This is a genomic window from Bradyrhizobium sp. CCGUVB1N3 (assembly GCF_024199925.1).
GTDB lineage: Bacteria > Pseudomonadota > Alphaproteobacteria > Rhizobiales > Xanthobacteraceae > Bradyrhizobium.
Genome location: NZ_JANADR010000001.1, coordinates 5,396,658 through 6,304,917 on the forward strand (window position 1 = coordinate 5,396,658; position 908,260 = coordinate 6,304,917).

General features: G+C 64.3%; 845 protein-coding genes, 9 tRNA genes, 2 other RNA genes and 7 pseudogenes (2 of these 863 only partly in view). 420 read left to right on the top strand and 443 right to left on the bottom strand.

The window, feature by feature from the left end; translation table 11 throughout:
• The 6 genes in view from NLM33_RS25735 to NLM33_RS25760 are tightly spaced (at most 40 nt apart) and all read right to left on the bottom strand, a layout consistent with a single transcriptional unit that may run on beyond the window.
• On the bottom strand, positions 1-830 hold the 5' portion of the coding sequence (locus NLM33_RS25735) for a polysaccharide deacetylase (RefSeq protein WP_254099991.1). 55 nt of this gene lie to the left of the window's left edge; the window shows 830 of its 885 coding nt (coding positions 1-830); its start codon is at positions 828-830; its stop codon lies beyond the left edge, outside the window.
• Positions 817-1,632: an ABC transporter substrate-binding protein gene (locus NLM33_RS25740; protein WP_254099993.1), complete on the bottom strand. Its 816-nt coding sequence runs from the start codon at positions 1,630-1,632 to the stop codon at positions 817-819. The genes NLM33_RS25735 and NLM33_RS25740 overlap by 14 nt, the downstream gene beginning before the upstream one ends.
• 14 nt (positions 1,633-1,646) lie before the next feature.
• Positions 1,647-2,411, bottom strand: a complete 765-nt coding sequence (locus NLM33_RS25745) for an amino acid ABC transporter ATP-binding protein (RefSeq protein ID WP_254099995.1) — start codon at positions 2,409-2,411, stop codon at positions 1,647-1,649.
• Positions 2,408-3,265, bottom strand: coding sequence for an amino acid ABC transporter permease (locus NLM33_RS25750; protein ID WP_254099997.1), 858 nt, complete (start codon positions 3,263-3,265; stop codon positions 2,408-2,410). The genes NLM33_RS25745 and NLM33_RS25750 overlap by 4 nt, the downstream gene beginning before the upstream one ends.
• The gene (locus NLM33_RS25755; RefSeq protein WP_254099999.1) at positions 3,262-4,089 is read right to left on the bottom strand and encodes an ABC transporter substrate-binding protein; all 828 of its coding nucleotides are present in this window, start codon (positions 4,087-4,089) and stop codon (positions 3,262-3,264) included. Before NLM33_RS25755 ends, NLM33_RS25750 begins: the two co-directional genes overlap by 4 nt.
• A 40-nt stretch (positions 4,090-4,129) precedes the next feature.
• Entirely contained in the window at positions 4,130-5,086 is a 957-nt protein-coding gene (locus NLM33_RS25760) for an N-carbamoyl-D-amino-acid hydrolase (RefSeq protein ID WP_256570553.1), read from the bottom strand.
• A 151-nt stretch (positions 5,087-5,237) separates the two neighbouring features.
• Between NLM33_RS25760 and NLM33_RS25765 the strand changes: the two genes are divergently transcribed.
• Both NLM33_RS25765 and NLM33_RS25770 read left to right on the top strand, forming a co-directional pair.
• Positions 5,238-6,158, top strand: coding sequence for a LysR family transcriptional regulator (locus NLM33_RS25765; protein WP_254100002.1), 921 nt, complete (start codon positions 5,238-5,240; stop codon positions 6,156-6,158).
• A gap of 73 nt (positions 6,159-6,231) precedes the next feature.
• Positions 6,232-6,945 (top strand): type 1 glutamine amidotransferase, encoded by a 714-nt coding sequence (locus tag NLM33_RS25770; RefSeq protein ID WP_254100004.1) that lies wholly within the window; start codon positions 6,232-6,234, stop codon positions 6,943-6,945.
• 211 nt (positions 6,946-7,156) lie between these two features.
• On the opposite strand, the gene NLM33_RS25775 is transcribed toward NLM33_RS25770, so the two are convergent.
• From NLM33_RS25775 to NLM33_RS25815, 9 genes are all read right to left on the bottom strand, one after another.
• The gene (locus NLM33_RS25775) at positions 7,157-7,624 is read right to left on the bottom strand and encodes a nuclear transport factor 2 family protein (RefSeq protein WP_254100006.1); all 468 of its coding nucleotides are present in this window, start codon (positions 7,622-7,624) and stop codon (positions 7,157-7,159) included.
• 76 nt (positions 7,625-7,700) lie between these two features.
• On the bottom strand, positions 7,701-8,108 hold the full coding sequence (gene ybgC, locus NLM33_RS25780; protein WP_254105883.1) for a tol-pal system-associated acyl-CoA thioesterase: 408 nt from the start codon (positions 8,106-8,108) through the stop codon (positions 7,701-7,703).
• 113 nt (positions 8,109-8,221) lie between these two features.
• Positions 8,222-9,133, bottom strand: a complete 912-nt coding sequence (locus NLM33_RS25785) for a metallophosphoesterase (RefSeq protein ID WP_254100008.1) — start codon at positions 9,131-9,133, stop codon at positions 8,222-8,224.
• 86 nt (positions 9,134-9,219) lie between these two features.
• The gene (locus tag NLM33_RS25790) at positions 9,220-10,089 is read right to left on the bottom strand and encodes a DUF6869 domain-containing protein (RefSeq protein ID WP_254100010.1); all 870 of its coding nucleotides are present in this window, start codon (positions 10,087-10,089) and stop codon (positions 9,220-9,222) included.
• Positions 10,090-10,372: 283 nt separating this feature from the next.
• Positions 10,373-11,422 (bottom strand): Holliday junction branch migration DNA helicase RuvB, encoded by a 1,050-nt coding sequence (ruvB, locus tag NLM33_RS25795; RefSeq protein ID WP_254100012.1) that lies wholly within the window; start codon positions 11,420-11,422, stop codon positions 10,373-10,375.
• A complete protein-coding gene (locus tag NLM33_RS25800; RefSeq protein ID WP_254100014.1) occupies positions 11,419-11,838 on the bottom strand; it encodes a cytidine deaminase in 420 nt (139 codons plus the stop codon). Before NLM33_RS25800 ends, ruvB begins: the two co-directional genes overlap by 4 nt.
• A 46-nt stretch (positions 11,839-11,884) precedes the next feature.
• Entirely contained in the window at positions 11,885-12,502 is a 618-nt protein-coding gene (gene ruvA, locus NLM33_RS25805) for a Holliday junction branch migration protein RuvA (protein WP_254100016.1), read from the bottom strand.
• Positions 12,499-13,026, bottom strand: a complete 528-nt coding sequence (ruvC, locus tag NLM33_RS25810; protein ID WP_254100018.1) for a crossover junction endodeoxyribonuclease RuvC — start codon at positions 13,024-13,026, stop codon at positions 12,499-12,501. Before ruvC ends, ruvA begins: the two co-directional genes overlap by 4 nt.
• A gap of 217 nt (positions 13,027-13,243) precedes the next feature.
• Positions 13,244-13,990, bottom strand: a complete 747-nt coding sequence (locus tag NLM33_RS25815; protein ID WP_254100020.1) for a YebC/PmpR family DNA-binding transcriptional regulator — start codon at positions 13,988-13,990, stop codon at positions 13,244-13,246.
• 210 nt (positions 13,991-14,200) lie between these two features.
• Here NLM33_RS25815 and NLM33_RS25820 point away from each other — a divergent pair, with 210 nt between their 5' ends.
• Complete coding sequence (locus NLM33_RS25820) at positions 14,201-15,943, top strand: methyl-accepting chemotaxis protein (RefSeq protein ID WP_254100022.1); 1,743 nt, start codon at positions 14,201-14,203, stop codon at positions 15,941-15,943.
• Between the two features lie 218 nt (positions 15,944-16,161).
• Positions 16,162-17,574 carry a methyl-accepting chemotaxis protein gene (locus tag NLM33_RS25825; RefSeq protein ID WP_254100023.1) on the top strand — a complete coding sequence of 471 codons (1,413 nt, stop codon included), beginning with the start codon at positions 16,162-16,164 and terminating at the stop codon, positions 17,572-17,574.
• A gap of 68 nt (positions 17,575-17,642) precedes the next feature.
• Here the strand turns inward: NLM33_RS25825 and NLM33_RS25830 are convergent, their stop codons facing one another.
• The 5 genes from NLM33_RS25830 to NLM33_RS25850 form a co-directional block, all read right to left on the bottom strand.
• A complete protein-coding gene (locus NLM33_RS25830; protein ID WP_254100025.1) occupies positions 17,643-18,467 on the bottom strand; it encodes a TIGR00282 family metallophosphoesterase in 825 nt (274 codons plus the stop codon).
• The gene (locus tag NLM33_RS25835) at positions 18,445-19,041 is read right to left on the bottom strand and encodes a 5-formyltetrahydrofolate cyclo-ligase (RefSeq protein WP_254100028.1); all 597 of its coding nucleotides are present in this window, start codon (positions 19,039-19,041) and stop codon (positions 18,445-18,447) included. Before NLM33_RS25835 ends, NLM33_RS25830 begins: the two co-directional genes overlap by 23 nt.
• Positions 19,042-19,226: 185 nt before the next feature.
• A non-coding RNA gene (gene ssrS / locus NLM33_RS25840) (6S RNA) lies at positions 19,227-19,387 on the bottom strand.
• 49 nt (positions 19,388-19,436) lie between these two features.
• Complete coding sequence (locus NLM33_RS25845; RefSeq protein WP_254100030.1) at positions 19,437-19,820, bottom strand: cell division protein ZapA; 384 nt, start codon at positions 19,818-19,820, stop codon at positions 19,437-19,439.
• On the bottom strand, positions 19,817-20,107 hold the full coding sequence (locus NLM33_RS25850; protein ID WP_254100032.1) for a DUF4164 domain-containing protein: 291 nt from the start codon (positions 20,105-20,107) through the stop codon (positions 19,817-19,819). Before NLM33_RS25850 ends, NLM33_RS25845 begins: the two co-directional genes overlap by 4 nt.
• A gap of 388 nt (positions 20,108-20,495) precedes the next feature.
• Here NLM33_RS25850 and tkt point away from each other — a divergent pair, with 388 nt between their 5' ends.
• From tkt to NLM33_RS25895, 9 genes are all read left to right on the top strand, one after another.
• The gene (tkt, locus tag NLM33_RS25855; RefSeq protein ID WP_254100034.1) at positions 20,496-22,478 is read left to right on the top strand and encodes a transketolase; all 1,983 of its coding nucleotides are present in this window, start codon (positions 20,496-20,498) and stop codon (positions 22,476-22,478) included.
• Between the two features lie 147 nt (positions 22,479-22,625).
• Entirely contained in the window at positions 22,626-23,633 is a 1,008-nt protein-coding gene (gene gap, locus NLM33_RS25860) for a type I glyceraldehyde-3-phosphate dehydrogenase (protein WP_254100036.1), read from the top strand.
• Between the two features lie 10 nt (positions 23,634-23,643).
• The gene (locus tag NLM33_RS25865; protein WP_254100038.1) at positions 23,644-23,787 is read left to right on the top strand and encodes a hypothetical protein; all 144 of its coding nucleotides are present in this window, start codon (positions 23,644-23,646) and stop codon (positions 23,785-23,787) included.
• Between the two features lie 24 nt (positions 23,788-23,811).
• Positions 23,812-25,005: a phosphoglycerate kinase gene (gene pgk / locus NLM33_RS25870; protein WP_254100040.1), complete on the top strand. Its 1,194-nt coding sequence runs from the start codon at positions 23,812-23,814 to the stop codon at positions 25,003-25,005.
• Positions 25,006-25,044: 39 nt separating this feature from the next.
• Positions 25,045-26,112, top strand: coding sequence for a class II fructose-bisphosphate aldolase (gene fba, locus NLM33_RS25875; RefSeq protein WP_254100042.1), 1,068 nt, complete (start codon positions 25,045-25,047; stop codon positions 26,110-26,112).
• 289 nt (positions 26,113-26,401) lie between these two features.
• Positions 26,402-27,442, top strand: coding sequence for a class I fructose-bisphosphate aldolase (locus tag NLM33_RS25880; RefSeq protein ID WP_254100044.1), 1,041 nt, complete (start codon positions 26,402-26,404; stop codon positions 27,440-27,442).
• A gap of 2 nt (positions 27,443-27,444) precedes the next feature.
• Entirely contained in the window at positions 27,445-28,119 is a 675-nt protein-coding gene (locus tag NLM33_RS25885; RefSeq protein WP_254100046.1) for a thiamine phosphate synthase, read from the top strand.
• Positions 28,120-28,128: 9 nt separating this feature from the next.
• Positions 28,129-29,232, top strand: a complete 1,104-nt coding sequence (locus NLM33_RS25890) for a tetratricopeptide repeat protein (RefSeq protein ID WP_254100048.1) — start codon at positions 28,129-28,131, stop codon at positions 29,230-29,232.
• Between the two features lie 183 nt (positions 29,233-29,415).
• On the top strand, positions 29,416-30,201 hold the full coding sequence (locus NLM33_RS25895; RefSeq protein WP_254100050.1) for an inositol monophosphatase family protein: 786 nt from the start codon (positions 29,416-29,418) through the stop codon (positions 30,199-30,201).
• A gap of 100 nt (positions 30,202-30,301) precedes the next feature.
• Here NLM33_RS25895 and NLM33_RS25900 read toward each other — a convergent pair whose 3' ends face one another.
• The 5 genes from NLM33_RS25900 to NLM33_RS25920 form a co-directional block, all read right to left on the bottom strand.
• Entirely contained in the window at positions 30,302-30,553 is a 252-nt protein-coding gene (locus NLM33_RS25900) for a hypothetical protein (RefSeq protein WP_254100052.1), read from the bottom strand.
• Positions 30,554-30,682: 129 nt separating this feature from the next.
• Positions 30,683-31,810 carry an AAA family ATPase gene (locus tag NLM33_RS25905; protein WP_254100054.1) on the bottom strand — a complete coding sequence of 376 codons (1,128 nt, stop codon included), beginning with the start codon at positions 31,808-31,810 and terminating at the stop codon, positions 30,683-30,685.
• A gap of 248 nt (positions 31,811-32,058) precedes the next feature.
• Positions 32,059-35,217, bottom strand: coding sequence for a multidrug efflux RND transporter permease subunit (locus NLM33_RS25910; protein WP_254100056.1), 3,159 nt, complete (start codon positions 35,215-35,217; stop codon positions 32,059-32,061).
• A 163-nt stretch (positions 35,218-35,380) separates the two neighbouring features.
• Positions 35,381-36,571: an efflux RND transporter periplasmic adaptor subunit gene (locus NLM33_RS25915; protein WP_254100058.1), complete on the bottom strand. Its 1,191-nt coding sequence runs from the start codon at positions 36,569-36,571 to the stop codon at positions 35,381-35,383.
• A gap of 328 nt (positions 36,572-36,899) precedes the next feature.
• A complete protein-coding gene (locus NLM33_RS25920) occupies positions 36,900-37,781 on the bottom strand; it encodes a hypothetical protein (RefSeq protein WP_254100061.1) in 882 nt (293 codons plus the stop codon).
• 373 nt (positions 37,782-38,154) lie between these two features.
• On the opposite strand from NLM33_RS25920, the gene NLM33_RS25925 reads away from it, so the two are divergent.
• From NLM33_RS25925 to NLM33_RS25940, 4 genes are all read left to right on the top strand, one after another.
• Positions 38,155-38,523, top strand: coding sequence for a hypothetical protein (locus NLM33_RS25925; protein ID WP_254100063.1), 369 nt, complete (start codon positions 38,155-38,157; stop codon positions 38,521-38,523).
• A 51-nt stretch (positions 38,524-38,574) separates the two neighbouring features.
• Positions 38,575-39,861 carry a cell division protein FtsZ gene (gene ftsZ / locus NLM33_RS25930; RefSeq protein WP_254100065.1) on the top strand — a complete coding sequence of 429 codons (1,287 nt, stop codon included), beginning with the start codon at positions 38,575-38,577 and terminating at the stop codon, positions 39,859-39,861.
• Between the two features lie 609 nt (positions 39,862-40,470).
• The gene (locus NLM33_RS25935; RefSeq protein WP_254100067.1) at positions 40,471-41,466 is read left to right on the top strand and encodes an ABC transporter substrate-binding protein; all 996 of its coding nucleotides are present in this window, start codon (positions 40,471-40,473) and stop codon (positions 41,464-41,466) included.
• Between the two features lie 514 nt (positions 41,467-41,980).
• A complete protein-coding gene (locus tag NLM33_RS25940; RefSeq protein WP_254100069.1) occupies positions 41,981-43,447 on the top strand; it encodes a DUF1254 domain-containing protein in 1,467 nt (488 codons plus the stop codon).
• A gap of 246 nt (positions 43,448-43,693) precedes the next feature.
• On the opposite strand, the gene NLM33_RS25945 is transcribed toward NLM33_RS25940, so the two are convergent.
• Together NLM33_RS25945 and NLM33_RS25950 are read right to left on the bottom strand one after the other, a co-directional pair.
• The gene (locus tag NLM33_RS25945; RefSeq protein WP_254100071.1) at positions 43,694-44,737 is read right to left on the bottom strand and encodes a cyclopropane-fatty-acyl-phospholipid synthase family protein; all 1,044 of its coding nucleotides are present in this window, start codon (positions 44,735-44,737) and stop codon (positions 43,694-43,696) included.
• Positions 44,734-45,552 carry a DUF1295 domain-containing protein gene (locus NLM33_RS25950; protein WP_254100073.1) on the bottom strand — a complete coding sequence of 273 codons (819 nt, stop codon included), beginning with the start codon at positions 45,550-45,552 and terminating at the stop codon, positions 44,734-44,736. Before NLM33_RS25950 ends, NLM33_RS25945 begins: the two co-directional genes overlap by 4 nt.
• A 185-nt stretch (positions 45,553-45,737) precedes the next feature.
• Here NLM33_RS25950 and NLM33_RS25955 point away from each other — a divergent pair, with 185 nt between their 5' ends.
• From NLM33_RS25955 to NLM33_RS25965, 3 genes are all read left to right on the top strand, one after another.
• A complete protein-coding gene (locus tag NLM33_RS25955) occupies positions 45,738-46,757 on the top strand; it encodes a flagellar motor protein MotA (protein ID WP_254100075.1) in 1,020 nt (339 codons plus the stop codon).
• Between the two features lie 141 nt (positions 46,758-46,898).
• Positions 46,899-47,927: a peptidoglycan -binding protein gene (locus NLM33_RS25960; protein WP_254100077.1), complete on the top strand. Its 1,029-nt coding sequence runs from the start codon at positions 46,899-46,901 to the stop codon at positions 47,925-47,927.
• Positions 47,927-48,373 carry a GNAT family N-acetyltransferase gene (locus NLM33_RS25965; RefSeq protein ID WP_254100079.1) on the top strand — a complete coding sequence of 149 codons (447 nt, stop codon included), beginning with the start codon at positions 47,927-47,929 and terminating at the stop codon, positions 48,371-48,373. Before NLM33_RS25960 ends, NLM33_RS25965 begins: the two co-directional genes overlap by 1 nt.
• Before the next feature lie 275 nt (positions 48,374-48,648).
• On the opposite strand, the gene NLM33_RS25970 is transcribed toward NLM33_RS25965, so the two are convergent.
• Positions 48,649-50,499 (bottom strand): ABC transporter ATP-binding protein/permease, encoded by a 1,851-nt coding sequence (locus NLM33_RS25970; protein ID WP_254100081.1) that lies wholly within the window; start codon positions 50,497-50,499, stop codon positions 48,649-48,651.
• Positions 50,500-50,697: 198 nt separating this feature from the next.
• Here NLM33_RS25970 and rpmE point away from each other — a divergent pair, with 198 nt between their 5' ends.
• A complete protein-coding gene (gene rpmE, locus NLM33_RS25975) occupies positions 50,698-50,925 on the top strand; it encodes a 50S ribosomal protein L31 (RefSeq protein WP_254100083.1) in 228 nt (75 codons plus the stop codon).
• Between the two features lie 220 nt (positions 50,926-51,145).
• Here the strand turns inward: rpmE and NLM33_RS25980 are convergent, their stop codons facing one another.
• Both NLM33_RS25980 and NLM33_RS25985 read right to left on the bottom strand, forming a co-directional pair.
• On the bottom strand, positions 51,146-51,658 hold the full coding sequence (locus NLM33_RS25980; protein WP_254100085.1) for a DUF1465 family protein: 513 nt from the start codon (positions 51,656-51,658) through the stop codon (positions 51,146-51,148).
• A 496-nt stretch (positions 51,659-52,154) separates the two neighbouring features.
• Positions 52,155-52,346 (bottom strand): DUF1192 domain-containing protein, encoded by a 192-nt coding sequence (locus NLM33_RS25985; protein WP_254100087.1) that lies wholly within the window; start codon positions 52,344-52,346, stop codon positions 52,155-52,157.
• 106 nt (positions 52,347-52,452) lie between these two features.
• Between NLM33_RS25985 and NLM33_RS25990 the strand changes: the two genes are divergently transcribed.
• On the top strand, positions 52,453-53,451 hold the full coding sequence (locus NLM33_RS25990; RefSeq protein ID WP_254100089.1) for an NAD(P)H-quinone oxidoreductase: 999 nt from the start codon (positions 52,453-52,455) through the stop codon (positions 53,449-53,451).
• A 141-nt stretch (positions 53,452-53,592) separates the two neighbouring features.
• Positions 53,593-56,469 (top strand): EAL domain-containing protein, encoded by a 2,877-nt coding sequence (locus NLM33_RS25995; RefSeq protein WP_254100091.1) that lies wholly within the window; start codon positions 53,593-53,595, stop codon positions 56,467-56,469.
• Here the strand turns inward: NLM33_RS25995 and NLM33_RS26000 are convergent.
• Positions 56,466-56,732: a hypothetical protein gene (locus NLM33_RS26000; RefSeq protein ID WP_027521811.1), complete on the bottom strand. Its 267-nt coding sequence runs from the start codon at positions 56,730-56,732 to the stop codon at positions 56,466-56,468. The genes NLM33_RS25995 and NLM33_RS26000 overlap by 4 nt on opposite strands.
• 145 nt (positions 56,733-56,877) lie before the next feature.
• On the opposite strand from NLM33_RS26000, the gene NLM33_RS26005 reads away from it, so the two are divergent.
• Positions 56,878-58,377 carry a diguanylate cyclase gene (locus NLM33_RS26005; RefSeq protein ID WP_254100093.1) on the top strand — a complete coding sequence of 500 codons (1,500 nt, stop codon included), beginning with the start codon at positions 56,878-56,880 and terminating at the stop codon, positions 58,375-58,377.
• A gap of 122 nt (positions 58,378-58,499) precedes the next feature.
• Here the strand turns inward: NLM33_RS26005 and NLM33_RS26010 are convergent, their stop codons facing one another.
• Positions 58,500-59,375 carry a UTP--glucose-1-phosphate uridylyltransferase gene (locus tag NLM33_RS26010; protein ID WP_254100095.1) on the bottom strand — a complete coding sequence of 292 codons (876 nt, stop codon included), beginning with the start codon at positions 59,373-59,375 and terminating at the stop codon, positions 58,500-58,502.
• A gap of 234 nt (positions 59,376-59,609) precedes the next feature.
• On the opposite strand from NLM33_RS26010, the gene NLM33_RS26015 reads away from it, so the two are divergent.
• A complete protein-coding gene (locus NLM33_RS26015) occupies positions 59,610-60,965 on the top strand; it encodes a lytic murein transglycosylase (protein ID WP_254100096.1) in 1,356 nt (451 codons plus the stop codon).
• Between the two features lie 160 nt (positions 60,966-61,125).
• Positions 61,126-62,823, top strand: a complete 1,698-nt coding sequence (locus NLM33_RS26020) for a DUF459 domain-containing protein (protein WP_254100098.1) — start codon at positions 61,126-61,128, stop codon at positions 62,821-62,823.
• Positions 62,824-62,837: 14 nt separating this feature from the next.
• On the opposite strand, the gene NLM33_RS26025 is transcribed toward NLM33_RS26020, so the two are convergent.
• Both NLM33_RS26025 and NLM33_RS26030 read right to left on the bottom strand, forming a co-directional pair.
• The gene (locus NLM33_RS26025; protein ID WP_254100100.1) at positions 62,838-63,212 is read right to left on the bottom strand and encodes a CsbD family protein; all 375 of its coding nucleotides are present in this window, start codon (positions 63,210-63,212) and stop codon (positions 62,838-62,840) included.
• Between the two features lie 63 nt (positions 63,213-63,275).
• Positions 63,276-64,010, bottom strand: coding sequence for an SDR family NAD(P)-dependent oxidoreductase (locus tag NLM33_RS26030; protein ID WP_254100102.1), 735 nt, complete (start codon positions 64,008-64,010; stop codon positions 63,276-63,278).
• A gap of 99 nt (positions 64,011-64,109) precedes the next feature.
• Between NLM33_RS26030 and NLM33_RS26035 the strand changes: the two genes are divergently transcribed.
• The 3 genes from NLM33_RS26035 to NLM33_RS26045 all read left to right on the top strand — a co-directional run bounded on the left by NLM33_RS26035 (position 64,110) and on the right by NLM33_RS26045 (position 66,976).
• Positions 64,110-64,889 (top strand): SDR family NAD(P)-dependent oxidoreductase, encoded by a 780-nt coding sequence (locus NLM33_RS26035; RefSeq protein WP_254100104.1) that lies wholly within the window; start codon positions 64,110-64,112, stop codon positions 64,887-64,889.
• A gap of 107 nt (positions 64,890-64,996) precedes the next feature.
• Positions 64,997-65,884 (top strand): TauD/TfdA family dioxygenase, encoded by an 888-nt coding sequence (locus tag NLM33_RS26040; protein ID WP_254100106.1) that lies wholly within the window; start codon positions 64,997-64,999, stop codon positions 65,882-65,884.
• 183 nt (positions 65,885-66,067) lie between these two features.
• Positions 66,068-66,976, top strand: a complete 909-nt coding sequence (locus tag NLM33_RS26045; RefSeq protein WP_254100108.1) for an ABC transporter substrate-binding protein — start codon at positions 66,068-66,070, stop codon at positions 66,974-66,976.
• A gap of 84 nt (positions 66,977-67,060) precedes the next feature.
• Here the strand turns inward: NLM33_RS26045 and NLM33_RS26050 are convergent, their stop codons facing one another.
• Together NLM33_RS26050 and NLM33_RS49315 are read right to left on the bottom strand one after the other, a co-directional pair.
• Entirely contained in the window at positions 67,061-67,705 is a 645-nt protein-coding gene (locus NLM33_RS26050) for a YqgE/AlgH family protein (RefSeq protein WP_254100110.1), read from the bottom strand.
• A gap of 89 nt (positions 67,706-67,794) precedes the next feature.
• On the bottom strand, positions 67,795-67,920 hold the full coding sequence (locus tag NLM33_RS49315; RefSeq protein ID WP_256570554.1) for a hypothetical protein: 126 nt from the start codon (positions 67,918-67,920) through the stop codon (positions 67,795-67,797).
• Here NLM33_RS49315 and NLM33_RS26055 point away from each other — a divergent pair.
• The 3 genes from NLM33_RS26055 (at position 67,919) to NLM33_RS26065 (ending at position 71,443) form a co-directional block, all read left to right on the top strand.
• On the top strand, positions 67,919-68,758 hold the full coding sequence (locus NLM33_RS26055; RefSeq protein WP_254100112.1) for a protein-disulfide reductase DsbD domain-containing protein: 840 nt from the start codon (positions 67,919-67,921) through the stop codon (positions 68,756-68,758). The genes NLM33_RS49315 and NLM33_RS26055 overlap by 2 nt on opposite strands.
• A 249-nt stretch (positions 68,759-69,007) precedes the next feature.
• Entirely contained in the window at positions 69,008-70,384 is a 1,377-nt protein-coding gene (locus NLM33_RS26060; RefSeq protein ID WP_254100114.1) for an oligosaccharide flippase family protein, read from the top strand.
• A gap of 234 nt (positions 70,385-70,618) precedes the next feature.
• The gene (locus NLM33_RS26065) at positions 70,619-71,443 is read left to right on the top strand and encodes a sulfite exporter TauE/SafE family protein (RefSeq protein WP_254100116.1); all 825 of its coding nucleotides are present in this window, start codon (positions 70,619-70,621) and stop codon (positions 71,441-71,443) included.
• Positions 71,444-71,583: 140 nt separating this feature from the next.
• Here the strand turns inward: NLM33_RS26065 and NLM33_RS26070 are convergent, their stop codons facing one another.
• The 12 genes from NLM33_RS26070 to cysG form a co-directional block, all read right to left on the bottom strand.
• On the bottom strand, positions 71,584-72,372 hold the full coding sequence (locus NLM33_RS26070; protein WP_254100118.1) for a 3-hydroxybutyrate dehydrogenase: 789 nt from the start codon (positions 72,370-72,372) through the stop codon (positions 71,584-71,586).
• Between the two features lies 1 nt (position 72,373).
• Positions 72,374-73,555 (bottom strand): patatin-like phospholipase family protein, encoded by a 1,182-nt coding sequence (locus tag NLM33_RS26075; protein WP_254100120.1) that lies wholly within the window; start codon positions 73,553-73,555, stop codon positions 72,374-72,376.
• A 79-nt stretch (positions 73,556-73,634) separates the two neighbouring features.
• Positions 73,635-74,138, bottom strand: coding sequence for a CAP domain-containing protein (locus NLM33_RS26080; protein ID WP_254100122.1), 504 nt, complete (start codon positions 74,136-74,138; stop codon positions 73,635-73,637).
• A 178-nt stretch (positions 74,139-74,316) separates the two neighbouring features.
• Complete coding sequence (locus NLM33_RS26085) at positions 74,317-75,351, bottom strand: sulfate/molybdate ABC transporter ATP-binding protein (protein ID WP_254100124.1); 1,035 nt, start codon at positions 75,349-75,351, stop codon at positions 74,317-74,319.
• Positions 75,341-76,252 (bottom strand): sulfate ABC transporter permease subunit CysW, encoded by a 912-nt coding sequence (gene cysW, locus NLM33_RS26090; protein ID WP_254100126.1) that lies wholly within the window; start codon positions 76,250-76,252, stop codon positions 75,341-75,343. The genes NLM33_RS26085 and cysW overlap by 11 nt, the downstream gene beginning before the upstream one ends.
• Before the next feature lie 10 nt (positions 76,253-76,262).
• The gene (gene cysT, locus NLM33_RS26095; protein WP_256570555.1) at positions 76,263-77,099 is read right to left on the bottom strand and encodes a sulfate ABC transporter permease subunit CysT; all 837 of its coding nucleotides are present in this window, start codon (positions 77,097-77,099) and stop codon (positions 76,263-76,265) included.
• Positions 77,100-77,137: 38 nt separating this feature from the next.
• A complete protein-coding gene (locus tag NLM33_RS26100) occupies positions 77,138-78,139 on the bottom strand; it encodes a sulfate ABC transporter substrate-binding protein (RefSeq protein ID WP_371930134.1) in 1,002 nt (333 codons plus the stop codon).
• A gap of 112 nt (positions 78,140-78,251) precedes the next feature.
• A complete protein-coding gene (locus NLM33_RS26105) occupies positions 78,252-78,983 on the bottom strand; it encodes a phosphoadenylyl-sulfate reductase (protein WP_254100130.1) in 732 nt (243 codons plus the stop codon).
• Positions 78,980-79,495: a DUF934 domain-containing protein gene (locus NLM33_RS26110; protein WP_254100132.1), complete on the bottom strand. Its 516-nt coding sequence runs from the start codon at positions 79,493-79,495 to the stop codon at positions 78,980-78,982. The genes NLM33_RS26105 and NLM33_RS26110 overlap by 4 nt, the downstream gene beginning before the upstream one ends.
• Positions 79,482-81,137: a nitrite/sulfite reductase gene (locus tag NLM33_RS26115; protein WP_254100134.1), complete on the bottom strand. Its 1,656-nt coding sequence runs from the start codon at positions 81,135-81,137 to the stop codon at positions 79,482-79,484. The genes NLM33_RS26110 and NLM33_RS26115 overlap by 14 nt, the downstream gene beginning before the upstream one ends.
• A gap of 10 nt (positions 81,138-81,147) precedes the next feature.
• Positions 81,148-81,465 (bottom strand): DUF2849 domain-containing protein, encoded by a 318-nt coding sequence (locus NLM33_RS26120; RefSeq protein ID WP_254100136.1) that lies wholly within the window; start codon positions 81,463-81,465, stop codon positions 81,148-81,150.
• Positions 81,462-82,889: a siroheme synthase CysG gene (gene cysG, locus NLM33_RS26125; RefSeq protein ID WP_254100138.1), complete on the bottom strand. Its 1,428-nt coding sequence runs from the start codon at positions 82,887-82,889 to the stop codon at positions 81,462-81,464. The genes NLM33_RS26120 and cysG overlap by 4 nt, the downstream gene beginning before the upstream one ends.
• A gap of 244 nt (positions 82,890-83,133) precedes the next feature.
• On the opposite strand from cysG, the gene cysD reads away from it, so the two are divergent.
• The 3 genes from cysD to NLM33_RS26140 all read left to right on the top strand — a co-directional run bounded on the left by cysD (position 83,134) and on the right by NLM33_RS26140 (position 88,367).
• A complete protein-coding gene (gene cysD, locus NLM33_RS26130) occupies positions 83,134-83,928 on the top strand; it encodes a sulfate adenylyltransferase subunit CysD (RefSeq protein WP_254100140.1) in 795 nt (264 codons plus the stop codon).
• Positions 83,929-83,950: 22 nt separating this feature from the next.
• Complete coding sequence (cysC, locus tag NLM33_RS26135) at positions 83,951-85,888, top strand: adenylyl-sulfate kinase (protein WP_254100142.1); 1,938 nt, start codon at positions 83,951-83,953, stop codon at positions 85,886-85,888.
• Positions 85,889-86,201: 313 nt separating this feature from the next.
• Entirely contained in the window at positions 86,202-88,367 is a 2,166-nt protein-coding gene (locus NLM33_RS26140; RefSeq protein ID WP_254100144.1) for a malate synthase G, read from the top strand.
• 92 nt (positions 88,368-88,459) lie between these two features.
• Here the strand turns inward: NLM33_RS26140 and NLM33_RS26145 are convergent, their stop codons facing one another.
• A complete protein-coding gene (locus tag NLM33_RS26145) occupies positions 88,460-88,615 on the bottom strand; it encodes a Thivi_2564 family membrane protein (protein WP_100235107.1) in 156 nt (51 codons plus the stop codon).
• Between the two features lie 271 nt (positions 88,616-88,886).
• On the opposite strand from NLM33_RS26145, the gene NLM33_RS26150 reads away from it, so the two are divergent.
• Complete coding sequence (locus NLM33_RS26150; RefSeq protein ID WP_254100146.1) at positions 88,887-90,980, top strand: methyl-accepting chemotaxis protein; 2,094 nt, start codon at positions 88,887-88,889, stop codon at positions 90,978-90,980.
• Positions 90,981-91,291: 311 nt separating this feature from the next.
• Here NLM33_RS26150 and NLM33_RS26155 read toward each other — a convergent pair whose 3' ends face one another.
• Together NLM33_RS26155 and NLM33_RS26160 are read right to left on the bottom strand one after the other, a co-directional pair.
• The gene (locus tag NLM33_RS26155; protein ID WP_254100148.1) at positions 91,292-91,939 is read right to left on the bottom strand and encodes a DUF2865 domain-containing protein; all 648 of its coding nucleotides are present in this window, start codon (positions 91,937-91,939) and stop codon (positions 91,292-91,294) included.
• 1 nt (position 91,940) lies between these two features.
• On the bottom strand, positions 91,941-92,762 hold the full coding sequence (locus NLM33_RS26160) for a L,D-transpeptidase (protein ID WP_254100150.1): 822 nt from the start codon (positions 92,760-92,762) through the stop codon (positions 91,941-91,943).
• Positions 92,763-92,974: 212 nt separating this feature from the next.
• Between NLM33_RS26160 and NLM33_RS26165 the strand changes: the two genes are divergently transcribed.
• The 3 genes from NLM33_RS26165 (at position 92,975) to NLM33_RS26175 (ending at position 95,146) form a co-directional block, all read left to right on the top strand.
• A complete protein-coding gene (locus NLM33_RS26165) occupies positions 92,975-94,102 on the top strand; it encodes an AI-2E family transporter (protein WP_254100152.1) in 1,128 nt (375 codons plus the stop codon).
• A gap of 179 nt (positions 94,103-94,281) precedes the next feature.
• Entirely contained in the window at positions 94,282-94,653 is a 372-nt protein-coding gene (locus NLM33_RS26170; RefSeq protein ID WP_254100154.1) for a YqjD family protein, read from the top strand.
• A gap of 34 nt (positions 94,654-94,687) precedes the next feature.
• Entirely contained in the window at positions 94,688-95,146 is a 459-nt protein-coding gene (locus tag NLM33_RS26175) for a hypothetical protein (protein ID WP_254100156.1), read from the top strand.
• A gap of 23 nt (positions 95,147-95,169) precedes the next feature.
• Here the strand turns inward: NLM33_RS26175 and NLM33_RS26180 are convergent, their stop codons facing one another.
• Together NLM33_RS26180 and NLM33_RS49715 are read right to left on the bottom strand one after the other, a co-directional pair.
• Positions 95,170-95,562 (bottom strand): hypothetical protein, encoded by a 393-nt coding sequence (locus tag NLM33_RS26180; RefSeq protein WP_254100158.1) that lies wholly within the window; start codon positions 95,560-95,562, stop codon positions 95,170-95,172.
• Positions 95,563-96,081: 519 nt separating this feature from the next.
• On the bottom strand, positions 96,082-96,354 hold the full coding sequence (locus NLM33_RS49715; RefSeq protein WP_371929988.1) for a helix-turn-helix domain-containing protein: 273 nt from the start codon (positions 96,352-96,354) through the stop codon (positions 96,082-96,084).
• A 387-nt stretch (positions 96,355-96,741) separates the two neighbouring features.
• On the opposite strand from NLM33_RS49715, the gene NLM33_RS26185 reads away from it, so the two are divergent.
• From NLM33_RS26185 to NLM33_RS26200, 4 genes are all read left to right on the top strand, one after another.
• Positions 96,742-96,817, top strand: a tRNA-Ile gene (locus NLM33_RS26185).
• A 259-nt stretch (positions 96,818-97,076) separates the two neighbouring features.
• Positions 97,077-97,364 carry a hypothetical protein gene (locus tag NLM33_RS26190; protein ID WP_254100159.1) on the top strand — a complete coding sequence of 96 codons (288 nt, stop codon included), beginning with the start codon at positions 97,077-97,079 and terminating at the stop codon, positions 97,362-97,364.
• Positions 97,365-97,656: 292 nt separating this feature from the next.
• Positions 97,657-98,427, top strand: coding sequence for a hypothetical protein (locus NLM33_RS26195; protein ID WP_254100161.1), 771 nt, complete (start codon positions 97,657-97,659; stop codon positions 98,425-98,427).
• A gap of 66 nt (positions 98,428-98,493) precedes the next feature.
• Positions 98,494-99,417 (top strand): hypothetical protein, encoded by a 924-nt coding sequence (locus NLM33_RS26200; protein WP_254100163.1) that lies wholly within the window; start codon positions 98,494-98,496, stop codon positions 99,415-99,417.
• A gap of 669 nt (positions 99,418-100,086) precedes the next feature.
• Here NLM33_RS26200 and NLM33_RS26205 read toward each other — a convergent pair.
• Complete coding sequence (locus NLM33_RS26205; protein ID WP_254100166.1) at positions 100,087-100,593, bottom strand: recombinase family protein; 507 nt, start codon at positions 100,591-100,593, stop codon at positions 100,087-100,089.
• Here NLM33_RS26205 and NLM33_RS26210 point away from each other — a divergent pair.
• Positions 100,523-101,050 carry a DNA sulfur modification protein DndB gene (locus tag NLM33_RS26210; protein WP_254106211.1) on the top strand — a complete coding sequence of 176 codons (528 nt, stop codon included), beginning with the start codon at positions 100,523-100,525 and terminating at the stop codon, positions 101,048-101,050. The genes NLM33_RS26205 and NLM33_RS26210 overlap by 71 nt on opposite strands.
• A gap of 81 nt (positions 101,051-101,131) precedes the next feature.
• On the opposite strand, the gene NLM33_RS26215 is transcribed toward NLM33_RS26210, so the two are convergent.
• From NLM33_RS26215 to NLM33_RS26275, 13 genes are all read right to left on the bottom strand, one after another.
• The gene (locus NLM33_RS26215) at positions 101,132-101,536 is read right to left on the bottom strand and encodes a hypothetical protein (protein WP_254100168.1); all 405 of its coding nucleotides are present in this window, start codon (positions 101,534-101,536) and stop codon (positions 101,132-101,134) included.
• The gene (locus tag NLM33_RS26220) at positions 101,518-102,075 is read right to left on the bottom strand and encodes a hypothetical protein (RefSeq protein WP_254100170.1); all 558 of its coding nucleotides are present in this window, start codon (positions 102,073-102,075) and stop codon (positions 101,518-101,520) included. Before NLM33_RS26220 ends, NLM33_RS26215 begins: the two co-directional genes overlap by 19 nt.
• Entirely contained in the window at positions 102,065-102,499 is a 435-nt protein-coding gene (locus NLM33_RS26225) for a hypothetical protein (protein WP_254100171.1), read from the bottom strand. Before NLM33_RS26225 ends, NLM33_RS26220 begins: the two co-directional genes overlap by 11 nt.
• Positions 102,500-102,503: 4 nt before the next feature.
• Positions 102,504-103,187 carry a helix-turn-helix domain-containing protein gene (locus NLM33_RS26230; RefSeq protein WP_254100173.1) on the bottom strand — a complete coding sequence of 228 codons (684 nt, stop codon included), beginning with the start codon at positions 103,185-103,187 and terminating at the stop codon, positions 102,504-102,506.
• Complete coding sequence (locus NLM33_RS26235; protein WP_254100175.1) at positions 103,174-103,323, bottom strand: hypothetical protein; 150 nt, start codon at positions 103,321-103,323, stop codon at positions 103,174-103,176. The genes NLM33_RS26230 and NLM33_RS26235 overlap by 14 nt, the downstream gene beginning before the upstream one ends.
• 446 nt (positions 103,324-103,769) lie before the next feature.
• Positions 103,770-104,492, bottom strand: a complete 723-nt coding sequence (locus tag NLM33_RS26240) for a hypothetical protein (protein ID WP_254100177.1) — start codon at positions 104,490-104,492, stop codon at positions 103,770-103,772.
• Positions 104,493-104,555: 63 nt separating this feature from the next.
• Entirely contained in the window at positions 104,556-104,747 is a 192-nt protein-coding gene (locus tag NLM33_RS26245; protein WP_371929989.1) for an SAVED domain-containing protein, read from the bottom strand.
• Entirely contained in the window at positions 104,741-105,955 is a 1,215-nt protein-coding gene (locus NLM33_RS26250; protein WP_254100179.1) for an SAVED domain-containing protein, read from the bottom strand. The genes NLM33_RS26245 and NLM33_RS26250 overlap by 7 nt, the downstream gene beginning before the upstream one ends.
• A gap of 77 nt (positions 105,956-106,032) precedes the next feature.
• The gene (locus tag NLM33_RS26255; RefSeq protein ID WP_254100181.1) at positions 106,033-106,905 is read right to left on the bottom strand and encodes a hypothetical protein; all 873 of its coding nucleotides are present in this window, start codon (positions 106,903-106,905) and stop codon (positions 106,033-106,035) included.
• A 3-nt stretch (positions 106,906-106,908) separates the two neighbouring features.
• Positions 106,909-108,354 carry a ThiF family adenylyltransferase gene (locus NLM33_RS26260; protein WP_254100183.1) on the bottom strand — a complete coding sequence of 482 codons (1,446 nt, stop codon included), beginning with the start codon at positions 108,352-108,354 and terminating at the stop codon, positions 106,909-106,911.
• Positions 108,351-108,818, bottom strand: coding sequence for a hypothetical protein (locus NLM33_RS26265; protein WP_254100185.1), 468 nt, complete (start codon positions 108,816-108,818; stop codon positions 108,351-108,353). The genes NLM33_RS26260 and NLM33_RS26265 overlap by 4 nt, the downstream gene beginning before the upstream one ends.
• Positions 108,815-109,609, bottom strand: coding sequence for a hypothetical protein (locus NLM33_RS26270; RefSeq protein WP_254100187.1), 795 nt, complete (start codon positions 109,607-109,609; stop codon positions 108,815-108,817). Before NLM33_RS26270 ends, NLM33_RS26265 begins: the two co-directional genes overlap by 4 nt.
• 1,017 nt (positions 109,610-110,626) lie before the next feature.
• On the bottom strand, positions 110,627-110,869 hold the full coding sequence (locus NLM33_RS26275; protein ID WP_254100189.1) for a hypothetical protein: 243 nt from the start codon (positions 110,867-110,869) through the stop codon (positions 110,627-110,629).
• A gap of 584 nt (positions 110,870-111,453) precedes the next feature.
• Between NLM33_RS26275 and NLM33_RS26280 the strand changes: the two genes are divergently transcribed.
• Positions 111,454-111,687 carry a hypothetical protein gene (locus tag NLM33_RS26280; RefSeq protein ID WP_254100191.1) on the top strand — a complete coding sequence of 78 codons (234 nt, stop codon included), beginning with the start codon at positions 111,454-111,456 and terminating at the stop codon, positions 111,685-111,687.
• Positions 111,688-111,711: 24 nt separating this feature from the next.
• Here NLM33_RS26280 and NLM33_RS26285 read toward each other — a convergent pair whose 3' ends face one another.
• Positions 111,712-112,650: a helix-turn-helix transcriptional regulator gene (locus NLM33_RS26285; RefSeq protein ID WP_254100193.1), complete on the bottom strand. Its 939-nt coding sequence runs from the start codon at positions 112,648-112,650 to the stop codon at positions 111,712-111,714.
• A gap of 333 nt (positions 112,651-112,983) precedes the next feature.
• Between NLM33_RS26285 and NLM33_RS26290 the strand changes: the two genes are divergently transcribed.
• Together NLM33_RS26290 and NLM33_RS26295 are read left to right on the top strand one after the other, a co-directional pair.
• Positions 112,984-113,226: a hypothetical protein gene (locus NLM33_RS26290; RefSeq protein ID WP_254100195.1), complete on the top strand. Its 243-nt coding sequence runs from the start codon at positions 112,984-112,986 to the stop codon at positions 113,224-113,226.
• A gap of 22 nt (positions 113,227-113,248) precedes the next feature.
• Complete coding sequence (locus tag NLM33_RS26295) at positions 113,249-113,500, top strand: GCG_CRPN prefix-to-repeats domain-containing protein (RefSeq protein WP_371929990.1); 252 nt, start codon at positions 113,249-113,251, stop codon at positions 113,498-113,500.
• 65 nt (positions 113,501-113,565) lie between these two features.
• Here NLM33_RS26295 and NLM33_RS26300 read toward each other — a convergent pair whose 3' ends face one another.
• Positions 113,566-114,531 carry an alpha/beta hydrolase gene (locus tag NLM33_RS26300; RefSeq protein WP_254100197.1) on the bottom strand — a complete coding sequence of 322 codons (966 nt, stop codon included), beginning with the start codon at positions 114,529-114,531 and terminating at the stop codon, positions 113,566-113,568.
• A 320-nt stretch (positions 114,532-114,851) separates the two neighbouring features.
• Here NLM33_RS26300 and NLM33_RS26305 point away from each other — a divergent pair, with 320 nt between their 5' ends.
• Together NLM33_RS26305 and NLM33_RS26310 are read left to right on the top strand one after the other, a co-directional pair.
• Entirely contained in the window at positions 114,852-115,523 is a 672-nt protein-coding gene (locus NLM33_RS26305; protein WP_254100199.1) for a response regulator transcription factor, read from the top strand.
• On the top strand, positions 115,520-117,463 hold the full coding sequence (locus tag NLM33_RS26310) for an ATP-binding protein (RefSeq protein WP_254100201.1): 1,944 nt from the start codon (positions 115,520-115,522) through the stop codon (positions 117,461-117,463). Before NLM33_RS26305 ends, NLM33_RS26310 begins: the two co-directional genes overlap by 4 nt.
• A 151-nt stretch (positions 117,464-117,614) precedes the next feature.
• Here NLM33_RS26310 and NLM33_RS26315 read toward each other — a convergent pair whose 3' ends face one another.
• Complete coding sequence (locus NLM33_RS26315; protein ID WP_254100203.1) at positions 117,615-117,905, bottom strand: hypothetical protein; 291 nt, start codon at positions 117,903-117,905, stop codon at positions 117,615-117,617.
• Between the two features lie 190 nt (positions 117,906-118,095).
• On the opposite strand from NLM33_RS26315, the gene NLM33_RS26320 reads away from it, so the two are divergent.
• Complete coding sequence (locus NLM33_RS26320; RefSeq protein ID WP_254100205.1) at positions 118,096-118,338, top strand: cysteine rich repeat-containing protein; 243 nt, start codon at positions 118,096-118,098, stop codon at positions 118,336-118,338.
• Between the two features lie 26 nt (positions 118,339-118,364).
• On the opposite strand, the gene NLM33_RS26325 is transcribed toward NLM33_RS26320, so the two are convergent.
• The 14 genes from NLM33_RS26325 to NLM33_RS26390 all read right to left on the bottom strand — a co-directional run bounded on the left by NLM33_RS26325 (position 118,365) and on the right by NLM33_RS26390 (position 131,419).
• The gene (locus NLM33_RS26325; protein WP_254100207.1) at positions 118,365-120,470 is read right to left on the bottom strand and encodes a hypothetical protein; all 2,106 of its coding nucleotides are present in this window, start codon (positions 120,468-120,470) and stop codon (positions 118,365-118,367) included.
• Between the two features lie 262 nt (positions 120,471-120,732).
• Complete coding sequence (gene ltrA, locus NLM33_RS26330) at positions 120,733-121,986, bottom strand: group II intron reverse transcriptase/maturase (protein WP_254096825.1); 1,254 nt, start codon at positions 121,984-121,986, stop codon at positions 120,733-120,735.
• A 208-nt stretch (positions 121,987-122,194) separates the two neighbouring features.
• A complete protein-coding gene (locus tag NLM33_RS26335; protein WP_254100209.1) occupies positions 122,195-122,788 on the bottom strand; it encodes a hypothetical protein in 594 nt (197 codons plus the stop codon).
• A gap of 51 nt (positions 122,789-122,839) precedes the next feature.
• Positions 122,840-123,703, bottom strand: a complete 864-nt coding sequence (locus NLM33_RS26340; RefSeq protein ID WP_254100211.1) for a hypothetical protein — start codon at positions 123,701-123,703, stop codon at positions 122,840-122,842.
• 260 nt (positions 123,704-123,963) lie between these two features.
• The gene (locus NLM33_RS26345; protein WP_254100213.1) at positions 123,964-124,635 is read right to left on the bottom strand and encodes a hypothetical protein; all 672 of its coding nucleotides are present in this window, start codon (positions 124,633-124,635) and stop codon (positions 123,964-123,966) included.
• A 121-nt stretch (positions 124,636-124,756) separates the two neighbouring features.
• A complete protein-coding gene (locus NLM33_RS26350) occupies positions 124,757-125,428 on the bottom strand; it encodes a hypothetical protein (RefSeq protein ID WP_254100215.1) in 672 nt (223 codons plus the stop codon).
• Between the two features lie 127 nt (positions 125,429-125,555).
• On the bottom strand, positions 125,556-125,804 hold the full coding sequence (locus tag NLM33_RS26355) for a hypothetical protein (RefSeq protein ID WP_254100217.1): 249 nt from the start codon (positions 125,802-125,804) through the stop codon (positions 125,556-125,558).
• 133 nt (positions 125,805-125,937) lie between these two features.
• Positions 125,938-126,711 (bottom strand): thioesterase family protein, encoded by a 774-nt coding sequence (locus tag NLM33_RS26360; protein WP_254100219.1) that lies wholly within the window; start codon positions 126,709-126,711, stop codon positions 125,938-125,940.
• 11 nt (positions 126,712-126,722) lie between these two features.
• Positions 126,723-127,691, bottom strand: a complete 969-nt coding sequence (locus NLM33_RS26365; RefSeq protein ID WP_254100221.1) for a nitronate monooxygenase family protein — start codon at positions 127,689-127,691, stop codon at positions 126,723-126,725.
• 156 nt (positions 127,692-127,847) lie between these two features.
• Positions 127,848-129,248: an aspartate ammonia-lyase gene (locus NLM33_RS26370; protein WP_254100223.1), complete on the bottom strand. Its 1,401-nt coding sequence runs from the start codon at positions 129,246-129,248 to the stop codon at positions 127,848-127,850.
• A 39-nt stretch (positions 129,249-129,287) separates the two neighbouring features.
• The gene (locus NLM33_RS26375) at positions 129,288-129,833 is read right to left on the bottom strand and encodes a hypothetical protein (RefSeq protein WP_254100225.1); all 546 of its coding nucleotides are present in this window, start codon (positions 129,831-129,833) and stop codon (positions 129,288-129,290) included.
• A 64-nt stretch (positions 129,834-129,897) separates the two neighbouring features.
• Positions 129,898-130,500 carry a YqaA family protein gene (locus tag NLM33_RS26380; protein ID WP_254100227.1) on the bottom strand — a complete coding sequence of 201 codons (603 nt, stop codon included), beginning with the start codon at positions 130,498-130,500 and terminating at the stop codon, positions 129,898-129,900.
• A 45-nt stretch (positions 130,501-130,545) separates the two neighbouring features.
• Positions 130,546-130,950, bottom strand: a complete 405-nt coding sequence (hisE, locus tag NLM33_RS26385; RefSeq protein ID WP_254100229.1) for a phosphoribosyl-ATP diphosphatase — start codon at positions 130,948-130,950, stop codon at positions 130,546-130,548.
• 106 nt (positions 130,951-131,056) lie between these two features.
• The gene (locus NLM33_RS26390; protein ID WP_254100231.1) at positions 131,057-131,419 is read right to left on the bottom strand and encodes a hypothetical protein; all 363 of its coding nucleotides are present in this window, start codon (positions 131,417-131,419) and stop codon (positions 131,057-131,059) included.
• Positions 131,420-131,646: 227 nt separating this feature from the next.
• On the opposite strand from NLM33_RS26390, the gene NLM33_RS26395 reads away from it, so the two are divergent.
• The 6 genes from NLM33_RS26395 to NLM33_RS26420 all read left to right on the top strand — a co-directional run bounded on the left by NLM33_RS26395 (position 131,647) and on the right by NLM33_RS26420 (position 139,288).
• On the top strand, positions 131,647-132,705 hold the full coding sequence (locus NLM33_RS26395; protein ID WP_254100233.1) for an ABC transporter substrate-binding protein: 1,059 nt from the start codon (positions 131,647-131,649) through the stop codon (positions 132,703-132,705).
• A gap of 91 nt (positions 132,706-132,796) precedes the next feature.
• Positions 132,797-134,593, top strand: coding sequence for a glucan ABC transporter ATP-binding protein/ permease (locus tag NLM33_RS26400; RefSeq protein ID WP_254100235.1), 1,797 nt, complete (start codon positions 132,797-132,799; stop codon positions 134,591-134,593).
• 181 nt (positions 134,594-134,774) lie between these two features.
• Positions 134,775-136,247: a serine hydrolase gene (locus tag NLM33_RS26405; RefSeq protein WP_254100237.1), complete on the top strand. Its 1,473-nt coding sequence runs from the start codon at positions 134,775-134,777 to the stop codon at positions 136,245-136,247.
• 189 nt (positions 136,248-136,436) lie between these two features.
• Entirely contained in the window at positions 136,437-138,122 is a 1,686-nt protein-coding gene (locus tag NLM33_RS26410) for a long-chain fatty acid--CoA ligase (protein ID WP_254100239.1), read from the top strand.
• 16 nt (positions 138,123-138,138) lie between these two features.
• Positions 138,139-138,693 (top strand): DUF924 family protein, encoded by a 555-nt coding sequence (locus NLM33_RS26415; RefSeq protein ID WP_254100241.1) that lies wholly within the window; start codon positions 138,139-138,141, stop codon positions 138,691-138,693.
• Positions 138,694-138,802: 109 nt separating this feature from the next.
• Positions 138,803-139,288, top strand: a complete 486-nt coding sequence (locus tag NLM33_RS26420; protein ID WP_254100243.1) for a peroxiredoxin — start codon at positions 138,803-138,805, stop codon at positions 139,286-139,288.
• A gap of 155 nt (positions 139,289-139,443) precedes the next feature.
• Here NLM33_RS26420 and rnhA read toward each other — a convergent pair whose 3' ends face one another.
• Genes rnhA through ispH form a run of 3 tightly spaced genes read right to left on the bottom strand, consistent with a single transcriptional unit; the run spans position 139,444 to position 141,863 of the window.
• Positions 139,444-139,908, bottom strand: a complete 465-nt coding sequence (gene rnhA, locus NLM33_RS26425) for a ribonuclease HI (protein WP_254100245.1) — start codon at positions 139,906-139,908, stop codon at positions 139,444-139,446.
• Positions 139,905-140,888: a homoserine kinase gene (locus NLM33_RS26430; RefSeq protein ID WP_254100247.1), complete on the bottom strand. Its 984-nt coding sequence runs from the start codon at positions 140,886-140,888 to the stop codon at positions 139,905-139,907. Before NLM33_RS26430 ends, rnhA begins: the two co-directional genes overlap by 4 nt.
• A 6-nt stretch (positions 140,889-140,894) precedes the next feature.
• The gene (gene ispH / locus NLM33_RS26435) at positions 140,895-141,863 is read right to left on the bottom strand and encodes a 4-hydroxy-3-methylbut-2-enyl diphosphate reductase (protein ID WP_254100249.1); all 969 of its coding nucleotides are present in this window, start codon (positions 141,861-141,863) and stop codon (positions 140,895-140,897) included.
• A gap of 255 nt (positions 141,864-142,118) precedes the next feature.
• Between ispH and NLM33_RS26440 the strand changes: the two genes are divergently transcribed.
• Positions 142,119-142,811 carry a DUF1013 domain-containing protein gene (locus NLM33_RS26440; protein WP_254100251.1) on the top strand — a complete coding sequence of 231 codons (693 nt, stop codon included), beginning with the start codon at positions 142,119-142,121 and terminating at the stop codon, positions 142,809-142,811.
• A 163-nt stretch (positions 142,812-142,974) separates the two neighbouring features.
• Here NLM33_RS26440 and NLM33_RS26445 read toward each other — a convergent pair whose 3' ends face one another.
• Positions 142,975-143,625, bottom strand: a complete 651-nt coding sequence (locus tag NLM33_RS26445; RefSeq protein WP_254100253.1) for a hypothetical protein — start codon at positions 143,623-143,625, stop codon at positions 142,975-142,977.
• A gap of 31 nt (positions 143,626-143,656) precedes the next feature.
• On the opposite strand from NLM33_RS26445, the gene NLM33_RS26450 reads away from it, so the two are divergent.
• Positions 143,657-144,274: a DUF2306 domain-containing protein gene (locus NLM33_RS26450; protein ID WP_254100255.1), complete on the top strand. Its 618-nt coding sequence runs from the start codon at positions 143,657-143,659 to the stop codon at positions 144,272-144,274.
• A 19-nt stretch (positions 144,275-144,293) separates the two neighbouring features.
• On the opposite strand, the gene NLM33_RS26455 is transcribed toward NLM33_RS26450, so the two are convergent.
• The 5 genes from NLM33_RS26455 to NLM33_RS26475 all read right to left on the bottom strand — a co-directional run bounded on the left by NLM33_RS26455 (position 144,294) and on the right by NLM33_RS26475 (position 149,471).
• A complete protein-coding gene (locus tag NLM33_RS26455) occupies positions 144,294-144,500 on the bottom strand; it encodes a DUF6494 family protein (RefSeq protein WP_254100257.1) in 207 nt (68 codons plus the stop codon).
• 24 nt (positions 144,501-144,524) lie between these two features.
• Positions 144,525-144,794, bottom strand: a complete 270-nt coding sequence (locus NLM33_RS26460; RefSeq protein ID WP_254100259.1) for a hypothetical protein — start codon at positions 144,792-144,794, stop codon at positions 144,525-144,527.
• A gap of 155 nt (positions 144,795-144,949) precedes the next feature.
• Positions 144,950-146,872: a propionyl-CoA synthetase gene (locus NLM33_RS26465; RefSeq protein ID WP_254100261.1), complete on the bottom strand. Its 1,923-nt coding sequence runs from the start codon at positions 146,870-146,872 to the stop codon at positions 144,950-144,952.
• A gap of 341 nt (positions 146,873-147,213) precedes the next feature.
• Positions 147,214-148,605, bottom strand: a complete 1,392-nt coding sequence (locus tag NLM33_RS26470) for a tetratricopeptide repeat protein (RefSeq protein WP_254100263.1) — start codon at positions 148,603-148,605, stop codon at positions 147,214-147,216.
• A 98-nt stretch (positions 148,606-148,703) separates the two neighbouring features.
• Positions 148,704-149,471 (bottom strand): hypothetical protein, encoded by a 768-nt coding sequence (locus NLM33_RS26475; RefSeq protein ID WP_254100265.1) that lies wholly within the window; start codon positions 149,469-149,471, stop codon positions 148,704-148,706.
• 107 nt (positions 149,472-149,578) lie between these two features.
• Here NLM33_RS26475 and NLM33_RS26480 point away from each other — a divergent pair, with 107 nt between their 5' ends.
• Positions 149,579-151,123, top strand: coding sequence for a sodium:proton antiporter (locus tag NLM33_RS26480; RefSeq protein ID WP_254100267.1), 1,545 nt, complete (start codon positions 149,579-149,581; stop codon positions 151,121-151,123).
• 51 nt (positions 151,124-151,174) lie between these two features.
• On the opposite strand, the gene NLM33_RS26485 is transcribed toward NLM33_RS26480, so the two are convergent.
• The 5 genes from NLM33_RS26485 to NLM33_RS26505 form a co-directional block, all read right to left on the bottom strand.
• Positions 151,175-151,981: an SDR family NAD(P)-dependent oxidoreductase gene (locus NLM33_RS26485; RefSeq protein ID WP_254100269.1), complete on the bottom strand. Its 807-nt coding sequence runs from the start codon at positions 151,979-151,981 to the stop codon at positions 151,175-151,177.
• A 14-nt stretch (positions 151,982-151,995) separates the two neighbouring features.
• Entirely contained in the window at positions 151,996-152,415 is a 420-nt protein-coding gene (locus NLM33_RS26490; protein WP_254100271.1) for a DUF1850 domain-containing protein, read from the bottom strand.
• Positions 152,376-154,484, bottom strand: coding sequence for a TRAP transporter permease (locus NLM33_RS26495; protein ID WP_254100273.1), 2,109 nt, complete (start codon positions 154,482-154,484; stop codon positions 152,376-152,378). Before NLM33_RS26495 ends, NLM33_RS26490 begins: the two co-directional genes overlap by 40 nt.
• A 204-nt stretch (positions 154,485-154,688) precedes the next feature.
• The gene (locus NLM33_RS26500) at positions 154,689-155,636 is read right to left on the bottom strand and encodes a TAXI family TRAP transporter solute-binding subunit (protein ID WP_254100275.1); all 948 of its coding nucleotides are present in this window, start codon (positions 155,634-155,636) and stop codon (positions 154,689-154,691) included.
• A gap of 409 nt (positions 155,637-156,045) precedes the next feature.
• Positions 156,046-156,522, bottom strand: a complete 477-nt coding sequence (locus NLM33_RS26505; protein WP_254100277.1) for a hypothetical protein — start codon at positions 156,520-156,522, stop codon at positions 156,046-156,048.
• A 228-nt stretch (positions 156,523-156,750) separates the two neighbouring features.
• On the opposite strand from NLM33_RS26505, the gene NLM33_RS26510 reads away from it, so the two are divergent.
• Positions 156,751-157,071 (top strand): hypothetical protein, encoded by a 321-nt coding sequence (locus NLM33_RS26510; protein ID WP_254100279.1) that lies wholly within the window; start codon positions 156,751-156,753, stop codon positions 157,069-157,071.
• Between the two features lie 140 nt (positions 157,072-157,211).
• Here the strand turns inward: NLM33_RS26510 and NLM33_RS26515 are convergent, their stop codons facing one another.
• Entirely contained in the window at positions 157,212-158,402 is a 1,191-nt protein-coding gene (locus NLM33_RS26515; RefSeq protein ID WP_254100281.1) for a hypothetical protein, read from the bottom strand.
• 59 nt (positions 158,403-158,461) lie between these two features.
• Positions 158,462-159,088 carry a CoA pyrophosphatase gene (locus NLM33_RS26520; protein ID WP_254100283.1) on the bottom strand — a complete coding sequence of 209 codons (627 nt, stop codon included), beginning with the start codon at positions 159,086-159,088 and terminating at the stop codon, positions 158,462-158,464.
• Positions 159,089-159,162: 74 nt separating this feature from the next.
• On the opposite strand from NLM33_RS26520, the gene NLM33_RS26525 reads away from it, so the two are divergent.
• From NLM33_RS26525 to NLM33_RS26535, 3 genes are all read left to right on the top strand, one after another.
• The gene (locus NLM33_RS26525; protein WP_254100285.1) at positions 159,163-159,588 is read left to right on the top strand and encodes a PaaI family thioesterase; all 426 of its coding nucleotides are present in this window, start codon (positions 159,163-159,165) and stop codon (positions 159,586-159,588) included.
• 276 nt (positions 159,589-159,864) lie between these two features.
• Positions 159,865-160,875: an aldo/keto reductase gene (locus tag NLM33_RS26530; protein WP_254100287.1), complete on the top strand. Its 1,011-nt coding sequence runs from the start codon at positions 159,865-159,867 to the stop codon at positions 160,873-160,875.
• 11 nt (positions 160,876-160,886) lie between these two features.
• Positions 160,887-162,200, top strand: a complete 1,314-nt coding sequence (locus NLM33_RS26535; RefSeq protein ID WP_254100289.1) for a tetratricopeptide repeat protein — start codon at positions 160,887-160,889, stop codon at positions 162,198-162,200.
• A 10-nt stretch (positions 162,201-162,210) separates the two neighbouring features.
• Here NLM33_RS26535 and NLM33_RS26540 read toward each other — a convergent pair whose 3' ends face one another.
• A complete protein-coding gene (locus NLM33_RS26540) occupies positions 162,211-162,684 on the bottom strand; it encodes a DUF4188 domain-containing protein (RefSeq protein WP_254100291.1) in 474 nt (157 codons plus the stop codon).
• 266 nt (positions 162,685-162,950) lie between these two features.
• On the opposite strand from NLM33_RS26540, the gene NLM33_RS26545 reads away from it, so the two are divergent.
• Positions 162,951-163,529: a hypothetical protein gene (locus NLM33_RS26545; protein WP_254105887.1), complete on the top strand. Its 579-nt coding sequence runs from the start codon at positions 162,951-162,953 to the stop codon at positions 163,527-163,529.
• Positions 163,530-163,660: 131 nt separating this feature from the next.
• Here NLM33_RS26545 and NLM33_RS26550 read toward each other — a convergent pair whose 3' ends face one another.
• The 3 genes from NLM33_RS26550 to NLM33_RS26560 form a co-directional block, all read right to left on the bottom strand.
• Positions 163,661-164,455 (bottom strand): outer membrane protein, encoded by a 795-nt coding sequence (locus NLM33_RS26550; protein ID WP_254100293.1) that lies wholly within the window; start codon positions 164,453-164,455, stop codon positions 163,661-163,663.
• 189 nt (positions 164,456-164,644) lie between these two features.
• Complete coding sequence (locus tag NLM33_RS26555; RefSeq protein WP_254100295.1) at positions 164,645-165,202, bottom strand: NYN domain-containing protein; 558 nt, start codon at positions 165,200-165,202, stop codon at positions 164,645-164,647.
• A gap of 1 nt (position 165,203) precedes the next feature.
• The gene (locus tag NLM33_RS26560) at positions 165,204-168,395 is read right to left on the bottom strand and encodes an autotransporter domain-containing protein (protein ID WP_254100297.1); all 3,192 of its coding nucleotides are present in this window, start codon (positions 168,393-168,395) and stop codon (positions 165,204-165,206) included.
• A gap of 232 nt (positions 168,396-168,627) precedes the next feature.
• On the opposite strand from NLM33_RS26560, the gene NLM33_RS26565 reads away from it, so the two are divergent.
• Entirely contained in the window at positions 168,628-168,825 is a 198-nt protein-coding gene (locus NLM33_RS26565; RefSeq protein ID WP_254100299.1) for a hypothetical protein, read from the top strand.
• A 205-nt stretch (positions 168,826-169,030) separates the two neighbouring features.
• Here the strand turns inward: NLM33_RS26565 and NLM33_RS26570 are convergent, their stop codons facing one another.
• A complete protein-coding gene (locus NLM33_RS26570) occupies positions 169,031-169,801 on the bottom strand; it encodes an outer membrane protein (protein WP_371930135.1) in 771 nt (256 codons plus the stop codon).
• A 397-nt stretch (positions 169,802-170,198) separates the two neighbouring features.
• Here NLM33_RS26570 and NLM33_RS26575 point away from each other — a divergent pair, with 397 nt between their 5' ends.
• Positions 170,199-171,161 (top strand): AraC family transcriptional regulator, encoded by a 963-nt coding sequence (locus NLM33_RS26575; RefSeq protein ID WP_254100301.1) that lies wholly within the window; start codon positions 170,199-170,201, stop codon positions 171,159-171,161.
• 43 nt (positions 171,162-171,204) lie between these two features.
• Here the strand turns inward: NLM33_RS26575 and NLM33_RS26580 are convergent, their stop codons facing one another.
• From NLM33_RS26580 to NLM33_RS26590, 3 genes are all read right to left on the bottom strand, one after another.
• Complete coding sequence (locus tag NLM33_RS26580; RefSeq protein WP_254100303.1) at positions 171,205-171,714, bottom strand: hypothetical protein; 510 nt, start codon at positions 171,712-171,714, stop codon at positions 171,205-171,207.
• A 365-nt stretch (positions 171,715-172,079) separates the two neighbouring features.
• Positions 172,080-173,939, bottom strand: coding sequence for a long-chain fatty acid--CoA ligase (locus NLM33_RS26585; RefSeq protein WP_254100305.1), 1,860 nt, complete (start codon positions 173,937-173,939; stop codon positions 172,080-172,082).
• Positions 173,940-174,026: 87 nt separating this feature from the next.
• The gene (locus tag NLM33_RS26590; protein WP_254100307.1) at positions 174,027-174,392 is read right to left on the bottom strand and encodes a hypothetical protein; all 366 of its coding nucleotides are present in this window, start codon (positions 174,390-174,392) and stop codon (positions 174,027-174,029) included.
• A 133-nt stretch (positions 174,393-174,525) separates the two neighbouring features.
• Between NLM33_RS26590 and NLM33_RS26595 the strand changes: the two genes are divergently transcribed.
• Both NLM33_RS26595 and NLM33_RS26600 read left to right on the top strand, forming a co-directional pair.
• Complete coding sequence (locus NLM33_RS26595; protein ID WP_254100309.1) at positions 174,526-174,873, top strand: DUF3088 domain-containing protein; 348 nt, start codon at positions 174,526-174,528, stop codon at positions 174,871-174,873.
• Between the two features lie 125 nt (positions 174,874-174,998).
• Positions 174,999-175,292, top strand: coding sequence for a hypothetical protein (locus NLM33_RS26600; protein ID WP_254100311.1), 294 nt, complete (start codon positions 174,999-175,001; stop codon positions 175,290-175,292).
• A 49-nt stretch (positions 175,293-175,341) separates the two neighbouring features.
• On the opposite strand, the gene NLM33_RS26605 is transcribed toward NLM33_RS26600, so the two are convergent.
• Positions 175,342-175,776 carry an EVE domain-containing protein gene (locus NLM33_RS26605; RefSeq protein ID WP_254100313.1) on the bottom strand — a complete coding sequence of 145 codons (435 nt, stop codon included), beginning with the start codon at positions 175,774-175,776 and terminating at the stop codon, positions 175,342-175,344.
• A 294-nt stretch (positions 175,777-176,070) separates the two neighbouring features.
• On the opposite strand from NLM33_RS26605, the gene NLM33_RS26610 reads away from it, so the two are divergent.
• The gene (locus tag NLM33_RS26610; RefSeq protein WP_254100315.1) at positions 176,071-178,197 is read left to right on the top strand and encodes a methyl-accepting chemotaxis protein; all 2,127 of its coding nucleotides are present in this window, start codon (positions 176,071-176,073) and stop codon (positions 178,195-178,197) included.
• A gap of 8 nt (positions 178,198-178,205) precedes the next feature.
• Here NLM33_RS26610 and NLM33_RS26615 read toward each other — a convergent pair whose 3' ends face one another.
• The 3 genes from NLM33_RS26615 to NLM33_RS26625 are packed head-to-tail and all read right to left on the bottom strand — an operon-like array spanning position 178,206 to position 180,910.
• Positions 178,206-179,507 carry an NAD(P)/FAD-dependent oxidoreductase gene (locus NLM33_RS26615; RefSeq protein WP_254100317.1) on the bottom strand — a complete coding sequence of 434 codons (1,302 nt, stop codon included), beginning with the start codon at positions 179,505-179,507 and terminating at the stop codon, positions 178,206-178,208.
• 8 nt (positions 179,508-179,515) lie between these two features.
• The gene (locus tag NLM33_RS26620; protein ID WP_254100319.1) at positions 179,516-180,226 is read right to left on the bottom strand and encodes a dihydrofolate reductase family protein; all 711 of its coding nucleotides are present in this window, start codon (positions 180,224-180,226) and stop codon (positions 179,516-179,518) included.
• Between the two features lie 21 nt (positions 180,227-180,247).
• Positions 180,248-180,910, bottom strand: coding sequence for an FABP family protein (locus tag NLM33_RS26625; RefSeq protein ID WP_254100321.1), 663 nt, complete (start codon positions 180,908-180,910; stop codon positions 180,248-180,250).
• A gap of 327 nt (positions 180,911-181,237) precedes the next feature.
• On the opposite strand from NLM33_RS26625, the gene NLM33_RS26630 reads away from it, so the two are divergent.
• Complete coding sequence (locus NLM33_RS26630; protein WP_254105889.1) at positions 181,238-181,801, top strand: PaaI family thioesterase; 564 nt, start codon at positions 181,238-181,240, stop codon at positions 181,799-181,801.
• On the opposite strand, the gene NLM33_RS26635 is transcribed toward NLM33_RS26630, so the two are convergent.
• Positions 181,714-182,820 carry a LamG domain-containing protein gene (locus tag NLM33_RS26635; protein ID WP_254100323.1) on the bottom strand — a complete coding sequence of 369 codons (1,107 nt, stop codon included), beginning with the start codon at positions 182,818-182,820 and terminating at the stop codon, positions 181,714-181,716. The two genes, NLM33_RS26630 and NLM33_RS26635, sit on opposite strands and share 88 nt — an antisense overlap.
• 789 nt (positions 182,821-183,609) lie before the next feature.
• Here NLM33_RS26635 and NLM33_RS26640 point away from each other — a divergent pair.
• Both NLM33_RS26640 and NLM33_RS26645 read left to right on the top strand, forming a co-directional pair.
• Entirely contained in the window at positions 183,610-186,258 is a 2,649-nt protein-coding gene (locus NLM33_RS26640) for an EAL domain-containing protein (protein WP_254100325.1), read from the top strand.
• A gap of 65 nt (positions 186,259-186,323) precedes the next feature.
• Positions 186,324-187,247: an amino acid ABC transporter substrate-binding protein gene (locus tag NLM33_RS26645; protein ID WP_254100327.1), complete on the top strand. Its 924-nt coding sequence runs from the start codon at positions 186,324-186,326 to the stop codon at positions 187,245-187,247.
• A 26-nt stretch (positions 187,248-187,273) separates the two neighbouring features.
• Here the strand turns inward: NLM33_RS26645 and NLM33_RS26650 are convergent, their stop codons facing one another.
• A complete protein-coding gene (locus tag NLM33_RS26650) occupies positions 187,274-188,152 on the bottom strand; it encodes a lysozyme inhibitor LprI family protein (protein WP_371930136.1) in 879 nt (292 codons plus the stop codon).
• Here NLM33_RS26650 and NLM33_RS26655 point away from each other — a divergent pair.
• Positions 188,036-188,335: a hypothetical protein gene (locus NLM33_RS26655; RefSeq protein ID WP_254100331.1), complete on the top strand. Its 300-nt coding sequence runs from the start codon at positions 188,036-188,038 to the stop codon at positions 188,333-188,335. The two genes, NLM33_RS26650 and NLM33_RS26655, sit on opposite strands and share 117 nt — an antisense overlap.
• Here the strand turns inward: NLM33_RS26655 and NLM33_RS26660 are convergent.
• Positions 188,314-188,910, bottom strand: a complete 597-nt coding sequence (locus NLM33_RS26660; RefSeq protein ID WP_254100333.1) for an SH3 domain-containing protein — start codon at positions 188,908-188,910, stop codon at positions 188,314-188,316. The two genes, NLM33_RS26655 and NLM33_RS26660, sit on opposite strands and share 22 nt — an antisense overlap.
• A gap of 337 nt (positions 188,911-189,247) precedes the next feature.
• Between NLM33_RS26660 and NLM33_RS26665 the strand changes: the two genes are divergently transcribed.
• Positions 189,248-189,538, top strand: coding sequence for a helix-turn-helix domain-containing protein (locus NLM33_RS26665; RefSeq protein WP_254100335.1), 291 nt, complete (start codon positions 189,248-189,250; stop codon positions 189,536-189,538).
• 596 nt (positions 189,539-190,134) lie between these two features.
• On the opposite strand, the gene NLM33_RS26670 is transcribed toward NLM33_RS26665, so the two are convergent.
• Complete coding sequence (locus NLM33_RS26670) at positions 190,135-193,758, bottom strand: autotransporter domain-containing protein (protein WP_254100337.1); 3,624 nt, start codon at positions 193,756-193,758, stop codon at positions 190,135-190,137.
• 262 nt (positions 193,759-194,020) lie between these two features.
• A complete protein-coding gene (locus tag NLM33_RS26675; RefSeq protein ID WP_254100339.1) occupies positions 194,021-195,169 on the bottom strand; it encodes an AraC family transcriptional regulator in 1,149 nt (382 codons plus the stop codon).
• A gap of 295 nt (positions 195,170-195,464) precedes the next feature.
• Here NLM33_RS26675 and NLM33_RS26680 point away from each other — a divergent pair, with 295 nt between their 5' ends.
• From NLM33_RS26680 to NLM33_RS26695, 4 genes are all read left to right on the top strand, one after another.
• On the top strand, positions 195,465-196,565 hold the full coding sequence (locus tag NLM33_RS26680) for a LuxR C-terminal-related transcriptional regulator (RefSeq protein WP_254100341.1): 1,101 nt from the start codon (positions 195,465-195,467) through the stop codon (positions 196,563-196,565).
• A gap of 13 nt (positions 196,566-196,578) precedes the next feature.
• Entirely contained in the window at positions 196,579-196,956 is a 378-nt protein-coding gene (locus NLM33_RS26685; protein WP_254100342.1) for a hypothetical protein, read from the top strand.
• 207 nt (positions 196,957-197,163) lie between these two features.
• Positions 197,164-197,532 (top strand): hypothetical protein, encoded by a 369-nt coding sequence (locus NLM33_RS26690; protein ID WP_254100344.1) that lies wholly within the window; start codon positions 197,164-197,166, stop codon positions 197,530-197,532.
• A gap of 454 nt (positions 197,533-197,986) precedes the next feature.
• The gene (locus NLM33_RS26695; protein WP_254100346.1) at positions 197,987-198,976 is read left to right on the top strand and encodes a helix-turn-helix domain-containing protein; all 990 of its coding nucleotides are present in this window, start codon (positions 197,987-197,989) and stop codon (positions 198,974-198,976) included.
• Between the two features lie 205 nt (positions 198,977-199,181).
• On the opposite strand, the gene NLM33_RS26700 is transcribed toward NLM33_RS26695, so the two are convergent.
• Positions 199,182-199,352 carry a hypothetical protein gene (locus NLM33_RS26700; RefSeq protein WP_254100348.1) on the bottom strand — a complete coding sequence of 57 codons (171 nt, stop codon included), beginning with the start codon at positions 199,350-199,352 and terminating at the stop codon, positions 199,182-199,184.
• A gap of 157 nt (positions 199,353-199,509) precedes the next feature.
• On the bottom strand, positions 199,510-200,262 hold the full coding sequence (locus NLM33_RS49720) for an outer membrane protein (protein ID WP_371929991.1): 753 nt from the start codon (positions 200,260-200,262) through the stop codon (positions 199,510-199,512).
• Here NLM33_RS49720 and NLM33_RS26705 point away from each other — a divergent pair.
• Positions 200,222-201,351 (top strand): IS3 family transposase gene (locus tag NLM33_RS26705; RefSeq protein WP_254095161.1). Its coding sequence is split into 2 segments (ribosomal slippage): positions 200,222-200,474 and positions 200,474-201,351, totalling 1,131 coding nucleotides; the frame shifts between segments, so codons are not numbered across the junction. The genes NLM33_RS49720 and NLM33_RS26705 overlap by 41 nt on opposite strands.
• Before the next feature lie 36 nt (positions 201,352-201,387).
• Here NLM33_RS26705 and NLM33_RS26710 read toward each other — a convergent pair.
• From NLM33_RS26710 to NLM33_RS26750, 9 genes and pseudogenes are all read right to left on the bottom strand, one after another.
• Positions 201,388-201,696 (bottom strand): hypothetical protein, encoded by a 309-nt coding sequence (locus tag NLM33_RS26710; protein ID WP_254100350.1) that lies wholly within the window; start codon positions 201,694-201,696, stop codon positions 201,388-201,390.
• Between the two features lie 260 nt (positions 201,697-201,956).
• Positions 201,957-204,419, bottom strand: coding sequence for an autotransporter domain-containing protein (locus tag NLM33_RS26715; RefSeq protein ID WP_254100352.1), 2,463 nt, complete (start codon positions 204,417-204,419; stop codon positions 201,957-201,959).
• Positions 204,420-204,765: 346 nt separating this feature from the next.
• Positions 204,766-206,133, bottom strand: a complete 1,368-nt coding sequence (locus tag NLM33_RS26720; RefSeq protein WP_254105890.1) for an autotransporter outer membrane beta-barrel domain-containing protein — start codon at positions 206,131-206,133, stop codon at positions 204,766-204,768.
• A gap of 36 nt (positions 206,134-206,169) precedes the next feature.
• Complete coding sequence (locus NLM33_RS26725) at positions 206,170-207,240, bottom strand: hypothetical protein (RefSeq protein ID WP_254100354.1); 1,071 nt, start codon at positions 207,238-207,240, stop codon at positions 206,170-206,172.
• Positions 207,241-207,784: 544 nt separating this feature from the next.
• Positions 207,785-208,939: pseudogene (locus tag NLM33_RS49725) on the bottom strand (autotransporter outer membrane beta-barrel domain-containing protein); the annotation flags it as partial.
• Positions 208,940-213,756: 4,817 nt separating this feature from the next.
• Positions 213,757-213,829 (bottom strand) — tRNA-Phe (locus tag NLM33_RS26735).
• 52 nt (positions 213,830-213,881) lie between these two features.
• Positions 213,882-214,721, bottom strand: coding sequence for a bifunctional allantoicase/(S)-ureidoglycine aminohydrolase (locus tag NLM33_RS26740; protein WP_254100356.1), 840 nt, complete (start codon positions 214,719-214,721; stop codon positions 213,882-213,884).
• Between the two features lie 56 nt (positions 214,722-214,777).
• Complete coding sequence (locus NLM33_RS26745; RefSeq protein ID WP_254100358.1) at positions 214,778-215,287, bottom strand: ureidoglycolate lyase; 510 nt, start codon at positions 215,285-215,287, stop codon at positions 214,778-214,780.
• Between the two features lie 23 nt (positions 215,288-215,310).
• Positions 215,311-216,645 carry a C4-dicarboxylate transporter DctA gene (locus NLM33_RS26750; RefSeq protein WP_254105891.1) on the bottom strand — a complete coding sequence of 445 codons (1,335 nt, stop codon included), beginning with the start codon at positions 216,643-216,645 and terminating at the stop codon, positions 215,311-215,313.
• A 220-nt stretch (positions 216,646-216,865) separates the two neighbouring features.
• Here NLM33_RS26750 and NLM33_RS26755 point away from each other — a divergent pair, with 220 nt between their 5' ends.
• A complete protein-coding gene (locus NLM33_RS26755) occupies positions 216,866-217,765 on the top strand; it encodes a LysR substrate-binding domain-containing protein (protein ID WP_254100360.1) in 900 nt (299 codons plus the stop codon).
• Between the two features lie 53 nt (positions 217,766-217,818).
• Here NLM33_RS26755 and NLM33_RS26760 read toward each other — a convergent pair.
• The 12 genes from NLM33_RS26760 to NLM33_RS26815 form a co-directional block, all read right to left on the bottom strand.
• Positions 217,819-217,894: transfer RNA gene (locus NLM33_RS26760), tRNA-Phe, on the bottom strand.
• A gap of 186 nt (positions 217,895-218,080) precedes the next feature.
• Entirely contained in the window at positions 218,081-218,263 is a 183-nt protein-coding gene (gene yacG, locus NLM33_RS26765; protein WP_254100362.1) for a DNA gyrase inhibitor YacG, read from the bottom strand.
• A 157-nt stretch (positions 218,264-218,420) separates the two neighbouring features.
• Positions 218,421-219,050 carry a Maf-like protein gene (locus NLM33_RS26770; RefSeq protein WP_254100364.1) on the bottom strand — a complete coding sequence of 210 codons (630 nt, stop codon included), beginning with the start codon at positions 219,048-219,050 and terminating at the stop codon, positions 218,421-218,423.
• Positions 219,051-219,206: 156 nt separating this feature from the next.
• Complete coding sequence (locus NLM33_RS26775) at positions 219,207-219,677, bottom strand: low molecular weight phosphatase family protein (protein WP_254100366.1); 471 nt, start codon at positions 219,675-219,677, stop codon at positions 219,207-219,209.
• 69 nt (positions 219,678-219,746) lie between these two features.
• Positions 219,747-220,241 (bottom strand): UPF0262 family protein, encoded by a 495-nt coding sequence (locus NLM33_RS26780; protein ID WP_254100368.1) that lies wholly within the window; start codon positions 220,239-220,241, stop codon positions 219,747-219,749.
• Positions 220,238-221,533, bottom strand: coding sequence for a histidinol dehydrogenase (hisD, locus tag NLM33_RS26785; protein WP_254100370.1), 1,296 nt, complete (start codon positions 221,531-221,533; stop codon positions 220,238-220,240). The genes NLM33_RS26780 and hisD overlap by 4 nt, the downstream gene beginning before the upstream one ends.
• Before the next feature lie 269 nt (positions 221,534-221,802).
• Positions 221,803-222,237, bottom strand: a complete 435-nt coding sequence (locus NLM33_RS26790; protein WP_254100372.1) for a DUF2948 family protein — start codon at positions 222,235-222,237, stop codon at positions 221,803-221,805.
• Between the two features lie 71 nt (positions 222,238-222,308).
• Positions 222,309-223,142, bottom strand: a complete 834-nt coding sequence (locus tag NLM33_RS26795; RefSeq protein WP_254100374.1) for an alpha/beta fold hydrolase — start codon at positions 223,140-223,142, stop codon at positions 222,309-222,311.
• Between the two features lie 127 nt (positions 223,143-223,269).
• A complete protein-coding gene (locus NLM33_RS26800) occupies positions 223,270-223,779 on the bottom strand; it encodes a hypothetical protein (protein WP_254100376.1) in 510 nt (169 codons plus the stop codon).
• Between the two features lie 215 nt (positions 223,780-223,994).
• Positions 223,995-224,306, bottom strand: a complete 312-nt coding sequence (locus tag NLM33_RS26805; protein WP_254100378.1) for an EthD family reductase — start codon at positions 224,304-224,306, stop codon at positions 223,995-223,997.
• A 107-nt stretch (positions 224,307-224,413) separates the two neighbouring features.
• On the bottom strand, positions 224,414-226,120 hold the full coding sequence (locus tag NLM33_RS26810; RefSeq protein ID WP_254100380.1) for an FAD-dependent oxidoreductase: 1,707 nt from the start codon (positions 226,118-226,120) through the stop codon (positions 224,414-224,416).
• 26 nt (positions 226,121-226,146) lie between these two features.
• A complete protein-coding gene (locus NLM33_RS26815; RefSeq protein WP_254100382.1) occupies positions 226,147-226,329 on the bottom strand; it encodes a hypothetical protein in 183 nt (60 codons plus the stop codon).
• A 320-nt stretch (positions 226,330-226,649) separates the two neighbouring features.
• Between NLM33_RS26815 and NLM33_RS26820 the strand changes: the two genes are divergently transcribed.
• Positions 226,650-226,724: transfer RNA gene (locus NLM33_RS26820), tRNA-Thr, on the top strand.
• Positions 226,725-226,788: 64 nt separating this feature from the next.
• The gene (locus NLM33_RS26825; protein ID WP_254100384.1) at positions 226,789-227,139 is read left to right on the top strand and encodes a RidA family protein; all 351 of its coding nucleotides are present in this window, start codon (positions 226,789-226,791) and stop codon (positions 227,137-227,139) included.
• Between the two features lie 221 nt (positions 227,140-227,360).
• On the opposite strand, the gene NLM33_RS26830 is transcribed toward NLM33_RS26825, so the two are convergent.
• Positions 227,361-227,573 carry a hypothetical protein gene (locus NLM33_RS26830; protein ID WP_254100386.1) on the bottom strand — a complete coding sequence of 71 codons (213 nt, stop codon included), beginning with the start codon at positions 227,571-227,573 and terminating at the stop codon, positions 227,361-227,363.
• A gap of 375 nt (positions 227,574-227,948) precedes the next feature.
• Between NLM33_RS26830 and NLM33_RS26835 the strand changes: the two genes are divergently transcribed.
• On the top strand, positions 227,949-228,590 hold the full coding sequence (locus NLM33_RS26835) for a response regulator transcription factor (protein WP_254100388.1): 642 nt from the start codon (positions 227,949-227,951) through the stop codon (positions 228,588-228,590).
• Positions 228,591-228,642: 52 nt separating this feature from the next.
• On the opposite strand, the gene NLM33_RS26840 is transcribed toward NLM33_RS26835, so the two are convergent.
• Positions 228,643-229,530 (bottom strand): dienelactone hydrolase family protein, encoded by an 888-nt coding sequence (locus NLM33_RS26840; RefSeq protein ID WP_254100390.1) that lies wholly within the window; start codon positions 229,528-229,530, stop codon positions 228,643-228,645.
• A gap of 211 nt (positions 229,531-229,741) precedes the next feature.
• Between NLM33_RS26840 and NLM33_RS26845 the strand changes: the two genes are divergently transcribed.
• Both NLM33_RS26845 and NLM33_RS26850 read left to right on the top strand, forming a co-directional pair.
• On the top strand, positions 229,742-231,037 hold the full coding sequence (locus NLM33_RS26845) for an O-acetylhomoserine aminocarboxypropyltransferase (protein ID WP_254100392.1): 1,296 nt from the start codon (positions 229,742-229,744) through the stop codon (positions 231,035-231,037).
• A gap of 4 nt (positions 231,038-231,041) precedes the next feature.
• The gene (locus NLM33_RS26850) at positions 231,042-231,824 is read left to right on the top strand and encodes an alpha/beta fold hydrolase (protein ID WP_254100394.1); all 783 of its coding nucleotides are present in this window, start codon (positions 231,042-231,044) and stop codon (positions 231,822-231,824) included.
• A gap of 30 nt (positions 231,825-231,854) precedes the next feature.
• Here the strand turns inward: NLM33_RS26850 and NLM33_RS26855 are convergent, their stop codons facing one another.
• From NLM33_RS26855 to phnG, 11 genes are all read right to left on the bottom strand, one after another.
• The gene (locus tag NLM33_RS26855; protein WP_254100396.1) at positions 231,855-232,808 is read right to left on the bottom strand and encodes an aliphatic sulfonate ABC transporter substrate-binding protein; all 954 of its coding nucleotides are present in this window, start codon (positions 232,806-232,808) and stop codon (positions 231,855-231,857) included.
• Positions 232,809-232,835: 27 nt separating this feature from the next.
• A complete protein-coding gene (locus NLM33_RS26860; protein WP_254100398.1) occupies positions 232,836-233,045 on the bottom strand; it encodes a hypothetical protein in 210 nt (69 codons plus the stop codon).
• Positions 233,046-233,599: 554 nt separating this feature from the next.
• Positions 233,600-234,211 carry a pyridoxamine 5'-phosphate oxidase family protein gene (locus tag NLM33_RS26865; RefSeq protein ID WP_254100400.1) on the bottom strand — a complete coding sequence of 204 codons (612 nt, stop codon included), beginning with the start codon at positions 234,209-234,211 and terminating at the stop codon, positions 233,600-233,602.
• A gap of 16 nt (positions 234,212-234,227) precedes the next feature.
• On the bottom strand, positions 234,228-234,824 hold the full coding sequence (gene phnN / locus NLM33_RS26870) for a phosphonate metabolism protein/1,5-bisphosphokinase (PRPP-forming) PhnN (RefSeq protein WP_254100402.1): 597 nt from the start codon (positions 234,822-234,824) through the stop codon (positions 234,228-234,230).
• The gene (locus NLM33_RS26875) at positions 234,821-235,978 is read right to left on the bottom strand and encodes an alpha-D-ribose 1-methylphosphonate 5-triphosphate diphosphatase (protein ID WP_254100404.1); all 1,158 of its coding nucleotides are present in this window, start codon (positions 235,976-235,978) and stop codon (positions 234,821-234,823) included. The genes phnN and NLM33_RS26875 overlap by 4 nt, the downstream gene beginning before the upstream one ends.
• Before the next feature lie 11 nt (positions 235,979-235,989).
• A complete protein-coding gene (gene phnL / locus NLM33_RS26880) occupies positions 235,990-236,688 on the bottom strand; it encodes a phosphonate C-P lyase system protein PhnL (RefSeq protein ID WP_254100406.1) in 699 nt (232 codons plus the stop codon).
• Positions 236,689-236,696: 8 nt separating this feature from the next.
• Positions 236,697-237,491 (bottom strand): phosphonate C-P lyase system protein PhnK, encoded by a 795-nt coding sequence (phnK, locus tag NLM33_RS26885; RefSeq protein WP_254100409.1) that lies wholly within the window; start codon positions 237,489-237,491, stop codon positions 236,697-236,699.
• A complete protein-coding gene (locus NLM33_RS26890) occupies positions 237,484-238,368 on the bottom strand; it encodes an alpha-D-ribose 1-methylphosphonate 5-phosphate C-P-lyase PhnJ (RefSeq protein WP_254100411.1) in 885 nt (294 codons plus the stop codon). The genes phnK and NLM33_RS26890 overlap by 8 nt, the downstream gene beginning before the upstream one ends.
• On the bottom strand, positions 238,365-239,468 hold the full coding sequence (locus tag NLM33_RS26895) for a carbon-phosphorus lyase complex subunit PhnI (RefSeq protein ID WP_254100413.1): 1,104 nt from the start codon (positions 239,466-239,468) through the stop codon (positions 238,365-238,367). The genes NLM33_RS26890 and NLM33_RS26895 overlap by 4 nt, the downstream gene beginning before the upstream one ends.
• A 1-nt stretch (position 239,469) precedes the next feature.
• Positions 239,470-240,081: a phosphonate C-P lyase system protein PhnH gene (phnH, locus tag NLM33_RS26900; RefSeq protein WP_254100415.1), complete on the bottom strand. Its 612-nt coding sequence runs from the start codon at positions 240,079-240,081 to the stop codon at positions 239,470-239,472.
• 4 nt (positions 240,082-240,085) lie between these two features.
• A complete protein-coding gene (phnG, locus tag NLM33_RS26905; RefSeq protein ID WP_371930137.1) occupies positions 240,086-240,499 on the bottom strand; it encodes a phosphonate C-P lyase system protein PhnG in 414 nt (137 codons plus the stop codon).
• Between the two features lie 158 nt (positions 240,500-240,657).
• Between phnG and phnF the strand changes: the two genes are divergently transcribed.
• Positions 240,658-241,386, top strand: coding sequence for a phosphonate metabolism transcriptional regulator PhnF (gene phnF / locus NLM33_RS26910; RefSeq protein WP_254100419.1), 729 nt, complete (start codon positions 240,658-240,660; stop codon positions 241,384-241,386).
• Between the two features lie 127 nt (positions 241,387-241,513).
• Here phnF and phnE (NLM33_RS26915) read toward each other — a convergent pair whose 3' ends face one another.
• The 4 genes from phnE (NLM33_RS26915) to phnC all read right to left on the bottom strand — a co-directional run bounded on the left by phnE (NLM33_RS26915) (position 241,514) and on the right by phnC (position 245,101).
• Positions 241,514-242,362 carry a phosphonate ABC transporter, permease protein PhnE gene (gene phnE, locus NLM33_RS26915; RefSeq protein WP_254100421.1) on the bottom strand — a complete coding sequence of 283 codons (849 nt, stop codon included), beginning with the start codon at positions 242,360-242,362 and terminating at the stop codon, positions 241,514-241,516.
• Positions 242,359-243,243 carry a phosphonate ABC transporter, permease protein PhnE gene (gene phnE / locus NLM33_RS26920; protein WP_254100423.1) on the bottom strand — a complete coding sequence of 295 codons (885 nt, stop codon included), beginning with the start codon at positions 243,241-243,243 and terminating at the stop codon, positions 242,359-242,361. The genes phnE (NLM33_RS26915) and phnE (NLM33_RS26920) overlap by 4 nt, the downstream gene beginning before the upstream one ends.
• A gap of 77 nt (positions 243,244-243,320) precedes the next feature.
• On the bottom strand, positions 243,321-244,250 hold the full coding sequence (gene phnD, locus NLM33_RS26925; RefSeq protein ID WP_254100425.1) for a phosphonate ABC transporter substrate-binding protein: 930 nt from the start codon (positions 244,248-244,250) through the stop codon (positions 243,321-243,323).
• A 41-nt stretch (positions 244,251-244,291) separates the two neighbouring features.
• Positions 244,292-245,101 (bottom strand): phosphonate ABC transporter ATP-binding protein, encoded by an 810-nt coding sequence (phnC, locus tag NLM33_RS26930; RefSeq protein ID WP_254100427.1) that lies wholly within the window; start codon positions 245,099-245,101, stop codon positions 244,292-244,294.
• Between the two features lie 171 nt (positions 245,102-245,272).
• Here phnC and NLM33_RS26935 point away from each other — a divergent pair, with 171 nt between their 5' ends.
• Genes NLM33_RS26935 through NLM33_RS26945 form a run of 3 tightly spaced genes read left to right on the top strand, consistent with a single transcriptional unit; the run spans position 245,273 to position 247,846 of the window.
• Positions 245,273-245,941 (top strand): DapH/DapD/GlmU-related protein, encoded by a 669-nt coding sequence (locus NLM33_RS26935; RefSeq protein WP_254100429.1) that lies wholly within the window; start codon positions 245,273-245,275, stop codon positions 245,939-245,941.
• On the top strand, positions 245,938-247,128 hold the full coding sequence (locus tag NLM33_RS26940) for an alpha-D-ribose 1-methylphosphonate 5-triphosphate diphosphatase (protein WP_254100431.1): 1,191 nt from the start codon (positions 245,938-245,940) through the stop codon (positions 247,126-247,128). The genes NLM33_RS26935 and NLM33_RS26940 overlap by 4 nt, the downstream gene beginning before the upstream one ends.
• Positions 247,129-247,147: 19 nt before the next feature.
• Complete coding sequence (locus NLM33_RS26945) at positions 247,148-247,846, top strand: DUF1045 domain-containing protein (protein ID WP_254100433.1); 699 nt, start codon at positions 247,148-247,150, stop codon at positions 247,844-247,846.
• A gap of 146 nt (positions 247,847-247,992) precedes the next feature.
• Here NLM33_RS26945 and NLM33_RS26950 read toward each other — a convergent pair whose 3' ends face one another.
• The 7 genes from NLM33_RS26950 to NLM33_RS26980 all read right to left on the bottom strand — a co-directional run bounded on the left by NLM33_RS26950 (position 247,993) and on the right by NLM33_RS26980 (position 255,725).
• Positions 247,993-248,586, bottom strand: a complete 594-nt coding sequence (locus NLM33_RS26950; RefSeq protein ID WP_254105892.1) for a hypothetical protein — start codon at positions 248,584-248,586, stop codon at positions 247,993-247,995.
• 83 nt (positions 248,587-248,669) lie between these two features.
• Entirely contained in the window at positions 248,670-250,070 is a 1,401-nt protein-coding gene (locus NLM33_RS26955) for a selenium-binding family protein (protein ID WP_254100435.1), read from the bottom strand.
• A gap of 378 nt (positions 250,071-250,448) precedes the next feature.
• A complete protein-coding gene (locus tag NLM33_RS26960; RefSeq protein WP_254100437.1) occupies positions 250,449-251,390 on the bottom strand; it encodes a dihydrodipicolinate synthase family protein in 942 nt (313 codons plus the stop codon).
• 141 nt (positions 251,391-251,531) lie between these two features.
• Positions 251,532-253,613 carry a methyl-accepting chemotaxis protein gene (locus NLM33_RS26965; protein ID WP_254100439.1) on the bottom strand — a complete coding sequence of 694 codons (2,082 nt, stop codon included), beginning with the start codon at positions 253,611-253,613 and terminating at the stop codon, positions 251,532-251,534.
• A 158-nt stretch (positions 253,614-253,771) separates the two neighbouring features.
• Positions 253,772-254,542: an enoyl-CoA hydratase gene (locus NLM33_RS26970; RefSeq protein WP_254100441.1), complete on the bottom strand. Its 771-nt coding sequence runs from the start codon at positions 254,540-254,542 to the stop codon at positions 253,772-253,774.
• 13 nt (positions 254,543-254,555) lie between these two features.
• Entirely contained in the window at positions 254,556-254,924 is a 369-nt protein-coding gene (locus tag NLM33_RS26975; RefSeq protein WP_254105893.1) for a MarR family winged helix-turn-helix transcriptional regulator, read from the bottom strand.
• 141 nt (positions 254,925-255,065) lie between these two features.
• Positions 255,066-255,725, bottom strand: a complete 660-nt coding sequence (locus NLM33_RS26980) for a TetR/AcrR family transcriptional regulator (protein WP_254100443.1) — start codon at positions 255,723-255,725, stop codon at positions 255,066-255,068.
• Positions 255,726-255,815: 90 nt separating this feature from the next.
• Between NLM33_RS26980 and NLM33_RS26985 the strand changes: the two genes are divergently transcribed.
• The 3 genes from NLM33_RS26985 to NLM33_RS26995 all read left to right on the top strand — a co-directional run bounded on the left by NLM33_RS26985 (position 255,816) and on the right by NLM33_RS26995 (position 260,477).
• The gene (locus NLM33_RS26985; protein WP_254100445.1) at positions 255,816-257,084 is read left to right on the top strand and encodes an HlyD family secretion protein; all 1,269 of its coding nucleotides are present in this window, start codon (positions 255,816-255,818) and stop codon (positions 257,082-257,084) included.
• A complete protein-coding gene (locus tag NLM33_RS26990) occupies positions 257,026-258,645 on the top strand; it encodes a DHA2 family efflux MFS transporter permease subunit (RefSeq protein ID WP_256570556.1) in 1,620 nt (539 codons plus the stop codon). Before NLM33_RS26985 ends, NLM33_RS26990 begins: the two co-directional genes overlap by 59 nt.
• A gap of 107 nt (positions 258,646-258,752) precedes the next feature.
• A complete protein-coding gene (locus NLM33_RS26995; protein ID WP_254100447.1) occupies positions 258,753-260,477 on the top strand; it encodes an ATP-dependent Clp protease adaptor ClpS in 1,725 nt (574 codons plus the stop codon).
• Between the two features lie 165 nt (positions 260,478-260,642).
• Here NLM33_RS26995 and NLM33_RS27000 read toward each other — a convergent pair whose 3' ends face one another.
• The 7 genes from NLM33_RS27000 to NLM33_RS27030 form a co-directional block, all read right to left on the bottom strand.
• A complete protein-coding gene (locus NLM33_RS27000) occupies positions 260,643-262,307 on the bottom strand; it encodes a tannase/feruloyl esterase family alpha/beta hydrolase (RefSeq protein ID WP_254100449.1) in 1,665 nt (554 codons plus the stop codon).
• 96 nt (positions 262,308-262,403) lie between these two features.
• A complete protein-coding gene (locus NLM33_RS27005) occupies positions 262,404-263,855 on the bottom strand; it encodes a GntP family permease (RefSeq protein WP_254100451.1) in 1,452 nt (483 codons plus the stop codon).
• A 3-nt stretch (positions 263,856-263,858) separates the two neighbouring features.
• The gene (locus tag NLM33_RS27010) at positions 263,859-264,875 is read right to left on the bottom strand and encodes a patatin-like phospholipase family protein (RefSeq protein WP_254100453.1); all 1,017 of its coding nucleotides are present in this window, start codon (positions 264,873-264,875) and stop codon (positions 263,859-263,861) included.
• A gap of 193 nt (positions 264,876-265,068) precedes the next feature.
• On the bottom strand, positions 265,069-266,313 hold the full coding sequence (serA, locus tag NLM33_RS27015) for a phosphoglycerate dehydrogenase (RefSeq protein ID WP_254100455.1): 1,245 nt from the start codon (positions 266,311-266,313) through the stop codon (positions 265,069-265,071).
• A 126-nt stretch (positions 266,314-266,439) separates the two neighbouring features.
• Positions 266,440-267,672 (bottom strand): rhodanese-like domain-containing protein, encoded by a 1,233-nt coding sequence (locus tag NLM33_RS27020; RefSeq protein ID WP_254100457.1) that lies wholly within the window; start codon positions 267,670-267,672, stop codon positions 266,440-266,442.
• Positions 267,673-267,749: 77 nt separating this feature from the next.
• A complete protein-coding gene (locus NLM33_RS27025; protein WP_254100459.1) occupies positions 267,750-268,106 on the bottom strand; it encodes a hypothetical protein in 357 nt (118 codons plus the stop codon).
• A gap of 70 nt (positions 268,107-268,176) precedes the next feature.
• Positions 268,177-269,076: an alpha/beta fold hydrolase gene (locus NLM33_RS27030; RefSeq protein ID WP_254100461.1), complete on the bottom strand. Its 900-nt coding sequence runs from the start codon at positions 269,074-269,076 to the stop codon at positions 268,177-268,179.
• 164 nt (positions 269,077-269,240) lie between these two features.
• On the opposite strand from NLM33_RS27030, the gene NLM33_RS27035 reads away from it, so the two are divergent.
• Positions 269,241-270,107 carry a LysR family transcriptional regulator gene (locus NLM33_RS27035; protein ID WP_254100463.1) on the top strand — a complete coding sequence of 289 codons (867 nt, stop codon included), beginning with the start codon at positions 269,241-269,243 and terminating at the stop codon, positions 270,105-270,107.
• Positions 270,108-270,122: 15 nt separating this feature from the next.
• Here the strand turns inward: NLM33_RS27035 and NLM33_RS27040 are convergent, their stop codons facing one another.
• Positions 270,123-271,007 (bottom strand): dihydrodipicolinate synthase family protein, encoded by an 885-nt coding sequence (locus NLM33_RS27040; RefSeq protein ID WP_254100465.1) that lies wholly within the window; start codon positions 271,005-271,007, stop codon positions 270,123-270,125.
• A gap of 194 nt (positions 271,008-271,201) precedes the next feature.
• On the opposite strand from NLM33_RS27040, the gene NLM33_RS27045 reads away from it, so the two are divergent.
• From NLM33_RS27045 to NLM33_RS27065, 5 genes and pseudogenes are all read left to right on the top strand, one after another.
• On the top strand, positions 271,202-272,608 hold the full coding sequence (locus tag NLM33_RS27045) for an FAD-binding oxidoreductase (protein ID WP_254100467.1): 1,407 nt from the start codon (positions 271,202-271,204) through the stop codon (positions 272,606-272,608).
• A 6-nt stretch (positions 272,609-272,614) separates the two neighbouring features.
• On the top strand, positions 272,615-273,280 hold the full coding sequence (locus tag NLM33_RS27050; protein WP_254100469.1) for a GntR family transcriptional regulator: 666 nt from the start codon (positions 272,615-272,617) through the stop codon (positions 273,278-273,280).
• A gap of 103 nt (positions 273,281-273,383) precedes the next feature.
• Positions 273,384-274,733: an ABC transporter substrate-binding protein gene (locus tag NLM33_RS27055; RefSeq protein ID WP_254105895.1), complete on the top strand. Its 1,350-nt coding sequence runs from the start codon at positions 273,384-273,386 to the stop codon at positions 274,731-274,733.
• A gap of 163 nt (positions 274,734-274,896) precedes the next feature.
• A pseudogene (locus NLM33_RS27060) lies at positions 274,897-276,691 on the top strand (YgiQ family radical SAM protein).
• An 83-nt stretch (positions 276,692-276,774) separates the two neighbouring features.
• Positions 276,775-277,536 carry a pentapeptide repeat-containing protein gene (locus NLM33_RS27065; protein ID WP_254100471.1) on the top strand — a complete coding sequence of 254 codons (762 nt, stop codon included), beginning with the start codon at positions 276,775-276,777 and terminating at the stop codon, positions 277,534-277,536.
• 13 nt (positions 277,537-277,549) lie between these two features.
• Here the strand turns inward: NLM33_RS27065 and NLM33_RS27070 are convergent, their stop codons facing one another.
• Both NLM33_RS27070 and NLM33_RS49730 read right to left on the bottom strand, forming a co-directional pair.
• Positions 277,550-278,086, bottom strand: a complete 537-nt coding sequence (locus NLM33_RS27070; protein WP_254100472.1) for an autotransporter outer membrane beta-barrel domain-containing protein — start codon at positions 278,084-278,086, stop codon at positions 277,550-277,552.
• 644 nt (positions 278,087-278,730) lie between these two features.
• Positions 278,731-280,329: pseudogene (locus tag NLM33_RS49730) on the bottom strand (hypothetical protein); the annotation flags it as partial.
• Positions 280,330-280,600: 271 nt separating this feature from the next.
• Between NLM33_RS49730 and NLM33_RS27080 the strand changes: the two are divergent.
• From NLM33_RS27080 to NLM33_RS27125, 10 genes are all read left to right on the top strand, one after another.
• A complete protein-coding gene (locus NLM33_RS27080; protein ID WP_254100474.1) occupies positions 280,601-281,296 on the top strand; it encodes a DUF2270 domain-containing protein in 696 nt (231 codons plus the stop codon).
• A 201-nt stretch (positions 281,297-281,497) separates the two neighbouring features.
• Complete coding sequence (locus NLM33_RS27085) at positions 281,498-281,968, top strand: aminoacyl-tRNA deacylase (RefSeq protein ID WP_254100476.1); 471 nt, start codon at positions 281,498-281,500, stop codon at positions 281,966-281,968.
• A gap of 117 nt (positions 281,969-282,085) precedes the next feature.
• A complete protein-coding gene (locus tag NLM33_RS27090; protein ID WP_254100478.1) occupies positions 282,086-282,508 on the top strand; it encodes a CBS domain-containing protein in 423 nt (140 codons plus the stop codon).
• A gap of 69 nt (positions 282,509-282,577) precedes the next feature.
• The gene (locus tag NLM33_RS27095) at positions 282,578-287,392 is read left to right on the top strand and encodes an NAD-glutamate dehydrogenase (protein ID WP_254100480.1); all 4,815 of its coding nucleotides are present in this window, start codon (positions 282,578-282,580) and stop codon (positions 287,390-287,392) included.
• A gap of 25 nt (positions 287,393-287,417) precedes the next feature.
• Positions 287,418-287,759, top strand: a complete 342-nt coding sequence (locus NLM33_RS27100; protein ID WP_254100482.1) for a hypothetical protein — start codon at positions 287,418-287,420, stop codon at positions 287,757-287,759.
• 150 nt (positions 287,760-287,909) lie between these two features.
• Positions 287,910-288,893: an alpha/beta hydrolase gene (locus tag NLM33_RS27105; protein ID WP_254100484.1), complete on the top strand. Its 984-nt coding sequence runs from the start codon at positions 287,910-287,912 to the stop codon at positions 288,891-288,893.
• Between the two features lie 158 nt (positions 288,894-289,051).
• Positions 289,052-289,615, top strand: a complete 564-nt coding sequence (locus NLM33_RS27110; protein ID WP_254100487.1) for a hypothetical protein — start codon at positions 289,052-289,054, stop codon at positions 289,613-289,615.
• A complete protein-coding gene (locus NLM33_RS27115) occupies positions 289,612-290,439 on the top strand; it encodes a TIGR04222 domain-containing membrane protein (RefSeq protein ID WP_254100489.1) in 828 nt (275 codons plus the stop codon). The genes NLM33_RS27110 and NLM33_RS27115 overlap by 4 nt, the downstream gene beginning before the upstream one ends.
• Positions 290,440-290,653: 214 nt before the next feature.
• Positions 290,654-291,868, top strand: coding sequence for an MFS transporter (locus tag NLM33_RS27120; RefSeq protein ID WP_254100491.1), 1,215 nt, complete (start codon positions 290,654-290,656; stop codon positions 291,866-291,868).
• A gap of 444 nt (positions 291,869-292,312) precedes the next feature.
• The gene (locus NLM33_RS27125; protein ID WP_254100493.1) at positions 292,313-293,551 is read left to right on the top strand and encodes an OmpA family protein; all 1,239 of its coding nucleotides are present in this window, start codon (positions 292,313-292,315) and stop codon (positions 293,549-293,551) included.
• 394 nt (positions 293,552-293,945) lie between these two features.
• On the opposite strand, the gene NLM33_RS27130 is transcribed toward NLM33_RS27125, so the two are convergent.
• Entirely contained in the window at positions 293,946-294,185 is a 240-nt protein-coding gene (locus tag NLM33_RS27130) for a hypothetical protein (RefSeq protein WP_254100495.1), read from the bottom strand.
• A 239-nt stretch (positions 294,186-294,424) separates the two neighbouring features.
• Here NLM33_RS27130 and NLM33_RS27135 point away from each other — a divergent pair, with 239 nt between their 5' ends.
• A complete protein-coding gene (locus NLM33_RS27135; protein WP_254100497.1) occupies positions 294,425-294,754 on the top strand; it encodes a hypothetical protein in 330 nt (109 codons plus the stop codon).
• A gap of 154 nt (positions 294,755-294,908) precedes the next feature.
• On the opposite strand, the gene NLM33_RS27140 is transcribed toward NLM33_RS27135, so the two are convergent.
• Complete coding sequence (locus NLM33_RS27140) at positions 294,909-295,283, bottom strand: hypothetical protein (RefSeq protein WP_254100499.1); 375 nt, start codon at positions 295,281-295,283, stop codon at positions 294,909-294,911.
• Positions 295,284-295,854: 571 nt separating this feature from the next.
• Here NLM33_RS27140 and NLM33_RS27145 point away from each other — a divergent pair.
• Entirely contained in the window at positions 295,855-297,168 is a 1,314-nt protein-coding gene (locus tag NLM33_RS27145; protein ID WP_254100501.1) for a cation:dicarboxylate symporter family transporter, read from the top strand.
• 14 nt (positions 297,169-297,182) lie between these two features.
• On the opposite strand, the gene NLM33_RS27150 is transcribed toward NLM33_RS27145, so the two are convergent.
• Positions 297,183-298,175 carry a LysR family transcriptional regulator gene (locus tag NLM33_RS27150; protein ID WP_254100503.1) on the bottom strand — a complete coding sequence of 331 codons (993 nt, stop codon included), beginning with the start codon at positions 298,173-298,175 and terminating at the stop codon, positions 297,183-297,185.
• 65 nt (positions 298,176-298,240) lie between these two features.
• Between NLM33_RS27150 and NLM33_RS27155 the strand changes: the two genes are divergently transcribed.
• The 5 genes from NLM33_RS27155 (at position 298,241) to NLM33_RS27175 (ending at position 301,624) form a co-directional block, all read left to right on the top strand.
• Complete coding sequence (locus tag NLM33_RS27155; protein WP_254100505.1) at positions 298,241-299,056, top strand: alpha/beta fold hydrolase; 816 nt, start codon at positions 298,241-298,243, stop codon at positions 299,054-299,056.
• 13 nt (positions 299,057-299,069) lie between these two features.
• The gene (locus tag NLM33_RS27160; protein WP_254100507.1) at positions 299,070-299,618 is read left to right on the top strand and encodes a carboxymuconolactone decarboxylase family protein; all 549 of its coding nucleotides are present in this window, start codon (positions 299,070-299,072) and stop codon (positions 299,616-299,618) included.
• Positions 299,619-299,628: 10 nt separating this feature from the next.
• Positions 299,629-300,429 carry an SDR family NAD(P)-dependent oxidoreductase gene (locus NLM33_RS27165; RefSeq protein WP_254100509.1) on the top strand — a complete coding sequence of 267 codons (801 nt, stop codon included), beginning with the start codon at positions 299,629-299,631 and terminating at the stop codon, positions 300,427-300,429.
• 6 nt (positions 300,430-300,435) lie between these two features.
• Positions 300,436-301,368, top strand: coding sequence for an amidohydrolase (locus NLM33_RS27170; RefSeq protein ID WP_254100511.1), 933 nt, complete (start codon positions 300,436-300,438; stop codon positions 301,366-301,368).
• 76 nt (positions 301,369-301,444) lie between these two features.
• Positions 301,445-301,624 (top strand): hypothetical protein, encoded by a 180-nt coding sequence (locus tag NLM33_RS27175; protein WP_254100513.1) that lies wholly within the window; start codon positions 301,445-301,447, stop codon positions 301,622-301,624.
• An 82-nt stretch (positions 301,625-301,706) separates the two neighbouring features.
• Here the strand turns inward: NLM33_RS27175 and NLM33_RS27180 are convergent.
• Both NLM33_RS27180 and NLM33_RS27185 read right to left on the bottom strand, forming a co-directional pair.
• Positions 301,707-301,783, bottom strand: a tRNA-Arg gene (locus NLM33_RS27180).
• A 304-nt stretch (positions 301,784-302,087) separates the two neighbouring features.
• Positions 302,088-303,626, bottom strand: coding sequence for an ATP-binding protein (locus NLM33_RS27185; protein WP_371929992.1), 1,539 nt, complete (start codon positions 303,624-303,626; stop codon positions 302,088-302,090).
• Positions 303,627-303,975: 349 nt separating this feature from the next.
• Here NLM33_RS27185 and rpmH point away from each other — a divergent pair, with 349 nt between their 5' ends.
• From rpmH to dapE, 11 genes are all read left to right on the top strand, one after another.
• The gene (gene rpmH, locus NLM33_RS27190; protein WP_008542748.1) at positions 303,976-304,110 is read left to right on the top strand and encodes a 50S ribosomal protein L34; all 135 of its coding nucleotides are present in this window, start codon (positions 303,976-303,978) and stop codon (positions 304,108-304,110) included.
• A 29-nt stretch (positions 304,111-304,139) separates the two neighbouring features.
• Positions 304,140-304,517: a ribonuclease P protein component gene (rnpA, locus tag NLM33_RS27195; protein WP_254100517.1), complete on the top strand. Its 378-nt coding sequence runs from the start codon at positions 304,140-304,142 to the stop codon at positions 304,515-304,517.
• Positions 304,518-304,533: 16 nt separating this feature from the next.
• Positions 304,534-306,402 carry a membrane protein insertase YidC gene (gene yidC, locus NLM33_RS27200; RefSeq protein ID WP_254100519.1) on the top strand — a complete coding sequence of 623 codons (1,869 nt, stop codon included), beginning with the start codon at positions 304,534-304,536 and terminating at the stop codon, positions 306,400-306,402.
• 137 nt (positions 306,403-306,539) lie between these two features.
• Complete coding sequence (yihA, locus tag NLM33_RS27205; protein WP_254100521.1) at positions 306,540-307,190, top strand: ribosome biogenesis GTP-binding protein YihA/YsxC; 651 nt, start codon at positions 306,540-306,542, stop codon at positions 307,188-307,190.
• A complete protein-coding gene (locus NLM33_RS27210; RefSeq protein WP_254100523.1) occupies positions 307,190-307,561 on the top strand; it encodes a DUF423 domain-containing protein in 372 nt (123 codons plus the stop codon). Before yihA ends, NLM33_RS27210 begins: the two co-directional genes overlap by 1 nt.
• A 215-nt stretch (positions 307,562-307,776) precedes the next feature.
• Positions 307,777-308,664, top strand: a complete 888-nt coding sequence (gene argB, locus NLM33_RS27215) for an acetylglutamate kinase (RefSeq protein WP_254100525.1) — start codon at positions 307,777-307,779, stop codon at positions 308,662-308,664.
• Between the two features lie 68 nt (positions 308,665-308,732).
• The gene (locus NLM33_RS27220; protein WP_371930138.1) at positions 308,733-309,719 is read left to right on the top strand and encodes a DUF1036 domain-containing protein; all 987 of its coding nucleotides are present in this window, start codon (positions 308,733-308,735) and stop codon (positions 309,717-309,719) included.
• Positions 309,720-309,967: 248 nt separating this feature from the next.
• Complete coding sequence (locus NLM33_RS27225) at positions 309,968-310,660, top strand: pyrimidine 5'-nucleotidase (RefSeq protein ID WP_254100529.1); 693 nt, start codon at positions 309,968-309,970, stop codon at positions 310,658-310,660.
• Positions 310,661-310,881: 221 nt separating this feature from the next.
• The gene (gene dapD, locus NLM33_RS27230) at positions 310,882-311,727 is read left to right on the top strand and encodes a 2,3,4,5-tetrahydropyridine-2,6-dicarboxylate N-succinyltransferase (RefSeq protein WP_254100531.1); all 846 of its coding nucleotides are present in this window, start codon (positions 310,882-310,884) and stop codon (positions 311,725-311,727) included.
• Positions 311,728-311,800: 73 nt separating this feature from the next.
• Positions 311,801-312,394 carry a DUF805 domain-containing protein gene (locus NLM33_RS27235; RefSeq protein WP_254100533.1) on the top strand — a complete coding sequence of 198 codons (594 nt, stop codon included), beginning with the start codon at positions 311,801-311,803 and terminating at the stop codon, positions 312,392-312,394.
• Positions 312,391-313,557, top strand: a complete 1,167-nt coding sequence (gene dapE / locus NLM33_RS27240; RefSeq protein ID WP_254100535.1) for a succinyl-diaminopimelate desuccinylase — start codon at positions 312,391-312,393, stop codon at positions 313,555-313,557. Before NLM33_RS27235 ends, dapE begins: the two co-directional genes overlap by 4 nt.
• A 140-nt stretch (positions 313,558-313,697) precedes the next feature.
• Here dapE and truA read toward each other — a convergent pair whose 3' ends face one another.
• From truA to def, 3 genes are all read right to left on the bottom strand, one after another.
• Positions 313,698-314,435, bottom strand: coding sequence for a tRNA pseudouridine(38-40) synthase TruA (gene truA, locus NLM33_RS27245; protein WP_254100538.1), 738 nt, complete (start codon positions 314,433-314,435; stop codon positions 313,698-313,700).
• A gap of 122 nt (positions 314,436-314,557) precedes the next feature.
• Complete coding sequence (gene fmt, locus NLM33_RS27250; protein WP_254100541.1) at positions 314,558-315,493, bottom strand: methionyl-tRNA formyltransferase; 936 nt, start codon at positions 315,491-315,493, stop codon at positions 314,558-314,560.
• 210 nt (positions 315,494-315,703) lie between these two features.
• A complete protein-coding gene (def, locus tag NLM33_RS27255) occupies positions 315,704-316,231 on the bottom strand; it encodes a peptide deformylase (RefSeq protein ID WP_254100545.1) in 528 nt (175 codons plus the stop codon).
• Between the two features lie 171 nt (positions 316,232-316,402).
• On the opposite strand from def, the gene NLM33_RS27260 reads away from it, so the two are divergent.
• Both NLM33_RS27260 and NLM33_RS27265 read left to right on the top strand, forming a co-directional pair.
• Positions 316,403-317,599, top strand: a complete 1,197-nt coding sequence (locus NLM33_RS27260) for a DNA recombination protein RmuC (RefSeq protein ID WP_254100548.1) — start codon at positions 316,403-316,405, stop codon at positions 317,597-317,599.
• A 193-nt stretch (positions 317,600-317,792) separates the two neighbouring features.
• Positions 317,793-319,166, top strand: coding sequence for an MFS transporter (locus NLM33_RS27265; RefSeq protein ID WP_254100551.1), 1,374 nt, complete (start codon positions 317,793-317,795; stop codon positions 319,164-319,166).
• A 160-nt stretch (positions 319,167-319,326) separates the two neighbouring features.
• Here the strand turns inward: NLM33_RS27265 and NLM33_RS27270 are convergent, their stop codons facing one another.
• The 5 genes from NLM33_RS27270 to ffs all read right to left on the bottom strand — a co-directional run bounded on the left by NLM33_RS27270 (position 319,327) and on the right by ffs (position 322,772).
• Positions 319,327-319,761: a hypothetical protein gene (locus NLM33_RS27270; protein ID WP_254100554.1), complete on the bottom strand. Its 435-nt coding sequence runs from the start codon at positions 319,759-319,761 to the stop codon at positions 319,327-319,329.
• Positions 319,762-319,791: 30 nt separating this feature from the next.
• Positions 319,792-320,394: a recombination mediator RecR gene (recR, locus tag NLM33_RS27275; protein ID WP_254100557.1), complete on the bottom strand. Its 603-nt coding sequence runs from the start codon at positions 320,392-320,394 to the stop codon at positions 319,792-319,794.
• 1 nt (position 320,395) lies between these two features.
• Positions 320,396-320,716, bottom strand: coding sequence for a YbaB/EbfC family nucleoid-associated protein (locus tag NLM33_RS27280; RefSeq protein ID WP_254100560.1), 321 nt, complete (start codon positions 320,714-320,716; stop codon positions 320,396-320,398).
• Positions 320,717-320,742: 26 nt separating this feature from the next.
• The gene (locus NLM33_RS27285; RefSeq protein ID WP_254100563.1) at positions 320,743-322,581 is read right to left on the bottom strand and encodes a DNA polymerase III subunit gamma/tau; all 1,839 of its coding nucleotides are present in this window, start codon (positions 322,579-322,581) and stop codon (positions 320,743-320,745) included.
• A gap of 94 nt (positions 322,582-322,675) precedes the next feature.
• Positions 322,676-322,772, bottom strand: an RNA gene (ffs, locus tag NLM33_RS27290) — signal recognition particle sRNA small type.
• Positions 322,773-322,950: 178 nt separating this feature from the next.
• Here ffs and NLM33_RS27295 point away from each other — a divergent pair.
• The 9 genes from NLM33_RS27295 to NLM33_RS27335 all read left to right on the top strand — a co-directional run bounded on the left by NLM33_RS27295 (position 322,951) and on the right by NLM33_RS27335 (position 330,581).
• Positions 322,951-323,811: a transporter substrate-binding domain-containing protein gene (locus NLM33_RS27295; protein WP_254100566.1), complete on the top strand. Its 861-nt coding sequence runs from the start codon at positions 322,951-322,953 to the stop codon at positions 323,809-323,811.
• Positions 323,812-324,031: 220 nt separating this feature from the next.
• Positions 324,032-324,694, top strand: coding sequence for an amino acid ABC transporter permease (locus NLM33_RS27300; RefSeq protein ID WP_254100569.1), 663 nt, complete (start codon positions 324,032-324,034; stop codon positions 324,692-324,694).
• Positions 324,691-325,497, top strand: a complete 807-nt coding sequence (locus NLM33_RS27305) for an amino acid ABC transporter ATP-binding protein (RefSeq protein WP_254100572.1) — start codon at positions 324,691-324,693, stop codon at positions 325,495-325,497. Before NLM33_RS27300 ends, NLM33_RS27305 begins: the two co-directional genes overlap by 4 nt.
• Positions 325,497-326,252, top strand: coding sequence for an SDR family NAD(P)-dependent oxidoreductase (locus tag NLM33_RS27310; RefSeq protein WP_254100575.1), 756 nt, complete (start codon positions 325,497-325,499; stop codon positions 326,250-326,252). The genes NLM33_RS27305 and NLM33_RS27310 overlap by 1 nt, the downstream gene beginning before the upstream one ends.
• Positions 326,249-327,376, top strand: coding sequence for a muconate cycloisomerase family protein (locus NLM33_RS27315; RefSeq protein ID WP_254100578.1), 1,128 nt, complete (start codon positions 326,249-326,251; stop codon positions 327,374-327,376). The genes NLM33_RS27310 and NLM33_RS27315 overlap by 4 nt, the downstream gene beginning before the upstream one ends.
• 271 nt (positions 327,377-327,647) lie before the next feature.
• Positions 327,648-328,067 carry an HIT domain-containing protein gene (locus NLM33_RS27320; protein ID WP_027520822.1) on the top strand — a complete coding sequence of 140 codons (420 nt, stop codon included), beginning with the start codon at positions 327,648-327,650 and terminating at the stop codon, positions 328,065-328,067.
• A 27-nt stretch (positions 328,068-328,094) separates the two neighbouring features.
• Positions 328,095-329,039, top strand: a complete 945-nt coding sequence (gene nudC / locus NLM33_RS27325; RefSeq protein ID WP_254100581.1) for an NAD(+) diphosphatase — start codon at positions 328,095-328,097, stop codon at positions 329,037-329,039.
• A 12-nt stretch (positions 329,040-329,051) separates the two neighbouring features.
• The gene (locus NLM33_RS27330; protein WP_254100584.1) at positions 329,052-329,972 is read left to right on the top strand and encodes a PfkB family carbohydrate kinase; all 921 of its coding nucleotides are present in this window, start codon (positions 329,052-329,054) and stop codon (positions 329,970-329,972) included.
• 99 nt (positions 329,973-330,071) lie between these two features.
• Positions 330,072-330,581, top strand: a complete 510-nt coding sequence (locus NLM33_RS27335; RefSeq protein WP_027520825.1) for an Lrp/AsnC family transcriptional regulator — start codon at positions 330,072-330,074, stop codon at positions 330,579-330,581.
• A 95-nt stretch (positions 330,582-330,676) separates the two neighbouring features.
• Here NLM33_RS27335 and NLM33_RS27340 read toward each other — a convergent pair whose 3' ends face one another.
• On the bottom strand, positions 330,677-332,176 hold the full coding sequence (locus NLM33_RS27340) for a phosphomannomutase/phosphoglucomutase (RefSeq protein WP_254100586.1): 1,500 nt from the start codon (positions 332,174-332,176) through the stop codon (positions 330,677-330,679).
• 459 nt (positions 332,177-332,635) lie between these two features.
• Between NLM33_RS27340 and NLM33_RS27345 the strand changes: the two genes are divergently transcribed.
• Entirely contained in the window at positions 332,636-333,202 is a 567-nt protein-coding gene (locus NLM33_RS27345; protein ID WP_254100589.1) for a transglutaminase-like cysteine peptidase, read from the top strand.
• 36 nt (positions 333,203-333,238) lie between these two features.
• On the opposite strand, the gene NLM33_RS27350 is transcribed toward NLM33_RS27345, so the two are convergent.
• The 3 genes from NLM33_RS27350 to NLM33_RS27360 form a co-directional block, all read right to left on the bottom strand.
• Positions 333,239-333,754, bottom strand: a complete 516-nt coding sequence (locus tag NLM33_RS27350; protein WP_254100593.1) for a TIGR02281 family clan AA aspartic protease — start codon at positions 333,752-333,754, stop codon at positions 333,239-333,241.
• Between the two features lie 125 nt (positions 333,755-333,879).
• A complete protein-coding gene (gene hrpB / locus NLM33_RS27355) occupies positions 333,880-336,357 on the bottom strand; it encodes an ATP-dependent helicase HrpB (protein ID WP_254100596.1) in 2,478 nt (825 codons plus the stop codon).
• Positions 336,358-336,498: 141 nt separating this feature from the next.
• Positions 336,499-337,815 carry a UDP-glucose/GDP-mannose dehydrogenase family protein gene (locus NLM33_RS27360; RefSeq protein WP_254100598.1) on the bottom strand — a complete coding sequence of 439 codons (1,317 nt, stop codon included), beginning with the start codon at positions 337,813-337,815 and terminating at the stop codon, positions 336,499-336,501.
• Between the two features lie 197 nt (positions 337,816-338,012).
• Between NLM33_RS27360 and NLM33_RS27365 the strand changes: the two genes are divergently transcribed.
• The 4 genes from NLM33_RS27365 (at position 338,013) to NLM33_RS27380 (ending at position 343,649) form a co-directional block, all read left to right on the top strand.
• A complete protein-coding gene (locus NLM33_RS27365) occupies positions 338,013-339,077 on the top strand; it encodes an acyltransferase family protein (RefSeq protein WP_254100601.1) in 1,065 nt (354 codons plus the stop codon).
• Between the two features lie 224 nt (positions 339,078-339,301).
• Positions 339,302-342,358: a DNA polymerase I gene (gene polA / locus NLM33_RS27370; RefSeq protein WP_254100603.1), complete on the top strand. Its 3,057-nt coding sequence runs from the start codon at positions 339,302-339,304 to the stop codon at positions 342,356-342,358.
• A 13-nt stretch (positions 342,359-342,371) separates the two neighbouring features.
• A complete protein-coding gene (locus NLM33_RS27375; RefSeq protein ID WP_254100606.1) occupies positions 342,372-342,914 on the top strand; it encodes an NADPH-dependent FMN reductase in 543 nt (180 codons plus the stop codon).
• A gap of 99 nt (positions 342,915-343,013) precedes the next feature.
• Positions 343,014-343,649, top strand: a complete 636-nt coding sequence (locus NLM33_RS27380; RefSeq protein ID WP_254100609.1) for a LysE family translocator — start codon at positions 343,014-343,016, stop codon at positions 343,647-343,649.
• A gap of 152 nt (positions 343,650-343,801) precedes the next feature.
• Here NLM33_RS27380 and NLM33_RS27385 read toward each other — a convergent pair whose 3' ends face one another.
• Entirely contained in the window at positions 343,802-344,428 is a 627-nt protein-coding gene (locus NLM33_RS27385; RefSeq protein WP_254100612.1) for a glutathione S-transferase family protein, read from the bottom strand.
• 203 nt (positions 344,429-344,631) lie between these two features.
• Between NLM33_RS27385 and pyrE the strand changes: the two genes are divergently transcribed.
• Positions 344,632-345,195, top strand: a complete 564-nt coding sequence (gene pyrE / locus NLM33_RS27390) for an orotate phosphoribosyltransferase (protein WP_254100614.1) — start codon at positions 344,632-344,634, stop codon at positions 345,193-345,195.
• Positions 345,196-345,377: 182 nt separating this feature from the next.
• Positions 345,378-346,148, top strand: coding sequence for a DUF2865 domain-containing protein (locus tag NLM33_RS27395; RefSeq protein ID WP_254105896.1), 771 nt, complete (start codon positions 345,378-345,380; stop codon positions 346,146-346,148).
• A gap of 139 nt (positions 346,149-346,287) precedes the next feature.
• Here the strand turns inward: NLM33_RS27395 and NLM33_RS27400 are convergent, their stop codons facing one another.
• Both NLM33_RS27400 and NLM33_RS27405 read right to left on the bottom strand, forming a co-directional pair.
• On the bottom strand, positions 346,288-346,719 hold the full coding sequence (locus NLM33_RS27400; protein ID WP_254100617.1) for a hypothetical protein: 432 nt from the start codon (positions 346,717-346,719) through the stop codon (positions 346,288-346,290).
• A 141-nt stretch (positions 346,720-346,860) separates the two neighbouring features.
• Positions 346,861-347,802, bottom strand: coding sequence for a transposase (locus NLM33_RS27405; protein WP_254098909.1), 942 nt, complete (start codon positions 347,800-347,802; stop codon positions 346,861-346,863).
• A gap of 208 nt (positions 347,803-348,010) precedes the next feature.
• Here NLM33_RS27405 and NLM33_RS27410 point away from each other — a divergent pair.
• Positions 348,011-348,303, top strand: a pseudogene (locus tag NLM33_RS27410) (GIY-YIG nuclease family protein).
• Positions 348,304-348,365: 62 nt separating this feature from the next.
• Here NLM33_RS27410 and NLM33_RS27415 read toward each other — a convergent pair.
• Positions 348,366-348,599, bottom strand: coding sequence for a hypothetical protein (locus NLM33_RS27415; protein WP_254100620.1), 234 nt, complete (start codon positions 348,597-348,599; stop codon positions 348,366-348,368).
• A 231-nt stretch (positions 348,600-348,830) separates the two neighbouring features.
• On the opposite strand from NLM33_RS27415, the gene NLM33_RS27420 reads away from it, so the two are divergent.
• Positions 348,831-351,356: a glycogen/starch/alpha-glucan phosphorylase gene (locus NLM33_RS27420; protein WP_254105897.1), complete on the top strand. Its 2,526-nt coding sequence runs from the start codon at positions 348,831-348,833 to the stop codon at positions 351,354-351,356.
• 169 nt (positions 351,357-351,525) lie between these two features.
• The gene (locus NLM33_RS27425) at positions 351,526-352,341 is read left to right on the top strand and encodes an acyl-CoA thioesterase II (protein ID WP_254100623.1); all 816 of its coding nucleotides are present in this window, start codon (positions 351,526-351,528) and stop codon (positions 352,339-352,341) included.
• A gap of 265 nt (positions 352,342-352,606) precedes the next feature.
• Here NLM33_RS27425 and NLM33_RS27430 read toward each other — a convergent pair whose 3' ends face one another.
• From NLM33_RS27430 to NLM33_RS27440, 3 genes are all read right to left on the bottom strand, one after another.
• Positions 352,607-354,223: a phosphoenolpyruvate carboxykinase gene (locus tag NLM33_RS27430; RefSeq protein WP_254100625.1), complete on the bottom strand. Its 1,617-nt coding sequence runs from the start codon at positions 354,221-354,223 to the stop codon at positions 352,607-352,609.
• A 297-nt stretch (positions 354,224-354,520) separates the two neighbouring features.
• Entirely contained in the window at positions 354,521-356,980 is a 2,460-nt protein-coding gene (locus NLM33_RS27435) for a tetratricopeptide repeat protein (protein ID WP_254100628.1), read from the bottom strand.
• 81 nt (positions 356,981-357,061) lie between these two features.
• Complete coding sequence (locus NLM33_RS27440; protein ID WP_254100631.1) at positions 357,062-357,799, bottom strand: HugZ family protein; 738 nt, start codon at positions 357,797-357,799, stop codon at positions 357,062-357,064.
• Between the two features lie 244 nt (positions 357,800-358,043).
• Between NLM33_RS27440 and NLM33_RS27445 the strand changes: the two genes are divergently transcribed.
• The 5 genes from NLM33_RS27445 (at position 358,044) to NLM33_RS27465 (ending at position 362,047) form a co-directional block, all read left to right on the top strand.
• On the top strand, positions 358,044-358,745 hold the full coding sequence (locus tag NLM33_RS27445) for a response regulator transcription factor (protein WP_254100633.1): 702 nt from the start codon (positions 358,044-358,046) through the stop codon (positions 358,743-358,745).
• A gap of 105 nt (positions 358,746-358,850) precedes the next feature.
• Positions 358,851-360,653: a sensor histidine kinase gene (locus NLM33_RS27450; RefSeq protein ID WP_254100636.1), complete on the top strand. Its 1,803-nt coding sequence runs from the start codon at positions 358,851-358,853 to the stop codon at positions 360,651-360,653.
• Positions 360,650-361,174 carry an HPr kinase/phosphorylase gene (locus NLM33_RS27455; protein ID WP_254100639.1) on the top strand — a complete coding sequence of 175 codons (525 nt, stop codon included), beginning with the start codon at positions 360,650-360,652 and terminating at the stop codon, positions 361,172-361,174. The genes NLM33_RS27450 and NLM33_RS27455 overlap by 4 nt, the downstream gene beginning before the upstream one ends.
• 133 nt (positions 361,175-361,307) lie before the next feature.
• On the top strand, positions 361,308-361,709 hold the full coding sequence (locus NLM33_RS27460) for a PTS sugar transporter subunit IIA (protein ID WP_011090868.1): 402 nt from the start codon (positions 361,308-361,310) through the stop codon (positions 361,707-361,709).
• Positions 361,706-362,047, top strand: coding sequence for an HPr family phosphocarrier protein (locus NLM33_RS27465; protein WP_254100642.1), 342 nt, complete (start codon positions 361,706-361,708; stop codon positions 362,045-362,047). The genes NLM33_RS27460 and NLM33_RS27465 overlap by 4 nt, the downstream gene beginning before the upstream one ends.
• A gap of 124 nt (positions 362,048-362,171) precedes the next feature.
• Here the strand turns inward: NLM33_RS27465 and NLM33_RS27470 are convergent, their stop codons facing one another.
• Entirely contained in the window at positions 362,172-363,797 is a 1,626-nt protein-coding gene (locus NLM33_RS27470) for a glycosyltransferase family 39 protein (RefSeq protein WP_254100645.1), read from the bottom strand.
• Between the two features lie 113 nt (positions 363,798-363,910).
• Here NLM33_RS27470 and lepA point away from each other — a divergent pair, with 113 nt between their 5' ends.
• Positions 363,911-365,722: a translation elongation factor 4 gene (gene lepA, locus NLM33_RS27475; RefSeq protein WP_254100648.1), complete on the top strand. Its 1,812-nt coding sequence runs from the start codon at positions 363,911-363,913 to the stop codon at positions 365,720-365,722.
• 350 nt (positions 365,723-366,072) lie between these two features.
• On the top strand, positions 366,073-366,594 hold the full coding sequence (locus tag NLM33_RS27480; RefSeq protein ID WP_254100651.1) for a hypothetical protein: 522 nt from the start codon (positions 366,073-366,075) through the stop codon (positions 366,592-366,594).
• A 164-nt stretch (positions 366,595-366,758) separates the two neighbouring features.
• On the opposite strand, the gene NLM33_RS27485 is transcribed toward NLM33_RS27480, so the two are convergent.
• The 3 genes from NLM33_RS27485 to NLM33_RS27495 all read right to left on the bottom strand — a co-directional run bounded on the left by NLM33_RS27485 (position 366,759) and on the right by NLM33_RS27495 (position 370,272).
• Positions 366,759-368,819, bottom strand: coding sequence for a hypothetical protein (locus NLM33_RS27485; RefSeq protein ID WP_254100654.1), 2,061 nt, complete (start codon positions 368,817-368,819; stop codon positions 366,759-366,761).
• A 182-nt stretch (positions 368,820-369,001) separates the two neighbouring features.
• Complete coding sequence (locus tag NLM33_RS27490) at positions 369,002-369,370, bottom strand: hypothetical protein (RefSeq protein ID WP_254100657.1); 369 nt, start codon at positions 369,368-369,370, stop codon at positions 369,002-369,004.
• 164 nt (positions 369,371-369,534) lie between these two features.
• Complete coding sequence (locus tag NLM33_RS27495) at positions 369,535-370,272, bottom strand: hypothetical protein (RefSeq protein WP_254100660.1); 738 nt, start codon at positions 370,270-370,272, stop codon at positions 369,535-369,537.
• A gap of 362 nt (positions 370,273-370,634) precedes the next feature.
• Here NLM33_RS27495 and NLM33_RS27500 point away from each other — a divergent pair, with 362 nt between their 5' ends.
• The 5 genes from NLM33_RS27500 to NLM33_RS27520 all read left to right on the top strand — a co-directional run bounded on the left by NLM33_RS27500 (position 370,635) and on the right by NLM33_RS27520 (position 374,840).
• Positions 370,635-370,982: a hypothetical protein gene (locus NLM33_RS27500; protein WP_254100663.1), complete on the top strand. Its 348-nt coding sequence runs from the start codon at positions 370,635-370,637 to the stop codon at positions 370,980-370,982.
• Positions 370,982-371,353 carry a hypothetical protein gene (locus tag NLM33_RS27505; RefSeq protein WP_254100665.1) on the top strand — a complete coding sequence of 124 codons (372 nt, stop codon included), beginning with the start codon at positions 370,982-370,984 and terminating at the stop codon, positions 371,351-371,353. The genes NLM33_RS27500 and NLM33_RS27505 overlap by 1 nt, the downstream gene beginning before the upstream one ends.
• Before the next feature lie 261 nt (positions 371,354-371,614).
• Complete coding sequence (locus NLM33_RS27510) at positions 371,615-373,531, top strand: AI-2E family transporter (RefSeq protein ID WP_254100667.1); 1,917 nt, start codon at positions 371,615-371,617, stop codon at positions 373,529-373,531.
• A 437-nt stretch (positions 373,532-373,968) separates the two neighbouring features.
• Complete coding sequence (locus tag NLM33_RS27515) at positions 373,969-374,415, top strand: hypothetical protein (protein WP_254100669.1); 447 nt, start codon at positions 373,969-373,971, stop codon at positions 374,413-374,415.
• Positions 374,416-374,627: 212 nt separating this feature from the next.
• Positions 374,628-374,840, top strand: coding sequence for a hypothetical protein (locus tag NLM33_RS27520; RefSeq protein ID WP_254100671.1), 213 nt, complete (start codon positions 374,628-374,630; stop codon positions 374,838-374,840).
• 124 nt (positions 374,841-374,964) lie between these two features.
• On the opposite strand, the gene NLM33_RS27525 is transcribed toward NLM33_RS27520, so the two are convergent.
• A complete protein-coding gene (locus tag NLM33_RS27525) occupies positions 374,965-375,423 on the bottom strand; it encodes a cupin domain-containing protein (RefSeq protein ID WP_254100673.1) in 459 nt (152 codons plus the stop codon).
• Positions 375,424-375,666: 243 nt separating this feature from the next.
• On the opposite strand from NLM33_RS27525, the gene ampH reads away from it, so the two are divergent.
• Positions 375,667-376,860: a D-alanyl-D-alanine-carboxypeptidase/endopeptidase AmpH gene (gene ampH / locus NLM33_RS27530; RefSeq protein ID WP_254100675.1), complete on the top strand. Its 1,194-nt coding sequence runs from the start codon at positions 375,667-375,669 to the stop codon at positions 376,858-376,860.
• A gap of 68 nt (positions 376,861-376,928) precedes the next feature.
• Positions 376,929-378,080 carry an acyl-CoA dehydrogenase family protein gene (locus tag NLM33_RS27535; protein WP_254100677.1) on the top strand — a complete coding sequence of 384 codons (1,152 nt, stop codon included), beginning with the start codon at positions 376,929-376,931 and terminating at the stop codon, positions 378,078-378,080.
• Positions 378,081-378,098: 18 nt separating this feature from the next.
• On the opposite strand, the gene NLM33_RS27540 is transcribed toward NLM33_RS27535, so the two are convergent.
• From NLM33_RS27540 to NLM33_RS27565, 6 genes are all read right to left on the bottom strand, one after another.
• Entirely contained in the window at positions 378,099-378,824 is a 726-nt protein-coding gene (locus tag NLM33_RS27540) for an RDD family protein (RefSeq protein WP_254100679.1), read from the bottom strand.
• 57 nt (positions 378,825-378,881) lie between these two features.
• Positions 378,882-380,984, bottom strand: coding sequence for an EAL domain-containing protein (locus tag NLM33_RS27545; protein ID WP_371930139.1), 2,103 nt, complete (start codon positions 380,982-380,984; stop codon positions 378,882-378,884).
• A gap of 1,171 nt (positions 380,985-382,155) precedes the next feature.
• Complete coding sequence (locus tag NLM33_RS27550; RefSeq protein WP_254100684.1) at positions 382,156-383,595, bottom strand: IS1182 family transposase; 1,440 nt, start codon at positions 383,593-383,595, stop codon at positions 382,156-382,158.
• A 251-nt stretch (positions 383,596-383,846) separates the two neighbouring features.
• Entirely contained in the window at positions 383,847-385,556 is a 1,710-nt protein-coding gene (locus tag NLM33_RS27555) for an arylsulfatase (protein WP_254100686.1), read from the bottom strand.
• Positions 385,557-385,816: 260 nt separating this feature from the next.
• Positions 385,817-386,539, bottom strand: coding sequence for a hypothetical protein (locus tag NLM33_RS27560; RefSeq protein ID WP_254100688.1), 723 nt, complete (start codon positions 386,537-386,539; stop codon positions 385,817-385,819).
• Between the two features lie 58 nt (positions 386,540-386,597).
• On the bottom strand, positions 386,598-388,139 hold the full coding sequence (locus NLM33_RS27565) for a tetratricopeptide repeat protein (protein ID WP_254100690.1): 1,542 nt from the start codon (positions 388,137-388,139) through the stop codon (positions 386,598-386,600).
• A gap of 193 nt (positions 388,140-388,332) precedes the next feature.
• On the opposite strand from NLM33_RS27565, the gene mepA reads away from it, so the two are divergent.
• From mepA to modC, 5 genes are all read left to right on the top strand, one after another.
• Positions 388,333-389,277: a penicillin-insensitive murein endopeptidase gene (gene mepA / locus NLM33_RS27570; protein WP_254100692.1), complete on the top strand. Its 945-nt coding sequence runs from the start codon at positions 388,333-388,335 to the stop codon at positions 389,275-389,277.
• 369 nt (positions 389,278-389,646) lie between these two features.
• On the top strand, positions 389,647-390,150 hold the full coding sequence (locus NLM33_RS27575; protein ID WP_254100695.1) for a hypothetical protein: 504 nt from the start codon (positions 389,647-389,649) through the stop codon (positions 390,148-390,150).
• Between the two features lie 192 nt (positions 390,151-390,342).
• Positions 390,343-391,128: a molybdate ABC transporter substrate-binding protein gene (gene modA / locus NLM33_RS27580; protein WP_254100697.1), complete on the top strand. Its 786-nt coding sequence runs from the start codon at positions 390,343-390,345 to the stop codon at positions 391,126-391,128.
• Positions 391,129-391,141: 13 nt separating this feature from the next.
• Complete coding sequence (gene modB / locus NLM33_RS27585) at positions 391,142-391,837, top strand: molybdate ABC transporter permease subunit (protein ID WP_254100699.1); 696 nt, start codon at positions 391,142-391,144, stop codon at positions 391,835-391,837.
• A 2-nt stretch (positions 391,838-391,839) separates the two neighbouring features.
• Positions 391,840-392,502, top strand: a complete 663-nt coding sequence (modC, locus tag NLM33_RS27590; RefSeq protein ID WP_254100701.1) for a molybdenum ABC transporter ATP-binding protein — start codon at positions 391,840-391,842, stop codon at positions 392,500-392,502.
• A 183-nt stretch (positions 392,503-392,685) separates the two neighbouring features.
• Here modC and NLM33_RS27595 read toward each other — a convergent pair whose 3' ends face one another.
• Positions 392,686-394,479: a potassium/proton antiporter gene (locus NLM33_RS27595; RefSeq protein ID WP_254100703.1), complete on the bottom strand. Its 1,794-nt coding sequence runs from the start codon at positions 394,477-394,479 to the stop codon at positions 392,686-392,688.
• A 276-nt stretch (positions 394,480-394,755) separates the two neighbouring features.
• Here NLM33_RS27595 and NLM33_RS27600 point away from each other — a divergent pair, with 276 nt between their 5' ends.
• Together NLM33_RS27600 and map are read left to right on the top strand one after the other, a co-directional pair.
• A complete protein-coding gene (locus NLM33_RS27600; protein ID WP_254100705.1) occupies positions 394,756-396,066 on the top strand; it encodes a mechanosensitive ion channel family protein in 1,311 nt (436 codons plus the stop codon).
• 106 nt (positions 396,067-396,172) lie between these two features.
• The gene (gene map / locus NLM33_RS27605; RefSeq protein WP_254100708.1) at positions 396,173-396,991 is read left to right on the top strand and encodes a type I methionyl aminopeptidase; all 819 of its coding nucleotides are present in this window, start codon (positions 396,173-396,175) and stop codon (positions 396,989-396,991) included.
• 140 nt (positions 396,992-397,131) lie between these two features.
• On the opposite strand, the gene NLM33_RS27610 is transcribed toward map, so the two are convergent.
• Positions 397,132-397,728 (bottom strand): bifunctional transcriptional activator/DNA repair enzyme AdaA, encoded by a 597-nt coding sequence (locus tag NLM33_RS27610; RefSeq protein WP_254100710.1) that lies wholly within the window; start codon positions 397,726-397,728, stop codon positions 397,132-397,134.
• 178 nt (positions 397,729-397,906) lie between these two features.
• Between NLM33_RS27610 and NLM33_RS27615 the strand changes: the two genes are divergently transcribed.
• The 3 genes from NLM33_RS27615 (at position 397,907) to radC (ending at position 400,522) form a co-directional block, all read left to right on the top strand.
• Positions 397,907-398,806: a DMT family transporter gene (locus NLM33_RS27615; RefSeq protein WP_254100712.1), complete on the top strand. Its 900-nt coding sequence runs from the start codon at positions 397,907-397,909 to the stop codon at positions 398,804-398,806.
• Positions 398,807-398,885: 79 nt separating this feature from the next.
• Positions 398,886-399,737: an intradiol ring-cleavage dioxygenase gene (locus tag NLM33_RS27620; RefSeq protein WP_254100714.1), complete on the top strand. Its 852-nt coding sequence runs from the start codon at positions 398,886-398,888 to the stop codon at positions 399,735-399,737.
• A gap of 56 nt (positions 399,738-399,793) precedes the next feature.
• Complete coding sequence (gene radC / locus NLM33_RS27625; protein WP_254100716.1) at positions 399,794-400,522, top strand: DNA repair protein RadC; 729 nt, start codon at positions 399,794-399,796, stop codon at positions 400,520-400,522.
• A gap of 165 nt (positions 400,523-400,687) precedes the next feature.
• Here the strand turns inward: radC and NLM33_RS27630 are convergent, their stop codons facing one another.
• Positions 400,688-401,347 (bottom strand): GntR family transcriptional regulator, encoded by a 660-nt coding sequence (locus NLM33_RS27630; RefSeq protein ID WP_254100718.1) that lies wholly within the window; start codon positions 401,345-401,347, stop codon positions 400,688-400,690.
• Positions 401,348-401,482: 135 nt separating this feature from the next.
• The gene (locus NLM33_RS27635) at positions 401,483-402,520 is read right to left on the bottom strand and encodes a PotD/PotF family extracellular solute-binding protein (RefSeq protein ID WP_254100720.1); all 1,038 of its coding nucleotides are present in this window, start codon (positions 402,518-402,520) and stop codon (positions 401,483-401,485) included.
• A gap of 172 nt (positions 402,521-402,692) precedes the next feature.
• On the opposite strand from NLM33_RS27635, the gene NLM33_RS27640 reads away from it, so the two are divergent.
• The 7 genes from NLM33_RS27640 to NLM33_RS27670 all read left to right on the top strand — a co-directional run bounded on the left by NLM33_RS27640 (position 402,693) and on the right by NLM33_RS27670 (position 408,581).
• Entirely contained in the window at positions 402,693-403,745 is a 1,053-nt protein-coding gene (locus NLM33_RS27640; protein ID WP_254105898.1) for an ABC transporter ATP-binding protein, read from the top strand.
• Positions 403,742-404,617 carry an ABC transporter permease gene (locus NLM33_RS27645; protein ID WP_254100722.1) on the top strand — a complete coding sequence of 292 codons (876 nt, stop codon included), beginning with the start codon at positions 403,742-403,744 and terminating at the stop codon, positions 404,615-404,617. The genes NLM33_RS27640 and NLM33_RS27645 overlap by 4 nt, the downstream gene beginning before the upstream one ends.
• A 2-nt stretch (positions 404,618-404,619) precedes the next feature.
• Positions 404,620-405,408 (top strand): ABC transporter permease, encoded by a 789-nt coding sequence (locus NLM33_RS27650; protein ID WP_254100724.1) that lies wholly within the window; start codon positions 404,620-404,622, stop codon positions 405,406-405,408.
• 113 nt (positions 405,409-405,521) lie between these two features.
• Positions 405,522-406,451: a tripartite tricarboxylate transporter substrate binding protein gene (locus NLM33_RS27655; RefSeq protein WP_254100726.1), complete on the top strand. Its 930-nt coding sequence runs from the start codon at positions 405,522-405,524 to the stop codon at positions 406,449-406,451.
• Positions 406,452-406,502: 51 nt separating this feature from the next.
• A complete protein-coding gene (locus tag NLM33_RS27660) occupies positions 406,503-406,910 on the top strand; it encodes a cupin domain-containing protein (protein WP_254100728.1) in 408 nt (135 codons plus the stop codon).
• A 45-nt stretch (positions 406,911-406,955) separates the two neighbouring features.
• Positions 406,956-407,363: a RidA family protein gene (locus NLM33_RS27665; protein ID WP_254100730.1), complete on the top strand. Its 408-nt coding sequence runs from the start codon at positions 406,956-406,958 to the stop codon at positions 407,361-407,363.
• Between the two features lie 285 nt (positions 407,364-407,648).
• Entirely contained in the window at positions 407,649-408,581 is a 933-nt protein-coding gene (locus NLM33_RS27670) for an ABC transporter substrate-binding protein (protein ID WP_254100732.1), read from the top strand.
• Between the two features lie 204 nt (positions 408,582-408,785).
• On the opposite strand, the gene NLM33_RS27675 is transcribed toward NLM33_RS27670, so the two are convergent.
• Positions 408,786-409,562, bottom strand: coding sequence for an alpha/beta fold hydrolase (locus NLM33_RS27675; protein WP_254100734.1), 777 nt, complete (start codon positions 409,560-409,562; stop codon positions 408,786-408,788).
• 66 nt (positions 409,563-409,628) lie between these two features.
• Here NLM33_RS27675 and NLM33_RS27680 point away from each other — a divergent pair, with 66 nt between their 5' ends.
• Together NLM33_RS27680 and NLM33_RS27685 are read left to right on the top strand one after the other, a co-directional pair.
• Entirely contained in the window at positions 409,629-410,048 is a 420-nt protein-coding gene (locus tag NLM33_RS27680) for a MarR family winged helix-turn-helix transcriptional regulator (protein ID WP_254100736.1), read from the top strand.
• A gap of 105 nt (positions 410,049-410,153) precedes the next feature.
• Positions 410,154-410,936 (top strand): DUF4239 domain-containing protein, encoded by a 783-nt coding sequence (locus NLM33_RS27685; protein WP_254100738.1) that lies wholly within the window; start codon positions 410,154-410,156, stop codon positions 410,934-410,936.
• A gap of 134 nt (positions 410,937-411,070) precedes the next feature.
• Here the strand turns inward: NLM33_RS27685 and NLM33_RS27690 are convergent, their stop codons facing one another.
• Together NLM33_RS27690 and NLM33_RS27695 are read right to left on the bottom strand one after the other, a co-directional pair.
• Complete coding sequence (locus NLM33_RS27690) at positions 411,071-411,832, bottom strand: inositol monophosphatase family protein (protein WP_254100740.1); 762 nt, start codon at positions 411,830-411,832, stop codon at positions 411,071-411,073.
• 17 nt (positions 411,833-411,849) lie between these two features.
• Positions 411,850-412,050: a hypothetical protein gene (locus NLM33_RS27695; RefSeq protein ID WP_254100742.1), complete on the bottom strand. Its 201-nt coding sequence runs from the start codon at positions 412,048-412,050 to the stop codon at positions 411,850-411,852.
• 92 nt (positions 412,051-412,142) lie between these two features.
• Here NLM33_RS27695 and NLM33_RS27700 point away from each other — a divergent pair, with 92 nt between their 5' ends.
• Genes NLM33_RS27700 through NLM33_RS27715 form a run of 4 tightly spaced genes read left to right on the top strand, consistent with a single transcriptional unit; the run spans position 412,143 to position 416,094 of the window.
• On the top strand, positions 412,143-413,255 hold the full coding sequence (locus NLM33_RS27700) for an ABC transporter ATP-binding protein (RefSeq protein ID WP_254100744.1): 1,113 nt from the start codon (positions 412,143-412,145) through the stop codon (positions 413,253-413,255).
• A gap of 15 nt (positions 413,256-413,270) precedes the next feature.
• On the top strand, positions 413,271-414,401 hold the full coding sequence (locus NLM33_RS27705; protein WP_254100747.1) for an extracellular solute-binding protein: 1,131 nt from the start codon (positions 413,271-413,273) through the stop codon (positions 414,399-414,401).
• A gap of 50 nt (positions 414,402-414,451) precedes the next feature.
• Positions 414,452-415,282: an ABC transporter permease gene (locus NLM33_RS27710; RefSeq protein WP_371930140.1), complete on the top strand. Its 831-nt coding sequence runs from the start codon at positions 414,452-414,454 to the stop codon at positions 415,280-415,282.
• Positions 415,279-416,094, top strand: a complete 816-nt coding sequence (locus NLM33_RS27715) for an ABC transporter permease (protein ID WP_254100751.1) — start codon at positions 415,279-415,281, stop codon at positions 416,092-416,094. The genes NLM33_RS27710 and NLM33_RS27715 overlap by 4 nt, the downstream gene beginning before the upstream one ends.
• 160 nt (positions 416,095-416,254) lie before the next feature.
• Here NLM33_RS27715 and NLM33_RS27720 read toward each other — a convergent pair whose 3' ends face one another.
• Complete coding sequence (locus tag NLM33_RS27720; protein WP_254100753.1) at positions 416,255-416,560, bottom strand: glycine zipper domain-containing protein; 306 nt, start codon at positions 416,558-416,560, stop codon at positions 416,255-416,257.
• Positions 416,561-416,771: 211 nt separating this feature from the next.
• Between NLM33_RS27720 and NLM33_RS27725 the strand changes: the two genes are divergently transcribed.
• On the top strand, positions 416,772-417,197 hold the full coding sequence (locus tag NLM33_RS27725; RefSeq protein WP_254100755.1) for an SgcJ/EcaC family oxidoreductase: 426 nt from the start codon (positions 416,772-416,774) through the stop codon (positions 417,195-417,197).
• Positions 417,198-417,223: 26 nt separating this feature from the next.
• On the opposite strand, the gene NLM33_RS27730 is transcribed toward NLM33_RS27725, so the two are convergent.
• Together NLM33_RS27730 and NLM33_RS27735 are read right to left on the bottom strand one after the other, a co-directional pair.
• Positions 417,224-418,186, bottom strand: a complete 963-nt coding sequence (locus tag NLM33_RS27730) for a hypothetical protein (protein WP_254100757.1) — start codon at positions 418,184-418,186, stop codon at positions 417,224-417,226.
• A gap of 223 nt (positions 418,187-418,409) precedes the next feature.
• A complete protein-coding gene (locus NLM33_RS27735; RefSeq protein ID WP_254100759.1) occupies positions 418,410-418,784 on the bottom strand; it encodes a hypothetical protein in 375 nt (124 codons plus the stop codon).
• 195 nt (positions 418,785-418,979) lie between these two features.
• Here NLM33_RS27735 and NLM33_RS27740 point away from each other — a divergent pair, with 195 nt between their 5' ends.
• Entirely contained in the window at positions 418,980-419,714 is a 735-nt protein-coding gene (locus NLM33_RS27740; RefSeq protein WP_254100761.1) for a hypothetical protein, read from the top strand.
• Positions 419,715-419,780: 66 nt separating this feature from the next.
• On the opposite strand, the gene NLM33_RS27745 is transcribed toward NLM33_RS27740, so the two are convergent.
• From NLM33_RS27745 to NLM33_RS27775, 7 genes are all read right to left on the bottom strand, one after another.
• Complete coding sequence (locus tag NLM33_RS27745; RefSeq protein WP_254100763.1) at positions 419,781-421,091, bottom strand: RNA polymerase sigma factor; 1,311 nt, start codon at positions 421,089-421,091, stop codon at positions 419,781-419,783.
• A gap of 31 nt (positions 421,092-421,122) precedes the next feature.
• Entirely contained in the window at positions 421,123-421,521 is a 399-nt protein-coding gene (locus tag NLM33_RS27750) for a YciI family protein (RefSeq protein ID WP_254100764.1), read from the bottom strand.
• 114 nt (positions 421,522-421,635) lie between these two features.
• Positions 421,636-422,331, bottom strand: a complete 696-nt coding sequence (locus NLM33_RS27755) for an AprI/Inh family metalloprotease inhibitor (RefSeq protein WP_254100766.1) — start codon at positions 422,329-422,331, stop codon at positions 421,636-421,638.
• Positions 422,328-423,320 carry a 2-hydroxyacid dehydrogenase gene (locus NLM33_RS27760; protein ID WP_254100768.1) on the bottom strand — a complete coding sequence of 331 codons (993 nt, stop codon included), beginning with the start codon at positions 423,318-423,320 and terminating at the stop codon, positions 422,328-422,330. Before NLM33_RS27760 ends, NLM33_RS27755 begins: the two co-directional genes overlap by 4 nt.
• The gene (locus NLM33_RS27765) at positions 423,320-424,141 is read right to left on the bottom strand and encodes an ABC transporter permease (protein ID WP_254100771.1); all 822 of its coding nucleotides are present in this window, start codon (positions 424,139-424,141) and stop codon (positions 423,320-423,322) included. Before NLM33_RS27765 ends, NLM33_RS27760 begins: the two co-directional genes overlap by 1 nt.
• A complete protein-coding gene (locus tag NLM33_RS27770; RefSeq protein WP_254100773.1) occupies positions 424,138-424,953 on the bottom strand; it encodes an ABC transporter ATP-binding protein in 816 nt (271 codons plus the stop codon). The genes NLM33_RS27765 and NLM33_RS27770 overlap by 4 nt, the downstream gene beginning before the upstream one ends.
• A 10-nt stretch (positions 424,954-424,963) precedes the next feature.
• On the bottom strand, positions 424,964-425,989 hold the full coding sequence (locus tag NLM33_RS27775) for an ABC transporter substrate-binding protein (RefSeq protein WP_254100775.1): 1,026 nt from the start codon (positions 425,987-425,989) through the stop codon (positions 424,964-424,966).
• A gap of 126 nt (positions 425,990-426,115) precedes the next feature.
• On the opposite strand from NLM33_RS27775, the gene NLM33_RS27780 reads away from it, so the two are divergent.
• The 3 genes from NLM33_RS27780 (at position 426,116) to NLM33_RS27790 (ending at position 429,701) form a co-directional block, all read left to right on the top strand.
• Positions 426,116-426,922, top strand: coding sequence for a creatininase family protein (locus tag NLM33_RS27780; RefSeq protein WP_254100777.1), 807 nt, complete (start codon positions 426,116-426,118; stop codon positions 426,920-426,922).
• A 139-nt stretch (positions 426,923-427,061) separates the two neighbouring features.
• A complete protein-coding gene (locus tag NLM33_RS27785; RefSeq protein WP_254100779.1) occupies positions 427,062-427,325 on the top strand; it encodes a hypothetical protein in 264 nt (87 codons plus the stop codon).
• A 408-nt stretch (positions 427,326-427,733) separates the two neighbouring features.
• The gene (locus NLM33_RS27790; RefSeq protein WP_254100780.1) at positions 427,734-429,701 is read left to right on the top strand and encodes a carbohydrate porin; all 1,968 of its coding nucleotides are present in this window, start codon (positions 427,734-427,736) and stop codon (positions 429,699-429,701) included.
• A 78-nt stretch (positions 429,702-429,779) separates the two neighbouring features.
• On the opposite strand, the gene NLM33_RS27795 is transcribed toward NLM33_RS27790, so the two are convergent.
• Genes NLM33_RS27795 through NLM33_RS27805 form a run of 3 tightly spaced genes read right to left on the bottom strand, consistent with a single transcriptional unit; the run spans position 429,780 to position 432,503 of the window.
• Positions 429,780-430,469, bottom strand: a complete 690-nt coding sequence (locus tag NLM33_RS27795) for a TadE/TadG family type IV pilus assembly protein (RefSeq protein WP_254100782.1) — start codon at positions 430,467-430,469, stop codon at positions 429,780-429,782.
• Between the two features lie 12 nt (positions 430,470-430,481).
• Entirely contained in the window at positions 430,482-431,069 is a 588-nt protein-coding gene (locus tag NLM33_RS27800) for a TadE/TadG family type IV pilus assembly protein (protein WP_254100784.1), read from the bottom strand.
• A gap of 9 nt (positions 431,070-431,078) precedes the next feature.
• On the bottom strand, positions 431,079-432,503 hold the full coding sequence (locus NLM33_RS27805; RefSeq protein ID WP_254100786.1) for a TadE/TadG family type IV pilus assembly protein: 1,425 nt from the start codon (positions 432,501-432,503) through the stop codon (positions 431,079-431,081).
• Here NLM33_RS27805 and NLM33_RS27810 point away from each other — a divergent pair.
• Complete coding sequence (locus tag NLM33_RS27810) at positions 432,502-432,762, top strand: hypothetical protein (protein ID WP_254100789.1); 261 nt, start codon at positions 432,502-432,504, stop codon at positions 432,760-432,762. The two genes, NLM33_RS27805 and NLM33_RS27810, sit on opposite strands and share 2 nt — an antisense overlap.
• 185 nt (positions 432,763-432,947) lie before the next feature.
• Complete coding sequence (locus NLM33_RS27815) at positions 432,948-434,246, top strand: hemolysin family protein (protein ID WP_254100791.1); 1,299 nt, start codon at positions 432,948-432,950, stop codon at positions 434,244-434,246.
• A gap of 23 nt (positions 434,247-434,269) precedes the next feature.
• Here the strand turns inward: NLM33_RS27815 and NLM33_RS27820 are convergent, their stop codons facing one another.
• Together NLM33_RS27820 and NLM33_RS27825 are read right to left on the bottom strand one after the other, a co-directional pair.
• A complete protein-coding gene (locus NLM33_RS27820; RefSeq protein WP_254105899.1) occupies positions 434,270-435,895 on the bottom strand; it encodes an FMN-binding glutamate synthase family protein in 1,626 nt (541 codons plus the stop codon).
• A gap of 310 nt (positions 435,896-436,205) precedes the next feature.
• On the bottom strand, positions 436,206-436,979 hold the full coding sequence (locus tag NLM33_RS27825) for a ferredoxin--NADP reductase (RefSeq protein ID WP_254100795.1): 774 nt from the start codon (positions 436,977-436,979) through the stop codon (positions 436,206-436,208).
• A 367-nt stretch (positions 436,980-437,346) separates the two neighbouring features.
• Between NLM33_RS27825 and NLM33_RS27830 the strand changes: the two genes are divergently transcribed.
• Entirely contained in the window at positions 437,347-438,264 is a 918-nt protein-coding gene (locus NLM33_RS27830; RefSeq protein ID WP_254100797.1) for a RimK family alpha-L-glutamate ligase, read from the top strand.
• A gap of 156 nt (positions 438,265-438,420) precedes the next feature.
• Positions 438,421-438,690 carry a hypothetical protein gene (locus NLM33_RS27835; protein WP_254100799.1) on the top strand — a complete coding sequence of 90 codons (270 nt, stop codon included), beginning with the start codon at positions 438,421-438,423 and terminating at the stop codon, positions 438,688-438,690.
• Between the two features lie 124 nt (positions 438,691-438,814).
• On the opposite strand, the gene NLM33_RS27840 is transcribed toward NLM33_RS27835, so the two are convergent.
• Together NLM33_RS27840 and NLM33_RS27845 are read right to left on the bottom strand one after the other, a co-directional pair.
• Positions 438,815-439,732, bottom strand: coding sequence for an amino acid ABC transporter substrate-binding protein (locus tag NLM33_RS27840; protein WP_254100801.1), 918 nt, complete (start codon positions 439,730-439,732; stop codon positions 438,815-438,817).
• A gap of 12 nt (positions 439,733-439,744) precedes the next feature.
• Positions 439,745-441,040 carry a dicarboxylate/amino acid:cation symporter gene (locus NLM33_RS27845; RefSeq protein ID WP_254100803.1) on the bottom strand — a complete coding sequence of 432 codons (1,296 nt, stop codon included), beginning with the start codon at positions 441,038-441,040 and terminating at the stop codon, positions 439,745-439,747.
• A gap of 211 nt (positions 441,041-441,251) precedes the next feature.
• Between NLM33_RS27845 and NLM33_RS27850 the strand changes: the two genes are divergently transcribed.
• From NLM33_RS27850 to NLM33_RS27860, 3 genes are all read left to right on the top strand, one after another.
• On the top strand, positions 441,252-442,253 hold the full coding sequence (locus NLM33_RS27850; RefSeq protein WP_254105900.1) for an NADP-dependent oxidoreductase: 1,002 nt from the start codon (positions 441,252-441,254) through the stop codon (positions 442,251-442,253).
• Positions 442,254-442,418: 165 nt separating this feature from the next.
• Positions 442,419-443,240: a cysteine rich repeat-containing protein gene (locus NLM33_RS27855; RefSeq protein ID WP_254100806.1), complete on the top strand. Its 822-nt coding sequence runs from the start codon at positions 442,419-442,421 to the stop codon at positions 443,238-443,240.
• Between the two features lie 131 nt (positions 443,241-443,371).
• On the top strand, positions 443,372-444,529 hold the full coding sequence (locus NLM33_RS27860; protein WP_254100808.1) for an FAD-dependent monooxygenase: 1,158 nt from the start codon (positions 443,372-443,374) through the stop codon (positions 444,527-444,529).
• Positions 444,530-444,558: 29 nt separating this feature from the next.
• On the opposite strand, the gene NLM33_RS27865 is transcribed toward NLM33_RS27860, so the two are convergent.
• Entirely contained in the window at positions 444,559-445,071 is a 513-nt protein-coding gene (locus tag NLM33_RS27865) for a MarR family winged helix-turn-helix transcriptional regulator (RefSeq protein WP_254100810.1), read from the bottom strand.
• Entirely contained in the window at positions 445,061-445,693 is a 633-nt protein-coding gene (gene maiA / locus NLM33_RS27870) for a maleylacetoacetate isomerase (protein ID WP_254100812.1), read from the bottom strand. The genes NLM33_RS27865 and maiA overlap by 11 nt, the downstream gene beginning before the upstream one ends.
• A 197-nt stretch (positions 445,694-445,890) precedes the next feature.
• On the opposite strand from maiA, the gene gtdA reads away from it, so the two are divergent.
• The gene (gene gtdA, locus NLM33_RS27875) at positions 445,891-446,931 is read left to right on the top strand and encodes a gentisate 1,2-dioxygenase (protein WP_254100814.1); all 1,041 of its coding nucleotides are present in this window, start codon (positions 445,891-445,893) and stop codon (positions 446,929-446,931) included.
• 120 nt (positions 446,932-447,051) lie between these two features.
• On the opposite strand, the gene NLM33_RS27880 is transcribed toward gtdA, so the two are convergent.
• From NLM33_RS27880 to NLM33_RS27895, 4 genes are all read right to left on the bottom strand, one after another.
• Positions 447,052-447,879, bottom strand: a complete 828-nt coding sequence (locus NLM33_RS27880) for an ABC transporter permease (RefSeq protein WP_254100816.1) — start codon at positions 447,877-447,879, stop codon at positions 447,052-447,054.
• Complete coding sequence (locus tag NLM33_RS27885) at positions 447,872-448,645, bottom strand: ABC transporter ATP-binding protein (protein ID WP_254100817.1); 774 nt, start codon at positions 448,643-448,645, stop codon at positions 447,872-447,874. Before NLM33_RS27885 ends, NLM33_RS27880 begins: the two co-directional genes overlap by 8 nt.
• Positions 448,646-448,796: 151 nt before the next feature.
• Positions 448,797-449,801 (bottom strand): ABC transporter substrate-binding protein, encoded by a 1,005-nt coding sequence (locus tag NLM33_RS27890; protein ID WP_254100819.1) that lies wholly within the window; start codon positions 449,799-449,801, stop codon positions 448,797-448,799.
• A 21-nt stretch (positions 449,802-449,822) separates the two neighbouring features.
• Entirely contained in the window at positions 449,823-451,187 is a 1,365-nt protein-coding gene (locus tag NLM33_RS27895; protein WP_254100821.1) for an FAD-dependent oxidoreductase, read from the bottom strand.
• Positions 451,188-451,329: 142 nt separating this feature from the next.
• Between NLM33_RS27895 and NLM33_RS27900 the strand changes: the two genes are divergently transcribed.
• Positions 451,330-451,590 carry a hypothetical protein gene (locus NLM33_RS27900; RefSeq protein ID WP_254100823.1) on the top strand — a complete coding sequence of 87 codons (261 nt, stop codon included), beginning with the start codon at positions 451,330-451,332 and terminating at the stop codon, positions 451,588-451,590.
• 16 nt (positions 451,591-451,606) lie between these two features.
• Here NLM33_RS27900 and NLM33_RS27905 read toward each other — a convergent pair whose 3' ends face one another.
• Positions 451,607-452,407 (bottom strand): enoyl-CoA hydratase-related protein, encoded by an 801-nt coding sequence (locus NLM33_RS27905; protein WP_254100825.1) that lies wholly within the window; start codon positions 452,405-452,407, stop codon positions 451,607-451,609.
• Positions 452,408-452,569: 162 nt separating this feature from the next.
• On the opposite strand from NLM33_RS27905, the gene NLM33_RS27910 reads away from it, so the two are divergent.
• Positions 452,570-453,544 carry a ketopantoate reductase family protein gene (locus NLM33_RS27910; protein WP_254100827.1) on the top strand — a complete coding sequence of 325 codons (975 nt, stop codon included), beginning with the start codon at positions 452,570-452,572 and terminating at the stop codon, positions 453,542-453,544.
• A 12-nt stretch (positions 453,545-453,556) separates the two neighbouring features.
• Here the strand turns inward: NLM33_RS27910 and NLM33_RS27915 are convergent, their stop codons facing one another.
• Positions 453,557-454,225, bottom strand: a complete 669-nt coding sequence (locus tag NLM33_RS27915; RefSeq protein WP_254100829.1) for an alpha/beta family hydrolase — start codon at positions 454,223-454,225, stop codon at positions 453,557-453,559.
• Positions 454,226-454,375: 150 nt separating this feature from the next.
• Here NLM33_RS27915 and NLM33_RS27920 point away from each other — a divergent pair, with 150 nt between their 5' ends.
• Entirely contained in the window at positions 454,376-455,521 is a 1,146-nt protein-coding gene (locus tag NLM33_RS27920; RefSeq protein WP_254100831.1) for an acyl-CoA dehydrogenase family protein, read from the top strand.
• Positions 455,522-455,540: 19 nt separating this feature from the next.
• Here the strand turns inward: NLM33_RS27920 and NLM33_RS27925 are convergent, their stop codons facing one another.
• Positions 455,541-456,425 (bottom strand): LysR family transcriptional regulator, encoded by an 885-nt coding sequence (locus tag NLM33_RS27925; RefSeq protein WP_254100833.1) that lies wholly within the window; start codon positions 456,423-456,425, stop codon positions 455,541-455,543.
• A 100-nt stretch (positions 456,426-456,525) separates the two neighbouring features.
• Between NLM33_RS27925 and NLM33_RS27930 the strand changes: the two genes are divergently transcribed.
• The 3 genes from NLM33_RS27930 to NLM33_RS27940 are packed head-to-tail and all read left to right on the top strand — an operon-like array spanning position 456,526 to position 458,048.
• Entirely contained in the window at positions 456,526-456,954 is a 429-nt protein-coding gene (locus NLM33_RS27930; protein ID WP_254100835.1) for a DoxX family protein, read from the top strand.
• Positions 456,955-456,976: 22 nt separating this feature from the next.
• Positions 456,977-457,444, top strand: a complete 468-nt coding sequence (locus NLM33_RS27935) for a DsrE family protein (RefSeq protein WP_254100837.1) — start codon at positions 456,977-456,979, stop codon at positions 457,442-457,444.
• Positions 457,437-458,048 carry a TlpA disulfide reductase family protein gene (locus NLM33_RS27940; protein WP_254100839.1) on the top strand — a complete coding sequence of 204 codons (612 nt, stop codon included), beginning with the start codon at positions 457,437-457,439 and terminating at the stop codon, positions 458,046-458,048. Before NLM33_RS27935 ends, NLM33_RS27940 begins: the two co-directional genes overlap by 8 nt.
• Before the next feature lie 110 nt (positions 458,049-458,158).
• Here the strand turns inward: NLM33_RS27940 and NLM33_RS27945 are convergent, their stop codons facing one another.
• A complete protein-coding gene (locus NLM33_RS27945) occupies positions 458,159-459,139 on the bottom strand; it encodes a helix-turn-helix domain-containing protein (RefSeq protein WP_254100841.1) in 981 nt (326 codons plus the stop codon).
• A 164-nt stretch (positions 459,140-459,303) separates the two neighbouring features.
• Between NLM33_RS27945 and NLM33_RS27950 the strand changes: the two genes are divergently transcribed.
• Both NLM33_RS27950 and NLM33_RS27955 read left to right on the top strand, forming a co-directional pair.
• A complete protein-coding gene (locus NLM33_RS27950; protein WP_254100843.1) occupies positions 459,304-460,029 on the top strand; it encodes an alpha/beta hydrolase in 726 nt (241 codons plus the stop codon).
• Positions 460,030-460,228: 199 nt separating this feature from the next.
• Entirely contained in the window at positions 460,229-461,839 is a 1,611-nt protein-coding gene (locus NLM33_RS27955) for an ABC transporter substrate-binding protein (RefSeq protein WP_254100844.1), read from the top strand.
• Positions 461,840-461,962: 123 nt separating this feature from the next.
• Here NLM33_RS27955 and NLM33_RS27960 read toward each other — a convergent pair whose 3' ends face one another.
• From NLM33_RS27960 to NLM33_RS27975, 4 genes are all read right to left on the bottom strand, one after another.
• Positions 461,963-463,102, bottom strand: coding sequence for an amidohydrolase/deacetylase family metallohydrolase (locus NLM33_RS27960; protein WP_254100846.1), 1,140 nt, complete (start codon positions 463,100-463,102; stop codon positions 461,963-461,965).
• A gap of 129 nt (positions 463,103-463,231) precedes the next feature.
• Positions 463,232-465,238 carry an SPFH domain-containing protein gene (locus tag NLM33_RS27965; RefSeq protein ID WP_254100848.1) on the bottom strand — a complete coding sequence of 669 codons (2,007 nt, stop codon included), beginning with the start codon at positions 465,236-465,238 and terminating at the stop codon, positions 463,232-463,234.
• A gap of 201 nt (positions 465,239-465,439) precedes the next feature.
• Positions 465,440-465,516 (bottom strand) — tRNA-Arg (locus tag NLM33_RS27970).
• A gap of 101 nt (positions 465,517-465,617) precedes the next feature.
• On the bottom strand, positions 465,618-465,812 hold the full coding sequence (locus NLM33_RS27975) for a hypothetical protein (RefSeq protein WP_254100850.1): 195 nt from the start codon (positions 465,810-465,812) through the stop codon (positions 465,618-465,620).
• 114 nt (positions 465,813-465,926) lie between these two features.
• On the opposite strand from NLM33_RS27975, the gene NLM33_RS27980 reads away from it, so the two are divergent.
• Both NLM33_RS27980 and NLM33_RS27985 read left to right on the top strand, forming a co-directional pair.
• Positions 465,927-466,280 (top strand): VOC family protein, encoded by a 354-nt coding sequence (locus tag NLM33_RS27980; RefSeq protein WP_254100851.1) that lies wholly within the window; start codon positions 465,927-465,929, stop codon positions 466,278-466,280.
• 125 nt (positions 466,281-466,405) lie between these two features.
• A complete protein-coding gene (locus NLM33_RS27985) occupies positions 466,406-466,699 on the top strand; it encodes a GYD domain-containing protein (RefSeq protein WP_254100853.1) in 294 nt (97 codons plus the stop codon).
• A 120-nt stretch (positions 466,700-466,819) separates the two neighbouring features.
• Here the strand turns inward: NLM33_RS27985 and NLM33_RS27990 are convergent, their stop codons facing one another.
• The gene (locus tag NLM33_RS27990; protein WP_254100855.1) at positions 466,820-467,425 is read right to left on the bottom strand and encodes a hypothetical protein; all 606 of its coding nucleotides are present in this window, start codon (positions 467,423-467,425) and stop codon (positions 466,820-466,822) included.
• Positions 467,426-467,937: 512 nt separating this feature from the next.
• A complete protein-coding gene (locus tag NLM33_RS27995; protein WP_254100857.1) occupies positions 467,938-468,966 on the bottom strand; it encodes an alpha/beta hydrolase in 1,029 nt (342 codons plus the stop codon).
• A 243-nt stretch (positions 468,967-469,209) separates the two neighbouring features.
• Between NLM33_RS27995 and NLM33_RS28000 the strand changes: the two genes are divergently transcribed.
• Entirely contained in the window at positions 469,210-469,800 is a 591-nt protein-coding gene (locus NLM33_RS28000) for a hypothetical protein (RefSeq protein WP_254100859.1), read from the top strand.
• A 155-nt stretch (positions 469,801-469,955) separates the two neighbouring features.
• On the opposite strand, the gene NLM33_RS28005 is transcribed toward NLM33_RS28000, so the two are convergent.
• Both NLM33_RS28005 and NLM33_RS28010 read right to left on the bottom strand, forming a co-directional pair.
• Positions 469,956-470,201 carry a hypothetical protein gene (locus tag NLM33_RS28005; protein ID WP_371929994.1) on the bottom strand — a complete coding sequence of 82 codons (246 nt, stop codon included), beginning with the start codon at positions 470,199-470,201 and terminating at the stop codon, positions 469,956-469,958.
• The gene (locus tag NLM33_RS28010; RefSeq protein WP_254100861.1) at positions 470,198-471,205 is read right to left on the bottom strand and encodes a 2-dehydropantoate 2-reductase; all 1,008 of its coding nucleotides are present in this window, start codon (positions 471,203-471,205) and stop codon (positions 470,198-470,200) included. The genes NLM33_RS28005 and NLM33_RS28010 overlap by 4 nt, the downstream gene beginning before the upstream one ends.
• 161 nt (positions 471,206-471,366) lie before the next feature.
• On the opposite strand from NLM33_RS28010, the gene NLM33_RS28015 reads away from it, so the two are divergent.
• Positions 471,367-471,963 carry a YidB family protein gene (locus NLM33_RS28015; RefSeq protein WP_254100863.1) on the top strand — a complete coding sequence of 199 codons (597 nt, stop codon included), beginning with the start codon at positions 471,367-471,369 and terminating at the stop codon, positions 471,961-471,963.
• A 47-nt stretch (positions 471,964-472,010) separates the two neighbouring features.
• Positions 472,011-472,277 carry a GlsB/YeaQ/YmgE family stress response membrane protein gene (locus tag NLM33_RS28020; RefSeq protein WP_254100865.1) on the top strand — a complete coding sequence of 89 codons (267 nt, stop codon included), beginning with the start codon at positions 472,011-472,013 and terminating at the stop codon, positions 472,275-472,277.
• A 95-nt stretch (positions 472,278-472,372) separates the two neighbouring features.
• On the opposite strand, the gene NLM33_RS28025 is transcribed toward NLM33_RS28020, so the two are convergent.
• Positions 472,373-473,158, bottom strand: a complete 786-nt coding sequence (locus NLM33_RS28025) for an SDR family NAD(P)-dependent oxidoreductase (protein WP_254100867.1) — start codon at positions 473,156-473,158, stop codon at positions 472,373-472,375.
• 249 nt (positions 473,159-473,407) lie between these two features.
• On the opposite strand from NLM33_RS28025, the gene NLM33_RS28030 reads away from it, so the two are divergent.
• The 3 genes from NLM33_RS28030 to NLM33_RS28040 are packed head-to-tail and all read left to right on the top strand — an operon-like array spanning position 473,408 to position 476,469.
• Complete coding sequence (locus NLM33_RS28030; protein WP_254100869.1) at positions 473,408-474,472, top strand: acyl-CoA dehydrogenase family protein; 1,065 nt, start codon at positions 473,408-473,410, stop codon at positions 474,470-474,472.
• A gap of 18 nt (positions 474,473-474,490) precedes the next feature.
• Positions 474,491-475,651: an acyl-CoA dehydrogenase family protein gene (locus NLM33_RS28035; RefSeq protein ID WP_254100871.1), complete on the top strand. Its 1,161-nt coding sequence runs from the start codon at positions 474,491-474,493 to the stop codon at positions 475,649-475,651.
• Positions 475,652-475,662: 11 nt separating this feature from the next.
• Positions 475,663-476,469: an enoyl-CoA hydratase/isomerase family protein gene (locus NLM33_RS28040; RefSeq protein WP_254100873.1), complete on the top strand. Its 807-nt coding sequence runs from the start codon at positions 475,663-475,665 to the stop codon at positions 476,467-476,469.
• 223 nt (positions 476,470-476,692) lie between these two features.
• Here NLM33_RS28040 and NLM33_RS28045 read toward each other — a convergent pair whose 3' ends face one another.
• The 4 genes from NLM33_RS28045 to NLM33_RS28060 form a co-directional block, all read right to left on the bottom strand.
• Positions 476,693-478,807: an acetate--CoA ligase family protein gene (locus tag NLM33_RS28045; protein WP_254100874.1), complete on the bottom strand. Its 2,115-nt coding sequence runs from the start codon at positions 478,805-478,807 to the stop codon at positions 476,693-476,695.
• Between the two features lie 217 nt (positions 478,808-479,024).
• The gene (locus NLM33_RS28050; protein ID WP_254100876.1) at positions 479,025-479,786 is read right to left on the bottom strand and encodes a hypothetical protein; all 762 of its coding nucleotides are present in this window, start codon (positions 479,784-479,786) and stop codon (positions 479,025-479,027) included.
• A 2-nt stretch (positions 479,787-479,788) separates the two neighbouring features.
• Positions 479,789-480,580: an enoyl-CoA hydratase gene (locus NLM33_RS28055; protein WP_254100878.1), complete on the bottom strand. Its 792-nt coding sequence runs from the start codon at positions 480,578-480,580 to the stop codon at positions 479,789-479,791.
• 129 nt (positions 480,581-480,709) lie between these two features.
• Positions 480,710-481,921: an ABC transporter substrate-binding protein gene (locus NLM33_RS28060; RefSeq protein ID WP_254100880.1), complete on the bottom strand. Its 1,212-nt coding sequence runs from the start codon at positions 481,919-481,921 to the stop codon at positions 480,710-480,712.
• Positions 481,922-482,114: 193 nt separating this feature from the next.
• Here NLM33_RS28060 and NLM33_RS28065 point away from each other — a divergent pair, with 193 nt between their 5' ends.
• Together NLM33_RS28065 and NLM33_RS28070 are read left to right on the top strand one after the other, a co-directional pair.
• Positions 482,115-482,852, top strand: coding sequence for a thermonuclease family protein (locus NLM33_RS28065; protein WP_254105902.1), 738 nt, complete (start codon positions 482,115-482,117; stop codon positions 482,850-482,852).
• A 155-nt stretch (positions 482,853-483,007) separates the two neighbouring features.
• Positions 483,008-484,399: a M48 family metalloprotease gene (locus NLM33_RS28070; protein ID WP_254100882.1), complete on the top strand. Its 1,392-nt coding sequence runs from the start codon at positions 483,008-483,010 to the stop codon at positions 484,397-484,399.
• A 220-nt stretch (positions 484,400-484,619) separates the two neighbouring features.
• On the opposite strand, the gene NLM33_RS28075 is transcribed toward NLM33_RS28070, so the two are convergent.
• Positions 484,620-485,948 (bottom strand): MFS transporter, encoded by a 1,329-nt coding sequence (locus NLM33_RS28075; RefSeq protein WP_254100884.1) that lies wholly within the window; start codon positions 485,946-485,948, stop codon positions 484,620-484,622.
• 179 nt (positions 485,949-486,127) lie between these two features.
• On the opposite strand from NLM33_RS28075, the gene cyoA reads away from it, so the two are divergent.
• The 8 genes from cyoA to NLM33_RS28115 all read left to right on the top strand — a co-directional run bounded on the left by cyoA (position 486,128) and on the right by NLM33_RS28115 (position 494,617).
• Entirely contained in the window at positions 486,128-487,288 is a 1,161-nt protein-coding gene (cyoA, locus tag NLM33_RS28080) for a ubiquinol oxidase subunit II (RefSeq protein WP_254100886.1), read from the top strand.
• Between the two features lie 10 nt (positions 487,289-487,298).
• Positions 487,299-489,302, top strand: coding sequence for a cytochrome o ubiquinol oxidase subunit I (gene cyoB / locus NLM33_RS28085; protein WP_254100888.1), 2,004 nt, complete (start codon positions 487,299-487,301; stop codon positions 489,300-489,302).
• Positions 489,303-489,932, top strand: coding sequence for a cytochrome o ubiquinol oxidase subunit III (gene cyoC / locus NLM33_RS28090; protein WP_254100890.1), 630 nt, complete (start codon positions 489,303-489,305; stop codon positions 489,930-489,932).
• Positions 489,929-490,306, top strand: coding sequence for a cytochrome o ubiquinol oxidase subunit IV (cyoD, locus tag NLM33_RS28095; protein WP_254100892.1), 378 nt, complete (start codon positions 489,929-489,931; stop codon positions 490,304-490,306). The genes cyoC and cyoD overlap by 4 nt, the downstream gene beginning before the upstream one ends.
• Positions 490,303-491,145: an SURF1 family protein gene (locus tag NLM33_RS28100; RefSeq protein WP_254100894.1), complete on the top strand. Its 843-nt coding sequence runs from the start codon at positions 490,303-490,305 to the stop codon at positions 491,143-491,145. The genes cyoD and NLM33_RS28100 overlap by 4 nt, the downstream gene beginning before the upstream one ends.
• The gene (locus tag NLM33_RS28105; protein WP_254100896.1) at positions 491,117-492,517 is read left to right on the top strand and encodes an ATP-binding protein; all 1,401 of its coding nucleotides are present in this window, start codon (positions 491,117-491,119) and stop codon (positions 492,515-492,517) included. Before NLM33_RS28100 ends, NLM33_RS28105 begins: the two co-directional genes overlap by 29 nt.
• Entirely contained in the window at positions 492,507-493,040 is a 534-nt protein-coding gene (locus tag NLM33_RS28110; RefSeq protein WP_254100898.1) for a response regulator transcription factor, read from the top strand. The genes NLM33_RS28105 and NLM33_RS28110 overlap by 11 nt, the downstream gene beginning before the upstream one ends.
• 161 nt (positions 493,041-493,201) lie before the next feature.
• Positions 493,202-494,617: an adenylate/guanylate cyclase domain-containing protein gene (locus NLM33_RS28115; RefSeq protein WP_254100900.1), complete on the top strand. Its 1,416-nt coding sequence runs from the start codon at positions 493,202-493,204 to the stop codon at positions 494,615-494,617.
• A gap of 24 nt (positions 494,618-494,641) precedes the next feature.
• Here NLM33_RS28115 and NLM33_RS28120 read toward each other — a convergent pair whose 3' ends face one another.
• Positions 494,642-495,541 carry an AraC family transcriptional regulator gene (locus NLM33_RS28120; protein ID WP_254100902.1) on the bottom strand — a complete coding sequence of 300 codons (900 nt, stop codon included), beginning with the start codon at positions 495,539-495,541 and terminating at the stop codon, positions 494,642-494,644.
• 497 nt (positions 495,542-496,038) lie between these two features.
• Between NLM33_RS28120 and NLM33_RS28125 the strand changes: the two genes are divergently transcribed.
• On the top strand, positions 496,039-496,326 hold the full coding sequence (locus NLM33_RS28125; protein WP_254100904.1) for a hypothetical protein: 288 nt from the start codon (positions 496,039-496,041) through the stop codon (positions 496,324-496,326).
• 240 nt (positions 496,327-496,566) lie between these two features.
• Positions 496,567-497,406, top strand: coding sequence for a DUF1194 domain-containing protein (locus NLM33_RS28130; RefSeq protein WP_254100906.1), 840 nt, complete (start codon positions 496,567-496,569; stop codon positions 497,404-497,406).
• Between the two features lie 98 nt (positions 497,407-497,504).
• Here NLM33_RS28130 and NLM33_RS28135 read toward each other — a convergent pair whose 3' ends face one another.
• The 9 genes from NLM33_RS28135 to NLM33_RS28175 all read right to left on the bottom strand — a co-directional run bounded on the left by NLM33_RS28135 (position 497,505) and on the right by NLM33_RS28175 (position 508,572).
• Entirely contained in the window at positions 497,505-497,978 is a 474-nt protein-coding gene (locus NLM33_RS28135; protein ID WP_254100908.1) for a cytochrome c family protein, read from the bottom strand.
• 170 nt (positions 497,979-498,148) lie between these two features.
• Positions 498,149-498,778: a uracil phosphoribosyltransferase gene (gene upp, locus NLM33_RS28140; RefSeq protein WP_254100910.1), complete on the bottom strand. Its 630-nt coding sequence runs from the start codon at positions 498,776-498,778 to the stop codon at positions 498,149-498,151.
• A 54-nt stretch (positions 498,779-498,832) separates the two neighbouring features.
• On the bottom strand, positions 498,833-500,071 hold the full coding sequence (locus NLM33_RS28145; RefSeq protein WP_254100912.1) for a URC4/urg3 family protein: 1,239 nt from the start codon (positions 500,069-500,071) through the stop codon (positions 498,833-498,835).
• An 8-nt stretch (positions 500,072-500,079) separates the two neighbouring features.
• Positions 500,080-501,342 (bottom strand): GTP cyclohydrolase II, encoded by a 1,263-nt coding sequence (locus NLM33_RS28150; protein WP_254100914.1) that lies wholly within the window; start codon positions 501,340-501,342, stop codon positions 500,080-500,082.
• Positions 501,343-501,614: 272 nt separating this feature from the next.
• Positions 501,615-502,442 (bottom strand): CarD family transcriptional regulator, encoded by an 828-nt coding sequence (locus NLM33_RS28155; protein WP_254100916.1) that lies wholly within the window; start codon positions 502,440-502,442, stop codon positions 501,615-501,617.
• A 346-nt stretch (positions 502,443-502,788) separates the two neighbouring features.
• Positions 502,789-503,127 carry a ferredoxin FdxA gene (fdxA, locus tag NLM33_RS28160; protein WP_254100918.1) on the bottom strand — a complete coding sequence of 113 codons (339 nt, stop codon included), beginning with the start codon at positions 503,125-503,127 and terminating at the stop codon, positions 502,789-502,791.
• A 135-nt stretch (positions 503,128-503,262) separates the two neighbouring features.
• Positions 503,263-503,517 (bottom strand): RNA-binding S4 domain-containing protein, encoded by a 255-nt coding sequence (locus NLM33_RS28165; protein ID WP_256570610.1) that lies wholly within the window; start codon positions 503,515-503,517, stop codon positions 503,263-503,265.
• Positions 503,518-503,538: 21 nt separating this feature from the next.
• Complete coding sequence (locus NLM33_RS28170) at positions 503,539-506,919, bottom strand: helicase-related protein (protein ID WP_254100922.1); 3,381 nt, start codon at positions 506,917-506,919, stop codon at positions 503,539-503,541.
• Positions 506,920-507,771: 852 nt separating this feature from the next.
• The gene (locus tag NLM33_RS28175; RefSeq protein ID WP_254105903.1) at positions 507,772-508,572 is read right to left on the bottom strand and encodes a DUF3108 domain-containing protein; all 801 of its coding nucleotides are present in this window, start codon (positions 508,570-508,572) and stop codon (positions 507,772-507,774) included.
• A 558-nt stretch (positions 508,573-509,130) separates the two neighbouring features.
• On the opposite strand from NLM33_RS28175, the gene rpmB reads away from it, so the two are divergent.
• The gene (gene rpmB / locus NLM33_RS28180; RefSeq protein ID WP_254100924.1) at positions 509,131-509,439 is read left to right on the top strand and encodes a 50S ribosomal protein L28; all 309 of its coding nucleotides are present in this window, start codon (positions 509,131-509,133) and stop codon (positions 509,437-509,439) included.
• A 224-nt stretch (positions 509,440-509,663) separates the two neighbouring features.
• A complete protein-coding gene (locus NLM33_RS28185) occupies positions 509,664-511,337 on the top strand; it encodes an HTH domain-containing protein (protein ID WP_254100926.1) in 1,674 nt (557 codons plus the stop codon).
• On the opposite strand, the gene NLM33_RS28190 is transcribed toward NLM33_RS28185, so the two are convergent.
• The 3 genes from NLM33_RS28190 to NLM33_RS28200 form a co-directional block, all read right to left on the bottom strand.
• Positions 511,332-511,979, bottom strand: coding sequence for a non-canonical purine NTP pyrophosphatase (locus NLM33_RS28190; protein ID WP_254100928.1), 648 nt, complete (start codon positions 511,977-511,979; stop codon positions 511,332-511,334). The two genes, NLM33_RS28185 and NLM33_RS28190, sit on opposite strands and share 6 nt — an antisense overlap.
• A 2-nt stretch (positions 511,980-511,981) precedes the next feature.
• Positions 511,982-512,683 carry an SIR2 family protein gene (locus NLM33_RS28195; protein ID WP_254100930.1) on the bottom strand — a complete coding sequence of 234 codons (702 nt, stop codon included), beginning with the start codon at positions 512,681-512,683 and terminating at the stop codon, positions 511,982-511,984.
• A gap of 122 nt (positions 512,684-512,805) precedes the next feature.
• Positions 512,806-513,495, bottom strand: coding sequence for a bifunctional 2-polyprenyl-6-hydroxyphenol methylase/3-demethylubiquinol 3-O-methyltransferase UbiG (locus NLM33_RS28200; protein WP_254100933.1), 690 nt, complete (start codon positions 513,493-513,495; stop codon positions 512,806-512,808).
• Between the two features lie 82 nt (positions 513,496-513,577).
• Here NLM33_RS28200 and NLM33_RS28205 point away from each other — a divergent pair.
• The 3 genes and pseudogenes from NLM33_RS28205 to ftsZ (NLM33_RS28215) form a co-directional block, all read left to right on the top strand.
• A pseudogene (locus NLM33_RS28205) lies at positions 513,578-513,841 on the top strand (phospholipase effector Tle1 domain-containing protein); the annotation flags it as partial.
• Positions 513,842-514,069: 228 nt separating this feature from the next.
• Complete coding sequence (locus NLM33_RS28210) at positions 514,070-514,459, top strand: hypothetical protein (protein ID WP_254100935.1); 390 nt, start codon at positions 514,070-514,072, stop codon at positions 514,457-514,459.
• A gap of 52 nt (positions 514,460-514,511) precedes the next feature.
• Entirely contained in the window at positions 514,512-515,768 is a 1,257-nt protein-coding gene (gene ftsZ, locus NLM33_RS28215; protein WP_254100937.1) for a cell division protein FtsZ, read from the top strand.
• A gap of 137 nt (positions 515,769-515,905) precedes the next feature.
• Here ftsZ (NLM33_RS28215) and NLM33_RS28220 read toward each other — a convergent pair whose 3' ends face one another.
• From NLM33_RS28220 to NLM33_RS28230, 3 genes are all read right to left on the bottom strand, one after another.
• Positions 515,906-516,442: a hypothetical protein gene (locus NLM33_RS28220; RefSeq protein ID WP_254100939.1), complete on the bottom strand. Its 537-nt coding sequence runs from the start codon at positions 516,440-516,442 to the stop codon at positions 515,906-515,908.
• A gap of 278 nt (positions 516,443-516,720) precedes the next feature.
• Positions 516,721-516,999, bottom strand: coding sequence for a DUF1488 domain-containing protein (locus tag NLM33_RS28225; protein WP_254100941.1), 279 nt, complete (start codon positions 516,997-516,999; stop codon positions 516,721-516,723).
• 47 nt (positions 517,000-517,046) lie between these two features.
• Positions 517,047-517,343 carry a hypothetical protein gene (locus NLM33_RS28230; protein WP_254100942.1) on the bottom strand — a complete coding sequence of 99 codons (297 nt, stop codon included), beginning with the start codon at positions 517,341-517,343 and terminating at the stop codon, positions 517,047-517,049.
• Positions 517,344-517,857: 514 nt separating this feature from the next.
• Between NLM33_RS28230 and NLM33_RS28235 the strand changes: the two genes are divergently transcribed.
• From NLM33_RS28235 to NLM33_RS28245, 3 genes are all read left to right on the top strand, one after another.
• Positions 517,858-518,187 carry a hypothetical protein gene (locus tag NLM33_RS28235; protein WP_254100944.1) on the top strand — a complete coding sequence of 110 codons (330 nt, stop codon included), beginning with the start codon at positions 517,858-517,860 and terminating at the stop codon, positions 518,185-518,187.
• A 221-nt stretch (positions 518,188-518,408) separates the two neighbouring features.
• The gene (locus NLM33_RS28240; RefSeq protein WP_254100946.1) at positions 518,409-519,758 is read left to right on the top strand and encodes a DUF2235 domain-containing protein; all 1,350 of its coding nucleotides are present in this window, start codon (positions 518,409-518,411) and stop codon (positions 519,756-519,758) included.
• A 369-nt stretch (positions 519,759-520,127) separates the two neighbouring features.
• Positions 520,128-520,376, top strand: coding sequence for a PilZ domain-containing protein (locus NLM33_RS28245; protein WP_254100948.1), 249 nt, complete (start codon positions 520,128-520,130; stop codon positions 520,374-520,376).
• Between the two features lie 14 nt (positions 520,377-520,390).
• On the opposite strand, the gene NLM33_RS28250 is transcribed toward NLM33_RS28245, so the two are convergent.
• The 8 genes from NLM33_RS28250 to cobS form a co-directional block, all read right to left on the bottom strand.
• Positions 520,391-520,798: a hypothetical protein gene (locus tag NLM33_RS28250; RefSeq protein WP_254100950.1), complete on the bottom strand. Its 408-nt coding sequence runs from the start codon at positions 520,796-520,798 to the stop codon at positions 520,391-520,393.
• Positions 520,799-520,964: 166 nt separating this feature from the next.
• Positions 520,965-521,906, bottom strand: coding sequence for a transposase (locus tag NLM33_RS28255; RefSeq protein WP_254098909.1), 942 nt, complete (start codon positions 521,904-521,906; stop codon positions 520,965-520,967).
• Positions 521,907-522,217: 311 nt separating this feature from the next.
• The gene (locus NLM33_RS28260; protein ID WP_254100952.1) at positions 522,218-523,330 is read right to left on the bottom strand and encodes an NADH:flavin oxidoreductase/NADH oxidase; all 1,113 of its coding nucleotides are present in this window, start codon (positions 523,328-523,330) and stop codon (positions 522,218-522,220) included.
• Positions 523,331-523,507: 177 nt separating this feature from the next.
• Positions 523,508-524,200, bottom strand: coding sequence for a hypothetical protein (locus NLM33_RS28265; protein ID WP_254100954.1), 693 nt, complete (start codon positions 524,198-524,200; stop codon positions 523,508-523,510).
• Between the two features lie 85 nt (positions 524,201-524,285).
• Entirely contained in the window at positions 524,286-525,389 is a 1,104-nt protein-coding gene (locus tag NLM33_RS28270; RefSeq protein WP_254100956.1) for an esterase-like activity of phytase family protein, read from the bottom strand.
• Positions 525,386-527,290, bottom strand: a complete 1,905-nt coding sequence (gene cobT / locus NLM33_RS28275) for a cobaltochelatase subunit CobT (protein WP_254100958.1) — start codon at positions 527,288-527,290, stop codon at positions 525,386-525,388. Before cobT ends, NLM33_RS28270 begins: the two co-directional genes overlap by 4 nt.
• Positions 527,287-527,697, bottom strand: a complete 411-nt coding sequence (locus tag NLM33_RS28280) for a GNAT family N-acetyltransferase (protein WP_254100960.1) — start codon at positions 527,695-527,697, stop codon at positions 527,287-527,289. The genes cobT and NLM33_RS28280 overlap by 4 nt, the downstream gene beginning before the upstream one ends.
• Positions 527,698-527,714: 17 nt before the next feature.
• Positions 527,715-528,671 carry a cobaltochelatase subunit CobS gene (cobS, locus tag NLM33_RS28285; RefSeq protein ID WP_371930141.1) on the bottom strand — a complete coding sequence of 319 codons (957 nt, stop codon included), beginning with the start codon at positions 528,669-528,671 and terminating at the stop codon, positions 527,715-527,717.
• A gap of 337 nt (positions 528,672-529,008) precedes the next feature.
• On the opposite strand from cobS, the gene NLM33_RS28290 reads away from it, so the two are divergent.
• The gene (locus NLM33_RS28290) at positions 529,009-529,668 is read left to right on the top strand and encodes a DedA family protein (RefSeq protein WP_254100964.1); all 660 of its coding nucleotides are present in this window, start codon (positions 529,009-529,011) and stop codon (positions 529,666-529,668) included.
• A gap of 149 nt (positions 529,669-529,817) precedes the next feature.
• On the opposite strand, the gene NLM33_RS28295 is transcribed toward NLM33_RS28290, so the two are convergent.
• Complete coding sequence (locus NLM33_RS28295) at positions 529,818-531,047, bottom strand: citrate synthase family protein (RefSeq protein WP_254100966.1); 1,230 nt, start codon at positions 531,045-531,047, stop codon at positions 529,818-529,820.
• A gap of 73 nt (positions 531,048-531,120) precedes the next feature.
• On the opposite strand from NLM33_RS28295, the gene NLM33_RS28300 reads away from it, so the two are divergent.
• On the top strand, positions 531,121-532,215 hold the full coding sequence (locus tag NLM33_RS28300) for a citrate synthase/methylcitrate synthase (RefSeq protein WP_254100969.1): 1,095 nt from the start codon (positions 531,121-531,123) through the stop codon (positions 532,213-532,215).
• Between the two features lie 218 nt (positions 532,216-532,433).
• Here the strand turns inward: NLM33_RS28300 and NLM33_RS28305 are convergent, their stop codons facing one another.
• The gene (locus NLM33_RS28305; RefSeq protein ID WP_254100971.1) at positions 532,434-533,069 is read right to left on the bottom strand and encodes a J domain-containing protein; all 636 of its coding nucleotides are present in this window, start codon (positions 533,067-533,069) and stop codon (positions 532,434-532,436) included.
• A gap of 120 nt (positions 533,070-533,189) precedes the next feature.
• On the opposite strand from NLM33_RS28305, the gene NLM33_RS28310 reads away from it, so the two are divergent.
• Positions 533,190-533,459 carry a BolA family transcriptional regulator gene (locus NLM33_RS28310; protein WP_254100973.1) on the top strand — a complete coding sequence of 90 codons (270 nt, stop codon included), beginning with the start codon at positions 533,190-533,192 and terminating at the stop codon, positions 533,457-533,459.
• A 198-nt stretch (positions 533,460-533,657) separates the two neighbouring features.
• Here NLM33_RS28310 and NLM33_RS28315 read toward each other — a convergent pair whose 3' ends face one another.
• The 3 genes from NLM33_RS28315 to NLM33_RS28325 are packed head-to-tail and all read right to left on the bottom strand — an operon-like array spanning position 533,658 to position 536,758.
• On the bottom strand, positions 533,658-534,962 hold the full coding sequence (locus tag NLM33_RS28315; RefSeq protein WP_254100975.1) for an HlyC/CorC family transporter: 1,305 nt from the start codon (positions 534,960-534,962) through the stop codon (positions 533,658-533,660).
• Positions 534,963-534,989: 27 nt separating this feature from the next.
• Positions 534,990-536,150: a 3-dehydroquinate synthase gene (aroB, locus tag NLM33_RS28320; RefSeq protein WP_254100977.1), complete on the bottom strand. Its 1,161-nt coding sequence runs from the start codon at positions 536,148-536,150 to the stop codon at positions 534,990-534,992.
• The gene (locus NLM33_RS28325) at positions 536,147-536,758 is read right to left on the bottom strand and encodes a shikimate kinase (RefSeq protein WP_254100979.1); all 612 of its coding nucleotides are present in this window, start codon (positions 536,756-536,758) and stop codon (positions 536,147-536,149) included. The genes aroB and NLM33_RS28325 overlap by 4 nt, the downstream gene beginning before the upstream one ends.
• 157 nt (positions 536,759-536,915) lie before the next feature.
• On the opposite strand from NLM33_RS28325, the gene NLM33_RS28330 reads away from it, so the two are divergent.
• From NLM33_RS28330 to NLM33_RS28345, 4 genes are all read left to right on the top strand, one after another.
• Positions 536,916-537,062, top strand: a complete 147-nt coding sequence (locus NLM33_RS28330; RefSeq protein WP_254100981.1) for a histidine kinase — start codon at positions 536,916-536,918, stop codon at positions 537,060-537,062.
• A gap of 17 nt (positions 537,063-537,079) precedes the next feature.
• Entirely contained in the window at positions 537,080-538,072 is a 993-nt protein-coding gene (xerD, locus tag NLM33_RS28335) for a site-specific tyrosine recombinase XerD (RefSeq protein ID WP_254100983.1), read from the top strand.
• 337 nt (positions 538,073-538,409) lie between these two features.
• Positions 538,410-539,372: an acetyl-CoA carboxylase carboxyltransferase subunit alpha gene (locus NLM33_RS28340; RefSeq protein WP_254100985.1), complete on the top strand. Its 963-nt coding sequence runs from the start codon at positions 538,410-538,412 to the stop codon at positions 539,370-539,372.
• Positions 539,373-539,828: 456 nt separating this feature from the next.
• Positions 539,829-541,418 (top strand): L,D-transpeptidase family protein, encoded by a 1,590-nt coding sequence (locus tag NLM33_RS28345; RefSeq protein WP_254105904.1) that lies wholly within the window; start codon positions 539,829-539,831, stop codon positions 541,416-541,418.
• Positions 541,419-541,641: 223 nt separating this feature from the next.
• Here NLM33_RS28345 and NLM33_RS28350 read toward each other — a convergent pair whose 3' ends face one another.
• From NLM33_RS28350 to NLM33_RS28380, 7 genes are all read right to left on the bottom strand, one after another.
• A complete protein-coding gene (locus NLM33_RS28350) occupies positions 541,642-542,343 on the bottom strand; it encodes an ABC transporter ATP-binding protein (RefSeq protein ID WP_254100987.1) in 702 nt (233 codons plus the stop codon).
• A complete protein-coding gene (locus tag NLM33_RS28355; protein WP_254100990.1) occupies positions 542,336-543,070 on the bottom strand; it encodes an ABC transporter ATP-binding protein in 735 nt (244 codons plus the stop codon). The genes NLM33_RS28350 and NLM33_RS28355 overlap by 8 nt, the downstream gene beginning before the upstream one ends.
• Positions 543,057-544,148, bottom strand: coding sequence for a branched-chain amino acid ABC transporter permease (locus tag NLM33_RS28360; protein WP_254100991.1), 1,092 nt, complete (start codon positions 544,146-544,148; stop codon positions 543,057-543,059). Before NLM33_RS28360 ends, NLM33_RS28355 begins: the two co-directional genes overlap by 14 nt.
• A gap of 6 nt (positions 544,149-544,154) precedes the next feature.
• Positions 544,155-545,372: a substrate-binding protein gene (locus tag NLM33_RS28365; RefSeq protein WP_254100993.1), complete on the bottom strand. Its 1,218-nt coding sequence runs from the start codon at positions 545,370-545,372 to the stop codon at positions 544,155-544,157.
• A gap of 2 nt (positions 545,373-545,374) precedes the next feature.
• Positions 545,375-546,232 carry a branched-chain amino acid ABC transporter permease gene (locus NLM33_RS28370; protein ID WP_254100995.1) on the bottom strand — a complete coding sequence of 286 codons (858 nt, stop codon included), beginning with the start codon at positions 546,230-546,232 and terminating at the stop codon, positions 545,375-545,377.
• Positions 546,233-546,268: 36 nt separating this feature from the next.
• Positions 546,269-547,783 carry an amidase gene (locus NLM33_RS28375; RefSeq protein WP_254100997.1) on the bottom strand — a complete coding sequence of 505 codons (1,515 nt, stop codon included), beginning with the start codon at positions 547,781-547,783 and terminating at the stop codon, positions 546,269-546,271.
• A gap of 159 nt (positions 547,784-547,942) precedes the next feature.
• Entirely contained in the window at positions 547,943-549,130 is a 1,188-nt protein-coding gene (locus tag NLM33_RS28380; RefSeq protein ID WP_254101000.1) for a substrate-binding domain-containing protein, read from the bottom strand.
• Between the two features lie 174 nt (positions 549,131-549,304).
• Here NLM33_RS28380 and NLM33_RS28385 point away from each other — a divergent pair, with 174 nt between their 5' ends.
• Complete coding sequence (locus NLM33_RS28385; RefSeq protein ID WP_254101002.1) at positions 549,305-549,748, top strand: MarR family winged helix-turn-helix transcriptional regulator; 444 nt, start codon at positions 549,305-549,307, stop codon at positions 549,746-549,748.
• A 341-nt stretch (positions 549,749-550,089) separates the two neighbouring features.
• On the opposite strand, the gene secA is transcribed toward NLM33_RS28385, so the two are convergent.
• A complete protein-coding gene (gene secA / locus NLM33_RS28390; protein ID WP_254101004.1) occupies positions 550,090-552,930 on the bottom strand; it encodes a preprotein translocase subunit SecA in 2,841 nt (946 codons plus the stop codon).
• 341 nt (positions 552,931-553,271) lie between these two features.
• Here secA and NLM33_RS28395 point away from each other — a divergent pair, with 341 nt between their 5' ends.
• From NLM33_RS28395 to NLM33_RS28405, 3 genes are all read left to right on the top strand, one after another.
• Entirely contained in the window at positions 553,272-554,177 is a 906-nt protein-coding gene (locus tag NLM33_RS28395; protein WP_254101006.1) for a peptidylprolyl isomerase, read from the top strand.
• Between the two features lie 102 nt (positions 554,178-554,279).
• Positions 554,280-555,521, top strand: coding sequence for a bifunctional glutamate N-acetyltransferase/amino-acid acetyltransferase ArgJ (argJ, locus tag NLM33_RS28400; protein ID WP_254101008.1), 1,242 nt, complete (start codon positions 554,280-554,282; stop codon positions 555,519-555,521).
• An 8-nt stretch (positions 555,522-555,529) separates the two neighbouring features.
• The gene (locus NLM33_RS28405; RefSeq protein ID WP_027524062.1) at positions 555,530-555,940 is read left to right on the top strand and encodes a (deoxy)nucleoside triphosphate pyrophosphohydrolase; all 411 of its coding nucleotides are present in this window, start codon (positions 555,530-555,532) and stop codon (positions 555,938-555,940) included.
• Positions 555,941-556,067: 127 nt separating this feature from the next.
• On the opposite strand, the gene NLM33_RS28410 is transcribed toward NLM33_RS28405, so the two are convergent.
• Positions 556,068-556,916 (bottom strand): methyltransferase domain-containing protein, encoded by an 849-nt coding sequence (locus NLM33_RS28410; RefSeq protein WP_254105905.1) that lies wholly within the window; start codon positions 556,914-556,916, stop codon positions 556,068-556,070.
• Positions 556,917-557,134: 218 nt separating this feature from the next.
• On the opposite strand from NLM33_RS28410, the gene NLM33_RS28415 reads away from it, so the two are divergent.
• The 4 genes from NLM33_RS28415 to NLM33_RS28430 are packed head-to-tail and all read left to right on the top strand — an operon-like array spanning position 557,135 to position 559,624.
• Positions 557,135-557,944 (top strand): ComF family protein, encoded by an 810-nt coding sequence (locus tag NLM33_RS28415; protein WP_254101010.1) that lies wholly within the window; start codon positions 557,135-557,137, stop codon positions 557,942-557,944.
• 35 nt (positions 557,945-557,979) lie between these two features.
• Positions 557,980-558,255: a glutaredoxin 3 gene (gene grxC / locus NLM33_RS28420; protein ID WP_254101012.1), complete on the top strand. Its 276-nt coding sequence runs from the start codon at positions 557,980-557,982 to the stop codon at positions 558,253-558,255.
• The gene (locus tag NLM33_RS28425) at positions 558,252-559,148 is read left to right on the top strand and encodes a carbon-nitrogen hydrolase family protein (protein WP_254101014.1); all 897 of its coding nucleotides are present in this window, start codon (positions 558,252-558,254) and stop codon (positions 559,146-559,148) included. Before grxC ends, NLM33_RS28425 begins: the two co-directional genes overlap by 4 nt.
• Entirely contained in the window at positions 559,145-559,624 is a 480-nt protein-coding gene (locus tag NLM33_RS28430; RefSeq protein ID WP_254101016.1) for a DUF1178 family protein, read from the top strand. The genes NLM33_RS28425 and NLM33_RS28430 overlap by 4 nt, the downstream gene beginning before the upstream one ends.
• On the opposite strand, the gene NLM33_RS28435 is transcribed toward NLM33_RS28430, so the two are convergent.
• The 3 genes from NLM33_RS28435 to NLM33_RS28445 form a co-directional block, all read right to left on the bottom strand.
• On the bottom strand, positions 559,621-560,520 hold the full coding sequence (locus tag NLM33_RS28435; protein WP_254101018.1) for a DMT family transporter: 900 nt from the start codon (positions 560,518-560,520) through the stop codon (positions 559,621-559,623). The genes NLM33_RS28430 and NLM33_RS28435 overlap by 4 nt on opposite strands.
• Positions 560,521-560,835: 315 nt before the next feature.
• The gene (ubiG, locus tag NLM33_RS28440) at positions 560,836-561,609 is read right to left on the bottom strand and encodes a bifunctional 2-polyprenyl-6-hydroxyphenol methylase/3-demethylubiquinol 3-O-methyltransferase UbiG (RefSeq protein ID WP_254101020.1); all 774 of its coding nucleotides are present in this window, start codon (positions 561,607-561,609) and stop codon (positions 560,836-560,838) included.
• Between the two features lie 14 nt (positions 561,610-561,623).
• A complete protein-coding gene (locus tag NLM33_RS28445; protein ID WP_254105907.1) occupies positions 561,624-562,091 on the bottom strand; it encodes a PH domain-containing protein in 468 nt (155 codons plus the stop codon).
• A gap of 148 nt (positions 562,092-562,239) precedes the next feature.
• On the opposite strand from NLM33_RS28445, the gene NLM33_RS28450 reads away from it, so the two are divergent.
• From NLM33_RS28450 to NLM33_RS28470, 5 genes are all read left to right on the top strand, one after another.
• Positions 562,240-563,496, top strand: a complete 1,257-nt coding sequence (locus NLM33_RS28450; protein WP_254101022.1) for an aspartate kinase — start codon at positions 562,240-562,242, stop codon at positions 563,494-563,496.
• Between the two features lie 286 nt (positions 563,497-563,782).
• Positions 563,783-566,050, top strand: a complete 2,268-nt coding sequence (gene ptsP, locus NLM33_RS28455; protein ID WP_254101024.1) for a phosphoenolpyruvate--protein phosphotransferase — start codon at positions 563,783-563,785, stop codon at positions 566,048-566,050.
• A 52-nt stretch (positions 566,051-566,102) separates the two neighbouring features.
• On the top strand, positions 566,103-567,188 hold the full coding sequence (gene prfA, locus NLM33_RS28460; RefSeq protein ID WP_254101026.1) for a peptide chain release factor 1: 1,086 nt from the start codon (positions 566,103-566,105) through the stop codon (positions 567,186-567,188).
• A 3-nt stretch (positions 567,189-567,191) separates the two neighbouring features.
• Positions 567,192-568,076 (top strand): peptide chain release factor N(5)-glutamine methyltransferase, encoded by an 885-nt coding sequence (prmC, locus tag NLM33_RS28465; protein ID WP_254101028.1) that lies wholly within the window; start codon positions 567,192-567,194, stop codon positions 568,074-568,076.
• 483 nt (positions 568,077-568,559) lie between these two features.
• Positions 568,560-569,324, top strand: a complete 765-nt coding sequence (locus NLM33_RS28470) for a DUF4167 domain-containing protein (RefSeq protein WP_254101030.1) — start codon at positions 568,560-568,562, stop codon at positions 569,322-569,324.
• Between the two features lie 65 nt (positions 569,325-569,389).
• On the opposite strand, the gene NLM33_RS28475 is transcribed toward NLM33_RS28470, so the two are convergent.
• Positions 569,390-570,133: a methyltransferase domain-containing protein gene (locus NLM33_RS28475; RefSeq protein ID WP_254101032.1), complete on the bottom strand. Its 744-nt coding sequence runs from the start codon at positions 570,131-570,133 to the stop codon at positions 569,390-569,392.
• Positions 570,134-570,241: 108 nt separating this feature from the next.
• Here NLM33_RS28475 and gloB point away from each other — a divergent pair, with 108 nt between their 5' ends.
• From gloB to NLM33_RS28490, 3 genes are all read left to right on the top strand, one after another.
• Positions 570,242-571,009: a hydroxyacylglutathione hydrolase gene (gloB, locus tag NLM33_RS28480; RefSeq protein WP_254101034.1), complete on the top strand. Its 768-nt coding sequence runs from the start codon at positions 570,242-570,244 to the stop codon at positions 571,007-571,009.
• Positions 571,010-571,019: 10 nt separating this feature from the next.
• Positions 571,020-571,442, top strand: a complete 423-nt coding sequence (locus NLM33_RS28485) for a cupin domain-containing protein (RefSeq protein ID WP_254101036.1) — start codon at positions 571,020-571,022, stop codon at positions 571,440-571,442.
• Between the two features lie 73 nt (positions 571,443-571,515).
• The gene (locus tag NLM33_RS28490; protein ID WP_254101038.1) at positions 571,516-572,202 is read left to right on the top strand and encodes a flavin reductase family protein; all 687 of its coding nucleotides are present in this window, start codon (positions 571,516-571,518) and stop codon (positions 572,200-572,202) included.
• On the opposite strand, the gene NLM33_RS28495 is transcribed toward NLM33_RS28490, so the two are convergent.
• From NLM33_RS28495 to NLM33_RS28505, 3 genes are all read right to left on the bottom strand, one after another.
• A complete protein-coding gene (locus NLM33_RS28495; RefSeq protein WP_254101040.1) occupies positions 572,189-573,070 on the bottom strand; it encodes a DMT family transporter in 882 nt (293 codons plus the stop codon). The two genes, NLM33_RS28490 and NLM33_RS28495, sit on opposite strands and share 14 nt — an antisense overlap.
• A gap of 171 nt (positions 573,071-573,241) precedes the next feature.
• Positions 573,242-573,967 (bottom strand): acetoacetyl-CoA reductase, encoded by a 726-nt coding sequence (gene phbB / locus NLM33_RS28500; protein ID WP_027524036.1) that lies wholly within the window; start codon positions 573,965-573,967, stop codon positions 573,242-573,244.
• Positions 573,968-574,153: 186 nt separating this feature from the next.
• Positions 574,154-575,332, bottom strand: coding sequence for an acetyl-CoA C-acetyltransferase (locus NLM33_RS28505; protein WP_254101042.1), 1,179 nt, complete (start codon positions 575,330-575,332; stop codon positions 574,154-574,156).
• A 316-nt stretch (positions 575,333-575,648) separates the two neighbouring features.
• Here NLM33_RS28505 and phaR point away from each other — a divergent pair, with 316 nt between their 5' ends.
• Together phaR and NLM33_RS28515 are read left to right on the top strand one after the other, a co-directional pair.
• On the top strand, positions 575,649-576,239 hold the full coding sequence (phaR, locus tag NLM33_RS28510) for a polyhydroxyalkanoate synthesis repressor PhaR (RefSeq protein WP_254101044.1): 591 nt from the start codon (positions 575,649-575,651) through the stop codon (positions 576,237-576,239).
• Positions 576,240-576,685: 446 nt separating this feature from the next.
• A complete protein-coding gene (locus NLM33_RS28515; protein ID WP_254101046.1) occupies positions 576,686-579,553 on the top strand; it encodes a PAS-domain containing protein in 2,868 nt (955 codons plus the stop codon).
• A gap of 199 nt (positions 579,554-579,752) precedes the next feature.
• Here NLM33_RS28515 and NLM33_RS28520 read toward each other — a convergent pair whose 3' ends face one another.
• Positions 579,753-581,447, bottom strand: a complete 1,695-nt coding sequence (locus NLM33_RS28520; protein WP_254101048.1) for a bifunctional diguanylate cyclase/phosphodiesterase — start codon at positions 581,445-581,447, stop codon at positions 579,753-579,755.
• 234 nt (positions 581,448-581,681) lie between these two features.
• Between NLM33_RS28520 and NLM33_RS28525 the strand changes: the two genes are divergently transcribed.
• Complete coding sequence (locus NLM33_RS28525; RefSeq protein WP_254101050.1) at positions 581,682-581,945, top strand: hypothetical protein; 264 nt, start codon at positions 581,682-581,684, stop codon at positions 581,943-581,945.
• Positions 581,946-582,018: 73 nt separating this feature from the next.
• Here NLM33_RS28525 and NLM33_RS28530 read toward each other — a convergent pair whose 3' ends face one another.
• The 4 genes from NLM33_RS28530 to NLM33_RS28545 form a co-directional block, all read right to left on the bottom strand.
• Positions 582,019-582,666, bottom strand: coding sequence for a hypothetical protein (locus NLM33_RS28530; protein WP_254105909.1), 648 nt, complete (start codon positions 582,664-582,666; stop codon positions 582,019-582,021).
• Between the two features lie 143 nt (positions 582,667-582,809).
• Positions 582,810-582,992 carry a 50S ribosomal protein L32 gene (gene rpmF, locus NLM33_RS28535; RefSeq protein ID WP_024509484.1) on the bottom strand — a complete coding sequence of 61 codons (183 nt, stop codon included), beginning with the start codon at positions 582,990-582,992 and terminating at the stop codon, positions 582,810-582,812.
• 164 nt (positions 582,993-583,156) lie between these two features.
• On the bottom strand, positions 583,157-583,834 hold the full coding sequence (mtgA, locus tag NLM33_RS28540) for a monofunctional biosynthetic peptidoglycan transglycosylase (RefSeq protein ID WP_254105911.1): 678 nt from the start codon (positions 583,832-583,834) through the stop codon (positions 583,157-583,159).
• Positions 583,798-584,007 (bottom strand): hypothetical protein, encoded by a 210-nt coding sequence (locus NLM33_RS28545; protein ID WP_254106215.1) that lies wholly within the window; start codon positions 584,005-584,007, stop codon positions 583,798-583,800. The genes mtgA and NLM33_RS28545 overlap by 37 nt, the downstream gene beginning before the upstream one ends.
• On the opposite strand from NLM33_RS28545, the gene NLM33_RS28550 reads away from it, so the two are divergent.
• Both NLM33_RS28550 and NLM33_RS28555 read left to right on the top strand, forming a co-directional pair.
• Positions 583,997-584,920: a polyprenyl synthetase family protein gene (locus NLM33_RS28550; protein WP_254101052.1), complete on the top strand. Its 924-nt coding sequence runs from the start codon at positions 583,997-583,999 to the stop codon at positions 584,918-584,920. The two genes, NLM33_RS28545 and NLM33_RS28550, sit on opposite strands and share 11 nt — an antisense overlap.
• 7 nt (positions 584,921-584,927) lie before the next feature.
• Positions 584,928-585,617 (top strand): DUF1345 domain-containing protein, encoded by a 690-nt coding sequence (locus tag NLM33_RS28555; RefSeq protein ID WP_254101054.1) that lies wholly within the window; start codon positions 584,928-584,930, stop codon positions 585,615-585,617.
• Between the two features lie 23 nt (positions 585,618-585,640).
• Here the strand turns inward: NLM33_RS28555 and NLM33_RS28560 are convergent, their stop codons facing one another.
• On the bottom strand, positions 585,641-586,090 hold the full coding sequence (locus tag NLM33_RS28560) for a GFA family protein (protein WP_371929995.1): 450 nt from the start codon (positions 586,088-586,090) through the stop codon (positions 585,641-585,643).
• Positions 586,091-586,211: 121 nt separating this feature from the next.
• Here NLM33_RS28560 and NLM33_RS28565 point away from each other — a divergent pair, with 121 nt between their 5' ends.
• The 3 genes from NLM33_RS28565 (at position 586,212) to NLM33_RS28575 (ending at position 589,484) form a co-directional block, all read left to right on the top strand.
• Positions 586,212-586,586 (top strand): nuclear transport factor 2 family protein, encoded by a 375-nt coding sequence (locus NLM33_RS28565; protein ID WP_254101058.1) that lies wholly within the window; start codon positions 586,212-586,214, stop codon positions 586,584-586,586.
• Between the two features lie 384 nt (positions 586,587-586,970).
• Positions 586,971-587,828, top strand: coding sequence for a class A beta-lactamase (bla, locus tag NLM33_RS28570; RefSeq protein WP_254101060.1), 858 nt, complete (start codon positions 586,971-586,973; stop codon positions 587,826-587,828).
• Between the two features lie 48 nt (positions 587,829-587,876).
• On the top strand, positions 587,877-589,484 hold the full coding sequence (locus tag NLM33_RS28575; protein ID WP_254101062.1) for a Na+/H+ antiporter: 1,608 nt from the start codon (positions 587,877-587,879) through the stop codon (positions 589,482-589,484).
• 178 nt (positions 589,485-589,662) lie between these two features.
• Here NLM33_RS28575 and NLM33_RS28580 read toward each other — a convergent pair whose 3' ends face one another.
• The 5 genes from NLM33_RS28580 to NLM33_RS28600 all read right to left on the bottom strand — a co-directional run bounded on the left by NLM33_RS28580 (position 589,663) and on the right by NLM33_RS28600 (position 594,306).
• Positions 589,663-590,430 (bottom strand): N-acetylmuramoyl-L-alanine amidase, encoded by a 768-nt coding sequence (locus NLM33_RS28580; RefSeq protein WP_371930142.1) that lies wholly within the window; start codon positions 590,428-590,430, stop codon positions 589,663-589,665.
• A gap of 55 nt (positions 590,431-590,485) precedes the next feature.
• Entirely contained in the window at positions 590,486-591,382 is an 897-nt protein-coding gene (locus NLM33_RS28585; protein ID WP_254101064.1) for a TauD/TfdA family dioxygenase, read from the bottom strand.
• 150 nt (positions 591,383-591,532) lie between these two features.
• On the bottom strand, positions 591,533-592,816 hold the full coding sequence (gene ispG, locus NLM33_RS28590; RefSeq protein ID WP_254101066.1) for a flavodoxin-dependent (E)-4-hydroxy-3-methylbut-2-enyl-diphosphate synthase: 1,284 nt from the start codon (positions 592,814-592,816) through the stop codon (positions 591,533-591,535).
• Positions 592,817-592,828: 12 nt separating this feature from the next.
• Positions 592,829-593,782, bottom strand: coding sequence for a DMT family transporter (locus tag NLM33_RS28595; protein ID WP_371929996.1), 954 nt, complete (start codon positions 593,780-593,782; stop codon positions 592,829-592,831).
• A 32-nt stretch (positions 593,783-593,814) separates the two neighbouring features.
• Complete coding sequence (locus NLM33_RS28600; RefSeq protein ID WP_254101068.1) at positions 593,815-594,306, bottom strand: Fur family transcriptional regulator; 492 nt, start codon at positions 594,304-594,306, stop codon at positions 593,815-593,817.
• Positions 594,307-594,463: 157 nt separating this feature from the next.
• On the opposite strand from NLM33_RS28600, the gene NLM33_RS28605 reads away from it, so the two are divergent.
• Genes NLM33_RS28605 through NLM33_RS28615 form a run of 3 tightly spaced genes read left to right on the top strand, consistent with a single transcriptional unit; the run spans position 594,464 to position 597,667 of the window.
• Positions 594,464-594,946 (top strand): MarR family winged helix-turn-helix transcriptional regulator, encoded by a 483-nt coding sequence (locus NLM33_RS28605; protein ID WP_254101070.1) that lies wholly within the window; start codon positions 594,464-594,466, stop codon positions 594,944-594,946.
• Positions 594,939-596,105 (top strand): HlyD family secretion protein, encoded by a 1,167-nt coding sequence (locus NLM33_RS28610; protein WP_254101072.1) that lies wholly within the window; start codon positions 594,939-594,941, stop codon positions 596,103-596,105. The genes NLM33_RS28605 and NLM33_RS28610 overlap by 8 nt, the downstream gene beginning before the upstream one ends.
• A gap of 5 nt (positions 596,106-596,110) precedes the next feature.
• Entirely contained in the window at positions 596,111-597,667 is a 1,557-nt protein-coding gene (locus NLM33_RS28615; protein ID WP_254101074.1) for an MDR family MFS transporter, read from the top strand.
• A gap of 169 nt (positions 597,668-597,836) precedes the next feature.
• Here NLM33_RS28615 and NLM33_RS28620 read toward each other — a convergent pair whose 3' ends face one another.
• From NLM33_RS28620 to pcaF, 6 genes are all read right to left on the bottom strand, one after another.
• Positions 597,837-598,901, bottom strand: coding sequence for an ecdysteroid 22-kinase family protein (locus NLM33_RS28620; protein ID WP_254101076.1), 1,065 nt, complete (start codon positions 598,899-598,901; stop codon positions 597,837-597,839).
• 73 nt (positions 598,902-598,974) lie between these two features.
• On the bottom strand, positions 598,975-600,666 hold the full coding sequence (locus tag NLM33_RS28625; protein WP_254101078.1) for a methyl-accepting chemotaxis protein: 1,692 nt from the start codon (positions 600,664-600,666) through the stop codon (positions 598,975-598,977).
• Between the two features lie 243 nt (positions 600,667-600,909).
• On the bottom strand, positions 600,910-601,512 hold the full coding sequence (gene pcaG, locus NLM33_RS28630; RefSeq protein ID WP_254101080.1) for a protocatechuate 3,4-dioxygenase subunit alpha: 603 nt from the start codon (positions 601,510-601,512) through the stop codon (positions 600,910-600,912).
• Complete coding sequence (gene pcaH / locus NLM33_RS28635; RefSeq protein WP_254101082.1) at positions 601,513-602,214, bottom strand: protocatechuate 3,4-dioxygenase subunit beta; 702 nt, start codon at positions 602,212-602,214, stop codon at positions 601,513-601,515.
• 138 nt (positions 602,215-602,352) lie between these two features.
• Complete coding sequence (locus NLM33_RS28640) at positions 602,353-603,246, bottom strand: dioxygenase (RefSeq protein ID WP_254101084.1); 894 nt, start codon at positions 603,244-603,246, stop codon at positions 602,353-602,355.
• Between the two features lie 116 nt (positions 603,247-603,362).
• Positions 603,363-604,571, bottom strand: coding sequence for a 3-oxoadipyl-CoA thiolase (gene pcaF, locus NLM33_RS28645; RefSeq protein ID WP_254101086.1), 1,209 nt, complete (start codon positions 604,569-604,571; stop codon positions 603,363-603,365).
• 285 nt (positions 604,572-604,856) lie between these two features.
• Here pcaF and mutS point away from each other — a divergent pair, with 285 nt between their 5' ends.
• Entirely contained in the window at positions 604,857-607,595 is a 2,739-nt protein-coding gene (mutS, locus tag NLM33_RS28650) for a DNA mismatch repair protein MutS (RefSeq protein ID WP_254101088.1), read from the top strand.
• Positions 607,596-607,703: 108 nt separating this feature from the next.
• On the opposite strand, the gene NLM33_RS28655 is transcribed toward mutS, so the two are convergent.
• From NLM33_RS28655 to NLM33_RS28680, 6 genes are all read right to left on the bottom strand, one after another.
• Positions 607,704-609,380: a PAS domain-containing methyl-accepting chemotaxis protein gene (locus NLM33_RS28655; protein ID WP_254101090.1), complete on the bottom strand. Its 1,677-nt coding sequence runs from the start codon at positions 609,378-609,380 to the stop codon at positions 607,704-607,706.
• Between the two features lie 232 nt (positions 609,381-609,612).
• Positions 609,613-610,419 (bottom strand): hypothetical protein, encoded by an 807-nt coding sequence (locus NLM33_RS28660; RefSeq protein WP_254101092.1) that lies wholly within the window; start codon positions 610,417-610,419, stop codon positions 609,613-609,615.
• A gap of 197 nt (positions 610,420-610,616) precedes the next feature.
• Positions 610,617-611,126, bottom strand: coding sequence for an OsmC family protein (locus NLM33_RS28665; RefSeq protein WP_254101094.1), 510 nt, complete (start codon positions 611,124-611,126; stop codon positions 610,617-610,619).
• 54 nt (positions 611,127-611,180) lie between these two features.
• The gene (locus NLM33_RS28670) at positions 611,181-611,966 is read right to left on the bottom strand and encodes an ABC transporter ATP-binding protein (protein ID WP_254101096.1); all 786 of its coding nucleotides are present in this window, start codon (positions 611,964-611,966) and stop codon (positions 611,181-611,183) included.
• Positions 611,966-612,808 (bottom strand): ABC transporter permease, encoded by an 843-nt coding sequence (locus NLM33_RS28675; protein WP_254105917.1) that lies wholly within the window; start codon positions 612,806-612,808, stop codon positions 611,966-611,968. Before NLM33_RS28675 ends, NLM33_RS28670 begins: the two co-directional genes overlap by 1 nt.
• A gap of 225 nt (positions 612,809-613,033) precedes the next feature.
• On the bottom strand, positions 613,034-614,008 hold the full coding sequence (locus NLM33_RS28680) for an aliphatic sulfonate ABC transporter substrate-binding protein (protein ID WP_254101098.1): 975 nt from the start codon (positions 614,006-614,008) through the stop codon (positions 613,034-613,036).
• A 188-nt stretch (positions 614,009-614,196) separates the two neighbouring features.
• Between NLM33_RS28680 and NLM33_RS28685 the strand changes: the two genes are divergently transcribed.
• Complete coding sequence (locus tag NLM33_RS28685; RefSeq protein ID WP_254101100.1) at positions 614,197-616,986, top strand: [protein-PII] uridylyltransferase; 2,790 nt, start codon at positions 614,197-614,199, stop codon at positions 616,984-616,986.
• A gap of 92 nt (positions 616,987-617,078) precedes the next feature.
• On the opposite strand, the gene NLM33_RS28690 is transcribed toward NLM33_RS28685, so the two are convergent.
• Positions 617,079-617,609 (bottom strand): methylated-DNA--[protein]-cysteine S-methyltransferase, encoded by a 531-nt coding sequence (locus tag NLM33_RS28690; RefSeq protein WP_254101102.1) that lies wholly within the window; start codon positions 617,607-617,609, stop codon positions 617,079-617,081.
• A 90-nt stretch (positions 617,610-617,699) separates the two neighbouring features.
• Here NLM33_RS28690 and NLM33_RS28695 point away from each other — a divergent pair, with 90 nt between their 5' ends.
• Positions 617,700-618,062 (top strand): DUF1304 domain-containing protein, encoded by a 363-nt coding sequence (locus NLM33_RS28695; protein WP_254101104.1) that lies wholly within the window; start codon positions 617,700-617,702, stop codon positions 618,060-618,062.
• Between the two features lie 134 nt (positions 618,063-618,196).
• The gene (locus tag NLM33_RS28700) at positions 618,197-619,423 is read left to right on the top strand and encodes an ABC transporter substrate-binding protein (protein ID WP_254101106.1); all 1,227 of its coding nucleotides are present in this window, start codon (positions 618,197-618,199) and stop codon (positions 619,421-619,423) included.
• 107 nt (positions 619,424-619,530) lie between these two features.
• On the opposite strand, the gene NLM33_RS28705 is transcribed toward NLM33_RS28700, so the two are convergent.
• Positions 619,531-619,956, bottom strand: a complete 426-nt coding sequence (locus NLM33_RS28705) for a DUF1330 domain-containing protein (protein WP_254101108.1) — start codon at positions 619,954-619,956, stop codon at positions 619,531-619,533.
• A gap of 167 nt (positions 619,957-620,123) precedes the next feature.
• Here NLM33_RS28705 and NLM33_RS28710 point away from each other — a divergent pair, with 167 nt between their 5' ends.
• Positions 620,124-622,322, top strand: a complete 2,199-nt coding sequence (locus NLM33_RS28710; protein ID WP_254101110.1) for a transglycosylase domain-containing protein — start codon at positions 620,124-620,126, stop codon at positions 622,320-622,322.
• A gap of 335 nt (positions 622,323-622,657) precedes the next feature.
• Here the strand turns inward: NLM33_RS28710 and NLM33_RS28715 are convergent, their stop codons facing one another.
• From NLM33_RS28715 to NLM33_RS28730, 4 genes are all read right to left on the bottom strand, one after another.
• Positions 622,658-623,497: a M48 family metallopeptidase gene (locus NLM33_RS28715; RefSeq protein WP_254101112.1), complete on the bottom strand. Its 840-nt coding sequence runs from the start codon at positions 623,495-623,497 to the stop codon at positions 622,658-622,660.
• Between the two features lie 206 nt (positions 623,498-623,703).
• Entirely contained in the window at positions 623,704-625,032 is a 1,329-nt protein-coding gene (locus NLM33_RS28720; RefSeq protein WP_254101114.1) for a polyhydroxyalkanoate depolymerase, read from the bottom strand.
• Between the two features lie 122 nt (positions 625,033-625,154).
• Entirely contained in the window at positions 625,155-625,973 is an 819-nt protein-coding gene (locus NLM33_RS28725; protein WP_254101116.1) for an ABC transporter permease, read from the bottom strand.
• The gene (locus NLM33_RS28730; protein WP_254101118.1) at positions 625,970-626,776 is read right to left on the bottom strand and encodes an ABC transporter ATP-binding protein; all 807 of its coding nucleotides are present in this window, start codon (positions 626,774-626,776) and stop codon (positions 625,970-625,972) included. The genes NLM33_RS28725 and NLM33_RS28730 overlap by 4 nt, the downstream gene beginning before the upstream one ends.
• A 109-nt stretch (positions 626,777-626,885) precedes the next feature.
• On the opposite strand from NLM33_RS28730, the gene NLM33_RS28735 reads away from it, so the two are divergent.
• Together NLM33_RS28735 and NLM33_RS28740 are read left to right on the top strand one after the other, a co-directional pair.
• Positions 626,886-628,208 (top strand): ActS/PrrB/RegB family redox-sensitive histidine kinase, encoded by a 1,323-nt coding sequence (locus NLM33_RS28735; protein WP_254101120.1) that lies wholly within the window; start codon positions 626,886-626,888, stop codon positions 628,206-628,208.
• A gap of 103 nt (positions 628,209-628,311) precedes the next feature.
• The gene (locus NLM33_RS28740) at positions 628,312-628,866 is read left to right on the top strand and encodes an ActR/PrrA/RegA family redox response regulator transcription factor (protein WP_254101122.1); all 555 of its coding nucleotides are present in this window, start codon (positions 628,312-628,314) and stop codon (positions 628,864-628,866) included.
• 117 nt (positions 628,867-628,983) lie between these two features.
• Here the strand turns inward: NLM33_RS28740 and NLM33_RS28745 are convergent, their stop codons facing one another.
• Both NLM33_RS28745 and NLM33_RS28750 read right to left on the bottom strand, forming a co-directional pair.
• Positions 628,984-629,475, bottom strand: coding sequence for an MmcB family DNA repair protein (locus NLM33_RS28745; RefSeq protein WP_254101124.1), 492 nt, complete (start codon positions 629,473-629,475; stop codon positions 628,984-628,986).
• A gap of 205 nt (positions 629,476-629,680) precedes the next feature.
• Positions 629,681-631,282, bottom strand: coding sequence for an alpha-amylase family glycosyl hydrolase (locus tag NLM33_RS28750; protein ID WP_254101126.1), 1,602 nt, complete (start codon positions 631,280-631,282; stop codon positions 629,681-629,683).
• Positions 631,283-631,512: 230 nt separating this feature from the next.
• On the opposite strand from NLM33_RS28750, the gene NLM33_RS28755 reads away from it, so the two are divergent.
• The gene (locus NLM33_RS28755) at positions 631,513-632,631 is read left to right on the top strand and encodes a VWA domain-containing protein (RefSeq protein WP_254101128.1); all 1,119 of its coding nucleotides are present in this window, start codon (positions 631,513-631,515) and stop codon (positions 632,629-632,631) included.
• Between the two features lie 164 nt (positions 632,632-632,795).
• Positions 632,796-633,470, top strand: a complete 675-nt coding sequence (locus NLM33_RS28760; RefSeq protein ID WP_254101130.1) for an MBL fold metallo-hydrolase — start codon at positions 632,796-632,798, stop codon at positions 633,468-633,470.
• A gap of 187 nt (positions 633,471-633,657) precedes the next feature.
• Here the strand turns inward: NLM33_RS28760 and NLM33_RS28765 are convergent, their stop codons facing one another.
• Positions 633,658-634,029 (bottom strand): helix-turn-helix domain-containing protein, encoded by a 372-nt coding sequence (locus tag NLM33_RS28765; RefSeq protein WP_254101132.1) that lies wholly within the window; start codon positions 634,027-634,029, stop codon positions 633,658-633,660.
• Positions 634,030-634,164: 135 nt separating this feature from the next.
• Between NLM33_RS28765 and NLM33_RS28770 the strand changes: the two genes are divergently transcribed.
• Positions 634,165-634,467: a hypothetical protein gene (locus NLM33_RS28770; protein WP_254101134.1), complete on the top strand. Its 303-nt coding sequence runs from the start codon at positions 634,165-634,167 to the stop codon at positions 634,465-634,467.
• Between the two features lie 86 nt (positions 634,468-634,553).
• Here NLM33_RS28770 and NLM33_RS28775 read toward each other — a convergent pair whose 3' ends face one another.
• Both NLM33_RS28775 and NLM33_RS28780 read right to left on the bottom strand, forming a co-directional pair.
• Positions 634,554-635,750 carry a PHB depolymerase family esterase gene (locus NLM33_RS28775; RefSeq protein ID WP_254101136.1) on the bottom strand — a complete coding sequence of 399 codons (1,197 nt, stop codon included), beginning with the start codon at positions 635,748-635,750 and terminating at the stop codon, positions 634,554-634,556.
• A gap of 122 nt (positions 635,751-635,872) precedes the next feature.
• A pseudogene (locus NLM33_RS28780) lies at positions 635,873-636,307 on the bottom strand (MFS transporter); the annotation flags it as partial.
• Positions 636,308-636,479: 172 nt separating this feature from the next.
• Here NLM33_RS28780 and NLM33_RS28785 point away from each other — a divergent pair.
• The 14 genes from NLM33_RS28785 to NLM33_RS28850 all read left to right on the top strand — a co-directional run bounded on the left by NLM33_RS28785 (position 636,480) and on the right by NLM33_RS28850 (position 656,628).
• Positions 636,480-637,721 carry an LLM class flavin-dependent oxidoreductase gene (locus NLM33_RS28785; protein ID WP_254101138.1) on the top strand — a complete coding sequence of 414 codons (1,242 nt, stop codon included), beginning with the start codon at positions 636,480-636,482 and terminating at the stop codon, positions 637,719-637,721.
• A 126-nt stretch (positions 637,722-637,847) separates the two neighbouring features.
• Positions 637,848-639,224 (top strand): cytochrome P450, encoded by a 1,377-nt coding sequence (locus NLM33_RS28790; protein ID WP_254101140.1) that lies wholly within the window; start codon positions 637,848-637,850, stop codon positions 639,222-639,224.
• Between the two features lie 436 nt (positions 639,225-639,660).
• Positions 639,661-640,623 (top strand): sensor histidine kinase, encoded by a 963-nt coding sequence (locus NLM33_RS28795; RefSeq protein WP_254101142.1) that lies wholly within the window; start codon positions 639,661-639,663, stop codon positions 640,621-640,623.
• 215 nt (positions 640,624-640,838) lie between these two features.
• Positions 640,839-642,575, top strand: a complete 1,737-nt coding sequence (locus NLM33_RS28800; protein ID WP_254101144.1) for a bifunctional diguanylate cyclase/phosphodiesterase — start codon at positions 640,839-640,841, stop codon at positions 642,573-642,575.
• 348 nt (positions 642,576-642,923) lie between these two features.
• The gene (locus tag NLM33_RS28805; RefSeq protein ID WP_254101146.1) at positions 642,924-644,366 is read left to right on the top strand and encodes a sigma-54-dependent Fis family transcriptional regulator; all 1,443 of its coding nucleotides are present in this window, start codon (positions 642,924-642,926) and stop codon (positions 644,364-644,366) included.
• A gap of 198 nt (positions 644,367-644,564) precedes the next feature.
• Entirely contained in the window at positions 644,565-645,875 is a 1,311-nt protein-coding gene (locus tag NLM33_RS28810) for an MFS transporter (RefSeq protein WP_254101148.1), read from the top strand.
• 116 nt (positions 645,876-645,991) lie between these two features.
• Positions 645,992-648,043 carry an acyl CoA:acetate/3-ketoacid CoA transferase gene (locus tag NLM33_RS28815; RefSeq protein ID WP_256570562.1) on the top strand — a complete coding sequence of 684 codons (2,052 nt, stop codon included), beginning with the start codon at positions 645,992-645,994 and terminating at the stop codon, positions 648,041-648,043.
• Between the two features lie 118 nt (positions 648,044-648,161).
• On the top strand, positions 648,162-649,343 hold the full coding sequence (locus NLM33_RS28820; protein ID WP_254105920.1) for a substrate-binding domain-containing protein: 1,182 nt from the start codon (positions 648,162-648,164) through the stop codon (positions 649,341-649,343).
• Positions 649,344-649,513: 170 nt separating this feature from the next.
• Entirely contained in the window at positions 649,514-650,290 is a 777-nt protein-coding gene (locus NLM33_RS28825) for an ABC transporter ATP-binding protein (RefSeq protein WP_254101150.1), read from the top strand.
• A complete protein-coding gene (locus NLM33_RS28830) occupies positions 650,287-651,009 on the top strand; it encodes an ABC transporter ATP-binding protein (RefSeq protein ID WP_254101152.1) in 723 nt (240 codons plus the stop codon). Before NLM33_RS28825 ends, NLM33_RS28830 begins: the two co-directional genes overlap by 4 nt.
• Positions 651,006-652,016: a branched-chain amino acid ABC transporter permease gene (locus NLM33_RS28835; RefSeq protein ID WP_254101154.1), complete on the top strand. Its 1,011-nt coding sequence runs from the start codon at positions 651,006-651,008 to the stop codon at positions 652,014-652,016. Before NLM33_RS28830 ends, NLM33_RS28835 begins: the two co-directional genes overlap by 4 nt.
• Complete coding sequence (locus NLM33_RS28840; protein WP_254101156.1) at positions 652,013-653,098, top strand: branched-chain amino acid ABC transporter permease; 1,086 nt, start codon at positions 652,013-652,015, stop codon at positions 653,096-653,098. The genes NLM33_RS28835 and NLM33_RS28840 overlap by 4 nt, the downstream gene beginning before the upstream one ends.
• Positions 653,099-653,291: 193 nt before the next feature.
• A complete protein-coding gene (locus tag NLM33_RS28845) occupies positions 653,292-656,393 on the top strand; it encodes an EAL domain-containing protein (RefSeq protein ID WP_371929997.1) in 3,102 nt (1,033 codons plus the stop codon).
• A 158-nt stretch (positions 656,394-656,551) separates the two neighbouring features.
• Positions 656,552-656,628: transfer RNA gene (locus tag NLM33_RS28850), tRNA-Arg, on the top strand.
• A 40-nt stretch (positions 656,629-656,668) separates the two neighbouring features.
• Here the strand turns inward: NLM33_RS28850 and NLM33_RS28855 are convergent.
• The 3 genes from NLM33_RS28855 to NLM33_RS28865 all read right to left on the bottom strand — a co-directional run bounded on the left by NLM33_RS28855 (position 656,669) and on the right by NLM33_RS28865 (position 658,669).
• A complete protein-coding gene (locus NLM33_RS28855; RefSeq protein WP_254101160.1) occupies positions 656,669-656,962 on the bottom strand; it encodes a hypothetical protein in 294 nt (97 codons plus the stop codon).
• A 225-nt stretch (positions 656,963-657,187) separates the two neighbouring features.
• Positions 657,188-657,928, bottom strand: a complete 741-nt coding sequence (locus NLM33_RS28860; RefSeq protein ID WP_254101162.1) for an SDR family oxidoreductase — start codon at positions 657,926-657,928, stop codon at positions 657,188-657,190.
• 54 nt (positions 657,929-657,982) lie between these two features.
• A complete protein-coding gene (locus NLM33_RS28865; RefSeq protein WP_254101164.1) occupies positions 657,983-658,669 on the bottom strand; it encodes a DNA-3-methyladenine glycosylase I in 687 nt (228 codons plus the stop codon).
• A 240-nt stretch (positions 658,670-658,909) separates the two neighbouring features.
• Between NLM33_RS28865 and NLM33_RS28870 the strand changes: the two genes are divergently transcribed.
• Positions 658,910-659,737, top strand: a complete 828-nt coding sequence (locus tag NLM33_RS28870; RefSeq protein ID WP_254101166.1) for a metallophosphoesterase — start codon at positions 658,910-658,912, stop codon at positions 659,735-659,737.
• Here the strand turns inward: NLM33_RS28870 and NLM33_RS28875 are convergent.
• From NLM33_RS28875 to NLM33_RS28890, 4 genes are all read right to left on the bottom strand, one after another.
• Positions 659,676-660,161: a cyclic nucleotide-binding domain-containing protein gene (locus NLM33_RS28875; RefSeq protein WP_254101168.1), complete on the bottom strand. Its 486-nt coding sequence runs from the start codon at positions 660,159-660,161 to the stop codon at positions 659,676-659,678. The genes NLM33_RS28870 and NLM33_RS28875 overlap by 62 nt on opposite strands.
• Before the next feature lie 109 nt (positions 660,162-660,270).
• Positions 660,271-661,002, bottom strand: coding sequence for a di-trans,poly-cis-decaprenylcistransferase (locus NLM33_RS28880; protein WP_254101170.1), 732 nt, complete (start codon positions 661,000-661,002; stop codon positions 660,271-660,273).
• Positions 661,003-661,030: 28 nt separating this feature from the next.
• Positions 661,031-661,405: a transcriptional regulator gene (locus NLM33_RS28885; protein ID WP_254101172.1), complete on the bottom strand. Its 375-nt coding sequence runs from the start codon at positions 661,403-661,405 to the stop codon at positions 661,031-661,033.
• The gene (locus NLM33_RS28890; RefSeq protein WP_254101174.1) at positions 661,392-662,009 is read right to left on the bottom strand and encodes a hypothetical protein; all 618 of its coding nucleotides are present in this window, start codon (positions 662,007-662,009) and stop codon (positions 661,392-661,394) included. Before NLM33_RS28890 ends, NLM33_RS28885 begins: the two co-directional genes overlap by 14 nt.
• A 202-nt stretch (positions 662,010-662,211) precedes the next feature.
• On the opposite strand from NLM33_RS28890, the gene NLM33_RS28895 reads away from it, so the two are divergent.
• On the top strand, positions 662,212-663,453 hold the full coding sequence (locus NLM33_RS28895) for a S1C family serine protease (protein ID WP_254101176.1): 1,242 nt from the start codon (positions 662,212-662,214) through the stop codon (positions 663,451-663,453).
• A gap of 181 nt (positions 663,454-663,634) precedes the next feature.
• Here NLM33_RS28895 and NLM33_RS28900 read toward each other — a convergent pair whose 3' ends face one another.
• The 4 genes and pseudogenes from NLM33_RS28900 to NLM33_RS28915 all read right to left on the bottom strand — a co-directional run bounded on the left by NLM33_RS28900 (position 663,635) and on the right by NLM33_RS28915 (position 666,325).
• Positions 663,635-664,372 (bottom strand): DUF899 domain-containing protein, encoded by a 738-nt coding sequence (locus tag NLM33_RS28900; RefSeq protein ID WP_254101178.1) that lies wholly within the window; start codon positions 664,370-664,372, stop codon positions 663,635-663,637.
• A 15-nt stretch (positions 664,373-664,387) separates the two neighbouring features.
• Positions 664,388-664,720, bottom strand: a pseudogene (locus tag NLM33_RS28905) (SRPBCC domain-containing protein); the annotation flags it as partial.
• A gap of 11 nt (positions 664,721-664,731) precedes the next feature.
• Positions 664,732-665,181 carry a helix-turn-helix transcriptional regulator gene (locus tag NLM33_RS28910; protein ID WP_254101180.1) on the bottom strand — a complete coding sequence of 150 codons (450 nt, stop codon included), beginning with the start codon at positions 665,179-665,181 and terminating at the stop codon, positions 664,732-664,734.
• Between the two features lie 169 nt (positions 665,182-665,350).
• A complete protein-coding gene (locus tag NLM33_RS28915; protein WP_254101182.1) occupies positions 665,351-666,325 on the bottom strand; it encodes a tripartite tricarboxylate transporter substrate binding protein in 975 nt (324 codons plus the stop codon).
• A gap of 103 nt (positions 666,326-666,428) precedes the next feature.
• Between NLM33_RS28915 and NLM33_RS28920 the strand changes: the two genes are divergently transcribed.
• Complete coding sequence (locus tag NLM33_RS28920) at positions 666,429-666,839, top strand: VOC family protein (RefSeq protein ID WP_254101184.1); 411 nt, start codon at positions 666,429-666,431, stop codon at positions 666,837-666,839.
• Positions 666,840-667,023: 184 nt separating this feature from the next.
• On the opposite strand, the gene NLM33_RS28925 is transcribed toward NLM33_RS28920, so the two are convergent.
• The 3 genes from NLM33_RS28925 to NLM33_RS28935 form a co-directional block, all read right to left on the bottom strand.
• Complete coding sequence (locus tag NLM33_RS28925) at positions 667,024-668,118, bottom strand: HD-GYP domain-containing protein (RefSeq protein ID WP_254101186.1); 1,095 nt, start codon at positions 668,116-668,118, stop codon at positions 667,024-667,026.
• Positions 668,119-668,577: 459 nt separating this feature from the next.
• Positions 668,578-670,860, bottom strand: a complete 2,283-nt coding sequence (locus tag NLM33_RS28930) for a xanthine dehydrogenase family protein molybdopterin-binding subunit (protein ID WP_254101188.1) — start codon at positions 670,858-670,860, stop codon at positions 668,578-668,580.
• On the bottom strand, positions 670,857-671,348 hold the full coding sequence (locus tag NLM33_RS28935; RefSeq protein WP_254101190.1) for a (2Fe-2S)-binding protein: 492 nt from the start codon (positions 671,346-671,348) through the stop codon (positions 670,857-670,859). The genes NLM33_RS28930 and NLM33_RS28935 overlap by 4 nt, the downstream gene beginning before the upstream one ends.
• A gap of 328 nt (positions 671,349-671,676) precedes the next feature.
• Between NLM33_RS28935 and NLM33_RS28940 the strand changes: the two genes are divergently transcribed.
• From NLM33_RS28940 to NLM33_RS28955, 4 genes are all read left to right on the top strand, one after another.
• The gene (locus NLM33_RS28940) at positions 671,677-672,462 is read left to right on the top strand and encodes an alpha/beta fold hydrolase (RefSeq protein WP_254101192.1); all 786 of its coding nucleotides are present in this window, start codon (positions 671,677-671,679) and stop codon (positions 672,460-672,462) included.
• A 3-nt stretch (positions 672,463-672,465) separates the two neighbouring features.
• Positions 672,466-672,804 carry a hypothetical protein gene (locus tag NLM33_RS28945; protein WP_254101194.1) on the top strand — a complete coding sequence of 113 codons (339 nt, stop codon included), beginning with the start codon at positions 672,466-672,468 and terminating at the stop codon, positions 672,802-672,804.
• Positions 672,805-672,989: 185 nt separating this feature from the next.
• A complete protein-coding gene (locus tag NLM33_RS28950; protein ID WP_254101195.1) occupies positions 672,990-673,664 on the top strand; it encodes a dienelactone hydrolase family protein in 675 nt (224 codons plus the stop codon).
• A gap of 225 nt (positions 673,665-673,889) precedes the next feature.
• Positions 673,890-674,369 (top strand): hypothetical protein, encoded by a 480-nt coding sequence (locus tag NLM33_RS28955; RefSeq protein ID WP_254101197.1) that lies wholly within the window; start codon positions 673,890-673,892, stop codon positions 674,367-674,369.
• A gap of 78 nt (positions 674,370-674,447) precedes the next feature.
• Here the strand turns inward: NLM33_RS28955 and NLM33_RS28960 are convergent, their stop codons facing one another.
• The 5 genes from NLM33_RS28960 to NLM33_RS28980 form a co-directional block, all read right to left on the bottom strand.
• A complete protein-coding gene (locus NLM33_RS28960; RefSeq protein WP_254101199.1) occupies positions 674,448-675,197 on the bottom strand; it encodes an SGNH/GDSL hydrolase family protein in 750 nt (249 codons plus the stop codon).
• Positions 675,198-675,223: 26 nt separating this feature from the next.
• Entirely contained in the window at positions 675,224-675,478 is a 255-nt protein-coding gene (locus NLM33_RS28965) for a hypothetical protein (RefSeq protein ID WP_254101201.1), read from the bottom strand.
• A gap of 385 nt (positions 675,479-675,863) precedes the next feature.
• The gene (locus NLM33_RS28970) at positions 675,864-676,610 is read right to left on the bottom strand and encodes a polysaccharide biosynthesis/export family protein (RefSeq protein WP_254101202.1); all 747 of its coding nucleotides are present in this window, start codon (positions 676,608-676,610) and stop codon (positions 675,864-675,866) included.
• Positions 676,611-676,854: 244 nt separating this feature from the next.
• Positions 676,855-677,511: a peptide-methionine (S)-S-oxide reductase MsrA gene (gene msrA, locus NLM33_RS28975; protein WP_254101204.1), complete on the bottom strand. Its 657-nt coding sequence runs from the start codon at positions 677,509-677,511 to the stop codon at positions 676,855-676,857.
• Between the two features lie 135 nt (positions 677,512-677,646).
• Positions 677,647-677,964, bottom strand: coding sequence for a hypothetical protein (locus NLM33_RS28980; RefSeq protein ID WP_254101206.1), 318 nt, complete (start codon positions 677,962-677,964; stop codon positions 677,647-677,649).
• 388 nt (positions 677,965-678,352) lie between these two features.
• Between NLM33_RS28980 and rpsT the strand changes: the two genes are divergently transcribed.
• The gene (rpsT, locus tag NLM33_RS28985) at positions 678,353-678,619 is read left to right on the top strand and encodes a 30S ribosomal protein S20 (RefSeq protein WP_254101208.1); all 267 of its coding nucleotides are present in this window, start codon (positions 678,353-678,355) and stop codon (positions 678,617-678,619) included.
• 947 nt (positions 678,620-679,566) lie between these two features.
• Here the strand turns inward: rpsT and NLM33_RS28990 are convergent.
• The gene (locus NLM33_RS28990) at positions 679,567-679,842 is read right to left on the bottom strand and encodes a hypothetical protein (protein WP_254101210.1); all 276 of its coding nucleotides are present in this window, start codon (positions 679,840-679,842) and stop codon (positions 679,567-679,569) included.
• A gap of 88 nt (positions 679,843-679,930) precedes the next feature.
• Here NLM33_RS28990 and dnaA point away from each other — a divergent pair, with 88 nt between their 5' ends.
• The 12 genes from dnaA to NLM33_RS29050 all read left to right on the top strand — a co-directional run bounded on the left by dnaA (position 679,931) and on the right by NLM33_RS29050 (position 696,204).
• A complete protein-coding gene (gene dnaA, locus NLM33_RS28995) occupies positions 679,931-681,349 on the top strand; it encodes a chromosomal replication initiator protein DnaA (protein ID WP_254101212.1) in 1,419 nt (472 codons plus the stop codon).
• A gap of 253 nt (positions 681,350-681,602) precedes the next feature.
• On the top strand, positions 681,603-682,721 hold the full coding sequence (gene dnaN / locus NLM33_RS29000) for a DNA polymerase III subunit beta (protein WP_254101214.1): 1,119 nt from the start codon (positions 681,603-681,605) through the stop codon (positions 682,719-682,721).
• A 242-nt stretch (positions 682,722-682,963) separates the two neighbouring features.
• Positions 682,964-683,329 carry an endonuclease domain-containing protein gene (locus NLM33_RS29005; RefSeq protein ID WP_254101216.1) on the top strand — a complete coding sequence of 122 codons (366 nt, stop codon included), beginning with the start codon at positions 682,964-682,966 and terminating at the stop codon, positions 683,327-683,329.
• 90 nt (positions 683,330-683,419) lie between these two features.
• Complete coding sequence (gene recF / locus NLM33_RS29010) at positions 683,420-684,556, top strand: DNA replication/repair protein RecF (RefSeq protein ID WP_254101218.1); 1,137 nt, start codon at positions 683,420-683,422, stop codon at positions 684,554-684,556.
• A gap of 123 nt (positions 684,557-684,679) precedes the next feature.
• Positions 684,680-686,854: a hypothetical protein gene (locus NLM33_RS29015; protein WP_254101220.1), complete on the top strand. Its 2,175-nt coding sequence runs from the start codon at positions 684,680-684,682 to the stop codon at positions 686,852-686,854.
• A 139-nt stretch (positions 686,855-686,993) separates the two neighbouring features.
• Positions 686,994-687,788: a hypothetical protein gene (locus NLM33_RS29020; RefSeq protein WP_254101222.1), complete on the top strand. Its 795-nt coding sequence runs from the start codon at positions 686,994-686,996 to the stop codon at positions 687,786-687,788.
• Positions 687,789-687,929: 141 nt separating this feature from the next.
• Positions 687,930-688,682 (top strand): hypothetical protein, encoded by a 753-nt coding sequence (locus NLM33_RS29025; protein ID WP_254101224.1) that lies wholly within the window; start codon positions 687,930-687,932, stop codon positions 688,680-688,682.
• Between the two features lie 283 nt (positions 688,683-688,965).
• Complete coding sequence (gyrB, locus tag NLM33_RS29030; RefSeq protein WP_254101226.1) at positions 688,966-691,401, top strand: DNA topoisomerase (ATP-hydrolyzing) subunit B; 2,436 nt, start codon at positions 688,966-688,968, stop codon at positions 691,399-691,401.
• A gap of 18 nt (positions 691,402-691,419) precedes the next feature.
• Positions 691,420-692,715 (top strand): UDP-N-acetylglucosamine 1-carboxyvinyltransferase, encoded by a 1,296-nt coding sequence (murA, locus tag NLM33_RS29035; RefSeq protein WP_254101228.1) that lies wholly within the window; start codon positions 691,420-691,422, stop codon positions 692,713-692,715.
• Between the two features lie 183 nt (positions 692,716-692,898).
• Positions 692,899-694,287: an MATE family efflux transporter gene (locus NLM33_RS29040; RefSeq protein WP_254101230.1), complete on the top strand. Its 1,389-nt coding sequence runs from the start codon at positions 692,899-692,901 to the stop codon at positions 694,285-694,287.
• Positions 694,284-694,766: a DUF2867 domain-containing protein gene (locus tag NLM33_RS29045; RefSeq protein WP_254101232.1), complete on the top strand. Its 483-nt coding sequence runs from the start codon at positions 694,284-694,286 to the stop codon at positions 694,764-694,766. The genes NLM33_RS29040 and NLM33_RS29045 overlap by 4 nt, the downstream gene beginning before the upstream one ends.
• 118 nt (positions 694,767-694,884) lie before the next feature.
• A complete protein-coding gene (locus NLM33_RS29050; RefSeq protein WP_254101234.1) occupies positions 694,885-696,204 on the top strand; it encodes an SMI1/KNR4 family protein in 1,320 nt (439 codons plus the stop codon).
• On the opposite strand, the gene NLM33_RS29055 is transcribed toward NLM33_RS29050, so the two are convergent.
• Complete coding sequence (locus NLM33_RS29055) at positions 696,192-697,316, bottom strand: aromatic acid exporter family protein (protein ID WP_254101236.1); 1,125 nt, start codon at positions 697,314-697,316, stop codon at positions 696,192-696,194. The two genes, NLM33_RS29050 and NLM33_RS29055, sit on opposite strands and share 13 nt — an antisense overlap.
• A gap of 117 nt (positions 697,317-697,433) precedes the next feature.
• Between NLM33_RS29055 and NLM33_RS29060 the strand changes: the two genes are divergently transcribed.
• Positions 697,434-698,801 (top strand): MmgE/PrpD family protein, encoded by a 1,368-nt coding sequence (locus tag NLM33_RS29060; RefSeq protein WP_254101238.1) that lies wholly within the window; start codon positions 697,434-697,436, stop codon positions 698,799-698,801.
• A gap of 176 nt (positions 698,802-698,977) precedes the next feature.
• On the opposite strand, the gene NLM33_RS29065 is transcribed toward NLM33_RS29060, so the two are convergent.
• On the bottom strand, positions 698,978-700,405 hold the full coding sequence (locus NLM33_RS29065; protein ID WP_254101240.1) for a serine hydrolase: 1,428 nt from the start codon (positions 700,403-700,405) through the stop codon (positions 698,978-698,980).
• 209 nt (positions 700,406-700,614) lie between these two features.
• Complete coding sequence (locus tag NLM33_RS29070; RefSeq protein ID WP_254101242.1) at positions 700,615-701,676, bottom strand: helix-turn-helix domain-containing protein; 1,062 nt, start codon at positions 701,674-701,676, stop codon at positions 700,615-700,617.
• A gap of 320 nt (positions 701,677-701,996) precedes the next feature.
• Here NLM33_RS29070 and NLM33_RS29075 point away from each other — a divergent pair, with 320 nt between their 5' ends.
• From NLM33_RS29075 to NLM33_RS29085, 3 genes are all read left to right on the top strand, one after another.
• Positions 701,997-702,914: a pirin family protein gene (locus NLM33_RS29075; RefSeq protein WP_254101244.1), complete on the top strand. Its 918-nt coding sequence runs from the start codon at positions 701,997-701,999 to the stop codon at positions 702,912-702,914.
• Between the two features lie 63 nt (positions 702,915-702,977).
• Entirely contained in the window at positions 702,978-703,892 is a 915-nt protein-coding gene (locus tag NLM33_RS29080; protein WP_254101246.1) for a phosphoribosylaminoimidazolesuccinocarboxamide synthase, read from the top strand.
• Positions 703,893-704,212: 320 nt separating this feature from the next.
• The gene (locus NLM33_RS29085; RefSeq protein ID WP_254101248.1) at positions 704,213-704,665 is read left to right on the top strand and encodes a hypothetical protein; all 453 of its coding nucleotides are present in this window, start codon (positions 704,213-704,215) and stop codon (positions 704,663-704,665) included.
• Between the two features lie 166 nt (positions 704,666-704,831).
• Here NLM33_RS29085 and NLM33_RS29090 read toward each other — a convergent pair whose 3' ends face one another.
• Both NLM33_RS29090 and NLM33_RS29095 read right to left on the bottom strand, forming a co-directional pair.
• A complete protein-coding gene (locus NLM33_RS29090; RefSeq protein ID WP_254101250.1) occupies positions 704,832-706,325 on the bottom strand; it encodes an NAD-dependent succinate-semialdehyde dehydrogenase in 1,494 nt (497 codons plus the stop codon).
• Positions 706,326-706,434: 109 nt separating this feature from the next.
• Positions 706,435-706,755, bottom strand: a complete 321-nt coding sequence (locus tag NLM33_RS29095) for a hypothetical protein (protein ID WP_254101252.1) — start codon at positions 706,753-706,755, stop codon at positions 706,435-706,437.
• Positions 706,756-707,076: 321 nt separating this feature from the next.
• On the opposite strand from NLM33_RS29095, the gene NLM33_RS29100 reads away from it, so the two are divergent.
• Together NLM33_RS29100 and NLM33_RS29105 are read left to right on the top strand one after the other, a co-directional pair.
• Positions 707,077-708,267 carry a serine hydrolase gene (locus NLM33_RS29100; RefSeq protein ID WP_254101254.1) on the top strand — a complete coding sequence of 397 codons (1,191 nt, stop codon included), beginning with the start codon at positions 707,077-707,079 and terminating at the stop codon, positions 708,265-708,267.
• 112 nt (positions 708,268-708,379) lie between these two features.
• Positions 708,380-710,074: an AMP-binding protein gene (locus tag NLM33_RS29105; protein ID WP_254101256.1), complete on the top strand. Its 1,695-nt coding sequence runs from the start codon at positions 708,380-708,382 to the stop codon at positions 710,072-710,074.
• A gap of 216 nt (positions 710,075-710,290) precedes the next feature.
• On the opposite strand, the gene NLM33_RS29110 is transcribed toward NLM33_RS29105, so the two are convergent.
• Positions 710,291-711,304, bottom strand: coding sequence for an adenosine kinase (locus NLM33_RS29110; RefSeq protein ID WP_254101258.1), 1,014 nt, complete (start codon positions 711,302-711,304; stop codon positions 710,291-710,293).
• A 186-nt stretch (positions 711,305-711,490) separates the two neighbouring features.
• Here NLM33_RS29110 and murJ point away from each other — a divergent pair, with 186 nt between their 5' ends.
• The 16 genes from murJ (at position 711,491) to trmB (ending at position 726,740) form a co-directional block, all read left to right on the top strand.
• Positions 711,491-713,041 carry a murein biosynthesis integral membrane protein MurJ gene (gene murJ / locus NLM33_RS29115; RefSeq protein ID WP_254101260.1) on the top strand — a complete coding sequence of 517 codons (1,551 nt, stop codon included), beginning with the start codon at positions 711,491-711,493 and terminating at the stop codon, positions 713,039-713,041.
• 87 nt (positions 713,042-713,128) lie between these two features.
• The gene (gene trpS / locus NLM33_RS29120; RefSeq protein WP_254101262.1) at positions 713,129-714,181 is read left to right on the top strand and encodes a tryptophan--tRNA ligase; all 1,053 of its coding nucleotides are present in this window, start codon (positions 713,129-713,131) and stop codon (positions 714,179-714,181) included.
• A gap of 109 nt (positions 714,182-714,290) precedes the next feature.
• Positions 714,291-714,785 (top strand): universal stress protein, encoded by a 495-nt coding sequence (locus tag NLM33_RS29125; protein ID WP_254101264.1) that lies wholly within the window; start codon positions 714,291-714,293, stop codon positions 714,783-714,785.
• Between the two features lie 319 nt (positions 714,786-715,104).
• On the top strand, positions 715,105-715,674 hold the full coding sequence (locus NLM33_RS29130; RefSeq protein ID WP_254101266.1) for a NifU family protein: 570 nt from the start codon (positions 715,105-715,107) through the stop codon (positions 715,672-715,674).
• Between the two features lie 202 nt (positions 715,675-715,876).
• A complete protein-coding gene (gene tsaB, locus NLM33_RS29135; protein WP_254101268.1) occupies positions 715,877-716,572 on the top strand; it encodes a tRNA (adenosine(37)-N6)-threonylcarbamoyltransferase complex dimerization subunit type 1 TsaB in 696 nt (231 codons plus the stop codon).
• Entirely contained in the window at positions 716,569-717,054 is a 486-nt protein-coding gene (rimI, locus tag NLM33_RS29140) for a ribosomal protein S18-alanine N-acetyltransferase (RefSeq protein WP_254101270.1), read from the top strand. Before tsaB ends, rimI begins: the two co-directional genes overlap by 4 nt.
• A 38-nt stretch (positions 717,055-717,092) precedes the next feature.
• Entirely contained in the window at positions 717,093-717,548 is a 456-nt protein-coding gene (locus NLM33_RS29145; protein WP_254101272.1) for a Fur family transcriptional regulator, read from the top strand.
• On the top strand, positions 717,548-718,228 hold the full coding sequence (locus tag NLM33_RS29150) for an HAD family hydrolase (RefSeq protein WP_254101274.1): 681 nt from the start codon (positions 717,548-717,550) through the stop codon (positions 718,226-718,228). Before NLM33_RS29145 ends, NLM33_RS29150 begins: the two co-directional genes overlap by 1 nt.
• Positions 718,229-718,397: 169 nt before the next feature.
• Positions 718,398-719,795: a tRNA (N6-isopentenyl adenosine(37)-C2)-methylthiotransferase MiaB gene (miaB, locus tag NLM33_RS29155; protein WP_254101276.1), complete on the top strand. Its 1,398-nt coding sequence runs from the start codon at positions 718,398-718,400 to the stop codon at positions 719,793-719,795.
• Between the two features lie 64 nt (positions 719,796-719,859).
• On the top strand, positions 719,860-720,855 hold the full coding sequence (locus NLM33_RS29160; RefSeq protein WP_254101278.1) for a PhoH family protein: 996 nt from the start codon (positions 719,860-719,862) through the stop codon (positions 720,853-720,855).
• Positions 720,856-720,911: 56 nt separating this feature from the next.
• Positions 720,912-721,409 (top strand): rRNA maturation RNase YbeY, encoded by a 498-nt coding sequence (ybeY, locus tag NLM33_RS29165; RefSeq protein WP_254101280.1) that lies wholly within the window; start codon positions 720,912-720,914, stop codon positions 721,407-721,409.
• Positions 721,410-721,422: 13 nt separating this feature from the next.
• Positions 721,423-722,541 carry a hemolysin family protein gene (locus NLM33_RS29170; RefSeq protein ID WP_254101282.1) on the top strand — a complete coding sequence of 373 codons (1,119 nt, stop codon included), beginning with the start codon at positions 721,423-721,425 and terminating at the stop codon, positions 722,539-722,541.
• Positions 722,538-724,151: an apolipoprotein N-acyltransferase gene (lnt, locus tag NLM33_RS29175; RefSeq protein WP_254101284.1), complete on the top strand. Its 1,614-nt coding sequence runs from the start codon at positions 722,538-722,540 to the stop codon at positions 724,149-724,151. Before NLM33_RS29170 ends, lnt begins: the two co-directional genes overlap by 4 nt.
• 218 nt (positions 724,152-724,369) lie before the next feature.
• A complete protein-coding gene (locus NLM33_RS29180; protein ID WP_027550026.1) occupies positions 724,370-724,783 on the top strand; it encodes a helix-turn-helix domain-containing protein in 414 nt (137 codons plus the stop codon).
• Between the two features lie 119 nt (positions 724,784-724,902).
• On the top strand, positions 724,903-726,030 hold the full coding sequence (locus NLM33_RS29185) for a M20 family metallopeptidase (protein ID WP_254101286.1): 1,128 nt from the start codon (positions 724,903-724,905) through the stop codon (positions 726,028-726,030).
• On the top strand, positions 726,027-726,740 hold the full coding sequence (gene trmB / locus NLM33_RS29190; protein WP_254101288.1) for a tRNA (guanosine(46)-N7)-methyltransferase TrmB: 714 nt from the start codon (positions 726,027-726,029) through the stop codon (positions 726,738-726,740). Before NLM33_RS29185 ends, trmB begins: the two co-directional genes overlap by 4 nt.
• A 3-nt stretch (positions 726,741-726,743) precedes the next feature.
• Here trmB and NLM33_RS29195 read toward each other — a convergent pair whose 3' ends face one another.
• Positions 726,744-727,826, bottom strand: coding sequence for a DUF2336 domain-containing protein (locus tag NLM33_RS29195; RefSeq protein ID WP_254101290.1), 1,083 nt, complete (start codon positions 727,824-727,826; stop codon positions 726,744-726,746).
• Positions 727,827-728,179: 353 nt separating this feature from the next.
• Here NLM33_RS29195 and rimP point away from each other — a divergent pair, with 353 nt between their 5' ends.
• From rimP to pnp, 8 genes are all read left to right on the top strand, one after another.
• Positions 728,180-728,935: a ribosome maturation factor RimP gene (gene rimP / locus NLM33_RS29200; RefSeq protein WP_254101292.1), complete on the top strand. Its 756-nt coding sequence runs from the start codon at positions 728,180-728,182 to the stop codon at positions 728,933-728,935.
• Between the two features lie 2 nt (positions 728,936-728,937).
• Entirely contained in the window at positions 728,938-730,548 is a 1,611-nt protein-coding gene (gene nusA / locus NLM33_RS29205) for a transcription termination factor NusA (RefSeq protein ID WP_254101294.1), read from the top strand.
• Positions 730,549-730,572: 24 nt separating this feature from the next.
• Complete coding sequence (locus NLM33_RS29210; RefSeq protein WP_254101296.1) at positions 730,573-731,256, top strand: RNA-binding protein; 684 nt, start codon at positions 730,573-730,575, stop codon at positions 731,254-731,256.
• 70 nt (positions 731,257-731,326) lie between these two features.
• On the top strand, positions 731,327-734,011 hold the full coding sequence (gene infB, locus NLM33_RS29215; RefSeq protein ID WP_254101298.1) for a translation initiation factor IF-2: 2,685 nt from the start codon (positions 731,327-731,329) through the stop codon (positions 734,009-734,011).
• Positions 734,012-734,167: 156 nt separating this feature from the next.
• Complete coding sequence (rbfA, locus tag NLM33_RS29220; protein WP_254101300.1) at positions 734,168-734,599, top strand: 30S ribosome-binding factor RbfA; 432 nt, start codon at positions 734,168-734,170, stop codon at positions 734,597-734,599.
• Entirely contained in the window at positions 734,596-735,714 is a 1,119-nt protein-coding gene (gene truB, locus NLM33_RS29225; protein ID WP_254101302.1) for a tRNA pseudouridine(55) synthase TruB, read from the top strand. The genes rbfA and truB overlap by 4 nt, the downstream gene beginning before the upstream one ends.
• Before the next feature lie 2 nt (positions 735,715-735,716).
• On the top strand, positions 735,717-735,986 hold the full coding sequence (gene rpsO / locus NLM33_RS29230; protein ID WP_018644188.1) for a 30S ribosomal protein S15: 270 nt from the start codon (positions 735,717-735,719) through the stop codon (positions 735,984-735,986).
• Positions 735,987-736,365: 379 nt separating this feature from the next.
• Positions 736,366-738,528 carry a polyribonucleotide nucleotidyltransferase gene (gene pnp, locus NLM33_RS29235; protein WP_254101304.1) on the top strand — a complete coding sequence of 721 codons (2,163 nt, stop codon included), beginning with the start codon at positions 736,366-736,368 and terminating at the stop codon, positions 738,526-738,528.
• Positions 738,529-738,601: 73 nt separating this feature from the next.
• On the opposite strand, the gene katG is transcribed toward pnp, so the two are convergent.
• Positions 738,602-740,758: a catalase/peroxidase HPI gene (gene katG / locus NLM33_RS29240; RefSeq protein WP_254101306.1), complete on the bottom strand. Its 2,157-nt coding sequence runs from the start codon at positions 740,756-740,758 to the stop codon at positions 738,602-738,604.
• 113 nt (positions 740,759-740,871) lie between these two features.
• Between katG and NLM33_RS29245 the strand changes: the two genes are divergently transcribed.
• From NLM33_RS29245 to NLM33_RS29260, 4 genes are all read left to right on the top strand, one after another.
• Positions 740,872-741,810 (top strand): hydrogen peroxide-inducible genes activator, encoded by a 939-nt coding sequence (locus NLM33_RS29245; RefSeq protein WP_254101308.1) that lies wholly within the window; start codon positions 740,872-740,874, stop codon positions 741,808-741,810.
• A 23-nt stretch (positions 741,811-741,833) separates the two neighbouring features.
• Positions 741,834-742,322, top strand: coding sequence for a GNAT family N-acetyltransferase (locus tag NLM33_RS29250; protein WP_254101310.1), 489 nt, complete (start codon positions 741,834-741,836; stop codon positions 742,320-742,322).
• Between the two features lie 51 nt (positions 742,323-742,373).
• Positions 742,374-742,793: a Rid family hydrolase gene (locus NLM33_RS29255; protein ID WP_254101312.1), complete on the top strand. Its 420-nt coding sequence runs from the start codon at positions 742,374-742,376 to the stop codon at positions 742,791-742,793.
• 165 nt (positions 742,794-742,958) lie between these two features.
• Complete coding sequence (locus tag NLM33_RS29260; protein WP_254101314.1) at positions 742,959-743,555, top strand: glutathione S-transferase family protein; 597 nt, start codon at positions 742,959-742,961, stop codon at positions 743,553-743,555.
• Positions 743,556-743,576: 21 nt separating this feature from the next.
• Here the strand turns inward: NLM33_RS29260 and NLM33_RS29265 are convergent, their stop codons facing one another.
• The 4 genes from NLM33_RS29265 to fabA form a co-directional block, all read right to left on the bottom strand.
• The gene (locus NLM33_RS29265) at positions 743,577-745,562 is read right to left on the bottom strand and encodes an autotransporter outer membrane beta-barrel domain-containing protein (RefSeq protein WP_254105923.1); all 1,986 of its coding nucleotides are present in this window, start codon (positions 745,560-745,562) and stop codon (positions 743,577-743,579) included.
• 146 nt (positions 745,563-745,708) lie between these two features.
• Positions 745,709-746,506 (bottom strand): enoyl-ACP reductase FabI, encoded by a 798-nt coding sequence (fabI, locus tag NLM33_RS29270; RefSeq protein WP_254101316.1) that lies wholly within the window; start codon positions 746,504-746,506, stop codon positions 745,709-745,711.
• A 135-nt stretch (positions 746,507-746,641) separates the two neighbouring features.
• Positions 746,642-747,865, bottom strand: coding sequence for a beta-ketoacyl-ACP synthase I (gene fabB, locus NLM33_RS29275; RefSeq protein WP_254101318.1), 1,224 nt, complete (start codon positions 747,863-747,865; stop codon positions 746,642-746,644).
• A 47-nt stretch (positions 747,866-747,912) separates the two neighbouring features.
• On the bottom strand, positions 747,913-748,434 hold the full coding sequence (gene fabA, locus NLM33_RS29280) for a bifunctional 3-hydroxydecanoyl-ACP dehydratase/trans-2-decenoyl-ACP isomerase (protein WP_254101320.1): 522 nt from the start codon (positions 748,432-748,434) through the stop codon (positions 747,913-747,915).
• A gap of 352 nt (positions 748,435-748,786) precedes the next feature.
• Here fabA and irrA point away from each other — a divergent pair, with 352 nt between their 5' ends.
• The gene (gene irrA / locus NLM33_RS29285) at positions 748,787-749,278 is read left to right on the top strand and encodes an iron response transcriptional regulator IrrA (protein WP_027528314.1); all 492 of its coding nucleotides are present in this window, start codon (positions 748,787-748,789) and stop codon (positions 749,276-749,278) included.
• A gap of 144 nt (positions 749,279-749,422) precedes the next feature.
• Here the strand turns inward: irrA and NLM33_RS29290 are convergent, their stop codons facing one another.
• Positions 749,423-749,950: an SH3 domain-containing protein gene (locus NLM33_RS29290; RefSeq protein WP_254101322.1), complete on the bottom strand. Its 528-nt coding sequence runs from the start codon at positions 749,948-749,950 to the stop codon at positions 749,423-749,425.
• Between the two features lie 328 nt (positions 749,951-750,278).
• Here NLM33_RS29290 and NLM33_RS29295 point away from each other — a divergent pair, with 328 nt between their 5' ends.
• Positions 750,279-751,280, top strand: coding sequence for a D-glycerate dehydrogenase (locus NLM33_RS29295; protein ID WP_254101324.1), 1,002 nt, complete (start codon positions 750,279-750,281; stop codon positions 751,278-751,280).
• 16 nt (positions 751,281-751,296) lie between these two features.
• Here the strand turns inward: NLM33_RS29295 and NLM33_RS29300 are convergent, their stop codons facing one another.
• On the bottom strand, positions 751,297-752,100 hold the full coding sequence (locus tag NLM33_RS29300) for a molybdopterin-synthase adenylyltransferase MoeB (RefSeq protein WP_254101326.1): 804 nt from the start codon (positions 752,098-752,100) through the stop codon (positions 751,297-751,299).
• 249 nt (positions 752,101-752,349) lie between these two features.
• Here NLM33_RS29300 and NLM33_RS29305 point away from each other — a divergent pair, with 249 nt between their 5' ends.
• A complete protein-coding gene (locus NLM33_RS29305) occupies positions 752,350-753,708 on the top strand; it encodes a serine protease (RefSeq protein WP_254101328.1) in 1,359 nt (452 codons plus the stop codon).
• 376 nt (positions 753,709-754,084) lie between these two features.
• On the top strand, positions 754,085-754,825 hold the full coding sequence (locus tag NLM33_RS29310) for a ParA family protein (RefSeq protein ID WP_254101330.1): 741 nt from the start codon (positions 754,085-754,087) through the stop codon (positions 754,823-754,825).
• A gap of 117 nt (positions 754,826-754,942) precedes the next feature.
• Here NLM33_RS29310 and NLM33_RS29315 read toward each other — a convergent pair whose 3' ends face one another.
• Together NLM33_RS29315 and mutM are read right to left on the bottom strand one after the other, a co-directional pair.
• Positions 754,943-755,509, bottom strand: coding sequence for a GNAT family N-acetyltransferase (locus NLM33_RS29315; RefSeq protein ID WP_254101332.1), 567 nt, complete (start codon positions 755,507-755,509; stop codon positions 754,943-754,945).
• Positions 755,510-755,515: 6 nt separating this feature from the next.
• Complete coding sequence (gene mutM / locus NLM33_RS29320; RefSeq protein WP_254101334.1) at positions 755,516-756,397, bottom strand: bifunctional DNA-formamidopyrimidine glycosylase/DNA-(apurinic or apyrimidinic site) lyase; 882 nt, start codon at positions 756,395-756,397, stop codon at positions 755,516-755,518.
• Between the two features lie 81 nt (positions 756,398-756,478).
• Here mutM and ubiE point away from each other — a divergent pair, with 81 nt between their 5' ends.
• From ubiE to trxA, 11 genes are all read left to right on the top strand, one after another.
• Complete coding sequence (ubiE, locus tag NLM33_RS29325; protein WP_254101336.1) at positions 756,479-757,240, top strand: bifunctional demethylmenaquinone methyltransferase/2-methoxy-6-polyprenyl-1,4-benzoquinol methylase UbiE; 762 nt, start codon at positions 756,479-756,481, stop codon at positions 757,238-757,240.
• Positions 757,237-758,811 (top strand): 2-polyprenylphenol 6-hydroxylase, encoded by a 1,575-nt coding sequence (gene ubiB / locus NLM33_RS29330; protein WP_254101338.1) that lies wholly within the window; start codon positions 757,237-757,239, stop codon positions 758,809-758,811. Before ubiE ends, ubiB begins: the two co-directional genes overlap by 4 nt.
• 55 nt (positions 758,812-758,866) lie before the next feature.
• The gene (gene coaBC / locus NLM33_RS29335; protein ID WP_254101340.1) at positions 758,867-760,318 is read left to right on the top strand and encodes a bifunctional phosphopantothenoylcysteine decarboxylase/phosphopantothenate--cysteine ligase CoaBC; all 1,452 of its coding nucleotides are present in this window, start codon (positions 758,867-758,869) and stop codon (positions 760,316-760,318) included.
• Positions 760,315-760,773 (top strand): dUTP diphosphatase, encoded by a 459-nt coding sequence (gene dut, locus NLM33_RS29340; protein ID WP_254101342.1) that lies wholly within the window; start codon positions 760,315-760,317, stop codon positions 760,771-760,773. Before coaBC ends, dut begins: the two co-directional genes overlap by 4 nt.
• Before the next feature lie 195 nt (positions 760,774-760,968).
• Positions 760,969-763,473, top strand: a complete 2,505-nt coding sequence (locus NLM33_RS29345; protein WP_254101344.1) for a PAS domain-containing sensor histidine kinase — start codon at positions 760,969-760,971, stop codon at positions 763,471-763,473.
• On the top strand, positions 763,470-764,993 hold the full coding sequence (gene tsaE / locus NLM33_RS29350) for a tRNA (adenosine(37)-N6)-threonylcarbamoyltransferase complex ATPase subunit type 1 TsaE (protein WP_254101346.1): 1,524 nt from the start codon (positions 763,470-763,472) through the stop codon (positions 764,991-764,993). The genes NLM33_RS29345 and tsaE overlap by 4 nt, the downstream gene beginning before the upstream one ends.
• Before the next feature lie 90 nt (positions 764,994-765,083).
• Positions 765,084-765,401 (top strand): PilZ domain-containing protein, encoded by a 318-nt coding sequence (locus NLM33_RS29355; RefSeq protein WP_254101348.1) that lies wholly within the window; start codon positions 765,084-765,086, stop codon positions 765,399-765,401.
• Between the two features lie 112 nt (positions 765,402-765,513).
• Positions 765,514-766,236, top strand: coding sequence for a nucleotidyltransferase family protein (locus NLM33_RS29360; RefSeq protein WP_254101350.1), 723 nt, complete (start codon positions 765,514-765,516; stop codon positions 766,234-766,236).
• A gap of 166 nt (positions 766,237-766,402) precedes the next feature.
• Entirely contained in the window at positions 766,403-769,549 is a 3,147-nt protein-coding gene (gene addB / locus NLM33_RS29365) for a double-strand break repair protein AddB (RefSeq protein WP_254101352.1), read from the top strand.
• Positions 769,543-773,055, top strand: a complete 3,513-nt coding sequence (addA, locus tag NLM33_RS29370) for a double-strand break repair helicase AddA (protein ID WP_254101354.1) — start codon at positions 769,543-769,545, stop codon at positions 773,053-773,055. Before addB ends, addA begins: the two co-directional genes overlap by 7 nt.
• Positions 773,056-773,123: 68 nt before the next feature.
• Positions 773,124-773,444: a thioredoxin gene (gene trxA, locus NLM33_RS29375; RefSeq protein WP_254101356.1), complete on the top strand. Its 321-nt coding sequence runs from the start codon at positions 773,124-773,126 to the stop codon at positions 773,442-773,444.
• A 60-nt stretch (positions 773,445-773,504) separates the two neighbouring features.
• Here trxA and NLM33_RS29380 read toward each other — a convergent pair whose 3' ends face one another.
• The 12 genes from NLM33_RS29380 to aroA all read right to left on the bottom strand — a co-directional run bounded on the left by NLM33_RS29380 (position 773,505) and on the right by aroA (position 785,793).
• A complete protein-coding gene (locus NLM33_RS29380) occupies positions 773,505-774,248 on the bottom strand; it encodes a metallophosphoesterase (RefSeq protein WP_254105926.1) in 744 nt (247 codons plus the stop codon).
• A gap of 138 nt (positions 774,249-774,386) precedes the next feature.
• On the bottom strand, positions 774,387-775,730 hold the full coding sequence (locus NLM33_RS29385; protein WP_254101358.1) for a folylpolyglutamate synthase/dihydrofolate synthase family protein: 1,344 nt from the start codon (positions 775,728-775,730) through the stop codon (positions 774,387-774,389).
• On the bottom strand, positions 775,727-776,668 hold the full coding sequence (gene accD, locus NLM33_RS29390) for an acetyl-CoA carboxylase, carboxyltransferase subunit beta (protein WP_254101360.1): 942 nt from the start codon (positions 776,666-776,668) through the stop codon (positions 775,727-775,729). Before accD ends, NLM33_RS29385 begins: the two co-directional genes overlap by 4 nt.
• A 111-nt stretch (positions 776,669-776,779) precedes the next feature.
• Positions 776,780-777,616: a tryptophan synthase subunit alpha gene (trpA, locus tag NLM33_RS29395; RefSeq protein ID WP_254101362.1), complete on the bottom strand. Its 837-nt coding sequence runs from the start codon at positions 777,614-777,616 to the stop codon at positions 776,780-776,782.
• A complete protein-coding gene (gene trpB, locus NLM33_RS29400) occupies positions 777,613-778,830 on the bottom strand; it encodes a tryptophan synthase subunit beta (RefSeq protein ID WP_254101364.1) in 1,218 nt (405 codons plus the stop codon). Before trpB ends, trpA begins: the two co-directional genes overlap by 4 nt.
• Positions 778,827-779,486, bottom strand: a complete 660-nt coding sequence (locus NLM33_RS29405; RefSeq protein WP_254101366.1) for a phosphoribosylanthranilate isomerase — start codon at positions 779,484-779,486, stop codon at positions 778,827-778,829. Before NLM33_RS29405 ends, trpB begins: the two co-directional genes overlap by 4 nt.
• Positions 779,487-779,553: 67 nt before the next feature.
• The gene (locus NLM33_RS29410; RefSeq protein ID WP_254101368.1) at positions 779,554-779,946 is read right to left on the bottom strand and encodes a lipopolysaccharide assembly protein LapA domain-containing protein; all 393 of its coding nucleotides are present in this window, start codon (positions 779,944-779,946) and stop codon (positions 779,554-779,556) included.
• An 81-nt stretch (positions 779,947-780,027) separates the two neighbouring features.
• Complete coding sequence (locus tag NLM33_RS29415) at positions 780,028-780,333, bottom strand: integration host factor subunit beta (RefSeq protein ID WP_027528287.1); 306 nt, start codon at positions 780,331-780,333, stop codon at positions 780,028-780,030.
• Between the two features lie 172 nt (positions 780,334-780,505).
• Entirely contained in the window at positions 780,506-781,486 is a 981-nt protein-coding gene (sppA, locus tag NLM33_RS29420) for a signal peptide peptidase SppA (RefSeq protein ID WP_254101370.1), read from the bottom strand.
• 358 nt (positions 781,487-781,844) lie between these two features.
• Positions 781,845-783,554: a 30S ribosomal protein S1 gene (rpsA, locus tag NLM33_RS29425; protein WP_254101372.1), complete on the bottom strand. Its 1,710-nt coding sequence runs from the start codon at positions 783,552-783,554 to the stop codon at positions 781,845-781,847.
• A 266-nt stretch (positions 783,555-783,820) separates the two neighbouring features.
• Positions 783,821-784,459: a (d)CMP kinase gene (cmk, locus tag NLM33_RS29430; protein ID WP_254101374.1), complete on the bottom strand. Its 639-nt coding sequence runs from the start codon at positions 784,457-784,459 to the stop codon at positions 783,821-783,823.
• A complete protein-coding gene (gene aroA / locus NLM33_RS29435) occupies positions 784,456-785,793 on the bottom strand; it encodes a 3-phosphoshikimate 1-carboxyvinyltransferase (protein ID WP_254101376.1) in 1,338 nt (445 codons plus the stop codon). Before aroA ends, cmk begins: the two co-directional genes overlap by 4 nt.
• Positions 785,794-785,973: 180 nt before the next feature.
• Between aroA and NLM33_RS29440 the strand changes: the two genes are divergently transcribed.
• The 3 genes from NLM33_RS29440 to NLM33_RS29450 all read left to right on the top strand — a co-directional run bounded on the left by NLM33_RS29440 (position 785,974) and on the right by NLM33_RS29450 (position 786,920).
• Positions 785,974-786,378 carry a TIGR02300 family protein gene (locus tag NLM33_RS29440; protein WP_254101378.1) on the top strand — a complete coding sequence of 135 codons (405 nt, stop codon included), beginning with the start codon at positions 785,974-785,976 and terminating at the stop codon, positions 786,376-786,378.
• Positions 786,379-786,444: 66 nt separating this feature from the next.
• A tRNA-Ala gene (locus NLM33_RS29445) sits at positions 786,445-786,520 on the top strand.
• A 163-nt stretch (positions 786,521-786,683) separates the two neighbouring features.
• Complete coding sequence (locus NLM33_RS29450; protein WP_254101380.1) at positions 786,684-786,920, top strand: GIY-YIG nuclease family protein; 237 nt, start codon at positions 786,684-786,686, stop codon at positions 786,918-786,920.
• Positions 786,921-786,979: 59 nt separating this feature from the next.
• Here the strand turns inward: NLM33_RS29450 and NLM33_RS29455 are convergent, their stop codons facing one another.
• Positions 786,980-787,441, bottom strand: a complete 462-nt coding sequence (locus tag NLM33_RS29455) for a MarR family winged helix-turn-helix transcriptional regulator (RefSeq protein WP_254101382.1) — start codon at positions 787,439-787,441, stop codon at positions 786,980-786,982.
• A gap of 170 nt (positions 787,442-787,611) precedes the next feature.
• On the opposite strand from NLM33_RS29455, the gene NLM33_RS29460 reads away from it, so the two are divergent.
• The 9 genes from NLM33_RS29460 (at position 787,612) to NLM33_RS29500 (ending at position 795,985) form a co-directional block, all read left to right on the top strand.
• The gene (locus tag NLM33_RS29460) at positions 787,612-788,031 is read left to right on the top strand and encodes an organic hydroperoxide resistance protein (protein ID WP_254101383.1); all 420 of its coding nucleotides are present in this window, start codon (positions 787,612-787,614) and stop codon (positions 788,029-788,031) included.
• A gap of 188 nt (positions 788,032-788,219) precedes the next feature.
• Positions 788,220-789,425 carry a CaiB/BaiF CoA-transferase family protein gene (locus NLM33_RS29465; RefSeq protein ID WP_254101385.1) on the top strand — a complete coding sequence of 402 codons (1,206 nt, stop codon included), beginning with the start codon at positions 788,220-788,222 and terminating at the stop codon, positions 789,423-789,425.
• A gap of 75 nt (positions 789,426-789,500) precedes the next feature.
• Positions 789,501-790,261 (top strand): IS5 family transposase gene (locus tag NLM33_RS29470; protein WP_371929940.1). Its coding sequence is split into 2 segments (ribosomal slippage): positions 789,501-789,839 and positions 789,842-790,261, totalling 759 coding nucleotides; the frame shifts between segments, so codons are not numbered across the junction.
• A gap of 457 nt (positions 790,262-790,718) precedes the next feature.
• Positions 790,719-792,035: a sn-glycerol-3-phosphate ABC transporter substrate-binding protein UgpB gene (ugpB, locus tag NLM33_RS29475; protein WP_254101387.1), complete on the top strand. Its 1,317-nt coding sequence runs from the start codon at positions 790,719-790,721 to the stop codon at positions 792,033-792,035.
• Between the two features lie 48 nt (positions 792,036-792,083).
• Entirely contained in the window at positions 792,084-792,965 is an 882-nt protein-coding gene (gene ugpA / locus NLM33_RS29480) for a sn-glycerol-3-phosphate ABC transporter permease UgpA (protein WP_254101389.1), read from the top strand.
• Positions 792,965-793,813, top strand: coding sequence for a sn-glycerol-3-phosphate ABC transporter permease UgpE (ugpE, locus tag NLM33_RS29485; protein ID WP_254101391.1), 849 nt, complete (start codon positions 792,965-792,967; stop codon positions 793,811-793,813). The genes ugpA and ugpE overlap by 1 nt, the downstream gene beginning before the upstream one ends.
• Before the next feature lie 48 nt (positions 793,814-793,861).
• A complete protein-coding gene (locus NLM33_RS29490) occupies positions 793,862-794,953 on the top strand; it encodes a sn-glycerol-3-phosphate import ATP-binding protein UgpC (RefSeq protein ID WP_254101393.1) in 1,092 nt (363 codons plus the stop codon).
• Positions 794,954-795,235: 282 nt separating this feature from the next.
• Positions 795,236-795,661: an Hsp20 family protein gene (locus NLM33_RS29495; protein WP_014438749.1), complete on the top strand. Its 426-nt coding sequence runs from the start codon at positions 795,236-795,238 to the stop codon at positions 795,659-795,661.
• Between the two features lie 51 nt (positions 795,662-795,712).
• Positions 795,713-795,985 carry a DUF1150 domain-containing protein gene (locus NLM33_RS29500; RefSeq protein WP_254101395.1) on the top strand — a complete coding sequence of 91 codons (273 nt, stop codon included), beginning with the start codon at positions 795,713-795,715 and terminating at the stop codon, positions 795,983-795,985.
• Positions 795,986-796,419: 434 nt separating this feature from the next.
• On the opposite strand, the gene NLM33_RS29505 is transcribed toward NLM33_RS29500, so the two are convergent.
• From NLM33_RS29505 to NLM33_RS29515, 3 genes are read right to left on the bottom strand one after another with little or no spacing between them, the layout of a single operon-like run.
• A complete protein-coding gene (locus NLM33_RS29505; RefSeq protein WP_254101397.1) occupies positions 796,420-797,943 on the bottom strand; it encodes an AMP-binding protein in 1,524 nt (507 codons plus the stop codon).
• 52 nt (positions 797,944-797,995) lie between these two features.
• Positions 797,996-799,126 carry a DUF5938 domain-containing protein gene (locus NLM33_RS29510; protein WP_254101399.1) on the bottom strand — a complete coding sequence of 377 codons (1,131 nt, stop codon included), beginning with the start codon at positions 799,124-799,126 and terminating at the stop codon, positions 797,996-797,998.
• A gap of 36 nt (positions 799,127-799,162) precedes the next feature.
• Positions 799,163-799,966 carry an SDR family NAD(P)-dependent oxidoreductase gene (locus tag NLM33_RS29515; RefSeq protein ID WP_254101401.1) on the bottom strand — a complete coding sequence of 268 codons (804 nt, stop codon included), beginning with the start codon at positions 799,964-799,966 and terminating at the stop codon, positions 799,163-799,165.
• 326 nt (positions 799,967-800,292) lie between these two features.
• On the opposite strand from NLM33_RS29515, the gene NLM33_RS29520 reads away from it, so the two are divergent.
• Entirely contained in the window at positions 800,293-800,928 is a 636-nt protein-coding gene (locus tag NLM33_RS29520) for a TetR/AcrR family transcriptional regulator (RefSeq protein ID WP_254101403.1), read from the top strand.
• A gap of 53 nt (positions 800,929-800,981) precedes the next feature.
• On the opposite strand, the gene ptsN is transcribed toward NLM33_RS29520, so the two are convergent.
• The 7 genes from ptsN to NLM33_RS29555 all read right to left on the bottom strand — a co-directional run bounded on the left by ptsN (position 800,982) and on the right by NLM33_RS29555 (position 807,490).
• Positions 800,982-801,443: a PTS IIA-like nitrogen regulatory protein PtsN gene (gene ptsN / locus NLM33_RS29525; protein WP_008141251.1), complete on the bottom strand. Its 462-nt coding sequence runs from the start codon at positions 801,441-801,443 to the stop codon at positions 800,982-800,984.
• 231 nt (positions 801,444-801,674) lie between these two features.
• Positions 801,675-802,268, bottom strand: coding sequence for a ribosome hibernation-promoting factor, HPF/YfiA family (gene hpf / locus NLM33_RS29530; RefSeq protein WP_254101405.1), 594 nt, complete (start codon positions 802,266-802,268; stop codon positions 801,675-801,677).
• 81 nt (positions 802,269-802,349) lie between these two features.
• Positions 802,350-803,972, bottom strand: a complete 1,623-nt coding sequence (gene rpoN, locus NLM33_RS29535; RefSeq protein ID WP_254101407.1) for an RNA polymerase factor sigma-54 — start codon at positions 803,970-803,972, stop codon at positions 802,350-802,352.
• 91 nt (positions 803,973-804,063) lie between these two features.
• Complete coding sequence (lptB, locus tag NLM33_RS29540; RefSeq protein WP_254101409.1) at positions 804,064-805,062, bottom strand: LPS export ABC transporter ATP-binding protein; 999 nt, start codon at positions 805,060-805,062, stop codon at positions 804,064-804,066.
• A gap of 229 nt (positions 805,063-805,291) precedes the next feature.
• A complete protein-coding gene (locus tag NLM33_RS29545) occupies positions 805,292-806,005 on the bottom strand; it encodes an LptA/OstA family protein (protein ID WP_371929998.1) in 714 nt (237 codons plus the stop codon).
• Positions 806,002-806,736, bottom strand: a complete 735-nt coding sequence (gene lptC, locus NLM33_RS29550; protein ID WP_254101413.1) for an LPS export ABC transporter periplasmic protein LptC — start codon at positions 806,734-806,736, stop codon at positions 806,002-806,004. The genes NLM33_RS29545 and lptC overlap by 4 nt, the downstream gene beginning before the upstream one ends.
• 139 nt (positions 806,737-806,875) lie before the next feature.
• The gene (locus NLM33_RS29555; protein WP_254101415.1) at positions 806,876-807,490 is read right to left on the bottom strand and encodes a ribonuclease D; all 615 of its coding nucleotides are present in this window, start codon (positions 807,488-807,490) and stop codon (positions 806,876-806,878) included.
• A gap of 267 nt (positions 807,491-807,757) precedes the next feature.
• On the opposite strand from NLM33_RS29555, the gene NLM33_RS29560 reads away from it, so the two are divergent.
• Both NLM33_RS29560 and NLM33_RS29565 read left to right on the top strand, forming a co-directional pair.
• A complete protein-coding gene (locus tag NLM33_RS29560) occupies positions 807,758-808,861 on the top strand; it encodes an IS5 family transposase (protein ID WP_254094633.1) in 1,104 nt (367 codons plus the stop codon).
• The gene (locus tag NLM33_RS29565; RefSeq protein WP_254094631.1) at positions 808,858-809,064 is read left to right on the top strand and encodes a hypothetical protein; all 207 of its coding nucleotides are present in this window, start codon (positions 808,858-808,860) and stop codon (positions 809,062-809,064) included. The genes NLM33_RS29560 and NLM33_RS29565 overlap by 4 nt, the downstream gene beginning before the upstream one ends.
• Positions 809,065-809,230: 166 nt before the next feature.
• Here NLM33_RS29565 and NLM33_RS29570 read toward each other — a convergent pair whose 3' ends face one another.
• The 3 genes from NLM33_RS29570 to NLM33_RS29580 are packed head-to-tail and all read right to left on the bottom strand — an operon-like array spanning position 809,231 to position 813,676.
• The gene (locus tag NLM33_RS29570; RefSeq protein WP_254101417.1) at positions 809,231-810,574 is read right to left on the bottom strand and encodes a hypothetical protein; all 1,344 of its coding nucleotides are present in this window, start codon (positions 810,572-810,574) and stop codon (positions 809,231-809,233) included.
• A gap of 19 nt (positions 810,575-810,593) precedes the next feature.
• The gene (locus NLM33_RS29575) at positions 810,594-812,336 is read right to left on the bottom strand and encodes a DUF6798 domain-containing protein (protein WP_254101419.1); all 1,743 of its coding nucleotides are present in this window, start codon (positions 812,334-812,336) and stop codon (positions 810,594-810,596) included.
• Positions 812,336-813,676: a UbiA family prenyltransferase gene (locus NLM33_RS29580; protein WP_254101421.1), complete on the bottom strand. Its 1,341-nt coding sequence runs from the start codon at positions 813,674-813,676 to the stop codon at positions 812,336-812,338. Before NLM33_RS29580 ends, NLM33_RS29575 begins: the two co-directional genes overlap by 1 nt.
• Positions 813,677-814,506: 830 nt before the next feature.
• Between NLM33_RS29580 and NLM33_RS29585 the strand changes: the two genes are divergently transcribed.
• Positions 814,507-814,887: a hypothetical protein gene (locus NLM33_RS29585; RefSeq protein ID WP_254101423.1), complete on the top strand. Its 381-nt coding sequence runs from the start codon at positions 814,507-814,509 to the stop codon at positions 814,885-814,887.
• A 587-nt stretch (positions 814,888-815,474) separates the two neighbouring features.
• Here the strand turns inward: NLM33_RS29585 and NLM33_RS29590 are convergent.
• Positions 815,475-815,561 (bottom strand) — tRNA-Leu (locus tag NLM33_RS29590).
• 138 nt (positions 815,562-815,699) lie between these two features.
• Here NLM33_RS29590 and NLM33_RS29595 point away from each other — a divergent pair.
• The gene (locus tag NLM33_RS29595; RefSeq protein ID WP_254101425.1) at positions 815,700-816,671 is read left to right on the top strand and encodes a complex I NDUFA9 subunit family protein; all 972 of its coding nucleotides are present in this window, start codon (positions 815,700-815,702) and stop codon (positions 816,669-816,671) included.
• A gap of 34 nt (positions 816,672-816,705) precedes the next feature.
• On the opposite strand, the gene NLM33_RS29600 is transcribed toward NLM33_RS29595, so the two are convergent.
• The 3 genes from NLM33_RS29600 to NLM33_RS29610 form a co-directional block, all read right to left on the bottom strand.
• Complete coding sequence (locus NLM33_RS29600; protein ID WP_254101427.1) at positions 816,706-817,446, bottom strand: SDR family oxidoreductase; 741 nt, start codon at positions 817,444-817,446, stop codon at positions 816,706-816,708.
• The gene (locus tag NLM33_RS29605; protein ID WP_254101429.1) at positions 817,443-818,780 is read right to left on the bottom strand and encodes an FAD-binding oxidoreductase; all 1,338 of its coding nucleotides are present in this window, start codon (positions 818,778-818,780) and stop codon (positions 817,443-817,445) included. The genes NLM33_RS29600 and NLM33_RS29605 overlap by 4 nt, the downstream gene beginning before the upstream one ends.
• Before the next feature lie 101 nt (positions 818,781-818,881).
• Positions 818,882-819,688: an undecaprenyl-diphosphate phosphatase gene (locus NLM33_RS29610; RefSeq protein WP_254101431.1), complete on the bottom strand. Its 807-nt coding sequence runs from the start codon at positions 819,686-819,688 to the stop codon at positions 818,882-818,884.
• Between the two features lie 171 nt (positions 819,689-819,859).
• Between NLM33_RS29610 and NLM33_RS29615 the strand changes: the two genes are divergently transcribed.
• The 3 genes from NLM33_RS29615 to NLM33_RS29625 all read left to right on the top strand — a co-directional run bounded on the left by NLM33_RS29615 (position 819,860) and on the right by NLM33_RS29625 (position 822,686).
• Positions 819,860-820,552, top strand: a complete 693-nt coding sequence (locus NLM33_RS29615; protein WP_254105932.1) for a glutathione S-transferase family protein — start codon at positions 819,860-819,862, stop codon at positions 820,550-820,552.
• Positions 820,501-821,679, top strand: a complete 1,179-nt coding sequence (gene queG, locus NLM33_RS29620) for a tRNA epoxyqueuosine(34) reductase QueG (RefSeq protein ID WP_254101433.1) — start codon at positions 820,501-820,503, stop codon at positions 821,677-821,679. Before NLM33_RS29615 ends, queG begins: the two co-directional genes overlap by 52 nt.
• A gap of 209 nt (positions 821,680-821,888) precedes the next feature.
• Positions 821,889-822,686, top strand: a complete 798-nt coding sequence (locus tag NLM33_RS29625) for an acyl-CoA thioesterase domain-containing protein (RefSeq protein WP_254101435.1) — start codon at positions 821,889-821,891, stop codon at positions 822,684-822,686.
• A 190-nt stretch (positions 822,687-822,876) separates the two neighbouring features.
• On the opposite strand, the gene NLM33_RS29630 is transcribed toward NLM33_RS29625, so the two are convergent.
• On the bottom strand, positions 822,877-823,683 hold the full coding sequence (locus tag NLM33_RS29630) for a carboxylesterase (protein ID WP_254101437.1): 807 nt from the start codon (positions 823,681-823,683) through the stop codon (positions 822,877-822,879).
• A 242-nt stretch (positions 823,684-823,925) separates the two neighbouring features.
• On the opposite strand from NLM33_RS29630, the gene infC reads away from it, so the two are divergent.
• A complete protein-coding gene (gene infC / locus NLM33_RS29635; protein ID WP_254105935.1) occupies positions 823,926-824,465 on the top strand; it encodes a translation initiation factor IF-3 in 540 nt (179 codons plus the stop codon).
• A gap of 237 nt (positions 824,466-824,702) precedes the next feature.
• Here the strand turns inward: infC and NLM33_RS29640 are convergent, their stop codons facing one another.
• Positions 824,703-825,101 (bottom strand): hypothetical protein, encoded by a 399-nt coding sequence (locus NLM33_RS29640; RefSeq protein ID WP_254101439.1) that lies wholly within the window; start codon positions 825,099-825,101, stop codon positions 824,703-824,705.
• Between the two features lie 287 nt (positions 825,102-825,388).
• On the opposite strand from NLM33_RS29640, the gene rpmI reads away from it, so the two are divergent.
• The 6 genes from rpmI (at position 825,389) to NLM33_RS29670 (ending at position 831,153) form a co-directional block, all read left to right on the top strand.
• A complete protein-coding gene (gene rpmI, locus NLM33_RS29645; protein ID WP_008539890.1) occupies positions 825,389-825,589 on the top strand; it encodes a 50S ribosomal protein L35 in 201 nt (66 codons plus the stop codon).
• Positions 825,590-825,669: 80 nt separating this feature from the next.
• Positions 825,670-826,029: a 50S ribosomal protein L20 gene (gene rplT / locus NLM33_RS29650; protein ID WP_027528250.1), complete on the top strand. Its 360-nt coding sequence runs from the start codon at positions 825,670-825,672 to the stop codon at positions 826,027-826,029.
• A gap of 235 nt (positions 826,030-826,264) precedes the next feature.
• Entirely contained in the window at positions 826,265-827,362 is a 1,098-nt protein-coding gene (gene pheS, locus NLM33_RS29655) for a phenylalanine--tRNA ligase subunit alpha (RefSeq protein WP_254101441.1), read from the top strand.
• A gap of 89 nt (positions 827,363-827,451) precedes the next feature.
• Positions 827,452-827,922 (top strand): endonuclease domain-containing protein, encoded by a 471-nt coding sequence (locus tag NLM33_RS29660; protein WP_254101443.1) that lies wholly within the window; start codon positions 827,452-827,454, stop codon positions 827,920-827,922.
• On the top strand, positions 827,919-830,327 hold the full coding sequence (pheT, locus tag NLM33_RS29665) for a phenylalanine--tRNA ligase subunit beta (RefSeq protein ID WP_254101445.1): 2,409 nt from the start codon (positions 827,919-827,921) through the stop codon (positions 830,325-830,327). The genes NLM33_RS29660 and pheT overlap by 4 nt, the downstream gene beginning before the upstream one ends.
• A 55-nt stretch (positions 830,328-830,382) precedes the next feature.
• A complete protein-coding gene (locus NLM33_RS29670; RefSeq protein WP_254101447.1) occupies positions 830,383-831,153 on the top strand; it encodes a sulfite exporter TauE/SafE family protein in 771 nt (256 codons plus the stop codon).
• A gap of 168 nt (positions 831,154-831,321) precedes the next feature.
• Here the strand turns inward: NLM33_RS29670 and NLM33_RS29675 are convergent, their stop codons facing one another.
• The gene (locus tag NLM33_RS29675; RefSeq protein ID WP_254101449.1) at positions 831,322-832,704 is read right to left on the bottom strand and encodes an FAD-dependent oxidoreductase; all 1,383 of its coding nucleotides are present in this window, start codon (positions 832,702-832,704) and stop codon (positions 831,322-831,324) included.
• A gap of 190 nt (positions 832,705-832,894) precedes the next feature.
• On the opposite strand from NLM33_RS29675, the gene NLM33_RS29680 reads away from it, so the two are divergent.
• The gene (locus tag NLM33_RS29680; RefSeq protein WP_254101451.1) at positions 832,895-833,878 is read left to right on the top strand and encodes a YiiX/YebB-like N1pC/P60 family cysteine hydrolase; all 984 of its coding nucleotides are present in this window, start codon (positions 832,895-832,897) and stop codon (positions 833,876-833,878) included.
• A 203-nt stretch (positions 833,879-834,081) separates the two neighbouring features.
• Here NLM33_RS29680 and NLM33_RS29685 read toward each other — a convergent pair whose 3' ends face one another.
• Positions 834,082-834,357 carry a metal-sensitive transcriptional regulator gene (locus tag NLM33_RS29685; RefSeq protein ID WP_254101453.1) on the bottom strand — a complete coding sequence of 92 codons (276 nt, stop codon included), beginning with the start codon at positions 834,355-834,357 and terminating at the stop codon, positions 834,082-834,084.
• A gap of 61 nt (positions 834,358-834,418) precedes the next feature.
• Between NLM33_RS29685 and NLM33_RS29690 the strand changes: the two genes are divergently transcribed.
• Together NLM33_RS29690 and nikR are read left to right on the top strand one after the other, a co-directional pair.
• Positions 834,419-836,863, top strand: a complete 2,445-nt coding sequence (locus NLM33_RS29690; protein ID WP_254101455.1) for a heavy metal translocating P-type ATPase — start codon at positions 834,419-834,421, stop codon at positions 836,861-836,863.
• A gap of 187 nt (positions 836,864-837,050) precedes the next feature.
• Positions 837,051-837,497, top strand: coding sequence for a nickel-responsive transcriptional regulator NikR (nikR, locus tag NLM33_RS29695; protein ID WP_254101456.1), 447 nt, complete (start codon positions 837,051-837,053; stop codon positions 837,495-837,497).
• A gap of 192 nt (positions 837,498-837,689) precedes the next feature.
• Here nikR and NLM33_RS29700 read toward each other — a convergent pair whose 3' ends face one another.
• The 3 genes from NLM33_RS29700 to NLM33_RS29710 form a co-directional block, all read right to left on the bottom strand.
• A complete protein-coding gene (locus tag NLM33_RS29700; RefSeq protein ID WP_254105939.1) occupies positions 837,690-838,442 on the bottom strand; it encodes an outer membrane protein in 753 nt (250 codons plus the stop codon).
• Positions 838,443-838,748: 306 nt separating this feature from the next.
• Positions 838,749-839,780 (bottom strand): tryptophan--tRNA ligase, encoded by a 1,032-nt coding sequence (trpS, locus tag NLM33_RS29705; RefSeq protein ID WP_254101458.1) that lies wholly within the window; start codon positions 839,778-839,780, stop codon positions 838,749-838,751.
• A 268-nt stretch (positions 839,781-840,048) separates the two neighbouring features.
• Complete coding sequence (locus tag NLM33_RS29710) at positions 840,049-841,692, bottom strand: protease pro-enzyme activation domain-containing protein (protein WP_254101460.1); 1,644 nt, start codon at positions 841,690-841,692, stop codon at positions 840,049-840,051.
• Positions 841,693-841,962: 270 nt separating this feature from the next.
• On the opposite strand from NLM33_RS29710, the gene NLM33_RS29715 reads away from it, so the two are divergent.
• The gene (locus tag NLM33_RS29715; RefSeq protein ID WP_254101462.1) at positions 841,963-843,135 is read left to right on the top strand and encodes a hypothetical protein; all 1,173 of its coding nucleotides are present in this window, start codon (positions 841,963-841,965) and stop codon (positions 843,133-843,135) included.
• An 89-nt stretch (positions 843,136-843,224) separates the two neighbouring features.
• Entirely contained in the window at positions 843,225-843,965 is a 741-nt protein-coding gene (locus NLM33_RS29720) for a sulfate transporter family protein (RefSeq protein WP_254101464.1), read from the top strand.
• A gap of 197 nt (positions 843,966-844,162) precedes the next feature.
• Here NLM33_RS29720 and NLM33_RS29725 read toward each other — a convergent pair whose 3' ends face one another.
• The 3 genes from NLM33_RS29725 to nth form a co-directional block, all read right to left on the bottom strand.
• Positions 844,163-845,791 carry an MFS transporter gene (locus NLM33_RS29725; protein WP_254101466.1) on the bottom strand — a complete coding sequence of 543 codons (1,629 nt, stop codon included), beginning with the start codon at positions 845,789-845,791 and terminating at the stop codon, positions 844,163-844,165.
• Positions 845,778-846,917 carry an HlyD family secretion protein gene (locus NLM33_RS29730; RefSeq protein ID WP_254101468.1) on the bottom strand — a complete coding sequence of 380 codons (1,140 nt, stop codon included), beginning with the start codon at positions 846,915-846,917 and terminating at the stop codon, positions 845,778-845,780. The genes NLM33_RS29725 and NLM33_RS29730 overlap by 14 nt, the downstream gene beginning before the upstream one ends.
• 78 nt (positions 846,918-846,995) lie before the next feature.
• Positions 846,996-847,748: an endonuclease III gene (nth, locus tag NLM33_RS29735; protein WP_254101470.1), complete on the bottom strand. Its 753-nt coding sequence runs from the start codon at positions 847,746-847,748 to the stop codon at positions 846,996-846,998.
• A gap of 22 nt (positions 847,749-847,770) precedes the next feature.
• Here nth and NLM33_RS29740 point away from each other — a divergent pair, with 22 nt between their 5' ends.
• Together NLM33_RS29740 and NLM33_RS29745 are read left to right on the top strand one after the other, a co-directional pair.
• Positions 847,771-848,289 (top strand): DUF2244 domain-containing protein, encoded by a 519-nt coding sequence (locus NLM33_RS29740; RefSeq protein ID WP_254101472.1) that lies wholly within the window; start codon positions 847,771-847,773, stop codon positions 848,287-848,289.
• Positions 848,290-848,343: 54 nt separating this feature from the next.
• On the top strand, positions 848,344-849,237 hold the full coding sequence (locus NLM33_RS29745; RefSeq protein WP_254101474.1) for a bifunctional helix-turn-helix domain-containing protein/methylated-DNA--[protein]-cysteine S-methyltransferase: 894 nt from the start codon (positions 848,344-848,346) through the stop codon (positions 849,235-849,237).
• Between the two features lie 172 nt (positions 849,238-849,409).
• Here the strand turns inward: NLM33_RS29745 and NLM33_RS29750 are convergent, their stop codons facing one another.
• From NLM33_RS29750 to dnaK, 8 genes are all read right to left on the bottom strand, one after another.
• Positions 849,410-850,033 carry a 2,3-bisphosphoglycerate-dependent phosphoglycerate mutase gene (locus NLM33_RS29750; RefSeq protein ID WP_254101476.1) on the bottom strand — a complete coding sequence of 208 codons (624 nt, stop codon included), beginning with the start codon at positions 850,031-850,033 and terminating at the stop codon, positions 849,410-849,412.
• 30 nt (positions 850,034-850,063) lie between these two features.
• Positions 850,064-850,879, bottom strand: a complete 816-nt coding sequence (gene dapB / locus NLM33_RS29755; protein WP_254101478.1) for a 4-hydroxy-tetrahydrodipicolinate reductase — start codon at positions 850,877-850,879, stop codon at positions 850,064-850,066.
• 250 nt (positions 850,880-851,129) lie between these two features.
• Entirely contained in the window at positions 851,130-851,438 is a 309-nt protein-coding gene (locus tag NLM33_RS29760) for a DUF1330 domain-containing protein (RefSeq protein WP_254101480.1), read from the bottom strand.
• 20 nt (positions 851,439-851,458) lie between these two features.
• Positions 851,459-852,169 (bottom strand): orotidine-5'-phosphate decarboxylase, encoded by a 711-nt coding sequence (gene pyrF / locus NLM33_RS29765; RefSeq protein ID WP_254101482.1) that lies wholly within the window; start codon positions 852,167-852,169, stop codon positions 851,459-851,461.
• 6 nt (positions 852,170-852,175) lie between these two features.
• On the bottom strand, positions 852,176-852,754 hold the full coding sequence (locus tag NLM33_RS29770) for an NADPH-dependent FMN reductase (protein ID WP_254101484.1): 579 nt from the start codon (positions 852,752-852,754) through the stop codon (positions 852,176-852,178).
• Positions 852,755-852,812: 58 nt separating this feature from the next.
• Positions 852,813-853,412 (bottom strand): class I SAM-dependent methyltransferase, encoded by a 600-nt coding sequence (locus NLM33_RS29775; RefSeq protein ID WP_254101486.1) that lies wholly within the window; start codon positions 853,410-853,412, stop codon positions 852,813-852,815.
• 88 nt (positions 853,413-853,500) lie between these two features.
• Complete coding sequence (gene dnaJ, locus NLM33_RS29780; RefSeq protein ID WP_254101488.1) at positions 853,501-854,634, bottom strand: molecular chaperone DnaJ; 1,134 nt, start codon at positions 854,632-854,634, stop codon at positions 853,501-853,503.
• Between the two features lie 260 nt (positions 854,635-854,894).
• Complete coding sequence (gene dnaK, locus NLM33_RS29785) at positions 854,895-856,796, bottom strand: molecular chaperone DnaK (protein ID WP_254101490.1); 1,902 nt, start codon at positions 856,794-856,796, stop codon at positions 854,895-854,897.
• 464 nt (positions 856,797-857,260) lie between these two features.
• On the opposite strand from dnaK, the gene NLM33_RS29790 reads away from it, so the two are divergent.
• Positions 857,261-858,199 carry a hypothetical protein gene (locus NLM33_RS29790; protein ID WP_254101492.1) on the top strand — a complete coding sequence of 313 codons (939 nt, stop codon included), beginning with the start codon at positions 857,261-857,263 and terminating at the stop codon, positions 858,197-858,199.
• 89 nt (positions 858,200-858,288) lie between these two features.
• Positions 858,289-859,011, top strand: coding sequence for a bifunctional nicotinamidase/pyrazinamidase (pncA, locus tag NLM33_RS29795; protein ID WP_254101494.1), 723 nt, complete (start codon positions 858,289-858,291; stop codon positions 859,009-859,011).
• A gap of 166 nt (positions 859,012-859,177) precedes the next feature.
• On the opposite strand, the gene grpE is transcribed toward pncA, so the two are convergent.
• A complete protein-coding gene (gene grpE / locus NLM33_RS29800) occupies positions 859,178-859,792 on the bottom strand; it encodes a nucleotide exchange factor GrpE (protein WP_254101496.1) in 615 nt (204 codons plus the stop codon).
• A 99-nt stretch (positions 859,793-859,891) separates the two neighbouring features.
• On the bottom strand, positions 859,892-860,980 hold the full coding sequence (gene hrcA, locus NLM33_RS29805; protein WP_027525143.1) for a heat-inducible transcriptional repressor HrcA: 1,089 nt from the start codon (positions 860,978-860,980) through the stop codon (positions 859,892-859,894).
• 181 nt (positions 860,981-861,161) lie between these two features.
• Between hrcA and rph the strand changes: the two genes are divergently transcribed.
• The 3 genes from rph to hemW are packed head-to-tail and all read left to right on the top strand — an operon-like array spanning position 861,162 to position 863,665.
• Complete coding sequence (gene rph, locus NLM33_RS29810; RefSeq protein ID WP_254101498.1) at positions 861,162-861,875, top strand: ribonuclease PH; 714 nt, start codon at positions 861,162-861,164, stop codon at positions 861,873-861,875.
• A 10-nt stretch (positions 861,876-861,885) separates the two neighbouring features.
• Complete coding sequence (gene rdgB / locus NLM33_RS29815) at positions 861,886-862,521, top strand: RdgB/HAM1 family non-canonical purine NTP pyrophosphatase (RefSeq protein WP_254101500.1); 636 nt, start codon at positions 861,886-861,888, stop codon at positions 862,519-862,521.
• Positions 862,508-863,665, top strand: coding sequence for a radical SAM family heme chaperone HemW (hemW, locus tag NLM33_RS29820; protein WP_254101502.1), 1,158 nt, complete (start codon positions 862,508-862,510; stop codon positions 863,663-863,665). Before rdgB ends, hemW begins: the two co-directional genes overlap by 14 nt.
• 123 nt (positions 863,666-863,788) lie before the next feature.
• On the opposite strand, the gene NLM33_RS29825 is transcribed toward hemW, so the two are convergent.
• Positions 863,789-865,021, bottom strand: coding sequence for a penicillin-binding protein activator (locus NLM33_RS29825; RefSeq protein ID WP_254101504.1), 1,233 nt, complete (start codon positions 865,019-865,021; stop codon positions 863,789-863,791).
• A 240-nt stretch (positions 865,022-865,261) separates the two neighbouring features.
• On the opposite strand from NLM33_RS29825, the gene rsmI reads away from it, so the two are divergent.
• From rsmI to NLM33_RS29855, 6 genes are all read left to right on the top strand, one after another.
• The gene (rsmI, locus tag NLM33_RS29830) at positions 865,262-866,245 is read left to right on the top strand and encodes a 16S rRNA (cytidine(1402)-2'-O)-methyltransferase (protein ID WP_254101506.1); all 984 of its coding nucleotides are present in this window, start codon (positions 865,262-865,264) and stop codon (positions 866,243-866,245) included.
• Entirely contained in the window at positions 866,232-866,639 is a 408-nt protein-coding gene (locus NLM33_RS29835) for a YraN family protein (protein ID WP_254101508.1), read from the top strand. The genes rsmI and NLM33_RS29835 overlap by 14 nt, the downstream gene beginning before the upstream one ends.
• 10 nt (positions 866,640-866,649) lie before the next feature.
• Complete coding sequence (gene gshB / locus NLM33_RS29840) at positions 866,650-867,594, top strand: glutathione synthase (RefSeq protein ID WP_254101510.1); 945 nt, start codon at positions 866,650-866,652, stop codon at positions 867,592-867,594.
• A 548-nt stretch (positions 867,595-868,142) separates the two neighbouring features.
• Positions 868,143-869,582 (top strand): type II and III secretion system protein family protein, encoded by a 1,440-nt coding sequence (locus tag NLM33_RS29845; RefSeq protein ID WP_371929999.1) that lies wholly within the window; start codon positions 868,143-868,145, stop codon positions 869,580-869,582.
• A 35-nt stretch (positions 869,583-869,617) separates the two neighbouring features.
• Positions 869,618-870,352: a CpaD family pilus assembly protein gene (locus tag NLM33_RS29850; RefSeq protein ID WP_254101514.1), complete on the top strand. Its 735-nt coding sequence runs from the start codon at positions 869,618-869,620 to the stop codon at positions 870,350-870,352.
• A gap of 2 nt (positions 870,353-870,354) precedes the next feature.
• A complete protein-coding gene (locus NLM33_RS29855; RefSeq protein WP_254105942.1) occupies positions 870,355-871,644 on the top strand; it encodes an AAA family ATPase in 1,290 nt (429 codons plus the stop codon).
• A gap of 68 nt (positions 871,645-871,712) precedes the next feature.
• Here the strand turns inward: NLM33_RS29855 and NLM33_RS29860 are convergent, their stop codons facing one another.
• Positions 871,713-872,480 (bottom strand): tetratricopeptide repeat protein, encoded by a 768-nt coding sequence (locus NLM33_RS29860; RefSeq protein WP_254101516.1) that lies wholly within the window; start codon positions 872,478-872,480, stop codon positions 871,713-871,715.
• Positions 872,481-872,747: 267 nt separating this feature from the next.
• On the bottom strand, positions 872,748-872,993 hold the full coding sequence (locus NLM33_RS29865) for a PilZ domain-containing protein (protein ID WP_254101518.1): 246 nt from the start codon (positions 872,991-872,993) through the stop codon (positions 872,748-872,750).
• Positions 872,994-873,223: 230 nt separating this feature from the next.
• Here NLM33_RS29865 and NLM33_RS29870 point away from each other — a divergent pair, with 230 nt between their 5' ends.
• The 3 genes from NLM33_RS29870 (at position 873,224) to NLM33_RS29880 (ending at position 877,725) form a co-directional block, all read left to right on the top strand.
• Positions 873,224-874,762, top strand: coding sequence for a YifB family Mg chelatase-like AAA ATPase (locus tag NLM33_RS29870; RefSeq protein WP_254101520.1), 1,539 nt, complete (start codon positions 873,224-873,226; stop codon positions 874,760-874,762).
• A gap of 134 nt (positions 874,763-874,896) precedes the next feature.
• Entirely contained in the window at positions 874,897-875,364 is a 468-nt protein-coding gene (locus NLM33_RS29875) for a hypothetical protein (protein ID WP_254101522.1), read from the top strand.
• A gap of 126 nt (positions 875,365-875,490) precedes the next feature.
• Positions 875,491-877,725 (top strand): ATP-binding protein, encoded by a 2,235-nt coding sequence (locus NLM33_RS29880; protein ID WP_254101524.1) that lies wholly within the window; start codon positions 875,491-875,493, stop codon positions 877,723-877,725.
• A gap of 132 nt (positions 877,726-877,857) precedes the next feature.
• On the opposite strand, the gene coaA is transcribed toward NLM33_RS29880, so the two are convergent.
• From coaA to hisB, 7 genes are all read right to left on the bottom strand, one after another.
• Entirely contained in the window at positions 877,858-878,814 is a 957-nt protein-coding gene (gene coaA, locus NLM33_RS29885) for a type I pantothenate kinase (RefSeq protein WP_254101526.1), read from the bottom strand.
• Between the two features lie 25 nt (positions 878,815-878,839).
• Positions 878,840-879,163 carry a phosphoribosyl-ATP diphosphatase gene (locus NLM33_RS29890; protein ID WP_254101527.1) on the bottom strand — a complete coding sequence of 108 codons (324 nt, stop codon included), beginning with the start codon at positions 879,161-879,163 and terminating at the stop codon, positions 878,840-878,842.
• An 80-nt stretch (positions 879,164-879,243) separates the two neighbouring features.
• Entirely contained in the window at positions 879,244-880,020 is a 777-nt protein-coding gene (gene hisF / locus NLM33_RS29895) for an imidazole glycerol phosphate synthase subunit HisF (protein WP_254101528.1), read from the bottom strand.
• Between the two features lie 10 nt (positions 880,021-880,030).
• The gene (gene hisA, locus NLM33_RS29900) at positions 880,031-880,777 is read right to left on the bottom strand and encodes a 1-(5-phosphoribosyl)-5-[(5-phosphoribosylamino)methylideneamino]imidazole-4-carboxamide isomerase (RefSeq protein WP_254101529.1); all 747 of its coding nucleotides are present in this window, start codon (positions 880,775-880,777) and stop codon (positions 880,031-880,033) included.
• Positions 880,765-881,415, bottom strand: a complete 651-nt coding sequence (gene hisH, locus NLM33_RS29905) for an imidazole glycerol phosphate synthase subunit HisH (protein ID WP_254101530.1) — start codon at positions 881,413-881,415, stop codon at positions 880,765-880,767. The genes hisA and hisH overlap by 13 nt, the downstream gene beginning before the upstream one ends.
• Complete coding sequence (locus NLM33_RS29910) at positions 881,412-881,942, bottom strand: DUF2628 domain-containing protein (protein WP_254101531.1); 531 nt, start codon at positions 881,940-881,942, stop codon at positions 881,412-881,414. The genes hisH and NLM33_RS29910 overlap by 4 nt, the downstream gene beginning before the upstream one ends.
• Before the next feature lie 68 nt (positions 881,943-882,010).
• The gene (gene hisB, locus NLM33_RS29915) at positions 882,011-882,604 is read right to left on the bottom strand and encodes an imidazoleglycerol-phosphate dehydratase HisB (RefSeq protein ID WP_254101532.1); all 594 of its coding nucleotides are present in this window, start codon (positions 882,602-882,604) and stop codon (positions 882,011-882,013) included.
• Positions 882,605-882,858: 254 nt separating this feature from the next.
• On the opposite strand from hisB, the gene hslV reads away from it, so the two are divergent.
• The 4 genes from hslV (at position 882,859) to NLM33_RS29935 (ending at position 886,744) form a co-directional block, all read left to right on the top strand.
• The gene (gene hslV, locus NLM33_RS29920; RefSeq protein WP_212403250.1) at positions 882,859-883,419 is read left to right on the top strand and encodes an ATP-dependent protease subunit HslV; all 561 of its coding nucleotides are present in this window, start codon (positions 882,859-882,861) and stop codon (positions 883,417-883,419) included.
• A gap of 5 nt (positions 883,420-883,424) precedes the next feature.
• Complete coding sequence (locus tag NLM33_RS29925; RefSeq protein ID WP_254101533.1) at positions 883,425-884,060, top strand: DUF2585 domain-containing protein; 636 nt, start codon at positions 883,425-883,427, stop codon at positions 884,058-884,060.
• 53 nt (positions 884,061-884,113) lie between these two features.
• Positions 884,114-885,418, top strand: coding sequence for an ATP-dependent protease ATPase subunit HslU (gene hslU / locus NLM33_RS29930; protein ID WP_254101535.1), 1,305 nt, complete (start codon positions 884,114-884,116; stop codon positions 885,416-885,418).
• A 201-nt stretch (positions 885,419-885,619) separates the two neighbouring features.
• Positions 885,620-886,744, top strand: coding sequence for a hypothetical protein (locus tag NLM33_RS29935; RefSeq protein WP_254101537.1), 1,125 nt, complete (start codon positions 885,620-885,622; stop codon positions 886,742-886,744).
• Between the two features lie 190 nt (positions 886,745-886,934).
• On the opposite strand, the gene NLM33_RS29940 is transcribed toward NLM33_RS29935, so the two are convergent.
• Genes NLM33_RS29940 through NLM33_RS29950 form a run of 3 tightly spaced genes read right to left on the bottom strand, consistent with a single transcriptional unit; the run spans position 886,935 to position 889,811 of the window.
• Positions 886,935-887,525 carry a Smr/MutS family protein gene (locus tag NLM33_RS29940; RefSeq protein WP_254101539.1) on the bottom strand — a complete coding sequence of 197 codons (591 nt, stop codon included), beginning with the start codon at positions 887,523-887,525 and terminating at the stop codon, positions 886,935-886,937.
• Positions 887,522-889,129: a murein transglycosylase A gene (locus NLM33_RS29945; RefSeq protein WP_254101541.1), complete on the bottom strand. Its 1,608-nt coding sequence runs from the start codon at positions 889,127-889,129 to the stop codon at positions 887,522-887,524. Before NLM33_RS29945 ends, NLM33_RS29940 begins: the two co-directional genes overlap by 4 nt.
• Positions 889,107-889,811, bottom strand: a complete 705-nt coding sequence (locus tag NLM33_RS29950; protein WP_254101543.1) for a Tim44/TimA family putative adaptor protein — start codon at positions 889,809-889,811, stop codon at positions 889,107-889,109. Before NLM33_RS29950 ends, NLM33_RS29945 begins: the two co-directional genes overlap by 23 nt.
• Before the next feature lie 398 nt (positions 889,812-890,209).
• On the opposite strand from NLM33_RS29950, the gene secB reads away from it, so the two are divergent.
• The gene (secB, locus tag NLM33_RS29955; RefSeq protein WP_254101545.1) at positions 890,210-890,692 is read left to right on the top strand and encodes a protein-export chaperone SecB; all 483 of its coding nucleotides are present in this window, start codon (positions 890,210-890,212) and stop codon (positions 890,690-890,692) included.
• A gap of 93 nt (positions 890,693-890,785) precedes the next feature.
• On the opposite strand, the gene NLM33_RS29960 is transcribed toward secB, so the two are convergent.
• From NLM33_RS29960 to NLM33_RS29980, 5 genes are all read right to left on the bottom strand, one after another.
• Complete coding sequence (locus NLM33_RS29960; protein WP_254101547.1) at positions 890,786-892,552, bottom strand: serine hydrolase; 1,767 nt, start codon at positions 892,550-892,552, stop codon at positions 890,786-890,788.
• 124 nt (positions 892,553-892,676) lie between these two features.
• On the bottom strand, positions 892,677-893,399 hold the full coding sequence (gene dnaQ, locus NLM33_RS29965; protein WP_256570611.1) for a DNA polymerase III subunit epsilon: 723 nt from the start codon (positions 893,397-893,399) through the stop codon (positions 892,677-892,679).
• Positions 893,400-893,419: 20 nt separating this feature from the next.
• The gene (coaE, locus tag NLM33_RS29970; RefSeq protein WP_254105945.1) at positions 893,420-894,019 is read right to left on the bottom strand and encodes a dephospho-CoA kinase; all 600 of its coding nucleotides are present in this window, start codon (positions 894,017-894,019) and stop codon (positions 893,420-893,422) included.
• Between the two features lie 22 nt (positions 894,020-894,041).
• Positions 894,042-894,650, bottom strand: a complete 609-nt coding sequence (locus tag NLM33_RS29975; RefSeq protein ID WP_254101552.1) for a Maf family nucleotide pyrophosphatase — start codon at positions 894,648-894,650, stop codon at positions 894,042-894,044.
• 10 nt (positions 894,651-894,660) lie between these two features.
• On the bottom strand, positions 894,661-895,500 hold the full coding sequence (locus tag NLM33_RS29980; protein ID WP_254101554.1) for a pyruvate, water dikinase regulatory protein: 840 nt from the start codon (positions 895,498-895,500) through the stop codon (positions 894,661-894,663).
• A gap of 475 nt (positions 895,501-895,975) precedes the next feature.
• Here NLM33_RS29980 and hemJ point away from each other — a divergent pair, with 475 nt between their 5' ends.
• The 7 genes from hemJ to NLM33_RS30015 all read left to right on the top strand — a co-directional run bounded on the left by hemJ (position 895,976) and on the right by NLM33_RS30015 (position 904,849).
• Positions 895,976-896,398 carry a protoporphyrinogen oxidase HemJ gene (hemJ, locus tag NLM33_RS29985; protein ID WP_254101556.1) on the top strand — a complete coding sequence of 141 codons (423 nt, stop codon included), beginning with the start codon at positions 895,976-895,978 and terminating at the stop codon, positions 896,396-896,398.
• 252 nt (positions 896,399-896,650) lie between these two features.
• Positions 896,651-897,916: a transcription termination factor Rho gene (gene rho, locus NLM33_RS29990; RefSeq protein WP_254101558.1), complete on the top strand. Its 1,266-nt coding sequence runs from the start codon at positions 896,651-896,653 to the stop codon at positions 897,914-897,916.
• A gap of 319 nt (positions 897,917-898,235) precedes the next feature.
• Positions 898,236-899,624, top strand: coding sequence for a tRNA uridine-5-carboxymethylaminomethyl(34) synthesis GTPase MnmE (gene mnmE, locus NLM33_RS29995; RefSeq protein WP_254101560.1), 1,389 nt, complete (start codon positions 898,236-898,238; stop codon positions 899,622-899,624).
• A gap of 447 nt (positions 899,625-900,071) precedes the next feature.
• Positions 900,072-901,955, top strand: coding sequence for a tRNA uridine-5-carboxymethylaminomethyl(34) synthesis enzyme MnmG (mnmG, locus tag NLM33_RS30000; RefSeq protein WP_254101562.1), 1,884 nt, complete (start codon positions 900,072-900,074; stop codon positions 901,953-901,955).
• A gap of 313 nt (positions 901,956-902,268) precedes the next feature.
• Positions 902,269-902,919: a 16S rRNA (guanine(527)-N(7))-methyltransferase RsmG gene (rsmG, locus tag NLM33_RS30005; protein WP_254105948.1), complete on the top strand. Its 651-nt coding sequence runs from the start codon at positions 902,269-902,271 to the stop codon at positions 902,917-902,919.
• Between the two features lie 34 nt (positions 902,920-902,953).
• Positions 902,954-903,808 carry a ParA family protein gene (locus tag NLM33_RS30010; protein WP_254101564.1) on the top strand — a complete coding sequence of 285 codons (855 nt, stop codon included), beginning with the start codon at positions 902,954-902,956 and terminating at the stop codon, positions 903,806-903,808.
• Positions 903,809-903,964: 156 nt separating this feature from the next.
• The gene (locus NLM33_RS30015; RefSeq protein ID WP_254101565.1) at positions 903,965-904,849 is read left to right on the top strand and encodes a ParB/RepB/Spo0J family partition protein; all 885 of its coding nucleotides are present in this window, start codon (positions 903,965-903,967) and stop codon (positions 904,847-904,849) included.
• Positions 904,850-905,132: 283 nt separating this feature from the next.
• On the opposite strand, the gene holA is transcribed toward NLM33_RS30015, so the two are convergent.
• The 3 genes from holA to leuS all read right to left on the bottom strand — a co-directional run.
• On the bottom strand, positions 905,133-906,161 hold the full coding sequence (gene holA / locus NLM33_RS30020) for a DNA polymerase III subunit delta (protein ID WP_254105951.1): 1,029 nt from the start codon (positions 906,159-906,161) through the stop codon (positions 905,133-905,135).
• Between the two features lie 129 nt (positions 906,162-906,290).
• Complete coding sequence (gene lptE / locus NLM33_RS30025) at positions 906,291-906,842, bottom strand: LPS assembly lipoprotein LptE (protein ID WP_254101567.1); 552 nt, start codon at positions 906,840-906,842, stop codon at positions 906,291-906,293.
• Positions 906,829-908,260: the 3' portion of a leucine--tRNA ligase gene (gene leuS, locus NLM33_RS30030; RefSeq protein WP_254101569.1), read on the bottom strand. 1,193 nt of this gene lie beyond the right edge of the window; 1,432 of the gene's 2,625 nt are visible here — the last part of the coding sequence; its start codon lies beyond the right edge, outside the window; it ends in the stop codon at positions 906,829-906,831. Before leuS ends, lptE begins: the two co-directional genes overlap by 14 nt.

Genomic DNA, 908,260 nt, shown 5'->3' on the forward strand with positions numbered 1-908,260 from the left:
GTGATCCAGAGGTCGGGACAGGATTTTGCGTGGGTCAGGAATTCGCGCAACAGACGAAGTCGCATGGGACGGCCGCTGCATTGCGGGTGCAGCACGGTCGTCACCATCGCGCCCCAATCCCTGACCTCGTCGAGCTCGTCCTTCCAGATCGAGAGCACGTGCTCCTTGGGAAAGATGGAACGCGGGCTGAAGCGGGCGGAGAGGCCATGCATCCAGTCGTCATAGCTCGCGGTCACCGGCAGCTCGATCGTGCCCGGCTTGCCGTCGGCGAGACGATGCCGATAGGGCCGCACGTCGTCGCGGAACGAGGAAGTATAGGCGATGCCGTGACGCACGAGAGCTGCGCGCAGCTCCTCGGTGAACTCACCATAGGGCGCGCGGTAGCCGATCGGCTTGACGCCAAGCCGGCGCTTGAGCGCATCAAAACCGCGCTCCAGCTCCTCCTCGATCCAGGGATCGCCGGGATCGGGCAGGAGGTGATGATAGCCGTGATGGCCGATCTCGTGGCCAGCCTTGAGGATCGATTCGGCCATCGCCGGATGCGCATCGACCGACCATCCCGTGACGAAGAACGTCGCCTTGAGATCGAGCTGGTCGAGCAGCTCGAGCAGCTTCGGCGTGCCGACGCGCGCCTCGTAGCCGCCATAGCTCATGGTGATCAGGCGCTGCGCATGCACGGCGTCCTTGCTCGTCCACGCGCTCTCCGCGTCCACATCGAAGGAGAGGAACATCGCGGACGTGTACGGCTTCGGCCAGGGATAGTTCGGGGCGGGATCGGCCGTGTTCGCCGGGACGAGCGGGATGCTCTGGAGTGCCTTACTGTCCAGCATTGATGGTCGCCTTCTCTATTCCGTTGTCGTTAAGTTTCCATTTCGCCAGCAGCGCACGATAGGTGCCGTCCGCGATCAGCGCATCGATCGCCTCGACGATCGCCTGCTGCAACGCCTTCTCCTTGACCGGCAAGGCGATGCCCGTGAACTGCGTCGCGAAGGCGTCGCCGACCGGCGCATAGGTGCCGGGCTCAAGGTCCATGATATAGGGCAGCGTCTCGTTGCCCTGCACGGCGGCGTCGATGCGGCCCTGCCTGAGCTGCGTGCGCGCATCGGCCGAGCCATCGGTGCCGACGAACTGGATCGGGTTGCTGCCGCAATTCTTCTCGCTCCATGCCGCGATCTCGGCCGGGAACATGGTGCGGCGGCTGGCGCCGACCTTCTTGCCGCACAGCGCGGCCATGTCCTTGAACTCGGCTGCGCGGGATTGCTGCACGAAGAATTTTGGACCGCTGCGCAAATAATCGACGAAGGACGCGATCTCGTGCCGGCTCGCATAGTCGGTGAAGCCCGACAGGATGGCATCCACCCGGCCTGTCGAAATCGACGGCATGAACTCGGCGAAACTGGTCTCCTGCCATTCGATCTTGACGCCGAGCTTGCGGCCGAGCGCCTCGCCGAGGTCGACGTCGAAGCCGGAGAGCGCGTTGGTGGCGGGATCGCGGAACTCCATCGGCGGATAGTTCGGCACCACCGCGACCTTGATGCTGCCCCGTTTGGCGATTTCAGGCGGCAGTTCGATCGCCATCACTGATGCCGTTGTCGCACAAACCAATGCCGCCGCAACCAACACTCTCATCATCGAAACGCCCCCATTCATATCACCGCCGAGAGAAAAGCCTTGGTGCGCGCCTCGCGCGGCGCGCCGAGCACGTCCGACGCCGTCCCGGATTCGACGATCGCACCCTGGTCCATGTAGACGACACGATCGGCGACCTCGCGGGCAAAGCCGAGCTCGTGCGTCACCACCATCATGGTCATGCCGCTTTGCGCGAGCTCCTTCATCACCGCGAGCACCTCGCCGACGAGTTCCGGATCGAGCGCGCTGGTCGGCTCGTCGAACAGCATCAGCATCGGTTTCATGGCGAGCGATCGCGCGATCGCGACGCGTTGCTGCTGGCCGCCGGAGAGCTGTGCGGGATAAGAATCGGCCTTGGCCGCAAGCCCGACACGCCTGAGCAGCTCGATGGCTTCACCGCGCACCTCGTCGGATTTCCGGCCCTGCACCTGCACCGGGCCTTCGGTGATGTTCTCCAGCGCCGTCTTGTGCGGGAACAGGTTGAAGCGCTGGAACACCATGCCGGTCTTCAGCCGCTGCCGCGCGATCTGCCGCTCGGTCAGGCGATAGAGCCGCCCGCCCTCTTCCCGCACGCCGAGCAGCTCGCCGTCGAGCCAGATACCGCCGCTATCGATCGTCGTGAGCTGGTTGACGCAGCGGAGCAGCGTGGTCTTGCCCGAGCCGGATGCGCCGATCAGGCACATCACCTCGCCGGGCCACACGTCGAGCGAGACGCCTCTGAGAGCCTGGAACTCTCCAAAATGCTTGCTGACGGAGCGGATCGCGACGAGGGGCTTTGTCATCGGGCGAACTGCAATGTGCCGCGGGCAAAGCGCCGTTCGAGCAGCATCTGGAGCGGCGTCAGGATCGACACCACAAGGAGATACCACAGGCCGGCGACGATCAGGAGCTCGATCACGCGCGAATTGGCGTAGTAGATGTTTTCCGCGTTGTGCAGCACCTCCGGATACTGGATGACGCTGGCGAGCGAGGTCGCCTTGACGAGGCCAATGAACTCGTTGCCGATCGGCGGAATCACCACCCGCATCGCCTGCGGCAGGATGATCCGGCGCAGCGCACGCAGCCGGCCCATGCCGATCGCCTGCGCTGCCTCATACTGCCCGATATCGACCGACAGCATGCCTGCGCGCATCACCTCCGAGGTGTAGGCGCCCTGGTTGATGCCGAGCCCCAGCAGCGCCGCAAGGAACGGCGTCATGACGTCGACCGCGCGCGCACTCCACAGGCCGGGAATGCCGATGGTCGGAAACACCAGCGCGAGGTTGAACCACAACAGAAGCTGGAGGATCAGCGGCGTGCCGCGGAACAGCCAAGTATAGCCGGCGGCGACCGACTTCAGCACCGGGTTCGGCGACAGCCGCATGATCGCCACGACCACGCCGAGGACAATGCCGAGCGTCATCGCGAGCACGGCCATCACCATGGTGTTGACGATGCCCTCGAGAATCACTTTCGCCGTCAGGAAGCGGCTGACGTAGGACCATTCGATCTGGCCACCAGCAAAGGCGCGCCCAATAGCGACCAGCACCAGAACGATCAGAGCCGCGCTGAGCCAGCGAAACCAGTGCGGCTCGCGCGCGACGTGCATCCCGGACAGGTCGGGAAAGCCCTCCGCGAGTGCGGGCGCGGCCTTCATTGCGGTGCCGCGTTCATCAAGGACTTCTCGACGGCGTTCGCGCCCAATCCCCATTTGTCGAGAATAGCCTTGTAGGATCCATCGGCAATCATGGCGGCGAGCTTTTCCGTGACCACCTCGCGCAGGGCCGTATCATCCTTGCGGAACATGATGCCCTGAAAACCCTTCGCAAAGGGCTCGCCGACGACGCGATATTTGCCGGCCTCCTGCGATTGCGCATAGGGCAGGGTCTCGCTGCCCTGCACGGCGGCGTCGATGCGGCCCTGCTTGAGCTGGTTGCGGACGTCGATCGAGTTCTCGCCGGGGACATACTGGATCGCCGGCTTGCCGGCCGCCTCGCAATTCTGCTTGCTCCACTTCTCGATCTCGACCGGGAAGCTGGTGCTGCGGGTCGTGCCGACCTTCTTGCCGCAAAGATCCGTCGCAGCCTTCGCGTCGCTCTCCGCCATGACGAAGAACTGCGGGCCCGTGGTGAGATAGTCGACGAAATCGGCGGTCTCACGCCGTGAGGCGCGGTCCGAGATGCCGCTGATGATGAAATCGGCGCGCTTGGTCTGGAGCGAGGGGATCAGCTCGGCGAACGGCGTCTCGCTCCACACGATCTTGAGGCCACCAAGCCGCTTGGCGAGCTCGTTTGCAAGGTCGACGTCGAGCCCGACGAGTTCGTTGGTCGCGGGATCGCGATATTCCATCGGCGCGTAGGTCGAGTTGACCGTGAGCTTCAACGTGCCCGCCTGCTTGATCTCCGCCGGAAGCTCGGCCGCCTGCGCGGACGTCACGGCAGCCAATGCTGCGAAACCGAGGAAATGTGAGAGGCGTGTCATGTCAGCTCCCTTGGCTGGCGCCGCGACCGGCCGTTTGATGTCAATCCGCGTCGAGAACGGCCGGCTCGATGACGCCGGCGCGTTCGGTGATCACCCTGTATTGCTCCGGCCGCCGGTGGGCGGCGAAGTTGAACATCTTGTCCTTGCCCTGGCGGCAGAGATCGAGGTCGAGGTCGGCGACGATCACCTCATCGGCCAGCGTCTCGGCTTGCGCGACGATGCGGCCGTTGGGATCGACGATGCAGGAGCCGCCGATCAATCCGGAGCCGTCCTCCTCGCCCGCCTTGGCGACCGAGATGGCCCAGGTCGCGTTCATATAGGCGTTGGCCTGCGTCACCAGCGTCGAATGGAAGGTGCGAAGGCCCGCGTCTTCCGTCGTGCCGCCGTTGGGATCATAGGCCGCCGAATTGTAGCCGATGCAGACCAGCTCGACGCCTTGCAGGCCCAGCACGCGCCAGGATTCCGGCCAGCGCCGGTCGTTGCAGATCATCATGCCCATGATCGCATGGGCCCAGGCCGAGCCGGCGCGGAAGGCGGGAAAGCCGAGGTCGCCATATTCAAAGTAACGCTTCTCGAGCTGCTGATAGCGCGCGCCCGGCCGCGGCTCGACCGAGCCCGGCAGGTGCACCTTGCGATAGCGGCCGAGGATCTCGCCGTCGCGATCGACCAGGATGGAGCAGTTGTAGCGCCGACCGTCCGCCGTCAGCTCGGCATAACCGACATAGAAGCCGACGCGGAGCGCACGCGCGCGTTCGAACAGCTTTGCCACCGCCGGGTTCGGCATGCCGCGCTCGAAATAATGGTCGAGCGCTGCGCCTTCGAGCAGCCAGCGCGGAAAGAAGGTGGTGAAGGCAAGCTCGGGAAACACCACGAGGCTGGCGCCGCGGCGGGCGGCCTCGTCCAGAAGCTTGAGCATCCGGTCAAGCGTATGCGCGCGCGGATCGGCTTTTTGCGTCGGCCCCATCTGGGCGGCGGCGGCGCGAAGGACACGAACCAAGACTGCCTCCAATCTGTGCGCGCTGCTGCCTCATTGGGCGACAGAACTCTTTGATCCAGCGTGCAAATCCGCGGCCATTACGCGGAAACGGCAGTTGAAAAGCAATTCATTGTGCTATGATATTTTGGCTGAGTATATAATCAGGACTTATATGAACCTGCGCCAGCTCGAGATCCTGCGTGCCGTCATTCGCCACCGCACCACGGTCGCGGCGGCGGACGAGCTGGCGCTGTCGCAGCCGGCGGTCAGCAACGCGCTGAAGACGATGGAGGCGCAGGCCGGCTTTGCGCTGTTCGAGCGCGTCAACAACCGGCTGTTTCCCACCGCCGAGGCGATGGCGCTCTACAAGGAGAGCGAAGCGATCTTCGCGCTGCATGCCAAGCTCGAAAGCCGCGTGCGCGATCTGCGCGAGAACCGCTCGGGGCATCTGTCGCTGGTGGCGACGCCGCCGCTCGCCTACAGCATCATCCCCTCCGCTCTGTCGGGTTTCCTGCGCCGCCGTCCGGAGACGCGGGTGTTTTTCGACGTTCGCCGCTACGAAGGCATCATCGAGGGCGTCCTGAGCCATGTCGCAGAGCTCGGCTTCGCACTCGGTCTCACCCATCATCCCGGCATCGCACATGAGGTCGTGCATACCGGCGAGATGGTCTGCGTGCTGCCGCCGCAGCATCCGCTGGCCAGACAGCCGATGATCTCCGCCTCCGATCTCGTCGGCCTGCCCTTCATCGGGCTCGAGCGCGGCACCCGGCTCGGCGAAGCCGTGCGCGACAGTTTTGCCCGCGCCGGTGCGCCGTTCCAGCCGACCGTCGAGGTGCGCTATTGCAATACGGCCTGCGTGCTCGCGGCCGCCGGCGTGGGAGCTGCGGTGGTCGACCCGTTTTCGCCGCGACAAAACGGCGGCAACGGCCTCGTCGTGCGGCCGTTCGCGCCGACGACGCGCGCGGTCGCCTATATGCTGTGGTCGGAAGCAGAGCCGCTGTCGCGGCTCGCCAAGGCCTTCCTCAATGAAGTCCGCAAGGAGAGCAAGCTTCTGGAGAGCGGGACGCAACAGGAGGCAAGGCGCGACGACTGAGCTTGCGCAGGCGCGCACAATCTCTTAACCGAGGACCATTCCCAGCCGAGGACCCGTTCTTAACCGAGGGCATATGGCACGCATCACCATCATCGAAACCGGAGCCGTCCCTCGCAAACATCGCGAGCGCCACGGCTCGTTTCCGGACATGTTCGAACGCATGATCCGCACTGAGGATCCCTCAGCTGCGTTCGACGTCGTCAGCATTCCCGATGGCGAAGCGCTCCCCGACCCCTGCCAGTTGGAGGCGATCCTGATCACCGGCGCGGCGGCCGGCGTCTATGACGGGCTCGACTGGATCGCGCCGCTCGAAGAATTCGTCCGCACCGCCCACGCCAACAAGACGCCGATGGTCGGGGTCTGCTTCGGCCATCAACTCATCGCGCAGGCGCTCGGCGGCGTGGTCCGCAAGTCGGACAAGGGCTGGGGCATCGGCCGGCACGTCTATCAGGTGGCCCCGGACAACGGCGTCATCGGCGGCGAACAGCTCGCCATCGCCTGCTCGCACCAGGACCAGGTCATCGAGCCGCCCGAGGGCGCGCGGACGATCCTGTACTCGGAATTCGCGCCGCATGCCGGCCTGCTCTACGCCAACGGCACGACGCTCTCGGTGCAGCCGCATCCGGAATTCGACGCGGGTTTTGCCAACGTCTGCTGCGAGCTCCGCGAAGGCCACGCGCCGGATAACGTGGTCGCCACCGCGAAAGCGTCACTCGCCGAGCCGCTGGACAGCGCGAAGCTTGGTGGCGCCATCACGAGGTTTTTGACGAGGCGGGCGGCGCCTTAGTCCGCGAGGTCGCGCCGCGCGCGACTCTTCCCTTCTCCCCTTGTGGGAGAAGGTGGCGCGAAGCGCCGGATGAGGGGTTCTATCCGCGAATTCAAACGCAAGAGATTCATGCGCGGAGAGAGACCCCTCACCCGGCTTCGCGGCGCGAAGCCACCCTCTCCCACAAGGGGAGAGGGTGCAGCGCGCCAAGCCCATCTCTCCTCGCTACGCCTCAGAACGGACTATCCCCCAGCCCCGGCACATCCGCAGGCCGCGGCCCCGGCGCAGGCCAGTGGAAGCGGCGATCACTCTCCGCGAGAGCGATATCGTTGATCGAGGCCTCGCGGCGCTTCATCAGGCCTTGCTCGTCGAACTCCCATTGCTCATTGCCGTAAGAGCGATACCACTGGCCGCTCGCATCGTGCCATTCGTACTGGAAGCGCACCGCGATGCGGTTGCCGTCGAAGGCCCAGAGATCCTTGATCAGGCGGTAGTCGATCTCCTTCGCCCATTTGCGCGTCAGGAACGCGACGATCGCCTCGCGGCCCCCAAACACCTCCGAGCGATTTCGCCAGCGGCTGTCCTCGGTATAGGCGAGCGCAACACGCTGCGGATCGCGCGAATTCCAGGCGTCCTCGGCCATGCGGGCCTTTTGCGCGGCGGTCTCTCTCGTGAAGGGCGGAAGCGGCGGACGCGACATGGCGGGGCCTCATCGGTTGGGGACACGCAAATCTAGGCTCGCAGGCTTGGAAGTCGATAGCCCCCTCCCTATCGGCTCATTGCGAAATCACATCGGCCTTCATCAGGTTACGGATCGATTTCGGGATCGGCTGCGCGCGGCCGCCGCTGATGAAGGCGACGCGCACTTCGGCCTTCACCAGCACGTCCTCGCCGCGCCGGATCTCCTGCGCCAGCATGATCGAGGCGCCCTTCACCGCAATCGGCCAGGTCACGATGTCCAGCACGTCGTCCATGCGCGCAGGTTTCAGGAAATCCAGATGCATCGAACGGACGACGAAGGCAAAGCCCGCGTCTTCCGTCTCGGCCTGCTCGAACAGCGCCTGCTGCTCGGCGCCCATAAGCCGCAGATGGTTGGTGCGCCCGCGCTCCATGAAGCGCAGATAATTGGCGTGATAGACGATGCCGGAAAAATCCGTGTCCTCGTAGTAGACGCGGACCTGCATGTGGTGGCGGCCGTTGCGGATCTCGCCGTCGAGATGGGCTGTCACGTCGCGAGCCTCGGTTCATTGTCGAAGCTTCGTGTTTTGCGCAAATCAGCCCAGCGCGCAAGCCGCGGCTACGACACCGCCTGCCCTGTATTTCCCAGCGTCACCAGCACGATTTCCGGGGGAACACCGAGGCGGAAGGGCATGAGGCTGCAGCCGAGCCCGCCGGAGACGATGATGTCGCAATTCTTGCGGACATGGCCATAGGAGAGTTCCTGTCCCGACGGCGCAATCGGCGACCAGCCGAGCAGGCGCACCTGGCCGCCATGGGTATGACCGGAGAGCTGGAGCGCGACGCGCGGCGGCACGCGTGCGGCGATGTCCGGTTCATGCGCGAGCAGGATCACGGGTGCGCTGTCGGTGATATTGCCGAGCGTGACGCCGAGATCGTCGACGCCAACGCGGCGGAGGGGCCGAAAGCGCCGCGCCGGCACATAGGCGAGTTGATCGCCGAGCCCAGCGAGCCAGAACGGACGACCCGCGTGGACCAGGCGTTGCGCATCATTTTCGTAGACCGGAATCCCGGCGGCTTCCAGCGCCTGCCGTGCAACCGGATGCCCCTTGCCTTCGCGCTGCACGGTCCGGTCGTCCCACCAATCGTGATTGCCGAGGATCGCATGCACACCGAGCGGCGCCTTCAGGCGGCCGAGCACCGACGCCCATTCGCCGGCCGGAATGGCCCGCCTCACATGGCGCTGGCTGACGACGTAATCGCCGAGCAGGACGGTCATATCGGGGGCGAGGCCATTGGTGCGCGCGACGATGCCCTCGATCCGATCGAGCGACATCCAGGGATCGCAGGCGTGGAGATCGGCGATGACCGCGATCTTCAGCCTGAAATCGGCGGGCCATTGCGGCGGCAAGAGGTCGTAGCGGGTCACTCGCAGCTGCGCCGGTTCGACGCCGAAGCCATAGGCCGCGGTCGAGACGCCAAAGGCGCCAAACCCGCCCATCAATCGCAAGACACGCCGCCGAGAAAACATGAGATCCTTACCCGTGATGTGGGCAGAGACTGGGGCGCGATTGTAGCGGAATTCGGTTGGGTTTGTGCAGATCGTCAGCAGAAACGTTAACGGCGACTGTCTCCGACCAGCGCATCCAGACGCGTCTTCAATTCGTCGGACGCCCGGTAATACCAGACGCCGCCGAGCAAGTCATGGAATCGCCTGTCGGCGCGGGCCTCGCGCTCGATGCGGTCGATCGTACGCAGGCTGATCACGTCCTCGAGCGGGCCGGCCGCCAGCAGCGACAGCAGCACGGGATTGGACTCCAGCTTGAGGATCTCCAGGATCAGGTCGATCATCCGGTCGGGATCGTCCTCGCGCAAATCGCGCTCGAAATCCATGATCGCGAACAGATTGTCGTCCTGGTCGCGGTCGGATCTGGAGTATTGCTCGATCCAGGCCTGCGCCAGCTCGGACAGCGACATGCTGGCGCAATCGAGCGGCTCCCGCGGGGTGCGCTGGGCCAGGTGATCGGCGTGCCAGGCCGCTTCATGGGCGATCCCGGCGATGCGACGCATCAGCGGCTCATCCTCGCCGAAAAGCACGCCTCCGAGCAACCAGCGCAGCCGCGCATTGTGCTTCGCCTCATGCTCGATGCGCTCGATCACCTCGTTGCCATGGGCATAGAGCAGCGCAAGCAAGAACTTGTCGTTGAGTTGCATCACCGTCGGCTTGTCGGTCTCGGTCTTCAGCACGTCGAGGATGAGATCGAGCGCGCGCTGCGGCCGGCGATGCGGCAGATGATCGAAATAGAGCTTTAGCGCCCAGATGCTGCCGGCCTGGTCGCGCCGGCTGACGCGCTGAAGCGCGCACCACATCGAGGCCAGCTCGGCCAGCGGCATCGGATCGAGGAACGCTTCGGTCTCGTCGGGCGTCCGCAGTTGCGGTGCGGACGCGATGCTTTCAAGCAGTGTTGCGTGCTCACTCAGCCCCATTCTTCCCACTCCAGCCAATGTGCGCGAGCGGCGACCCCGATCGCCGCGCGTCCGCATTAGTGGGAGCACGAAACAGGTGGGTTCAACGTCGGCGCGAGCTAATTAGTCCTGCTCGATTCACAAGCATTCTGCTCCTCATCCTGAGGAGCCCGCGGCAAGCGGGCGTCTCGAAGGATGGCCGCGGGTAAGATCCGGGCCTTCATGGTTCACCCGGCGATGCGCAGCATCGTCCGGTAACGCGCGTTCCGCGCTCCTCACATGAGGATCCAGTGACGCAATAAGACTAGTCGTCGCTCTCGTCCGTGCCGAACAGGCCGAACTGTGCCGTATCGCGCGAGGGTTCGGCGAGGCCGAGATGGCGGAAGGCGTGCGTGGTGAGGAGACGGCCGCGCGGGGTGCGCTGGAGATAGCCGCACTGGATCAGAAAGGGCTCGATGATGTCCTCGATCGCATCGCGCGGCTCGGACAGCGCGGCCGCCATGGTCTCGACGCCGACCGGACCGCCGCCATAGTTCAGCGCGATCGTCGAGAGGTAGCGCCGGTCCATGGCGTCCAGGCCCGCGGCATCGACCTCCAGCGCGCTGAGCGCATGGTCGGCGATCGTCCGGTCGATCGTGTCGGCGTTGGCGGCAGAGGCGAAATCGCGCACCCGCCGCAGCAGGCGGCCGGCGATACGCGGCGTGCCGCGGGCGCGGCGCGCGATCTCGTTGGCGCCGTCCGGGCTCATGCCGACGTTGAGCACGCGCGCGCCGCGGGTGACGATGCCTTCCAGCTCCTCGACCGTGTAGAAATTCAGCCGGATCGGAATGCCGAAACGATCGCGCAGCGGATTGGTGAGAAGCCCGGCGCGCGTGGTCGCGCCGACCAGGGTGAACTTTGCGAGCTCGATCTTGACCGAGCGTGCCGCCGGCCCCTCGCCGATGATGAGGTCGAGCTGGAAATCCTCCATCGCGGGATACAGCACCTCTTCCACGGCTGGGCTCAGGCGATGGATCTCGTCGATGAAGAGCACGTCGCGCTCTTCGAGATTGGTCAGAAGCGCGGCGAGATCGCCGGCCTTGGCGATCACGGGGCCGCTTGTGGCGCGAAAGCCGACGCCGAGTTCGCGCGCCACGATCTGCGCCAGCGTGGTCTTGCCGAGGCCCGGCGGCCCCACGAACAGCACGTGATCCAGCGCCTCGCCGCGCTTGCGCGCCGCGTCGATGAAGATCGACAGATTCTTGCGCGCCTGCTGCTGGCCGACGAATTCGGTGAGCGATTGCGGGCGCAGCGCCGTATCGCCGACATCGTCGCTACGGCGCTCGGGGGTGACGATGCGGGAGGGGGTGTTCACTCGTTGCCTCGCCGGTATTTGTTCGGCAGCAGCTCGCCGATGCTGACGACCTTCGGCTCGCGGCCGTTGTCGGGAACGATGACCCGCGCCTTGGCGTCGTAATCGTGGATCAGCTCGCGGCAGATGCCGCAGGGTGAGACGACGGCGATATCGCCAGGCTCGTCAGGCTTGGGGTGGCGCACGGCGACGATGGTCTCGATGCCGCGGTCACCGGTCTCGGTGATGGCGCGTCCGATCGCGATCGCCTCGGCGCAGACCGCGATGCGGCCGATATAGGCGTCGATGTTCACGCCGGTGACGATGCGGCCGTCGCGCGTGCGCATCGCCGCCCCCACCTCCTGCCAGTCGTTGCGATAACGTTGGCTGATCGCTGCTGTCGCGGCGGCGATGAGTTCCTTGTCTTCGTTGCTCAGCATGGCGGAAAATGCGTTCCTTCGTCAGTCAGCGGCCGGGCAGGATAGTCTATTTCGACAATTCTTTCAGACCCAGGCGAATGAGCTGCGCGGTTTCCGCATTCTCGCCGGCATTGCGTGACGCCGTGGCGATGGCGGCCGCCGCCTGCGGCTGGCCGTAGCCGAGATTGACCAGCGCGGAGATCGCGTCCGCGACGGGCCGCGGAGCGCGCTGGTCGTCGACGGTGCCGGCAAGATGCACCACTGCCGGGTCGACATTGGCAAAAGCCGGTGCCTTGTCCTTCAACTCGGTGACGATGCGCTCGGCGACCTTGGGGCCGACGCCCGGCGTGCGCGACACCGCAGCCTTGTCGCGCAGCGCAATCGCATTCGCAAGATCGGAAGGCTGCAGCGTACCGAGCACTGCGAGCGCGACCTTGGCGCCGACGCCCTGCACGGTCTGGAGCAGGCGAAACCATTCGCGCTCCTGGTCGGTGCGAAAGCCGAACAATTTGATCTGGTCCTCGCGGACATAGGTCTCGATCGCGAGCACCGCGGCTTCACCCGGCGACGGCAGATGCTGCAGCGTGCGCGTCGAGCAATGCACCTGGTAGCCGACGCCGCCGACGTCGAGGATGACGAAATCCTCGCCGTAGGAATCGATCAGGCCCTTGAGCTTGCCGATCATACGCCCACCACCTTCAGCCGCAGGGCGGCGCTTTGGCGGTGATGGGCGTGGGTGATGGCGATGGCGAGGGCGTCGGCGGCGTCCGCCGACGGCGGCTCGGCCTTGGGCAGCAGGATCTTCAGCATCACTGCGATCTGGTTCTTGTCGGCGTGACCGGCGCCGACCACGGTCTTCTTGACCTGGTTGGGCGCGTATTCGGCCACCGAAATGCCGAACATTGCGGGCGCCAGCATGGCGACGCCGCGGGCTTGGCCGAGCTTCAGGGTCGCGACACCGTCCTTGTTGACGAAGGTCTGCTCGACGGCGGCTTCCATCGGCTTGTGGTGGGAGAGCACGGCAGCGAGCCCCTCATGGATCGCGAGCAACCGGCTCGACAGCGGCAGGCCCTCCGGCGGTTCCACCGAGCCGCAGGCGACGTAGACGAGGCGATTGCCGTCGGCCTCGATCACGCCCCAACCGGTGCGGCGCAGGCCGGGGTCGATGCCGAGGATGCGGACGGGATGACGAATCGGGAGCGCGGTCATGGGCCAGTGATAGCGGCTGGCTGCTGTGGGGGAAACAGAAACGGAACGAAAATCCCCGGGGAAGTATGGTCTCGTGCCCCGGGCGCAGCGCAGTGCGCAGCAGTGCGCTGCTGAACCGGGGCCCATGTTGCCGCCGGCACAAGAAGCGCCGCCGTGGGTCCCGGCCCTGCACCGCAGCGTTTCACGCAGCGGTGCGTCCGGGACACGAGAGCGCGCCCTACCCGCCCATCTTCGCCATCAGCGCGTCCGAAATCTCGAAGTTGGCGTAGACGTTCTGGACGTCGTCGTGCTCGTTGAGCAGGTCCATCAGCTTGAGCAGCTTCTCGCCGGTCTCGTCGTCGACGGCGACCGTGTTCTGCGGCTTCCAGATCAGCGCGGCCTTGCGCGGCTCGCCGAACTTCGCCTCGAGCGCCTTGGCCACATCGCGGTAGCTTTCGGTCGAGGCGTAGATCTCGTGGCCGTTCTCGCCCGAGATGACGTCATCGGCGCCGGCCTCGATCGCGGCATCGAGCATCGCATCGTCGGAAGCGACGCTGCGGTCATATTCGATGATGCCGGTGCGATCGAACATGAAGGACACCGAGCCGGTTTCGCCGAGATTTCCGCCGGATTTGGTGAAGAAAGAGCGGATGTCGGAGGCCGCGCGGTTGCGGTTGTCGGTCAGCGCCTCGACGATGACGGCGACGCCGCCGGGGCCATAACCCTCGTAGCGGATCTCGTCATAGTTCTCGCCGTCACTGCCGAGCGCCTTCTTGATCGCGCGCTCGATATTGTCCTTCGGCATGTTCTCCTGGCGCGCCGCGATCACGGCCGCGCGCAGGCGCGGGTTCATGTTGGGATCGGGTGTGCCGAGCTTGGCCGCGACGGTGATTTCGCGGGCCAGCTTGCCGAAGAGCTTCGATTTCTGCGCATCCTGCCGCCCCTTGCGGTGCATGATGTTCTTGAATTGGGAATGTCCGGCCATGCGTGGTCTCTTGAGGAATCGTCAGCCAAGGTCAGGGCAAGCTGAGGGATCAAAGCGCGGGCCTTATAGGCCGCGACACCCCCGGAATGAAAGGGCATACTTGGAGGTATTATCGTAGGGATAAACACTCACCGTCAGGCACCTGTTAACCCTGACTTCATTTCGGGATGTGAAAATATCCCCATCCCGTCTCCCGACAAGAGTGACCTGATGGCCCTCGGACTACTTCGGAAGCGTCTGCCGGAACAGGCCACGCCCGCAGCTCTCCCGCAGGCGGCCCAAGCCGTCGCCGAGCCCGTTGCCGCACCGGAGGGCGATTCGGCCAAGGAAATTCTCGAGCTTCTGGAACTCGAGCTCGGCGCGATGATCCGCCAGCTCGAGCGCGCCGCCGAATCCGTCGCCGGCGGCGCGGAGGCAACCGCCAACACGCTCGCGACCATCCGCGAGCGCACCGACGCGCTCACGGGACGCAGCAGCGCCGCGCAATCGACCGCCACCACCTTTGCCAACGCGGCAGAGAAATTCACCCAGTCGGCGCAGGGCATCGGCGCCCAGGTCCGCGAGGCCGGCAAGCTCGCCGATGCTGCCAGCGCCGCCGCACAGGAGGCCCGCGCCAATGTCGACCGCCTGCGCGAATCCTCCGCCGCGATCGGCAACGTCGTCAACCTGATCGCTCAGATCGCGCGCCAGACCACGCTGCTCGCGCTGAACTCGACCATCGAGGCAGCACGCGCGGGCGCGGCCGGAAAAGGCTTTGCCGTCGTTGCGACCGAGGTGAAGGCACTTGCGGTGCAGACCCAAGGCGCGACCGAGGAAATCACCAAGAAGATCGAGGCGCTGCAAAAGGACGCGGCAGGTTCGGCGGAAGCCGTGCACCGCATCTCACAGGCGATCGAGGCGATCCGCCCGGTGTTCGACACCGTCAACGGCGCGGTCGCCGAACAGACCGCGACCACCAGCGAGGTCTCCGGCAACGCGGCAACCGCATCCCAATTCATCGTATCCGTCGGCGACAGCGCCGCCGAGATCGATGCCGCCACCAAGGCGGCGGAAGCTCATGGCGAAAGCGTCTCCAGCGCCGGCAAAGCGGTCACGACGTTCGCGCAGAAGCTGAAATCGCGCTGCGCGGTGCTGCTCAGGCAGAGTGATAGCGACGATCGTCGCAAGACCGAGCGGCTGCCCTGCCATCTCAAGCTCGAGATCAAGGGCGCGACAATGCCGGTCTACGAGATTGCGATGGACGGCGTCTTGATCGGCGGCGCGGACGCAGCAAAGCTCGCATCGCACGAAGCCATCGACGGCCTGCTCCAGGATGTCGGCGCCTGCCGCCTGCGCGTCACCGAGCAGTCCAAGGCCGGTGCGCGGGCGCAGTTCGTATCCCCCAATGCCGAGCTGCGCGGGAAAATTGAAGACAAGCTCTGGTCGATCCACGAGGCGAATACGGAATTTGTGACCCGCGCCATGGAAGCGGGCGCCGCGCTGACGAAGATCTTCGAGCAGGCGGTCGCGCGCGGCGAGGTCAGGCTCGACGATCTCTTCGACACCGACTACGCGGAAATCGCCGGCACCAGTCCGCAGCAGTACCGCACCAAATATCTCGACTGGGCCGACCGCGCCCTCCCCTCGTTCCAGGAAGCCTTTCTGGCCAAGGACCCGCGCATGGCGTTCTGCGCCATGGTCGACCGCAACGGCTTCCTGCCCGTGCACAACAAGATCTATTCGCACCCGCAGCGTCCAGGCGATGTCGCCTGGAACACAGCGAATAGTCGCAACCGGCGCATCTTCAACGACCCGGCGGGCCTCGCCGCCGCGCGCAATCTGCGCTCCTATCTGGTGCAGAGCTACGCGCGCGACATGGGCAACGGCAGCACCGTGATGATGCGCGAGATCGACGTGCCGATCCGCCTGCAGGGCCGGCACTGGGGCGGGTTCCGGACGGCCTACAAGCTTTGAAACATGACCCGGGGAAGTACGGAGCGCCTCCGAAAAGACCATGTGCAAACAAAGACCTAAAGCACGATAACAATTCACCCTGAGGTCATCGCGCTTGAGTGCACGCTCAGGCAAGACGGCAAAGCGCGAATCAGCATTAAAACGAATCACGCTTTGAAATGGGAATGGGAACGCCGTTAGCGAGTCGATAGGCGACTCCGACTGGAGGAAGTTCGAACATGTCGGTCGTGCAGCGTGCAGTCATGGACACGGCATCCAACCGGACGCTGGCCGAGCGACTCATAGACCAGCTCGCCGATCGCATCGGCGGCCTCGGGGTCGAGCTCGCCGACATCGCCGGCAACGTCCAGGAGGTCGCGAACCGCGTCGCCAGCCAGTCGGAGCGGTTCCACCATCTGCAGACGACGGCCGAGACGATGGTCTCGGCCAATCGCGACATCGCCAATGCGTCGCAGGCGGTGCAATCGACGACATCCACCGCGGTCGGCGAGATCGCGCAGTCGCGCGACGTGGTCGAGACCGCGGTCGGCCACATCTCCGAGCTCGTCGCAGCCGTCGCTCGCATCGAGGCGCGGCTCGCCGCCGTCGGCTCGGCGCTGAGCCAGGTCGCCAAGGTCTCCGGCTCGATCGAGGCGATTGCGAAGCAGACCAACCTGCTCGCGCTCAACGCCACGATCGAGGCGGCGCGCGCCGGCAGCGCCGGCCGCGGCTTCGCCGTGGTGGCGAGCGAGGTGAAGAGCCTTGCGGAAGCGACCCGCCAGGCTACGCAACAGATCTCGGACACCGTGCGCGATCTCGACGGCCAGATCGGCAGCCTGATCGGCGAAAGCGGCGATGCCTCGCTGCGTGCCAAGAACGCCGGCGACGGCGCGCAGCAGATCTCCGGCATCATCAGCCGCGTGCAGCAGGGCTTTGCGTCCGTGGGCGCGGAGATCGACAGCGTCGCGCGCGCCGCGACCTCCAATCTCGGCCATTGCGACACCGTGATCTCGGAGCTCAGCGAGCTTGCCAAGGGCGTCGATCTCTCTTCGCGCGATCTCAGGAATGCCGACGAGCGGGTGGCGAAGCTGCTCGACACCTCCGAGGGCCTGACCGACAGCGGCGTCGAGACGTCGGACGCGCCGCTGATCCACGCCGTCGTCGACACCGCCAAGCGCATCTCGGCCGAGTTCGAGGCGGCGATCGACCGCGGCGAGATCACGCTCAATCAGCTCATGGACGAGACATATCGCGAGATTCCCGGCACCGATCCCAAGCAATTTCTCACCAGCTACGTCGACTTCACCGACCGCGTGCTGCCGGCGATCCAGGACCCGATCCAGAAATCGGACCCGCGCATCGTGTTCTGCGTCGCCTGGGCGAAGGGCGGCTATCTGCCGACCCACAATCCCAACTATCGCCTGCCGCAGGGCAAGGACCCCGTGTGGAACAACGCCAATTGCCGCAACCGCCGCCTGTTCAACGACCGCGCGGTGAAGAAGGTCGCGGCGAACACAAAGCCGTTCCTGCTGCAAACCTACCGCCGCGACATGGGTGGCGGCCAGTTCGTGCTGATGAAGGATTTGTCCTCGCCGATCGTCGTGAAGGGCAAGCGCTGGGGCTCGTTCCGGATGGGATTTCGGCAGGGCTGACGGCGCAGGCGCTCCCCGTGGTCGTCCTGGCGAAAGCCAGGACGACACCGAATGGGTGGCGCCGCTAGTCAGCTCAACCAGAACCTCGGCGTCGCTGGCTCAAGCCGGCCGCCTGCGCGCACCGGCGCAATCTTCAACGCGAGGCCAGTTGCATCATCCGTCTCCACTGCGACCCCGCTCAGCGTCGCCGTGCCCATCGCCGGCTCGAAGCGGCCGGAAGGGATGCCGGAGGTGAAACGGCGCAGCGGCTCTTCCTTTTGCATGCCGATGATCGAATCGTAGTCGCCGGTCATGCCGGCGTCGGTCATGTAGGCGGTGCCGCCGGGAAGGATCTGGTGATCGGCGGTCGGCACGTGCGTGTGCGTGCCGACGACGAGGCTGGCGCGGCCGTCGCAGAAGAAGCCGATGCCCTGCTTCTCGCTGGTCGCCTCGCAATGAAAATCGACCACGATCGCATCGGCGGCCTCACGCAGGGGACAAGCGCCGAGCTCGCGCTCGATCGCGGCGAAGGGATCGTCGAACGGCGTCATGAAGACACGGCCCAGCGCGTTGACGACGAGCGCGCGGCGGCCGTTCTTGGTCTCGACCAGCGCCGCGCCGCGGCCCGGCGTGCCGCGCGGATAGTTCGCCGGCCTCACCAGGCGCTCGGCGCGCTCGATGAACACCAGCGCCTCGCGCTGGTCCCAGGAATGGTTGCCGAGCGTGACTGCGTCGGCGCCGGCGTCGAGCAGCTCCTGATAGATCGCTTCCGTGATGCCGAAACCGCCGGCGGAATTTTCGCCGTTGACGACGACGAAATCGAGCGACCAGTCGCGAACCATGTTGGGCAGGTGCTCGGCGATCGCCGCGCGGCCGGCCCGGCCGACGACGTCACCCACGAAGAGAATGCGCAACTTCAGAACTCCGGAAATCAAACACGTCCGTTTCCGTTAGCACATAATCCAGCGCGACGTCGTGCGATAGTGCGGGAACGGCCTCGATCTCCTGCGCCGCAAATGCGAGCCCGATGCCGACGACATGCTTGGTCTTGCGCAAATGCGCGAAGGTGAAGTCGTAATGTCCCGCGCCATAGCCGATGCGGTGACCGAGACGGTCGAACGCGGCAAGCGGCGTCAGCATGATGTCGGGGATGACCTCGGCCGCCGCCGGCGACGGCTCGGGAATGCCGAGCGGGCCGAGCATCAGCCGGTCGCTCGGATGCCAGATGCGAAAGATCAGCGACTTGCCGCGCGTGGTGACGCAAGGCAGCGCCAGCCGCGCGCCTTCGGCCGCGAGCTTCTGCATCAGGGGCACCGGATCGATCTCGCTGCGGATCGGCGAATAGCCCGAGACGATGCCGCCGGGCACGATCTCGAACGGCAGGCCGCGCTTGCCGAGCTTTACGGCGGCAGCGGCGCGTTTCTTCTCGCTGAGCGCATCGCGCTTGGCGAGTGCCTTGGCACGGAGTTCGGCTTTGGAGTTGGTCATGCGCTTCGGGTCCCAAGGTCATCACCCGCCTTGTGCGCCCTTGCGCACTGGGGCGGGTGATCCAGTATTCCAGAGGCGGTGATGCTCACACTCGAATGCGCGGCGTACTGGATTCCCCGCTTTCGCGGGGAATGACACTGTACCTTGTGGGACCGACGCATCAGACGCACGAAGGCAAACAAAAGCGCGAAGCCGCAAACGCCGTTGAAGCACTCGATCCCGGAGTTCCCTACGAAAGTAGGTGGGCACCATATGTCCGGGCCCACGGGCCCGGCCAGGGACAGTTCCCTAAAGGATCGATAAGGCCCCGGGGATATATGGCTCCTGACGCGCGCCACAGCTTCGCTTGGGGCAATCTAACAACGATGCTGACGAATCGCCAGCCCACTCCTTCGTCAACCGATCGCAATCCCGTTGCCGACGGTCCGGTTCAGGACCTGGGTCGACTTCTCGATGCGCTCGGCGGCGGCGTTGAGCGCATTGACCACGGCGGTCTGCGTCATCCTGGCCCGCTCGGCGGCGGCATTGCGGAAATCCCTCAGCTCGTTCACCTCGGCTTCCAGCGTGCGGGCGCGATTTCCCGCATCGACCAGCTCGTCGCACACGGTCAGCGCCGCCATCACGGTGAGCCGCGCATCGCCGATCTCGCCGAATTTTCCACGCAGATTCTGGATCCGCGATTCCAGGCTTTCGGCGAGCTTCAACAGCCGCACCTCCTGCCCCTCCTCGCACGCCATGCGATATTGCCGGCCGTTGATGGTGACGTTGATGTGGCTCATCCATCCTCTCCGGTATCGAGCACCGAACGTATCGTGACGATCGCAGAATCCAGCCGATCGGAGATTTCGCGATTGGTGCGCTCGAGCTTGCGCGCCTTCATCAACGCACCGTCGAGCTCGTCGGCGAGTCGCGAGCGATCCGTGCCCAGCGCCTGGATGCGCGTCGCGAGCTCGTTCTCGTCGCGATCGGCATCGCGCCGCCGCTCGACCGCGCTCTCCAGCGCGTCGAGCGCGGCCATGAGTCTGCGTGTCGCGATCTCGATCTCGACGGCGGCGGACTCCGTCATAGCGGAACTGTTGGCAGCGCGATCGCTCATGCAGTCAGCGGCGGACCTCTAGGTTGGCTTACCGCCCGGCAAAAGACTCGGTTCGGCAAGCGGTTAGAAGCAGAAATTTACGTGGCAGGGAAGCCAAGCGCAACGCCGCCTTGAAACTATGCACCGTTTGTCGGGGGCACGCTCCCTGCGCAAACGCGTTCCGTGTTTGTCGCGAGGGAAAACCGGTCTCCACTTTTCGGATTGTGCCCAAGCAACTTTTACGGTCAGCCCGACGTTCGATTGCCTTGGACTCCCGGAACCGAGATGCTATCCAGCCCCGACCCTCAGCGGCCGAAAGGCTCCTTCCCGCGCGGGCGTACACCGCCACCAAGCGCCTCATTTCAGACGGATTTCAGACATGACGCAGGTCGACCCCACCCGTATGGCCAATGCGATCCGCGGGCTCTCGATGGACGCGGTCGAGAAGGCCAAGTCCGGCCATCCCGGCCTGCCGATGGGTGCCGCCGACATCGCCACCGTCCTGTTCACACAGTTCCTGAAATTCGACGCCCAGGCCCCCGCCTGGCCCGACCGCGACCGCTTCGTGCTGTCGGCGGGCCACGGCTCGATGCTGCTCTATTCGCTGCTGTTCCTGACCGGCAATCCGGACATGACGCTGGACCAGCTCAAGCAGTTCCGCCAGCTCGGCTCGCTGACCCCCGGCCACCCCGAGAACTTCCACACCAAGGGCATCGAGACCACGACCGGCCCGCTCGGCCAGGGCATTTCCACCGCGGTCGGCATGGCGCTCGCCGAGAAGATGCTGGCCGCCGAGTTCGGCAAGAAGATCGTCGACCACCACACCTATGTGCTCGCCTCCGACGGCGACCTGATGGAAGGCGTGTCGCAGGAAGCGATCGCGATGGCCGGGCACTGGAAGCTGAACAAGCTGATCGTGCTCTATGACGACAACGGCATCTCGATCGACGGCCCGACCTCGATCGCAGACTCGGTCGACCAGGTGAAGCGCTTCAAGTCGGCGGGTTGGGCTGCCGAGAAGATCGACGGCCAGGATCAGGCCGCGATATCAGCCGCGATCACGCGTGCAAAGAAATCCAACAAGCCGACGCTGATCGCCTGCCGCACCACCATCGGCTACGGCGCGCCACACAAGGCCGGCACCGCGAAAGTGCATGGCGAGGCGCTCGGCGCCGACGAGCTCAAGGCCGCAAAGGAAAATCTCGGCATCTCGCTCGAGCCGTTCTCGGTGCCAGACGACGTGCTCAAGGCCTGGCGCGCGGCTGGCAGCCGCGGCGCGGCTGCACGGCAGGAGTGGGAAGCGCGGATTGGTGAACTCGGCAGCCGCAAGCGCGCCGAATTCGAGCGCCGCCTGCGCCATGAGCGCCCGGCGTCGCTGGCGAAGGCGCTGAAGGCGCACAAGAAGGGCCTTCTGGAAAACCCGCTCAACGTCGCGACCCGCAAATCCTCGGAGGCGGCGATCGAGGCGATCGCGGCCGCGATGCCGATGGAGTTTTTGGCTGGATCGGCCGACCTCACCGGCTCGAACAACAACAAGGCGAAGTCGGCGGTCGCCTTCTCCGCCAAGACGCCGAAGGGCCGCTTCATTCATTACGGCATCCGCGAGCACGGCATGTGTGCCGCGATGAACGGCATCTTCCTGCATGGCGGCTTCGCGCCGAACGGCGCGACCTTCCTGGTGTTCACCGATTATGCGCGGCCGGCGATGCGCATTGCCGCCTTGATGGGCGCGGGTGTCGTCTACGTGATGACCCACGATTCCATCGGGCTTGGCGAGGACGGTCCGACCCATCAGCCGGTCGAGCATCTCGCCGCGCTGCGCGCGATTCCGAACATGCGTGTGTTCCGCCCCTGCGATTCCATCGAGGTCGCCGAGTGCTGGGAGCTGGCGCTGAACCGCACCGACGGGCCGACGGTGCTGGCGCTGACGCGTCAGAACCTGCCGCAGCTCCGCAGCTCCGCCAACGAGAACCCCTGCCAGTACGGCGCCTACGAGCTGGTCGCAGCCCAAGGCGAAGCCAAGGCAACGCTGTTCGCCTCGGGCTCCGAGGTCGAGATAGCGGTCGCTGCCCAGAAGCAGCTCGCCGAGCGCGGCATCCCGACGCGGGTGGTCTCGGTGCCCTCGCTCGAGCTCTTGTTAGCGCAACCAGAGGCCAAGCGTGCCGCGATCATCGGCAACGCGCCGATCAAGGTCGCGATCGAGGCCGCGGTGCGCTGGGGCTGGGACGCCGTGATCGGCCAGGATGGTGAATTTATCGGCATGCATTCCTTCGGTGCGAGCGCGCCTGCCAAGGACCTTTTCAAGCACTTTGGAATTACCGCCGAGGCTGCGATTAACGCTGTCGTGAAGCGCGTTTCCTGAGAGTTGAGCTTGCCGGAAAAAAGGACTACCAAGCTCTCCATATGATCAAGTACCGCCCGGCCGAACCGGGCGTCCGCCCTAAAAAACCCTCGCAGGCGCGCTAGCTGCGTTCTGCGGGATGACAACGGTCATTGAAGGAGACGAAAGATGGCAGTCCGCGTTGCAATTAACGGTTTTGGCCGCATCGGCCGCAACATCCTGCGGGCCATCGCCGAGTCCGGCCGCAAGGACGTCGAGGTGGTCGCCATCAACGATCTCGGACCGGTGGAGACCAACGCGCATCTGCTCCGCTTCGACTCCGTGCACGGCCGCTTCCCGGGAACCGTGACCGTCGAGGGCGACACGATCAACCTCGGCACCGGCAAGATCAAGGTGACCGCCGAGCGCGATCCCTCCAAGCTGCCCTGGAAGGATCTCGGCATCGACATCGCGATGGAATGCACCGGCATCTTCACCGCCAAGGAGAAGGCCTCCGCGCATCTGACCGCCGGCGCCAAGCGCGTGCTGGTCTCCGCGCCCGCTGACGGCGCCGATGCGACGATCGTCTACGGCGTCAACCACGACACGCTGACCAAGGATCACCTGGTCGTCTCCAACGGCTCCTGCACGACGAACTGCCTTGCGCCGGTCGCCAAGGTCCTGAACGACCTCGTCGGCATCGAGACCGGTTTCATGACCACGATCCACGCCTACACCGGCGACCAGCCGACGCTCGACACGCTGCACAAGGATCTCTACCGCGGCCGTGCCGCGGCGATGTCGATGATCCCGACCTCGACGGGCGCAGCCAAGGCGATCGGCCTCGTGCTGCCGGAGCTGAAGGGCAAGCTCGACGGCGTCGCGATCCGCGTGCCGACCCCGAACGTCTCGGTCGTCGACCTCAAGATCGTCGCAAAGCGCTCAACCGACGCGAAGGAAGTCAACGCGGCGATGAAGCGCGCCTCCGAGCAGCAGCTCAAGGGCATCCTCGGCTACACCACGGCGCCGAACGTCTCGATCGACTTCAACCACGACCCGCACTCCTCCACGTTCCACGAGGACCAGACCAAGGTACAGAACGGCACGCTGGTGCGCGTGATGTCCTGGTACGACAACGAGTGGGGCTTCTCGAACCGCATGGCGGACACCGCCGTTGCGATGAGCAAGGTGCTCTAGAGGAAGCGCGATGACGCTTCCTGCCTGGATCGGAATTCCCGGCGCGATATTGCTGCTCGCGATTGTCGTCTACGGATTCCGACAGGGCATGAAGGTCACAAACAAGCAGGAGGGGGATCCGCCGACGCACTATGGCGGCGACTATTCCCCCTAAACCAGTACGCGTGGCGGTGATTTCATGACAAACTTCCGCACCCTCGATGACGTGGACGTGAAGGGCAAGCGCGTGCTGCTGCGCGTCGATCTCAACGTGCCGATGGACAATGGGCGCGTCACGGATGCGACCCGGCTCGAGCGCGTCGCGCCGACCATCACCGAGATCGCGGACAAGGGCGGCAAGGTCATCCTGCTCGCACATTTCGGCCGGCCCAAGGGCCGCGATCCGAAGGAGTCGCTCGCGCCGGTCGCAGAAGCGCTGTCGAAAGTGGTGAAGCGGCCCGTTGCGTTTGCCGACGACTGCATCGGCGAGCCCGCGGCCAAGGCCGTGGCTATGCTGAACGATGGCGACATCCTGTGCCTGGAAAACACCCGCTTCCACAAGGAAGAGGAAAAGAACGATCCGGCCTTCGTCGCGGAGCTCGCAAAGCTCGGCGACATCTGGGTCAATGACGCATTTTCCGCCGCGCACCGCGCCCACGCCTCGACCGAAGGCCTCGGCCACAAGCTGCCGGGCTATGCCGGCCGCACCATGCAGGCCGAGCTCGATGCGCTGGAGAAGGCGCTGGAAGCGCCGACCAAGCCCGTGATCGCGATCATCGGCGGCGCCAAGGTCTCGACCAAGATCGACCTATTGGAAAACCTCGTCAGCAAGGTCGATGCGCTCGTGATTGGCGGTGGCATGGCCAACACCTTCCTGCACGCCCAGGGCGTCGCGGTCGGCAAGTCGCTGGCCGAGAAGGATCTTGCTGCGACCGCCGTGCGCATCATGGAGAAGGCCGAGGCCGCGAACTGCGCCATCATCCTCCCAGTGGACGCCACCGTCGCCTATCATTTCGCCGCCAATGCGCCGTCCCATGCTTACGGCCTCGACGCGATCCCGGCCGACGGCATGATCCTCGACGTCGGCCCGCAATCGGTCGTGCGCATCCATGCCGCGATCGACGATGCGGCAACCCTGGTCTGGAACGGCCCGTTGGGAGCCTTCGAGCTTCAGCCGTTCGACCGCGGCACCGTGGCAGCCGCCAAGCACGCTGCCGAACGCACCAAAGCGAAGAAGCTGATCTCGATCGCAGGTGGTGGTGACACCGTCGCAGCGCTCAACCAGGCCGGCGTCGGCTCCGATTTCACCTATGTCTCGACCGCCGGTGGCGCATTTCTTGAATGGATGGAAGGCAAGCCCCTGCCTGGCGTCGAAGTTTTGCGCACCAAGTAAGTTAGTTGGCCGGAAGGCCCAAACGGGAGAAAAACACAGATGGCTCGGATCACGTTGCGTCAATTGCTCGACCATGCTGCGGAGAACGAGTACGGCGTGCCGGCCTTCAACATCAACAACATGGAGCAGGCGCTGGCGATCATGGACGCGGCCAACCAGGTCGACGCGCCCGTCATCATCCAGGCCTCGCGCGGCGCGCGCTCCTACGCCAACGATGTCATGCTCAAGCACATGATGGACGCGGTGACCGAGATCTATCCGCACATCCCGGTCTGCGTGCATCTCGACCACGGCAATGAGCCGGCGACCTGCATGACCGCGATCCAGGCCGGCTTCACCTCCGTCATGATGGACGGCTCGCTGAAGGCCGACGGCAAGACCCCTGGTGACTGGGGCTACAATGTCGGCGTCACCAAGACCGTGACCGACATGGCCCATCTCGGCGGCATCTCGGTGGAAGGCGAACTCGGCGTGCTCGGCTCGCTCGAGACCGGCATGGGCGACAAGGAAGACGGCCACGGCGCCGAGGGCAAGCTGTCGCACGACCAGCTCCTGACCAACCCCGACGAGGCCGTGAAGTTCGTCAAGGAGACCCAGGTCGACGCTCTCGCGATCGCGATGGGCACCTCGCACGGCGCCTACAAGTTCACCCGCAAGCCGGACGGCGACATCCTCGCCATGAACGTGATCGAGGAGATCCACCGCAAGCTGCCGAACACGCATCTTGTGATGCACGGCTCCTCGTCGGTGCCGCAGGAGCTTCAGGAGATCATCAACGCCAACGGCGGCAAGATGAAGCCGACCTGGGGCGTGCCGGTCGCCGAGATCCAGCGCGGTATCAAGAACGGCGTGCGCAAGATCAACATCGACACCGACAACCGCATGGCGATGACCGGCCAGATCCGCAAGGTCCTGAAGGACAATCCGGAAGAGTTCGATCCGCGCAAGTACCTGAAGCCGGCCATGGAAGCCATGACCAAGCTGTGCAAGCAGCGGCTCCAGGAGTTCAACACCGCAGGCCAGGCCTCCAAGATCAAGCGCGTCCTGACGACAGCCGAAATGGCCAAGCGCTACGCCAAGGGCGAGTTCACCCCGAAGATCGCGTGATCTATCCCTCCCTCTCCCCGCCCTTCGCGGGGAGAGGGTCGGGGTGAGGGGCTGCCTCAGCGAATGCGGTAACAGTGGATTCGCGGAGAGTCCCCCTCACCCGGATTTTACGCTTCGCGTAAAATCCGACCTCTCCCCGCAAGCGGGGCGAGGTGAACGGTCGCCAGCCAGACCCAACGCATACCCAGCCGATCCCCCCCTTTACCCTGCGACCAACGTTAACTCGGCAATTGCCCGAGAACGGTCTATTTTCGCGGGCAAGGCAGAATCGTTTTGGGAGGACCTCTCGATGAATCTGACTGAGCTCAACAAGATCGCACAGGCCATGGTTACGCCCGGCAAGGGCATCCTCGCCGCCGACGAATCCTCCGGCACCATCAAGAAGCGTTTTGACGCGATCGGCGTGGAATCCACCGAAGACAACCGCCGCGACTACCGCGAGATGCTGTTTCGTTCCAAGGACGCCATGAGCCAGCACATCTCCGGCGTCATCCTCTATGACGAGACGATCTGGCAGAACGCCCGCGACGGCACCCCGCTGGTGAAGCTGATCGAAGAGAGCGGCGCGATTCCCGGCATCAAGGTGGATGAAGGCACGCAAGCCCTGCCGATGTGCGCCGGCGAGCTCGTCACCGTCGGGCTGGACAAGCTCGCCGACCGCCTCAAGAAGTACTACGAGCGCGGGGCGCGCTTCGCCAAATGGCGCGCGGTGATCGACATCGGCAGCGGCACTGGCGGCCGGGGCATCCCCTCGATGACCGCGATCAGCGTCAACGCGCATGCGCTGGCGCGCTATGCGGCGCTTTGCCAGGCCGCGCAGATCGTGCCAATCGTCGAGCCGGAAGTGCTGATGGACGGCGACCACGACATCGACCGCTGCTATGACGTCACGCAGCGCGTGCTCAACAAGACGTTCCAGGAATTGCGCGTGCAGCGCGTCGCGCTCGAAGGCATGGTGCTGAAGCCCAACATGGCAGTCTCAGGCAAGAAGTGCGGCAAGCAGGCCTCCGTTGCGGAGGTTGCCGAGAAGACCGTGCGCCTCCTCAAGGCCTGCGTGCCGGCCGCAGTGCCCGGCATCGCATTCCTCTCCGGAGGCCAATCCGACGAGGAGGCAACCGCGCATCTCGATGCCATGAACAGGCTTGGCCCGCTGCCGTGGCGGCTGACCTTCTCCTATGGCCGCGCGCTCCAGGCCGCGCCGCAGAAGGCCTGGTCGGGCAAGGCAGAAAACGTCGCGGCGGGTCAAAGGGCCTTCGCCCATCGCGCGCGGATGAATGCGCTCGCCAGCCGCGGCGAATGGGACAGCGGGCTCGAAAAGAAGGCGGCCTAGACTTGTCGAACAACTCCGCTCCCGCGCGCCCGGCGCCGCGGCTTTATCTCGCGACGCCGCTCGTCGACGATCCCGCTTCGCTTCTCGGCGAGCTGCCCGCTCTGCTCGCCGCCGCCGACGTCGCCGCCGTGCTGGTGCGGCTGAAGGAAACCGACCAGCGCACGATGATCTCGCGGGTGAAGGCGCTGGCGCCGGTCGTCCAGAAGACCGGCGCGGCGTTGCTGCTCGACGGCCATGTCGAGCTGGTCGCGCGCGGCGGGGCCGACGGCGCGCATCTGACCGGCATCGCCGCGCTCGAAGAGGCCATGCCGTCGCTGAAACCGGATCGCATCGCCGGCGTCGGCGGGCTCGCCACGCGGCATGATTCCATGAGCGCAGGCGAGATGGGCGCGGATTACGTGCTGTTCGGCGAGCCCGACGCAGACGGCCAGCGGCCCTCGGTGCAGGCGATCGCGGAACGGCTCGACTGGTGGGCCGAGCTGTTCGAGCCGCCTTGCATCGGCTTTGCCACCACATTGGCGGAAGCCTTCGAGTTCGCCACCGCGGGCGCGGATTTCGTGCTGGTCGGCGATTTCATCTGGGCCGATCCGCGCGGGCCGAAGGCTGCGCTCATCGACGCGGAAGCCGCGATCAAGAAGGCCTATGCGGATGCGCCCGCAAACCGGGAGCATGGCTAGCAGCCGATCATGAAGCCCCTGCTCTCCACATCGTTCCTGACGCTGTTACTCCTCGCCACGCCTGCGACCGCGCAGCTCTCCCTGACACCGCCGGCGGCAACGCCCAGCCCCGCGCCCGAGAAGCCCAAGGACAATTCCAAGGAAAACTCCAAGGAAAAATCTGCGGCCAAGCCGCACGCGATCACCAAGAAGAAGGAGGCCGCGCCGGCGCCAAAGCCGTCGGCCTCGCCAAGCCCGCCGCCGGCCGCGACCGTGATTCCGGCACCGGCGACCGACAACTCCAATGCCGATCTTGTCTACGGCGCCTATCAGCGCGGCCAGTACAAGACCGCCTTCGATCTTGCCACCGCGCGCGCGCAAACCGGTGATCCCAAGGCGATGACCATGCTGGGCCAGCTCTATTCCAACGCGCTCGGCATCAAGCGCGATTACGCCAAGGCGAACGAATGGTACAAGCGCGCCTCCGATGCGGGCGACCGTCAGGCGATGTTGGAGCTCGCGATGATGCGGATGGCCGGCCGCGGCGGCCCGGTCGACAAGGGCGATGCGGTAAAACTGCTCGCCTCCTCCGCCAAGCTCGGCGAGCCCAAGGCCGCCTACAATCTCGCACTGCTCTATCTCGACGGGCAGACGCTGCCGCAGGACGTCAAGCGCTCGGCCGAACTGCTGCGCCAGGCCGCGGACGCCGGCCTGCCCGAGGCGCAATACGCGCTGGCAACCTTCTACAAGGAAGGCACCGGCGTGCCGAAGGACATCGAGCGCGCGGTACGGCTGCTCCAGGCCGCCTCGCTTGCCGACAATGTCGATGCCGAGGTCGAATATGCGATCGCGCTGTTCAATGGCACCGGCACGCCGAAGAATATGCCCGCCGCGGTGGCCATGCTCCGCAAGGCGGCCCGGCAAAACAGCCCGATCGCGCAGAACCGGCTGGCCTTGGTGCTGATCAACGGCATGGGCACGCAGGCCGACAAGATCGAGGGTTTCAAATGGCACCTGGTTGCCAAGACCGGCGGCAAGGGGGATCCCGATCTCGACAAGCAATTGGCCGATCTGCCCCCTGAGGACCGGGCCAAGGCTGAGGCCGCCGCCAAGAAATGGCTCGGGACCAAATGACTTGACGCCAGCCCGGCCGCAGGGCACCCAGTCCCCAAATCCAGCGGCTAGAGTATGATCCGGAAAAGTGCGTAGCGGTTTTCCGAAAAGATCATGCTCAAACAACAACCTAAAGCGCGATGACGATTTATCCCAGTCTCATCGCGCTTTAGGGCCGAATTCTCCCCAATCAAGACTGATCCCATGCTGTATTCCGCAACTATCAACGTCATGGTCAAGGCCGCGCGCCGCGCCGGCCGCAGCCTCAAGCGCGATCTCGGCGAGATCGAGCACTTGCAGGTCTCGCTGAAGGGTCCGGCGAATTTCGTCTCGCTCGCAGACAAGCGCGCGGAGGAGATCCTCTACCAGGACCTCGCCAAGGCGCGGCCCGGCTACGGCTTCATCGGCGAGGAAGGTGGCACGCGGGACGGCACCGACAAGAGCCACACCTGGATCGTCGATCCCCTCGACGGCACCACCAACTTCCTGCATGGCATTCCGCAATTCGCGATCTCGATCGCGCTGGCGCGCGAGGGCACCGTGATCGCGGGCGTGATCTACAATCCCGCCAATGACGAGCTCTACATCGCTGAGCGCGGCAAGGGCGCCTTCCTCAACGACCAGCGCCTGCGGGTGGCCGGCCGCCGCCAGCTCAACGAATGCGTCATCGCCTGCGGCCTGCCCCATATCGGCCGCGGCGACCACGAATCCTTCCGCCGCGAGATGACGGCGATCCAGGACCAGGTCGCAGGGCTGCGCCGCTTCGGCGCCGCGTCCCTCGACCTCGCCTTCGTCGCCGCCGGCCGCCTCGACGGCTACTGGGAGCGCAATTTGCAGTCCTGGGACATCGCCGCCGGCATGATCATGGTGCGCGAAGCGGGCGGCACCGTGAGCGATATCGCGACGCCGGGTGATGCGCTGGTCACCGGCAACGTCGTCTGCGGCAATGAGTTCGTGCACGGGGAGCTGGTGAAGATTTTGCGGAAGTAAGGGGAAACTTTCCTCACTTCGTTCCTTCACGCCCCTTGCGTAAGACCGGACGAATGGAGGCCGCAACATCGCGGCCTCCGGTCTCACGTCGTACTGCAGATTACCACGCCACCCATTTGCGGCCGTGCCAATAGCCGCGGCCCTCGTGCTCGCGGAAGGCAAACTTTTCGCGCGGACCCCAGTGCCAATTGTCCTCGTGGACGACGACGCCTGCTTCGTGGGGAAAGTCGTAGGCCTCATGCGTGTGCCAGCAGGTGTGGCCCTGACACACGATTGCTGCCGACGCAGTGAAGGTCGACATCACAAGCACGCCGGTGCCGACAGCGGCAGCCGCAAGAATCTTCTTCAACATCTGGACGATCTCTCCGTGGACCCCCTAACCCCGCGGGCAAACACATTTGCCGGCGCCGGGTTCCGCCAGAGAAAGTGAAGCTTTCGTAGGGATTCTCGCTTCGGTGCACGAAGGCTCGGTCTGCAACGGCTAGGAATCATCATCGTCCGATTCCTCCTCACGATACTCGCCGCCAAGAGTCAGGCCCTCGATTGTCGTGGCGCCTTTCGACTTGATGACCCGGCGAAGCGGAACGGAGCTCTCGCTCCGCAATGCCTCCATCAGCTGTTCCGAATGGGTGACGATCCAGATGTCGGCGCGGCTTGAGGCCTTGGCGATCAGGCGGGCCAATGGCGCCAAGAGCGAGGGATGCAGGCTGGTCTCGGGCTCGTTCAGCGCGATGAACGGCGGAAGCCGATAGCCCATGAAGACCGCGAGCAGGCAAATGTATTTCAGCGTCCCGTCGGACAGTTCATGTGCCCTGAACGGCCGCGGCATATCCTCCAGTTGCAGGTCGAATTCGCAGAAACCATTTTCTTCCCATGCACGGAGCTCGGCGCCCGGGAAGGCATCCTGGATGGCATCCTGGAGGTCGGTGGCGTCTTCCCTGATGGTATAGAGCGTCGCCAGGGCCGCAGCCACATCGCTGCCATCGGCACTGAGCGAGGGCGTCGTGATCGCGAGACACGGCTTTCGTATCGGTGATGCCGGATCGGTGCGAAAGTCGTGATAGAAGCGCCAGCCCAGCATCGCGTTTCTGATTACATCGATCTCGGGGCATTCCTTGCCGTTGTAAAAGCCCGCGAGCGCCGGCTCAGACGGCAGCACCGCATCCTTGTGGCTGCTCCATGCGCCGCTGTCGGTGCGGACGCTGACGAGCGAGTTTTTCCGCTCCATCAGCAGAACCGTTCGTTTGCCCTGCGTCGCCTCGATGCTTTCGGTCTTGATCATCGGCTCGCCGGAAAACGCCGCCTCGAGCGGGCCGGGAAATCCGATCTCGATGGAATATCTGAGACGGTCGAACCTGACCGACAAGCGCAGTCGCCCATCCTCGCCGCGCTTGCGAAGACCGGACCAGCAGACCGAATTCAATCCGCCCTCATCGGCGATCGTGCGCGTGATCCGCCCGGCGGCCGCGTCGCGCAACAGCGACAGGGACTTGTAGAGATTGGACTTGCCGACACCATTCTCGCCGACGAACACGGACAAAGGATGGATGGGTATCGAGAGCCGCCGGATGGAGCGATAGTTCGAGATCGCAATGTCGGTCGGACGCATCACATGCTCTCAATCGGGAGGCTGTGTGCATTCGCGGTGCAATGCGCACACGGCCTTCAATCCAGGGATGCAGTCTGGATTGACTAACCCGAGAAGGCAAGCTCTCCGCATTGTCATTCTGGGGCGCGCCTCTTGGCGCGAGCCCGGAATCCATTGATCCTCATCAATGGTGGCACGATGGATTCTCAGGTGCGCAATTGCGCACAATAGCTCGTGCTTCGTACGCCCCGGAATGACGGAGAGACGCGTCAGTGGCTTGTATGGACCGGCGCAGGCGGCCCGTACGCCTCGCCGGCCTTCACGGCTTTCGGCTCCCTGTCTCCCGCCAGCACGCGCTGCACGGAGACGAAGAACACCGGCACCATCAGCAGCGCCAGGATCACCACCGCGATCATGCCGCCCATCACGACGGAGCCGAGCGATTGCTGGCTGGCACCGCCTGCGCCGTGCGCGATCGCCATCGGCAGCACGCCGCAGATGAAGGCAAGGCCGGTCATCAGGATCGGGCGGAAGCGCAGGCGGCAGGCCTCGATGGTGGCGTCCACCAGCGGCTTGCCCTCCTTGCGCAGATCCTTGGCGAACTCGATGATCAGGATCGCATCCTTGGCGGCAAGGCCGATGATGGTGATCAGGCCGACGGTGAAATAGACGTCGTTGGGAAGCCCGCGCAGCATCGCCGCGATCACGGCGCCGGTGACGCCGAGCGGCACGGTCAAGAGCACCGCGAGCGGAATGGTCCAGCTCTCATAGAGTGCGGCGAGACACAGGAACACCACGAACACCGACAGCGCGAGCAGGAATGGCGCCTGCGAGCCCGACAGCTTTTCCTGCAGCGACTGCCCGGTCCATTCATAGCCGAAGCCACGCGGCAGTTTGCCGGCAAGCCGCTCCATCTCGGCGATCGCATCGCCCGAGGTGAAGCCGGGTTTCGCCTCGCCCGAGATGCGCACCGCCGGATAATAGTTGAAGCCGGCGATCTGCGTCGGCCCGCGCGACCATTCGACCGTGGCGAAGGAGGAGAACGGCACGAGCTGGCCGCGGCTGTTCTTGACGTTGTAGTTGAGGATGTCCTCGGTCTTCATGCGATCGCGCGCGTCTGCCTGCACCACGACGCGCTGCATGCGGCCGCGGTTCGGGAAGTCGTTGATGTAGTTCGAGCCGAGATTGGTCGAGATCGTGTTGTTGATATCTTCAAACGTGACGCCGAAGGCGCCGGCCTTCTCGCGATCGATCACGAGATTGACCACGCCCGCCTCGGGCAGGCCCTCGATATAGACCTTTTGCAGCACCGGGCTCGCATTGGCCTCGGTGATCAACTGGTCGGCCGCGCGCATCAGGGCCGCATAGCCCTTCTGGCCGCGGTCCTGGAGGCGGAACGAGAAGCCCGAGGAGTTGCCGAGATTGTCGATCGGTGGCGGCTGGAGCGCCGAGATCTTTGCATCGCGGATCGAGGACAGGTCGCGGTTGATGTCGGACACGATCGCGGCAGCGGACTCCTTGGGCCCACGCTCCGACCAGTCCTTCAGCGTGATGAAGGCCTGCGCGGTGTTCATGCCCTGGCCCGAGAAGCTGAAGCCGGTGAGGAAGGTGACGTCCTTTACGCCGGGACGCATCGCGAGATATTTTTCGACCTTCTCGATCACGGCCTCGGTGCGGGCATAGGACGAATCCGATGGCGCCTGCACGTCGGTGGTGACGAAACCCTGGTCGTCGACGGGCAAAAAGCCGCCGGGCAAATTGACGAAGGCCCAGGACAGGCCGACGAGGAGCGCGGCATAGACCAGCATCAGCCGTCCGGTGCGCTTCAGCGAGAAGCCGACGGTGCGGGAATAGCCCTCCTTGCCGCCTTCGAGCATGCGGTTGAACCAGCCGAACACGCCCTTCTTCGCATGACCGTGTCCGGCCGCGACGGGCCTGAGCAGCGTGGCGCACAGCGCCGGCGTCAGCGACAGCGCGAGGAACGCGGAGAAGCCGATCGCGGCGACCATGGTGACGGAGAATTGGCGGTAAATGATGCCTACCGACCCCGGGAAGAACGCCATCGGCACGAACACCGCCATCAGCACCAGCGTGATGCCGATGATCGCGCCGGTGATTTGCGACATCGCCTTGCGCGTCGCCTCCTTCGGCGGCAGGCCCTCTTCCGCCATGATGCGCTCGACGTTCTCGACCACGACGATGGCATCGTCGACGAGAATGCCGACCGCCAGCACCATGCCGAACATCGAGAGCATGTTGATGGAATAGCCGGCGAGCAGCAGCGTGGTACAGGCGCCCAGCAGCGCCACCGGCACGACGATGGTCGGAATGATGGTGTAGCGGATGTTCTGCAGAAATAAGAACATCACCACGAACACCAGCACCACGGCCTCGACCAGCGTCGACAGCACCTTCTTGATCGAGGCCTCGACGACAGGCGTGATGTTGTAGGGAATCTCATAACTGATATTGGCCGGGAAGAAGCGCGATAGCTCCTTCATCTTGGCCTCGACCGCACTCGCGGTCGCGAGCGCATTGCCGGTCGGCGACAGCAGCACCGAGAGGCCCGCGGTCGGCTTGCCGTTCAGACGGGTGTTGAACTGGTAGCTGAGGCCGCCGACCTCGACGCGCGCGACGTCGCGCAGGCGCACGGTCGAGCCGTCGGGATTGGCGCGCAGGATGATGGCGCCGAATTCATCCGGAGAGGAAAGCTGGCCCTTGACCAGCACCAGCGCGGAGATGCGCTGGTCCGCCGTCGACGGCTCGGCGCCGATGCTGCCCGAAGCGACCTGCGCGTTCTGCGCGCTGATCGCCTTGTTGACGTCGTCAGCCGTCAGCCCATAGCCGACGAGCTTGGCCGGATCGACCCAGACGCGAAGCGAGCGCTCGGTCGAATAGAGCGTGGCGCGGCCGACGCCGGGGATGCGGCGGATCTCGCCGAGCACGTTGCGGATCATGAAGTCGCCGAGCCCGACCTCATCGAGGCTGCCGTCGGTCGAGTTCAACGTGATGATCTGCAGCACTGCGCTCGATGCTTCCTCGATCAGGATGCCCTGCTGGATCACCGCGCGCGGCAAGCGCGCCTCGACGCGCTTGATGCGGTTCTGCACCTCGACCGAGGCCGCACCGGTGTCGGTGCCCGGCACGAAATTGGCAATGATCTCGACCTGGCCGAGCGAGTCGCTGGTCGATTCGAAGTTGAGTATGCCGGAGGCGCCGTTGAGCTCCTCCTCGATCAGCCGCGTGACGCTGTTGTAGAGGTTTTCCGGCGAGGCGCCGGGATAGCTCGTCGAGATCGAGATCGAGGGCGGCGCGATGATCGGATATTGCGCGACCGGCAACAGCGGGATCGAGATCGCGCCGACCAGACAGATGAACAGCGCGACCACCCAGGCGAAGATCGGCCTGTCGATGAAGAAGCTCGGCATTTATCCGTTACCCTCGTTGTGTCGCTAGTCCCTCATGGTGAGGAGCGCGGAACGCGCGTCTCGAACCATGAAGGCCCGGCTCTCGCCCGCGGCCATCCTTCGAGACGCCCGCTTCCAGCGGGCTCCTCAGGATGAGGGCCAAGGCACTTGTGACGCTGTAGAGTTACCGTGTCACTTTGGCGTGCTGGGCATCCGTCGTCGCATCGGCCTCGGCCCAGGACTGCGGCTTGACCTTGTCGCCTGCGGCGAATTTCTGGAAGCCTTCGACCACGACCTTGTCGCCGGCTTTCAGGCCGTCGGTGACGAACCAGATGCCGTCCTGCACCGAGCCGGTGCGCACCGGCTGCACCGCGATGCGGTTGTCGTCCTTGACGACGAACACCTCGCTGCCGCCGCCGCCATTGCGCTGGATCGCCTGCTGCGGCACCGCGATCGCATCGGAATCAATGCCCTGATCGATGCGGACGCGGACATACATGCCGGGCAGCAATTCGCGCTTGGGATTGCGGAACTCGCCGCGCAGCGTCACCTGCCCGGTATGGGCATCGACCTTGGCGTCGGAGAACAGCAGCTTGCCGTCGAGCGAATAGAGCGTGTTGTCGTCGAGCACGAGGCGCACCTTGGCGGCATCGGCCGCGATGCGATCGAGATCGCCGTTCTCGAAGGCGCGGCGAAGCTGGCTCAGCTCGGTTACCGACTGGGTGAAGTCGGCATAGATCGGATCGAGCTGCTGAACGGTGGCCAGATTGGTCTCGTTCTGCACCACGAGTGCGCCTTCGCTGACGATCGCAGCGCCGACAACGCCGTCGATCGGCGCGCGCACGGTGGCGTAATCGAGGTTCAGCCTGGCGCGCGCGAGCTCCGCCTTGCGGCCCTCGACCTCGGCCTGGGCCTGGCGCTCGGCGGCGATCGTCTTCTCGTTCTCGGCCTCGGGCGCGGCACGCTGGCTGGTGAGCGTGGCGATGCGGCGCGCCTGTTGCTGCGCCTGCATCAACGCAGCCTCGGCCTTGGCGAGTCCGGCCTCGCTCGCCATCACCTCGACCTCGAACGGGCGCGGATCGATGCGATAGAGCGCTTCTCCCGCCTTCACTTCGCTGCCCTGGCGGAACAGGCGCTCGACCACGATGCCGGAGACCCGCGGCCGCACCTCCGCGACGCGCGTCGGCGCGATGCGGCCGGGCAGCTCACGCACCACGGCACGGGCCTGAGGCTTGACGACGACGATGCTGACATCGGGTTCAGGGGCCTGCGCAGCGGAGACCGCGGAAGCGGATTCATCACAGCCCGCTAGCAGCGGCGCAAAGGCCGCGAGCATCATTGCAACGCATGCCGATCGCGCTCGAAGTCCTGACATTAAGTGGGGTGCCCCAAGGTTGTTGAGAACAAGGGTTGTTGAACAAGGCAACACGCACGGAACAACAATGTCGAAGCGATTCCGCGCGGCTGATGTCGTCAAAATAGAATGCGCGTGCTGCGACGCAACGCATGGTGCGGGCGGCTCAATGTCACACGCGCTAGGGCGCTGAGTTCGCGGTCGTTTTCAGGCCTCACTGGATTGTGAGTCGGGCTCCACGGCCCCCTACTGCGACAGAACATCGCAAGGAAACGAGCGCCGGGCGTAGTGGCGTCCCGGATAGAGTCGAAGGCAATCGAGGATACCGTCAGCGTTCAGCCGCGCGCGCTCAAGCAACGTCAGCTCGCGGGCTCGCCTCCTCCTGGTTGGCAAGGGCATCGAGATCGATGATCTCTGAATCGTGCCAAGATGTCTCGTCCTGGCTCCCGCCGCTGCCATGAACGTGCATCAGGGTCTGCACGCGCCTCGCATTGAGATAGTCCACATGCTGGTGCTGGAGGGCGATCGGCAGCAGCGTCTTCGGCAGTTCGACCAGCGCGAAAGCAGGCGCTTTGCGCGACTCGCTGCCCTCCTGCCACTTGAGCGGATTGAGCGTGTAGATCAATTGCCGCTCGACCTCCGGCAGCTGCGGGCACGTGGCGGCGGGCGGCGGCGGCGCGATGTTGACGTTGCCCACCCGTGTGCGCGCTGCCAGTGTCCTCAGCTCCCAGCGGACCAGGTCCGCGGCCGACAGCACCTCGCGACGCACGTCGTCCACGCTGGCCGAGAAGCGGGTCGCCTCCGCAACTGTCACTGCACCCTTGGCGACGGCGTCGACCAGCGCGGCTGCGCCCGAAGCAAATCCCGGGACGGCCAGATCGATCGCCGCCGCAAGCGCCTCGATACGATCGGCAAGCAATTCGCGGTCGCGTTGCGCGATGGCGCCGGCCAGTGCACGCTCGGTTGCGACGATCTGTTCGTTGGTTTCTCCGAGGGCCGCGCGCGCCGTCTTGACGCGATCCTCGACCGAACGCAGCTCGGCCTCCGCGCGCGCGAGCTTGGCATGGCCGGCGCCAGCCATTGCCAGCCGCTCGGCGGCGGTACGTGTTTCTGCAAGCACGGATTCGGCAAGGCCAAGCTGGTCGGCCAGTTTTTGCCGCTCCGCCTGCCTGCTCTTCAGTGCACTCTCGAAGCGCTCGACCGGGCCGAGCTCACGCTTGAAAAATGCCATGGCAATATCCTCAGGGATCGCGATCCTTCAGCGAATCAGTTGGCAGATCCAATGCTCGAGCCGTAGTTCGAAATTTGGTTAAGATTGCGGCTCGCCGAAAAGGCGCGAGACTCACCCGATCCGCGGGACTGTTGCCCGAACAGGGAAGAGAGGAGCCAGCGCGTTAACGATCTGTTAACCATCGCGGCCTAGCCTGTCGTCATCAGCGCACACACGACTGCCCGGTTCGGTCCCAGGAGGACAGCCGATGCCTATTGAGACGCTGACATATGCCGCACTTGGTGCTCGCCTGAAGATCTCGCCATTGGCGGCTCGTTCGCTTGCCAAGCGGCGCCGCTTGCCGCGCTCCCTTTCAGATAGCGGAAAGGCGCTGGTGAGCGTCGATCTCGCCGAAATACGGCATACGCCACGACGACCAGGAAGTCGGCCAGCAGGCGACGTCGCGCTGCAGGCAGAAAAGATCCTGGCACTACAGGCGGAGATCGCGCGGCTCGAAGCAACAGCAGCCGGTCATCGGGCGGATTTCGAGCGAGAGCGCGAGCGCGCCGATCGCCTGACAACTGAACTGCTGCAGGCGACTGCCGAGGCGACGGCGGCCAAGGAGGCGGCGGCGCGGCTTGAAGGCTCTCTGCAAACTGGCGGGCGATCCAGTGGTTCGACCGACGGCCACGGGCAAGCCTCATCCCGACTGGGGCATCTCCTCGCCGACCTGGTGGAAGCAGACCGCAGAGCATGCAAGTAGGAATCCCAGTTCTCACATTCTCCAACCCGCCAAAGTAAGCGTGAGGCAAACATGACTGACATCACCGATCTTCGCGAGCTGAAAGCACGCATTGTCGTGTTCGGGGTCGGCGGTGCCGGCGGCAATGCCGTCAACAACATGATCGCGGCCGGGTTACAAGGCGTCGACTTCATCGTCGCCAATACCGACGCGCAGGCGCTCACCATGTCGAAGGCCAAGCGCGTCATCCAGATGGGCACTCAGGTGACCAAAGGCCTTGGTGCCGGCTCGCAGCCCGACGTCGGGCGCGCCGCAGCTGAAGAGGTGATCGACGCGATCCGCGATCATTTGACCGGCGCACACATGGTGTTTGTTACGGCCGGCATGGGCGGCGGCACCGGCACCGGCGCAGCGCCTGTCATAGCCAAGGCCGCGCGCGAGCTCGGCATTCTCACCATTGGCGTGGTCACCAAGCCATTCCACTTCGAGGGTCAGCGCCGCATGCGCCTTGCCGAGGCAGGCATCGCGGATCTGCTGAAGGCGGTGGACACCCTGCTGATCATCCCAAACCAGAACTTGTTCCGGGTGGCCAACGAGAAGACCACATTCGCCGCTGCTTTCGCCCTCGCCGATCAAGTGCTCTATTCGGGAGTGGCCTGCATCAGCGACCTCATCGTCAAGGAAGGTCTGATCAATCTCGATTTCGCCGACGTTCTCTCCATCATGCACGAGAAGGGCAAAGCCATGATGGGCAGGGGCGAGGCCTCGGGCGCAAAGCGCGTGCTCAACGCCGCTGTCGCCGCGATCTCCAATCCATTGATCGAGGACCCGTCGATCAAGCGAGCCAGCGGCCTCATCATCTCCATCACCGGCGGCAAGGACCTGACACTTTTCGAGGTCGACGAAGCAGCAAGCCGCATTCGCGAGGAGGCCGACCAGGACGCCAACATCATCGTCGGCGCCACTTTCGATGAGCGCCTGGATGGCATCGTCCGCGTCTCGGTGGTGGCGACCGGCATCGATAATCTCGGGCCGGCACGCCAGGTACAACAAGCCCAAGAGGTGCAACCAGCGCAGAGCTCAATCGCGGAACTCGCCGGCAGGCTGGGCAACGACGGCCGTCGCGTCGTCGACCGGATTGAGCGTAGCGCACCGATGCCGCCGCCATTGGCGAGCCCGCCGCCCCCGCCGACGGCCCGCCGCCCCGAGGGAAGTCCCGCAAAGCCGACTTCGGAATATGCGCGCCATGCGGCTCCGCAGGGCCTCGATCCGTACGGCCGCTCCCCTACAGCACGCAATTGGATCGAGGAAGACGTCCTCGATATCCCGGCCTTCCTGCGCCGCAAGGCCAACTCCTGATATGTTCGGGCGGTCTAACCGCCTCGTCTCACACTATCGAGAAACTGCTCGCGTTCGCCAGGCGCGTACCCCTGGGAAGCTCCCGAATTCGGTTCATTGTAATCACCGTACGGTGTCGGCCGGTAGTGGATCGGCGGCCCGGATGGCGCGTAGGCAAAACCCGACGCGGGGTCTGAGGCGATCGCGCCCTGATTGGAACGAACAACAGCGTGCCCTCGGTGCGCGTGATGCACCGTAGCCGCGTTCGCAGAGCCACACAGGGTGATCAACAGGCTCAAGGCCAAAATAGAACGCATCGCTTTTTCTCCAATCGGCCACCGCGCCTTCTCAGGTAAGGCTCAGGTCGCGCCGTCCCAACAAGCAGCGGCTTCACGATTAGTCACATCGCTGGCATCACAGGCGCCGGGTCGCTAATTCATCATGGCGAGGTCATCCCACGACGACCAGGTCCGGCGCCTCGTCGAAGTCCGGACACGGGGGCATGGCCGACCAGATTTGCTCACACTGAGTTCTTCGCATTTTGACCCAAAGGCGACATTTCCAGCGGGTCTCACGCCCCGCATCTTAAAATCTGTTACAATGACCAGTCTTGAGCGCCGGGAGGCGACGATGAGACGGCGCGATTTTATCAGTCTTGTAGGCGGTGCCGTAGCATTGCCGTTGGCGGTACGGGCGGAGTCTATAAAGAACAAATATCGGATCGCTTTTCTCACGGCCGGCTTGAAAAGGGATTATCCTCCCGTAACGGAGTTCTTCGATGAGTTATCGCGAGCAGGCTACGTTGAGGGGCAAAATATTGTTGTCGAGTTCTTGTCAACCGAGGGGAGAAGTGAACGGCGCTCAGAAATTGCGCGCGATGCCGTTCGCGGAAATCCAGACGCAATATTTGTAATTACGGGACCTCTCACGCAACACGTGAGAGACGTTACTGCTACAATCCCTATCGCTTGCGCTACCTCCGACCCTGTTGCTCTTGGACTTACGACGAGCTTAGCCCGACCAAGTGGTAACGTGACGGGCGTGGTCGTTGACGCAGGGATCGAAGGCTGGGGCAAGAAATTGCAGCTCTTGAGGGAGGTAGCTCCTAGAGCGAGGAGAATAGGCTTTCTCGCTCGCCAAGCTGTTTGGGAGGGAACTGAAACGCCTGCGGTCGTGCGTGCTGTCCGTGCTGCGGCCGAGACCAATGGGGTGGATCTGGTCGGGGTGCCGGTTGCCAGTCCGATGCAGGAAGTGGAGTACCGACATGCATTCGAAACTATCACCATGGAAAAAGTTGACGCGTTGGTAGTTCAAGATTCTGAGGAGAACCTGGCGCATAGGCGGCTCATTGTAGACCTCGTTGCCAAGGCCAAAATTCCGACTGTTTATCCTTTTCGTGCTTATGCGCAACTCGGCGGCTTGATTACGTATGCTGTCGATGAAGTTGAACTTTTGCGGTATGCCGCGACCCAAATCGTTCAGATAATAAAGGGAAAGCGAGTTCAGGACATCCCTTGGTATCAAGCTCGGTCATTTCAACTGATCCTGAACACAAAGGCTGCATCTGCAATTGGTATCGAGCTTCCCCCAACGCTCCTCGCTCGGGCCGACGAGGTGATCGAATAGGATGAGCGCGGATGTCGGCTCTTGGCCCTTCGGGTCAGTCGGTCGTGCGCCTATTCACGTCCGAAGCTGCGGGTAGATCGGACCTTGCCGAAACCCAGTTACATCGACGCGATTGACCCGGAGCTGACCCCGCGCGGGCGCAATGGTGCGCCAGCGCGGTACAAGTTTAGCTCGCCTTTTTCTCTGCCGGAGGCTTCCACGAGCCGTTCAAGATCGAAGGCCCCCTATCCTTGGGCCAGCGCATCAGCGCCACAGGGCGAGCAGTGCCTGGTTCGCGAACAGCGCGCCGGTGGTGTTGATCTAGATCAAACAATGTCCGGTTGCTTTTTATCCAGCCCAACCGAAAATGATACCAAGACATCGGCAAGACAGGCGCAAGCATCATGTTGGCGAAACGCGATCTTCTCCGTTCGTCCGCCCTGGCGGCACTGGCAGTTGCAGCGGGGCCGATCGCCGCGCTGGCGGAGACCTACGACCAAACGCAAAAGCACGCATCAGTACAGGAGGATTCGACATGCATCGGGGTATTCTGACGCTGACTCTATCGCTCTGCATTGGCGCTCTAACAGCGCCCGGAGCGCTCGCACAAAGCGCCGCGCCGGCAATCACGGAGCAGGAGGCTCACGCAATCGCGGTCGACGCCTATGTCTATTTCTACCCGCTGCTGTCAATGGACGTGACGCGGAGGCAATTCACCAACATCGCGCCCGGCAAGGAAATGGCGAAGGGTCCGATGAACATGTTCAGCAACGTCCCTGAATATCCACCCGCGGATTTCAAGGGTGTCGTTCGATCGAATTTTGACACTTTGTATTCCAGCGCATGGCTGGACATGACCAAGGAGCCGGTTGTCATCACGGTACCCGATACAAACGGGCGCTACTATCTGCTGCCGATGCTCGACATGTGGACCGACGTGTTTGCGTCGCCGGGCTGGCGGACGACGGGCACCAAGGCCGGGACGTTCCTGATAACGCCGCCGGGCTGGCGGCCCGATCTGCGCGAGAGGTTCGCCGAAGAATTCAAGCTTCCAGCGGACACCCAGCGTATCGACGCGCCGACGCCTTACGTCTGGATCATCGGCCGCACCAAGACCGATGGTCCGTCCGACTATGATGCCGTCCATAAGATCCAGGCCGGCTACAAGGTCGCGCTGCTTTCCGAGTACGGCAAAACGCCAAAGCCAGTCGAATTCAAGCCGGACCCGAACGTCGACATGAAGACACCGCCAAAGGTACAAGTCGACACCATGTCGGCCGGCGTGTATTTCGCCCATGCTGCGGAGCTGCTCAAGCTTCACCCCCCGCACGTCACCGACGAGCCGGTCATCGCCCAGATGAAGAAGGTCGGCATCGAACCGGGCAAGAGTTTTGACATCGGCAAACTCGATCCGGTGTTGCAACGCGCGCTGGAGACCGCACCGCAGGATGGCCAGAAACTGATGGCCTGGAAGGTGCCAACGCTGGCGCGCGTCGCCAATGGCTGGTCGATGAACACCGACACCATGGGCGTCTATGGCAACTACTACTTGAAGCGGGCGATCGTCTCGCAAGTGGGGCTCGGCGCCAATCTGCCCGAGGACGCCATCTATCCCTTCAACCTTGGCGACGAATCCGGCAAGCCGCTTGATGGCGCGAACAAGTACACCATCACTTTCGAAAATGGCGCGGCCCCACCGACCAACGCCTTCTGGTCGATCACCCTTTACGATCCGGAAGGCTTCCAGGTAGGCAACGTGCTGAATCGTTTTGCCGTCAGCAGCTGGATGCCGTTCAAATACAACAGTGACGGATCGCTCGACCTGTACTTCCAGAACGAGTCGCCGGGCAAGGACAAAGAAGCCAACTGGCTTCCAGCCCCAAAGGGAGCCTTCAACTTGACCATGCGTCTCTACAGCCCGAAATCGGACGCGCTGGTCGGAAAATGGAATCCGCCGTCGGTCGTGAAGACGCCGACAACGGTCGGTCTGTCGCCCCAATAACGCCGCGATGCCGGCGCCTCGGCGCCGGCATCCCTACTTGCCAGATCGTGGGGCCGGTTCTGGCCCTGGTGCGCGTGGATATTCCCTGAAATCGCAATGATCGGGTTTCTCCTTGGTTTCGCCTTTGATTGCGCCAGCGTGCTGTGGACTTCCAGTGTTGGCACGAATGTCAGCTTCTGGCCCCTTCGAGTCGCCGCTATCAGAGGCGCGGCGAACCTCAGCGCACCCAGATCTGCCGCGCGGGTACTATGAGTACGCGCCCTTGCCTGCCGTCTTCATCCGGTAGTGGCTGACGCCCCATTCGGTGCCGTCGGCGTGACCGAACAGGCCAGCGGTGGCAAGAAAGAACCAGCGCCAGCGCCGCATCCACAGCGCGGTGTCATTGCCATAGACCTGGCGCAAGGTCGCTTCGATGGCTTCGCGATTGCGGTCGAAATTAACGAGCCAGTCGTTCGCGGTGCGCTGATAATGCGTGCCGCTCCAGCACCATTCCTTCTCGACCTCGAACAGGTCGGCATATTGCCTGACGAGATGATGGCTCGGCATCACGCCGCTGGTGAAGAACTGCTGCGCGATCCAATCGTCGCGATTGGCGCGCTCGAACAGATAAGAGCCGGAGCGATGGGTGAAGACGTGCATGAAGAAGCGTCCGTCGACATCGAGCCAGGAGCGGACGTTCGTCAGCAGCTTGTGCCAGTTCATCATGTGCTCGAACATTTCCACCGAGACGATGCGGTCGAACCGGCGGTCGGGTGCGAACACGTTCATATCAGACGTGACGACGCGGAGATTCTTGAGGCCGCGCAGCCGCGCCTCCTCCTCGATATGGTCGCGCTGCGAATGCGAGTTCGAGACCGCTGTCACCTCGGCATGCGGGAACTGCCGCGCCATCCACAGCGATAGCGAACCCCAGCCGCAGCCGAGCTCGAGGATCGACTGGCCATCGGCGAGGTCGGCATGGGCGACGGTCTGGCGCAAGGCTTCCTCTTCCGCCTCCTGCAACGTGGTCGCAGCCGTCCTGTAGAAGCAGGACGAATATTTGCGGCTGGGGCCGAGCACAGCCGCGAAGAAAGCGGACGGCACCTCGTAGTGCTGGGTGTTGGCGGCGTCAGTGTGCTCGGCGATCGGCCGCAGCATCATCCGACCGGCGAACACCGTGTCATCCGCCGCGGTGCGGCCGGCAAGTCGCGTCGCGGTGCGCGAGCACAGCCGCTGGATCGCGGCGCGGACAACGACGTCGGGCAGCGGCACGCGCTCGGCGGTGCCGATGATGGCGGAGACGAAGCTCATGCGGTCGCTCTCCGGACAATCGCTTTGGGCGGCAATGGAAAGAAGGCGCTGGTTCGCGCCTGGTAGGCGCGGTAGCGCTCGCCGCGCGAGCGCAGCATCTGTTCCTCCAGCGGTGGGATGCCGGTGACGTGGACCAGGATCCAGTACGTGAAGACCGGCGCGAGCAGGCTGGCCCAGCCCCATGCGTAGCCGGTCGCAAGGCCGATCACGGGATAAGCGAGCCAGCCCAGCCATTCGAAGAAGTAGTTGGGATGCCGCGACCAGCGCCACAGGCCGACATCGCAGACCTGGCCCGCGTTCGCCGGATCCTGCCTGAACCGCCGCAACTGCGCGTCCGCCAGCGCTTCGCCGAGGATGCCGGTCAGCAGGATCGCCGCGCCCAGAAAGTCCTGGATACGCAAAGCTGGCACAGGAACATGCGCGGCGACGAAGATCGCGAACACCAGCGGCACGGTGCCCAGCGCCTGGTTCTGGAGGAAGACGAACATCCGCCGCGGTGCGTTGCGACCCCACTCCTTCGCAAACGCGGCATAGCGGGGATCGTCGGAAATGCCTTTGGTGCGGATCGCGATATGCGTCCCCAGCCGGCCTGACCACAGCGCCACCAGGCTCGCGACCAGCCATTGCCGTGCATTGGGCGCATGGCCGAAAGCCGGCCAGAGCGCACTGGAGGCGCCAACCAGCCCGACCGAAAACGTCCAGATGGTGTCGACCCAGCCGGAATTGCCGGTCCGCTCCCACACCACCCAGGCAAGCGCCATCAGAAGCGCAAGCAACAGCGCGATGACGGCAAGCGCCCCGAGATAGGTCGTCATGCAAAAAATCCGACTTGAGCCTGTGAAACGCCGAAGTTCTGCAAAATACGGTAAGCTTCAAAGTCCGGTTTCAGGTTTGAGTTCCCCACACCGCCCCGAAATCGACCCCTGCCAGCTTTTTTTGCGCTCGCGCTGTGCCATAGTGCGGGCCGCAATTTGAGGTTTCGCAACGGATGAAATCGGCCATGCCGTCTGGCACTTCGCCCCGCCCCCCCATGGAAATCGACTACATCAAACTGTCCTCCCCCAGCGTGTTCCTGGTGCGGATGCTGGTGTTTCTGGTGCTCTGCGCGCTGGTCGCCGTCGTGCTCTACAAGCAGATCATCACCGCCTTCTTCGCCAATCCCGGGCTGAACGCCCTGATCGGCGGCGTGCTGTTCATCGGCATCATCCTGGCCTTCCGCCAGGTGATCCGGCTCTATCCCGAGGTCTCCTGGGTCAACAATTTCCGCATCGCAGATCCCGGCCTTGCACCATCGCGGCATCCGAGACTGCTGGCGCCGATGGCGGCGATCCTCGGCGGCGAGCGGTCCGGACGGATGAGCATCACCCAGACGACTATGCGGCACCTGCTCGATTCGATCGCGACGCGCCTGGACGAGGCCCGCGACATCTCGCGCTACATGACCGGATTGCTCGTCTTCCTCGGCCTGCTCGGCACCTTCTGGGGCCTGATCGAAACCGTGGGCTCGGTCGGCAAGGTGATCGACGGGCTGAAGGTCGGCGGCGACGCCGGAGCTTTGTTCGACACCCTGAAGGAAGGCCTCGCCGCCCCGCTCGGCGGCATGGGCATCTCGTTCTCCAGCTCGCTGTTCGGCCTCGCCGGCTCGCTGATCCTCGGCTTCCTGGACCTGCAATCGAGCCAGGCCCAAAACCGCTTCTACACCGACCTCGAAGACTGGCTCGCGACCACGGTGCGCGAATATGGCAGCGGCGAGGTGGCGGCCGTCGCCAGCGGCGGCGGTGTGGCATCCGGCGAGCTCCAGGCCGCGGTGGAGCGGCTCCGCTCGGTGCTCGAGGAAGGCAACGCCAGCCGCGGCACGACCGCTGCGATGGCGAGCCTTGCCGAAGCCATCCAGGCGCTGGTCTCGCATATGCGCACCGAGCAACAGATGATCCGCGAATGGGCCGACGGCCAGGGCGAGCAGAACCGCGAGATCCGCCGCCTGCTCGAGCGCCTCGCGCGCCAGCCGGAGAAGGGTTGAGACGGTATCGTGCCCCGGACGCGACGCAGCATGAAATGATGTGTCGCTGAGCCGGGGCCCAGAGAGTGTAAGAAAGATGGGTCCCGGCGCAGCGCCAAGGCGCTGCACCGCGTTCGGGACACGCAAGTGGAGATCGACAAGATGGCTCTTGCCCGCGCGCGCCGCAGCGAAGGCCCCTTCAATTACTGGCCCGGTTTCGTCGACGCGCTGTCGACGCTGGTGCTGTCGATCGTGTTCCTGCTCTCGGTCTTCCTGGTGGTGCAGTTCTTCCTGTCGCAGGAGGTCACCGGCAAGGACAAGGCGCTGGAGCAGCTCAATGCCAAGATCGCGCAGCTCAACGAGCTGTTGTCGCTGGAAAAGCTCGGCAAGCTCAGCCTCGACGACCAGGTCTCGCAGCTCAAGGCCGGCCTCGCCTCGGCCGAGACCGAGCGCAACCGCCTGAAGGGCCTCTATGAAGGCCTCGCCAACGCCGGCAACGATGCCCAGGGCAAGACGACCGAGCTCAGCAAGGCGCTGGATTCCGAGAAGCAGGTGTCCGCGCGCGCGCTGGCGCAGATCGAGGTCTTGAACCAGCAGATCAGCGCGCTGCGGCGGCAATTGGCGGCGCTCGAGGAAGCGCTCGACGCCTCCGAGAAGCGCGACAAGGAATCGCAGACGCGGATCGCCGATCTGGGTTCTCGCCTTAACGTGGCTTTGGCCCAGCGCGTGCAGGAATTGTCGCGCTACCGCTCGGAATTCTTCGGCCGCCTGCGCGCCATCCTCGGCAACCGTCCCGACATCCGCGTCGTCGGCGACCGCTTCGTGTTCCAGTCCGAAGTGTTCTTCGACACCGGCCAGGCGACGCTGCTGCCCGAGGGCCGCGCCGAGCTCGACACGGTTGCGAACGCACTCAACGAGCTCAACAACAAGATCCCGAGCGAGATCGCCTGGGTCCTGCGCGTCGACGGCCATACCGACGTGCGGCCGGTCAGCGGCGCCAACTTCAAGTCCAACTGGGAATTGTCCTCGGCCCGCGCGATCTCGGTGGTGCAGTACCTGATCTCGCTCGGCGTGCCCGCCGAGCGCCTGGTCGCGGCCGGCTTTGCCGAATTCCAGCCGCTCGATACCGCCAACACCGAGGAAGCCTTCAAACGCAACCGCCGCATCGAGCTGAAGCTGACGGAGCGGTAGTGAGCTTCCACCTCCGCCCCTATCGCGCCGAGGACGAGGTGGCGGCGATCGCGCTGTGGCATCGCACCTGGCAGCAGGCCTATCCGCAGATCGACTTCGCGGCGCGGCTGGACTGGTGGCGCGAGCGCTGGCGCAAGGACCTGGTGCCGAAGGCCTCGATTGTGGTCGCCGAGCGGGATGATGGCGCTCTGATCGGCTTCGTCACCATCGACGGCGAGGGTTACCTCGACCAGCTCGTGGTCGATCCCGGACAATGGGGCTCGGATGCTGCGCGCTTGCTGGTCGACGAAGCCAAGCGCCTCTCGCCCACGGGCGTCACGCTGCTCGTCAACAAGGACAACACCCGCGCCATCCGCTTCTACGAGCGCAACGGCTTTGCCCATGCCGGCGACGACGTGAACCCGACCTCGGGCCGGCCGGTGCTGCGGATGGAATGGAAGCCGTAGCGGCGAAGCGCTAGTCTCTCCCTAACGTCGTCCCGGCGAAGGCCGGGACCCATACCGCGGAATCTATCGATTGCGGATGGTCGTAGTACCGAACGACGAGTCTTCGCCAAACCACGCCCTGTGGTTATGGGTCCCGGCCTTCGCCGGGACGACGTCGAGCTTGGGGCCTCTACTGCGCTTCGAATTGACGGAGCTTGAGGTACTTACGGCCAGTTGCCCGCCACCGCCGCTCTACTTTGCATGGGGTTGTTTTCGAGGTTTTGGTTTGGAGGCCCTCACGCCCCCTCGAACTGCAACCTCGCCAGCCTGGCATAGAGCCCGTTCGCCGCGACCAGCTCGGCATGCGTGCCCTGCTCGACGATCCGGCCCTGGTCCATCACCAGGATGCGGTCGCAGGACAGCACGGTGGCGAGGCGGTGGGCGATGACGATCGTGGTGCGATGGCTCATCAGCTCTTCCAGCGCGGTCTGCACCAGCGTCTCGCTTTCCGCATCCAGCGACGACGTCGCCTCATCGAGCAGCAGCAGCGGCGCATCGCGCAGGATCGCACGCGCAATCGCGATACGCTGGCGCTGGCCGCCGGACAGCGTCACGCCGCGCTCGCCGAGCGGGGCCTCGAAACCCTCGGGCAGGCGGCGGATGAATTCGGCGGCATGCGCCAGCTCGGCGGCGCGCTCGACCTCGGCGTCGGTCGCATCGGGCCGGCCAAAGCGGATGTTCTCGCGGGCGGTAGCGGCGAACACCACCGATTCCTGCGGCACCAGCGCGATGCGTGCGCGCAGCTCGCGCGGATCGGCCGATTTGACCGGCACGCCGTCGAGCGCGATCGCGCCGGAGCTCGGATCGTAGAACCGCAACAGGAGGTGAAACAGCGTGCTCTTGCCGGCGCCGGAGGGACCGACGATCGCGACCTTCTCGCCGGGGCGCACGTTGAGCGAGACGCTGTCGAGCACCTTGACGTCGGGTCGCGCCGGATAGGCGAAGCTCACTCTGTCGAAGCCGACCTCGCCGCGCGCGGGCGACGGCAGCGCACGCGGCATCGCCGGCGCCGTGATCTCCGGCTGCACGTGCAGGATCTCGAACAGGCGCTCGGCGGCGCCGGAGGCGGCCGCAACCTCGCCCCAGACTTCGCTGAGCTGGCCAAGGCCGGCCGCGGCAAACGCCGTATAGAGCACGAACTGGCCGAGACGGCCCGGCGAGATCGAGCCGATCAGGACGTCATGCGAGCCGATCCAGAGGATCGCGACGACGCTCGTGAACACGATGAAGATGATGATGGCGGTCAGCACCGCGCGCGCCTGCGTCGAGGTGCGTGCCGCCTCATAGGCCTGCTCGACCTCGCCGCCAAAACGCTTCGCGGCGAGACGCTCGCTGGTATAGGCCTGCACGGTGCGGATGGCGCCGACCAGCTCGGAGGCATAGGCCGAGGCGTCCGCAAGCGTATCCTGTGCGTTGCGCGACAGACGTCGCACCCAGCGCCCGAAGGCGACCAGCGGCAGCACGATCAGGGGAATGGCGAGCAGCACGAAGCCGGAGAGCCGCGGGCTCGTGATCACCATCATCGCGACCGCGCCCAGAAACATCATCATGTTGCGCAGCGCGATCGATACGGAGGCGCCGACCGCGGATTTGATCTGGGTGGTGTCGGCGGTGAGCCGCGAGACCAGCTCGCCGCTGCGTGCAGAGTCGAAGAAGGTCGGCGAGAGCGAGAGCAGATGGCCGAACACGTCGCGGCGCAAATCGGCGACGATACGCTCGCCGATCGTCATCACGAGGTAGTAGCGCGCCGCGCTTGCCAGCGCGAGCACCGCGACGACGGCGATCATCACCGCAAAATAGCTGTTGATCAGCGCGATGCCTTCCGGCGTGAAGCCGAAATCGATCATCCGCCGCACTGCGACCGGAACCAGCAGCGTGGTCAGCGCGGCAATCGTCAGTGCGACGAAGGCAAGCGCGGCGCGGCCGCGATAGCGACCCACATAGGGCGCCAGCGCCATCAGCGGCCGCAGCTTTGCCGGGCTTTTGGCCGGCTGCTCGATCAGCTCGGCCTCGATCGAGGGGGTGTCCGCGGCGTTCATCTCGCCTCGATCGACGTAGCGGTCATCAAGCCGTTCCACTGCGCTCATGAGATCCGACCCATTGGATTAGTCCGCTCCCAATAGGCTGGTGCAAGGGGAGTGGCAAATCCGGGATGTCCCTTAGGGGCAAGCCCGGCTCGCTCATCCCGCAATGGCTTGTTTTGCGAGGTTTCGTGGGGTATAGAGCCGCCCAAATCCGTCATTCGCTAGCCACTCAATGAGGCGCCGGGGCGCCGAGGAATTGCCATGAAAGCCGAGATTCACCCGAATTATCATACGATTACCGTCGTGATGACCGACGGTACCGAGTACCAGACCCGCTCCACCTGGGGCAAGGAAGGCGACAAGCTCCAGCTCGACATCGACCCGAAGTCGCACCCGGCCTGGACCGGTGGCTCCGCCCAGCTCATGGACCGCGGCGGCCGCGTCTCCCGGTTCCAGAAGAAGTTCTCGGGCTTCCTCAAGAAGGATTGATCCGGCCGATCAGGCCGCGACGAAAAACGCCCCTGGGAAACCAGGGGCGTTTTTGTTTTTGGGGGTGTCGGTGAGCAATCGACCCGTCATCCTGAGGCGCCGGAGCGAAGCGGAGGCCTCGAAAGATGAACGGCCACGGATGCAGCCAGGCCGTCGCCCTTCGAGGGTCGCTACGCGAGCACCTCAGGGTGACGGTTCGACAGCAAATGACCTTCGGGACTTACCCCTCGAACGCGGCCTTGAGCGCGTTGAGCTGAGGCACCAGGGGATTGCCGATCGGCGGCATGCGGTCGGTCGGCGGGGTGTGGATGGTGGTGTCGAGGCGGCGCACGCGCGTTTGCAGGCTCATCGAGCGGGTGATCAGGTCCTGCAATTGCTGCGGCAGCTTCTCGATCGTATCGGTGGGGCCGGGATCGGCCGCGGTCAGCTTGACCTTGGTCTTTTCGCGGTTGGCCTGGATCAGCGTCATCTCGCCTTCCTTCACCGCGCGGTGCAGGAGCAGCCAGGATGCGAGCTGCATCAGGCGGGTGGTGAGGCGCATGCTTTCGGTCGCGTAGGTCAGGCTGACGGCGCGGTCGAGCGCCTTGGCCTCGGTGCGGCCGGCGCCGTCGAGATAGGCGGCGGTCTCCTCGACCAGATCCATGCCTTCGCGGAACAGCGCGCCGAACGCCGCCGAATTGGTGAACCGTTCGCTGAGTTGAACGAGAGCGCCGTCGGCTTGCAAACGTTCCATGGTTAACGCCCCTTACGCAACTGTTTACCATCCGGCTTTGCCGCCGGCTTATGATGAACAAATCATTGCGCGGGCTGGCCGCGAAGTCCAGCAGCAACCGCGTTTATGGTTTCCGCGCCTCATTGCACCAAGGCGGGACACGTAGGCGCAAAAAAAGAGCCGCCGGAGACCGGCGGCTTTGAAAGTTGATAACAGGGAGGCGTCAAACAGAGTGGACAGGAGCCACTCGGTGTCCAAACGAGGACGGTTCCAGTCATAAACGTGAAAGCTTAATCGACCGTAAACGAACGATTTTTTTGAGGGTTCGTTAGCCATGTCGGCCATTGGCCGAGGGGGTTGCGGAACCGCTACCGATCCTCATGGTGAGGAGCGCACATCGCGCGCGTTACCGGACGATGCTGCGCATCGCCGGGTGAACCATGAAGGCCCGGCTTGCGCGGCCATCCTTCGAGACGCGGCCTTCGGCCGCTCCTCAGGATGAGGACTGCAGGTGTTGCTACGACTTGAAAATGCTGTTCGCGGCGTCGCGCGAGGCGCGCTTCTTGGTTGCCGCTTCTTCGAGCCTTGCGATCTCGGATTTCAGCAGCGCGATGCGCTCGGTCAATTCCTCGACCGACAACAGTGAGAGGTCCTGTCCGATCTCGTGGGTGATCTTCTTCCGCGGCCGGTCGTCGTCGTCCATCGCCATCATCGCTCCTCCATCACAACCGAGGCTGAAGCGGTTGCCAGCGCTTACTGTGCTGGCTAATCAATTGCCTCGTTCATCCCGCACCCTTTAGGACCAAGGACAAATCATGGAAAAGCTGCCTGCGCAAATGACCGTGGTCGCCATCTCCAAGCCCGGTGGTCCGGAGGTGCTGGTGCCAGAGCAGCGTGCGCTGCCGCAGCCGGGGCCCGACGAGATCCTGATCAAGGTGATGGCCGCCGGCGTGAACCGACCCGACGTGGCGCAGCGTTCCGGCGCCTACCCGCCGCCGCCCGGCGCCAGCGACCTGCCGGGGCTGGAGGTTGCGGGCGAAGTGGTCGCGGTCGGCAGCAACGCCAGGCGGCACAAGATCGGCGACAAGGTGATGTCGCTCGTCGCCGGTGGGGGTTACGCGCAGTACTGCATCGCCCAGGATGCGCAGGCGATGAGCGTGCCGCCGGCACTGTCGATCAAGGAAGCCGGCGCGCTGCCGGAAACCCTGATGACCGTCTGGCACAATGTGTTCGAGCGCGGCGGCCTGAAGGCCGGCGAGACGCTCTTGATCCATGGCGGCTCTTCCGGCATCGGCACCATGGCGATCCAGCTTGCGAAAGCGTTCGGCGCAAAGGTGATCGTCACCGTCGGCTCGCAGGACAAGATCGATGCCTGCCTCAAGCTCGGTGCGGACCGCGCGATCAACTACCGGAACGAAGACTTCGTCGCCGTGGTCAAGGCGGAGACCGGCAATGCCGGCGCCAATCTGATCCTCGACATGGTCGCTGGCGACTACGTCGACCGCAACTATGATGCCGCCGCGGTCGACGGCCGCATCGTGCAGATCGCGACCCTCAACGGCCCCAAGGTCAACGTCAACATTGCCAAGGTCATGGTGAAGCGGCTGACCCATACCGGCTCGACCTTGCGCCCCCGTAGTAATGCGGACAAGGCGGCGATGGTGGCCGCGATCGAGGCCAAAGTGATGCCTCTTCTGCGCGAAGGCCGCATCAAACCGCTGATGGACAGCACTTTCCCGCTGGAAAAGGCGGCGGAGGCGCACCGGCGGATGGAGACAAGCGCACATATTGGCAAAATTGTGTTGGAGGTCTAGTCCGCACGACCCGCAAGCGAGGTGGAAACCCTTTGATTTTCCTCGCTTTCGTGGCATCTATCGCGAAGCGCCGAACCATCTCGTTGCGTTCGGAAATGCGCTTAGCACTGAAGAGTTTGCGTCGAACGCGGAGAACTGACCTTGCGTCTGATCAGGTGCCTCGCGCCCATTGCGCTGGGCCTCATGATTCTTGTCGCCGCGTCGCCTGCACGCGCGCTTGACGCCGTCAGCGTCCGCAGCGACGCGCCCGCGATCGACCTCACCGCCGTACTCGAGCACCAGCGCAGCGACGCTGACCGCATCCAGGTATCCACTGCGCCCGGCACCGACGGCATCGTCCGCCGCATCGAGGTGCGCGCCCGCGAGGGTGGCCAGAACTGGGTGGTGTTCGCGCTCGCCAACAACACCGACGACCAGCTCGATCGCCTGATCGTAGCGCCGCACTATCGCATCGTCTCGTCCGGCCTCTTGTGGCCCGACCTCGGGCTGTCGCGCATTGCGACCATCACGCCCTCGGTCGGCGACCGGCCCGAACGCCAGGAGAGCGCGACCGCAGACGTCTTCCGCGTCACGCTCGACCCCGGCTCCGTCGTCACCTTCGTCGCGGAGCTGCGCACCGACAAGCTGCCGCAGCTCTATCTGTGGGAGCCCGAAGCCTACAAGGACAAGGTCAACTCGTTCACGCTCTACCAGGGCATCGTGATCGGTATCTCCGGCCTGCTGGCGCTCGTGCTCACCATCCTGTTCGTGGTGAAGGGCAGCATCATGTTCCCGGCGGCCGCCGCGCTCGCCTGGGCGGTGCTGGTCTATATCGGCGTCGATTTCGGCTTCTGGGGCAAGGTGCTCGACATGTCGAACAACGCCGAGCGCATCTGGCGCGCGGCGGGCGAAGCGATTCTGGCCGCGACCCTGCTGGTGTTCCTGTTCGCCTATCTCAACCTCAGCCGCTGGCACGTGCGCTACTCGCACATCACGGTGGGCTGGCTCGCCTTCTTAGGCTCTCTCGTCGCGCTCGCCCTGTTCGATCCGGCCGTCGCCTCCGGCATTGCGCGCATGTCGCTGGTGCTGATCGCCTTCGCCGGCTTTGCGCTGATCGTCTATCTCTCGACCCACGGCTTCGACCGCGCGGTGCTGCTGATCCCGACCTGGTTCCTGCTCGTGATCTGGGTGGTCGCAGCCGGCATGACGGTTGCGGGCTCCGTGACCAACGACATCGTCGGCCCGGCACTGCTCGGCGGCCTCGTGCTGATCGTGATGCTGATCGGCTTCACGGTCATGCAGCACGCCTTCGCCGGCGGCGGCGCCACCACCGGCGTCGTCTCCGACATCGAGCGGCGGGCGCTGGCGCTCGCCGGTTCCGGCGATCTGATCTGGGACTGGGACGTTTCCGCCGACAAGGTGTTCACCAGCCCCGAGACCGAGGCACTGCTTGGCCTGAAACGCGGCACGCTGGAAGGGCCGGCTGCGACCTGGCTGGAGGTGCTGCATCCGCTCGATCAGGATCGCTTCCGCGCGGCGCTCGACAGCGTGCTCGACCAGCGCCGCGGCCGCCTGGTGCAGGATTTCCGCCTGCGCACGCCGGACGGCCATTTCATGTGGTTCGCGCTGAAGGCACGGCCCGTGGTCGGCTCCGACGGCGAGGTCTCGCGCGTGGTCGGCACGCTCACCGACGTCACCGAGCTGCGCAATGCCGAAGAACGCCTGCTGCACGATTCCGTACATGACAATCTGACCGGCCTGCCCAACCGCAAGCTGTTCATGGACCGCCTCGGTGCCGTCGCGAATTTCGCCAAGACCATGCCGACGCTGCGGCCGACGCTGATGGTGATCGATCTCGACCGCTTCAAGCAGGTCAACGATTCCGTCGGCATCGCGGTCGGCGACTCCATCCTGCTCACGCTCGCCCGCCGCCTCACCCGCATCCTGAAGCCGCAGGACACACTGGCGCGGCTCGCCGGTGACCAGTTCGGCCTGATCCTGCTGTCCGAGCAGGACCCGGCCCGCATCACCGCCTTTGCCGAGACAATCCGCAAGACCATCCGCGCGCCGATCGCCTTCAACGACCGCGAGATCTTCCTCACCGCCTCGATTGGCCTCGCGCTCTCCGATCCGCAGACCCAACTGACGGACGAGATCATCAAGGACGCCGAGCTTGCGATGTATCATTCCAAGCGCATCGGCGGCGATCGCATCGATGTCTACAAGCCGGCGATGCGCGCGCGAAAAACCGACCGCCTGACGCTGGAAAGCGAGCTCCGCCGCGCCATCGAACGGCAGGAATTGACGATCCTCTACCAGCCGATCGTGCGGCTGGAAGATCGCTCGATCGCCGGCTTCGAGGCGCTGTCGCGCTGGGATCATCCAAAACTCGGACGGATGTCGCCGTCGGAATTCATCACGATTGCGGAAGAGACCGGCCTCATCGTCGACCTTGGCCTGTTCGTGCTCGACCAGACCGCAAAGCAGCTCTCGGTCTGGCAGCGCGCGATGCGCTCACGCGAGCCGATCTTCGCATCCGTCAACGTCTCCTCGCGGCAATTGCTCCGCCATGACCTCATCCACGACATCCGCACCGTGCTGTCGCGCTCCTCGGTCGCACGCGGCACGCTGAAGCTGGAATTGACGGAATCCCTGGTGATGGAGAATCCGGAGCACGCAGCGCAGATGCTGACTCGGATCCGCGAGCTCGGCACCGGGCTGTCGCTCGACGATTTCGGCACCGGCCATTCCTCGCTCGCCTATCTCCAGCGCTTCCCGTTCGACACCATCAAGATCGACCAGTCCTTCGTGCGCACCACGAGCCGCGGCACCCGCCCCGTGATCCTGAAATCGATCATCGCGCTGGCGCACGATCTCGGCATGGACGTGGTGGCAGAGGGCGCCGAGACCGACTCGGACGCGGTCGAGCTCTACCAGCTCGGCTGCGAATACGCCCAGGGCTTCGCCTTCGGCGAGCCGATGGACGCCGACGCCGCGATGCGGCTGCTCACCGAAGTGCGGCTGGAAGCGGCGACCTAGTAGCGCCGCTTCTCGCTCGGCATTTTCCTGAACCTCACGCTCTTGCCGTCCGGCATCCGCGTCGCCGTGAAGCCCGCGGCGAGGCAGGCTTCGCGCTGCGGCATCTGGATGTCGGGGCTGCGCAGGCTGTCCCACCAGGACGCGCGCTGCGCCGCACGCGGCAGGGCCGCGCCGATGATCTCCTCGATCTGGTCAAAGCTCAGCACGAGCTCCATCTGCTTCTGCCGCTTCAGGTAATCGCGCAACGCGTCGTAGTCGTTCACCGTCGTCCTCGATCGTTCATCGGGGCCCGCCCTTGCCGAAAAACGTTAGCCCTGGAAACCGTTTCTTAACTGATTGCGACGCCGGCGTCCCAGCTTAAAGACTACTCAAGATTTCAGGTGCATCCACTAGTGTCGGGAGCAAGTGATGCTGGCTGGATGGCGCGAAGGCACGGCCCGGCGGCCGTGGCGAATTTCGGCGAAGCTGCTGATCATCTCGTCGATCGTGACGGTGATCGGCTTTTCCGCCATTTGCGTCAACGTGATGCTGGACATGCGCCGCGGCGAGGAGGCGCTCGCCCGCCAGACCCTGGAAAACCTGGCCACGACCATCGAGGCCGACATCAGCCGCAACATCGAGATCTATGATCTGTCCCTAAAAGCGGTGGCCAGCAACATGCTGCTGCCCGAGATCGGGACGGTCAGCAAATCGATCCGGCAACTGATCCTGTTCGACCACGCCACGACCGCCAAGCATTTCGGCGCCATTCAGGTGTTCGACGCCGACGGCAAGCTGACCATCGACGCATCCACGCTCGACCCGGTCGCGGAGAGCCGCGCCGACGAGGAGTATTTCAGGGTTCATCGCGACAATCCCAATGCGGGGCTGTTCATCAGCCGTCCGATGCTGTTTCGCGGCGCCTATGCCATCGTGCTGAGCCGGCGGGTCAACGATCAGGACGGCGGTTTCATGGGCGTCGTTGCCGGCTCGATCCGCTTCAGCTATTTCCACGAGCTGTTCGAGCGGCTGAACCTCGATCCGCAGGACACCATCACCGTGCTCAAACGCGACCGCACCATCATGATGCGGCGGCCGTTCGATCTCGACGTGATCGGCAAGAATCTGAGCGACCGGCAGAACTGGAAGCCGGACAATCTGAGGGAAGGTGGCACCTATGCGGGACAGGGCCCCGTGGATGCGACGCTGCGCCTCTATGTCCGCAGTGGCAGTACCATCACCCCCCTGTTCGTCGTCGCGGGCAAGCCGCTGAGCGCTGTGTTCGAGCTTTGGCAGAAGGAAGCCTTGCGCATCGGCGCCGTGGTGCTGGTGCTCGCGTTGTTCGTGCTGGGCTCGACGGCGGTGCTGGCGCGCGAGATCGGTCGCCGCGCCACGGCCGAGAACAAGCTCGAGGAGATGGCGACGACTGACGCGCTCACCGGCCTGCGTAACCGCCGCAAGTTCGATTCCGTGATCGACGTCGAATGGCGGCGCGCAATGCGCCAGAAGACGCCGGTCGCGCTTCTGATGATCGATGCCGATCACTTCAAGGCCTACAACGACACGTTCGGTCACCAGGCCGGCGACCAGGTGCTGGTCGGCATCGCCATCTGCATCTCCGATTCCGTGCGCCGCGCCGGCGACTGCCCCGCGCGCTATGGCGGCGAGGAATTTGCCGTGTTGCTGCCGGGCACTTCGGAGGCCGATGCGTTCAAGATCGCCGAGACAATCCGCTGCAAGGTGCAGGGCTGGTCCGACGACCAGGCGAGCACGACGGTCTCCTGCGGCATCGCAAGCCTCGTCCCCACGGCCGGCATGGACTGGTCCATCCTGGTGACCGCCGCCGACAAGGCGCTCTACGCCGCCAAGGCCGGCGGCCGCAACCAGTCCGTGGTCGCGAACATTCCAAAGCTGTCGCTGGTGGCGTGATTGATCCGTTGAGGTGTCATTCCGGGATGGTGCGTCAGCACCAGACCCGGAATCTCGAGATTCCGGGTTCGGTCCTGCGGACCGCCCCGGAATGACAAGAGAGGGCGCGAGCGCCTTCGCCCTTACGTCTCCAGATACTTCTTCATCTCAGCGAGCAGGCCGTCGCGCAGCTCGGGGCGCTTCAGGCCGTAGGCGATGTTGGCGCGCAGGAAGCCGGCCTTGGAGCCGCAATCATGGCGCTCGCCTTCGAACTCGACACCGTAGAATTTCTGCGACTTGGCGAGCCCGATCATGGCGTCGGTGAGCTGGATCTCGCCGCCGGCGCCGCGTTCCTGCGTCTCCAGGATCTTGAAGATCTCGGGCTGCAGAATGTAGCGGCCGGTGATCGACAGGTTGGAGGGCGCAGTACCCTTCGGCGGCTTCTCCACCATGCCATCAACCTCGAAGATCTTGCCGGTGCGTTTTCCGACGCCGCAGATGCCGTATTGATGCGTGAGATGGTCCGGCACGGCCTCGACCGCGAGCACGTTCGTCTTCTCGCCAAGCTGGCTTGCGGCCTCGATCATCTGCTTCAGGCAGCCCGGCGTGTTGAGCACGAGCTCGTCGGGCAGCACGACGGCAAACGGCTCGTCGCCGACGATGTCGCGCGCGCACCAGACCGCGTGTCCGAGGCCAAGCGGCGCCTGCTGGCGGGTAAAGCTGACCGCGCCGGCCTCCGGCTGGTTCTGCGCCAGAACCTCCTGCTCGGTCTTCTTGCCGCGCGCGGCCAGCGTGGCGTCAAGCTCGAACATGCGGTCGAAATGGTCCTCGATGACGGCCTTGTTACGCCCGGTGACGAAGACGAAATGCTCGATCCCGGCCTCCCTGGCCTCGTCATAGACGTACTGGATCAGCGGCTTGTCGACGATGGTGAGCATTTCCTTGGGCATCGCCTTGGTGGCGGGCAGCACGCGGGTGCCGAGGCCGGCGACGGGGAAGACGGCTTTGCGGATTTTCATGGGATTGATCGAATACCTTGCGACGTGCGGGCGTGGAGCAATGACATCTTGCTAGCCGGTTTGCAGCCGGTAACAAAGGCGGATGTTGGGCCCCCTGCCCCGGGACTTGAGGAAAAGGCCCCCTACAAAATTTCACCTTTGTTAAGATATTGGCAACCGTAACAAGGGCCTCCTGCAGCCGGATTTTGGCCGCACAGGTGGGACATGACGCGATCGATGGCAGGACTTGCAGGAATGACCGGCGCAACCCTGGTTGCGGCCGCCCTCCTGTTCCCGCTTCAAGCGCACGCGCAGGGATCAAACGGCCTGTCCAACCTGTTCGGCGGCATCTTCTCCGGCTCTAACCCATCGCCCGCACAACCCGCGCCGGCCCAGGGCGGCGCGCAGGCGGGAAGTCAACCTTGGAGCGGCGAGGACGGCGCCTCCGGCCATCCCCTGATGACCGCAGCCGCGATCCGGGAGGCCGCCGCCAATTTTGACAATTGCGTTGCATCGATGTGGCCCGATGCCGCACGTCGCAACATCACCCAGGAAAACTTTCAGCGCTTCACCGCAGGGCTCGCGCCAGACCTGCGCATCATGGACCTCCTGGACTCGCAGCCGGAGTTCACCAAGTCGATCTGGGACTATCTCGACATCCTCGTGAACGACAACCGCCTCGCCAAGGGCAAGGAGATCCTCGTCAGGTACAAGGCGCAGTTCGACGCCACCGAGAAAGCCTACGGCGTCGACCGCTATATCATTGCCGCGATCTGGGGCATCGAATCCAACTACTCGACCCAGATGGGCGACCGCAGCGTACTGCAATCCACCGCGACGCTGGCCTGCATCGGCCGCCGCCAGGCCTATTTCAAGGATGAATTCCTCTCCGCGCTGGAAATACTCAACCGTGGCGATCTGAACCCAGAGCAGATGCGCGGCTCCTGGGCCGGCGCGTTCGGCCCGACGCAATTCATGCCGACCGCGTTCAAGCGCTTTGCAGTGGACGCCGATGGCGACGGAAGGCGCGACGTGGTCGACAATCCGGCCGACCTGATCGCCTCCACCGCCAACAATCTCAAGAAGGACGGCTGGGAGAGCGGCGCGAGCTGGGGCTACGAGGTCGTGGTGCCGCAGGGCTTCAACTACATGCTGGCGGACCGGGCCAAGGCGATGACGATCGCGCAGTGGGAGAAGCTCGGAATCACCCGCGCCACCCGCCAGCCCTTCCCGCATCCGGCCGACAAGGCCTATCTGCTGGCGCCCGCCGGCGCCGCGGGTCCGGGCTTCCTGATGCTGCAGAATTTCCGCGTGATCATGAAGTACAATCCGGCCGAGGCCTACGCGCTGGCGATCGGCCATTTCGCCGACCGGCTGCGGGGCGGCCAGCCCTTCGTGCAGCCCTGGCCGCGGCAGGAGCGCGAACTGTCCCGCGCCGAGCGGCTGGAATTGCAGCAGCTCCTGGCCCAGCGCGGCTTCTACAAGGGCACGCCGGACGGCCAGTTCGGCGGCCAGACCCGCGACGCCCTGCGCAACTTCCAGGCCTCGATCGGGGCTCCCGCGGACGGATTTGCCTCCTCCGACATGCTGGAGCGGCTGCGCGGGCGGTAAATCCGTCCCAAAAGTAACCCTGAGCACGAAATCCGGCCTCCGCCCTTGACGAGGGCGGCAGTTCCCCGGTGTATGGCGCAATCAAATCTGCCCGTTTGCGGCCCGATTCCGTTATTATATCGCACCAATTCCGAAACCGTGGCGCGCGCCTCAGAACCGCATGTCGAAGCCGAAATCATTTTTCAAGGCGTTGACCGAGACCGGCCCGTTGATCGCGCTGGGGACGGCGCTTGCGATCATGGTGTCGGTTGCCGGCCCTGCGTCAGCACAGTTCTTCAACTTCCCCGGCTTCGGCGGACCGTCGCGGCCCGCGGCGCCGCGCAGTGGCGGCGGCTGGTTCGGCGGCGACTTCTTCGCCCCCTTCCAGCAACAACAGCCGCAGGCACCGCGCCAGGATTTTTCACGCGCGCCCGCGCCTGCCAAGCGCGACACGATCCCTGAACGCAACGTACTGGTGATCGGCGACTCCATGGCCGACTGGCTCGCCTATGGCCTCGAGGACGCCTACACCGAGCAGCCCGACATGGGCGTGATCCGCAAGCACAAGACCACGTCCGGGCTGATCAAGTACCAGCCGAAGGGTGAGCCCTCGGACTGGGCCGCTGCGGCCAAAGGCATTCTCGACACCGAGAAGCCCGACGTCATCGTCGTCATGCTCGGCCTGAACGACCGCCTGGCGATCCGCGAGCCTGCGGCGGACAAATCCGACAAGCCTGCGGACAAGAAGAACGACAAGGGCGCGCGCGCCAAGCCGCAAGGCAAGCCGGGCGACGCCAAAACCGACTCCAAGCCCGGCACGGATGCCGCCGCAAAGCCTGACGACAAGCCGGCGGACAGCGACCTGCCGCAGGACGACGCCGACAATGCCGATGCGCCGCAGACCGCGGCGCCGGAAAAGACCGCGCGCTCGCCGAACGGGCTCTATGAATTCCGCGACGACCGCTGGGTCGAACTCTATGGCAAGAAGATCGAGGAGCTGATCGGCGTACTCAAGGCCAAGGGCGTGCCGGTGCTCTGGGTCGGCCTGCCCGCAATCCGCGGTCCGAAGGGTACGGCGGACATGTTGTTCCTGGACTCGCTCTATCGCGAAGGCGCGGCCAAGGCCGGCATCACCTATGTCGATGTCTGGGACGGCTTCGTCGACGAAGCAGGCCGCTTCCTGCAGAAGGGCCCCGACTTCGAAGGCCAGATCCGCCAGCTCCGTACCTCTGATGGCGTCTATTTCACCAAGGCCGGCGCACGCAAGCTCGCCCATTATGTCGAACGCGAGATTACGCGTCTGCTGGCGGGGCGCTCAGGCCCGATCGCATTGCCGAGCGAGCCGGCAACGCCCGACACCAGCGCCGAGCCCGGCAAGCCCGCGCCGCGGCCGCTGGCGGGACCGATCGTGCCGCTGGTTGCGGCCTCGATCTCCACCGACCAGTTGCTGGGCGGACCGGGATCGCGTCCGGCCGCGGTCGATGCACTCGCGGCCAAGACGCTGGTGAAGGGCGAGCCGCTGACACCACCGGCAGGCCGCGCCGACGACTATGCCTGGCCACGGCGCGAGGTCGGACGCGAGCAGGCCAAGGGCGATACGCCGGTCGCGGCGACGACGCCTGAAGGCGGCGCCAATCCAAATGCGGGGACGACGCCGAGTGCTGCCGCCGCCATCGCACCGCCAAAGCTCGCGCCGAAGAAGCCGCCGGTGCAGCAACCGGCCCAGGCAACGCCGTCGCTGCGCGATTTCTTCAGCTTCGGCTCGCCATCGCCGCCGCGTCAACTGGCGCCGCAGCCGCCGCGCAATCCCACTCCGGCGATCCCGCGTCCGCCGGGCAATGTTGGGCGATCGGCGGAATTCACCAATCCGCCGCGATAGTCGTCTCGTATAGGCTAGCCGTAGTAGCGCCAGCGCGGCGGCGGGCGGCGGGCTGGCCGCGACATCAACAGCGCGAGCGCAAAGCCGATGCTGCCGGCGACCAGCAGCGCACTGAGCGGGTTGTCCCGCACTCTCTTTGCAAGAGCCTGCGTCCCGTCGCGGAATGTATCCTGCCCAGCTTCATAGGCGTCCTTCGCATAACCGGCAGCGCTATCCGAAGCATCGCGCGCGGCATCCTTTGCCTGGCCGTACAGGTTCTGCACGGCGCCGGCCGCTTCGCGCGCCTTGGCCGAAGCTTGCGTCTTCGCGTCTCCCGTCATCTCGCCGACCGCACCTTCGACGCGTCCGGCAAACTCCTTGGCTGATCCGGCAATCCGATCGTTGTCCATGTTGGTCCTCCTCGGGGGTCAGCCCAAGTAACCGATCAGCCGCAGTGCGGTTCCGCATCCGCTTTAGAGAATGAGCCCGCCGTCGACGACGATGGTCTGGCCGATGATGTAGGACGACAACGGCGAGGCCAGGAACAAGGCTGCACCGGCCATATCAGCCGGCGTGCCCAATCGCCGCAGCGGAATGCGTGACAGCGCGCCCTCGAGCCGCTGGGGATTGGAGGTCGTGACTTTTGTCATCTTGGTATCGACGAGCCCCGGCGCGATGCCGTTGACGCGGATGCCGTCCTCGGCCCAGGCCTCGCCCAGCGTCCGCGTCAATCCGACCGCGCCGGTCTTCGAGGCATTGTAGGCCGGATTGCCCATGGTGGAGTGGTAGGCCGCGGTCGACGAGACGATGATCAGCGATCCCCGCGAATCCCGCAGCATGGGATGAAAGCGCGTGGCGCAGGCCATCAAGCTCATGAGATTGACTTCGAGTACCCTACGGAAGCCGGTCATCTCGAATTCGCCGCGGCGATAGATCACCGCGCCCTGTGCCAGCACCAGCACGTCGAGACGTTCGAACGACGGCTTGAACGCTTCGATCGCCCTGGCATCGCTGACATCGAGCTGCGCGTACGCAAGACCGGTAAGATCCGAGCCTTCTTCCGGCGCGTAATCCTTCGCATGTGCGCGGGTGCCGCAGACTGCGACCTGTGCGCCCTTGGCACGAAAAGCTTGTGCGATGCCGTTGCCGATGCCGCTGGAACCGCCGACGACCAGCACCTGCCTGCTTGAGAAATCGAGCTCGTTCATCGCGGCCTCCCTTTGCTTTTGCTTTGTTTGACGTCTGTGTGGATCGATGCCAGCCTTGTCAATCGCACAACAATAAACGAGCAGGCCCGAGGAAGCAGCATGCCAGACTTCAAGCAGCTCAGCCGATCCGTCAAGGGAATGACCGTTCTCGTCACAGGCGCGGCAAGCGGCATGGGTCGCGCGACCGCACGCGTGTTCGGTGCGGAAGGCGCCAATGTCGCTGTAACCGACTACGACCCGGATGGAGCGCAAGCCGTCGCCAGGGAGGTCACCGCGAGCGGCGGCTCTGCCAAGGCGTGGAAGCTCGATGTTGCCAACGCCGGGGAGATCAGCCGCGTGGTGGGCGACGTCGCTGCGCATTTCGGCGGGCTCGACATCGTCGTCAACAATGCCGGCATTTCCGTACGCGTTGCGATCGACGACGAAAGTTACGAAGACGCCTGGGCCAAGGGCATCGCGGTGATGCTGACGGCGCATCCGCGCATCATCCGCGCCGCTCTCCCGCACCTGCGCAAATCGAACAGCCCGCGCATCGTCAACATCGCCTCCACCGAGGCGCTCGGCGCCACCGCGCTGCACAGCCCCTATTCCGCTGCCAAAGGCGGCGTTGCTAGCCTGACGCGCTCACTTGCCGTCGAGCTTGGTCGCGAGGGCATCACCGTGAACTGCATCTGTCCGGGGCCGATCCGCACCGCGATCACCGACCGGATTCCAGAAGATCACAAGACGATCTACGCCAAGCGCCGCACCGCGCTTGGCCGCTATGGCGACCCGGAGGAGGTCGCGCACATGACCTTGAGCCTGTGCCTGCCGGCGGCCTCGTTCCTGACCGGCGCGGTGATCCCGGTCGATGGCGGCTTGATGGCGCGGAACGCGTGAGAGCCATGCGCGCATAGCGTTGACATCGGCAGGCGCGGGGTTAGCCTTTTCACCAACAGAGCGGGCAAACCGCTCGCAGGCCCCGGGAGAACGCCAGGAGAATCGCCATGACGATCGCCATCCGGCAGCTTCAGAAGCATTTTGTCGGCGAGGTTTCGGGCCTCGATCTGCGCCAGCCGCTCACAAAGGACGAAGCGCGCCAGATCGAGGCTGCGATGGACAAATACGCGGTGCTGGTTTTTCGCGACCAGGACATCACCGACGAGCAGCAGATGGCCTTCGCGCTGAATTTCGGCCAGCGCGAGGATGCGCGCGGCGGCACCGTCACCAAGGAGAAGGACTACCGCCTCTCCTCGGGCCTGAACGATGTCAGCAATCTCGGCAAGGACGGCACGCCGCTGGCGAAGGACAGCCGCACGCATCTGTTCAATCTCGGCAATTGCCTCTGGCATTCCGACAGCTCGTTTCGTCCCATCCCCGCAAAGTTCTCGCTGCTGTCGGCGCGCGTGGTGAACCCCAAGGGCGGCAACACCGAATTCGCCGACATGCGCGCGGCTTATGACGCGCTCGACGACGAGACCAAGGCGGAGATCGAGGATATGATCTGCGAGCATTCGCTGATGTATTCGCGCGGCTCGCTCGGCTTCACCGAATATAGCGATGAGGAAAAGGCGATGTTCAAGCCGGTGTTGCAACGCTTGGTGCGCACGCACCCGGTGCATCGCCGCAAATCGCTGTACCTGTCCTCACATGCCGGCCAGATCGTCGGCATGAGCGTGCCCGAGGGCCGGCTGCTGCTGCGCGATCTCAACGAGCACGCGACGCAAGGAGAATTCGTCTACGTGCACAGATGGAGGCTGCATGATCTCGTGATGTGGGACAACCGCCAGACCATACACCGCGTCCGCCGCTACGATCAGTCGCAGCCCCGCGACATGCGCCGCGCGACCGTCGCCGGCACCGAACCGACGGTGCAGCAACAGGCGGCGGAGTAGGCAAGCTGCGACATCAGCGCAAGTATTTATTGTGATGCGCATTACACTTGGAACTTGAAGCATATGCTAGGCCATGTCGCTCGGCCTGAAGGGCGACGAATGCGACGACGCGAGTTCATTGTACTTTCAGTGGGCGCGGCCGTTGGCTGGCCGTTGGCCTCGTGCACGCAGCAGGCGACGGGCATGCGTCGTGTTGCGTTCCTCCATCCATACCTCGAGAACGATAGCGAAGTGCTGACCCGCGTCATTGCGTTTCGGGAGGGGCTCGAGGCGCTCGGGTGGATCGAGAACCGCAATATTCGAATTGAGCATCGATATACCGGCGGAGATCTGGGCCGAATCCGAGCCTACGCGACGGAGCTGGTGCGTTCGGCGCCGGACCTCATCGTCGGAAGCGGGACGCCAATCACCGCAGCACTGAAAGAAGCGACCAGCACCATTCCGATCGTATTCAACCTCGTCAACGATCCGGTCGGACAGGGTTTCGTGGCAAGCCTGTCGCGGCCGGGCGGCAACATCACCGGCTTCACCTTCATCGATTTCCTATTGATCGGGAAATGGATGGAGATGATTAAGGAGATTGCTCCCGGGGTCAGACATGTAGCGCTCATCTTCAATCCCGACACGACGCCTTTTTACCCGGCATTCCTGCGCGAACTCGAAGCGGCCCGCACATCGCTCGCCCTCGAGCTCTCCGCATCTCCTGTGCACGACGAGGCGGAGGTGGAGGCAGCCATCACGGCGCTCGCACGCGAGCCTGGCGGCGCTCTGATCGTTGCACCGGACGCATTCATCAACAATCACCGACGGGTGGTCATTACATTGACGGAACGACGAAGACTTCCTGCGATATACGGCTTCCGGCAGTTCACTGCGGAAGGGGCACTGATTTCCTATGGACCGAATACTGCCGACATAGTCCGACGCTCGGCTGGGTACGTCGATCGTATCCTCAAAGGTGAAAGACCGGCCGACCTTCCGGTGCAGGCGCCGACGAAATACGAGTTAGTCATCAATCTCAAAACTGCGAAAGCGCTTGGCATTGCACCAGCTCCTGAGCTGCTCGCTCGCGCCGCCGGGGTAATCCAATAGAACTTCTTTGTTGCGGTGCATGAGTCCGCGCCTGGCCCATCAATTGCGCACTCGGCCGGGACGACACCGGAGAGTGTGCAACGCCTACGCGTGCCCGGCCTCGTTCGAGAGCATGCCGGGATCGATGCCGATCTTGCGCAAGGCGCGGGCGTACTTGTCATCGACGTCGTCGCCGAAGATCAGGTCCGCATCCGCATCGCAATGCAGCCAGCCGTTGCTCTGGATCTCGGTCTCGAGCTGACCCGGCGCCCAGCCGGCATAGCCGAGCGCGAGGATGGCATGCTTCGGGCCGGAGCCGTTGGCGATCGCGCGCAGGATGTCGACGGTCGCTGTGAGGCAGACGCCGTCATCGATCCGCAGCGTCGCGTTCTCGATGTAGAAGTCGCTGGAATGCAGCACGAAGCCGCGCCCCGTATCGACCGGGCCGCCGCGGAGTACCTTCATACTCTCGGCGTTCTCCGGCAGCTTGATCTGGGCGCCCTTCTTGATGATACCGAGTTGCTCCAGCAACTCCGGAAAATCGATGCTGCCGGCGGGATGATTGACGATGATGCCCATCGCGCCCTCGGCCGAATGGGCGCAGAGATAGATCACCGAGCGCTCGAAGCGGGGGTCGCCCATGACCGGCATGGCGATCAAGAGCCGCCCGTCGAGATAGCCCGCCGAATTGGGGACGGCGGGGCCGGTCGCCGGGGTGCTGTCGCCAGTTCTCTTGCTCGCAGAACCCATCGGTGAAGCACTCCCCTCTCGGTTCATATCCTGATGTCGGGCTTGCCCGCTGTCAAATCAAGGCTTGCGTGGACCGAATTCCCCAAACCTTAATTCCCAAGAAGCCTTAATTCCCAAGCCTTAATCCCAAGCCTTAATCCCAAGCCAAATTCCAATGCATCCATCACAAGCAATTCAATGGTTTGCGCCGGATCGACCTTGTAAAGACGTGCCATGCTCACCATAGTTCCCAAACACGCCGCGACCATCGTCGCCGCTACCTTGCTCGTGTCGGCGCAGCCCTCGAGCGTCCGCGCCGACGACGCCTCGCCTTGGCAGCGCGACGGCCATTCCGCGGTACGCCTTTTGGCGGGATCGCGCAGCGGCCCGGTGCTGCTAGGCGGCATCGCATTTCAGCTTCAGCACGGCTGGAAGACCTATTGGCGCACGCCCGGCGATTCCGGCGTTCCGCCGCGCTTCGACTTCTCCAAGTCCGAAAATGTCGAAGCTGTGACCGTGATGTGGCCGGCGCCGCTGAAGTTCGACGACGGTGCCGGCGGCCATTCGATCGGCTATCACGACCAGATCGTGCTACCGTTGCGCATCGTCGCCAAGGCGCCGGACAAGCCGGTGACCCTGCGCGCCGAGATCAACTACGCGGTGTGCGAAAAGCTCTGCATCCCCGTCGAGGCGAGCGCCGAGCTGGGCTTCAACAGCGTCGCCTCGACCGAGGACGGCGCGCTGTTCGCGGCGCTCGACACCGTGCCGAAGCCCGCCAATATCGGCGATCCCACTCCGCTGACCATCCGCGACGTCAAACGCGAGGGCGCGACGAAGGTGGTGGTCGACGTGGCCACGCCCGATGGGCGCGACGTCAACCTGTTCGTGGAGGGGCCGACGCCCGAATGGGCGCTGCCGATCCCCTCGCCGCTCGAGCACAGCCCGGCGGGCATCAAGCGCTTCGCCTTCGAGCTCGACAGCCTGCCGCCCGGCGCCAAGCCCGACGGCGCCGCGTTGAAGTTCACGCTGGTGGGGCCGGAGAAGTCGTACGAGTTCAATGTGAATCTGGATTGAGTCCGACTGTCGTCCTGGACAAGCGCAGCGAAGCGGAGCGCAGATCCAGGACCCATAACCCCAGGGAGTAGTTTGGCGAAGACTCGTGGTAGCCAGCTCGCACCACAACTCCTCCCTTTGGGTTATGGGTCCCGGCCTTCGCCGGGACGACACGATGGGATGGAGGCCCTCCACCCAACCGTTTCTTAACGAATGGTTGCTACGCCCAACCTGCCGCATCATGCATGCGGGGGCGCAGGGATCTTCGACGTGGCCGTGATGGACGCACAACCCGCAACGAGTGAGCCTGTCGGGCTCTTCGCACGGTTGCGCACCAAATTGACCGGCGCGGGCGGCGGCACGAGCGAGGCGTCGCTGACACGGCGGCTCGCGGGCACCATCTTCCTCATCCGCGTGATCAGCGCAGGTCTTGCCTATCTCTCGCAGATCCTGCTGGCGCGCTGGATGGGCACGTCCGACTACGGCGTCTATGTCTATGTCTGGACCTGGGTGCTGCTGCTCGGCAGCATGATGGATTTCGGCATCTCGGCGTCCGCACAGAAAATCATTCCGGAATACCGCACCAGCGGCGAGCAGGCACTGCTGCGCGGCTTTCTCTCCGGCAGCCGCTGGCTGACCTTCGTCGTCTCGAGCGTCATTTCGCTTGCGCTGGCCGGCGTCGTCCTCATGCTTTCGCCATGGATCGATCCGGCGGCACGGCTGCCGCTCTATATCGGCTGCATGACGCTGCCGGCCTTCGTCGTGGCCAATACCCAGGACGGCATCGCCCGTGCACACGACTGGATGCAGCTCGGTCTGATGCCGCAATTCATCATCCGCCAGGCGCTGATCATCGGTATCACCGCGTCCGCCTTCCTGCTCGGCTTTCATCTCGGCGCGATCGCCGCGATGGTGGCAAGCGCAGGCGCGGTGTGGATCGCAATGACCGGCCAGATGGTGGTGCTGAACCGCAAGCTCGCGGGCCATGTCGCGGACGGCCCCAAGGCCTACGACATCAGCGGCTGGCTTGCCATCTCGCTGCCGATCATGCTGGTCGAGAGTTTTTACCTGCTGTTGTCCTACACCGACGTGCTGGTGCTCCAGCAATTCCGCCCCTCCGACGAGGTCGGCGTCTATTTTGCCGTGGTGAAGACGCTGGCGCTGGTGTCCTTCATCCACTACGCGATGTCGGCAACGACGGCGCATCGCTTTGCCGAATACAACGCGCTCGGCGACAAGACTCGCCTGTCGGCCTATGTGGCGCATGCCATCAACTGGACGTTCTGGCCCTCGCTCGCCGCGACCGCCGTGCTGCTGGCACTCGGCAAGCCGCTGCTCTGGCTGTTCGGACCGCAATTCCTGATCGGTTACGACATCATGTTCATCGCCGCGATCGGGCTCGTGGTGCGCGCCGCGATCGGGCCGGTCGAGCGTCTCCTCAACATGCTCGGCCACCAGAAGATCTGCGCGCTCGCCTACGCGCTCGCCTTCGTGATGAACGTCATCCTCTGCATCGCGCTGGTGCCGCGCTTCGGCGGCCACGGCGCGGCCGCCGCGACCTCGATCTCGCTCACCTTCGAGACCGTGCTGTTGTTCTGGATCGTGCGGCAGCGGCTCGGCCTGCACGTGCTGGCGTTCGGCCAATAGACAGCAAAAAAACGCCTCTCCCGAGCGGAACCTTTTCAGCCTCTTCCTCGTTTGACTTCGCCTTGCGCCGCAAAACGGTCATTTCGTGGGGAGGGGGCATTTGGGCAAAAATCACCACCAATCTTCAATCAACGCATGGTTTCTTCTTATTTTTCCGCGGTCCATTGCCGCCAGCAGCAACTTTATTCTACGCATATTGCGTGACCAACGAGATAAACCTAGACTCGCCAAGACATGATTGACCCGCTTTACGTCGCTTCAGGATTCGGCGTCGGCCTGCTTGTCGGGATGACCGGCGTTGGCGGCGGCTCGCTGATGACCCCGCTGCTGATCCTGTTGTTCGGCGTCCATCCCTCGACCGCGGTCGGGACCGACCTGCTCTACGCCGCCGGCACCAAGACGGGCGGCAGCGTAGTGCATGGCTGGTCGCGCAGCGTGCACTGGCCCGCGGTGCTGCGGCTGGCCTGCGGCAGCATTCCGGCGAGCGCCGTGACGCTGTTCGTGCTGTGGAAGCTCGATCTCAAGAGCGACGCCGAGCGCAGCCTGGTCAATCTGGTGCTGTGCTTCGCGTTGCTGCTCACCGCAACGTCGCTGATCTTCCGCAAGGCGATCATGGATCGCTGGCGGCGTTCGCTCGAGCGCGTCGAGGACCGCACCACCGCAATCGCGACCGTGGTCACCGGTGCCGTGCTCGGCGTACTGGTCTCGATCTCATCGGTGGGCGCCGGCGCGGTCGGCGTGACCGTGCTGCTCCTGCTCTACCCGCGCCTGCCGATGGCGACCATCGTCGGCTCCGACATCGCACACGCCGTCCCGCTGACGCTGGTGGCCGGCACCGGACACTGGGCACTCGGCGACGTGGATTGGGCGCTGATGGGCGTGCTGCTGATGGGCTCGCTGCCCGGCATCGTGCTCGGCAGCTTCAGCGCGACGCGCGTGCCGGAGACGGTGCTGCGCATGACGCTTGCCTGCGTCCTCTTCGTGGTCGCCGGCAAGATCATGTTCGTTGAGCTGAACCTGTCGTCGGCGATCGTGACCGCGCTGGCCTGGACTCATTGAACGCAGAACGGCCGCACAACTCACACTGTCATCGCCCGGCTTGACCGGGCGATCCAGTACTCCGAGGCGGCTGCGATTGAATCGATAGGCCGCGGCGTACTGGATGCCCCGCCTTCGCGAGGGCATAACAGAGAGTGGATTTACTCCGCCGTCCAGCCGCCGTCGATCGACAGATTGGTGCCGGTGATCTGCGCAGCATCGTCGCTGCACAGGAACAGCGCCAGCGCCGCCACCTGCTCGGAGGTGACGAACTCTTTCGTCGGCTGCGCGTCGAGCAGAACGTCGTTGATGACCTGCTCGCGCGTCAGATTGCGCGCCTTCATCGTGTCCGGAATCTGCTTCTCGACCAGCGGCGTCCAGACGTAGCCGGGGCTGATGCAGTTGCAGGTGATCTTGTTGGTCGCCACCTCGAGCGCCACGGTCTTGGTGAGGCCGGCGATGCCATGCTTGGCCGAGACGTAAGCCGACTTGAAGGGCGAGGCGACCAGCGAATGCGCCGACGCCGTGTTGATGATGCGGCCCCAGCCGCGCTTCTTCATGCCAGGCACCGCGGCGCGGATGCCGTGGAAAGCAGAGGACAGGTTGATCGCGATGATCTGGTCCCATTTCTCGATCGGGAATTCCTCGATCGGCGAGACGAACTGGATGCCGGCATTGTTGACGAGGACGTCGACCGAGCCGAAGGACTTCTCGCCGAGCGCGATCATCCCGGCGATCTCGGCGGGCTTGGTCATGTCGGCGGGCGAGTAGATCGCCTTCACCTTGAAGTCGGCCTCGATCTTGGCACGCTCCTTCTCGATATCCTCGGGCGAGCCGAAGCCGTTGATGACGACGTTGGCGCCGGCCCCCGCAAAGGCACGCGCATAGGCGAGCCCGATGCCGCTGGTCGATCCGGTCACGACGGCGTTCCTGCCTGACAAGCTACCCATATCATTCACTCCTGGTTGAGGCCGGGGGCACGGGTACGTCCCCTGTGAGATCGTAAGTCACCATGGTCTCGCCGGATTGCGGCTTTTCGAGCCAATCCTTGTGGCGCATCGACAAGTGCACGTCGCGGACGCCGGCTTCCCAATGCTCGACCATGGCGACATGCGAGAAGTCGTAGTCCTTGGACGAGGACTCGTAGTTCTTGCTGCGGTAGATCAGGTGCACGACGGTCACGGTACTTTCGCGCGCCGCCTTGGCGAGGAATTCGACCGAGGGATCGTTCTTCAGATAATCCGGCAATTTGCTGATCAGGTCGCGCACGGCCCTGCGAGCATTGTGCAACTGCTTGTTCTTGTCGGTGTTCATCCGCGTGCGGCTGGAAAAGCGGATGTCCTTCTCGCGCTCGGCGGCCTCGAGCAGTGAGGTCGGCAAGTCGCCGCGCGCGCTGAACAGGTCCACCTGGAAGATCAGCATGTCGCGCTCGAATTCGGCATCGAGCACGTAGTCGAGCGGCGTGTTCGAGGCGATGCCGCCGTCCCAGTAATGCTCACCGTCGATGATGACGGAGGGAAAGCCCGGCGGCAGCGCGCCAGAGGCCATGATGTGCTCGGGTCCGATCTTCTTGCCGAGCTTCTTGAACTCGTAGTTGTCGAAATACTTGAAGTTGCCCGAGGTGACGCCGACCGCGCCGATCGACAGGCGCGTCTTCAGATCGTTGATGCGGTCGAAATCGACCAGCCGCTCCAGTGTCCTCTTCAAGGGCGCGGTGTCGTAATAGCTCTCCGCCTCCGGATGACCCGGCGGCCAGAGTGGTGCGGGCGGGACCCGCGGGACGAAGAAGCCCGGCACGCCGAAGGTCGCGATCAATGCGGCGCTGGTGGAGTTGAACAGCTCGCGGCTGTGATCGCTCTTGCCGATCGGCTTCCAGGGCACGGGCGCCGACACCATCTCCCAGAATTCCTTGAGCCGCTTGATGCGGGTCTGGCCCTCATTGCCGGCAATGATGGCGGCGTTGACCGCTCCGATCGAGATGCCGGCGACCCATTCCGGCTCGAAGCCGAAATGGCAGAGCGACTGGTAAGCGCCTGCCTGATAGGAGCCGAGCGCGCCACCGCCCTGGAGCACCAGGACGCGCTGCGCATTGGCGGGAATTCTGTTCGATGCCGGGCCTTGATGATCGGTCATGAGGGGATCAATGGACTGAGGGCGACCCACCGTGACCCCAGTTCACGGCTGCGTCAATGTTTTGGGGATCAAGACTGGCTTATCGGGGCTCGGTAGATGCCAGAATCATCGTCCAGAACACCTTGTATTTGGTGTTCGGAGCATAGCTCGCCGCTATGCCCAATTTTGTGACACCGCTCTTGAGCATGTTGGCACGGTGCGGAGGCGAGTCGCGCCAGCCGGAAAATGCTTCCGCCAGCGTATGATAGCCGGCCGAGATGTTCTCGACCGCGACGGTCGCCGGATAGCCGCCGGCGGCGAGCCGCTTGGCGAGCGGCGCGCGGACGTCGTGGTTCATCTTGTTGGCAGCCGCCATCGCCTGGGACTGGGATTCCGCCAGTCTCATCAGGTCGGGATCGATGATGACCGTGCCGAGGCTGTTGTTCTGGCGGTACTGCGAGATCATCACGGCGGCTGCCTGCGCATCGAGCCGCGCTCCTGATACGGCCATGTCGGCATACATCGACGGCTGCTCGACCGGCGCTTCATTGCCCGCGCAGCCGGCGAGAAGCAAAGTGATGAGAATTGCGGCCGCAGCGCGCATGAATCAGGGCCCCCAAAAAGACGGGCCGTTGTTGCATACCAACCGTGGCTGAAAGGTGAATTTTGCGGAAAATGCTGCCGTCATTCCGGGGCGATGCGAAGCATCGAACCCGGAATCTCGAGATTGTGACGCGAGTTTCCGGGGGCGCGCTATCGCGCGCCCCCGGAATGACGATGTTCTAGGCTGCAAAAATCCGATAACGGCGGAGCTCCAGGCCAACCCTGTCGCCGGCGCGCAACTCCTTGTCGCGGGGCGCGTCAATCTCGATGGTTTCGCCGCTGAACAGCGCGACTTCCGCCCGCTGGACGGGTCCGAAGTTCCGCACATGCTGCACGGCGCCCTCGAAGGCGCCACTGCCGGGCGGACCGACCAGCATGTCATGTCGCCGTACGAACAGCCGTGACGCGCCAGACGTGAGCCCGTCGGCTGCGAGCCCGAGCGGCCGATCGCCAAGCCGGACCACGCCATCGGCAACCTGAACCGGCAGCTCGATGGATTCGCCGATGAAGCCGTGCACGAAGGCGGTCGCCGGGCTCTCATAGACATCAGCGGGCGAGCCGATCTGCTCGATCTTGCCCTTGTCCATCACCACGACCCGGTTGGCGACTTCGAGTGCCTCCTCCTGATCGTGCGTGACGAAGATCGAGGTGACGTTGATCTCGTGATGCAACGAGCGCAGCCATTTGCGCAGCTCCTTGCGTACCTTCGCATCCAGCGCACCGAAGGGCTCGTCGAGCAACAGGATCCGCGGCTCGATCGCGAGCGCGCGCGCCAGCGCGATGCGCTGGCGCTGGCCGCCGGAAAGCTGGCTTGGATAGCGGTCGGCGAGCCAGTCGAGCTGCACGAGATCGAGCAACTCCTTTACGCGCGCGCGGATGGCGGACTCGTCCTTCCGGACCGCGCGCGGCTGCACGCGCAGGCCGAAGGCGACGTTCTCGAACACCGTCATGTGGCGAAACAGTGCGTAGTGCTGGAACACGAAACCGACATTCCGTTCGCGTGCGCCCTGCTCCAGCGCATCCTCGCCGTTGAAGGCAAGCTCGCCGGAATCGGGCCAGTCGAGGCCGGCGATGATCCGTAGCAACGTCGTCTTGCCGGAGCCGGACGGACCGAGCAGTGCCAGCAGCTCGCCATTGTCGACCTTGAGGTCGACGCCGTCGAGCGCAGCAAAGCGGCCGAACTTCTTGACCAGATTCTTGACTTCAATGGTCACGGGCGTCGTGTCCTTCGTCCAGATGACGTTCGAGAATGGTCTTTGCGATCAGCGTGATCAGCGCCAGCATCGCGAGCAGCGAGGCGATCGCAAACGCGGCGACGAACTGGTATTCGTTGTAGAGAATTTCGACCAGCAGCGGCATGGTGTTGGTTTCGCCGCGGATATGGCCGGACACGACGGAGACCGCGCCGAACTCACCCATCGCGCGCGCGTTGCAAAGCAGGACGCCGTAAAGCACGCCCCATTTGATATTGGGCAAGGTCACACGGAAAAACGTTTGCAGGCCCGAGGCGCCGAGCGAGATCGCGGCCTCCTCCTCCTGCGTGCCCTGCTCCTGCATCAGCGGGATCAGCGCACGCGCCACAAAGGGGAAGGTCACGAATGTGGTCGCAAGGGCAATACCAGGCACCGCGAACAGGATCTGGATGTCGTGGTCACGCAGCCAGCCACCGAAATAGCCCTGCGCGCCGAACAGCAGCACGAAGACGAGACCCGAGATCACGGGGCTCACCGAGAACGGCAGGTCGATCATTGTGATCAGGAATGTCTTGCCCTTGAACTCGAACTTGGCGATCGCCCAGGCCGCGACAAGACCGAACACGAGATTGAGGCCGACCGAGATCGCCGCCACCAGCAGCGTCAGCCGGATCGCAGCCAGCGCCTCCGGCTCCGACAGCGCCGCGAGGTAGGCCATGATGCCTTTGGAGAAGGCCTGCGCGAACACCACGACCAGTGGCAGCACGACGAAGACGGTGAGGAAGAGGATCGCGACGGAGATGATCGCGATCCGCACCGCCCTCGGTTCGGTACGAAGGTTTTCGCGCGCGGCGATCGCATGCAAGCGCGCCTTCGTGTCGGGCGTGGAGAGCGAAACCGAATCGGCGATCTGCATCGTCATCGTACCAGCCTCACTGCACCGGAATCCGGTTCTGCGCCCAGCGCTGCAACCGGTTGACCGCGAAAATGATGACAAAGGACACGACGAGCATGACGACCGCGATCGCGGTCGCGTCGGCATAACGGAACTCTGAGAGCCGGATCACGATCAAAAGCGGCGCGATCTCGGACACGTTGGGCAGGTTGCCGGCGATGAAAATTACCGAGCCGTATTCGCCGACCGCGCGCGCGAAGGCGAGCGCAAGACCCGTCAGCAGCGCCGGCCCAAGCGAGGGCAGGATCACGCGGATGATGGTCTGCCAGCGGCTGGCCCCCAGACTGCCCGCGGCCTCCTCGATCTCGGGATCGAGGTCTTGCAGCACCGGCTGCACGGTGCGCACCACGAAGGGGATGCCGATGAAGATCATGGCGATGAAGATGCCGAGCGGCGTGAACGCCACCTTGATGCCGAGGGCCGCGAGCGGCGCACCCAGCCAGCCCTTCTCGGCAAACAGCGAGGTCAGCGCAACGCCGGCGACCGCGGTCGGCAGCGCAAAGGGCACGTCGACGATGGCATCGAACAACCGCCGGCCGGGAAAACGGTAGCGCACCAGCGCCCAGACGATGATGCTGCCCATGACCAGATTGACGCAGGCCGCCGCGAAGGCGAGTCCGAAGGACACGCGCAAGGCGTTCAGCGTCCGGCGGCTGGAAACAATGGCCCAGAACTGCTCGGGGCTGAGCTCGAGCGTGCGCAGGAAGAGGCCTGCGAGCGGAATCAGGATGATGATCGACAGCCAGGACAGCGTCAGTCCCATCGTGAGACCGAAGCCCGGCAGTGTTCGTCGTCGTGCTGCGATTGCGCTCACCAGGCCCCCTGCTTAAGCCCACCTACGACAGCGCCCGATCAGTTCTTGTAGATCTGATCGAAGACGCCGCCGTCGGCAAAATGTTCCTTCTGCGCCTTGGTCCACCCGCCAAAAACGTCGTCGATCGTGAACAGTTCGACCTTTGCGAAGGCGTTCTCGTATTTCTTCGCGACTTCGGAATCGCGCGGACGATAGAAATTGCGGGCGGCGATTTCCTGACCTTCCTTGGTGTACCAATATTGCAGGTAGGCATCGGCGGCGTTACGCGTGCCCTTCTTGTCGGCCACCTTGTCGACGATCGTGACCGGCGGCTCGGCGAGAATCGAGAGCGGCGGCGCCACGATCTCGAACTTCTCGGGGCCGAATTCCTTCAGGGCCAGGTACGCCTCGTTCTCCCAGGCGAGCAGCACATCACCTACGCCGCGCTCGACGAAGGTCACGGTCGAGCCGCGGGCGCCGGTGTCGAGGACAGGCACGTTTTGATAGAGATTTGCGATGAACTGCTTCGTCTTCTCGACGGAGCCGAACTTCTTCTGCGCATAGCCCCAGGCTGCCAGATAGTTCCAGCGCGCGCCGCCCGAGGTCTTCGGGTTCGGCGTGATGACCGCGACGCCCGGCTTGACCAGGTCGTCCCAGTCCTTGATGCCTTTGGGATTGCCCTTGCGCACCAGGAACACGATGGTCGAGGTGTAGGGCGAAGAATTCTGCGGCAGGCGCTTCTGCCAATCGGCCGCAGTGAGCCCCTTGGCCGCGATCGCATCAATGTCATAGGCGAGCGCGAGCGTCACCACGTCGGCCTGCAACCCGTCGATCACGGCGCGCGCCTGCGATCCACTGCCGCCATGCGACTGCTTGATCTCGACGCTCTTGCCGGTCTCCTTCTGATAGGCGTTCGCAAACGCCTTGTTGAATTCGACATAGAGTTCACGCGTCGGATCGTACGACACGTTCAAGAGGTTGATGTCAGCGGCGAGAGCCGAGCTTGCCCAGAGGAGGCCTGCCGCGAGCGGAACGATACGGCGGATCATGTCCATCTCCATTGACCTCGACGACGTCGCTGTCGCCGATGGCATGCAGGCATAACTCGGGTCGAAACGGCCTTAAGTCAACGAAACCGGATTTTCTTGTTTGCGGCGACGTAGCGCGGCTGTGCTACGAAACCTTCATCGTGTGGATGCCGCATTCTGTCTTGGCGCGACCGCGCCAGCGACCGGCCCGCGCATCCTCGCCTTCGACCGTGCGACTGGTGCAAGGCATACACCCGACCGACAGGAAGCCGGACGCGACAAGCGGATGCTGCGGCAATTTGGCGCGCGCGTAGATCGCCTCGATGTCCTCTCGCGAGACGTTGGCGAACGGATTGAATTTCAGCCGCGCGCCGTCATCCTCGACGACTGGAATCTCGGCGCGCACGCCGCCCTGAAAACGCTTGCGGCCGTTGATCCATGCTGCAAACGGTTTTAGCGCCCGCGCCAGCGGCTCGACTTTGCGGATGCGGCAGCAGGCGTCGGGATTGGAGAACCAGAGATCGCGGTCGGGATCCTCACGCGTCAACGTCTCCTCCAGAGGCGAGATCGAGCGCACATCCGTCAGGCCGAGCGTTGCGATCAGCGTGTCGCGATAGGCGAGCGTCTCCTCGAACAGCCAGCCGGTATCGAGGAAGACCACCGGGATCGCCGGATCGACGTCGGCCACCACCTTCAGCAGCGCGGCCGACTCCGTGCCGAACGACGACACGACCGCCAATTGTTCGCGTCCGACGACCTTCAACGCCGCAGCAACGACCTCCCCGGGCGAGGCGTCGCGCAACGCGTGATCGAGTTCCTCGACGGACGGCAGCGCCGGCGCGGATGACGATGGTCCCTGCGACGCGATTGTGTTCACGTGCCGACACCTTCCGAATGGCGCAGTTGCATGCGCCGGTGGAGCGCCGTGATGCGGCCATCGCCGGTCGGCTGGTAGAACACCGAATAGCGCTTCACGGTCTGTGTAAAGGCTTCCGCATCGGCCTGCTTCTTGACCTCGAAGCTGTCAAAGCCGGCGCGCAGCATGAACACGAACTGGTCGCGCAGCACCTGTCCGGTCGCACGCAGCTCGCCGCGATAGTCGTGGCGCTCACGCAGCAGCCGCGACTGGCTGTAGGCGCGGCCGTCGCGGAAAGTCGGGAACACCAGCGCGACCGCGGCCAGCTTGCCGAGATACGGCACCAGCGCGTCGATGTCGCGGTTGTTCGGCCAGATCACGCCGAACTTGCCGGGACGCGCGAGAAGCGCGTCCGCATCCTTCAGGAAGCGATCGCCTGGCACGAGGACATCGCCAGCGGCCGGCAGCGGCGCATCGACGTCGAGCTTGACGAAACTATCTTCGACGATCTTTCCGCCCTTAACGAGTGGCATAAACCCGCTCCTTGAATGGTTCGACGCCAAGGCGCTTCACCGTATCGATAAAGAGTTCTTCCGGTCGCTCGCGCAGCGCCAGATAGGCCTCGACGACATCCTCGATCACGTCACCAACCTCGTCGAACTTCACGCCAGGCCCGATCAGAGACCCAAGCGCGGCGCTCTCGTCGGCGCGGCCGCCGATGGTGATCTGGTAGACCTCCTCGCCGTTCTTCTCGACGCCGAGAATGCCGATATGGCCGACGTGGTGATGGCCGCAGGCATTGATGCAGCCGGAGATGTTGATGTGGAGCCGGCCGATCAAATTGGCAAGCTCGTGGTTGGCAAAGCGCCGCGTCAACTCCTGCGCGATCGGGATCGAGCGCGCATTCGCCAGCGAGCAATAGTCGAGACCCGGACAGGCGATGATGTCGGTGATCAGGTTGACGTTGGGCGTGGCGAGCCCGAGCTTGTCGAGCGCCTTCCACAGGGCCGGCAGATCGCGCTTGGCGACATGCGGCAGCGCCAGGTTCTGCTCATGGCCGACGCGGATCTCGCCGAACGAGTATTTCTCGGCAAGATCGGCGAGCGCGTCCATCTGCTCGGCCGTGGCATCGCCCGGAGGCCCGCCGGTCGGCTTCAGCGAGATCGTGACGATCGAATAGCCCTGGACCTTGTGCGGCGCCACCGAGTTCTTCCGCCACGCCTCGAACTCCGGATCGGCCGCGGCCTGGCGAAGCTCGTCCGGCATATGCGGCAGCTTCTCGTAAGCCGGATAGGTGAAGCGCGAGCGAATGTCCTCGATCACGCTGTCGTCGATCTGAAGCGAGGAGTTGCGGATGTGCTGCCACTCGTCCTCGACCTCGCGCGAAAACTTCTCGATGCCGAGCTCGTGCACGAGGATCTTGATGCGCGCCTTGTAGATGTTGTCGCGGCGGCCGTACTGGTTGTAGACGCGCAGGATCGCCTCGACATAGCTCAGGATGTCGCGGCCATGCACGAAATGCTTGATGGTCTTGGCGATGAACGGCGTGCGGCCGAGCCCGCCGCCGACCAGCACCTCGAATCCGGTCTCGCCCTTCTCGTTCTTGACGAGGCGCAGGCCGATGTCGTGGATCTTGATCGCGGCGCGGTCGTGATCGGACGCGGTGATCGCGATCTTGAACTTGCGCGGCAAGAACGAGAACTCCGGATGCAGCGTGGTGTGCTGGCGGAGCAGCTCCGACCAGATCCGCGGATCCTCGATCTCGCCAGGCGCGACGCCGGCCCACTGGTCCGATGTGACGTTGCGCATGTTGTTGCCGGAGGTCTGCATCGCGTGGATGCCGACTTCGGCGAGATCGGCGAGCGCATCCGGCAGCTCGGCGAGCTTGATCCAGTTGAACTGGATGTTCTGCCGCGTGGTGAAGTGGCCATAGCCGCGGTCGTAGCGGCGCGCGATATGCGCAAGCCGGCGCAACTGTTCCGAGGACAGCGTCCCGTAGGGGATCGCGACGCGGAACATGTAGGCGTGCAGCTGCAGATAGACGCCGTTCTGCAGGCGCAGGATCTTGAATTCGTCCTCGGTGAGCTCGCCCGAGAGGCGGCGCTTCACCTGGTCGCGGAATTCCGAGACCCGCTCGTTGACCAGCGTGCGGTCGATTTCGTCGTAAGCGTACATCGAGAGTGCCTTAAACCTGGGCCTGCGATCCGATGGTCACACCGGTGCGGCGGATCTGCTCGCGCAGATTTCCGGGGAGGATCTTGCCGTCCTCTCCGACCTGCACAGGTGCGATATAGGCGCCGACTGCGCCGACGTCATCAGCCACCGACTCTGCAAGCAACGCCTTGGCCTCATCAGAGTTGCGGACGATCGCGGCATCCGACAAGTCCGCGGACCAGCCCTGGGCGGCGGTACGATAGACCACGATGCCATCCCACGTGCGGTTGGCAGTCACGACCGAGGGGCCGGCGATCTTGATTTTCTTTTGTTCAAGCGGAGAGGTCATTGGGCAGCTTCCAATAGCTCAGAGATGATTTGCCTAGGGGATTGATGGCGAAAGGCGCCGGCATGCCGGACCACATCGCCGATGATGAGAATGGCGGGACCGCCGTCGAGGCATTTGACGAGCTCGGGCAGCTCGGCGAGCGTGCCGATCGCGCCTTGCGCATCGGGGCGCGTGACACGGGAGAACACGCCGACCGGCGTCTCCGGCGAGCGGCCGGCGGCGAGAAGACCCTCGCGCACCGGCGACGCGGCGGTCATGCCCATATAGACGACGACCGTCATCCTCGTGTCGGTCAGCGTCGACCAGTCGACGGTCTCGGCATCGCGCGCCTTGTGCGCGGTGAGGAAGGTGATGCGCAGCGCCTCGTGACGATAGGTGAGTGGCACCTCAAAATCCGCGGCGGCGCCGAGGCCGGCCGTGATGCCGGGCACGATGGAATAGGCGACACCGGCCGCGCGCAGCGCTTCAACTTCCTCGCCACCGCGGCCGAACACGAAGGGATCGCCGCCCTTCAGACGCACCACACGCTGGCCGGACTGCGCGGCTTCGATCATCAGCTTGTTGATGGCGTCCTGGCCGATGCCGGGCTTACCGACGCGGCGGCCGACCGGAATGCGCGCCGTGTCGCGGCGGATACGATCGAGAATTTCAGGTGACACCAGCTCGTCATAGAAAACGACGTCGGCATCCTGGAGCGCGCGCAGCGCCTTGATGGTGAGGAGATCGGGATCGCCGGGGCCGGCGCCAACCAGCGCGACATGCCCTGCCGGCTTGTCGGCCAGCGCAAATGCGGAGGGATCGGCGATAGCCTTGAGCGCGGCTTCCGCCTCGGCCTTTCGGCCCGCGAGCACCAGGGCGCCGATCGGACCGTCGATCACGCGTTCCCAGAAACGGCGGCGCAGCGGAAACTCGGCAATCGCGGCATGAATGGATTTGCGGAAGCCTCCGATGAATTCGGCGAGATCGCCGATTCTGGCGGGCAGCAGCGCCTCGATCTTCTCGCGCACGCGCCGCGCCACGACCGGCGAGGCGCCGCCCGTGCCGACGGCGACCACGACGTCGCCGCGATCGACGATCGCGGGGAAGATGAAGCTCGAATGCTCGAGATCGTCCATGACGTTGACGGGCAGCCCGAGCGACCGGGCGCGCGCCGACATCGCCACGCCTATGTCACCTGCGCCCGCGCATACTATGGCGATTACACCGGTCAGATCCGCGGTGAGCGGATCGCCATCGAGAAAGGTCACGCGTTGCGCATCATCGGCACCGACGCCGCTGAGGTCGCGATTGCCGTCCGTCGCATGCACGCGGATGCGCGCGCCGGCAGCCGCGAGCACGCGCAATTTGGCGCGCAGCAGCTCGCCGGCGCCGATGAGGACCACCGGACCGATCTTGATGTCGAGGAACACCGGCAAGAAGCGCATACGGTACTCGCTTCCCCAATTGCGGGGTTGACTGGAATTATTTTCTATATATGTCTCGTTTCGAGCGCGCAAAGAGAAAATTTTTTCTTCTCTTCCGCACCGCAACTATAGAATTTTCGCCTCCAAACGCAAAGTGGCAGAGATGCATCTTCTCAAGGACGATTCCGCAGCTGTCGGGGTGGGCAGCCCGGCCCCCATCCGGCGTGTGGGCGCGCAAGAATTTTCTGCTGATCTTCCGCCCAGCATGGACCATCTCGACCAGCTGGAAGCGCAGAGCATCTTCATCTTCCGCGATGCCTTTGCCCGGTTGAAAAAGATCGCCCTGCTGTGGTCACTCGGCAAAGACTCCAATGTCATGATCTGGCTGGCGCGCAAAGCCTTCTTCGGCCGGATGCCGTTCCCCGCCCTGCATGTCGATACCGGCAAGAAGTTTCCGGAGATGTATCGCTTCCGCGATCATTACGGAAAGGAATGGGAGCTCGACCTGCGCGTCGAGCCCTGCCCGCCCATTGATGCCGTCGATCCGACGCTACCGCCGGCCGCACGCTCCGCCGCGCGCAAGACCGAAGGCCTGAAGATGGCGCTCGCCAAGTTCGGCTTCGACGGCCTGATCGCCGGCATCCGCCGCGACGAGGAGGCAACCCGCGCCAAGGAGCGCGTGTTCTCGCCGCGCGGCCTCGAAGGCAATTGGGACGTGCGCGACCAGCCGCCGGAGTTCTGGGACCACTTCAACGCCTCGCCGCCGCAGGGCGCGCATTTGCGCATCCACCCGATCCTGCATTGGACCGAGGCCGACATTTGGGCCTACACCAAGCGCGAGAACATCCCGATCATCCCGCTGTATCTCGCCAAGGACGGCAAGCGCTATCGCTCGCTGGGTGATCAGGACATTACCAATCCGGTCGCCTCGACCGCATCGACCATCGACGAGATCCTGGTCGAGCTCGAACAGACCAAGGTGCCGGAGCGTGCCGGCCGCGCGCTCGACCACGAGACCGAGGACGCCTTCGAGCGTCTGCGCGTCGCCGGCTATCTCTGATCCCTGAGGACGCAACGCGGCTATGAACATGATCGTCACTTCTGCTACGCCGGCAACTCCGAACGGCACCACGTCGATGCCAAATGGCACGACGCGTCCGCAGGTCCGCATCGTCATCGTCGGCCATGTCGACCACGGCAAGTCGACGCTGGTCGGCCGTCTGCTGCACGAGACCGGCAGCCTGCCCGAGGGCAAGCTCGAGATGCTCAAGGCCGTCAGCGCACGGCGCGGCATGCCCTTCGAATGGTCGTTCCTGCTCGACGCGCTGCAGACCGAGCGCGACCAGGGCATCACCATCGACACCACGCAGATCCGCTTCCGCACCAATTCGCGCGACATCGTGCTGATCGATGCGCCCGGCCACGCGGAATTCCTGCGCAACATGATCACCGGCGCTTCGCAAGCCGACGGCGCGGTGCTGATCATCGATGCGCTTGAAGGCGTGCGCGACCAGACCCGCCGGCACGGCTATCTCCTGCATCTGCTCGGCGTGAAGCAGGTCGCGATCGTCGTCAACAAGATGGACCGCGTCGACTTCAGCGCCGATCGCTTCAAGGAGATCAGCGACGAGATTTCGGCGCATCTGAAGGGCCTCGGCGTCACGCCGACCGCGGTGATCCCGATTTCGGCACGCGACGGCGACGGTGTCGCCGAGCGAACCGATCGCATCGGCTGGTACAAGGGCCCGACCGTCGTCGAGGCGCTCGACCGGCTCGAACCGGCGCGGCCGCTGGAGGCCCTCGCACTGCGCCTGCCCGTGCAGGCGATCTACAAGTTCGACGACCGCCGCATCGTGGCGGGCCGCATCGAATCCGGCAGCCTCAAAGCGGGCGACGAGATCGTGATCATGCCGGCCGGCAAGATCGCCAGGATCAAGACCGTCGAGAGCTGGCCGGTGACGCCGGTCGCAACCCGTCAGGGCGCTGGCCGCTCGGTCGGCATCACGCTTGATCGCGAGCTGTTCGTCGAGCGCGGCGACATCATCGCGCATGCGGACGCCGCGCCGCGCGAGACGCGCCGCCTGCGCGCGCGCATCTTCTGGCTGCACGACAAGCCGCTCGCCAAGGGCGATCAGCTCCTGGTGCGCTGCGGGCCGAAGGAAAGCCGCGCCACGGTCGTTGCGATCGAGAAGGCGGTCGATCCCGGCGAGCTCGAAAGCAGCGAGAACAAGGCGATCGGCCGCAACCATGTCGGCGAGATCGACATTTCGCTTTCGAATCCGATTGCCACCGATCCCTACACCGAGAACCCGCGCACCGGGCGCCTCGTGATCGAGGTCTCCGGGCGCATCGCCGGCGGCGGCCTCGTCCTGTCGGTCGACGCCGGCCAGCGCGCCGTGCCCGTCGATATCGTGCCGGTGGAATCCGCACTCCGTCCCGACGAGCGCTCCGCGCGCTATCAGCACAATGGCGCCGTGGTCTGGCTCACCGGCCTTCCCGCCTCCGGCAAGTCGACGCTGGCAAAAGCGCTGGAGCGGCGCCTGTTCACCGACGGCGGCTCGCCGATCCTGCTCGACGGCGACACGCTGCGCGCAGGGCTGAACGGCGATCTCGGCTTCTCCGCCGCCGATCGCAGCGAGAACATCCGGCGGCTTGCGGAAGTCGCGACGCATCTGGCCCGCAACGGCCATATCGCGATCGTCGCGGCCGTCTCGCCTGCCCGCGAGGACCGCGCCACCGCGCGCCGCATCGCCGACACGACGTTCCGCGAGATCTACGTCGCAACGCCGGCCGAAGTGTGCGAGAGCCGGGACCCCAAAGGCCACTACGCCAAGGCCCGCTCCGGCGCGCTTCAGTCGTTCACCGGCATCGGCAACGACTACCAGCCGCCGCAAGGCGCCGAGCTGACGATCGACACCTCGACGCGTTCGGTCGCGGATGCGACGGACGCGATCGAACAGATGCTGAAGGCAAGCGGCGTGCTGTTCGACGAGGTCGTGGATCTCGCCGCGAATATTTGACCGCACACATTCCCGGTGTCGTCCTGGCGAAAGCCAGGACCGATACCGCGTGATCTATCCATGGGACTCGGGGGCAGTACCGAACGACGAGTCTTCACCAAACTGCTCCCTGGGGTAATAGGTCCTGGCTTTCGCCAGGACGACATCTGCGGCGCCGCACCTCATCTTGACATTTTGACAGACCTTAGGGGCCTTCTCACGGCCCCGGTTTTGAGGCTAATAGGGGCCCGAAAACCGCCCCTGGCGGCTGCATTTTGCTGCTTTCGGCCCTGAAACCAGCCAAAAAACGCCATTTCCAACAAGAAAGCCCCTCATGAAACGCCACGACGCCCATGGTTTGAAGATCGCCCCTGTTCTCTTCGACTTCGTCGCGAAGGAAGCGGCCCCGAAGACGGGGATCGCGCCGGACGCGTTCTGGGCCGGGCTTGCTGCGATCGTGAAGGATCTGGGTCCCAAGAACCGCGCGCTGCTCGCGGTCCGCGATACACTTCAGGCCAAGATCGACGACTGGCATCGCGCCACCAAAGGCAAGCCGTTCGACATCAATGCCTACACCGCCTTCCTGAAGGAGATCGGCTATCTCTTGCCCGAGCCTGCGACGCAGAAGGTCGAGACGGCCAATGTCGACGAGGAGATCGGCAAGATCTGCGGGCCGCAGCTCGTCGTGCCCCTCACCAATGCGCGTTACGCGTTGAACGCGGCCAATGCGCGCTGGGGCTCGCTCTACGACGCCTTCTACGGCACCGACGCGATTCCGCATGACGCCGCCGACACCGCCAGGGGCTACAGCAAGGCGCGCGGCGACAAGGTGATCGCGAAAGCAAAAGCCTTCCTCGATGCCGCCGTGCCGCTCGCGACCGGCAGCCACACCGACGTCACCGCCTATAGCGTGGTCGCTGGCCAGCTCGCGGTGAAGCTGAAGAGCGGCAACGCGACCGCGCTGAAGAACGCCGCACAGTTTGCGGGCTTCGAGGGTGATGCGGCGGCGCCGTCCGCGGTGCTGCTCGTCAACAACGGCCTGCATGTCGAGGTGAAGATCGATCGCAGCAACCTGATCGGCAAGGACGATCCGGCCGGCGTCGCCGACATGATCATGGAGGCCGCCGTCTCCACCATCCTCGACATGGAAGACTCCGTCGCCGCGGTCGATGCCGAGGACAAGGTGCTGGTCTACCGCAACACGCTCGGGCTGATGAACGGCACGCTGTCGGCGGATTTCGAGAAGGGCGGCAAGACGCTGACCCGCGCGCTCAACACCGACCGCAGCTACAAGACGCCGGACGGCAAGGGCGAGGTGAAGCTGCACGGCCGCAGCCTGCTGCTGATCCGCAATTGCGGTCACCACATGTTCACCGACGCGGTGCTCGACGAGGCGGGCGAGGAGATTCCGGAAGGCCTGCTCGATGCAGCCGTCACCGGCCTGCTTGCGATCCACGACCTCAAGGGTCTTTCCAAGAGCAAGAACAGCCGCACTGGCTCGGTCTACATCGTCAAGCCGAAGATGCACGGCCCCGACGAGGTCGCGCTGACCTGCGAGATCTTTGGCCGCGTCGAGAAGATGCTGTCCCTGCCGGAGAACACCCTCAAGGTCGGCATCATGGACGAGGAGCGGCGCACCACCGTCAACCTCAAGGCCTGCATCCAGCAGGCCTCCAAGCGCATCGTCTTCATCAACACCGGCTTCCTCGACCGCACCGGCGACGAGATCCACACCTCGATGGAAGCGGGCCCGATGATCCGCAAGAACGAGATGAAGGCGCAAGCCTGGATCAAGGCCTATGAGGACTGGAACGTCGACATGGGCCTGATCGACGGCCTGCCCGGCCACGCCCAGATCGGCAAGGGCATGTGGGCGGCGCCCGACAAGATGGCGGACATGCTGCAACAGAAGCTTGCCCATCCCCAGGCCGGCGCCACCACCGCCTGGGTGCCCTCGCCGACGGCGGCGACGCTGCACGCCCTGCACTACCACCAGGTCAATGTCATCGCGCGTCAGCAGGAGCTCACCAAGGGCGGACCTCGCGCAAAGCTGTCCGACATCCTCACCATTCCGGTGTCGAAGTCGAACTGGGCGCCCGATGACGTCAAGCAGGAGATCGATAACAACTGCCAGGGCATTCTGGGCTACGTCGTGCGCTGGATCGATCAGGGCGTCGGCTGCTCCAAGGTGCCCGACATCCATGACGTCGGGCTGATGGAAGATCGCGCCACCTTGCGCATCTCGAGCCAGCATCTGGCCAACTGGCTGCACCAGGGCGTCATCACCGAGGCGCAGGTGATGGAGTCGCTCAAGCGCATGGCCGTCGTCGTCGACAAGCAGAATGCCGGTGACGCCATCTACAAGCCGATGGCGCCGTCGTTCGACGGCGTCGCCTTCAAGGCCGCCTGCGACCTCGTCTTCAAGGGCCGCACGCAGCCGAACGGCTACACCGAATACATCCTCACCGCGCGCCGCCGCGAGGCCAAAGCTCTGGGCTAAGAGGCTGCGGGCTGATCGCCACGCGACCCGAAACACCGAAAGCCCCGGCTCGCGCCGGGGCTTTTTGTTTGGCCTGTCGCTACGGCTTCGGCCTAAAACACCGTGAGGTACTTCAACAGCGAGACGATGCCGATGATGATGACGATGACGCGCGCGATCTGCTTGGCGCGGCCGTCCATCGGCAGCATGTTGATGAGATAAAGAACCAGTATGACGACGAGAAAGGTGACGAGTACGCCGACGAGCATTGGAAGGCCCCCTTCAGGCAATTGCTAACGAACTCCTAACGCCACACCCGCCGCTTCGGTTCCATTCAGGCAACCCGTTACAACTTCTGGTAAATACGTACTTCTACCAGCTGAGCCACTGGTTAAAACTTTACCCTTTTGCTTCCAAATGCCGAAAACCGCTTGCGCCGCGCCGCAGGCGGCATTGCGGCTGATTTGAGGACAGCCCTCCCTGTTCCGGTTGTCGGGGGCGATGCTGTTCGAACTATTGAAATGGGAATTGGGGACCTCGATGCTCAATCGTCTGACCGTATCCGCGCTGCTCAAGATGGTGATCGCGATCACATCGGTCTGCGTGGTGATTGCATTGTCCCTCACCGCCCTCGAGTCCTGGGAGCGTCTCAAGACCGCCAACCGCATCTCGCAAATCGCCGACGCTTCGGCCGATCTGTTCAAGGCGATGCACAATTTGCGCACCGACCGCTCGACCACCTCACGGCTCCTCAACGCGACCGAGCCGATGGACGCCGAGATCGACAAATACCTGCGCGGCTTGCGCGGAACCGAGATGCCGGCGATGGCGCGCGCGCTCGAGCTGCTGCCGACCATGGACTTCCCGCAATCGGGCACGCTGGTGCCGGAGCTGGCGCGCTTGTTCAAGCTGCTCGGCGATGGGCAGAAGCAATTCTGGGACGAGGTGGTGAAGCCGAAGGATCAGCGCCGCGCGGGCCTTGCCAAGGAATATATGGAGACGACGCAGGGGCTGCTCGAGACGCTCGACAAGATCTCCAATATCCTCGCCGCCACCGTCAATCACCAGGATGCAACGATCGACCAGTTGCTGGCGATCAAGCAGAATGCCTGGTTGCTTCGCAACACCGGCGGCGAGGCTTCGCTGATCGTCTCCAACGGCATCAGCGCCGGCCGCATCGCACCCGAGACCCGCATCGCCTACATCCAATATGTCGGCGGCACCGCCGCGATGTGGAAAGCGCTGGAATTGTCGACGTCCGGCATGCAGCTGCCGCCGGCCCTCGCCTCGGCAATGACGGCGGCCAAGGCCGCCTATTTCGACCCCGACTATCTCGGGCTACGCGATCGTCTCGCCAACGCGGCCTCCAATGGGGAAAAGGCTGAATTGAGTGCGAACCAGTGGACGCAGACCACGGTGGCGCGGCTCGCGAGCGCGGTCGTCGTGGCCGAAGCCGCGCTCGATGCCGCCAAAAGCCATACGCAGGAGCAGCGGTCGGCGGCCCAGCGCGCGCTGATCGTGCAGCTCACACTCCTGGTGTTGGCCTTGGCACTGACCGCCGGGGCGATCACGCTCGTCACTCGCCGCGTCATCACTCCGCTGCTCAATATCCGCGACGCCATGCTGAAGGTCGCCGGCGGCGATCTCACCGTCGATAGCGGCTATCTCGACCGGCAGGACGAGATCGGCGCGCTCGCCGGCGCGCTGGAAACCTTCAAGCAGCAGGCCAATGACAAGCTGAACATCGAGGCCCAGGAGCGCGAGCGCAATGCGGGTGCCGCGGCACGTCAGCGCGCGGTCGAAACCTATGTCGGCGAGTTCGAGGGCGTCATCCGCAAGACACTTGGCGAGCTGGGTGAGGCCTCCGGAGAAATGCGCAAGACCTCGGGCGATCTCTCGGCCGTCTCGCGCCAGACCAACGACCGTGTCCAGGTCGCCGGCAAAGCGTCCAACGACGCCTCGATGAGCGTCGACAGCGTGGCGGCGGCGGCCGAGGAGCTCAGCGCCTCGATCAACGACATCAGCCAGCAGGCGGCGCACGCCGCAGGCATCGCCAGCCGCGCGGTCGGCCAGGCGCGCGAGACCGACGGCACCGTGCAGGGGCTTGCCAAGTCGGCGGGCCGCATCGGCGAGGTGGTCGGGTTGATCAATACCATTGCGGCGCAGACCAACCTGCTCGCGCTCAACGCGACGATCGAAGCCGCCCGTGCCGGCGAAGCCGGCCGCGGCTTTGCGGTGGTTGCCTCCGAAGTGAAATCGCTGGCGAGCCAGACCGCGAAGGCGACGGAGGAGATCTCGGAACAGATCTCCGACATCCAGAAGGTCGCGGGCGACGCCATCAACGCGATCCAGGCGATCGGCGGCATCATCGGCGAGGTCAACGAGGTCGCCACCGCGATCGCAGCGGCCGTCCAGCAACAGGGCGCGGCGACGCAGGAGATCACCCGCAGCACGCAATTTGCCGCGCAGGGGACCAAGAACGTCTCGGACAACATCGCCGGTGTGAAGGCCGATGCCGACACCGCGGCCGGTGCGGCCGATAACGTCAAGCAGGCATCGGAGATGCTGGAGACGCAAAGCCAGCAGCTCGGTCAGCAGGTAACCGACTTCCTCGGCAAGATTCGCGCGGCGTAGCGCAGGCGTATTCACGAGCCAAACCTTCAGCGTCGTCCTGGCGAAAGCCAGGACCCATAGCCACCGAATTCTGCAACGGGCAGGCTGGTGGCCTCGACGTCACGCCACGCGCCCGGTCGGGGTAATGGGTCCTGGCTTTCGCCAGGACGACGTCGGGGGGAGCCGGAGCGCTCCCAACAAAAATGTCGAAAACAACCCCATGCAAAGTAGGCGGGACGCCTCAAACGACGCCAATGGCTTTGACGCGTCGGGCAAATCAGGGGGAAAGTTCCATTATCGGCCTGAGGCGGCCAGCGCCCCGATACCAGCGCCTACTCCCGCGCCACCACGGGCAAGTGACGGAATTTCGCCCGCACGGACTCCGGCAGCGGCGAGAAGTTCATGGCGACGCCATGCCTGTCGCTTGCATTGCGATTGGCGACCACCAATCCGTCGGGGCTCGCGACGATATCGCCTTTGCGCAAGGTCGGATCGTCGGTGACCTTGACCGGCGCCAGGCCTGCGGGATCCTTGCCGTTGCAGGTGCAGCCCGCGACCAGCTCGTTGCGGTAGCGGTAGGCGTTCGGCAGGTCGGGATAGGATTCGCCGCGCTCCGTGACCGCATCGTCGATGTCACTGCCATAGAGCAGCGTGGTTTCGGCCGCTGGGCAGAAGCTGTTGCAGCTCCGCGCCTTGCTCTCGCTGTCGGTGCCCTGTGCCGGGAAGTGTCGGCCGTCGCAGGTGCGTACGCACCAGGCCTGCCCGCCACCATAGGGACGCATCCGCGGTGCCTCATAGCTCGGCGTGTCGTCGGCCGGGAAAGGCATCCTGATCTGTGGCGGCGGCCGGGCACCGAACGCGCCGAACAGCGCCGAGAAGAAATCCTCCGCGTGCGCCGACGACGTCAGCGCCAGGCTGAGCGAGGCGAACAGCAAGGCCGCGGCTCCGCCTGTCGCTTTGACTGTCGAACGCCTGATCATGTTACCTCGGTGTCGAACCGTTCAGGGAGACCGGCGAAAGATTGAGCGCCTGGCGTCCCGAGGCCAGCGTCGTCGTGACCGGACGCGCGGGCTTGCGCAGGCCGTCGCCGCCACGCGCCATGAGCGGCGCGTTCTTCGGGAGCACCACGACCCTGGTGCCGATATTGACCCGGTTGAAGAGGTCGACAACGTCCGCGTTGGTCATGCGGATGCAGCCAGAGGAGACGAACTTTCCGATCGTGGTCGGGTCATTGGTGCCGTGGATGCGATATTCGCTTGCGCCCAGATACATCGCACGCGCGCCGAGCGGATTGCCTGGGCCGCCGGCGACGAAGCGCGGCAGATAAGGCTGGCGCGCGATCATCTCTGTCGGCGGATGCCAGTCCGGCCATTCCGCCTTGCGGCTGATCGACTGCACGCCGGACCAGGTGAAGCCATCGCGCCCGACACCGACGCCGTACCGGATCGCACGGCCCTGGCCGAGCACGTAGTAAAGCACGGTATTGCCGGTATCGATCACGACCGTGCCGGCCGGCTGGCTGCCGTCGAAGCCGACGATCTGCCGGCGCAGCCGCTCCGGCAGTACGGAATCGTCCGAGGTGACTGGATCATCCGAGGCCTGCGGCTGCTCGGGCATATAACCCTGCGTATAACCTTGGCTTTGCGCATAGCCCTGCGGAAAGGCCTGTAGCTGCATCGGCGCGAAGCCGAGCGTCTGCGCGCTTGCGGCGCCAAGTGGCATCGTCAGCAATGCTGTCGCAAAGGCAAAGGTGGTGAAGGCGCGCGGCGAAGGCCGGCGGTGGGATGCAGATAACCGTGTCATGTGCTGCCCCGTTTGAATCCAAGTGCATCAGGGTGATGCGCTGTCCGAACAAACGCGCTTGCAACGACTCAAGTTCCGCGCGCTCTTGCTGCCGGCCGGTCACAGTCAAGCAAAGGCGGGTTCACGAGTCCGCGACGGAACCTTCCGGTCGAAGGCACGTTCTCCAAAAGTCTTGCGCGCGCGGAGCGTGAGTTCCGTGCGGGAGAGTGGCTGTGCGCGTCCATCCAAGTGAACGTCTGCCCAGTGAGCGTCTGCTTGCCAACGACCGCGAAGGCGCGCCGCTTCCCGACAGCAAGAGCGACCTGCCGCCGGTGATCCGGCGCACCGAGTTCGTCGCCTTCGCGCTGGCGGGCCTGCTTCTGATCGCGGTCGTGGCCGTGCTCTATCTCGGCAGGCCGTTCTTCCTTCCCGTGGTGATGGCCTTCGTCACCGGCACCATGCTGTCGCCGGCGGCAACATTTCTGGAACGGCAACGGGTGCCGCGCGCGCTGGCCGCGGTGCTGATCGCGGTCACGGTCACCGCGATGGTCACCTTCGTCGTCGCCCTGATCGCTTCGCCGGTCATGGAATGGAGCACGCGCCTGCCCGAGCTCGGCGCGCGGCTCAAGGACAAGCTGCATGTGTTCGACCGGCCGCTGGCGCTGTGGCAGGAACTGCAAGCCATGGTCGGCGGTTCGGAAGGCCTGCCGAATTTCCAGATGCCGAAATTCGAATGGGTGCAGCCGACCCTGGAATTCCTGTCGCCGACGTTCACCGAATTCCTGTTGTTCTTCGCGACGCTGATCCTGTTCATCGCGAGCTGGCGCGACCTGAGGCGCGCCCTGATCATGACCTTCAGCGACCGCGACGCGCGGCTGCGCACCTTACGGATCCTCAACGAGATCGAGGTCCATCTCGGCAACTATCTCCTGACGGTGACGGTCATCAATATCGGCGTCGGCATCGCCGCCGGAATCGTCTGTGCGTTGACCGGCATGCCCAATCCGGCCGGGCTGGGCGCGCTGGCTGCGACGCTGAACTTCATCCCGATCATCGGACCGATCGCAATGTTCGTCGTGCTGGTCCTGGTCGGCCTGATCGCCTTTCCGACCCTCGGCAGCGGATTGATGGCAGCGCTCGCCTTCGGCGGCCTCACCTTCCTGGAGGGACATTTCGTCACGCCCACCATCATCGGCCGGCGGCTGGCACTGAATGCATTGGCGGTATTTCTCGCGCTCGCCTTCTGGACCTGGCTGTGGGGCCCGATGGGGGCGTTTCTGTCGTCGCCGCTCCTGATCGTCGCGCTGATCCTGAAGGAGCATCTGGCTCCCACCGATGCGCCGCAATTGCCCGGAGACTAGAGCATGATCCGGAAAAGTGTGGAGCGGTTTTCCGAAAAGATCATGCTCAAACAACAACCTAAAGCGCGATGACGATTCATCCTAATCTCATCGCGCTTTAGGAAGTTTCCGGGAGTGGAACTTCCGTCACGGCGGAGCGTTTTTTGGCTGTCTCACCGACAATGATCCGGGAGCTTTCGATGTCAGCGACCAATGGCGAAACCGGGACGAGAGACTGGACCGACAAGGCCACCCGCGAACGCCTCGAAAAGGATGTCCTAGCCGTGAAAAACGATATCGCCGCCCTCACCGAACAGATCACCGACGCGCTCAATACCTTTGCCAACTCCGCCGGCAAGCAGGCCCGTCGCGGCTACAAGCAGGCGCGCCAGCAGGTGGATTCGGCGATGGATGACGCCTCCGAACGCGGCAGCGCGATGATGGATGCGGCGCAGGACGCAGCGTCCTCGCTGGAGGAAACGCTCGAGGATGCCATCACGCAGCGTCCGCTCGCGACCGTGGGGCTGGCGCTCGGCATCGGCTTCCTGATCGGCATTGCCTGGCGCCGCTAGACGCCGGCCATTGGGGGATTGAGGAGCGAGGGCGATGTTTCAGCGGATGATCGACGGCATCAGCGCCTCGACCGGGGCGACCCTGCGACTGACCTCGCTGGCGGCAGCAGCAGCGCTTGCGCTCTTCATCACCACGGCATTTCTCTGTGCCGCGGTCTTCATCCTGGTGCTGCAAAATTATGGTCCGGTACAGGCCTGCCTCGCCGGCGCCGGCGTGTTCTTCCTGCTCACGCTTGCTGCGGTGGGAAGCTACCTCGCATACAAGAAGGAGGCCGAGAAGCGCGCGCGACAGGCGGCGGAAAAAGCCGCGCGATCCGCAGCGCAGAGCATGCTTTCCGATCCCATGCTGATCGCCACCGGCTTGCAGATCGTCCGCGCCATCGGCGTCAAGCGGCTGCTTCCCATCCTTGCGATTGGCGGCGTGGCGCTCGGGATCATGGCAAGCCGGGCGGGGACACCTGAAGAGGACGCCCCGCCTGAGCCGGCCGAATAATTATCGAGCAAAATTCAAACTGATCAGGTCACGCAGCGGCCGGGCTGGAGCAGCTTTGCAACCTCGGTCAGCGAGCTGACGACGGGTTCGCAGGCGACCGTGGGCTTGCGCCCCTGCCTTTGCAGCAAGACAGGCGGCGGCTTGGCATTGCCGGTCTCTATCCTCGCGGGAACACGCAGCATCACTGACGTATCGGCAAGGTCATTGAGGCGCATCGACAGGGTGCGCGTCGGAACAGACGCGGGCCTCGGATTGGTGATGCGGTCCGCCTTGCCGGCGCGATTGACGATGTGGCTCGGCTGGTCGGCGACGGCCCGCCAGCGATCGGCGAGATCGTGGCCCGATGCCAGTTGCACGGCACCAAGCGTCAGCGTGATGGCGACCGCGCTCAAAAACGCTTTGCTGATCTGTGACATGGTTGTTCGTCCCTCGCCCCATGGCGATCGCTGGAACAACGCTGCCGGATTGTCCGGGGTTCTCAGGCGTCACGATCACTTAACCGTGTGCGAAAGAGAGACAGGATCCGGAAAATAATTTGCACTGCGCTGGAACGAGTTTCGCGCCCCGGCGTCATCATGGCAGCCGGTTATTCCCCCCTGCCCCATAAACCGGCGACGTAGGGCGCGACTGTGGTGATGCCAGTCGCGCCTTACTTTTGTCTGCGAAAATTTCCAATTGTTTCCACCACCGCCCCACCATCCGCCCCACCAATCGTATGTACTCTCAGGAAGTCGTGGGGTTGCCTCATTGGCTGTTGCGGGGAAAAGGCGGCGAATGGACGAACCAGAATCGGGTTTTCGAGGACGCCGGTATGGAGGAACGGGGGTTTTCGCGCAGGAGCCGAAGGATGCTCAGCCAGCTCGGAAATTCAATCGCCAATCGTCAGTTAAGCAAGCCGGACCCATCCGAAAGGAGCGGTTTGCTAGCCATCGTCTTCAACGCGGATTCCAAGACTCGCTCTCGAGCAGTTCGTAGAGGGACCTCACGAGCACCAATCGGCGACGTCCGACACTCCTGGTATGGAGTTGTCCTGCCCCAATCAATTCGTAAATTTTGGTGCGACCCAAGCCAGTTGCTTCGCAAGCGTCGTCTATCGTACAGGTCAAGCGCTGGGCGAAGGGTATTTTGCTTCTGTCTGAATCCTTGGACGCGGAGGGCCTCTCTTCGATTTGTTCTTCGCCATTTCTCTGTCCCTGGTCGCGTCGCATGGGTCTGGCCTATCAAATTTATGGCGATAAAAGTTGCTTGTGCTACCCAAAACCGTCAATGCGAGCACACGAGGGCGGTCGGTTGCGCTAGCGCGCGCCGACGCGGATCAGAAAGCGACCGGATATCAGTTTCGGGGCGAGATTATTTGTTCTTTTTCGGCGCGCCCTCGTCAAATCGTCGAGGCTGAAATTCCTTGTATCGCTGACTCCTGAATTTCCATGGAGCTGCATGCAAAGAAGCTTTTATTGCAAGGGAACCTTCGCTTGGCGGTATGACAAGCAGGGTCGCTAGCTGAGTCTAACCTGTGGCATTGCCAGAATGCCAGCCTCGCCGTAAACGATCCCCGCACCGCTGCTGGCCAGCCTCGCGGCAGCCGACTTGAAGCGGGGCCTGTAGCTCAAAGGTTAGAGCCGGCCGCTCATAACGGTCTGGTTGCAGGTTCGAGTCCTGCCGGGCCCACCATTTCTCGAAAGATCAAAGCCTTGGCTCCGGGATGCCCGCTGGTGGGACATTTCGGTGAGGCATTTTGTCGTGCTTGTTCCGTCCTATCTGGCTGTGTCACGTCACGGCATCTACTATTTTCGATGGCCATTGCGCGTTGCGGCTGCGATCAAACACAGGTCTTCGACCGACTAAACTGTTGCTGTTGCTGTTGCTGACAACATCGCCTGCTGCGGCTCGCCTGAGCCTTGACCGGATATATTTTTGGTGGAGGACATTTATGCGACCGATTGCGGTCATCGCGTTGGCTTGTGTGGCATTCTACTTTTTCTTCAAACACAACGCAGAGCACGGCAAGAACACAGTTCGGGCTTTTCTCTATTTACGTGCGATGGCGGGCGGCGCTTCGGCTGACGAAGCCAATCAGATTGCTGGCACTAGCGTGATCAACGTTTCGATTGAAGTTATCCGAGCGGCACAAGATCATGTACGCATTGCTTATGATGGTCGGCAACTAGCAATGATCGCAAATGCAAAAGCACATGGATTTCAACTAGGCTGCGAATAAGCTAGCGCACACGTTGTCTGACGAGCTTACGCGGGCCCCCGCTCCGATGCCGGGATGCCGCTTTTCATTTTCCACTGCCGAACCAGCATATCCCGAATGCTCAGGTCTTCCGCTAACGCACGCGCGCTGTCGGCCATTATTCGATAATCGCGCGGAAGGATTCCGGCCCGCTTGACGGCTGAACCGGGCAGGTCAAGAATGGCGGCACTCTCACACGCGGGTCTTCCGGTTGCCTCACTGGCAGTGAGTTCCACGGATAGCACCCCGCACGATGGAGCTGTTGTAGCGTCCGATGAACGCCGACGTCACCCCTGCGTCCTCTTGCTGCCGTCAGCATCTGACCGTTGTTGGCATCCGCATGTCGGTGGCCGAATATGATGCCGAACGCGCCAATTCGCGAACGCTCGTCGGCAGCTCGGTTGAAGTAACAACGAAGCGAGATCAAGCGATAGCCCAGCTGTTCCATCGTAGCGGATGGACGCAGCTCGAATTAGCGCAGAAGGAAGGCAAATCCGACGGCTGGGTCAATCAGCGACTGCGATTCGGTGGGTTTTTGAATTTCCTTACGCAGAATCTTCAATCGATACCAGCTAGTCTGACCGAGCGTCGCTTCCGTGGGCTGTGGGAGCAAACCAACAAGGATGCGGCCAACGAGGAATACCGCTTCCAGGACGTGCTTAAGCTCCTGGACGCGGCGCGCGAAGTGCGACCTAGGATTGCCCCTGACATTGTCAAGCAGTTCGGCGACGGCAAGTGGCACGAGGCCGATGCTATCGCCAAGGCGCTCAACACCGACGTTGATCACGTTGACGGCGCCATGCGGATGATGACGAAATACGGCACGCACGGCGCCAAGGCCGAGAAGCGATCCTACGGCACATCCCACCGATATCGCATTTTCAAACAGGACAGAGCGATCGGCTCAGCCGAACTGCTCGAAAAGCTGACGCCCATCATCAAAGGGCTGGAAGCCGAAGGCAGAAGCAGCGCCGCTGCGGCATCGCCCGCGGCCGTTCGTATCCTTGCCGGCAAACTTCGTAAGCTTCTGGATGAATGGACGTAGTGAGCGGCCAGCATGGGAGCACCGTGCTGGCCGCCTATTCAATTCAGGTGCTCGGAGACTAGAGCGATGTTGGACACTACATCACAGGATGCCATTACCAGCGCCGCTGGATTTCACCTCAAGACCATAGAGGTCCAGGACCTGACCATGGCGACGGTCAGGGCCTATCGCGACATGCCCGCCTCCGCCGTCGAGCGCGAGATCAACAGCGGCCATGTCAAGCACTTACGCGAGAAAGCCGATGCCGGTCGTCTGGTCAGCTTTCATTGGGTGACCGCGGAGGTCGCCAACAAGCCCGGCGTCATCTTGCGCATTAATGGCCAGCACAGCTCCACCATGCTGGCCGAGATGGACGCCGCGATACCTTCCGGGCTCAAGGTCATTCGCGAGCATTATCTCTGCGACAACGACGACGCCGTCGCCCTCCTGTTCCAGCAGTGGGATGACCGCAAGTCGAGCCGCAGCTCGGCCGACGTTGCAGGTGTCTATCAGGGTCTGCAGGAAGATCTCAATGACGTCTCGAAGCCCTATGGCAAGCTCGCTGTCGATGGCTATGTTTGGTTCCAACGTTATGTCGAGAAAGTCCCGGCACCCGTCGGGGACCTGGCCTACAGCCTGTTCAGCGACAAGACCCTCCATCCCTTCATCAAGTGGTTCGGGACGCTGCACAACAGCAAAACGCGCGAGCTCCAGAACAAGGCGGTGACCGCAGCCATCTTCGGCACCTATCACGCCAACGAGAGTGCGGCCAAGCCGTTCTGGGAGGATGTGGCGCGCGGCGGCGATCCAGACCAGGAAGACCTGCCTACCACTACGCTCGATCTTTGGCTGCGTAGCATCTACGAGGGCACTATCGAATATGATAAGTTCGGTTCGGCCAATTACTACCAGGGTTGCGTTTACTGCTGGAACCTCTCGCGCGATAACAAGAAGGTCCCTGGCAACGTGAAATACGAGGTCAAGAAGAATTTCGCACTCATTCGCGAGTAGTTGCACCGACTGGGAAGGAACATTGGGCGGGGTCTTCGGCCCCGCCTCAGTGCGGCCGCAGGAAATAAGCCTCACAGTAAGGCTGCTCGCCATAGCCCACGAGGTGATTGAATGAGGCGGCTGATGTCGCTTGTTGGTCCTAGAGAGGATTGAACCGCACGCTTATGATTCAACTCTTACAGAGCATGTAGTAACAGCTACGCTGTCGGTATTGGCCTTACTATAGTATTACACATATAATACTATATTGTATCATTAGCTAGTCCAACATGAGTTGTGTTGTATCCTTCCCCACTTACTTTCTTAGACCGATACACCGACACGGTGCACCGATTCCAATCAAGCAAGCGGAGCGATACAACACGCCTCTGAGCAGCATCATTAGCTGAGCCAACATTGAGCGTAGTTTGTAGAGCCTTCCCCTTTATTTCCTAATAGGGAGGCCAGGCGTCCGAGCGCGGCGCGGATAGCGGGAATTGCCGCTCAACAGTCGCGACCATGCTCAAAGGCCCAGCGCGGCCTACTGATGTGGCTCCGCCGATCCCGCGCAACCAACGCTCACAAATTTCGAGGCGCGATCAGCGGGCTCACCAGAGCTTGGAATGCCCAATCGAGATTTTGCCGCCGCCATACTGGTCGCGCTCTGCTCCGGCTGCAATACTGCCAGCGTTAACCTCCGTGCCTTGTCCTTGAGGCCCGCGCATTCAGAACGCGATACACTGATGCACGCCCGATCCGTAGTTTCTCTGCAATTGCAGTTGGTCCGACGCCCATTGCTTGCAACTCACGAACCTTCGCAACATCAACCGACGGCTTTCGTCCTTTGTAGACGCCTCGCGCCTTTGCTTTGGCAATTCCCTCTAGCTGCCTCTCTCTACGCAAGTTCGTCTCGAACTCAGCAAACACGCCGAGCATGTCTAGAAACGCCTTCCCTGCGGCTGTGCTAGTATCGATGGGCTGTTCAGTAGCCTTCAGTGCAATGCCTTTCTCTTTCAAGGATCGCACGATGTCCTGTAGGTCCCCTATTGAGCGAGCCAGACGGTCAATCCGCGTGACGACTAGGGTGTCGCCCTTCCTCATGAAGTCCCGCAGGATCGCAAGCTCCGTGCGGCCCTTTGGCCAGCACCGCCGCAAGGGAATGCAGTTGGTGTTCGATTTTCTTGAAGCGTTACGCACTGCCCGTGCTTACCCCAAGAAAGGCAATTTGCTGGGCTCCAAAGACGGTGAACCGGCAACATCAGACGACCTCGCAGTCTGGGAAGAGTGCTTTGAGGTTGCGCGCAGCTACTGCGCGTTGCTTCTCGAAGTACATCTCGGATTGAACGCAGACGAAGAACGTCAGCTGTTCCATGACCTGAACCGGTTGAGGAAGGCCTACGACGCCAAGGAAGTCGCAGCGCTGGCACGCGAGGTGATGAAGGACGACGCCGCGACGCGCGGCAAGAGTTTTCCGGCCTATCAAAAAGACCCGCTGGCCGAGGCGCTTCGCGTCATCGAAGGCATCCCGAAAGATAAGGTGTTCGTCGAGGGTTACGCCAACTTCCAGCGCGACATGGTCTATGGCGACAAGCCGGATTTGACGACCGCGATGACCTCGCTGAACGCGCTGGCCGATCAGCTTCGGAAGCTGTGAGCCACATGAGCCCTGTGCCGTTCACGCGCCCGACGATCGTCGCCGCCGTCGAGATGCTTGGCAAGGCGGGGCAAGCAGATTTCAACGACCTTGCTCTCCGTCTTGGCCTCGAAAATGAAAATTCCCTTCGACATGGGGTTGGCGGTCGCCAAGAAGGCAAATCTCCTTGGAGGGCACGTCGTTCAGCATCATCAGGCTGAGATCGATACGCTTGAAGGCAGCATGTCCCTCGCAGAAGCCGTCGTCCGCGAGGCTGTCAAACGCATGCCGCTGGAGCTGGTGAAAGAGTTTGAAACAGCCTTCGCCCGGGGGTTGGTCTGCGATGGCTATGTCATTTGGTTTGATGAGGACGAGCGTCCTCAGCTGCGCGCCGCGCTCCCAAGCGGGCTTGGTCTGCCGGCGGTGGACGACGAGGTGCATCAGCTTTTGAAGCATTTCGGTTTCACGCAGTCGTTTGGCCATCTTGATCAGGGGATCGAGGCCCATGCGCGGGGCGATTGGGCGGCAGCAGCTTTTCCTCGAACTCCAACGTGTAGCGCATGAAGGCAGCCCGGGCTGAGAAAGACCGCCCAAAAAGCTGCGCGCACATCCATCTTTTTTTGGACAATGAGGTTCGTGCCCGGCGTAAAGTGTTCGCGGCGCTCCTCGTATTTCTCCCAGTTTTCGTCGCTGTCATCGGTCTGCGGCTGGACTGTCTTCACTTCGGCATGGGCCGCTTTCCCCATATCGAGGCCGAGGCGGAAGTCGATACGCCCTTCAAGCCCCGCCTGCCGTGGCTCGTATTCAAGCTTCACGATCGAATCGTGTTTGATGAACAGGCCCACGACCGTCAATTCGTTGACCCGTTCGATGATGGCGAGGACCCGTTGCGGGGACGGCTTTGCCCTCCACGCGGCAACGGCGTCTTCAAACTGGCCCCACAGGCGCGAGCCGCCCTCGATCTGCGCGTCGGGCCCCGTGATGGTTTCCCGGTACGCCTCCGTGATCGCGGCAACATGGGCTTCGATTTCCGCTTCAATGGACATTGGGATATTCTGCGCCGGATGGCGGCCGATTCCAATGGGCGGCGCCGCCGCAACGATGGCATCGTAACCCGGATGGTTGCGTGTGGTCGACCTCACCGTCTGAGGCGGATGGTGGATTGACGCCCATCAGCTCAAAAAGGGAGCCGCGTCGGCTATTCGCATCGGTGCTTTTGATTTTCTTGACATGATCAGCAACCCAGTTCGGGTCGATACCCTCCAGTCCGGAGATGGCGTCGCCGAGCAGACAGAGTTGATTGACGGCCATACCGTCCTTTCGCTGCCACAGCCTCGCGAGGCTCGTGTCGCTCGTCGAGAGCCAATCGGCTCCAAACGCGGTTTCATTCGCGCCAAGACGCCGGTCGAACTCGTCATCGGACATGGCCAGGTGATCGCGTTGGCGACCTGCAGCAAATCGGCTTGCCATGTCATCACTCCGCGAGCGCAAAATCGGTATCGCGGCCCCTTGTGCCGAGATGGACATAGGGATCAATGAAGGGCAATCGGTAGGCGTTAGCCGTCCCGCGTTCGTTGGCCCGACTAGGAACGTGCTCGACGTGGACCATTCCCACGGAGGCAAGGAAACTGATGCCTTTCCTGATCCGTGGTCGGGCGATACCCGTGTATGCCTCAATTTTGTCGTAACTGATGTGAGCCATGTTGGTGCTATTCGAGCGCCGCCGAGCAAAGAGATAATAGAGCTTTAGCGCGTGCAGTTCGTTCATTGTCCGCAAATGAAAGTGTTCGAAGCCGATGATCCGGCCAGCGCCATAGAGACCACGCGCTGGAAGCTTCGACCAGCCGCCCGCCTCGTTGTAGTTCAGAAGCTGGAACGTGCTTCGACCTGACGGGGCCCTATCGATCACTTGAAGTTTTTCAAGCACCGTGAGTCCGGCCGACACCTTGGCACGGCTGAGGCCCGTGGCGAGAGCGAGGCGATCATAGGTGCAGATCGCCATGCCCTCGTCATCGGCGTGGTGAGCGATCGGAGCCAGCACCATCAGAGCAGCAATGTTGTTAGACCCGCTGGCTTCCGAATTCGTCCATTGCAGTTGCTTGAGCCCGCCATCCTCGATCCATTTTGAGGGAAGCCGAACCCATTCACGCTTCTTCATCGCGCCGTTCCTTCGCGACGGTGAGGACCGCGTGGATCGCGAACGCCGCCAATCCAAACGCGCCCAACACCACAAGCACAGCCAAGACGCCGCCCGACATGCCGCCGAACACCGCCAACCAATCCGCGACCATCATCGAAGCCTCCTTAGGTCTAAAGCTTCGATTTTTTGAAAGGCGGGCCCATATTATATCTAGAGATAGTAAATCCCTTGGATAGGGTTGAATGAAAGAAAAAGCTCAAAAATACGGAAAAATGGGCAAGCCTGAATGGTTCTTAAAAGCTCCCAAAACAGTTCATGGAACATCACCCGTGAACTGATTTTGATGTCCTCCGCGCCTGCCTCGCATCCGGGCGAGTTTGCGGGCCTCAGGGCAAAACTCGAACGAATAAGGAGCATTGCACATTCACGCGCGCGTGCATCAGTCGCGAGGTTAGCCGATGTGGTGAGCCGAAACATCATTTGACTGGAGACGCTTGACTATCGCGTCAGCGGTCTGAGCCGGCGTCCATGTGGAGACATCGATGAAACCATCAATACTGAACAAGCCAGGGACTTCCGCCTGATCGAGACGCAGAAGCATCATTGTTGCGTCGCGGCGTTGCTTGATGGCGTCCCGAATACGGAATCATTCCCGAGTTCGTTCTTCAAGTGCTCGGCGATTGCGCAGACGAATGGGCGGTGCTCGCCAGGAAATGAAAGCGCAACTCTGTAGCGCCGTGTATCAATCGCCTGCGGCGCCGGTGCTTTGCGTTTCGCCTTGGCGAGCATTGCATCGATCGCAGAGAGGGAAGCCGCGTAAGGATCAACGCCAACCTTGGCTTCCATAAGGTAGCGAGGATGCGTTCGCGCGAGGTGATGCAGGAGATGATTGAGCCAAATCGCCAAACGGTTCGCATTGATGCAGGAGATCGGCTTGCCCGTCGTTGACGGAGGCAGGTTCGATGTGAAATCGGCGATGGCTTGGGTCTTGATCCGCTCGCATTCTTTCTCTGAAAAGAGGTTGGCGGCACGCTGCGCCATGCGAATGAAGTGGGCCGTCGGCTCACCTTCCAGCAACCCGTAACAGGAGAACTGGCAGCCCCTCAAACCGGCCATGGCGAAGTTGCTGGTTTGCATATTGTTGTACAGATGCATGGCTGCATCGTCGGTGTCGTCGAGCTGGCCGTAGTACTGCAAGAGCATGATCTGGTGATTGGGCTTTCTGAAGAGGCGATCGGTCGGAATTTTTTCTTGGGAGAAATACAAGATAGATAACGAGAGGTCCGGGAACTTCCCGGCCTCCTCCTCGAAGGCCTTTTGCAACCGTATCAGTTCTGGTCGTTTATCTGGCGCCGGCATGAGAAGAGGGATGCGATAAAAAGGGGGTTAGGTTTTCAAAAGGCAGCTTGGAACGTAGCTGGGGTCTTGATACTCGAACAGCTGGACCCGCCCCATCGATGTGAGCTGCTGACCGAGGAACACCGAGAGCGCAAACGGCCCATAGAAGAAGAGTCGCGTCATGCGGAGCTGGCGCGCCTTCAAGAGCTTGCCAAACTCCTCCCGAACCGCCATCACCATTGCGACGGCGTTCCATCGCCGCCGATCGATTGCGCACCCTGGCTTGGCGGCGCCATGAAGACGTAAGCATGGGGTGCCTGGCCGGTGGACTCGATGTACCGCATGACATCCACGCGGCCATCTCCACGAATGTTCAGGCCAAGCACGAGGTCGGTGCCGTTTGGGTCGGCCTCCGTGATTTCCGTCTGCAAGGTGTAGCCGGGCGTCGGGGTCGCATCCGAGCGCCAAAGCTCCTTTGCGGGCGGTTGCGGAATTTCGAACGTCCAACTGCCTACCGCCGGAAACGTTGCACCAAGGGCAAGGCCGGTTGAAAGGGCGCATTTTCCGCGGAGCCGGATCGTGCGTACGGCTCCGGCCGTCATGATGTGCTTCCGCAAAGTATCGAGTTGCCGAACAAGATCGTTGGTCCAGGCGTCCAGCGAAGGCACCCTGCGCGCTGCCCGGTCGAAGAGCGGCGTCCAATCCAGCTCGTAATCCGCCGGCGGCGTGAAGGCTTCCTTGGTCCAGTTATGAACCCAAAGCGTCACACTAGCTTCTGCCGACAAATCCGCGAGAACCGCAGAGCGCAACAGCGCTTCGATCGAGGATTTGTCCAGCACCACGCCTTTGCTGGCGCCGACCTTATTCATTAGGGCAGCGTAAGCGGGCAGGACCATCGCTCGAATCTTGCTCGCAAAATCGGGATGGCTGAGCATTCTCGCTATGAAGATATCAAGCGCTCGCTCATCATGCGCCAGATCGCCATACCCGATGTCAACAAAGACCTTCTCATGGATGAAGGCGATTTGTTCGTCGCTCAGGCCGATGGCCCGCATACGCTGGTCGACATCGTGTTGTGTCTGCGCGAGCGCGGGAACATCGTCGTCATAAAAGGGCTTGGCGTTACGAAAACGCGCGAGTCCTGTTTCAACTGGCCGCATCTGCTGCGAAAGACTGGGGCATGCCAGCCGAAATTCCTGATACGTGCCCGGCATGTCGGCATCATACCTGCGAAACGCCTCGATCACGTCCTTGAATTCGGCGGGCGCGACGTCGTGGTCCTTGGTCTGAATGTGTTTCCGGCGCGACTTGCCTTCGTCAACATAGCGGATGTCGATATCGCCGGTGCCTTCCGTAAAGATCTGGTGAAACGAGCCATCTTGCAACCAGATCGGAAGGTGGCACACCGTGTAGCGCGTTTGAAAATCGAAGCCTTTTCCAGCGTTCAAGCCGCCATCGCATCCGGCGAGAGAAGGGATCCGGGAGTGTCGGGCGATCCAGAGGGGGTTTTGGCCATTCCTTTCTCCTACGCCCCGAAGGTCGAACCGAAAAGCTTTCGCCATAGCTTGCGGCTTTCGGCTTCATCGGTTGCATTGAGCGCTTGGCGAGCGGTCGAAGCGGCCGCTTTCACCTGGTCGAGGAAAGCATCAAACTCGGCGCTTTCCCAGCGCTTCGCAACGTTGACGGTCCCCAAACCCGGATCGGCAATGAATGGCACGGTGCCCAAGCCACGATAGAACCCGTAGGTCGAATTGATCCCTTCGAGCACATTCACGACAGCCCGCGCGTGCGACGTCGGAAGCCCGATCGTCTGGTGGACGAGCGTTTCGAGAATGTAGGATTTCGGCTTCGATTTGTCGGTGGGAAGCCGGTCGCGCCAGGATTTCATCAGCTTGACGGTCTGAACGTAATAACCGCCCGTATCCTTGTTCTTCTCGCTTGCGGCGCTGATCTGTCCCTTGGGATGCGACTGCACCCATGCTTTGGCGTCGCGGTCCGGAATCCAGAGCGGACCGTCTTGGTAGACGGGCGTGCCGGGCACGATGTCGAGCCAAACGCCTTTGGCGCTAATGCCAATCGAGCGGCCTTGTGGCCGCGTTTCGCTGTAATATTTGTCGAGCACCCCCTGAAGCCAGGTAAGAACAACCTCGGGCTCGGAGCCTTCGGCTTGAATATCCAGATCAAGGATGCACACAACATCGACGTCTTCGATGTTGTGGATGGCGGTATGTCGTCGGTACGATCCCGTCAGGAATGTTTCTTCGTGAGCGTCCTTGGTGTCTTCGTCCGTCTTGAGCTCATCACGGACTTTCTCATGCGCTTTCTTGGCTGTCTTCACAGCATCGTCATCAGGCTCGCATGAGCTGACATAGCGCGCAAAATCGGCAGAAAGCTCCACGCGTCACTCCTTTTCCGGAAGCGCAGGAAGCTGTGTTGCGTCGAGGCCGTATGCAGCAGCGATGCCGGAAAGGAAATCGCCGCAAACGGGGCACTGCTCGTCCCGTTCAAAGTAGATGCCATACCAGCGGTTAATCGTCATTTCATCACTACTGTCGCTCAAGGGAGGCATGTCGGCATACTGCGTACCGGGTTCGGGCCGGTTGAGCCAGAGATACCACGGCGCATCGAAGTCGCGCTTGAGCACATTGAGCGTGGAGGATTTGTCGGCAAGGAGTTCGAGCATGGCCAGTTTGGCGAGCTGCGTCGCGATGGGGAGCACATCCAAGGAAAGGCCCGGCTCCACGGCGACGGGGCGATCCGAATAGGCGATCGCGTCGGCGTCATCTTGTGAAGATACCTCAACATCGGACGCTTCGTCCGGCAAGGAAGAGACAAAGCATTGCTGGCACGGGGACAGCTTCGGGCGAACGCGCAAGATTTGCCCGCCATAGGCGCGGCGGAAGGCACCGCCATAGACGGCGGACTTGTTGGCCGACACGCAAAGCTCGTTGATGAGCAACTTGCTTTGCCGGTTGTCGGTCCCGCAAATGACGAGGTCGGAGGCCTGCACAAGCCCGGCGATCACGTCGCGATTCTCAAAACCGACGCCGATCACATGCACCTCGACCTGCGCACCAGGGTTCTTTTCAAGAATGAGATCGCGCGTGACATTTACCTTCGCGCGGCCCACCTGCGAGATTCCGCCCGGGTGCCGCACCACATTGCCGACGGATAGGCGATCTCGATCCACCAGGATGAAGTGACCAACGCCGGATTTGGCGAGCTCGACCGCGACATGGGCGCCGCCCGTTCCAAGCCCGATACACAGGACGGTTCGGTCTTTGAGAACAGTCGTTTCCAGTATGCCCGCACGGCGAAGGTCGAGTTGAGGCTCAATATCGGCAAACACGACCTCGCGTTGACGGCCGGCCGTCGCAGCAGGCTCAACGAGCTCGGCCCGGTACGCGATGTTGTCTGGCGATACGAACACATCGGAGCGATGTGCTGGCTTGTCCGTGGGAACGATGGAGATCACCACTCCCTCGGTTGTTTGCCCTTGCGGCTGGCCGAGGACGAGCATCGCTGCCGCACGGGTGCCGCTGCCTTGAATGCACAATTCCAACTGCGTGAGCGCATCGCCATCGTCCCACGAGCTGAAGTCAACGGGAAGGGAGCCAGCTTTTGTCAACGAGAGCCACTTGTCGCGCAGCCATCCCGAGGAAAGCGTGACGACGCCGAACATGTCGGCATCGTCAGCGGTGATATTGAGCGCCTGCGGGGTAGGCACACCCTCGGAAACTGCGACGATCGTGCGCTTCGTCTTGTCGTAGACGAGCTTCGACTTACCGGGTTTCCGCTGCGCGATGGCCTGCATCGCATCGCGGATCATCGAGCGTTGGTCGCTCATGCGGCCTCCTGCATGGTACGGACGAAGTCAGCGAGATCGCGCCCGGTGGCGAGATGCTGTTCGTAGGCTTCGAGCCACAGCATCGCCTTGAGAAACACCTTCTGCAGAACGATGCCTGCATGCCAGCGATCGGCGCGCCAATGGCAAATCTGAACCCAGCCTACCGCGTGGGGCTCAAGGGTGTGCATGGCGTGCGAGACGCCCAGCCGAGAAATGGCCACACGATTGAAATTCAGCAAGGGGTTAGGGTCGGTAATATAGAGTGACGGCCGCTGAGTCGGATGACTCGGCGGGATCATGCAGAAAAGATGATAGTTCCTGCCTACGCTGGTCGTCGCCGTGCCGCCAGCGCTGTACGTATCATCCGCCGGGTGGTGAAAAACGCCGAACTGCGTAAAGCCCTCGTTCTGGAGGATTTGATGTTCAAGCGCCAGGCGCTGCCGCTGTGCCATTGTCCACGTCACGCGTTACCTCTTTGGCGCTTTGCCGCACGATAAACCTGCACGATTCCATTAATGTCGGGCACCACGAGCCCTGCCGGTGCTTCAATTTGCTCCGCGCTGCCCGTCGCCCGATCGAGGCGATGAACCTCAAGCACACCCATCGGCCATTTTTGATCGATGGCGAACGCGAGGTGATGCGGCTCCTTCAACTGGGCTACCAGAATTTTTCCAAACGCCATCGTGTGCTGCTCAATGGGGGCGCCGCTCTCCCGCTCCAGGGCTTCGGCGAGATGCGTGATGGCTCGCTCGCGCGTCGCCGGGTCAACCACAGGCGCACTGCCGAGAACAGGCGGCTCACCCGCATCGCCAATGCGAACACGGTCAAGCGCAACGGTTTCCCATTCCTTGAGCGATTGCTCCGGAAACAAGCCGCGCGCGATCAACGCCTCGCGGACCGGGCTGCAGCCGGCGTGCACCGTAACGCTCATCGCGACCGGCTCTTCCTCCGTGGCGAGGTCGTAGAACCACGGGTGAATGCGCACCGTCGGCGTCTGGCGGGATCCTTCCGTCGTAACGATGATCTCCACCATCCCCGGAAAGGCATTGCGTTTCCCGAGCTGACGAATGCGTCTTCGATCGCCCGAACTCGGTTCCGAGAGGCCGAGCCGGTGATGGGAATGCCAATCGCCGAAATAGCGAAGCGCCCAGTCCGCCGCGAGCGGCTCGCTGAGTTGCCTCAGATAGTCGACGTCCAGGCGGAAATGCGCATTGTCGCGCTGCGCGTTCGGCCCCGCCTTCGTTGCGAGAAACACCGTTGGATGATCCGGCCAGCGTCCGAAGAGATCGCCGCCGGTTTCGACGGTCCACGCCGCTGCCTCGGCGGCGATGGCGCGCAGCTCCGACTCCCAGATCACGAATGGCTTGCTGGCCGCCGGACGGGAAGGAGGCGCTGTGGGCGCACGGTCTACCCGCGGCGCAGGCGCGGACGGCGCCAGTGCCTTGGACCTGCGTCGGCCAAGAAAGCTGGCAATCCGCTTGATTACCATTCCGCCTCACCCAATGACTCAAGACCCAACTCAACTACGAATCGGGAGCAGACCATTCTGCACCATGTTGGCGAACGACCGAAAGTTTTTGATACGTATGGACTCGATCTTCATTTGAGCACTCTACCGAGCGGCGATATATCCCGACGTTCTGACGCGCAAAGAACGCTTCCCGCCCACCGGATCGATATCCGAAGTCGGCCTGTCAGATCGATCACGTCTTTGTCTTTGTCTTTGCCGGCCTACAAACAGTCGGCGCGTGAGGTAGGCATAGTAACGCCGTATCGATATCGAATAATGCAACGCCTCCCGCATCGACGCTTGAATTCCGCGCTAGATCACGTCCTCTCGAAGGATTTCATCGCACCGGTCATTCGCCTTGTCGGCACTGAGCAGCCATCGGCAATTTCGCGAACGCAATGCAATGAACCGTTCAATGATCGACAGTAATTGAGCCCCCACGCGCGCTACGTCCTCGAGGCTCGCCAGGACGGCGTTCGAACTGCCGGCGCGAATGTTCGACCTGGTTCAACGCAGCGGGATAATAGACAATCAGGTGTCGACCCGGCGCTGGCACGGAACAAATCGACTTATCACGCTTGCCTTCGACTTGCGCGGCCCTAACGCTCGATCTGCGGAGCCGTCAGTCCTACGGCGGCGGCTCTTCCATTGTCATAGTTTCGCTTAGTACCCTGTTCCGGCCTATTGAGCCGAACGCGTGCGCTCATTGGTCCGATCGCTCTGCGGCCTCCGCGATGGTGCGCCGCTGCGCAGAACGGTGATTTAGCTTGCTCTCGTTTCAATCCTCGGCAGCGAAGTGTGATATTCATCCACGCTGTCGAGGTCGATCATGGTCTTGCCTCCCATTTTGTAAGCCCTGATCCTGTCAAGGGCGATCAGCTCATAAGCCTTGGTCCTTCCGAATTTGCCATAGCGGCAACCGTCCTTGAACTCGACGAGCCGGCGCCTCTTGTTGCTATCATTGTCGACCATGGTTCCTGCGTGCTTTTCGGTGATGTCTGCCACAACCGGATCAAGCCCCCGCTGAGCGAGATGGGTATGTCCAAGCTGCGATCTTGGTGTCGACGCGGCTTTGCCAGGAAGGCACTGCTCGAGGTTCCTGCTGACTTGTTCGACGCCATCTGCGCTTAGCCCAATAGCGCAGGATGCGTTGGTCTAAATCGCCTGCTGCCAAACAAAAGGCTTTCTGCCGCCTCCGCGAACTGCCGCGCGCTATCGCGTACAAATCGGACGAACCGAGAGCGATCCCGCCGTGCTTCCAACCTGGGTTCGATTCCAGTTGAGGCGATTAGGCAGAGGGAGACAGCATGGGCATGCCTGCTGCCAAGGAGCCCGCAAACTATTTTTTTGCTAGCTAATACGGCGCGTCAGTTTGTTGGTATTCCTGTTGGCATCAACAGCAATCGAAGATAAAATGCCATTTAATTTCAACTAGTTGCGGCACTAAGCTGTTATCGGCCAGGGGCACCAGCCTTCGCTGCTTCGCAGCTACGGCTTGGCGAAGGCGGACTGGGTCGCAGGCCCCTCCCTCGCAATCATCGTGCCCGCCTATATTCTCCTGCGTGGGTCTCCACGCAGCGAGCAGCTTGATGGCCAGACGACGCGCGACCGAAGCAAAGCCAGGCGACCTCCCCCGCTATTTCGTCTGGGTGCGCGGGCTCGAAGGGCCCGAGCCGCAGAAATGGATGGCGATGGATTTCGGCGTCGACGGCTGGAAGCGGGCGCAGGTGCTGGCCTATCTCGAGCTGCCGGAGGAGGAGCGGCATCTGTCGCTGTCGATGCTGGCAAGACGCTATCCGCCGCCGCGGGTGGAGGCGTCGTAACAGGCCCGACCAGAGCAGAACCCTTCACCTCCCCCTGGCCGCCGTCGGCGTTAGCCCGAACCTGCGGCGGAAGCAGCGGTTGAAATAGGACAGATCGTTGAAGCCGCAGGCAAACGCGATGTCGCTGATGCGCCCCTCGCTGCGGGCCAGCAGATCGGCAGCCTTTCGCAGGCGCAGCTCGTTCAAGCGCGTGGTGAAGCTGGCGCCGGCCTCAAAGAGCAGCTCGTTGACGTAGCGCTCGGAGAGACCGGCCGCGAGAGCGAGCTTTTGCGCAGAAAAATCCGGCTCCTCGAAACGCGCTTGCAGGATTGCCAGCGCGGCCTGGAGCCGCACGGCACGCAGGCCCCGCCGCGTGGCCGCGGACGCGACGTCGGCGCGTGCGCCGAGCCCGAGCGCTGCAAGATCGAGCAGATGCGCCGCAATCGCCATGCCGGCCTCGTCGACGGCGGCGTGATGGCGCAGGAGAAGATCGCTGTAGTCCATCGCGAGCGACAGCGCGCCGCCTGGCGCGAGCTCCTGTCCAACCAATTCATCGACGTCGGTGACCATCGCGCGCAGCGTCGCGACCGGCAGATGCACGTTGGTGAAGCGCTTGTGGTTCGCGCCGTCAGCGGCGAAGAACGGCTCGTCGAGCTTGAGCAGCACCATCGATCCCGCCCGCAAGGTGATCTCGCGACCGCGGTGACGCACATGGGAGGCGCGATCACCGGTGTTGCGCACGAGACAGAAGCGGTCGTCGCCGGTCTCGATCACCTGCCGCTTCTCGCGCCGCACGGTGACGAAGCTGCCGTCGCAGCGACCGAGCATCGTAGTGCCGATGTGGATCGAGTTCATTGCAGCGCGAAACGGCACGTCGGACGCTGGGTCGAGTTCACCGGTGTTGGAAAAATGCTCGAACAATTCCGCAAAGCGGATGAAGCGCTGCCGCTCGGACAGGCCCTGCGGCAGCATATCGGTCGACAACGCTTTCCGGACGACGGGCATCGGGGAAGGATTTTGGGGAAAGGACTTTTGAACAGACAGGTTTTTGAACAGACATTTGGCAGGCAACGGAGCGAATTTGCCGGGCGCGGACTGAACGCCCGGTGAACGCACCTCGTCAGGCTATCAGCACGATGACGTGATTTAAACAGCGCCGGTCAGTCCAAACCCGAAATCGTTCGACGCCGGACAGTCCAAGACGGCGCACAGGCTCGCGCCCTATTCAGGCCGCGGATGCGCCGGGCTCGTCTTCACGCCGGCGCCTCCCGGCATTCGGGCGGCCGCAGCCTGACGCCCGCTGGAGGAGACAACGACATGCGAACTTCTCTACCCCGCAGCCTCGCGCTCGGCGCGGCGATCGCTGCAAGCCTCGGCATCGGCTACGCAATCGGCGCCCAGCCACACATGGACGAGAGCATCACGATCCTGCAACAGGCCCGCGTCGAGCTCGCCAAGGCCGAACCGAACAAGGGCGGCCACCGCGAGAAGGCGCTCGGCCTGATCGACCAGGCGATCGCCGAAGTGCGCGCCGGCATCGCCTTTGCCGCTACGCATTGAGCCGCCGGACGGAGGACAATACATGATGCGACACATCCTTGGCGCCGCGTTCGTGCTCGCCACGATCATCGGCTCCGCCCAGGCCGCGCCCCTTGCGCCGGTCGGCGCTCCGGAGACGAGCGACATCGTCGCGGTCGCCGGCGGCTGCGGCGCCGGCTGGCATCGCGGCCCCTATGGCGGGTGCCTGAAGAACTACGCCAACCCGGCCGCCCACGCCTGCCCGCGCGGCTATCACATCGGTCCGAATGGCGGTTGCCGCGGGAACGGGAGGTAAGCTGTCTCCCGGACGCCCGGAGCATCTCGCCCGGGCGTCTACCGGCCTGCTTCGAAAGACGTCGCCTACGATGTCAGTGCCTGCGCGCCGGTCAGCGGCGCCGTGTTGCGGGTTGGGATCAACGTCCGATCGATCGCACCCTTCAGCGTGGTCGAGAGATCACGCAGAAACGTCGTGTCGGAGAAGTACCACGAATGCGACGTCACCGCGTCGAGAGTGACATCACCGGTTCCAGCGTAAGTCGCGTGAAAGTGGTCGGAGCAGTTGACGTTGACGGCTTTCGTCGGTGCATCAGCCGGCAATCCGACGCGACCGACGCGCGGCGAAAGTCCGATGCGCTTCACGTTGGATATTTGCAGGACCTGATCATAGCCATTGAAGAAGTTGGTCAGGCGGTAGCAGTGCCTGTAGGTGCTCTCGGTCTCCGGATTGCCCGCGGAGAACGACGAAGCCGACACGTCGCCGGCGATCAGCACGAGCTGGCCGGCCGTCCACGCCGTCGCGGTGGCCTGTCCATCGTCAGCATGATCAAACGCCTCGCGAATGAGATAGGCCCCGGTTGAATGACCGAGGACGTGGACATTGATGTCGCACTTCTGCTGCTGGGTCCGCACGAACAGTTTGATGCCGGCGCCGACCAGCCGGACGGCGGTGATGCGTGCATGGTCGCGGTCCCTGAGATAAGCGAGCGCCAGATCACCTGAAGGCCAGTCGAAGCTGATCACCTGGCAAGCGAACTGGTTCGCCGTCAGCCCGGCCTGAATCTGCTTATGGCGATCGTCGACGGTCGCAACGGTGTTGTTGTAGCCGTGAACAAAGAAGAGAACGTCGCCGCTCGGCCCATCGTCGGGATAGTTCGGATCGGGCGGAAAGAGCGTCATGATCCGGCGGATCCATTGCGCCTGCGTGATCTGATGCCGGGGCGCGGGTCGTTCGTTGTCCGGGACTTCGAGGTAGCGGGCCGGGCCGAGCTCGATTTCATCCGTGAAATCGCCGCCGGACACTTTTCGCAGGCTGATCCAGTACTTCATTGAATCATCTCGAACGATTGACGCTCCCCGAGCGAGCAAAATCATTGCGACGATCATCGATCACGACGCAGTCGGAGCAAAATGCCCAAACGCCCGACACGGGCCCGCGGTCGGTCTCGATCAAAGCTGACTGCCTTGGCCGCAGAAACTTATCGCGCGCCGATCGGCGCCGTCAATTAAAACGTGTATCTTTCGTTCCGCACGCCCTGCACGGCCTGCACCGGTTTGCCTCCGCCCCATGATTATGGGTGTCGCAGGCGACGCGGCGCAGCTAAGCTCGGTTTCGCGCCGCGGGGGACACGCGGCCCAAGGTTTTTGCCATGACGGAACAGGACGGGGCTCCTGCTGCGATCACCATCCTCCTCGTCGAGGATGATGCGCCGACCTGTTGGCGCTTGCAGGATGCGCTGGTCAAGGCGGGGTACGAGGTGCGCACGGCCGGCACACTCGGCCAGGCGCGCCAGGCGATGGCCGCGCGCGCCCCGGCGGTGCTCCTGACCGACCTCCGCCTGCCCGACGGCCATGGCATCGAGCTGATCCGCGAGACGCGGCAGCGCTTTCCCGATACCGAGATCATGGTGATCTCCGCGCTCGGCGACGAGGAGAGCGTGATCTCCGCGATCACGGTTGGCGCCACCGGCTATCTCCTGAAGGACGCCTTCCCGACCGACATCGCGACCACCGTGCGCGAGCTGGTCGCCGGGCATTCGCCGATCTCGGCCTCGATCGCGCGCTTCATCGTGCGGCGAACGCAAACCACCGCAGCGCCGCCGCCGGGGCCGCTGCTCAACACCGCAAGGCTCACCCCGCGCGAGATCGACATCCTCTGGGGCATCGCCAAGGGGTTCAGCTACGCCGAGATCGCGAGCCATCTCGGCCTGTCGCGCCAGACCGTGCCCGGCCACATCAAGAACATCTATCGCAAGCTCGAGGTGCATACCCGCAGCGAAGCGGTGTTCGAGGCGGTGCAGCAGGGCCTGATCAAGCTGTGAGCGAGGTCGTCGTAGAGCCGCTCGTGACGGCAAAAGCGCGCCGGCGGCTGCGGCTGACACGCCTCGTGCCTTACGTGCTGCTGCAGGTCCTGATCGTGATCGCCTGCATCCTGATGCTGCGACTGATGCCGCCCGACGATCCCGACGACTATGCTGTCTCCGAATTCTCGCTGCGGGAGAATGGTGCGACGCAGGCGGTGACCCTGCCGCATTATACATCGTCGCGCTACTCGCTGCAGGACCCGCCGCTCTATAGCGGCCCCTTCACCTTCCGGGCGAACGGCGCGCAGACGGCGTGGTCGGTGTTCCTGCCGCGCTTCAGCAACGCGGTGGAGGTCGCGGTCAACGGCGTCGTGATCCTGGATTCCCGGCGCGACGACACCGCCAACCGGCCCGACCGCAACACGCCGCAGATCGCGGTGATCACGTCGTCGCTGCTGCATGACGGCTCGAACCAGCTCACCGTACGGCTGTTCGTGTGGGGCCCGCTGAAGGGCTTTCTCGACACCGTCTATGTCGGCCCCGACGACGCCTTGCGACCCACCTACGAGACCCGCACTCTCCTGTTTGTCACGTTGCCCGTGGTGTTTTCCGCCTGGCAATCCTTGCTCGCCGTGATCCTCGCCATCATGTGGCTGATGCGTCGGCGCGAGCCGGTCTATGGCGTGCTCGCGCTGGGAATGCTGATCGGCGCACTGCAGGCCTTTGTACCGCCGCCGGTGCCACCGGCACCCTATCCGCAGCTTGCCGCCATCCTGCTCGCGTCCGCGCCGATCGAGAGCGCGCTGGTGGTCGTGTTCGCCACGCTGTTTTTCGGCTGGCGCTGGCCGCGTTACGGCATGCTGCTGTTCGTACCCGGCCTCTCGATCCTGCTCGTCGGATTGATCGCGAGCCAGCCGCTACCACGCATCGTCTTCCTGTTCCTCGGCGTGCCGACGGTCGGGCTGTGCCTGATGCTGCTCGCCATCATCGTGACCAACGCGGTGATCAAGCGGCAGGACGCGGCGAGCTTCACCTTCGGTTGCGCCGTCACCATCGTGCTGACCTGCTGGTTTCACGACATGCTCTCGGTGTTCGATATCGTGCCTGACGACCGCACCTTCGTCACGCGGCTGTCCTATTCGGCGATGCTGGTGGCGATCGGCGCAGGCCTGACATGGCGGTTTGCCCGCGCGCTGAACCAGGTCGACAGCTTCGCTGGCCAGCTGATCGCCCGCGTGCGCGAGGCCGAGGAGCGGTTGAAGGCAAGCTTTGCCCGCGAGGAGGAGCGCGCGCGGGCCGAAGCCCTCGCCAATGAGCGCACCCGGCTGATGCGCGATCTGCATGACGGCCTCGGCGGCCAGCTCGTCAGCATCGTCGCGCTCTCCGAACGCGGCACGGACGGCGCGCCCATCGCCGACGCCGCGCGCGCCGCACTGAAAGATCTGCGGCTCGTCATCGATTCCATGGACGACATCGGCGGCGATCTGATGCTGGCGCTCGGCTCATGGCGCGAGCGCGCCGCGGCACAGTTGCGCCCGCACGACATCGCGCTCGACTGGCATGTCGCGACGCCGCAGGGCCTGCCGTTGCATCCGGAGCTACGGCCATGGCACGTCATCCAGATCGTGCGCATCCTGGATGAAGCCGTGACCAATGCGGTCAAGCACGCGAAGGCGCGGAAGATCACGGTGACGATCGAGACGCTCGGCGGAGCGCCGCAAGATCGGCGCGGCGTGATCCGCATCGCGGACGACGGCCAGGGTTTTGCACTTCCCGACGCTGGTGCCGCCAATGGCGAGGCGACAGGGGCGAGCCAGACCGCGCGGGGCCTGCGCAACATGAAAAGCCGCGCCTGCCGTTGTGGTGCGGCGCTCGAAATCGACTCCTCCCCGTCAGGCACATCCGTGCGGCTGCAACTGCCGCAGCGCTTTCCCGACAGCGACACGGCCGCGGGCTGAAAAAGCCCCCTCCCCGAACGTGTGGGCGACGCGCGGAGAGAGGGTCGGGCGGGATTGATCCTGCGGAGGACGGGGGGCGTTCGCAGGCATCCCTGCGCCCGAAATCTTCTTCCTTTCCCCGCAAGCGGGGCGAGGTGAAGAAGGAGCGCGCTCAGCGCACGCCGACGCGATTGACCGGGCCGCCGCGGTTCATTGGCGTGCCCGCTCGAACACCGACCCCTGGCGCACCGACGCCGGGGGTCGCTACCGCAGCAGCAGCAACCGGCGCGGCCGGGGCAACCACCACCGCCGCGGTGGGTCGCACGACGCAGCCCTGGGGCACGCCGACCGTCTTGCAATAGACCACCGCCTGCGCCGGACTCGTGCCCAGCGACCCCATCGCTGCACCCACCAGCGTCGCAATCGCCAAGCCGATGCTCAGCGCTCCTGTTTTCCTTGCCATCTCAGCTCTCCTGCTTGCCATCCGGCCTGTCGATGCAACCATCGCTTCTCGCGGGCCGACGTAAGGGCTCAATGGCAAAAGATCGTGCGCCGATACATGCCATGAAGATGGCATGGACCTGCGGGCCTGCTCCGCAGATGGTCGCGCCGCCTGGTTTCAAGCCGGACAACGAAACCCGAAGAGGTGAATGATGAAGATTTCAGTTATTGCCGCGCTCGTGCTCGCATCGACCGTCGTGCTCGCATCGACCGTCCTGCCCGTATCGGCGCAATCCGGCCCGACCCCGCAGGAGCAGATGGCCTGCCGAGGCGACGCCAGCAAGTTCTGCGCCGAGCATATCGGCAAGCCGCCGCAGATGAACGCGTGCCTGCGCGACAACAAGGCGAAGCTCTCGGATGCCTGCCGCAAGGTCGTGGAGTCGCATGGAGGTTGATGCGACTGTCATAGTCAGGGACGCGCCTATGGCGCGGCCCCGGGGCCTGCCTGAGGATGGCCTGTGGACGGCGGCTGGACCGGCATTTGCGGCGGCTGAAGACCACAGGCTGCGAGGAGCGAGCCGGAGCCTATCAGGCCGCCGTTCAGCTTGAGATCTCCGATCAAGCGACTCATCGCAACAAAGCCCAGCGTCCGGTAGGCCTCGAATTGTTCCGGCTCGAAGAACTGGTTGAGCGTCGGCTCGTTGGGGAAATTGCTGTTCTTCGCCCGGTAGCCACGCACGATGAAATCGAGGTCCCCGATCATGCGCGCCTTGAGATAAATGAGAAGCCCGCAGCCATCCTCTTTGTCCGGATATTCAATTCTCGCGGTAAAATAGGCCGATTTGGCAAACGGCACATCCAGCGGGAAGCCGGGCACCGGCGCCGGCATCAAATCGTCGACGCGCCGGTCGAGATGCAGGATCACACCAAAATCGTCACGCACGCGCTGCGAGACCGATACCAGCGCCGGCATCGCGGACGCCTCGTCCTCCTCTCCGTCTATGATCAAGATGATCTTCAGGCGTCGGCGGACCAGCTCGTAAAGACCAAGATTATCGAAATTTCCGCCGTCGCTGAGCTCGACGAAATTGCTCTTGCTTGTATAGCCGAATCCCATCACTCCAGCCCAGAATCCTGGATTGACGTGGTTCGGCCTGCGCGGCTTCGTGTTCGGCCGCGCGAACCACCAGCCAAGTCGCAGGTTCATGAGCATCATTGCGATGGAGACGAGTGATTCACGCGTTACGCCCTCTCCTATATAGGCCGCATTGGAGTTGATGGCGGCACCTGAGGCCGCCATGGCGGTCGGCAGCGTGACGGGATTCCTCGAGCCGATATAGCCCGGCGTGCGCTGCCAGCCAGTCGAGGCGCTCCCGACATACAACGGGCTGAAGATGAAGTTGTCTCCGCCCCGCTCGAACAGCTTTGGATCGGGATCGTTGACCATGATCGCGTTGGTGTTGAAGATCGGATAGGGATGCTCGCGGCTCTTGCTGGCGTCGGCCTCTTTCTGAGGCCACAACTCCGCGATCGAATAGCGGTCCGCCTCCGAGTATCTGGCCTCCCAAAGCTTGATGCTGTCCGGCGACGGCATGAACGCCTCCATCAGGCGATCGCGGTAGAAGCGGTACAGACCGAGATAGTTGATGTTCGTGGTGAACGCGAAACCGACGGCGAGACCGATCCACACGAGGATCAAGGCCTGCGGCTGGTCGTTCCGGAATGCGTCCAGCATCTCTGACGGAGTGTCATGGGGCATAACAGCGATCGCCAGCAGATAGGCAATGATCGCGATCGAATAGAGGAACAATGCAGCTCCGAGCGAAGCCACGTATTTCGTCAGCGAGGAGCTCTCGGTATTCCGGGTCAGGTGCCCATAAATGCCGGTTGCAACACTGCTAACGACCGAAAGAACGCCGATCGCACTCTTTGCTCGTGGTTCGTTTTGATCGCCTGTGATCCACACCAGCAATTGGTAGACATAGGGGATGGCGGCAAGGAGGGACAGTCCGATCACCGCAACCAGAAGCTTGCCTCCATAGATCTCCGAAAGGCGTCTCGCCCGATACTGTTCATTGAATGCAATGTTCCCGAAGATCTGAAACCCTACGATGAAGACGAGGCCGACGACCAACGGCCACGGAAGCCACGTGATAAACGTGCTCAAGGCTCCCTCCGACGTATTGAGCGTAGTGATCATGATCACCGAGATCCACGTCACGAAGAGAACCATGGGGACAAGAGCCGATGTCAGCACCACCCGCCAGACTTTCGATCCTCCGGTATCGGTGCTTTCAGGCGGGATGATCGAACTGAAAATAAGCAGTAGTAGTGCGAAATAGGCCGAGAGCACGACGAGACCCATCACGATTTGCGCGAGGATTTCGAACGCAACGTGATGCCCCGGCGCAAGGTAGCAGTGAATCCAGTTCTGGAGATCATTGTGCGACAGGAACGGCGCTAAGGCTGCTGCCGCCATGCCAAGAAGAAACAGCAGAAGGAACCCCGCGGCCGACAATGGAATCCAGACGAAGAGATTGAGGAAGATCGTTCGAAAGATCACCGCCGGCAGCGACCAGATGGTCAAGCCACTCCCGGGTGCCAAGTAGCGCGCATGTCCGCGCAGAAAGGAAAGCAGATCTCTCTTGGTTGGATCGCCAGGGTGAAGTTTGTCCCCGTACGGAAACTTGCTTCCCGATTCGCCGGGCCCCGCATTTCGCCAATGCCATTGCAATGCTGCGGAGGTGTAGCCACCGCCCGAGACGCTCGATAGTCGAGTAGCGGAGAAGAATTTCACCTCTCCGCCCTCACGAATCCGGACATGAAACTCGCGCTTCATCCGGCTTCTATCATCCAGCCGCGGGTCGAATGCCGGCCGTCCACAGGTACATCAGCTTCGGCTCTCGTTTTGCGAGACGTCCGAGCCAGTGTACTGCTGCGGTCTTTCGGCGTTTGAACCTCTTATATTTCCGCATCACCCATCGCGTGAGCGTCTCGTTGACATGGCGAAGGACGTTGACGCACTCCGTGCGGTAGTATCGCCCGTAGTAGTTCAGCCATCCCCTCGCCACAGGATCGATCAGCTTGGCAAGGTCTTTCAGCTCCTGGTTATTCCGTGTCGATGCTATCCGCCATTCGCGGATAGTCTGCCGGATTCCCTTGGCTGCCTTGCGGCTGATGGCCGGCACGAAGCTAACAAACTTCTTACCGCTCCTGTTGCGGGCTTTTCGCGGCCGGAAGGTATACCCGAGGAAATCGAACGTGATTTGCTCATATCCTCCGCTCCGATTGTTGTCCTTGCAGTAGACGATCCGGGTTTTCTCCGGGTGGAGTTCTAGACCGCATTCGGCAAGACGTTCTCGGATCGCTTCCAATACGGCTTTGGCCTCCTCCTCACTCCTGCAATGGACGATCGCATCATCGGCGAATCTTTCGAAACACAGATGTGAGAAGGTCCGCTGCATCCATGCATCGAAACAGTAATGCATGAAGAGATTGGAGAGCACGGGCGAGACAACGGAGCCCTGAGGGGTTCCCCGTGTTCGCTCGTCACGGGCTCCGTCTTTCCGTTCCACGGGAGCTTGCAGCCACCGCTTGACGTAGAGACGAGCCCAGCCCAATTCCACATGGTGGGCTACAGCTTTTTCCATCAGGTCCCATGGAATCGTATCGAAGAATGACTTGATGTCCAGGTCTATGACCCAATCGAATTTCCAGCAGCGCTCGCGCGCCTTCCCCACTGCGTCGAGCGCAGACCGTCGGGGTCGATAGCCGTAGGAGTCGGGGTGGAAGATTGGCTCCACTTCCTTTTCTATGACCATCTTTGCGACCGTCTGGGCAACGCGGTCTCCGACGGCGGGAATGCCGAGTTTCCTGACACTCTTGCCGTCAGATTTGGGGATTTCCACGAGACGAACGGGCGGTGGAAAATACGTCCCCGACGACATGCGATTCCAGACCTTGTAGAGATTCCTCTTCAGATCCTTTTCGAACGCCGCGATAGAGACGCCATCCACGCCCGCAGCTCCTTGGTTTGCTTTGACCTGTTGCCAGGCTTGCCAAACAAGGTGTTTGGAAATGTCATACGGCTTTGCCTCGGACATCAGCTCCTCCCCTTTTCGGGTTGGCTGTCGTCGTTGGCCAGATGATCGGGTCCCTTCGCTCTACCCGCATTACCGGGCTTCATCACTACTGCGAACCCGTCCGCCCCTGCGCCGTGCATCGGTACTCTCCCCTCAGCGGTGCTGCCGCCTTCAGGTTCTCCCTTGTCATCACGACGCAGGTTCCCACGTTCCACGCAAGAGCCTGCCATCAGGATCGCGCCGCCTTTACACCGGTTGCCACCTGGCCAAAATACAGGCCCTTGCCAGATTTGGTCCCAAGGGAACTACAAGCCCTTGGTTTCGACAACATCTGATCCAATTTTCGATGCTTCATCGGCGGTTCGTTTCCACTCGCCTTCCTGAGGCTTACCTGACGGGCATGTCGCCCGCTTTTTCCAACAACGCTCACCACCTCGGCCATTGTGCCGACGCAGCTTGTGGTGGTTTGGACCCTGATCCTGTAATCCGAGTCCGGAGGGCCAACCCCCATCTCTCGCGCAGCAAGGCTACTCGAAGTTTGGGTTACATTTTCATGTTCTCCCTCGTTCCTTCGCCTTCGTGGCGCACTGTAGTCGAATGCCTTCAGCACGTCTTGCGACGCCAAGGCCTGCAGCGCGCCGAGGCAAAACGTTGCCGCGCGAATGCCACCGCCCGAAAGACCGATGCCGGTCCATTCGGTGCAGCCATCCCGCTTCCGGCCCGCTTCGATGAGCGTCTGCTCGATCGTGATGAGTTCGCGCGTCGCAGAGTCGTCGTAACCGGGCCTCAGCGGGCCGGCTGCGTCAGTGTCCTTGCTCGTCAATTGATCTTGCCTCCCCCGCCCCAGGCACTACTCGTCAGATCGCGTCCTTCGCTAGCGTTCCCAGCGCTTTTCCGTCGTCGACCATGGATTTGACATGCGGGGCCCCAGATCGTTGACCCTGACGATGAAATCGCGACTTGCAACAGAGGCAAAGAACTTCACACAGGCCACGCCATCCTTGATCTCATAGGATTTGATCTCTGATCGCTGGCTGTTGAAGCCGTCCGATCCACCGGCGAGACCCGTCGTGAAAATGGTGCCGACTGCAATCTTGGTGGCCGTCACATAGTGGGCGCTCATACCGCCATCGACGATCGCCTGATCGAAGGAGAATTGCGAGCGCATGTTCCTGCGGATCCATTGCCCGCTCGAATCCTCGGAAGCATCGGTGTGCATGCATTGTCCCGGCTGCGTGCCCTTGAGCCCGACATGGAAATTCTTGATCGTGGCCGCGAACTCGGCGCCGCCGGAAGTCTTATCCGCGCGATAGTCGTAGTCGTGATATTCGTCGTATGCCTTCTTGCGGACATTGCTGCGATTAAACAGCTCCGAATTGCCAGTGACTTCGCAATAGGCCGTCGAGGACGCGAGATCGCGGACGAGACGGACCGTGTCGGTGCCGCGGATTCCTCCCGGCACGTTCTTTCGCCCGGACTTGACGACGATGGCCCCGGTCGCGCCATCTCCAGCGAGCGGACGCGCAATGACGTAGACGAAGGGGATCTTCCACTGGCCGCCATCGGGAAGCTCCTGGACGGTATCGAAATTGAGCCACTGCCCCTTGATCTTGACCCACAATTGCTGGTCCTGGATCGGCTGACCCGCAAGGATCTCACATCCTGCATCGGCGGTTTGCGGCGCGGTCACCATCAGCCCTGCGAGGGAAACACATGCGCCCAGTAAGGAAATTCTCATCACGACAAATCTCCATTTGAAGAATGCGTTGCGGTCGACGCGTCGAAAACACTCGCGTCAACGTTCGAATATGCTCGCCTTAAAATTGCAGCTTCGCAATCGTTCCCCTAAAGTCAAGAGGCTTGTTGCAAGCGGAGGCATATTGCACCGCGAAAGCCCGTGACTCAGCGCGAGTGGGCTGATGCAGCAGATTGTCGATGCCTGCTCGATTTTGGTCGCGATTCAGGTCGCTGGCCGACGTGATTTGTCGAACGCGGAACTCAATCGTCGTCGTCAGCTCCGAACAGCCTGATCTGCGGGAAGCCGCGGCTCTGCGGATAGCCACGGCGCGGACCCGAGCCGAATTCGCGGGCGTCGGCATCTTCGCGAACGCTGCGTGCGACGTCGTCCCAGTCAGTCCGATCACGCATCTCGCGCGGATCGCGCATGTCGTAGCGGCGGCGCTCGGCCCAGCGCTGCCGCCGGTCGGCGCGATGCCGCTCCGATGCCGCGCGCTTCACGTCGGCATCCTTCGCCTTTGCATAGGCGTTGTCCGATGACGGGGCCTGCTCGGTCGAGGTCTGCTGCTCAGCTGGCTTGGCAGGCTGCGCGGCTTGCGTGACCTGCTGGGACTCATGGCTTGCAGCCGGCGGCGCAGACGGCTCGGCATTGGCCGTGGCGGTCGGCGCCTCGGCCTTGACGGGCGGCGCGGCCACGGCACCGAAGACCTGCGATCCGAAGACCTGCGATCCCGTGAGATATTGCACGCGCTCGGACGGCGCATTGGGTACTGCCGTCGACTCTGCACGCCGCGCCAGCTTGCTGGTGTCGGGGCCGTGCTTGGGCACGATGGGATTCATGATGTTGCCGGCGACGATGCCGCCACCAAGACCGATGGCGATGGCTGCGACGATGGTACCCCCGCCGACGAAATAGGCTGTCCAAGCGCGCATCGGTCCACTCCCTCTTTCGAGCGAGCAACGCATCGCGCAATTTGATGTTCCGGAAACGAAGCGATGTTAGGAAAAATGCTGCAGTTCCGTCGCCAAGCGCGCGGAACTTGCGAGCTACGCCTCAAATCTGCTGAGCGACCTTCTCGAGCCCAATGATGCGGGCGAGCTTGCGCACTTCCTCTTTCTGGTCGTCACGCAGCTGGAACAGCAGCGGCATCGCAGCCGACTTCAACTGCTGGACCTCATCGCAGTTCGGATCGATCGGCACGCCCTGCACCTGCGGATTGGAGAGCTTGTTCGCCTGGATCTTGCGCGCGACGTTGCGCAGCGCGGTCTCGACCGAGGGCCAGTAATATTCCTGCGACGATGACAGCTTCAGCCGGTCCTTGATGCCCGCGATCTGCACATCGGAGAGCAGCGAATAGGATTTCTGCGGCTGCGGCTTTGCGACCACCTTCGGCTTGGCGGGCGCGTCGCTGGCCGGGGCCTCGGACGCAGTCACCTTGGGCGCCGAGGGGAAATCGGATGGCGTGGCGGCAGCAAAGGCCTGGCGCAACTGCTCGGTGAGAACAGGCCTGTCGACCGGCTCGACGGCGGCGGAGGCCAGCGCGAGCGTCGGGACGTTCAACCGATCGGCCTTGCTGGCGCGGTTGGCGGCGACCGGCTTGGGAGTAAGCTGCGAGACCATGTCGCCGCCCGCGACCGGCACGCTATCACGGCCGAAAATGGCGGTGGCGGCGGCGCCAAGAACCAGGAAGCACGTCAGCGCGACGATGGTGATGGCTTTCGACAAACGTCTCTCCGCGTCCGGCTTGCGATCGCTCAATGCCCGGAAACTGGGCAGGAATTAAGGCCTAACCGTGCCCCCGCAGCGGAAAACGCTGGGACGACGGCGACATCGTCTGGAAAATTCAACGAAATCAGGCGGCTAGCGCCAGGTCGTAGGCGTCCTGGATATCGGCGACGATCTCGGAGGCCTCCCACACCGCCCGCGGCTCGACCGCCTGGAGCGTCACCGTCCAGTTGCCGCCGCGCCGGGTGCGGGGCACGCTGAGGATGTCGAAGCGCACGTTGCGGCAGAGCGGGTGACGGGCGAGCGCATGCGCCACGCGGACGCGGATTTCATCCAGCGAAGCCTGCGTCTTGGAGTTGAGAAAATCGTAGTCCATCGCCTGTCCCCTCTTCGTGCCGATTGGCGGCTACGAGGGGGATTCTGGGAGCGCGATGGTTAATGCTGCGTTAAATGGCGCGTTGTCCGGGTTGCGCGCGCGGCATATGGCGCCTGCCGATTTGACGAGACCTTCAGCGCTTCTCGATCACCAGGCTTTGCACCGCGCGGCCGAAATAGCCTTGCCGGTCGGCGAGCCGCGACATCGCAAGGCCCTTACCATCCGCGCCGATCCAGGATTCACCGTCGAGCAGGATCCAGTCGCCGACCGGCTGCCGTGCAAAACTCACGGTGAGGTCGGCGTTGATGTAGGTCCAGGCGCGAAAATCGAGCGTCGAGGCGGTGCCGTTGGAGAAGTCGGCGGCGACGGCCGCGCGCATCGCCTGCGAGACGGCTTGTCCCTCGATCAGCGGCTTGTCGACGCGAAACCAGATCGCACCAGCGCCGGCCTGGCCGAAGCGGCCGCGCGCCGCGCGCATCGAGACCGAGCGCACGAACGGGCTGGTGGCAGCGTGTCCGTCCTCGACCAGCGACTGCTCCGGCGCCGGCAGAGTCACCGGCAGCTCCTTGACGTCATCGGGCAGCGTCAGCGACTGCCGCCTGATCTTCAGCACGGTCGCACTGACCACGACTACGCCGTCTGCCAGGAGCTTGATGCTGCCGAGCTGGATCTTGCGGCCTTCGCGCAAGACCTCAGTCGCGATGGTGAGCGGCGCCACCGGAACCGGACGCATCAAATCAATAGTGACGCGCGCGATGTCCATCGGCACGGACGTCGCCATCCGCTCGGCCGCCCATACCACGAGCGAAGCCGGCGCCGAACCGTGCTGCATGCGCGGATCCCATGGACCCGCAGCATCAGGGCTGGTGACGACGCTGTTGCCGTCGACGCGGTAGATGGCGTCCATGGCGAGAGCCATCACAACGGCGGATCGATCGCTTCGTCATATTCCTTCTTGAAGCGTGCGATCAGCTCGGCGGCGGGCAAGATTCCCTCGACGCTGCCGATGCCCTGGCCCGAGCCCCAGATCTCCTTCCAGGCCTTCGGCTTGGCGCGCTCGCCGGAAGCATCGGTGCCGAAATTCATCTTGGAGGGATCGGACGTCGGCAGGTTCTCCGGATCCATGCCGGCGGCGAGGATCGAGGGCTTCAGATAGTTGCCGTGCACGCCGGTGAAGAGATTGGAATAGACGATGTCGTCGGCCGAGGACGAGGCGATCATCTCCTTGTACTTCTCGACCGCGTTGGCTTCCTTGGTCGCGATGAAGGCCGAGCCGACATAGGCGAAGTCGGCCCCCAGGATGCGCGCGGCGCGGATCGCCTTGCCGTTGCCGATCGCGCCCGACAACGCGATCGGGCCGTCGAACCATTTGCGCGTCTCCGTGACGAAGGCCAGCGGCGAGATCGTGCCGGCGTGGCCGCCAGCGCCGGCCGCGACCAGGATCAGGCCGTCGGCGCCCTTCTCGATCGCCTTGTGCGCGAACTTCTGGTTGATCACGTCATGGAAGACGATGCCGCCCCAGCCATGCACGGCCTGATTGAGTTCCTCGCGCGCACCGAGCGAAGAGATGATCATCGGCACCTTGTACTTGGCGCAAAGCGCCATATCGTGATCGAGCCGGTTGTTCGACTTGTGCACGATCTGGTTCACCGCGAACGGCGCGGAAGGACGCTCGGGATGCGCGCGGTCATAGGCCGCGAGCTCTTCGGTGATCCGCGCCAGCCACTCGTCGAGCAGCTCCGGCGGCCGCTTGTTCAGCGCCGGGAACGAGCCGACCACACCCGCCTTGCACTGCGCGATCACGAGATCGGGCACCGAGATGATGAAGAGCGGCGAGCCAATCACGGGGATCGACAGACGCCCCTTGAACAAGGCGGGCATGGACATTGCGAAACGATCCTTTGTTGGCGGACGAATTGAAGGTTGGGAGGCATACCAACAAGGCAATCTTTCCACTGTCAAGTATTGCGTTTGCACGCCGTCCGGCGGGACACCGTTACCGCAATTCCAAGACGCGGAATTCACCGCACGAGCGTCAGCGCCTCACTCGCTCAAATCAGGATTGATCAGCCGCTCGAAGGAGAACATCTCGTCCCACTTCTCCTGCGTCAGCAGCTTGCGCTCGACCACCACGATCTGGTGCAGCGACTTGCCGCTCTTGTAGCCCTCGCGCGCGATCTCGGCGCATTGCTTGTAGCCGAGCAGCGGCTTCAGAACGGTGACGATGCCGAGCGAGTTGAGCACCATGTTGCGGGTGTGCTCCTCGTTGGCGGTGATGCCGACGACGCAGTTCTCGCGCAGGCTGTTGACCGCGCGCTCCATGGTGCGGATCGAGAAGAACAACGCGAACGAGATCACCGGCTCCATCACGTTGAGCTGGAGCTGGCCGGCGGAGGCCGCGAGCGTCACCGTAGTGTCGAGGCCGATGACGAGGAAGCTAGTCTGGTTGACAACCTCGGGGATCACCGGATTGACCTTGCCGGGCATGATGGACGAACCCGGCTGCAGCTGCGGCAGATTGATTTCGTTGAAGCCCGCACGCGGGCCGGAGGCGAGCAGGCGGATGTCGTTGCAGATCTTGGTGAGCTTGCTCGCAGTGCGCTTCAAGACGCCGGAGAGCTGCACATAGGCGCCGGTGTCCGACGTCGCCTCGACGAGATCGCCCGCGAGCACGAAGTCGACGCCAGTCAGCGCGCTCAGGTGCCGAACCGCAAGTTTTGGATAGCCGACGGCCGCGGTGACGGAGGTGCCGATCGCGGTGGCGCCGAGATTGATCTCGCGCAACAGCGCGCGGGCTTCCGAGATGCGGTCGACCTCCTCGCCGATCGTGGTGCCCCAGCCGCGGAATTCAGCGCCGAGCGACATCGGCACCGCATCCTGGAGATGCGTGCGGCCCATCTTCAGCACGCGGTCGAACTCGCGCCCCTTGGCGAAGAACGCCTCCTGAAGCTGGCGCAGCGCCGTCATGTAGCTTTCGAGCCGCAGGATCAGCGCCAGGCGGAAGGCGGTCGGATAGGTGTCGTTGGTCGACTGGCCGTAATTGACGTGGTCGTTCGGGCTGACGTGCTGATAGTCGCCCTTGCCGAAGCCGAGCGATTCCAGCGCGAGGTTGGCGATCACCTCGTTGGCGTTCATGTTGGTCGAGGTGCCGGCGCCGCCCTGGATGAAATCGGTGACGAACTGATCCATCATGTCGCCGGCGATGACGCGGTCGCAGCCGAGGATGATCGCGTCCGCAACCTTGGCGTCGATCGCGCCGAGATCGCGATTGGCCATCGCGGCGGCCTTCTTCACGTAGCCAAGCGCCTTCACGAAGTAAGGCTCCTGGTTCATCGGAATGCCGGTGATGTGGAAGTTCTCCTTCCCGCGGATGGTCTGGACGCCGTAGTAGATGTCGTCGGCGATCTCACGCTGTCCGAGGAAGTCCTGCTCCGTACGACTCATGGGCACTCCTTATGGTTTGCTGGCGCGCAGGTCATCGCCTCAGTTCTGGCACAGCGCGCTGGTGACGAACGTATCGGTGCGGCAGTCATCCGGCTTGCGGGGCCTGCCGGGAATCAGGACCTTTGCCGAGCAGCTTTGCGCGGAGTCCGCGTTCAGGCTCTTGCCTTCCTTGTAACCTTTGCCCTGGCAGAGCCTGTCGGCAGCCTGCTTGCAATCGGGCGCGCCGTTTGGCGAGGCCGGGCAGGCCACGCGCCCCGACACCATGCTCGATGGCTTTGCCATGCGCGACAGATCGTTGATGGTCTCGCTTGGACTTTTGATCGGCGGCAGGACCCTGGGCAGCTTGTCGAACAGCTTGCCCATTTCGTTGATCAGACCGGGATTCTCCTCGCGCGCCGGTGCGGCTGATGCCGCGGGAGTTGATTGCGGCGGCGGCGCCTGCGGCCCGGCCTCTTGAAGGCCGAGCGACGGCGCGGGGGCCGTTGACTGCGCCCATCCGGACCCGGCGACGCCAGGCAGTAGGAATAGCGCCGCTGTCACAATTATCCAGAGTCGCGTGACCGGATTGCCGGGTCGAACCATCATGGCCCAACCGTAGCCGAAGCCGCCGCGTCGGCAAAGCGCCTGAGGCGCCGTCAGACAGGCTTGATCAGATCAGCTTGATCGCGACCACGAAGCCGAGCACCAACACCGCGGCGAAGAGCGCCACCCACAATCCGAGATGCCGCTCGATCCTGACCCGGATCCAGTCGCCGTAACGGTTGAGCAGCACAGCGGCGACGAAGAAGCGGCCGCCGCGCGCGACGATCGAGCACAGGATGAACAGCCCGATATTGTAGCCGGCGAAGCCCGAGGTGATGGTGACGAGCTTGTAGGGGATCGGCGTGAGTCCCTTGAGCAGGATGATCACCGCGCCCCATTCGGCATAGGAGGAACGGAACGCGTCGACCTTGTCGCCGAGACCGTAGACCTGAATCAGCCAGTGACCGACCGAGTCATAGAGCAGCGCACCGATGGCGTAGCCCAGGAGGCCGCCCAGCACCGAGGTCGCGGTGCAGACCGCGGCGTAGACCCAGGCGCGCTGCGGGCGCGCCAGCGACATCGGGATCAGCATCACGTCCGGGGGGATGGGAAAGAACGAGCTTTCTGCGAAAGCCACGGCGCCCATGATCCAGAGCGCGTAGGGCTTGTGGGCGGCGTCGATGCACCAATCGTAGATACGTTTCAGCATGGCGCCGCGATGAAGCACCATGGGACGGATTTGTCCATCGCAAGATGGGGCCGATTTGTTCCACTTCTAGTGACGCTTGCGCGTCGCGCGGCCCTCGAGCGCGACAATTGGCCGCCGGGCGGCAACGCGGGGCGACGCGACCTTGGGAAGTTTCATCGGCGATTTCGGCAGCTTCTCGGCGATGCCGAGCATGTCTTCCCGCCGCGCCATCTCGCGCCAGACATCCTCAGGCCGCACGCCGGCCGCGGCCCAGAGCACGGTGAGATTGTAGAGCAGGTCGGCACTTTCCCGGATCACGGCTTCGCTATCGCCATGAACGGCGTCGATGACCACCTCGATGGCTTCCTCAGCCAATTTTTTCGCCATTTTGGCCGGGCCGCGCTGAAACAGCCGGGCAGTCCGCGATGTTGCCGGATCAAGATCCCTGGCCGCGAGCACAGCCAGATATAGCCGCTCAAGCGAATCACTCATGGTACTCAAAACTACTCTAAACCAATGGTAGACGCGTTAACGTCCGACAACAAAAGCAAAATTTAAGCCGGCGCGGCAAGCGCGCCGGCTTTTTGTGGTCAACGGCTTACCAACAGCCGGCGCCGCTTCGGCTGCAATTGGCAAACGGGTCGCGTCCGATGACTCCGTGATATGGATAGTCGCTTCGGTGGTAGTAGCCGTCGCCGTAATAGGCCGGGCCGCCGTAATAGCCGGGACCGCCGTAGTAGGCAGGGCCATAGTCATAGGCGTAGGCATCGCGGGCGGCGGCGATCGCCAGGCCAGTGCCGACGATGCCGGCAAAGGCCGCGGCAGCGGCGGCTCCGCCGCCACCATGCCAGTGGCGACCTCCGGCGAAGGACGTCGAGGGCGCGGCGGTGGTCAGCGCCAGTACAGCGACAGTGGCGAGTACGGCCTTGCGGCCAGTGGTCGTGGAAATTCGGTCAAACATGTCGGCCTCCATGGGTGCCTGCGAACGGGCTTATCCTTCTAAAACCCGCGCATCCCATGTTGGGTTCCCCAACCCCAACAGAAGCTGAACGGCGACAAATTCGCACGGAGATTGCGAAATCGTGACGCATTCCGCTCATCAACCGTTCAGGTTTGATCGGCCAGGATGACACCGCCGGCGCTTTGCAAGCGTCACAAAAAGAAACAACGCTAGTCCGGCGTGAATACATGCGCGCATGCCCGACATTCCTCTCCCGCTGCCTGTTGGCTCTCTGGATCGGGCTCGCGGCGCTGACGTGCTCGCCCCCGCGCGCGGCGAGCGCCGCGGACGACGCGGCTCGGCATGTCGCGATCCGGTTTACTTTCGACCGCCCGATTGAATCGAGCATGGCGCCGTTCTTCATGGCGGCGAAAGACGGGCTGTTCGGCGCCGAGCATCTCACCGTGTCGTTCACCAGCGCCGCAGGCTCGCCGGAGGCGCTTGCGCGCATCGCCAAGGGTGACAGCGATCTCGCCCTCGTCGACATCAACGAATTGATCCGCTTTCGCGACAGGGCGGATGCCGTGCCGATCAAGGCCGTGTTCGTGCTGTTCAACCGCGCGCCCTACGCGATCGTCGCGCGCCGGAGCCGCGGCATCCATACGCTGTCCGATCTCGAGGGCAAGACGGTCGGCGTTGCCGACAGCGATCTGTCGATCCGGCTGTGGCCGGCGCTCGCGAATCGGAACGGCGTCAACGCGGCGCATGTGAGATTCTACAAGATGAGTGCCGCGGTGCGCGAACCGATCCTGTCCGCCGGACAGGTCGATGCGGTGGCCGGCTTCAGCTATCTGTCGGCCGTGAACCTGCGCGACCGCGGCGTGCCGGCCGACGATCTCGCGGTGCTGCGCTATGCCGACTATGGCTGCGAGGCCTACGGCTTTGCCGTGGCCGTGAACCCGTCCTTTGCCGCGTCGAAGCAGGACGCCGTGAAAGGCTTCGTGCGCGCGCTGATCGGCGGGCTCAATGCAACGGTCAAGGAGCCGGAGCGCGCGGTCGACGAGGTCGTCAGCCGGATGGAGGACGGCGTGCGCGACCTCGAGCTCGCGCGGCTATCCACCGTGCTGACCGACAACATCCTGACCGACGAGGTCCGGCGCGACGGCCTCGGCGGCGTCGATCCCGCCCGCTTCGATCGGGCGATCGACCAGATCGCGCAGGATTTCAAGTTCCGCAAGCGCCCCGTCGCGAGCGATATTTTCGACGAACAGTTCCTGCCGCCGGTCGCTGGCCGGCTGATCAATTGAGTAAAACTGACAGCTTCGGCTGTATCTTGCGGCCCATCCCTGATTAGAATGCCACTCGTTCGATCCCGCCCGTGCGAGCGCCGTGCCTTTCATGTCGATCCTCCGTCTCTACACCCGCGTTCTTGAGCTGCTCGGCAAGGAGGCGCGGCTGGGCTGGCTGCTGGCGGTCGCCAATCTGCTGCTGGCGACGGCGCAGTTCGCCGAGCCCGTGCTGTTCGGCAGGATCGTCGACGTGCTTTCCGGCAAGACCGTCGCAGGTTCGAACTCCGCCTGGCCGTTCCTGTTCGCCTGGGTCGCGTTCGGGCTGTTCACGATCGGCTGTAGCGCGCTGGTGGCGCTGCACGCCGACCGGCTCGCCCATCGCCAGCGCCAGGCGGTGCTGACGAGCTATTTCGAGCACATTCTGCAATTGCCGCTGACCTTCCACTCCGGCACCCATTCCGGGCGACTGATGAAGGTGATGCTCAACGGCACGGATGCGCTGTGGCGGCTGTGGCTCGGCTTCTTCCGCGAGCATTTTGCCGCGATCCTGTCGGTGTTCGTGCTGCTGCCGCTGTCGCTCTATCTGAACTGGCGACTCGCGATCCTGCTGTTCGCACTCTGCATCGTGTTCACGGCGCTGACGACCTTCGTCGTGCGCAAGACCTACGGCATGCAGATGACGGTCGAGGAGCACTATAGCGACCTCTCCGCGCGCGCCTCCGACGCGCTCGGCAATGTCGCGCTGGTGCAGAGCTTCGTCCGCGTCGAAGCCGAGGTGCAGGGACTGCGCTTCGTTGCCGACCAGTTGCTCGCCGCGCAAATGCCGGTGCTGTCCTGGTGGGCGCTCGTCACCGTCATCACGCGTGCCTCCACCACCATCACCGTGCTCGCGATCTTCACGCTCGGCATCGCGCTGCACGACCAGGGGCTGACGACGGTCGGCGAGATCGTGATGTTCGTGAGCTTTGCGACGCTTTTGATCCAGAAGCTCGAGCAGGTCGTGAGCTTCGTCAATAACGTCTTCATGGAAGCGCCGCGCTTACGCGAATTCTTCAACGTGCTCGATGCCGTACCCGCCGTGCACGACCGGCCCGATGCGATCGACGTCGGGCGCCTGTCGGGCCTCGTCGAGTTCCACGACGTCACCTTCTCCTATGACGGCAAACGGCCGGCGGTCGAGGACCTCTCCTTCACCGCGCTGCCCGGACAGACGATCGCGATGGTCGGCTCGACCGGCGCCGGCAAGTCGACCGCGATCGCGCTTCTGCATCGCGCGTTCGATCCGCAGTCCGGCTTCATCAAGATCGACGGCATGGACGTGCGCGGGCTGAAGATCACGGCGCTGCGGCGGAACATCGGCGTGGTGTTCCAGGAGGCGCTGCTGTTCAACCGCTCGATCGCGGAGAATCTGCGCGTCGGCAAGCCGGACGCAACCGACCAGGACATGCGGCTTGCGGCTGAGCGCGCGCAGGCGCTCGAATTCATCGAGCGCAGCGGCGGCTTCGAGACCAATGCCGGCGAGCGCGGGCGCATGCTGTCCGGCGGCGAGCGACAGCGGCTGTCGATCGCGCGTGCGCTCCTGAAGGATCCGCCGATCCTGATCCTGGACGAGGCCACCAGCGCGCTCGATGCCGTCACCGAGGCGAAGGTCAACGCAGCTCTCGATGAAGTGATGAGAGGCCGCACCACCTTCGTGATCGCCCATCGCCTCTCCACCATCCGCAACGCCACGAGGATTCTGGTGTTCGAAAGTGGCCGCGTGATCGAAAGCGGAACTTTCGATGAACTCGTGGCCAAAGGCGGCCATTTCGCCGCGCTCGCCAAGGCCCAGTTCATGGTGCAGGAAAATGCACGGGCGAGCATGACGGCGGCGGAGGCCGCAGCCTCGGCTGTGAAGTCCCAGTAAGACCGTCGAAATTCGGCCTATTTCATCGCTGAATACCCGGTCTGGCCCCCTGTTCTCGGTGAACGAGCCGGTATAGGTTTGCACCCGCCGCAAGCGGCGGCGCTGACATACGCTTCAAACCCGAACCTCAGATCATGAGAACCGCATTATCGGGCGGCTCTCCAAGGACCGGAATCGGATAGTGCACTTCTTTCGCCCGCTGCTTCGCCTTGCCCCGTTGAACCTGGCCGTCGTGGCCGCCGCGCTGATGTTACTCGCGCCGCACGATGCGCGCGCCGAGGCGCTGCTGCTGATCGAGGCCGAGAGCGGCAAGGTCTTGCAGGCCGACAACGCGACCATCCCCTGGTATCCGGCTTCGGTCACCAAGATCATGACCGCCTACGTCACGCTGAAGGCGGTAAAGGACGGCAAGCTCACGCTCGACACGCTGCTCACGGTCTCACCGACCGCCGCTTCACAATCGCCCTCGAAGATGGGCTTTCGTCCCGGCACGCAGGTCACCGTCGACAACGCGCTGAAGATGATGATGGTCAAGTCGGCGAACGACATGGCCGTGGTGCTCGCCGAGGGCGTCGGCGGTTCGATCGACGGTTTCTCCGCGATGATGAACCAGACCGCCTCGAGGCTCGGCATGACGCAGACGAGCTACGTCAATCCCAACGGCCTGCCCGCCGACGGCCAGATCACCTCGGCGCGCGATCTCGGAATCCTGGCGCGCTCGTTCCTGCGCGACCTGCCGGAATACGAGTATTTCGTGCACATCCCGGCGATCCGCTTCGGCAAGCGCATCACGCCGAACTTCAACAAGCTGATCGGTCGCTATCCCGGCGCCGACGGTTTCAAGACCGGCTTCATCTGCGCCTCCGGCTACAACCTCGTGGCATCGGCGTCGCGCAACGGACGGCGGCTGATCGCGGTGGTGCTCGGCGCCAATTCCGGCACCGCGCGCGCGATCAAGGCGGCGCAGCTTCTGGAGCGCGGCTTCTCGCAGGACACGCTGTCGTGGCTGCGTCCCACGCTCGGCACGGTCGACAGCCTCGCGCCGGTCGACGCCTCGCCGCCGAACCTGCGCGACGAGATGTGCGGCGGCCACCGCAAGCGCCCGGCGAGCGACGACGACGATGCGCTGATCGCAACCAATGGCAGCACGGGCGGATCGACGTCCCAGACCGGCGGGGAAGCCCAGGTGACTTTCTTCGCCGCCGGCCTGCAACCGCCCACGATGAAGGCGTCGGATCTGATGGCCTCGGCCGCGGCGGCCGTCGAGCCAGTGGCGGTCTATACCGGTCCGACCCGTACCGGTGCAGCCTTGATCGCGGCGGTCGCCGCCGATGCCGACCAGCAGGCCACCCCGAAGGCGCGTGGCAAGAAGTCACGTGTCGCCAAGAAGCCCGACGCGGCCGACAAGCCAAAGGACGCCGGCAAGGACACCAAGACGGCGGCCGCAAAGCCTGACGCCAAGTCGGATGGCAAGCCGGATGCCAAGAGTGATACCAAGGCTGCGGCAAAACCGGCTGGAGTGAAGCACGCTGCAGCCAAATCCGATGCGGCGGCGAAACCCGCAGAGAAGCCGGCGTCCAACGGCGATCAGGCGTCCAAGCCCACCAAGCCCAAGGCCGCTACCAAACCCAAGCCGACGGCCAACAATAGTTAACGGAACCGCAGGCGACGCTGCGGCCGCACTTCGCAGGTGCGACAGCGCGAATTCCGGGGATTCCAGTAGCCTCCTCTCGCTCTTTGCCCTAAGCCTCGACGGCTTGCCACCGGTTCCGGCAGGCTCGATACTGCCGGCAACGAGGCAAGCCCGAGACACAACGGGCTCTGGTCAAGGAGGGGAGTTTCCATGGAGCGCATCTGGCTCAAACAATATCCGCCCGGCGTGCCCGCTGATATCGAGCCGACGCAATACGCATCGCTGGTCGACCTGCTGGAGGAGAGCTTTACCAAGTTCGCCGACCGCAAGGCCTTCATCTGCATGGACAAGGCGATCAGCTACCGCGACCTCGACCAGATGTCGCTGGCGCTCGCGGCTTACCTGCAGGGCCGCGGCCTGCAACGCGGCGCGCGCGTCGCGATCATGATGCCGAACGTGCTGCAATACCCGGTCGCGACCGCGGCCGTGCTGCGCGCCGGTTTTGCGGTGGTCAACGTCAACCCGCTCTACACGCCGCGCGAGCTCGAGCACCAGCTCAAGGATTCCGGCGCCGAAGCCATCATCGTGCTGGAGAATTTCGCCCACACCGTCCAGCAGGTGATCGCCAAGACGTCGGTGAAGCACGTCATCGTGGCCAGCATGGGCGACCTGCTCGGCTTCAAGGGCGTGATCGTCAATGTCGTCGTTCGCCGCGTGAAGAAGATGGTGCCGGCCTATTCGCTGCCGGGCGCGATCGGCTTCAACGATGCGCTGGCGGCGGGCCGCGGCGCGACCTTCAACAAGCCAAAGCTGTCACCCGGCGACGTCGCCTTCCTGCAATATACCGGCGGCACCACCGGCGTCTCCAAGGGCGCCACCCTGCTCCACCGCAACATCGTCGCCAACGTGTTGCAGAACGACGCCTGGCTCCAGCCGGCGCTCAACGCACCGCCGCATGTCGAACAGCTCATGATCGTCTGCGCGCTGCCGCTGTATCACATCTTCGCGCTGACGGCCTGTTACCTGCTCGCGGTGCGTGCCGGCGGCTGCAATCTGCTCATCCCCAACCCGCGCGACATCCCCGGCTTCATCAAGGAGCTGGCGAAGTACCAGGTGAACAGCTTCCCGGCCGTCAACACGCTCTACAACGGGCTGATGCATCACCCCGACTTCAAGAAGCTCGACTTCTCGAAGCTGAAGATCTCCAACGGTGGCGGCATGGCGGTACAGCGCCCGGTCGCCGAGCAGTGGAGGGCGGTGACCGGCTGTTTCATCGCCGAAGGCTATGGCCTGTCGGAGACCTCGCCCACGCTCACCTGCAATCCGGCGACCACGACCGAGTTCTCCGGCTCGATCGGCATCCCCGTGCCCTCGACCTGGCTTTCGATCCGCGACGACGACGGCAACGAATTGCCGCTCGGCCAGCCCGGCGAGATCTGCGCCAAGGGCCCGCAGGTGATGGCCGGCTACTGGAACAGGCCCGAGGAGACCGCCAAGGTGATGACGGCGGACGGCTATTTCCGCACCGGCGATATCGGCGTGATGGACGAGAAGGGCTACACCAAGATCGTCGATCGCAAGAAGGACATGATCCTGGTCTCGGGCTTCAACGTCTATCCGAACGAGATCGAGGAAGTGATCGCGAGCCATCCGGGCGTGCTCGAATGCGCGGTGATCGGCATTCCCGATGCGAAGTCGGGCGAGGCGGTGAAGGCCTTCGTGGTGAAGAAGGATCCGAACCTGACGGCCGAGGACGTGATCAAGTTCTGTCACGAGCAGCTCACCGGCTACAAGGTGCCCAAGCATATCGAGTTCCGGACCGATCTGCCGAAAACCAATGTCGGCAAGATTTTGCGCCGGCAGCTCCGCGACGAGAAGAAGGCCGAGGCGGCGTAGCCACGGCCCTTTCGCGATGACTGACGCCAACGACATCGCGCTGGCCGCCGTTCTCGCCTTCTGGCGCGAGGCCGGCGACGAGCGCTGGTACAAGCGCGACGATGCTTTCGATGCCGAAATCCGGAGCCGCTTTCTCGAGCTGTGGCGGCGCGCGGCGAATGGGGACTTGTCGTCGTGGGAAGCGAGCGATGACGGCACACTGACCCTCGTCATCGTGCTCGACCAGTTTCCCCGCAACATGTTCCGCGGCGACGCCATGACCTATGCGAGCGATGAGCTGGCCCGCGCGGTGGCCCGCCGGGCGCTCGCCCGCGGCGCCGACGGGCGGATCGATCCAGCCTTGCGCGAATTCCTCTACCTGCCTTTCATGCATTCGGAGCATCTGCCCGATCAGCTGCACTGCGTCGCGCTGTTCCGGAAAATCGACGACAGCGACAATCTGAAATACGCCGAGGAGCACGCCGACATCATCCACCGGTTCGGACGCTTCCCTCACCGCAATCGCATCCTCGGCCGCCGCTCCACGAAGGAGGAGCAGGCGTTCCTGGATGGTGGCGGCTTTTCCGGTTGATGACATCACGGTGAAGGGCGACGAGCCCTGCCGCTTTGCGCATCGGAAATATTGTGCGGCGCGGCCGCCCGGTCTACAAAGCGGAACCGATTTTCCAGGGAGAATGACGATGGCGATCCAGATTGGCGACAAGCTGCCCGAGGCGAAATTCCGCGTGATGACGGCGGAGGGTCCGCAGGTCAAATCGACCGACGACATTTTCAAGGGCAAGAAGGTGGCGCTGTTCGCGGTGCCCGGTGCCTACACCGGCACCTGCCACAAGATGCATCTGCCGAGCATCTTCCTCAACGCCTATGCCATCAAGGACAAGGGCGTGAACACGATCGCCATCATCTCGGTCAACGATGCCTTCGTGATGAACGCCTGGAAGCGCGACACCGACCAGCGTGACGAGGCGACTTTTCTCGCCGACGGCAATGCCGACTTCACCAAGGCGATCGGCATGGAGCTTGACGCCTCCGCCAACGGTCTCGGCATCCGCTCCAAGCGTTACTCGATGCTGGTCGAGGACGGCGTGGTGAAGAAGCTGAACCTCGAAGCGATGCCCGGCAAGGTCGAGGTCTCCGGCGGCGATACGCTGCTCGGGCAGCTGTAAGGCTGCCACGGCGGCGGTGCCGTAGGGTGGGCAAAGGCGCGTCAGCGCCGTGCCCACCATCCTTCCTCGATTTCGAAAAGTGGTGGGCACGCTTCGCTTTGCCCACCCTACCAAACCGGGTGATGACGGCGGGCATCGTGGCGTAGTCGCCCGCCCTAATCCGCCACCCGCGCCTGCAACCTCGCCTTCGCAATCCCGTCGCGCGCGAGCTGATCCGCCCGCTCGTTCTCGGGGTGGCCGGCGTGGCCCTTGACCCAGTGCCAGCGCACCTCATGCGCCTTCAGCGCGGCGTCGAGGCGCTGCCAGAGTTCGACGTTCTTCACCGGCTTCTTGTCGGCGGTGCGCCAGCCGTTGCGCTTCCAGCCATGGATCCAACCGGTGATGCCCTGCCGGACATATTGGCTGTCGGTGTAGAGATCGACGGTGCAGGGTTTCTTCAGCGCTTCCAGCGCCGAGATCGCCGCCATCAGCTCCATCTGGTTGTTGGTGGTGTGGCGCTCGCCGCCGTTCAGCTCTTTCTCCTTGTCGCCGAACCTCAGGATCGCGCCCCAGCCGCCGGGCCCGGGATTTCCCGAGCACGCGCCGTCCGTGAAGATCGTGACATTGGGCAACTCGCTCACGCGACCAGTCCTGACGGCAAGAGGCCATAGTCGCGCACGCTCGAGACGCTCTGGTGGAAGCGCAGCTTGCGGACATATTCCAGCGGGTCCTTGGGGCGCACCAGCGCGCCCGGCGGCACGTTGAGCCAGTCGACCAGCCGCGTCAGCAGAAAGCGGATCGCCGCACCCCGCGCCAGCAGCGGCAACGCAGCTTCCTCCGCCTCGGTCAGCTTGCGGACGCGACCATAGGCATTGAGGAAGGCGCGCGCCTTGGTGACGTTGAAGGAATGATCCGGCTCGAAGCACCAGGCATTGAGACAGATCGCGACGTCATAGGCGAACATGTCGTTGCAGGCGAAGGTGAAGTCGATGATCCCGGAGAGCTTGTCGCCGAGGAAGAAGACGTTGTCGTTGAAAAGGTCGGCGTGGATCACGCCCTCGGGCAGGTCGTTCGGCCAGACACCGCTCGAGAGATGGTCGAGTTCGGCTTCGAGGAATGCACGCAATCCAACCTGCACCTCGTCGGCGCGGGCGGCAGCCTGGTCGAACAGCGGCCGCCAGCCGGACACCGAGAGCGCGTTGGCGCGGCGAACCGCGAAATTGGCGCCGGCCAGATGCATCTTCGCGAGCGCCTCGCCGACACCCGCGCAATGTGTGGCGTTCGGCTTGCGCGGCCAGACGCCTTCGAGAAAGGTGATGATCGCCGCAGGCCGCCCCGCAAGCTCGTGCAGCGCCTCGCCGTCCCTGCCCTTCACGGGCAGCGGACAGTTGATGCCGTGCTCGGCGAGATGCGTCATCAGCGCGAGGAAGAACGGCAGGTCGTTCTTCGCCACGCGCTTCTCATAGAGCGTGAGGATGAAGGAGCCCTTGCTGGTGTGCAGCAGGAAGTTGGAATTCTCGACGCCCTCGGCAATGCCCTTGTAGGAGAGCAATTCGCCGAGATCGTATTTGCCCAGGTAATCCGCAAGCTCGTCGGCGGCGACGTCGGTGTAGACCGCCATTTAAAACTACTCGGCAGCGGCTTCGGGGCGCAGCGAGCGCGGCAGAGGGAAGAACTCGTTCTCTTCCGCGGCCGACACCGTCTCCACATGCAGCGTGTAGCGCTCGGCAAAGGCGTCCATGATCTCCTCGACGATCACCTCCGGCGCCGAGGCGCCCGCGGTGATGCCGAGACTCCCGATGTCGCCGAACTTGTCCCAGTCGATGTCGCTCGCGCGCTGCGCCAGCACGGCGATCTTGCAGCCCTCGCGCTCGGCGACCTCGCGCAGGCGCTGCGAGTTCGACGAGTTCGGCGCCCCGACCACGATCAGCGCATCGACCACAGGGGCCACCTTCTTCACCGCGAGCTGGCGGTTGGTGGTGGCGTAGCAGATGTCTTCCTTGTGCGGCCCGTTGATGTTCGGGAAGCGCTCCTTCAGGAGCGCCACGATCTCCGCGGTGTCGTCGATCGACAGCGTGGTCTGGGTCACGAAGGCGAGGTTGTTCGGATCCTTCGGGGCGATGGTCTTGGCGTCCTCGGCTGTCTCGATCAGGGTCACGGCGCCGATCGGGAGCTGGCCGAGGGTGCCGACCACCTCCGGATGATGGGAATGGCCGATCAGGAATATCTCGCGGCCGCGCTTGAAGTGGATCGCGGCCTCGCGGTGCACCTTGGTCACCAGCGGGCAGGTCGCATCCAGCGAGAACAGGTTGCGGGATTGCGCGTCGGCCGGAACCGATTTCGGTACACCATGGGCCGAAAACACCACGGGAGCGGTGGTATTTTCCGGAATTTCAGCCAGCTCCTCGACGAAGATCGCGCCCTTCTTCTTCAACCCGTCGACGACATATTTGTTGTGCACAATCTCGTGCCGAACATAGACGGGGGCACCATACATGGTGAGCGCCCGCTCCACCGTGTCGATGGCCCGTACCACCCCCGCGCAAAAGCCGCGGGGAGAACAAAGCACGATCTTGAGGTCTGGTTTGGCTGACATGAAGCGATCTCGGGACCGAATCGCCCCTCGGCCTTCTGGCGGGGGGACGGTCGATGGATGGAATAGGGCTTAAAACGGTCTGCTTGGACTTTACAGGGACTTGGGCCCCCTTTCGGGCGCTGTCAAGGCACTATCTATAGCAGAACCATTGCGTAATTGCCCCCCGGCGGCTTATATAGGCGTTAATTCCCGTCATCGCTGATGACCACCGGTTTCGCCTCCAGAGGGGTGGGCGAAGCACAAAGGAGATTTGCCATGAGCAACGCACCTCTGATGCCCAAGGCGACCGCCGTCTGGCTGCTCGACAACACGGCGCTGACCTTCGATCAGGTCGCCGATTTCACAAAGATGCACCCCCTGGAGGTGCGCGCGATCGCCGACGGCGACGCCGCCCAGGGCATCAAGGGTATGGATCCCCTCTCCAACGGCCAGCTGACCCGCGAGGAGATCGAGAAGGGCGAGAAGAACCCCGACTACCGGCTTCGCCTCCAGGAGAGCAAGGTAGTGCTGCCGCCCCAGCCCAAGCGCAAGGGGCCGCGCTACACCCCGGTCTCGCGCCGCCACGAGCGCCCGAGCGCCATCCTCTGGCTGCTGCGTAACCACGCCGAGTTGAAGGACGCCCAGATCATGCGCCTGGTCGGCACGACCAAGAGCACGATCGCGAGCGTCCGTGACCGTACCCACTGGAACACCGCCGGGCTGACGCCGATCGACCCCGTCACCCTCGGCCTCTGCTCGCAGATCGAGCTCGATTTCGAGGTGGCGCGCGCCGCCAAGGAAAAGCCGATCGATGCAGCCTATGGCGGCGCCACCCTGCTGCCGGCCTCCGAGACCACGAAGAAGGACGAATACGAACCGGCGGAGAAGAGCAGCGACGACCTCAACGTCGACGCCGTGTTCGCCAAGCTGAAGACGCTCGGCGGCAAGAAGCAGGAGGAAGAGGAGTAGGTTTCAGCTCCTCGGCTGAACGTCGAAATCGATTTGAACGCGGCGGAGCCATCCGCCGCGTTTTTGTTTTTTGGCACTGCGGATCGTGCCACCGCTCATTCTGAGGAGCGCGGTACGGTCTTTCGCCCCGGCGGTTGGCTTCACCGGCTCAACGCCGAAAGCATCACGATGTCTTCGCATCCGGGCGGCACAGCGCGTCTCCACTGCGGGCCATATTGGAAACGAACGGATACGAGCGGCGCATGACGCTGAAGTCGGCGCCACTATCGCCCAGGATTTGCAGGCGCGGCACGTCGTTGGTGCGGAAGATGCGAGCCTGGACAAAGTAGGGCTGGGCTCTAGGCGCCAGTTCGAGCTTGCCGCTCAGGCTGACAAATTCCGGCCCTTCCTTGGACTGCTTCACCCGCAAGACGGTGGCTCCGCACACACCCTCCACCACGTTGACGCCGCACCAACCCTCTCCACAGGATGAGATGTCGAGAACGAACTTGTCGCCGGGCATCTCGTCGACCCAGCGTCCCCCAAGCACGAGGGCGGAAAGGTCGGACTCGGCATGTGCCTTGCCGGCGAAGCAAACCGATGCGGCGTTTGCAACGACAAACGGGAGCGCGATCGCTGCGGCCCATCGTGGGACCATCGGCCTATCGCGCTGCCCGCCACCACCCAGGATGACGTGGCGAAGGTGGGTCAGGAACTCGACGGTCAATACCATGGTGCATGCCTTCCAGAATGATCCATTTGTGTCGCGCTCTCGACGAGGCGGGTTCACGAGCTTGCGCCGCGACAAAGCCGCGGCGGTGAGCCACGATTCCATGGAAGTCTCCCCAGCAAGCTCAATCCGATCGATGAGACGTCCCGGCATTGCAATCATGATTGCGGTCGGCTTGCTGACATTGCCGATCGGGCTTGCGGCGGTGGCATCGGGCTTCGGCGCGCTGCGCCTGCCCTACCCGCTATTCGTCGTGCTTCAACGCCTCCCGATAGTCTTTTCGCTGCACATGATCGCATCGGGCGCGGCGCTCATGATCGTTCCCCCAGCGATCCTGCTGCGGCGATATCCGGCGTGGCACCGTCCGCTCGGCCGTATCGCGGCAGGCTGCGTGCTGATCGGCGGCTTTACATCCCTTCCCGTCGCGATGGCGAGCGAGGCGAACGCTATGGCGCGCGCCGGTTTTGTCGCGCAGGGTACCGTTTGGATTGCGCTGACGGCTGCCGGTCTTCTCGCACTCAGGGCCAGGGATTTCCAGCGCCATGCGCGCTGCATGATGGCCATGGCGGCCGTGACGTCGGGCGCGATCTGGCTGCGGCTAGCGACCATGGCGGCGGTGCAAATGACGTGGCCTTTCGCACCGGCTTATGCCTCTGCGGCCTGGCTATGCTGGCTCGTGCCGCTCTTGATTGCGATCTGCTCAACACGCAGACTGGCGGCGCCCCCCACCTGGCGCGTCTCGCAAATGCCGTGAACAAGCCTGAAATACGTCGTCAACCCAGCTCGATCTCGTCGCTCACCTCATGAGCAAGTCCGACGCTGTCGATCGTCAGCACCACCTTCGCCTTCAGCTTCTCGTGGCCCTTGATCGTGCCTGCCGCGATCGCATCGCGCACGGCCTTCTCGATCTCGCGCTGCGAGGTGACGCCGACTTGCTTGAGGAATTTGCGCAAGGACGTGTTGAACTGGTCCTCGTTCATGACGGCCTCCGTTGACCGGACGGCTTACGGCCGCTCCGGATGGTTGAGCATGTACTCGCCGAGATCGCGCTGGCGTCGATCGGAGCGGGCAGTCGCGGCGCTGCGCTGGACATCGCGGTCCTTGCGGCAGGCGACGTATTCGGGCGAGCCCTGCGCATAGCCGCGGCTCTGGCAGACGGCGTCGTCATCGTCGTTGCCCATCGCCACCGGCGCCTGGTTGCGCGCGGCGCAGGCGGATAGGGCCAGCGCAAGCAGAGCAGCAGCAAGAAGGCGCGACGCGGTCGTGATGGGCATAAGGAGTCCTCGATTTGCCGGCACTCTGTAGCGCGGAATGAGGAAAATGTAAGTCTCTAGCGACGTCATTCCGGGGCGATGCGAAGCATCGAACCCGGAATCTCGAGATTCCGGGTTCGGCTCTTCGAGCCGCCCCGGAATGACCGCAGAAAAGCTCACACCCTTCCCTTCAACGCATCCCCGATTTCATCCAGCACCTTGGGATCCTCGATGGTGGCGGGCATGGTCCAGGGCTCGCCGTCTGCAATCTTCTTGATGGTGCCGCGCAGGATCTTGCCCGAGCGCGTCTTGGGCAGGCGGCCGACGGTGATGGCGAGCTTGAAGGCCGCCACGGGGCCGAGCTTGTCGCGCACCAGGGCGATGATCTCCTTCTCGATCTCCGCCGGCGCGCGCCTGACGCCCGCCTTCAGCACCAGGAAGCCGCAGGGCACCTCGCCCTTGATCGCGTCCTTGATGCCGAGCACGGCGCATTCGGCGACATCAGGATGTGAGGCGAGAATTTCCTCCATGCCGCCGGTCGAGAGCCTGTGGCCGGCGACGTTGATGATGTCGTCGGTGCGACCCATGACCCAGACATAGCCGTCCTCGTCCTTGTAGCCGGCATCGGAGGTTTTGTAGTAGCCGGGGAATTCGGTGAGATAGGCTTCCTTGAAGCGCGCGTCCTGATTCCACAGCGTCGGCAGGCAGCCCGGCGGCATCGGCAGCTTGATGACGATCGAGCCCATGGTGTTGGCGGCAACGGGCTTGGCCGCCTCGTCCACCACGTCGACCTGATAGCCCGGCATCGGCACGGTCGGCGAGCCGTGCTTCACCGGAAGCATGCCCACGCCCATCGGATTGCCGGCGATGCACCAGCCGGTCTCGGTCTGCCACCAGTGGTCGATGACAGGCACCTTCAGCTGCGCTTCCGCCCATTCCACCGTCGGCGGATCGGCGCGCTCGCCGGCGAGGAACAGGGTGCGGAATTTCGACAGGTCGTATTGCCGGATGAATGTTCCGTCCGGATCCTCTTTCCGGATCGCGCGGAAGGCAGTCGGCGCGGTGAACAGCGCCACCGCCTTGTGCTCTGATATCACGCGCCAGAACGCGCCCGCGTCGGGCGTGCCGACCGGCTTGCCCTCATACATGACCGTGGTCGCGCCATGGATCAGCGGGCCGTAGACGATGTAGCTGTGGCCGACCACCCAGCCGATGTCCGAGCCGCACCACCACACCTCGCCCGGCTTGACGCCATAGAGGTTGAACATCGACCATTTCACCGCGACCAGATGCCCGCCATTGTCGCGCACCACGCCCTTGGGAATGCCGGTCGTACCCGACGTGTAGAGGATGTAGAGCGGATCGGTGGCCGCAACCGGCACGCAAGGCGCGCGCTTGCCGTCGTTCAGCGCTTTGCGGCGCAGGCTCGCCCAGTCATAGTCGCGGCGCGGCGTCAGCTCGCAAACATGCTGCGGTCGTTGCAGGATGATGCAGGCTTTCGGCTTCGCCGTCGCGAGCCTGATCGCCTCGTCGAGCAGCGGCTTGTACTGCACGATGCGGCCCGGCTCGATGCCGCAGCTTGCCGAGAGGATCAGTTTCGGCTGCGCATCGTCGATGCGGGTCGCCAGCTCCTTGGCGGCAAAGCCGCCGAACACCACCGAGTGCACCGCGCCGATGCGCGCGCAGGCGAGCATGGCAACCACGGCCTCCGGCACCATCGGCATGTAGAGGAGGACGCGATCGCCCTTCGCGACCCCGAAATCCTGCATGATGGCAGCGAGTGCCTGCACCTCTTTCAGGAGCTCGGCATAGGTGAATTTCGTGACGCTGCCTGTGAGCGGGGAATCGTGGATCAGCGCGAGCTGGTCGGCGCGGCCGCGTTCGACGTGGCGGTCGAGCGCATTGTAGCAGGTGTTGACGACGGCGCCTGCGAACCAGCGGCCATAGGTGCCCTGGGTGGGGTCGAAAACCTTCTTCGCAGGTTCAATCCAGTCGATCTCCTGCGCGGCCTCGGCCCAGAAGCTCTCGGGGTCGGCCAGCGAGCGCGCATGGACCTCGTGATATCGGCCTTTTCCTTCGAGGCTTTCCTGGACGTTCATACCCGGCTCCCGCTTCCTCTTATTCGCTGGCATCGACCTGACGGCGAAAGCGCTGTTCCGCCATGATCAGGGTCAATGCCCGCGCTGTTTGGCGGGTATTTTCCCGGGAACGGGCTGCGGTTCAAGCTGAAAAGAACATTCCGGTTGCGCGTAGTCGGGTCGTCTTGCCGCGCGGGGACTGCGCTCCCTCTCCCGCTCGCGGGGGAGGACTGGGGTGGGGGTGCTTCCGCGTAGAACGCCCCCGAGTGGAGAGAGCCCCCACCCGGCGCTTCGCGCCGACCTCCCCCGCGAGCGGGAGCGGTAACTGAGCACGCGGCGCTGCACGAGAAACTCAAGCGCCGTTAGCTATCCGTCAGCCGCTGCAAACGCGCCTGCATGGCCTTCTTCAGGTCATAGCCGGGCCGGCCGAAGCTCGCGTTGCGGGCATTCAGGAAATCGCGCTGGGTGCGACGGAGGTCGCTCGCGGTGCGGCCGCTCGAGGACTTCAGCACGCGCGCATAGGTGTCGGCGATCTGGCGGTCGAGCACACCCAACTGCGGATCGGAGCAGATCATCTTCTCGACCTCGCGCTTGGCCGTGGCGCAATCGAACGACGGGCCGCTGTCGTCGGCGGACCGCGCGTGCAGCGGGCGCGACGGCTGGGCGCCGAACCTGGCGATCTCCGCGATCATGGTGCGGCGGCCGTCGGCTGCATTCTCGTTGCCGGGATCGAGCCGCAGCGCCGTCTCGTAATCGGCCAGCGCCTTCTTGCGCTCGCCCATCTTGCCGTAGAGCACGGCGCGATTGTTGTAGGTGAGCGCGAAGTTGGGATCGAGTTTCAGCGCGGCGTCATAGTCGCTCAGCGCAGTACCGAGCTCACCCTTGAACTGGTAGGAATCGCCACGGTTGGTGAAGAAATTCGGTCGATGCTCCAGCTTGAGCGCCTGGTCGTAGTCCGCAATCGCCTTGTCGTACTCGTTCTTCGCTGCGTAGGACAGGCCGCGATTGTTGTAAAATTCAGCCTCCGTGGGATCGAGCCGGATCGCCTCGCTGTCGTCGGCAATGCCCTTGTCGAGCTGGCCGAGCTTCTTGTAGGCGGCGCCGCGGTTGGAATAGCTGCGGGCATGGTTCGGATCGAGCCGCAGCGCTTCGCTGAGATCCCGGATCGCTTTCTCGTGGTCGCCGCGGAGGTAATAGGTCGCGCCGCGGTCGGACCAGGCTTGCGCGTAGTCCGGCTTCAGCTTGATCGCCTGGTCATAATCGGCAACGGCACGGTCGAGCCGGCGCTGGTTGGTGTAGACGATGCCGCGCAGCTCGTAGGCTTCGGCATCCTTCGGATCGAGCTCGATCGCCTTGCTGAGGTCCGCCGCCGCACGATTGAGATCACCGCCCTCCTCGCGCAGGAGATCGCCGCGCAGGCGAAAGGCCCGCGCGTTCCTGCCGTCGAGCGCGATGGCGCGGTCGAGATCCTTCAAGGCATCTGCCGAGCCGCCGGAGGTTCGTGCATTGGCGTCGGCGCGCACGACCAGCGCCGCAGCGCGGTCGACGGCCGCATTTGCCGTCTGGTCGATGATGGTGGTGCAGGCCGCGATGAGCCGCGGAATGGGCTCCTTGCTGCCGAGAACGCAATCGACCACGGTGCCGCCCGCTGCCGCGGGGCCGGCAGCAAGGGCGAGGCCGAACGCAAGGGAGACGCCAAGCAGCGCGGATATGGCTGGGAATGAGAGTTGCGCGGAATGATGCGGACCGCACATGGCGATGGCTCCGTGACGACGGCTTTCTCCGTTGTCGCAGTCGCGCGGAGACAGGTTCAAGCCGATTCCCCCTCTGCCCGCTTGCCGCGCCGTGGCAGTCAATACCCGTCGACGCCGTTCAGCCGCTGCAAGCGATCCTTCATCGTCTTCTTCAAATCATACCCCGCCCGGCCGAATTCGGCGTTGCGGCGGGCGATGAAGTCGTCCTGCTCGCGCTGGAGGGTTTTGGCTTCGGCAGGGCTACGGGCCTCGCGCATGGCGCGCGCGTTGGCGGCAAAGATCTCGCGGTCGAGATCGGCGAGCTCGGGACTGGCGCAGATCGCCTTCTCCACGCCGCGGCGAGCGCGCACGCAGTTGAAGCTCGGCTTGCCGGCGACCGCCATCTGCGCGCCCAGGCGCTCAAGCTCCTGCGCCATCGCCTTGTGGTTGGCCCTCGCCTTCTCGTGATTGGGATTGATCCGCAGCGTCGCGCCAAAATCCTGCACCGCCTTGGGCCGGTCGCCCTTCTTCAGCCAGAGCTCGCCGCGGGCGTTGAAGATATCGGCGAGCGAGGGATCGAGCAAAAGCGCGCGGCTGTAATCGGCGATGGCGCGATCGATCTGGTCGTGCCGCGCAAGCAGCGCGCCGCGCGCGACCAGCGCCTTGACCAGATCGGGCTTGGCCGTCTTCTCGTTGTCGATCACGTCGGCGCAAACGGATGTCGCCTTCTCGACGTCGTCCGCCGCCGTCGCCGCCAGGCACGGCGCAACGTCGACCTGCCCGACCGCAGCCGGCTCGCCGCCGGTCGCGGCCCGGCCAGCATGAGCCGACAGCGCGCACACAACCAGGGCGGCGCAAGAACACTGGATCAGAGCAGGAAGTCGCATCGTCTTTGCAGTCGGAAATTTTGACCTCGTGGAGCCGATGTCCACTATACAGCCGGATTGATGCTAGTTTGTCGCATCTCTGCCGTTAAGGTTCCTGGGGATATCTCGTGTCGACCTTCGAATGGATCATCGCACTTCTGCTCGGCGCCGTTGCCTTATCGGCGTTGGCGCGGCGGATCAAGGTCCCCTACCCGACCTTTCTTGCAATCGGCGGCGCCGCTGTCGCGTTCGTGCCGTCCAGTCCATCCTGGACGTTGCAGCCCGACCTCGCTTTGGCGCTTTTTGTCGCACCGGTGCTGCTGGACGCCGCCTACGACACCTCGTTGCGCGATCTTCGCAACAACTGGGTTCCGGTCTCGACGCTCGTGGTGGCTGCGGTCGGCTTGACCACGGCCGGCGTCGCGGTGGTGGCGCATTGGCTGATCCCCGATATGCCCTGGGCCGCCGCGGTCGCGCTCGGCGCGATCGTGGCGCCACCGGATGCGGCTGCTGCGGTCGCCATCCTGCGCCAGGTCCGCCTGCCCTATCGCATGGTCAAGGTGCTCGAGGGCGAGAGCCTGCTGAACGATGCGAGCGCGCTGCTGATCTATCGTATCGCGGTCGGCGCGGTCGTGATGGAGCACCTGAAGTGGAGCGAGATCGCGCCGACGATCGTGCTCGCGCTCGGCGGCAGCGTCGTCGCCGGCTTTCTCGCCGCGCGGATCATGCCGCTGTTCATCACGCGGATCACGGAAGCGCCGAGCGCGATCATCGTCCAGTTCGCCACGACGTTCATGATCTGGATCGGCGCCGAGCATCTCGGCCTCTCCGGCATTCTGACCATCGTCGTCTACGCCATGACCATCGCGCGCATGGCGCCTGCGCGCATGCCGGCGCGGCTACGCGTGCCGTCCTACGCAGTGTGGGAGACGACCGTGTTCGTGCTCAACGTGCTCGCCTTCATGCTGATCGGGTTGCAGATGCGGCCGATCTGGTCGCGCCTCGCGCAGGACGTACGCTGGGAATATTGCGTGGCCGCAGGTTGGATCCTGCTCACGGTGATCCTGGTGCGGCTCACCTGGGTGATGACCTATCGCGCGACCCTGCGCACGCTGATCGCACACGGCATCTATTGCCCAAAGGACCCGAATGCGGTGGCCTCGCCCAAGGGCGGCATCATCGTGGCCTGGTGCGGCATGCGCGGCCTCGTCACGCTCGCCACCGCCTTTGCGCTGCCGGAGAACTTCCCCTATCGCGACTTCATCCTGTTCATCGCCTTCGCCGTCGTGCTGGGATCGCTGGTGATCCAGGGACTGACCTTGCGGCCGCTGATCCTGGCGTTCGATCTCAAGGACGACGATCCCGTCTCGGGCGAGGTCGCGCGCGGACGCGCGCTCGCCTATCAGGCCGCACTCGACGAGATCGACGCCGATCCCTCGGAAGAGGCGGAGATCCTGCGGCTGGAATATCGCGCGCTGCTGATGCAGGCCGAGAACGATCCCAATGGCGGCGTCGCCAGCGGCGAATTGCCCGCCGATCCCCTGCGTCGCCGCGCCATCGACGCGGCCCGCAGGACCATCTTCGACCTGCGCGCCACAGAGGTGATCGGCGACGACGCGTTTCACAAGCTCGAGGAGGAGCTCGATCGTGCGGAGCTGAGCGCGGGAGGATGATGCGCGGCGTGTCCGCACTTTCGCCAGGACGACGGCTGTGCAGGACGACGCCTACGCTCCCGACTTGCACGTGATGCCGCCGTCGACGATGAGCTCGATGCCGGTGACGTATTTCGACTCGTCGGAGGCCAAAAACAGCGCGGCGTTGGCGACGTCCCAGGCGTCGCCCATGTGGCCCATCGGCACCTGGGCGTCGCGCGCGCGCCACATCGCCTCGACATCGCCCTTGGCGTAGCTGGCGGCGAGACCTGCGGAATGCTCGACCATCGGCGTCTTCATCAGGCCGGGCAGGATCGCGTTGACGCGGACGTGGTGACGCGCGAACTCGACCGCCGTGGTGCGCGTCATCATGTTCATGGCAGCCTTCGACGTGCCGTAGGTGACGTAGGAGAGCCCCATGTGGCGGATCGAGGCGATCGAGGAGATGTTGATGATCGAGCCACCGCCCTGCTTTGCCATCACCGGGATCACCTGCTTCATGGCAAGATAGGCGCTCTTGAGGTTGACGGTAAAGACGCGGTCCCAGCTTTCCTCGGTCACCTCGACCACGCTGCCCATCTCGGCGATGCCGACATTGTTGTCGAGCACGTCGATGCGGCCATAGGCCTTGAGGCACGCCGCAACCATGACCTCGATGTCGCTCGCGCGCGACACGTCGGCGGTGAAGGCGGCCGCCTTGCCGCCCTCGCTGGTGATGATCTTCGCGGTCTCCTCGGCCGCAGTGCCGTTGCGGTCGACGCAAAACACCGACGCGCCCTCGCGCGCAAAGGTCACGGCGGTCGCCTTGCCGTTGCCCCAGCCCGGGCCGATCGAGCCGGCGCCGACCACCATCGCGACCTTGCCCTTGAGCCGATCCATCGCGCTTCTCCTTTTTACTTCTGTTGTTCTTCGCAGATGCTCATCTTGGTGATGTTAGCACCGATCGGATGACCGAAAATCTCCGACAACGTCCGGCATTTTCCCTCGCTGCACAACCGCCATTCACCGGCAGCGCCGGAATTGCCGAGCACGACCTCATGCATCGGCGGGCGCTTCGGCTGCCATTGAAACCAGCCGCCAACGAGCCGTGCCTCCGGCGGCGGCTCCATGCCGGCGCCCGAGCCTTTGACGCGCGCCTGCACGAGTTCGAGGCCCGCTGGCGTCACGCGCCAGTCTTCCTGCCAATCGATCTTCTCGATCGAATGCGTCCAGATGAGCGTGAAGGCCGTGAGCGCCAGCGCCTTCACGGCTCCCACGGATGCGAGGCAGAGGCTCACACGGCCTCGACCGTTGCCGGCGGTCGCTGCCGCCATTGCCAGAGCACGATCATCGCCGACAGCACGAAGCCGATGGTGTCGCTGAGCGGGAATTCGCCGAGCAGGCACAGCGCGGCGCCGAGCGCGAGCGCGCGTTCGAGCAGGCTGAGCCGCGTGAACAAGAAGCCGATCGCGACCATGCCGAACAGCCCGATCGCCACCAGCGCCTTGAAGGTCGCCAGCGCCACAGCGCTGTAGAAGCCGAGCTTTGCGGCCATGGGATCGCCCGCCTGCAGCATCAACGCCGGCGAATAGACGAAGATGAAGGGAATGACGTAGCCGGCAAGCGCGATGCGCATCGCCTCCCAGCCGATCTTGTCCGGATTCTCCTTTGCGATCGGCGCCGCGGCAAGGGCGGCGAGCGCGACCGGTGGCGAGAGGTCGGCCATGATGCCGTAATAGAACGCGAACATATGGCTCGCGATCAGGGGCACGCCTAACTTTGCCAGCGCAGGTGCGGCAAGTGCGGCGGTGATGATGTAGGTCGGGATCGTGGGAATGCCGGTGCCGAGCAGGATCGACAGCAGCATGGTCATGATCAGCGCCAGGAACAAGCTCTTCTCGCCAAGCCCGATCACCCAGCCGCCAAAGATGGTGCCGACGCCGGTCTGCGACATCATGCCGATGATGACGCCGACGATGGCGCAGGCCATGCCGACGGTGATGGCGGATTTGGCGCTTTCGGCCAGCGCATCGCGGCAGGCGCGCAAGGAGGCGAGCCCACCGCGGACGAAGGCGGTGATCACGATCAGCGCGACGACGACGCATGAGACCGGCACGATCTGGAGACCGTCGCGCGACAGCGCGGCGACGACAAGCGCGAGCCCGATCCAGAAGATGTAGCGGATCACCATGGCCGATGCACCCGCCGTGATGCTGGCCCCCAGGATCAGCGTCACGGTCAGCGCGAGGCCCATGCTGCCGGCATAGAGCGGCGTAAAGCCTTCGAACAGCATGTAGACGAGCGCCGCGAGCGGCAGCACGAGATACCAGCGCGTCACCAGCGCCTTCCAGGCGCTCGGAATCTCCGCACGCTTCATGCCGGTGAGCCCGTGCTTGCCGGCCTCCAGATGCACCATCCAGAATGCGGAAGCGAAATAGAGCACCGCCGGGATCGCGGCTGCTTTGACGATTTCCGAATACTGGACGCCAAGCGTCTCCGCCATGATGAAGGCGACGGCGCCCATCACCGGTGGCATGATCTGTCCGCCCATCGAGGCCGTGGCCTCGACGCCCGCAGCGAAGGCGCGGCGGTAGCCGAACTTGATCATCAGGGGAATCGTGAACTGCCCGACGGTCACGACATTGGCGACACCTGAACCCGAGATCGTGCCCATCATCCCGGAGGCAAACACCGCCACCTTGGCAGGGCCGCCGCGGGTGCGGCCGAACAGGCCGAGTGAGACGTCGGTGAAGAGCTGGATCATGCCGGCGCGCTCCAGGAACGAGCCGAACAGGATGAACAGGAAGATGTAGGTCGCCGAGACGTAGATCGGCACGCCGTAAAAGCCTTCGGTGCCGAAGGACAGATGCGTGACGACCTGATCGAAGTCATAGCCGCGATGGTTGAGCGGCGACGGCAGGTACTGGCCGAAGAACCAATACAGGAGGCACGCGCCGCACATCAGCGGCAACGCCGGGCCCATCAGCCGCCGCGTGCCCTCGAAGATCAGCACCGCGAGCAGCGTGCCGACCACGAGGTCGACACGCGTCGGATCGCCGTCGCGCGCGATCAGATCGGCATAGAAGATCCATTGATAGAGGCCGCAGAGAAAGCCGGCGCCGCCGATCAGCCAGCCGACCGCGCGGCCGACATCGCTTCTGGCGGTGAAGTTTCCGATCAGGCCGAAGGTGAGCAGCAAGAGGAAGCCGACATGGACGCCGCGCACCACCTGGCTCGGCAGATAGTTGAAGGCGGCGACGTAGAGCTGGAAGGCCGCAAACGCGATACCGATCCAGTAGGCGAGATGGCCCCACCAGCCCGGTCCGAACCCTTCCGGAAAGCCATGCTCGAAATTGTCGAATTCGACCTTGATGGGCGCCTCAGCACCCTCCGCCTGCAACATGCCCGTTTCCCCGCGCCCCTCGGTGGAGCGTTCTTACAGCATTTCGCGCTGCGTCCCAAACACGTCATGCGCGGGCGTGGCCCACGCAGCCACGCCTTCGCCACTTGCGCCGTCATTCCGGGGCGATGCGCAGCATCGAACCCGGAATCTCGAGATTCCGGGTTCGCCCTTCGGGCGCCCCGGAATGACGCCATCGAGAGTCGCTTACTTGATCAGCCCCTTCTCCTTGTAATAGCGGATCGCGCCGGGGTGCAGGGGAACCGGGCTGCCGGTCGCCGCCGTCTCAAGCTTGATTTCCCTGCCGGCGACATGCGCGTTGGCAAGCTCGGGCAGCGACTCGTAGATCAGCTTGGTCATCTGATAGGCGAGATCATCCGAGACCGCCGAGCTCGTCACGAGATAGTTCACGACCGCCGCCGTGGGCACGTCCTTGTCCTGCCCGGTATAGGTGTTGGCGGGGATCACGGCGGAGATGAAGGGCGGGCCGATCCTGTCGACGGTCTCCTTCGGCACGGCAACCACCGTGATCGGGCTCGAGGTCGAAAGGTCCTTCAGCGAGGCAACGCCGAGGCCGGCGGATTGCAGCGTCGCGTTGAGCTGGCGATTCTTCATGAGATCGACGGACTCGGCGAACGGCAGATACTCCACCTTGCCGAGATCCTTGTAGTTCATGCCGGCGGCGGCGAGGATCGCGCGCGAATTGAGCTCGGTACCGGATTTCGGCGCGCCGACCGAGAGGCTCTTGCCCTTGAGGTCGGCGAGCGTCTGGATGCCGCTCTCGGCGGTCGCGACGATCTGGATGTAGTTCGGATAGATCGCGCCGATGGTGCGCAGCTTGTCGAGCTTGGTCTTGAAGCCCGCCTCCTCCTCGCCGTCCCAGGCGGCCTTGAGGGAATCGCCGAGCGTGAATGCCAGTTCGCCGCGGCCCTGCTGCAAGAGGATGAGATTCTCCACCGACGCCTTGGTGGCCTGCACCTGCGTCTTCACGTTCGGAATCTTGTCGCTGTAGATTTTTCCGATCGCGACCCCGAGCGGATAGTAGACGCCGGAGGTGCCGCCGGTCAGCACGTTGATGAACGATTGCGCCTGCGCGCACGACACCGACGCCGCCAGAGCAAGAGCCGAGGCCGCGCCGATCAACTTCAATTTCATGATTCTTATCTCCCCAAACCGGCAGCGAAATTGGCCGGATGAGGAGTGCGGGTCAACCCGTCCAAAAGGCAAAACAGGGCTGCACGAAACAGCCGTTTCGACAGGAACTTAAGGAAATTTTGGAAGGTGCGGCGACATGGCGCAGCCGGACGATGAGCGGGCACACGTGAGGGTCAAATCACGCGCGCCGCGGTCTCGGTCACCTCTCCCGCTTGCGGGCAGGGCAATCGCATATTGGTTTGCGGCGCTCCTCACCATGAGGGTTTAAGATTTTGCCGCGAAACTAGACCTCATCCTGAGGAGCCCGCCAACGGCGGGCGTCTCGAAGGATGGGCCGCAAAGAGACCGCTCACCCGGTTCTTTTGCATATCCGATTGCCCTGCCCGCAAGCTGGGAAGGGAGCGCACCGTCACTGGAAAGTCATGTCCAGACACTTGGAGATGTCGGAGCCGAGGCCGGAGGAGATGGTGATGCAGCCGCGCACCTTCTGCGCGGTCATGTCGGCGGCCCACACCGAATAGCCGCCGGGGCCAAAGAACGAGTTGGTGTTCGGCGGCTCGGTCTCGGTGGCATCGAAATCGTAGTGGCCGTCGGTCTCGAAGATGCGCGGCTTCTTGGTACAGCCGCCGTCGGTCTGCACGTTGATGACTTCCTTGTTGTCGCGGGTCAGCGCAAGCGAGACCTGGCAGCGGAAATATTCCGAGGTCTTGGTATTGAAGAGATAAGTGTAGGACCTGCAGGTCGCGGTGTTCAGCTTGCCCGGGGCAAGGCCGCGGCTGCAGGAAATCCGCTGGTTGTGGCTGAGCTGGTAGTCGTCGGCATGGGCGACGGGCGCGAGCGTCATCAGCAACGCGGCGGGCAAGCAAATTTTTATGACATGGTTCATGCGAATCATCCCTACCCAATCTCTTTGTCGAATTGCGTTCTAGATGGAAAGCGGAACATAGTCGCGAGCGAACGAAGGGAAAATCACAAACTGCTGGGCAGGATGTGATTGGGGACCACGACCCGTTCGACGGGTCGTGGTGCGTTGCGATCGAGGCGTGTATTGACCGGCAAAGACTGTTCGCGATTTGTTCGAAACGGCGGCCAAGTGGTTATGGGGAGGATGAGGATGACTGGATTTGGAACGAAGGCCTCGATGGCTGCGGCGATGTTTGGGGCAGTGATCTTCGGGGCGCTCGCCGCGCCGGCCGTCGCGCAGACCGCCGCGACGCCGTGGGAGCTGAAGGCCGACATGGGCTATGCCTATGACAAGGAAGGCAAGACTTTCTCTTACAAGATGGGCACCAGCAATGCCGGCGACCTCCTGAAGGGCGCCAAGAAGGTGCCACGCGGCACGCTGTTCTTCATCGGCCAGAACGGCCAGCTCTACATGCGCACCGGCCCGTACCTCGAGGGCGACGGACGGTTCAAGTTCGGCCCGGACCAGTAAGGGGGCGGCGGAGCGGCGCCACACATTCGGTGTCATCACCCGCGAAAGCGGGTGATCCAGTATTCCAGAGACAGCTATGGGATGCGGAGAGGGCACGGCGTACTGGATGCCCCGCCTTCGCGGGGCATGACGGCCACCTTCTAAAACGCCCCCGCCAACTCCCTCGCCCCAGCATTGTTGCTGTTCGAATCCATCCGTGCATCCGTCACCGCCAGCAGCTTCGCCACCGTGTTGTGGCGGATCGCGACCGGGTTGCGCTCGTAGCCGCCGCGCTGGAAGAAGTTCGAGGTCGGCACCTGCTCGCGCATGGCCTGGGGCATCGTCACCATGTCGAGGCCGGTACCGTCGCCGGTGAGGTTCATCATCTCGAGCTCGGCGGCGGTGAGCGGGCGGGTATAGCCCTTGGCGCGCGCGAACAGCACGGAGGTCAAAAGCTTGTGGGTCTGAAGCATCGGCCCGACGTCGATGTCCAGCACCATGGCGTGCATTGCCCAGCCCTGTGCGGTGTCGCCGATCTTCTCATGCTCCGACCAGGTATCCGGCACCGACTTTGCGTGCGCCACCATCTTCTTCAACACGGCGAGCTTGTACTCAAGCGCCTTGCGCGCTGCACCTGAGCTCTGTGCGGTCTTCTCGGAGAGCGCGCGGATCAACTCGTGACCCTGCTCGGCGAGCAGTTCGACGCTGTTGGTCGTCAGCAACTGGTTGTAGCCGATCGCGGTCGAGATCGCGCGCTTGCCGCCATGTTCAATTCCCGCTTGCACGTCGTGATTGCCGGTGCCGCCGGTCTCGAACGAATAGACCCGCACCGCCTGCTCGCGCGTCAGCCCGAAGGCGAGCGCATAACGCGCGTAGGCACGCTTGAACTCGACTTCGGTCGCGGGCCGCTGCGGCGTAAACTGATAGAGCTCCTGCGACGCGCGCAACAGATCGGCAACGACGGGGATCGGCTTGCGCGGGCGCGGCTCCGGCTCTTCGGTGGGTTCCGGATTCACCGGCCGCTTAGGCCCGGTATAGAGCGGCGGCGGCTCCAGCACGTAATCGTCGAGCGTGATCTGCTGCCCGCCGCGCCGCTTGGCGTTGCGGGTGCGGCGCTTCTCCGCGATCTGGCCCCAATAGGCTCCGGCCTCCGCGTCAAAGGCGGCGCGCGCCTCCTGGTACTCCTGGAGGCGGCGGCGATATTCGAGGATGGCTTGCGGCGACGCCTGCGCCATCGCGTTGCCGACGGCCGGCGGTAGTGCGGAGGAGTCGCGCGCGGGCGCAGGCGATGCGAACAGGACGAACGCAAACGGTGCAAGCGTCAGCGCGTGCCGAATCGGTTGGTGATGCATGGTACCGTCTTAGCAAGCACCGCGTGACTGTCAGGTTAAAACGCCGTTTACTTCTAAGGTCATTTCCAGGCGAACACCGGCTGTTCCAGCTCGGCAACACGGGTTGCGCGCCCCGCCAGCACCTCGCGGAACTGATAGATCAGCGCGGCGGTCGGAGCGTGGATCAGGCTCCCCTCGTGATGGAAGCGGATCACGCGCCGTGCGCTTTCGGGGATGGCGACGAAGTCGAAGGCGTCATCGCGCTCGATCGTAGCAAGCGCTATTGGGTGCACGGAGGCGACCTCCTCTGGGTTCGGCACGATTCGTCCACTGTCGGCGGCCCAGACCACGACGGGCGTGATCAGATAGCCGGAGCGGGTCGGGTAGTCGTCCAGGAGGCCGAGCACCGCGTCCGCAGCAAGCCTCAATCCGAGCTCCTCGTCGAGCTCCCGCAGCGCCGCCGCGACCGGCGTTTCACCGGCATCGCAGCGTCCGCCGGGCAAGGCCCATTGCCCGCGATGAGCGCGCAGGTGAGACGCACGCAAGGTGAGCAGCAGCGCGGTGTCGCGCCCCTCGCCTGCAGCGGCAAGCGCAATGGCAACAGCGGCGCGCTTCAGTGCTGGCGGCTCGTCATCGTCCGGCAGGCGCACGAACGCCGCGCAGGCGCCGGCGATATTCCGCCGTGTGGCATCGTCGAACGGTCTCATGATGCTTGACTACACCAGGAGCGCGCTTGATGAAATGAGGCGCACATGCTCCGCTTTCACAGACGGACCCGGATATGATCGACAAGGCCGCCGCAAGACTCAAGCACGACGGCTGGGCCGTTGTCGAAACCACCGGTTTCATGCACCTCATCGGTCCCTTGTGGGAGCGCCGGGTCGACGGCCAGTATGAATACGCGCTGATCACGCAGGACAAGCATCACAACCGCCGCGGCATGGTGCAGGGCGGCGTGACGATGACCTTCGCCGACCGAACCTGCGGCATGACCGCGCGATACGTCACCGGCAAGCAGTACATGGCGACGGTGCAGCTCGACACCCATTTCGTCGAGGCCGGCAAGATCGGCGACATCCTGATCTCGCGCCCGCGCGTGGTGCGCTCGACCCGCAGCCTCGTTTTCATGAACACCGAGGTCACCGTCGACGACCGCTGCATCGTGATGGCGAATGGTGTGTTCAAGATCTTGAAGGGGCCGGAGTAGGCTCATTGCAAGACGTCCTCCGACGTCGTCCTGGCGAAAGCCAGGACCCATTACCCCAGGGAGCAGCCGTGGCGCGAAGCTGGTCAACCACGAGTCTTCGCCAAACCACTTCCTGTGGTTATGGGTCCTGGATCAGCGCTCGCTCCGCTCGCTTGTCCAGGACGACGATACTGAGAGAGCATGCGTATTGAAGCATTTCTGGATTGCTCTGCTGCGCTCGCAATGGCGAAGTTGGGCCGCTATGCTGGCGCCCACAAACACGTTGAGGAATAGCCCATGCAATACCGCCAGCTCGGCCGCAGTGGCCTGAAAGTCTCGCCGATCTGTCTGGGCACGATGATGTTCGGCGGCCCCACCAGTGAGGCGGATTCCGCAAAAATCATCGCGAAGGCGCGCGAGGCCGGTATCAACTTCATCGACACGGCCGACGCGTATTCGAACGGCGGTTCGGAAGAGGTCGTCGGCCGCGCGATTGCCAACAACCGTCACGCCTGGGTACTCGCCACAAAACTCGCCAATCCCATGGGCGATGACCCCAATCGCGGCGGCCTGTCGCGGCGCTGGGTGTTGCAGGCAGCGGACGAGAGCTTGAAGCGCCTCGGCACCGATTTCATCGACGTCTACTATCTGCACAAGGAAGACCATGCGACGCCGCTGGAGGAGACCGTGCGCGCGATAGGAGACCTGATCCGTGCGGGCAAGGTGCGCTATTTCGGCGTCTCGAACTACCGCGCCTGGCGCCTCGCCGAGATCTGCAACATCTGCGACCGGCTCGGCATCGACCGGCCCGTGGTGAGCCAGCCCTACTACAACGCCATGAACCGCATGCCGGAGGTCGAGCACTTTCCGGCCTGCGGCTATTACGGCCTCGGTATCGTGCCCTACAGCCCGCTGGCGCGCGGCGTGCTGACAGGCAAATACAGCCCGGACGCACCGCCCGACAAGGAGACGCGCGCGGGCCGCAACGACACCCGCATGATGCAGACGGAATGGCGTCCCGAGTCGCTCAAGCTCGCGCAGGAGATCAAGCAGCATGCGGAGAAAAAGGGCATCACTGCCGGCCAGTTCGCAGTCGCCTGGGTGCTCAACTCCGCTTTCGTCACCTCGGTGATCGCCGGCCCGCGCACCGAGGAGCAGTGGGACGACTACATCCGCGCGCTCGACTATCGCTTCACCGCAGAGGACGAGGCGTTGATCGACGCCCTGGTGACATCGGGCCATCCCTCGACTCCGGGCTATAACGACCCGGCCTATCCGATCGAAGGCCGCCGCGCGCGGACAGCGTAAAGGAAGCGACCATGGCGTATCAGGACCGCTACGGGCTTCCGCTCTCCACCATATCCGATGCGGCGGCAAGCGCGTATCGCGAGGGCGTCGACCTCTTGCTCGCGGGCTGGACCGGCGCAGCGGAGACGCTGGAGCGCGCCATCGAGGCTGATCCTGATTTCGCACTGGCGCACATCGCGCGCGCCCGCCTGCATTCCTTCTATCAGCAGGGCGAGCTCGCGCGGAAGAAAGCGGGCCTCGCGCGCGAGCTGGTGGCGAAGCGCGGCACGGAGCGCGAACGCTCGCATGTCGAGGCGCTGGCGCTCGCGGTCGAGGGACGTCTGCCGGAGGCGCTGGCTGCGACCTTGAAGCATATCGAGGCATGGCCGCGCGATGCGGTGGTGCTGGCACTGCCGCTCGGCGCGTTCGGCCTGTTCGCTTTCTCCGGCATGGCCGATCACGACCGCGCGCGGCAGGACCTGTGCGCAAGCGTCGCGGATCACTATGGCGAGGACTGGTGGTTCCTCACGCTCTACGGCTGGGCGATCACGGAGAATGGCGATGTTGCGCACGGCCGCGCCATCACCGAGCGCGGCTTTGGCCTGAAGCGCGAAAACGCGCATGGCGCCCACGCCGTGCTGCATGCGATGTTCGAGGACGGTTCGATCGACGAGGCGGACCGTCTCGTCGACGAATGGATCGGCGGCTATGACCGTTCCGGAATCCTGCACGGCCATATCCGCTGGCACCAGGCGCTCGGCGCGCTCGAGCACGGCAATGCGGCGCGCGCGCTCGCGATCTATGCCGACGCGCTGCAGCCGTCGATGACGCAGGCGCCGCCGCTCAACGTGATCACCGACGGCGCCTCGCTGTTGTGGCGCCTGTCGGCCTATGGTCACGCAGTGCCGAAAGAGCTCTGGACCGAGGCTGACGCCACCGCGCAAAAACTGTTTCCGAAATCGAGCATCCCCTTTGCCGACGTCCACATGGCGCTGTTCGCGGCCGCCACGCAAGATCGCGACGCACTGGCCCCGCGTCTTGCCGTCATCGAGCAGCGGCTGGCCGACGGCAAGCTGCCTGCGGGCCCCGTGGTGCCCGCGATCTGCCGCGCGATGACGGCCTTCGCCGACGAGGATTTTGCCACGTGCGTGCACGTGCTCGCGCCGGCTCTTTCCGATGTCGTGCGGATCGGCGGCAGCCACGCCCAGCGGGAGCTGATCGAGGATACTTTTATCGTCGCCTTGATGCGCAGCGGCGAGCTCGCACGCGCCCGCGCGATGCTCGACGCCCGCCTGCACCGCCGCCCTTCGCCGCGCGATGCGCGCTGGCAGACGGCACTTCAGTGAAACGCCCCGATCAAGCGGCGCCGAGCCGCTGCCTTGCGCTGTCGTTGGCGTCGGTAATGCCGCTGGAGGCGCCGGCCTTGCCGAGACCGAACGGAGGCATGCCGCTGTAGATCGCCTCATAGTCGCCGGCGTGGACCCTGTAGGTCTCGTGCCAGATGCCGACGTCGCCGCGGCTGTCCTTCAGGCGCCGGTTGAAATCAACCCAGGCCGGCCAGTGCTGCGCGTCGCGCGCCCTGGCGTAGCGCTCCAGATGATCAAAGCTCCGCCAATACTGCACCATGTTGAGAAGGCCGAGTTCGGTGTGACCGAGGAAGCCGACCTCCTTTGAGGCCTTCTCCAGCTCCTTGATCATCCTCGGCATGGCGAGCGCGACCGGCAGCCATTTGTGGAGCGCCCACGGCTTGTTGACGCGCATGCCGATCAGGAACACGACGAAATCGCCTTCGATCCGGCCGGCGACGCGGCTCGGGATTACCTTGGCCATGCGAAGCCTCCCCCCGTAGATTTCCGGAAAGACTGCCGGAGGGCGGTCGCCGCGACAAGCTTTGCCACGAAAAAAACATGGCCCTGGCGACAAGTGCGCGCCGGGACGGGGGTTGGGGCGGTTTTCGCGAATCGCCGGCAGGTGGCGCGGTGGTATTCCAGACGGGCATGTGCTTGGCACAACAAACGGGATCGCAACCAATTGGTGGTTCGATGGTTGATGCACGGAGCTTTTCCGTTTCCGCCACGCGCCATGCGAGCCCGGTGATGCGCCGCTTCCGACCGGTTCTGGCCGCGAGCCTGGTCGCTCTCGCAACTCCCTGTTTTGCCGGGTCTTCCGCCCCCATCCGGGTCAACAACCAGGCGGAGCCGCAAAACTCCTTCATCGACCTGCTGGCGCTGATGTCGGGCCAGTGCAAGACGCTGAAGATCGCCGGGCGCGAATTCGGCTGCAAGACGGTGGCCTACGCCCATGGCGACAAGGGCCGGGTCAATTTCGCGGTCGCGGTCGACGACCCCGCCGACGACAGCCATGTCGTTTCGTTCTCCGGCGAGAACGGCAAGCGCGCCGACGACAATTCCTATGAGCTGCCGATCGACCGCATGCTGCTCAACTCCAAGGACCGGCCGCGGGTCGACGGCCTGCCGGTGCCGGCCGAGCAGACTTCCACCGGCATCTGCCGCCAGACCGGCAATTTCGCCGCAAAGCAGGTCTCGAACATCACCTGCACCGCGACCGACAATGAGGGCCGCAAGTACGAGCTGCTGTTCGTCTCCGACGGCACGCCGGTGAGCGTGCGCCGCGTCCGGCAGTCCTCGCCGTCGATCCAGGATCCGTTCAAGTAGGCAGCGGACGGCCGCTTACCTGCCAAGGAGCAGGATGGATCGCGGCCAATAGCATTGCTACCCCAAGGGCTGGGACGACGATCCACAACGTTTCGTGCTTCATGACGCCCGGTCGCTAAGCTTCCGGGCTCTCAGTACTTGGCGACCACTGGTCCGGACGTGAACTGGTAGTTGAAGCCAGCCCGCAGGATATGATCGTGGAACTTGACTGTAGTCTCGTTGGCGGTGCCACCGAAGTAGGTGGGCGACCCCAGATCGAGATAGAGGTATTCGAGTTTCGCTGACCAGTTGCGGTTGAATTTCTTTTCGATGCCGGCCCCTGCGGTCCAGCCCAAGCGAGTCTGGCTCTCGGAGACCGCCGCGCCGACAACCGTAACCGGCGCTCCGACCGGCGCGTTGCTGCCATCGAACCGTTGCCCGGTCAGCGTTGCCTGAGTGCCGAACTTGACCTCTCCGACCGCCAGACCCCCGGTCGCATAGAGCAGCAGGCTGGGATCGGCCAATAGTCCGGCGCGACCGCGGAAGGTTGCAAACCACGGAAAATCAGTGCTGCTGTCGGCGGTGCCGGTAATGCCAACAAAAGCGGTCCTGACCGCCGTCAGCGTGTCGATCGAACGGCCGCGCTCGCCAGTTCCTTGAATATCGGCCTCGACACCCAGGACCCATTTCCGATCGACCTGCCAGTTGTAGCCGATTTGACCGCCGCCAAGCCCCCCATCAACGCTCTGTCCGATGCTCACAGCAAGCGGGGTGGTCGACATGACCGTGGCGTTGGAGCGGCCCCAGCTATAGCCGCCGTTCAACCCCGCATAAAACCCCGTCCAATTGTAGCCGGGATCGACCATCGGCGGCGCCTTGACGTAAGGCTTCGGCGCCAGGTCAGCAGCCATCGCGCCCGTTGCAAGCAGCGACACCGCCGCCGCCATTCCAATCACGATCCGATTCATCAAAAGTCCCTCTGCTCCTGGCATCAATGAGGTACGCGGAGTTCGCCGTCTTGGAATATAGCGCCAATCGCTTCACCAATAGCGCCCTGCGGGCGTGACGGCGGCTCCGTGATGCAGAACTGCCACACAGAAGCGCTCCTGCCGTCGCCCTTCGAGGCCCCACGGATTCTATGGTGCGTGCAGGCGCGTTGGCGAGCGCTGTGGCCGATCGCGACCGATCATCGATCGCAACTCCATGAGATCGATGAAGACATCGGCCTGGCGTCGCAACTCCTCCGCAATCATTGGCGGGTGAAGCGTCGAGACCACGGTGACGCGGACGCCCCGCCGCTGCACGGCTTCGACCAGCGATCGAAGATCGCCGTCGCCTGAGAACAGCACCATCTGGTCGATGTGCGCGGCAAGCTCCATGGCGTCGACCGCAAGCTCGACGTCCATCTTGCCCTTGAACTTGCGGTGGCCGCTGGCGTCGACGTATTCCTTGGCCGCCTTGGTGACGACGGCGTAGCCGTTATAGTCCAGCCAATCGACCAGGGTGCGAAGCGGAACATGCTCCTGATCCTCGACGATCGCGGTGTAGTAGAATGCGCGCACCGGATTGCCACGCGCCTTGCACGCGTCGAGCAGACGGCCGTAGTCGATCTCGAAGCCAAGCGCCTTGGCGGTCGCGTGCAGATTGGCACCATCGATGAAGAGCGCGATCCTGCCGGAGAGGAAAGACGACATATTACCACTGATACCGCGCGATGCCCTTGCCGGTGTAGCTGCGGGTGACGTTCGAGAACTCGCCCTCGAAGGTGCCGGACAGCGAGAATCCGTTCAGCCATTTCAGCTCCGTCGCGCCCGTGACCAGCGTGGCATCGTGCGCCTGCGCCGCGCCGTTCACCACGAAGCTCGCGCCCGGCAGGGTCTGGAAGGTGGCCGAGATCGCGCGATCCGGATTGAAGTCGTGCGCCCATGCCGCACGGCTGCGCAGCGTGAGGAGCGCCGTCTCCAGGGCATACGAACGATCAGTGCGCAGGCCGAGCTCGCTGCGGGTGGCGGTGACGTCCCTGCCGGCATAGTTCAGCGCAAAAGTGTTGGCGCCGGAGACCGCCTGCTCGCCATAGCCCGGCAGGAAGAAACTGGTGAACTGCGCCGCCGCATACGGCGTGATCCCCATCCAGGGCGTGACATAGCGATAACCGCCTTCGAGGCGTCCCGACAGCGCGTTGGCATTGAACCGCGCGCGCAGATGATCGACGCCGGCGATGGTCACCGTGCGATCCGTCGTCACATCCTGCCAGCCATAGGCGAGCGCGCCGGCAACGTAGGCATTGCCCATGGTGTGGCGTGCGTAGACGCCGGCCTGGAACAGGTCGGAGCTTCCAGTGCCGAGCCCGTTGGCGACGCCAAAGCTGGTGCCGCCGCCGCCGAGCGCGAAACCGACCCGCGTGTTCGGCGATATCAGGTAATCGGCGCCCGCGGCCACGCCGGCGATGCGGCTCGTCGCGGTGTTTGAGCCGACCACGGTATTGCCGTCGGTGGTCTGCGAGCCGCCATAGCCGGCCGCCCACACGTTCCAGCGTTGCGTGAAGGAATTCCCACGCGCCTTGTCGATTGCCGCATGGGCGTCGCGACCCGCGTTCGTACGCGTGGCTGCGCCGTCGTCGGCATAGCGCGAGGCCCCGCCCTCCGGCTCGCTTGGATCGTTGCGGTTGCCTAAGAACGGATCGAGCATCGTGTTGAGGAACTGGCCCATGGCACTGAAGGTGCCTTGCTGCGCGCCGGTGGCGACTTCGCCGGAGGCCTGCGTCAGCCCGTTGAGGAGGTTTTGGCCCGTCGCGCCGAACAGCGTGTTGAAGCCGGTCGTCATCGAGCCGCCGCCGAGCAGCGCGTTGTCGATCCCTGCGGCGACATTCTTCTGGTTGATGTTGGCAAAGCCCGGCAGCGACGGCGACAGCAATCCGGGGTCGAGCGTCAGCAGCACGTTGTTGCCCGAGTAGCTCACCCGCGCGTTGCGGCCGTAGGCGGAGTTGCTCATCGAGACCGATCCGAACGTCCCGGTCGTGTTCGCCGAGGTGAGGATGGTGTAGGTCGTGGTCGACGAGACGCGGCCGGTCAGGTTCACAACAACGGTGCCGTCGATCTGCGCTGCGCCGGCCACCACGGTGTTGCTGGCGGATGTGCCGGAGACCTGGACCATGTAGGTCGCGGCCGTGGTCAGCACCAGATTGCCGGCGATGGTGAGCGTGCCGATCGAGTTCGGGCCGATCGCGTTGCCCGGCGCCAGCGTGCCGCCGTAGATCGTGGTGTCGCCGACCGTGCCGATGCCGCCCAGCGTGCCGCCGCCAAACACCGTGGTGGCGGAGTTTCCGATCGAGCCGTTCACCGACAGCGTGCCGCCGTTAACGACGGTCGACCCGGTATAGGTGCTGTTCCCGGTCAGGATCGTGGTGCCCGAAAACTGGGCGACGCTCCCGCCGCCGCTGATGTCCGGCGCGAAAACATAGTTCGACGAAGTGTGATTGAAAACGATCACACCGGTGCCGGCGCCGAACTGGATCGTGGACGCCGTCAATGTGCCCGGCGCCGCCGCCGCCGAGCCCGGCGCCGCGCCGATGTAGAGCGTGCCGGTCGAGCCGGCTTGGTCGGCGACATAGATCGCGCCTGCGACCGAGACTGCGCCGCCGTTCGCAATGGTCAGCGTGCCGTTAGAGTTGTAGCCGAGGTAGAGGTCGCTGCTGCTGCTCCACGTCGAGCCCGCGCCGTCGACCGCAACGACGCCGCTCGCGGCAAGGCCGATGACGCCGTACGTGCCGCTCACCGCACCGCCATTCCTGATCACGAGCATGCCCGAACCGGCGCTCCCGACAGTCAAGCCGCCAGCCGCCCAGGTCGAGCCCGCACCGTCCACCACGACGGATCCGCTTCCGCCGATGTAACCGACACGTGCGGCCCCGCTCGTGACCTTGCCGCCGCTCCAAATGTTCAGCATGCCGGTGCCAGCGTCGCCGACATAGAGACCGCCGCCATTGGTCCACGTCGAACCGGCGCCGGTGACCGTGACCGTGCCCGTGGAGAGGGCCAACGAGCCGATCGACGCGTTGAGATTGCTGACCGAGCCGCCATTGGCGATCGTCATCGTGCCCGTTCCGCCTTTGCCGATCGTCAGGAAGTTGCCGCCACCGGCCGCCACCGTGAAGCTCGAGCCCGCTCCGGTCACATTGAGCGTGCCGTTTCCGGTCGAGCTGAAGCCGAGATAGGCATCCAGGCCGCTGGTCACCGCGGCGCCGTTGGCGATCGTCACCGTGCCGGTGCCGGAAGAGCCGACATAAACTTCGCCGCTGTTGCTCCATGTCGAACCGGCGCCATCGACCCGAACGTTGCCGGTCGAACCGGCTTGAACCCCGACAAGTCCCTGAGTATTGCTGACGGCACCACCGTTAATCACCGTCAGGTTGCCGGTGCCGCCGAAGCCGACCTCCAAAGTGCCGCTGTTGTTCCAAGCCGAGTTGGCTCCGGAGACGTTGACGGTGCCATTGCTGTTCGCGAGATAGCCGATGTAGCCGTTGGCGTCGTTCAGTATCCCGCCGGTGGAGGTGCCGAGGGCGTTGAGGATGGTGAGGCTGCCGGTGCCCGCGGCACCCACGAATGTCAGCTGTGCCGATGCCGTTGCGCCGCGGATGACGGTGTCACTGGGCGACACCGTATCGATCGTGACCGTGTCCGTGGCGTTCGGCACCCCCGACGGACTCCAGTTGCCCGCAATGAACCAGTCGTTCGACCCGGTACCGCTACTGATCCAATCCGGGGTGCCGGCGTGCGCGGGGCCAACCAGCGACAGCGCGACGCCGGTCAGCGCGGTCGAGCCGATCAGCAACGCCATCAGGGAAGCCGCGCGTGGAGCAAAGCCACCGCGGACAAGAGCCCGGTTCATACCTGCGTCAGAGTTGAATGAAAGACGTGTACCCCTCGGCATGCTTGACCTCGTGCGAAACCATGATCGATCCCGGTGCGGACACCGGTCAGGCGACTCGTCCCGGCCACATGGCGGGACTGAATCGCGCTTAAACTGCTCCTGGTATCAGTGAGCTATGCGCGGCTCGCTGTCTTGGAACGCACCGCCAATCGTTTCACCATCAGCGCCCTACGATCGCGACGGCCGCTCCATGATGCAGAACGGCCACGGGCAGAAGCGCCCCGAAAGCAGCTTCAAGCGCAACTGCGGACTGCATCCGTCCGCATGGCTCGCCACCCGATGGCGGCGCGATCAGAGCGCAGGAGACGCCGGCTACGTCGTCATTGAACTCCAGCGCCAATCACTTCACCTTCAGCGCCATGCGATCGTGACGGTGGCCAGCCGGTGACAGTGCACTTAACTAGCGATTTTGCGGTCTATCAGGTCGAGCGAGTGCACTGTAATTCCGTAGAGGACTCTCACTTCCAGGTCATCGACCGGACACCACTCCGGTCAAATCGCGCCAGTCACGGCGCTCCGCGCCATGCCTCGCGCACCAACAAAAAGGCCGGCGCGAGGCCGGCCTTTCATCGGAGCAGATTGCTCGCAGCAGATCAGTACTTCGCAACCACTGGGCCGCCGAAGGTGTAGTTCACACGGACGGTGCCCATGTCAACGTCCTGCTTGATGCTCTCGTTGCGTGAGACGGCGCCGACCGGAGCGAGGGTGGACGTCAAGGTAACATCGCGCCGTCCCATGAATAGATGATCGTATTCGACGGCAACCGACCAGCCTGGCGCGAAGCCAAACTCAACTCCGGTTCCGACCGCTCCACCCCAGCGCGTCTCGCTTGCCTGATCAAAAGTGGTGCTATTGAAACGCGTGAAGCCATCGTACTTGTCATGGGTCGCCGCAGCGCCGCCCTTCACGTACCAGAGCACGTTATTCCAAGCATAGCCGACCTGACCGGTGAACAGGCCGATGGCATCGATCTTGGACGTGTTGCGCACCATGTTGCCGAACGCAGCCGGCAAGCTCAGATTCGATGCCTTCAAGTTCGCCCAGTTACCCTGAGCCTCCAGGCCGAATACCCAGCTGGATGCCTGCCAGCGATACCCGATCTGACCGCCCGCGAGGCCACCAGTCGCGTTATGGCAGCCTTCGCTCGCTGACGGCGTAATCGGAAAGCCACGAAAACCTGTAACATCCCAACAGTTGTGGCTCGAAGCGCCACCGCCGTTGAGGCCGATGTAGACGCCTGTCCAGTTGTAGATGGGCGCGACGACGGGCGCCTTGGTGTAGCTTGGCGCGATGTCGGCGGCGAGCGCGGAAGCCGTTCCAACCAGAACCAGCGAGATCGCCAGCGTTAACTTTCTCATTTTCATCTCCGTGCCCTGACGCGACGTATGTTCGCGTCCAAAAGCGCACGGGTGGGGAAGCATCCGGCGCATCCTGGGAGTAACATCCGCACTCCCTATTGTCTTGGAACGCAGCGCCAATCGCTTCACCATCAGCGCCCTGCAATCGTGACGGCGGCGCTGTGATGCAGAACGGCCACGCAATAGCCGCTGCTGAAAATGGTTTCCAGCGCAACTGCAGACTGAACCTCTCGGCGTCGCCCGCCACCCGATGGCGGCGCGATCAAGGCGCGGGAGACACCGGGTTCGCCACGATTGGACTCCAGCGCCAATCGTGTAGATTGACGCGATGTCCGCTGGCGCGGGCCTTTCGCTTGCGCGCGATCTCCGAATATTTTGGGCTGTCGCGAGCCAAGGAGTCATGATGCAACAAGCGAGCGCGCCGAATTTCTTTGTCAACACCTACACGGGCGCGCCGCACGGGCGCGATTACGAACGATGGCGCGAGGAATTGTGCCGGTGCACTTTCAAGACCGACATCCAGCCGGGCGACGGAGGCAGCATCGACTGCAAATTGCAGATCAGCCTGCTGGGCGGCCTGGCACTGGTCGTCCCCAGCGGATCGTCGGCTGAATTCTCGCGCACGCGCGAAATCCTGAACGACGGTTGCGACGACATGATGCTCGGCATCGCCACGTCCGGCCGCGTGCTCGTACGGCACGACGAACAGTCGATCGAACTGTCGGAATCGCAAATGGGCCTCGGGGACATGAGCGTGCCGGGTGGCGCACGCCTGAACAACGAATGCCGGTTCAAGACCATACGAATCCCGCGATCCTTGCTGCTGTCGATCTGCCCCAAGGCCGAGGACCGGCTGGGGCTGGTTCTTGGCGGTCAAGCTCCCATCAGGGAAGCCATCGTTCGCTACCACGCGCTTGCCGCCAATCTTGGCCCGCACACCGACGTGGTCGGCCAGCACCTGATGGCGCAACACATGGTCGACCTCGTCGCCCTGCTGCTGGGGACGGACGCCGACCGCACGGAACTGGCGAACAAGGGGCATTCCGCCGTGCGGCTCGAGCTCATGCGCGCCGACGTCATCGCCAATCTGAGCCGGGGCGACCTGACGATCTACTCCGTCGCGCAGAAAGCGGGCGTCAGTCCGCGCCATGCCCAGCGCATGTTCGAACAGACGGGAAGCACGTTCACCGAATTCCTGCTCGAGCAACGCCTGCTGCTCGTGCGCAAGCTACTGCTCGATCCTCTCAATCGATGGCGCAAGGTCAGCGACCTCGCCCATTCCGCGGGATTCCCCGACGTGTCCTATTTCAACCGCGTATTCCGACGCCGGTTCGGTGTAACACCGTCCGACATGCGCGGCGCCTGAGACGCCGCCGATCGGGTTCGGTTGGAAGATCGGACGTCATCGATCAGAAAACACTCCGCAACAACGGGCTCGCCGCGCCGGTATCGGGCACCGTCTCGAAATCCGGAAAGCGGGTCAACAGCGCCTTTTTCAACGAGCGGAAGTGCTCGATGTTCTGCGACAACTGCTCCAATCGGAGTCGACCGTCCGAGATTTCCGTGTCGAGCAGATTTTGGTGATGGACGTCGAGCGACGCGCGGGTCAGATACTCGTCGACGTCGTTGCCGCTCGTCACCGCGGCGCGCGCCAGGACATCGTCAATTCGCAAGCTGACCTTGGCCCGTTCGGCTTCGGCCACGGAGAGCGCGTCATCGATCGAGCGGACGATCGAGGCAACGCACAGACAATCCGTCTCGACGTCGCACGTCATCAACCGCACCACTTTCTTGAAGCGAATCGCGACCAACCTTCTGGCCAGGCGTATGAGAGCATCCAACATGCGAACAATCATTGCGTCACACCTGCGTCCAGTTAAGCAGCCGCGCTGAAGTGCGGACGGAATCCCGCTCGCCAACGCGACATCGCTGACTTCGGATTTGCAGCTACACGGTTCACCGGGATCGCAAATCCGCACCACGAGCCCGAGTCCAGCAACAGATCCGGGATATCCTGCATTGCGACCAGGCGATCCGCCGTAACCAGCCAGGCGGGGCTCAATCGTTCCGAGTTCCTACCGGGCTGGGCCCTCATTGTCTTGGAACCGAACGCCCAACATTCAGCCGGCCACGACAGGCAATGATGTTGGTAAATAGATGATGCAGAACGACAGCCATACGATTGCGCCGCCCCTCGAAACGGGATGACGTGCCCCAGAAAATACTTCCGGCGCAACCGCAGACTGAATCTGTCCGCATCACTCGCCGCCCGATGGCGGCGCGATCAAAGCGCAGGAGGCGCCGGCCGCGGTGCCGCCGGCGGCTTCTTTGCATAGATCTGCTCGATCTCCGCCGCGAAGCGATGCTCCAGCGCGGGGCGCTTGTTCTTCAGCGTCGGCGTCAGCAGCCCCGCCGCGATCGTCCACGGCTCCAGCGACCACGAGACCGCACGCGGCGTCGCATAGGCCGGATAGTCCTTCACGGCCGCAGCGATCCGCGCGAGCAGTGCGGCACGCTCGCCACCCTCGCCCTGCTTGCCGAGGCCCACGAGTCTCTGTTGCTCCAGCTCCCACGTCTTGGCATTGAGCACCACGAAGGCCGCGAGGAACGGTCGCTGCTCGCCGATCACGAAAGCCTGCTCGAACAGGGGATCGGCAAGGATCGCGGTTTCGAGATCGACCGGCGCGATCTTCTCGCCAGTGGAGGTGACGAGGATGTCCTTGATGCGCCCGGTGATGGTGATGCGGCCATGCTCGATGCGCGCCTGGTCGCCGGTGTGCAGCCAGCCGTCGGCCTCCTTGACCCTGCGCGTCTCCTCCTCCCGGCGCCAATAGCCGAGCATCACGCTCGGGCCGCGGACGAGCAACTCGTCCTTCTCGCCGAGCTTGACGTCGATGCCGTCGAGGACGTGGCCGACCGAGCGCGGGTCGTTGTCGTCAGTCGTGTTGACGGAGACGACCGGTGAGGTCTCGGTCATGCCGTAGCCTTGCAGGACGTCGAGCCCGAGCGAGAGAAAGAGGCGGATGACGGGTTCTGCGATCGGCGCGCCGCCCGAGACGGCCACGCGCAAGCGCCCGCCGAACTGTGCCAGCACCTTGTCGGCGACGAGGCGCTTCAGAATCGGCCAGGCCAGCCGGTCGAACAGCGAAACCGAGCGCTTGCCCTGCCGCGCGTCAAAGCGCCGACCACCGACGGTGAGCGTAAGGCCGAGCAGCGCGCGCTCGATGCGACCGGCCGCTTCACGATGCTGCATGATCAGCGCAAAAATGCGCTCATAGATCCGCGGGACCGAAATCAGTACCGTCGGCTGCACGTGCTTCAAATCCTGGGAGAGCAGCGCAACCGAACGCGCATAGGCGACGCAGGCGCCCGCCGCGATCGGATAGTAATAACCGCCGGTTCGCTCGAAGGTGTGCGAGAGCGGCAGGAAGGAGAGGAAGACGTCGTCCGGCTCGGCGGCGATGCGCTGCGCGATCGCCTTCACATTCGCAACGACGTTGCCATGCGACAGCATCACCCCCTTCGGCCGTCCGGTGGTCCCCGAGGTGTAGACGATGGCAGCAAGATCATCCGCCCGGACGGCGACGTCGGTTATCGCGGGGCCGTCGGCCTTCGCCGGGAGCCAGCGATCGAGCGCGACGACGCGGGCGTCGGTGGACGCAGGACCCAATGCATCCGACCAACTCGCGCAGACGACGCGCGTGAGAGCAGTGACCGGCTGGCCGGTCGCGACGATCGCGTGCCAGCGCTCCAGCGTATCCACGAGCAGCAGGCGCGCGCCGGAATCACCGAGGATGTAGGCGATGCTGTCGGGGTTGTCGACCGCGTGCATCGGCACCGGCACGAGACCGCGCGACAGCGCCGCCTGGTCCATCGCGATATGCGCGATGCCGTTGGGCATCAGGATCGCAACCCGCTCACCGGCTGCAAACCCTTCGGCGGCGAGCGCCAGGCGCCAGCGCTCGATCTCGGCATCGATCTGTTGCCAGGAATAGCTCGCCCAGCGTCCGACCGTCACATCGTATTGCCGATAGGCCTCCCCGCCCGGCGTCAGCGTGACGCGCCAGCGCAACAGCTGTGGCAGCGTCGTCACCTGCGCCAGCGAACACGGGCGATCTTGGGTGTCAGCGGTGAGGTCTGCCATAGAATCATCCCGCGGTGCCGTCGCCAATGTAGAGACCGACAGTGATCCCGGCCAGTGGGCGCGTTTTGATCCTCGGCGATACCGGCGTTACCCCTTCGCCTTGCAGGTGACGGGGCCGTTATCGAGCATGAGCTGGTTGCCGCCGAGGTCGGTCACGATCTGCCCGGCGTAGATGCCTTTGGCCTTGTCGCGCTGCGCCGAGATCACGACCCGCACCCGGCTCTTGTCCGACTCGTCCATGGCGACGACCAGGAGATTGTCGTCGCGGAAGCTGAACAGCGTGACCTTTGACGGGTAGTCGAAGTCGATCGGCGGCAGGCCGCCCTGCTTTTTCGGCACCTCGAACGTCAGCTCCTGGTCCTGCGGGTAGGAGCAGGTGATCGACTTGGCGGCCGCGGCGCCCGCATGGAGGGTGAACAACGAGGCGATGCAGAGGATGGCGGCGCGCTTCATGACAAACTCTTGACGTGAAATCTTGTGCATCTGTCGCACCGGGCGGCCAACACGTTCAGGCGTTAACCGCGAATGTGTTGTATGGCTCCCTGCCATAATATTCCGGGACCTCAGCAAGAGGGACTTGATTTCCATGACGCGCGATCATCTGTTCCTCCTGCGACCCGGCTTTGCCGATCCGGCCTATCCGGGCCGAAACTTCTATTGTTGGCATTGCGCACTGATCGAGGGCGTGCTGGCCTCGTTTCCCGATCTAGCCGAAAGACTTGACGTCGAACGCATCGCCTGGCCGCGGCCGCGTCAGGCGGTCATCGACCTCGTGGGCGAAGCAAATCAATGGCTGCCACTGCTCGTGCTCGCTGACGGGGCGACATCACCGCATCAGACCGGCAGCTATCAGGGGCGCGCATTCGTCGCCGACAAGGACGCGATCCTGGCTGTTCTCACCGAGCGACACGGCTTTCCTGATCCGCATCCATGAAGCCCTGAAGACTTTGCGGCGATTCTGCGCCGGCAAGGCGCTGGGCAAGGCGGCACTTTGTCGCCGGAACGCGCAGGTGACCCATGCCGTTATCTCCGCAGACATCAATTGGAGTGAGTGACGGAATGAAGAATCTCTTTGTGGTGATAGCTGTTGCTTCTGCGGCGCTCGCAGGTTCATCCGCGGCGAACGCCGCCGGCAAGGACGCGGCCAAGACCGCGGCAAAGCCGCACATGCAGGCCGGCCAATCGACCGACATCAGCGCGCAAGGCCGGCATCATCACTGGCACGGCCCGCGCCATCATCATTGGCGGCCTCACGGCTACTATCGCCCGCATTACCGGAGCTACGGCTATTATCCGCGGCCACATGTCTATCACGGCAGGCCCCACGGCTATTATGGCGGCCACCGCTGGTGAGAAGAAAAGCCCGCAGCGATGCGGGCTTTTTGCATGGAAGTCTGCATCGTCAGACTAGCAGCAGCGGCCGGCTTGACGTCGCCACATGGCGGATCAATTCCATATCCTCGCCTGAAATCTCGAACAGGCCGAGACGCAGCTTGTAGCCCCAGTTCGGATTGTCGCGCGCAAACGCGAGGCTTTCGAGCAGCGGCCGGATCGGCACCTCGGCAGCGTCGCTCCATGCGACGTCGCGGCGGAACGGATGGAAGCCGCCACCCATGTCGGCCTGATAGGGCACGCCCGGCTTGACCACGCCGATCGCGGTAAAAGCCTGGAGTCGATCCTTGCCGCCAAAGGTTTCGGTCGGCGAGTAATAGGCGACGTGATCGCCCGGCGAGATCCGCCGCAGCGGCCCGCCCTTGCCGTGGCAGACCTGCATGAAGCCATGCGCACGCCCGATCCGGACATGCTTGGCCGAGGCGACGGCGATCCAGTGCTTCATGTGAGGTCCTCCGACAGAGGTCCGACCTTTAGCAGCAGGCAGTGTCAGATTCTGGCAGCAGCCATTCGGCGCACGGGGTTCGGCCAGGCCGGACACGCCGAGAATCAGGACCCGTCGGCCGTCCCTGCGCCGTGGCCTTTCGAGCTGGCGCTTGCCGCGATCAGCAGCATCGCGTTCAGGCCGGCCGCAAACTCACTTAACGTCTTGGTTGCAATTACTTAAGTACACTAATGGCGAGCGTCGGCCACTGGCCGAGCCTATCGTGAAAACGCCCGGATGAGTTTGGTCCAACCGATGTCAGAGTTTCCTTCGCCGCACTCATCCGCAAATCGCTCGAAGCGCGGGGTCAGCCTGCGATGGAAGATCCTGGCTGGCAATCTGATTACGGGCCTCCTCGCCGTGACCTTCGCCGTTGCGGTCGCCTGGGATGGATGGCGTGATCTGCGCAAGCGGGAAGCGGCCGCGCGCGCACTCACCGCGTTCGAACTGGTGATGAAGGCCAACAGCCTGATTCCGGCCGAGCGTACCGCTTGGTTTGCAGTTACAGGCGCGACGGCCGAAGCGGCGACGTCCGAAAAATTGTCGGCCTTGGACAAAGTTGTCGCCGGCACCGATGCTGCCATCGACGCGGCCAAGAAGGCCGTTGGCGCGGCGGACCTCCCGGTCGGGCCGATTGAAGCTGCCGAGCTTGCGTTACGACAAACCCGCAGTGCCGGGCGCCAGGCGGCGGTCATGGCCAAGGCGCAGCGCCCGCCCAACAGCCAGGCGGCGATCGTGGACGGGCTTGCGCGCGCCGTCGACTCCCTCACCATCGCGACCGGCGAAGTCCTGATCAACCTTTCGCGCACCGGCAGCGACATAGAAAACCTGTTGCCGTCGGCGCAACTCGCGCAAAGCGCACAAGGCATGCGCACCATCAACGGTGCGCGTGCGGCGGTCCTCGGCCTCTTTGTCCGCAATCAACCCTTGTCTGCTGTCCAGAACGTCGAGGTCACCGAATTGACCGGCCAGATCGCGCTGATCTGGCGGCAGATCGAACAGGGCGTCCTCAATGCCGGCGCGGCGCCGGAGCTCGTTCGCTCGATCGACCAGGTGCGCGCCAAGCTGATGACCGAAGGCGAGCCACGGTTTCGCGACGTCGCCGCTGCCGCGCGCGAGGGCCGCCCCTCTCCGGCCAGTGAAGCCGAGTGGCCCGGCTGGATCGCCGGTGTCCTGAACAGCGTGTTGGGCCTGCGCGATGCTGCCTTGGACTTTGCCCACAAAGCCAATGACGCTGCGATTGCTCAGGCGCAGATGCGGCTGAGCTGGGCTCTCGCGGCTCTGTTCGTCGTGCTCGCCACCTCGATCGCCGTGGTGCTCGTAGCGATGCGCCAGGTGATCCGGCCGCTGGCGCGGCTGACCGGGGCGACGCTGCGGCTTGCCGATCGGGAACTCGGCGTCGAAATCCCGGACGGACATCGCAAGGACGAGATCGGCACCATGGCGAACGCGCTGCAGATCTTCAAGGATGCGCTGATCGCGAAGAAACTCGCGGATGAAGCGGCTGCACGGGACGCCGAGGCGCAGATCGAGCGCGGCCGCCGGGCCGACGCCATCACCCGCGATTTCGAGGCCGTGATCGGTGAGATCGTCAGCACGGTGTCGTCCGCGGCGACCGAGCTCGAGGCTTCCGCCGGCACGCTGACGGCGACGGCCAACCGCTCGCAGAAGCTCACCACTGCGGTCGCGGCGGCCTCCGATGAAGCTTCCGTCAACGTGAACTCGGTGGCGACCGCCACCGAAGAGCTCACCTCGTCGGTGACCGAGATCAGCCGCCAGGTTCAGGAATCCGCGCGCAGGGCGAGTGAGGCGGTCGAGCAGGCCCACAACACCAACAAGCGCGTCGGAGAGTTGTCGCTTGCGGCAAACCGGATCGGCGACGTCATCGAGTTGATCAACTCGATCGCCAGCCAGACCAATCTCCTGGCGCTGAACGCGACCATCGAAGCCGCGCGCGCCGGCGAAGCCGGCCGCGGCTTCGCCGTGGTCGCGGCGGAGGTGAAGGCGCTGGCGCAGCAAACGGCGAAAGCGACCGAGGAAATCCACCACCAGATCATGGGCGTCCAGGCGGCGACGAAGGAGTCGGTCGGCGCCATCGGGGAGATCAGCGCCACCATCGCGCAACTGTCGGAAATCGCCTCGGCGATCGCCGCCGCCGTCGAAGAGCAGGGCGCGGCCACGCAGGAAATTGCTCGCAACGTCCAGCAGGCGGCGCTCGGCACCGAGCAGGTATCCGCAAACATCGCCGACGTGCGCGACGGCGCGAGCCAGACCGACTCGGCCTCATCGCAGGTGCTGTCAGCCGCCCAGCTGCTGGCCCGCGACTCCAGCCGCCTTAAGCTCGAGGTCGGCAATTTCCTGGAATCGGTGCGCGCAGCCTAGCCTGCACTTCATCTCGTCGCTTTGGTCTTACCTGACACGCCCTTCAGGATAACCGCCGCTGTCTCCTGACCGCTCGCCAGCGCCGCCTCGACCGTGCCCATGTCGCGGCCGCGGTAAAGGGCTTCGCCGGAAAACAGCACGGCCGCGCCATCCGCGCTGGCGAGAACCGATTGCGCATCGCGCGTTTGCGGCGTGGCCCAGGAATAGGCGCCGCGCGCGAAGGGATCATGCGCCCAGTTGATCGCGCGGGCGGCGAGGAGGCGTTGCGCCAGATCGTCCGGCGACAGGCCGAAGATGCCGGCAAGCGAAGCGAGCCCGGCCTGGATCAGCTCCGCCTCGCCGAGACCGGCGAGGCCTGCGGTCTGCGGACCGCCGAACCAGCCCGTGAGCACGGCACGCTCGGCCGGATGCTGCGTCCACCACACCGGGATTTTCTCATCCGAGAGCAGGAAAGTCAGGTCAGTGAGATCGGCCTGCCGGTCGAGCCACCAGCGGCTCTCGAAACGCAGCAGGATCTTGATGACGTTGCCGAAGCCGATATCCGCGGCGGCCGCAGCCTTCTCACGCGCAACGGGCGGCAGCGCAATCTCCTTGAGCAGCGGCAGCGGCACGGTGAGCACCGCAGCGTCGCCATGATGCACCTCGCCATTGCCACAATGGACGACGACGCGGCCACCCGCCTCCTCGATTCCTGACACGACGCATCCGAGACGGATATCGACGCCAAGGGCACGGCCCTCCGCCTCCAGAAATGCAATGAGAGCGCCATAGCCGCCGACGGGACGGGCCTGCATGTGCCGTCCGCCATCCATCCATTCGTCACGCAGCGCCAGCGTGCTGGCGCGCTCGGGATCGGCGGCGTCGTAACCTTCCACCATCCGCTCGACGGATTGCCGCAGCGACTCGTACTGGCTGTCCGCGAAGTTCCGGCGCAAGAATCCGGCGACGGTCAGGTCGTCCTTCAACCCCTTCACCACCCGGTGAAGCTCGGCCTCATGCGGATCGTGGCGCGCCTCGCGCGAGAGCTTTCCATGATCGAAGCTCCATTGCGTCCCTTCGATCGCCTCGAACGAGAGCCCCGCTTCGGCGAGCAGAGCGCGCGTGACCGGCGCCTCGCCATGGACGAACTCGGCGCCGCCGGCCGCTTGATATCCGAAATCCGCGGCGGGAAGCGGATAAATCCGCCCGCCGCACCTCGCGCGAGCTTCCAGGATCGTCACGCGCCGGCCGGCGCGGGCGAGCTCGCGTGCGGCCATCAGGCCGGCCGCGCCGGCGCCGACGATGACGATGTGCTCCAACGTGTCCGACATGCCCGTGCTTATTGGCCCGCGGCGTTCGGATCGTTCTGCAAGAGATAGCGCAACAGCAGCACGCCGCCGCCGAGCGGCCGCGTGCTCTCGAGCGTCATCGCGGTGACGGGCGCACGCTGTTCGCTGTCGGCGTCAATCGAATCGAACACGATCGGCGCGCCCCCGGCGCCGTCCACGGCCGGACAAAGGATCAGGTTCAGCTCGTCGATGAGACCCGCGCGCAAAAATGCGCCGTTGGCGGCGCCGCCGCCCTCCAGCAGCAGCCGCTTCACCCCGAGCTCGCGATTGAGGATTTGAAGCGTGAGCGAAAGACCGATCTCTGACTTGCCGGCAAAGACATAGGACACGCCCTCGGCGCGCAGGCCAGCAAGATGCGCATCCGACACACCCTCGGTCAGCACCACGACGATCGGATCGCCGCCGATATCGGAGCGGCCCCAGCCGATCTTGCCGTGCGCATCGAGCACGACGCCGTAGGCTTTGGCGTCGCGCCGCGCAAACCAGTTTTCGCGCGGGAGCTTCGCGTTCGTCGTTGCGGGATAGGGCTTGCCCTTGGCGAATTCCGAGCCGGTGACGCGGCCGATCAGCCAGGCATCGCCGCCGAGCTCGTCATGGATCCGCTCGAACCAGTCCGCGCCCGCCCCCTTCGGCCGCCAGCGGCTGTGATGCACGCGGCCATCGACGCTCGATGCCATCAGGCAGATGACGTAAGGCTTCATGCAATTCTCCGTACCTGCTTCTCAGGTCGCTGGTCCGCCGCGCTTGGCGCGATCGTTCAGGATCACCGCGAGCGGATTGAGCTTCGGCGCCTCGACAAGCCTGAGCGTGTTGGTGTCGTGATGATTGAACGGTGCGCCTCGCACGAAAAGCTCGGTCTGGATGAGATAGGTCCAGCTTCCGTCATCGTTGAAGGTGATGTCGCAGCGATAAGTGTCGGTGCGGAAGGCTTGTTCCAGAAAGTCGGTCGAGCAGATTCCGTAAGCCGTGTCGCCGCGCTTCGCCGTGACCGAGATCTTCCGATCATCCGGCCCGGCCTTGCCTGACGCCAGCAAAACCTGGCCGCGCGGAATCGCGAGCGTCTGCATGATCAGCCCGGTCGCCGGCTCCCACAGCCAATAGCCGACCTGATCGTGAAAGGTGATGTCTTCCGCGGGCGTGTTGATGTGGATGTGGTAGCGCAGCCCATAAAACAGCTGCGGTCCATTGGCCTGCGGATCGATCGGCTCCATCCGGATATGCTCGATGAATGTCCGCCGCTCGGGGCCGTCGGCCTTCGGGTTGATATCGACGCCCTTGTCGGCCTGCCAGACGCCGGCAAGGCGGCGCAGCGGCCCGAGGTTGGCGAGGGCGTCCGGGGAGACGTCGTCGGGCTCGGTGAAGATGTCGGCGGGGATGGGGAGCATGGGATGACCTCGCGGGGGTGCGGGGAGCAGCAATAGCACGAGGTGGCTTCCGCATGCGTCTCACAAACGCGAGCGGGCACCGGCGCCGCGCACGGACGATTGCTGGACCAGGATCCGGAAGGTTTCGGAAAAGGACAGCCGGGGGACGGTGCCCAAGGGTCGATCAGGAGCCGAAAAAAGCCAACGCGGCCAGCGAGTCAGGATTCGGGTGGCTCTCGTGGTCACCTTCCGGTTGGGTGTCGTCCAGCGCAACCATTGCTGAGAGGATCGAAGGCAGACATGGCCAACAGGACCTACGGGACCGTCGATCCCGAGCGACAAAAGGAGATGAGCGGGCTGCAGTTCGTCAAGGGCCTTGCCAGCGGGGCGCTCCCCCTGAACACGATCGCACAGACCTTGGGCTACGACGTGGTGGAGGCCGAAAGTGGTCGGGTCGCTATCACGCTCGATCCTACAGGCGCGCACCTCAATCCCTGGGGGACGGTGCATGGCGGTCTCACGGCGGTTCTTCTCGATAGCTGCATGGGCCTCGCCATCCAATCGATGCTCGAAAGAGGCGTCGGCAGCACGACGCTCGAGTTCAAGATCTCGCTTGTCCGAGCCATCACGCTGGAGACCGGCCAGATCAGGGCCGAGGGCCGAGTCCTGAACTGCGGCCGTCGTGTCGGGACGGCGGAAGGCCGCGTAACCGACACCATGGGCCAATTGCTCGCGCATGGCACGACGACCTGCCTGATTTTTCGAGCTAACGTTTGTTGCACCCGATACCGAGCACGAGCGGCACTTCGAACGTCACGCACGCCTCACGGTAGACCTGCTTTGCGGCTGCGCGCAGGCACGCGCTCCAAGTGCAGGGTTTCGACCTGGCCGTCCCGGCCGGCGGCAGTGTAGACGACAACCACGTCAAGCTCGGTTTGGCTCTCGATGACGACGAAGCCCTTCATGAACTCTGCTGAGTGCCCGGCGAGCTTACGAATGTCCGGGCAATCGATCTCCAATGCCTCGTCCGGACCCAATCTCACCGGATGGAACTTCGACACGGCACCCGGCATCAGTCCGGGGAGGCCGATCGCGACCTTCACGCGAAGATGCGCCTCGGTATAGAGCGGGTTGTGCACGTTGATCGCTGTGAAGTACGTCCCGGGCGCAACAATCCCACCATCAGTCTTGCCACAGACGAATTTCGCCGCGTACTGATGGATCTGACGTTCAGCGAACTGCGCCCGATAGTGCGCAAGCACGCGATCAGCCGGAAGCTCCCTGGGGTACAGGGCAACTTCGTCAATCAAGCCTTTGAATGGTCGATCGCGTTGCGTCTGATTGCCAATCCCGACGCCAGACTCGATGAGGTTTGCCGATGTCGGGGGCTTGGGGGAAATGCTTCCCGGTGCACTACTTTGGTTGTCCAACGCACCGTTGAGATAGATGCTGATCAGCGAGCCGTCATAGGTTACGACGATATGGGCCTCGATCCCAATTGACAGGACAGCGATGCTGTCGATGGCGTCACTGACCGGCGCGGAGCTCGTCCGCAACTCCACATGTACATGCCCGTTTGGAAGGATGCCGAAACCGTACTGTGCCAGTTCAGGGAAGCTCGACTTTTCGACGATCCGCTGGTAGCGGTCATTTGCGCCATCCCAGCGAACCTTCGCTTCCATCGTGATATGCGGAGGATTTAGCGAGTTGCTGTTCCGCACGACAATACGGCCTGACATGCCGTCGAACAGCGCCGCGGTGTCACCACCATGAAAGCCGGGTTGGCCGAATGTGATTCCGCCCGTGCAGCTACCGTTGTTGGCATTACCCGACGAATCGGCTGCTGTCGCGCTGCCTGCAGGTTCGCCCAAGCGCCAGAAACCGATCGGGCCGTCCGCCATAACTTCGGCAGCGAAATTACCAATGGCCATTGTGATGCGCCTATGTTGCCGCCATCGCAACGCGCGTCGTAGCGAACAGCGCCGATGGCACCACTCGTTCTAGATCAAGACCAATTCGCACACGTTGACGCCGCCTCCGCGACAGAACCGCGGAGGGAAATTGATCTCAGTCGACTTTCAAATTGTCGAAAATCACCGAACCAAGTGCATTCGCGAAAAGCGCGGAAGTGCAAGCTTTGGCGGTTCGAGCGTACATTAACAATATTACAACCTTTGATGGAGATGGTCAAGGCCCGAACAAAGACGCACCGACTGGTCGGACGGCGGCGTACTTTCGATGGAGCACGGGCGGGCTCAGCGAGCTTGCGTTGACTAGACTGGCGTATCGGGTCGCGCACTTTCGCGGAAGTCGGCCCGCTTTCAGCGAAGCAGGATCGGTCAAGTCAGTTCTCGGGCTATAGTCGACAGACCTAGCGATGCTGCGAGCGAATGTGATTCAGAGGCCCTTTCGAAGGGGCTCTGATGGGCGATCTGTTCTGAGTGCACTGGCACCGCAATGATCGCGGTGACCGCAACGAGACGGTTATCGGCCTTTTTTTTTGCGCACTGCTGCACATCATCTGCCACGGTGTAACGCCCACGTAACCATGACTGGTATTTGGGAACCGACCGTGCGTCGGCTTTAACCTGATCAAAAATACCTAAAATTTAGGATTTCCGAACGCCCGACCGACCGTCGAAGGAATCATCTTGCTGGCCGCCGCTCGCTCACCCAAAAGCCTGTTAGCGATGTTCGCGCCGGGGGATCGAGCCGCGCCGATGCGCCGAATTGGCTCGATCCGTCCCGTTGCCTTTCTGATGCTGTGCGGTGCGTTCCTCATCGCGCTCGTCGTGTGCACCATCGCCCTCATCCTGTCCAACCTGCGTGATCACGCGATCGCGGAGAGCAAGCAGCAACTGCTGGCAACCGCGACGGTGCTGGCCAAGCAGGCGGCGCGTGACTTCGAGGCCGTCGATCTGATCGAGGCAAGTCTGATCGAGCACATGCAAACCCTCGCCGTCGTCTCCGACGAGGTCTACGCACGTGCCATGGCGAGCCGCGATATCCAGCTCATGCTGGACGACAAGATCAGCGGCTTTCCGCATATCGAGGCCGTGATGCTGGTCGGCGCCGATGGGACGCTGATCAATTCGTCCATCGCGTGGCCCGCCCCGCCCCTCAACGTCGCGGATCAGGATTATTTCCAGGCCCTCAAGACCAACCCCGCCTTGAGCTCGAAGCTCGGCCGACCAGAAAAGGATCGGCGTACCGGAGCCTGGACGATACCGCTGGCCCGGAAATTCATGGGGTCTGACGGAGAATTCCTCGGCCTCGTGGTCGGCACGATCAAGTCTCAGTACTTCGAGGAACTCTATCGATCGCTGGTCCGGGGATCCGATGAATCGATTGCGCTGCTCCGCCAGGACGGCGTGATGCTGGCACGCTATCCGCACGTCGATACCCCGATCGACAAGTCCTTGTCCGGCGGCCGGCTGGACGAGATCATGCGATCCGGCAGCGGCGTCACTCGCCTGCAAGATCCGGTCGATGGCTCCGACCGGCTGATCGCGGGCGCGCGCCTTGCCAACGTCCCAATCCACCTGACCACCAGCACCACGGTCCCGGCCGCGCTCGCCGGCTGGCGGACGGAGGCGTTGTTTCTGATCGGGCTCACCATTGTGCTCGTCGTCGCCATCGGCGGCATCGGAGCCGTTTTCGTGCAGCACTTCCGCAAGCAGAGCATTCAGCTCGACGCAACACTGAACAACCAGTCGCAAGGCGTCTGCATGTACGACGAGCATCACCGCCTGATCGTGTGTAACGACCGCTACACCGAGATGCTCCACATCAGCGGCGAGCTCACGAAACCGGGCACCACGCTGCGCCAGATCTTCGACCATCAGATTTCGCAAGGGCTGTACACCGAAAACGGCCCCGACGCCTACATCAGCGGGCTGATGGCCATCGTTGCGGCCAACAGGCCGGCGAGCTTCGTGACCGAGCTTCCCGATGGACGAGCGGTCGTGGTCGTATTTCGGCCGGTGCCGGGCGGCGGCTTCGTGACGACGGTAGAGGACATCACCGAGCAAAAGCGCGCCGAGAAGCGGATCGCGCACATCGCGCATCATGATGCGCTGACCGGCTTGCACAACCGTGCGTCATTTTCCGAGTATCTGGCGACGACGCTGGACGAAACGATCCGCGCCGGCCAGGCGTTCGCGATTCTGTGCCTCGACCTCGACCGCTTCAAGGAGATCAATGACCTGCACGGCCATCCGGTCGGTGACGCGCTGCTGTGCGAGGTCGCGCGGCGTCTGAAGGAAGTCACGGGGAACGCCTTCCTGGCACGGGTCGGCGGCGACGAATTCATCGTGGTCACGCTCGGCGATGCGCAGGCCGCGGCCGCCGGCCAGCTGGCGGAGCAGCTGCGGACGGCCCTCATCGGCGACATAGAGATCGCCGGACGACAAGTGCGCATCGGATTGAGCATCGGCGTGGCGCGCTCTCCGGACGACGGAAACGACCCGACGACGCTTCTGGCCAATGCGGACATCGCCCTCTATCGCGCCAAATCGGAAGGACGCAATGCGATCCGTTTCTTCGAGGCGGACATGGGGGCGCAACTGCGCGATCGCCGCGAATTGCAGCACGATTTGCAATCCGCCGTCGCCAACGGCGAGCTAAGGCTCGATTTCCAGCCGCTGATGCGGGTGGGCGGCGAGATCGTGGGCTTCGAAGCATTGGTCCGCTGGCAACATCCGAGGCGTGGCCTGGTCCCGCCCGGCATCTTCATTCCGCTCGCCGAGCAGAACGGGCTGATCGTCGCCATGGGAGAATGGATCCTGCGCGCCGCGTGCCGCGAGGCCGCGTCATGGCCGAACGAGCTGAAGATTTCCGTCAATCTGTCGCCCGTGCAGTGCCGCAACGATGACATCGTGCGGCTCGTCCATGAAATCCTGATCGAGACCGGACTGAGCGCAGGCCGACTCGAGCTCGAGATCACCGAGGGCGTCCTGATCGATGACTTCTCCGGCGCAGTCTCGATCCTGCGCCGGCTCAAATCGCTTGGAGTGCGCTTCGCGCTGGACGATTTCGGCACCGGCTACTCGTCGATGTCCTATCTGCAGGCATTCCCGTTCGACATGATCAAGATCGACCGGAGCTTCATTTCGAACCTCGATCGCGCGCAATCGAAGGCGATCTTGCACGGCTTTATCGGACTGGCGCGCGGGCTCGAGCTTCCGGTCACTGCCGAGGGCGTCGAAACGCAGGCACAGCTCGACATTCTCTCTCGTGCGGGCTGCGATTTCGCGCAAGGATTCCTGATCGGAAGGCCCGCATCGATCAACCAATATGCGCAAATCGTGGGTCGGCCGCCCCGCCTCGATCGGCACGGTACGCCGGCGGGCCTGGCGGCCACGGCATGAGCGGACGAGACGACCATCCATTGCAGATACGACTTGTCGATTCCAAAGAAAGAGGAGATGGACGGATGCGCATCAAGATCATGCTGGCCGCGGCCGCGCTGAGTATCGCGAGCCATCCGGTGTTCGCCGGCGAAGCGACCGGTACACTCGAGAAGATCAGAAGCACCGGGTCCATCACGATCGGACATCGCGAATCATCGATCCCGTTCTCATACTACGACAGCACCGAGAAGGTCGTCGGCTATGCGATGGATCTCTGCTATCTGGTGGCTGACACCGTGAAGGCGCGCCTCGGTCTGGAAAAGCTCGACGTCAAGCTTGTGCCCGTCACCCCATCGGGCCGCATTCAGTCGGTATTGAACGGGACGATCGATATCGAATGCGGAACGACAACCAACAATGTCGAGCGGCAGAAAGTGGTGTCGTTCTCGACCACGTATTTCGTCGCCGCGAATCGCTTCATGGCCAAGGCGAAGGCCAATTTGCGAACCCTGGACGACCTCAAGGGCAAGACGGTCGCCTCCACCATCGGGTCCACCAATCTCAAGCAGATCAGCGAGCTCAACACGCAGCGTCATCTCGGTCTCACCATCCTGGCGGCCAAGGACAACGGTGAGGCGTTCCGGATGCTGGAATCCGATCGCGTAGACGCCTTCGTGATGGACGATATCCTGCTCCACAGCCGGGTGGCCTCTTCGCCGATCCCCGGCGACTACACCGTGTCAGAGGAGGCGCTGTCGATCGAGCCTTACGGCATCATGCTCCGGCGCGACGATCCGGCCTTCAAGAAAGTGGTCGATGAGGCAATATCGGCCATCTATCGTAGTGGGGACATCCAGAAAATCTATGCAAAGTGGTTTCAGGCTCCGATTCCGCCGAACGATGTCAATCTTAATGTTCCGATGAGCGCGCCGCTCCAGCGCGCGATCGCTCATCTGATCGACAGTGGCGAACCCGGTGCGTATCTCGTGGGAAACAGCACGCAGTGAGCACCACCACGTAAAGTGGCTCCGCGTCACGGCGCGAGATTGAAGCCTGGTTGCATCAATGGCTTGAGGCTGGCGATATCGAGGTGACAGATGCTCGTGATGCGGGACTTCGCGGCGTCGTCGATCGTCAGCGTCATCTGACGGCTTCCAAGACTCCATCGTTGGATATCGCCGACTGACGTTCGCACCAGGTTTTCGCGGTCCTTGAGGATGCTTTCGCGCATATCATTGTCGCTGAGATCGGCCTTCGCCGCCTCGCCAATGAAGTCGTCCAGTTGCGGCCGGCATTGGGCCACGAGGGAATCGAGCGCCTCGCGGCGGAAGACATTCTCAAATGCCAGCATCCGGCCCGCCACGAGATCCACATTGATGTCCACGTGATAGTCCACCGGATGAGCGCTGGAAGGGTATGAGATGACGACATGGGCCGAGACGAGCGCCGGCGAGGCATAGCTGAGCGTCATGGAAAAGTCGTCCGTCGTATCCCCTTCGCTGCCGTCGGATACATTGACGTTCTTGAGTTGGCCGTCGACGGCGCGGTTGAACAGCCGCTCGCCGGCCGACTGCGGCGCCGTGAACCGCAGCCCCGAAACCACCCGGCCATCTCCCTTGCCCCTGAGAAAAAACGGCCGGATCGATCCCGGCAAACCCGGGCCATCGGCCGGCATGCCGGACAGAAAGAGACGGCGTTGATCGCTCTGCGTGCCGAGACAGGCCGACAGCGCCGGTCCCGCAAGCGGCTGACCGCGTGAATCATGGCCGCACAGATCATTGCGCGTCGTGATCCAATGACGCTGATCGGCTACGAGCGCGTCGCGGTCCGGCCCGGATGTCTGGGATCGCAGAGTGGCGAAGGCTTCTGCCATTTGCTCATCGGCCGCCTTGGCGGCCGGGTCGGCGCAGATCGCTTTCTCCTGACGGGTCGAGGCGGCCTGGCAGTTCATTGCCACGGCGCGATGGGTGGTGATCGACGTCAGCGCCGCGGCAATGGCTGCTGTCACCGTCACGGTGCGAAGAACCGGCTTCGAGGAAAACCTCGTGGGGAATCGCGTCGCGACTTCAAGCATCAGGGGCACGTCGTCACCTGATTGCTGCAAATGCCGGTGACCCAGCCGCGGACCTGGCGCTGGCCCTCCATGTGCACGGCCGCCTCGGCAAACGCCCCGGAACAGCCGAACACATGATCGATCGTCGCACTGTCCGGCCCCCCGCCTCCGTCGGTCGTTCGGAGCGTCGCAAGAAGCTGGGCGCTTTCGGCGGGAGCGGCACGCACCTCCGCGCGGTTGATGACAAACCTGACCTTGTCCGCAAAAACCCAGCCGGGACCGCCAAACAGAATCCGATCACCCTTGCCGCTTCCATAGTCGGCAAACTTGACGCGGCTTACGAGAAACCAGCCATTGCGGCTGCCGGTGATGCGGAATTCCGCCGCATAGCGGTCGCCGGCCTGCGCTTCCGCCGGTGGTACGTGGCCGATAATCTCCGCATCCGCTCTCGGAGCTGCCCGGATGTTGAGCCCGGAGGGATCGGGATCATTCGACCACCCGGACAAGGCGCAGGCCGTGACGCCCGACGTATCCACGGTGGCCGCAACTGCGGCAGCCGTCGACAGGCACCACGCCACGCCGATGCCCAGCACCGCAAATCGAATCTTCCTGTTCATCTGCAAAAACCCACCTTCAATTTGACCCGGCCATTGGCGTCATCAGGCGGCCAACGAGCGGAGCAACAGGTCGTCGGGCCCAGCGTGAAATTGGTTCAACGCACAATGCACGAATGCGCGGGGGGTAACGATCGCGCGGTGGAGCTTCCCCGCAACTCACCTCGCAAATCGGGGTGCTCTTCAACCAAGGTTGAGCTGGATCGGCGTCGAAGATTCACCTCTCCCCGGCGACAAGGGGAGAGGTGAACCGAAACCGCGGTGAGCCTATTCAATCAAAACTCATCCCGCGCCACCGTATCGATTCTCGCTGCCTTGGGCTGCTTGCGCCACTGCCGCCATGCGCAACGCCATGGCGGCAGTGGCGCGCGGCTACATCCAGAAGCTGTTCGGGAGCGACGGCACCACGTTCACCGAATACGTCATCACGCAGCGATTGCTGGAAGCCAGGCGGTTGCTGCGCGATCCGGAATCCGCCGGCCTCGGCATCGGCGATATCGCGCTCCGGGCCGGCTTCGGCGACCTGCCGTATTTCACCCGCTCGTTCCGCCGCCACTTCGGCATGACGCCATCGGACGCACGCGAACAGGCGCGCCGCGATGTTCGGGGTGCGGACGAGACGGAGCGCTAAAGCATGATCCGGAAAAGTGTGGAGCGGCTTTCCGAAAAGATTAGGCTCAAACAACAACAACCTAAAGCGCGATGACGATTCATTCCAATCTCATCGCGCTTTAGAGATTTGTCACGGGAGCGCAATGGCGGATGGAAATCCGCAGGTCACGTTTCCCGATCAGCCCGTCTGATTTCGGCAGAGTACGCAGCCCACTCGAAATCAAAGGGGCCTACGTGATCGAGCTTGGATGAAGCCTCGTATCCGCTGTCGTAGGCGAAGTCAGACCATCGTACGCCATCATCGTTTCGCGAAGCAAGTGCGGTTATAGCTCCCAGGCGAGATCGCCGCACTCGGGACAAACAAAACGGGCCGCGCGGTGAGCGTTGCCGACGGAGACATCAGAAGTCAGCATGTTCGCTATTCTGCCGTTGAATCGACGAGCCAGCTCACGTTCGAGCCGCGAGTCCGAAAGACAGCCGCACATATCAAAGCGGAACGCCTGAGTAGCCTTGAAAAGGACACTCCATTGATCACGAAGTCGAATGTGTATCGCATGCCTTAGATCGCCCAAATAAGCGATGGCCCATTCGACTTCGACTTCGCCACGGCGCGGGTCACCACTGATACCGCGCGATGCCCTTGCCGGTGTAGCTGCGGGTGACGTTCGAGAACTCACCTTCGAAGGTGCCGGACAGCGAGAAGCCGTTCAGCCATTTCAGCTCGGCCGCGCCCGTCAGCAGCGCGGCATCGTGCGCAGACGCCGCGCCGTTCACCACGAAGCTCGCGCCCGGCAGGGTCTGGAAGGTGGCCGAGATCGCGCGATCCGGATTGTAGTCGTGCGCCCATGCCGCACGGCTGCGCAGCGTGAGGATCGCCGTCTCCAGGGCATACGAACGATCCGTGCGCAGGCCGAGCTCGCTGCGGGTGGCGGTGACGTCCCTGCCGGCATAGTTCAGCGCAAATGTGTTGGCGCCGGAGACCGCCTGCTCGCCATAGCCCGGCAGGAAGAAACTGGTGAACTGCGCCGCCGCATACGGCGTGATCCCCATCCAGGGCGTGACATAGCGATAACCGCCTTCGAGGCGTCCCGACAGCGCGTTGGCGTTGAACTTGGCGCGCAGATGGTCGACGCCGGCGATGGTCACCGTGCGATCCGTCGTCACATCCTGCCAGCCATAGGCGAGCGCGCCGGCAACGTAGGCGTTGCCCATGGTGTGGCGTGCGTAGACGCCGGCCTGGAACAGGTCGGAGCTTCCGCTGCCGAGCCCGTTGGCGACGCCAAAGCTGGTGCCGCCGCCGCCGAGCGCGAAGCCGACCAGCGTGTTCGGCGATATCAGGTAATCGGCGCCCGCGGCCACGCCGGCGATGCGGCTGGTCGCGGTGTTCGAGCCGACCACGGTATTGCCGTCGGTGGTCTGCGAGCCGCCATAGCCGGCCGCCCACACGTTCCAGCGTTGCGTGAAGGAATTCCCACGCGCCTTGTCGATTGCCGCATAGGCGTCGCGACCCGCGTTCGTACGCGTGGCTGCGCCGTCGTCGGCATAGCGCGAGGCCCCGCCCGCCGGCTCGCTTGGATCGTTGCGGTTGCCTAAGAACGGATCGAGCATCGTGTTGAGGAACTGGCCCATGGCACTGAAGGTGCCTTGCTGCGCGCCGGTGGCGACTTCGCCGGAGGCCTGCGTCAGCCCGTTGAGGAGGTTCTGGCCCGTCGCGCCGAACAGCTTGTTGAAGCCGGTCGTCATCGAGCCGCCGGCGAGCAGCGCGTTGTCGATCCCTGCGGCGACATTCTTCTGGTTGATATTGGCGAAACCAGGCAGCGTCGGCGACAGCAATCCGGCGTCGAGCGTCAGCAGCTCGTCGCCGTTGGCCGCCAGGCTCACCCGCGCGTTGCGGGCGTAGGCCGGGTTGCTGATCGAGATCGTATCGAACGTCCCGGTCGTGTTCGCCGAACTGAGGATGACGTAGGTCGTGGTCGTCGTGACACGGCCGGTCAGGTTCACCGCAAGGGTGCCGGCGAGCTGCGCCGCGCCCACCACCACAGTGTTGCTAGCGGATGCGCCAGAGACCTGGACCATGTAGGTCGCGGCCGTGGTCAGCACCAGATTGCCCGCGATTGTGAGTGTGCCGATCGAGTTCGGGTTGCCCGGCGCCAGCGTGCCGCCACTGATCGTGGTGTCGCCAACGGTGCCGATGCCGCCCAGCGTGCCGCCGGTGTTCACAATGGTGGTGGAGTTCGCGATCGAGCCGTTGACCAACAGCGTGCCGCCGTCAACCGTGGTTGGCCCATTGTACGTGTTGTTCCCGGTCAGGATCGTAGTGCCTGACAATTGGTTGACGGCGCCGGTGCCGGTGATGTCCGGCGAGAACAGATAGCTCGACGAGGTGTGATTGAAATTGATGGCGCCGGTGCCGGCGCCGAACTGGACCGTGGCCGCGGTCAACGTGCCGGGCGCCGCCGCTGCCGAGCCCGGCGCAGCGCCGATGTTGAGATTGCCGGTGGAGCCGGCCAGGCTGGCAATGGTGACAATGCCGCCGACTGATACCACGCCGCTGTTCGCAATCGTCAGTGTGCCCGTCCCGCCACTGCCGATGGAGAGGTCCGAGCTGTTGATCCAGGTCGCGCCAGCGCCGCTGATAGTAGCCGTCCCGAGCGACCCGACATTGGCGCCCAGATAGCCCATGGTGTTGCTGACCTTGCCGCCGTTCGAGATCGTCAAGGTGCCTGTACCGTTCACACCGACCTGAAGGGCGCCGCTGCTGGTCCAGGTCGAGCCGGCGCCATCGATCGTCGCCGTGCCGTTGGAGCCTGCAGCGTAGCCCAGATAGCCCGCCATGCTGCTCACCGTGCCGCCATTCGTGATATTCAGTGTGCCGGCGCCGACGTTGCCGATAACCAGGAGGGCGCCGCTGCTGGTCCAGGTCGAACCGGCGCCATCGATCGTCGCCGTGCCGTTGGAGCCTGCAGCGTAGCCCAGATAGCCCGCCATGCTGCTCACCGTGCCGCCATTCGTGATCGTCAGTGTGCCGGCGCCGGCGTTGCCGATAAGCAGGCCCGACGCGTTGCTCCAGATCGAGCCTACGCCGTCGACCGTCGCGACGCCGGTCGAGCCCGCGAGGTTACCAACAACACCACCGTCGTTGCTCACGACGCCGCCGTTTGAAATCGTCAGCGAGCCAATACCGTGGTTGCCGACCCAGAGGTCTGAGCTGTTGGCCCAGTTCGAACCGATTCCATTGACCGTCACCGTGCCGGTGGAACCTGCCAGGTTGCCCATGACGCCCCCGACGCTGGTGACCAGAGCGCCGCTCAGGATGTTCAGCGTGCCGGTGCCCACGTTGCCGACGCTAAGATTGCCGGTATTGGCCCAGATTGATCCGACGCCGGTAACTGTCGCCGTGCCGGTGCCCAGGAAACCCAGATAGCCGTCGGTGTCGTGGACCATGCCACCATTGGACACGGTCAGCGTGCCGGTTCCGTTAGCGCCAACGGTGAGGGTACTTGTGTTGGTCCAGGTCGAGCCCACGCCGTCAACGGATGCGGCGCCAACCCCGCCCCCTCCCGCCCCCACATAGCCGGCCGCGTTGTTGACGTTGCCGCCGTTCGAAACAGCCAGCGTACCCGCGCCGAATATGCCGACATTGAGATCCCCACTGTTGGTCAGGGTCGAGCCGGCGCCGTCGACTGTGACGGTACCGGTGGAAGCCGCATAATAGCCGATAGAGGTCGTGACGCTGCTGACCACGCCGCCGTTGGAAATGTTCACCGTGCCGGTGCCGCTTTTACCGAGAAGCAGGTCGAAGCTGTTGGTCCAGGTCGAGCCCGCGCCGGCGACCGTCACCGTGCCGTTCGAGCCCCCGGATTCCCCGACCCAACCCAGTACGGTGCTGACCGTACCGCCGCCCGTAATCGTCAGCGCGCCAGTGCCGACATTGCCAACGATGACAAACTGCGCGGCCGCGTTCGCCGCATTCACAACCGTCGGATTCGGCGTCGTCGCGTCAATGATCGCGTTGTCGCCCGCTGTCGGGACGGCGCCGGGGCTCCAGTTCCCGGCCGTGAACCAATCCGTGGACGCCGCGCCCGTCCAATCGGCCGCTTGAGCGAGACCCGGCAATGCCAGGCCAGCTGATAACACCAGAGCGAGAACGGAGGTCGACGACAAAAGGCGGCGGCCGCTGATCGATCCCAGTCCAAGAGCCGTCGATGCCGCGGCGTTGCGCACCCTGATCCTACCCATGTGAATCCAAAATCCCTAATGCAACAGGCGCTTGGCCTTGGTACTTGGAGCTATCGCATCGGGTTTCGAGACCGTCTTGTCCTCGAGTGCGGGGGAATTGACCTGGAGTGCGTTGGGTCCGTTTTTCAACGCGGCGTTACTGCGAGGCAACGGTGGATTTGTTACCGCCATGACTGCGTTTCACCCGCGGCTTGGCGGAGCGTTTGGGCGGCGCGCCATCGTGCGCCGGGCGGGTCAGAACGATTTGTGGATATCGGCGGCGCTATCTGACGGAACGAGGCGTGCAGCCGAAGCGATGGCGGAAGGCGCGGTTGAAATAGGAAAGACTGCTGAAGCCGCTTGAGTAGACGATCTCGCTCACCAGCATCGTGTCGTAGATTCGATCGGACAGGATCTGTCTCGTCTTTTGCAATCGCAACTCGAGCACGTGCTCAGCAAAGCTGAAGCCGGTTTCTTCCAGAAGTTCGTGAACGTAGCGGATGGACAGCCCGAGGTCCCGTGCAACCGTTCGCGCGGAGATGCCAGGATCCGTAAAGCCGTCTCGGATCTTGGCCAGGACGGCCTGCAACCGTGCTGCGCGCAGGCCTCGCGAGCCCGCGAGTTCGGCGGCCTCGCCCTTTGCGCCGGTCGCCAAGCCGACGAGATCCACGATCGTCTCGCTCACATGGGCAATGAGATCGGGTGAAACGAGGGGCGGGCCGGCTTCGAGAACGCGACAATAGCGCGTAAGCAGACCCAGCGCCTCGTTCTCGGCGTCGATGCGGAATGCCAGCTTGTCATCGATATGCTTGAACGTGGTGGCGAGCACGTCGCGGGGGATCACCACATTCGTCCATATATTCCTATCTCCGCCGATCATTTTCAGCGGCTCGGCCGCCGAAACCAAAGCAGCTTGTCCGGGTCCGACACTGTAGTCACGGCCAACCTGCGTGCCGGCCAGTGCCGTATCGCCCCTGTTGACGAGCAGGAGATAACCATCACGACCGTCGTCCGCGATGTTCCCGGCCTGTCTGTTGGCCTGCTTGATCGTGCCAGCCATCTGGCCAAGAACCAGCGACCCGACGGCCGTGGCCTCGATATCGGCCTCGAAAGGCAGCTTGTCCGAAACGCTGTATTCGACCGACCAGACCTCTGCAACGTGAATATCGTGCCAGCGCGCAAATCTCGCCTTGTCGCTCAAATCTGAAGGCAGGTCGCGTGAGGAAAACACCGTCTTATGCAGCAACGACGAGGTCCCTTTCTCGAAGCGAACGCGCCGGCGTCGGCGATGTGGACCCGGACGACCGCCGGTCGCCAGCGTTGAGATGACCAGCGCAAGGCGAGCTAAAACCGTTATCGCTGCAGCAGGCAGGTCAGTCAGAATGATAACTCTTGCGGGCCTTCTCCCTGGCAATCCTCCGCCCGCGCGCAAAAGTGATCAGTCTCGATATTCAAACGCCGCAATGCTCCAACGGCGATAGACTCATCATAGTGAAGAGCCCACTGCGGTGCGCCCCCAAATGAGGGCAGGGAATAACTGTTGAAATTATTGGCGAAAAGCAGACAACTCCAAAGGGCCTACTCAAAATTGATGATGACGCCGGGTAGCTGATCGACCTAGCGTCGCAGAAGACTGAGCGGGTTGGTCTATGCGACCCCGCTCGCGCGAAAGGCGAGGCATGCCGAGAGAAAACAGGCTAGCGAATGATGGGGCTGCGATTTCCGCGGTGATCGACCGGTTCTATAACGCTGCGCTCAATCCGGAGATGTGGCCGTCGGCCTTCGATGCCTACGCTAGGGTCACAGGCGGTGTTGGTGCTGCATTGTTCTCGCCGGACAGCCCTGACCTCGACATGGCTTATGCCAGCGCGGCGCTGACAAATGCTGTATCGCAATACGGGCTTGGTTGGCACGCGATCTGCCCGCGCACTCAAGTCGGGATGAGTCCCGCCATGAGCGATCGGATTTGGAGCGACGAGGAGATCTTCTCCGAAGAGCAAGTGAGACGATCTCAATTCCACCAGGAATTCTTGCAAGGCTACGGCTTTGGATCGCATCTCTCACTAACGAGCTTGCAAATTGTCCCCGGCAGCACTTTCTTCCTGGCGAGCCAACGATCGATCTCAGCCGGAGCCGCCTCGGCAGAAGAGCGACATGCAGCGAATGTTTTGTCCTCGCACGCAGTGCGAGCGCTGCAAGTCTATCGCGGTCTGGTCCGGCCCTCGGTATCGCGCGATCTGCTTGCAGATGTCCTCGCTCATTTGCCGAGCGGCGTCATTGTGACTGATCCGGATGGCAGGGTCGTCTTCATGAATCGAAGCGCTGAGGCGTTGAAGGGAGATGGTCTGCGCGTCGATCGCGGCCAATTGCTGGCCTCCATGCCCCGCGATCAGGCGAAGCTTCCGCGCCTGATCAAGGCGACGCTCACGCCTGGCGCCAGTCCAGCGGATGCGCGGCCCATCGGACTGCAGCGTCCTAGCCTCAAGAAGCCCCTTCTTCTCAGAGCTATCCCGATACGAGCACGCTCGGATCAGCCGCTTCCGCGTATCCTGCGCGGTCTGGATCTCGTGCTGATCACGATTTCTGATCCGGAAGGCGCGCGTCCGGAAATCCCGCTTGAGGCGCTTGAGGCGTTTGGATTGACCCCAAGCGAGGCCGCCGTCGCGGCGATGCTCGGTACTGGCTGCTCGCCGGGTGAGATTGCGGAAGCGCGCAAGATCTCCGTGTCGACAGTGCGCACGCACATCCGGCGCATCTACGGCAAACTGCAGGTCACGCGCCAGGGTGAACTCGCGAAGATTGTGTCGGCGCTCAAGCCGCCCATCTGAGTTCGAACGTCTGGTGCAGACGAGGAACAACGGCAAGCACGCTATCTTGCCGGTGGCCATGCCGGCAGAAAGACGGTGGGACGAGTATCGGCTTGGCGTTCTGAAAAACGGTGAGCCCAAGCGGGTGGCGAGTTGCGCCACCGGTTATACAAAGACGTGCGAGCAATGCGCCGAGCCTGACGACAACGCCGAAACCAAGGCCGTGGCTCACTCGAACACGAATCCGGAGCCGTCTAACGCGTTGTCGACGCCGCACGCGAGCGGTCTATGGAAATACGATCCGGATATTGAGCCAGGGATGACCGATCAGCCGTGGCCAAATGATTGCTTGTTTGCTTCGACTTATCCGCCGCCGCAAGTCAGCCGCACCAATTCGTCTGGCCAAGAGTGAGGCTCAATAGACCGCTTGGGGTCATTCGTGTCGATATTCTGCGCGGAAAGGACGCCAGAAGGTCGCTAATTCGCACTCTTTCGTAAATTGGTGCGCCATTCTCTTATACCATTGAAATATCTATATAATTTCAACCCATTGTCTTTGGAGAGATCTGCGACGGCTCGTTAAGCTCCGGCGAGGAGCGCTCGGTTCGAGACGTCAAAGATGCTCTCGCAGCATGCCGTTTCCGGATCGTGCTCAAAAGAGCCGATAGTGGCATTGAAAGAACTGAAACAGATCGATGACCTCAGCGGCATGGTGTTGATTGAGGTCGGCGATCAAGGCGTTGATCTCGTTGGCGCCAGCGAACTCGGCACTATAAGTACCATCGTTGTTTTTTTCGATGCGGCCGGCGCCCGGCAACGATCGCACGAAAGCGAGCGAGCGCGCCTCGTCTCTGGTTGTTGGCTTGAACTTGATCTTCGCGCTGTTGCAGGGCGGATTGTTGGCGATCGCCGGATTGGCCGAAAGTTGCGAAGACCAGGCGCATGCGAGCAAGAGGCAGAGCAAACCCCACGCACCCGACCGAAATGAGGTCCCTGGCCGTGCTTGCGCAAGATCGCCGCCGATAGACGTGTCCATTCTGTTCTTGTCCCTGCAATTCCTGGCCTGCCGCCAAAGGCTTTACCGCCATGCTTGGTCGCAAGTCGCCCTTTTCGGGTTCGAACACGGACGAGGGCGGCGCGCAGGATGGGTTGAGCTCTCGCGAAACCCATCGTTCCTCGGAACGATATCCCGACCAAGCATCGTCGTAACTTCGTCCGCGAAGCATGATGCTCACACCGCTTGGACACTGCTGGCGAGAACGTCGCACGCTAGCGGCTGATCAATTCGGCATTCTTAGGTGGCATTTCGCGGATTTGCCAATGATAGGTTTCGCAACGGCTCTGGATGATAATTGACTCGGTCAAAACGGAATAGATCGGTAGTTTGAACCGCCTGTTGCATTCGGGCGACACAGGCAAGCCCCCACGAAAAGGACGTCTTAGTGACCTCGCCTTCGATCGATTTTGCGCCCATCCGCTTCTCCACCGACGATTTATCCCAGCACGATCGGTTGGCGCACTGGCGCGAGGTGAGTGGACGGACAATCATGAAAATGGACATGGAGCCGTTGGGCGACGAACCTTTTCGCTGTTCGGCAGCCTTGCGCATGCTGCCCGGCCTTGCGATCGCGGCGCTCAAGAGCACACCGAACCGCCTGACGCGCACGCGCGGGTTGGTGGCCGACGGCAATGATGATCTCGTTCTCGCCATTCCAACTCATGGCGCCACAATGATATCGGCGCATAGCCGCGAAGCGACACTTCAGCGTGGTGACGCGACGCTTTTTTCAAGCGCCGATCCAAGCTCGAGCATCATCCCCATGACCTCGAGTTTTCTTAGCCTGGCAATTCCGGTCGCGAGACTGGCGCCACTGATCTCCAACCTGGATGCGGCGCTGGGGTCGGCGATTCCCGCGAACGTCGAGGCCCTCCGTCTTCTGGTCGGCTATCTCGAATCGCTGCAGGCGGATATGGCGTTATCTTCTCCGGAGCTGAGCCGGCTCGTGGTGAAGCAGGTTTACGATCTCGTAGCGCTGGCAATCGGCCCGACGCGTGATGCCGCGGAAATAGCTGGAGGGCGCGGCGTCCGGGCCGCGCGGCTGCGAGCCATCCAATCCGACATCGCAACGAATGCCGCTACGCAAAGTTTTTCGATCGAGGGCCTCGCCGCGCGTCATCGCATTTCGCCGCGATATATCCGACGGTTGTTCGAAGGCACCGGCACAACGGTCATTGAATTCGTGGTGGCCCAACGCCTCGCGCACGCGCACCGCATGCTGAGCGACGCGCAATACGACGAACGCACCATCAGTTCGATTGCCTTCGATGCTGGATTCAGCGACTTGTCCTATTTTAACCGGTGCTTTCGCCAACGGTACGGTGCCACCCCGTCAGACATTCGCGCCGGTGTGCGACCAACTGACATGACATGATCATAGGACGGACCGGCACTTCGTTGCACGGAAGCTCTCGGCCAACAGGTCAAGGCCAGCGTCGTTGAACGGTATCCATTTCACAACAGCGCATGCGGCCTGATGGTAGCAAGCGATGTTCCGGCCGCTATCGGCGCGGCGAGCTGGCGGCACGACAGCAAGACTCGATCGGGGGCTGGACCGACCGAGTCTTTCGCCGCCGTCCTCACCAGCTCGCCTTCGGCGCCCCCATGCCGGAATAGCTCTGGCCGAGGTTGGAGAATCCGCCCGACGCGCGCGCCGACACTTCCCACGTGCGATTGAGCGCGAGGCGTGAGCCGAGATCGAGCCGCGCGGCATCACTGAGGCAGTGTTGAATTTCGAACGACCCTCGCATTCCATTGCGGCTGCGCCAGACGCCGCGTGACTGTTCGGAAACCTGCTGCGGCGGAAAAGCATCTGGGCGATGGCGACGGGTTACGGAAAAAACGTGACCATGAAGAAAAACCCAGATGATGCCGGAGCTTGATAGGCATCAAATCAGTACCGAGCAACTATCGGCCACCAAACTTATAGGCAAGCCCAATCGTGACAGCGGATGTCCGCAGTCTCGTGGTCGCGAAAACTTCGTCGGTGTTCGTATTCAGAAAGTAAGAGCTTTTGAAAGTTCCCAAATCCGAATAGCGATACTCCGCGCGGGCGAGCCAATTGCCTGTCACCACTCCTTCCACGCCGCCACCAACGGTCCATCCCTGAAATATCTTTGAGCTACTCTCCGTCCGGTTTGCCCAGCACCAGCGGGAATTGGGAGGGGGGCAAACCAAGGTATTTTTCTCTTCCTGAAAGGCGAAACCGCCAGTGCCGTAAATCAAGATAGTGGGGGTCGCCAAGAAGCCTACTCGCCCACGTATGCTTCCGTTCCAGCGTTGTTCCACCGTGGTCATATCTCCCAACGGAGTACTGCTGCCGAGAGGACCATATACGGTGCCGGGAATATAATTCAGCGATCTTTTGGAATTGAAACCCGTTCCTAGATCGCCTTCGACACCGACAACCACGCTCGAAAGTTGGACGTTATAGCCGCCGTAGCTTGCGAAACGTAACGTGTTTGAATCGAGGGTTGCCGTCGGCCCCCCTAGCCCCAAACGATGAGCCGCCGCGGGCGTGCGAGCAGGATTAGAGCTGGCTCCGCAAATTCGGACAGTAGCTTGAGTGGATTTTCTGCCTGAGAGCGGCGAGGCTTCTTGCCGCGAATCAGGAGCGAAGATGACGAAGAGGAGTCGCCGGACGCATTCTCCGGCATTCAAGGCAAAGGTGGCTTTGGCGGCCGTGAAGGGGGAGAAGACGTTGGCCGAGCTGGCGCAATTGTTTGATGTCCATCCGAACCAGATCACGACCTGGAAGACCCAACTCCTGGAAGGCGCCGCCGGAGTGTTTGGGCAGGACAACGGACCGGCCGAGGCGCCGGTCGATTTGAAGGCGTTACATGCCAAGATCGGCGAGCTTGCGTTGGAGAACGATTTTTTGTCCGGCGCGCTCACCAAGGCGGGCCTGCTGAGCGCAAAGCGATGATCGACCGCGACCATGATCTGTCTGTCGTGCGCCAGGCGAAGGTCCTGAACCTTGCCCGCAGTACGGTTTACTATGAACCTCGGCCGGTTTCGGCCGAGGACCTTGTCTTGATGCGCCGGCTCGATGAGCTGCACCTCGATTATCCCTTCGCAGGGGCGCGCATGCTGCGATCGCTGTTGCAGCGTGAGGGCATGCAGATTGGCCGCCGCCACGTCGCGACGCTGATGAAGCGCATGGGGATCGAGGCGATCTATCGCCGTCCGAACACGAGCAAGCCCGCACCGGGCCACAAGATCTACCCGTACCTATTGCGCGGATTGAAGATCGAGCGGCCGAACCAGGTCTGGGCAATGGACATCAGCTACATTCCGATGCGACGTGGATTCGTCTACCTCGCGGCGGTCGTCGATGTGTTCAGCCGACGGGTGTTGGTCCATCGCGTATCGATCACGATGGAGACGATATTCTGCGTCGAAGCGCTCCAGGAGGCGTTGGCGAAGCACGGCAGGCCCGAGATCTTCAACACGGATCAGGGTAGCCAGTTCACCAGCCTCGACTTCACCGGCGTGCTGCTGGACGCGAACATCGCCATCAGCATGGACGGCAAGGGTGCCTGGCGCGACAACGTGTTCGTCGAGCGGCTGTGGCGCACTGTCAAATACGAGGAAGTCTATCTGCGTGCTTACGACAGCGTGCTCGAGGCGCGAGCATCGATTTCCAAATATCTGGCGTTCTACAACCGAGGACGTCCTCACTCGAGCCTTGACGAACGCACGCCCGACGAGGCTTACTTCGGCGCGCAAACGATGGTGACGGCCGCATGATCGTCGCCAACGATTTTGCTGCGGCTCTGGTCGGGCTTACGCCCTCCCGACGCCACAGCAAAATCGTAAAGCCCCGCCTTCAGCATAACCCGGCAGGAATCCACTTAATTTTCGCGGGGCGCTGTCCAAACAACCGGGGCCAGCTCTATTTCCGATTTCGGTCGTTTCCCAATCGGTCTGGTCCCGTTGCCAGCCCAATCCCGCTCCCAAATAAAATCCTGTCCAGTTGTAAGCTGGATCAATAATCGCCGGTGCCCTGGTGTAGGTCCGCGTCGGGAGATCGGCGGCGGTTGCCGGTGCGCTCAGCGCAGCAATTGCACCCAAGGTGAGCAACAGTTTCTTCATACCAAATCCTTCAGCTAAGTTTAAAGAGAAGACCCAAGCCCGTTGACCTCTGTCTAACAGGCCATTCCCATATCTCGCCGGAAGTCTCGCGATCGAAGCAGCCGTCGCTTGCAAACTGGCCTGACAAGACGCAACTGTCTCGGTCCGGCCGGAACGGGGCATCGGCTCATACCGCACAGCAGCGGTTTCTCGGCTGGTCGTGGCCCTTGCGCCACCATTGCCGGGCGGCATTGTCTGGCGATGCCTTGACGGGTTCTTCCTCACCAGCTCACCTTCAGCGATCCCGTGCCGGCATAGCTCTGACCGAGCCTTGAGAATTCGCCGGTGAAACGCGCGGACAGCTCCGACCAGCTGTTCAGGGCGAGGCGCGAGCCCAACTCGACCCGTGCGGCGTCGGAGGCCGCGCGCGCGCCTTCGACGGTGAACGCGGGAACCGGCAACGCGATCATCGTCGCCGTGACGTCGCGGGTCGGCGAGAACTCGTGCACCCAGGCAACGTTGGCGAACGGCATCCACATCATGCCGTTGCCGACGTTGAACCGGCCGTCGAACTTGGTGCCGACGAAGACCGGCAGCGAGGAGACGTTGTGCGCAGCGTAGCTCAAGCCCAGCACGCCGGGTCCTGTGCCCGCGACGCTGGTCTCGGTGTAACCGGCCTGCCAGAGACGCGCGGCCTGCACGGCGGCGAACGGCGTCACTGAGACGGCAGCGAAGTCGTAGCTGCGGCCGACCTCGAGCCGCCCGCCGAGCTGGTCGCTGCCGAACGATCCCTTGGCGATCTCGTCAGCGCCGATGCCGGTGATGGTGCGCGTGGTGGAGTTGTTGAAATGGCTGTAGGCGAGCTGCGCCGAAACGTAAGTCGCGCCGAACTTCTGCATCGCATAGGCGCCGACATGCGCGCCGTCGACCCGGCCCGAGGTGGCGCGATCGTCGACATTGAAGCTCGCGCTGGAGCCGCCGACGGCGAGGCCGACGAGCAGGTCGGGACCAAAGAGATGATCGACGCCGGCCGATCCGCCCGCGATGCGATCGTTGAAGCTCGCGCTGCCGGTGGTCGCGTTGCCGTTCAGCGACTGCCCAGCGCCGAAGCCTGCGGCCCAGGCATTCCATTGCGGCTGCACCAGCGGCGGTGCCTTCAGCGCGTTGAACGCCGAGGTGACGGGGCGTTCCGAGGCGTAGCCAAGCGCACCCGCGCCCGCGGCGCCGCGGTGCCCCGTGCGCCACGCGTCCATCTGGCCGTCCATGGTCTGGCCAAACAGGGAGCCTGCGGCAAAGGCGGTGTTTTGCGTGCCGCTGGTGCCCTCGCCCGAGAGCTGGTCGAGCACGCGCACGGAGCCTGCCTGCAATAACTGCGTAAAGAACGTCGCAGCGCTACCGGTCAGCGCGGTCGAATAACCGGCTTCGAGCGCGTTGCCGACCGCGCGCTGGTTCTGGGTCTCGCCTGCAACTGCACCGAAGCTTTGGCGCGTCAGGGTCACGTCGACGGAAGCGGCGTTATAGGTCGCGGTCGCGTTGAAGAAGGCCGACGACGAGGTGACGGTGGCGAACTGACCGACGACGGACGTGCTGCCCGCGGGGATCAACAAGCCACTCGCGAGGACATTCGTGTAGGTGGTCGACGACTGATAGAGCCCCGGCTGCAGCGCGACGCGCAAGGTGCCGTCAAGGTTGGCCTGACCGTTCACCCACATGCCGTCGTGGAGCCCAGCCGCGTCGACGCGCAGCGCGAGCGTGCCCTGCGCCGTCTGAGTAAAGGTGCCCCCGAAGTTCAGATTATTCGCCGCAAGCGCCGTTCCCGGATCGGTGATCGTGATCAACCCGGCATTGGTCAGGCTATTGCTGACGCCAAGAACATAAATCCTGCCGTCCAACGTACCGTTGTTGGTGATCGTGGTGCCGCCCGTGCCGTAGGAGAACAGCGAGGCGCCGTCGACGCCGCCTTTGATCGTGCCATTGTTGGTGATTGTATCGTTTATGCTTACGATAGTGACCGCCATGCCGACGGCGCCGGTCGCGCTGATGGTGCCGGCGTTGGTCACGGTGCTGCCGTCGCCAAACATGACGACGCCGGTGCCTTGAAAACCAGCCGCCGTGATCGTGCCGGTGTTGCCGAGCGTACTGCTGTAGTCCAGGATCACGCCCGCACCGCCGGTACCGGCGCTGCCGCCGACGGTGATGCTGCCGGAATTCTGGATGGTGTTGCCGTTGCCGTTGCCCCAGATGCCGTACGAGTTCGCGCCGGTCAGGGTGATGGTACCGGAATTTATAACCGTGCTGCCGGTGTTGAGAATAGAAATACCGTTGCCAGACGCCGCCGTCCCGCTGATCGAGCCGCTGTTGGACACCGTGTTGTTGCCCAGCACGATCACGCCCCTGGAATGGGAGCCGATCGAAATCGTGCCCGCGTTGGTGAAGACGTTGCTGCTCCCCCCAAACATGGCATAGCTATTGTCGCCGACCGAGATGGCGCCATTGTTGACCGCGGTGTTGCCGTCGCCGAGACTGACGGCATTCTGGCCTGCGCCGACCGTGATCGAGGCGCCCGACTGCACCGTCAGCGCCAGATTGTTTTCGACACCGGTGCCGAAGCCGGTGTTGGTTGCCCCGCTGCAGGTCACGGTGCTGCCCGACTGCACGCAGGCGGCAGCGGCCTGGCCGGAGGGGATCATGACCGCCGCAAGCAATGAGAGCGGGAACGAGGCGGTGAGTGTCAGCGGTCGCATGCGAAGAGCCGATTGGGGCAGGTGCATCGCCTTCATCCGCCTAACGTCACGTCTCGTTTTCATCATTGATTCCCAAATCTTGTCTTTGCCCGTCTTGCGGCCAAAGCAGCCCTCGCGTGCAAATTGACCGGGCCAAGCACGGCCGTCTTGGTCGTTCCGGCACCGGCGAACGGCCTAAACGGCACCCGCGCCGGTTTCCCATGCGCCTGTGGCAGCTACGCCACCACCCGACGAGCAGCACCGCGCCTTCCGCCGGCATTTCGGCAGCCGCCCCTCGGACTTTCGCGAAGCGGCGAAATGCGTTTGGCGTGAGCAGCCGGGCTGAGGCCGCTTAAGGCCAATCCTCCTACCAGCTCACCTTCAGCGATCCCGTGCCGGCGTAGCTCTGGCTGACTTTCGAGAATTCGCCGGTGAAGCGCGCGGACAGCTCCGACCAACTGTTCAGGGCGAGGCGCGAGCCGACCTCGACCCGGCCGGCGTCGGACGCGGCGCGCGCGCCTTCGACGGTGAATGCGGGAACCGGCATCGTGATCAACGTCGCTGTGACGTCGCGGGTCGGCGAGAATTCGTGCACCCAGGCGAGGTTGGCGAACGGCATCCACATCATGCCGTTGCCGACATTGAACCGGCCGTCGAACTTGGTGCCGAGGAAGACCGGCAGCGAGGAGACGTTGTGCGACGCGTAGCTCAAGCCCAGCACGCCGGGTCCGGCTCCGGCGACGCTGGTCTCGGTATAGCCCGCCTGCCACAGCCGCGCGGCCTGGAGCGCCGCGAACGGCGTCACCGCGACGGTGCCGAAGTCATAGCTGCGACCGATCTCGAGGCGCCCGCCAAACTGGTCGCTGCCGAACGATCCCTTGGCGATCTCGTCAGCGCCGATGCCGGTGATGGAGCGCGTGGTGGAGTTGTTGAAATGGCTGTAGGCGAGCTGCGCCGAAACGTAAGTCGCGCCGAACTTCTGCATCGCATAGGCGCCGACATGCGCGCCGTCGACCCGGCCCGAGGTGGCGCGATCGTCGACATTGAAGCTCGCGCTGGAGCCGCCGACGGCGAGGCCGACGAGCAGGTCGGGACCAAAGAGATGATCGACGCCGGCCGATCCGCCCGCGATGCGATCGTTGAAGCTCGCGCTGCCGGTGGTCGCGTTGCCGCTCAGCGACTGCCCGGCGCCGAAGCCTGCGGCCCAGGCATTCGATTGCGGCTGCACCAGCGGCGGCGCCTTGAGCGCGTTGAAGGCCGAGGTGACGGGGCGTTCCGAGGCGTAGCCGAGCGCACCCGCGCCCGGCACCTCGCCACGGTGACCCGCGCGCCACGCATCCATCTGGCCGTCCATGGTCTGGCCGAACAGCGCACCCGCGTTGAACGCGGTGTTCTGCGTTCCGCTGGTGCCCTCGCCCGAGAGCTGGTCGAGCACGCGCACCGAGCCTGCCTGCAATAGCTGCGTAAAGAACGTCGCAGCGCTACCGGTCAGTGCGGTCGAATAACCGGCTTCGAGCGCGTTGCCGACCGCGCGCTGGTTGGCGGTCTCGCCCGCGACCGCGCCGAAGCTTTGGCGCGTCAGGGTCACGTCGACCGAAGCGGCGTTATAGGTCGCGGCCGCGTTGAAGAAAGCCGACGACGAGGTGACGCTCGCGAACTGACCATTGATGGAGGCGCCGCTCACCAGGACGTCCTTGTAGGTCGTCGTCGTCCCGTACAGCCCGGGCTGCAGCACCGTGCGCAAAGTGCCGTTGAGGTTGGCTTGGTCTACCTACAGACCGTCATAATTGCCGGTATTGTCGACGCGCAGAGCCAGCGTGCCCTGCGCCGTCTGGGTGAACATGCCGCCGAAGCTCAGATTGTACGCCGAAAGCGCCGTCCCCGGATCGGTGATTGTGATCAACCCGGCATTGGTCAGGCTGTTGCCGGTACCAGCGAGGAACATCCGCCCGTCCAACGTACCGTTGTTGGTGATCGTGGTGCCGGTTGTGGCGAGGTAGGAGCCCAGCGAGGCGCCGCCCTTGATCATGCCATTATTGATGATTGTAGTATTGTTGCCGACGATACTGATCGCCTGGGACGCGCTGATGGTGCCGGCGTTGGTCATGGTGTTGCCGTCACCCCAGATGAGGACACCCCCGCCCAAGGCGCCGACTGCCGTGATCGTGCCGGTGTTGGTAAAGTTGTTGCTAGCGTCCAGGTAGACGCCGACGCCACCGCTCGCACCTGTGCCGCCGCCGACCGTAATGGTGCCGGAATTCGAGATGGTGCTGCCTGTCACGTCGGCGGCGATGCCATAAGATCCCGTGCCGGTCAGGGTGATCGTGCCGGAATTGGTCACCGTGCCGCCGCTGCCGTGCGCAACAATCCCACGGACATGCTGCGCCGCCGAACTGATGGTCCCGGTATTGGAGAGAGCGTTGTTGATGCCGACTGTGTACAGGCCGATGGCGCTGTCGCCGAGCGTCATCGTGCCGGCATTGGTAAAGACGTTACTGTCGATTCCCCGCATGCCGACACTGCTGTCGCCGACATCAATGGCGCCATTGTTGACCGCGGTGTTGCCGGCACCGAGATTGATCGCCGTCTGAGCCGTGCCGACCGTGATCGAGGCCCCCGGCTGCACCGTCAGCGCCAGATTGTTTTCGACACCGGTGCCGAAACCAGTGTTGGTCGCGCCGCTGCAGGTCACCGTGCTGCCGGACTGCACGCAAGCCGCGACCGCCGGCCCTGACGGCATCGCGACCAAGGCGGCCATCGACAACACAAGCGGCATGGCACGCGTCAGGGACTGACCGGCCTCCATTTTGGCGGAGAAAAGTGTTGAATCGGCCGCCTTCACCCGCGCCGTGCCGCTCTTCGATTTCATCAGTGATTCCCAAAGTCTTGCGGCCAAAGCAGCCCTCGCAGGCAAATTGACCGGGCAAAGCATGGCCGTCTTGGTCGTTCCGGCACTGGCCATTGGCCTAAACGGCACTCGCGCCGGTTTCCCATGCGCCTGTGGCAGCTACGCCACCACCCGACGAGCAGCCCTTGTCCGGCACGTGGTAGGGCCAGTCGCAAGGCGCACACACAAACGGGCCAGCTAATATGTGTTTATCGTCTCATGCAGTCTGAAACGCGCGAGCGCGGCTGCAATGGATCGCGTGAATTGTGAAAGGTGGGAATCGAACCACGGACAAATCAGATGGGTAGGACGCCAGTTCAATTTTCGTCGCTACCCAGATTCCTACCCTTGTGAGAATCGCTAGCGGTTACTCACCGCGTTCCTTAGCGCTTCATGTGGCGTCAGATCGGGAATCGAACCACCTGAGATTGCAGTATAATCTCGTTATGCGCCCCATGGGCTATTCATGCGCAGGTCGGCGATGCAATTCGAGCACCCGCTACCATGCATATCGCACTATTCCTTTTCCGGCGTAGCTTCGGGTGACGTTGGAGAACTCGCCTTCGAAGGTCGCAGCGGCTGACCAGCCGTTGGTCCACTTCAGTTCGGCGGACGCCGTGGTCAGCGCCGAGTCGGACGCTTGCGCCGCGCCGTTCACGACGAAGCTTGCGCCGGGCAATGCCTGGAAGGTCGCGGAGACGGCGCGGTCGGGATTGAAATCATGCGCCCACGCGGCCCGACCGCGCAGTGTCAGGATCGCATCGCCGATCGCAAATGACTTGTCGCCGCGCAAACCGAGCTCGCTGCGGCTGTCGGTGACATCCCTCGCGCCATAGGCGAGCGCGAAGGTATTGGCGCCGGAGAGAACGCCTTCCGCATAGGCGGGCAGACCGAAGGTCGTGAACTGTGCGGCGGCATAGGGCGTGAGGCCGATGCCGCCCATCCATGGCGCGACAAAGCGAGTGCCGCCTTCGAGGCGGCCCGAGAAGGCATTGGCGTTGAACGCCGCATGCAGGCGATCGATGCCGGCCACGGTCACGGTACGGTCGGTGGTGACGGACTGCCAGCCATAGGCCAACGCCGCGGTGATGTAGGCGGCGCCGACGGTGTGGCGCAAATAGGCGCCGGCCTGGAACAGGTCGGAACGTCCGCTGCCCAATCCATTGACGACAAAATTAGTGCCGCCGCCGGCCAGCGCGAAACCGGCCAGCGTATAGGGCGAGATGCGATAGTCGGCACCGACGGCGGTGCCGTAGATGCGGCTGGTGGCCGTGTTTGATCCGGCGGTGACGCTGCCATCGGTGGTCTGCGCGCCGCCATAACCTGCCGCCCAAACGCTCCAGCGCTGCGCGAAGGCTGGCGCCGGTGCCTTTTGATAGATCGCGGCGTAAGCCTCGCGCTCGGCGCCGGTCTTCACTGAAACTGTCGCGCTGTCGTCAGTGAATTGCGATGCTCCGTTCGAGGACGAAACCGGATCGCCACGTTCGCTCATGAAGGGATCGGTCATCACGCCCATGAACTGGGTCATCGCGTTGAAGGTGGCCTGCTGTGAGCCCGTGGCGGATTGCCCGGACGCTTGCGTCAGACCCCCTGCGGACAGCGCGCTGTACACCATCGGAATGCCGCCGGTGCTGTTGAAGTAGTTGGTGAGCGCGTTGCCGACGTTCTGCGCATTGCCGTTGAGGCCGGTCGGGATGGCGAAGTTCAGCAGCAGGTTGAGATAGGCGTGGGTCGAATCGTAGCTCAGCGTTGCGTGGAAGTTCGTCGGCAGGTTGGTATTCGCGACCGAATTGAACGTGCCGCTGACGCCGCCCGCGGCGGTCAGGATGGTGTACTGCTTCGCAACATAACTGCCGCTGGCATAAACCGCATTCAGCGTGGCATTGCCGAGCGTCGCCGTGCCTGACACGCTGGCGAACGAGGCGGTCGAAGGATTGATCTGCACCAGATAGATCGCGCCGGAAGCGAGGGCCAAGCTCCCGGTCACCGTGGTCGAGGTGCCTGCCACGCCGGTGCCGGGCGCAAAGGTGCCACCGCTGGCGACCGAGAGGTTTGCCACGGTGCCGTTGCCGGTCAGCGCGCCACCCGTGATCGTGACCTGGCCATTGATCGTACCGGTGTTGTTGGTGACCCCGGCGGTATTGGTGAGGCCTCCGCTCAGCGTTCCCGCATTGTTGGTCGTGCCACTGTTGGTCAGGAGACCCGATACCGTTGCGCCGGCGCTGTTGTTGAACGTGCCGGCGTTGTTGACAGTGCCGGTCCAGGTCAGATTGTTGGTGATGGTCCCGGCGTTGGAAACGACATTGCCGATCCAAATGGAATTGTTGGTGATGCTGCCGGTGTTGGTGGCAACGTTGGCGGCATAAGTGCCGCCGTTGCTCACGCTGCCCGCATTGTTGAGATCGTCGGTCACGCTGCCACCGGCGGCGACCGTGATCGTGCCGCCAGCGCTGTTGGTGATGCCGCCGACGACAGCGGTCAATTGCCCGCCATTGGCAACGGTGATGACGCCGCTGTTGGTCAGTAACCCCTGGAGCGTGTAGTTGCCGGCAGTGCCAATCGCCAATGTCGCGCCGTTGGCATTGGCGAAGGTCGAATCGCTGGTCACGGTGCTACCGACATTGAACGTGCCGCCGGCATTGTTGGCGATCGCGCCATTGATGGCACCGCCATTGGCGTTGACGGTCGCACTGTTGGTGAGGCCGCCTGTGATGGTGCCTGACGTCGTCAGCGTGCCGCCGGTCACCGTGGCGCCGCCGTTGAGCTGGCCAGCGTTAGTCGTCGTGCCCGCGGTGTTGGTCAGCAGGCCGGATACCGTGCCGCCAGCGTTGTTGTTGAACGTTGCCGCATTGTTGACCACGCCGGTGATGGTCGCGTTGTTGTCGACGGTGCCGGTGCCGGAAATCGCCACCGTTCCGGCAATCAGGTTGTTGTTGACGATTGAGCCGCCCGTCGCTGTCGCGCCGCCGTTGAGCTGGCCGGCGTTGGTCGTCGTGCCCGCGCTGTTGGTCAACAGGCCCGACACTGTTGCGCCGGCGCCGTTGTTGAACGTGCCGGCGTTGTTGACAGTGCCGGTCCAGGTCAGATTGTTGGTGATGGTCCCGGCGTTGGAAACGACATTGCCGGTCCAAATGGAATTGTTGGTGATGCTGCCGGTGTTGGTGGCGACGTTGGCGGCATAAGTGCCGCCGTTGCTCACGCTGCCCGCATTGTTGAGATCGTCGGTCACGCTGCCACCGGCGGCGACCGTGATCGATCCGCCTGCGTTGTTGGTGATGCCGCCGACGACAGCGGTCAATTGCCCGCCATTGGCAACGGTGATGACGCCGCTGTTGGTCAGTAACCCCTGGAGCGTGTAGTTGCCGGCAGTGCCAATCGCCAATGTCGCGCCGTTGGCATTGGCGAAGGTCGAATCGCTCGTGACAGTGCCGCCGACATTGAATATGCCGCCGGCATTATTCGCGATCGGGCCGTTGATGGCGCCGCCATTGGCATTGACGGTCGCGCTGTTGGTGAGGCCGCCTGTGATGGTGCCTGATGTCGTCAGCGTGCCGCCGGTCACGGTGGCGCCGCCGTTGAGCTGGCCGCTGTTGGTCGTCGTCCCCGCGGTGTTGGTCAGCAGGCCGGATACCATGCCGCCGGCGTTGTTGTTGTTGAACGTCGCCGCATTGTTGACCACGCCGGTGATGGCCCCGTTATTGTCGACGCTGCCGGTGCCGGAAATCGCCACCGTTCCCACAATCAGATTGTTGTTGACGACCGAGCCGCCGGTCACTGTCGCGCCGCCATTGAGCTGACCGGCGTTGGTCGTCGTGCCCGCGGTATTGGTCAGCAAGCCGGATACCGTGCCGCCGGCGTTGTTGTGGAACGTCGCCGCATTGTTGACCACGCCGGTGATGGTCGCGTTATTGTCGACGGTGCCGGTGCCGGAGATGTCGACGGTGCCGGCAATCAGGTTGTTGTTGACGACCGAGCCGCCGGTGATGGTGGCGCCGCCGTTGAGCTGGCCGTTGTTAGTCGTCGTTCCCGCGGTGTTGGTCAGCAGGCCGGATACTGTGCCACCCGCGTTGTTGTTGAACGTCGCCGCATTGTTGACCACGCCGGTGATGGTCGCGTTATTGTCGACGGTGCCGGTGCCGGAGATGTCGACGGGACCGGCAATCAGGTTGTTGTTGACGACCGAGCCGCCGGTCACTGTCGCGCCGCCGTTGAGCTGGCCGGCGTTGGACGCCGTGCCAGCGGTGTTGGTGAACAGGCCCGATACCGTGCCGGTACTCTGGTTGACGAAGGTGCCGGCATTCGAAATCGTGCCGGTCCAGGTGCCGGCGTTGCTTAGCAAGCCGCTGTCGTTGGTCGCATTTCCGATCCAGACGCCATTGTTGTAAATGGCGCCGCCAGCGCCGTTGCTGGCGATGTCGCCGGTCCATACTCCCGTCGAGGTGTTGGTGATGGTGCCGGTGTTGGTATTGACCCTGGCGTTGTAGGCGCCGCTGTTGGTGACGGTGCCGGTGTTGTCGAGATCGTCATTGACGGTGCCGCCCTGCGCCACGGTGATGACGCCGCTGTTGGTGATACCGGTCGTGGCCGTCAGCGTGCTGGTGCCGTCGACGCCGATGGTGCCGGAATTGTTGATCGTGGTGGCGGTTGCGGTGGCGCCCGTCAGGTTCAGCGTTCCCGACGTCACCGTCCAGGCCTGGGTGGTGGCACTCGAGGCGTTCGACAGCGTCCAGGTGCTGGATCCTGATTTGTTGAACTGCGTGAAATTCTGATATTGCGAGCCGAGTTGCGACAGGTCGAACGAACTGTCGGTGGTGCCGCCGAGCACCAGCGCGCTGGTGCCGTTGCCGACGACGTTGCCGCTGATGCTGGAGCCAGCCCGCAGCTCGAGGCTGTTGGTGCCGCCCGTGAAGTAGATTGCGGTGCTGCCGGAAATGGCTCCCGCATTGATGATCGTCAGGTTTTGTCCGACGATGCCATAGCCCGTGGCCCCTCTCGCTCCGACGTTGGAATAGCCGGCGGCGTCGCCGCCCAGCCCGCCGCTCCCCGCCGAAATCGTGCCGTTGTTGGTGATTGCGGCCCCGTTGGCGTTGGTCACCGTGATGCCGTTGCCGCCGTTGCCGCCGGCGCCGGCAGCGCCGGTATAGCTGCCGCCGGTGACTCCAATACCGCCGACACCGCCATCACCGCCCTGTACGGTGACACCACCATTCACGGTGAGAGCGACACCGGTGTTAGCGCCGTTCACAACGATTCCGCTGCCGCCGCCGCCACCACCACCGCCGCCGCCGATGGACGACGGAAAGGAGAAGTTGATGATGCCCGAGCCGCCGGTGCCGCCGTTGCCGCCTGTTGCTCCGACGCTGATCGTCGTCGTGCCGGTGGCACTGACCGTGGTGCCGGCGCCGCCAGCGCCGCCGCCGCCGCCGCCCGCTCCCTGAGAGGAGGCGCTGCCACCGCCGCCGCCGTTGTCGGACCCACCGCCGCCGCCGCCATTGCCGTTCCCGCCGGTCCCTCCGCTGCCACCGCCACCGCCCGTTGAAGTCCCGTCGCCGGCGAGACCCGCAGCCCCGCCGCCACCCGGGGTGCTGCGGTTCGGTGCGTTACCGCCGTTGCCGCCGTTTTGCCCGATCGACTGGGCGTAGGAAGGTGCCGGTGCCGCCAGAATGATGATGGATGCGACGCCGGCCATCCAGCCGAGCCGGCTCTGGTGGCCGGTCGGCTGAATTGGCGTCAATGGAGCCGGCGAACGCCGATCGAAACCTGTTCCGGTTGAAATGATACGCACCGTAAGACCGCCTGATCCGTTCCCGGAGATGCCGGGCTTTCTGCCGGTCGACATCGCCTTTGCAATTGAATCTTGCCGGCGGAGATGTGAGTCGCCGGCCAATGGTCGGCAGTTAGCCACCCACGGGGCGTCGGTGTCCTGAAAGGGGGACGGTTACTTTCTGAAGCTTTTCTGATATTTGCGTTTCAGCCCGCTTCTATTGCCGAAATTTCGGATATTGCCTGGGCAGCGCGAGCCTTGAGCTTCGATCGATGGAACGGGATCGCGCTGTATCATGTCGGCCTTGCGCAAATTAGAACGGGTCGCTTCGAGGATGCGCTGGCGCCCCTCAAGCAAGCGGACCGCTTTGACACGCCGCAGGTCTTGCTCCTTGGCATGGGGATGATCGGCGCAGGCTGGGCCAATCTGCCGATGGGCCGCGCCGGGGGCGCTGTGCCCTGGCTGCTGAAGTCGTCAGCCAGCGGTCGCACATATATGCCGCTGGCGGCGGCCTATCAGCAAATGGGACGAATCGACCACACCAGAGCGACGATAGAAAAGAGCCCTCGAATTACGGCCCGGCTCGACCATGCGCAACGTGCCACCACCAACTGCAACAAACGCCAGCTAAGCGAAGATGTCCGCTCTGCGGCTGCATCTGGAGAAGCGGGGGTTCGCAGTTTTGTTACGGACGATGGGAAATTTAGTGCCCAGGGGCGGAATCGAACCACCGACACTGCGATTTTCAGTCGCATGCTCTACCAACTGCGCCACCTGGGCGTGCTCCAAGAGAGGCCAAAGCCCATCGAGCGGGCGGCCAACGCACGCAAGATTAAATCAGCGGCGCGCCCTGCCGCAGATTCATGTGCCGATTGACGTCCTTGTAAAGAAGATAGCGGAACCGGCCGGGGCCTCCTGCGTAGCAGGCCTGCGGGCAAAACGCGCGCAGCCACATATAGTCTCCGGCCTCCACTTCCACCCAATCGCGATTGAGGCGGTAAACCGCCTTGCCTTCGAGCACATACAGCCCGTGTTCCATGACGTGCGTCTCGGTAAAGGGGATCGTCGCCCCCGGCTCGAACGTCACGATGTTGATGTGCATGTCATGCCGCATGTCGGCCGGATCAATGAAGCGCGTTGTGGCCCACCTCCCCTCCGTGTTCGGCATCGGCACCGGTGCGATCGAGTCTTCGTTGGTCACGATCGCCTCGGGCTCGGCCAACCCCGGCACGCGCTGGTACAGCTTGCGGATCCAGTGAAGCTGGGCCGGGCCCGGACCGCAATTGCGCAGGCTCCAGTCGCAACCAGGCGGCACATAGGCGAAGCCGCCGGCCCTCAGCTCTTTTTCCCTGCCTGCCAGTTTGAGGATGACCTGGCCGCCCGCGACGAACAGAGCCCCCTCGGCGTCCTTGTTTGGCTCGGGGATGTCACTCCCTCCAGCCGGCGCGATCTCCATCAGATAATGGGAGAACGTCTCGGCGAAGCCCGAGAGCGGCCGCGCCAGGACCCAGACACGCGTGTTGTCCCAATGCGGCAGATGACTGACGACGATATCGCGTTGCACGCCGCTCGGAATAACGGCGTATGCGTTCGTAAAGACCGCACGGCCGCTCAGAAGATCCGTCTGCGGCGGCAGACCGCCCTGCGGTACGTGATACGTTCGCGACGACATCTTTGGGCCTCGTGAAAATAACCGGTGCGGCGGGGCAACTTGCGTTGGCGCACCGACTAAGCTCCGGAATTGTAATCAGGCATCAGATCGAGCCGCATTGTCTCGTCCAGCCAATATTCTTCGAGATTGTTCCCACCGCCCTTTCGGTCGACCACAAGGAACGGACTTGCGTCCTTGAGAACGAGGAGCGGGTGGTGCCAGCAGTCTCTCGCATAGTTCACGCCCTGATGCCCCGTCGCCGCGAATGCCCGATAACTCGCGGCATTGCGGGGGTCGGTGCAAACGACGGCCAGCCAATCCACGCCGCCGAGCGGCATGAACATCTGGCTTCCAAGCGGATGGCGCTCCATCAGGCGAATTTCAATCGGCGCAGGGCGCAGCGAAGCGACAAACCAGCTGATGTTGACCTGTCCGCCTTCCGCGGCGACGTCGATATTGGCGAGGTCGTTGAAACGCCTGGCATAGCCCTGGTTGATCGACAGGGGGATCGCCCCTTCCGTTTCGATGACTTGGCCGAACGGCGCGAATGCCTGCTTCGTCAGGGGCTCAATCGAAAGTATCGCCATCGCCACCTCAAAAGTTTCGGCGTTCAAAGCGTCTGCAGGCCCGCGACGGGAGCATTCACGCCCGCCGGTTCGGCCTGCAAAGCCTCGCCTGACGGATCGATCTCACCGTTCAGGATGCGACGCGCCTTGGCGCGATCGAGGTCGCCTTCCCATGAGGCGACAACGACCGTCGCAACGCAGTTTCCGACATAATTGCCGAGCGCGCGAGCAATGCCGATGAACCAGTCCACCGACAAGATCAGCACCAACCCGATCGCCGGGATGGCCGGAATCGCTGATAGCGTCGCGGCGAGGACGACAATGGCCGAGCCCGGAACGCCATGAGCCCCCTTGGAGGTGAGCAACGCGACGCCGAGGATCGCAAGAAGATCGCCTATGGCAAGCGGAGTGTTGGTTGCCTGCGCGATAAAGACCGCCGCCAGTGTCAGATAGATCGAGAACGCATCCAGGTTGAACGAGTACCCGGTCGGGATGACGAGGCCGACGGTCGATCGCTTGATCCCGAGCAGTTCGAGCTTGCGCATGGTCTGCGGAAGCACGCTGTCGCCCGCGGCCGTGCCGAGAACGATCATCAGCTCTTCGCGCAGATAGGCGAGCAGCTTGAACAGGCTGAAGCCGGACAGCCGCATGATCGTTCCGAGAACGATCACCACGAAGAGGATCACTGCCAGATAGAACAAGCCGACGAGGCCACCGAGCTGCTTGAGCGAACCAATGCCGTACTTCCCGACGGTGAATGCGATCGCACCGAAGACCCCGATCGGAGCGAGCCGGACGACGAAGTTCATCATCTTGAAGATGATCTCGTTCACGCGTTCGATGAAATCGACGACCGGCCTTGCGCGCTCACCGCACAATGACACCGCACAACCAAACATGATCGAGACGATCAGGACCTGCAGGACGTCGCCGGAGCTGAAAGCGCCGACGATCGTCGAGGGAATGAGCTTCATCAGGAATTCGGAAACGCCACCGCCGGCGACCTGAGCCGCGGTCTGGCTGAACCCGCTCAGCGCCTTGGCGTCCAGCGTGCTGGGATCGATGTTCATTCCGGCGCCCGGCTGAAAATAATAGGCAAGCGCAATGCCGAACATCAAGGCGATGGTGGTAACGACCTCGAAATAGAGCAGCGCGCGAATGCCGACCCTTCCCACCTTCGAAAGGTCTCCGGCCGCTGAAATTCCCTGCACCACGACGCAGAACACGATGACGGGCACCAGCATCTTGATGAGTTTGATGAAGCCGTCGCCCAGTGGCTTCATCTGCAATGCCGTGTCCGGATAGGCCATACCGAGAGCAATGCCGAGCGCGAGTGCGACGACGACTTGGAAGAAGAGTGACTTGAAGATTCTGGGCATGAAAAACTTGGGCATGGCTTTCCTCGCTCGCTGGGCTTCCCGTTTGTCTGGCTTGGTGGGCTTGAGCCTCTGCCATTCTTGTCATTGGCGGCGACGTGACGCTGCTGCGTACGGAGCCATACGCCGCTTGCAGGGCGGACGAACGCTCAATCGGTCATTCGTTGACCAGGCCCGGCACCAAGTCCAATATATAGAACGACACGATTGATAGGTTTTCGCTATGGATCTTCGCCAGGTCAGGTACTTCATTGCGGTGGCCGAAGAGCGCAGCTTCACCCTCGCTGCTCGGCGGCTGAACATCTCGCAGCCGCCACTCAGCCAACACATCCAGGCCCTCGAGGCCGAACTCGGCACCCAGTTGCTCTACAGGACGAGCCGCAAGGTCGAGCTGACGCAGGCCGGTGAAGCAATGCTGTTGCGAGGGCGCGCCATCCTGCAACAGGTCAAATCCGCGGAGGACGAGGTGCGCTCGATCGGCGCCGGCCTGATCGGAACGCTGGATCTTGGGGCAACCGGCTCCATCCTGCGTGGCCGTCTTGCGGAGCTGCTGGCGGCCTATCGGGAGGTCGCGCCATTGGTCAGGATGACGGTGCATGAGCAGGCGCCGGCGCTGCAGATCGCGGCCCTTCTCAACCGGACGACCAATATCTCGCTCATTCGCGGTATTCCCGGCGAACGCGACCTAACCAGCAAGCTGGCATGGCGGGAAGAGGTCGTTCTCGCAGTTCCCCGCACCCATCGGCTGGCGAAACGCAAGCGCGTCGCCCTCGGCGAACTGGCGTCGGAAGATCACGTCATTCTGGATCCCGACAGCTCCGATTTCGCGCGCTATGTGCAGACGTGTTGTGTCGATGCCGGCTTCCTGCCGAAAGTTTCGCAGCAAGTCGTCGACGCTCAGTCGATCCCGAGCCTGATTGCGGCGGGCTTCGGTGTCGCGCTCGTACCGCAGTCGATTGCGCGTTTCACGACAGCCGATATCGCGTTTCGTCCGATCAGGCCCTCACCGCCTGCAGCCGACGTGTTTCTGGTGTTCAGGGCGGACGAGACGTCGATGGTGGTGCACAATTTCATCAAGCTCGCCCTCCGATATTTGAGCCACCGGAAGAGGCTGGGCCAATGAATAAGCTTTTGAATTTGCTAATTGCTTTGGGTATCAGGCTCTCAGAGGAGCCGTGGTGCCCAGGGGCGGAATCGAACCACCGACACTGCGATTTTCAGTCGCATGCTCTACCAACTGAGCTACCTGGGCGTGCTCCAAGAGAGGGGCCAAGGCCCATCGAGCGGGCGGTTTATAGTGGGCTGAAGGCGGCCTGTCCACCCACGCTTCGCCTTTGGCTTCGCCGGGCGCGGCCCGGCTGTGTACAAGGTTGGGCGGCGCGGGGATGGAGCCGCTAGTCGCCTCGCTCACGCCGTATAACCGTATGATAATACTGTATTATTCGACATCGTCGGTTCCGTCGTCGCGGCCGGGGATGACGTAGGAGCCCTTGAGCCAGCGGTTGAGGTCGACGTCGCGGCAGCGCGAGGAGCAGAACGGGCGGGTGGCCTGGGACTGCGGCTTGCCGCAGATCGGGCAGGTCTTGAGCGGGGGAAGCGGCTTTTTGACTTGGTCGTCCATGGGGTGAGCCTACACGAAGTCCGGGGATAGGAGGGCGTGGGCGGTGGGGTTCCTGGACGGGCGCAGCGGGACTCGCGGCACCCCCGCGCAAGGGGGCCCCGCCAGCCAGGCCGTTCTACTTTGCATGGGGTTGTTTTCGAGGTTTTGTGGGAAGGCGTCAGACGCCGACGGCGTTGAGCCAGCCGAAGCGGATGGGGAAGCCTTCGCCGCCCAGCAGCGTGGTGGTCTCGTAGAGCGGCAGGCCGACCACGTTGGTGTAGGAGCCAACCATCTTGACCACGAAGGAACCGGCGATGCCCTGCACGGCGTAGCCGCCGGCTTTGCCGCGCCATTCGCCGGAGCCGATATAGGCCTGGATGTCATCCTCGGAGAGGCGCTTGAAACGGACGCGGGTCTCGACCAGGCGCTGGCGGAAGGCCTCGCGCGGGGTGACCAGGGTGATCGCGGTATAGACGCGGTGGTTGCGGCCCGACAGGAGCCGCAGGCACTGCGCGGCCTCATCGACCAGATGGGCCTTGGGCAGGATGCGGCGGCCGACCGCGACCACGGTGTCGGCGGAGAGGATGAAGGCCCCGCGCAGCTCGTCGTCGAGCTGTACCGATTTGAGCGCCGCATCGGCTTTTGCCCGGGCGAGGCGATTGGCGCAGGCGCGCGGCAGCTCGCCCCGCTTCGGCGTCTCGTCGACATCGGCCGGCCGCAAGGCATCAGGCTCGATGCCGGCCTGATTGAGCAGCGACAGGCGCCGTGGCGAACCGGAGGCAAGAACGAATTTGGGGCGGCCGAGCATCAGTTGTTTTGGGGGACGAAGCAGCGGGTGAATTGCGCGCGGAACCTATCGGAAGGGGGCCGGTTTCACAACCCGGGAACCCGGACTTAAGCGATTCGACCGGACTTCAGATGCATGTGCCTGCGGTCTGTGACGCCGGTGTTACGTCGCTTCGCCTCACCCGCTCGCCGCGCCCGCCTTCGCAAAGCGCTTGCGGATGCGCAGGAGGAGCTGATCGCAGACTTCGCGGTAGGCGGCGAGCTTCTGGTCGCGGCTGCCTTCAGTGCCGGTCGGATCGTGCGTCGGCCAGTATTCGACGTCGGCGGCGAGCGTGCGCGTCAGCTCCAGCGCCTTGTGATGCGCTTCGGGCGACAGCGTGATGATGAGGTCGAAATTCAGCCCCTCCCAGTCCTCCAGCTCCTCGAAGGTCTGCGGCTTGTGGGTGGAGATGTCCTGCCCGAGCTCGGCCATCACGGCGACCGCAAAGGGATCGAGCTCGCCCTTCCTGGCGCCGGCGGATTTGACGTAGAGGGCCTGCGGAAACATGTGCTGCAACAGGCTTTCGGCCATCGGCGAGCGCACGCTGTTCAGCGCGCAGGCAAACAGCACCGATTGCGAATCGCGTGCGCGTGGGGGCGCCGCTGCCATCCGTTAGCCTTCTTTAGTAGAGGGCATGGCCTTATCGGAAAACCGCTGCACACTTTTCCGGGCCATGCCCTAGCCTTTCCAATGAAGGACGGTGATGAGCGTGAACAGCCGGCGCGAGGTCTCGAAATCGACCCGCACCTTGCCCTTCAGCCGCTCCTGGAGCGTGCGCGATCCCTCGTCATGGATGCCGCGGCGGCCCATGTCGATGGCCTCGATCTTGTCCGGCGTCGCGGTCCGGATCGCCTGGTAGTAGCTGTCGCAGATCATGAAATAGTCCTTCACGATCCGACGGAATGGCGTCAGCGACAACAGATGCGCGACCACGGGCGTGCCGTCCCCGCGGCGGATGTCGAACATCAAGCGGTTGCCGGTGATGCCGATATGCAGCGTGAACGGGCCCTGGCCGTCGGCTCCTTCCGGCGCGAACAGGTTCTGCTCGATCAGATCGTAGATCGCGATCGCGCGCTCATGCTCGATGTCCGGCCCGGAGCGGCCGATCGATTCCTCGTCGAGCGTGACGCCGACGATGCGATTCTGCGTGTCGTCCTGTGCGGGCTTGTTCATGACAGATTGAGGCGCAATCCCACCGAACGCGCATGGGCGTCCAGCCCTTCCGCTTTGCCGAGCGTCATCGCGGCGGGCCCGAGCGCACGGAGTTGATCGGGGCCGCACTTAAGGATCGAGGTGCGCTTCATGAAGTCGTGCACCGAAAGCCCCGAGGAAAAGCGCGCCGAACGCGCGGTCGGCAGCACGTGGTTGGAGCCGCCGACATAGTCGCCGATCGCTTCCGGCGTGTGCGGCCCAAGGAACACGGCGCCAGCATTGCGGATCCGGCCTGCGAGCGCGTCCGCGTCCCTCGTCATGACCTCGAGATGCTCGGCGGCGATGGCGTCCGCGAGCGGGATGGCTTCTTCGAGGGTCTTCACCATGATGACGGCACCGAAATCGGCCCAGGAGGCGCCGGCGATCGCCGCGCGCGGCAGCGTCTTCAACTGCGCTTCGACCGCCGCTTCGACATCGGCGGCGAGCCGCGCGCTATCGGTGATGAGGATCGACTGCGCGCTCGAATCATGCTCGGCCTGGGCCAACAGGTCGGCGGCGATCCAGTCGGCATTGCCGGTGTCGTCGGCGATGACCAGCACTTCGGAGGGACCTGCGATCATGTCGATGCCGACCTTGCCGAACACCAGCCGTTTGGCGGCGGCGACATAGGCGTTGCCGGGGCCGACGATTTTTGCGACCGGCGCGATCGTCGCGGTGCCATGGGCGAGCGCGGCGACGGCCTGCGCGCCGCCGACGCGATAGATCTCGCTGACGCCGCCGAGATGGGCGGCCGCCAGCACCAGCGGATTGAGCTTGCCTTCGGGCGCCGGCACCACCATCACGAGGCGCGCAACGCCGGCAACCTTCGCCGGCACCGCATTCATCAGCACCGAGGACGGATAGGCCGCGGTACCGCCGGGCACGTAGAGGCCGGCCGATTCGATCGCCGTGTAGCGCCAGCCGAGCTCGACGCCGAGCGAATCGGTGAAGCGCTCATCCTTCGGCAGTTGACGCGCGTGATAGGTCTCGATGCGGTCGCGGGCGAGCTTGAGCGCATCCAGCGTTGCGGCATCGCAGGCTTTTGTCGCGGCCTCGATGTCAGCCGCCGAGACGCGCAGGGAGCCCGCATCGAGCTCGAGCCGGTCGAACTTGCGCGTCGCCTCGATCAGCGCGGCATCGCCGCGCCTTGCCACATCATCGACGATGGCGCGCGCGGCGGCCTCGACGTCGGCCGAGACCTCGCGCTTGGCGGCGAGGAAGGCCGCAAATCGCTGGTCGAAATCGGCGCTGCTGCGGTCGAGGCGAATGGGCATGTTGCGACGGTCTTTGGCTGGTCTTTGGGGGTGGATCGGCGTCACTAGGTCCCCTGCTCAATGGCGCGGCGGGCCACCGCCGTCAACCCTTGGCAATCCGCCCTCGTCCTGGCTTGACGTCGTCCTGGCGAAAGCCAGGACCCATTATCCCAAGTCCTTGTTATTGAAACGAGATGTGGGCCCCGGTTCGATCCATCACGGCCACCGGTGGTAATGGGTCCTGGCTTTCGCCAGGACGACACCGGAGTACGTGCACCGCCCTGCCCCCTTTACGCCGCCTCCCCACCCTCCCCCGTTCCCAGCTCATCCATGCCCAGATCGGTCAGCTCGCATTCCAGGCATTCGACGTCGAGCCGGATCGCGCCGCCATGGGCGAACAGGAGCAGCGCGCTGCCCCCGGGCGCGTTTTGGCCGTGAAACTCGATACCGACGAGGTCCAAGACCCTCTCGGGTGCGGCGAGGTCGATATTGCGCGATTTGCAGGCGAGCACGCGGTCGAAGCGGAGCGCGGAGACCAGCCGGCGCGGCGCGGTCTCGCCGTCCAGCGTCTGCTCCCAATCCAGCCGGTTCATGCCGACCACCAGCCGCTTCTCGCCCTGCCGCCAGATGATGTCGGAGGTCTGCACCCGCGCGTCCTGCACATGGGTGGAGATGACGGCGAGGTCGTCGGCATCGAGAGCAATCAGCTTGAGCTGCGGCGGCATCGGCCTACACCTCTCATGGACGTCGCGGGGCTGCGCCTCAACGCAGCCGGACCGAGGCGGTTTCCGAGAGACTACCCGGCCGCCCCGTCAAAAAACGCCAGCAGGTCGGCGTTGATGGTTTCGGCTTCGGTGGTCGGCATGCCGTGCGGGAAGCCCTTATACGTTTTCAGCGTGCCGTTCTTCAGAAGCTTGGCCGAGAGCGGCGCGGAGTCGGCGTAAGGCACGATCTGGTCGTCGTCGCCGTGCATGACGAGAACGGGCACGTTGATCTTCTTCAGATCCTCGGTGAAGTCGGTCTGCGAGAAGGCGACGACGCCGTCGTAATGCGCTTTCGCACCGCCCATCATGCCCTGACGCCACCAGTTCTGGATCACCGCTTCCGACGGCTTTGCGCCGGGACGATTGTAGCCATAGAACGGGCCGGCCGGCAGATCACGATAGAATTGCGAACGGCTGGCCGCGAGTTGCGCCTGCAGTCCGTCAAACACCTCCTTGGGCAGGCCGCCGGGATTGGCCGGCGTCTGCACCATCAGCGGCGGCACCGCCGAGAGGATTGCAGCCTTCGCCACGCGGCTTTCGCCGTGACGGGCGATGTAGTGCACGACCTCGCCGCCACCGGTGGAATGGCCGACGTGAATGGCGTTCTTCAGATCGAGATGCGCGGTGAGTGCAGCGAGATCATCGGCATAGTGGTCCATGTCGTGGCCGTCGGCGACCTGGCTCGAGCGGCCGTGACCACGGCGGTCATGGGCGACGACGCGGTAGCCATGGTTGAGGAAGAACAGCATCTGGGCATCCCAGTCGTCCGACGACAGCGGCCAGCCATGGCTGAACACGATCGGCTGGCCCTTGCCCCAGTCCTTGAAGAAGATATCGACGCCGTCTTTGGTGATGATGGTGGGCATGATTGCTCCTTCTTGCATTTTTTTTGAGTCATTCCGGGGCGCGCTTAAGCGCGAACCCGGAATCTAGATGTTGTCGAACGAGATTCCGGGTTCGACGCTCCGCGTCGCCCCGGAATGACGAAAACAATCAAGCGAAAGCCATCGGCCTGAAGCGGCGCCAGGCGCCGATGATCACGAGCACGAAGAACACCAGCACGATGCCCTGCACGACCGCGAACACCGGGCCGGACGGCGGAGCCGGCGGCACGGCCGGCGCCAGTGCCGCCAATGCGGGCACCTTGAGGAACGACTGGATGATCAGCACGAAGACGTTGAGATAGAGCGAGATCATCGCCGTCACGACATAGATCGGCCGCCAGGCACCGGAGAGCTTCACGCCATAGAGCGCGATGCAGGCGATCGCGAGCAGAACCAGCGAGAGGATGCCGACCATATGCGACGGCAACAGCTCCTTGAACGGAAACAGGAAGCCGGTGGCGCTGGTCAGAATCGTGAACAGCAGAAAGATCGCGGTGAGGCCCGGCATTCGCTTCGAACCGAGCAATCCGAACATCACGACGATGCCCGAGGCGATCGCGATCAGGCTGATGATGACATGGAGCATCGTGAAGGCAGGCAGGCTCAACCCAAGGACCATGGTTACTCTCCCCATTGAGAAGACGGGGATGGTATTACGATCCTCATCGGACTGCACCATGCGATGTCGCGACACGCAGGCGTTAAGCCATGCGTTCGCCGTTCGATACGACGAACGCATGCCTTGATTTTGCACGGCTGTCACACGCGACCAGCACGCAACTTGCGAGCTTGCATCAAGAGGCATCGGTCAGCGGCACCGACCGATATCCGTCCTCACACTTCCTTGAACTCGTGGATCAGCATCTCGACCCCGCCGCTGGCGAATTTTGGCACGTCGGCGGCCGTGGCTTTTCCTTCGGCACTCTTGAAAGCAGCCTGGATGTCAGCGGGGCTATCGAAGGTCAGTGTGGCAATGAGGTGGTAGGGCGCAGGACCGGCAGGTGTCCCGACCGCGCCTTTGCTGACCGTGTACTTCTTCAGTCCGGGAAGTTTCTTTGCGAGGGGGACGTGCGTCTCGAAATAATATTTGTCGAAGGCCGCAGCATCGGTGGGTGTCTTGTAGAGCACGACAACGTCAGCAGGCATCTTGATCCTCCCGTTTTTGAAGTTTGTTCGTCATTAAACCCTCATGGCGAGGAGGCGCGCAAGGGCGCGCTTCTCAGGATGAGAGCGAGAGCGCTCCATAGCACAGATCAAAGCGCCGGTTTCGCGGCATCGCCGAGGAAACCGTGCAGGAATGCCACGACCTGCGCGCCTTCGCCGATGGCGCCGCCGACGCGCTTGACCGAGCCGGAGCGCACATCGCCGACGGCGTAGACGCCGGGCACGGAAGTTTCGAGCGGCGCAACGAGCCGGCCCTGGTTCTGCTCGGATTGCGCACCGGTGACGACGAATCCGCCGCGATCGAGCGTCACGCCGCAGCCGTCGAGCCAGTTGGTCGCGGGATCAGCGCCGACGAACAGGAAGAGGTTGCGGACGTCGGTGGCGTCCTCGTCGGTCGACAGCCGGCTCTTCCAGCGGATTCGTCGCAGCAGCGCGGCCTCGTCGCCTTCGAGCGCCACGATCTCGGTGTTGAACAAGAGCTCGATGTTCGGTGTCGCCTCGATGCGCTCGATGAGATAGCGCGACATGCTGGCCCCTAAGCCGCCGCCGCGGATGATCATCAGCACCTTCTTCGCGTGGCCCGACAGGAACACGGCGGCCTGCCCCGCCGAATTGCCGGCGCCGACGAGGGCCACCTCCTCGCCGGAACAAAGCCGCGCCTCGACCGGCGAGGCCCAATACCAGACGCCGCGGCCCTCGAATTTCTCCAAATTCTCGATTTCCGGCCGGCGGTAACGCGCGCCGCTCGCGACCACCACTGCACGCGAGCGCAAAGTGTCGCCGCAGTCGAGCGCCAGCGAGAACGTGCCGGCACTGCGCGAGCAATCCAGCGACTTCGCCGACATCGGGATCATGATGTCGGCGCCGAACTTCTGCGCCTGTGTAAACGCGCGGCCCGCGAGCGCCTGGCCGGAAATGCCGGTCGGAAAGCCGAGATAGTTCTCGATGCGCGCGCTGGCGCCGGCCTGGCCGCCGAAGGCGCGCGTATCGAGCACGGCAACCGAGAGGCCTTCGGAGGCCGCATAGACCGCGGTCGCAAGTCCGGCCGGTCCGCAGCCGACGATCGCGACGTCATAGATCTTTTCACCGCGGGGACCACCGATCATGCCGATGGCACGCGCCAGCTCGCTCTCGCCGGGATTGCGCAGCACGGTGCCGTCGGCGGTAACGACGAGCGGCCAATCCTCGGGCTTGGGCGAATAACGTTCGATCAGCTCGGCCGCATCGTGTTCGCGATCAGGGTCGAGCAGATGATGCGGCTGGCCATTGCGGGTGAGAAAGCCCTGCAAGCGCACCACACCGGCCGAATGCGACGGGCCGATCAGCACGGGGCCACCGACGCCACCCTGGATCAGGCTGACCCGGCGCAGGATCAGCGCGCGCATGATGCGCTCACCAAGATTGGCTTCGGCGACCAGCAGAGCGCGCAGCCGTTCGGGTGGGATCAGGAGCGTCTCGACATCGCCGTCGGCATGGCCATCGACCAGCGCCGGCCGCCCGGAGAGCTGGCCGAGTTCAGCCAGAAACTGGCCGGGTCCCTGATCGATCACCGGCGTGACGTGACCGAGCCCGTCGCGCTGGGTGATGGCGACGTGGCCCGACAGCACGACGAACATGCCCGGCCCGCGCTTGCCGGTCTCGAACAGCAGATCGCCGCTCTTGTAATACCTGATCTCGCCGAATTGGCGCAGGCGCTCGATCTCGGCCGGCGTCAGCGTCGGAAAGGTCTGCTCGGGGCGGGAGAAGCGCGAGATCAGCGTGTCCCTGTCGGTTCGTTCCGGTTCGTCCTGCGCCATCACCGCTCTCACTCATTCCAAAAGATCTAGCCGCCGGCCTTTCCGCCGATCTCCTGATCCGGGGTCGGTTCGTCCTCCTGCGAAGGATCGGCCGCCTCGGCGCGCTCGCGCGCCTGCGCCTTGCGCCGCTTCAGATTCTCGCGCAGCGCCGACTTCAGCCGATCCTGCCGGGATTCCGCCGATCGCGTCTTGTCGTTGTCTTCGGTCATCACGGGCCCATCATCATGATCGACGGCAGAATGCCATCGCGCGAGGACAGCTCAAGGGCAGGTGGCCGGCCGAAGCAACGAAGCGGCCAGAATTGGTCGAATTCAGGGTTGCGGCCAACTGGCCAGTTGGCTGGGGATTTCTTCCGGAACCAAATCGCCCCAAAGCGGGTCATTTCGGGTCAAATTGGCCGCTTCGGGCACGCAACCGGGGCAATTTATCGATTTCGCGGGGCATGCGCGCTTGCGCAGAAGGGGGGCTTGTGGCAGACATCGCCCCGCTTGGCGGGCCCGTGTCGCGGCCCGATTCTTTGCCAGCATTTGCTGCCGTAGCTCAGTGGTAGAGCACTCCCTTGGTAAGGGAGAGGTCGACAGTTCAATCCTGTCCGGCAGCACCAGCTTTCCCCCCAATTGAAGCGAGTCCTCCGCCTAGAGAACTCGCCACGCCATACGGATGCCATCGTGATCAAACGTTCCCTGCCCTATGAAGGACTGCTCCACGAGATCGTCGAGCATAATGGCGTGCTCTATCTCGGCGGCGTCGTTCCCGAGGATGCCGGGCTCGACATGGCGGGCCAGGCCGACGATGTGCTTCGCCAGTTGAAGACCCTGCTCGAGGGGGCCGGCTCCGATCTCTCCTGTGTTCTGCAGGTGACGATCTACGTGATCGATCTCGCCGACAAGGCGGCGCTCAACCAGGTGTGGAAGCGCTATTTCACCGCGGAACATCTGCCGGCGCGTGCCGCGGTCGGCGTCGCGGATCTCGGCCCGGGCGTCAAGCTGGAGCTGACGGCGACCGCCGCCCGCCGCTAGGCCCTTCCGGCCGGCGAGCCCCATCCCGTCTCCGGCAGACGGGAGACCGGCGCCAGTCTCGCTTCCAACCAAAACATCGAAAACAACCCCATGCAAAGTAGCCCATCGCCGCCAGGGGATGCCGAAGACATCTGACGCGTCGGGCAAATCAGCAGCAAAAATCCATGATCGCGGCCGCAGCGCGCGACTGACGCCCTACCGGCCGATCTTGGGGACCGGCGTCAGCCGTCCTCATCGATGGCGAGGATGGTCTCGTCGCGCGGCAAGGCGCACACCACCCGCGTGGAGTTCCGCAAAGTAATCGTCAGCCACAAGGTCTCGTCGTCGTGCGCACCGATCACGACGAGGGCATCGAGGTAGGCCGCTCCGTGGTCGTCCGCGACGGAAAAGCCGGCGCGCCTCAGCGCACTGCGCTCCTGTTCGTCAAACTTCACAATCGTCGTCTTGGTTCTAGGGAAGCCCCGCCGCTCGCCTTCTATCCGGGTTGGGCGCTGAAGCCTCGTTAATTTGCAGAAAGATAAAGCGGCACGGTATCGATTGAATTATCGCGATCTGACTGATGCGATGCTTCGCTCTGCCGTCCATCGGTAATTGAAAACCGCTCGACTTGATCGCGCACATGGCAGGCATTCGCGATCAGAAGATCACTCTTCAGCTTTCATAGGTTTAATTGGCATTCGACAGACTGAAATCGATAGAAGGCGAAAGCAGACTTAAGAAGACAAAGGCGACTTGGCCGGGCGTGAAGGCGCTGTACGGACAATCAAGAATAACAGGCAAGCACAGCTACTTTTCGTCCCAGGAGAAACATGCGCGGCATCATCCATGTCGTGGATGACGACGCGTCATTCCGAACAGCTATCCAGCGACTATTAGAAACGACGGGCTACCGGGTCCTCACTTATGCATCGGCTCAGCAATTGCTGGACCAGCCGCCAGACCAAGATGCCGGTGGTTGCATTCTTCTGGATGTCCGGATGCCGGACTTGAGCGGTCCGGAGCTTCAAAACCGTTTGACCGAACTCGGCTCGACACTGCCCATCGTGTTTCTGACCGGCTACCCGGACATCAGCCTCACGGTGAAGGCGATCAAGGCGGGAGCAGACAACTTCTTCACCAAGCCAGTCAGCTCCAACGAGCTGTTGGGTGCGATCGAAGCGGCAATGACGCGCCACGAGACAGAACGAGCGCGAAGAGGTGAATTGGAAGCGCTTCGGGCCCGGCTGTCGACGCTGAGTCCGCGCCAGCGGCAGGTCTTCGAGATCATCGTACAGGGCAAGACAAACAAGCATGCCGCGCGCGAACTTGGCTGCGCGGAGCGAACGATCAAGGCGCATCGCCAAGCGATCATGGCGAAATTGAACGTTCAATCGGTGGCTCTGCTCGTCACGATCGCCCAGCGGCTCGGCATCTCCAGTCCGGGCGAAGAAGGATCACGGGTGAGCGAGTAAGTCAGCTCGACGGGCGGCGCATGACGCCGCCCGCGCGCTACGCACGTAGCCGTCAGCTCAGCACGCCGTATTTCCTGAACCAGGCCTGCATCTGGACCCAGGCATCTTCCGCGGCGTCCTTGCGATAGCTGGGGCGGTAGTCGGCGTGGAAGCCGTGCGGGGCATCCTTGTAGATCTTGAACTCGGCCGTCTTCTTGTTCTGCTCGAGCGCGGCCTTCATCTGCTCGACCTGCGCGACCGAAATGCCGGTATCGGCTTCGCCATACAGGCCGAGCACGGGCGCCTTCATCTCGGGTGCGAGCTGAAGCGGGCTCTTCGGCCACACCGGATTGGCTGGATCGACGAGCGAGCCGTAGAACGCGGCGGCCGCTTTCAGCGCATCGCTAAGCGCGGCATATTCCCAGACGTAGCGCCCGCCGCGGCAGAATCCGATCATGCCGAGCCTGTTGGTGTCGCCGCCCTGCGACGCGGCCCAGGCGACCGTGGCGTCGAGATCGGCGAAAAGCTCGGCATCCGGCTTGGCGTTGACGATGGGCAGGAGCTCCTTGACGTCGGTGACCTTGGTCAGGTCCGGCCCCTTGTTGAAGTAGTAATTGGGCGCGATCGCCAAGGCGCCGAGCTTGGCGAGCCGCCGCGTCACGTCCTTGATGTATTCGTGCAGGCCAAAAATCTCCATGGCCACCAGGACCACCGGCGGGCGGCTGACGCCGGACGGACGTGCATAGTAGCCGGGCATTTCGCCCTCGCCGACCTTGATCTGGACGTCTCCAGCCTGAAGGCCGGTCGTGTCGGTGGTGATGATTTCGGCGCGGACGGGACCCGCGGCTAGCGTGTAACCCGCAGCGACCGCCGCGGTCGCGCTCATGAAGGTGCGGCGCGAGACCGGAGCGACCCTGGTCAACCCAATTACGTCGGCAGTCATGGTGGTTTCGGCAGTCATTCGGCTTGTCCCTTTGTCTGATGTTCGAGCGCGATGAATTTCATCGGCAATTCGGCACCGAAACGCAAGTCACCAGCCTGCGAGGATTCGCGACGTGACGTTAGGCTCCGCTGGTGAGCGGGGATCAGGCATGATCGCAAGTACGGGCTGACGCCGCGCCTCGATTTGTGGCACAACGGCCATCCCCGCCGACCGACCAACGAGGCCAAGCATGCCCGCGCCCAAGCCGCCTGCCTTCGAAACCCTGAGCCTGCATGCGGGCCAGCATCCGGATCCCGCGACCGGTGCTCGTGCGGTGCCGATCTATCAGACCACGTCTTACGTGTTCGGGGATACCGACCATGCGGCGGCGCTGTTCAATCTGGAGCGCGCCGGCCACATCTATACGCGGATCTCCAATCCGACCACGGGCGTGCTGGAGGAGCGGCTCGCGGCGCTGGAGGGCGGCGTCGGCGCGATCTGCACCGCCAGCGGCCAGGCGGCGATGCATCTGGCCATCGCCACGCTGCTCAATGCCGGCGACCACATCGTGGCGTCGAGCTCGCTCTATGGCGGCACCATCAACCTGCTCGCACACACACTGCCGCGCTTCGGCATCACCACGACATTCGTGAAGCCGCGCGACCACGATGCGTTCCGTGCCGCGATCAGGCCGAACACCAAGCTGGTGATCGGCGAGACCATCGGCAATCCGGGACTGGAGGTGCTTGATATCCCGAAGGTCGCTGGTATCGCGCATGATGCGAAAATTCCGCTGCTGATCGACAACACTTTTGCCACGCCCTATCTCAGCCGGCCGATCGAGCTCGGCGCCGACATCGTGATGCATTCGGCGACCAAGTGGATCGGCGGCCATGGCATCGCGATCGGCGGCGCCGTCATCGACGGTGGGCGGTTTGACTGGCGCGGGTCCGGCAAGTTCGCCGTGCTCACCGAGCCCTATGCCGGCTATCACGGCATGGTCTTCGACGAACAGTTCGGCACGGCCGCCTTCATCATGCGCGCGCGCACGGAAGGCCTGCGCGATTTCGGCGCCTGCATGTCGCCGACCAATGCCTTCCAGTTGTTGCAGGGCGTCGAGACGCTGCCCGTGCGCATGGACCGCCACATGCAGAACACGCATATCGTGCTGGATGCGCTGAAGTCCAACAAAGCCGTCGACTGGGTGCTGCATCCCTCGCTGGAGACTCACCCGGACTATCAGCTCGCAAAACAGCTGCTGCCGCGCGGCGCGGGCTCGATCGTCTCCTTCGGCATCAAGGGCGGCCGCGCGGCGGGAAGAAAATTCATCGAGTCGCTGCGCATGATCAGCCATCTGGCGAACGTCGGCGACGCCAAGACGCTGGTGATCCATCCCGCGAGCACCACGCATCAGCAGATGGATGCCGAGCAGCTCAAGGCGGCCGGCATCGGGGAGGAGTTGGTCCGGCTGTCGGTCGGCATCGAGACGGCCTCCGACATCATCGACGATCTCGCCCAAGCGCTGCGCATCTCGCAAAAGGTCTGAAGCCATGAAGCTCTCCGTCAACGGCGCCGAGGTGTTTGTCGCAACCGGTGGCCGTGAATTCGACAAGTCCTGGCCGACCGTGCTGTTCATCCACGGCGCGGGTTTCGATCACTCAACCTGGGCGCTGCATACGCGGTGGTTCGCGCATCACGGCTATTCCGTGCTGGCCCCCGACCTGCCCGGCCACGGCCGCTCGGCCGGACCGTCTCTGTCCAGCATTGCGGAGATGGCCGACTGGACCGGCGCCCTGCTCGGTGCGGCCGGCGTGGCGAAGGCGCACCTGATCGGCCATTCGATGGGATCTCTGATCTCGCTGGAGACCGCGGCGCGCCACCCCGACAAGATCGCGGCGCTGAGCCTGATCGGCACGGCCGCAACCATGACGGTCGGGCCTGATCTGTTGAAGGCCGCAGAGGCCAACGACCAGGACGCCATCGACATGGTCTCGATCTGGGGCCTCGGCTTCAAGGCCGAGCTCGGCGGCAGCCTCGCACCGGGCCTGTGGATGCATGGCGGCGCACAGGCCGTGTTGAAACACTGCGAGCCGGGCGTGCTGTTCAAGGATTTGTCCGCCTGCAATTCCTACACGAATGCGCTCGCGGCTGCCGCGACCGTGAAGGTGCCGACCACACTCATCCTCGGCGAACGGGACATGATGACGCCCGCGAAAGCTGGCAAGGCGCTGGCCGCGGCAATACCGCATGCGCGGACCACCGTCGTGCCGGGCGCCGGCCACATGATCATGGCCGAGCGCCCCGATGAATTGCTAGCGGCGCTTAAGGGCTAGCGGAGACCGCTTCAACCCTTCGACGCGTCATCACGACCCCGGCGTCCACTTCCAGACGATGTCGGTGACATTGACCGGCTTCGGGATCAGGCCGAGTTTTGCGAAGCGGTCGGCGACCGCCTGCTGGCTCCTGATCACGTCTGCATCGAGCGGCACCACGCGGTAGTTGGAGCGCTCGACAAAGCGCTTGATGGCCTCGATGTCGACGCCGGTGGCCTCGGCTTGCGCCTTGGCGACCTCCTCGTGATGGCTGTCAGCCCAGACGCCTTCGGCGGCGAAAGCCGCGTTGAGCTTGGCGACCAGCGAGGGATATTTTTCGACGAAGTCGGAGCCGGCGATGTAGAACGCGTTCGGCTTGGCGATGTCCCTGTCGAGGATGAGCACGCGCGCGTTCTCCTTCTGCTCGGCAAGCGCGAAGTAGGGATCCCAGATCGACCAGGCATCGACCGCCCCCTTGACGAATGCCACTGTCGCATCGGCCGGCGCTAGCGGCGCAGGCGTGATGTCACTCCAGGCGAGTCCACCCTTCTCGAGCGCTGCGACCAGCAGATTATGCGCGCTCGATCCCTTGCCGAAGGCGATGCGCTTGCCCTTGAGATCGGCGAGCGTGTGAATTGGCGAATCCTTCGGCACGATGATCGCCTGCGACGTGCCGTCCGATTTCACCGCGGCGACATAGCGGATCTTCGCGCTGCCGGCCTGAGCGAAGATCGGCGGGGTGTCGCCGACATAGCCGAAATCGACGCTGCCGACATTGATGGCTTCCAGGAGCGGCGGACCGAACTGGAAGTCGACCCATTTGATCTCGATGCCGAGCGGCCTGAAGGCGTCCTCGATCGTGTGACGCTGACGGACCGCCGGGAAGAAGCCGCCCTTCTGGGTGCCGATGCGGATTTCGGTCGGCTTGTCTTCGGCGCGCGCGGGAGCGGCGAGCGCGGTTGCGAGCAGCAGCGCGGTGGTCAAGATGGATCGTCGTGTGATCATGGCAGATGATTCCTTATCGTCGCCGTTTCAGATGGCGAAGTGCGATTGATTGAGGAGATGGCGCCGCTCGGAGAACACCGCGCGCGCGGCGCGCTCGGCGTCGCGGGCCGAACGGAACTGGCGACCTTCGAGGCTGTCGAACAGGCGCTCGGAGGAGAAGAAACGGAAACCGTGCGCATCGCGCGCGATGATGCCGGCAGTGCGGTCGTGGACTTCGATGATGTAGGCTTTGGTCATGGCTGCTCATTCGCCGGGAGTTCGGCGTTCCTGTCTCTGAAATTTGCGATTGCAGGTGTGGCTGAAGTAGCGGTCAGCAACAACAGCGGCCAGTCGCCGCAGAGAAGCAGCGGCGCGTCATGCGCGCGGGCATGTCGCTCTGAACTCGCTGGTCATTCGTTCTCATGCTGCGGTTTTCGGCATCGCGGGAGCAGTTTCGATGCAGCGAATATCGGGCGATCGAGGCGATCGGTCAATGAAATGGGTATCCATATTTCGTGCGGCGGCGTATGCGGGCTTCTCTGTGCGCGAACGGCGACGAATGGAATTATCTCGCGATAGGTCTAAGTGTCAGCGCGATCTCGCTTCCCTTCTCCCCTTGCGGGAGAAGGTGGCATAGGCGGCCTTCGGCCGCCGTTCTCAAGAACGCCGATGCTCCGCATCGGCTATGGCGCCGGATGAGGGGCTTTATCCGCGCATATCAACTGCGAGGAGCACTCGCGGAGAGAACCCCTCACCCGGCTTCGCGTTCCGCGAAGCCACCCTCTCCCACAAGGGGAGAGGGTAAGAAAGAATCACCACATCGTCGCGGCCGCGCGGGCGGGCCAGGCACGGTCGTACTCTTCGCCGCCGACCTTGTTGTCGCTCAGCTCGGCGAGGATCTGGCCGGGAGTCGGCAAGGTCTTGGGATCGACGCGCTTGTCGGGATTCCAGAGATCGGAGCGGACGATGGCACGGGCGCACTGGAAATAGAGCTCATCGATGGTCATGACCATGACGCTGCGCGGCGCCTTGCCGTCGACCTTGAAGGAGGCGAGCAGCTCCGGATCGACGGAGATATGCGCCTGCCCGTTGACACGGATCGCATTGCCGGAGCCGGGGATCAGGAACATCAGGGAGACGCGCGGATCGCGAACGATGTTGCGCAAGGAATCGATGCGGTTGTTGCCGCGGCGGTCCGGCAGCATCAGCGTCTTCGGGTCATGAATGCGCACGAAGCCCGGCAGATCGCCGCGCGGCGAGCAGTCGATGCCCTCCGGGCCGATCGTGGCCAGCGCGGCAAAGGGCGATGTCTCGATGAAGACGCGGTAGAGCGGCGTGACGTGATCGGCGACCTTCACGGTCGAGGCGTCGCCGGTGACGCCATAGATCGCTTCGAGCTCCTCGACCGTCGTGATCACCGTCATTCTACCTGCTCCTTTGCTACTCGCGCCAGCATTCGTTGCGGATCACGCGGACGAGCTGGCGGCTGTGATAATCGGCGCTGCCGGCATTGACGATCGTGACGTCGGCATGCGCCGACGTATCATCGACATGCCGTTCGAGCCGCTCCTGGATATTGCCATCGCTGCGGCGCGCCCGCGCGGCGAGACGCTGCGCGAGCACGTCCGGCGGCGCCGTGATCGCGACCACCACGACGTTGGCGTAGGCCTGGCGCAGCGCGCCTATCACCGTGCGCGAGACGTTGACGACGACCGTGCTGCCGGCGCGGATATCGTCGTTGATCTCGATCGGCAGAGCATAAGAGAGGCCATGTGCCTGCCAGTGCGCGGCGAAATCACCGCCGTCCAGCGCGCGGCGGAATTCGTCCGGAGTCACGGACACATTGTCCTCGGCGGCGGATGCCTCGCGCGTCACGATCCGGCGCGGAAAGACCACATCGTGATCTTCAGCGAGGGCGGTTTTGGCAAGACCAAGCAGCGTATCCTTGCCGGCGCCACTGGGACCGACGACCAGGACCAGGCGTCCGGGCCCGATCGCCGCGGTCTGTTGTGGCGCAATCGATGGGCTCTCGCTCATGCGACGCGGCCTCCTTCCCGCCAGACGCTGCGGACCACGGGAACGCTGCCTGCGACATGGACGCGGATCAGATCGGCGCGCTTGCCGACCGCGATCTCGCCGCGGTCGGTGAGCCCGACGGCCTCGGCCGGCGCCTTCGTCACCGTGCGGATCGCGGCCGGGAGGCTGATCGCCGGCACATGCTGCGGCAGTTGCAGCGCGGCCATCAAAAGGCTCGACGGAATGTAGTCGGACGACAGGATGTCCAGGAGCCCCTCGCGCGCGAGATCGACGGCAGCGATGTTGCCGGAATGCGAGCCGCCGCGCACCACGTTCGGCGCACCCATCAGGATGTCGATGCCGGCGGCGTGCAGGCCGCGCGCAGCTTCCACCGTGGTCGGGAATTCCGCCACTGCGACGCCGTCGCGGATCGCGTCGGTGACGTTCTCCTCGGTGGTGTCGTCATGGCTTGCGAGCGGAATCCTGTAGTCCTGCGCCAGCGCCACGATCTCGCGCATGTTGTTCGCGGCATAGGTCTGCTGGTACGTGAAGCGCCTGGCAAAGAGCTCATCGAGCTGGGCGTCAGTCATGCCTCCGCCCTTGCCGCGATAATAGTCGCGCAGCTTGACCTCGTCGCGGAACTGGCGCTGGCCGGGCGTGTGATCCATCAGCGACATCAGCCGCACGTCGGGACGGCCGATGAGCTCCCTGGCCTCCTCGACCACGCTCGGCATCGGGATTTCGCAGCGCAGATGCAGGAAGTGATCGGCACGCAAGAGATTGTGCTCGCGCGCTATGGAGATGGCAGTCGCCAGCGTGCCCGCACGGCCGTCGACCTCCTCCGCGCCGTCCTCGCGCCAGACCCGCAGCGAGTCCAGCACCGTGGTGATGCCTGATGTCGCAAGCTGCCCGTCATAGGAGATGACGGCGGCGACGGGATCCCAGAACACCTTTGGACGCGGCACGTAGTGAGCTTCAAGATGATCGGTGTGCAGCTCGATCAGGCCCGGCGTGATCAGATCGCCGCCGGCGTCCTCGGCGCCTGCGGGCGCCGTGCCCTCACCGATCTCGGCGATACAACCCTTTGCAAGAGCGATCCAGCCCCGCTCGATCACGCTGTCGGCCAGTACGATCCTGGCGTTGGCGATCACGGTTTCATTCGGCTTCACGTTCATTTCCAGGTCCTTCAGGCCGCAGCGGCAAAACTGGTGACGTCGACGATGCGGTCGGCGATCCGATGGCGGATCTCGTCGTCATGGACGATGGCGACCATGGCTGTGCCCTTGTGTTTTTTCTCCGCGATCAGCTCGACGACGACGGCTCGGTTGGCGGCGTCGAGCGAAGCGGTCGGCTCGTCGAGCAGCAGGATCGGCAGCTCCGGAATGAAGCCGCGCGCGATGTTGACGCGCTGCTGCTCGCCGCCCGAGAAAGTCGCGGGCGGGAGCTGCCAGAGGCGCTCGGGGATATTGAGGCGATGCAGCAGTGCGCCCGCGCGCTGTTGCGCCTCGGGTCGCGCCACGCCGCTTGCGATCAGCGGCTCGGCGACGACGTCGATGGTCGCAACACGCGGCACAGCGCGCAGGAACTGGCTGACATAGCCGATCGTGTCGCGGCGGACGTTGAGGATCTGCCGCGGCTCGGCGCTGGCAAGATCGATCAGGCTACCGCGATGGCGGATGCCGATGCGGCCGCCGTCGCAGCGATAATTGCCGAAGATCATTTTCAGGATCGACGATTTGCCCGCACCGGACGGGCCGGACAGCACGACGCACTCGCCGGGATTGACGCGGAACGTCACGCCTCGCACGACGGGCAGCTCGACGCCACCCTGAAGGTGCATCGTAAAGGTCTTTTGCGCGTCGGCGACGTCGATCATGGCGGTCATCGGGCGGCTCATGGCGGTAGGATCGAGGAGACGAGGAGCTGAGTATAGGGCTCGCGCGGGTCGTCGAGCACCTGGTCGGTCAGGCCGGTCTCGATGACGCGGCCGCCCTTCATCACCATCACGCGATGCGACAGCAGCCGCGCGACCGCGAGATCGTGGGTGACGATGATGACGGCCAGATGCAGTTCGGCAACCAGGTTGCGCAAGAGGTCGAGCAGGCGCGCCTGCACGGAGACATCGAGGCCGCCGGTCGGCTCATCCATGAAGACGAGACGCGGCTCGGTCACGAGATTGCGGGCGATCTGGAGGCGCTGGCGCATGCCGCCGGAATAGGTGCGCGGCGCGTCATCGATCCGCGCGACGTCGATCTCGACGCGCGTGAGCCAATCGGATGCGGTATCGCGGATGCGGCCGTAGTGATTCCACCCCACCGCCATCAACCGCTCGCCGACATTGGCACCGGCCGAGACCGCCATGCGCAGCCCCTGCGCAGGATCCTGATGCACGAAGCCCCAATCGGTACGGAACAGGAAACGGCGCTCGGCTTCGCCGAGCATTGCGAGATCGCGCGTAACGCCGTCGCGCATCCGGTAGGACACGCTGCCGCCGCTGGCGGCAAGCTGACCTGACAGGAGCTGGAGCAGCGTCGACTTGCCGGAGCCGGATTCGCCGACGATCGCCAGCACCTCGCCCGGATAAAGCGCAAAGGAGACGTCGCGGCAGGCGGCGATCCTGCCGTAGGATTTGCTCAGCGACTCCGCAACCAGCAGCGGCTGATCGTTCTCGAGCAGGTGCTCAACCATGCGCCTTCTCCTTGTACGGTGCGGCGCTCAGGCTGCCGTGGTGACCAGCCGTCTGACGTTCCTCGCAGAAATCGGTGTCGGAGCACACGAACATGCGCCCGCCCTTGTCGTCGGTGACGATCTCGTCGAGATAGGAATTCTCGGCCCCGCACAGCGCGCAGGGCGCGTTGAAGCGGTAGGGCTCGAACGGATGGTCCTCGAAATCGAGCGACACCACCTGCGTGTAGGGCGGAATCGCATAGATGCGCTTCTCACGGCCGGCGCCAAAAAGCTGCAGCGCCGGGCAATTGTCCATCTTGGGATTGTCGAATTTCGGCGTCGGCGACGGGTCCATCACATAGCGCGCGTTCACCTTCACGGGATATGCGTAGGCGGTCGCGATGTGGCCGAAGCGCGCGATGTCCTCGTAGAGCTTGACGTGCATGAGGCCGTATTCGGCGAGCGCATGCATGCGCCGCGTCTCGGTCTCGCGCGGCTCGAGATAACGCAGCGGCTCCGGGATCGGCACCTGATAGACCAGCACCTGGTTTGCCTTCAGCGCCGTCTCGGGAATGCGGTGGCGGGTCTGGATCACGCTCGCCTCTTCCGTCGCGGTCGTGGTGGCGACGCCCGCGGTCTTGGCGAAGAATTTCCGGATCGAGATCGCATTCGTGGTGTCGTCGGAGCCCTGGTCGATCACCTTGAGTACGTCGCTGGGCCCGAGGATCGCCGCGGTCACCTGCACACCGCCTGTGCCCCAGCCATAGGGCATCGGCATTTCGCGGCTCGCAAACGGCACCTGATAGCCGGGAATCGCGATCGCCTTCAGGATCGCGCGGCGGATCATCCGCTTGGTCTGCTCGTCGAGATACGCAAAATTGTAGGCGGGCGCGTTCATTCCGCGGCCTCCTTCATCGGCTCGGCTTCATTGGCCTCGGAAAATTCCTGACGCAGCTTGCGCAGCAGGCCAAGCTCGGACTGGAAGTCGACATAGTGCGGCAGCTTCAGATGCTCGACGAAGCCGGTCGCCTGGACGTTGTCCGAATGCGACATCACGAATTCTTCGTCCTGCGCCGGTGCGAGCACCTCCTCGCCGAGCTCGCGCGCGCGAAGCGCGCGATCGACCAGCGCCATCGACATGGTCTTGCGCTCGCTCTGGCCGAAGGCGAGGCCATAGCCGCGGGTGAAGCACGGCGCTTCCGTGGCCGAGCCCTTGAACTGGTTGACCATCTGGCATTCGGTCAGCTCGATCGCGCCGAGCGGCACGGCGAAGCCGACGTCCTCGGCGAAGAACTCGACCTCGACCTCGCCGAAGCGGATCTCGCCGGCGAAAGGATGGTTGCGGCCATAGCCGCGCTGGGTCGAGTACCCCATCGCCAGCAGAAAGCCTTCGTCGCCGCGCGCGAGATTTTGCAGGCGCAGGTCGCGGTCGGCTGGAAAGTTCAGCGGCTCGCGCGTGAGATCGCCAACCGGCACGCCATCTTCTGCTTGCGGTGACGCCTCGATCAAGCCGTCGCGGCCCAGAATATCGGTCACGCGCGGCGTGGCCGCGGGCGAGGCTTCGGCTGTCGCCGGCTCATCCGGCACGAAACCTTCGGCAAGACCCGGATCGAGCAGGCGATGGGTGTAGTCGAAGGTCGGCCCGAGGATCTGCCCACCCGGAATGTCCTTGAAGGTCGACGACACCCGTCGCCGCACCCGCATCGCTCCGGTATCGACCGGCTCGCTTGCGCCGAAGCGCGGCAGCGTGGCGCGGAAGGCGCGGACCAGGAAGATCGCCTCGATCAAGTCGCCGCGCGCCTGCTTGATGGCGAGCGCCGCGAGCTCGCGGTCATAGAGCGAGCCTTCGCTCATGACGCGATCGACGGCGAGGCCAAGCTGCTCGGAAATCTGGTCGAGCGCAATTTCGGGCACGCTGTGGTCGCCGCGCCGCGCGTGCGCCAGCAGGCGATGGGCGTTCTCGATGGCGCGTTCGCCACCTTTGACTGCGACATACATGCTACTGGCTTCCCTTGTTCACGACGCGCGTGGTGCGCGGGATCGCAACCACGGCGTCATCGGCGACCAGCACCACGTCGATGCCGCGCGGAAACAGCGCCTCGTTGATGCGCAGGCGCTCGAACAGGTCGGTTGGCCTGACAGACGCGTGAAGGATCGTCACGCCGTCGATACCAGGGCCACGGAGCTCGAATGCGCGCCCTGCATTGAGGCTCTCCACTTGCAGGACCAATGTGGTAGCGCGATCCGGATATTCGTTGCTGCCAAGCGCAAAGCGCTCGAGCGAAGGAAGCGCGGCACCATCGGCGATCAGCGCAAAGCTCGCGACGGAAGGATCCTGGATCACCGGCGCGCCGGTGTGGAATTTCAGCCATTTCAGGACGTCGGAGCTCTCCGACATCCGCGCATCGAGCCAGAGCGGCGTATCGTGGTCGAACAGCGTCAGCGCGATCGCCGCCGTGCCCCGCATCATGGGACCGGGCGTGCCCGCCGCCGGCACGATCCGCTGCACCGAGCCCGGCCGCGCCATCGCGTCCATGACCGAGCGAAAGGTCGATTGCGCCGACAACACCTTGTCGGCGAAACCCGGTGGCAGCTCCGCAATCGTGGTCATGGCCTCACCCCTCACCGCGCACCATGGTGTAGAAATCAACCTTCGTTGCCGCGGCTTGCGCGGCGCGCTGCGCCTGCCGCGCAAGCAGGTCCGCGCGCAAGGGCGCAACGACCTCCCGCTCGACGGCGCCTGCAAATTCTTCGGATTGCACCAGCGCGTCGCAGAGCGCGATCAGCCTCGCCTTCTCACCGTCGCGACCGAGCGTATAGCCGAAGCCGACCTCGCCGCCCGCAAGTCGCACCGCGGCGCGCGACACCGTGGCCTCCCCAAGATTGAACGGCGCGCCATCGCCGCCGACGCGGCCGCGCAGCATCACGAGGCCGTTCTCGGCTACACGCAGATCGTCATGCCGCGGCAACGCGATGGCGCGAAGTCGGCCGGCGATAGCATCTGCATCCGCATGCACCAGCACGGCCATTGCCGCCTTGCGCCGGGTCTTGAGGCTGTCTTGCGGGGTCACGTCGGTCACCAGGCTTGCCGAATTCAAGTTGTCTATGATAATAGACAACTTGATAATGAAGCGCCATGACTGTTTCGTGACAATCGTGTGATTTTGGAGATGGGCTTCCCCGCGACATGAGCCTTCAGGACACCGCCTCCTCCGGCGTCGCGCTGTGGCGCCTGGTCGCCGACGGCATCGAGCGCGGCATCGCCGACGGCCGCTTTGCCGCCGGCGAAAAGCTGCCGGGCGAGATGGAGATCGCCGAGACCTATCGCGTGAACCGCCATACGGTGCGGCGCGCGCTGGCGGCACTCGCCGAGCGCGGCCTGGTGCGCGCCGAGCGCGGCAGCGGCACCTATGTCGAGGCGCAGAAGCTTGCCTATCCCTTGCGCTCGCGCACGCGCTTCTCGGAGATCGTCGGCGCCGGCGGCCGCGAGCCACGCGGGCAGCTGATCGAGGCGTCGGAGGACGTGGCGAGCCGGGAGCTCGCACGGGAACTCGGCGTGAAGACCGGCGCGCGGCTGGTCCGGATCGAATCTGTGCGCTTTGCCGACCGCACGCCGATCTGCGTCTCGACGTCATGGCTGTCAGCCGAACTCTATCCAGATGCGGGCACGGTCTTCGCCGCCACGCGCTCGATGACGAAACTGCTCGCGCATTACGGCGTCCGGGACTACCGCCGCGGCTCGACCCGGATCACGGCCGGCATTGTCGATGCAACAGACGCCGCGCGGCTCGACCTCGCGCTGGGGCGTCCGATCCTGGTGGTCGATTCGACCGACCTCGATCCCGATGGCAAGCCGCTGGTGACGAAGCGCTCGCGCTTCGCCGCAGAGCGGGTGGAGTTTTTGGTGGAATCGTAGCGGGTGGAATTCTTGATCGAATCGTAGGGTGGGCAAAGGCGCACTTGCGCCGTGCCCACCATATCTCCGAGGTCTCGGCAGAAATGGTCGGCACGCTTTGCTTTGCCCACCCTGCGAGAGAAGCGCTCTATGCCACCGCCCGCCGGCCGATGATGGCGAAGCGCAGCTTGCCGGAGATGAAGTCGATCGCGGCGACTGCGACCAGGATCATCAGCACGAGGAACGAGACCCTCTGCCATTCCAGCACGCGGATCTGCTCGGCGAGCTGAAGGCCGATGCCGCCGGCACCGACGATGCCGATGATGCTGGCCGAGCGCGTGTTCGATTCGATGAAATAGAGCACCTGGCCGGCAATGACCGGCAGCACCTGCGGCATCAGGCCGAAGCGGATCTCGTGCAGGGCATTGCCGCCTGATGCCCTGATGCCCTCGACCTGCTTCTTGTCGGCGGCCTCGATCGCCTCCGAAAACAGCTTTCCGAGCGCGCCGAAGTCCGAGACCATGATCGCGAGCACGCCGGCAAACGGGCCGAGCCCGACCACGTTGATCCAGACCAGCGCCCAGATCAGCGTGTCGACGCCGCGGATCGAGTCGAGGAAGCGCCGCACCGGAAAGCGGATGATGTTCGGCGGCACGATATTGCGCGCGGCGAGCAGGGAGACCGGCAGCGCCAGCGTTGCGGCGAGCGTGGTGCCGAGCAGCGCGATCGACAGTGTCTCCCCCAGCGCCTTCAGATAAAGCGGCAGCGACGTTCCGGGATCGGGCGGAATCATCATCATGGTGATCCAGCCGAGCTGCTTGAGGCCCGCGATGAACCTTGCCGGCTCAAAGCCGAGATCGTTCAGGCCGAAGATGAACACGGCGAGCGCGGCCACGATCATGGCGGGCGTGGCGAGACGCGCCGCCGCCGGCCGTTCGAAGGCATCGGGATATTTTGTCCGCAGCGCCGCGGTGTCGGGCTTCTCGAACTCCCTCATGACCGTGCATCCCTGCCGAACAGCCGCGCGCGCAACCAGCCGGTCGTGATGTCGATGACGAAGATCGTGAGCACGATCATCAGCAGGATCGCGCTGACGTCGGAGTAATAGAATTTTCGGATCGCGACCACGAGCTCCTGGCCGATGCCACCGGCGCCGACGAAACCCATCACCGAGGATTCACGGACATTGATCTCGAAGCGCAGCAGCGCGTAGCTGACATAGCCGGCCGAGACCTGCGGCAATACGGCAAAGCGCATGCAGGACAGCCAGCTCGCGCCGGTCGAGCGCACGCCTTCGACCGGCTTCATGTCGGCATTCTCTACGATCTCGGCGAACAGCTTGCCGAGCGCGCCGGTCGAGTGAATGGCGATCGCCAGCACGCCCGCCATCGGCCCGAGCCCGAAGGCCATGATGAAGATGAGCGCGAACACGATGCCCGGCACGGTCCGAGCAAATTCGAGCAGGCGGCGCACGAGAAAGCGCAGCCAGGGCGCCGGCGAAGTGTTCTCCGCCGCGAGGAAATTCAGGCAGAACGCGCAGACCGCGCCGATCAGCGTACCGACGTAGCTGATCAGCAACGTCTCGCCGAGCAGCTTGCCCCATTTGTACCAGCCCCACAGCCACTCGCGGGGATCAGTCCAAACGCGCTGGCCGCTGTCGAGGGTGAGGATGCGATCGAAATAGCTGACGAAGTTGCCGAAATAAGTGAACAGCGTCCGCAAATTCACTTCAGCCCCGATCGCAGCAAGGATCAGCGCGGCGATGAACAGCGCAGCACCGGCGAACAATCGCAGGCGCTTGCGCGCCACCGCCTGGCGATAGGCCGCGTTCAGCGCCGCCAGCTGCTGCTCGGGAAGGATCGAAACCGCAATGGTCATGGGGTCAACGGACAAGGCTCGACATAGAAAAGAAGCCGGGTCAATTGACCCGGCTCCAGGTGCGTCGTCCCGTTCGATCAGGACGCCTTCTTACGCAGATTGTCGACGAATTTGATCAGCTCGATCGTCTTGTTGTAGTCGTCGGTGGTGATCGGCTCCCAGGGCTTGTTCTTGCCGTCGGAAAGCTTCTTGAACGCCTCGGGATCCTTCTGCGCCGCCTCCAGGAAGGCCTTTTTGATGGCGGCCTTCATGTCATCCGGCAGATCGCTGAGATAGGCGTACGGCGAGTTGATGATGAGGTCGGACTTCACGACGATGCGGAAGTCTTCCTTCTTCATCACCGTGCCGTCGGCCGACTTCACCATACCCTTGTTGAGCATGCGGGTCAGGTTGGAATCATCATCGGCGTTCCACCAGTTGGCGGCGACGTCGACTGTGCCCTGCGCGAGCGCCAGAACGGCGTTCTCATGGCTGCCAGTGAAGACCACCTTGGAAAAATAGGCGTCGGGATCGATGCTCATCTGGTTCAGCTTGAAGCGAGGCATGTTGTTGCCGGAGGTCGAGTTCGGATCGACCAGGCCGAGATTCTTGCCCTTGAGGTCTTCGATCTTCTGGTATGGCGACTTCGCCAGCACGTAAAACACGGAATAATAGCCCTTCGAGCCGTCGGAGTTGACGTCGATGGCGAAGGCGTCGGTCTTCACGCCGGTGAGGCGGGCACGCGCGAAGGACGCCGGACCGTAATAGCCGATATGGATATTGCCGGCGCGCTGGCCCTCGATGAGGGCAGCGTAATCATTGGCAACACGCAGCGTGACCTTGATGCCGAGCTCCTTGGACAGATAGCTGACGAAGGGGGCGTAGCGCTCGGAAGTGCCCGAGCCGTTCTCGATCGGAATCGCGGCGAAGGTGATCTCCGGATATTTCGCTTTCCAGTCCTCGGCGGAAGCGGAAGCGGAGAAGGCCAGCGCGGCGGCGCCGGCAAGGACGATGCGACGAGTGATCATGATACCCTCTTGATCAGTTGAACGCGATGACTGGTAGCGACTTAGGCGGCGGCAGCGGTGCCGAGCGCCGGAACACCTTCGGGCGTGGGCAGCGGCAGGCCGCCCATGACTTCACTGGCTTCGAGATCGTAGAGCTCGCGCGCGACGTGCTCGGTGAGCGCTGACGGCGCGCCGTCGAACACCACGCGGCCCGCCGCCATGCCGATCAGGCGATCGCAATAGCTGCGCGCCAGATCGAGCGAATGCAGGTTGCAGATCACGGTGATGCCGAAATGCTTGTTGATGCGCAGCAGCGCATCCATCACGATCTTGGTGTTGCGCGGGTCGAGCGAGGCGATCGGCTCGTCGGCGAGGATCAGATCAGGCTGCTGAACGAGTGCGCGGGCGATCGCAACGCGCTGCTGCTGGCCGCCGGAGAGCTGGTCGGCGCGCTGGGCGGCGAGCGAGGCCATGTCGAACTGCTCCAGCGCCGACATCGCCAGCGCCTTGTCCTCTTCGGGCCAGGCCTGCGTGAGCGAGCGCCAGGCCGGCATCGCGGCAAGGCGCCCCATCAGCACATTGGTGAGCACATCGAGCCGGCCGACGAGATTGAATTGCTGGAAGATCATCGCGGCACGGGCGCGCCATTGCCGCAGCTCCTTGCCGCGCAACGCGGTGACGTCGATGCCGTCGAACAGGATGCGCCCCTCTGTTGGCGTCGCCAGACGGTTGATGGTCCGCAGCAAGGTCGACTTGCCGGCGCCGGAACGGCCGATGACGCCGACGAATCCGCCAGGGGCGATTTCAAACGAAGCACCGTCCACCGCGGCTTTTGTGCCGAAGCGGCACGTCAGACCTTCAACCACCAGCATGCAGGGCTCCCAACTCGCTGGGCCCAACCGCTAACGCTGCCGCTTTACATTTGTGTGACAAGGGCGCGGCGGTGCGGCGATGCTACGCACGCATCCCCTGTCATCTCTACGTCATGACATCGTCATCGAGCCGCTCGAAGACGAACGCTCCTCCCTGTCAACGGACGCACCATGGTCGCCAAAGCGCTTTCGGTCCAACCGACCATCGATCCCACCGCCAAGCTGCACGAGATCAAGCTCGGCGCCTATTGCGAGGTCGGCGCGCGCACGATCCTGCACGAGGTGACGATGGGCGACTATTCCTACGTCGTGAACGATTCGCAGATCACTTACACGACGATCGGCAAATTCTGCTCGATCGCGGCGATGACGCGCATCAATCCCGGCAACCACCCGATGCACCGCGCCAGCCAGGCGCATTTCACCTATCGCGCCAGTGCCTATTTTCCAGGCGAGAGCGACGAGGCCGAGTTCTTCGACTGGCGGCGCCAGCATCATGTCCATATCGGCCATGACGTCTGGATCGGACATGGCGCGATCGTACTACCGGGCCGCAATATCGGCACCGGCGCCGTGGTGGCCGCGGGCGCCGTCGTCACCAAGGACGTGCCCGCCTACACCATCGTCGCCGGCAATCCGGCCCGTCCGGTCCGGCGGCGCTTCTCCGACGAGATCGCCGGCCGGCTGGCAAAGCTCGCCTGGTGGGACTGGGATCACGAAAGCTTGCGCGAGGCCTTGCCTGATTTCCGCAAGCTTGGGATTGAAGATTTCCTCGCGAAGTACGAAGCACGGGCCATTGCCAACCATTTGTCTCCCAGCAAGCGAAGCATCCCCGCGTGACCGAAATCTTCCTTGAAGGCGGCCGGGCCCTGATCGGCTCGGAGATCGTCGAGACCTCCCTCGTGGTTTCCGGACAGGATATTGGGGAGATCGATCGCGGGCGCGGTCGTGCGTCGCTTGCGATCGATGCTGGTGATCTTTTGGTCCTGCCGGGCATCGTCGACCTGCATGGCGACGCCTTCGAACGGCAGATGATGCCGCGCCCGGGCGTCGATTTCCCGATCGACGTGGCGCTCGCCGACAGCGACCGGCAGGCCGTCAGCAACGGCATCACCACCGTCTTCCATGGCACGACCTGGTCGTGGGAGCCGGGCCTGCGCTCTGGCGACAATGCGCGACGCCTGCTGGAAGCGATCGAGCGGCTGCGCCCGCAATTTGCTGCCGACACCCGCTTCCATCTGCGGCACGAGACCTACAATCTCGATGCGGAGGACGAGATCGGCCAGTGGCTCGCCGAAGGACGCATCGATCTGTTCGCCTTCAACGATCACATGGCTGCGACCATCCGCGATCTGGCGAAGCCGCACAAGCGCGGCCGCTTGGTTGACCGCACCGGACTGTCCGACACGGCCTTTGAAGAGCTGGTCGGTCGTGTCGCCGCTCGCGCAGCGGACGTCCCGGCGACGACTGCGCGGCTTGCTGCGGCGGCCCGCGCCGCCGAGGTGCGGATGCTCTCGCATGACGATTCGACGCCGGCGATGCGCAAGGCCTATCGTGACATGGGTGCCACGATCGCCGAGTTTCCGGTCAATGAAGAGACGGCGCGCGCGGCGGCAGACGCAGGCGACGCCATCATCTACGGCGCGCCGAACGTGGTGCGTGGCGGCAGCCACACCGGCTGGACCAGGGCGTCCGACATGATCAACAAAGGGCTCTGCTCGGTGCTGGCCTCGGACTATTACTATCCGGCGCAACTGCTCGCCGCCTTCCGGCTCGTGGCCGACGACGTGCTTCCGCTGGCAGAAGCCTGGAAGCTGATCTCGGAAGCGCCGGCAGAAGCCGCAGGCCTGTCCGATCGCGGTGTGATCGCGGAGGGACGGCGCGCCGACATCCTGCTGATCGACGACACCGTGCCGCTGCGGCCGCGGGTGGTCGCGGTGATTGCCGCGGGCAGGCTGGTACATTTCACCGACGCAGCGCGCCTGCACGGTTCGGCCGCAGCGCGCGAAGCTGTCGTCGCCGCCTGAACCGGCTATACGAGAGGCGATGACAGGTTTTCCCCGCTACGCGATCTACTATGCCGCCGATGCCGACAGCACGCTGTCGCGCTTCGGCGCCGAGCTGCTTGGCTATGATGCCCATAGCGGCCGTGAGTTGCCTTTCCCCGCAGAGGCGCTGCACTTGGCGGCCGATTGGCACGACATCACGGCCGATCCCCGCAAATACGGTTTTCACGGCACGCTGAAGGCGCCGATGGCGCTCGCGGGCGGCAAGACCGAGGCCGAGCTGGTTGCGGCGTGCACAGCGTTTGCCGAAAAGCCGCGGCCGATCCCCGTGATTCGTCCGGTCGTCGATTCCATCAGTGGCTTCATCGCGGCAATCCCTGCCGAGCCCGTCAGCGAACTGATACGGCTCGCCGCCGATTGCGTGCGCGATTTCGACGCGTTCCGCGCGCCATTGGCGGCGAAGGATCGCGCAAGGCGCAACCCGGAAAAGCTGACCGAGCGGCAGCGCGACTATCTCGACGACTGGGGTTACCCCTACGTCATGGAAGAATTCCGTTTCCACATGACGCTCACGGGCCGGCTCGATGCGGAACGCCGCGGGCCGATCATCGAGATGTTGCGGAGGCGGTTTGCCAGCCTGGAGCTCGAAACGCTGGCGATCGACCGCATCGCCCTTTTTCGCCAGGAAGACGCAGCGGCACGCTTCCACGTCATCGGCGAGTGGCCGTTGGCGAGATAGGTTGATGGGCACTGCCGGTCCCGTCATCCTGAGGTGCGAGCACAGCGAGCCTCGAAGGATGAACGGCCGGGCTGCAACCGGGCCGTCGCCCTTCGAGGCCTCCGCTACGCTCCGGCACCTCAGGGTGACGGAGTTTTCGCTCCGCCTCATCGCCAGTCCGCGAGGTTGAACGCGAGCGCGGCGGCGCCGACCAGGACGAGACTCGCGGCCCAGACCGCATCCAGATTGAACCAGCTTCGCGATACGAACTTGAGACCGAGATAGCGGTAGACCAGCCACGCAAGGCAACCGCCCGCCGCGACCATGGCGATGACATGCATGAGCGAAACCAGCACCGCCATTGCGAGATTCGCCGTGACGAGAGCGCCGGCGGCCTGGTGGACCGCGTCGAGGTCAGCGGCCTGGCACAGCCCGAGATAGATCGGCACCAGCATCAACGCGGCGCCGTGGGCGATCGCAACCGCAAACGACCACAGCGCCAACTGCGTTGGCGGTATCCGCGCCAGCGCCCGCGGATGGCGCCGATCGATGAGACGGTAGGCGCCAAAGCCGATCACCAGCAGGCTCGCACCGAGCTGAATCGGACGCTGCCATTCGGCCAGCGCCAGCAACAGCGCGAACGGCAGCAACACCAGGAACGTCGCCAGCAGATGGCCAGCCGACAGAGCACCGAGCGCGCCAAACAGCGCGCGCGGACTTCGTTCCATGAGCCCAGCCGAAACCGCGAGCGGCCATCCCATTCCCGGATTGATGCCATGATAAATGCCGCTCGCAAGGAGCGCGAGCCAGAGCCAGGCAAGTGTCCGGCTCGCCTCTCCCCAATCTAGGCCGACGGATAGCAAAAGGAATCCGTCGAACAGTCGCCACCCTCAAGCCTGACCTGATGGGCCCGGTATCCTTCGGGGAAGCTGACGAAATAGTCGCTGGCGAGCTCGAGGCCGCCGTTGCGACCGACATTGGCCATCACTTCGACGCCGGGAACGCCATCGGGATAGAACTGGTCGTCCCAGGTCGAGTAGAGCGAGTTGGTCCAGTACACCCGCTTGCCGTCGCGGCTGATCTCGACCATCTGCGGGCCACCCGCATAAGCCTTGCCGTTCGGATGCGGCGCGCGGCGCACGATGCCTCCCGTGTACACCGAGCCGGCAAGCTTGGGTTTCCGGGGATTACTGACGTCATACTGGCGCATCTCGCCGGTGCCCCAGCAGGAGACATAGAGGAATCTGTCATCCATCGACAGATCGATGTCGGTCACCAGTGGAGGCACCGCGCCGAACCCCTGCAAGAGCGGCGGCAGCTTTTCCTTGGCTGCAGGCTCCGGCGGGATCGTCGCCGTCTTTTCGGCGTGGAATTTTCCGCCCTCGCGCCACCAGGTCCAGATCGAGGCTTCCAAATTGGTGGTGTCGACCACCACGCCGACGAAGCCGTATTCGCGAACCGGATCGTGCGCGGGCCGCACCTCCAGCGCCATCTGATGGTTGGCACCGAGGTCTATGGTTTGAACATTGCGCCGGGCCCGGAGATCCCAGAAATGGAGCCGGTGGCCATATTTGTTCGACAGCAGATCTTCGGGAACGATGCCGTTCTCGAACTGCGGCGGCAGCGCCCATTCGCTCGTCACCATGTAGTCGCGCGGCAGATTCCACCAGAAGTCATAGTGCAGCGTCTGCGGACCGCGATCGATCTCCCAGCGGCCGAGCACCTCGAACGTCTCGCAATCCATGATGAAGACGCCGGGCGGCCCGCTCGTGCCATCCTTGCCGCCGCCGCCGAGCGTGCTGACATAAATGCCGTCCGGCCCGCAGTGGATGGTGTGCGGCCGCGAGTAGCCGGTTTTCTTGAAGACTTCCTCCGGCTCGATGATCTTGTGAATCTTCGCTTTGGTCGGATCGGGCTTGGTGTCGATGATGTAGATGCGCGATGAACGCAGGCCGGGAATAATGAGATAGCGCCGCTCGATGAAGGCGTGCCCGGCGAGCGGAGACAGTGCCGAGGAGCAGGCATTCCAGCCGAAATGATGAAACTCGTCGCCCTTGTTCGGCATCGTCACGGTATGGACGATCCGACTGTAGGTCGGCGATCCCGGCTTGGCGTCGATGACCGCAAGTGCGTCGGGCTTTGAGAAATCCGGGCTGAGCAGCAACGTGTAGGCGAAGTTTTCGGGCGGCGCTTCCATCGCGAGTTTTGGCGATGCGTGGAAGGTCGGATCTGGCCGCATTGTCATGGCACTGCCTCCCTGTTTGCGTCGACTTGCGCCAACCTGGCCCGGGATAACGGCATAATGAAGTGCTGACGCGCGATGTCTCGAGGTGCTCCGCAGGCTTGGTTGGCCCGGGAACATTACGTCATCGCGCCACCGCGCGAAACCGGCCGAAGCGCGCCAATTCGACGCTTCGCCTAGATGGACAGTTGGCTAGACGTCTGGATCGCGCTCTCCTTTGGAGTCGTCCTGGCGAAAGCCAGGACCCATTACCCCAGGGAGTTGTTGTGGCAGAAGGCGCTGGCCACGGCTGCCCGCACAACTGCTTCCTCGGGTAATGGGTCCTGGATCAGCGCTCGCTACGCTCGCTTGTCCAGGACGACGACCGGAGGATGAACCGCGTTACTTCCCCCAGCGCAGCGCCAGCGCGTCGCGTTCCCTGGCGAGCTCGAGCAGGCCCGCGCGCGTGGCCGGGTGCAGCGGTTGCAGGGGGTGGCGCACGGCGTCGGACTTGATCACGCCGCCGGCCTGCATCATCGCCTTGCAGGCGATCAGGCCGCACTGGCGGTTCTCGTAATTGATCAGCGGCAGCCAGCGCTCATAGGCGGCCTTGGCCTCCTCGCGCTTGCCGGCGAAATAGGGATCGACGATCTGGCGGATACCGTCGGGATAGCCGCCGCCGGTCATCGCACCGGTGGCGCCGGCGTCGAGATCGGCCATCAGCGTGATCGCCTCCTCGCCGTCCCATGGACCTTCGATCGCGCTGCCGCCCGCCTCGATCAGGCTGCGCAGCTTCGCGGCCGCAAAGGGCACCTCGATCTTGAAATAGCGAATGTTGGAAAACTCCCGCGAGAGCCGTACCAGCAACTCCACCGACAGCGGCGTGCCGGCGACCGGTGCGTCCTGGATCATGATCGGAATCTCGATCGCCGCCGACAGCACCTTGAAGAACTCGACGATGCCCTTCTCGGGTACGCGGAAGGTCGCGCCGTGATAGGGCGGCATCACCATCACCATGGCGGCGCCGGCGGCCTCCGCCTGCCTGCTGCGCGCCGCGCACACGGCCGAGGAGAAATGGGTGGTGGTGACGATCACGGGAACGCGGCCGGCAACATGCTCCAGCACGGCATGCATCACGGTCTCGCGCTCGGCGTCGGTCAGCACGAACTGCTCGGAGAAGTTGGCGAGGATGCAGATACCGTTCGAGCCGGCATCGATCATGAAGTCGATGCAGCGGCGCTGGCCTTCGAGGTCGAGCTCCCCGCGCTCGTTGAAGATGGTGGGGGCGACGGGAAAGACGCCCCGGTACGGACGCTGGACTTTGGTTTGGGGCGTGGCCGACATCGAAACTTACTCCCTGGATTTCTTGCCGCGACTTGCCGGCGGGCCGCCCGCGATGCCGCGCGAGCATGGTACCGCTACCATTTAGCGCGGTCGCGCACCTGCGGCAATGCCGATCGCGGCGGGAACTTCAGATCTGATGAGCTACGCCGAACGAACGGCGCCGAGGAAGCCTTCGACCGCCACGCGCAGGTGGTCGGCATCGGCCGACATCTTCTTGACCGACTCCGTCAACACGGTGCCGGCATTGCCGGTCTCGCGGTTGAGGCTGGCGACGCTGCCGATGGTGTCGGTCACCTCCCTGGTGCCGAGCGCGGCCTGCTGGAAGTTGCGCGAGATTTCGGTGGTCGCCGCGCGCTGCTCCTCGACGGCCGCAGCAATCGCCGTCATCTTCTCGTCTATGCCGCCGATCGCCCCGCCGATCGACCGGATCGCGGACACCGCCTGCCCCGTCGCGGACTGGATCTCCGCGACCTGGCGCGAGATTTCCTCGGTCGCGGTCGCCGTCTGCGACGCGAGACTCTTGACCTCGCCGGCGACCACGGCGAAGCCCCGGCCTGCCTCGCCGGCACGCGCCGCCTCGATGGTGGCGTTCAGCGCCAGGAGGTTGGTCTGGCCTGCGATGGCGCTGATCATCTTCACGACCTCGCCGATGCGCGCGGCGGTCTGGTCCAGAATCTCGACGGTGGCGTTGGTCTGCTCGGCCTGCGCGACCGCCTCGCGCGCCTCGCGCGCGCTGGCCTGCACCTGCGCCGAGATCTCGCCGACCGATGCCGACAGCTCCTCGGTCGCGGCCGCAATCGTCTCGAGATTGTTGGTGGCCTGCTCGGCCGCGGACGACACCGCAGCCGTCTGGTTGCTCGACTCCGACACCAGCGAACGCACACCCGTCGCGGTGGCATCGAGCTCCCGCGTCGATTCGGCAACGCTGTGGATCACCGCCTGCACGGTGTCGTCGAAGCGCCGGCAGGCCGCGTCGACCGCGCCCGAGCGAACGAGTTGCTGGGCCTGCTGCGCCTCGCGCTCCTGACCGAGCCGTTCCGCCGTCGCCGCGCTCTCGCGCAGGCTCTCGAGCGCTGACGCCATCGTGCCGAACTCGTCGGGATATTTCGACTGCGGCACCGGCGTTGCGTAGTCACGGGCGCTGATCCGTGCGATCGCGCCCATCAGCGATTGCACCGGCCGCACCAGGCGATTGCGCACCACGAATACGCCGGCCAGGGTCACGGTCAGCGCCGCCAGGAAAGCCAGCGACTGCATCACGAGCTTGGCGAGCGCCGTCTCCTGCACCGCTTCCGCGCGCGCGATCGACTGGTCCAACGCCTTGGTCGCGACGGCCACGATCGGCCCGAACGGCGACTGGCAGAGCGCATTCCACTCCTGGGCGGAGACGGCCGGACGACCGCTGCCGTCGAAATTCCTGGTGAGCTGCGAAATCTGCTGCACGACCGAGTCGGTTTTCGCGCGCGCTTCCTTTGCAGCGGAGACGAGATCTGCGGTCACATCAGGCGCGGCGAGGAGTTCCTCGATCCCGGTCCAGCCTGCGCCGACCGTACCGTTCCACTGCGCCACGTTCAGCTTCTGGGCCTCGTCGAGCGGCTTGCTCGAATTGACGTTGGGGCGCAGCGCCGAGCACTGGACGCCGTAGCGGTCGCGCACCTGCCAGGCGAGGCGGCGAACCTGGATCATCCGGGCAATGAAGGGATCGTTCATCCAGGCCCGGTTGGAGACCGCGGTCGAGGCGAGGTTCGCCGTATCGATGGTCTTGCCGACGGCCTCGTACCAGGAATTGGTACGATCGATCTTGCGCTCGGCGCGCGGACGCGCAGCTTCGTCGAAGAACAGGCGGAACTGCGGTGCGGCCTCGCCCCAGCGCTGCTTCAGCGTGCTTGCAAGCTCCTCCCGACGGGCAAACTCGATGGTCTCGATGGCAGCCACGATGGTGTCAAAACCGGCCTGCTCGAGCTTCTCGACCTCGGCCAGGCGGTTGCGCGGATCGTCCTCGCCGAGCAGCGCGCTCTGGGCATCACCGCGGTTGGTCCGCAGCGACAGCACGCCGTGGAAGATTGCCTTGTCGGCGGCAGCCAGCCGTCCGGTCTCCTGGCTGTCACGATAGCGACCGATGGCTCCGGTCATCTGGATCGCCGTGCTGGTCAGCGCACCTACGGCCAGCAGAGCCATCAATACCAGGAGAAGCGTGCTTACCGATTTCTTGATCATCGTCATTGGCAGGGCGCCCAGTTTGGACGGCCACTTTGCCGGGTGACCTGCCAATGCTTCGTTAAGTTTTTAGTCGAATTGGCTGCAATGCAAATTTGCCGCAACGGGTGGTTGGTGTGGACGAATGAGTGAGCTGGCCGGCGCGGAACGCCGGCCACACCAGATCACGCAACCTTCGTGAAATCCGGCGGCCGGCGCTCGGCAAAGGCCATGAAGGCCTCACGGGCCTCGGCGGTGCGCAGGCGCTGTGCGAACTGCTCGCCTTCGGCCGTCATCTGCGCGACCAGCGCCTCACCGTTTCGCATCAGCCGCTTGGTGGCGATCAGCGCGCCGGCCGGCTGCTTCGCAAGGCGCTGCGCGAGCGTGGCAGCCTCGGCCTCGAGCTTGTCGAGCGCCACGACCCGGCTGGCGAGCCCCCATTCGAGCGCGGTCTTGGCCGGCACGGCCTCGCCAAGCGCGAACATCTCGTAGGCGCGGACGTGACCGATGCGCAACGGCATCAACAGGCTCGAGGCCGCCTCCGGCACCAATGCGAGGCTGACGAACGGCGTCGACAACAGCGCGTCGTCGGCGAGCACGACGAGATCGCAGTGCAGGAGCATCGTGGTGCCGACGCCGACCGCACGGCCCTGGACGGCCGCGACCAGCGGGCGCGTGCAGCGCGCCAGCGACTGGATGAACCTGATGACATTGCGGCTGCCTTCGGATTTGCCGGTGGCGACCGCGGCGAATTCGCCAACGTCGTTGCCCGCCGTGAACATGTCGCCTTCACCGCGGATCAAGAGCACGCGGACCGACGGATCGGTCTCGGCGCCCTCGATGGTATCGGCGAGCTTGCCGTACATCGCATCGGTCAGCGCATTCTTCTTGTCGGGGCGCGCCAGGGTCAGCGTCAGCACGCCATTGGTCATCTCGGTCCGGACATGCTCGGTCATGGGACGGCTCCTCTCATTCGTCTGTTGCTCGTGGAAACTTGGTCTGAATGCTCGTCAGCCAGCGCGCGACGATGTCGATCTCGGCGCTGGAAAATCCTTCCGTCAGCGCGGCGTTGATTTCCGTCGCGGCCGCCTTCGCCCGCACTTGGACCGCGCGGCCCTTCGGCGTGAGCCAGACGCGCCAGGCGCGGCCGTCCTCGCGGTCGGCCCGCCGCTCGACCAGCCTTGCCGCGGCCATCCGGTCGACGAGGCCGGAGATGCCAGCCGGCCCAAGATCGAGCGCGGCCCCCGCCTCGCCAATCAAGGCGCCGTCTTGCCGGCCGAGGACGAAGAGGAGCCCGGCCTGGGATGGCGTCACCTCGCTCTCCGGCTGCGCCGCCATGAAGCGCTGCAGCCGGCGCTGCGCAACGTTCAGGAGGTAGATCAGCCGATGGTGCCGTGCCGCCGTCACGCGCGCTCCAATTTATTTCGCATACGAAATATATATAGATCGATGAGGCCAGCCTGTAAAGCGGCGCGGGCGTCACGCCGTTGTGGCGCGACAGCCGTCCAGGAAAAGAGCGGCGGCGGTGCGGACGCGGCGCTCGATTTCCTTGCGCGGTGGCAGCGGCACGCCGCCATAGATCGCGGCGCGCTGGGGGGCCGAGACGGCCATGCCGATCAGCATGCCGGCGGCCTCCTCGACATTGTCGAGAGCCAGGCGCTCCGCCTTCACCTGGACTCGCAGCCAGCGCGCAAGAGCGGCCGCGGTACGCGCGATGCCGTTGCGATAGAACGCCACGGCAAGATCCGGAAACGCCGCGGATTCCTGGAGCACGATGCGCTGGAGAGCGACGACCTCCGGATCAAGCGCGAGGTCGGCGCAGGCGAGCAACGCGGTGGAAAGAGCCTCCGCAATGTCGGGGTGATCGATGCCCTTGAGCTGGACGTCGGAAAGCTGACGGTCGAGCCGGTCGGCGACCATGGCCTCGAACAGCGCCGCCTTGGCCGGAAACAGCCGATAGAGCGTCTTGGTGGAAATGCCGGCGCGGCGGGCCAGCTCCTCGGTGCTGGTGGCGGCGTAGCCGTTCTCGGCAAAAGCGTGCCGCGCGGCGTCGAAGATAATCTGACGCGTCTCGCTGTCATCGCGCAGCGGCGGCCGTCCACGGGGGCGGTATTCGCTGGAAGATTTTTCCTGAGCCATGTTTTTACATGATGCCTGTCATTCCATTGACAGTTTTCAACTTAGCCCTATTTTGGAAATCGTCAAGTTTCCTAATTCAGGGAGCCCTCCATGACCGTCCACACCAGCCCATCCAAGATCGAAGCCACGGGGGTTCCGGCCAGCGTGCCGGAGAGCCTGCTGCCTGCCGAAACAGCGTCCGCTCCATCCAGAAAGTTCAACCTTCGCAAGCTGTTGCTGGCGGGCGTCGCAGCCGCGGCGCTGGCCGGCGCGAGCTGGTACGGCTGGGACTACTGGACGGTCGGCCGCTACCTCGTCTCCACCGATGACGCCTATGTGAAGGCGGACAACACCACCATCGCGCCCAAGGTCAGCGGCTACCTCGTCGCGGTCGCGGTCGCCGATAACGAGCAAGTGAAGGCGGGCCAGGTGCTGGCCCGGATCGACGACCGCGACTTCAAGGTCGCGCTCGATCAGGCCGGCGCCGACGTTGCGGCCGCCAGCGCCACCATCACGAGCAAGGAGGCGCAGCTCGAGGTTCAGCAGGCGGTGATCGCGGCGGCCAAGGCGACGATCGACGTCGACACCGCAACCAAGACCTTCGCGAGCCAAGAGAACAAGCGCTACACGGACCTCGCCGCGACGGGCTTCGGCAGCGTGCAGAACGCGCAGCAGGCGCAGGCGCGCGATGCCGGTGCGAACGCCGCCATCCAACGTGACACCGCCAATCTCACCTCGGCCCTCAAGCAGGTCGATCTGTTGAAAGCCGAGATTGTGCAGGCCAGGGCCGCTCTCGCCCGCGCGGAGGCCGTGCAGCGCCAGGCCGAGCTCAATCTTGGCTACACCACGGTCGTCTCCCCGATCGACGGCGTGGTCGGCAACCGCACCCTTCGCCTCGGCCAGTTCGTGCAGGCCGGCACGCAGTTGATGTCGATCGTACCGACCGACGGCGCCTATGTGGTCGCCAACTTCAAGGAGACCCAGCTCACCCACGTGCATGCCGGCCAGACAGTCGACATCGAGGTCGACATGTTCCCGGGCCAGGTCGTGCACGGCCATGTCGATTCGATCGCACCCGCAAGCGGTCAGGAGTTCGCGCTGCTGCCGCCCGACAACGCCACCGGCAATTTCACCAAGGTGGTGCAGCGCATCCCCGTCAGGATCGCGCTGGATGCCGAGAACGCGCCGTCGATCGCGCTGCGTCCGGGCATGTCCGTGATCCCGACGATTGCGACGCGCTCCAGCGCGCCTGCCGCGCTGGCAGTGACTGCACCCAAGGCAAATCAGACCAAGGCAAACCAGACCTCCGGAGGGTCGCGCCATGTCCAACAGCCTCACAATCCCCGCGCCCGCACGCTCGATTCCGGCCGCGACGCCTGATCGCGTCGTCGCCGATCCGAACCGCGCCAGCGCCACGATCTGGATCGCCGTCTTCGCGGCGATGATCGGCGCCTTCATGGCGATCCTGAACATCCAGATCACCAACGCCTCGCTGCTCAATATCGAGGGCGGCATCGGCACCGGCGTCGACAACGGCTCCTGGATCTCGACGTCCTATCTGATCGGCGAGATCATCGTGATCCCGCTCACCGACTATTTGTCGCGCGTGTTCTCGTTCCGTAACATCATCCTGAGCTTTGCGACGCTGTTTGCGGCATTCTCCGTCGCATGCGCCTTCACCCACGACCTGCCCTCGATGATCGCGATGCGCGGCTTGCAGGGCTTCTTCGGCGGCGTGCTGATCCCGATGGCCTTCACGCTCGTCTTCACCAGGCTGCCGAAAGGTCAGCAACCGATTGGGCTTGCGATGTTCTCGCTCGCGGTGACCTTCGCGCCCGCGATCGGCCCGACCATCGGCGGCTATCTCACCGAGAATTACGGCTGGCAGACCATCTTCTTCGTCAACGTCGTGCCGACCGCGGTCATGGTGACGACGCTGTTCTTCACGCTGGAGCGCCAGCCGCTTCAGCTAGGCCTGCTGCGCGAAGGCGACTGGTTCGGCATCGCCACCATGGCGGTCGGCCTCGCCTCGCTCCAGGCCGTGCTCGAGGAAGGCAACAAGGACGACTGGTTCGGCTCGCCCTTCATCGTGCGACTTGCCATTGTCGCGGCCGTCAGCCTCGCACTGTTCATCTACAATGAGCTGGTCGTGGAAAAGCCGCTTCTGCGCCTGCGGCTGCTGACGCAATGGAATTTCGGCGTCGGCACGATCGCCTCGGTATTCCTCGGCTTCGCCCTGTTCGGCTCGGTCTATCTGCTGCCCGCCTATCTCGGCCAGGTGCAGGGCTACAATGCCGAGCAGATCGGCAACGTGCTGGCCTGGACCGGCCTGCCGCAGCTTCTGCTGATTCCGCTGGTGCCGAAGCTGATGCAGCGCTTCGACGCTCGCTATATCGCGACCGTCGGCCTGCTGCTGTTCGCCACGAGCTCCTTCATGAACATCATGATGTCGCTCGATTATGCGGGCGATCAGTTCCTCGCGCCCAACGTCGTGCGGGCTGTCGGCCAGGCGCTGACGCTGGCGCCGCTCTCCGCGCTCAGCCTCGGCAGCGTCGCGCCGCAAGACGCGGCCGCCGCCTCCGGCATCTCCAACATGATGCGCAACCTCGGCGGCGCGATCGGCACCGCGGTGCTCGCGACCATCGTCACCAAGCGCGAGCAGTTCCACTCCAACGTCATCGGGCAGTCGGTCACACTCGGTCGCGAAGAGGTCCGCGGACGCATCGCGCAGCTCACGAACTATTTCACCGCACATGGCGTGCCGGACCCGAACGCCGCACACGAGCAGGCCATCATCGCGCTCGGCAAGCTGGTGAAACGCCAGGCGCTGGTGATGGGCTTTTCCGACACATTCGCCGTGATCGGCGTGGTGCTGGTGGTGGCCGCGATCGCCGTGCTGCTGACGCGACAGGTCAAGGCAGCGGGCGGGCCGGCGCATTAGGCTTCGACCATCCTGTTTTTTTGAGCGGCCGTCACGCTTGACGGCCGCCACTTTTTGTGTTCTTTCTTTGTTCCATTCAAGCATAAGTTGTAACACGAGTTAATTTCATGATGAGTGATATGCACAGCGAAAGCGGGCCGGCCCAGCTCGTGTTTCATGATGACGAAGATACGCCGGAAGAATTTGTGATCGAGTTGCTGCGCCGGGTTTTCGGCAAGTCGGAGCGTGAAGCGCTCGCGCTGATGACCCGGATTGAGCAGGAGGAAAAGGCCGGCTGCGGCCCCTACCCGCGCTCCGTCGCCGATGCACTGCTCAAATCCGCGCTGCAGCACATTCAATTTGCAGGTCACGGCCTGCGGATCACGCTCGAGCCGGTCAAGACGACTTGCGAGCTTTGCGGCAAGCCCGAGGCGCAGACCGACGTGCGACTCGGGAGCCGTACGATCTGGCTGTGCAACGAATGCATGCGAGCGGCAGGCAACCCCGGCAATGAGCCGGAAGAAGAGGAGTTCGAATATGCCTGCGAGGTACTGGACCGGCAATTCGCCGGCGTTCCACGCAGCAAGCTCGTGACCACGGTCCGCCAGTTTCCGGGACACATGCGCGCAGACATCCAGGCGGCCGTCGATCGGCTGTTCGCCTCCGCGATCCGGCTGTTCGGCATCAACGACGAGCAACGCTACGAGACGCTGTCGATAGCACGGCTTCTGCGCGACGGTCGCCATGCGCAGGCGATTGCGCCGCTCCAGTATTTCGATCTCGACATTGGCGAGAAGAATCCGGTCAAGTGCCTCGACAACGGGCTGTGGCTTTGCACGCAGGGCGATCTCCGCTACGCGGTGCTGCTCTGCGCGCATCGCGAATACAGCCGTGAGAGCGGAATCCGGATCGAAATCGCCGTGCCCTCGGGTGCCGCGGGCGCGGCCCTCGTCCAGCGATGCTTCGGCGAGCTGGAGCAGGCCGTGCAGGCCGCACGCACCTATCGTGGCAAGATCCTCTCGCTCGACGCCGACAGCGATTATCGCGGCCGCTCGCGCGGCATCACCGTGCATCGCCTGCCGCCGGTGGCACGCGACGAGGTGATCCTGCCGGAGCAGACCTTGCGGCTGCTTGATCGCAACGTCCTGAGATTCGTCGGCACCCGCGATCAATTGCGCCGGCTCGGCCAGTCGACGCGCAAGGGCATTTTGCTGTACGGCCCCCCCGGCACCGGCAAGACGCACACGATCCGCTATCTCGCGACGCACTTGCCCGGGCATACGACCCTGATCATCACCGCCGAGCAGATGGGCCTTCTCGGCGCCTATATGAGCCTGGCGCGGCTTCTCCAGCCCTCGATGGTGGTGATCGAGGATGTCGATCTCATCGCCCGCGACCGCGATGAGATGGGACCGTGCGAGGAATCCCTCCTGAACAAATTGCTCAACGAGATGGACGGGCTGAAGGAGGACGCGGACATCCTGTTCGTCCTGACCACCAACCGGCCGGAGGACCTCGAAGGTGCGCTCGCCGGCCGGCCCGGCCGCATCGACCAGGCGATCGAAGTGCCTCTCCCCGACGAAATCGGCCGCAGCAAGCTGGTTCGGCTCTACGGCAAGGGGCTGCCGCTCGATGACGCCATCGTCACCGAGGCGGCGCGGCGCAGCGAGGGCACGAGCTGTGCCTTCATCAAGGAATTGATGCGGCGGCTAGCGCAGGCGAGTCTCGCGCGCGACGGCGGCAATTCCGTCATCTCCGCCGATATCAATGAGGCGCTCGACGAGATGCTGTTCTCCGGCGGTCGCCTCAATGCGCAGCTGCTCGGCGGCGCGCAGGCGATGGCGGCGGGATAAATCGCCGCCGCCGGTTGGAGCATGATCCGGAAAAGTGTGAAGCGGTTTTCCCTCGCGACAAACGCGGAACGCGTTTGCGCGGAGATCATGCTCAAACAATAACCTAAAGCGCGATGACGATTCATCCCAATCTCATCGCGCTTTGGCGTCGTCGACACGCCGCGGTTACGGCGCGCAGAAGAAGCTCGCAGCCTCCGTCGCCGGGCCGCCACTGTAATGCGGCCAGGCCGGCCAGCGGCACAGCGGCAGCGCGCGGACGACCGCGAAGGACGGCGCCTCGACCTTCTGCTCGATGACCTCGAGATCGCCGGGCGCCTTGTCCTTCTCGACCCAGTCGACCAGCACGCTCAGCATATCGACATTGGCCGGCGCGCCGGAGCCGAGATGGTCGACGCCGGGCGCCGTGTAGAGCCTTGCGAACAGATCCGTCGTCGCCGAGCCCATCAAGCGCTCGACGTTCTCGAAATAGCGGATGCCGGCATAGGGGCTCTGCGCATAGTCGGCCATATGCTCGAGCATGATCAGGCGGCCGCCATGCGCGCGGAAACGGCTGAGATCGGGGTTGGTCGAGTCCATCAGTTGGGAGATTTCGAGCAGCCGCGCCTTGTGGTCCTCGGGCTTGTAGGTGGTGACGTCGAGCTCCGGAATGCGAGCGAAGACATATTGAATGGTGCCCGCGCCGTAGACCCAGGCGAAGCCGTTGTTCGGCGCCGGCGGCTGCGCGGGCGCCGCGGTGCCGAGCCACCAGGCCGTCCATCCGCCGGTCGGGCCGACGGATGGCGTATCCTCGCCCGACACGCCCCAGCCCGGATAGTCATCGAGGCCGTTGGCGAGCGGGAACGGGAATTTGTAAGCGCCGTGCAGCGTGTCGATCGCCTTGATCTGCGCGTCGGTGAGGCATTGATCGCCACTCTGTCCGCTCGCGCAGCGCAGCGCCTGCGGCTTGAAGGTCGCTTTGCAGCCGACGGGATTCTCCACCAACGCATCGGCTAGGCCGTCGGCCTTGTCGCAGGCGGCGCGCACGGCGTCAGCCACGAGCTTCACCTGGGCCGGACGGATCCAGCCGTCGCCCATGGTCGCCAGGCCCGACCGGGTGCCGGCATGCTGCAGGCCGACCCAGTTGATGACCGGCACGCGCGAGAAAATGCCATCGAAATCCTCGGGGTAACGCTGCGCCATGGTCAGACCTTCGCGACCGCCCTCGGACGAGCCCATGAAGTACATCTTCTCAGGTCTTTTGCCGTAGGCGCGCTCGATCAGGGTGACGGCGGCGTCGCGCACCTTCTTGTAGGCGCGGTGCGCAAAGTTCTCGAACGCCTCGTCGTTGAGCGCGAAGGCCTGCGGCGGCTCGCCCGGCTTGGTCTCATGACCGGAATCGGTGCCATAGGTGACGAAGCCGCGCGCAAGCGGCGACGGCTTGTCGAAGGGATAGGCCGGCGGCAACCCGAGCCCGGTGATCAGAACGCCATTGAATCCGTCGCCGCCATATTGCAGCGAGCGCCCGTTCCATTCGACCGGCAGGTTGATCTGGAACCTGATCGGCGGCGCTTTCGGGTCCGCAGGCTCGATGTGACCGAGCACCTTGCAGAAAGCAGGACTGGCCGGGGTGACGCGTGCCGACGGCATCGGTCCGCGTTCGGCGACGGTGAGCGGCGACGGCGCCTGGAGCGTCGCGGAGTCGATCTTGACCGCACCGACGCCCGAGGCAAGGCCCTTGCAGACGGTGTCGGCATCCTCGGCCAACGTCAGCGCGGATGCGCCGTCGACATGAGTCAACGCCACCAGCAGGCTCGCGAAACACACGGTTGCGCTGATCTGAGAACGCGTCATCGTTTCCACCCGGATTTTCTTGTTATCAACGGCAAGCGGGCGCATTCAACGCAGCGTGCGGCCGTCCGTCAATCACAGGCGCGGGATTGCGCGTCGTCAGAACGATCCCACGACGCTGCCCAGCGCGATGACGATGACCAGCGCCAGCAGGGACGAGACGATGCCGACCATCACGATATCCCGGTAGCTGTCGCGGTGGGTCAGTCCGCAGATCGCGAGCAGGCTGACCACCGCGCCGTTGTGCGGCAGGATGTCCAGCGTACCCGAACCGATCACCGCCACGCGGTGCATCAGCGCGAGGTCAACGCCGGTCTGCGCGGCGATCTCCACATAGGTCTGGCCGAGCGCATCGAGCGCGATCGTGAGGCCGCCGGATGCCGAACCGGTCAGCGCGGCCAAAATGTTGGTCGCAACCGCAAGCGACACCAAAGGTCCCCCCTCGATTGCGAGCACCCAGTCGCGCACCGTCTCGAAAGCCGGCAGTGCGGCGATGACGGCCCCGAATCCAACCAGGCTCGCGACACTGAGCGCCGGGAGCACGGAGGCATTGGCGCCGGCATCCATGGTCTGCCGGAGCGAGGCCAGCCTCGCCCAGTTCATGGCAATGGCCACGACGATCGCGGTGGCGAGCGCAACCGAGACCGACCATACGCCGGCGACGGCGGACAAGGACGTGCCGCCCCAGCGTTGCTCGGCAAGGTACGAGAAGTCCATCCGCGGCAACACCAGGAGCGACATCACGAGATTGACGGCCACCACCACTATGAGCGGCACGACCGCGCTCAAGACCGGCGACGGCGCTTCGCTGCGACGGCCGCGGCGGATCTCGGCGGGATCGAATTCGCGCGCGGTGGTCGCACGCTCGCGCAACATTTCATTGTCAACGACATGCTCGGCCGTGCCTTGCGCGTCGCCAAAACCCTCACCTGCGCGACGGGCTTGCGCCTCCGCCCGCTGCAGCCACCACAATCCGACGCCGAGCATGACGAGTGCGGCGATGATGCCGAGCCCGGGTGCGGCGAACGGCGTCGTACCGAAAAACGGCATCGGAATCGCGTTCTGGATCGACGGCGTGCCCGGCAGCGCCGACATCGTGAAGGTCGACGTGCCCAGCACGATCGCCGCCGGGATCAGCCGGCGTGGAATGGAGGCTGCGCGGAACAGCGACTGTGCCATCGGCGCGATGACGAAGAACGCGACGAACAGGCTGACGCCGCCATAGGTGACCAGCGCACCGGCCAGCACGACTGCGAGGATCACGCGCTGCTCGCCGAGCCGCTGTGCCATGAAGGTGGCGACCGCCGTCACCGCGCCGCTGTCATCCATCAGCTTGCCGAAGACGGCACCGAGCAGGAAGATCGGAAAGAACTGCGCCAAAAAGCCCGCGGCGCTCGCCATGAAGACCTGCGTCAGATTGGCGAGCAGCGGCTGGCCGCCGAATGCCGCGGCAACGAGCGCCGCGAATGGGGCGAGCAGCAGGACGCTCCAGCTGCGGAAGGCCAGCACCACGAGCAGGCCGAGCCCGACGAGAATGCCGAGAAGCCCCACGTCTCAGCACTCCGCCAGAAGGACATCGAGATCGGCCGTCGAGCGCTGGCCGATGTCCTCGCCGTGACGTTCGAGGAATTCGCTCGCGGCCCGCCGGCCCTCGGCGCGGAGCATCGAGACGAACTCCCATTCCGCGTTCAGCTTGGAGGAGGCGCCGAACCTCGTCAGAATATCGCTCTTGACCCGGTGCGTCCTCATCCGCGCCCAGCGCGCGCCCTCGCCGCTTCCTGGATCGGCCGCCTGACGGAGCAGCGCGATCATGCGCAGCTCCTTCATCAGCGGCGAGTTGAACGAAATCTCGTTGAGCCGGTTGAGGATCTCCGCCGCGGTGCGCGGGTCTTCCGGCCGCTCCGTCGGATTGATCTGCACCAGGATGGTATCGTAGGCGTCGCTTTCGCGGACCAGCGGCGTGATCGTCGGGTTGCCGGCGAAGCCGCCGTCCCAATAGGGCTCGCCGTCGATCTCGATGGCGCGGAACATGGTCGGCAAGCAGGCCGAGGCCAGGAGAACGTCGGCCGTGATCTCGGCGTTGCGAAAGATCCGGCCACGGCCGGTGCGCACCCGCGTCGCCGTGATGAACAGCTTGACCTCGGAACGCGCGAGGCGTTCGAAATCGATGCTCTCGGCGAGCACCTTGCGCAGCGGATTGTAATCGACCGGGAGATCGTAGGGCGAGAACAGCCGCGACATCAGGTCGGTGAAGACGTAGGCCGGCGAGGTGTCGAGCGTCCAGCGCCCCATCAGGCGATCGAGCGGCGAGCGCTGCAACGGACTGAACGCGGCGGCGCGCGAAACGCGGCGCCAGTATTGGTCCAGCGCCTCGCGCGCACCTTTGGCGCCGCCCGCCGTCCATCCGTCGGCCAGCACCGCGGCGTTCATCGCTCCGGCGGAGGTCCCGGAGATCGCGACGACATCAAGCCAAGTCTCTTCGAGAAGGCGGTCGAGCACGCCCCAGGTGAACGCTCCGTGCGAGCCTCCGCCTTGAAGTGCAAGGTCGATCGGTATGCGATCTCGGGTCATCGTGTCCGCCCTCACGCAACTTAAGCTCAACTTCGATGAGACTTGTACGACGAGACTTGTACGACGAGACTTGACCTTCAGCGCCCCGGCTAACCACAGGTAGTGTAGAAAGCGGAAGGTGGGCCGCGCAACGGCGAAGCCCGCCCCGATGCGTCACAGCGTCGTGATACGAAACGCCGTCAACCCGTTCGCGTCAGTGCTCGAACACCAGCCGCGCGCCGATCGTGCCGTCGAGCGCGCGGATCTGCCGGAGCAGCTCGTTCGAATCCTGGCCACCAAGATCGGCGTCGAGCACGACGTAGCCGAGCTCGCCATGCGTCTCCAGATATTGGGCGGCGATGTTGACGTCACGCTGCAAGAAGACCTCGTTCAGCCGACGCAGCATGCCCGGCACGTTGCGGTGGACGTGGCTGAAGCGAGCGCCGGTGGGGCGGAGGTGGAGCTGCACCTCCGGGAAATTGACCGCCCCCATGGTCGAGCCGGTGACGTAATAGTCGACGAGCTTGCGGGCCACCTCGCCGCCGATCCGCTCCTGCGCCTCCTCCGTGGAGCCGCCGATATGCGGCGTGAGAATCACGTTGCTCAGACCTTGCAGCGGGCTCTTGAAGCGATCGGCGTTCGAGGAGGGTTCGACCGGGAAGACGTCGACGGCGGCGCCGGCGATGTGCTCGTCGCGCAAGGCGCGCGCCAGCGCATCGAGGTCGACGACGGTGCCGCGGCTGTTGTTGATCAGGAACGAGCCCGGCTTCATCAGCCGCAGCTCGCGCTCGCCCATCATGCCCGCGGTTTCCGGCGTTTCCGGCACATGCAGGCTGACCACGTCGCTCTGGGCCAGGAGGTCATCGAGCTTCTCGACCGGCTCGGTGTTGCCGTGACGCAGCTTGTCGGTGCGGTCGAAAAAGATCACCCGCATGCCCATGGCTTCCGCGAGGGTGGAGAGCTGCGAGCCGATATTGCCATAGCCGATGATGCCGAGCGTACGGCCGCGCACCTCGCGGCTGCCGGTCGCCGACTTGTCCCAGCCGCCGCCATGCGCCGCGACCGAGCGCGGGAAGATCTGCCGCAGCAGCATCACGATCTCGCCGATGACGAGCTCGGCGACGCTGCGCGTATTGGAGAACGGCGCATTGAAGACGGGGATGCCGCGCTTGCGGGCGGCGAGCAGATCGACCTGATTGGTGCCGACGCTGAAGCAGCCGACCGCAAGAAGCTCGTCGGCGGCGGCGAGCACATCCTCGGTGAGCTGGGTGCGCGAGCGGATACCGAGCAGCGATACGCCCTTTACGGCTTGCCGCAGCGCCTCGCCGTCGAGCGCCTTGGTCAACCGCTCGACATTGGTGAAGCGGGCGCCCTTGAACAGGTCCGCTGCGCTGTCATTGACGCCTTCAAGCAGCAGGGCTTTCGCAGTCCTCTCAGGGGTCTGGCCTGTGGCTGACATGGGATCTCCGTGGGTATCGCCTTCGCGCGCGGCTTAGTCGCCGGCGGGGCGGAAGACAATATGATTTTCACCTGGACACAAGATGGCGGGGCATCTTGATCTCTCGCCCGGCCTGCATGCGCCCGCTCAGATCACGTAAAATCCATGCGTCGCGTCGCGGCGGAGCTGCTCGACGAGGCCGTATTCCCAGTCGAGATAGGCCTGCATCGCGCGTTCAGCGACATCGGTCCCTTCGTAGGGACGTCGATACCGGTGGGCGGGATCTGGCTTGGGCAGCACTTGCGGCGGCCCCATTTCCAGCGCGCCGTCATAGCCGCCTTCGAGCACGTAGACCTCCCAGCCCATCTGCGCCAGCCAGGACGCCGTCATGTCGGCGCGCACGCCTTTGTCGTCGGTCAAAAGGATGCGCGCACCGCGCACGGGCGCAGCCATGTCGATCTCCTGAACGAGCTGACCGCCGGCGTAATGGCGGAAGCCGGCGAGGTGACCGGTCGCATATTCCTCGGCGTCGCGCACATCGAAGCGATACAGCGTCCGCGAGGTTTGCGCAGCGAGCGCCGCCGCCTCGCCCGCGCCGATGTGGCGAACGCCGGCACGATAGGCGACGTCGCGGGCATTGGCCGCGGCGCCCTCGAACGACCCGACCGCACCGCGCCGCCCGGCGCCGTGCTCGAGCGAGTGCCTGGCAAGAGTCCAGCCGATCGTGCCGTTGCGCAGCGCGCGCACTTTGTTGGGGACGCCCGCATTGATCAGCGACTGTGTGCCGATGATCGAGCGCGTGCGGCCGGCGCAATTGACGATGATGGTGGTGTCTGGATCGGGCGCCGCGCGGCCCGCGCGCAGCACAAGTTCGGCGCCGGGCACGCTGACCGAGCCCGGGATGTTCATGGTCGCATATTCGTCGAAGCGGCGAACGTCGAGGATCGCGACATTGGCCTTGTCGGCGATCAGGCTTGCGACCTCGTCGGCGCTGAGCGAGGGCGTGTGACGGCGCGCCTCGACAAGCTCGCCAAAGGCCTTGGCATAGGAGTTGACGTCCTCGAACACTTCGTAGCCGGCCGCGCTCCACGCCTTGAGGCCGTCGTCCAATGCGCGGACGTTGCTGTAGCCCAGCGCGCGCAGGCGCTCGGCGCCGGGTCCGACCAGACCTTCGCCGTCATCATAAAGAACGATCGTCACGTCCTTGCGCGGCAGCCTCGCCTCGGCCTCGATCGCGATGCGTCCCTCTGCCATGTTGGCGGCAAACAGGGGATGGCCGCTGGCGAACGCCGCCTCGTGCCTGAGATCGAGCAGCGCGATCTCCTCGCGCAGCAGGAGCGCGCGACGAATGTCGGCAGGGGTGACGGTGGGAAGCTTCATGGAGCGGCGGGTCCTCGCGAGAATGAGCCTGCCGCTTTTGGACCATTGCCGCGGCCTTGGCTAGCCGCTCCATGCGCTCACTGCTTCGGGCCGACTGTTCCCGTTTCCTTCAGCCGCGCCGATCTGACCCAGCCGGACACGGCATTCCCCGTTCGCGGGTTGGTGTACATCACCGACGACCAGCCGTCGTCGGTCTGTGCATAGGCGATCAACTCGTCCTTGGGGATGACGAATATGCCGCTGATGGCGCAGGCGGGATTCGGAGCCGAATAGAATTGCAGCCGTCCCGTTCCGGTCACGACGTTCGCAGTCGGCGGCGAGAGCATCGGCGCACCCTTGCCGCCTGCTTCCGGCTCCTTGCAAGGCGGCGCAGCGAGAGCGGGCGTGACGAAAACCAAAGCGATACAGGCAAGCAGCGATCTGACCAGAACCATCCGAATCTCCGTGCGGGCGTCGTAATCGCCCTTGGCAACGGAGACATGATATCAGAGCAAACTGGCGCTATCAGCCGGCAGCGGCCACCTGCTTCTCGATGATGCTCGCAACTCGCACGGGGGTTTCCAGCATCGTGTAGTGACCGGCATCGTCGATGGTCTCGAACGTCACGCGCGGATAGGCAATGGCGAACGCGTTGTGCGAGGGCTCGCCGCGATAGAAGGCGATGTCGAGCGCGCCGTTCACGACATGAAGCGGCGCCGCGAGTCGTTGCGGATCCTCGGTGATCGATGAGGTCGTGAACATCTTCAGATAGCCGCGCATCGCCTCGACCGTGCCAGCCTCGCGCGCGATGGTTAGCTTGCGCTTCAGCCAGCCGGCACCATAGCGGCTCGAGGTCCTTGCCGTGATCGCCCGCGCAGCCGCCTCGTCCTGGTCGATCACGGCGTTCAGCGCCTTCAGCGCGGCCTCGTCGGCGTGGAAGCCGGTCGGCGGCACCGGCGAGAACAGCGTGACACTCTGGATCCGCGCGGCGGCGGTGAGCGCGATCTTCTGCGCCACGAGGCCCGACATCGAGTGTCCGACCAAATGGAAACGCGTGAGCGCGAGCTGATCGGCCGTGCGCAGGACGTCCGCGGTGGCTTCATCCAACGTGTAGTTGCCGGTCGCCGCGCGTGACCAGCCGTAGCCGCGCAAGTCCATGACGATGAGCGTGTGACGGGCGGGATCGACATAGGGCAGCACCGGCTCCCAGTTGACGTGATCGCCGAGCCATTCGTGCAGCAGGACGCAGACCGCCAGGCCCGTACCGACACGGCAGTGGCCGAGCCGATCCGCCGTCGCCAGTTGCGGCGCCGGCCAGAGCGAGGACGATGCGATCTGCGCCGATTGCCGGTCCTGGGCCATGGCAGGCGCGGTGGCTACGGCAGCCGTGAGGCCCAGGCCCTTCAGAAGATTGCGACGTTGCATTTGCTCTCCGTGCCAACCCGGATTCGTCCTGATCCAGGGTTCGAAGCACGGAGAAATAGCCGGCAGGCGGCGCAATCGAGAAATTGATTTCCGCAATCACCTTATTGATAACTCTCATCTGGACCCGCGCGCAGTCAGCGGGCTGATTTCCGGGAGCTGCCCTCATGCCGACCACCCTCGATATCGACACGCTCCGCTCCCTGATCGCGATCGTCGACCTGAAGAGCTTTTCACGTGCTGCCGAGCGGGTCGGCCGTTCGCAATCCGCAATCAGCCTCCAGATCGCCCGCCTCGAAGGCCTGGTCGGCCATCCCCTGCTCGAGCGGGTGCGCGGTCGCGTGATCGGCCCGACCGCGCGGGGCACCGAGTTCGTCGCGCATGCGCGCGAGATCGTCGCGCTCAACGAGCGGGCGGTCGCCGCCGTGCGCCGGCCAGCCGCGGGTGAGCGGATCAGGCTCGGCATGCCGGCGGATTTTCTGGAGCGCGATTTTTCCTCTATTCTCTCCGAGATCCGCGCGCGCTGTCCCGGGGCGAGGCTTTCGCTGCACACCGACCTGTCGGCGCGGCTCGCCGAGGATGTCGGCCGGGGCCGGCTCGATCTCGCTTTCTTCAAGCGCGCGCCGTCGAACGAAGCGGGTGCCGCGATCGCGTTCGAATCCATGATCTGGTTCGGAGACGCCACTTCGGCGCGTGGCGGGCATGGCGATGCGCTCCCGCTGGTGGCGTTCGCGGAAGGATGCGCCTATCGCGAGGAGGCGCTCCGCAGCCTGCGTCTGACGGGCCGAGACTGGATCATCGCCTGCGAGGCACGCAGCCTGTCAGCGCTGGTGGCCGCCGTTCGCGCCGGCCTCGGCTATGCCGCGCTCCCGGCAAGGCTCGGTGCGCGCAAATCGCTGAAGCGCACCCATGCGCACGCCGAGCTGCCCGACCTCAATCCGGTCGAGCTTGCGCTCGGCATTGCCGAAGGCCGTAACATGGCCTTCGCCCGGACCATCGGCGGCATCATCGCGGAGCGCTGCGCGCTGGCGTGATGCGCCGCGCTGCGGTCACGCGATCGCGGGACTCACCAGCGCGTCGATCTGCGCCTTCAGCGCCTTGCCGTCGGAGAGGCCACGAAGCGGCGGACGCACGCGCAGCCAGCCGGGATCGGCGGTCTGTGCTGCGAGAATGGCTTTCAGCGTCGCGACCAACGACGGCGTCTTGACGACGATATCGATCGCCGCCTGCATGCGTGCCCCGACGTCCTTGCCGTCGACCATGCCCTTGACGAGCTCGGGCACGATGTTGGCCATGCCGCAGATGGTGCCGGCGCCGCCCGCCGCGATGGCGCGGGTGATGTCGGCTTCATTGCCGACGGTGATGGCGAGCTCGGGGGCCGCTGCACGGAATGCCTGGAATTGCTTGAAGTCGCCGCTGGAGTCCTTGAGGCCGGCAACGAGCTGGCCGTAGCGCTTGCGAAGGCTCGCTGCCACCGTCGTCGGGATGGCGACGCCGGAGACTTGCGGGATGTGGTAGAGATAGGCGCGCAGGCGATCATCCGCGACGCCATCGAAAATCGCCGCGAACGCGTCCTCGATTCCCTCCGCGCCGATGCTGCGGTCGAAATAGGGCGGCAGCACCAAAACGTGGCGCAGACCGAGGCTCAGCACCGAACGCGTCAAGGCGATGCTGTCGCTGATCGCAGGAAAACCACCGCCGATGCCGATGCGATCGGCAGCGACGCCGGCCTTGAGCAAGGCCTCCACGGTCGCGATACGCTCTGCAACATTGAATGAGGTGCCTTCGCCGGTGGTGCCGAACACCACGACGCCGTTGACGCCTTTCTTGAAAAGCCGAAGCGCGTGGTCCGCCAATCGGACGGGGTCAACGGCTCCCTCGGCCGTCAGCGGCGTCGGCGTGGCGACCCAGAACCCGCGAATTGCGTCAGTCATGACATATCCTTTGTGACAGCTATTTCTCTAAGGCTTTGATCAGGCTTGCTCTTTTGGAAAAGCGCGGAACCTGCTTGGCGTTCCCATTTACTTCTTGTACCTTACATACAACATCGCCGCAATTCCATCGTGAAGCGGGTCGCGCCACCAAAAATGCATGGGCGGCGGCGACACCCGGTAACAGAGGCCCCGCAATGACATCGCTGCTCGAACGCCCTGAGGACATGCTGCGCGATCTGCGCGACCGGCTTGGCCAGCAAGCCGTGCTGATCGGCAACGAGGTGCCGGCGCGCAATTGCAACGACTGGAGCGCGAGCCTGCCGCAAACACCGCTCGCGGTGATCCGCCCGGTGGACGCGGCCGGCGTCGCCGCGGCCATTGCGACCTGCCGCAAGGCAGGCCTGCCGTTCGTGCCGCAGGGCGGCTTGACGGGCCTCTGCCGCGGCGCCTCGCCCGAGCCCGGCTGGGTCGCGATCTCGCTGGAGCGCATGACCGGCATCGAGGAGATCGATCGCGCCTCCGCGACCATGACGGTGAAGGCGGGCACGCCGCTGGAGACGATCCAGAAGGCGGCCGACGAGGCCGGCTTCTTCTTCCCGCTCGATCTGGGATCGCGCGGCTCCTGTGTGATCGGCGGCAACCTCTCCACCAATGCCGGCGGCAACCGCGTGATCCGCTACGGCATGACGCGCGAGCTGGTGCTCGGGCTCGAGGTCGTGCTGCCGGACGGCACGGTCATCACCAACCTCAACAAGCTGATGAAGAACAATGCCGGCTACGACCTGAAGCATCTCTTCATCGGCTCGGAAGGCACGCTCGGCATCATCACGCGCGTGGTGCTGCGGCTGTTTCCAAAGCCGCGCTCGACCATGGCCGCCCTGTGCGCGCTGAAGGATTATGCCGCCGTGGTCGCGCTGCTCGATGCCGCGCGCTCCGGGCTCGGCCCGCTGCTGTCGGCGTTCGAGGTGATGTGGCCGGATTATTGGGAGGTGATCACGGCGCGCGCCGGCGTCAAGCCGCCGGTCGCGGCAGGGCACGGGCTCTACGTGCTGGTGGAAGCGCAAGGCACCGATGAGAGCATCGATGCGCCGCGCTTCCAGGCCTGGCTCGAGGAGCTGATGGAGCGCGGGCTGCTTGCGGATGCGGCGGTGGCGCAATCGCTGGCGCAGACCCAGAAATTCTGGGCCGTGCGCGACATCTGTTCCGAGTTCGGCCAAGTGCTGGGGCCGCACCTCTCCTACGACATCGGCCTCGCGGTCAAGCGGATGGACGAGTTCGCCACGCGCTGCAAGGCGGCGCTCGCCAGCAGCATCGAGGGCTGCGAGAGCGTCTATTACGGCCATATTGGCGACGGCAATCTGCATCTCGTCTCCTGGGTGACGGGTCTGCCGACCGAGCGCCAGCCGAAGGACGCGATGGACGCGATCATCTACGGCCTCGTGCGCGAGATGGGCGGCAGCGTCTCCGCCGAGCACGGCATCGGCACGCTGAAGAAGCAGTGGCTCGGCCATGCCCGCAGCGAAGCCGAGATCGCGCTGATGCGCACGCTGAAGGCCGCGCTCGATCCCGATCATCTGCTCAATCCCGGCAAGGTCATCTGAGGACCGATGAAATCGCTGAAGCTCGACACGCCGAAATCGCTGGCGCAGCGCGTGATGCTGCGCCTGCGCCAGGGCATCATCGACGGCGAGTTCGCACTCGGCGCGGCCATTTCCGAGGAGATGGTCGCGCAGTCCTTCGGCGTCAGCCGCACCCCGGTGCGCGAGGCGATGGGCCAGTTGCAGGCGCAAGGCCTCGTGGTGATCCGGCCGCAGGTCGGCAGCTTCGTCTTTACGCCGAGCGAGGAGGACATCACGGCGCTTTGCACGTTCCGGATCGTGATCGAGCCGAAGGCCGCCGAGCTTGCCTTCGCGCACGACCGCGCCGGCGCGATCGCCGCAATGGAGCAGGCCATTGCCGCGATGGAAGAGGCGCTCACGGCCAAGGACAACGTCGCCTATGGGCGCGCAGACAGCGCGATCCACGATGCCCTGTTCGCGCATTGCGGCAATCGCTATCTCCAGGAATCCTATCAACTCGTTTCTGGGCGCGTCGCCGCGCTGCGCACCAATCTGAGTGCGCCCGTCGACGTGCGAACGCCCGAATCCTTCGAGCAGCACCTCACGCTGCTGCGCCTGTTCGAGCGCGGCGACTTCGCCGCTTTCGAGAAGCTGATGACCACGCACATCACCAATTCGGGCAAGACCTATGCGAGGGCATTGCAAATCGCTTGAGCCACCCGTGGCGGGGTGAGTGACGAAACAAATCATAGCCGAAGAGAGGAAACGAGAAGTGTTGAGTGGTTACAGGAAGGCGATCAGGACGTGCACCGTGGCGATGTCGGTGCTTCTGGGCACGGCATGGGCACAGGCCGCGAGCGCGGAGGAGAAGCTCGTCGTCTGGTGGAACAAGGGCTACTACAAGGCCGAGGAAGACGCGCTGCTCGACGTCATCAAGAAGTTTGAGGCCAAGACCGGCGTGAAGGTCGAGCTGTCGCAATATGCGACGCAGGACATGATCCCGAAGCTGGTGGCGGCGCTCGATTCCGGCAATCCGCCCGACGTGACGTATGCGGACACCTACAATTTCCAAGGCGTCGGCAAGTGGGCCTCCGAAGGCAAGCTCGTGGATATCGGCTCCATCCTTGAGCCGATCAAGGGTGAGTTCGCTCCGCATCCGCTCGAAACGGTCATGCTCTACAACGACAAGACCAAGGCGAAGGCCTACTACGCCTTCCCGGTCAAGCAGGCGACGCTGCATCTCCACTTCTGGAAGGACATGCTCGAGGAGGCAAGTCTCAAGGAGACGGACATCCCGAAGGACTGGAAGGGCTTCTGGTCGTTCTGGTGCGACACGGCGCAGCCGGCCGTGCGCAAAGCGACCGGCAAGCGCATCTACGGCATCGGCCATCCCATGGGCGTCGACGCCACCGACAGCTTCATTTCGTTCCTGGTGTTCATGGACGCCTATAACGTGGTGCTCGTCGACGACAACGGCAAGCTCCTGGTCGACGATCCCAAGGTAAAGGCCGGCCTCGTCGCCGCGATGAAGGACTATGTCGAGATCGCCGCAAAGGGTTGCACGCCGCAGTCGGCGACGAGCTGGAAGGATCCCGACAACAACGTCGCCTTCCACAACAAGACGACGATCATGACGCACAATTCGACCATCTCCGTCCCCGGCAAGTGGCTCGACGACGCCAGCAACGAGACGCTGACCGCGGAGCAGCGCGAGGAGGCGAAGAAGAACTACTACGAGCGCATCCGCACCATCGTCTGGCCCAACAAGCCGGACGGCACGCCGGTCCATACCCGTGCGTCGGTGACGGTCGGCATGATCTTCGAGCAGGCGAAGAACAAGGACAGGGCCAAGGAGTTCGTGGCGTTCCTGCTGCGCGACGAGAACCTGCAGCCCTATGTCGAAGGCGCGCTCGGCCGCTGGTTCCCGGTCAAGACCACCGCCCAGAAGTCTCCCTTCTGGGACACCGACGTGCATCGTCGTGCCGAGCGCGATCAGTTCTTCGCGGGTGTCGGTGGCTATGAGATGAGCAAAAACTACAAGTTCACCGTGCTCAACAACGAGAACGTCTGGGTGAAAGCCGTGAACGCCATCGTCACCAACAAGGTGCCGGTCGAGCAGGCGGTCGACCAGATGATCGCGCGGATCAAGGAAGTGGCCGGCAATTAAGGCCTCACCTCAAGCGCGGGCGTTACAGGCGGGTTCGGCCCGCTCAAGCGCCCGCGCCAGGCGCCGGTGTCTGCGCGCGGCGGCAGCGATTTTGATGGCGGCAGGCGGAAATTGATGGGCCGGTCGATTGAATTCGCGGCACGCCCGGCTTATGCGTGGGCCCATGGAAACCACCGCCTGCGCCGCAAAACCCCTCAGTTCCTGGCCCCGCCACCGGGCCCACCCCGGCAAGGCCGCGCCGTTCCTCCCCATGAGCCGCGCCGAGATGACGGCGCTCGGCTGGGATGCCTGCGACATCGTGCTGGTGACGGGTGACGCCTATGTCGACCATCCGAGCTTTGGCATGGCGATCATCGGCCGGCTGCTGGAGGCCCAGGGCTTTCGGGTCGGCATCATCGCGCAGCCCGACTGGCATTCGGCCGAGCCGTTCAAGGCGCTGGGAAAGCCAAAGGTGTTCTTCGGCGTCACCGGCGGCAACATGGATTCGATGGTCAACCGCTACACGGCGGATCGGCGGTTGCGCCACGACGACGCCTATACGCCCGGCGGCGAGGGCGGAAGGCGGCCGGACCGCTGCACGATCGTCTACGCCCAGCGTTGCCGCGAGGCATTCAAGGACGTGCCGATCGTGCTCGGCGGCATCGAGGCCTCGCTGCGCCGGATCGCTCATTACGACTACTGGTCCGACAAGGTGCGCCGCTCGGTGCTGGCCGACGCCAAGGCGGATCTCCTGCTCTACGGCAACGCGGAACGTGCCGTCGTCGAGGTGGCACACCGGCTCGCCGAAGGCATGGCGCCGCGCGATCTCGATTCCATCCGGGGCTCCGCGCTGTTCCGCCGCGCGCCCGAGGACTACACCGAGCTGCATGCGGACGATCTCGACTCCGCCGACGAGGGCGCGGCGCGCCACCCCGGCAATACCGTGATCCGGCTGCCGGGCTGCGAGCAGGTCGAGCAGGACCGCGAGGCCTATGCGCGCGCGTCACGCGTGCTGCACCGGGAGAGCAATCCCGGCAATGCGCGGCCACTGGTCCAGCGTCACGGCGATCGCGACCTCTGGCTGAACCCGCCGCCGATCCCGCTCTCCACCGAAGAGATGGACGCAGTCTACGACCTGCCCTACGCCCGCGCGCCGCACCCGTCCTACGGCGATGCAAAGATCCCGGCCTGGGAGATGATCAAGTTCTCGGTGACGATCATGCGCGGCTGCTTCGGCGGCTGCACCTTCTGCTCAATCACCGAGCACGAGGGCCGCATCATCCAGAACCGCTCGGAAGGCTCGATCCTGCGTGAGATCGAGCGAATCCGCGACAAGACGCCGGGTTTCACCGGCGTGATCTCCGACATCGGCGGTCCCACCGCGAACATGTACCGGATGGCGTGCAAGGATCCGAAGGTCGAGGCGGCGTGCCGGCAAGATGATGAAGCCGGGCATCGGCGCCTATAACCGCTTCAAGCGGATGTTCGATGCCGCGGCAGAACAGGCCGGCAAGAAATATTACCTGATCCCCTATTTCATCGCGGCGCATCCGGGCACGACCGACGAGGACATGATGAACCTCGCGCTCTGGCTCAAGAAGAACCGCTATCGCGCCGACCAGGTGCAGACCTTCCTGCCCTCGCCGATGGCAACCGCCACGGCGATGTACCACACCGGCGTCAATCCGCTGCGCGGCGTGCGCCGCGACGGCAGCGACAAGGTCGAAGCGATCAAGGGCCTGCGGCAGCGCCGGCTGCACAAGGCCTTCCTGCGCTATCACGACCCCGACAACTGGCCGGTGCTGCGCGAGGCGCTGAAGGAGATGGGCCGCGCCGACTTGATCGGCTCGCGCCCGGATCAACTCGTCCCGGCGCACCAGCCGCCCGGCACCGGCAAGGCCGCCGGCACACGACGTCCCGTGCGCCCGGGCGACCGGACGCAGCGATTCACGACGAAGGGCGTGCGTGTAATGAAATGAGTGGAGCGCGGGGTCATCTCCGCGCGTTGCTGTTTTTTCTTCGCCAAGACACCTCTTCCTAACGCACCCCAGAGCCACTCCGCATGGACATCGACGCGTTCGCCCGAGAGATCAGCGCAGGCAAGCCTGTCCAGTCGCTCCAGATGACGGACGATCGCTGGCCGGAGATGGATTGCGAGGGCGCATCATTCGCCGAATGCGTGTTCGAGCGGGTTCAATTCACCAACCCGGTCTTTGCGGACGCGCGCTTTGCCAATTGCAGGTTCGTGTCGTGCCGCTTCGCGCATGGAGACCTTTCGGGCGCGCATTTCGATAGCTGCAGCTTCGCTGGTGAGGATGGCAAGCGGTCCAGCTTTGCCTTCAGCGATCTGCAACGAGCCGCGTTCAAAGCGTGCGACTTGTCTCTCGCTGCCTTCGATCGCACCGAGCTTTTTGCCGTCGAGATGCAGGAATGCAATCTCACCGGGGCGCAGTTCACCAAGGTCGACTTCAGTCGCGCCCTGAGCCGCAAGCAGATCGAGACACGGGCGCGCTTTGATGCCTGCAGGATGGATCTGGTCGAGCTCTCCGAGGCGAAATTGCCCGGTTGCAGCCTTGCCGGCAGCCGGCTTCGTGAAGCCGATTTGTCCGGCGCTGACCTGACCGACGCGGACCTGACGGACTGCGACCTGTTCCAGGCCATCCTCGATGGTGCAAAGCTCGGCGGTGCGGACCTCACCGGCGCCGAGGTGAGCGGATTGAACCTGACGACACTCGCCGACTTCGCCGGCTTAAGGATCGGCGACGATCAGATGTTCCGGCTGCTCGACGCCATGGGCGTATCGGTTCGCGCGCGTCAACGTTGACGCAAAACGCCGCCTACCAGCTAAAACGCAGTCCGACATTACCCTGCGCCGCGCCGCGGGTTTCGTGGTCGGCGTGATCGCGCACGAACTGATAGCTGGCCTGGGCGTAGAGGCTGAGGCGCTGGTCGAGCCGCGCGGTGATGCCGGTGAGCACCTCCGTGCGCGTCAGATTTTGCAGCAGCTCGACACGATCGACATCGAACGTCGTGGTCGCTTCCGCGCCCCATGAATGCCAGACATTGGCGCCGACATAGGGCTGCCAGCGAACGCCACGCGCGTCATCGATCGTCCATTGCCCGCGCAGGCCGAGCCGCCCGACCGGGCCCGTGGTGGTGCCGAGCCCGACCGGGCCGAGACCGTCATTGGCGTTTTTGAAGCTGACCTGCTGCCACACGATTTGCCCCTGCAGCTCGATCACGAAGGACGGCCCGAACGGCAGCGGAATCGGGATCGGATAGCCGGTCTCCAGCGAGGCGACGAGGCCATGTCCGTCCGCCGGCAGCTGCGCGAACTGCGTGGTGGCGAGGCCCTGATAGATCGTGCCCTGCATGATCGCATCGACGTACCAGCCGTTCGGCGGTAGTGCGTCCAGTAGCCGCCAAAGGAATAGCCGGTGAGATTGACCTTGCCGGTGTGGGTGAGCACGTAAGCGGTCGCGGACGAATTGGTGACGAGCCCGGTGACGTCGGCATTCGCCTGCGCGTAGGCGAAGTACACGCCGGCCGCATCGCGGTGGCCGCCGGGCGAAGCGTTGCGCCAGAGGTCGACGCCGCCCCGGAAGCCGCCGAGCCAGCCCGTGGTGCGCGGATCGGCGAACGCCTGGTAGTGATCGTTCAAGCCCTGGCCGAACAGCCGCGCCCAGCCGGATTGGCCCCATCCCGCAAGACCCGCACCGGCATTCGCAAGCGTCATCGTATCGCCGATGCGCTGGTTGAGCGTGCCGAGCGTCACCAATCCCAATTGCCGCGCGATCGGCTGCACCACGCCATAGGTCGCCACCTCCGGACCGATGATCGGATACACGCCGGGCGGCAGCACCGCGGGCGGCGGATCCGGAGGCAGGACTTCCGAGGGCTCGTCCGGCGGGACCGTGACGGGAGGCTCGCCCGGACCGGGCTCCACGACGAAGGACGAGCGCAGGAACCAGTCGTTCGGCACATCACCATTGAGTCCACCTCGGAACAGGAAGTAACTGGCGTCACCCGCGCGCGCCTCGCCTGAAAGAGAGAAGGCGCTCGCCGCCGTCGTGCCGCTGTTGACGGCATTGACCACCAGGATGCCGTTGGCGGACGTCTCCACCCCCGGCCCGCCGGCATTGACGATTCTGAGGCCCGTCGACCCCGTCGCGGTACCGCCATTGATGATCAGAAGATCGGAGGGCGAGCCGTCAGTGCCGAGATAGGTGTGCAGCGTGATGGTGCCGCCGCTACCGGTGTAGTTGTTCACGGTCAGCGTCTTGAAGACGGGCCCCGCGGCCGGCGGCGAGAAGATGATCTCGCTGTCATTGTTGGTGAGGTCGGTGACGGTGGAATTGCCGGTCATGTTCCAGACCGTTCCGCTCCCCAGGCGCACATTGCTGGTGCTGCCGGAAGCCGTGGTGATGGCGCCGGTCAGCGTCGAATGGCTGCTGGTCATGTCGACCACGGCATTCTGCGTCACGCTCATCAGGATGCCGTTGTTGCCTGTCACCGTCGCGCCATTGGTGGTGATGGTGGCATTGCCGCCCTGGGCGGCGAACGCATCGGCCGCAGAGTTCACGACCGTGCCGTCGAGCGAGAGCGTATTGGTGACGCCAGCGGCCGCCTGGAACAGGAAGCCGACGCTGCCGCTGCCGGTGGTCGTGACGCCGCCGCCGGTCAGTGCAATCGAGCCACCGTTCTGGAGGAACCCGCCACGGCTGCCGCTGCTCGTCTCGGTCAGTGTCAGATCCGTACCGGAAATGCTGCTGCCCGTGCCAGTCGCGAGCAAACCACTCTGTCCGCCGCCCCCGCCGAGCGCCACCGATCCGCCGTTGAGGGTCACGCTGGCGCCGCCATCGGCACGCACGCCGGTGTCGCCGCCGCCTGCGTGCTCCATCGACAGGATCGCACCATTGGTCGTGATCTGACTTCCGGTGCCCGAGGCCCACAGTCCGGTATTGCCGCCACCGCCCGCGGCGAAGGTCTCGACGGTTCCTTCGTTCAGGCTGATCAGCCCGCCACCTGTCGCATGCGCGCCGACGTTGCCGCCGGCGCCACTCAGGTTCAGCGACAAGCCGTCCGCGCTGATCTCGCTTCCCGTGCCGTTCGACAGCAGCGCCGTTACGCCGCCGCCGAAGGACGGGCTGATCGTCGATCCCGGCTGGAAAATGATCCGGCCGCCCGACTGTGCCGACGCCGCCGTCGACCAATTGCCCCGAATGACCGAGCCCGTGCTGAAGATGATCGTGCCGGCCGTGTCGGCGAGGCCACCGATGCTGCCGCCGTTGAACGGGTTGATATTGACATTGTTGGTGGTGATCGAGGCGCTCGTCGAGGCATGCACGCCGGGCGAGCCGTTGAGCGTCGTATCCGGCGCGATCCGGCAGGACCCGCTGCCAAGAGTGACGGTACTGCCGGAGACCGCGCAGGTCTGCGCCACGGCGAGGTCAGGTGTCCCTACGCTTGTCAGCCAGAGCGCGACGCTGAATGCACGGATTCTTGTCCGGGCCCGCCGCATATGAAAAGCCGGAGTCTCGATGATACAGGCTGGCCGGCGCCGCACAGCTACGAGGAACATCTCCCTATGGAGATTCCTCGCACTGGTCGTACCCATGGCGCACCTCGCAGGACGCGCCCCCAGGTTGCAAGCTGGGCTCTACGCCCGGCCCAGCGTCAACACACAAATCCGAAATCCAGTGTCTTTGCGCTCAACTGTTGTGTGCGCGACACGAGTTTTGAACGCTTTTGGTTGATTTGATTCAATCGCGTCGTGGGGCGCACGCCTCGCCTGCCATCGATCGTGGCGTTGTCCAAACGAAGCGGAATTGTGGTAGTATCGTCGGATCGGTGCCGAAAGCACGACCTGAAATTTTCACTGGTCTCGGGTGGTTCGCGCCATGCTCAGGCCCGCAGAAGACACACGTGAGACACCAGAGCTGAACGCGGCTGAACTGGGTGCGATTGCCCACCTCTATCGCGGCGAGATCTATCGCAGCACCATCTGGCGAACACGCCTCGACAACACGACCAACTGGTCGATCGTGACCTTGGGCATCGCCCTGTCGTCGACATTCTCGTCTCGAGAGGCATCAGCGCTGCCGCTCATTCTGATAGGCATGCTGCTCGCGGTCTTTCTCGGGCTCGAGGCGCGCCGTTATCGCTATTTCAACGTTTGGCGCGCGCGGGCACGCTTCCTCGAAACACATTGGTATGTTCCGATCCTGAGCGGCAAACGCGGAGATGACGACGCCGGTTGGCGGAACATCCTCGCGGAAGATTACCTGCATCCGCGTCATCATATCAGCTTCGTTCGCGCCGCGGGGCGTCGTATTCGCCGCACATATATCTGGATCATCGTGATCCAGACATCCGCCTATATCGGCAAGCTCGCGATTCATCCGCAAATGGCGGCCCACCTTGATGAGCTCATCGATCGCGCTGCAATCGGCCCGATCCCGGGCTGGGTGGTGATTTGCTGCGGCCTTGTCTACAATCTCTGCTGGGTCGTGCTTGCAGTCGCGACCTATTGGCTTGATCGGCGTGCACATGGCACACGCCCCTCCGCGGGGGGAATGGGTTGACGCGGTCCCGGCGGCGCGCAGATAGGTCGGCAATACTGTCTAACTTCGCAGTGGTTCGAGTCGAACCGTGTCGCTTGCGCAATGACGAATTGCGGCAGTCGACCGCGGCGCCTATGTTGAGATCCGACAACGACGCGGCCGCCTATCGTGCGGCGGGCAGCCTCACGGTGGACGGCGTGCATACCTATCGGAGGCCCCGCCATGTCCATCGCTCCGACGCTGCACCGATATCTTGCTGCCGAGAAAATCCAATATGCCGAGATCCCGCACGATCTCACCATGTCATCCGCGCGCACGGCGCAGGCCTGCCACATCTCGGGCGATCGCCTCGCCAAGGCCGTCGTGTTGCGGCATGACGGCGGCTACATGCTCGCGATCGTGCCGGCATCGCACCATCTCAACCTCCCGGACCTGAAGGACAGGCTTGGCGAGGACCTCGTGATGGCCAACGAAACCGAGATCAATCGGATCTTCGCCGACTGCGCGCACGGAGCCGTGCCGGCCGTCGGCAGGTGCTACGGACTCGATCTCATCGTCGATGACACCATCCAGGCCCAACCCGAGGTCTATATCGAAGCCGGCGATCATGAGACGCTGCTCCAGCTGTCACATGCGCAGTTCGCGCGCCTGACGGCCAATGCGCCGCATGGACGCTTCAGCGTGCACGACTGACGTCTCACGACGGCGGGACGGTCCACCGGTATGCCCTCGTCTCGGCGCGCGTGCGGTCGTACCCGGTTCGTTGTATAGTCAAGTCAAAGGGGGCAGCGCTCGCAACGGAGGTCCTCCATGAAGGTCAAGGATGTGATGCACAAGGGCGTCGATTGGGTCAGCCCCGACACCCCGATCACCGAGATCGCGAAGTTGATGCAAGGGCACGACATCGGTTGCATTCCGATCGGCGAAGACGACCATCTGATCGGGATGGTGACCGATCGCGACATCGTCTGCAAAGGCCTTGCAGGCAAGGACTTCAACGCCGCGCGCATGACAGCGCGGGACGTGATGACCGAAGGCATCCATTGCTGCCGAGAAGACGACGATCTGGCGAAGGCCGTGCATCACATGGAGACGCTGAAGATCCGCAGGCTGCCAGTGATCAACAGGAGCAAGCGGATGGTCGGCATGATCAGCCTGGGTGATGTCGGCCAATCCGCCACCACCGATCTGTTGACCCAATGCGTCAAGGGCGTGTCAGCCCATCATCATTGAGGCAACGCCGGCTCGATCCGGGAGACGTCAATGGCTCCGTGCTACACGGCGCGGGCGAGGGAGGATATGATGGCGTGGCGCGACGACAAGGCCCGGGCAACCCTGATCCACGATGCAGCAGGAAGCGTTCAGCCGGGCAAGAGCCCTCGGGCCTTTGCCGAGCTTCTGTTCGGCTACACCAATCTCGAGGACCTCGCCAATCACGATGCCTCCTCGCTGGCCCTCCTCGCGGAGCAAGCCTGGGAGCATGTGCAGCGACGCACGGCAGGCAGTGCCGATATCCGCGTCGTCAATCCGGTGATGCCGGACGGGCGCGAGATTTCCGTGCTCGAAATTCTCAACGACAACATGCCCTTCCTGTTCGACTCCACCATGGCGGAGCTCACCGAGCAGGGCATCGAGGTCACCCTCGTCGCTCACCCGATCATCGCGGTGGAGCGCGATGACCAGGGCAAGCTGCTGCGCTTCTACGGCGAAGCATTGCCGGAAGGGGCAAGGGGCGCGCGAGAAAGCCTGATTCACCTCCACATCACGCGCCTGGATGCCGAGGCCGACCAGCAGAAGCTGATCGTCGGCCTCACCAAGACGCTGAACGACGTGCGCGCCTGCGTCACCGACTGGCGAGCCATGCGGGACCGCGTCGAGCAAGCGATCAAGACATTCACGTCCAACCCGCCGCCGCTCCCGATCGACGAGGTCGCCGAGGCCAACCAATTCCTGCAATGGCTATGCGCGGACAACTTCACCTTTCTTGGCGTGCGCGAATATCGCTTCTCGCCCGACGGCGATGCGTCAGACGACATCACGACCGGCGAAGGCCTCGGCATCCTGCGCGATCCCAATGCGAAGGTCCTGCGCCGCGGCAACGAAATGGTGGTGATGACGTCGGAAATTCGCGAGTTCATGCGCGAGCCCACCCTTCTCATCGTCATCAAGGCCAATGTCAGCAGCCGCGTCCATCGCCGCATCCGGATGGACTATGTCGGGATCAAGCTCTACACGCCCGACGGCCGGCTCGAGGGCGAGTTGCGCGTCGTCGGCCTGTTCACCTCGGGCGCCTATACGCGCTCGGTCCGGCAGATCCCTTATGTTCGCCACAAGGTGTCGCGGGTGCTGCAGCGCGCCGGCTTCGACCCGAGCGGCCATTCGGGCAAGGCGTTCATGCATATTCTCGAAGAATATCCGCGTGACGATCTGTTCCAGATCGACGTCGACACCCTCTACGATTTCGTCATGGAGATCCTGATCCTCTATGAACGCCCCCGCGTCCGGGTGCTGGCTCGAGTCGACAAGTTCGATCGCTTCGTCTCGATCCTGGTCTTCATTCCGCGCGACAAATACGACACCGATGTGCGCACGCGCGTCGCCAACTTTCTGGCGCAGGCCTATCGGGGGACCCTGTCGGCCTCCTACGTATCCTTCCCCGAAGGCGCATTGGCGCGCGTCCACTACATCATCGGGCGCTATGAAGGTAAGACTCCCGCCGTCGAGCGCGCCACGCTGGAAGCCGGGATCAGCGCCATTGCCGCAACCTGGGCTGACAAGCTGAAGGCCGCGCTGACTGCGTCAACCGATGGCATGCGGGCGCGTATGCTCGCCAATCGCTATGCCCAGGCCTTCAGCGGCGGCTATACCGAGGTTTTCACGGCGGAACAGTCGGTCGCCGACATCGCGACCATCGAAAAGCTGACGCCAGCCCGCCCGGTGACGATTTCGGTTCACCGGTTCGAGGGCAACGACGATCCCAGGCGCTTCGGCCTGAAGGTGTTCTCGGACGCCGCGCCGCTGTCGCTGTCCTATCGGGTGCCGGTGATCGAAAATCACGGCCTGCGCGTGGTCAACGAGCGCACCTATCAGATCGTGCCCGGTCACAGGCCCGAACCGGTCTGGCTACACGACATGACGATCGAGACCAGCGACGGCAAGCCGATCGAGATCAGTCCGGAATTGAGCCATCGCCTGGAAGCGTCGATCATGGCTGTGGTCACCGATCGCGCCGAATCCGACGGATACAATGCCCTGATCGTGCGCACGGCCCTGGGCTGGCGGGAAGTCTCGAGCATCCGGGCACTGTCCCGCTATTTGCACCAGATTCGCGCTCCGTTCAGCCAGGACTATATGTGGGAGACCTTGCGCAAGAACGCCGCGATCACCGCCAACCTCGTCGCGCTGTTCCAGGCCCGCCTCGATCCGCGGCTCACCCTGACCGATGCCGAGCGCGCGGCGCGCGAGACGGCTCTTTTGGCCGAGATCGAGGAACAGCTCAAATCCGTCGCCTCGCTCGATGAAGACCGCATCCTGCGCCGTTTCACCAATCTGGTGCAGTCGACCATCCGCACCAATTTGTGGCAGGTCGGCCAGGATGGACATCCGCGCCCGGTGATCTCCTTCAAGTTCGACGCGCGCGGGATCGAGGATCTGCCGGCGCCGCGACCGCTGTACGAGATTTTCGTCCATTCGCCCCGTGTCGAAGGCATTCACTTGCGCTTCGGCAAGGTTGCGCGCGGGGGACTGCGCTGGTCCGACCGGCCGCAGGATTTCCGCACCGAGATCCTGGGCCTTGTAAAGGCGCAGCAGGTCAAGAACGCCGTGATCGTGCCGGTCGGCGCCAAAGGCGGCTTCGTGCCCAAGCGCCTGCCGTCCCCGTCCAATCGCGACCACTTCATGGCCGAAGGCACCGAGGCCTATCGCATCTTCGTTCGCTCTCTGCTCGAACTCACGGACAATCTCGACGGCGACGACATCGTGCCGCCCGACTCCACCATGCGGCATGACGGCGACGATCCCTATCTGGTGGTCGCCGCCGACAAGGGCACCGCCACCTTCTCCGACGTCGCCAACGCGATCTCGACCGAGAAGAACCATTGGCTCGGCGACGCCTTCGCCTCCGGTGGCAGCCAGGGCTACGACCACAAGAAGATGGGGATCACGGCGCGCGGCGCCTGGGAGGCGGTCAAGCGCCACTTCCGCGAGCTCGGCACCGACATTCAGACCATGCCATTCACCGTCGCCGGCGTCGGCGACATGTCCGGCGACGTCTTCGGCAACGGCATGCTGCTCTCGCCGGCGACGAAGCTCGTCGCGGCTTTCGATCACCGCGACATCTTCATCGATCCTTCTCCCGATCCGGCGACCAGCTTCGCCGAGCGCCGGCGCCTGTTCGACCTGCCGCGATCGAGCTGGCAGGATTACAACAAGTCGCTGATCTCGCAAGGCGGCGGCGTGTTCTCGCGCTCGCTCAAGGCTATCCCGCTCGCGCCGGAAGTGTGCGCCCTGCTCGATATCGACAAGCCGCAGGCGACGCCTTTCGAAGTGATGACGGCGATCCTGAAAGCCCGCACGGACCTCCTGTGGTTTGGCGGCATCGGCACCTATATCCGCTCGTCCTCGGAAAGCGACGATCAGGCCGGCGACCGCGCCAATGATCCGATCCGCATCACCGGCACTGAGGTTCGCGCCCGGGTGATCGGCGAAGGCGCCAATCTCGGCGTCACCCAGCGCGGCCGCATCGAAGCGGCGCAGAAGGGCATCAGGCTCAACACCGACGCCATCGATAATTCGGCCGGCGTGAACACCTCCGACGTCGAGGTCAATATCAAGATCGCGCTGGCCCGCCCCGAGCGCGAGGGGCGTCTCAGCCCCGCCGACCGCAACAGCCTGCTCGCCGCGATGACCGACGAGGTCGGCACGCTGGTGCTGCGCAACAACTATCTGCAGACGCTGGCGCTCTCACTCGCCGAACGCAAGGGCGTGGCCGAGACCGGCTTCCTCACACGCCTGATGCAGTCGCTCGAGCAGCGCGGCCTGCTCAGCCGCACCGTGGAGTTCCTGCCGGACGATGCGGCGATCACCGAGCGCACAAGGCGCGGGCAGTCCCTGACGCGGCCCGAGCTTGCCGTGCTGCTCGCCTACGCCAAGCTGACGCTCTACGACGACCTGCTCGCAACCGGCGTGCCGGACGATCCTTATCTCGCCCGCCGACTATCCCTGTATTTTCCGCGCGAGGTTCCCGACAAATTCCCGACCGCGGTCGAGCTCCATCGCCTCCGACGCGAGATCATCGCGACCAGTCTCGTCAATGCCGTGATCAACCGCGGGGGCCCGGCCTGCATCGTACGCCTGACCGACGAGACCGACGCCGATGTCTCGACCATCGTCATGGCGCAAGTGGCAGTGGACGCGATCTACGAGCTCAGGCGACTCAATGATGCGATCGACGCGCTCGACACACGAATCGACGGGCAGTTGCAGCTCAGCCTCTACGCGGCGGTGCAGGACCTCCTGCTTTCCCGCATGGTCTGGTATGTGCGCAATGTCGATTTCAAGGATGGTCTGAGCGCGGTCATCGCCCGGTTTGGCCCTGCCGTCCGCGAGATCGCAGCCTCGCTCGACGATGTCCTGCCACCGGACCTGCAGGCCGCGCGCAGCAAGCGCCGGCAGGACCTGAGCGATGCCGGCGTCCCGATCGGACTCGCCGGCGAACTGGCCGACCTCGACGCCCTGGTCTCGGCGCCGGACATCGTGACGGTCGCCGAGCGTACCAGCCGCAGCATCGGCGATGCCGCCGCGACCTTCTTCGCTGCGGAAGCCAATTTCCGTCTCGATCGCATCATCGCCGCCGCCCGCAGCGTCCCGGCCAACGATTATTTCGAACGCCTCGCCATCGACCGCGCCGTCGACCAGATCGCTGCGGCCGAAAGACGACTGGCCGCGGACATGCTGGCGACCGGCCAGTCCGGCCAGCAAGCCGTCGAGACCTGGCTCACGGCTCACCCCGAAGCGACGCGCATCCGCCGCTCGGTCGAGGAGATTGCCGCCAGCGGCCTGACGCTCGCCAAGCTGACGGTGGCGGCGAATCTGCTGGGGGATCTGGTCAAGGGCTGACGCGCGCCCGCAAACGGAGGACCCCATGATCCATGCGACTTGCCATACCGCCGACAACGTCGTCTGTCTGGAGTTCGATGCCACGCCCTGGTTCAGCGAGGCCGACGCTCCGAGCATCATCGATCTCGCCCAGCGCGAATGGACGAGCCCGGCGATTGCGGAGTCGCTCGAGCGCCGGCGAGGATACGAACGCTTGCATGACCTCATGGAATATGCGGCGAAGCGACTTCAAGAGGAGTCCCTCGAGGATCCGACCTGGGAAACCTTCGAGTGTGTCGTCGACGGGCCGGAAGCCCTGGCCTGGCTCGAGAAGAACCGGCCTGAGATTGTGGCACGGATTTCGAGCCAGCGCAGGCGAGAGCACTAAGACTCATCGGCTCTGATCGAAACGGAACCTGGCTCGCCCTTTTCTCGCCGCCATCATCATTCACGGAGCTAGCAGGGCGGGGCAAACGGTGGGCAGCGTTCCCGAAGGTTCCGTGTGATCGTCCGACATCTTCTGCAACATGAAACTCAGGTGTCGCGCCGCGCGCTCGTGCGCGGGCTCGCGTCCTTCAGCGCGCTCGCACTTGGCGGATGCGCAGGCTTGGGCGCGACGGGCGCGAGCTTCGACGCATCGTCTCTCTCCGGAGACCCCACACTGCTTGTCACCACCACGCGCAAGCCCGTGAACGGCGGTCGCACGAAACCCTGGTTCGGGCCGGAGCGCGCGACCACCATGACGGTCGCGCGGGCAAAGCTGGTGGCGCCGGACGAGAGCCGTCTTTCGCTCACCACGGTCGGGCTTGGCGATTGGCGCGTGGATCGGGTCGAACCGGTGTCGGCCGACATTGCTGATCTGCTTGGGCAGGCCGGCGGAGGAGGAGACGTGCTGATCTATGTGCACGGCTTCAAGCAGACATTCGAAACGGCGGCGCTCGATGCCGCACATCTGTCCGATGGAATCAAGTTCCGCGGCCGGACCATGGTGTTCTCCTGGCCCTCCAAGGCAGGACTGTTCGACTATGCCTATGATCGCGACAGCGCGATGTGGTCCCGCGACGATTTCGAACGCGTGCTCGCTTCTCTCGTGTCGGCTCCAGGCGGCGGCCGCGTGCACATCGTCGCGCACAGCATGGGAACCATGCTGACGCTCGAAAGCCTGCGTCAGCTCTATGCGCGATACGGCGACACCGTTACGAGCAAGATCGGCGCGGTGGTGTTTGCCGCGCCTGATATCGACATGGACGTGTTCTCGTCGGCGATCCACCGCATCGGTCCGCTTGCCGGCAAGATCACCGTGATCGCCGCGACGAACGATCGCGCATTGGCGCTGTCGGGGCAAATCGCGGGCGGAATGACGCGGGTCGGGGCCGCCGAGAAAGCCGTCATCGAACGGCTTGGCGTACGCGTGATCGACGCCTCCGACGCGGGTTGGGGTATCATCAACCACGATCTGTTTCTGTCGAACGCCGACGTGCAGCGGGTGATCCGCCGCTCGATCAACGGTACGGCCGCGTAAAAGTGCGCCAGCTCCTCCGCCTGCCCGCCTTCGCGCGAAAGCACCGGCCAGATGAATCGCAGCCCGGCAGTGCCGCTGTCGGCCGTTCGCTCTACGGTCATCCTGTCCGCGCGAGTTCCATGCTATCGTGATGCGTGGACGATCATCGGGAGCCTCGGTTGCAGCGCCAGCAGTTCAAGATCGACATCCAGTCGGGCGAGCCGGTCTGGACGCCGGCGCGACGGGAGCTGTGGCGACGCATAGAGCAGCATGATTTCGAGCCCGACACGCCGCTGAACTTCACCCGGCGCCTGGCGCGCGATCACGGCTGGAGCATTGACGAGGCCCGCGCCGCCGTCGATGCCTATCGTCGCTTCTGCTTTCTCGCCGTCGTCTCGACGACTCCGGTGACGCCCAGCGAGATCGTCGACGAGGTCTGGCACCAGCATCTCATCTATTCACGCGACTACTGGACGATCTGGTGCGGCGAAAGATTGCAGGCGCCGCTGCACCATGATCCCACTCCGGGCGGGCCCGAGGCCCAGGCGACCTATCGCCGGCAATATGCCGAAACGCTGGCGCTGCATGAGCGCATGTTCGGCCCGCCGAGCGCGGCGCTGTGGCCGGCGACACACCTGCGCTTCGGACGCCAACGCTATCATGTGACGGACCGCCGTCGCTGGCTTATCATCCCCAGACCCATCGCCTGGATTCGCAGTCGATTGATGAGGACGAACCGATGACATGGAATCCGCTGGACTGGACCGCCGGTCCATTCCTGGCTCTCTATCTGACGACCGCAACCCTCATCTTCGTGCTGGGTTACCATTTCAGGTCGACGATCGGTCCGGCCGCAAACGCGACGCGCCAATTGAACGCGCTGGAATTGGCCTATCTCGGCGGTGGCGCACGGCGCCTCGGCGATGTGATCCTGCTCGGCCTGACGTCGGGGAATGGTGCCACCATCGCGCCCGGCGGCCGCACCATCACCGTCACCGACCAGACGCCGCTGACGACACTCATGCGCAATCCGGCATCGCTCGCGGTCCAGCCGGACATGTCGCGCCAGCAGTTCCAGACGGCGGTGAAGCCGATCGTCCGGCAGATTCAGGGACGCCTGCAGCAGCTCGGCTATGCCCCGTCCGACGAGCAGATGACGTCGTTCCATATGACCGTGCTCCCCTTCGTCGGTCTCCTCCTCGGTCTCGGCCTCGTCAAGGCCGCCGTCGGCGCGGAGCGGCACCACCCGGTCGGCATCCTGATTGTCCTGCTCATCGTCACCGTGATCGGGGGCATCATGCTGGCGCAGCGCCCCGTGCGAACGCGAGCGGGCGATGAGGTCCTCGCAAGCCATCAGGTCTCCAACGCGCGGGCCTCGCGCGCGCCGCGCGATCACGAGCTGCTTCTCGCCGTGGCACTCTCCGGCGCCGTCGTCCTGTCGGGGACTCCCTACGCCCCGGTCTATGCCGCCTCGCAGACGATGAGCAGTGGCGGTAGCGGTGGCGATGGTGGCGGCGGGTGTGGTGGGGGCGGCGGAGGCGGTGGCGGATGCGGCGGGTGCAGTTGAGGGTGGCCCAAAAGCAAAAGTGTCGAAAACAACCCCATGCAAAGTAGCCGGCGATTGCCGACGCGAGGCTCATGAATTTCATCTAAGCCAGTGAAGCGTCAAGAAAATCATCCAATTTCAGACGGAACGCCAGGCGGAGCCTGCCCATGACGCCAGGACTGCACGCGGCGTTTCATCGGGCAAATACACGCGTTGCGCGTGTCGCGATCCAAGCATGAAGAAAATGACGCGCCATTCAGAACCGAACTACGAACTCTTATTTGCTGCCGCGTCCGGCTTTACCGTCGCCAACAATTACCTGAATCAGGCTCTTCTTGGCCTGCTCGCCGGTGACTTCGGCCTATCGCCCGCCGCCGTTTCGACCATTCCCGTCGTCACGCAGGTGGGGAACGCCGTCGGCTTGATCCTGTTGGCTCCGCTTGGCGACCGGTTTGAACGGAGGGGTCTGATTCTGACGACACTCGCTGCTCTCGTCGTTGCGCTGGTGGCAGCGGCGATTGCTCCGGGTTTCGGCTGGCTTGTCGGAGCGAGCCTTTGCGTCGGGTTGTTCGCCACCGTGACCCAGCAGCTTGTGCCCTTCGCGGTGCATCTTGCCGAGCCGGGCGAGCGGGGCCGGGCACTCGGGATAGTCACCGGCGGCATCCTCGCAGGCATTTTGCTGGCGCGGACCTTCGCCGGTACGATTGCCGACCTTGCCGGCTGGCGCACGGTGTTCGCGGTAGCCGCCGGTCTAATGCTTGTCATTAGTGTGCTGCTCGCACTGAAGTTGCCGCGCGCGCGGCCGGGCACTGATCTGGGGTACCGCCAACTCCTCCAATCCCTGGCAACGCTGTTGGGGGAACATGAAATCCTGCGCAGGGCGGTGACAATCCAGGCGCTGATCTTCGCAGCCTTCATGGCCTTTTGGGCAAACCTCGCGCTGCTCCTTCAGGAACCACGGTTCGGGCTCGGACCGACGGCGGTCGGGCTGATCGCCCTCGTCGGTGTCGGCGGCGTGCTCGCAGCGCCGCTCGCCGGCCGCTTTTCTGACAGAAGAGGTCCTGCCATTGTCATTGCGACGGGCGCGGGCCTGGTGGTCGCCGCGTTTGCAATCCTCGGCCTTGTGCAGGGCTCGCTGACCGTCCTGGTGATCGCAGTGCTGGTGATGGACCTTGCCGTGCAGGCCTCGCAGGTCGCCAATCAGGCCCGTGTCTTTGCCATCGACCCGACGGCCCACAGCCGGCTCAATACGATCTTTATGGCCGCCATGATCTTCGGCGGCGCGTTGGGGGCCGGCGCGGGTGGTATCGCGTATTCGCTGTGGGGCTGGAGCGGGATCTGCGCATTCGGCGCCACCGCAGGTCTTTGTGCAGCAGCTCTTTCCGCAACCAGAACAACGGAGAAGACCAACGAGGATCGCGACGCTCGCTCTGTCCAGCACCAACGCTGAGGTCAGAAATCATCGTCAATAGTGCAACGTCGGCTCTTTTGCAGGTCAGCGCCACGTGCTCCTGTCGGTAAAGTTGCGACACCCCGCATCCGCCATCGACAAACTTCTCTCGCGGGATGCGGCCAAGGACCTTGCCGCACGTTTCGACGAGGAATGGCGAAGGAAGGCGCAGGAGTGGGTCAGCGTCGGCGCATAATAGAGCCAATTCAGCGACGCCGGAGTCGAGATATTTCGACGCTTGGCGTCGAAATGGCGCGCCACGGACGATGACGATGGGCACTAAGAATCGCGTCTTAAGGGGTGCATTCCAGGGCAGTCCAGCACTGTCACCGTAACTCCGTTCTGGATCTCTTGACGTGCGGACGCGCGCATGGAACCGTTCGCGCCTCGTGAGACGAGAGCCAAATTCATAATTTCCAAATCCATAATTTAAGGGCCTTACGCGTGAAATCCCCGCTGCATTTGACAATCGCCATCCTTGCTCTCGTTGCCTCGACGCCGGCTTGGGCGCTCAAGGGCCTTCCCGACTCTATTCAGTTGCCGCCAAGCGTGACGTTCAAGAATACGGATCGCAACGTGGATGTCGAAGAATTCGGCCAGGCCGAGTTTCTGATCGAGAAGAACGCCGAAGGCTTCGATCAGCGGATGGTGCAGCAGGGCAAGCACTATCAGAGCGTCTTGCACATGAGTCCCCGACCGAAGCCCGATGACAGCAACAAGACGTGGCAGGAGATCAAACCCTACTGGCTCAAGGCCGGCTGGCAGATCGTGCGCGAGTGGGAAAATGGCGCGACGCTCAAGCGACTTCAGGGCGGAGCGGAAATATGGGCGACGCTCAATGTCGCCAATGATTTCGACGAGATTCAACTCGATATCGTCGAAGTGGGCGGCTCGAAGGTCGCGTTGACCCTGCGGCCACCGGGCGGCACGCCGGAAAAAGTCGGCGACAAGGATGACTTTCCTTATCTTGCCCGCTTCCCGGGGACGACGCTGAAAGCGACCAGCCAGGATCCTTCGCCGCTCGATGTCACCGTGCCGCAGAAGGATCAGGAAAAAGTGCTGGCGGGAACCGGACAGGCCATCAAGACATATGGCTATCCTGCGAGCGTGTCCGTGCTGCAATTCATCACGGCCTACCGTGACGCGCTCGCCAAAGCCGGCTGGCAGATTCTATTTCAGAGCCAGGGCCTCAATCAGTCGGACGGAATTCTGCTCGCGCGTTACGCACAAGGCGGCCGGGACATCTGGGTCTCCATGCATATGGGCGCCGGTGAAATCGGCGTGGCCGTGGCGGATGCCGGCGCGGACGATCTCGCAGCGCGCCTGGACAGGGACTGCCATGTACCGCTCTACGGCGTGCATTTCGATTTCAACAAGGCAACTCTGCGAGAGGAGTCCGAGCCGTTGCTCAACCGCGTGCTGACCACGCTCAAGGGTCAGCCAAAGCTGATGGTCGAGTTGCAGGGGCACACCGACAATGTTGGCAGCGACGATTACAATTTGAAGCTGTCCGGCGCCCGAGCGCTGGCCGTCATGCAATGGCTGGTCGCGCACGGCACTGAAACGTCCCGGGTGAGCACGCAGGGCTATGGCAAGAGCCGGCCGGTCGCTTCCAACGACAGCGACGAGGGCCGTGCGAAGAACCGGCGCGTCGAGCTCGCGCGCAAGGGATGCCAGCGTTGACGGGATCCAAGCTGCGATTGACCTGAGAGATCGCGCGGCAATCCGCCGCTCGGAAAGTGGCGCGCCACGGCCGATGAAGATGGGCACTACTCGCTCGCCCTTCCGCTATGAAGCCGCAGCCCGCCACGCGCTCCAGTCGAAGCATTTGCGACAGCCTACGATCTTGCGCTGCGCCTTATCGTCTGCCTCCCAGACAACGATTGCGCCTTGGCCCCGTCCGCTCTTTTTTGCCGCGACCAACTGCGTTGCGGCCACCGCCAGTCCGAAACAACGGCCGCACGCAGCAAGTGAGATCAAGGTCGGCCTGATAGCGCGCTCGATCTGCGCAATCGTCCTGGGACAAATTGCCAGAATGCCCATTCGCGACAGGGGCACGAGATCGCCAGATCACACCCTATGCCCGGCCCTTGATCTCATAGTGGCCCGGCACGCATTTGTAGCGCTCGATCCGCCAGTTTGAATGATACAGCGGATGTTCACCCATCCACTTCGCAAGCGGCGCCTGCGCCCCCTTCATGCAGTCCTGAAACGTGATGTCGGGCGTCATGCTGCTGTCGGTCACGATCTCCTCGACGCAACTGCCCGCGGCGGCGGCGCTGAGGTGGCAGAGAATTGCAACGACGGTCACGAACATGCATTGCATCCTTTCCGGTTGGCCGGGCGGGCAGCGTGCACGATTGCAGCATCCTCGCCCTTCAACGGCGGGGCCGATCTTACCGAGGGCTATCGATGCGTCATCATACTTTGGTCCTGATCGTACTTTGGTCCTGATGCAGTTCCGTCGTCGCCCGGACTACACGTCGTTGTGCTCGATCAATTCAGGCTGCTCATGCCTGGACAGAGTACCGGCTCTATCTGGAATTGGAGACGCGTATGGCTGGAAATGGCTTGGTACCGATGGCCGACTTCCGTGCGGCTCATCGGAGTGCGGCTCACAGAATCGTCTATCTGATCGTCGACAACGTCGTGGGATGGCCTGGCCGCGCACGCCTGAAGCTCGAGGTCGAACGAACCGATCGCGAAACCATCATCGCCAACCTTGTCGACGGCCACTTCAATGATCCGGTCCGCATCATTGCCTTCGACCCGAAGGCCCACTGGTCGAAGGACGTCTCGAGAGAGCTCGCGGAGGAAATCCAGACGCGTTGCGACATCGACGCGGTGCCGGTGCCGGAGCACATCCAGGACTTCGTCAAACGCTGATTTCGACAGTCGTTGGCAACGCGTGGCACGGATTCGGAAATCTGGACGGCTTACGGCAACCGACGAACAGCGGGCAGATCGCCAAGAACTGCAATCAGCAGCGTAGCGACGTCTTTACGCAACCAGTTCTTGGCGCAACTCATTCTTGGCGCAACTAGTTCTTGGCGTTCCGCTTCTTGCTCGCCCCCCTCAGCGGGGCCGCAGGTGATGGAGCCGGATTGTCCCAGCCTGCCATCTGCAGACAGGTGAGCAGATCGACATAGCTTTGTATTCCTCCTGCCGTAGCCTCGCCTTCGCAGGTTTCACGCATCGGAGCAGGAACGGTCAGCCAAATCGAACCTAGCTGTTGCTGCGCAAGTGTCTCGTCACGCATGCATTCGCCGGCGTCCTGCGCCAGGGCGAGCCCCGACGCTTTGTCGTCAGCAGAAACGTCCCTGCATAGAGCTTCCACGTTCAGGACGGGCACACGGTCTGAAATCGTCACCGTGGGCTGACCAAGAAGCGATAATGCCAACAGCACTGCTTTCATCAGATCCCCTCCTTTTGAATTGGATTGGACGCGGTAGCTTAGGGAGGTTAGGCCTGATTTATTTCCGGCTGGCTTCGCCTGGCCGAGAAAGGATTTCGTCCCGGCCCGACATCGAACTGCCGGCTCGCGGGGGGCGTGGCGAATTCCGAACGCCGAGAGCAACGCGCTCCCTGGTCGCAGCCCAAGCAACAAAACGCAAAGTCTGGAGTGCCCAATACCGAAATGGCGCGGCACGGCCGATGAAGATGGGCACTCTTGCTACGCCGTGGCGCTGTGATGCGGTGGCCGGCTACACGCTCCGGGCGGCAAAGCTGCGGCGACCTGCGATTTCGCGCTATGCCTCATGGGCGACCGACGACAGCAGCTTAACTGCCAACGACCGGTGGCCGCATTCGATTCCGCGCCGAGCGAGAGACCGAATTCTCCGGGGCGCCGGCTTCTCTAACCTATGCCGCTCCGACATATCTTCCTATCGCCCGATTGTTTTGGACATGGCACGCCGCGCTCTGATTTATGCTCCAACCGTAAGGCGGGCAGATCAGGTCTCGTCCAAATCGGGAGCGAAACAGTCATGGCGATCTTCCGCCAGCTCTATGTCCAGGTTCTGATCGCCATCGTCGTGGCGGTCGTGTTCGGTCTCCTCGCCCCCGAGGCCGCGGTTGAGATGAAGCCGCTGGGGGACGCCTTCATCGCGCTGCTGCGCATGCTCCTCGGGCCCATCATTTTCTGCTCGGTCGTTCTCGGGCTGACGCACGTGCGCGACATGGGCCAACTCGGCCGGCTCGCCTTCAAATCGCTGCTCTACTTCGAGATCCTGACCACGCTCGGTATGGCGGCCGGCTTTGTCGCCGTCAACCTGTTCCACCCGGGGGACGGCTTACACGCGACCAACCTCGTGCTGAGCGACAGTGTCTCGAAGATATCGGGCGCAGCGAGTCATTTCACGGCGGTGGGTTTCTTCCTCAGCATCATTCCCATCACCATTGTCGACGCCTTCGCCAAGGGTGAAATCCTGCAGGTGCTGTTCGTGTCGATTCTGACTGGCGCGGCATTGAGTATCGGTGCCGGCAAGGACTCCCCGATCCTGCGCGGCATCGAGGAAGCGCAGACGGTTCTCTTTCGCATCCTCAGCTTCGTCATGAGAGCCGCGCCGCTCGGCGCTTTCGGTGCCATGGCGGCGGCGGTCGGCGCCCATGGCGGGGCTACACTGCTCTACCTCGCCAAGGTCGTGATCCTCTATTGGGCGACGTCGCTGGTCTTCGTCTTCGGAGTGCTCGGCGCGGTCTGCGTCATGGCCGGGCTGCCCATCTTCAAGCTGCTGCGCCTGATCCGCGAGGAGTTGCTGCTGGTGCTGGGGACCGCGTCCGGCGAGGTGGCGTTGCCGCGGCTGATGTTGAAGCTGGAGAAAGCCGGCTGCGACGGTTCCATCGTTGGCTTCGTGCTGCCCGCCGGCTACAGCTTCAACCTCGACGGCACCGGCATCTACCTCGCCATCGCGGTCGGCTTCATCGCCCAGGCGACCGACACGCCGTTCTCGTTCGGCCAGCAGATCGGCGTGCTCGCCATCATGCTGCTGACCTCGAAGGGAGGCACCACGGTCGCCGGCGGCGCCTTCATCAAGCTTGCGGCCACCTTGCAGACGGTGAGAGCGCTGCCGCTCAACGGCCTCGGGCTGCTGTTCGGCATCGACCGCCTGATGGCGACCTGCACGGCGCTGACCAACGTCGTCGGCAACACCGTTGCCGTCTTTGTCATCGCGAAATGGGAGAATGCCTTCGATCACGCCAAGCTCGATGCCTGTCTCGCCGCGGAGATGCCGGCTGCGACTCCGGCTGCGCTTGTGTCCGGCGACGCCCAGCCGGTGATGCTGAAGGCCGGCGAGTGATGTTCAGCGCCGCCTCAGCGCCCGTGATCGCCGATCACCTTAGCGCCGATCCAGCTTCCGTCCGCGACGCTGCGGGCGATGACGTCGCGCACCAATACCAGCAGCTCGCCCGCGAGCCAGCTCGGTTGCCGCTCGCGCGGCATGCCGATCGAGACGGTCGAGATCAGCGACGGCCGTTCGATGAACCGGACGCTGAGCTCGCTGCGCTCGGCATCGGCTGCGACTGCGGCAAAGGCGAGGATGGTCGCGCCGAGGCCGCGTTTCACCATCGCCTTGGTCATCGCGACGCTGTCGACCTCGAAGGCGACGTTCAGGCGCACGCCGTGCTGGATGGCGGCTTGTTCGATCAGGCGCCGGTTGCTGTGTGGCAGGCTGGGCAGAATCAGCTGCAGCTCCGACAAGTCGCGCCACCGGATGGTTTCCGGCTGCGGCTTGCCGCGTTTGACCGGCGGCCCCGCGACTACCATCCGCTCGTGCAGGATGGGCGTCATCGCGACGCCGTCGAGCGGGGGCGGATTGTAGAGCACGGCGACGTCGAGACGCCGGTCGAGCAGCCATTCCTCGAGCGAGGAGCTGATGCCCTCGCGCACCTGCAGCGAGGCTTGCGGCCAGCGGTTGCGCAATTCGGCGACGACCGAGGGAGCGATCAGAAGGCCGGCTGCCGGCGGCACGCCAAGCACGACATGGCCGGCAAAGCGCGGATCGGGTGTCCGCACGACACCGGGGATCTGGTCGATCTGCAGCAGCACCGCATGGGCGTGCTCGAGCAGGGTCGTACCGGCCCGCGTCAGGCGCACCCCGCGCCCATGCCGGACCAGCAGCGCAACGCCGAGTTCATCCTCGAGCTTCATCAATTGACGGCTCAGCGCGGACTGCGCGACGTTCAGCACGGCCGACGCCCGATTCAGGCTTCCGGCGCGGGCGACCTGCACGAAATAACGAAGTCCCCGGATGTCGATGGTCGTTTCCTCCGCGCCGCGCAGCTGACCAAACTCAAGTTCTCGCAAGCAACTCGAGGCGAGTCAAACGCACCAGCCCGATTGTGCAAGATGCCAACTGAAACGCGTGCATCATGAACTGGATCCATCTCGACGATATCACGCTGCGTTACGAGCTGGCGGGGCAGGGCCGCGAGACCATGGTTCTGCTGCACGAACTCGGCGGCAGCCTCGAAAGCTTCGACAGCCTGACGCCGCTGCTTGGCGGAAGCCTGGATGTACTGCGCTACGATCTGCGCGGCGCCGGCCTGTCCGAGAAGCCGAGGGCTGCCTTTGCCTTCGACGATCACGTCGACGATCTCGCCGGGCTGCTCGCAGCGCTTGACATCAACGCGCCCGTTCACGTCGCCGGCGTCGCGGCGGGGGCGGCGCTCGCCGTCAGCTTCGCGCTGCGATGCCCGCAGCTTGTCCGCTCTCTAGCCCTCTGTGCGCCCGCGCTCAACGTCGACGAGGAGCGCGTGCGCTATCTTGCCCAGCGCTCCGAGCTTGTGATGCGCGACGGCATGCGCGCGGTGGCCGATGATACGCTCGATCGTTCCTATCCACCGATCGTGCGACGCGATGCTGCGGCCTATCTGAGCTATCGGGGGCGCTTCCTCGGCAACGATCCGGTCGGCTACGCCCGCAACAATCTCGCTTTCGCGCAAGTGCATCTGCTCGACCGGCTCAAGGAGCTTGCGTCCCCATGCCTGGTATTGGCGGGCGCACATGATCTGCTGCGTCCGCCGGACAAGGTCGGCGTGATCGCGCAAATGATTCCGCGCGCGGACTACGCGATCGCCGACAGCGGCCATCTGATGCCGGTGCAGGCGCCGGGCGAGATGGCCCGGCATCTCCTCGATTTTGTCGCGCCTGTCGAGGGCGGCGTTGCGCTTTCGCACGCATCGTGAATGGGACAACGTCATGCGCGTTAGGGATCTGTCACCCGATGAGATGAACGCCGACCAGCGTTCCGTCGCGGCCGAAGCCGCCGCCGGCAAGCGGGGGCGCGTGCCGGCGCCGCTGCGCGCCTGGCTGCACAGCCCCGAGCTGGGGCGCAGGGCGCAGAAGCTCGGTGAATTCATCCGCTACGACACCACGCTGCCGCCACATCTCTCCGAGCTCGCCATCCTGGTGACGGCGCGGTACTGGACCTCGCACTACGAGTGGTACGCTCACAAGCGCGAGGGGTTGAAAGCCGGCATTGATCCGGCGATCATCGCGACGATCGCCGCGCGGCGCGAGCCGGCATTCCCCGATCCCAAGGCAAAGCTCGTCCATGACTATGTGAAGACGTTGCTGGCGAAGGGCCGCGTGCCCGATCTGCTGCATGCGGCAGCGGCCTGCATGCTCGGCGAGCAGGGCGTGGTCGAGCTGGTCGGCATCGTCGGCTACTACACGCTGGTGGCGCTGACCCTCAACGCCTTCGAGATCGATCTTCCCGAGGGCGAGAGTCCGGAACTCGGTGATTGAGGAGGCGGGCATGAGCAGACGTCTCGACGGCAAGGTGGCGATTGTGACGGGCGCGGGCTGCGTTGGCCCCGGCTGGGGTAACGGCCGCGCCGCGGCCGTGCTGTTTGCGCGCGAAGGCGCCAAGGTGTTCGCTGTCGACAACAATCCCGCCAGCATGGACGAGACGCTGGAACGGGCGCGTGCGGAGGGGGGCGTCATCCTGCCCCATGCTTGCAACGTCACCGATCAAGACGCAGTAACGGCAATGGTGGCCGCGTGCATCGAGGCGTTCGGGCGCGTCGACATCCTCGTCAACAATGTCGGGGGATCGGCGCCGGGCGGTCCGGTCGAGCTGTCCGAGCAGACCTGGAACCGGCAGATCGACCATAACCTGACCAGCGTGTTTCTCGGCTGCAAGGCGGTGTTGCCGGCGATGGAGCGGCAGGGCGGCGGCGCGATCGTCAACATTGCCTCGACATCCGGCATTCGCTGGACCGGTTCGGCGCAAGTCGGATATGCCGCCGCCAAGGCCGGCGTCATCCAGTTCTCGCGCGTCGTCGCCGTGCAATATGCGGCGAAGAACATTCGCGTCAACACGGTGGTGCCGGGCCAGATGCACACCCCCATGGTGGAGGCGCGGCTCGCCGGCCAGCGCGCCGGCGGCGATGTCGAGGTCCTGCTGAAGACGCGGCTTGCGCGCATTCCGCTCGGCTTCATGGGGGACGGCCGCGATACGGCGAACGCTGCGTTGTTCCTGGCCTCGGATGAGGCGCGTTTCGTCACCGGCACCGAGATCGTCGTCGACGGCGGCATGAGTGCGCGATGCGATTGAGGTGCCATGACTGAGATCAAGACTGACTTCAAGGCTGGTGTCACGACGGACATCGAGCCCGCTGCGCCTTTGCCCCGGTCCGTCACCATGACGCCGAAGCTGCGTTTGCCGCCGCTCGCATGCGACGCGCATTGCCATGTCTTCGGCCCGTTCGATCGCTTTCCGCTGCCCTCGGATCGCAGCTTCACGCCGCCGGAAGCGCCGGAGGCGGCGCTGCGAACACTGCACGACAGCCTCGGCCTCGCACGCGCCGTCATCGTTCACAGCCAGGGGCATGGCCGTGATCATCGGCCATTGCTGGACGCACTGGCCGAGGGCCGCGGACGCTATCGCGGCGTCGCCGTGTTGACGCCGGACACCGCGCCATCCGAGATCGCGCGCTTCGATGCGGCGCGCGTCTGCGGCGTACGTTTCAACTTCCTTGCTCATCTCGGCGGTGGGCCGTCGGCCGAAGCGATGCGCGCCGTGACAGCGCTGGTGCGGCCATTCGGCTGGCATATCGCCGTGCATGTGACCGGCGCCGATCTGATCCGCTATGCCGATGCCATTGCCGCGATCGATGCGCGCGTCGTTATCGACCACATGGCGCGCCCCGATCTGGAGGCTGAGCTTGACGTTTGTCGGGCCATCCTGTTCCGCCTGCTCGATAGCGGCCGCGTCTGGGTCAAGCTCAGCGGCAGCGATCGCCTGTCGGAAGCCGGCGCGCCTTACCGGGACGTGGTGCCTTATGCGCGCAGCCTCGCTGAGCACGCGCCGGAACGTGTGCTGTGGGGCAGCGACTGGCCGCATGTGAACATCAGCGGTCCGATGCCCGACGACGCCGCGCTGGTTGACCTCATCGCCGAGATCGCGCCGTCGACGGCGCTCCGCCAGCGGCTTCTGGTCGACAATCCCATCGAGTTATTCGGCTTCGGCCCAAGCGACGACGTGGTATTATAGATCGATCCTCAACCGTTGTGAGACGCGCGGATCGCGACAGGGCGACCGTCAATGTTGATGTTTCGGAGATGCGTCCATGAGACCAGTGGTCAAGCTCGCGGTCGGCTTCGGGATCATCGCCGCAGCCTGGATACCCTATAGCTTGACGACCCGCTACGACATTCCATTTGGTGAGGCGATCATCGGCTTCGCCGGCAGCGCCGTCGGCACGGTCATGATTCTGGTCGCGCTCGTGCAGGGCCGCAGGGCGAATTAGCGAAGCGCAATCCGCCCTTCCGCAGCCAAGCGGCTGCACCCCGCGCGTACCCGCGGCTGCTTTGTCGTGAAAAATCGTGAAATGGCGCGCCCGGAACGATTCGAACGTCCGACCCTCAGATTCGTAGTCTGATGCTCTATCCAGCTGAGCTACGGGCGCGTGTTTCGCAAACAGCGAGTGCGGGCGAGGCCCGCATGCAGCCTCCGGACGGAGCCGGCGGGGGTGCGAAAGAGCGCTCTGACTAACCGCTCTTGTCCCGATTGGCAAGGTCTGGATGGGCGGTATTTGGGGCATTTCCGCACCGCCCCTACTCTGTCATTCCGGGACTCGCGAAGCGAGAACCCGGAATCTCGCGCCAAAACCTCCGGATTCCGGGTTCGGCGCGTTGCGCCGCCCCGGAATGACGAATCGGCAAGCGAGCCCCGGAATGCCGGCCCAGTCGGCCTCTGGCCGACCGCCGACCTTACGCCCTCGCCCGCTCGTTGCGGATCGAGAGGAGTTCCACGGGGCGGTCGGGGATCACGATCCGGAAGGTGGCGCCGATGGTGCCTTCGACGAGGTGAATGTCGCCGCCATGGGCACGGATGAGCTCGGCGGCGATCGCGAGCCCGAGACCACTGCCGCCCGGGCGGCCCGAGGTCTGGAACGCCTCGAACAGGTGCTCCCGGGTCTTTGCCGGCACACCGGGGCCGGTGTCGGAAACCTCGAGAATCGCGACCGCGCCCTCGCGCTTGCCGGTGATCCGGATCTGCTGCGGGCCGGTCGCGCTTGCGGCGTGGGTTTCCAGCGCCTGCGCCGCGTTGCGGACCAGGTTGAGCAGCACGCGGAACAGCTGGTCGGGGTCGGCATCGATCGACAGACCGCGCTCGATCGCGGCGACCCAGGTGATCGAGGCATCGGAGGCGAGGCCCGCGGTCTCGCGCACCTCTACCACCACCGGCTCGATCAGGATCAGGCGGCGATCCGGCGCGGCCTCCTGGGCGCGGCCGTAGGACAGGGTCGACTGACAGAATGCGATGGCGCGCTCGAGCGAGCGCACGAGCTTTGGCGCAAAGCGCTGCACCCGCGGATCGGGCACGCTGGCGAGCTGGTCGGACAACAGCTGCGCCGACGCCAGCAGGTTGCGCAAATCGTGGTTGATCTTGGAGACGGCGAGGCCAAGGGCTGCGAGCCGGCTCTTCTGATGCAGCATCGACATCAGGTCGCGCTGCATGTCCGACAGCTCGCGCTCGGCAACCCCGATCTCGTCGCCGCGCTGGCTCGGCACGATGATCCCCGCCGAACTCTCGGGGTTTTCATGGAAGCCGACCAGGCTCGCGGTCAGCCGCCGCATCGGCCGCACGAACAGGTAATGAAGCGCGAGATAGACAAGGCCCGCGGTCAGGCCCGCGATGAACAGCACGACCACCGCGACGTTGCGGGAGAAGCGGTACATCGCCTGCCGCAGCGGCAATTCGTCGGTGACGACCTCGATGAACTGCGCATTGCCGCTCGCCGGGCCGACGATGCGGATGGCCTGGTTGCCGGTCTCCAGCATCATCTGGAAGGAGCCGGTGATCGCATGCCACGCCGTCATCTCGCGCAGATCGATGTCATGCTCGATCGCGGCCGGCAGGTCGGCGCTGGCGAGCAGGCGGCGCTGCTGGCCCATCTTGATCGCCACCGCGCGCGCATTGATGCTCTTGAGGATCTGTCGCGACAGCGAGTCCGGGACCATGCCGAGCGGCGCAGCATCGAGCACCAGCGCCGCGGTGTTCGCCGCGGCGACGCGGTCGTTCAGCCGGTTGACCCAGAAATTGGCGATCGCCGGCACGTAGAGCATGCTCGCCGCGATCATCACCAGGGGGACGGTCAGCAGCAGGAGCTTGCCGGACAGGCCGAGCCGGCGCGGGGCGCGCGTACGCGCCGACGCCTCCGGGAGCCCCATGGGCTCCAGGTCCTGGCGCTCCAGATCTTGGCTCTCCAAGCCCCTTTTGGCGGGCTGAAGGTCTGTCGCTGACACGAATTTCGCCTTCGTTGGCCTCGACTTGCGGAGGATGCGGCCGGTAGCACCGGCCGGTCAAATTACGGATCGCTAATCTGCCGAGGTAGGATGTAAGCGCGGAAACGGCGAGTCGCCACCTCCACCGGCAAAAACCCCGCGGAAACAGCGATATTCGCCAATTGGACCCGCCCCGCGGCGTTGACGAAAAGGGGATGCTCGCTTATAAGCCGCGCCGAATTGTCCGCGATGACCCGGTGTGACACCGGGAGCGGCTCTTTTGGGGCCGGAAAGGGCCCGTTTGGGCCGCATCTTTCGGACGTATCCATCAATTCCAAAGGCAAATTGCCCGGTCAGCGGAGAACAACCCGTGAAGCGGACTTATCAACCCAGCAAACTGGTGCGCAAGCGCCGTCACGGCTTCCGTGCCCGCCTCGCCACCGCCGGCGGCCGCAAGGTCCTCGCCGCCCGCCGCGCCCGCGGCCGCAAGCGTCTGAGCGCCTGAGCCGGACTGGCCCTTTTTGGGATTTCATCATGGATCGGCTGAGGCAGCGGGCGGATTTCCTCGCCGTTGCCAATGGCGCGCGGGTGAACCGGCCCGCGTTCGTCCTGCAAAGCCGTCGCCGCGATGACGACGGCCCGATCCGGGTCGGCTTTACCGTTACCAAGAAAAACGGCACCGCCACCGAGCGCAATCGTATCCGGCGCAGGCTTCGCGAACTGGTGAAGCGCTGCGACCCGGTGTCGATGCACCCCCACCATGATTATGTGCTAGTCGGCCGCAGGGACGCGCTCACGCGCGACTTCGCGGTCATGCTCGACGACCTTCGCGCGGCGTTCGCCAAATCGCAGCGGCCGGCGACGCAGGGACGTGGGCAGAAGCCCGCAGCCGCGGGCCGCAAACCGGATTGATGACGAGATTGAAGAGATGACCGACAATCGCAACACCATCCTCGCCGTCATTCTGTCCGGCTTTGTGCTGATCGCCTGGCAGTATTTCTACAACGTGCCGCAGATGGAGAAGCAGCGCGCGCAGCAGCAGGCGCAGGCCGAGCTCCAAAAGAGCGCGCCGCAGCCGAGCCCGACGGCCTCGCCGCAGTCCGGAACCGCGACGACCGCACCGCAAGCCGGCGCCACGCCTGCACCGGCCGCGCCTGCTGCCACCAACCAGCCGGCCGTTGCCCGCGACACCGCGATCGCAGCCAGCCCGCGCGTGAAGATCGACACCCCGCGCCTTGCCGGCAGCATCGCGCTGAAGGGCGGCCGCATCGACGACCTCGCGCTGGTGCAGTACCGCGAGACGGTCGACCCGAGCTCGCCGCCGATCATCCTCTATTCGCCGTCCGGCACCGCGCAGCCCTATTACGCCGAGTTCGGCTGGGTGCGGGGGCCGGGCGTCTCGGCCAAGCTGCCGGACGCCTCGACAGTCTGGCAGCAGGACGGCGCGGGCAACCTGACGCCGTCGACGCCGGTGGTGCTGAAATATGATAATGGCGAGGGCCTGACCTTCCGCCGCACCATCGCGGTCGACGACCATTATCTTTTCACCATCAAGGACGAGGTGAGCAACGTCGGCAATGCGCCGGTCACGCTCTATCCTTACGCGCTGATCTCGCGCCACGGCACGCCGCAGGTCTCCGGCTACTACATCCTGCATGAAGGCCTGATCGGCTATCTCGGCGAGCATGGCTTGCAGGAATACGCCTACAAGAAGATCGACGAAGCCAAGCAGGTGAACTTCAAGGCCACCGACGGCTGGCTGGGCATCACCGACAAGTACTGGGCTTCGGCGCTCTTGCCCGACACCAACGCGCAGCTCCAGGCGCGCTTTTCGTCGGATCTCGCCAACAACATCCGGAGCTACCAGACCGACTATCTGCTCGATCCCGTCACCGTCGCGATCGGCGGCACCGCGACCGCCAATGCGCGGCTGTTTGCAGGCGCCAAGGAAGCCGGTGTCGTCGGCGTGTTCCCGTTCGCCGGGCTCGGCGGCTACAACAAGGACCTCGGCCTCAACCATTTCGATCTGTTGATCGATTGGGGCTGGTTCTACTTCATCACCAAGCCGATGTTCCTGGGGCTGGACTTCTTCTACCGCTTCTTCGGCAATTTCGGCATCTCGATCCTGCTCGTGACCGTGATCGTGAAGCTGCTGTTCTTCCCGCTGGCGAACAAGTCCTATGCCTCGATGGCGAAGATGAAGTCGATCCAGCCGCAGCTTCAGGCGCTCCGCGAGCGCTACCCCGACGACAAGGTGAAGCAGCAGCAGGAGATGATGGAGATCTACCGCAAGGAGAAGATCAATCCGGTCGCCGGCTGTCTCCCCGTGGTGATCCAGATCCCGGTGTTCTTCTCGCTCTACAAGGTGCTGTTCGTCACCATCGAGATGCGGCACGCGCATTTCATCGGCTGGATCAAGGACCTCTCGGCGCCGGATCCGACCAATCTGTTCACGCTGTTCGGACTGATCCCGTTCGATCCGACCACGCTTCCGCTGTTCGGCCACTACCTCGCGCTCGGCATCTGGCCGATCGTCATGGGCATCACGATGTGGTTCCAGATGAAGCTGAACCCGACGCCGCCGGATCCGACGCAGAAGATCATCTTCGACTGGATGCCGCTGATCTTCACCTTCATGCTGGCAGGCTTCCCCGCGGGCCTCGTGATCTACTGGGCCTGGAACAACACGCTGTCGGTGCTCCAGCAGAGCTTCATCATGCGCCGCAACGGCGTGAAGGTGGAGCTGTTCGACAACATCCGCAGCTCGTTCAAAAAAAAAGTGACTGAGGCGACGTAGCCGCAAATTCAAACCTCATCCTGAGGAGCGGCCGCAAGGCCGCGTCTCGAAGGATGGCCACGGGCACCGGGGCCTTCATGGTTCGAGACGGCGCTTGCGCGCCTCCTCACCATGAGGGACTAGCACTGGGCCGTGGCATGAGTGACGACATCGACGACAGGCTGATCGAAGCGGGGCGAAAGCTGTTCGCCCGCGACTGGCAGTTCATCTGGGCTTCGCCCACGATTCAAACGCTGCCACCGATGGAAGGGCTCGAGATCGCCTTTGCCGGGCGCTCGAACGTCGGCAAGTCGAGCCTGATCAACGCGCTGACCGGCCGCAACAGTCTCGCCCGCACCTCGCACACGCCGGGGCGGACGCAGGAGCTGATCTTCTTCGAAGTCCCGGGAAAGTCCGACCTGCGGCTGGTCGACATGCCCGGCTATGGCTATGCCAAGGCGCCGAAGACGCAGGTCGCATCCTGGACCGACCTGATCCACAAGTTCCTGCTCGGCCGCGCGTCACTGGCGCGCGTCTACGTGCTGATCGACGCGCGGCATGGCCTCAAGGAGGTCGATCTCGAAATCCTGAAGACGCTCGATCGCTCGGCCGTCAGCTACCAGATCGTGCTGACCAAGGCCGACCAGGTGAAGGCTTCGGAGCTTGCCAGCCGCATCGCCGAGACGGAAGCGGCGCTGGCAAAGCACCCGGCCGCGTTTCCGAACGTGCTCGCGACCTCCTCGCGCAGCTCAACCGGCATGGAGAGCCTGCGCGCCGCGATGGCACGGCTGCTGGAAGAGCGGGCGTGATGCCGCAAGCGTTCCGCCTGTTGATCGGGCTTGCCGGTTTGATGGGCGCCGCCGGCGTGGCGCTGGCGGCGGCTGGCGCCCACGGCGCGGAGGCAAGCCGGCTTGCCACCGCAAGCGCGATGCTGCTGTTTCACGCAACTGCCATATTGGCGACGACGGCGCTGCTCGCGCGCGGCCTTCTGCACGGCGGAATTGGCCTCATCGCCGCGTTCGGTTTCGCGATTGCGGCGACGCTGTTCGCCGGCGACCTGACGCTGCGGCAATATGCGGGGCATTCGCTGTTTCCCTACGCCGCGCCGACCGGCGGAACGCTGATGATCTTGGGCTGGCTGGCGGTGAGCGTGGCGGCGGTGGTGCCGAGCAGCAAATAGCATTCTCTTTCTTCCTTCTCCCCTTGCGGGAGAAGGTGGCGCGCGCGGCGCGCCGGATGAGGGGTCTGTCTCCGCGGATAGAGACCCCTCACCCGGCTTCGCTTCGCGAAGCCACCCTCTCCCACTAGGGGGAGAGGGCAAGAACACTTACTTTGCGCCTCGCCCGCCAATCAGATAGAACGCGGCCCGACAGTCCCGCCAGCGAGATCAGTTTCATGACCGACATCTCTCCGCTCGACCAGGCCCGCATCCTGTCCGAAGCGCTGCCGCATATGCAGCAGTACGACGAGGAAACCATCGTCATCAAATATGGCGGCCATGCCATGGGCGACGAGGAGACCGCGAAGAATTTTGCCCGCGACATCGTCCTGCTCGAGCAGACCGCCATCAACCCGGTGGTCGTGCATGGCGGCGGGCCGCAGATCGCGACCATGCTCAAGCGCCTCGGCATCGCCTCGGAGTTTGCCGCGGGCCTGCGCATCACCGATGCCGCGACCATCGAGGTCGTCGAGATGGTGCTGGCCGGCTCGGTCAACAAGCAGATCGTCGGCTACATCAATGATGCCGGCGGCAAGGCGGTGGGGCTCTGCGGCAAGGACGGCAACATGGTGAAGGCGTCCAAGACGACGCGCACCATGGTGGACCCGGATTCGCACATCGAGAAGGTGGTCGATCTCGGCTTCGTCGGCGACCCCGAAAAGGTCGACCTCACGCTCCTCAACCAATTGATCGGCTATGAGCTGATTCCGGTGCTGGCGCCGCTTGCCACATCGCATGACGGCCAAACGCTGAACGTCAACGGCGACACCTTTGCCGGCGCGATCGCGGGCGCGCTGAAAGCAAAACGCCTGCTGCTGCTCACCGACGTGCCGGGCGTGCTCGACAAGTCGAAGAAGCTTATCCCCGAGATGTCGGTCAAGGACGCGCGGAAGCTGATCGCCGACGGCACCATTTCCGGCGGCATGATCCCGAAGGTCGAGACCTGCATCTACGCGCTCGAACAGGGCGTGCAGGGCGTCGTCATCATCGACGGCAAGATGCAGCACGCGGTGCTGCTCGAGCTCTTCACCAACCAGGGCACGGGGACGCTGATCCACAAGTGACGGACGGGACGACGAGAGCGGCCGTCATGGCCGGGCAAAGGCGCCGCACCGCCCTGACCCGCTTGCTGATGACGTTGCCGGCGGCGGTCGTCTCGTTCTTCGCGTCCTCGGCCCCGGCTCTCGCCGACCTCAAGATCTGCAATCGCATGTCCTATGTCGTGGAAGCCGCGATCGGCATCGACGACAAGGCGGCGACCGCGACGCGCGGCTGGTTCAGGATCGATCCTGCCACCTGCCGCGTGGTGGTGCAGGGCACGCTGACCGCCGACCGTATCCTGCTCCACGCGCGCGCGCTCGGCGTCTATGGCGCCTCGCCGATCCCGCAGAACGGCAGCGACATGCTGTGCATCGCGCAGGAGAATTTCGTCATCGCCGCCGCGCGCCAATGCCGCAGCGGACAGACGCAAGCCGCCTTCACCCAGGTGACGCCGACGCAAGGCGACGACGGCAACCTCGTCGCCTACCTCGCCGAGGACTCGGAGTATGACGACGAGCAGGCGCGGCTCGCCGGCATTCAGCGGCTGCTGGCGATCGCCGGCTATGACGCTGGCGCGATCGACGGCGTCGACGGACCGAAGACGCAAGCAGCGCTCGCCGCCTTCCTGAAGAGCCGCGGGCTGCCGTCCGACGTCATGCAGTCGCCAAACTTCTTCAAGACCATGGTCGACGCGGTGCAGGCGCCGTCAATGAGCGGCCTGACCTGGTGCAATGACACGCCGCACAGGGTGATGGCAGCGGTCGCGACCGACGACGGCAAGTCGGTGACGAGCCGCGGCTGGTACCGCATCGATCCCGGCAAATGCCTGCACCCTGACGTCGCCGGCCAGCCGAAACAGATTTTCAGCTTTGCCGAAGCCGTCGATGCCGACAACCGCACCATCAAGCTGACGGACAAGCCGCTGAGCTGGGGCGGCGACAAGCAGCTATGCACACGCGAGACCAAGTTCGAGACCAACGAGCAGACCGATTGCGGCGCGCGAGGATTTGCGGCGGCCGGCTTTGCCGCGGTCGACATGAGCAGCGGCGGCAAGACGCTGCGCTTTGCGATGCCGTGATGTGACGTGATGATTGTTGCTGTGATGATCATCGCGCCACAAATACCGCCGTCGTCCCGGCGAAGGCCGGGACCCATAACCACAGGCAGTCGTTATGCGGCAAGATGTAACCACGATCACGCAAACGACTTCTCCCTGGGGCTATGGGTCCCGGATCTGCGCTCCGCTTCGCTGCGCTTGTCCGGGACGACAGCGCAAGGTTGGATAGCGCGTGCGCCGGTCCGGGACGACGAGCTGAGAATGTTGAGATGACCCCACCCCGCTCCTTCACCCACATCGACACCTGGGTGTTCGATCTCGACAACACGCTCTATCCGCATCACGTCAACCTGTGGCAGCAGGTCGATGCGCGGATCGGGGAGTTCGTCTGCAGCTGGCTGAACGTGACGGCTGAGGAAGCGCGGAATATCCAGAAGGACTATTACCGCCGCTTCGGCACCACCATGCGCGGCATGATGACCCTGCACGGCGTGCGCGCCGACGACTACCTCGCCTATGTCCACAAGATCGATCACTCGCCGCTGGAGCCGAACCCGGCGCTCGGCGAGGCCATCGCAAAACTTCCGGGGCGCAAGCTGATCCTGACCAACGGCTCGGTCGATCACGTCGATGCGGTGCTGTCGCGGCTCGGCCTCGCCGCGCATTTCGATGCGGTGTTCGACATCATCGCCGCCGAGTTCGAGCCGAAGCCGGCGCGGCAGACCTACCAGAAATTCCTCAGCGACCATGCGGTCGATCCGACCCGGGCGGCGATGTTCGAGGATCTCGCCCGCAACCTCACCGTTCCGCACGAGCTTGGCATGACCACGGTGCTGGTGGTGCCCGACGGCACGAAGGAAGTGATCCGCGAGGACTGGGAACTGGAAGGCCGCGACGCCGCCCATGTCGACCATGTCACGGATGACCTGGCGGGGTTTTTGGCGAGGCAGTCGACACGATAGCCGCAGTCGTCCTGGCGAAGGCCAGGACCCATAGCCCCAGGGAATGGTTGTGGCGCGAGATGGGTGGTTACCAATCTTCGCCAAACTCCTCCCTGTGGCTATGGGTCCCGGGCTCGCGCTTTGCGCGCCCCGGGACGACAGGTGAGTATGCCTTGACTCTCCGGGCCCAAATCCCGAAAAAGCCTCCCAATCCGTCACAAATCCCGCCTGAGGAAATCCCGATGTCCCTCCAAGCCCTCGAATCCACCATCAACGGCGCCTTCGACGCGCGTGACGGCATCTCGACCTCGACCAAGGGCGAGGTCCGCGAGGCCGTGGATCATGCGCTGGACATTCTGGACAAGGGCGAGGCGCGCGTCGCCGAGCGCGAGGCCGGCGGCAAGTGGAAGGTCAATCAGTGGCTGAAGAAGGCGGTGCTGCTTTCCTTCCGCCTCAACGACATGAGCGCCATTCCCGGCGGCCCCGGCAAGGCCTCGTGGTGGGACAAGGTGCCCTCGAAGTTCGACGGCTGGGGCGAGAACCGCTTTCGCGATGCCGGTTTTCGCGCGGTGCCCGGCGCGATCGTGCGCCGCTCGGCCTTCATCGCGCGCAACGTCGTTTTGATGCCCTCCTTCGTCAATCTCGGCGCCTATGTCGATGAATCCACCATGATCGACACTTGGTCGACCGTCGGCTCCTGCGCGCAGATCGGCAAGCGCGTGCACATTTCCGGCGGCGTCGGCATCGGCGGCGTGCTCGAGCCGCTCCAGGCCGAGCCCGTGATCGTCGAGGACGACTGCTTCATCGGTGCGCGCAGCGAGGTCGCCGAGGGCGTCATCGTGCGCAAGGGCGCGGTACTGGCGATGGGCGTGTTTCTGGGCGCTTCGACCAAGATCGTCGACCGCGAGACCGGCGAAGTCTTCGTCGGCGAGGTGCCGGAATATTCGGTGGTGGTGCCCGGCGCGCTACCCGGCAAGCCAATGAAGAACGGCCAGATCGGCCCGAGCACCGCCTGCGCGGTGATCATGAAGCGCGTCGACGAGCGCACGCGGTCGAAGACCAGCATCAACGAGCTGCTGCGGGACTGATCGAACCAAATCTGGTCCAAAACCGACCAAACTCCGGGCCGCGAATGATTTCCGCCGCCCGGGGTTTTTTATCATGGATTGGACCTGGTACCTTTTCAGCTTCAAGGGCCGCATCAACCGCGCCAAGTTCTGGCTCGCCGGGTTGGTCATCGTCTGCTGGATGATTGTCCTGGCCGCGATCGTGGTGGCGTTCGGCGCCCGCAGGTTCGGCTTCTCGGTCGAGGACGTCTTCAAGATCGTCGATCCCAATACCTATCGCACGCTGTCGCGTGCCGATCTCCCGCTGATCCTGGCCAAGGTGATCGGCACGCCGCTGTTCGCATGGGTCTTTGCCGCGACCGCGATCAAGCGGCTGCATGACCGTGACAAGAGCGCCTGGTGGGTGTTGCCGTTCTTCGTCCTGCCCGGCCTGATCAACCAGTTCCTGGACCGGATCGACAACGATTACGTCAGCTTCACGCTCGGCCTGATCTCGCTCGTGCTGGCGTCGTGGGGCTGGATCGAACTGCTGTTCTTCCGCGGCTCGCGCAAGACCAACCGCTTTGGTGCCAATCCGCTCCACGTCTCGCCGGCCGCTGAATTGGGCTGGGATCAGAAGCGCGAGCTGGAAATGGCTGCGCAGAAGGCTGGCCCGCCGCCGCAATGGCGTGTAAAGCCGGGGGCATGACTGACGCTGTTTCCCTCACCCGCGACCTCGTTCGCTGCCCCTCCGTCACCCCGGCCGATGCCGGTGCCCTCGGTGTCCTCGAAGACCTCCTGAAGGCCGCCGGCTTCACGACGGATCGCGTCACCTTCGGCGAGCCCGGCACCGCCGACATTGACAATCTCTACGCCCGCATCGGCACCGAAGGGCCGCACATCACCTTCGCCGGCCATACCGACGTGGTGCCGCCCGGCGACGAATCGGCGTGGACGCTCGGAGCATTCTCCGGCGAGGTGAAGGACGGCTATCTCTATGGCCGCGGCGCGGTCGACATGAAGGGCGGCATCGCATGCAGCGTCGCTGCAGTGCTGGAGCATCTCGCAGCGAATGGCGGCAAGCCGCGCGCCGACGGGAAGGGCTCGATCTCCTTCCTGATCACCGGCGACGAGGAAGACGTCTCCATCAACGGCACGATCAAGCTGCTCAAATGGGCCGCCGAACGCGGCGAGACGTTCGACCATTGCGTGCTCGGCGAGCCCTCCAATGTCGAGACGCTCGGCGACACCATCAAGGTCGGCCGCCGCGGCTCGCAATCCGGCACGCTCCATGTCGAGGGACGGCAGGGCCACGTCGCTTACCCGCACCGCGCGTCCAATCCCGTGCCCGATATCTCGCGGCTGATCGTCGCGATCTCGGACGAGCCGCTCGATCATGGCAGCGCGCAGTTCCAGGCGTCCAACCTGGAATTCACCTCCGTCGACGTCGGCAACTCCGCCTACAACGTGATCCCCGGCCAGGCCCGCGCAAAGTTCAACATCCGCTACAACGACAATCACACACAGGCGAGCCTGCGCGAGCTGGTCGAGGCGCGGCTGGCAAAAGCCTGCGGCAACCGCATCCGCGCGCACATCGTCTGGGAGCCCTCGAACTCCAACGTGTTCGTCACCAAGCCCGGCCCGTTCACCGATCTCGCGGTCTCCGCGATCTCGGAGGTGACGGGACGCAAGCCCGAGCTGTCGACGTCAGGCGGCACCTCGGATGCGCGCTTCATTTCCAGCTATTGCCCGGTGATCGAGTTTGGCCTGGTCGGCCAGACCATGCACCAGATCGACGAACGCGTGCCGGTCGCGGACCTGGAGAAGCTGACGCGGGTCTATCGCGGGATTTTGACGCGGTATTTTGGGTAGGACTTCCGCTATCGCCACGTACTCCACCGTCATGCCCGGGCTTGTCCCGGGCATCCACGTTTTTAGCTGCGGCGAAGGAAGATCGTGGATGGCCGGGACAAGCCCGGCCATGACGACGGGGCGCGAAAGCGCTCAGCCAATCAATAATCCACCCGCACCAGATACAGCCCCTCAGGCGGGGCGACGATGCCGCAGGCGGCGCGGTTGCGGGCGGCTAGCGCTGCGGAGAGGTCATCGGCGCTCCAGCGGCCTTCGCCGACCCAGACCAGCGAGCCGACCATCGAGCGGACCTGGCTGTGCAGGAACGAGCGCGCCGAGGTGAGGATCGTCACCTCACGCCCGTCGCGCAGCACGTCGAGCTGGTCGAGCGTCTTCTCCGGCGATTTGGCCTGGCACTCGGTGTCGCGAAAGGTCGTGAAATCGTGCTTGCCGATCAGGCGCTGCGCGGCCGCATGCATGGCGTCGGTGTCGAGCCTGCGCGACACGCGCCAGGCGTGGCCGACGTCGAGCGCGAGATTGGCGCGGGTGTTGACGATGCGATAGCGGTAGTGGCGCTTGATGGCCGAAAAGCGCGCCTCGAACGTCTCCGGCACGATCGCGGCTTCGAGCACCGCGATCGGAGCGGGGCGCAGATGCGCATTCAGGCCATCGCGAAGGCGATCCGGCGCAAAGGGCTTTTCAATATCGACATGCGCGACCTGGCCGAGCGCGTGCACGCCGGCATCGGTGCGGCCAGCCCCATGCACGCGCACGTCAGTGCCGCACATCGCCTTCACGGCCGCCTCGAGCGCGCCCTGCACCGAGGGCAGCGTCGCCTGCACCTGCCAGCCGCAGAACGGCGCGCCGTCATATTCGATGGTGAGCTTGTAGCGGGGCATCCAAGTCCAATTTCGACGTCATCGCCCGCGAAGGCGGGCGATCCAGTATTCCAGAGGCGGCGCAACTAGACCGGAGAGGCCGCAGCGTACTGGATACCCCGCTTTCGCGGGGTATGACAGGGTCACATGAATTTGGCGCCCGCCTTCAACGGCACCCCGCGCAAGAAGTCCGCGGCCTGCATCCGCGCCTTGCCTTCGCGCTGCAGCTCGATGATGCGGATGGCGCCCTCGACGCAGGCGATGGTGAGCTGGTCGTCGAGCACGTCGCCGGGCGCGCCCGAGCCTTTTGCGAGCTCACAGCGCAGGATTTTCACGCGCGCGTTTTCGCTCGCGCCCGCAAGCTCGCTCCATGCTCCGGGAAACGGCGACAGGCCGTGAATATGCCGCAGTACCGCGCGCGCAGGCTTGCTCCAGTCGATGCGCGCCTCGGCCTTGTCGATCTTGGCGGCGTAGGTGACGCCGTCCTCGCTCTGTTTTTTGAGCTGGAGACCGCCACGTCCCAGCGCGGCCATCGCGCGCACCATCAGATCGGCACCGAGCCGGGCGAGGCGATCGTGCAGATCGGCGGCGGTCATGCTGTCCGAAATCGCAAGACGCTCGGCCATGGCGACGTCGCCGGTGTCCAGCCCCACGTCCATCTTCATCACCATGACGCCGCTCTCGGCATCGCCGGCCATGATCGCGCGGTTGATCGGCGCGGCACCGCGCCAGCGCGGCAGCAGCGAGGCATGCAGATTGTAGCAGCCGAGCTTTGGTGCATCGAGGATCGCCTGCGGCAGGATCATGCCGTAGGCGACGACGACGGCTGCGTCGGCATCGAACGCGCAGAATTCTTCGAGGGCTTCCTGCGTCTTCAGTGTTTTTGGCGTCAGCACGGGAATGCCGAGCTTTCGCGCGGCGTCTTCAACCGGCGTCGGCTGCAATTGCAGCCCGCGCCGCCCGCCCGGCTTCGGCGCACGGGTGTAGACGGCCACGATCTCGTGGCCATGCGCGACGAGCTCGAGCAGCGTCGGCACGGAGAAATCAGGCGTACCCATGAAGATGAGGCGGAGGGGCATCAACAGAACTCACTGCGTTCCCTCCCCCCTTGTGGGGGAGGGCTAGGGAGGGGGGTGCCACACGGCGCGCTCTCTCGGCTTGAGCGCGGACGATGCAGGCGCCTTGTTGCTGGCGCTCGCAAATGATGAGCACCTATTGCTGGGCCCCCCTCCCCTGCCCTCCCCCACAAGGGGGGAGGGAGCGCAGGGAGTATGGGGCAGCGCTAAAACTTACTCTCCCGCGCGCTTGGCGGCTTTCTCGAACTTCTTGAACACGCGGTCGCGCTTGAGTTTTGACAGATAGTCGACGAACAGCACGCCATTGAGATGGTCGATCTCGTGCTGGATGCAGGTGGCGTAGAGCCCTTCGGCATCCTCCTCGTGCAGCTTGCCGTCGAGATCGGTGAAGCGCACGCGCACCTTCGCAGGCCGCTCGACCTCCTCGTAATATTCGGGGATCGAGAGACAGCCTTCCTCGTAAACCGACAGCTCCTCGGACGAGGCCACGATCTCCGGATTGATGAAGACGCGCGGCTCTCGCGCGGTCTCGCCGTTCTCGTCACGCTTGGCGAGGTCCATGGTGATCAGACGCAGGGGTTGCGCGATCTGGATCGCCGCAAGCCCGATGCCGGGCGCGTCGTACATGGTCTCGAACATGTCGTCGGCAAGCTTGCGGATCTCCGCCGTGACCTTTTCGATCGGCTTGGAGACCAGGCGCAACTGCTTGTCGGGCAGGATGATGATTTCTCTGAGGGCCATGGCGGCGATTTAAGCCGCGCGCCCGGTGCGGTCAATCCGGCGGGGAACGGCGTTAACGGTCTGCTAACCATAATAATTAGGGCTTCGTTAACCATAAAAATTCACCGCTGGTTAACCATAAATGTTCCCTCTTCGTTCGTGTCGCTTCGCGAATCGGCTAGAAGGGTTGACATGAACGAGATCATTTTTACCGCTGGCGACTGGCCGGTGCGCACCGTCGATGCGCTGATCGGCTTCGGTGTGCTGGCCCTCATCCTGCTCCTGGTGATCGCCATCGTGATCGCCCGCGGCTCGCGGCGTGGCGCGGAACTCGCCATGGCCCAGACCATCCGGGCCGACGAGTTGGAGGAGCGCCTGAGCCAGATGCTGCGCGCCCAGAGCGAGGCGTCTGGCCGCGTCGACGCCATGGCGCAGACGCTCGCCGGCCGCCAGGCCGAGATGGCGCGCGCGGTCAACGAGCGGCTGGATTCGGTCACGCATCGCGTCGGCCAGTCCATGGAGCATACGACACGCAACACCATGGAGAGCCTGCGCGCGCTGCACGAGCGGCTCGGCATCATCGACAGCGCACACAAGAACCTCACCGACCTGACGACGCAGGTGACGACCTTGCGCGACGTGCTCGCCAACAAGCAGTCGCGCGGCGCCTTCGGCCAGGCGCGGATGGAAGCGATCGTCCAGGACGGGCTGCCGAAGGGCTCCTACGAGTTCCAGTTCACGCTCTCGACCGGCAAGCGGCCCGACTGCGTGGTGTTCCTGCCCGACCAGCGGCCGCTGTGCATCGACGCAAAATTTCCTCTGGAGGCGATGACCGCGCTGCACGACGCACGCACCGACGAGGAGCGACGCGTCGCCACGCAGCGGCTGCGCGGCGACGTGATGAAGCATGTCAGCGACATCGCCGAAAAATATCTCGTCACCGGCGAGACCCAGGAGATGGCGCTGATGTTCGTGCCGTCGGAGTCGGTCTACGCCGAAATCCACGACGGTTTCGACGACGTGATTCAGAAGGCCTATCGCGCCCGCGTAGTGCTGGTCTCGCCCTCGCTGCTGATGCTGGCGATCCAGGTGATGCAGCAGATCATGAAGGACGCGCGCATGCGCGACGCCGCCGATCAGATCCAGACCGAGGTGATCAAGCTCGGCGACGACCTCGGCCGCCTGCGCGACCGCGTGCTGAAATTGCAGAAGCACTTTGCCGACGCGAACGAGGACGTCCGCCAGATCCTGATCTCCGCCGACAAGATCGAGAAGCGCGCCGGAAGAATCGAGGAACTCGATTTCAGCAAGACCGACGCGCCGGAGGGACCGCGGCTCGTCGCCAACACGCCGGAGCTGTTTCCCCGCAAGCTCCAGGCGGGGGAGTGATCCTTAAGGTACAGTGTCATGCCCCGCGAAGGCGGAGCATCCAGTACTCCGCGGCGGTCGTGATTGAACCGAGACGCTGATGAGTACTGGATCGTCCGCCTTCGCGGACGATGACTCCGAGGGGGCGTTGAGAGCTTCCACCTCACCGACCGCGGCGAGAGTCTTTTCGGCCAGAATCTGCTACCAACTCTCCATGACCGCACCCGACGCGACTTCCGGAACTGCTCCCGCAACCACCGAGCCCTCCGCCGCCTCCTGGCGCGAGAGCCTTGCCGTGTACCTGCAACCGCGGGTGCTGATCGTGCTGTTCCTCGGCTTCTCCTCCGGCCTGCCGCTGGCGCTGTCGGGCTCGACGCTTTTGGTATGGATGCGGGAGTCCGGCGTCGATCTCGGGACCATCGGGCTGTTCGCGCTGGTCGGTACGCCCTATACGCTGAAATTCTTGTGGGCGCCGCTGGTGGATGCGCTGCATGTGCCGTTGTTCACCCGCGCGTTCGGGCGCCGCCGCGGCTGGCTGCTGTTCTCGCAGCTCCTGCTGATCATCTCGATCCTGCTCCTGGCGCTGACCGACCCCGCACGCTCGCCGTTCTACGTCGCACTCGGTGCGCTGCTGGTGGCGACGACGTCCTCAACGCAGGACATCGTCGTCGACGCCTTCCGGGTCGAGAGCCTGCCCGAGAGCGAGCAGGCCGCCGGCATGGCGTCTTACGTCGCGGCCTACCGCATCGGCATGCTGGTCTCGACCGCGGGCGCGCTGTTCGTCGTATCCGGCTTCGAAAGCACCGGCATTCCGAAGCCGTCCGCCTGGATGTGGGGCTACGTGGTGATGGCGGCGATGGTGCTGATCGGCACGATCACCGCGCTCCTCGCCACCGAGCCTGCACAATCGGCGAAGGCCGAAGCCGCAACGCAGACCGAGACGGCATTCGCGCGCGTCATGCACGCCGCGATCGGTGCCTTCTCGGAATTCCTGTCGCGCAAGGATGCGCTCGCCGCGCTCGCTTTCGTGGTGCTGTTCAAGTTCACCGATGCATTCTCCGGCACCATGACGGCACCGTTCGTGATCGACCTCGGGTTCTCCCGCAACGATTACGCGGCGATCGTGAAAGGCGTCGGTCTTGCCGCAACCCTGATCGGCGGCTTTGCCGGCGGCTTCGTGGCGCGGCGCTATTCGCTTGCAACGAGCCTGTGGATCGGCGGCGTGGTGCAGGCAATCGCGAACCTGTCCTTCTCATGGCTCGCACTCGTCGGCACCAATCAATGGGCGCTCGCCTTCGCAATCACCTGCGAGAACTTCACCAGCGCCATCGGCACCGTGATCTTCGTCGCCTATCTCTCGGCGCTATGCCAGAATCCGCTGCACACGGCGACGCAATATGCGCTGCTCACCGCGCTCGCCGCGGTCGGGCGCACCTATCTCTCGTCAGGCGCAGGATTCGTGGCGAAGCTGACGGGCTGGCCGCTGTTCTTCATGATCTGCGTGGTGGTCGCGGTGCCCAGCCTGATCCTGCTGGCCTATTTGCAGAAGCGCGGGCATTTCGACACGCTGGGTCCGGTGCGGGTTTAACGCCGCCGTAGGGTGGGCAAAGCGACTTGTCCGCCGTAGCTCGAAGAGCGAAGGCGGAAGCGTGCCCACCACTTCTGTTGCGATTGTGGATAGATGGTGGGCACGGCGCTTTGCGCCTTTGCCCACCCTACGGCAGCTCAGTTGAAGACGCGAACCTTCCCTACTGCTTCTTCACCAAACTCCACTTGGTGATCACGGCTTCGCTCATCTGGCCGGGATCGCTGGCGCAGGCGACCTCGTCGACCTTGACGGAGATTTCCTTGCCGACGAATGATTTCAGCTGCGTGGCCTGCGCGTCGCTGCTTGTGACGAGCTGGAAGGTCTCGGGTCCCGTCTCGAGATTGCACAGCCCGTTCGGCGGCGGCAGCCGCCGCGGCTCGGACGTGATCTGGTAGGTCGCAACCTTCTTGCCGTTCTTGACGTCGCGCACGCGCATGCTGTTGAGCTCGCCGGACAGCACCTCTCCGGTGTTGATCGGCTTGCCGGGCTTTGACGGCGGCGGAGCACCATCGTCCTGCTGTGCCGAGATGGCCGGCGTCACCAGCGTCATCATGGTCACGACCAAAGCCAGCCGTTTGGCGAATCGTCTCGTCATGTCGTCCGTTCCGTCGTCTTAGGGAAATAGCTAGAACAGGGTCCGCTGCCGCATTGCCGCCGATAGCGTACCTTCATCGAGATAATCAAGCTCGCCGCCGACCGGCACACCATGGGCGAGCCGGGTTACTTTTACGTTGGCGTCCTGGAGCAGGTCGGTGATGTAATGCGCCGTGGTCTGGCCGTCCACCGTCGCGTTCAACGCCAAAATGATCTCGTGCACCTGCGGATCATGCGCACGGGCGACCAGCGCATCGATGGTGAGATCCTGCGGGCCGACCCCGTCGAGCGGCGACAATGTCGCACCAAGCACGTGATAGCGCCCTTGCGTCGCGTTGGCCCGCTCCAGCGCCCAGAGATCGGCGACATCGGCGACCACGACGATGATGGCGTCATCGCGGCGCGGGTCGGTGCAGACCGTGCAGGGACTTTGCGTGTCGATATTGCCGCAGGTCTTGCACACCTGGACCTTGTCGAGCGCGACCTGCAAGGCGGCGGAGAGCGGCATCATCAGCGCTTCGCGCTTCTTGATCAGGTGCAGCGCGGCGCGCCGCGCCGAGCGCGGCCCCAAACCGGGCAGCCGCGCCAGAAGCTGGATCAGGCGTTCGATCTCGGGACCGGCAACGGCTCCCATGTCACTGGCCGAACAGGCCCGGCGGCAGGCCGAGCCCGCCGGTGAGCGCCTGCATCTTCTCCTGCATGGCGGCCTCCGCCTTACGGCGCGCATCGCCGAGTGCGGTGACGAGCAGATCCTCCAGCACCTCGCGCTCCTCAGCCTTCATCAGCGAGGGATCGATCCTGATGCCCTTAACGTCCATCTTCGCGGTCATGCGCACCGCAACCAGGCCGCCGCCGGAGATGCCCTCGACCTCGACATTGCCGAGCTCGTCCTGCATCGCCTGCATCTTGGATTGCAGCTGCGCCGCCTGCTTCATCATGCCGAGGAAATCAGCCATGGTTGTTCGTCCTTGGAAAGATAGGCTCAGAGATCGTCGTCGCCGTCGGAACCGTCGGGCGGGTCGTCACTGCCATAGTCGGCGCTAATATTGGATTCCGGCGTCTCGGGGGCAAGCCTGCGGACCTCGACAACCTTGGCGCCGGGGAAGCGCGACAGCACCTCCTGCACGCGTGGATCGGCCTCCGCGGTCCGCGCGTGCTCCTGCTTGGCGGCCTGGTTGAGCGAGCGCAGCGTCGGCTGGCCCTGCTCGTTGGACACGATCACCGTCCAGCGGCGACCGGTCCAGAGCTCGAATTTGCGCGCGAGCTCGGAAATCATGGTCTTGGAAGCGTTGGGCTCGAGTGCGACCTCCAGCCGGCCCTCCTCAAAACGGACGAGGCGCATATCGCCTTCGAGCGCGCCCTTGGTCATGAGGTCGCGCTTCTGGCCGGCAAGCGCGACGAGCTGGGTGAAGCTCGTGATGCGCAGCGCGGGCGCCGAGCCTTGGATCTCCGGCGCGGGCGCTGCCATTTGCGGCCGCGCGCCACCACCGAACGAGGGCGGCGACGAAGGCGCACGCACCGGCGCAGCAGAGGCAACCGGCGCGGTCGGCGTGCTGCGCGCAGCGCTTCCGCCGCTTACCACCGGCGAACCACCGCCGTTCTGCTCCAGCATCCTGATCGCTTCGTCCGGCGTCGGCAGGTCGGCGACATAGGCGATGCGGACCAGCACCATCTCCGCGGCGGCCGCAGGGCGCGTTGCGGCCTGCACCTCGGTGATGCCCTTGAGCAGCATCTGCCACATCCGCGACAAGACGCGCATCGAGATCTTCGACGCAAAGTCGCGCGCGCGCAGCCGCTCGGTCTCGCCATAGGCGACGTTGTCGGCGGTGGCCGGCACGATCTTGACGCGGGTGACGAAGTTGACGAATTCGGCGAGGTCCGAGAGCACGACGATCGGATCGGCACCGGTGTCGTACTGGTCGCGGAACTCGTTGAAGGCCGAGGCGATGTCGCCGCGCACCAGCGAATCGAAGAGGTCGATGACGCGGGTGCGGTCGGCGAGCCCCAGCATCTGCCGCACGGCGTCGGCCTTCACCTGGCCGGCCGCATGGGCGATTGCCTGGTCGAGCAGCGACAGCGAATCGCGCACGGAACCTTCCGCCGCGCGCGCGATGATGCCGAGCGCCTCGGGCTCGATCTCGACGCTTTCCTTCGCGGCGATATTGGCAAGGTGCTTCATCAGCACGTCGGCCTCGACCCGGCGAAGATCAAAACGCTGGCAGCGCGACAGCACGGTCACCGGAACCTTGCGGATCTCGGTGGTCGCGAACACGAACTTGGCGTGCTCCGGCGGCTCCTCAAGCGTCTTCAGGAAGGCGTTGAACGCCGCCGTCGACAGCATGTGGACTTCGTCGATGATGTAGACCTTGTAGCGGGCGCTGGCCGGCGCATAACGCACGCTGTCGTTGATCTGGCGGACGTCGTCAACGCCGGTGTGTGATGCCGCGTCCATCTCCAGCACGTCCATGTGCCGGCTTTCCATGATTGCCTGGCAATGCACGCCGAGCGTCGGCATGTGGATGGTCGGGCCCTTCACCGAGCCGTCCGGCATCTCGTAGTTGAGCGCTCGGGCGAGGATGCGCGCGGTGGTGGTCTTGCCGACACCTCGGACGCCGGTGAGGATCCAGGCCTGCGGGATACGTCCGGTCTCGAACGCATTGGAGACGGTGCGGACCACGGCCTCCTGGCCGATCAGATCGTCGAAACTGGAGGGGCGGTATTTTCGCGCCAGCACCCGGTACGGCGTCCCCGGCTGGGCGCCGAGCTCAAAGCCAGCCTGGCTGGCGCTGTCAGGGTTGGCGGGGGCGCCAGCGTCGGTCATCGGTCGATCCGCAATGAAATGTCTCTCGGCCGGCTTTTGCGGAAAGGAGCGCGCTGGCGGGGAGCCCGCCGGCGCAATTCGCTCGAAAAAACAGGTAGGAGACTGACGAGCGACCCGATCCGGACCTCGTTAGGGCTGCTTCCTTCCGGACCTGACCCGGTTGGCGAGTGGCTCGTCCACCGCCAATCTCCCGGTCCCTATTTGGGGCCAAAAGGGCCGGAAAGCAAGCGGGTATCCACTCGGGGACAGCCTGCCCAGCATCCGGGCAATTCCCTGCTCCCGCCGCCGAGAGGCTGTGCTTTCGCTGACGGTGCCGCCTTGGTAAGAACCCTGCCGGAACTACATCCAACCAGAAAAGCGATACCAAAAATGGTTACACGTCGTGATGTTGCATCGATTGTCGGGCTTGGCGCGGTCGGCGCGGCAATGGCGGCAGGCGCGGTCGCATCCCCGGCGGCGGCGCAGACCGCCCCCGATTCCAACGAATCCACTTTCGCGCGCATCCGCCGCACCAAGAAGATGCGGATCGGCGCAGTCAATGGCGGTGCGCCCTATTACATGAAGGACCTCTCCAGCGGCCAGTGGAAGGGTTTTTACATCGACATCGCGAAAGCGCTTGCCGACGACATGGAGGCCGAGCTCGAGATCACCGAGACCACCTGGGGCAATTCGGTGCTCGATCTCCAGTCCAACAAGATCGACATCTTCTTCGGTCTCAACCCTACCCCGAAGCGCGCTCTGGTGATCGACTTTTCGGTTCCTGTCTTCAACAACGCCTTCGCCTTCCTCGCCAAGAAGGATTTCAAGCCGAAGACCTGGGCCGAGCTGAACTCGCCCGACATCAAGATCGCCGTCGACCAGGGCTCCTCGCACGACCAGGTCGTCAGCCGCCTGATCCCGAAGGCGCAGATCTCGCGCCTGAAGACGGCCGACGATGCCACCGCTGCGCTGCAGACCGGCCGCGTCGACGCGCAGTGTCTGATCACCATGCTGTCGCTGACGGTCTTGAAGAAGAACCCCTCGCTCGGCCAGTTCTTACTGCCGACGCCGATCTTCGCCACCACCTCGAACGCCGGCTTCCGCCGCGAGACCGACAAGACCTGGCGCGACTACGTCAACACCTGGATCGACTTCAACAAGGGCCTCGGCTTCATCCGCACCGCGATCCTCACCAACATGGAGCTCGTGGGCGTGACGGAAGCGGACATTCCGCCGGGCGTGACGCTGTAGCTTTGATGAAACGAGGACGAACTCGATCCGCGGATTGTGCCGCGCCCCCTCTCCCGCTTGCGGGAGAGGGTTGGGGTGAGGGTGCCTCCACAGAGAGGCTCCCCGAGAGGAAAGAACCCTCACCCGGCGCTTCGCGCCGACCTCTCCCGCAAGCGGGAGAGGTGCAGTGAGACTGCCGCTCTGCCAAACCAAACTTCTTCGCGACTGAGGTCCAAAAAATATGTATCAGTGGGACTTCGGCATCCTCTGGGGCTATCGCTGGCTCTTCCTGAACGGACTCGGCGTCACCGTCGGCTTCACCGTGGTCATCGTGCTGCTCGGGCTGCTGTTCGGCCTCATCGCCGCGCTCGCGATGCTGTCGCGCTTTGGCTGGCTGCGCGGCATTGCGCTGACCTTCGTCGAGGCGTTCCGCTGCACGCCGATCCTGGTGCAGCTGATCTGGTTCTATTACGCGCTGCCGATCCTCGCCGGCGTCGAGATGACGCCGATCACGGCCTCGGCGCTGGCGCTGTCGCTCTATGGCGGCTCGTTCTATTCGGAGATCATCCGCGGCGGCATCGTCTCGATCGACAGCGGCCAGTCGGAAGCGGGCGCCGCGCTCGGCATGACGCCGCGCCAGGCCATGATACGCATCGTCCTGCCGCAGGCGATCAAGCGCATGATTCCGGCGCTGATGAACCAGTCGATCATCCAGTTCAAGAACACCTCGCTGGTCTCGGTGCTCGCCGTGCCCGACCTCGTCTATCAGAGCCAGGTCGCCGCGCATGACAGCTACCGGCCGCTCGAGACCTACACCGCGGTGGCGCTCGCCTATGCCGCGATCCTGATTCCCCTGACCATCATCGTGCGGCGGGGCGAGAAGCGTCTGGCGGTCAGCGAATGAGCGATACGTCCAAGGAGACTTGCAAAATCGAAATCCGCGGCTTGCGCAAGAGCTTCGGCAGCAACGAGGTGCTGAAGAACATCAACCTCGACGTCGCCAAGGGCGGCGTGGTCGCGCTGATCGGGCCGTCGGGCTCCGGCAAGTCGACCCTGCTCCGCTGCGTCAATCTGCTGGTCGTGCCGAACGGCGGCAGCGTCCGTGTCGGCGAGACGCGTTTCGCGTTCGGTGAGGGAACCAAGCTGCCTGATGTGAAGACGCTTGCGAAATTCCGCGCCAAAACCGGCATGGTGTTCCAGCACTTCAACCTGTTCCCGCACATGACGACGCTGCAAAACGTCATGGAGGGCCCCGTTACGGTGCGCCGCATGGCCAAGGCAGACGCCGAAAAATTGGCGCGAGTACAATTGGCGAAAGTCGGACTTCTGGAAAAGGCCGATCAATATCCGGCGACACTGTCGGGCGGACAGAAGCAGCGTGTCGCGATCGCGCGCGCGCTCGCCATGGAGCCAGACGTGATGCTGTTCGATGAAGCGACCTCCGCGCTAGATCCCGAGCTCGTCGGCGAGGTGCTCAACGTGATGCAGCGGCTCGCCTCCGAAGGCATGACCATGGTGATCGTGACGCATGAGATCGCCTTCGCCCGCGAGGTCGCCGATCGAGTCGTGTTCATGCGCGACGGCATCGTGGTCGAGGACGGCCCGGCGCGGGAGGTGATCGACAGCCCGCGCGAGGCTGCGACGCGCACCTTCCTCAGCCATTTCCACCGCACCGGCGCGTTGCCGCCGGCCAACGCGACATCGTGATGCCCGGTATCGATCGCGCCTATCTCGTCACCGGTGCCGCCAGCGGCATCGGCCGCGCCACCGCAAAGCTGCTGGCAACTCCCGGCACCGCTCTCCTGCTGCACACACGCTCGAATGCAGCCGGCCTCGATGCCGCGGCCACCGAGGCCGCCGCGCGCGGCGCCACGGTCGCAAAATGCCTCGGCGATTTCGCCGAGGAGAGAACCGCGGCTGAGACCGTCGCGGCCGCGCAAGCCGCCTTTGGCCGGCTCGACGCGCTCGTCCTGGTGGGCGGCCATGCCCGCCGCGGCAGTGCGATCGGAACGCCGCCGGATCAATTCCACCGCGCGATGGACGAATCCGCACTGGCCTTTACGCGGCTGGTCGAGGCCGCGCTTCCGCTATTGCGTGCAGGGCACGATGCGCGGATCGTGGCGGTGTCGTCGTTCGTGGCGCATGCGATCCGGCCCGAATTCGCGCCCTTCGCGGCAACGGCCGCGAGCCGCGCTGCACTGGAAGCCCTGGTGCGGCTCACCGCGGTCGAACTCGCCGGCGACGGCATCACCGTCAATGCGGTTGCACCCGGCCTCATCCTCAAGGACAAGCCGAGCGAAAGCCGGCTGTCGCCCGAGCAGATCGCCGCAACGGAAGCATTGATCCCGATGCGCCGTCGCGGGCGGCCGGAGGAAGTGGCCGAGATCATCGCCTTCCTGGCGTCGCCGAAGGCGTCCTACGTCACCGGCCAGATCTGGCACGTCAATGGAGGCCTGACATGACCGAAGCGACCGTCGAACGCCTCAGGCTGTTCCTGATCGAAAGCCCGATCAAGATGGCGCGCCTTCAGGGCGTCGGCAACGTCAAAGGCACGGTGAAGCGCGTGCTGCTCGAGCTCACTGCGAGCGACGGCGTGGTCGGCTGGGGCGAAGCGGCACCGTGGGAGGTGTTTACGGGAACGCCGGAGGCGGCATTCTCCGCGCTCGACATCTATCTGCGACCGATCGTGCTCGGCAAGCCGGTGCGCCGCATCCGCGCGCTGATGGCGGAGCTCGACCGCGCGCTGGTCGGCCACGCGGAGGCAAAAGTCGCGATCGAGATGGCGTTGCTCGACATCGTCGGCAAATCGGCGGGACTTTCGGTCGCCGACCTGCTCGGCGGCCGCGTGCGCGACACCATCCCCCTCTCCTTTTCGATCGCCGATCCCGATTTCGCCGCCGATCTCGAGCGCATGCGCAAAATGGTTCCGGACGGCAACGTCATCTACAAGGTCAAGACCGGTGTGAAGCCGCATCGCGAGGATCTCGATCACCTCTCGGCGATCCGCAAAGAGTTCGGCGACAAGGTCGACCTTCGCGTCGACTATAACCAGGCCTTGGCGCCGTTCGGCGCCGTCAAGATTTTGCGCGACGTCGAGCAGTTCTCACCGACCTTCATCGAGCAGCCGGTGCCGCGCAAATATCTCGACGTGATGGCAGAGCTGACATCAGCGCTGGAAACGCCTGTCCTCGCGGATGAGAGCTGTTTCGATCGCCGCGACATGATGGAGGTGGTGCGCCGGCAGGCCGCGGACGCCGTGTCCATCAAGCTGATGAAGGCCGGCGGCCTGTTCGAGGCGCAGGCCATCATGGCGATCGCCGACGTCGCCGGGCTGCCGGGCTACGGCGGCACGCTGTGGGAAGGCGGCATTGGCCTTGCCGCCGGCACGCAGCTCATTGCGGCAACGCCCGGCATCTCGCTCGGCTGCGAATTCTACATGCCGCATCACGTGCTGACCGAGGACGTCCTGGAGGAGCGCATCCCCCACCGCGGCGGCCATGTCGTCGTGCCCGATGGTCCCGGCCTCGGTATCCGCGTCAGCGAAGCCTCGATCCGCGCCAACGCGCGCGTGCTCGCGGAGGCGTAAGGCACATCAACAACCTCGGTGTCGTCCTGGCGAAAGCCAGGACCCATTATCCCGAGTGTCAATTGTTTCGACACGCTAGGAGACGAACCAGCGTGCCACTTCCAGTGGCCTGTGGTTATGGGTCCTGGATCGGCGCTCGCTACGCTCGCTTGTCCAGGACGACGATCGAGTATGCGGCCCGCGCGGAGCGCCATCCTTCCCCTCGCTAGCTCCGTATCGTATGGTCGGACCAAACAAGCCCGATCGCGCCGGGCCTTTCGGAAACACTTTCATGCCTGATCCCGCCTGGTCGCTGCACTCCCGCCTGAAAGAGGACACCATCGACATCGGCGACCTGCCGTTGTCGAAAGTGCTGGTCATCAAGGACGCCCATTACCCGTGGCTCTTGCTGGTGCCGCGGCGCGCGGATGCGGTCGAGATCATCGATCTCGACGAGGTCCAGCAGGCGCAGTTGATGACCGAGATCACGCGCGTCTCCCGCGCGCTGAAGGAGATCACCAAATGCGACAAGCTCAACGTCGCAGCGCTCGGCAACCTCGTGCCGCAGCTTCACGTGCACATCATCGCGCGCCGCACCAGCGATGCGGCATGGCCGCGCCCGGTCTGGGGGGTGATGCCGCCCTTGGCGCATGATGCCGAAGAGGTCCAGAATTTCATCAGCGCGCTTCGCCGCAAGATCTGGTTGGGTTGAAAGAACGATTGGGTTGAAAGAACAATAATGTCAGCATTCGACTCGTTTCCGCTGGGACAGCCGGCCTTCGTCACCAACGTCCTCGATCGCGCCGCGCATCTGCGCCTCAATGACGAGAAACTGTTCGCGATCGAGCAGAATCCGTCGTCGCGCGCATATGTGATCTACCGCGACTCGCTCCTGGTGAAGCGCGAGGGCGAGCGCGTCCGCGCCCTGCTCTCGATCGACGAAGCCGTCAAATGCGGCGCCAATCCCGGCACGATCTTCTTGGGGCTGCGCGATGGCGCAGCGGTGTTCGGCATGGGCATGCCGCAGGCTGCGGCCGAAAAGCTGATCGGCCGTGAGGACTACGCCGTGACCGAATTGCGCGGCATGGCCATGCAGGGCGCCATCCCGCCACAGGAGCTGTCCGCGATCGCTATGGCGAAGTCGATGGTCACCTGGCATCAGCGCCACGGCTATTGTGCCAATTGCGGCGCGCGCAGCGCGATGAAGGAAGGCGGCTGGAAGCGCGAGTGTCCTGCTTGCAAGGCCGAGCATTTTCCACGCACCGACCCGGTCGTGATCATGCTGGTCGCCTCCGGCGACAAGTGCCTGCTCGGCCGCCAGAAGCAGTTTCCGCCGGGCATGTATTCCTGTCTCGCCGGCTTCGTCGAGGCGGCCGAGACGATCGAGGACGCGGTGCGCCGCGAGATCTTCGAGGAGTCCGGCATCCGCTGCGCCGATGTGCAGTACTACATGACGCAGCCCTGGCCCTATCCGTCGTCGCTGATGATCGGCTGCAGCGCGCGGGCGCTGACCGATGAGATCACCGTCGACCGCTTGGAGCTGGAGGACGCCCGCTGGTTCAGCCGCGACGAGGCTCGGCTGATGCTGGCGCGGACGCATCCGGACGGGCTTGCCGGTCCGCACCCCTTCGCCATCGCCCATCATCTGGTCGGCCGCTGGTTGCAGGGCAAGGACGGCGCATAGCGACGTCGGCCGATGTCCGCCAAAACAATCGCGCCGCGCATCCTCTGCATCGGCATCCCCGTGCGCGACCTCACCTTTCGCGTGGGCAGCGTGCCCGAGCATGGCAGCAAGGCGAACGCCACGCATTTGGAGGAGATCTGCGGCGGCAACGCGCTCAACGCCGCGATCGCCATCGCGCGGCTCGGCGGCCGCGCTGCACTGGTCGGGCCGATGGGCGATGCGCAGGAGACCTCGAGCGGCTTCATCCTCGAACGCATGACGCAGGAGGGCATCGATGTCGGGCACGTCGTGCGCATGCCCGGCCTGACGACGCCGGTCTCGGCGATCATGATCGACGCGAGCGGCGAGCGCACCCTCGTCATCTATCGCGATCCCGCACTGTGGACGGTGAAGCTGCCGGATGCCGACGCGCTGCTCGGCGATTGTGACGCCATTTTGGTCGAGAGCCGCTGCGCCGAATTCGCGCTTTCCCTCTGCGCCGAGGCGCGCCGCCGCGGCATTGCCGTCATCGTCGGCGTCGACCGCGCGATGTCGCCAGGCGATGGCCTGTTCGCGGCCGCCTCGCACATCCTGTTCGCCAGCGAGCAGTTGCAGGAAACGGCCGGCGTCGCCGACGACGGCGGGGCGCTGCAGACGCTTGCGAGGCTGACACCGGCATTCCTCGCCGCCACCCGCGGCCCGCGCGGCACGATCTGGCTGAATGAGCGGGGTGAGCTGGAGGAGACGGCGGCCTTTCCGGTCCACGCCGTGGATACGCTCGGCGCGGGCGACGTCTTCCATGGCGCCTTTGCCCTTCGCCTCGCTGAAGGCCGGGAGGCGCGCGAGGCGCTGCGATTCGCCGCAGCCGCGGCCGCGCTGAAATGCACCCGCTTTGGTGGTGGCCTGGCCGCCCCGCAACGTATTGAAGTTGAAGGGCTTTTGCTCGGGAGCTGACCGGTGCGGGCAGCCTGTCGCCCGGAATATGGACTTGCTCTAGAAGATTTTTCTATATATGAGGGGTTTCGACCCTTGAAATGGAAAAAAGTTCCCCAGATGAGCGACCTCGCCGTCCAACTCCCAGAGACCAACCGCCGCCTCGACGCCATCGACCGCAAGATTCTGATGGTACTGCAGGAAGACGCCTCCCTGTCGGTCGCCGAGATCGGCGACCGGGTCGGGCTCTCGTCCACACCTTGCTGGAAGCGCATCCAGCGCCTCGAGGCCGATGGCGTGATCCTCAAGCGGGTGGCGCTGGTCGACCAGAACAAGATCGGGCTCGGCATCTCCGTGTTCGTGTCGGTGGAAAGCGCCGACCATTCTGAGGCCTGGCTGAAGAAATTCGCCGAGGCCGTCAGCGCGATGCCGGAGGTGATGGAGTTCTACCGCATGGCCGGCGACGTCGACTACATGCTGCGCGTCGTGGTCGCGGACATGCAGGCCTATGACGTCTTCTACAAGAAGCTGATCAGCGCCGTGCCGCTCAAGAACGTCACCTCGCGCTTCGCCATGGAGAAGATCAAGTCGGTCACCGCTCTGCCGATCCCGGCGGTGGTGGCGGCTTAGGGCTCACAGCTCACCGCACGGGAACTGTCATCGCCCGGCTTTCGCGGGTGATGACAGTGGAGTCTACGGCAAGCGCATTCCGACCAGCGCGTGCCTCAAATCTTCTGATTGTACTCGCCCACTTCCGGATGCGTGCGCAGCACGCCGTCCACCATCTCGAACATGTCGCGCATGCGCTGCTCGGAGACCGGGCTTTCGACCACGACGACGAGCTCGGGCTTGTTCGAGGACGCGCGCACCAGGCCCCAGCTGCCGTCCTCAACCGTGACGCGCACGCCGTTGACGGTGACGAGGTCGCGGATCGCCTGGCCGCCGATCTTGGCGCCCTTCTCGTGCAAGCCTTCGAAATGCTTCACTACGGCATCGATGACGCCGTATTTGACCTCGTCCGCGCAATGCGGCGACATGGTCGGCGACGACCAGGTCTTTGGCAGTGCGTTCTTCAGGTCCGCCATCGTCTTGCCGGGTGCGCGGTCGAGCATGTCGCAGATCGCGATTGCGGAGACCAGGCCGTCGTCATAGCCGCGCCCGAATGGCTTGTTGAAGAAGAAATGGCCCGACTTCTCGAAGCCGGCAAGCGCGCCCATCTCGTTGGTGCGGCGCTTCATGTAGGAATGGCCGGTCTTCCAATAGGCGGTTTTCGCACCCTGCTTCTGCAGCACGGGATCGGTGATGAACAGGCCGGTCGACTTCACGTCGACGACGAACTGCGCATCCTTGTGGATCGCCGACATGTCGCGCGCCAGCATCACGCCGACCTTGTCGGCGAAGATCTCCTCGCCGGTGTTATCGACGACGCCGCAGCGGTCGCCGTCACCGTCGAAGCCGAGGCCGACGTCGGCCTTGTGATGCAGCACGGCGTCACGGATCGCGTGCAGCATCTCCATGTCCTCGGGGTTCGGATTGTATTTCGGGAAGGTGTGGTCGAGCTCGGTGTCGAGCGGGATCACCTCGCAGCCGATCGCCTCCAGCACCTGCGGCGCGAATGCGCCGGCAGTGCCGTTGCCGCAGGCCGCGACCACCTTGAGCTTGCGCTTCAGCTTCGGGCGGTTGGTGAGATCGGCGATGTAGCGCGCGGGATAATTTTCGTGGAACTGATAGGAGCCGCCAGCCTTGTTCCTGAAATCGGCGTTGAGCACGATCTCCTTCAACCGGGTCATCTCGTCGGGGCCGAAGGTCAGCGGACGGTTGGCACCCATCTTCACGCCGGTCCAGCCATTGTCGTTGTGCGAGGCCGTGACCATCGCGACGCAGGGCACATCCAGGTCGAACTGTGCAAAATAGGCCATCGGCGTCACGGCGAGGCCAATGTCATGCACCTTGCAGCCTGACGCCATCAGGCCGGAGACCAGCGCATATTTGATCGAGGCCGAATAGCCGCGGAAATCATGGCCCGTAACGATCTCCTGCTTGACGCCGAGCTCGGCGATCAGCGCACCCAGCCCCATGCCGAGCGCCTGCACCCCCATCAGGTTGATTTCCTTGTTGAACAGCCAGCGCGCGTCGTATTCGCGGAAGCCTGTGGCCTTCACCATCGGCTCGGATTCGAAGGCATAGGTGTTGGGCAGCAGCACGGATTTCGGCTTGGGAAACATCGAGACAATCTCGTTAACAGGGCAGGAGGAATATACCGCAGCCATAGCGAATGCTCAGGCCGAGCGGAAGGGCGGGATTGGCGGCTTATGGCCGATAATTGCGGCAGTTTGGTAACGGAGAAACCTTACTCAGCGCTGCTCGGAGTGAGCGGAAAGGTTCAGCAAAGATTCTCGGCCGCTCCATCGCGGATGTGCACTTTGCGCCTCGCAACCTCTGATCGCGCGATCGTGTTGAAACCAATCGGGCCGACCGCGCTTATCCACCCAGGATTACTCCGTCTCGCCCGGTGAACGATCCACAATCGCCATGGCGCAGGACGCGGCCTGACTGATCATTAGAGCATTAACTCACGCCTCGTCTCGAGCTCTCTCCACGACGCAACGCGTAGGAGACAAAGCATGCGCATGGCATCGATCCTGGCCGCGATCGCGGCCGGCACAATCTTGTCGATCGGCCAAATGATGGCCGCTGAATCGGCAAACGAGAGGTTGTCGGGTCTGCCGACCGGTCCCTCGCCTACGCCGCTGCACATCAAGTTCGGCGATCTGACGCTTCCGCCGATGGCACATACGATGTTCTGCGTACACAACCGCGACGAATGCCGCCTTCGCCCGCTGTTTCGTGGCGGTCCGGTTCACTTGACCGAGGCACGATGGGAAGAGCTGAAAGAAGTCAACGGTACCGTGAACCGCGCCATCATCCCGGAACCGAACGAGCTGGGTGTTGCGGCGGAAACCTGGCTCATTGATCCCGAGCGCGGCGACTGTAACGACTACGCCGTCAGCAAGCGCCACAAACTTCTGAGCCGAGGCTGGCCCCAGCGGACGCTTTTGCTCGCCGAGGTCGTGACCGTCTGGGGCAAGCATCACCTGGTTCTGGTCGTTCGCACGCAAAGCGGCGACCTGGTGCTGGATAATTTGACGGCGCAGGTCAGGCCGTGGCCGCGCGCACCCTATCGCTGGATTCGAATTCAATCGCCGAGCAACCCGCGATATTGGAACATGATCGCGCCGCGCAACGTGTAGGGTTTCGCCGTCAGGCCGGTTGACCGAGTCGCTCGCCTACTGTTCCAGCACCATCAGGCCGTTGGCGTATTCGAAGCGCCTCAGCTTGGACAGGAAGGAGAGCCCGAGCAAATTCTCCGACAGCGCCTCGTCCGGCAGCACCATGGCATCGACGTCGCGAACGATGAGGCCACCGACGTCGAGCATGGCGATGCGGGCGCGCGCGGCCTTGATGGTGCCGTTGGCGGTAGCGACGTTCGCGTTGTAATCGCCGCGCGACGGGCGCAGGCCGAAGCGGGCAGCCGAGGTCTCGTTCAGCGCCACCACGGAAGCGCCGGTGTCGACCATGAAGCCGATGCGCTGGCCGTCGATCCGCCCTTCCGTCTGAAAATGGCCACGGGCGTCGCGGGGGATGCTGACGCTGCGATTGCTCCCTTGCGGCGCCGGCGCCTGAACGGCGGCCATCTGGCGCGGCACTGAGGTGGCGGAGGCCGAGCTCATCTTGTCGGCCATCTGCGCCATGAATGTGCCCAGCCCAATCATGATGGCCGCGAAGATCATAATGTTACGCATGACACCACTCGGAACCGAAAACACGATTTCATCACGCTACGCGCCCGTCCGCGAGCGAGCTTGCGACCGGGACGCCGCCATTTTGGCGAAAAGCGTGACGGAAAGGTTAATGCGGGCTGATGGAATTACGTCCCGCGCGGCTTGGCGCGCCGGGTCGGCAGTGCGTTCGCGGGGTCGTCCGGCCAGGGATGGCGCGGATAGCGCCCGCGCAGGTCGGAGCGGACCGCGATGTAACTGCCGCGCCAAAAACCGGGCAGATCGCGCGTCACCTGCACCGGGCGCTGTGCCGGCGACAGCAGTTCTAGAACCAGCGGCACCTTGCCGCCCGCGATCGATGGATGAATGTTGAGGCCGAACAGTTCTTGGAGACGCACGGCGATGGTCGGTCCCTGCTCGGCCTCATAGTCGATCGCGAGCATCGTCCCGGTCGGCGCCTCGAAATGGGTGGGCGCCTCGCGCTCGAGTCGCGCGCGCAGGTCCCATGGCAACTGCGCCATCAGCGCCTCGGAGAGGTCGCCGGCGGAAATATCCTTCAACGCCGTCTTGTCGTAGAGCGCAGGCATCAGCCAGTCATCGCGCCGCGCAATCAGGGCGTCGTCCGACAAATCGGGCCAGCTTTCGCCTTCGGCCTTGCGCAGGAACATCACGCGGTCGCGCCATTGGATGGCGGCTTTCGACCAGGGCAGCCGGTCGAGACCGGCGGCGATCAGACCGTCGGCGAGGATGCGGGCCGTCGTCTCGGACGGCGTGAGCGTGAGCGGGGACTCGGACAATGTGATGGCGTGCAGCGCGCGTTTGCGCCGCGCGCGCAGCGCCATGGCGCCGCGATCAAAGAAAACCTCGTCCGAGGTTTCGATGTGCTCGGCGAAATGGCCTTCGATGTCGCCCTCACTGATCGGCGCGGCAAGCAGGATGCGCCCGTTCGCCGCCGTGCCCGTCATCTCGGCCACCGCGATGTAGGACGCGCGCGCAAGCGAAGACGTCTGCTCGACGGCCGCGCCGCGGCCGTTGGCGAGCACGAAGCTGCCGTTGCCGCGGTTGCGCGCAACACGGTCGGGGAAGGCGTAGGCGAGCATGATGCCGGTGCGCAAGTCGCTCTGCCCCGGCGTCCCTTTCTCCGACGATGCGACTTGCGAGGCCCAGCGACGTGCGAGGTCGCGGGCGCTGGTGGCACGGGGTGAGCGGTCGCGGCGGAATTGATCGAGACGATGGTCGAGATCGACGCTGTCGCCGCCGAGCCCGCGCTCGGTGAGGATGGCGGCGATCTCGGCGGCGGCCTCGCCGCTGCCGGCGCGATGCGAATCCACGATCATGCGCGCGAGCCGCGGCGGCAGTGCCAGCGCGCGCAGGCTCTTGCCTTCCGCCGTGATGCGACCATCGGCATCGAGCGCATTGAGCTCGGCGAGCAGGCTCTTTGCCTCTTTCCAGGCGGGCTGAGGCGGCTGATCGAGGAAGGACAACGTGGCGGCATCGCTCACGCCCCATTGCGCAAGATCGAGCACGAGCGAGGACAGGTCCGCGCTCAGAATTTCAGGCTGGGTGTAGGGCGCGAGCGAGGCGGTCTGCGGCTCGTCCCAGAGCCGGTAGCACACGCCGGGCTCGGTGCGGCCGGCACGGCCGCGGCGCTGATCGACCGCGGCGCGCGAGGCGCGCACGGTCTCGAGCCGCGTCAAGGCGATATCGGGCTCATAGCGCGGCACGCGGGCGAGGCCGGAATCCACGACAATGCGCACGCCCTCGATCGTGAGCGACGTCTCCGCGATCGAGGTCGCCAGCACCACCTTGCGCGTGCCTTTGGGCGCAGGCGCAATGGCGCGGTCCTGCACGGCGGCATCCAGCGCGCCGAACAGCGGCACGATCTCGATTGCAGCATCATGGATGCGCTCGGCGAGAAAGTTCTGCGTGCGCCGGATCTCGGCCGCGCCGGGCAGGAACGCCAGCACCGAGCCGGCGTCAGTGCGCAGCGCGGAGGCAATCGCATCCGCCATCTGCCGCTCCAGCGGCGCGTCGACCTTGCGGCCGAGATAGCGCGTCTCGACTGGAAACGCGCGGCCCTCGCTCTCGACGACGGGCGCTTCCCCCAGCAGTTTCGCGACCCTCGCGCCGTCCAGCGTCGCCGACATCACGAGGATGCGCAAATCCTCGCGCAGGCCGGTCTGCGCATCACGCGCCAGCGCGAGGCCGAGGTCGGCATCGAGCGAGCGCTCGTGGAATTCGTCGAACAGGACGGCGGCGACGCCCGTCAGCTCGGGATCGTCGAGGAGCTGGCGGGTGAAGATGCCTTCCGTCACCACCTCGATGCGGGTGGCGCGCGAGATCTTCGAGCCGAAGCGGACGCGGTAGCCGACGGTCTCCCCGGGGCGCTCGCCGAGCGACTTCGCCATGCGGTCGGCGGAAGCGCGGGCCGCGATGCGCCGCGGCTCCAGCACGATGATCTTCTTACCCCTGGCCCAGGGCGCATCCAGCAGCGCAAGCGGCACGCGCGTGGTCTTGCCGGCGCCGGGCGGCGCCACCAGCACGGCGGCATTGTGCGCTTCCAGCGTGCGCGACAGGTCGTCGAGCACCGCATCGATCGGGAGGGGCGTGTCGAAGCTGCGAGGCAATATCCGGCATCCGTCATCGCCCGCCTCGTGCGCAATTGCGCACTGAAGAGGACGATCCATAAACTCAGACCCTCGTCATCGACGACGGTCGAGCGTACTGGATACCCCGCCTTCGCGGGGTATGACAACAAGATGCGGCGATCAAACCTGCCCGGCAGGCCGCCCCACGCTCTCATAGACGAAGCCGGCGGCTTCCATGTCTTCGGGACGGTAGATGTTGCGCAAATCAACCACGACGGGCTGCACCATGGTCTCCTTCAGCCGGTCAAGGTCGAGCGCGCGGAACTGCACCCATTCGGTGACGATGACCAGCGCGTCCGCGCCCTTGGCGCAGGCATACGCATCCTCGCAATATTCGATGGCCGGCAACTCGTTCTTGGCCTGGTCCATGCCGACCGGGTCATAGGCGCGCACATTCGCGCCCATATCGAGCAAACCCGTCACCAGCGGGATCGAGGGCGCATCGCGCATGTCGTCGGTGTCGGGCTTGAAGGTGAGACCGAGCACGCCGATGGTCTTGCCGCGCAGCGCGCCGCCAAGTGCGTGGCTGACCTTGCGCGCCATCGCGCGCTTGCGGTTTTCGTTGACGGCGAGCACCGCCTCGACGATGCGCAGGCTCACGTCATAGTCCTGCGCGATCTTGATCAGGGCCTTGGTGTCCTTCGGGAAGCAGGAGCCGCCGAAGCCTGGGCCCGCATGCAGGAACTTGGTGCCGATGCGGTTGTCCAGACCAATGCCGCGCGCGACCTCCTGGACATTGGCGCCGACCTTCTCGGCCAAATCGGCGATCTCGTTGATGAAGGTGATCTTGGTCGCCAGAAACGCGTTGGCGGCGTACTTGATCATCTCCGCGGTGCGGCGCGCGGTGAACATCAGCGGCGCCTGGTTCAGCGACAGCGGACGGTAGATGTCGCTCATCACTTTTCGGCCACGCTCGTCATTCGTGCCGACCACGATGCGATCCGGGAATTTGAAATCGCGGATCGCCGCGCCCTCGCGCAGGAATTCAGGGTTGGACGCGACCACCACATCGGCCTTCGGATTGGCCTCGCGGATGATGCGTTCGACCTCATCGCCGGTGCCGACCGGAACGGTCGACTTGGTGACCACGACCGTGAAGCCGGAGAGCGACGCAGCGATCTCGCGCGCGGCAGCGTAGACGTAGGACAAGTCGGCATGACCATCGCCGCGCCGCGACGGCGTGCCGACCGCGATGAACACGGCGTCCGCGTCCGCCACCGGCCCCGAAAGGTCGGTCGTGAAGCTCAGGCGCTTGGCCTTCACATTGGTCTCGACCAGCGTGTCCAGCTCCGGCTCGTAGATCGGGATCTCGCCGCGGTGAAGCGCTGCGATCTTGCGCTCGTCCTTGTCGACGCAGGTGACGTCATGGCCGAAATCCGCAAAGCAGGCACCGGAAACCAGTCCCACATAGCCCGTGCCGATCATGGCTATTCGCATGAAAACCCGCCTGTCTTGGTTAACGCATGATGATGCTTTGCAGCGGTCTTAAAGCATTTTCATGTCCGCGGGGAAGGGCTGGCCCGAAGAAAAACGGCAAGAAAACCGGCATGTGATTTGTAGAGTAAAGGGGACCGAAACCTCGCGCCGTCATACTGCCTCGCTCCTGGGCGGCAAGCGCCTCGAAAAGGGACACCATGACATCGATCGGCACAATCGCGGCAAGCGGAGGTTCCAGGACCTCGCCGGCGCGCCTCGATTGGGTCGATTATGCCAAGGGCATCTGCATCGTCATGGTCGTGATGATGCATTCGGTGCTGGGGGTCGAGCTCGCCGCCGGCGAACCCGGGTTCATGCATGGCCTGGTCGCCTTCGCAAAGCCATTCCGGATGCCGGATTTTTTCCTGATTTCGGGACTATTCCTGCCGCTCGTGATCGACCGCGACTGGCGAATCTATCTCGACCGCAAGGTCGTGCATTTCGCCTATTTTTATGTCCTCTGGGTGACAATCCAGTTCGGCTTCAAGGCGCCGGCTTTCGCAGCCGAAACGAGCTGGCGCGATGCGGGCCTTCTGTATCTCGAATCATTTGTCGAGCCGTTCGGCACGCTCTGGTTCATCTACCTGCTGCCGATCTTCTTCATCGTCACAAAACTGACACGGCGAATCCCGCCGCTCGCGATCTGGCTCGCCGCGGCGCTGCTGGAGACGGCGCGCATCGCAACGGGGTGGACCGCCATCGACGAGTTCTGCGCGCGCTTCGTCTATTTCTATTCGGGCTATCTGTTCGCGGCTCACGTGTTCGCCTTGTCGGATCGCGCGCGCAGGCATCCCGCCCTTGCCCTCGCCGCGCTTGGCGCGTGGGCGCTCGTCAATGCGGGCCTCGTCGCGCGCGGCGCAAGCGAATGGCCGATGATCTCGCTTCTGCTCGGCTTCTCCGGTGCCGTCGCCATCGTAACGATGGGTACGCTGCTCGCGCATGCGCGCCGGCTCAACTTCCTCCGTTTCTGCGGCGAGCATTCGATCGTGATCTATCTCGCCTTCTTCCTGCCGATGGCCGCGACACGGACGCTGCTGCTGCGCACCGGCATCATTCCCGACATCGGCACGATGTCGCTGATCGTCACCATCGCCGGCGTCATCGGTGCGCTCCTGATCTGGCAGGCCGCGCTGCGCCTGCACGCCTACTTCCTGTTCGAGCGGCCGGATGCATTCTGGATCGCGCCGAAGAAGGCGGGGGCAGTGTTGCAGGCGGCGGAGTAGCATCTCGTTCCGGCGTCGTCCCCGCGAAGGCGGGGACCCATAACCCCAACACCGAGTTGTGGCGCGAGGTGGCAACCACGAGTCTTCGCCAAACTCCATCCTGTGGCTATGGGTCCCGGGCTCGCGCTTCGCGCGCCCCGGGACGACGATTTGAGTGTGGGAATCGGCCCAAAAAACGCCCTTCCCAGGCTGTCAAATGCCGCAAAAATTCATACATTGCGGCCATGCCAAAGACCTCCCCGAAAACCTCCGCCAAAGCTGACACCAAGGCTGCTGCGCCCGAAGCCGCCGAAACCCAGTCCGCCTCCGCAAAGCCCGTGGCGGCGAAGGCGGCCGGCAAGGGCGACCACGTCTTCCTGGTCGACGGTTCCTCCTATATTTTCCGCGCCTATCACGCGCTGCCGCCGCTCAACCGCAAGTCCGACGGCTTGCAGGTCAATGCCGTGCTCGGTTTCTGCAACATGCTGTGGAAGCTGCTCCGTGACATGCCCGCGGACAACCGGCCGACGCATCTGGCGATCGTGTTCGACAAGTCGGAAATCACCTTCCGCAACAAGCTCTATCCCGACTACAAGGCGCACCGGCCGCCGGCACCGGATGACCTTATTCCGCAATTCGCGCTGATCCGCGAGGCCGTTCGCGCCTTCGACCTGCCCTGCCTGGAACAGGTCGGCTTCGAGGCCGACGATCTCATCGCGACCTATGCGCGGCAGGCAAGCGACCGCGGCGCCAACACGACCATCGTGTCCTCCGACAAGGACCTGATGCAGCTCGTCAACGACAAGATCACCATGTACGACACCATGAAGGATCGCCGCATCGGCATTCCCGAGGTGATCGAGAAGTTCGGCGTGCCGCCGGAGAAGGTGGTCGAGGTGCAGGCGCTGGCCGGCGATTCCACCGACAACGTGCCGGGCGTGCCCGGCATCGGCATCAAGACCGCGGCTCAACTGATCGTCGAATATGGCGACCTCGAGCAACTCCTATTCCGCGCCACCGAGATCAAGCAGCCGAAGCGGCGCGAAGCGTTGCTCGAGAATGCCGAGAAGGCGCGGATTTCGCGAAAGCTCGTGCTGCTCGACGACAAGGTCCAGCTGGAGGTGCCGCTGGACGATCTGGCTGTCCACGAGCCCGACGCGCGCAAGCTGGTCGCCTTCCTGAAGGCGATGGAATTTTCAACGCTGACGCGCCGCGTCGCCGACTATTCGCAGATCGATCCCGCCAACGTCGATGCCGATGCGTCGAACAGCAGCGGGGCGAGAGGCGGCGACGGCGCGAAGGCAAAGTCGTCCGAGACTTCAGGCGATCTTTTCGCGGCCCCTGCGGCCCCCGCAAAGGGCGGTGACAAGGGCGACAAGTCGGCGAGCCTCAAGGGCGCGCCGATCTCGCTCGCGGCCGCGCGCGAGGAAGCCCTGCGCAAGCTCCCGGTTGATCGCAGCAAATACCAGACGATCAAGACGCTCGCTGAGCTGAACGGCTTCATCGCGCGCATCCATGATGCCGGCCATGTCGCCGTCGAAATCAAGGCCAACTCCATCGATCCGATGCAGGCCGATCTCTGCGGCATCGCACTGGCGCTGGCGCCGAACGATGCCTGCTACGTGCCGCTGGCGCACAAGCAGTCCGGCGGTGGCGCCGGCCTGTTCGATGCCGGCCTCGCGCTCGATCAGGTCAAGCATGCGGATGCGATCGAGGCGTTGCGACCGGTGCTGGAATCGGCGGGCATCCTCAAGGTCGGCTTCGACGTCAAGTTCACGTCCGTCATGCTGGCGCAGCACAGCATCACCTTGCGCAACACCGACGACGCAAAGTTGATCTCCTACGTGCTCGATGCCGGCCGCGGCTCGCAGGAGCTGGATTCGCTGTCGGAGCGCTGGTTCGGCCACGCCATGCTGAAGGAGAGCGAGCTGCTCGGCAGCGGCAAGGGCAAGATCACTTTCGACCAGGTGCCGATCGACAAGGCCGCACCGCTGTCGGCGGAAGGCACCGACATGGCCTTGCGCGTTTGGCGCGTGCTGAAGCCGCGCCTTATCGCCGAGCACATGACCGCCGTCTACGAGACGCTGGAGCGGCCGCTGGTGTCGGTGCTCGCGCGCATGGAACGTCGCGGCATCTCGATCGACCGCCAGGTGCTGTCACGCCTGTCGGGCGACTTCGCCCAGACTGCAGCGCGGGTCGAGGCCGAGATCCAGGAGATCGCCGGCGAGCCCGTCAATGTCGGCAGCCCGAAGCAGATCGGCGACATCCTGTTCGGCAAGATGGGACTTCCTGGCGGCAGCAAGACCAAGACCGGTGCATGGTCGACGACGGCGCAGGTGCTGGATGATCTCGCCGAGCAGGGCCACGACTTCCCGAAGAAGATTCTGGAATGGCGGCAGGTCTCGAAGCTGAAATCGACCTATACCGACGCACTGCCGACTTACGTCAATCCGCAGACCCATCGCGTGCACACGACCTACGCGCTGGCCGCAACCACCACGGGCCGGCTGTCATCGAACGAGCCTAACCTGCAGAACATTCCGGTGCGCACCGAGGACGGGCGAAAGATCCGCCGCGCCTTCATCGCCACGCCCGGGCACAAGCTGGTTTCGGCCGACTATTCGCAGATCGAGCTGCGGCTGCTCGCCGAGATCGCCGACATTCCCGTGCTGAAACAGGCGTTCAGAGACGGGCTCGACATTCACGCGATGACCGCGTCGGAAATGTTCGGCGTGCCGATCAAGGGCATGCCGAGCGAGATCCGGCGCCGCGCCAAGGCGATCAATTTCGGCATCATCTACGGCATCTCGGCGTTCGGCCTTGCCAACCAGCTCGGCATCGCGCGCGAGGAGGCCTCCGCCTACATCAAGAAGTATTTTGAGCGCTTCCCCGGCATCCGCGCCTATATGGACGAGACGCGCGATTTCTGCCGGAGCCACGGCTATGTCACCACGCTGTTCGGCCGCAAGTGCCACTACCCCGACATCAAGGCGTCCAACGCCTCGGTGCGCGCCTTCAACGAGCGCGCCGCGATCAACGCGCGCCTCCAGGGCACCGCCGCCGACATCATCCGCCGCGCCATGACGCGGGTGGAGGACGCGCTGGCGGCAAAGAAGCTCTCGGCGCAGATGCTGCTCCAGGTGCATGACGAATTGATCTTCGAGGTACCCGACGCGGAGGTCGAGGCGACATTGCCGGTCGTGCAGCACGTGATGCAGGACGCGCCGTTCCCGGCCGTAGAGCTCTCGGTGCCGCTGCATGTCGATGCCCGCGCGGCGACCAATTGGGACGAGGCGCACTGACGGCGGACACCCGATGAAAATCGCAACGATCTCCGGCAGCTTGCGCGCCGGTTCGAGCAATACGGCTGCGTTGCGCGCAGCGGCTCGGCTCGCGCCCGCTGGCGTCGAGGTCATCCCTTTCGAAGGAATTGCGGAGCTGCCCTTCTTCAATCCGGACCTCGATGGCGATGACGTGCCTGCCCCCGTCGGGGCCATGCGCAACCTCATCGGACGCGTGGATGGCCTCCTGATCTCCAGCCCCGAATATGCCCGCGGTGTCGCCGGCGTCCTGAAGAATGCGCTCGACTGGCTGGTCGGAAGCCATGAATTTCCCGGCAAGCCGGTCGCATTGATCAACACGTCGCCTCGCGCCACGCACGCGCTGGCCGCCCTCACTCTCACCCTGGAGACGATGTCGGCCCGGATCGCCAAGGAGGCCTGCCTGACGCTGCCGCTGCTCGGCGGCGCCTTCGACGAGCACGGCATCGTCGCAGATCCTGCGGTCGCCGGGCCGCTGCGTTCGGCGATGGAGCGCTTTGCGGAGTTCATCCGGAGCGTTGAGGCCGACGCGTCCTAGCAACGATCACGCGAGGAAGGAATTGTCCTCCGTGCAATTGCGCCATGGCGGCGCGAGCCCTCGCACATTAGAACCAGTGCACCCCGCACGAGTTCATCGATGCCCCACACACCCGCCCTGCTCGGCTTTGCCCTCGTCTGCCTTGGCCTCGTGCTGACGCCTGGGCCGAACATGATCTACCTGATCTCGCGCTCGATCACGCAGGGGCCGGCGGCCGGCATCGTCTCGCTCGGCGGCGTGGCGCTGGGCTTCGTATTCTACATGCTGTGCGCGGCGTTCGGCATCACCGCGCTGCTGCTCGCCATTCCCTTCGCCTATGACGCGCTGCGCCTCGCTGGCGCCTTCTATCTGTTCTGGCTCGCCTGGCAGGCGGTGAAGCCGGGCGGCCGCTCGCCGTTCCAGGTGAGGGAGCTTGCGATCGACAGCCCGCGAAAACTGTTCGCGATGGGCTTCGTGACCAACCTGCTCAATCCCAAGATTGCGATGCTGTATTTGGCGCTGCTGCCGCAGTTCATCGACCCCGCCGCCGGCAGCGTGCTGACACAGTCGCTGGTGCTGGGTGCGATCCAGATCGCGATCAGCGTCAGCGTCAACGCGATGATCGCACTCGCCGCCGGCTCGATCGCGCTGTTCCTGGCGACGCGGCCGAGCTGGATGCTGGTGCAGCGCTGGCTGATGGGCACGGTGCTCGCCGGGCTTGCCGTGCGGATGGCCGTGGAAGCGAAGCGGGTCTAGCAAGCCACAAGATCCAGGCTCGTGTCCCGGACGCGCTGCAGCGCTCTTGCGCTGCTGCGCAGAGCCGGGACCTATTCCCGCATGGGCCCCGGCTCTGCAGTGCACCGCTTGCGCGCTGCACTGCGTCCGGGGCACGAGAGCCGACCGGTCGACTAATCCAGTTTCGCCTCTATCCCCCGCTTCACCGCGGGGCGCGCCATCAGGGCCTCATACCAGCGCTTCACGTTCGGGAAGTCTGCGAGCTCCACCTTGTGGCGCGGGTGGCGCCAGGCCCAGCCCAGGATGGCGAAATCGGCGACCGAGAGATCGCCGGCGACGAAGTCGCGGCCCTCGAGCCGGCGGTCCAGCACACCGTAGAGCCGGCGGGTCTCGGCCATGAAGCGCTTCAACCCGTAGGCGCGGTCCTGCTCGTTCTCCAGCGCGATGAAATGATGCACCTGGCCGGGGAACGGCCCGAAGCCGCCCATTTGCCACATTAACCATTCGTAGACGGGGATGCGGCTGGCCAGCGACTTCGGCAGGAATTTGCCGGTCTTCTCGCCGAGATAGAGCAGGATCGCACCGGATTCGAACACGCTGACAGGCTTGCCGTCCGGCCCCTGGGGGTCGACGATCGCGGGGATCTTGTTGTTCGGGCTGAGCTTGAGGAACTCGGGCGCCATCTGCTCGCCCTTTGTGATGTTCACCGGGAAGACCTTGTAAGGGAGCCCCATTTCCTCCAGCGCGACCGAGATTTTTCGGCCGTTCGGCGTATTCCAAGTGTGGAGCTCGATGGTCATTGGCCGGTTTCCTTCCCGTTTTGTCCGGCATCCCACTACCCCAGGACGTTGCGGCCCGACAACTAGCGGTCCGGCATGGTGGCTGTCCGGCCGGCGCGGACGAAGCCTTGTTGACGGTGGTTTTGCGGGCCAAACCCCCTCTGGCATGTCGGCTCTGTGGCGGATAAATTCCGCCTCCTCCAAAAGAGCCCCAGAGGACCGTCGTGTCGAAATCAGCCTCCCGCGCCCGCTTGTTCGAAATCATCCGCCGGCGCTCCTTCGGCCGCGGCGAGGTGACGCTCGCGTCGGGCCGCAAGAGCGATTTCTATTTCAACTTGAAGCCGACCATGCTTGACCCCGAAGGGGCGACGCTGCTCGCCGAGCTCACCTATGAGGCGCTGAAGGACGACCAGCTCGATTTCATCGGCGGGCTGGAGATGGGCGCGGTGCCTCTTGCCGGCGCACTTGCGCAGATCTCCTGGATCAAGGGCCATCCGATCGCGGCCTTCTTCGTGCGCAAGAAGCCGAAGGAGCACGGCGCAAAGCTTGCGATCGAAGGCCTTGCCAAGGGCGAGACGCTGGAAGGCAAGCGTGTCGTCATCGTCGAGGACGTCACCACCACCGGCGGCTCGGCGCTGAAGGCCGTGGAATCGGTGCGCGAGGCCGGCGCCAATGTGGTGCTGGTGCTGACCATGGTCGACCGCGAGGAAGGCGCCGACGACACCTTCGGTCAGGCCGGCCTGCCGTTCCGCTCGCTCTACAAGGCATCGGAATTCTTGAAGGGGTAGAGTCTCCTCTCCTTCTCCTCGCAAGCGGGGCGAGGAGAAAGCTTCTCCGGATACCGCTCATTTACCATCGCGTCTTATTGTGACCTTGAAGCTGAGACATGTTGGTCTCGGCTGGGTGCGTTGCGTCGGTGGAGTAAGCTTTGCGTACACAGTCTGTGCTAGCGCGCCTGCGGCGCCGCGCGATGTTTTTGGCCGCCATTTTGGCTCTGCCTGTCCTGACGGCTCCGGCGCCGGCATCCGCCGAAGGCCTGTTCGACTTCTTCTTCGGCCGATTGCAGCAGCCGCGGCCGCAGCGTGAGGTTTCGCCGGCGAATTCCTATGTCGATCCGTTCTCGGCACAGCAGAACGGTCCCGTGCAATCCGAAGCGTCGCCGACCCGCTCCGCCAGCGGCTCCGGCCCGGCGTTCTGCGTGCGCACCTGCGACGGCAAATATTTTCCGCTGATGCGCGGCGTGGCCTCGCCGGCGCAGATGTGTCAGGCGTTCTGTCCTGCCACCACGACAAAAATCTATTTCGGCTCCAGCATCGACGGCGCCACTTCGCAGACCGGCGAGCGCTATGCCGACAGCGAGAACGCCTTTGCCTTCCGCAAGGCACTGCGCGCGGACTGCACCTGCAACGGCCGCGAGCCGGTCGGACTTGCGCCGGTGGACCTTGCACTCGATACGTCGCTGAAGGCCGGCGACGTGATCGCGACGAGTGACGGTCTGGTCGCCTATACCGGCATCCGCCTCGGCAGCGAGCAGGCCGCCGACTTCACGCCGGTCGCCTCCTATCCCGGCCTCACCGCACAGGTCCGCTCCCGCCTCGGCGAGATGAAGGTTGCGCCGGTGCGCGCCGAGACGGTGGCGGCGGACGCGCCACCGCCGGAGATCGTGCGTGAGACGGTGCCAGATGTCACGGTGCCGAAGACGCCGGCGCAGAAATCGGGCAGGCGCGCGGGATTGGATTAATCGTCGCGAAACTCTCGTGTCCCGGACGCGGCGCGGCGTGAAATGACGCGACGCTGATCCAGGACCCAGAGTGCCGCGCTGATGGGCCCCGGTTCAGCAGCGCATCACTGACGTGCTGCGCTGCGCCCGGGGCACGAGGCTATCTTCCGATGATCACCCCGATCACGTTCGGTGCAGCCAGATACTTCTCCTCGATCGCCGCGCGCGCCGCGGCGCGGTTGTCCGGCGTGAGCAATCCGCGCTTCTCGGCGAGGATCATCCAGCAGAAGCCCCACCAGTCCGTAAGCATGCCCGCATCGTCGACGAGATCATAACCCTGCTCGGCTGCGAATATGCGGGCCTGCGCCTCGTCGAGGGTGTCGAGGAACAGGTGATCCTCGGCCGAGAACAGGTCATCGCTGACATCGTCGATGGTGTAGCCCCAGATCGACTGGCACACCGCGTTGAACTCGCGGTCGATCTGATCGTCATCGACCGCGTAACGCCGCGCCGCCTGATGCAGCCGCGACAACGAGCGCGCGAAGTCGCCAATTCGGGTGAGGGCGAATTGATCGAAGGCAATGGTGGACATGTAGTCCTCGCGAAATCGGACAGACGCTAGATATTGTGTCGGCAACGCGCCGAATCATAATGATATATCAAAGACTTGCTAAAGTGTTCTTAATTTGTTCCAGTGACTCCACAATGTCGTCCCGGCGAAGGCCGGCAACTGTTATGTCGGCGCGGTCTGCAGGTAGGGCTTCCTGTCGCGCATCATGGCGTTGAGGACGGTTAGGAGCTTCCTGGCGACGGCAATGAGAGCGAGCTTGGCTGGTTTGCCGGCCTGTCGCAGTCGTGCGTAGAAGGCCTTGAACGGATCGGCCCGGCGAACCGCGTTGAGGGCAGCCATGTAGAGGGCGTCACGAACGCGCTTTCGACCGCCGGCGATCTTGCGTTTGCCACGGAAGGCGCCGCTGTCGACGTTGAAGGGGGCAAGGCCCGCGAGTGCCGCGATCTGTTTTGCACCAACACGTCCGAGTTCCGGCATCTTCGCGATGAGCTGCATGCAAGCCACGGGACCCACACCCGGCAGCGAGCGCATCAACTTTGCATCGTCCGCGATCTCCGGCTCGGCCTTGGTCAGCGCCTTGATGTCGGCTTCGATCTCGGCAACCTCGTCGTCGAGAACCTCGATAAGGCGGCTGATCCGTTCGGCCATGGCGCGGTCGTCAGCCTCGCTGCGCCGGTTCTTCTCCTGTGCGCGCATGAGAACCAGCTGATCCCGCCGTTTTGCAAGCCTCGACAAGGCGTTGCGGGCGGGATTGGCGGCCTGCTCAGTTGCCGGCTGCATGACCCGGCCAAAGGCCGCCAGCATCCGTGCATCGATCGGGTCGGTTTTGGCAAGTTGGCCGCTGGCCCGCGCAAAATCGCGAGCTCGAGCCGGATTGATCCGGGCGAAGCGGACACCGGCCTGATCCAGGGCCTCGCGAAGCGCGAGGTCATAGGTACCCGTGGCCTCGAAGACGATCAGCGCATCGCATCGCCAACGCGTCACCTGCTGTGTGATGGCCTGTGCCGCGTTGGCGATGCGCCTGGGCACACCGTCAGCTTCATCAAAGATATCGAGATGTTTTTTGGAGACGTCGATTCCGACGTAACGAAGGGGTATGATCACGGTGCCTGTCCCTGTGATGCGAGGTCTGTTGCCGCAGCCTCGTGCAACTGTTCAGGTTGGTAATGGAACGGGCGGGAGGCCGAGCCGGCTCACGGCGTCAAGCGCCAAGGACCCAACGGCTTCCCGCCCAACCCATCCTGACAGACTTCAAAGACACAGGGACCCATAAGCACTGCTCCTAGACGGTTCCGGAAATGGGCGCCCAGCAATGAATGCACCAGCCGCGTACTACGTCTACATCCTCGCGAGCCGACGGTACGGCACGTTGTACATCGGCATCTGCAACGACCTCAGCAATCGCCTCTCGTTGCATCGCTCGGGGCGCGGTTCGAAATTCGTCAAGAAATATGGTGTGACGCGACTTGTCTACGTGGCGACCTACGCCTCACCATCTGAAGCGATCGCACGAGAGAAGGCGCTGAAAGAGTGGCGCCGCGACTGGAAGATTCGCTTGATCGAGCAGACAATCCGGATTGGCGCGACCTGTCTCATCTTCTCTGACAGCGGCGGCTATGGGTCCCGGCCTTCGCCGGGACGACACCGGGTTCGTGGCGCGCCCCCCCTCAATTCGCCGCCGACAGCATCCTCTCGCCGCAATAGTTCGCGTAGAACTTGCCGCCGCACTGGCGCTTGATGGCGGCGCAGCGTGCGGCGGGGGTGGCGTTTTGCGGGAGGGAGAATGCGCAACTCAGGCCGTCGGCGCTGCGGCCGATCTTGCCGGCGGCAAAGGCGGCGCTGGAAGCAGTGATGCAGATCACGAGCAAGGCGGCCGTGGCGATTTCGATCAGCAGTCTCATCGACCTCTCTCCACACCAGGGGCGGAATCTGCCGCCAATCTAGCACGAAATCCGCGCCTCTCCGTGCGCGACCGGGTTCCCAAAGCGGCCCATTCCTTGCATAAATTTACGCCAGCGCAGTGCACAGTCGCGCCGGCGATGGTTCCGCTCCCGCGACGAGCCGCGTAAGGTTTGCCGCCTAAGATGGCGCGCAAGCTTTGTTCAGTGTCCCGAGACCAGGAAGTGACCGTTTTGCAAGAGCAATCGTTCCAGCCGAATTTTCCCGCAGCCGGTCAGCCCGTCGACGAACTGGCGCTGTCCGAGATCAAGGGTGCGATCCTGGCAAAGCTGCGCCTTGCCATCGGCAAGGACGCGGGCATGGCGACCAGGCACGACTGGTATCAGGCCGCAGCTCTCGCGCTGCGCGACCGCATCGTGCATCGCTGGCTCAGCGCGGAGAAGCGCAGCTACGATGCCGGGCGCAAGCGCGTCTACTATCTCTCGCTCGAATTTCTGATCGGCCGTCTCTTCACCGACGCGCTGAACAATATGGGACTGCTCAACATCTTCGAGGTCGCGCTCGGCGATCTCGGCGTCTCGCTCCCTGAGCTGCGCAAGTGCGAGCCGGATGCCGCGCTCGGCAATGGCGGCTTGGGGCGGCTCGCAGCCTGCTTCATGGAAAGCATGGCGACGCTGTCGATCCCCGCGATCGGCTACGGCATCCGTTATGATTACGGCCTGTTCCGTCAGATCATCAATCAGGGCTGGCAGCAGGAATATCCGGACGAATGGCTGAGCTTCGGCAACCCCTGGGAGCTGCAGCGGCCGGAGGTGGTCTATCACGTCCATTTCGGCGGCGGCATCGAGCATGTCGACGACAGGGGCCGCGACCGCTCGATCTGGCATCCGGCCGAGACCGTGCAGGCGATCGCCTATGACACGCCGATCGTCGGCTGGCGCGGCCAGCACGTCAACGCGCTGCGACTGTGGTCGGCGCGCTCGCCCGATCCGCTGAAGCTCGACGTCTTCAACTCCGGCGACTATGTCAGCGCCTCGTCCGAGCAGGCGCGCGCGGAAGCGATCTGCAAGTTCCTCTATCCGAACGACGAGAGCCCGGCGGGCCGCGAGCTGCGCCTGCGACAGGAATATTTCTTCGTCTCGGCCTCGCTTCAGGATCTCGTCAAGCGCCACCTCACATCCGACGGACAGCTGCGCAGTCTGGCGATGAAGGTCGCGGTACAGCTCAACGACACGCATCCGTCGCTTGCCGTCACCGAGCTGATGCGGATCCTCGTCGATCTCCACAATTTCCGCTGGGACGAGGCGTGGAAGATCACGGTGGCGACCCTCTCCTACACCAACCACACGCTGCTGCCGGAAGCGCTGGAAACCTGGCCGGTCGAGCTGTTCGAGCGGCTGTTGCCGCGGCATCTGGAGATCATCTACCGCATCAACGTTCAGCACCTCGCGCTCGCCGAAGCGCGCTGCCCCGGCGACATCGACTTCCGCGCCTCGGTCTCGCTGATCGACGAGAGGAGCGGCCGGCGCGTGCGCATGGGCCAACTCGCCTTCGTCGGCTCACACCGCATCAACGGCGTCTCGGCGATGCATTCCGACCTGATGCGCGAGACCGTGTTCCACGATCTCAACCATCTCTATCCCGGCCGCATCACCAACAAGACCAACGGCATCACCTTCCGCCGCTGGCTGATGCTGGCAAACCCGAAGCTGACGGATCTCTTGCGCGAGGCTTGCGGCGAGGCCGTGCTCGACGATCCCACGCAACTCTCCCTTCTGGAAGCACGCGCCAGCGATGTCGCGTTCCAGCAAAAATTCCGCGCGGTCAAGCATCACAACAAGACGGCGCTCGCACGCGTGATCGGCGAGCGGCTCGGCATCAAGGTCGACCCGAGCGCGCTGTTCGACGTGCAGATCAAGCGCATCCACGAATACAAGCGCCAGCTCCTCAACATCATCGAGACGGTCGCGCTATACCAGGCGATCAAGGACAACCCCAACGGCAACTGGGTGCCGCGGGTGAAGATTATTGCCGGCAAGGCGGCGGCGAGCTACCGCTACGCCAAGCTGATCATCAAGCTGATCAACGACGTCGCCGAGGTCGTCAACAACGACCCCGCGATCGGCGGCAAGCTCAAGGTCGCCTTCCTGCCCGACTACAATGTCAGCCTCGCCGAGGTGATCATTCCCGCGGCCGATCTCTCCGAGCAGATCTCGACCGCCGGCATGGAAGCCTCCGGCACCGGCAACATGAAGCTGGCGCTGAACGGCGCCATCACCATCGGCACGCTCGACGGCGCCAATATCGAGATCCGCGACCATGTCGGCGCGGAGAACATCGCGATCTTCGGCCTGGAGGCCGGCGACGTGATGATCCGGCGCAAGCAGGGCCTGGATGCCGCCGACGTGATCCGCAGATCGCCGCAGCTCTCGCGCGCCATCAATTCGATCGGCGTCGGCGAGTTCTCGCCCGGTGAGCCCGGCCGCTTCGAATCCATCGCGCACGCGCTGCGCTATCTCGACCACTACATGGTCAGCGCCGACTTCGATTCCTATTACGAGGCGCAGCGCAGCATCGACGCGCGCTGGCAGGTGGTGCCGGCCTGGACGCGGGCCTCTATCCTCAACGTCGCACGCATGGCCTGGTTCTCCTCCGACCGCACCATCCGCGAATATGCCGAGGAGATCTGGAACGTGCCGGTCCACCCGACGACGCCCGCCTTTCAGGAAGCCGAGGATCAGCGCGGCGCGGCGGGCTGATTTTTCCGCGGTACGAAATCGGTTACCTGCGAGGTCATTGCATAGAGCCCCGACTGAGATGATATTACGATCGTCATTCCGGGGCGATGCGCAGCATCGAACCCGGAATCTCGAGATTCCGGGTTCGCGTCTTCGACGCGCCCCGGAATGACTCCAGTCGGAAACCAGAATGCACGCCAAACTCCCGCACCTCTTCGACGAGGCCACCCGCGTCACCGCCGGCGACAGTTGCTGGCAGGGACACACCAGCGATGACTATTGGGCCTTCGTCGGCCCGTTCGGCGGCACTACCGCCGCGACGATTTTGCGCGCGCTGATCGACCACCCGCAGGCCGCCGGCGATCCGCTGTCAGTGACCGTCAATTACTGCGCGCCGATCGCGAAGGGCGCGTTCGATCTCGACGTGCGGCTGGTGAAGGCCAATCGCTCCAGCCAGCATTGGTGCGTCGAGCTGTCACAAGACGGCGGCGAGGTCGCAACGCTTGCCACCGCCGTGTTTGCCGAACGCCGGCCGTCCTGGGAGCACAGGGTGGCGATGTGTCCGGAAGCGACGCCTTTCGAGAAGACGCTGCCGTTCCCGAAGATTTCGGCGTCCTGGGCCAACCAGTATGAATTCCGCTTCGTCGAGGGCGAGATGCGGATGGGGCCGCCGCAGGCGGATCTCGCCAGCACCTATTCGAAGGTCTGGATCAGCGATCGCACGCCGCGCAAGCTCGACATGCTGTCGCTGATGGCGATGTCTGATGCTTTCTTCGGCCGCATCTTCCACGCGCGGCGCGAACTGGTGCCGTTCGGCACGGTATCGCTGACGACTTATTTTCATACCGATAGCGAGGAGCTCGCGGCCGAGGACATCACGCGCGTGCTCGCGACGGCCGATGCCAAGATTTTTCACAAGAGCTACGGCGACCAGAACGGCGAACTGTGGTCGCCAAATGGCCGCCTGCTCGCGACCACCACGCAGATCGCGTATTTCAAGGCATAGCTTTTCGTCTGGCGAGGCCAACCGCGAACGCGGTGATGGAGGCTTCCCGTATCTCACCCCAACGTCGTCCCGGCGAAGGCCGGGACCCATAACCACAGGATCTGGTTTGGCGAAGACTGCCAACCAGCATCTCACACCACAACTTCTCCCTCGGGGTATGGGTCCCCGCCTTCGCCGGGACGACACCGAGTGTGTGGCTCGCGGTAGCGGACAAAAACAGAAAGGGCGGCCTCGCGGCCGCCCTTTTGCATTTCTACCGACGAAGTTACTCCGCCGCGAGCTTCACGTCCGGCGCGGCGGCGCGGACTTCGGCGTCGACCTGGGCTTCGAACTTGGCAAAGTTCTTCTGGAACATGCCGACCAGCGCGCGTGCGGTCTTGTCGAACTCGTCCTTGTCCTTCCAGGTGTTGACCGGGTTGAGGATCTCGCTCGGCACGCCCGGCAGCGCGGTCGGGACCGCGAAGCCGAAATACTTGTCTGTGCGGAATTCGACGTTGCGAAGAGAGCCGTCGAGCGCGGCGGTGAGCAGCGCGCGCGTCGCCTTGATCGGCATGCGCGAGCCGACACCGTACTTGCCGCCGGTCCACCCGGTGTTGACCAGCCAGCAGTCCACATTGTGCTGGGCGATCAGGTCGCGCAGCATGTTGCCGTAGACGCTCGGGTCGAGCGGCAGGAACGGCGAGCCGAAGCAGGTGGAGAATTCCGGCTGCGGCTCATTGCCGAGACCGCGCTCGGTGCCGGCGACCTTCGCGGTGTAGCCGGACAGGAAGTGATACATCGCCTGCGCCGGCGAGAGCTTTGCGATCGGCGGCAGCACGCCGAAGGCGTCGGCGGCCAGCATCACCACGTTCTTCGGCTGCGGCGCACGTCCCGTACGCGAGGCGTTGGGGATGAAATCGAGCGGATAGGCCGAACGCGTGTTCTCGGTCTTGGAGCCGTCGTCGAAATCGACCACGCGGGTGTCGTCGTCCAGCACACAGTTCTCGAGCACCGCTCCGAAGCGCGTCGAGGCCGCGTGGATCTCGGGCTCGGCTTCCTTGGACAGCTTGATGCACTTGGCATAGCAGCCGCCCTCGAAATTGAACACGCCGTTCGGACCCCAGCCGTGCTCGTCGTCGCCGATCAGCGTGCGGTTGGGATCGGCCGACAGCGTGGTCTTGCCAGTGCCGGAGAGGCCGAAGAAAATCGCGGTGTCGCCCTTGGCGCCGACGTTGGCCGAGCAGTGCATCGGCATCACGCCGCGCTCGGGCAGGTAATAGTTCAGCGTCGTGAAGACCGACTTCTTCATCTCGCCGGCATAATAGGAGCCGCCGATCAGCACGATCTTGCGGGCGAAGTCGATCGCGACGACGTTCTCCGACTTGCAGCCGTGACGTTTCGGATCGGCGCGGAAGCTCGGCATGTCGATGATGGTGAGCTCCGGCACGAAGGTCGACAGCTCGATCGCCTCGGGACGGATCAGGAGCGTGCGGATGAACAGCGAGTGCCAGGCAAGCTCGGTGAAGACGCGGGTCTTGATCCGGTAGGCCGGGTCGGCGCCGCCATAGAGGTCCTGCGCGAACAGGCTCTTGCCTTCGGCGTGCTTGAGGAAATCCTGATAGAGCGCCTCGAACTGCTCCGAGGTGATCGACTGATTGCCGGCCCACCACATCTTCTTGTCGGTGGTGGCGTCGCGAACCGTGAACTTGTCTTTCGGACTGCGGCCGGTGAATTCACCGGTGTCCGCGCAGAGCGCGCCATCAGCGGAGAGCACCGCTTCTCCGGCGGAGAGCGAGTACTGATAAAGTTGTGGTGCGCCGAGGTTCCAGTGAACCCGCTTGAGATTCTTTAAGCCGAATTTGTCGGCGCCGAAGGCACCGTTGCGCACGCCCGTCTCTTGCACGAAAAATCCTCCTAGAACCCGCATTACTGGCGCGATCATCTTTGAGCGCCATCCATTGCGGCCACCGTGAAAAATAGGCCGTCCGGCCTCGGCTGGATGACCTAATACTGATGAACGCTGGCGTTGCCAAGCTGATCCCGTAGGATTTGGTTTATTCAAGGGTCGGGCCAAAAGTCGCGCATGCCTGCTCTGAAGCGCGCGCCTCAAAAACAATCGATGATCGCGCAACCAAATGGGCAAATCAGCGTTGTCGGAGATTTTGCAACGCACAATCCGTCGCTGTTTTCCAGCGCTGTTCTATCGTACCGCACCTTCTCCGATCAGCGCGAAGGGTGCCCAGATCGCAGGATAGGCATTGCGCGGTGAGGAGGCGTCATCGAGATAGCTCAACATCGCGCGCCGCAATGCTTCGGCTCGGCCAAGTCCTGGTTCGTTTTTGAGCAAATCGAAAGTCGATGTGGTCAGCCGGGTGGCAGCTTCGGAATCAACTGCCCAATGTGAGACCAGAAGTGCACGTGCACCGGCATAGAAGAACGCGCGCGCCAGTCCCGACAACGCTTCCGCGCCAGGCTTGTCGCCGGCGATCGTGTTGCAGGCCGATAGCACGACCCAGTCCGCATTGAGCTTGAGCTGCGCGACTTCGCTTGCGGTGAGCAGGCCGTCGTCGAAGTCGGTCGGCTGATCCGGCATCGAGAGCGCAAGCGAGGGCTCGCCCAATCCCTTGACGTCACCGGCGACGAGACCATGGGTGGCGAAGTAGATGATGCTGTATTGGGCAAGCGCTGCCCGCTTCAGCGTCGTCTCGCTGGCATCGCGGCCGAGATGGACATCGGCGTCGGGAGCACCGACGTCCTTCGCCACTGCGCTAAGCTCGTCGGCCGTATCGGGCAGTTGCGGCAGCGCCTGGGCGAGCCGCGCGCGATCGACGCCGGCACCGCGCCAGAAATCGGTGTAGGCAAGCGTCGCAATGCTGCGCGCGACAGTCTTCGTCGCGCGACGATCCGCAGGCGCCTCCTGCGCGGGATTGAACAGGGGATCGCCAAAGCCGGTCATCGGCTTGACGCTCTGATCCCGGCGCGCAAAGGCGCGCAGCGACTTCAGGCTGACCACCGAAGGCAACACCGAGACCGCCTGGCGCCGCAACAGCCACGCGGCGCTGCGATAGCCTTCGAGCGTGTCCGGTATCGCCGCTTGCGGCTTCTCGGTGACGAGCAGATGAAACGGCAGTGCCGTCAGCGCGCCGGAGGGAACCACGAGCAGGCTGCGCTTTTCCTTTGTAAGCGTCTCGACGGGCCCGAGCAGCGCGACATAGAATTCGTTGGCGAGTGCGAGATCGAACAGCCCCGACTTATCAGAGGAATCGCGGGCCTTGCCGACATCGAGCCCTTTGCGGAATGCCGAGACCTTTTGCGCGAGCGCGTCAGTGCCGAACGGAATCCGTTTCCAGTCGACGCCTTCGCGCGTGATCGCTATGACATAGCTCTCCTTGTCGACGACGGCATAGAGCGCCATCGCCTCATCAGCCGACAGCAACGCCTGGATCTCCTTCGCCGTCAGAGGCAGCGGGTTGGAGAGCGAGGCATAGTCCGGGAATTCGACGGCAAGTGTTCTCTGCAAGCTCGCGCGCTCGCTTGCGATCACCGCAAGGCGCTGCCGATTGCGTTGCTCGGCGGCCGCATCACGCTGCGCGGGCTGCTTCGACACCGCGGCGATGATCGCCTTGTCGAGCGTGTCGGCCTCGGCGGCGAGATCCTGATCCCGCCGCACCAGTTCGGCGAGCCGGTCGCTGCCGGCGGCAAGCCGCACCGCGAGCTTGTTCACGGCCGCCGCGGCGGAGGATTGCGTGCCGCGCTGGATGGCGGCGAGCGCTTCATCCAGCGCCTTGTCGTCAGCAAGCAATTGCTGCTGTCGCGCGGCAAACAGGATCGGCAGCACGATACGGAGCTGCGCGCCGCTAATGGCAAGCGTCTTTTCCGCGAGCGGCAGCGCCTCGGCGGTCTTTCCCGACGCTTGCAGGAAAAAGGCGAGATTGCTGGTCGAGGTCACGACATCGGGATGATCGGGTCCGAGCGCACGCTCGCGGATCGAGAGCGCGCGGCGATAGAGCGGCTCGGCATCGGCAAAACGCTGCTGGTGCTCGTAGAGCCCGGCGAGATTGTTCAGCGAGCGCGCGACGTCGGGATGATCGGGGCCCAGCACCTTTTCGCGGATGGCAAGCGAGCGTTTGATCGGCGCCTCCGCGTCCGCATCGCGGTTGAGGTCGCGATCGAGCTGGCCGATATTGTTCAGGAGCGTCGCCACTGCGGGATGCTCCGGGCCTCCTGCCTTCTGGTAGATGGCAAGCGCGCGCTTGAACAGCGGCTCGGCCTCAGCGAAGCGTTGCTGACGTTGATAGAGCGCGGCAAGGTTGTTCAGCTCGGGCGCGATCTCCGGCGTGTCGAGGCCGAGAGATTTTTCCAGCAAAGCGACCGCGCGCTTGTAAAGCGGCTCGGCTTGGTCGTCATGGCCCTGCGCGGCGTAGACCTGCGCGAGATTGTTCAGCGCGCCGGCGAGGTCACGGTGGTTGTTACCCTTCTCGAGGCTTGCCACCATGGCCTGCGCCTGTGACAAGGCTTCCGCATATTTGCCGGCGCGGCTGAGCTCGTTGATCTTGGCGCTTTGCACGGCGAGATTCTGCGCCGTGGCAGATGTGGCGAAGGATGCGCCGAGCGCGAGCGCAAGACCAGCTGCCAGCGCCAAACGTACATATCGTGTCATGAAAATTCTCGCTGCCGACCCGGACCATATTGCTTGACCATGGGTCGCAGCGATGGGCGCCGCCGTTCAAGCCGGCTGTTGCTAACCGCCCTTGGCCCGCGCCTCGCCCGCCAGTCTGACCAGCATCTTGCGGAGCGCGTTGCCGTCAGTCACCCGCTCGGGGAACTCGAGCCGCAACACGGCCTGCTCCGACTGCATGTCCAGGCCTTCGGGATCACAGCCGGTGCAACGCCACCCGGCCTCGGCTGCGCCGAGCAATCTTGTCGCGTACAGATTCATGGCGTCGCGATGGTCGGCATTCATGTGCGCGACTGCGCCTTCCTCGGCTTCAAGCAGTTCGTCGGCGCCGGACAGGTCCGTGAGGAACCGCTCGGGCTTCAGATCGACGATACGGCCGAATCCCGCAACCAGATGGGTTCCGGACGGCTTGATCCGGAAGAAGGAAAAATCCTTAAACGAAACAAAGTCTTCTGCGGACGGATGGGCGGCAAGGTAGCGCCGGCGCAGGAGCTCCAGCTCCGTCTCTGCCGCCTGCTCGGCCTGTCCCGACAGCATGATCCGGGCTCCCTCGAGGGGATCGCCGGGGGCGCGCTCGTCCAGCATCAACGAGACCCGGCCGTCAGCGAGGATGTTCTTGGTATGCACTGCGAGCCGCGAGATCAGCAGGATTGGCGATGCGTCGGGGTGGCTCGCCAGATTGACCAGGGAGCAATAGGGATCACCGGTGCCGGGCATCAGAGTCGCCAGCGCCCCCTGCCGGGAGCGCCGCAGCAGCGATTTGGCGAGCTTTCCGGGGTCGAAATCGGAGGTCGGTTGCATCTGATTCTCTTCGGTTTTCCGGCTTTTACGGGTTGCAAGGCCGGCCTTTTCGGGGTTAAACGGGGCCCGGTTATGGGTCGGACCACAGCTGCTTCGCCGTGTTTCGAGGAACTTTGGTCACACTTCAGCCCAGCTTGCATTGCTCGGTGACAAGGTTCGAACCCCAGGTTGGGGGCCCATGTATGCGGCGCATCTCTGATTGCTCGCCGTTTTAGATCACGACCCCAACGGAAAGCAGAGGCTCATGCCCACAATCGCTTTGGTCGACGACGACCGCAACATTCTCACATCCGTCTCGATCGCGCTGGAAGCCGAAGGCTACCGCATCATGACGTACACCGATGGTGCCTCCGCGCTGGACGGCTTCCGCACGACGCAGCCTGACCTTGCCATCCTCGACATCAAGATGCCGCGCATGGACGGCATGGAGACGCTGCGTCGGCTGCGCCAGAAATCCGATCTGCCGGTGATTTTCCTCACCTCCAAGGATGAGGAGATCGACGAGCTGTTCGGCCTCAAGATGGGCGCCGACGATTTCATACGCAAGCCGTTCTCGCAACGGCTGCTGGTCGAGCGCGTCAAGGCGGTGCTGCGCCGCTCGGCGCCGAAGGACCCGACCGCGGCGCCGAAGGAGAATGACGCCAAGGCACTCGATCGCGGCCTTCTGCGCATGGATCCCGAGCGTCACACCTGCACCTGGAAGAACGAGCCGGTGACGCTGACGGTCACCGAATTCCTGATCCTCCAGGCGCTGGCGACCCGGCCCGGCGTGGTGAAGAGCCGCAACGCGCTGATGGACGCCGCCTATGACGACCAGGTCTATGTCGACGACCGCACCATCGACAGCCACATCAAGCGGCTGCGCAAGAAGTTCAAGGTGGTCGACAACGACTTCGAGATGATCGAGACGCTTTACGGCGTCGGCTACCGCTTCAAGGAAGCCTGAGGCCAGCGCGCCTCTTTCGGGGACTTTGCGGACTGACGCGGTCGTCGGTCTCGGCTAGGATGCGGGGACCAAATCGCACGAGCAGTCCTAACGTGGGCGTAAGCATTGCTTGACCGGACGCAGCCTGATTCCAGCCTGAACGCCGAGGATGCCGCGTCCGCGGGCGTTCAGGACCATTCGGCTGAGGAGAAGCAGGTCGCGCAAGGCTGGCGGCCGCTGAACTGGCTCAAGCGCGCCGGGCAGTTCTTCTTCGCGCTCTCGTTCTCGAGCCTCACTCGCCGCATCGTCTCGCTGAACCTCGCCGGCCTCGTCGCGCTGGTCGCGAGCATCCTTTATTTGTCGCAGTTCCGCGCCGGCCTGATCGACGCGCGCGCGCAGAGCCTGTTGGTGCAGGGCGAGATCATCGCGGGCGCGATCGCGGCATCCGCGACGGTGCAGACCAACGCCATCACCATCGATCCCGACCGGCTGCTCGACCTCAAGCTCGGCGACAGCTATGGCGGTTCGGACGACTATTCGCCGCTGGATTTCCCGATCAATCCGGAGCGCGTGGCGCCGGTGCTGCGCACGCTGATCTCGCCGACCAAGACGCGCGCCCGGATCTACGATCCCAACGGCATCCTGCTGCTCGACAGCCGCAACCTCGAGAACGTGCTGCGCTACGACCTGCCGCCGCCGTCCGAGAAGCCCGGCATCCTTGAACGCGGCATGACCTCGGTGCGCACCTGGCTCAACCGCGGCGACCTGCCGCTCTATCGCGAGCTCGGGCCCGAGAACGGCAACGGCTATGACGAGGTGGGTGACGCGCTGAAGGGCCAGAAGCGGTCGATGGTGCGGGTCAATTCGCGCGGCGAGGTGATCGTCTCGGTCGCGGTGCCCGTGCTGCGCTCGCGCGCCATCCATGGCGCGCTGATGCTGTCAACGCAGGGTGACGACATCGACCAGATGGTCACCGCCGAGCGGCTCGCGATCCTGAAAGTCGGCGGCGTCGCGGCCGCCGTCATGATCATGCTGTCGCTGCTGCTCGCAAGCACGATCGCAGGTCCCGTGCGACGCCTCGCCGACAGCGCCGAGCGCGTCCGCCGCCGCATCAAGTCCCGCGTGGAGATCCCCGACTTCACCCGCCGCCGCGACGAGATCGGCCATCTCTCCGGCGCGCTGCGCGACATGACCAATGCGCTCTATCGCCGCATCGAGGCGATCGAGATGTTCGCCGCCGATGTCGCGCACGAGCTGAAGAACCCGCTGACCTCGCTGCGCTCGGCGGTCGAGACCTTGCCGCTGGCGCGCAACGACACCAGCCGCGCGCGCCTGCTCGAAGTGATCGAGCACGACGTGAAGCGGCTCGACCGGCTGATCTCGGACATTTCGGATGCGAGCCGGCTCGACGCCGAATTGCAGCGGCAGGATGCGATCCCCGTCGACCTCAGGCGACTGCTGACGACGCTCACCTCGGTCGCCAACGAGACCAAGCTCGGCCATGACGTCGCGGTCGAAACCCGCTTCGAGGGCCGCGGCCCGACCGACGGCTTGTCCGTGACCGGCCACGATTCGCGGCTCGGGCAGGTGATCTCCAATCTGCTGTCGAACGCGCAATCCTTCTCCGAGCCCGGCAACAAGGTGCGCATGACCTGCCGCCGCGTGCGGACCGAGATCGAGATCGTGGTCGACGATGACGGTCCCGGCATCCGCGAGGACGCGCTGGAGCGCATCTTCGAGCGCTTCTACACCGATCGCCCGCATCAGGGCTTTGGCCAGAACTCCGGCCTTGGCCTGTCGATCTCCAAGCAGATCATCGAGGCTCATGGCGGACGCATCTGGGCGGAGAATCGCGCAGGTCCCCCGGACGAGGACGGCGTGCCGACGGTTGCCGGCGCGCGCTTCGTGGTGAGGCTGCCGGCGCTATGAGCGAGGACAGCGCCAGCGTCCACGCCTCCGCGGTCAGAATAGGGAATGTCGGCGTGCTGATCCGGGGGCCCTCGGGCGCGGGCAAGTCGCGCCTTGCCTTCGATTTGATCATGGCGGGCCGTAGCGGGTTGGTCGAAACTGCCGTTTTGGTGGGCGACGACCGTGTCCATCTGGCGACAGTCGGCAACGAAATTGTGGTCCGCCCTGCCCCCGTCCTGGCCGGCCTGATCGAGATCCGGGGCCTCGGCATCCGCCGCTGCGACTTCGTGGGACATGCGACCGTCGGCCTCGTGGTCGATCTCGCCGCGCCCGATGCTGAGCGCCTGCCGCCGCCGGAGGCCCTGAAAACCACCATTTCCGGTGTCGAATTACCGCGAATCCCGGTCGGAGCCGGTTACCAGCCCCTCCCCCTGGTTGTCGCGGCCTTGACCACTACCAAGAGTTCATCTTCCGTTAACCCTTCGGGCGATTGTTTGAAGGGAAATTGTAACCATATGAACCACACTATCGCGACCGAATAGATCGGCGCACCTCCCCTCATCCATCCGTCTAGATTCAGGGAGATACGCAACATCCCCTCTTGCGCGGGGGCTCTGGATGGTCAAAGTGGCGCGTTCGTGCGGCGCACCAAAAGCGCCCACGAGGAGTTTTCCGATGATTGGTCTAGTACTTGTGACCCACGGGCGCCTTGCCGACGAGTTCAAGGCAGCGCTTGAGCATGTCATGGGCCCACAAAAGCAAATCGAAGCGATCACGATCGGCGCCGAGGATGATTCCGATCTCTGTCGAAGCGACATTATCGAGGCGGTTAATCGCGTCGATTCCGGCGACGGCGTTGCGATCCTCACCGACATGTTCGGCGGTACGCCGTCCAACCTTGCAATATCCTGCATGAGCCGACCCAAGGTCGAAGTGCTCGCGGGCATCAATCTTCCGATGCTGGTAAAGCTCGCCAAGGTGCGCGAGGAGCGTGCGCTGCCCGACGCGATCGCGATGGCCCAGGAAGCAGGCCGTAAATACGTCACCATCGCCAGCCGCGTGCTCGCCGGCAAATGAGCGACGACGGCGCGCCACTCGGAAGTGAGGCCGGTTCCGCTGCCGGGACGGGCGTACCCGAGGGAGCGATTTCCAAAGAGTTGTTGATCATCAACAAGCGCGGCCTGCATGCGCGCGCATCCGCCAAGTTCGTGCAGGCGGTGGAACGATTCAACGCGCAGGTCTGGGTGACGCGCGGCGGCGAGACCGTCGGCGGCACCTCGATCATGGGATTGATGATGCTGGCCGCCGGGCCCGGAACGACGATCACCGTTTCAGCCAAGGGCGATGACGCAGAAGCCGCGCTCGCCGCGATCACCGAGCTCGTTGAAAGCAAGTTCAACGAGGAAGGGACGTAAGCGGCTTCAGCGAACGAGGCTGCGTAGGGTGGGCAAAGGCGCGACGCGCCGTGCCCACCATCCTTCGATGATAGCAACAGAAGCGGTGGGCACGCTTCGCTTTGCCCACCCTACGAGCCTTCGATCACTTCTCCGGCGGCGCGACGTAGACGTTCCACGTCATCGCAGGGCCTGCCTTGCCATGGGTGAAGCGGCGCGTCGTCATCACGATCCGCTCGGCGTTCGGCGCAGTTTCCTTGACCCATTTATCGAAACCGTCCGCGCGGCCGTCGGTCGGATCGAACACCCCGATGAAGCCGAGGCGTTTGACGTCCTCCGCTGCGGTCAGGCCGGAACTCCAGGCTTCGTGCGGCGTGAACGGGCTCGGATGATCGGGGCTGTAGAACGCCATCGGCTGGATGGTTTCCATGGTGCCGGCAACGATCGGCCAGCGTGAGCCGAAGCGCGCGTGCCAGGCTTGCGTCAATTCGCGCGCGAGCTCCGAGCGCGCGCCATAGGTCGCGGTGTTGCCCGCATTCGCCGCCATCTCGCGCGCGGCGATCCAGGGCGAGGCGGCGAGCGTTGCCAGCGACAGCACGAGCCAGATCGCCGTGACGTTGAACAGGCTCGCGCGCTGCACGCGCAGCGCTGGAATCGACACCAGCGCCAGCGGCACCAGGAAGAACAGCGAGATGCCCCAATCGGTCTTCATGTAGATGCCGAAGGCCAGCGCGCCGAGCGGCGGGCCGACCGCGACGATGATCTGGATGATCCAGACGTTCAGCGCCCGCGAAACGTTGACGCCAGGATTGTCGCCGCGCGCCCAGGCGCGGGTGACGATCGCCAGCGGATCGCGCATGAGCAGTCTCCGCCACGGCGGCACCAGCGCCATTGCCAGCGCCGCCAGCGCCACGGGCAGCGCGAGCAGCGCGAAATTGTGCACGACGTAGCCGCGCACGAGCTCGTTGATCTGCGCGCGATCGGTGAGGCTGTAGGTGTCGCCGGCATAGGTCAGCGGCACGAAATGTGCGTCAGCCAGCCAGATGCCATGCGGGACCATCGCGACGAGGAGCGTTGCGATCGCAACCCATGGCGCCGGCGAGGCCAGGAATCTGACGCGGTCCGGATGGATCAGCGCGGCAAGGCCGATGGCGCCGATCATGGTCAGCACCCAGTATTTCGTCATCAGCGCGAGCGCGCCGGCGAGCCCGAGCAGGACGCCGGATTGCCAGCTCCGTTTCTCGAACGCGTTGAGATAGGCGAGCACGAGGAGCGGCAGCGTGACGAGCTGCAACAAATCCGGATTGTACTTGAAACCCTTGAAATTGAAGATCGGGTAGAGCGCGGTCATCACCAGGACGAGGAACGCGCGCTTGGCGTCGACCACGCGCAGCGCGATCAGCCAACAGATCACCATGCCGGCGCTGACGGTCGCCATCGCGAGCGCATAGGTCGCCCAATCCACAGGGGGAAAGACCTTGAACCAGAGACCCGCGATCCAGCCCGACAGCGGCGGGTGCTTGCCATAGCCGAGCAGGAATTTCTGGCCCCACGCATAGGCTTCTGCGACGTCCATATGAACGTCCTGCGCTGCCTTCAGATTGATCAGAATGAAGGTCCAGATCACCGCATGGATGATTGCGAGCTGGATCACCAGCCACAGGCGGGTCTTGGGATCGGTGGCGCTGGCGACCAGCCGGGCCACGAGCCGCCTGGGGCTCAAAGCGCTTTTCGCGTGCGTTCCGGCGGGCAGGATCGAAGTCGTCGACATGGGTGGTTGCGTAGCGCGTTTTGGCCCCGCGTGGAATCAGCTTGGCGTGAAGAAAGGCCCGAAAATACAGTAATATGGTTGCCGCACGGGGATGTGAGTGGTATCCCGCGCCCATGACGACCGCCCCCATTTCCAACATCCGCAATTTCTCCATCGTCGCCCATATCGACCATGGCAAATCGACGCTGGCCGACCGCCTGATCCAGATGACGGGTGGGCTGTCCGAGCGCGAAATGGCCGGCAAGGAGCAGGTGCTCGATTCCATGGATATCGAGCGCGAGCGCGGCATCACCATCAAGGCGCAGACCGTCCGGCTCTCGTACCGCGCCAAGGACGGCAAGGATTACATCTTCAACCTGATGGACACGCCCGGCCATGTCGACTTCGCCTATGAGGTCTCGCGGTCGCTGGCGGCCTGCGAGGGTTCCCTGCTCGTGGTCGACGCCAGCCAGGGCGTCGAGGCGCAGACGCTCGCCAATGTCTATCAGGCGCTCGACAACAATCACGAGATCGTCCCGGTCCTGAACAAGGTCGACCTTCCGGCCGCCGAGCCGGAAAAGATCAAGCAGCAGATCGAGGACGTCATCGGCATCGACGCGTCGGACGCGGTGATGATCTCGGCCAAGACCGGGCTCGGCGTCCCCGATGTGCTGGAGGCCATCGTCAACCGCCTTCCGGCGCCGAAGGGCGACCGCGACGCGACCTTGAAGGCGCTGCTGGTCGACAGCTGGTACGACGTCTATCTCGGCGTCGTCGTGCTGATCCGTGTCGTCGACGGCGTCATGAAGAAGGGCAGCCGCGTCCGCATGATGGGCACCGGCGCGGCCTACGACGTCGAGCGCGTCGGCTTCTTCACGCCGAAGATGCAGCAGGTCGACGAGCTCGGTCCCGGCGAGATCGGCTTCATCACCGCGGCGATCAAGGAGGTCGCGGACACCCGCGTCGGCGACACCATCACCGACGACAAAAAGCCGGTCGCCGAGATGCTGTCGGGCTTCAAGCCGGCGATCCCCGTGGTGTTCTGCGGCCTGTTCCCGGTCGATGCCGACGACTTCGAAACGCTGCGCGCCGCGATGGGCAAGCTGCGCCTCAACGACGCCAGCTTCTCCTTCGAGATGGAGACCTCGGCCGCGCTCGGCTTCGGCTTCCGCTGCGGCTTCCTCGGCCTCTTGCATCTGGAGATCATCCAGGAGCGGCTGTCGCGCGAGTTCGACCTCAATTTGATCGCGACCGCACCGAGCGTCATCTACAAGATGAAGCTGACCGACGGCACCGAGATCGAGATCCACAATCCCGTCGACATGCCCGACGTGGTCAAGATCGCAGAGATCGACGAGCCCTGGATCGAGGCCACGATCCTCACACCGGACGAATATCTCGGCAGCGTGCTGAAGCTGTGCCAGGACCGCCGCGGCTCGCAGAAGGAGCTCACCTACGTCGGCTCCCGCGCGATGGTGAAGTACGATTTGCCGCTCAACGAGGTCGTGTTCGACTTCTACGACCGCCTGAAATCGGTCTCCAAGGGCTACGCCTCGTTCGACTATCATCTCACCGACTACAAGCCGGCCGATCTCGTCAAGATGCAGATCCTGGTCAACGCCGAGCCGGTCGATGCGCTCTCGATGCTGGTGCATCGCACCCGCGCGGAGGGCCGCGGCCGCGCCATGGTCGAGAAGATGAAGGAGCTGATCCCGCCGCACATGTTCCAGATCCCGATCCAGGCGGCGATCGGCGGCAAGGTGATCGCCCGCGAAACCGTCCGCGCGCTGCGCAAGGACGTCACCGCGAAGTGCTATGGCGGCGACATCACGCGTAAGCGGAAGCTTCTCGAGAAGCAGAAGGAAGGCAAGAAGAAGATGCGGCAGTTCGGCAAGGTCGACATCCCGCAGGAAGCTTTCATCGCGGCGCTGAAGGTCGATAGCTGAGCCGGATGAAGGTCCGGCCTGAGGCTTCCGCGGCCGGGCAACAAAAAGCTCGAAAACAACCCCATGCAAAGTAGCCCTACCTGCGTTATGGGCGCTCTCCCCCTCATCCTGAGGAGCCCGCGAGAGCGGGCGTCTCGAAGGATGGCCGCGGGCAAGATGCGGGCCTTCATGGTTCGAGACGCGCGTTCCGCGCTCCTCACCATGAGGGTCTATGACGCAGTAGGCGTAGCCGGCAACGGCCGACATGAGGCTTTCCGATTTTACGAAATAAGGTTGACACGTCGGGCAAATCACCGGCATGATGGCATCATCGCGGCCCGTGGGACTTGGGGTCCTGCCGGGGGACGAAGATGCATCGTTCGATCAACGTTATCGCGGCCGTGGGCCTTGCACTTGGTGGCGCCCTGGGAATGGCGGGGGCCATGGTCACGCAACGGAATGTCCAGGGGATTCTGTGGGCGATCGACGGCTCGGGACTTGTGATGGCCGCAGCGCTGCTCGCCACAAAATACTTTCGAACCGGACATGACGTCGTCGCCGGCGGCTTTCTCGTCTTTGCCATCGGCGAGGGTGTCATCATGCTGTCAGGCCCGGCCGCGGGTCTTGCGGGCAGCGTCCCGGCCTTTGCCGCCGGCAGCGCTCTCTGGGGGACGGCGCTTCTCCTCATCAGCATTCCCGGGCTGTTCGCCATGCCAATCCGAATCCTCGGCATCGTGAGCGCGGTCCTGTTCATCGTCACCGCGGCGAGAATTTTCTGGGGTGAGCCGCTAGAGCCAACGTCCACACCGTTGCCGACCTACGCCTATCCCGTGCTGGTCGCGACCTTCATCGGCTGGATCTGGACACTCTGGCGCGAAGCCGACGGCAAATAGCGTTCCGCGTTATCTGCGAGATTTATTGTTGGCTCTCGCCGCCTTGTTCTTCCTGTCTATGCGAGACATGACTTGTCCCGTTTGCAATCAAGCTCACGCGGCGGCGCAATATGTCGCGCAGGGCCAACAACGGACATTCCAAACAGGGGGACGACGCCGGCTTATCAGTCGTAGCCGCGCGCCGGCCCGATCTGGGGCGCGCGCACCGGCTTTGCCATGCCGAAGAAAACGGTCACGCCTTGGCCGCCACAGCGGGTTGACAGAGCCTCGTCGGCGGTTCTGTAGCAACTGTCGATGTCCTGCCAGTTGTTCATCACCCACACGTCGCCTGAAGGTGAGATGGCGAGGTCCGTCTGCATTTGTAGCCCGCCGCCCACATAGCCGCCGGGCGGCGAGATCTGGTCGCCGGTCTTGAAGCCCGGCGGGCAGTTCTCCGTGCGTACGCCGCACAGGTGCGCGATCGGGCTGTTGGGCATCGCGAAATTGGAAATCCAGACGTTGTCATTGCCATCGACGACCACAGCCCAGGGCCCGGGGAGGCCGTCGCCAGTGAACGGCGAACCGGGATATTGCGCGCCATCCGGCCGCAGCAGGGTGACGCTGCCATCCCTGCCCTTCTGCTCGGACATGGTCCTTACCAAGTAATCCGTAGCCGACTCGATCCCCGCGACCTTCATGCGTGCCGCCATGTCGATGAGGTGAGCCATGCCCAGTAGCCCGTGGCCGAACCGGTTGGTGACCCATACGTTGCCCTGGCTGTCGATGTTGAGACCGCTGTTGACGATTCCAGTCTTGAAATTCTCGGCTTTGCTCGGATCCGCGGCAGGGAAGCGCGTCACCTTATCGCTCGCGTTCGAGACCCAGATCCGATCCTGCCGATCAATGGCGAGGTGAAATGGCCCGAGGAACGACTTGCAAGGCTCGGCACTGTCGCCTTCGCATACGATCCGGCCTTTGGTCCAGTCACCCTTGGGGAAGTGCAGGAGCTGGCGCTTCGAGACGCCGAGGGCCCACACGTCGCCGCTCGGCGTGGCGATGATGCCCTGCATCAGCCCGAGTTGCCCATTGAAGGTGATACCTTCCGGCGGTGTCAGCGGCTTGCCGTTCTTGTCGAACACCGCAATCGACTTGCTTCCGTAGCTGGAAAGCCAGGCGTTGTCCTTGGCGTCGACCGCCGCGCCGAACGTGCCGCCCTGCAAGCCGCCCCCGGCAAACCCGGTGGTGATCGGTGACAGCGGTTTGCCGTTCGGATTGAACTTGGTGGCATTGCCCTGCCAAAACGAATCCTGCCCCTGCCAGCCAATGGTGAAGTTGTCGCCGACCCAAAGGTTGCCCTCGCTGTCGAACATTGCCTTTCCACCTGCGCGATAGCCGCCGCCATCGAATTTCAGCGGCAGAACCCACGCGCTGGGCGCAAAGTTAAGATACGGCATGAACGGCACCGGCCGGAGATTCTTGCCTTGGGGAACTGGATAGAACTCGTCCAGCAGCACAAACAGCCGATCGGGCTTGTACCAGGAAAAGCGAGCGATCGATTGCGCCGCCGTTAGCGTGTCGGTCGGGGCGCCGCTGGTCGGAGGCGTGGCCGCTGCGAAAAGCTTGTTGCACGCATCCGCTTTCACGCGCGTGGCGCAACCCGCCAGCAGGTCCGCCAGCGTTGCGAAGTTGGCCATCGTCGGCGTCTGGCCACTGTTGAGCGGGTCCTGAATGGCGGTGCCCCAGCCACCGGTTTGAAGATCAACGAAGCTCGGCACGTTGCCGGCGGCGATCTTGAGGCCAAGTACATGACCCTTGATCGCTGCGCCATTGAGGAATTGCGCGTGCGTCCACACCGAGGCCACCGTGGTCAACTCATTGATGACGACCGTCGACGGCGGCGTATTGCCCAGCACCGAGAGCAGTGCAACCGCCGGGTTGTCGCCGCTACCCTTGTTCGCTGCGGCTTCGCCACCGTTGGCGACCAGGTACAGGATGACGTCCGTGCCAAGGGTTTCCTGGCTGCCCAACTCGAACCGACCATCACTGCTTGTTCTTGCTTGGGCCAGTTGCCTAGGGTCAGCGCTACTTGCGCCCCAAAGGGTGACGGTCGAATTTGCGAGCGGACCACCGCCCGCCTGGACTTGTCCCTCGATACGCACGGCGGCCGAAGCTGGAGCACATGCGTAGCCCAGTATGCCGAGCGTCAGCAGTGTGGTCACCATGTGCGCTTTGTCGATTGTGAACATATCTGTTCTCCGCGCGCGTATCTCGTTGTCTTGGGCTTTGTGTGACGACGATTCCTGAATTGGCCCTAGTCGTCCGCCGAACGAGATGCCCTGCGGCGTCAACGGCCTGCCAAGTTTGTCGAACACGGCAATGGCCTTGCTTCCGTAGTTGCTGAACCAAGCGTTACCCTTCGCATCGGGGTCTAAAAACCCGCGAGATAGAGCACATAGACGAGCGCAATGATCGAATCGCCCGCAGCGATCGCTGCCGCGACCGAATGCGTGCGCAAGGATGTGCCGAATACACCCAGGCCTAGGGCCGCTTTCTCGATCACGGCGACAACCATCACGGGGCCTCGAACCGATGCATGAAATGCTGCATAGATGAGCAGCGCCCCGACCAAAAAAACGAGCAGACCCCAATGACGCGCTACGGCCAAGCTGACCTCCTCGGTAGGCGCCTTACCGAAAATGATGCGAAGGACTTGAGCGGGGGCTATAAACTGAAGCAGCGTGATCGCTGTGACGGCGCCGGTGACGATCAGAATAAGTTCAATGTGCGCACCGATCATCGTAGCCGTCTATCCGTTGCGCTGGTTACGGTCGACCAATTGAGGTCAATCCAGGCGTATTGCCGAGCCTCCACGCCGATATCGCTCGGTTCGAAATGCGAAAAACTCGGCGCGGCAACTCCGCGCCGTTTCACATCTGGAGCGCAATGCCAGAAGCGCTTGGTTCAGTTACTAACGTGGGGAAGAGGATCTAACATCTCTTCCTTTGAACCATCCGAATGACTCTCGCGTTGCTCCTTGAGAGCGCCCTCGTTGAAGTCGAGAAAGTACCAGTTGGAAAGCTTGTCAGGGTTTGAAGCCGTAAATCCTCCCTTTTCATCGTACCTTCCCAACCAGGTCTTCCCAATAAACATGGGGCCGTATTTACCTTTCACGGCCACCATCAAGTCAATCAGGGGAATCTGTTTGACAAGACGTTCCAGCATGTACGGTTCGGTTAGCGGATCAGAATAGTCTAGAATCACAATGTTCGATTTTGCCCTTGGCGCAAGAGGATGGCTGTCCACAAGCATGGTTTTGAATTTGCACATGGGGATGAATGGAGAGAGCGGGTTCACCACGGAGGATCTCACCCGGTTTCTCCCTTCGGAAACTGTCTTATCATTCGATGAGAAGTAGATTTTTCCACGCCAATTCTTCTCAGCGAACCAATCCAGCCACTCAGGAAGGGGGGTGGCATTCAGGTCGAACACGCGGGCGACCGTGCCTGCGCAAACGCCCACGGGTAAGGCATTCATGGTCAAGCCGTTATCGAACAGGTCGTTCAGCTCGTTGAGCCGCTTTTCCTGGGCCATCTTCTGAAGATCCCAGATTGTAAGTCCCCCATCTCCAGTTCTAAGACCGGGATCGTCATGGTCGTAGCCCGCAATCCGACTGTCTTTGCGCGCAGATTGTGTAGCCATGGTGCAAGCTCCTCATTTGCCTTAGGGGTGGTCGGGCCAGCTTGCAGCACCGTGGCGTGGTGAACAGCGACCGTTCACACACGCTCCCGTCACGAAGCATGCGCGCCCTACCGCGAGAAGCGCCCATTTACGAACGCTCTCGTATTCCTGGACTGCGACTGCCTATTCACACTTCATGCGCGGATTTGTTGATCTATATCAGCAGGTCTACATGACTGACAGTTTACGATTGAAAGCTGCGAGCATTGCAAAGTCATCGTCCACCAGAGTCTCGCACCAGAGATGCGGTGTTCGAGGGGTCGTCGTACAGAGTAAGTCGAGGTCTCCTGACGTTTATCTTCGGCTTCCCGCAGGAGGTTCAAATGCCTGCTCCATCGGAACCAGGCAATCAGCCGGTCAATGCAGACGCAGCATCGTCTAAGCTTTCCAGGCTTTCCAGGTTCTCAAAAACGCAACTCGCGCTTGCCTTCGTCGTTGCAGGCATTTCCGATCTCATCGGCGCCTTCGCGACGTTGGTACCGCCGATTGGATGGGCGCTGGATATTCTAACCGCCGTCCTGCTGTTCATGGTGCTGGGTTGGCAGTGGCTGCTTTTGCCGGGGCTGGCCTTGGAGGCCATTCCAGGCGTGGGGGTCGTTCCACTCTGGCTCCTGGTAGTTGGAGCAATTGCAGTTCTGGGCACGCCGCGGCCGAAGATTGGGCCGCACTGATGATGCGCCGGACCCAGGTTCATTCACACAGTGCCAGCGCTGCCAACTTCCATCTCTGGCTCCGCGGAAAGGATGCCGACCGTTGCTATGCCATCGTGGGACAGCAGATGTCGCACGCGGTGGACGAAATCTTCAGGACCTTTTCTGAAGTGCAGCACGAAATTCAGCGATCCGCACAATATCAGAACGCTACTCAAGGTCCGATGCCCATCGGTCCGAAAACCACGTTGACCGGCAGCGATTCTGGCGCGTTGGGAAACGCGAACGCGTTTCTCAAGCACCTGCAGTCGCTGTTGAGAGATCCAAATACGCTTTATCACACCTACACGCGCTATACGCAGGCGTCGCCGGGTCTGTGGGGGACCTTTTAGGAGCGGGGACCAACGCGAAGATCCTCTTACTTTGTTCTTACCTGAGGTGGAAAAGAGGCGTAGAATTATGCGCCACCGAGGAGTAGCACGCGACCGGCAATCGTCCGCTCGCGTTGCAGGACCCCAATCCAACTGAACGGCACCAAGCTTGGCGCGAACTCTTAGTTTATATTTGGCTAGTTTGTGTTTGGCGCTGTGAACTGAGGGGTTTCATCGAAGTCGCAGCGACTATCGGTTCGGCTCAGAGCGAGGGCCACGCAGTTGCAGGAGAAGCCCGAGCAAGTAAGGCTGGCGCAGCGGCGGGGCAGCGCGCTGACAAACATGGCCGTCGCAGCACTGATTATTGCTGCGCTGTATTTTGGCCGGGAAGTTTTCGTTCCGGTCGCACTGGCCGTTCTCTTGAGCTTCGTTCTCGCGCCCTTCGTCATACGTCTGTATTCATGGCGAGTTCCGCGCACGGCTTCCGTACTCATCGTCGTCTTCTTCGGATTTGCGATCATCTTCAGCTTGGGCGGGCTTATGGTATCGCAGGCAACGCGCCTTGCCGCCAAGCTCCCCGGATATCAGCAAACGCTGAGTGACAAGATCGAGAGCCTCCGCGGGTTGATGGGGAGTTCTGGAACGTTGGAACAGGCCTCCACCGTTCTCAAGGAGCTGGGGACAGAGCTGCAACGTGGTGATGCAGCGACTGGCCGGTCGGACAACGGGCTCGCGAGACAATCACCGGATAGAACGCTTCCGATACCCGTTGAGGTCAAGCAGCCCGACCCTGGCGCTCTGACGACGCTCGCCAAAATTATCGAGCCTCTGCTTTCGCCGCTCACCACGACGGGAATCGTCGTGATTTTTGTGACTTTCATCCTGTTGCAACGGGAGGATCTGAGGAATCGCCTCGTCCGTCTTGCCGGCTCGAGCGATATTCAGCGCACGACGGCAGCCCTTGATGACGCCGGCAAGCGCCTGAGCAAACTCTTCCTGACCCAGATCATCTTCAACGCAGCGTTCGGACTGGCAATCGGCTTAGGTCTCGAATTGATCGGCGTGCCCTCCGCCCCGCTGTGGGGTCTGCTGGCGATGATCCTGCGATTCGTTCCGTATATCGGGGCGCTGATCTCGGCCATATTTCCACTCATTCTCGCCGCTGCCGTTGGTTCGGGCTGGCAAATGTTGGTGCTGACAGCTCTGTTGTTCGTGGTTCTGGAACTGCTCGCCGGACAGGTGCTCGAACCGTTGATCTATGGCCATAGCTCCGGTCTGTCTCCCGTCGCAATCATCCTGTCTGCGTCATTCTGGACGTGGCTCTGGGGTCCCGTCGGACTGGTCATGGCGACGCCTCTGACGGTATGTCTCGTTGTCGCGGGACGGCATGTCGAGCGGCTCAAGTTCCTCGAAATCATGCTGGGCGACCGACCTCCTCTGAGCCCGCCTCAGCTCGTTTATCAACGAATGCTGGCGGGGGATCCTCTTGAAGCCGCGGAACAAGCGCATGAGTTCCTCAAAGGGGCGTCGCTTGAGGAATACTGCGACACCATCCTGCTTGAGGGATTGAAGCTCGCGGAAGCCGACCGCCGATTGGGCCATCTCGACGAAGAGCGACTAAATCGCATTGCTTCAACCGTCGACGAGCTGGTGGCCGATCTGGAAGCTCACGACGATTTGGACTCCCGGGCCCTGGACATGAGCTCGAACCCCGGTGCCGCGATCGCAATTGAGCAAGCCAGGGCGCAACGTAAATTGATCGAGGAAGAAGGCAGATCGCCGCGTTCGGCGCTCTGCATTCCAGGATCCGGAAAGCTCGACGAAGCGACGGCGCTGGTGTTGTCCTATTTGCTGCGGCACCATGGTATCGAGGCGATGGCGGAAGAGGCGGACGCGCTATCAACGGCGAAGTTCTTTTCGCTCGACATGACGGAAACCTCGCTTGCGTGCCTTTGCTACGTCGGCCAACCGTCCACCGCCAAGGTTCAAGACGTCATTCGCAGGCTCAACAGGAAGAATGCCGACGCCCGCATTTTTATCGCCCTTTTTGGAACCGGTGCGGCCACGCCGACGATGGATGCAGTCGGCGCGACGGTTTGTGTTGGGTCATTTGGCGCCACGCTAGAAGCTATCATTCAAACGGTCGCCAAGCCGGGCGACCTTACGACCGTCGACATCAAAGATATTGCGGCTACCTAAAATGCCATGGTCCAACATTCCCATCGCGGTGAGCCTGGCAGCCGCAGCGGTTCTCAACGTCCACTCCATTCATCAAGGAGGATTTGAATGGCAGATGGCCTGCGGAGATTCAACCGTGCCGTCAAACCTCAGTGCTTACGCTCGCCCTTGTGACGGCCTGGTCCGGCACTGCAAGCACGGGGTCACGTGGAAATGTGTCGATACGGCGCGGCGGTAGCGGGCAGGCCAGCTTGGCCTGAAGTGGACGTCCGAGGACGTCGTCACGATGGACCGTCGCCGTAGTTTCGCGAATCTTTCGCCACGAATCAGGATTCTCAATCAGCTTGCCATTCCGAGGCGATCCCGCGGAATAGCGGGGCCTGCGACTATTGTCCGGACTCTCGCGCGCATTGGCTCCATTTCTTGAGTGGGTAGAGTCCAGTAGGGAGAATTGATCCATGGCGAACATCGAAAGATTTCCTAGAAATAAGGCCGTAGATCTGGCCAAACTTGAAGCAGATGTCACAGCGGCTTTGCCCGCGTCGCCCGGCTGGGCTGCGCCCCCGGCTCTATCCGAGCCATTGCCTGACTACGTCGAGCATCGAGAGGGGGTTTCGCGCGTTGGCCAGCTCACTGCCGAGGCCGTTGTGCGCGACTATGAGGCTGCAGCCAAGGAGATCGAAGCCATGGGGACCGAGTTGATCAGCGCGGCGAAAAAATGCGAGGCGATGACCGCCGAGGTGCACACTACGATTGCCTTCATGCGAGATACCGCCGCCTCATATCGCGAGGAAGCCAAGAGGATTTTCAAGCGCATCGAAGAGTGTGCACTGTTTACGGAGGATGTTCGCAAGACTTGCGAAACCGTCAAACGCCGGATGATAGAGGACAGAAGTATCGCCTGAGCTCTGGGTATTATAGGACAGCCTTGCTGCCGGATCAGGCAACCGGCGGCATAGGCGCGTTGCGACTGACCGGCGATTTCATTGCCGCGCTGAAATTGGGCAGATGGGCACACCATTTTTCGTGGGCCGATCGAACCCGAACGGAAATCGACGACACTATTCCTCTGCTGAGCAATTGCCGCGTCTGTGGGCGGCACAGGGGAGAGTCTGTCATGCGGAAACGAAACTGGCGATTGATTGCCGTGGGCGTCGTGCTCCTGGCTCTTGCCGTCCTGTTCTTTCTGAACATGCGGGACATGACGCCCTGGTCCAACAATCCTGTCGTCCTGATGCGGACGGTTGGAGAGGTCTCCGGCGCCGTCGCCGGCATCAGCATCGTGATGATCGTGTTCGGCCTGATCGGCCGCAAGGCGCCTGCCAGCTAGCGTCTCCTCGTGACTCAATCGGAACAGGCCGATAAGAGTACGTTTGACGCCTGCCATGCTTGGCGGCGGCGCAAGAGCGGACCTCGCCGGAGGTCCGGGGCGAGCTAATACCCGACGCGGGATCTTACTCCGGAACGATGATGCCAGCCGCCGCCATGACCGGGCTGCTCCGCGCGATCAAGAACTTGAGCCTGTTGACGGCGCGGATGGCGATGCCGAACGGGAACGGATTGTTCAGGCGGAGGAAGGCGAGCTTCCTCACATAGCCCTCAACGTGCCATCTGGCGCGCGCCCCCCTTCGAAAATAAATCACGTCGCCAACGCCATAGCGCTTCGACGGCATGCCCTCGCTCTCAAGCACGATCGAGCCTTCGAGGATTATGATGGTCTCGTCGAGGTCGTAGTACCAGTCGAACTTGCCTCCAGTGCAGGACCAGATCAGGGTCTTGGCAGTGTTGCATGCGCTCGTCGACAGCAGGCGAGAGCGAGCCTCCGGCTTGCCTTCAATGATCCAGGATGGCTCAATCGGCGACAACTCGAGTTCTAACCCGGAATGCGCGGCTTCAATCAACGCGAGTGGCATTAATCTCCTCCAACCAAAACAAAATCGCAGGTTTCAAAAGCAGCCAATGCCACTTTTCCCCAACTGAGCTGTACAATCAGTTTTTCGGCGGAAGCCGTGAAGAGGGCAGTTTGCCGCAACCGAGCATTCCGCCGACACTCTAAAGTAGTACTCATTTTGGCGAGCAGGACGGGTGTCTGCTGCCTTGGTGTTAAATCGAGCCGTAGGGCGTAAGAAATCTGGGTCCTCGAAGGGATGAAGATGATGCTCAACAACCTGCGAAAACCGACGGGATTTGCACTCATCGCCACGATCATCGCAGCGCAGATCATTTTCTGCGATGCCGCGGCCGCAGCAGACAAGCTCCTCACCGAGGCGGTGAACTTCACGGGCACGTTGACGTATCTCGCCAGCCGGGTGCCCGGCTTCATCCTGCTTGCGGTGCGCAACGGCGAGACGGCTTTCGCCGGGTTCGGCAGCATCAACGACAAGGGAGGAAAGGAGCCTGATGCCGACACGATGTTTCGCATCGGCTCGGTCAGCAAAGTGTTTTGCGGCGAAGTCCTCGCCAGTATGGTGCTCGACGGTGGGGTGCGTCTTACCGATCGTCTCCAGGACCGACTGGGCTACGACGTCACGCTGCCCGAAAAGGCCGGCCATCCAATCCGGCTCATCGATCTCGTGACGCAGGCGTCCGGTTTGCCACGCGAAGTCCCGCGCGCCGAGGGGCCGACGAACGACCCCTTCGGCACCAACACCAAGCAAGCGCAGATCGCAAACCTCAAGACCGATCCGTTGCTGTTTGCGCCGGGTACCGCCGCCCTCTATTCGAATTACGGCTTCGACCTGCTCGGCGCGGCGATGGCGAATGCCGGCGGCAAGCCTTATGCCGACCTCCTGAAAGAGCGCGTGCTTGATCCGCTCGGCATGAAGGACACGGTCTTCAACCCTCGGCCGGGAGATGAATCGCGCCTCATGCAGGGGCACGATTTCGACAGATCGCCCATGCCGGCCGTGCACACGCCGACCAGCATCGAATGCGCCGGCGGACTGCACACAACCGCGAACGACATGGCGCGTTGGATGAAGTGGCATCTCGACCGCTTCGCGACGACCGACCGTGAGCTGCGACTGCTTGATCACGCCGCTTATCTCTACCGCGATGGGCTTGCGTCGGTCTTCGGCCTGGATGATGCCGGGCCAATGGATGCCATGGGCCTAGGCTGGGTCATCAACATGCCGGCCGGCAATCGGCCGCTCATCCTGCAGAAAAGCGGCGGTTTGCAGGGCAACTTCGCCTATCTTGCGATCGCACCGACCCGCGGCATAGCCGCATTTTTTCTGATGAACGCGTTCAATGTCGGCGGTTTCAATGCTGCCGTGGCCGCGACCAACGGGTTAATCGGTGAACTGGCACCACCTCAGGCGCATTTCCGCAATTCCGGATCATCACCTTGATCCGCCGCGCCGGATGGACCACGATCGCATTTCTCACCGCTCACGCCAGAATGGGCGAGGAACCGCGAATGAACGTCACTCCCGGGGTCGGCCTCGTTGAACGGGCACAGGCACTTGCGCCGTTGATTGCGCGCGAAGCGGATGCAATCGAGCGCGCGCGGAGACTGACCGCGCCGGTCGTTTCCGCACTGGTCGAGAACGGACTTTACCGCGCCCTGCTGCCGCAGAGCCTTGGCGGCGCCGAGGCCGCGCCCGAAGCCTTCATGCAGATGCTGGAGGAAGTGGCAAAGGCGGACGCGTCCACCGCATGGTGCCTCGGCCAGTGCAGCGTCTGCGCCATGATCGCAGCCTCGCTCGACCACGACACGTCGCAGGAGATCTTCAACACGCCGCCCGGCATCCTCGCCTGGGGCGCGATCGCGCATGAGGCGCACGCGGTCGAGGGCGGCTATCGCGTCACAGCGCGCTGGGATTTTGCCTCGGGCTCGCGGCAGGCGAGCTGGCTCGGGGCGCATGTCCGCATCAACGGTGCTGACGGCGCGCCGCGCAAGAATGCCGACGGATCGCCGGAGGTGCGCACCATCCTGTTTCCGGTCGCAAGCGCCGTGCTGCACGATGTCTGGCACGCGATCGGGCTCGCCGGCACCGGCACCGATTCCTATGAGGTCAGCGATCTCTTCATCCCCGAGCGTTTCACGGCGTTCCGCGACGTGCCGTCTGCGTTGCGCGAAACCGGACCGCTCTACAGACTCGGCACCGGCTCGGCGTTCAGTCTCGGGTTTGCGGCCGTTTCGCTCGGCGTTGCGCGGGCGACACTCGATGCGGCGATCGCGCTGGCGCGCGGCAAGCACCAGTCGCTCGCCGCCAATGCGATGCGCGACAATGCGGCCGTGCAAGGCCTGATCGGCCGCACCGAAGCCGACCTGCGCGCGGCGCGCGCCTATCTCTATGCGACGGCGGGCGCGATGTGGCGCGAGCTGACCGCGTCAGGCGAATTCAAGGAGCCGCATCGCTCGGCCGTAAGGCTGGCATCGACATGGACTATCCAACAGTCAGCGAAGGTGGTCGATACCGCCTATCACATGGCCGGCGCCACCGCGGTGTTTCGCAACAATCCGTTCGAGCGGCGCTTTCGTGACATGCACGCGATCGCCCAGCAGATCCAGGCGCGCGACACGCATTATGAGGATGTCGGCAGGACCATCCTGTCGGTCGGCTGAGATTGCGCCCCGGTCCTTCTACGCCCTGCGTGCGCCGGGCAGCCGGCCGCTCCAGCCCATACCGATGACGAGGGCAAGCGCCACGAGCAGCACCGTGGCGGCAGCGATGGTGACGATGCGCTCGCCGCCAGAGCAGAAGTCGCGGTCGAGGCAGGCACTCGACAGCAGACCCTGCTCGAGCACGGCGCCAAGCGCCATCACATAGAGAAAACCGCCGAACGCGAGATAGACCACCGTCACCAGAGCGCGGCGGATGCGCGACGGCATCGCGGCGTCCTCGAGCTCGCGTCGCTCGGTGATGAACTGCGAGGAGCTGGCCTTGGAGAGATCGCAGATCCGGACCGTGGAATTGGTGAGGAGATCGTGCACCGCCTGGTTGCGACGGGTCGCCATCATGGTCAGGAACGAGTACCAGCTCAGGAGGCTCTTGATGGCGAAGCGCGCGAGCGCCTTTCCGAAGCTCAGATTACCGCCGCCATCATCGACGACGCGCAAATTGGTCCAATAATGCCCGAGCGTGCCGCCTAACCGCGAGACCAGCACCGGCTCATAAAGCACCAGGATCACCACGACGGCGATACCGAGCATGCGGGCCAGCATATCGCTCCGCACGTTGCTCGCCAATGCCACGGCCCCGAACAGCAGGGCCATCGCCAGCATCCAGTCCAGCAGGATAGCCTTCAGCCGCCGCGAGAAGCGGGCATAACGCGGCCCGTCCGTTGGGGCTTGGTCATTGAGGCTCATGGGTCCGTTCCGATGCTGATCCAATGATCAGACGCCGGACGACGACCACAGGTTCAATCACGCCACCAGCGCGGCGTCCGCGTCGCCCGGCCTATCCGCCCCGCGCTGCGCCTTCAACAGGCTGACGATCTCGGCATTGGGGCGGGCCCTGGAGAACAGGAAGCCCTGGCCCTCGTGGCAGCCTTCGGCGCGCAGGCAGCTCAGCTCGTCCTCGGTCTCGACACCCTCGGCGGTGATGGTGACGCCGAGGCCTTTGCCGAGGCTGACGATCGAGCGGATGATCGCCTGCGATTCGCGGTTGGCGCCGAGATCGCGCACGAACGACTGGTCGATCTTGATCTTGTCGAAGGGGAAGCTGCGCAGATAGCTGAGGCTCGAATAGCCGGTGCCGAAATCGTCCATGGAGATCCGCACGCCGAGCGCACGCAGGGCATGCAGCGTCGCCAGCACCTGGGCGCTCTTCTCGAGCAGCAGCGTCTCGGTGATCTCGAGCTCGAGCCGAAGCGGCGGCAGGCCGGAATGCTTCAGCGCCTCGGTGACCATCGAGAGCAGATTGCCGCTGCGGAATTGCAGCGGCGACAGGTTGACGGCGACGCGGACGTCGTCCGGCCAGGTCGCTGCATCCATGCAGGCCCGGCGCAGCATCAACCCGCCGAGCGGGTTGATCAACCCGGTGTCCTCGGCGACCGGAATGAACTCGGCCGGCGAGACCATGCCGCGCTCGGCATGCGGCCAGCGCACCAGCGCCTCGAAGCCGGTGATCCGTCCGCTCGAAAGGTCGATCAGCGGCTGATAGAACGGCCGCAGCACGTCGTTCTGGATCGCGTCGCGCAGCTCGACCTCGATCTTGCGGCGGCTCTGTGCCTTCGCATGCAGCGCAGCCTCGAAGAACGCGAACGTGCCGCGCGCATCTAGCTTGGCGCGCGACAGCGCCATGTCGGCGCTCTTGAGCAGCTTCTCGGACTCATCGCCGTCGCCGGGCGCCATGGCGATGCCGATGGAGGCGCCGATCACCACGGAATGGCCGTCGAGCAGATAGGGATCGGCGATGGCTTCCAGCAGGCGTTTTGCCAGCCCCACCGCATCTTCCGGCCGGGTCAGGCCGCTCTGGACGATGACGAACTCGTCCGAATTGAGCCGCGCCAGCGCGTCTTCGTCACGCAGGGTGGAGCGCAGGCGCTTGGCGACGCCGCGCAGCAGCTTGTCGCCGACCGCGTGCCCGAGCGTGTCGTTGACCGCCTTGAAATTGTCGAGCCCCAGCATCAGCACGGCGACCTTCTCGGCGCTGCGGCGCGTATGCAGCAGCATCTCGTCCATCTGCTGGCGCAGCAGATTGCGGTTCGGCAAGCCGGTCAGGCCGTCGTGCTGGGCCATGAAGGCGAGCCGCGCCTCGGCGCGCTTGCGTTCGGTGATGTCCATCAGCGCCAGCAGCACCGCCGGCCGATCGGCGTAGGTCAGTTCGCGCGAATAGATCGCAAGATCAATCAGCGCGCCGTCGGCCTTCACATGCTTCCAGGTGCGCGCGGCCTGCTCCTCGCTGCTCCGGTTGGAGGTCCAGGGCGGCTCGCTGTCGAAGGCCTGGAGTGAACGGATCGTCAGCTTCTCGAATTCGGCGCGGCCATAGCCGTAATGCGCGACCGCGGCGTCGTTGACGCCAAGGATGCGCTCGTCGTCCAGCGCGCAGACGATCATCGGCACGGGGTTGCCGTCGAACAGCAGCCGGAACGAGGCCTCGCGCTGCTTCAGCTCAGTGATGTCGACACGCAGGCCGACGACACCGCCGTCATCGGTGAGGCGTTCCTCGATCAGGACGACGCGCCCGTCGGCCAGCTTCTGCTCGTGACGCGCGCCCGGCTGATAGAGCTTTTGCAGCCGCTCGGCGATCCATTCGTCCTCATGGCCGGCGGCTTCCGGATAGTCGCCGCGCGCAACGCCGATGCGCAGCGTATCCTCCAGCCGCGCGCCTTCCGCGAACAGATCGGCGGTCTTGCTGTAGATCTCGGCATATTTCTTGTTCCAGAGGACGTAGCGTCCCTCGGGGTCGAGAAACACGATACCTTGCGGCAGGATGTCGATCGCCTGGCGCAGCCGCTCGTGCGATTTGCGCGCATCCGCGATCGCAGCTTCGGCCTCCGCTCGGCTCTGCACGAGCGCATCGATCTCGACGGGCGCATCGTGAGGCCCAGCGCGCTTCGACGCAGGCTTGCGCGACCGCCCGGCCGTCCAGGTGAGCGCCGTCCGCTTTCGCTTTCTTGCTTTTCGAGACCCCAAACTCAACTTCACCCGTCCCACTCGCGCTCAGCAGTCGCAAGTTGTCCGACAAGTGTCTGAAAAAAAAGTAATCTTGGGCGCGGCGACCGGCGACCGCGCCACTGACGCGACCGCGCGAATTGTACTTTCGTGCTCGCTTGCGAGGCGGCTGAGCCTCGAGCGTCGCGGTAGACCGATGCGGCGGTCGCCAGCGGAGGAAGGGGTGGCGCAAAAACGCGCGCTTCCTATGAATCGATTCCGAATACGTGTCCGTTTGCATACAGGGCGGGGCTATCCCTGGCGTCACCGCACGAATTTTGATCAATCCCACATAGGGTTATTGCAGTGTTAAGAACGGCCGCCGTCAGCGCCGAGGTCTACGTCTTTGGGAGGTAACAACACGCTGGGGCACGTGTTACTTACGAAATCGCCGGTGCAACAGCGACCTTGGTCAATGTCCGATTTGGTCCATCTTGCGGACTCAACTCCGACATCTCCCTAGGTCTGAAAAGGGCCATGAGCGGAAATTCGTCGCGGTGAAAGCGGCCAAACTACAGGGCACCGTTTGGTAATCCGAAGAGACGCGAACCGTGGTCACGAAACCCTTTTCCGACCTCTTGAAATAGTCTAGAAACAGACCGAGGATATCTCTCACAATGTTTTTGGTCGGGTCGATAATCCTGATATTTGAACGAGGAATTGCGATATGGGCAATAGTCAAGATACTCAAAAGCAGCCGCGTGAGAACTCGGAGCCGCAGCAGGCCGGCGACAAGAATATCGAGCATGGCGCGCTGCGGGACGAGCAGCTGGACGACGTAAGCGCAGGAGGCGGCGGTTTGGTCCCCCATTCGCCTACCCCGTCTCCGCGAACTCCATAAATCGCAGCTATCGCACTCGAGGGAGCGGCTCTTAGCCACTCCCGTGGTCGTATGTTCGCGCGGTCTCCTGTGAAAGGAACGATAAGCACCGCTCGCTTTTTACAGGCTCGACTCTTTGGAATGGTATGTCGGCTTAGGGTCTTGGCCGTGTAAAAACGGCCTTGCAGGGCCGTCAGTCTTGAAGCCAAAACTGGGCCGGCCTCAGGCCGCGATCGCGGCGATCAGCGGCCTGATCCCGAGGATATTCATCGCTCTGGTCAGATTATAGGCCAGAACCGAGAGGGCCATCTCGGCGGCTACCTTTGGGAGAGTTTTGGTCAGGAAGTGCGTCGCTCCCATGCGTGCCTTCATCGTGCCGAACGGATGCTCGACAGTCTCGCGACGAAGGCGCATAGCGAGCGGGTTCGCATCGAGCCGCTGCTGCACGGCGTCGAGCAGATCCTCGTGCTCCCATCGCGTGATCCGTCGCTCTGACCCGGGCGTGCACTGGGGCTTGATCGAACAATTCTTACAGGCGTTGGTCCAGTAGCGCCGCAGCATCTTGTCGGCTTCTTCGTTTGTATAGCGATACGGCAATCGCTCCCCGGCCGGACAACGATAGGCGTCTTCCTCCGGCAAATAGACAAAGTCCTGCTTACCGAAGCGTCCGTCCGACTTGGCGCCCGAAGTCATCGGCTTGGGCAGAGTTACCGTGATGCCGGCCTCGTGGCAGGCGAGGATCTCCGGGCTGCTGAAGTAGCCGCGATCGGCAACGGCCTCGAGCGTCTCAGTCTTCAGAACAGCCTTCGCCTGCCTGGCCATATTGGCAAGTTGTGCCCGATCTGAGCCACTGTTCGTCACCTCATGCGCGATGATCAGGTGATGGTCGGTATCGACGGCGACTTGGACATTGTAGCCGACAACGCCGGAGCCGCGGCCACTGGTTGCCATCGAACGGCTATCCGGATCGGTCAGGGAGATTTGCTGATCCGGCGAAGCAAGCATCTGCTTCTCGTAGGCAGCAAGCTTGCCCATCTCCCCCTTCAGCTTCGTCAGCTTCTCGGTAAGCCTCGTCACCTTCGCCGCCAGCGCCTCGCTCGGCTCCTGTCGGTCGGCGGTGTCAAGTTGGCTCAGATAGCGCGCGACGCTCTCCTCCAACTGAGCACGCCGCCGCTCCACCTTCGCGCGCGTGAAGTTCCTGTCCCGGTTGTTCACGGCCTTGAACTTGCTCCCATCGATGGCGACGCTCGCCGTCGTGAGAAGACCCATCCCGCGGCAGAGCTCGACAAAGCGCGCGCAGACCTTACCCAGCCCCAGGCTGTTGTCCTTGCGGAAGTCCGCGATCGTCTTGTGATCGGGAGCAAGCCGACCCAGCAGCCACATCACCTCGATGTTGCGTCCGGCCTCTCGTTCCAGCCGCCGGCTTGACTGCACCCGGTTCAGATAGCCGTAGATGTAAAGCTTAAGGAGCACCGAGGGGTGATACGACGGCCGGCCAGTCGCCGCCGGCGTAACTCCACCGAAGCACATCTCGGCCAGATCAAGCGCATCGACAAACTCGTCGATCGCGCGAACAGGGTTGTTCTCGTCAATGAAATCATCGAGGCATTCAGGCAGCAGCGTCCGCTGCCCACGATCCGCCTCTTCAACGAAGCGCCTCATCGATTCCCCCAAAGAATCACAGGAGAATCATAACAGCAGCCCAGCGTTTTCACACAGCCAGGGTCAATCGCGCCGGTTTGACACTCAGCCCGAGACTTCCGGTCTACCCCCAACTGCGGACATGTCTCTGCGCCGCGCAAACTTTCGCAAAGGGCCATCAGCGGAAATGCGAGCTTTGGTCGTCGCCTAGTTGCTACATGATGCTTGTCAGACGGGCGCCCCGGGCTTGGGGCGCCCGCTCACCGCATATTCTACTTGCCAGCGTGCGACTGAATGGCCTTCTCGATCTGCTCCTTGACGGCTTCCAGGTTGAAGCTCGCACCCTTCTGCATCGGCGGAAACTCGATCGCAGTTTGGGCGAGCTTGCCCACCTCCTGCTGCACGAACTGGAATCGCCAGAACTCGTAAGCGAACCAGTTATAGAATGCCAACGACCCCTTATCGCCGTTCGGCAAGTTTGTGCGTTCGAAGGGATCAAGGCGGAGATTGGTGAGGATCGGCCAATCAACCTTGACCGTGCCACCCAACCAGCCACCGGGCTGATCGGTGAAGCGATACTTGAAGTCGTCGATGCGCACCGCGCTCAGTGTGCCCTCCGTGAAATAGAAGATCGAGTGGCGGGCAGACGGGCCTTTTCCGGTAATCAGGTCCGTCTGGTTGTACCCGTCGAGGTAGACCTTATAGGTCTTGTCGCCGAGCTGCTTTCCCTTCTTCAATTCGTCGGCGATATTCGGATTGCCGGCGGCGGCGACGAAGGTCGGGAACCAGTCGAGTCCGGACATGATGCCGTTTTCGACCTTTCCCGCCGGCACCTTGCCCGGCCAGCGGATCATGCAGGGCACACGGAAGCCGCCTTCCAGGGCGGTTCCCTTGCCGCCCGCGAACGGCGTCTGGCCGCCGTCAGGCCAGGTGAAGTTCTCGGCGCCGTTGTCGGTTGTGAACGCGACGATCGTGTTGTTGTCGAAGCCCTCGTCCTTGAGCTTCTTCATCACGGCGCCGACGATGTCGTCGAGCTGGGCGAACCCGCCCTCGGAAACCGACCAGCCGTTTTCCGAGTTGCGCATGTTCTCGTATTTTTCCGAAAGATGGGTGACGACGTGCATGCGCGTGGGGTTGAGCCAGACGAAGAACGGCTTGTTGTCCTGCTTCGCCTTGTCGATGAAGGCGAAAGTGGTTTGCAGAATCTCGTCGTCGACCGTTTCCATCCGCTTCGGATAAAGCGGCCCGGCGTCCTCGATCCGCTGCTTGCCGATCTTGCCCCAGCGCGCTTGCACCGACGGATCGTCGACGTTGGTCGCCCATGAATGAACCATGTTGCGAGGACCGACCGTGGCCAGCAGCGATTGCGGGTAATTGCGGTGCGCGGGGTCCTCCATCGCGTCGAGGTGATAGAGGTAGCCAAAGAACTCATCGAAGCCGTGCACGGTCGGCAGGAACTCGTTGAGGTCACCGAGGTGGTTCTTGCCGAACTGTCCAGTGGCGTACCCCATGGATTTCAGCGCGGTCGCAATAGTCGGCGCTTGCGCCGGCATGCCGATCGGGGAGCCAGCCTGGCCGACTGTGGTAAGGCCCGTGCGGATCGGCAGTTCGCCGGTGATGAAGTTGGCGCGACCCGCGGTGCAGCTCGCCTCGGCGTAGTAGTCGGTGAAGCGCATACCTTCCGCGGCGAGCTTGTCGAGGTTTGGCGTCCGGCTTGCCATGATGCCCTGGTGGTAGGCGCCGATATTGAACCAGCCGATGTCGTCACCCATGATAAAGACGATGTTCGGCCGCTGGCCGGCCGGTGCGGGTGCTGGCCCGGTTGGTTGTTGCTGCGCCTGCGCGACGGTTGTCAGTCCAACGGCCGAAAGCGCCGAAGCCGCGACAAGAGAACTGCCGCTCAACAGCAGATCGCGGCGTTTCAGTCCTCCGTTGGTCGACTCGATGCTCTCAAGGTTTTTCGAAATCTGGTCATTGCTCATGACGCGATCCTCTTTCCTGTGATGCGCCTGAAGCCGACACGGAGCCGCAGCTTTCCGGGTTGATCTAAATCAAGGATGTCCGCAACGGGTCAAAAGCGCCATTTGGGAGAACGGCCAATGACTTCCGGTCTAACCCGATGAGGCGACGTTTCACGCTCCCACCCGTACTTCGCCGTTGGATCACAAAGAGACATCGGCGTGTTTGGTGACTGCCGCTCGATAAAGGGCCGCGGTCGTGGCTGAGTCTTTCGGGTAGAATCCTAATCAGCGCCTGGCGACTTGGGCACAACAGCTTTCGCATTGTGGTCGGACAAAAGTGCCGGCGCATCGAACTTGCTGGTCTGCAGATCATATCTGCAGCTCCAGCCGCGCACCACGCCGGTCTGCATGGGCTTGCGGCCCTTGACGTCGGCATCCCCCGACAGGCTGATCAGGATATAGCGGTTCGCCGGCCAATCGGCGCCGAGCCATCGGTAGTTCTCTTCAAGACCCCTCACCAGATTCGCCGACATGTGATACTCCGGCGCCTTCTTGATCCTTCGCCAGTCGGGCCGAGTCTTCAAATAGTCCCACGCCAGATCGCCGAGCGGCTTCCTGCTCGCGGATACGTAACCATTCGGCGTGAGGCGGTACAGATAGAGCGTCGACTCGCCCGAGCCGGTCTTTTGCAAGCGAACGATCCATTTCACATCGTTGGTGAAGAGAAAATCGGCGGGATACTCGGCCTGTTGCGGATCAAGCAGCGTGAATGTCCCCTGCCGGCGCGCCCAGAACTGCCATTTCCACTCGTCCGTCTCCTGGTTCAGGTATTGCTCGATCGTTGTCGCGCCGTCCGGCGATGTCTTGGTGTATTTCTCTTCGATCTTGTAACCCGCAGGCGGAGCCGTCGGCGGCGCGGCTGCCGCCCCACTGCAGACGCCGATACTCAAGGCAACCAGCAGGCCGATCCAGGATGTCCTGATGCAAGATGTCCTGCCCTTCATGTACTAACTCCATTGATCCGGTCATTCGCTTTGGGGCGGGATGCGTAGCGAAACCTGCTCACGGGGCTGCGCCAAGCGCCTTCAGTTCAGCAATGGCGGCATCCCGCTCGTCGAAATCCTGCGGGCAATCGCTTACGACCTGACGGAAAAGGCGAGTTGCCTCATCCTTCAACCCCTTCGTCAGCGCAAGCTCCCCACTGTAGAAATGGACCTCGCACACCTTGTCCTTCTTCTTGGCGGCGTCCGGATCGTCTATGGCAGCAAGGACGGCAGCAGGCGTCATCTGGTCCATGAACAATCTGATGACGGGCGCCGGCCAGACGGTCATGTCGACCTTGGAGCTGGCTTGCGCCAGACGGCTCGGGAGATTGTTCCGCCGACTGGCGATATCGAGCCACAACGCCGAATAGGCATTTTCCGGTGCATTCGCACTTGCCCGGCTGAAATCGGACAGCGCCTTTTCGGCTGAACCGGCAAGGAAATATGAACGCCCCCGGAGAACGTAGGCCATGTAGGATCCCGGATCGAGCCGGATCGCCTCATTGTAGTCGGCCATAGCGCGGCCGTCGTCGCCCTTGGCGTGATAAGCGATGCCTCGAATGACGAAGATGTTGGCCTCTTTGGGATCGAGCCGGATCGCCTCACTGAAGTCGGCGATGGCACGGTCGCTGTCGCCCTTGGCGCGATACGCGAGGCCTCGACCGACGAAGGCGCTGATTTTCTTGGGATCGAGTCGGATCGCCTCGCTGTAGTCGGCGATGGCGCGGTCGTGGTCGCCCTTGTCGCGGAAGGCCCTGCCTCGACCGAGGAAGGCCTTGACGTGCTTGGGATCGAGCCGGATTGCCTCGCCGTAGTCGACGATGGCACGGTCGTTGTCACCCTTGTCGTGATAGGCGCTACCTCGATTTTGGAAGGCCCTGGCGAGTTTTGGATCGAGCCGGATCGCCTCACTATAGTCAGCGATGGCGCGATCATTGTCGCCCTTGTCGCTGTAGGCGTTACCTCGATTGACGAAGGCCTTGGCGCGTTTGGGATCGAGACGGATCGCCTCGTTGAAATCGGCGATGGCGCGGTCGTGGTCGCCCTTGTCGTTGAAGGCGTTACCTCGATTGACGAAGGCCATCGCGGATTTGGGATCAAGCCGGATCGCCTCGTTGAAGTCGACGATAGCGCGGTCGTTGTCGCCCCTGTCGTTGAAGGCGATACCTCGACCGACGAAAGCGTTGCCGTGCTTGGGATCGAGTCGGATTGCCTCACTGTAGTCGGCGATGGCGCGGTCGTTGTCGCCCTTGTCGTGGTAGGCGCTACCTCGATTCTGGAAGGCCATGGCCAATTTGGGATCGAGCCGGATCGCCTCATTCAGATCGGCCATGGCACGGTCGAGCTCGCCCTTGGCGTGATAGGCCGCAGCTCGATTGGTGTAGAAAGCCGCGAGATGGGAGCCCTTCCATTGCCCCGAATTGATGCTCTGCGTGCAGTCAACGATCGCAGCCTCGGGGTCTTGCGGACTGTCACACTGCTCCCCGGCAGCGGCTGAAAGGCTCAAGAGCATCATGGCGGCAAAAAGCGCGCTGCAGAATTTCCAATCCGTGGGCCTCATGCGATGTCCTTGAGCGAACGTTGATATCCGGAATTTGTATCGGTATTTGTTGTTCCGGTTCACATTCAACTGGCGCTGGCTGCAAATATGGATCGTGGTGTTGCGCGGTCCCTCGCGCCGGACCAGCGCGAACAGTGCGGCGGCGGTCCTAATTCTTAACCCCGAGGTCGCATTGAGGTATAAGAGGCGCAGCATGAGTCCCTGCCGCCTCACCCCCCTCCTGCTTCTGCTTGTCCTCCTGACCGCCGGCGGCGCGCTGGCCCAGGACAAGGGCAGCGTTAACCCAAAACCGCTGCCGCCGCTCGCCAATCCCAACGACCCCAAGATCGCCGCGAAGGAGCTGTTCGCGCGAAAGCTGCTGCCTTCCACGGGGCCGGCGCATGTCATCGGCTCCTACGTCAAGGGCTGCATCGGCGGCGCGGCGCAGATGCCGCTCAACGGCGACAACTGGCAGGTGATGCGGCTGTCGCGCAATCGCAACTGGGGCCACCCCGACATGATCGCGCTGATCAAGCGCCTTGCGGCCAAGGCGCACAAGGATGCCGGCTGGCCGGGCATCCTGGTCGGCGACATCGGCCAGCCGCGCGGCGGACCTGCGCTGTCAGGCCATGCCAGCCACCAGATCGGTCTCGATGCCGACATCTGGCTGACGCCGATGCCGGACCATCGCCTCTCGCGCGAGGAGCGCGAGGAGACGTCCGCCGTGATGATGGTGCGCGAGGACCGGCTCGACATCGATCCAAAGGTGTTCACCCCTGGCCACGTGCTGGTGCTGCGCGACGCGGCACAGGAGCCGGCGGTGCAGCGCATCTTCGTCAATCCCGCGATCAAGAAGGCACTGTGCCGCGAGGCCAAGGGCGACCGCTCCTGGCTGTCGAAAATCCGGCCGTGGTGGGGCCACGACTATCACTTCCACATCCGCATGCACTGTCCTCCGGGCGCAAGCGAATGCCAGGGCCAGCCGTCGCAATCCGAGGACGAAGGCTGCAAGCCATCCGATCTCGACTACTGGTTCAGCGATGGCGTGCTGCATCCGAAACCGCCGCCGGAGCCGCCCAAGCCGAAGCCGCCGATGACGCTGGCGCAAATGCCCGCCGCCTGCAAAGCCGTGCTGCACACGCCGGACGCCAAGCCGTAACGGCGAGCCGCACGCTGCCGCCTCACACTACGTCGTCCTGGCGAAAGCCAGGACCCATTACCCCAGGAAGGAGTCGTGGCGCAAACTGGCAACCGCCAGTCTTCGCCAAACCACGTCCTGTGGTCATGGGTCCTGGATCAGCGCTCGCTCCGCTCGCTTGTCCAGGACGACGTGAGGAGAGGTCGTGCCAGTTTGTCTTGTCCAGGGATGACGAACTGGATAGCTGGCTCGCACCACTCGAATGCGCTAGGATCGGCTTGCCGCTGTGCCGTAAGCAGGCGGCATGTCGGGATGCGCGTCCCGTTCTTCAGCAACACGCCTGACTGCACGCGCCCCGCGTCTTTCGCGCGGCCAACGATGAGACCCGACATGCGCATCCTCACCTTCCTCGCCGCGCTCTCGCTCAGTGCGACCTCCGCTGTGGCTGCCGAGGAGCCGAGCGGCTGCGACAAGTTCAAATGGCCGATCGAGCGGGACCGCGCCGCGCTCACCGCGCCGGACCGCGCCAGGCTCGCCTCGGGCAGCGAGGCGGCCGTGCCGTCATCGGCCATCACGCTGGCGCTGGTCGCGCCCGCAGATGCCAGGCTGCCCTCCCCGCCGGAGCGCGCGCCAAAGGACGGCACCTTTGCCGGCTTTGCCAGCTTTAAGACCGCCCCCAGGGCCGGCATCTATACGATCAGCCTGTCGGCAGGCGCCTGGGTCGACGTGGTCCAGGACGGGCATTTCCTCAAGCCCGTGGCCTTCAGCGGCGCGACCGATTGTGACGGCATCCGCAAGACCATGAAGTACGAGCTTTCGGCCAAGCCCTTCCTGCTCCAGGTCAGCGGCGCGAAGGAGAATTCGGTCTCGATAGCGATCCTGCCCGCGGAATAGGCGTCGTCCGTTAGACAAACGGTCGCCTTTACCGTAAGCCCCAGCCTGCTATGTTTGCTGTGCGATATCCCTGCCGGCCGTAAGCCGTTGCGGGGATTAGCGGAACAGCGCTTCCGTCCGTCGCAGCCCAATCCACCCAACGCCAGATTTGCGCGTGCGGTTTCGCGCGCAAGCTCGCACGGAGCGCTTCCCATGTTTCGTATTGCCGGACTTTTCACCGCCTTTGTGATCCTGCTTGGCGCGGCCCTGTCGCCTGCGGTCGCCGAGGACAAGACCATCACCGTCTTCGCCGCCGCCTCGATGAAGAACGCGCTCGACGAGATCGACGCCGCCTACACCGCCAAGACCGGCGTCAAGTTTTCGGTGAGCTATGCCGCGAGCTCGGTGCTGGCCAAGCAGATCGAGCAGGGCGCGCCGGCCGACGTGTTCGTCTCCGCCGACACCGACTGGATGGACTACGCAATTTCCAAAAAGACCATCAACGAGCCCACCCGCGTCAACCTGCTCGGCAACAGCATCGTGCTGATCGCGCCGAAGGATTCGAAAATCGACGACGTCACGATCGCCCAGGGTTTCGACCTCGCAAAGCTCGCCGGTGACGGCAAGATCGCGACCGGAGACGTGAAGTCGGTGCCGGTCGGCAAATATGCCAAGGCGGCGCTGGAGAAGCTCGGGGCCTGGCAGGCCGCCGAGCCGAAATTCGCGATGGCCGAGAGCGTGCGCGCCGCGCTGACGCTGGTGGCGCGTGGTGAGGCCGCGCTCGGCATCGTCTATTCGACCGACGCCAAGGTCGAGCCGGGCGTCAAGATCGTCGGCACCTTCCCGGCCGATTCGCATCCCGCGATCATCTATCCGGTCGCCGCGACCACGACCGCGAAGGGCGAGACCTCTGACTATCTCGCCTTCCTCCGCTCGACGACGGCCAAGACGATCCTCGAGAAGTACGGATTCAAGTTCCTGATCAGCCCCATAACTTGATGCTTGCGACTTGATGTCCGCGATCACATCGGCCGAGTGGACCGCGATCCTGCTTTCCTTGCGGGTCGCGGTCATCGCGACGCTGGTGGCGACGCCGTTCGGCATCGCGCTGGCATGGCTGCTCGCGCGGCGCGACTTCTGGGGCAAATCGCTGCTCGACGCGCTGGTGCATCTGCCTTTGGTGCTGCCGCCGGTCGTCACCGGCTATCTGCTCTTGCTGACGTTCGGCCGGCGCGGCCTCGTCGGCGGCTTTTTGGCCGACTATCTCGGCATCGTCTTCGCATTCCGCTGGACCGGCGCCGCGCTCGCCTGCGGTATCATGTCGTTTCCGCTGCTGGTGCGCCCGATGAGACTGTCGATCGAGGCGATCGATCGCCGGCTCGAGCAGGCCGCCGAGACGCTCGGCGCCGCGCCCTGGAAAGTCTTCTTCACGGTGACGCTGCCTCTTGCCTTGCCTGGTGTCCTTGCCGGCATGGTGCTCGGCTTTGCCAAGGCGATCGGTGAGTTCGGCGCGACCATCACCTTCGTCTCCAACATTCCCGGCGAGACGCAGACGATCTCGTCAGCCATCTATTCGCTGATCCAGACGCCGGACGGCGACGCCGCGGCGGGCCGGCTCGTGATCATCTCGATTGTGCTCGCGCTCGGCGCGCTGATCGCGGCCGAATGGTTCGCGCGGCGGGCGACCGCGCGGCTGCACGGGAACTGACCATGCTGCGCGTCGACGTCGAGAAACAGCTCGGTGAGTTCTCGCTTCACGCCTCCTTCGCGAGCGAGGGCCGCGTCACCGGCCTGTTTGGCGCATCGGGTTCCGGCAAGACCACGCTCGTGAACATGATCGCGGGCCTCTTGCGGCCCGATCGCGGCACGATCGTCATCGACGGCGATGTTCTCGACGACACCGCCGCCGGCATCCACGTGCCGGCCTACCGCCGGCGTATCGGCTACGTGTTTCAGGATGCGCGGCTGTTTCCCCATCTGAACGTCGCGCAGAACCTCGACTATGGCCGGCGCATGAACCGGCTGGCGCATGATCCTGCGCAGGAGAAGCGTGTCGTCGATCTGCTCGACATCGGCGCCCTGCTCGACCGCCGGCCCGGAAAGCTTTCCGGCGGCGAACGCCAGCGCGTCGCGCTTGGGCGCGCGCTGCTGTCCAAGCCGCGGCTGCTTCTGCTCGACGAGCCGCTCGGTGCGCTGGACGAAGGCCGCAAGCTCGAGATCCTGCCCTACCTGGTGCGGCTGCGCGACGAGGCCAATGTCCCCATGGTCTATGTCAGCCACGACGCCGCCGAGCTGCGCCAGCTCGCCACCCAGATCGTCATGCTGCGCCATGGCCGCGTGACGTCGTTCGGCGGGGTGAAGGTGCTGACGTGACTCCACTGTCGTCCTGGCGAAGGCCAGGACCCATACCGCGAGGTCTATCCGTAGAGCGCGGTGCTAGTCCCGAACGACCAATCTTCGCCAAACTTCTCCCTGGGGTTATGGGTCCTGGCCTTCGCCAGGACGACGCTGGGGAGATAGGCCGCCCAATAACTTTCGTCGCGCTTGCACGACGGACTAAACCCCCGCGACCGACGTCCACAAATCCGCGAGCTTGCGGCGCAGGGCCTGCATCCTCGTCACCGGCTCGGGCGTCTCCTCGTCCTCGGGCAGGCGCAGGCCGACCACATTGACGCGGCCGCCGGAGATCGAGCGGGCGACCAGCACGATCTCGTCGAGTGCGAGCTCGGCGCCTTCCTTCGGCGCACGGTCGAGATGGATGTCGAAATAATCAGCGAGCGTCAGCTTGCCCTCGTCCTCGCTCACCTTGACACCGTAGATCTCGGCAAGCTCGGCCAGCGTGTGCTCGCCGGAGACCATGAAGTCGCCGAGCAGATGCGGGTCGGGCACGGTGCTCGGCTGCATGTCGACGAAGAAGCGATCGAGCGACTCGGCCTTTTCCGGTGGCGCCAGCAGATAGATGTAGTCGCCGGGCGCGATCGGGTCGGCTTCCGTGGGCGTCAGGATGTTCTCGTTGCGGATGACCAGCGTCGGCTTCGACCAGGACGGGATCAGGCCGCGGCGGAAATACAGGCTCTTGGGCCGCACGGCATAGCCGACGAGCTGCTGCTCGAGCTGCCCGGGCAGGTCCAATTCCACGCGACGCGGGCCGCGTTCGCTGCGCGGCAGCGCGACATGCAGCCGCCTCGCGGCGGGCGCCAGCGTCCAGCCTTGCAAGAGCAGCGAGATGATGACGACCACGAAGGCGACGTCGAAATAGAGATAGGCCTTTGACAGCCCGACCAGCATCGGGATCGAGGCCAGGAAGATCGCGACCGCGCCGCGCAGGCCGGTCCAGGCGATGAAGACCTTTTCCCGCCAGTTGAAGCGGAACGGCGCAAGGCACAGGAACACCGCGAGCGGCCGCGCGATCAGCATCAGGACCAGCGCGACGCCGATCGCGGGCACGGCGCTGGAGCCGAGCCGCTGCGGCGAGACGAGCAGGCCGAGCAGCACGAACATCACGATCTGCGCGAGCCAGGTCGCGGCGTCCAGGAACGTCACCACGGAATTATGCGCGCGGGTCGGCCGGTTGCCTATGATGATGCCGGCGAGATAGACCGCGAGGAACCCCGAGGCGTGCATGATCTGCGAGCCGCCGAAGATCACGAGCGCCGCCGTCGTCACGAACGGCGCGTGCAGCCCCTGCGGCAGCGCCACCTGATTGAGCGCGATCACCACCAGCCGGCCGCCGATCACGCCGACGATCGCGCCCAGCACGGCCTCCTGGATGAACTCCATGAAGACGTGACCCGGCGAGCTCGACCCCAGCGAGATGTATTCGACCAGCATCAGGGTGAGGAAGATCGCGAAGGGATCGTTGGTGCCGGATTCCGCCTCCAGCGTTGCGCCGACCCGTGGACGCAGGCGCAGGCCCTGCGTATGCACCAGCAGGAACACCGCAGCGGCGTCGGTCGAGGCGACGACGGCGCCGACCAGCAGCGACTCGGTCCAGTTGAGGTCGAGCGCGTATTTTGCAAACGGCGCCGTGATCAGCGCGGTCAGCAGCACGCCGACGGTCGCCAGCACCACGGACGGGGCCAGCACCGCGCGGATGCTCTGGAACCGTGTGCGCAGGCCGCCGTCGAACAGGATCAGCGCCAGCGCCACCGAGCCGACCAGATAGGTCGTTCGCACGTCGTCGAACTGCAACTGCCCGGGGCCGGAATCACCGGCCAGCATGCCGATGGCGAGGAAGACGAGCAGCAGGGGCGCGCCGAAGCGCAACGCGAGCAGGCTCGACAGGATGCCCGCCATCACCAGGACGGCGCCGAGCAGGATCGCGATGCTGACCGAGTCGAGGGACGCCATCCGTCGTCACGTGGGAGAGGAAATCATTGTAAAACCATCCTTATCGTCGCCACACTTGCCCGCCAACCCATTTCTGCCACTCGCGGCAATCTGCCCTTGATTTTGCGGCATTAACTCGCATCACGTGCCGGTGTATCGATGGTCCGGCCGCGTCCTTTGTGGGATTCTGCCACTGCCTCGAATCAAATCCTCCCGATTTGCCTCCAACGAGCCCTCGCGACAGACATAGACCTCAAAGAGACATAGACCTCAAAGAGACATGGACTTCTAAGAGACATGGACCTCAAAGACCTCATGGAGTTCTTGCAGACGACGGCGCGCAGCGTCGGCGCCGAGATCGCCTCGCCCTGGTTCTACCTGCAATTCGGGCTGATGCTGGCAGCGGCTGGGATCGCCTGGGCCTCCGAGGCCGCCATCCGCAACCGCATCGACATGACCTCGCTGGCGATGCGCTGGCCGCTGCCGCTTCGCCACTTCGTCCGCGTGCTGGTCGGCAGCGCCTCCACGGCGGTATTCACCTTCCTGGTGATCGTCGAGCGCGTGGTGATGGTCCACGCGACCTGGCCGAGCCGCAGCTATCTCCTGATGGTGGCTGCAAAGCTCGGCCTTGCCTGGCTCGTCATCCGTCTCCTCACCTCGGTGCTGCGCAACGCCGTCATCGTCAAGCTGGTGTCGATCACGGCGTGGTTCGTCGCGGCGCTCTCCATCATCGGCCAACTCGATGCGACGGTCGATCTGCTCGACTCCTTCGGGATCGTGCTCGGCGGATTGCGGCTCACACCGCTTTTGGTGATCAAGGCCGGTGCGCTCCTGATCATCGCGCTCTGGCTTACCAACATCGCGAGCAATTTCGCCGAGAGCCGCATTAACTCCACGGCTGACCTGACGCCGTCGGTGCAGGTGCTGCTGATCAAGATCATCCGCATCGGGCTTTTGACGGTGGCCGTCGTGATCGCGCTCGACGCCGTCGGCATCAACCTCTCGGCGCTCGCCGTGTTCTCCGGCGCTGTCGGCGTCGGTATCGGTATCGGCCTCCAGAAGATCGTCGCGAATTTCATCTCCGGCATCATCCTGCTCGCGGACAAGTCGGTGAAGCCCGGCGACCTCGTCACCATCGGCGACAATACCGGGCGCATCAGCGCGATGAAGACGCGCTATATTTCCGTCGCCGCCGGTGACGGCCGCGAATTCCTGGTGCCGAACGAGGATCTGGTGACGCAGAAGGTCGTCAACTGGACCTACACCGACAAGAACACGCTGGTGAAGATCGCCTTCGGCACCAATTACGACGCCGATCCGCGGCTCGTCTGCAAGCTCGCCGCCGAGACCGCCGCCGCCCATCCGCGTGCGCAGAAAGGCAAGCCGCCGAACAGCATCCTGACCGAATTCGCGGAAGCCGGGATGAAGTTCTCGCTGACCTTCTGGATCGCGGATCCCGACGGCATGGACAACGTCAAGAGCGACGTGATGCTGTCGCTGTGGGACGCGTTCAAGCGCGAGGGCATCCGGGTTCCCTACCCCGTGCGCGAAATTCGCGTCCGCGGCGGCGCGCTGCCGGTCGAAACCACCGTAGAAGTCCCGAGTTGAGACGGTTTTTACCTCCGTTGCGGCTCGGCGCAGCTTGCATGACGGCCCGCGATCATTAAATTAGGGCCAGAAATCAAACGCTTCCGCTGAAAAGACCGCGACCTTCATGAGCTACGTCGAAGCCACCGATACTTCCTTGCGCAAGACCGGACAAATCAAGCTGCATGGCCCGAATGCGTTCGTCGGCATGCGCAAGGCAGGCGCGCTGGTGGCCAAGTGTCTCGACGAGCTGACCGACATCGTCGGCCCCGGCGTGCCGACCTCGCGCATCGACGAGTTCGTCCGCGAGTTCGCCTTCAGCCACGGCGCCTATCCGGCGACGCTGATGTATCGCGGCTATCGCTACTCGACCTGCACCTCGCTCAACCACGTTGTCTGCCACGGCATGCCCGGCGACCGGCCGCTGAAGGAAGGCGACATCGTCAACATCGACGTCACCTTCATCGTCGACGGCTGGTACGGCGACTCCAGCCGGATGTATGCGATCGGCCCGATCGCGCGTAAGGCCGAGCGGCTGATCGAAGTGACCTATGAGGCGATGATGCGCGGCATCGCCGCCGTAAAGCCCGGCGCCACCACCGGCGATATCGGCCACGCCATCCAGAGCTTCGTCGAGCCGCAGGGCATGAGCGTGGTGCGCGATTTCTGCGGCCACGGCCTGGGGCGCATGTTCCACGACGAGCCGAACATCATCCATATCGGCCGGCCCGGCGAGGGCGTGCAGCTCAAGCCCGGCATGTTCTTCACCATCGAGCCGATGATCAATCTCGGCAAGCCGCATGTGAAGATCCTGTCCGACGGCTGGACCGCGGTGACCCGCGACCGCTCGCTGTCGGCGCAGTTCGAGCACTCCGTCGGCGTCACCGCCACGGGCGTCGAGATCTTCACGCTGTCGGAGCGGCACGGCGAGAAGCAGATCGGGTGATTGCCAGCGTGTCATTCCGGGGCGCTCGCATCAGCGAGCGAACCCGGAATCTCGGGATTCTCAGGTGCGCAATTGCGCACCATAGTTCGGTGCTTCGGACCGCCCCGGAATGACAGCGAGGTAGCGGTTGCGTGCCCCGCCTATCGCCGGCGGCGGAATGACGTCGGTGGCCGCTTGTAGGTCGCCGCAAACGCATCGTTGAAGCGCCGCACGCTGCCGAAGCCGGCCGCGAAGGCGATCTGCGCCAATGTCATGTCGGTCTGGTCGATCAGGCGCTTGGCTTCCTGCACACGGCGCGTCGCCGCAATCTCGCTCGGGCTCGCGCCGGCATGGCGCATGAACAGGCGCAGCAGATGGCGCGGCCCGACGCCAAGGGCTTCGGCAAGCTCCGTCATGGACGCCCCATCGAGAAAGCCATCGTTGATCAGGCGCATCCCGCGCGCAACGGTGGTCGCTGTCCCCATCCAGGCCGGAGAGCCCGGCGCCGTTTCGGGCCGGCAGCGCAGGCACGGGCGAAAGCCGGCACGCTCGGCGGCGGCTGCGGTCGCATAGAAGGTGACGTTCTCGGAGCGCGCCGGGCGAACCGGACAGACCGGCCGGCAGTAGATGCGCGTCGAGCGAACGCCCGAGAAGAACAGGCCGTCGAATGCGCGGACACGCGCCAGCCGCGCCCGGTCGCAGGTCTCCCAGTCGAGATGAGGTGGCAGCGTCTGCCGATGCGCCAAAGCCTTCGCCATGACGAAATCATAGTTTCGACGGGGCTCGCCGAGTAGCTGAAATCGGACTCGAATCGGGCGATGAGGTCCGAATCCAGCCAGCCAGCGCCGCGGCTTTTGGATCATTGTGCGGACAGATCCCGGAGCAAATCGCATGAGCACGCAGGCGCAACAAACAACGTCAGGACAAGCCTCTCTCATGTTCGAGATCGGCCTCCTGCTGCTTCTCTCGCTGATCTGGGGCAGCTCGTTCACGCTGATCAAGGTCGCGATCCCCACGATTCCGCCCTTCACGATGGTCGCCGTGCGGGTGACGATCGCGGCCATCCTCCTGATCCTGATCGCTCGGACGCAGGGACACGCCCTTCCCCGCGAGGGCTCGGTGTGGGCAGCTTTTTTCGTGCAGGGGCTGCTGCAAAGCGCAGCTCCGTTCACCCTGATCAGCTGGGGCGAGATACATATCGCGAGCGGCCTTGCCGGCGTGCTCAATGCGACCCCGCCGATGTTCGTGCTGGTGATCACGCTGATGACCGGGCGCGGACGACAGGCGATCAGCGGCCAGAAGATCGTCGGCGTCGGTCTCGGCCTTGCGGGCGTCGCCGTGACGATGGGCATGGATGCGCTGTCCGGGATCGGTACGGCGGCGCCACTCGCCCAGATGGCCGTGCTCGGCGCGAGCCTGTGCTACGCGGTCGCGCCGATATGGGGCCAGCGGTTCTCGAACCTCCCCGCGATCGTCACCGCAGCCGGGGCCATGAGCTGCGCCGCGATCCTGATGCTCCCCACCGCTGCCGTGCTCGAACGCCCCTGGACGCTGGCGCCGCCGCCGGCACAGGCGATCGCGGCGGTGATCGTGCTCGCGATGGTCTGCACGGCCTTCGCGATGGTGATCTATTTCCGGCTGATCCACACTATCGGCCCGCTCGGCACGACCAGCGGAAGCTATCTACGCGCAGGCTTCGCGGTGGCGCTCGGCACCGCATGGCTCGGCGAGCGCTTCACCTGGTCGATTGCCGCCGGAATGGCGCTCATTCTCGCCGGCGTGGTCGCCGTCACGGTGCCCCTGCCGGCGCGAAACAGTGGGAAACCTCCGGGCTGATTATCGCCATTTTCAAAGCCTGATCTTGCCATTCCGTTCGCCGATGACGATCTGTCGTCAGAGGAACAGGAGAGATTTGGTGAGCACGTCGACGCGCCGTGGTTTTCTCGGATTTGTATCGGCGAGCGCCGCGGGCCTGCTGCCAACCGGAGCGCGGGCGGCATCCGAGCAGCCTGCCGCCTCCAGCGAGCCCGCCTGCATCCTGACGCCGCAGGCGGAGGAAGGGCCGTTCTACGTCGACCCCAAGCTCGTGCGCACGGACATCACCGAAGGCAAGCCTGGCATTCCCCTGACGCTGAAGCTGCGCGTCATCGAGGCAGGTCCCTGCACCGCCATCAGCGGCGCGCGGGTCGACATCTGGCATTGCGACGCAAAGGGCCTCTATTCGGCGTTTCCGGGCCAGAGCGATAGCCACAACGTGGACGCGACCGGCAAGACGTTTTTGCGCGGCACGCAGATGACTGACGAGGCCGGATGGGTGACGTTCGACACGATCTATCCCGGCTGGTACGACGGCCGCACCACACACATCCATTTCAAGGTGTTCCTGGGTCAGGCAACCGTGCTGACGGGGCAGACCTACTTCCCGGACGCGCTGAATGAGTTCATCTACACCAACGTTCCCGACTACGGGGATCGCGCGCGGCAGCGCGCCATCCTCAACGTCAATGATGGCGTGATCGCGCACTCCGACCCCGAGCATCGCGCCTTCTGCGCGGTGAAGGAGGAGCGCGACCGCTACGTGGCGAGCTTGACGCTCGGCGTCGACCGCCGTGCAAACGCGACCGTCGGGCGCGTTGGCCCGCCGCCTCCACCTGGCAGGCGCGGCGGACCACCGCCGGGACCACCACCCGCGGGCGGGCCGATGTTCGGCCGTCAGATCAAGGACCGGTTGGCCGCGCTGGTGCCAGGGCTGAAGCCGCGCCGCTGAACGTGTTCGCAATTGGCGGTTGCAAAAACGATGGTCCATGGCAATGCTGGCGCGCGATGTCCGCCAAATCCAGCGCCCCCAAGTCCAGCGATCCAAAGCCCGAACCGGCAGAGCCGCCGCACTATCACGGCCATCGCGAGCGGCTGCGCGAGCGCTTTTACAGCGCCGGCGCGGATGCGCTCAGCGACTACGAGCTTCTGGAGATGGCGCTGTTTCCAGCGCTGCCGCGGCGCGACACGAAACCGCTTGCGAAGGCGCTGATCAAGACGTTCGGCTCGTTCGCCGAGGTCGTGCACGCGCCGGTGGCGCGGCTGCGCGAGGTCGGGGGCGTCGGCGAGTCCGCCATCAACCAGCTCAAGCTGATCGCGGCAGCGGCGAGTCGCGTGACCAAGGGTGAGGTCAGGAGCCGCAATGCGCTGTCGTCGTGGAACGAGGTGATCGACTATTGCCGCTCCAGCATGGCGTTCGCCGACAAGGAGCAGTTTCGTCTCCTGTTCCTCGACAAGCGCAACCAGCTCATTGCGGATGAGGTGCAGCAAACCGGCACCGTCGACCACACCCCGGTCTATCCCCGCGAGGTGATCAAGCGTGCGCTGGAGTTATCGGCGACGGCGCTGATCCTCGTGCACAACCATCCAAGTGGCGATCCCTCTCCGTCGCAGGCCGACATCCAGATGACCAAGGCCATCATCGAGATCGCCAAGCCGCTGGGGATTGCGGTGCACGACCACATCATCGTGGGCAAGGGCGGGCATGCGAGCCTGAAGGGGCTTAGGCTCATCTAGCAACGTCAGACCTCGAGGTTAGACTGAAGCGATAGCTGGCCTCGCAATGTCGACGCAAAGCGGCAGGGACAACCAAGCAGGGCCTGGTCGCAGGCATGCCTTGTGCTTTGCTTATTCGGACCTTCCAGCCCCGACAAGAACATCGTCGGTCCGCCTACTGCGACTTTACGATTTCAAATCGACGATGCTCGCGCGGAGGGTATCGAGATGGGCGCGCATCGCCTCGGCCGCCGCCTCGGGCTTGCGATTGGCGATCGCTCGGAACACGTCAGAGTGCTCCTCATGCGTGCGCTTGAGATTCTCGAGCTTCCAAGGTCGAAGATACCAGATCCGCTCGACCCGAGCATGCAGCTCACTGAACATCTCGCTCAAGATCGCATTGCTTGCGGCCGAGGCGATCGCGTTGTGGAACAGCCAGTCGCTGTCCATGAAAGCCTGGAAATCCTTGGCTTCCATAGATTTGCGGCTGCGGCCCAGGCTGGCCTCGAGATCGCCGATCGCGCCGGGGCTCGCGCGTTGGGCGGCCATGCGGGCAAGCTCAGTCTCAATGACGACGCGTGCTTCGAGCACGGTCAGGGCGTCATTCAGCGAGTCGTGCTGGACAATCAGACCCTTGCGCGGGATGATCTTGACGAAGCCCTGGGCATCGAGAAGCTGCAAGGCCTGGTGAACGGGCGTGCGCCCGATGCCAACGAGGTCACTGACCGTCTGCTCGTTGAGCCTCTCGCCGGGCGAGAGCTCAAGCGTCACGATCATGCGCTTGATCTTCTCGTAGGCGGCGTCACGCAGGCTGCTCTTTGAGCCACCGCGCACAGCCTTGATCATGGGCGGTGCCTCGTTCGATTTTCGTGCGCGTCGCTTCGTTACCGTACCTTGCACCAACCGATGACTCCCTTTCGATGCCATCAGGATACCTAGCACCCGCCGTACTCGCGCCGCCAGGCGCCAAGCGTCCGGCTCCTAGCCGTTCACCATCTCGTTCCACTTTGCAACGATGGCGCTGCGGTTTTCGGTGAAATAGGCCCAATCGATCCGGCGGAGCTGACTGATCACAGGTACTGTCGCCGCGACCGCCGCGGGCACCTGTACGCCCTTGCGCGCGGGGCGGCTGCGGCCCGCGGCAACCCAGGCTGTCTGCGCCGCTTCGCTCAGGATATGGTTGATGAAGCGATCGGCGTCGGCGGCGTTGGGGCCGTTCGCAATCTTCGTGATGTTGAAGGGGACGGCGTATGCGCCTTCGCTCGGCACCACGAAGCCGAGTTCCGGCACGTCCTTGTCCTCCATCAGCGCCAGGGCGTTCCCGCTGAAGTAGGGTGTTGCCCAGATTTCTTCCGTCTTCATCCAGCCGACGGCGATGCTTTCCTGATCCCAGAGGCCCGGACCTGAGAGACGGATTTGGCGAATGGATTTCATCCCCGCGTCGGGCGATTTGAGATCGCCACCGCCGAGCCGAGCCAACGCATCGAGCGAGTAGATCGAAGAGTTGTACGTGACGTTGGGATGCGACACGTGTCCCTTCAGATCCTCCCTCAGCAAATCGCCCCACGACGTGAGCGGCTTCGAGACGCGCTTCTTGTTATACATGATACCCCAACTGCCGTAGCTCGCAGGCACCGCAAGCCCGTTCCAGATCAGGAGTTCCTGATCGACGGACGCGAGGTTCGGGATCGCAGCCGGGGCGAGCTTGGCAAGCAGCCCGGAGTTGCTCACGATTGGCATCAGCACGTCGATGAAGGTCGCGACGTCGACGTTGGGCCTATTGCGGCTCGCCTGCATCTGAGTGAAGCGCGGGCTGTCCCAGGACTCGGTGATCTGCACGCTGTCCTTGGCATCGAAGGTGTCAAGAAACGCCTTCTTGAAGTTGCTTCCCAGCAGTCCCGGATACCAGCTCACCGCGAGCTTGCCTGCCTGGGCACTTGCACGTTCCGAGAAAACAGGAAGAGACGCCGCGATCGTACCCGCGACGAAGGAACGGCGACTGAGGCAAGGCAGGGTCATGACGCATCTCTCCAAAGCGCGACGTTAGGATCTGTGATACTTTTCAGATATACGTATTTACTACGTAAAATACCGGCTTGACAGCACAATAGCAAGATCTATTTATGTTGTGAAATTTCACTGATGGATCGCAGGACACCCCATGCCGGAAGCGACAGCCTCGACGGCTCCGATGGTGCGCGTGAGAGACCTTCGCAAGAGCTTCGGCGCGTACCAGGCGCTGCACAGCGTCGACCTCGATATTCGCGACGGCGAGTTCCTTACGCTTCTGGGGCCTTCGGGCTGCGGCAAGACCACGCTCATGCGCGTCATCGCGGGGCTCGAATCCTCCACGGCCGGCACCGTTGCCATCAAGGGGCGCGATGTCGGACGGCTGCCCCCGCGCCAGCGCGGCGTCGGCATGGTGTTCCAGAGTTACGCGCTCTTCCCGCACATGACGGTGGCGGACAACGTCGGATATGGCTTGCGCGTGAAAGGTCTGCCCGCGAAGGAGATCGCGTCCCGCGTCGCGCATATGCTCGACCTCATCCGCTTACCACATGTCGCCGATCGACGACCCGCGCAGCTCTCGGGCGGCCAGCAGCAGCGCATAGCGCTTGCCCGCGCGCTTGCGACGAAGCCCTCCATTCTCATGCTCGATGAGCCGTTGGGCGCGCTCGATCTCAAGCTGCGCCGCCAAATGCAGCTCGAACTGCGCCGCATCCATCGCGAGACGAAAACGACGTTCCTCTTCGTCACACACGATCAGGAGGAAGCTCTTTTTCTGTCCGATCGCGTCGCCATCATGCGCGAAGGCCGGATCGAGCAGCTGGGCACGCCGCTGGAGGTCTACCACCGGCCGGTCAACGACTACGTTGCGGATTTCGTGGGCGACGTGACCCTGCTTGACTGCGAACGGGCGGACGATTCCGGCAAGACCGCCACGGTCGCCGGTTTGGACCCCTCCCTGCCGATCCAGCTGCGCGAGCCCTGTCCCGCCCAGCACTTCAAGGTGGCCGTACGCCCGGAGCACGTCACGATCGCTGGCGGCACGGATCCCGGCATCCCCGCGGTGATCGACGACGTCATCAACGAGGGCAGCACGACGCTGCTTGTCCTGCGCGCGCAGAACTCTATCGAACTGCGGGCCCGTGTCATGACCCGTCCAAGCCAGTCCTGGTCCAGGAATGCGCAGGTCAACGCTCTCATACAAGGCGCGGCGGCGCTGCCGGGCTCCGCGTCATGAGCGCGACGCCGACAGATCAGGCGTCGAGTCTCCGACGGCGCATACGTGGCTACGCGCTCGCATCGCCGAGCTTACTGCTCATTCTCGCCCTGCTGGCCGTGCCGCTCGTACAGATGGTCGATGCCAGCTTCAGGAGGCAGGACTTTGGCCTCCTGCTGCCCGGCTTCACCCTTGAAAATTATCGCGCCATCCTAAGCTCTGCGAGCTCGCTCGAGCTGTTTGCCAAGACGGGATTTGCCGCGTTCCTCGTTACGGCGCTGTGCGCGCTGCTCGGGTTCCCGGTGGCGCTTCTCATCGCCAGCGCACAACCCAGGCAGAAGCCCTTCCTCTACTTCCTCGTCGCCGCGCCCCTGCTCGTCAACACGGTCGTGCGGAGCTACGGCTGGCTGCTGATGCTCGGCAATCAGGGCGTCGTGAACATGGTGCTGAAGGCGGCCGGCCTCATCGACAAGCCGATTGCACTCTCCGGCAACATGACCGGCATGGTCATCGCGGCAACGCAGGTGTTCCTGCCGTTCATGATCCTGTCCCTCGTGGCCTCCCTCGAGGCCATCAATCCACACCTGCTTGAATCGGCGGAAACGCTCGGCGCGTCCGGCCTGCGCCGCTTCCGCGACATCACCTTGCCATTGGCCATGCCGGGCCTCATCGCCGGCTCTGCACTCGTGTTCAGCCTCATGCTCGGCGCCATCATCACGCCCCTGATGCTGGGTGGCAGCGCGATTCGCTACCTCTCCATCGCCATCTACACCGACGCGATGGTGCTCTTCGACCTGCCGCACGCAACCGCGTTCAGCGTCATCTTGCTCGCAGTCGTGATCGGGCTCTACATCGTGCAGTCGCGCTACATCCGCAGCTACAAGGATCGGTAGCGATGCGCCCGTCTCCCGTCGTCCGAATCATCGCCGGCCTTGTCTACGCGTTCATGCTGATCCCGCTCGTCGTCATCATGCTGTTCAGCTTTAGCGAAAAGTCCTACTTCAGCTTTCCGCCGTCGGGATTCTCGCTGAAGTGGTACGTCAAGGCCTGGGAGAGCGACCTTTTTCTGATGCCCGCTTTTCGCAGCCTGGCACTCGGAGTGCTCGCCACCCTGATCGCGGCCGGCTTCGCCGTCTCGGCTGCGCTCGCCATGCGGGCCCTGCGCCAATTCCGTGTCACCCGCGTCATCGAGTTCTTCTTCCTCTCCCCGCTGATCGTGCCGCACCTCATCCTCGGCATCGCGCTCCTGCACTATTTCAATGCACCCGGCCTCATCGACAGGTTCGAGGGGCTTCTCGCCGCGCACGTCATTATCGTCTTTCCGTTTCTTTTCCGCACCGTGCTCGTGAGCGTTCAGGAGCTCAATCCTCAGCTTGAGGAAGCCTCCGAGCTCATGGGTGCCGGCAAATTTACGACGTTCCGGCTCGTCGTGCTTCCGGCCCTGACCCCGGGCATCGCCGCGGGCGCCATCCTCGCCTTCATCGTCTCCTTCGACCAGTTCACGATTTCTCTGCTCATCACCCAGCGAGAGCAGATCACGCTGCCGGTGGCGATCTACAAGTACCTCTACGACGTGAATGATCCCGTCGCGGCGGCGGTTTCGACCGCGCTGGTGGTCGTTGGCTTCTCGATTGCCATGCTCGTCCAGCGCTTCAGCTACGCACGCAACTTGCCGGCCGGCTAGTTTCGCCCGGTGGAGAATAAACTGACATGAAAAAACGCAAGTCTCGTCGCCATGCCCCTGCGGGGGTACGCGCCGTGCTCAGCCGTCGCAGCGTCATTGCCGGCGCTGGTGCGATGCTGCTCACCGCGGCACCTGCCCGCGCCGCTTATCCCGAGCGTCAGATCACACTCGTCGTGCCCTATGCGGCTGGTGGCACGGCCGACACGCTCGGCCGCATGGTGGCAGAAGGGATGGCCGACGCTCTCAAAAGCACGGTCATCGTCGAGAACAAGGGCGGCGCCGGAGGCGTGATCGGCTGCGCCACCGTGGCGAAGGCAAGCAATGATGGCTACACACTGCTGTTCACCGCAGGCGGCCCGCTCACCATCGGACCGAACCTGCGCAAAACGCCGCCCTACCAAACAACCACCGCCTTCACGCCGATCGGCCTGTTGGCGCAGGTGCCGAGCTTCCTCGTCGTCCATCCGCAGTCACCCGTTCGCTCGGTCGCGGATCTGATTGCCGCCAGCAAGAACGGTACGCTCCGCTACGGCTCTCCGGGTTTTGGCACGTCCGTGCATCTGCTGGGCGAGTTGTTCCGACAGAGGGCCGGCAATTTCGAGGCCGTGCACGTGCCGTACCGCGGCGGTGCGCCGGCCATGAGCGATCTGCTTGGCGGCCACATCGACTTCATGTTCGAGAATGCGCCCCAGCTCCTGCCACAGATCACGGCCGGCGCGCTCCGCGCCATCGTGGTGACGGCCCCGAAGCGCCTCTCCGTAACGCCCGATGTACCTGCGTTCGCCGAGCTGGGTATTGGCGACATCGGTTTCGGCACCTGGTACGGGATGCTGACGCCTCCCAGCCTTCCCGATCCCCTGCGGGAGCGGTTGCAGGCCGCATTCCACGACGTCACCCAGACACCGGCCTTCAGTGCAAAGCTCGTAGAGCTCGGTGCGAATCCGGATATACGCATCGGCGCGCGTTTTGCGGAGTTTATTGTGCAGGATCAGGCGCAATGGCGTGACGTCATCGCCAAGGGCAACGTTGAAATTCAGGACTGAGATGGCGCGGCATGACGCCGCCACATCGGGCTTGCAGTGTCGGAGAATGAGATGATCACCAAAGAAATTTTGCTCGATACCTTGAACCTGGATCCGCGTCAGTGGCTGGATTTCCCCGAATACGGCTTCAAGCAGTATTTCCTCTGGAAGAACGAGCAGACCGGCGCCAGCATCGCACTGCTCGACTTCGCCAAGGGCGGTCGCATTCCGATCAAGCATTCGCACGCCTCCAATCAGTTCATGTACTGCCTCTCTGGCGACTATGAGTACACGGACGTCGGTTTGCGGTTGAAGCCTGGCGCCTTCTACATGAATCCGAAGGATCACCCTCACGGACCAACGATCGCGCACGAGCGCAGCCTGCTGATCGAGGTCTACGACGGCCCTCACTACTATGAGAAGCCGGTCTTCCATACCGACGAGACCATCGGCCAGTTCCTCGCCCCGAAAGACAAATAGGCACCCCGACCTTCGTCACGAGCACAGCGAGAAAAGGAACCAGTCATGCCGATCGTCCAAATCAAGAGCGAACACGCCCCCGAGCCCGCACCAGGCCTTTGGTCCAACTGCCTGAAGGCCGGCGACTTCGTCTACATCTCCGGCCTCACGTCGCGGGCGAAGGATCTCAGCCCCACAGGCGGCGACGAGTACGCGCAGACCATCCAGATCTTCACCCGGATGCGCCATCTCGTGGAGGCTGCCGGCGGCAGCATGGCCGACATCGTCAAGCTGACAATCTTCGTCACGAACATCGCCAACCGCGAGTTGGTCTGGAAAGCGCGCAAGGAGTTCTTCGCCGGTGCCTTCCCGGCCTGCTCACTGGTCGAAGTGAGCAAGCTCGCGCACCCCGAGATCCTCGTCGAGATCGAGGGCGTGGCGCAGCTCAACCAAGGCGGCCGGCCAAGCGCCTGACGCCGGGCCCGTCCCCGGCGGCACTTGACGGAAACAAAGCAGCGCCGCCGCCTATGCGCGCAAGACGGACGCGACGCAGCGCTCCCGCGTGCTTGAAAATTGCCTCATCATATCCGGCATGATGCTGTGTGACGATCACGAACGCATGATTCCGACAGCCGACAATCTCCGCCCCTTCTCAGGTTGGATGGGAGAAAAACTCCCGCTCAATCAAGACGATGGAACGCGCAATAGCTTGCTGTAAATTGGAAACCGAAAGAAGGCGCAAACGTCAGACGGAATCAAATGATCGACAAGGTGTCTCTACAACTGAAGTGGCTCCACCAAGCGCAGTTTGCGGGCTACTATGTAGCCCAGGAGCAAGGTTTCGATCGCGAGGAGGGCCTTGAGATCCAAATCGAAGTTGGTGGCCCGGGGACCGACCCCGAAAGGATTGTCGCCGAAGGCAAGGTGGATTTCGCACAGGGCGGAGGTTTTGAGAGCCTCCTCTCAGCCAGGGACAACAATCAACCACTCATCGCGATCGCCGCACTATTTCAGAAAGTCGACGTCGTATTCGTCGCAAAGCCAGCGACCAATATAAAGAGTTTCGCGGATCTGAAGGGAAAGACGATCAGCACGTGGTATACGGGCATTCACTTGATCCTTCGGGCTATTCTGCGTGCAAATGGAATCGGCTTGGAAAGCGTCAACGAGGTCATGCAGGCGGCGACATTGACGCCGTTCCTCGAAGGGGAAGTAGCAGTCGCCGCGGCTACATTTTACAATCAACTTCCAGCTCTCCGCGAACGCGGATTTTCGGACTTGGTCATACTCGACCCTGCGGCATATGGGGTCGTTATTCCTCGCGACACCATCATCACTTCCGAGCACTTCGCAACTACGCGACCCGACGTCGTTCAACGCTTCTTGCAAGCTAGCTTGCGCGGCTGGAAACATGCGATTGAGAATCAGGCGGATGCCGTCGCGGCGGTGATGCGGCGCGACCCGAGTCTTGAACGGCGTCACCAAACTATAATGATGAAGGAGATTGCCAAGTTGTTGACGTTCGGATCCGGCACTTCAAACGGAATTGGATATATCGATCCGCGGGCAGCGGACTTTACGCACGATTTCTTGCGTAAACATCAGCAGATCGCGCGCGCTGTCGCTTTGGATCAGGCCTACACGTTGACTTTCTGGAACGCTGTAGCCTCGAAATACAAGGCCGTTGCTTGAACGGCCTCAGAGCGCTCGTGACGAAGGTTGAAATAATGATGTACCAAGAGCGCTTCATGATGCGAACGATCGAGCTTTCCAATGCCGCCTTGACGACCGAATCGTGGGTAAGCGCGGGCATGCGAGCCTGCGCGGCTTACGGCTGATCTGAGCGGCGGCTTTGCGCGCGGCGGTCCGCGCCGTTGGGAGATCGATCCTGGGAGTTCAAAGCGCCTGAACGAAGCCTGACAGCATTTCTTTCAACACATCGGGCCGCTCGATTTGAGGCAGGTGGCCGCACGCGGCGATCGCTTCGAAACGGCTGCCTGGAATGGCCTCGGCGAATGCGCGGCCGTAGGCCGGCGTGACGACGCGGTCGCTTTCTCCCCACACGACGAGCGTCGGCCTCTCAACGCCGGACAAGCGTGCTGCGAGATCGGGATCCTGCATGTCTTGCGCACGCCCATAGAAGGCCAGCGCGGCGAAGTTCGATTGCATGGCCTGCCGTCGCGCCTCGCTCAGCGAGGCCGGATCGATGCGAAATCTGTCCGGCTGGTGGTAGCTGAAATCGGCAATCTGCGGCGGAGCGATCGCAAACACATCCAGAACCGTTTCGCCCGGCACCTTGATGCCGACGGCATCGACCAGCACGAGCCCGGCAAGGCCGTCGACACGCGAGGCCGCCATTTCAGCCGCGATCCAGCCACCCATCGAAAAGCCCACGGCGACTGCGCCCTTCAGGCCCGCATCCGCGATCAGATCGACATAGCCCATGGCAAGCGCCTTGATGCCATCGATGTCCGAAGGACGCTCGGTTCCGTCAAAGCCGGGATGCGTGGGCATGATGACGTTGAAGCACTGCGCCATGTCCTCGGCGAACGATGTGATCGTCGCGATGCCGCCTCCTCCGTGCAGCAGCAGGAGAGGTCTTCCGCGGCCGAATTGCGTGACCTTCAATCCCCTCTTGGCCGCCGCGGTCGTCAGATCTGTGGGTTGCGGCACCATATTGACATCTCCGGCAGATGACGTGATTTTATATAAGGTAATTTATATAAGGATGTTTATATCGTGTCAATCCGCCTGGATGAGCTTGGGCGTGCCATCAAACAGCTCCAGAGCAGACATCATCGGATGTTCGAGGCGCGCCTCGCCGAAATCGGCTCTTCCCTCGCGCAGTGGGATGCTCTTCGCGCGATCCAGCGCAACCCTGGCGCGTCGTCGCACGCCCTGGCGGAGTACACCTTCCAGACCGACCAGTCCTTCGGCGCGCTGGCAGCGCGCCTCGTTGAAAAGGGCCTCGTCATTCGTTCGGCGGGCAGGGGGCGCATCGTGAGCTACAGCCTGACTCGGTCCGGAGCCGCGACCCTGCAACGCGGCTCGGACTTGACCGACCAGGTGCTTGCCGAAACGTTCGAGCCGCTAAACGCGGCCGAGCGTGGGCAGCTGTTTCGCCTGCTCACGCGGCTGATCGACCATGTCGAGCGATGAACCCGGCCTGGACAGGCCGTACCGGAGGCGTGCATCGTGACCATGCGGAATCGCGTCGAGCGATTCGACTGATCTGAAGAGCTTCCAAGCAAGTAATGAGATGAAATGAGCGACTGGCTGCATAACCTGCCGGTGCCGTGGATGGCGCTGGTGATTTTCGGCTTCACCTATTTTCTCGCCGCGGCCCTGTTCGCGGCGGTGATGGTGTTCGCGACGGAGGCGCGCGCGAAATCGCTGAAGACGATCTCGCCGGGCATGCTGCCGGTGCTCGGGATCATCTTCGGCCTGTTCGTCGCCTTCACGGCGGCGCAGGTGTGGGGCGACAGCGATCGCGCCAGCGCTGCCGTCAGCCGCGAGGCCAGCGCCTTGAGGAGCGCCGAGTTGCTCGCCGCCGGCCTGCCGGCGGAGCAGGAGGCACGCCTGCGCGCTCTGGTGCGCGACTATGTCGGGCAGGCCGTCACAATGGAGTGGCCGATGATGGCGCAGCGGGAGGTCTCCCTGAAGGCGACGCCGTCGGCGCTCGCGGACGCCTTGCAGCTCGTCGTCGCGATGACGCCGCAGGGTTCGGGGCAAGCAACCGTGCAGCGCGAGCTGATCAGCACGCTCGAACAGGCCCTGGATGCGCGCCGGCAGCGGATCATCATCAGCCTTGCCGCCGTGAACGCCGTCAAATGGTGGTGCCTGTATTTGCAGGCGACGTGTGCGCTTCTGGTGATCGGCCTCGTCCATTGCGACAACCGCCTCGCGGCGGCAATCGCCATGGGGCTGTTCGCGACCGGCGTTTCGGCTTCCGTCCTGCTGATCGCCGCGCATGACCGGCCATTCGCCGGCCAGATCTCGATCGGCCCCGAACCGCTGCTCCAGATCATGCCGGAGAAGCAGCCCTGAGCGCCGCGTGCTAGAGCATGATCCGGAAAAGTGTGAAGCGGTTTTCCCTCGCGACAAACGCGGAACGCGTTTGCGCGGAGATCATGCTCAAACAATAATCTAAAGCGCGATGATGATCCCAATCTCATCGCGCTTTAGGAAATTCCGGCGATCTCGCGTAGCCGGGGAGCAAGTGCGGGAGTGGCGCAGACGATCGGGTTTCCGTTGCTGATGCCGTCGCCAGCGAAGAAATCATTGATCGATGCGCCCGCCTCACCGGCGATGACGATGCCGGCCGCGACGTCCCATGCATTGATGTGCAGCTCGAGATAGGCGTCGGTGCGCCCATTCGCGACATGGCAGAGCCCGAGCGCGCCCGAGCCGGAGCGCTTCACCGCACAGCCGGCGGCGTTGCCGCGCTGGAGGACGGCGAGATAGCGCTCGAAGGGAATGCGGGTCGACCAGCCGAGCTCGACATAGGCGCGCTTGAGGTCCTCGGTGGCCGAGACGGCGATCGGCCGCCCGTTCAGTGTTGCGCCTTGTCCGCGCTGGGCGACATAGAGCTCGTCCAGCGCCGGTGCGGCCACGATTCCGATGGTGGGGACGCGATTCAGCAGGAATCCGATCGAGATGCACCAGTTGCGGTCGCCGTGGGCGAAGTTCATGGTGCCATCGATCGGATCGATGATCCAGACCGCATCGCTTGCTGCGCCGCCACCCTCCTCGCCGATCACCGTGTCAGTTGGGAAGAGCACGGCCAGCCGCTGTCGCAGGAAATCCTCGACGGCTCCGTCGGCAACCGTGAGCCAGTCCTGAGCGCCCTTCATGGTGACGCCGAGGCTTTCCTGCCTGCCAAAATAGTCCAGCGCCAGGCGCCCGGCCTCGGCGACGAGGCCCTGGACGGCATAACGCCGCATTGCGAGCTCGGCCGGCATCATCGTCCAGCAACCTCGATGGCCACCGGCGTGCCAAAGCACTCCGCAAGATCAGGGATCAACCACGGGAGCAGGGCTTCGTCGTCACTGTTTGGCATGAGCCAGGTCGATTGCTGGTCGGCAGGCATGATTTCACAAATCCTGGTTTCAGAAATCCTGACTTCACAAATCTCGGGTTCACAAATCTGTTGCATCAGCACGCTACGGATCGCTACGTTTATTCCAAGCCGGTCGCGGAATGGAAGGACAATTCCATTCTGGCAGAATGACATCGGCGTGGAGGGAACGAATCGTGCAGGCTGAAACGCATGGCGTGTCGAGCGCCGGCGCGGCTATCCAGGTGCGCGACCTGCATGTCGCCTATGGCGGCACGCCGGTCCTACACGGCATCAGCCTCGACTTTGCCCCCGGCAGCTTCACCGCTCTCCTGGGCTCTTCCGGCTGCGGCAAGACCACCCTTCTGCGCTCATTGTGCGGCTTCGTGCCGGTGCAGTCCGGCTCGATCATGGTCGGTGACCGTGACGTCGCCCTGCTGCCACCGGAGAAGCGTGGCATGGCGATGGTGTTCCAGTCCTACGCGCTGTGGCCGCATATGACCGTGCTGCAGAACATCGGCTACGGGCTGAAGCTGCGGGGCACCGCCAAAGCCGAGATCGCCGCCAAGGCGGCTTCGCTGCTCACGATGCTGGGCCTCAGCGGCTACGAGCAGCGCAAGGTCACGGCGCTGTCGGGCGGGCAGCGGCAGCGCGTCGCGCTCGGCCGGGCGTTGGCGATCGACCCCCGCATCCTGCTGCTGGACGAGCCGCTGTCCAATCTCGACGCCAAGATCCGGATGGCGATGCGCCACGAGATCCGCGCGATCCAGCAGCGGCTCGGCGTCACGGCCATCCACGTCACGCATGATCGCGAGGAAGCCATGACCATGGCGGACCGGCTCGTCATCATGCAGGCGGGCCGGATCACCCAGGTCGGCACACCCGAAGAGGTCTACGATCGGCCGGCGAGCGCCTTTATCGCCAATTTCATGGGTGCCGAGAACGTCCTGCCCGTGCATGTCGCTCGCAACGAGGACGGGACGGCCGTCAGTGCCGGCCCCGCGGTCGCCCGGCTCGCGCACGACGATGCCACGGCGCTGCCCACGGGCGAGGCCGTGGCCTATTTCCGCGACGACGTCGCAAGCCTCGCGGCGCCCGACGCGATGCCGCAGGGCGATCTCCTCGTGCCCGGGCGCATCGCCGCGCGCAGCTATCCCGGCGGCCTCTATCGCTATCGCGTCGAGGCGGTCGGGCGGCAGATCACGGTCGACGACGCAACACGCCATGAACCGGGCGCCGCCGTCGGCCTCCGCATCCCGTTACGACGCCTTCACATCTTCCCCGCGGCCGAAGCCGCCACCGCCGCCTGACCAGGAGCCAGACCCATGCGCATTCTCACGATAACCTGCTCGGTGGCGGCGCTGCTGTCAGCGTCGCCCCTCGCCGCACAGACCCTCAATGTCGCCTCGGCCGGCGACCAGAATATGGTCGACTACGTCAAGGACTATCTCGGCCCGATGTTCGAGAAGAGCCATCCCGGCGTGAAGGTTGTCTCGGTCGGCACCGGTCCCGGCGATGCCGGCTCCCAGAAGATCTTTGAGAAGCTCGACGCCCAGAAAGGCGCAGCGACCACCGATTTCGACGTGGTGGTGATCCACCAGAAGGCCGCCGGGACGATGGTGAAGCAAGGGCTGCTCGCGAAATACACGGACAAGGTCGACACCGCGAAACTGGTTTCCAGCGAGACCGCCAAGAACTCGCTCGGCGCCGACGTCTCGGGCTACGTCATCCCGATGTTCCAGTCGCAGACGGCGCTCGCCTACAATGCCGACATGCTCAAGAACCCGCCCGACAACTTCGCCGAGCTGAAGGAGTGGGTGAAAAAGAATCCGAAGCAGTTCGGCTACAATGGCATCAAGGGCGGCATGTCCGGCGTGGCTTTCGTCGCCGGCTGGATCTATGCCTTCGGCGGCGACGCCGGCAAACTGATTCAGGGGCCGTATGATCCGGCCGAGAAGGCCAAGTGGGACGCAGCCTTCAGCGAGCTGAAGGACTTCAACAAGAACATCGTCATCACGCCCGGCAATGCCGGCACGCTCGACATGCTCAACCGCGGCGAGATCGCGATGGGCCCGGTCTGGGTCGACATGTTCTATTCCTGGCAGGCTGACGGCAAGCTGCCGCCCAACATGAAGCTCAAGCTCGCATCGCCCGGCATGCCCGGCCAGCCGATGTACTACGCCGTGCCGGAGAAGGCGGCGCAGCCGAAGCTCGCAGAGGAGTTCATCGCGCTCGCCACCAGCCCGCAGGTCCAGGCGGACGGCATCGTCAAGAAGTTCAACTGGTATCCGGGCATCGACGCCAAGAACCTCGAAGGCAAGCTCGACAAGACGGCGTGGGACAAGCTCTTCACCGACATCACCCCGGCAGACCTGTCCAAGAACGCGAAGCCCTTCCCGATCGCGCCCTATTTCAACGACATCCTCGAGGGCTACGAGAAGAAGGTCGCGAACTGAGGGGCGCGCTTGGCGAGATGGCGTTCGGAACGCCGCGGCATATCATGAGCCTGTCCCCACGCCAGCTCGCCTTGCTGCTGATCGCGCCGGGTCTCGCGCTCGTCGCGGGGCTGTTCCTCTACCCGCTCTGCTTCTCTCTCGTCTCGGCCTTTACCGGTCCTGAGGGCGGGTTCTCCCTGCAGGCCTTCGGCAAGGCCTTCGAGCTCTATTCCGGCGACGTCGTCTTCACGATCGTCATCGTGGTGACCTCCTGCGCGTTGACGGCGGTGGCGGCGGTCGCCATCGCCGGCACCCTGACGCTCGGCGAGAACCCGTGGGTCGTCGGAGCGCTCCGCGCCCTTTACCGCTGGCCCCTGTTCATTCCCTTCATCGTGGCCGCGCAGTGCATGCGCACCTTCCTCGCCAAGAACGGGCTGATGAACAACACCTTCGTCTCGCTCGGCCTGCTGGAGCCGTTGCAGGCGGCGAGCTATCTCGACTGGCGCGGAATCATCATCACCTTCGTGTGGAAGCAGACCCCGTTCGTCGCCCTGCTGCTGGCCGGCGCGCTGGCCTCGCTCGACCGCGCGACTCTCGAGGCCGGGCGCAATCTCGGCGCCTCGCGGCTCAGGGTTCTGATCGAGCTGGCGCTGCCGCAGGTGATGCCGACGCTGCTCGTCGCGCTCGTCCTGTCCTTCGTGACGATGCTCTCGGTGCTCTCCGTGCCGATGATGGTGGCCGGTTCGCAACCGACCATGTTGACCGTCGACATGGCCTTCCGCATCAACGCCTATGGCGACTATGCCACGGCGAATGCGCTCGGCGTCATCACCTACCTGATCAGCGCCGGTGCTGCGATCCTCTATCTCCGACACGGCATGGCGAAGGAGGGCGCGCCATGAACCGCGTCGCATCCGTGCTGCGCGCTGCGCTGGCAGGCGTTCTTCTTGCGGCCTTCGCCTTTGCGCTGATTGGTCCGCTCGCCAATCTGGCACTGTGGTCGGTGGCCGAGCGTTGGTACACACCCTACAAGCTGCCGGTCACCTACGGCACCCGCTACTGGGAGCAGGTCTTCCGCCCGACCGGCGACGCCATGGCCTCGCTCGGGACCTCGGTCTCGATTGCGGTGTTGACAGTTGTCGTCGCACTCGCGCTCTCCGTGCCGGCCGGCTACGCGCTGGCGCGCCTGAAGCTGCCGATGCGCTGGCTGTTCATGATCGTGTTCCTGCTGCCCCAGGCCTTTCCCTCGGTGGCGATATACATCAACGTGGCGCGGATCTTCTATGGTCTCGGCATCAACGGCACAGTGCTCGGCGTCGTGCTGGTGCACGCCGCCCACGGCCTGGTCTATTCCGTGTGGATCGCGGCCGCAGCTTTCGCGGCAGTCGACAGGGATCTCGAACTCGCGGCCCGGAACATCGGCGCCTCGCCGCTGCGCACCTTCTTCACGGTGACGCTCCCCCTGGCTGCGCCGGGTGTCATCGCCAGCGGCATCTTCGTCTTCCTGGAATCACTGGACGAGTTCACCGGCACGTTCTTCGTCGGCGTTCCGCAAGTCACGACGCTGCCGCTTTTGCTCTACAATGCGGCGATGGGCGGAAACTACCAGGTCGCCTCGATCACGGCACTGATCCTCCTGGTGCCATCCGTGCTGTTCATGCTGTTCATCGAGCGCTTTTTGCGCGCGGACGTTCTGGCAAAGGTGGGGGCATAGCCCTCGCGAGGCGGTATCATCGCGTGCGCCTCGCGGGAGATCGGCTTCGCTCGCTGCCAGAACACCTCGCGGCGAGGCGAACCTTGAGCGTTGCCTGGCGACTCAAATTTCCAAGCCGGCGTCACCAGACGCCGGCTTCAGATCGAGCGACGCCGTCGCTCTAGTAGCAATAACGCGGATCGACCCGCACATAGGCGCCGTCGGGGCGCTGCATGTAGCAGCCGCGCTGATAGGCGTAGTAGCCGGAACGGCGGCGCTCGCCTTCGGAGGCGATAGCCGCGCCCGTGCCGGCGCCGACGATCGCGCCGACCGCGGCACCGCGGCTGCCGCCGATCGCGCCACCGAGAATGGCGCCGCCGACGCCGCCGACGATCGCGCCGCCAATGGCGTCCTGCGCCGCAGCCTCATGTACCGGGGCCAGCGTCGCAACCGCCAGGCAGGCCGCCATTCCAAATCCTCGAAGCATCTCGATCCTCCAGTGTGACGCCGGCATTCATATCGTCGGCGGCGGATTCGGGCCAGAACAATCACGCCCTTTCAGGCGCGAGGCGCTATGCGATGTCGCCGTGGCCTTGGATTTCGTACCGGCAGGGGAACGCGCGTGCTACAGAGCACAGGTTGCACGGGCCGAACGGGCGGCCGAGAATTTCCAAATGCCATTTCTGAGGGATAACGACATGATCCGTCGATTTCTGGTGCTGATCGGCCTGGTGCTGCTGACGATCTCCTCCGCAAAGGCCGGACCGAACGAGGATGCGGTGGCGGCGCGGGCGAGTTGGGAGCAGGCCTACAATGCCGGAGATGCCGACAAGTTTGCCGCGCTCTATACCAAGGACGCGATGCTGTTCGGCTCGACCGCGCAGCTGTTCACCGGCACCGACGGCGTTCGCGCCTATTTCAGCAAGCTACCCGCGGGCATCAAGGTCAAGATGGGCGATCAGCAGGCGATCGCGACCGGCCCCGACGTCGTGCTCAGCTCGGGCTTCGCCGACTTCACGCTCGCCAACGGCACCGTGCTGCCCTTCCGCCTGACGCTCGCTTTCGTCAAGGTCGACGGCAAATGGCTGGTGGCCCAGCACCACGGTTCGCCCGTGCCGAAGTGATGCAGCCCAGCGCGGTCGCACGCCCGTCAACCGACCATGTCCCGGTCGACCTTTCGCAGCCGCACGAAGGCCGCCCACGCCTTCGGATATTTCTTGTCCTTGGGATCGATCGTGAGCAATGCGCGGCACGCCTCCTGGATGTCCTCCGATGACGGTCGCATCCTCGCGTTTCCGGGCGACCGCGATTTCTCCCAGCGCTCCTCGACATCTCTCGCCAAGGCAACGACCTCGGTCGGCGTTCGTTTCCGCGTCGGCCTGGCGAGCGGATGATCCGGGGGGAATGTCGGCCATGTGGTCGGCGGCTGATCGACCCGCCACGCGGACTCATCGGGCCGAGCTCCCTCGCCTGCCGGACTTGCGTGCAGTGCGCCCTGCTGTCCGCCACGTTGTTCGTCCTCCTGGACGGACACGCCATTTGTCGTCTGTCCCACGAACTGGCGGAGCTGCTGCTCCATCGCGCCTCCAGGCGATCCCTGTGCTGCCGACGGCGCAAGCTTTGTCAGCGTCGACACCGACCGCGACCCCACATTGGGAACGACCTTCTGCACGGTCTTTGCGATCGACAAGGCGCCGGCGGGTATCGCCGCGTCTTGCTGCGCGACCGTTTCCTCGTCCGTCATCGGGCAGGACTTGAACGCGGTGGGCTGCTGCGTAATCCGGCCATCATTGTCGTCGATGCGGGCAAAATCGACGGTCACGACGTAGACGAAGGCTGCGTCGGCAAGCTGGCCGGACTTGTCCCTTGCCTTGACGGCGCCACAGACATATCGCGACGCGCCTGCCTCGACCGAGCGCAATGTGCCGAATTGCGCCGAAGCCGGATCGATCAGCACGCGCCGAACCGCGGCGCGGGCTTTCACGTGATCGATGGAGACGAGATTGAGGACGAGGTCTGGATTGATCAATTGGGGCTGGTAGTACCAGACATACTCGGCGGTGAGAAATGCGACACCAATGCTGGTGGCGATCAGAAGTGCGGGTACATTCACAGGGCATGCTCCCAGCGTATCGCGCTGGAACTTTTTGGTTGTAGTTAGAGCCTTCATGCCATCTATGCGAGTACGTCCTAACAATTGGTAAACCGGTTGAATCTGGAACCAATATCTACCGGAAGACGAGCACGGGCAGTTTCGGCCGGCCTCGGTTTCATCCCCGAAGCGAGGCACGCTGAATATGCCGGCGACGCCGACCGACCCGGTGCGGAACCCGCCGTCACGGTGCGGTCCAGCGCTGCACGGCTTCGGCCGTGTCACCCGGGTTGGTGTTGAAGCAGATCGCAGCGTTCGGCGCGAGCTGGTGCACAAGGTTGAGCACCCTTTCGAATACGAGCAGGCGCTCCTTCGGCTCGCGCAGTCCGGCGCCGATCACCACGCAGTCAAAACTCACCTCGCGCAGGGCTGACGTGACCGCCGCCTCCGCCGTCTCGTCGAGATCGATCAGGCAGCTCGTGACGTCATAGCCGAGGCCAGTGATCCGCAGGAGCTGCGCGTCGATATAGTTGCGCACGAGCTCGGGCGTGAGCTGCGGGAACGCGCTGTAATCCGCGCTGCCTGGCTCGATGCCGATCGCGAGCACACGTTTGGCCATCGCAAGATCCCGTCGCAATCGTGACCGTCGTGGCAACGGCGATTGCGCCCGGCTGGTTCCAGGAGTCCGAACGGCCGGCTAGATCGGCAGCCATCCCTTGACAGGCCAAACTCACGCTACCTATAGTATTATGTTTTACTTCCACTACCTTTTCGCTTGCGTGCATTTTTTCGAAAACATTTTTGGAGGAAGCACATGGTCATCAGAGCCGCCGCATTCAATCAGGGACAATTTCCGACAATCGCCTTCGTCAATCTGGCCAAGACCCCGCTGGGCGTCGACCTGACCAAGCTGGTCGCGGCGCTGGCCAAGCAGCTCCAGCGCGACTTCGTTCCGATCTGGGGATATCCGGCCAAGCTCTACGTCGCCAAGAAGGCGAAGCCGGGCGAATGGCAGGTCGTCTTCCTCGACGACGCCGACGAAGCGGATGCGCTGGGCTATCACGACCTCACCAAGAACGGACAGCCGGTCTCGAAGGTGTTCGTCAAGACCACCATCGCCGCTGGCGAGAAGGTCAGCGTCACGGCGTCGCACGAGCTGCTGGAGATGCTGATCGATCCCGGCGCCCAGCTCTGGGCCCAGAGCGATGACGGCAAGTTCTACGCCTACGAGATGTGCGATGCGGTCGAGGAAGAGGTCTATTCGATCGACGGAATCGAGGTCAGCGATTTCGTGCACCCGGCCTTTTTCGAATCCTTCCACAAGCCGGGATCAGTGCAATTCGACCATCTCAAGAAGGTCAAGCGCCCCTTCCAGACCCTGAAGAACGGCTATCAGATCGTGAGCGACGGCAAATCCGTGGACGAGGTCCACGGCTCGCGCGCGAAGGAACGCCATTTCCGAAATGTCGAGGTGCGGACCATGCACCGCAGCGAGTACCGCAAGGCACTCATGGCAAAAGCGTTGCGTCGGCCCAAAGCCGCCGCCTAGGTTCAACCGTCATTTGCGTCGGCCCTGCGCAGATCGCCTGCGATCGGCGCAGGTCGCGCGGGCGCCTCAAGCCGTGCCGTCGAGATCGGCCATGGCTGCTGCGCGTCGCTCCATCATCGCCCGCTCGCGCGCATTGGTGGCGAGACATGCGGCCGCCTCGAACGACACGCGCGCCTCAGCGAAGCGGCCGAGCTTTTGCAGCAGGTCGCCGCGGACGGCCGGCAGATGGTGATAGGCTCTGAGCGCCGGCTCGTCCGCGATCAGGTCCACGAGATCGAGCCCGGCTTGTGGCCCCTCGGCCATGCCGAGCGCGACCGCCCGGTTGAGCTCGATCACGGGCGAACGCACCAGCGTTGCAAGCTGTCCATAGAGCTCGGCGATGCGCCGCCAGTCGGTGGCCGAGGCCGTCTCCGCCGTGGCGTGACAGGCGACGATGGCAGCCTGCAGCGTGTAGAATTTTCCGCCACCGCCGAGTTCGCGCGCGCGACCGAGCGCCAAAAGACCACGGCGGATCTGGAGCCGATCCCAAAGCGCGCGATCCTGGTCCATGAGCAGGATAGGCTCGCCATCGGCGCCGACGCGGGCGCGCATTCGCGCGACGTTCAGCTCCATCAGCGCCATGAGCCCGTGCGCCTCCGGCTCCAGCGGCGCCAGCCCGACCAGCACGCGCCCCATGCGCAGCGCCTCGTCACAGAGTTGCGGCCGCAGCCATTCCTCGCCGCGCGAGGCCGCATGGCCCTCGTTGAAAATGAGATAGATGACCTCGAGCACCGAAGCGAGACGCTCGGACAGTGCCTCGCCGCTCGGGGTCTCATAGGCGAGGCCCGACCGGGACAGCGTCCGCTTGGCGCGCAGGATGCGCTGGGCAATGGTTGCCTCCGGCACCAGAAAGGCGCGGGCGATCTCATCCGTGGTCAGGCCGCAGATCATGCGCAATGCCAGCGCCGCGCGGGCGTGCCGCGGCAGCAGCGGATGACAGGCGGTGAAGATCAGCCGCAGCAATTCGTCACCGATGTCGTCATCGAGGGCGGCGTCGAAATCGGGCACGGCCTCCTGCTCCTGGATGAGGTCGCGCGCCAGCATCTCGTGCTTGCGAGCCAGCATTCTGGCCCGGCGCAGATGGTCGAGCGCACGGCGTTTGGCGGTCGCAACCAGCCAGGCGCCGGCATTGTCCGGCACGCCGCTGAGCGGCCAGGCTTCCAGCGCGGCGACCAGTGCGTCCTGGGTCAATTCCTCCGCCAGCGGCACGTCGCGCAGCATCCGTGACAGCGTGGCGATCAGCCGCGGCTGCACGATGCGCCAAGTGGCGTGAATCTTGGCGTGAACCTTGGCGTGAATCCTGGCGTGGATCGCACGATCGATGTCGGCGGCCGTCATCGCCGCCGACCGGGACGAGCGGTGATGTCCATCAGGCCTCCGCGGCCACCCTGGACGGCGCATCGGGCCGGCAGCCCCCCTCCATGTCGGGCGTGGCGAACGCCCGCAATTCGCAGGTGCCTTCCCAATCCGGCATGTGATCGAGGTGCAACTGCATGAATTCCCTCGCCATGGCCACGGCTTCCTCCTTGTCGCGCAGCTCGAAGATGGCGTAGCCGCCGATCACTTCCTTGGCCTCGACGAAAGGGCCGTCGATGACGCTGAGTTCGCCGTCGGCGATCCGCACCCGCGCACCGGTCGCGAGCGGCATCAGACCGCCATTGTCGATCATCCGCCCGGCCTTGATCTCGCGCTCGGATATCTTCTGCATGGCCTCCATCAGCGCCGGGTTCGGGGCGGCCATCGGCTTGCTGGAGGTGACGATGTACATGAAGCGCATGAAGAACTCCCGTTGCGGCGAGGAGCAGCCGTTTTGGCCGCGCAACCGGCTCGCTATAGGAGTGACGATCCAGCCTGCGCCGGATCGACATGCGCGAACAAATATTTATTGCCGCAGCAGGATCAGGGGATCGGCGGTGTCGGGCACGCGGCGCCACTGCGCGTTGTCGTCGGCCTCGAACTGCCAGGCTTCGCCGGCCTTCGACATCAGGATGATCTGGCCGCGCTCGAGCCGCCATTGCGTCGGGTTGAACTGCGCGATCTCGGCGTCGCATTTCGACTTGAGGAAGACCTGGAAATTATCCGGGCCGGCTTCGGTGTTGGTCAGCACGAGCGTGCAGACCGGCTGGCCGTTGCCGCGCACCATGGCCCAGTCGCCGATCATCTGGTCCATCGACTTGGCCATCGAGCGGGCGGCGGCGAGGTTTTGCAGGATGTAGACGCCCTCACCCTGCCGCAAGCCCTCGAAGATGCCGGCCTCGACCTCGGTGAAGTCGATCACGGATTCGCCGGTCGCATCCTGGAGCCGCACGATGTCGAGGCCTTTGACGCTCCAGGCCGTGATGTCCTTGGTGAAGGGCAGCGCGGTCTTGCAGGCCGGCTCCAGCTCGAGTTTCGAGGCCTGGCCAGCCGCGTCGCCCTTCAGCGTCAATACGCAGGTCTTGCTGCGCTCGGTGGTGGACAGCTCCCACTGCCCGACCATGTCCTTCTTCAGGGTCGTCGTATCCTGCGCCTGCGCTACACCGGTCACGGCGACGAGCGCCGTGACGATTGCCCACGCACCGACCCGAAGATGTGTCATCCGCGACTCTTCACCGGAGTTTCCGCGACCGGGGTGATCGGCGGCTTGCCGGCAAACCAGGTCTTGAGGTTGTCGACCACGAGCTGGTCCATCGCGTTCCGCGTTACCACGGATGCCGATCCGATATGTGGCAGCAGAATGACATTCTGCATTGTCTTGAGCTCATCCGGCACATTCGGCTCGGCAGCGAACACGTCGAGACCGGCGGCGAGGATGGTGCCGGATTTCAGCGCCTGGACCAGCGCAGGCTCGTCGACGACAGAGCCGCGCGCGACGTTGACCAGCACGCCGCGCGGACCGAGGGCTTTCAACACCTCGGCGTTGATCATCTTGTTGGTGCTCGCGCCGCCTGGCACGATAACCATGAGCGTGTCCACGGCCTTCGCCATCTCGATCAGATCGGGATAGTGCTTGTAGGAAACATCCTTGGACGGATTGCGCGAGTGGTAAACGACCGGCACCAGCGAGGCTTCGATCCGGCGCGCGATCGCCTGACCGATCCGGCCCATGCCGACAATGCCGACCTTGCGGTCGCGCAGCGAGCCGACGCTCAACGGATAGTTCTGGGTCGTCCAGAGGCCGGAGCGGACATAGCGGTCGGCCTTGATGAACTCGCGCAGCGTGGCGAGCAGCAGGCCCATCGCGACGTCGGCGACCTCTTCCGTGAGCACGTCGGGCGTGTTGGTGACGACGACATTGTGTTCGCGCGCATAAGCCGTATCGACGTGATCGTAGCCGACGCCAAAATTCGCCACGATCTCCAGCTTCGGGAAATGCGACAGCGAATCCTTGTCGGCCCGCACGGTGTGATAAGTCACGGCGATGCCGCGGATTTTTTCGCGGACGGCGGGCGTCAGGCGCTCGAGGTCGGCCCGCGTCTCAGCCTTGTGCACGACGAAATGGTCGGAGAAGCCATTTTCGAGGATCGGCCGCACCGGCCCATAGATCAGAAGATCGATCTTCTCGGACGAAATCGGAGCGGCCGTCATCAGTTTTCCTTTCCAAGAGCGCTTTCATGCCAGCGCCGTAAAACGAGGTGCGAAACTAACGCCAGCACCCCATAGATGACAATCCCGGCAAGCGACAGCAAAAGCAGCGCCGCGAACATGCGAGGTATGTTGAGACGGTAGCCGGATTCGGCAATCCGGTAGGCAAGACCCGATCCGGCCCCGGCCGTTCCCGCCGCGATCTCGGCAACCACGGCGCCGATCAGCGACAGGCCGCCGGCAATGCGCAGGCCGCCGAGGATATAGGGCAAGGCCGAGGGCAATTTAAGAAAACGCAGGGTTTGCGGCTTCGACGCACCATAGAGCTGGAACAGGCCGGCGAGGTTGCGGTCGACCGAATTCAGCCCGAGCGTGGTGTTGGCGAGGACCGGGAAGAACGCGACGATGAAGGCGCAGACCACGACGGCGGTTTCCTGGTCGAGATAGATCAGCAGCAGTGGCGCGATCGCGATCACCGGCGTCACCTGGAGGATGACCGCGTAGGGAAACAGCGAATATTCCACCCATCTCGACTGGTTGAACAGCAGCGCCAGCGCGATGCCGCCGAGGCTGGCTGCGATAAAGCCCTCGAGCGTGGTGAGCAAGGTGGTGACCAGCGATTGCGACAGTACCGCCCAGTCCTTGACGAGGGTCAGGAACACGGCCGAGGGCGCCGGCAGCACATAAGGCGGGATCTGCTTGATGCGGACCACGAGCTCCCAGGCGATGAGACCTGCCGCGAAGAGGACGAGGGGAAGCGCGAGACGCGCCGCGCGCAAGGCGCGGTTGTCGGGTTTCACCGGGACGACGGGCTCCGCGCTCATAGCACCGACTGCCCGGAATAGGACGGCGCGAGCGCGCTCGACACCTTGCGGCAATAATCGGCATAGCCGGCGGAGGTGCGAAACTCTTCTCCGCGCGGCTCGACGGTCTCGATACGGATGTCGGCCTGGATGCGGCCGGGGCGCGCCGTCATCACCACGACGCGCTGCGACAGGTAGACGGATTCGAACACCGAATGGGTGACGAAGATGACAGTCTTGCGCAAGCGCCGCCACAACGCGAGCAAATCGTCGTTGAGGCGAAAGCGCGTGATCTCGTCGAGCGCCGCAAACGGCTCGTCCATCAAGAGGATGTCGGGATCGGTGACGAGCGCGCGCGCCAGCGAGACCCGCATCTTCATGCCGCCGGAGAGCTCGCGCGGAAAGGCGCCGGCAAAATCGGCAAGGCCCACACTGGCAAGAGCCTCATCCACGCGCGCGTTCGCCTCGGCCCTGGCGACGCCAGCAAGCTTCAGCGGCAGCCGCACATTCTCGCGCACGCTGGTCCAGGGCATCAGCGTCGGCTCCTGAAACACGAAACCGATGGCATGCCCGGGCCGCGCCACACCCTCGTGGCGCGAGACCCGCACCGTTCCCGTGCTCGGCGGGCTCAGGCCCGCAATCAGACGCAGCGCCGTCGACTTGCCGCAGCCGGACGGCCCGAGCAGGGAGATGAACTCGCCCTTGCGCACGGCGAGGTCGAACGGCCCCAGCGCCACCACGCCGTTGTCATAGGCCTTCGTCACGCCGCGCAGACTGACGGCCAGCGCCGTCAGCTCGGCATCGCGCCCGGACGAAGCTCGGACGTCCGCCATCGGCTCGCTTTTACGGCTTGCTCGGACGCAGCTCGGCGCCGACGCCCTTGTTGACGAAGCGCAGCGTGTAGGATCTGCGATAGTCGATGTCGGAGCGCACCACGCCGGCCTTGACCATCTTGTCGAAGAAGGAGGTGTAGCGCTCGTCGCTCATGGCGCCGATGCCGTTCTTCAGGGATTCGCCGGAATCGACGATGCCATATTCCTTCATCTTGGCGACGGAATAGGCGAGCAGCTCGTCGGTCATTTCCGGGTTGAGCTTCTTGATCATGGCGTTGCCGGCGGAATTGTCGCGATAGATGTAGTTGTACCAGCCGACGATCGAGGCATCGACGAAGCGCTGCACGAGGTCCGGCTTCTTCTCGACGATCTCGCGGCGGGTCTCGATCAGGGTCGAATAGGTGTTGAAGCCGGAATCGGCGAGCAGCAGCACGTTGGGCTTGAAGCCCGCAGCCTTCTCCACCGCAAAGGGTTCCGAGGTCACATAGCCCTGCATCGCGCTCTTGGGGTTGGCGATGAAGGGCTGTGGATTGAAGTTGTAGGGCCGCACGTTCTTCTCGCTGAAGCCGTATTCGGACTTCAGCCACTGGAAATAGCTGGCCATGCCCTCCTTGGAGACGAACAGCGTCAGGGGCTTCAGATCCTCGATCTTGCCGACCTTGGCATCGGGCTGGGTCAGCATCACCTGCGGATCCTTCTGGAAGATCGCGGCGATCGTCACGACGGGCACGTTGTTGGCGACGGCGTCGAACGACATCAGCGTGTTCGCGGCCATGAAGAAATCGATCTTGCCCGCGATCAGCAGCATCCGGTTGTTCTCGTTGGGCCCGCCGGGCACGATGGTGACGTCGAGCCCGTAGCGCTTGTAGGTGCCGTCGGCGACGGCCTGGAAGAAGCCGCCATGCTCGGCCTCGGCGACCCAGTTGGTGCCGAAGGAGACCTTGTCCAGGGTCTCCGCCGCCCGCGCCGGCAGGATCGACAGGCATGCCGCCATCAAGCCTGCCATTAACGCTCGCAGCAGATGAAGGGGGCGCATGATTGGACTCCGTCGATCGTTCTGGACCATGATAAACCACAAGAATTTCGGGGACGCGGCCAGCCGGGCCACGTCCCCTCGAGACCGCCAAACTACTACGTTACAAACTCGCGCAAAGAAACCACGATGAGACCTTCCCGCGACTGGACCGACATCCGCTGGAGCGAAGCGGCGCCCACGGAACCGGCGCGCTGGATCGCGGTCTTGCCGCTGGCGGCGACCGAGCAGCATGGGCCGCATTTGCCGCTCGAGACGGATGTGCTGATCGCAGAGGCGTATCTTGCGCGGGTGCGCGAGCTCGCGCCCGAAAATCTTCCGGTCACGTTTCTGGGGGTTGAGCGGATCGGAATTTCCACCGAGCACATCGACTATCCGGGCACGCAGACGCTGCCGACCGAGGTGGCGCTGAAGAGGTGGACGGGAATCGGCGAGGACGTTGCGCGCGCGGGCCTGAAAAAGCTCGTCATCGTCACCAGCCATGGCGGCAACAGCGCGGCGATGATGCTGGTGGCGCAGGATCTGCGCGCGCATCAGAAATTGTTGGTGGTGACGACGTCGTGGTCGCGGCTCTCTGGCGCGGAGCAATTGTTTCCGGCCGACGAAGTGCGCCACGGCATTCATGGCGGCGCGGTCGAGACCTCGATCATGCTGGCGCGCTATCCGTCAGAGGTGCGCAAGGATGCGATCGCAGATTTTGCTTCGAGCAGCATCGCGATGGAGCAGCAATATCGCTGGCTGTCGACGCAGCGGCCCGCACCGTTCGCCTGGCAGGCGCAGGACCTGCACCTGAGCGGCGCCGTCGGCAACGCGACGCTGGCCTCTGCCGAGAAAGGCGAACAGCTCGTCGACCGGGGTGCACAGGCCTTCTGCGAGCTGCTGGCCGAGGTCGATAACTTCGACGTGAAGAGGCTCGCGTCAGGCCCCCTCGCCTAGCTCATATCTATTTGAAATTCCTGGATTATCGCTCGAGCTTGGGGGCCAGCTTTTCGCCCTTCGAACCCGAACGCACGAGCCTCCGTCCAACTAAGCACGCGGGCCACAACGGACCGCCTCACCCCGGATGGAGTTTGAAATGTCGATCAAGACCAAGATTGCCGCCATTACTCTCGCGGCCCTGACCATTGCCGCCAGCGTTGCGTCCACCACCTCGACCGCCCAGGCCAAGCCGCTCGGCTGGGGTTGGGGCGTCGGCGCCGGTATCGCCACCGCCGCCATCGTCGGCACTGCGATCGCCGCCAGCAATGACCCCTATTACTACGGCTATCACCGCTGCGGCTGGGTCGCCCAGTATGACGCCTTCGGCCATTACCTCGGCCGCGTCCGGTCTTGCTACTGATCTTATGTTCGTGAGGCCCAATCCCTGAGTGGATCCTGCGTCCGACACGGGCGCCTCATCCACCCCGTGTCGTGCCCCCGACCCCGTCCGGTTGTCCCCCCGGACGGGGTCATCCTTTTTGGCGGCGGAAATTGTTGCAGTCCCGTCACACAAGGATGCGAACCATCGTCTGCGACATTCCGTCCTTGTTGCTATTGAGAATTATTCGCAATAAGGTTCGCAACAAGCGCAGGGACTTGGCAAGAAACCTGGGAAGAAACCACCTCCAGCCGGGATCATCTGGTCCGATGGGGTGGATTGCCTAGACCTGATGACAGGATGGCCGCGAATCGGCAGGGATAACGCGGTTGGGGCAATTCGCGTTTGGGGGCGTGCGTTTTGACGTTGAGAGCACATCGACACCGGTTGTTGCGCACGGCCGCCGCGATCGCCTGCGGCATGCTGGCGCTCCCCGCTGACGGCCACGCGGCCGATCTGCCGCTGAAGGCGCCGGCGCTGAAGGCCGTCTATGACTGGACCGGATTCTATATCGGCGCGCATGCCGGCTACAGCCGCGGCTCGTCCAACTTCGCCCTGAACGACGGCACGGCGAACAGCGGCAGCGGTATCTTCAGCGGCATGATCGGCGGCGTGCAGGCCGGCTACAATTACCGGCTCAACTCGGGTCTCTTGCTCGGCGTCGAAGGCGATTTTTCGTTTCCCAACTACATCACCTCCAACTCGATCGTCTCCTCGCTCGCAACACCGGCCAACGCAGTGGCGCAGCAATGGGACTACACGGCAAGCCTGCGCGGCCGGGTCGGCTATGCGAGTGGTCCGTGGCTCGTCTATGCCACCGGCGGCTTTGCGTGGATGGGCGAGCGCTATTTCGATGCGCCTGCCGTGGGCGATAGCCAGAAGGTCCTGAACACGAGGCCGGGCTGGATCGCGGGTGCCGGCATCGAATATGGCTTCGCGCCACATTGGAGCGCCCGGCTCGAATATCTCTACAGCCGCTTCGACGGCGCCAATATCGGCTTCTCATCCGGAGCCCAATACTCATCCTCGTCGCTCGACATGCAATCGATCCGGCTTGGCCTCAACCGCAAGGTCGATTGGCCGGGCATGCCGGGCTACGACCCGAAGACGTCGCTCACGGATACCGAGTCGGATCGCTGGGAGATTCACGGCCAGAGCACCTATCTGCCGCAAGGCTATCCGTCATTCCCCGCGCTCTATAGTGGGGCGAACTCTCTTTCTCCCTCGGCACAGGCCAAGGCAACCTGGAGCAACAGCCTGTTCCTGAACGCGCGGCTGTGGGACGGCGGCGAAGTCTATTACAACCCCGAGCTGCTCCAGGGATTTGGATTGAACGACACGGTTGGCGCCGCCGGCTTTCCCAATGGCGAAGCGCAGAAGTCGAACTTCCCCTACCCGCATTACAACACCTCGCGCCTGTTCCTGCGCCAGACGTTCGGCTTTGGCGGCGAGCAGGAGGAGCTTGCGAGCGGCCAGTTGCAGCTTGCAGAGAAGGTCGACGTCTCCCGCCTCACGCTGCAAGCCGGCAAATTCGCAGTGGTCGACGTGTTCGACGGTAATGCCTACGCCAAGGATACCCGCAAGGACTTCATGAACTGGTCGATCTGGGCACCGGGTGCCTTCGACTACTCGGCTGACAAGGTCGGTCTCACCTACGGCGTCACCGCAGAGCTCAATCAGAAGCAATGGGCGCTACGCGGCGGCTATTTCCTGATGGTCGCGGAATCGAACTCGAACCATTTCGACACCAACATCCCCGAGCGCGGCCAATACGTCATCGAGCTCGAGACGCGCTATTCGCTATTCGGCCAGCCCGGCAAGCTCAGGACCATGGGCTGGGTCGACAGCGCCAATATGGGCAGCTTCCGCGAGACGTTGGATAATCCTGCGCTCAATCTCGATATCACGCAGACCCGGCGCGGTCGCCTCAAGGTCGGCTATGTCGTCAACCTCGAGCAGGCGCTCACCGACGATGTCGGACTGTTCGGCCGCTGGAGCTGGAACGACGGCAAGACCGAGACGCTCGCCTTCACCGACATCAATCGCAGCCTGTCGGGCGGACTCTCGATCAAGGGCACGAAATGGGGCCGGCCCGACGACGTGATCGGGATTGGCGGCGCCATCAACGGGCTATCGCAGGACTATCGCGACTTCCTCGCCGCCGGCGGTCTCGGCGTGCTCGTCGGCGACGGCGCGCTCAACTATCGAAACGAGCGCATCCTCGAAACCTACTATGCCTATGCGCTGAACAAGTCGCTGACCCTTACTGCCGACTACCAGCTCATCGTCAACCCCGCCTACAACGCCGACCGCGGGCCGGTGTCGGTGTTTTCGGGACGGCTGCACGGCGAGTTCTGAGATGGCCGCGAGGCGGCCGTCTGCCCGCCTTTCACCGGGAAGGGGCGGTACGCCGCCGCTGCTTCTCGGAGAGCTAAACTAGCAGGTCTTATACTGTAGGTGCTGGAGGCAAGTACACGTAGTCGTCGAGCTGGTGTACTTGACGTCATAGTAGGCAGGGCCAGTCGAGTTCGTGGGGCTGTTCGTTGAACAGCGCGGAAACTTCCAATAGGTGTCTTGAAGATTTACGGTCCCGCTGATCGTAAACCCGAGACTGGGTGTATAGGCATAAGAGACCTCACCCACAATGAACGAAACCTGGTCGTTTTGATTGTTTGGATTGTTTGCGTTGCCCACCGTTCCATTGAGCGATGTGGGCACTGTCAAGCCCGTCAAATCGGTCCTTCCCTGTCCGAAGGTTGTTCCGTTATACGACTGACTCCATCGAAGGGTCAGGTTGCCATTGGCATCGCTGGAGACTTCGGACACCGTGACTGACAGGATCGGGTTGCCGCTGCTGCCATTGACGGAATACGGTGCAATGATGGAGGTCGCCCCGGTGATTATGTTCTGCATCGAGGCCGTGCTGAGCGACGTGTTCTGCGTCACCATATCGGCGACGGAGTGAGCCGTCGCGCTGACCTTGACGTTGATCGCCATTCCAGTCGCGAGTTCGACGCCGCCGACCAACAGCACCAACATGAACGGCACCACGATCGCGAACTCTGTCGCTGCCACGGCATCGGCGTCGGTCGCAAATTTCCTTACGCGAAATGACAGGCTGGTCATAGGCTGATACCTCTAGGGAGTGGCCGGCTCGTTCTGGAAAGCGGCTGATGCCATGATTAGCCGGGAGCCGTTGGGCTGGTTTGCCATATTGAAAGCGATCGGCCCAAAGAAGATCGGCCAGAGATACATCACGCGGACAACAACGATATCGCCCGCAGTTCCGGGATTGAACTGCCAGGTATTGGTGACATTTCCACTGCTGTCGTAGGTCAGCGTCGGCATGCCAACATTGGTGGAGGACCAGTTATTGGCGACCTGGACGTCGACCATCAGGCCGCTAGTGCTGCTACAGGTGAAAAGGACCGTGGCATTATTGCAGACGGTAGTCTTGAATGCGGCCGCGGCTGCGGCCGCTGTCAAGCTCGCATCCTGCGCCTGCACCTGCCCAGTCAGAATTTGGCGAGCCGATTGCCGGACGGCGTTTTCGAGGATCGACTGCGCAAAGAAAAGCAGGAACGTCTGGATGAGAGCAGCGAGGATGCCAAGAAACGGCGTGGCAATCAGCGCGAACTCAACCGCCGTGGCGCCTTCGGTGTTCCTGAGAAAAGCGCCGAAATGATTGCGGCGTCTTTTCCCTGGTGTGGTTTCTAACTGGGCCATGGCGCTTTCTTACTGCGTGAGGCTGGCGGTACTTGAGGCGACCTTGATGAACAGGTCCGTCAGCGCCTGCTTGATATCGCCGCCGGTTTTGACGTGGGAGTAGAAGCCAGGCGAGGCGCACGCTTGGAGATTTAGCGCGATCGTGCCGGTTGAGGGATCAGGCTGGTCGTACTTGTCTATCCAGCTCATGTACCAGGAATCCGTTGTCTGGATACCGGTGGTGGCACTGGCGATGAGTTGCAGATACTCCGTGTAAAGGATCGCGATCTTAATGCCCTTGTTCTTGATGGTCGTGCATATCGTCGTGTCGAGCGGCTGCTGGCATCGATTGTTGGAGGCGAGACTCGCGTTGGGGCAAGCTGAAGCGCCCGAGACGATCTTGTCCTCGACGCCGTCGGTGACAAGGAAGACCACCTCCTGTGGCGTATCTCCTGACGTGTTGCTGCCGAGGCCGGGCGTAGGCATGATCTTGTTGAGGCTGGTGAGCGCGCCGGCGATATCTGTGCCATTGTCGGTCTTGCAGTTCGTTGTCGCAACGACGCAGTTCTGGTAGGCGACCGGCATCAACGCAATGTTGGAAACTTGGGCTCCGGCCGTCGTCGGGGTGGTCAGCGTCGCCAGTGCGTTCAAACCCAAGTCGAATGTATAGAGGGCCGCTTGATAGGTGGTGTTGTTCAGGGCCGACATGCACTGCATGACTCCCCCCGAAACGCCAGACTGCGGGCAGTTCGACCATGTATTGAGCAACTGGTTGACGGCACTTGTCACGAGATCAATCCGCAGAGTGATATTCCTGGATCGTGCGATCGCGAGGTTATCCTGGGTCCCACCGTCGTGACCGATATTGGTTTGATGACAGGCGAAGCCGCAATTCTGCGAGGCTTTTGCCGACTGGTACTTGGAGGCGGTGTAGGTGATGAGATTGCTGATGTCGGCCGTGGTCGCGCCGATCCCCATGGATGGCGAGTCGTCCATCAGCAGATAGAAATTCATGTTGGGCGCGCTCGCCGCCTGCGCTGTCGCCGAGCCGTTGATCGGCCACGACGTAGTGTTCATGAGCACCGCGGGAAAATTGTTGATGGATGCGGTGCTATACGAAACACTGACGGTGCGCTTAAGTCCTAGGTCAGTCACGGTAATCGTCGGTGAGGGTATCGCGGTCAACCCCGACGCAAGACTGTTCGCCGTCGACATGAAGATGGCATTAGCGGTGGCTTGGGCCACCGTGCGGGTTTGCATCAGCATAGCGGGCCTGACGGCTGCGATTGCGGCTGCGTCGGCAGCCGCGTCCAACTGCGCCTTCTTGCGCAGCGCTTGGGTGAAATCGAGCGTCATGCCAAGCAGAAAGACGATGGGAACCATCGTGAGCGCGGTGATCACGGCAACGTTGGCCTTCCGATCTCTCGCGAAACGAAGCACTGAGCGGCGGAGCATGATCTTTACCCTGATTGCCGTCGCTGCGGCGAAAACGTTTTCCCGAAATGTTGCGATCGGAGCAGACGGTCAAGTTTTCACCGCCGATCGCGCGATCAACACGTGCGAATATGCGTACGGCCTCGTTAATCAAGGTTTACAGGCAATACATAGACACGGCCTGAAACCGAACGGGATGTGTCACATTGAGAAGGCATCATTAATGTCGGCTAAACGGGTTCCCAGAAACCTGGCTCCGAAAATCCGGGCTGGTGCATGAAGGCGCTCTGGGCAGCATGGACGCGCGCATCCGACCGGCGGCGCCTGCCGGGACAGAGCGGAAAGATGCGACAATTTTGCCAAGGGCCGGCGAAATCGGCCAACGCATTCATATATGAAGACATTCATACATGAGGTGAGCGGCCGGCAGATCGCCGGCCGAAGCCTTTCCAACCATCGTGCAAAATGCTCTCGCTCGAACTCCTCATCGTCGTCCTGCTGATCGTCATTAACGGCCTGTTGTCCATGTCGGAGCTGGCGGTCGTCTCCTCGCGCCCGGCGCGGCTCTCGATGCTCGCGGCCAAGGGGGTGCGCGGCGCCGAGCGCGCGCTGGCGCTGGCGTCCAATCCCGGAAAGTTTCTCTCGACGGTGCAGATCGGCATCACGCTGGTCGGCGTGCTCTCTGGTGCGTTCTCGGGCGCGACGCTCGGGCAGCGGCTGGCGCAATGGCTGCTCGGATTCGGCCTCTCGTCAGGGATCGCCGACATCGTCGGCGTCGGCATCGTCGTGACCCTCATCACCTACGCGACGTTGATCGTCGGCGAACTGGTGCCCAAGCAGGTGGCGCTACGCGATCCCGAAAGCATCGCGGTCAAGGTCGCGCCGGTGATGGACTGGCTCGCGAAGATCTCGCTGCCGCTGGTGGTGTTGCTGGATCTCTCCGGCAAGCTGATCCTGACGCTGCTCGGCCGCAGCGGCAAGGCGGAGGAGACGGTTTCGGAGGACGAGATCCATCACCTCGTCAGCGAGGCCGAGAGCGCCGGCGTGCTGGAGCCCGGCGAGAAGGAGATGATCGCGGGCGTGATGCGGCTCGGCGACCGCCCGGTCGGCGCGGTCATGACGCCGCGCACGGAGGTCGACGAGATCGATCTCAACGACGCGCCGGAGACGATCCGCGAGATCATGTCGAAAAGCCCGCATTCGCGCTTTCCTGTGTCCGATGGCGACCGCGACAAGCCGATCGGCGTGCTCCAGGCCAAGGATTTGCTCGTCGCCTATATGAACGAGCGCACGCCCGATCTGCGCGTGCTGGTGCGCGACGCGCCGGTGATTCCGGCCTCCGCCGATGCGCGCGACGTGCTGGCGATCCTGAAGGCGGCGCCAGTGCATATCGGCCTCGTCTACGACGAATACGGCGCCTTCGAAGGCGTGGTCACCGCGGCCGATATTCTGGAATCCATCGTCGGCGCGTTCCACTCCGAAGAAGGCCCGCCGGAGCCGGCCTACGTCACGCGCGCCGACGGCTCGCTGCTGGTCTCGGGCTGGATGCCGGTCGACGAATTCGGCGAGCTGCTCGGCTTCGAACTGCCGCCGCATCACCGCTACAACACCGTGGCCGGCCTCGTGCTGCAACACTTCAACGTGCTGCCTGATGTCGGCGACGCCTTCGACCTCGGCGGCTGGCATCTCGAAGTCGTCGATCTCGATGGTCGACGGATCGACAAGATTTTGGCAAGCCGAAGGAGTGAGCAGGCGGCGGCGTGAGCATCCATGAACCGGGCCGGCCCTCACAGAACCGGCTGGAACGAATCCGCCCGCGCCATCCGCCAGGCATCGCGGAAGCGCGGGTCTTCGGTGCCTTCGAGCAGCTCCCCCGGCCGCAGCGCCGGATAGAGCTGCGCGAACGACTTCACCTCGGTGGTCGCGGTGCGCTGGGTGAAGTGGATCGGGCGCAGCTCCTGCGGGTGCTCGAGGCCGGCCGCGGCGATCAGTTCGGAGAGCGAGTGCAGCGTTGCGTGGTGGTAGTTGTGCACGCGGTCGATCTTGAGCGGCACGTAGAGCGCGCGCGCACGCGTCGGGTCCTGCGTGGCGACACCGGTCGGGCAGCGGTCAGTGTGGCAACTCAGGGACTGGATGCAGCCGAGCGAGAACATGAAGCCGCGCGCCGAATTGCACCAGTCGGCGCCGATCGCCATGGCGCGCGCCATGTCGAAGGCGGTCGCGACCTTGCCCGACGCGCCGATCTTGATGCGGTCGCGCGCGTTGATGCCGACCAGCGCATTGTGCACGAAGTTGACGCCCTCGCGCATCGGCATGCCCAGATGATCCATGAACTCGAGCGGCGCGGCGCCGGTGCCGCCTTCATTGCCGTCGACGACGATGAAATCCGGATAGATGCCGGTCTGAAGCATCGCCTTGCAGATCGCCAGGAACTCCCAGGTGTGGCCGATGCACAGCTTGAAGCCGGCCGGCTTGCCGCCGGAGAGCTTTCGCATCTCGGCAATGAACTGCATCATCCCGATCGGGGTGGAGAAGGCGCGGTGCGAGGCCGGCGAGATGCAGTCCTCGCCCATCTTGACGCCGCGGATCTTTGAAATCTCTTCAGAGACCTTGGCCGCCGGCAGCACGCCGCCATGGCCGGGCTTGGCGCCCTGGCTGATCTTGAGCTCGACCATCTTGATCTGGTCTTCAGTTGCGATTCTGGCGAAGGCGTCCGGATCGAAGCTGCCGTCGAGATGGCGGCAGCCGAAATAGCCCGAGCCGATCTCCCAGATGATGTCGCCGCCCATCTCGCGGTGATACGGGCTGACCCCGCCCTCGCCGGTGTCATGGGCGAAGCCGCCCATCTTGGCGCCGGCGTTTAGCGCGCGCACGGCGTTGGGGCTGAGCGCGCCGAAGCTCATGGCCGAGATGTTGAACACCGATGCGGAATAGGGCTTCGCGCAGTCCGGCCCGCCGATGGTGATACGGAATTTCTCATCGGTCCGCGTCTTCGGCGAGACCGAGTGATGCATCCATTCATAGCCCTCGCGATAGACGTCCTCCTGGGTGCCGAAGGGCCGCTTGTCGAGCTGCATCTTGGCGCGCTGATAGACCACCGCGCGGGTGTCGCGCGAGAACGGCATCCCATCCTTCTCGCTCTCGAAGAAATACTGCCGCATCTCAGGGCGGATTTCCTCGAGCAGGAAGCGCATATGCGCCGAGATCGGGTAGTTGCGCAGGACCGCGTGGCCCTTTTGCAGGAGATCGCGGACGCCGAGCAGCGTGAGCCCGCCGAAGATCACGATGGGGATGATCAGGATGTCGAAAACCCTGCGGTCGGCAAGCCCGATGCCGATCAGGAGCGCGGTGACGACCGCGCAGATCGTCAGCACGATGAAACGCGGCGAGAACGGGAGCAGCAGGGTCTCCATGACACCCTGTTCGAGAGGTCCCCTGGGCTGGTTGTGCGCTTTGTTGACGTTGGACACGATCACATCCTCTCGTCGGGCTGACGGGTACTATACGCCTGCGCCTTCATACGGATATGACGCGGCTTCCGTATCAGGCTACCGAATTCGGCCAGCGCAAATCAATCCGCCGGGCAGGCGGGATGCTGCGGTGCAATAGATCGGATCGGATAGAGACGGCGGGAGCTGCCCCGAACGGCGCTCGCTATGCTCGCTTGTCCGGGACGACAGTGGAGAGGGTGGCGCGAAAAGGGCACCACTCTCCGCGCGGAGATCAGCGCTCCACGAAGGCCTTTTCGATCACGAAATGGCCGGGCTCGCTGCCGGAGCCCTCGGTGAAGCCGCGGCCCTCGAACATGCCGCGGAGCTCTTCGAGCATTCCGGGGCTGCCGCACATCATGATGCGGTCGGTTGCGATGTCGAGCGGGGCCTGGCCGATGTCGTTGAAGAGCTGCTCGGAGTTGATGAGGTCGGTGATGCGGCCGCGGTTGCGGAACGGCTCGCGGGTCACGGTCGGATAATAGACGAGCTTCTCGGAAAGCATCGGCCCGAACAATTCGTCATCGCGCAAGGTCGCGACGAGCTGCTCGCCATAGGCGAGTTCCGAGACCTGTCGGCAGCCGTGAACCAGCACGATGGTCTCGAACCGGTCATAGACGTCGGGGTCCTTGATCAGGCTCGCGAACGGCGCAAGGCCGGTGCCGGTCGACAGCAGCAGAAGCCGCTTGCCGGGAATCAGGTTGTCGGCAACGAGCGTGCCGGTCGCCTTGCGGCCGACCAGGATGGTGTCGCCTTCCTTGATCTTCTGAAGGCGCGAGGTGAGCGGGCCGTCCTGAACCTTGATCGAGAAGAACTCGAGCTCTTCCTCGTGATTGGCGCTCGCCATGCTGTAGGCGCGCAGCAACGGACGGCCGTCCACTTCGAGGCCGATCATCGCGAACTGGCCGTTCTGGAACCGGAAGCCGGTGTCGCGAGTGGCGCGGAAGCTGAACAGGGTATCGGTCCAGTGCTGAACGGAAAGGACCTTCTCTCGATAAAACGCGCTCATGTGTTTCGATATTCCGAATATATACGGTTTAGAACAAAAGCGTTGCCCGGCCCCTTCGACGTGGGGCGAACACCACTGTCATGGCGGATGATTTCGCGTGTGTGATGTACGCCATTGAGGTCAATAATCAACCTCGTTTGCGCAGCAATTGATGCCGATCAAACCGGCATTTCCCGTTGATTTGTCAGGATAATTAACGATCTTCTCTTTCCGGGCCGCATTGCAGCAATTTCTTTGCCCAAATGGCGCACCTAGCAGCACTTAATTTCCATTTCGCTCGCGAGAAATTCATTAAGAATAGCTCTGCTTTCGGCCATGGCAGACCGCCGATTCCGGCATGAAGCGACCTTTTGGCGGGACAAGCACGATGCCAAGCAATGAACGGATATTCGTCCAGGCGATACGGAGTTATTGCGCGCGGCATGGCATCGCCATCGACGTGCGCGCGGACGGCTGGCTGATCGCGATGGATAGGGGCAAGACCCGCCGCTTCGCCTTCGGCTACGACATCGGCCTCAACAGCGCGATTGCACATCGCCTCGCCAACGACAAATCCGCAACATCGGAGGTGCTCGCGCTGACGGGCGTGCCCGCTATCGCCCATCACCTCTTCCTCAATCCGAAGCTCGGCGAGCAAATCGCCGGGCCGCGCTGGTGGGAGGCGATGCTTCGGCTACTGTTGCAGAACCCGCAAGGGCTCGTGGTGAAGCCCAACGAGGGCACGGCTGGCCGCTCCGTCATCAAGGTGACTGGTAGCGCCGAGCTCGAACAGGCCGTGAGCGAGATCTTCGCGATGAGCCTTGGCCTGGTGATCGCGCCCTATGTCGAGATCGAGGACGAGGTCCGGGTCATTCTCCTCGATGAGACGCCGATGGCGGTCTATGGCAAGGAGCGGCCGTCGGTCACCGGCGACGGCGTCCAGACCCTGCGCGAACTGGCGGCCGCGATGCCCAAGGTGAAGCTGGATGACCTCGACACGCGCGCGCTCGACGCCGTCGTGCCGAAGGGCGAGCGGCGGGTCCTCACCTGGCGTCACAATCTCGATGCCGGCGCAAAGCCTGTCCTCGTCGCGGACGGCGAGCTCCGCACCGCCTGCGCAAAACTCGCCATCGACGCCGCCCGCGCCGTCGGCATCACCTTCGCATCGATCGACCTCGTCCGCGTCGATGGCGCGTGGCAGGTGCTCGAGATCAACTCCGGCGTGATGATGGAGGCGCTGGGGAAGCTCTATCCTGACCTGGTGCAGGCGACGTACGACGCGGCGCTGGACCGGGTGTTTGGATAGCCGGCCGTTGAGCGAAGGCTGGCCTGCCGTTGAACCAGAGCGGCGACAGGTCCGCGCACCGTTGATCTACGTCAAGGTCGGCTGACCCTTGGTCCTCACGTTAGGTTCGGCCGCACATGGCTGCCGTAGTTTCGCACGCCGAGGAGGAGGATCACCATGCATCGGAGGAAGCATCTTTCGATCAAGTCCGTCACAGTTGCGGGAATTGCTGCCAGCGCCCTGTTAGGGTTTGCCGGCGTCACTCTCAATCCAGCACCAGCCAAAGCGGTCGTGTACTGCCAGTACATTGATTATCCGCCCAGTTGCGTCGCAAGAGCAGGCGTCGTGCTCAGGCCCCGGCCGGTGGCACGTGCCGCGGTCCGCGCTGGCACGGCCGGTCCAGGCAATTGGAATGGGGGCGTCAATCGCGTCGGGGTACGGCGGTAAAGGCTCGTTTCGTACGTCGCGACCGTTAAATTGCCGGCACGTCAGGCCGCTCGGCCCTCTCCCCTCACAAAGGGAGAGGGGACAGCAGCGAGCGTGAGGCTCGACTGCTGCTCAATCGTGGCCGCTAATTATTCGCGCCCGGCGAATCGTCCATTGCCTTGAAGGCTTCCTCGAGCTGCAGCGAGATCGGCACGTTGAGCCGTTCGCCGGTCGGAAGCCGCGCCACGAACCATTTGTTGTAGAGCGGGACGAGGTCGTGGTTGGAGCCGAGCTTGCGGAAGGTGCGGTCGACCACGGCCGACAGTTGCGGCTCGTTCTTGCGGAACATGATGCCGTAGGGGTCGTAGGACAAATAATCGCCGGTGACGCGGAACTTGTCCTGCGCCTTGTGGCGCACGATCAGGCCGTAGAGCAGGATGTCGTCGGTGGCGAACGCGTCGGCCTTGCCGTCGGCCAGCATCTGGAACGACTGCTCGTGATCGGGCGAGGTGACGATGTTGAGGCCGAGCGAAAACTTCTTGTCGACCGCGTGCATCGCCTGCTCGTTGGTGGTGCCCTTGGTCACCACGACCGTCTTGCCCTTGAGGTCGGTGACGGCAGACACGGTGGACGCCTTTGGCACCATCAGCTTGGTGCCGGCAACGAACATCAGAGGTGAGAACGCGACCCGTTTGGCGCGCTCGGCGTTCGCCGTGGTCGATCCGCATTCGAGATCGATCTTGTTCTGAAGCACGGCATCGATACGGTCGTCCGAGGTGACCTTGACGTACTCGATCTTGAGATCGGGATCGTCGACCTCAACGCCGATCTCCTCCACGATGGCCTCGCAGAGCTCGAGGCTGTAGCCGATCGGCCGGCCCGCCTGGTCGAGGAAGGAGAATGGCGGCGAGCTCTCGCGATAGCCAAGCCGGACGACGTGACTGCTCTTGATCGCTGACAGCGTCGGGCTGAGCCCTTCACTGCCACCGGTCTGCCCCGAGGCGCCGGTTGCCAGCGCGCATGCCAGCAACAGGCCCGCCGATATCGCCGATGTCAGGCGCATGACGCACTCCTGTCAGTGGCCGGCCATCGCCGGCACTTCGCCGGGCACCATGTCCGGCGTGGGAGCCTCGCCCGGTCCGAGCGCATGCTCGGGCCCGAGCTCGCCTTCCCACTTCGCGACCACGGCGGTGGCGAGCGAGTTGCCGATCACGTTGGTGGCACTGCGCCCCATGTCGAGGAAGGTGTCGATGCCCATGATCATCAACAGGCCCGCCTCCGGGATGCCGAACTGGGAAAGCGTCGAGGCGATCACCACGAGTGAGGCACGTGGCACGCCGGCGACGCCCTTGGAGGTGATCATCAGGGTTGCGAGCATCGCGAGCTGCGTCGCGAGCGACATCTCGATGTGATAGGTCTGCGCGATGAAGATGCTCGCGAAAGTGCAGTACATCATCGTGCCGTCGAGGTTGAAGGAGTAGCCGAGCGGCAGCACGAAGCTCGATATGCGCGAAGAGGCGCCGAACTTGGTCAGGCCCTCCAGCGTCTTCGGATAGGCGGCCTCCGAGCTCGCGGTCGAGAACGCGATCATCAACGGCTCGCGGATCAGCCGCAGGAGATGGCTGTAGCGCGGTCCGATCGCGATGAAGCCGACGACCATCAGGATGGCCCACAGGATCATGAGCGACAGGTAGAAGCCGCCCATGAACACGACGAGCTTCCACAGCACGAGGAGGCCGTTCTTGGCGACGGTGGCGGTGATGGCGGCCCAGACCGCGAGCGGCGCGAACAGCATCACATAGCTCGTCACCTTCAGCATGATGTGGGAAATGTCGTCGATCAGGCCGAGGATCGGCTTCGACCGCTCAGGCATCGCACCCATCGCGACCGAGAAGAACACGGCGAAGATGACGATCTGCAGGATCTCGTTCTGCGCCATCGCGTCCGCGATCGAGGTCGGGATCAGGTGGGTGAGGAATTTCTCGATCGAGAAGGCCGAGACCGGCAGGCCGGTCGACTGCCCCTTCTCCGGCAGCGTGCCGGGGAAGTTCGCGCCGGGCTGGAGCAGGTTGACCATCACGAGGCCGAGCATCAGCGACACGAAGGAGGCGCTGACGAACCAGCCCATGGTCTTGGCGAAGATCCGCCCGAGCCTTGCGCCCGAGCCCATATGCGCGATGCCGCCGACCAGGGTCGCGAACACCAGCGGCGCGATGATCATCTTGATCAGGCGCAGGAACATCATGGCGATCAGGTTGATCGAGGCCGCCCACTCGGCACGGGTGTCGGGCATGAAATTGTAGATCGCCGACCCCACAATGATGCCCAGCACCATCGCGGCCAGAATGTATTGCGTAAACCTGTTCGACATCGCTTACCCCCACGTACACCGGCGTTTCATAGTGTCGCAGATTTTGACAGCGACGCAACACGCTTGGCGGCGCCCGCGTTGGCCGGATGTTCCCGTTGTGAAAAAGGGTGGAGCGATCTAGCTTTCACGCAGCGCACAACGGATGCGGCTTGCATGTTTTCTGCGCGGCATCTGCATCAATAAAAGTCAAACAATTGGAGAGGGAATGACCATGAGCGGGACCGTCAATCGCCAGATTCTTCTGGTCGAGAAGCCGAGCGGCAAGCTTGGACCGGAGCATTTCAAGATGGTCGAAGGCGCCGTGCCGGAGCCGAAGGACGGCGAGGCGCTGTTGCGCGTGCGCTACATCTCGCTCGATGCTGCGAACCGCGCCTGGATGCATGGCGCGACCTATCGCTCCGCGGTCGAGGCCAACAGCGTGATGGCCGGCGGCGCCATCGCCGAGGTCGTCAGCTCCAAGGCGCCGGGGATCGCTGCCGGCGACATCGTGTTCGGCGATACCGGCTGGCAGGACTACGCCGCGGTGCCCGCAAAGCATCTGACGAAAATGCCGAAGCTCGAGCCGCTGACGCATCTGCTGAGCGTGTTCGGCATCGCCGGCCTTACCGCCTATTTCGGCCTGCTGGAGATTGGCAAGCCCAAGGAGGGCGAGACGGTCGTGGTCTCGGCGGCCGCGGGCTCGGTCGGATCGATCGTCGGACAGATCGCCAAGATCAAGGGATGTCGCGTGATCGGCATCGCCGGCGGCGCGGACAAATGCAACTGGCTCACCTCGGAACTCGGCTTCGATGCCGCGGTCGACTACAAGGACGGCGCGGTGTTCAAGGCGCTGCGCGCAGCCGCACCTGATGGCATCGACGTCTATTTCGACAATGTCGGCGGCGACATTCTGGAAGCCTGCCTGCCGCAGATGAACAATTACGGCCGCATCGCCTGCTGCGGTGCGATCTCGCAATATGACGGCGCGCCGTCCGCGCATGGTCCGCGCGGCGTGCCCGGGCTGATCGTGGTGAAGCGGCTCGTGATGCAGGGCTTCATCGTGATGGACTACATGAACCAGAGCCAGCGTGCGCTCGCAGACCTGCAAGCCTGGGTCAAGTCGGGGCAGTTGAAGGTGCAGGAGGACATCATCAGCGGCCTCGAGAACACGCCGCGGGCGCTGATCGGATTGCTTGCGGGCGAGAACCGCGGCAAGCGGATGGTCAAACTCTGACGATGTTGTCCCGCCGCATTCCGCGGGCATAATCTACTTGCGGTAGAGGACAAAGCAGCCAATGATGCCGCGCGCGAAATGACCCTCGCGCCGATTGCGATCATATGACTTTTTCGAAGCTCCGATTTCAAGGCATGGGCTTCCAAGGGCAGGAAATTGACGCAAATGTTCAACAGCTCAAGAATTGTCGCAGCGCGCAACGCGTTGCTGGCGGCGGCTCTCTTCGCAACTGCAGCACCGACCTTCGCGCAGGCTCCGACCGACGCGCAGAAGAGTGCGATCCGCTCCGCATGCCGGGCCGACTATCAGGCGCATTGCGCGAGCGTGACACCGGGCGGCGCCGAGGCGCTGCAATGCCTAAACAAGAACATGTCGAGCCTGTCGTCGGCCTGCCAGAGCGCGGTGCGCGCGATCGAACCGGTGGCTGCGCCAAAGACCGAGGCTGCGCCGGCCGCACCGAAGGCTGAGTCCGCGCCGGCCACCGAACCTGCCAAGCCGGCCGCCACGACCGAAGCACCCAAAGCCGAGACGCCCAAGGCTGCCGCGGCCAAGCAGCCGAGCAGCGCACAAGTCTCCGCAATCAAGAGCGCCTGCCGCTCCGACTATCCAAAAGTCTGCGCCGGTGTGCCGCCCGGCGGCGCGCCTGCGCTGGAATGCCTCGAAAAGAACAAGGCGAAAGTCTCGCCCACCTGCGCGAAGGCGGTGAGCGCCGCGACCGGCGGTGGCGGCGCTCCGGCCGCCGCGGCGCCTGCGGGCGCGGCCCCGGCGGCGGCCGCACCTGCTGCAGCGCCAACGGTGATCGTGCTGCGGCCCTTGCGGCCACGCGAAGAACTGCTCATCGTGCGTTCGGCATGCGGCGGCGATGTCCGGACATTGTGCGCCGGCGTGGCACCGGGCGGCGGCCGCATCGCGCAGTGCCTTGCAACCAACGCGGCCTCGCTGTCGCCCGCCTGCAAAGAGGTTCTGGCCCCCTTCGCCGCGCGCTAGGATCGCGCTAGGATCGCACAACGCCGCGCATGGCCAGTTCCGCGCGGCGATCGCTGGCGGCGTGCGCAGGCAATGACGCCACGGAGTGAAGCTCGGGATAGTAAGCATACCGTCAATCAGGGAGGACGACGTTGCAGATCGCCGTGATCGGCGGGGGGCCTGGCGGGCTCTACTTCGCCCATCTCTGGAAGAAGCGCCACCCCGAGGACCAGATCGACCTGTTCGAACAGAACCCGGCCGACGCGACCTGGGGCTTTGGCGTCGTGTTCTCCGACGAGGCACTTGAGTTCCTGCGTTCCGACGACCCCGAGACGGTCGACGCGATCGCCCCGCACATGGAGAGCTGGGAGAACATCACGCTGAACCTGCATGGCGACAGCGTCGCCATCGATGGCGTCGGCTTCTCCGCGATCGGACGGCTCGAACTGCTGAGATTCCTCCAGCAGCGTGCGCTCGATGCCGGCGTCACGCCGCGCTTCGACACGCAGATCCATTCCATCGATCAGCTCAACGGCCATGATCTGATCGTCGCCGCCGACGGGTTGAACTCGCTGGTGCGCCGCTCGTTCGAAGGCGATTTCGGCACCTCGCTGTCCTACTCCTCCAACAAATTCGTCTGGTACGGCACCTCGAAACGCTTCGACACGCTGTCGCAGACTTTCGTGAAGACCGATCGCGGCGCCTTCAACGCCCATCACTACCGCTACTCGCCGACCATGAGCACCTTCCTGGTCGAGTGCGACCATGCCACCTGGCAGGCCTATGGCTTTGCCTACAAGGACGTGGAGCAGTCCAAGGGCGTGTGCGAGGAGATCTTTGCCGACACGCTCGGCGGCCACTGCCTGGTCTCCAACAAATCGGTCTGGCGCAATTTCCCCTGGGTCTGGAACGAGCACTGGTCGTTCAAGAACATGGTGCTGATCGGCGACGCCTTGCACTCGGCGCATTTCTCGATCGGCTCGGGCACGCGACTCGCGATCGAGGACGCGATTTCGCTGGTGAGGGCGCTGGAATCCGACGCGCATCTTGCCACCGCGCTGCAGCGCTACCAGGCCGAGCGCAAGCCGATCGTGCAGAAGCTCGTCGACGCCGCACGCACCTCGGCCGGCTGGTACGAGCGTTTTGCCGAGCACATGAAGCTCGACCTGATGGATTTTGCCTACAGCTACATCACCCGCTCCGGGCGGATCGACGATGCGCGCCTGCGCCATATGTCGCCGGCCTTCATGGCGCGCTACGCGGCGGAAAAGAACGGCGAGAGCGCGCCCCGGGACGACGGCAGTGGGTGAAGCGCGAGTGCAGCCTCACTCACCCACCCTCAACCCGCCTTGCCCAGGTGCTCCAGCGCGTCCTCGGCGCGCAGGGGGACGCGGGAGGCTTCGTTGTTGAGATCGACGAGCTGCACGAGCAGCGTCAACAGCGTCTTGCGGTCGGCGGGCTTGAGCGGCTCCAGCATGCGCGCCTGCGCACGCTCGACCGCGCGGATGATGTCCTTGAGGATCGCGGCACCTTGCCTCGTCAGATAGAGCAGCTTGATCCGCTTGTCCTCGGGCGCCGGCCTACGCTCGATATAGGCTTTGGACTGGAGCCGCTCGATGACGCTGCCCAGCGTCGAGCGGTCGAAGGCGATCACCGCCGACAGCCGGGTCGCGTCGATGCCGGGATGGGTGTGGATCGCAACCAGCGCTGCATATTGCACCGGTGTCAGGTCGAACGCCTTGCACTCCTCCATGAAGATCGAGACCGCGATCTGCTGCATGCGCCGGAACAGATAGCCCGGCGCGGCATAAACCGCGTCCATCGTGATCGGAGGAACAGGCTTACTCGGCATCGGGCTGCTTCTCCGGCGCGGCGTTGGCGAAGGCCGGCAGCGCCTTCGCCGCGGCCTCCGCCTTGAGCAGGCGCGGATAGGCCGAGACGTCGACGCCGAAGCGGCGGGCATTGCCGAGTTGCGGCACCAGGCAGAGGTCGGCCAGCGTCGGCGCATCGCCAAAGCAGAACGGCCCCGGCTCGTCTTTCACCAGAGTCTCGCAGGCCGACAGCCCCTCGCGATTGACCCAGGCGGCCCATTCCTGGACCTTCTCTTCCGCCAGCCCAAGCTCGCGCAGGCGCGCCAGCACCTTCAGGTTCTGCACCGGGTGGGTGTCACAGGCGATGGCCAGGGCAAATGCCCGCACCTTGGCGCGCCGCAAGCTGTCCTTCGGCAGCAGCGGCGGATTGGGGTGGGTCTCATCCAGCCATTCGATGATGGCGACCGACTGGGTGAGGATCGTGCCAGCATCATGCACCAGCGCCGGCACCAGCCCTTGCGGGTTGATGGCGAGATAGGCGGGCGCGCATTGCTCGCCCTTGCGCAGGTGATGCGGCAGGTGCTCGGCCCCCAGCCCCTTCAGGTTCAGGGCGATCCGCACCCGGTAGGCCGCGCTGGAGCGGAAATAGCCGTGCAGCTTCATCGGAATCCTCCCTCATTATCTTTCCCCGTCATTCCGGGGCGATACGCCAGCATCGAACCCGGAATTTCGAGATTCTCAGGTGCGCAATTGCGCACCATAGTTCTCGCTTCGCGAGCCCCGGAATGACTGCGTGTCAAGTTGACGCTACCTAGATTGGCAGTATACTGTCAATCTACAAAACGGACGGGAGGCCCGCCATGGAAGCCGTAGCGAAGACGCCGGAACGCGAGGCGTTCTACAGGAAGATCGACGGCGAAAACCTCACCGCACTCTGGACGGTCATGAGCGATCTGATCACGCCGGAGCCGAAAAGCGCCTGCCGGCCGCATCTGTGGAAGTTCGATGTCATCCGCGACTACATGACCGAGGCGGGCAAGCTGATCACCGCCAAGGAAGCGGAGCGGCGGGTGCTGATCCTGGAAAATCCTGGACTGCGCGGGCAATCGAAGATCACGACCTCGCTCTATGCCGGCGTGCAGATGGTGGTACCCGGCGACGTCGCGCCCGCGCATCGCCACAGCCAGTCGGCCTTGCGCTTCGTGCTCGAGGGCAAGGGCGCCCACACCGCGGTTGACGGCGAGCGCACGGCGATGGAGCCCGGCGACTTCATCATCACGCCGTCGATGACCTGGCACGATCATTCCAACGAGACGGACGAGCCGATGTTCTGGCTCGACGGTCTCGACATCCCCCTGGTGCAGTTCTTCGACTGCTCGTTCGCGGAAGGCGCCAAGGAGGATCAGCAGAAGATCACCAAACCCGCTGGCGACAGCTTTGCGCGTTACGGCCACAATCTTCTGCCGGTCGACGTGAAGCGATCCTCGAAGACCTCGCCGATCTTCAGCTATCCCTATACCTACACCCGCGAAGCCCTGGAAAAGGCCAAGGCGCGCGAGGAATGGGACGCCTGCCACGGCTTGAAGCTGAAGTTCTCAAACCCCGAGACCGGCGACTACGCGATGCCGACGATCGGCACCTTCATCCAGCTCCTGCCAAAGGGTTTCAAGACCGCGCGCTATCGCTCCACCGACGCGACCGTATTCTGCGCCATCGAAGGCAAGGGCCGCACCCGCATCGGCGATGCGACCTTCGAATGGGGCCCGCGCGACCTGTTCGTGGCGCCGAGCTGGAACTGGGTGACGCACGAGGCCGACACGGATGCCGTGCTGTTCAGCTTCTCCGACCGTCCGGTACAGCAGAAGCTCGACCTCTTCCGCGAGGATCGCGGCAACGTGTGAGCGCACGGTGCCGTAGGGTGGGCAAAGGCGCACTTGCGCCGTGCCCACCATCTCTCCATGAATGGAGCAGAAATGGTGGGCACGCTACGCTTTGCCCACTCTACGGCTTCTGTATAGGCCTCACCGCCAATGCAGCAACCTGGTCTCCAACCAGTTGATCACCTTGCCGACCGCAAGCCCGAACACCGACAGGATCACCACGCCGGCAAGCAGCTGATCCGTCTGCATGAGATTGCCGGCCTGGAGCACGAAGGCGCCGATGCCGTACTGAGCGCCGATCATCTCGGCGCTGACGACGAGCAGGAGCGCGACCGAGGCGGTGATGCGGAAGCCGGCGAGGATCGAGGGCAGCGCGCCCGGCCAGATCACCTTGCGCACGATGGTCGTAAACGGCACGTTGAAGCTCTGCGCCATGCGGATGAGGTTGCGCGGCACCGCATCGACGCCGCTATAAACCGAGATCGCGGTCGAGAAGAACACACCCAACGCAATGGTGGCGATCTTCGGCTCTTCGCCGATGCCGAGCCAGAGGATCAAAAGCGGCAACAGCGCGATCTTCGGGATCGGGAACAATGCCGAGATGAAGGTGATGCCGACGCTGCGCGCGAGCCGCGACAGGCCGATGGCAAAGCCGACGGCGATGCCCGCTGCGGTGCCGAGCAGCCAGCCGACGCTGATGCGCAGGAGCGAAGCGGAGATGTGCTGCCATAGCGCGCCGGACACGGCGAGCTCATAGATCGCACGCGCGATCGCCGATGGCGCCGGCAGGAACAGCGGATTGACGAGGCGCGCGCTGCCGGCGATCTGCCACACCGTGATGGCGAGCGCGAGCGCGACCCAGCCGCCAAAGCGGCTGCCCGCTGGCACGAAGCCCGCGCCGCGGAAACGAACCGGCCGCGTCGTCGCGTCTTTCACTGGCGTCTCGGCCTGGGTTGCGCGATCAAGCATGCTGGACCTCGCGCTCGGCATCGATCGCCTCGTTGCGGATCAGCGACCAGATCTGGTCCTGGAGCGCGAGCAGCTTTTCACGCGCAGCAGGCACGCCCCGTTGGGCGCGCGTCATCGGCACCGTCACGACCTCGCGAATGCGGCCGGGTCGTCGCGACAGCACGACGATGCGGTCGGCAAGGCGAGCGGCCTCCTCGAGATTGTGGGTGACATAGACCGCGCCCATGCCACCATCGGCGAGCAGGCCGACGAAGTCTTCCATCAGGAGCTCGCGGGTCTGCGAATCCAGCGCCGACAGCGGCTCGTCCATCAAGAGGATTGCGGGCCTCACCGCGAGCGCGCGCGAAATGCCGACGCGCTGGCGCATGCCGCCGGAGAGCTGTTTTGGATAGGTCGCGCGAAAATCGGTAAGTCCCGTGCGGCGCAGGGCATCGTCGACCTGCGCGCGGCGCTGCACGGACGAGAGCTGCGTGTGCAGCAGCACGAATTCGACGTTCTCCTCCACCGTGGCCCAGGGCAGCAGCGCAAAATCCTGGAACACGAAAGTCAGCGGATTGAGGCTGTCCGCCGGCGGCGCGCCGCGCAGCTCGGCCGCGCCCGAGGTCGGCTGTAGCAGGCCGCCGAGAATCGACAGCAGCGTGCTCTTGCCGCAGCCCGACGGCCCGACAATCGCCACCACCTCGCCCGCACTGACGGCGAAGGAGACGTCGTCGAGCACGGCAAGCTCGCCGAAGCGATGGGTGATGTGGTTGGCGATCAGGTCCACGCGGCGCCCTTTGCACTCACTCCGTCATCCTGAGGAGCCGCGAAGCGGCGTCTCGAAGGATGGACGGCTCGGCTGCATCCCGACCGTTCACCCTTCGAGGCTCGCTTCGCGAGCACCTCAGGGTGACGGGGATAGTTAGAAGAGCGCTTCATCAATCCGCCTTCACGTAGTCCTTGTCGATGATCGCGTCCGCGTCGAAGCCCTTGTCGGCGAAGCCCTGCGCTTGCAGCCATTTGATCTGGTTGTCGACGTTCTTCACGTCCAGCTTGCCGTCCGGATCGATATAGGCGCAATTGCCGACCACCTGCTCGACCGGCAGGTTGGTGTACTTTGCGATGATCTCGAGCAGCGGCCTGGTCTTGTCGTTGATGGGCACGGTGCCGTCCTTCATCGCGGCGAGGATGACGTCGTGATATTCGCGATCGGCCTTGGCGAGCGCGCCAAGCAGCTTCGTCACCAGCGCCTTGTTGGCGAGCGTCTTGGGCGAAGCGAACACGGCGCCCAATTGCCAGGGCGTCTCGTCGCCGACCCAGCCCAGGAATTTCGCGCCGCCTTCGTCCATCAGCTTTCGCGCGGTGGAGATGGGAAGCAGCGCGGCGTCGACGGTTTCGCCCTTCAGCGCGGCCGCCGCATTCGACAGCGATTGCAGCGGCACGATCTTCACGTCCGACAGCTTGAAGCCGTATTTGTCCGCGAGCAGGCCGAGCGAATAGTGAAAGGATGATCCGACCTGCGTCATCGCGACACGTTTTCCCGCGAGATCCTTCGGCGTCTTCAGCCCGGCCGCGTAAGCGTTGTTGCTGGCGAAATAGCCGATCAGGGGATAGCCGGCCTTTTCACGGCTCATGCCGCCGATCACCTTCAGCGTGCCCTTGCCGGCGAGATTGTAGAGACCCGCGGTGAAGGCGGTGACGCCGAAATCGACGTCGCCCGAGGTGGTGGCGACCGCGATCGGCTGCGCCGCATCGAAGAACTTCAGCTCGATGTCGAGGCCGGCGTCGCGGAAATAGCCCTTGTCCTGTGCAATGAAGACCGGCGCTGAGGACGACAGTCGGAGCACGCCGATTTTGGCCTTCAGCGCCTCCTCGGCCTGCGCGGCTGCAATCGTCGTCAGCGCCAACAAGCCCACACCCGCGAACCGCGCAACCCAACCCATCCGGCTTCCTCCGTCGTTTCTTTACAGGCCCTCTGGCACGGTCTGGTCCCGCCCGATGAAGGCGCCCTGTTGTTTCAATGTTTCCTGCAATTTTGCAACCGGGATGTCACGCGGGACATGGTTACCCGACAGCGCCAGCGCTGCTGCGGAACCGGCCGCCTCCCCCATCACGAAGCAGGCCCCGGAGACACGCGCCGCCGACTGGCCCTCATGGGACATGGAGGCGCAGCGGCCGGCGACCAGGAGATTGTCTACGCCCTCCGGCACCAGCATGCGATACGGCAATTCGTTGTAGCCGCGCGATTCCGGGATCGGCGGGAAGGTGAAGACGACGTCGCCCGGCACATGCGCCTCGATCGGCCAGCCATTGACGCCGATGGAGTCCTCGAACGAGGCGCAGGTGAGCACGTCCTCGCCGCTGAGCTGATAGCCGCCCGTGATGCGGCGGGTCTCGCGGATGCCGAGCTGTGGCGGCAGATCAACGATGTAGGATTTTTCAAAGCCCGGCACGGTGCGCAGGAATTCGAAGGCGGCGAGCGCCTGCCTGCGGCCGTCGATCTCGCCGCGGGTGAGATCGTCGGGCTCGATACCGTTGATGGCATGACCGTCCTCGCGCGCCACTTGGGTGAAATTGACCCGCCATTCGATGCCGTGGCGCTGCGGCCGCACGATCGCGCTTTTTCGTGGAAAGCTGTGCGTGCCGGCGGCGAGCGCCTTTTCCATCAATTGCGGAATGGTGCGCCAGGCTTCGCCCGCCTTGTCGGGATCGATGCCATTGAGGCGGAACATCATCGATGGATACAGCGGATGGCCGTGCTCGTCGCCGACTTCAAAAGGCGCGCCGGCCCACGCCGCGAGATCGCCATCGCCGGAGCAATCGATGAAGATCTCGGCTTGCACCGCCTGCCGTCCCGCCTTGGTCTCGACCATCAGCGCATCGATACGGCGCGCATCGCCCATCACGACGCCGGCGCCAAGCGCATGGAAGAGCATATCGACGTTGTGGCTCGCGAGAAGATCGTCGGCCGCGATCTTGTAGGCCGCGGTGTCATAGGCCTGCGCAAAAACCTTGCCGAGGATCAGATGCGGCTTGTTGAGGCCGTCGAGCCGATCGATCCGCACGAGCAGCTCGGAGGCCATGCCCTGCACGAGACGGTGGTGATTGCCGTAGACATTGCCGTGCAGGCCGCAGAAATTGGTGACGCCGGCGGCCGTGCCCATGCCCCCCAGGAAGCCGTAACGCTCGATCAGGAGCGTTCGCCGCCCTGCCCGCGCCGCTGAAGCGGCCGCAACAATGCCGGCCGGCCCGCCGCCGAGCACGACCACTTCATATTCCCCGTAGAGCGGCACCTGGCGCGCAGGTTCCCGAATGGATTTTTGCTGCAAGACGATAACCCGATCGTTTGAGGCCCAAGGCGGGCCTTTTTGCTATCTCGACAAAGGAAGCGACGATGTAAAGCCCTGTGGCGCCACAAGACGATTGATCCCATGCAGCGTAACTGACAGAACAGGCGTCTCCCTAGGATCGATGTCTTTGAAACGCACTCTAATTTCGCTGATCTGCCTTGCGATCTCGGCCGCTCCCGCTTCGGCGCTCGAGCAGAACTGCCGCTTCATCCAGGCCAAGACCGACCGCGAGGCCTGCTACAAGCGACAGGAGGAAGAGCTCGCGGCGAAGCGCAAGCCCGAGCCGCCACGCGAGAGCACCACACTGGAATCGCTCAAGCAGATGCGGCAGGACGACGACGCGGTCTACCGCAGCATGAGCAGCATCTGCCGCGGCTGCTGAGTGGCGAGCAGGCGATTTAAGCCTTGCCGCCCCATTTCGCCCCGCGCTTCTCCGCGAACGACGCAAGCCCTTCCGCCGCTTCTGCGCTCTGGCGCTTCAGCGAATGCAGATGAACGAGGCGCGCGTAGGCGGCGTCATCGACGCTCATGCCGCCGAACGAGCTTTCCAGTGCGAGCCGCTTGGTCTCGGCCATCGCTTCCGGCCCGTTGGCGAGCAATTGCTCAACGACCTTCGCGCCGGCGGCCTCCAGCTCGGCGAGCGGCACGACATCATGAACGAGGCCGATGCGGCGCGCCTCATCGGCGCCAAACCGTTCGCCGGTCAGCGCGTAGCGGCGGACCCGGCGCACGCCGATGGCGTCGCAGAGCTGCGGGATGATGATTGCGGCCGTGAGGCCCCAGCGCACCTCGGTGATCGAGAATAGCGCATTGTCGGCCGCGATCACGACGTCGCAGGCCGCGATCACGCCGGTGCCGCCGCCGAAGCAGCCGCCCAGCACGAGGGCCACGGTCGGAATCGGCAGCGTGTTCAGCCGCTGCACGGCCTCGAAGGTCGCTCGCGAGGCGGCCTCGTTCTCCCCAAGCGATTGCGGACGTACGCTGTTGATCCATTTGAGGTCGGCGCCGGCCTGGAAATGCTTGCCGTTGCCCCTGAGCACCACGACCCGCAGGTTGGGCCTTTTGCCCAGCTCATCCATCGCCGCGAGCACGCCTGATATCAGCGCACCGTCATAAGCGTTGTTCGCCTCGGGTCGATTGAGCGTGACGGTCGCGACCCCGCGCTCGTCAAGGGTCCACAAAACGGGGCTGGCCGGCATGGGCGATCCTCTCGGCATTATTCTTTCTCAGGCCACGCACTATGACCGTGGCCGCGCCCCGTGATCCATCACTTTCCGCGGGGAGGCGGTCGCGCCCATCGCATGGCGGCTTGTGCCATGCTGCTCCCAGGCGCGAACCAAAAGAGACGGGGCAATCACATCATGCGCATTTGCATTTTCGGCGCGGGCGCCGTCGGCAGCCATCTTGCGGTGCGGCTGGCGCGCGCCGGCCATGAGGTCTCCTGCGTGATGCGCGGGCCGCATTTGGAGGCGGTGCGCGCCAATGGCCTGAAGCTGCGTGTCGGCGAGGCGGAAGTTTGTGCCAAGGTCCGCGCTTCCGGCGATCCGGCCCAGCTCGGGCCGCAGGACGTCGTGATCTCTACGCTGAAGGCAACCGGCCTGCCGGGCCTCGTCACCGGCATCGCGCCGCTGCTCAGCGAGAATACCGCAATCGTGTTTGCGCAGAACGGCATTCCCTGGTGGTACAATATTGGGCTACCGCCGCGGCATCCCGCCCCGCCCGACCTTGCCTTCCTCGATCCGGGTGCGCGGCTGAAGAAGATGATCGGCAAGGAGCGCATCGTCGGCGGTGTCGTGTTCTCCTCCAACGAAGTGGTCGAGCCCGGCATCGTCGAAAACCTCTCGCCGGACCGCAACCGGCTCTTGGTCGGCGAATGCGACGACCGCAACAGCGAGCGCATCAACCAGCTCCGCGCGGCACTGAACGAGGCAAAGCTCGACTCGCCGCCCGTCTCCGACATCCGCGAGGCGATCTGGTCAAAGCTCCTGACCAACATGTCGCTGTCGGTGCTGTGCCTGCTGACCGGTCTCACCGCGCGCGGGGTACGCAACGACCCCGCTTTCGCGGATGTCATTCCGCGCCTGCTCAACGAAGCCAACGAGATCGCGCAGCACTACATCCCCGAGGTCAAGCGGGTGACACGGAGCGGCCCGGCGCCCAACCACAAGCCCTCGCTGCTCCAGGACTACGAGCTCGGCCGCGCCATGGAGATCGACGTGCTGGTGAAGGCGCCGGCCGCCTTTGCCCACGCTGCGGGCCTGTCGACGCCGTCACTCGACCTGGTCGCGGCCCTCGCGATCCAGAAGGCGCGCGACAAAGGGCTTTATGCGGGATGACCGCGCAAAGGCTCAGACGAGCTCGTTGATCCACGCCGCGAGCGTATCGAGCACCTCTTCCATCGCCTCTTCATTGCTGCGGCCGGATTTCCGCAAGACCAGGAAGGAGTGATCGCCCCCGGCGACCTCGTGCAGCCTGACCTTCGGACCGAGTTCCTTGATCACAGGTTCGAGGTAGTGGAGATCGGCGAGCCTGTCCCGCGTTCCCTGCAGGAACAGCATGGGGATCTCGATCCCGGACAAGTGGGCCGCGCGCTCGATCGACGGCTTGTTGTCGGCATGCAGGGGAAAGCCGAGGAAAGCGAGCCCGCGCACGCCGGGCAGCGGCGCTTTGGACTGCGCCTGCGAGGTCATGCGCCCGCCGAACGACTTTCCGCCGGCGAACAGCGGAAGACCGGCGCAGAGCCGCGCCGCCTCCTCGACCGCCGCCCGCACGGCAGCGTGCGCGATCATTGGCGTGTCGGGTCGGCCCTGCTTCTTCTCCATGTAGGGAAAATTATAGCGCAGCGTCGCGATACCGCGCTTGGCCAGTCCAGCCGCGACCTCGTCCATGAACGCGTGCCGCATGTCGGCGCCCGCGCCATGGGCGAAGACGTAGCAGGCGCGCGGCTTGGCCGGCATCGTCAGCAGCGCAGAGACGGCGCCCACGCGCGCGATGTCGATCTTGAGCTCGGTCGTCATGAGCTCTGTCGTTTTGGCGGTCAAAATCGCACACCCCGAAAGGCTCGAATCCGGTTGCCTTGGTAGCGTCCCCGGCGCAGCCTGAAAACACAATAATTGGCGGCTTCCCGCGGCGTACCAAGACAGTCGCATTACCGACCGGAGTTTTTCATGTCCTACCGCTCCTCTTGGATGACCGAAGAGCTCGAAATCTTCCGCGACCAGTTCCGGAAGTTCCTCGCCAAAGATCTGGCGCCGCACGCCGAGAAGTGGCGCGCGCAGAAGATGGTCGACCGCTCGGCCTGGCGCGGGCTCGGCGAGATGGGCGCGCTGTTGCCGAGCGTGCCCGAAGCCTATGGCGGCCTCGGCGCGACCTTCGCCTATGATGCCGCGGTGCTGGAGGATATCGAGAGCACGGTGCCGGAGGTGACGACCGGCGTCTCCGTGCACAGCGCCATCGTCGCCCACTACATCCTCAACTACGGCTCGGAGGAGCAGAAGACGCGCTGGCTGCCGAAGATGGCAAGTGGCGAGATGGTCGGCGCCATCGCCATGACCGAGCCCGGCACCGGCTCGGACCTGCAAAGCGTCAAGACCACCGCGAAGAAGCAGGGCAACTCCTACGTCATCAACGGCCAGAAGACGTTCATCACCAACGGCCAGGCCGCCGACCTCGTCATCGTCGTCGCACGCACCGGCGAGGTCGGCGCCAAGGGCATCTCGCTGATCGCGGTCGAGACCGCAGGCGCGGACGGCTACCGCCGCGGGCGCAACCTCGACAAGATCGGCCTGCATGCGTCCGATACTTCGGAACTGTTCTTCGACAATGTCACGGTCCCGCCGGAAAACCTGCTCGGCAACGAGGAGGGCCTGGGGTTCGTGCAGTTGATGCAGCAATTGCCGCAGGAGCGATTGGCACTGGCGGTCGGCGCCGTCGCCTCGATGGAGCGCGCAGTCAAGCTCACCACGGACTACACCAAGGAGCGCACCGCCTTCGGCAAGCCGCTGCTCGAATTCCAGAACACCGCGTTCAAGCTCGCCGAGCGCAAGACCGAGGCGATGATCGCCCGCGTCTTCGTCGACTGGTGCGTCGAACGCCTGGTCGCAAAAGACCTCGACACCGTCACCGCCTCCATGGCGAAATACTGGTGCTCGGAAAAGCAGGTCGAGACCGCCGACGAATGCCTCCAGCTGTTCGGCGGCTATGGCTACATGCAGGAATACCCGATCTCGCGCATCTTCGTCGATTCCCGCATCCAGAAGATCTATGGCGGCACCAACGAGATCATGAAGCTGTTGATCGCCAGATCGCTGTAGTCAGGTCGCTGTAGCGCGGCTACTTCATCCGTTTGTCGGCGGCGACGAAGTCGATGAAGGTCCTGACTTTCGCGGAAAGATATTTGCGGCTCGGATAGACCGCGAACAGTTTTCCCACGAAGGTGATCTGGTCGGGCATGACGTGCTCGAGACGTCCGGCCGCGATGTCGTCGGTGACCAGCCATTTCGGCAGGAAGGCGAGGCCCATGCCTTGGAGCGCTGCCATGTGAAGCAGCGTTTCGTTGCCGCTGCGCAGCACCGGGTTCAGCTTGACGGTCTCGGTGCCGTGTTCACCGGCCAACGAGAAGCTCTCGCCCGGATAAAGCGCGTAGTGCAGCAGAGCCTGGCCGGCGAGATCGGCCAGCTTGGTCGGGCGACCAGCGCGTTTGAGAAAGGCGGGAGCTGCAACCATGTAGAACGGGACCCCGGAGATCGGCCGCGCGATCAGCGCCTCGTCGGGCGCGCCCGTCGCGCGCAGGGCGAGATCGAAGCCCTCCTCGACCAGGTTGACCAGCCGCCCGCTGAGATCGACGTCGAGGCGTACCTCGGGATAGCGGGCCTGGTACTCCGCCAGCACGCCGGCGAACATCGCATTGGCCATCCACACCGGCGCGGTCAGCCGCAGCACGCCGCGCGGAACGACGGTCGCCTTGCTGACGGCGGCTTCGACCTCGTCGAGCGAATCGAGCATCTGGCGCGCCTGCTCGAAATAGAGCGTGCCGCTCTCGCTGAGGCTGACGCGCCGGCTGGTCCGGTTGAGCAGCCGCGTGCCCAGCCGTTTCTCGAGCTGCATCACGTGCTTGCTTGCCATGGCGGGCGAAATGCGCAGGCGCTGCGCCGCAGTCGCAAAGCTCTTCAGCTCGGCGACCAGGCAAAACACCCTCATGCTGACCAAGGAATCCATGAGATCATCAACATTCAGGAAAGGAACCCATCCTAGAACACATAATGATCAAATCTGGCGAAACTATCAAATGGTGGTAACCACTCATCGGAGAACCACCATGTCGACCACCGCTCTCGAGACCGCTTCGCCCGGCCGCGCCCTTCGCATCGGCCTCTGGATCGCCCAGATCCTGATCTGCTTCGTCTTCACCTCGGCTGGGCTCGTCAAGCTGCTCACGCCGATCCCGCAGCTTGCCGCGATGATGCCTTGGGCGGGCCAGTATTCGGAAGGCTTCGTTCGTGTCATCGGGCTGATCGATCTCGCCGGCGGCATCGGCATTCTCCTGCCGGCGCTGACGCGCATCCTGCCGCGACTGACGGTGCTGGCCGCGCTCGGCTGCACCGTGTTGCAGGTCTTCGCGCTCGTCTTCCACATCTCACGCGGCGAGGCCGCGGTGACCCCACTCAATTTCGTCCTGCTGGCGCTCGCCCTCTTCGTACTGTGGGGACGCGGCCGCAAGGCGCCGATTGCTGCGCGCCAGTTCTGATACGGGATAGGGTGCGCCGGCCATGACGGTGCTTTCCAACCGACTCTCCCGCAGGGGATTGCTGGCCGGCGCCTCGATCGTCACCGCGGCCAGCTCACGTGCCGCGGCCAAGGAGGATCGCCTCGTCGACGGCGTGGTGATCCTGATCGACAGCAACGAGCCCTATGTCATGGGGCACGCCATCAGCTACTCGGCCAATCTCGCAAGGCACTTTGCCGAGCGGGGCATCAAGCTCATGATCGAGGTCGTCGCCAACGGCAAGGGCATCGAGGTGTTTCGCGCGGACAAGACCACGCTCGCCGAACCGCTGGCCAGCTTACGGCAATCGCTGCCGAACCTCAGCTACAGCATGTGCGCATCCTCCAAGGCGATCGCGGAGGCCAAGGAGCAGATCACGATCCCGCTGATATCGGGCGCAACGCTCGTGCCGTTCGGCATTGGACGCGTGGTCGATCTCCAGCTCAAGGGCTGGGCCTATATCCATGCGTGATGCGCCTCGTGTGAACCGGACCGGACTGACGCGGCGCGCGATGCTTTTGGCGGCACCGGCGCTGGGATTGGCACGCCTGCATGCTGCTCCTGCGGGAAATGGCCCGTGGCCGCCGGTGTTCGAGACTGGACGCAGCCAGTTCACCGTGGTGCGGCCTCGCGCGCCGATGCCGCCGCTTCGGCTACAGGATTTGCGCGGCAGGGATGTCGTACTGTCGGCGAAGCCGGGGCGCGTGACCCTCATCAATTTCTGGGCGACCTGGTGCGCGGCCTGCCGCCTCGACCTGCCTGTCATCGCAAGCCTCGCGCGATCGCGAAGCGATGGCCTCGATGTCCATGCGATCTGCACCGACACCAGGGATCTCGGGAAGATCACGCGCTTCCTCGGCAGCCTCAGCACGCAAAATCTTCTCTCCTATGTCGACGCCTACGGCGTCGCCGTCGCGGCGGGCGATCCAACTGACGCGGCCTTCAGGCTGATCGGCATGCCCGTCACCTATCTCATCGGGCGAAGCAATCGCATCGAGGGCTACATCACCGGCGCGGCCGACTGGCTGTCGCCGGCGGGCACAGCACTGCTGCAATTCTACCGCGAGGAGGCCTAGCGCATGATCCGGAAAAGTGTGAAGCGGGTTTCCGAAAAGATCATGCTCAAACAATAACCTAAAGCGCGATGACGATTCAGCCCAATCTCATCGCGCTTTAGCGCGTGACCTTACCGGTTGCGCCAGTCGCGCGGCCGGCAATCAAAGCGCTGCTTGAAACGCCGCGTGAAGTGGGAGAGGTCCGAAAAGCCCCAGTCGAACGCGATAGCGCCGATCTCCCGGCCCACCATGGCCTGATCCCTTAGGTCGGCCGCGGCGCCGTCGAGACGGCGCTCCATGATGTAGTCCGAGAATGTCGTGCCGGAACGCTCGAACAGCTTGTGCACGTAGCGCTCGCTGATGCCGACGGCGCCAGCGACCGCGGCGACAGTCACACCCGGCTCACGCAGCCGCTCGTGGATGGCGCGGCGCAGCGCCAGCACCGTTGCATCGGCAAAGCTCGCGGCTTCCGCGGTCTGCGCACGCGAGCGGCGCGACAGGCTCAGCGCCACGAGGTCGAGCAGCACGCCAAACAGGCGCTCGCTGTCCTCTTCGGTCATCCGCAACGCGCCGGCGTTCAGCGACCGCGCCGTCTCGACGATGAGATGGCCGACATGCGGATCGTCGGACACCCGCTCAACCTCGAAATCGAATCCCGGCGGCAGCCGGTCGCGCAGCGCGCGCGAGGGCACCCAGAAGGAGGCGACCTCCAGCGTCGGACCGCGATCATGCAGCAGCCTCACCTCGCGGTCGCTGTCGCAGATGCCGACCTGGCCGCGCGACAGGCTGACGTCGCGATTCCCTTGCAACATGCGGCAGCGGCCGGCGAGCTTGAAGTTGAGATAGAAGCAGCTCTCGCTGGAGGCCGCGATATCGGCGCGCGAGCGATGCACGGTGTGCTCGGGAAACACCACCCGGTTGACCGCGGCGGCGCCGAACCGGATCGTTTCGACCTTCGCCGGAAAGCGCGAGGTCGTCGCCGATTCCGGCGTCAGGTTCATGAACGCCTGGCAGATCGCCTCACGGTAGTAGGAGAACTGCTCGGCGGGCCTGGTTTCCGCAGTATTCCAGACGAAGTGCCGGGGCCGGCTTGCGGGAATGACCTGCTCCATCAGTTCGCTCCGAGACCAATCCGGTTCAGCGCCAGACAAGCGCAGGAAATGCGGGCCGGTTCATTATGGCTGCAAGCACAGCCAATGACCGGCGTTCAGTCGGCAATGTCCCGGCAAGGTCATTGGCCGCGCCGATCTAATCATCCTTGCGGAGGAGCTACAATATGTCGACCTACGTCCTCGTCCACGGCGCCTGGCACACCGGAGCCGAGCTCGAGCCCGTCGCCGCCCCGATCCGCGCGGCCGGCCACCAGGTTCATTTGCCGACCATCCGGGGTAACCGCCCGGGCGATGCCAAGACCACCGGGCTCAAGGAGGCGATCCAGTCCATCGCCGATTATCTCGCCGAGAACAATCTGAAGGACGTGATCCTGCTCGGCCACTCCTATGGCGGCATGGTGATCACGGGGGTCGCCGACCTCGTGCCGGAGCGGATCCGCCGGCTGATCTATTGGAATGCCTTCGTCCCCAACAATGGCGAGTCACTCAACGACATGGTGCCGCCGCACTATCTCGGCCTGTTCGAAATGATCGCGGCCGAGCGCGGCGACGGCTCGGTGGTGCTGCCATTCCCGATCTGGCGCGAGGCGTTCATCAACGATGCCGACCTCGAACTGGCCCAGCGTGCCTACGACATCCTCAATCCGCATCCGCTCAAGACGTTCAGCGACAAGATCGCGCTGAAGACCAACCCGGCCGAGATGCAGCTGGCGAAGTCCTACATCAACTGCACCGAGGATACCGCGCTGCCACACGGCTATCCCTGGCATCCGCGGCTGTCGGAAAAGCTCGGGCTGTTCCGCCTGGTTCAGGTGCCGGGCAGCCACGAATTGTGCTTCTCCGATCCGGCCCGGCTGGCGCGAGCGATCATGGAAGCGGGACGGGACTGACGCGCCGTCCGTCAAAAGCGAGACGAGGTGCGGCAATTGCCTGCGCCGCCGGCTTCGGCGGCACAGCCCTTGCTTGGTCGCAAACGGAATCGGATCGGTGGACGCAACCCTCCTCGTCACGTGTGGCTCCCCGCCATACGCTACCCGTCATCGGCAGCCGCCATCTGGTTTCGTTTGCGTCAGGTCAGGAGAATAAAGAATGGTTCACGTCTCGCGCCGGAAACTGCTTCAGCTTGCGGCTGTTGCGCCATCGGCACTTCCCGTTGCATGGACGTCGCTTGCATCTGCCGCGAGCGGAAAGAAGATCCTGACGGCGGTGATGCAATCGGACTTGCGCGTCACCGATCCCGGCTTCACGACAGCCATCATCACCCGCGACCATGGCTACATGGTCTACGATACGCTGCTCGGCATCGATTCCAGCTTCAAGGTGCGGCCGCAGATGGCCGATTGGACGGTGTCCGCGGACAAGCTGACCTACACCTTCACCTTGCGCGACGGCCTGAAGTGGCATGACGGCGCGCCGGTGACGGCGGAGGATTGCGTCGCCTCGCTGAAGCGCTGGGGCACGAGCGTCGACGGCATGGCGCGCAAGCTGATGGACTTCACGGCAGGCATCGAAGCCCCCGATGCCAAGACGATCGTCCTCAAGCTGAAGGAGCCCTATGGCCTCGTGCTGGAGACGATCGCCAAGCCATCGTCGATCTGCGCCTTCATGATGCCGAAGCGGCTGGCCGAAACCCCGATCAGCAAGCAGATTCCGGAGCAGATCGGCTCCGGTCCGTTCAAGTTCGTGGCTGCCGAATTCCAGCCCGGCGTGAAAGCCGTTTACGAAAAGAACACCGACTACGTGCCGCGCAAGGAGCCGGCCGAATGGACGTCGGGCGGCAAGGTGGTCAAGGTCGACCGTGTCGAGTGGCTGACGATGCCGGACGCGCAGACCGCGCTCAACGCGCTGCAATCCGGCGATGTCGATTTCGTTGAAACGCCGCCGTTCGACCTGCTGCCCCTGCTCGAATCCAACCCGGACATCAACACCGCAATCCTGAACAAATTCGGCTTCCAATCGTTCGGCCGGATGAACTTCCTGCATCCGCCGTTCGACAATGTGAAGATTCGCCGCGCCGCAATGCTCGCGATCAACCAGAAGGACGTGCTCGACGCGCAGATCGGCAATCCCAAATACTACAAGCTCTGCGGCGCATTCTTCATCTGCGACACGCCGTTCGCCAGCGACGAGGGCGGCGAGACCCTGATCAAGGGCAACGGCATGGCGGAAGCCAAGAAGGCCTTGGCGGAATCCGGCTATGACGGCACACCCGTCGTGATCCTGGCGCCGGGCGACCAGATCCTGCTGAAAGCGCAGCCGATCGTGGTCGCACAGCTCCTGCGCGAGGCCGGTTTCAAGGTCGATCTCCAGGCAATGGACTGGCAGACCGTGGTCACGCGTCGAGCCAACCAGAAACCGCCGAAGGAAGGCGGCTGGAACATGTTCTTCACCTACCAGGGCGCCGCCGACTCGATGAATCCGCTCGTCAATGGCGCGATGGTCGGCAAGGGCAAGGAGGGTGGCTGGTTCGGATGGTCCGAAGATCCCAAGCTCGAGCAGCTGCGCGACGCCTTTGCCCGCGCCACCTCACCGGAAGAGCAGAAGAAGATCGCCCTCGACGTGCAGAAGGAAGCCTACGATCAGGTGATCTACGTCCCGCTCGGCCAGTTCCAGGCGCCGAGCGCCTGGCGCAAATCGCTGACCGGCGTGATCGACGGCCCGGCGACGCCGCTGTTCTGGAATGTGGACAAGAACGAGTGAGAGGATCGACCAGACATTCAGTGTCGTCCCGGCCTAGTGCGCAATTGCGCACGGGGGCCGGGACGACGATGAGCTTTTCGTATCCCAGCAAGCGGGGAGAGGCGAAGAACGAAGCCGCGCCAGCTACTTCGGATGCCACCAGCGGCCGCCGATGACGACGCCTTCGGATACGATTTTCTGGCTACCCGTCAGGTGCTCGCCGACGACGTCGACATAGTCGAACTGCCCTTCGCGAACCGTGATCAGCGTGGCGTCGCCGACGCTGCCCACCTTGAGGCTGCCGAGCTCCGGCCGGCGCAGCGCCATCGCGGCGTTGACGGTCGAGGCCGCAACCACGTCGGACAGCGACATCCCCATGCACAAGAATTTCGACATGGTCGTCACCTGATCGAAGGCTGGACCATCGATACAGAGCAAATGGATGTCGGAGGAGATGGTGTCCGGATAGAACCCGTTCGCCAGCATCGCGCGCGCGGTCTTGAAGGCGAACGAGCCCTTGCCGTGGCCGATGTCGAAGATCACACCGCGCTCGCGCGCCTCCAGCACCACCTTCTTCACCGTGCCTTGCGCGGTCGCAGGCGTGTTCGGGAACGGGCGGAAGGCATGGGTGAGCACGTCACCGGGACGCAGCCGCGCGAGCACCTCTTCATAGCTCGGCGGCGGATGGTCGATATGCGCCATCAGGGGCATGCCGACCTCCTCGGCCACTTCGAGCGCGATATCGAGTGGCACGATCCCCGAGGTGCCCGAGGCGTGCAGGCCGACCCGCACCTTGATCCCGACGATGAGATCGCGGTTGGCGTCCGCCACCCTGGCGGCATCGATGGGGTTCATCAGCCGCAGCTCCTCGCTCTCGCCGACCATCACCTTGTGCGAGAAACCGAAGATGCCGGCGTGCGAGACGTGCAAATAGGCGAGGATGCGAACCTGGCTCGGCTCGATCACATGCTTGCGGAAGCCGGCGAAATTGCCGGGGCCGGCGCTACCGGTGTCGATCGCGGTGGTCACGCCGGAGAGACGGCAAAACTCCTCGGCATCGATGCCGAGCGAGGTGCCGCCCCAATAGACATGGGTGTGCAAATCGATCAGGCCGGGTGTTACGATGTAGCGTGAAACGTCGCGCACATCGGTCCCCGGATCTGCCTTAAGCCCGCTGCCGATCGCCGCGACCTTGCCACCCGAAAACGCAACATCCGTCACGGCGTCGAGCTTCTGCGAGGGGTCAACGACCCGTCCGCCGCGCAGGATCAGGTCAAAAGGCATCGTCATCTCCGGATGTCGCAAGGCATTGCATGGAACAGGCATGGGCCAGGCTGGAAGGTGCTCTTCCAGCCTGGCTGTTTGCTCGTTCCTGTTAGCAATTTTCGCGCCGGCTGAGCAAATCGACGGCGGTTACTGGCCGTTGGGCTTGCGGGCCGCCTTGGGCGCCTCATCCTTCAGCCGCTCCAGCGCATCCGGCATCATGCGGCCGAACATCGAGCTCAGCATCGCGGTCGGGATCAGGCCCGCATTGCCGGTCTCCTGGCCCGGTCCGCCGGACATCAGGAATTGCGGCACCAGCGGCTGGTTGATCTTCGTCAGGGCGTCTGCGAACTTCGTGAAGTTCTGCTCGGCCAGCCGGAACTCCGGCCCGCCATAGGCCTCGACCGAGAGTTTTGTCGCCTGCGCATTCGCAGCGCCGACCGCGAGCACCCGGTCGGCTTCGCCCTGGCCTTCGAGCCGCGACTGCTCGCCGACCGCGGCCGCCGTCACCTTTCGGGTCTCGGCATCCTTCTGCGCGCGTGCGAATGCCGCGGCGCCCTCGTTCTCGTTGACCTTGATCTGGATCAGCGACTGCGTCAGCGCCGACTGCGCGGCCGCTGTCGCCTTGGCCTCGTTGAGCGCGCGCTCCTGCACCGCGGCCTTCTCCTGCTCCTGGTAGGTCTCGATCTGCTCGCGCGCGATCTGGCGCGAGCGGAGCTGGATCAGGATGTCCTCGATCGTGTGGTCGCCAGCGGCGGCGCGCGGCGTGCCTATCAGGACCTCCTGGAGGTCGAGCGAGTAGCTTGCGAACTTCGCCTTCATCTGCCCCGCCGATTCCTCCTGGACCGACGCGCGGTTCTGGAGCAGTTCGATCAAGGTCATCTTCTGCGCGATATTCTTGAAGAACGCGCTGACCATCGGATCGAGCGTCTGCTCGACGAGCTTCTTCACGTCGCCGAAGCGCTGGATGATCATCGGCGCCTTCTTGTAGTCGATGTGCATCACCACCGAGAGCGGCAGCGTCGGCTCGAAGGCGTCCTTGGTGATCAGCGAGATCTCTGACAGATTCTCATCGAGCTTCATCGCACCGACCTCGCCGCGCACCCATTTCAGGATGAAGTTGACGGTCGGGATGATCTCGATCTTGCCGGCATAGGTGTTGAACGCGTATTTGCCGGGCAGCAGCGGATCCCGCCAGACACCGCGGCCGCCGTTGACGACGAGCTCGCCGTGCCGATACTGCTCGCCCGACACGTCGTCGGACTGCGGTCCGGTGTAGAAGATGACGACGCCGACATTGCCGACCGGGATCACGGTCTTCGGCACCGCCTCGACGGTCGCGAACAGGCGGTTGATGTACCAGGTGCCCTCGACGATGACCTGGAGCTGCCGGCCGCGATAGCCGCCGGCCCGCAGGAATTGCTCGGGCTCCTGGAAATTGTTGTGAAAGGTCTCCCGGTCGCGCAAGCCGACGCCGACTTCGGGTGCGATGATCTCGCCTGAAGGCAGCGACGGGCCGTCATGCACCGTGACGATGCCGACGAGGTCGTGATCGGCCGCGAGCACGACGGGCGCAAAGCCCCATCGCTCGGCGATCGTGAGCTGCATGGCGTCGAGCACGCCGCGCTCCTGCTCGCTCAGGGCATGACCGTGGACGCGATCGTCGGTGATGATCGCGAACTGCGTCGTGTTGATCGCATAGGTGCCTTCCCGCAGAATCTTTCGCTGCGGCCCCTTCTGGCCACCGCCAAGCAGGAATCGACGCGCGTCCTCGAAGTCAGACTTGTCCTCGCTGTCATTGGCGCCGAGCACCTGCGAAGCGGCGAGCGGTGCGCCGTCACGCGCGAACACATAGGCGATCTTGCCCTGTCCGACCGTGACGAGATCCGACTTGTGGATCCGGTACATGAACGGAAAGAACACGTGCAGGCCGCCGCGAAGGACTTCCGGCTCATAGCCGGCTTCGCCATTCAGCGCGATGAAGCCGCCTTCGATCGAGCCCTTGGTCGTCCACAGCTTCTCGACGATGCCGACCTGGTTGTTCGGGATGTAACGAAAAATATTGGCGACCCGCAGCAGGATCAGAAACGCGACCGCCGCCGCGGCCCACAGCGCCGGCTGGATCAGCCAGGCGCTATCGAAACCATTGAGGTTCATAGTTCATCTCCACAATTCGCAACTGGGCGGCTTTGGTTAACCAAGCCACACCCCAGAATTGCGGGAGCGCAGATGTGAATACGGACCCTGCTTCGCAAGCAGGCTGTCGCGTGAAGCCGTGCCAATCTTTTTTTTATTGGCTACTTGACGGGCGGGACAGAGTGAGAAAGGCGGCCAGTTCTGAAAAACCGCATTTGAGAGTGGCGATCCCGGGATGACTCGAACATCCGACCTACGGTTTAGGAAACCGCCGCTCTATCCGGCTGAGCTACGGGACCGCGGAACCTGCAGAGGGTGCAGGCACTTGGGGTCTGCATAGCAGAGCAGGTCGCAAATCGCCAGCGTTGCGATGCGCCGAAAGGACGGCAATGCGGCGGTCTCAATCGTGCTCCTCGAGCTGGGCCGCCGTGCCGTGAACCGGGCAATTTGCGTCGGGCGCGGCCAGCATCCCGGAGGGCTCCAGCTCATCCGTCTTGGAGTCGTGCGAGATCACCTGGCAGGTGCAGCCGAGCGCGATCGCCTCCGCCGTTCCGGGTTTTGGTAACGCGCCATCCGGCGTTGCAGGTAGTCGCATCAGAACCTCCCGCCTGTTGGATGTCCACTTCTCCCGCAAAGCGAAACATTGACCATCGTCAATCGTTTCATCACCACTCTAATATCCCCGATTTGGTCCATCGGGAGCGCCACCATGATCGAGAGCATCAGCGCCATCACGCTCGCCACCCATGACATGCCGCGTGCCGTCGGCTTTTACCGTTCGCTGGGCTTTGAGATTCTGCACGGCGGCGAAGCCGGTTCGTTCACGAGCTTCCGCGCCGGTCCCGGCTATCTCAACCTGATCGCCCAGCCCGCGGACAAGCACTGGTCCTGGTGGGGCCGCGTCATCTTCTACGTCGCCGACGTCGATGCGCTCCATCAGCGTGCGCTCGCGGCCGGATGGCAGCCCTCGACCAGCCCACGCGATGCCGAATGGGGCGAGCGCTACTTCCATCTCACCGACCCCGACGGCCACGAGCTCAGTTTTGCAAGGCCGTTGTCCTGACCCGGTTAAGTCACGCCCGCTGACGTTCCCCAATGGGCAGGTGGCGGCGTCTCAGCCGCTGTGGCAAGCTCGGCGCGGTTTCCTCATGCGAGAATTGTATCGGGTTCTAACCAGGGAGGACGACCATGGTGGCCTATGTCGTGCTGGGAAACTTCACCGATCAGGGAATCCGGAACGTCAAGGATTCACCGAAGCGGGCCGATGCTTTCAAGGAAATGGCGAAGACGTTCGGCGTGACCGTGAAGGAGATCGTCTGGACGCAGGGGCGGTATGACTTTGTGACCCTCCTCGACGCACCAGATGAGGCCGCGGCCATGTCGCTCAGCGTCAGTGTTGGCGCACTCGGCAATGTCCGCACGGAAACGCTACGCGCGTTTTCGGCGGCGGACATGACGAAGATCGTCGGCAAAATGCTCTGACATTTGAGCCCGCATAAGCGCGACTGCACCGGACCGCGATGTCGATCCCGGAGAGGCGGCCTCATCGTCCTCAGTCGGCATGGGTCCGCAGCTCACCGATCTGCGGTGCAGCCCGACGTTCTATTTTGCTGCAGACAGACGCACAGCCGCCAAGAGGCTGTCTTTGAACTCGCCCTTCAAGGTAACAAACAAGCTCGACCATTTCCGGCTCTTGAACTCGCAGCCGCCCCGTGGACAATATTCTTTATCTCGATAGTCTCCGAAAACGACGCCAAGTAGGGTCATTCGACGACCCCACAGACGAAACAGGGCGCTACCCGATGCCCCGACTTCGAACTCGCAGTTCGTTTCAAACGTCTGCCAATCCCTTACGTCGCGTATTTGGCACTCCTGTATCGTCTTGTTGAACGGCCCGTCCTTGTCCGTCTTTCCTGTGGCTTCGATATCATAACCGACAACCGCCAGGACACGCTCCAGCTCCACCAGAATTTCGGGCTGTTCATAGATTTCGTAGGGCGTCACGTCTGCGGGAAATGCGAGTTTTGCGACTGCCCAATCGGCGCTACCCTGTCTCGGTGCACTGTCCACGCACGGGCCCATCCATATGGTCGCTGACAAGGGAACGGTCCGCATCTGCGCTCCCAAATAGTACTCGAACGTACACTTGTCGGGCGGCGTCCGAAGCTTGCAAATTTCCCGAAACGCATGAGCTACCGTCGTGATCACGTCGCGCGCTCCGGTCACTTGCGCGCTACTAGCTCCACCGGGGCACCGTAAGATTCCACTTGCCGCAAAGCGGCTTCCAACCCCATCTGCAGAGAGACTGTTTGCTTTTGCGTACCCCTCTTCCGTCATTCGCCGGTTTCTATCCGCCAAAGCAACAGTGACTATCGGCTGCATGGGATGATCGTTGATAGTCTCATGGCCGTTGTAGAGGAACGCTGACGCACGGTCGGCACCAAGGCGCCGCATCTCCAACGAACCAACCTCGTTGTCTCCAGAAACAAGCAGAAGGAGAACGCCAGACAGGATGAATGCGCAATTCCTCATCACTTGAAGTAACCTCGGCATAAAGAATATGAGAGAGCTTTGGCTGAAACAAAGGGTGTGAAATCGCTTTCGAAAGGAGCAACGGCCGACTTCGCTTTAATCCATCTCGTCTTCTTGGTGGCACCGTAATCGTGCGCTCACGGGACGAAGTGTAACAGCCCGAGCCGAGCCTTCAAGGCATCCGCAGCTCAGCGGTCCGCGGTGCAGCCCGGCAGATCGAACAGCGCTGCGAGCCCGCATGTCGAGGTCAGCATCTTGTCGCCGTCGTGACCGACGCCGGCGACGTCGAACAGCTTGTGATTGGGCGTGCCGTGGTCGCGCCTGGCCATCGCGTCCGCATAGGCGTGGCCGCGGGCGTAGCGATAGGGTCCTTGCGCGCGCGCCATGCAGCTCTTGTCCAGCGCCGAATGCTCAGGGTTGGTATCGCGCGTGCCGAGCAGATAAATCACCTCGCGCTCGACATAGCGCTGCTCGAGCGCGGCGGGCGCGGCGTCGCTGAGATAAGGAGGCCGCACCTCCATGCCGTATTTCCAGTTGTCGTAGCCGGCGCAGGAGGCGGCGATCGACGGCTCGGGCCGCTCGCTACTGAAATACGCATAGGATGACGGATTGGCGACGACGTAGCGCACCTCGATGTGCTGGCGCGCCAGCGTCGCCTCGCCCCTGCCGGCGATGGCATAACGCTGCGCGACCTGGGCGCCGCCGGAATGACCGGCGACCACGACCTGCTTGAGGTTCGGAAAGATCCGCCGGTCGCCGAGCTTGGCGAGGATCGCATCGAGTGCCTCGAACGAAGAGGCCGGGTTCGGCGCGAGTGCAGCCTCGCCGCCCTCCCATCCCTCCAGCGACCAGCGCAGCGTCTCGTCGGGCAGCTTGTACGCATCGATATCGACCTGCGCCAGAAACTGCGGAACGATCATGATGGTGGCCTTGCCCTCCTGGCCGGCCGCCGCCTGCGCCGTTCGCGCTGACTTGTAATAGACGTCCGCATTGCGCAGCCGCCCGTGCAGCACGATGACGGCGCGGGTGATCGACGGCAGCGGCAGCGCCCAATCGCTGGAGAGATAAAGTGGCAAGAGGCCCTGGTCGCCGACCGCAAGGCGGGCATCAGCGACCGCCTTCACCGGCGCGCGGTTGGGCGCGTCCTCATCGGCGGCATTCGCGCGACACGACAGCAGCGCCAACGCAATCGTTGCGACATATGTCCGCCATCTCATTGCCAAAAATCCTCTCACGCGAAGCCTTGACTAGAAGCCTCTTGACCAAGAAGGCTTCTAAACTTGAGGTCTTGCAACTCTATGCGCATCGTGTGCCATGCCGCTGTGACCGGCCGGCCACGTCAAGCAAAAAATGTCAGCAATGCAGCCATGAAAATGTCGGGTTCCACGGGTGACAAGTGGCTGGAAACAGGCGAAAATTCGACTGATTCAGTTGAGTTCCACAAAGATTGTATCTGTTGAATGTCGTTCGTGATCGCTTCGCGTAGCGCGAGATCGTCGCTTGGCTTGATTGCAGGGCTCATCCTGCTGATGCCGGCGCATGCCCACGCGGAATGGTGGAAGCGCACGCCGAGCGATTTCGAGGAATGCGCCGATCGGGCCGAGAGATACGCGACCAAGCAAGAGAAGACGGCGGCGCTCGCCGAGTGCAACGCCAAGTTCGCCGGCCGCCGCAAGATAGGTGGCGGGTACAGCTACTACGACGTCCTCCAGGATCGCAGCTTCGACATCGCCGGTCCCAATCCGACGTCGGAGGAACAGAAAAAGATCGACGAGTCCTACGCCGCCTATCTCGCCAATCAGCGTCGGGCCAACCTGGCTGCCGAGGCCGCCGCTAAGCAGCAGCAACAGCAACAACAGGAGCAAGTCCAGCAGGTCGCACTGCGCACCGAGACGGCGCGTGTGCCGGTTCCGGTGGAGCGGCCCAAACAGCCGCGCCCGAAGGCATGCACCAAGGACTCGTTCTCCTGCGAATGGCCAAGGCTGTCGGAGAGCTTGAACGAACTGAAGAAGCTGTTCAGCCCGACGCCGAGCAAGGCGAAGAAGGGCTAACTGTCGCGTCTCGCGCCAATGTCGTAGGGTGGGCAAAGGCGCGCAGTTCGCGCGCCGTGCCCACCATCTCTCCAGGATTGCGCCAGAAGCGGTGGGCTCGCTTCCATCCTCGCTCTTCGAGCGAGGATGGCTGCTTTGCCCACCCTACGGCGCCATCAATTCGCGTGCTTCTTCTTGGTTCGCTTATGCGTGGTTGTCGGCGGACCAGCTGGCGCAACCGTCGTCGCCGCGCTGCTCGGCGCCGACCGGCTCTCCTGTAACCGCCTGTCGTAGCCGGGCGACGGGGTGACGGTCGGCGGACGCGCCTGCGCGAGCGTTGATGCACCCCAGAGCATTGCAGCTGCAATCGCCATCATCGGAACAGGCTTCATCGGCACGCCTTCGGTCGGACCAACGCTCACGCACCACTGCGGATCTGCTGCGGCGTCAGGCGCGGCGGGCCTTGCCCTGCGCTTTCCGTCTCCCTGATCAGCGCAGCAATGCGGCGGCACAGCGGCACGTCTACACCATGCTGGTCCGCCAGCGCGATGATCGCCCCTTGCAGATAGTCGATCTCGGTCTTGCGCCCCTGCTTCAGGTCCTGCCACATCGAGGAGCGCGCCTCGGGATCGATCTTCATCGTCCGCCCCAGGATCACGTTGAAGATCATGTCGGGCAGCCGCAGCAGCGTCGGTGTCCAGCGCGGCGGGATCGGCGTCGCCGACACCGGGTTGATCCCCGCCGCATTCATCGCCGCAAGCCCCTCGGCCATCTGGTCCGCAAACAATCGTCGCCAGTCCCGGCTCGCGAGCTGCGCGGCAAGCGGCATGTCGGACAGGGCGCTCAGCGCATTGTTCAGATTGATGATCAGCTTGCCCCACTGCACGCCAGTGATATCGGGACTCGCGCGCATCGCAACGCCCGGCACAGACAGCGCCGCAGCGGTATCGGCCTGATCTTTCTCGACGTGAATGTCGCCGGAGGTGGAGCGATGGAAGCGCCCCTCGCCCATTGCGATCACGTTGAACGGCACCATACCGGCGAGCACGCGCCGCCCCGGCAGCCTGTCGCGCAGGATTGCCACATTGCCGACCCCGTTCTGCAGGGAGACGATGACGGCATCCTCCGGCGCGTGCCGGGCGATCAGCTCGGCGACCTCAACCGTGTCGGCGCTCTTCACCGTCACCAGGACCACGCCAACACTGTGAAAAATCGAGGCATCCTCGGACAGCGCGAGCTGGCCCGCAGAGAGCTGCTGCTCGCTGCCGTCGAAATCCGTCAACCGCAGGCCGAACCGCTCGATCTGCGTCTTCACCCGCGGCCGGACCAAAAGCGCCACGCGGCGCCCGGCCGCCGCGAGCTTGCCGCCGACGAAGCAGCCGATGGCGCCTGCGCCAGCCACGGCGATCGGTCGTTCCGTCACCACCCGTTTTCTCCGTTTCAGATCCGCCCCTCGATACCAGAGGCCAAGCTCGCTGCCCATCAGGTCCGCTGCCCATTGCGGTTGCTGCGCGACCGCCTTGTAACCGTCATGAGAGCCCCATATGTTTTCGCCCCGGGGGGCATGTTCAGCGGCAGGAGAGCACCATGGGTCTACTCGACGTCCTCAACGGCATGCAGAACGGCCCGCGCGGGTCGAGCACGCCGAGCTCCTCGCAAGAATCCTCCGGCGGCATGTCGCCGATGACCATGGCAATCCTTGGTCTGTTGGCGTGGAAAACGTTCAAGCATTTGACGGCCGGCCAAGGCGGCGCGGCGCCGCAATCGTCACCATTGCCGCCGCCCACGCAGGCCAATGCCGGCGGCGGAGCACTTCCGGGCGGCGCACCCGGCGGCGGCGGTCTCAGCGACGTGCTCAAGGGCGGCCTCGGCGGCCTGCTCGCGGGCGGCGCCGCCGGCAGCGTGCTCAGCGGCGGACTCGGCGATCTCCTCAACCAGCTTCAGCAGGGTGGCCACGGCGAAACGGCGAATTCCTGGGTCGGCAAGGGTCAGAACAAGCCGATCGCACCGGGCGACCTCGCCAACGCACTCGGCGCCGACCAGATCCAGAGCCTGTCCGCCCAGAGCGGCCTGTCGCGCGACGAACTCCTGTCCGGTCTCAGCCAGTATCTGCCGCAGGTGATCGACCACCTGACGCCGGACGGACGGCTGCCGACCGATAACGAGCTGTCGGGCCGGATCTGATCGAGCTCTGATTTCAGTCGTATCGTTGCTGCAAGGGAGTTGCGAACATGGGCGGGATTATCTGGGTCATCATCGTCGGTTTCATCGCCGGCCTCATCGCGCGCTGGCTGATGCCGGGACCGAAAAATCCGCAGGGCTTCATCCTCACCACCGTCCTCGGCATCGTCGGCGCGTTTCTCGCAACGTTTATCGGCCAGGCCATCGGCCATTACAGCCTGGACCAGGGTGCCGGCTTCATCACCGCCACGATCGGCGCGGTGGTGGTGCTGTTCATCTGGCACCGCCTGGTGGCGAGCGGCGTGATCAAGGGTTGACGTTTCGCTCCGTCATTCCGGGGCGATGCGTCGGCATCGAACCCGGAATCTCGAGATTCCGGGTTCACGCTTCGCGTGCCCCGGAATGACATTCCTCACGTAATCAGATGCAGCCCGGCATCCATGCGCACGATCTCGCCGGTCATGTTGCTGGAGGCCGGCGTCGCCAGGAAACAGACGAGCTGCGCGATGTCGTCCGCGCTCGAGGCGACCTTGAGCGGCACTTTCGCGACCACGCTGTCGCGCACCTGCCTGGCGCCATCCTCGCCGCGGCCCTTGGTGAACCAGGGCGTATCGATATAGCCGGGGCAAACCGTGTTGACGCGGATCAGCGGCGCAAGCGCGCGTGCCAGCGACAGCGTGATGGTGTTGAGCGCCCCCTTGCTTGCGGCATAGGCGATCGAGGAGCCGACACCGCTGATACCGGCAACGGAGGACACGTTCACCACCGCTGACGCCCGCCCCGAGGCGTTCGCGCCGGCCTCGAGCAGCTTACGCGCCGCACGCACCATCTGGAACGGACCGATGGTGTTGACGCCGTAGAGCCGCTGAAAATCTTCCGCCGACAAACCGTCGAGATTGGCGTGAGCGACGTGCTTGGTGGTGCCCGCATTGTTGACGAGCGCGTCGAGCCGGCCCCAGGCCTCCGCCGCCGCGACGATCCTGCGGCAATCCTCGTCGCGCGAGACGTCGCCCTGTGCGATCACGACCTCAGCCGCGCCGGCCTTGCGGCAGGCTTCCGCCGTAACCTCCGCTTCCTTCTGGCTCGACGAATAGTTGATGACGAGCCGCGCGCCGTTGCGCGCGAGAATGTTCGCGGTCGCAGCTCCAAGACCGGATGCGGACCCCGTCACGATTGCGCACAAGCCGTCCTTTGCCATCCGGTTATCCTCTCTTGTTCTGAATGCCAGCGACCCTGTTTAGCGAGTTTGCGGACGGCTGCAAATCGACCAAACTCCGCTAAGCGGAATTAGTCGTTTGCCCATGCCCGCGCCGCAGGCGGACCCGCGATCAACGCTTGTCAGGGCCGTGGCTTTTTCCGATCATCGGGCGCAAGAAGAGACCTGCGCACCCGCTCGAAACGACGGACGCGCCAATGGCAAAACACGGGGCAAAACACGGGGAACGCTGTGGCGGAGAGTGACAACATCGTCGTCGAGACTGCGGAGAAGATCTTCGCCGATCTCGCCGATCCGCAAACCATCAACAACGACAAGAAGGACGCGTGGAAAGCGCCGCTATGGCGGGCGCTGAGCGAGGCCGGACTGCCGTTGGCGTGGGTGCCGGACGATCTTGGCGGCTCCGGCGCGAGCCTCGCCGATGGCTTCGCCCTGCTCAATGCGGCGGGGCGTTTTGCGATCGCAGTTCCACTGGCCGAAACCATGCTCGCCGGCTGGCTGCTCGCGCAGGCGAAGATCGCCTCCCCGGAGGGCGAGATGACGGTGCTGCCGGCGAACCCGAAGGACCGCATCACCCTCAATCCCGACGGCTCACTCTCCGGCCGCGTCCGCGGCGTGCCCTTTGCGAAAGCGGCGAAGCATTTCGCGGTGCTGGCGCACGGCAAGGACGGCGCCTCCATCGCACTGGTCGATGCCGGCAAGGCTAAGGTCGAGGCCGGGCTCAATGTCGGCTACGACAACAGTGACGTCGTGACACTCGACAAGGTCGCGCCCATCACGATCAAGCCCGCGCCAAAGCACCTTGACCAGACCATGATGATGTTGATGGGTGGCGTCGCGCGCAGCCTCCAGATCGCGGGCGCGCTGGAATCGATGCTCGACATTTCCGTGCGCTACTCCAACGAGCGCGTCGCGTTCGAGAAGAAGATCTCGAAATTCCAGGCGGTGCAGCACAACCTCGCAAAGCTCGCCGGCGAATCCGCCGCGGCGCTGGCGGCCGCGACCTCCGCCGCCGATGCAATCGCGAGCGCGACTGCCTTCAACGACGAGGTCTATCTCGAAGCCGCCTCCGCAAAAATCCGCTGCGCGGAAGCCGCCGAAAAGGGCGGCGCCATCGCGCATCAGGTGCACGGCGCGATCGGCTTCACCATCGAGCACATATTGCATCGCTACTCGCTGCGGGCGCTGGCCTGGCGCGACGATTTCGGCTCGGAGAGCTACTGGGCCGTCGAGCTCGGCAAGCTCGTTGCCGCCAGAGGCGCCGATGAATTGTGGCCGCTGGTTGCGTCACGCTGAGTTCAGGGAACGAGACACATGACCGCCGCTCTCCGTTTCGATCCGATCCGCCTGCCGCCCAAATGCGAGGAGCTGCGCAAGGAAGTGCGCGCCTTCCTTGCCGAAGAAATGGCCCGCGGCACATTCAACCCGTTCAAGCCGAATCGCGAGGACACCGACGTGCCGGAATTCTCCCGCCGCGTCGGCGAGCGCGGCTGGATCGGCATCACCTGGCCGAAGAAATATGGCGGCCATGAACGCTCCTTCCTCGAGCGCTATGTGGTGACCGAAGAGATGCGCGTTGCGAATGCGCCGACGCGTCGCTTTTTCGTCGCCGACCGCCAGAGCGGACCGGTGCTGTTGAAATATGCACCCGAGCACATCAAGATGGATATCCTGCCGCGCATCTGCCGCGGCGAATTGTGCTTCGCCATCGGCATGAGCGAGCCGAACTCCGGCTCCGATTTGTTCGCGGCCAAGACGCGGGCGACCAGGACCGACGGCGGCTATCTCATCAACGGCACCAAGATCTGGACCTCGTCGGCGCACATTGCCGACTACATGATCGCGATCTTCCGCACCTCGCAGCCGACCAAGGAAAACCGCCGTCACGGCCTGACGCAGTTCCTGGTCAAGATGAAGCAGCCGGGCATCGAGGTGAACCCGATCGGCCAGATCACCGGCCAGTACGAGTTCAACGAGGTCGTCTTCACCGACTATTTCATTCCGGATGATCACGTGCTGGGCGAAGTCGACGGCGCCTGGAAGCAGGCGACATCCGAGCTCGCTTACGAGCGCTCGGGTCCCGAGCGCTTCCTCGAAACCTACTACGTGCTGACCGAGCTGGTGCGCGCGGTCGGCAACGATCCGGATACGCGCAGCGCCGAAGGCATCGGCCGCCTCGTCGCGCAGCTCCACACCATGCGGCGCATGTCGGTCTCGGTTGCGGGCATGCTCCAGGCCGGCAAGGAGCCGGTGGTCGAGGCCTCCATCGTGAAGGACATCGGCACCGTGTGGGAGCAGCAACTGCCGCATCGCGTGCGCGATCTCGCCGCCTTCGTCGAGGAGACTGCCAGCAATCGCGAGACACTGGAGCGGCAGCTCGACTTCGCCATCAAGACCGCGCCGAAACTGACCATCCAGGGCGGCACCACCGAAGTGCTCCGCGGCATCATCGCCCGCGGGCTTGGCTTGCGCTAACGAGGATCATCATGAGCAGCTACAAGGATATCGGCGTCGAGAAGGTCGGGCACGTCGGCACCATCGAGATCCGCCGCCCGCCGCTCAACTTCTTCGACATTTCCCTGATCAATCAGATCGCGGACGCGCTCGACGAATTCGATTCTGACATCGAGATCCGCGCCTCCGTGCTCTCGGCCCAGGGCAAGGCATTCTGCGCCGGCGCCAATTTCAACGACCCGGCGCGGCAGGAGCAGGAGGCACGGGCGGCAAAAGGCGATCCAGCCGATAGCCTCGGGCCGATCAACCATCTCTACATCCAGGCCGTCCGCATCTTCCGCGCCAAGAAGCCGATCGTCGCCGCCGTGCAGGGCGCTGCCATTGGCGGTGGGCTCGGGCTCGCGGTCTCAGCTGATTTCCGCGTCACCTGCCCGGAGGCGCGCTTCTCCGCGAATTTCACAAAGCTCGGCTTCCACCCGGGCTTCGGCCTGACGGTCACGCTGCCCGAGCTGATCGGCAGGAACAACGCCGAGCTGATGTTCTACACCAGCCGCCGCGTCACCGGCGAAGAGGCCCACAGATGGGGCCTCGCCAACGAGTTGGTGTCGCAAGACCAGGTGAAGCCGGCCGCTTTGAGGCTCGCCGGCGAAATCGCCGAATGCTCTCCGTTAGGGCTCGTCTCCACCCGCGCCACTATGCGCAACGGATTAGCCGATCGCGTGATGGCCGCAACCAACCACGAGCTCGCCGAGCAGACGAGGCTGCGCGCGACCGAGGACTTCAAGGAAGGCGTGAAGGCGACGGAGGAGCGCAGGGCTGCGAACTTCAGGGGGCGCTAGCTGGCTTTCTTCCTTCTCCCCTTGTGGGAGAAGGTGGCGCGAAGCGCCGGATGAGGGGTTGCATCCGCGCATTCACCGCAACAGAGTTGTCCGCGGAGAGAACCCCTCACCCGAGTGAGACGGCGGCTGATGGCGGAGCCGCCCTCTCCCACAAGGGGAGAGGGCACAGCAATTCGCATCGCATCTTGCTACGAGCTGCTTCACCCTCTTGCAAGTGAGCGGCTCACTTCCTCCCCACAACCAGCGCATCCACGATTGTGACACCCTGCCCTTCCGGATGCACCAGCACCGGGTTGAGCTCGATCTCTGCAATCTCCCGCGCATGCCGCGCCGCAAGCACGGAGACATCCGCGATCAACTGCGACAGTGCGCCAACATCCGCCTTCGCCGCCCCGCGAAAGCCGTTGAGCAGCGGCGCCGACTTCAATCCAGCCAGCATCGCGCCGGCCTCCGCCGCGCTCACCGGCGCCGGGCGGTAGATGACATCGCGGAACAGTTCGGTGGTGATACCGCCGAGGCCCACCATCACCAGGGGGCCAAAGGTCTTGTCCGTCATCGTACCGACGATGATCTCGACGCCCCTCTTTGCCATTGGCCCAACCAGCACGCCCTGAACCGCGGCATCCGGCCGATGCTTGCGCGCGTTGTTTAGGAGCGCCTCGAACGCAAGAAACACCTCGCCCTTGGTCGTGATGTTCACCCGCACGCCGCCGACCTCGCTCTTGTGCGGAATGTCAGGCGACTGGACCTTCATCACCATCGGGAAGCCAACGCGCCCGATTGCCTCGTCGAGTCCGCCCTTCTCCGCAACCAGCACCTCGTCCGGCAGCGCGATACCGGCCGCACGAAGCAGGGCCTTGCTGTCGGCTTCGGACAGGACCGGCGATTGCAGAAACGCCGAGAGATCGTCCAACGGAAGCCGCATCTCCTCAGCAGGCATGGGCAGGTTGAAGGTCGCAAAGTCCACGAGCTGCCGCAAGGCGACGCCGACATGCGTGAGGCCCGACAGCACGACGACGCCGGACTTGGCAAGCTCTCGCCGCGCGAACTCCGACGGCAGCGTGTAGGAGTAGAACACGACCGGCTTCTTCTGGGCCGCCAGCACCGGCTTCAGCTCCGCCTCCTTGAAGGGCATCCGCACCTCGCTCGACAGCGACAGCATGACCAGGATCGCGTCGACCTCGTCGGACGCAGTAAGCAGATCAACGCTTTTCTGGAGGCCGCCCGAGGTCACGCCCTGGGCGGTGACGTCGATCGGATTTCGCGCCGTGCCGTATGACGGCATCAATGTCCTGATCTCCGCCTGAATCGGCTCGGACAGCTCCGGCACCTGCAAGCCCCTGAGCGCCACCGCATCCGTGCCCCAGATGCCGGCACCGCCGGACACAGTGACGACGGCGACACTATCGCCTTGCGGCAGTGGATTGCTGGCGAGCACCGCGGCGATCGTGAGCGCCTCGTCGAGATCGTTGGAGACGATGAAGCCGTATTTGGCGAACACCGCATCATAGGCCGCGGACCATCCCGCCATACTCGCGGTGTGCGAGGCGGCCGCGCGCAGACCAGCGTGGGAACGGCCGACCTTGGTGACGATGACGGGCTTCTTGATCTCGGCCGCACGCCGCGCCGCCGCGAGAAACTTCTCGACGTCGCGGATGCCTTCGATGAACAGAAGGATCACATCGGTCGCTGCGTCCTGCACCATGTAGTCCAGGAACTCGCCGGCGCCGAGATCGGCTTCGTTGCCGGTGGAGACGACGTAGCTCACGGCAACGCCGAGCGCCTTCGCACGGTTGTAATAGGCAAAGCCGATGCCGCCGCTTTGCGCGACGATGCCGATCCGCCGCATGGTCGCGACCAGTGGCACCACGCCCGGTTTGACATCGACCGCCGGACTGAACGTTGCCGCCACCCGCTGCACCTGACTGAGAAAGCCTTCGGCATTCGGGCCGGAGATGCGCATGCCCGTGCGCCTCGCCAGATCAGCGATTGCCTCCTGCAGCGCGGCGCTGTCGCCGCCCTCCTCCGCAAAACCGGACGAGATGATGACGGCGTTCTCCACGCCGGCGGCGGCGCATTGCTCGAGCGCCGGCAGTACCGCGCGCGCCGGGATGATGACGACGGCAAGATCGATCGGCGCGCCGATGTCCGCGATCGCCTTGTAGCAGGTGAGACCGTCGATCTCGGCGTAGTTCGGGTTCACCGGATAGATCTTGCCGGGATACTCGTTCCTGCGCAGCATCGACAGCAGCCGCCCCGGGATCTTCTCATGATCGCGCGAGGCGCCGATCAGCGCGATGCTTGCCGGTGCGAGGAAGCTGTCGAGCGGATGCCGCATGAAGTGATCCCCTTCTTGTTCTTCGTGAGCCCACCGCACGCTCTTGACCCGTCATCCCAGCGCAACGGCGAAGCCGTTGTCGCTGGAGGTGCGAGCTGCGCGCTGCACCGCACCGTGCAGGGAGCCTCGAAGGATGAACGGCCCCGCCGGTGACCGTCGCCCTTCGAGGCCTCCGCTACGCTTCGGCACCTCAGGGTGACGGATAACAATCAAGGGATCAACTGACGCGGAACGTCACCCCACCCAGCAAGAATTCATTGCCCGCCACGGCAAGCCCCTTCTCCCTGGCCGCATGCAGGACACCCGCGACATCCGCCACCCGAAACTCCAGCGCGCTCATGATTTCGCTTGCGCCCTTGACGAAGCGGAAGCTGGCGTTGGGCAGCTTCAGCTCGGCCTCGCCGCTATCAGCCTTGCTCGGTGCGACGCCGATCAGCTTGCCCCAATGCTCGGCCAGGCCTTGCGGATCCGGGCTCTGCATCTCGACCGCCGTCAACGCCTGCGTCACGTCCTTGCGGATGAACTTTTGCCAATCCGGCCCCGCCGGCGGATAGGGGCCCAAGACATCGTCGCTGCCTCTGGTGTGATTGAACTCGATAAAGCCGGCGCGGCAGTCGCGGGGATGCAGTTGCACGCCGTGATAGGGCGGATGGTCAATCACGTTCGCGGTGCGCACGCCCATTGCATTCGCATTGCGGCCGCGCGCGTCCGGATCGTCGCAGCAGAAGATCGCCATATAGCCGCCGCGGCCGCCGGTCTTGGCGATGAAGCGGCCGGCCGCGGTGCCGTCCTGAAACGGCGCCACCACCTCCAGCAGGACCGTGTCGACCGGCAGCAGCGCGTTCTCCAGTCCATACTTCGCGACATTGCCGTCGCGATAGCAGACGGCAAGGCCCATGATACCGGCGATGTCGGAGATCACGGGCTCAAGCTGCGGCGCGACCAGGCAGATCTGCCGCAAGCGCATATAGCCGGTCATGGTCAGGCGCCCTTGAAGGTGGGTTTCCGCTTCTCGACAAAAGCCTTTGCGGCTTCCTTGTGGTCCTCGGTATCGCCGCAGCGGGTGTGATGAATGGCTTCGCCGTCGAAGCAATCCTCGAGCGGCAGGTGCTCGGCATTGTTGATGTTGCGCTTGATGTAGCCGAGCGCGATCGACGGGCCTTGCGCCAGCGACAGCGCGAGCTCGTGCGCGGCGGCATCGATCTCGGCATCGGGCACCACCTTCGTCACCATTCCGATCGCTTGCGCCTCCTTCGCGCTCAGCACCGGCGACATCAGATAGAGCTCGCGTGCCCGCGCGGCGCCGATGAGCTGGGTGAGGAAATAGGTGCCGCCATAATCGCCGGAGAAGCCGACCTTGGCAAACGCCGTCGTGATCTTGCAGGACTCGGAGGCGATGCGCAGGTCGCAGGACAGAGCCATCGAGAGGCCGGCGCCGGCCGCCGCGCCGTCGAGCTGCGCCACCACGGGTTTGGGCATCTGATGCAGGATGCGCGACACCTCCATGCCGCGGCGCAGGTTCGCGAGCTTGGTCTCGAACGGCAGCGGCGCGCGTCCCTCGGCCATCGACTTGACGTCGCCGCCGACGCAGAAGCTGCCGCCGGCGCCCTTGAACAGCACCGCGCGCACCTCGGGATCATCGGCCGCGCGACGCGCCGCCTCGACCAGCCCGCGCACCATGTCGGGGTTGAGCGCGTTCTTGCGCTCGGGGCGGTTCATGGTGATGGTGAGCAGCCCGCCTTCGAGCTTTTGCAGAACCATGTCGTTGCTCATGGGTGTTTTACCTTTGTTTGTTGTGTTCTTCGTCGTTCGGGGGCTCGCGAAGCGAGAACCCGGAACCTCGAGATTGTGGATCGAGATCCCGGGCTCGCGCTTACGCGCGCCCCGGGATGACGCTTCGCGTCATTTTTTCACCAGCGGGCAGCGCGACTGCTCGAGCGACTGGAACGCCTCGTTGCCGGGCACGGTGGCGAGCAGCTTGTAGTCGTCCCAGCGGCCTTTCGATTCCGACGGCTTCTTCACCTCGAACAGGTACATGTCGTGCACCATGCGACCGTCCTCGCGGATCTTGCCGCCCTTGGCAAAGAAGTCGTTGATCGGCGTTTCCTTCATCACCTTCATGACCGCGGTGGCATCGGTGGTGCCGGCCGCCTTCACGGCCTTCAAATAGTGCGTGACCGAGGAATAGACGCCAGCCTGCGCCGAGGTCGGCGGCCGCTTCACGCGCTCCTGAAAGCGCTTTGAGAACGCGCGGGTGTCGTCGTTCATGTCCCAATAAAAGGCTTCCGCCAGCAGCAGGCCCTGCGCTGTCTCGAGCCCGATCGAGTCGATGTCGGTGACGAAAGCGAGCAGCGGCGAGATTTTCTGGCCGCCTTTCGCTAGGCCGAACTCGGCCGACTGCTTGATGGTGTTGACGGTGTCGCCGCCGGCATTGGCAAGCCCAATCACCTTGGCCTTGGAGGCCTGCGCCTGCAGCAGGAAGGATGAAAAGTCCGACGTGTTGAGGGGGTGACGGACATTGCCCAGCACCTTGCCGCCGGTCTTCACCACCACATTGCTGGTGTCCTTCTCGAGATCCTGGCCGAAGGCGTAATCGGCGGTCAGGAAGAACCAGGTGTCGAGGCCGGATTTCACCGCGGCAAGTCCGGTCGTGTTGGCCTGCGCAAATGTGTCGAACACATAGTGCACGGTGAGGGGACCGCAGGCCTCGTTGGTCAGCCGGATCGAGCCGGGCCCGTTGAAGATGACGATCTTGTTGCGCGCCTTCGCGATCTCGCCGGCGGCGAGCGCGGTGGCGGAGGCCGCGACGTCATAGATCATCTCGACGCCCTGATTGTCGATCATGTCGCGCGCGATGTTGGCGGCAAGGTCCGCCTTGTTGAGATGATCGGCCGCGATGATCTCGATCTTGCGGCCCAGCACCTCGCCGCCGAAATCCTCCGCCGCCATCCTGGCCGCCATCTCGCTGCCAGGACCGGTGATGTCGGCGTAGAGGCTCGACATGTCGAGAATGCCGCCGAGCTTGAGAGGCGCCTTGTCCTGGGCTTTGTCCTGAGCCTGCGCTGTGCTCGCGACCAACGCCGCGACAAAGATGGCGGACAAAATCCTTTTCATGGAAAACCTCCCTTATCGCGCCGTGCTCTGATGGCGGCTTGGTTGTTAGTATTGGCGCGATCATGCAGGATGGGAAAGCGTGCAGCAAGCGTAGCGGCATCGCGAGGTGAGACGCTTGTTTTCCGCAAAATGGAATGACTTCGTAGAACGGGCAAAGGCGCGAACGCGCCGTGCCCACCAATTTCTTGGAACGATGCTTGTGGCAGCGGCACTTCTCGCGGCCTGTCACGGCACAACCTTCGCAGCCCCTTGCCAGTTCGACTCCCAGGGCGAAGGACGCGTCGCCGACATCGTCGATGCGCGCAGTGTGCGCCTCGACGACGGGCGCGAGGTGCGCCTCTCCGGCATCGAGCCGACTACGACAACGAAGCAGGCGCTGGCCGCGATGCTCGCCGGCCGCGACATTCGCCTGCGCGGCACCGATGACACGCCGGACCGCTACGGCCGCCAGCCCGCGCTGGTTTTCGTCGGCGAGAGCGACACCTCCGTGCAGGTCCTTTTGCTGTCCCAGGGTGATGCAATCGTCTCCGCCGAGATCGCGGACAAGGACTGCGCGGCGGCCCTGATGGCGGCGGAAGCCGAGGCGCGGCGCGGAAAAAAGGGCAGCTGGGCTGACCCGTCGGCCATAAAAAACGCGGAAAGTCCGGACGATATTTTGGCCGGGATCGGGCGCTTCGTAGTGGTCGAGGGTAAAGTCCTCTCCGTCCGGCAAGCTGGGGCAACGACTTACCTCAACTTCGGCCGGAACTGGACACGCGGCTTTGCTGTGACTATTTCAAGGCGCATGGTTCCGGTCTTCGAGAGCGCCGGGATCGTTCTCAAGTCCCTGGAGAATCGAAAGATTCGGGTCCGGGGCTGGGTCGAGGGGAATGTGGGGCCGCGGATTGACGCGCTCCGGGTGGGACAGATCGAATTGCTGGGCACGAACTAGCCGGGGTAAGGCCTTAAGGCCAGCACGGGTTAAGCGACGTGAATGGGGTTTTGGGACGCGGGAAAGAGGTGAGCCGCCGCCTTCGGGCTGCGCCGGCTGCGCTTTGCCTTGGTCTATCTTTTGGCCTGGGTGCGCTGCTCTCTGGATGCGGCGACATGGGCCGGTTCCAGACCACGACCGCGCCGGCCGTCACCCTGCCCAAGCCGCCGAAGCCCGCGGTTGCGCAGACGCCGGCCACGGAGAAGGAACACGAGCGCATTCTTGCCAGCTATGGGGGCGCCTATGACGATCCCCGGCTCGAGCAGCTCGTCACCAAGACGGTCGAGCGGCTGGTCGCGGCCTCCGATCGACCCGATCAGGGCTACAAGGTCACGATCCTGAATTCCGGCGCCGTGAACGCCTTCGCGCTGCCGAACGGCCAGCTCTATGTCACGCGCGGCCTGCTCGCGCTCGCCAGCGACACCTCCGAATTGTCATCCGTGCTCAGCCACGAGATGGCGCACGTGCTGTCCAAGCACGCCGCGATGCGCGAGGACCAGGCGCGCCAGGCTGCGATCGTCACCCGCGTCGTTACCGACATGAGCAACGATCCCGAGCTCACCGCGCTCGCGCTCGCCAAGACCAAGCTCACCATGGCGAGCTTTTCGCGCAACCAGGAGTTCGAGGCTGACGGCATCGGCGTCGGCATCTCCGCGCGCGCGCATTTCGATCCCTATGGCGCGGCCCGCTTCCTCTCGGCGATGGAGCGCAATGCCGAGCTGAAAGCCGGCAAGAACGCGCTTGATCCGCGCGCGCAGGACTTCACCTCCTCGCATCCGGCGACGCCCGAACGCGTGCAGAATGCGCAGACGATCGCGCGGCAATATGCGGCGCCTGAGGGTGCCGAGCGCGACCGCGAGACCTATCTCGGCGCGATCGACAACATCGTCTACGGCGAGGATCCGAGCGAAGGCTTTGTCCGCGGCCGCCGCTTCCTGCATCCCAAGCTCGGCTTCACCTTCCAGGCACCCGACAATTTCACGCTCGACAACACCGCGCAGGCGGTGATCGGCGTGCGCGAGGGCGGCTCGCAGGCGATGCGCTTCGACGTCGTGCGGGTGCCGGCCGAGCAGACGCTCGGCGACTATCTCAATTCCGGCTGGATGGAAGGCGTCGACAAATCCTCGACCGAGGACATCACCATCAACGGCTTCCCGGCAGCCGCAGTGACCGCCAAAGGCGAGCAGTGGCAATTCAAGGTCTACGCGCTGCGCTTCGGTAGCGACGTCTACCGCTTCATCTTCGCGAGCCGGCAGAAGACCACCGAGAGCGAGCGCAATGCGCGCGAGACGGTGAACTCATTCCGCCGCCTGACGCTCGAGGAGATCCAGGCCGCGCGTCCCTTGCGCATCAAGGTGATCACCGTGCAGCCCGGCGACACCGTGGAATCGCTCGCCCATCGCATGGCCGGCATCGATCACCCGGCCGAGCGCTTCCGCGTGCTCAACGGCCTCGACGCCCATGCACAGGTCAAAGTGCGCGACCGCGTGAAGATCGTGGTGGATTGACGCGCGCTAGGCGCGAACGCCAATGCGCGTTTGCGCAGTTTGGGATTGGGCTCACGCAAATTCCATAGTCGTCCCGGCGAAGGCCGGGACCCATAACCCCCGGGAGGGGTTGTGGCGCGAGCTGGCAACTCCGAGTCGTCGCCAAACTCAATCCTGTGGGTATGGGTCCCGGCCTGCGCCGGGACGACGGCTGAACAAGATCAGCCGCCGGCGCACCTAATCACTTACCCGCATCCATATCGCCGCGTTCGCGCTGGCCGCTCAGCCAGAGCGCCATCAGCGTCCACAATGCGCCGGAGAGCAGATAGGCACCCGAGGCAATGACGCCGAGATTGGTGGCGAGCAGGAGCGCGGCGAGTGGCGCAAATCCGGCGCCGAACAGCCAGGCCATGTCAGAGGTGAGCGCCGAGGCCGTGTAGCGGTACATCTGCTTGAAGTTGGAGGCGATCGCGCCGGAGGACTGGCCGAAGGACAGCCCAAGCAGGATGAAACCGAGCACCATGTAGATGGTCTCGCCGAACGCGCCAGCATCGAGCAGCTGCGGGGCAAAGCCGCTATAGACCGCGATCGCGATCGCCGAGCCCATCAGCAGCGACTTGCGGCCGACGCGGTCGGCGATAATGCCGGAGGCCACGATTGCCGCGACACCGAAGGCTGCGCCGACGATCTCGATCATCAGGAACCTTACCGGGCTTTCATGGGTGAACAGAAATACCCAGGACAGCGGAAACACCGTGACCATGTGGAACAGCGCGAAGCTCGCGAGCGGCGCGAAGGCGCCGAGCATGATGTTGTGGCCTTCGCGCGCGACGGTGTCGGAGATGCGTGAGGGCTGCAAGTCACGGGTCTCGAACAGCGAGGCATATTCCTCTGTCGCGACCATGCGCAGACGCGCGAACAGCGCCACGACGTTGATGGCGAAGGCGACGAAGAACGGATAGCGCCAGCCCCAGTCGAAGAAATCGTCGGCCGAGAGATTGCCGGCGAAATACGCAAACAACGCGCTCGCCACGATCAGCCCGAGCGGCGCGCCGAGCTGCGGCACCATTGCGTACCAGCCGCGCTTGTTCGGCGGCGCGTTGAGCGCGAGCAGCGAGGCAAGCCCGTCCCACGCGCCGCCCCAAGCGAGACCTTGGGCTGCTCGCGCCAGCGCCAGGAGCCAGATCGCAGCCGCGCCGATGTCGCTGTAGCCGGGCAGGAACGCGATCGCCACAGTCGCGGTGCCCAGGAGGAACAGCGCGGCGACCAGTTTTGCGGTCTTGCCGTATTCGCGGTCGATCGTCATGAAGATGACGGTGCCGAGCGGCCGCGTCATGAAGGCGAGCGCGAAGATGGCGAAGGAGTAAAGGGTGCCGGTCAGTTCGGTGGCGAACGGAAAGACCAGGCGCGGAAACACGATCACCGAGGCGATCGCATAGACGAAGAAGTCGAAGAACTCCGACGTGCGCCCGATGATGACGCCGATGGCGATCTCGCCGGGATTGGCCTGGTCGTGGCCGTGCTCGCCGCGGTGGATGCCTGCCATTGCGGGGGTCTGTGCGGTCGCCATTCCTGCGCTCTTAACGTCCTGAAATCATAAGCCGACCACCCAACGGTCGCCGGGCAGCCTGCCCCTCTCTGACGCAACATTCCGCACTGCAACATTGGACAAATTGTCCAATGTCCCGATTGGTGCGCTGCAGCTACGCCTTGGCTGGACTACGAAATTTCCAACCAAAAGGCCTACCTGTGTCCCGTCTACGGATCCTGGCGCTACTACCTTTGGCGGTCGCTCTGAGCGGCTGCAACTTCATCGTGCTCGCGCCGGCCGGTGATATCGCAGCGCAACAGCGCGACCTCGTCGTCATCTCCACCGTCCTGATGCTCCTGATCGTCGTGCCCGTGATGGCTCTGACGGTGCTGTTCGCCTGGCGCTACCGCCAGTCCAACAAGGCCGCGCGCTACGAGCCTGAATGGGACCACTCGACCAAGCTCGAGCTGGTGATCTGGTCGGCGCCGCTGCTGATCATCGTTTGCCTCGGTGCGCTGACCTGGATGGGCACGCATCTGCTCGATCCCTACCGTGCGCTGGACCGCATCGCTGCCGATCGTCGGGTCGATGAGGCGACGGTGCCACTCGAGGTCGATGTCGTCGCGCTCGACTGGAAGTGGCTCTTCATCTATCGCGACTACGGCATCGCCACCGTCAACGAGCTGGCTGCTCCCGTCGATCGCCCGATCGACTTCCGCATCACCGCCTCGACGGTGATGAACTCGTTCTACATCCCCGCACTGGCCGGCCAGATCTATGCGATGCCGGGCATGGAGACCAAACTGCACGCGGTGGTCAACCACGCCGGCACCTTTAGGGGCTTTTCGGCGAACTACTCCGGCGCCGGCTTCTCCGGCATGCACTTCGCCTTCCACGGCCTCGACGACAAGGGCTTTGGCGAGTGGATCGCGAAGGCGAAAGCCGCCGGTGGCACGCTCGGCCGCAGCGAATATCTCCAGCTCGAGAAGCCGACCCAGAACGAGCCGGTGCGCCGCTTCGCCGGCGTCGATGCCGATCTCTACCGCCTCATCCTCAACATGTGCGTCGAGCCCGGCAAGATGTGCATGAGTGAGATGATGGCGATCGACGCCAAGGGCGGCGCCGGCCATGAAGGGCTGAACAACACCCTGCCGCTCACTTACGACAAGTACGCCCGCCGCGGCACCGCGCTCGGACCCGAGCCGAGCTTCGTGGCCAGCACCTGCACGCCTGACGCACCGCAGGGACAGACGAGCGCCGCGGTCAAGGCCCCCGCCGACACCACGCCGCTGCTCGGCGCCGGCTTGAAGCGGCCGACCTTCACGCCGCTCAAGTCGACGTCCTTCTTCATCGGCCAGCGTCCGAAATCAGACTCCTGAGAGAGCATGCATGTCTACCAATCCTGATCTCATCAAGCTCGTCTTCGGACGGCTCAGTCTCGAATCGCTGCCGCTGCACGAGCCGATCGTCGTCGGCACTTTCGGAGTGGTCTCGCTCGGCGGCCTCACGCTGCTCGCCGGCCTGACCTATCTCCGCCTGTGGGGCTATCTGTGGCGCGAGTGGTTCACCACCGTGGACCACAAGCGCATCGGCATCATGTACATGATCCTCGGCATCGTCATGCTGCTGCGCGGCTTTGCCGACGCCCTGATGATGCGCCTCCAGCAGGCGATCGCGTTCGGCGGCTCGGACGGCTATCTCAACGCCCATCACTACGACCAGGTCTTCACCGCCCATGGCGTGATCATGATCTTCTTCGTGGCGATGCCGTTCGTCACGGGCCTGATGAACTACGTCGTGCCGCTCCAGATCGGCGCCCGCGACGTGTCATTCCCGTTCCTGAACAATTTCAGCTTCTGGATGACGGTCGGCGGCGCGGTGCTGGTGATGATGTCGCTGTTCATCGGCGAATTCGCCCGCACCGGCTGGCTCGCTTATCCGCCGCTGTCGAACATCGGCTACAGTCCTGACGTCGGCGTCGACTACTACATATGGGGATTGCAGGTGGCCGGCGTCGGAACGACGCTATCGGGCATCAACCTGATCTGCACCATCGTCAAGCTGCGCGCGCCGGGCATGAGCATGATGAGGATGCCCGTCTTCACCTGGACCTCGCTCTGCACCAACATCCTGATCGTCGCCTCCTTCCCGGTGCTGACCGTCGTGCTCGCGCTGCTCTCGCTCGACCGCTACATCGGCACCAACTTCTTCACCAGCGACTTCGGCGGCAGCCCGATGATGTATGTGAACCTGATCTGGATCTGGGGTCACCCCGAGGTCTACATCCTGGTTCTGCCCGCGTTCGGCATCTTCTCCGAGGTGACCTCGACCTTCTCGGGCAAGCGGCTGTTCGGCTACACCTCGATGGTCTACGCCACGGTCGTCATCACCATCCTGTCGTACCTGGTCTGGCTGCACCACTTCTTCACGATGGGATCGGGCGCCAGCGTCAACTCGTTCTTCGGCATCACCACGATGATCATCTCGATCCCGACGGGCGCGAAGATGTTCAACTGGCTGTTCACGATGTATCGCGGCCGCATCCGCTTCGAGTTGCCGATGATGTGGACGATCGCCTTCATGCTGACCTTCGTGATCGGCGGCATGACCGGCGTGCTGCTCGCTGTTCCCCCGGCCGACTTCGTGCTGCACAACAGCCTGTTCCTGATCGCCCACTTCCACAACGTCATCATCGGCGGCGTGGTGTTCGGCGTGTTCGCCGGCATCGGCTACTGGTTCCCGAAGGCGTTCGGCTTCAAGCTTGATCCGTTCTGGGGCAAGCTGTCGTTCTGGTTCTGGGTCACCGGCTTCTACATGGCCTTCATGCCGCTCTACGTGCTCGGCCTGATGGGCGTGACCCGCCGCCTGCGCGTGTTCGACGATCCGTCGCTCCAGATCTGGTTCGTCATCGCCGCGATCGGCGCCGGCCTCGTCTTCCTCGGCATCCTCTGCATGCTCATGCAGTTCGCCGTCAGCATCCTCCGGCGCGAAGCGCTCAAGGACGTCACCGGCGACCCCTGGGACGCGCGCACGCTGGAATGGGCGACCTCCTCGCCGCCGCCGGACTACAACTTCGCCTTCACCCCCGTCGTGCACGACAATGACGCGTGGTGGGACATGAAGCGCCGCGGCTACAAGCGTCCGCTCACCGGCTTCAAGCCGATCCACATGCCGAGCAACACCGGCACCGGCATCATCCTCGCCGGTCTTTCGACGGCGATGGCGTTCGGCCTGATCTGGTACATGTGGTGGCTTGCCGCCGCGAGCTTCATCGCTCTGCTCACCGTCGCGATCGGCCATACCTTTAACTATCACCGCGACTACGACATCCCGACCGACCACGTCGTCCGGACCGAGGAAGCGCGCACCCAACTGCTCGCCGGAGCCAAGTAAATGACGATCGCTGTCAAACCCGACCAGTCGGGCGAGCCGCTGTTCTACCTCGCCGACGAGCACCCGCATCCGGAAGGATACAGCACCTCGCTCGGCTTCTGGATCTATCTGATGAGCGACTGTCTCATCTTTGCGATCCTGTTCGCGACCTTCGGCGTGCTCGGCGGCAACTACGCCGCCGGTCCCGCGCCGAAGGATCTGTTCGACCTGCCGCTGGTCGCGGTCAACACCTCGATGCTGCTGCTGTCGTCGATCACTTACGGTTTTGCGATGCTGACGATGCAGCAGAACCGGGTCGGCGCGACGCAGGCCTGGCTCGCGATCACCGGCCTGTTCGGCCTCGCCTTCATCGGCATCGAACTTTCTGAGTTCGCCCACATGATCCACGAGGGCGCAACCCCGCAGCGCAGCGCCTTCCTGTCGTCGTTCTTCACGCTGGTCGGCACCCACGGCCTGCACGTCACCTGCGGTCTGATCTGGCTGGTGACGCTGATGACGCAGGTCTGGCGCTTCGGCTTGATCGAGGCCAACCGGCGCCGGCTGATGTGCCTGTCGATGTTCTGGCACTTCCTCGACGTGGTCTGGATCGGCGTCTTCACCTTTGTCTATCTGATGGGAATGCTGCGATGAAAACTGAAGCTCACACCTCGCACGCAGCCGATCATCATCACGATGCCCATGCGCACGGCTCGCTCTCGACCTATCTGTTGGGCTTCGTGCTCTCGGTCGTGCTGACCGCCATCCCGTTCTGGCTTGTCATGGGGGGCGCGCTTCCGAGCAAGCACCTCACGGCGCTCGCGATCATGGCTTTCGCGGTGGTCCAGATCGTCGTGCACATGATCTACTTCCTGCACATGAACACAAAGGCCGAGAACGGCTGGAGCATGATGGCGATGATCTTCACCATCGTCATGGTCGTGATCGCGCTGTCCGGCTCGCTGTGGGTGATGAATCACCTCAACAGCAACATGATGCCGGTCCACGAGATGAGCGGGATGAAGTGAGCGCAGTCGTGAACCACGACGGACGGAAAACGCGCAGCCTCACCAAGGCTGCGCGCCCGTCTTTGTGGCTCGCGACGCTCTCTCTCGCCGCCATCGCCATCCTGATCGGCCTCGGCATCTGGCAGGTCCAGCGGCGCGCCTGGAAGCTCACACTGATCGACCGTGTCGAGGAGCGCGTTCATGCGAGGCCAATCGCGCTGCCGCCGCCCGCAGCCTGGCCCGCGGCTACGGCGGCGAGCGACGAATACCGCCACGTCAGCGTTACCGGCCGCCCGCTGAACGACCAGGAGACGCTGGTCAGAGCCGTGACGGAGGAAGGCCCCGGCTTCTGGGTGCTGACGCCGCTTCTGCGCGACGACGGCACGATGGTCCTGATCAATCGCGGCTTCGTGCCGGCGGAGAAGCGCGATCCTGCGACGCGGCCGGATGGCAATGCGCCCCATACCGTCGAGATCACCGGGTTGATGCGCATGACCGAGCCGAGGGGCGGCTTCCTGCGCGACAACGATCCCGGGCATGACCGTTGGTATTCGCGCGACGTCGCGGCGATCGCCGCCGCGCGCGGATTCAATGAGGTCGCGCCCTTCTTCATCGATGCCGATGCAGCCCCCAACGCCGGCGTCTATCCGATCGGCGGATTGACCGTGATCCGCTTTCCCAATAACCACCTGATTTACGCGCTGACATGGTTTGCCCTGGCCTTTATGCTGGCCGGTAGACTTTTCGTCACATTCGGCGGCGGGCTGTTCCGTCGCAGGCGCTTTGTCCACGAAGGGGCCGGCGAGACCGCCGCCCGCGGGACGGGATCAGATGCTGGAACGATCGTCGAGCCGACCTGAGAAGGAAAAGCTCTCTCTCGGACGTGACGCGGCTGCGCTTCCCGCGCAGGCGGACGGCCGCACCGAGCCGACGGCGACGTCCCTGCCCGCGCCGACCGATGACGAGACCAACCGCAAGAATATGGCGCTGCTGATCCAGCTGCGCTGGACCGCGGTCGTCGGCCAGATCGTCACGATCGGTGCGGCGCATTTCGGCCTGGGCATCGAGTTGCCGCTCACGCGGATGGGTGCGGTGATCTCGGCGCTGGTGCTGCTCAACATTTCGAGCCTGGTCTGGGTGCGCCATCGCGCCGCGATCACCAACAACGAGCTGCTGGTCGCACTGATGCTCGACGTCGCAGCGCTCACCGCCCAGCTTTACCTCAGCGGCGGCGCCACCAATCCCTTCACCTCGCTATTCCTGTTGCAGGTGACGCTGGGTGCGGTGCTGCTCGACGCCCGCTCGACCACCTGGTCGCTGGTGGCGCTGACCTGCGCCGCCTTCGTCTGGCTGACGCTCGCCTACCGGCCGCTGGACCTGCCGCATAACCCCCTGAGCGACACCTACAGCCTGACCGTCGTCGGCATGCTCTTTGGTTTCGCGCTCAACGCCGTGCTGCTGGTGGTGTTCGTGACCCGCATCAACAGGAACCTTCGCGATCGCGACGCGCATCTGGCGGCGCTGCGCCAGCATGCCGCCGAGGAGGATCACATCGTCCGCATGGGCTTGCTCGCCTCGGGTGCTGCGCATGAGCTCGGCACCCCACTCGCCTCGCTCTCGGTGATCCTCAACGACTGGCGCCGCATGCCGGATCTCGCGGGCGACCATGAGCTCACCGAGGATCTCGCCGAAATGGAGACCTCGCTGCAACGCTGCAAATCGATCGTGACGGGCATTCTCGTCTCCGCCGGCGAGGCCCGCGGCGAGGGCTCGGCGCCGACGACGGTGGCCGCGTTCCTGACCGCGCTGGTCGAGGAATGGCGCAACGCGCGCTCGGCGCGCACGCTCTACTTCACCAACACCTTCGGCGAGGACGTCGCGATCGTCTCCGACATCGCGCTGAAGCAGGTGATCTTCAACGTGCTCGACAATGCCTACGAGGTCTCGCGCGACTGGGTCGAGCTGTTGGCCGAGCGCGAGGACGACAAGCTCGTGCTGTCGATCAGCGACCGCGGCCCGGGCTTTGCACCCGAAATGCTCGCGCAGCTGGGAAAGCCCTACCAGTCGAGCAAGGGACGCGCCGGCGGCGGGCTCGGCCTGTTCCTGGTGCTGAACGTCGTGCGCAAGCTCGGCGGCACGGTGACCGCGGAGAACCACAGGAAGCGCGGCGCCACCGTGCGACTCGTGCTGCCGCTCTCCACGCTTGCCATCGGAGGCGGCTTTGACGCCTGAGCAGTCCCTGATCATCGTCGAGGACGATTCCGGCTTTGCGCGCACGCTGAAGCGCTCGTTCGAGCGCCGCGGCTATTCTGTCGTGATCGCAGCCTCGATCGAAGAGGTCCGGAAGGAGCTCGAGGACAAATCATTCGGCCGCGCCGTCGTCGACCTCAAGCTCGGCGGGGCCTCGGGGCTGGCTTGCGTCGAGCTCCTGCACACCCATGACGCCGACATGCTGATCGTGGTGCTCACGGGCTTTGCCAGCATCGCCACCGCGGTGGAGGCGATCAAGCTCGGGGCCTGCCACTATCTCGCGAAGCCCTCCAACACCGACGACATCGAGGCCGCGTTCCAGAAGGCCGAAGGCAATGCCGAGGTGGCGCTGGACAGCCGGCCGACCTCGATCAAGACGCTGGAGTGGGAGCGCATCCACCAGACGCTGATCGAGACGGATTTCAACATCTCGGAAGCCGCACGGCGGCTCGGCATGCACCGCCGCACGCTGGCACGAAAGCTCGAGAAGCGGCCGGTAAAGTAAGCTGACCCTGCCTTGCCGTAATCGTAGGGTGGGTTAGCGAAGCGTAACCCACCGCTGTTCATCTTCGCAGAAGGGGAAGAGGTGGGTTACGCTACGCTAACCCACCCTACGGCTGCTGATGCTCGTCAACGGCCGCAAGGCCCACGCGAGGAGACTGCCCCGTGACCACGCTTGTCGAGCGCATTGACTTCTCTGCCGTATTGCCGCGCGCACGCAGCCGGCGCGACACCGAAACCGTCGAGTTTGCGCAGGCCGCGCTCGCAGCGGCCAAGCAGGAGGGCCTGCAGCTGGCGGTGCGGGCGCGCTATGTCGCACTCGCGGTGATCGCTTGTCTGCTCATGTACATCAATCCGGCATGGGACCAGCTCTACTATGTGGCTCTGCTCGGCCTGTTCGCGCTGATCGGCTGGGCGCAGGTCAGGGTGGGACGGGTCGGCGTGTCGCGGCTGGAGCTGGCGCTGTTGTTCTGCGACCTCGCGCTGCTGACGTTCGTGCTCCTGGGGCCGAATCCTCTTGGATCCGGGCATTGGCCGGCAGCGATGCAACTCCATTTCGGCAACTTCATCTATTTTTTCGTGCTGCTGTCGGGCGCGACGCTGGCCTACTCCTGGCGGACCGTCATCGCCGTTGGCACATGGACCGCGGCGCTTTGGATCATCGGCGTTGCATGGGTGTGGTGGCAGCCCGACCCGGATCCCGCGCGGACCGCTCGCATCGCCGCGGCGATCGGTAGCGATCACCGGATGTTTCAGTTGATCTCGCCCAGCTCGATCGTGTTCGCGACGCGTGTCCAGGAGATCGTCGTGTTCATGATTGTCGCAGTGACGCTCGCCCTGGCGGTGCGTCGCAGCAACGATCTCCTGATCCGTCACGCCGCGGTGGAGCGCGAGCGCGGCAATCTTGCGCGCTATTTCTCACCGAGCGTGGTCGAGGAATTGTCAGGGCATGACGAACCACTGAAGCAGGTGCGCACGCAAAACGTCGCGGTGCTGTTCGTCGACATCGTCGGCTTCACGGCCTTTGCCGACGCGCGAACGCCGGAAGAGGTCGTGCGCACCTTGCGCGAATTCCACGCGCTGATGGAGCAGGAGGTGTTCCGCCACAGCGGCACGCTGGACAAATATCTCGGCGACGGATTGATGGCGACCTTCGGCACGCCCTTCGTTGGCAAATTTGATGCCATCAACGCGCTGCGTTGTGCGCAGGCGATGATGGCGGCCGCGGATCGCTGGAACGAGCAGCGCAAGGCGGTCGGCGAACCTCCGATCCGCGTCAGCTTTGGCCTGCATTACGGACCCGTCGTGCTCGGCGACATCGGTGTGACCTGTCTCGAATTCGCGGTGATCGGCTCGACCGTGAACGCGGCAAGCCGGCTCGAAGCCTTGACGCGCACGCTCGGCTGCGCGCTGGTGGCGAGCGACGATCTCGTCAGGCGCGCCAGGATCGAGCTCGACGAGGCAGACGCAGCGTTTCGGCCGCTGATAGAACACGCCCCGCAGACCGTCCGCGGCCTCGAGCAGCCGATCGCGATCTGGACGCAGGCGCGCGCTGCTTCAGGCACGGCTGTCGTAGCATAGCGACGCTACAGTCCACCGTCGGTGTCAACCCGATTTTCTTGCCTGGGCTCGTATGCCAGTCGGCGACTCGCCAAAGCGCGAGTGAAACGATCGATTGAAATAGGAGATATCGGAAAAGCCGACCTCCAATGCGATGTCGGAAATCAATCTCGGGCTCGCGACCGGCTCGGTAAGAAGCGAGAACGCTCGTTGCAGGCGCAACTCATTCACCTGAGCGGTAAACGATGATCCCGAGGTTTCAAGCAGCCGCTGCAGATAGCGCGGAGAGACGCCTTGGCTATGCGCAACCGCTTCCAGATTGAGTTCCGGGTCGTCGAAATGGGCAGCGATGTAGTCCAATACCGCGGCCAACCGGGTTGCCACAACCGCGCTGGCGTTGCTCTCACTCGACAGGCGATCACGGTTCAACATCATTGCCGCAAGATCATGAACGTGCGTCGCCACCAGGGAACGCAAATCGGACGTGGCCAGGCGAAGTTCGTCCCATAGCGGACGCATATAGCTTCTCATGAGCCGCAGGGTGGTCTGCTCGCGCGGGATAAGCCGCATCGTCGGCTCGTCGACATTGCTCAGGCGCGACGCAAGCTCGGCACGAGGGATCACCAGAGCGAAGTAGCTTCCTTGTGCAAAGCTCACGCTCCCTCTGCTTCTGTGATGCACCGCGACGGCGTCGCCCGCGCGGAGCGTTATCTCCCGGCCGCGCTGAGCTACGACGCAGTCCTTCGTCATGTTTATGATGACGGCAACGGATCCATCGGCATCGGCCGCGTCGCTTGTGCGGCGGAATCGAAGCGGCGACGAGGTGGAGGAGAACGTATTCAACCCCGGCAGGACGCGTAACGTCGATTTGGCGTGAAATGGAATATCCGACAGCGGCTCGATATCGACGCGAAGGATCTTGTCGCCGAATTCCTCGCGCCACATGGACAGGCGCCGTGGCTCGGGAAACTTGTCAGTCGAAAGTCGAAATGTTGCGAGCTCAGGCAAGCATTCCGACGTCTGGCGCTTTCCTGTTTCACTCATGAGCTTCGACCTCAGACGTGTCTCGACACCTCGCAAAGCAAGAGCGGATTCGAGGCGTGAGATGCTGACAAGATACCCTGTGGTCGTTCGCATCGGGTGGTACTCCACTCCGGGAGAGCTTCGAGGCATCCGCTGACTGAATAGATTCGCAGAGCCACGTGGGTCACTCCTTCGATCAACACCCAGTCGGCAAATTATTCACCCGAACCACAATCCGAGCGTGTTGACAATTCGCGTACCCCAGTTCGCCACCACCGTTCGCAATTGACCAAGAAGATCTGCCGTTCGTTTGTTAGTCTGGCAAGTTACGGTGCGCAGGAAAATAGCATACTGCAATTTGTCGAGGCGGGATGTGAGCTGGTTCACGTTTCGTACATAGTCGACGGAAGGAGATTGCCATGAAGAAGATGTTCTTAATGGCTGCGATTGGGCCGGCGATGGTAGTCGGCTTCTCTGCGAGGGCAGCAGAACTTCCAAGCTTTGAACTCACGGGCTTTCCGATCACGTGGCACCAGGTTGCGGTGATGGGCGCATCCGGGGTTCAAGAGCAGTCTCCCGCCCCCATGCTGGAGTTTGCCGGCATGCCCGCTTCTCCCCACCAGGTCGCTGTCCTGACTCCGCGCCGGAGCATGATCGCGCAGGAGAAGGCGCCGAAACTGACTACGGTCGGGTTCTCTGCGCGGTAGTAGCGCGGCCTGCGGATCAGCATCCCGCTACCAGACTCAGCTTTGCCGATGCCATTTTGACGAAAGCATGATTTCAGGAGCCGCCTCGGACCTCATTTTGTCCGGGCGGCGGCAACGAAAAGTCCGGTGCGCCTTTTCGACACACAGTGACTGGTTGTCTACGTCTCCGCAATCAACTGGACTTTGGTGCGCGGTGCCTGAAGCGCCCGCATGTGAGCACAACCCGAAACGAGGACTGCCATGCGCAAGTATGCCTGGCTCCTGAGGGTGCTGATCGCAGGCTCTCTCGCTGGAGGCAACGTCGCCAGTACTGCCGTCGGCAATCTCGGGCTTCAATTGATCGACAAGGATGCCCCGTCATCCGTCGATGTCGAGCTCGTCATTGCTGTTGATGTCTCCTATTCGATGGATGAGGACGAACTTGTCGTCCAGCGCGAAGGTTATGCGCAGGCCGTCACCTCCAAGGAATTTCTCCAGGCGCTCAAGGCCGGGCCGAGCAAGAGGTTGGCCGTGACCTATTTCGAGTGGTCGGCATCGGATGATCAGAAGATCATCGTGCCCTGGAGGCTCATCGACGGCCCGGAATCAGCAGATGCACTGGCCGCTGAGATCATGAAGACGCCGGTTCGCCGAGGCTCCCGCACGTCAATTTCCGGCGCGATCCGCTTTGCAGTACCGCTGTTCGACCAAGATCGTTATCACGGGCTGCGACGTGTGATCGATATTTCCGGCGATGGCGCGAACAACGAGGGTGCCCCCGTGACTGTGGCGCGCAATGCGGCGCTGGAGAAGGGTATCACGATCAACGGCCTGCCAATCATGATGAAGCGAACGGCCGTTTCGATGATGGACATCGATGACCTCGATTCATATTACGAGGATTGCGTGATTGGAGGCCCAGGCTCGTTCATGTTGGTGATCAGAGAGCGAGAAAAATTCAAGGAGGCAATCCGAACCAAGCTGGCAATGGAGGTCGCCGGCCTGACGCCGGCGTACCGGATCGTCTCGGTGGCCGAAAGCGAACCGAGGGTATCCTGTGGCATTGGCGAGGAAATATGGGAGAGGCGAAGCCGGTGGTGAGAATCGGCAACGGCCATTTTCTGCTGGGCAGGCCTCGGCTGCGATTTCCCCTCATGGCCGGGGACAAGCCGGTGGGGACGGGCGAGTGAAAGGCGGACCTATTGGCTCGACGCGTCCGATCGCAGGAAGGAGACTATTTTTGCCCTGTCGTCCGCAGATGCAAGTCCGCTGTATGGTTTCATGCTGTTGCCCGGTACCAGCTCATCCGGATTGGCGATAAAGCGATCGAGCTTTTCTTCGTCCCACGCGAAGTTGGCGCCCTTCATCGCGCTAGAGTAGTTATAATCCGGCAGCGAGCCGGCCTCCCTTCCGACGATCCTGTACAGATGCGGGCCCAAGCGATTGTCGCCGTCCTTCATCGTGTGGCAGGTCCGACATGCATTGTTGAACACGCGTTGTCCTGACGCGGTGTCCGAACTCTTTCGCGCCGGCTCCTGTCCATGGGAAGGCGAATGCAGCACGTACACCACCCCGCTGAGGGCCGCGAGTGCGCCCACCCAACCCATGTGCTGCACGCGCGCGTCTCGCAACTTCGGCAAGGCGAGGCGCGTCAGGAGCTGTGGTTGCTTCATTTGATCACCTCGCTGGCGCAGCGATTGTGCGACTCACGACGGCTTCGAAGTCCCGTTTCCCACCTGCATCTTGCAATTGGCAGATCAGGACTGGAATTCAAATGAAATTGTCCGCCGGCTTCCTCGGAATCTGGTCTTGGTCGGTGCGCGAATTGCCACGGCCCGTTTCGCTACCTCGTTCCGTAAGCGCGATCGCCGGCATCGCCGAGGCCGGGCAGGATGTAGCCGTGCTCGTCGAGCCCTTCATCGATCGCCGCCGTCCAGATCGGCACGTCCGGATGCAGGCCGCGAAGCCGCTCGAGGCCTTCGGGCGCAGCGATCAGGCAGGCAAGCCGGATATCCTTCGCGCCGCGCTCCTTCAGCCGGTCGACTGCGGCCACCGCCGTGTTGGCCGTCGCGAGCACCGGCGTCACCACGATCGCGAGCCGTTCGCCGAGGTCTGACGGCGACTTGAAGAAATATTCGACGGCCGCGAAGCTGTGCGGTTCGCGATAGAGTCCGATATGCGCGACGCGCGCGGTCGGGACCAGATCCATCATGCCGTCGACGAACGTCGTGCCCGCGCGCAGGACTGGAACGAACACCAGCTTCTTGCCGGCGATCTTGGCCGACTGCATGCGCGCAAGCGGCGTCTCGACGACGACCTCGGAGAGCGGGAGATCGCGCGTCACCTCGTAGCACAGGAGCATCCCGATCTCCTTGACGAGTTCGCGGAAGGATTTTGTCGAGATGGACTTGTCGCGCACCAGCGTCAGCTTGTGCTGCACCAGGGGATGATCGACGATCGTGACGCCTTCCATGACGTGATGCTCCTGAAATTATCGATGCGCAATGCGGCAGGTTCGGACCATGCGCTAGAAAACCGTGCCGTCGCTGATCACCTTGAGCGGCGGCGCGCCGTCGGGACGGCGCGCAAATGCAATGGCCCGGCCCGCGGCCCAGGTGCCGCCTTCCAGAATGCTGGCAAGAGGCAACGACCCCGGTGTGCGGCCGAGTTTTGCGCGGACCTGACCTGCGAGGCGGTCGAGCAGCGCGACTGTCAGCGCGCGCCACTCCACGACGAGCAGCGAATCCACCGCATGCGAATGCTCGGCGTCAGCGGCGTCGCGCAGGCGGAGCACCTCGTGATCGACGAACAGGCCGCCGTTGCGGTATTCGGCAAGGCCCGTGAGGCCGTCGATGTCGGTTACGTCAAAGCCGGCGCGCTGCAAAGGTTCGATCAGCGAGTAGCTCAGCCACTGCGACAGCTTGTGCAGGGGCACGAGACCTGTGGTCGTATCATCGGCCTTGATCGCGGGATGGCGCCAGCAATCGCCGAGCGCAATGCCGGCGAGCTCGAGTCGCGACGGCCAGATCGGTCCGAGCTGGCTCAGCACTTCGGCAAGAATCACGGGCGCGGGGATCGCCCCGCTCACGGCTCGTGCCGCGAGATGATCGAACAACCCACCCGGACGCGGCCGATCATGCGTACCGAAGACCTGCGGACGAGACGCCACCAGCTGTCCCAAGCGCCGCAACAAATCCGTACGTCCCTCGAGGCCGAGCAGCGGATTGTTGTCCGTGACCTGGAAACCAGACTGGAGCCGCGCGAGCGGGAGTTGCGCGATCACATCCGCATCGACGCGGAAGGGAGAGCGCGGGTCACCGGAAAATGCGCCGGCTGCGAACATGTCGAGGCTTGCCAGCGCAAGCCCCTCGGAGCGGCCGATGTCCTGCCCCGTCATGGCATCGCGGTAGCGCCAGGCAGCGCCCGCGCCCGCATCCAGCAGCACGCTGACGATGGCGAGATCGAATTCGGCGCGCGCCCGCGCGGCGCGATCCGGCCAGGACACGGTGTCCGCGAGGCGCGACCAGCGGTCGACGCCGCCGAGGACGAAGTGCCGCCACCGCGCGTGAAAGGGAATATCCAGCGCAGGATAGGACCGTCGCGTGACCGCGAGCACGGCATCCACGACAGCGTCCATGCGATCGAGATGAACCGTGAAATGCGTCAGTCCGTCGTCGAGGCCGATGTCGAGCATCTGCGCGGCGCGCGCGCGAACCGCCTCCGCCGAGAGCAGCGATCGGGCCTCTCGTTCTGTGGCCGCCGCCATCACGTAACTCAATATTTCTCCAGCGAGCGTCCGACCGTGTCGGTCAAATCCTTCGCTGTCGGAATCTCTTCGGCGTAATATCCGGCCGCCTTCTTGGCGGCGATTTCGACATGCGCATCGGCCGGAATGAGCTCCAGCGGGATCGGCACGCGCTCGATGATATCGATGCCCTGCCCCGTGAGCGCGTCATACTTCATGTCGCTCATCGACAGGAAGCGATCGATGCGCTTCAAGCCGAGCCAATGGATCGTGTCGGGCATCAGTTGCTGGAAGCGCGCGTCCTGCACGCCGGCGACGCATTCGGTCCGCTCGAAATAGGCGGCGGCTGCGTCGCCGTCCTCCTGGCGCTTGCGCGCATTGTAAACCAGGAATTTCGTGACCTCGCCGAGCGCCCGCCCCTCCTTGCGGTTGTAGACGACGAGCCCGAGCCCGCCCTCCTGCGCGCCGCGCGCGCATTCCTCGATGCCGTGAATGAGGTAGGGCCGGCAGGTGCAGATGTCGGAGCCGAACACGTCGGAGCCGTTGCATTCGTCGTGCACGCGGCAGGTGATCCTGGTGCGATGATCGGGCAGCTTGGTCACGTCGCCGAACAGATAGACCGTGGTGCCGCCGATTGGCGGCAGGAACACCTTCATGTCGGGCCGCGTCACGAGCTCGGGGAACATGCCGGCGGTCTGCTCGAACAGGGTTCGCCGCAGCTCGGTCTCGCTGGTGCCGAAACGCACGGCAACGCCCGGCAGATACCAGACCGGATCGATCGCGATCTTCACCACCGACACGCTGCCATTGGCATGCACGACCTCGCCGTCCGGCTTCAGCCGCTTGGCGGCCAGTGCCTCGCGGATCTCCGGCAGGTCCAGCCGTGCGCGCGTCACCGCGATGCTCGGCCGGATATCGGCGCCCTCGGCAATTTCTTTCCGGAAATTCTCGGCGACGAGATGCCCCCACGGATCGAGCGCGACGATCTTGGCGGGATCGCTCCATTGCGGGAACGGCCCGATGGTCGCGGCCGGAAACGTGTTGGTGAGATCGGGACGCCGGATCGGATCGAGCGCGCCGGCGGAGACCGCGAGCGCGCGATAGACGGCGTAGGAGCCGCCATGGCTGCCGATGACGTTGCGGTCCTGGGCTCGCGAGCGCGACACCGTGCCGACGATCGGCCCCCGCGCGCGCGCATCCGCTGCACCCCACTGGATCGGGAAGGCCGCCTTGCCGCCCGGCTCCGGATGGGAGGTGAGGCGGATATGTTCGGTACGGTTCGAGCGGCTCATCACCGGGCTCCCATAAAGCCAACGGCCCGCCTATCAGACGGGCCTGGACCATCCTACCGTGCGGTCATGACAAAGCCGTTCACGACCGAATTGAACAACATAAGGGCTGACAGACCTGTTCGCTAGATGTTCGTTGCGCATCCAGGACGATCGGGCCGCCCGCTCCCTTGCTTCATTCATGCCTTCGAGGGCGATTGCCCTCGCACCAAAACGAACAAGCCCGGCCGTTCGGCCGGGCTTTGGATTTGCTTGCCGCGAGCCGAAGCTGCTGCTTACGCGGCCTCGTCGGCGACTGCCGTATCGTCGCCATCGGTATCGTCGATATCGCCCTCGGTGTCCGCATCGGCCTCGCCCTCGGCGGCTTCCGCCTTGGCGTTGGTGCGGCGCGGGCTCTTGGCGAGCTGCGCCTCGATCTCCTTGACCGCTTCGGTCTCGGTCGAGTGCTGCACCACCGCAATCTCGCGGGACAGACGATCGAGCGCCGCTTCATAGAGCTGGCGTTCCGAGTAGGACTGCTCGGGCTGCGATTCGGAGCGGTAGAGGTCGCGCACGACTTCCGCGATCGCGACGATGTCGCCCGAATTGATCTTCGCTTCGTATTCCTGGGCGCGGCGCGACCACATGGTGCGCTTGACGCGGGCGCGGCCCTTGAGGGTCTCCAGCGCCCTCTTGACCAGCGCCGGCTCGGACAGCTTGCGCATGCCGACATTGGCGACCTTGGCCGTCGGAACGCGCAGCGTCATCTTGTCCTTGATGAAGTTGATGACGAACAGCTCGAGCTTGGCCCCGGCGATCTCCTGCTCCTCGATGGCCAGGATCTGGCCGACGCCGTGAGCGGGATAAACGACGAATTCATTGGCCTTGAAGCCCTGGCGCTGGGTCACGACCTTCTTTTCCTCGACCTTCGGCGCAGCGGCAGCCGGCTTCACGGCGGGCTTGGCGGCAGCGACGGGGGCCTTGACGGGAGGAGCCTTGGCGGCGACGGGCGCCTTGGGCGCGGCGGCAACAGGAGCTTTCACTGCAGGCTTGACCGCAGCCTTGGCAGCCGCGGGCTTGGAAACGGTCGCTTTCGCGGCCGGCTTGGCAGTCTTGTTAGACATTGCGCTTCTTTTCTTAGAGGACTTTGCAGCCGTGTGCTTAGTCGCGGCACGACCCTTGGATGCGGATGCGCTACGGCTGGCCGCGGCGACTTTTTTGGCATCCTTATGGGACGCCTTAGCAGAAGTACTCTTTTTACGCGTTTTCTGTGACACAGCCTGCGCGCGGAAAACTGCCACGCCCCTGTTCGACATGAGGTTTCACGGGAACCCAGAGGGGCCAACGGGGCTGACGGGGTTCGGCTTAATGTGCCCAATATAGCACATTTCCCGCAAAAATCAATGATTTAGGGGTTTTTGGGCCTGTTTCCAGCGCTGACTAAGGTATTAGGGTTAAGTTTGACCCGAGTTAGTCCCCAGAACCGGGCTTTTGAGAAAAATATTTCTCAAACTTGCCTTCCTTGCCGTCGAATTCCTTCGCGTCCTCCGGCGAATCTTTCTTCTGGGTGATGTTCGGCCAGCTCTTGGCGAATTCGGCGTTCACTTCCAGCCACTTTTCGAGGCCGGGTTCCGTGTCCGGCTTGATGGCGTCCGCCGGACATTCCGGCTCGCACACGCCGCAATCGATGCATTCGTCGGGGTGAATGACCAGCATGTTCTCGCCCTCGTAGAAGCAATCTACCGGGCAGACCTCGACGCAGTCGGTGTACTTGCACTTGATGCAGTTTTCAGTGACGACGTAAGTCATCCAACGCTCCGAAAAGCTCTCTCAAATTCGCGGCTTGCGTAGCGCGTAAACACCCACGCCGCAAGATCGGGAACGGCCGAACATGACTGGTTTTCGCAAGTCTTCAGCCAAGAAGTGAACAACAAGCGCAATTAATTACGCTTTGCGCTCGTTCAACTCCTCATACAGCACGCGCGCCGAATTTGCGTCGCCGCGCCGCTCGTTGAAGGCGACCACCTTCATGACCCGCACGGTTCGATCGAGCGCGATGGTCAGGACGTCGCCGATCTTGATCGCATGCCCGGGCGAGGTCTCGCGCACGCCGTTGACGCGGACATGGCCGCTTTCGACGAGTTCGGCCGCCGAGGTGCGCGCCTTCACCACCCGCGCATGCCACAGCCATTTGTCGATCCGCTGACGCTCGGTCGTGGGCTACTCCTTGCGGCCGGCGAGCTGCTCTTTCAGCGCGGCGAGCTTTGCGAAGGGCGAGTTCGGATCGATCGGCCGATCGCGCTCGCGCGGGGAAGCGCTGGAGGCGTAGGGGCGATGCGAGGGACCGGATTCGCGGTCGCGGCGATCGCGGCCCTTGTCGCGGTCACGACCACGGCCGCCGTCACGATCACCGAACTTGCCCTTGCCGCGATCGCGATCCTTGTCGCGGTCCTTGTTACGTTCCTGGCCCTCGAAGCGGCGGCCCTTGTCGTCACGCGGCTCGCGGCGCTCGCCGCCTTGACCCTCTTCGCGGCCCTTGCGGAAGTCCTTGCGACCGCCGCCGTGACGATGACGCTCGCCGGGCTTTGCGGCATCAGCGGCTGCGGCCTCGCCCTCGGCGGGGGCGGCCTGCGCGCCTTCCTGCGGGCGCGGCTGGTGATGATGGCGGGGCCGGTGCCGCTCATGGCGCGGCTTGCGATCCTCGTGACGGCCGCCGGGACGCCAGACCTCGACGAGCTGCGGCTCGGCGGGGGCCGCTTCCGCAGGCGCGGCGGCATCAGTTGATGCGGCAGCTTCCACGGCGGCGGCAGCGTCGGCCGGCGCAGCCTCGGTGGCGGCTTCGACGGTTGCAGCTTCGTCCGCGGGCGGCGCGATGCCGGGCGCGTCCTCGGGCGTGACCGGCGCCTCGGGCGTCGCCTCGAGCGCGGGCTCGGCATGAGGCTCTTCCTCATGCTGCTCCATGCCCGGCGCGTCCTCGACGGTAACAGGCTCGACCGCCGCCTCAACGGCAGGCGCCGCGTCATCCGCCGGCACTTCCGCAACGGCCTCGGCGGCCGTCTCGCTCGACGTTTCCGCGGTGCCTTCAGCGGGCGGAGTCTCGGTCGCGACCGTCTCTGCCACGACGGGCTTCGGCGGCAGCGGCGCGCGCTTCTCCATGCGATAGCCGAGCGCGCGCAGCACCGACGCAAAGTCTTCACCGGCCGAGCCCGTGAGCGAGGTCATCGCCTGCGTCACGATAAAGCCGCGGCCGTCGAAGGCGCCGGCCGGCTTCTCGCCGGGCGAGGCCTCGCGCCAGGCGAGCGCGGGACGGATCAGATCGGCCAGACGCTCCAGGATGTCGACGCGCACGGCGCGCTCGCCGCACTGCTTGTAGCCGAGCACGCGATAGGCATCGCGGGGCAGCTGCTTGTCGGCCGGGAACGAGGTGCGGCCCGAGCTCGCCAGATGCTGCGCGCCCGACAGCGCCGAGAGATCGACATTGTCATGCTTGAGCGCCCAGAGCAGCGCGGCCAGCGCGCGCCCGGCGGGCTTCAGCAGCTGCGGGAAATAAAGATGATAGGCGCCGAAGCGCACGCCGTATTTGCGCAAGGTCGCGCGCGAGGGCTGGTCGAGATCCTTCAGCTCATTGGCGATCTTCGGCCGCTCCAGAACACCGAGCGCCTCGACGAGCTGATAGGCGATGCCGCGGGCAATGCCGGTGACGTCCTCGGCTTTCGACAGCTCGAACATCGGCCCGAGCAGCTTTTCGATATGCGTCTTGAGCCAGAGCTCGAGCCGCGCCTGCACCTTTTCACGCGGGGCCCCGGTGAGGCGCTCGTCGGAGATGATGCGCAATCGCGGATGCAGCGCCTCCTCTGCGGCAACGAGGCGCGCCACGGCATCGCCGGTCCAGCGGATGGTGCCTTCCGAGGTCAGCACGAACTGCTCGTCGGGTGCGGCGGACAGCTTCTCGGCGCGCGCATTGATCTCGCCGGCGAGCACTGCCTGCGCCGCAGCCTGCAAGGCTTTCGCATCAGATCCTGCTTCCGCAGCATCCGGTGCAAAGGTGAACCCATCAAGACGGCCGATGACGTGGCCTTCGACGATGACTTCGCCGGTCTTGCCGATTTCAGTATTCAAGCTCGTGTTCTCCCGCAGGCGGCGCATCAATACACTGGTACGACGGTCAACGAAACGCTCTGTTAGCCGTTCATGGAGCGCATCTGACAATTTATTTTCGACCTCCCGCGTGACCCCCTGCCAGCGTTCGGGGTCTTTCAGCCAGTCCGGGCGGTTGGCGACGAAGGTCCAGGTGCGGATCTGCGCGATCCGGCCCGACAGCGTATCGATGTCGCCGTCGATACGGTCGGACTGGTCGACCTGGGCGGCGAACCAGGAATCGGGGATGCAGCCCTTGTTCATCAGGAAGCCGTAGAGCGTAGTGACGAGCTCGGCATGGGCCGCCGGCGAGAGTTTCCGGTAATCCGGGACCTGGCAGGCCTCCCACAGCCGTTCCACCGCCGCCTTGCCGTGTGCCTTGTCGCGGACCTCGCCGTCGCGGGCGGCGTGATCGAGCACGCGCATGTCCTCGGCAATCGGCGCGCGCGTCAGCGCCTCATGGCCCGGGGCCAAATTGAGCGAGACCTGGAGCGCGCCGAGCGAGGAGAAATCGAGCTTCGAGTTGCGCCACTGCAATACCTTCACCGCATCGAAGGTGTGGTTCTGCAGCGCATTGACGAGCTCGGGCTCGAACGGCGCGCAGCGGCCTGTTGTTCCGAACGTGCCGTTGCGCGTGGCGCGGCCGGCGCGGCCCGCGATCTGCGCGAACTCGGCCGGCGTCAGGCGGCGGAACTGATAGCCGTCGAACTTGCGGTCGGAAGCGAAGGCGACGTGATCGACGTCGAGATTGAGGCCCATGCCGATCGCATCGGTGGCGACGAGATAATCGACGTCGCCGTTCTGGAACATTGCGACCTGCGCATTGCGCGTGCGCGGCGACAGCGAGCCGAGCACGACGGCGGCGCCGCCATGCTGGCGGCGGATCAATTCGGCAATCGCATAGACCTCATCGGCGGAGAACGCGACGATCGCGGTGCGCCGCGGCTGCCGCGTGATCTTGCGGTCGCCGGCAAATTCAAGGCTCGAAAGCCGCGGCCGCGTGATCATGGAGGCGCCGGGCAATAGCCGCTCGATGATCGGGCGCATCGTCGCAGCACCGAGCAGGAGCGTCTCGTCGCGGCCGCGACGGTTGAGCAGCCGATCGGTGAAGACGTGGCCGCGCTCGAGATCGGAGGCGATCTGCACTTCGTCCACAGCGAGGAAGGAAACGTCGAGATCGCGCGGCATGGCCTCGACGGTCGAGACCCAGTAGCGCGGGTTCCTCGGCTTGATCTTCTCTTCGCCAGTGACGAGCGCGACGCTCTCGACACCGGCGCGATCGGCGATCTTGTTATAGACCTCGCGCGCGAGCAGCCGCAGCGGCAGCCCGATCATGCCGGACGAATGCGAGAGCATCCGCTCGATGGCGAGATGCGTCTTGCCGGTGTTGGTCGGCCCGAGCACCGCAGTGACGCCGGCGCCAGGCGCGCGCTCGGAAGCGAAGGAGGAGGGAGGAAAGGCCATTCTGGGGATTAGCTAGTCGTGATTGAGCCGTTTGTCAGTGGCGTTTCGTTCGCCCCTCATCCTGAGGAGCGCGGCACGCGCGTCTCGAAGGATGCAGGCCCGGCTGGTGCCGCCCTTGCGCCTCCGGAGCGAGCCGGGCCCCTCGCCCTTCGAGACGGCCGCTGCGCGGCCTCCTCAGGGTGAGGGGATCAAATGGCGGCGATGGGGCTCTCATATGTCAGCCATATCTCCGAACACTACGAAGCAGGTGGACCGACCTTCCCCCGCAACTGTCTCATTTTGCAACGCTTTCTCGCTCGCGCTTAAGCTTCGGAACGACTCCGGAACGAATCGCGGCCGAATCGCTGACTCCCCTTGGCTTCCGGATTCGTTCACGCAACATCTCGCGCCAGCCGTTTTCAGGCGCACTAGATGGAGTTTTGGCCGTCGGCACAAGCGGCGTTTTCGGGGCGAGTTCCTTAATGTTGGGGACGGACCGGAGTCGAATCAGAATCGACTGAGAGTCAAATGGATTCATGTCGCGCCTCTCACCCTCCCCTGGAGGGGTCCGAGACGAGCGTAGCTCGCTCGTGGGTCGAGCGCGCGTAGCGCGAGCGGGGTGGGGTGACAGTCTCTCCACCTCAACAGTGCCCGCGCGGAGAGATCACCCCACCCCGGCGCTTCGCGCCGACCCTCCCCCTCCAGGGGAGGGTGAAAGCGGCGGCGCACACGCCACGCAACTTTTTGCGAAAACAACCCCATGCACAGTAGGAATAGACGGTCGCGGCGGCAATTCCCACCATATGTAGTAGGTTCGCTACCTCACCGTCATTCCGGGACGCGCCGTCAGGCGCGGGCCCGGAATGACAACGCCTACTGCGTCTTCGCGACCTTCGGCGGCTGGGGGGCGGTGATGAAGCTGGTGGCTTCCAGCATGGCCGGGCCCAGCGGGGTCGGGATCTTCACCCAGAACGGCACCAGGATGCGGGTGCCCGCCACGGGGGCGAAGGCGATCTCGATGTTGCGCTGAGCAGCGAGGTATTTGATGACCGGGCGATCCGGGATGTAGCCGGCGACCGGCACGAAATAGAGCGCGCAGACCACGACCGGACCGCGATAGCCCTTTTCCGCCTTCACGCTCTCCATGCGCTTGAAATCGAGCTTGAGGTCGTAGCGCATGCGGCCGTCGAACACGGGCGCACCCAAGTGGCAGGCCTCCGGCGACACCGGCTCGCCGGTGCCGGGCACGCGCAAGAGCGAGGCCGTCATCGGATCCCAGACGCCGCGGCGATGCGCCTCGGTGACGACGATACGGTCAGGATCGACCGGCGGCTCGGGCGCGATGCCGAACTCCTTCACATTGCCCTTGTCGAGGACGATGTGGATCTCCTCGGTCTTCTTCGAGGTGGTGGTGGAGGCCTGGTAGCCGGTGGCAACGAGGGCGCCGTTGACGACGCGCCCTTGGCTAGCGCCGGTGCCGGACCCGCCGGTGAAGGATTTCAGGATGCCGATGGTGCCGCCGCTGGCCGCGGCCGAGAACACGTCTTCCTGGATGTCGATGGTCCAGGCGCCACGGCCGACCGGAATGCCCGACAGCGTCGCCTCATACTGCGCCTCGAGCCGCCCCTGCGCCGACGCAGGCGCCATATCCCAGCCGAGGCCGCAAAAGGCCATCAGGGCCAGCCAGCCGCGGGCACGCGGCCGGGGCGAGAAAGGAAGAGGCATGATCACGTTCAGTTGCAATCCAGCGGGTGCGCCAGTCCTGTTACTTAAGCCAAAACCGGCGGCAAACAATGTCAGCGTCGAGCAATCCGCGCCCGTCCGCCTGGAACCGGCCTCTCTTTCCGCCCCGATTACGCCCTTTATGTGATGGTAAGGCGTTTCAATCATTGCCGTTTTCGTGAGTGGCGGCCGCGTACTCGAAAACCTCTCCCGCTTGCGGGAGAGGTCGGCGCGAAGCGCCGGGTGAGGGCTCTCTCCGCCCAGGGACACCCTCCGCGAACCTCAAAGGCTCTCGCCCGTGGAAGCACCCTCACCCCGACCCTCTCCCGCAAGCGGGAGAGGGGGAACTGGCACCGGCGCAAGGCGAAGCACCTGCCTCAAATCCTTGACTACCCGCCCCTTCCCCCCTATACGTCCGCCCGCTCCCTGCAAGGACAGAGAATTTGTAACCCCCGTGGCGCCCCGAATGGCCGCCGCAAATCGCTGGGGGAAAGGATAAGGGTTTTTAACATGTCTCGCCGCTGCGAACTGACGGCCAAGGGCCCCCAGACTGGCCACAAGGTCAGCCACTCCAACATCAAGACCAAGCGCCGCTTCCTGCCGAATCTCGTCAACGTGACCTTCATCAGCGAAGCCCTCGAGCGCAACGTGCGCCTGCGCGTCTCCACCAACGCGGTCAAGAGCGTCGACCACAATGGCGGCCTCGATGCCTTCCTGCTCAAGGCCAAGGCCGACGTCCTGTCGCCGCGCGCCCTCGAGCTGAAGCGCGCGATCCAGAAGAAGGTCGGCGGCGCTGCGCCGGTCAAGAAGGCGAGCTAAGAGATCTAAGAGCTGGGCCGGGGGCACGCGTAAGCGTCGCGTGGCGTAGCTTTAAAAGCGTTGAGTTTGAGTGACGGCCGGGTCGAGAGATCCGGCCGTTTTTGTTTGGGCACGCATCCTAGCGTCGCGACTAGGTCCGGGGTAAAACTGAGCCAAAGGCTTCAAATAGTTTAGCTTTCAAGAGGTAGCCTTAAGCGTCTGCCAAGCGGAAGCGTATCTTCCTGATGCATAGTTACCAAAAGCAAACGGTTGCCGTGCACAATCAACTCGACGACCACGTCGAGGGCGAGCGACAGACCTATCTTCGTGTCGCGGAGATTGTGTTGAGCAAGTCTCGTGTCCCACTTAGCGCAAGCGAGATCGTCGATCGGGGGGTCGAGCACGGACTCTTTGGCGACCATGTGATGGGACGCACGCCTCAGAAATCCATGCAGGCTCGGCTCAGCATCGACATCTTGCAGAGGAAAGCTGATTCCAGGTTTGTCCGCACTGGTCGGGGACGCTTCACTCTGCGCACTTCACTAGGTTCGCCAAACAGCGAACTCGGTATGGCAACCGGCGAAATCCAATCGGAATATGTGGCTGAACGTCGGACTCTTCGCACGCCGCGCGAGGAAGTTCTTTGCGTTCCCGAGTCCGCTTTTCGCGATGTGCTGACGTTTCAGGGGATCGACACGGACACCGCCCCAATATTGGGCCAACTACTCAGCGAAAGGACAACTGTTTACCTTGGACGATCCCAAGCCGAGGTCTACAACGACGCAAAGCAGTTCATAACCTACGTGCTGGTTCAGTGCGGACAGCGCCTTCTGTTTTTTAAACGATCCTATCTTAGTCGAGCAGCCGAGTTCCTGAGAGGGTCAAAATGCATCGGCTTTGGCGGCCACGTAAGCGCTGCCGACTTAGACATGTTGTCCCGTACTGACTTCGGATTGTCCGCCTGTGGCCGCCGCGAGCTAGCGGAAGAACTCTTTCTACCGGAGTTGCCCCGACAGAAACGCAAGGTTTCGACCGAAGCGGGCCTTACAGATAAGGCAACTATAGATCTCTTCCAACGCGTTCCGTTAGAATGCCTCGGCGTCTTGAACGACGATTCTTCGGAGGTTGGGCGGAGGCACGTTGCGGTTGTCTACCGAGCGTGGCTCCCAGATTGGAACATCGCCAAGAAGCTGCAAAAGGGTGACTCGTCGATCAAGGGGCTCGGATGGATAGACCTTTCTGCGGACAAAGTTGACATAACGGATTTCGAGTATTGGTCCCAACTTTGTCTTCGGCGCTTCTATCCTTCTACTCTTTTTGCGAGAGCGAGGTTTGAGATACTCAACAACTCTCGTTTGGCAAATGATCGCGTCCTAGTCGTCGCAGGCAGAATTGGATCAGGAAAATCAGAGACTGCTAACTATTTGAGCCAGCGCCTTCATTGCTCCCTCGTCAGGACGGGAGATCTGGTCCGTGAGCTAATGGGCTCACCTCCTATCGCCGAGATCGGACGAGAAGAATTTCAAGCGAGGGCCTACCGATTCATTAGCGCGGAAGGCGGCACCCAAAAGCTGGCAGAGGCAATCGCCAACCAGATCGACCGCAACAGCGGGACCCGTGCGATTATCGATGGCATTCGGAACCTCGACACATTCGAACACCTTGAGAAACTTTGTCCTGGCGGAGTTGGCCTACTCTTTGTTCAGACGCCGCCCGACGTCGCCTTTGATATGTACCGGGCGAGAGAAGCGGGGACACTGAAATTCAGCTATCGTGACTTTCTGAGGGTCTACGACGCCCCTGTTGAAGCAGAGATATCAAGCCTCGGGCGCCGAGCTAATGCATACATCTATAACTCATTTGGCATGGAAGCCTTTCGTCGAACACTGGATGAACTCTTACCGAGGATGCGTTCATAACGTGGGAAACAATGGCGGCTCGGCCGCTAGTCGGTACCGCATAAATTCCTTGAGCGCTTTGATCGACTGCGAGACGGCCAACTTATCGCTGAGACCGGAACGATCGTCCTTGACGATCTCTGCATAGGTCTTTCCACCAAAGCCATCCGGGCAGAAGATAGTATCCCAATAAAATTCTCTCGTTCCTCTTGCGATGTTACTCAGAGAGCCCTGCGCTTCCCCGACAAATGTGTGGACGTTCAGCCCGTCGCAATATCCGACGACAGCTCGCGCAATGGCCCGACTGGTAAGAGTCGAGCAGGCGGCCACGAATTGCTCCGGCGCAAGCGAATCCCACATTGGCTGAGTAAGTCCGCCTGGAAAGGATTTAGCTTCGAACCCTTCCAAAATCAGGCCGGCATGTTCCACGATACAAGGGACCTGAATCTGCCGGTACGCTGATTCGACTTTGAATTTCACCATTGCCACGAGATCGCACAGAAGCGGCTCGGTCGTCGCCACTTTCCGAAAGCGAACGTCGAAGAGCTCGCCAAGCTTTTTGCCGGTCGGCTCAAGCTCAATTATATCCTTCGCTAACGCCCATTCCTCCTTCTTGAAATCACTCCAAGAGCAGTAGGCGACCTGTATGGGAGAATGGCTCATCTCTAACTTCTCATGCCGTGAAGTATTGCAGCCACGTTCGCCGATATATCCTCAGCACCTACCGGTATGACTTCAATATTGCGCTCATTGAACAATCGTCGCTCGAACTCAGAAGGCTCTGGGAGAATTATGTATGCTCTTCTTCCACTAGAGGAGTTGGGCAGATCGGCGAATAGCCGATTAACGATGTGAAAGATGTAGTTTACGTTTGGATCACGAAAGCTATATCCGATGAAAAGAACAGCTCTTCCAAGAATGTCCCCGCGCAGCTTGAAGTCCATTGGGCTTTCGAGTCGCATTCGTTCCATGTATTGCGATTCCGAAACCACCATCTCTTTCGGGTTGTTGAAGTCTCCGTGAAATTTCACAACCTCGACCACGGACCTATCGTGAGCGATGGTGTGCTCGCCGGACACGATGTGAGTATTTCGCCGACTCTTCTTTAGGGCCCGCTCGATGAAGTCATCATAGTTTGTCGTGTAGTAGAGACTGCAACGATCCAACTGCACCAACTCTGAATGTATTGGTGAAGCAAGGATGTCCGCATCCGTCGCTTCCGAAAACTGCAACGACAGCCAATTCGTTAACGGCGCGAGTTCGCGATTCAAAATTTTGAAGTACTCAAGTATCTGAAGATCATTGCCGCGGAGGCGAAGCAAGTTTGCCTCGTTGCAGCCGATCAGCGCGGCTGCTTGATCCACCATTGCCTCCCATGATGGCCCTCTCTTCGTTCCTCCTCCCCAAGTGACTGACATTGAGGCCCCGGCACCAACAAATGGGACCACGCGCCTATCGCGATACAATCTCCGCAGATCGAGAGGACAATTCATTGATTTTTCCTCACCAGCAGACGAGTAAGGCTATGGAAATGAGGAATGCCATTATGGGGATGGACCTCATGAATGATGGAATTTGACTCGAGTAGGATCGACTGCCCCCGGTACTGGTCAACATAGAATGAGTGGGGCATCAGGGTCGGTGAAAAGTTCGGATGGGCCGACAGATCATGCGGACCATCGTTGAATGAAACTAGAAAATGAAGTCCGTTGACGTGCGTCCTCTGTAAGGCCGTTTGGAGGAGTGACGACATTTGTTCAGGGGAAGAGAGACAGTGTGCGAGGCCATACAGAACAACGACATCAAAGAGCTCCTTCTTGGCCAGGTAAGTGAGTGCATCAGAAACGAGCCATTCAATCCGCAAATCTTGAAATGCTCGCTGTCCATTGCTTATGGCCTTGGCGGAGCAATCAACGGCTATTACGCTTGCACCACACCGAGCAAACGCTGCGGCGTTCTTCCCCTCACCGCAGCCGAGGTCGAGCACGCGCATCCCGCGAAGATCCCGATGCTCTTCAATGAACGACGCTATTAATGAACCAGGGGACGTTCCCCAGAAACAGTCGCAGGCCGTATAGCCTTCGTCGTAACCGCCAGATTTGCTGTCGCCCGTCATAAGCCCGCAGTATGGTCTACTAAAAAAGACGCACAGCTTATGAATATCGACACCTTTGCGCAATCACTGGTTGCTTGAATCCCCACCTAGCTGACTGGCGCCATAGTGCCGTTGGCGCTGTTTGCGCTATACGCGCCCCGGCAGCATCACCGAGTGGACGCTTCGATGGAGCACGAAGCCAAGAACGAAACCACAAACCGCACCCAAGAACGTCGTCATCTGCTGCGACGGGGCAACGAGATCTCCGAGAACATCTCCAATGTGCTCAAGCTGTATCGCTGCCTGCACAAGACCGAGAAGACGCGGCCGCTGCAGCTGGTGGTTCTATGATCCCGGGGTCGGGACGGCCACGGAGCCGACGACGTGGCACCCCCGGAAGGCCAACATCAATCCGGTGCCCGGGCTCGCTCGCGCGTTAACCGTCCATTAACCAACGCAGCCTAGCCTCAAGTCATCGTCCAGCCATCATCAGCCCGAAATGCCTCCCCGGTTCAATCCAGGAAGACAGCCGATGTCCGTTGAGTTGTTGACGTATGCCGAGCTAGGCGCCCGCCTCAACATCTCGCGGGAGGCCGCTCGTTCGCTTGCCAGGCGGCGCCGGTTGCCGCGCTCGCGGTCGGATGATCGCAAGGCTCGGGTGAGCGTCGATTTCTCCGAACTCCGCTACAGGCCCCGCCCGCGACTCGGTCGCCGCCAGGCGGACCCCATCGCCGTCTCCATGGCAAAGATCGAGGCATTCAGGAGCGAGGCGTTCAAGGCGGAGATCGCGCGGCTCGAAGCAAAGGCAGCCGGCTACAGGGCGGATTTCGAGCGCGAGCGCGAGCGTGCCGATCGCCTGGCCGTCGAGCTGCTGCAGGCGGCGGCCGAGACGAGAGCAGCCAATGAGTGGGCGGCACGATTGGAAGATGAAGTGGCGGATTTGCGGACCGGCCGCCGGGCCGGCGGCTCGCTCGCGGGACAGGCCGCGCTTCGCTTGGGACGTCTGGCCGCTTCCATCGTGCAATCAGACCGCGCGGCTTGCAGGTAGCACGCGATAGTTTTCTCAAATCCCCGGCTTGCCGGACCAACGCGAGGGAAGAATGGCTGGCAACACCGATATTCACGAAATGAGGGCGCGCATCGTCGTGTTTGGAGTCGGCGGCGCCGGCGGCAATGCCGTCAACAACATGATCACGGCCGGGCTGCAGGGGGTCGAGTTCGTCGTCGCCAATACCGACGCGCAGGCGCTTGCCATGTCGAAGGCCAAGCGACTCATCCAGCTCGGCACCCACGTGACCCAAGGCCTTGGCGCCGGCTCGCAGCCCGAATTGGGACGCGCCGCAGCCGAAGAGGCCATCGATACGATCCGCGATCAATTGACCGGCGCACACATGGTGTTCGTGACGGCTGGCATGGGCGGCGGTACCGGCACCGGGGCTGCGCCTATCATAGCCAGGACCGCGCGCGAGCTCGGCATTCTCACGATCGGCGTGGTCACCAAGCCATTCTACTTCGAGGGCCAGCGCCGCATGCGCTCTGCCGAAGCCGGCATCGACGAGTTGCTCAAGACAGTCGACACCCTGCTGATCATCCCGAACCAGAACCTGTTCCGCGTGGCCAGCGAGAAGACCACATTCGCCGACGCCTTCGCCCTTGCCGACCAGGTGCTTTATTCGGGCGTGGCCTGCATCAGCGACCTCATCGTCAAGGAAGGCCTGATCAATCTCGATTTTGCCGACGTTCTCTCCGTCATGAAGGAGAAGGGCAAGGCCATGATGGGACGGGGCGAGGCGTCCGGCGAGAAGCGCGTGCTCGCCGCCGCGGTGGCCGCGATTTCCAATCCATTGATCGAGAACCCATCGATCAAGCGCGCCAGTGGCCTCATCATCTCCATCACCGGCGGCAAGGATCTCATGCTGTACGAAGTCGACGAAGCGGCGACCCGCATTCGCGATGAGGCCGATCCGGACGCCAACATCATCGTCGGCGCGTCCTTTGACGAGAGCCTCGAAGGCATCGTCCGCGTCTCGGTGGTGGCGACCGGAATCGATAATCTCGACCCGGCGCAACAGCCGCCGGTGGAAAGCTTACTCACGCAGCTCGCCGGCAGGCTGCGCAACGACAGCCGCCGCATCGCCGATCGCATCGAGCGCAGTGCACCCCTCCCGCAATTGGAGAGCCCGCCGCTCCGGCCGGAGGCCCGCCACAACGTGGGGCAACCGCCAAGGCCTACTCCGGAATATGCGCGCCACGCGGCTCCTCGGCCGCTCGATCCTTACGGCCGCTCCTCGCCGCGCAATTCGACCGACGACGGCATTCTCGATATCCCAGCCTTCCTGCGCCGCACCGCCAGCTGAGCGGTGGCAGGAAGCGGAGTTGCTTGTCTCCAATGCCTGAAATGGACCGCTGCTACGCGACGCAGCAACAACCTAGCCGTCGTCCCGGCGAAGGCAGGGACGACGGCGGAGTTTAAGGCGCGCCGTGTGCCGATCCTTCACGCTGCCGTGCTGCGCGGATCGTCCCTTTTTTCCGCCTCCTTGTCGCGAGACAACCACGCTGGGAAACGAAGCAGGCGATCGTTGTTGTCTTTTGGCGGCTCGATGGGCGCCTCGCTGGCCGAAATCGGGAGGTCCAGTTCAGCCTGTCCAACCCGCACCGCATCCGCGCGCTGATCCAGTCCGCGCAACAGCGGATCGAGCACGCTGTCGATTTCGGTCGCCACCGACACTAGAAAACTATTGAGCTCGCGAGCCTCGGGCATAACTGCCGCAGCCGGCTCGATCGCCTTGCAGAGACCATCGACGACAGGTGCAAACGCGCTGGCAGCTTGTGTGATTCGCGTTCTTATCGCTTCGATTTCGCCCAAAACGCGATCCCGTTCCCGCCTTTTTTTCTCCTCCGAAAGGCGGGCTTCAAGTTCGGCGATCTGAGCCGTCAGGGTCGTGGCTTCGGATGCAAGTGCATCGCGCCGTCCGCGCACGCGATCGAGATCGCGGCTGAGATTGTCCACTAAGTCGTCCTTTCCGAACATTGGTTTGCTCCGTAGGACAGCCGTTTTGCTCCGAAAGACAGCCTTTTTGCTACGCAAGACAGCCTTGTTGCTACGCAAGACAGCCTTGGCGCGAACCGCCAGCGTGGCAGCCGAACGAATGGCCGGATCGGCCAAGCCAGGCATCAACTTCGGTCGCATCACATGGGCCGACATGGTGACCCCCAATCGTCCGCATTAGGCGACCGCATGGTTAACAAGCGGTTAATTTCAACAGCCGATGCTCGCTGCCATCCAATTCCGCCATACTCGCCCCACCCCTAACCCCGAAAATCAATGCTCCGCAGCACGATCCCCGGCGGGGTGCCCTCGAACTCCGTCGCGCGATATTTGCTTGCGGCGCACGCCTCGATGCGGTCGCGCAGGCGGATGAACTGCGCTTCGCGCTGTTCGGGGCGGACCTGCGGGCCGCGCTCGAGAGAGTCCATCGCGGAGGTCGAGATCGCGCACGGAATCTCCCTGGGCCCGTCCTGCATAGAGAACCGCACGATCATCCGGTCGTATTCGTGGCCGATATAGCGGCCGCTCGTGAGCGTCATGGGCCAACTCCCTTGAACATCAATATCGCCCGACGGCCGGGTTCGCTTCAGCCCTCCCCCGAGAGCCGGGCGAAATCGTCGAACAGCGCCGCCACCAGCGCGCGGTGCCGGGTGTCGTCGGCCGGCAGGCTCGCGGCGTAGAGGTTGAGCACGTAGCGCGCCTTCGCCGCCGCCTCCGGCCACGAGGCGGCCGGAACGGTCAGCAGACGACTTTCGAGATCGGCCTCGCGCTCGCGCAGCTCCCTGAGATTGTTTTCGACCTCCGCCAGCGCGCGGCGCAGCCCGGTCGCCTTCTGGGCGGCCATGCCGCGGTGCTTGTCGAGATCGACCGGCTCGTCAGACATCAAGACCCCTCATTGGCAGAACTGTCATCGGACCAACTCGCACCGAAGCCATCCGCACCGGCGACTGCTGCATCGCCAGTGCTCGCATCGATGCGCTGCGCCTTTCGCGAGAGGACCCCAACCGCCGCTGATATCCGAACATGCGCCCATTCAATGCGAATAGCCATTGCCTTGTCGCGCGCGCCGTGCAGGCGGACAGCGTTACGATGACGGGGGCTCACGCGCGCGTTTTAGCGCTCGCTATTCGCCGGCCGCGGGCGTAGGCTCGGATATCATCGCATTTGTCGACGGCATCGACCGGTGATTGAGGGTGATTTGCGCTCCCGCCGCCTGACAAGCAGGAGCGCGTTCCGGGCGGCGGAGTGGATCGTCCGACGTGGATCCTGCCGACTTGGATCGTGCCGGCTTGGATCGTGCCGGCTTGGATCGTGCCGACAGTGATCGTCGTTTCTTCTGCTTCTCGTTCTTGTTCTTTTGCCCGGAGCCGCCGTCGTCAATGGCCAGGACAAGTCGCGTGCCATATCTGGTCAGCGGGACCAATGAATACGGCAGCTCCAATCTCGGCCGCGGCACGGCCGCGGTCGCGCTCCGGCTCGCAAGGAAGCTGCTGCGCGAAGGCTACATGGACGTGAGGGTCTGCACGCCGCGGGGACGGGTGCTGCAATCGGACGAACTGGACGAGCTCAAAACACCACGGGAGGACAGCGCCATGGCAAAGGGCCAGCAACGCAGCAATCGTGAAGTCAAGAAGCCGAAGAAGGAGAAGGCCAAGGTGATCGCCGCCGCGCCCAGCCGCAAGGACGTCGCCTGGCAGCCGGACTTCGGCCCGACCAAGAAGAAGTAGTGAACCCCAGGCAGCCGGGTAAGGGGGGCTCTCCGCGAGTCTCGCTGTAACCGTGTTTGCGGAAGCAGCTCCTCACCCCAACCCGCTCAGCGCGAGCGAAGCGCGTCGCGCCCCCGTAAGAACGGGAGAGGGAGCACACCTTCGCGCGTACCGACATCGTCCTACCTCCGCCGCTTTTCCGCTATACTCGCCCCGGTAGCATTGCCGGAGGGGACGCTTCGATGGAGCACGAGGCCAAAAACGAAACTAAGAACGAACCCAGGAACGAACACACGACGGCACCCAGGAACGAACCGAAGAACATCGTCATCTGCTGCGACGGCACCGGCAACGAGATCTCGGAGAACATCTCCAATGTGCTCAAGCTGTATCGCTGCCTGCGCAAGACCGACAAGACGCGGCCGCGGCAGCTGGTGTTCTATGATCCCGGCGTCGGCACGGTCACGGAGCCTTCGACGTGGCACCGGCTGAAGGCCAACATCAATCTGGTGCTGGGGCTCGCCACCGGCTATGGGCTCGACGACAACGTGCTCGCGGCCTATGGCTTCCTGGTCGAGCATTACGCGCCGGGCGACCAGATCTATCTGTTCGGCTTCTCGCGCGGTGCCTATACCGTGCGGGTGCTGGCGGGGCTGATCCACAAAATCGGCCTGATCTCGCCGGAGCAGGCGAACCTCGCAGGCTCGGGGCTGATCGCCTACAAGCAATATTCCGGAACGGGCGAGGGCAACGATCTCAGCGCGCTGACGGATGCGGGCGCCGACGAGGACGGGCCGCTGCCGGTCGACCGCTTCGATCTCGCCGCGCAGTTCGCGCGCATCACCTCCTCGCGCTGGCCGACGATCCGCTTCATCGGCGTGTGGGACACGGTGGCGAGCGTGATCGTGCCGCGGCCGGACCGGCTGTACTGGCCGAGCCTGGAGGAGCTGGCGTTCACGCTGCAGAACCCGAGCGTGAAGATCTTCCGGCAGGCGATCGCGATCGACGAGCAGCGCTGCATGTTCCGCCTCAAGGAATGGATGGAGCCGCAGCAGTTCTGGAGCAACCGCTTCGTGCCTGATGACAAGAAGGAGCCGCAGGACATTTTGCAGGTGTATTTTGCCGGCGTGCATTGCGACGTCGGCGGCGGCTATGCCGAAACCGGCAGTAGCTTATCGAAATATCCGCTGCTGTGGATGATCGACGAGGCGAGCAAGGCGGGGCTCAACTTCAACCCGCGCACGGTGAACCAGCTCGCCTGGGGCGTCCAGCGCAAGAACAGCCCGTTCAGTTACGTGGCGCCCGATGTGAAGGGCCAGATGCACAATTCGATGACGGCTGCCTGGCGCGTGCTCGAATACATTCCGAAGAGCGCGAAGTACAAGGAATGGCCGGAGCGGCAGGTCTATTTCGGCTTCTACATCCCCGACTGCGAGCCGCGCCTCATCCCCGAAGGCGCGCATGTGCATGAGAGCGTGGTGCAGCGGATGGCTGATTTGCCGGACTACAGGCCGGTGAATCTGCCGAAGGATTTCGTCACCGTGCCGATGCCGGTCGCGCCGGAGAAGCCGACGACGGTGGAGGCGGCGTGAGGGGGCGAGGTGTGCGGCGTAAGGTGAGCACGCTGCGTTCCCTTCTCCCCTTGCGGGAGAAGGTGCCTTGCCGAAGGCAAGGCGGATGAGGGGTTGCTTCCGCGAACTCACATGCAACAGCTTCGCCCGCGGACAGATACCCCTCACCCGTCTCGCCGCTTTGCGGCGAGCCACCCTCTCCCGCAAGGGGAGAGGGGACGAGAGCGCGCCGCGGGGCGAGAGGAGCAGAGCGCAGCCACGCGTGGCTAACGCTTCCTGAATCGCATCGAGGAATCGCTAAAATTCTTACGGAAGGGTTAGCGTGATGGTGCGACACTCTGTGCCACTCTTTCCCGCAAGGACGCATCTCGCGTAAGGAGGACAAGCGACATGCAGCATCCGCGCCGATTTACACGCGTCAAGCCGAGCGGGCTGGTGTCGCGGCAGGCCAAGATCATCACGGACCCGAAGGCGCCGGTGATCGACTGCACGCTGATCGACTATTCGCCGGGCGGCGCCTGCGTCGATCTCGGCGGCCAGGTCAAAATCCCCGACCGCTTCGAGCTGCTGCACGTCAACACACGCAAGCGCTGCCGCGTCGCGTGGAAGCGCGGGACGAAGGTGGGCGTGGTGTTTTAGAGGGGGCTTGCCCCCTACTTCCGCCATCGTGCCTTCGTGCCCGCGACGATCTGCATGGCGACGCCGGCGATCCAGCCGAGGAGGACGAGCCAGGTCCAGACGATGTTCGGCTCCTCGCGCAGCACGATGACGGCGACGGAGACGAAGGCGGCAACGCTGGCGCAGAGGGTGCCGGCCGAGCTCAGGAATTCCGCGGCGTCGATTTGCTCGTGCGCCTGGTCGAAGGGAAGCTGCGGCGTGTCGATGCCGAGATAGAAGCCGACGGCACCCAGCAACATCATCAGCACCAGGAAGCCCTGCGTGGTCAGCATCGGGATCGCCGATCCGACATAGGCGCCGACGAACAGGCCGCACGCCGCCCCCGCCAGCGCCAGCCCGCAACGCTCCAGCAGGTGGGCAGACTTCCGGACACCATAGCGCATGGCAGGCCTCGCGGGATGTTGCACCGGCGAGGTTAGGCCAATTTCGAGAGTGGCGGAAGGTTAGTAGAGTCACGGAGGGGTGATGCGGGGTGGTGCGCTGCGCGCGTGAGGGAGGAGCAAGCGCGACCACATATACTGCTGTCGTCCCGGCGAAGGCCGGCAACTGTTATGTCGGCGCGGTCTGCAGGTAGGGCTTCCTGTCGCGCATCATGGCGTTGAGGACGGTTAGGAGCTTCCTGGCGACGGCAATGAGAGCGAGCTTGGCTGGTTTGCCGGCCTGTCGCAGTCGTGCGTAGAAGGCCTTGAACGGATCGGCCCGGCGAACCGCGTTGAGGGCAGCCATGTAGAGGGCGTCACGAACGCGCTTTCGACCGCCGGCGATCTTGCGTTTGCCACGGAAGGCGCCGCTGTCGACGTTGAAGGGGGCAAGGCCCGCGAGTGCCGCGATCTGTTTTGCACCAACACGTCCGAGTTCCGGCATCTTCGCGATGAGCTGCATGCAAGCCACGGGACCCACACCCGGCAGCGAGCGCATCAACTTTGCATCGTCCGCGATCTCCGGCTCGGCCTTGGTCAGCGCCTTGATGTCGGCTTCGATCTCGGCAACCTCGTCGTCGAGAACCTCGATAAGGCGGCTGATCCGTTCGGCCATGGCGCGGTCGTCAGCCTCGCTGCGCCGGTTCTTCTCCTGTGCGCGCATGAGAACCAGCTGATCCCGCCGTTTTGCAAGCCTCGACAAGGCGTTGCGGGCGGGATTGGCGGCCTGCTCAGTTGCCGGCTGCATGACCCGGCCAAAGGCCGCCAGCATCCGTGCATCGATCGGGTCGGTTTTGGCAAGTTGGCCGCTGGCCCGCGCAAAATCGCGAGCTCGAGCCGGATTGATCCGGGCGAAGCGGACACCGGCCTGATCCAGGGCCTCGCGAAGCGCGAGGTCATAGGTACCCGTGGCCTCGAAGACGATCAGCGCATCGCATCGCCAACGCGTCACCTGCTGTGTGATGGCCTGTGCCGCGTTGGCGATGCGCCTGGGCACACCGTCAGCTTCATCAAAGATATCGAGATGTTTTTTGGAGACGTCGATTCCGACGTAACGAAGGGGTATGATCACGGTGCCTGTCCCTGTGATGCGAGGTCTGTTGCCGCAGCCTCGTGCAACTGTTCAGGTTGGTAATGGAACGGGCGGGAGGCCGAGCCGGCTCACGGCGTCAAGCGCCAAGGACCCAACGGCTTCCCGCCCAACCCATCCTGACAGACTTCAAAGACACAGGGACCCATACTGCGTGATCTATCGGTGGCGCGCGGTGATAGTTGCCCTGTTAGCAACGCAACTGAGAGTCTTCGCCAAACTTCTCCCGGTGGTTATGGGTCCCGGCCTTCGCCGGGACGACGCTGCTATTGTGGCGCTGCCATCGCGCCCCCTCACCGCGCGCCGAACGTCGTCTTGCCGAACAGCGCCTTCTGCGTTGCGGGCTGCGAGCGCCAGTATTGCGGTGGGGCGTCGACGACACCGCCGAGTTCGGCGGCGGCGTGCCAGCCCCAGCGCGGGTCGTAGAGCATGGCGCGGCCGAGCGCGACCATGTCGGCTTTCCCGGATGCCACGAGCTCCTCCGCCTGCTTTGCCTCCGTGATCAGGCCGACCGCGATCGTCGGCACGCCGGTCTCGCGCCTGATCGCCTCCGCAAACTGCACCTGGTAGCCAGGGGCGAGCGGAATCTTCTGATGCGGCGATACGCCGCCGGAGGAGGCATCGATCCAGTCGACGCCGCGCGTCTTCAGCTCGCGCACGAAGCGAAGCGTCTGCGGCAGATCCCAGCCGCCCTCGACCCAGTCGGTCGAGGACACCCGCATGCCGATGGGCTTGTCATGCGGAAACGCCGCGCGCACGGCGTCGAACAGCTCGAGCGGGAAGCGCATGCGGTTGTCGAGCGACCCGCCATACTCGTCGGTGCGGCGGTTGGAGATCGGCGAGAGGAATTGATGCATGAGATAGCCGTGCGCGCCGTGCAGCTCGATCGCGTCGATGCCGAGCCGGTCGGCACGGCGCGCGCAATCGACGAAGGCGTCGCGGATGCGCACCATGCCGGCGCGGTCGAGCGCGGCAGGGGCCGCCTCGCCCTCCTTGTGCGGCAGCGCGGAAGGAGCGACCGTCTGCCAGCCGCCCTGCTCCTCCGCTAGCTGCTGCCCGCCGTCCCAGGGCCGCGCGGACGAGCCCTTGCGGCCGGCATGCGCGAGCTGCATCGCGACCGCGGCGGTAGAATGTTTTCGCACGGCGCCGAGGATCTGTTTCAGCGCGGCCTCGCAGGCGTCGCTGTAGAGCCCGAGGCATCCCGGCGTGATGCGGCCGATCGCCTCGACATGCGTCGCCTCGATGCAGAACATTGACGCGCCCGACAGGGACAGCGAATTGATATGGGTGAAATGCCAGTCGGTGGCGACGCCGTCATCGGCCGAATACTGGCACATCGGCGACACCATGACGCGGTTCTTCAATGTGAGGCCGCGCAGCTCGATCGGGGAAAACAGGGCGCTCATGCGGGTTCCGGCGGATGGAGGGGCGATGGGCGGAAAGTGTAGTGGCCGGGCGGGGGAATGCTAGCCGCGCGGCGGGAATGGCGGCTAGCGGCGGAGTGCATTGCGCTCTCGCATGGTCGCAAGGCGCGGCCATATCCTCCGCCTCGTCCCGGCTTTCGCCAGGACGACACATACCACCTACTCCCAGAACGCGCCCGGCTCGGGCTTGCCGATGCGAAAGCGGTCGCCGCGGACGAGCTCGACCTCGGCTCGCGCGGAGAACTCGACCGAATAGCGGCCGTCATCCATCTTGCTCGACTTGCAGAACGCGCCGAGCCTGTCGGCGAGGCCTGCGTCCTGCATCACGAACAGCCGATGCTCGGAAAAGCGAAAGCGGCGCGGGCCCAGCCATTCGACGCCCGGGCCGAAGGCGCGCATGTCGCCGTCGGTCTTGCGGTCGACCTGGTGCCCCGTCATGACGCGGAACAGGTCCGGCGTGGCGATCAGCTGCGCGCGGCCGCCCTCGATCCTGTAGATGTTCAGCGTGAGGATGTGGCGATCGCTGCGGAAGGAGACGGCGACGTAATGCGAGTCCGGCGACCAGCCGGCGTGATAGGAATCGGGTGCGGTATCGAGATTGTTGTTCTCGCTGATGTCGTCCAGCGTTGCGAGCCGGCGGTGGCCGGGCTCGGCCATCAGGTAGACGCGGAATTTGTCGCGGCCGCCCTCGCCGCTGCCATGCGCGGCGATCGACAGCTTTCCGTTCGGCGCCTTCCCGCCCGCGACGACGGCGTATTCGTCCTTGGCATAGTCGTGCTCCGCCGTGGCATGCGCCGGCGACAGGGCGGTGAGGGTGAGAGCAATGGCAAGCATGGCGCGACGGATGAGCATGACGATATGTCGCGGCACGGCGAGCGCGCGTTCAACACCCGCCGTCGTCCCGGGGCGCGCGAAGCGCGAGCCCGGGACGACAGCGCTACTCCACCAGCGTGAACTGCAGCAGCAGCGTGCGCTGGAGAAAGGAAAAATTATCGTCCGAAACCAGCGTCAGTACGGTCTCGCCATTCGCACCGAGATGGGCGTCGATGCCTTCCATGTTGTCGATCTCGTGGCCGAGATCGGCGGCGAAAAGCTCGGGACCGTCGACCAGCGCGCCAGGGGCGATCGATTTCAGGGGGATCGCGCGGATGCGGATGTTGACGCCGGTAAACCAGGAGAACTTGCGCTCCAAAATCAAAAGTTCGCCAGACGGCAGCAGCACGGCGTCGCTGATGTCGAAATTCTCGGTGCGGCGCACGCTGAACTGGCCGGGCGACGGGCCGCCGATCAAAAACGCGATCAGATTGCCGTCGCGATCGAGCCCGCGCTCGGAGAAGGCGATCAGCGTGCCGGCCAGGGGCTGCCCCTTTTGCAGGTCCTTCGGCACAAACACCAGCGCCTCGAGCCCCTTGTTGTAGGGCAGCTTCTTCGCCGCCGGCGGCAACGGCAGCACTTCGCCGCGAGCGCGGGTAAAGCCTTTGGAGAAATCGAAGCGCATCAGCGCATTGACGCGCTCGAGCCCGACATAAACGTTAGCGCCGTCGAGCGCGATCGATTCCGTGTCGTACCATAGCCGCTTCTCGGTGATCGGCCGCCCCTCGGCATTGAGCATCGGCGCGGCCTCGACGTTATCGAGCCCCACCATGTCGCGCCCGGAGTAGCGGATGGTGCCGCTGAACCATGCGCCCTGATCGGAGATCGCGATGAAGCGCTCGCCTTTCTTGCGCTCTCCTTGGGCGTCGAGGAAGCGGATGCCGGAGAGGCCGCCGAAGCCACGAAAGGGCGAGGTCAGCACCAAGCCGCTGCGATATTCCAGCGCGCCGAAGCGGGTGCGCGCGCGATCGCGGGGCTCGAACGAAGGAATCGGCCGCGCGTTCACCTCGATGGCGACCGGCTCGGTGACGGTGTGCTGGGCTTGGCCCGGAGATTTCGGCGACGGCTGAGTCGCGATCTGGGCACGTGCGTTTGCGGAAAGCGCGGCGCTGGCTGCTCCCGCCGCCGCATGGCCGAGAAATTGGCGGCGGGAGAAACGCGCGGTCACGAATGCAGTTTGCGGCGCGGCCGGCTTGCAGGTTGCGCGGGCGCTGCGTGCGTCTCGCTGAAGAGCTCGGCGAGCTTTTCGGTGATGGCGCCGCCAAGCTCTTCGGCGTCCACGATCGTCACCGCGCGGCGATAGTAGCGCGTGACGTCATGGCCGATGCCGATCGCGATCAGCTCCACCGGCGAGCGCGTCTCGATCTCTTCGATGATGTGGCGCAGGTGGCGTTCGAGATAGTTGCCGGCATTGACCGACAGCGTGGAATCGTCGACCGGCGCGCCGTCGGAGATCATCATCAGGATCTTGCGCTGCTCGGTTCGGCCCAACAGGCGCTTGTGCGCCCAGTCGAGCGCCTCGCCGTCGATGTTCTCCTTGAGCAGCCCCTCGCGCATCATCAGGCCAAGGTTTTTCCGCGCACGGCGCCACGGCGCGTCCGCCGACTTGTAGATGATGTGGCGGAGATCGTTGAGGCGGCCGGGATTGGCCGGCTTGCCGGCGGCAAGCCAGGCCTCACGCGATTGTCCGCCCTTCCAGGCGCGCGTGGTGAAGCCCAAAATCTCGACCTTGACGCCGCAACGCTCCAGCGTGCGCGCCAGAATGTCGGCGCAGGTCGCCGCCACCGTGATCGGGCGTCCCCGCATCGAGCCGGAATTGTCGAGCAGAAGCGTCACCACGGTGTCGCGGAACGTCGCTTCCTTCTCGCGCATGAAGGACAGCGGGTGATAGGGATCGGTCACCACGCGCGACAGGCGTGCGGGATCGAGAATGCCCTCTTCGAGATCGAACTCCCAGGCGCGGTTCTGCTGCGCCATCAGGCGGCGCTGGAGCCGGTTGGCAAGCCGCGCGACGATGCCTTGCAGATGCGCGAGCTGCTTGTCGAGGTAAGAGCGCAGCCGCTCCAGTTCGTCATGGTCGCAGAGATCCTCGGCGGCGATCACCTCGTCGAACTTCGGCGCGAAGGCGTGATATTCCGGCCCGCGCGGCTCGTTGGCCCCGCGCGAATTCGGCCGCGTCGCCTCGCCCGGCGTCTCGTCGTCGCCGAGCTCGCCGTCGTCGAAGGTATCGGAGGTCGAGGCCTGCGCGCTTTCCATCGCGCTCTCGCTCATCTCCTCGCTGGTCGCCTGCGCCTGGTCCGCGCTCATCTCCTGCGCGGCGTCGGAATCGGGCGAGCCTTCCGCGCCGGCCTGATCGTTGTCGCCGTCGCGGTTATCGTCCTGATTGTCGTCCTCGTCGGAATCGGCGTTGCGCTCGTCGCCGAGGTCGAGCGCCGAGAGCAGGTCATGCACGGCATCGCCGAATTTGGTCTGGTTCTCGACCAGGCCGTCGAGCCGGTCGAGCCGCCTGCCAATCCTGTCCTCCAGCGTCGGCCGCCAGAGATCGACCATCTTCTTGGCCGCCGCGGGCGGCGCCATCCCGGTCAACCGCTCGCGCACCAGCATCGCGAGCGCATCCGCCAGCGGTGCATCGGCGCGGTCGGTGATCTCGTCGAACTTGCCGCGATGGAAATGGTCGTCGAGCATCGCGGTGAGATTCTTGGCAACGCCAGCCATGCGGCGCGCGCCGATCGCCTCGACGCGAGCCTGCTCGACCGCCTCGAACACGCCGCGCGCCTGCGGATTGCCCGGCATCAACTTGCGATGCAGCTTCGGATCGTGACAGGCAAGCTTCAGCGCGATCGAGTCGGCGTGGCCGCGCACGATCGCCGCATCGCGCTTGGTCATTTTTCGCGCCGGCTCGGGCAGACGCGCCTTGCCCGGCGCAAGGCCGGGGCGCTCGGCGGCAAAGCTGATTTCGAGCTCGGGCGTCTTGGCGATCGCCTTCAGGCACGAGGCCACCGAGCGCTTGAACGGCTCGGTCGGCGCTTCCTTGGTGTTGCGGAACTTGGAGTTGGATGTGCTGCTCATAGCGACTTCGTAAACCAATGGCGCGTCACGCCGCCCGGATAGCCGTCAATGGCGCCGAATTCTTCGTAGCCGCTAGCGCGGTAGAAGCCCGGCGCCTGGAAACTCATCGTGTCGAGATAAGACCGGGTCGCCCCGATCTTTCTCGCCTCGTCCTCGATCGCCGCGATCAGCTTGGTGCCGTGGTCCTTGCCGCGGAATTTCTGCTCGATCCAGAACAGCTGGATGAACAGAACCTGCGTCCAGACCCCTCCGACGATGCCGCCGACGATCTTGCCGCGCTCTTTCAGGGAAATCGCGAGGCGCTTGTACTTCTGCTTCCCCATCCGCTCATTGTTGTAGGCAATGAGCCCGGCGAGCACAGCCTTCTTGGTCGTCCCAACGGTGCGCTCGACGGTGATGGTTGCCATGATTCAAACTACATGGATCAGCTGAGCGCCACGTTGACCGCCGATTCCGGCAGCTCCGCATTGAAGCAGCGCTGGTAGAACTCGGCGACCAGGGGACGCTCGAGCTCGTCGCACTTGTTGAGGAAGGTGACGCGGAAGGCGAAGCCGATATCGCCGAAGATGTCGGCGTTCTCGGCCCAGGTGATCACCGTGCGCGGGCTCATCACCGTCGACAGATCGCCATTGGCGAACGCGTTGCGGGTGAGATCGGCAAGGCGAACCATCTTGTTGACGATGTCGCGGCCTTCCTGGGTGCGATAGTGCTTGGCCTTCGCCAGCACGATCTCGACTTCCTCGTCATGGCCGAGATAGTTGAGCGTGGTGACGATCGACCAGCGGTCCATCTGGCCCTGGTTGATCTGCTGGGTGCCGTGATAGAGGCCCGAGGTGTCGCCGAGGCCGACCGTGTTCGCGGTCGAGAACAGGCGGAACGCCGGATGCGGCTTGATCACCTTGTTCTGGTCGAGCAACGTCAGGCGGCCGGAGACCTCCAGCACGCGCTGGATCACGAACATCACGTCCGGGCGGCCGGCGTCGTATTCGTCGAACACCAGCGCGACGTTGTGCTGAAGCGCCCAGGGCAAGATGCCGTCGCGGAATTCGGTGACCTGCTTGCCATCCTTGACCACGATCGAGTCCTTGCCGACGAGGTCGATACGGCTGATGTGGCTGTCGAGGTTGACGCGCACGCAGGGCCAGTTGAGCCTAGCTGCGACCTGCTCGATATGGGTGGATTTGCCGGTGCCGTGATAGCCCGTCACCATGACGCGGCGGTTCTTGGCGAAGCCTGCGAGGATCGCGAGCGTGGTGGCGCGGTCGAAACGGTAATCGGCATCGACTTCGGGCACGTGAGGATCGACTTCGGAATAGGCCGGCACTTCGAGATCGCTGTCGATCCCGAAAACCTGGCGCACCGACACCTTCATGTCGGGCATACCGTTGACTTCCTCAACTTTGGACAGGGCGGCGGTCGTCATTCATCCTCCGAGGCCCCGGGCGGTCCCGAGACCAGTTATTTGCACTTTGGCTGCGGCTGGGTGCAGTTGCGAACCTATCAGAGACGAGAGGCCGGCAGAAGCCCGCGCCCCAATCAAAGTTCCGTTGTCTTTTCATTTAGATAGGCAAGGAACGCGATTTTTGGAAGGCTGCCCTGCGAATCACGCCGAAATTCCGTGCTCGCCAAGCGCCTCGCCCCCGCTTTGGCACTTTGGCCGCCCTGCCCTACTTATGTAAGGTCTGAACCCGAATGCTCCTGCCCGACACAGAGACGACGTGACTTCCATCCTCGATCCCTTCATCGCGTTTGTCTCGGCCCATGCGTGGCTGGCCTATCTGACCCTGTTCCTGGCGGCGCTGCTGGAAGCCGTTCCGGTGGTGGGCTCGGTGGTGCCCGGCTCGACCATCATCCTGGCGCTGAGCGCCCTGGTTCCGGGCGGCGAGCTGAAACTGCAATGGGTGCTGCTGGCGGCCGCCTTCGGCGCGGTCCTCGGTGACGGCTCGGCCTATTGGATCGGGCACAAGCAGCAGCGCGAGATCCTCAACACCTGGCCCCTGACCAACTATCCCCGCGTGGTCGAGGAGAGCGAGACCTTCTTCCGCCGTTTCGGCACCTGGGCGGTGTTCTTCGCCCGCTTTGTCCCACCAATCCGGGCGTTCGTGCCGGTCACGGCCGGCGCGCTCGGCATGACGCCTTCGCGCTTCTACACTGTGAACATCCCCGCGATCCTGGTCTGGGCCCCGGCCCATGTGCTGCCCGGCGTGCTCGCGATCACGGCGCTGCATGAATATGCCGGGTTGCCGCACCATGAGCATGTCGGCAAGCACATCTGGATGTTCACCGTCACCGGCGTCGCGATCATTCTGGGCCTCGCGATCTGGACCATCCGCCGGAGGCATGGCAGCGGAGCCGCGCCGGCGAAGCCGGGGGGTTAGCTCTGTTGCGTAACCAAGCGCTCCACCCCTCATCCTGAGGAGCGCGGAACGCGCGTCTCGAAGGATGGCCACGGGCGAGAGCCGGGCCTCCATGGTTCGAGACGCGCGTTCCGCGCTCCTCACCATGAGGATCTAGTGACTCAGCAAGACTAGCTACGTGTTTCCCCGCCCGTCATCCTCCGCCCCGGCGCTGGCCCGACATAGCGTGCCCGCGGGCGGATCAACCTTCCGTGCTGCAACTGCTCGCTGGCATGCGCGATCCAGCCGACGCTGCGCGCCATCGCGAACAGTGCAAGCTCGCTGCCGGCCGGGAGGCGCAGGGCGTGCACCAGCACGGCGAGCGCATAGTCGATGTTGACGAGCTCGCCGGTCGCCTCCGCAATCCGCTCCGGCACTTCGCGGGTGAATTTGCGCGGCGCGCCGGCCCGCGCCAATGCGTTGAGCAGCGACTGCGCGCGCGGATCGCCACGCTTGTAGACGCCATGGCCGAAGCCGGCAAAATGCTCGCCGAGCGCGACGCGCTCGCGCACCATCGGCTCGACATCGCGATCCACCAGCGTCTTCACGAGCTGCGAGGCCAGCACGCCGGCGCCGCCATGTTTTGGACCTTTCAGCGCGGCGAGGCCGGCGATGACGGCATCATAGAGATTGAGGCCGGTCGAGGCGGCGCAGCGCGCGGTGAAGGTCGAGGCATTCAATTCGTGCTCGGCGAGCAGCACCAGCGCGCGGCGGATGAGATCGGCGGCATGCTTGTTGCCGGGTGCCCAGGCGTCGGCGATCTGCTGGTGCAGCGGCGCGGCCGAGGACTCGGCATTGAGCATGGTCGCAACCAGCAGCCGGACGATGCGGGCTCCGACCATCGCACGGCCGTCTGGCGCGCGGGTGAAGGCGCGGGGATCGGCGCTCGCGGCAAGCGCCAGCACCGCGATGGCGCGGTCGATCGGCGCGGCGCGGCGTGCGGCCTCCGCGATCGCACGCATCTCGCCGGAGACGTGGGGGCAATTGTCCGATGCAAAGGGATCGACGCCGGAGACGTCCCAGAGCAGCGTCGCGGCATGCTCCAGCGTGTCCCGCTCGGCAAGATCGACGCAGTTCACCCCGCGATAGATCGCGCCCTCCTCGGTGATGGTCGCGATCTCCGTATCCATCACCGGCAGGTCGGCGTCGAAGCTGCGCAGGCCGCGCGGCTCGGGCGACGGGGCGCGGCGCTCCTTCAGGCTGCGGACGTCCTCGGCGCGGTAGCGGTTCTTGCGCGAATCCGCCGTCGGCTCGGAGCGGATCAGACCGCGGCTGACATAGGCATAGAGGGTCGCCGGCGAGATCGCGAGCTCGGCCGCGGCTTCGCGGGCGGAGAGGTAGAGCTCCTCGGAATTTTTCATATTGATTTATGTAATCAAGATTGATCAATCTGTCGAGAGGCCTGACCTTTCTCCTGATGAAAGGAGACAGGTCATGAACATCCACCTCACCAAAAGCCAGATCGGGCTGGACGGGGTTCCCGCCGCCGAAACCGTGCTCAGCCATGTCGACGGCGAGCGCGGCGCGTTGATCATCGCCGGCGAGCATGTCGGCACGCTGGCAAGCCAGTCGAGCTTCGAGGGCGTCACCGCAAGGCTCTGGAACGGGGCGAGTCACAGCACGCTCAACGAAGCCAATGTGCGGGCGAGCCTCGGGCTTGCACGCGAACGCGCCTTTGCGCGGCTGCCGGATCTTTTGCCGGCAACCCGCGGCATGGGCATCGTCGACGGGTTTCGCGCGGCGGTCGCTGGCTTGCGCGCCGAGAACGGGCTGGAGCACGAGGCGACCATTGTCGGCGCCTTTCCGGTGATTGCCGGCGCGCTGGTGCGGCGCGCAAAAGGCCTCGATCCGGTCGCGCCGGATACGAATGCGAGCCACGCCGCCGACACGCTGAAAATGCTGCGTGGCGCCGCGCCCGAGCCGCGCGAGGTCGCTGCGCTCGACGCCTATCTCGTCACCGTCTGCGATCACGGCATGAACGCATCGACCTTCGCCACGCGCGTGGTGGCTTCCACACAAGCCGATCTCTTCGCCGCCGTCACCGCCGGCTATTGCGCGCTGACCGGACCGCTGCATGGCGGCGCGCCGGAGCCGGTGCTGGAGATGTTGGATGCGATCGGCTCGCGCGAACGTATCCAGCCATGGGTCGATGCAGCACTTAAGCGCGGCGAACGGCTGATGGGTTTTGGCCATCGCGTCTATCGCGTGCGCGATCCGCGCGCCGACGTGCTGAAGGCCGCGATCGAGCGGCTTGCCGCCGACGGCGCCGACCTGCCGTTTGCCGGCGAGGTCGAGGCCTATATCCGCGCCGCGCTGCGCAAGAAGAACCCGGATCGTCCGCTGGAGACCAATGTCGAGTTCTTCACCGCGATCCTGCTCGATGCCCTCGCGATCCCGCGACAGGCCTTCACGCCGATCTTCGCCGTGGCGCGCGCCGCAGGCTGGACCGCACATGCGCTCGAGCATCGCCGGACAGGACGGCTGATCCGACCGAGCTCGTCGTATGTTGGGGCGATGCCGAAGGAGTGAGGCGATTAACGTTCCGTAGGAGCACGACGGCGGAGCCATTCACTCCGCCGTCGTCCCGGCGAAGGCCGGGACCCATAACCCCAGGGAGTGGTCGTGGCGCGAGACTGGTAACCACGAGTCTTCGCCAAATACTCCCTGGGGGTATGGGTCCCGGATCTGCGCTACGCTTGTCCGGGACGACGCCAGAGAATGCGGCGGCAGCTACGACAAGAGGAGGCCTACGCCTCCCTCACCACCGTCTTCAGATAATTATACGCCTTGATGATCTCGATCAGGCGGTCTTCGGTGGAACGGTCACCGCCGTTCGCATCCGGGTGGTGCTGCTTCACCAGCGCCTTGTACTTGGTCTTGACGTCGGCGAGCGTGGCGTCGGGGCCGAGCCCCATGACCTGAAGCGCCTTGCGCTCGGCGTTCATCACCTTGCGTGTTTCAGCCTTGGGCTGGGCCTCCGGCCCGCGCCGCCAGTTGGCGCGGCCGTTGATCTCGCTGAACATGCTGAACGGATCGAAGGCGCCATCGATCTCGGCTTCCGCCCCCTTCTTGACGCCGCCATTGGCGCCCATCTTCCAGGTCGGACGGTGGCCGGTGAGCGCATCCTTCTGGTAGCGCGCGACGGCATCGGCATTCATGCCGGAGAAGAAATTGTAATTCTGGTTGTACTCGCGCACGTGATCCAGGCAGAAGTGCCAATACTCGCGCGAATTTTCGCGGCCCTTCGGCGCGCGATGGCTGCCCTTGTTCTGGCAGCCGGTCCATTCGCAAGCGACCACGGTCTCGCGCGGCTTGGCTTCTGGCTTCGCACCCCTCGGCTTGACGCGGATGGAGTCGAAGAATTTTGATGAATCGATCGGCATGACTAACTTTGACTACGCAATGCAAAAACCTTCAAGTCTTGACATTGCGAATGGCGTAGAAGCACGGGAACTAAAGTAACGCGATCGCGCGACTTAATGGCTCACACGACAGGCAACGACATGGCTACACAAGACACTATCAGCAACAAGTTGCGCGAAGCTTTCTCGCCGGACAGCCTGCAAGTGGTCGATGAATCACATTTGCATGAAGGCCATGCGGGCCACCGGGCGGGCGGCGAGACGCATTTCCGCGTTTATATCGTGTCTGATGCCTTCAAAGGGAAGAGCCGGGTCGAGCGTCACCGCATGATTAATTCGACGCTGGCCGCGGAACTCTCCGGTGGCGTGCACGCCCTCGCCATCCACGCGCAGGCGCCGGGGGAAGGTTGATTGCTTCTTCACCCTCCCCTGGAGGGGTCCGAGACGAGCGTAGCTCGCTCGTGGGTCGCTGCGCATGAAGCGAAGCGCAATGCGCAGCGGGGTGGGGTGACGGTCTCTCCGCGTCGAACACCGCCCGTGTTGAGAGATCACCCCACCCCGCTCGCGCTACGCGCGATCGACCCTCCCCCTCCAGGGGAGGGTAAGCACTCAAAACGACGTCCCGGCCCGCCTCGGCTTGGCCTCCTCCACCTCCGCCTCGCGCGGCACCGGTGAAATACGGAGTGCGGTGATGCGGTTGCGCTCGCGGCGCAGCACGCGGAAGCGGAAGCCGTGGAACGTAAAACTCTGGCCGCGGTCCGGGATCGAACGGGCCTCGTGAATGACGAGGCCGGCAACCGTCGTCGCCTCTCCATCAGGCAGGCGCCAGTCCATGGCGCGGTTGAGATCGCGGATCGGCACCGAGCCGTCGACCACGACCGAGCCGTCAGGCTGGGCGCGCACGCCCGCCACCACGACGTCGTGCTCGTCGGAGATATCGCCGACGATCTCTTCCAGAATGTCTTCCAGCGTCACAAGACCTTCAACTTCGCCGTACTCGTCGACGACGAGCGCGAAATGGGTCTTGCGGCGGCGGAACGCCTTAAGCTGCTCGGAGACGGTGCGCATCTCCGGCACGAACCAGGGCGGCAGCGCGATGGTCGAGGCGTCGATGCGCGAGGTGTCGCCTTCGGAGGCGCGAATGGCGCGCAACAGGTCCTTGGCGTGCAGCACGCCGATGATGTTTTCGGGCTTGTCGCGCCACAGCGGGATGCGGGTGTATTCGGTCGCCAGCACCTCGCGCACCAGATCCTCCGGCGGCAGGTCGGCGTTGATCATCATCATCTCGGTGCGATGGATCATGACGTCGGAGACCTGAAGCTCCCGCAGGTCCAGGAGGCCGCCGAGCATGTCGCGGTCCTGCTTCTCGACCTTGCCTTCATGGTGCAAGAGATCGACCGCGCCGCGCAGGCGCTCGGTCGGCGACAGGATCGCCTGGTGCTCGCCGGCAAGGCCAAACAGCCGCATCAACAGGCGCACGATGACTTCCACCACCGTCAGCAACGGCCCGAGCACGTACATCGTCAGCCGCATCGGCCGCGCCACGGCGAGCGCGACACGGTCGGGCGCGTTGATGGCGATGGTTTTTGGCAAAACTTCCGCGAAGATCACGACCAGCGCCGTCATCACGCCGGTCGCATAGAGCACGCCGACCTCGCCGAACCAGTTGGTGAAGATACCGGTCGCGATCGCCGAGGCCCCGATATTGGCGATGTTGTTGCCGAGCAGCAGCGCGCCGATCAGCCGCTCGCGCATGTCGAGCAACCGCGACACGACGTCGGCCTCGCGATGACCCTGCCTGGACAGCCGCAGCATGCTGGCGCGCGAGGCGCCGGTCAGCGCGGTCTCGCTCGCGGCGAAGAACGCCGAGACCAAGAGGCAGAAGACGACGATGGAGAATCCGAGCCAGTCCATGACCCAACCGCCGATGTCAGTTGCTCATCACGCCTTGCGCGCGAGCTTGTTTTGCAGGTTTTCTTGCAGGAAGTCGCGCACCAGCGACGGTTCGACGTCTTTTGCGATCACGGCGCGCCCGATAGCCTCAAGCAGGATGAAGGTGAGCTTGCCGCGCTTGACCTTCTTGTCCTGCGCCATCAGCGCCAGCAGCGCGTCGGCATCGGCGAGCCCTTCCTGCGCGAAGCCGGCGATGTCCTGGAGCCGCGTCGGCAGCCCTGCTTCCGCGAGGTGGCGTTCGACGCGCGCCGAATCGGCGGCACCGATCATGCCGAGCCTTGCGGAAAACTCCGCCGCCAGCACCATGCCGATGGACACACCCTCGCCGTGGAACAGCCGGTCGGAGAAGCCGGTGGCGGCTTCCAGCGCGTGACCAAAGGTGTGGCCGAGATTGAGCAGCGCGCGCTCGCCGGTCTCGCGCTCGTCACGCGAGACGACGCCCGCCTTGGCGCGGCAGGAGGTCGCAATCGCATGCTCGCGCGCCGAGCCGCCCTTGAAGATGTCGGCGTGGTTCTTCTCCAGCCAGGTGAAGAAGGCCTCGTCGCCGAGCACGCCATATTTGGCGACCTCGGCATAGCCGGCGCGGAACTGCCGCGGCGACAAGGTGTCGAGCACGGCGGTGTCGGCAATGACGAGCACCGGCTGGTGGAAGGCGCCGAGCAGATTCTTGCCCTGTGGCGAGTTGATGCCGGTCTTGCCGCCGACGGATGAATCAACCTGCGCCAGCAGCGAGGTCGGCACCTGCACGAAATCGACGCCACGGCGCAGGATCGCAGCGGCAAAGCCGGCGAGATCGCCGACCACGCCGCCACCGAGCGCGATGACGAGATCGTTGCGCTCGATCTTGGCCGCAATCAGCGCCTCGCTGACCTTTTCGAGCCCGGCATAGGTTTTGGAAATCTCGCCTTCCTCGACGACGATGCGCGAGGTCGGAACGCCCGCGGCCGCGAGCGAGGCTTCAGTCGGCTCCAGCCAATGTTTTGCGACGGTGCGGTCCGTGACGATCGCGGTGCGCACGCCGGGGCGCAAGCGCGCGACACGCGCGCCGAGCGAAGCCAGCACGTCGCGGCCGATGATGATGTCGTAGGCGCGCTCGCCGAGCGCGACGTCGACGATAACAGGATCTGAATGTTTCAACGGCGCGGTCATCTGGCGGCACTCGCTACATCGTCAGGTGGGCCGCCGCAAAGATAGATGCGCAGCGTCTCGAGGCACTCTTCCACGATCCGGTCATGCGGCACGTCGCGCGAGGAGATCGTGAGGTCGGCGTTCTGGTAGACCGGCTCGCGCTCGCTCAGCAGCCGGGTCACCGTCCCCTCAGGATCCGGGGTCTGCAGCAGCGGGCGATCGGCCCGGCGGCGCACCCGCCGCATGATGATGTCATGATCGGCCCTGAGCCAGATCGAGACCGCCTTGGCCGCGATGCGCGCCCGCGTCTCCTCGCGCATGAAGGCGCCGCCGCCGGTGGCGAGCACCAGCGGGCCGCCGTCCAGGAGGCGCGCGATCACCCGCGTCTCACCGTCGCGGAAGTAAGGCTCGCCATGGCGCTCGAAGATTTCCGGTATGGTCATGCCCGCGGCCGCCTCGATCTCGGTGTCGGCATCGACGAAAGGCAGCTTGAGCCGGGCCGCGAGCCGCCGGCCGATGGTGGATTTGCCGACCCCCATCATGCCGACCAGCACGATCGAGCGGCCCGCAAGCGCCGACAGGATGTCGGGCTCGGGCGAGCTTGGGGCTGGCATGGCGGCGTCGGACATGGATCTCGCTCAATCTGCCGCCAAAGGCGGCATGTCGGGCCACCTATACGACCCCGAACGGGCCCTCGCCAGAGACTCTTGCCACGAAACGGCGAACATGTTGGATGATTTCATTGGTTAATTCGCCCCGACGAGACCCCTACCGAGACCTCGCCCGATGCCCAGCCTGTTCCGCTTCCTGACGGTCGTCGCCGTGCTCGCCGGTATCGTCTATGGCGTGATCTTCGCGCTGGCGAATTTCGTCAGCCCCAAGTCGCGGGAAATGACGGTGACCATCCCGCCTGACAAATTTCTCAAGAAATAGCGGCTAGCCTAGAAGGCATGCCCGCAAAACCCTCCGATACCCAACTGACCGGCCTGTTCCTCGACATGCTCGCGGCGGAACAGGGCGCCGGCGCCAACACGCTCGACGCCTACCGGCGCGACCTCACCGACTTCTCCGACTTCCTCGGCCACAAGGGCGAGGATTTCATTGGCGCGGACACGCAAGGCTTGCGCGACTATCTCGCCGATCTCGATACGCGCGGGTTCAAATCGACCAGCGTCGCCCGCCGCCTGTCGGCGATGCGGCACCTGTTTCGCTTCCTGCTCAACGAGCGGATCCGCAGCGACGATCCCGCCGCGATCCTGTCGGGACCGAAGCGCGGCCGCGGCCTGCCAAAGGTGCTGTCGATTGCCGACGTCGATCGCATGCTGAGGCGCGCCAAGGAGCTGAGCGAGGCGGCGGACGCTTCGTCCTCGCAGCGGCTGCGCAGCTTGCGGCTCTATTGCCTGCTGGAAGTGCTCTACGCCACGGGCCTGCGCGTCTCCGAGCTGGTGTCGCTGCCGCGCTCGGCCGCAAAACGCGACGCGCGCATGATCGTGGTGCGCGGCAAGGGCAACAAGGAGCGCCTGGTGCCGCTCAACGAGGCCGCGCGTCAGGCGATGGCGGATTATCTCGCCGCGACGGACGCGGCCAAAGGCGACACCAAGGGCGACGGCAAAGGGGACGGCAGGTCGAGCAAGAAAGGCAGCCTCGCCGCCTCGAAATGGCTGTTTCCCTCCTTCGGCGAGAGCGGCCACCTGACGCGGCAGCATTTTGCCCGCGACCTGAAGGAGCTCGCTGTCGCCTCCGGCCTTCAGGCGCGCCTCGTTTCACCCCACGTGCTTCGCCACGCCTTCGCCAGCCACCTCCTGCACAACGGCGCCGACTTGCGCATCGTGCAGACCCTGCTCGGCCACACCGACATCTCGACGACGCAGATCTACACCCATGTGGTGGAGGAGCGGCTGAAGAGCCTGGTGCGCGACCTGCACCCGCTGGCGGAGAAATAAGGTCTCGTGCCCCGGACGCGGGGCAGCACGACAGTGATGCGCCGCAGAGCCGGGGCCCAGACTGCTTGCTAGGTCTCGGCTCTGCGCAGCAGCGTACTGGACGATGCTTCGCATCGCCAGGACACGCTGCAGCGCGTCCGGGACGCGAAGATCTCGCCCGACCGTTAACACCATCCGCCTTGACTTCGGCCGTTTCTCCGCAGAAAGAGCCGTCTCCTGCCCGTGATTTGGCGCGCTGCGTCGGTGTGCACAAGCCAACTCATTGAAGAAGCTACACTTCTATCCGCGGCCCCAAATCCGTTTCGCCTCCTCGCCCCGTCCTCCTTATATTGAACCGATGCCAGACCACATGCGCAGCTATCTCGATTTCGAAAAGCCCGTCGCCGAGCTCGATTCCAAGCTCGACGAATTGCGCGCGCTCTCGGCCTCCGGCACCGATATCGCCGAGGAGGTCGGCAAGATCGAGGACAAGGCCGGGCAGGCGCTCGCCGACCTCTATGCGAATTTGACGCCATGGCAGAAGACGCTGGTCGCGCGTCACCCGCAGCGGCCGCACTTCTCCGACTTCATCAAGGGCCTGGTCACGGAATTCACCCCGCTCGCCGGCGACCGCAAGTACGGCGAGGACGAGGCGCTGGTCGCAGGCTTCGGCCGCTTCCGCGGCGAGGCGATCTGCGTGATGGGCCAGGAAAAGGGCGATTCCACCGAGAGCCGCATCAAGCACAATTTCGGCATGGCGCGGCCTGAAGGCTATCGCAAAGCGGTCCGGCTGATGGAGATGGCCGAGCGCTTTGGCCTGCCCGTGCTGTCGATCGTCGATTCTGCCGGCGCCTATCCCGGCATCGGCGCGGAGGAGCGCGGACAGGCCGAAGCCATTGCGCGCTCGACGGACGCCTGCCTGTCGCTGGGCGTGCCGAACGTTGCGATCATCACCGGCGAGGGCATGTCGGGCGGCGCGATCGCGATCACCACCGCAAACCGCGTCCTGATGCTGGAGCACGCGATCTACAGCGTGATCTCGCCGGAGGCCGCCTCCTCGATCCTCTGGCGCGACGGCACCAAGGCCCAGGAAGCCGCCAACAGCATGAAGATCACGGCCCAGGACATGCTGCGCTTCGGCGTCATCGACAGCATTTTGAAGGAGCCGGTCGGCGGCGCCCATCGCGACGCGGCCGCCATGATCGCCACCACCGGCGAGGCGATCGAGCAGGCCTTCAATGAGCTGCGCAACCTGGACGCCGACGCCATCCGTAAGCAGCGCCGGCAGAAATTCCTCGAAATCGGCCGGAAACTGGGGTGATTCCGCGCATTTTGGCGCCGTAGGGTGGGCAAAGCGAAGCGTGCCCACCATTGCCAACCACATGGACGGATAGAATGGTGGGCACGGCGCGCGAAGGGCGCGCCTTTGCCCACCCTACACAACTAAAGGAGCGCTGCGCTGCGTCCGGGGCACGAGAGATCGCCCGAAATGGCCCACTAACACCCGATTAACCCTTTCTTCGCCCGAATCGGCGATCCCGGCCGTAATTAGGCCGTTACGCCCTGATTTAGTCTTTGTTGACCATCCCTATGGGGCAACGGGCTCGTGATCCGCGCTTGGGTTGCGACGGTTTGGCCCAGAGGGTAAGATTTTAATCAATGGCTTCAGGGCATAAGCGCTGGGGCTTGGTCTGCAAAAAACCCGTCAATCGCGGGTCCGGATCGCCGGTCAGGCCATGCTCCAGAAGTGGGGTTTTCGCTGACATGCCCGGTGAGTATGGGGTCCGTCTTGATTTCTAGCTCGCTAGCACGCGCGCTTTTGACGTCGGTTGCGCTTGTCGCCAGCGTGCTGCTGGCCGGCTGCGACACCGACCAGGTTTCGCTCGCGACCAACGCCAAGGCCAACCAGCCCGTCTCGCCGAAGCTTCTCGCCGCGATGACCGAGAAGGACATGGATCTGCAATCGCCGATCCTGGTCCGCCTGTTCAAGCAGGAGGCCGAGCTCGAGGTCTGGAAGCAGACCCGCTCCGGCCAGTTCGCGCTGCTCAAGACCTATCCGATCTGCCGCTGGTCGGGTGATCTCGGGCCGAAGGTGCGCGAAGGCGACCGCCAGGCGCCCGAGGGGTTTTACTCGATCAACCCCAGCCAGATGAATCCGCAGTCGGCCTATTATCTCTCGTTCAACACCGGCTATCCCAATGCGTTCGACCGCGCGCTCGGCCGGTCCGGCTCGCAGCTGATGGTGCACGGCGACTGCTCCTCGCGCGGCTGCTACGCGATGACGGACGAGCAGATCGCGGAGATCTATTCGCTCGGGCGCGAATCCTTCTTCGGCGGTCAGAAGGCGTTCCAGTTCCAGGCCTATCCGTTCCGGATGACGCCGGTGAACATGGCCAAGCACCGCAACAATCCGAACATGGCCTTCTGGAAGATGATCAAGGAAGGCAATGATCATTTCGAGGTGACGCGACAGGAGCCGAAGGTTGACTTCTGCGAGAAGAAATACGTCTTCGACGCCTCCAAGACGCCGGGTGCCACGCGCGATCCGGTGTTCGATGCCTCCGCAAAGTGCCCCGCCTATGTGATTCCTGAAGACGTCGCGAACGCGGTGCGCGAGAAGCAGGAGAAGGACGAGGCGGAATACGCAAGACTCGTCTCTCGCGGAACGCCGGTTGCGCGCATGAACACCGGCATCGACGGCGGCATGAACAAGGTGTTCGCTGCGAAGATTCCGGAGGGCTCGACCGGCCTGTCCGAGGGCGCCGAAGGCTCGACGCTCCAGATGCTTGCGATGTCGAAGGCGCCCGGCACGATCCCCGGCTCGGTCAATCCGCCGAGGCCGAATCTCGAGCCTGTCGCCGCAAGCCCGCAGAGCGAGCCGGTCGTCGCCGTCCCATCGCAGGCCAGCAACACCCGCGTCGCCGCCGCCGCGCCGGCTGATAAGTCCCAAGACAATTCGCAAGGCGGCGGCTTCTTCTCCGGCCTTGCCCGCAAGATGGGCATGGGTAGTGCCGACACCACGGCAACCGCATCGCCGCCGCCGGCTACCACCGCTTCGGCAACTCCGCCCACGGCGGCATCCCGGCTGAAGGCCGCGGTGACCCGGTTTGTGCCGGGACACGGCACGGCCAAGGACGCCAGCAAGGACGCGCCCAAGGAAACAGCCAAGGAAGCGGCCAAGCCGGTCGCAGCCGCCAAACCCGCCGATCCGAAGCCCGATACGCGCGTCGCCGCATCACGCCCGCCGCTGAAGCCCTCAGTGTCGGATAGCGCGGCTGCTGCCGGCAGCAAAGACGCGCAGCTCGCAGGCGCTGCGCCGGTGATGTCGTCGAACTCGTTCGACAGCCGGTTCGGGGCGGTGAAGTAAAGCGGCGTCTTCCCTCGTCGCGGCCAGCAACACATTCGGCCGTCATTCCCCGCGAAAGCGGGGAATCCAGTATTCCAGAGACAGCGCGAGGATACGGCGGCGTACTGGGTCGCCCGGTCCCGGCTACGCCATGGCTTCGCCGGGCAGGCAAGCCGGGCGACGACTCGCTGAGTGCGCGCACCGCCTTTTCCCGCCCGACAGGTTGGGGGGCACCCGAAATTCCCTACGGCGCCAGATATCGCAGCAGCTCCGGATTGCCCCTCACCTCCCCCGCCGCGCCTTGCAGCGCGACGCGGCCGCGGTCCAGCACGTAGGCGTAGTCGGCGACGCGGAGCGCGAGGTCGAGGTGCTGCTCGACGATGATGACGGCGATCTGCTTGGCAAGCTCGATCAGGCGCTCGGTGATCTCCTCGATGACGCCGATCCAGACGCCCTCGGTCGGCTCGTCTAGCAGCAGCAGCTTTGGATCGCCCAGCATGGCGCGGCCGATGGCGAGCATCTTGCGCTCGCCGCCGGAGAGCGTGCCGGCGGGCTGGTCGAGGCGCTGGCCGAGCTTCGGGAAGATGGTCAGCACGCGGTCGACGGCAGAGGAGTCCTTGGCTGCGAGCGAACCCACGGCGAGATTGTCTCGGACCGACAGGCGGGCGAACACCGAATGCTCCTGCGGCACGTAGCCGATGCCGGCGCGCACGCGCTCTTGGGTCGCGCGGCGGCTGATGTCGCGACCGTCGAAGGCGACCTCGCCCTTCCACGCCGGCAGCTCGCCGACGATGGTCTTCATCAGCGTGGTCTTGCCGGCGCCGTTGCGGCCGAGCACGGCGACGCCGCCGCGCCAGGGAATGCCGAGGCTGACGTCGAACAGCACCTGGCTGCGGCCATAGCCGGCGTCGAGATGCTTGATATCGAGAAATTCTTGCTCAGGCACGGCGCAGATAAATCTCCTGGACGGATTTGTTGGCCTGGATCTCGGACACCGTGCCGGATGCCAGCACCTTGCCCTGGTCGAGCACGGTGAGGCGGTCGCAGATGTCGCGGATGAAATCGAGATCGTGCTCGACGATGACGAGCGAGCAGTGATTTTTGATCGGCTGCAAGAGTTCGCCGGTGACGCGGCGCTCCTCGAGGCTCATGCCGCCCGTGGGCTCATCGAGCAGCAGAAGCCGCGGTCGGCCGGCGAGCGCCATCGCGATCTCCAGCCATTGCTGCTGACCGTGCGACAGCGTCGCCGCCGCATCGAAGGCGCGGTTCGCAAGACGGAACTGCGTCAGCATCGCCATGACCTGGTCGTGCAGCGCACCACGCGTGCGCGAGAACACGAGATCGAACAGCGAAGACTGAGCCTGCAGCGCGAGCAAGATGTTGTCGTAGAGCGTGAGCGTCGGCAGCACGCTCGTGATCTGGAATTTCAGGCTCATGCCGGCCCGCGCGCGCTCGGTCGGCGTGAACGCGGTGATGTCGGCGTTGACGAAACAGACCTTGCCCTGCGTCGGCACTTCGGCGCCCGCGATGCATTTCATCAGCGTGCTCTTGCCCGAGCCGTTCGGCCCGATCAGGCCGTGAAACTCGTTCTCGCCGACGGTGAGCGCAGCACCGTCGAGCGCGGTGAGCTTGCCGAAAATCTTGGTGATGCCCGCAGCTTCAAGAAGCGGCATTGCGCTTCTCCTTCAGCTTCGCACCAAAGCTGCCGACGCGCTCGCGCTCCCCTAACACGAAGCTGATCAGGCCGAGGGGGCGGAACAGGATGACGAGCAGCAGCAGCACGCCCAGGATGATCGGCCAGATGTCGCGATAATTGTCCGACAGCCAGAAGCTGACGCCTTCGATGATGACGGTGCCGATGACGGCGCCGATCAGCGTGCCGGAGCCGCCGAACAGCACGTAGAGCACGACCTGGGTGGAGACGACGACGCCGACCATGTTGGGCCAGACAAAACCCTCGTGAAAGGCATAGAGGCTGCCGGCAAGGCCCGCGATGGTGCCGCCGACCGCGAACACGATGGCCTTGAGATGCTGCGCCTTGTAACCGAAGAAGGCGATGCGCTGCTCGTTCTCGCGCAGGCCCGCAAGCGCCAGGCCGAATTGCGAGCGAACCAGGAAGCGGCACAGGAGGTAGGCGACGACGAGAATGCCGAGCGTGAGATAGTAAAAGACCGGTCCTTCCGAGAATTCGTAGGAGCCGAGCGTCATCGGCGAGATCGAGGGGATGCCGTTCTGGCCGCCGAGATAATACCAGCCGCGCGCCAGGCGATCGGCGGCGTAGGAGCCGGTCAAGGTGCCGAGCGCGACGAAGATCACGCTCGAGGGATGCCGGCCGAGCAGCAGGAAGCCGCCGAGCAGCAGCGCGAAGGTGAGGCCGATGATCGTGCCCGCGGGCAGCACCAGGAAGATGTTGGTGATGTCGAGGTCGCGCGCCAGCAGCGCCACGCCGTAGCCGGCCGAGCCGAAGAACAGGGCCTGGCCAAAGCTCATGATGCCGGCATAGCCCCAGACGAGGTCGAACGACAGCGCGAACAGCGCCAGGATGATGACGCGGGTCGCGAACACCGTGAGATAATCCTGGAGCACGAACGGCGCGATGAGCGCCGCGAGCAGCACAAGGCCCTCGACGATCGGCAGGACCTTTCGTCCCGAGGCTGCCTGCCGCGCTTCGCTTTCAGCCATCGCACCGTCCGGTTCGTCGCCGACATCGGCGTCGATGGCTTCTCTTACCACACTCATCGACTTCAGCATTCCGTCTCAGCACTCCTTGGGGTCGACGAGCCCGTCGCTGCGCCCGACGATCTCGTAATTGCCGCCCTTGGCCACCGCCGTATACATCTTCATCTTGCAGTGGCGCTTGCCCGGCACCATCTCGGCCGGCCCGCCCGGACCTTCCGCGATCTTGGCGTGGTCGAGGGCTGCTGCGACCGACTCGCGGTCGATCTTGCCGGCTTCCTTGACGGCGGCTTCCCACAGCTTCAGGCCGCGATAAGTGCCGGTCGCGGCACTGCCGGCAGCGAACAGGAAGTTGCCGGGGAAATCCTTCTCATAGGCCGCCTGGATCCTGGCGTTGACCGGATCCTCCTTGGTCAGCACCTTGAAATAATCGAGGCAGCTCGCGAGACCCTCGATCTCGTTCGCCTGGTTGATGTTGAGCGTGTTCTCATCGTAGTAGACGCAGGCAAGCCTTCCGCCGTTCTTGAGGAAGCCCGCTTCATAGAGCTGCTTGAAGAACGGACCGACGCCGGGCGGGATGACGGTGTTGAAGACGACGTCGACCTTGTTGGAGATGATGCGGTTGACGGTCGCCGAGAAATCGATCTGGTCGAGCGGATAGTATTCCTCGAACACCACCTCGCCGCCGTTGGATTCGATCACCTTGCGGGCGTAGACGTTGAGCGTGTGCGGCCAGACATAGTTGGCGCTCGGCAGCGCGAATTTCTTGCCGCCGTTCTTGATCAGCCAGGGGATGAACTCGTCGCACTGCTGCGCCGGCGTCGGCCCGGTGCAGAACAGATAGGGCGTGCACTCCTTGCCCTCGTAGAGCTGCGGATAGATGTAGAGCGTCTTGCCGCGCGCCACGATCGGGTCCTTGATCGCGTTGCGCATCGACGAGGTGATGCCGCCCAGCACCATGTCGACCTTGTCGCGCTGGATCAGCTTGCGCACGTTGCCCACCGCAACGGATTCGTTCGAGGCGGTATCCTCGATATACAGCTCGAGTGGCCGGCCCAGCAGGCCGCCGGAATTGTTGATTTCCTTGATCACCATTTTTGCGACGTTGGCGTCGGCATTGCCGGCATAGGCAATCGGGCCGGTGAGGTCGGTCGCAATGCCGACCTTGATCGGGCCCTCCGCGGCGTTCGCCCAGTCGGGGCGGATCACCCAGCTGGTGGCGCCGGTCGCGATCGCGCCGGAGGCAAAGGCGAAATTCGAGAGGAAGCGGCGGCGGCTGAGATTGACGCGATCGAACATGACTAAACCCCTTTTCCAGCGATGAGGCCTTGCGGCCGGAATTTGATGAAGGCAATTGCGAGGACGAAGACGAGAACGTCGGCGACCACGGGCGCGATGATCCAGGGCAGCGCGGCGCTGAGCGTGCCGATCACACCGGCGCCCGCGACCGGACCGATGAAGGAGCCAACGCCGCCGACCATGACGGCGACAAAGCCCTGGATCAGGAAGCGGATGCCGAGATCGGCGAACAGGCTGAACACCGGAACGATCAGCGCACCGGCAAGCCCTGCGAGCGCCGCGCCGAAGGCAAAGGTGGCGCCGTAGATCAGCGGCGTCGAAATCCCGGAGGCACGCGCCAGCGCCGGGTTCTCCAGCGTGGCGCGCACGCGGAGCCCAAAGCTCGTGCGCGAAAGCAGGAGATAGCAGGCGCCCATCACCAGGAGCGTGATCACGATGATGATGAAGCGCCAGGTCGAGATGTGCACGGTGCCGAGATCGATCGAGCCACCGATCGGTTCCGGCACGGTCAGATAGAAGCCGCCGATCAGCCCGCGCACGGATTCGCGGATGATCAGGCCGAGCGCATAGGTGCCGAGCATGGCGACGATCGGCGCGGCGTAGAAGCGGCGGATGATCAGCCCCTCCAGCGCGAAACCGAGCGCGCCGACCAGGAAGGGCGCGGCGACCATGCCGGCCCAGATCGGCAGGCCGTGGCTATAGGCGAGATAGGTGATGTAGGCCCCGAGCAGGACGAACTCTCCTTGCGCGAAGTTGAAGATGCCCATCATGCTGGCAATGATCCCGAGCCCCAGCACGATCAGGACGATGATCGCGCCAAAGCTCAGGATTTCGAACGCCGCGACGAATGCGTTAGCCATACGTTGCGATCCACCCAGCCAGCATTACGTCTCGCCTCACATCTTCTTCCAGTCGCCGATCTGCTCGAAGGCATGCGCGGCGCGGTAGATCGTCGATTCCTCGAAGTGGCGGCCGACCAGCATCAACCCGACCGGCAGGCCGTCGACCATGCCGCAGGGCAGCGACATCGCCGGATGATGAGTGATGTCGAACGGCGCGGTGTTGGCGATCATCTCCAGCGCGCGGGCGACATAGTCCTCCCGGCTGGCATTCGCCGGCGGCAGCGGCGTCGCCTTCATCGGCGTCGTCGGCAGCAGCAGCAGATCGTAGTCGCCGAACGCCTTGTCATAGGCGGCCGTCAGGCGGCGGGAGATGTTGAGCGCCTTGCCGTAGTAGCGCGGACCGAAGGTGTTGTTGATGTAGGTGCCGAGCAGAAGGAACAGCTTTGTCGTCTCGGAGAGCGAATCGGCCTGCCGGCGCCAGCCGCGATGGAAATCCATCAGCGAGGTCGAATAGAGGTCGCCGCGGGAAAGGCCATAGCCGTCGCCATACATCATGGTCTGGGTCATGCCTTCGGTGCCGATCGGCGTCCAGATCGCAGGGCCTGCGAGATGCATCGGGATCGACACCGTCTCGACGGTGGCGCCGAGATCCCTGAAGCGCTTCGCCGCCTCGCGCACGCTTTCATTGACGGCGGCTTCTGCGGTCGGCAGCTCAAACCCCTCCTTGAGGATGCCGATCTTCATGCCCTTGATGCCGGCCCCGAGCGCCTTGGTGTATTCGTCGACCTTCGGCGACTTGATGCGGGGATCGTAGCCGTCGTCGCCGGCTATCACCTCGAGCAGCAGCGCGTTGTCGGCGACCGTCGCCGTCATCGGGCCGGTGTGATCGACAAAGATCTCGATCGGCATGATGCCGGTATAGGGCACGAGGCCCCAGGTCGGCTTCATGCCGTAGATGCCGCAGAACGAGGACGGCATGCGGATCGAGCCGCCCTGGTCGCCGCCGATCGCCATGTCGACCTCGCCGAGCGCTACGACGACGCCGGAGCCGGAGGACGAGCCGCCGGCCGAGTAGCCCATCTTGTGCGGATTATGCACCGGACCGACCGCGCCGGTGTGGCTGCCGCCGGACATGCAGAAGGATTCGCAATGGACCTTGCCGGCGATCTCGGCGCCGGCGTCCAGCATGCGCGTGACGATGGTGGCGTCGAAATCGGGCACGTAGCCTTCCAGCGTCGCCGAGCCGTTCATCATGGGAACGCCGGCGAGCATGATGTTGTCCTTCAGCGCGACCGTCTTGCCCTTGAGCTTGCCGCTGGCGGCGCCCTTCACGGTCGACTTGCGATACCAGGCGTTCCGCGGGTTCTCGTCCGGCGAAGGCCGGTAGCCAGGCGTCCGCGGATATTTCACCGGCGGCAATTCGTCGGGCATCGCCGCGACGAGATTGTAGGCCTCGATCGAGCCCTGCATCAGGCCGCGAAACGAGGCGACGTCTTCATCGGTCAGCGCAAGGCCGCACTGTTCGGCGACGCTGCGGAGCTGGGTTGGGGTGGGAAGGACAACTGACACGACGCTCTCCTGAATCTTTTGAATGGTCTTTTGGACGTGCGGCCGCAGTCCGCATTGCGAGCGCGGACCACCGGCCTCGTCGCAACATTCAAAACGGAAATATTTTCCTTTTCAAGTATTATTTTGCGTCCAGGCGTCTGCGAGCATCCGCATGCCGTGTCAGATCGGCTTGATCAGCTTGAAGTCGAGACCGTCGGCCTCGGCGAGATACATCGGCATGCGCGCATGCCCGTTGCGGACCGTGACGGGCCCGCGCGCGCCGCTGTAGACGACGTTGCGGGCCGCCGCGAGCATCGGCCCCATCGCCAGCGTGCCGGCCTTGGCCGCCACGGCTTCGAGGAAGCGCAGCCCCTCATAGCTGGATTGCCCGAGCGAGCCGATCGGCGGGGCGTTCGGGCCGAACATTGCGCTGTAGCGGCTCTGGAAGTCGTCATTGGCGCGCGAGCCGACGGCGGGGAAATAGCCGGAGGCGCAGAACAGATTCTCGGAATTGTCGGCGCCGATGCCGAGCAGCACGGTCTCGTCCATCGCCCCGGCGAGCCGCAGCGTGGTCGTGCCGAGGCCGCATTCGCCGAACGCGCGGTTGAAGGTGATGCTGTCGGTGCCGATCAGCGAGATCAGCACGACATCGGGCTTGGCGGCGCGGATCCGCGCCAGATGCGGCTCGTGATTGTCTTCGCCGAGCGGCACGAACTCCTCGCCGACGACGTGCCCGCCAGTTTCCTTGATGTAGCGCTTCACCGCGCGGTGCGACTGCCAGGGCCAGACATAGTCGCTGCCGATCAGATACCAGCGCGCGGCCTTCTTGACGTCGGCGAGCCAGTGGATCGACGGCCGGCTCTGCCAGCGTGGCGTCTCGCCGATCGCCATGACGCCCGGCGTCTCTTCGCCGCCCTCATAGACCGGCGTGTAGATGTAGGGGATGCGGTGGCGGGTGGTGACCTTGCGCAAGGCCACGCGGACCGCGCTGGTGTGCAATCCGACGATCAGATCGACCTCGTCGAAAGCAATCGCCTGCTCGGCGCGATCGAGGATCTCGTCGAGCGGCCCACCCGCATCATAGATCGACAGTTCGATCTCGCGTCCGAGAATGCCGCCACGCTTGTTGATCTCGGCGACCGCGAGCTGCGCGCTGCTGGTGGCGCACGGCCCCCAGACACCGGGCGAGCCGCTGCAGCAGATGAAGCCGCCGATCCGAAGCTTGCTGCTGGCGCCGCGTCGCCGGAAGAAGCTGTGATCGCTCGGCGACAATGCGCGATCGACCGCCGGCGACGACAGATTCCTCAGCAGCAGGGACGGCGGAAACGCGGGCCCGCCGGAAGCCGGGAATTTCACCGTCGCGCCCACGCCAACTCCTGTCCCAGACTCAAAAGCACGTTAAGCGGGCGACCGCGGCATCCGCCCTTTTGTTGGGCAATCATCCTATTTTGAAAATATTGAATATTCAAGAATTGAAGTGCATATAGAAGCAGCATCGATTGCAAGACATTCACTCATTTGGATCAATACGAAGTCTAAGCCGTGGCCAAACCGCCAAAAGAGAACTACCCCATCACCGAGCACCTCGCCTATCTGCTGGCGCAAGCCAACCGGGAGATCAACCGGCAGCTTGAACTGCGCTTGAGCAAGGAGGGCGTGCCGGTCGAGCAGTGGCGTATCCTGAAAGTGCTGTCCGACGGCGACGGCCATTCGATGGGCGAGCTCGCGGACGCCGTGCTGCTCAACCATCCGACGCTGACCAAGATGATCGACCGCATGGTCTCCGACGCGCTGGTCTATCGCGTGCAGGACCCGAACGACCGCCGCAAGGTTCTGATGTTCATCTCGGACCGCGGCAAGGTGCTGTGCAAGAAGCTCAACTCGCTCGCGGTCGATCAGGAGGAGCACATCGTCGAGAGCTACGGCGACAAGTCGACGAGCGAATTGAAGCGGCTGTTGGAGAGCCTGATCGACAGCTCGAATTAGGGCTGTCGCAATCTCTCAAAGTCGCCATCCCGGACAAGCGAACTCCTGACGACGCGAAGCGTCGTCCAGAGCGAGCGCAGATCCGTGATCCATAACCACAGGGAGTGGTTTGGCGAAGACTGCTAGTTGCGCTTCTTCGCGCGGTACGACGACTGTGCGCTCTCGATAGATTCCGCGGTATGGGTCCTGGCCTTCGCCAGGACGACAGCGGAATGTGCGTGAGCGCCGTCGCACTCAACTGGCGCCGCGGCGTACTGGGTCGCCCGGTCAAGCCGGGCGACGACGGCGGAGATTGAGGGGAGAGCGTCGCGTCTCACAGGTTACGCGGCGCACCTCCATCATCAAGCATACCTGCCGTGGCAATGCTTGTACTTCTTGCCGCTGCCGCAGGGGCAGTCCTCGTTGCGGCCGACCTTGCCCCAGGATGCCGGGTTCTTCGGATCGCGCTGCGCGGCGTTGGCCTGCGGGGCCAACGTCACGTTGGCGAAGGCCATCTCGTCCTCGCCGGTATCAGGGTTGAGCTTGTGCGCTTCCATCGCGGGCAGGATGGGGGCTTCCTGCTCCGGCGGGACGATCTCGACGCGCATGAGCTGCGCCGTGACGGCCTCGCGCAAATGCGCGCTCATCTCCTGGAAGAGGTTGAAGGCCTCGGTCTTGTACTCCTGCAGCGGATCGCGCTGGCCGTAACCGCGCAAGCCGATGACCTGGCGCAGATGGTCGAGCATGATGAGATGCTCGCGCCAGAGATGATCGAGCGTCTGCAGCAAAATGGTCTTCTCGACGTAACGCATCACGTCGGGGCCCCACTGCGCGACCTTGGCCGCCATGTGCTCGTCGGCGCGGGTCTCGATGCGGGTGAGCAGCTCCTCGTCGGCGATGCCCTCTGCCTTGGCCCAGTCGTCGACCGGCAAATCGAGATCGAGCACGCGCTTCAGCTCTTCCTTGAGGCCCGCGACATCCCACTGCTCGGCATAGACATGCTCGGGCACGTGCTTGGCGACGAGGTCGTCGACGAAGGCGTGGCGCATGTCGGCGATGGTCTCGGCGACGCTCTCGTCCTTCATCAAGTCGACGCGCTGGTCGAAGATCACCTTGCGCTGGTCGTTCTGGACGTTGTCGAACTTGAGCAGGTTCTTGCGGATGTCGAAGTTGCGCGCCTCGACCTTCTGCTGCGCCTTCTCCAGCGCCTTATTGATCCAGGGATGGATGATGGCCTCGCCCTCTTTCAGGCCGAGCCGCTGCAACATGCTGTCGAGACGATCCGAGCCGAAAATGCGCATCAAATCGTCTTCCAGCGACAGGAAGAACTTTGAGCGACCGGGGTCGCCCTGGCGGCCGGAGCGGCCGCGGAGCTGGTTGTCGATGCGGCGAGACTCGTGACGCTCGGAGCCGATGATGTAGAGCCCACCGGGCTTGTTCACGGTCTTGGCAGGCTTTGAGCCCTTGGCCGGCTCGATCTCGACGGTCTCCTCGGCCTTGAGCACGATGTCGCGGAAGTGCTCGATGTCGGCCTTGATCTGCTCGATCTTCCTGGCCTTCTCGGCCTCGTCCTCGATCCCTGCGGTCTCCTGCTGGATACGCATCTCCAGCGAGCCGCCGAGCTTGATGTCGGTACCGCGGCCGGCCATGTTGGTCGCGATCGTGATCGCGCCGGGAACGCCGGCCTCGGCAACGATATAGGCTTCCTGCTCGTGGAAGCGCGCGTTCAAGACCGCGAACAGCTTTGCGGGCTTGCCGGCGCGGGCGGCTGCGTACAGCTTCTCCAGCGCGCTTTCCTTGCCGAAATCGATCTGCTTGTAGCCGTTCTGCTTCAAGAACTCTGCAAGCACTTCCGACTTCTCGATGGACGCCGTGCCGACCAGCACCGGCTGCAGGCGCGCATTGGCGCGCTCGATCTCGGCGAGGATGGCGACGTATTTTTCCTTCTGCGTGCGGTAGACCTCGTCGTCTTCGTCCAGACGCGCGACCGGCAAATTGGTCGGGATCTCCACCACCTCGAGCTTGTAGATGTCGAACAATTCGTCGGCTTCGGTCGCCGCCGTGCCGGTCATGCCCGCCAGCTTCTCGTACATGCGGAAATAGTTCTGGAAGGTGATCGAGGCGAGCGTCTGGTTCTCGGGCTGGACCGCGACGTGCTCCTTGGCCTCGAGTGCCTGGTGCAGGCCTTCCGAATAGCGCCGGCCCGGCATCATGCGTCCAGTGAATTCGTCGATGATCACGACCTCGCCGTCGCGGACGATGTAGTCCTTGTCGCGGGTGAACAACGTGTGGGCGCGCAGCGCCTGGTTGACGTGGTGCACGACCGAGACGTTCTCGACGTCGTAGAGCGATTCGCCCTTGAGCTGGCCGGCGTCGCGCAGCAGCGTTTCCAGCTTCTCCATGCCGCCTTCGGTCAAGGTTACCGTGCGCTGCTTCTCGTCGACCTCGTAGTCGACGACCTTCTCCAGCTTCGGCATGAAGGTGTCGATGGTGTTGTAGAAGTCCGAACGGTCGTCGAGCGGGCCCGAGATGATCAGCGGCGTGCGCGCCTCGTCGATCAGGATCGAGTCCACTTCGTCGACGATCGCGTAATAGTGCGGCCGCTGGACCATGTCCTCGAGCCGGTACTTCATGTTGTCGCGCAGATAGTCGAAGCCGTATTCGTTGTTGGTGCCGTAGGTGATGTCGCAGGCATAGGCCGACTTGCGCTCGGTATCGTCGAGCCCGTGCACGATCACGCCGGTGGTCATGCCGAGGAAGCCGTAGATCTGGCCCATCCAGCCGGAGTCGCGGCGGGCGAGGTAGTCGTTGACGGTGACGACGTGGACGCCCTTGCCGGCGAGCGCGTTGAGATAGACCGCCAGCGTTGCGACCAGCGTCTTGCCTTCGCCGGTCTTCATCTCGGCGATGTCGCCCTCATGCAGCACCATGCCGCCGATGAGCTGGACGTCGAAATGGCGCTGGCCGAGCGTCCGCTTGGCCGCCTCGCGCACCGTGGCGAAGGCCGGCACCAGGAGGTCGTCCAGCGTCTTGCCGTCTGCGAGCTGCTGCTTGAATTCGCCGGTGCGGGCCTTGAGGGCTTCGTCGGAGAGCTTTGTGAGCTCCGGTTCCAGCGCGTTGATGGCGTTGACGCGGGACTGGTATCCCTTGATCCGCCGGTCGTTGGCGGAGCCGAAAAACTTGCGGGCGAGCGCGCCGATCATGCCAAATTCCTGTGTTCGCGATTACCGCGTTGCAGCCAAGAGGTTGTCACCAACTTGCCTATCAACTCACCGTGACGCCTCGCGGCCAAGACCCCGTTCCGGGGTCATCCGCCTTATGGGTGGGAATTGAGCAAATCTGGGTTCAACGGCCAAAAACGCAGCAAAATAAACGCTATCGCCATGGACGCGACCGGCCAGAGATATGGCCCGCCTCTAGCCTTGTCAACGGCGGCCGGGTTTCCGCTAATTCATCATTTTGACAGGTTTTTCGCGTTGCCAAGGCACCCCGATTGGGCGAGTGTCCGCCCGCCCAAATACCCCCTTCAGGATAAGGATTTTCCATGACCACCTCGTTCCCGGTAACGAAAACCGGCCTGCGCTTCGGCCTTGCCACCGCCCTTGCGGGCTGCCTTGCACTGGCGCTGATCGCAGGTCCCGGCCGGGCCGCCGACGACCCGGTCCTGGCCAAGGTCAACGGCGCGGAGATCAAGAAGAGCGACGTCGCGCTCGCCGAGGAGGAACTGGGGGCGAGCCTGGCGCAGATGGACCCGGCGACCAAGGACGAGAACGTGCTGGCCTTCCTGATCGACATGAAGATCGTCGCCAAGGCCGCCGAGGACAAGAAGATCGCCGACGGCGACGAGTTCAAGAAGCGCATGGCGTTCGCCCGCAACCGCCTGTTGATGGACAGCCTGCTCGCCCAGGAAGGCAAGGCGGCGACCACCCCCGACTCCATGAAGAAGGTCTATGAGGAGGCCTCCAAGCAGATCACCGGCGAGCAGGAGGTGCGCGCCCGCCACATCCTGGTCGAAACCGAGGACGAGGCCAAGGCCGTGAAGGCCGAGCTCGACAAGGGCGCCGATTTCGCCGAGCTCGCCAAGAAGAAGTCCAAGGATCCGGGCTCCGCCGATGGCGGCGACCTCGGCTTCTTCACCAAGGAGCAGATGGTGCCGGAATTCTCGTCGGTGGCCTTCTCGCTGGAGCCGGGCAAGATCTCGGACCCCGTGAAGTCGCAGTTCGGCTGGCACATCATCAAGGTCGAGGAAAAGCGCAGCCGCAAGGCGCCGGATTTCGACCAGGTCAAGGCCCAGATCGAGAACTACGTCACCCGCAAGGCGCAGGCTGATTACGTCGCAAAACTCCGCGCTGAGGCCAAGGTCGAGCGGCTCGACCAGCCGGCAGCGGACGCAGCCAAGCCCGCTGAGAAGCCGGCCGACAACAAGATGGCGCCGCCGGCGAAGAAGTAAGAATTCGCTGTCACTTCGCTGACGCCAAGAGTATCTAAGCATCGCAATGGCCGGGCATCGCCCGGCCATCTGCATATCCAGACCCATCAAGGCGCTCTCACGATGTCCTCAGCCGTCTCTCCCCTCGCCCCGAAACACGTTCCCGACATGCCCGTGATCGCGGGAGTCCGTCTCGCGACGGCCGAGGCCGGCATCCGCTACAAGAACCGCACCGACGTGCTGCTTGCGCTTCTGGACAAGGGCACCGCGGTCGCCGGCGTCTTCACCAAGTCGAAGTGCCCGTCCGCGCCGGTGGAATGGTGCCGGGCCAAGCTCAGGGGCGGCAAGGCGCGCGCGCTGGTCGTCAATTCCGGCAATGCCAATGCCTTCACCGGAAAGACCGGACGGGCATCGACCGCGCTGACCGCGAAGATCGCAGCCAAGGCCGTCGGCTGTAGCGAAAGCGAGATTTTCCTGGCCTCGACCGGCGTGATCGGCGAGCCGCTCGACGCGACCAAGTTCGACGGCGTGCTCGGCCGTCTCGCTGAGACCGCCGAGCCGGGCGATTACCTCGCCGCCGCAAAAGCGATCATGACCACTGACACGTTCCCGAAGGTCGCAACCAGAACCGTGAAACTCGGCAAGGCCAAGGTCACCATCAACGGCATGGCCAAGGGCGCCGGCATGATCGCACCCGACATGGCGACGATGCTGTCGTTCATCTTCACCGACGCGCCGATCGCGCCTGCCGCGCTGCAAGCGCTGCTCAAGAGCGGCGTCGAGGACACGTTCAACGCGGTGACCATCGACGGCGACACCTCGACCTCGGACACGCTGCTGGCGTTCGCGACCGGTGCCGCGGCCGAGCACGGCGCGCCCAGAATCAGCCGCGCCAGCGATCCTCGCCTGAAGGCCTTCGTCAAGGCGTTCAACGAGGTGCTCGCCAACCTCTCCGAGCAGGTCGCCCGCGACGGCGAAGGCGCACGCAAGCTGGTCGAGATCACCGTCGAAGGCGCCAAGACCAAGGCGTCGGCGCGCAAGATCGCGATGTCGATCGCGAACTCGCCGCTGGTGAAGACCGCGATCGCCGGCGAGGACGCCAATTGGGGGCGCGTGGTCATGGCGGTGGGCAAGGCCGGCGAGCCCGCCGATCGTGACAGACTGTCGATCTCCTTCAACGGCATCCGCGTCGCCAAGAGCGGCGCGCGCGATCCGTCCTACGACGAGGCGCAGGTGTCGGAAGCGATGAAGGCGCCGGAGATCGCGATCAAGGTCTCGCTCGGCCTCGGCAAGGGCCGCGACCGCGTGCTGACCTGCGACCTCACCAAGGAATATGTGGCGATCAACGGCGACTATCGGTCGTAAGTTCAGGCATGGCCGAACTCAAGCTGACATTGGTGGTGGCCTGCGCGCTTGTCGACGCCGACAAGCGCGTCCTGATCGCGCAGCGCCCCGAGGGCAAGACGCTCGCCGGCCTCTGGGAGTTTCCCGGCGGCAAGCTCGAGCCAGGGGAGCGGCCGGAGCAGAGCCTCATCCGCGAGCTGCACGAGGAGCTCGGCATCACCGTCAGCGAGCCGTGCCTGGCACCGCTCACCTTCGCGAGCCACGCCTACGAGACATTCCACCTGCTGATGCCGCTCTACATCTGCCGCCGCTGGGAGGGGATGGTGACGGCACGCGAAGGCCAGACACTGGCCTGGGTCCGCGCCAACAAGCTGCGCGACTATCCGATGCCGCCTGCGGACATCCCGCTGATCCCGCATTTGATTGATTTGTTGATGTGAGGCTCGGTGTGCCCCGGACGCAGCGCAGCGCTCTTGCGGTGCGCTGCAGAGCCGGGGCCCACGGGTACACAGTCTCGGTCCCGGCTCTGCGCAGCAGCGTTTCACGCTGCAGCGCGTCCGGGACACGTCAACCCTTCCCCGCCCTCTTCACCGCCTCCGCCAGGCTCGCCTTGGCCGAGCCGGGCTTGAGCGGCTGCTGCTGGCTGGCATGTGGGGCCCAGCCGGAGAGCCAGATGACGTCGAACGTCGCGCGGATGCGGCCGTCCGGATCGGCGAAGCGCTCGGCGTAGATCTCGGCCATTCGCAGCATCGTCGCGCGCCGCGTCGGGGTGCGCCGCCGCTCGACCAGCACATTGGCCGCGCCCATGCGGCGCAAATCCTGCATCAGCGCGAAAGCGTTCGCGTAGCGCACCACGATGCGATCGACGTCGGTGACCGGAAGCGCAAAACCCGCCCGCTGGAGCAGCGCGCCGATGTCGCGCAGGTCGGCGAACGGCGCGACGCGCGGCGATACTCCGCCCTCGCATTCGGCCTCGGCCGCGGCAAAAGCCTGGCGCAGCTCGGTCAGGCTGTCGCCGCCGATCATCGCGGCGAGCAAGAGACCGTCAGGCTTCAACGCACGACGGATTTGCGCGAGCACGCCCGGCAGATCGTTGACGAATTGCAGCGCCAGCGCGGACGCCACGAGATCGACACTCTCCGGCGCCAGCAGCAGCTTCTCTTCGCCCGCCGCATCGAGCTCGATCCGCTGCGCGTTGCCGAAGCGCGCGCGCAACGCCGACAGCCCCTCGCCGGGGGTCCAGAGATCGGCAACGGCGCCAAATTCGCGCATCACCGCGGCCAGCCGATCAGCCATGTCCTCGTCGACGCGGTCGAGCAGGAAGCTGACAGGCCCCTGCACGCGCGCACGAGACTGCCGCGTATGCAGCAGCGCACGGTCGAACAGGGCGGGCGGGATCTGCGGGTTTTGCGCCATGCCGCTGGTTACGCCGAATGCGATGTTCCTGGCAATCTCCGCTCGCGTGTCCCGGACGCGGCGCGGCACGCATGACGCACCGCTGAGCCGGGACCCATGCTTCCGCGCACGCCGTTCCTGGGCCCCGGCTCGGCAGCGCACCGCTTCGCGCTGCGCTGCGTCCGGGGCACGAGATCGAGCAGCTTGAGCGGATCTCCGTGCAACGCTAGCCTTACCCTATGGAATCCGACAGTGCCCCCTCCCGTTCCATCGCCACACCTTTGCGTGCCGCATGGGCTGCCGGCCACCGTCTGCTGTCGCGCGCGGCAAGGCTCGCGCTCGACATCGCGCTGCCGTCCTTGTGCGTGTCCTGCCGCGAGCCGGTCGACGGCGAAGGCGTGTGCGCAGCCTGCTGGGCAAAATTGTCGTTCATCGCCCCGCCCTACTGCCCGCGGCTCGGAATCCCCTTCGTCTACGATCCCGGCCCCGAGATGCTGTCGATGGAGGCGATCGCGAGCCCGCCCGCCTACCATCGGGCGCGCGCCGCGGTACGCTATGACGACGTCGCGCGCACGCTGGTGCATTCGCTGAAGTACCAAGACCGCACCGATCTTGCGCCGGCCATGGGCCGCTGGATGACGCGCGCGGGGCGCGAGCTGCTCAGCGAGGCCGACATGCTGGTCCCGGTGCCGCTGCACTGGCGGCGGGCCTGGCGCCGCCGATACAACCAGTCGGGCGCGCTCGCGCGCGTGATCGAGCGGCAGACGGGGGTCAAGGTGAAAGGCGACGTCTTGCGCCGGGTCCGCGCCACGGAGCAGCAGATCGGGCTGTCGCGCGCCCAGCGCGCCACCAATGTGCAGGGCGCATTCCAGGTATCTGCCGACCACCAGGCCGAGGTGCAAGGCCGGCGTATTGTCCTCATAGATGACGTCTTGACCTCCGGCGCAACACTGGATGCCTGCGCCCGGGCCTTGCTCCGCGCCAAGGCGACGCAGGTCGACGCACTGGTCTTTGCCCGGGTTGTGGAGACCGGGTCACGTCCCATATAATTCGATCAATTCATGAATTGAGAGCGCCAGGCGAGATGAGCACTGCTGTCGAGATCTACACGAGGCCGGGCTGCGGCTATTGTTCCGCGGCCAGGTCGCTGTTGACCCGCAAGAAAGCCGCCTTCACCGAGTTCGACATCGCCAAGAACCCGTCGTGGCGCCAGGAGATGTATGACCGAGCCGGCGAGGGCTCGACGTTCCCGCAGATCTGGATCGGCGAGAAGCATGTCGGCGGCTGCGACGAGCTCTATTCGCTCGATCGCGAAGGCAAGCTCGATGCACTGCTCGAAAGCGTCAAGGCGGTCTCATGAGCCAGAATCAAGCTCAATCGCAGGATCGTACCTTCACTGCCGCCATGGTGCAGATGCGCACCGGCCTTCTGCCTGAACCGAGCTTCGCGCAGGCGAGCAAGCTGATTCGAAAGGCGGCGGCGAACGGCGCGAACTACGTGCAGACGCCCGAAGTCAGCAACATGATGCAGCTGAACCGCAAGGCGCTGTTCGAGCACCTCGCCAGCGAAGAAGACGACGAATCGCTGAAAGCCTATCGCGCGCTCGCCGCCGAATTGAAGATCCATCTGCATATCGGCTCGCTGGCGCTGCGCTATTCGCCGGAGAAGGCGGTCAACCGCTCCTTCCTGATCGGGCCCGACGGCAATGTGCTGGCGAGCTACGACAAGATCCACATGTTCGACATCGAGCTGCCGGACGGCGAGAGCTATCGCGAATCCGCGAACTACCAGCCGGGCGAGACGGCTGTGATCTCCGACCTGCCTTGGGGCCGCGTCGGACTCACGATCTGCTACGACGTGCGCTTCCCCGCGCTCTATCGCGCGCTGGCCGAGGCCGGCGCGTCGTTCATCACCGTGCCCTCCGCCTTCACCCGCAAGACCGGCGAGGCGCATTGGCATGTGTTGCTGCGCTCACGCGCGATCGAGACCGGGTGCTTCGTGTTTGCCGCGGCGCAGGCCGGCCTGCACGAGAACAAGCGCGAGACCTATGGTCACTCGCTGATCATCGATCCCTGGGGCGAGATCCTCGCCGAGGGCGATGTCGAGCCCGGCATCATCGTGGCCAAGATCGATCCGGCCAAGGTCGAGACCGCGCGCAAGGCGATTCCTTCGCTGCAACACGGCCGCCGCTTCGGCGTCGCCGATCCGAAGGCTGGCCCTGATCATCTGCATCTGGTGCGAGGATCGGCATGATCCGCTATGCGCTCCGCTGCGAGCAAGACCACGCGTTCGAAAGCTGGTTCCAGAGCTCGTCAGCTTACGACCAGCAGGTCAAGCGCAAGCTCGTGACCTGCCCGATCTGCGGCTCGGCCAAGGTCGACAAGGCGATCATGGCGCCGCGCATCGTCGGCAAGAAGGGCCGCGAGCGCGCCGCGCCCGAGCCGACCACGCCCGCGCCGACGACCGAGGTCACGCAGCAGACGCCGACGTCGCTGATGCTGGCGCAGGAGCGCGAGCTGCGCACCAAGCTGAAGGAATTGCGCGATCACATCGTGAAGCATGCCGATAATGTCGGCGAACGCTTCCCGAATGAAGCCCGCGCCATGCATTACGGCGACAAGGAACACCGCCCGATCTACGGCGAGGCCTCGCCTGATGAAGCCAAGGCGCTGATCGACGAAGGCATCGAGGTGTCGCCGCTGCCGGTGCTGCCGGAAGACCGGAACTAGGCCCCGACCAGCACCGCGACGCCGATTACGATCAGCGCGATGCCGAAGAGCTCCCGCGGCGAAACCGGCTGCTTGAACGAGTAGTAGGCTACGCCCTGCGCGAACAGCACCTCGATCAGCGCGAGCGTACGGACATTGGCCGCGGCCGTCAGCGCAAAGGACAGGAACCAGAATTGCGAGGCGAAGGCGCCCATGAAGCCGGCGAGCAGCGACGGCTTCCACAAGCCCAGGATCGCCTGCAGGATTTTTGGTGCGCGCCAGAGCAGGTAGATCGTCAGGATCAGCGTCTGCACGAACAGGCCGAGCACCAGCGTGAACGACGACGCCGTCACGAAGGAGACGCCCGGTACCGTGATGATCGCACCGCGGAAGCCGACGGCTGACAGTGCAAACGCCGCCGCGGCGACGAGGCCGATGATGGTCGGCTTCAATTCGGCAAAACTCTTCTCCCCACCCGGCCGCAGCGCAGTGATGACGACGCCGACGGTCGCGATCACGATCGCCAGCACCTTGAGCCAGGTCAGGTGATCGCCAAGGAAGACGAAGCCGAAGATCGCGGTCTGGATCGCTTCGGTCTTCAGGTAAGCCGTCGTCACCACGAAGGACCGATCGTTCATGGCGAGCAGCATCAATCCGGTGGCGACGATCTGGCTGAGCGCGCCGAGCAGCAGCCACGGCCAGAACACGGTCGGCGGCGCGCTCAGATGATCGCCCGAGACGACCAGCACCAGGCCTAAGAACAGCACCGAGAACGGGAAGCCGAACAGGAAGCGGATATTGGTCGCGCCCCAGGTGCCCAGCGGCTTCGTCAACGACCGCTGCATCGCATTGCGCGCGACCTGCCCGAGCGCAGCAATGACGGTGAAGGGAATCCAGAGGCTGGTGATGGTGAGCATGGGCGGGAGAAGTGTGGCGGCGAGGAGTGGAGAACGTTTGTCGGCAACGTGCCGCTAGCGGCGAGATAGGTCAATCACGCCGAAGTCATAGGAGCGATGCTCTTGCCACAAACTCCGTCGTCGTCCTGGACAAGCGAAACGCAGATCCAGGACCCATAACCCCAGGGAGTGGTTTGGCGAAGACTCGTGGTTACCAGTTTCGCGCCACAACCTCTCCCTGGGGTTATGGGTCCTGGCTTTCGCCAGGACGACACCTTTATTGCGACTTCGGTACGCTTCGTGCGAACAACTCAGCCGCTACACGCAGCGCACGCCTCACACCATCCCTTCCGCCACGACCATGTAGTTCACGTCCATGTCGGAGGAGAGGCTCCATCGGTCGGCGAAGGGCGAGTAGACGACGCCGGTCTGCTCGGTGATGACGAGGCGGTTGTCGAGCAGATATTTGGCGAGCTCGTCGGGGGTGACGAACTTGTTCCACTCATGGGTGCCACGCGGCAGCCAGCGCAGCACGTATTCGGCGCCGACGATGGCGAGTGCAAAGCTCTTCCAGTTGCGGTTCAAGGTCGAGACCACCATCAACCCGTTCGGCTTCAGCATCGCGGCGCAGCGGCTCAGGAAAACGCCGACGTCGGTGACGTGCTCCACCACCTCCATCGCCAGCACGATGTCGAAGCGCTCGCGCGGATCGACCTCCTCGACCGTGGTGCAGCGGTAGTCGATCGACAGATGCCCCTTGTCGGCATGCAGCTTTGCGGCCGCGATGTTGCTCGTGGAGGGATCGATGCCGATGACCTGCGCCCCAAGTCGCGACAGCGGCTCGCAAAGCAGGCCCGCACCGCAGCCGATGTCGAGCACGCGCAGGCCTCCGAGGCAGTTGAGGCTGCGCACGTTGCGCTCGAACTTGCGGCAGGCGGCGTCGCGGATATAGCCGAGCCGCAGCGGATTGATCTTGTGCAGCGGGGCCATCTTGCCGTTGGGGTCCCACCACTCGGCGGAGAGCTTCGAGAACTTGGCGACCTCGCCGGCGTCGACGGTCGAGGCCTGGCTAACAATCGTGCTGGCGGAACTGTTCTGCTGCATGCTCATGACAACGCGCCGTCCTACCGCACGGTGATCGAATTGCGGAAGGCAAGTGGGGACGCGATGGTCTCGATCTTCTCGATCCCCTCGCCCACGCCGCGGATCGTCACATCGCCGTAGTTGAAGATGCGACCCAGGATGGTCTGGTCGACATCGACACTTTCGACCTTGTCGAGACTCATTTCAAAGGTCTTTCGGGTGATGAACCCGGTCTTATGCACAACCCTGAAATTGGTCACGTCGGTCTCGGTGGTGAAGCGATGGAACCAGCCCTTCAGCGTCCAATAGAGGGCGCCGAGCGCCACCAAGCCGGAGGCCGTGAGCCACAGCAGCACGAGACCCTCGGTGGTCGTCTGCCGGGACATCAGAAAAAGGACCAGGGCCACGATCCAGGCCAGAATCGCCGGGAAATAGAAGATCCAGTGCGCATTGGTCGAATACAGCACCTTCTCGCCGGGCTGCAGGATCTCGTCGATATAACGCGCCATAACCTCGATTAACCCGTTCCCCGCTACCTGCGGGTCCGTCAGGAACCCGCTTGCCCCCGGCCCCGCCGCTCTGTATACGCGCGGTCGGTAGCTGCCCGCCAAACGCGGGCCACCATACTGATCCTCAAGAGGGAATGCACGCGTCGTCATGAGCCGCCTCGTGATGAAATTCGGCGGCACGTCCGTCGCCAATATCGAACGTATCCGCAACGTCGCGCGCCATGTGAAGCGTGAGGTCGACGCCGGGCACGAGGTTGCCGTGGTGGTCTCGGCGATGTCCGGCAAGACCAACGAGCTGGTTGCCTGGTGCACCGAAGCCTCCCCCATGCACGACGCGCGCGAATACGACGCCGTGGTCGCCTCCGGCGAGCAGGTGACGTCGGGCTTGCTGGCCATCGTGCTCCAGAGCTTGGGCATCCAGGCCCGCTCCTGGCAGGGTTGGCAAATCCCGATCAAGACCAGCGACGCCCATGCCTCGGCCCGCATCGAGGACATCGACGGCAGCGAGATCATCAACCGTTTCAAGGAGCGCAAGGAGGTCGCGGTCATCGCCGGCTTCCAGGGCATCAATCCGGAGACCGGCCGAATCACCACGCTCGGCCGCGGCGGCTCCGACACCTCGGCGGTCGCAATCGCCGCCGCCGTCAAGGCTGACCGCTGCGACATCTACACGGATGTCGATGGCGTCTACACCACTGACCCGCGCATCGTGCCGAAGGCGCGCCGGCTCGACAAGATCGCGTTCGAGGACATGCTGGAACTGGCCTCTCAGGGCGCCAAGGTGCTCCAGGTTCGCTCGGTGGAACTCGGCATGGTCCACAACATGCCGATCTTCGTCCGCTCGAGCTTCGACAAGCCCGAGGACATCGACCCGCATGCCAACCAGCCGCCCGGCACGCTGATCTGCAGCGAGGAGGAGATCATGGAAAACCACGTCGTCACCGGCATCGCCTTCTCCAAGGACGAGGCCCAGATCTCGGTGCGCCAGATCGAGGACAAGCCGGGTGTCGCCGCCTCGATCTTCGGGCCGCTCGCTGATGCCAACATCAACGTCGACATGATCGTCCAGAACGTCTCCGAGGACGGCAAGACCACCGACCTGACCTTCACGGTCCCGGCGACCGACTACGCCCGCGCCAGGGAGACGATCGCTGCCGCCAAGGCCAAGATCGGCTACGCGCGGCTCGACAGCGCCACCGACGTCGCCAAAATCTCCGTGATCGGCAGCGGCATGCGCAGCCATGCCGGCGTCGCCGCCCAGGCCTTCTCGGCCCTCGCAGCGCGGAATATCAACATCCGCGCCATCACAACCTCCGAGATCAAGTTCTCGGTTTTGATCGACGCCGCCTATACCGAGCTTGCGGTGCGGACCCTGCACACGCTCTACGGTCTCGATCAGGTTTAGACGAATTTTCTGTTAGCGGCCGCAGCAAACGCGAAGGTGTACACACCTTCGCGTTTGGCAGGCGTTTTGCTTGGCAAAACAAGCCTCAATTCGCTATACGGCGAACAGGGTGGGCTGCCGCAGACTGTGCCCCAGTCCAGGCGGTGCCGACTCGGCACAAGTGCCAAGTCTAAGAAGATTTGGGCTTGTACCGACGCCGGACTAGCAAATTTGTTGTTTCTCTGGAGTTTTGGGCCAGCCGCCGGCTACCCCGCCGGGCCAGGCAGATGGAGGAGATTGACGGCACATGCGGAGCGCGTCGGGAGGTCCCCGCGTCTTGTTGAGACGGCTCCGCGAAACCATGGCGGAGCAGGTCTCGGCCCAGGAGCGGCTGGACAAGATCGTGGTGCTGATCGCCGCCAACATGGTGGCCGAGGTCTGCTCGGTCTATGTGCTGCGCGTCGACAACACCCTCGAGCTCTACGCCACCGAAGGCCTCAACCGCGAGGCGGTGCACCATACCGTGCTGAGCGCCCATGAGGGCCTGGTCGGCCTCGTCGCCAGCGAGGCGACCCCGCTCAATCTCAGCGACGCCCAGAGCCATCCGGCCTTCTCGTTCCGTCCCGAGACCGGCGAAGAAATCTACCACTCCTTCCTCGGCGTGCCGATCCTGCGCGCCGGCAACACGCTCGGCGTGCTGGTGGTGCAGAACCGCGCCAAGCGCACCTATGTCGAGGAGGAGCTCGAGGCGCTCCAGACCACCGCCATGGTGCTGGCGGAACTGATCGCCTCCGGTGAGTTGTCCGCGTTGGCCCAGCCTGGCCTCGAGCCGGCGGCACGGCACTCCATGCAGAAGGTCGGCGCGATCCTGTCCGAGGGCATCGCGCTCGGCCATGTCGTGCTGCACGAGCCGCGCGTCGTCATCAAGGACTACATCGCCGAGGACCTGCCGAGGGAAATCAAGCGGCTCGACACCGCGCTCGCCAAGCTGCGCTCCGACCTCGACCGCATGCTGGAGCGCGGCGACGTCGCGGAAGGCGGCGAGCACCGCGACGTGCTGGAAGCCTATCGCATGTTCGCCAACGACCAGGGCTGGTCGCACAAGCTGCACGAAGCGGTGGCGACCGGTCTGACCGCGGAAGCAGCCGTCGAGCGCGTGCAGTCCGACACCCGCGCGCGGATGCTGCGCTCCACCGACCCCTATTTGCGCGACCGGCTGCACGATCTCGAAGACCTCGGCTATCGCCTGATGCGACAGCTTGTCGGCCAGGATCACGCGCCCTCGCGCGAGCAACTGCCCGACAACGCCATCGTCATCGCGCGCGCGATGGGGCCGGCGGCGCTGCTCGATTACGACCGCAAGCGGCTGCGCGGCATCGTGCTGGAGGAAGGCACTGCCAACTCGCATGTCTCGATCGTGGCGCGCGCGCTCGGCATCCCCGCGGTCGGCGAGGTGCCGAACGCACCGGGTATCGCCGATCCCGGCGACGCCATCATCGTCGACGGCACCTCCGGCTCGATCTATGTGCGGCCCTCGCAAGAGATCGAGGCGGCCTATGCGGAACGCGTGCGTTTCCGCGCCCGCCGCCAGGCGCAGTATCTGGCACTGCGCGACCGGCCCTGCGTCACCAGGGACGGCGAGGCGGTCGAGCTGATGATCAACGCGGGTCTTGCGATCGACCTGCCGCATATCGACGACACCGGCAGCGCCGGCATCGGCCTGTTCCGCACCGAGCTGCAATTCATGGTCGGCCAGAGCCTGCCGCGCACCAGCGACCAGCTCGCGCTCTATCGCACCGTGCTCGACGCCGCCGGCACCAAGCCCGTCACCTTCCGCACCCTCGACATCGGCGGCGACAAGGCGCTGCCCTATATGGAGGCGGTGATCGAGGAGAATCCCGCGCTCGGCTGGCGCGCGATCCGGCTCGGCCTCGATCGTCCCGGCCTGCTGCGCGGCCAGATCCGCGCGCTCTTGCGCGCCGGCGGCGGCCGGGCGCTGCGCGTGATGTTCCCGATGATCTCGGAGGTTGCCGAATTCGATTCGGCGAAAGCGCTGGTCGAGCGCGAGCTGACATACTTGCGCCAGCATGGCCACACGCTGCCGGAGCGCATCGACATCGGCACCATGGTCGAGGTGCCGGCGCTGCTCTACCAGCTCGACGAGCTCCTGAAGAAGGTCGACTTCATCTCGGTCGGCTCCAACGATTTATTCCAGTTCCTGTTCGCGGTCGATCGCGGCAATGCCAAGGTCTCGGAGCGCTTCGACACCATGTCGGCACCGATCCTGCGCGTGCTGCGCGAGATCGTGCGCAAGTCCAAAGCCGCGCATAAGTCCGTCTCGCTGTGCGGCGAGATGGCGTCCAAGCCGATCGGCGCGCTGGCGCTGATCGCGATGGGTTACCGCTCGCTGTCACTGTCGGCGACCGCGCTCGGGCCGGTGAAGGCGATGATCCTCGACCTCGATGCCAAGAAGGCCGGCGCGATGCTCGATCCGCTCCTGGACGCGCCGACCGGCACCGTCTCGATCCGGCAGAAGCTGACGCAATTTGCCGAGGCCGAAGGGCTGTCGTTGTAGCGGGCCGGTCCGAAAGCCGTCCCGCTCGCCCCTTGCATCTGAGACCTGATCGATGTCGTCACTCCCTGAAACCAAACTGGACGTCCTCCTTGCACATCATGCCTCTCTCGAGGCCGAGTCGCTCGGCCAGCTCTCCTCCGAGCGTTATGTGCAGGTCACGCGCGAGCTCGCCGAGATCAGCCCGCTGATCTCGGCGGTGAAGACCTATCGGTCTGCGGTGAAGGAGCTCGCCGATACCGAGGCGCTTATCGCCGATCCCGCGACCGATACCGAGATGCGCGGCATGGCGGAGGCCGAGCGCGACGAGATCTCGCCTAGAATCGAGGATCTCGTGCAGAAGATCCGCGTGGCACTGTTGCCCAAGGACGCCATGGACGACCGCAACGTGGTGCTGGAAATCCGCGCCGGCACAGGCGGCGACGAGGCCTCGCTGTTCGCCGGCGATCTGTTCCGGATGTACGAGCGTTTTGCCGCCTTGCAGGGCTGGAAGGTCGAAGTGATCTCGGCGAGCGAAGGCACCGTCGGCGGCTACAAGGAGATCATCGCCGAAGTGCAGGGCCGCGGCGCGTTCTCCAAGCTGAAGTTCGAATCCGGCGTGCACCGCGTGCAGCGCGTGCCCGACACCGAGACGCAAGGCCGCATCCATACCTCCGCCGCGACCGTCGCCGTGCTGCCGGAGGTCGAGGATGTCGACGTCGAGATCAAGAACGACGATCTGCGCATCGAGACCATGCGCGCGCAGGGCGCGGGCGGGCAGCACGTCAACAAGACGGAATCGGCGATCCGCATCACCCACATTCCGACCGGCATCGTGGTGATGATGCAGGACAGCCGCTCGCAGCACAAGAATCGCGCCTCGGCGATGAACATCCTGCGCTCGCGCATCTACGACGCCGAGCGCCAGCGCGTCGATGCGGCGCGCTCGGCCGACCGCAAGGAAAAGGTCGGCTCCGGCGACCGCAGCGAGCGCATCCGCACCTACAATTTTCCGCAAGGGCGCGTCACCGACCACCGCATCAATCTGACGCTTTACAAGCTGCCGCAGGTGATCGCGGGCGAAGCGCTGGGCGAGCTGATCGATGCGCTGACCACGGAGCACCAGGCGGCGCAGCTCGCCGCGCAAGGCGCGGCGGCCTGACGCGTGCGCACCCCCTTCACCGGACAGACCATCGAGAACGCGCGGCGCGCGCTGGCGGCGCAGCTGCGATCCGCGGACGTCGAGGAGGCGGAGCTCGACGCACGCATTCTGCTCGGGGCCGTGCTCGGCCTCGATCTCACCGGTCTCATCACGCAAGCGGCCCGATCGCTGACGCCAGCCGAGGCCTCGCAGCTCGCACGATATGCACAGCGGCGCGTGGTGGGCGAACCGGTCGCGCGCATTCTCGGGACCAAGGAATTCTGGGGCCTTCCCTTTCAGCTCTCGGACGCAACGCTGGTGCCGCGGCCCGACACCGAGACCGTCGTCGAGCTGGCGCTGGAGATTTTTCGCGAACGGCCCGCCTCTGGACGGCCGCCGCGGATCGCCGATATCGGCGTGGGGTCAGGCGCGATCCTGCTGGCGCTGTTGCACGAGATTCCGGATGCGTTCGGCGTCGGCACCGATGTCAGCCTGACCGCGCTCGGCACCGCGAAGGCCAACGCCACAGCGCTTGGCCTCGCCGACCGTTCCGCCTTCATCGCCTGCTACTACGCGGCCGCGCTCGCGGGACCCTTCGACTTGATCGTATCGAACCCGCCTTACATTCCTTCGGGCGACATCGCGAATTTGAGCGTCGAGGTCCGCGACTACGATCCGCGCCTCGCGCTCGACGGCGGCAATGACGGCTTCGACGCCTACCGCGCCCTGATACCGCAAGCGGCCGAGCTTCTTGCTCCCGGCGGAGCCCTGGTGGTGGAGGCCGGACAAGGTCAGGCACGCGGCATTGAAACCTTGATGGCGGCTGCGGCGTTAGAGGTTGAGAGGCCGCCCAAGGCTGATCTGGCGGGCGTCTTAAGGGCCGTGTCGGCCCGAAAAATGCCCCCATAAAAGCCCGATTGGGTTGCAAAAACCTCTTGGAATATCCCGTGGGAACGACTACGTTTCGGTCAAACATCGGTGCCGGCCCCGTAGACCTACGGGCGACTGCCGGGCTCTCGAGGCGAGAGCTGCACTGTATTGAAGGTTCCAAGCCGCAGGTTCTGTTAAGCGCGATGGCCCGTGGAGCTGCGCTGCTTTCCGACCGCAAAGTGAACGAAAGCCTGATATTGCGCTTGAAGATTTACGCAAGAAACCAGGGCTTGTTTCGGCAGGCAGAATGAATGGGTTCGCCGGCGATAGGCGCTGGCGATGGGGAACGCGTCTTGGTTGAACGCGAAGGTCAGCGACATCGGCAGGGACCTTGGTCGGGACTTGGGCAGGGATGCGAGCTGCGCGCGGCGCGCGCGCCAAACCTGCGCCGCAGCAATTTTGGTCACTCTCAACAGCAGTAACGCGTACAAACTTTTCAAGGGCTGGAATTAAAGGCAGGACATGAGAAACGGTCAGAATAAGCAGCGGATGCGCAACCGGAATAACAACAACAACAACAACAATAACCGGCGCGGCCAGAACCCGATGACCCGGGTTTACGAGTCCAACGGACCCGACATCAAGATCCGCGGCACCGCCTCGCATATCGCCGAGAAATATCTCCAACTCGCGCGCGATGCGCGCTCTTCCGGCGACCCGGTCGCGGCCGAGAACTACTACCAGCACGCCGAGCATTATTTCCGCCTGATCGCCGCCGCTCAGGAGCAATTCCGCCAGAACCAGCAGCCGCGCGGCGGTGAAGAAGTCGTCGTCAGCAACGACGACAGCGAAGACGACGGCGAGAGTTTTTCGAACTTCGGCCAGGAGCCCGGCTTCGTCCCACAGCCCCAGCAGCAGCCCTATGTTCGCGACCGCGACCATCAGCGTGACCACCAGCAGCGTGGCGAGGGCCAGCCCTATCAACGCGACCAGCAGCAGCCGCGCGAGCATCGCGATCGCGACCACCGTCCGCAGCCGCAGTATCAGGCCCAGCCGCAACCGCAGAACCAGCCGCAGCCGGTGATTGCGGATGCCGGCAGCGTCGATCGCCTGCCCTCCTTCATCACCGGCGCGCAGCCGCAGATCAATGGCAGCCAGGGCGGATTCGAAGGCGGCGGTGGCGGCGAACGCTATCCGCGGCGGCGCCGCCGGCCGCATGGCCCGCGCCCCGACCGCGAGGCAGCGCCGGCCGCCGCATCGAGCGACGATCTCGCGCCCGGCGAGTAAGCCGCAGAGCCCACTTCGATTTATCCGACATGAAGAACGCCCCGGCCCGCCGGGGCGTTTTGCTGTCAGCTCCGCGTCACCGTCGTCGAGGACGGCACCAGCACGGGCTTCAACGAGGGGATCAGCCGCGCGCGCTCGCGCTTCGCCGGGATCACGCGATAGACCTGCTTGGTCGCCTCCACGATGTGCACGCCGGCAAACGGCAGCGACAGCGCGACACCCGCGCGCTCCCACATCAGCGCCGACTTCAACAGCCAGCGGCCGGCATAGGGCGGCATGAACAACGCCTCGCCCCAGGCGGTCGGCGTGAACCAGGTCTGGCGCAACAGATCGGTGATCTGTGTGCGCGAATATGGCCGGCCGTGGCCGAAAGGCGTGTTCTCGGTGCGCGTCCACACCCCGCGCCGGTTCGGAATCACCGCAATCACGCGGCCCGATGGCGCCAGCACCCGCCACACCTCGCGCAGCAGCGCCGCCGGGTCATCGCAGATCTCGAGCGCATGGACGAGCAGGATGCGGTCGACCGCGGCATCCGGCAGCGGCAGCGATAACTCATCGACCAGCGAGGCCAGCGCGGGCCGGCCCGTCGGCCATTTCAGCACGCCCTGGGCGGCCGGCATGAAGGCGATGCAGCGCTCGGCATCCTCGCGGAACAGGCCGAGATAGGGGGTGGGATAGCCGATGCCGAGGACTCGCTGCCCTTCCGCACCCGGCCAGCGTTCCTTGATCCCGCGATTGATCAATTGGCGCGCCACGATCCCGAGGCGGCGCGAGTAGAAGTCACGCAGATCAATGACATCGATGCTCATGACCGCAATGTAACATGCGCCCGGCGGCCCGGGCGCGCGGAATATTGCATTGCCTGCGCAACGTTAACGCCATATCTGTTTGCCGGGGCTGAGCGCGATGGAGATGTCATGGCCGCCGAAATTCGTACTTTCACCTGTTTAAACGACAATTTCGGTTATCTGATCCACGATACGGAAACCAAGGCAACCGCCTCGATCGACGCGCCGGAAGCCGGGCCGATCCTGAAGGCGCTGGAGCGCGAGGGCTGGACGCTCACCGACATCCTGATCACCCATCACCATGGCGACCATGTCGGCGGCGTCGCCGAGCTCAAGCAGAAATATAACTGCCGTGTCGTCGCGCCGCACGACAAGACGACGAAAATCGCCAATGTCGATCTGCGCGTCGTCAACGCCGATGTCATCAAGGTCGGCAGCCTGCTCGCGCGCGTGCTGGAGACGCCCGGTCATACGCTTGACCATATCTCCTACGTGTTCGACGCGGAGAAGACGGTGTTCGCCGCCGACACGCTGTTCTCGATCGGCTGCGGCCGCGTGTTCGAGGGCAACTACCCGATGATGTGGGATTCGCTTCTGAAGCTGCGGGCGCTGCCCGATGACTTCAAGCTCTATTGCGGCCACGAATATACCGCCTCCAACGTCAAGTTCGCGCTCACCATCGAGCCTGACAATCCAGCGCTGCAGGCCCGCGCGGCGGAGGTGACCAGGCTCCGCGCCGAGAACAAGCCCACGATCCCCTCACTGCTTGGTGATGAGAAGCGAGCAAATGTGTTCCTGCGCGCCGATGACCCCTCGGTTGCAGCCAAGCTACACATGAAGGGCGCCGATGGCGCCATCGTGTTCGGCGAATTGCGCGAACGCAAGAACAAGTCCTGACGGGGGAGTAATGCCGACCGCTGCCGAGATCATCGCGCGTCTTGAACTGCGACCCCATCCCGAAGGCGGACATTACCGCGAGACGTTTCGCGATCAGAGCACGGACACCAACGGGCGGTCGCGCTCAACCCTGATCTATTTCCTGCTCGCCCGCGGCGAGCGCTCGCACTGGCATCGCATCGATGCGGTAGAGACCTGGCACTACTATGCCGGAAGCCCGTTGACGCTACGCATCGCGCATGAGGGCTGCACGCAGCACGAGGTACGTCTCGGCACGGACCTCTTGGGCGGCGAGCGGCCGCAAGCGATCGTGCCGGCGCATGCCTGGCAGATGGCCGAGACATCGGGCGAATGGACACTGGTCGGCTGCACAGTGGCGCCGGCCTTCGAGTTCGCGAAATTCGAGCTCGCGCCGAAGGGCTGGGAGCCTTAAAGGCAATCGGAAATCGGGTGGGAACCGCGGGTCGCACGCCCTATCACGCCGCTCCTCACAACAGGAGCGACGGATGCACGGCACTTTCGACACTTCACACATTCAGATCGAACCGGCCATTCTCTATTTCGGGACGCCGGTCGTCCTGGTCGGCACGACCAATGCGGACGGGTCCCACAATCTCGCGCCGATGTCCTCGGCTTGGTGGGTGGGCTGGCGCTGCATGCTCGGGCTCGCGCGGGAATCGCAGACGACCGCCAACATGATTCGTACCGGAGAGTGCGTGCTCAATCTGCCGTCCGCCGATCTCGTCGGTGCCGTCGATCGTCTGGCGCGGACCACCGGCTCTAATCCGGTGCCGCCAGGAAAGGCCTGGCGCGGCTACCGCTACGTGCGAGACAAGTTCGGCGTCAGCGGATTGACCGCGTTGGCGGCGGAGACGGTCGGCGCGCCGCGCGCCGCGGAATGTCCGGTGCAGATGGAGGCCAAGCTCGCGCACGTCCACGACATGGCGCAGGACGACGCCATCTTTCGCGGCCATCTGACCGCGATCGAGATGCGCATCACGCGCGTGCATGCGCATCCCGCCATCATGATGGCGGACGAAAATAACCGCATCGATCCCGACAAATGGCGGCCGCTGATCATGAGCTTCCAGCAGTTTTACGGCCTGACGCCGGAGCGGCTGCAGCGCTCCGAGCTCGGACAGATTCCGGAAGCGATGTATCGGCCGCCGGGCTGGCGGCCTAGCGCGGCCTGATCGGCTTCCACAACACCAGGTCCTTCGCCGCGATCAGGCCGCCGCCGGCGATCAGGATCGCGGCGATCGCGATGTTGGCGCTGGCTTTGGCAAAGCCCGCGGCGATGAGGAATGCCGTCGAGAGCAGCGGCGTCGCGTAGGATGCCGCGCCCAGCACGCGGATGTCGCCGCGCTTCATGCCGATGTCCCAGGCGTAGAACGCAGCGCCCACCGGACCGACGCCCAAGCCGATCACCGCGAGCCATTGCAGCGTGGTCTCCGGCCACACAGTCGTTTCGAGCACGACGTGCATCAATGCCGCGAGCACCGCGGTAACCAGGCAGAAGCCCGCGACCGCATCGGTCGGCACCGCTTTCAGCCGGCGCGACAGCACCGAATAGGTCGCCCACACGAAGGCGGCGATGAAGGCTGCAATCAGCCCCGGCAACTGGCCCGGCGCGAAGCCGGACGTGTTGCCTGCGAACAGAAGCACTGTGCCGACGAGGCCGAGCACGGCGCCGACGACGTGATGCACCGCGAGACGCTCGCCCGGCAAAAAGGAGGAGAACAGCACGATCAGCAGCGGCCAGAGATAATTGAGCAGACCCGCTTCGGCCGGCGGTGCGAAGCGCAACGCGAGGAAATAGAGCGCGTGATAGCCGAACAGGCCGCCGACCCCGACCACCCACACCGCACCCGGCTGGCGCAGGCTTAGCGCCGCTTCGCTGCGGCCGATCCAGGTCAGGAGACCGACGAGGCCGCCGATCACGAACGTCATCGCAGCGAGTTGGAATGCGGGGATCTTGCCGGTCGCGACCGTCATCACCGCAAGCAGGGACCACATCAGGATCGCGGTCAATCCGATCAGCGTCGCGGTGCGGGGAGTCATCAGAGAGGATACCTCGTCATTCCGGGGCGGCTCGAAGAGCCGAACCCGGAATCTCGAGATTCCGGGTTCGCCGCTTTCGTGGCGCCCCGGAATGACAGTGCATGGGCAGATGCCCGGGACAAGCCCGGGCATGACGATGTCACCGATATGATCGGGCGTGATGCTCGCGCATCACACCATGTACTGGCCGCCGTTGACCGACAGTGTCGAGCCGGTGATTGCGCCGGCCTCATCCGCTGCGAGGAACACCACCGCGCGGGCGATCTCCTCGGGCTCGCCCAGGCGGCCGATCGGGATCAGCGGCAGGATCGCCTTCTCCAGCACGTCTTTCGGCACCGCCTGCACCATTTCGGTGTTGATGTAGCCCGGGCAGATCGCGTTGACGGTGACTCCGCCCTTGGCATTCTCCAGCGCGAGCGCCTTGGTGAAGCCGATCTCGCCGGCCTTTGCGGCGGAATAGTTCACCTGGCCGAACTGGCCCTTCTGGCCGTTGATCGAGGAGATGTTGATGATGCGGCCGAACTTGCGCGCGCGCATGCCCTCGATCACCTGGCGCGACATGTTGAACAGCGAGCCCAGATTGGTGCCGATCACGGCGTTCCATTGCTCGACGCTCATCTTGTGGAAGGCACCGTCCTTGGTGATGCCGGCATTGTTGACGAGCACATCGACCGGGCCGACCTCGGCCTCGACCTTCTTCACGCCCTCGGCGCAGCCGTCGAAGGAACTGACGTCCCATTTGTAGACGTTGATGCCGGTCTCGGCCTTGAACTTCTCCGCCGCCGCGTCATTGCCGGCGTAGCTTGCCGCGACCTTGTAGCCGGCCGCCTTCAGCGCCTTGCTGATCGCAGCACCGATGCCTCGCGTACCACCCGTGACCAATGCAACACGTGCCATATTGTATTCCTTCCCTCGACGTTTCCTTGGGCGCTTCTAGAGATTTTAGTGATCGTTTTTACTGACGGATTATGCGGGTGGATTGACGGACATCAAGAACAAAACGCCCGGCGGTGAGCCGGGCGCTTGTCTTTAGTCGAGGCTTACGCGGTTGCGAAGAATATTTGAGTTGCAACCGCTGCCTTTTTAGTCGCGTGCAACGCACATAGCGATGCCCATGCCGCCGCCGATGCACAGCGTGGCGAGGCCTTTCTTGGCGTCGCGCTTCTGCATCTCGTGCAACAGCGTCACCAGCACGCGTGCGCCGGAGGCGCCAACCGGATGGCCGATCGCGATCGCGCCGCCGTTGACGTTGACCTTCGAGGTATCCCAGCCGAGGTCCTTGTTGACGGCGCAGGCCTGCGCCGCGAAGGCCTCGTTGGCCTCGATCAGATCGAGATCGCCGATGTTCCAGCCGGCCTTCTTCAGCGCAAGGCGCGAAGCCGGGATCGGGCCCGAGCCCATGATCTTCGGATCGACGCCGGCCTGCGCCCAGGACACGATGCGCGCGAGCGGCTTCTTGCCTTCCTTGGCCGCCTGCTTCGCGGTCATCAGCACCACGGCGGCAGCGCCGTCATTGATGCCCGAGGCCGAGCCTGCGGTGACCGTGCCTTCCTTCTCGAAGGCGGGACGAAGCTTCGCCATCCCTTCGAGCGTTGCGCCATGTCGCGGATATTCGTCGGCGCTGACGACCACGTCGCCCTTGCGGGTCTTGATGGTGACCGGAACGATCTCGTCGTTGAACTTGCCGGCCTTCTGGGCGGCTTCCGCCTTCTGTTGCGAGGCGACCGCGAACTCGTCCTGCTGCGCGCGGGTGATCTGCCACTGCCGCGCGACGTTCTCGGCGGTGTTGCCCATGTGGTAGCCGTTGAAGGCATCCCACAGCCCGTCCTTGATCATGGTGTCGACGAATTCGAGCGCGCCCATCTTGACGCCGCCGCGGAGGTATTGGGCATGCGGGGCCATGCTCATGGATTCCTGGCCGCCGGCCACGACGATCTCGGAATCACCATTGAGCAGCGCCTGGTAGCCGAGCGCGACAGTACGCAGGCCCGAGCCGCAAAGCTGGTTGACGCCCCAGGCCGGGCTCTCGACCGGAATGCCGGCGGCGATCGAGGCCTGACGGGCCGGGTTCTGGCCCTGAGCGGCGGTCAGGATCTGGCCCATGATGACTTCGGAGACCCGGCCGGGCTCGATGCCACCGCGCTCCAGCGCGGCCTTGATGGCGATGGCGCCGAGGTCGTGGGCGGGAAGGGTCGCGAAGGCTCCGTTGAAGCTTCCGACCGGGGTGCGGGCGGCGCTGACGATGACGACATCGTCTGACATGGGGCATCTCCTGGGGCTTGAGGTTCTTGTAAGAAGGGCAGGCGTACCGTCGAAATGGGCTCGCCAGTCTCGCTTGGCATCCTGTTAACGTCGTTGCGGCATGTCAATCGGCTGGACGCCAGATTCATGCCGCAGCGCATTCAAAATAGCGCATCTGGCGCTTTCGCAAGCAAGTTTTTGCTCTGCAATTAACCGTGGCGCACAAAACGGTAGCGTGAGCCCTTTGAAAATGCTTATTTTGTTGCGTTGCGTACTCTTCCCGCCCTGCGGCATAATCCGCCGGGTTCCCGTTCTCAGCGTTTGCAAGTGAGAGCCCATGGCGAAATCAGACCAACCCACCACCATCAAAAAATACGCGAACCGCCGGCTCTACAATACCGGAACGAGCACCTATGTGACGCTGGAAGATCTCGCCGCCATGGTGAAGGAAGGCGAGGATTTCCTGGTTTATGACGCCAAGACCGGCGACGACATTACCCGCTCGGTGCTCGCCCAGATCATCTTCGAGCAGGAGAACAAGGCCGGCCAGAACCTCTTGCCCACCACCTTCCTGCGCCAGCTGATCCGCTTCTACGGCGACAGCATGCAGATGGTGGTGCCGAAATATCTGGAGCAGTCGCTCGCGACGCTGACCCAAGAGCAGGAGAAATTCCGCAAGCAGATCGCCAACACCCTGTCCGGCACGCCCTTTGCGCCGCTGGAGGAGCAGGTCCGCCGCAACATGGAGCTGTTCCAGCAGACCTTCTCGATGTTCAAGCCGTTCGCGACCCCACAGCGCCCCGCGACGCCGGAGCCCGAGCCGGACGCGGGCGGCGAGGCGCCGAAGAGCGACAACATCGACGAACTGCGTCAGCAGATGAAGGACATGCAGGAGCGCCTCGAGCGGATGTCGAAGAAGGAGGAGTAGGCTCCTCCACCCCCTCACCTGCCAGCCCATGGGCTGTCCCTGCGTCGTTATCGTATCGAACATTTCAACGCACACCGCTGTCATGCCCCGCGCGAAAGCGGGGCATCCAGTACGCGGTGGCTTCTCCGTATTCGTCGCCGCCTCTGGAATACTGCATCGCCCGCTCCAATGCGCAGTTGCGCACAAGGCGGGCGATGACGCCGATTGTGTGGGACGCACGTACCACAAGCACGCCATTGCGAGCGCAGCCAGCTCGCATTTCAAAAGGCTCCGGCAACCTGCCGTTGGCGCGACGTCATTTGCCTGACGATCAGTTGCAGAATCCGCACCGGCCGTCACGGTCCGTAAACTAAGGCGCTTAAGACAATCTTCCCGGATGACCGCTTAAGCTCCGCCTCGCCGATTACGCCCGTTCATTGTCCCGCTCCTGACCAAGCGCCTTGCCGATGACGACGCCCAGCAAGACAGAGCCGCGCGCGAGCGTTCAGCACGGGCCCGAAGCCCTGCTTGCGTTGAGCCAGCTTGCGCTCGACCGCATGGAGCAGGGCGTCTGCGTCTACGATTCCGACAACCGGATCGTGCTGTTCAACCGCCGCTATCTCGATCTCTTCAATCTGTCGCCCGACGTCGTGCGGGTGGGAGCGAGCTATCGCGAGGTGCTCGCGCACAGCGCTTCGCTCGGCAATTTTCCGACGAGCGAGGTCGACAATCTCTACAACGAACGCATCGCCCTGATCGAGGCTGGCCAGGCCTTCAGCACAGAGCAGCGGCTCTCCAGCGGCTTCGTCCTGGCGCTCGATCTGAAGCCGCTCCCCGAGGGCGGCTGGATGACGATCTGCGACGACGTCACCCGCCTCGACCGGCTCGAGGCCGAGCTGCGCGTGCAGACCGAGCGCAGCCAGCATGCGCTCACCAACATGTCGCACGGTCTCATCATGTACGACGCGGAAGGCAGCGTCGTCGTCTGCAACGAGCGGTTTCTGCGCCTCTACAACCTCGACCCCGACATCGTGAAGCCCGGCGTCTCGCACAGCGACGTGATCGCGCACTGGGTCTCGCGCGGCAATCTGCCCGGAATGCCCGCGAAGGAATTCCACGACAGGCGGATGAACGACGTCCGCAGCAAGAGCTCGGACGTCGTGCTCGTGATGCGCTACGACGGTCGAATGGTGCAGGCGATATCGCGCTTCCTGCCCGACGGCGGCTGGGTGACCGTGCACGAGGACGTCACCGAGCGGCTGCGCTACGAGGAGGCGTTGAAGCAGCAGAACTTCATGCTTGACGCGGCGCTGGAGAACATGGCGCACGGGCTCGCCTTCTACGACGGCGACATGCGGCTCAAGGTCTGCAACAACCGCTACCGCGAGATCTACCGGCTGTCGGTCGAGGAGGCCAGGCCCGGCACGCATCTCGGCGAGCTGATCGAGCGGTCGATGGCGAATGGCGCCTTCGCATCCGAGTACAGTCCGCAGCAGATCCTCGAAGCCGCCCGCGCGCGCATCGCAAGCCGCGACGACTCGTCGATGCGGCGGGCCATGGCCAACGACACCGTCGTCTCGGTGCGCTACTGCACGTTGCCCGAAGGCGGCTTCGTCGCGACCTACGAGGACATCACCGAGCGCGAACGCGCGGTCGAGGAGCTCAGCGAGCAGTACCGCCGGTTCGACGCGGCGCTGAACAACATGAGCCAGGGGCTGTGCATGTTCGACAGCCACCTACGCGTCATCGTCTGCAACACGCGCTACATCGAGATGTACGGCCTGTCGCCCGACATCGTGAAACCCGGCATCTCCATGCGCGAGATCATGGAGCATAGCTGCGCGCTCGGCATCCACCCGAACACGACGGCGGCCGCACTCTATGCCGACTACCTCGAGCGGCTGCGCGAGGGCGCGCATACGCTGCACCGCCATTTGAGCGACGGCCGCATCATCAAGCTCAACCACACCCGCATGTCACATGGCGGCTGGGTCGTCACCTATGAAGACGTCACCGAGCGCCACAAGACGCAGGCCCGCGTCGCGCATATGGCACGGCACGATTCGCTGACCGACCTGCCCAACCGCGTGCTGTTCCGCGAGAAGATGAGCGAGGGCCTGAGCGAGGTGGCGACGGCCGGCGGCGCGATGGCCGTGCTGTGCCTCGACCTCGACAACTTCAAGACCGTCAACGACCGGCTGGGACACGCCGCCGGCGACCGGCTGCTGCGCTGGGTCGCGGCGCGGCTGAAGGAGCAGGCCGGCGAGCACGCCACCGTGGCGCGGCTCGGCGGCGACGAATTCGCACTGATCCAGCGCGGACCGCAGCCGGAAGCGGCCGAGCGGCTGGCACGCCGCCTGATCGAGATCATCGGCCGTCCGCCGCCGCTCGAAAACCAGTCGATCCATGTCGGCGTCAGCATCGGTATCGCACTTGCGCCCGATCACGGGTTGGACACGGACGAGCTGATGAAGTGCGCCGACCTCGCGCTCTACGGCGCGAAGGCCAAGGGACGCGGCGCCTATCAGATCTTCGAGCCCGCGATGGAGGAAGAGGCCCGCGCGCGGCATGCGCTGGAGGCAAATTTGCGCGGCGCGCTCGAGGGGCGCGAATTTCATCTGATGTTCCAGCCGCAGGTCCGCCTCGACACATCCGAACTGACCGGCTTCGAGGCGCTGCTGCGCTGGAAACATCCCTCGCGCGGCATGGTCTCGCCGGCGGAGTTCATTCCGATCGCGGAGGAAACCGGACTGATCGTTCCTATCGGCGAATGGGTTTTGCGCACGGCGTGCGCGACTGCGGCAGGCTGGCCGGACATGAGCATCGCGGTGAACCTGTCGCCGGTGCAATTCCGCGCGCGCGGCCTCGTCGCCATGGTCACGAGCGCGCTTGCGGAGGCCGGCCTTGCGCCGCATCGGCTCGAGCTCGAGGTCACCGAGACGGCGCTGCTCGACGACAGCGAGGCGACGATCGAGATCCTGCATCAGCTCCGCGCGTTAGGGGTGCGCGTCAGCCTCGATGATTTCGGTGTCGGTTATTCCTCGCTCAGCTATTTGCGCAAGTTTCCCTTCGACCGCATCAAGATCGACCGCTCCTTCGTCGGCACGCTCGGCGAATGCCCGGAAAGCATCGCCATCGTCCGCACCATCGCCAGCCTCGGCGCGGTGCTCGGCGTCGAGACCACGGCGGAAGGTGTCGAGACCTCCGACCAGCTCGACTTCGTCCGCGAATGCGGCTGCACCGCCGTGCAAGGATTTTATTTCGGCAAGCCATGCCCGGCCGCGGAAGTCGGCCGCGCGATCGAGCGGCTGAGCGCAATCAGGCAGGTGGCGTGAGGTGCCTCTTCCCTTCTCCCCTTGTCTTGTGGGAGAAGGTGGCGCGAAGCGCCGGATGAGGGGTTGTTTCCGCGCACTCAAATCGAGAGACGTCCTCGCGGAGAGAACCCCTCACCCGTCTCGCCGCTACGCGGCGAGCCACCCTCTCCCACAAGGGGAGAGGGGAAGAGAGCGGCCGCCGCCACACAATTTCGACATCCTACCCCGCAGCGGGCACCACGCTGTCCTGCGACGTGCCCCACGGGCGCTCGGCTGAGGCGAGGCCGATCAGGCGACCCTGGATGTAATCACAGCCCCAGTCGCGCAGCATGTTGGCTGCTTCCTCGTCCTGCACCCATTCGGCGACCGTCTTGATGTCGAGACGGCGGGCGAGGTCGATCAGGGTCTGCACGAAGGCGCGGTCGTCGGCGGAACGGGTGATGTTCTGCACGAAGGCGCCGTCGATCTTGACGATGTCGACGCCGAGCTTGCGCAGGTTGCGGAACGAGGTGTAGCCGGCGCCGAAATCGTCGATGGCGATGCGGCTGCCGAAATGCTTGAGACGGCCGACGAAGGCGCGGACGTCGTCGATGTCCTGAATCGCGACCGTCTCGGTGATCTCGACGATCAGCCGCTCGGCAACGCCCGGATGGGCCTGCATCAGCGATTCGATCGACGCCCACCAGTCGGGATCCATGGTGGTATCAGGCGAGATGTTGAGGCTGAGCCTGACCTCGGGCGAGGCGGCAAGCTCGGCGACGACGAGCTCGAGCACGCGGTGATCGACGAGGCGGATGAGGCCGAGACGCTCGGCGACCGGCACGATATCGGGCGCGAGCAGCGTCCGCCCGTCGCCCTGCTCCATCCGCACCAGGCATTCATAGAATGCCCTGTCGCGCGTCGCGGCCGAGACCACCGGCTCATAGGCGAGCACGATGCGGCGATCGTTCAGCGCGGTGACGATCTCGTCGGTGACGCGGATGTTGACGCGGCGCTGCGCGTCGCGTTCCGCATTCGGCCGCCAGGTGCCGAACGAGCCGGCGCGGCGGCGTTTGGCGGCATCCAGCGTCTCATGCGCACGGTTGATCGCTTCATCGGCGTTGCGGGCGTAGCGTGGAACGCTGACCGCGCCGATCGAGGCGGTGACCGAAACCGGGCCCGACTTGGTCGGCACCACCTCGTCGCGGATGCCGGCGAGGAAGCGCTCGGCGGCGACGTTCATGTCGTCGACGGTGCAGTTCTTCAGGATGAGGCCGAACTTGTTACCCGAGAAGCGGCCGAGCACGTCGCCGCCGCGAAGCCGCGCGCGAATGCGCTTTGCCACGTCGAGGATCACGGCGTCGGCAACGTCGAAGCCGAAGGCGTCGTTGACACGGGCGAGATGGTCGATGCCGACCAGCATGAAGGCCGATGCCGAGCGGAAACGAGTCGATTCTTCGATCGCCTCCGCAAGCGCCGCGATCAGGTGGGTGCGGTTGAGCTCGCCGGTCAGGGGATCAAGCCGGGCGAGCTTTGCAAGCTCCTCGTCGCGGGCGTGGCGCTCATTGTTGATGCGGACGGCGCCGATCGCACGGACCGGCCGGCCATCGGGACCCGCGAACCAGCGGCCGGTCTCCTCGATCCAGACCACGGGATCGGAGGCGCTCATGCGCACGCCATATTCGGCCCGGTAGGGCGTGCCGCCGGCGCCGTGCACGGCCGGCGAGTGGGCCAGGGCGGCCGTGCGCAGCGACTGCGACGGCTCGATCAGCCGGGCGAATTCCGCGCCGGTCGCCAGCCGCTCGGCGGGGATGTCGGGGAAGACTGAGCCGACCTGCTCGCCCCACTGAATCGCATCGCTCGCGATATCCCAGATGAAGACGGCCTCGCCAAGGGAGGCCAGGATGTCGGAGGCTTGCGGCAGGGCAGCGGTCAAAGGCGCCTCGTTTCGGGACAGCAAAGACGGTCTCACGCTCCTGAGGATAGAGCGAGATTCGGCTTTCACCCTAGGCAAAGTTCATAAACAATTTGGAAACCACGTTTCGAAACTGGTCCGGAACCAGAACGGCCCGGCCGGCATAGACCTTGCGAGTACCTCACACGCACGGCGGCCCGCGTCCCGAAACGCGACAGTCTCGCCGGATTTTGAGCCGGATTAACGGTGTTTGCGATGGTGAGTGCGGATCGAGCAGCGGAAGCGGAAGGCGGCACAGGGACCGCCCTTGTTCCGCTGACCCCGACGCTCGAATGGGCGCACAAGGTGGTGGTGCTGCCGCGCCCGGACCCGAGCTTCGTCACCCAGCTCATCGCCAATGCCGAGCACCTGCCGCAGGCAAGCCGGCTGCGCCGGGCGAGCCCTGCCGATGCGAACATGGCCTATGGCCACAAGCGCCCGCTGGGAAGCGTGAGCGCCAGGACGCGCCAGGTGGCGTGAGTTTCTTACCTCACCCCGCAAGCGGGGCGAGGGAGCGCACCGCCGATGCGGCGATGATGGAGCTTCTCGAAGGTCAGCGCGGCGGCGTATCCGGCGATCCCGGCGTGCCGTTGCTCGGCTGGAGATGCGGCGAAGGGATTTCCGGCGAAGGCGCAGCTTGCGGTGCCTTCGGCGCGGGGGGATCCATCAGCACGGATTCGGCGACGGACTGCGCCGATGGCGCGGGTGCAGGAGGCGCTACGGTTGCGGGCTGCGGCGCAGGCGCCATGCGCGGCTCGACGGCCGGCTCCTCCGCCTCCTCCTCGACCTGACGGCGCGCCTTGCGCGGTGCCGGTGCGGCCTCGGTGACATAGGCGCGACGGCGGGTGCGCTGGGCGACGCCGCCGATGAAATCGGCCATCGCCAGCAGCACCAGCAGGAAATAGATGGAGTTGCCGAATTTGGGCCACATCACGAATTCGGCCACGGCCGCGCCGAACACGATCAGCGACAGCAAATGATCCATCAGGAATTTTGCGCCGGGCCGCGCGCCCTTCACGACCTCGAGCAACAGCAGCACGATTCCAAGTGCGAGCAGGAGATCGCCCAGCGTGACCGGCCACGGCTCGCCCGTGATCATCGGCACCTTGAACAGCACATCCGTGAAGGACACGGTGGGCATCAAGAAGACGATGATGTTGTAGACCGCGAGCGGAATGAGAAGCAGCGGGAAACCGACCATCGCGTGTGCGCCTTCCTGATCGAGACGTCCGGGCAGGACAATGCGGCGGCGAAGCGTTTGCTCCGCCGCCGTCACCGTCTTAACTCACTGATTGGCCGAATCCAGGCGAACGAAAAGTCGCCCCGCCTGTCGATACGCCGGCCTCAGGACTCTTTCTTCTTCAAGACCTGCCGGCCCTTGTACATGCCGGTCTTGAGGTCGAGATGGTGCGGACGACGGAGCTCGCCGGAGTCCTTGTCCTCGACATAGGTCGGCTTCTTCAGCGCGTCAGCAGAGCGGCGCATGCCACGGCGCGACGGCGAGGTTTTTCTTCTCGGAACGGCCATTATCAGTATCCTCTAGGGATTGGTGTTCGAGGCATCGTCCGGCCTTCCGGACGGCTCAGCACCCGCAATACGGGGCGAGCTGAATGCCGATCAAGGCCGGGCTTATAGAGGAAGGCTGTTCGTAAAGCTAGGGTTTTAGGCCGGAAAAAGTGCCCGAAATGGGCTCAAAATCCGCGATTTTCCCGCCAGCAGGTCGAAACGGCCTGCGCTCGCGCCATATAGGTCACCGCCAGCCGCCGCACCCCCGGTCCCGGGGTGCGGGCGCTGCGTTTGACCGGGTTTGGCAGAATCGAGGCCAAAAGTCCCGCCTCCCGGGGCGAGAGGTTGGCGGCGGATTTGCCAAAGGCATAGGCGCTGCCCGCTTCGACGCCGAACTGCCCCTGCGGGCCGAGCTCGGCGATATTGAGGTAAATCTCCAGAATCCGCGGCTTGGGCAGGACCAGGTCGATCCACAGCGCCAGCGGAAACTCCAGCACTTTCCGGATGGGGTCGCGTCCCTGCCAGAGGAACAGGTTTTTGGCCACCTGCTGGGTGATGGTGGAGGCGCCGCGGAACGACGTCCCGTCCTCCTGCGCGTCGTCGATCGCCTCGCGCAGTGCGCCCCAGTCGATGCCGTGATGCTTGCAGAAATGGGCGTCTTCAGCGCCGACCACCGCACGCGGCAAATAGGGCGACATCGCCGCCAGGTCGATCCATTGCCGCTGCATCGGCGCGCCACGAAGGGAGCGCCAGGCCATCAGCGTCGAGACCGGGTGGCCGGTGCGGTAGAACGGCGCGATCGCGTAGGGCAGGAGCGCCGCGACGGTCAGTACCAGAGCCAGGATTTTGACGATGCGAAAAATCGACCTTGTCCTGCGCCAAAATGGAAGTGATGAACGGGCCCGGCGATTAAGCCTGTGATAATTCGGGCCTTTTCCAGCAGTTTTAAGGCGTTCCAAATGATTGACGAAGCGGCTCGCATAAAGGCATTGTCCGGCCGAATTTTAGTTCTGGAGCCTTTCTTGATGACCGGCACGCCCCCGTCCGATTTCGCCAAACGCCTGGACAAGACCGCTGACGATACCGAGGCCCTGCTGGCCAGGCTGTTGTCGGACGACATCCTGCCAGACGAGATTGCGCGCCCCAAGCGGCTGATGGACGCGATGCGCTATTCGAGCCTCGGCGGGGGCAAACGCCTGCGGCCTTTCCTGGTGGTCGAGAGCGCCGCGGTGTTCGGCGTGCCGCGCGAGGCTGCCCTGCTGGTGGGCGCCGCGCTCGAATGCATCCATTGCTATTCGCTGATCCATGACGATCTGCCGTCGATGGACAATTCCGACCTGCGCCGCGGACGCCCGACGCTGCACAAGCAGACCGACGACGCCACCGCGATCCTCGCCGGCGACGGGCTTTTGACGCTCGCCTTCGACATCGTCACACGCGACGAGATCCATCGCGACGCCAATGTCCGGCTCTTGCTGACGCGCGCGCTGGCGCGCTGCGCCGGCATCGGCGGCATGGTCGGCGGGCAGATGCTCGATCTCGCCGGTGAAGGCCGCTTCGGCGACCGCGAGCCGGTCGACGTCGCGCGGATCCAGCAGATGAAGACCGGCGCGCTGCTGCGCTATGGGTGCATCGCCGGCGCGATCTTGGGACAAGCCTCCGCGAAGGAGTATCAGGCGCTCGACGATTACGGCCGCGCGCTCGGCGAAGCCTTCCAGATCGCCGACGACCTGCTCGACGTCGAGGGTGATGCGGCCGCGCTCGGCAAGCCGTCGGGCCAGGACGCAGCTCTCGGCAAGACCACCTTCGTCACCCAGCTCGGCATCGAGGGCGCCAAGCAGCGCGTGCGCGACCTGCTCGCACGGGCCGATAGCGCCGTCTCGATCTTCGGCGACCGCGCCGCGGTGCTGCAGGCAGCAGCGCGGTTCGTGGCGGAGCGGAAGAACTGATCGAACGATGACGGACGGCAGCAAAGAAGATCCCGTCCTCGTCCGCTTCCGGAAGATGTCGCGGCCGGTGCGCGTGGTTTATGCGCGGCCGAGGACCTTCATGGCGCTGGCTGCGGGCGTTCTGGTCTGCCTGCTGCTGCCCGACTCATTGCGGCTGGTAACGCGGCTGTTGCTTGGCTGGGACGCGCTGATCACGGTCTATCTCGTGCTGGTCTACAGCATGATGCTGAACCAGGACCACAGCCACATCCGCCGGGCCGCCGTCATGCAGGACGACGGCCGTTTCGTCATCCTGCTGGTGACAGCGGTCGGCGCATTCGCGAGCATCGCGGCCATCGTTGCCGAGCTCGGCACCCATCGCGGCGTCGGCGAGCTGTCGCTGGCGATCAGCACCATCGCGCTGTCATGGGCCGCCGTGCACACGACCTTCGCGCTCCATTACGCCCACGACTATTACCGCCACGCCAAGCCGGGCGGCCTGCAATTTCCGAGCGGCGACAAGGACGACCACGCCGACTACTGGGACTTCGTCTATTTTTCCTTCGTGATCGGCATGACCGCACAGGTCTCCGACGTCGGCATCACCGACAAGACCATCCGCCGCACCGCGACCGCGCACGGCATCGTCTCGTTCATCTACAACACGGCGCTCTTGGCGCTGACGGTGAACATCGCGGCGAGCGCGATCGCGACATAAGTCGATCAGGCGCGCCGGGTCGCTCAGCCCGCTCCAACGTGCCCGCGGTGCTGCGGCAGATTGTCCGTGATCTCGTACCAGGGCGCCTTGGAGCCGACGAACATATGCGCGGTGGGGCGGATCGAGGGATCGTCGAGCAGGGTTCCCATGGTGACGTGGACCCATTGCCCCGCGCGCACCACCGAATAGAGCAGCGAGCCGCAGCGGGCGCAATGTGCGTCGTGGGTCATGTCGTCGCCATAAATCAGCCGCGCATCCTCGCCTGCGACCACGCGGAACTTGTGCCGCTCGATCCCGGCGAACGGCTTGAAGGCTGAGCCGGTGGTGCGGCGGCAGTTCGAACAATGACAATTCAGCGCATAGACGAATTCATCCGCGACGTCGTACTGCACGGCGCCGCAGTAACATTTCCCAGTGAGGCGGCGACGGCTCGTCGTGCTTGTCACGATCTTTCTCCAGCGGGGATGCGCCATGACAATCTAGCGGGTCGGCCCGCCCCTGCCGATCAGCTTTTCGCGAGCAAACCGCTGGCGGTTTGGCAAGCCGCGCCTTACGCTCCCGCGTCGCGCCAACGTGCCAGAGAAGGAGAGAAGCATGGGGTATGACCGTTCGAGCGTCGAGGCCGTCGTACAGGGCTATTTCGACGCGCTCTATGAAGGCGACGCCGACAAGCTCGGCGTGGTCTTCCACCCTTCCGCCGATCTGCGCTGGGTGGAAAAGGGCGAGCTCAAGATCCTGACGGTGCCGGACTGGCTCGCCTGGGTGCGCAAGCGGGCCTCCGCAAAGTCGGAAGGCAAGCCGCGCGAGGATTTCATCGTCACCATCGACCGCTCGGACGACAAGACTGCCTTCATCAAGGTCAAATGCCAACTGCCGCCACGCTACTTCACCGACTATCTCGTGGCGATGAAGCTCGCCGATGGCTGGCAGATCGTGTCGAAGTCGTATCGATATGACCTGAAGGAGTGAGCGCGCGCTCCTCCTCGCAATGACGGCGGGGAGAGATCGTACTCTGCGTTCCCTCCCCCCCTTGCGGGGGAGGGTTAGGGAGGGGGGTGCCACACGGCACGCTCTCTCGGCTCCAGCGCTCGCTGCACGTGCCGTTCTCTCACGACCGATACACCTTTTCCTGCGCTACCCCCCTCCCCTGCCCTCCCCCACAAGGGGGGAGGGAGCACACCGTGCTTCGCTGCGCCACCGTATCTCGCAGGGACGCGTTCACACCAGCGCGATGAGTGACGGTGCCGCCATAGATTTGTCCGAGCCGTCGATGACACCTGTCGCAGATGCATCGTGATCGCACTCATGGGCATCTCCGCAATGCCTCACTCCAATCCCTTCTGAAGGATTCCCATGTTGCTCGATCGTCGTTCGCTGCTCGCCTCGCTGTGCGCGCTGGCCGCAGGTCCCGTATTTGCTGAAGGCGCACCACCTGCGCTTGAAACCTACGAGCGCGAGAGCGGCGGTCGGGTTGGCTTCCATGCCGAAAACCTCAGCTCCGGCAAAAAGCTCGGCTGGCGCGCCGACGAACGGTTTGTGATGTGCTCGACGTTCAAGGCCTCGCTTGCGGCCTGCGTGCTGGCACGGGTCGATCGCGGCGAGGACCAGCTGGCGGCGACGATCCGCTATGGCGAGGCCGACCTGCTCGACTACGCGCCGGTGGCGAAGGAGAACCTTTCGAAAGGCGCAATGTCGGTCGCCGACATGTGCAAGGCCAGCGTCGAGCTCAGCGACAACACCTGCGCCAATCTCCTGCTGGCGCGGATCGGGGGACCGGCGGCACTCACCGCATTCTGGCGCTCGCTCGGCGACACCACCTCGCGGCTCGACCACAACGAGCCCGAGCTCAACCGTTCGCGGCCGGGCGACCCGCACGACACGACCACGCCCGCTGCCATGGCCGGCAACTTCCGCCGCCTCGTGCTCGGCGAAGCCTTGTCCGCGGCCTCGCGCGCAGAGCTCACCGACTGGATGGTGAACTGCAAGACCGGCGCGAAACGGCTGCGCGCAGGTCTGCCCGCGACCTGGAGGATCGGCGACAAGACCGGCAACAACGGCAAGGACGCCTCGGGCGACATCGTGGTGGCCTGGCCAAAACCCGATATGCCGATCCTGATTACGGCCTACACCCAAGGCGGCACGCCGAGCGCCGCGCAGATCGACGCCGTGTTCGCCGCCATCGGGCGGATGGTCACCGAACGTCTGGGATGATCCGGCCGCATTGACCCGCGCGGCGCTTCCTGATCAAGAAAAGGCATCATGGAAGCGAAGTTCCAGATCTTTCTGATTCTCCTCGGCGTGCTCGCAGCCACCGCGCTGGTGGCGCGCCGCTTCAACATGGCGCCCGCCATTCTCCTGATGCTGGCGGGCGTGGGGCTTGCCTTCGTGCCGGGCATGCCGCGGGTCGAGCTGCCGCCGGAAGTGGTGCTGCTCCTGGTGCTACCGCCGCTGATCTACTCGGCGAGCGTCGCCATGAGCTGGCGCGAGTTCAGGAACAATCTTCGCCCGATCGTGCTGCTCGCGGTCGGCTGCGTGATCTTCACCGCGGCGATGGTGGCAACCGCCGCGCATTTCCTGATCGGCATGCCCTGGACCACCGGCTTCCTGCTCGGAGCCATCGTCGCGCCGCCCGACGTGGTCGCGCCGCTGGCGATCGCGCGCAAGCTGCACATGCCGCGCCGCATCCTGGTCGTGCTCGAAGGCGAAGGGCTTGCCAACGACGCCACCGCGCTGATCCTCTACCGCTTCGCGCTCGCCGCGATCATGACCGGCAGCTTCTCGCTGCCGCTTGCGACCGGCGAATTCTTCCTCATCATTGCCGGCGAGGTCGCCTACGGCATCGGGGTCGGCTGGCTCTCCTTGCGCGCCCGCAAATGGGCCAGGGATCCGCAGGTCGAGATCACGCTGTCGCTGATCACGCCCTACCTCGCCTACTGGCTGCCCGAGCATGTCGGCGGAAGCGGCGTGATCGCCACCGTCGCCTGCGGGCTCTATGTGAGCTGGAACGGGCCGCTATGGATTTCCTCGGCGACGCGCCTGCAGGGCATCTTCTTCTGGGACCTCGTGATCTACCTGATCGAGGGCATCCTGTTTCTGCTCACCGGCTTCCAGATGCGCGCGCTCTACGAGCAGTCGAAGGCGTTTCCGCTCGACGAGATCCTGATCGCGACCGGCGTGGTCGTGGTCATCGTGGTGATCGCGCGCTTTGCCTGGCTCTATCCCGCGACCTACCTGCCGCGGATGCTGAGCCCGAGCCTGCGCCGGCGCGATCCCTCACCGCCCTGGCAATGGGTGTTCACGCTGGCCTTCACCGGCGTGCGCGGCGCGGTGTCGCTCGCGGCCGCGCTGGCGCTGCCCTTCGTGCTGTCGGACGGCGAGGCCTTCCCCTATCGCGACCTGATCCTGTTCGTCGCCTTCGGCGTCATCTTCGTCACGCTGGTCGGCGTCGGCCTCGGCCTGCCCAAGGTGGTGCGATGGCTCGGCGTGGCAGACGCCGGCCGCTCCGAGCACGTCGCCGAGCACGAAGCCGAGATCGCCGCACGGCGCCAGGCGCTCGATGCAGCGCTGAGGTCGCTTGATACACTTGCCGAGGAGAAGGAGCTGTCCGACGAGGTGGTGCACCTGTTGCGCGCCCGGCACGAAATCCGCGCCAGCCAGCTTCCCGACTCACTCGACCCGAGCCGCCACGACGTCTCCGCCGCCGGCACCACGCTGACGCGTCAGCTGATCACCGCAGAGCGCAGGTTCATCCACGAGCTGCTGCGTGACGGCAAGATCACCGACGAAGTGCGGCGACGGATCGAGCGCGATCTCGATCTGGAGGAGGCCAGTCTCGCGAACAGGGAATTCCAGAGGGTGCCGCTGTAGCGGCATTCTCCATTGTCGTCCAGGACAAGCGAAGCGCAGATCCGGGACCCATAACCACAGGGAAGAGTTTGGCGAAGACTCGGAGTTGTCATCTCGCGCAACGACTTCTCCTTGGGGTTATGGGTCCCGGCCTTTGCCGGGACGACTGTGGGGAGAAATTTTTCAGCATCGATGCGGATTAATACTTCGCGCAAAACTCCTTCATCGCAGTGGCAACCGCCGCCGCAATCACCTGCTGCCGCGCCGGCGAGTTCATCGCCATCTCCTCGTCGCGGTTGATGATTGAGCCGGCCTCCAGCAGGACCGCGGCGCGTCTCGTGCGTGAAAGCACGACGAGCTGGTCGTAGCGATAGACGCCGACATCCTTGTCCAGCAGCTGGTGACGATAGCGACCCATCAGCGGCAGGGTGTACTGGTGCGCGTAAGTCAGGTCCTGCGCCTTCAGCTCCCTGCCGAGAAGGCGGGCGAATGCGAGGCTCGCCGCGTATCGCGGGTTCTGCCGCGAGACGAACAGCGAATGGCCGGAGAAGCGGTCGCTGAAATGGCTTCTTGCGCCTTCGAACTCCCACTCCTCCAGGAATTTGTCCGGCACGGCGTCGTGATGAATCGACAGGAAGAGATCGGCTCGCCAGTCGTTGGCGGCGTTGACGCGCTTGAACAGGCTCGGCCGCGCCCTGCCCTCCGTCACCAGAAGACGCGTCGTGGCAAAGCCGTCCGACTTCAGTTTCTCTGCGATGAGCCTGGCAAGCCGCAAGTTGAACGCGAACTCTGGATCGTTGCGCGCGCTGTCCGCACCGAGCGCTTCGGCGGTGTGGCCAACATCCACGACGATGCGGAATCTGGCCGGCGCGCACTGTTCGGGCGCGGGCTTGGGATTGGGCCTGGGCTTCGCGCGCACGATCTTCCGCGCCGGCACGGCATGGCTCATCTCGATAGGCGCGAGCATCAGCGGAAGAAGCGAAGCAACGACCGCTGCAATGATGGGCCTCACGGACGGCAGCTCACACCGGCCGCTCCCCCTTCACCGTCACGCGCGTCCCTGACCGCGTGTGCGGCCAGTAGTCCCACATCGCGCGGTGCTGGGTGCAGCGGTTGTCCCAGAAGGCGATGGCGTTCTCGGTCCAGCGGAAGCGGCACTGGAACAGCGGGTTTTCGGCGTGCTGGTAGAGATAGGCGAGCATCGCGTCGCTCTCGTCGCGGGGAATGTCGATGATGTTGCGGGTGAAGCCGCGGTTGACGTAGAGGGCCTTCTTGCCCGTGACGGGGTGCGTGCGCACCACCGGGTGCTCGGCATGCGGATAGCTCGGCTTGTCGGCGACGCCGTAATTGGCGTAGAGCCCGCGATAGATCGGCTCGCCGTCATGCAGCGCAATGAGGCCGTCGAGATAGGCTTTCATGCGTTCCGACAGCGCCTCATAGGCCGCATACATGTTGGCGAACAGCGTGTCGCCGCCGCGCGGCGGGCATTGCTTGATGTAGAGGATCGAGCCCATCGGCGGCTCGAGATCGCAGGACACATCGGAATGCCAGCCCTCGCCATTGGCTCGCGGCGAGTTCGCATCCGCATAGATCTTCATCAGTGCGGGATCTTCGTCCTCATGCGGAGCGGCGGGATGAAAATGCAGCTCGCCGAACTTGCGGCCGAAGGCGAGATGCTGCTTTGGGGTGATATGCTGGTCGCGGAAAAAGATGACGAGGTTTTCGGCCAGCGCGCGATGGACCTCGTCCATCTGCCGGTTGGAGCGCGCATCCTCGGAGACCAGCTTGCCGATGTCGACGCCGGTGATTTCGGCGCCGATGATCGGCGTGAGTTTTTCGACGGCGATGGTTTCATACGGCGCGCCGTCGCCTGCCATGTGGCGATAGCGCGGACCCTGCTTGCCGGCGAGCGAGCTCATGGGTGTTGCTCCCAATCATTGTTGATTGAGGGCATCGTAGCGTGCATCGTTGGAAGCGCAATGCGCGCCGCAATCTCAGCTCGTCGTCCCGGGGCGCACGTAGCGCCCGGGACGACGGCGGTATGTGGTGGGGCGCGAACGGAGTGAAAATTACTCCGCCGCGGTCTCCGGCACCTTGGCGCCCTGGCCGTAACGTTGGTCGATGTAGTCGATCACCAGCGCCTTGAAGTCGGCGGCGATGCCGGGGCCGCGCAGGGTGCGGAACTTCTTGCCGTCGACGAAGACGGGGGCGGCGGGCGCCTCGCCGGTGCCGGGCAAGGAGATGCCGATATTGGCGTGCTTGGATTCGCCGGGGCCGTTGACGATGCAGCCCATGACCGCGACGTTGAGCTCTTCGACGCCGGGATATTTCGTCTTCCAGGTCGGCATCTCGTCGCGGATGAAATCCTGGATCGAGCGTGCCAGTTCCTGGAACGTGGTCGAGGTGGTGCGGCCGCAGCCCGGGCAGGCCGCAACCAGCGGCACGAAGGTGCGGAAGCCCATGGTCTGCAAGAGCTCCTGCGCAACCTGCACCTCGCGGGTGCGGTCGCCGCCGGGCTCCGGCGTCAGCGAGATGCGGATGGTGTCGCCGATGCCCTGCTGCAGCAGGATGCCGAGCGCGGCGGACGAGGCGACGATGCCCTTGGTGCCCATGCCGGCCTCGGTGAGGCCGAGATGGATGGCATAGTCGGAACGGCTCGCCAGGACCTCATAGACCGCGATCAGATCCTGCACCGCCGAAACCTTGGCCGACAGGATGATGCGGTTCTTGGGCATGCCGAGCTCTTCGGCGCGCGCCGCCGAGAGCAGCGCGGACTGCACCATGGCTTCGCGCATCACGGCGCGGGCATCGCGCGGATTGGCCGAGGCCGCGTTCTCATCCATCAGCTTGGACAAGAGCTCCTGGTCGAGCGAGCCCCAATTGGCGCCGATGCGCACCGGCTTGTCGTGCTTGTTGGCGATCTCGATGATGTCGGCGAACTGGGTGTCGCGCTTGTCCTTGAAGCCGACATTGCCGGGATTGATGCGGTACTTGTCGAGCGCTTCCGCGCAGGCCGGATAGTCGGCGAGCAGCTTGTGGCCGATATAGTGGAAGTCGCCGATCAGCGGCGTGGTGATGCCGCGCTTGCGCAGGCCGTCACGGATGTGCGGAACGGCGGCGGCGGCCTCGTCGCGGTCCACGGTGATGCGGACCATCTCGGAACCGGCACGCGCGAGCGCTGCGACCTGGGCGATGGTGCCGTCGATATCGGCCGTGTCGGTGTTGGTCATCGACTGCACGACGATCGGCGCGCCGCCGCCGACGGCGACGTCGCCGACCTTGACCTGGGTGGTGTTGTGGCGCGGCGCGGGCCCCGCGATGTCGGAATCGATGGTGTTTTCGGGCTTGTTCATGAGGTCCAAATATCAGGTTTTGGTGACATTCAGCAATGCATCGCGCGGGGCGGCAGCGTCTTGGCTAGGACGGTTAACCAGAAAAAGCCCAGCAATTACAAGGATTGCGGCCGCCCCGAACGTGAGGCTGAGGGTGTCATGCAGGATGAAATAGCTAGCGACGACGCCAAACAAAGGGGTGATGAAGGTAAAAGCCGACAATTTGCTGGCCGAATAGGCCTTCACCAGCGCGAACCAAAGCGTGAACGTGGTTCCGACCACCCAGACCGCCTGGAACACCATCAGCGTGATTGAGAGCGGGCTCGGGGTATGGGGAATGGTCTCGCCCAGGAGGTACGCGGCCAGGCCCAGAATCGGGATCGACATCGCGACCTGGTAACCAATGGCCTTTTCCGGCGGGGCGAAGCGCAGCCGTGTCGACTTGGCGACCAACGTGGTCGCCGCCCACAGCGCGGCGCCGCCGACGATCATGAGGTCGCCGAGCAGAACCTGTGAATCCACGTTGGGCTGCGGCACGCCGATCGCAAGCGCCACGCCGGCAAAGCTGACGGCAAGCCCGAGCCATTGCGTGCCGCTGAGCCGCTCGCCCAGCACCTGGTAGGAGCCGAGCGCAACGAAGAACGGCGCGGTGTAGAGGAACACGACCGCGCGCGAGGCCGGGGTGAAGTGCAGGCCTTCATAAATCAGCACGAACTCGACACCGAACATCAGCCCGGCGATGAGACCAGCGGCAAGCGTGCCGTCGCGCTCGAAGAATTTTGCGCCGCGCAAGGTGCCGATGATGAACACCACCGGCAGCGCGCCGATCGAGCGGATGGTCGCCTGCAGCACCGGCGGGATATCCGGGATGACCAGCTTCACCGCGATCTGGTTAAAACCCCAGGTCAGGCACAGCATGAGCATCAGGGCGATGGCGCCGGCGCTCAGGGGGCGGCCAGCGGGCGGGCTTGTTGGTTCTATCGACATGTCTTCCCGGGACCGGCTTTGCGCCGTTGTTATCAAGAAGCTTTCTGACAATGGGTGCAGGTGCCTGTGATCTCGACCACAGACAGTTTGGGGGCAAAACCCGAGGCGCGTGCCGCGGCATTGAGACCTTGCGCGACGGACGCAGCCGGAATCTCGCCGACGAGGCCGCAGCGCTCACAGATCAGGAACGCAACCGCCGAGACCGCGTCGTGGTCGTGGGCGCAGGCGAGATAGGCGTTGCGGCTCTCGATCCGGTGCACGAGGCTATTGGCCATCAGGAACTCGAGCGCGCGATAGACCGTGATCGGCGCCGGCCGCGGCATCGATTTGGCTAGCTCGTCGATCACCTCATAGGCCCCGAGCGGACGGTGGCTCGAGAGCAGCGCCTTGAGCACCTCGCGGCGGATCGGCGTGAATTTCTGCGCGCGCTGCTCGCAAACGGCTTCCGCATGCATCAAGGCATCCGCGGTGCAGCGGCCGTGATCGTGGTCAGGCGCGGGAAAGGCGGGTTTGACGAGGCTCATCGCGGAGGCTTTTAGCATTTCCGGACCGGGAACCCAAAGAGCGCCGCTTCGAACGGCTGACAGCCATGCTTTTCCGGCGGAGCAGCGCCGCGTTAACTTGCCATGAAATAATCATAAGCTTGCTTATTATATGCCAAGCTTATTGGAGACCAAGCATATGAGCCGCACGTCGGTCGATCAGAACTTCCTGTTCACGCTCGGCGAGCTCTATCGCCTGCTGCGGGTCTATGCCGACAAGGAGGCATCCCGCTACGGCATCACCCGCGCGCAATGGGCGGTGCTGGCCAAGGTCGAGCGCAGCGAGGGCATGAAGCAGTCCGAGCTCGCCGAGCTCCTGGAGATGCAGCCGATCACCCTGACGCGGCTGATCGACAAGCTCTGCGACAGCGACTGGATCGAGCGCCGCAGCGACGCCTCCGACCGCCGCGTCAAGCGCCTCTATCTGAAGAAGGCCGGCCGCGCGCTTCTCGGCAGGATGAGCGGCCTGAAGTCCGAGCTCACGGCCAACGCGCTCGACGGCATCAACCCGGCGGACGCCCATCGTCTGCTCACCCAACTCGAAACAATCAAGGAAAACGTGCGTCACGCCATCCAGACCAGCGGAGCGGAACAAGCACGCAAGGAGCAGCGCTATGGCTGATCAGGTCCTGAAATTCGCCCCCGAACAGAAGGGCAACAGCGGCAAGCCCACCAAGAAGCTGGCGGCCGAGCCGCGTCGCCGGCTGCTGGCCGGCCTGCGCCGCTATCGCCGCTTCCTCCTGATGGTGGTGTTACCCGCGGCGGCCGCGATCGGCGGCGTCACCTTCTATCTGCATGGCGGCCGCTATGTCGGCACCGACGATGCCTATGTCGGCGCGCAGAAAGTTCTGGTGACGCCCGACATCTCCGGCAAGATCGACAAGGTCGTCGTCAGGGAAGGCCAGCTCGTCAAGCAAGGCGACGAGCTGTTCGAGATCGATCCGGTCCCGTTCCGTCTCGCGGTGGAGGAGGCCAAGGCGCAGCTGGCGCAGGCCAAGACCACCTACGACAACCTCGTCGCCAACGTCAAAATCTACGGCCAGATGCTCGATCTCGCCCAGCAGGGCATCGACCTGAAGCAGCGCGACGTCGAGCGCAAGCAGGCGCTGGTGAAGAACAATTATGGCTCGCAGCTCGATCTGGACAACGCGTCGAACGCGATGGTCACGGCCGGCGCGCAGGCGCAGTTCGTCAAGCAGCAGCTCTCCAATGCGAAGACGCAGCTGCTCGGCAATCCCGACCTGCCGCTGGAGGAGTTCCCGCCCTATGTGCAGGCCAAGGCCAAGCTGGATGACGCCCAGCGCAATCTCGACCATGCCGTGCTGCGCGCCCCGATGAGCGGCGTGGCGACGCAGGTCGACCAGATCCAGCTCGGCCGCTTCGTCGCCGCCGGCACGCCGGTGTTCTCCATCGTCGACATCGCGCACCCCTGGGTCGACGCCAATCCGAAGGAGAGCGACCTCACCTATGTCGCGGTCGGGCAATCGGTCACGCTCGAGGTCGATGCGTTCCCCAACCATGTGTTCAAGGGCAAGATCGGCTCGCTGTCGCCGGGTACCGGCGCGCAGTTCGCGATCCTGCCGCCGCAGAACGCCACCGGCAATTTCGTCAAGGTCGTGCAGCGCGTGCCGGTGCGGATCTATTTCGACGAGAACGACAAGTTCGTGAAGAAGCTGAAGGCCGGCATGAGCGTCTATGCGACCATCGACACCGGCCACCAGCGCTCGCTCGCCGGCCTGCTCGGCCTGTCGGCGACCGCCAACCAGGACAAGGAAGACTGACCTCCATGTCCGGTCCGGCCAACACAGCGATGGTCCCCGGCCTGCGCCGGAACATGGTGACGATCTGCGCCATGACCGCGACCATCATGCAGGCGCTGGACACGACGATCGCCAACGTCGCTTTGCCCTACATGCAGGGCACGCTGTCTGCTTCCCAGGACCAGATCAACTGGGTCCTGACCTCCTACATCGTCGCCGCCGCGATCATGACCGCACCGGTGGGCTGGATCGCCAACCGCTACGGCCGCAAGCGCATCTTCATCATCTGCTCGGCCGGCTTCACCCTCGCCTCCGTGCTGTGCGGGCTCGCGCAGGACATCAACCAGATGGTGCTGTTCCGCCTGCTCCAGGGCGTGTTCGGCGCCGCGCTGGTGCCGCTGTCGCAGGCCGTGATGCTGGATTCCTACACGCTCCAGGAACGCGCCAAGGCGATGTCGATCTGGGGCATGGGCGTGATGATGGGCCCGATCATGGGCCCCTCGTTAGGGGCTTGGCTGACCGAGACCTATTCTTGGCACTGGGTGTTCTTCGTCAATCTGCCGTTCGGTGTGATCACCGTGCTCGGCCTGATGGTCTTCATGGATGAAACCAAGAAGGACCTCAGCCTCAAATTCGACTGGCTCGGCTTCACCGCGCTCGCCATCGCGATCGGCTCGCTTCAGCTCGCGCTCGACCGCGGCGAGCAACTCGGCTGGCTGGAATCCAACGAGATCATCGCCGAATTCATCGTCTCGGCCGTCGCCTTCTACTACTTCCTCGCACACTCCTTCACGACCTCGACGCCGTTCATCCGCTTTGCCCTCTTCAAGGATCGCAATTTCGTCACCGGCTGCGTCTTCATGATCGTGATGGGCCTTGTGCTGTTCTCGACCATGGCGCTGGCCTCGCCCTACATGCAGAACGTGATCGGTTATCCCATCATCACTGCCGGCCTGCTGCTCGCAAGCCGCGGCTTCGGCACCTTCTTCGCCATGATGCTGGTCGGCCGCATGATGCGCTATTTCGAGGCGCGCACCCTGATCATCGCAGGACTGACACTGACCGCAGGCTCGCTGTACCAGATGACCGGCTGGACCGACCTGACCCAGGCGCCGGAAATCGTGACCGTCAGCATCATCCAGGGCTTCGGCTTCGGCCTGGTGTTCGTGCCGCTGTCAACCGTCTCGTTCCTGACGCTGCCCAACAACTTGCGCACCGACGGCACCGCGATGCTGACGTTGATGCGCAACGTCGCCAGCTCGGTCGGCATTTCCGTCGTCATCGCCGAGCTGACGCAGGGCTCGCGCAAGACCTATGCGATCCTCTCCGAGCACATCAACCCGTTCAACCACGCGCTGCAGATGCCCGACGTGCGCGGCATGATCAATCTGTCCACCGACGCCGGCCGCGCTATGGCCGATCGGCTCGTGGCCGTACAGGCGCAGATCATCGCGTTCGCGCACGACTACCAGCTCGTGATGATCTTCATCCTCTGCACCATCCCGCTGGCCCTGATGATCGGCTCGACCAAGGCCGCGCTGCGCAAGCAGGCGGCGGGGCCGGAGCAAGCGGTGATGGAGTAAGAGCTCACTCTCGTGCCCCGGACGCAGCGCGGCACGATAGTGATGCGCTGCTGAGCCGGGGCCCACACCTCGGCAAGATGGGTCCCGGTTCAGCGGCGCATCGCCATAGCGCGTCGGAGACGCGCGTAACCGCGCTTGAGGCGCTGCACCGCGCCCGGGACACGAGGCCTCACTCCAAAAACTCCTCGCAGCCGAGGTCATCGACCGCCATCAGCACCCGCTGGAGGTTATTCCACCAGATCACCGGCGGGATGTTGACGCTCCATTGCCAGACCGCGCTGGTGATCTGCCAGAGCACCGACAGGCGATAGTCGCGATGAAGCGCATCGCGGCTGTAGTCAGCCACGCCATGCGCAATCAGCGTATCGTAATAGGTGTCCAGCAGCGGTCGTTCGAGCACTTGACGGGTCTCGGGATACCATTGCAACGCCATCATATAGGCAAGGTCGCTGGTCGGCGCGCTGATGCGCCACTGGTCGAAGTCGAAGATGCGCACGGTGTCCGTCACCGCGGCGCGCGGCAGCAGGAAATTCCAAGTATGGGCGTCGCCGTGGACGATGGTGACATTGCGGCGCGAATGGTAGCGCTGGAACAGCCGGCCCGACTGCTCGATGAAGCGGCGGTAGAGCAGTCGCCGCTCCTCGCTGAGGCGATCGCCGAGCAGATCGGCAAAGCGGTCGTAGTGGCCAGCGAAGGTTTCCATCAGCCTCGCGGTGTCGTCGGTGCTCATCCAGGTGCCGACGGTTTCGCCGAGGCGGCCGTGGTCCCACCACACCGCATGCATGCGTGCCAGTGAAGTGACGATCGCGGTCGCATGATCGCGCGAGGGCGGCAGCGGCCAGGCGGTTGCAATCTCGTGGCTGTCGGTCAGGTCTTCAAGCAGGAGATGCCAGGCAAAACTCTCTTCGTCGAAATTCCCGTCGAAGCAGCGCGGCACGAGCTGCGCCGGCATCGAGGGTGCGAGCTTGGTATAGAACGCCACCTCCTGCCGACCCGCGTTCGGCACGTTCTTGCCAAACTCCGCATGGGCCGTCTTGAGGATCAGGGACTGCGGCGCGCCATTGGATTCACCGACATAGCGCAGGCCGAGGCGCGTGATGTGCGACAGGATCGTGTCACGCGACGACAGCACCTTGACCTCGCGCACTGCGCCGCGGTCCAGCGCGCCGGCCTTGCGCAGCGCGCCGGTGAGATAGGTAGCATCCGTCACGGCCGGCAGTTGCGAATCTGTCATCATGTGCGCCCGGGGTGTCGTGCCATTCTGCACAATCACCCCACTGGGCGCCAGCCGTCGCGGCGAGGATCGGTTACGCCGCCGCGGTCGATTCGCGCACCGTGCGGACAACGACTGCGCGCAGCGATTCCAGGTTCGCCGACATTCCGGTGATCGCCTGCCTGACCTCGGCGGCCTGCGCGTTCACGGCATTGGCGTCGCGGCTGACATTACCGATCTTGGCCGAGACTTCCCTGGCAGCCGAGGCCGATTCGGAAATCGACCGCGCGATCTCCCTCGTCGCCGCATCCTGCTCTTCCATGGCAGCTGCAACCGACGTCGCCACGCCGTCGATCTCCACGATGTGACCACCCATCGTCTCGACGGCATCGACCGCGGCCTGCGTCGAGGCCTGGATCTCGGCGATCAGGCGGGCGATCTCCTCGGTGGATTTGGCGGTCTGGTCGGACAGCGATTTCACCTCGGCCGCCACCACCGCGAAACCGCGGCCGGCTTCCCCCGCGCGTGCCGCTTCGATCGTGGCGTTGAGCGCCAGGAGGTTGGTCTGGCCGGCGATGCCGCCGATCAGGTCGGAGACCTCCGCGATCTTCCTCACCGAGCCGGCAAGCGCCTGAATGGTCGAACGCGCCTGCTCGCGCCCGGCGACCGCCGATCTGGTGACCGTGCTCGTGCGCGCGACCTGGGTCGCGATCTCCCGGATCGAGGCGCTCAGCTCCTCGGCCGCGGCAGAAACCGTCTGCGAATTGCTCAGCGCCTGCGTCGAGGCCGAGGCAACCGCCTGCGACTCCGAGGACAGCGAACGGGCGATCTCCGACAGGCTCGAGGCGGCCTGCTCGACGCCATGCGTCGCCGCGGTGGCCGTGTCGACGGAACGGCCGGTCTCGCGCTCGACCGTCTCGGCCATCCGGTGGAGGGCGCCGCGCTTGGTCCGTGCTGCCTCCTGCTCGGTGCGCAGCTGCTCCTCGCGCAGGCGGCCATTGTCCATCGCCGCCTGCTTGAACACCAGCAGCGCGCCGGCCATCGAGCCGACCTCGTCCTGGCGGTGCGTGAAGGGTACGTCGGCGGCGAGGTCGCCGGTTGCGAGCTTCTGCATCGCTTCGGTCATGCGCACGATCGGACGCACCACCCCGAAGGCGACGCCGGCAAGGCCGGCGGCGATGAGAGCCAGCACGGCGGCCGAGACGCTCCAGAGAATATAGGTGATCGAGCTGTCGCGGTCGGCGGCCAGTTTCTCCATGTCGGCGTTCTGCTTGTTGGCGCTCTCGACGATGCTGTCGATGACGGCACGATGCGCGGTATAGGCGTCCTTGAGCTGGGCGTAGGCGCGCTCGGCGACGGCCATGTCCTTGCCCTTGAGGGCCGGCAGAAGCTGATCGGACACGAGCTTCCAGAATTTCTGCACCTCGGCGTCGGATTTCACGACGAGCGCGGTCTTCAGATCCGAGCCGAGGCTCGAACCGCTCCAGAAGGTCTTGCGGTCGTCATAATCCTTGCGGAGCTGGACCAGGCGCTCGGCATGGGCGGCCACCTGATCCGGCTCGCGCATGGCAAGGGTCGCCTCGAGATAGGCTTCGATGACGTATTCCGGCGGCGGCAGGATGTCCGCGATCAGATCATTGCCGAGCTTGATCTCGGAGTAGAGCGGGCCTCCGACCTTGAGCTCGCGCAGTGCATAGAGGCTGGTGGAGACGACGGCCGTGAAGCCGATGGCGAGAACAATACCGAACGCAATGATCGCGGAAGACAGCGACAAACGAATTTTCATGGAACATTCCAGGGGCGCGCACCAAATCGGCGGCGATCCTAGACCGTGGCGGTAAACGCCAGATTGCCTCGCGCAAAAATTGCATCGCGAGACCTCCGAAGAACTACGGAAAAAAACGAACCGCGGCTAACCGGCTTCTCACACAGCGCATGATCCGTATCGCAAATCACAGCGCGCGCGCAAAAAAACAAGGCGGCGCACCGGGATCATCAATCCCGACGCGCCGGTCCTGGCTCGCGAGTCTCACACGTCGAAGAACACCGTCTCCTCGTCGCCCTGGAGCCGCAGGTCGAGGCGATAGACTGGCTTGGCCGCATCGCGCGTTGCGATCAGCGTCGCGCGGCGGTCGGCTGGCACCAGCGCCAGCACGGGATCGGAGGCAAGGCCCGCATCGTCGCTGAAATAGATACGGGTGTAGAGATGCCGGAGCATGCCGCGCGCGAATACCGCGACCAGGAGATGCGGCGCCTGCGGCTTGCCGTCGGGATCCGGCACCACGCCGGGCTTGATGGTGTCGAAGGAATAGTTGCCCTCCTTGTCGGTGCCGCAGCGGGCAAAGCCGCGGAAGCTGGCGTTCGGCAGCGCGCGCTTGTCCTGCGGATCGGCGTAGCGTCCCTGCGCATCCGCCTGCCAGATCTCCAGCATGCAATCCGGAATGGCGACACCGTCGCCGTCGAACACCTTGCCCTCGATGCGGAGGCGGTCGCCCGTGACGTCAGGCGTGAGCGTCGAGTTGGTGAAGGCGTCGTTCCACTCATACTCGCCTGTCGGCGTCAGGCCGTATTTGAAGAACGGACCGACGGTTTGCGATGGCGTGATCCCGTTGGGCTTCACAGAATCCTGCACTTAAGTGTTCTCCATTGGCGTGGCGTTCTGGCCGCGCAGCACGATATTGAAGCGATAGCACAGCGCCCATTCGGGCTGGGTGTTCTCGAGATCGAACGACGAGACCATCCGCCCGCGCGCCTTCTCGTCCGGCACCGCGTTGAAGATCGGATCGAACGGGAACAGCGGATCGCCGGGGAAATACATCTGCGTCACCAGGCGCGTGACGAAGGAATGGCCGAACACCGAGAGGTGGATGTGCGCGGGCCGCCAGGCATTATGATGATTGCCCCAGGGGTAAGCGCCCGGCTTGATGGTGACGAAGCGGTAGTAGCCCGACGCATCGCTCTGGGTGCGGCCGGCGCCCGTGAAGTTCGGATCGAGCGGCGCAGGATGCTGGTCGCGCACATGCACGTAGCGGCCGCAGGCATTGGCCTGCCAGATCTCGACCAGCGAATTCGGAACGCCGCGGCCGTCCTCGTCGAGCACGTGGCCGTGCACGATGATCCGCTCGCCGAGCGGCTCGCCCTTGTGCATGCGGGTGAGATCATTGTCGCCTTCGCGCACGGTCTCGTGGCCGTAGACCGGGCCGGTCAGCTCCGACAGCGTGTGGCGCATCGGGATCAGGGGCTTGTGCGGCGCCCGCTTGATCGAGCTCTTGTAGTCGGGCGACAGCGGCAAGGGATGCGCCTTGTTGCTGTCGACGGGATAGATGAATGTCATGGCCAAACTCCTGGCGAACTCCTCCCCGGCCATTTTGGTCCGGCCGGTCAACGCTTCCGCCAATCATTATAGTATATAACTAATTGGGGGAAGCGGGTTTAGCGGCCTCCTGCGCCCGGCACCCGACATATGGACGCACTATTTGATCGGCGGACGCGGCAGCACGGCCTCGCCGGCCTCGAGCCGGTAGGTGTGGTCGAGCGAATACCAGGGCGTCGCAACCTCGCGCTCGGTCGGATGCGGCGTATCGTGGCGCAGGAACTTGCCGATCAGCGCCTGCGTCACGCCGAACTGCACGTCGCTGTCGATGTAGGGATCAGCGGGGTCGTAGACCTGCGAGATCAGCACCTTGAATCCGGACTTGAGGATCAGCGCGTGCAGATGCGCGGGACGATAGGGATGCCGGCTCTGCGCCTTGAGGAGGCGGCCAACCACGCCGTTGGTCGGAATGGGATAGCCAACCATCATCACCGAGCGGAAGGAGAAGCGTCCGTCCCGGTCGGTCGTGAACTTGCCGCGCAGGTTCATGTCCGCCTGCTCGGGATCCTGGTTCTCATAGAGACCGACGGGCGAAGCGTGCCAGACATCGACCTCAGCGCCGGCGACGGGACGGCCGTCTTTATCGACGACGCGGGCGCTGACGAACAGCGGCGCACCCGGCGTCTCGGAGCGGACGATCGATCCGCCATTCTCGACCCGCGGCGAGTTCAATCGCCAGAACGGCCCGAGCAGCGACTGGTCGGTTTCCGTATTGCCCTGATCGCCATTGTTGAGCAGGCACACCAGCGGGGAGACGCCGAGCGAGCCGGCCATCAGCACGACTTCATTATGCGTGTCGGTCGTCAGCTTGCCGAGCTCGGCCACGATCGCCGTGGCATCGCGGAATTCCGCCTCGGTCAGGCGGACATCGCGGACGAAGGCATGCAGGTGCTTGACCAGGGAAACCATGATCTGGCGAAGCCGCGGATCGGATGTCCGCTCCATCACCGCCAGTGCCGCGGCCGTAACGTCCTGCTCACGCTCGATGATCATGGGCGGTCCTCTCCCCCGTCATTCCGGGGCGATGCGAAGCATCGAACCCGGAATCTCGAGATCCCGGATGCTGCCCTCGCGGGCGGCTCCGGGATGACGGGCCACGCGGTGGCCCGTCAGTTCAGCTTCTCGATCGCGACCGCGACGCCCTGGCCGACGCCGACGCACATGGTGGCGAGCGCTAGCTTGCCGCCACGCTTCTCCATGCCGTGGACGGCGGTGAGCACAAGACGCGCGCCGCTCATCCCGAGGGGATGGCCGAGCGCGATCGCGCCGCCATGCGGATTGACGAAATCGGCATCGTCCTTGACGCCGAGCTGACGCATGCAGGCGATGCCCTGGGAGGCAAACGCTTCGTTCAGCTCGATCAGGTCGAAATCGCTGATCTTCTTGCCCAGCCGCTCCATCAGCTTGCGGGTCGCAGGCACCGGGCCGATGCCCATGATGCGCGGCGGCACACCGGCCGAGGCAAGGCCGAGGATGCGCGCGCGGGGCGTGAGACCATGCTTCTTCACGGCAGCTTCGGACGCGAGGATCATCGCGGCCGCGCCGTCATTGACGCCGGAGGCGTTGCCAGCGGTCACCGTGCCGGGATTGCGCACGATCGGCTTCAGCTTTGCGAGGCCTTCGAGCGTGGTCTCGGGACGCGGATGCTCGTCCTTGTCGACCGTGATGGGGCCGGCCTTGCCGCCGGGAATGGTGATCGGCGTGATCTCCTCGGCGAAATAGCCGGCGGCGATGGCCGCGCCGGCGCGCTGCTGCGAGCGGATGGCGAAGGCGTCCTGGTCGGCGCGCGAGATCTGGAATTCCTCGGCGACGTTTTCGCCGGTCTCCGGCATGGCGTCGACGCCATATTGCGCCTTCAGCAACGGATTGATGAAGCGCCAGCCGATGGTGGTGTCAAAAATTTCGGCCGAGCGCGAGAAGGCTTCCTGCGCCTTGCCCATCACGAAGGGCGCGCGCGTCATGGATTCGACACCGCCGGCGATCGCGAATTCGATCTCGCCGGAGCGGATCGCGCGGCCTGCCGCGCCGACGGCATCGAGGCCGGAGGCGCAGAGGCGGTTCAGAGTCTGGCCGGGAACCGAATCCGGCAGACCTGCGAGCAAGAGCGCCATGCGCGCGACGTTGCGGTTGTCCTCGCCGGCCTGGTTGGCGCAGCCGAAGAACACCTCGTCCACCTGCGACCAGTCGAGCTTGGGGTGCTTGGCCATCAGCGCCTTGATCGGGGCAGCGGCGAGATCGTCGGCGCGCACCTTGGCGAGCGAGCCGCCGAAGCGGCCGATCGGGGTCCGGACGGCATCGCAGATAAACACATCACGCATCGTTGTTCTCCCTGAATGCCGCGGTTCGGCCAAAATTCTTCAATGACGGCGGAGTTTTAGGAGGGCGCCCGCGGCAGGTCAATTGACGGTTTCGCGGGGCCTGCATGGCTCGGCGCATGCTTGCCATGAAACCTCGGCGTCATTCCGGGTTCGCCCTTCGGGCGCCCCGGAATGACGAACGAGGATGCGGCACTCATATCCCGCCCTACGGACAGCGTGGAAAACCCGTCTCCAAGAGCCAAACCGATAGGATGCGCAAACGAAATTTTGTAGGTTGCGCCGCCCATGACACTGCAACAGCCCATCCCCGCGCCAGAACCTGAACCCGCGCCCACGCCGCAGGCGGATGCTTCCGCGCGCGTCACGCCGATGATGGAACAATACCTTGAAATCAAGGCGGCGCATCCGGGCTTGCTTCTGTTCTACCGGATGGGCGATTTCTACGAATTGTTCTTCGAAGACGCCGAGATCGCTTCCAGGACGCTCGGCATCGTGCTGACCAAGCGCGGCAAGCATCAGGGCGCGGATATCCCGATGTGCGGCGTGCCGGTCGAGCGCTCCGAGGACTATCTGCACCGCCTGATCAGCGCCGGCCACCGGGTTGCGGTCTGTGAGCAGACCGAGGATCCCGCCGCGGCGAAAGCGCGCGGCAACAAGAGCGTCGTGCGCCGCGGCGTGGTGCGGCTTGTCACCCCGGGCACGCTGACCGAGGACACGCTGCTCGATGCCCGCGCCAACAATTATCTGCTGGCGATCGCGCGCGCCCGCTCCTCTTCCGGCGGCGACCGCTTCGGCCTCGCCTGGATCGACATCTCGACCGCCGAGTTCATGGTGACGGAATGCGCAGGCGGTGAGCTTGCCGCAACGCTGGCGCGCATCAATCCGAATGAAGCGATCGTCACCGACGCGCTCTACAACGACAGCGAGCTCGGACCCGTCTTGCGCGAGCTGCCGGCGGTGACGCCGCTGACCCGCGACGTCTTCGATGGCGCCACCGCCGAGAAACGCCTGTGCGACTACTTCGCCGTCGCGACCATGGACGGGCTCGCGCAGCTGACGCGGCTGGAAGCCACAGCTGCCGCCGCAGCCGTCACCTATGTCGACCGCACCCAGGTCGGCAAACATCCGCCGCTGTCGCCGCCCGCGCGCGAAGCCTCGGGCGCGACCATGGCGATCGATCCTGCCACCCGCGCCAATCTCGAGTTGACGCGGACGCTCGCCGGCGAACGCCGCGGCTCGCTGCTCGACGCCATCGACTGCACGGTCACTTCGGCGGGCTCGCGCCTGCTGGCACAACGCCTCGCGGCACCGCTCACGGACGCGACCGGTGTCGCGCGCCGCCTCGATGCGGTCAGCGCCTTCGTCGCGGATTCCGCCGCGCGCGAGGACATCCGCAGCATCCTGCGCGGCGCGCCCGACATGTCGCGGGCGCTGGCGCGGCTCTCGGTCGGCCGCGGCGGACCGCGCGATCTCGCCGGGATCCGCGACGGCATTTTGGCCGCGGACCAGGCGCTGGCGCGGCTGTCGGAGCTCGACCAGCCGCCGCAGGAGATCGCCGCGGTGATGGCCGCGATGCAGCGGCCCTCACGTGAGCTCGCGGCGGAGTTTGCGACCGCGCTCGCCGAGCAATTGCCGCTGATCAAGCGCGACGGCGGCTTCGTCCGCGAAGGCTACGAGCCGGCGCTCGATGAAGCGCGGAACCTGCGCGACGCCTCGCGGCTCGTGGTTGCCTCGATGCAGGCGCGCTACGCCGACGCGACCTCCATCAAGGGCCTGAAGATCCGGCACAACAACGTGCTCGGCTATTTCGTCGAGGTGACCGCGCAGCATGGCGACAAGCTGATGTCGGCGCCGCTGAACGCGACCTTCATCCACCGCCAGACGCTGGCCGGGCAGGTGCGCTTCACGACATCCGAGCTAGGGGAGATCGAGGCCAAGATCGCCAATGCAGGCGACCGCGCGCTCGGGCTCGAGCTCGAAATCTTCGAGCGGCTCTGCGCCAAGGCGCTTGAAATCAGCGAGGATCTGCGCGCCGCCGCGCACGGCTTTGCGCTGCTCGATGTCGCGACGTCGCTGGCAAAGCTTGCGGTCGACGAGAACTACGTGCGGCCCGAGGTCGACGGCTCGCTCGGATTTGCGATCGAGGCTGGCCGCCATCCCGTGGTCGAGCAGGCCTTGAAGCGCAACGGCGAGCCGTTCATTGCCAACGCCTGCGATCTGTCGCCGGCGCCAGCGCAGAAATCCGGCCAGCTCTGGCTGCTCACCGGCCCCAACATGGCCGGTAAATCGACCTTCCTGCGCCAGAACGCGCTGATTGCTTTGCTCGCCCAAATCGGCAGCTTCGTGCCGGCGACGCGCGCGCGGATCGGCATCATCGACCGCCTGTTTTCGCGCGTCGGCGCCGCCGACGATCTCGCCCGCGGCCGCTCCACCTTCATGGTCGAGATGGTCGAGACCGCGGCAATCCTGAACCAGGCCGGCGAGCGCTCGCTCGTCATCCTCGACGAGATCGGGCGCGGAACGGCGACCTTCGACGGCCTCTCGATCGCCTGGGCCGCGATCGAGCATCTGCATGAGAGCAATCGCTGCCGCACGCTGTTCGCGACGCACTACCACGAGCTCACCGCGCTCTCGGCCAAGCTGCCGCGGATGTTCAATGCCACCGTGCGGGTGAAGGAGTGGCAGGGCAATGTCGTGTTCCTGCACGAGGTGCTGCCGGGCTCGGCCGATCGCTCCTACGGCATCCAGGTCGCGAAACTCGCCGGCCTGCCGCCGGCCGTGATCACGCGCGCCAAATCCGTGCTGGCGAAACTCGAAGCACAAGACCGCGGCCAGACCGCGCGTGCGCTGGTCGACGACCTGCCGCTGTTCGCGGTGCCCTCACGCGCCGCAGCGGAAGCCACCCCGCCGAGCGAGGCCGATCTGCTGATGGAAACGATAAGGGCGCTGCACCCCGACGAAATGACGCCCCGTGAGGCACTGGATGCGCTCTATGCGCTGAAGGCCAAGCTGCCGAAGCAGTGACGGTGCCGTAGGGTGGGTTAGCGCAGCGTAACCCACCTCTTCTCTCGCGGCGACGAACGTGGTGGGTTACGCCTTCGGCTAACCCACCCTACCCAAGCTAATGCCTGCCTACGCCCTTGCTGCGATCGCAGCGGCTTCCGCGGCAGCACGCTGCATGCTGGTCGACATCTCGTTCGTGACCGTGCTCTGCTCCTCGACGGCGGCGGCGGTCGAGGTGACGTATTCGCTGACGTTGTTGATCGCCTGCTTGATCGAGCCGAGCGCGCTGACGACGTCGCCGGAGATGCCGTTGAGGTTGCCGATCTCCTGGCCGATCTTGTCGGTCGCCTGTCTGGCCTGGTTGGCGAGGCTCTTCACTTCCGATGCGACCACCGCGAAGCCGCGGCCGGCCTCGCCGGCGCGCGCCGACTCGATCGTGGCATTGAGCGCGAGCAGGTTGATCTGCCCGGTAATACTGTTGATCATCTCGATGATTCCGCTCATCGCCTGCGCCGCCTCGGTGAGGCGCTGGGCCTGCGCGTCGGCGGAGGCGACCTGCTCCACTGCGCTCATCGCGGTCTCGCGGGATTTGGTCATCGCTTCGGAAATCTCCCGCACCGAGGCGTTCAATTCCTCCGAACCCGCGGCGACCGATTCCATCATGCCGCGGACGCGCTCGTTGCCCATGCGGACCAGCACCTGCTTCGTGGTGTCGGTGGCGTATTTCACCACCTTGAACGGCTTGCCGTTGAGATCGAGGATCGGGTTGTACGAGGCCTGGATGTAGACCTCCTTGCCGCCCTTGCCGATACGCTTGTATTCGGCCGCCTGGTACTGGCCGCGGTTGAGCGCGGCCCAGAACTCGCGATACGCCGCACCGTCGCGTTCCGACGGCTCGACGAACATGCTGTGATGCTTGCCCTTGATCTCGGAGAGGCCGTAACCGAGGGTGGCGAGGAAATTGTGGTTGGCGGTGATGATCGTGCCGTCCATGTTGAACTCGATCACCGCCTGCGCCTTGTCGATCGCCGCGAGCTGGCCGACGAGATCGGCATTCCTCCGCTTCTCCGCGGTGACGTCGGTTGCGAACTTGACGACCTTGAAGGGCCTTCCCTTCTCGTCCAGCACGGGATTGTAAGAGGCGAGAATCCAGACGTCGCGACCGCCCTTTCCGATCCGCCTGAACTCACCGGACTGAAGCTCGCCACGATTGAGGGCGGCCCAGAACTCGCGGTAGGCGGCGCCGTCGCGTTGATCGGAGGGCATGAATAGGCTGTGATGTTTGCCCTGGATTTCGGCGAGGGAGTACCCCAACGCGTTGAGGAAATTGTCGTTGGCGGTCACGACGGTCCCGTCGAGATTGAACTCGATCACGGCCTGCGCGCGGCTTATGGCGGCGGCCTGGGCCTCGAAATTGAGATTTTGCAGGCGAATCGACGCATCGGCCCACTCGACCGCCGTGCCGGCGCGCCTTCCATCCGGATGCTTCAACGGCGTCGCAACCAGATCGAAGCTCCACTGACCAATCTTGATTGTTGCGCGATGCTTGGAATTGAGAGCCTCGAGCATCCGCCGCTGATGGCTGGGATTCTTGTGGAAGATGTCGATGTTGCTGCCGATCAGGCGATCGACGCTAAACTGCGGCAGATCCTTCTTGAGATCGGCTTCCGCGTTTCGCAGAAGGCGGGTCACGGACTCGTTCATATAGACAATGTTCAGGTTCTCGTCTGCGATCATGACGTTTGCGTCGATGACCTTGGCGGCCAGCAACGCGTACGCATCGAAACTCGGCTTGCGTCCAAACATCAATGCTCTCCGTATGAATGCGCCAAATAAACCGCGCGTCCAGGGGACCTCATAAGCTCGTGCCGGCAGTGCGAGAATCTGGCGAGCGGGACATCTTTGCAGATAAAGCTCGAAGAAAGTTCTAATAGACTTGTCGGAAATCGGCGGTCCGGAGTCGCGCGCCGCTTTGAAACGGAGCCGGTTCACCGCAGAGTTGTCCTGTCGCGCCATGCTGTCGCGAGCGGCCGTAGCACTACGGTCGCGGCCGCGCTTTGAGCGCGCGCCGCCCATTCCACCACAGCGTCAGATTCCACGTCACGCAGGTTGCAAGCGCAAGAGACAGGCCTACCGCCGATCCTAATTTCACGACCGCGACGTGCAGCACCGCGATCGCCATGCCGAAGCCGAGTAGACCCCAGGCAGAGTTGGCAAGCACAGCGGCGGTCGGCGGACCGCCGATGCGCGGGTGCAGGATCACCATCATGCTGGTGAAGACGATCGGATAAAGCGCGATGATACCGCTAACACGCGGCCCGACCCAGCCTGACGTTGACACCACGATGGCAACGAGGGTTGCGACCAGCGCAGCGCGGAAGGGAATGTCATACCAGCGGCGCGTCACCAGCGGCATCTTCACATGGCGATAACGCGCCAGCAGCGGAATGCAGATACCGAACGCGATCAGGTTGGCGGCAAGCCCCGCCGTGAGCGACCAGTCGAACTGGCGGATGATCGAGGCAAGCACAATCCAGACCGCGACTGCCGTACCGCAGCTGACGATGAGGTTGCGCCGCTGCGCCAGCACCACGTAGGTGAGCCCAAGGAAGATCGTCGCGGCGTTGACGGGAAGGCTCGCCAGCGCACCCTGCGCGATGAAGCCGGCATCGTGATCGAGCGAGAGGAAGACGTAGGAAGGACCGGCCGAGATCGGCAAGGTCGCGACCAGTCCCCCAATCACGGGGCCTGAGCGCTCGGCGACGATCGACGCCGTCACGACAAACGCCGCAGCGATCGCCATGCGCAGGAGAACGAAGAGGAGGAAGGTGAGTTCGGCGGGCATTTTTTCTTCTTACCCTCCCCTGGAGGGTCCGAGACGAGCGCAGCTCGCTCGTGGGTCGCAGTGCATGGAGCGAAGCGGAATGCGCAGCGGGGTGGGGTGACGGTCTGTCGACGGAAGCGGTGCCGAGTGGAGAGATCATCCCACCCCGCTCGCGCTGCGCGCGATCGACCCTCCCCCTCCAGGGGAGGGTAAGGAAGTCACATCCTCTGCATCGACACCGACACCTTCGGGCCGTTCTTGATGGTCTGGTAGACCACGCAATAGCGCTCGGTGAGTTTCAGCAGGAGGTCGAGCTTGTCCTGCGGCGCGTCGGTGTCGATCTCGAAGCGCAGGCGGATTTCGGCGAAGCCGACCGGGGTCTCCTTGTCGACGCCGAGCGTGCCGCGGAAGTCGAGATCACCTTCAGCGTAGACATTGCCGGTTTTCAGCGGCACATCGATCGCGGTCGCGACCGATTTCAGTGTGACGCCGGCGCAGGCGACCAGCGCCTCGAGCAGCATGTCGCCGGAGCAGAGCTCAAGCCCGGAGCCGCCGGTCGCCGGATGGAGGCCTGCCACCGCGAGCGCGCGGCCGGTCTCGACCTTGCAGGCGATTCCGTCGCTGTCGGTCGAGCCCTTGGCCTTCAGCGTGATCAGCGCGGCTTTCGGATCGGTCTTGTAGCGTTCCTTGATCGGGGCCTGCATCTGGCGGAGTTCTGCGGCATCCATTTTTGTTCTCTCCCGGAAGATCGCCCCTCGATGTACCGGCTGGGAGCAAAATTGTCACCACCACATCGCCTGGCCGGGACCCTGGGTTGCGTCACGGTCAGGCACGTTGCGATCGAGCGAGCGGTCGAGCGAGGTCAAGACGTTGCGCTTGAAACTGTCGAACAGCGGCGAGTTGCGGTCGCGCGGGCGCGCCAGATTGATCTCGATCTGGTCGAAAAGCCGGCCCGGCCGCGGCCGCATCACGAGCACGCGATCGGCCAGCACCACGGCCTCGTCGACGTCGTGGGTGACCAGGATCAGCGTCGGGCGCGTATCGGCCCAGAGGTCGAGCAGATGATCCTGGAGATCCCTGCGGGTGAAGGCATCGAGCGCCGAAAACGGCTCGTCGAGCAGCAGCACTTCGGGCTGCGGCACCAGCGCACGCGCGATCGCGACGCGCTGCGCCTGCCCGCCCGAGAGCTCGCGCGGCCAGGCCTCGGCCTTGTCGGCAAGCCCGACGCGATCGAGCGCCCGCGCAACTTTTTCGCGCCGCTCGCCGGCGGGAAGGTCCGCAAGGCCGAAGCCGATGTTGCCGGCGACACTGAGCCAGGGCAGCAGCCGCGGCTCCTGAAAGATGATGCCAATCTTGGCATGCGGCGCCGTGATCGTCTCGTTGTCGAGCGTCACTGCACCCGTGCTGGCGCGATCGAGGCCCGCGATGGCGCGCAGTAGCGTGGACTTGCCGCAGCCGGAACCGCCGATGATGGCGACGATCTCGCCTTGCTTGATCGCGGCGGAGAACCGCGCCAGCGCCTCGACGCCATTGGGATAGGTTTTGCTCACCCGTTCGAGCGCCAGCATCACGCCCCTCCCCGCTCGCGCCCAAAGGCATCCTGCCAGCGGAGCAGCGGCGCCGTTGCGATCTCGATCAGCCAGTCGGTGAGCTTGCCGAGGATGGCGAAGATCACGATGGCGGCGAGGATCTGCGCCGGCTTGCCGAGCTGCTGGCCATCGAGCAGGAGATAGCCGAGACCTTCGGAGGCACCGATCAATTCGGCCGCGACCACGAACATCCAGCCCAGCCCGAGGCCGACGCGCAGCGAGACCACATAGGCCGGCAACACCGCGGGCAGCAGGATGCGGCGGATCATGGCCGGGCCCGGGAGACGGAAGACGCGGCCGACCTCGACGATCTTGCGATCGACCGAGAGGATCGCACCCATCACCCCGAGATAGACCGGAAAGAACACGCCGACCGCGATCAGCACGATCTTCGAGGTCTCGAAAATGCCAAGCCACAGGATGAACAGCGGCACCCAGGCGAGCGACGGGATCGCGCGCAGCGCCTGGATGGTCGGATCGAGCAGCCGGCGCGCCAGCGCCCAATAGCCGGAGACGGCCCCGAGCAGCGTGCCCGCGACGACACCGAGAGCGAAGCCGAGGCCGACGCGCCACAGCGTCGCGGCGATGTGCCGCGTCAGTTCACCGGAGCGGGCGAGCTCCACGATGGTCGTGAAAATGCGCGATGGCGGCGGCACCAGCCGGCCATTGGAATAGCCGAGCCAGACCACAAGCTCCCAGCCAAGCGCGAGCGTCAGCGGCAGCAACAGCCCGAGCAGCGGCCGCGCATAGCGCGCGACGCGCGAGGGAGCGCGCACTGCGGCACTGTCGGCGTGTTCCACGGCTGGCGCGTCAAAGGTCATGGCCATAGCAAGCGCGTCTCTCGAGGGAATGCAAGGGAGCGCAACATCCTCAATCGTCGTCCCGGCGAAGGCCGGGACCCATAATCCCAGGGAGATGTTGTGGCACGAGCTAATGGTTGCCAGCCTTCGCCAAACCACTCCCTGGGATTATGGGTCCCGGGCTCGCTTCGCGCCCCGGGACGACGAGCGGAGTTTGTTGCGCCGGCCCGCCTCTTCCCGACAGAACTAATTCGTCGGCAGCGGGACCTGGTCGTCAATCAGGGCATCGAGCGTGGCCTTGACGTCGACTTTGGCGTCGACGACGCCGGCCTGCTGGAGCGCGAGGCCGGCGGCGAGGATCGACTCGCGCTGCGGCGCGCCGATGCGGCTGTGGGTGAGCTCGGTGCGCTCCTTGAGCTGCTTGTCGACGACCGCATCGGGCAGCTTCGTTACCGCGACGAAGGTCTTCTTCAGCTCGTCGTAATTGGCCAGCGAATACTTTCGCGCGTCCTCGTACACGGCGAGCACGCGGCGGACGATGTCCGGATAATCCTTCAAAAACTGCTCGCGCACATTGAGGATGCCCCAGGTGTTGGCGTCAGCCTTGCGGTAGAACAGCTTCGCGCCCTCCTCGACCTCGGCCTGCGCCATCATCGGATCGAGGCCGGCCCAGGCATCGACGTCGCCGCGGATCAGCGCGGTCTTGCCATCGGCATGCTGGAGCAGCACCGGCGTGATGTCCTTCTCCGACAGCCCCGCGCCTAACAGCGCGCGCACCAGGAAGATGTGCGGATCGGTGCCGCGCGTCACCGCGACGCGCTTGCCTTTGAGATCAGCAACATCAGCGATCTTGGAGTCTTTGCCCGTGACCAGCGCCGTCCATTCGGGGCGCGAATAGACGTAGATCGACTTGATCGGGTTGCCGTTGATCCTGGCGACCAGCGCCGCCGAGCCTGCGGTCGAGCCGAAATCGATCGAGCCGGCATTGAGGAATTCGAGCGCCTTGTTGGAGCCGGCCGACTGCACCCAGGTAATGCTGATGCCGTCCTTGGCGAATTCCTTCTCGATAAGCCCCTTCTGCTTCAGGACCAGCGACACAGGATTGTAGGTCGCCCAGTCGATGCGAAGCTCCTTCAGCGGCTCGGCCGCGCGCACCAAACCAGGGGTCAGCGCGAGCGCCACAGCGCCCGCCAGCAGAATGCGTCGTGAAAATCCGGTCATGCCCACCTCCTTACGAAACTTCATTGTTTTTCAATGAGTTATACCTAGAGGTCAACGAGAAAATCGCTGTCTTGAAACCAGGCCGACCGAGAACAAATTTGTCGAAAGCCGGCCTTTCCAAGCATGGAACGACTATTGCGAGAGAATGGCGGGTGACAGCGCCTGTCACCTCTTATATCCGGTGAAGCATGGACAGTGTCGCGCCCCAGCACAAGCAGGAGATGGATGATCGCTTCGACAGCGCGCGGGTTACCGCCGCAGTCGATGCGCTTGCTGCAAAGCATGAGGGGCGCGAGGACACGTTCCGCACGGCGATGGCGCAACTGCTCAAGACCGAGCTGATCGCAGCGCGCGCCGAAGCGCAGAGGATCCTGCTGAAAGACCGCCACGGAAGGCGTTGCGCCGAGCGGCTGTGCCATGTGCAGGACGAGATCATCCGCATCCTCTATTCGGCCGCGACCCGCCATCTCTACCGCTCGCCGATCCCGACCGGCGCCGAACGGATGGCCGTGGTGGCGACCGGCGGCTATGGCCGCGGCCTGATGGCACCGGAATCCGACATCGATCTCTTGTTCATCCTGCCCTACAAGCAGACCGCCTGGGGTGAGCAGGTCGCCGAAGCCATCCTGTATTGCCTCTGGGACATGGGCCTGAAGGTCGGTCACGCCACGCGCTCGGTCGATGAATCGATCCGGCAGGCACGCGGCGACATGACCATCCGCACCGCGATCCTGGAGACGCGCTTCCTCACCGGCGACCAGCCGCTCTATGACGAGCTGGTCGCGCGGTTCGACAAGGAAGTGGTGCAGGGCACGGCATCCGAATTCGTCACCGCAAAGCTCGCCGAGCGCGAGGAGCGGCATCGCCGCGGCGGCCAGTCGCGCTACCTGGTCGAGCCCAACGTCAAGGATGGCAAGGGCGGCCTGCGCGACCTGCACACGCTGTTCTGGATCGCGAAATACGTCTATCGCGTGCGCGACACCGACGAGCTCGCCGAGCGCGGCGTATTCGACGCGCAGGAGTACCGCACCTTCCGCCGCTGCGCCGACTTCCTCTGGTCGGTGCGCTGCAACTTGCATTTCTACTGCGGCCGCGCCGAGGAGCGTCTCTCCTTCGATCTCCAGCGCGAGATCGCGGTCCGCCTCGGCTACACCTCGCATCCCGGCATGCAGGACGTCGAGCGCTTCATGAAGCACTACTTCCTGGTCGCCAAGGAAGTCGGCAATCTCACCGCCATCCTGTGCGCGAAGCTGGAGGACCAGCAGGCCAAGCCCGCGCCGGTGCTGAGCCGGATGATGGCGCGCCTGCGGCCAAGCACCGTGAAGCGGCGCGTGCCCGACAGCGACGACTTCATCGTCGACAACAACCGCATCAACCTGGCTGCACCCGACGTGTTCAAGCACGATCCGGTCAACCTGATCCGCATCTTCCGCCTGGCGCAGAAGAACAACCTCGCCTTCCACCCCGACGCGATGCGCACCGTGACGCGCTCGCTCAACCTGATCAACGCGCAACTCCGCGAGAATCCCGAAGCCAACCGGCTGTTCATGGAGATCCTGACCTCCAACGACGCCGAGACCGTGCTGCGACGAATGAACGAGACCGGCGTACTCGGCCATTTCATCCGCGCCTTCGGCAAGATCGTCTCGATGATGCAGTTCAACATGTATCATCACTACACGGTCGACGAGCATCTGATCCGCTGCATCGGCTTCCTGCAGGACATCGAGCGCGGCGGCATCGAGGAGTTCACGCTCGCCAGCGACCTCATGCGCAAGACACGGCCCGAACACCGGTCGGTGATCTATATCGCGACGCTCCTGCACGACATCGCCAAGGGCCGGCCCGAGGATCACTCCATCGCGGGCGCCAAGGTGGCGCGGCGGCTCTGCCCGCGGCTCGGCTTCAGCCCGGCCGATACCGAGCTCGTGGCGTGGCTGATCGAGGAGCATCTGACGATGTCGACGGTCGCGCAGTCGCGCGACCTCTCCGACCGCAAGACGATCGAGAACTTTGCCGCCGTGGTGCAGTCGGTCGAGCAGATGAAGCTGCTCACGATCCTGACCACCGCCGATATCCGCGGCGTCGGCCCCGGCGTGTGGAACGGCTGGAAGGCGCAGCTCTTGCGCTCGCTCTATTACGAGACCGAGCCGGTGCTGACCGGCGGCTTCTCCGAAGTCGACCGCGGAAAACGCCTTGCCGCCGCGCAGGCCGAATTCCGCATTGCGTTTGCCGAATGGCCGAAGGAGGAGCTGGATGCCTATGTCGGCCGGCACTATCCGGCCTACTGGCTCAAGGTCGAGCTGCCGCGCAAGATGCGCCACGCCCGCTTCGTCCGCGCGAGCGAGCAGGCCGGCCACAAGCTCGCAATCAATGTCGGCTTCGACGAGGTGCGCGGCGTCACCGAGCTCACGATCTTCGCCGCCGACCATCCCTGGCTGCTGTCGATCATCGCGGGCGCCTGCGCGTCGGCCGGCGCCAACATCGTCGACGCCCAGATCTACACCACGACCGACGGCCGCGCGCTCGACACCATCTCGATCTCGCGCGAATACGACCGCGACGAGGACGAGGGCCGCCGCGCCACCCGCATCGGCGAGATGATCGAGGACGTGCTGGAAGGCAAGCTGCGGCTGCCCGAGGTGGTGGCCCGGCGCACCGTGCGCAGCAAGGCGCGCCCCTTCGTGATCGAGCCGGAAGTGATCATCAACAACCAGTGGTCCGACCGCTACACCGTGATCGAGGTCTCCGGCCTCGACCGCCCGGGACTGCTCTACGAGTTGACCACCGCGATCTCCAAGCTGAACCTCAACATCGCCTCCGCGCATGTTGCGACCTTCGGCGAGCGCGCGCGCGACGTGTTCTACGTCACCGATCTCCTCGGCGCCCAGATCAACGCGCCGACGCGACAGGCGGCGATCAAGAGCGCCTTGACCCATGTGATGGCGGGCGAGAAGACGGTTCAGCCGGCAGCGTGAGGTGGCGCGCCCCGACTCTCTTCTTTCGTCATTCCGGGGCGCGTGCAGCGCGAGCCCGGAAGGACGAAGCGAAAGTGCGGCGCGCGTGACCGCTAAACTTCGACCCCCTCATGCCTCAGCAGCCAGCGCTTGCGCTCGAGGCCGCCACCGTATTTCACCAGCGAGCCGTCAGCGCCGATCAGGCGGTGACAGGGCAGCACCACGCTGATCGGATTGGAGCCGTTGGCATGACCGACGGCGCGCACCGCCCTGGGCATGTCGAGCTTTGCGGCCAGCGCGCCATAGCTCAGCGTAGTGCCTGAGGGAATCGTTGCGAGCGCCGTCCAGACCTTGCGCTGGAACGGCGTGCCGGCGACACGCCATTTGATCGACTTGAGCTTCGCAAGATCGCCCTCGAAATAGCCTGATAGCGCCGATCGCATGTCGGCCGGCGCGCGCTGCGCGCGCAAATCCACCGCGCCATAGTGCAGACGCAACAGCTCGCGCATACGGCGATCGTAGTCCTCCCAATCGAGCGCGCGCAGGACGCCGTCGGCATCGACGACGAGCAATGCGGTCCCGATCGGCGTCGTCAGATGATCGAGGCCAAATCGCTCGGGTGGATTTGTTGATGACGTGGACATTCTGGGCTCATCACATCGCGGGACTGTCGCACTTGTCATGCGAAGCATGTTAGCGTCCACCCGAATCCTGATCCACTTTTGGGGGCACAATTGATCTGGATCGCCAATCTCCTGGTCGCGCTGGTCGCGGCCCTGCACGTCTTCTTCCTGGTCCTGGAGATGTTCCTCTGGACCAAGCCGCTCGGCCTCAAGGTCTTTCGTCAAACGTTCGACAAGGCCGTGAGCTCCGCGGTGCTGGCCGCCAATCAAGGGCTCTACAACGGCTTCCTCGCCGCCGGCCTGATCTGGGGCCTGGTGCAGGGCACACCGGCCTTCGCCGTCCAGATCAAGGTATTCTTCCTCGTCTGCGTGATCGTTGCCGGCGTCTTCGGCGCTGCCACCGTCAGCAGTCGCATCCTGCTCGTGCAGGCGCTGCCCGCCGCGATTGCTCTGATCGCGCTGTATCTCGCCTAAACCGCTCCGGTGCGCCATCGCGATCCTTGCGTGGCGCAGAACCTTCCGCCACAATTCCCGACAGCGATGGCGGCCGCTCAAAACGGGCGCAATCAGACCATCGGCAGATAATTCCGTCAGGAGGAAGATTCCGGATGAACAATCGTCTAGCTCATTTGGCCGCCACCGCGGCCTTCGCCCTTGCGCTCGCGGCTTCCCCAGCGCTCGCGCAGAAGAAATACGACACCGGCGCGACCGACACCGAGATCAAGATCGGCCAGACCGTGCCGTTCTCCGGGCCCTATTCCGTCTATGCCAATATCGGCAAGACGCAGGCCGCCTACTTCAAGATGATCAACGATCAGGGTGGCATCAACGGTCGCAAGATCAACCTGATCCAGTATGATGACGCCTATTCGCCGCCGAAGACGGTCGAGCAGGTGCGCAAGCTGGTCGAAGGCGACGAGGTGCTGTTCACGTTCCAGATCATCGGCACCGCAGCCAATGCCGCCGTGCAGAAATATCTCAACGGCAAGAAGGTGCCGCAGCTGCTCGCCTCGACCGGCGCGGCACGCTTCAACGATCCGAAGAACTATCCCTGGACCATCGCCTATAATCCTAACTACGTGTCCGAGGGGCGCATCTACGCAAAATACATTCTCGAAAATCACCCCAATGCCAAGGTCGGCGTGCTCTACCAGAATGACGACATGGGCCGCGACTATCTCGCCGGCCTGAAGAGCGGCCTCGGCGACAAGGCCGCCAGCATGATCGTCGGCGAGGTGTCCTACGAGGTCACCGATCCCACGGTCGACTCGCAGGTGGTCAAGCTGAAGTCGATGGGCACAGACGTGTTCTTCGACGCCTCGACGCCGAAATTCGCGGCACAGGCCATCAAGAAGCTGGCCGACCTCGGCTGGACGCCGGTGCACATCGTCGACATCAATGCGAGCCCGATCTCGGCGACGCTGAAACCCGCGGGCCTCGACATCTCCAAGGGCATCATCTCGACCCAGTATGGCAAGGAGCCCGGCGATCCGCAGTGGAAGGACGATCCCGGCGTGAAGGCCTTCTTCGCCTTCATGGACAAGTATTTCCCGGAAGGCGACAAGCTCAACACCGTCAACACCTATGCCTATTCGGTGGCCGAGTTGCTGACGCAGGTGCTGAAGCAGTGCGGCGACGATCTGACGCGCGAGAACGTCATGAAGCAGGTCGCCAGCATCAAGGACTTTACCCCGAGCTTCGCGCTGCCCGGCATCAAGATCAACACGGGACCGAACGACTTCCGCGTCAACAAGCAGATGCAGATGATGAAGTTCAACGGCGAGCGCTGGGAGCTGTTCGGCCCGATCATGGAGGACACCGGACCGTCGGGTTAGTCTCGTCAGGCCAACGCTCTCTCCGACTCCCTCCCCCTTGCGGGGGAGGGAACGCAGCGGAAATTGTGGCGAGAGATGTCCCTCGTTGAGGCGAACGCCGCCCTCGCCTACTCCGGTATCTCACCAAAATTCTTGCCGACCGGCTGCACCGCATGCCGGATCAGGCGGGAGTCTTCGACCGCCGCTTGCCGGTGTTTCACCGCTTCGCGATAAACGGGATCGCGGATCATCTCGACGAAGGCGGCGACGCCTGGATATTCGGCGATGAAGCAGTGGTCCCAGCGCTCCTCCTGCGGACCAATCAGCATGATCTCGAACTTGCCCTGCCAGACGATGCGGCCGCCGAGGCGTGTGAACACCGGGCCACTTTCGCGACCATAGGCCGCATAGGCCTCGGCGCCGGACGCTTTGCGGCCGTCCGGATAGGCCGCCTCCTTGCGCAGGCGGACCAGGTTGAGCATGTGGATCGGGCCCGGGCGGTCGTTCTCCCGGAATTGCGCGAAAACCTCCTTGGTCGGATCGATATGGCCCATGAGCGTTCCCTTTCGTTGATGGCTCGATCCTAGCTTTGCCGCACGCCTCGCGGAACCACCGGCGCGCGCCCGCCGCACCTCCTAATCGTGCGTTAAGCTTTGCGTAACCGGGCCTTAAACAGCCGCCGTTACCGTGCAGCGGGGCGGGCTGACCGGGCGTTTTGGGGATGGCGTTGGGAAAGAAAAAAGGCGGGCGCAAGGAGCCGCTGTTTGGCTTGCCCGCAGCGCTGGCCGATTTGCGCCTGACGGCGGCCGATCGCATCCCCAATGCCTCGGACGACAAGCCGAAAAAGGCCAAGGCCAAGCGCCAGAGCGACGATGCCGATGACGAGCCGCCGCGCGAAAGGAAGGCGCCCGTGAGCCGCAGCGGCGCAAAGCGAAGGTCGAAGTCGAAGATCGGTTTTGGCATTGGCCGTCTCGTCTATTGGGGCGCGGTGCTCGGCCTCTGGGGCGTGATCGCCGTGATCGGCGTCGTGATCTGGGTCGGCGCCCATCTGCCGCCGATCCAATCGCTGGAGATTCCAAAACGCCCGCCGACGATCCAGATCGTCGGCATGGACGGCAGCGTGCTCGCGCAACGCGGCGAGATGGCCGGCGCCAATGTCGCCCTGAAGGATCTGCCGCCATATTTGCCGAAGGCCTTCATCGCCATCGAGGACCGCCGCTTCTATTCGCATTTCGGCATCGACCCGGTCGGTATCTTGCGCGCCGCCGTCACCAATGTTCTCCATCGCGGCGTCTCGCAGGGCGGCTCGACGCTGACGCAGCAGCTCGCCAAGAACCTGTTCCTGACGCAGGAGCGCACCATGCAGCGCAAGCTGCAGGAGGCCGAGCTTGCGATCTGGCTGGAGCGCAAGCACTCCAAGAACGAGATTCTGGAGCTCTACCTCAACCGCGTCTATTTCGGCTCCGGCGCCTATGGCGTCGAGGCCGCAGCGCAGAAATATTTCGGCAAGTCGGCCAGGAACGTGACGGTCGCGGAGGCCGCGATGCTCGCGGGCCTCGTCAAATCGCCCTCGCGCCTTGCGCCCAACCGCAATCCCGAAGGCGCCGAGCAGCGCGCGCAGGTCGTGCTCGCCGCGCTGGCGGAGGCCAAATTCATCACCGAAGCGCAGGCGCAGGCCTCGATCGGCCATCCCTCCTACAATGTGAAGCCGGCCGGCGCCGGCACCGTGAATTACGTCGCCGACTGGATCGGCGAAGTGCTGGACGATCTCGTCGGACAGATCGACCAGAGCATCACGGTCGAGACCACGATTGATCCAAAGCTCCAGAGCGTGGCGGAAGCCGCCATCATCGATGAGCTCGCGGCGAAAAGCGTGAAGTTCAACGTCAGCCAGGGCGCGCTGGTCGCCATGACGCCCGACGGCGCGGTGCGCGCCTTGGTCGGCGGGCGGAACTATTCCGAGAGCCAGTACAATCGCGCGGTGACCGCCAAACGCCAGCCGGGCTCATCGTTCAAGCCGTTCGTCTATCTGACGGCGCTCGAGCAGGGGTTGACGCCCGACACGATCCGCCAGGACGCGCCGATCGAGGTCAAGGGCTGGAAGCCCGAGAACTACACACATGAGTATTTCGGCGCGGTAACGCTGACGCAGGCGCTCGCGATGTCGCTCAACACGGTCGCAATCCGCCTCGGCCTCGAGGTCGGGCCGAAGAACGTGGTGCGCACCGCGCACCGGCTCGGCATCTCCTCGAAGCTCGAGCCCAACGCCTCGATCGCGCTCGGTACCTCCGAAGTCTCGGTCGTCGAGCTGGTCGGCGCCTATGCGCCGTTCGCCAATGGCGGCCTCGCCGTGTCGCCGCATGTGGTGACGAAGATCAAGACGATAGAAGGCGGCAAGCTGCTCTACATGCGCCAGGGTGACGAGCGCAACCAGGTGATCGAGCCGCGCTATGTGGCGATGATGAACACGATGATGCGGGAAACGCTGATCTCCGGCACCGCCAAGAAGGCGGAGATCCCCGGCTGGATGGCGGCCGGCAAGACCGGCACCAGCCAGGATTACCGCGACGCCTGGTTCGTCGGCTACACTGCCAACCTCGTCACCGGCGTCTGGCTCGGCAATGACGACAACTCGCCCACGAAGAAAGCCACCGGCGGCGGCCTGCCGGTGGAAGTCTGGTCGCGCTTCATGCGCACCGCGCACGAAGGCGTGCCGGTCGCAAGCCTGCCGAATTCGCAAGTCGGCTGGGGTCTGTCGAACCTCGCGCAGGCGGCCTCGCAAGTCTCCGCCCCGACGCAGCCCGCTCCCGTCAGCAACGGTGGCACTCGCCCGCCCCCGACGCGCGCCAATGTGCGACCGGAGCCGGCCGCGGGGCTCGATGGCTGGCTGATGGATCGGTTGTTCGGCGGGAACCGGTAGCTGATCAGGCGCGATCAGACTTGGCCTGAACAAAAAGCTCGAAAACAACCCCATGCAAAGTAGCCGTCGACGGCCGGCGTGACGCACGGTGGATCTGCGTAGCCATCTGACACATCGGACAAATCAGCGGGCACGGCGCAATTTCGCTGCGCGTGGGGTCAGGCGTGCTGACGTCACCACCTTTTCGACTGTCATTCCCCGCGTAGGCGGGGAATCCAGTACGCCGCGGCTTCTCCGTATTCGTTACCGCCTCTGGAATACTGGATCGCCCGCCCCAGTGCGCAAGTGCGCACAAGGCGGGCGATGACACCTTCAATTGGGCTGGTAACGAGGACTCAATCCTCGATCCCGTACCGATGCAGGTCGTTGCCGTGCGTGTCGAGCCACTTCTTGGCGCGCTCGACCGACGGGCAGACCTTCGCGCACACCCGCCAGAACCGCGGTGAGTGGTTCATCTCGACGAGATGGGCGACCTCGTGGGCGGCGAGATAGTCCAGCACGTAGGGCGGCGCGAGGATCAGGCGCCAGGAGAACGACAGCGAGCCGGCGGAGGTGCAGGAGCCCCAGCGGCTCGACTGATCGCGGATCGACAGCCGCCTGACGCGAACGCCGAGCTCGCCGGCGTAAGCTTCCGCCGACCGCTGCAGATCGTGGCGCGCCTCGCGCTTCAGGAAGTCATGGACACGGCGATCGACGTGATCGACGCCGCCGGCAACGCAGATGATGCGCTCGCCGCTGTCGCGCACTTCCGTCCACACCGTGCCGCGCACGCCGGCGCGATGCACGATCCGATGCGGCAAGCCACGAAGCGGTATCACGGTGCCCGTCTGGAACGGCGCGGCCTTGGGCAAGCGGCCAAGGCGCGCGGCTATCCATGCACCGTGACGCTGCGCGAAGTCTTTTGCCTCCGCGAGCGTGCCACGCGGCGGCATTGTGAGGATCGCTTCGCGATCGCTCGGATGAATTCGAAGCGTATAGCGCCGCGCGCGACGGTGTCGGCGCAGCCTTATCGCAAAGAATTGCGACCCGTGGTGGATCACAAAGGTCTTGGGTTCGTGGGGCCGCCGATAAAGGAGCGCGCGAGTGGCCATGTCTGTCAGTCCGGGGAGCAGGAGTTCGCCCGGATTCTGCCATAACCGCCGCCACGGAAAGCGCTCGGCGCAAAAACAAATCATTTGCCCAATATACAGGGGTTGGCAGCCCGGGAGGCCCTACAGACTGGGGTTGGAACCCGATTTTTTCGCCCCCGCTGGACGCATGCTGGGGCCCCAAAATCTGAGGCCGCACTCACTCCTAGGAGGCTACCTAAATACCGCGAATCCGACGGGAACCCGGGCCCGTCGGAAGGCCCTGGCGGACGCGGGAAACCCGAAAAAGCGGCCTATTCGGCCGCCAGCGCCAGTGAAGCCTTCGGATTCGCCGCCGAAATCATGAAATCGTGGATACGCGGCACGATTTCCGACTTGAAGCGCGAGCCATTGAACACGCCGTAATGTCCGACGCCCTTCTGCACGTAATGCACGCGGCGATTTTCGGGGATCGAGCTGCACAAACCATGCGTCGCTTCGGTCTGACCGAGACCCGAGATGTCGTCGTTCTCGCCTTCCACCGTCATCAGCGCAACACGCGTGATCTTGGTGGGATCAACCCGCGTGCCGCGATGGGTCATCTCACCCTTCGGCAGCGCGTGCTTGACGAACACGGTATCGACCGTCTGCAGGTAATACTCCGCGGTCAGGTCCATCACCGCGAGATATTCGTCGTAGAAGTCGCGGTGCTTGTCGACGAGATCGCCGTCGCCCTTCACCAGATGGGCAAACAGCTGCTTGTGCGCATCCATATGCCGGTCGAGATTCATGCTGATGAAGCCGTTGAGCTGCAAAAAGCCCGGATAGACGTCGCGCATCATGCCGGGATGCGGGAACGGCACCTTGGTGATGACGTGGTTGCGGAACCAGTCGATGCCGCGCTCTTCGGCAACCTTGTTCACCGCGGTCGGATTGCGGCGGGTGTCGATCGGGCCGCCCATCAGCGTCATCGAGGTCGGCACGAACGGGTCGCGCCGCGCCTCCATGATCGAGACGGCCGCGACGACGGGGACGGAAGGCTGGCACACCGCCATCACATGGGTGTTGCCGCCGAGCACATGCAGCATCTCGATGACGTAGTCGATGTAGTCGTCGAGATCGAAGCGGCCTTCGCTCAGGGGGACCATGCGAGCGTCGGCCCAATCGGTGATGTAGACCTCATGCGCGGGCAGCAGGGCCTCGACAGTGCCGCGAAGCAGCGTCGCGTAATGGCCGGACATCGGCGCCACGATCAGGACGCGCGGCTGAGGGCTGCGCAGCGGACGGGTGAATTTGCGATCGAAATAGAGCAGCCGGCAAAACGGTTTTTCCCAGACCGGGCGGACCTCGACGGGAACACGTATGCCGTTGACTTCGGTGTCGTCGAGCCCCCATTCCGGCTTGCCGTAGCGGCGCGTGGTGCGCTCGAACAATTCGCAGGCCGCGGCCAGCGATTTGCCGACATCGGTGTGCGACCACGGATTCAGGGGATTCTGAAACAGGATCTTGGTGGCGTCGGTGACGGCGCGCGCTGGATTGAGAGAGGCATGCGCCATCTCGTACATCCAGTACATCGGCGTCGTTAAGACCGGACTGCCTTCGGCCACTAGGGGCGGTGCGCCGCCAAACTCACCAATGGGCATTATCGTACATCCTCTCGCATCGCAGCATACTGCCGAATGCGTAATATTGCGTCAATGCATGGTTCCGTACATGTACGGGTCCGAAGTCGCAAAAACGAGCCTGAATCCACGGGAAATTGAAACTATTCGCCGCTGGACAGCAGCGAGCCGTGCTTCTTGGCGCTGCGCAAAAGGGCAAGGAATGCCCAGAAAGACGCCGCCAGAAGGCCCGCATTGATGGCGAGCGCATCGAGCATCAGGTCGGCGCGGAAGCTGTGCTCGATCAGGAGCGCCCGCATTCCCTCGAACACATAGGTCGGCGGCAGCGTCCAGGCGACAATCTGCAGCCAGGGCGGCAGCACGCTGACGGGATAGTAAATGCAGGCGAGCGGCATGATCGCGAACATCAAGGTCCAGACGATGCTTTCGGCCCCGAGCCCGTTCCGTAACACCAGGCCGGAAACGAAGATGCCGACCGCCCAGCTCGTGAAGATCAGATTGCAGAAGAAGGCGATCAGCGGCAGGCCGAGGCTGTAGAAATTGAAGTGAAACAGAAACAGCGCGAGCAGCGTCATCGGGATGACGCCGATCGCGAGCCGGATCAGGCTCATGACCATGAGCGCGAGCAGGAACTCGATCGGCTTAAGCGGGCTCATCATGAGATTGCCGATGTTGCGCGCCCACATCTCCTCCAGGAACGAGATGGAGAAGCCGAGCTGGCCTCGGAACAGGATGTCCCAGAGGATGACGGCGCCGATCAGCGTGCCGCCGGCCCGCGCGAAGAAATTGGCGTTTTGCGCGATATAGAGCTGGATGAAGCCCCAGGTGATGACCTGGAGCGCCGGCCAGTAGAGCAGCTCCAGAAGCCGCGGCCATGACGACATCAACAGGTACCAGTAGCGCAGGATCATCGCATTGATGCGATGCATCGCCAGGCCGCGATGGAGGGAAATCTCGCTCATCGCACCGCCTCCCGCGCCGCTCCGTTGCTGCGGCCGCGCGCGACGTCGAGAAACACCTCTTCCAACGTGGCGCGGTTGTAGCGGGCCATGATGGCGTCGGGCGTGTCGTCATCCTCGATGCGGCCGCGCTTCATGATGATGACGCGGTCGCAGAGACGCTCGACCTCGAGCATGTTGTGCGAGGCGAGCAGGATGGTGGCGTTATGGGCCTTGCGGTAGGCCTCGAGATGCGCCCGCACCCAGTCGGCCGTGTCGGGGTCGAGCGAGGCCGTCGGCTCGTCCAGCAGCAGCAGCTCGGGCTGGTTGATCAGCGCCTTCGCAAGCGCAACGCGGGTCTTCTGCCCGGCCGAGAGCTTGCCGTTGGCCCGGTCGATGAATTCGTTGAGATCGAGATCGTCGGCAAGCTGCGCGATGCGACCGGACAGATCCTTCACCGCATAGAGCTTGCCGAAAATCGTCAGATTCTGCCGCACCGTGAGCCGCATCGGCATGTCGACATAGGGGCTTTCGAAATTCATCCGCCCGAGCACATCGGCGCTCTCTTCCGGCATCCGATGCCCGAGCACCCGCACGCGGCCGGAGGTCGGCAGCACGAGACCCATGATCATCGCGATCGTCGTGGTCTTGCCGGCGCCGTTGCCGCCGAGCAGACCCGTGATGCTGCCGCGCGGAAGCGAAAAAGAAATGTCGTCGACCGCGCGGGTCTGCTTGTAGAACTTGACGAGATGGTCGACCTCGATCGCCGCGGACAGTGTGCTGTCCGCGACAGTCAGCCGACTTGAAGCCTTGTCATTCTCGGTCATGCTGGGCGTTCTTCTGCTATTGCGGCGGCAAGCGCAAGACTTGTAACCAGACGGATTGTGTGAGCCACCCGCGTTTGTGACCTGAGAAGGCAGTGCCCAATTGGCCGATATGACTGAAATTGCCGCTTCCGAGTTTCGCCATTCGCGGCGGCATATCCGCCTGGATACGATCCTGCGGCTGCGCTGGCTGGCGGTGCTCGGCCAGCTCGCCGCCATCTTCATCGTGGCGCAGGGGCTGGAATTCAACGTTCCGATCATCCCCTGCGTCACCATCATCGGGCTGTCGGCGGCGCTCAACCTCGCCCTGCAAACGGCGGTCAATCCGATGCGGCGGCTGGAGGGCGTCCATGCGGCCGCACTGCTGGCGCTGAACATCGTGGAATTGGCTGGGCTCTTGTTCTTCACCGGCGGATTGCAGAACCCGTTCTCATTCCTGTTCCTGGCCCCGGTCCTGATCTCGGCGACCGCGCTGCCGGCGCGGCTCACCTTCGGCCTCGGCCTGCTGGCGGTCGCCTGCGCGTCGGTCCTGGTCTTCTTTCATCTGCCGCTGCCCTGGGACACCGACGATCCCCTGGTGCTGCCGCCGATCTATCTGGTCGGCGTCTGGCTTTCGATCGTGCTCGCAATCGGCGTCACCAGCCTCTACTCCTTCCAGGTGACGGAAGAGGCGCGCAAGCTCGCGGACGCGCTCGCCGCGACCGAGCTGGTGCTGACGCGCGAGCAGCATCTGACCCAGCTCGACGGGCTTGCGGCGGCGGCCGCGCATGAGCTCGGCACGCCGCTGGCGACGATCTTCCTGATCTCGCGCGAACTGGAGAAGACGGTGAAGGACGCAACCTTTGCCGCCGATCTGAAAACCCTGCGCGAGCAGACGCAGCGTTGCCGCGACATCCTGAGCAAGATCACCCAGCTCTCCTCCACCGGCGCGCCGTTCGATCGCATGAAGCTGTCCGAGCTGATCGAGGAGGTCGTGGCACCGCACCGCGATTTCGGTGTCGCCATCAAGGTGCGGATCGCGGTGGCGGCGACCATGGAACCGGTCGGCTCGCGCAATCCCGCGATCCTCTATGGCGTCGGCAATATCGTCGAAAATGCTGTCGATTTTGCCCATACCACCGTCGAGGTGAACGCCTGGTGGAACAATGACAGTCTCGAGATCCTGATCTCCGACGACGGACCCGGCATTCCCCCTGATATCTTGAACCGGATCGGCGAGCCCTATCTGTCGCGCCGGCGCTTGCAGGATGACGGTGGAGGCGAGCGTCGCGGCCTGGGGCTCGGGGTGTTCATCGCGCGCACGCTTCTGGAGCGCACGGGCGCGAAAGTCTCGTTTACCAATCGGACGTTCCCCGAGCATGGCGCCGTGGTGCAGATCGCATGGCCGCGCGAGCGATTTGAGGCTACCGAGACGATCGAAGAAACAATAGGATAGACCGCGACGTTGCGTCGCACTGCATAACCGGTCGACTTTCGGCGACCTTGGCAGCGCACGATTGCAACGCCATATGTTCCAGCGTTGGAGAGAGGACAAAACCTTGAACGCCATCGCCGAACTGAATGAACAGGCCGACCGCTCACTGCTGATCGTCGAGGACGACAAGCCGTTTCTGGAGCGGCTGTCGCGCGCCATGGAGACGCGCGGCTTCACCGTGACCTCCTGCGATACCGTCTCGGATGGATTGGCAGAGATCGGCAAGGCCGCGCCTGCCTTCGCGGTGGTGGACTTGCGACTCGGCGACGGCAACGGCCTCGACGTGGTCTCGGCGCTGAAGAAGAAGCGCCCCGACGCGCGCGCCATCGTGCTCACCGGCTATGGCAACATTGCCACCGCCGTGACCGCGGTGAAGATGGGCGCGATCGATTATCTCTCCAAGCCGGCCGACGCCGACGACGTCGTCGCCGCCTTGCTTTCAACCGGCACTGAAAAGTCCGAGCTGCCGGCGAACCCGATGTCGGCCGACCGCGTGCGCTGGGAGCACATCCAGCGCATCTACGAGATGTGCAACCGCAACGTCTCGGAAACCGCGCGCCGCCTCAACATGCACCGCCGCACCCTGCAGCGAATCCTGGCCAAGCGCGCGCCGCGGTAGTTCCGCATGCTGTAGGGTGGGCAAAGCGAAGCGTGCCCACCACTTGGACCATCCAGCATTGAGGCAGAAGAGGTGGGCGCGGCGCTACGCGCCTTTGCCCACCTTACGAGATCGCCGCTACTCCCAAAACTCCGCATGGCCCTGCGGATCGACCAAGCGATTGATCCGGAGCGCAGCCGCCATCGCAAAACGCACCGTCATCTGCTTGCGGGTGGGGGCCGGCAGCTTGTGCTCGGGCGCCTCGCAGTGGAGATGCGCGCCATAGGCATCCGCGATGATCAGGCCGGTATCTTGTGGGAAAATCTCGCAAGGAAGGTCCTGCGTGAAGGCGAAGAACAGCCGGTCGCAATGGGCGCGATACTCGTGCCATTTCTGGTCGCTGCGCAGATCCTCGACCGATGACTTGATCTCGACGATCCAGATCTCGCCGCGCTCGTTCAGCGCGACGAGATCGGCACGACGGCCCGACGGCAGCGGCAGTTCGCTGACGCAGGAGAAGCCGAGCGATCGCAACAGCCGCGCCGTGCCGCGCGCGACCGCGAGCGCGGTTTCGGACTGGCGGCCGTCGGTCGGCGGCACGAGTGCGATGTGGCGGGCAGCGTTGTCCATGGGGCAAGTCTAGCCGATTCCGCTGCGCGCGCCCACTGTAGGATGGAGGCGAGCTGCAGCCAATTCTCAGCTGTCGTCCCGGCGAAGGCCGGGACCTATAACCACCGGGCCGAGTTGCAACGCAAAGCTGGTAACCACGAGCCTTCGCCAAACTTCTTCCTGTCGCTATGGGTCCCGGCCTTCGCCGGGACGACGGATGGAATCTTCATCGCGACGGCGCGATCACCACGCCTTCATTGCCGCGCAAATCCAGCACGCCTTCGAGCTCCTCGCCTTCGCGGTCGAGGAAGGTCGAGAGCAGGATCTCGCTGCCGAAGCGGACCGCGCTGGTGGTGACGGCGACCGGGTCGGGGCCGAGATTGAGCACCACGACCAGCGCGTCGTCGCCGGCCTGCCGGCGATAGATCAGGAGGTCGCCTTGCGCGGCGATCGGATGATAGTCGCCCACGACCAGCGGCGGGTGCGCCTTCCGCAAGATGATCATGCGCTTGTAGAGATTGAGGATCGAGAATTTGTCGGCTTCGAGATTGACCACGTTCTCATGAGCGTAGATCTCCGGCAGCGGCAGCCACGGCGCAACTTGAGAGAAGCCGCCAAAATTCGAAGAATCCCATTGCATCGGAGTACGGCAGCCGTCGCGGCCGACGCCGATGCCTGGCACGTTCTTCTCGAAGGGATCTCGGACGTCCTCGGGCGCGATCGCGACCTGGCTGATCCCGATCTCGTCGCCATAATAGAGCGTCGGCGTGCCGCGCAGCGTCAGTAGCAGCATGGCGGCGACGCGCGCCTGCTCCGGCCCGACGCGGCCTGCGACGCGCGGCCGGTCGTGATTGCCGAGCACCCAGTTCGGCCAGGCCCCCTTCGGCAGCGCCTTCTCGTAGTCCTCGATGATCGTCTCGATCGAGCGCGCGCTCCAGAAGGTCGAAAGCAGCGCAAAGTTGAACGGCATCTGCGCGCCGGTGAGATCGTTGCCGTAATAGGCCATCAGCCGATGCAGCGGCAGATAGATCTCGCCGATCAGCACGCGCGCGCGATACGCATCGGTGACACGCCGCATCTCGGCGATGACGTCATGCACCTCCGGCTGGTCGGTCGAATACTGCGTGAGGATTTTTTCGTGCGGCGGACGTCCCTCCACGTAATGCGGGTTCGGCGGGTTGTCGCGGAACTCCGCGTCCTTGATCAGGTGCCAGATGACGTCGACGCGAAAGCCGTCGACGCCCTTCTCCAGCCAGAACCGCATCACGTCATACATCGCCGCGCGGACATCCGGGTTGCGCCAGTTGAGGTCCGGCTGCCGGTCGAGGAAGGCGTGGTAGTAATATTGACCGGTCGCTTCGTCATAGGCCCACGCACTGCCACCGAACTCGGACAGCCAGTTGTTCGGCGGACCGCCGTCGGGACCGGGATCGCGCCAGATGAACCAGTCGCGCTTGGGATTGTCGCGCGAGGAGCGGCTGGCGATGAACCAGGGATGCTGGTCGGAGGTGTGGTTCGGCACGAGATCGAGGATCAGCTTCAGCCCGCTCTCATGGGTGGCCTCGAGCAGCGCATCGAAATCCTCCATGGTGCCGAACAGGGGATCGATGCCGGTGTAGTCGGAGATGTCGTAGCCGAAATCGGCCATCGGCGAGCGGAAGACCGGCGACAGCCAGATGGCGTCGACGCCGAGCGATTGCACGTAAGCCAGACGCCGGAGGATGCCGGCGAGATCGCCGACCCCGTCGCCGTCGGTGTCCTGAAACGAGCGCGGATAGATCTGATAGAAGATGCCATCGCGCCACCAGTTTTCGTCGCTTTGAGCCATACTTTTGTGATTTCCCCCGAAAATATGTGCCTCAGACGAAGCAACGCGGGACTGGCGCGCCTGTTCAGAGGAACAGGGTAATGGGACGTCCGTATGACGCGAGTTCGCGTCATGCCGCGAGGATGGCGTTTGATGCGGACTCGCACCGCAATTTCGCGCCGATCCCGCCCTCAGCCCACCGCGATGCGGATGGAACCTTGGTTCCGGGGACGAAACCCTGGAGGAGACCCATGAGGTCACGCATCACCCGTAACTCGCTCGCTTTCGCTCTCGCCGTCCTTCCGTTGCCCGCAGGCCTGTCCTCGGCCATGGCACGACCGACCGTCGAGGTCGCCTTCGTGCTCGATACAACCGGCTCGATGAGCCAGTTGATCGAGGGCGCCAAGCGCAAGATCTGGTCGATCGCCACGGCCATCGTCGATTCCAATCCGGACGCCGATATCCGCATGGGCCTCGTGGCCTACCGCGATATCGGGGATGACTACGTCACGACCAAGATCGAGCTCACGCGCGACATCCAGGATCTCTACGCCAACCTGCTCGAGTTCAAGGCGCGCGGCGGCGGCGACTGGCCGGAAAGCGTCAATGAGGCGCTGGATGTCGCCATCAACAAGCTGCAGTGGACGCCAGGCGCGGAGTCGCGACGCATCGTATTCCTCGTTGGCGACGCACCGCCGCACATGGACTACGCGCAGGACACCAAATATCCGCTGACGCTGGCAGTCGCCAGACAGAAGGACATCATCGTCAACACCGTGCTCGCCGGCAATGCACGCGATACCGAGCGTGTGTGGCGCGACATCGCACAGATTGGCGACGGCCGCTTCATCGCCATACCGCAGGACGGAGGGCAGGTCGTGGTGATCGAAACGCCCTACGATCAGGACATCATCATCCTGCAGCAGCAGATCAACGAAACTGTGATTCCCTATGGGTCGCCGGAGCTCCAGAAGCGCACCGAAATCCAGGTGGAAAAAGCTGGGCGCATGGTATCCGCGGCGCCGGCAAGCGCCTCCGACATGGCGAGCTTCATCAACAAGCGGTCCAAAGCGACCTCGCAGGCCATCACCGGCGACGGCGATCTCGTGGCCGACGCCGCTGCCGGCGGCACCAGCGTATCCTCCGTCAAGGAAGCAGATCTGCCGGCGAGGCTGCGCGCGATGAAACCCGAGGAGCGCTCGGCCGAGGTCGCCAAGCAGATCGACCGACGCAAGGCACTCAACGAGCAGCTCGCAGCGCTGGTCGCCAAACGCGACAAGTATGTCGGCGACCAGCTTGCGAAAGCGCCGAGAACATCCTCTTTCGACCGGGTCGTTGGGGATACGCTCAGGGCACAGATCAAGCGATAGGGCCGCTCCGGCGGCGGCGGCGAGGACAAACTGCAATCAGATCCTCGCCGCTGCGGTCGCCGTCCAAGGATCCGGCCTCCCTCAAGACCTCAAGACAACCGTTCCGCGAGATCCCGCGCGAATCTTTTGCTTGGCGGGCCGCCAAAAATCGGCAATGTGAGGCCATGACCGAGCAAACCGAACAATCCGAGGCGGCGAAAGCCGGTGCGATCATCGTTCCCGTGACGCTGTTCGAGCAGAACTGCACCATCATCTGGGACGAGCCCAGCAAGAAGGCCGTGGTGATCGATCCGGGCGGGGACGTTGCAAAAATCCTGGACGCGATCAGCCAGACCGGCGTCACCGTGGAGAAGATCTGGCTGACGCACGGCCATATCGATCACGTCGGCGGCGCCGCCGATCTGCGCGACGCACTGAAGGTGCCGATCGAAGGGCCGCACGTCGCCGACAAGTTCTTGCTCGACAATGTGGTCGAGAGCGGGGCGCGCTTCGGCATGACCGGCGTGCGCAATTTCGCACCGGACCGCTGGCTGGAGGAAGGCGACACCGTCTCGATCGGCGATCTCTCCTTCGACATCCTGCACTGTCCCGGCCACTCGCCCGGCAGCGTCGTCTTCTTCAACAAGGAGTTGAGGTTCGCCCATGTCGGCGACGTCCTGTTCGCAGGTTCGGTCGGCCGCACCGACCTGCCCGGCGGCAGTCACGCGACGCTGATCAACTCGATCACGACGAAGCTCTTGCCGCTCGGCGACGAAGTCGGCTTCATCTGCGGCCATGGCGCGGGCTCGCGCATCGGCCATGAGCGGATGACCAATCCGTTCATCACCGGCGAGCTGTAGCTTCACTGCGTCACAGGCACCGGCCCTCATCCTGAGGAGCCCGCGACTAGCGGGCGTCTCGAAGGATGCCCGCGGGTGAGAGCCGGGCCTTCATGGTTCGCCCGGCGATGCAAAGCATCGTCCGGAGACGCGCGTTCCGCGCTCCTCACCATGAGGGGTCTTGTGACACAGTAAGTTTTAGGCTGCCCTACTCGGCGGCGTCGGCAAGCGCCGCCGGCTCGCTCAAATGCCGCTCGCCCCAATCGCGGATCGCCGATATCACGGGCACGAAGCTCTTGCCCTTGCGGGTCAGGCGGTATTCGACCTTGGGCGGAACCACGCCGAAATCGCGCCGGTCGATCAGCCCGCTCTCGGTGAGCGCCTTCAATTCGCGGCTGAGCACGCGCGGGGTGATCTCGGCGCTGCCCACGGCACCTCGGAGCAGGCCGCTCCTGATCTCGCCGTAGCGGCGCGGGCCGTCCTTCAAGTCCCAGACGATCCTGAGCTTGTACTTGCCTGCGATCATCTTCTGGAAGGCTGCGACCGGGCAGCTCCGCGGGGCCGATCTCGCTTTCGCCATCTCGTCACCTCCTTCACATCCCGAGGATTAAGGATAGGAGGGACGCCAAAAAAGTCCATACTATCAATTTTGTCCATACTTGCAGGACTGCTCCCAAGGCGCAGATGATGGCGCACATGACGAAGGGAGCCTTACATGAAGCACTTCATGATCAAGTACCAGTTCAGGAACGGCACGACGGAGGCCTGGCACCAGGAGATCGGCCGCTTCATCAGGGCGATCAACGCGGATCCGGAGCTGAAAGGCAAAATCGGCTATCGCTGCATGAAGAACCGCGACGACAACAGCTATTTCCACCTTGCCAGCGTCACCGACGAAGCCGCGCAAAAGACGCTGCAATCGCGCGATTTCTTCAAGCACTATACCGAGATGACGCGAACGGTCGCCGGCGGCGAGGTGACGGTGACGCCGATCGAGCTGATCGATCAGACGGCGTAGGATTGAGGCTGTAGCGCCACCACGAACTCAGGCCTCGTCCCGGACAAGCGTAAGCCCAGATCCGGGACGACGAGCTGAAATGGGAGCTACTTCATCAGTCCCGCGGCCGTCAGTGCGCGCGTGATGACGGCACTGAGGTCGAGGCCACGCTTGGCCTTCTTGCTGGGCTTCGCCTTGACCTTTGCATTGGGCTGCGGCTCCGCGACGGCGGTGCGGATCGACCTTGCAAGATGCGGCGCGGGCGACAGGGCCGGCGCCGGCTTCGCCGCCGCGGTCGGCTTCTTCTCCAGCGTGGGGCTGCGGATCCAGTCGGTCAGGCCGAAGAATTTGGCGATATGGTACGACGAGGAAATGCCGGCCTCGATCAGGAAGGCGCCTTCGATGCCGTAGCGATGGTCGTTGTCGGCGATGCCCAGCGGGGTGCCGTGCGCCATGTCGGTGATGGCGAAGGATTCGACGATGGTCTCGCCGTCCGCATTCCACCAGGCCTGACGCGGATAGCCGTCGACGACGGTCTCCGCCATCGGCGCCAGCGGCAGGTCGTGCAGGTCGAGCCACTGCTTGACGATCTCATCGGCATTGCCGGGATTGACGGTGCGATCAGCGCTGCCGTGCCAGACCGAAATCTTCGGCCAGGGACCGCGATGATCGGACGCCTTGCGCACGAGATCGCCGAGTTCGCGCGCAGGACGCTCGGGCGAATGAAACATGCCGTCGAGCGCCTGACGCAGGTTCGACGCCACGCCGTAAGGCAGCCCCGCAATGACCGCGCCGGCTGCCAAAACCTCCGGATAGGTCGCGAGCATCACCGAGGTCATGCCGCCGCCGGCGGAGAGGCCGGTGATGAAGACACGGCGCGCATCGATGCCGTGCGTCGTGACCATGTGCGCGATCATCTCGCGGATCGAGCACGGCTCGCCGCTGTCGCGCGCAATGTCTTCCGGACTGAACCAGTTGAAGCAGGTGTTGGCGTTGTTGGCGCGCTGCTGCTCCGGCATCAACAGCGCGAAGCCGTAGTGCTTTGCAAGCGTCGACCATCCGGCGCCGAGATCGTAACCAGCCGCGGTCTGGCCGCAACCATGCAGCACGACGACGAGCGCGCGCACCTGCTGCAATTGCGCCGGCACGTACGCGAACATGCGCAGGTTTCCGGGATTGCCGCCGAATCCGCTGACTTCCGCGAGTGGGCTGTGCCCGCCTGCGCCACGTGCCGTTTCGGCAAGACGCAGAGCATTCAGCTTTGGCAGACGTCTTAAGAGATCGACATTCCTGGTTAACGACACCGACAGCTCCTGATGGGGCGACTTCCAACTTCACCCCAAAGCAAATAGTTGCTGCGGCGCAAAATAAAAAGTGTGTGTGCCGTTCAGCTACCCGGGAATCCACGGGGATTCCCCGAAATGCCTCAACTTCGAGCATGCGCGCGACGCATCCATGTCAGAAATGCGACGCAGACAATGATTAACGTCGCAAACGAGGCGAGTGCGACGAAGAATGCTGCACGCGATGAGTGCACCGATTCGATCGCGAAATAGAGCGCGCCGATGGCGGCGACACCGGCTGCATTACCGATCTGTATGGTTGTGCCGTACATGCCGGATGCCGAGCCTGCTGCGACAGGCTTCACCGTCGAGAGCACGGCGCCCGAAAGCGGCGCCATCACGAGACCCTGGCCGTAGCCGAAGACGATCATGGTGAGCGCGAGCATGACCGGCGTCGGCGCATCGACAAAGACGGCGAGAACCGCGAGCGCGGCGAGGCCCGCGATCTGAAGAGCGCAGCCCTCGATCAGCACCTTGGTGCCGCGATGCCGCGCCCGCGCGCCGCTGTGGCGCGACGAACTTCGCTGCCTGGATGGTTTCAGATCGGATGCACCACCGCGATTACCTCAGAGATAGGATTTCGCACATGGCTGCATTCCGCTGCGCGGGAGACGGCGCGATTGCGCTCGCATGCGCGAGCACGTAGCCTCGCGGACCTAACAAACAGAAAATTCAGCCGGAGAGAACGCCATGGCGCGCCTGAAATTCGGAGCCTTTCTTGCCCCGCATCTCCCGATCGGGGAGCATCCGATGCTCCAGTTCCGGCGCGATCTCGACCTGGTCGAGCAGCTCGACGCGCTCGGCTATGACGAGTTCTGGTGCGGCGAGCATCATTCCTCCGGCTGGGAGATGATTGCTTCGCCCGAGATGTTCCTGGCGGCGGCCGGCGAGCGCACCAAGCGCATCAGGCTCGGCACCGGCGTGGTCTCGCTGCCCTATCACCATCCCTTCAACGTCGCGCAGCGCATGGTGCAGCTCGACCACATGACCGGCGGACGCGCGATCTTCGGCTCCGGCCCCGGCGCACTCGCATCCGACGCGCATACGCTCGGCATCGACCCGATGACGCAGCGCGACCGCCAGGACGAGGCGATCGCCGTCATCCGCCGCCTCTTCAACGGCGAGCGCGTCACCGCCAAGAGCGACTGGTTCACCATGAACGACGCCGCGCTCCAGCTGCTGCCGCTCCAGGAGGAGATGCCGTTCGTGGTGGCCTCGCAGATCTCGCCGTCGGGCATGACGCTCGCCGGCAAGTACGGCATCGGCATCATCTCGCTGGGCTCGATGACGACGCAGGGCCTGATGTCGCTGCGGCAGCAATGGGAGTTCGCCGAGGATGCCGCCAGGAAGCACGGCACCAAGGTCAACCGCGCCGACTGGCGGGTGCTGCTGACCTGGCACATCGCCGAGACCCGCGAGCAGGCGCGCCGCGAGGCCGGCGCCGGGCTGATGCGCTGGCACAACGAATATAATGTCGGCACGCTGCAACGGCCGGGCCTGACCGCGTTCTCCTCGCCCGACGAGGCCGTGGACAAGACCGCCTTCGTCGAGGGCGCGGCCTCGACCATCGGCACGCCCGATGACCTCGTCAAGACCATCAAGAACGTGATGGAGGTGTCCGGCGGCGTCGGCGCCATCATCGGCTTCGTGCACGACTGGGCCAATCCGGAGGCCACGCGCCGGAGCTGGGACATGGTCGCACGCTACGTGGTGCCCGAGATCAACGGCTATATCGACGGACTTCGCAGGTCACAAAAATTCGTGATCGAGAACCGTGCGATCTTCGAGCGCGCGGGGCAGGCGGTGATGGCCAAGATCATGGAGAACGAGAAGGCCGCCGAGGCCTTGAACCAGACCGGCCCCGGCCGCGTCGCAATCCCCGCCGTCAATGCACCGGATTTGCAGAAGGAGGCGGCGAAACGGCAGGCCTGAGGCCTGCGTCGCGGCATTCGCCTGCGAATGCCGTCACATCGTTTCCGCCCCAATCGTGCTATGCTGTCGACGTCAGCCGGGCCGTGGTCGCGTGATCCGGCTCGGTCAACAACCGGAGCCAACGCCATGACGATGCAGAGTGTGGCCTCGCCCGCGATCAGCTGGACCGCGCCGAAGCGCAACGAGCTCAAGCATATTCCGGGCGACGAGGGCTGGCCGATCATCGGCAAGACGTTCCAGGTGCTGGCCGACCCCAAGGGCCACATCGAGGCGGCCGGCGCAAAATACGGCCCGGTCTATCGCACCCACATCTTCGGCGAGACCAACGTGGTGTTGCTCGGGCCGGAGGCGAACGAGCTCGTGCTGTTCGACCAGCAAAAGCTGTTCTCCTCGACGCACGGCTGGAACAAGGTGCTCGGACTGCTGTTTCCGCGCGGCCTGATGCTGCTCGATTTCGACGAGCACCGCCTGCACCGCAAGGCGCTGTCGGTCGCCTTCAAGTCCGGGCCGATGAAGTCCTATCTCACCGATCTCGACAAGGGCATCGCGGCGCGGGTCGCGCAGTGGAAGGCGAGGCCCGGCGCAATGCAGCTTTATCCGGCGATGAAGCAGCTCACGCTCGATCTTGCCGCGACGTCGTTCCTCGGCGCCGACATCGGGCCGGAGGTCGACGAGATCAACCGCGCCTTCGTCGACATGGTGGCGGCCGCCGTCACCCCGATCCGCCGTCCCCTGCCCGGCACGCAGATGGCGCGCGGCGTCAACGGACGCAAGCGCATCGTCGCCTATTTCAGGGAGCAGATTCCGCTGCGCCGCGCCAAGCAAGGCGGCGAGGATCTGTTCTCGCAGCTCTGCCACGCCACCCATGAGGACGGCGCGCTGCTCTCCGAGCAGGACATCATCGACCATATGAGCTTCTTGATGATGGCCGCCCATGACACGCTGACCTCGTCGCTGACGTCCTTCATCGGCGAGCTTGCGGCGCATCCGGAATGGCAGGGCCGGCTGCGCGAGGAGGTTACGGCGCTCAAGCTGCCGGCCGGCGCGCCGACGAGCTTCGATGATCTCGAAAAGATGCCGCTGTCGGAGATGGCGTTCAAGGAGGCGCTGCGGATCAAGCCGCCGGTGCCGTCGATGCCGCGCCGCGCGATGCGCGACTTCACCTTCAAGGGCTTTACGATTCCGGCCGGTACGGCGGTCGGCGTTAATCCGCTCTATACCCATCACATGAAGGACATCTGGCCGGAGCCTGATCATTTCGATCCCAAGCGCTTCACCGAGGAGGCGCAGCGCAACCGCCACCGCTTCGCCTGGATCCCGTTTGGCGGCGGCGCGCATATGTGCCTCGGCCTGCACTTCGCCTACATGCAGGCGAAGTGCTTTGCGCGGCACTTTTTGCAGAATCTCGAGGTGTCGCTGGAGCCCGGTTACAAGCCGGATTGGCAGATGTGGCCGATCCCGAAACCGCGCGACGGATTGCGGGTGGTGGTGAAGGCGGCGTGATTGCGCTACGCGTACAGACCTCATCCTGAGGAGACCGCGAAGCGGTCGTCTCGAAGGATGGCCACAGGCAACAGCAGGGCCTTCATGGTTCGAGACGGCGCGTTGCGCCTCCTCACCATGAGGATCTGAATTTGAGAATCGTGAAGAGATGGTGGGCAAGGCTCCGGCATGCACCTCGCCTTCCGGTATAAACCTCAGTCGATCACAATTTTGGCACGTTCAGCGACAAAGACTCCCGCTGGTTGCTCCAGCCTGCCCATGGGATGTTCCTGTTTTCGAATGATTTGAGGCCAATCGACCGGCACCGCGCGGCGTCGTTCCAACGGCCAATATTCCCCCCTGCCAATGCCGAGGCAAGCTATGCTTGCGCAGGCGGCCTGTGCATCGCCTTCATTTGCAGCCCGCCTTCCGAGTTCGCTTCGCGGTCGAGCGGCAGATGATGAAACTGGTCGACGAATTCCGGAAAGGCTGGCTCGGCATCTCGCCGCCTTCGCTGGCGCTCAGCGTCGGCTTTGCGACGATCTGTCTCGTGCTCGCGACGCTGGTGCGCTGGGGCCTCGCCCAGGTGCGGCCGGACATTTTCTTCACGCCGTATTTTCCGGCCGTGTTCTTTGCCGCCGCATTCGGCGGCCTGCGCGTCGGCGTCGTCACCGCGTTGATCGGTGGCGTGCTCGGCGTCAGCCTGAATTTCGGCGACGCCCATGCCGACACCGCGCGCTTCGTCCTCCTGGTGCTGTACTGGGCCGTCACCGCGCTCACGATCTGGGGCGTCGAGCACTATCGCTCGCTGCTGATCGAGCAGCGGCGGATCTCCAAGCGCCTGATCGAGGAAGAAGAGTATCGCAAGCTCCTGGTCGACGAATTGCAACACCGGCTCAAGAACAAGCTCTCGACCGTGCACGCGGTGCTTCATCAGGTGCTGCATGACCAGCCGCAGGTCTGGGCCCGCGTCGATCCGCGGCTGCGGTCGCTGGCAGCAACCGACGATCTGATCGCACGCGTCGACAATTCCGGCTGCGATATCCGCGACCTCCTGATCTCCGAGCTCGGCCCTTACGGCCATGTGCGCTTCACGCTGAACGGCGAGCGGCTATACCTGCCGGCGAAGCTCGCGGTCACGCTGTCACTGATGTTTCACGAGCTCGCTACCAATGCGAGCAAATACGGCGCCTTCTCGGCCCCGCGCGGCCTGTTGCAGGTGTCGTGGACCGCCTCCGACGGTCGTCTCACCATCACCTGGGACGAAACCGAAGGACCCAGCGTCGACAAGGTCTCGGCGCCGGGCTTCGGCACCAAATTGTTGAAATCCGCACTCTTGGCTTTCGACGGCAAGAGCGAGATCTCGTACTTGAAGAGCGGCGTTCATTGCATCATGCAATGTCGCATTCCCAAATCCTGACAGTTTGGCGGCAAAGCAAGCCGCGCGCATCCCTCGCGGTTTCGCAAGGGCCATTGACGCTCTGTTAATGACGATCGCCGCCGCTCGTGCCGGCGCAACAGGTTGTTGCGCACCCGCCCCGTATTTCTGCGTATCCCTTAACCAAAACTAAGAGGGAACTCTGCAAGATCGCGCCACTACAAAGCCGCGCCTGAACAGCAAGATTCATGAATTCTATGAACGACAGCAAATACTCCGGCGCGGCTGATGCCGAGCTCGGATTTCTCAAGGAAATCGTTAGAATGCTGCCTGCCGGCGTGACCGTGCAGGACGCGCGCGGCGACATCATTCTGGTTAACGATGCCGCCGCCCGCCATCTCGGCATGGATGGCAGCCGGCCGAAGCCGGACCTGACGCAGCGCCGCCAAGCCTCCCAGCGGGCGATGCAGGCCGGCCAGCCGGTGGTGGCCGAGGAATCCGTTCATGACGGCACTGCGCGCCAGGTCCTGCTCACCACCCATCGTCCGGTCCGCCTTGCCGGCCGCGATCTCCTCATCTCCGCCTCCTCCGACATCACCGAGCAAAAGAATTTCGAGGACCAGCTGTTTCGCTCGGCCTATTTCGACGAGCTCACCGGCCTGCCCTCGCGGCGCGTGATCGAGCATCGCGCCAACGGCATTTTGGCGCGCGAGGGCAGCAGCGAGCGTTTTGCGCTCGCCTTTCTCGACATCGACAATTTCAAGCACATCAACGACTATTACGGCCATTCGGTCGGTGATGCGCTGCTGGTCGAGCTATCGAAGCGGCTCGGCCGCGACCTGCGCGAGACCGACATGCTGTCGCGGATCTCGGGCGACGAATTCCTGCTGCTGCTCTCGCCGATCAAGAGCGAAGAGGAGGTCGCCGAATTCATCCAGGCGACGCTGAAGCGCCTCACCGCGCCCTTCTTCATCGACTCCTCCGAGATCTTCGCCTCCACCTCGGTCGGCGTCAGCCTCTATCCGGATCACGGCCGCAGCTTCGAGGTGCTGCGCCAGAATGCCGACATCGCGATGTACCGCATCAAGAACGACGGCAAGGGCTCCGCCGCATTCTTCGATTCCGGCATGGAGCGCGAGGCGCTCGCGCGCATGAAGATCGAGCAATCGCTGCGACTCGCCATCCTCGAGAAGCGCTTCTGCTGCGCCTTCCAGTCCAAGGTCGACATCAGGACCCAGGCCGTGAAGGGCATCGAGGCGCTGGTGCGCCTGCGCGACGATGAGGGTGTGATCCAGGCGCCGGGCTCATTCATCAACCTCGCAGTCGAGCTCGGGCTGATCGACGAGCTCACCCATCTCGTGCTGGCCGAGATCGTGAGGTCGATCGACCTCATCAACGACACTTTTGGCGCGGAAGCCACCATCAGCATCAACGTCGCCGCCAAGCAGGCGGGCAATCCCGAATTCATGCGCTCTTTTGCGCGGGCGCTGGACGAGACCGGCTTCCCGAAACGCTTCATGATCGAGGTGACGGAGGACGCCTTCGTCGCTACGAATCTTTTCCAGTCCGAGATCCTGCCGATGTTCCGCAAGCTCGGCGTCGGCATCTCCATCGACGATTTCGGCATCGGCTTTTCCTCGCTCTCGGCCCTTGCCGACATCACGGCCGACGAGATCAAGATCGACCGCTCCTTCATCACCGATATCCATAAGCGCCCGCGCAGCCAGGGCATCTTGCGCGCGATCGAATCCTTGAGCGAAGCGCTGGGCATGACGGTGATCGCCGAAGGCCTCGAATCCTATGAGGAGCTGGCGTACCTGCAAGCCGCGACCAAGATCCGCTTTGCGCAGGGCTATTATTTCGCCCGGCCGGTCTTCCTGGAGGAGCTGAAGCTCGCAACGCCCGCGACCAGCGAAGCGCGAGTCAGCATCGCAAGCCGCCCGGCGCAGCAGAACCGCCAAGGCTATTCGCGGGCGGGTGGGTTTCGGCGGTAAGGGCGAGGTCAGCGTAACAATCTCGATGTCGTCCCGGGGCGCGCGAAGCGCGAGCCCCGCGACGGTAGTGGTTGGGGCCGTTAGCGCATCAACAAACTCGATGTCGTCCCGGCGAAGGCCGGGACCCATAGCCCCAGGAAGGAGTCGTGGCGCGAACTGGTAACCACGAGTCTTCGCCAAACCCCTCCCTGTGGTTATGGGTCCCGGGCTCGCGCTTCGCGCGCCCCGGGACGACGCGAGTGCGGCACCCTCTCGAACCACGTTTTCTCCCTTTGAAATTGCTGGCCTTTTGCTAAGAAGCAGGCGAACGTCCGGGCTTGCCTCGCTTGGCAGCCACCGAGGTACGCCATGTCCGCGCCCTCCTCCGTCGTCAGCGATTCCGCCTATATTCGCGCCCGCGCCATGGAGACGCTGTTCGAGCGGCTGGAGCATCTCTGCGAGGGCGCCATTGCGATCGATCGCAACGGGCGGGTGGTCTATGTCAACGAGAAATACGTCACCGCGATCGGCCTCTCGCATGAGTCCGAGGCGCTGGGACGTCCGATCGAGGAGATCATTCCCAACAGCCTGATGCGGCGGGTGGTGGAGACCGGGGAGCCGATTATCCTCGACATCATGGAGCTCGGCGGAGAGCAGCTCGTCGTCACCCGCATGCCGATCGAGGACGAGCGCGGGAATATCATCGGTGCCATCGGCTTCGTGCTCTATGACCGCCTCGAAGGGCTGAAGCCACTGCTCGCGCGCGTCACCCAGCTCGAAAGCGATCTGCGGCTGGCGCGGCGGCAATTGTCGCACGCACGTGCTGCGCGCTTCACTTTTGCCGACTATGTCGGTGCGACGCCAGGGATCGCGCAGGCCAAGGAGCTGGCGGCGCGCGCCGCGCGGCAGAACGTCACCGTGCTGCTGACCGGCGAGACTGGAACGGGCAAGGAGATGCTGGCGCAGGCCATTCACAACGCTTCCTCCCGCGCTGAAAAGCCGTTCGTCAGCGTCAACGTCGCAGCCATTCCCGACACGCTGATCGAGTCGGAATTCTTCGGCACGGCGCCCGGCGCCTATACCGGGGCCGACCGCAAGGGGCGCGAGGGAAAATTCCGCATCGCCGATGGCGGCACGCTGTTCCTCGACGAGATCGGCGAGATGCCGCTCCAGCTCCAGGCCAAGCTGCTGCGCGTGCTGCAGGAGCGCGAGATCGAGCCGCTCGGCTCCGACAAGGTCACCAAGATCGACGTGCGCGTGGTCGCGGCGACCAATGTGGACCTGCACAAGCGCGTCAGCGAGGGCGCCTTCCGCGCCGATCTCTATTACCGGCTCAACGTGCTCTCGATCGGCCTGCCGCCCTTGCGCGACGGTCTCGACGATCTCCCTGACATCTGCGCGCGGCTGCTCGAGGACATCAGCGCTACCGGCGATTACGTCAACGCCAGGATCACGCCGAGTGCGCTTGCCGCCCTTGCCCGCTACGACTGGCCCGGCAACGTCCGCGAGCTCCGCAACATTCTGGAGCGCGCGCTGATCCTGAGCGATTCAGGACGGCTGACCGGCGAGGACTTTGCCCGCATCCTGCCCATCGGCGCAGACACCAGACCGGTGGCGCAGGTCCGCACCGGCGGCACCGTCATTCCCTATGCCGAGGCTGAAGCCGAGTTCGAGAAGCACACGCTCGAACAGGCGCTCGCCGCCAGCAACGGCCAGATATCGGAAGCGGCAAAGATGCTCCAGATCTCGCGTGCGACCTTCTACAAGAAGCTCGCCAAATTCGGCCTCGCCTCGGGACCGGCCTCCGTCTGAGTTTCGAGACAGAGATTGTCCGGAGTCTCAGACTCCGGACACCGCGCACCGCGCGTCCTTTCCGGCGCGGATGCGCGAATTGCCGGGTTTTCAGCCACTTTGCTCTTCTCCATCGCATCTGGCGCGGAGCTTGTTTTTCGCTCTGCACAAAGACGCATGCTGCAAATGCGCACTTGGCAAAAACAGGGAGGACCCAAGATGAGTGGAGCGATCACAGTCAATCAGCTTCAGGCAAAGCAGCCATCGCACGTCACCGTCGCCACCGCGAGCCTGATCGGCACGGCGATCGAGTGGTACGATTTCTTCCTCTACGGCACCGCCGCCGCGCTGATCTTCAACAAGCTGTTCTTTCCGACCTTCGACCCCATGATGGGGACGCTGCTGGCGTTTGCGACCTATGCGCTCGGCTTCATCGCGCGCCCGCTCGGCGGTGTCGTGTTCGGCCACTACGGCGACAAGATCGGCCGCAAGACCATGCTCTATCTGACGCTCTTGATCATGGGCGCTGCGACCGCGGCGATCGGCTTCCTGCCGACCTATGAGACCGCCGGCATCTGGGCCGCGATCCTGCTCGTCGCCTGCCGCCTGATCCAGGGCTTCGGCTTGGGCGGCGAATGGGGCGGCGCCGTGCTGATGGCGGTCGAGCATGCGCCCGAGGACAAGAAGGGCTTTTACGGCAGCTGGCCGCAGCTTGGTGCGCCGCTCGGCCTCGTGCTCGGCACGCTGGTGTTCTCGGTGGTGTCGTCGATGCTGACCGACGCGCAGCTCCTTGCCTGGGGCTGGCGCATCCCGTTCCTGTTCTCGATCGCACTGGTGCTGGTCGGCCTGTGGATCCGCTTCACCATCGCGGAATCGCCGGAGTTCCAGAAGGTCAAGGACACCAAGCAGGAAGTGAAGATGCCGATCCTCGAGGCCATCCGGATGTATCCGAAGAACATCCTGCTCGCGATGGGCGCGCGTTTTGCGGAGAACGGCTTCTTCTACATCTATGCGACTTTCGTGCTGGCCTATGCGACGCAATCGCTCGGCATGAACAAGCAGGACATGTTGAACGGCGTCCTGATCGCGGCCGCGATCGAGACCTTCACCATTCCCGCTTTCGGCGCGCTCTCCGACCGCGTCGGGCGGCGGCCGATCTACATCTTCGGCGCGGTCTTCTCCGCGCTGATGTCGTTCCCGCTGTTCATGCTGCTGTCGACCAAGGAACCGCACCTCGCCTGGATCGCGATCGTGCTGGGACTCGCCATCGGACATGCCGCGATGTACGGCCCGCAGGCGAGCTTCCTGTCCGAGCTGTTCGGCACCAAGGTGCGCTATAGCGGCGTCTCGCTCGGCTACAACCTCGCCTCCATCTTCGCCGGCGCGCTGTCGCCGCTGATCGCGACCGGCCTGATGACGGCCTATGCGCCGGCAACCTGGCCGATCTCGCTGTACATGATCGTGCTCGCGATCATCACCATCGTGTCGGTCTACTTCGCCACCGAAACACGCAAGATAGTTCAGGCCTGAACTGCCTGAGCCATGTCTCGCGCCGCGAGGAGCGGCCTGTTCCAGGACTGCTCCTCGCGCTAAGATCGACGCAAAACGCAACAACGGCATGCGGTCCAGGGATCGGGAGGAACGCCGTGAGCCAGCACCCAGCTCTGCCTTACCTGCGCAATTCCGAGAAGGGCAAGATCGTCACGGCGGCGGAAGCCGTCATGCTGATCCGCGACGGCGACACGGTCGCCACCGGCGGCTTCGTCGGCATCGGCTTTGCCGAGGAGATCGCGATCGCGCTCGAGGAGCTTTATCTCTCCAACGAGGGCGATGCGCCCTATACGCAAGGCAAGCCGCACAATCTGACGCTGGTCTATGCGGCGGGCCAGGGCGACGGCAAGCATAAAGGCCTCAACCATTTCGCGCATGAGGGCCTCGTCCGGCGCGTGATCGGCGGGCATTGGGGCCTTGCCCCGAAATTGCAGCAGCTCGCGATTGCCAACCAGATCGAGGCCTATAACCTGCCGCAGGGCGTGATCACGCATCTGTTCCGCGACATCGCGGCGCACCGGCCCGGCCACATTACCCGCGTCGGCATGGGCACCTTCGTGGATCCGCGCAATGGCGGCGGCAGACTGAATGCGCGTACCACCGAGGACATGGTGGAGCTGATCACAATCGGCGGCGAGGAGTGCCTGCTGTACAAGACGTTTCCGATCCATGTCGGGATCATCCGCGCCACCACCGGCGATCCCGACGGCAATCTCACCATGGAGAAGGAGGCGCTGACGCTGGAAGCGCTCGCCATCGCCATGGCCGCGCATAATTCCGGCGGCATCGTCATCGCCCAGGTCGAGCGCGTCGCCGAGAGCGGCAGCCTCAATCCGCGCCAGGTCAAGATTCCCGGCATCCTCGTCGACTGCGTCGTGGTGGCCAAGCCCGAGCACCACTGGCAGACGTTCGGCACGCAATATAACCCGGCCTTCTCGAGCGAGATCAGGGTGCGTGCCACATCGCTCCCCGCAATGCCGATGAGCGAGCGCAAGATCATCGCCCGCCGCGCCGCCTTCGAATTGAAGGCCAACAGTGTCGTCAATCTCGGCATCGGCATGCCCGAAGGCATTGCCTCGGTCGCCAATGAAGAGCGCATCATCGACCTCATCACGCTGACGGCCGAACCCGGCGTGATCGGCGGCATCCCCGCAAGCGGCATCGACTTTGGCGCGGCGATCAACACGCAGGCCGTGATCGACCAGCCCTATCAATTCGATTTCTACGATGGCGGCGGCCTCGATGCGGCTTTCCTCGGGCTTGCCCAAGTCGATCGCGCCGGCAACCTCAATGTCAGCAAGTTCGGACCGAAGCTTGCGGGCGCCGGCGGCTTCATCAACATCAGCCAGAACGCCAAGGAAGTCGTCTTCGTCGGCACCTTCGGTGCGGGCAAGCAGCACATTGCGGTCAGCGACGGCAGACTGTCGATCGTCCAGGAAGCGAAGTCACGCAAGTTCGTCGATCATGTCGAGCACGTTACCTTCAGCGGCGCCGTCTCGGCGGCGCGCGGGCAGCGCGTGCTCTATGTCACCGAGCGCTGCGTCTTCAGCTTGCGCCCCGACGGCCTCGAGCTCGTCGAGGTCGCCCCCGGCATCGATATCGAGCGCGACATCCTGCGCCTGATGGACTTCAAGCCGCTGATCCCGCGCGACCCCACCCTGATGGACGCGCGCATCTTTCGCGACGATCTGATGGAGCTCCGCGAGCGGCTTCTCACCATCCCGCTCGACCAGCGCTTCACGCTGGACGAGCAGCAGAACCTGTTCTTCGTCAATTTGGAACGCTATCCCCTGCGCAGCAAGGCCGATATCGACGCCATCGCGCGGATCGTCGAGGCCAGGCTCACCCCGCTCGGCCATAGGGTTTACGCCATCGTCAACTACGACAACTTCTCGATCCTCCCCGAGCTGATGGACGACTACTCGGCCATGGTCCGTAGCCTCGTCGACCGCTTCTATTCCGGCGTGTCGCGCTACACGACATCAGGGTTCCTGCGCATCAAGCTCGGCGAAGCGCTGGAAAAGCGCGGCGTAGCGCCGCACATCTTCGAGAGTGCCGCCGAGGCGCAGTCGGATATGCGGCAGGTCGAGGGGACGGACGCACGCGATGATGGCGCGTCACGCGGCGCGCGGCAGGCTCAAAAATGATGCAGACCTTGCATGCGCGGCCTCGGGCAGAAGGTCGAATTGCAATGTTCTTCGCGCCGTGCAAATCGCTATTGCCCAACAAAGTGAATCAGGAGGGATCATCTTGCGTTTACCCGTCATCATAACAACAACCATAGCAACAACGATTCTTGGCCTCGCCGCGGCCACCGCAGCGCGCGCAGATGACCTCAAGATCGCGCTGATCTACGGCAAGACCGGTCCGCTGGAGGCTTATGCCAAGCAAACCGAGACCGGCCTGCAAATGGGTTTTGAATACGCCACCAAGGGCACCATGACGCTCGACGGTCGCAAGATCGTCATCATCACCAAGGACGACCAGGGCAAGCCGGACCTTGCGAAAGCCGCACTCGCGGAAGCCTATCAGGACGACAAGGTCGACATCGCGATCGGCACGACGTCCTCGGCTGCGGCGCTCGCGATCCTGCCCGTCGCCGAAGAGAACAAGAAGATTTTGATCGTCGAGCCGGCGGTCGCGGACCAGATTACCGGCGAGAAGTGGAATCGCTACATCTTCCGCACCGCGCGTAACTCTTCGCAGGACGCAATCTCCAACGCGGTCGCGATCGGCAAGCAGGGCGTCACCGTTGCGACGCTGGCGCAGGACTACGCCTTCGGCCGCGACGGCGTCGCCGCCTTCAAGGAGGCGCTGGCCAAGACCGGTGCGACGCTCGCCGCGGAAGAATATGCGCCGACCTCGACCACTGACTTCACCGCCGTCGGCCAGCGCCTGTTCGACGCACTGAAGGACAAGCCGGGCCGCAAGGTGATCTGGGTGATCTGGGCCGGCGCCGGCAATCCGCTGGCCAAGCTCCAGGACATGGATCCGAAGCGTTACGGCATCGAGCTCTCGACCGGCGGCAACATCCTGCCGGCGCTCGCGGCCTACAAGGCGCTGCCGGGCATGGAAGGCGCGACCTATTACTACTACGACATCCCGAAGAACCCGGTGAACGACTGGCTGGTGGCCGAGCACCAGAAGCGCTTCAAGGCGCCGCCGGACTTCTTCACGGCCGGCGGCTTTGCCGCCGCGATGTCCGTCGTCGCCGCCGTCACCAAGGCGAAGTCGACCGACACCGAGAAGCTGATCACGGCAATGGAAGGCATGGAGTTCGACACGCCCAAGGGCAAGATGGTGTTTCGCAAAGAGGACCATCAGGCGCTCCAGAGCATGTATCACTTCAAGGTCAAGGTCGATCCGAACGTCGCCTGGGCCATCCTCGAGCCGGTGCGCGAGCTGAAGATCGAGGACATGGACGTTCCGATCCGCAACAAGCGCTGAGTTTTCTTGCTTCACCTCCCCCGCTTGCGGGGGAGGTCGGGTGGGGGCTCTATCCTCTTGGGGGTTCTCGTCTGCGGAGACACCCTCTCCCCAGCCCTCCCCCGCAAGCGGGGGAGGGAGTGCAGCGTGAACGCGTATACATCTTCATCTCATCATTCACTCGATCTCCCATGGCCCTGACTCTCGAAACCCGCGACCTCACCATCCGCTTCGGCGGCCATGTCGCAGTCAACAACGTCACCTGTGCGTTCCGCCCAGGCGAACTCACCGCCATCGTCGGCCCGAACGGCGCCGGCAAGACCACCTATTTCAACCTGATCTCGGGCCAGTTGCGCGCGTCGAGCGGCAGCATCTTGTTCGACGGCAGCGACATCACCGAGCACTCGGCGCCGCTGCGCACCCGCGCCGGCCTCGGCCGCGCGTTCCAGCTTACCAATCTGTTTCCCAACCTGACGGTGGAAGAGAACGTCCGCCTCGCGGTGCAGGCGGCGAACGGCACGCATTACGACATGCTGCGGCCGTGGATGGTTCGGCGCGACCTGATCGCGCGCGCAGATAGCATCCTCGACCAGGTGGCGCTCGGCAACCGCCGCGGCGTCGCCGCGACCGCGCTCTCGCATGGCGACCAGCGCAAGCTCGAGGTCGCGCTGATGATCGCGCTCGAGCCGAAGGTCTTCATGTTCGACGAGCCGACCGCGGGCATGAGCATCGACGAAGTGCCGGTCGTGCTCAATCTCATTGCACAACTCAAGCAGGACAGGAGCAAGATCATTCTCCTGGTTGAGCACAAGATGGATGTGGTGCGCTCGCTCGCCGACCGCATCATCGTGCTGCATAACGGCCAGCTCGTCGCCGACGGCCCGCCGGCCGAGGTGATCGCTTCCCCGATCGTGCAGGAAGCCTATCTCGGCGTCGCACCCAAGAAAGCTGCAGAGGGCGCAGCATGACCGAGCTCTTAAAACTCTCCGGCGTGCACACCCATATCGGCCGCTATCACATCCTCCAGGGCATCGACCTCGCGGTCGCCCAGGGGCAGACCACCATGCTGCTCGGCCGCAACGGCGCCGGCAAGACCACGACGCTGCGCACCATCATGGGCCTGTGGCAGGCCTCCTCCGGCGAGATCAACCTCGCCGGCGATCGCATCGAGAGCCGCACCACGCCCGATATCGCCCGGCTTGGCGTCGGCTACGTGCCGGAGAGCATGGCGGTGTTCTCCGACCTCACGGTGAAGGAGAATCTGGTGCTGGCGGCGCGCGACGGCCCGCTCGACGACGCCCAGCTCGACTGGATTTTTGGCTTCTTTCCGGCGCTGCGCCGCTTCTGGCTGTCGCGCGCCGGTAGTCTCTCCGGCGGGCAGAAGCAGATGTTGTCCATCGCGCGCGCCATCATCGAACCGCGCAAGCTCTTGCTGATCGACGAGCCGACCAAGGGCCTGGCGCCCGCGATCGTCATGGCGCTGATCGAATGCCTGAAGGAGATCAAGCGCAAGGGCGCAACGATTCTCCTGGTCGAACAGAATTTCTTTGCCGCCCGCGAGCTCGGCGACAGCGTGCTGGTCATGGACAACGGCAAGATCGTCCATCGCGGCGAGATGGCGGCGCTCGCCGCCGACGTACCGCTCCAGGAGCGGCTGCTCGGCCTGAGCCTGGAGGCGCATCAATGACCGACCTTGCTGCAACCGATCCGCTGCCGAAGCCTAAGCGCGACCTCGCGCCGATCCTGCTGCCGATTGCGCTTGCGCTCGTCATGATCCCCTTCGTCGGCTCGACCAGCTCCTGGCTGACGCTGACCGCCGCGAGCCTCGCCATGGGCATGATGATCTTCATCATGGCCTCAGGGCTGACGCTGGTGTTTGGCCTGATGGACGCGCTGAATTTCGGCCACGGCGCCTTCATCGCGGTCGGCGCCTATGTGGCGACCCTGATCCTGCTACCGTTCGCGGCCGCAATGCAGGCGGATTCGCTTCTGATGAACCTTGCCGTGCTGGCGCCGGCTGCGCTGCTCGCGATGGCGGTGTCCGGTGCGCTCGGCCTCGTCGTCGAGCGCGTGCTGATCCTCCCCGTCTATGGCCAGCACCTGAAGCAGATTTTGATGACGACCGGCGGCCTGATCGTCGTCGAGCAGACGCTTTATGCCGTGTGGGGCCCGCAGATCATCCCGCTGCCGCTGCCCACCTCGCTGCGCGGCTCCTTCATCATCGGCGACGTCGCGATCGCGAAATACCGCCTGCTCGCGATGCTGGTCGGCCTCGTCGTCTTCATCGCGATCCAGCTCGTGCTCAACCGCAGCAAGCTCGGGCTTCTGATCCGTGCCGGCGTCGAGAACCGCGAGATGGTGGAGGCGCTCGGCTATCGCATCCGCCGGCTGTTCCTCGGCGTGTTCATGACGGGATCGGCGCTCGCCGGCCTGGGCGGCGTGATGTGGGCGCTCTATCGCGAGCAGGTCCACGCCTCCATGAGCGATGACCTCACCGTGCTGATCTTCATCGTCGTCATCATCGGCGGGCTAGGCTCGATCGGCGGCTGCTTCATCGGCGCGCTTCTGGTCGCGATGGTCGCCAATTACGGCGGCTTTCTGGTGCCGAAACTCGCCCTCGTCTCCAACATCCTGCTGATGGTCGCCGTTCTGATGTGGCGGCCGCGCGGCCTCTATGCGGTGACCAGCCGATGATGATCCTGTCAGGCGACCCGCCGCGGAGTCGCGTCCTCACCCTCATTCTCGTCGTCATCATCCTGGCGCTGGCGGCGACGCCCTACCTGTTTCCGGGCGCCAAGGCGATGAACGTCGCGGCCAAGATCTGCATCTTTGCGGCGCTGGTCGCCTCCTACGACCTGCTGCTCGGCTACACCGGCTCGGTGTCGTTCGCCCACACGATGTTCTACGGCATCGGTAGCTACGCGATCGCGATCGCGCTCTATTCCATGGGACCGAACTGGACGGCGGTGGTAACCGGTATCGTCGTCGGCCTGCCGCTCGCGGCGCTGCTGGCGCTTGCCATCGGACTGTTCTCGCTGCGCGTCGCGGCGATCTTCTTTGCCATGATCACGCTTGCGGTCGCCTCCGCCTTCCAGGTACTGGCCTCGCAGCTCTCCTGGCTCACCGGCGGCGAGGACGGGCGGAGCTTTCAGCTGCCGGAATTGCTGCGACCCGGCACCGTGCTGATCCCGAAGAGTTTTGCGGGCTTCGAGTTCAACGGCCGCACCCTGACCTTCTACCTGGTCTTCGCAGCATCAGCCCTGATGATCCTCGCGCTGCTGCGCGTGGTGAACTCACCGTTCGGCCGCGTGCTCCAGGCGATCCGCGAGAACCGCTTTCGCGCCGAGGCGCTCGGCTTCCGCACCGTCTTCCACCTCACCTACGCCAATTGCCTCGCAGCGCTGGTCGCCGCCAGCGCCGGCATTTTGAATGCACTTTGGCTACGCTATGCCGGGCCCGACACCTCGCTCAGCTTCTCGATCATGCTCGACATTCTCCTGATGGTCGTGATCGGCGGCATGGGCACGATCTACGGCGCGATCATCGGCGCGACCATCTTCATCCTCGCGCAAAACTATCTTCAGTCGCTGATGGGTGTTGCCTCGAAGGCAGCGGCGGACGCCGGCCTGCCGCTGCTGCCGGGCCTGTTGCACCCGGATCGCTGGCTGTTGTGGCTCGGGCTACTCTTCATTGCCAGCGTCTACTTCTTTCCGACCGGCGTGGTCGGACGCCTGCGCAATGCCGGCGCCAAGCCAGCTAAAGACGCATCGCATTAAGTCGGCATTAACAACGCGGTTGCTCCGTTTCATGTGTGCAACGCGCAAGCTGAAGGCGATGCAGGATAGTCCGCTCTCGCCATCGACCCGGACAATAGCGCCGCCCGATTAAGCCTTAAATAACCGGCTTTCCTAAGGGTTGGGCCATTTGTGCATAGTATGCCTGTTCCCCCAGGGAGGGGGAATGCGCCGGATGTCGTCCAAGATCACGAGCAGAATATCCGCGGCCGCAAAAGGCGGCTGGGACGCTGCCGTTCGGCGCGGACCCGTGCTGTGGCTGACGCTGTGCGGCGCGCTGCTGGTTGCCGGCATCTTCGTCGTCACCACCATGGTGATCGGCGACTTCCGCGAGCGCGCACTCGTCAACAACGAACGCGAGCTGGAGAACACGGTCCTGCTGCTGACCCGCCACTTCGATCAGCAGTTCGAGGATTCCGAGACCGTCGCAGCCGACCTGATCACGCAGATGAACCTGCCTGACATCTCTTCGCCCGAGATGTTCCGCGAGCGCATGTCGAGCGATGAAGCCCGTCGCATGCTCGCGAACAAGATCAGCGCCGTGAACTATCTCGGCGACATCGCGATCTATGACACCAACGGGGACATCATCAACTGGTCGCGAAACGAGCCGCTGCCGAAGCTCAACGTCTCGTCACGCGCCTATTTCCAGACTTTCAAGTCCAATCCCCAGTCCGAGCCGGTGCTGCTGGAGACCGTGCGCAGCCTTCTCATCGGCAAGTGGACCACGGTGGTGGCGCGACGGCTGACCAGCCCGCAGGGCGAACTCCTCGGCGTCATGGTGCGCCGGATCGACCCTGCGAGCTATCAGAAGTATTTCTCCTCCGTCGTGCTCGGCAGCGGCGCGGCTATCACGCTGTTCGACCGCAGCGGCACGATGCTGGCGCGCTACCCGCATGTCGAGGAGTTGATCGGAAAGAGTTACGCCAACGCACCGCTGCTGCAGAAGATCGCGGCCAAGGGCGATCGGCAGACGCTGCGGATCGAGAAGAGCCCGGTCGACGGCCAGGGGCGGCTGGGCGCCGGCGCGCCGCTCGTGCATTTTCCGATCATCATTATCGCAACCAATACGATGGAATCGGCGCTTGCGGATTGGCGCGAGCAAACCCGCTTCTTGATCATCGCGGCCACGCTCGTAGCGACGATCATCGCACTCATCCTCTATTTCATCATCCGCCAGATCAGCGGCCAAAATCGCGCGACGCAAGCGCGGATCGAGTCCGAAAGGCTGCGGCTCGACACCGCCCTGAACAACATGTCGCAGGGCCTGATCCTCTACGACGCCACGGGACACATCGTCACCTGCAACCGGCGCTATGCCGACATGTTCGGCCTATCCACGGACGTCATCAAACCCGGCTGCCACATCCACGAGGCGATGTATCATCGCAAGGAGCGCGGGACGTTCGACGGCAACGTCGAGGAATTTTGCGCCGGCGTCATGAAGATCGTCGCCGAGGGCAAGGTCTCCACGAGTATCCATGAATTCGCGAACGGCCGCGCCTTCCAGGTCATCAACACCCCGCTTGCGCAAGGCGGGTGGGTCGCCACGATCGAGGATATCACCGAGCGGCGAAACCTGGAGCAGGAGCGCGACCGCAATTTCACCTTCCTGCGCGAGATCATCGACCATATCCCCTCGCAGATCACGGTGAAGGACGCCCGCACGCGGCAATATCTGCTGGTTAACCGGATTGCCGAGGAGGTGTTCGGGGAATCGGGCATGACGATCGTCGGCAAGACGGCCTTCGACATTCTTCCACCAGCAGACGCCGAGACCGTCACCCGCGACGACGACGGCCTGCTGCAATCGCCCGAGGGCCTGATCCTGGGTGAGCAGGCCTGGGAAACCAGGACCGGCGACCACCGCTACGTCATCTCCAAGCGCATCGGCATCCGCGACAAGGCCGGCGAGCCGCGCTATATCATCAATGTCATCGAGGACGTGACCGAGCGGCGGCGCGCCGACGAGAAGATCGCGCATATGGCGCATTACGACGCGCTGACCGATCTGCCGAACCGCGTGCTGTTCCGCGAGCAGATCGAGCGCGAGCTCGAGAAGGTCGCCGGTGGCGAGCAGTTCGCGTTGCTCTACATCGACGTCGACGAATTCAAGGGCATCAACGATTCGCTCGGCCATCACGTCGGCGACGAACTGCTGAAGGCGGTCGCGGCCCGCATCCGCACCTGCCTCAAGCCGGGCGACCTCATCGCGCGGCTCGGCGGCGACGAGTTCGCGGTGATTCAGACTGGGATCGAGACGTCCACCGACGTGCTGGCCTTCGTGACGCGGATCCACGAGGCGATCCGGCGGCCCTACCACTGTCTCGGCCATCAGCTCTCGACCGACGCCTCGATCGGCATCGCGCTGGCGCCGCAGGATGGCACCGATCTCGACCAGCTCGTCAAGAATGCCGACCTCGCGATGTACGGCGCCAAGGCAGAAGGCCGCCGCACCTACCGCTTCTTCGTGCCGGCGATGGATGCGTGTGCCAAGGCGCGTCTTGCCATGGAGCAGGATCTGCGCCAGGCCCTGGTCGACGGCGGTTTCGAGCTTCACTACCAGCCGCTGGTCAATTTGCGCTCTGGCGAGGTCTCCGGCTGCGAGGCGCTGCTGCGCTGGCGCCACCCCGAGCGCGGCATGGTCTCGCCGGCCGAGTTCATTCCCGTGGCGGAAGATACCGGCCTGATCAACGAGCTCGGCGACTGGGTGCTGCGTACGGCCTGCACCGAGGCCGCAAGCTGGCCCCGCCACGTGCGGATTGCCGTCAACGTCTCGCCGGTGCAGCTCAAATGCGGAACGCTGGCGCTGAAGATTGCGAGCGCGCTCGCCGCCTCCGGCCTCGATCCGTGCCGCCTCGAGCTCGAGATCACCGAGGCCGTGCTGATCCGCGACGACGAGGCGGCGCTCGCGATCCTGCATCAGCTCCGTTCGATCGGCGTGCGCATCGCGCTCGACGATTTCGGCACTGGCTATTCCTCGCTGAGCTATCTGAAGCGATTCCCGTTCGACAAGATCAAGATCGACCGCTGCTTCGTTGCCGACATCGCCGAGACGAGCGGCGCGCCTGTCATCGTCCAGGCGGTGGTCAACATCGCCAGCGCCAGCGACATGACCACCGTCGCCGAAGGCGTCGAGACCGAGGCGCAGCGCGAGATGCTGCGCAACCTCGGCTGCACCGAGATGCAGGGCTATCTGTTCAGCGCGCCGAAGGCCGCGACCGAGGTACGAAAACTGTTCGGCCCGAGCAGTGCGCAAGTGGCGGCGGTGGCTTGAAGCCGGCGTTTTCCCGCCTCCCCCAAGACCGAATTTGCCGGCCTTGATCGCGGGATTCGGGAGGTTCCGGCCCCGGCGGCGCAGGTCCGCCCGGGGCTGAGAAGGACGCCCGGCAGAGGTTGCCGACCCCGCGCCAATCGGCTAAATGGGGCCCCACTGCACCCGTAGCTCAGCTGGATAGAGCGTTGCCCTCCGAAGGCAAAGGTCACACGTTCGAATCGTGTCGGGTGCGCCAGCAACGGGCCGAAGCACGATTGGACCGGCCAAAGCCTTGCTCAATGCTTGATCGGCTCGAACACCACGATCACGCCGGTGGGCTCCGGCTCGTGCGCCCTGAGGCTCGTCAGTTCCGGATCGCTCCAATCGGCGAGGCTGACGACTTCGCCGGTCCGGCTCTCCATCTCGGATGAGTCAGTGGGCTCCAGCACTTTCAGCCCGCTTTCGTCGACGAAGAACGTGTGGTCTCCGAACAGGTCGTTGAGTTGAGGCACGGCCGGGTGTCCATCGGGAAGCACCTGGGCGCCCAACTGTTTCATGGTCTCCTTGACCTGGATGGCATTCAGCTTCATGAGCCGCTCCATTTCTTGCTGATGCGGTTTTCGACTTGTCCATGGCGGGTTTCGGCCCCTAGGCCAGTCCGCCCGGCTCAGACTCCCGAACAAAGCCCGCGCGCAAATGTTCCTTGGCGAAGCATTCGAGGAGCCCCCGGTTGCACATACCGCGCTTACGGCACGAGATTGCCGCGCTATGTGCACGATTGGGACGATCCGTCGCGGGACGGCCACAGGATGTGGTTAGAGATCGAAATTGGTAGGCAGCATGACCACGTCGCGAATGGTCATGCCCCGTGGCCGCGTCAGCATGAACATCACCACGCTGGCGACTTCGCTGGCCTCGAGCAGGCTCCCGGAGTCCCTCGCTTCCTTCAGCTTCTCCGGCGGCCAGTCCGCGATCAGCGCGGTGATGACGGGCCCGGGCGAAATCGATCCCACGCGGATGCCGTGCTTGAACACCTGGCGCCGCACCGTCTGCACGAAACAGTTGATCGCCCATTTGGACGATGCATAGACGGGCTCCCATGGCGTCGGAAAATGGGCCGCCAGCGAGCTCGTGATGATGACGTCGCCGCTCCGGCGTTCGATCATGTGAGGGAGCACGTCGTGGACGTTCTTCATCACGACGTTGACGTTCAGGTTCAGCATCCGGTCGATCGCGGTGCTGTCGGCATCGACGAGGTCGCCACCAATATACGTGCCCGCATTGGCGTGCAGGATGTCGAGCTGACCGGTCTTCTCCAGGACGCGCGGCAGCAGGGTGGCGCAGTCCTTCGGGTCGAGCAGGTCGATGACGAGTGGGATCGCGGCGTCGCCAAGCCTGTTGCAGATGGCCTTCAGGGCTGCGGCATCGCGGTCGACCAGCACCACGCGCGCGCCCGCGGCCAGCATCGCCTCGGTGCTCGCGAGGCCAATGCCCGACGCAGCCCCCGTCACGACGGCAACCTTGCCTTCCAGATCTTTTGCCAGATCTTTTGCCATGGGTGTTCTCCTTGTTGGGCGCTTCGTCCGGCGCCTGCCGCGGCGTGGCGGTCGTCACTCCCCGCGGTTTTCCCCGACCGACAACGCGCAGATGCGCGAGAGGTGTGCATAGGGCAGGCCCGTCTCCGTGGCCCAGGCGTTGAACTGCGCCTGCACCTTGGCGAGGTCGCCCTTCGACTTCACCTCCTCGGCGATGTCGAGGCCGGCATCGCGCAGGCATGCGACGACGTCCCTGGAGGTGACGAAGCCGTCCCAGCCGACGAAGCGCAGCAGCATCTGGCCGGTGTTGCCCCCGAGCCTGCTGCCGCGCTTGGCAAGGAGATCGAGCAGGCCGACCTCGTCCGAGGACGGCCACTTCGCCAAAAACTTGCCGAAGCTGCCGTGCTCTTTTGCGATCGCCTGCACGAAGGCGGCGTTCTCGCGCACCGACAGGATCTTTGCGCCGTTGCGCACGATGCGGGCGTCGCGCATCAAACCTTCCCAGTAGTCCTCGGGCTGAAAGCTCAGCTTGGCCGGCTGGAAGCGCAGGAAGGCCTGCTCAAAGCCGTCCCATTTCGAATCGATCACACTCCAGGCAAAGCCGGCGCAAAACACCCGCTTGGTCATCTCCGCGAGAATGCGATCGTCAGGCAGTTTTGTCAGCGCCTTTGCATCGGGCTTCGCCGGCAGCAGCTTCTCGAGCTGCCTGGGCCCGCCCTTGCGCTTCTCGGCCCGGGCGCGAATGGTCTTGAACGAGGTCATGCAATCACCAGCCTTGAGGCCGCGCTACGACATCAGACTTCGCCGGGGAGGTCCAGCCCTGGGACACCGGACAGTCGCAGCCGGCAACGCGCCGCAACATGCTTTGACGACCTGCCTTTGGCCACCTTCTGCCAATTTGCCGCGGCCACAAGCCGACCACGCTGGTCTGCTTCTTGCTTTTCCTACCGCTGGAATTCCAGCACTTTCTCATTTTCAATTTGCCGACCTGACGGATTTTCAATGCGTTGCCTGGTCGTCGCCGACCTGCATTACTCGCTGCCGCAGCTCGACTGGCTCGTCGGCGCCGCGCCGCAATTCGACCTGGTGATCTTCGCCGGCGACGCGCTGGACATTTCATCGATGGTGGATTTTCGCGCGCAGATCGTGGTGGTGAAAAAATACCTGGCGATGCTGGCGCGCCGGACGCGCGTCATCCTGTGCTCGGGCAATCATGACCTCGATGAGCGCAGCGCCGAGGGCGAGAAAATCTCGCGCTGGATCGCTGACGTCCGCGGGCTCGGGATTGCCTGCGACGGCGACGACCTGAGGATCGCCGATACGCTGTTCACGGTCTGCCCGTGGTGGGACGGCCCGGTGGTCAAGGCGCGCATCGCCGAGCAGCTGCGCGAGGCCGCCGCAAGACGGCCACAGCGCTGGGTCTGGGTTCATCACGCGCCGCCGGCGAATTCGCCGACGAGCTGGGGCGGCAAGCGCTTCTTCGGCGACGTCGATCTCGTGCAATGGATCGCGCAGTACCAGCCGGCGATGGTGATCTCGGGCCATGTGCACCAATCGCCCTTCATCACCGACGGCTCGTGGTACGACCGGCTCGGCACCACCTGGGTGTTCAATGCCGGCCTCCAGCACGGCCGGCCGCCGACCCACATCGTGCTGGATCTCGACGCAGCCAAAGCGTTCTGGCTCGCGGCGGGCGAAGCGCAATGGATCGATCTCGATGCACCCCTACGGCGGCCCGCGGCGGCGGTCGCCGAGGCGCCAGACTGGCTCACATCCTTGGATCGGATTGCCGATCCGAGCCTGGCGAAACCTCCTGCGGCGGCAGGTTGATCATGCTTTGCAAGACGTCTCCGACCATCGCCAGATGGTTGCCTTGGCCGGCATATTGCCGCTTGAGATCGGCAAGATAGGTATTGGCGACATTGAGCCGCTGCGCCAGCAAGCGCGCGAGCAGAAGCGCGACCTCCGGCTTCTGAATGAGGAACGAGGCGGCATCGTCGAACTCGTAGATGACGGAATCGACGCTGGCGCGCACCGTCGCGGTATGCGGCTGTTGGAGCAGCACCGACATCTCGCCGAACACGGCGCCTGGATCAGTAATGGTCGCAACCACGGTGCCGCCCTTGATCACCTCGAGCTTGCCTTCCATCAGCACGTAGAGGTGCCCGGAGGCGCCGCCCTCGGTCAGGATCAGCGTACCCGCCGGGGCCTGCCGCTGCGTTCCGCCAGTGCAATAGTCCAGGACTGCGCGCATATCGATATCCCCGTCGGCCCGAGACTAGGCACCGGCGCGACCGGCGTCGAAGGGATAAAAGCAGCGACGCTGCTCAACTTTTCGGCATCGGCCACCATGCCGCATCGCATCACAGGCTCGGCGCGGGCTCCAGCGGCAAGGACTGCAACCCACCGAAGCGGCGTTCCCGGCGCTGGAAGGAGGCGAGCGCCTCGGCGAGATCGCCGGCATCGAATTCGGGCCACATCCGCTCGGTGAAGTGCAGCTCGGCATAGGCGCCCTCCCACAACAGGAAGTCCGACAGCCGCTTCTCACCGGAGGTGCGGATGATGAGATCGACGTCGCGCAAGGACGCCTCGCCGGTGACGAGCTGCGAGAAGGCCTCGCGGGTGAGACTCGTCAGCGCGGCGGCCTTGGCGGCGGCGTTGAGGATGGCGTCGCGCGCCGAATAGTCGACGGCGATGCGCAGATGCAGCGCGTTGCCATGGGCGGTCGCGCGCTCGGCGCCGGCAATCGCCGCGGCAATGCCCTCGGGCAGGCGATCGCGGCGGCCGATCACGGAGAGCCGCACGCCGTTCTTGACCAGGCTCTGCACCTCGTTGGCAAGATAGAAGCGGAGCAGCGTCATCAGCGCTGCGACCTCGGCCTTGGGCCGGCGCCAATTGTCGGTCGAGAACGCATAGAGCGTCAGCGTGCCGATGCCCCGCCTGGGTGCGGTTTCGACGATGCGCCTGATCGCCTCGACGCCGGCCTCGTGGCCGCGGATGCGTGACAGGCCGCGCCGTGTCGCCCACCTTCCATTGCCGTCCATGATGATGCCGACGTGAAGCTTGTCGTTTGCCTGCGTGACGTCGCTTTGCATCGCAAAGTCTCCGGTCAAAAAAGGGGGATCAGGTCGAGATGATGCCGAGGCGGCCGAGCGGCGGCGCCTCGCGGCCGGCGGCCTTGGCGGCATCGCGCACCAGGCGTTCGAGCACGGTGAGATAGTCGAGGAAGCGGCGGCGACCGGCCTTGGTCAACCGGCAGGTGGTGTGGGGACGGTTGCCTTCGTAGCCCTTGGTGACGTCGACGAGGCCCGCCTCCTGCAACACGGCGAGATGCCGGCTGAGATTGCCGTCGGTCAGGCCACAAAGCTGCTTGAGATCGGCGAAGGCGAGTCCCTTCGGATGCGCCATCAGCGAGGTCAAAAGGCCGAGTCTCGCCTTCTCGTGGATGACGCGGTCGAGCCCTTCATAGGAGAAGGGCGCACTTTCAGTCTTCGACATCATGGTCTCCGGACGCAACATAGAGAATGACGGCCATCGCCGACTGCCCGATCACGAAGGGCAGACCCATGGTCCAGGGCGAGAGCGTGTGGGTCTGGCTCGCCAGCACGACGACCGCGAAGCCCGACACGAAATACCAGGCGCCCGCAAGCGCCACGCCGCGGGGCAGCGAGCGGACGGAGGCGAAAATGCCGAGCGACACCAGGATCTGCCAGAGGCCCGGCAGCAGCCAGAGCGTCTCGGCCGAGAACTTCCACAACACCACCGCGAGCAGCACGCCTGCGACACCGGCCGGCAAAAACTGCTCGACCGCCTGGTAGATCATGGCATCGGCAAGGCCGGAGTGATGGCGGCGCGAGCGCGCGCGCATCTCGATCCAGATCGTGGCGCCGGAGAGCGCCGCCGCAAGACCCCAGCCGAGGAAGAACGCGAGCGGATCAGCGGTCGGGTTGTCGATGAAGAGATATTGCAGGATGGCGGTGATCAGCGCCAGCGCGCCTGTTGCGGCCATCGTCGCGGGGCCATAGCCGCGAAAGGCGGTGCCGGCTGCGATCTGGCTCCGGATCGCCACGATATCCGCCAGCGCCTTGTCGAGATCGGGCATCTGCAACGTCGAGCCTCGCTCCACCCTCACCCCCCATTCGGGGTGTCGTTTACTTTGTAATGCAAAGTATACCGTACTGCAAAGTAAAAGCAAGGGCGCCGTCGTCCGACCGGGCGACGGCCGGCTCCGGACAACTGCCGGTTGCGCATCGGCGGATCGGACAGATAAGATGCGGCACAAGAAGCGTTCCGGGGGCTTTGCAATGTTGAAGTGGGCCGTTGCGTGCGTGCTGCACGTTGTTCTGGTCGGGTTTGCCAATGCCGCGGGGCCGTTCGGCTCCGTCAATATCGGCAATTGGGTCGGCGGCGCGTTCAGCAATGATGAGTCCGGCGCGTTCTCGCATTGCGCAGCGACGGCGCCCTATGCCAACGGCGTCATTCTGGTCGTTGCCCAGAATGCAGCGGGCTCATGGCTGCTGAGCTTCGCCAGTCCCGGCTACAAATTCAACAAGGGCGAAAACGCCGCGATCGACGTGATCTTCGACGGCCAGGAGCAAGCGCGTGTGTTTGCCACAGCCAATCGATCCGACATGCTCACCGCGATCATGCCACCGAATGTCGTGCGGTCGTTTCAGAAGGCGAGCCTGATGGTCGCGACGGCCGGCCACACCGTCCTGCAATTCCAGTTGACATCGAGCGGGCCCGTGATCGCGGCGCTGGCCAATTGCGTCACCAAGGTCAAGGCCGACGGGCTCAGCAAGGCCGGCGATTTCACCAAGGTCGCGGCGAAGCCGGCGACGGCCGAGAAGCCGGCGGCACCGCCCGCCGGCAAGCCTGGCAAGACCGCGAGCTTCAGCGGCACGGGCTTCGTCGCAAGCGCCAACGGGCACATCGTGACCAACCACCATGTCATCGAGGGCTGCGTCGGGGACATCAAGGGCAACCTCACCGGCGAAGCGACGATGGTGCTGCGCGTGGTGTCGCGTGATGCAGTCAACGATCTGGCGCTGCTCCAGGCGCCGGCGACGGCAACGTTCAAGGACTTTGCCAAGATCCGCGATCGTTCAATCCGCTCCGGCGATTCCGTCGTGGCGATCGGCTTTCCCTATCATGGCCTTTTGACTTCCGACTTCACGGTCACGACGGGCATCGTGAGCTCGCTCAGCGGCATCCTCAACGACACCCGTCACCTCCAGATCAGCGCGGCCGTCCAGCCGGGCAACAGCGGCGGCCCGCTGTTCGATACGTCCGGCCAGCTGGTCGGCGTCGTCGTGGCGAAGCTCGATGCAAGGACGCTGATGAAGGCGACGGGAACGATCCCCGAGAACATCAACTTCGCGATCAAGACCGGCGCGGTGCGCGACTTCCTCGACAATTCCGTGGTGCCCTACCAGACCGCCGAGCCGAAAGGCGAGCTCAAGACCACCGACATCGCCGGCAACGCCCGCGCCTATACGATGCTGATCTCGTGCACGGGGACAGAGCAGGCCGACGCGAAGCGGTAGCAGTTAGGTATTCGGGGCGATCCCATCCACTCAGCGGCCGCAGGGCGGGCAAAGCGACTTGTCCGCCGTAGCTCGAAGAGCGAAGGCGGAAGCGTGCCACCTCTTTGGTCGGCAACCTCGGAGAGACGGTGGGCACGGCGCTTCGCGCCTTTGCCCACCCTACGGCAGCCCATCCGGGGCTCTAGCTATGACAGCAACCCGCCTTCGCCGCATCGGGCGCGTACTGGTCGCGCAGCCGCACCCAGTCCATCGGATAGGGCAGACCTTCCTCGTGACGGCCGAGCGGGGTGAGGTCGAGGTACTGATAGGCCGCGTTCATCATGTCGAGACCGCGGGCAAAGCAGGAGTAGGTGTGGAAGACGGTGCCGGCCTCGTCGCGGAAGAACACGCTGATGCCGGGCAGCTCGGGGCCGTAGAACGGCGTGGTGCCGAAATTGTACTTCGGCTCGCCGTTGGCGATCTCGTCACGCGTGAACGTCACGCCAAAGTCATGGTTGAAGTCATTGCCGCCCGAGGAGACCCAATCGAACGTCCAGCCCATGCGTTTCTTGAACGCCTCGAGCTTGGCGACCGGCGCGAGCGAGATCGCGACCATGGTGGTGTCGCGCGCGGCAAGATGCGGCACCATGCGCTCGAAACCGTCGACCCAGAACGAGCAGCTCTTGCAGGCCGCCTCCCAGTCGGGCGCGAACATCACGTGCTGTACGACGAGCTGCGGACGTCCCCTGAACAGGTCAGCGAACGCAACCTTCCCGGCCGGTCCGTCGAACACATAGGTCTTGTCGAGCTTGACCCAGGGTAGCTGGCGGCGCTCCTCCGCGAGACGCTCGCGCGCCTGGCTGAACTCCTTCTCATGTGCCAGATGGGCCTTGCGCGCCGCGATCCACTCTTGGCGGGAAACGATCCGATGTTGCTGCATGACGGGCTCCGTTGATCAGGCGACGAAAGCGTCGAGCTTGTCGAAGAACGAGCTCCAGCCGCGCTGATGGTTGTCGCGTGCGGTTTCGTCGAAGAACTGGGCATGATGGAAGATCATCAGCGTGCCGCCGTTGTCGGGCTTGAACGAGATGGTGACGAGCGACTCCCGTTCCGGCGTCGAGTGCCAGGCCCAGGAGAACACCAGCCGCTCGTTCGGCACGACCTCGCGGTAGATCCCGCCGGCCTCGAAATATTCGCCGTCGTCGCGGACGAAGCTGATCCGGTAGCGGCCGCCGGTGCGGACGTCGAGGTCGGCCTGCACCGTCGCGGGCTTCATGTTCGGCGGGCCGAACCACTGCGCTAGCTGCTCGGCCTGCGTCCACGCGGCGTAGACCCTTTCCGGCTTCGCGCGGAGCCGGCGCGTGAGGGTGAGGCTTGGACGTTCGCCGGCGCGGGTTGCGGCTGCTTGGTCGACGGCCATGGGTCTTCCTCCACAAAAGCTGCAAGGCGATCGAAATTGTCGGACCAGAAGCGCGCGTAGCGATTGAGCCAGTTCATCGCCTGCTCCATCGGCTGCGCGGTGAGCCGGCAGGCGACCGTCCGCCCGGTCTTCTCCCGCACGATCAGGCCTGCATCCGACAACACCTCGAGATGCTTCATGATCGCGGGCAGCGAGATCGAAAACGGCGCGGCCAGCTCGCTCACCGACAGGCCGTCCTCCTCGACGAGCCGCGCCAGCAGCGCGCGCCGCGTCGGATCGGACAGCGCCGCAAAGGTTCGGTCCAGCGTCTCGACCTGATACTTAAACATATGGTTTAGTATAGGCGGAAGCGCGAGGACGTCAAGCAGGACCGCGCGCATAATCCTCCGCACGAGTGCGTGATCACGCGCAGGCCTGGAACCCGTTCCGGCCCGCACATGAAAAAGCCCCGCCTCGCGGCGGGGCTTCGTCGGCGTCGTGATGCGCCAGCCGAGGTTGCTACTCGACCTTCAGGCCGGCGAACTCGACGACCTTCTTCCACTTATCGGTCTCCGCCTTGATCATGTCGCCGAACGCGTCCGGCGTCTGTACGAGCGGCTCGCCGCCGAGCTCGACCAGGCGCTTGGTCATGTCGGGCTCCTTCATGATCGTGTTGATCTCGCCGTTGAGCTTGGCGATGATCTCCTTCGGCGTGTTCTTCGGCGCGCCCATGCCGAACAGCGCGCTCGCCTCGTAATTCGGAACGGTTTCCGCGATCGCCTGCACGTCGGGCAGTTGCGAGGAGCGGTCGGCCGTGGTGACGCCAAGCGCGCGAAGCGAACCGGAGCGGATGTGCTGGATGATCGAGGGCATGTTGTCGAAGATCACCTGCACCTGGCCGCCCAGCATGTCGGTGATCGCTGGCGCGGCGCCGCGATAGGGCACGTGCTGCATCTTGCAGCCGGTCATCGCCATGAACATCTCGCCCGACAGATGCACCGAGGTGCCGTTGCCCGAAGAGGCCATGTTCACCTTGCCGGGGTTGGCCTTCACATATTCGATGAACTCGGCGACGTTCTTCGCCGGCACGTCCTTGTTCACGGTCATCACGTTCGGCACGCGCTGGAACGAAGCAACCGGCGCGATGTCGCGCACGAAGTTGAACTTGAGATTGGCGTAGAGCGAGGCGTTGATGTAGTTGGCCGGGTTGACCAGCAGCAGCGTATAGCCGTCAGGCTCGGCATTGACGACCGACTCGGTGCCGATGTTGTTGCCGGCGCCGGGCTTGTTCTCGATCACGAATTGCTGGCCGAACTTTTCCGACAGCCGCTGGCCGATCAATCGCGCCAGGATATCGGTGGCGCCTCCCGGCGGATAGCCGACGACCCATTTCACCGGCCGCGCCGGATAATCCGCCGCAAAGGCCCTTGAGAGCGGCGTGGTTGCAAGCGGACCGGCGGCGAGCAGGCCGAGCGCAGTGCGGCGTGTGATCATCTGAAGTCTTCTCCCGGTTTGTTGTTCTTGAAGGCAGCGCGTTGTAACAAGGCGCGCCAGCAACGAGAAGTGCGCTACCTGCATTGCGACGAAAGGATAAGGCATGTCCGTCAAGGTCCAGGCCCTCGATCACCTCGTCATCAACGTCGCAGATGTCGCAGCTACCGCCGAGTGGTACCGCAGAATCCTCGGCATGGAAGTGAGGGTGTTCGACCCGGGCGGCGGCAAAGCGCCGCGGACCTCGCTGGTGTTCGGGCAGCAGAAGATCAACGTCCGGCCGCGCGACGCCCACAAGGTGGAGTGGTTCACCGCGGACCATGTCACCGCCGGCAGCGAGGATCTGTGCTTCCTTACCGCGTCCACGCCCGACGAGGTGGTGTCGCATCTGACGGCGAATGGCGTCGCGATCGAGGAAGGCCCGGTGGCCAAGCAGGGTGCCCGAGGCACCTTGCGCTCGGTCTATTGCCGCGATCCGGACGGCAGCCTGATCGAGATTTCGTCGTATGAGGATTGAGGTGGGCTGGCGTTCATGAGGCAGGTCGTCATTCCGGGGCGGTGCGTCAGTGGGTAACCGGTGGCACGCTGCCGTAGGGTGGACAAAGCGAAGCGTGCCCACCCTCTTTCCACGAATCTGGACCTAAGTGGTGGGCACGGCGCTACGCGCCTTTGCCCACCCTACGGCAGCGGAGAATGTTTCGTCAGAACGATCCCAGCGCCACCGGGCGAAAGGCCTGCACGAGCTGCTGGTCCAGCTTGCCGCCCATGCCTTCCAGCATCGCGAAGGCGCGGGAGTGGGTGAAGGGCAAGCGGTAGGCGCGCTTCTCGACCAGCGCGGCGTAGATGTCGACGATGGTCGTCAGGCGGACGATGTCGCTAATCTGGTTCGATGAGAGCTTGTTCGGATAGCCACTGCCGTCGAGGAACTCGTGGTGGTGCAGCACCACATCGAGCATTTCCGGCGGGAAGCCACCCTGCGCCGCGAGCGCCTCGTAACCGCGGCGCGGATGCTGGCGGACCTCGTCCATCTCCTCGTCGGTGAGCTTGCCGGGCTTATCCAGCAGCTGTGACGGCACGAAGGCCTTGCCGACGTCGTGCAGCAAAGCCGCGCGGGTCAGGCGGCGCTGGTCGTCCTCGCGCATGCCGAGATGCTGCGCGAAGGCGACCGCAAAGCCGGTGACGAACAGGCAGTGCCGGTAGCTGCCGACATGGTGGCAGCCGACGGTGGTCAGCCACTCGCGCAGCGAGGAATGCTTGATGGCCTTGAGGATCTTGCTCTCGGCCGCGACGACGTCGTCGAAGGTCAGGGGCACGCCGAGCGGCAGCTTCTCGAACATTTTCGCCAGCACGCCATGCGCCGCCTCGACGCCGCGGTTCAGCGTCTTGCCGCGATCGCTGGAGTCGTAAGTGGTGGTGTCCGGAAACGCGGCGCGGATGCGCTGCAAGATGGCCTCGGGCTGCAGCGGCCGCGAGATCGTGTCGGTGGCGCCCAGCGCCCAGGCCTGCATGGTGCCGTGGTGGAGCGCATCCGCCAGCACGAACAGCCGCGGCATCGAACGATAGGCGTCGCCGCGCAGCTTGTTGCGCACCCGCTGCACGCTCTCGGACGAGCGCAAATTGATGTCGACGACGATGCCGGAGAGATCGCGCGCCGGCTGCTCGGGGATTTCCTGGGTCGAGACCGTTGCGACCTCGCCGACCGACTGCAGGATGTGGGCGAGCTCGCTGCTCTGGTCGCTGCGGTCGGAGGCCAGCAGGAGCCTGCGTTTGGCGGCGGGTTTGGCTGAGGCGGTCATGGCTTCCCCAAAAGCAACTGAAACAGGCAACCGAAAAGAGCACTGCGCTCGACTGCACCACCCTAGCGACATCAGGTTCTCCGGCCCTTAATGCGCGTGCTGAACGGGAACCTGCGGGGTTTGCTCAAATTTGAGGGATTTTGCCGGGGTGCTGTCGGGGCCGATCCAAAATATCGAAAACAACCCCATGCAAAGTAGCGTGGCAGCTGCCGAGACCATTTGCCAGGTCGGCCAAGGAGACCGCGCGCGATGGCCCGCCCCACTCCCCGCCGTCATCACCCGCGAAAGCGGGTGATCCAGTATTCCAGAGGCAGTGCGAGGATACGGAGTGGCCGTGGCGTACTGGATGCCCCTTCGGTTCGCGGGGCATGACGCGGAGTGTTGGCAAGACGGAGCGCAAAAAAATCCGCCGGAGGTTGCCCTCCGGCGGATCGTCTCAATTGCAGCCGGTGGCCTGCCTTACGCCTTCATGTTCGCCTTCACGGCTTCGGCCGTGATCGGCAGGCTGCGGACGCGGGCGCCCGAGGCGTTGAAGATGGCGTTGCCGATGGCCGGGGCGACTACCGTCACCGCGGGCTCGCCGACGCCGGTCGCCTTCTCGCCGTTGGCGATCACGGCAACCGCGACCTCCGGCATCTGGCTCATGCGCAAGGGCGTGTAGCTGTCGAAGTTGGTCTGCTCGATGCCACCGTCCTTCAGCGTCGCCTTCTCGTACATCGCAAGCGACAGGCCCCACAGCGCCGCACCCTCGACCTGGGCGCGGATGTTGTCGGGATGCACCTGCGTGCCGACGTCGGTCGCGACCGTGAGCTTCTTCACGGTCACCTCGCCCGAGGGCGCGACGGCGACGTGCGCGACGCACGCCGTCCAGCTTGCGGTGGCGCGTTCCTGCGACGACACGCAGGCCACACCCATGCCCTCGCCTTTCGGCAGCTTCTTGGTGCCGTAGCCGGCAAGGCCCATCGCGGCGAGCAGCGTGTTGCGCAGCCGCTGCGCGCCGCCGTCGTTCTTGCCCGCGCCGTCGAGCAGCGAGATGCGGAGCTGGGCGGGATCCTTGCCCGTCGCAGCCGCGATCTCGTCGATCATGCTTTCGACGGCCCAGAAGGTCCAACCCGGCGCCACCGAGCGGAGCTGACCGGACGGGGTGGCGTTGTGCGCCATCTCGTTCTTGATCGCCCGCACATAGTGGTTGGGCACGGTGTAGAAGAAGTCCGACCCGTTCACGGTGAAGGAGTCAAGCGGACCCTTCTTGTCGACCGAGGGCGACAGGAAATCGGGGATTCCCCAACGCTGGGTCGGCCAGGCCGAGACCACGTCGTGGCTGAGCGCGACGAGCTTGCCGTCGCCGTCCATGCCAGCCTTTACTTTTTGATAGGTGAGCGGACGCGAGAAATCCATCGTCATGTCGTTCTCGCGTGAGTAGATCACCTTGACCGGCTTGCCGACTGCCTTGGCCGCCTGCACCGCCGGCACCATCATGTCGGCATCGAGCCTGCGGCCGAAGCCACCGCCGAGCCACATCTGGTGCATGACCACGAACTTCGGATCGATCCCGGCGGCACCGGCGGCGATCGCGCCGGAGCGCGTCGCGAACTGGTTGCCGGAATAGATATGCAGGATGTCGCCCTTGAACTCCGCAGTGGCGTTCATCGGCTCCATCGGCGCGTGGATGTTGATGCTGGTGGTGTACTCCGCCTCCAGCACCTTGGCCGCCGAGCCGAACGCCGCAGAGGGATCACCGTCCTTGACGAAGAACTGGCCGGAATCGTCGAGGCCCTGGAGCCGCTTCGCCTCGTCCAGCAACGACTGGCTCGACAGCTTTGCGTTCGGACCGCCGTCATAGGCGATCTTCAGCGCGTCCGCCGCCTTGCGGGCCTGCGCGTAGGTGTTGGCCACCGCGACGACCCAGCCCGAGGTGGTCTGCGTCTTGTCGTCGACGATCACGGCCTTGATGAAGCCCGGCACCTTCTTGGCGTCGCTGTCGTCGACCGATTTCACCGTGGCGCCGAAGCGCACCGGCGGGGTGACGACGTTGCCGTAGGCCATGCCCGGCAGCATGACGTCGATGCCATACTTGGCCGTGCCGTTGGTCTTGGAGGGGATGTCGAGCTGCGGCACCGAGACACCGACCATGGTGTACTGATCCGGCGTCTTCAGCTTGATGGCCTTGAGGTCGTCGGCCGTAAAGGTCTTGGTCGCCTTGCCGCTCTTGACGATCTCGGCAAAGCTCATCTGCTTCTTCGACTTCGGATGCGCGATCACGGAATCACGCACCACGAGCTCGCCTGCCGGCACGCCCATCGCGGTTGCGGCGGCGTCCGCCAGCGCCATACGGCCGGCGGCGCCGGCGCGGCTCATGGCGTCGAAGTTCATCATGGTCGACCAGCTGCCGCCGGTGATCTGCGCACCCAGCACGGGGTCGTTGAACTTCGGATCGTTGGAGGCGAGCTGCACGCGCATATCGCTCCACTTCGCGCCCAGCTCCTCGCAGACGATCTGCGCCATGGTGGAGGCGATGTGCTGGCCCATGTCGGCCTTGCCGCAGGTCACGGTGACGAGACCTTCCGGCGAGATCGCGTACCAGACGCTGGGCTCGAAGTTCGAGGGTGCGGCAAGCGCATCGCTGATGCCGGGCACGCCGGCATAACCGAGCACGAGGCCGGTGGCCGCGGTACCGACCAGGAACGAGCGACGGCTGAGATCAACCGTCTCGGGGGTGACGTTCTTCACGTGCTGATTCATGTGGGCCTCCGCTCGTTGCCGGCGGCGGATGCGGTGCGCATCTCGGTTGCGGCCCGCATGATTGCCTTCTGGATCCGCGAATAGGTCATGCAACGGCAGAGATTGCCGTCCATATGCGCCACGACCTCTTCCTTGGTCGGATTGGCATTCTTCGCCAGCAGCGACGCGGCCTGCATGATCTGCCCGGACTGGCAGTAGCCGCATTGCGGCACCTGCTCGGCGACCCACGCCTTCTGCAAGGGGTGATCGCCCTTGGTGGAGAGGCCTTCGATGGTGGTGATCTTCTTGCCGGCGACGTCGCCGACCATGGTCTGGCACGAGCGGACAGCTTCGCCGTTGACGTGCACGGTGCAGGCGCCGCACAGACCGGCACCACAGCCGAATTTCGTGCCGGTCATCTGCAATTGCTCGCGGATCGCCCAAAGGAGCGGCGTATCGTTCGCCGCATCCACGGACATACTCCGCCCGTTGATGGTGAGAGTAGGCATGGTTTTCTTCCCCTGCCGGTGCATGAAGCCGCTTACGGCGGCAACTTGTATGGCCGACACCCACCGGGCTGGCATCGGCCTTGCGCGCAAGAATGATCGCGTTCGTTTGCGGAGGCAAATGCAATTTGGAATTGATCGAAACAAACGTGATGCACGCATCGCCCTTGTGCATTGCGACAAGGCCGTTGGTGCAAACCGGCTGACGGAATAAGCGGCAGGCTTCGCGCGATGCATGCATGCCATCACGGCATGCCTTGAATGATCTGCCAGTATCCTCGAAGTAACCCGTCGCGCTAGGATGTTCGACAAACGAACATGGATGGGCGCGATGCCACAGATCGATCGGGACGGAGTTGCCATCCACTACGAAGTCCACGGCAGTGGGCCGCCGCTGCTTCTGACCCACGGCTATTCATCGACATCAGTAATGTGGCATGGGCAGATCGATGCGCTCGCCAGGCACGCCTCGCTCGTGCTGTGGGACATGCGCGGTCATGGCCGCTCCGACTATCCCGACGACCCGGCCGCCTATAGCGAAGCGCTGACCGTCGGCGACATGGCCGCAATTCTCGATGCGATCGGCGCGCCGCGCGCCATCATCGGCGGGCTGTCGCTTGGCGGTTACATGTCGCTCGCCTTCTATCGCGCGCATCCGCAGCGCGTCCGTGCGCTCCTGATCATCGACACCGGTCCGGGATTCAGGAAGGACGATGCGCGCGAGGCCTGGAACGCGCGCGCACGCGCCACCGCCGACAAGCTCGATCGCGAGGGTCTCGACGTGCTGCAATCGGCGACCCGCGAACGCGCGACCGCCAGCCACCGCAACGCCAGGGGGCTTGCGCTCGCCGCGCGCGGCATGCTGACCCAGCGCGACGCGACGGTGATAGAGTTGCTGCCGGACATCAAGGTGCCGTCGCTGATCGTGGCCGGTGCCGACGACACGCCGTTCCTCGCAGCGTCCGACTACATGGCAGCCAAAATCCCCGGCGCACACAAGGTCGTGATTCCCGCGGCCGGGCATGCCGTCAACATCGATCAGCCGCAGGCTTTTGTTGACGCGGTGGTCCCCTTCCTGACAAATCTGCCGCACGAAGCGGGCCGCGAAGGGACCTGAACGATGAAGCCGACGATGGTCGCAACTGTCGCGATGACGCTGGGCATGATGACGGCCTCGGCGCAAGCCGAGCAATGGGCGCCGCCGCGCCTGCCCTTCGTCATGACATTGTCGAACACCGCGCCGCTGGCCTTCGGGATGGATGCCGCCCAGGCGGCGCAGGCGCTGGGCCAGCCGCTGCAATATGTTCGCGGACGTCCCGGCAACGAGATCTACCTCGCCTTGCGCAATCTCGGCGGCAGCCGGCTCATCCCCTACCGCCACCGCCTGTTCCTGCAATTCCGCCATGGTCGCCTCGCAGGCTGGAAAGAGGACTACGGCGAGAACTGGATGTGGGAGTAACACAACTCTCAATCCTCATGGTGAGGAGCGCCGAAGGCGCGTCTCGAACCATTGAGGCCCGGCTCTCGCATCTCGGCCTTCATCCTTCGAGACGCGCTCCGCTGGAGCGCTCCTCAGGATGAGGTGAGAGAGCGGAAATTCGGGATCAACAACTCATTCAACAGCCAACAACGAAGGACAACCTCGTGGGACACGACATTAAACTGACGGCCTCCGACAATTTCCAGCTCAGCGCCTATCGCGCCGACCCCACTGGCGCGCCGAAGGGCGCGGTGGTGGTCATCCAGGAGATCTTTGGGGTCAATCATCACATCCGCTCGGTCTGCGACCGGCTGGCCAAGGAAGGCTATGTCGCGATCGCGCCGTCGATCTTCGATCGCACCTCGCCAAACTTCCAATCGGGCTATTCGCCCGACGAGATCGCGGAGGCACGCAAGTTCGTCGCCAATCCCGACTGGGAGGCGATGCTGCGCGATACGCAGGCCGCGATCGATGCGGTGAAGACTGTCGGCCCGGTCGGCATCATCGGCTTCTGCTTAGGGGGAAGCATCGCCTATGTCGCAGCGACACGGCTCTCCGGCCTCTCGGCCGCGATCGGCTATTATGGCGGCGCCGTCGTGCGCTTTGCCGATGAGAAGCCGAAGGTGCCGACGCAGCTGCATTTCGGCGAGAAAGACGCGGGCATTCCCCTGACCGACGTCGAGACCATCAAGGGCAAGCGGGCGGACGTCGAGGTCTTCATCTACGCGAACGCTCAGCACGGCTTCCACTGCGACGAGCGCGCGAGCTACGACAAGGCCAGCGCCGACATCGCCTGGCCGCGCAGCATGGCGTTCTTTGCCGAGCATTTGCACAAGTAGCGTCCAACTCTCACCGTCCTCATTCCGGGATGCGCCGATAGGCGCAGGCCCGGAATCCACCGTGCCGCGAAGTTGGTGGCGAAGTGGATACCGGGCTCGCGCTGCGCACGCCCCGGAATGACGAAGGAGAGAGAACAGCGCAGCTCACTTGGCGGAAATCGGGTGGTCGCTACGTGACGTATCACGATAGAGCTGGCTCAAAGCCAACTGACGCGGAATATCGTCATGCGAGACACCACGCGACTCATCATCCGCAACCCGTTCGGCACCATGGACGTGCCGGAACCCAACGACCATGACGTGATGACCTATGCCGCGACGGCGACACTCGCCGGCGGCGAGGACGACGGCAACGCGGCACAATGGGCCCAGGTCCCTGCATCATCCGATCCTCTGGACGGCGCCTGGGCAAGCCGCTGGAACGGCGGCGCCGATCCGACCATTTTGGGCGATGCCCCGGACAAGTGGAAACAGGGCCGGGCCGAGCTCCGCGTCGCTGGGAACCGGATCTATCTGCGCTTTGATTGGGACGATGGCCGAAGGCACGGGCTCATCGATGCCGCGCGTGACGGCGCAGATCTCCTGGTCGGAAAATACATCAACCTGACGGACCCCGGCATCACGCGGCCATGGGTCGGGCGCTTGGTCGACGCGACGCGCATCGACGGATGCTTTCCAAACGGTCGCCTCGACTTCAGGCGGTGAGGCGCGAGCTGTGACTAAGCCGTGTACTCGCAAAAGGGAGTAATGGGCAGAAGGCGTGCAAGCTTCACCTGCCGACATTCACTGTGCTGTGCGCGAAAAGATCTCAAAGACTTGGTTAGCCAGGGCGTAGCCGAGATCGACATTGTTTTTCGCGGAGAAATGGATTCCATCCAGACCGCCTGTTGAGATCACGCTTCCTGCGTCGAAGAAGTCGACCTTCATGAAGTTGGCCAGAGACCTGTACTGTGTCGCAAGCTCCATCGTCTTCTCGCGCCCGCCCTCGAACATTCCCTGGAGCCAGGGATCGGCTACGGGCGCAAGTGGAGGCGGCGCCACAACGAGCACCTGAGGGGCTCCGTAAACCGTGCCGACGCCACCCGTCGACGTGAGGACCTGGCCGACCAGCTTCGACATGCCGAGCGCAATCTCATATGGCGTGCGATGATAGTAACTCTTCGCATCGTTCGTTCCGAGCATGATGATGACGAGGTCCAGCGGAAGGTGGCTTGCCAGCGCGGAGGGCAGATAGGCGGATCCGTTCAGGCGCGGATCAACGGGATCATCGATCGCTGTCGTTCGTGCACTCAGACCTTCCTCCACGATTTCGTAGTCGGACCCAAGTCTGGAGGCCATGATCCCCGTCCACCGCTCCGGATAAGGAAATCTTGTCGTTGGTGCTCCCTCGCGAACGGCAATCCACCCCCAAGTCAGAGAGTCGCCAAAACACAGGATTCGCCTGGCCATGAGAACCTCGTTCAGTTGAACTAGGAACGGATGCTGTGAAGGAGTCCGACCAACGACCCGCCGGCATGCGCCAAAAGTCGACAAGCCCTGCTCCGAACCAGGTCGATACTCTAATTCGAATTTCTGAGGTGAGGTGGAAGTGAAGGAGAAGACACCGACAATGTTTCGGTGCCGTCGTCGTCATACCAAATCGCCATTGAAATTCTTTGTTGAAGCGCAGTGTTCCCCGATAGGTTCGGGATGGTGTGATAAGAGACGTTTGTTTCGCTCTTGATAATCCTGCAATTTGGCGATTCTCGACGCCAAATGTTGACCTGCCGTTCAATGTCTTTGGCATCCGGACCGATAAACATCTTGAGTTTCATGCGCGCGCTCCTTCGCTACCGTTAATAGGCATTTCCGCGCCGGCTGAGGGCCCCGTCAAGCCGGAACCGTCATCGGTTCCTACAAGCCACTCCTGGAAAAGAAATGTACTAATTCTAATGTCCTTAGTCGAATGCCCGATGTCCGTTCTGGGTCAATCGGGCCGCTTCGTCCCGGCAGCTATAGCCTCCTGTCAGCCCTGATGAACGGACGTCTTCAGCGCGGGCCGTAACGGCTCTCTCAGCATGTCATTCCCCATTGCGCAATTGCGCAATGGGGATGCGCCGACAGGCGCAGGCCCGGAATCCATCGGGCCTCAGAGATCGTGGCAGAATGGATTCCGGGCTCGCGACTTCGTCGCGCCCCGGAATGACGGCGGTGAGAGATTTAGAACCAGCGTTCGCCGACGTACACCGTGTCGCCCGGGCCGAGCGGCGTGCCGAGCGGCACCACGGCGCGCATCGCGCCACCGGCATCGCTGCGGGTCACCGTGACCACGTCGCGTTTGGCGCGCGGCGAGAAGCCGCCGGCGATCGCGACGGCGCTCTCGACGGTCATGTTCGGCACGTAAGGATACTGTCCGGGCGCGGCGACCTCGCCCAGAATGAAGAAGGGACGATAGGCTTCGATCTCGACCGCCACCGAGGGCTCGCGGATATAGCCGTTGCGCAGGCGCGCGGCGATTTCGGAGGCGAGCCCGGCCGTGGTGCGGCCGCGCGCCGGCACCGCGCCGATCAACGGCATGGTGATCGCGCCGCCGGCATCGATGGCGTAGGTGTTGGTGAGACCTTCCTGACCGTAGATCACGACGCGCAGCTTGTCGCCGGCATCGAGGTGATAGGACGCGTCATAGCGCACCGGCACCGGCATGGGCGCGGCATAGCCGACATCTACGGGCGCGGGAGCTGCGGCAAAGGAATTGCGGAGCGCGCCGATGGCGCCGCCACCGGAATTGTCGACGACGGCAACAGGCTGCGGCCCGGCGGGCTGGCCATAGGCCATGTAGTCGAGATCGCTGCGCGGCTGCGCGACCGCGACGGGACCGACGGTTTGCATGCAGCCGCCAAGGGCGAGCGCGGCGGACGCTGCCAAGATCGACAATCGAAACGCGCGCGCAACCCGCACTGGAGCCATCCCCTGAACCGAGATAGCTCCAGTCTTGCACCGGCTATGGTTAATAAAGCGTTGAGTTCACGTGAGACGCGACAGTGCAACCAACGGGCACAGTGCGCTCCCTCTCCCGCTTGCGGGAGAGGGTTGGGGTGAGGGTGCCTCCGCAATGAACGCTCTTTGAGTGGAGAGAACCCTCACCCGCATTGCATCTCACGATGCAATGCGACCTCTCCCGCAGGCGGGAGAGGTGCAGCGAGTTCGTGGCTTACGCGCTCACGCCGACGCCGATCGGGCACGAGACGCCGGTGCCGCCGAGGCCGCAATAGCCGGCCGGATTCTTGGCGAGATATTGCTGGTGGTAATCCTCGGCGAAATAGAACTCGCCGGCGGGCGCGATCTCGGTGGTGATGGCGCTGAGGCCCTTGGCTGCGAGCGCCTTCTGATAGAGCGCCCTGGACTCGTCGGCCGCCTTCTTCTGCGCATCGCTATAGGTGTAGATCGCGCTTCGATATTGCGTGCCGACGTCATTGCCCTGGCGCATGCCTTGCGTCGGGTTGTGGTTCTCCCAGAACGCCTTCAACAGGCGCTCGTAAGGGATCTTCTTCGGATCGTACACGACCAGCACCACCTCGGTGTGGCCGGTGCGGCCCGAGCAGACCTCTTCGTAGGTGGGATTGGGCGTATGGCCGCCGGCATAGCCGACCGCGGTGACGTAGACGCCCTCGCCGAGCTCCCAGAACTTGCGCTCGGCGCCCCAGAAGCAACCGAGCCCGAACACGGCCTGCTCGAGACCCGCAGGGTAAGGCGGCTTGAGCTTCTGGCCGTTGACGAAATGGGTGGTGGCGGTGGGCAAAGGCTGCGCACGGCCCGGCAGCGCATCGGCTGCGCTCGGGAGTGCAGTGGTCTTGCGCATGAACAGCATGGTCGGATCTCCGAAACGAGCTGCCCGTCGCCCAAGCAGGGGCGCTTGAGGCGGCGTGCTCGCGATACCTGTTGAATATAGGCATTTACGTCTGGAGAGGCAGCCCTGTTACGCAGCCTCCTTTGCAAGGGACGGTCAGTCCCGCGAATAGCCGATCAGGGGTTTCCTCGGCCGGAACAGGATCATCAGGAGGATGCCGAGGATGCCGAGCACGGCGAAAACCGGCTGGTCCAGCACCAGGCGGATCACCGAGGTCCATAGCCAGGGGGCCTTGGCCTCGACCCAGGTCCGGAACGCCTGCTGGCTGGCCTGATGGATATCGTTCCAGAACTGGCCGAACCGGGTGAACCGCAGGGTCTGGTCCGCCACCCAGCGGGCGCCGTCATAGACCATGAAGATGAAGCCGCCAGCCAGCAGCAACAGGCCGATCAGTCGGAAAAAGCCGCGGATCATGCATCACCTTAATATGCCCATCCGGCCGGGACGGGGCGAAACGCCGCCAGCCAATACCGGGACGCAAGCAGAAATTCAACCTCGTCAGTACGTTACGGCGGTTCCCGTTCCACCAAAGGCAGTTTTCCGGCCTCCCGAAGCCGTTGACGGTGCCGCAGGCCCCCTCTATAAGGGCGCCAACTGGCGGCGGGCGCAATCCCGCCGCCGCTGTTCTTTGAGCCATGTGAGGCAGCCTTAGTGAGGCAATAGCCGCAAGGCTGGCACGCGGGCTCAACAGAACTGCCTTAGCAACCGAACACCCTAAAACCGAGCGTCGATTTCGCGGTTCAAGCAGCCGGCGCTAATCCGAGCAAGAAGCGACCGGTCACCGCAGAGGATTTTTGAGACTATGGCCAACACCACTTCCGCCAAGAAAGCGACGCGCAAGATTGCCCGTCGTACCGCCGTCAACAAGTCGCGTCGCACCCAGATGCGCGGCGCAGTCCGCACCGTCGAAGAGGCGATCAAAGCCGGCGATCGCGCCGCCGCGCTGAAGGCGCTGGCGAACGCCGAGCCCGCCCTGATGCGTGCCGCGCAGCGCAACATCGTTCACAAGAACAACGCGAGCCGCAAAGTGTCGCGGCTGACGCATCAGATCGCCAAGCTCGGCAAGTAATCTGAACGAACACCGCGTAAGCGGACGAAGCCCGGCATGCGCCGGGCTTTTTCTTTTTGTCGTGCGCGCGACGAAGACCAGAGCGCGTCAGCCGGAGCTTCTGCTCCAGCGCTCCCGCCATCGGAGCTCTTGATCCCTGCTCTTTGACAGGAGCTCGCTGATAGACGGGAGCTCTTCGATCGAAGCTCTTTGAAAAATTTTTCGGCGCGCTATTTTACCTCCCGTAATTTTACCTGCTGGCTATTCTGTCACACTGGAAACCTTCATCGCAGTTGCGAAAAGCCTGTGTGGCGCGGCAAAACGAATTCCCGCCCCGCCATCATCCTGCACGCCATGGTATCCAGGGGAGTTGTGCAACGGCAGGGTTACCCTGCAAAACGAGACTCGAAAAACGATGTCTCGATAATCACTTATCCACATAGTGACCGGAAGCATTTGGAAAATTGGCTCACACGGCACTCGCGTGACGCTTTTGTAAATTTTTTTTGCGCGCCGTCGGATAATTGTCACATGACGCGCATTGCCTTCGATTCTGCACGGCGATTCAAAAACTTGGTTCTCGACCCTGTGAACAACTCTGCGCGCGCGTTAACGCAGATAAGGATTTAAGCTCCTCAACTGTGAATCAATTTCATTGCGAGTCTCCGTGCATCGTGTATTTCTTAAAGCCGTCCGCAGCGCCCACGATCTTGAGACCAGCGCGGTTTTAGAAACGGGGCGAGCGTGCAAATCGGCGGCGGTGTGCACGTTGGCGGCGCTTTACCAAGCGATTGTCGGTTTGAAACCCATAGCAATATGGGAACGGTAGTGCTTTGTCCAAATGTCTCCAAGCGGGGCATTCGTGTCTCGCTCGCGTTCACACGCAACGGAGAGACAGCGACAGGCGACCCGACAAGCGCGAGGGCAGCGCCACCCGGACAAGCTATGAAAGACGGGCGGGCCTCGCGCTAGGAATGTGGAGTTCCTGCGCGAAGTTCATAGACGACACGCAGGACCTTGCCGTGAGCAATCACGGCAGGACGGGGAGGCACCATGTCGAACGATCGTAACGCGGTATTGAACAACATCTCTTCTTCCAATGATGCCGTTTCGAGTTCGTCCTGCGACCAGCCCCCGGCGTGCCCCTGCGCGCTGAGTACGCGCTGACCTCGCGACCCCACAATTCTTGACATCACTGGTCTGCTCTGCGGCGTTCGCGCCGAACGGTTGATCTGTGCCTTCAAGATGGATTCGCTTGAGGTCGTGCCGTGGCAGGAAACCTGCAACGGCACTCGCAACGCAACCTTATCTCCAAAGAAAAGTTTACAAACGATGACATCGGAACAGGATCGCTGGTCACGCGTGAAGGGTCGGCTGCGCACGAGCGTTGGCGAGGACGTCTACACCAGCTGGTTTGCACGCATGGATCTCGAAGGAGTGCAGGAGGAAAGCGTGCGGCTTTCGGTTCCGACGCGCTTCCTGAAGAGCTGGATCCAGGCCCATTATGCCGAGCGCGTGCTCTCCTGTTGGCAGGCCGAGATGCCGGAAGTGCATCGTATCGACCTCACCGTGCGCACCGCTGTGCGCCCGACCATCGCACTCAAGGAAGCGCCGGCGCCGATCGAGGCCAAGCGCATGGACGGCCGCCCCTCGGCCGAGCTGCGCGCGACCGCGACCGCGCCGGTCTCCGCCAACCATGACGCGCTCGGCGGCTCGCCGCTCGATCCGCGCCTGACCTTTGCAAGCTTCGTCGTCGGCCGCGCCAACACGCTGGCGCATGCGGCGGCACGCCAGGTCGCGGAAGGACGCCGCGGCGATCCCGTGATGTTCAATCCGCTCTACATCCATGCCGGCGTTGGCCTCGGCAAGACGCATCTGCTCCAGGCGGTGACATGGGCCGGCAATTCCGGCAGCGAGCGCAAGGTGCTCTATCTCACCGCGGAAAAATTCATGTACGGCTTCGTCGCCGCGCTGAAGACGCAGACGGCGCTCGCCTTCAAGGAAGCGCTGCGCGGCATCGACGTGCTCGTCATCGACGACCTCCAGTTCCTCCAGGGCAAGTCGACGCAGGCCGAGTTCTGCCACACGCTGAATGCGCTGATCGATGCCGGTCGCCAGGTCGTGATCGCGGCCGACCGCCCGCCGTCCGATCTCGAGAGCCTGGACGATCGCGTCCGCTCGCGGCTCGCCGGCGGCCTTGTGGTCGAGATGGGATCGCTCGGAGAAGATTTGCGGCTTGGCATTCTCAAGTCGCGTGTCGCGGCTGCCCGCGCCCATCATGCAAGCTTCGACGTGCCCGAGGAGGTGCTGAACTATCTGGCGCGCACCATCACCCATAACGGCAGGGATCTCGAAGGCTCGATCAACCGGCTGCTTGCTCACTCGAAGCTGAACAACCAGCCGGTGACGCTGGAGATGGCCGAGCGCGAGGTGCGCGACCTGATCCGGCCGCAGGAGCCCAAGCGCATCAAGATCGAGGACATCCAGCGCGTGGTGGCGCGGCAATATAATGTCAGCCGTTCCGACCTCCTGTCCTCGCGCCGAACCGCCAACGTGGTCCGGCCGCGGCAGGTCGCGATGTACCTCGCCAAGACGCTGACCCTGCGCTCACTCCCGGAGATCGGCCGCCGCTTCGGCGGGCGCGACCACACCACGGTGCTGCACGCGGTGCGCAAAATCGAGGCACTGGTCAGCAAGGATACGGCGCTGTCCGAAGAGGTCGAATCCCTGAAGCGGCAGCTGCAGGAATAAACCCCTAGGCCCTTCCGACCTGGCATTGATCGTCCCGGCTTTGCCGCCGGGGCGAGAGGCAAAATCGGGATGTAAATCGTGGGGAACAGCACCCCAATCCCTTGAATCGGATGGCTTTACGCGCCACCTTGCGCGACCCTGGCGGCTTTGATCATATCGGCTGGATGATCCGGCTTTGTCGGGTTTCTTCCCTGCCGCGGCGCCGCTTTCGGCCGCCCGGCTTTTCCATCCTGGGGATCGGGCGGGTAGTGCAATGAAGGTTACGGTCGAACGCGCGCAACTCCTGAAATCGCTGGGCCACGTCCATCGCGTGGTCGAGCGCCGCAACACGATCCCGATCCTCGGTAACGTGCTGGTGCGTGCAGAAGGCGCAAAACTGTCGCTGAAGGCGACCGACCTCGATCTCGAGGTGACGGAGACGCTGCCTGCGGAAACCGCGACCGCCGGTTCCACGACCGTGCCGGCGCACATGTTCTACGACATCGTGCGCAAACTGCCCGACGGCTCGCAGATCGTGCTGGAAGGCGACGGCGACCGCTCCGTGCTGGCGATCCGTGCCGGCCGCTCGCGCTTCACGCTCCAGACGCTGCCGGAGAATGATTTTCCCGATCTTGCGGCCGGCGACATGTCGCATTCCTTCAACCTCGCCGCCAAGGACGTGAAGCGGCTGATCGACCGCACCCAGTTCGCGATCTCGACCGAGGAGACGCGCTACTATCTCAACGGCATCTATCTGCATGCCGCAGGCTCAGCCAAAGCCGCGACCTTGCGCGGCGTTGCCACCGACGGCCACCGCCTCGCCCAGCTCGATCTGGTGCAGCCCACCGGTGCCGCCGGCATGCCCGGCGTGATCGTACCGCGCAAGACCGTCGGCGAGGTGCAGCGCCTGATCGAGGACAGCGAGGCCGAAGTCACGATCGAGCTGTCGCAGGCCAAGATCCGCTTCACCATCGGCAATGTGGTGCTGACGTCAAAGCTGATCGACGGCACTTTCCCCGACTACGGCCGCGTCATCCCGCAGAACAACGACAAGGAACTGGTCGTCGACAAGAAGGATTTCGAGGCCGCTGTCGACCGTGTCTCCACCATCTCCAGCGAGCGCGGCCGCGCGGTGAAGCTCTCGCTCTCCGCGGGCAAGCTGGTGCTATCGGTCACCAATCCGGATTCCGGCAGCGCGACCGAAGAGCTCGAGGTCGAATACGCCTCCGACGCGCTCGACATCGGCTTCAACTCCCGCTACCTGCTCGACATCGCCGCCCAGATCGAGGGCGAGGTCGCAACCCTTAAGCTCGCCGACCCGGGTTCACCGACCCTCGTCCAGGACCGCGACGACAAGAGCGCGCTATACGTGCTGATGCCGATGCGGGTGTGAGGCGCGTGAGCCTCCCGGCGCATAGTGAAGGCACACTGCCATCGCTTCGCGACCAGGGAGAGCTGCGCATTGCTGTGCCCTCTCCCCTTGTGGGAGAGGGCAGCTCCGCTCGTCGACCCAAGCTCACTCGGGTGAGGGGTCCTCTCTCCGCACCTACAATGCGAAGGCAACCCCTCACCCGGCTTCGCTTCGCGAAGGCACACCGCCGCCGCTTCACGAACAGAGTGCGATGTGAGGGGCTTGTGCCGCAAGACCCGCATCATCGACCGGCCGCCACGCATCTGCGTGAATTCGCGAAGAAGATGCGACGAGAGCCGACGGATGCCGAAGCTGCGATGTGGCGATTGCTCAGGGATCGCCGGCTCTCCACTGTCAAGTTTCGCCGACAAGTCCCCTTCAAGAACTACATTCTCGATTTCGTCTGCTTCGAGAAGCGGCTCGTCATCGAAATCGACGGTAGTCAGCACGCAGAATCGCGTAGCGATGCTACTCGGGAAGCCGCACTTGCTGCCGAAGGATTTCAAATCGCCCGCTACTGGAACAACGATGTCTTGCAACAGCCCGCGGCCGTATTGGAGGACATCCTTGCCAAGCTCAGTACGCGGTAAGATACCCCTCACCCGTCGCCTCACTTCGTGAGGCGCCACCCTCTCCCACAAGGGGAGAGGGTGAAGAGTCCGGTTTGCGACGAACAGAGCATGACCCCTTCCCGCATTCATCGCCTGACGCTGACGCAGTTTCGCAATTACCGGGCGGCGGGGCTCGAGACGACGGCTGACATGGTGGCGCTGGTCGGCCCCAATGGTGCGGGCAAGACCAATTGCATCGAGGCCATCTCGTTTCTGTCGCCGGGCCGCGGCTTGCGACGGGCGACGCTGGAGGACGTCGCCGACAATCAGGGCGACGGATCCTGGGCGGTCTCCGCGCAGGTCGAGGGCGCGCTGGGCCTCGGCACGCTCGGCACCGGCATCGATGCGCCGCGCGCCGACAGCGCGGTGAGCCGGCGCTGCCGCATCGACCGCGAGCCGGTCAACTCGGCGAGCGCCTTCGGCGACCACATCCGCATGGTGTGGCTGACGCCGGCGATGGACGGCCTGTTCATGGGCGCGGCCTCGGAGCGGCGGCGCTTCTTCGACCGCCTGGTGCTGGCGATTGACAGCGAGCATTCCAGCCGCATCTCGGCGCTCGAGCGTTCGCTGCGCTCGCGCAACCGGCTGCTCGAGGTGCGCAATTATGACGACCATTGGTGCGACGCCATCGAGCGCGAAACCGCCGAGCTTGCGGTCGCGGTCGCAGCGACGCGCGGCCAGACCGCTGCAAAGCTCACCGCGATGCTCAATGGCCGCGCGCAATCCTCGGCGTTCCCGTCGGCGCAAATCGCGCTCGACGGCTGGATGGAGAACGCGTTGCTTGCAGAGACCGCGACTTCGGTCGAGGACCGCTACCGCCAGATCCTACGCGACAACCGCCCGCGCGATGCGATCGCCGGCCGCACCACCGACGGGCCGCACCTCACCGATCTCCAAGTCGTCTATGCGCCGAAGGGGATGCCGGCGCGCGATGCCTCGACCGGCGAGCAGAAGGCGCTGCTGATCGGGCTCGTGCTGGCGCATGCGACGCTGGTTGCCGAGATGACCGGCATCGTGCCGCTCTTGCTGCTCGACGAGGTCGTCGCGCATCTCGATCCGCACCGCCGTGCGGCGCTGTTTGCCGAACTGCAGAAACTCGGTGCGCAGGTGTGGTTAACCGGCGCCGACCCTGCCGCTTTTGCCGAGATCGGCAGCTCCGGCGAGGTGTTCGACGTCGAGAACGGGCGCATCACGGCGCGCCGGTAGGGTCACCGTTGAACCTGACGGGTTCCCCCGGCGACTAGTCTCTTGAGGCCGCGCCGACAGTGTCGCAGCCGTTGCAATCGCGCGATGCCCCGATTGGCGCGCAACATCCTTGGAGATTCGACGATGTCGACAGTAAGGCGCGGGACGAAAGTTCCGGCACGATGGCGGCTGTTTGTGTGCGGCCTCTTCCTGGTGGCGAGTTGCCCAATCGTGGCAAGGGCCGATGACGGCTTGGTTGACGTTCGCACGCTGCCGAAACTGGAAGGCGCGGTGGAGGATGCCGCGCGCACCGAATCCCACAGTCTGCAGTATGGCGTGCCGACAGTGGTCGCGGCGACGACCGCCGCCGCGCGAAAGCTCCTGAGTGCCGACGGCTGGGTACAATTTGTCCAGCCGACCGAAGAAAACAGCCCCATCTTGATGTTCAGGAAGGGACGGCTGGGACTGCACGTCTCCTTCACGCAGGGCCTCGGCCGGCCCGATCAGTCCGTGGTGTATTATTCCGCGAACCGGATCAGCGGTAATGTGCCGTTCCCCGCGACCGCTACCGACATCGTGTTCGACGAAAATCGTCCCTATCTCAGCTGCATCGCTCCGTCGTCGTTCGATGCGACACAGGACTTCTTCGCCAAGGAAATGGCTGCGATCGGCTGGCAGCCGCTCACGGCTGAAGCAGCCGCGCGCTGGCCGAACGCCGACCTCAATGCAACCGTCGCAAATGGCGTGCGCACCTTTTACGTCCATGACGACAGCAATGGATTCTATCGACAGAAGCCGATCATGCTGACGCTGACGCGCCGCGACGACGGCCGCACCAATGTCGAGGCCAGGATCGCGCCGTTCGCGCTGCCCGCGGACCTTCAGGCCGGCGACGACATGGCCGGCCTTCCACGCCCCAATCCGATCAAGTCGGCCCACGGCAAGGGCAGCGCCAGCTCGAATCAGCGGGAGATCACGGTGGCCGTGATTGCCGATCTGCCCGCCGTGCTCGCTTTCTACCATCGCGCGTTTGCGGCGCGCGGCTGGACGGAAGAGGGGAATGCGCCTCTTGCCGCAGGCGATGACGTCGCGCTCAAATTCTCTTCGCCCGAGGAAACCGGCGTGCTGCGGCTCGGCCGCAAGTACGACTTCACGATGGTCTATCTGACCGCGCAGGTGAAGGAATCCGTGCTCGCCGCCCGCGCCAAGGCGAAGAAGGACGCCGACGACCAATTCATGAAGGACGCGGATCAGATGGTGAAAGATGTCCTCGCCGCCGACGAAGTCCGTCGCAAGACACAGGCCGCCACCTTGTCCGATACGCCTTTGCAGGCGCAGGCCGGCAGCACCACGCCGGTGCCGCTGCCGGAGAACGCGCAGGAAGTGGATTTCAAGGGCGATGACGGCCGGCTCGAATTCAACTCCAGCTCCAGCGTCAAGGCGATTGCCGCCTTCTACCGTACCTCGCTGAAGCAGGCGGGCTGGAAGGAACAGCCCTCGGTGATCAACCAGCCGAACATGGCCGTGCTGGAGTTTTCCAAGGGCGGCAAGACGATCTCGTTCACGGTGATGCAGATGGGCGCCAAGGTGAATGTCAGCGCCGACGGGTCCGGCCTGCGCATGGCCGCGGCCAAGCCTGCGTCCACGGGCAAGCAGGCCGGCGGCGATCAGGCTGGCGCGCAGGCCAAAGCGTCCGCGCCACTCGAAGCGGACCCGGAGTCTGCGCTTCCCGTGCCGAAGCAGCGCACCGCGACCTCACTCGGCACTGCAAAACTGCCCGGCATCGAGGCTCCGTTCCGCCGCGAGCTCGAAGCCAGCGTGCCTGCCGAGCTCAGCGACGTGCTCTCGTTCTATCGCAGCGAACTCACCAAGCTCGGCTGGCAGGAGAAGCCGGATGGCGCGGTGGTCGCCGCCGATCGCGTGCAGCTCGCGTTTGCTTCGCCGCAGGGACCAGCCGTGCTGAAGCTCGGCCGCGCCAATGGCGAGACCTCGATCAATCTCGTGCAGAAGAACCCGGATGCCGCGACAAAAGCGGACATCATGCCCAAGCCCGGACAGGCCAAGCTGCTGCTCGGCAACATGGGAAATCAGGAGGCGCAGCTCACGATCAACAAGCAGACCGTCAAGATCGTCGCCGGCGCTGGCGGTCCGCAATCGCCGAAGGGCCCCATGCTCGATCTGCCACCCGGCAAGTACCAGTACTCGCTGAGCGTGCCCGGCCGGCCCGCCCGCACCGAGAGCATCACGATCGCCGCGGGTGACGCCTGGGGCCTCATGGTGGGGCCGACCGGCGAGGTGCTGCCGCTCCAGATGTACTGAACCGCCGGCTTTGCCTGTAACGGCCAGGTTGAACCTGGCCGGTTCGTGCGGCGACTAGTCGTCTAGAGGCTGCGGCCACCGTGTCGCAGCCTCTGCATCGCGCGAAGATCAAGACGCGCGACATCCTTGGAGAGTAAGCATGACGAGGGTAAGGCATCGGACGAAAGCCCCGGGACGGTGGCGGCTGTTTGCATGCGGCCTCTTCTTCCTGGCTAACTCGCCGATCGCGGCACGGGCCGAAGGCCTCGTGGATATGGTGGAGGCCTATCGCGGCTGCGTCGCGCCGAGCCCGCTTGCCAGGATCACGGCTGCGATCGGATGGCAGAAGCTCACGCCAAAGCCGGGCAAAGACATGCCCGTGCCGGCGGAATCCAGCTTCAGCAGCTTCAACACTACGGTAGCGTTCAGAATCAAGGAGCCGCTCCGGAGCACGCTCGAAGCCTGCGTGCCCGCCAAGCTCGGCAACGTGCTGGCCTTCTATCGCACCGAGCTCGGAAAGCTCGGCTGGCAGGAGAAGCCGGATGGCACGGTGGTCGCCGCGGATCAGGCGCAGCTTGCCTTCGCCTCCCCGCGGGGGCCGGCCCTGCTCAAGCTCGGCCGCAGGAACGGCAACACCTCGGTCAGTCTTGTGCAGAAGAATTCGGACGCCGCGACCAAGACGAATCTCATGCCCGTGCCCGGTCAGGCGATGCTGGTATTCGACAATAAAGGCGACAACGAAGCCGTGCTCACCATCGACAAGCGGACGATCACGATCGCGGACGGTCAACGGAACGCGCTGAGCCTCGATCTGCCGCCGGGCGAGTATTCCTACGAGCTGCGCGTGGCAGGCCATCCAGCTCGCGCCGACACCCTCACGATTGCCGCCGAAGACACCTGGGAGCTTACGGTGGGACCCGATGGGAACGTACGGTCGCCGCTCCAGCTGTACTGAGCCCGCCGGCTTTGCCTGTAACGGCCAGGTTGAACCTGTCCGGTTCGTGGGGCGACTAGTCGTCTGGAGACGGCGGCGACAGTGTCGCAACCGCTGTATCGCGCGAAGATCGCGACGCGCGACATCCTTTGGAGAGTGAGCATGAAGATGGTCAAGCGCGGGACGAAAGCTCCAGCACGATGGCGGCTGTTTGCATGCGGCCTCTTCCTTCTCGCAAGCTGCCCGCTTCCGGCTCAGGCCGAGGGCTCGGTGCCGCACCTGTCGCGGCTGTACCTGGCGCAGCTGCAGGACGGGCCGCTCAAGCTCGATCCCGGTGCCGATCTGCCCGTGCCGACCCGGATCAGCCACAGACAGTTCACTTTCAACTATGCTGACGGCGTCAAGGCCCCGATCCGGCGCACGCTCAAGGCCAGCATTCCCGCCGAGCTCAGCGACGTGCTCGCCTTCTACCGCACCGAGCTGGCGAAGCTCGGCTGGCAGGAAGTGGCAGATGGCGCCGTCGTTGCGGCCGAGCAGGCGGAGCTCTCGTTCACATCCCCGGAGGGGCCGGCGACCCTGAAGCTTGGCCGCGCGAAGGACGAGACCACGGTCGACCTTGTACAGCGGAATCCGGAGGCCGCGGCCAAGGCCAAATTCCTGCCGATAGCAGGACAAGCGCGTCTGATATTCGGCTATCTCGTGCCGGATGTGGCTTCGCTCGCGATCAACGATCAAACCATCAAGATCGCGGGCGGCGAAAATCACCCACAAACGCTGGATCTGCCGCCCGGCACCTATTCCTACGAGCTGCTCGTGTCGGGCCATCCGGTCGGCACCAATACCATCACTGTGGCCTCAGGCGAGGCTTGGTCCCTCGGGGGAGACAACGGCGATAAGCCCTCCCGGATTTACTGAACTCCAAAGCCTTCCCCGGGGCGGCCACGGCTCCTCGGAACCGGCGCCGTCACACCGGGAAATGCGGTCGTTTTCGACGCGAGAAGCGCCCTCGAATCGGGCTTTTCGCGGGCTTCGGAATCGGCCTTCGAACGCCTTGAAAACCGGTTAAAAATCCCTATCTGATCAAAGGGTTGCGGGAGGATACTTTGCGCTAGGCGCAATCCTCCTTTCATGGCACAAATAGCGTCCAAATCAGTGCCCTCCGTGCGCCGCTGATTCGGGACATCCTCGAAGGCCTCTCATGACAGAACCTGCTCGGCAGCCGCGTGCCGAAAACGAGCCCTCCAACGCGAGCGAATACGGCGCGGAATCGATCCGCGTGCTCAAGGGTCTCGATGCCGTCCGCAAGCGCCCGGGCATGTATATCGGCGACACCGACGACGGCTCGGGCCTGCACCACATGGTCTACGAGGTCGTCGACAACGCGATCGACGAGGCGCTCGCGGGCCACGCCACGCGCGTCGACGTAGTGCTCAATCCCGACAATTCCGTCACGGTGCGTGACGACGGCCGCGGCATTCCCGTCGACATCCACAAGGGCGAAGGCATCTCGGCGGCCGAGGTCATCATGACCCAGCTCCACGCCGGCGGAAAGTTCGACCAGAACTCCTACAAGGTCTCCGGCGGCCTGCACGGCGTCGGCGTCTCCGTCGTCAACGCGCTGTCGAGCAAGCTCGGGCTTCGCATCTGGCGCGACGACAAGGAGCACTACATCGAGTTCGCCCACGGCGATGCCGTCGCACCGCTGAAGGCCGTCGGCGACGCGCCGGGCAAGCGCGGCACCGAGGTGACGTTCCTCGCCTCGACCGAAACCTTCAAGAACGTCGAGTACGATTTTGCAACGCTCGAGCACCGTCTGCGCGAGCTCGCCTTCCTCAACTCCGGCGTCAACATCATCCTCTCCGACATGCGCCATGCGGTCGAGAAGCGCGAGGAGATGCATTATTCCGGCGGCGTCGAGGAATTCGTCAAATATCTCGACCGCAACAAGAAGGCACTCGTGCCGGCGCCGATCATGGTGCGCTCGGAAGCCAACGGCATCGGCGTCGAGGCAGCGCTGTGGTGGAACGACAGCTACCACGAGAACGTGCTGTGCTTCACCAACAACATCCCGCAGCGTGACGGCGGCACCCATCTCGCCGGTTTCCGCGGCGCGCTGACGCGCCAGGTCAACGGCTATGCCGAGGCCAACGCGAAAAAGGAAAAGATCGCGCTCACCGGCGATGACTGTCGCGAAGGCCTTACCGCAGTGCTGTCGGTGAAGGTGCCCGATCCGAAATTCTCGTCGCAGACCAAGGACAAGCTGGTGTCCTCGGAAGTGCGCCCCGTGGTCGAGAACGTGCTCAACGAGGCGCTTGCGGCGTGGTTCGAGGAACACCCCAGCGAAGCCAAGATGATCGTCGGCAAGGTGATCCAGGCCGCCGCTGCCCGCGAAGCCGCGCGAAAGGCGCGCGAGCTGACGCGCAAGAGCCCGCTCTCGGTCTCCTCGCTGCCCGGCAAGCTCGCCGACTGCCAGGAGAAGGATCCGGCGAAGTCGGAACTGTTCATCGTCGAGGGCGACTCGGCAGGCGGCAGCGCCAAGCAGGGCCGCAACCGCGAGTTCCAGGCGGTGCTGCCGCTGCGCGGCAAGATCCTCAACGTCGAGCGCGTGCGCCCCGACAAGATGTTGGGAAGCGAGCAGATCGGCACGCTGATCACCGCGCTCGGCACCGGCATCAGCGACGACTTCTCGATCGAGAAGCTGCGCTATCACAAGATCATCGTGATGACGGACGCCGACGTCGACGGCGCCCACATCCGCACGCTGCTACTGACCTTCTTCTACCGGCAGATGCGCGACATCATCGACGGCGGCTATCTCTACATCGCCCAGCCCCCGCTCTATAAGGTCAGCCGCGGCAAGTCCGAGCAGTATTTGAAGGACGAGCGGGCGCTGGAAGACTATCTGATCGACGCCGGCCTCGATGACTGCGTCTACATCCCCGGCACCGGCGGCGATCGCTCCGGCCGCGACCTGCGCTCGTTGGTCGACGACGCCCGCGTGGTCCGCAGCGTCCTGCGCAACCTGCACAGCCGCTACAATCGCAAGGTGATCGAGCAGGCCGCGATCACCGGCGTGCTGAACAAGTCGATCTACGGCAATCCCGAGAACGCGGCCGCGGCGGCGCAATACATCGCCGGACGGCTCGACAGCCAGGCCGAGGAGGTCGAACGCGGCTGGGTCGGCCACTACGTGGAGGGCCAAGGCTTCCAGTTCGAGCGCACGGTGCGCGGCGTCAAGGAAGCCGCGATCATCGATGACGCCTTCCTCGGCTCGGCCGAGGCGCGCAAGCTCGACGAGTTCACGACGAAGCTTCAGGACGTCTATGCCCGCTCCGGCAAGCTGCGGCGCAAGGACACCGAGCACATGGTCCACGGCCCCGTCGATCTGTTCGAGGCCGTCACTGACGCCGGCCGCAAGGGCATCACGCTGCAGCGCTACAAAGGTCTCGGCGAGATGAACCCGGAACAGCTCTGGGAAACCACGCTGGACACCGAGGTGCGCTCGCTGCTCCAGGTGAAGGTCAAGGAGGTCGACGAGGCCGACGACATCTTCACCAAGCTGATGGGCGACGTGGTCGAGCCGCGCCGCGACTTCATCCAGGAGCATTCCCTCAGCGCGACCATCGACATCTAGGCAACAGGGGCAGAGGCAGTGGCGCCCATTCAGTACATCGTCGAGGGCGGTCACCGGCTCTCGGGCTCGATCGAGCCGTCCGGCAACAAGAATTCGGCGCTGCCGATCATCGCGGCTGCGCTGCTCACCGAGCATCCGGTGACGCTTCAGAACGTGCCGCGCATCCGCGACACCGAGACGCTGGTCGAGCTGATCCGCTCGGTCGGCGCGTCGGCCGAATGGCGCGAGCGCAATACGCTCGTCATTCACGCCAGGAGCATCCGCGCCGCCGATCTCGACCCTGAGCTCTGCGTTCGCATCCGCGCCTCGATCCTGCTCGCAGGCCCCCTGCTCGCCCGCTGCGGCGAGGTGATGCTGCCGCCACCCGGCGGTGACGTCATCGGCCGTCGACGGCTGGACACGCATGTGCTGGCGCTGGAGCAGTTGGGCGCCAAGGTCACCGCGACCGACCGGCTGGAGTTTCGCGCGCCGAAGCTGACCGGCGCCGACGTGTTCCTGGACGAGCCGAGCGTCACCGCGACCGAGAACGCACTCGTTGCGGCCGTGGCCGCCGATGGCGTCACCTATTTGCGCAACGCCGCCTCCGAGCCGCATGTGCAGGACCTCGCCAACTTCCTGGTCGCGCTCGGCGCGAAGATCGAGGGCATCGGCACCAATACGATGATCGTGCATGGACCGGCGACGCTGGGCTCGGCGAGCTATGCGATCCAGCCCGACCACATCGAGGTCGGTTCGCTGATCGGGCTTGCCGCGGTGACACGCTCGCCCCTGCGCATCGTGCGCGCCGGCGTCGAGCATTTGCGCTCGATCCGCATGGGCTTCGAGCGGCTCGGCATCGTCTGCCGCGTCGAGGGCGACGATCTGATCGTGCCGTCCAACCAGACCCTGAAGATCCAGGACGATTTCGGCGGCCACGTGCCGAAGCTGGAAGACCAGCCCTGGCCCGCCTTCCCGGCCGACCTCATGTCGATCGCCATCGTCACCGCCACGCAATGCGAGGGCGTGATCCTGATGTTCGAGAAGATGTTCGAATCCCGGATGTTCTTCGTCGACAAACTGATCGCGATGGGCGCACGCATCGTGCTGTGCGACCCGCACCGCGCGATCATCGCGGGGCCCAGCCGCCTGCGCGGCGCCTCGATGATCTCGCCCGATATCCGCGCCGGCATGGCCATGCTGCTTGCTGCCGTCTGCGCCGAGGGCACTTCGACGATCAACAACGCCGACCAGATCGAGCGCGGCTATGAGCGCATCGACGAGCGGCTGAACGCGCTCGGCGCCAAGATCAAGCGCGTGCCCGAGCGGAAGAGCTGAGGCAGCTTCGAATCTGAAATGGTCGCGTGCCCCGGACGCAGCGCAGCACGAAAGTGATGCGCTGCAGAGCCGGGGCCCATGTCGCCAGATGTACGACCGTGATTCTGGGTCCCGGCTCGCGCTTCGCGCGTCCGGGACACGGGGGCCATGTTTTCGACGCGCGGCGATGCTATTGCTTAGCACATGCTCGAAACCGTCCACCGCCCATCGCAGCAGCTCGCAGTGCCCAACCAACTCGCCGATGAGTTCGGCGAGACGTTGCGGCTGGCTGTGCCGATGATGCTGACGCAGCTCGGGCAGATCGCGATGATGACGACCGACCTCGCGCTGATCGGCCGGCTCGGCGAGGACGCGGTGGCGGCTGCGGCGCTGGCGCACACAGTCTACTTCATCAGCTTCACTTTTGGCCTCGGCCTGGTCGCCGCAGTGGCGCCGCTGGCGGCACAGGCATTTGGTGCCGGAGATCCCCAACGCATCCGGCGCTCCCTTCGCGTCGGGCTGTGGGTGGCGCTGTTGATCTCGCTGCCGATGATGGCTTCGCCGCTCTACGGCGAGGAGATCCTGCTGGCGCTCGGACAGACGCCGCATTCGGCCGCGCTTGCGCAGCGCTATCTGTTCGGGCTCGCCTGGGGCATCGCGCCGGCACTCGGCTTCATTGCGCTGCGCGGGTTCATGGGCGCGGTGAACCGGCCGCAGCCGCCGCTGTGGATCACCTTTGCCGCGATCCCCGCCAATGCGGTGCTGGTCTATCTGCTGATCCACGGCCTGTTCGGCCTGCCGCAGCTCGGCCTGCTTGGCGCGGGGCTCGCGACCACGCTGGTCAATTTCGGCACGTTCTTCGCCGCGCTGGCCATTGCCGCGTTTCGAAAGCCGTTTTCGGACTATCATCCGCTCGTCCGTCTCTGGCAGGTCGACTGGCCCTTGATGCGCGAGCTGCTCAGCATCGGCGCGCCGATCTCGTTCGCGCTGCTGATGGAATACGGGATGTTCTCCTCAGCCGCGCTACTGATGGGACTGATCAGCACCACCGCGCTTGCCGCCCACCAGGTCGCACTCCAGGTCACCGCCGTCTTGTTCATGATCCCGCTCGGCATCGGCATGGCGGCGACGGTGCGGGTCGGACACGCTTTCGGCCGCAACGAGCCGGCGGCAGTGAAGCGCGCGGGGCTCGTCGCGGCGCTGCTCGGAATCGCGCTCGTCGCGGCGCTAACGCTTGCCATCGTGATCGGACGATTTGCGCTCGCGCGGCTGTTCTTCGGCGGTGGCGAGACGAGCTCGGAAACGATCGAGCTGACCGCGACCCTGCTCCTGGTCGGTTCGACCTTCTTCATCGCCGACGGCCTGCAGACCATCATCGGCGGGGCGCTGCGCGGCCTCAACGACACCACGATGACGCTGGTGTTCGCCATCATCGGCTATTGGTGCGTCGGCTTCCCGACGGCCTGGCTGCTCGCCTTCAACGTCCATCTCGGCGCGGTCGGCGTCTGGATCGGGCTGTCGCTCGGGACCTTCGTCTATGCCGCCCTTCTGATCTTGCGCTTCCAGCGGCTGGCGCGCAGATTGGGGGCATGACGCCCGTCCGCGAAGTCACCCCCGAGGTCGACGCCGACGCACTGCTCGCCGGCGCACAGTTCATCGACGCCCATCGCGTTGCGATCGGCGGGAAGGTGCTCACCGCCCGCGAGGCCTGTGTCCGGATGGTGCTGCACGGGCCGCGCTGGATCGATACGCTGCTGCGCCTGCGCAACATCCTGGTGACGCCCTTCGGGCTCAAGACGTCGGGCGAAGGCGCGCCGGCGCCGGGCGGCTTGATCGGGCTGTTTCCGGTGGTCAGCGAAACGCCGGAGCGCCTCGTCGCCGGCTTCGACGACTATCATCTCGACTTCCGCATCGTGGTCGATGTCGCCGGCGATTCAACGCAGAAGCAGGTGACCTCGACCACGCTCGTGCGGACGCATAATCTCTTGGGCCGTACCTATCTCACGCTGATCATGCCGTTCCACAAGCTGGTGGTGCGCGGCATGATGGGGCGGATCGTGGAGCAGGCCTGACGACGCTGTCAGCGGGCCTCTAACTCCACGACCGTGAACCAGTTTCTCCGCGCAAGCGACTGAGACGTGACGGCCGGCAGCTATGCCGGCCTACGTTTTGCTCGCGTTCGGAGATCGCATGTATCTGGGAAAATTCTTCCATCGCCCGCCCGGAGATGACGATCGCGAGCTACTGCTGATCCTGGGCGGCGATCCCATGATCATCGGCATCTACATGCGCGAGGGACAGGACGGTTCGGACGAGTTTTTGCGCGAGACCTATTCGGACGCAATCGTAGCGATCTCGGCCTTCCGGCGCGAAGCGGCCAAGCTCGTCGACGCCGGCTATTTCGAGACCAGCCACACCAAATATACGCTGCGCAACCTCCTGCCTGATCCGCAAAAAAAGCCGGATTGGCAGAAGGGCATGGACGAACTGATGATGGCCGCGCTCAGCGCGCCGCTTGCCGAGCAGGCAAAGCATCTCAAGACGCTGAAGGGCACGCCGGCCGAGCACGAGCCGCTGTATTTGTGGCTTGCCGCTCATCACGGCCTCGCGGCGGATGCAGACGCGCAACAAACGCTCCGTTTTGCCGAACGGGCGCGCGATACGCTGGCCGCGCGACGTGCCGCCAAGCAACCGCATTACGCCTGGTCGATTTACGACAGCCAGCTGGAGGGGCGTATCCTCGAATCGCTCAGCGACGCTTTTGTGCGCGTGGGCAATCCATCCGCGGGGCTCGCGGCGATCGAGCGGGCCTGCAGGGTCGCAGCAAACCACGCGCGCATCCTGCAGCGCGCCGTCATCCTCTGCGTTTATTTTCCGGAGCGCGCGGAGGACGCCTTCGACGATGCCTATCGCTGGTCGCGCTATGGCGGCTATGAGGACATCATGGCGCTGCCCGGCTACGCGGCGTACGAGGCGGGGCGGAAAGCGGGCGCAAATGGACAATGGCGCTGGAAGGCTGCCGAAGCTGCGCGCGAGGAGGAAGTCCGCAAGGCGGAAGCCGAGCTTGGCCTTCAGCTGCCGGACGACTATCGCAAATTTCTCCTGACGCGCGGCGAAACCGAGCTCTTGGTAAGGCTCCCCGAGCACTCCGCCGAGCTGCGCTTCCATCGGCCTGCGGATCTCGCCACCGAGCGCAACAACATTCTCGACTTCGTCTCTTTCTCGGACGCAGAGAGACTCGAGAAAGCCGTGATCCATTTCCGTGAGGAATACGGCGTCTCGTTACGGCACCTGCTGCCCGTGGCCGAGCCGGCACAGGCCAGCCGTTGTCTTCTGCTCCACCTCGAACCGGGCGAACGCTACGGCTGGTGCTATCGCTGGGATCATGACGGCGCCTGGGAGCTGGAGACGCCGGCACCGAGTTTTGACGCCGCACTCGCCGCACTCACCGGCGGAATAGAGCAGCGCGACAAGCCGACCCTCGGCTTTCTCAACATCTATCTCGATTGATCCGCGACCCGCGCCGGCTTGTCGGCCGCCGCTTCCGACCACTCGCCGATGACGCGATCGAGATCGCAGAGATTCTGGTGCATCTGCTCCAGCGAGAAGCCGAGCGCGAAGAAGCGCTCCGCAGTATCGCCGGGCTGGCCACGGATCAGGCCGTCACGGCGGACGGCGGCGACCGCATCGGCGTAGTTCTGGACCGCGACGTGCACAGGATGGATCGGCGGCGCGCCGGCGCCGGAGCGCAACGCCGCGGCTGCCGAACGCAAAAACTGCGCGACGACAGTACCGACCTCCGACAGGGGCCCGGCGAGCCTGATCTGCACATCGGCCGGCAGCGGCACCACGGTGGCGCGGCCGATCATCACGACGTCGTGGCGCAGCCGCAGGACGGTTCGCAGCAGGGGACCGGTGTCGGGCCCGCTCGACAGGCGCGCCGCGCGCTCGCGCTCGGCCTCGGCACCGGTGGTGTTGAGGCCCACCATCGCGGTGCCGATGCCGTCCTGGATCCGATGCAGCGCGTCGTTGTCGCGGCCGCGCGTCAGGCCGGCCAGCAGTTCGGTGAAGGCATCGGCGATCAGCTCGAGCAGGCGCGCAGCGCCGGCACGAATCTGCCGGATCGCACGCGACGGCAGCACCAGGAAAGAGACAAGCAGCCCCGTGATCGCGCCGACCGCGACCTCGCTGACGCGATCGATCGCCGAGGTCATGGGATCGGAATGATGCATGGTGGGAACCAGAAGCACGATTACGGCGGTCACCGTCGCCGCGCTGAGACTCGGATTGATCGCGGCGATGAAGGCGAGCGGGGCGACCGACAGGACCAGAAGCCCCAACAGCCCGGCTTCGCTGGAATAGGGGATCAGGATCGCAATGGCGCCACCATAGATGGCGCCGCCGATCGTGCCGAGCATGTAGTCGCGCGTCGCCTTCAGCGAGCGCCCGACGCTCATCTGGGTCACGATCAGCGAGGTCAGGACCGCCCAGAGCGGCAGCAGCAGATGCAGCGCGGTCGCGATCACATAAGCAGCGGTTGCCGCGACCGTGACCCGGATCGCCAGCCCCAGTTGCGTCCTTCGCGACCGGACCTGGTCGTATAGCTGCCGTGCGAATGCCATCGTCGAATATCCCGATCCACGTAACCGGTCCAAAGCATAGCTGATACCCGCATCCGCCGGGCGGCTTGAAAGGGGAAATCCGCCCGCCTACCCTGCCGGCCAAAACGAGGAAACACGATGGCCCACGAAACCGCAACGCTCGCCGCCTACGTCGCCGATCTGAAATACGAGGATATTCCGGCCGAGGTGCTCGAGCGCGCAAAAGTGCTGACGCTCGACTTCCTCGGCAGCGCGATCCGTGCACGCCGCGAGGCGGAATCGACGCCGTCGCTGCTGAAGATGCTGGAAGCGCTGGCGCTCGACGGTAAAGGCGACTCCACGGTGTTCGGCGATGCCAAGACCTGGACGCCCGCGGTCGCCGCGCTGCTCAACGGCGCCCTCGGCCATTCCCTCGATTTCGACGACACGCATGCGGATTCCTCGCTGCATCCGAGCGCACCGGTGGTGCCGGCCGCGTTTGCGGTCGGCGAGATGGTCGGCGCCTCCGGGCGCGACGTGCTCACTGCGATCGTCGCGGGCTATGAGGTCTGCTGCCGGCTCGGCAACGCGCTCGACCCGACCTCGCACTATGCCCGCGGCTTCCATCCGACCGCGACCGCAGGCACCTATGGCGCGGCTGCCGCCGCCGCAAAGCTGTTCGGCCTCTCCGAGACGCAGATCATCTCCGCCTTCGGCGTCTCCGGCAGCCAGGCCGCGGGCTCGCTGCAATTTCTGCTCAACGGCGCCTGGAACAAGCGCTACCAGGTCGGCGCCGCCGCGATGAACGGCGTGATCGCGGCGACGCTGGCCCGCAATGATTTCATCGGCTCGACGGAATCGGTCGAGGGCAGGCATGGCTTGCTGGTCGGCTACACCGACGACGCACATCCGGACAAGGCCATTGCCGAGCTCGGCAAGAGCTATGAGACCATGAAGATCGGCGTCAAACCCTATCCGAGCTGCCGCTATACCCACGCCGCGATCGACGCGCTGATCGCGATGCGGCGCGAGCACAATCTGACGCCCGGGCAGGTCAAGCGCGTCGAGATCGGCCTGCACCGCAACGGCATCACGCTGACCGGCGATGCCGCGACCAAGCGGCACCCGCGCTCGATCGTCGGCGGCCAGTTCTCGATGTACTTCACCGGCGCGCTCGCCCTCGACCAGGGCAGCTTTGGCTGGGACGATTACAATCGGCTCGGCGATGCCGCGATCGATGCGCTCGCCGACAAATTCGACGTCGTGCAGGATTCGCGGCTGGAAGGCCGCGTCCATCCCTTCGGCGCACGCGTGAGCATCACCACCGACGACGGCGTGCACGAGCGGCTCTACGCCGATCCCTCGGGCGAGCCGAACTCATTCCCGGATGCGCAGGCGATGCAGCAGAAATTCTTGACGCTGGCCCGCCCCGTGCTGAACGCGCGCGCTGAGCAATTTGCGGATGCGATCCTGTCGCTGGAGCGATTCGATCGCGTGGCGAAGGCGACGCAGTTGGGGAGGCAGTGAGTCTCCGCCCCCTCTCCCCGTTCTTACGGGGCCGCGACGAGCTTCGTTCGCGCTGAGAGGGTTGGGGTGAGGGGTTCTCTCCGCGAGAGACCTGCCAGTTTAGTTCGCGGAAACAACCGCTCATCCGGCGCTTCGCGCCACCTTCTCCCACAAGGGGAGAAGGGAAGAAAGCGGTGCTAATTCGCGCCCGCCACCTTCGCCTCGTCATGCGTTGCCGCGACCACGTCGCGGACGAGGTCGAACACCCCGTCCACCTCCGGCGGCCAGTTCAGCGAGCGGCCGAGGCGCACGATCACCAACTGCTCCGATGGGATCACGATCGTGTACTGCCCGATCGTGCCCTTGGCGAAGAAGGCATCGCGCGGCCAGCCGTGGTCGACGCGAAACTTCGCGCCAAAGCTGTCGCCCTGATTGGTCCAGAAGCCGGCGCCGATGCCGACCCAGGCATTTGGCGTCGTCGCCGCCGAATAGTTCACCCAGCCCTCGGGCAGGATGCGCTTGCCGCCGGCAACGCCGTCATTGAGATAGAGCTGACCGAAGCGCGCCCAGTCGCGCGCGGACGCCAGCATTTCGCCGGAGCCCTCGATCGTGCCGGCGCCGTCGAGCTGAAGCGTGACGTTGACCATGCCGAGCGGCGCGAATAGTTCGCGGCGGGCGAAGCGGAGCGCATCTGCGGGCTTACCGCCGGCGGCATTGCGGATCAGCTGCGCGAGGATGACGAAGTTGCCGTCGTGATAATTCCAGGCCGTGCCCGGCGCGGTCGCAAGCGGCGCGCGCTCGGCAAAATTGGCCATATCATCTTCTGCGTATTTCATGGCGTTGACCGGCTCGAGCGCGGAGCCGAGCGAAGCCTCCAACGAACTACCGAGCGCAAGCCCAGCGGTGTGACGCAGCAACTGATCTACGGTGATGGCATGGCGCGGATCATCAGGATTTTGCCAGGCGGCGATTGGCGCGGGCCCATCGAGCTTCAGCTTACCCTGGCGCACGAGAATGCCTGTCAGCGCTGACATCACCGACTTCGTCATGGAGAAGCCGAGCAGCTGCGTCTCCGGCCCGACACCGTCAGCATAGCGCTCGGCGATAATGCGGCCGGCCTTCATGACGACGATCGCGCGGGTGCGGCGATAGGGCGGCTGCGCGGGCTCGGTGAAGGCGCGGTCGAGCGCGGCTGTCAGCCCCTCGCTTTGCGGCGACACAATTCCCGGGCCGGCAATCTGCGGCAGCAGCGCGGGCTGCTTGTCATCGAGCGGTAGCGCAACATCGGCGATACCATGGCCGTGCTCGAGCGTGCAGCCGAGCCCCTCGCGATAGACGGCATGGCTGCGGCCGATGCCGAACAGCGACACCGTCACGTCCTTGCGCGCGCGATCGACCTGAAGATCCATCGCCCAGGTCAGGAGACCCGCGCCCGGCATCGCATCGGTGGTCTCGGCGAGGTTACGCTGGGGATCGAGGCCGGAGACGAATGTCTCCGAGCAGAGCGTGTCGGCGATGAAGCCGGTGGCAACCTTGGGCACGTCACGCGCCCGCGCCGCGCCGAGCGCGAGGCCGGCACAGGCAATGGCGGTGGTAGCGAGGATGATCTTGCGGCGTCGGGTCACGGGCTTTCTCCGGCTTCGGGGCGAGTGCCGGAGAGGGAGCCGGATACGGGCGGGAAGCGCTCGCCGGATTTGGAAAACGACCTTGTTGAAATTGATCGAGGCTGGTCGATTTCGGAATTATTTAGGTATTTCAATTGATTATAATGGCTCTGTCGCCCGGTCGCGATGCGCTCCCTCGCCCCGTTCTTACGGGGAGAGGTTAAGAGAACTCAGGCCGCATCGGCCTTGAGCCGGCGATATTCCGTCGGCGTCACGCCGGTGACCGCCTTGAAGGCGCGGTTGAAGGGGCCGAGCGACTGGAAGCCGGCGTCCATCGCGATGGTGATGACGGGAACCTCGGCCTGGGCGGGATCGGCGAGCGCAGCCTTGGCTTCCTCGATCCGGTGGTTGTTCAGGAACACATTGAAGTTGCGATAGCCGAGCCGCTGGTTGATCAGCCGGCGCAACCGGTATTCCGGGATCTTCAGCCGGCCCGCCAGCACGCCGATGGTGATGTTCTCCTGGCGGTAGATCCGCTCGTCCGCCATCAGCCGCATCAGGGCGTCGATCAGCTTCTGGTCGGCGGCGTCTTCAGTAGCTTGCGGGCTGAAAATGACCGCCGGTGCGGCCTCCGCGGCGACCGGAAACAGATCGGCGGCATCGACGCGCATCATGGCGTAGGCGATGACCGCGACGATGCAGGTGAGCACGCCGGCATTGATCGTATCGGCGGCATCGCCGACGCGGTAACCCGCGACGGAGATCTGAAGCAGCGCATTCACCCCGCCATAGAGCGCGCCGGCACAGACGATGAAGACGCGAACGCGGCGGCGGCGCTCGACCAGGTCGGCCGGCCACGAGGCGATCGTCTGCCCAATCGCAAGCGCGATGAAGCCGAGCACGATCAGGTTGACCACCGTCACCGAGAACCGCACGTGGCCGCCAGGCGCAATCCAGACGCAGCCTGCGAAGCTGAACGCCGTCACCAGCGCCCAGACCCATCCGTGCCACCAGCTTAAGCGAAACTCGTCGTCGAACAGCGCGCGCGTGAACAGCCAGAACACCACGATGTTGCCGGTCGATAGCGCAACCAGCGGCGCATGCGATGCCGGGATCCGCGACGTGACACCAACCGAATAGCTCACCGCATGCGCGGCCAAGCCCAGTGCGAGAGCAGCACCGAGCCGCCCCGCCAGCACGTTGCGAAAATCTGAGAGCAGCGACGCGGCCAGCACCAGCAGCAAAGCGACGCTGGCAGCGCGGAAGGCGAGTTCTGTTGCGGCAAGGGTCATCGGGCGACGTGAACGCGGTCTCGGTTGAAATCAGCCGAACATCGTTCGTTGAGCCGGCTTTTTCAAGGACCATCCGCATCCACAGCTGTCATCGCCCGGCTTGATGTTTAGACCGGACGATCCAGTATTCCGAGACGGCAGTGATTGAACCGATGGGCCGCGGCGTACTGGATGCCCCGCCTTCGCGGAGCATGACAGCGAGTATACGGCGGTGGCGCCCGCACAACATTTAGCCTCGGCCTTTGTCGCGACGGCAATGTGAAATCCTGCTACGATCGGCCCAAGAAACTCGAGAAACTCAACTCAAGAAGGAACCCGTCATGAGCTGGATGCCCGACAACGATCCCGTGCTCGGCGATCCCAAAACATGCGATGCGCTCGATCTCGTCATCGTGCCGCGCACCCGCGATCTCGGCGATGGATTTGAAGTCCGCCGCGCGCTGCCGCATGGCAAGCGGCAGATGGTCGGGCCATTCATCTTCTTCGATCATTTCGGCCCGGTGCAGTTCGTCTCCGGAAAGGGCATGGACGTGCGGCCGCATCCGCATATCGGCCTTGCCACCGTCACCTATCTGTTCGACGGCGCGATCATGCATCGCGACAGCGAGGGCAACATCCAGGAGATCCAGCCCGGCGCGATGAACCTGATGACCGCAGGCCGCGGCATCGCGCATTCCGAGCGCACGCCGGATACTGAGCGCGCCTCGGGTCAGAAAATGCTGGGCTTGCAAAGCTGGATCGCGCTGCCGGCGGCCTCGGAAGAAATCGCACCCTCGTTCCAGCACTACGCCGCCGGCGACCTGCCGATGATCTCCGAGCGCGATTTCACCGCGCGCGTGATCGCCGGCTCTGCGTTCGGCATCACCTCGCCGGTGTCGATGGTCTCGCCCTGGTTCTATACCGAGGTGACTGCGGCGGAAGGCGCGCGCGTGCCACTCGACCCCGATCACGAGGAGCGCGCGGTCTATGTCGTCGATGGCGAGGTCGAGATCGCCAATGAACGATATGAGGGACCGCGCCTGCTGATCTTCCGGCCCGGCGACCGCATCACCGTGACGGCCGTGAGGCCGACGCGGATGATGTTTCTCGGCGGCGATGCCCTGGAGGGACCGCGCCACATCTGGTGGAATTTCGTCTCCTCCAGCAAGGAGCGGATCGAGCAGGCCAAGCAGGACTGGAAAACCGGCCGCTTTGCGGCGGTTCCGCAGGAACACGAGTTCATTCCGCTGCCGGAATAGGCTATCCCGACTTAAGCTGCGCTGTCGCGCGGCACCAAGATCTCCTGCCTGAAAGCCCTGCCGATGACCACCATGCTGACCAGCGACCTGCCGCTCCCCAAGATCGGACGCGGCAAGGTGCGCGATATCTACGCCGTCGATGACGACCGCCTGTTGCTCGTCACCACCGACCGCATCAGCGCCTTCGACGTCGTAATGGGCGAGACCATCCCGATGAAGGGCGCGGTGCTGACCCAGATCAGCGCCTTCTGGTTCAATGAGCTCGAAGGCGTGGTGCCGCATCACGTCATCAGCGCCAACACGGATGAGATCATCGCAGCCGTGCCGGCGCTGAAAGCCCACCGCGCCGACATCCTCGGCCGCGCCATGCTGTGCAAGCGCACCACGGTGTTTCCGATCGAATGCGTGATCCGCGGCTACATCTCCGGCTCCGCCTGGAAGGAATACGCGGCCTCCGGCACGCTCGCCGGCGAAAAGCTGCCGGCAGGCCTCGTCGAGAGCGAGAAGTTGAACCCTGCGATCTTCAGCCCGGCGACCAAGGCCGAGACCGGCCATGACGAGAACATCACGATCGCGAGGATGCGCGAGATCGTGGGCGACGAGGTCGCCCATACGCTGGAGAGCATGACGCGCGCGATCTACACGCTCGGCGAGGAGCTGGCGCGCAAGCAGGGCATCATCATCGCGGACACCAAGTTCGAGTTCGGCCGCGACAAGGACGGTCGCATCATCCTGATCGACGAGGTGATGACGCCGGACTCATCGCGCTTCTGGGCGGTCGACGCCTACAAGCCGGGCCAGCCACAGGCCAGCTTCGACAAGCAGCCGTTGCGCGACTACCTCGATGTCGAACGCCGCGCCGGCCGCTGGAACGGCGACGCCCCGCCTCCGCCGCTGCCGGCAAGCGTCGTCGAGGCGACGAGCAAGAGGTATTTGGAAGCGTATCGGCGGGTGACGGGAAGCGATCTCGCCATCTGAGTTTGACTTCCGTCTCGTGAGATTTACGCCACCAAGCCCTGCGATAAGGCAACTGGCGTGACCCATTGCGGTGCGTCGGGACAATAGCTCCCGGCGCCGATCTCCAATATGATACTGGGCGTCATTGGCTCTCCGAGCACGACAGAGCGTGCCTCCGATGAAGCGACTCCTATCGCAATCGCTACGGCCGCCGCTTGCACCTAGCGCAAGCGGCTTCGGTTGCACGCCTCTCCAGACCAGCGCGAGGAAGACCTCCAGGGACCGCGCAACGGCCCCTGGACAGCGAAAGCGCATGTGGAAGACAGCAATGGAGAAGAAACATGACACGTATATTGGCGACAAGAATTGCAATAGCAGTCTCGACCTTCGCCTGCGCCGCGTTGTTCTCCTTCGCCTGGTCTGAGGAGCACGGCGTCTCGATGTCGGTCGACAGCGCGCAGGCGCGGGTCGGTCGCCCGCTAACTCCCGTAAGCGCTGCCGGCGTGGCGCGTCGACAGACGCGGCGAGCCACATACGGATACGGTGCCGCCGCAGTCGGGGCGGGCGCCGCAGCAGTTGGCACAGCCGCCGCAGTCGGCACGGCCGCCGCGGTTGCTGCAACATCACCGGGATGGGGGACCGCACCCTATACGGGTACGGGCTACTACGGGGGTAACAGTCCCTACGCGTCTTACGCCTACTCGCCAGAGGACTGGCGCAGGCGAAACGGCATGGTCTGCGAACCCGGTACGCTGACCAAGATGGACGACGGCCGGATGTATCGCTGTCAGTAAGGCCGCAAACGTATGAGCGGGAGGCGGCTTTCGAGCTGTCTCCTGCACCTTGCACCTCTGCCAGAAGACGCGCGCGCCCCGCAACCACGAGCGAGCCCTTCTGTAATTCCTCGGCTCCATCGATCCCGATCAAGCCGGGATCGCCGGCGCGAGCGTCGAATGCCGGTTAGATGCCGGACATCATCACGTATTTGATCTCGACATATTCCTCCATGCCGTGATGCGAGCCCTCGCGGCCGAGACCACTCTCCTTCACGCCGCCAAAGGGCGCGACTTCCGTCGTGATCAGGCCGGTGTTGACGCCGACCATGCCCGACTCCAGCGCCTCGGCAACGCGCCAGACGCGGCCGAGGTCGCGGGAATAGAAGTAGGAGGCGAGGCCGAACGGCGAGTTGTTGCACATCGCGATCACCTCGGCTTCGTCCTTGAAACGGAACACCGGCGCGAGCGGGCCGAAGGTTTCTTCATGCGCAACGAGTGCGTCCGGCTTGACGTTGGCGAGCACCGTCGGCTCGAAGAAGCTGCCGCCGAGCGCATGGCGCTTACCGCCGGTGACGATCTTGGCGCCGCCCTTCACCGCGTCCGCAATGTGCTTCTCGACCTTGTCGACCGCTTCCAAGTTGATCAGCGGGCCCTGCACCACGCCGGCCTCGGTGCCGTCGCCGATCTTCATTGCAGCGACCTTCTTGGAAAGCTTCTCGACGAACTCGTCGTAGATCTTGTCCTGGGCATAGAGCCTGTTGGCGCAGACGCAGGTCTGGCCCATGTTGCGATATTTCGAGACGATCGCGCCCTCGACCGCGGCGTCGATATCGGCATCGTCGAACACCACGAAGGGCGCGTTGCCGCCAAGCTCGAGGCCGAGCTTCTTCACACCGACTGAGGCTTGCTGATAAAGAATCTTGCCGACCTCGGTCGAGCCGGTGAAGCCGACGAAACGCACGGCGGGATGCTCGCACAGCACCTTGCCGATCGCCGACGAATTGCCGGTGAGGATGTTGAACACGCCCTTCGGCACGCCGGCCTTTTCGGCGAGCGCGACCAGCGCAAGCGCCGTCAGCGGCGTTTCATTCGCGGGCTTCAGCACCACGGTGCAGCCGGCCGCGAGCGCAGGCGAGACCTTGCGGGTGATCATGGAGCAGGGAAAGTTCCACGGTGTGATCGCGCCGCAGACTCCGATCGGCTGCTTGATCGCAAGCAGGCGCGCATCGGGGCGCTGCGTCGGGATGGTCTCGCCATAGACGCGACGTGCTTCCTCCGCGAAAAATTCGACATAGGCGCCACCGATATCGACCTCGCCGAGCGCCTCGGTCAGCGGCTTGCCCTGCTCCGAGGTGAGGATCAGTGCCAGATCTTCGCGATTGGCCGCAATCAATTCGAACCATTTGCGCAGGATATTGGAGCGCTGTTTTGCCGTCAGCTTGGCCCAGGCCGGAAACGCGCGCTCGGCGGCTTCCACCGCCTGCGTGGTCTCCGCCGTGCTCAAAACCGGGATTTTGGCGAGCTCGACACCGTTCGCCGGATTCGTCACCGGCCGCGACGCCGTGCCGACCCAGGCGCCGTCGATGTAGCAGGCCTCGCGCAGCAGCGAAGGATCCTTGAGACGGTCGCGCAGGGTTGAGGTGGCTTGCGGGGCGCGTGCGGCAGCGGTCGGGGTCATGACGTTGCTCCTGGACTCAGATTGGCCCGGAATATAGGGGCATGTGGCGCATAATGCACCGCCCCGCAACGCAAGTCTGCTTCAAGCTGATCCGGGGGTCGACGCTGCCTTAGGCCGCGCCGCTCATATAGGTCTCGCGGCGGCCGATCATGCGCTCGGCGGCCGCCTTCGCGTCGGCCTTGGTCGAGGTCGCGCAGGTCCGGTATTCGAGATCCGGCACGGCCTTGGTGTCGCGGCGACCGAACCAGGACTTTGCGCCGACCGGCAGCAGCGCGAGCGCCTGCGCCAGATTGTCGACAGCTCCGAAGGAATATAGCGCGCCGGTGCCGGCAATCCGGACTTCGTAAATGCCTGGCGAAATCGGCGCCTCGAGGTTCTCACCCCGTCCGGCACGGGGATAGCGCCTCCATTCACTCCAGGTCGAAATCATTCCAAGCCCCCAGCATTTGCATCAAATCTTTGGCCGCCACGTCGATTTGGCCGTGTTCTGAACGCCTTAGTGCACAATATGTTTCAGAGCAGTATGCCCGAAGCATATCGCCTGATGCCCCGCGAGGTCACGGCGAAGTGCGGTCATCCACCGCAGATTGTGACGAGGTGTTGCCGTTTCGTCCGCTTGTCGTCCTTCGCGGGTGACCCGCCGTCAAGTCACGACATCGCGAACGCCGCAGGGGTTGAGATGCTTGCCGCACGTGGTTCGCAGGAGGACAATCGATCACTTCCAACAATAATCAAACCGGAGGAAATGCGCATGCAAAGCAAAGCCCAGATCGATCAGGTTCTGCGCCAGAAGAGCGATGCGAAGGAGATTCCCGGTGTCGTCGCCATCGCCGCGAGCGGCAACGACGTGCTCTATCAGGGCGCGTTCGGCAAGCGCGACTTGTCCAAGCCCGATGCGATGACGCTCGACAGCGTGTTCTGGATCGCCTCGATGACGAAGGCGGTCACCGCGGCCGGTGCGATGCAGCTGGTCGAACAGGGCAAGCTGTCGCTGGATGCGCCGATCGGAAAGCTCTTGCCCGATCTCGCCGCGCCCCAGGTGCTCGAAGGCTTTGACGCCAAGGGCGAGCCGAAGCTGCGGCCGGCGAAGGGAGCGATCACGCTGCGCCAGCTCATGACCCACACCGCCGGTTTTACCTACAACGTGTGGAACGGCGACTGCGCGCAATATCTGGAGAAGACCGGAACCCCGAACATCTTCTCCTGCCAGAACGTCGCGCTGAAGACGCCGATCATGTCCGATCCCGGCACGCGCTGGGAGTATGGCATCAACATCGACTTCGTCGGCAAGGCGGTGGAAGCCGCGAGCGGCAAGCGTCTCGATGCCTATCTGCGCGACCACATGTTCAAGCCACTCGGCATGAACGATACCGGCTTCAAGATCACCGACAACATGCGCCAGCGGCTGGTCGCCACGCATGCACGCGGCGACGATGGATCGCTGGCGCCGATCCCGTTCGAGATCGAACAGAATCCGGAATTCCACATGGGCGGCGGCGGCCTTTACGGCACTGCCGGCGACTACATCAAGTTCACCCAGATGATCCTCAACAAGGGCCGCGGCAACGGCAACCAGCTGCTGAAGCCCGAGACGGTCGCGCTGATGGGCCAGAACCACATCGGCGATCTCACCATTGGCAAGATGACGACGGTGGCGCCCATGTACACCAACGATGTCGATCTCTTCCCCGACATCGTGAAGAAGTGGGGGCTCTCCTTCCTGATCAATACCGCCAAGACGCCGGAAGGCCGCAGCGCCGGCAGCCTCGCCTGGGCCGGTCTCGCCAACACATATTTCTGGATCGACCCGGCTCGCGATGTTTCCGGCGTGATCCTGATGCAGCTGTTGCCGTTCGTCGACGCCAAGTGCCTGGAGGCCTTCGCCGGCTTCGAGCGGGGCGTCTATGCCGGGCTCGATGCAAGCGGGCAGAGGGCCGCCTAGCCGTTTAGTATGAGGCGCGCCTTGTCGCCCGCTCATGACAGGATGTACCGTGCCCCGAAGGCTTCGCCCTCGGGGCACGTGGCCATCATGAACCAGGCTGGAGGACACGACCTTGGCAGACAAAGCTGGAAGCTACGTTAGTGGCATCTCCGACACGCCGCTGCTCGGCGACACCATCGGCCGAAGTCTCGACCTTGCCGTGCGGCGCTGGGGCGATCGCGAGGCACTGGTCTCGCCGAGCCACGGCGTGCGATGGACCTGGAAGGAGTTTGCCGAACAGGTCGACGCGCTTGCCGCCGGCTTCCTCGCGCTTGGCCTTGAGCGCGGCGCGCGGATCGGCATCTGGTCGCTGAACCGCCCGGAATGGGCGCTGACCCAGTTCGCGGCCGCCAAGGCAGGACTGATCCTGGTGACGATCAATCCCGCCTATCGCCTGAGCGAGCTGGAATTCGCGCTTCACAAAGTCGGCTGCGCGGCGATCGTCACCGCGACGGCCTTCAAGACCAGCAACTACATGGAGATGCTCAACACGCTGCTGCCGGAGCTTGCCAGCGCCAGGCCCGGGCAATTGCACGCGGCGCGGCTCCCTAATTTGCGCACCGTCATCCAGATCGGCGGTCCCGCCGCATCAGGCACGATCCCGTTCGAGGAGGTCGCGCGCATGGGTGGCGCCCGTCACCGGGAACAGCTGGCGGCGCTCGGCGCGTCCCTGCAGTTCGACGATCCCGTCAACATCCAGTTCACCAGCGGCACGACCGGCTCGCCCAAGGGCGTGACGCTCACCCATCACAACATCCTCAACAACGGCTATTTCACCGGACGCGCGATGCGCCTGACCGAGACGGATCGCATCTGCATCCCGGTGCCGCTGTATCACTGCTTCGGCATGGTGATGGGCAACCTCGCCTCCGTCACGCTCGGCGCGGCCATGGTCTACCCCGGCGAGGGCTTTGATCCGCTCGTGACACTGCGCACGATCGAGCAGGAGAAGTGCACCGCGGTCTATGGCGTGCCGACCATGTTCATCGCGGAGCTCGATCACCCCGAGTTCTCGACCTTCAATCTGACATCGCTGCGCACCGGCATCATGGCGGGGGCGCCGTGTCCGATCGAGGTGATGAAGCGCGTCAACACCGAGATGAACATGCGGGAGGTGACGATCGCCTACGGCATGACCGAGACCAGCCCGGTCAGCTTCCAGAGCGCGGTCGATGATCCGCTCGAACGCCGCGTCTCCACCGTCGGACGCATTCATCCGCATGTCGAGGTCAAGGTCGTCGATCTCGACGGCAAGATCGTCAAGCGCGGCGAACGCGGCGAGCTCTGCACCCGCGGCTACAGCGTCATGCTGGGCTATTGGGAAGACAAGGAGAAGACCGCCGACGTGCTCGACGCCAACGGCTGGATGCACACCGGCGACCTCGCCACCATCGACGACGAGGGCTATTGCAACATCGTCGGCCGCATCAAGGACATGGTGATCCGCGGTGGCGAGAACCTCTATCCGCGCGAGATCGAGGAATTCCTCTATCGCCACCCCAAGATCCAGGACGTGCAGATCTTTGGCGTGGCGGATACGCGCTATGGCGAGGAGCTCTGCGCCTGGATCCGCGTCAGGTCAGGTGAGAAGCTCACGACTGAGGAGGTCCGCGCCTTCTGCGAGGGCCAGATCGCCCACAACAAGATCCCGCGCTACGTCGAATTCGTCGACGAATTCCCGATGACCGTGACGGGCAAGATCCAGAAGTTCCTGATGCGGGATGCCGTGGAGAAACGACTCGGGCTGAAGGCGGCGAAGACGGCGTGAGAGGAAAGTAGCTTCTCGCGAGCCGACGCTCATTCATTGACGTCGTCCTGGCGAAAGCCAGGACCCATTACCCCAAGAGGCTGCTGCTACGGACGCTCGGGCCCGATCGAGTCCAACAACGACCTGCGGGGGTAATGGGTCCTGGATCGGCGCTCGCTCCGCTCGCTTGTCCAGGACGACGTGCTGCAATTTGGCTCGGAACGCGCGACGGCGCAGCTACACCGTCAGCCCGCGCTGCTGCGCCAGCTCCTTCAGCGACACAAGCGGGCGGGCGCCGATGTGCTGGATCACTTCGGCGGCAGCGAGTGCGCCGAGCTGGCCGCACTGCTTGTAGGAGAGATCCCGCGCGAGACCGAACAGGAAGCCGGCAGCGAAGAGATCGCCGGCGCCGGTGGTATCGACGAGCCTGTCGATCGGCGAGGCCGGCACCGCGACGGCGTCTTCGGACGACACCACCATGCAGCCCTTCTCGCTGCGCGTGACCACGCCGAGATTGACGTCGTTGCGCAATTGCTTGAGCGCTGCGTCGAAGTCCGAGGTCATGTAGAGCGAATGCAGCTCGGACTCGTTGGCAAACACGATATCAACCGTGCCGTTCTTCATCAGCGACAGGAACTCGTCGCGATAGCGGTCGACGCAGAACGAATCCGACAGTGTCAGCGCCACCCTGCGGCCCGCATCGTGCGCAATCTTCGCTGCCTTGAGGAAAGCATCCTTGGCGTTCTTGGGGTCCCAGAGATAGCCCTCGAGATAGACGATGCGCGCGGCCGCGATCTCGGCCGGATCGATGTCGGCGGGCGACAGGTCCTGCGCCGCGCCGAGATAGGTGTTCATGGTGCGCTCGCCATCCGCCGTCACCAGGATGTAGGAGCAGCCGGTGGCCGGACCGTCGTTGGCGGCCGGTGTGTCGAAGGCAACACCGGCAGCGCGGATGTCGTGCACATAGAGCTTGCCGATCTGGTCGTCCTTGACCTTGCCGACATAGGACGCCCGCGCCCCCAGGCTCGCAACACCGACGATGGTGTTGGCAGCCGAGCCGCCCGACACTTCCGTGGCCGGACCCATATCTTTGTAGATCGCGGCGGCGCGCGCCTCATCGATCAGGGACATGCTGCCCTTGGTCATGCCATGCTTGGCGAGAAAAGCCTCGTCGGCCCGGACCAGCACGTCGAACAGTGCGTTGCCGATCCCCAAGACGTCATATTTGGCGTCATATTTCGCGTCAGCCATTCACTTTGATCCCGTTGCCCGATTGCGGTTGCGCGGAAAATCCGCTTCCTATCAGCTCGAAAACTTGGCTCGCGGCCTATCACGTTAGGCCCCGCACGAGCAAGCAACGAAGGGTTATCTTTTGACGCGGTTTCTTCACGCGAACCGGGACCACTTCGCTCGAAAACGCTGTGGTATGCAGGCCCGATGATCCGCTCATTCCTGACCGTCTCGACGGGAACATTGGCCTCGCGGCTGTTGGGCTTTGCCCGCGATTCCCTGATCGCGGCGCTGCTCGGGACCGGTGCCGTGGCGGACGCATTTCTCGCCGCGTTCCAGCTCGTCAACGTGGTGCGCCGGCTGCTCAGCGAAGGCGCGCTCAATGCGGCGCTGGTCCCGGCCTGGCTTGGCATCCGTGAGCGCGACGGCGAACAGGCCGCGGCGGCCTTCGCCGGCCGCGTGCTGGGAACGATCAGTGCGGCGCTGATCGGAGCCTCGATCGTGATCGCGCTCGTGATGCCGCTGATCATCACCATCATCGCGCCTGGGTTCGCCGGAAGCGACACGCGCGATCTTGCGGTGGCAAACGCCCGGCTGATGCTGCCCTACCTCGCCTTCGCCGGACCGGTCACGGTGCTGATGGGACTGCTCAACGCGCAGGGCCGCTTTGCGCTCACCGCGTTCTCCCCGCTGCTGTTCAACATCGCGCTGATCGCCGCCATCGCAGCTCTCCTGCTGGGACACGCCGATGCCCTCTTCGCCGCATGGATGCTGGCTGCGACCGTCGGCATCGCCGGCCTCTTGCAACTGTTGATGCTGGGCTCGCAGCGCAGCGCGCGCCTCGCAACGCCCTTGCGCGTGACATTCGACAAGGAGACGCGCGGCTTCTTCGGCAAGGCTATCCCCGGCATGATCGCAAGCTCGGGGCCGCAATGGCTGATGGTGGCCGGCGCCATCATCGCCTCCGCGACGCCGTCCGCAGTCTCCTGGCTCTATTTCGCCAACCGCCTGATCGAATTGCCGCTCGGCATCGTCGGCGTCGCCATGGGCACCGTGCTGGTGCCGGAGCTAACGCGCGCGACCGGCAGCGGCGACCGCGGCGCCGTGGCGCATGCCGAATCGCGCGCGCTGGAGCTCGCCGCAGGTCTCGCGCTGCCGGCGACCCTCGGCCTGATCGTGCTGGCCGAGCCGATCGTGCGGCTGCTGTTCCAGCACGGCGCGTTCGGCGCAAGCGACAGTGCGGCCACCGCACGCGCGCTGATGGCGCTGGCGCTCGGCCTGCCCGCCCATGTGCTGATCAAGGCGCTGTCGCCGGCCTTTTTCGCGCGCGGCGACACCATCGCGCCGCTGATCGCGACCGCAAAAGGATTTGTGGTCGCCGTGGCGCTCGCGGTGGTGCTGGGCCATCTCTTCGGCGCGACGGGCATTGCAGCCAGCATCGCCAGCGGCGCCTGGAGCAGCGCGCTCTCGCTGCTCCGGAAAGGGGTGGGCGAATTCGGCTTCTCGGTCGACGCCGCCGCCCGCAAGCGGCTGCCGCGGATCGCGCTCGCGGCGCTCGCCATGGGCGCCCTGCTCTGGCTCGCGACCGCCATCACACCCGCCGGCGGCCACACCCTGCTCGGACTGATCGTTCTCGGCCTCCAGATCGCAGGCGGCCTGGTGGCCTATGGCCTGCTCCTGAAACTGTTCGGCATTGCCTCCTGGCGCGAGGTGCGTGCCGCCTTGAGGCGGCCGGCGCATCAGGACCAGGGCGCGTGAGAAGCAGCGAATTACACTTGACGGAGCAGCGCCGCTGTTGGAAACGACGGCCCGTACCTTCCAGGAAAGCTTGCCAGGAAAGCTGCCATGCCATTCGTTGAACGGGTTTTTTCGGGCGTCCAGCCGACGGGCAATCTGCACCTCGGCAACTATCTCGGCGCGATCGTCAACTTCGTGAAGATGCAGGAAACGCACAACTGCATCTATTGCGTCGTCGACATGCACGCGATCACGCAAGGCGTGGACGTCTGGGGCGGACCGGCGGAGCTCGCGCGCAACACGCGCGAGGTGACCGCGGCGTTCATCGCGGCCGGCGTCGATCCGAAGAAGCACATCGTCTTCAACCAGAGCCAGGTCGCCGGCCACGCCGAGCTCGCCTGGATCTTCAACTGCGTCGCGCGCATGGGCTGGCTCAACCGCATGACCCAGTTCAAGGAGAAGGCCGGCAAGGACCGCGAGAACGCCTCCGTCGGCCTCTACGACTATCCCGTGCTGATGGCGGCCGACATCCTGCTTTATCGCGCCACGCACGTTCCGGTCGGCGAGGACCAGAAGCAGCATCTCGAGCTCTCGCGCGACATCGCGCAGAAGTTCAACAACGATTTTGGCGATTCGATCCGCAGCCACGGTTTTGGCGACGGCCTGTTCTTCCCGCTGCCGGAGCCGCTGATCACGGGACCGGCGACGCGCGTGATGAGCTTGCGCGACGGCACCAAGAAAATGTCGAAGTCGGACGCGTCGGACTATTCGCGCATCAATTTGACCGACGATGCCGACACCATCGCGCAGAAGGTCCGCAAGGCAAAGACCGATCCGGAGCCGCTGCCGACGGAGGAGAAGGGCCTGGAAGCGCGCCCCGAGGCGGACAATCTCGTCGGCATCTTCGCCGCGCTGTCGGGCCGGGCGAAAGCCGACGTGCTGCGCGATTTCGGCGGCGGCCAGTTCTCCAGCTTCAAGAATGCGCTGGTCGATCTCTGCGTCACAAAGCTGGCCCCGATCGCCGGCGAGATGAAGGGCCTGGTCGCCGACCCCGGTCACATCGACGCCATCCTGAACGACGGCGCCGACCGCGCGCGCGCGATTGCGGACGAGACCATGGCGCTCTCCAAGGACATCGTCGGCTTCATCCGCAAGCGCTGATTGTTGCGCCTGCGAAGTCTGGCCGACGCCCGCGGCGCCGGCCAACGTCCCTCTCCCAAAGACAAAGGGAGTGTGGCAGCATGCCGAGCGCGAACACGCCGGGACATGCATGAGCAGCAAGCGACGATGCTTCGAGCCGGGTCACAAGCCGAAATGCCTTGTCATCGTTGACGACACCGCCGAATGGGATCGCGCGGTCTATTACGCCAGCCGTTGGGCGATTCGCGCCGACGGCGGCGTGGTGATGCTGCGCATCATTGAGACCGAGGACCAGAACCAGCAATGGCTGGGAGTCGCCGACATCATGCGCGCCGAGGCGCAGGAGGCGGCTGGTGCCGCGCTCGACCGCGCCGCCGGCCGCGCCAACGGTATCGCCGCCATCACGCCGGAGCGTGTGATCCGGGAGGGCGCCCCGATGGAACAATTGCTCGATGTCATCGACCAGGACCCTGATATCGCGATGCTGGTGCTCGCCGCCAATCCCGGCGCCGAGGGACCGGGTCCGCTCGTCGCGCTGCTCGCCAATGCGGTCGGCACGTTCCCCATCCCGGTGACGATCATCTCGGGCGAACTGAGCGACCCCGAGGTCGACGCGCTGTCGTAGTGCGCGGCTGTTACCCCTCCCCTTCTTACCCTCCCCTGGAGGGGGAGGGTCGCTTCGCATGCAGCGAAGCGGAATGCGGAGCGGGGTGGGGTGACAGTCTCTCCGCGTCGAACACCGCCCGAATAGAGAGATCACCCCACCCCGCTCGCGCTCCGCGCGATCGACCCTCCCCCTCCAGGGGAGGGTAAGTGGGAGCGTTCCTAACCCGCTGATCCCGCAGCGAAACCTCCCACCCGCCCCTTGACCGTGCGTTTGGCGTCGCCATCTGGTACTGAGAGCTCACGCGCCGGCCTTGAACCGGCGACGTCCGGAGAAACCCATGTTCATTCAAACCGAAGCCACCCCCAATCCCGCCACGTTGAAGTTCATTCCCGGCCGCGTCGTGTCCGACGGCGGCCCCATGGAATTCGCCTCGCGTGAGGCCGCCGCCCGTTCGCCGCTGGCCGAAAGGTTGTTCGACGTGCCCGGCGTCACCAGCGTGTTCTACGGCAGCGACTTCATCACCGTGACCAAGGCGAGCGGTGAGTGGCAGCAGCTCAAGCCCGCGATCCTCGGCGCCATCATGGAGCACTACATGTCCGGCGCGCCGCTGCTCGCCGATGGCGTCGCCGCTGGCCACGACGACCTCGACGACGAAGACGAATTTTTCGACGAGGCGGATGCCGAGACGGTCGACATGATCAAGGATCTGATCGAGACCCGCGTGCGGCCCGCGGTCGCCAATGACGGCGGCGACATCACCTTCCGCGGTTTCAAGGACGGCGTCGTCTACCTCAACATGAAGGGCGCCTGCTCCGGCTGCCCGTCGTCGACCGCGACGCTCCAGCACGGCATCCAGAACCTGCTGAAGCATTTCGTGCCCGACGTGGTCGAAGTCCGGCCGATGTGATCAAGGTATCGTAGGGTGGGCAAAGGCGCACTTGCGCCGTGCCCACCGTCCAAGGTGAAATAGCAGTGGTGGGCACGCTTCGCTTTGCCCACCCTACGAAGTGCGGCGATATAAGGGGGCTGCGAGGAGTGAGTGACGAATGGCGAATAGGCGCCTGGTTCGCTAAACTATTCGCTATTCGCCACTCGCCATTCGCTTTTTCATGCTGATCCTTGCCATCGATACTGCGCTCGACGCCTGCGCCGCAGCGATACTCGACACAGAGACCGCCGAGCTGCTCGCGCAGGAATCGCTGCCGATGAAGCGCGGGCATGCGGAAGCGCTGATGCCGCTGATCGCCCGGGTGATGCAATCGGCCGAGCTCGGCTTCACCGCGCTCGACCGCATCGCGGTCACCACCGGACCCGGCAGCTTCACGGGCCTGCGCGTCGGCATCTCGGCCGCGCGCGGACTTGCACTCGCCGCCGGCAAGCCGGCGGTGGGGCTGACGACGCTGTCGGCCTATGCTGCTGCCATCGTCAGCCAGAACAGGCCGGCGCCCGTCATCTCCGCGATCGATGCGCGGCATGATCATGTCTATTTCCAGATCGTCGCCGGCGACGGCAACCAGCTCGTCCGGCCACGAGTTGCCGGCATCGATGAGGCGATCGCCGCCTCGCAGTTTGGCGCTCCGCACCTGGTCGGCAATGCCGCCAAGATTCTCGCCGATCGCTGGCCGAAGGACGCAGCCCCACCGGTCGCCGTCGACCCACAGGCCGCGCCCGACATCAATTGGGTGGCGTGGCTGGGTGCGGCTGCAGATCCCGATACCACGCCGGCGCGTCCGTTCTATTTGCGGGCGCCCGATGCGAAACCGGCCGCCATTCCGCCGCTCGCAGCACACGCCGCAACCTCATGATGAATTGGCTCGCCGGATGGTGGCGCGGCGGCAGCGCCGTCGTCGAGGGCGCGACCGCGCGCGACGCTGCGCGACTCGCAGAGCTGCATGGCGCATCCTTTGCGCGCGGCTGGGGCGAGGGCGAATTCGAAAGCATGATGAGCGAGCGCAACACGCTGGTGCATCGCTTGCGATTGGGCCGCAAGACGATTGGTTTTGCGGTCTCGCGGATGGGCGCGGACGAGGCGGAAATCCTCTCCATTGCCGTCGACCAGGCCTATCGCGGCCGCGGGCTCTCCCGCGCGCTGCTCTTGACCCATCTCGGCCACCTCGCCGGTCGCGGCGTGCGCACTATATTTCTCGAAGTCGAGGAAAATAACCGGCCGGCCCGGGCGCTCTACGACGGCATCGGATTCATGGTGGTCGGGCGCCGCGAACACTACTATAAGCAGGCGAACGGGGAACAATTGAACGCACTTCTGATGCGACGTGACTTGTCGTAACATCGATTGAACAAAGCGCCCGCCAGGCAGACAACCCTATGACCGTGCTCAAACATTCTTCCGCGACCAAGGCGACCGGCATTGAGGCGCGCTGTGCCGCGACCGGCATGCGCATGACCGAGCAGCGCCGCGTCATCGCCCGCGTGCTCGCGGAAGCCGTGGATCATCCTGATGTCGAGGAACTCTACCGGCGCTGCGTCGCCGTCGACGACAAGATCTCGATCTCGACCGTCTATCGCACCGTAAAACTGTTCGAGGATGCCGGCATCATCGAGCGCCATGATTTCCGCGAGGGCCGCGCGCGCTACGAGCAGATGCGCGACAGCCATCACGACCACCTCATCAATCTGCGCGACGGCAAGGTGATCGAGTTCACCTCCGAAGAGATCGAGAAGCTGCAGGCGGAGATCGCCCGCAAGCTCGGCTACAAGCTGGTCGACCACCGGCTCGAGCTCTATTGCGTCCCGCTCGACGACGACAAGCCCCAGAACTAGTGGCGGTGGATCTCATCATCTTCGATTGCGACGGCGTGCTCGTCGACAGCGAGGTGATTTCCTGTCGCGCGCATGCGGACGTGCTGACGCGCCACGGCTACCCGATCACGCCGGCGCAGGTGCTGGTCCGCTTCCTCGGCGTATCCGAACGAGACGCGCGGCTGATGGTCGAACAGGAAATCGGCCGCAATCTCCCCGACGATCTGGAACATCAGGTAAATGCGGCCACGCTGCAATTTTACGCCAGCGATCTGCAGGCAATCACCCATGTGGCCGGAGCGATCGGCGCAATCGATCTGCCAAAATGTGTCGCCTCGAGCGGCACGCCGGACAAGATCCGCCACGGTCTGACTTGCACCGGGCTTTACGACCAGCTTGCGCCGCATATTTTCTCCGCCGCGCAGGTCGCACGCGGCAAGCCCGCGCCCGATCTGTTTCTGTTCGCCGCGAGGCAGATGACAGCCGCGCCCGAACGGTGCCTGGTGATCGAGGACAGCGTACCCGGGGTCACTGGTGCCCGTGCCGCCGGAATGACCGTGCTCGGTTTTCACGGCGGTAGCCACTGCCCACCGGGTCACGCCGCTAGGTTGCGCGCGGCCGGCGCCGAATTGACGTTCGATGACATGCGGCAGTTGCCGGAGCTGGTCCGGCGGGTCGCGGCGGACGCCCTGCCGGGCTGATTTCGCCCTTCTGGGCGCATGAACCCGGAATCCAAAGGTTTTGGGTCGAGATTTCGGCTTCGCTCGCTCTGCGAGCGCCCCGGAATGACCTCTTTGAGGGTTCAATCGCTGGATTTTCGTCCCTTCAGCCTATATCTGAGGGCCGTTCTCCACCTCAAATCCGGGTTCCATGACGCCGCCGCGCAAGCTGCACATCAAATCATATGGCTGCCAGATGAACGTCTACGATGCCCAGCGCATGGTCGACACGCTGGCTCCGGATGGATTCGTGGAGACGGCGAGCGCTGAAGACGCCGACCTCGTCATCCTCAACACCTGCCATATCCGCGAGAAGGCATCGGAGAAGGTCTATTCCGAGCTCGGGCGCCTGCGTGTCGCCAAGGACGAGGCGGCACGCGGTGGCCGCACCATGCAGATCGCGGTCGCCGGCTGCGTGGCGCAGGCCGAGGGCGAGGAGATCGTGCGCCGCGCGCCGGTCGTCGATGTCGTGGTGGGCCCGCAGAGCTATCACCATCTGCCGGAGCTGTTGAAGCGCGCAGGCCATGACGGCCGCGCGATAGAGACCGAATTTCCGGCAGCCGACAAGTTCGGCTTCCTCGCCCAGCCAAAGCCTGACGCGATCCGCGCGCGCGGCATTTCCGCCTTCGTTACCGTGCAGGAAGGCTGCGACAAGTTCTGCACCTTCTGCGTCGTGCCCTATACGCGCGGCGCCGAAGTGTCGCGTCCGGTGGCGAAGATCGTCGACGACGTGAAGCGGCTCGCCGACAACGGCGTGCGCGAGCTGACGCTGATCGGCCAGAACGTCAACGCCTATCATGGCGGGGGACCGGACGGACAAAGCTGGCCGCTCGGCAGGCTGCTCGAGCATCTCGCACAGATTCCCGGCATCGCGCGCCTGCGCTATTCGACCAGCCATCCCCGCGACGTCGATGACAGTTTGATTGCGGCCCACCGCGATCTGCCCGGCCTGATGCCGTTCGTGCACCTGCCGGTGCAGTCCGGCTCGGACCGGATCCTGGCGGCCATGAACCGCAAGCATACCGCCGATGATTATCGGAAAGTCATCGACCGTTTCCGGGCTGCCTGCCAAGATATTGCTTTTTCATCAGATTTTATCGTGGGCTTCCCTGGGGAGACCGAGCAAGATTTTCGCGCGACCCTCGCACTGGTCACACAAATCGGCTACGCTGCGGCGTACTCGTTCAAATATTCGGCCCGGCCGGGAACCCCGGCCGCGGATATGCAGGAGACGGTGTCCCTAGTCGAGATGGACCAGCGATTGGAGCGGCTCCAGGAGTTGATCGACGCCCAGCAATCGGCCTTCAACAAGGCTGCGATTGGCACAACCGTTGACGTGCTGTTCGAGCGCGAGGCGCGTAATGCCGGCCAGATCGTGGGCCGCACCGCTTACCTTCAGCCCGCGCATGTGATGGCATCGCCCGACATCATCGGAAAAATCCTGCCGGTTCGCATCGACAGCCTCGAACGCTACAGCCTGCTTGGCGAGCTCGTGACGCCTGAGCTCGCGCAGCGGCCCGCTTTATCGCCAATCGCCACTGGAGCCTGAACCCTTGCCAAAAAGCGCATCGGATTCGTCCTCGCTCGCTCCCAGCCGCAAATTTGACCGCGACATGCAAGTTCCGCCCGAAACCCAGGTCGTCATCGACTTCGATGACAACCGCGCCGCTTCCGCGCTGGTCGGCCCTTACGGGCAGAATCTGGCGCAGATCGAGCGCCGGCTCGGCGTCGTCGTCGATTCCAAGGGCAACCACATCACCATCGGCGGCACGCGCGACGGCTGCGACGCCGCACGGCGCGTGCTGGAGATGCTCTACGCCCAGGCGGTGAAGGGACAGGATCTCGACCAGGGCGAGGTCGAAGGCGCGATCCGCGCCGTGATCGCGCAGGGCTCGCTGTTCGAGTTCGACGCCAAGTCGGCCAAGTCGACCTTCGAAAGCATCAATTTGCGCAAGCGTCCGGTGCGCGCGCGCACCGCCGCACAGGATTCCTACATCCGCGCCCTGAAGCGCCATGAGCTGGTGTTCGGCATCGGCCCCGCCGGCACCGGCAAGACCTGGCTCGCGGTTGCCCATGCCGCGCAGCTGTTCGAGCGCAAGGAAGTCGACAAGATCATCCTGTCGCGCCCGGCGGTGGAAGCCGGCGAGCGGCTCGGCTTCCTGCCCGGCGATCTCCGCGAGAAGGTCGATCCCTATCTGCGCCCGATCTACGACGCGCTCTACGACCTGATGGACGCGCGCATCGTCGAGCGCGCGCTGCAGACCGGCGAGATCGAGATCGCGCCGCTCGCCTTCATGCGCGGCCGCACGCTGACCAATGCCGTGATCATCCTGGACGAGGCGCAAAACACCACCTCGATGCAGATGAAGATGTTCCTGACCCGTCTCGGCGAGAACAGCCGCATGATCGTGACCGGCGATCCGTCGCAGATCGACCTTCCGAACGGCCAGACCTCCGGCCTGTCGGAGGCGACCCGTCTGCTCGGCGGCGTCGAGGGCATTTCACAAGTTCATTTCACCGCCGAGGACGTGATCCGCCACGAGCTCGTGGCGCGGATCGTTGCCGCCTATGAGGGGTCGGCGCAGCGGCCGGCCGCAGGCAAGCCATAGCGAGAAAAGCCGGATCGAAAGACGCAAGACGAGCGCCGCCCGTTCCGAACAACACCATGTCACATTCCAACCTTCCAATGACCGAGGTTCTCGTCGTTGCCGACTGCTGGCAGAACGAGCCCGATGCCGAAGCAGTGATCCAGCGCGCCATCGCCGCGGCGGCGGCTTCCGTCGACGACGACGTCTCGGACGCCGAAGTAGCCGTGATGCTGACCGATGATTCCGGCATCCGCACGCTGAACGGCAACTGGCGCGGCATCGACAAGCCGACCAACGTGCTGTCCTTTCCTGCACTCCAGCCGGAGGGCGAATGGAAGGCCGGCGATGCGCCGCGCATGCTCGGCGACATCGCCATCGCCTATGAGACGCTGCGACGCGAGGCGGACGAGGAACAGAAGCCGTTCGACCACCATTTGAGCCACCTCGCGGTGCACGGTTTCCTGCACCTGATCGGCTACGACCACGAAAACGACGCTGACGCGGAGGAGATGGAAGCGCTCGAACAGGACGTCCTGGCCCAACTCGGTATCCCGGACCCCTATGCAGAGCGCTGACGGATCGATTGAGATGGCGGATTCCGAACCAATCCACGACAATCCGCGCAACACCCGCAACCTGCCCGCGGTGGTGCAGCCGGGCGAGATCGCGCGTCCGACCGCCGAAGGCTGGCTGATCCGCGCCATCCGCACGCTGTTCGGCTGGAAGGCCGGATCGGTCCGCGACGACCTCCAGGTCGTGCTCGATGCCACGACGCCTGACGATGCCGGCTTTTCCGCCGTCGAGCGCACCATGCTGCGCAACATCCTCAACCTGCATGAGCGCCGCATCGCCGACGTCATGGTGCATCGCGCCGACATCATCGCGGTGAAGCGCGACATCCCGCTCGGCGAGCTGATGGACCGCTTCGAGAGCGCAGGCCATTCCCGCTTCGTGGTCTACAACGAGACGCTCGACGATCCCGTCGGCATCGTGCACATCCGCGATCTCCTGACCTTCATGACGGCCAAGGCCCGCGTCTCGGAAGCCACCAAGACCAAACGCAAGAAGCCGCTGCCCGCCGGTCTCGATTTGCGCGCCGTCGACCTCGCGCTGCCGCTGCAGGACGCCCACATCATCCGCAAGCTGCTCTACGTGCCGCCCTCGATGCGGGCGATCGACCTGCTCGCGCAGATGCAGGCTTCGCGCATCCATCTCGCGCTCGTGGTCGACGAATATGGCGGCTCCGACGGGCTGGTCTCGCTCGAGGATATCGTCGAGCAGATCGTCGGCGAGATCGACGACGAGCATGACAGCGACGAGCCGCCGTCGATCGTGCGCCAGCTCGACAATTCCTTCATCGCCGATGCGCGCGCGAGCCTCGACGACGTCCGCTCCGTGATCGGCGAGGATTTCGTTACCGGCGAGGCGGGTGAAGAGGTCGAGACGCTCGGCGGCTATCTCGTCAGCTTCGTCGGCCGCCTGCCGGTGCGCGGCGAGGTGATCTCCGGCCCCGGCAATTACGAGGTCGAAGTGCTCGACGCCGATCCGCGCCGCGTCAAGCGCCTGCGCATTGCGGCTCGCAAGGAACGACCGGCACCGCGCACCCAGCGCGAAAGCCGCCGCCGCGAGGCGTCACCCGATCAAGGAACCCCGCCAACCGGCGACACGCCCAATCCGCCGCCCGGCGACGGAGCCGGCTCGCAGTGACCCCAGCGCAACGACTTCGGATGGTCGCGCTTGCCATCATCCTGACCTGGGGATGGAAGCGCGCGCTCATTGCCATGGCGGCCGGCGCGCTCTCGGTGCTGGCGCTGGCACCGTTCAATGCCTGGCCGGTGCTGTTCCTGACCTTCCCGGTGCTGGTCTGGCTGATCGACGGCGCCGGCGGCGGCCGGTTCGGCGGCGTTCCCGCCGCGGCGCTGACCGGCTACTGGTTCGGGCTCGGCTATTTCGTCCCCGGCCTCTACTGGATCGGCTACGCCTTCTTCGTCGATGCCCAGACCTTTGCCTGGCTGACGCCGTTCGCGGTGCTGGGCCTGCCGGCCTACCTCGCCATCTACACGGCGATCGGATTTGCGCTGGCGCGGCTGCTCTGGACCAAGGACGGCGGGCGCATTCTCGCGCTCGCGGCAAGTCTCACCGTGGCCGAGTGGTTGCGCGGCCATGCCCTGACCGGCTTTCCATGGAACGCCTTCGGCTATGCGCTGTCCGAGCCGCTGCCGCTGGCACAGACCGCGTCGCTGATCGGCCTGTGGGGCATGACGTTCCTGACGGTCGCGATCTTCGCCAGTCCCGCGGTGCTGATCGACCGCACCGCGGATCGGAGAATGCCGTGGCGCGTGCCGGTCGCAGCGATCGCATTGCTGATCGTCATGGGCCTCTTCGGCGCGATCCGCCTGTCGCTGCATCCGACGACGATGGTGGCGGGCGCAAAGCTCCGCCTGATGCAGCCTAACCTCCAGCAGGACGCCAAATTCAACTACTCCGCCAAGGCGGAGGTGATGAAGAAATATCTCGCCCTGTCGGACCGCGCCTCCGGACCTCAGTCGACCGGCGTACGCGATACCACCATCCTGATCTGGCCGGAATCAGCCTTTCCGTTCTTCCTGACCCGCGAAGCCGACGCGATGGCGCAAATCGCGGACCTCCTGCCCAAGGGAACAGTGCTGATCACGGGGTCGGTTCGTGCGCCCGATCTGCCGCCCGGCACGCGAATCACGCGTGCCTATAATTCGATCTATGTGATCGACCACGACGGCAGCGTGCTTTCAGTCTACGACAAGCTGCACCTGGTACCGTTCGGAGAATTTCTTCCCTATCAGGACCTGATGGAGAAGCTCGGCTTCGAGCAACTGACCCGGGTCCAGGGCGGCTTCATTCCCGGCACCGCGCGGCATGCGCTGCCGGTGCCGAGCGCGCCGACCGCGCTACCGCTCATCTGCTACGAGGCCATCTTTCCCGGTGACGTTGCCGGACGCGAAGAACGGCCGGGCTGGATCGTCAACCTGACCAATGACGGCTGGTTCGGAATTTCCACCGGCCCCTACCAGCACATGGAGCAGGCGCGGATGCGCGCCATCGAGCTCGGATTGCCGCTGGTCCGCTCGGCAAATACAGGGGTTTCGGCGGTCGTCGATCCCGTGGGCCGGACCATCGCCAGCCTTGGCCTCGGCATCGAAGGCGTGCTGGATTCGGGCCTGCCCGCTGCGATCCCGCCGACCGTGTATGCCAGGGTCGGCGACATTCCGGCCGCGATCCTCGTCGCGCTCGCCCTCATTCTTGCGGTGCGCAAGCGCGTTGCCAGACGGCTGCCCTGATCGCTGCCGGCGCTGCCGGTAAACTTTTGACAACCGTAATCCACCGGTTGACAGATCGGCGGCCCGCTCCGCATTCTGCCCTTGCTGCACCAAGACAGTGGGGCGTTGCTAAATTTCTCCGCAATGTTTCCCAAAAATCCCAAGAGAGGTTTTGGCGACGTTATCACCTGACGCATACTCCCCTGTTGCGCTAAAGGTGTCTGAGGAGGACAGAGGAGATGTCGAAAGCGCCCAACCCTGTTGACAAATATGTCGGCAGCCGCGTGCGCATGCGCCGCATCATGTTGGGCATGAGCCAGGAGAAGCTTGGCGAAGCGCTTGGCCTGACGTTCCAGCAGATCCAGAAATACGAGAAGGGCACCAACCGGGTCGGCGCGAGCCGCATTCAGCAGATCGCGGAAATCCTCCAGGTACCGGTATCGTTCCTGTTCGAGGGCGGGCCGAGCGGCACGCCGGGCCCCGATGGGTTCAGCGAAGGCGCCTCGCCCTCCTACGTCTCCGACTTTCTCGCCACGTCCGAAGGGCTGGCGCTGACGAAAGCCTTCACCCGGATCACCGATTCCAAGCTGCGCCGCTCGATCGTCGATCTCGTCGAGCAGATCGCCGCCCGCGAAGGTCCCGACAAGCGCTGACGCGCCCTGCATTGGGGCCATGAGGCTGCGCCAAATCCGGCCTTTGTCACGATGTTTGGTCCGCGTATAAGGCGCGCGACCCTCCATGACATTCCTCACCCCGAGGCACAGGCGACGACATGTCCAGCTCAAATCCGTTCGACACTGCGAGCATCCTTGAGGGCATCCGCCACTGGGTGGAGATCGAGACGCCGACGGAAGCGCCTGAGCAGGTCAACAAGCTGATGTCTGTCGTCACCGAGCAGCATCGCGACCTGCCCGTCACGACCGAACGCGTCGCGGGCATCAATGGCTGCGGTGATCATCTCGTGGTGCGCTCGGCATGGGGACAGGACAAACCCGGCATCCTCGTGCTCAGCCATCTCGACACCGTACACCCCATGGGCTTCATCGAGCGCCTGCCCTTCAAGGTCGAGGGCGACAGTGCCTTCGGCCCCGGCATCTACGACATGAAGGGCGGCGCCTATATCGCCCATCACGCCTTCCGCAACCTCTGCGCCACGTCCGACCGCTCGCCGCTCGGCATCACCCACATGTTCACCTCGGACGAGGAGATCGGCAGTCCGACCTCGCGCGCGCTGATCGAAGCGGAAGGACGCAAGGCCAAATATGTTCTGGTGACGGAGCCCGCGCGCGACGGCGGCAAGATCGTCACCGGGCGCAAGGGTGTCGGGCGTTTCGAAGTGTTCATCAAGGGCGTGCCCGCGCATGCGGGCTCGCGGCCCGAGGATGGCCGCAGCGCCATCCGCGAGCTCGCCAACATCATCCACGCACTTGAAGGAATGAACGATCTCGAGCGTGGCGTCACCGTCAATGTCGGCGTGGTGCGCGGTGGCACGCGGCCCAACGTCACGCCGGAAGAAGCCTATGCCGAGGTCGACCTGCGCGTGCTCAGCCATGCCGACGCCGAAGAATTCGTCGGAAAGATTCTTGGACTGACCTCGAAGACCGAAGGCGTCGCCGTCAGGGTCACCGGCGACCTCAACCGACCGCCCTACGAAAAGAGCAATTCCGGCGCGTCGCTCTATGAGCACGCGAAAACGCTGGCGGGCGAGCTCGGCTTCGATCTGATCGACACCCACACCGGCGGCGGCTCGGACGGCAATTTCACCGCGGCCCATACCGCAACGCTCGACGGACTTGGCGTCGACGGCAAGGGCGCGCACACCCATTATGAGCAGCTCTACGTCTCCTCGCTCGAGCCGCGCGCGCGGCTGCTCTATCGCCTGTACCAGACGCTGCGATGAGCGAGCGCAGATCGGATCCGGCTCGCGCTGACGACGGCGAGCGCGCGTTCTTCGGCCGCCGCAAGGGGCACAAGCTCCGCCAGCACCAGGCCGACCTCGTCGCGCATCTGCTGCCGCATCTTGCGCTCGACATCACGCAACAGGCGCCTGCGAATGCGTGCGCGATCTTCGATCCCGCCGCACAAGCGCTGCGGCTCGAGATCGGCTTCGGCGGCGGCGAGCATCTGGCGGCGGAGGCGCAAACCTTTCCGGCCACCGGCTTCATCGGCTGCGAGCCCTATGTCAACGGCATGGCCAAAATCCTCGCGCAGATCGAGGCGCACAATATCGGCAATATCCGCCTGTTCGCAGGCGATGCGGCCGAGCTGCTCACCTGGTTGCCGAGCTCTTCGCTGTCGCGGATCGACCTGATTCATCCCGATCCCTGGCCGAAGCGGCGGCACTGGAAGCGGCGCTTCGTCCAGGACAAGACCATAGCCGCGATGGCGCGCGTGCTGAGAAGCGGCGGAGAATTCCGCTTCGTCTGCGACATCGACGATTACTGCGCCTGGACGCTGTCGCATCTCGCCCGCGCGCCGGATTTCGTCTGGCTCGCCGAGCGCGCCGACGATTTTCGGCAGCCCTGGGAGGGCTACACCATGACGCGCTACGGCAGAAAGGCCGAGCGCGAGGGCCGCAGGGCGGCGTATTTGCGATTCCGGAGAGTCTGAGCCTCAGATCGTCTGACGGCTGCGCCAGAAATTCACGACGCGATCGGCGGTCGACGGCATCAGCTTGGTGAAGTTCATTCGCGCCACCTCGATGTCGGCATCTGCGGGCGCGCGCTGCGGGCCGTACCACAACAGGATCAGGGCGCGCACGGTCGGCCAGCCGAGATTCAAGACCCGGCCCAGGACCAGGATCGGGTCGTAGCGGTCGCCCGCGATCAGACGGTCGAGGACGGAGAGCCTGACGCCGGACATCGCGGACAGCGCAGCGATGGATTCCTCATATTTGTGGGCCTTGGCGAAGCCGAGCAGCGCGCTTTCGCCGAGATGGCCTTCGCGATTGAGACCGAGCACGGTGCGCTGCGCTGCCGAGAAGTCGCGCCGCGGACCTTGCGGCAGCGAGGCCTCTTCGATCTCGTTCATCGCCCGCCTGATCTCCATCTGGCGCGCAGGCTTGACCACGCTCGACAGACGACGGCGGATGACATCGAGCGTTCCGCCCAGAAGCTCCTTGAGCTGGTCGCCGGAGAGATCGTCGCGCTGGCCGATCTTGAGCGTCAGCACACCGTCCTGCGCCGCGCGCTTGATCAGCTCCGAATAGCCTCCTGCCGAGAACATCGCACCGGCGTTGCCGGCAGCACGCCGCACCACGTCGCGATCGCCGCGCTCGACCAGCACATCGGTGATCTCTGCGGACAGGACGGGCCGCTCGGTCATGGCGAGAAGGTGGCCCTGACCTTTCAGGCGCGCGATCTCGATCAGCGCGGCCTCGTCGAGCATCGGCGAGCGGCGCAGCACGGGGCCCGCCACCTGAATTTCGTTTTCGCGCGCGAGCTGACCGACGAGATGGCGCGGCGCGTTCCCCACGCGCGAAAACCGTTCGGCGAGATCGATGCGCGCCGTCAGATCGGCATGCGGAACGAGGTCGATCAGGAGATTGTCGAAGAGATCGACGAGATCAGGCCTGAGCTTGGCGGCGTCCTGGAAGAACAGTGCGGCGATGGCGCGCGCAATGTCGCTGCGACGCCTGGGGTCGCCGCGCCTGACGATCTCGTCCAGTCCGGGAATGAGCGACGTGGCAACGGTCATGAAACGCAAACTCGCATTGGGCACGCCGGGAGTACACGAGAAGCCTTAAAATGCACCGCCAGCAGGCAATTTAGGCCATCCTTGGTGAAGGAACGGTTAGGCCGGGGACCGCATAAAAAGGCGCTCCTGGGGTGGCCGGGCCTTGTCGAGAGGGGCAAAAAGCGCTATATCCCCGCCAACTTATCTTCTCATACGATCGGTATTGAGAGTGGGCCCGGAAGGACCCGCTCTTTTTTATTACCTGCATCGACGACGAGATCGGGCGACCACGTTGGTAAGGGTCGACCGACCCCACGAGTTCCCTAAGCAGCTTAAAGCAAGCGTTAACCACTAGAAGCGTCTTGACCCCTGATATGATCGAACCGAGCCCTGGTTCCACAGATACCGAGCTATTGGCCGAGCCGCGGCTCGTGGTCGAGCCGGGCGTGGCCGCGCGGGTCTCGGCGATCGCGGGCCCCGTGCTGCAAGGCATGGGCTATCGCCTGGTGCGAATCCGCATCTCCGGGGAAGCCGGCTGCACGGTCCAGGTCATGGCGGAGCGGCCGGACGGCTCGATGCAGATCGAGGATTGCGAGGCGATCTCGCGGGCGCTGTCGCCGGTGCTCGACGTCGCCGATCCCATCGACCGCGCCTATCGGCTGGAGATTTCCTCGCCGGGTATCGACCGCCCGCTGGTGCGCCGCTCCGATTTCGAGCGCCATCTGGGGCATCTGCTGAAGATCGAGATGGCCGTCGCCCATGACGGTCGCAAGCGCTTCCGCGGCACCATTGCCGGCATCGAAGGCGACCGCGTTCGCATCACGCGCGACGAGGTCAAGGCGGGCGAGGATGCCGACCTTCTCCTGGTGATGGAGGATATCGGCGAGGCGCGGCTGGTTCTGACCGATGAGCTGATCGCGCAGTCCATGCGCCGGGGCAAGGCGCAGGAGCGCGAGATGCGCCGCAATCTCGGCCTGGAGCCGCCGCAACCGGCGCACGCCAAGATCAGCGAACAGACGACCAAGAACACCAAGCCGAAAAAGAAGCCGGCACCGAAGAACACCAAGCAACATCGCCTGGCCGCCGAACGTGCGCGGCGCGGCGAAATCGAGCCTGACGAAGGAGACTAGCCATGGCAGTCAGCGCCAATCGACTTGAATTGCTGCAGATCGCCGACGCCGTTGCGCGCGAGAAATCGATCGACCGCGGCATCGTCATTGCCGCGATGGAGGACGCCATCGCGAAGGCGGCGCGCGCCCGTTACGGCAGCGAGACCGACGTTCACGCCGAGATCGATCCCAAGAAGGGCGAGCTCCGGCTGTCGCGCCACATGCTGGTCGTCGACAAGGTCGAAAATCACTCCAACCAGATTTCACTGGTCGATGCGCAGCGCGCCAATCCCGGCGCCCAGGTCGGCGACACCATTGCCGACACGCTGCCGCCGCTGGAATATGGTCGCATCGCCGCGCAGTCGGCCAAGCAGGTCATCGTGCAGAAGGTGCGCGAGGCCGAGCGCGACCGGCAGTACCAGGAATTCAAGGACCGCATCGGCGACATCGTCAACGGCGTCGTCAAGCGCGTCGAATATGGCAGCGTGATCGTCGATCTCGGCCGTGGCGAAGCCATCATCCGCCGCGACGAGATGCTGCCGCGCGAAGTGTTCCGCAATGGCGACCGCGTCCGCGCCTATATCTTCGACGTGCGCCGTGAGACCCGCGGCCCGCAGATCTTCCTGTCCCGCACCCATCCGCAGTTCATGGCGAAGCTGTTCGCGCAGGAAGTGCCGGAAATCTATGACGGCATCGTCGAGATCAAGGCGGTGGCCCGCGATCCCGGCTCGCGCGCGAAAATCGGCGTGATTTCCCGCGATTCCTCGGTCGATCCGGTCGGCGCCTGCGTCGGTATGCGCGGCTCGCGCGTGCAGGCCGTGGTGAACGAATTGCAGGGCGAGAAGATCGACATCATCCCCTGGTCGCCGGATATCGCGACCTTCGTGGTCAACGCGCTGGCGCCGGCCGAAGTGTCCAAGGTGGTCATCGACGAGGACCGCGAGCGCATCGAGGTCGTCGTTCCCGACCAAAACAACCAGCTGTCGCTGGCGATCGGCCGTCGCGGCCAGAACGTCCGCCTCGCCTCGCAGCTCACCGGCTGGGACATCGACATCCTGACCGAGCAGGAGGAATCCGAGCGCCGCCAGGCCGACTTCGAGAACTCCACCCGCGTCTTCATGGAATCGCTCAATGTCGACGAAGTGGTCGGTCAGTTGCTGGCGTCCGAAGGCTTCACCTCGGTCGAGGAACTGGCGATGGTCGACGTCAAGGAACTCGCGGGCATCGAAGGTTTCGACGAGGAGACCGCGCAGGAGCTGCAGAACCGCGCGCGCGAATATCTCGATCAGCAGGAAGCCGAACTCGAGGCCAAGCGCAAGGAACTCGGCGTCGAGGACGCCGTCAAGGATGTGCCCGGCGTCACCTCGAAGATGCTGGTGAAGTTCGGCGAGAACGACATCAAGACCGTCGACGACCTCGCCGGCTGCGCCACCGACGATCTGGTCGGCTGGACCGAACGCAAGGAGGGCGGCGAGCAGACCAAGCATACCGGCGCGCTCGATGGCATCGACATCTCCCGCGACGATGCGGAAGCGATGATCATGCAGGCGCGCGTCAAGGCCGGCTGGATCACCGAGGCCGACCTCGCCAAGCCCGCTGAGGACGCCGAGGCGTCCGAACAGCAGCCGGCTTAAGGGCAATCAGGAGATGTCGCCCGGATGCTTGCCAGCACTGACCCCGAACTCGACCATGGACCGCGGACCGAAAGGTCCGCGACCATGCGCATGTGCGTGGTCAGTCGAAAGGTCCGGCCGATCGACGAGCTGATCCGCTTCGTCGTTTCACCCCAGGGCGACATTGTTCCCGACCTCAAGCGCAAGCTGCCCGGCCGGGGTATGTGGATATCGGCTTCGCGGCAGGCGGTTGCGGAAGCCGTGCGCCGTCACCATTTTAAAAAAGCCTTCAAGCGCGACCTGCGCATTCCTCCGACGCTTCCCGCTGATACGGAAACGCTCCTGGTTCGGAGCGTGACCGAGGCACTGGCGATTGTAGCCAAAGCGGGCCAAGTCGTGGCCGGCTTCGGCAAGGTCGAAAGTGCGCTTCGGGAGGGGGCGGTTGCAGCCCTGATCCACGCCAGTGACGGGGCCGAGGACGGAAACCGCAAATTGGGCGCGCTGGCGCGGCAAAATGAGGGGAAACGCGGCGACAAGCCGCAAATTCCCGTCGTCACCGCATTGAAATCGGCAGAATTGGATTTGGCACTGGGCAGGTCAAATGTGATACATGCTGCGCTGCTCGCGGGCCCGGCGAGCAGGACATTCCTGTCACGTAGCCAGATGCTGGTCCGATACCGGATGGCGGACGATGACGAGACTGCCGAAAAGCGCGGCCAGGATTTCTGAAGACAAACGACGACCGGTATGACGGTGCGGCAACGCACAACGACAACAAGATCAGGATTAGGACTGCTGAATGGTTGATACCAAGACCCCTGGCGACAAGAAGCTGAGCGTTCCGAGCAAGACGCTGACGCTCAAGCCGCGCGTCGAAACGGGCACCGTGCGCCAGAGCTTCAGCCATGGCCGCAGCAAGCAGGTTGTGGTCGAGAAGCGCGGCAAGCGCCGGATCGGAGACACCGGTCCCGAGCCGCACGTGCCTGAGGTCGCAAAGCCCGCGCCGGCGGCACCTGCCCCGCGCCCGGCCGCACCGCCCCCTGCCCCGCCGCGCAACGCCAATTCCGGCGTGGTGCTGCGCACCCTGACCGAGGACGAACGTTCCGCCCGCGCCAGCGCGCTGGCCGACGCCAAGCTGCGTGAGGTCGAGGAGCGCCGCCAGGCCGAAGAGGAGGCCCAGCGCCGCGCCGTCCGCGAAACCGCCGAGCGCGCCGAGCGCGAGGCTGCGGAAGCCCGCCGCAAGGCCGAGGACGAACGTCATCGCCACGAAGACGAAGCCAAGCGGAAGGCCGAGATCGAGGCCAAGAAACGTTTTGGCGAAGGCGAGCAGCCGCAATCTGCCGCACGTACTGCGACGGCGGCACCGGCGGCTCCTGCGCCGCGACCCGGGACGGCCAGTGCACGGCCGACGGCCTCCGCGGCCCGGCCCGCAACGACCACACAGCGGCCGGCCGGCCCTCCAGGTCGCGCTCCCGCAGTCGCGGCCGGACCGGACGAGGACGAGGGTCCGCGCCAGATCCGTCGCGGTCCCGGCGGCGCCGCGCGTCCTGTGGCAGCCCCCAAGACCACCCACAAGCCCGGCCCGCAGAAGGAGCGCGGCCGCCTGACGGTCGTCACCGCGCTCAATGCCGACGAGGTGCGCGAGCGCTCGATCGCCTCGTTCCGCCGCCGCACCCAGCGACTGAAGGGCCACGCCTCGAACGAGCCGAAGGAAAAGCTGATCCGCGAGGTGATCATCCCGGAGGCGATCACCATCCAGGAACTCGCCAACCGCATGTCCGAGCGCGCGGTCGACGTCATCCGCATGCTGATGAAGCAGGGCGCGATGCACAAGATCACCGACGTGATCGACGCCGACACCGCGCAGCTCATCGCCGAGGAGCTCGGTCACACGGTGAAGCGTGTTGCCGCCTCCGACGTCGAAGAGGGCCTGTTCGACGTCGTCGACGATTCCACCGATACCGAGACGCGTTCGCCGGTCGTGACCGTGATGGGCCACGTCGACCACGGCAAGACCTCGCTGCTCGACGCGCTCCGTCACGCCAACGTGGTCTCGGGCGAAGCCGGCGGCATCACCCAGCATATCGGCGCCTATCAGGTGACTTCGCCCGAAACCGGCAAGAAGATCACCTTCATCGACACGCCCGGCCACGCCGCGTTCACCGCAATGCGCGCCCGCGGCGCCAAGGTCACCGACATCGTCGTGCTGGTGGTCGCGGCCGACGACGGCGTGATGCCGCAGACGGTCGAGGCCATCAACCACGCCAAGGCGGCGCGGGTGCCGATCATCGTGGCGATCAACAAGATCGACAAGCCCGATGCCAAGCCCGAGCGCGTGCGCACCGAGCTGCTCCAGCACGAGGTGCAGGTCGAGTCGTTCGGCGGCGAAGTGGTCGACGTCGAGGTCTCCGCCAAGAACAAGACCAATCTCGACAAGCTCCTGGAGATGATCGCGCTGCAGGCCGAAATTCTCGACCTGAAGACCAATTCGCAGCGCCCGGCCGAAGGCACCGTGATCGAGGCCAAGCTCGATCGCGGCCGCGGCCCGGTCGCGACCGTGCTGGTCCAGCGCGGCACCTTGCAGGTCGGTGACATTATCGTCGCCGGCGCCGAGATGGGTCGCGTCCGCGCGCTCATTTCGGATCAGGGCGAGACGGTGGACGAGGCCGGCCCTTCCGTGCCGGTCGAGGTGCTCGGCTTCAACGGCCCGCCCGAGGCCGGCGATCGTCTCGCGGTCGTCGAGAACGAAGCCCGCGCCCGCCAGATCACCAGCTACCGCGCGCACCAGAAGCGCGAGAACGCGGCAGCCTCGATCTCCGGCATGCGCGGCTCGCTCGAGCAGATGATGTCGCAGTTGAAGACCGCGGGCCGCAAGGAGTTCCCGCTGATCGTCAAGGCCGACGTGCAGGGTTCGCTCGAAGCGATCCTCGGCTCGCTCGAGAAGCTCGGCACCGAGGAAGTCGCAGCCCGCATCCTGCATGCTGGTGTCGGCGGCATCTCGGAATCCGACGTCACGCTCGCGGAAGGCTTCAACGCCGCGATCATCGGCTTCTCGGTTCGCGCCAACAAGGAGGCGGCCGCGGCTGCCAAGCGCAACGGCATCGAGATCCGCTACTACAACATCATCTACGACCTCGTGGATGACGTGAAGAAGGCGATGAGCGGCCTGCTCGCGCCGACCTTGCGCGAAACCATGCTGGGCAATGCCGAGATCCTGGAGATCTTCAACATCTCCAAGGTCGGCAAGGTCGCCGGCTGCCGCGTCACCGACGGCACCGTGGAACGCGGCGCCAATGTGCGCCTGATCCGCGACAACGTCGTCGTGCACGAAGGCAAGCTGTCGACGCTGAAGCGCTTCAAGGACGAAGTGAAGGAAGTGCAGGCCGGCCAGGAATGCGGCATGGCCTTCGAGAGCTACCACGACATGCGCGTGGGCGACGTGATCGAGTGTTATCGAGTGGAGACGATCCAGCGCTCCCTGTAAGTCCAAATCTTACCGAAGCGCCCGGATCTTTTTGAACTGAAATTGCGAGAGCGCGATGGCCGGATTCATTCCGGCCATCGACGTCTCGTTCGTTTCAACATGACAAACGACAATGCCCGTGTCCCATCACGGGCATGACGAGGTGATTTTCAAAGAATGCCCCGCCACCATCAGAAAAAGAGCTCCGCGCCCGGCGGCTCGCAGCGGCAGTTGCGCGTCGGCGAGCAGGTTCGCCATGCGATGGCCGATATTCTGGCGCACGGCAGTGCGCATGATGCGGATCTCGAAGGCCACATCATCACCGTGCCGGAGGTACGGATGTCGCCGGATTTGAAGCTCGCGACCATCTACGTGATGCCGCTCGGCGGCCGCGACACCGAGCGCGTGATTGCCGCGCTCGATCGCAACAAGAAATTCCTGCGCGGCGAAGTCGCGCGGCGCGTTAACCTGAAATTTGCACCTGACATTCGCTTCCGCGTCGACGAGCGATTCGACGAAGCGGAACGGATCGAGAAATTATTGCGAACGCCTGCGGTGCAAAAAGACCTGGAACAGGATCCGGATTCGGATCGGGAAGAAGAACAGTGATGACGGACCCGGCTCACGGTGCAATCGGCACCGAAGACGCTGATTCGCGCGACGTGCAGAAAAATAATTTTGCCGAGCTGCGCGGCGACGCCACGCCGCATTCGCAGGAGCGCCGCGTCAACAACGATCCGCGCGCCAAGCAGCAGAAGAACAATCAGCCGCGCCGCGACCGGCGCGACGTGCACGGCTGGGTCGTGCTCGACAAGCCGATCGGAATGACCTCGACGCAGGCTGTTGCCGTGGTGAAGCGTCTGTTCCAGGCCAAGCGCGCCGGCCACGCCGGCACGCTCGACCCGCTCGCCTCCGGCGGCCTGCCGATCGCGCTCGGGGAGGCCACCAAGACCGTGCCCTTCGTGATGGACGGCCGCAAGCGCTACCGCTTCACCGTCTGCTGGGGCGAGGAGCGCGATACCGACGATATCGAGGGCCGGGCGACCGCCACCTCCGACCAGCGCCCGACCCGCGAGGCCATCCTGGCGCTGCTGCCCCGATTCACCGGCGTCATCGAGCAGGTCCCACCGCGCTATTCCGCGATCAAGGTCCAGGGCGAGCGTGCCTACGACCTGGCACGCGACGGCGAGGTTGTGGAACTGGCCCCCCGCCCAGTCGAGATCCACCATTTATCCCTTGTAGATCAACCAGATAACGATCGAGCGGTATTCGAGGCCGAATGCGGCAAGGGGACCTATGTCCGTGCGCTGGCCCGGGATATGGGCCGGCTTCTCGGCACTTACGGCCATATTTGCGCGCTGCGGCGGACCCTGGTCGGCCCATTTGGCGAGAACGACATGATTCTGCTGGATCAGTTGGAGGCTTTGTGCCATAGAGCCGCGTCCGGCGAGGGCAGCCTCGCCGACGCGCTTTTGCCCGTTGAGACCGCGCTGGACGACATCCCGGCACTGGCCGTCACTCGGGCTGATGCGGCAAGGCTCCATCGGGGCCAGGCCGTTTTGTTGCGCGGACGGGATGCGCCCAATTGTAGTGGCACAGTCTATGTCACGGTGGCAGGCCGTCTTTTGGCGCTTGCTGAAGTTGGCAATGGCGAAATCATCCCCAAGCGTGTGTTCAACCTGACCGGCCTGACTGCCAGCGCCGGTCGCAACGAGAGAAATTGACGATGTCGATTGCCGCAGAACGCAAAGCGGAAGTCATCAAGACGAATGCCACCAAGGCCGGCGACACCGGCTCGCCCGAGGTCCAGGTCGCGATCCTTTCGGAACGCATCAACAACCTCACGAACCATTTCAAGACCCACGTGAAGGACAACCATTCGCGCCGTGGCCTCTTGAAGCTCGTGTCGACGCGCCGTTCGCTCCTCGACTATCTGAAGAAGAGGGACGAGGCGCGATACAAGGCGCTGCTCGAGAAGCACAACATTCGTCGTTAAGAGCTCTTGCGCGCGCCACCGGCGCGCGTTTTTGCGCGTGGTTTCGAACGAAAGCACTTTTTTCAAGGTTTTTGATCGAGGCTCACGCGCATGTCGGGTGCGGGCCAATACCGATTCGCATCCGGGGCATGATGGTCGAAGGCCGCGATTAGGCGTTCGCGTTCATGCCGACTGACCAGTCCAGCAGCAATCCGGCGGCTGGGCGCAACGGGCAAGGCGCCCGTATGACCCGAAAGGATGGACGCCATCCGAAATCCAAAAACCATGGCAGGATCGCAGGACGCTGATCACCCGCTTCGATCAGCGTCCCGCAATCTTGCGCATGGTTTTTGTTTTTCGACGCGCCCCTTCTTTCGAGAACCCATGAAAGAAGACATCTATGTTCAATAAGCATTCAGTCGAGATCGACTGGGGCGGACGCCCTCTCAAGCTCGAAACCGGCAAGGTCGCGCGCCAGGCCGACGGCGCCGTCGTCGCCACCTACGGCGAGACCGTGGTGCTCGCGACCGTCGTGGCCGCGAAGGCGCCGCGCGAAGGCGTCGACTTCCTGCCGCTGACCGTGGACTACCAGGAGAAGACCTACGCCGCGGGCCGCATTCCCGGCGGCTATTTCAAGCGCGAGGGCCGTCCGACCGAGAAGGAGACGCTGGTCTCCCGCCTGATCGACCGTCCGATCCGTCCGCTGTTCGTCGACGGCTGGCGCAACGAGACCCAGGTGATCGCCACCGTGCTGTCGCACGACATGGAGAACGATCCCGATATCGTCGCACTGGTGGCATCGTCGGCGGCGCTGACGCTGTCGGGTGCCCCCTTCAAGGGCCCGATCGGCGCCGCGCGCGTCGGCTTCGTCAACGACGAATACGTGCTCAACCCGACGCTCGACGAGATGGTCGACACCCAGCTCGACCTCGTCGTCGCCGGCACGGCCGACGCCGTGCTGATGGTGGAATCGGAAGCCAAGGAGCTCAACGAGGACATCATGCTCGGCGCCGTGATGTTCGGTCACCGCCACTTCCAGCCGGTGATCAACGCGATCATCGAGCTCGCCGAGAAGGCCGCGAAGGAGCCGCGCGAGGTCACCACGATCGACAATTCGGCGCTCGAGAAGGAGATGCTCGGCCTCGTCGAGCAGGAGCTGCGCGCCGCCTACGCCATTCCGGTCAAGCAGGATCGCTACGCCGCGGTCGGCAAGGTCAAGGAAAAGGTGATCGCCCATTATTTCCCTGAAGGGCAGGAGCCGAAATACGACAAGCTGCGCATCGCCGGCGTGTTCAAGGAGCTCGAGGCCAAGATCGTTCGCTGGAATATCCTGGACACCGGCAAGCGTATCGACGGCCGCGACAGCAAGACCGTGCGCAACATCATCGCCGAAGTCGGCGTGCTGCCCCGCGCTCACGGCTCGGCGCTGTTCACCCGCGGCGAGACCCAGGCGCTGGTCGTGACCACGCTCGGCACCGGTGAGGACGAGCAGTACATCGACGCGCTGTCGGGGACGTACAAGGAAACGTTCCTGCTGCACTACAACTTCCCGCCCTACTCGGTCGGCGAAACGGGGCGCCTCGGCGGCACCAAGCGTCGCGAGATCGGCCATGGCAAGCTCGCCTGGCGCGCGATCCATCCCGTGCTGCCGCCGCACCACGAATTCCCCTACACCACGCGCGTGGTGTCGGAGATCACCGAGTCCAACGGCTCGTCCTCGATGGCATCGGTTTGCGGCGCCTCGCTCGCCCTGATGGACGCCGGCGTGCCGTTGAAGCGCCCGACTGCGGGCATCGCGATGGGCCTGATCCTCGAAGACAAGCGCTTCGCGGTTCTCTCGGACATTCTCGGTGACGAGGACCATCTCGGCGACATGGACTTCAAGGTCGCCGGCACGGAAGCGGGCATCACCTCGCTCCAGATGGACATCAAGATCGAGGGCATCACCGAGGAGATCATGCGCGTCGCCCTTGGCCAGGCCAAGGACGGCCGCATCCACATCCTCGGCGAGATGGCAAAGGCCCTGACCGCGGCCCGCGCCGAGCTCGGCGAATACGCGCCGCGCATCGAGACCTTCAAGATCCCGACCGACAAGATCCGTGAAGTGATCGGCACCGGCGGCAAGGTGATCCGCGAGATCGTCGAGAAGACCGGCGCCAAGGTCAACATCGAGGACGACGGCACCGTGAAGGTCGCCTCCAGCGACGGCGAGGCGATGAAGGCCGCGATCAAGTGGATCAAGTCGATCGCGTCCGAGCCCGAAGTCGGCCAGATCTATGACGGCACCGTCGTCAAGGTGATGGAGTTCGGCGCCTTCGTGAACTTCTTCGGTTCCAAGGACGGCCTCGTCCACATCAGCCAGCTCGCTTCGGCGCGCGTGCAGAAGACCACCGACGTCGTCAAGGAAGGCGACAAGGTCAAGGTCAAGCTGCTCGGCTTCGACGACCGCGGCAAGACCCGCCTGTCGATGAAGGTGGTCGACCAAACCACCGGCGAGGACCTCGAGGCCAAGGACAAGCCGGCCGACGGCCAGCAGGCTCCGCGCGAAGCGGCCGGCGAGTAGATCTCTTACGCATTGGAAACACGAAGGGCGGCCTCTCGGCCGCCCTTTTTGTTTGTGCTGACGTGTTGAACGGTCAGGCGATGTCGAAGCGGTCGGCGTTCATCACCTTGGTCCAGGCCGCCACGAAGTCCTTGGCGAACTTCTGCTTCGAATCCGCGCTCGCATAGACTTCGGCGAAGGCGCGGAGCTGGGAGTGCGAGCCGAAGATCAGGTCGGCACGGGTCGCGGTCCACTTGACCGCATTGGTCTTGCGGTCACGTCCCTCATACGCGCCGTTGGCGGCTGGTGCCCACTGCGTGCTCATGTCGAGCAGGTTGACGAAGAAGTCGTTGGTCAGCGTCCCCGGCTTCGCCGTGAAGACGCCGTTCTTCGAACCACCTGCGTTGGCGCCGAGCACGCGCAGACCGCCGACGAGAGCCGTCAACTCGGGCGCGGTGAGCCCCAACAGCTGCGCCCGATCCACCAGGGCTTCCTCCTGCTTCAGGAACTGATGCTTGCCGCCGACATAGTTGCGGAAGCCGTCGGCCCGCGGCTCGAGCGGCGCGAAGGACGGAACGTCCGTCTGCTCCTGCGACGCATCCATGCGACCCGGCGTGAACGGCACCTTCACATCGACGCCGGCATCCTTCGCAGCCTTCTCGACCGCGGCGTCACCGCCGAGAACGATGAGGTCGGCAAGCGAGATCTTCTTCTTGCCTGCGCCAAACTCCTTCTGGATCGCTTCGAGCTTGCCGAGCACCTTGGAGAGCTGGGCCGGCTGGTTGGCCTCCCAATCCTTCTGCGGAGCAAGGCGGATACGCGCGCCATTGGCGCCGCCGCGCTTGTCGGAGCCGCGGAAGGTCGAAGCCGATGCCCAGGCGGTAGAGACCAGCTCGGAGACCGAGAGGCCGGAAGCCAGGATCTTCGTCTTCAGCCCTGCGACGTCCTGCTCGCTGACGAGCTCATGATCGACGGCCGGAATTGGATCCTGCCAGATCAGCGTCTCTTTCGGCACCAGCGGGCCGAGGTAGCGCGCGACCGGACCCATGTCGCGGTGAGTGAGCTTGAACCAGGCGCGAGCAAACGCGTCCGCGAACTGGTCGGGGTTTTCGAGGAAGCGGCGCGAAATCTTCTCATAGGCCGGATCCAAGCGCAGCGAGAGGTCGGTCGTCAGCATCGTCGGCCGATGCTTCTTCGACTTGTCGAACGGATCCGGAATGATCGCCTCGGCACCCTTGGCCGTCCACTGGTTCGCACCGCCCGGGCTCTTCGTCAGCTCCCATTCGTACTTGAACAGGTTCTCGAAGAAGTTGTTGCTCCATTTCGTCGGCGTCGTTGTCCATGTCACTTCGAGACCGCTGGTGATGGAATCGCCCGCCCGCCCCGAAGCGTGCTTGCTCTTCCAGCCGAGACCCTGCTCCTCGAGTGCGACCGCTTCCGGCTCCGGTCCGACCAACGACGGATCGCCCGCACCATGGGTCTTGCCGAAGGTGTGGCCGCCGGCGATCAGCGCGACGGTCTCCTCGTCATTCATCGCCATGCGGAAGAACGTCTCGCGGATGTCCTTGGCGGCCGCGACCGGGTCCGGCTTGCCGTTCGGTCCTTCCGGATTGACGTAGATGAGGCCCATCTGCACCGCGCCGAGCGGCTCGGCGAGCTGGCGTTCGCCGCTATAGCGCTCATCGCCCAGCCACGTACCCTCGGGCCCCCAATACAACTCTTCCGGCTCCCAGACGTCGGCGCGACCACCCGCGAAACCGAACGTCTTGAAGCCCATCGACTCCAGCGCGACATTGCCGGCGAGGACCATCAGGTCGGCCCACGAGATCTTGCGGCCGTACTTCTGCTTGATCGGCCAGAGCAGCCGGCGAGCCTTGTCGAGGTTGGCGTTGTCGGGCCAGCTATTCAGCGGCGCGAAGCGCTGCTGACCGGCACCGGCGCCGCCTCGACCGTCGGTGATGCGGTAAGTGCCCGCGCTGTGCCAGGCCATGCGGATCATGAGGCCGCCGTAGTGCCCGAAGTCGGCCGGCCACCATTCCTGGGAGTCGGTCATCAGCGCATGCAGATCCTTGACGACCGCATTCAGGTCGAGCGTCTTGAATTCCTTGGCATAGTCGAAGTCCTCGCCCATCGGATCCGACAGATCGGAATTCCGGTGCAGGACTTGAACATCCAGTTGGTTAGGCCACCACTCGCGGTTCGAGGGTGCGGGTTTTCCGCCCGTGAACGGGCATTTTGCTTGATCGTCCATGAATACCTCCTCTGGTGGCGTCACTCGTCGCCATGACCCAGGTAGAACCACTCTAAGCGTCACCTCCTATCAGGTAAAGTTGACTTTAATGATCGCTACGATAGGATTTTCTGATGATCAATCTGACGCTGCGGCAGCTCCGGTATTTCGATGCGCTGGCGCGTCTTGGCCATTTCGGGCGCGCGGCGGAAGCCTGCTCGATCTCGCAGCCGGCGCTGTCGATGCAGATCAAGGAAATGGAGGAAACGCTCGGCGGGTTGCTGCTCGAGCGCAGCGCGCGCCAGGTCGCACTCACGCGCTTCGGCGAGGAACTCGCCCAGCGCGTGCGCGAAATCCTGCGCTCGGTCGATGAGCTCGGCGACTTCGCGCGCGCCTCGCGCGACCGCTTCGCCGGCCGCCTGCGCATCGGCATGATCCCGACGATCGCGCCCTATCTCCTGCCCACGATCACCAAGAACCTCACGCGCCTGCATCCGGAGCTCGACATCCGCGTGCGCGAGACGATGACACCCAGGCTGATCCAGGAGCTGACCGAAGGCCGGCTCGACACCGCGATCGTCGCCCTGCCGGTCTCCGAACCATCGCTGACCGAAGTTGCGCTGTTCGAGGAAAAATTTCTGCTGGTGCGGCCGGGCACGGATGAGGGAACGCCGGTGCCCTCACGCGAGATGATGCGCGAGATGCGGCTCTTGCTGCTCGAGGAGGGACATTGTTTCCGCGACCAGGCGCTGTCGTTCTGCAACATGCAATCGGCCCCGCCGCGCGAGATGCTGGATGCGAACTCGCTGTCGACGCTGGTTCAGATGGTCAGCGCCGGCATCGGCGTGACCTTGATCCCGGAAATGGCCCTGCCGGTCGAGACGCGCTCGGCCTCCGTGTCGGTCGCGCGCTTCGCCGATCCGCAGCCCTCGCGCACCATCGGCATGGTCTGGCGCAGGACCAGCCCGCTGGCGCGGCAGTTGCTGCAAATCTCCGAGGTGGTGTGCCTGTCGGCCGGCAAGGTGCGCGCACGGCACGCGGCGAGCGCCATTCCGCGCAATCCCAGGGCCTGATCGGCGCGCGGCAGATCGTACCCATGTCCACTCCGGTCATCCGCCCCGCCGAGCCGCACGAATACGACGAGATCGCCCGCGTATGGATGGAGAGCTGGGTCTCGACCGGCTTGGCAGAGGCGAGCAATTTCCTGCTCGCAAACCTGCGCGCGCGCCTGCGACGCGAGATCGAGGACGGCTGGAGCCTGTTCGTTGCCGACGACAACGGCACCATCGCCGCCATGCTGGCACTGCATCTGCCAAAACTCTATCTCGACCAGCTCTTCGTCGCACCCGCCTATCAGGGCCGCTCGCTGGGCCGGCAGTTGCTCGCGTTTGCGCGAGCGCAGATGCCCGACGAAATCGAACTGCGCTGCGTGCGCGAGAACGATAAGGCCTGGCGCTGGTATGAGCGCGAGGGCTTTTTGTTCGAATGGGAAGAGATCGCGACGGCGACGGGCTTCATGATGAAGTGCTATCGGTGGCGCAGAAAGAACGGCATCGATCGATTGCCAGGCAGTGTCTCAGTTTGAACTTAAGGGCTGCCTGCGATAGCCTCGCGATGCTCGCGACGGGAGAACAATTTGCCGAGGTTCAAGCTTCATTCTCCGGGCGCTTGGGGCGAAAAGAACGCCAGAGAATACAGCTATTCGATGGTGTTGGAGATCGATGGCCGGGTTGAGTTATCCGGCCAAGGCGGCTGGCATCCCGATACGCTCGATTTCCCGGTCGGCGTTCCGATTGAGGCAGAGATCAATCAAGCCTTCGATAATGTGGCCTTCATGCTGAACGAGGTCGGGCTTGATTGGGCAAACGTCGCTCACATCAACTCATACCATACGCCGGAACCGGACGGGACGATCCTCGCAGCTACAGCAGAGATGGCGCGGCAGTTTCGCCTTCGCATGCCCGATCATAAGCCGATCTGGACCTGCCTAGGCGTCGCGGTACTTGGCGATCCTAAGATGCACGTCGAAATCCGCGTCACGGCCTTTAGAGAGTGACGGCAACGCGCTTTCTGTAGGGGCCGCACTTTCCGTATAGAAAGGCAAGGTTGACCAACTTCTCGCGTGAAGCATGCATCGCCACCCCAGCCGTAGCGACTTGCCAAGTTGCACGAGACGCGCGATGCACGAGGAAAATCGCGTCCCGATGAAAGGTGAGATCCCATGATCAAACTCTACTGGTCGCCCCGCTCGCGCTCCTTCTCCGCGCTCTGGCTGATGGAAGAAACCGGCCTGCCCTATGAGCGTGTGCTGACCGACATCACGACGGGCGCGCAGAAGGCGCCGGAGTATTTGAAGATCAATCCGATGGGCAAGGTGCCGGCTCTGGTCGACGGCGATGCCGCGCTCGGCGAGGCGGCCGCGATCTGCGCCTATGTCGCCGATCGCTACCCGGAGACGAAGCTCGCGCCGGTGCCGACCGATCCGCGTCGCGCGCGATACCTGCAATGGCTGTTCTTCGGGCCAGGCTGCATCGAGCCCGGGTTGATCCAGATCTTCACCAAGCTCGAGGTGCCAACTTCGACGGCGGCCTGGGGCAGCGCGACGCAAGTGTTCGACGTCCTCGACACCGCGCTGGCCAAGGGACCATGGATCCTTGGCGACGAGTTCACCGCCGCCGACATCGTGATCGGCTCGGGGCTGAATTTCGCCGTGCGGATGTTCAAGATGGTGCCGCCGCGGCCGTCGTTCGACGCCTATATCGCCCGCTGCGTGGCGCGGCCGGCCTTCCAGCGCGCGGAGAAGATCGCGGCGGGGTGAGGCGAGGTCGAGCCGCCGCGCTCAGAGCTTCACCTTTAGGACGGCCAATCCGGATTGCTGAAGAAGACCGGACGATGTGGTGTGCATGCCGTATCGAATGCCGAGATCAACGCGATCGCTGCCGGCGACGACCAGTCCGAGACCTGCGGAGTAGATCCAGGGCGAGAGACCGAGGCCATTGGTGACGAAGGTATCGCCACCTCCCGCAAAGGCGGCTTTGATCTGCAACCCCTGATTCAAGACGTTATAGCCGATCCCGAGATCGGCAGTGAGATAAGCTTGCCTCGCGAACTCATACGCGCTCCTGAGCCCTGCCGTGAGCGTCAGCTCACGATAGTCTTGCGAATCGACATTGAGGCTGAAGCCGCCGGCGCCGTTTTCCTGATAGGCGGGCGAACGCACCTGCCCGTAGTCTAATCGCAATGACGGCACAAGCGTAAGTCCCCCGCTGATCTGGACCTGCTGCTTGATCGCGGCGCCGGCGTGACCGCTGTAGGAACGATAGCTTGCCGCGGCAGTGCCGTTGACGAAGGTCAACGAGCGGTTTTCACCGTTGTCATTCAGTGCGCCATCGAGCTGGGCCTCGAGCTGAACGTCGCGGCTGACCGCGTAGGCGCCGTAGAGTCCCATCTGGTATGAATCGATTGCGAGCCGATTGGGGACGGCGTCCTCGCTCCCCGTCACGGTCTGATGGGAATAGGCAAACACGCCGCCGAGAAGGGTGCGCGGAGAAACCGTCGCATCGACCCCCATAACGACGCCGCCACCGGACGCATTGTATCCGGGAACACCGTCCAGGCTGCCTTGCCGAACGATGCCGCCGAGCGGCTTCATCCAGATGTTCTGCTCGGGCGCAACGCCGGAGTTGAGCCCACGGACGTCGTCGAGACGTCCCATGACGGCCTGCTGAAACGCGCGCTGGGCGGCATAGGTTGCCTGCGATGCCGCACCGGTGAGAACCGGCAAGGTCTGATTGACGGCATTGGAAAGGCTCGGACCACTCAGATTGTCGAGGGTGATGAATCCCGGCACCATGGCGCCCGTCCAGCCGAGCGACGTCGTCGACATCCGGTAAAGCATGTCCGCGGCCGCGAGCCCTGCCCGGTTGTTCTGGGCGCGCAGGGTGTCGGCATAGGGCTGAATCAGGGACAGGTAGGCTATAGCGCCGGTCGGATTGCCCGTCAGGTCGTAGGCGCTGACCAGCATCTGCGAACCCGACGCGTCACCGCTCGCCGCCCCGTAGAGGCTGGTGAGCGTGCCACGTGACAGCGTGTTGAAGAGGACGTTGCCCTCTGGTGTCACCGAGCCCAGCAGGGTGAAACTGGCGGCACCGCCGGCGGGCGCGAAGCCGGCGCCCCAGAAATATCCGTTCTGATAATTCGTGATCACGAAACGTCCGGGAGCGGACGTGCCAAACAAGGTGGGGCTGACGATGCGCCATGGCGTGCCCGCCGTCCACGCCCATTGCGGGACCGAATTGGCCGGGACGGCCTGCGAGGGCGGCGGGGTGAACGTCGCGGGATCGTAAGGCAGCATGTAGGCCCAATGCGTCACGAGCAGGCTGTCTCCCGTGATCATCTGCATTTCCATCTCGGTCACGCCGTTGATGATTCGCATGTTACCGAGGCCGACGGTCACGGCACCGCCCGAGGTCGGTGTGAACAGCATCGTGATCTGACCCGCCGTCGTCACGAAGCCCTGGATCGTGGACGTGTCGGTCGCGAGCGCCGACCCGATCTTGAGCTGCGCAACGCTCGCCCCGGTGAATGATCCATTCGTCGCGGTGGATAGCGACCACAGCGTCTGATCGCCGATCGGAATCGGATTCGAAAAACCGGTATTCGGCGCAGCGTAGGCCAGCAATTGTGCCGTCGGCACGTACCAGTGCGTATTGGACAGGGTCGAATCCCAGATCGCCGACTGTGCCAGGATAGGGAAGCTCCCGCAGGTCAGGGCAGCGCCCGCAATGGACGCGAGCACACCCGCGCGACAGATCGCACACACCATCGGCAAGATCGTTCCTTCCGAACCGCGGGTCGCGCCGCCGGTCGTGCGGCGCTACCGGGCGCAGGAAACATCATCTTGTTGCCGAGTCTGCCCCATGATCGTGGGGTGCGAGGAAGCGCCGCGGCCCCAGGCGGGCCTCGGAAGGCTCATTCCGCCTTCAGATCTTCCGGCTTCGGCATCAGGACGATGTTGTAGCCGGAATCGACATAGTGGATCTCGCCGGTCACGCCGCCGGAGAGATCCGACAGCAGATACAGCGCCGAGCCGCCGAGCTCGTCGAGCGTGACGCCGCGGCGAAGCGGCGAGTGCTTTTGCATGAACGCAAACATCGCACGCGCTTCGCCGATGCCGGAGCCGGCGAGCGTACGGATCGGGCCTGCGGAGATCGCGTTGACGCGGATGCCGCGCGGTCCGAAATCGGAGGCGAGATAGCGCACGGAGGCTTCCAGCGCGGCCTTGGCAACGCCCATCACGTTGTAGTTCGGCATCGATCGCTCCGAGGCGCCGAAGGTCAGCGTGATCATGCTGCCGCCCTCCGTCATCAGCTCGGCAGCTCGTTTTGCGACCTCCGTGAACGAGAAACAGGAGATCACCATGGTGCGCGAGAAATTCTCTCGGCTGGTGTCGGCGTAGCGGCCCTTCAGCTCGTTCTTGTCGGCAAAGCCGATCGCGTGGATGACGAAGTCGAGCTGGCCCCATTTTTCGCGCAAGACAGCGAATGTAGCGTCGACGCTGGCGATGTCCTCGACATCGCAAGGCAGCACCAACTCGACTCCGAGAGACTCCGCGAGCGGCTTGACGCGCTTGCCCAAAGCGTCACCCTGGAAGGTGAAGGCGAGCTCGGCGCCGTGGGCGTGCAGCGTCTTGGCCATGCCCCAGGCGATCGAGTGATCATTGGCGATGCCCATGATCAGACCGCGCTTGCCTTTCATCAGACCTTCCATTGCCTCGTCGCTCCCATTTCGACGTCATCGCCCGCGAAAGCGGGCGATCCAGTATTCCAGGACGGTTCGTGATAAATCGAGAGGCCGCGGCGTACTGGATGCCCCGCCTTCGCGGGGCATGACCAAATCAACCAATCACACATCCAACCGGCTGAACACCAGCGTGGCGTTGGTGCCGCCGAAGCCGAACGAGTTCGACAGCACGGTGCCGATTTTGACGTTGTCGATGCGCTTGCGCACGATCGGCATGTCGGCGAACACCGGATCGAGCTCCTGGATGTGCGCGCTCTCGCAGATGAAGCCGTTGTTCATCATCAGCAGCGAATAGATCGCTTCCTGCACGCCGGTCGCGCCCAGCGAGTGGCCGGTGAGCGCCTTGGTGGCGGAGATCGGCGGGCACTTCTCGCCGACGCCGAACACCTTTCGGATCGCCTCGATCTCCGGCGGGTCGCCGGCCGGTGTCGAGGTGGCGTGCGGGTTGATGTAATCGACCTTGGTCTTCACGGTCGACATCGCCATCCGCATGCAGCGCTCGGCGCCTTCACCCGACGGCGCAACCATGTCGTAACCATCCGACGTCGCGCCATAGCCGACGATCTCGCCATAGATCCGCGCGCCGCGCGCCTTGGCGTGCTCGAGCTCTTCCAGCACCAGCACACCGGCGCCGCCCGCGATGACGAAGCCGTCGCGATTGACGTCATAGGGACGCGAGGCGGTGGCAGGCGTGTCGTTGTATTTCGAGGACATCGCGCCCATGGCGTCGAACAACACCGACAGCGACCAGTCCAATTCCTCGCAGCCGCCGGCGAAGATGACGTCCTGCTTGCCGATCTGGATCGTCTCATAGGCATTGCCGATGCAATGGTTCGACGTCGCGCAGGCCGACGAGATCGAGTAGTTCACGCCCTTGATCTTGAACCAGGTCGCGAGCGTCGCGGACGCCGTCGACGACATCGCCTTCGGCACCGCGAACGGCCCGACGCGCTTCGGTCCCTTGCTGCGGGTGATGTCGGCGGATTCGACGATGGTCCGGGCCGACGGGCCGCCCGAGCCCATGATGATGCCGGTGCGGATGTCGGAGACTTCATCAGGCCCGAGACCGGAATCCAGGATCGCCTGCTCCATCGCGATGTGATTCCACGCGGCACCCTGGCCGAGGAAACGCATCGCGCGCCGGTCGATCACTGTGGCGGGATCGAGTGTCGGCTCGCCCTGCACCTGCGAGCGGAAGCCCATCTCGGCATATTTCTCTGCCCGCGAGATGCCTGACTTCGCCTCGTGAAGGCTCGCAAGCACTTCCTGGGTGTTGTTTCCGATGGACGAGACGATGCCCATCCCGGTGACCACAACCCGCCTCATGACCGCCTCGCCCTAATCGTTGTCGCCTTCAATTGATGCGCCTTGCTTCAGCCCAGGCTCGTGCCCTGCTTGAACAGGCCGACCTTCAGATCCTTGGCGCGATAGATAATCGTGTCGTCGACCGAAAGCCACCCGTCGGCAATGCCCAGCACCAGCTTTGAGCGCATGACGCGCTTGATATCGATCTGGTACACGACCTTGCGGGCCTCGGGCAGCACCTGGCCGCCGAACTTCAATTCGCTCAACCCCAGCGCGCGACCGCGGCCCTCGCCGCCGATCCAGCCGAGGTAGAATCCGACCATCTGCCAGAGCGCGTCGAGGCCAAGGCAGCCCGGCATCACCGGGTCGTTCTTGAAATGGCAGCCGAAGAACCAGAGGTCCGGCTTGACGTCGAGCTCGGCGCGCACCAGTCCCTTGCCGAATTCGCCGGCGGTATCGGAGATTTCCGTGATGCGGTCGAACATCAGCATCGGCGGCAGCGGCAATTGGGCGTTGCCCGGGCCGAACATCTCGCCGCGGGCACAAGCCAGCAAATCCTCGTATTCGTAACCGTTGCGCCTGTTCAGCATCCCGGAGCCTCTGTTCAAATCCCGATGGGGCAGTTCTGGCGAGAATGGCCCCGTTTCTCGACGGAAGGAGCGCCATTCGCCGTTGTCAGGCGCGAAAACCGCGCGACCGGACGGACCGCGGGCCAAGCCTCGTCGAGCCCGACTGCGCCAAAATCGGTTAAGCGGGACCGCGCGCTCTCTATCATAGGCCCTTCCGGCGTCAAAGCGCCCTTTACAGGGTTAAATAATCGCATCTCGTCCCGGTTCCGGCCCGACTTAGAACCACTCTAGTTGCGAGAAACTTGCATCTGCATCTATCCGTCCATATATTGCACGACAATAGTGTTTTTCCTCGCGTGCCCTGAAATCGGAAATGAGCGATAGCGCCCCGAACCACCACGACGAAACCGCCCATTCCGCGTCCCTCCACTCCGGACGCCAGCCGGCCTTGACCGGCTGCCCGTGGCACGACGTCAACGAAATGCTCCAGGCTGCCGGGCTTCGCCCGACGCGCCAGCGCATGGCGCTGGGCTGGCTGCTGTTCGGCAAGGGTGCCCGGCACCTGACCGCCGAAATGCTCTATGAGGAAGCGACGCTGGCCAAGGTTCCGGTGTCGCTGGCGACCGTCTACAACACGCTGAACCAGCTCACCGATGCCGGTCTGCTGCGCCAGGTCAGCGTCGACGGCACCAAGACCTATTTCGACACCAACGTCACCACGCACCACCATTATTATCTCGAGAACAGCCACGAGCTGGTCGACATTCCCGACCCGCATCTGGCGCTGTCGAAGATGCCCGACGTGCCCGAGGGCTACGAGATCGCGCGCATCGACATGGTCGTGCGCCTGCGCAAGAAGCGCTGAGATCTGTCCCGCGTCGTCCCGGCGAAGGCCGGGACCCATACTTGAGTGATGCCTCAATAAGGCACGCCGGTTGCTGCCTTCAAAAACAACCCAATCCTGTGGTTATGGGTCCCGGCCTTCGCCGGGACGACAGCGACATGCGCGTCAGTTCACCAGCTCGTCGGAGTAGACGCCCCAGAGCCGCTCCTGCTGGATCCAGCCGTCAAAACCGTTGCCGGTGACGTGGCACCAGCCGGTGGTACATTTCTTGACCTGGGCGACAACACCGACCTGGAGCTTTGCAGCAACTGCGCTGTCGGCGTCGGCGCGATCATAGATCGGCGCGAGATCGTCCTTGTGCTTCATGGTGACGACCGCGGTGCGGCGCCCCGACAGCAGCGAATGATAGACCCAGCCCTCGGCGCCTTCGGAATCGCGCACCCGGCGCCAGTTCTCGAACTCGGCGGTGATTTCGACCGGCAGACCGGCGCGGGTGTAGACCCAGGCCACATCGTTGTCCTTGGTCGGGCCGGCGCGGACATTCACATGGTCTGATTTGAGGCTGACATAGCGCGGCACGGGAAGGCCGCTCGCGGTCTGAACCGCGTCCTTGGCCGAATGTCCGGGGCTGACCGAAGCGCCCAGCCAACCCAACACGAGCGCCACCAGCGACCAAAAACGCCCCAACGCCATCACGACCCGTCTCCTTCCGGAACCCCGGCGCAAGTGCGCCGAATTCCGAGAATCACTTCCAAATCCATGCCGCATGCCCCTCTCCCCGCCCCACGCGGGTCTTTCCCGGCTCTGCCGTGGTTCTTGTCTTGGCCCGGCCATCTGCTAGAGAGGACGAGCGTCTAACAAACCAGTTTGGCCCGATTTTCCGGGTGGAAATATCGGGAGAGCTTGAAGGAAACGCCGGGGACGATGCGGCAGGGCCAGTGTCGAACAACCGGGTTAATGAGGTCTGAACGGTAAGCCTTTGTCGACAGAGGCGACCAGCGATGCCTCATGAGAGCAGGACATGTCGGTCAAGAAAAAACCCCTCGTCGTCGTGACACGCAAGCTGCCGGACTCCATCGAGACGCGCATGCGCGAATTGTTCGACGCCCGGATCAATCTTGACGACACTCCGATGTCGCGGGAGCAGATCGCGGAGGCGGCGCGCTCGGCCGACGTGCTGGTTCCGACCGTGACCGACCATATCGACGCCGACATCATCAACCAGCCCGACTGCAAGCTTCGCCTGATCGCGAATTTCGGCAACGGTGTCGACAATATCGACGTCGAGGCGGCACATGCGCGCGGCATCACCGTCACCAACACGCCAAAAGTTCTGACCGAGGACACCGCCGACATGACGATGGCGCTGATCCTCGCGGTGCCGCGGCGGCTGATCGAGGGCGCTTCCGTGCTCACGGAAGGCAAACCCTGGGCGGGCTGGTCGCCGACCTGGATGCTGGGCCACCGCATCGGCGGCAAGCGCCTCGGCATCGTCGGCATGGGCCGCATCGGCCAGGCCGTGGCGCGCCGTGCCAGGGCCTTCGGCCTGCAGATCCACTATCACAACCGCCGTCCCGTCGCCCCGAAGATCGCCGAGGAGCTGGGCGCGACCTATTGGGAAAGCCTCGACCAGATGCTGGCGCGGATGGACATCATCTCGGTGAACTGTCCGCACACGCCTGCGACCTATCACCTGCTCTCGGCACGGCGGCTGAAGCTGATCCGGAAAGAGGCCTATATCGTCAACACCGCGCGCGGCGAGGTGACCGACGAGGATACGCTGATCAAGCTGATCGAAGCCGGCGAGATCGGCGGCGCCGGCCTCGACGTCTACGAGCACGAGCCCGCCGTCAATCCGAAGCTGGTGCGGCTCGCGAAAGCCGGCAAGGTGACGCTGCTGCCGCACATGGGCTCGGCCACCATCGAAGGCCGCGTCGACATGGGCGAGAAGGTGATCATCAATATTCGCACCTTCCTCGACGCCCACAAGCCGCCGGATCGCGTGCTGCCGAGCATGCTCTGAGGCTTCGCTGCCACCGCTACTCGCGGTGGATGCTCAGATCGTCGAACACGGGTCCATCGCCATTGAGCGGATTGGCCGGATCGCGCGCGTAGCGCAGCGTCTCGAAGCGCATCGCGCGCGCATCCAGCATCAGGAGACGGCCGACCAGGCCCTCGCCGAAGCCGACGATCTCGCGGATCGCTTCCAGCGCCATCATCGAGCCGAGCACGCCGGCGAGCGCACCCATCACGCCGGCTTCCGAGCAGGCCGGCACTGTGCCCGGCGGCGGCGCCTCCGGGAACAGGCAGCGATAGGTCGGATTGAACGCGCCTTGTTCGTTCTTTTCATGCGCGCGGATGGTCGTCAGCGAGCCGTCGAAGGTGCCGAGCGCGGCCGTAATCAACGGTCTTTTCGCAAAGAAGCAGGCGTCCGATACCAGATAGCGGGTGGAGAAATTATCGGAGCCGTCGAGCACGAGGTCGTAATCGCCGATCAAGCCGAGCGCATTGTCGGCGTTGAGCCAGGTGGCGTGACCGACAAAGCGCACATGCGGATTGAGCGCCGCGATCCGCTCCGCGGCGCTCTCGACCTTGTGCCGGCCGATATCGGGCGTCGTGTGGATGACCTGGCGCTGCAGGTTGGAGAGCGACACGACGTCGTCATCGACCACGCCGAGCGTGCCGATGCCGGCGGCGGCGAGATACATCAGGGCCGGCGCGCCGAGACCTCCGGCGCCGATCACCAGCACGGAGGCCTGCTTCAGCGCGGCCTGGCCTGGTCCGCCGACATCGCGCAGCACGATATGGCGGGCATAGCGTTCGAGTTCGTCGGGACTCAGCATCGTTCTGTTCATCCTTCCGGTGCTGACCCTCATGGTGAGGAGCGCGTAGCGCGTCTCGAACCATGAAGGCCCCGCTGTCGCCCGGGGCCATCCTTCGAGACGCGGCCCTGCGGCCGCTCCTCAGGATGAGGACTTAGCTCATTGGCCTGAGATTTAGCCTAAGACTTGGCCTGAACCACCCCGAGATTGTTTGCGACCAACGAGATGTGCTTCAATGAGCCCACGTTCAATGGTCGGGTTGGATTTGTCATGAGATCGATGCTGGCGGCAACATTTGTGTTGGTGACCGCGGCGAGCGCGCACGCGCAGATGACGACGCCGCCGCTTCCCGGCACCAAGCCGAAGACGGTCCAGACCGTTCCGATCCGTCCCGCGTTGCAAACGCCGTCCGAGACCGCCGACGCCATGGCGCAGGCGGAGCGGCTGCTGCTGCAATCCAACCTCGCCTGGGTCGGACAATATAACGGCGCGATCACCGGCGACGTCAGCGAGCGCATGGTGAACGCCATCAAGGAATACCAGAAGGCGAATGGCGGCAAGCCGACCGGCGTGCTGAACCCGCAGGAGCGGGCCGCGCTCGCCGAAACGGCGCGCAAGAAGCAGGAGAGCGTTGGCTGGAAGATCGTGATGGAGCCGACCAGCGGCGCGCGGCTCGGCATCCCCGGCAAGCTCGTGCCGCAGCAAGCGACCGATGCCAACGGCTCGAAATGGACCTCGCCGACCGGCACGGTGCAGGTGCTGCTCAGCCGCCGCAAGGAGGCGAACCCGACCACCGCAAAGCTCGCGGAAGCCGAGAAAAAGGAACCGGCCGGGCGCAAGGTTGATTACACCGTGATGAAGCCCGACTTCTTCGTGCTGTCGGGATTGCAGGGCCTGAAGAAGTTTTACGTGCGCGGCACCTTCAGGGGGGACGAGGTACGGATCATGACGATCCTCTACGACCAGGCCATGGAAAACACTGTCGAGCCGGTCGTGATCGCGATGTCGAGCGCCTTCAATGCGTTTCCCTCGGTCCCGCAGGCGGGACCGCCACCTCGGAAAACCGTCGAATATGGCACCGGCATCGTCGTCACCGATGACGGCGCGATCGTCACCGACCGTCTCGTCACCGACGGCTGCCTCGCCCTCACCATCGGCGGCTACGGCAATGCCGACCGGCTCGCGGAAGACAAGGAGCACGACCTCGCGCTGTTGCATATCTACGGCGCGCGCGGCTTGAAGCCGCTGAATTTGGCCAGTGGCGCGGCGAAGACGACGATCGATATCGTCGGCATCGCCGATCCGCAGAATCAGGGCGGCAGCGCCGCTGTCTCGAGCCTCAAGACCGCGCTGGCTCCGGTCACCGGAGGCGATGCAGCGCTCTCGCCGGCGCCGGCGGTTGGATTTTCCGGCGGCGGCGCGATCGATGCTGACGGCAAGTTCGCCGGCATCGCGCTGCTCAAACCGGTGGTCGTCGCCGGCCCCGCCAACGCGGCACCGGCAGCGCAAGCCGTGATGGTATCCGCCGATGTCGTGCGCAATTTCCTGAAGGCGAACGATGTCACCGCAAATGGCAGCTCGACGGATGCAAAAGCGGCCGTCGTGCGCGTGATCTGCGTGCGGAAGTAGGTCGGGCGACGGCCACGCCTCTTCTCTCGTGTCCCGGACAAGGCACGGCATGAAATGCTGCGCCGCCGAGCCGGGACCCATGCAGCCAAATTCCGAGCGCGCAGTTTCTGGGCCCCGGCTCAGCAGCGCATCACTGACGTGCTGCGCCGCGTCCGGGGCAAGCGCAGCCTGAACCGGTACGTACGACTACGGATTCAGTATTGCTACGGATTCGCCGGAATCCCAGATTCCGCCATCATCGTACCGTTGATTCGGACATCCGCGATCCCCTTTGGATCGGGCCGGGCACGTCCTGAGCGAGAAGAGCTCAGCATCCGTCGATGCACGTTCGCGTGGCGTTACCCAGGACCCAGGCACTCCAAAGGATTCATCATCTATGCATACTATCGTACTGGCCACCCAAAAGGGTGGCAGTGGCAAGAGCACCCTTGCCATCGGCCTCGCGCTGGCCGCCCGGCAGGCGGGATTCAGCGTTCGCCTGATCGAGACCGACCCGCAGGGCACGCTGTCGAACTGGCAGCGCCGCCGCGCCACAGCCGAGCCCGTCGTCGAGCCCATCTACCATGCATCCGCGCTCGAACCGCGCCTTAGGATGCTGGCAGGGAGCGGCCTTCAACTCGCGATCGTCGACACCGCAGCCGGGCTTAGCGCCGTGACCACCGCGGCGATCCGCCACTCCGATCTGTGCCTCATCCCGGCGCGCCCGAGCGTCGCCGACATCGAGGCCTCGGCCTCGACAGTCAGCGTCGCGCGCGCGTGGAAACGGCCCTTCAGCTTCGTCCTGAACCAGACGCCGATCCGCGGCCAGCGCATCGACAATGCGGCCAACACGCTTGCCGAGGAAGCCGCCCTCGATCTCGCTGATGTGCTAGCGCACCCCCTGATCGTGATGCGCAACGACCATCAGGATTCGCTCGCAGCCGGCCTTGCCGTCAGCGAGTTCGCGGCCAACGGCAAGTCGGCAGACGAGATCCGCGGCCTCTGGCAATGGGTCCAGACCAGGCTCAGCGTTTCTGCCGCGACGACCAATCTGCTGATCGACCAGGTCATTTCGGCCGCCGACGGAATGTTGCACGCCGCCATCGCGTCGAAGGATACGGCCACTCTGGCGTCCTGAGCGGGGCGATCGCCCGGACGACAGCCGGGCTCCCTGTTCTCCGGTAGCAGGGAGCCCGAGCGACGAAGCAATCCGGCTACCAGCCCGGCCGGATTGCTTCGCTTCGCCTTGGTAACATCAGTCGGGCTCGATCTGCCTCGCACGCAGCCAGCTTTCGCGCCTCACAATCCATTTCTCGGATTTCGACTCCCCGCCGTGATGCGCAAGCTCGATGAATCCGACGAATTCCGCACCCGTCTTCCGCTTGACGCGCCGTGACGCCGCGTTGGAAACCGCGTTGCAGACGAAGAAGTGGTCGAGACCAAGTGTCCGAAATGCGAAGTCGTTGACCGCGGTGATCGCCTCCGTCATCAAGCCACGATTCCAATAGGGCTCGGCCAGCCAGAAGCCGCGATTGCCCTTCCTGCCGTCAGCCCGAGGACGGAAGTGGATGATTCCGATCGCTTCGCCGTCGCCACCCCTTGGCACCAGGACCCAGAGATAGATCTCCTCTCCGGCCGAGACCTTTTCAAGCTGCTGCCTGACGAACGTCTCTGCGCCATCAGCGGGATACGGCCAGGGGACGACCGCAGCGAGATGCCTGATGATATTCCAATTGTCGAAGTGGCGCTGGATCGCCGGCGCATCCGAGAGCGCGAGCGGCCGCAGGATCAATCGTTCGGTATCAATGACCGGCGTTTGCATGACCTGCTACTTCTGACATTTCGGACACCAGAACGTCGACCGCCCGTTCTGGGTGAAGCGCTTGACTGTGCCGCCACAGCGAGGCGTCTTGCAGGGCTCGCCTTCGCGATCATAGACCTTGAACGAATGCTGGAAGTAACCGAGCTCGCCGGTGGTCTGGCGATGATCGCGCAAGCTCGAGCCGCCCGCCTTGATCGCATCGTTGAGCACGGCGTGGATCGCTCCGACCAGCCGCCTGGCATGATCGGTGGACTCGCCCTTTCGCGTGGCGAGCGTTGCGGCGATCCGGCGCGGCGACAGATGCGAGCGATGCAGCGCCTCGCAGACATAGATGTTGCCAAGCCCTGCCACCACGCGCTGGTCGAGCAGCGCGGCCTTCAGGCTGGTCTTCTTGCCGGCACAGGACTGCGCCAGCATCGCCGCGTCGAATTCGTTGCCGAGCGGCTCTGGGCCGAGCCCGCGCAACAGCGGCTCGTCCTCGAGCGCGTTGCGCGCGATCACTTTCATGTAACCGAAACGGCGCGGATCGTTGAACACGATGTCGGCGCCCGAGGACATGCGAAACAGCACGTGGTCGTGCGTTGAGTCCTTGCCCCTTGGATAGTGAAATTCTTCCGGCGACTTTTCATCATCCGGCTTGATCACGCGGAATGAGCCGGACATGCCGAGATGCATCAGCAGTACGTCACCGGAGGCGAGGTCGGCCATGAGATATTTTGCGCGCCGGCCGAGCCCGGTGACCACCTGGCCCTGGAGCCGCGCCACGAAATCCGGCTGAAAGGGAAAGCGCAAATCGGCCCTGCGGGCCTCCGCCTTGACGATTTTTGCGCCTTCCATGACGGGCTGGAGGCCGCGGCGGACGGTCTCGACTTCAGGCAATTCAGGCATGGTCGGGCATTCACCTTATGAGGGCGGTGTGATAGCGCCATTGCGGCGGCCGCGCTATGGTCCGCCTCGTGGAGTAGAGTAATGGATCGGCCGGGCGAAACCACGCATTTTGGCTTCAGGGACGTCCCCCTGAGCGACAAGCAGACGCTGGTGAACGATGTGTTTCACAGCGTTGCCTCGCGCTATGACCTGATGAACGACCTGATGTCCGGTGGCCTGCACCGGGTCTGGAAGGACATCATGATCAACGCGCTCGACCCGCCGCGGAGTGACCGGCCGTTCGTGCTGCTCGATGTCGCAGGCGGCACCGGCGATATTTCGTTCCGCGCCGCCAAGGCGGCAGGCGCCGGCTTTCATGCCACAGTCTGCGACATCAACGCCAACATGCTGGCCGTAGGACGCGAGCGCGCCGAGAAGAGGCATCTCGACACCCAGGTCGATTTCGTCGAGGGCAATGCCGAAGCGCTCGCGTTTGCCGATCGCAGCTTCGACGCATATACGATCGCCTTCGGAATCCGCAACGTGCCGCGGATCGATCTCGCACTCAGCGAGGCCTATCGGGTGCTGAAGCCGGGCAGCCGCTTCTTGTGCCTTGAGTTCTCCACGGTCGAAACGCCCGGGCTCGATCGTCTCTACGACCTGTTCTCGTTCAAGGTGATTCCGCCGCTCGGCCGCATGGTCACGGGCGATGCCGAATCGTATCAATATCTCGTCGAGTCCATCCGCAAATTCCCCAAGCCGAACGCCTTCGCCGACATGATTCGCGAGGCCGGCTTCTCCCGCGTGAGCTGGCAGACCCTGTCCGGCGGCATCGTCGCATTACATTCAGGCTGGCGTTTGTGATCTCTGCCATTACCCACATTGCGCGTCTTGCCCGCGCCGCGATGGTGTTCGCGCGCGAGGGCGTGTTCGGCGCCGTCGATCCGAGCCTGGTGCCGCCGCCCGGACAGCTCGCCCTGAAGCTTGCCCGCCTCGTCGAACGGCGCGGCCCAAAGCATGGACCGCGGCTGTCACGCGCGCTGACCCGGATGGGCCCGGCCTATCTCAAGCTCGGCCAGTTCCTGGCAACACGCCCGGACGTCGTCGGCGTCGTCATGGCGCGCGACCTCGAAAGCCTCCAGGATCGCCTGCCGCCGTTTTCGCAAGCCGAAGCGGAAGCCGCGATCGCGACATCGCTGGAGCGTCCTCTGACTGAGGTGTTCGCGAGCTTCGGCCCGCCCGTTGCGGCGGCCTCGATCGCGCAGGTGCATCGCGGCGAGGTGGTGCGTGACGGCGCGCGCAAGGCGGTCGCGATCAAGGTGCTGCGACCCAACGTCGCCGCGCGCTTCCGGCGCGACCTCTCCGATTTCTTCTTCGTCGCGCACAAGGCCGAGACCTATTCGGCCGAGGCGCGGCGCTTGCGCCTCGTCGAGGTCATCAACACCATGTCGCGCTCCGTCGCCATGGAGATGGACCTGCGGCTGGAAGCGGCCGCGCTGTCGGAGATGGCGGAGAACACACAAGCCGATCCGGACTTCCGCGTGCCCGCGGTCGACTGGGACCGCACCACGCACAACGTGCTGACGATGGAGTGGATCGACGGCATCGCGTTGAACGACCATGTGCGCTTGCGGGAAGCCAATGTCGACCTGCCCGATCTCGGTCGCAAGATCATCCAGAGCTTTTTGCGCCACGCACTGCGCGACGGTTTCTTCCACGCCGACATGCACCCGGGAAATATGTTCCTGGACGAGGCGGGCCATCTCGTCGCGGTCGATTTCGGCATCATGGGCCGGCTCGGGCTGAAGGAGCGCCGCTTCCTCGCGGAAATCCTGCTCGGCTTCATCACCCGCGACTATCGCCGCGTGGCGGAGGTGCATTTCGAGGCGGGCTACGTGCCCTCGCACCATTCGGTCGAGAACTTTGCGCAGGCGATCCGCGCCATCGGCGAGCCGATCCACAACCGTACCGCCGAAGAAATCTCGATGGCGAAGCTGCTGACGCTTTTGCTCGAGGTCACCGGCCTGTTCGACATGCAGACCAGACCCGAGCTGATCCTGCTCCAGAAGACCATGGTGGTGGTCGAGGGCGTGGCGCGCGGATTCGATCCCAAGCTCGACATCTGGAAGACCGCCGACCCCGTGGTGCGCGAGTGGATCGCGCACAATCTCGGCCCGATCGGCCGCATCCAGGGTGCGATGTCCGGTGCCGGCGAGCTCGGCCGGATCCTGGCGGGACTGCCAGCAATCGCCAGCCGCGCGGTGACGGTGCTCGAGCAGCTGGAAACCATGACCCGCGAAGGCCACATGCTGTCGTCTGACACGATCGAGGAAATGGCCCGCGCGGAGGGCCGCAAGGCCCGGTGGCAGACGATTGGCCTTTGGGTCATTGCCCTCGCCCTGGTCGGAATCCTGCTCGCCATCCGAGGAAATTGATTGCAATGCATTCATGACGTGATAGCATTGCTATCATTCCCTGCTGGAGGGCGTCATGGCTAGCCTGACAATCCGCAAGCTCGACGAGGGCGTCAAAACCTATTTGCGCCTGCGCTCGGCCAAGAACCGCAGGTCGGTCGAGGAAGAGGTCCGGGTCATCCTGCGGGAGCTGATCGAGGGACGCGAGGAGCCGCTGACGCCGTTCGCGGTGCCATCGGCGGCATCTCCCGCCCTCACATCCCCGCGCACCAGCGCCCTGCCTGAGGCCAGCGTCACCCTGATCATCGGTGGCGGGATCGCAGCTTACAAGTCGCTCGACCTGATCCGCCGGCTGAAGGAGCGGCGCGTCGAGGTCCGCTGCGTGCTGACCAAGGCCGCGCAGCAATTCGTCACGCCGCTGGCGGCAAGCGCGCTGTCCCATGAGCGCGTCTATACCGATCTGTTCGACCCCCAGAGCGAGTTCGACGCCGGCCACATTCGCCTCGCGCGCGACTGCGACCTGATCGTGGTGGCCCCGGCGACCGCCGACCTCATGGCCAAGATGGCATGCGGTCACGCCGATGATCTTGCCAGCGCCATCCTACTCGCCACCAACCGAAAAATCCTGCTGGCGCCGGCGATGAACCCACTGATGTGGAATAACGCCGCGACACGCCGCAACGTGGCGCAGCTCCAGCGCGACGGCGTGGTGATGATCGGCCCCAATGCCGGCGAGATGGCGGAAGCCGGCGAAGCCGGCGTCGGGCGGATGTCCGAGGCGATCGAGATCGCGGCGGCCGCCGAGCGCCTGCTGCGGCCGCCCGTGCCGCGGCCGCTCGCGGGCAAGCGAGTGCTGATCACCGCAGGTCCGACGCATGAGCCGATCGATCCGGTGCGCTACATTGCCAACCGCTCCTCCGGCAAGCAGGGCTTCGCCATTGCAGCCGCTGCGCAGGCCGCAGGCGCCGAGGTCATTTTGGTGAGTGGCCCGGTCGACCTCGACGATCCCCACGGCGTCAACGTCAAGCATGTGGAATCGGCCCGGCAGATGCTGGAGCAGGTCCAGGCCTCGCTTCCGGTCGATATCGCCATCTTCGCAGCAGCCGTTGCCGACTGGCGCGTCGCCAATGAGGGCGAGCAGAAGCTGAAGAAGACGTCGGCCGGCATGCCGCCGCTTCAGCTCGTCGAAAACCCCGACATCCTCGCCACGATCTCGAAACTCGGGGACAAGCGCCCGCCGCTGGTGATCGGCTTTGCCGCCGAGACCGAGCACCTCATCGACAACGCCAAGGCCAAGCTCGCGCGCAAGGGCTGCGACTGGATCGTCGCCAACGACGTCTCGCCGGCAACCGGCGTGATGGGCGGCGACCGCAACACCGTGCATCTGCTCAGCCGCAAAAGCGATGGGGAGGACGGCGAGATTGCGGTTGATTCCTGGCCGGTGATGACCAAGGAACAGGTCGCCACCGAGCTGATCGCGCATGTCGTAAAAAGCGTGGCCGACAAATCCCTGGAGCCCGCATCTTGAGCACGAAGGTCACCGTCGAACTGCAACGCCTGGGCCATGCCGAAGGCCTGCCGCTGCCGGCCTATCAGACGGCCGAGGCCGCCGGTCTCGACCTGATGGCCGCCGTTCCCGAGAGCGAACCTCTGACGCTCGCCCCCGGCAAGCACGCGCTGGTGCCGACGGGACTCGCGATCGCATTGCCGGCCGGGTACGAGGCGCAGGTGCGGCCACGTTCGGGGCTCGCCGCCAAGCACGGCGTCACCGTGCTGAACTCGCCCGGAACGATCGATGCGGACTATCGCGGCGAGATCAAGGTGATCCTGATCAATCACGGCGACACGGCCTTCGTGATCAAGCGCGGCGAGCGCATCGCGCAGATGGTGATCGCGCCGGTGGTTCAGGCCAGCCTGGTTCCCGTCGCCACGCTGTCGACGACGAATCGCGGAGCCGGCGGCTTCGGCTCGACCGGACGCTGAACCTTTCCGACAATTCCGATCGAGTTGACCGCAAAACTACGCGGTTCACATGGCGTGGCCGGCATTTTTTTGGGGCCACCTTTGCGTTCACGATCTGGACTCTTACCGGTCGAGTCACGTTGAGGATATTGTCTCTTGATTCGCGCGCGGCGGGGGAAATCGCCGGGCGCAAATCCGTGCGGTCTTGGGGCAATGATGTCAGGCGTGATCGTGTCGATGCGTCGGACGCTGCTGTCGTGCACGTCACTGGCGCGCAACGGCCTGCTCGGCGGCGCGCTCGCGGCATTGCTGCCGGCTGCGCCGGCCAGCGCCGCCGACCTCATCGACACACTTTCCACACTGCTGGACTTCAACCGGCAGGAAATCGCGGTGCTGGCGACCGCGCTCGCTTTGCTCGGCTTCTCGGTGGTCGCCGCGATCCTGTTGATGCGGACCCGCGTTCGCACCGCGAAGAACGAGGAGCAGTTGCAGACCCGGATCGGGGAACTGCAGCTGCAGGCCGACCGCTTCGGCGCGCTGCTGTTCGCGGAGCCGCAGATCCTGATCTCCTGGCCCGCAGGCGATAATCGCGCCCAGATCTCCGGCGACATCTCCATGGTCCTGCCGCGGGACACCTCGCCGCAGCGAGTCCTGGCGTTTGGAACCTGGCTGCCGCCGGAGCCCGCGCTCCAGATGGATCACGCGGTCGAGGCGCTGCGCGAGCATGGCGACGGGTTCCAGCTCAACCTGTCGACCGCGAGCGGCCGTACCCTCGAGGCGATCGGCCGCGCCATCGGCGGCCAGGCCATTATCAGGATCCGCGATCTCTCAGGGCTGCGGCGCGAGCTCGCCGAAACCAATCTGCGCCACAAGGCGCTGCTCGACGAAACCGAGATGCTGCGCGGCTTTGCTGCAGCTAGCCCCTGGCCGATCTGGGCCAAGAGCGCGAATGGCGCGCTTGCCTACGCCAACCCCGCCTATGTGCGGGCGACCGAGGCCGCGAGCGTCACCGACGCCCAGGAGCGCAAGCTCGAGCTATTGGACAGCGCCGACCGCGCCGACATGGAGCGCGGGCTGAAGGATATGGCCGGCTTCACCTCGCGCCTGCCGATCGTGATCGGCGGCGAGCGCCGTATCTATGACGTGCGCGCCGTCAACGTCGGCGACGCCAGCGTCGGCGTCGCGATCGACGCCAGCGAAGCAGATGCACTGAGCTCGGCGCTGGTGCAGATGGCGGAGGCGCATCGCCGCACCCTCGACCAGCTCTCCTCCGGCGTTGCCGTGTTCGACGGACAGCGGCGGCTTGCCTTCTACAACGACTCCTATCGCCGGCTCTGGGATCTCGACCGCACCTTCCTCGATGCCAATCCCGATGATTCCAGCGTGCTCGACCAGCTCCGCGCCGCGCGCAAGCTGCCGGAGCAGCCGGATTTCCGCGCCTGGAAGGCCAAGCTGCACGAGGCCTATCGCGCGGTCGAGACCGCCCACGACACCTGGTTCCTGCCCGACGGTCGCGCGCTCTCCGTGGTCACCACGCCCAGCCCCGAAGGCGGCGTCACCTATCTGTTCGACGATGTCACCGAGAGCCTCGATCTCGCCCGCCGCTTCGACGGCCTGATCCGCGTGCAGCGCGAGACGCTGGACAGCCTCGCCGAAGGCGTTGCGGTGTTCGGCAGCAATGGCAAGGTCCAGTTGTCGAATCCGGCCTTCGCGCGGATGTGGAAGCTGTCGAACGAGGCGTTGCGCGAGCAGCCGCACATCCAGGCCGTGGAGGGCTGGTGTCAGCCGCTGTTCGATGAGGCGAACGTCTGGCGGCAGATCCGCGAGGCCGTCACCTCGATCGAAAATCGCGCTGATGTGCCGCTGAAGCTGGAGCGCAAGGACGGTAGCGTCGTGAACGGCATGATCCGGCCGCTGCCCGACGGCGCCACCATGCTGACCTTCCAGGACATCACCGACACCGAGAATGTCGAGCGTGCGCTGCGCGAGCGCAACGAGGCGCTGGAAGCCGCCGACCAGATGAAGGTGGATTTCGTCCACCACGTTTCCTACGAGCTGCGCGCCCCGCTCACCACCATCATCGGCTTCGCGCACTTCCTCAGCGATCCCTCGACCGGCCCGCTGACGCCGAAGCAGGCCGAATATCTCGACTACGTCACCAAATCGACCAACGCGCTGCTCGCGCTGACCAACAACATCCTGGATCTTGCGACCATCGACGCCGGCGCGATGAAGCTCGAGCTCGGCCCGGTCGACGTCTCCAAGGCGATCGAGCTTGCCGCTGAAGGTATCCAGGACCGGCTCGCCACCGACCGCATCCGCCTCAAGGTCGAGATCGCGCCCGACGTCGGCAGCTTCGTCGGCGACGAGAAACGCGTGGTGCAGGTGCTCTATAACCTGCTCGCCAATGCGATCGGCTTCTCGCCGCAGGATTCTACCGTCGGCATCAGCGCGCGCCGCACCGAGCGCAGCGTGGTCTTCACCGTGACAGATTCCGGGCCTGGAATACCTGCCGACATGAAGGACAAGGTGTTCAACTGGTTCGAAAGCCGCTCGCAGGGCTCGCGCCATCGCGGCGCCGGGCTCGGCCTGTCGCTGGTGCGCTCCTTCGTCGAGCTGCATGGCGGCAAGGTGCGGGTGGATTCGATCGTCGGCAAGGGCACGACCGTGACCTGCGACTTCCCGACCGACCAGGCGGCGCATCGCGACGCCGCCGAATGACCACATCAACGACATTCTCCGTCGCGCTTTTCAACGAGACGGCCACTGCGCAACTGATGGCCGACCTCGCGCTCCTGGTCGGACCCGGCGACGTCATCACGCTCTCCGGCGATCTCGGCGCCGGCAAGACCGCCGCCGCACGCGCCATGATCCGCTATCTCGCGGACGACGAGATGCTGGAAGTGCCGAGCCCGACCTTCACGCTGGTGCAGGGCTACGAGCTGCCGCCGTATCCGGTGCTGCATGCCGATCTCTATCGCGTCGAGGACGAAGGCGAGCTCGAGGAGATCGGGCTATCGCCGCTGCCGGGAGCAACTCTCGTCCTCGTCGAATGGCCGGAGCGCGCGCCGTCCGCCTTGCCTCTCGATCGCATCGATATCGCGCTCACGCATCGGCCGGCGCTCGGCTCGACCGCGCGCGCGGCCGACATCACCGGCTACGGCAAGGCTGCCGCGCAGGTCGCGCGGCTGAAGGCGTTGCGCGAATTCCTCGAAGGATCCGGTTTCATGGAGGCAACGCGCCGGCGCATGAACGGCGATGCCTCGACCCGCTCCTATGCGCGGCTGATCCGTGACGACGAGATCGTCATCCTCATGAACTTTCCGCAGCGCCCCGACGGCGCCGCGATCTACAACGGAAAGTCTTACAGCGCCGCGGTGCATCTCGCCGAGAACGTAAAACCCTTCGTCGCGATCGACGAAGGCCTGCGCGCGCAAGGCATGTCCGCGCCTGCCATCTACCATTCCGATCTCGACCATGGCTTCCTGATCACCGAGGATTTCGGCAGCGAGGGCGTGATCGAAGGCGATCCGCCGCGCCCGATTGCCGAACGCTATGAGGCCGCGACCGACGCGCTTGCCGCGCTGCACGGCAGGACATTGCCGGAGATATTGCCGTTGTCCGGTCATGGCGACTACGCCATTCCCGTCTTCGACGCCGAGGCACTCCTGATCGAGATCGGGCTGATGCCGGAATGGTACCTCCCCGATCGCGACGCTCCGCTGAGCGAGGAGAGGCGCGCGGAATTCTTCGCGATGTGGCGCGAGCTGCTCGCAAAGCCCTTGGCGGCGCCGAAGACCTGGGTGCTGCGCGACTATCACTCGCCCAACCTGATCTGGCTTGCCGACCGCACAGGCATCTCACGTCTCGGCGTGATCGACTTCCAGGACACCGTGCTCGGGCCGCGATCCTACGACGTCGTGTCGCTGCTCCAGGACGCCCGCATCGACGTGCCGGAAAGCCTCGAGCTGACGCTGCTGTCGCGCTACATCAAGGCGCGCCGCGCTGGCGATGCCTGCTTCGATCCGGCGGGCTTTGCCGAGCTCTACGCCATCATGTCGGCGCAGCGGAATACGCGCCTGCTCGGCACCTTTGCGCGCCTCAACCGCCGCGACGGCAAGCCGCATTATCTTCGCCACCAGCCGCGGATCTGGACCTATCTTCAGCGCTCGCTGGCCCACCCGTCACTGGCCCATATGCGCGACTGGTACCTCGCCAACGTCCCGCCGCCCAAAAGCTGATCCAAGCCCCGATTTACCGGCTGTTAGCCATCGCAGCGGTAACCTCGCCGGCTGGAGGCCGGAAAGATACCGGGTGGGAGGCGAGGACGCATGGCAGCGAGCACCGAACGACGCAAAGGCGATCGCGTCGTCTTCGAGCGCGGGATACCTGCCCATATGATGGGGATCGACGGGACCTGGCGGCGCGATTGCACCATGGAGGACGTCTCCGAGACCGGCGCCAAGCTCACCATCGAGGGCTCGGTCGAGGGCCTGCACCTCAAGGAATTTTTTCTGCTGCTGTCGTCCACCGGATTGGCCTACCGACGCTGCGAGCTGGCCTGGGTCAATGGCGACCAGATCGGCGTCAACTTCCTGAAACTGGGCGACAAGAGGAAAAAGGCGCGGTCCACATCCGAGGGCGCTTGATTGCAACACCCGTCTTACAAACGTCATCCCGGGTGATTATGGCGGTTTGGCCGGCTCGTCCGCGTGCTAGGATTGCGGCGGCAGCGAAACAGAGGTTCTGAGAAAGTCAGGCATGCCCGTCAAACCGACCAAAGCCATGGTGCTCGCAGCCGGCCTCGGCCTGCGCATGCGCCCCCTGACGGAGAAGATGCCGAAACCGCTCGTGAGCGTGGCAGGCCAGCCGCTGCTCGATCATGTGCTCGACAAGCTCGGCCAGGCCGGCGTCGCCGAGGCCGTGGTCAACGTGCATTATTTGCCGGACCAGATCATCGACCACGTCGCTGGCCGCAAGCAGCCGCGCGTGATCATCTCCGACGAGCGCGATCAGGTGCTCGGCACCGGCGGCGGCGTGGTCAAGGCGCTGCCATTGCTGGGCGATGCCCCCTTCTTCCACGTCAACTCCGACACGCTCTGGATCGACGGCGTGCGCTCCAACCTGGAGCGGCTTGCGGAGAATTTCGATCCGGCGCGGATGGACATCCTCTTGTTGATGGCGCCGACCGCGAGCAGCATCGGCTATAGCGGCCGTGGCGACTACTCGATGCAGCCGGACGGCACCTTGCGTGCCCGCCGCGAGAACCAGGTGGTGCCCTTCGTCTATGCGGGCGCGGCCATCATTTCGCCAACGATCTTCGCCGGCGCCCCCAAGGGCGAGTTCTCGCTGACAAAAATGTTCGATCGCGCCGGCGAGCAGGAGCGGCTGTTCGGCCTCCGCCTCGACGGCCTGTGGATGCATGTCGGCACGCCCGACGCCGTGCACGCCGCCGAAGAGGCGTTTCTGGAGAGCGTGGCTTAAAGCGCGCCCCAACTTGTAGGGTGGGCAAAGCGCAGCGTGCCACCTCTTCCATCAAACCATCGGACTCAGAAGTGGTGGGCACGGCGCAAGTGCGCCTTTGCCCACTCTACCAAGTGCTGCTAACAGCGGACCATGATGCATCCTGCGTCGGCGAATCAGGCAGCTCATGCGCGTCTTCACCGTTCCAGTCTCGGTTCCCTTCCTGCGCACGGTCGTCGCCGCGCTGCTCGACGGCCGGCTGGTCGAAGGCTTTGAGGCGCGCAAGGCACCGGCGCGGCTGGCGGACGCCACGCTCTATTTGCCGACACGGCGCGCGATGCGCGTGGTGCGCGAGATCTTCCTGGAGGAGATGAAGGCTGACGCGGTGGTGCTGCCGCGCATCGTCGCCCTCGGCGACATCGACGAGGACGAGCTCGCCTTTGCCGACGAGGCCGAGCAGTTTTCCGGCGCGACGCCGCTCGACATTCCACCACGATTGGGCGAGCTCGAACGCAGGTTGACGCTGGCGCGGCTGGTCGCGGCCTGGGCCAAAGGCGAGGTGTTGGCGCCGCTGGTGGTTGGCGGCCCCGCTTCGACGCTGGCGCTCGCCTCGGATCTTGCGCGCCTCATCGACGACATGGTGACGCGTGGCGTCGACTGGAGCGCGCTCGACGGGCTCATTCCCGACCAGCTCGATCAATACTGGCAGCATTCGCTTCAGTTCCTGCGCATCGCGCGCGAGGCCTGGCCGAGCCATCTCGCCGAGATCAATAGGATCGAACCTGCAGCACGGCGCGATCAGCTCATCGCCGCAGAAGCAAAGCGGCTGACCGCGCATCTCGCAGGGCCCGTGATCGCAGCGGGCTCCACCGGTTCGATGCCGGCCACCGCAAAATTCCTGCACGCGGTTGCTTCGCTCCCGCATGGCGCAGTGGTGCTGCCCGGGCTCGACACCGATCTCGACGAGGACGCCTGGCGGACCATCGGCGGCGTGCGCGATGCGCTGGGCAAGTTCGCGGAACATCCCGCCTCGAACCATCCGCAATATGCGATGCACGCGCTGTTGCAGCGCTTCGGCTTCAAGCGAAGCGACGTCGACATCCTCCAACCACCGGCGGAAGGTGGACGCGATCTCCTGGCGTCCGAATCGATGCGGCCGTCGAACGCGACGGAAAAATGGCACGACCGGCTGAAGCAGAGCGATGTCGCCGGCAAGATCACTGCCGGCATGAAGGGGCTTGCCGTCGTCGAGGCGCCCAATCCCGAGATGGAAGCGCTCGCGATCGCGATTGCGATGCGCGAGGCGCGGCATCTCGACAAATCCGCCGCGCTGGTGACACCGGATCGCGCGTTGGCCCGGCGGGTGATGGCGGCGCTCGCGCGCTGGGATCTCGCCTTCGACGATTCCGGCGGCGACGTGCTGATGGAAACTTCCGCCGGTACCTTTGCGCGCCTTGCGGCGGAAGTTGCGACGAAGGGCCTGGAGCCGCCGACCTTGCTCGCGCTCCTGAAGCATCCGCTGTGCCAGCTCGGCGCTGCGTCCGGCGCGTGGACGCGTGCGATCGAGGGCCTGGAGCTCGCGGTGTTGCGCGGCACGCGCCCGCCGCCCGGCACGGCCGGGCTCTCGCGCGAGTTCACCCGCTTCCGCGATGAGCTTGCAAAACTCTGGCGCAACGAGGTCTCCGCGCTGCATCGGAGCGAGCCCCGCGCGCGGCTGAAGGCCGAAGACCTCGATCGTATCCAGGCGCTGATCGCGGCCCTGCAGGCGGCGCTGGCGCCGATCGAGAGCCTGGCGTCGTCGAGGCCCTACGATTTCGCCGAGCTCGCGCATCGCCATCGCGAGGCCCTGATCGCGCTGTCGCGCGACGAGCAGGGCGTTCCGCTTGCCTTCGAGGACCGCGAGGGGCTGGCGCTCGCCGCAGCCTTCGACGATCTCCTCCGCGGCGGGACGACGAGCGGGCTGGTGGTTCCGCTACCGGATTACGCTGACGTGTTCCAGACTGCGTTCGGCGACCGCGCGGTGCGGCGGCCGGACAAGCCCGGCGCGCGGCTCCAGATCTATGGTCCCCTGGAGTCGCGGTTGATGCAGGCCGACCGCATCATCGTCGGCGGGCTGATCGAAGGCGTGTGGCCGCCGTCGCCGCGCATCGATCCCTGGCTCAGCCGCCCGATGCGGCACGAGCTCGGCCTCGACCTGCCGGAGCGCCGCATCGGCCTCTCCGCGCATGACTTCGCGCAGCTGCTCGGCGCCGACGAGGTGATCCTCACCCATTCCGCCAAGGCCGGCGGCGCGCCGGCGGTGGCCTCACGCTTCCTGCACCGGTTGGAGGCGGTTGCGGGCGATGATCACTGGAAGGCGGCAAAACGCGCCGGCGAAAAATTCGTCCAGTTCGCGAGCGCACTGGACCAGCCCGACGAGGTCACGCCGATCAAGCAGCCCGAGCCGCGGCCGCCGCGCGCAACGCGGCCGCTGAAGCTGTCGGTCACCGCGATCGAGGACTGGCTGCGCGATCCCTACACGATCTACGCAAAATATATTCTGCGGCTCGATGCGCTCGATCCCGTCGACATGCCGCTCTCCGCTGCCGACCGCGGCTCTGCCATCCACGATGCGCTGGGCGAGTTCACGGAAGCCTATGCCGCCCGCCTGCCGCAAGATCCGGTGCGTGTCCTGCGTGCGATCGGCGAAAAGCACTTTGCACCGCTGATGGAGCGCCCCGAAGCGCGGGCGTTGTGGTGGCCGCGCTTCCAGCGCATCGCCCGCTGGTTTGGCGAATGGGAGCAGGCGCGGCGCGATGCGATCGAGGCGATCACCGCCGAGACCCGCGGCGAGATCGCAATCGCGCTCAGTAGCGAGCGCACGTTCCATCTCTCCGCGCGCGCCGACCGCATCGAGCGGCGCCAGGGCGGCGGATACGCGATCCTCGACTACAAGACCGGCCAGCCGCCGACCGGCAAGCAGGTGCGCATGGGATTGTCGCCGCAGCTCACGCTGGAAGCAGCGATCCTGCGCGAGGGCGGTTTTCCCGACATCGACGCCGGCTCATCCGTCAGCCAGCTCGTTTACGTTCGCCTAAGCGGCAACAATCCGCCGGGCGAGGAGCGCCTTCTCGAGCTCAAGATCAAGCCAGGCGATACACCGCAGCCGCCGGACACTGCAGCCGCGGAAGCACGAAACAAGCTGGAGGCACTGATCCGCGCCTTCGAGGACGAGAACCAGGCCTACACCTCGCTGAACCTGCCGATGTGGACCAACCGCTACGGCGCTTACGACGATCTCGCGCGCATCAAGGAATGGTCCGCAGCCGGCGGCTTAGGGATCGAGGAATGGTGAAGGCGCCGCGCCCCATCCCCGATGCCGTGCGTGCGACGCAGGCGCGCGCGTCCGACCCGAACGCATCGGCCTTCGTGTCGGCCAATGCCGGCTCGGGCAAGACCCATGTGCTGGTGCAGCGCGTGATCCGCCTGTTGCTGTCGGGCGTGCCGCCGGAAAAGATCCTCTGCATCACCTTCACCAAGGCGGCCGCCGCCAACATGGCCGAGCGCGTGTTCACGACGCTCGGCCATTGGGTGACGCTGGACGATACCGCGCTTGACGACGCGATCCGCGCCGCCGGGATCCCCTACCCCAACGCAAAACTGCGGCGCGAAGCGCGAAAGCTGTTCGCCTGCGCGCTGGAGACGCCGGGCGGCTTGAAAGTGCAGACCATCCACGCGCTGTGCACCCGCCTGCTCCAGCAGTTCCCGTTCGAGGCCAACGTGCCGGCACGCTTCGCCGTCATCGACGAGCGCGACCAGACCGACATGATGGAGCGCGCCAATCTGAAGGTGCTGCTGGAGGCCGCGCGCGACCCTGATAGCTTCACCGGCCGCGCCTTGCTCACGGCGATGGCGAGCGCCGCCGACGTCACCTTCAAGGAGGTCGTGCGCGAAGCCTGTCTGAGCCGCGACCACTTCATGGCCTGGACCGATGCGGCCGGCAGCGCGGAAGCTGCTGCTGCGGAGATGGCAGCGGTGCTGGGCGTCGATGCCGCTGACCGCATGGAGGACATCGAGCAGGAAATTCTCGACGGCCCATTCCTGCCGCGATCGCGCTGGGACGACATCGCCTTTGCGCTCGAGGACGGCAGCAAGTCCGATAACGACCAGGCAGAGCGCTTACGCGCCGCAAAAGTGTTTTCCGGCAGCGCACAGGTCGATGCCTATTTGAGCGTCTTCCTCACCGACGAGAAGCTGCCGCGCAAGGCGGTGCTGACCAAGAAGTTCGGCGATCACAACCCGTCCGTCGCGCGCCTGTTCGAGGCCGAGGCGCAGCGCCTCGGCGCATTGATCGAGAAGCGCCGCGCGGTCACCGTGCGAGACCGCACCGAGGCCCTCCTGCATATCGCGACCGCCGCCGCGGCGAACTACCGCCGCGAAAAGCAGGAGCGCGGCCTGCTCGACTACGACGACCTCATCGACAAGACGCTGACGATGCTGAACCGCGTCAGCTCGGGCTGGGTGCATTACAAGCTCGACCGCGGCGTCGATCACGTGCTGATCGACGAGGCCCAGGACACGAGCCCGCGGCAGTGGGACATCGTCGCGCACATCATCTCCGAGTTCACCGCCGGCGAGGGTGCGCGCGAGGGGCTCAACCGCACCATCTTCGCCGTCGGCGACGAGAAGCAGTCGATCTTCTCGTTCCAGGGCGCCGCGCCGCACGAATTCGACGCGCGCCGGCGCGAGCTGCACCGCAAGTTCACCGCAGCCGGCCTGAAGTTCGATCCGGTCGCGTTCACCTATTCGTTCCGTTCGGGCGCCACGATCCTGCACGCGGTCGACCACGTCTTCCGTGAGCCGGAGATCTACAAGAGCATCCATGCGATCGAGATCGGCCATCCCCTGCACAATGCACTCAGTGACGCCGGTCCAAGCCTGATCGAGCTGTGGGATCTTGCGGTAGCCGACGACAGGCAGGACATCGAAGGTTGGCGCGCGCCGTTCGACGGCGTCGCCGTTACCAGCCCCGAGGTCAAGCTCGCCCGCCGCATCCAGGCCGAGATCAAGCGTCTGGTGGAAAGCGGCACGCTGACCGGGCATACCGGCGAGCGGCGTCCCCTGCGCTATGGCGACATGCTGATCCTGGTGCGACGGCGCGGCAATGCGTTCGACGCGGTGATCCAGGCGCTGAAGCACGCCGGCATCCCCGTCGCCGGCGCCGACCGGCTGAAGCTCACCGAGCACATCGCGATCATCGACTTGATGAACCTCGCCGATGCGCTGCTCCTGCCACAGGATGACCTTGCGCTCGCGGTGGCGCTGAAGAGCCCGCTGTTCGGCCTCGATGACGACGATCTGTTTGCTCTCGCCTGGGACCGCAAGGGATCGCTGCGCCGTGCGCTGGCCGAGCACGCACGTGGAAGCGAGAAATTCGCAGCCGTGCAGCACCGGCTGGAAGCGTGCGAGGCCCGCGCGCGCAACGAGACGCCGTTCGCCTTCTTTGCCTGGCTGCTCGGCGGCGACGGGGGCCGCGCGCGCATCCTGCGTCGGCTCGGCTTTGAAGCCAATGACGCGCTCGACGAATTTTTGGAGCTCGCGCTGAACTATGAGCGCAAGGCGCCGGCCTCGCTGCAAGGTTTCGTGGCCTGGCTGCGCTCGGCCGACACCGAGGTGAAGCGCGACATGGAGATCTCGCGCGACGAGGTCCGCGTGATGACCGTGCACGGCGCCAAGGGCCTGGAGGCCTCGGTGGTGTTCATGGTCGACACCACGTCCTCGCCATCGGATACGCAGCGCCTGCGCCTGATCCATGTGCCGCGCGGCAACGGCGGTGAGGTCGTGGTCTGGGCCGGGCGGAAGGCGGACGACCCGAAGCCCGTCATCGACGCGCGCAAGGCAATGCTCGAGGAAACCGAGGACGAATATCGCCGCCTGCTCTATGTCGCGATGACGCGCGCGGCCGACCGGCTGATCGTCGGCGGCTGCATGCCCGGCAACATGAACACGGTGCGCAGGCTGTGCTGGTACGACCTCGTCGACAAAGGGCTTACCGGTTCCGGCCTTGAAAAGGAGACGATCGAGACGCCGCTCGGCAAGGTGACCCGCTTTGGCCGACCGGAGGACGCCGCGGCGCTGGGCACGCCGGCGACCTCGACCGAGGAAACCATCGCCCTGCCAGACTGGCTGCGAAGCCCGGCGCCGAGGGAGATCCTCGATGATGATCCGGTGCGTCCATCGGGACAGGCCGCCGCCCAGGAGGGCCGCGCAGTCCGCACGGGCGAATCGGTCCAGTCCCGGGCCCTGGCATTGCAACGCGGCACGCTGGTGCACCGGCTGCTGCAATCCTTGCCCGACATAGCTCCCGACCGCCGGCGCGAGGCCGCGCTGGGCTTCATGGCGCGCAACGCCGCGGACTGGCCGGAAGCCGACCGCGCGGCGCTGGCCGACAAGGTGCTCACCTTGATCGCCGCGCCGCGGTTTGCCGCCGTGTTCGCCGCCGGCAGCCGCGCCGAGGTCGCCATCGTCGGCCGGCTCGAGCGATCCGGTCGGCCACCCGCGCTGGTCTCCGGCCAGATCGACCGACTGGTGGTGACCCCCGAGGAGGTCCTGATCGTCGATTTCAAGACCAACCAGGTGGCGCCGAAGAGCGCCGCGGAGGCACCGGCGGCTTACGTCCGGCAGCTCGCGCTGTACCGGGCCGTGCTGTCCCGGCTTTATCCCCAAACGCCGATCAGGGCCGTCCTGCTCTGGACCGAGACCCTTGAATATATGGAGATTTCTGCTCCCGCGCTGGACGCGGCGCTGGCATCCCCTCATGTCGGCGTGAGCGTCCTTGACCCGGCAAGGCACCGTTCATAGGTTGGCACCATGATCTTTGGTGCGATTCCACGTCGCGCCGTTTCCTTTCAACCGAACGAGGTACTCCAATGGCCGTTGGCAAGGTTTCTGACGCCGATTTCGAAGCCGAAGTGCTCAAGGCGAACGGCCCGGTGGTCGTCGATTTCTGGGCCGAATGGTGCGGCCCCTGCCGCATGATCGCACCCGCGCTCGACGAGATCGCCGGCGCGATGGGCGACAAGGTCAAGATCGTCAAGCTCAACGTCGACGAGAGCCCGAAGACCGCGTCGAAGTACGGCGTGATGTCGATCCCGACCCTGATGATCTTCAAGGGCGGCGAGATGGCCTCCCGCCAGGTCGGAGCGGCGCCGAAGGCAAAGCTCCAGCAGTGGATCACCGCTGCGGTCTGATTCCTGCGTCGCGATTACGATGATTTTGAAGCGGCCGGCGATATGCCGGCCGTTTTGTTTTCACGGGGTGATCCAGCCCGTCGCAAGTGCGTGGGCCAGCTCGGGCTGACCGTTGCGCCGCGCCAGCGCGGCCATCGCCTCGTGATCGTAGGCGATGTGGCGGAAGGTCACCTGCCAGGCACCCCTCACCAGCTCGAGAATTGCATAGCGCGCGGCCGACGTGCCGGCCTCGACGAGGTGAGGATACGGATGCTCGTCGCGATAGCCGGGGCTGCCGACGCTGCCGGGGTTGACGATCATCCGGCCGTCACGCAGCCGCACGGCGCGCGCGAGATGCGTGTGGGCGCAGAGGATCAGGGATTGCGAAACGCCTCGGGCGAGCTGCTCGATCCGTTCGAGCGGCGATAGCGCGACCGTGCCGTCAGGATGCACCGTGTCCAGCCAATAGACTTCATCGTTGTCGGGCGTCGCGTGGCAGAGGAACACCCGATCGCGAAACACGCGCGTCATCGGCTGCGCGCGCAGCCAGTCGAGATGCGAGCTATCGAGCTGCGCATGGGCGGGGCGATCCCATGAGCCCATCTTCTCGGGCGGCCGGTCGAGCAGATAGCGGTCGTGGTTGCCGAGCACATGCACGGCGCCCAGAGGCATCAGGATATCGATCGTCCGACGCGCATCGAGCGGGCCGCTCAGCATGTCGCCGAGATTGACGATGTCCTCAATGCCGTGCGCGCGGATGTCGGCAAGCACCGCCTCCAGCGCGAGATAGTTTCCATGGACGTCGGCAATCGCTGCAAAACGCATCGTCATTCTCTATCTCGTGTCCCGGACGTAGCGCAGCGTGAAACGATGCGCTGCTGAGCCGGGGCCCATCTGGCCTTGCTGGGTCCCGGGTCTGCGTCGCGTCATTTCATGCCGCGCCGCATCCGGGACACGAGAGTTTTATGCAGGAGGCGTGCCGTTGATTCCGAGCACGTGGCCGGCGAGATAGAGCGAGCCGGTGATCAGGATGCGCGGCGGCACTTCATAGGCGAGCCGTGACAGCCCGCGCAGCGCGGCCTCGACGCCAGGCGCGGTCTCGACGCGCATGCCGAAACTGCGTGCGGCATCCGCAAGCCGGTCGACCGGCATGGCGTTCTCGGTCTCCGGGATCGGCACCGCGATGATGTGACGGGTGAGGCCGGCGAAATTGGCCAGAAACCCTTGCGCGTCCTTGTTGGCCATCATGCCCGCGATCACCACCAGGGGACGCGACACCCGTTCCTCGAGGTCGCCGAGCGCGGCGGCCGCGACACGGCCGCCCTCGGCGTTATGTCCGCCATCAAGCCAGACCTCGGAGCCCTGCGGTCCCCAGCCGAGCAACGCACCGGAGGTGATCCGCTGCATCCGCGCCGGCCATTCGGCGCCCACGATGCCGGCTTCGAACGCCGCATGAGGAATCTTGAAGGCGCTCACTGCACGCAGCGTCGCGATCGCGAGGCCGGCATTGTCGAACTGGTGGCGGCCGAACAGGCGCGGCGCCGCAAGATCCATCAGGCCGCGGTCGTCGGAATAGACGAGACGTCCGTGCTCGACATTGACGTGCCAGCTCTCGCCGGCGGCGAACAGCGGCGCGCGCATGCGCTTGGCCTGCGCCTCGACCACCGCCATGGCCTCGCCCGTCTGCTCGGCCGATATCACGGGCACGCCACGCTTGATGATCCCCGCTTTCTCGCCGGCGATCGCGCTCAAGGTGGGCCCAAGGAAATCCATGTGGTCCATGCTGATCGGCGTGATCACGGTGGCTGCCGGCGTGTCGATCACGTTGGTCGAATCGAGCCGCCCGCCGAGGCCGACCTCGAGCAGCACCACATCGGCCGGATGTTGTGCGAACAGGTGAAAGGCGGCGGCGGTCTTGAGCTCGAACACGGTCGCGGCTTCACCGGCATTGACGCGCTCGACCTCTTCAAACGCGGCCCGCAACTCGTCGTCGTCGACCAGCACGCCGCCACCGACGCGGCCGAGCCGGACGCATTCGTTGATCCGGACCAGATAGGGCGACGTATAGGCGTGGACGCGCAGGCCTGCGGCCTCGAGCGTTGCGCGGAGATAAGCGAGCGTCGAGCCCTTGCCATTGGTGCCGGCAATGTGGATCACCGGCGGCAGCTTGCGCTCGGGATGGCCGAGCCGCTCAAGCAGGCGGTGCATCCGCTCGAGCCCGAGATCGATACGCTTCTGATGCAGAGCCGACAGCCGCCCGATCACGTCACCGAGCGACGGCTTTGCGCTGTCAGCGGAGGCGTTCACGCGTGCGGTGCGGCCGGCGCCACTTCGGGGGCCGTTACGATCTGCGCCGCGCTGGTGACCGGCTGCGCTGATTTCGACGCGCCCTCCAGCGCCGGTGACCTGGTCAGCAAGCGGCAGAGCCGCGCCAGCGTCGGGCGCAGATCATGGCGATGCACGACCATGTCGACCATGCCGTGCTCCTTGAGGTACTCGGCGCGCTGGAAACCCTCGGGGAGCTTTTCGCGGATGGTCTGCTCGATGACGCGGGCGCCGGCAAAACCGATCAGCGCGCCGGGCTCGGCGATCTGCACGTCGCCGAGCATCGCATAGGATGCGGTGACGCCGCCGGTGGTCGGGTTGGTCAGCACCACGATATAGGGCTGTTTTGCCTCGCGCAGCATCTGCACGGCGACCGTCGTGCGCGGCATCTGCATCAGCGACAGGATGCCCTCCTGCATGCGCGCGCCGCCCGAGGCTGCGAACACGATGAACGGCGACTTCTTCTCGACCGCGAGCTCGAGCCCGCGCACGATGGCTTCGCCCGCGGCCATGCCGAGCGAGCCGCCCATGAAGTCGAAGTCCTGCACGGCGATGACGACAGCGGCGCCTTCGAGCTTGCCGTAGCCGACCTTGATCGCATCGTTCAGATTGGTGCGGGCCCGCGCATCCTTGATGCGATCGGCATATTTCTTTTCATCGCGAAATTTCAACGGATCGGGGGCGACGTCCGGCAAAGCGACGTCGAACCAGGTCTCGTTGTCGAAGATCGACTTGAGCCGCGCCACCGAGCCCATGCGCATGTGATAGTTCGAGCCGGGGATGACGAACTGGTTGGCCTCGACGTCCTTGTAGAACACGAGCTGCCCGGAATCCGGGCATTTGATCCACAGATTCTCCGGCGTCTCCCGCCGCAGCATGTTGCGGATCTTCGGCCGGACCACATTGGTGAGCCAGTTCATGGTTTGCTCCGATTAGCCATCCCGCCTGGGGATCGCCTGATGGGATATATGGCGGCCGGGACTTTCCCCGGCAAGCCGCCGTGTGGTCTGCCTTGGAAGCGGAATTATGGCCTATTCCGCCGCCTGCTGCGCGCCCCTGACGCCCTGGGCCAGGGACGCCGTCAGCTCGGCAACGGCGTTAACGGTTTTGCTGGTCGCCCGGCCTTCCGCATCGAGGCTGTTCTTGAGCGCATCGACCAGCGCGGTGCCGACCACGGCGCCGTTGGCATGGGAAGCGATGGCCCGGGCGTTCTCCGGCGTCCGGATGCCGAAGCCGACGCAGACCGGCAGTTTTGTGTGTCGCTTGATGCGGGCAACCGCCTCGCTCACGGCCGTGGCATCGGCAGCGGCCGCACCGGTGATGCCGGTGATGGCGACGTAGTAGACGAAGCCCGAGGTGTTGGCGAGCACGGCCGGCAGGCGCTTGTCGTCGGTCGTCGGCGTCGCCAGGCGGATGAAGTTGAGGCCGGCCTTCATCGCAGGCAGGCAGAGCTCGTCGTCTTCCTCCGGCGGCAGGTCGACGATGATGAGGCCATCGACGCCGGCCGTCTTTGCATCAGCCAGGAACCTGTCGACGCCGTAGATGTAGATCGGGTTGTAGTAGCCCATCAGCACGATCGGCGTGGCATCATCGTCCTTGCGGAAGCCGCGCACGAGCTCGAGCGTCTTCTTCAGCGTCATGCCGGCCTTGAGCGCGCGAAGCCCGGCGGCCTGGATCGACGGGCCGTCGGCCATCGGATCGGTGAAGGGCATGCCGAGCTCGATCACATCGGCGCCTGACTTCGGCAGCGCCTTGATGATCTCGAGCGAGGTCGCGGGATCGGGATCGCCGGCTATCACGAAGGTGACGAAGGCCGAGCGGCCGGCTTTCTTGAGCTCGGCGAAACGGGTGTCGATACGCGTGGTCACTTGCTCTTGCCCCTCAGGATATCGCCGACCTGCGGAACGTCCTTGTCGCCGCGGCCGGAAAGATTGACGACCATCAGGTGATCCCTGGGCCGCTTCGGCGCGAGCTCCATCACCTTGGCGATGGCATGGGCCGGCTCGAGCGCCGGGATGATGCCTTCGAGCCGCGACAACAGCTGGAATGCTGCGAGCGCCTCGTCATCGGTCGCCGAGAGATAGTTGACGCGACCGATCTCATGCAGCCAGGAATGCTCGGGGCCGATGCCGGGATAGTCGAGACCGGCCGAGATCGAATGCGCGTCCTGGATCTGGCCGTCCTCGTTCATCAAAAGATAGGTGCGGTTGCCGTGCAGCACGCCGGGACGGCCGCCCGCAATCGATGCCGCATGCAATTGCGTCAGCCCATGGCCTGCAGCCTCGACGCCGAAGATCTCGACCGAGGGATCGTCGAGGAAGGGATGGAACAGGCCCATGGCATTGGAGCCGCCACCGATGCAGGCGACCAGCGAATCCGGCAGCCGGCCTTCGGCCTCCTGCATCTGCACCTTGGTCTCGTTGCCGATGATCGACTGGAAGTCGCGCACCAACGTCGGATAGGGATGCGGGCCCGCCACCGTGCCGATGCAGTAGAAGGTGTTGTGCACGTTGGTGACCCAGTCGCGCAGCGCCTCGTTCATCGCATCCTTCAGCGTGCGCGTGCCCGACTGCACCGGAAACACCTTTGCACCCAGCATCTCCATGCGGATGACGTTGGGCTGCTGCCGCTCGACGTCGACGGCGCCCATATAGACCACGCATTCCAGGCCAAAGCGCGCGCACAGCGTCGCGGTGGCAACGCCGTGCTGGCCGGCGCCGGTCTCGGCAATGATGCGCTTCTTGCCCATGCGCCGCGCCAGCATGATCTGGCCGAGCACGTTGTTCACCTTGTGCGAGCCGGTGTGGTTGAGCTCCTCGCGCTTGAAGTAGATTTTTGCGCCGCCGAGATGCTCGGTGAGGCGCTCGGCGAAATAGAGCGGCGAGGGCCGGCCGACATAATTCTTGAGATAGCCGTTCATCTCGGCCTGGAAGGCCGGGTCGGCCTTGGCCGCGGTGTACGCCTTCTCCAGGTCGAGGATCAGCGGCATCAGGGTTTCGGCGACGAAGCGTCCGCCGAAGATGCCGAAATGGCCGCGCTCGTCCGGGCCGCTGCGATAGGAGTTTGGTTTGGCGATGTTCATCGTACGCTCAACTCTTGGGTGGCGCGCGCGGCGCGAATAAAGGCTTTGATCATCTCCGGGTCCTTTACGCCGGGGGCGCTCTCGACACCGGTGGAGACGTCGACGCCGCCGGCGCGGGTGAGGCGCAGGGCCTCCGCGACGTTCTGGGCGTGCAGCCCGCCCGAGACCATATAGGGCAGCTTCAGTTCGAGGTTTTCCAGCAGGTGCCAGTCGAACGGCGCGCCCAGCCCGCCGGGCCGCGTTGCGTCCTTCGGCGGACGGGCATCGAACAGGATGCGGTCGGCAACCGCGGCGTAGCCGGGCAGCACCGCGAGATCGGCCGCCGTCTCGACCGGCAGCACCTTCATCACCGGGCGGCCGAACTTCTGCTTGATGTCGCGCAGCCGCGCGACGCTCTCCTTGCCGTGGAGCTGAAGAATGTCCGGCGACAGCGCGTCCATGATGTTGTCGAGCGTCGCGTCGTCGGCATCCACCGTGAGCGCGACCTTCAGCGCCCGCTGCTTGACCTGCCGACCGAGATCGCGCCCGGCTTCCAGGGACAAATGCCGGGGCGAGGGTGGAAAGAACACGAACCCCACCATGTCGGCGCCGGCGTCGAGCGCGAGGTCAAGCGTCTCGCGCGTGGACAGGCCGCAGATTTTGACGAGCAGGGACATGGTCTCAAAGCGCGTGGAGGCCGCGCACCGCGCGGCCGGAAAAACGGGGTTTTCGATGCGGCCGCTTCTACAACGTCGCGCGCTGCTTGTCTCGCCCGACGGGGCCGTAAAGGCCGGCTCCGGACGGAGCCGGCAGGCGCTGCGGATCGGGCCTTGCGGGGGCCGTGGACGCCCGAAAATCCGCCAGTTCGGACCTTGCCGAGCGCGCATCCGCCTCGTGGCGGCGTGCCGCGCGGCGCCAGTGCCGCTGGCCGAACCAGACGGCGCAGCCGCCGGCCAGCACCCCTAGGACAGCCACCAGGATCAGGAGCAGGAATAGCGGCAGGGCGACCGACAGCGACGGATCGGCCGAATCGAAGGGGTCGAAGGAGACCGTGACCAAATGGTGGTTGGCGACGGCGAAGTCCACGAGCAGCAGAGCGAACGGAATCACGATCAGCGCGGTCAGGAATTTTCGCATCTCGATCGCTCGCCTTGAATCATGCTTGTGGCCGCACCAAGCGGCCAGGCCGGTTAAGCCCGGACGACGGCCTTAACGGCCTTAATCCGGCCCGCCGGGGTCCGGATGGTCGCGGTTCAGCCGCTCGCGCATTTCCTTGCCCGTTTTGAAGAACGGGACGCTCTTCTGGTCGACGGGCACATGGGCGCCCGTCCGTGGATTGCGCCCTGCGCGCGCGGGGCGATGCTTCACCGAGAAAGCCCCGAAGCCGCGCAGCTCGACCCGATCGCCGCGCGCGAGCGCTGCGACGATCTCCTCAAGGATCGCATTCACAATGTTCTCGACATCCCGCTGGTAAAGGTGCGGGTTGTGCTCGGCGATACGCTGAACAAGTTCGGATTTGATCATCGAGAGATAGGACCCGGAAGCGTGCGGATGACCATTTCCGTGAAAATGCCTTGAACTGTCAAGACGCTAAATCAAGTTTGGACAGCGCTAAAGTGCGTGACAAAGGCCGGAGAGGGGGGCTGTCACAATACCCGCCGAACGGGAAAACCCTCTCGGCCTCGCTCGGTTCCCGTCAATTTGACGCGGCGGGCTGCCATAGCGCCAGCATTCCGTCCAAACCGATCCGATCGACCGCCTGAGCGACGCCGCTGCGCTCGATCTGATGCGCCAGCGAGCTCAAACCGATGGCTTCGAGCGTGACGGTCGCCGCCGTCTTGAGGAATGGCAGATCGCCAAAGCGAGGCTGGAGCTTGTAGTCGCGGACCGGCAGATCCTTCTTGACGCCCTTCTGCTCGACGAGCCAGGTCACCGCAGTTTTCTCGTCACCGAGCTGGTCGATCAGCTTCAGCTCGATCGCCTGCCGACCGGTGAAAACGCGGCCATCGGCGACTTTGTCGAGCTGCGCATCATCCATGCCGCGCCGCTCCTTCACCAGTCCCTTGAACCAGGCGTAGGAGTCCTTCACCAGCGCATCGAGCGCGGCGCGCGCTTCGGGGCTGGTGGGCTCGAAGCCGTTCGGCGCAGCCTTCAACGGCGAGGATTTGACCTCCTCGACCTTCACGCCGATGGTCTTCAGGAGGTCGGTGACGTTCGGAAACTGGAACAAGACGCCGATCGAGCCGACCAGCGAGCTTTGCTGGGCGATGATGTGGTCGGCCGAGATCGCGGTGATGTAGCCGCCGGAAGCGGCAAGCCCCTCGACCACCACGACGAGCGGCTTCTTCGCCTTCAGACGCGTCAGCGAATCGTAGAGCTGCTCGGAGCCCGCGGTGGTGCCGCCCGGCGAATTGATGTGAACGATGACGGCAGCCGCGCGCGAATTCTCCAGCCGCTCGAGCGCCTGGGTGCGATCGGCGTCGCTGCGGATCAGGCCATCGATCTGGACACGCGCGATCGAGCCGGCGGACGCGAATGTACCGCGCGCGCCCGGCGTCGCGACCAGCGCAAAGCCTGCAATCGCCGCGATCGCGATCAGCGCGGCAGCGACGCGCCAGAAGGTCAGCTTGCGGCGGATCCGGCGGCGATCGACGATGATGTCCGAATCGAGCGACATCGAAAAATCTCCAAATGTGGGTTCACGCCTTTTGCAGGCGCAGCGTGACCATCGGCTTATCTGGATACATCAATTGCGATGCAATTTGAAGAATTGAAGGCCTGATCGCGCCGCACCCTTGGTGTCGTTCCGGCCTCGTGCGCAATTGCGCGGGGGGGGCCGGGACCCATAATCCCAGGGATGTAACGCGAGCTGGCAACTCCGAATCTTCGCCAAACTCAATCCTTTGAGGATGGGTCCCGGATCTGCGCTCCGCTTCGCTGCGCTTGTCCGGGACGACGAAGGAATTTGTGATGGCGCAACAAAAAAGCCCCGGCAGATCGCCGGGGCTTTGATGCTTGCGAAACAAGCGTACCGCTTACTTGTTCTCGCCGCGGTTCTTGAGCGCGGTACCGAGAATGTCGCCGAGCGTCGCCCCCGAATCGGAGGAGCCGTACTGCGCGATGGCTTCCTTCTCCTCGGCGACTTCGAGCGCCTTGATCGACACCTGGACCTTGCGGGCCTTCTTGTCGAACTGGATGACGCGGGCATCGACCTTCTCGCCGACGGCGAAGCGTTCGGCGCGCTGGTCGTTGCGGTCACGGGCAAGCTCGGAGCGCTTGATGAAGGTGGTGAAGTCGGTACCGGCGATCTTCACCTCGATACCGGCTTCCTTCACTTCGAGCACTTCGCAGGTCACGACCGCGCCCTTCTTGACATCGCCCGGCTCGGCGAAGGGGTCGCCTTCGAGCTGCTTGATGCCCAGCGAGATGCGCTCCTTCTCGACGTCCACATCGAGCACGACGGCCTTCACGACGTCGCCCTTCTTGTAGTTGTCGATCACCTGCTCGCCCGGAAGCTTCCAGTCGAGGTCGGAGAGGTGGACCATGCCGTCGACGTCGCCCTCGAGACCCAGGAACAGGCCGAACTCGGTCTTGTTCTTGACCTCGCCCTCGACCACCGAACCGGTCGGATGCTTCTCGACGAAGACCTCCCAGGGGTTGCGCATGGTCTGCTTGAGGCCGAGCGAGATGCGGCGCTTGACGGAATCGACCTCCAGCACCTGCACTTCGACTTCCTGCGAGGTCGAGACGATCTTGCCGGGGTGCATGTTCTTCTTGGTCCACGACATCTCGGAGACGTGGATCAGGCCTTCGATGCCCGGCTCGAGCTCGACGAACGCGCCGTAGTCGGTGATGTTGGTGACACGGCCGGTGAAGCGCGCACCCAGCGGGTACTTGGCTTCGATGCCCTGCCACGGATCGTCCAGCAGCTGCTTCATGCCCAGCGAGATGCGGTGCGTCTCGTGGTTGATCTTGATGATCTTGACCTTCACGGTCTGGCCGATCGAGAGCACCTCGGTCGGGTGGTTGACGCGGCGCCACGCGATGTCGGTGACGTGCAAGAGGCCGTCGATGCCGCCGAGATCAACGAACGCACCGTAATCGGTGATGTTCTTGACCACGCCGTCGATGACCTGACCCTCTTCGAGGTTCTGCACCAGTTCCTGACGCTGCTCGGCGCGCGTCTCTTCCAGCACCGTGCGACGGGAGACGACGATGTTGCCGCGGCGGCGATCCATCTTGAGGATCTGGAACGGCTGCGAGTTGTTCATCAGCGGCGCGACGTCGCGGATCGGACGGATGTCGACCTGGGAGCGCGGCAGGAAGGCCACCGCGCCGTCGAGGTCGACGGTGAAGCCGCCCTTGACCTGGTTGAAGATGACGCCGTTGACCTTTTCGTTGTTCTGGAACGCCTTCTCGAGCTTGCCCCAGCTCTCTTCGCGGCGCGCCTTGTCGCGCGACAGCACGGCCTCGCCGAGGGCGTTTTCGATGCGATCGAGGAACACTTCCACCTCGTCGCCGACCTTGAGGTCGCTCTCACGGCCGGGGCCGGAAAATTCGCGCAGCGCGACGCGGCCCTCGGTCTTCAGGCCGACGTCGATGACGGCCATGTCCTTTTCAATTGCAACAACCTTGCCCTTGACGACGGAGCTTTCCTGCAGATTGCCACCTGCAAAGGACTCGTCGAGCATCGCGGCGAAATCGTCACGCGAGGGGCTGTAGGTATTAGCGGAAGTCGAAGCCATTTGTTCTCCAGTTGCGGACGTCTTGCCGGCCGTTGGGTTTATGGGCGTATCGCGCGCGCATTGTCGGAAGGTCCGCAAAACCTTCGAGCGACCGCTCATTGCCCCGGGTCTTCACCGAGAACAGCAGGAGCGGGCCGGCGAGAGCCCGCGCGTTCGATACGTTGAATTGCTTCCGGAGCCTTAAATCGTCGCCGGTCCCAAAACGGGGATCGGAATATCGACCTTCAAGAACGGGAGCGGGCTCTTCCTCCAATGACGACCGCGGCTTAAGCCCGCGGACGGCCCGCTCGGACGGCCTCGATAATGTCGATGGCGGCCCGGACGCCGCCTTCTATATCCAGTTGGGAGTTATCAAGCAAGTAAGCATCCGGGGCGGGCTTGAGGGGCGCCACGGGCCGATTCTGGTCGCGTTCGTCGCGCGCGATGATGTCGGCCAGCACGGCGGCTTCGTCCGCCTCCTCGCCCCGCGCCCTGGCCTCCATGGTGCGGCGGCGGGCACGGACCTTGGGGTCGGCGACGACAAAGATCTTCACGTCGGCGTCAGGGCAGATCACGGTTCCAATATCGCGGCCGTCGAGCACCGCACCGGGCGGGTCGGCGGCAAATTGCCGCTGGAAATTGACCAGGACTTCGCGAACCCTGGGAATTGCGGAAACCACGGAGGCGGCGTCGCCAATCTGCTGGGTCTTCAGGACGGGATTGCCGAATTTTTCGGGATCAAGTTCCAAGGCCACCGCGACGGCCGCGGCCTCGTCGCGCAGGTCGGCGCCCGCCTGCATCAGCGCATGGGCCACCGCGCGATAGATCACGCCGGTATCGAGGTGACGATAGCCGTAATGATGCGCGAGGCGCTTGCCAAGCGTGCCCTTGCCGGAGGCTGCGGGGCCGTCGATGGCGATGATCATGAAAAATCGGCCCCCAGCGAACGCATCATCGGAATGAAGTCAGGAAAGCTGGTGGCGATGAAGGCGGTGTCGTCGACCTTCACGGCCCTGTCGGACGCACAGCCCATCACCAGCGCCGACATCGCGATCCGGTGATCCATATGGGTGGCGACGAGACCGCCGCCGGGCACATGGCCCCTGCCCACGACGATCAGATCGTCGCCGGAGATCTCGACCTTCACGCCGTTGACGCGCAGCATGTCGGCGGTCGCCGCCAGCCGATCGGATTCCTTGACGCGCAGCTCGTGCAGCCCGCGCATGATGGTCGTGCCTTCGGCGAAGGACGCCGCCACCGCGAGCACCAGATATTCGTCGATCATCGACGGCGCACGCTCCGGCGGAACCTCGACGCCGCGCAGTTTCGAGGCGCGCACGCGCAAGCTCGCCATCGGCTCACCGGCGTCGCCGCGGACCTCGCTCTCCTCGATCGAGCCGCCCATTTCGCGGAGCGTCGTGAAGAGCCCGGTGCGCAGCGGATTGGTCATGACGTCGGACAGGATGACATCGGAGCCTTCGGCGATCAGCGCGGCGACGACCGGAAAGGCCGCCGAGGACGGATCGGCCGGCACGACGACGTCTGCACCGTGCAGCTCGGGTTGTCCGGCGAGCGTGATGCGGCGGCCATGTGGGCCTTCGTTCACCGAGGTGATGTCAGCGCCAAAATGCTTCAGCATCAATTCGGTGTGGTCGCGGCTCGCCTCGGTCTCGATGACCGTGGTGATGCCGGGCGCGGCCAGCCCGGCCAGCAGCACGGCCGACTTGATCTGGGCCGAGGCGACCGGAGTCTTGTAGGTGATCGGCAGCGGATCGCGCGCCCCTTGAACGGTCAGGGGCAGACGGCCGCCCTCGCCGCCGGACACGACCCTGGCCCCCATCTTCTCGAGCGGATCCAGGATCCGTCGCATCGGGCGGCTGCGGAGCGAGGCATCGCCGTCGAACACCGCGGAGATTGGGCAGCCTGCGACCGCCCCCATCACCAGCCGGCAGCCGGTCCCGGAGTTCCCGAAATCCAGGGGCGCCTTGGGCTGGGCAAAGCCGGCGACCCCGACCCCGCGCACGCGCCAGGCAAAATCGCCGGTGCGCTCGACCGTGGCGCCGAGCGCCTGCATGGACTTGGCGGTATTGAGGACATCCTCGCCCTCCAGCAGGCCGGTGATCCGGGTCTCGCCGACCGACAGCGCGCCCAGGATGAGCGAGCGGTGGGAAATCGACTTATCCCCGGGTACCCGCACTTTCCCGGTCAGGGCGCCGCCGGCGCGCGACTGAAGCGGCCTCGGTTGGTCGGAATGGGTCAAGATTGTGTCCTTGAATGCCCTCGGATGGTCTTTGTGTGTCCTTGGGGGCTCGCGGGCGCAGGTACCACATGGTCAGCCCGCCGTCACGGGCATGTCTTTCTTCCGTAATGCGCTATTGACAGCGGGCCGCCAACTAGCCAAGTGAAGCACCGCTTTTCAGACATTCCCAGGATTCCTGCCGTGGCCAAGTCCGAACTCGGAACCAAACGCATTTGCCCGACCACGGGCAAGAAGTTCTATGACCTCAACAAGAATCCGGTGATCTCGCCCTATACCGGCGAGGTGGTGCCGATTGCGCCGGTGGCGCCGTCGCGCCCGACCCGCGGCGCCGAGGCGCGCAGCATGGCCCAGGACACCGCGCCGGTGCCGGCCGAGGCCGAAGAGGTCTCGCTCGAGGAGGCCGATGCCGAGGAGAACACCGGCAAGGTCAAGGCCGCCGTGCCCGAATCAGAGGACGACATCGAGGTCGACGAGACCATCGAGGACGACGATGACGATGATTCGACCTTCATCGCCGACGACGAAGAGGGCGATGAGGACGTGACCGACATCATTGGTGATGTCGGAGGCGATGAAGAGACTTGAGATAATTCCAGAACTGTGGTTCTGGGTCTTTCCCGACGCGCCGCCCAAGACGCGTCGGACGGTTAAGGGGCCATAGCTCAGCTGGGAGAGCGCTTGCATGGCATGCAAGAGGTCGGCGGTTCGATCCCGCCTGGCTCCACCAGCCTTCGCTGGCTTCGCCAGCTACGGCGCGGCAAGCCAGCTCCGCTCCATCGTAGCGAAGCTAGCGAAGGCTGCCGCGGCGTAGCCCGAAGGGCGAAGACGGGCCTCGGCAAAACCTCGCCCTGAGATACTATCCGCCCACCGCGTAGAGCGGGGGGGACAGGATGAAGTACGTCTACATTCTCGAAAGCCTCAATTCCGAACATTTCTACATCGGCATCACCGAAGATCTGCGAGCCCGTCTCGCAAAGCACAACGCCGGCGAAGTGCCCCATACGTCAAAGTATGGCCCTTGGCGCATTAAAACCTACATCGCTTTCAGCGACGCGGCGAAGGCGATTGCGTTCGAGAAATATCTGAAATCGGCTTCGGGCCGCGCTTTTGCGAAGAAGCGCCTTTGAGGGCAACAGAGGCTCGCGCGGCGAGGTTCGAGAGGATGGAGCTTGCCGCTGTTAGCCCCCTACTCCCCAATTACCGCATTCAGCCGGTCGCGCAGCGCGACGATCTCGTTCTTCATCGCGACCAGCTCGGGTACCGTGCAGTCGGACGCGGCCAGGATCGACTGCGGCACGCTGCGCGCCTTGTCCTTCAATGCCTGCCCCTGCGGCGTCAGCGCGATCAGCACCTGGCGCTCGTCCTCGGTCGAGCGCGTGCGCCTGACGAGCTGCGCTGCTTCCAGGCGCTTGAGCAGCGGCGTGAGCGTGCCCGAGTCCAGAAACAACCTCTCGCCGATATCCTTGAGCGGCACGCCGTCGCGCTCCCACAGCACCAGCATCACCAGATATTGCGGATAGGTCAGGCCGAGCCGGTCCAGCAGCGGCTTGTAGACGCGGTTGAAGGCGTGCGCGGCGGAGTAGACTGCAAAGCAGATCTGATTATCGAGCCGCAGCGGCTGGTCGGCGGCCAGTTGTTTCCGGGCCATGGAAAACCTCAACGGAAAAAGCTCACGAGATTCGCTTCGACATTCTGGGGCGAAGTGGCGGCACATTCAATTGCGAACAATTAAATGTGAGGCCGCCGAATTTATATTGCGCACAATCTAATTGTCTGCAATACGTAACGTACCCCAACCGGAAACCAGGGAGACCCAAGATGTCCGTGAACGTCCTCTACAAGACCAGCGCCAAGGCCACCGGCGGCCGCGACGGCCACGCTGCAACCCTCGACGGCGCGCTGGACGTGAAGCTCACCACCCCGAAGGAGCTCGGCGGCGGCGGCGGTGCGGGCAACAATCCCGAGCAGCTGTTCGCGGCCGGCTATGCTGCCTGCTTCATCGGCGCGATGAAGTTCGTGGCCTCCCAGGGCGGGCCGAAGGTTCCCGCCGACACCTCGGTGACCTCGACGGTCGGCATCGGCCCGCGCTCGGAAGGCGGCCTCGACGTCGAGCTCGTGGTTTCGTTGCCCGGCGTTCCCCGCGCGGAGGCCGAGGCACTGGTCGAGAAGGCCCATCAGGTTTGCCCGTACTCCAACGCGACCCGTGGCAACGTCGACGTCCGCCTGAAGGTTGCGTGAAACCAAAGGCGGCCTGGCTGGCCCGAGATCCCCCTCGAGCCAGCCACCCGCCGCCTCGATATGCCACGCCGCGGGATTGGCCGCGGTGGCGCATGCGGCCCTACGCCGGGAGCCATTGCTGGCCCAGGCGAACCTCGCTAGGCCAGTGATCGAACAGAGATCAACGAGCTGAAACGAAGGTTGCCGTCATGACTTCCGAAGCCGCAATCGGTGCAATGAGCGGATTGCGCGTGATCGATCTCACGCGCGTGCTCGGCGGCCCCTATTGCACGCAGATTCTCGCCGACCACGGCGCCGACGTGATCAAGGTCGAGCCGCCCGCAGGCGATGAGGTGCGCGAATGGGGACCTCCCTTCCATGAGGAGGACGCGGCCTACTTCGTCGGCATCAACCGCAACAAGCGCTCGATCGGCCTCGACCTCGCCTCCGAGGGCGGCCGCGCCGTGCTGCTCAAGATGCTGGAGACGGCCGACGTCCTGATCGAGAATTTCAAGCCCGGCACGCTGGAGAAATGGGGCATCGGTAACGAGGTGCTGCGCGAAAAATTTCCGCGCGTCGTGCATTGCCGGATCTGCGGCTTCGGCGCCGATGGCCCGCGAGGCGGCAATCCCGGCTATGACGCCATCATCCAGGCGATGACCGGCATGATCGCGGCGACGGGCTCGCGCGACAGCGGGCCGATGCGGATCGGCGTGCCGCTGGTCGACATCACCACCGGGCTCTATGCGGCGATCGGCATCCTGATGGCGCTGTCGGAGCGACAGCGATCGGGCCAGGGGCAATTCCTCGAGACGACGCTCTACGAGACCGGCCTTGCGATCATGCATCCGCACACCGCGAACTACTTCATGCACGGCAAGCCCCCTGGCCTGACCGGCAACGAGCATCCCAATCTCGTGCCCTATGCGATCTTCCCGACCAGGACGGACGACATCTTCATCGGCGTCGGCAATGACGGCACTTTCCGAAAACTGGCCAAGGAGATCGGCAAGCCCGAGCTCGGCACCGATCCACGCTTTGCCCGCAACAAGGACCGCATCGCCAATCGCGAGGCGCTGCGCGCCGAGCTTGCCGCGGTGTTCAGCCAGCATGAGGCCGAGCCGCTATGCGACCGGTTGCTTGCGGCAGGACTGCCCGCGGGTCCGGTGCAGAAGATCGACCAGGCGTTGAACAATCCGCACACGATCTACCGCGGCGATATTATCGAGAAGGACTGGTACAAAGGCGTCGCCTCGCCGATCCGGCTCGATCGCAGCAAGCCGAGCCTGCGCCGCGTGCCACCGAAATTCAGCCAGCATGCCACTGAAGTGCTCGGCGAGTTCGGATATTCCACGGCCGAGATCGACGCGATGGTCGAGAACGGCGTGGTCTGCGGTCCCGAGCGCAAGCGCTAGGGTCTGTACTCAATAAGGATTCCGGCTGAGCCCGGTTTGTGATTCAAGGTCTCCGAAGATGATTTGGAGGCCGGGATGGCGAAGGCGCTCTACCTTTTGAACGATGCGGAATGGCGGCGGATCGAGCCGTTGTTGCCCCGTGGTCGGCGTGGAGCGCGTCGCGTCGACGATCGCCGGGTGATCAGCGGGATCGTCTACATGCTGCGTTCGGGCGGTCGCTGGCGCGATTGCCCGGCGGGGTATGGTCCCTACACGACGATCTACAATCGCTATAATCGCTGGAGCCGTCAGGGGATTTGGCACGACATCTTCAAGGCTCTGACCGGTCATAGCGGCATCTTCGGCACCGTCGCCATCGACAGCACCCACGTCAAAGCCCACCGCTCCGCCGCTGGCGCAAAAGGGGGGACTTCGCGCAAGGTATCGGCCGCTCGCGCGGCGGGCGCACGACGAAGCTCCACGGCCTGACCGACGCCAAAGGACGGCCTCGGGTGCTTTTGCTCACCGCCGGCAATGTCAACGACATCACCGTTGCCGCCGATCTGGTCCGCGCTATCGGTCCCTTCCGCCGCCTGATCGCCGACCGCGGATACGACGCCGATCACCTGCGCCACCTGATCAAGGGCCGCAAAGCTGAACCGGTCATCCCCTCGACCACATCAAGGCGCAGCCCTATTCCTTACGACAAACGCGCTTACAAGCAGCGAAACCGCGTCGAACGTATGTGGTGCAGACTCAAAGACTGGCGTCGCATCGCCACCCGATACGACAAACTCGCCAGGAATTACCTCAGTGCAGCCTTCATCGCCGCCGCAGTCACCTATTGGCTCAATTGAGTCCGGACCCTAGGGCTTCACTAGGCTTCAGCGTGGCCGCAACGGCAGTGCGCTCCCTCCCCCGCTTGCGGGGGAGGGTTGGGGAGAGGGTGTCTCCGCAACGGGACAATCCCCAAGAGGAGAGAGCCCTCACCCGGCGCTGCGCAGTAGCCGAGGCTTCGCCTCGGCGTCTCTTAAGAGGACGGCCGCCGAAGGCGGCCTTTGCCTCTCCCGCAAGCGGGAGAGGTTTTCGAGCTTGCGGCCGCATCGCGTTGCCAAAGGGCCACCTGTTCTGCCGAGCGATCCGCTCACCGCCGACCCAATGCTGCGGCGCGGCCGTAGGCGTCTTCGCCTATTTGACGACTTCCCTTTTGCGGCGCTTGCCGCTTTCGTTTCGGCCGCATACACAGTCATGTGAACGTCACATGGCGCTGCTAGCGCAAGCGCTCTTTGATGACGGCCCAAGGGAGGTTTCTGAATGGCTCTTCGACAATTTGCAGCGGCTGCCGCCATTGCCGCCACGTTCGGCTTTGCCGCCTCGCCGGCGCTGGCCGTGACCGAAATTCAGTGGTGGCACGCGATGACCGGCGCGAACAACGACGTCATCGTCAAGCTCGCCAACGACTTCAACACGTCGCAGAGCGACTACAAGGTGATTCCGACCTATAAGGGCAGCTATCCCGATACCATGAACGCCGGCATCGCGGCCTTCCGCGCCGGCAATGCGCCGCACATCATGCAGGTCTTCGAGGTCGGCACCGCGACCATGATGGCCGCGACCGGCGCCGTCAAACCCGTCTACAAGCTGATGGCCGAGACCGGCGAGACGTTCGATCCCAAGGTCTACCTGCCCGCGATCACCGGCTACTACTCGACCTCGAAGGGCGAAATGCTGTCCTTCCCGTTCAACTCCTCGTCCACGGTCATGTGGGTCAATCTCGACGAGCTCAAGAAGGCCAATGTCGAGATCCCGAAGACCTGGCCGGAAGTTTTCGAGGCCGGCAAGAAGCTGAAGGCTGCCGGCCATGCGACCTGCGGGTTCTCCAATGCGTGGGCCACCTGGGTCAACCTGGAGCAGCTCTCCGCCTGGCACAATGTGTCGCTCTCGACCAAGGCCAACGGTCTCGACGGCTTCGATACGGTTCTTCAGTTCAACGGTCCGCTCCAGGTCAAGCATCTCGAAAACCTGGTCGAGCTTCAAAAGGACAAGACCTACGACTATGCCGGCCGCACCAACACCGGCGAGGGCCGCTTCACTTCCGGCGAGTGCCCGATCTTCCTGAGCTCCTCGTCTTTGTTCGCCAACATCAAGGCGCAGGCCAAGTTCAACTTCGCCGCCGCGCCAATGCCCTACTATCCGGACGCCAAGGGCGCGCCGCAGAACTCGATCATCGGCGGCGCTTCGCTCTGGGTGATGGGCGGCAAGACTCCCGATGAGTACAAGGGTGTCGCAAAATTCCTGACCTTCCTGTCGGACACCGACCGCCAGGTCTGGGTCCACAAGGCATCCGGCTATCTGCCGATCACCAAGGCGGCCTATGAGAAGGCGAAGGCCGAGGGCTTCTACAAGGATCAGCCCTATCTCGAAACGCCGCTGCTCGAGCTGACCAACAAGGAGCCGACCGAGAACTCCCGCGGCCTGCGGCTCGGCAACATGGCACAGCTTCGCGACGTCTGGTGCGAGGAGATCGAGCAGGCGCTCGCCGGCAAGAAGACCGCCAAGCAGGCGCTCGACGCCGCCGTCGAACGCGGCAACACGATGCTCCGGCAGTTCGAAAAGACCGCCGTGAAATAAGGCGATAAGCGGCAGGCCGGTCTCGCGGCCTGCCGCTCTCCTCACATCATGCAAAAGCAAGCCATTTTCCAATCCAGGCTATTGCCGTTCGCGCTGGTTGCGCCGCAGCTCGCGATCGTGCTGATCTTTTTCTACTGGCCGGCCGCGCAGGCGGTGATCCAGTCCTTCCTGCTGCAGGACGCCTTCGGCCTCTCGACCAGCTTCGTCTGGTTCGACAACTACGTCGAACTGCTCAAGGATCCCGCCTATTTCGAGGCGATCGTCCGGACCTTCTTCTTCTCGTTCGCGATCGCGCTCTCGTCGCTGTCATTGGCGCTGCTGCTCGCCGTGATGGCGGACAAGCCGATGCGCGGCGGCGCGGTCTATCGCACCCTGCTGATCTGGCCCTATGCAGTCGCCCCGCCCGTGGTCGGCGTGCTCTGGATCTTCATGCTGCACCCCTCGCTCGGCGTGATTTCGCGCTATCTGCGCGCCGCCGGCATCGACTGGAATCCGCTGCTCGATGGCAACCAGGCAGCACTGCTGGTCATTCTCGCCGCGGCCTGGAAGCAGGTCTCCTACAATTTCCTGTTCTTCCTAGCCGGCCTCCAGGCTATCCCGAGGAGCGTGATGGAGGCGGCCGCGATCGATGGCGCCCGCCCGATGCGGCGGTTCTGGACCGTGACCTTCCCGCTGCTGTCGCCGACCATCTTCTTCCTCCTGGTCGTCAACATCGTCTACGCCTTCTTCGACACCTTCGGCATCATCGACACCATGACCCGCGGCGGTCCCGGCAAGGCGACGGAAACGCTCGTCTACAAGGTCTATTCCGACGGCCTGCTCGGCGGCAATCTCGGCAGCTCCGCGGCGCAATCGGTCATCCTGATGGCGATCGTCATCGTGCTGACGGGAATCCAGTTCCGCTTCGTCGAACGCAAGGTGACCTACTGATGGTCGAGCAAGAGGGCATCCGCCGCTACGTCGCCCATGTGATCCTGTGGATCGGGATCGCGATCGTCGCCTTCCCGGTCTATATCGCGATCGTCGCCTCGACCCAGGACAACGCGCTGATCGCCAACGGTCAGATGTCGCTCTTGCCGGGCGGACACTTCTTCGAGGTCTACTACCAGACCATCTTCGTCGGCACGAGCGGCTCGACCCGCGAGCCCGTCGCCAACATGATGCTCAACTCGCTGATCATGGCGATGCTGATCGCGGTCGGCAAGATCGCGATCTCGATCATCTCGGCCTATGGGATCGTCTATTTCCGCTTCCCGTTCCGGATGCCGATCTTCTGGATCATCTTCATCACCCTGATGCTGCCGGTCGAGGTGCGCATCTATCCGACCTACAAGATCGTCGCCGATTTGCACATGCTCGACAGCTTTGCCGGCCTGTCGCTGCCGCTGATCGCGTCGGCCACCGCGACGCTGCTGTTCCGCCAGTTCTTCATGACGGTGCCGGACGAGCTCCTCGAGGCCTCGCGCATCGACGGCGCGGGACCTCTGCGCTTCTTCTGGGATACGCTGCTGCCGCTGTCGCGCACCAACATGGCCGCGCTATTCGTGATCCTCTTCATCCTCGGCTGGAATCAATACCTCTGGCCGCTGTTGATCACCACCCGTGACGACATGCAGACCATCCAGATCGGTATCCGCAAGATGATCACCACCACCGATGCGCTCACCGAATGGCCGATCGTGATGGCGACCGCCGTGCTCGCGATGCTGCCGCCGGTGTTCGTCGTCGTCGCGATGCAGAAATTGTTCGTGCGCGGCCTGGTCGAGACCGAGAAGTGAGTTTTTGGAAGTGAGTTTTTGGAAGTGAGTTTTTGGAAGTGAGTTTTCATGGCTAACGTCACCCTGCGCAACGTCCGCAAGACCTATCCCGGCGGCTTCGAGGCCATCAAGGGCGTCGACGTCGATGTCGGCGACGGGCAGTTCTGCGTGCTGGTCGGTCCAAGTGGCTGCGGCAAGTCGACGCTGCTCCGCATGGTCGCGGGGCTCGAGACCGTCAGCGGCGGCGAGATCGACATCGGCGGCCGCGTCGTCAACCAGGTCGAGCCAGCCGACCGCGACATCGCGATGGTGTTCCAGAACTACGCTCTCTATCCGCATATGAGCGTCTACAACAACATGGCCTATGGCCTGCGCAACCGCGGCATGGCGGAAGCCGAGATCAAGACCCGCGTCGAGGAAGCCGCGCGCGTGCTCGAGCTCGCGCCGATGCTCGAGCGCAAGCCGCGCCAGCTCTCAGGCGGCCAGCGTCAGCGCGTCGCCATGGGCCGCGCCATCGTGCGGCAGCCGAAAGTGTTCCTGTTCGACGAGCCGCTGTCCAATCTCGATGCCAAGCTACGCATCGCGATGCGCGTCGAGATCCGCAAATTGCAGCGCCGGCTCAACACCACGTCGATCTACGTCACCCACGACCAGCTCGAGGCGATGACGCTCGCCGACATCCTCGTGGTGATGAACGGCGGCCAGGTCGAGCAGGTCGGCAATCCCCTGGCGATCTACGAGAAGCCGGCCACCACCTTCGTCGCGTCCTTCATCGGGGCGCCGCCGATGAACCTGATGTCGACGCGGCCGGACGAGATCAGGACGCAACTCGGCGCTAACGGCCGCGCGGCGGAAGCCGGCATCCTCGGCATCCGCCCGGAAGACCTCGTCATCACCGACCAGACGCCGGCCGGCGGCGTGGCGCTCGCCCTCACCGTGGAAGCGATCGAACGGGTCGGCGCCGAAACCTTCGTCTATGGCGCGCGCCGGCAGGACGAGCAGCCGGTCGCAGCGACGCCCGGCGAGCTGCCGCCCGGCGAAGTCATCGTCCGGATCCCCGGAGCCGAGGCGCCCGCGATCGGCCAGAAGATCCGCGTCGCCGCGGTCCGCGAGAAGCTGCACCTTTTCAGCGGCGACGGCCGCAAGCGGATCGAGGCCTGAGGCTTCCCAAGGCCGGTCGATAAAAAATGTCGAAAACAACCCCATGCAAAGTAGCCGGGGGTCTCGCCCGTCATTCCGGGGCGTCCGAAGGACGAACCCGGAATCTCGAGATTGTGGCGCGGAATTCCGGATTCGGCGCTTCGCGCCGCTCCGGAATGACGAATCCACAGCCCCCCGCTAGGTGCTTGAACCGGCACGGGGATGTGCCCATATTGGGTCACAAGGGGTGCCATTCAGGGCCCTGAAACGTCAAAGTCGCTTTCCGCGAGGACTTTGTAAACTATGTCTCGTGTTCCCACGTTATCCAGTCCGTTCCTTCTGGGCTTCGACGAGATCGAGCGCGTGCTCGATCGGGTCGTCAAAGGCGCCGACGGCTATCCTCCCTACAATATCGAGAGGTGCGACCGGTCGGACGGCCAGCCCGAGCGGTTGCGAATCACGCTGGCGGTCGCCGGCTTCACCCGCGACCAACTCGATGTAACCATTGAGGAAAACCAGCTCGTGATCCGCGGGCGGCAGCAGGACGACAAGACCCGGCAATACATCCATCGCGGCATCGCCGCGCGCCACTTCCAGCGCACCTTCGTGCTGGCGGAAGGGATGCTGGTGCTGGGTGCGGATCTGAAGAACGGGCTGTTGTCGGTCGATCTTGCCCGGCCTGAACCGGAGAGGATCGTTAAGACAATCGCTATCAATGAGCACGAATAATGGAACGAGTAGCGGACTCGACCGCTTAGTTTCGAGAGAGGAGTCGAGACCATGAGTGAAGGTCACGTTGTATTCGAATACGAAGCCAAGAATGTCTCGCCCGAGACGCTGGCGAACCTCGGCGAAGGTCACATCGCCTATGTGAAGCAGATCCGCTCCGAGGACGTGCCCGGCCTGTTTCCCGAGGCGCCCAAGATTGCGCCGGGCCTGAAACTCTTCGCGCTGCACGCCGCCGACGGCACCCCGATCATGCTGACCGACAGCCGCGAAGCCGCGATCGCGAATGCCTGGAGCAACGAGTTGCAGGCGGTGAGCGTGCACTGAGCGCGCGCGTCGCTCGGATAAGATTTTTGGCGGGCATGCCTTCGCACGAAGGCGTGCCCGTTTTCATTTGGTCGCTTCGATCGGGCCGCGGGCTTGCTCAACCTCTCCCGCTTGCGGGAGAGGCATAGGCCGCCTTCGGCGGCCGTTCTAGACTAGAAGACGCCGAGGCAAAGCCTCGGCTATGGCGAAGCGCCGGGTGAGGGCTCTCTCCCCGCGGGGATACGCCCCGCAAACTTCAGACGATCCCAACGCGGAGACACCCTCACCCCAACCCTCTCCCGCAGGCGGGAGAGGGAGCGCACCGTCGTGTGGCGGCAGGCGGTGAGCGTGCACTGACGAGAGGCGTCATTCAGCATCTCTGAGTTCAGATGCGCGGGTTTGCTCGATCAAAATCGAGCGAGCCCGCGCATTTTCTTTGATGGCGGCAAGCTCGCTCAGGTCAATCGCGCGCGGATGTCCGGTTTGAGGACCTTGCCGACCTTGGAACGCGGAAGATCGTCCCAGATTTCGATCTGCTTCGGCGTCTTGACGCTACCGATCTGCTGCTTGACGAAGGCGGCCAGCGCTGCCGGGTCAATGCTGTGGCCGGCACGCGGCTGCACCACGGCCACGATCCGTTCACCCCACTTCGGATCGGGCAGCCCGATGACCGCGCAATCCTGCACCGCCTCGTGGGCGCGCAACGCGTTCTCGACCTCGATCGAGTAGACGTTGAAGCCGCCGGTGATGATCATGTCCTTGGCGCGATCGACGATGTAGAGATAGCCGTCGCCGTCGATATGGCCGATGTCGCCGGTGTGGTGCCAACCATGCGCCGAGACCTCGGCTGTCGCTTCCGGATTTTTGTAATAGCCGTCCATGACGAGCGAGCCGCGGACCACGATTTCACCGCGCTGGCCCGTCGGCAGCAAATTGCCATCGCCGTCCATGATGCCGGCGGTCACCAGCGGGCTGATCCGCCCGGCAGAAGCGAGGCGCTGCCGTGCGATGCTGCTGTCCGGATTGTAATGCCCGTCGGGCGGCAACATCGAGATCATCATCGGCGCCTCGGTCTGACCGAATAGCTGGGCCATCGGCCCGATCCGCTGCAAGGCTTGCTCGAGCCGCGCGGCGGATATCGGCGCGGCGCCGTACCAGAAGCACTGCAGCGAGGCGAGATCGCTCGAACCGAGCTTCGGATGATCCAGCAGCATGTAGATCACGGTCGGCGGCAGGAACGTATGGGTGACGGAAAAGCGCGCGATCAGCGTCAGGAACTCGCCGATGTCGGGATGAGGCATGATCACGATGCGCCCGCCGAGCGTCATGATCGGAAAGCAGAGCACGCCGGCGGCATGCGTCAGCGGCGCCAGGGCAAGATAGACGGGCCGGCCCCTGAACGGATAGCCCATCAGCGTCAACGCGGTCATCGCCTCGATGTTGCGCCCGGACAGCATCACACCCTTCGGCTTGCCGGTGGTGCCACCGGTGCCCGGAAGCATCACGAGATCGTCGATCGGCTCACGTTGATAATGGTCGTCGGCGAGGCCGGCGAGCCAGCTGTCGAACGAGGGCGCGAACGGCAGCTCGGCATCGAGGCAAACGAGCGCGTGCAGCTTCGGCAACTCGGACCGCACCGCCTCGACCATCGGAGCGAAGCTGGAATGAAACAGCAACAGGCTGCAGTCGAATCCATCGAGGATGAATTTGTTCTCGGCCGCTTCATTCCGAGGATTGATCGGGCACCAGACCGCGCCGGCACGTGAGATGCCGAACACGCAGGCAAAGGCGACCGGATCGTTGCCGGAAAGGATCGCGACCTTGTCGCCTGCTGCAATCCCGGAGCGCGCGAGCCCGCGCGCGATCCGGTAGCTCAACTGCTGGACCTCGCGATAGCTGAGATCGTGTCCGTCCATGGTCAGGCAGGGCGCATCGGCGCCGAGCGAGGCGCCTTTGTCGAGGTAATCGATGAAGCGCATGGTCGACCTCATGGGAGGCGAGTGGCGCGTTGCCGCGCCACCCGCAATCAACTCAATCTTGCACGGTCAGGATCGGCTTGCTGACGAGCCCGAAGCTACGCAATTGGCCGAGCAGCTCGCGATGGCCGAATGCCTGGCAGCCCGAGGCGAATCCGGTACGCTTCGGCGCTTGCTGCAGCAGTGCAAACGCCGCATAGGCCTGCAGCATGCCGGTCTGCTTGTAGTTGCTGTTGCCGTAGATGATGCAGTGCGCGCGCCCCAACGGGCCGGAGGCATGCACCGAATCCATCGACTTGTTGACGCGCGGGTTCTCGCGCGGTGGCATGGTGTTCATCACGCCGGCAGCGGTCTGCGCCAACGCTGCGTAGCGGTCGTCGGGGTTCATGTCCTTGGTCGCCTTCAGCGCGGCGGCGACGATCTGCGGCACGCCCAGCATCAGCGCGCGGTTGAACACGCCGCCCAGCACCTTCACGTTGGCCACGCGCGGATCGCGCTTGAACCATACCGGGTGTGAGGTGCCGCCCCAAGGCAGCGCCAGCGCCAGCTCGTGCTGGCCGGGGATGGCGAGGTTGTAGAGGCCGGCATCGGGCTGATGCTCGACGTACTTGTTCTGCTCCAAATAGTAGGCCTTGGCCATCGCGGCGGTGACCAGGATGGTCTGCGTCGAGGCGATGGTCGGACTCCCGCCCCAGAACACGGCGATATCCAGCGTGTCGAGGCCAGGCGTCTCCAGGCACAGCTGCGCGGCGATCTCGCCGGTGGTGTACATCTGCGCGATGCCCGGCGCGAGCAGCAGGCCGGCATTGGCGAACTTCGTGCCAAACTCCTGATCGAGCGTGATCAGCCAGTCCTGCTCGCCGGTGGTGTCGGTGTAATGGCACCTGGAAGCGAGGCAGGCCTGCACCACCTCCGTGCCGAACTTGGCGAAGGGGCCCACGGTGTTGAGCACCACCGAGGCGCCCTTGAACAATTCAGTCAACGCGGCGACGGTGTGCGGCACCGCCACCACCTCGTAGTCGGCGGTTTCGATGCCGGCCACGTTCGACTTCATCGCGGCGTTGAGCTTCTCAGCGCTGCGCCCGGCGGCGATGAAGGGGATGTTGTACTCGCGCAAGTATTCGCAGACCAGCCGGCCGGTGTAGCCGGACGCGCCATAGACGATGACGGGCTTCTTCTCGCTCATTGCGATCCTCCGAAATGCTTGTTGTCGACCTCGTTGTTACATGCCCATGCCGCCATCGACCGGCAGGCCGACGCCGGTGATGAAGCGCGCTTCGTCCGAGCACAGGAACACCGCGGCATTGCCGATGTCGGTGACCTCGGCCAGACGCCCGAGCGGCGTTTGCTCGACCACGGAGCCGACGGCCGCGTTGACGTCGGGCGCAAGGCCAACCTTGACGATGTCGTTGGCGAGCTGCAGGCCCATGTCGGTTGGAATCAGGCCCGGATAGATGCAATTGACGCGCACGCCGAAGCCGAGCTTGCCGGCTTCCATCGCCGCCACGCGCGTCATGCGATCGACCGCCGACTTGGTGGCGGAATAGACCGCGATGCTCGGAAAGGCGATCGTCGCCGCAACCGATGCGATGTTGACGATCGCGCCGCCCTTGCCGGCGGGCCCGCCCGGCCGCATCGCGCGGAAGGCATGCTTCATGCCGAGCACCGTGCCGACAATATTGACGTCACACATCCGGCGCGCGTCTTCAGCCTTGATCTCGCTCACCAGCGAGGTGATTTCGATCCCGGCGTTGTTGATCAGGATGTCGTAGCCGCCGAGTGTCGCGACCGTCGCGGCGACCGCCTTTTCCCACTGCGCATCGTCGGTGACGTCGAGCTTCACGAAGCCGGTCTTCGCGCCGGTCTTGGCGATCTCGGCCGCGCTGGCCTTGCCGGCGTCATCCAGGATGTCACTGATCATGACGGCTGCACCGGATCGCGCCAACGCCTGCGCAATGGCGGCCCCGATCCCGCGCGCTCCGCCGGTGATCAGGGCTTTTCGGCCCTCGAGATTCTTCCCACTCATCGCACGTCCTCCCTTGGCTGATTTATCTTGGCTGATCGGTTTTGGTGCTGCGGCGATCGGCAGCACGGTGCCGGCAGACTGCGCTCTAGCGGCGCAACGGCAGGCAGATCCGGTCCCGGCGGCGCGCCGCCGGCGGTTGCATTTCCTCCGCTTGTCGGACGTCTTGACGACTGTCCAAATTCTTGGTGCCACCCTCGTCCCCGAGCTTGACACTTGTCAAGCAAAAATTTGACAGCTGTCAAAGAGGATGGTCTGTAGGCGATGGAGCAGACGACAGCCGGACGATACGAATCGTCGCGACGAAGAGACACGAGGGAAAGCGCGGAATGGCGCGGCGAGCGACAGGAACGGCCCAGCGGGTGGCCGCGGCGGCAGAGGTTCTGCGGGACGAGAAGTTCAATGCGCGGCGGATCGAGCTTGCGGAAGCGGCGCTGGAAACCCTCGGCGAGCTTGGCTTCGCGCGCACCAGCCTGCGCGAGATCGCGCAGAACTCGGCCTTCACACACGGCGTGTTTCACTATTACTTCAGCGACAAGCTCGACCTGATCTGCTGTTGCGTCCGGCACTACAAGGCAAAGTGCGTCACGCGATATGACGAGGTGATCGCCTCGGCACGGAGCCGCGACGAGTTGACCGAGGGGTTTCTGGCCAAGCTCGCGGCCACGCTCGAGACCGAAGCCCGGATGCACCGGCTCTGGTACGACATGCGCTCGCAGGCGATGTTCGAGCCGGCGTTTCGCAAGGACGTGCTTGAGATCGACAAGAGCCTGGAAGCGATGATCTGGCGCGTCGCCTCGCGCTATGCCGAGCTGAGCGGCAGGCAGCCGATGTCGTCCCCGGCTGCGCTCTATGCGCTATTCGACGGCCTGTTTCAGAACGCGTTGCTCAGGCATCTCGCCAACGACGCGAGCGCCGCTCCCGAACTGCTGGCCGAGGTGCGACGCCTGCTGCCGACGATATGAGCCGATAGGCGGATGCGCGCGCGTTGCCGCTATCGCCGTAATGCGATGAATGATTACGCCGCGGTCGCGGGCGGCAGCGCCAGCACCGAATAGATCGCCTGTGCATCGCGCGAGGCGCGCAGCTTCTTGGCGATGTCCTGGTCGCGCAAGAGACGCGCGATGCGCGCCAGCGCCTTCAGATGATCGGCACCCGCGCCTTCCGGTGCGAGCAGCAGGAAGACGAGGTCGACCGGCTGACCGTCCATCGCCTCGAAATCGATCGGGCGATCGAGCCGCGCGAACAGGCCAAATATCTTTTCCAGCTTGGGCAGCTTGCCGTGGGGAATCGCGACGCCATAGCCGACCGCGGTGGTGCCGAGCTTCTCCCGCTGCAACAGAACCTCGAAGACCGAGCGCTCGTTCTGCCCGGTCAGCTCGGCGGCCTTGGCAGCGAGTTCCTGCAAAGCCTGTTTCTTGCTGTTGACTTTCAATGCCGGGAGAATCGCCTCGGGTGCGACCAGATCGGTAATCGGCATGGAGCTTTCCGAGGTGAATTAAGCCGTCAGGTTCCGAATTGGCCAAGTTGGAAGACCAGATTTGGCCGGCGTCAATAACGTGAAGCAGGAGGCGGACTTAGCCCCGGTCCTGATGTGGGGCGCTTCTACTCCAACGCAATCCCGGTGCCAACTCCCGCAAACGCCTTTTACCACGGTCATCCTTAAAGGCAGGGGTCTTACGGGCCCGCACGGGCGTTGCGCGCGGCCGGGCTAGCCCCCGGATTTGGACCCCGGGGGATCGATCCAGCCCACATTCCCGTCGGCCCGGCGGTAAATGATGTTCACCCGGCCGCTAGAGCCGTGTTGAAAGACCAGGCATGGGGCGCCGCTGAGGTCGAGTTCCATAACCGCTTCACTGACCGAGAGGAGCTTTAGCGAGGTGGTTGCCTCTGCAATGATCACGGGGCTGTAGCCGGTGACCTCGTCCTCGCCCTCGCCGGGGGCCTCCAGGACGTAAGCCGTGGCGTCCAGCGCGGCCAGCGCCGCGGAGGCCGCGGCGGTCTTGCGGGCCGACCGGTCCTTCAGCCTGCTCTTGTAGCGCTTGAGCCGCTTCTCGATCATCAGCAGCGCCTGGTCGGCACTGGCATAGGCATCCGACGCGTTCGAATCGGCTTCCAGCGTGATCCCCGAATCGAGGTGCAGCGCGCAATCGGTGCGGAAGCCGAACCCGTCCTTGCTCAGCGTAATGTGGCCGGAATAATTGCCGTCAAAATATTTGCGCAAGACCTCATCCGTGCGCTCGGCGACGCGGCCGCGGAGGGCATCGCCGACGCTGATGCTTTTGCCCGAAATCCGGAGAGTCATGTGATGCCTCGCCTGGTTGGTGCCTAGCTTGGATCAATCCCGAGGGGAGATTGAGAGTAGCGCGATTTGAGGCGCGCGCAATCAGGCCGGCTCGGTGTTGCGGGAGCGATCGGACAGTGCGGTGGAGAGGACGTTCCCAAGGGCGCTCTGCTTGTCGCGACGGCGTTGTACCGAAGAGGGAATGCGCATGGCTTCGCGGTACTTCGCAACCGTGCGCCGGGCGATATCAATGCCGGACGCACGCAACCGTTCCACGATCGTGTCGTCCGACAGGATCGCGGACGGCTCCTCCGAATCGATCAGCTGCTTGATGTGGTGGCGGACGGCTTCGGCGGAATGCGCCTCGCCGCCATCGGCCGACGCGATCGACGCGGTGAAGAAATATTTCAATTCAAAGGTGCCGCGATTCGTCGCCATGTATTTGTTGGCGGTGACGCGCGACACCGTGGATTCATGCATCTGGATGGCGTCGGCGACCGCCTTCAGGTTGAGCGGCCTCAAGTGTGCGACACCATGGGTGAAGAAGCCGTCCTGCTGGCGCACGATCTCGGTTGCGACCTTCAGGATGGTGCGGGCGCGCTGATCGAGCGCGCGCACGAGCCAAGTCGCGTTCTGCAAGGCATCGGTGAAATAGGACTTGTCGCCGTCCTTGCCGATCTTCTTCGACAGCTCGGTGTAATAGGTCTGGTTCACGAGCACGCGCGGCAAGGTGTCGCTGTTGAGCTCGACATGCCAGCCGCCGTCGGGACCCGGACGGACATAGACGTCCGGCACCATAGTCTGGAGGCGCGCGGAGCCGAACTTCATGCCGGGCTTGGGATCGAGGCGGCGGATCTCGCCGATCATGTCGGCGATATCCTCGTCGTCGACGCCGCAGACCTTGCGCAAGGCCACGATGTCGCGCTTGGCCAGGAGATCGAGATTCTCGACCAGCGCCTGCATCGCCGGATCGTAGCGATCGAGCTCACGAAGCTGAATCGCCAGGCATTCGCTCAAGGAACGGGCGCAGACGCCGGGCGGATCGAATTTTTGCAGCACCGCAAGAACGTCAGCGACATCCTGCTGCGATGCACCAAGCCGCTCGGCGGCCTGGCCGAGATCCGGCGGCAGGTAACCGGCCTCATCGACGAGGTCGATCAGATATTGTCCGATCATGCGCTGCGCCGGCGCGGTGAACGCGACCGAGAGCTGCTCGGCGAGATGGTCGGACAGTGTCGTCTCTGCCGCGACAAAAGCTTCGAGATTGTAGTCCTCGTCACCGGAGGCACCGCCGCCCCATTCGGTGTAGACGCTCGGCGCGGCATCCTGCGCATTGCGCGCCGCGGCTTCCGCCGGCTCTTCCGAAAAGACGTTGTCCAGCCCGGTATCCAGGGTCTGCTCGATCTCGGCGCGGGTGCCGAGATCCTTGCTCATCCACTCTTCCTGGCCCGGCTCGAAGGCTTCGCCTGAACCGCCGCCCGGCTCGTCGCCATGGCTGCCGCCGGAGTCGTCGCTATCGCTGAACTGGGCCGTTTCCGTCGGGGCATCGCCCGCGCCCTGCTCGTCATTGGCCCGCTCGAGCAGCGGATTGCGCTCGAGTTCCTCCTCCACGAAGGTCGTGAGATCGAGATTGGACAGCTGCAGCAGCTTGATCGCCTGCATCAACTGCGGCGTCATCACCAGCGACTGCGACTGCCGGAACTCTAATCTCTGCGTCAGCGCCATGAAGCAAGAACCGTTCCCAAAAATTTGGTCCGATTTTTGCTTATCCTAGTCTGAGCCCGATGTACACGTCTTGACGAATGCAAAAAACGGGCTAGAGGCGGAACTCCTCGCCAAGGTAAAGACGGCGGACGTCCGGGTCATTGACGATCTCATCCGGACTGCCCTCGGTCAAGATTTCACCGGCATAGACGATATAGGCACGATCGGTGAGGCCGAGCGTCTCGCGCACATTGTGGTCGGTGATCAAGACGCCGATGCCACGATTGGTGAGGTGACGGACGAGGTCCTGGATGTCGCCGACCGCAATCGGATCGATGCCGGCGAAGGGCTCGTCGAGCAGCATGTAGTTCGGGCGCGTCGCCAGCGCACGTGCGATCTCGACGCGGCGGCGCTCGCCGCCGGACAGCGCGATCGACGGTGATTTTCGCAACCGCGTGATGTTGAACTCGTCGAGCAGCGAGTCGAGCTGCTGCTCGCGCTTCTTGCGCGACGGTTCCACCACTTCGAGCACGGCACGGATGTTCTGCTCGACGGTGAGGCCGCGGAAGATCGAAGCCTCCTGCGGCAGATAGCCGATGCCGAGCCGCGCGCGCTGATACATCGGCAGCTTCGTCACGTCATGGCCGTCGAGCTCGATCGCGCCGCGATCGGCCTTGATCAGCCCGGTGATCATGTAGAACACGGTGGTCTTGCCGGCGCCGTTCGGACCGAGCAGGCCGACGGCCTCGCCGCGGCGCACATAGATGCTGACGCCGCGCACCACCTGGCGGCTGCCAAAGCTCTTTTCCACGCTATGCACAGCCAGGAAGCCCGGCCGTCGCAGGAGTTGAGGGCCACCCGCGCCGTTGGACTTGGTGGAGGGCTTGTCAGTGGTTTTGGCCGGTCTGGCGGCGGGCTGGGGGCGCGGCCGCGGCGCATCCTGCGCCGGAACCGGCTGCTCGCGCGCGATCGGGGGTGCGTCCCGCACCGGGCTGGTCAGGAGGCTGCCGACGCTGTCACCGAGCGCGGTGATGTCGTCACGGAGGCGCGCAAATCCTGGCCGGCCGCGTTTGGCGGGGCGCCGACGGAACATGCTGAATAAATCGACCATCCCCGCTGTCTCAAGCCTTTCACGGTAATCCCGCGATCACGGTGATCCCGCAATCTGCCGCCCCGGCGCGATTCGCCGGCGCAGCATGAGTGAAGGGGTGTGTCTTGCCCAGAGAAACACCCTCGATCCCTTATCAGAGGAATCCGCCGCCGAGCCCGCTGGGGTAGATACAGTCTTGTCGGGCAGGCTTCAACCTCGCTCCGGCAGCGCTGCACGTAAGCTGCTGAATTTACTTCTGTTTGCCTGCGCCGGGCAGCGCCAGCGGCGGGCCGGCGCCGGGCTTGGAGGAACCGCAATCGCCGCCGCCACCCTGCGGCAGCAGGGCCTGCACCCTGCCGCTGTCGGATTCGACGCGGGACACGCCGGTGGTCATGTCGACCATCAGACGGTCGCCGCGCAGCACGTTCTTGCACTGGGTCAGGACCACGCCGCCGAGCATCGTGATCAGATTGGTCTTGGTGTCGAAGATGGCGGACTCGCCGGTCACCACCTGATCCTTCTGGGTCACCACGACATTGCCGCGCGCTTCCAGCCGCTTGATCGAGGAGCTGCCGTTCGGCCCCGGCGTCGCCGATTGCATCGGTGCCGCCGCCTTGGCGGCTTTCGCCGGCTGCGGAGCCGGCTGTCCCGAATTCGAGCCGCCCGATTCATAGAACACGACCAGCGTCTTCGACGTCATGGTGGTGTCGCCCTGCACGACCTTCACGTTGCCGGCGAAGGTCGCCTCCTTCTTCTTGTCGCGCATCTCGAGCGAGGCGGCCTCGATCTGGATCGGCTGATCGCGGTTCTGCGAAAACCCCTGCATGGCGTTGGGCACGCCCTGCATCGTGCTTTGCGCATGCACTGCTGCGATCAGCGTCACGCCAAGCGCGAGAGCGCCGGCACTGAATGCAACGCTTTTCAAGAAGCCGTTGCGCGGAAGGTGCTTCGTCATGGAGATCATCTCGGGGTCGCAGACTTGTTTTGCAGCGAGCGCGTTTTCGGCGGCGGCGCGGGCTCGACAGGCGCTGGCGGCGCGGCCGCCGGCTCGTCATTGCCCAGCTTGTCGAGGTGCATCACGACGTTGCCTTCGAAGCGGATCACCTCGCCGCCCTCCATGACCTTCAGGCGATCGGAGGACAGGGTGCCGTTGGTCAGCTTGACGTCGACATGTTCATCCGAGGTGACCGTGTTGTTGGCCATGTCGACGAAGGCCTGGCTGAGACGGGCCTCATAGCCCGTCGACGTCCGCATGAAGATATCCTTGCGCAGATCGAGCTGCTGCTGCTTGTTGTCGAAGGTTCCGGTGAGGGCGTCGAGGAATATGGTCGATTGATCCTGCATCAGGAGCTTGGCCCTGAGCTTGTGCAAATCGACATGGTCGGGGTCCCTGATGTCCTGGGTCGCCGTGTTGGCCCAGAGCTCATAGGGCCGCTGGTCGGGCGTGTAGCCCGACAGGTGCGGCGTTTCCATGGTGATCTTGGTGCCTGAGACCACCAGATTTCCGGGATCGAAAGCCACTTCCTTCGTGGTCCGGAACTTGTTGAAGGCCGAGACGAAGATGATCACGCCCATCGCCACGACGACCGTCGCCGGCACGGCGATGCGCAGGATGTGGACCAGCCGGCTGTGACGCGCCGCAGCCGCGAAACGCGCCTCCAGGCCGTCATAGGCTGGGGTCTGGACCAAATTCACCGCTGCTCCGGGGCGCCGATCGACGCCCGATTGTATCCGGCGCCGCCGGAATATGCAGCCCGCGACAGGCCGTTACGACTGTGTCCGAAACGGGGCGGCCCGGGCCCGCAAAACGCCCTTCCGGCCGGCAGCCCGCGCCTCAAGAGTGCGCAAAAATGTCCTCGGCCTCCCAGCCCTGCAAATCGAGCTTCGCCCGCGTCGGCAGGAAGTCGAAGCAGGCCTGCGCCAGCGCGGTGCGGCCCTCCCGCACCAGCATGGCATCCAGCCGCTCGCGCAAGCTGTGCAGGTGGAGGACGTCGGAGGCGGCGTAGGCGAGCTGCGGCTCGCTCAGGCTGTCCGCGCCCCAGTCGCTCGATTGCTGCTGCTTGGACAGGTCGACATTGAGCACCTCGCGGACGAGGTCCTTGAGACCGTGGCGGTCGGTGTAGGTGCGGGTCAGGCGCGAGGCGATCTTGGTGCAGTAGAGCGGCGTCGTCATCACGCCAAAAGCTTCATACAGCACGGCGATGTCGAACCGCGCGAAATGGAAGATCTTTGTGACGTTAGGGTTGGCGAGCAGCGCCTTCAGGTTCGGCGCGTCGGTGTGCCCCTTGGGGATCTGAACCACGTCGGCGCTGCCGTCGCCGGGCGAGAGCTGCACGACGCAGAGCCGGTCGCGATGCGGGTTCAGGCCCATGGTCTCGGTGTCGATCGCGACCGAGGAGGTGTAGCGGGACAGGTCCGGCAGATCGCCGCGATGCAGGCGTACGGTCATGGCGTTTCAAACCTCAGTCGAATCGATGCGCGGCTTTCAAGGCTAATGCCCGGAACAGGAACTGGCGAGGGTCGGCGCGCGAGCAACCCCCCGGGCCGGCTGGCCTTTCGGCGGTGTATCCGCTGGCAGATATCCGCGCAAGCCGACCTAAAGCGCGATGAGATTGGGATGAACCGTCGTCGCGCTTTAGCAGGCTGTTGAAGAAGTCTCTGGCGAAGCGTTTTGGATCGTGATTCCCTAGGATCAGGATTTTGCTGGGGTGGCACGATGCGGGGAAGTGACGAACGGTCTGGCTCGCTGTTCAGTTATGTTGACCTGGAGGCTCGGGTTCGCGTCGACCACCCGCTGCGGGCGATCAGGGATCTGGCAAATGCGGCGCTGGGCGATCTTTCTGGGGAGTTTGGCAAGCTCTACACGGACTTCGGTCGGCCCTCGATCGCACCGGAGAAACTGCTTCGGGCGATGCTCCTACAGGCGTTCTATGGGGTTCGCTCGGAAAGGCATCTGATGGAACGGATGGAGTTCGATCTTCTGTTCCGCTGGTTCGTCGGGCTTGGGGTGGACGATGCGGTTTGGGACCATTCAACCTTCTCGAAGAACCGCGACCGGCTGCTTGAAGGTGAGATTGCGGCCAAGTTCTTGAACGCGCTTTTGGCGCAGCCGAAGGTGAAGCGTCTTTTGTCGAGCGATCACTTCTCGGTGGACGGCACGCTCATTGAAGCCTGGGCTTCGATCAAGAGCTTCCGGAGGAAGGATGGCAGCGACAAAGATCAGGACGGTCCGGGACGCAATGCCGAGCGCAGCTTCCACAAGGAGAAGCGATCCAACGAGACCCATGAGAGCACGACCGATCCTGAGGCCAGGCTCTATAAAAAGGGCGACGGCCAGCCGGCCAAACTCTGCTATATGGGCCATGCGCTGATGGAGAACCGCAATGGTTTGGCGGTTTTAGGTGGAGTGAGCCAAGCTACTGGCACCGCCGAACGAGAGATTGCGCTTGCCATGATCGACAGGCGCGGGTGTGCGAAGCGGGTCACTCTGGGGGCGGACAAAGCCTACGACGTCACGCAGTTCGTGCATGACCTGAGAGATAGATCGGTTACTCCGCATATCGCGATCAATGGACATCTGAGTAAGACCGGCAAGCGGCGCAAGACGGCGGTCGACGCGCGTACCACGCGTCACGACGGCTATGACATCAGCCAACGCTGCCGCAAACGCATCGAAGAAGTCTTCGGCTGGATCAAGAGTTCCGCTGGCCTGGCCAAGGTCAAGCTGCGAGGCCGCGACCGGGTGGATGCCGTCTTCGTCCTGGCGCTTGCGGCCTATAATCTGATCCGGCTGCCCAAGCTTCTGGCGGCACCGGCATGAGCATCCGAGGTAGATGGCGGGTCGTCGAGACACCAGGCTACGACATGGCCGTGGCGGGCGCCTACATCCTGTTCGATGACGACGGCGGCGAGTTCGCCTTCGATTGCCTCACGGGCTGCATTCATGGAGCCTGTGACGGCGATGCCGTCCAGTTCGGCTGGCAGGGAAACGACGAAATGGAGCCAGCCAACGGTGATGGCTAGGCCGAACTGCGGGATGACGGCTCACTCGAAGGTGAAATCTGCCTCCTTAATGGCGACGACATCCCATTTATCGCGCGTCGCTCGAAGACTTCTTCAACAGCCTGTTAGGTTGTTGTTTGAGCATGATCTTTTCGGAAAACCGCTTCACACTTTTCCGGATCATGCTCTAGGGCTGATGGACCTTGCGAAAATCCGCCAGGAAGACCCAGAAGCACAGCAGCGCTGCGACGAGCTGAAGGAAGCCGCCTTCGATGGCGCCGCCGGAGATCGAGACCGAGGTCGGAATGAGGATTGCGACGGTCAGAACGGCCACGATCGCCATGGCCGGAAGATCGACGATCAGAACGGCGGCATAGATCGCCAGTTCAAAGAAGGCATATTCCTTGAGCCGCGGCGAACAGAGATAGAGCGCATACATCGCCAGAACCGTGATGCGCGCGGCGTCGCGGGGATGATCGATCAGCCATCGATCCAACCTGTTCGCAAGCCATCCGGTCTCGGGTATGGCCCGATCCCCGATGGCGCGCGACACCGACAGGGTGAATGGCGCCAGCACAAGCGCGATCGCCGCAAGCCCGTAGAGGGCGAAGACGATCGCTTCGCTGCCCGCCAGCCCCCAATGCTTCGCCACGCCCTGGACGAAAATGAAGAGCGAGGGGTTCATCCTGTCCTGGGCAACGCCAAGCTGCCCGGGAATTTGACCGGAGATTGCGCGGAGCCAGCTTCCGAAGAGGTCGGCGTAGAACAGCATCGAGATCAGGATCGGCAAGATGAACATGCCGATCGCGACGGCGATCAGGATGAGCTTGCGAAAGCGCGGCTGCGGCAGGAAATAGAGCGAAGCCAGGACGGGACAGAAGACCAGCTTGAATGATGTCACGAGGCCGAGGACGGCGGCACCGGTCAAGCGCAGCATGAAGCTCTTGTCTTCCTCGTCAAGGGGGCCGCGACCGAGCAGGAGCGCCAGCGCAACCGCCGTCAGCAAGCCGGTGAAAATCGAAAAATTCCCGGAAGCCAGCGTCCATTCGAAACCGACGAACGCACCGAGCGCACAAAGCACGCGCAGACATGTGTCGCGCAGGCCCGCACGGGGCGCGCCAAGACCGGGCAACAGCAGTCCGCAGAGAATGGCGAGGACGAGATAGACAGCCCGGTGATGATCAACGAGCAGCCCTGCGGAGCACAGGGGACGGAAGAGATCCAATGTCACCGGCAGATAGGGGTACGCGAACGTCGTGTTCCGCAAATTGCTGATAAGGTAGGGGTCAAGCCCCTCCCTATAGGCATCGACTGCCGCGCAATTGACGTGAAGGTCCCACCCGAGTTGCCCGCTCGAATTGCCGTCGACGACGAAGCTTGCGAGGACCGGGATTGCGAGGAGCGCGGCAAGAAGCATCAACCAGGCGTTCGGCAGTTGACCGACGGCGCCACCGGGATACGACAAGGCGAGCTCAGCTTTCCCGACCGACGTCGCCGTCAGATTCGGCCGCTGTGCCTTGTCGTTGGCCATGTGGAACGCCCCGGCGCCTTCAGAGCCCTGCAGCCTGGCGCTTGACGGCCGACACGCAGAGATGCGCGGTGCGGAAGGACACATCCCCCGCGTCCCGAGGCGGCATCGTATCGCAGATCTCCACGACATAGCCGATGCCCTTGCGCGCGGCGTAGGCGAGCCGTGATGCGTGATCGTTCGCCGCAGCCGTCTCGGTCATCCTCTCATGCCAGACCGAATAGTAGGACGGCGTCCACATCGCAGCCGCGCCGCGCTTGTAGTCGACCCAGACCCGGCGGTGCGAGATGAATTCAAAGTTGCCCTGTCGCGACAGCGCGATGTCCGCAATCGACGGCGTCGGTTTTGCGTCGAGGTCCGGTTTCGGCGGCACGATGAAGATCGCGCTCGTCGGCGTCGACGTGCGCGCCCAATTGCCCACATCAGCCCATTCCTGCGCCCCCGCGGAATAGGCCCGATCGAACACGAAATAGTTCCAGGCGCCCAGCGGAAACAGCACACATCCGGCCAGGGCCAGCAACGCGTATCCGACCCTGCGACAATAGGGCGGCACGGCTTCCGCCGCTTCGCGAATATGTCGGGCTGCCAGGATGATCGGAATGGCAATCAGGAATGCGACATCGCCGAGATAGAGCGCCAGCACGATCGCGCAGCCGGGCAGAAACAGGGCAGAACCGTCGCGACGCAACCACGTGGTGGCAAGCGCCGCAATCGCGAGGCCCGCCAACAGATGAATGATCGTACCCGAGCGAAGCAGCTGAATGTTGAGGAGGAAAGGCGACGTGCTCAGGGATGGCAGGACGACGCCGAGCAGATAGAGGAGGATCGCCCCGAGATAGGCGACCTGCAGCTCACGAGCCGTCGGCCCGAACCAGTAAAGCGCGATTGCACCAAGGGCCGCGATCTCCGTGATCTGGAGGATGCCGGACATCGAGATCGAATCGATCAGGGAGTGTCCGGCAAAATATTCGCGGAGATAGGCGGCATAGTCCACGCCAAGCGATTTTCCGAGCTCGGGATTGGACAGGATCGCGTGGAGCACCGGAAACATGATCGGTGCGGAGATCACGAGGCCGATCGTGGTTCGCAGGCAGATCGCGCTGAGGCTCGTTTCCTTCTTGATGAAGAGGCAAATGGCGATCAGCGCCAGCAACGGCGCGAGCCAGATCGCCATGAACGCATTGACGAAGAACGTGACGCCCAGGGCGACGGTCGCCGCCGTGAAGCGCCCCCGAGCCGCGAAATAGATGCCCAAGAGAATGGTGCCGTTGGCGATTTCCGAGTGCGTGAAATAGTTGATGAACAGGCCGCCGGTGCCGGCAGGGCTATAGCCCAAAAGCAGCGGCATCGAGCAGACGAGCAGGGTAAACACGATCCTGTCGCGTCGATCGGTGATGCCGAGCAGCGACGCGCAGCACAGGAAGCCGAGGACGGAGAGCAGCCTCGACACAAAATTCAGGACGAAGAAGACCAGCTCGGTGTGGTCGAAGTATTTCTGGGTGTCGCCCAAGACGATCCAGACGCCGGATGCGAAGTAGCGCATCGACTGGATGAACGCATCGTCCTGATACTGCGGCTCATTGAAGAGGCCGGCGACGATCGGAAGGTGGAAGATGTTGTTATCGACGCCGAAGACGAATCCGCTTGTTAGGATCGACAACAGCGAGCCCGCCAGTGCAATGGTCAGCGTCTCGATGAAGGGAGCCGAAACGCTCGCGGCGCCCTCGCGCCGGTCGATGGGCATGGTCAGGCTTGTTTCGGTCATCAGATCGCTGCCAGCATGATGCAGATCATCGCCATCACCGTGGTCCGGCTGGCGTTGTCCTTGAAGGTGTAGAGAATCGGGTCGTCCGGCATCTCGCGGCGATGCGCCATCATCAGCGCGCGGCCGAACCAGTAGAGCAGCAGCGGGTTGAGCAGCCACAACATCCAGGGCCGGCTGTAGAGCGTCATCACCGCCGAGGACGAGACGTAGAGCGAGAACACGATCACCGCGTTCATGCCGCTCGCGGCCGCCATCGCCGCAATGACCTGGAGGTCGCCGATCCTGTAGTCGCGGTTGGCCGGATCGGAAAGGCCCGCGCCCTGCCGCAGCGTCAGCTCGCTGAACCGCTTGATCAGCGCCAGCGAGGTGAACACGAACAGCGAGAACATCAAGAGCCATTCGGACAGCACCACGCCGACACCGACGGCGCCGGCGACGATGCGCAGCGTATAGAGGCCCGCGAGCGTGACGACGTCGAGCAGCATCTTGCGCTTGAGCAGAAGCGAATAGGCGATCGTGGTGCCGAGATAGGCGGCCAGCACGGCGGTGAAGACACCGGAAATGCACAGGCTCGCGGCGAACGCGCCGAGCCACAGCGCAGGGATTGCGAGAAGCGCGGAGGCGATCGGCAGATCGCCGGCCGCAAGCGCGCGGTGGCGCTTGGTCGGATGCTGGCGGTCGGCCGCAAGATCCAAGAGATCGTTCATCAGATAGGCGCCGGACGCGCAGGCCGAGAACGCCAGGAACGCCAGCAGCGCCGCGCCGAGCGCCGACAGGCTCATCTGATGCGCCGTCACCAGGGGCACGAAGACCAGCGTGTTCTTGGCGTATTGATAGACGCGGAGCGCGTTCACCCAAATCTTCAGGCGGTCCTTGGTCTTCAGGCCGGCCTTGCGTTCGGCGTTCGGGGCACCGCGATTGCCGACATAGTCGAAGGCGTCGAGATCGGCGGTCGCGATCACGCCGTCAAAGCCGAGATGCGCGGCGATACCCTCGGCATGGTGGCGCAGGCGGGAGGCGATCACATAGACCTTGCGGCCCTGCGCGCGCGCTGCCAGCGCGAGATTCAGGACGTCCTGCTCATAGGGAAGGCTGGCATAGTCGAGCCGGGCGTCCTCGACGAGGTGCACAAGCTCGTCCTTGCGCCAGTCCTTGCGCCAAGTCCCGGCGGCACGCAAACGGCCGAGCATGTGCCCGGGCTCGCAAAGCAACGCTTCCAGCAGCAGATCCGAGCGCAGCAGCGCGCCTTCGAGCTCAATGACCAGCGCGCGCGGCGCGGCTGCCGGGGGCGGCAACGGCTCCGAACGGGCGAGTTCGTGCTGCCATTGGGGCTGCTCCATTCGAATACGCGCTCTACTGACTGGCATGGCCGGCCAGCGGCCGGGGAGCAGGGAAATGGACGGCTAAAACCGTAATTTCCAAACGCTAAGGACGGCTTAATCGGATTGGAGAAGGTGGGGCGGGATTTCTGGGATCAGGAACCGGCTGACTCGGCGTCAACCAGCCCATTCGGGCGAATCGCGCCTTCCGCACTCCGATTCAACCGTCACGTAGGGACTGCGAACGAAAATGATGCGCCAGGAAATGACTTGGGTGTCCGTCAAGGAAGCACCTGAGTTTTCAGGAATTTTCCGTCTCGGACGTGTCCCGGCTTGTACGACCAAGCCGCACCTGTCTGAACGACAATCCGTGGAGAGCCTATCGTCTGCGGGCTTGTCGTTTGCCGCTGCAAACGGCAAGCTCACAATTCTTCGAGCGCTATTTGGCAGAATAGGAGGGACTTATGATCAAGCTGATCGTGCTCACCTTCATCACCATGGCTGCCATTGCGCCGCCGATTGGGACGCCTGTCGCCCACGCAGGGTCAGTTGATTGTTGCGGCAGAAACCAGTGCTGCTGATCGAATGCCGCGAATCATAAGACGCGCATGGCGTTGGATAGGCGCAAACGACAAGCAGTTGATAATCTGCTTCGCCTTGGTTGGTGGCTTATACGCCCTTTTTGAGTACTGGTCTCACCAGGACGGTGATCGGGAGCAAGAAGTCGCCCGCTATGTTCAGCTACAGGGGGCTGAACATGTGGCTTCGGCTAGAGCAAAGCTCGAAGTCTTAATGAATAGGCCTGATGTTTCCGCCTTGAAGAAGGAGACCTACGGTCCTTTTTTGAAAACTTGATCACTGATCAAGAGACGGCTGCAGCCGCATTGGTCGAGTTGAAGTTTTTCGATTCGCTTGCGATGTGCGTTGAGAGCAACCGCTGCTCCAAACAACTCGCTTGCCAGTATTTCTTTTTAGACGCGGAAGGATTCCTGCAGAATTTCCGACCGCTCCTGCTGAAGCTGCAGGTAAGGGACATTCTGGATACGGATTCAACAGTGTACCTGAAGCGATTTGGCCATCACCATTGTCAACCGGATATGAAGAAATACTGCAGCAGCTCGCTGATCAATTACCGCTCGGATGATTGCAAGCCGTTCAAGCCTCCGAAATACAGCCAGGTTTTCGATCCCCTCTCGGTGACGGCGGGACTATCCGCTACTGCCACGCTGTGAGTATGCGGTGACATAGCCTTCTCGCCAATGGTCAGAATTCAACTCGTATCGGCCAACGAGAAAGCCTTCGGGAGCGTGCGGAAACTTCGAGCTGTAGCGCACGAAGCCTTGCAGCTTCACCTTCCGCTTCGCTCCTGTAAACACCGATCAGCTTGTCGGACGTGACCGCACGCCTGCCGATCCATCGTCCCGCACTCCGATCCCGCGAACAATCCCGGTTGACGACTATCGTTCATTTGACCGGAGCGACTCTCTTCACACAGACAGGCTCGCTCGCCCCGGTTTGGGTACAATCCCAACCGGGACCAAATCCCGCGTGCGTCGCTTGTTGCGAGAAGTTCGGACGTTCCACGGCGAGAAAGACAAACATGCCGAGGACGGCGGCAACGAATGCGATGCCGACCAAATCTCCAAACCTGAGATGCGGCCACGGCCATTTCATCCCGCCTGGATATCACGATTGGATAGCCCAGCAGAGGAGCCCCAAGCTCAATCAGGCCGGCATACCTAAAAATCTGCTACTTCAGGCTGCGCCTGTCCCGGGTGGGCGGCGCAAATTGCCCCGATTTCAATCGCTTGGAAGGGGGTGGTGCCCAGGAAAGGACTCGAACCTTCACGGCCGTGAAGCCACTGGCACCTGAAGCCAGCGCGTCTACCAATTCCGCCACCTGGGCATGCCGCTTGGGGCACGGCGCGGTTACTACGGATCGATGACGCGCTTGTCAAATCGAACGTGGCGAGCCGATTGCGCATCGCAAACCGGCCCGATACAAGCCTGCCTCAGGCACAGCCTTCGGCAGGAACGGACCCCCATGGCATCGAATCTCGACACCCTCGTCACGGTTTTCGGCGGATCGGGGTTTTTGGGCAGAAACGTCGTCCGGGCGCTCTGCAAGCGCGACTACAGGGTCCGGGTCGCGGTCCGCCGGCCGGAGCTCGCCGGCTTCCTCCAGCCCTCGGGCAAGGTCGGGCAGGTCCACACCGTGCAGGCCAATCTGCGCTACCCGGCCTCGGTCGAGGCGGCGCTGCGTGATTCGCATATCGTGATCAATCTGGTCGGCATCCTCGCCGAGAGCGGCGCGCAGACTTTTGACGCCGTCCAGGCCAAGGGCGCCGAGACCGTCGCCAAGGCCGCAGCCGCCGCCGGCGCTTCCCTGGTGCATGTCTCCGCGATCGGCGCCGACGCGCAGTCGGCCTCCCTCTATGCCCGCGCCAAGGCCGCCGGCGAGCAGGCGGTGCTGGCGGCCGTGCCGTCGGCCACGATTTTCCGTCCCTCGGTGGTGTTCGGACCCGAGGACCAGTTCACCAACCGCTTTGCGGCGCTGGCGCGGATGTCGCCGGTGCTGCCGCTGATCGGCGGCGAGACCAGGATGCAGCCGGTCTATGTCGGCGACGTCGCGACCGCGATTGCGGACGCCGTCGATGGCAAGGCCAAGGCGGGCGCGACCTACGAGCTCGGCGGTCCCGAAGTTCTGACCATGCGCGAGATCATCGAGACGATCGTCGCGATCACCAATCGCAAACCGATGCTGGTACCGCTGCCGTTCGGCCTCGCCCGCTTCCAGGCCAACTTCCTGCAATTCGCGCCGGGCGCGTTCAAGCTGACGCCGGACCAGGTGACGCTGCTCGAGAAGGACAATGTGGTCTCGGATGCCGCGAAGGCGGCCGGGCTAACCCTGGAAGGCCTCGGCGTCACGCCGGATTCGCTCGAAGGCATCGCCCCGCAATATCTCTGGCGCTTCCGCCCCGCCGGCCAGTTCCAGCGCAAGAACGGCGTAGCCTGACCTCGCCCCGCTTGCGGGGAGAGGGAGCGCAGCTTCAGAACTTCAGCTTCTTGAACACGGCTTCGGGCAGCGCCTTGATGATCAACATCACGAGGCGCCATTTGCCGCTGACATAGACGACGTCAGTCCGGCGCTCGACGGCGCCGAAGATGGCGTCGCCGACGACTTGCGCCTCCACGGTCAACGGGCCGATCAGCTTCATGCCCTCGGTCATCTTCGTGCGCACGAAGCCGGGCTTGACGGTGCCGACGTGAACGCCGCCTCGGCTGGCGCGGGCGCGCAGGCCCGACAGGAACGCGGAAAACCCGGCCTTCGCCGAGCCATAGACATAGTTCGAGGCGCGGCCGCGGTCGCCCGCGACCGAGGACACGCCGACGATCGAGCCACTGCCGCGTGCCAGAAATTTTTCGGCGAACAGGCCGAGGATCAGCGCCGGACCTTCGTAGTTGGAACGCATGATCGTCGTGGCATGATCGAGGTCGCGCTCGGCGGTCTCCTGCGAACCCAACAGGCCAACGATCGAGGTGACGACATCGGGTAGCGCGGCAAGGCCCGCGACGAAGCCGTCGAACGAAGCGGTATCCAGCACGTCGAAGCGATGCGTGCTGGCGCTGATGCCATAGCGCGCGTGCAGATCGGCGGCATCAGGCTCCAGCGCGGCGGCATCGCGGCCCGCGAGCTGAACATCCCAGCCGGCCTTGGCGAAGCTGCGCGCGGTGGCGCGTCCGATATCGGAGCTGCCCCCCAGCACCAGCACGATCTTGCGAGAGTTCACGGCTGCACCTCATCAAACAGACGCTGCGAAAGTTTTGAGCGGATTTTCCTGGAGGGATCGAGCGATGCCCGGATCTCCTTGAAGCGTTGCAGGGCCGGATAGCCGGCCTCGAACGTGGCGCGCGACTGGCGCGCGTCCTTCGCGAGATAGAGGCGGCCACCGGCGGCGACGACGAGACGGTCGATCTCGTCGAGGAAATTCATGATGCTTCCGGTCACCGGGAAATCCAGCGCCAGCGTGTAGCCGGGCATCGGAAACGACATCAGGCCGTCGCCTTGGCCGAGCTTCTTGAGCACGGCCAGGAACGAGGCATCGCCGCGCCGGGAGACGCGATCGAGGATGTCACCGAGCACGGCAAGCGCGCCGTCCTGCGGGATCACGCATTGATGCTGGAGAAAGCCGCGCCGCCCATAGATGCGATTCCAGCCGCCGACGCCGTCGAGCGGAAAGAAATAGGGAAAGATCGAGACCAAATGACTGCCGCCGGCGCGGCGCGCGCCCATGCGGTAATAGAGCTCGTTGAAGGCGCGGACGCTGTAGCGGTTCAACGTCATCGATGGGAGATCGATGGGCACGTTGAGCCGCGGGTCCTGCCCACGGGAGAATGCTTCCGCACCCTGCGGCAGCTCGCTCGCGCGGGCATGCTCGCCGAGATAGATCAGCGAGCGGCCGAGGTCGCTGCCGCGCGCCACGCAATCGATCCACGCCACCGAATAGGTCGCGGAGTCGCCGGCATCGAGCGCGCGCATCGCCGCATGCAGATCGGACGCCGAGATCACCCGTTCTCGGATCCAGCCGGTCTCGACCGGTCGCAGCCGCAGCGTCGCCTCGAGGATCACACCGGTCAGGCCCATGCCGCCGATGGTGGCGCGAAAGACATCCGGATTCTCCTCGCGTGAGACCTCGATGGTCTCGCCCGAACCGGTGCGCAGCAGGATTTTGTCGACATAGCGGCCGAAGCCGCCCTCGCAATGATGGTTCTTGCCGTGCACGTCGGCGGCGATGGCGCCGCCGACCGACACGAAGCGGGTGCCCGGCACGACGTAAGGCAGGAAGCCGCGCGGTCCAAACGTGTCGATCATGTCGGACAGCAGCACGCCGGCCTCCAGGCGAATACGCCCGGTCGCCGGATCGAACGACCTGATACGGTCGAACGCGGTCATGCCGATGGTCTGGTTGACGCCGATGCCGGCATCGCCATAGGCGCGGCCATTGCCACGCGCGACGCCGCCGGAGGTCGCGGCGATGGCATCGTCGACCGCACCGAACGATCGCGGTGTCAGGAGGTCGGTATCGACGACCGGGAAACGTCCCCAGCCGCTGATCAGCGCCATGTTCAGCTCCTTCGCGCGGGCTTCTCGCCCTGCTTCAAGGAAACTGCCTACCGTCCAAACACTTACATTACGTTGAGAAAGCTGCGCGATTCCCGATCGAATTACCGTCCCAGCGCCAGCGCGATCAGGCCGAGCGAGCCGACGATGACGCGCCACCAGGCGAACAGCGTGAAGCCGTGGCGCGTGACGTATTCGAGGAAGGTCTTCACCACGATGATCGCGGTGACGAACGACACCACGAAGCCGATCGCGACGATGCCCATGTGATCCATCGTCATCTCGGAACGGTTCTTGTAGAAGTCATAGGCGAAGGCGCCGACCATGGTGGGGATGGCGAGAAAGAACGAGAACTCCGCCGCCGCGCGCTTGTCCGCCCCGAGCAGCATCGCGGCGACGATGCTGGCGCCCGAGCGCGACACGCCCGGAATCATCGCCAGGCATTGCGCGATGCCGATCAACAGATAGGTCAGAAGCGGAAACCGCGTCGCATCATGCTCGCGCGGCTTGAGATCGAGGCGATCGACCCAGAGCAGGATGGCGCCGCCGACGATCAGCGTGAAGCACACCACCCAGGGATTGAACAGCATGCTCTTGATGTATTTGCCGGCGACGAGGCCGACGATGACCGCAGGGAGGAACGCGACGAGCACGCCGATCACGAAGCGGCGGGCATAGGCATCGCCCGTGAACATGCCGATCGCGACATCCCACAGCTTCTTGAAGTAGAGCCCCACGATCGCGAGGATCGCGCCGAGCTGAATCAGGACCGTGAAGGAATCCCAGAACGCGCCTTCGCCCAGACCAAAGAAGCGCTCGGCAAGCAGCAGATGTCCGGTGGAGGAAACGGGGAGGAACTCGGTCACACCCTCGATGATGCCGAGGATCACTGCCCGTATCGTGTCTGACATATTTACGGTCCATTTCGGCTGGAAAAGCGGGGCTCTTCTCGCCTATTCGTCCCCCTGCCGCAATCGCTAAATGCGAGTTTCACGGGGTTGCCTCGCGGTTTTGAAAGACTAGTGTGGCGCCGAACAAACATTGATGGATTCTTAAGCACCCCCGAAATAATTAAAGGCTGCATGTTCACGCTGTTTCATCATCCGTTCTGCCCGCATTCGCGCTTCATTCGCCTGATCATCGGCGAGTACGGGCTCGACCTGAAGCTGGTGGAAGAGCGCGCCTGGGAACGGCGCGAGGCCTTTCTGACGCTCAACCCGGCGGGCACCACCCCGGTGCTGGCGACCGAGGAACAGCTGTCCGTTCCGGGCGCCGCGATCATCGCCGAATATATCGACGAGGCCCATGGCGCCGCGATGGGCGTCAAGCGGCTGATGCCGGAAACAATTGCCGAGCGCATCGAGGTGCGACGGCTGATGGCGTGGTTCAACGAAAAATTCTTCGAGGAAGTCTCTCATCCGCTGGTGACCGAACGCATCTACAAGCGTTTCATGAGCGAGGAGAATGGCGGCGGGCCGCCTTCGGCGGACGTGATGCGCGCCGCCAAGGCCAATGTGCGCTATCATCTGGCCTATATCGGCTGGCTGGCGCAGACGCGAAACTTCCTCGCCGGCGACCGGCTCACCTACGCGGATCTCGCCGCCGCGGCGCATCTTTCGGCGATCGACTATCTGGGCGACGTGCCATGGAGCGAGGACGAGGCAGCAAAGGCGTGGTACGCGCGGGTGAAATCCCGCCCGTCGTTCCGCCCGCTGCTGAGCGAATGGCTGGCCGGCGTGCCGGCGTCGCGGACCTATGTGGACCTGGATTTCTGACCGACGCCGATCTCTCTGACCTGAAGACGGCGCTGGCGCGCGAGGCGCAGGCGCTCGGCTTCGACTGCATCGGCGTCACCGCGCCCGGCGCGATCGAAGGTGCCGGAAAACACTTCCTCGAATTCATCGCCTCGGGCGCCCATGGCGACATGGACTGGCTTGCGGCGCAGCCGGAGCGCCGCGTCGATCCGCGCGGTCTGTGGCGCGACGTGCGCTCGGTGATCATGCTGGGGGTCAATTACGGCCCTGATCAGGATCCGCTGGCGATCCTGCGTGAGCGCACGCGTGCGGCGATCTCGGTCTACGCGCAGGGCGATGACTATCATGACCTGATCAAGAAGCGGCTGAAGGCGCTGGCGCGCTGGCTGGTTGCGGCGGCGCCTTGCGAGGTCAAGGTGTTCGTCGACACCGCGGCCGTGATGGAGAAGCCCTTGGCGCAGGCGGCGCGCTTGGGCTGGCAGGGCAAGCACACCAACCTCGTCTCGCGCGCGTTCGGCTCCTGGCTGTTTCTCGGCGCGATCTACACCACGCTGAAACTGCCGCGCGATGAGAGCGAGATCGATCATTGCGGCTCGTGCCGTGCATGCCTCGACATCTGCCCGACCGCAGCATTCCCCGCGCCCTACAAGCTCGATGCGCGGCGCTGCATCTCCTATCTGACGATCGAGACCAAGGGACCGATCCCGCACGAGTTTCGTAAAGCCATCGGCAACCGCATCTATGGCTGCGACGACTGCCTCGCCGCCTGCCCCTGGAACAAGTTCGCGCAAGAAGGCCGCGAGGCAAAGCTCGCCGCACGCGAGGCGCTGCGCGCGCCTGATCTGGCCGAGCTCGCGCGGCTTGACGATGCGGCATTTCGCACGCTGTTCACGAAATCGCCGGTGAAGCGTATCGGCCGCGACCGCTTCCTGCGCAACGTGCTGATCGCGATCGGCAACTCCGGCGATGCGGCATTGGCGGAGGAGGCGCGACGTCTGCTGGATGATGCGAGCCCCTTGGTCCGTGGCGCCGCGGTGTGGGCGTTGGGGCAGTTGATGAGCAGCGAGGAGTTTGCCGCGATGAGAGCGGCTGCGATGACCGCAGAGCAAGACGACAGCGTGCGCGAGGAGTGGCGCGCCGGCTCCTGACACTCCACTGTCACGATGACAGCGGTGGATGAGGAAGACGAACACCGCTCCTGACCCTCATCCTGAGGAGCGTGCTCTGCACGCGTCTCGAAGGATGAAGGCCGAGCTGCTGGAGCCGGGCTCTCATGGTTCGAGACGCGCGTTCCGCGCTCCTCACCATGAGGGCAGACACCTTGATTTCCCCGCGCGTTCCTTCAAGGTCGCGCGTCATGACAAACACGCCTTTCTTCACGCGCAGCGGCGATACATTCCATCCGACGGAAGTTGCCAATGGTCCCTGGGATCCGAAGTCGCTGCACGGACGCGTTATCGTCGGCCTGCTCGGCTTCGGCATTGAGGAGCGTCATTCAGGCCCCGAGTTCGTTCCGGCGCGGCTCACGGTCGACATGTTTCGCCTGCCGACGATCGACAAGCCGATCGAGATCACCACGCGGCTCGTCCGCGACGGCCTGCGCATCCGCGTGGTGGAAGCGGAGTTTGTCTCCGGCGGCGTCAGCATGGCGCGCGCCTCGTGCCAGCTCCTGCGGCGGACGCAGAATCCGGACGGCAACATCTGGTCGCCGCCGAACTGGGATGCACTGAGGCCTGCCGACATTCCAAAGCCGACCGATCCGCGGCTCGGCATGCACGGCAAATGGACGACGCGCCCCATTGTCGGCCATATGGGCTCGCTCGGTCCGCGCCGGCTCTGGATGAGCGAGGTGCGCGAGCTGGTCGACGGCTTTGCGCTGACGCCGTTCACGCGCGTCGCGGTGGCTGCGGATTTCGCCAGCCCGTTCGCCAATGCCGGCGATCAGGGCCTCGCCTTCATCAACGGCGACGTCACCGTGTATCTGCACCGCCTGCCGGTGACGGAATGGATTGGCTTCGAGGTGGTGAACCACCACTCCGCCGACGGCATCGCGATCGGCGAATGCTGGCTCTATGACGAGCAGGGACCGATCGGCACCTCGACGGTGGCGGCACTCGCGCAGCGCAAGCCGATGGCGAATCCGTCGAAGCGGTAGCGGCGCGTTTCTCATCCCCTGCCCCGCCACCGGGTCTCGCCTCCGGCGAGCCCGATGACAGGCTCCGGCGGGGCATCCAGTAAGCCGCAGCCTCTCAGCTTGATCACCGCCGTCTCGGAGTACTGGATCATCCGCCCCAGTGCGCAATTGCGCACAAGGCGGATGACGACACCTTTGGTGTGAAAACAGCTCACCCGATCTCCGCGACCGCGGCAAGGATGCGCGCGATGTCCTGCGGGCGCGACAGGCGATGATCGCCGTCCTGGATCAGCGTCAGCACGACGTCATCGGCCGGCAGGCGATGCGTCAGCGCGAAGGCGTGCTGCCACGGCACGTCCGGGTCCCTGGCGCCTTGCAGAATGCGCACGGGACAGCCGACGTCGATGGCGCTGCCGAGCACGAGATGGTTGCGGCCTTCCTCGATCAGGTTCCGCGTGATCGGATAGGACGAGCCGTCGCCATACTCCGACGGCCGAAGCCAGTGGCCCGTGGTCTCGATCTCCTTCTTCACATTGGCCGGGAAATTCTTCCACAGCAGCTCTTCCGTGAAATCAGGCGCTGGCGCGATCAGCACAAGCCCCGCCAGCGATGGCTTGCTGGTGCCGGTTTCCTTGCCGGCGCGCTTCCTGATCTCGCGCGCGAGCAGCAGCGCCATCCAGCCGCCCATGGAGGAACCGACAGCGATCTGCGGGCCTTCGCAGAATCGCGCGAACACCGCGACGCTCTCCTCGAGCCAGCGCCCGATGGTGCCGTCGGCGAAATCGCCGCCGGATTCGCCATGGCCGGAATAGTCGAACCGGACGGAGGCGCGGCCATGCGCCACCGCCCAATCATCGAGCGCCACGGCCTTGGTGCCCTGCATGTCCGACTTGAAACCACCGAGCCAGAACAGCCCGGGCCCCTTCCCGGCCCGGGTGCGGACCGCGATCCTCCGCGGCGAGGGACCCTCGCCCACTTCGATGAAGTCGGGAGCCTGGTTGGCAGTCGAATTGGTCATGGAACGTTTACTCTTGCTGTGCGGTTTGAGCTGTCGGGGCGCCCGCGGCACGCCGGGATGGCATTGTCCCTTAGGGACGCTTGCGGAACTGGGACAAGGTGTCTATGTCGAGCGGCGTGCGGATGGGCGTGACCAAAATGCCTCGCATTTGAGCGTTTTTCGCGTGCGAGGTGCGACTTGCTTGCCCGCAGACGCATCTTCCTTCAGACTACCCGCTTCGTTCACAACTTTGGAGAACCAACATTCGCCGTCCCAATAGAGCCCCGCCCGTCGCCGCCAAAGACGGGCCGCGCATCAATGATGATATTCGCAATGCGCAGATCCAGCTGATCGACCAGACCGGTGACAACAAGGGTACGGTCGAGACCATGATGGCTATCAGACTGGCCCAGGAAGCCGGCATGGATCTCGTGGAGATTTCGCCGAATACCAGCCCTCCCGTCTGCAAGATTATGGACTACGGGAAGTACAAATATTCCGCCCAGAAAAAAGCCGCTGAAGCCCGCAAGCGGCAGAAGATCGTCGAGATCAAGGAGATCAAGCTCCGCCCGATGATCGACGATCACGACTACGACGTGAAGATGCGCGCGATGCAGCGGTTCTTCGAAGAGGGCGACAAGGTCAAGATCACGCTGCGCTATCGCGGCCGCGAAATGGCGCACCAGGAGATCGGCACCAAGCTTTTGGACAAGATCAAGAGCGACGTCGCCGAACTCGCCAAGGTCGAGCAGGACGCCAGGTTCGAGGGCCGCCAGGTCGTCATGGTGCTGGCGCCGCGCTGAGCCGGGCTTATTGCAGCCAAAATTTCAACGGCCCGTCCGGATCTCCGACGGGCCGTTTTGTTTGTTGAAGGTGCCAGCCGCAAGCACCGCTGTAACCTCTCCCGCTTGCGGGAGAGGTCGGCGCGAAGCGCCGGGTGAGGGCTCTCACCTCTTGGGGGTCATCGCTTGCGGAGATACCCTCTCCCCGACCCTCTCCCGCAGGCGGGAGAGGGAGGGCACCGTTTCCCCGGGTAGTGCTTACGTTCGCGTCGCCTGCCAGGTGCCGCTGCAGCGGTCGCCGGAAATGATCCCGTACCAGGAACCGGCGCCGGCAGCGCGGGTAAGCCGGCCGCCGCCGCTGGCATGGGAGGCGCCGACCGAGACCTGGACGGCGACAGTACCGGCGCGGTTGACGGTGCCGGACACCCGGCCGCCGCCGGCCGAGGTCACGCGGCTGCCGATCACCGTGAACGGGACCATGTAGCCGGAGCTGCAATTGCCCCGCGTGGTGGCGAAGGTGACGTTCCAGACCCCGTCGTAGCCGCCGGTCCGGGCATCGGCGGTCGACGGAACGACAGTCGCACCAAGCAAGATGAGAAGCGCGACGGGGCTGAGGCGAAAGGCACGAGGCAAAAGGGACAGCGGGAAATGGGGCATCTTGTCCTGTTCCGGGTGGCAAGGCATGAAAATAAGCGTACCGACCTCAAATAGTCTGCGGGCCCGTTTCGGCGGTTCATCATTGCCAATTGGCCTCACCTCTGCCATAAGCCCAGCCTTCATCGCCCGGCTGATTTAAGGGCTGCCGTGGCGGTGCCCGTGCGGGTTTCGCGCTGATTTGCTTGGCAAGTCGCAAAAACATGAGCACAATCAACGCTCTAACGAGCATTTTTGACGGCCAATCGCCTTCGCAGGCGGTATTCTGTTATGGCCATTAGGAGAGCCAAATGCCCAAGTTGAAGACCAAGTCGGGCGCTAAAAAGCGCTTCAAGGTGACTGCTACCGGCAAAGTGATGCACGCCCAGCGCGGCAAGCGTCACGGCATGATCAAGCGGACGAAGAAGCAGATCCGTCAGCTCCGCGGCACCCGCGTGCTGTTCAAGACCGACGGCGACAACGTCAAGAAGTACTTCTTGCCGAACGCCTGATCGCGTCCACGATCAATTCAGCCGAGCCGCGGATGCCGCGGCGTTCCGAAAACCAAAGTCATCTCTGAAGGATTTTTGTCATGTCTCGCGTCAAACGCGGTGTGACCGCCCACGCCAAGCACAAGAAAGTCTACAAGGCCGCCAAGGGTTTCTACGGCCGCCGCAAGAACACGATCCGCGCCGCCAAGCCGGCCGTCGAGAAGGCCGCACAGTACGCCTTCCGCGACCGCAAGCGCCGCAAGCGCACCTTCCGCGCGCTCTGGATCCAGCGCCTCAATGCCGCGGTGCGTCCGTTCGGCCTGACCTACAGCCGATTTATCGACGGCCTTGCCAAGTCGGGCATCACCGTGGACCGCAAGGTGCTGTCGGATCTCGCGATCCGCGAGCCCGCTGCGTTCCAGGCGATCGCCGAGAAGGCCAAGGCCGCGCTGGCGGCGTAAGCCGTCCTCCACTGTGCTCTGCGCAGCTTTCAGCTTGTGATGGCCCGGGCAGAGGCGCGTCGTCGCGCTTCAAGTGCCTTCGCGCTTTAAGTGCCCTGGCTGTCATCTCTCGCGCAAACACACTTCTCAGACGTGGATGCCCGGCGAATCTAACGCGAAGACGCGCTTCGCGCTTTTGGGCCGGGTGTGACGGGCTAGGAGCATCGGCTAAGCATCCTGGCCAAAAGGGATTGCCATGACCGATCTTACCAGCACCGATCTTGCCAACCTCGAAGCCCAGATCATCGCCGATGTCGCGACCGCCAACGACGAGGCCGCGCTCGAAGCCGTTCGCGTCGCCGCGCTCGGCAAGAAGGGCTCGATCTCCGCGCTGCTCGCCACGCTCGGAAAAATGTCGCCCGACGAGCGCAAGACCCAAGGCGCGGCGATCAACCAGGCTAAGGACAAGGTCGGCCAGGCGCTCGCCGCGCGGCGCGACGTCCTGAAGTCGGCAGCGCTCGATGCGCGGCTCGCCGCCGAGACCATCGACGTCACCCTGCCCCTGCGCGAGCCTGCGACTGAGGCCGGCCGCATCCATCCGCTGAGCCAGGTCTGGGACGAGTTGACCACGATCTTCGCCGACATGGGCTTCTCGGTCGCCGAAGGTCCCGATGTCGAGACCGACGACTATAACTTCACCAAGCTGAACTTCCCGGTCGGCCATCCCGCGCGCGAGATGCACGACACCTTCTTCTTCCATCCGAAGGAGGACGGCTCGCGCATGCTGCTTCGCACCCACACCTCCCCGGTGCAGGTGCGCACCATGCTGAGCCAGAAGCCGCCGATCCGCGTGATCTGCCCGGGCCGCACCTACCGCATCGATTCGGATGCGACCCACACGCCGCAGTTCCACCAGGTCGAGGGGCTCGTCATCGACAAGAGCTCGCATCTCGGCCACCTCAAATGGATCCTGCACGAGTTCTGCAAGGCCTTCTTCGAGGTCGACCACATCAACATGCGCTTCCGCCCCTCGTTCTTCCCGTTCACGGAGCCGTCGCTGGAAGTCGATATCCAGTGCCGCCGCGACAAGGGCGAGATCCGCTTCGGCGAGGGCGAGGATTGGCTGGAGATTCTCGGCTGCGGCATGGTGCATCCGAACGTGCTGCGCGCCTGCGGCATCGATCCCGACGAGTACCAGGGCTTTGCCTGGGGCATGGGCATCGACCGCATCGCCATGCTGAAATACGGCATCGCCGACCTGCGCCAGCTGTTCGACAGCGACGTCCGCTGGCTGTCCCACTACGGCTTCAAGCCGCTGGAAGTGCCAACGCTCGCGGGAGGGCTGAGCTCGTGATGGGGGCGCTTCACCGAAATGGCCTCGCAATGATTCTCTCCGTTCCCTCCCCCCTTGTGGGGGAGGGGCAGGGAGGGGGGTAGCCACGGATGCCGCACGCAGTTGTGAGCGATCGTCAGCGCAGCCGAGCGAAGCAGCTTCGCCGAGCGATGACGCGCGCCGAAACACTGCTGTGGCGCTACCTCAAGGCCAACCGGATGGATGGCGTCGGTTTTCGTCGCCAAACTCCAATCGGGAACTACATCGCCGACTTCGTTTGTTTCTCTTCAAAGCTCGTCATCGAGCTCGATGGAGAATCCCACGATTTCGAAGAGCGTCAGAGAGCAGATCAGCGTCGCGATGCATTCTTCGCCGCCGAAAGCTTTCAAGTTCTGCGATTCACGAATGAACAGGTGATGTCGAACCTTGAAGGAGTTGTTGAGGCGATCCGCAAGGCAACTTCGGCCGGAGCAAGCGGCTCACCCCCCTCCCTAACCCTCCCCCACAAGGGGGGAGGGAACTCTGACACCGACCAAGACAACACAGTAACCAATCAAGAGACCCGAGGCACACAGCCATGAAATTCACCCTCTCCTGGCTGAAGGATCATCTCGACACCGACGAGTCGCTCGACAAGCTCGCCGAGAAGCTCACCATGATCGGGCTCGAGGTCGAGAACATCGAGGACAAGGCGAAGGCGCTGAAACCCTTCACGATCGCGAAGGTGATTTCCGCCGAGCAGCATCCCAATGCGGATCGCCTGCGCGTCTGCATGGTCGACACCGGTGACGGCGGTGCGCCGGTGCAGGTGGTGTGCGGCGCGCCGAATGCGCGCACCGGGCTCGTCAGCGTGTTCTCAGCCCCCGGCACCTACATTCCCGGCAAGGACATCACGCTCGGCGTCGGCACCATCCGCGGCGTCGAGAGCCGCGGCATGCTGTGCTCGGCGGCCGAATTGCAGATCTCCAACGATCACGACGGCATCATGGAACTGCCGGCGGATGCGCCCATCGGCGCAGGCTATGCCGAATGGGCGGGCCTCGGCGATCCCGTGGTCGAGATCAACCTGACACCGAACCGGCAGGACTGCACCGGCGTGCACGGCATCGCGCGCGACCTCGCCGCAGCCGACATGGGCAAGTTCAAGGACCCGACGATCAAGGCCGTGAAGGGCGAATTCCCCTGCCCGGTGAAGGTGACGGTCGAGGACACGACGCTGTGCCCCGGCTTCGCGCTGCGGCTGGTGCGCGGCGTGAAGAACGGCCCCTCGCCGGAATGGCTGCAAAAGCGGCTGACCGCGATCGGGCTGCGCCCGATCAACGCGCTGGTCGACATCACCAACTTCATGACCTTCGATCGCGCGCGCCCGCTGCATGTGTTCGACGCCAAGAAGGTGAAGGGCAATCTCACCGTGCGCCGCGCGCGCGACGGCGAGAGCCTGCTCGCACTCGACGGCCGCACCTATAATCTCGATCAAAACATCTGCGTGATCTCGGACGAGCACGGCGTCGAATCGCTCGCCGGCATCATGGGCGGCGAAGCCTCGGGCTGCGACGAGAATACCACCGACGTGCTGATCGAATCGGCGCTGTGGAACGAGATCAACATCGCCCAGACCGGCCGCAAGCTCGGCATCAATTCGGACGCGCGCTACCGCTTCGAGCGCGGCGTCGATCCGGCCTTCATGGTGCCGGGCCTGGAGCTCGCGACCAAGCTGGTGATGGAGATGTGCGGCGGCGCGCCCTCGGAAACCTTCGTGACCGGCAAGGCCTTCGGCGACGACCGCGTTATCGATTTCCCGCTGTCCGAGGTGAAGCGTCTCTCCGGCATCGAGGTGCCGCAGGTCGAGATGAAGCGCATCCTCACCCATCTCGGCTTCATGATGGCGGGCGCAGGTCCGACCGTGAAGGTCGCGGTGCCCTCCTGGCGTACCGACGTGCACGGCAAGGCCGACATCGTCGAAGAGATCGTCCGGATCTACGGCGTCGACAAGGTGCCGGAGACGCCGTTCGAGCGCGGCGAGGACGCGCGCAAGCCCGTGCTGACCGCGCTGCAGCTCCGCACCCGCCGCACCAGGCGTGCGCTCGCAACCCGCGGCATGGTCGAGGCGGTGACGTGGTCGTTCATCGCCAAGCCGGCGGCCGAACTGTTCGGCGGCGGCCAGCGCGAGCTCGAGCTTGCCAACCCGATCGCATCCGACCTTTCCGACATGCGGCCGAGCCTGCTGCCGGGCCTGATCGCGGCGGCGCAGGCCAATGCCGACCGCGGCCTCAGTGATGTCGCACTGTTCGAGGTCGGCCAGCTCTTCAAAGGCGATCGTCCGCAGGATCAGTTCCTTGCGGCAAGCGGCGTTCGTCGCGGCTTCGCGTCGTCGGAGGGTCTCGGCCGTCACTGGTCCGGCTCTGCCGCGGCCGACGCGTTCGACGCCAAGGCCGATGCGCTCGCGGTGTTAGCTGCGGCCGGCGCGCCGATGCAGGCGCTGCAGATCGTCGCGGGGGGACCAAAATGGCTTCACCCCGGCCGCTCCGGCACCATCCAGATCGGCCCGCAGAACGTGCTCGGCTATTTCGGCGAGATGCACCCGCGCGCGCTGGAAGCGCTCGGCGCCGACGGCCCCGTGATGGCGTTCGAGGTGATCCTCGACCGCATTCCCGAGGCCAAGAAGAAGCCGACGCGGGCAAAGCCTGTGATCGAGCTGTCGGCGTTCCAGCCGGTCTCGCGCGACTTCGCCTTCATCGTCGATCGCGGCGTGAAGGCCGGCGACATCGTGCGCACGGCACAGGCCGTCGACAAGAAGCTGATCACCGCCGTCAACGTGTTCGACGTCTATGAGGGCAAGGGCATCGACGACGGCAAGAAGTCGATCGCGATTGCCGTGACGATCCAGCCGCGCGAGAAGACGCTGACCGACCAGGAGATCGAGGCCGTAGCGGCGAAGATCGTTGCCGAGGTGACGAAGAAGACCGGTGGCACTTTGAGAGCATGATGCCGAAAAGTGTGAAGCGGTTTTCGGACGACATCATGCTCCAAAGTCAGAGAGCATGAGTTTTTCGGAGCTTCTCCCGAAGGACGTCAGTCTCGCAACTGCGATTGCGATCTGCGCCGTCGCTTTCGTCGCAAGCACGGCGCGCGGCTTTTCCGGTTTTGGAGCGGCGCTGATCTTCATGCCGCTTGCCAGCAGCGTAGCGCCGCCACGGCTCGTCGCGGCGTTGCTCCTCATCGTCGATTTCGTGTCCGCCGCGCCGTTGCTCCCCGACGCCTGGCGCAAGGCCGACCGCAAGGCGACGGCGGTGATCGTGCTGGGCGCGCTGATCGGCGTGCCGATCGGCACCTATTTCCTCAGCGTGCTCGATCCCGTCACCACGCGCTGGATCATCTCCTGCTTCGTCGGGGCGCTGCTGATTCTCCTGCTGTCGGGCTGGCGCTATCGCGGCAAGGATCACGCCTGGCTTTCGGTCGGCATCGGCGGCCTCTCCGGCTTTTGCAGCGGGCTGGCGCAGACCGGCGGTCCGCCGATCGTCGGCTACTGGCTCGGCCGCCCCATCGTCGCGACGGTCGCCCGCGCCAACATCGTGCTGTTCTTCGGCGCCTCGGATCTCTTTTCCATGGTCAGCTACGCAACGAGCGGCCTGATCACGCGCGATGCGCTGCTGCTCTCCCTCGTCGTCGGCCCGGTCTATGCGGCCGGCGTCGCCTTCGGCGCGTCACTATTCGGTCGCACCAGCGAAAAAGTGTTTCGCGCCATCTGCTACGCGCTGATCGCAATGGCCGTGATTTTCGGCCTGCCAGCGCTGGATGGGGTGTTGCGGTAAAACCGTCCCCGTCGTCGTCCCGGCGAAGGCCGGGACCCATAATCACAGGGAGTGGTTTGGCGAAGACTCGTGGTTGTCAGCATGCGCAAAAATCACTGACCGGGGTAATGGGTCCCGGCCTTCGCCGGGACGACGATCTGCGCTTGAGGTGATTATCCGCGACAACGGCTAATGTTTTTGCCGCCGCTTCGTCGATTGCGTCGGCACCTCGACCGGCTCGTCCCTCAGCGCGCCGATGCGGCGGAGCGCGGCTTCGGCGGCGCGCTCGCCGCTCTCCCAGGCGCCATCGACGGTGCCCCAGAGCGCGTCGTGCGTGGCTTCGCCGGCGAGATACATGCAGCCGATCGGCTCGGTCAGGATTTTTCGCGAAAGCTGGCCGCCCGGCGCGGACGCCGACATCGCGCCCATCACGAAGGGCGACGCATTCCAGCGCGTCGCGCTGACCTTCTTGATTCCCGCCGTGGCCTCGCTGCCGAACAGTTTTGTGAGCCATTCCCTCGCGAATGCGGCCATCGCCTGCTCGCCCTGCTCCGACAGGTCGCGGCCGAAGGAGCCGCCGACGTCGATCGAGCACAGCGAGGAACCGCCGATATTGGCGAACAAGAGCGCGGTGCGGGTCGAGTTGCTCTGCTCGATCAGGATGTCGTCGCGCGCGAGCCCAAGTGGATTGCCCGGCAACTGCAGCACGATGTGATCGTAGCTGCCGAGGCTGAGCTTGGAGGCCGCATCGAGCGTGCGCTTGGGGATATCAGGCGCGAACTTGATCGTGCCTGCCGTGAGCACATTGGTCGAGACGGTGATGATGGCGGCGCGGGCGACGATCTTGCCGGCTGATGTTTCGACGCTGACGTCGCGGTTGCTCCAGAGGATGCGGCCCGCCGGCGTCGACAGCGCGACCGGCGTCTGCTCGCCGAGCCTGGTGATCAGCGTACCCAGGCCTTGCTTGCAGGCGATCGCGGAATTGCGGTCCTGCGCGCGTGCCTTGTCGATCGCCGAAAGCTCCTTGAGATCCTTGCCGGCGAAGTTCGCGCCCAGCAAAAACTCGGCCGTAGCAGCCCAGTCGCCGAGATCCTTTGGCAGCACCGACGCGCAGGCGGCGTCGAGCTTGCCGCGCGAGGCTTCGTCAACGGCGCGATTGGCGCGCACCAGCGCTGCCAAAAATTCCTCGGTCTCGCCGGCGCGCGCGTTGCGGCGGCCGATGCGCATCTTCTGGCCGGTGGGTGCCGGCGACACGTCGAGCCCGACGCCGCGCGCGAGACGGATCATCGGGTTGGTGTCGGGGTTGTGCATCCAGCGGGCACCACGATCGACTGCCGTATCGAACGTGCTGCTGTCCGTGATGCAGCGGCCGCCGATCTGGCTGGCCGCTTCCACCACCACGACCTTGCGATTGGCCGCCATGACCCGCCGCGCTGCAGCGATTCCGGCTGCGCCGGCGCCGATCACGACGATGTCAGCCTCGCGCGGCAGGGGTGCCGCGGTCGCGCGCAGGATCGGGGCTGCGGCAAACGCCGCCGACGCCGATAGGAAGCTGCGGCGCGTGATTGTCATGTCATGGTTTCCGGGGACTTGAAGCGGACGGGAACAGCTAGCGAACCTTGCCGCATCTGGCGCAGCGCGGCAACCATCATGGTGAATCAATCGTACTTGATCGCCGTGCGCGATGAACCAAATTGCAACGCGTATCGACCATGATAGAGAAGGGAAAAAGGCAGCCGGACAAGGCTGCGGGGAGCTCGCAATGGGGACCGTCCTAGACTCAGTCGGCAAGCTGATTGCCGCGTACCTCTCCAAGGAGGTGCCGGGCTATGAGCCGTTCACGCCGAGCGACCCCGAACATCTTCGCGGCGTCATCCAGCCCGGCGACGTCCTGCTGGTCGAGGGCAACAACCGCATTTCCGGCATCATCAAATATCTCACGCAGTCGACCTGGTCGCATGCCGCTCTCTATGTTGGCCCCGTGGAGGGCGCCATAGAGTCCGACGGCGAGCAGCACGTGCTGATCGAGGCCAATATCGGCGAAGGCGTCACCTCCGCGCCGCTGTCGAAATATTTTCCATATCACACGAGGCTGTGCCGTCCGGTGGGACTGTCCTACGAGGACCGCACCACCGTCTGCCGTTACGCCATCAACCGTATCGGCTTCGGCTACGACACCAAGAACATCCTGGACCTGATGCGCTTTCTGTTCCCGCTGCCGATCCCGCAGCGCTGGCGGCGGCGCATGATCGCGCTTGGCTCGGGCGATCCGACCAAGATCATCTGCTCGGCGCTGATCGCGCAGGCCTTCGACGCCGTGCGCTATCCGATCCTGCCCAAGATCACCAAGGCCGGCAGCCGGCAGGCGCGCCGCGAGATCCTGCACATCCGCGATTCTTCGCTCTACATGCCCCGCGACTTCGACATCTCGCCCTATTTCGAGGTCGTCAAACCCACCATCGTGCACGGCTTCGACTACACAGCCTTGCACTGGGCCGACAAGCAGAAGCCGCTCGAGGAGGTGGCGGGCACTTTCAGTGTGTTTCCAGAAACGCTCCGTTCGCCGCCGCTCGTTCCTGAAGCGCTTGACGAAGAAGCGCCGGCTGAGGTTTCGGCTCAAGAAGTGACGGGTACGGCCGCGGAAGTGGCCGAACGTGTCACTGTCTCCGGACATTTCCCGCTGCTGAAGATGCTCGCGATGTACCGCCCGCGACGGCGGGGACGGACGCGAGAGAGGGCGGCGTAAACCTCCTAGTCCGGTGTCGTCCTGGCGAAAGCCAGGACCCATTACCCCAGGAAGCAGTTTAGCGAAGATTCGTCGTTCGGTACTGTTACCGAGCGCACTCGATAGATTCCGCGGTATGGGTCCTGGCTTTCGCCAGGACGACATCGGGGAGATCCCGCGCTTTCTTCTCGGCCTGTCATTCGCAGTGACGTCGAGGGCCGACCCTACCGTTCCGCGCGGCTGATGACCGCCATCAGCTCCGCGATCTTTTCCCGCTGATCCGTCTTGTTGCCGCTCGAGATCGCGTGCTCGACGCAGTGGGCGACGTGGTCTTTCAGGATCTCCTCCTCGACCCGGCGCAGCGCCGCGCGCACCGCGGAAATCTGCGTCACGATGTCGATGCAGTAGCGGTCCTCCTCGACCATTTTCGACAGGCCGCGGACCTGCCCTTCGATCCGGCCCAGACGTTTGCCGACGGATGCCTTGATGTCCTTGCGCATGACGTCTATATACCCCTACCGGGTATGGGTTGCAAGCCTGAGCCAAGGCCGGAGCGCTGGAATGAACGAAGCCGAACAGAAGCCGGTCGACGCGGCCGCAAAGTCCTCCGGATGCGGATGTTCCGCCAAGGCTGCCCCAGTGGAAAAGCCCGCGGCATCATCTTGCTGCGGCGGCGATGGCGATCACACCGGCCACGCCCATCATGCTGCGCCCGGCGACAAAGTCCGCGATCCCGTCTGCGGCATGACGGTCGATCCCGCGACATCGAAGCACCGCTGCGAACATCACGGCGAGACCTTCCATTTCTGCTCCGCCGGCTGCCGCACCAAATTCGCAGCCGACCCCGCCAAGTATCTTGCGAAGGAGAAGGCATCCGAGCCCGAGATGCCCGCGGGCACGATCTACACCTGCCCGATGCATCCGGAGATCCGCCAGGTCGGCCCCGGCAGCTGCCCGATCTGCGGCATGGCGCTGGAGCCGGAGGTGGCGAGCCTCGACACCGGGCCCAATCCCGAGCTCGCCGACATGACGCGGCGGTTCTGGATCGGCGGCGCCCTGGCGGTGCCGCCGGTCGTGCTGGAGATGGGTGGCCATCTCGCCGGCCCGCACAACTGGATCGATCCGACGCTCTCGAACTGGATCCAGCTCGTGTTCGCCACGCCCGTCGTGCTGTGGGCCGGCTGGCCGTTCTTCGTGCGCGGCTGGCAATCGCTCCTCACGCGCAACCTCAACATGTTCACGCTGATCGCGATGGGCACGGGCGTCGCCTACGTCTACAGCCTGTTCGGCACGCTGGCGCCGCAGATCTTCCCCGCGACCTTCAGGGGTCATGAGGGCGCGGTCGCGGTCTATTTCGAGGCGGCCGCGGTCATCACCGTGCTGGTGCTGCTCGGCCAGGTGCTGGAGCTGCGCGCCCGCGACGCAACCTCCGGCGCGATCAAGGCGCTGCTCCAGCTCGCGCCGAAAACCGCACGTCGCGTCGAGCCTGATGGCAGCGAGCACGAGGTCGAGATCGACACGCTTCATGCCGGCGACCGCCTGCGCGTCCGTCCCGGCGAGAAGGTGCCGGTCGACGGCATTCTGCTGGAGGGGCGGTCCTCGCTCGATGAATCCCTCATCACCGGCGAATCCATGCCGGTCACCAAGGAAGCCGGCACGAAAGTCATCGCCGGCACGCTGAACCAGTCCGGCAGCTTCATCATGCGTGCCGAAAAGGTCGGGCGCGAGACGCTGCTGTCGCAGATCGTGCAGATGGTCGCCGATGCCCAGCGCTCGCGCGCGCCGATCCAGCGGCTCGCCGACCAGGTCGCCGGCTGGTTCGTGCCGACGGTGATCGCCGTCGCCATCACCGCCTTCGCCGCATGGGCCTGGTTCGGCCCCGAGCCGCGGCTCGCCTTCGGCCTGGTGGCCGCGGTCAGCGTGCTCATCATTGCCTGCCCCTGCGCACTGGGCCTCGCAACCCCGATGTCGATCATGGTTGGCGTCGGTCGCGGCGCGCAGGCCGGTGTCTTGATCAAGAACGCCGAGGCGCTCGAACGGATGGAGAAGATCGACACGCTCGTGGTCGACAAGACCGGCACGCTGACCGAAGGCAAGCCGAAAGTCGTCGCGATCGTCCCGGCCGATGGTCATGCCGAGGATGACATCCTGCGTCTTGCCGCCAGCGTCGAGCGCGCCAGCGAGCACCCGCTGGCCGATGCGATTCTGCGCGCGGCGAAGGAGAGGCAGCTCAGCATCAGCCAGGTCGACCAGTTCGACTCGCCGACCGGCAAGGGCGCGACCGGCAAGGTCGACGGCAAGACCGTCGTGCTCGGCAACGCAAAATATCTTGCCACGATCGGCATCGACACGACGCCGCTCGATGCGGAAGCGGAGCGGCTGCGCCAGGACGGCGCCACCGTCATCGACATGGCGATCGACGGCAGGCTGGCCGGGCTGTTCGCGATCGCCGATCCGGTCAAGGCGTCGACCCCGCAGGCCCTGAAGGCTCTCGCTGCCGAGGGCATCAAGGTGATCATGCTGACCGGCGACAACCGCACCACGGCAGAGGCCGTTGCGCGCAGGCTCGGAATCGCCGACGTCGAGGCGGAGGTGCTGCCGGATCAGAAGAGCGCGGTCGTGACCAGGCTTCAGGCATCGGGCCGTATCGTCGCGATGGCCGGCGACGGCGTCAACGACGCGCCGGCGCTGGCGGCAGCCGAGGTCGGCATCGCCATGGGCACGGGCACGGACGTGGCCATGGAAAGCGCCGGCGTCACCCTGCTGAAGGGCGATCTCACGGGCATCGTTCGCGCGCGAAAACTGTCGCAGGCGACGATGCGCAACATCCGGCAAAACCTGTTCTTCGCCTTCATCTACAACGCGGCCGGCATCCCGATCGCGGCCGGCATCCTCTATCCGGCCCTCGGCATCCTGCTGTCGCCGATCATCGCGGCCGCCGCGATGGCGCTGTCGTCGGTCAGCGTTGTCGGCAACGCGCTGCGGCTTCGCGCAACACGGCTGTGAGGGTGTACTCCCTCTCCCCGTTCTTACGGGGAGAGGGTTGGGGTGAGGGGCCGCCTCCACATAACTGGTAAGAGATGGGCTCGCGGAGAGTCCCCCTCACCCGGAATTCAAGCTACGCTTGAATTCCGACCCCTCCCCGCAAGCGGGGCGAGGTTAGAACAGCGCGGCTGAGGCACGGGAGTATTTGATGCAGCGGGTTACGATCACGATCGAGGATGATTTGCTGGCGGAGATCGATGCCGCGGCTGCGGCACGCGGCTACCAGAACCGCTCCGAGATCATCCGCGACCTCGCCAGGGCCGGGTTGCAGCAGACGGCGGAGGACACCGCGCAGACCGGCCCCTGCGTCGCCGGCCTCGTCTATGTCTACGACCACGCGGCGCGCGACCTCTCCAAGCGCCTGGTGCAGGAATTCCACGGCCATCACGACCTCGCGCTGGCGACGCTGCACGTCCATCTCGACGACGACAATTGCATGGAGATGACGGCGCTGAGGGGATCCGCCGACGAGGTCAAGCATTTCGCCGACCACATCATCGCCGAACGCGGCGTGCGCTACGGCCGCGTGGTGATGATCCCGACGGGCGAAGGAAAACAAACGAAGGTACGCAAGCACGCGCATAAGCATGGATAGCCCGCGTACGCGCTGCGTCCCCCTCTCCCCAGCGGGGAGAGGGGGACAGAGTCCTCGGCTCACTCCCGTTTCAACCAAAAGCCATCGTGCTTTGAAGCACGAAGAGATCAAGATGAATCGTCATCGCGCTTCAGGTTGTTGTTTGCGCATGATCTTTCCGGAAAACCGCTTCGCACTTTCCCGGATCATGCCTTAGTAGCGCGCGGCGATCGGCGTGGCGTAACCGCCGAACCGGTAGTTGAAGCGCACGGTGACCATATCGACATCCTGGCTGATCCGGTCGTTGAGGATGCCTGCAAGGCGCGGATCGACCACGGAGAAGGAGTTGTTCGCGTGCCCCATCCACAGATGGTCGTATTCAAAACCGACCGACCAGTTGGGTGCGAAGCCATACTCAAAGCCGACACCCAGCGTGCCGCCCCAGCGCGTGTTGCTCGCCGACACCAGACCGATCCCGGTGATGTTGTCGAATATTGTAAAGCGATTGCTGGTCACGGCCGCGCCGCCCTTCACGTAGAGCAGTGCCGCGTTCCACGCCCAACCGAGTTGGCCGGTGAAGAGGCCGATGCCGTCGGTTTTCACCGTGGTTGATAGCGTTTGATTGAACAGGCTGGCGCGCGTATTGCTGAGGTCAGCCCAATCGCCTTGTGCTTCCAATCCGAACACAAACTGATTGGTTTGCCAGCGATATCCGAGCTGTCCGCCGACAACGCCGCCGGAACGATCACGGCAACCGCTGGCGACGGTTCCTGCGACCGTGACGAAATCCACGCAGTTGTGGCTTTGCCCCCATCCGCCGTTGCCACCAATATAGAACCCGCTCCAATTGTAGATCGTCGCGATCGGGGCCGGTGGCGGCGCCTTGACGGCCATGTCGGCGGCCGATGCGGGAGCAGCCATGCCCATGGCCACGAGGCCGACTGCGGCGAGCAAAAACTTCGTCATCCTATTGTCTCCGTGTCCCTTAGTGGAGGTCTTCTTAAACAACCTCTTCCGCACGATTGCGTGCATATCTCTCTCATTCCACCCGCAAGTTTAGTTGCGTCGGGCCTAAGTCCCGTAACAAAATGGCAACACCCAAGCGCAATCGATAATTGCAGTGACAGTCATCCGACGCGCGTTGCTCCGTCGCCGTCAGGACGCTACGGCGGTTCAGCCAAGCCCGGCAGACGGCGCGCCAAGCCCGTTGCCGGCGACATCATTATCGTCGCTCGTTCAGCATGGCAGCGCGTACGCGGCTTCACGGCGCCTTCAAGGAAGACCGGCTTCGATTGAAAACAACCCCAGCCCTGCCTTGACCTCATCGAGCGTCGCCTGCGTGATGCGTTTCGCACGCTCGGTTCCTTTGCGTAGCTCTGCGAGCACGTAGGATTGATCCTGCGCGAGCCGGTGTCGGCGTTCCCGGATCGGCGCGAGCAAGGCTTGCAAGATATCCTCGAGGCGCTTCTTGACCTTGACGTCGCCGAGGCCCCCTGCCCGATAGCGCGCCTTCAGGTCATCCACTTCGGCCTGATCCTCGGCGAATGCGTCGAGATAGGTGAAGACGACATTGCCCTCGACCTGTCCGGGGTCGCTGGCCCTGACATGTCCGGGGTCGGTGTACATTTTGCGCACGGCTTCGCGAATTTCGTCCGGGGACGCCGACAGCGCGATGCTATTGCCCAGCGACTTGCTCATCTTCGCCCGGCCGTCGATGCCGGGAAGCCGGCCCGTGGTCGGGATCATCGCCTTGGCTTCGGGCAGCAACTCGCGTCCGACCTGGCGGTTGATCCGCCGCACGATCTCGTTGGTCTGCTCGATCATCGGCGCCTGATCCTCTCCAACCGGAACGACGCTCGCCCTGAACGCGGTGATATCAGCGGCCTGCGCGACGGGATAGCAGAGGAAGCCGGCCGGGATGTCGCGCTCGAAGCCGCGCGTCTGGATTTCCGCCTTGACCGTCGGGTTGCGCTCCAGCCGCGCCACGGTGACGAAGTTCAGATAGAGCAGCGACAGCTCCGCCAGCGCCGGCAACGCCGATTGCAGGCAGATCGTCGTCTCGCGGGGATCGATGCCGACGGCGAGATAGTCCAGCGCGACCTCGATGACGTTGCGCTTCACCTTGTCGGGATCGTCCGCATTGTCGGTCAGCGCCTGGCTGTCGGCGATGAGGACGTATTGCCGGTGCGACCGCTGCAGCGCGACGCGATTTCGCAGCGAGCCCGCATAGTGCCCGAGATGCAGCGGGCCGGTGGGGCGATCACCGGTCAGGATGATCGGCTTTTCTTGCGCAGGGCAAAGCATTGACGTCTCCGGAATTGGAGCCGCCGCGCTTCGACAGTGGGTTCTTGGGATGACGACCATGCCGAACACGGCGGCGATGGTCGAATGAAAGACATGACGACGCGCCGCTCCTTCAGAAGGAGCGCCACCAGGTGCGTATGGAAGGGTTCACCGCGTCGATCATATCAGCTTATTCGCACAATCCACCGGCGCGCATCAAGAGCGTTCATCAAGGCCTGCAACGACCCTCTCCCCGCGAAGAGCGGGGAGAGGGAGAAGCACACGTGAATCACGCCGCCAGCAGATCCTGCAACGCCGTGCCGTTGGGAACGCCGAGGCCGGAGCAGGCGTCCCAGCCGGGGCCGGCCTTGTACATGCCGTGCAACTGACCGGTGATGTCGTTGTTGCCGCTCGTGATGTCGCGGAACGCGCCTTGCGCGCTGGCTGCGTAGATCAGCGGATTGATGAAACCGACCGTCTTGCCGAATTTCTTGGTGGTCGCTTCATTGATCCGCGCGATCAACCCGGCCATCAGCGGCGCCACCGCGCTGGTGCCGCCGATCGTGGCGCCGGCGCCATTGAGGAAGATCTGATAGCCGGTGGCCGGATCGGCGTCGCCCGCGACGTCGGGCACACCGCGCCCGCTGTGATGCGCCGGCGATTTCGGGACGTGGGCGTTGGCCTGGTATTTCGGCTGGGCGAACACGACGCTGACGCCGCCGCCACCCGCTCCATCTTCCGGCCCCCCGTTCCAGACCACCTCCTGGATCTGGCCGTTCGACGCCTTGAGATTGGTGCCGCCGCAGGCCAGTGCAAACGGGCTCGACGCCGGGAAATCCGCGTGCGGCTTGCCGTCCCAACCTTGGCCCATGTCGGCCGAGCCGTTGTCGCCGGAGGCAACGCAGACCGTGACGCCCATCGCGGCTGCGTCGCGGATCGCCTCGTTGAGACCGTCGAGGAACTGTTGCGAGTTCTCCGGATCTTCGGGGCCACCCCAGCTGATCGAGATCACCGAGGGTTTTCGCGCGCTGTCGTGGACTGCGGCCTTCACCGCATCGATGAAGCCGTTGGTGGTGTTGGGCGCAAAATAGACCACGATATTGGCGTCAGGCGCGATCGCGCCGGCCACCTCGATGTCGAGCACGACCTCGCCGTCGGCTTCGGAATGGCCGGGCTTGTTGGCTCCGCCGTCGACGCTCGCCGGCGCGATATGCGGCATCGGGATTCCGGCCTTCTTGAAGAACGTCTTCAGGTCCGACGTCTTGTAACCGGCGCCGGTCGGCTTTCCCTTCTGGTCGATGTCGTTGAGCTCGATGATGGCGATGCACTGGCCGGCGCCGGTCTCGCCGTCCGGGAAGTCGTAGAGCTGGGCGATCTGCTCGACCGAGAAGCTGCGGCTCTGCGCCGCGTGCGCGATCGCCGCCCGTCCGATCCGCTTGTGCCGGAAGTGCGGACGCGCGACCGGACGATTGTCGAGCCCGTGCACGCCAATGACGATACCCTCGAGCTCGGCCGGAATCTGCACGCTGCCCTTGCGCATCCGATAGGTCGCGCCCTCGTGCTTGACCTTGTTGAGCTTGACGCCGAAGGCCGCGCTGAGCGCCTTCACCGTGCCGGTCAGCTTCACCGTGCGCGAGGCCAGATGCACGCTCTTGACGTTGAGATCGTGGTGATGGGCGAAATTGTCGATCTTGGCGACATCGGCGGGATTGGCGCCCATCTGCTCCGCAAATTCGCTGCGCGAAAGATATTGCCGTTCGCGCGGCAATTGCGCACCCAGCGTCATGACGGTCTCGTCGTCGGAGCGCTTGGCGCGCAGGCGGACGCTGATCTCGATCTCCTGCTTGGGATCGGCTGCGCCAACCAGCTTGGCTCCCTTCGGCAACTTCCGTGCGCTGTTCGCCAGTGCCACGCGCTTGATCGTGCCTGCCATGACTTCCTCCGTTTGTGATTGGAAGGGCGATTGCCGGTATTCAACTATAGGTGTAAGCTGAAGCCGGAATTGGTTCAGATATTGAGTGACATTTTTTCAGAAAAACCTTTGTCTTACCGATCAAAATATCGACAGCCTCAATCCGGAACAAAATTGGTCAGCGGCTCGGACCAATTGATATCCGCGAACTCGATTTAAAATTGCAACCGTCGGTCCGCTTGGCCGACCAATGGAAGATACTGTCAAAATCAATTGGCGCAGGAGCGTGCGATGCTGGCTGACCGCAAATGGGTTCAGAGAAATCTGGGTTTCGATCCGATCACGACGCCGCCGCCGCGCGACACCTTTACCGTCAAGCGTCTGGCGGACGCGGCGGTGAAGCGGTCCGCAAAAGTTTCTCCGGAAGATTTTCAGCGCGAGATCATCGACTTCGATTCGGAATCGCCGGCGGGCCGCGAGTTCATGGCCTTCTCGACGGCGACCGGACTGTCGCGCTTCACCGACATTCCCTGGCCGAAGGGGCTCGCGCCGCAGACCGGGCCGAAGCCGAGAGGCAACGGCAACAGCCCGTTGCCGCGCGCGGACGTGCTGGTGGTAACCTGGACCGTCGACGAGGGCCATGCGCTCAGCCGCGTGCTGACCCCGGGCAAGGACTCCCGCAACGACTACCTGCCCTACAAGCACAATTTCGCGACTATCTCCAAGAAGATGCGCAACGGCTGCCCGGCCATGGAGCTGAAGCGGCTCGGCACCTACTGGACCACGACGATCGGCAAGAAGAAGGTCGTGATCTTCAAGTCCGATTCGCACATGTCGCAGGACGGCCCGCAATTGCCGAACATCGACGTCTGGCGCCAGATCATCCAGGAGGTGCAGCCTTCGCTCGTCATCACCACGGGAACCGCCGGCGGCATCGGCAAGGAGGTCGAGGTCGGCGACGTCATCGTCAGCCCGATCGTTCGCTTCGACTGCCTGTCGAAATTCAAGAAGCAGCCGTTCGCGCAGGAGCATTTTTCGAGCAAGTCGGCGAAGACGACGCGCTTTGCAGAGGCCAAGACGCTGTTCAAGGCCAATGCCGGGCAACTGCCGAAGGACAATACGCGGCCGCCAAAAATCTTCGTGGTGAAGCCGAGCGGATTGAGTTCCTCCGTGGTCACCACCGATTTCTTCGGCTTCGACACCTCGGACAATCACTTCCATCTCCAGGGTCTCGGCGACGTCTCCGAGATGGGCGATGCGATCCTCGGGCTCGTCGCCAAGGACATGGGCGAGAAGGCGCCGCGCTGGCTTGCGATCCGCAACGTGTCCGACCCGCAGATCAAGGCCGAGGGCACGCTGAAGCAGCAGGAGCAGGTCGCCGCCCAGATCTACAAGGGGTTCGGCCGCTGGAGCTCGGTCTGCAGCGCGATCACCTGCTGGGCCAGCATCGCGGCCGAAAAATAGGCCCCCGGATCGCAGCAGGTCAGCCTCCCTTGCCGAAAGGCGTCGGCATGTCTACCTCTCGCGAGTGAATTCCCGTGAGAGGTACCCCGATGCTTGATGCCGCCGTCAAGGCGCTGTCGCAGATCATCTCGCCGCCGATGCGCTCGATCCTGTGGCGCTCGATCGGCGTCGCGCTCGTGCTGATCACCGTGCTGGCGATCGGCTTGCAGCGGCTGCTGAGCTGGTTTGCCACTTATGGCGAGGTCTGGCTCGAGGGGCTGCTCGGCCCCGGCTGGCACTCCGCGCTGGAAGTGCTCTCCTGGATTGTCTCGATCGCGGCCGGCCTTGGCGTGGTGTTCGGCGGCATCTTCCTGATGCCCGCGATCACCTCGCTGGTGGCGAGCCTGTTCGTCGACGACGTCGCCGATCACGTCGAGCGCGAGCACTATCCGGCCGAACGGCCCGGCGTCGCGCTGCCGTTTACGATGGCGATCCACGAGGGCGTCAAGACGGCGCTGCTGACCATCCTGGTCTATCTGATCGTGCTGCCCTTCGTGTTCCTGGCCGGCGCCGGCTTCCTGATCTTCTTCCTCGCCACCGCATGGCTGCTGGGCCGCGAATATTTCGAGCTCGCCGCCATGCGCTTCCGTTCGCCGGAGGAAGCCAAGGCGATGCGGCGCGACAACGCCGCGACGATCTTCGCCGCCGGCCTGATCATCGCCGCCTTCGTCTCGATCCCGATCGTCAACCTGGCGACGCCGATCTTCGGCATGGCCTTCATGGTCCACATGCACAAGCGCCTGTCCGGCTCGCGGCCGGAGCTGATCGAGCCAGCGCGGTTCATGCGCTAAAGCGCGACGTCGCATCCGAAAAGTCGGTGCGCTCCCTCTCCCGCTTGCGGGAGAGGGTCGGGGTGAGGGTGTCTCCGCAACGAAACAATCCCCAAGCGGAGGGAACCCTCACCCGGCGCTGCAGCGCCGACCTCTCCCGCAAGCGGGAGAGGTGACCGACCCCGCGGCGCGATTGAACGAACCAACCGCCATCGCATTCAGGTCACCGGCACGCCGCACTTGCGCAGCACCGTCTTGGCAAAACCGAACGGCGCCGGCGTGAACGGACCCGGCGGGGCGCGGGTGAGCAGCGCGACGCAGCCGAGCGCTGCGATGGCGAGCCAGAAGCACAGCCAGAAGCCGTCGATATAGGCGAGCACATTGGCCTCGCGCTGCACGAAGCCCGCGAGCGTGCCGACCGCGCGGGCCTGCGCCGCCCCCAGGCCATGCGCGGCGAAGCGGTCGGCAAGCTGCTTCAGCATCCTGACCACGTCGACATCACCGGCCGCGATATGCTGGCCGAGGTAGTTGGAATGAATCTGCTCGCGGACGCGCAGCCACGTTCCCATCAGCGCGATACCGATCTCGGCGCCGCCAAGCCGCATGACCTGGATATACGCCGCAAGTGCCGTGGCGCGACTCGGGTCGGAATTCGACAGCAGCGTGATGATGATCGGCAACAGCGTCAGTGCCTGCCCGAGCGATTGCAGCAGCACGATGCCGATGAAGTCCTCGCGCGCCCAGTCATGGGTGAGCTCGGTGCCCCAGAGATTGGCCGCGGCAAAACAGGAAAATCCCAGCACCACGACCAGCCGCGGATCGAAATGCCGGAGCAGCCAGATCGAGATCGGCACCAGCACGAACATCGGCAACGCGCCGCAGGTCAGCAGGAGCAGCCCGCTCTGCTCGGGCCTGAGCAGGCCGACGGTGGCGAGGAAGTTCGGCACCAGCGATGAATTGGAAAGACTTGCGAGCGTGTAGAGTAGGATCGCGATCAGCGACAACCCGACATTGCGCGAGAACAGCACGTTCACATGCGCCCAGGGTTGGCGAACGAGCGATTCGTTGACGAGGAAGCCTGCGAACAGCACGGCACCGCCGGCGAGCAGCGCCATCACCGTGCCGGACTCCAGCCAGTCCAGCCGATTGCCCTGGTCGAGGCCGGCATAGATCATCGAGACGGAGGCGCCAAGCAACACCATGCCGCCCCAATCGGCATGGCGCAGCAGGTCGCGATTGACGGGTTCGCGGGGCGTGCCGAGATAGACCATCAGGCCCATCAGCGGCGCGACGACCATGCCCTGCCAGTACAGCCATTGCCAGCCGAGATGGTCGACATAGAAGCCGACCAGCGAGCTCGACGTATCCAGCGCGAAGCCGACGCGGATCGAGTAGATCGCAATGGCCGGCAGCCACCAGCGGATCGGCAGATTGCGGAACACGATCATCAGCGTCGCCGGCACGAAGGTGCCGAGCAACAAACCATGCACGATGCTGAGCCCGATCAGCGCGGGAAAATCGTGAACGAAGGGAATGATGAAGGAGATGACGGCGTAGACGAGGCTCGGGATGCCGAGCACGCGGCGGAGGCCGAACGCCGTCGCCAGCCACGCCACCGCGGGCGCGATGAGGATCTGCGAGCCGATGCCGGCGGTGGAGAGCCAGGCGCCCTCGTCGAAGCCGAGCGAGAACGCGCCGCGCAGATCGGGCAGGCCGACCGTTGTCAGGCGGCTGTCGAAATTCGCGAGGAACGAGCCGAGCAGCACGGCCACGACGGCGAAGACCGGTCGCGGCGCGATGCCGCCGCGCGAGACCGGCCCGCGATCGGCACCATCATTTGCCGCCATTCGTCCCCGCACCATCGGTGTGGATGCTGGTGACGACGGACATTCCCGGCAGGAGGCGTTCGACGAGTGGCTGGTTGTCGTCGAGCTGGATGCGCACGGGAACGCGCTGCACCACTTTTGTGAAATTGCCGGTCGCGTTATCCGGCGGCAGCAGCGCCACTTGCGAGCCGGTCGCCGGCGCGATCCGCTCGACCCGGCCGCGCAGGCGCTCCCGCGGGAAGCTGTCGACCGTGATGTCAACCGGCTGGCCCGGCTGCACGTGCGTGAGCTGGGTCTCCTTGTAGTTCGCGATCACGTAGACTTTCGGCAGCGGGACGACGTTGATGAGGTTGGTGCCGATATTGACGTAGTCGCCGGGCTGCACCTGGCGCTCGCCGACGACGCCATCGAACGGCGCCGAGATCCTGGTGTAGCCGAGCTTGAGCCGGGCGCTCGCAAGCGTCGCCTTGGCCGCTTCGAGATCGGCGGCGCGCTGCTTCTTGGTCCCTTGCAGGACTTCGAGCTGGTGGCGCTGCGCGGCGATCACGGCGCGGCTTGCGCGCACATCGGCCTCTGCCTTCGCGAGCGCCGCGACCGCCTGCTCGAGCCGCTGCCGCGTGCCGGCCTCGGTCTGCGTCAGCGATTGCTGGCGCTGCTGCTCCTGCTGCGCCTCGACCAACAGCGCCTCGGCAGACAATCGCGCGGCCTCGGCCTGCGCGATCGTCGCATATTGCAGCTCGACCTGATTGCTCAGATTATCCAGCGCCGCCTGTGCCGCAGCAACGTTCGCCTCGGCCTGCGCGACCTGGGCCTGATAGTCGGCGGGATCGATCTGGATCAGGAGATCGCCGGCATGCACGCGCTGGAAATCGGTGACCGCGACGTCGAGCACCTCGCCCGTCACCCGGCTCGCAAGCCGCGTCAGCTCGGCACGGACATAGGCATCGTTGGTGGTCTGGATCGTCGCGCTGCCGACCCATTCATCGAAGCGCAGCGTCGCCAGCGCGACGAAACCAAGCGCGACGATGACGGCAAACAGCGGAATGGCGAGCCGGCTCCAGAGACTCGGAGCCGGTCGTTGTGACGGCTTGGAAGCGACGAGGGGAGCAGCAGGCGGCGGCGAACTGACTTGTTCTTGTTGACTCACGGCACCACCCCGGTTCTGCGCAGGCCACCACGATGTCCGGCCAGCAAATCACCACACCGGCACGCCGCCGATCGTGCCTCAGACCGTCTTCTCCGGCCACCGGCAGAGATCGTTGATCAGGCATACCTCGCAGCGCGGCTTGCGCGCGAGGCAAGTATAGCGGCCGTGCAGGATCAGCCAATGATGGGCATGCAGCATGAACTCCGCCGGGATCACCTTTTCGAGACCAAGCTCGACCTCGAGCGGCGTCTTGCCGGGTGCAAGGCCCGTGCGGTTGCCGACGCGGAAGACATGCGTATCGACCGCCATCGTGTGCTCGCCGAAGGCCATGTTGAGCACGACGTTGGCGGTCTTGCGCCCGGCACCCGGCAATGACTCGATCTCGGCGCGCGTGCGCGGCACCTCGCCGCCGAAATCGGTCAACAGCTTGGCCGACAGCGCGATCACGTTCTTCGCCTTGGTGCGATAAAGGCCGATGGTCTTGATGTACTCGCGCAGGCGCTCCTCGCCGAGATCGAGCATTTTTTGCGGGGTGTCGGCGACCTGAAACAATTCGCGCGTCGCCTTGTTGACACCGGCGTCGGTGGCCTGGGCCGACAGCACGACGGCAACGAGCAGCGTGAAGGGATTGAGATGCTCGAGTTCCCCTTTCGGCTCCGGATTGGCCTTGCGAAAGCGGGAAAAGACCTCATGGATCTCGGCCGGCGTCCAGCGCTTTACAGCCTTGAGCGATGTCTTTGCAGCCTGCGCGGGCTTGGCGACTTTCGTCTTTGCCTTGTTCTTCGGCACAGCGGATTTGCGGACGGCCGTCTTGCGGGTGATTTTTGCCATGACCGGGATATACTGACAGGCCATGAGCACAGGCAACGAAATTGAGCGCGGGAGCGAAGTGCAGATCTTCTCTGCGCTGCTGACGCCGCATCGCTCGCTGAACCGCACCGGCTTTCTCGCCGTGATGCTTTTCCTCAGCGTCGTTAGCTTTGTGACCGGGATCGTCTTCCTGATGATGGGCGCCTGGCCGGTGTTCGGCTTTTTCGGCCTCGACGTGCTGGTGATCTGGTGGGCCTTCAAGGTCAATTTCCGCACCGCGCGGGCGAGCGAGGAGATCGTGGTCACGGTTTCCGAATTGCGCGTGCGGCGGGTCAGCCATCGCGGCCATGTCGCCGAATGGGTGTTCAATCCGCTCTGGGTCCGGCTCGAGCAGGAGGCGGACGAGGAATATGGCCTTGAGCGGCTCTATCTGGTGTCGAGGGGTCGGACCGTGTCGATCGCAGGCTTTTTGGGTCCGGAAGAAAAGGCAAGCTTTGCCAAAGCCTTAATCGAGGCCTTGAATGCCGCCAGGCGCGGCCCGACCTACAATCCGATCGCTTGAACCCTGTCAGAAATCGGGTGGTTAGGAGCGCCTGCTCCTCCTACATTTCCAGTCATGATGACCCTCGCCATACATGACACGCGCCTGGCCAGGCCGGGCTCCCAGAACGCCGCGCTGCGGGACTATGATTCCGTGCGCCGGGCGATCGCCTTCATCTCGGAAAACTGGCGCGCGCAGCCGACCATCGAGGCCATGGCGGATGCGGCCGGCGTCACGCCGGATGAGCTGCATCATCTGTTCCGCCGCTGGGCGTCGATCACGCCAAAAGCCTTCATGCAGGCGCTGACGCTCGACCATGCCAAGCACCTGCTGCGCGATTCCGCGAGCATCCTCGATGCCGCGCTCGACTCGGGTCTGTCGGGTCCGGGGCGTCTGCACGATCTCTTCGTCACCCACGAAGCGATGTCGCCGGGCGAATGGAAGAACGGCGGCGCGGGCCTGACGCTGCGCTACGGTTTCCACGCGTGTCCCTTCGGCACCGCGATCGTGATCGCGACCAATCGCGGATTGTCGGGGCTCGCCTTCGCCGATCCCGGCGAGGAGCAGGCCGCGCTCGCCGACATGACGCGGCGCTGGCCGAACGCAACTTACGTCGAGGACCATGAGGGGACCGCGCCGCTCGCCCAGCGCATCTTCGACCCAAAACTGTGGCGGCCGGACCAGCCGCTGCGCGTGGTCATGATCGGCACCGATTTCGAGGTACGGGTGTGGGAGACGCTGTTGAAGATTCCGATGGGACGCGCGGTGTCCTATTCGGACATTGCCTGCAAGATCAACAGCCCGAAGGCTTCGCGCGCGGTCGGCGCTGCGGTCGGAAAGAATCCCGTCTCCTTCGTCGTGCCCTGCCACCGCGCGCTCGGCAAGGACGGCAAGCTCACCGGCTATCACTGGGGCGTCACCCGCAAGCAGGCGATGCTGGGATGGGAGGCAGGGCAGTTGGGGGTGTAGTAAGCCCAGGTAGTCGTCCCGGCGAAGGCCGGGACCCATAATCACAGGGAGTGGTTTGGCGAAGACTTGCAGTCGTCGTGTCTTTGCGTGGGACCAATACCGCCTGCCGCCGATGGATCACGCGGTATGGGTCCCGGCCTGCGCCGGGACGACACCGAGTGTTGGAGACGCCTTACGACGCCAGATCCAGCTTCGACTCCACCGTCGAATCCGCGTTGAGGCGGTAGATGATCGGCACGCCGGTGGCGAGCTCGCGCTTCAGAATGCCTTCGGGCGACAGCTTTTCCAGCACCATGATCAGCGCGCGCAGCGAGTTGCCGTGGGCGGCGACCAGCGTGCGCTTGCCGTTGAGCACGCCCGGCAAGATCTCCTGCACGTAATAGGGCAGCGCGCGCGCTAGCGTATCCTTCAGGCTTTCGCCGCCGGGCGGCGGCACGTCATAGGAGCGGCGCCAGACGTGGACCTGCTCCTCGCCCCATTTCTTGCGGGCATCGTCCTTGTTGAGGCCCGAGAGATCACCATAGTCGCGCTCGTTCAGCGCGAGATCCTTCGACGTGGGCAGGCCGGTCTGGCCAAGTTCGGTGAGAATGAGATCGAGCGTGTGCTGGGCGCGCGTCAGCACCGAGGTGAAGGCGACGTCGAAGACGAGTCCTTTCGCCTTCAGCTTGCGACCGGCGTCCTTGGCTTCCGCCACGCCCTGCGCGGTGAGATCGGGATCCTTCCATCCCGTGAACAGGTTCTTCAAATTCCATTCGCTCTGGCCGTGGCGCACGAGCACGAGAAGACGTTCGCTCATTCCTGCTTTCCGTTCGTTGCGTTCGATTGTTCAGGTATCGCCGAGACCGAGCACGTCGGCCATCGAGTAGAGGCCCGGCTTCTTGCCGTGGGCCCAGAGCGCCGCCTTCAGCGCACCATGGGCGAACAGCATGCGGTCCTCGGCGTGATGCGACAACGTCAGGCGCTCGAACGGTCCGAGGAAGCTCACGCTGTGATCGCCGGCCGCGGTACCGCCGCGCAAGGACGCAAAGCCGATGTCGCCGGAGCGGCGCGCGCCCGTAATGCCGTCGCGGCCGCGGGCCGAATGATCGCTCAGCGAAATGCCGCGGCCGCTCGCGGCGGCCTCACCCAACATCAGCGCCGTGCCCGAGGGCGCGTCGATCTTGGCACGGTGATGCGTCTCGACGATTTCGATATCAAAAGTATCGCCCAGCGACTGCGCCACGCGCTTGACCAGCGCGGTGAGCAGATTGACGCCGAGGCTCATATTGCCGGATTTGACGACAACGGCGCGATTGGTGACGCTCTTGATCACCGCGTCATCCGACGCCGAGAGGCCGGTCGTGCCGATGACATGAACGAGCCCTCGCTGCGCGGCGATCGCCACATTGGCGATGGTCGCGGCCGGTACGGTGAAGTCGAGAATGCCGTCGGCCTCCGCCGTCATGGCCCAGAGATCGGCGGAAAGCATCACGCCATTGGCCGGGAGACCCGCGAGCACGCCGGCATCCTTGCCCAGGAGTTCCGAGGCGGGCGCTTCCAGAGCGCCGGCCAGCACCGCACCTTGGGTTTCGGAAATCGCACGCGTCAGCGCCCGGCCCATCCGGCCGCCGGCTCCAGCAACAATCAAGCGCATGTCGGACATGGTGTGATCCTCTTAACGGCCCGTTGTAGCGGGGGGATGCTGTTCCGGCAACCGAGGGGGGTAAGCGAAGGGAACGCGCGCACCCTTACCCTCCCCTGGAGGGGGAGGGTCGCTGGGCATGCAGCGAAGCGGAATGCACAGCGGGGTGGGGTGACGGTCTCTCCGCATCGAGGAGTGCCCGAGTGGAGAGATCACCCCACCCCGTTCGCGCTACGCGCGATCGACCCTCCCCCTCCAGGGGAGGGTAAGGCTACGACGGCTGCGGGCCGTCGTAGCCTTCGATGACGATGAGGTCGGCGATCGAGTGCGGCTGGCGCACCTTGATGTTGGCCTGGTACTCCGGCGAGTTGTAGCAGGCGAGGGCGGCCTCGTAGTCGGGGAATTCGATCACGACGTTGCGTGCGCGGCTCTGGCCCTCGACGCTGGTGAGCTTGCCGCCGCGAACGACATAGCGTCCACCGAACTTCTTGAAGATCGCGAGATTGGCGGCCGCATAGGGCTTGTAGCCCTCGTCATTGTGAACGTCGACGCGCCCGATCCAGTAGCCTTTTGCTGCCATTCTTCTTCTCCTTGTGATGTTCAGCCCAGCGCCTGCGCGATCTCGGCCTGGATGGCCTCGGCCGCCGCTTTCGGGTCGGCGGCCTCGACCACCGGTCGGCCGACGACGAGATAATCCGCGCCCGCGGCAATCGCGCGTCCCGGCGTCATGATGCGCTTCTGGTCGCCGGTCGCCGCGCCTGCGGGACGGATGCCGGGCGTGACGAGGTTCATCTGGTGGCCAACGATCTTGCGCAAGCTACCGGCTTCCTCGGGCGCGCAGACGAGCCCGTCGACGCCAAGCACCTGCGCCTGCTGCGCGCGCGCCTCGACCAGCTCGGAGACGCCGAGCCGGTAACCGGCCGCATGCAGATCATCGTCATTGTAGGAGGTCAGCACGGTCACGCCGAGAATCTTCAAGGCCGACGCGCCGCGCCCTTCGACCGCCGCCTTCATGGTCTGCGGATAGGCGTGCACGGTGAGGAAGGTCGCGCCGAGCTTGCTGATGCTCTGGACGCCCTGCATCACCGTATTGCCGATGTCGTGCAGCTTGAGATCGAGGAACACTTTCTTGCCGCGGTCCGCGAGCTTGCCGACCAGCGGCAGGCCGCCGGCATAAGTGAGCCGATAGCCGATCTTGTAGAAGGTGACGCTGTCGCCGAGCCGATTGATCATTGCCTCCGCGAGGTCCGGGCTCGGCAGGTCGAGCGCGACGATCAGGCGGTCGCGGGGGGCGATTTCGGCTTGCGTCATGTCACCTCACATCATGCGTTGGGAAATGTCGATCAATTGCCGCACCAGATCCTTCAATGCGGCGATATCGCCCTCGTTCTTCAGCCTGTCCATATCGTCATAGGCCTGGTCGGCAAAGGCGAGCGCGAGCTGGCTGGCAATCACGTTGGCGTGGCAGGAGCTCAGGATCAGCCGCAACGCCCCAAGCGCACGCGCGCCGCCGAGCCTGCTCTGAGATGCGCCGGCGATCGCAAAAGCACGGTTGCGAAATACGTCGCCGCGCCTCTCGTGTGGGTCCTGGACGCGACTGATCCAGTCGATCGCATTCTTGAGCAGCGGCGGCACGGAGGCGTTGTATTCGGGCGTGACGATCAAGATCCCCTGATGCGCGCCGATCATGCGCTTCAGGTTGACCGCGTGCTTGGGGACACCGGACTTCACATACAGGTCTTCGTCATAGATCGGCAGCGGGAAGTCGGCGAGCGAGACGCGGGTGACGTCGACGCCGGCCTGGGCGAATTCATAGGCGGCAACCGCCGCCAGCTTCGCATTGTGCGAGCCGGTGCGCAGCGAGCCGGGTATGATCAGGATCTTGGGTGCGGCCATCCAGAAAAAACGCGTTCGGCGAAAAGGGTCCGCCGCGCGAAGACGAAAGCCGGCGGAATTAGTCTTTGCGATACACCCAGACGCGGGCCGGCGGAAGGTTCATCCAGATCCGTTCCGAGGCCTCTGTGGACACGCCGGGCAGCGATTTCGGGATCGGCGGCACCACCGAATAGGTGAACTGCACGAAGGGTGCGCCGGGCGCGAGCGCCGTGAAGGCATCGCGGATGAGCCTCAGGCGCGTGAACATCGGCTTTGTGACCAGCGGCAGGCCGGAGACGACGGCAGAGGCGGGCGCGCTCAGCACTTTCCAGAGCGTATCGCGCAGGCGGTAGGCATCGCCCTGCACCACCGTGGCTTGCGGATAGCGGTCGCGCAGCAGCGCGCAGAAGCCGGGATTGTATTCGACGAGGACGAGGCGCTTTTGGTCGATGCCGCGCTCGACCAGCGCGGAGGTGATGGCGCCGGTGCCGGGCCCGAGCTCGACGACCGGTGCGTCCGAATCGACATCGACATATTGCGCCATGGTGCGGGCAAGCAGCCGGCCCGACGGCATCACTGCACCCATGTGCAGCGGCTTTTCAATCCACGACCGGAGAAAGCGTACCTCGTCGTCAAGACGGGGCTTTTTCAACGCACGCGCAGACGATTGCATGGGCATGTCAGGACCGGACGGGACCGCGTGACCGCGGCGTGTCAGAAAATGGTCATAAAGAGGTATAGGCCGCGGGCGATACGGTCAAGCCGAGTCAATTCGCCCGATTACCGAAGAAATCCTTGACCTTGGCGAAGAAGCCCACGGATTCCGGCTGGGTCGCGCCGGAGGAGAGCTTTTCGAACTCGGCCAGCAATTCCTGCTGCTTCTTGGTGAGATTTTGCGGCGTCTCGACGGCGACCTGGACGTACATGTCGCCCGTCTGGCGCGAGCGCAGCACCGGCATACCCTTTGATGCAATGCGGAATCGGCGGCCGGACTGGGTTCCGGCCGGAATCTTCACCTTGGACTTGCCCTTGTCGATGGTCGGCACCTCGAACTCGCCGCCAAGGGCCGCGGTGACCATCGAGATCGGCACGCGGCAATGCAGATCGGCGCCGTCCCGCTGGAAGAACTGGTGCTGGGACAGCGACAGGAAAATGTAGAGGTCGCCGGCCGGGCCGCCGCGCACCCCGGCCTCGCCTTCGCCGGCGAGCCTGATCCGCGTGCCGTCCTCGACGCCCTGGGGAATATTGACCGACAGCGTCCGCTCGCGCGTGACGCGGCCCTGTCCTGCGCAGGACGGGCAGGCGTCCTCGATCATCTGGCCGCGGCCCTGGCAGCCCGGGCAGGTGCGTTCCAGCGTGAAGAAACCCTGCGACTGCCGCACGCGGCCGGCGCCGGCGCAGGTCGAGCAGGTCTTCGGCTTGGTGCCGGCCTTGGCGCCGGTACCCGAGCAGGATTCGCAGGTGACGGAGACCGGGATCTCGATCTGCGCGGTCTTGCCGCCAAAGGCTTCCTCGAGCGTGATCTCCATGTTGTAGCGCAGGTCAGCCCCACGCTCGCGGCCGCCGCGGCCGCGCTGTCCGGCCATGCCGAACAGGTCCTCGAAAATGTCGGAGAACGAAGAGGCGAAGCCCGCGCCGAAACCGGCACCGCCGCCGCCGAAGCCGCCGCCCTGTTCGAAGGCCGCGTGGCCGAAACGGTCATAGGCCGCGCGCTTGTCCTTGTCCTTGAGGACCTCGTAGGCCTCGTTGATTTCCTTGAAGCGGACTTCGCTGCTGTCATCCCCCGGATTGCGGTCGGGATGGAATTTCATCGCCAGCTTGCGGAACGACGATTTCAGGACGGAATCGTCGGCGGAGCGTTCGACTTCGAGGGTTTCGTAATAGCAGCGCTTGGTGGACATGTCTGACTCGGCCTATCCAATCGCGATTCAAGTCGGGGCGAAACGACGTCGCCACGCGACGATATAAGCGCCCTTCCGCCTTGCGGCAGAGGGCGGCACGACGGCATTGAGAATAACCGCTGGGAATTGATCGATCGTAACGGGGACGATCTTAACAGAACCTCGCCCCGTCGAGCCCGACACGAAAGCCTCCCCCCTGAGGGGGGAGGCCGACTGAGCGTGTGGGGTCCAAGCCGTCCGCATCATCACCCTCTTGGGGTTCAGGCGGACTTCTTGTTGGTCTTGTCGTCGTCGACTTCGGTGAATTCCGCGTCGACGACGTCGTCCTTGGCCGCATCCTTCTTGGCGGCGGCCTCGGCCTGCTGCTTGTACATGGCTTCGCCGAGCTTCATCGAAGCCTGGGCCAGCGTGTTGGTCTTGGCCTTGATCGCCTCGGCATCGTTGCCCTTCAGCGCTTCCTTGAGGTCGCTGACGGCGTCCTCGATGGCGCGGCGCTCGGTCTCGGCGACCTTCGAGCCGTGCTCGGCCAGCGCCTTCTCGGTGGAGTGCACCAGCGCGTCGGCATGGTTCTTGGCGTCGACCGCCTCGCGGCGCTGCTTGTCCGCCGCGGCATTGGCCTCGGCGTCCTTCACCATCTTGTCGATGTCGGCTTCCGACAGGCCGCCGGAGGCCTGGATGCGGATCTGCTGCTCCTTGCTGGTCGCCTTGTCCTTGGCCGACACGTTGACGATGCCGTTGGCGTCGATGTCGAAGGTCACCTCGATCTGCGGCATGCCGCGCGGGGCCGGCGGAATGCCCATCAGGTCGAACTGCCCGAGCATCTTGTTGTCGGCAGCCATCTCACGCTCGCCCTGGAAGACGCGGATGGTGACCGCGTTCTGATTATCCTCGGCGGTCGAGAACACCTGGCTCTTCTTGGTCGGGATCGTGGTGTTGCGGTCGATGATGCGGGTGAACACGCCGCCCAGCGTCTCGATGCCCAGCGACAGCGGGGTGACGTCGAGCAGCAGAACGTCCTTGACGTCGCCCTGGAGCACGCCGGCCTGGATCGCAGCGCCGATCGCGACGACTTCGTCGGGGTTGACGCCCTTGTGCGGCTCCTTGCCGAATAGCTGTTTCACGACTTCCTGGACCTTCGGCATGCGCGACATGCCGCCGACCAGAACGACTTCGCCGATCTCACCGGCGGTGACGCCGGCATCCTTCAACGCCTTGCGGCAGGGCTCGACGGTCTTCTGGATGAGGTCGTCGACCAGCGCCTCGAACTTGGCGCGGGTGAGCTTCATGGTCAGATGCTTCGGCCCGGTCTGGTCCGCCGTGATGAACGGCAGGTTGATCTCGGTCTGCGTCGTCGAGGACAGCTCGATCTTGGCCTTTTCAGCGGCTTCCTTCAGGCGCTGCAAAGCGAGCTTGTCGTTGCGCAGGTTGATGCCCTGCTCCTTCTGGAATTCGTCGGCGAGATAGCCAACGAGGCGCATGTCGAAATCTTCGCCACCGAGGAAGGTGTCGCCGTTGGTCGACTTCACCTCGAACACGCCGTCGCCGATTTCGAGAATCGAAATATCGAACGTGCCGCCGCCGAGGTCGTACACGGCGATCGTGCCGGTCTTGGTCTTGTCCAGACCATAGGCGAGCGCAGCCGCGGTCGGCTCGTTGATGATGCGCAGCACTTCGAGGCCCGCGATCTTGCCGGCATCTTTCGTCGCCTGGCGCTGGGCGTCGTTGAAGTAGGCGGGAACGGTGATGACGGCCTGATCGACCTTCTGGCCGAGATGGGCTTCCGCGGTCTCCTTCATCTTCTGCAAGATGAACGCCGAAACCTGCGAGGGCGAGTAGGTCTGGCCGTCGGCCTCGACCCAGGCGTCGCCGTTGGAAGCCTTCACGATCCTGTACGGAACGAGCTTCTTGTCCTTCTCGACCATCGGGTCGTCGTAGCGGCGGCCGATGAGGCGCTTCACTGCGAAGAAGGTGCGCTCGGGATTGGTGACGGCCTGGCGCTTGGCAGGCTGGCCGACGAGGCGCTCACCGTCGTCCGTGACGGCGACGATCGAAGGCGTCGTGCGCATGCCCTCGGAATTCTCGATGACTTTGGCGTTCTTGCCATCCATTACGGCGACGCACGAATTCGTGGTGCCGAGGTCGATCCCAATGACCTTTCCCATGGTCCTGATATCCTTCTTTATTGCGGCAGGTTGGTTGGGCCCAGAAGGCACCCGATCCAAAACCCCCTAAGATCAAACATCCGCGATATTGCGATGGTTGACGCTCATATAGGAGGGGGGGAGGGGCCCGCAAGGACCGAACGCAAGTTTCAGCCGCGAAAACATTGGGTTTTGGAAGATCATACCGGCCTCGAAGGCCCCTCACAGTGAGGGTTTATTAACGGGTTCAGTCCTCAGCCCAAGGTTCGGTGTAAGGTTCGGTGTAAGGTTCGGCGTAAGGCTCAGCGCCAAGCCCCATGCCCGATCGTTCCCCCACCCTGTTACAGCGCAGCCAAACCCGTTAAAAGTCCGGGCGACAAAAGTCCGGGCGGCCGGACAGCTCCGCCAGGAGCCGCGCCCCGCGCGACAAAGGGGCCCGACGCCCCACCATCGAACGGCCTCAATGTGGACCAAGTAGACTAGCCATGAAATTGATACGCCCCCTCGCTGCGCTCGCCCTCCTCATTGCCTCCGCCCTTCCGGCTCTCGCGGCCGATGCCGTCTTCCCGCCGGGCCTGCGCGTCGGCATGGTGCCGTTGATCGGCCTCTCCAAGGCCAAGACCTTTCCGGGCTTCGAGAGCGAGGACGGAGGCGTGAAGGTGCTGGTCACCGAGCTGCCGCCCGACGCCTATGGCGAAGTCGCCAATGCCTTCAAGGCCAATCCCGGCGGCACCGGCGGCATCAAGCCGGACAAGCTCGAGACGCCGGCGGGCCTTGCCTATTACACCGTCGAGACCGGCAAGGCCGGCACGGAAACCGTGAAGCGCTATTCGATGATCGTGCCGGGCACCGGCTTCTCCGGCTATGTCGCCGTGCAGATCCCCGAGAACGCCACCAAGATCTACTCGGACGAGGCGGTGCGACAGATGTTTGCCACCGCGGTCACGCGCAAGGAGGTGCCGGTCGACGAGCAGCTCGCGCAGATGCCGTTCAGGATCACCGATCTCGCCGATTTCAAGAACGTCCGCACGCTGTCGCCGGGCGCCAGCATCGTGCTGGCCGACGGCGACGAGACCACGGGCTTCGAGCCCAAGCCGTACATGATCATCGGCATGATCGGCGCAACGCCGCAGCAGGCGGATGACCGCGCCCGCTTCGCGCAGGAGGCGGCGATGCAGATCCCGGGCATGCGCGAGTCCAGAATCACCATGTCCGAGCAGATTCGCGTCAACGGCCAGCCGGCGATGGAAACCCGCCTCGACGGCGTCAGCGGCAAGGACAAGACCCAGGTCACGGTGGTGCAGTGGATCCGCTTCGGTGGCGGCACGTCGCTGCGCATCATCGCCAGCGCCCCGCGCGACCAGTGGTCGGAGGCCTTCACCCGCTTCCGCGCCGTACGCGACGGCATCCAGCCCAAAGGCTGACCAAAGCCGGCCGTATTTTCGGGCTTTCGTTTGTACACAAATGGAACTAGCCTATCCCCGTTGGGTTCATCCTGGAGGGAGGACGTACGATGCTGGATCGGCGCAAAGTACTCGCGGGTGTTTCGACTTTTGCTCTCGCGAGCCTGGTTTCAAGCAAGCTCTGGGCGGCGGCATCTATCAAGCCGGACGATGCATCCGCGCTGCTCGTGATCGACGTGCAAAACTGCTTCCTGCCCGGCGGCAGCCTCGCCGTGAAGGAAGGTGAGCAGGTGGTGCCGATCATCAACAAGATCGCAAAATCATTCGCCAACGTGGTGATGACGCAGGACTGGCACACGCCGGGGCACGTATCGTTCGCCTCCGTCCATTCCGGCAAGAAGCCGTTCGAGACGATCGACCTGCCCTACGGCAAGCAGGTGCTGTGGCCCGACCATTGCGTGCAGGGCACCGACGGCGCCGCGCTGTCGAAGGACCTGTCGATCCCGCAAGCCGGGCTCATCATCCGCAAGGGTTTTCACAAGGACGTCGACAGCTACTCGGCTTTCCTGGAAGCCGACGGCAAGACATCGACGGGCCTCGCCGCCTATCTGAAGTCGCGCAAGATCAAGCGCGTCTTCGTCGCGGGCCTCGCGACTGATTTCTGCGTCGCCTGGACCGCGCTCGACGCGCGCAAGGCCGGCTTCGAAGTCTATGTGGTGGAAGACGCCTGCCGCGGCATCGACACCCAGGGTTCGCTGGCGAAAGCCTGGGCCGACATGGCCAAGGCCGGTGTGAAGCGGATCCAGTCGGGCGATATCGCGGTGACGGCGTAAGACCGCGCAAACTAACCGCAAGACCCTCATCCTGAGGAGACCGCGAAGCGGTCGTCTCGAAGGATGAAGGCCGAGTCGCCGCAGCGGGGCCTTCATGGTTCGAGACGGCGCTCGCGCGCCTCCTCACCATGAGGGTCGTGGTCTGTGGGAACGCGGGAAGCGCGGCTTACGCTGCGCCGTTCGACTCGTTGCTGTTGGCGGCGGCAGCGGCTTTTGCGCCGCCCTTGGCGACGCCGACCAGGGCCGGGCGCAGCACGCGCTCGCCGATGGTGTAGCCGGCCTGGACCACCTGAACCACGGTGCCCGACGGCACCGACGGATCGGGAACCTCGAACATCGCCTGCTGGAAGTTCGGATCGAACTTCTGGCCCGAGGGGTCGAACTTCTTTACGCCGTGCTTTTCCAGCGCGTTGAGCAGCGAGCGCTCGGTCAGCTCCACGCCCTCGATCAGCGCGGTCAAGCCGGGATCGGCGTTGGCACGCACCTCGGCCGGCACCGCATCGAGCGCGCGCTGGAGGTTGTCGGCGATGTCGAGCACGTCGCGCGCAAAGCCGGTGATGCCGTAGAGCCTGGCGTCGGCGACCTCCTTGGTGGTGCGCTTGCGCAAATTCTCCATCTCGGCCAGCGTCCGCAGCATGCGGTCGCGCGCCTCGGCGGCCTCCTTCTGCAAGATCTCGACCGAACCGGGCTCCGGATCGTCGGGCATTACATAGGGCTTCGACACCACGGGCTCGCCGGTCGGCGCAGTCGTGTCTTCGGGTTGCCGGTCTCGCTCGTTCATCGGCTGCCTTCTCGAACTCGTCTCAAGGGATTTTTCTCGCCGGGATATCGTGCTTCGCAGCGCGAAAATCAAGCGCCCGTGATCAGGCGAAATCGGGTGTCAGCCACCCAAAAGGCGGCTGACGATGCGGGCGGCATAATCCACGGTCGGAATCACGCGGGCATAATTCAGCCGCGTCGGCCCGATCACGCCCAAAACGCCGACGATGTGACCGGCGGCATCCCGGTAGGGCGAGATGATCGTCGAGGAGCCTGACAGCGAGAACAGCTTGTTCTCCGAGCCGATGAAAATGCGCACGCCCTCGGCGGTCTCGGCGCGCCCGAGCAGGTCGATCACGCCGCGCTTGGTCTCGAGATCATCGAACAGCAGCCGCACCCGCTCGAGATCCTCCAGCGCGTGCAGGTCTTCCAGCAGATTGGCGTGGCCGCGCACGATGAGCTGGCGGTCCTCGTTCTCGCCGCCGGACCAGCTTGCGATGCCTGCCGCGATCACCTTCTGCGTGAGCTGGTCGAGCTCGGCTCGGGCCTGCCCGAGTGCGGTTTCCAGCTCGAGCCGCGCCTCGGCCAGGGTACGGCCGCGGATGCGGGCATTGAGGAAGTTGGAAGCCTCCGTCAGCGCCGAAGAGGGAACCCCGGGCGGCAGCGTCAGCACGCGGTTTTCGACCTGGCCATCCTCGCCGACCAGGATCACCAGCGCCCGCTCCGGTTCCAGGCGGACGAATTCGATATGCTTCAGCCGCGCATTGGACTTCGGCGTCAACACCACCGCCGCGGCGCGGGTGAGGCCCGACAGCCGCGTCAGCGCCTCCTCCAGCGCCGCCTCGACGGATTGGGCGTGGCCGACGGTGGTGAGCTGGCTCTGGATCGATTGCCGCTCGGCCTCGTTGAGCTCGCCGACCTGCATCAGGGCATCGACAAAGAAGCGCAGGCCGAGTTCCGTCGGCAGCCGGCCGGCGGAGGTGTGCGGGGCGTAGATCAGGCCGAGCTGTTCCAGATCGGCCATGACGTTGCGCACCGAGGCCGGCGACAGCGGCAGCGCGATGAGGCGGGAAATATTGCGCGAGCCGACCGGCTCGCCGGTCGCCAGATAACTCTCGACGATTTGACGAAAGATGTCGCGAGAACGCTCGTTGAGCTGGGCGAGGCCCGCGCGCGGCGCGATCAGATGAATCGGATCGTGATGGGCCACAGACGGTAACTCCTCTCAGATGCACATAATTTGTCCATCCGGAGGGCCTCTGACAAGCGCGTCTTTGGCCAAATGGGGATGGCGTTCCGCCGCCCCGGGGGAAAAGCCCTTGCCGGGCCCCCTTCCCCCTCCTAAAAGCACCGCGAACAGCCTTTTTCCTGAGAGTTTTGGAGGATTTCCCATGCGGCCAAGCCGCCGTGCGCCCGACGAATTGCGCCCCGTGTCGCTGGAGCGCGGCGTGGTCAAATATGCGGAAGGCTCGTGCCTGGTGAAATTCGGCGACACCCATGTGCTGGTCACCGCCACGCTGGAAGACCGCCTGCCGCCGTGGCTGAAGGGCCAGGGCCGCGGCTGGGTCACCGCCGAATACGGCATGCTGCCGCGCGCGACCTCCGAACGGACCCGCCGCGAGGCTTCCGCCGGCAAGCAGAGCGGCCGCACCGTCGAGATCCAGCGCCTGATCGGCCGCTCGCTTCGCACCATCGTCGATCTCGAAGCGCTCGGCGAACGCCAGATCACGGTCGATTGCGACGTGCTCCAGGCCGACGGCGGCACACGCACGGCCTCGATCACCGGCGCCTGGGTCGCGCTGGCCGACTGTGTCAACTGGATGAAGACGCGCAACATGATCAAGGCCAAGGTGCTGCGCGACAACGTCGCCGCGATCTCCTGCGGCATCTACAACGGCACCCCGGTACTCGACCTCGACTACGCCGAGGACTCCGAAGCCGAGACCGACGCCAATTTCGTCATGACGGGCGACGGCCGCATCATCGAGGTGCAGGGCACGGCGGAACGCGAGCCGTTCACGGAAGGCGAGTTCCTGTCGTTGATGGCGCTGGCCCGCAAGGGTGTCGCGCGTCTCGTGGACTTGCAGAAAATGGCGGTGGCGTAGTCAATAGGCCATGCACCGGCGAATCACAGGCAAGCTCATCATCGCGACCCATAATCCCGGCAAGCTGGCCGAGATGCGGGAGCTGCTCGCGCCGCACGGCGTCGAGGCGGTCTCGGCCGGCGAGCTTGGCCTCGACGAGCCCGAGGAGACCGGCAGCGACTTTCGCAGCAATGCCGCGATCAAGGCCATCGCCGCTGCAAAGGCCATGAAGCTTCCCGCCTTCGCCGATGATTCCGGCATCGTGGTCGACGCGCTCGACGGCGCGCCGGGAATCTACAGCGCGCGCTGGGCGGGCCCCAAAAAGGATTTTGCCGCGGCGATGGCGCAGATCGAGCGCCTGCTGCAGGAGCGCGGCGCCACCGCGCCCGACCGCCGAAGAGCGCATTTCGTCTCCGCACTCTGCGTCGCCTGGCCCGACGATCATCTCGAGGAGGTCGAGGCGCGCGTCGACGGCACGCTGGTCTGGCCGCCGCGCGGCACCGCCGGCTTCGGCTACGACCCGATGTTCCTGCCCGAGGGCCACGCGCGCACCTTTGGCGAGATGGAAAGCATCGAGAAGCACGGCCTGCCGCCTTTGGGCCTCGGCTTGTCGCACCGCGCCCGCGCCTTCGTGAAACTTGCGGAGATCTGCCTTGAGCCGCGCTGAGAAGGAAGCCTTCGGCGTTTACGTGCACTGGCCGTTCTGCCTGTCGAAGTGTCCCTATTGCGACTTCAACAGCCATGTCCGCCACGCCGCGATCGACGAGATGCGCTTTGCCCGCGCCTTCGCCCGCGAGATCGAGACCACGGCCGAGCGTGCGCCCGGCCGTGAGGTCACCTCGATCTTCCTCGGCGGCGGCACGCCGTCCCTGATGCAGCCCGCAACCGTCGGCGCCGTGCTGGAGGCGATCGGCAAGCACTGGCGCGTCGCTGGCGATGTCGAAGTCACGCTGGAAGCCAACCCGACCAGCGTTGAGGCCACGCGCTTTGCCGGCTATCGCGCCGCAGGCGTCAACCGCGTCTCGCTCGGCGTGCAGGCGCTCGACGATGTCTCGCTGAAGATGCTCGGACGCCTGCACAGCGCGCGCGAGGCGCTGGATGCGGTCGCGATCGCGCGCCGTTCGTTCGACCGCTACTCGTTCGACCTGATCTACGCCCGCCCGGACCAGACGCCGGCGATGTGGGAGGGTGAGCTTCGCCACGCCATCGATGAAGCCGCCGAGCATTTGTCGCTCTACCAGCTCACCATCGAAGAAGGCACGCCGTTCTTCGGCCTGCACCAGGCCGGCAAATTGAAGACGCCGGATGAGGCGGTCGCGCGCGCGCTCTACGACGTCACGCAGGAGACCTGCGACAAGCTCGGCCTGCCCGCCTACGAGATTTCCAATCACGCCCGCCGCGGCGCCGAGTGCCGGCACAATCTGGTCTATTGGCGCGGCGAGGAATATGCCGGCATCGGCCCCGGCGCGCATGGCCGGCTCGACATCGACGGCATCAGGCACGCGACGGCCACCGAGAAGCGTCCCGAAGCCTGGCTGATGCGGGTCGAGACCAACGGCGACGGCGTCGTCACCGACGAGCTCCTCAACAGCGAGGAGCGCGCCGACGAATTTCTGCTGATGGGATTGCGGCTCGCCGAGGGTATCGATCCCAAGCGTTACGCCGCGCTCGCCGGCCGCCCGCTCGATCCCCGCCGCATCGCGCTCTTGCGCGAGGAAGGCGCGATCACCGTCGACACGACCGGCCGCCTGCGCGTGACCAGCAGCGGATTTCCGGTGCTCGATGCGGTGGTGGCGGATCTGGCGGCGTAGCGAGGTGCGGTAGGGTGGGCAAAGCGAAGCGTGCCCACCTCTTCTGTCGCAATCGCGGAGAGATGGTGGGCACGGCGCGCGAAGAGCGCGCCTTTGCCCACCCTACAGCACCTTCGCTTGCGGCTACGCTCCAAAACTCTTCGGCGAGCCTGCGACCGCGACGCCGCCGCCGGTCGTCACCTTCATCACGGCGAGCCCGCGCTCGTTGGTGCCGTCGGCGCGGAAGCGGAACAGGCCGTCGATGCCGGCAAAGCCGGACGGGTTGGTGAGAACGTCCTGTGAGAAGCGCGTGGTGCCTTGCGTGCGCGCGAGCGCTGCGACGAGCGCCACTGCATCATAGGCGAGCGTCGCCGTGCGCACCGGCTCGGCGCCGTATTTGGTGCGGTAGCGGCCGGAGAAGGCGCGGAAACCCGCCGGGTCCGGCGCGGCGTAGAGACCGCCTTGCAGCGCCTGGCTGGCATAGACGCGCGGATTATCCCAAAGGCCGGTGCCGAGCAGCTGGATGTTGCGCAGGTTCGCGCCCGCCGCGGTCAGCGCATCGGCCACCGCGACGACGGAATCGCCGTCATCGGCGATGAACAGCGCGTCCGCGCTGCCGAGCGCCTGCGCGACGTTGCGCGCCGGCCCGGCGCGATCGCCGCCGAATTTCTCGAACGCAACCACGCGTCCACCCCGCCGCGGCACGGCCGCCTTGAAGGCCGCCTCCACCACATTGCCGTAGGCGTTCTCCGGCAGCAGCGCCGCGAAGGAGCGCTTTCCGATGCTGGCGGAATATTCGACGATGCGGTTGACGTCAGATTCGGGCAGAAAGCTCAACAGGAAGACGCCGCGGCCGGCGATGCTGGCATCGGTCGAGAACGCCATCACCGAGATGCCGCGCGTGCGCGCGACCTGTGCGACGGCGGGTACCGACTGCGCGAACAGCGGCCCCAAAATGATCTCCGCGCCTTCGTCGACCGCCTGCTGCGCGCCGCCTTGCGCGCCCTGCGGCGTGCCATTGTCGTCCTTGATCAGGAGCTGGACGTTCGGGTTCTGGAATTCGGCGAGCGCCATCTCGGCGGCGTTGCGCATCGACTGCGCGGCGAGCCCGGCATTGCCGGCGGCCGACAGCGGCAGGATCAGGCCGACCTTCACCCCGCCGGTGCCGGCGGTGGTGGCCTGCTGCGGCGGCCCGGCAGGCCCCGGCTGAGGGGAGGATGAGCTGAATGGATTGGAAAACTGGCTGAGGCTCTGCTGCACACCGGTGCAGGCCGAGAGCAAGGGCGTGCCGAGCAGGAGCCCGAGCGCGGTCCGCCGGGTGGCTCCCGACGGTCGGGGCCCGGAGATGAGAGACTTGGGGTAACGCGGGCCCGGCATGGCAGCTCTTCGTAACGACCAGCCCATCCAAGGTCCGGTCAGGACTTCACCTCCGCAAGGGAGGACGCGGATTGCAGCATAGTGTCGGCAAATAGTTAACCAAAACAAAAGGATAATGACCGCTTAACGCGGCCGCCCCTCCATCATGGCAAGCTGTCCGCCGATTTTGCCGGGCTGCACCAACGCGGGCTTTTCGCCACGAATATGGCGCAAGCGCGTCTCTCCCTTTAAGTATCCATTATGCGCGCAAAAGCCGCCCCGATAAATACGCCTGAAGGTGCGGCGGAACCCGCCGCGCGCGGTTTTGCCATTGGCGCCCATCACTTTTCAGCGGCCAAGGCGGCGCCGGGCCTCCACCTCGTCGCCACCCCCATCGGCAATCTCGGCGACATCACCCTGCGGGCGCTCGAGACGCTCGCCGGTGTCGACATCATTGCCTGCGAGGACACCCGGATCACGCGGCGGCTGACCGAGCGCTACGGCATCACTGCGCAGCTCAAACCCTATCACGAGCACAATGCGGAGGCGGCGCGGCCGAAGATCCTGGAGGCGCTGGCGCAGGGCGGCTCGATCGCGCTGGTCTCCGATGCCGGCACGCCGCTGATCTCCGATCCCGGCTTCAAGCTGGTGCGCGAGGTTTCTGCCGCGGGCCATGCGGTCTACGCGCTCCCCGGGCCGTCCTCGGTGCTGGCCGCCTTGTCGGTTGCCGCGCTGCCGACCGACCGCTTCTTCTTCGAAGGCTTCTTGCCGGCCAAATCAACCGCACGCCGCAAGCGCCTCAGTGAGCTCGCCCGTATCGATGCGACCCTGGTGCTGTTCGACTCCGGCAATCGCGTGCAGGAGACGCTGGCCGACCTCGCCGAGGTCATGGGGAATCGCGAGGCCGCGATCTGCCGCGAGCTGACGAAGCTGCACGAGGAGATTTCGCGCAGCTCCCTCGGCGAGCTCGCAAGCGGAGCGGATTCGCTCGAGACCCGCGGCGAGTTCGTGCTGGTGATCGGCCCGCCGGCAGCCGATGCACAGGAGATGACGCCGGAGGCGCTCGACGATCTCCTGCGCGAACAGCTCGCGACCAGCAGCGTCAAGGACGCGGTCGCGCATGCGGTCGAGCTCTCCGGCCGGCCGCGCCGCGAGGTCTATGCCCGCGCGCTCGAACTCGCCAAGACCTTGCTCGCCAAGAACTTGCCCGCCAAGAATTTACGGGGCGATGATGGCGAAGACTGACGGCGCCCGGCCCGCCGAGCCAAAAGTCCCCTCGCCCGAACGCGTCGCCGCGTTCCAGACCGGCATTTCGGCGGAGAGCCGCGCCGCGGCCTTCCTGATCGCCAAGGGCTATCGCATTCTGGCGCGGCGCTTCCGTACGCCGCATGGCGAGATCGACATCGTGGCGCGCCGGCGCAATCTGATCGCCTTCGTCGAGGTCAAGGCCCGCGCCAGCCTCGATGAGGCCGCCTTCGCCGTGACGCCGCGCCAGCAGCAGCGCATCATCGACGCCGCGCAAGGCTGGCTTGCCGCGCATCCCGAGCATGCCGAATTTGAATTGCGATTCGACGCCATGCTGATTGCGCCGCGGTCACTTCCACGCCATGTGATGGCGGCATTCGACGCCTCGACCTGAAAGGCAGCCCATGAAACTGAACGTCGCCGTCCAGATGGACCCCATCGCCCGCATCAACATCCGCGGCGATTCCACCTTTGCGCTGCTGCTGGAGGCGCAGAAACGCGGCCACGGGCTGTCCTATTACACGCCCGACAAGCTGTCGCAGGTCGGCGACGAGCTGGTCGCACCGGTCCAGCTCCTGACCGTGCGTGACGAGCCCGGCGATCACTTCACCCTCGGCGAGCCCAGGCGCGAGGCGCTGAACGGCTTTGACGTGGTGCTGCTGCGCCAGGATCCGCCGTTCGATCTCGCCTACATCACCTCGACGCATTTCCTGGAGCGCATCCACCCCAAGACGCTGGTCGTCAACGATCCCGCGAGCGTACGCAACGCGCCGGAAAAGCTGTTCGTGATGAACTTTCCGCAGCTGATGCCGCCGACGCTGATCTCGCGCGATCTCGACGAGATCAACGCCTTCCGCGCGCAGCACGGCGCCGTGGTGATGAAGCCACTGCACGGCCATGGCGGCGCCGCGGTGTTTCGCGTGATGCCGCAGGACATGAATTTCGGCTCGCTCTACGACATGTTCTCGGTGACCTTCAAAGAGCCCTGGGTAATCCAGCAGTTCATCCCCGAGGTCAAGCACGGCGACAAGCGCATCATCCTGGTCAATGGCGAGTTCGCCGGCGCCGTCAATCGCGTCCCGGCCCCCGACGATCTCCGCTCCAACATGGTGCGCGGCGGCGCCGCGCAAGCAACCGACCTCACCCCCCGCGAACGCGAGATCTGTGAAACGGTCGGACCCGCACTGCGCGAACGCGGCCTGCTGTTCGTCGGCCTCGACGTGATCAACGACCGGCTCACCGAGATCAACGTGACCTCGCCCACCGGCATCCGCGCCATTGCGCGGCTCGGCGGGCCGGACGTAGCGGCGAAGATCTGGGACGTGATCGAGAAGAAGCGGGCGAAGTAACGCGCTGCAATGACGGCGCTGAGAGGGCGCGCGATCTCTCCCCAACGTCGTCCCGGCGAAGGCCGGGACCCATACCCCAGGGAGAAAATTGGCGAAGACTGATACCCACCGTCTCGCGCTACCACCACGTCCTGTGGTTATGGGTCCCGGCCTTCGCCGGGACGACACCAATGGTGTGGCGCCTTGCTTCCGTCCCGCTGACATAGCGACGCGGCTTCAGTCACACAAATCACTAACCACGCGTTCACCATGTCGCGTCACGCGCAGACACAAAACCCCTTTGCTCTTGCGTGATTCTACGGAGTTATCGCTTTCCGAATAACGCGGCATTCACCATGCAGCCAAAACCCGCTGCGTGACCGGCGATCACATTCTGCCTCGCAACACCCCTTATACTTTTACTGCCTACTCATCGACGACGAGGGAACCCGCCACGTGCGGTTCGAGTGCCCGCGTAAGTGATGGGGATACCCGGGATGAAGAGTGGGGAGTATCGGAACGCGATGCGCATTCGGGGGAATGGCGCGCGTTCTTTCGGGATGGGGATCATGCTGATGCTGGGCCTCGCCGCAGCACCGGCGATCGCGGCGGACGCACCGGTCGGCGACCAGACCCCGGTGCAGGCGCCTGATCTCGGCGTGTCCACGGTCGCAACAACCGCGCCGGCCAGGAGCCGCTTCCTCGCGCTCGGCGTCGGCAAGTCGGCGGTGATCGACCTGCCGCGCGAGGTGAAGGACGTGCTGGTCGCCGATCCCAAGATCGCCAACGCCGTGATCCGCTCCGCACAGCGCGCCTATATCATCGGCGCCGCGGTCGGGCAGACCAACGTCGTGTTCTTTTCGGCAGACGGCCAGCAGGTCGCCTCCTACGACATCGCGGTGAAACGCGACCTCAACGGCGTGCGCGCCGCGCTCCGGCAGTCGATGCCGGGCCTCCAGATCGAAGGCGTCGGCGACGGCGTCATGCTGACCGGGTCGGTGTCGAGCCCGGTTGAAGCGCAGCAGGCCGGTGACGTCGCCGCAAAACTGGTCGGCGGCGCCGACAAGGTCGTCAACAACATCGTCGTGCGCGGCCGCGACCAGGTGATGCTGAAGGTCGTGGTCGCCGAGATGCGCCGCGACATCATCAAGCAGATGGGCGTCGACCTCAGCGCCAGCCTGAATGCCGGCACGGCGGTCGTGAGCTTCAACAATTCCAACCCGTTCACGGTGAGTGGCGGGCCGCTGGTCAGCGGCAACGGGCTCGGGCTAGGCGCCCTCGCCAAGGGCAATGTCACGGTCGCCGCAACCATCCGCGCCATGGAAACCGCCGGTGTCGTGAAGACGCTGGCGGAGCCGAACCTGACCGCGATCTCGGGTGAATCAGCGACCTTCATCGCAGGCGGCGAATTCCCGATTCCGGGAGGCTATGCCTGCGATCCCGTCACGCATGTCTGCACCACGCAGATCTCCTACAAGAAGTTCGGCATCTCGCTGAACTTCACGCCGGTGGTGCTGAGCGAAGGCCGCATCAGCCTGCGCGTGATGACCGAGGTCTCGGAGCTGTCGAACACCAACGCGATCACCGTCTCGCAGTCGATCTCCTCGAGCTCCACGAGCTCCGTCACGATCCCCTCGATCCAGACCCGCCGCGCCGAGACCTCGCTCGAGATTCCGTCGGGCGGCTCGATGGCGATGGCCGGCCTGATCCAGCAGCAGACCAAGCAGGCGATCAACGGGCTGCCCGGCTTCGACCAGATCCCGGTCCTCGGCCAGCTCTTCCGCAGCCAGGACTACGTGAACAACGAAACCGAGCTGATGGTGATCGTGACGCCCTATGTCGTGCGCGCGGTCGCGCAGAAGGAACTGTCCCGGCCCAATGACGGGTTTGCGCCGCCATCGGATTCGCAATCGGCGCTGCTCGGCCGCATGAACCGTCTGTACGGCATCGCCAGCCACGTCGATCCCGTCACCGGCTACCAGGGCGATTTCGGCTTCATCATCGACTGAGACGAACGAAGCTTCAACACGAGGGGGATGAAGCGATGACGAGACTACCGGTCGATTGCCGCAACAAGCTGCGCCTCGCAGTCGCGCTGATGGGGCTCTCCGTCATGCTCGGTGCGTGCAACACCACCGAGGAGGTCGTCACCCAGACGGTGCCGACCGACTATCGCCAGCGCCATCCGATCGCGGTGCAGGAGGCCAAGCGCTCGATCGTGGTCTTCGTCGGCCAGGCCCGCGGTGGCCTGTCGGAAGCGCAGCGCGCCGACGTCATGGGTATCGCGCGGGACTGGGCGCATGAAGGCACCGGCGCCGTCGTGGTCGACGTCCCCGTCGACACCAAGAACGCACGCGCTGCGGCTGCGACCTACCACGAAATCCGCTCGGTGCTGGCGGCCGGCGGCGTCCCCGCACGCGGCATCGTGCAGCGCACCTATCGCCCCGACGATGCCGCCCTGCTGCCGACCATCCGGCTGAGCTATTCGAAGATCGCCGCGGTCGCAGGTCCCTGCGGGCTGTGGCCGGAGGATACCGGGCCGTCGATCTTCGACCCCGGCTACAACGAGAACAGGCCGTACTTCAACCTCGGCTGCGCGACGCAGCGCAACCTCGCCGCGATGATCGACAACCCCGCCGATCTCGAGCAGCCGCGCGCCGAAACGCCTGCCTATGCACAGCGGCGCGCGATCGCGTTCGACCGGTACCGCAAGGGCATGCCGACCTCGACAACCTATCCCGAAGCCGACAAGGCCAAACTCAGCGACACGGGCAAATGACAATGAGCGGCCAGTACGAAGACGACGCCGACGATCCGCAGCACCCCGACGAACACATTGCGCCGGTCCCGCGGGTCTCTGTGCAGGCGTTTTGCGAGACCGAGCAGACCTATGACGCGATCACCGCGGCCGGCCAGGACCGCCGGCTCGCGAAAGCCCATCTCACCGTCAAGGAAGGTGGGCTTGCTGCGGCGGTCGAGGCCTACAGCACGATGCCGACGCCGAACGTGATCGTGATCGAATCCGACGGCACGCGCGACATCCTCGAAGGGCTCGACGATCTCGCCGGCGTCTGCGATCCAGGCACCCGCGTGGTCGTGATCGGCAATCCCAGCGACGAGGCGCCCTATCGCGAGCTGGTGCGCCGCGGCGTCAACGACTACGTGATCGGACCGATCGAGACCATCGACGTGGTGCGCTCGATCTGCAGCCTGTTCTCGGCCTCGGAAGCCATCATCACCGGCCGCGTCATCGCGGTGGTCGGCGCCAAGGGCGGCGTCGGCGCATCCACGGTCGCGCACAACGTCGCCTGGACCATCGCGCGCGATCTGGCGCTCGATTCGGTCGTGATCGATCTCGATCTCGCCTTCGGGACCGCGAGCCTCGACTACAACCAGGATCCGGTGCAGGGCATCGCCAATGCGGTGCTGACGCAGGAGCGCCCCGACACCGCGCTGATGGAGCGCCTGCTCGCCAAATGCACCGAGCGCCTCAGCCTGCTGGCCGCACCCGCGAGCCTCGACCGCGTCTATGATTTCGGCGCCGAAGCCTTCGACGCCGTGTTCGACACGTTGCGCATGACCACGCCCTGCATCGTGCTCGACGTGCCCCATCAATGGTCGGGCTGGACGCGCCGCGCGCTGATCAACGCCGACGACATCGTGATCGTGGCCGAGCCCGATCTCGCCAATCTGCGCAACACCAAGAACATGCTGAGCGTTCTGAAGGCCGCGCGGCCGAACGATCGGCCGCCGCTCTACTGCCTCAACCAGGTCGGCATGCACAAGCGCGCGGAGATCGAGGTCAAGGCGTTCGCCAAGACCATGGAAAGCCAGCCGGTCGCGGTCATTCCGTTCGATTCAAGGCTGTTCTCGACGGCCGCCAATAACGGCCAGATGATCGCGGAGGTCTCCAAGAGCCACCGCACCGCCGAGACGTTCCAGAACCTCGCCAACCGGCTTGCCGGACGCGGCGAAGTCAAGAAGCCGAGGCAGTCGCTGCTGGCACCGCTGCTGAAGAGGCTGAAGGGCAAGCCGAAGCGCGAATCCGCGCCGCATCGCAAGGCGTCGTAGTCTTACTGCGTCGCCAGACCCTCATGAGAGTGCTTGTGACGCAGTAGAATCAGGTTGGCCGCATCGGGCTATTTCTCCGCCCGCTGCTGCTTCTTGGTGAGGAGCTGGCGGAGCGCCGTGACCTTGGCCTGGGCCTCGTCCGGCGGCAGATCGGCCTTCACGATGCCCTCGGCCTCGGCCTGGCGGCCCTGCAATCCGACCACGAGCGCGAGATTGGCCCGCATGCGCGCGTCCTGCGGCGCGCGCTCATGGGCCCGCCGCAGCGTCGCCTCCGCCTTGGGCAGATTGTTCTGCAGCATATAGGACAGGCCGAGATTGGACAGCACCGACGGCTCGTCCGGCACGATCTTCAGGGCGCTGCCGTAATATTGCTGCGCCTCCTCGTTGCGGCCGAGCTGATCGAGCACCGCGCCTTGCGCCGACAGGATGTGCCAGTCGGGATCCTCCGGCGTATGCGCGCGGTTCAGCACGTCGAAGGCCTGCTGGAAATTACCATTGTCGGCGAGCGCGCGGCCATAAGCCGCAAGCAGCGGCTTGTTGTTGGCGTGGGTGAGCACGGCCTGCTCGAGCACGGCGACCGCCTGCGAGCGCTGGCCGTTCTCGCGCAGCGCCTTGCCGTATTGCAGCGCGATCTCGGGATCGCTTGGCGTGGCGCGGTAGCGCTCGCGGAGCGCGTCGATATCGGGCTTGGCCTCGCGGGTCTTTTCCGACTTGACGCCGAGCGCGCCGGTGATGTCCTCGAGCCCCGTTGTCTGGCAGCCGCAAAGCCCGAGCGCGAGAAGCGCGGACAGCAGCAATCGCGCCGGGGAAGAGACGAGGGACGAACGCTGGGACATACTCTGATCTACCGTCGGCGACTGATCAGAGATGCTTTCCCGATTAACGCTAATTTCCCGTTAAGGAACGCGCAGTTGCGCGGCCTATTGCTGCGTTTTCGAGATTTGAATCATATCGGCCGTCATTTGTCGGCCTCGTCCTGAGGAGCGCGCTCTTGCGCGCGTCTCGAAGGACGGCCGCAAGCGAGAGCGCGCCCCCAGTCATCCTTCGAGACGACCGCTTCGCGGTCTCCTCAGGATGAGGTCCGGGGATATGGAAGCGATCGCCTAGTCGATGAATTCGGCGCCGAATTCGCAGCCGATGCGCCAGCGGAGCTGGCACTGGCGGGAATAGTCCGGCGCGAAGATGATGGTGAACTGCGGCGGCACTTCCAGAAACTCCGCCACCACTTTCACACCGCCATCGGAAATATCCGTGACCGTGCAATCCCTCGGCAGCGACCCCGAGCCAAAATAAATCTTGGCAAGCCGACTGCACACCCGACGTTCGCTTCTCCGGCGATTTGCAAGCATCTCGATTTTTCACTTGTTAGATCACGGCCCATCCCGCGTCTCTACAGGTACCCAACATTCGTTGGGATGTGCTGAGCGGATCGGCTCGCATTCGAGGCTTACTGTCCCCGTCCCGTTTACGCCTCGTTAGGAAGGGCTCGGGGGGCCGGGCTAATGTTCCCGTATTGTTCTTGCAAGCCGAACGGCCGCCTGCTACCCTCGATTGTGCATGAGGGCAGGCTGGTTCGAGCATGGTTCAGCGGGTTTCTACCGTCGCCTTTGAGGGGATCGAGGCCCGCGCGGTCGACGTGCAGGTGCAGGTCGCGCCCGGCTTGCCGGCCTTTGCCATCGTCGGTCTTCCGGACAAGGCGGTCTCGGAGGCCCGCGAGCGGGTGCGCTCGGCGCTGATCGCCTCGGGGCTCGCGCTGCCGGCGCGGCGGATCATCGTCAATCTGGCGCCGGCCGATCTGCCCAAGGAAGGCAGCCATTACGACCTGCCGATTGCGCTTGGGCTGATGGCGGCGATCGGCGCCATCCCGCCGGATGCCCTCACGGGTTTCACGGTGCTCGGCGAGCTCGGCCTCGACGGCTCGATCGCACCGGTCGCCGGCGTGCTGCCGGCCGCGATCGGCGCCAATACCCGCGAGGAGGGACTGATCTGTCCGGCGGCCTGCGGCTCGGAAGCCGCCTGGGCGAGCCCGGACATCCAGATCATCGCCGCCAGCTCGCTGATCCAGATCGCCAACCACTTCAAGGGCACGCAGGTGCTGTCGCGGCCCTCACCGAAGGTGCACGAGGCGGCACCCTCCCCGCTCGACCTGCGTGACATCAAGGGCCAGGAGAGCGCCAAGCGCGCGCTGGAGATCGCGGCGGCCGGCGGACATCACCTGCTGATGATCGGCGCGCCCGGCGCCGGCAAATCGATGCTGGCCGCCCGCCTGCCCTCGATCCTGCCGCCGCTGTCGCCGGGCGAACTTCTGGAAGTCTCGATGATCGCCTCCGTCGCCGGCGAAATCCAAGGCGGCGCACTGACCGCGCGGCGGCCGTTCCGCTCGCCGCATCATTCCGCCAGCATGGCCGCACTGACCGGTGGCGGCATGCGCGCAAAGCCCGGCGAGATCTCGCTCGCGCATCAGGGCGTGCTGTTTCTCGACGAGCTTCCGGAGTTCGACCCGCGCGTGCTGGATTCGCTGCGCCAGCCGCTGGAGAACGGCGAGGTCTCGGTGTCGCGCGCCAATCACCGCGTCACCTACCCTGCCCGCTTCATGCTGGTCGCGGCGATGAATCCGTGCCGTTGCGGCAACGCCTTCGAGCCGGGCTATGCCTGCAAGCGCGGCCGCATCGATCGCTGCACCGCGGACTATCAGGCGCGCATCTCCGGTCCCCTGATGGACCGCATCGATCTGCGTATCGAGGTGCCGGCAGTGACCGCAGCCGACCTGATCCTGCCGCCACCGGCGGAAGGCTCCGCCGAGGTCGCCGCGCGCGTCGCCGCGGCCCGCGACGTTCAGCTCGCACGTTATCAGGCCGCGGGATTGCCGAACGTGCGCACCAATGCCGAGGCGCCGGCCTCGGTGCTGGAAGAAATCGCAAAACCCGACGCGCAGGGCCAAAAGCTGCTGCGCGATGCCGCCGAGACCATGCGGCTGTCGGCGCGCGGCTATCACCGCGTGCTGCGGGTGGCGCGAACGCTGGCCGACCTCGACAATGCCGACAAGATCGGCCGGCTGCATCTCGCCGAGGCGCTCTCCTACCGCGCACTCGCGGAGGATGTGCGCCAGCTGGCGTGACGACCATTCGTATCAACCCGACGGTAACGAGTTTCCTTTACGCTCTGCAAACCATAAGGGCCACGCGTTCATCACGGCCGTTCCCTGGGCCTTGGGCGCGTTCTTGGGGCGAGTCCTCGGGCGAGTAGAGTGTCATGTTGCGTTTCAAGATCCTGGCTTCGGTTGTTCCCTTGATGGCGGCGGCGGTGTTCGTGCGTGGCGGTACCGGATCGGCATCGCATCCCTGCATCGCCTTCGGCGAGACTCCGGTCGAGCTCGCATCGGTCCCCTGGACGGCCGGCCTGCATGTTGCCTTCACCGACGACCCCACCCGCGCCACCGTCCGCGTACAGATCACCGAGACGGCAGAAGCTGCGGATTTCGTCCTCGTCGACGACACCCCGACCGCCGAGACGGACGCCTGCCAGGCCAGCGCGGCAACGCGCCTCGTCGCGATCTCCGCGCATCCGAGCCGCGACAGCCCGGTGATCTATCTCTCGGGCGCAGGGCCGGCGGACTACCGCATCTATGTGCGGTCCAAGACGTTCTCGGCCCGCGATGCCGCCGCGCTGATCGTCGGTGCTGCCGGTGGGCACCGCCATCTGCAGGCTGCCTCGCTCTGAGGCGTTAACGTCTCATCAACCTTGTTTTGAGCCGACCGCAAAACCTCAAACTGTTCGCAAGGTTGGATGACACATCGTCACCGAGGGCGGGCAGAAGTATTTTAGGCAGAGTCAGGATCTTTGGCGATGGGTCGCTCGTTCCGGATCAAAGTGCGCATGCGCCGCTTCAGGCGCCGCCATCCCAGGATCGCCTTCGCGATCCGCTCCTTCATGATCTTTTCGGCGACGTTCGGCGGCGCCTACGGCTTCATCGCCGGCAGCCGGGCCGAGAAGTCCGGCTACGATCCCAACGCCTTTGCGATCGGCGCGAGCTTCCTGTTCGCCCTCGCCTGCCTTGGGCTTGCCACGCTCAGCATGCGGCTGCGCTTCGTCAACAAGCGGCTGCGTACGCTCGCGACACATAACGAGGCGCTGGTCGATCGCAATTGGGAGCTGAAAGAGGCGGAAGAGCGCGCGCGCAGTCTCTTCGAATCGCAAGGTGATCTCATCGTGCTGCGCGATCACCAGGGGCGCATCACCTTTGCCAACGACGCCTATTGCGAGCTTGCCGGGCAGGCGCGCGGCGCACTTGTCGGCACGCGCTTCAATTTCGACGTGCTGGAGCAGGGCGACGGCGCGCTCGAGAGTAACGGCACACGCGTCCACGACCAGAGGATCGCAACCCCGATCGGCGCACGCTGGATCGCCTGGCGCGAGGGTTTTGTGCGGCTGGACGCCGGCCAGCCGGCCGAGCTGCAGAGCGTCGGCCGCGACGTCACCGATCGCACCGAGACCGAGCGCGCGCTTTCGGAGGCCCGCGACCAGGCCGATGCGGCCAACCGCGCCAAGTCGCGCTTCCTCGCGATGGCGAGCCACGAGATCCGCACGCCGCTCAACGGCATCATCGGCATGAGCAGCCTGCTGCTCGACACCACGCTGACGCCGGAGCAGACGACCTACGCGCGGGCTGTGAAAACCTCGGGCGAAGCGCTGACCGCGCTGATCGAGGAGCTGCTCGACTATTCCAAGATCGAGGCCGGCAAGCTCGACCTCGAGCAGCGGCCCTTCGCTTTGTCGACCCTGATCGAGGAGACCACCGAGCTGCTGGCGCCGCGCGCGCAGGCAAAAGACCTCGAGATCGCGGCTTACGTCGACGAGCGCCTGCCGCTCGACGTCGTCGGCGATGCCGCGCGGCTGCGCCAGGTGCTGCTCAACCTCGCCGGCAATGCCATCAAGTTCACCTCGCACGGCGGCGTCGCGCTGATCGTCGAGCCCGGCCTGTGGCCGAACGAAATCAGCTTTCTGGTGCGCGACACCGGCATCGGGATCGCGCCCGAGGCGCAGTCGCGCATCTTCCGCGAATTCGAGCAGGCCGACGAGCGCGTCGCGCGCACCTATGGCGGCACCGGCCTTGGCCTTGCGATCAGCGAGCGCATCGTCAAGCGCATGGGCGGCCGGATCACGCTGGAGAGCGAGCCGGGCAGGGGATCGACCTTCGCGGTCTCGATTCCGCTCACGCCCGTCGAGGCAAGCGCGGGACAGGCGACGTTCCCGAGTCCCGACCTCACCGGCAAATCGATTCTGCTGATCGCTGGCTCCGGCATCGAGGCCTCGCTGGTCGCGCGGCGGCTGGAGCGCTGGGGCGGCCAGACCTGCACGGTTTCGGACGTAGACGTGGCGCTGGCGTTGCTGCCGGAGCGCTCCTGGCATGCCGTGCTGATCGATCGCGCGCTCGGTCCGGAGGTGGCGGCGCGGCTCGGCGATGCGGCCCGCAGCCACGCCGTGCAACGGCTGGTGCTGCTCACGCCCGCCACGCGGCACGAGGCCTTGTCGCCGGCCTTCACGGGTTATCTGGTGAAGCCGCTGCGCGCCGCCTCGCTGGCCGCACGCCTGTCGCTGACGCCGGAGGTCGCTTCGCCCGAGCTTGCGCCGGAGCCGCCGGCCGAGGCACCCGTGACGCCGACCGCCGTGACAAAGGGTCTGTCGATCCTGGTCGCTGAAGACAACGAGATCAACGCGCTGTTGATGCGATCGCTGCTGACGCGGCTTGGGCATCGCGTCGTGATCGCGACCCATGGCGAAGCGGCGCTGGAATCCTGGCTCGCGGCGAAATCGGCGGCTACGCCGTATGATCTCGTGCTGATGGATATCCAGATGCCGCAGCTCGACGGCATCGAAGCGGCAATGCGCATCCGCACGCATGAAGCAGGCGAGGGCGGCCGCCGCACGCCGATCCTGGCGCTGACCGCGAACACGCTGGTGGAAGACCGCTATGCCTGTTTCGAAGCGGGCATGGACGGATTTTTGATCAAGCCGCTCGACCGCGAGAAGCTGGAAGAGGCGCTGGCGGGGCTGGCGGCGTCAAGGCACCTGGCGGTGTAGCCACAATCGACGGAGCCGTAGGGTGGGCAAAGGCGCACTTGCGCCGTGCCCACCATTCACGTTCGACACCGCGGATGGATGGTGGGCACGGCGCGCGAAGAGCGCGCCTTTGCCCACCCTACAAAGCAAAAACTACAGCCGTCGCAGCGCCACGCTTTCCACCACATGGTCGGCGCCCTTCTTCAGGATCAGCGTCGCGCGGGGGCGGGTGGGCAGGATGTTGTCCTCGAGATTGGCGAGGTTGGTGCGCTCCCAGATCGCGATCGCGGTGGCGGTGGCCTCATCGTCGGAGAGCAGCGCATAGCGGTTGAAGTAGGACTTTGGATTGGTGAACGCGGTGTCACGCAGCGCCAGGAAGCGCTTGACGTACCATTGCCGCAGCGCCGCCTCGTCGGCGTCGATATAGACCGAGAAATCGAAGAAGTCGGAGACGACTGGCACCGCCTTGCCGTCACGCGGCAGCTTGCCGGTCTGCAGCACGTTGACGCCCTCGACGATCAAAATATCCGGCTGGTCGATCTCGGCCCACTGGTTCGGCACGATGTCGTAGGTCAGATGCGAATAGACCGGCGCGCGCACGGGGTGGCGGCCGGCCTTGATGTCGGAAAGGAAGCCGAGCAGCAGCGGCAGGTCGTAGCTCTCCGGAAAACCCTTCTTCTGCATGATGCCCTGCCGCTCGAGCACGGCATTGGGATAGAGAAAGCCGTCCGTGGTGATCAGATCCACCTTCGGCCGCGGCGACCAGCGGGCGAGCAGCGCCTGAAGCACGCGGGCCGTGGTGGATTTTCCGACCGCGACGGAACCAGCGACGCCGATGATGTAGGGCATCTTGCGATCGCGGATGTTGAGGAACTGGCGCTGCGAATAATACAGGCGCTGCATGGCGTCGACATAGATCGAGAGCAGGCGCGACAGCGGCAGGTAGATGTCCTCGACCTCCTGCAAATCGAGGCGGTCATGCATCGAACGGAGGCGGTCGAACTCGCCCGGCTCCAGCGTCATCGGCGTATCGTCGCGCAACCGCGACCACTGCTCGCGCGTGTAGACGCGGTACGGATTGTACTGCTGCTCGGGTGCGCGGATATCCATGACGCAGCCTTTCTACTCGCTTTTGCTACTCGCTCTTGCGCGAAGCCTTCTCTTCCAACCCTGACATTGACGTCCGCTTGTCCAGCGCCGCCTCGACCTCTTCCAGCTTTACGCCACGCGCCTTGAGCAGCACAAGGAAGTGGTAGAGCAGGTCGGCGCTTTCAGCGATCAGATGCGCGCGATCGTTTTCGACTGCTGCGATTACGGTTTCGACTGCTTCCTCGCCGAACTTTTTCGCGCAATGTTCCGCTCCCTTGTCCAGGAGCTTGCGGGTATAGGACACCTCGCCACCAGCCGCGGCGCGGGCATCGATGGTTGCGGCCAGATCGTGGATCGTGAAACGCGACATACGAAATACTCAGAAACACACGCCAGCCTCACAGGGCCGGTCCAGGCTTGCCTGTGTAGCATTTTTACGAAGTGGAGTCGTCAGGCATCCAGCCGCATCGGCAGGCCGCGCCTGGCCATATGGTCCTTGGCCTCGCGGATGGTAAATTCCCCGAAGTGGAAGATCGACGCCGCCAGCACCGCGGTGGCATGGCCGTCGCGGATGCCGTCGACGAGGTGATCGAGATTGCCGACGCCGCCCGAGGCGATCACGGGGACGGGAATGCTGTCGGCGATCGCCCGGGTCAGCGGGATGTCAAAGCCCTGCCTGGTGCCGTCGCGGTCCATCGAGGTGAGCAAGATTTCACCAGCCCCCAGCGACACCACCTCCTGGGCATATTCGATGGCATCGATGCCGGTCGAGTTGCGCCCGCCATGGGTGAAAATCTCCCAGCGGTCGGAGCCGCCGGGGCGCTTGACGCGCTTGGCGTCGATCGCGACCACCACGCACTGCTCGCCGAACTTTTCGGCGGCTTCCTTGACGAACTCGCGCCGCGACACCGCGGCACTGTTGATCGAGACCTTGTCGGCGCCCGAGCGCAGCAGCGTCTTGATATCGTCGACCTTGCGCACCCCGCCGCCGACGGTGACCGGCATGAAGCAGGCTTCCGCCGTGCGCCGGACCACGTCCAGCATGATGCCGCGGTTCTCATGGGTCGCGGTGATGTCGAGAAAGCAGAGCTCGTCGGCGCCGGCGGCGTCATAGGCGATCGCCGCCTCGACGGGATCGCCCGCATCGCGCAAGTCGACGAAGTTGACGCCCTTGACGACCCGGCCGTCCTTGACGTCGAGGCAGGGGATCACGCGCACCTTGAACATCTGATGTCTCCTAGGCGGCGCGCGCGTTGCGGATCAAGGTGAGCGCCGCAGCCGGATCGAGCCTGCCGTCATAGAGCGCACGGCCGGCGATCGCACCCGCAAGCTTTTTCGCCCGCGGCGTCAGCATCGCCTTGACGTCCTCGATCGAGGCGAGGCCGCCCGAGGCGATCACGGGGATGGAGATGCTATCCGCCAGCGCGATGGTCGCATCGAGGTTCAGGCCCTTGAGCAGGCCGTCGCGGGCAATGTCGGTGAAGATGATGGCGGCAACGCCGGCATCCTCGAAACGCTGCGCGATCTCGAGCACCGTCACCTGCGAGGTCTCGGCCCAGCCTTCGACGGCGACCTTGCCGTCGCGGGCATCGAGCCCCACGGCGACGCGGCCCGGAAATTTCCTCGCAGCGCTCTTCACCAGCTCCGGATCCCTCACGGCAGCCGTGCCGATGATGACGCGGGTGATGCCCTTGGCCAGCCAGGCTTCGACGGTCGCAAGATCGCGAATGCCGCCGCCGAGCTGAACCGGCATCTTGATCGTCTTCAGCATGGCTTCGACGGCTTGCGCGTTCACGGGCTTGCCGGCGAAGGCACCGTCGAGATCGACGACGTGGAGATATTCAAACCCTTGCGCGGCGAAGCTCTGCGCCTGCGCTGCGGGATCGAGGTTGAACACGGTGGCGCGCGCCATGTCGCCTTGCTCCAGGCGCACGCACTGACCGTTCTTGAGGTCGATAGCGGGGAAGAGGATCACGGCTTCCATCTCAAAAAGTTCGAGATCAAAGCGAGGCCGAAGCGCTGGCTCTTCTCGGGGTGAAACTGGGTGCCGATGGCGGTGTCCTTGGCCACGATCGCCGTGACCGGCCCGCCATAGTCGGCGCGCGCAAGCACGTCCGCTTCGTTGGCGGCATTGAGGTGGTAGGAGTGCACGAAATAGGCGTGCTGGCCCTTCGGCCCCAGCGGCAGCTTTTCCAGCACCGGATGCTCGCGCAGGACGTCGAGCGTGTTCCAGCCCATGTGCGGGATCTTCAGGTTTTCATCGCGCGGCGTGATCTTTTCGACGTCGCCGGCAATCCAGTTCAGGCCTTCGGTGACGACATGCTCCTTGCCGCGGCTCGCGAACAGCTGCATGCCGACGCAGATGCCGAACATCGGCCGCGCCTTCACGCGCACCGCTTCGGTGATCGCCTCGACCATGCCGTTGACGGCATCTAACCCGCGACGGCAATCGGCGAAGGCGCCGACACCGGGCAGCACGAGACGATCGGCGCCGTAGGCCTGATCCGGATCGCTCGTCACGAAGACCTTCTGCCCGTCCTCCAGGCTGCGCGCGGCGCGCTCGAAGGCTTTTGCGGCGGAATGCAGATTGCCCGAACCGTAATCGATGATGGCGACGCTCATCGTGACCCTCCCGGTTCTGGAAACAATCCAATGATGCCACCGGACGGAAGCGGCGGCGGGTTCGAGAACGGCTGACCCGGGACGGAGCGGGTCGGGGGCGGACCGCCACGATCGACGGCCCATTGATCATTGACGATGCCGCGCTGCTTCTGGCTCCAGCGCTCGAAGAAGCGGCGCTCGGCGGTGTCGCGATCGTCGCCGATGACGACGTCGAGCTGACGCCAATTGCCGCGCGACAGCGTCCAGCGGCGCAGGCTCGACGCCTCGAGGCCCATCAGGAGGGCGAGGACAATATCGGCAAAGAAGATCGAGGAGCGGCCGACGCCAACGCTCGAAAGCCCAGCCTGGAACGCGGCGAAGAGGATCACCCAGCCGAGCAGCGCCAGCCACAGCCGGTGCCACAACAGCCAGAATGGGCCGTAGATCATCGCCCAGACATGAAAGCCGTCGCGCACGAAGACGAAGTTGTCCATCGCGCGCAGGTCCGCGCCGCTGGGGCCGGGAGCATGAACTGTGTAGGCAGGCATGTCGGATGCCCCGTTCTCAGAAGATATTTGATACCGCCGGCGGCGCTCATCGCCGCAAGACGGAGATGTCAGCCGCCGAGCGAACCCTTGGTGGAGGGCACTTCGCCCGCCGCCCGCGGATCGATCGCCACGGCGGTGCGCAGCGCCCGCGCCAGACCCTTGAAGCAGGATTCGGCGATATGGTGGCTGTTCTCGCCATATAGGGTCTCGACGTGGAGAGTCACGCCGGCGTTCATGGCGAAGGCGTTGAACCACTCGCGCACGAGCTCGGTGTCGAACTCGCCGATCTTGTCGCGGGGAAAGTCGGCCTTGAACACCAGGACCGGACGGCCCGAGATGTCGATGACGACCCGCGACAGCGTCTCGTCCATGGGCATGTGGACGCTGGCATAGCGGGTGATGCCCGCCATGTTGCCGAGCGCCTGCTTGACGGCCTGGCCGAGCGCGATGCCGGTGTCTTCGGTCGTATGGTGATAATCAATGTGCAGGTCGCCCACCGCCTTGACCGTGAGGTCGATGCGGGAATGGCGGGCGAGGAGATCGAGCATATGGTCGAAAAAGCCGATTCCGGTCGCAATATTGGACACGCCGGATCCATCGAGGTTCACGGATACCTCGATGTCGGTTTCCTTGGTCTTGCGCTTGATCGTCGCGGTGCGCATTGAAGCGAGCTTTCACTCATAATGTGAGCATGATCTCCTCGGAAAACCGGTGCCCACTTTTCCGGATCATGCTGGTTAGGGCCGAAAACGGCGGTCTTTTAACAGCCAAATGACGCCTTCGCTACTGCGGGATGCTCCCAGCAGGGCTCTACTTCGGCCTATGGTGAGCGAATTTAGGGCCGGAGCGGCCTGTTGTACGCCTGTTGTGCCCTTGGGCCGGACCGCCTAAATCAGGCCGGACAACGAGGTAGTTCATGCAGGATTCCCAGAACAGCTCGCCGGTCTGGCACGGCACTACGATCGTAACCGTCCGCAAGGGCGGCCGGGTGGTGGTCGGCGGCGACGGCCAGGTCTCGATCGGCCAGACCGTGATCAAGTCCAACGCCAAAAAGGTCCGCAAGCTCGGCAAGGGCGACGTGATCGGCGGCTTTGCGGGTGCGACCGCCGACGCCTTCACGCTCTTTGAGCGGTTGGAATCCAAGCTCGAGCAGTATCCGGGGCAGCTGACCCGGGCCGCGGTCGAGCTCGCCAAGGACTGGCGCACCGACCGGTACCTGCGGCGGCTGGAAGCCATGATGATCGTGGCCGACAAGGACGTCTCCCTGGTCCTGACCGGGACCGGCGACGTGCTGGAGCCAGAGGCCGGCGTCATGGCGATCGGCTCGGGCGGCAACTACGCGCTGGCCGCGGCCCGCGCCCTGCTCGACACCGACAAGGACGCCGAGACCATCGTCCGCCGCTCGCTCGACATCGCCGCCGACATCTGCGTCTACACCAACCGCAACGTGACGATCGAAAGCCTGTCGAGCGGCTAGCCAGAATGACGCTGGCCCGCAGCACGAGCACAACCACACCCACCCTGTTGCCGGTGCACTGGGTCGCAATCGCATTGCTGCTGCTGGCGCTGCAAGCCTCGATCCTGTTTGCGATGGGCCGGGTGCCGATCTGCACCTGCGGCTATGTCAAGCTCTGGCACGGCGTGGTGAACAGCTCGGAGAATTCCCAGCACATCGCCGACTGGTACAGCTTCTCCCACATCCTCCATGGCTTCCTGTTCTACGGATTGACCTGGCTGCTGTTCGCGCGCCTGCCGTTCCTGCCACTCAGCTTTCCGAGTTTGTCCTGGCCGGCGCGGCTGATCGTCGCCATGCTGATCGAAGGCACCTGGGAGATCGTCGAGAACTCGCCCTTCATCATCGAGCGCTATCGCGCCGGCACGATCTCGCTGGATTATTACGGCGACAGCATCGTCAATTCGGTCTCCGACACGCTGTTCATGGTGCTCGGCTTCCTCGCGGCGCGCACTCTGCCGGTCAAGATCATCGTCCTGCTCGGGCTCGTCTTCGAGATCATGATGGCGCTCCATATTCGCGACAATCTGACGCTGAATATTCTGATGCTGGTCCATCCGATCGAGGCCGTGAAACAATGGCAATCCGGTCCGCCGATCATCTGACCCCTGCAAATTGCGGCTTGTCCCGGCCGGTTTCTGACCCTAGCTAAGGTCCCATGACAGACTTCTCCCCCCGCGAAATCGTTTCCGAACTCGACCGTTTCATCGTTGGCCAGTCCGAGGCCAAGCGCGCCGTCTCGATCGCGCTCCGGAACCGATGGCGACGCCAGCAGCTCACCGGCAATCTTCGCGAGGAGGTGCTGCCGAAGAACATCCTGATGATCGGCCCGACCGGCGTCGGCAAGACCGAGATCGCGCGGCGGCTGGCCAAGCTCGCCAACGCGCCGTTCCTCAAGGTTGAGGCCACAAAATTCACCGAGGTCGGCTATGTCGGCCGCGACGTCGAGCAGATCGTGCGCGATCTCGTCGAGGTCGCCATCGCCCAGGTGCGCGAGAAGAAGCGCAAGGATGTGCAGGCCCGCGCCCAGCTCGCCGCCGAGGAGCGCGTGCTGGATGCCCTCGTCGGGGCCAATGCCAGCTCGGCGACGCGGGAATCCTTCCGCAAGAAGCTGCGCGCCGGCGAGCTCAACGACAAGGAAATCGAGATCGAGACGCAGTCCGCCGGCGGCGGCCTTCCGATGTTCGAGATCCCGGGCATGCCGGGCTCGCAGATGGGCGCGATCTCGATCGGCGACATCTTTGGCAAGTTGGGCGGCCGCACCAAGACGCGGCGGCTGACGGTCGAGGGCTCGCACGAGATCCTCGTCAACGAGGAATCTGACAAGCTCCTGGACACCGACCAGCTTACGCTGGAGGCGATCGGCGCGGTCGAGAACAACGGCATCGTGTTCCTGGACGAGATCGACAAGATCTGCGCGCGCGACGGCCGCGTCGGCGGCGACGTCTCGCGCGAGGGCGTGCAGCGCGACCTGCTGCCGCTGATCGAGGGCACCACCGTCTCGACCAAGCACGGCACGGTGAAGACCGACCACATCCTGTTCATTGCCTCCGGCGCCTTCCACGTCGCAAAACCCTCGGACCTGCTGCCGGAATTGCAGGGCCGCCTGCCGATCCGCGTCGAATTGCAGGCGCTGACCCGCGACGACATGCGGCGCATCCTCACCGAGCCGGAGGCCTCGCTGATCAAGCAATACGTCGCGCTGCTTCAGACCGAAGGCGTGACGCTCGACATCACCGACGGCGCCATCGACGCGCTCGCCGACATCGCGGTCGCCGTCAATTCGACGGTCGAGAACATCGGCGCGCGGCGGCTTCAGACGGTGATGGAGCGGGTGCTGGACGAGATCTCCTTCACCGCGCCCGACCGCAACGGCGAGACCATCCAGATCAATGCCGACTACGTGCAGAAGCACATCGGCGACCTCGCCAAGAACGCCGATCTGAGCCGGTTCATTTTGTAATTCGGTGAAGCTCCGTTATTTATCAGTCGTCGTCCCGGCGAAGGCCGGGACCCATAACCACAGGGAGCAGTTGCGGCGCGAGATGCGGGTTACCAATCTTCGCCAAACTAGATCCTGTGGTTATGGGTCCAGGATCTGCGCTCACTACGTGAGCTTGTCCGGGACGACGGCTGAGATAACCCGCGCCAATTCCGGTGCGGCGTGATCGCGCGCATCCAGCAAAACCCCTGGCGGCTGCTGCTCGCGATCAACACCGCCGTGATCGCCGGCGTCTTCATCCACAAAATCCTGCTGCCGCCTTACGTCCCCTACATCCACCTGCTCGTCGACTATCATTTCGGTTTCATCAAGCGCGCGCTGATCGGCGCCGTCGTTGCGCTGTTCACGACCAAGGTGCCGGTGTGGCTGGTGTTCGCGCTTGGCGGAGTGACGTGGCTGGCGACGCTTGCACTGTTCGTTCAGCTTTTCCGCAGGGTCTTCGGTCTCAACGACAAAACCCTGCCGCTGTTCGTGTTCATCGCGGGCTCGCCGTTCTTCCTGAAGAATTTCATGCACACGCTCGGCCATTTCGACATCTATGGCTGCGTACTCGCGATCGTGCTGCTGCTGATCCCGGCGCGCTCGATCCTCTATGTTGCGCTGGCCGCGCTTTTCGCGATCGTGCTGATCCTGATCCACCACATCCATCTCTTGATGTATGTGCCGACGATCATCATGATCGTCGTCGTCAGGCATTATCTCGGGCACGGCATCACTCGCGCGAACGTCGCGTTCGGGCTCGCGGCGCTGCTCTGTGTCATTGTGCTGTTCTTCGCCGCGCAGTTCCTGGGAACGATGCCGGTACCGGAGACCGATTTCGTCGCGTACCTCAAGGGCCGGATGGCTGATCCGGCGCGCACCGATCTCCTGCAATTCAGCTACATCTGGTACCAGCCCTTGGCGAAGGAGCTTGCGGATACCTGGGGCCGCATGCCCCACAACATTCTCGGCGTGCCCGTCTTTGCGCTGCTGATCTGGCTGCACATGCCGCTGTGGCGCTATTTCGCGCGCCTGATCCGCGCGCTCGCCGATGAGACGCACCGGCGTCTCGTCATCGCAGGCATCGTTGGTGTCAGCCTCGCCTATGTCGTGATGTTCGCGATGGTGTTCGACTATTCGCGCTGGATCTCGAACTGGGCGGTCTGCATGTTCCTGATCCTGCACGCCGTGAAGATGCTGCCGGCCAAGCAGGAAACAACGCCGATCCCAACGGAGGATCGCAAGACGAATGTCTTTGGCTTGATCGTCACGCTGATCCCGCGCGTCGGAATCGTGCGGCCGTTTTAAATGACGGATACGTTTGCTCGCGACCGCGATGGAGGTGCGCTCCCTCTCCCGCTTGCGGGAGAGGGTTGGGGAGAGGGTGTCTCCGCGATGGGACACTCCCGATGCGGAGAGAGCCCTCACCCGCGCCTTCGGCGCGACCTCTCCCGCAAGCGGGAGAGGTCGCAGCGAGTCAGCGGCTAAATCGAGTTCCCTAATATCTCGCGCGCCTGATCCGCACATAAAGCGCGCCCTCGCCACCATGGCCGATGCTGGCTTCCTCGAAACCGACGACGAAGGCGCGGAATTCCGGCAGGCTCAGCCACTCCGGCACCTGGCGGCGGAGCACACCGCTTTCGCCGCCGGTCCTTCCCTTGCCGGTAATGACGAGCACGAAGGTCAGGCCGTCGTGATGGGCACGCTGGAGGAAGCCTGAGAGCGCGCGGTGGGCGCGCATCTGGGTCATGCCGTGCAGATCAAGCCGCGCGTCGATCTCGCTGCGGCCACGCGACAGCTTTGTGCGCTCGCGCTTGCCGAGCGGCGCCAAAGGCGGGACGGCGGGCTTCATCACGCGAGGCGCCGGCGTGGGGACAATCGGCCTCGCGGGCGTTGGATGCCTTGCGGCAGGCGCAGCCGGCAAGACTTCGGAGCGCGCCGCCGCCTCCGCCTTCGTCACGCGACGTTTTCGGAGCGGCTTGACCTGCTTCGCAACCGTCTCCCACAGCGCGCGCTCGTCTTCGCTGAGCGCACGGCGGCGAGGCGAGGGTGGCGGGTCCAGGACAGGCGGACGGGACGATCGCTTCATTGCGGGCTGGTACGACGGCGCACGTGCTTGCGCTGCTCGCGAACGGGTTTGATGGCGGGGCGCGGCTCGGGCAGCGGGACGGGACTGACGACCGCAAGGGCCGCGTCCCTGGCTTGTGACACTGTTGAGGCCGCAGCGCCAGACTTTGCAGCATCGGAAGGTTTGGCGGCGTCGGAAGCTTTGGCTGCCTGCGCCACGCCGGCCTTTTGCTCGGGCACCGGCGCTGTTTGCGGAAACAGCTTTGCGATCTTCGCCGATGGCCGCGGATCGGGCAGGGGCAGTCTCGAACCACGCGCGACGGGATCGAGGCTTTTGGGCACCAGCATCACGAAATGCATGTTGTGGCGCAGCCGACCCGAGACGCGGCCGGCCTCCTGGCCGGCGCCGAAATAGAGATCGGCCCGCGCGGGGCCGATGATGGCCGATCCCGTGTCCTGCGCGATCATCAGGCGATGGAACGGCGTCTTCGATTTCTCGGAGTCGATCGGCAGCTCGCCCTCGATGAAGAACGGCGTGCCATAGACATGCAGCGATTTGTCGACCGCAATCGAGCGGCCCGCCGTCAGCGGAATACCCTGCGCACCGACCGCCTCGTCCTTGTCGGACAGGTTGACCTGGCGGAAGAAGATGTAGGAGCGGTTCTGGCGGCGGAGCTCCTTGGCGCCGTCGGGGTTTTGCGCCATCCACTCCCTGATCTTCTGCATCGACATCTCCTCTTTCGGGATGATGCCGCGCTCGATCAGGATGCGTCCGACCGCCGTATAGGGATAGCCGTTATAGGCGTCGTAGTTGATTCGGATCGTCGAGCCGTCGTCGAATTTGATCCGCGCCGAACCCTGGATCTGCGCGAACAGCAGGTCCGTCGGATCCTTGAGCCAGCCGAGCTCGAGGCCGCGGCCCGCGATCGCGCCATCCTCGATCTCGCCGCGATCGTAATAGGGCACCAGCTTGCGGCGACCGATCTTGCGGTACACCGGGCCCTTGTTGGGCAGGCTCAGCGCATCCTGCTTGAAGCCGCGCACGAACAGGTTAGAGGGGCGGCGATAGACCGGGACATTGTAGACGTCGGTCTGGACGTGCGAGCCGTCGAGCACCGGCTCGTAATAGCCGGTCACGAAACCATCGGCCTCGCCGAGCCGCGAGATGCGCAGCGGCGAAAAATGCTCTTCGAAAAACGCCCTCGCTTTGCTCTCGTCGGAGAGCTCGAGCGATTTGGCGATCCGGCACGGCTCGCTGAGCGAACCGCCAATGGCCTTGGGCTCGACGATCTTGGGCTCGACGACCGGCGGCGGCTGCGCGGCGATCGATTTGCAGCTCGCGCGAAACGCCTTGTAGGCCGCAAGATGATCGTCATCGCTCCAGCCGGCCACCTCGGACCAGGCGAGCGGCAGATATTGCGCGCCGGGAATCTCGAACGGCAAGGCGAGCTGAGGGTAGGGCAAGGCCCGCGGCGGCGGGGCGGCGATCTCGGGAGCAATGCGGCTGTAGTGATGACGGCGTGCCGCTTCGGCGCCGATCGAAAACGACGACAGCGCGACGGCACCTGCGCACAGCGCCGTCGCGCAATTTGTCAGGGCTGCCCTAATGCGCGCTTCCGGTGCCAACCAGCTTCCAGTTCGGATCGCGAGAGGTGGTGTCGCGGGCGAAGGTCCAGACGTCGGTGATGTCGGCGACCTTGTCGGCGTTCCCATCGACGATGTTGCCGGCCCTGTCGCGCGTCACCGAAATCATCTGCGAGACGAAGCGGACGGTGAGCTGCGCGGTGCGGTCGCGCATCTCGGCACCGACGAGCTCGGCCTTGTCGATCGAGACGAAGCGCGTCTCGGTCTTTTGCTCGTTCTTCTCGCGATCCTTGATCGCGGCGTCGAAGCTCTCGAACACTTCCGAGGACAGGAGGTCGCGCAGCGACCGGCGGTCGCCATTGGCAAAGGCGAGCACGATCATCTCATAGGCGCCGCGGGCGCCGGACAGGAAATGGCGCGGATCGAAGGACGCGTCCTTCTCGACGATCGCGTCCAGCCCCTGGCCCAGCGCTGTGCCGGGTTCAGTCAGGCCTTTCCAGCGGTCGGCGGGCTGCGTGACGTCGGCGGTCGGCGCCAGCGGAGCCTGGTCGATCACCTTGCCCGGCATGGTCACGACGTTCTTGTCCTGGGCACCCTGCAGAGCATTGCGGGCGGTGCGGTCGAACGGGGGCCGCTCGTTGCCGGTTCGCTGCCCCAGCACGCTGCGCAGGCGCAGGAAAATGAAGACCGCCAGCGCTAGGAAGATGATGGTGTAGATGTCCACGTCGTGTTCGCTCTCTGGTCTCAGCTCAGGGTCTTCGCCGGGGAAATCAGTCCGGCCAGTCAACCGTTCCATACAGGAACGGCAAGGCTACATCACCTTTTTAGGTCCGCTTCAGATCAAGCGATGTAGGCACGAAATCTTGCCCGGCCAATGGCGCCTTTTGGCACAGCGCGAATTGTAGCGCGTTTTATCCTTAAGGGGAAATCGGATCCTGCCGGGAAATCGCGCATCTTCAATCGTTTAAGATGTGCTCCGCCCAGCGGGAGCGGGTAAGGGGCCACCCTTTTCGACGCTGCTGCGAGGTCGAATCCGGGGTCGTTCGTCCTTGTGGAACGAGGCGGGCCTATGTTAGCCAACCGGCCGCGATATCAGGCCCATTCGGGTAAGGAGACATTTTCATGACCAACGGAAACGGCACCCCCGAGGCAGGCCAGGCTCCGCAGCTCAACGTGCTGGCGCAATATACCAAGGATCTGTCGTTCGAGAATCCGAACGCCCCGGTCTCGCTGCAGCCGCAGAGCCAGCAGCCCCAGATCAACATCCAGATCAACGTCAACGCCAACAACCTCTCGGAACACGAATACGAGGTCGTGCTTTCGGTCGAGGGCAAGGCCGAAAACGCCGGCAAGGTGATGTTCTCCTTCGAGCTCGCCTATGCCGGCGTGTTCCGCATCGTCAATGTGCCGCAGGAGAACCTGCATCCGCTGGTCATGATCGAATGCCCGCGGCTCCTGTTCCCGTTCGCCCGCGAGATCATTGCCACCGCCGTGCGTGACGGCGGGTTCCCGCCGCTGATGCTGGATCCGGTCGATTTCGTCGGCCTCTACCGGCAGAACATGGAGCGGCAGATGGCCGCACAGGGTCAGGTCAAGCCGAGCTAAGGCAGGCCTACTTAATTCGAGGTGAGTTGCCAGCGTTCACCTCTCCCCAGCGGGGAGAGGTGCTAAAACTGATCGTGCTCTAGCTAACCCACCTTACGAAGCTGCTTCGGCCCGCTTGGCGATGAACGTGCCGTTCGGCTGATGGTAGACGAGTTCGTCGATGTTGCCCGTGGGGCCGCGGCGGAATTCGACGCGGTAGCCGTCGAGCTGGAGAATTGCGAAGGTTGAGCCCTGATAGGGTCGCAGGCAGTAGAGCGGCTGAAACGGGATTTTCAGCGTCAGCTGGCCCTCGGCATCCTCCGTCACGACATGAGTTGCCTCGCCACGGGTGTAGCTGCCGGTGCAGGCCGCGCGGAAGGCTGGGTCCATGCATTCGCCAGCAGGCGCGCGGGTGAAGACGATGTCAGTGACCAGAACCTCGAGCTGGACCGAGAGGCTCGCGATGTTGCCGTCGCGGTCGGTCGTGAAGGTGACCACGAGATCGTCCGGGTTCAGCTCGCCGTAGACATAGGGCAGCTGGAACGAATCGTAGTGCCGATGGGCCAGTGCAGCCTTCGTGCCGCGCCAGGCCCAGTGCAGGCTGTCGCCGCCCAGCGTGATGACGACACGGCCATAGGCCGGGTGCTCGTAGGCGCCGCAAAAGTCCGCGAGTTCATGGCTCGGCCGCGTGTCCGGCTTGCACGCCACCCGCTTTTGCGCCTCGTCCGACTTCTGCTGCGCCAGCGTCTTGCGGCGCATGTCGCGGAAACGGTCCAGCCACGGCACGTGCTGCTTGCCGGCGAGATGATCGTGAATGCGGTTGATCAGGATGCTCGTCACCACGTTGCCACCGTTGTTGGTGAAAACGGCGATGCCGAGCTTCCGCTCGGGCACCAAGCGCATCAGCGTATGCCAGCCGAGCCAGCCGCCGGAATGTCCGACAGCGCGCTCGCCACGATAGGCGGTGTGGTTGAAGCCCAGCCCGTAGTGCCCATGGCCGAATTCCTCGAATTCGGGCGCTCCGCCGAAGACGCGGGGCGACTGCATCTCCCGGATGAGCTGAGGCGAAAGCAGGCGCTGGCCCTCGAATTCGCCTTCGGCCAACAGAAATTTCATCCAGTTGGCGAGCGCAGCGACGGAGGTGACGATCGCGCCGGCGGCCGTGGTTGCAATGGGGAAGAATTTGGCACGCAGGCGCTCGTCGCCGCGCTCCAACAAATAGGGAACGGCGGCGTTGTCGGCCGCGGCATGCTCCTCGGCTGAAAAGCCGACCGGCATGTGCAGCTTGTCCGTCAGCCGCGAGCGGACGAACTCTTCGTAACTCAGACCGCTGACGCGCTCTGCGACGATGCCGGCAACGTTGTAGGCGAGGTTGTTGTATTGAAATTCGGTCCGGATATCGCGGGCCGGCTCGATGTGACGAAGCGCCGCCAGCATCTCGCCGCGCGAGAGATCGCCGGGAATCCAGATCCAGTCGTGGCGCGGCAGGCCGGAATGATGGCAGAGCAGGTCGCGCACGGTGACACGCTCGGTGGCGGCCGGATCGTGCAGGCGGAATTCGGGGATGTAATCGCGGACGGGCTTTCTCCAGTCGAGGCGTCCCTCGTCGACTAGCAGTGCCAGCGCCGTGGCGGTGAAGGTTTTTGTGATCGAGCAGATCAGGAACTGCGTGTCCGGCGTCGCCGGCAGCGCGGCTTCCACATCGCGCTGGCCCCAGGCCCTGAGCAGCACCGTCTCGCCATTCTGCACCACCGCGAGCGTCACGGCCGGCACCTTCCACTCGGCCATTGCCTCCGCGGCGAGGGCATCGAGCTCAGGGACGAGGGTGGCGATGGTGGTGTCTTCTGGGGCAGGCTGGATGGACGCGGATTGGATGGACATTGCGCACTCTCTCTTCGGCCGGAGGTTGCCGGACGATGAACCTACACGAGGTGCGTGACGATTGTCCCTGTCGATATCGCCATCAGCGCATCGGGAATGGGTTAGCTAAGTCAAACGGGCTAAGTCAGACTGGGCCAGCCGGCGGCTGCGCGAGATACTCGTTCCAGATCGCCTTTTCGCCCATCGTCGCAATGAAGGCCCGATGGGCCGCGCGCTCGGCCTCGCTGACGCGCGGGGCCAGCGGTGCCGGCCGCTGCCGCCGCGGCATGTCCCCATTCGTCCTGACACGAATCTCCTCGGATTCCGACGCCAGGATGAGCTGCGACTGCCGGGCGCCGATCAAATCGACATAGACTTCCGCGAGCAGCTCGGAGTCCAGCAACGCACCGTGCTTTGTGCGGTGGGTATTGTCGATCGCATAGCGCGAGCAGAGATCGTCGAGCCGGTTCGACACGCCGGGATGCTTGCGCCGCGCCAGCAAAAGCGTGTCGACCAGCCGCTCGCGCGGGATCGCGGCGCGCTTGATGCGGTCGAGCTCGGCATTGATGAAGCTGATGTCGAACGAGGCGTTGTGGATCACCAGCGGTGCATCGCCGATGAATTCCAGGAACTCGTCGACGACCTCGTGAAACAGCGGCTTGGTCGCGAGAAACTCGCTCGACAAGCCGTGCACCGCGAAGGCTTCCGCCGGCATGTCCCTTTCAGGATTGATGTAGCGGTGAAAGGTCTGCCCCGTCGGCATGCGATTGAAGATCTCGACGCAGCCGATCTCGACCAGGCGGTCGCCGCGCAGCGGATCAAGGCCGGTTGTTTCAGTGTCGAGAACGATTTCGCGCATATTCTTCAGGAGCCGGTCAGATGAGCGAATCAGCTTCGCCGCTGCGGCATCTTAACGACCTCGGCCAGGATGTGCTTGATCTGCGCGCGCACGGGATCGAGTCCATGCGAGGTATCCACCACGAAATCGGCCCGCTTGCGCTTCTCGGCATCGGGCATCTGCTTGGCGATGATGGCATCGAGCTTTTCGGGATCCATGCTGCCGCGCGCCAGCACGCGCTCGCGCTGAAGTTCTGGTGAGGTCGTGACCACGACGACCGCATCGACGCGCTTCTCGCCGCCGGTCTCGAACAGCAGCGGAATGTCCAGGACGACGACGGGCGCCTTCCTGGCCTCGGCTTCCGCGAAAAATTTCTGGCGCGAGGCGCCGAGCATCGGATGGACGATCTGCTCGAGCTGCTTCATCGCCGCGGCATCGCCGACCACGCGCGCCGACAGTTTTGCACGATCGACCTTGCCGTTCCCTGTGGTGCCGGGAAAAACGGCTTCGATCGCAGGAGCGGCCTCACCCTCATAGAGTTGATGGACGGCGGCGTCGGCGTCGTAGACGGGGACGTCGGCCTCCGCGAACAGTTTCGCGGTGGTGGATTTGCCCATCCCGATCGAGCCGGTCAGTCCGAGGATCAGCATCAGGTCGCAGCCATTTGACGGTTCAAACCGCAACTAGCCGCTCGCGCCGCAGGAACGCAAGCAGCGGCAACAGCGGCAAGCCGAGAATGGTGAAATGATCGCCTTCGATCTTCTCGAACAGATGCACTCCGAGGCTTTCGAGCTGATAGGCGCCGACGCTGGTGGTGACGGTATCGCCGGCAGCATCGAGATAGGTGGAGAGTTCAGCCTCAGCCATTTGCCGCATGGTCATGCGGGCCACCGCAACATCCTCGAAAAGGACGGCGCCGTCACGCGCTACGGCGACCGCAGAGTGCAGCTCATGCGTGCGGCCAGCGAGATCACGCAGTTGCGCCATCGCCTGATTCCGGCCGGACGGCTTTGTGAACAGTCGCTCGCCGAGCGCCAAGGTCTGGTCGGCGCCGATGACATGACGGCCAGGATGTTGAACCGAGACCGCTTTCGCCTTTTCACGGGCCAGCAGCAGCGCGATCTCGCGCGGGCTGGACAGCTTCGAGGCCTCCTGCACGCCGCGCTCGTCGATATCAGCAGGTCTTGCCTCGAACTCGAGCCCGGCATTCGCCAGCAGCATTTTTCGCGCCTGGCTTTGCGAGGCCAGGATCAAGCGAGATTTGCCGCGCCAGAAAGTCATCGCGAAAAACTCATTCCGAGGGACGGTTACGTTGCCGGTCGGTATAGAGCTTCATGATCGCAGCCGCCGTTTCCTCGATCGAGCGGCGCGTCACCTCGAGCAAAGGCCAATTGTGCTTGGCGCTGAGCTTGCGGGCGAAGGCGACTTCATCCGCCACCGCCTGCTTGTCGATATAGGTGTCGCTGCTGGTATCGGCGCCCATTGTCAAAAGGCGGTTCTGGCGGACCTGGATCAGCCGCTCCGGCGTCGCATGCAGGCTCACCACCAGCGGCCGGGTCAGCGTCTCCAATTGCGCCGGCACCGGAATGCCCGGCACCAGCGGCACGTTGGCGGTGCGGATGCCGCGATTGGCGAGGTAGATCGAGGTCGGCGTCTTCGACGTTCGCGACACGCCGACGAGGACGACGTCGGCTTCTTCCAGGCCGTCGACGTGCTGACCGTCGTCATGCATCATCGTGTAGTTCAGGGCGTCGATGCGCTTGAAATATTCCGCATTGAGCACGTGCTGGGCGCCGACACGACCCGTCGTTGCCGCGCCAAGGTAAGCCTCAAACAACTGCATTACAGGGCCGATGATCGACAGGCTCGGAACGTTGATCTCCTTGCACTTGTTCTCGAGCCTGGAGACCAGATCCTTCTCCAGCAGCGTGAACAGCACGATCCCCGGCGCCTCCTCGATCTCGTCGAGCACGCGATCGAGCTGCTTCTGGCTGCGCACCAGCGGATAGACGTGCTCGACCGGCGTGACGTTGGCGTATTGCGCGGCGACCGCGCGCGCCACGGTGATCAGGGTCTCACCGGTGGAGTCGGAAACCAGATGGAGATGGAAATAATTGTTGGAGGTCGGCACGAAAACTCTTCGATTGAGGGCTCGGGATGACGGCTGGGTAGTTTGTGAATTTCTGTGGAGCTTAACCCCTCGGAAAGGGTTGTGCGACACCAGGGGCGGGATAACGGCCAAGTTTCTTCACATCGCTGCCCAAAAGGACAAGTCTCGGAGCCAGGCGAAGGGGAAGCGGGACAGCACCGGCAAGCCTTTTCATAAGCTGCCGATAATTTCGCACAAGTCTTTGAAGATGGATGAATTATCCGGGCTCGTCGGAACCGCGCCGGATATGTTGATGGATGTGTAAAAGCGCCCGCAAAGCGCCTGACAGCGTTGCGTGAGTCAAATCCACCGTCATGAAGACTCAAACCTTAAGAATCTAAGATTCTAGATTTGAGAAGAGGCCTGCGGATGGATATGTGTGCGCCGAGAGAACTTAACGAGTTCTTACTATCCCCACCTTTTGCGGATCGGGGTCTGAGAGGCGGGGACGTCCGGCATGTATGAGTGGATCAAGGCGCTGCACGTGATCGCCGTCATCTCCTGGATGGCGGGCATGCTCTATCTGCCGCGGCTGTTCGTCTATCACTGCGAGGCCGAGATCGGCTCAAAGCAGTCTGAAACCTTCAAGGTGATGGAACGCCGGCTGCTCAAGGCGATCATCAACCCGGCGATGATCGTAACCTGGCTCGCCGGTCTCTATCTCGCGTGGTCCGGCCATTGGTTTACCTCGCCGTGGTTGCACGTAAAACTGGCACTGGTCCTGGCGCTGTCCGCGGTCCACGGCTTTTTTTCCCGCTGGTGCAAGGATTTCGCTGCCGACCGGCGTCCGCGGACCCAGAAATTCTATCGTATTATCAATGAGGTGCCGACGGTCTTGATGATCTTCATCGTGATCATGGTGATCGTGAAGCCGTTCTAGGCAAAGTTCGAGGTGCCCCGCTCAGCGCTTCGGCTTGCGGAGGGCCAAGCGATTTTCTATATTATCTCTATCCCCACCCAACGCAGGCGGATGTGGTTGTGTCCGAGCTTCTTCGAAAGCCGGGCGCCGCATCAGGTTTGAAGCCCCACCGGCACTCACCTTGCTAGACCTGCGGACCTTACCTGCTCGCGTCCGCATTTTCGAAGCCTCCTCGCACCCCCCCTTCCAAGGTTACCCCACAGGACCACCCCAATGCGGGAAATCAAACTCCAAGACCTCAAGTCCAAAACCCCGGCCGAGCTCGTCTCGTTCGCGGAAGAGCACGGGGTCGAGAACGCCAGCACCATGCGCAAGCAGGAGCTGCTGTTCGCCATCCTCAAGCAGCTCGCGCTCGCTGAGACCGACATCGTCGGCGAAGGCGTTGTCGAGGTGCTCTCCGACGGCTTCGGCTTCCTGCGCTCGCCGGATGCCAATTATCTGCCGGGTCCGGACGACATCTACGTCTCGCCGTCGCAGATCCGCCGCTTCGGCCTGCGCACCGGCGACACCATCGAGGGCCATATCCGCAGCCCGAAAGAGGGCGAGCGCTATTTCGCGCTGCTCAAGGTCAACACGCTGAACTTCGAGGACCCGGAAAAGGCCAAGCACAAGGTCAATTTCGACAACCTCACGCCGCTGTTTCCGAATCAGCGTTTCCGCATGGAAATCGACGATCCGACGCGGAAGGATCTCTCCGCGCGTGTGATCGACATCGTAGCGCCCATCGGCAAAGGCCAGCGCGCGCTGATCGTGGCGCCGCCGCGTACGGGTAAAACCGTGCTGATGCAGAACATCGCGCACTCCATCACTGCCAATCATCCGGACTGCTATTTGATCGTGCTGCTGATCGACGAGCGTCCGGAAGAAGTCACGGACATGCAGCGGTCGGTGAAGGGCGAGGTGGTGTCCTCGACCTTCGACGAACCGGCGGTGCGTCACGTCCAGGTCGCCGAGATGGTGATCGAAAAAGCAAAACGCCTGGTCGAGCATGGCCGCGACGTCGTGATCCTGCTCGATTCGATCACGCGTCTGGGCCGCGCCTACAACACCGTGGTGCCGTCATCCGGCAAGGTGCTGACCGGCGGTGTCGACGCCAACGCGTTGCAGCGGCCGAAGCGCTTCTTCGGCGCCGCGCGCAACATCGAGGAGGGCGGCTCGCTGACCATCATCGCGACCGCGCTGGTCGATACCGGCAGCCGCATGGACGAAGTGATCTTCGAAGAGTTCAAGGGCACCGGCAACTCGGAGCTGATCCTCGACCGCAAGGTCTCGGACAAGCGCACCTTCCCGGCGATCGACATCTCGCGCTCCGGCACCCGCAAGGAGGAGCTCATCACCGATCCGCAGGTGCTCAAGAAGATGTACGTACTCCGCCGCATCCTCAACCCGATGGGGACGATGGACGCCATCGACTTCCTGCTCGACAAGCTGCGCTCGACCAAGAGCAACGCCGAGTTCTTCGATTCGATGAACACCTGAGGCTATCTGCAGCGACTTTCGCGGAGGGCGCCTTTCAGGCGCCCTTTTGCGTTTATGCTGCGGCTTTGCTGCGCGATGGTGCAGCAAAATGTGAATCTGGCTTGCTGCGCTCGAGATCAATTAAGATATTGATATAGATAAGTAATCTGATGATTTTGATCGGCTCCGGGCGCTCTGGAATCAAAAACATGCAGCAAAATGCTGCGCGTCATATTGCGACGCAATAGGCGGTATTTGCTGCGCAAGAAACGCGCTGCGGGCGCGCGGAGAGACCTCCAAACGAGATTTGCGTTTTGGCGGGCAGGCGGACAAATAGGCCATGCATCCCCGCGACCAGACCATCTTTGCACTTTCATCGGGCCGGCCGCCGAGCGCGATCGCGATTGTCCGCGTGTCGGGCGCAGAGGCCGGCCAGGTCCTGACGCGACTGGCGGGTGAATTGCCAAAGCCGCGGCTTGCACACCGGGTGCTGCTGCGGGACGCAAACGGCCAGGCGATCGACGATGCCGTGGTGCTCTGGTTTCCGGGGCCCGCGAGCGCGACCGGCGAGGACGTTGCCGAATTCCACGTCCATGGCGGGCGGGCGGTGCTTGCGACGCTGTTCGTAGCAATTTCGGCTATTCAGAACTTGCGGGCGGCCGATCCTGGCGAGTTCACCCGCCGCGCCTTCGAGAACGGCAAGCTCGATCTCACCGAGGCGGAAGGCCTCGACGACCTCATCCACGCCGACACCGACCGGCAGCGTCGCCAGGCGCTGCGGCAATTGCAGGGTCTCTTGGGCGAACGCGCGCGCGACTGGCGCGAGCGAATCATCGAGGCGTCGGCGCTGATCGAGGCCGGCATCGATTTTTCCGACGAGGGCGATGTGTCGTCGGAATTGCTGGCGCCGGCGCGCGCGAAGATCAAGGCGCTGCATGACGAGATCGCAAAAGTGCTTGCAGCACAGGGCAAGGCTGAACGCTTGCGCGACGGCCTCGTGGTCGCGATCGCCGGCCCACCGAACGTCGGCAAGTCGACGCTGATCAATCAGCTCGTGCGGCGCGAGGTCGCGATCGTCTCGCCGCATGCCGGCACGACGCGCGACGTGATCGAGGTGCAGCTCGATCTCGACGGCTATCCCGTGACCGTCATCGACACCGCCGGCATTCGCGAGACCGATGATCCCGTCGAGCAGGAAGGCGTGCGTCGCGCGCGGGCGCGGGCGGCGGACGCCGATCTCGTGCTGTGGCTGGCGGATGCCGATCGCGGCGAGGAGGGCCGGCCGGCCGGAGGCGCGCCGGTCTGGACCGTGCGCAACAAGATCGATCTTGGTCAGGAGACTTTGCAAGAGAGTTTGCAAGAGACCTCCAGCGCGGCCTTGAGGCCGGACGCGAACAAGGCTATGGGGCCTGACCCGCGCGCCAGGATGTTTGCGATCTCGGCGCGACGCGGCGATGGACTGCCCGAGCTGATCACGGCGCTGGTCGGGTTCGCTGCCGAGTTCTTCGGAACGAGTGAGGGCGCGCTGGTCACCCGCGCCCGGCAGCGCGACCTGCTCAGCCAGGCCGCCGGCTCGCTGGAGCGGAGCCTCGCTCTTCTCGGCGAAGGCGAGGAGCTCGCCGCCGAGGAACTTCGCGCCGCCGCTTACGCGCTCGGGCGCCTGCTAGGCCGGGTCGATGTCGAGGACGTCCTCGGCGCCATCTTCCAGAAATTCTGCATCGGAAAGTAGGAATAGTTCTTCATTGTAGAACTATTGCTTGTTCCGGTCCTTCGTTGCTTCACCTGAAACAGAGTGAATTGGTTCCCCGCCGTGTTTCACGTGAAACATCCTTGATACGACGGGATTAAGCCACGCACGCAGTGCGCTCCCTCCCCCGCTTGCGGGGGAGGGTTGGGGAGAGGGTATCTCCGCAATTGAGAACCCCTAAAAGGAGAAAGCCCTCACCCGGCGCTTCGCGCCGACCTCTCCCGCAAGCGGGCGAGGTTAAGCGTGTCCGGGACTCGACCGATCCAAACCTCAACCCATTCCGCTTCAGGTTGGGGTTACCCCGGTACTTTGCATGGGGTTGTTTTGCGGAAAATGCCTCTGCCCCGGCGCGCACGTGTTTCACGTGAAACAACCCTCCCACCCAGTTTCTACTTCCGGCTTCTTCGTCGCTGAGCTAGAAGTTCGCCCATGCGGACAGAGCGAGAGAGCTTCGACGTCATCGTGATTGGCGGCGGCCATGCCGGCTGTGAAGCCGCGGCTGCGGCTGCTCGGATGGGCGCGACGACCGCTCTGGTGACGCACCGTTTCTCGACCATCGGCGCGATGTCCTGCAATCCCGCCATCGGCGGTCTCGGCAAGGGCCATCTGGTCCGCGAAGTTGATGCGCTCGATGGTCTGATGGGCCGGGTGGCGGACGCCGGCGGCATCCAGTTCCGGATGCTCAATCGCCGTAAGGGTCCGGCCGTCCGCGGCCCGCGGACTCAGGCCGACCGCAAGCTCTATGCGGCCGCGATGCAGGCCGCGATCCGAGAGACTGATGGTCTCAGCGTGACCGAAGGCGAGGCGGACGAGCTGATCGTCTCAGATGGTCGCGTCACCGGGCTCCGTCTGGCTGATGGCCGGACGATCCGGGCAGGGGCCGTCGTGGTCACCACCGGCACCTTTTTGCGCGGCCTGATCCATCTCGGTGAGAAGAACTGGCCGGCCGGCCGCGTCGGTGAGGCGCCGGCAATGGGGCTGTCGAAGTCTTTTGAGCAGGCCGGCTTCACGCTGGGCCGGCTCAAGACCGGCACGCCGCCGCGTCTCGACGGCACGACGATCGACTGGTCAGCGGTGGAGATGCAGCCCGGTGACGATCCGCCGGAGCCGTTCTCGGTCATGACGGAGCGGATCACGACCCCGCAGATCCAGTGCGGCATCACCCGGACCACGGCCGCGACCCATGAGGTGATCCGGGCCAACGTCCATCGCTCGCCGATGTACTCTGGGCAGATCAAGAGCACCGGACCGCGCTATTGCCCGTCGATCGAGGACAAGATCGTCCGCTTCGGCGATCGGGACGGCCACCAGATCTTCCTGGAGCCGGAAGGGCTCGACGATACGACCGTCTATCCCAACGGCATCTCGACCTCGCTGCCGGAGGAGGTCCAGCTCGCGATCCTCGCCACCATTCCAGGCCTCGAGCGGGTCAGGATGGTCCGGCCGGGCTACGCCATCGAATACGACCACGTCGATCCCCGCGAGCTCGATCCTACCCTCCAGACCAGGCGGGTGCAGGGGCTGTTCCTGGCCGGACAGATCAATGGCACCACGGGATATGAGGAAGCCGCCGCCCAGGGCATCGTTGCCGGTCTGAACGCGGCATTGGCCGCGAGCGGGGCGGCGCTGACGGTATTCGACCGTGCCGACGGCTATCTCGGGGTGATGATCGACGACCTCGTCACCCGCGGCATCTCCGAACCCTATCGGATGTTCACCTCACGCGCCGAATACCGGCTGACGCTGCGGGCGGACAACGCCGACCAGCGCCTGACCGAGAAGGGCATTGCGCTCGGATGCGTCGGCAATGCCCGGACGGCGCACCATCGCGCCAAGATGGCAGCCCTCCAGGCCGCCAAGACGCTGTCAAAGTCCCTGACACTGACGCCGAACGAAGCCGCCAGGCATGGGCTGTCCCTGAACCGGGACGGCCAGCGCCGGTCGGCCTTTGAGCTACTGGCCTATCCGGACGTCGGCTGGAGCCAGGTCCGGGCGATCTGGCCGGAGCTGTCGGCCATTGACCCCGTGATCGCGACCCATCTCGAGATCGACGCCAAGTACGATGTCTATCTCGAGCGCCAGAGCGCGGATGTCGAAGCCTTCCGGCGGGACGAGGGGCTCGTCCTCGCTGATGTCGACTACCAGCTCGTGCCTGGGCTCTCCAATGAGGTGCGGGCCAAGCTGGAGAAGGCGCGGCCTTTCACGGTCGGTCAGGCCGGCCGGATCGACGGCATGACGCCGGCCGCGCTGGGCATCCTCGCCGCCTACTTGCGCCGCGAGGCACGCCGGAAAACCTCCCAGGCGACCGCTTAGAGCACGGAATGTTGGAGCTCATCGCGATCCACCAAGGCGGTGCACTCCCTCTCCCGCTTGCGGGGGAGGGCTGGGGTGGGGGTGTCTCCACGATCGATACTCCCGATGCGGAGAGAGCCCTCACCCGCCGCTTCGCGGCGACCTCTCCCGCAAGCGGGAGAGGTAAGAGCACGCCACGGCTGGATCGTCCTCATCGAAGGCCACTTCGTCCAAGGCGTTTCACGTGAAACAGCGCGGACCGGCCAGGGGCAAATCCTCATCACGGCAAGCTGACTCGGGCGAGGGGGTCCGGAAGCCTGCGTCGTCGCAGAGCGTGGAGGCGCTGGACTCGGTGCTGGCGACAGACAAAACCGCAGCCCTCAGGCTCGCCCCGGTTTCACGTGAAACGGAGGCGCGTCTCGACCGCTATGTCGCGCTGCTTCGGGAGTGGCAGGCCAAGACCAATCTGGTCGCGCCCTCGACGCTGCCGCATCTCTGGACCCGCCACATCGCAGACTCGCTTCAGCTCGTCTCGCTCGCACAATCAGCGAAGCGCTGGGCCGATCTCGGCAGCGGCGGCGGTTTTCCGGGTGTGGTCCTGGCCTGCGTGATGGCGGAGGTGCCGGGCGCCAGCGTCCACCTTGTCGAGCGGATCGCGAAGAAGGCCGCTTTCCTGCGCGAGGCGATCCGCGTCACGGGTTCGCCGGGGGTCGTACATCTCGCTGAGATCGGGGATAATGTGGATAGAATCACTGGCCCGGTCGATTGCGTCACCGCACGCGCACTGGCTCCGCTACATCAACTCATCGGCTTTGCGGAGCCCTTGGTGCGCAACGGTGCAAAAGCGTTGTTTCCCAAGGGTCAAGATGTAGAGGCTGAATTGACCGAAGCCGCTAAATATTGGACTATTCAGCCCAAGCTCCATCAAAGCCGGACGGGCGACGGTTGGATTGTCGAGCTGGACACTATCCAGCGGCGTGGGTGAGGGCCCGCAAAACGGGGTCGAGTGGGGATGTGGCATGACCGTGATTGACGAACCTCAGCAGGAGCAGACCGAGACGGTGCCGCAGGGCCATCCGCGGATCCTGGCGCTCGCGAATCAGAAGGGCGGCGTGGGAAAGACAACCACGGCGATCAACCTCGGAACGGCACTCGCAGCGATTGGTGAGCGTGTCCTGATCGTCGATCTCGATCCGCAAGGCAACGCCTCGACCGGTCTCGGCATCGATCGCCGCAACCGCTCCTGCTCGACCTATGACGTGCTGGTCGGCGAAGCTGCCTTGCGCGAAGCGGTGGTCGCGACCGCGGTGCCGCGGTTGCACATTGCACCCTCGACCATGGACCTCTCCGGCCTCGAGCTCGAACTCGGCCACACGCCCGGCCGCGCATTCAAGCTGCGTGACGCAATCGGCTCGCTCAACAACAACGTCTCGCCGGAGGCCGACTACACCTACGTGCTGATCGACTGCCCGCCCTCGCTCAACCTGCTCACGGTGAACGCGATGGCGGCCTCGGATGCGATCCTGGTGCCGCTGCAATGCGAGTTCTTCGCGCTCGAAGGTCTGTCGCAATTGCTGCAGACGGTCGAGCAGGTGCGCTCGACGCTCAATCCCAATCTGTCGATCCACGGCATCGTGCTGACCATGTTCGACTCGCGCAACAATCTCTCGAACCAGGTCGTCGCCGACGTCCGCCAGTTCATGGGCGAGAAGGTCTACAAGACCATGATCCCGCGCAACGTGCGCATTTCCGAGGCGCCGTCCTACGGCAAGCCGGTGCTGGTCTACGATCTCAAATGCGTCGGCAGCGAAGCTTACTTGCGGCTTGCCACCGAAGTGATCCAGCGCGAGCGCGAGCTGCGCACGACGCATTGATGACGCCGTAGGGTGGGCAAAGCGAAGCGTGCCCACCAAAATCGTTCGCTCGAAAGGTGGTGGGCACGGCGCGAAGACGCGCCTTTGCCCACCCTACGATCGGGAATCTGAAATTCAGTTCTGGAGTGCTGCCAAGTGAATCCAAGGGAGCTGGCGATGGCCGACGAAGCGCGTTCGCGACTGGGCCGGGGTCTTGCGAGTCTGATCGGTGACGTCGGCGGCGAGGCCGCGCATGTCGAGCGGCCGCGCGCGCAGCGCAAGGTGCCGATCGAATTCCTCAAGCCCAATCCGCGCAACCCGCGCCGCACCTTCTCGGAAACCGAGCTCAAGGAGCTCTCTGACTCCATCAAGCAGCACGGTGTGATTCAGCCGATCGTGGTCCGTCCGGTGAAGGGCACGCAGGACCGTTACGAGATCATCGCCGGCGAGCGGCGCTGGCGGGCTTCGCAACTCGCCGGCCTGCACGAGGTGCCGATCGTTCCTGTCGACATCAGCGACAGCGACGCGCTGGAATTCGCGATCATCGAGAACGTGCAGCGCGAAGACCTCAACCCGATGGAAGAGGCGCAGGGCTATCACGCGCTCGCGGGCGAGTTCAAACGCAGCCAGGACGACATCGCAAAAGTCGTCGGCAAGAGCCGCAGCCATGTCGCCAACATGATGCGACTGACGAAGCTGCCGGCGGAGGTGCAGGCCTTCATCGCGACCGGGCAGTTGACCGCCGGTCACGCCCGCGCGCTGATCGGCGTGCCCGATCCGCTCGGCGCTGCCAAGCGCATCGTCGAGGAAGGTCTCAATGTGCGCCAGGCCGAAGCACTCGCGCATGAGGAGGGCGTGCCGGAGCGCAAGCCGCAGAAGGCGCGCGCCGGAGCCAAGGAGAAGGATCCCGATACGGTCGATCTGGAGAGGCGCGTCAGCGACGCGCTCGGGCTCAAGGTCACCGTCAGCCACCGCGATCCCGGCGGCTCCGTCCAGATCAACTACCGCAACCTCGAGCAGCTCGACGAGGTGATGCGACGGCTGGCGAAGGGGGTCGTCTAACCCCGAATCGTCATTCCGGGGCGCGCGCAGCGCGAACCCGGAATCTCGCGCCACAACCACACTCTATCGCCCTCACCCTGAGGAGCCGCGAAGCGGCGTCTCGAAGGGCGAGGGCCACCAGCCGGGCCTTCATCCTTCGAGACGCGCAAGCTCCTCAGGATGAGGGTCTGATATTTCCTCCACAACGTCATTGCGAGCGAAGCGAAGCAATCCAGAGTCCAGCCGCGGAAAGATTCTGGATTGCTTCGCTGCGCTCGCAATGACGCGAGGATAGAGCCGGCGCTCAGCCCCGCCGTTTCGCATTCGCGGCGATCGCCATCAGCGTGCGCTGCGCGATCGCGGCGGCGAGGGACGGCTGCTTGCGGGTGTCGAGCGCGGCGGTTGCGAGCTGCTCGATGACGCCTGCAAGTCGCGCCACGCTGAAATTGCGCAGCGCCGTTTCGACTGCGGGCTTTCGTGAAAAATGCAGTCGCGGAAAGCCACCTTCGAGCACGGCCGAGACCGGCGTGCCTTCGGCGACGGTGAGCGCCGACTTGTGCAGCCACGCCGCCTGGCGCTGCGCGGCTGAGACGATCATGCCGGGATAGGTGCCGGCGATCATCGCCTTGGCGAACTCGCTTTCGACGATGTCGGGGCGGCCGGCGAAGGCGCCGTCGACGATCGGATCGAGCTTCAGCTCGGAGGCGTCCGCGACGACGGCCATCACGTCGTCGAGCGTGATCTCGCCCTTGCCGTGAGCATAGAGCGTCAGCTTGCGCAGCTCGTTGCGCGAGGCCTGGCGGTCGCCGCCGAGGAACGACATCAGCGCGGCGCGCGCATCCTGCGCGATACGCAAATTGGCGATGCGCAGCTCGTCTTCCATCAGCTTGGCGAGATCGCGCTCGGTGTCGGGATAGCAGCCGATCGCAACCGCCGTCCTGGCGCGCTCGCAGGCCTTGCGCAGCGGCGATTCGGGACGGAGCTCGCCGGCCTCGATCACGATGCGGCAGTCCTTCACACTCATCTCGGCCAGCGTGTCGACGCCGCTGGCAAAGCTGCGCGAGCCGGCGCGGACGCGGATGGCGCGGCGGCCGCCGAACAGCGGCACGGTCATGGCTTCGTCGACGAGGCGCGAGGGCTCCGCGGAGAGCTCGTCGCCGTCGAGCTTGACCATCGAGAAGGGGTCGTTGGGATCGTCGACTGCCGATGCAATCAACGCGTCGGCACGCTCGCGCACGAGGCCGGCATCGGGACCGTAGAGCAGGATGATCGGGCGGCCCGCATCGGGACGGGCGAGGAAGGCGTCGATCTCTTTTCCGCGCAGCGCGACCATGGGCCAAATCGTCATTCCGGGGCGCGCAGCGCGCGAACTATGGTGCGCAATTGCGCACCAGAGAATCCAGAGGTTACCGATCGAGATTCCGGGTTCTCGCTGCGCGAGCCCCGGAATGACCGAAATAAATTACGTGCCGGCGGTGAAGAACGCGGCGAGCCGGGTCGAGATGTTCTCGGCGACCTCGTTGGCGGCGCGGTCTTCCGCGTTGCGAACGGCGCGCTGGCGCGAGAATCGCTGGTAGGAGCCCGGGATGTCATAGGACACGCGCGAGAACGTGGTGCCGGTCATCACCGACTGGTTGGTCGCGTTGTCGATCAGATTGTACTGAACGTCGATGCCGTAGTTCTCGCTGGTCGGAAGGCCGGTTGCGGAGCTGACGATCAACGAGGAGCGGCTGGTCGAGAACCGCAGCACCAGGCGGTGGGTCGGCGGCGCGCCGGTGGCGGTGCCATAAAGCTTGAAGGCGAGGGCGTTGCGGACCTCCACCCCGACCCGGGCCTCGCGCGAGGCATAGGCCTTGTCGACGGGGGGGATTTCCACCCCCATCAACTTGTCCCGCAATCCCGGAGTACCGTCGGTATGCTCGGCGTACATCGGCTGGAAGCAGCCGGCCGTCATTGCCGCGAGGGCGGCAACCGCGACGAGGCGGGCAGCGATGCGGATCCTAGCCGACAACATTCACGATCCTCTTGGGGACGATGATCACCTTGCGGACGGGCTTGCCGTCCAGGGCCAGTTTTACCGCATCGAGCGCCAAAACGGCAGCCTCGATTTCCGGATTCTGGGCCACTGTTGCAACCGTGACCTCACCCCGCTTCTTGCCGTTGACCTGGACCACCAGGGTCACGGTGTCTTCAACCAGCAAATCGCGTTCGATTTGCGGCCATTGGGCCTCCGAAACGAAGCCGGTCTGGCCCAGCGCCTGCCAGCATTCCTCGGCCAGATGCGGCATTATCGGGGAAAACAGCTGGACCAGGATGGTCCCGGCCTCCCGGATCGCCCAGCCGAGGTCGTCCGCCGGCTGGCCGGGGCGCTGGAGCACCTCGGACAGGCTATTGGCGAATTCGCGAATATGGGCGAGGCAGACGTTGAAGTGCAGCCGCTCGATTCCGATCGTGACCTTGTCCAGCGCGCCATGGGCGGCCTTGCGCAGGGCGAGCGCATCGGCGCCAAAGCTCGCCGGCCGCGCCGCCGGCGCGCTCCTGGAGGCTTCGGCCGATTCGTTCACCAGCCGCCACAGCCGCTGCACGAAGCGCGAGGCGCCCTGGACGCGCTCGTCGCTCCAGATCACGTCGCGGTCGGGCGGGGAATCCGACAGCATGAACCAGCGCGCGACGTCGGCGCCGTAGGTCTCGATGATGTCGTCGGGGTCGACGGTGTTCTTCTTCGACTTCGACATCTTCTCGATCGCGCCGATCTGGATGTCCTCGCCGGTCGCAAGCAGCGTGGCGCGGCGGCCGTTGCCACCGGTCTCGACCTTCACCTCGACCGGCTGCACATAGGTGCCGTCGGCCTTCTGGTAGGTCTCGTGCACCACCATGCCTTGCGTGAACATGCCGGCGAACGGCTCGTCCAGCGCGATGTGCCCGGTCGCCTTCATCGCGCGGGTGAAGAAGCGGCTGTAGAGCAGATGCAGGATCGCATGCTCGACGCCGCCGATATACTGGTCGACCGGCAGCATCCGGTTGGCGACCGCAGGCGTCGTCGGCGAGGCCTCGTTCCAGGGATCGGTGAAGCGCGCAAAGTACCAGGACGAATCCACGAAGGTGTCCATGGTGTCGGTTTCGCGGTTAGCGCTGCCGCCGCATTTCGGGCAGGTGACGTGCTTCCAGGTCGGATGATGGTCGAGCGCGTTGCCCGGCTTGTCGAACGTCGCATCATCCGGCAGCTTCACCGGCAGGTCCGAATCCGGCACCGGCACGACGTCGCATTTGGGGCAGTGGATCACCGGGATCGGGCAACCCCAATAGCGCTGGCGCGAAATGCCCCAGTCGCGCAGGCGGAAATTCACCTGGCGCTCGCCGACGGGCGCATTGCCGCGCATCTCGTTTTCCAGGCGCTTTGCGATCTCTTCCTTCGCCGCCTCGATCGTCATG

Bases quoted from the DNA above. Each gene is read 5' to 3' on its own strand.
- NLM33_RS25740 (WP_254099993.1), bottom strand. From the start codon at position 1,632: ATGATGAGAGTGTTGGTTGCGGCGGCATTGGTTTGTGCGACAACGGCA.
- NLM33_RS25745 (WP_254099995.1), bottom strand. From the start codon at position 2,411: ATGACAAAGCCCCTCGTCGCGATCCGCTCCGTCAGCAAGCATTTTGGA.
- NLM33_RS25750 (WP_254099997.1), bottom strand. From the start codon at position 3,265: ATGAAGGCCGCGCCCGCACTCGCGGAGGGCTTTCCCGACCTGTCCGGG.
- NLM33_RS25755 (WP_254099999.1), bottom strand. From the start codon at position 4,089: ATGACACGCCTCTCACATTTCCTCGGTTTCGCAGCATTGGCTGCCGTG.
- NLM33_RS25765 (WP_254100002.1), top strand. From the start codon at position 5,238: ATGAACCTGCGCCAGCTCGAGATCCTGCGTGCCGTCATTCGCCACCGC.
- NLM33_RS25770 (WP_254100004.1), top strand. From the start codon at position 6,232: ATGGCACGCATCACCATCATCGAAACCGGAGCCGTCCCTCGCAAACAT.
- NLM33_RS25775 (WP_254100006.1), bottom strand. From the start codon at position 7,624: ATGTCGCGTCCGCCGCTTCCGCCCTTCACGAGAGAGACCGCCGCGCAA.
- ybgC (WP_254105883.1), bottom strand. From the start codon at position 8,108: ATGCAGGTCCGCGTCTACTACGAGGACACGGATTTTTCCGGCATCGTC.
- NLM33_RS25785 (WP_254100008.1), bottom strand. From the start codon at position 9,133: ATGTTTTCTCGGCGGCGTGTCTTGCGATTGATGGGCGGGTTTGGCGCC.
- NLM33_RS25790 (WP_254100010.1), bottom strand. From the start codon at position 10,089: ATGGGGCTGAGTGAGCACGCAACACTGCTTGAAAGCATCGCGTCCGCA.
- NLM33_RS25800 (WP_254100014.1), bottom strand. From the start codon at position 11,838: ATGCTGAGCAACGAAGACAAGGAACTCATCGCCGCCGCGACAGCAGCG.
- ruvA (WP_254100016.1), bottom strand. From the start codon at position 12,502: ATGATCGGCAAGCTCAAGGGCCTGATCGATTCCTACGGCGAGGATTTC.
- ruvC (WP_254100018.1), bottom strand. From the start codon at position 13,026: ATGACCGCGCTCCCGATTCGTCATCCCGTCCGCATCCTCGGCATCGAC.
- NLM33_RS25815 (WP_254100020.1), bottom strand. From the start codon at position 13,990: ATGGCCGGACATTCCCAATTCAAGAACATCATGCACCGCAAGGGGCGG.
- NLM33_RS25820 (WP_254100022.1), top strand. From the start codon at position 14,201: ATGGCCCTCGGACTACTTCGGAAGCGTCTGCCGGAACAGGCCACGCCC.
- NLM33_RS25825 (WP_254100023.1), top strand. From the start codon at position 16,162: ATGTCGGTCGTGCAGCGTGCAGTCATGGACACGGCATCCAACCGGACG.
- NLM33_RS25835 (WP_254100028.1), bottom strand. From the start codon at position 19,041: ATGACCAACTCCAAAGCCGAACTCCGTGCCAAGGCACTCGCCAAGCGC.
- NLM33_RS25845 (WP_254100030.1), bottom strand. From the start codon at position 19,820: ATGAGCCACATCAACGTCACCATCAACGGCCGGCAATATCGCATGGCG.
- NLM33_RS25850 (WP_254100032.1), bottom strand. From the start codon at position 20,107: ATGACGGAGTCCGCCGCCGTCGAGATCGAGATCGCGACACGCAGACTC.
- tkt (WP_254100034.1), top strand. From the start codon at position 20,496: ATGACGCAGGTCGACCCCACCCGTATGGCCAATGCGATCCGCGGGCTC.
- gap (WP_254100036.1), top strand. From the start codon at position 22,626: ATGGCAGTCCGCGTTGCAATTAACGGTTTTGGCCGCATCGGCCGCAAC.
- NLM33_RS25865 (WP_254100038.1), top strand. From the start codon at position 23,644: ATGACGCTTCCTGCCTGGATCGGAATTCCCGGCGCGATATTGCTGCTC.
- pgk (WP_254100040.1), top strand. From the start codon at position 23,812: ATGACAAACTTCCGCACCCTCGATGACGTGGACGTGAAGGGCAAGCGC.
- fba (WP_254100042.1), top strand. From the start codon at position 25,045: ATGGCTCGGATCACGTTGCGTCAATTGCTCGACCATGCTGCGGAGAAC.
- NLM33_RS25880 (WP_254100044.1), top strand. From the start codon at position 26,402: ATGAATCTGACTGAGCTCAACAAGATCGCACAGGCCATGGTTACGCCC.
- NLM33_RS25890 (WP_254100048.1), top strand. From the start codon at position 28,129: ATGAAGCCCCTGCTCTCCACATCGTTCCTGACGCTGTTACTCCTCGCC.
- NLM33_RS25895 (WP_254100050.1), top strand. From the start codon at position 29,416: ATGCTGTATTCCGCAACTATCAACGTCATGGTCAAGGCCGCGCGCCGC.
- NLM33_RS25900 (WP_254100052.1), bottom strand. From the start codon at position 30,553: ATGTTGAAGAAGATTCTTGCGGCTGCCGCTGTCGGCACCGGCGTGCTT.
- NLM33_RS25905 (WP_254100054.1), bottom strand. From the start codon at position 31,810: ATGCGTCCGACCGACATTGCGATCTCGAACTATCGCTCCATCCGGCGG.
- NLM33_RS25910 (WP_254100056.1), bottom strand. From the start codon at position 35,217: ATGCCGAGCTTCTTCATCGACAGGCCGATCTTCGCCTGGGTGGTCGCG.
- NLM33_RS25915 (WP_254100058.1), bottom strand. From the start codon at position 36,571: ATGTCAGGACTTCGAGCGCGATCGGCATGCGTTGCAATGATGCTCGCG.
- NLM33_RS25920 (WP_254100061.1), bottom strand. From the start codon at position 37,781: ATGGCATTTTTCAAGCGTGAGCTCGGCCCGGTCGAGCGCTTCGAGAGT.
- ftsZ (WP_254100065.1), top strand. From the start codon at position 38,575: ATGACTGACATCACCGATCTTCGCGAGCTGAAAGCACGCATTGTCGTG.
- NLM33_RS25935 (WP_254100067.1), top strand. From the start codon at position 40,471: ATGAGACGGCGCGATTTTATCAGTCTTGTAGGCGGTGCCGTAGCATTG.
- NLM33_RS25940 (WP_254100069.1), top strand. From the start codon at position 41,981: ATGCATCGGGGTATTCTGACGCTGACTCTATCGCTCTGCATTGGCGCT.
- NLM33_RS25945 (WP_254100071.1), bottom strand. From the start codon at position 44,737: ATGAGCTTCGTCTCCGCCATCATCGGCACCGCCGAGCGCGTGCCGCTG.
- NLM33_RS25950 (WP_254100073.1), bottom strand. From the start codon at position 45,552: ATGACGACCTATCTCGGGGCGCTTGCCGTCATCGCGCTGTTGCTTGCG.
- NLM33_RS25955 (WP_254100075.1), top strand. From the start codon at position 45,738: ATGCCGTCTGGCACTTCGCCCCGCCCCCCCATGGAAATCGACTACATC.
- NLM33_RS25960 (WP_254100077.1), top strand. From the start codon at position 46,899: ATGGCTCTTGCCCGCGCGCGCCGCAGCGAAGGCCCCTTCAATTACTGG.
- NLM33_RS25970 (WP_254100081.1), bottom strand. From the start codon at position 50,499: ATGAGCGCAGTGGAACGGCTTGATGACCGCTACGTCGATCGAGGCGAG.
- rpmE (WP_254100083.1), top strand. From the start codon at position 50,698: ATGAAAGCCGAGATTCACCCGAATTATCATACGATTACCGTCGTGATG.
- NLM33_RS25980 (WP_254100085.1), bottom strand. From the start codon at position 51,658: ATGGAACGTTTGCAAGCCGACGGCGCTCTCGTTCAACTCAGCGAACGG.
- NLM33_RS25985 (WP_254100087.1), bottom strand. From the start codon at position 52,346: ATGGCGATGGACGACGACGACCGGCCGCGGAAGAAGATCACCCACGAG.
- NLM33_RS25990 (WP_254100089.1), top strand. From the start codon at position 52,453: ATGGAAAAGCTGCCTGCGCAAATGACCGTGGTCGCCATCTCCAAGCCC.
- NLM33_RS26005 (WP_254100093.1), top strand. From the start codon at position 56,878: ATGCTGGCTGGATGGCGCGAAGGCACGGCCCGGCGGCCGTGGCGAATT.
- NLM33_RS26010 (WP_254100095.1), bottom strand. From the start codon at position 59,375: ATGAAAATCCGCAAAGCCGTCTTCCCCGTCGCCGGCCTCGGCACCCGC.
- NLM33_RS26015 (WP_254100096.1), top strand. From the start codon at position 59,610: ATGACCGGCGCAACCCTGGTTGCGGCCGCCCTCCTGTTCCCGCTTCAA.
- NLM33_RS26020 (WP_254100098.1), top strand. From the start codon at position 61,126: ATGTCGAAGCCGAAATCATTTTTCAAGGCGTTGACCGAGACCGGCCCG.
- NLM33_RS26025 (WP_254100100.1), bottom strand. From the start codon at position 63,212: ATGGACAACGATCGGATTGCCGGATCAGCCAAGGAGTTTGCCGGACGC.
- NLM33_RS26030 (WP_254100102.1), bottom strand. From the start codon at position 64,010: ATGAACGAGCTCGATTTCTCAAGCAGGCAGGTGCTGGTCGTCGGCGGT.
- NLM33_RS26035 (WP_254100104.1), top strand. From the start codon at position 64,110: ATGCCAGACTTCAAGCAGCTCAGCCGATCCGTCAAGGGAATGACCGTT.
- NLM33_RS26040 (WP_254100106.1), top strand. From the start codon at position 64,997: ATGACGATCGCCATCCGGCAGCTTCAGAAGCATTTTGTCGGCGAGGTT.
- NLM33_RS26045 (WP_254100108.1), top strand. From the start codon at position 66,068: ATGCGTCGTGTTGCGTTCCTCCATCCATACCTCGAGAACGATAGCGAA.
- NLM33_RS26050 (WP_254100110.1), bottom strand. From the start codon at position 67,705: ATGGGTTCTGCGAGCAAGAGAACTGGCGACAGCACCCCGGCGACCGGC.
- NLM33_RS26055 (WP_254100112.1), top strand. From the start codon at position 67,919: ATGCTCACCATAGTTCCCAAACACGCCGCGACCATCGTCGCCGCTACC.
- NLM33_RS49315 (WP_256570554.1), bottom strand. From the start codon at position 67,920: ATGGCACGTCTTTACAAGGTCGATCCGGCGCAAACCATTGAATTGCTT.
- NLM33_RS26065 (WP_254100116.1), top strand. From the start codon at position 70,619: ATGATTGACCCGCTTTACGTCGCTTCAGGATTCGGCGTCGGCCTGCTT.
- NLM33_RS26070 (WP_254100118.1), bottom strand. From the start codon at position 72,372: ATGGGTAGCTTGTCAGGCAGGAACGCCGTCGTGACCGGATCGACCAGC.
- NLM33_RS26075 (WP_254100120.1), bottom strand. From the start codon at position 73,555: ATGACCGATCATCAAGGCCCGGCATCGAACAGAATTCCCGCCAATGCG.
- NLM33_RS26080 (WP_254100122.1), bottom strand. From the start codon at position 74,138: ATGCGCGCTGCGGCCGCAATTCTCATCACTTTGCTTCTCGCCGGCTGC.
- cysW (WP_254100126.1), bottom strand. From the start codon at position 76,252: ATGACGATGCAGATCGCCGATTCGGTTTCGCTCTCCACGCCCGACACG.
- NLM33_RS26100 (WP_371930134.1), bottom strand. From the start codon at position 78,139: ATGGAGATGGACATGATCCGCCGTATCGTTCCGCTCGCGGCAGGCCTC.
- NLM33_RS26110 (WP_254100132.1), bottom strand. From the start codon at position 79,495: ATGCCACTCGTTAAGGGCGGAAAGATCGTCGAAGATAGTTTCGTCAAG.
- NLM33_RS26115 (WP_254100134.1), bottom strand. From the start codon at position 81,137: ATGTACGCTTACGACGAAATCGACCGCACGCTGGTCAACGAGCGGGTC.
- NLM33_RS26120 (WP_254100136.1), bottom strand. From the start codon at position 81,465: ATGACCTCTCCGCTTGAACAAAAGAAAATCAAGATCGCCGGCCCCTCG.
- cysG (WP_254100138.1), bottom strand. From the start codon at position 82,889: ATGCGCTTCTTGCCGGTGTTCCTCGACATCAAGATCGGTCCGGTGGTC.
- cysD (WP_254100140.1), top strand. From the start codon at position 83,134: ATGGACCATCTCGACCAGCTGGAAGCGCAGAGCATCTTCATCTTCCGC.
- cysC (WP_254100142.1), top strand. From the start codon at position 83,951: ATGAACATGATCGTCACTTCTGCTACGCCGGCAACTCCGAACGGCACC.
- NLM33_RS26140 (WP_254100144.1), top strand. From the start codon at position 86,202: ATGAAACGCCACGACGCCCATGGTTTGAAGATCGCCCCTGTTCTCTTC.
- NLM33_RS26145 (WP_100235107.1), bottom strand. From the start codon at position 88,615: ATGCTCGTCGGCGTACTCGTCACCTTTCTCGTCGTCATACTGGTTCTT.
- NLM33_RS26150 (WP_254100146.1), top strand. From the start codon at position 88,887: ATGCTCAATCGTCTGACCGTATCCGCGCTGCTCAAGATGGTGATCGCG.
- NLM33_RS26155 (WP_254100148.1), bottom strand. From the start codon at position 91,939: ATGATCAGGCGTTCGACAGTCAAAGCGACAGGCGGAGCCGCGGCCTTG.
- NLM33_RS26160 (WP_254100150.1), bottom strand. From the start codon at position 92,762: ATGACACGGTTATCTGCATCCCACCGCCGGCCTTCGCCGCGCGCCTTC.
- NLM33_RS26170 (WP_254100154.1), top strand. From the start codon at position 94,282: ATGTCAGCGACCAATGGCGAAACCGGGACGAGAGACTGGACCGACAAG.
- NLM33_RS26175 (WP_254100156.1), top strand. From the start codon at position 94,688: ATGTTTCAGCGGATGATCGACGGCATCAGCGCCTCGACCGGGGCGACC.
- NLM33_RS26180 (WP_254100158.1), bottom strand. From the start codon at position 95,562: ATGTCACAGATCAGCAAAGCGTTTTTGAGCGCGGTCGCCATCACGCTG.
- NLM33_RS49715 (WP_371929988.1), bottom strand. From the start codon at position 96,354: ATGCGACGCGACCAGGGACAGAGAAATGGCGAAGAACAAATCGAAGAG.
- NLM33_RS26190 (WP_254100159.1), top strand. From the start codon at position 97,077: ATGCGACCGATTGCGGTCATCGCGTTGGCTTGTGTGGCATTCTACTTT.
- NLM33_RS26195 (WP_254100161.1), top strand. From the start codon at position 97,657: ATGAACGCCGACGTCACCCCTGCGTCCTCTTGCTGCCGTCAGCATCTG.
- NLM33_RS26200 (WP_254100163.1), top strand. From the start codon at position 98,494: ATGTTGGACACTACATCACAGGATGCCATTACCAGCGCCGCTGGATTT.
- NLM33_RS26215 (WP_254100168.1), bottom strand. From the start codon at position 101,536: ATGGGCCTCGATCCCCTGATCAAGATGGCCAAACGACTGCGTGAAACC.
- NLM33_RS26220 (WP_254100170.1), bottom strand. From the start codon at position 102,075: ATGTCCATTGAAGCGGAAATCGAAGCCCATGTTGCCGCGATCACGGAG.
- NLM33_RS26225 (WP_254100171.1), bottom strand. From the start codon at position 102,499: ATGGCAAGCCGATTTGCTGCAGGTCGCCAACGCGATCACCTGGCCATG.
- NLM33_RS26230 (WP_254100173.1), bottom strand. From the start codon at position 103,187: ATGAAGAAGCGTGAATGGGTTCGGCTTCCCTCAAAATGGATCGAGGAT.
- NLM33_RS26235 (WP_254100175.1), bottom strand. From the start codon at position 103,323: ATGATGGTCGCGGATTGGTTGGCGGTGTTCGGCGGCATGTCGGGCGGC.
- NLM33_RS26245 (WP_371929989.1), bottom strand. From the start codon at position 104,747: ATGGTGATGGCGGTTCGGGAGGAGTTTGGCAAGCTCTTGAAGGCGCGC.
- NLM33_RS26260 (WP_254100183.1), bottom strand. From the start codon at position 108,354: ATGAGCGACCAACGCTCGATGATCCGCGATGCGATGCAGGCCATCGCG.
- NLM33_RS26280 (WP_254100191.1), top strand. From the start codon at position 111,454: ATGGCCAGACGACGCGCGACCGAAGCAAAGCCAGGCGACCTCCCCCGC.
- NLM33_RS26290 (WP_254100195.1), top strand. From the start codon at position 112,984: ATGCGAACTTCTCTACCCCGCAGCCTCGCGCTCGGCGCGGCGATCGCT.
- NLM33_RS26295 (WP_371929990.1), top strand. From the start codon at position 113,249: ATGATGCGACACATCCTTGGCGCCGCGTTCGTGCTCGCCACGATCATC.
- NLM33_RS26300 (WP_254100197.1), bottom strand. From the start codon at position 114,531: ATGAAGTACTGGATCAGCCTGCGAAAAGTGTCCGGCGGCGATTTCACG.
- NLM33_RS26305 (WP_254100199.1), top strand. From the start codon at position 114,852: ATGACGGAACAGGACGGGGCTCCTGCTGCGATCACCATCCTCCTCGTC.
- NLM33_RS26315 (WP_254100203.1), bottom strand. From the start codon at position 117,905: ATGGCAAGGAAAACAGGAGCGCTGAGCATCGGCTTGGCGATTGCGACG.
- NLM33_RS26320 (WP_254100205.1), top strand. From the start codon at position 118,096: ATGAAGATTTCAGTTATTGCCGCGCTCGTGCTCGCATCGACCGTCGTG.
- ltrA (WP_254096825.1), bottom strand. From the start codon at position 121,986: ATGTCCGAGGCAAAGCCGTATGACATTTCCAAACACCTTGTTTGGCAA.
- NLM33_RS26340 (WP_254100211.1), bottom strand. From the start codon at position 123,703: ATGAGAATTTCCTTACTGGGCGCATGTGTTTCCCTCGCAGGGCTGATG.
- NLM33_RS26345 (WP_254100213.1), bottom strand. From the start codon at position 124,635: ATGCGCGCTTGGACAGCCTATTTCGTCGGCGGGGGTACCATCGTCGCA.
- NLM33_RS26355 (WP_254100217.1), bottom strand. From the start codon at position 125,804: ATGGACTACGATTTTCTCAACTCCAAGACGCAGGCTTCGCTGGATGAA.
- NLM33_RS26360 (WP_254100219.1), bottom strand. From the start codon at position 126,711: ATGGACGCCATCTACCGCGTCGACGGCAACAGCGTCGTCACCAGCCCT.
- NLM33_RS26365 (WP_254100221.1), bottom strand. From the start codon at position 127,691: ATGTCCATGCCCGCCTTGTTCAAGGGGCGTCTGTCGATCCCCGTGATT.
- NLM33_RS26370 (WP_254100223.1), bottom strand. From the start codon at position 129,248: ATGAGTCGTACGGAGCAGGACTTCCTCGGACAGCGTGAGATCGCCGAC.
- NLM33_RS26375 (WP_254100225.1), bottom strand. From the start codon at position 129,833: ATGATGGTTCGACCCGGCAATCCGGTCACGCGACTCTGGATAATTGTG.
- NLM33_RS26380 (WP_254100227.1), bottom strand. From the start codon at position 130,500: ATGGTGCTTCATCGCGGCGCCATGCTGAAACGTATCTACGATTGGTGC.
- hisE (WP_254100229.1), bottom strand. From the start codon at position 130,950: ATGAGTGATTCGCTTGAGCGGCTATATCTGGCTGTGCTCGCGGCCAGG.
- NLM33_RS26390 (WP_254100231.1), bottom strand. From the start codon at position 131,419: ATGTTTGACCGAATTTCCACGACCACTGGCCGCAAGGCCGTACTCGCC.
- NLM33_RS26395 (WP_254100233.1), top strand. From the start codon at position 131,647: ATGCGCGCATGCCCGACATTCCTCTCCCGCTGCCTGTTGGCTCTCTGG.
- NLM33_RS26400 (WP_254100235.1), top strand. From the start codon at position 132,797: ATGTCGATCCTCCGTCTCTACACCCGCGTTCTTGAGCTGCTCGGCAAG.
- NLM33_RS26410 (WP_254100239.1), top strand. From the start codon at position 136,437: ATGGAGCGCATCTGGCTCAAACAATATCCGCCCGGCGTGCCCGCTGAT.
- NLM33_RS26415 (WP_254100241.1), top strand. From the start codon at position 138,139: ATGACTGACGCCAACGACATCGCGCTGGCCGCCGTTCTCGCCTTCTGG.
- NLM33_RS26420 (WP_254100243.1), top strand. From the start codon at position 138,803: ATGGCGATCCAGATTGGCGACAAGCTGCCCGAGGCGAAATTCCGCGTG.
- NLM33_RS26430 (WP_254100247.1), bottom strand. From the start codon at position 140,888: ATGGCGGTCTACACCGACGTCGCCGCCGACGAGCTTGCGGATTACCTG.
- ispH (WP_254100249.1), bottom strand. From the start codon at position 141,863: ATGTCAGCCAAACCAGACCTCAAGATCGTGCTTTGTTCTCCCCGCGGC.
- NLM33_RS26440 (WP_254100251.1), top strand. From the start codon at position 142,119: ATGAGCAACGCACCTCTGATGCCCAAGGCGACCGCCGTCTGGCTGCTC.
- NLM33_RS26445 (WP_254100253.1), bottom strand. From the start codon at position 143,625: ATGGAATCGTGGCTCACCGCCGCGGCTTTGTCGCGGCGCAAGCTCGTG.
- NLM33_RS26450 (WP_254100255.1), top strand. From the start codon at position 143,657: ATGAGACGTCCCGGCATTGCAATCATGATTGCGGTCGGCTTGCTGACA.
- NLM33_RS26455 (WP_254100257.1), bottom strand. From the start codon at position 144,500: ATGAACGAGGACCAGTTCAACACGTCCTTGCGCAAATTCCTCAAGCAA.
- NLM33_RS26460 (WP_254100259.1), bottom strand. From the start codon at position 144,794: ATGCCCATCACGACCGCGTCGCGCCTTCTTGCTGCTGCTCTGCTTGCG.
- NLM33_RS26465 (WP_254100261.1), bottom strand. From the start codon at position 146,872: ATGAACGTCCAGGAAAGCCTCGAAGGAAAAGGCCGATATCACGAGGTC.
- NLM33_RS26470 (WP_254100263.1), bottom strand. From the start codon at position 148,605: ATGTGCGGTCCGCATCATTCCGCGCAACTCTCATTCCCAGCCATATCC.
- NLM33_RS26475 (WP_254100265.1), bottom strand. From the start codon at position 149,471: ATGCGACTTCCTGCTCTGATCCAGTGTTCTTGCGCCGCCCTGGTTGTG.
- NLM33_RS26485 (WP_254100269.1), bottom strand. From the start codon at position 151,981: ATGGATCGGCTCAAGGGCAAGGTCGCGATGGTGGTCGGCGCCGGCTCG.
- NLM33_RS26490 (WP_254100271.1), bottom strand. From the start codon at position 152,415: ATGGCGGCAGCGACCGCCGGCAACGGTCGAGGCCGTGTGAGCCTCTGC.
- NLM33_RS26495 (WP_254100273.1), bottom strand. From the start codon at position 154,484: ATGTTGCAGGCGGAGGGTGCTGAGGCGCCCATCAAGGTCGAATTCGAC.
- NLM33_RS26500 (WP_254100275.1), bottom strand. From the start codon at position 155,636: ATGAAATTGAAGTTGATCGGCGCGGCCTCGGCTCTTGCTCTGGCGGCG.
- NLM33_RS26505 (WP_254100277.1), bottom strand. From the start codon at position 156,522: ATGAACCATGTCATAAAAATTTGCTTGCCCGCCGCGTTGCTGATGACG.
- NLM33_RS26510 (WP_254100279.1), top strand. From the start codon at position 156,751: ATGACTGGATTTGGAACGAAGGCCTCGATGGCTGCGGCGATGTTTGGG.
- NLM33_RS26515 (WP_254100281.1), bottom strand. From the start codon at position 158,402: ATGCATCACCAACCGATTCGGCACGCGCTGACGCTTGCACCGTTTGCG.
- NLM33_RS26520 (WP_254100283.1), bottom strand. From the start codon at position 159,088: ATGAGACCGTTCGACGATGCCACACGGCGGAATATCGCCGGCGCCTGC.
- NLM33_RS26525 (WP_254100285.1), top strand. From the start codon at position 159,163: ATGATCGACAAGGCCGCCGCAAGACTCAAGCACGACGGCTGGGCCGTT.
- NLM33_RS26530 (WP_254100287.1), top strand. From the start codon at position 159,865: ATGCAATACCGCCAGCTCGGCCGCAGTGGCCTGAAAGTCTCGCCGATC.
- NLM33_RS26535 (WP_254100289.1), top strand. From the start codon at position 160,887: ATGGCGTATCAGGACCGCTACGGGCTTCCGCTCTCCACCATATCCGAT.
- NLM33_RS26540 (WP_254100291.1), bottom strand. From the start codon at position 162,684: ATGGCCAAGGTAATCCCGAGCCGCGTCGCCGGCCGGATCGAAGGCGAT.
- NLM33_RS26545 (WP_254105887.1), top strand. From the start codon at position 162,951: ATGCGCCGCTTCCGACCGGTTCTGGCCGCGAGCCTGGTCGCTCTCGCA.
- NLM33_RS26550 (WP_254100293.1), bottom strand. From the start codon at position 164,455: ATGGCGGCGGCGGTGTCGCTGCTTGCAACGGGCGCGATGGCTGCTGAC.
- NLM33_RS26555 (WP_254100295.1), bottom strand. From the start codon at position 165,202: ATGTCGTCTTTCCTCTCCGGCAGGATCGCGCTCTTCATCGATGGTGCC.
- NLM33_RS26560 (WP_254100297.1), bottom strand. From the start codon at position 168,395: ATGAACCGGGCTCTTGTCCGCGGTGGCTTTGCTCCACGCGCGGCTTCC.
- NLM33_RS26565 (WP_254100299.1), top strand. From the start codon at position 168,628: ATGATGCAGAACGGCCACGGGCAGAAGCGCCCCGAAAGCAGCTTCAAG.
- NLM33_RS26570 (WP_371930135.1), bottom strand. From the start codon at position 169,801: ATGAAAATGAGAAAGTTAACGCTGGCGATCTCGCTGGTTCTGGTTGGA.
- NLM33_RS26575 (WP_254100301.1), top strand. From the start codon at position 170,199: ATGCAACAAGCGAGCGCGCCGAATTTCTTTGTCAACACCTACACGGGC.
- NLM33_RS26585 (WP_254100305.1), bottom strand. From the start codon at position 173,939: ATGGCAGACCTCACCGCTGACACCCAAGATCGCCCGTGTTCGCTGGCG.
- NLM33_RS26590 (WP_254100307.1), bottom strand. From the start codon at position 174,392: ATGAAGCGCGCCGCCATCCTCTGCATCGCCTCGTTGTTCACCCTCCAT.
- NLM33_RS26595 (WP_254100309.1), top strand. From the start codon at position 174,526: ATGACGCGCGATCATCTGTTCCTCCTGCGACCCGGCTTTGCCGATCCG.
- NLM33_RS26600 (WP_254100311.1), top strand. From the start codon at position 174,999: ATGAAGAATCTCTTTGTGGTGATAGCTGTTGCTTCTGCGGCGCTCGCA.
- NLM33_RS26605 (WP_254100313.1), bottom strand. From the start codon at position 175,776: ATGAAGCACTGGATCGCCGTCGCCTCGGCCAAGCATGTCCGGATCGGG.
- NLM33_RS26610 (WP_254100315.1), top strand. From the start codon at position 176,071: ATGTCAGAGTTTCCTTCGCCGCACTCATCCGCAAATCGCTCGAAGCGC.
- NLM33_RS26615 (WP_254100317.1), bottom strand. From the start codon at position 179,507: ATGTCGGACACGTTGGAGCACATCGTCATCGTCGGCGCCGGCGCGGCC.
- NLM33_RS26620 (WP_254100319.1), bottom strand. From the start codon at position 180,226: ATGAAGCCTTACGTCATCTGCCTGATGGCATCGAGCGTCGATGGCCGC.
- NLM33_RS26625 (WP_254100321.1), bottom strand. From the start codon at position 180,910: ATGCTCCCCATCCCCGCCGACATCTTCACCGAGCCCGACGACGTCTCC.
- NLM33_RS26630 (WP_254105889.1), top strand. From the start codon at position 181,238: ATGAGCGGGCTGCAGTTCGTCAAGGGCCTTGCCAGCGGGGCGCTCCCC.
- NLM33_RS26635 (WP_254100323.1), bottom strand. From the start codon at position 182,820: ATGGCCATTGGTAATTTCGCTGCCGAAGTTATGGCGGACGGCCCGATC.
- NLM33_RS26640 (WP_254100325.1), top strand. From the start codon at position 183,610: ATGCGCCGAATTGGCTCGATCCGTCCCGTTGCCTTTCTGATGCTGTGC.
- NLM33_RS26645 (WP_254100327.1), top strand. From the start codon at position 186,324: ATGCGCATCAAGATCATGCTGGCCGCGGCCGCGCTGAGTATCGCGAGC.
- NLM33_RS26655 (WP_254100331.1), top strand. From the start codon at position 188,036: ATGACGCTGATCGGCTACGAGCGCGTCGCGGTCCGGCCCGGATGTCTG.
- NLM33_RS26660 (WP_254100333.1), bottom strand. From the start codon at position 188,910: ATGAACAGGAAGATTCGATTTGCGGTGCTGGGCATCGGCGTGGCGTGG.
- NLM33_RS26665 (WP_254100335.1), top strand. From the start codon at position 189,248: ATGCGCAACGCCATGGCGGCAGTGGCGCGCGGCTACATCCAGAAGCTG.
- NLM33_RS26670 (WP_254100337.1), bottom strand. From the start codon at position 193,758: ATGGGTAGGATCAGGGTGCGCAACGCCGCGGCATCGACGGCTCTTGGA.
- NLM33_RS26690 (WP_254100344.1), top strand. From the start codon at position 197,164: ATGCTCTCGCAGCATGCCGTTTCCGGATCGTGCTCAAAAGAGCCGATA.
- NLM33_RS26700 (WP_254100348.1), bottom strand. From the start codon at position 199,352: ATGCGAGGGTCGTTCGAAATTCAACACTGCCTCAGTGATGCCGCGCGG.
- NLM33_RS26710 (WP_254100350.1), bottom strand. From the start codon at position 201,696: ATGAAGAAACTGTTGCTCACCTTGGGTGCAATTGCTGCGCTGAGCGCA.
- NLM33_RS26715 (WP_254100352.1), bottom strand. From the start codon at position 204,419: ATGCGACCGCTGACACTCACCGCCTCGTTCCCGCTCTCATTGCTTGCG.
- NLM33_RS26740 (WP_254100356.1), bottom strand. From the start codon at position 214,721: ATGTCGTCGCGAACGTATCACGTACCGCAGGGCGGTCTGCCGCCGCAG.
- NLM33_RS26745 (WP_254100358.1), bottom strand. From the start codon at position 215,287: ATGGCGATACTTTCGATTGAGCCCCTGACGAAGCAGGCATTCGCGCCG.
- NLM33_RS26750 (WP_254105891.1), bottom strand. From the start codon at position 216,645: ATGCCCAGAATCTTCAAGTCACTCTTCTTCCAAGTCGTCGTCGCACTC.
- NLM33_RS26755 (WP_254100360.1), top strand. From the start codon at position 216,866: ATGGATCTTCGCCAGGTCAGGTACTTCATTGCGGTGGCCGAAGAGCGC.
- yacG (WP_254100362.1), bottom strand. From the start codon at position 218,263: ATGGACGACCAAGTCAAAAAGCCGCTTCCCCCGCTCAAGACCTGCCCG.
- NLM33_RS26770 (WP_254100364.1), bottom strand. From the start codon at position 219,050: ATGCTCGGCCGCCCCAAATTCGTTCTTGCCTCCGGTTCGCCACGGCGC.
- NLM33_RS26775 (WP_254100366.1), bottom strand. From the start codon at position 219,677: ATGGCAGCGGCGCCCCCACGCGCACGCGATTCGCAATCGGTGCTGTTT.
- NLM33_RS26780 (WP_254100368.1), bottom strand. From the start codon at position 220,241: ATGAACAAGCCCGCACAGGACGACACGCAGAATCGCATCGTCGGCGTC.
- hisD (WP_254100370.1), bottom strand. From the start codon at position 221,533: ATGCCCATTCGCCTCGACCGCAGCAGCGCCGATTTCGACCAGCGATTT.
- NLM33_RS26790 (WP_254100372.1), bottom strand. From the start codon at position 222,237: ATGCCGCCGCAGCTCAAGCTGATTGCTCTCGATGCCGACGACCTCGCC.
- NLM33_RS26795 (WP_254100374.1), bottom strand. From the start codon at position 223,142: ATGCCCACCATCATCACCAAAGACGGCGTCGATATCTTCTTCAAGGAC.
- NLM33_RS26800 (WP_254100376.1), bottom strand. From the start codon at position 223,779: ATGGTCCTTGGGTTGAGCCTGCCTGCCTTCACGATGCTCCATGTCATC.
- NLM33_RS26805 (WP_254100378.1), bottom strand. From the start codon at position 224,306: ATGCCTGCTGACGTTGTCGTGCTCTACAAGACACCCACCGATGCTGCG.
- NLM33_RS26810 (WP_254100380.1), bottom strand. From the start codon at position 226,120: ATGGCGCAGGACGAACCGGAACGAACCGACAGGGACACGCTGATCTCG.
- NLM33_RS26815 (WP_254100382.1), bottom strand. From the start codon at position 226,329: ATGACCGAAGACAACGACAAGACGCGATCGGCGGAATCCCGGCAGGAT.
- NLM33_RS26835 (WP_254100388.1), top strand. From the start codon at position 227,949: ATGCGCGGCATCATCCATGTCGTGGATGACGACGCGTCATTCCGAACA.
- NLM33_RS26840 (WP_254100390.1), bottom strand. From the start codon at position 229,530: ATGACTGCCGAAACCACCATGACTGCCGACGTAATTGGGTTGACCAGG.
- NLM33_RS26845 (WP_254100392.1), top strand. From the start codon at position 229,742: ATGCCCGCGCCCAAGCCGCCTGCCTTCGAAACCCTGAGCCTGCATGCG.
- NLM33_RS26850 (WP_254100394.1), top strand. From the start codon at position 231,042: ATGAAGCTCTCCGTCAACGGCGCCGAGGTGTTTGTCGCAACCGGTGGC.
- NLM33_RS26855 (WP_254100396.1), bottom strand. From the start codon at position 232,808: ATGATCACACGACGATCCATCTTGACCACCGCGCTGCTGCTCGCAACC.
- NLM33_RS26860 (WP_254100398.1), bottom strand. From the start codon at position 233,045: ATGACCAAAGCCTACATCATCGAAGTCCACGACCGCACTGCCGGCATC.
- NLM33_RS26865 (WP_254100400.1), bottom strand. From the start codon at position 234,211: ATGACGGTGATCACGACGGTCGAGGAGCTCGAAGCGATCTATGGCGTC.
- phnN (WP_254100402.1), bottom strand. From the start codon at position 234,824: ATGAGCGAGAGCCCATCGATTGCGCCACAACAGACCGCGGCGATCGGG.
- NLM33_RS26875 (WP_254100404.1), bottom strand. From the start codon at position 235,978: ATGAACGTGAAGCCGAATGAAACCGTGATCGCCAACGCCAGGATCGTA.
- phnL (WP_254100406.1), bottom strand. From the start codon at position 236,688: ATGACCGCCATGATCGACGTCGCCGACGCGCAAAAGACCTTTACGATG.
- phnK (WP_254100409.1), bottom strand. From the start codon at position 237,491: ATGGTTGAGCACCTGCTCGAGAACGATCAGCCGCTGCTGGTTGCGGAG.
- NLM33_RS26890 (WP_254100411.1), bottom strand. From the start codon at position 238,368: ATGAACGCGCCCGCCTACAATTTTGCGTATCTCGACGAGCAGACCAAG.
- NLM33_RS26895 (WP_254100413.1), bottom strand. From the start codon at position 239,468: ATGTATGTCGCAGTCAAAGGTGGCGAACGCGCCATCGAGAACGCCCAT.
- phnH (WP_254100415.1), bottom strand. From the start codon at position 240,081: ATGACCACGATTGCGGAGCTGCCACCGGGTTTCGCCGACAAGGTGTTG.
- phnG (WP_371930137.1), bottom strand. From the start codon at position 240,499: ATGGCCGTGCTGGTGCATGCGGATGCAGATGCTATCGCCGGCCGACTT.
- phnF (WP_254100419.1), top strand. From the start codon at position 240,658: ATGAGCCTTCAGGACACCGCCTCCTCCGGCGTCGCGCTGTGGCGCCTG.
- phnE (WP_254100421.1), bottom strand. From the start codon at position 242,362: ATGAGGGAGTTCGAGAAGCCCGACACCGCGGCGCTGCGGACAAAATAT.
- phnE (WP_254100423.1), bottom strand. From the start codon at position 243,243: ATGACCATTGCGGTTTCGATCCTTCCCGAGCAGCAGCTGGCGGCGCTG.
- phnD (WP_254100425.1), bottom strand. From the start codon at position 244,250: ATGATCACTCGTCGCATCGTCCTTGCCGGCGCCGCCGCGCTGGCCTTC.
- phnC (WP_254100427.1), bottom strand. From the start codon at position 245,101: ATGCTGGTGGTTGAAGGTCTGACGTGCCGCTTCGGCACAAAAGCCGCG.
- NLM33_RS26935 (WP_254100429.1), top strand. From the start codon at position 245,273: ATGGTCGCCAAAGCGCTTTCGGTCCAACCGACCATCGATCCCACCGCC.
- NLM33_RS26945 (WP_254100433.1), top strand. From the start codon at position 247,148: ATGACAGGTTTTCCCCGCTACGCGATCTACTATGCCGCCGATGCCGAC.
- NLM33_RS26950 (WP_254105892.1), bottom strand. From the start codon at position 248,586: ATGGGATGGCCGCTCGCGGTTTCGGCTGGGCTCATGGAACGAAGTCCG.
- NLM33_RS26955 (WP_254100435.1), bottom strand. From the start codon at position 250,070: ATGACAATGCGGCCAGATCCGACCTTCCACGCATCGCCAAAACTCGCG.
- NLM33_RS26960 (WP_254100437.1), bottom strand. From the start codon at position 251,390: ATGTCGGCCACGCCCCAAACCAAAGTCCAGCGTCCGTACCGGGGCGTC.
- NLM33_RS26965 (WP_254100439.1), bottom strand. From the start codon at position 253,613: ATGACGATGATCAAGAAATCGGTAAGCACGCTTCTCCTGGTATTGATG.
- NLM33_RS26970 (WP_254100441.1), bottom strand. From the start codon at position 254,542: ATGACCGAGCATGTCCGGACCGAGATGACCAATGGCGTGCTGACGCTG.
- NLM33_RS26975 (WP_254105893.1), bottom strand. From the start codon at position 254,924: ATGGCGGCGCAGCCGGAGAGCGAGGTGACGCCATCCCAGGCCGGGCTC.
- NLM33_RS26980 (WP_254100443.1), bottom strand. From the start codon at position 255,725: ATGGCTCAGGAAAAATCTTCCAGCGAATACCGCCCCCGTGGACGGCCG.
- NLM33_RS26985 (WP_254100445.1), top strand. From the start codon at position 255,816: ATGACCGTCCACACCAGCCCATCCAAGATCGAAGCCACGGGGGTTCCG.
- NLM33_RS26990 (WP_256570556.1), top strand. From the start codon at position 257,026: ATGTCCAACAGCCTCACAATCCCCGCGCCCGCACGCTCGATTCCGGCC.
- NLM33_RS26995 (WP_254100447.1), top strand. From the start codon at position 258,753: ATGATGAGTGATATGCACAGCGAAAGCGGGCCGGCCCAGCTCGTGTTT.
- NLM33_RS27000 (WP_254100449.1), bottom strand. From the start codon at position 262,307: ATGACGCGTTCTCAGATCAGCGCAACCGTGTGTTTCGCGAGCCTGCTG.
- NLM33_RS27010 (WP_254100453.1), bottom strand. From the start codon at position 264,875: ATGACCCGAGATCGCATACCGATCGACCTTGCACTTCAAGGCGGAGGC.
- serA (WP_254100455.1), bottom strand. From the start codon at position 266,313: ATGTCAGCCACAGGCCAGACCCCTGAGAGGACTGCGAAAGCCCTGCTG.
- NLM33_RS27020 (WP_254100457.1), bottom strand. From the start codon at position 267,672: ATGAAGCTTCCCACCGTCACCCCTGCCGACATTCGTCGCGCGCTCCTG.
- NLM33_RS27025 (WP_254100459.1), bottom strand. From the start codon at position 268,106: ATGGTTCTGGTCAGATCGCTGCTTGCCTGTATCGCTTTGGTTTTCGTC.
- NLM33_RS27030 (WP_254100461.1), bottom strand. From the start codon at position 269,076: ATGCAACGTCGCAATCTTCTGAAGGGCCTGGGCCTCACGGCTGCCGTA.
- NLM33_RS27035 (WP_254100463.1), top strand. From the start codon at position 269,241: ATGCCGACCACCCTCGATATCGACACGCTCCGCTCCCTGATCGCGATC.
- NLM33_RS27040 (WP_254100465.1), bottom strand. From the start codon at position 271,007: ATGACTGACGCAATTCGCGGGTTCTGGGTCGCCACGCCGACGCCGCTG.
- NLM33_RS27045 (WP_254100467.1), top strand. From the start codon at position 271,202: ATGACATCGCTGCTCGAACGCCCTGAGGACATGCTGCGCGATCTGCGC.
- NLM33_RS27050 (WP_254100469.1), top strand. From the start codon at position 272,615: ATGAAATCGCTGAAGCTCGACACGCCGAAATCGCTGGCGCAGCGCGTG.
- NLM33_RS27055 (WP_254105895.1), top strand. From the start codon at position 273,384: ATGTCGGTGCTTCTGGGCACGGCATGGGCACAGGCCGCGAGCGCGGAG.
- NLM33_RS27065 (WP_254100471.1), top strand. From the start codon at position 276,775: ATGGACATCGACGCGTTCGCCCGAGAGATCAGCGCAGGCAAGCCTGTC.
- NLM33_RS27070 (WP_254100472.1), bottom strand. From the start codon at position 278,086: ATGCAGGGCACGATCTATCAGGGCCTCGCCACCACGCAGTTCGCGCAG.
- NLM33_RS27085 (WP_254100476.1), top strand. From the start codon at position 281,498: ATGTCCATCGCTCCGACGCTGCACCGATATCTTGCTGCCGAGAAAATC.
- NLM33_RS27090 (WP_254100478.1), top strand. From the start codon at position 282,086: ATGAAGGTCAAGGATGTGATGCACAAGGGCGTCGATTGGGTCAGCCCC.
- NLM33_RS27095 (WP_254100480.1), top strand. From the start codon at position 282,578: ATGGCGTGGCGCGACGACAAGGCCCGGGCAACCCTGATCCACGATGCA.
- NLM33_RS27100 (WP_254100482.1), top strand. From the start codon at position 287,418: ATGATCCATGCGACTTGCCATACCGCCGACAACGTCGTCTGTCTGGAG.
- NLM33_RS27115 (WP_254100489.1), top strand. From the start codon at position 289,612: ATGACATGGAATCCGCTGGACTGGACCGCCGGTCCATTCCTGGCTCTC.
- NLM33_RS27120 (WP_254100491.1), top strand. From the start codon at position 290,654: ATGAAGAAAATGACGCGCCATTCAGAACCGAACTACGAACTCTTATTT.
- NLM33_RS27130 (WP_254100495.1), bottom strand. From the start codon at position 294,185: ATGTTCGTGACCGTCGTTGCAATTCTCTGCCACCTCAGCGCCGCCGCC.
- NLM33_RS27135 (WP_254100497.1), top strand. From the start codon at position 294,425: ATGGCTGGAAATGGCTTGGTACCGATGGCCGACTTCCGTGCGGCTCAT.
- NLM33_RS27140 (WP_254100499.1), bottom strand. From the start codon at position 295,283: ATGAAAGCAGTGCTGTTGGCATTATCGCTTCTTGGTCAGCCCACGGTG.
- NLM33_RS27145 (WP_254100501.1), top strand. From the start codon at position 295,855: ATGGCGATCTTCCGCCAGCTCTATGTCCAGGTTCTGATCGCCATCGTC.
- NLM33_RS27155 (WP_254100505.1), top strand. From the start codon at position 298,241: ATGAACTGGATCCATCTCGACGATATCACGCTGCGTTACGAGCTGGCG.
- NLM33_RS27160 (WP_254100507.1), top strand. From the start codon at position 299,070: ATGCGCGTTAGGGATCTGTCACCCGATGAGATGAACGCCGACCAGCGT.
- NLM33_RS27165 (WP_254100509.1), top strand. From the start codon at position 299,629: ATGAGCAGACGTCTCGACGGCAAGGTGGCGATTGTGACGGGCGCGGGC.
- NLM33_RS27170 (WP_254100511.1), top strand. From the start codon at position 300,436: ATGACTGAGATCAAGACTGACTTCAAGGCTGGTGTCACGACGGACATC.
- NLM33_RS27175 (WP_254100513.1), top strand. From the start codon at position 301,445: ATGAGACCAGTGGTCAAGCTCGCGGTCGGCTTCGGGATCATCGCCGCA.
- rnpA (WP_254100517.1), top strand. From the start codon at position 304,140: ATGGATCGGCTGAGGCAGCGGGCGGATTTCCTCGCCGTTGCCAATGGC.
- yidC (WP_254100519.1), top strand. From the start codon at position 304,534: ATGACCGACAATCGCAACACCATCCTCGCCGTCATTCTGTCCGGCTTT.
- yihA (WP_254100521.1), top strand. From the start codon at position 306,540: ATGAGTGACGACATCGACGACAGGCTGATCGAAGCGGGGCGAAAGCTG.
- NLM33_RS27210 (WP_254100523.1), top strand. From the start codon at position 307,190: ATGCCGCAAGCGTTCCGCCTGTTGATCGGGCTTGCCGGTTTGATGGGC.
- argB (WP_254100525.1), top strand. From the start codon at position 307,777: ATGACCGACATCTCTCCGCTCGACCAGGCCCGCATCCTGTCCGAAGCG.
- NLM33_RS27220 (WP_371930138.1), top strand. From the start codon at position 308,733: ATGACGTTGCCGGCGGCGGTCGTCTCGTTCTTCGCGTCCTCGGCCCCG.
- NLM33_RS27225 (WP_254100529.1), top strand. From the start codon at position 309,968: ATGACCCCACCCCGCTCCTTCACCCACATCGACACCTGGGTGTTCGAT.
- dapD (WP_254100531.1), top strand. From the start codon at position 310,882: ATGTCCCTCCAAGCCCTCGAATCCACCATCAACGGCGCCTTCGACGCG.
- NLM33_RS27235 (WP_254100533.1), top strand. From the start codon at position 311,801: ATGGATTGGACCTGGTACCTTTTCAGCTTCAAGGGCCGCATCAACCGC.
- dapE (WP_254100535.1), top strand. From the start codon at position 312,391: ATGACTGACGCTGTTTCCCTCACCCGCGACCTCGTTCGCTGCCCCTCC.
- truA (WP_254100538.1), bottom strand. From the start codon at position 314,435: ATGCCCCGCTACAAGCTCACCATCGAATATGACGGCGCGCCGTTCTGC.
- fmt (WP_254100541.1), bottom strand. From the start codon at position 315,493: ATGCCCCTCCGCCTCATCTTCATGGGTACGCCTGATTTCTCCGTGCCG.
- def (WP_254100545.1), bottom strand. From the start codon at position 316,231: ATGGCCCTCAGAGAAATCATCATCCTGCCCGACAAGCAGTTGCGCCTG.
- NLM33_RS27260 (WP_254100548.1), top strand. From the start codon at position 316,403: ATGAACGAGATCATTTTTACCGCTGGCGACTGGCCGGTGCGCACCGTC.
- NLM33_RS27265 (WP_254100551.1), top strand. From the start codon at position 317,793: ATGACCGCACCCGACGCGACTTCCGGAACTGCTCCCGCAACCACCGAG.
- NLM33_RS27270 (WP_254100554.1), bottom strand. From the start codon at position 319,761: ATGACGAGACGATTCGCCAAACGGCTGGCTTTGGTCGTGACCATGATG.
- recR (WP_254100557.1), bottom strand. From the start codon at position 320,394: ATGGGAGCCGTTGCCGGTCCCGAGATCGAACGCCTGATCCAGCTTCTG.
- NLM33_RS27280 (WP_254100560.1), bottom strand. From the start codon at position 320,716: ATGGCTGATTTCCTCGGCATGATGAAGCAGGCGGCGCAGCTGCAATCC.
- NLM33_RS27285 (WP_254100563.1), bottom strand. From the start codon at position 322,581: ATGACCGACGCTGGCGCCCCCGCCAACCCTGACAGCGCCAGCCAGGCT.
- NLM33_RS27295 (WP_254100566.1), top strand. From the start codon at position 322,951: ATGGTTACACGTCGTGATGTTGCATCGATTGTCGGGCTTGGCGCGGTC.
- NLM33_RS27300 (WP_254100569.1), top strand. From the start codon at position 324,032: ATGTATCAGTGGGACTTCGGCATCCTCTGGGGCTATCGCTGGCTCTTC.
- NLM33_RS27305 (WP_254100572.1), top strand. From the start codon at position 324,691: ATGAGCGATACGTCCAAGGAGACTTGCAAAATCGAAATCCGCGGCTTG.
- NLM33_RS27310 (WP_254100575.1), top strand. From the start codon at position 325,497: ATGCCCGGTATCGATCGCGCCTATCTCGTCACCGGTGCCGCCAGCGGC.
- NLM33_RS27315 (WP_254100578.1), top strand. From the start codon at position 326,249: ATGACCGAAGCGACCGTCGAACGCCTCAGGCTGTTCCTGATCGAAAGC.
- NLM33_RS27320 (WP_027520822.1), top strand. From the start codon at position 327,648: ATGCCTGATCCCGCCTGGTCGCTGCACTCCCGCCTGAAAGAGGACACC.
- nudC (WP_254100581.1), top strand. From the start codon at position 328,095: ATGTCAGCATTCGACTCGTTTCCGCTGGGACAGCCGGCCTTCGTCACC.
- NLM33_RS27330 (WP_254100584.1), top strand. From the start codon at position 329,052: ATGTCCGCCAAAACAATCGCGCCGCGCATCCTCTGCATCGGCATCCCC.
- NLM33_RS27335 (WP_027520825.1), top strand. From the start codon at position 330,072: ATGAGCGACCTCGCCGTCCAACTCCCAGAGACCAACCGCCGCCTCGAC.
- NLM33_RS27340 (WP_254100586.1), bottom strand. From the start codon at position 332,176: ATGTTTCCCAAGCCGAAATCCGTGCTGCTGCCCAACACCTATGCCTTC.
- NLM33_RS27345 (WP_254100589.1), top strand. From the start codon at position 332,636: ATGATGGCCGCTGAATCGGCAAACGAGAGGTTGTCGGGTCTGCCGACC.
- NLM33_RS27350 (WP_254100593.1), bottom strand. From the start codon at position 333,754: ATGCGTAACATTATGATCTTCGCGGCCATCATGATTGGGCTGGGCACA.
- NLM33_RS27360 (WP_254100598.1), bottom strand. From the start codon at position 337,815: ATGCGAATAGCCATGATCGGCACGGGCTATGTGGGACTGGTTTCCGGT.
- NLM33_RS27365 (WP_254100601.1), top strand. From the start codon at position 338,013: ATGACATCGATCGGCACAATCGCGGCAAGCGGAGGTTCCAGGACCTCG.
- polA (WP_254100603.1), top strand. From the start codon at position 339,302: ATGCCAAAGACCTCCCCGAAAACCTCCGCCAAAGCTGACACCAAGGCT.
- NLM33_RS27375 (WP_254100606.1), top strand. From the start codon at position 342,372: ATGAAAATCGCAACGATCTCCGGCAGCTTGCGCGCCGGTTCGAGCAAT.
- NLM33_RS27380 (WP_254100609.1), top strand. From the start codon at position 343,014: ATGCCCCACACACCCGCCCTGCTCGGCTTTGCCCTCGTCTGCCTTGGC.
- NLM33_RS27385 (WP_254100612.1), bottom strand. From the start codon at position 344,428: ATGACCATCGAGCTCCACACTTGGAATACGCCGAACGGCCGAAAAATC.
- NLM33_RS27395 (WP_254105896.1), top strand. From the start codon at position 345,378: ATGTTTTTGGCCGCCATTTTGGCTCTGCCTGTCCTGACGGCTCCGGCG.
- NLM33_RS27400 (WP_254100617.1), bottom strand. From the start codon at position 346,719: ATGTCCACCATTGCCTTCGATCAATTCGCCCTCACCCGAATTGGCGAC.
- NLM33_RS27415 (WP_254100620.1), bottom strand. From the start codon at position 348,599: ATGAGACTGCTGATCGAAATCGCCACGGCCGCCTTGCTCGTGATCTGC.
- NLM33_RS27425 (WP_254100623.1), top strand. From the start codon at position 351,526: ATGCACGCCAAACTCCCGCACCTCTTCGACGAGGCCACCCGCGTCACC.
- NLM33_RS27435 (WP_254100628.1), bottom strand. From the start codon at position 356,980: ATGACACGATATGTACGTTTGGCGCTGGCAGCTGGTCTTGCGCTCGCG.
- NLM33_RS27440 (WP_254100631.1), bottom strand. From the start codon at position 357,799: ATGCAACCGACCTCCGATTTCGACCCCGGAAAGCTCGCCAAATCGCTG.
- NLM33_RS27445 (WP_254100633.1), top strand. From the start codon at position 358,044: ATGCCCACAATCGCTTTGGTCGACGACGACCGCAACATTCTCACATCC.
- NLM33_RS27455 (WP_254100639.1), top strand. From the start codon at position 360,650: ATGAGCGAGGACAGCGCCAGCGTCCACGCCTCCGCGGTCAGAATAGGG.
- NLM33_RS27460 (WP_011090868.1), top strand. From the start codon at position 361,308: ATGATTGGTCTAGTACTTGTGACCCACGGGCGCCTTGCCGACGAGTTC.
- NLM33_RS27465 (WP_254100642.1), top strand. From the start codon at position 361,706: ATGAGCGACGACGGCGCGCCACTCGGAAGTGAGGCCGGTTCCGCTGCC.
- NLM33_RS27470 (WP_254100645.1), bottom strand. From the start codon at position 363,797: ATGTCGACGACTTCGATCCTGCCCGCCGGAACGCACGCGAAAAGCGCT.
- lepA (WP_254100648.1), top strand. From the start codon at position 363,911: ATGACGACCGCCCCCATTTCCAACATCCGCAATTTCTCCATCGTCGCC.
- NLM33_RS27480 (WP_254100651.1), top strand. From the start codon at position 366,073: ATGCATCGTTCGATCAACGTTATCGCGGCCGTGGGCCTTGCACTTGGT.
- NLM33_RS27485 (WP_254100654.1), bottom strand. From the start codon at position 368,819: ATGTTCACAATCGACAAAGCGCACATGGTGACCACACTGCTGACGCTC.
- NLM33_RS27490 (WP_254100657.1), bottom strand. From the start codon at position 369,370: ATGATCGGTGCGCACATTGAACTTATTCTGATCGTCACCGGCGCCGTC.
- NLM33_RS27495 (WP_254100660.1), bottom strand. From the start codon at position 370,272: ATGGCTACACAATCTGCGCGCAAAGACAGTCGGATTGCGGGCTACGAC.
- NLM33_RS27500 (WP_254100663.1), top strand. From the start codon at position 370,635: ATGCCTGCTCCATCGGAACCAGGCAATCAGCCGGTCAATGCAGACGCA.
- NLM33_RS27505 (WP_254100665.1), top strand. From the start codon at position 370,982: ATGATGCGCCGGACCCAGGTTCATTCACACAGTGCCAGCGCTGCCAAC.
- NLM33_RS27515 (WP_254100669.1), top strand. From the start codon at position 373,969: ATGGCGAACATCGAAAGATTTCCTAGAAATAAGGCCGTAGATCTGGCC.
- NLM33_RS27520 (WP_254100671.1), top strand. From the start codon at position 374,628: ATGCGGAAACGAAACTGGCGATTGATTGCCGTGGGCGTCGTGCTCCTG.
- NLM33_RS27525 (WP_254100673.1), bottom strand. From the start codon at position 375,423: ATGCCACTCGCGTTGATTGAAGCCGCGCATTCCGGGTTAGAACTCGAG.
- ampH (WP_254100675.1), top strand. From the start codon at position 375,667: ATGCTCAACAACCTGCGAAAACCGACGGGATTTGCACTCATCGCCACG.
- NLM33_RS27535 (WP_254100677.1), top strand. From the start codon at position 376,929: ATGAACGTCACTCCCGGGGTCGGCCTCGTTGAACGGGCACAGGCACTT.
- NLM33_RS27540 (WP_254100679.1), bottom strand. From the start codon at position 378,824: ATGAGCCTCAATGACCAAGCCCCAACGGACGGGCCGCGTTATGCCCGC.
- NLM33_RS27550 (WP_254100684.1), bottom strand. From the start codon at position 383,595: ATGAGGCGCTTCGTTGAAGAGGCGGATCGTGGGCAGCGGACGCTGCTG.
- NLM33_RS27555 (WP_254100686.1), bottom strand. From the start codon at position 385,556: ATGAGCAATGACCAGATTTCGAAAAACCTTGAGAGCATCGAGTCGACC.
- NLM33_RS27560 (WP_254100688.1), bottom strand. From the start codon at position 386,539: ATGAAGGGCAGGACATCTTGCATCAGGACATCCTGGATCGGCCTGCTG.
- NLM33_RS27565 (WP_254100690.1), bottom strand. From the start codon at position 388,139: ATGAGGCCCACGGATTGGAAATTCTGCAGCGCGCTTTTTGCCGCCATG.
- mepA (WP_254100692.1), top strand. From the start codon at position 388,333: ATGAGTCCCTGCCGCCTCACCCCCCTCCTGCTTCTGCTTGTCCTCCTG.
- NLM33_RS27575 (WP_254100695.1), top strand. From the start codon at position 389,647: ATGCGCATCCTCACCTTCCTCGCCGCGCTCTCGCTCAGTGCGACCTCC.
- modA (WP_254100697.1), top strand. From the start codon at position 390,343: ATGTTTCGTATTGCCGGACTTTTCACCGCCTTTGTGATCCTGCTTGGC.
- modB (WP_254100699.1), top strand. From the start codon at position 391,142: ATGTCCGCGATCACATCGGCCGAGTGGACCGCGATCCTGCTTTCCTTG.
- modC (WP_254100701.1), top strand. From the start codon at position 391,840: ATGCTGCGCGTCGACGTCGAGAAACAGCTCGGTGAGTTCTCGCTTCAC.
- NLM33_RS27595 (WP_254100703.1), bottom strand. From the start codon at position 394,479: ATGGCGTCCCTCGACTCGGTCAGCATCGCGATCCTGCTCGGCGCCGTC.
- NLM33_RS27600 (WP_254100705.1), top strand. From the start codon at position 394,756: ATGGACCTCAAAGACCTCATGGAGTTCTTGCAGACGACGGCGCGCAGC.
- map (WP_254100708.1), top strand. From the start codon at position 396,173: ATGAGCTACGTCGAAGCCACCGATACTTCCTTGCGCAAGACCGGACAA.
- NLM33_RS27610 (WP_254100710.1), bottom strand. From the start codon at position 397,728: ATGGCGAAGGCTTTGGCGCATCGGCAGACGCTGCCACCTCATCTCGAC.
- NLM33_RS27615 (WP_254100712.1), top strand. From the start codon at position 397,907: ATGTTCGAGATCGGCCTCCTGCTGCTTCTCTCGCTGATCTGGGGCAGC.
- radC (WP_254100716.1), top strand. From the start codon at position 399,794: ATGTCCGCCAAATCCAGCGCCCCCAAGTCCAGCGATCCAAAGCCCGAA.
- NLM33_RS27630 (WP_254100718.1), bottom strand. From the start codon at position 401,347: ATGATCAAGGCTGTGCGCGGTGGCTCAAAGAGCAGCCTGCGTGACGCC.
- NLM33_RS27635 (WP_254100720.1), bottom strand. From the start codon at position 402,520: ATGACCCTGCCTTGCCTCAGTCGCCGTTCCTTCGTCGCGGGTACGATC.
- NLM33_RS27640 (WP_254105898.1), top strand. From the start codon at position 402,693: ATGGTGCGCGTGAGAGACCTTCGCAAGAGCTTCGGCGCGTACCAGGCG.
- NLM33_RS27645 (WP_254100722.1), top strand. From the start codon at position 403,742: ATGAGCGCGACGCCGACAGATCAGGCGTCGAGTCTCCGACGGCGCATA.
- NLM33_RS27650 (WP_254100724.1), top strand. From the start codon at position 404,620: ATGCGCCCGTCTCCCGTCGTCCGAATCATCGCCGGCCTTGTCTACGCG.
- NLM33_RS27655 (WP_254100726.1), top strand. From the start codon at position 405,522: ATGCTGCTCACCGCGGCACCTGCCCGCGCCGCTTATCCCGAGCGTCAG.
- NLM33_RS27660 (WP_254100728.1), top strand. From the start codon at position 406,503: ATGATCACCAAAGAAATTTTGCTCGATACCTTGAACCTGGATCCGCGT.
- NLM33_RS27665 (WP_254100730.1), top strand. From the start codon at position 406,956: ATGCCGATCGTCCAAATCAAGAGCGAACACGCCCCCGAGCCCGCACCA.
- NLM33_RS27670 (WP_254100732.1), top strand. From the start codon at position 407,649: ATGATCGACAAGGTGTCTCTACAACTGAAGTGGCTCCACCAAGCGCAG.
- NLM33_RS27685 (WP_254100738.1), top strand. From the start codon at position 410,154: ATGAGCGACTGGCTGCATAACCTGCCGGTGCCGTGGATGGCGCTGGTG.
- NLM33_RS27690 (WP_254100740.1), bottom strand. From the start codon at position 411,832: ATGCGGCGTTATGCCGTCCAGGGCCTCGTCGCCGAGGCCGGGCGCCTG.
- NLM33_RS27705 (WP_254100747.1), top strand. From the start codon at position 413,271: ATGCGCATTCTCACGATAACCTGCTCGGTGGCGGCGCTGCTGTCAGCG.
- NLM33_RS27715 (WP_254100751.1), top strand. From the start codon at position 415,279: ATGAACCGCGTCGCATCCGTGCTGCGCGCTGCGCTGGCAGGCGTTCTT.
- NLM33_RS27720 (WP_254100753.1), bottom strand. From the start codon at position 416,560: ATGCTTCGAGGATTTGGAATGGCGGCCTGCCTGGCGGTTGCGACGCTG.
- NLM33_RS27725 (WP_254100755.1), top strand. From the start codon at position 416,772: ATGATCCGTCGATTTCTGGTGCTGATCGGCCTGGTGCTGCTGACGATC.
- NLM33_RS27735 (WP_254100759.1), bottom strand. From the start codon at position 418,784: ATGGCCAAACGTGTGCTCGCGATCGGCATCGAGCCAGGCAGCGCGGAT.
- NLM33_RS27740 (WP_254100761.1), top strand. From the start codon at position 418,980: ATGGTCATCAGAGCCGCCGCATTCAATCAGGGACAATTTCCGACAATC.
- NLM33_RS27745 (WP_254100763.1), bottom strand. From the start codon at position 421,091: ATGACGGCCGCCGACATCGATCGTGCGATCCACGCCAGGATTCACGCC.
- NLM33_RS27750 (WP_254100764.1), bottom strand. From the start codon at position 421,521: ATGTACATCGTCACCTCCAGCAAGCCGATGGCCGCCCCGAACCCGGCG.
- NLM33_RS27755 (WP_254100766.1), bottom strand. From the start codon at position 422,331: ATGACACATCTTCGGGTCGGTGCGTGGGCAATCGTCACGGCGCTCGTC.
- NLM33_RS27760 (WP_254100768.1), bottom strand. From the start codon at position 423,320: ATGACGGCCGCTCCGATTTCGTCCGAGAAGATCGATCTTCTGATCTAT.
- NLM33_RS27765 (WP_254100771.1), bottom strand. From the start codon at position 424,141: ATGAGCGCGGAGCCCGTCGTCCCGGTGAAACCCGACAACCGCGCCTTG.
- NLM33_RS27770 (WP_254100773.1), bottom strand. From the start codon at position 424,953: ATGGCGGACGTCCGAGCTTCGTCCGGGCGCGATGCCGAGCTGACGGCG.
- NLM33_RS27775 (WP_254100775.1), bottom strand. From the start codon at position 425,989: ATGCGCCCCCTTCATCTGCTGCGAGCGTTAATGGCAGGCTTGATGGCG.
- NLM33_RS27780 (WP_254100777.1), top strand. From the start codon at position 426,116: ATGAGACCTTCCCGCGACTGGACCGACATCCGCTGGAGCGAAGCGGCG.
- NLM33_RS27785 (WP_254100779.1), top strand. From the start codon at position 427,062: ATGTCGATCAAGACCAAGATTGCCGCCATTACTCTCGCGGCCCTGACC.
- NLM33_RS27795 (WP_254100782.1), bottom strand. From the start codon at position 430,469: ATGACCAGCCTGTCATTTCGCGTAAGGAAATTTGCGACCGACGCCGAT.
- NLM33_RS27800 (WP_254100784.1), bottom strand. From the start codon at position 431,069: ATGGCCCAGTTAGAAACCACACCAGGGAAAAGACGCCGCAATCATTTC.
- NLM33_RS27810 (WP_254100789.1), top strand. From the start codon at position 432,502: ATGATCTTTACCCTGATTGCCGTCGCTGCGGCGAAAACGTTTTCCCGA.
- NLM33_RS27805 (WP_254100786.1), bottom strand. From the start codon at position 432,503: ATGCTCCGCCGCTCAGTGCTTCGTTTCGCGAGAGATCGGAAGGCCAAC.
- NLM33_RS27815 (WP_254100791.1), top strand. From the start codon at position 432,948: ATGCTCTCGCTCGAACTCCTCATCGTCGTCCTGCTGATCGTCATTAAC.
- NLM33_RS27820 (WP_254105899.1), bottom strand. From the start codon at position 435,895: ATGGAGACCCTGCTGCTCCCGTTCTCGCCGCGTTTCATCGTGCTGACG.
- NLM33_RS27825 (WP_254100795.1), bottom strand. From the start codon at position 436,979: ATGAGCGCGTTTTATCGAGAGAAGGTCCTTTCCGTTCAGCACTGGACC.
- NLM33_RS27830 (WP_254100797.1), top strand. From the start codon at position 437,347: ATGCCAAGCAATGAACGGATATTCGTCCAGGCGATACGGAGTTATTGC.
- NLM33_RS27835 (WP_254100799.1), top strand. From the start codon at position 438,421: ATGCATCGGAGGAAGCATCTTTCGATCAAGTCCGTCACAGTTGCGGGA.
- NLM33_RS27840 (WP_254100801.1), bottom strand. From the start codon at position 439,732: ATGCGCCTGACATCGGCGATATCGGCGGGCCTGTTGCTGGCATGCGCG.
- NLM33_RS27845 (WP_254100803.1), bottom strand. From the start codon at position 441,040: ATGTCGAACAGGTTTACGCAATACATTCTGGCCGCGATGGTGCTGGGC.
- NLM33_RS27850 (WP_254105900.1), top strand. From the start codon at position 441,252: ATGAGCGGGACCGTCAATCGCCAGATTCTTCTGGTCGAGAAGCCGAGC.
- NLM33_RS27855 (WP_254100806.1), top strand. From the start codon at position 442,419: ATGTTCAACAGCTCAAGAATTGTCGCAGCGCGCAACGCGTTGCTGGCG.
- NLM33_RS27865 (WP_254100810.1), bottom strand. From the start codon at position 445,071: ATGCCGAGTAAGCCTGTTCCTCCGATCACGATGGACGCGGTTTATGCC.
- maiA (WP_254100812.1), bottom strand. From the start codon at position 445,693: ATGAAGCTGCACGGCTATTTCCGCTCCAGCGCGGCCTACCGGGTGCGG.
- gtdA (WP_254100814.1), top strand. From the start codon at position 445,891: ATGGAAGCCGTAGCGAAGACGCCGGAACGCGAGGCGTTCTACAGGAAG.
- NLM33_RS27880 (WP_254100816.1), bottom strand. From the start codon at position 447,879: ATGCTTGATCGCGCAACCCAGGCCGAGACGCCAGTGAAAGACGCGACG.
- NLM33_RS27890 (WP_254100819.1), bottom strand. From the start codon at position 449,801: ATGGGTTGGGTTGCGCGGTTCGCGGGTGTGGGCTTGTTGGCGCTGACG.
- NLM33_RS27900 (WP_254100823.1), top strand. From the start codon at position 451,330: ATGTCTTTGAAACGCACTCTAATTTCGCTGATCTGCCTTGCGATCTCG.
- NLM33_RS27905 (WP_254100825.1), bottom strand. From the start codon at position 452,407: ATGCCGGCCAGCCCCGTTTTGTGGACCCTTGACGAGCGCGGGGTCGCG.
- NLM33_RS27910 (WP_254100827.1), top strand. From the start codon at position 452,570: ATGCGCATTTGCATTTTCGGCGCGGGCGCCGTCGGCAGCCATCTTGCG.
- NLM33_RS27915 (WP_254100829.1), bottom strand. From the start codon at position 454,225: ATGACGACCGAGCTCAAGATCGACATCGCGCGCGTGGGCGCCGTCTCT.
- NLM33_RS27920 (WP_254100831.1), top strand. From the start codon at position 454,376: ATGTCCTACCGCTCCTCTTGGATGACCGAAGAGCTCGAAATCTTCCGC.
- NLM33_RS27925 (WP_254100833.1), bottom strand. From the start codon at position 456,425: ATGGATTCCTTGGTCAGCATGAGGGTGTTTTGCCTGGTCGCCGAGCTG.
- NLM33_RS27930 (WP_254100835.1), top strand. From the start codon at position 456,526: ATGTCGACCACCGCTCTCGAGACCGCTTCGCCCGGCCGCGCCCTTCGC.
- NLM33_RS27935 (WP_254100837.1), top strand. From the start codon at position 456,977: ATGACGGTGCTTTCCAACCGACTCTCCCGCAGGGGATTGCTGGCCGGC.
- NLM33_RS27940 (WP_254100839.1), top strand. From the start codon at position 457,437: ATGCGTGATGCGCCTCGTGTGAACCGGACCGGACTGACGCGGCGCGCG.
- NLM33_RS27945 (WP_254100841.1), bottom strand. From the start codon at position 459,139: ATGGAGCAGGTCATTCCCGCAAGCCGGCCCCGGCACTTCGTCTGGAAT.
- NLM33_RS27950 (WP_254100843.1), top strand. From the start codon at position 459,304: ATGTCGACCTACGTCCTCGTCCACGGCGCCTGGCACACCGGAGCCGAG.
- NLM33_RS27955 (WP_254100844.1), top strand. From the start codon at position 460,229: ATGGTTCACGTCTCGCGCCGGAAACTGCTTCAGCTTGCGGCTGTTGCG.
- NLM33_RS27960 (WP_254100846.1), bottom strand. From the start codon at position 463,102: ATGCCTTTTGACCTGATCCTGCGCGGCGGACGGGTCGTTGACCCCTCG.
- NLM33_RS27965 (WP_254100848.1), bottom strand. From the start codon at position 465,238: ATGAACCTCAATGGTTTCGATAGCGCCTGGCTGATCCAGCCGGCGCTG.
- NLM33_RS27975 (WP_254100850.1), bottom strand. From the start codon at position 465,812: ATGCGACTACCTGCAACGCCGGATGGCGCGTTACCAAAACCCGGAACG.
- NLM33_RS27980 (WP_254100851.1), top strand. From the start codon at position 465,927: ATGATCGAGAGCATCAGCGCCATCACGCTCGCCACCCATGACATGCCG.
- NLM33_RS27985 (WP_254100853.1), top strand. From the start codon at position 466,406: ATGGTGGCCTATGTCGTGCTGGGAAACTTCACCGATCAGGGAATCCGG.
- NLM33_RS27995 (WP_254100857.1), bottom strand. From the start codon at position 468,966: ATGAGATGGCGGACATATGTCGCAACGATTGCGTTGGCGCTGCTGTCG.
- NLM33_RS28000 (WP_254100859.1), top strand. From the start codon at position 469,210: ATGTCGTTCGTGATCGCTTCGCGTAGCGCGAGATCGTCGCTTGGCTTG.
- NLM33_RS28015 (WP_254100863.1), top strand. From the start codon at position 471,367: ATGGGTCTACTCGACGTCCTCAACGGCATGCAGAACGGCCCGCGCGGG.
- NLM33_RS28020 (WP_254100865.1), top strand. From the start codon at position 472,011: ATGGGCGGGATTATCTGGGTCATCATCGTCGGTTTCATCGCCGGCCTC.
- NLM33_RS28025 (WP_254100867.1), bottom strand. From the start codon at position 473,158: ATGGCAAAGGACGGCTTGTGCGCAATCGTGACGGGGTCCGCATCCGGT.
- NLM33_RS28035 (WP_254100871.1), top strand. From the start codon at position 474,491: ATGACCGCCGCTCTCCGTTTCGATCCGATCCGCCTGCCGCCCAAATGC.
- NLM33_RS28040 (WP_254100873.1), top strand. From the start codon at position 475,663: ATGAGCAGCTACAAGGATATCGGCGTCGAGAAGGTCGGGCACGTCGGC.
- NLM33_RS28045 (WP_254100874.1), bottom strand. From the start codon at position 478,807: ATGCGGCATCCGCTCGACAGCTTCCTCGCACCGGCAAGCATCGCGCTG.
- NLM33_RS28050 (WP_254100876.1), bottom strand. From the start codon at position 479,786: ATGACCGGCTATATGCGCTTGCGGCAGATCTGCCTGGTCGCGCCGCAG.
- NLM33_RS28055 (WP_254100878.1), bottom strand. From the start codon at position 480,580: ATGAGCAACGACATGGTTCTGCAAAAGCTCGAAGGCGGGCTGCTCACC.
- NLM33_RS28060 (WP_254100880.1), bottom strand. From the start codon at position 481,921: ATGAAAAGGATTTTGTCCGCCATCTTTGTCGCGGCGTTGGTCGCGAGC.
- NLM33_RS28065 (WP_254105902.1), top strand. From the start codon at position 482,115: ATGCTTGTGGCAGCGGCACTTCTCGCGGCCTGTCACGGCACAACCTTC.
- NLM33_RS28070 (WP_254100882.1), top strand. From the start codon at position 483,008: ATGGGCCGGTTCCAGACCACGACCGCGCCGGCCGTCACCCTGCCCAAG.
- NLM33_RS28075 (WP_254100884.1), bottom strand. From the start codon at position 485,948: ATGGCGACCGCACAGACCCCCGCAATGGCAGGCATCCACCGCGGCGAG.
- cyoB (WP_254100888.1), top strand. From the start codon at position 487,299: ATGTCTACCAATCCTGATCTCATCAAGCTCGTCTTCGGACGGCTCAGT.
- cyoC (WP_254100890.1), top strand. From the start codon at position 489,303: ATGACGATCGCTGTCAAACCCGACCAGTCGGGCGAGCCGCTGTTCTAC.
- cyoD (WP_254100892.1), top strand. From the start codon at position 489,929: ATGAAAACTGAAGCTCACACCTCGCACGCAGCCGATCATCATCACGAT.
- NLM33_RS28105 (WP_254100896.1), top strand. From the start codon at position 491,117: ATGCTGGAACGATCGTCGAGCCGACCTGAGAAGGAAAAGCTCTCTCTC.
- NLM33_RS28120 (WP_254100902.1), bottom strand. From the start codon at position 495,541: ATGTGGCGCGAGGAATTCGGCGACAAGATCCTTCGCGTCGATATCGAG.
- NLM33_RS28125 (WP_254100904.1), top strand. From the start codon at position 496,039: ATGAAGAAGATGTTCTTAATGGCTGCGATTGGGCCGGCGATGGTAGTC.
- NLM33_RS28130 (WP_254100906.1), top strand. From the start codon at position 496,567: ATGCGCAAGTATGCCTGGCTCCTGAGGGTGCTGATCGCAGGCTCTCTC.
- NLM33_RS28135 (WP_254100908.1), bottom strand. From the start codon at position 497,978: ATGAAGCAACCACAGCTCCTGACGCGCCTCGCCTTGCCGAAGTTGCGA.
- upp (WP_254100910.1), bottom strand. From the start codon at position 498,778: ATGGAAGGCGTCACGATCGTCGATCATCCCCTGGTGCAGCACAAGCTG.
- NLM33_RS28145 (WP_254100912.1), bottom strand. From the start codon at position 500,071: ATGGCGGCGGCCACAGAACGAGAGGCCCGATCGCTGCTCTCGGCGGAG.
- NLM33_RS28150 (WP_254100914.1), bottom strand. From the start codon at position 501,342: ATGAGCCGCTCGAACCGTACCGAACATATCCGCCTCACCTCCCATCCG.
- NLM33_RS28155 (WP_254100916.1), bottom strand. From the start codon at position 502,442: ATGTCTAACAAGACTGCCAAGCCGGCCGCGAAAGCGACCGTTTCCAAG.
- fdxA (WP_254100918.1), bottom strand. From the start codon at position 503,127: ATGACTTACGTCGTCACTGAAAACTGCATCAAGTGCAAGTACACCGAC.
- NLM33_RS28170 (WP_254100922.1), bottom strand. From the start codon at position 506,919: ATGGCCTTTCCTCCCTCCTCCTTCGCTTCCGAGCGCGCGCCTGGCGCC.
- NLM33_RS28175 (WP_254105903.1), bottom strand. From the start codon at position 508,572: ATGGCCTTTTGCGGCCTCGGCTGGGATATGGCGCCTGCGTCGGCGCAG.
- rpmB (WP_254100924.1), top strand. From the start codon at position 509,131: ATGTCTCGCCGCTGCGAACTGACGGCCAAGGGCCCCCAGACTGGCCAC.
- NLM33_RS28185 (WP_254100926.1), top strand. From the start codon at position 509,664: ATGCATAGTTACCAAAAGCAAACGGTTGCCGTGCACAATCAACTCGAC.
- NLM33_RS28190 (WP_254100928.1), bottom strand. From the start codon at position 511,979: ATGAGCCATTCTCCCATACAGGTCGCCTACTGCTCTTGGAGTGATTTC.
- NLM33_RS28195 (WP_254100930.1), bottom strand. From the start codon at position 512,683: ATGGTGGATCAAGCAGCCGCGCTGATCGGCTGCAACGAGGCAAACTTG.
- ftsZ (WP_254100937.1), top strand. From the start codon at position 514,512: ATGGCTGGCAACACCGATATTCACGAAATGAGGGCGCGCATCGTCGTG.
- NLM33_RS28220 (WP_254100939.1), bottom strand. From the start codon at position 516,442: ATGTTCGGAAAGGACGACTTAGTGGACAATCTCAGCCGCGATCTCGAT.
- NLM33_RS28225 (WP_254100941.1), bottom strand. From the start codon at position 516,999: ATGACGCTCACGAGCGGCCGCTATATCGGCCACGAATACGACCGGATG.
- NLM33_RS28230 (WP_254100942.1), bottom strand. From the start codon at position 517,343: ATGTCTGACGAGCCGGTCGATCTCGACAAGCACCGCGGCATGGCCGCC.
- NLM33_RS28240 (WP_254100946.1), top strand. From the start codon at position 518,409: ATGGAGCACGAGGCCAAAAACGAAACTAAGAACGAACCCAGGAACGAA.
- NLM33_RS28245 (WP_254100948.1), top strand. From the start codon at position 520,128: ATGCAGCATCCGCGCCGATTTACACGCGTCAAGCCGAGCGGGCTGGTG.
- NLM33_RS28250 (WP_254100950.1), bottom strand. From the start codon at position 520,798: ATGCGCTATGGTGTCCGGAAGTCTGCCCACCTGCTGGAGCGTTGCGGG.
- NLM33_RS28260 (WP_254100952.1), bottom strand. From the start codon at position 523,330: ATGAGCGCCCTGTTTTCCCCGATCGAGCTGCGCGGCCTCACATTGAAG.
- NLM33_RS28265 (WP_254100954.1), bottom strand. From the start codon at position 524,200: ATGCTCATCCGTCGCGCCATGCTTGCCATTGCTCTCACCCTCACCGCC.
- cobT (WP_254100958.1), bottom strand. From the start codon at position 527,290: ATGAGCAGCACATCCAACTCCAAGTTCCGCAACACCAAGGAAGCGCCG.
- NLM33_RS28280 (WP_254100960.1), bottom strand. From the start codon at position 527,697: ATGGCAACCATCACCGTCGAGCGCACCGTTGGGACGACCAAGAAGGCT.
- cobS (WP_371930141.1), bottom strand. From the start codon at position 528,671: ATGCCCGACATGAAGGTGTCGGTGCGCCAGGTTTTCGGGATCGACAGC.
- NLM33_RS28295 (WP_254100966.1), bottom strand. From the start codon at position 531,047: ATGAAAAATTCCGAGGAGCTCTACCTCTCCGCCCGCGAAGCCGCGGCC.
- NLM33_RS28300 (WP_254100969.1), top strand. From the start codon at position 531,121: ATGAACATCCACCTCACCAAAAGCCAGATCGGGCTGGACGGGGTTCCC.
- NLM33_RS28305 (WP_254100971.1), bottom strand. From the start codon at position 533,069: ATGCCGATCGATTCATCAAAATTCTTCGACTCCATCCGCGTCAAGCCG.
- NLM33_RS28310 (WP_254100973.1), top strand. From the start codon at position 533,190: ATGGCTACACAAGACACTATCAGCAACAAGTTGCGCGAAGCTTTCTCG.
- NLM33_RS28315 (WP_254100975.1), bottom strand. From the start codon at position 534,962: ATGGACTGGCTCGGATTCTCCATCGTCGTCTTCTGCCTCTTGGTCTCG.
- aroB (WP_254100977.1), bottom strand. From the start codon at position 536,150: ATGACCGCGCCGTTGAAACATTCAGATCCTGTTATCGTCGACGTCGCG.
- NLM33_RS28325 (WP_254100979.1), bottom strand. From the start codon at position 536,758: ATGTCCGACGCCGCCATGCCAGCCCCAAGCTCGCCCGAGCCCGACATC.
- NLM33_RS28330 (WP_254100981.1), top strand. From the start codon at position 536,916: ATGCCCAGCCTGTTCCGCTTCCTGACGGTCGTCGCCGTGCTCGCCGGT.
- xerD (WP_254100983.1), top strand. From the start codon at position 537,080: ATGCCCGCAAAACCCTCCGATACCCAACTGACCGGCCTGTTCCTCGAC.
- NLM33_RS28340 (WP_254100985.1), top strand. From the start codon at position 538,410: ATGCCAGACCACATGCGCAGCTATCTCGATTTCGAAAAGCCCGTCGCC.
- NLM33_RS28345 (WP_254105904.1), top strand. From the start codon at position 539,829: ATGGGGTCCGTCTTGATTTCTAGCTCGCTAGCACGCGCGCTTTTGACG.
- NLM33_RS28355 (WP_254100990.1), bottom strand. From the start codon at position 543,070: ATGCCGCTTCTTGAAGCTGCGGGCATCACCAAGATTTTCGGCAAGCTC.
- NLM33_RS28360 (WP_254100991.1), bottom strand. From the start codon at position 544,148: ATGCTGAAGTCGATGAGTGTGGTAAGAGAAGCCATCGACGCCGATGTC.
- NLM33_RS28365 (WP_254100993.1), bottom strand. From the start codon at position 545,372: ATGTTCGATCGCGTCAATCTCAGCCGCCGCCGCTTCCTCTCGAATTTC.
- NLM33_RS28370 (WP_254100995.1), bottom strand. From the start codon at position 546,232: ATGGCTAACGCATTCGTCGCGGCGTTCGAAATCCTGAGCTTTGGCGCG.
- secA (WP_254101004.1), bottom strand. From the start codon at position 552,930: ATGATCGGCGCGCTCGCCCGCAAGTTTTTCGGCTCCGCCAACGACCGG.
- NLM33_RS28395 (WP_254101006.1), top strand. From the start codon at position 553,272: ATGACCACCTCGTTCCCGGTAACGAAAACCGGCCTGCGCTTCGGCCTT.
- argJ (WP_254101008.1), top strand. From the start codon at position 554,280: ATGTCCTCAGCCGTCTCTCCCCTCGCCCCGAAACACGTTCCCGACATG.
- NLM33_RS28405 (WP_027524062.1), top strand. From the start codon at position 555,530: ATGGCCGAACTCAAGCTGACATTGGTGGTGGCCTGCGCGCTTGTCGAC.
- NLM33_RS28410 (WP_254105905.1), bottom strand. From the start codon at position 556,916: ATGGCGCAAAACCCGCAGATCCCGCCCGCCCTGTTCGACCGTGCGCTG.
- NLM33_RS28415 (WP_254101010.1), top strand. From the start codon at position 557,135: ATGGAATCCGACAGTGCCCCCTCCCGTTCCATCGCCACACCTTTGCGT.
- grxC (WP_254101012.1), top strand. From the start codon at position 557,980: ATGAGCACTGCTGTCGAGATCTACACGAGGCCGGGCTGCGGCTATTGT.
- NLM33_RS28425 (WP_254101014.1), top strand. From the start codon at position 558,252: ATGAGCCAGAATCAAGCTCAATCGCAGGATCGTACCTTCACTGCCGCC.
- NLM33_RS28430 (WP_254101016.1), top strand. From the start codon at position 559,145: ATGATCCGCTATGCGCTCCGCTGCGAGCAAGACCACGCGTTCGAAAGC.
- NLM33_RS28435 (WP_254101018.1), bottom strand. From the start codon at position 560,520: ATGCTCACCATCACCAGCCTCTGGATTCCCTTCACCGTCATTGCTGCG.
- ubiG (WP_254101020.1), bottom strand. From the start codon at position 561,609: ATGAGCATGCAGCAGAACAGTTCCGCCAGCACGATTGTTAGCCAGGCC.
- NLM33_RS28445 (WP_254105907.1), bottom strand. From the start codon at position 562,091: ATGGCGCGTTATATCGACGAGATCCTGCAGCCCGGCGAGAAGGTGCTG.
- NLM33_RS28450 (WP_254101022.1), top strand. From the start codon at position 562,240: ATGAGCCGCCTCGTGATGAAATTCGGCGGCACGTCCGTCGCCAATATC.
- ptsP (WP_254101024.1), top strand. From the start codon at position 563,783: ATGCGGAGCGCGTCGGGAGGTCCCCGCGTCTTGTTGAGACGGCTCCGC.
- prfA (WP_254101026.1), top strand. From the start codon at position 566,103: ATGTCGTCACTCCCTGAAACCAAACTGGACGTCCTCCTTGCACATCAT.
- NLM33_RS28470 (WP_254101030.1), top strand. From the start codon at position 568,560: ATGAGAAACGGTCAGAATAAGCAGCGGATGCGCAACCGGAATAACAAC.
- NLM33_RS28475 (WP_254101032.1), bottom strand. From the start codon at position 570,133: ATGAGCATCGATGTCATTGATCTGCGTGACTTCTACTCGCGCCGCCTC.
- gloB (WP_254101034.1), top strand. From the start codon at position 570,242: ATGGCCGCCGAAATTCGTACTTTCACCTGTTTAAACGACAATTTCGGT.
- NLM33_RS28485 (WP_254101036.1), top strand. From the start codon at position 571,020: ATGCCGACCGCTGCCGAGATCATCGCGCGTCTTGAACTGCGACCCCAT.
- NLM33_RS28490 (WP_254101038.1), top strand. From the start codon at position 571,516: ATGCACGGCACTTTCGACACTTCACACATTCAGATCGAACCGGCCATT.
- NLM33_RS28495 (WP_254101040.1), bottom strand. From the start codon at position 573,070: ATGACTCCCCGCACCGCGACGCTGATCGGATTGACCGCGATCCTGATG.
- phbB (WP_027524036.1), bottom strand. From the start codon at position 573,967: ATGGCACGTGTTGCATTGGTCACGGGTGGTACGCGAGGCATCGGTGCT.
- NLM33_RS28505 (WP_254101042.1), bottom strand. From the start codon at position 575,332: ATGTCAGACGATGTCGTCATCGTCAGCGCCGCCCGCACCCCGGTCGGA.
- phaR (WP_254101044.1), top strand. From the start codon at position 575,649: ATGGCGAAATCAGACCAACCCACCACCATCAAAAAATACGCGAACCGC.
- NLM33_RS28515 (WP_254101046.1), top strand. From the start codon at position 576,686: ATGACGACGCCCAGCAAGACAGAGCCGCGCGCGAGCGTTCAGCACGGG.
- NLM33_RS28525 (WP_254101050.1), top strand. From the start codon at position 581,682: ATGGTGAGTGCGGATCGAGCAGCGGAAGCGGAAGGCGGCACAGGGACC.
- NLM33_RS28530 (WP_254105909.1), bottom strand. From the start codon at position 582,666: ATGGTCGGTTTCCCGCTGCTTCTCATTCCGCTCGCGGTCTACAACATC.
- rpmF (WP_024509484.1), bottom strand. From the start codon at position 582,992: ATGGCCGTTCCGAGAAGAAAAACCTCGCCGTCGCGCCGTGGCATGCGC.
- NLM33_RS28550 (WP_254101052.1), top strand. From the start codon at position 583,997: ATGACCGGCACGCCCCCGTCCGATTTCGCCAAACGCCTGGACAAGACC.
- NLM33_RS28555 (WP_254101054.1), top strand. From the start codon at position 584,928: ATGACGGACGGCAGCAAAGAAGATCCCGTCCTCGTCCGCTTCCGGAAG.
- NLM33_RS28560 (WP_371929995.1), bottom strand. From the start codon at position 586,090: ATGGCGCATCCCCGCTGGAGAAAGATCGTGACAAGCACGACGAGCCGT.
- NLM33_RS28565 (WP_254101058.1), top strand. From the start codon at position 586,212: ATGGGGTATGACCGTTCGAGCGTCGAGGCCGTCGTACAGGGCTATTTC.
- bla (WP_254101060.1), top strand. From the start codon at position 586,971: ATGTTGCTCGATCGTCGTTCGCTGCTCGCCTCGCTGTGCGCGCTGGCC.
- NLM33_RS28575 (WP_254101062.1), top strand. From the start codon at position 587,877: ATGGAAGCGAAGTTCCAGATCTTTCTGATTCTCCTCGGCGTGCTCGCA.
- NLM33_RS28580 (WP_371930142.1), bottom strand. From the start codon at position 590,430: ATGCTCGCGCCTATCGAGATGAGCCATGCCGTGCCGGCGCGGAAGATC.
- NLM33_RS28585 (WP_254101064.1), bottom strand. From the start codon at position 591,382: ATGAGCTCGCTCGCCGGCAAGCAGGGTCCGCGCTATCGCCACATGGCA.
- ispG (WP_254101066.1), bottom strand. From the start codon at position 592,816: ATGAACAAGCCCGAAAACACCATCGATTCCGACATCGCGGGGCCCGCG.
- NLM33_RS28595 (WP_371929996.1), bottom strand. From the start codon at position 593,782: ATGTCGATAGAACCAACAAGCCCGCCCGCTGGCCGCCCCCTGAGCGCC.
- NLM33_RS28600 (WP_254101068.1), bottom strand. From the start codon at position 594,306: ATGAGCCTCGTCAAACCCGCCTTTCCCGCGCCTGACCACGATCACGGC.
- NLM33_RS28605 (WP_254101070.1), top strand. From the start codon at position 594,464: ATGAGCCGCACGTCGGTCGATCAGAACTTCCTGTTCACGCTCGGCGAG.
- NLM33_RS28610 (WP_254101072.1), top strand. From the start codon at position 594,939: ATGGCTGATCAGGTCCTGAAATTCGCCCCCGAACAGAAGGGCAACAGC.
- NLM33_RS28615 (WP_254101074.1), top strand. From the start codon at position 596,111: ATGTCCGGTCCGGCCAACACAGCGATGGTCCCCGGCCTGCGCCGGAAC.
- NLM33_RS28620 (WP_254101076.1), bottom strand. From the start codon at position 598,901: ATGACAGATTCGCAACTGCCGGCCGTGACGGATGCTACCTATCTCACC.
- NLM33_RS28625 (WP_254101078.1), bottom strand. From the start codon at position 600,666: ATGAAAATTCGTTTGTCGCTGTCTTCCGCGATCATTGCGTTCGGTATT.
- pcaH (WP_254101082.1), bottom strand. From the start codon at position 602,214: ATGACATTCATCTATCCCGTCGACAGCAACAAGGCGCATCCCTTGCCG.
- NLM33_RS28640 (WP_254101084.1), bottom strand. From the start codon at position 603,246: ATGATCATCGAGCGTGAGCAGGACGTTACGGCCGCGGCACTGGCGGTG.
- pcaF (WP_254101086.1), bottom strand. From the start codon at position 604,571: ATGCGTGATGTGTTTATCTGCGATGCCGTCCGGACCCCGATCGGCCGC.
- mutS (WP_254101088.1), top strand. From the start codon at position 604,857: ATGACACTGCAACAGCCCATCCCCGCGCCAGAACCTGAACCCGCGCCC.
- NLM33_RS28655 (WP_254101090.1), bottom strand. From the start codon at position 609,380: ATGTTTGGACGCAAGCCGAGTTTCGATGCGTACGCGTTGCTGGCCGCC.
- NLM33_RS28660 (WP_254101092.1), bottom strand. From the start codon at position 610,419: ATGCCCGCCGAACTCACCTTCCTCCTCTTCGTTCTCCTGCGCATGGCG.
- NLM33_RS28665 (WP_254101094.1), bottom strand. From the start codon at position 611,126: ATGGATGCCGCAGAACTCCGCCAGATGCAGGCCCCGATCAAGGAACGC.
- NLM33_RS28670 (WP_254101096.1), bottom strand. From the start codon at position 611,966: ATGCTGGCGCTCGAACGGGTGAGCAAAACCTATCCCAATGGCGTCGAG.
- NLM33_RS28675 (WP_254105917.1), bottom strand. From the start codon at position 612,808: ATGACCTTTGACGCGCCAGCCGTGGAACACGCCGACAGTGCCGCAGTG.
- NLM33_RS28680 (WP_254101098.1), bottom strand. From the start codon at position 614,008: ATGACCGGATTTTCACGACGCATTCTGCTGGCGGGCGCTGTGGCGCTC.
- NLM33_RS28685 (WP_254101100.1), top strand. From the start codon at position 614,197: ATGGACAGTGTCGCGCCCCAGCACAAGCAGGAGATGGATGATCGCTTC.
- NLM33_RS28690 (WP_254101102.1), bottom strand. From the start codon at position 617,609: ATGTCCACGTCATCAACAAATCCACCCGAGCGATTTGGCCTCGATCAT.
- NLM33_RS28700 (WP_254101106.1), top strand. From the start codon at position 618,197: ATGAACAATCGTCTAGCTCATTTGGCCGCCACCGCGGCCTTCGCCCTT.
- NLM33_RS28705 (WP_254101108.1), bottom strand. From the start codon at position 619,956: ATGGGCCATATCGATCCGACCAAGGAGGTTTTCGCGCAATTCCGGGAG.
- NLM33_RS28710 (WP_254101110.1), top strand. From the start codon at position 620,124: ATGGCGTTGGGAAAGAAAAAAGGCGGGCGCAAGGAGCCGCTGTTTGGC.
- NLM33_RS28715 (WP_254101112.1), bottom strand. From the start codon at position 623,497: ATGATTTGTTTTTGCGCCGAGCGCTTTCCGTGGCGGCGGTTATGGCAG.
- NLM33_RS28720 (WP_254101114.1), bottom strand. From the start codon at position 625,032: ATGCCCATTGGTGAGTTTGGCGGCGCACCGCCCCTAGTGGCCGAAGGC.
- NLM33_RS28725 (WP_254101116.1), bottom strand. From the start codon at position 625,973: ATGAGCGAGATTTCCCTCCATCGCGGCCTGGCGATGCATCGCATCAAT.
- NLM33_RS28730 (WP_254101118.1), bottom strand. From the start codon at position 626,776: ATGACCGAGAATGACAAGGCTTCAAGTCGGCTGACTGTCGCGGACAGC.
- NLM33_RS28735 (WP_254101120.1), top strand. From the start codon at position 626,886: ATGACTGAAATTGCCGCTTCCGAGTTTCGCCATTCGCGGCGGCATATC.
- NLM33_RS28745 (WP_254101124.1), bottom strand. From the start codon at position 629,475: ATGGACAACGCTGCCCGCCACATCGCACTCGTGCCGCCGACCGACGGC.
- NLM33_RS28750 (WP_254101126.1), bottom strand. From the start codon at position 631,282: ATGGCTCAAAGCGACGAAAACTGGTGGCGCGATGGCATCTTCTATCAG.
- NLM33_RS28755 (WP_254101128.1), top strand. From the start codon at position 631,513: ATGAGGTCACGCATCACCCGTAACTCGCTCGCTTTCGCTCTCGCCGTC.
- NLM33_RS28760 (WP_254101130.1), top strand. From the start codon at position 632,796: ATGACCGAGCAAACCGAACAATCCGAGGCGGCGAAAGCCGGTGCGATC.
- NLM33_RS28765 (WP_254101132.1), bottom strand. From the start codon at position 634,029: ATGGCGAAAGCGAGATCGGCCCCGCGGAGCTGCCCGGTCGCAGCCTTC.
- NLM33_RS28770 (WP_254101134.1), top strand. From the start codon at position 634,165: ATGAAGCACTTCATGATCAAGTACCAGTTCAGGAACGGCACGACGGAG.
- NLM33_RS28785 (WP_254101138.1), top strand. From the start codon at position 636,480: ATGGCGCGCCTGAAATTCGGAGCCTTTCTTGCCCCGCATCTCCCGATC.
- NLM33_RS28790 (WP_254101140.1), top strand. From the start codon at position 637,848: ATGACGATGCAGAGTGTGGCCTCGCCCGCGATCAGCTGGACCGCGCCG.
- NLM33_RS28795 (WP_254101142.1), top strand. From the start codon at position 639,661: ATGATGAAACTGGTCGACGAATTCCGGAAAGGCTGGCTCGGCATCTCG.
- NLM33_RS28800 (WP_254101144.1), top strand. From the start codon at position 640,839: ATGAACGACAGCAAATACTCCGGCGCGGCTGATGCCGAGCTCGGATTT.
- NLM33_RS28805 (WP_254101146.1), top strand. From the start codon at position 642,924: ATGTCCGCGCCCTCCTCCGTCGTCAGCGATTCCGCCTATATTCGCGCC.
- NLM33_RS28810 (WP_254101148.1), top strand. From the start codon at position 644,565: ATGAGTGGAGCGATCACAGTCAATCAGCTTCAGGCAAAGCAGCCATCG.
- NLM33_RS28825 (WP_254101150.1), top strand. From the start codon at position 649,514: ATGGCCCTGACTCTCGAAACCCGCGACCTCACCATCCGCTTCGGCGGC.
- NLM33_RS28830 (WP_254101152.1), top strand. From the start codon at position 650,287: ATGACCGAGCTCTTAAAACTCTCCGGCGTGCACACCCATATCGGCCGC.
- NLM33_RS28835 (WP_254101154.1), top strand. From the start codon at position 651,006: ATGACCGACCTTGCTGCAACCGATCCGCTGCCGAAGCCTAAGCGCGAC.
- NLM33_RS28840 (WP_254101156.1), top strand. From the start codon at position 652,013: ATGATGATCCTGTCAGGCGACCCGCCGCGGAGTCGCGTCCTCACCCTC.
- NLM33_RS28845 (WP_371929997.1), top strand. From the start codon at position 653,292: ATGTCGTCCAAGATCACGAGCAGAATATCCGCGGCCGCAAAAGGCGGC.
- NLM33_RS28855 (WP_254101160.1), bottom strand. From the start codon at position 656,962: ATGAAGCTGAATGCCATCCAGGTCAAGGAGACCATGAAACAGTTGGGC.
- NLM33_RS28860 (WP_254101162.1), bottom strand. From the start codon at position 657,928: ATGGCAAAAGATCTGGCAAAAGATCTGGAAGGCAAGGTTGCCGTCGTG.
- NLM33_RS28865 (WP_254101164.1), bottom strand. From the start codon at position 658,669: ATGACCTCGTTCAAGACCATTCGCGCCCGGGCCGAGAAGCGCAAGGGC.
- NLM33_RS28870 (WP_254101166.1), top strand. From the start codon at position 658,910: ATGCGTTGCCTGGTCGTCGCCGACCTGCATTACTCGCTGCCGCAGCTC.
- NLM33_RS28875 (WP_254101168.1), bottom strand. From the start codon at position 660,161: ATGCGCGCAGTCCTGGACTATTGCACTGGCGGAACGCAGCGGCAGGCC.
- NLM33_RS28880 (WP_254101170.1), bottom strand. From the start codon at position 661,002: ATGCAAAGCGACGTCACGCAGGCAAACGACAAGCTTCACGTCGGCATC.
- NLM33_RS28885 (WP_254101172.1), bottom strand. From the start codon at position 661,405: ATGTCGAAGACTGAAAGTGCGCCCTTCTCCTATGAAGGGCTCGACCGC.
- NLM33_RS28890 (WP_254101174.1), bottom strand. From the start codon at position 662,009: ATGCCCGATCTCGACAAGGCGCTGGCGGATATCGTGGCGATCCGGAGC.
- NLM33_RS28895 (WP_254101176.1), top strand. From the start codon at position 662,212: ATGTTGAAGTGGGCCGTTGCGTGCGTGCTGCACGTTGTTCTGGTCGGG.
- NLM33_RS28900 (WP_254101178.1), bottom strand. From the start codon at position 664,372: ATGCAGCAACATCGGATCGTTTCCCGCCAAGAGTGGATCGCGGCGCGC.
- NLM33_RS28910 (WP_254101180.1), bottom strand. From the start codon at position 665,181: ATGTTTAAGTATCAGGTCGAGACGCTGGACCGAACCTTTGCGGCGCTG.
- NLM33_RS28915 (WP_254101182.1), bottom strand. From the start codon at position 666,325: ATGATCACACGCCGCACTGCGCTCGGCCTGCTCGCCGCCGGTCCGCTT.
- NLM33_RS28920 (WP_254101184.1), top strand. From the start codon at position 666,429: ATGTCCGTCAAGGTCCAGGCCCTCGATCACCTCGTCATCAACGTCGCA.
- NLM33_RS28925 (WP_254101186.1), bottom strand. From the start codon at position 668,118: ATGACCGCCTCAGCCAAACCCGCCGCCAAACGCAGGCTCCTGCTGGCC.
- NLM33_RS28930 (WP_254101188.1), bottom strand. From the start codon at position 670,860: ATGAATCAGCACGTGAAGAACGTCACCCCCGAGACGGTTGATCTCAGC.
- NLM33_RS28935 (WP_254101190.1), bottom strand. From the start codon at position 671,348: ATGCCTACTCTCACCATCAACGGGCGGAGTATGTCCGTGGATGCGGCG.
- NLM33_RS28940 (WP_254101192.1), top strand. From the start codon at position 671,677: ATGCCACAGATCGATCGGGACGGAGTTGCCATCCACTACGAAGTCCAC.
- NLM33_RS28945 (WP_254101194.1), top strand. From the start codon at position 672,466: ATGAAGCCGACGATGGTCGCAACTGTCGCGATGACGCTGGGCATGATG.
- NLM33_RS28955 (WP_254101197.1), top strand. From the start codon at position 673,890: ATGCGAGACACCACGCGACTCATCATCCGCAACCCGTTCGGCACCATG.
- NLM33_RS28965 (WP_254101201.1), bottom strand. From the start codon at position 675,478: ATGAAACTCAAGATGTTTATCGGTCCGGATGCCAAAGACATTGAACGG.
- NLM33_RS28970 (WP_254101202.1), bottom strand. From the start codon at position 676,610: ATGGCTCCAGTGCGGGTTGCGCGCGCGTTTCGATTGTCGATCTTGGCA.
- msrA (WP_254101204.1), bottom strand. From the start codon at position 677,511: ATGCTGTTCATGCGCAAGACCACTGCACTCCCGAGCGCAGCCGATGCG.
- NLM33_RS28980 (WP_254101206.1), bottom strand. From the start codon at position 677,964: ATGATCCGCGGCTTTTTCCGACTGATCGGCCTGTTGCTGCTGGCTGGC.
- rpsT (WP_254101208.1), top strand. From the start codon at position 678,353: ATGGCCAACACCACTTCCGCCAAGAAAGCGACGCGCAAGATTGCCCGT.
- dnaA (WP_254101212.1), top strand. From the start codon at position 679,931: ATGACATCGGAACAGGATCGCTGGTCACGCGTGAAGGGTCGGCTGCGC.
- dnaN (WP_254101214.1), top strand. From the start codon at position 681,603: ATGAAGGTTACGGTCGAACGCGCGCAACTCCTGAAATCGCTGGGCCAC.
- recF (WP_254101218.1), top strand. From the start codon at position 683,420: ATGACCCCTTCCCGCATTCATCGCCTGACGCTGACGCAGTTTCGCAAT.
- NLM33_RS29015 (WP_254101220.1), top strand. From the start codon at position 684,680: ATGTCGACAGTAAGGCGCGGGACGAAAGTTCCGGCACGATGGCGGCTG.
- NLM33_RS29020 (WP_254101222.1), top strand. From the start codon at position 686,994: ATGACGAGGGTAAGGCATCGGACGAAAGCCCCGGGACGGTGGCGGCTG.
- NLM33_RS29025 (WP_254101224.1), top strand. From the start codon at position 687,930: ATGAAGATGGTCAAGCGCGGGACGAAAGCTCCAGCACGATGGCGGCTG.
- gyrB (WP_254101226.1), top strand. From the start codon at position 688,966: ATGACAGAACCTGCTCGGCAGCCGCGTGCCGAAAACGAGCCCTCCAAC.
- NLM33_RS29040 (WP_254101230.1), top strand. From the start codon at position 692,899: ATGCTCGAAACCGTCCACCGCCCATCGCAGCAGCTCGCAGTGCCCAAC.
- NLM33_RS29045 (WP_254101232.1), top strand. From the start codon at position 694,284: ATGACGCCCGTCCGCGAAGTCACCCCCGAGGTCGACGCCGACGCACTG.
- NLM33_RS29050 (WP_254101234.1), top strand. From the start codon at position 694,885: ATGTATCTGGGAAAATTCTTCCATCGCCCGCCCGGAGATGACGATCGC.
- NLM33_RS29055 (WP_254101236.1), bottom strand. From the start codon at position 697,316: ATGGCATTCGCACGGCAGCTATACGACCAGGTCCGGTCGCGAAGGACG.
- NLM33_RS29060 (WP_254101238.1), top strand. From the start codon at position 697,434: ATGGCCCACGAAACCGCAACGCTCGCCGCCTACGTCGCCGATCTGAAA.
- NLM33_RS29070 (WP_254101242.1), bottom strand. From the start codon at position 701,676: ATGACCCTTGCCGCAACAGAACTCGCCTTCCGCGCTGCCAGCGTCGCT.
- NLM33_RS29075 (WP_254101244.1), top strand. From the start codon at position 701,997: ATGAGCTGGATGCCCGACAACGATCCCGTGCTCGGCGATCCCAAAACA.
- NLM33_RS29080 (WP_254101246.1), top strand. From the start codon at position 702,978: ATGACCACCATGCTGACCAGCGACCTGCCGCTCCCCAAGATCGGACGC.
- NLM33_RS29085 (WP_254101248.1), top strand. From the start codon at position 704,213: ATGACACGTATATTGGCGACAAGAATTGCAATAGCAGTCTCGACCTTC.
- NLM33_RS29090 (WP_254101250.1), bottom strand. From the start codon at position 706,325: ATGACCCCGACCGCTGCCGCACGCGCCCCGCAAGCCACCTCAACCCTG.
- NLM33_RS29095 (WP_254101252.1), bottom strand. From the start codon at position 706,755: ATGATTTCGACCTGGAGTGAATGGAGGCGCTATCCCCGTGCCGGACGG.
- NLM33_RS29100 (WP_254101254.1), top strand. From the start codon at position 707,077: ATGCAAAGCAAAGCCCAGATCGATCAGGTTCTGCGCCAGAAGAGCGAT.
- NLM33_RS29110 (WP_254101258.1), bottom strand. From the start codon at position 711,304: ATGGCTGACGCGAAATATGACGCCAAATATGACGTCTTGGGGATCGGC.
- murJ (WP_254101260.1), top strand. From the start codon at position 711,491: ATGATCCGCTCATTCCTGACCGTCTCGACGGGAACATTGGCCTCGCGG.
- trpS (WP_254101262.1), top strand. From the start codon at position 713,129: ATGCCATTCGTTGAACGGGTTTTTTCGGGCGTCCAGCCGACGGGCAAT.
- NLM33_RS29125 (WP_254101264.1), top strand. From the start codon at position 714,291: ATGAGCAGCAAGCGACGATGCTTCGAGCCGGGTCACAAGCCGAAATGC.
- NLM33_RS29130 (WP_254101266.1), top strand. From the start codon at position 715,105: ATGTTCATTCAAACCGAAGCCACCCCCAATCCCGCCACGTTGAAGTTC.
- tsaB (WP_254101268.1), top strand. From the start codon at position 715,877: ATGCTGATCCTTGCCATCGATACTGCGCTCGACGCCTGCGCCGCAGCG.
- rimI (WP_254101270.1), top strand. From the start codon at position 716,569: ATGATGAATTGGCTCGCCGGATGGTGGCGCGGCGGCAGCGCCGTCGTC.
- NLM33_RS29145 (WP_254101272.1), top strand. From the start codon at position 717,093: ATGACCGTGCTCAAACATTCTTCCGCGACCAAGGCGACCGGCATTGAG.
- miaB (WP_254101276.1), top strand. From the start codon at position 718,398: ATGACGCCGCCGCGCAAGCTGCACATCAAATCATATGGCTGCCAGATG.
- NLM33_RS29160 (WP_254101278.1), top strand. From the start codon at position 719,860: ATGCAAGTTCCGCCCGAAACCCAGGTCGTCATCGACTTCGATGACAAC.
- ybeY (WP_254101280.1), top strand. From the start codon at position 720,912: ATGTCACATTCCAACCTTCCAATGACCGAGGTTCTCGTCGTTGCCGAC.
- NLM33_RS29170 (WP_254101282.1), top strand. From the start codon at position 721,423: ATGGCGGATTCCGAACCAATCCACGACAATCCGCGCAACACCCGCAAC.
- NLM33_RS29180 (WP_027550026.1), top strand. From the start codon at position 724,370: ATGTCGAAAGCGCCCAACCCTGTTGACAAATATGTCGGCAGCCGCGTG.
- NLM33_RS29185 (WP_254101286.1), top strand. From the start codon at position 724,903: ATGTCCAGCTCAAATCCGTTCGACACTGCGAGCATCCTTGAGGGCATC.
- trmB (WP_254101288.1), top strand. From the start codon at position 726,027: ATGAGCGAGCGCAGATCGGATCCGGCTCGCGCTGACGACGGCGAGCGC.
- NLM33_RS29195 (WP_254101290.1), bottom strand. From the start codon at position 727,826: ATGACCGTTGCCACGTCGCTCATTCCCGGACTGGACGAGATCGTCAGG.
- rimP (WP_254101292.1), top strand. From the start codon at position 728,180: ATGATCGAACCGAGCCCTGGTTCCACAGATACCGAGCTATTGGCCGAG.
- nusA (WP_254101294.1), top strand. From the start codon at position 728,938: ATGGCAGTCAGCGCCAATCGACTTGAATTGCTGCAGATCGCCGACGCC.
- NLM33_RS29210 (WP_254101296.1), top strand. From the start codon at position 730,573: ATGCTTGCCAGCACTGACCCCGAACTCGACCATGGACCGCGGACCGAA.
- infB (WP_254101298.1), top strand. From the start codon at position 731,327: ATGGTTGATACCAAGACCCCTGGCGACAAGAAGCTGAGCGTTCCGAGC.
- rbfA (WP_254101300.1), top strand. From the start codon at position 734,168: ATGCCCCGCCACCATCAGAAAAAGAGCTCCGCGCCCGGCGGCTCGCAG.
- rpsO (WP_018644188.1), top strand. From the start codon at position 735,717: ATGTCGATTGCCGCAGAACGCAAAGCGGAAGTCATCAAGACGAATGCC.
- pnp (WP_254101304.1), top strand. From the start codon at position 736,366: ATGTTCAATAAGCATTCAGTCGAGATCGACTGGGGCGGACGCCCTCTC.
- katG (WP_254101306.1), bottom strand. From the start codon at position 740,758: ATGGACGATCAAGCAAAATGCCCGTTCACGGGCGGAAAACCCGCACCC.
- NLM33_RS29245 (WP_254101308.1), top strand. From the start codon at position 740,872: ATGATCAATCTGACGCTGCGGCAGCTCCGGTATTTCGATGCGCTGGCG.
- NLM33_RS29250 (WP_254101310.1), top strand. From the start codon at position 741,834: ATGTCCACTCCGGTCATCCGCCCCGCCGAGCCGCACGAATACGACGAG.
- NLM33_RS29260 (WP_254101314.1), top strand. From the start codon at position 742,959: ATGATCAAACTCTACTGGTCGCCCCGCTCGCGCTCCTTCTCCGCGCTC.
- NLM33_RS29265 (WP_254105923.1), bottom strand. From the start codon at position 745,562: ATGGTGTGTGCGATCTGTCGCGCGGGTGTGCTCGCGTCCATTGCGGGC.
- fabI (WP_254101316.1), bottom strand. From the start codon at position 746,506: ATGGAAGGTCTGATGAAAGGCAAGCGCGGTCTGATCATGGGCATCGCC.
- fabB (WP_254101318.1), bottom strand. From the start codon at position 747,865: ATGAGGCGGGTTGTGGTCACCGGGATGGGCATCGTCTCGTCCATCGGA.
- fabA (WP_254101320.1), bottom strand. From the start codon at position 748,434: ATGCTGAACAGGCGCAACGGTTACGAATACGAGGATTTGCTGGCTTGT.
- irrA (WP_027528314.1), top strand. From the start codon at position 748,787: ATGAGCGATAGCGCCCCGAACCACCACGACGAAACCGCCCATTCCGCG.
- NLM33_RS29290 (WP_254101322.1), bottom strand. From the start codon at position 749,950: ATGGCGTTGGGGCGTTTTTGGTCGCTGGTGGCGCTCGTGTTGGGTTGG.
- NLM33_RS29295 (WP_254101324.1), top strand. From the start codon at position 750,279: ATGTCGGTCAAGAAAAAACCCCTCGTCGTCGTGACACGCAAGCTGCCG.
- NLM33_RS29300 (WP_254101326.1), bottom strand. From the start codon at position 752,100: ATGCTGAGTCCCGACGAACTCGAACGCTATGCCCGCCATATCGTGCTG.
- NLM33_RS29305 (WP_254101328.1), top strand. From the start codon at position 752,350: ATGAGATCGATGCTGGCGGCAACATTTGTGTTGGTGACCGCGGCGAGC.
- NLM33_RS29310 (WP_254101330.1), top strand. From the start codon at position 754,085: ATGCATACTATCGTACTGGCCACCCAAAAGGGTGGCAGTGGCAAGAGC.
- NLM33_RS29315 (WP_254101332.1), bottom strand. From the start codon at position 755,509: ATGCAAACGCCGGTCATTGATACCGAACGATTGATCCTGCGGCCGCTC.
- mutM (WP_254101334.1), bottom strand. From the start codon at position 756,397: ATGCCTGAATTGCCTGAAGTCGAGACCGTCCGCCGCGGCCTCCAGCCC.
- ubiE (WP_254101336.1), top strand. From the start codon at position 756,479: ATGGATCGGCCGGGCGAAACCACGCATTTTGGCTTCAGGGACGTCCCC.
- coaBC (WP_254101340.1), top strand. From the start codon at position 758,867: ATGGCTAGCCTGACAATCCGCAAGCTCGACGAGGGCGTCAAAACCTAT.
- NLM33_RS29345 (WP_254101344.1), top strand. From the start codon at position 760,969: ATGTCAGGCGTGATCGTGTCGATGCGTCGGACGCTGCTGTCGTGCACG.
- tsaE (WP_254101346.1), top strand. From the start codon at position 763,470: ATGACCACATCAACGACATTCTCCGTCGCGCTTTTCAACGAGACGGCC.
- NLM33_RS29355 (WP_254101348.1), top strand. From the start codon at position 765,084: ATGGCAGCGAGCACCGAACGACGCAAAGGCGATCGCGTCGTCTTCGAG.
- NLM33_RS29360 (WP_254101350.1), top strand. From the start codon at position 765,514: ATGCCCGTCAAACCGACCAAAGCCATGGTGCTCGCAGCCGGCCTCGGC.
- addB (WP_254101352.1), top strand. From the start codon at position 766,403: ATGCGCGTCTTCACCGTTCCAGTCTCGGTTCCCTTCCTGCGCACGGTC.
- addA (WP_254101354.1), top strand. From the start codon at position 769,543: ATGGTGAAGGCGCCGCGCCCCATCCCCGATGCCGTGCGTGCGACGCAG.
- trxA (WP_254101356.1), top strand. From the start codon at position 773,124: ATGGCCGTTGGCAAGGTTTCTGACGCCGATTTCGAAGCCGAAGTGCTC.
- NLM33_RS29380 (WP_254105926.1), bottom strand. From the start codon at position 774,248: ATGCGTTTTGCAGCGATTGCCGACGTCCATGGAAACTATCTCGCGCTG.
- accD (WP_254101360.1), bottom strand. From the start codon at position 776,668: ATGAACTGGCTCACCAATGTGGTCCGGCCGAAGATCCGCAACATGCTG.
- trpB (WP_254101364.1), bottom strand. From the start codon at position 778,830: ATGAACATCGCCAAACCAAACTCCTATCGCAGCGGCCCGGACGAGCGC.
- NLM33_RS29405 (WP_254101366.1), bottom strand. From the start codon at position 779,486: ATGTCCCTGCTCGTCAAAATCTGCGGCCTGTCCACGCGCGAGACGCTT.
- NLM33_RS29410 (WP_254101368.1), bottom strand. From the start codon at position 779,946: ATGCGAAAATTCCTGACCGCGCTGATCGTGATTCCGTTCGCTCTGCTG.
- NLM33_RS29415 (WP_027528287.1), bottom strand. From the start codon at position 780,333: ATGATCAAATCCGAACTTGTTCAGCGTATCGCCGAGCACAACCCGCAC.
- sppA (WP_254101370.1), bottom strand. From the start codon at position 781,486: ATGTCGCTCGATTCGGACATCATCGTCGATCGCCGCCGGATCCGCCGC.
- rpsA (WP_254101372.1), bottom strand. From the start codon at position 783,554: ATGGCTTCGACTTCCGCTAATACCTACAGCCCCTCGCGTGACGATTTC.
- cmk (WP_254101374.1), bottom strand. From the start codon at position 784,459: ATGATCATCGCCATCGACGGCCCCGCAGCCTCCGGCAAGGGCACGCTT.
- NLM33_RS29450 (WP_254101380.1), top strand. From the start codon at position 786,684: ATGAAGTACGTCTACATTCTCGAAAGCCTCAATTCCGAACATTTCTAC.
- NLM33_RS29455 (WP_254101382.1), bottom strand. From the start codon at position 787,441: ATGGCCCGGAAACAACTGGCCGCCGACCAGCCGCTGCGGCTCGATAAT.
- NLM33_RS29460 (WP_254101383.1), top strand. From the start codon at position 787,612: ATGTCCGTGAACGTCCTCTACAAGACCAGCGCCAAGGCCACCGGCGGC.
- NLM33_RS29465 (WP_254101385.1), top strand. From the start codon at position 788,220: ATGACTTCCGAAGCCGCAATCGGTGCAATGAGCGGATTGCGCGTGATC.
- ugpB (WP_254101387.1), top strand. From the start codon at position 790,719: ATGGCTCTTCGACAATTTGCAGCGGCTGCCGCCATTGCCGCCACGTTC.
- ugpA (WP_254101389.1), top strand. From the start codon at position 792,084: ATGCAAAAGCAAGCCATTTTCCAATCCAGGCTATTGCCGTTCGCGCTG.
- ugpE (WP_254101391.1), top strand. From the start codon at position 792,965: ATGGTCGAGCAAGAGGGCATCCGCCGCTACGTCGCCCATGTGATCCTG.
- NLM33_RS29490 (WP_254101393.1), top strand. From the start codon at position 793,862: ATGGCTAACGTCACCCTGCGCAACGTCCGCAAGACCTATCCCGGCGGC.
- NLM33_RS29495 (WP_014438749.1), top strand. From the start codon at position 795,236: ATGTCTCGTGTTCCCACGTTATCCAGTCCGTTCCTTCTGGGCTTCGAC.
- NLM33_RS29500 (WP_254101395.1), top strand. From the start codon at position 795,713: ATGAGTGAAGGTCACGTTGTATTCGAATACGAAGCCAAGAATGTCTCG.
- NLM33_RS29505 (WP_254101397.1), bottom strand. From the start codon at position 797,943: ATGCGCTTCATCGATTACCTCGACAAAGGCGCCTCGCTCGGCGCCGAT.
- NLM33_RS29510 (WP_254101399.1), bottom strand. From the start codon at position 799,126: ATGAGCGAGAAGAAGCCCGTCATCGTCTATGGCGCGTCCGGCTACACC.
- NLM33_RS29515 (WP_254101401.1), bottom strand. From the start codon at position 799,966: ATGAGTGGGAAGAATCTCGAGGGCCGAAAAGCCCTGATCACCGGCGGA.
- NLM33_RS29520 (WP_254101403.1), top strand. From the start codon at position 800,293: ATGGCGCGGCGAGCGACAGGAACGGCCCAGCGGGTGGCCGCGGCGGCA.
- ptsN (WP_008141251.1), bottom strand. From the start codon at position 801,443: ATGCCGATTACCGATCTGGTCGCACCCGAGGCGATTCTCCCGGCATTG.
- hpf (WP_254101405.1), bottom strand. From the start codon at position 802,268: ATGACTCTCCGGATTTCGGGCAAAAGCATCAGCGTCGGCGATGCCCTC.
- rpoN (WP_254101407.1), bottom strand. From the start codon at position 803,972: ATGGCGCTGACGCAGAGATTAGAGTTCCGGCAGTCGCAGTCGCTGGTG.
- lptB (WP_254101409.1), bottom strand. From the start codon at position 805,062: ATGGTCGATTTATTCAGCATGTTCCGTCGGCGCCCCGCCAAACGCGGC.
- NLM33_RS29545 (WP_371929998.1), bottom strand. From the start codon at position 806,005: ATGATCTCCATGACGAAGCACCTTCCGCGCAACGGCTTCTTGAAAAGC.
- NLM33_RS29555 (WP_254101415.1), bottom strand. From the start codon at position 807,490: ATGACCGTACGCCTGCATCGCGGCGATCTGCCGGACCTGTCCCGCTAC.
- NLM33_RS29560 (WP_254094633.1), top strand. From the start codon at position 807,758: ATGCGGGGAAGTGACGAACGGTCTGGCTCGCTGTTCAGTTATGTTGAC.
- NLM33_RS29565 (WP_254094631.1), top strand. From the start codon at position 808,858: ATGAGCATCCGAGGTAGATGGCGGGTCGTCGAGACACCAGGCTACGAC.
- NLM33_RS29570 (WP_254101417.1), bottom strand. From the start codon at position 810,574: ATGGCCAACGACAAGGCACAGCGGCCGAATCTGACGGCGACGTCGGTC.
- NLM33_RS29575 (WP_254101419.1), bottom strand. From the start codon at position 812,336: ATGACCGAAACAAGCCTGACCATGCCCATCGACCGGCGCGAGGGCGCC.
- NLM33_RS29580 (WP_254101421.1), bottom strand. From the start codon at position 813,676: ATGGAGCAGCCCCAATGGCAGCACGAACTCGCCCGTTCGGAGCCGTTG.
- NLM33_RS29595 (WP_254101425.1), top strand. From the start codon at position 815,700: ATGGCATCGAATCTCGACACCCTCGTCACGGTTTTCGGCGGATCGGGG.
- NLM33_RS29605 (WP_254101429.1), bottom strand. From the start codon at position 818,780: ATGGCGCTGATCAGCGGCTGGGGACGTTTCCCGGTCGTCGATACCGAC.
- NLM33_RS29610 (WP_254101431.1), bottom strand. From the start codon at position 819,688: ATGTCAGACACGATACGGGCAGTGATCCTCGGCATCATCGAGGGTGTG.
- NLM33_RS29615 (WP_254105932.1), top strand. From the start codon at position 819,860: ATGTTCACGCTGTTTCATCATCCGTTCTGCCCGCATTCGCGCTTCATT.
- queG (WP_254101433.1), top strand. From the start codon at position 820,501: ATGGCTGGCCGGCGTGCCGGCGTCGCGGACCTATGTGGACCTGGATTT.
- NLM33_RS29625 (WP_254101435.1), top strand. From the start codon at position 821,889: ATGACAAACACGCCTTTCTTCACGCGCAGCGGCGATACATTCCATCCG.
- NLM33_RS29630 (WP_254101437.1), bottom strand. From the start codon at position 823,683: ATGACCAATTCGACTGCCAACCAGGCTCCCGACTTCATCGAAGTGGGC.
- NLM33_RS29640 (WP_254101439.1), bottom strand. From the start codon at position 825,101: ATGCCCCATTTCCCGCTGTCCCTTTTGCCTCGTGCCTTTCGCCTCAGC.
- rpmI (WP_008539890.1), top strand. From the start codon at position 825,389: ATGCCCAAGTTGAAGACCAAGTCGGGCGCTAAAAAGCGCTTCAAGGTG.
- rplT (WP_027528250.1), top strand. From the start codon at position 825,670: ATGTCTCGCGTCAAACGCGGTGTGACCGCCCACGCCAAGCACAAGAAA.
- pheS (WP_254101441.1), top strand. From the start codon at position 826,265: ATGACCGATCTTACCAGCACCGATCTTGCCAACCTCGAAGCCCAGATC.
- NLM33_RS29660 (WP_254101443.1), top strand. From the start codon at position 827,452: ATGCCGCACGCAGTTGTGAGCGATCGTCAGCGCAGCCGAGCGAAGCAG.
- pheT (WP_254101445.1), top strand. From the start codon at position 827,919: ATGAAATTCACCCTCTCCTGGCTGAAGGATCATCTCGACACCGACGAG.
- NLM33_RS29670 (WP_254101447.1), top strand. From the start codon at position 830,383: ATGAGTTTTTCGGAGCTTCTCCCGAAGGACGTCAGTCTCGCAACTGCG.
- NLM33_RS29675 (WP_254101449.1), bottom strand. From the start codon at position 832,704: ATGACAATCACGCGCCGCAGCTTCCTATCGGCGTCGGCGGCGTTTGCC.
- NLM33_RS29680 (WP_254101451.1), top strand. From the start codon at position 832,895: ATGGGGACCGTCCTAGACTCAGTCGGCAAGCTGATTGCCGCGTACCTC.
- NLM33_RS29685 (WP_254101453.1), bottom strand. From the start codon at position 834,357: ATGCGCAAGGACATCAAGGCATCCGTCGGCAAACGTCTGGGCCGGATC.
- NLM33_RS29690 (WP_254101455.1), top strand. From the start codon at position 834,419: ATGAACGAAGCCGAACAGAAGCCGGTCGACGCGGCCGCAAAGTCCTCC.
- nikR (WP_254101456.1), top strand. From the start codon at position 837,051: ATGCAGCGGGTTACGATCACGATCGAGGATGATTTGCTGGCGGAGATC.
- NLM33_RS29700 (WP_254105939.1), bottom strand. From the start codon at position 838,442: ATGACGAAGTTTTTGCTCGCCGCAGTCGGCCTCGTGGCCATGGGCATG.
- trpS (WP_254101458.1), bottom strand. From the start codon at position 839,780: ATGCTTTGCCCTGCGCAAGAAAAGCCGATCATCCTGACCGGTGATCGC.
- NLM33_RS29710 (WP_254101460.1), bottom strand. From the start codon at position 841,692: ATGGCAGGCACGATCAAGCGCGTGGCACTGGCGAACAGCGCACGGAAG.
- NLM33_RS29715 (WP_254101462.1), top strand. From the start codon at position 841,963: ATGCTGGCTGACCGCAAATGGGTTCAGAGAAATCTGGGTTTCGATCCG.
- NLM33_RS29720 (WP_254101464.1), top strand. From the start codon at position 843,225: ATGCTTGATGCCGCCGTCAAGGCGCTGTCGCAGATCATCTCGCCGCCG.
- NLM33_RS29725 (WP_254101466.1), bottom strand. From the start codon at position 845,791: ATGGCGGCAAATGATGGTGCCGATCGCGGGCCGGTCTCGCGCGGCGGC.
- nth (WP_254101470.1), bottom strand. From the start codon at position 847,748: ATGGCAAAAATCACCCGCAAGACGGCCGTCCGCAAATCCGCTGTGCCG.
- NLM33_RS29740 (WP_254101472.1), top strand. From the start codon at position 847,771: ATGAGCACAGGCAACGAAATTGAGCGCGGGAGCGAAGTGCAGATCTTC.
- NLM33_RS29745 (WP_254101474.1), top strand. From the start codon at position 848,344: ATGATGACCCTCGCCATACATGACACGCGCCTGGCCAGGCCGGGCTCC.
- NLM33_RS29750 (WP_254101476.1), bottom strand. From the start codon at position 850,033: ATGAGCGAACGTCTTCTCGTGCTCGTGCGCCACGGCCAGAGCGAATGG.
- dapB (WP_254101478.1), bottom strand. From the start codon at position 850,879: ATGTCCGACATGCGCTTGATTGTTGCTGGAGCCGGCGGCCGGATGGGC.
- NLM33_RS29760 (WP_254101480.1), bottom strand. From the start codon at position 851,438: ATGGCAGCAAAAGGCTACTGGATCGGGCGCGTCGACGTTCACAATGAC.
- pyrF (WP_254101482.1), bottom strand. From the start codon at position 852,169: ATGACGCAAGCCGAAATCGCCCCCCGCGACCGCCTGATCGTCGCGCTC.
- NLM33_RS29770 (WP_254101484.1), bottom strand. From the start codon at position 852,754: ATGGCCGCACCCAAGATCCTGATCATACCCGGCTCGCTGCGCACCGGC.
- NLM33_RS29775 (WP_254101486.1), bottom strand. From the start codon at position 853,412: ATGCCCATGCAATCGTCTGCGCGTGCGTTGAAAAAGCCCCGTCTTGAC.
- dnaJ (WP_254101488.1), bottom strand. From the start codon at position 854,634: ATGTCCACCAAGCGCTGCTATTACGAAACCCTCGAAGTCGAACGCTCC.
- dnaK (WP_254101490.1), bottom strand. From the start codon at position 856,796: ATGGGAAAGGTCATTGGGATCGACCTCGGCACCACGAATTCGTGCGTC.
- NLM33_RS29790 (WP_254101492.1), top strand. From the start codon at position 857,261: ATGAAATTGATACGCCCCCTCGCTGCGCTCGCCCTCCTCATTGCCTCC.
- pncA (WP_254101494.1), top strand. From the start codon at position 858,289: ATGCTGGATCGGCGCAAAGTACTCGCGGGTGTTTCGACTTTTGCTCTC.
- grpE (WP_254101496.1), bottom strand. From the start codon at position 859,792: ATGAACGAGCGAGACCGGCAACCCGAAGACACGACTGCGCCGACCGGC.
- rph (WP_254101498.1), top strand. From the start codon at position 861,162: ATGCGGCCAAGCCGCCGTGCGCCCGACGAATTGCGCCCCGTGTCGCTG.
- rdgB (WP_254101500.1), top strand. From the start codon at position 861,886: ATGCACCGGCGAATCACAGGCAAGCTCATCATCGCGACCCATAATCCC.
- NLM33_RS29825 (WP_254101504.1), bottom strand. From the start codon at position 865,021: ATGCCGGGCCCGCGTTACCCCAAGTCTCTCATCTCCGGGCCCCGACCG.
- rsmI (WP_254101506.1), top strand. From the start codon at position 865,262: ATGCGCGCAAAAGCCGCCCCGATAAATACGCCTGAAGGTGCGGCGGAA.
- NLM33_RS29835 (WP_254101508.1), top strand. From the start codon at position 866,232: ATGGCGAAGACTGACGGCGCCCGGCCCGCCGAGCCAAAAGTCCCCTCG.
- gshB (WP_254101510.1), top strand. From the start codon at position 866,650: ATGAAACTGAACGTCGCCGTCCAGATGGACCCCATCGCCCGCATCAAC.
- NLM33_RS29845 (WP_371929999.1), top strand. From the start codon at position 868,143: ATGCTGATGCTGGGCCTCGCCGCAGCACCGGCGATCGCGGCGGACGCA.
- NLM33_RS29850 (WP_254101514.1), top strand. From the start codon at position 869,618: ATGACGAGACTACCGGTCGATTGCCGCAACAAGCTGCGCCTCGCAGTC.
- NLM33_RS29855 (WP_254105942.1), top strand. From the start codon at position 870,355: ATGAGCGGCCAGTACGAAGACGACGCCGACGATCCGCAGCACCCCGAC.
- NLM33_RS29860 (WP_254101516.1), bottom strand. From the start codon at position 872,480: ATGTCCCAGCGTTCGTCCCTCGTCTCTTCCCCGGCGCGATTGCTGCTG.
- NLM33_RS29865 (WP_254101518.1), bottom strand. From the start codon at position 872,993: ATGCTTGCAAATCGCCGGAGAAGCGAACGTCGGGTGTGCAGTCGGCTT.
- NLM33_RS29870 (WP_254101520.1), top strand. From the start codon at position 873,224: ATGGTTCAGCGGGTTTCTACCGTCGCCTTTGAGGGGATCGAGGCCCGC.
- NLM33_RS29875 (WP_254101522.1), top strand. From the start codon at position 874,897: ATGTTGCGTTTCAAGATCCTGGCTTCGGTTGTTCCCTTGATGGCGGCG.
- NLM33_RS29880 (WP_254101524.1), top strand. From the start codon at position 875,491: ATGGGTCGCTCGTTCCGGATCAAAGTGCGCATGCGCCGCTTCAGGCGC.
- coaA (WP_254101526.1), bottom strand. From the start codon at position 878,814: ATGGATATCCGCGCACCCGAGCAGCAGTACAATCCGTACCGCGTCTAC.
- NLM33_RS29890 (WP_254101527.1), bottom strand. From the start codon at position 879,163: ATGTCGCGTTTCACGATCCACGATCTGGCCGCAACCATCGATGCCCGC.
- hisF (WP_254101528.1), bottom strand. From the start codon at position 880,020: ATGTTCAAGGTGCGCGTGATCCCCTGCCTCGACGTCAAGGACGGCCGG.
- hisA (WP_254101529.1), bottom strand. From the start codon at position 880,777: ATGGAAGCCGTGATCCTCTTCCCCGCTATCGACCTCAAGAACGGTCAG.
- hisH (WP_254101530.1), bottom strand. From the start codon at position 881,415: ATGAGCGTCGCCATCATCGATTACGGTTCGGGCAATCTGCATTCCGCC.
- NLM33_RS29910 (WP_254101531.1), bottom strand. From the start codon at position 881,942: ATGCCTGCCTACACAGTTCATGCTCCCGGCCCCAGCGGCGCGGACCTG.
- hisB (WP_254101532.1), bottom strand. From the start codon at position 882,604: ATGCGCACCGCGACGATCAAGCGCAAGACCAAGGAAACCGACATCGAG.
- hslV (WP_212403250.1), top strand. From the start codon at position 882,859: ATGCAGGATTCCCAGAACAGCTCGCCGGTCTGGCACGGCACTACGATC.
- NLM33_RS29925 (WP_254101533.1), top strand. From the start codon at position 883,425: ATGACGCTGGCCCGCAGCACGAGCACAACCACACCCACCCTGTTGCCG.
- hslU (WP_254101535.1), top strand. From the start codon at position 884,114: ATGACAGACTTCTCCCCCCGCGAAATCGTTTCCGAACTCGACCGTTTC.
- NLM33_RS29940 (WP_254101539.1), bottom strand. From the start codon at position 887,525: ATGAAGCGATCGTCCCGTCCGCCTGTCCTGGACCCGCCACCCTCGCCT.
- secB (WP_254101545.1), top strand. From the start codon at position 890,210: ATGACCAACGGAAACGGCACCCCCGAGGCAGGCCAGGCTCCGCAGCTC.
- NLM33_RS29960 (WP_254101547.1), bottom strand. From the start codon at position 892,552: ATGTCCATCCAATCCGCGTCCATCCAGCCTGCCCCAGAAGACACCACC.
- coaE (WP_254105945.1), bottom strand. From the start codon at position 894,019: ATGCTGATCCTCGGACTGACCGGCTCGATCGGGATGGGCAAATCCACC.
- NLM33_RS29975 (WP_254101552.1), bottom strand. From the start codon at position 894,650: ATGACTTTCTGGCGCGGCAAATCTCGCTTGATCCTGGCCTCGCAAAGC.
- hemJ (WP_254101556.1), top strand. From the start codon at position 895,976: ATGTATGAGTGGATCAAGGCGCTGCACGTGATCGCCGTCATCTCCTGG.
- rho (WP_254101558.1), top strand. From the start codon at position 896,651: ATGCGGGAAATCAAACTCCAAGACCTCAAGTCCAAAACCCCGGCCGAG.
- mnmE (WP_254101560.1), top strand. From the start codon at position 898,236: ATGCATCCCCGCGACCAGACCATCTTTGCACTTTCATCGGGCCGGCCG.
- mnmG (WP_254101562.1), top strand. From the start codon at position 900,072: ATGCGGACAGAGCGAGAGAGCTTCGACGTCATCGTGATTGGCGGCGGC.
- NLM33_RS30010 (WP_254101564.1), top strand. From the start codon at position 902,954: ATGACCGTGATTGACGAACCTCAGCAGGAGCAGACCGAGACGGTGCCG.
- NLM33_RS30015 (WP_254101565.1), top strand. From the start codon at position 903,965: ATGGCCGACGAAGCGCGTTCGCGACTGGGCCGGGGTCTTGCGAGTCTG.
- holA (WP_254105951.1), bottom strand. From the start codon at position 906,161: ATGGTCGCGCTGCGCGGAAAAGAGATCGACGCCTTCCTCGCCCGTCCC.
- lptE (WP_254101567.1), bottom strand. From the start codon at position 906,842: ATGTTGTCGGCTAGGATCCGCATCGCTGCCCGCCTCGTCGCGGTTGCC.